At 62.0% G+C, this 913,168-nt stretch carries 808 protein-coding genes, 14 tRNA genes, 3 rRNA genes, 1 other RNA gene, 17 pseudogenes and 3 riboswitches (2 of these 846 only partly in view); of the genes and pseudogenes, 449 read left to right on the top strand and 394 right to left on the bottom strand.

Annotation, left to right across the window (positions count from 1 at the left end; translation table 11 throughout):
* The 3 genes in view from CXQ81_RS28240 to CXQ81_RS28230 are tightly spaced (each overlapping or abutting the next) and all read right to left on the bottom strand, a layout consistent with a single transcriptional unit that may run on beyond the window.
* Positions 1-909 carry the 5' portion of a glycosyltransferase family 2 protein gene (locus CXQ81_RS28240; RefSeq protein ID WP_101339153.1) on the bottom strand. 3 nt of this gene lie to the left of the window's left edge, so 909 of the gene's 912 nt are visible here — the first part of the coding sequence; its start codon is at positions 907-909; the stop codon falls past the left edge of the window.
* On the bottom strand, positions 909-2,369 hold the full coding sequence (locus tag CXQ81_RS28235) for a mannose-1-phosphate guanylyltransferase/mannose-6-phosphate isomerase (RefSeq protein WP_053262709.1): 1,461 nt from the start codon (positions 2,367-2,369) through the stop codon (positions 909-911). The genes CXQ81_RS28240 and CXQ81_RS28235 overlap by 1 nt, the downstream gene beginning before the upstream one ends.
* Positions 2,369-3,805, bottom strand: a complete 1,437-nt coding sequence (locus tag CXQ81_RS28230) for an undecaprenyl-phosphate glucose phosphotransferase (protein WP_101339152.1) — start codon at positions 3,803-3,805, stop codon at positions 2,369-2,371. Before CXQ81_RS28230 ends, CXQ81_RS28235 begins: the two co-directional genes overlap by 1 nt.
* Positions 3,806-4,261: 456 nt before the next feature.
* On the opposite strand from CXQ81_RS28230, the gene CXQ81_RS28220 reads away from it, so the two are divergent.
* From CXQ81_RS28220 to CXQ81_RS28210, 3 genes are all read left to right on the top strand, one after another.
* Positions 4,262-4,729: a hypothetical protein gene (locus CXQ81_RS28220; protein ID WP_007924686.1), complete on the top strand. Its 468-nt coding sequence runs from the start codon at positions 4,262-4,264 to the stop codon at positions 4,727-4,729.
* Positions 4,726-5,415 (top strand): energy-coupling factor ABC transporter permease, encoded by a 690-nt coding sequence (locus CXQ81_RS28215; protein ID WP_101339150.1) that lies wholly within the window; start codon positions 4,726-4,728, stop codon positions 5,413-5,415. The genes CXQ81_RS28220 and CXQ81_RS28215 overlap by 4 nt, the downstream gene beginning before the upstream one ends.
* Positions 5,416-5,480: 65 nt before the next feature.
* A complete protein-coding gene (locus tag CXQ81_RS28210; RefSeq protein WP_007924682.1) occupies positions 5,481-5,696 on the top strand; it encodes a hypothetical protein in 216 nt (71 codons plus the stop codon).
* A 4-nt stretch (positions 5,697-5,700) separates the two neighbouring features.
* Here the strand turns inward: CXQ81_RS28210 and yacG are convergent, their stop codons facing one another.
* The 4 genes from yacG to CXQ81_RS28190 are packed head-to-tail and all read right to left on the bottom strand — an operon-like array spanning position 5,701 to position 8,613.
* Complete coding sequence (gene yacG, locus CXQ81_RS28205; RefSeq protein WP_007924679.1) at positions 5,701-5,904, bottom strand: DNA gyrase inhibitor YacG; 204 nt, start codon at positions 5,902-5,904, stop codon at positions 5,701-5,703.
* Positions 5,901-6,524 carry a dephospho-CoA kinase gene (gene coaE / locus CXQ81_RS28200; RefSeq protein ID WP_101339149.1) on the bottom strand — a complete coding sequence of 208 codons (624 nt, stop codon included), beginning with the start codon at positions 6,522-6,524 and terminating at the stop codon, positions 5,901-5,903. The genes yacG and coaE overlap by 4 nt, the downstream gene beginning before the upstream one ends.
* The gene (locus tag CXQ81_RS28195) at positions 6,521-7,393 is read right to left on the bottom strand and encodes an A24 family peptidase (protein ID WP_101339148.1); all 873 of its coding nucleotides are present in this window, start codon (positions 7,391-7,393) and stop codon (positions 6,521-6,523) included. The genes coaE and CXQ81_RS28195 overlap by 4 nt, the downstream gene beginning before the upstream one ends.
* 2 nt (positions 7,394-7,395) lie before the next feature.
* Positions 7,396-8,613 (bottom strand): type II secretion system F family protein, encoded by a 1,218-nt coding sequence (locus tag CXQ81_RS28190; RefSeq protein ID WP_101339147.1) that lies wholly within the window; start codon positions 8,611-8,613, stop codon positions 7,396-7,398.
* Between the two features lie 363 nt (positions 8,614-8,976).
* Here CXQ81_RS28190 and CXQ81_RS28185 point away from each other — a divergent pair, with 363 nt between their 5' ends.
* Together CXQ81_RS28185 and CXQ81_RS28180 are read left to right on the top strand one after the other, a co-directional pair.
* On the top strand, positions 8,977-9,393 hold the full coding sequence (locus CXQ81_RS28185; RefSeq protein ID WP_007924673.1) for a pilin: 417 nt from the start codon (positions 8,977-8,979) through the stop codon (positions 9,391-9,393).
* A 285-nt stretch (positions 9,394-9,678) separates the two neighbouring features.
* Positions 9,679-10,035, top strand: a complete 357-nt coding sequence (locus tag CXQ81_RS28180; protein ID WP_009045666.1) for a BON domain-containing protein — start codon at positions 9,679-9,681, stop codon at positions 10,033-10,035.
* Between the two features lie 203 nt (positions 10,036-10,238).
* On the opposite strand, the gene CXQ81_RS28175 is transcribed toward CXQ81_RS28180, so the two are convergent.
* From CXQ81_RS28175 to dksA, 16 genes are all read right to left on the bottom strand, one after another.
* Positions 10,239-13,157, bottom strand: coding sequence for a DUF748 domain-containing protein (locus tag CXQ81_RS28175; protein WP_101339146.1), 2,919 nt, complete (start codon positions 13,155-13,157; stop codon positions 10,239-10,241).
* A 113-nt stretch (positions 13,158-13,270) separates the two neighbouring features.
* Positions 13,271-14,287 carry a class I SAM-dependent rRNA methyltransferase gene (locus tag CXQ81_RS28170; protein ID WP_007924670.1) on the bottom strand — a complete coding sequence of 339 codons (1,017 nt, stop codon included), beginning with the start codon at positions 14,285-14,287 and terminating at the stop codon, positions 13,271-13,273.
* A gap of 185 nt (positions 14,288-14,472) precedes the next feature.
* Complete coding sequence (locus CXQ81_RS28165) at positions 14,473-15,651, bottom strand: acetyl-CoA C-acetyltransferase (protein WP_009043190.1); 1,179 nt, start codon at positions 15,649-15,651, stop codon at positions 14,473-14,475.
* Positions 15,652-15,801: 150 nt separating this feature from the next.
* Positions 15,802-16,668 (bottom strand): oxygenase MpaB family protein, encoded by an 867-nt coding sequence (locus CXQ81_RS28160; protein WP_101339145.1) that lies wholly within the window; start codon positions 16,666-16,668, stop codon positions 15,802-15,804.
* A gap of 39 nt (positions 16,669-16,707) precedes the next feature.
* Positions 16,708-18,645, bottom strand: coding sequence for an acetate--CoA ligase (gene acs / locus CXQ81_RS28155; protein WP_101339144.1), 1,938 nt, complete (start codon positions 18,643-18,645; stop codon positions 16,708-16,710).
* A 172-nt stretch (positions 18,646-18,817) separates the two neighbouring features.
* Positions 18,818-20,482, bottom strand: a complete 1,665-nt coding sequence (gene pgi / locus CXQ81_RS28150) for a glucose-6-phosphate isomerase (RefSeq protein ID WP_101339143.1) — start codon at positions 20,480-20,482, stop codon at positions 18,818-18,820.
* A gap of 239 nt (positions 20,483-20,721) precedes the next feature.
* Positions 20,722-21,102, bottom strand: a complete 381-nt coding sequence (panD, locus tag CXQ81_RS28145; RefSeq protein WP_007924662.1) for an aspartate 1-decarboxylase — start codon at positions 21,100-21,102, stop codon at positions 20,722-20,724.
* Between the two features lie 109 nt (positions 21,103-21,211).
* The gene (gene panC, locus CXQ81_RS28140) at positions 21,212-22,066 is read right to left on the bottom strand and encodes a pantoate--beta-alanine ligase (protein WP_101339142.1); all 855 of its coding nucleotides are present in this window, start codon (positions 22,064-22,066) and stop codon (positions 21,212-21,214) included.
* Positions 22,063-22,863, bottom strand: a complete 801-nt coding sequence (gene panB, locus CXQ81_RS28135) for a 3-methyl-2-oxobutanoate hydroxymethyltransferase (protein WP_101339141.1) — start codon at positions 22,861-22,863, stop codon at positions 22,063-22,065. Before panB (CXQ81_RS28135) ends, panC begins: the two co-directional genes overlap by 4 nt.
* A 237-nt stretch (positions 22,864-23,100) precedes the next feature.
* A complete protein-coding gene (gene folK, locus CXQ81_RS28130) occupies positions 23,101-23,580 on the bottom strand; it encodes a 2-amino-4-hydroxy-6-hydroxymethyldihydropteridine diphosphokinase (RefSeq protein WP_087091974.1) in 480 nt (159 codons plus the stop codon).
* Between the two features lie 4 nt (positions 23,581-23,584).
* The gene (locus CXQ81_RS28125) at positions 23,585-24,988 is read right to left on the bottom strand and encodes a polynucleotide adenylyltransferase PcnB (protein WP_009045657.1); all 1,404 of its coding nucleotides are present in this window, start codon (positions 24,986-24,988) and stop codon (positions 23,585-23,587) included.
* A 734-nt stretch (positions 24,989-25,722) separates the two neighbouring features.
* Positions 25,723-27,153, bottom strand: a complete 1,431-nt coding sequence (locus tag CXQ81_RS28115) for a sigma-54 dependent transcriptional regulator (RefSeq protein WP_007924652.1) — start codon at positions 27,151-27,153, stop codon at positions 25,723-25,725.
* A 22-nt stretch (positions 27,154-27,175) separates the two neighbouring features.
* Positions 27,176-30,130, bottom strand: a complete 2,955-nt coding sequence (locus CXQ81_RS28110) for a sensor histidine kinase (protein ID WP_009045655.1) — start codon at positions 30,128-30,130, stop codon at positions 27,176-27,178.
* Positions 30,114-30,290 carry a hypothetical protein gene (locus CXQ81_RS28105; RefSeq protein ID WP_003176118.1) on the bottom strand — a complete coding sequence of 59 codons (177 nt, stop codon included), beginning with the start codon at positions 30,288-30,290 and terminating at the stop codon, positions 30,114-30,116. Before CXQ81_RS28105 ends, CXQ81_RS28110 begins: the two co-directional genes overlap by 17 nt.
* 77 nt (positions 30,291-30,367) lie before the next feature.
* Positions 30,368-31,264 carry a tRNA glutamyl-Q(34) synthetase GluQRS gene (gluQRS, locus tag CXQ81_RS28100; RefSeq protein WP_101339140.1) on the bottom strand — a complete coding sequence of 299 codons (897 nt, stop codon included), beginning with the start codon at positions 31,262-31,264 and terminating at the stop codon, positions 30,368-30,370.
* Positions 31,265-31,408: 144 nt separating this feature from the next.
* Positions 31,409-31,849 carry an RNA polymerase-binding protein DksA gene (gene dksA / locus CXQ81_RS28095; RefSeq protein WP_007924645.1) on the bottom strand — a complete coding sequence of 147 codons (441 nt, stop codon included), beginning with the start codon at positions 31,847-31,849 and terminating at the stop codon, positions 31,409-31,411.
* Between the two features lie 336 nt (positions 31,850-32,185).
* Here dksA and CXQ81_RS28090 point away from each other — a divergent pair, with 336 nt between their 5' ends.
* Positions 32,186-33,358: a pyridoxal phosphate-dependent aminotransferase gene (locus CXQ81_RS28090; RefSeq protein WP_101339139.1), complete on the top strand. Its 1,173-nt coding sequence runs from the start codon at positions 32,186-32,188 to the stop codon at positions 33,356-33,358.
* Positions 33,358-34,071, top strand: coding sequence for a DNA/RNA nuclease SfsA (gene sfsA, locus CXQ81_RS28085; RefSeq protein ID WP_101339138.1), 714 nt, complete (start codon positions 33,358-33,360; stop codon positions 34,069-34,071). Before CXQ81_RS28090 ends, sfsA begins: the two co-directional genes overlap by 1 nt.
* On the opposite strand, the gene CXQ81_RS28080 is transcribed toward sfsA, so the two are convergent.
* A complete protein-coding gene (locus CXQ81_RS28080; protein ID WP_009045652.1) occupies positions 34,068-34,385 on the bottom strand; it encodes a Rieske (2Fe-2S) protein in 318 nt (105 codons plus the stop codon). The genes sfsA and CXQ81_RS28080 overlap by 4 nt on opposite strands.
* Positions 34,386-34,599: 214 nt before the next feature.
* Here CXQ81_RS28080 and CXQ81_RS28075 point away from each other — a divergent pair, with 214 nt between their 5' ends.
* From CXQ81_RS28075 to CXQ81_RS28060, 4 genes are read left to right on the top strand one after another with little or no spacing between them, the layout of a single operon-like run.
* The gene (locus CXQ81_RS28075) at positions 34,600-35,487 is read left to right on the top strand and encodes a hemin ABC transporter substrate-binding protein (protein WP_101339137.1); all 888 of its coding nucleotides are present in this window, start codon (positions 34,600-34,602) and stop codon (positions 35,485-35,487) included.
* Between the two features lie 50 nt (positions 35,488-35,537).
* On the top strand, positions 35,538-36,521 hold the full coding sequence (locus tag CXQ81_RS28070; protein ID WP_177323787.1) for an iron ABC transporter permease: 984 nt from the start codon (positions 35,538-35,540) through the stop codon (positions 36,519-36,521).
* A complete protein-coding gene (locus CXQ81_RS28065; protein ID WP_101339136.1) occupies positions 36,521-37,288 on the top strand; it encodes a heme ABC transporter ATP-binding protein in 768 nt (255 codons plus the stop codon). The genes CXQ81_RS28070 and CXQ81_RS28065 overlap by 1 nt, the downstream gene beginning before the upstream one ends.
* Before the next feature lie 21 nt (positions 37,289-37,309).
* A complete protein-coding gene (locus CXQ81_RS28060) occupies positions 37,310-38,173 on the top strand; it encodes a ChaN family lipoprotein (RefSeq protein WP_101339135.1) in 864 nt (287 codons plus the stop codon).
* A gap of 226 nt (positions 38,174-38,399) precedes the next feature.
* Here CXQ81_RS28060 and CXQ81_RS28055 read toward each other — a convergent pair whose 3' ends face one another.
* The 4 genes from CXQ81_RS28055 to CXQ81_RS28040 form a co-directional block, all read right to left on the bottom strand.
* Entirely contained in the window at positions 38,400-39,200 is an 801-nt protein-coding gene (locus tag CXQ81_RS28055; RefSeq protein ID WP_007924636.1) for a Crp/Fnr family transcriptional regulator, read from the bottom strand.
* Positions 39,201-39,215: 15 nt separating this feature from the next.
* Complete coding sequence (locus CXQ81_RS28050; RefSeq protein WP_007924634.1) at positions 39,216-39,488, bottom strand: TfoX/Sxy family protein; 273 nt, start codon at positions 39,486-39,488, stop codon at positions 39,216-39,218.
* A 212-nt stretch (positions 39,489-39,700) separates the two neighbouring features.
* Entirely contained in the window at positions 39,701-40,045 is a 345-nt protein-coding gene (locus tag CXQ81_RS28045; RefSeq protein ID WP_007924632.1) for a pentapeptide repeat-containing protein, read from the bottom strand.
* 90 nt (positions 40,046-40,135) lie between these two features.
* Complete coding sequence (locus CXQ81_RS28040) at positions 40,136-41,692, bottom strand: bifunctional aminoglycoside phosphotransferase/ATP-binding protein (RefSeq protein WP_101339134.1); 1,557 nt, start codon at positions 41,690-41,692, stop codon at positions 40,136-40,138.
* Between the two features lie 117 nt (positions 41,693-41,809).
* Between CXQ81_RS28040 and mrcB the strand changes: the two genes are divergently transcribed.
* The 3 genes from mrcB to CXQ81_RS28025 are packed head-to-tail and all read left to right on the top strand — an operon-like array spanning position 41,810 to position 45,217.
* A complete protein-coding gene (gene mrcB / locus CXQ81_RS28035; protein ID WP_101339133.1) occupies positions 41,810-44,134 on the top strand; it encodes a penicillin-binding protein 1B in 2,325 nt (774 codons plus the stop codon).
* Between the two features lie 16 nt (positions 44,135-44,150).
* A complete protein-coding gene (locus CXQ81_RS28030; protein WP_007924627.1) occupies positions 44,151-44,882 on the top strand; it encodes a M48 family metallopeptidase in 732 nt (243 codons plus the stop codon).
* Positions 44,882-45,217 carry a YqcC family protein gene (locus tag CXQ81_RS28025; protein ID WP_009045645.1) on the top strand — a complete coding sequence of 112 codons (336 nt, stop codon included), beginning with the start codon at positions 44,882-44,884 and terminating at the stop codon, positions 45,215-45,217. Before CXQ81_RS28030 ends, CXQ81_RS28025 begins: the two co-directional genes overlap by 1 nt.
* 18 nt (positions 45,218-45,235) lie before the next feature.
* On the opposite strand, the gene CXQ81_RS28020 is transcribed toward CXQ81_RS28025, so the two are convergent.
* Positions 45,236-45,658: a DUF4124 domain-containing protein gene (locus CXQ81_RS28020; protein WP_087091984.1), complete on the bottom strand. Its 423-nt coding sequence runs from the start codon at positions 45,656-45,658 to the stop codon at positions 45,236-45,238.
* Positions 45,659-46,061: 403 nt separating this feature from the next.
* Here CXQ81_RS28020 and CXQ81_RS28015 point away from each other — a divergent pair, with 403 nt between their 5' ends.
* From CXQ81_RS28015 to CXQ81_RS27945, 14 genes are all read left to right on the top strand, one after another.
* Positions 46,062-47,786: an acetolactate synthase 3 large subunit gene (locus tag CXQ81_RS28015; RefSeq protein ID WP_007924621.1), complete on the top strand. Its 1,725-nt coding sequence runs from the start codon at positions 46,062-46,064 to the stop codon at positions 47,784-47,786.
* Positions 47,787-47,788: 2 nt separating this feature from the next.
* Positions 47,789-48,280: an acetolactate synthase small subunit gene (ilvN, locus tag CXQ81_RS28010; RefSeq protein ID WP_007924620.1), complete on the top strand. Its 492-nt coding sequence runs from the start codon at positions 47,789-47,791 to the stop codon at positions 48,278-48,280.
* Between the two features lie 45 nt (positions 48,281-48,325).
* The gene (gene ilvC / locus CXQ81_RS28005) at positions 48,326-49,342 is read left to right on the top strand and encodes a ketol-acid reductoisomerase (RefSeq protein ID WP_007924618.1); all 1,017 of its coding nucleotides are present in this window, start codon (positions 48,326-48,328) and stop codon (positions 49,340-49,342) included.
* Positions 49,343-49,488: 146 nt separating this feature from the next.
* A complete protein-coding gene (pssA, locus tag CXQ81_RS28000; RefSeq protein ID WP_009045643.1) occupies positions 49,489-50,346 on the top strand; it encodes a CDP-diacylglycerol--serine O-phosphatidyltransferase in 858 nt (285 codons plus the stop codon).
* A gap of 63 nt (positions 50,347-50,409) precedes the next feature.
* Positions 50,410-51,423 carry a protein-methionine-sulfoxide reductase catalytic subunit MsrP gene (gene msrP / locus CXQ81_RS27995; protein ID WP_101339132.1) on the top strand — a complete coding sequence of 338 codons (1,014 nt, stop codon included), beginning with the start codon at positions 50,410-50,412 and terminating at the stop codon, positions 51,421-51,423.
* Complete coding sequence (msrQ, locus tag CXQ81_RS27990; protein WP_087091986.1) at positions 51,423-52,046, top strand: protein-methionine-sulfoxide reductase heme-binding subunit MsrQ; 624 nt, start codon at positions 51,423-51,425, stop codon at positions 52,044-52,046. The genes msrP and msrQ overlap by 1 nt, the downstream gene beginning before the upstream one ends.
* Before the next feature lie 539 nt (positions 52,047-52,585).
* Positions 52,586-54,122 (top strand): 16S ribosomal RNA (locus CXQ81_RS27980).
* A 65-nt stretch (positions 54,123-54,187) separates the two neighbouring features.
* A tRNA-Ile gene (locus CXQ81_RS27975) sits at positions 54,188-54,264 on the top strand.
* 26 nt (positions 54,265-54,290) lie between these two features.
* Positions 54,291-54,366 (top strand) — tRNA-Ala (locus CXQ81_RS27970).
* A 239-nt stretch (positions 54,367-54,605) separates the two neighbouring features.
* Positions 54,606-57,497 (top strand): 23S ribosomal RNA (locus CXQ81_RS27965).
* A 139-nt stretch (positions 57,498-57,636) separates the two neighbouring features.
* Positions 57,637-57,752 (top strand): 5S ribosomal RNA (rrf, locus tag CXQ81_RS27960).
* The 16S, 23S and 5S rRNA genes sit together here with 2 tRNA genes alongside, the layout of an rRNA operon.
* Before the next feature lie 147 nt (positions 57,753-57,899).
* Positions 57,900-58,559 (top strand): paraquat-inducible protein A, encoded by a 660-nt coding sequence (locus CXQ81_RS27955; protein WP_053262660.1) that lies wholly within the window; start codon positions 57,900-57,902, stop codon positions 58,557-58,559.
* Positions 58,546-59,169 (top strand): paraquat-inducible protein A, encoded by a 624-nt coding sequence (locus CXQ81_RS27950; protein WP_007930128.1) that lies wholly within the window; start codon positions 58,546-58,548, stop codon positions 59,167-59,169. Before CXQ81_RS27955 ends, CXQ81_RS27950 begins: the two co-directional genes overlap by 14 nt.
* On the top strand, positions 59,162-61,465 hold the full coding sequence (locus CXQ81_RS27945; protein ID WP_007930129.1) for a PqiB family protein: 2,304 nt from the start codon (positions 59,162-59,164) through the stop codon (positions 61,463-61,465). The genes CXQ81_RS27950 and CXQ81_RS27945 overlap by 8 nt, the downstream gene beginning before the upstream one ends.
* Before the next feature lie 62 nt (positions 61,466-61,527).
* Here CXQ81_RS27945 and mksF read toward each other — a convergent pair whose 3' ends face one another.
* The 3 genes from mksF to mksB are packed head-to-tail and all read right to left on the bottom strand — an operon-like array spanning position 61,528 to position 66,342.
* Positions 61,528-64,371 carry an Mks condensin complex protein MksF gene (gene mksF / locus CXQ81_RS27940; RefSeq protein ID WP_007930131.1) on the bottom strand — a complete coding sequence of 948 codons (2,844 nt, stop codon included), beginning with the start codon at positions 64,369-64,371 and terminating at the stop codon, positions 61,528-61,530.
* Positions 64,368-65,072: an Mks condensin complex protein MksE gene (mksE, locus tag CXQ81_RS27935; RefSeq protein WP_007930132.1), complete on the bottom strand. Its 705-nt coding sequence runs from the start codon at positions 65,070-65,072 to the stop codon at positions 64,368-64,370. Before mksE ends, mksF begins: the two co-directional genes overlap by 4 nt.
* Positions 65,062-66,342, bottom strand: coding sequence for an Mks condensin complex protein MksB (mksB, locus tag CXQ81_RS27930; protein WP_053262682.1), 1,281 nt, complete (start codon positions 66,340-66,342; stop codon positions 65,062-65,064). The genes mksE and mksB overlap by 11 nt, the downstream gene beginning before the upstream one ends.
* A 180-nt stretch (positions 66,343-66,522) precedes the next feature.
* Here mksB and CXQ81_RS27925 point away from each other — a divergent pair, with 180 nt between their 5' ends.
* Both CXQ81_RS27925 and rimI read left to right on the top strand, forming a co-directional pair.
* Positions 66,523-67,308: an energy transducer TonB gene (locus tag CXQ81_RS27925; RefSeq protein ID WP_101339131.1), complete on the top strand. Its 786-nt coding sequence runs from the start codon at positions 66,523-66,525 to the stop codon at positions 67,306-67,308.
* On the top strand, positions 67,301-67,753 hold the full coding sequence (gene rimI / locus CXQ81_RS27920) for a ribosomal protein S18-alanine N-acetyltransferase (RefSeq protein WP_009045633.1): 453 nt from the start codon (positions 67,301-67,303) through the stop codon (positions 67,751-67,753). The genes CXQ81_RS27925 and rimI overlap by 8 nt, the downstream gene beginning before the upstream one ends.
* A gap of 109 nt (positions 67,754-67,862) precedes the next feature.
* Here rimI and CXQ81_RS27915 read toward each other — a convergent pair whose 3' ends face one another.
* Complete coding sequence (locus CXQ81_RS27915) at positions 67,863-68,258, bottom strand: hypothetical protein (protein WP_007930138.1); 396 nt, start codon at positions 68,256-68,258, stop codon at positions 67,863-67,865.
* A 150-nt stretch (positions 68,259-68,408) separates the two neighbouring features.
* Here CXQ81_RS27915 and can point away from each other — a divergent pair, with 150 nt between their 5' ends.
* Positions 68,409-69,053 carry a carbonate dehydratase gene (gene can / locus CXQ81_RS27910; protein ID WP_007930139.1) on the top strand — a complete coding sequence of 215 codons (645 nt, stop codon included), beginning with the start codon at positions 68,409-68,411 and terminating at the stop codon, positions 69,051-69,053.
* A 102-nt stretch (positions 69,054-69,155) separates the two neighbouring features.
* On the opposite strand, the gene CXQ81_RS27905 is transcribed toward can, so the two are convergent.
* The 3 genes from CXQ81_RS27905 to CXQ81_RS27895 all read right to left on the bottom strand — a co-directional run bounded on the left by CXQ81_RS27905 (position 69,156) and on the right by CXQ81_RS27895 (position 73,874).
* Positions 69,156-70,343 carry a hypothetical protein gene (locus CXQ81_RS27905; RefSeq protein WP_101339130.1) on the bottom strand — a complete coding sequence of 396 codons (1,188 nt, stop codon included), beginning with the start codon at positions 70,341-70,343 and terminating at the stop codon, positions 69,156-69,158.
* 141 nt (positions 70,344-70,484) lie between these two features.
* Positions 70,485-72,185 (bottom strand): acid phosphatase, encoded by a 1,701-nt coding sequence (locus CXQ81_RS27900; RefSeq protein WP_101339129.1) that lies wholly within the window; start codon positions 72,183-72,185, stop codon positions 70,485-70,487.
* Positions 72,186-72,455: 270 nt separating this feature from the next.
* Entirely contained in the window at positions 72,456-73,874 is a 1,419-nt protein-coding gene (locus tag CXQ81_RS27895; protein WP_101339128.1) for a short-chain fatty acid transporter, read from the bottom strand.
* Between the two features lie 114 nt (positions 73,875-73,988).
* Between CXQ81_RS27895 and CXQ81_RS27890 the strand changes: the two genes are divergently transcribed.
* Both CXQ81_RS27890 and CXQ81_RS27885 read left to right on the top strand, forming a co-directional pair.
* Complete coding sequence (locus tag CXQ81_RS27890; RefSeq protein WP_101339127.1) at positions 73,989-74,222, top strand: Pathogenicity locus; 234 nt, start codon at positions 73,989-73,991, stop codon at positions 74,220-74,222.
* A 4-nt stretch (positions 74,223-74,226) separates the two neighbouring features.
* Positions 74,227-75,609, top strand: coding sequence for a PLP-dependent aminotransferase family protein (locus tag CXQ81_RS27885; protein ID WP_101339126.1), 1,383 nt, complete (start codon positions 74,227-74,229; stop codon positions 75,607-75,609).
* Here the strand turns inward: CXQ81_RS27885 and panB (CXQ81_RS27880) are convergent.
* Positions 75,597-76,412, bottom strand: coding sequence for a 3-methyl-2-oxobutanoate hydroxymethyltransferase (panB, locus tag CXQ81_RS27880; RefSeq protein WP_101339125.1), 816 nt, complete (start codon positions 76,410-76,412; stop codon positions 75,597-75,599). The two genes, CXQ81_RS27885 and panB (CXQ81_RS27880), sit on opposite strands and share 13 nt — an antisense overlap.
* A 170-nt stretch (positions 76,413-76,582) precedes the next feature.
* Here panB (CXQ81_RS27880) and CXQ81_RS27875 point away from each other — a divergent pair, with 170 nt between their 5' ends.
* From CXQ81_RS27875 to CXQ81_RS27860, 4 genes are all read left to right on the top strand, one after another.
* Positions 76,583-77,905 carry an MFS transporter gene (locus CXQ81_RS27875; RefSeq protein WP_101339124.1) on the top strand — a complete coding sequence of 441 codons (1,323 nt, stop codon included), beginning with the start codon at positions 76,583-76,585 and terminating at the stop codon, positions 77,903-77,905.
* Between the two features lie 196 nt (positions 77,906-78,101).
* Complete coding sequence (locus CXQ81_RS27870; protein WP_256593440.1) at positions 78,102-78,623, top strand: hypothetical protein; 522 nt, start codon at positions 78,102-78,104, stop codon at positions 78,621-78,623.
* A 62-nt stretch (positions 78,624-78,685) separates the two neighbouring features.
* Positions 78,686-79,234, top strand: a complete 549-nt coding sequence (gene pseH, locus CXQ81_RS27865; protein WP_101339123.1) for a UDP-4-amino-4,6-dideoxy-N-acetyl-beta-L-altrosamine N-acetyltransferase — start codon at positions 78,686-78,688, stop codon at positions 79,232-79,234.
* Between the two features lie 117 nt (positions 79,235-79,351).
* Positions 79,352-80,257: a cation diffusion facilitator family transporter gene (locus CXQ81_RS27860; protein WP_101339122.1), complete on the top strand. Its 906-nt coding sequence runs from the start codon at positions 79,352-79,354 to the stop codon at positions 80,255-80,257.
* 822 nt (positions 80,258-81,079) lie between these two features.
* On the opposite strand, the gene CXQ81_RS27855 is transcribed toward CXQ81_RS27860, so the two are convergent.
* Positions 81,080-81,754: a heavy metal response regulator transcription factor gene (locus tag CXQ81_RS27855; protein WP_007930804.1), complete on the bottom strand. Its 675-nt coding sequence runs from the start codon at positions 81,752-81,754 to the stop codon at positions 81,080-81,082.
* Positions 81,755-82,186: 432 nt separating this feature from the next.
* Between CXQ81_RS27855 and CXQ81_RS27850 the strand changes: the two genes are divergently transcribed.
* The 5 genes from CXQ81_RS27850 to CXQ81_RS27835 all read left to right on the top strand — a co-directional run bounded on the left by CXQ81_RS27850 (position 82,187) and on the right by CXQ81_RS27835 (position 88,953).
* Entirely contained in the window at positions 82,187-83,452 is a 1,266-nt protein-coding gene (locus tag CXQ81_RS27850) for a TolC family protein (RefSeq protein ID WP_101339121.1), read from the top strand.
* A complete protein-coding gene (locus CXQ81_RS31155; protein ID WP_157832274.1) occupies positions 83,449-83,607 on the top strand; it encodes a hypothetical protein in 159 nt (52 codons plus the stop codon). Before CXQ81_RS27850 ends, CXQ81_RS31155 begins: the two co-directional genes overlap by 4 nt.
* Positions 83,608-83,658: 51 nt before the next feature.
* Positions 83,659-84,891 (top strand): efflux RND transporter periplasmic adaptor subunit, encoded by a 1,233-nt coding sequence (locus tag CXQ81_RS27845; RefSeq protein ID WP_101339120.1) that lies wholly within the window; start codon positions 83,659-83,661, stop codon positions 84,889-84,891.
* Between the two features lie 35 nt (positions 84,892-84,926).
* Positions 84,927-88,091, top strand: a complete 3,165-nt coding sequence (locus tag CXQ81_RS27840; protein WP_101339119.1) for an efflux RND transporter permease subunit — start codon at positions 84,927-84,929, stop codon at positions 88,089-88,091.
* 403 nt (positions 88,092-88,494) lie between these two features.
* Positions 88,495-88,953, top strand: coding sequence for a transposase (locus CXQ81_RS27835; protein WP_101339118.1), 459 nt, complete (start codon positions 88,495-88,497; stop codon positions 88,951-88,953).
* 1,058 nt (positions 88,954-90,011) lie between these two features.
* On the opposite strand, the gene CXQ81_RS27825 is transcribed toward CXQ81_RS27835, so the two are convergent.
* Positions 90,012-91,340: an OprD family porin gene (locus tag CXQ81_RS27825; RefSeq protein ID WP_101339117.1), complete on the bottom strand. Its 1,329-nt coding sequence runs from the start codon at positions 91,338-91,340 to the stop codon at positions 90,012-90,014.
* A gap of 333 nt (positions 91,341-91,673) precedes the next feature.
* Between CXQ81_RS27825 and CXQ81_RS27820 the strand changes: the two genes are divergently transcribed.
* Positions 91,674-92,006 (top strand): DUF2790 domain-containing protein, encoded by a 333-nt coding sequence (locus tag CXQ81_RS27820; RefSeq protein WP_007928829.1) that lies wholly within the window; start codon positions 91,674-91,676, stop codon positions 92,004-92,006.
* A gap of 4 nt (positions 92,007-92,010) precedes the next feature.
* Here the strand turns inward: CXQ81_RS27820 and CXQ81_RS27815 are convergent, their stop codons facing one another.
* Complete coding sequence (locus tag CXQ81_RS27815) at positions 92,011-92,520, bottom strand: RidA family protein (protein WP_007928830.1); 510 nt, start codon at positions 92,518-92,520, stop codon at positions 92,011-92,013.
* Here CXQ81_RS27815 and CXQ81_RS31865 point away from each other — a divergent pair.
* From CXQ81_RS31865 to CXQ81_RS31850, 4 genes and pseudogenes are all read left to right on the top strand, one after another.
* Positions 92,444-93,511, top strand: a pseudogene (locus CXQ81_RS31865) (PAS domain-containing protein); the annotation flags it as partial. The gene CXQ81_RS27815 and the pseudogene CXQ81_RS31865 sit on opposite strands and share 77 nt — an antisense overlap.
* A 108-nt stretch (positions 93,512-93,619) precedes the next feature.
* Positions 93,620-94,051 carry a methyl-accepting chemotaxis protein gene (locus CXQ81_RS31860; protein WP_232539795.1) on the top strand — a complete coding sequence of 144 codons (432 nt, stop codon included), beginning with the start codon at positions 93,620-93,622 and terminating at the stop codon, positions 94,049-94,051.
* A gap of 236 nt (positions 94,052-94,287) precedes the next feature.
* Positions 94,288-95,061: pseudogene (locus tag CXQ81_RS31855) on the top strand (PAS domain-containing protein); the annotation flags it as partial.
* Positions 95,044-95,604 carry a methyl-accepting chemotaxis protein gene (locus tag CXQ81_RS31850; protein WP_371860915.1) on the top strand — a complete coding sequence of 187 codons (561 nt, stop codon included), beginning with the start codon at positions 95,044-95,046 and terminating at the stop codon, positions 95,602-95,604. The pseudogene CXQ81_RS31855 and the gene CXQ81_RS31850, both read left to right, overlap by 18 nt.
* A 38-nt stretch (positions 95,605-95,642) precedes the next feature.
* On the opposite strand, the gene CXQ81_RS27800 is transcribed toward CXQ81_RS31850, so the two are convergent.
* Positions 95,643-96,560, bottom strand: a complete 918-nt coding sequence (locus CXQ81_RS27800; protein WP_101339115.1) for a LysR family transcriptional regulator — start codon at positions 96,558-96,560, stop codon at positions 95,643-95,645.
* 178 nt (positions 96,561-96,738) lie between these two features.
* The gene (locus CXQ81_RS27795; protein ID WP_101339488.1) at positions 96,739-97,512 is read right to left on the bottom strand and encodes an SDR family oxidoreductase; all 774 of its coding nucleotides are present in this window, start codon (positions 97,510-97,512) and stop codon (positions 96,739-96,741) included.
* 182 nt (positions 97,513-97,694) lie between these two features.
* Here CXQ81_RS27795 and CXQ81_RS27790 point away from each other — a divergent pair, with 182 nt between their 5' ends.
* A complete protein-coding gene (locus CXQ81_RS27790) occupies positions 97,695-98,294 on the top strand; it encodes a flavin reductase family protein (protein WP_101339114.1) in 600 nt (199 codons plus the stop codon).
* Between the two features lie 175 nt (positions 98,295-98,469).
* On the opposite strand, the gene CXQ81_RS27785 is transcribed toward CXQ81_RS27790, so the two are convergent.
* Positions 98,470-99,354: a LysR family transcriptional regulator gene (locus CXQ81_RS27785; RefSeq protein WP_101339113.1), complete on the bottom strand. Its 885-nt coding sequence runs from the start codon at positions 99,352-99,354 to the stop codon at positions 98,470-98,472.
* Between the two features lie 114 nt (positions 99,355-99,468).
* Here CXQ81_RS27785 and CXQ81_RS27780 point away from each other — a divergent pair, with 114 nt between their 5' ends.
* Entirely contained in the window at positions 99,469-100,878 is a 1,410-nt protein-coding gene (locus CXQ81_RS27780; RefSeq protein ID WP_101339112.1) for an MFS transporter, read from the top strand.
* Between the two features lie 192 nt (positions 100,879-101,070).
* Here CXQ81_RS27780 and CXQ81_RS27775 read toward each other — a convergent pair whose 3' ends face one another.
* The 3 genes from CXQ81_RS27775 to CXQ81_RS27765 all read right to left on the bottom strand — a co-directional run bounded on the left by CXQ81_RS27775 (position 101,071) and on the right by CXQ81_RS27765 (position 102,767).
* The gene (locus CXQ81_RS27775) at positions 101,071-101,460 is read right to left on the bottom strand and encodes a cupin domain-containing protein (RefSeq protein ID WP_007926239.1); all 390 of its coding nucleotides are present in this window, start codon (positions 101,458-101,460) and stop codon (positions 101,071-101,073) included.
* 88 nt (positions 101,461-101,548) lie between these two features.
* Positions 101,549-102,358, bottom strand: coding sequence for an AraC family transcriptional regulator (locus CXQ81_RS27770; protein WP_101339111.1), 810 nt, complete (start codon positions 102,356-102,358; stop codon positions 101,549-101,551).
* Between the two features lie 67 nt (positions 102,359-102,425).
* Positions 102,426-102,767 (bottom strand): DUF190 domain-containing protein, encoded by a 342-nt coding sequence (locus CXQ81_RS27765; protein WP_007926241.1) that lies wholly within the window; start codon positions 102,765-102,767, stop codon positions 102,426-102,428.
* 153 nt (positions 102,768-102,920) lie between these two features.
* On the opposite strand from CXQ81_RS27765, the gene CXQ81_RS27760 reads away from it, so the two are divergent.
* Genes CXQ81_RS27760 through CXQ81_RS27735 form a run of 6 tightly spaced genes read left to right on the top strand, consistent with a single transcriptional unit; the run spans position 102,921 to position 106,419 of the window.
* Positions 102,921-103,478, top strand: a complete 558-nt coding sequence (locus tag CXQ81_RS27760) for a DUF2975 domain-containing protein (RefSeq protein WP_053262637.1) — start codon at positions 102,921-102,923, stop codon at positions 103,476-103,478.
* A gap of 7 nt (positions 103,479-103,485) precedes the next feature.
* On the top strand, positions 103,486-103,698 hold the full coding sequence (locus tag CXQ81_RS27755) for a helix-turn-helix transcriptional regulator (RefSeq protein ID WP_009050838.1): 213 nt from the start codon (positions 103,486-103,488) through the stop codon (positions 103,696-103,698).
* A 40-nt stretch (positions 103,699-103,738) separates the two neighbouring features.
* On the top strand, positions 103,739-104,380 hold the full coding sequence (locus tag CXQ81_RS27750) for a LysE family translocator (RefSeq protein ID WP_101339110.1): 642 nt from the start codon (positions 103,739-103,741) through the stop codon (positions 104,378-104,380).
* 49 nt (positions 104,381-104,429) lie between these two features.
* Positions 104,430-104,909 carry a GNAT family N-acetyltransferase gene (locus CXQ81_RS27745; RefSeq protein WP_101339109.1) on the top strand — a complete coding sequence of 160 codons (480 nt, stop codon included), beginning with the start codon at positions 104,430-104,432 and terminating at the stop codon, positions 104,907-104,909.
* A 46-nt stretch (positions 104,910-104,955) separates the two neighbouring features.
* Positions 104,956-106,050 carry a D-alanine--D-alanine ligase gene (gene ddlA, locus CXQ81_RS27740; protein ID WP_101339108.1) on the top strand — a complete coding sequence of 365 codons (1,095 nt, stop codon included), beginning with the start codon at positions 104,956-104,958 and terminating at the stop codon, positions 106,048-106,050.
* Positions 106,051-106,065: 15 nt separating this feature from the next.
* Positions 106,066-106,419 carry a gamma-glutamylcyclotransferase family protein gene (locus tag CXQ81_RS27735; RefSeq protein WP_009045601.1) on the top strand — a complete coding sequence of 118 codons (354 nt, stop codon included), beginning with the start codon at positions 106,066-106,068 and terminating at the stop codon, positions 106,417-106,419.
* 9 nt (positions 106,420-106,428) lie between these two features.
* Here CXQ81_RS27735 and CXQ81_RS27730 read toward each other — a convergent pair whose 3' ends face one another.
* The 16 genes from CXQ81_RS27730 to CXQ81_RS27655 form a co-directional block, all read right to left on the bottom strand.
* The gene (locus tag CXQ81_RS27730; protein ID WP_256593439.1) at positions 106,429-107,010 is read right to left on the bottom strand and encodes a hypothetical protein; all 582 of its coding nucleotides are present in this window, start codon (positions 107,008-107,010) and stop codon (positions 106,429-106,431) included.
* Positions 107,011-107,091: 81 nt separating this feature from the next.
* Positions 107,092-107,808, bottom strand: coding sequence for a polyphenol oxidase family protein (locus CXQ81_RS27725; protein WP_101339106.1), 717 nt, complete (start codon positions 107,806-107,808; stop codon positions 107,092-107,094).
* A gap of 107 nt (positions 107,809-107,915) precedes the next feature.
* Positions 107,916-108,728, bottom strand: a complete 813-nt coding sequence (locus CXQ81_RS27720) for a GyrI-like domain-containing protein (protein WP_101339105.1) — start codon at positions 108,726-108,728, stop codon at positions 107,916-107,918.
* Between the two features lie 232 nt (positions 108,729-108,960).
* Entirely contained in the window at positions 108,961-109,332 is a 372-nt protein-coding gene (locus tag CXQ81_RS27715; RefSeq protein WP_092417716.1) for a type II toxin-antitoxin system HigA family antitoxin, read from the bottom strand.
* Positions 109,333-109,337: 5 nt separating this feature from the next.
* Positions 109,338-109,640, bottom strand: a complete 303-nt coding sequence (locus CXQ81_RS27710; RefSeq protein WP_101339104.1) for a type II toxin-antitoxin system HigB family toxin — start codon at positions 109,638-109,640, stop codon at positions 109,338-109,340.
* A 100-nt stretch (positions 109,641-109,740) separates the two neighbouring features.
* On the bottom strand, positions 109,741-110,037 hold the full coding sequence (locus tag CXQ81_RS27705; RefSeq protein WP_101339103.1) for a DUF3077 domain-containing protein: 297 nt from the start codon (positions 110,035-110,037) through the stop codon (positions 109,741-109,743).
* 581 nt (positions 110,038-110,618) lie between these two features.
* Entirely contained in the window at positions 110,619-111,119 is a 501-nt protein-coding gene (locus CXQ81_RS27700) for a GNAT family N-acetyltransferase (RefSeq protein WP_101339102.1), read from the bottom strand.
* A 175-nt stretch (positions 111,120-111,294) separates the two neighbouring features.
* Positions 111,295-113,133, bottom strand: coding sequence for a gamma-glutamyltransferase (ggt, locus tag CXQ81_RS27695; RefSeq protein ID WP_101339101.1), 1,839 nt, complete (start codon positions 113,131-113,133; stop codon positions 111,295-111,297).
* Between the two features lie 287 nt (positions 113,134-113,420).
* Positions 113,421-115,253: an asparagine synthase (glutamine-hydrolyzing) gene (gene asnB, locus CXQ81_RS27690; RefSeq protein WP_101339100.1), complete on the bottom strand. Its 1,833-nt coding sequence runs from the start codon at positions 115,251-115,253 to the stop codon at positions 113,421-113,423.
* A gap of 111 nt (positions 115,254-115,364) precedes the next feature.
* Entirely contained in the window at positions 115,365-116,033 is a 669-nt protein-coding gene (phzG, locus tag CXQ81_RS27685) for a phenazine biosynthesis FMN-dependent oxidase PhzG (protein WP_101339099.1), read from the bottom strand.
* Positions 116,030-116,866 (bottom strand): PhzF family phenazine biosynthesis protein, encoded by an 837-nt coding sequence (locus CXQ81_RS27680; protein WP_087092059.1) that lies wholly within the window; start codon positions 116,864-116,866, stop codon positions 116,030-116,032. Before CXQ81_RS27680 ends, phzG begins: the two co-directional genes overlap by 4 nt.
* Positions 116,867-116,868: 2 nt before the next feature.
* On the bottom strand, positions 116,869-118,758 hold the full coding sequence (locus CXQ81_RS27675; RefSeq protein ID WP_371860914.1) for an anthranilate synthase family protein: 1,890 nt from the start codon (positions 118,756-118,758) through the stop codon (positions 116,869-116,871).
* Positions 118,759-118,778: 20 nt separating this feature from the next.
* Positions 118,779-119,402 carry an isochorismatase family protein gene (locus CXQ81_RS27670; RefSeq protein WP_007923187.1) on the bottom strand — a complete coding sequence of 208 codons (624 nt, stop codon included), beginning with the start codon at positions 119,400-119,402 and terminating at the stop codon, positions 118,779-118,781.
* A gap of 15 nt (positions 119,403-119,417) precedes the next feature.
* Positions 119,418-120,620 (bottom strand): 3-deoxy-7-phosphoheptulonate synthase, encoded by a 1,203-nt coding sequence (locus CXQ81_RS27665; protein WP_053262621.1) that lies wholly within the window; start codon positions 120,618-120,620, stop codon positions 119,418-119,420.
* 22 nt (positions 120,621-120,642) lie between these two features.
* Positions 120,643-121,134, bottom strand: coding sequence for a PhzA/PhzB family protein (locus CXQ81_RS27660; protein ID WP_007923191.1), 492 nt, complete (start codon positions 121,132-121,134; stop codon positions 120,643-120,645).
* Positions 121,135-121,161: 27 nt separating this feature from the next.
* Positions 121,162-121,653 (bottom strand): PhzA/PhzB family protein, encoded by a 492-nt coding sequence (locus tag CXQ81_RS27655; protein ID WP_101339097.1) that lies wholly within the window; start codon positions 121,651-121,653, stop codon positions 121,162-121,164.
* A gap of 429 nt (positions 121,654-122,082) precedes the next feature.
* Here CXQ81_RS27655 and CXQ81_RS27650 point away from each other — a divergent pair, with 429 nt between their 5' ends.
* Positions 122,083-122,808: an autoinducer binding domain-containing protein gene (locus tag CXQ81_RS27650; RefSeq protein ID WP_101339096.1), complete on the top strand. Its 726-nt coding sequence runs from the start codon at positions 122,083-122,085 to the stop codon at positions 122,806-122,808.
* A gap of 30 nt (positions 122,809-122,838) precedes the next feature.
* Here the strand turns inward: CXQ81_RS27650 and CXQ81_RS27645 are convergent, their stop codons facing one another.
* Both CXQ81_RS27645 and CXQ81_RS27640 read right to left on the bottom strand, forming a co-directional pair.
* Positions 122,839-123,429, bottom strand: a complete 591-nt coding sequence (locus tag CXQ81_RS27645; RefSeq protein ID WP_007923204.1) for an acyl-homoserine-lactone synthase — start codon at positions 123,427-123,429, stop codon at positions 122,839-122,841.
* A gap of 362 nt (positions 123,430-123,791) precedes the next feature.
* A tRNA-Met gene (locus tag CXQ81_RS27640) sits at positions 123,792-123,868 on the bottom strand.
* Positions 123,869-124,215: 347 nt separating this feature from the next.
* On the opposite strand from CXQ81_RS27640, the gene CXQ81_RS27635 reads away from it, so the two are divergent.
* Complete coding sequence (locus CXQ81_RS27635) at positions 124,216-125,433, top strand: MFS transporter (RefSeq protein WP_101339095.1); 1,218 nt, start codon at positions 124,216-124,218, stop codon at positions 125,431-125,433.
* Positions 125,434-125,563: 130 nt separating this feature from the next.
* Entirely contained in the window at positions 125,564-126,280 is a 717-nt protein-coding gene (locus CXQ81_RS27625; RefSeq protein ID WP_101339094.1) for an MOSC domain-containing protein, read from the top strand.
* Positions 126,281-126,293: 13 nt separating this feature from the next.
* On the opposite strand, the gene gspM is transcribed toward CXQ81_RS27625, so the two are convergent.
* The 23 genes from gspM to CXQ81_RS27510 form a co-directional block, all read right to left on the bottom strand.
* The gene (gspM, locus tag CXQ81_RS27620) at positions 126,294-126,764 is read right to left on the bottom strand and encodes a type II secretion system protein GspM (RefSeq protein WP_101339093.1); all 471 of its coding nucleotides are present in this window, start codon (positions 126,762-126,764) and stop codon (positions 126,294-126,296) included.
* Positions 126,765-126,767: 3 nt separating this feature from the next.
* Positions 126,768-127,850, bottom strand: a complete 1,083-nt coding sequence (gene gspL / locus CXQ81_RS27615; RefSeq protein ID WP_101339092.1) for a type II secretion system protein GspL — start codon at positions 127,848-127,850, stop codon at positions 126,768-126,770.
* A gap of 5 nt (positions 127,851-127,855) precedes the next feature.
* Positions 127,856-128,728 (bottom strand): type II secretion system minor pseudopilin GspK, encoded by an 873-nt coding sequence (gene gspK / locus CXQ81_RS27610; RefSeq protein ID WP_101339091.1) that lies wholly within the window; start codon positions 128,726-128,728, stop codon positions 127,856-127,858.
* Positions 128,721-129,323, bottom strand: coding sequence for a type II secretion system minor pseudopilin GspJ (gene gspJ / locus CXQ81_RS27605; protein ID WP_101339090.1), 603 nt, complete (start codon positions 129,321-129,323; stop codon positions 128,721-128,723). Before gspJ ends, gspK begins: the two co-directional genes overlap by 8 nt.
* Positions 129,320-129,694 (bottom strand): type II secretion system minor pseudopilin GspI, encoded by a 375-nt coding sequence (gspI, locus tag CXQ81_RS27600; RefSeq protein WP_101339089.1) that lies wholly within the window; start codon positions 129,692-129,694, stop codon positions 129,320-129,322. Before gspI ends, gspJ begins: the two co-directional genes overlap by 4 nt.
* Positions 129,678-130,160, bottom strand: a complete 483-nt coding sequence (gene gspH, locus CXQ81_RS27595; RefSeq protein ID WP_101339088.1) for a type II secretion system minor pseudopilin GspH — start codon at positions 130,158-130,160, stop codon at positions 129,678-129,680. The genes gspI and gspH overlap by 17 nt, the downstream gene beginning before the upstream one ends.
* A gap of 1 nt (position 130,161) precedes the next feature.
* Positions 130,162-130,596, bottom strand: a complete 435-nt coding sequence (gene gspG / locus CXQ81_RS27590; RefSeq protein ID WP_009045575.1) for a type II secretion system major pseudopilin GspG — start codon at positions 130,594-130,596, stop codon at positions 130,162-130,164.
* A 12-nt stretch (positions 130,597-130,608) separates the two neighbouring features.
* A complete protein-coding gene (gene gspF, locus CXQ81_RS27585; protein ID WP_101339087.1) occupies positions 130,609-131,823 on the bottom strand; it encodes a type II secretion system inner membrane protein GspF in 1,215 nt (404 codons plus the stop codon).
* Positions 131,824-131,825: 2 nt separating this feature from the next.
* Positions 131,826-133,310, bottom strand: coding sequence for a type II secretion system ATPase GspE (gspE, locus tag CXQ81_RS27580; protein WP_101339086.1), 1,485 nt, complete (start codon positions 133,308-133,310; stop codon positions 131,826-131,828).
* Positions 133,307-135,208 (bottom strand): type II secretion system secretin GspD, encoded by a 1,902-nt coding sequence (gene gspD, locus CXQ81_RS27575; RefSeq protein ID WP_101339085.1) that lies wholly within the window; start codon positions 135,206-135,208, stop codon positions 133,307-133,309. The genes gspE and gspD overlap by 4 nt, the downstream gene beginning before the upstream one ends.
* Positions 135,205-135,756 carry a type II secretion system protein N gene (locus CXQ81_RS27570; RefSeq protein WP_101339084.1) on the bottom strand — a complete coding sequence of 184 codons (552 nt, stop codon included), beginning with the start codon at positions 135,754-135,756 and terminating at the stop codon, positions 135,205-135,207. The genes gspD and CXQ81_RS27570 overlap by 4 nt, the downstream gene beginning before the upstream one ends.
* Positions 135,753-136,274, bottom strand: coding sequence for a cytochrome b (locus CXQ81_RS27565; protein ID WP_101339083.1), 522 nt, complete (start codon positions 136,272-136,274; stop codon positions 135,753-135,755). The genes CXQ81_RS27570 and CXQ81_RS27565 overlap by 4 nt, the downstream gene beginning before the upstream one ends.
* Before the next feature lie 63 nt (positions 136,275-136,337).
* Positions 136,338-137,831, bottom strand: coding sequence for an N-acetylglucosamine-binding protein GbpA (gbpA, locus tag CXQ81_RS27560; protein ID WP_101339082.1), 1,494 nt, complete (start codon positions 137,829-137,831; stop codon positions 136,338-136,340).
* Between the two features lie 253 nt (positions 137,832-138,084).
* Positions 138,085-141,678: an ATP-binding protein gene (locus CXQ81_RS27555; protein WP_101339081.1), complete on the bottom strand. Its 3,594-nt coding sequence runs from the start codon at positions 141,676-141,678 to the stop codon at positions 138,085-138,087.
* A gap of 4 nt (positions 141,679-141,682) precedes the next feature.
* Positions 141,683-142,309: a response regulator gene (locus tag CXQ81_RS27550; protein WP_101339080.1), complete on the bottom strand. Its 627-nt coding sequence runs from the start codon at positions 142,307-142,309 to the stop codon at positions 141,683-141,685.
* Between the two features lie 295 nt (positions 142,310-142,604).
* Complete coding sequence (ychF, locus tag CXQ81_RS27545) at positions 142,605-143,705, bottom strand: redox-regulated ATPase YchF (RefSeq protein WP_007928338.1); 1,101 nt, start codon at positions 143,703-143,705, stop codon at positions 142,605-142,607.
* A gap of 22 nt (positions 143,706-143,727) precedes the next feature.
* Positions 143,728-144,312 carry an aminoacyl-tRNA hydrolase gene (pth, locus tag CXQ81_RS27540; protein ID WP_007928340.1) on the bottom strand — a complete coding sequence of 195 codons (585 nt, stop codon included), beginning with the start codon at positions 144,310-144,312 and terminating at the stop codon, positions 143,728-143,730.
* Between the two features lie 168 nt (positions 144,313-144,480).
* On the bottom strand, positions 144,481-145,080 hold the full coding sequence (locus tag CXQ81_RS27535; RefSeq protein WP_007928342.1) for a 50S ribosomal protein L25/general stress protein Ctc: 600 nt from the start codon (positions 145,078-145,080) through the stop codon (positions 144,481-144,483).
* A 140-nt stretch (positions 145,081-145,220) separates the two neighbouring features.
* A complete protein-coding gene (locus CXQ81_RS27530) occupies positions 145,221-146,162 on the bottom strand; it encodes a ribose-phosphate pyrophosphokinase (protein ID WP_003171603.1) in 942 nt (313 codons plus the stop codon).
* Between the two features lie 48 nt (positions 146,163-146,210).
* A tRNA-Gln gene (locus tag CXQ81_RS27525) sits at positions 146,211-146,285 on the bottom strand.
* 37 nt (positions 146,286-146,322) lie between these two features.
* Positions 146,323-147,174 carry a 4-(cytidine 5'-diphospho)-2-C-methyl-D-erythritol kinase gene (gene ispE, locus CXQ81_RS27520; RefSeq protein ID WP_053262602.1) on the bottom strand — a complete coding sequence of 284 codons (852 nt, stop codon included), beginning with the start codon at positions 147,172-147,174 and terminating at the stop codon, positions 146,323-146,325.
* Positions 147,175-147,176: 2 nt separating this feature from the next.
* On the bottom strand, positions 147,177-147,794 hold the full coding sequence (gene lolB / locus CXQ81_RS27515; RefSeq protein WP_007928346.1) for a lipoprotein insertase outer membrane protein LolB: 618 nt from the start codon (positions 147,792-147,794) through the stop codon (positions 147,177-147,179).
* Positions 147,795-147,798: 4 nt separating this feature from the next.
* Complete coding sequence (locus CXQ81_RS27510) at positions 147,799-149,523, bottom strand: tetratricopeptide repeat protein (protein ID WP_007928348.1); 1,725 nt, start codon at positions 149,521-149,523, stop codon at positions 147,799-147,801.
* Between the two features lie 181 nt (positions 149,524-149,704).
* Here CXQ81_RS27510 and hemA point away from each other — a divergent pair, with 181 nt between their 5' ends.
* From hemA to CXQ81_RS27480, 6 genes are all read left to right on the top strand, one after another.
* Positions 149,705-150,991 carry a glutamyl-tRNA reductase gene (hemA, locus tag CXQ81_RS27505; protein ID WP_101339079.1) on the top strand — a complete coding sequence of 429 codons (1,287 nt, stop codon included), beginning with the start codon at positions 149,705-149,707 and terminating at the stop codon, positions 150,989-150,991.
* Entirely contained in the window at positions 150,988-152,070 is a 1,083-nt protein-coding gene (gene prfA / locus CXQ81_RS27500; RefSeq protein ID WP_007928353.1) for a peptide chain release factor 1, read from the top strand. The genes hemA and prfA overlap by 4 nt, the downstream gene beginning before the upstream one ends.
* A 6-nt stretch (positions 152,071-152,076) precedes the next feature.
* Positions 152,077-152,907, top strand: a complete 831-nt coding sequence (gene prmC / locus CXQ81_RS27495; protein WP_101339078.1) for a peptide chain release factor N(5)-glutamine methyltransferase — start codon at positions 152,077-152,079, stop codon at positions 152,905-152,907.
* Positions 152,901-153,656: a molybdopterin-synthase adenylyltransferase MoeB gene (locus CXQ81_RS27490; RefSeq protein WP_101339077.1), complete on the top strand. Its 756-nt coding sequence runs from the start codon at positions 152,901-152,903 to the stop codon at positions 153,654-153,656. The genes prmC and CXQ81_RS27490 overlap by 7 nt, the downstream gene beginning before the upstream one ends.
* A complete protein-coding gene (gene murI / locus CXQ81_RS27485) occupies positions 153,649-154,440 on the top strand; it encodes a glutamate racemase (protein WP_101339076.1) in 792 nt (263 codons plus the stop codon). Before CXQ81_RS27490 ends, murI begins: the two co-directional genes overlap by 8 nt.
* 115 nt (positions 154,441-154,555) lie before the next feature.
* Positions 154,556-155,074 carry an acyloxyacyl hydrolase gene (locus CXQ81_RS27480; RefSeq protein ID WP_007928361.1) on the top strand — a complete coding sequence of 173 codons (519 nt, stop codon included), beginning with the start codon at positions 154,556-154,558 and terminating at the stop codon, positions 155,072-155,074.
* A 7-nt stretch (positions 155,075-155,081) separates the two neighbouring features.
* Here the strand turns inward: CXQ81_RS27480 and CXQ81_RS27475 are convergent, their stop codons facing one another.
* From CXQ81_RS27475 to CXQ81_RS27455, 5 genes are all read right to left on the bottom strand, one after another.
* Positions 155,082-155,387, bottom strand: a complete 306-nt coding sequence (locus CXQ81_RS27475; protein WP_007928363.1) for a YkgJ family cysteine cluster protein — start codon at positions 155,385-155,387, stop codon at positions 155,082-155,084.
* A 64-nt stretch (positions 155,388-155,451) separates the two neighbouring features.
* A complete protein-coding gene (gene phrB, locus CXQ81_RS27470) occupies positions 155,452-156,897 on the bottom strand; it encodes a deoxyribodipyrimidine photo-lyase (RefSeq protein WP_101339075.1) in 1,446 nt (481 codons plus the stop codon).
* 13 nt (positions 156,898-156,910) lie between these two features.
* Complete coding sequence (locus CXQ81_RS27465) at positions 156,911-157,846, bottom strand: MerR family transcriptional regulator (RefSeq protein WP_101339074.1); 936 nt, start codon at positions 157,844-157,846, stop codon at positions 156,911-156,913.
* Between the two features lie 3 nt (positions 157,847-157,849).
* Complete coding sequence (locus CXQ81_RS27460; RefSeq protein WP_101339073.1) at positions 157,850-158,818, bottom strand: DUF523 and DUF1722 domain-containing protein; 969 nt, start codon at positions 158,816-158,818, stop codon at positions 157,850-157,852.
* Positions 158,819-159,129: 311 nt separating this feature from the next.
* The gene (locus CXQ81_RS27455) at positions 159,130-160,113 is read right to left on the bottom strand and encodes an NAD(P)/FAD-dependent oxidoreductase (protein WP_007928371.1); all 984 of its coding nucleotides are present in this window, start codon (positions 160,111-160,113) and stop codon (positions 159,130-159,132) included.
* A gap of 196 nt (positions 160,114-160,309) precedes the next feature.
* Here CXQ81_RS27455 and CXQ81_RS27450 point away from each other — a divergent pair, with 196 nt between their 5' ends.
* Both CXQ81_RS27450 and hemH read left to right on the top strand, forming a co-directional pair.
* Complete coding sequence (locus tag CXQ81_RS27450; RefSeq protein WP_101339072.1) at positions 160,310-161,212, top strand: TIGR01777 family oxidoreductase; 903 nt, start codon at positions 160,310-160,312, stop codon at positions 161,210-161,212.
* A 13-nt stretch (positions 161,213-161,225) separates the two neighbouring features.
* The gene (hemH, locus tag CXQ81_RS27445) at positions 161,226-162,242 is read left to right on the top strand and encodes a ferrochelatase (protein WP_101339071.1); all 1,017 of its coding nucleotides are present in this window, start codon (positions 161,226-161,228) and stop codon (positions 162,240-162,242) included.
* Between the two features lie 88 nt (positions 162,243-162,330).
* Here the strand turns inward: hemH and CXQ81_RS27440 are convergent, their stop codons facing one another.
* Positions 162,331-163,605, bottom strand: coding sequence for a uracil-xanthine permease family protein (locus CXQ81_RS27440; RefSeq protein WP_101339070.1), 1,275 nt, complete (start codon positions 163,603-163,605; stop codon positions 162,331-162,333).
* A gap of 2 nt (positions 163,606-163,607) precedes the next feature.
* A complete protein-coding gene (gene upp, locus CXQ81_RS27435; protein ID WP_007928379.1) occupies positions 163,608-164,246 on the bottom strand; it encodes a uracil phosphoribosyltransferase in 639 nt (212 codons plus the stop codon).
* 166 nt (positions 164,247-164,412) lie between these two features.
* Between upp and CXQ81_RS27430 the strand changes: the two genes are divergently transcribed.
* The 4 genes from CXQ81_RS27430 (at position 164,413) to CXQ81_RS27415 (ending at position 166,374) form a co-directional block, all read left to right on the top strand.
* On the top strand, positions 164,413-164,970 hold the full coding sequence (locus CXQ81_RS27430; RefSeq protein WP_007928381.1) for a hypoxanthine-guanine phosphoribosyltransferase: 558 nt from the start codon (positions 164,413-164,415) through the stop codon (positions 164,968-164,970).
* A 3-nt stretch (positions 164,971-164,973) separates the two neighbouring features.
* Entirely contained in the window at positions 164,974-165,447 is a 474-nt protein-coding gene (locus tag CXQ81_RS27425; RefSeq protein ID WP_101339069.1) for a WbuC family cupin fold metalloprotein, read from the top strand.
* A gap of 90 nt (positions 165,448-165,537) precedes the next feature.
* Positions 165,538-166,023 (top strand): hypothetical protein, encoded by a 486-nt coding sequence (locus tag CXQ81_RS27420; RefSeq protein WP_007928383.1) that lies wholly within the window; start codon positions 165,538-165,540, stop codon positions 166,021-166,023.
* A gap of 63 nt (positions 166,024-166,086) precedes the next feature.
* Positions 166,087-166,374 carry a PA4642 family protein gene (locus CXQ81_RS27415; RefSeq protein ID WP_007928384.1) on the top strand — a complete coding sequence of 96 codons (288 nt, stop codon included), beginning with the start codon at positions 166,087-166,089 and terminating at the stop codon, positions 166,372-166,374.
* A gap of 91 nt (positions 166,375-166,465) precedes the next feature.
* Here the strand turns inward: CXQ81_RS27415 and mqo are convergent, their stop codons facing one another.
* Positions 166,466-167,977 carry a malate dehydrogenase (quinone) gene (mqo, locus tag CXQ81_RS27410; RefSeq protein WP_053262586.1) on the bottom strand — a complete coding sequence of 504 codons (1,512 nt, stop codon included), beginning with the start codon at positions 167,975-167,977 and terminating at the stop codon, positions 166,466-166,468.
* Positions 167,978-168,709: 732 nt separating this feature from the next.
* Entirely contained in the window at positions 168,710-168,943 is a 234-nt protein-coding gene (locus CXQ81_RS27405; RefSeq protein ID WP_025806225.1) for a hypothetical protein, read from the bottom strand.
* A gap of 206 nt (positions 168,944-169,149) precedes the next feature.
* Here CXQ81_RS27405 and CXQ81_RS27400 point away from each other — a divergent pair, with 206 nt between their 5' ends.
* A complete protein-coding gene (locus CXQ81_RS27400) occupies positions 169,150-169,734 on the top strand; it encodes a YajG family lipoprotein (RefSeq protein ID WP_009045547.1) in 585 nt (194 codons plus the stop codon).
* Positions 169,735-169,891: 157 nt separating this feature from the next.
* Here the strand turns inward: CXQ81_RS27400 and CXQ81_RS27395 are convergent, their stop codons facing one another.
* Positions 169,892-170,098 carry a hypothetical protein gene (locus tag CXQ81_RS27395; protein WP_007928392.1) on the bottom strand — a complete coding sequence of 69 codons (207 nt, stop codon included), beginning with the start codon at positions 170,096-170,098 and terminating at the stop codon, positions 169,892-169,894.
* A gap of 187 nt (positions 170,099-170,285) precedes the next feature.
* Here CXQ81_RS27395 and CXQ81_RS27390 point away from each other — a divergent pair, with 187 nt between their 5' ends.
* Positions 170,286-170,573, top strand: coding sequence for a hypothetical protein (locus CXQ81_RS27390; RefSeq protein ID WP_101339068.1), 288 nt, complete (start codon positions 170,286-170,288; stop codon positions 170,571-170,573).
* A gap of 108 nt (positions 170,574-170,681) precedes the next feature.
* On the opposite strand, the gene CXQ81_RS27385 is transcribed toward CXQ81_RS27390, so the two are convergent.
* Positions 170,682-171,848 (bottom strand): 1-acyl-sn-glycerol-3-phosphate acyltransferase, encoded by a 1,167-nt coding sequence (locus tag CXQ81_RS27385; protein ID WP_178081089.1) that lies wholly within the window; start codon positions 171,846-171,848, stop codon positions 170,682-170,684.
* A 142-nt stretch (positions 171,849-171,990) separates the two neighbouring features.
* Here CXQ81_RS27385 and CXQ81_RS27380 point away from each other — a divergent pair, with 142 nt between their 5' ends.
* Genes CXQ81_RS27380 through CXQ81_RS27370 form a run of 3 tightly spaced genes read left to right on the top strand, consistent with a single transcriptional unit; the run spans position 171,991 to position 173,100 of the window.
* Complete coding sequence (locus tag CXQ81_RS27380; protein WP_007928395.1) at positions 171,991-172,173, top strand: CPXCG motif-containing cysteine-rich protein; 183 nt, start codon at positions 171,991-171,993, stop codon at positions 172,171-172,173.
* An 11-nt stretch (positions 172,174-172,184) separates the two neighbouring features.
* Positions 172,185-172,445 carry a putative signal transducing protein gene (locus CXQ81_RS27375; RefSeq protein ID WP_007928396.1) on the top strand — a complete coding sequence of 87 codons (261 nt, stop codon included), beginning with the start codon at positions 172,185-172,187 and terminating at the stop codon, positions 172,443-172,445.
* 34 nt (positions 172,446-172,479) lie between these two features.
* Positions 172,480-173,100: an SOS response-associated peptidase gene (locus CXQ81_RS27370; RefSeq protein WP_101339066.1), complete on the top strand. Its 621-nt coding sequence runs from the start codon at positions 172,480-172,482 to the stop codon at positions 173,098-173,100.
* Positions 173,101-173,202: 102 nt separating this feature from the next.
* Here the strand turns inward: CXQ81_RS27370 and CXQ81_RS31845 are convergent, their stop codons facing one another.
* Both CXQ81_RS31845 and CXQ81_RS31840 read right to left on the bottom strand, forming a co-directional pair.
* Positions 173,203-173,946, bottom strand: a complete 744-nt coding sequence (locus tag CXQ81_RS31845) for a methyl-accepting chemotaxis protein (RefSeq protein ID WP_370686835.1) — start codon at positions 173,944-173,946, stop codon at positions 173,203-173,205.
* Positions 173,947-174,057: 111 nt separating this feature from the next.
* Positions 174,058-174,255: pseudogene (locus CXQ81_RS31840) on the bottom strand (HAMP domain-containing protein); the annotation flags it as partial.
* 1,356 nt (positions 174,256-175,611) lie between these two features.
* On the opposite strand from CXQ81_RS31840, the gene CXQ81_RS27360 reads away from it, so the two are divergent.
* Positions 175,612-176,427 carry a M48 family metallopeptidase gene (locus CXQ81_RS27360; protein WP_007928401.1) on the top strand — a complete coding sequence of 272 codons (816 nt, stop codon included), beginning with the start codon at positions 175,612-175,614 and terminating at the stop codon, positions 176,425-176,427.
* Between the two features lie 126 nt (positions 176,428-176,553).
* Here the strand turns inward: CXQ81_RS27360 and CXQ81_RS27355 are convergent, their stop codons facing one another.
* The 3 genes from CXQ81_RS27355 to CXQ81_RS27345 form a co-directional block, all read right to left on the bottom strand.
* Positions 176,554-177,138, bottom strand: a complete 585-nt coding sequence (locus CXQ81_RS27355) for a TMEM165/GDT1 family protein (protein ID WP_009045541.1) — start codon at positions 177,136-177,138, stop codon at positions 176,554-176,556.
* A gap of 89 nt (positions 177,139-177,227) precedes the next feature.
* Positions 177,228-177,349, bottom strand: a riboswitch (yybP-ykoY riboswitch).
* 52 nt (positions 177,350-177,401) lie between these two features.
* A complete protein-coding gene (locus tag CXQ81_RS27350) occupies positions 177,402-178,400 on the bottom strand; it encodes a class I SAM-dependent methyltransferase (RefSeq protein WP_101339064.1) in 999 nt (332 codons plus the stop codon).
* A 33-nt stretch (positions 178,401-178,433) separates the two neighbouring features.
* Positions 178,434-179,399, bottom strand: coding sequence for a 2-hydroxyacid dehydrogenase (locus CXQ81_RS27345; RefSeq protein WP_101339063.1), 966 nt, complete (start codon positions 179,397-179,399; stop codon positions 178,434-178,436).
* Positions 179,400-179,481: 82 nt separating this feature from the next.
* On the opposite strand from CXQ81_RS27345, the gene CXQ81_RS27340 reads away from it, so the two are divergent.
* From CXQ81_RS27340 to CXQ81_RS27315, 6 genes are all read left to right on the top strand, one after another.
* A complete protein-coding gene (locus CXQ81_RS27340; protein ID WP_101339062.1) occupies positions 179,482-180,111 on the top strand; it encodes a LysE family translocator in 630 nt (209 codons plus the stop codon).
* 135 nt (positions 180,112-180,246) lie between these two features.
* On the top strand, positions 180,247-181,347 hold the full coding sequence (locus CXQ81_RS27335) for a hypothetical protein (RefSeq protein ID WP_101339061.1): 1,101 nt from the start codon (positions 180,247-180,249) through the stop codon (positions 181,345-181,347).
* A gap of 255 nt (positions 181,348-181,602) precedes the next feature.
* Positions 181,603-183,285 (top strand): fatty acid--CoA ligase, encoded by a 1,683-nt coding sequence (locus CXQ81_RS27330; RefSeq protein WP_101339060.1) that lies wholly within the window; start codon positions 181,603-181,605, stop codon positions 183,283-183,285.
* 337 nt (positions 183,286-183,622) lie between these two features.
* Positions 183,623-185,512 carry a DUF1302 domain-containing protein gene (locus CXQ81_RS27325; protein ID WP_101339059.1) on the top strand — a complete coding sequence of 630 codons (1,890 nt, stop codon included), beginning with the start codon at positions 183,623-183,625 and terminating at the stop codon, positions 185,510-185,512.
* 28 nt (positions 185,513-185,540) lie between these two features.
* Complete coding sequence (locus CXQ81_RS27320) at positions 185,541-186,905, top strand: DUF1329 domain-containing protein (RefSeq protein WP_007928419.1); 1,365 nt, start codon at positions 185,541-185,543, stop codon at positions 186,903-186,905.
* A 325-nt stretch (positions 186,906-187,230) separates the two neighbouring features.
* Positions 187,231-189,966, top strand: coding sequence for a LuxR C-terminal-related transcriptional regulator (locus CXQ81_RS27315; protein ID WP_101339058.1), 2,736 nt, complete (start codon positions 187,231-187,233; stop codon positions 189,964-189,966).
* Between the two features lie 8 nt (positions 189,967-189,974).
* Here the strand turns inward: CXQ81_RS27315 and CXQ81_RS27310 are convergent, their stop codons facing one another.
* A complete protein-coding gene (locus tag CXQ81_RS27310; RefSeq protein WP_007928421.1) occupies positions 189,975-191,315 on the bottom strand; it encodes a HAMP domain-containing sensor histidine kinase in 1,341 nt (446 codons plus the stop codon).
* Entirely contained in the window at positions 191,300-191,983 is a 684-nt protein-coding gene (locus CXQ81_RS27305) for a response regulator transcription factor (protein ID WP_101339057.1), read from the bottom strand. Before CXQ81_RS27305 ends, CXQ81_RS27310 begins: the two co-directional genes overlap by 16 nt.
* Before the next feature lie 134 nt (positions 191,984-192,117).
* Here CXQ81_RS27305 and CXQ81_RS27300 point away from each other — a divergent pair, with 134 nt between their 5' ends.
* From CXQ81_RS27300 to CXQ81_RS27285, 4 genes and pseudogenes are all read left to right on the top strand, one after another.
* Complete coding sequence (locus CXQ81_RS27300) at positions 192,118-192,303, top strand: hypothetical protein (RefSeq protein ID WP_087092015.1); 186 nt, start codon at positions 192,118-192,120, stop codon at positions 192,301-192,303.
* Entirely contained in the window at positions 192,293-192,538 is a 246-nt protein-coding gene (locus CXQ81_RS27295; protein ID WP_172963001.1) for a hypothetical protein, read from the top strand. Before CXQ81_RS27300 ends, CXQ81_RS27295 begins: the two co-directional genes overlap by 11 nt.
* 148 nt (positions 192,539-192,686) lie before the next feature.
* Complete coding sequence (locus CXQ81_RS27290) at positions 192,687-193,187, top strand: methylated-DNA--[protein]-cysteine S-methyltransferase (protein WP_009045529.1); 501 nt, start codon at positions 192,687-192,689, stop codon at positions 193,185-193,187.
* A gap of 117 nt (positions 193,188-193,304) precedes the next feature.
* A pseudogene (locus tag CXQ81_RS27285) lies at positions 193,305-193,739 on the top strand (MBL fold metallo-hydrolase); the annotation flags it as partial.
* Positions 193,740-193,928: 189 nt separating this feature from the next.
* On the opposite strand, the pseudogene CXQ81_RS27280 reads toward CXQ81_RS27285, so the two are convergent.
* The 3 genes and pseudogenes from CXQ81_RS27280 to CXQ81_RS27270 all read right to left on the bottom strand — a co-directional run.
* Positions 193,929-194,616 (bottom strand): annotated as a pseudogene (locus CXQ81_RS27280) (IS3 family transposase); the annotation flags it as partial.
* Positions 194,617-194,740: 124 nt separating this feature from the next.
* Positions 194,741-195,034 (bottom strand): annotated as a pseudogene (locus CXQ81_RS27275) (IS3 family transposase); the annotation flags it as partial.
* 493 nt (positions 195,035-195,527) lie between these two features.
* Entirely contained in the window at positions 195,528-195,809 is a 282-nt protein-coding gene (locus CXQ81_RS27270; RefSeq protein WP_101339056.1) for a helix-turn-helix domain-containing protein, read from the bottom strand.
* Positions 195,810-195,893: 84 nt separating this feature from the next.
* On the opposite strand from CXQ81_RS27270, the gene CXQ81_RS27265 reads away from it, so the two are divergent.
* From CXQ81_RS27265 to CXQ81_RS27255, 3 genes are all read left to right on the top strand, one after another.
* Positions 195,894-196,343 (top strand): hypothetical protein, encoded by a 450-nt coding sequence (locus tag CXQ81_RS27265; protein WP_101339055.1) that lies wholly within the window; start codon positions 195,894-195,896, stop codon positions 196,341-196,343.
* 298 nt (positions 196,344-196,641) lie between these two features.
* Complete coding sequence (locus CXQ81_RS27260) at positions 196,642-197,415, top strand: hypothetical protein (protein ID WP_157832273.1); 774 nt, start codon at positions 196,642-196,644, stop codon at positions 197,413-197,415.
* An 872-nt stretch (positions 197,416-198,287) separates the two neighbouring features.
* Complete coding sequence (locus CXQ81_RS27255) at positions 198,288-199,700, top strand: pyridoxal-dependent decarboxylase (RefSeq protein WP_101339053.1); 1,413 nt, start codon at positions 198,288-198,290, stop codon at positions 199,698-199,700.
* A 196-nt stretch (positions 199,701-199,896) separates the two neighbouring features.
* On the opposite strand, the gene CXQ81_RS27250 is transcribed toward CXQ81_RS27255, so the two are convergent.
* The 3 genes from CXQ81_RS27250 to CXQ81_RS31150 all read right to left on the bottom strand — a co-directional run bounded on the left by CXQ81_RS27250 (position 199,897) and on the right by CXQ81_RS31150 (position 204,134).
* A complete protein-coding gene (locus CXQ81_RS27250) occupies positions 199,897-202,224 on the bottom strand; it encodes a CHASE2 domain-containing protein (RefSeq protein ID WP_178081088.1) in 2,328 nt (775 codons plus the stop codon).
* A 36-nt stretch (positions 202,225-202,260) separates the two neighbouring features.
* Complete coding sequence (locus CXQ81_RS27245) at positions 202,261-203,553, bottom strand: FecR domain-containing protein (RefSeq protein WP_178081087.1); 1,293 nt, start codon at positions 203,551-203,553, stop codon at positions 202,261-202,263.
* Positions 203,554-203,630: 77 nt separating this feature from the next.
* On the bottom strand, positions 203,631-204,134 hold the full coding sequence (locus CXQ81_RS31150) for a hypothetical protein (protein WP_157832272.1): 504 nt from the start codon (positions 204,132-204,134) through the stop codon (positions 203,631-203,633).
* A 261-nt stretch (positions 204,135-204,395) separates the two neighbouring features.
* On the opposite strand from CXQ81_RS31150, the gene CXQ81_RS27240 reads away from it, so the two are divergent.
* The gene (locus CXQ81_RS27240) at positions 204,396-205,127 is read left to right on the top strand and encodes a response regulator transcription factor (RefSeq protein ID WP_101339050.1); all 732 of its coding nucleotides are present in this window, start codon (positions 204,396-204,398) and stop codon (positions 205,125-205,127) included.
* 19 nt (positions 205,128-205,146) lie between these two features.
* Here CXQ81_RS27240 and CXQ81_RS27235 read toward each other — a convergent pair whose 3' ends face one another.
* The 4 genes from CXQ81_RS27235 to CXQ81_RS27220 form a co-directional block, all read right to left on the bottom strand.
* Positions 205,147-205,872: an OmpA family protein gene (locus tag CXQ81_RS27235; protein WP_157832271.1), complete on the bottom strand. Its 726-nt coding sequence runs from the start codon at positions 205,870-205,872 to the stop codon at positions 205,147-205,149.
* A gap of 86 nt (positions 205,873-205,958) precedes the next feature.
* Positions 205,959-207,197, bottom strand: a complete 1,239-nt coding sequence (locus CXQ81_RS27230) for an HlyD family efflux transporter periplasmic adaptor subunit (protein WP_256593438.1) — start codon at positions 207,195-207,197, stop codon at positions 205,959-205,961.
* 39 nt (positions 207,198-207,236) lie between these two features.
* Positions 207,237-209,351 (bottom strand): type I secretion system permease/ATPase, encoded by a 2,115-nt coding sequence (locus tag CXQ81_RS27225; protein ID WP_101339048.1) that lies wholly within the window; start codon positions 209,349-209,351, stop codon positions 207,237-207,239.
* Positions 209,348-210,778 carry a TolC family outer membrane protein gene (locus CXQ81_RS27220; protein ID WP_101339047.1) on the bottom strand — a complete coding sequence of 477 codons (1,431 nt, stop codon included), beginning with the start codon at positions 210,776-210,778 and terminating at the stop codon, positions 209,348-209,350. Before CXQ81_RS27220 ends, CXQ81_RS27225 begins: the two co-directional genes overlap by 4 nt.
* 619 nt (positions 210,779-211,397) lie before the next feature.
* Here CXQ81_RS27220 and CXQ81_RS27210 point away from each other — a divergent pair.
* Positions 211,398-236,417 (top strand): Ig-like domain-containing protein, encoded by a 25,020-nt coding sequence (locus CXQ81_RS27210; RefSeq protein WP_157832270.1) that lies wholly within the window; start codon positions 211,398-211,400, stop codon positions 236,415-236,417.
* Positions 236,418-236,619: 202 nt separating this feature from the next.
* Here the strand turns inward: CXQ81_RS27210 and CXQ81_RS31580 are convergent.
* The 4 genes and pseudogenes from CXQ81_RS31580 to CXQ81_RS27195 all read right to left on the bottom strand — a co-directional run.
* Positions 236,620-236,895, bottom strand: a pseudogene (locus tag CXQ81_RS31580) (IS3 family transposase); the annotation flags it as partial.
* Positions 236,896-236,919: 24 nt separating this feature from the next.
* A complete protein-coding gene (locus CXQ81_RS27205) occupies positions 236,920-239,226 on the bottom strand; it encodes a CHASE2 domain-containing protein (protein ID WP_101339044.1) in 2,307 nt (768 codons plus the stop codon).
* 492 nt (positions 239,227-239,718) lie between these two features.
* A complete protein-coding gene (locus CXQ81_RS31360; protein WP_218244944.1) occupies positions 239,719-239,871 on the bottom strand; it encodes a DMT family transporter in 153 nt (50 codons plus the stop codon).
* Between the two features lie 89 nt (positions 239,872-239,960).
* Positions 239,961-241,205 (bottom strand): annotated as a pseudogene (locus CXQ81_RS27195) (IS66 family transposase); the annotation flags it as partial.
* On the opposite strand from CXQ81_RS27195, the pseudogene CXQ81_RS31835 reads away from it, so the two are divergent.
* The 12 genes and pseudogenes from CXQ81_RS31835 to CXQ81_RS27130 form a co-directional block, all read left to right on the top strand.
* Positions 241,199-241,656: pseudogene (locus CXQ81_RS31835) on the top strand (MFS transporter); the annotation flags it as partial. The pseudogenes CXQ81_RS27195 and CXQ81_RS31835 sit on opposite strands and share 7 nt — an antisense overlap.
* A 439-nt stretch (positions 241,657-242,095) precedes the next feature.
* Positions 242,096-243,241 carry a bifunctional diguanylate cyclase/phosphodiesterase gene (locus CXQ81_RS27185; protein ID WP_101339042.1) on the top strand — a complete coding sequence of 382 codons (1,146 nt, stop codon included), beginning with the start codon at positions 242,096-242,098 and terminating at the stop codon, positions 243,239-243,241.
* Positions 243,242-244,895: 1,654 nt separating this feature from the next.
* Positions 244,896-245,395: pseudogene (locus CXQ81_RS27175) on the top strand (Tn3 family transposase); the annotation flags it as partial.
* A 50-nt stretch (positions 245,396-245,445) separates the two neighbouring features.
* A complete protein-coding gene (locus CXQ81_RS27170; protein ID WP_101339041.1) occupies positions 245,446-248,274 on the top strand; it encodes an ATP-binding protein in 2,829 nt (942 codons plus the stop codon).
* Complete coding sequence (locus CXQ81_RS27165) at positions 248,262-249,443, top strand: EAL domain-containing response regulator (protein WP_101339040.1); 1,182 nt, start codon at positions 248,262-248,264, stop codon at positions 249,441-249,443. Before CXQ81_RS27170 ends, CXQ81_RS27165 begins: the two co-directional genes overlap by 13 nt.
* Before the next feature lie 53 nt (positions 249,444-249,496).
* Positions 249,497-252,715 (top strand): hybrid sensor histidine kinase/response regulator, encoded by a 3,219-nt coding sequence (locus CXQ81_RS27160; protein WP_101339039.1) that lies wholly within the window; start codon positions 249,497-249,499, stop codon positions 252,713-252,715.
* Positions 252,716-252,773: 58 nt separating this feature from the next.
* Positions 252,774-253,421, top strand: coding sequence for a response regulator transcription factor (locus CXQ81_RS27155; RefSeq protein WP_101339038.1), 648 nt, complete (start codon positions 252,774-252,776; stop codon positions 253,419-253,421).
* 365 nt (positions 253,422-253,786) lie between these two features.
* On the top strand, positions 253,787-262,495 hold the full coding sequence (locus CXQ81_RS27150) for an Ig-like domain-containing protein (protein WP_101339037.1): 8,709 nt from the start codon (positions 253,787-253,789) through the stop codon (positions 262,493-262,495).
* Positions 262,496-262,734: 239 nt separating this feature from the next.
* Entirely contained in the window at positions 262,735-264,249 is a 1,515-nt protein-coding gene (locus CXQ81_RS27145; protein WP_101339036.1) for a TolC family outer membrane protein, read from the top strand.
* Positions 264,246-266,402: a type I secretion system permease/ATPase gene (locus CXQ81_RS27140; RefSeq protein ID WP_101339035.1), complete on the top strand. Its 2,157-nt coding sequence runs from the start codon at positions 264,246-264,248 to the stop codon at positions 266,400-266,402. Before CXQ81_RS27145 ends, CXQ81_RS27140 begins: the two co-directional genes overlap by 4 nt.
* 20 nt (positions 266,403-266,422) lie before the next feature.
* The gene (locus CXQ81_RS27135) at positions 266,423-267,640 is read left to right on the top strand and encodes an HlyD family efflux transporter periplasmic adaptor subunit (RefSeq protein WP_101339034.1); all 1,218 of its coding nucleotides are present in this window, start codon (positions 266,423-266,425) and stop codon (positions 267,638-267,640) included.
* A 72-nt stretch (positions 267,641-267,712) separates the two neighbouring features.
* On the top strand, positions 267,713-268,987 hold the full coding sequence (locus tag CXQ81_RS27130; RefSeq protein ID WP_101339033.1) for a tetratricopeptide repeat protein: 1,275 nt from the start codon (positions 267,713-267,715) through the stop codon (positions 268,985-268,987).
* Between the two features lie 45 nt (positions 268,988-269,032).
* Here the strand turns inward: CXQ81_RS27130 and CXQ81_RS31145 are convergent, their stop codons facing one another.
* Entirely contained in the window at positions 269,033-269,362 is a 330-nt protein-coding gene (locus tag CXQ81_RS31145; RefSeq protein WP_157832269.1) for a hypothetical protein, read from the bottom strand.
* Positions 269,363-270,007: 645 nt separating this feature from the next.
* On the opposite strand from CXQ81_RS31145, the gene CXQ81_RS27125 reads away from it, so the two are divergent.
* On the top strand, positions 270,008-270,913 hold the full coding sequence (locus CXQ81_RS27125; protein ID WP_101339486.1) for a LysR family transcriptional regulator: 906 nt from the start codon (positions 270,008-270,010) through the stop codon (positions 270,911-270,913).
* A gap of 50 nt (positions 270,914-270,963) precedes the next feature.
* Here CXQ81_RS27125 and CXQ81_RS27120 read toward each other — a convergent pair.
* From CXQ81_RS27120 to CXQ81_RS27105, 4 genes and pseudogenes are all read right to left on the bottom strand, one after another.
* Positions 270,964-272,021: pseudogene (locus tag CXQ81_RS27120) on the bottom strand (transposase); the annotation flags it as partial.
* A gap of 919 nt (positions 272,022-272,940) precedes the next feature.
* A pseudogene (locus CXQ81_RS27115) lies at positions 272,941-273,225 on the bottom strand (IS3 family transposase); the annotation flags it as partial.
* A 372-nt stretch (positions 273,226-273,597) separates the two neighbouring features.
* Entirely contained in the window at positions 273,598-273,972 is a 375-nt protein-coding gene (locus tag CXQ81_RS31830; protein ID WP_371860913.1) for a DoxX family protein, read from the bottom strand.
* Positions 273,973-274,074: 102 nt separating this feature from the next.
* Complete coding sequence (locus CXQ81_RS27105; RefSeq protein ID WP_101339031.1) at positions 274,075-275,358, bottom strand: OprD family outer membrane porin; 1,284 nt, start codon at positions 275,356-275,358, stop codon at positions 274,075-274,077.
* A 776-nt stretch (positions 275,359-276,134) separates the two neighbouring features.
* Here CXQ81_RS27105 and CXQ81_RS27100 point away from each other — a divergent pair.
* The gene (locus tag CXQ81_RS27100; protein ID WP_101339485.1) at positions 276,135-276,641 is read left to right on the top strand and encodes a DMT family transporter; all 507 of its coding nucleotides are present in this window, start codon (positions 276,135-276,137) and stop codon (positions 276,639-276,641) included.
* Between the two features lie 75 nt (positions 276,642-276,716).
* On the top strand, positions 276,717-277,439 hold the full coding sequence (locus CXQ81_RS27095) for a hypothetical protein (protein WP_101339030.1): 723 nt from the start codon (positions 276,717-276,719) through the stop codon (positions 277,437-277,439).
* 193 nt (positions 277,440-277,632) lie between these two features.
* On the opposite strand, the gene CXQ81_RS31140 is transcribed toward CXQ81_RS27095, so the two are convergent.
* From CXQ81_RS31140 to CXQ81_RS31135, 4 genes are read right to left on the bottom strand one after another with little or no spacing between them, the layout of a single operon-like run.
* Positions 277,633-278,904 carry a hypothetical protein gene (locus CXQ81_RS31140; RefSeq protein WP_157832267.1) on the bottom strand — a complete coding sequence of 424 codons (1,272 nt, stop codon included), beginning with the start codon at positions 278,902-278,904 and terminating at the stop codon, positions 277,633-277,635.
* A 1-nt stretch (position 278,905) separates the two neighbouring features.
* Positions 278,906-279,382, bottom strand: a complete 477-nt coding sequence (locus CXQ81_RS27090; protein ID WP_101339029.1) for a hypothetical protein — start codon at positions 279,380-279,382, stop codon at positions 278,906-278,908.
* Positions 279,382-281,589 (bottom strand): hypothetical protein, encoded by a 2,208-nt coding sequence (locus tag CXQ81_RS27085; protein ID WP_101339028.1) that lies wholly within the window; start codon positions 281,587-281,589, stop codon positions 279,382-279,384. The genes CXQ81_RS27090 and CXQ81_RS27085 overlap by 1 nt, the downstream gene beginning before the upstream one ends.
* A complete protein-coding gene (locus tag CXQ81_RS31135; protein ID WP_157832266.1) occupies positions 281,579-283,453 on the bottom strand; it encodes a hypothetical protein in 1,875 nt (624 codons plus the stop codon). The genes CXQ81_RS27085 and CXQ81_RS31135 overlap by 11 nt, the downstream gene beginning before the upstream one ends.
* An 83-nt stretch (positions 283,454-283,536) precedes the next feature.
* On the opposite strand from CXQ81_RS31135, the pseudogene CXQ81_RS27075 reads away from it, so the two are divergent.
* Together CXQ81_RS27075 and CXQ81_RS27070 are read left to right on the top strand one after the other, a co-directional pair.
* A pseudogene (locus CXQ81_RS27075) lies at positions 283,537-283,740 on the top strand (MBL fold metallo-hydrolase); the annotation flags it as partial.
* A gap of 114 nt (positions 283,741-283,854) precedes the next feature.
* The gene (locus CXQ81_RS27070) at positions 283,855-284,586 is read left to right on the top strand and encodes an OmpA family lipoprotein (protein ID WP_009045527.1); all 732 of its coding nucleotides are present in this window, start codon (positions 283,855-283,857) and stop codon (positions 284,584-284,586) included.
* A 166-nt stretch (positions 284,587-284,752) separates the two neighbouring features.
* On the opposite strand, the gene CXQ81_RS27065 is transcribed toward CXQ81_RS27070, so the two are convergent.
* Positions 284,753-285,187: a YhcB family protein gene (locus tag CXQ81_RS27065; protein ID WP_007928428.1), complete on the bottom strand. Its 435-nt coding sequence runs from the start codon at positions 285,185-285,187 to the stop codon at positions 284,753-284,755.
* Between the two features lie 144 nt (positions 285,188-285,331).
* On the opposite strand from CXQ81_RS27065, the gene CXQ81_RS27060 reads away from it, so the two are divergent.
* The 3 genes from CXQ81_RS27060 to zapE all read left to right on the top strand — a co-directional run bounded on the left by CXQ81_RS27060 (position 285,332) and on the right by zapE (position 288,523).
* Positions 285,332-285,961 (top strand): alpha/beta hydrolase, encoded by a 630-nt coding sequence (locus CXQ81_RS27060; protein WP_037035259.1) that lies wholly within the window; start codon positions 285,332-285,334, stop codon positions 285,959-285,961.
* A gap of 24 nt (positions 285,962-285,985) precedes the next feature.
* Positions 285,986-287,341, top strand: a complete 1,356-nt coding sequence (locus CXQ81_RS27055; protein WP_101339026.1) for a tryptophan--tRNA ligase — start codon at positions 285,986-285,988, stop codon at positions 287,339-287,341.
* Between the two features lie 87 nt (positions 287,342-287,428).
* A complete protein-coding gene (zapE, locus tag CXQ81_RS27050) occupies positions 287,429-288,523 on the top strand; it encodes a cell division protein ZapE (RefSeq protein WP_007928431.1) in 1,095 nt (364 codons plus the stop codon).
* A 47-nt stretch (positions 288,524-288,570) separates the two neighbouring features.
* On the opposite strand, the gene CXQ81_RS27045 is transcribed toward zapE, so the two are convergent.
* On the bottom strand, positions 288,571-289,470 hold the full coding sequence (locus CXQ81_RS27045; RefSeq protein ID WP_172963002.1) for a GlxA family transcriptional regulator: 900 nt from the start codon (positions 289,468-289,470) through the stop codon (positions 288,571-288,573).
* A 244-nt stretch (positions 289,471-289,714) separates the two neighbouring features.
* On the opposite strand from CXQ81_RS27045, the gene CXQ81_RS27040 reads away from it, so the two are divergent.
* Positions 289,715-290,851, top strand: a complete 1,137-nt coding sequence (locus CXQ81_RS27040) for an acyl-CoA dehydrogenase family protein (protein WP_007928433.1) — start codon at positions 289,715-289,717, stop codon at positions 290,849-290,851.
* 59 nt (positions 290,852-290,910) lie between these two features.
* On the opposite strand, the gene CXQ81_RS27035 is transcribed toward CXQ81_RS27040, so the two are convergent.
* Positions 290,911-291,948 (bottom strand): NADP(H)-dependent aldo-keto reductase, encoded by a 1,038-nt coding sequence (locus tag CXQ81_RS27035; protein WP_101339025.1) that lies wholly within the window; start codon positions 291,946-291,948, stop codon positions 290,911-290,913.
* 246 nt (positions 291,949-292,194) lie between these two features.
* On the opposite strand from CXQ81_RS27035, the gene rplM reads away from it, so the two are divergent.
* From rplM to CXQ81_RS27000, 7 genes are all read left to right on the top strand, one after another.
* Complete coding sequence (gene rplM / locus CXQ81_RS27030; protein WP_007928449.1) at positions 292,195-292,623, top strand: 50S ribosomal protein L13; 429 nt, start codon at positions 292,195-292,197, stop codon at positions 292,621-292,623.
* 14 nt (positions 292,624-292,637) lie between these two features.
* The gene (rpsI, locus tag CXQ81_RS27025; RefSeq protein WP_003228056.1) at positions 292,638-293,030 is read left to right on the top strand and encodes a 30S ribosomal protein S9; all 393 of its coding nucleotides are present in this window, start codon (positions 292,638-292,640) and stop codon (positions 293,028-293,030) included.
* 256 nt (positions 293,031-293,286) lie between these two features.
* On the top strand, positions 293,287-293,880 hold the full coding sequence (petA, locus tag CXQ81_RS27020; RefSeq protein ID WP_009045522.1) for a ubiquinol-cytochrome c reductase iron-sulfur subunit: 594 nt from the start codon (positions 293,287-293,289) through the stop codon (positions 293,878-293,880).
* Positions 293,880-295,091, top strand: coding sequence for a cytochrome bc complex cytochrome b subunit (locus CXQ81_RS27015; RefSeq protein WP_007928456.1), 1,212 nt, complete (start codon positions 293,880-293,882; stop codon positions 295,089-295,091). Before petA ends, CXQ81_RS27015 begins: the two co-directional genes overlap by 1 nt.
* Positions 295,091-295,873 carry a cytochrome c1 gene (locus CXQ81_RS27010; RefSeq protein WP_007928459.1) on the top strand — a complete coding sequence of 261 codons (783 nt, stop codon included), beginning with the start codon at positions 295,091-295,093 and terminating at the stop codon, positions 295,871-295,873. The genes CXQ81_RS27015 and CXQ81_RS27010 overlap by 1 nt, the downstream gene beginning before the upstream one ends.
* A gap of 151 nt (positions 295,874-296,024) precedes the next feature.
* On the top strand, positions 296,025-296,642 hold the full coding sequence (locus CXQ81_RS27005; RefSeq protein ID WP_007928460.1) for a glutathione S-transferase N-terminal domain-containing protein: 618 nt from the start codon (positions 296,025-296,027) through the stop codon (positions 296,640-296,642).
* A 16-nt stretch (positions 296,643-296,658) separates the two neighbouring features.
* Complete coding sequence (locus CXQ81_RS27000) at positions 296,659-297,075, top strand: ClpXP protease specificity-enhancing factor (protein ID WP_007928461.1); 417 nt, start codon at positions 296,659-296,661, stop codon at positions 297,073-297,075.
* Between the two features lie 55 nt (positions 297,076-297,130).
* On the opposite strand, the gene CXQ81_RS26995 is transcribed toward CXQ81_RS27000, so the two are convergent.
* From CXQ81_RS26995 to CXQ81_RS26980, 4 genes are all read right to left on the bottom strand, one after another.
* Entirely contained in the window at positions 297,131-297,709 is a 579-nt protein-coding gene (locus CXQ81_RS26995) for a BON domain-containing protein (protein WP_007928462.1), read from the bottom strand.
* Positions 297,706-298,299, bottom strand: coding sequence for a phosphoheptose isomerase (locus CXQ81_RS26990; protein WP_007928463.1), 594 nt, complete (start codon positions 298,297-298,299; stop codon positions 297,706-297,708). The genes CXQ81_RS26995 and CXQ81_RS26990 overlap by 4 nt, the downstream gene beginning before the upstream one ends.
* A 107-nt stretch (positions 298,300-298,406) precedes the next feature.
* Positions 298,407-298,778, bottom strand: a complete 372-nt coding sequence (locus tag CXQ81_RS26985) for a YraN family protein (RefSeq protein ID WP_007928464.1) — start codon at positions 298,776-298,778, stop codon at positions 298,407-298,409.
* Positions 298,778-300,589 (bottom strand): penicillin-binding protein activator, encoded by a 1,812-nt coding sequence (locus CXQ81_RS26980; RefSeq protein ID WP_101339024.1) that lies wholly within the window; start codon positions 300,587-300,589, stop codon positions 298,778-298,780. The genes CXQ81_RS26985 and CXQ81_RS26980 overlap by 1 nt, the downstream gene beginning before the upstream one ends.
* 237 nt (positions 300,590-300,826) lie before the next feature.
* Here CXQ81_RS26980 and rsmI point away from each other — a divergent pair, with 237 nt between their 5' ends.
* The 18 genes from rsmI (at position 300,827) to lpxC (ending at position 320,201) form a co-directional block, all read left to right on the top strand.
* Complete coding sequence (rsmI, locus tag CXQ81_RS26975; RefSeq protein WP_178081121.1) at positions 300,827-301,681, top strand: 16S rRNA (cytidine(1402)-2'-O)-methyltransferase; 855 nt, start codon at positions 300,827-300,829, stop codon at positions 301,679-301,681.
* Between the two features lie 73 nt (positions 301,682-301,754).
* An RNA gene (rnpB, locus tag CXQ81_RS26970) (RNase P RNA component class A) lies at positions 301,755-302,108 on the top strand.
* Positions 302,109-302,416: 308 nt separating this feature from the next.
* Positions 302,417-302,872 carry a division/cell wall cluster transcriptional repressor MraZ gene (gene mraZ, locus CXQ81_RS26965; protein WP_003205355.1) on the top strand — a complete coding sequence of 152 codons (456 nt, stop codon included), beginning with the start codon at positions 302,417-302,419 and terminating at the stop codon, positions 302,870-302,872.
* Positions 302,869-303,816: a 16S rRNA (cytosine(1402)-N(4))-methyltransferase RsmH gene (gene rsmH, locus CXQ81_RS26960; protein WP_053262562.1), complete on the top strand. Its 948-nt coding sequence runs from the start codon at positions 302,869-302,871 to the stop codon at positions 303,814-303,816. Before mraZ ends, rsmH begins: the two co-directional genes overlap by 4 nt.
* A complete protein-coding gene (gene ftsL, locus CXQ81_RS26955; RefSeq protein WP_009050721.1) occupies positions 303,813-304,106 on the top strand; it encodes a cell division protein FtsL in 294 nt (97 codons plus the stop codon). Before rsmH ends, ftsL begins: the two co-directional genes overlap by 4 nt.
* On the top strand, positions 304,106-305,830 hold the full coding sequence (locus CXQ81_RS26950) for a penicillin-binding protein 2 (RefSeq protein WP_177323803.1): 1,725 nt from the start codon (positions 304,106-304,108) through the stop codon (positions 305,828-305,830). Before ftsL ends, CXQ81_RS26950 begins: the two co-directional genes overlap by 1 nt.
* Positions 305,830-307,293 carry a UDP-N-acetylmuramoyl-L-alanyl-D-glutamate--2,6-diaminopimelate ligase gene (locus tag CXQ81_RS26945; RefSeq protein ID WP_101339022.1) on the top strand — a complete coding sequence of 488 codons (1,464 nt, stop codon included), beginning with the start codon at positions 305,830-305,832 and terminating at the stop codon, positions 307,291-307,293. The genes CXQ81_RS26950 and CXQ81_RS26945 overlap by 1 nt, the downstream gene beginning before the upstream one ends.
* The gene (gene murF / locus CXQ81_RS26940; protein WP_085532338.1) at positions 307,286-308,653 is read left to right on the top strand and encodes a UDP-N-acetylmuramoyl-tripeptide--D-alanyl-D-alanine ligase; all 1,368 of its coding nucleotides are present in this window, start codon (positions 307,286-307,288) and stop codon (positions 308,651-308,653) included. Before CXQ81_RS26945 ends, murF begins: the two co-directional genes overlap by 8 nt.
* The gene (mraY, locus tag CXQ81_RS26935; RefSeq protein WP_007928475.1) at positions 308,653-309,735 is read left to right on the top strand and encodes a phospho-N-acetylmuramoyl-pentapeptide-transferase; all 1,083 of its coding nucleotides are present in this window, start codon (positions 308,653-308,655) and stop codon (positions 309,733-309,735) included. Before murF ends, mraY begins: the two co-directional genes overlap by 1 nt.
* A gap of 5 nt (positions 309,736-309,740) precedes the next feature.
* On the top strand, positions 309,741-311,087 hold the full coding sequence (gene murD / locus CXQ81_RS26930; RefSeq protein ID WP_007928476.1) for a UDP-N-acetylmuramoyl-L-alanine--D-glutamate ligase: 1,347 nt from the start codon (positions 309,741-309,743) through the stop codon (positions 311,085-311,087).
* The gene (gene ftsW / locus CXQ81_RS26925) at positions 311,084-312,301 is read left to right on the top strand and encodes a putative lipid II flippase FtsW (RefSeq protein WP_007928477.1); all 1,218 of its coding nucleotides are present in this window, start codon (positions 311,084-311,086) and stop codon (positions 312,299-312,301) included. Before murD ends, ftsW begins: the two co-directional genes overlap by 4 nt.
* Positions 312,291-313,361, top strand: coding sequence for an undecaprenyldiphospho-muramoylpentapeptide beta-N-acetylglucosaminyltransferase (gene murG / locus CXQ81_RS26920; protein WP_009050717.1), 1,071 nt, complete (start codon positions 312,291-312,293; stop codon positions 313,359-313,361). The genes ftsW and murG overlap by 11 nt, the downstream gene beginning before the upstream one ends.
* The gene (murC, locus tag CXQ81_RS26915; RefSeq protein WP_062824699.1) at positions 313,354-314,811 is read left to right on the top strand and encodes a UDP-N-acetylmuramate--L-alanine ligase; all 1,458 of its coding nucleotides are present in this window, start codon (positions 313,354-313,356) and stop codon (positions 314,809-314,811) included. The genes murG and murC overlap by 8 nt, the downstream gene beginning before the upstream one ends.
* Positions 314,808-315,776 (top strand): D-alanine--D-alanine ligase, encoded by a 969-nt coding sequence (locus CXQ81_RS26910; RefSeq protein ID WP_007922135.1) that lies wholly within the window; start codon positions 314,808-314,810, stop codon positions 315,774-315,776. The genes murC and CXQ81_RS26910 overlap by 4 nt, the downstream gene beginning before the upstream one ends.
* A 4-nt stretch (positions 315,777-315,780) precedes the next feature.
* Positions 315,781-316,647, top strand: a complete 867-nt coding sequence (locus CXQ81_RS26905; protein ID WP_007922133.1) for a cell division protein FtsQ/DivIB — start codon at positions 315,781-315,783, stop codon at positions 316,645-316,647.
* 14 nt (positions 316,648-316,661) lie between these two features.
* Positions 316,662-317,921, top strand: a complete 1,260-nt coding sequence (ftsA, locus tag CXQ81_RS26900; RefSeq protein ID WP_007922131.1) for a cell division protein FtsA — start codon at positions 316,662-316,664, stop codon at positions 317,919-317,921.
* Between the two features lie 65 nt (positions 317,922-317,986).
* Positions 317,987-319,177: a cell division protein FtsZ gene (ftsZ, locus tag CXQ81_RS26895; protein WP_007922129.1), complete on the top strand. Its 1,191-nt coding sequence runs from the start codon at positions 317,987-317,989 to the stop codon at positions 319,175-319,177.
* 112 nt (positions 319,178-319,289) lie between these two features.
* On the top strand, positions 319,290-320,201 hold the full coding sequence (lpxC, locus tag CXQ81_RS26890; RefSeq protein WP_009045509.1) for a UDP-3-O-acyl-N-acetylglucosamine deacetylase: 912 nt from the start codon (positions 319,290-319,292) through the stop codon (positions 320,199-320,201).
* Between the two features lie 136 nt (positions 320,202-320,337).
* Here the strand turns inward: lpxC and CXQ81_RS26885 are convergent, their stop codons facing one another.
* The 7 genes from CXQ81_RS26885 to CXQ81_RS26855 all read right to left on the bottom strand — a co-directional run bounded on the left by CXQ81_RS26885 (position 320,338) and on the right by CXQ81_RS26855 (position 330,238).
* Entirely contained in the window at positions 320,338-321,825 is a 1,488-nt protein-coding gene (locus CXQ81_RS26885) for a sensor domain-containing diguanylate cyclase (RefSeq protein WP_101339021.1), read from the bottom strand.
* A 150-nt stretch (positions 321,826-321,975) separates the two neighbouring features.
* Positions 321,976-323,256 (bottom strand): OprD family porin, encoded by a 1,281-nt coding sequence (locus CXQ81_RS26880; RefSeq protein ID WP_101339483.1) that lies wholly within the window; start codon positions 323,254-323,256, stop codon positions 321,976-321,978.
* Positions 323,257-323,486: 230 nt separating this feature from the next.
* On the bottom strand, positions 323,487-323,711 hold the full coding sequence (locus CXQ81_RS26875; RefSeq protein WP_053262556.1) for a hypothetical protein: 225 nt from the start codon (positions 323,709-323,711) through the stop codon (positions 323,487-323,489).
* 224 nt (positions 323,712-323,935) lie between these two features.
* Positions 323,936-325,300, bottom strand: coding sequence for a heavy metal sensor histidine kinase (locus tag CXQ81_RS26870; RefSeq protein WP_101339020.1), 1,365 nt, complete (start codon positions 325,298-325,300; stop codon positions 323,936-323,938).
* Positions 325,290-325,967: a heavy metal response regulator transcription factor gene (locus CXQ81_RS26865; RefSeq protein ID WP_009045504.1), complete on the bottom strand. Its 678-nt coding sequence runs from the start codon at positions 325,965-325,967 to the stop codon at positions 325,290-325,292. Before CXQ81_RS26865 ends, CXQ81_RS26870 begins: the two co-directional genes overlap by 11 nt.
* Positions 325,968-325,976: 9 nt before the next feature.
* A complete protein-coding gene (locus tag CXQ81_RS26860) occupies positions 325,977-329,072 on the bottom strand; it encodes a multidrug efflux RND transporter permease subunit (RefSeq protein WP_101339019.1) in 3,096 nt (1,031 codons plus the stop codon).
* Positions 329,069-330,238: an efflux RND transporter periplasmic adaptor subunit gene (locus CXQ81_RS26855; protein WP_101339018.1), complete on the bottom strand. Its 1,170-nt coding sequence runs from the start codon at positions 330,236-330,238 to the stop codon at positions 329,069-329,071. Before CXQ81_RS26855 ends, CXQ81_RS26860 begins: the two co-directional genes overlap by 4 nt.
* Before the next feature lie 239 nt (positions 330,239-330,477).
* On the opposite strand from CXQ81_RS26855, the gene CXQ81_RS26850 reads away from it, so the two are divergent.
* The gene (locus CXQ81_RS26850; RefSeq protein ID WP_007922116.1) at positions 330,478-330,720 is read left to right on the top strand and encodes a hypothetical protein; all 243 of its coding nucleotides are present in this window, start codon (positions 330,478-330,480) and stop codon (positions 330,718-330,720) included.
* A 244-nt stretch (positions 330,721-330,964) separates the two neighbouring features.
* Here the strand turns inward: CXQ81_RS26850 and CXQ81_RS26845 are convergent, their stop codons facing one another.
* From CXQ81_RS26845 to norR, 5 genes are all read right to left on the bottom strand, one after another.
* Positions 330,965-331,714: a YkgJ family cysteine cluster protein gene (locus CXQ81_RS26845; protein ID WP_101339017.1), complete on the bottom strand. Its 750-nt coding sequence runs from the start codon at positions 331,712-331,714 to the stop codon at positions 330,965-330,967.
* Between the two features lie 92 nt (positions 331,715-331,806).
* Positions 331,807-332,142 carry a hypothetical protein gene (locus CXQ81_RS26840; protein ID WP_101339016.1) on the bottom strand — a complete coding sequence of 112 codons (336 nt, stop codon included), beginning with the start codon at positions 332,140-332,142 and terminating at the stop codon, positions 331,807-331,809.
* A gap of 218 nt (positions 332,143-332,360) precedes the next feature.
* Positions 332,361-332,852, bottom strand: coding sequence for an N-acetyltransferase (locus CXQ81_RS26835; protein WP_101339015.1), 492 nt, complete (start codon positions 332,850-332,852; stop codon positions 332,361-332,363).
* 3 nt (positions 332,853-332,855) lie between these two features.
* Entirely contained in the window at positions 332,856-333,758 is a 903-nt protein-coding gene (locus CXQ81_RS26830) for a chemotaxis protein CheV (protein WP_009045497.1), read from the bottom strand.
* A gap of 273 nt (positions 333,759-334,031) precedes the next feature.
* Positions 334,032-335,585, bottom strand: a complete 1,554-nt coding sequence (norR, locus tag CXQ81_RS26825; protein WP_101339014.1) for a nitric oxide reductase transcriptional regulator NorR — start codon at positions 335,583-335,585, stop codon at positions 334,032-334,034.
* Positions 335,586-335,741: 156 nt separating this feature from the next.
* Between norR and hmpA the strand changes: the two genes are divergently transcribed.
* From hmpA to queC (CXQ81_RS26775), 9 genes are all read left to right on the top strand, one after another.
* A complete protein-coding gene (gene hmpA, locus CXQ81_RS26820) occupies positions 335,742-336,923 on the top strand; it encodes an NO-inducible flavohemoprotein (RefSeq protein ID WP_101339013.1) in 1,182 nt (393 codons plus the stop codon).
* A 276-nt stretch (positions 336,924-337,199) separates the two neighbouring features.
* Positions 337,200-337,739, top strand: coding sequence for an ester cyclase (locus CXQ81_RS26815; RefSeq protein ID WP_101339012.1), 540 nt, complete (start codon positions 337,200-337,202; stop codon positions 337,737-337,739).
* Between the two features lie 24 nt (positions 337,740-337,763).
* A complete protein-coding gene (locus CXQ81_RS26810) occupies positions 337,764-338,273 on the top strand; it encodes a disulfide bond formation protein B (RefSeq protein WP_007929696.1) in 510 nt (169 codons plus the stop codon).
* A 793-nt stretch (positions 338,274-339,066) separates the two neighbouring features.
* Positions 339,067-340,008: a ubiquinol oxidase subunit II gene (cyoA, locus tag CXQ81_RS26800; RefSeq protein WP_007929698.1), complete on the top strand. Its 942-nt coding sequence runs from the start codon at positions 339,067-339,069 to the stop codon at positions 340,006-340,008.
* A 3-nt stretch (positions 340,009-340,011) separates the two neighbouring features.
* Positions 340,012-342,030: a cytochrome o ubiquinol oxidase subunit I gene (gene cyoB, locus CXQ81_RS26795; protein WP_007929700.1), complete on the top strand. Its 2,019-nt coding sequence runs from the start codon at positions 340,012-340,014 to the stop codon at positions 342,028-342,030.
* A 3-nt stretch (positions 342,031-342,033) separates the two neighbouring features.
* Entirely contained in the window at positions 342,034-342,660 is a 627-nt protein-coding gene (locus CXQ81_RS26790) for a cytochrome o ubiquinol oxidase subunit III (RefSeq protein ID WP_007929702.1), read from the top strand.
* A complete protein-coding gene (cyoD, locus tag CXQ81_RS26785) occupies positions 342,660-342,995 on the top strand; it encodes a cytochrome o ubiquinol oxidase subunit IV (protein WP_007929704.1) in 336 nt (111 codons plus the stop codon). The genes CXQ81_RS26790 and cyoD overlap by 1 nt, the downstream gene beginning before the upstream one ends.
* 11 nt (positions 342,996-343,006) lie before the next feature.
* Positions 343,007-343,894 carry a heme o synthase gene (gene cyoE / locus CXQ81_RS26780; RefSeq protein WP_007929705.1) on the top strand — a complete coding sequence of 296 codons (888 nt, stop codon included), beginning with the start codon at positions 343,007-343,009 and terminating at the stop codon, positions 343,892-343,894.
* A gap of 118 nt (positions 343,895-344,012) precedes the next feature.
* A complete protein-coding gene (gene queC, locus CXQ81_RS26775) occupies positions 344,013-344,711 on the top strand; it encodes a 7-cyano-7-deazaguanine synthase QueC (protein ID WP_101339482.1) in 699 nt (232 codons plus the stop codon).
* A gap of 92 nt (positions 344,712-344,803) precedes the next feature.
* On the opposite strand, the gene CXQ81_RS26770 is transcribed toward queC (CXQ81_RS26775), so the two are convergent.
* A complete protein-coding gene (locus CXQ81_RS26770; RefSeq protein WP_101339011.1) occupies positions 344,804-345,685 on the bottom strand; it encodes a queuosine precursor transporter in 882 nt (293 codons plus the stop codon).
* Complete coding sequence (locus tag CXQ81_RS26765) at positions 345,672-346,274, bottom strand: helix-turn-helix transcriptional regulator (RefSeq protein ID WP_101339010.1); 603 nt, start codon at positions 346,272-346,274, stop codon at positions 345,672-345,674. The genes CXQ81_RS26770 and CXQ81_RS26765 overlap by 14 nt, the downstream gene beginning before the upstream one ends.
* 494 nt (positions 346,275-346,768) lie before the next feature.
* On the opposite strand from CXQ81_RS26765, the gene glyA reads away from it, so the two are divergent.
* Entirely contained in the window at positions 346,769-348,124 is a 1,356-nt protein-coding gene (glyA, locus tag CXQ81_RS26760; RefSeq protein ID WP_007929713.1) for a serine hydroxymethyltransferase, read from the top strand.
* A gap of 99 nt (positions 348,125-348,223) precedes the next feature.
* On the opposite strand, the gene CXQ81_RS26755 is transcribed toward glyA, so the two are convergent.
* The 3 genes from CXQ81_RS26755 to CXQ81_RS26745 all read right to left on the bottom strand — a co-directional run bounded on the left by CXQ81_RS26755 (position 348,224) and on the right by CXQ81_RS26745 (position 351,768).
* On the bottom strand, positions 348,224-348,928 hold the full coding sequence (locus CXQ81_RS26755) for a hypothetical protein (RefSeq protein ID WP_007929715.1): 705 nt from the start codon (positions 348,926-348,928) through the stop codon (positions 348,224-348,226).
* Positions 348,929-349,141: 213 nt separating this feature from the next.
* Positions 349,142-350,284: a fatty acid desaturase gene (locus tag CXQ81_RS26750; RefSeq protein ID WP_101339009.1), complete on the bottom strand. Its 1,143-nt coding sequence runs from the start codon at positions 350,282-350,284 to the stop codon at positions 349,142-349,144.
* A 14-nt stretch (positions 350,285-350,298) separates the two neighbouring features.
* Positions 350,299-351,768, bottom strand: a complete 1,470-nt coding sequence (locus tag CXQ81_RS26745) for an amidase (RefSeq protein WP_101339008.1) — start codon at positions 351,766-351,768, stop codon at positions 350,299-350,301.
* 348 nt (positions 351,769-352,116) lie between these two features.
* Here CXQ81_RS26745 and CXQ81_RS26740 point away from each other — a divergent pair, with 348 nt between their 5' ends.
* The 13 genes from CXQ81_RS26740 (at position 352,117) to CXQ81_RS26675 (ending at position 367,814) form a co-directional block, all read left to right on the top strand.
* Positions 352,117-353,958 carry a fatty acyl-AMP ligase gene (locus CXQ81_RS26740; RefSeq protein WP_101339007.1) on the top strand — a complete coding sequence of 614 codons (1,842 nt, stop codon included), beginning with the start codon at positions 352,117-352,119 and terminating at the stop codon, positions 353,956-353,958.
* Positions 353,955-354,824 (top strand): LuxR C-terminal-related transcriptional regulator, encoded by an 870-nt coding sequence (locus CXQ81_RS26735; protein ID WP_101339006.1) that lies wholly within the window; start codon positions 353,955-353,957, stop codon positions 354,822-354,824. Before CXQ81_RS26740 ends, CXQ81_RS26735 begins: the two co-directional genes overlap by 4 nt.
* 815 nt (positions 354,825-355,639) lie before the next feature.
* The gene (locus CXQ81_RS26725) at positions 355,640-355,918 is read left to right on the top strand and encodes an acyl carrier protein (RefSeq protein WP_101339004.1); all 279 of its coding nucleotides are present in this window, start codon (positions 355,640-355,642) and stop codon (positions 355,916-355,918) included.
* A complete protein-coding gene (locus tag CXQ81_RS26720; RefSeq protein WP_101339003.1) occupies positions 355,911-358,523 on the top strand; it encodes an aminotransferase class III-fold pyridoxal phosphate-dependent enzyme in 2,613 nt (870 codons plus the stop codon). Before CXQ81_RS26725 ends, CXQ81_RS26720 begins: the two co-directional genes overlap by 8 nt.
* Positions 358,524-358,551: 28 nt before the next feature.
* Complete coding sequence (locus tag CXQ81_RS26715; RefSeq protein WP_101339002.1) at positions 358,552-359,688, top strand: acyl-CoA dehydrogenase family protein; 1,137 nt, start codon at positions 358,552-358,554, stop codon at positions 359,686-359,688.
* 79 nt (positions 359,689-359,767) lie between these two features.
* Complete coding sequence (locus tag CXQ81_RS26710; protein ID WP_053262533.1) at positions 359,768-361,072, top strand: fatty acid desaturase; 1,305 nt, start codon at positions 359,768-359,770, stop codon at positions 361,070-361,072.
* The gene (locus tag CXQ81_RS26705; protein ID WP_092417661.1) at positions 361,069-362,100 is read left to right on the top strand and encodes a ferredoxin--NADP reductase; all 1,032 of its coding nucleotides are present in this window, start codon (positions 361,069-361,071) and stop codon (positions 362,098-362,100) included. Before CXQ81_RS26710 ends, CXQ81_RS26705 begins: the two co-directional genes overlap by 4 nt.
* 26 nt (positions 362,101-362,126) lie before the next feature.
* Positions 362,127-363,083 (top strand): fatty acid desaturase, encoded by a 957-nt coding sequence (locus CXQ81_RS26700; protein ID WP_101339001.1) that lies wholly within the window; start codon positions 362,127-362,129, stop codon positions 363,081-363,083.
* Between the two features lie 48 nt (positions 363,084-363,131).
* Complete coding sequence (locus CXQ81_RS26695) at positions 363,132-363,629, top strand: HIT family protein (protein WP_007929455.1); 498 nt, start codon at positions 363,132-363,134, stop codon at positions 363,627-363,629.
* A 112-nt stretch (positions 363,630-363,741) separates the two neighbouring features.
* Entirely contained in the window at positions 363,742-365,256 is a 1,515-nt protein-coding gene (locus tag CXQ81_RS26690) for an NAD(P)/FAD-dependent oxidoreductase (RefSeq protein ID WP_101339000.1), read from the top strand.
* The gene (locus CXQ81_RS26685; RefSeq protein ID WP_101338999.1) at positions 365,253-365,636 is read left to right on the top strand and encodes a hypothetical protein; all 384 of its coding nucleotides are present in this window, start codon (positions 365,253-365,255) and stop codon (positions 365,634-365,636) included. Before CXQ81_RS26690 ends, CXQ81_RS26685 begins: the two co-directional genes overlap by 4 nt.
* Positions 365,637-365,798: 162 nt before the next feature.
* Positions 365,799-366,614, top strand: a complete 816-nt coding sequence (locus tag CXQ81_RS26680; RefSeq protein ID WP_101338998.1) for a carbon-nitrogen hydrolase family protein — start codon at positions 365,799-365,801, stop codon at positions 366,612-366,614.
* Between the two features lie 105 nt (positions 366,615-366,719).
* The gene (locus CXQ81_RS26675) at positions 366,720-367,814 is read left to right on the top strand and encodes a polyamine ABC transporter substrate-binding protein (protein ID WP_101338997.1); all 1,095 of its coding nucleotides are present in this window, start codon (positions 366,720-366,722) and stop codon (positions 367,812-367,814) included.
* Positions 367,815-368,042: 228 nt separating this feature from the next.
* On the opposite strand, the gene CXQ81_RS26670 is transcribed toward CXQ81_RS26675, so the two are convergent.
* Complete coding sequence (locus tag CXQ81_RS26670) at positions 368,043-369,317, bottom strand: glycoside hydrolase family 68 protein (protein WP_101338996.1); 1,275 nt, start codon at positions 369,315-369,317, stop codon at positions 368,043-368,045.
* 412 nt (positions 369,318-369,729) lie between these two features.
* On the opposite strand from CXQ81_RS26670, the gene CXQ81_RS26665 reads away from it, so the two are divergent.
* Positions 369,730-370,551: an amidohydrolase family protein gene (locus tag CXQ81_RS26665; RefSeq protein WP_101338995.1), complete on the top strand. Its 822-nt coding sequence runs from the start codon at positions 369,730-369,732 to the stop codon at positions 370,549-370,551.
* Positions 370,552-370,560: 9 nt separating this feature from the next.
* On the opposite strand, the gene CXQ81_RS26660 is transcribed toward CXQ81_RS26665, so the two are convergent.
* The 3 genes from CXQ81_RS26660 to CXQ81_RS26650 all read right to left on the bottom strand — a co-directional run bounded on the left by CXQ81_RS26660 (position 370,561) and on the right by CXQ81_RS26650 (position 372,911).
* Positions 370,561-370,800, bottom strand: a complete 240-nt coding sequence (locus CXQ81_RS26660) for a hypothetical protein (protein ID WP_007929469.1) — start codon at positions 370,798-370,800, stop codon at positions 370,561-370,563.
* A 147-nt stretch (positions 370,801-370,947) separates the two neighbouring features.
* On the bottom strand, positions 370,948-372,198 hold the full coding sequence (locus CXQ81_RS26655; RefSeq protein WP_007929472.1) for an aspartate aminotransferase family protein: 1,251 nt from the start codon (positions 372,196-372,198) through the stop codon (positions 370,948-370,950).
* A 122-nt stretch (positions 372,199-372,320) separates the two neighbouring features.
* Positions 372,321-372,911, bottom strand: coding sequence for a DedA family protein (locus tag CXQ81_RS26650; RefSeq protein ID WP_101338994.1), 591 nt, complete (start codon positions 372,909-372,911; stop codon positions 372,321-372,323).
* Positions 372,912-373,070: 159 nt separating this feature from the next.
* Here CXQ81_RS26650 and vapB point away from each other — a divergent pair, with 159 nt between their 5' ends.
* The gene (gene vapB / locus CXQ81_RS31315; RefSeq protein ID WP_053262521.1) at positions 373,071-373,295 is read left to right on the top strand and encodes a type II toxin-antitoxin system VapB family antitoxin; all 225 of its coding nucleotides are present in this window, start codon (positions 373,071-373,073) and stop codon (positions 373,293-373,295) included.
* Positions 373,296-373,328: 33 nt separating this feature from the next.
* Here the strand turns inward: vapB and CXQ81_RS26640 are convergent, their stop codons facing one another.
* The 6 genes from CXQ81_RS26640 to CXQ81_RS26615 all read right to left on the bottom strand — a co-directional run bounded on the left by CXQ81_RS26640 (position 373,329) and on the right by CXQ81_RS26615 (position 378,816).
* Positions 373,329-375,278, bottom strand: a complete 1,950-nt coding sequence (locus tag CXQ81_RS26640) for an alkaline phosphatase D family protein (protein ID WP_101338993.1) — start codon at positions 375,276-375,278, stop codon at positions 373,329-373,331.
* Between the two features lie 137 nt (positions 375,279-375,415).
* Positions 375,416-375,946, bottom strand: coding sequence for a hypothetical protein (locus CXQ81_RS26635; RefSeq protein WP_256593435.1), 531 nt, complete (start codon positions 375,944-375,946; stop codon positions 375,416-375,418).
* A complete protein-coding gene (locus tag CXQ81_RS26630) occupies positions 375,943-376,677 on the bottom strand; it encodes an alpha/beta hydrolase (protein WP_007929476.1) in 735 nt (244 codons plus the stop codon). Before CXQ81_RS26630 ends, CXQ81_RS26635 begins: the two co-directional genes overlap by 4 nt.
* A gap of 3 nt (positions 376,678-376,680) precedes the next feature.
* Positions 376,681-377,178 (bottom strand): PAAR domain-containing protein, encoded by a 498-nt coding sequence (locus CXQ81_RS26625; protein ID WP_101338991.1) that lies wholly within the window; start codon positions 377,176-377,178, stop codon positions 376,681-376,683.
* Positions 377,179-377,765: 587 nt separating this feature from the next.
* Positions 377,766-378,041, bottom strand: coding sequence for a hypothetical protein (locus tag CXQ81_RS26620; protein ID WP_101338990.1), 276 nt, complete (start codon positions 378,039-378,041; stop codon positions 377,766-377,768).
* Complete coding sequence (locus CXQ81_RS26615) at positions 378,028-378,816, bottom strand: VacJ family lipoprotein (protein ID WP_092417643.1); 789 nt, start codon at positions 378,814-378,816, stop codon at positions 378,028-378,030. Before CXQ81_RS26615 ends, CXQ81_RS26620 begins: the two co-directional genes overlap by 14 nt.
* 168 nt (positions 378,817-378,984) lie before the next feature.
* Here CXQ81_RS26615 and CXQ81_RS26610 point away from each other — a divergent pair, with 168 nt between their 5' ends.
* Both CXQ81_RS26610 and CXQ81_RS26605 read left to right on the top strand, forming a co-directional pair.
* Positions 378,985-379,695: a response regulator gene (locus CXQ81_RS26610; protein WP_009045463.1), complete on the top strand. Its 711-nt coding sequence runs from the start codon at positions 378,985-378,987 to the stop codon at positions 379,693-379,695.
* The gene (locus tag CXQ81_RS26605; protein WP_101338989.1) at positions 379,692-381,035 is read left to right on the top strand and encodes a cell wall metabolism sensor histidine kinase WalK; all 1,344 of its coding nucleotides are present in this window, start codon (positions 379,692-379,694) and stop codon (positions 381,033-381,035) included. The genes CXQ81_RS26610 and CXQ81_RS26605 overlap by 4 nt, the downstream gene beginning before the upstream one ends.
* Before the next feature lie 65 nt (positions 381,036-381,100).
* On the opposite strand, the gene ppk2 is transcribed toward CXQ81_RS26605, so the two are convergent.
* Positions 381,101-382,189: a polyphosphate kinase 2 gene (gene ppk2 / locus CXQ81_RS26600; protein WP_101338988.1), complete on the bottom strand. Its 1,089-nt coding sequence runs from the start codon at positions 382,187-382,189 to the stop codon at positions 381,101-381,103.
* Between the two features lie 288 nt (positions 382,190-382,477).
* Positions 382,478-382,562 (bottom strand) — tRNA-Leu (locus tag CXQ81_RS26595).
* 108 nt (positions 382,563-382,670) lie between these two features.
* Here CXQ81_RS26595 and queA point away from each other — a divergent pair.
* The 6 genes from queA (at position 382,671) to CXQ81_RS26565 (ending at position 388,757) form a co-directional block, all read left to right on the top strand.
* On the top strand, positions 382,671-383,720 hold the full coding sequence (gene queA / locus CXQ81_RS26590; protein ID WP_007929508.1) for a tRNA preQ1(34) S-adenosylmethionine ribosyltransferase-isomerase QueA: 1,050 nt from the start codon (positions 382,671-382,673) through the stop codon (positions 383,718-383,720).
* 14 nt (positions 383,721-383,734) lie between these two features.
* Positions 383,735-384,850: a tRNA guanosine(34) transglycosylase Tgt gene (gene tgt / locus CXQ81_RS26585; protein WP_162096445.1), complete on the top strand. Its 1,116-nt coding sequence runs from the start codon at positions 383,735-383,737 to the stop codon at positions 384,848-384,850.
* A 47-nt stretch (positions 384,851-384,897) separates the two neighbouring features.
* On the top strand, positions 384,898-385,233 hold the full coding sequence (gene yajC, locus CXQ81_RS26580) for a preprotein translocase subunit YajC (RefSeq protein ID WP_007929510.1): 336 nt from the start codon (positions 384,898-384,900) through the stop codon (positions 385,231-385,233).
* Between the two features lie 62 nt (positions 385,234-385,295).
* Complete coding sequence (gene secD, locus CXQ81_RS26575; protein WP_007929511.1) at positions 385,296-387,164, top strand: protein translocase subunit SecD; 1,869 nt, start codon at positions 385,296-385,298, stop codon at positions 387,162-387,164.
* Positions 387,165-387,173: 9 nt separating this feature from the next.
* The gene (secF, locus tag CXQ81_RS26570) at positions 387,174-388,088 is read left to right on the top strand and encodes a protein translocase subunit SecF (protein WP_044464854.1); all 915 of its coding nucleotides are present in this window, start codon (positions 387,174-387,176) and stop codon (positions 388,086-388,088) included.
* A gap of 120 nt (positions 388,089-388,208) precedes the next feature.
* Positions 388,209-388,757, top strand: a complete 549-nt coding sequence (locus CXQ81_RS26565; RefSeq protein WP_007929513.1) for a glycine zipper 2TM domain-containing protein — start codon at positions 388,209-388,211, stop codon at positions 388,755-388,757.
* 145 nt (positions 388,758-388,902) lie between these two features.
* On the opposite strand, the gene suhB is transcribed toward CXQ81_RS26565, so the two are convergent.
* A complete protein-coding gene (suhB, locus tag CXQ81_RS26560) occupies positions 388,903-389,718 on the bottom strand; it encodes an inositol-phosphate phosphatase (protein WP_007929514.1) in 816 nt (271 codons plus the stop codon).
* Between the two features lie 256 nt (positions 389,719-389,974).
* Here suhB and trmJ point away from each other — a divergent pair, with 256 nt between their 5' ends.
* From trmJ to CXQ81_RS26450, 22 genes are all read left to right on the top strand, one after another.
* On the top strand, positions 389,975-390,754 hold the full coding sequence (trmJ, locus tag CXQ81_RS26555) for a tRNA (cytosine(32)/uridine(32)-2'-O)-methyltransferase TrmJ (protein ID WP_007929516.1): 780 nt from the start codon (positions 389,975-389,977) through the stop codon (positions 390,752-390,754).
* Complete coding sequence (gene cysE / locus CXQ81_RS26550; RefSeq protein ID WP_007929518.1) at positions 390,747-391,523, top strand: serine O-acetyltransferase; 777 nt, start codon at positions 390,747-390,749, stop codon at positions 391,521-391,523. Before trmJ ends, cysE begins: the two co-directional genes overlap by 8 nt.
* Before the next feature lie 257 nt (positions 391,524-391,780).
* Positions 391,781-392,272: a Fe-S cluster assembly transcriptional regulator IscR gene (gene iscR / locus CXQ81_RS26545; protein ID WP_009045442.1), complete on the top strand. Its 492-nt coding sequence runs from the start codon at positions 391,781-391,783 to the stop codon at positions 392,270-392,272.
* A 50-nt stretch (positions 392,273-392,322) separates the two neighbouring features.
* Positions 392,323-393,537 (top strand): IscS subfamily cysteine desulfurase, encoded by a 1,215-nt coding sequence (locus CXQ81_RS26540; RefSeq protein ID WP_009045441.1) that lies wholly within the window; start codon positions 392,323-392,325, stop codon positions 393,535-393,537.
* A 102-nt stretch (positions 393,538-393,639) separates the two neighbouring features.
* Complete coding sequence (iscU, locus tag CXQ81_RS26535; protein WP_007929523.1) at positions 393,640-394,026, top strand: Fe-S cluster assembly scaffold IscU; 387 nt, start codon at positions 393,640-393,642, stop codon at positions 394,024-394,026.
* A gap of 48 nt (positions 394,027-394,074) precedes the next feature.
* On the top strand, positions 394,075-394,398 hold the full coding sequence (iscA, locus tag CXQ81_RS26530; protein ID WP_007929524.1) for an iron-sulfur cluster assembly protein IscA: 324 nt from the start codon (positions 394,075-394,077) through the stop codon (positions 394,396-394,398).
* An 8-nt stretch (positions 394,399-394,406) separates the two neighbouring features.
* Positions 394,407-394,928, top strand: coding sequence for a co-chaperone HscB (gene hscB / locus CXQ81_RS26525; protein WP_007929525.1), 522 nt, complete (start codon positions 394,407-394,409; stop codon positions 394,926-394,928).
* A 51-nt stretch (positions 394,929-394,979) separates the two neighbouring features.
* On the top strand, positions 394,980-396,842 hold the full coding sequence (gene hscA, locus CXQ81_RS26520; protein WP_101338987.1) for a Fe-S protein assembly chaperone HscA: 1,863 nt from the start codon (positions 394,980-394,982) through the stop codon (positions 396,840-396,842).
* A gap of 3 nt (positions 396,843-396,845) precedes the next feature.
* Entirely contained in the window at positions 396,846-397,187 is a 342-nt protein-coding gene (gene fdx / locus CXQ81_RS26515) for an ISC system 2Fe-2S type ferredoxin (RefSeq protein WP_007929527.1), read from the top strand.
* 14 nt (positions 397,188-397,201) lie between these two features.
* Positions 397,202-397,402 carry a Fe-S cluster assembly protein IscX gene (gene iscX, locus CXQ81_RS26510; RefSeq protein WP_007929528.1) on the top strand — a complete coding sequence of 67 codons (201 nt, stop codon included), beginning with the start codon at positions 397,202-397,204 and terminating at the stop codon, positions 397,400-397,402.
* A 94-nt stretch (positions 397,403-397,496) separates the two neighbouring features.
* The gene (ndk, locus tag CXQ81_RS26505) at positions 397,497-397,922 is read left to right on the top strand and encodes a nucleoside-diphosphate kinase (RefSeq protein ID WP_007929529.1); all 426 of its coding nucleotides are present in this window, start codon (positions 397,497-397,499) and stop codon (positions 397,920-397,922) included.
* A gap of 29 nt (positions 397,923-397,951) precedes the next feature.
* Positions 397,952-399,100 (top strand): 23S rRNA (adenine(2503)-C(2))-methyltransferase RlmN, encoded by a 1,149-nt coding sequence (gene rlmN / locus CXQ81_RS26500; RefSeq protein ID WP_007929531.1) that lies wholly within the window; start codon positions 397,952-397,954, stop codon positions 399,098-399,100.
* Positions 399,101-399,112: 12 nt separating this feature from the next.
* Entirely contained in the window at positions 399,113-399,871 is a 759-nt protein-coding gene (gene pilW / locus CXQ81_RS26495) for a type IV pilus biogenesis/stability protein PilW (protein WP_007929533.1), read from the top strand.
* Positions 399,871-400,905, top strand: a complete 1,035-nt coding sequence (locus CXQ81_RS26490; protein WP_101338986.1) for a RodZ family helix-turn-helix domain-containing protein — start codon at positions 399,871-399,873, stop codon at positions 400,903-400,905. The genes pilW and CXQ81_RS26490 overlap by 1 nt, the downstream gene beginning before the upstream one ends.
* A gap of 3 nt (positions 400,906-400,908) precedes the next feature.
* Positions 400,909-402,018, top strand: coding sequence for a flavodoxin-dependent (E)-4-hydroxy-3-methylbut-2-enyl-diphosphate synthase (gene ispG, locus CXQ81_RS26485; protein ID WP_007929536.1), 1,110 nt, complete (start codon positions 400,909-400,911; stop codon positions 402,016-402,018).
* 22 nt (positions 402,019-402,040) lie between these two features.
* The gene (hisS, locus tag CXQ81_RS26480) at positions 402,041-403,330 is read left to right on the top strand and encodes a histidine--tRNA ligase (RefSeq protein WP_101338985.1); all 1,290 of its coding nucleotides are present in this window, start codon (positions 402,041-402,043) and stop codon (positions 403,328-403,330) included.
* Between the two features lie 40 nt (positions 403,331-403,370).
* Entirely contained in the window at positions 403,371-404,012 is a 642-nt protein-coding gene (locus CXQ81_RS26475) for a tetratricopeptide repeat protein (RefSeq protein WP_007929540.1), read from the top strand.
* Positions 404,005-405,156, top strand: a complete 1,152-nt coding sequence (gene bamB / locus CXQ81_RS26470) for an outer membrane protein assembly factor BamB (RefSeq protein ID WP_009045434.1) — start codon at positions 404,005-404,007, stop codon at positions 405,154-405,156. The genes CXQ81_RS26475 and bamB overlap by 8 nt, the downstream gene beginning before the upstream one ends.
* 139 nt (positions 405,157-405,295) lie before the next feature.
* The gene (der, locus tag CXQ81_RS26465; protein ID WP_007929542.1) at positions 405,296-406,768 is read left to right on the top strand and encodes a ribosome biogenesis GTPase Der; all 1,473 of its coding nucleotides are present in this window, start codon (positions 405,296-405,298) and stop codon (positions 406,766-406,768) included.
* A 191-nt stretch (positions 406,769-406,959) separates the two neighbouring features.
* Positions 406,960-408,108: a pyridoxal phosphate-dependent aminotransferase gene (locus CXQ81_RS26460; protein WP_101338984.1), complete on the top strand. Its 1,149-nt coding sequence runs from the start codon at positions 406,960-406,962 to the stop codon at positions 408,106-408,108.
* Positions 408,096-408,893: an amidohydrolase gene (locus CXQ81_RS26455; RefSeq protein WP_101338983.1), complete on the top strand. Its 798-nt coding sequence runs from the start codon at positions 408,096-408,098 to the stop codon at positions 408,891-408,893. Before CXQ81_RS26460 ends, CXQ81_RS26455 begins: the two co-directional genes overlap by 13 nt.
* Positions 408,894-408,947: 54 nt before the next feature.
* Positions 408,948-409,361 carry a hypothetical protein gene (locus tag CXQ81_RS26450; RefSeq protein ID WP_087090054.1) on the top strand — a complete coding sequence of 138 codons (414 nt, stop codon included), beginning with the start codon at positions 408,948-408,950 and terminating at the stop codon, positions 409,359-409,361.
* Between the two features lie 69 nt (positions 409,362-409,430).
* Here CXQ81_RS26450 and leuA read toward each other — a convergent pair whose 3' ends face one another.
* The 4 genes from leuA to CXQ81_RS26425 all read right to left on the bottom strand — a co-directional run bounded on the left by leuA (position 409,431) and on the right by CXQ81_RS26425 (position 414,647).
* Positions 409,431-411,110, bottom strand: a complete 1,680-nt coding sequence (leuA, locus tag CXQ81_RS26445; RefSeq protein ID WP_007929549.1) for a 2-isopropylmalate synthase — start codon at positions 411,108-411,110, stop codon at positions 409,431-409,433.
* 336 nt (positions 411,111-411,446) lie between these two features.
* Positions 411,447-412,268, bottom strand: a complete 822-nt coding sequence (locus tag CXQ81_RS26435; protein WP_063432877.1) for a peptidoglycan DD-metalloendopeptidase family protein — start codon at positions 412,266-412,268, stop codon at positions 411,447-411,449.
* 3 nt (positions 412,269-412,271) lie between these two features.
* Complete coding sequence (gene xseA, locus CXQ81_RS26430; protein ID WP_087090058.1) at positions 412,272-413,651, bottom strand: exodeoxyribonuclease VII large subunit; 1,380 nt, start codon at positions 413,649-413,651, stop codon at positions 412,272-412,274.
* Positions 413,652-413,744: 93 nt separating this feature from the next.
* Entirely contained in the window at positions 413,745-414,647 is a 903-nt protein-coding gene (locus tag CXQ81_RS26425; RefSeq protein ID WP_101338981.1) for a LysR family transcriptional regulator, read from the bottom strand.
* A 102-nt stretch (positions 414,648-414,749) separates the two neighbouring features.
* On the opposite strand from CXQ81_RS26425, the gene CXQ81_RS26420 reads away from it, so the two are divergent.
* From CXQ81_RS26420 to CXQ81_RS26395, 6 genes are all read left to right on the top strand, one after another.
* Positions 414,750-415,517, top strand: coding sequence for a sulfite exporter TauE/SafE family protein (locus CXQ81_RS26420; RefSeq protein WP_007929557.1), 768 nt, complete (start codon positions 414,750-414,752; stop codon positions 415,515-415,517).
* Between the two features lie 144 nt (positions 415,518-415,661).
* Positions 415,662-416,210: a hypothetical protein gene (locus CXQ81_RS26415; RefSeq protein WP_007929559.1), complete on the top strand. Its 549-nt coding sequence runs from the start codon at positions 415,662-415,664 to the stop codon at positions 416,208-416,210.
* 195 nt (positions 416,211-416,405) lie between these two features.
* Positions 416,406-417,875, top strand: a complete 1,470-nt coding sequence (gene guaB, locus CXQ81_RS26410) for an IMP dehydrogenase (RefSeq protein WP_007929561.1) — start codon at positions 416,406-416,408, stop codon at positions 417,873-417,875.
* Positions 417,876-417,974: 99 nt separating this feature from the next.
* Entirely contained in the window at positions 417,975-419,552 is a 1,578-nt protein-coding gene (gene guaA / locus CXQ81_RS26405) for a glutamine-hydrolyzing GMP synthase (protein ID WP_007929562.1), read from the top strand.
* Between the two features lie 290 nt (positions 419,553-419,842).
* Entirely contained in the window at positions 419,843-420,124 is a 282-nt protein-coding gene (locus CXQ81_RS26400; protein ID WP_007929564.1) for a hypothetical protein, read from the top strand.
* Positions 420,125-420,126: 2 nt separating this feature from the next.
* The gene (locus tag CXQ81_RS26395; RefSeq protein WP_007929565.1) at positions 420,127-420,648 is read left to right on the top strand and encodes an AlpA family transcriptional regulator; all 522 of its coding nucleotides are present in this window, start codon (positions 420,127-420,129) and stop codon (positions 420,646-420,648) included.
* Between the two features lie 18 nt (positions 420,649-420,666).
* Here CXQ81_RS26395 and treR read toward each other — a convergent pair whose 3' ends face one another.
* Positions 420,667-421,371 (bottom strand): trehalose operon repressor, encoded by a 705-nt coding sequence (gene treR / locus CXQ81_RS26390; RefSeq protein ID WP_007929570.1) that lies wholly within the window; start codon positions 421,369-421,371, stop codon positions 420,667-420,669.
* Positions 421,372-421,708: 337 nt separating this feature from the next.
* On the opposite strand from treR, the gene treP reads away from it, so the two are divergent.
* From treP to tadA, 7 genes are all read left to right on the top strand, one after another.
* Complete coding sequence (gene treP / locus CXQ81_RS26385; protein WP_009045423.1) at positions 421,709-423,151, top strand: PTS system trehalose-specific EIIBC component; 1,443 nt, start codon at positions 421,709-421,711, stop codon at positions 423,149-423,151.
* 115 nt (positions 423,152-423,266) lie between these two features.
* Positions 423,267-424,916: an alpha,alpha-phosphotrehalase gene (gene treC, locus CXQ81_RS26380; RefSeq protein WP_101338980.1), complete on the top strand. Its 1,650-nt coding sequence runs from the start codon at positions 423,267-423,269 to the stop codon at positions 424,914-424,916.
* A 107-nt stretch (positions 424,917-425,023) separates the two neighbouring features.
* Entirely contained in the window at positions 425,024-426,247 is a 1,224-nt protein-coding gene (locus CXQ81_RS26375) for a carbohydrate porin (protein ID WP_053262495.1), read from the top strand.
* Positions 426,248-426,307: 60 nt separating this feature from the next.
* Positions 426,308-428,845: a phosphoenolpyruvate--protein phosphotransferase gene (gene ptsP, locus CXQ81_RS26370; protein WP_101338979.1), complete on the top strand. Its 2,538-nt coding sequence runs from the start codon at positions 426,308-426,310 to the stop codon at positions 428,843-428,845.
* A 2-nt stretch (positions 428,846-428,847) separates the two neighbouring features.
* A complete protein-coding gene (locus tag CXQ81_RS26365) occupies positions 428,848-429,147 on the top strand; it encodes a PTS transporter subunit EIIB (protein WP_101338978.1) in 300 nt (99 codons plus the stop codon).
* Between the two features lie 260 nt (positions 429,148-429,407).
* Complete coding sequence (locus CXQ81_RS26360; RefSeq protein ID WP_007929587.1) at positions 429,408-430,784, top strand: multicopper oxidase family protein; 1,377 nt, start codon at positions 429,408-429,410, stop codon at positions 430,782-430,784.
* A complete protein-coding gene (gene tadA, locus CXQ81_RS26355; protein ID WP_007929589.1) occupies positions 430,784-431,278 on the top strand; it encodes a tRNA adenosine(34) deaminase TadA in 495 nt (164 codons plus the stop codon). The genes CXQ81_RS26360 and tadA overlap by 1 nt, the downstream gene beginning before the upstream one ends.
* 128 nt (positions 431,279-431,406) lie before the next feature.
* On the opposite strand, the gene cmoB is transcribed toward tadA, so the two are convergent.
* From cmoB to lon, 5 genes are all read right to left on the bottom strand, one after another.
* Positions 431,407-432,363 carry a tRNA 5-methoxyuridine(34)/uridine 5-oxyacetic acid(34) synthase CmoB gene (cmoB, locus tag CXQ81_RS26350; RefSeq protein WP_101338977.1) on the bottom strand — a complete coding sequence of 319 codons (957 nt, stop codon included), beginning with the start codon at positions 432,361-432,363 and terminating at the stop codon, positions 431,407-431,409.
* Positions 432,360-433,103: a carboxy-S-adenosyl-L-methionine synthase CmoA gene (cmoA, locus tag CXQ81_RS26345; RefSeq protein WP_101338976.1), complete on the bottom strand. Its 744-nt coding sequence runs from the start codon at positions 433,101-433,103 to the stop codon at positions 432,360-432,362. Before cmoA ends, cmoB begins: the two co-directional genes overlap by 4 nt.
* A 299-nt stretch (positions 433,104-433,402) precedes the next feature.
* On the bottom strand, positions 433,403-434,038 hold the full coding sequence (locus CXQ81_RS26340) for a lysoplasmalogenase (protein ID WP_101338975.1): 636 nt from the start codon (positions 434,036-434,038) through the stop codon (positions 433,403-433,405).
* Position 434,039: 1 nt separating this feature from the next.
* Positions 434,040-434,432: a protease inhibitor I42 family protein gene (locus tag CXQ81_RS26335; RefSeq protein ID WP_007930776.1), complete on the bottom strand. Its 393-nt coding sequence runs from the start codon at positions 434,430-434,432 to the stop codon at positions 434,040-434,042.
* 187 nt (positions 434,433-434,619) lie between these two features.
* Positions 434,620-437,040, bottom strand: coding sequence for an endopeptidase La (gene lon, locus CXQ81_RS26330; RefSeq protein ID WP_053262488.1), 2,421 nt, complete (start codon positions 437,038-437,040; stop codon positions 434,620-434,622).
* Positions 437,041-437,444: 404 nt separating this feature from the next.
* Here lon and CXQ81_RS26325 point away from each other — a divergent pair, with 404 nt between their 5' ends.
* Positions 437,445-439,787, top strand: coding sequence for a bifunctional diguanylate cyclase/phosphodiesterase (locus CXQ81_RS26325; protein ID WP_101338974.1), 2,343 nt, complete (start codon positions 437,445-437,447; stop codon positions 439,785-439,787).
* Between the two features lie 102 nt (positions 439,788-439,889).
* Here CXQ81_RS26325 and CXQ81_RS26320 read toward each other — a convergent pair whose 3' ends face one another.
* The 5 genes from CXQ81_RS26320 to CXQ81_RS26300 all read right to left on the bottom strand — a co-directional run bounded on the left by CXQ81_RS26320 (position 439,890) and on the right by CXQ81_RS26300 (position 447,698).
* Positions 439,890-440,183 (bottom strand): hypothetical protein, encoded by a 294-nt coding sequence (locus tag CXQ81_RS26320; protein WP_038576166.1) that lies wholly within the window; start codon positions 440,181-440,183, stop codon positions 439,890-439,892.
* Positions 440,184-440,398: 215 nt separating this feature from the next.
* Complete coding sequence (locus CXQ81_RS26315; protein ID WP_062824756.1) at positions 440,399-440,719, bottom strand: hypothetical protein; 321 nt, start codon at positions 440,717-440,719, stop codon at positions 440,399-440,401.
* Between the two features lie 711 nt (positions 440,720-441,430).
* Positions 441,431-443,851: a glucose/quinate/shikimate family membrane-bound PQQ-dependent dehydrogenase gene (locus CXQ81_RS26310; RefSeq protein ID WP_101338973.1), complete on the bottom strand. Its 2,421-nt coding sequence runs from the start codon at positions 443,849-443,851 to the stop codon at positions 441,431-441,433.
* 130 nt (positions 443,852-443,981) lie between these two features.
* Positions 443,982-445,355, bottom strand: coding sequence for a carbohydrate porin (locus CXQ81_RS26305; RefSeq protein WP_101338972.1), 1,374 nt, complete (start codon positions 445,353-445,355; stop codon positions 443,982-443,984).
* A 303-nt stretch (positions 445,356-445,658) separates the two neighbouring features.
* Positions 445,659-447,698, bottom strand: a complete 2,040-nt coding sequence (locus tag CXQ81_RS26300; RefSeq protein WP_101338971.1) for a TonB-dependent receptor — start codon at positions 447,696-447,698, stop codon at positions 445,659-445,661.
* Positions 447,699-448,048: 350 nt separating this feature from the next.
* Between CXQ81_RS26300 and CXQ81_RS26295 the strand changes: the two genes are divergently transcribed.
* Positions 448,049-448,279 (top strand): VF530 family DNA-binding protein, encoded by a 231-nt coding sequence (locus CXQ81_RS26295; protein ID WP_007923118.1) that lies wholly within the window; start codon positions 448,049-448,051, stop codon positions 448,277-448,279.
* A 9-nt stretch (positions 448,280-448,288) separates the two neighbouring features.
* On the top strand, positions 448,289-448,957 hold the full coding sequence (locus tag CXQ81_RS26290) for a Pr6Pr family membrane protein (RefSeq protein ID WP_101338970.1): 669 nt from the start codon (positions 448,289-448,291) through the stop codon (positions 448,955-448,957).
* Between the two features lie 65 nt (positions 448,958-449,022).
* Here CXQ81_RS26290 and CXQ81_RS26285 read toward each other — a convergent pair whose 3' ends face one another.
* From CXQ81_RS26285 to CXQ81_RS26275, 3 genes are all read right to left on the bottom strand, one after another.
* A complete protein-coding gene (locus CXQ81_RS26285; protein WP_101338969.1) occupies positions 449,023-449,808 on the bottom strand; it encodes a siderophore-interacting protein in 786 nt (261 codons plus the stop codon).
* Positions 449,805-450,380, bottom strand: coding sequence for a PadR family transcriptional regulator (locus CXQ81_RS26280; RefSeq protein ID WP_101338968.1), 576 nt, complete (start codon positions 450,378-450,380; stop codon positions 449,805-449,807). The genes CXQ81_RS26285 and CXQ81_RS26280 overlap by 4 nt, the downstream gene beginning before the upstream one ends.
* 281 nt (positions 450,381-450,661) lie before the next feature.
* Complete coding sequence (locus CXQ81_RS26275) at positions 450,662-453,769, bottom strand: transglycosylase domain-containing protein (RefSeq protein ID WP_007923134.1); 3,108 nt, start codon at positions 453,767-453,769, stop codon at positions 450,662-450,664.
* Between the two features lie 581 nt (positions 453,770-454,350).
* Here CXQ81_RS26275 and CXQ81_RS26270 point away from each other — a divergent pair.
* A complete protein-coding gene (locus CXQ81_RS26270; RefSeq protein ID WP_007923136.1) occupies positions 454,351-455,772 on the top strand; it encodes an amino acid permease in 1,422 nt (473 codons plus the stop codon).
* 121 nt (positions 455,773-455,893) lie between these two features.
* On the opposite strand, the gene CXQ81_RS26265 is transcribed toward CXQ81_RS26270, so the two are convergent.
* Entirely contained in the window at positions 455,894-456,493 is a 600-nt protein-coding gene (locus CXQ81_RS26265; protein ID WP_101338967.1) for a hypothetical protein, read from the bottom strand.
* A gap of 10 nt (positions 456,494-456,503) precedes the next feature.
* Positions 456,504-457,100 carry a papain-like cysteine protease family protein gene (locus CXQ81_RS26260; RefSeq protein ID WP_087090097.1) on the bottom strand — a complete coding sequence of 199 codons (597 nt, stop codon included), beginning with the start codon at positions 457,098-457,100 and terminating at the stop codon, positions 456,504-456,506.
* 370 nt (positions 457,101-457,470) lie between these two features.
* On the opposite strand from CXQ81_RS26260, the gene CXQ81_RS26255 reads away from it, so the two are divergent.
* The 3 genes from CXQ81_RS26255 to CXQ81_RS26245 are packed head-to-tail and all read left to right on the top strand — an operon-like array spanning position 457,471 to position 460,293.
* Positions 457,471-457,845, top strand: coding sequence for a GtrA family protein (locus CXQ81_RS26255; protein WP_101338966.1), 375 nt, complete (start codon positions 457,471-457,473; stop codon positions 457,843-457,845).
* Entirely contained in the window at positions 457,842-458,783 is a 942-nt protein-coding gene (locus tag CXQ81_RS26250; RefSeq protein WP_053262475.1) for a glycosyltransferase family 2 protein, read from the top strand. Before CXQ81_RS26255 ends, CXQ81_RS26250 begins: the two co-directional genes overlap by 4 nt.
* A 1-nt stretch (position 458,784) precedes the next feature.
* Positions 458,785-460,293, top strand: coding sequence for a glucosyltransferase domain-containing protein (locus tag CXQ81_RS26245; protein WP_101338965.1), 1,509 nt, complete (start codon positions 458,785-458,787; stop codon positions 460,291-460,293).
* A 22-nt stretch (positions 460,294-460,315) separates the two neighbouring features.
* Here the strand turns inward: CXQ81_RS26245 and CXQ81_RS26240 are convergent, their stop codons facing one another.
* The 3 genes and pseudogenes from CXQ81_RS26240 to CXQ81_RS26230 all read right to left on the bottom strand — a co-directional run.
* The gene (locus tag CXQ81_RS26240; RefSeq protein WP_097134934.1) at positions 460,316-460,600 is read right to left on the bottom strand and encodes a putative quinol monooxygenase; all 285 of its coding nucleotides are present in this window, start codon (positions 460,598-460,600) and stop codon (positions 460,316-460,318) included.
* Positions 460,601-460,666: 66 nt separating this feature from the next.
* The gene (locus CXQ81_RS26235) at positions 460,667-462,286 is read right to left on the bottom strand and encodes an FMN-binding glutamate synthase family protein (RefSeq protein WP_101338964.1); all 1,620 of its coding nucleotides are present in this window, start codon (positions 462,284-462,286) and stop codon (positions 460,667-460,669) included.
* Between the two features lie 129 nt (positions 462,287-462,415).
* Positions 462,416-462,562: pseudogene (locus tag CXQ81_RS26230) on the bottom strand (LuxR C-terminal-related transcriptional regulator); the annotation flags it as partial.
* Positions 462,563-462,711: 149 nt separating this feature from the next.
* On the opposite strand from CXQ81_RS26230, the gene CXQ81_RS26225 reads away from it, so the two are divergent.
* The 4 genes from CXQ81_RS26225 to CXQ81_RS26210 all read left to right on the top strand — a co-directional run bounded on the left by CXQ81_RS26225 (position 462,712) and on the right by CXQ81_RS26210 (position 464,868).
* Positions 462,712-462,984 carry a type B 50S ribosomal protein L31 gene (locus CXQ81_RS26225; protein ID WP_009045397.1) on the top strand — a complete coding sequence of 91 codons (273 nt, stop codon included), beginning with the start codon at positions 462,712-462,714 and terminating at the stop codon, positions 462,982-462,984.
* A gap of 234 nt (positions 462,985-463,218) precedes the next feature.
* The gene (locus CXQ81_RS26220) at positions 463,219-463,653 is read left to right on the top strand and encodes an NUDIX domain-containing protein (RefSeq protein WP_101338962.1); all 435 of its coding nucleotides are present in this window, start codon (positions 463,219-463,221) and stop codon (positions 463,651-463,653) included.
* 27 nt (positions 463,654-463,680) lie between these two features.
* A complete protein-coding gene (locus CXQ81_RS26215; RefSeq protein WP_007930534.1) occupies positions 463,681-464,319 on the top strand; it encodes a LysE family translocator in 639 nt (212 codons plus the stop codon).
* 39 nt (positions 464,320-464,358) lie between these two features.
* The gene (locus tag CXQ81_RS26210; RefSeq protein ID WP_101338961.1) at positions 464,359-464,868 is read left to right on the top strand and encodes a GNAT family N-acetyltransferase; all 510 of its coding nucleotides are present in this window, start codon (positions 464,359-464,361) and stop codon (positions 464,866-464,868) included.
* A gap of 32 nt (positions 464,869-464,900) precedes the next feature.
* On the opposite strand, the gene metR is transcribed toward CXQ81_RS26210, so the two are convergent.
* Entirely contained in the window at positions 464,901-465,818 is a 918-nt protein-coding gene (gene metR / locus CXQ81_RS26205) for a transcriptional regulator MetR (protein ID WP_007930536.1), read from the bottom strand.
* A 108-nt stretch (positions 465,819-465,926) separates the two neighbouring features.
* On the opposite strand from metR, the gene metE reads away from it, so the two are divergent.
* Positions 465,927-468,239, top strand: coding sequence for a 5-methyltetrahydropteroyltriglutamate--homocysteine S-methyltransferase (metE, locus tag CXQ81_RS26200; RefSeq protein ID WP_101338960.1), 2,313 nt, complete (start codon positions 465,927-465,929; stop codon positions 468,237-468,239).
* A 234-nt stretch (positions 468,240-468,473) separates the two neighbouring features.
* A complete protein-coding gene (locus tag CXQ81_RS26195) occupies positions 468,474-469,508 on the top strand; it encodes an alpha/beta fold hydrolase (RefSeq protein ID WP_101338959.1) in 1,035 nt (344 codons plus the stop codon).
* Positions 469,509-469,711: 203 nt separating this feature from the next.
* Here CXQ81_RS26195 and CXQ81_RS26190 read toward each other — a convergent pair whose 3' ends face one another.
* The 6 genes from CXQ81_RS26190 to CXQ81_RS26165 are packed head-to-tail and all read right to left on the bottom strand — an operon-like array spanning position 469,712 to position 477,013.
* Positions 469,712-471,109 carry a sigma-54 dependent transcriptional regulator gene (locus CXQ81_RS26190; RefSeq protein WP_101338958.1) on the bottom strand — a complete coding sequence of 466 codons (1,398 nt, stop codon included), beginning with the start codon at positions 471,107-471,109 and terminating at the stop codon, positions 469,712-469,714.
* On the bottom strand, positions 471,106-472,890 hold the full coding sequence (locus tag CXQ81_RS26185) for an ATP-binding protein (protein WP_101338957.1): 1,785 nt from the start codon (positions 472,888-472,890) through the stop codon (positions 471,106-471,108). Before CXQ81_RS26185 ends, CXQ81_RS26190 begins: the two co-directional genes overlap by 4 nt.
* Positions 472,887-474,014, bottom strand: a complete 1,128-nt coding sequence (locus CXQ81_RS26180; RefSeq protein WP_101338956.1) for a GNAT family N-acetyltransferase — start codon at positions 474,012-474,014, stop codon at positions 472,887-472,889. Before CXQ81_RS26180 ends, CXQ81_RS26185 begins: the two co-directional genes overlap by 4 nt.
* Positions 474,015-474,028: 14 nt before the next feature.
* On the bottom strand, positions 474,029-474,910 hold the full coding sequence (locus CXQ81_RS26175; protein WP_101338955.1) for a carboxylesterase: 882 nt from the start codon (positions 474,908-474,910) through the stop codon (positions 474,029-474,031).
* The gene (locus tag CXQ81_RS26170; RefSeq protein WP_007927153.1) at positions 474,907-476,301 is read right to left on the bottom strand and encodes an aspartate aminotransferase family protein; all 1,395 of its coding nucleotides are present in this window, start codon (positions 476,299-476,301) and stop codon (positions 474,907-474,909) included. The genes CXQ81_RS26175 and CXQ81_RS26170 overlap by 4 nt, the downstream gene beginning before the upstream one ends.
* Positions 476,294-477,013 carry an MtnX-like HAD-IB family phosphatase gene (locus CXQ81_RS26165; RefSeq protein ID WP_101338954.1) on the bottom strand — a complete coding sequence of 240 codons (720 nt, stop codon included), beginning with the start codon at positions 477,011-477,013 and terminating at the stop codon, positions 476,294-476,296. The genes CXQ81_RS26170 and CXQ81_RS26165 overlap by 8 nt, the downstream gene beginning before the upstream one ends.
* A gap of 230 nt (positions 477,014-477,243) precedes the next feature.
* Between CXQ81_RS26165 and CXQ81_RS26160 the strand changes: the two genes are divergently transcribed.
* Complete coding sequence (locus CXQ81_RS26160) at positions 477,244-478,026, top strand: MipA/OmpV family protein (RefSeq protein ID WP_101338953.1); 783 nt, start codon at positions 477,244-477,246, stop codon at positions 478,024-478,026.
* A 266-nt stretch (positions 478,027-478,292) separates the two neighbouring features.
* The gene (locus tag CXQ81_RS26155; protein ID WP_101338952.1) at positions 478,293-479,159 is read left to right on the top strand and encodes a fatty acid desaturase; all 867 of its coding nucleotides are present in this window, start codon (positions 478,293-478,295) and stop codon (positions 479,157-479,159) included.
* 166 nt (positions 479,160-479,325) lie between these two features.
* Here the strand turns inward: CXQ81_RS26155 and CXQ81_RS26150 are convergent, their stop codons facing one another.
* The 14 genes from CXQ81_RS26150 to CXQ81_RS26085 all read right to left on the bottom strand — a co-directional run bounded on the left by CXQ81_RS26150 (position 479,326) and on the right by CXQ81_RS26085 (position 493,819).
* The gene (locus CXQ81_RS26150; protein WP_053262460.1) at positions 479,326-479,724 is read right to left on the bottom strand and encodes an EamA family transporter; all 399 of its coding nucleotides are present in this window, start codon (positions 479,722-479,724) and stop codon (positions 479,326-479,328) included.
* Between the two features lie 31 nt (positions 479,725-479,755).
* The gene (locus CXQ81_RS26145; protein ID WP_053262459.1) at positions 479,756-480,130 is read right to left on the bottom strand and encodes an EamA family transporter; all 375 of its coding nucleotides are present in this window, start codon (positions 480,128-480,130) and stop codon (positions 479,756-479,758) included.
* Positions 480,127-481,047, bottom strand: coding sequence for an arginase (locus CXQ81_RS26140; protein WP_101338951.1), 921 nt, complete (start codon positions 481,045-481,047; stop codon positions 480,127-480,129). Before CXQ81_RS26140 ends, CXQ81_RS26145 begins: the two co-directional genes overlap by 4 nt.
* Positions 481,048-481,282: 235 nt before the next feature.
* Entirely contained in the window at positions 481,283-481,612 is a 330-nt protein-coding gene (locus CXQ81_RS26135) for a GlpM family protein (protein ID WP_162136174.1), read from the bottom strand.
* Positions 481,613-481,640: 28 nt separating this feature from the next.
* Positions 481,641-482,966 carry a sigma-54 dependent transcriptional regulator gene (locus tag CXQ81_RS26130; RefSeq protein ID WP_007927143.1) on the bottom strand — a complete coding sequence of 442 codons (1,326 nt, stop codon included), beginning with the start codon at positions 482,964-482,966 and terminating at the stop codon, positions 481,641-481,643.
* Complete coding sequence (locus CXQ81_RS26125) at positions 482,963-484,864, bottom strand: sensor histidine kinase (protein ID WP_101338950.1); 1,902 nt, start codon at positions 484,862-484,864, stop codon at positions 482,963-482,965. Before CXQ81_RS26125 ends, CXQ81_RS26130 begins: the two co-directional genes overlap by 4 nt.
* A gap of 145 nt (positions 484,865-485,009) precedes the next feature.
* Positions 485,010-485,744 carry an amino acid ABC transporter ATP-binding protein gene (locus CXQ81_RS26120; protein ID WP_007927141.1) on the bottom strand — a complete coding sequence of 245 codons (735 nt, stop codon included), beginning with the start codon at positions 485,742-485,744 and terminating at the stop codon, positions 485,010-485,012.
* On the bottom strand, positions 485,741-486,412 hold the full coding sequence (locus CXQ81_RS26115; protein WP_007927139.1) for an amino acid ABC transporter permease: 672 nt from the start codon (positions 486,410-486,412) through the stop codon (positions 485,741-485,743). The genes CXQ81_RS26120 and CXQ81_RS26115 overlap by 4 nt, the downstream gene beginning before the upstream one ends.
* On the bottom strand, positions 486,412-487,158 hold the full coding sequence (locus tag CXQ81_RS26110; RefSeq protein ID WP_007927137.1) for an amino acid ABC transporter permease: 747 nt from the start codon (positions 487,156-487,158) through the stop codon (positions 486,412-486,414). The genes CXQ81_RS26115 and CXQ81_RS26110 overlap by 1 nt, the downstream gene beginning before the upstream one ends.
* 189 nt (positions 487,159-487,347) lie before the next feature.
* Positions 487,348-488,262 carry a glutamate/aspartate ABC transporter substrate-binding protein gene (locus CXQ81_RS26105; protein ID WP_007927135.1) on the bottom strand — a complete coding sequence of 305 codons (915 nt, stop codon included), beginning with the start codon at positions 488,260-488,262 and terminating at the stop codon, positions 487,348-487,350.
* Positions 488,263-488,697: 435 nt separating this feature from the next.
* A complete protein-coding gene (glpD, locus tag CXQ81_RS26100; protein ID WP_101338949.1) occupies positions 488,698-490,236 on the bottom strand; it encodes a glycerol-3-phosphate dehydrogenase in 1,539 nt (512 codons plus the stop codon).
* Between the two features lie 296 nt (positions 490,237-490,532).
* The gene (locus tag CXQ81_RS26095) at positions 490,533-491,288 is read right to left on the bottom strand and encodes a DeoR/GlpR family transcriptional regulator (RefSeq protein ID WP_007922413.1); all 756 of its coding nucleotides are present in this window, start codon (positions 491,286-491,288) and stop codon (positions 490,533-490,535) included.
* A 95-nt stretch (positions 491,289-491,383) separates the two neighbouring features.
* Positions 491,384-492,889, bottom strand: coding sequence for a glycerol kinase GlpK (glpK, locus tag CXQ81_RS26090; RefSeq protein ID WP_009045375.1), 1,506 nt, complete (start codon positions 492,887-492,889; stop codon positions 491,384-491,386).
* 78 nt (positions 492,890-492,967) lie between these two features.
* Complete coding sequence (locus CXQ81_RS26085) at positions 492,968-493,819, bottom strand: MIP/aquaporin family protein (RefSeq protein WP_007922415.1); 852 nt, start codon at positions 493,817-493,819, stop codon at positions 492,968-492,970.
* 374 nt (positions 493,820-494,193) lie between these two features.
* Here CXQ81_RS26085 and ybaK point away from each other — a divergent pair, with 374 nt between their 5' ends.
* Positions 494,194-494,664, top strand: a complete 471-nt coding sequence (ybaK, locus tag CXQ81_RS26080; protein ID WP_007922416.1) for a Cys-tRNA(Pro) deacylase — start codon at positions 494,194-494,196, stop codon at positions 494,662-494,664.
* Between the two features lie 116 nt (positions 494,665-494,780).
* Positions 494,781-495,563: a PhzF family phenazine biosynthesis protein gene (locus CXQ81_RS26075; protein WP_087090132.1), complete on the top strand. Its 783-nt coding sequence runs from the start codon at positions 494,781-494,783 to the stop codon at positions 495,561-495,563.
* A gap of 43 nt (positions 495,564-495,606) precedes the next feature.
* Here the strand turns inward: CXQ81_RS26075 and CXQ81_RS26070 are convergent, their stop codons facing one another.
* Together CXQ81_RS26070 and argF are read right to left on the bottom strand one after the other, a co-directional pair.
* Positions 495,607-496,716 carry an ABC transporter ATP-binding protein gene (locus CXQ81_RS26070; protein WP_101338948.1) on the bottom strand — a complete coding sequence of 370 codons (1,110 nt, stop codon included), beginning with the start codon at positions 496,714-496,716 and terminating at the stop codon, positions 495,607-495,609.
* The gene (argF, locus tag CXQ81_RS26065; protein WP_009045370.1) at positions 496,713-497,633 is read right to left on the bottom strand and encodes an ornithine carbamoyltransferase; all 921 of its coding nucleotides are present in this window, start codon (positions 497,631-497,633) and stop codon (positions 496,713-496,715) included. The genes CXQ81_RS26070 and argF overlap by 4 nt, the downstream gene beginning before the upstream one ends.
* Before the next feature lie 507 nt (positions 497,634-498,140).
* Between argF and CXQ81_RS26060 the strand changes: the two genes are divergently transcribed.
* The 3 genes from CXQ81_RS26060 (at position 498,141) to grxD (ending at position 501,104) form a co-directional block, all read left to right on the top strand.
* On the top strand, positions 498,141-498,434 hold the full coding sequence (locus CXQ81_RS26060; RefSeq protein ID WP_101338947.1) for a hypothetical protein: 294 nt from the start codon (positions 498,141-498,143) through the stop codon (positions 498,432-498,434).
* A 126-nt stretch (positions 498,435-498,560) separates the two neighbouring features.
* Positions 498,561-500,669: a molybdopterin oxidoreductase family protein gene (locus CXQ81_RS26055; protein ID WP_101338946.1), complete on the top strand. Its 2,109-nt coding sequence runs from the start codon at positions 498,561-498,563 to the stop codon at positions 500,667-500,669.
* Between the two features lie 96 nt (positions 500,670-500,765).
* Positions 500,766-501,104 carry a Grx4 family monothiol glutaredoxin gene (gene grxD, locus CXQ81_RS26050; protein ID WP_007922425.1) on the top strand — a complete coding sequence of 113 codons (339 nt, stop codon included), beginning with the start codon at positions 500,766-500,768 and terminating at the stop codon, positions 501,102-501,104.
* 130 nt (positions 501,105-501,234) lie between these two features.
* Here the strand turns inward: grxD and bfr are convergent, their stop codons facing one another.
* Both bfr and CXQ81_RS26040 read right to left on the bottom strand, forming a co-directional pair.
* Positions 501,235-501,708 carry a bacterioferritin gene (bfr, locus tag CXQ81_RS26045; protein WP_007922427.1) on the bottom strand — a complete coding sequence of 158 codons (474 nt, stop codon included), beginning with the start codon at positions 501,706-501,708 and terminating at the stop codon, positions 501,235-501,237.
* Between the two features lie 201 nt (positions 501,709-501,909).
* The gene (locus CXQ81_RS26040) at positions 501,910-502,128 is read right to left on the bottom strand and encodes a bacterioferritin-associated ferredoxin (RefSeq protein ID WP_007922430.1); all 219 of its coding nucleotides are present in this window, start codon (positions 502,126-502,128) and stop codon (positions 501,910-501,912) included.
* A 326-nt stretch (positions 502,129-502,454) separates the two neighbouring features.
* Between CXQ81_RS26040 and CXQ81_RS26035 the strand changes: the two genes are divergently transcribed.
* Positions 502,455-503,057, top strand: coding sequence for a peroxiredoxin (locus CXQ81_RS26035; RefSeq protein WP_007922432.1), 603 nt, complete (start codon positions 502,455-502,457; stop codon positions 503,055-503,057).
* A 70-nt stretch (positions 503,058-503,127) separates the two neighbouring features.
* Here CXQ81_RS26035 and rnt read toward each other — a convergent pair whose 3' ends face one another.
* Together rnt and pyrC are read right to left on the bottom strand one after the other, a co-directional pair.
* A complete protein-coding gene (rnt, locus tag CXQ81_RS26030; RefSeq protein WP_007922434.1) occupies positions 503,128-503,802 on the bottom strand; it encodes a ribonuclease T in 675 nt (224 codons plus the stop codon).
* Positions 503,799-504,845 carry a dihydroorotase gene (gene pyrC / locus CXQ81_RS26025; RefSeq protein ID WP_101338945.1) on the bottom strand — a complete coding sequence of 349 codons (1,047 nt, stop codon included), beginning with the start codon at positions 504,843-504,845 and terminating at the stop codon, positions 503,799-503,801. Before pyrC ends, rnt begins: the two co-directional genes overlap by 4 nt.
* A 156-nt stretch (positions 504,846-505,001) precedes the next feature.
* Here pyrC and CXQ81_RS26020 point away from each other — a divergent pair, with 156 nt between their 5' ends.
* The 3 genes from CXQ81_RS26020 (at position 505,002) to CXQ81_RS26010 (ending at position 508,229) form a co-directional block, all read left to right on the top strand.
* Positions 505,002-505,910 (top strand): OmpA family protein, encoded by a 909-nt coding sequence (locus CXQ81_RS26020; protein ID WP_101338944.1) that lies wholly within the window; start codon positions 505,002-505,004, stop codon positions 505,908-505,910.
* A gap of 126 nt (positions 505,911-506,036) precedes the next feature.
* Positions 506,037-507,254, top strand: coding sequence for an argininosuccinate synthase (locus CXQ81_RS26015; RefSeq protein WP_009045364.1), 1,218 nt, complete (start codon positions 506,037-506,039; stop codon positions 507,252-507,254).
* A 348-nt stretch (positions 507,255-507,602) separates the two neighbouring features.
* The gene (locus tag CXQ81_RS26010; RefSeq protein WP_101338943.1) at positions 507,603-508,229 is read left to right on the top strand and encodes a response regulator transcription factor; all 627 of its coding nucleotides are present in this window, start codon (positions 507,603-507,605) and stop codon (positions 508,227-508,229) included.
* A gap of 191 nt (positions 508,230-508,420) precedes the next feature.
* Here CXQ81_RS26010 and CXQ81_RS26005 read toward each other — a convergent pair whose 3' ends face one another.
* The 8 genes from CXQ81_RS26005 to metG all read right to left on the bottom strand — a co-directional run bounded on the left by CXQ81_RS26005 (position 508,421) and on the right by metG (position 515,524).
* On the bottom strand, positions 508,421-508,600 hold the full coding sequence (locus tag CXQ81_RS26005; protein WP_007922443.1) for a PA3496 family putative envelope integrity protein: 180 nt from the start codon (positions 508,598-508,600) through the stop codon (positions 508,421-508,423).
* A gap of 107 nt (positions 508,601-508,707) precedes the next feature.
* On the bottom strand, positions 508,708-509,346 hold the full coding sequence (gene nth, locus CXQ81_RS26000; protein WP_007922445.1) for an endonuclease III: 639 nt from the start codon (positions 509,344-509,346) through the stop codon (positions 508,708-508,710).
* A 7-nt stretch (positions 509,347-509,353) separates the two neighbouring features.
* Positions 509,354-509,953 carry an Rnf-Nqr domain containing protein gene (locus CXQ81_RS25995; protein WP_101338942.1) on the bottom strand — a complete coding sequence of 200 codons (600 nt, stop codon included), beginning with the start codon at positions 509,951-509,953 and terminating at the stop codon, positions 509,354-509,356.
* The gene (locus CXQ81_RS25990; protein WP_101338941.1) at positions 509,946-510,557 is read right to left on the bottom strand and encodes an RnfABCDGE type electron transport complex subunit G; all 612 of its coding nucleotides are present in this window, start codon (positions 510,555-510,557) and stop codon (positions 509,946-509,948) included. The genes CXQ81_RS25995 and CXQ81_RS25990 overlap by 8 nt, the downstream gene beginning before the upstream one ends.
* The gene (locus CXQ81_RS25985) at positions 510,554-511,549 is read right to left on the bottom strand and encodes an RnfABCDGE type electron transport complex subunit D (protein ID WP_101338940.1); all 996 of its coding nucleotides are present in this window, start codon (positions 511,547-511,549) and stop codon (positions 510,554-510,556) included. Before CXQ81_RS25985 ends, CXQ81_RS25990 begins: the two co-directional genes overlap by 4 nt.
* Positions 511,536-512,756 (bottom strand): electron transport complex subunit RsxB, encoded by a 1,221-nt coding sequence (gene rsxB / locus CXQ81_RS25980; protein WP_101338939.1) that lies wholly within the window; start codon positions 512,754-512,756, stop codon positions 511,536-511,538. The genes CXQ81_RS25985 and rsxB overlap by 14 nt, the downstream gene beginning before the upstream one ends.
* Positions 512,753-513,340 carry an Rnf-Nqr domain containing protein gene (locus CXQ81_RS25975; RefSeq protein ID WP_101338938.1) on the bottom strand — a complete coding sequence of 196 codons (588 nt, stop codon included), beginning with the start codon at positions 513,338-513,340 and terminating at the stop codon, positions 512,753-512,755. Before CXQ81_RS25975 ends, rsxB begins: the two co-directional genes overlap by 4 nt.
* A gap of 132 nt (positions 513,341-513,472) precedes the next feature.
* On the bottom strand, positions 513,473-515,524 hold the full coding sequence (gene metG, locus CXQ81_RS25970) for a methionine--tRNA ligase (protein ID WP_101338937.1): 2,052 nt from the start codon (positions 515,522-515,524) through the stop codon (positions 513,473-513,475).
* Between the two features lie 195 nt (positions 515,525-515,719).
* Here metG and apbC point away from each other — a divergent pair, with 195 nt between their 5' ends.
* On the top strand, positions 515,720-516,814 hold the full coding sequence (gene apbC / locus CXQ81_RS25965) for an iron-sulfur cluster carrier protein ApbC (RefSeq protein ID WP_009045357.1): 1,095 nt from the start codon (positions 515,720-515,722) through the stop codon (positions 516,812-516,814).
* A 69-nt stretch (positions 516,815-516,883) separates the two neighbouring features.
* On the opposite strand, the gene CXQ81_RS25960 is transcribed toward apbC, so the two are convergent.
* Positions 516,884-517,642: an SDR family oxidoreductase gene (locus CXQ81_RS25960; RefSeq protein WP_101338936.1), complete on the bottom strand. Its 759-nt coding sequence runs from the start codon at positions 517,640-517,642 to the stop codon at positions 516,884-516,886.
* 161 nt (positions 517,643-517,803) lie between these two features.
* Here CXQ81_RS25960 and CXQ81_RS25955 point away from each other — a divergent pair, with 161 nt between their 5' ends.
* From CXQ81_RS25955 to groL, 4 genes are all read left to right on the top strand, one after another.
* Positions 517,804-518,535: a HugZ family protein gene (locus CXQ81_RS25955; protein WP_053262439.1), complete on the top strand. Its 732-nt coding sequence runs from the start codon at positions 517,804-517,806 to the stop codon at positions 518,533-518,535.
* Between the two features lie 66 nt (positions 518,536-518,601).
* The gene (locus CXQ81_RS25950; RefSeq protein WP_009045354.1) at positions 518,602-519,078 is read left to right on the top strand and encodes an FxsA family protein; all 477 of its coding nucleotides are present in this window, start codon (positions 518,602-518,604) and stop codon (positions 519,076-519,078) included.
* Positions 519,079-519,331: 253 nt separating this feature from the next.
* Positions 519,332-519,625, top strand: coding sequence for a co-chaperone GroES (locus CXQ81_RS25945; protein WP_007932704.1), 294 nt, complete (start codon positions 519,332-519,334; stop codon positions 519,623-519,625).
* Between the two features lie 49 nt (positions 519,626-519,674).
* Positions 519,675-521,318 (top strand): chaperonin GroEL, encoded by a 1,644-nt coding sequence (groL, locus tag CXQ81_RS25940; RefSeq protein WP_007932705.1) that lies wholly within the window; start codon positions 519,675-519,677, stop codon positions 521,316-521,318.
* 152 nt (positions 521,319-521,470) lie between these two features.
* On the opposite strand, the gene CXQ81_RS25935 is transcribed toward groL, so the two are convergent.
* Positions 521,471-522,214, bottom strand: coding sequence for a phosphatase PAP2 family protein (locus CXQ81_RS25935; protein WP_007932711.1), 744 nt, complete (start codon positions 522,212-522,214; stop codon positions 521,471-521,473).
* Positions 522,215-522,433: 219 nt separating this feature from the next.
* On the opposite strand from CXQ81_RS25935, the gene colR reads away from it, so the two are divergent.
* The 5 genes from colR to CXQ81_RS31575 all read left to right on the top strand — a co-directional run bounded on the left by colR (position 522,434) and on the right by CXQ81_RS31575 (position 526,205).
* Positions 522,434-523,117 carry a two-component system response regulator ColR gene (colR, locus tag CXQ81_RS25930; protein WP_009050537.1) on the top strand — a complete coding sequence of 228 codons (684 nt, stop codon included), beginning with the start codon at positions 522,434-522,436 and terminating at the stop codon, positions 523,115-523,117.
* Complete coding sequence (locus tag CXQ81_RS25925; RefSeq protein WP_101338935.1) at positions 523,107-524,387, top strand: HAMP domain-containing sensor histidine kinase; 1,281 nt, start codon at positions 523,107-523,109, stop codon at positions 524,385-524,387. Before colR ends, CXQ81_RS25925 begins: the two co-directional genes overlap by 11 nt.
* 189 nt (positions 524,388-524,576) lie before the next feature.
* Positions 524,577-525,257, top strand: a complete 681-nt coding sequence (locus CXQ81_RS25920) for a class I SAM-dependent methyltransferase (RefSeq protein WP_101338934.1) — start codon at positions 524,577-524,579, stop codon at positions 525,255-525,257.
* Between the two features lie 4 nt (positions 525,258-525,261).
* Positions 525,262-525,975, top strand: a complete 714-nt coding sequence (locus CXQ81_RS25915; protein WP_101338933.1) for a lipopolysaccharide kinase InaA family protein — start codon at positions 525,262-525,264, stop codon at positions 525,973-525,975.
* Between the two features lie 2 nt (positions 525,976-525,977).
* Positions 525,978-526,205: a hypothetical protein gene (locus tag CXQ81_RS31575; protein ID WP_037004964.1), complete on the top strand. Its 228-nt coding sequence runs from the start codon at positions 525,978-525,980 to the stop codon at positions 526,203-526,205.
* Positions 526,206-526,264: 59 nt separating this feature from the next.
* Here CXQ81_RS31575 and CXQ81_RS25905 read toward each other — a convergent pair whose 3' ends face one another.
* The 10 genes from CXQ81_RS25905 to CXQ81_RS25860 form a co-directional block, all read right to left on the bottom strand.
* Positions 526,265-529,288 (bottom strand): multidrug efflux RND transporter permease subunit, encoded by a 3,024-nt coding sequence (locus CXQ81_RS25905; RefSeq protein WP_101338932.1) that lies wholly within the window; start codon positions 529,286-529,288, stop codon positions 526,265-526,267.
* A 13-nt stretch (positions 529,289-529,301) separates the two neighbouring features.
* Positions 529,302-530,453 (bottom strand): efflux RND transporter periplasmic adaptor subunit, encoded by a 1,152-nt coding sequence (locus CXQ81_RS25900; protein ID WP_101338931.1) that lies wholly within the window; start codon positions 530,451-530,453, stop codon positions 529,302-529,304.
* Positions 530,454-530,589: 136 nt separating this feature from the next.
* Positions 530,590-531,687 (bottom strand): DUF1513 domain-containing protein, encoded by a 1,098-nt coding sequence (locus tag CXQ81_RS25895; protein ID WP_101338930.1) that lies wholly within the window; start codon positions 531,685-531,687, stop codon positions 530,590-530,592.
* 2 nt (positions 531,688-531,689) lie between these two features.
* The gene (locus CXQ81_RS25890; RefSeq protein ID WP_053262432.1) at positions 531,690-532,754 is read right to left on the bottom strand and encodes an imelysin family protein; all 1,065 of its coding nucleotides are present in this window, start codon (positions 532,752-532,754) and stop codon (positions 531,690-531,692) included.
* Positions 532,755-532,784: 30 nt separating this feature from the next.
* Complete coding sequence (locus CXQ81_RS25885) at positions 532,785-534,212, bottom strand: di-heme oxidoredictase family protein (RefSeq protein ID WP_101338929.1); 1,428 nt, start codon at positions 534,210-534,212, stop codon at positions 532,785-532,787.
* 312 nt (positions 534,213-534,524) lie between these two features.
* Positions 534,525-535,868 carry an imelysin family protein gene (locus tag CXQ81_RS25880; RefSeq protein ID WP_007929763.1) on the bottom strand — a complete coding sequence of 448 codons (1,344 nt, stop codon included), beginning with the start codon at positions 535,866-535,868 and terminating at the stop codon, positions 534,525-534,527.
* A gap of 163 nt (positions 535,869-536,031) precedes the next feature.
* Entirely contained in the window at positions 536,032-538,083 is a 2,052-nt protein-coding gene (locus CXQ81_RS25875) for a bifunctional diguanylate cyclase/phosphodiesterase (RefSeq protein WP_007929764.1), read from the bottom strand.
* Positions 538,084-538,388: 305 nt separating this feature from the next.
* A complete protein-coding gene (locus CXQ81_RS25870) occupies positions 538,389-538,985 on the bottom strand; it encodes a superoxide dismutase (RefSeq protein ID WP_007929765.1) in 597 nt (198 codons plus the stop codon).
* 440 nt (positions 538,986-539,425) lie between these two features.
* Positions 539,426-540,028, bottom strand: coding sequence for a LysE/ArgO family amino acid transporter (locus CXQ81_RS25865; protein WP_101338928.1), 603 nt, complete (start codon positions 540,026-540,028; stop codon positions 539,426-539,428).
* Between the two features lie 5 nt (positions 540,029-540,033).
* Positions 540,034-540,435, bottom strand: coding sequence for an ACT domain-containing protein (locus CXQ81_RS25860; protein ID WP_007929768.1), 402 nt, complete (start codon positions 540,433-540,435; stop codon positions 540,034-540,036).
* Between the two features lie 96 nt (positions 540,436-540,531).
* Here CXQ81_RS25860 and CXQ81_RS25855 point away from each other — a divergent pair, with 96 nt between their 5' ends.
* The 4 genes from CXQ81_RS25855 (at position 540,532) to CXQ81_RS25840 (ending at position 544,436) form a co-directional block, all read left to right on the top strand.
* The gene (locus CXQ81_RS25855; RefSeq protein WP_087090178.1) at positions 540,532-541,431 is read left to right on the top strand and encodes a LysR family transcriptional regulator ArgP; all 900 of its coding nucleotides are present in this window, start codon (positions 540,532-540,534) and stop codon (positions 541,429-541,431) included.
* Between the two features lie 99 nt (positions 541,432-541,530).
* Complete coding sequence (locus CXQ81_RS25850) at positions 541,531-542,523, top strand: NAD(P)-dependent oxidoreductase (RefSeq protein ID WP_062824801.1); 993 nt, start codon at positions 541,531-541,533, stop codon at positions 542,521-542,523.
* A 106-nt stretch (positions 542,524-542,629) separates the two neighbouring features.
* On the top strand, positions 542,630-543,466 hold the full coding sequence (locus CXQ81_RS25845) for an ATPase (RefSeq protein ID WP_101338927.1): 837 nt from the start codon (positions 542,630-542,632) through the stop codon (positions 543,464-543,466).
* 133 nt (positions 543,467-543,599) lie between these two features.
* Entirely contained in the window at positions 543,600-544,436 is an 837-nt protein-coding gene (locus CXQ81_RS25840) for a cache domain-containing protein (protein ID WP_101338926.1), read from the top strand.
* 50 nt (positions 544,437-544,486) lie between these two features.
* On the opposite strand, the gene CXQ81_RS25835 is transcribed toward CXQ81_RS25840, so the two are convergent.
* Together CXQ81_RS25835 and pobA are read right to left on the bottom strand one after the other, a co-directional pair.
* Positions 544,487-546,004, bottom strand: a complete 1,518-nt coding sequence (locus CXQ81_RS25835; protein WP_101338925.1) for an MDR family MFS transporter — start codon at positions 546,002-546,004, stop codon at positions 544,487-544,489.
* 77 nt (positions 546,005-546,081) lie between these two features.
* Positions 546,082-547,266, bottom strand: coding sequence for a 4-hydroxybenzoate 3-monooxygenase (pobA, locus tag CXQ81_RS25830; protein WP_178081119.1), 1,185 nt, complete (start codon positions 547,264-547,266; stop codon positions 546,082-546,084).
* Between the two features lie 186 nt (positions 547,267-547,452).
* On the opposite strand from pobA, the gene CXQ81_RS25825 reads away from it, so the two are divergent.
* Positions 547,453-548,343 (top strand): helix-turn-helix domain-containing protein, encoded by an 891-nt coding sequence (locus tag CXQ81_RS25825; protein ID WP_053262424.1) that lies wholly within the window; start codon positions 547,453-547,455, stop codon positions 548,341-548,343.
* Positions 548,344-548,358: 15 nt separating this feature from the next.
* Here CXQ81_RS25825 and CXQ81_RS31310 read toward each other — a convergent pair whose 3' ends face one another.
* Entirely contained in the window at positions 548,359-548,535 is a 177-nt protein-coding gene (locus CXQ81_RS31310) for a hypothetical protein (RefSeq protein WP_007929787.1), read from the bottom strand.
* A 138-nt stretch (positions 548,536-548,673) separates the two neighbouring features.
* Entirely contained in the window at positions 548,674-549,579 is a 906-nt protein-coding gene (locus CXQ81_RS25820; RefSeq protein WP_037035534.1) for a LysR family transcriptional regulator, read from the bottom strand.
* 143 nt (positions 549,580-549,722) lie between these two features.
* Here CXQ81_RS25820 and CXQ81_RS25815 point away from each other — a divergent pair, with 143 nt between their 5' ends.
* The gene (locus CXQ81_RS25815; RefSeq protein ID WP_101338923.1) at positions 549,723-550,607 is read left to right on the top strand and encodes an MBL fold metallo-hydrolase; all 885 of its coding nucleotides are present in this window, start codon (positions 549,723-549,725) and stop codon (positions 550,605-550,607) included.
* A 76-nt stretch (positions 550,608-550,683) separates the two neighbouring features.
* The gene (locus tag CXQ81_RS25810) at positions 550,684-551,298 is read left to right on the top strand and encodes an NAD(P)-dependent oxidoreductase (protein ID WP_101338922.1); all 615 of its coding nucleotides are present in this window, start codon (positions 550,684-550,686) and stop codon (positions 551,296-551,298) included.
* A gap of 142 nt (positions 551,299-551,440) precedes the next feature.
* Here CXQ81_RS25810 and CXQ81_RS25805 read toward each other — a convergent pair whose 3' ends face one another.
* Positions 551,441-552,322, bottom strand: a complete 882-nt coding sequence (locus tag CXQ81_RS25805) for a LysR substrate-binding domain-containing protein (RefSeq protein WP_101339481.1) — start codon at positions 552,320-552,322, stop codon at positions 551,441-551,443.
* A 153-nt stretch (positions 552,323-552,475) separates the two neighbouring features.
* Here CXQ81_RS25805 and CXQ81_RS25800 point away from each other — a divergent pair, with 153 nt between their 5' ends.
* Complete coding sequence (locus tag CXQ81_RS25800) at positions 552,476-554,113, top strand: 5-guanidino-2-oxopentanoate decarboxylase (protein ID WP_101338921.1); 1,638 nt, start codon at positions 552,476-552,478, stop codon at positions 554,111-554,113.
* The gene (locus CXQ81_RS25795) at positions 554,110-555,558 is read left to right on the top strand and encodes an aldehyde dehydrogenase family protein (protein ID WP_101338920.1); all 1,449 of its coding nucleotides are present in this window, start codon (positions 554,110-554,112) and stop codon (positions 555,556-555,558) included. Before CXQ81_RS25800 ends, CXQ81_RS25795 begins: the two co-directional genes overlap by 4 nt.
* Before the next feature lie 38 nt (positions 555,559-555,596).
* Here CXQ81_RS25795 and CXQ81_RS25790 read toward each other — a convergent pair whose 3' ends face one another.
* A complete protein-coding gene (locus CXQ81_RS25790; protein ID WP_101338919.1) occupies positions 555,597-556,526 on the bottom strand; it encodes an AraC family transcriptional regulator in 930 nt (309 codons plus the stop codon).
* A 331-nt stretch (positions 556,527-556,857) separates the two neighbouring features.
* Between CXQ81_RS25790 and CXQ81_RS25785 the strand changes: the two genes are divergently transcribed.
* Together CXQ81_RS25785 and CXQ81_RS25780 are read left to right on the top strand one after the other, a co-directional pair.
* The gene (locus tag CXQ81_RS25785; protein WP_007931229.1) at positions 556,858-557,223 is read left to right on the top strand and encodes an antibiotic biosynthesis monooxygenase family protein; all 366 of its coding nucleotides are present in this window, start codon (positions 556,858-556,860) and stop codon (positions 557,221-557,223) included.
* A gap of 9 nt (positions 557,224-557,232) precedes the next feature.
* Complete coding sequence (locus CXQ81_RS25780; protein ID WP_037035873.1) at positions 557,233-557,505, top strand: hypothetical protein; 273 nt, start codon at positions 557,233-557,235, stop codon at positions 557,503-557,505.
* A gap of 43 nt (positions 557,506-557,548) precedes the next feature.
* Here CXQ81_RS25780 and CXQ81_RS25775 read toward each other — a convergent pair whose 3' ends face one another.
* From CXQ81_RS25775 to CXQ81_RS25750, 6 genes are all read right to left on the bottom strand, one after another.
* Positions 557,549-558,178: a flavin reductase family protein gene (locus CXQ81_RS25775; RefSeq protein WP_009045323.1), complete on the bottom strand. Its 630-nt coding sequence runs from the start codon at positions 558,176-558,178 to the stop codon at positions 557,549-557,551.
* Positions 558,179-558,321: 143 nt separating this feature from the next.
* On the bottom strand, positions 558,322-558,579 hold the full coding sequence (locus tag CXQ81_RS25770) for a hypothetical protein (RefSeq protein WP_101338918.1): 258 nt from the start codon (positions 558,577-558,579) through the stop codon (positions 558,322-558,324).
* Between the two features lie 471 nt (positions 558,580-559,050).
* A complete protein-coding gene (locus tag CXQ81_RS25765; RefSeq protein WP_101338917.1) occupies positions 559,051-560,373 on the bottom strand; it encodes an MFS transporter in 1,323 nt (440 codons plus the stop codon).
* A gap of 212 nt (positions 560,374-560,585) precedes the next feature.
* Positions 560,586-561,920 carry a sigma-54 dependent transcriptional regulator gene (locus CXQ81_RS25760; RefSeq protein ID WP_101338916.1) on the bottom strand — a complete coding sequence of 445 codons (1,335 nt, stop codon included), beginning with the start codon at positions 561,918-561,920 and terminating at the stop codon, positions 560,586-560,588.
* Positions 561,914-563,680, bottom strand: a complete 1,767-nt coding sequence (locus CXQ81_RS25755; protein ID WP_101338915.1) for an ATP-binding protein — start codon at positions 563,678-563,680, stop codon at positions 561,914-561,916. Before CXQ81_RS25755 ends, CXQ81_RS25760 begins: the two co-directional genes overlap by 7 nt.
* Before the next feature lie 146 nt (positions 563,681-563,826).
* Positions 563,827-565,350 (bottom strand): fumarate hydratase, encoded by a 1,524-nt coding sequence (locus CXQ81_RS25750; RefSeq protein ID WP_007931196.1) that lies wholly within the window; start codon positions 565,348-565,350, stop codon positions 563,827-563,829.
* A 359-nt stretch (positions 565,351-565,709) separates the two neighbouring features.
* On the opposite strand from CXQ81_RS25750, the gene CXQ81_RS25740 reads away from it, so the two are divergent.
* From CXQ81_RS25740 to CXQ81_RS25730, 3 genes are read left to right on the top strand one after another with little or no spacing between them, the layout of a single operon-like run.
* Positions 565,710-566,816, top strand: a complete 1,107-nt coding sequence (locus CXQ81_RS25740) for a diguanylate cyclase (protein ID WP_037035869.1) — start codon at positions 565,710-565,712, stop codon at positions 566,814-566,816.
* Complete coding sequence (locus CXQ81_RS25735; protein ID WP_101338914.1) at positions 566,809-567,747, top strand: iron-sulfur-binding ferredoxin reductase; 939 nt, start codon at positions 566,809-566,811, stop codon at positions 567,745-567,747. The genes CXQ81_RS25740 and CXQ81_RS25735 overlap by 8 nt, the downstream gene beginning before the upstream one ends.
* 29 nt (positions 567,748-567,776) lie before the next feature.
* Entirely contained in the window at positions 567,777-568,526 is a 750-nt protein-coding gene (locus CXQ81_RS25730; RefSeq protein ID WP_101338913.1) for an enoyl-CoA hydratase-related protein, read from the top strand.
* A gap of 195 nt (positions 568,527-568,721) precedes the next feature.
* Here CXQ81_RS25730 and pyk read toward each other — a convergent pair whose 3' ends face one another.
* On the bottom strand, positions 568,722-570,173 hold the full coding sequence (pyk, locus tag CXQ81_RS25725; RefSeq protein WP_007931191.1) for a pyruvate kinase: 1,452 nt from the start codon (positions 570,171-570,173) through the stop codon (positions 568,722-568,724).
* A gap of 157 nt (positions 570,174-570,330) precedes the next feature.
* Here pyk and CXQ81_RS25720 point away from each other — a divergent pair, with 157 nt between their 5' ends.
* Complete coding sequence (locus tag CXQ81_RS25720) at positions 570,331-570,705, top strand: hypothetical protein (protein WP_009045314.1); 375 nt, start codon at positions 570,331-570,333, stop codon at positions 570,703-570,705.
* A 152-nt stretch (positions 570,706-570,857) separates the two neighbouring features.
* Positions 570,858-571,217, top strand: a complete 360-nt coding sequence (locus CXQ81_RS25715) for a PilZ domain-containing protein (protein ID WP_037035875.1) — start codon at positions 570,858-570,860, stop codon at positions 571,215-571,217.
* A gap of 3 nt (positions 571,218-571,220) precedes the next feature.
* On the opposite strand, the gene CXQ81_RS25710 is transcribed toward CXQ81_RS25715, so the two are convergent.
* Genes CXQ81_RS25710 through CXQ81_RS25685 form a run of 6 tightly spaced genes read right to left on the bottom strand, consistent with a single transcriptional unit; the run spans position 571,221 to position 577,969 of the window.
* On the bottom strand, positions 571,221-572,552 hold the full coding sequence (locus CXQ81_RS25710; RefSeq protein WP_007931181.1) for a DUF58 domain-containing protein: 1,332 nt from the start codon (positions 572,550-572,552) through the stop codon (positions 571,221-571,223).
* A gap of 13 nt (positions 572,553-572,565) precedes the next feature.
* Positions 572,566-573,591 (bottom strand): MoxR family ATPase, encoded by a 1,026-nt coding sequence (locus tag CXQ81_RS25705; protein WP_101338912.1) that lies wholly within the window; start codon positions 573,589-573,591, stop codon positions 572,566-572,568.
* A complete protein-coding gene (locus tag CXQ81_RS25700; RefSeq protein WP_101338911.1) occupies positions 573,588-574,751 on the bottom strand; it encodes a DUF4350 domain-containing protein in 1,164 nt (387 codons plus the stop codon). Before CXQ81_RS25700 ends, CXQ81_RS25705 begins: the two co-directional genes overlap by 4 nt.
* Positions 574,748-576,286 (bottom strand): DUF4129 domain-containing protein, encoded by a 1,539-nt coding sequence (locus CXQ81_RS25695; protein WP_101338910.1) that lies wholly within the window; start codon positions 576,284-576,286, stop codon positions 574,748-574,750. Before CXQ81_RS25695 ends, CXQ81_RS25700 begins: the two co-directional genes overlap by 4 nt.
* A complete protein-coding gene (locus tag CXQ81_RS25690) occupies positions 576,273-577,250 on the bottom strand; it encodes a stage II sporulation protein M (protein WP_101339480.1) in 978 nt (325 codons plus the stop codon). Before CXQ81_RS25690 ends, CXQ81_RS25695 begins: the two co-directional genes overlap by 14 nt.
* A complete protein-coding gene (locus tag CXQ81_RS25685; RefSeq protein WP_009045307.1) occupies positions 577,247-577,969 on the bottom strand; it encodes an RDD family protein in 723 nt (240 codons plus the stop codon). The genes CXQ81_RS25690 and CXQ81_RS25685 overlap by 4 nt, the downstream gene beginning before the upstream one ends.
* A 182-nt stretch (positions 577,970-578,151) precedes the next feature.
* On the opposite strand from CXQ81_RS25685, the gene sbcB reads away from it, so the two are divergent.
* Complete coding sequence (gene sbcB, locus CXQ81_RS25680) at positions 578,152-579,582, top strand: exodeoxyribonuclease I (RefSeq protein ID WP_101338909.1); 1,431 nt, start codon at positions 578,152-578,154, stop codon at positions 579,580-579,582.
* A gap of 105 nt (positions 579,583-579,687) precedes the next feature.
* Here the strand turns inward: sbcB and mvaT are convergent, their stop codons facing one another.
* The gene (gene mvaT / locus CXQ81_RS25675; protein ID WP_007931174.1) at positions 579,688-580,062 is read right to left on the bottom strand and encodes a histone-like nucleoid-structuring protein MvaT; all 375 of its coding nucleotides are present in this window, start codon (positions 580,060-580,062) and stop codon (positions 579,688-579,690) included.
* A gap of 338 nt (positions 580,063-580,400) precedes the next feature.
* Between mvaT and purU the strand changes: the two genes are divergently transcribed.
* Together purU and CXQ81_RS25665 are read left to right on the top strand one after the other, a co-directional pair.
* A complete protein-coding gene (purU, locus tag CXQ81_RS25670; RefSeq protein WP_007931173.1) occupies positions 580,401-581,249 on the top strand; it encodes a formyltetrahydrofolate deformylase in 849 nt (282 codons plus the stop codon).
* Positions 581,250-581,342: 93 nt separating this feature from the next.
* A complete protein-coding gene (locus CXQ81_RS25665) occupies positions 581,343-581,525 on the top strand; it encodes a hypothetical protein (protein ID WP_101338908.1) in 183 nt (60 codons plus the stop codon).
* On the opposite strand, the gene CXQ81_RS25660 is transcribed toward CXQ81_RS25665, so the two are convergent.
* From CXQ81_RS25660 to CXQ81_RS31820, 5 genes and pseudogenes are all read right to left on the bottom strand, one after another.
* On the bottom strand, positions 581,512-582,507 hold the full coding sequence (locus CXQ81_RS25660; RefSeq protein ID WP_101338907.1) for a lysylphosphatidylglycerol synthase transmembrane domain-containing protein: 996 nt from the start codon (positions 582,505-582,507) through the stop codon (positions 581,512-581,514). The genes CXQ81_RS25665 and CXQ81_RS25660 overlap by 14 nt on opposite strands.
* Positions 582,504-583,280 (bottom strand): DUF2334 domain-containing protein, encoded by a 777-nt coding sequence (locus tag CXQ81_RS25655; RefSeq protein WP_178081086.1) that lies wholly within the window; start codon positions 583,278-583,280, stop codon positions 582,504-582,506. Before CXQ81_RS25655 ends, CXQ81_RS25660 begins: the two co-directional genes overlap by 4 nt.
* Positions 583,273-584,394, bottom strand: coding sequence for a glycosyltransferase family 1 protein (locus CXQ81_RS25650; protein ID WP_101338905.1), 1,122 nt, complete (start codon positions 584,392-584,394; stop codon positions 583,273-583,275). The genes CXQ81_RS25655 and CXQ81_RS25650 overlap by 8 nt, the downstream gene beginning before the upstream one ends.
* Before the next feature lie 171 nt (positions 584,395-584,565).
* Complete coding sequence (locus CXQ81_RS31825; protein WP_370686811.1) at positions 584,566-585,330, bottom strand: methyl-accepting chemotaxis protein; 765 nt, start codon at positions 585,328-585,330, stop codon at positions 584,566-584,568.
* 93 nt (positions 585,331-585,423) lie between these two features.
* Positions 585,424-586,455 (bottom strand): annotated as a pseudogene (locus CXQ81_RS31820) (cache domain-containing protein); the annotation flags it as partial.
* 180 nt (positions 586,456-586,635) lie between these two features.
* Between CXQ81_RS31820 and CXQ81_RS25640 the strand changes: the two are divergent.
* Positions 586,636-588,123: a helicase HerA-like domain-containing protein gene (locus tag CXQ81_RS25640; RefSeq protein WP_009045300.1), complete on the top strand. Its 1,488-nt coding sequence runs from the start codon at positions 586,636-586,638 to the stop codon at positions 588,121-588,123.
* 15 nt (positions 588,124-588,138) lie between these two features.
* Here the strand turns inward: CXQ81_RS25640 and CXQ81_RS25635 are convergent, their stop codons facing one another.
* A complete protein-coding gene (locus tag CXQ81_RS25635; RefSeq protein WP_007931160.1) occupies positions 588,139-588,594 on the bottom strand; it encodes a DUF721 domain-containing protein in 456 nt (151 codons plus the stop codon).
* Positions 588,595-588,900: 306 nt separating this feature from the next.
* On the opposite strand from CXQ81_RS25635, the gene secA reads away from it, so the two are divergent.
* The 4 genes from secA to CXQ81_RS25615 all read left to right on the top strand — a co-directional run bounded on the left by secA (position 588,901) and on the right by CXQ81_RS25615 (position 594,655).
* Positions 588,901-591,642, top strand: coding sequence for a preprotein translocase subunit SecA (gene secA / locus CXQ81_RS25630; RefSeq protein ID WP_101338903.1), 2,742 nt, complete (start codon positions 588,901-588,903; stop codon positions 591,640-591,642).
* A gap of 123 nt (positions 591,643-591,765) precedes the next feature.
* On the top strand, positions 591,766-592,983 hold the full coding sequence (gene argJ / locus CXQ81_RS25625) for a bifunctional glutamate N-acetyltransferase/amino-acid acetyltransferase ArgJ (RefSeq protein WP_053262401.1): 1,218 nt from the start codon (positions 591,766-591,768) through the stop codon (positions 592,981-592,983).
* 104 nt (positions 592,984-593,087) lie between these two features.
* Complete coding sequence (locus tag CXQ81_RS25620) at positions 593,088-593,720, top strand: glutathione S-transferase (protein WP_007931154.1); 633 nt, start codon at positions 593,088-593,090, stop codon at positions 593,718-593,720.
* Entirely contained in the window at positions 593,717-594,655 is a 939-nt protein-coding gene (locus CXQ81_RS25615; protein WP_101338902.1) for a Nudix family hydrolase, read from the top strand. Before CXQ81_RS25620 ends, CXQ81_RS25615 begins: the two co-directional genes overlap by 4 nt.
* A 78-nt stretch (positions 594,656-594,733) precedes the next feature.
* On the opposite strand, the gene CXQ81_RS25610 is transcribed toward CXQ81_RS25615, so the two are convergent.
* Genes CXQ81_RS25610 through CXQ81_RS25600 form a run of 3 tightly spaced genes read right to left on the bottom strand, consistent with a single transcriptional unit; the run spans position 594,734 to position 598,314 of the window.
* Positions 594,734-595,312: a cob(I)yrinic acid a,c-diamide adenosyltransferase gene (locus CXQ81_RS25610; RefSeq protein WP_101338901.1), complete on the bottom strand. Its 579-nt coding sequence runs from the start codon at positions 595,310-595,312 to the stop codon at positions 594,734-594,736.
* A 2-nt stretch (positions 595,313-595,314) separates the two neighbouring features.
* The gene (locus tag CXQ81_RS25605; protein WP_101338900.1) at positions 595,315-597,351 is read right to left on the bottom strand and encodes an ATP-binding protein; all 2,037 of its coding nucleotides are present in this window, start codon (positions 597,349-597,351) and stop codon (positions 595,315-595,317) included.
* 45 nt (positions 597,352-597,396) lie between these two features.
* The gene (locus CXQ81_RS25600; protein WP_101338899.1) at positions 597,397-598,314 is read right to left on the bottom strand and encodes a putative 2-dehydropantoate 2-reductase; all 918 of its coding nucleotides are present in this window, start codon (positions 598,312-598,314) and stop codon (positions 597,397-597,399) included.
* Positions 598,315-598,460: 146 nt separating this feature from the next.
* Between CXQ81_RS25600 and CXQ81_RS25595 the strand changes: the two genes are divergently transcribed.
* Positions 598,461-598,946, top strand: coding sequence for a YajQ family cyclic di-GMP-binding protein (locus CXQ81_RS25595; protein ID WP_007931144.1), 486 nt, complete (start codon positions 598,461-598,463; stop codon positions 598,944-598,946).
* Positions 598,947-599,083: 137 nt separating this feature from the next.
* Positions 599,084-599,923, top strand: a complete 840-nt coding sequence (locus tag CXQ81_RS25590; protein ID WP_101338898.1) for a mechanosensitive ion channel family protein — start codon at positions 599,084-599,086, stop codon at positions 599,921-599,923.
* Between the two features lie 190 nt (positions 599,924-600,113).
* Here CXQ81_RS25590 and CXQ81_RS25585 read toward each other — a convergent pair whose 3' ends face one another.
* Positions 600,114-601,466, bottom strand: coding sequence for an OprD family porin (locus tag CXQ81_RS25585; RefSeq protein ID WP_101338897.1), 1,353 nt, complete (start codon positions 601,464-601,466; stop codon positions 600,114-600,116).
* A 923-nt stretch (positions 601,467-602,389) separates the two neighbouring features.
* On the opposite strand from CXQ81_RS25585, the gene CXQ81_RS25575 reads away from it, so the two are divergent.
* Both CXQ81_RS25575 and CXQ81_RS25570 read left to right on the top strand, forming a co-directional pair.
* Complete coding sequence (locus tag CXQ81_RS25575) at positions 602,390-602,815, top strand: HIT domain-containing protein (protein ID WP_101338896.1); 426 nt, start codon at positions 602,390-602,392, stop codon at positions 602,813-602,815.
* Between the two features lie 3 nt (positions 602,816-602,818).
* Positions 602,819-603,025: a SlyX family protein gene (locus CXQ81_RS25570; protein WP_007931136.1), complete on the top strand. Its 207-nt coding sequence runs from the start codon at positions 602,819-602,821 to the stop codon at positions 603,023-603,025.
* Positions 603,026-603,103: 78 nt separating this feature from the next.
* Here CXQ81_RS25570 and CXQ81_RS31640 read toward each other — a convergent pair whose 3' ends face one another.
* On the bottom strand, positions 603,104-603,709 hold the full coding sequence (locus tag CXQ81_RS31640; RefSeq protein ID WP_007931134.1) for a cold-shock protein: 606 nt from the start codon (positions 603,707-603,709) through the stop codon (positions 603,104-603,106).
* A gap of 457 nt (positions 603,710-604,166) precedes the next feature.
* Here CXQ81_RS31640 and CXQ81_RS25560 point away from each other — a divergent pair, with 457 nt between their 5' ends.
* The 17 genes from CXQ81_RS25560 to CXQ81_RS25480 all read left to right on the top strand — a co-directional run bounded on the left by CXQ81_RS25560 (position 604,167) and on the right by CXQ81_RS25480 (position 617,483).
* Positions 604,167-604,640, top strand: a complete 474-nt coding sequence (locus CXQ81_RS25560) for a Dps family protein (protein ID WP_007931133.1) — start codon at positions 604,167-604,169, stop codon at positions 604,638-604,640.
* Positions 604,641-604,901: 261 nt separating this feature from the next.
* Complete coding sequence (locus tag CXQ81_RS25555; RefSeq protein ID WP_007931131.1) at positions 604,902-605,123, top strand: FmdB family zinc ribbon protein; 222 nt, start codon at positions 604,902-604,904, stop codon at positions 605,121-605,123.
* Positions 605,124-605,219: 96 nt separating this feature from the next.
* On the top strand, positions 605,220-606,995 hold the full coding sequence (aspS, locus tag CXQ81_RS25550) for an aspartate--tRNA ligase (RefSeq protein WP_007931129.1): 1,776 nt from the start codon (positions 605,220-605,222) through the stop codon (positions 606,993-606,995).
* Between the two features lie 117 nt (positions 606,996-607,112).
* Entirely contained in the window at positions 607,113-607,859 is a 747-nt protein-coding gene (locus CXQ81_RS25545) for a YebC/PmpR family DNA-binding transcriptional regulator (RefSeq protein WP_101338895.1), read from the top strand.
* A gap of 156 nt (positions 607,860-608,015) precedes the next feature.
* On the top strand, positions 608,016-608,540 hold the full coding sequence (ruvC, locus tag CXQ81_RS25540; protein WP_007931118.1) for a crossover junction endodeoxyribonuclease RuvC: 525 nt from the start codon (positions 608,016-608,018) through the stop codon (positions 608,538-608,540).
* A gap of 114 nt (positions 608,541-608,654) precedes the next feature.
* Entirely contained in the window at positions 608,655-609,263 is a 609-nt protein-coding gene (gene ruvA / locus CXQ81_RS25535; RefSeq protein WP_007931117.1) for a Holliday junction branch migration protein RuvA, read from the top strand.
* A complete protein-coding gene (gene ruvB, locus CXQ81_RS25530; RefSeq protein ID WP_101338894.1) occupies positions 609,264-610,322 on the top strand; it encodes a Holliday junction branch migration DNA helicase RuvB in 1,059 nt (352 codons plus the stop codon). It abuts the gene before it with no gap.
* Positions 610,323-610,461: 139 nt separating this feature from the next.
* Entirely contained in the window at positions 610,462-610,929 is a 468-nt protein-coding gene (ybgC, locus tag CXQ81_RS25525; protein WP_025805902.1) for a tol-pal system-associated acyl-CoA thioesterase, read from the top strand.
* Complete coding sequence (tolQ, locus tag CXQ81_RS25520) at positions 610,919-611,614, top strand: protein TolQ (protein ID WP_007931111.1); 696 nt, start codon at positions 610,919-610,921, stop codon at positions 611,612-611,614. Before ybgC ends, tolQ begins: the two co-directional genes overlap by 11 nt.
* Positions 611,615-611,628: 14 nt before the next feature.
* Complete coding sequence (gene tolR / locus CXQ81_RS25515) at positions 611,629-612,081, top strand: protein TolR (RefSeq protein WP_007931110.1); 453 nt, start codon at positions 611,629-611,631, stop codon at positions 612,079-612,081.
* Positions 612,081-613,160 (top strand): cell envelope integrity protein TolA, encoded by a 1,080-nt coding sequence (gene tolA / locus CXQ81_RS25510; RefSeq protein ID WP_007931108.1) that lies wholly within the window; start codon positions 612,081-612,083, stop codon positions 613,158-613,160. Before tolR ends, tolA begins: the two co-directional genes overlap by 1 nt.
* A 38-nt stretch (positions 613,161-613,198) precedes the next feature.
* Complete coding sequence (gene tolB, locus CXQ81_RS25505; protein WP_007931107.1) at positions 613,199-614,458, top strand: Tol-Pal system beta propeller repeat protein TolB; 1,260 nt, start codon at positions 613,199-613,201, stop codon at positions 614,456-614,458.
* 52 nt (positions 614,459-614,510) lie between these two features.
* Complete coding sequence (gene pal, locus CXQ81_RS25500) at positions 614,511-615,008, top strand: peptidoglycan-associated lipoprotein Pal (protein WP_003178634.1); 498 nt, start codon at positions 614,511-614,513, stop codon at positions 615,006-615,008.
* A 6-nt stretch (positions 615,009-615,014) separates the two neighbouring features.
* A complete protein-coding gene (ybgF, locus tag CXQ81_RS25495; protein WP_007931106.1) occupies positions 615,015-615,839 on the top strand; it encodes a tol-pal system protein YbgF in 825 nt (274 codons plus the stop codon).
* Between the two features lie 166 nt (positions 615,840-616,005).
* The gene (gene queE / locus CXQ81_RS25490; RefSeq protein WP_101338893.1) at positions 616,006-616,653 is read left to right on the top strand and encodes a 7-carboxy-7-deazaguanine synthase QueE; all 648 of its coding nucleotides are present in this window, start codon (positions 616,006-616,008) and stop codon (positions 616,651-616,653) included.
* Between the two features lies 1 nt (position 616,654).
* Entirely contained in the window at positions 616,655-617,344 is a 690-nt protein-coding gene (queC, locus tag CXQ81_RS25485; protein ID WP_101338892.1) for a 7-cyano-7-deazaguanine synthase QueC, read from the top strand.
* 63 nt (positions 617,345-617,407) lie between these two features.
* Positions 617,408-617,483, top strand: a tRNA-Lys gene (locus CXQ81_RS25480).
* A 100-nt stretch (positions 617,484-617,583) separates the two neighbouring features.
* Here the strand turns inward: CXQ81_RS25480 and CXQ81_RS25475 are convergent.
* Positions 617,584-618,468, bottom strand: coding sequence for an AraC family transcriptional regulator (locus tag CXQ81_RS25475; protein WP_101338891.1), 885 nt, complete (start codon positions 618,466-618,468; stop codon positions 617,584-617,586).
* A 425-nt stretch (positions 618,469-618,893) separates the two neighbouring features.
* Between CXQ81_RS25475 and CXQ81_RS25470 the strand changes: the two genes are divergently transcribed.
* The 12 genes from CXQ81_RS25470 (at position 618,894) to CXQ81_RS25415 (ending at position 629,672) form a co-directional block, all read left to right on the top strand.
* A complete protein-coding gene (locus CXQ81_RS25470; protein WP_009045270.1) occupies positions 618,894-619,085 on the top strand; it encodes a Flp family type IVb pilin in 192 nt (63 codons plus the stop codon).
* Positions 619,086-619,779: 694 nt separating this feature from the next.
* Complete coding sequence (locus CXQ81_RS25465) at positions 619,780-619,971, top strand: Flp family type IVb pilin (protein ID WP_009045269.1); 192 nt, start codon at positions 619,780-619,782, stop codon at positions 619,969-619,971.
* Between the two features lie 29 nt (positions 619,972-620,000).
* Positions 620,001-620,522, top strand: a complete 522-nt coding sequence (locus CXQ81_RS25460) for a prepilin peptidase (protein WP_101338890.1) — start codon at positions 620,001-620,003, stop codon at positions 620,520-620,522.
* A 14-nt stretch (positions 620,523-620,536) separates the two neighbouring features.
* Positions 620,537-621,856, top strand: a complete 1,320-nt coding sequence (locus CXQ81_RS25455) for an AAA family ATPase (RefSeq protein WP_101338889.1) — start codon at positions 620,537-620,539, stop codon at positions 621,854-621,856.
* A gap of 16 nt (positions 621,857-621,872) precedes the next feature.
* Positions 621,873-622,679, top strand: coding sequence for a Flp pilus assembly protein CpaB (gene cpaB, locus CXQ81_RS25450; protein WP_009045266.1), 807 nt, complete (start codon positions 621,873-621,875; stop codon positions 622,677-622,679).
* A 37-nt stretch (positions 622,680-622,716) separates the two neighbouring features.
* Positions 622,717-624,054 carry a TadE/TadG family type IV pilus assembly protein gene (locus CXQ81_RS25445; protein WP_101338888.1) on the top strand — a complete coding sequence of 446 codons (1,338 nt, stop codon included), beginning with the start codon at positions 622,717-622,719 and terminating at the stop codon, positions 624,052-624,054.
* 8 nt (positions 624,055-624,062) lie between these two features.
* On the top strand, positions 624,063-624,533 hold the full coding sequence (locus tag CXQ81_RS25440) for a TadE/TadG family type IV pilus assembly protein (RefSeq protein WP_101338887.1): 471 nt from the start codon (positions 624,063-624,065) through the stop codon (positions 624,531-624,533).
* Positions 624,533-625,036 (top strand): TadE/TadG family type IV pilus assembly protein, encoded by a 504-nt coding sequence (locus tag CXQ81_RS25435; RefSeq protein ID WP_053262384.1) that lies wholly within the window; start codon positions 624,533-624,535, stop codon positions 625,034-625,036. Before CXQ81_RS25440 ends, CXQ81_RS25435 begins: the two co-directional genes overlap by 1 nt.
* Positions 625,030-626,247, top strand: a complete 1,218-nt coding sequence (locus CXQ81_RS25430; protein ID WP_101338886.1) for an AAA family ATPase — start codon at positions 625,030-625,032, stop codon at positions 626,245-626,247. The genes CXQ81_RS25435 and CXQ81_RS25430 overlap by 7 nt, the downstream gene beginning before the upstream one ends.
* Before the next feature lie 3 nt (positions 626,248-626,250).
* Positions 626,251-627,684 (top strand): CpaF family protein, encoded by a 1,434-nt coding sequence (locus tag CXQ81_RS25425; protein ID WP_101338885.1) that lies wholly within the window; start codon positions 626,251-626,253, stop codon positions 627,682-627,684.
* A gap of 2 nt (positions 627,685-627,686) precedes the next feature.
* Positions 627,687-628,673, top strand: coding sequence for a type II secretion system F family protein (locus CXQ81_RS25420; RefSeq protein WP_101338884.1), 987 nt, complete (start codon positions 627,687-627,689; stop codon positions 628,671-628,673).
* A gap of 27 nt (positions 628,674-628,700) precedes the next feature.
* The gene (locus CXQ81_RS25415; protein ID WP_007931083.1) at positions 628,701-629,672 is read left to right on the top strand and encodes a type II secretion system F family protein; all 972 of its coding nucleotides are present in this window, start codon (positions 628,701-628,703) and stop codon (positions 629,670-629,672) included.
* A 74-nt stretch (positions 629,673-629,746) separates the two neighbouring features.
* On the opposite strand, the gene CXQ81_RS25410 is transcribed toward CXQ81_RS25415, so the two are convergent.
* The 3 genes from CXQ81_RS25410 to CXQ81_RS25400 all read right to left on the bottom strand — a co-directional run bounded on the left by CXQ81_RS25410 (position 629,747) and on the right by CXQ81_RS25400 (position 632,099).
* Positions 629,747-630,019 (bottom strand): DUF3613 domain-containing protein, encoded by a 273-nt coding sequence (locus tag CXQ81_RS25410; protein WP_062824881.1) that lies wholly within the window; start codon positions 630,017-630,019, stop codon positions 629,747-629,749.
* Between the two features lie 2 nt (positions 630,020-630,021).
* Positions 630,022-630,744: a lipopolysaccharide assembly protein LapB gene (locus CXQ81_RS25405; protein ID WP_101338883.1), complete on the bottom strand. Its 723-nt coding sequence runs from the start codon at positions 630,742-630,744 to the stop codon at positions 630,022-630,024.
* A 107-nt stretch (positions 630,745-630,851) separates the two neighbouring features.
* On the bottom strand, positions 630,852-632,099 hold the full coding sequence (locus CXQ81_RS25400) for a type II and III secretion system protein family protein (RefSeq protein WP_101338882.1): 1,248 nt from the start codon (positions 632,097-632,099) through the stop codon (positions 630,852-630,854).
* 514 nt (positions 632,100-632,613) lie between these two features.
* Between CXQ81_RS25400 and nadA the strand changes: the two genes are divergently transcribed.
* Positions 632,614-633,672, top strand: a complete 1,059-nt coding sequence (gene nadA, locus CXQ81_RS25395) for a quinolinate synthase NadA (protein ID WP_101338881.1) — start codon at positions 632,614-632,616, stop codon at positions 633,670-633,672.
* 62 nt (positions 633,673-633,734) lie between these two features.
* Here nadA and CXQ81_RS25390 read toward each other — a convergent pair whose 3' ends face one another.
* The 12 genes from CXQ81_RS25390 to arcD (CXQ81_RS25335) all read right to left on the bottom strand — a co-directional run bounded on the left by CXQ81_RS25390 (position 633,735) and on the right by arcD (CXQ81_RS25335) (position 648,358).
* A complete protein-coding gene (locus tag CXQ81_RS25390) occupies positions 633,735-634,223 on the bottom strand; it encodes an RDD family protein (protein ID WP_009045255.1) in 489 nt (162 codons plus the stop codon).
* A 98-nt stretch (positions 634,224-634,321) separates the two neighbouring features.
* On the bottom strand, positions 634,322-634,534 hold the full coding sequence (locus tag CXQ81_RS25385) for a cold-shock protein (RefSeq protein WP_007931076.1): 213 nt from the start codon (positions 634,532-634,534) through the stop codon (positions 634,322-634,324).
* A 393-nt stretch (positions 634,535-634,927) separates the two neighbouring features.
* Positions 634,928-636,052 carry a glycine cleavage system aminomethyltransferase GcvT gene (gene gcvT, locus CXQ81_RS25380; RefSeq protein ID WP_101338880.1) on the bottom strand — a complete coding sequence of 375 codons (1,125 nt, stop codon included), beginning with the start codon at positions 636,050-636,052 and terminating at the stop codon, positions 634,928-634,930.
* Between the two features lie 41 nt (positions 636,053-636,093).
* Positions 636,094-637,470: an L-serine ammonia-lyase gene (locus tag CXQ81_RS25375; RefSeq protein WP_101338879.1), complete on the bottom strand. Its 1,377-nt coding sequence runs from the start codon at positions 637,468-637,470 to the stop codon at positions 636,094-636,096.
* A 159-nt stretch (positions 637,471-637,629) separates the two neighbouring features.
* On the bottom strand, positions 637,630-640,488 hold the full coding sequence (gene gcvP, locus CXQ81_RS25370) for an aminomethyl-transferring glycine dehydrogenase (protein WP_101338878.1): 2,859 nt from the start codon (positions 640,486-640,488) through the stop codon (positions 637,630-637,632).
* 9 nt (positions 640,489-640,497) lie between these two features.
* A complete protein-coding gene (gcvH, locus tag CXQ81_RS25365; protein WP_007931060.1) occupies positions 640,498-640,881 on the bottom strand; it encodes a glycine cleavage system protein GcvH in 384 nt (127 codons plus the stop codon).
* 434 nt (positions 640,882-641,315) lie between these two features.
* Positions 641,316-642,824, bottom strand: coding sequence for a sigma-54-dependent transcriptional regulator (locus CXQ81_RS25360; protein WP_101338877.1), 1,509 nt, complete (start codon positions 642,822-642,824; stop codon positions 641,316-641,318).
* A 235-nt stretch (positions 642,825-643,059) separates the two neighbouring features.
* Positions 643,060-643,422, bottom strand: a complete 363-nt coding sequence (locus tag CXQ81_RS25355) for a DUF5064 family protein (protein ID WP_053262373.1) — start codon at positions 643,420-643,422, stop codon at positions 643,060-643,062.
* A 63-nt stretch (positions 643,423-643,485) separates the two neighbouring features.
* On the bottom strand, positions 643,486-644,415 hold the full coding sequence (gene arcC / locus CXQ81_RS25350; RefSeq protein ID WP_007926268.1) for a carbamate kinase: 930 nt from the start codon (positions 644,413-644,415) through the stop codon (positions 643,486-643,488).
* Between the two features lie 145 nt (positions 644,416-644,560).
* Positions 644,561-645,571, bottom strand: a complete 1,011-nt coding sequence (locus tag CXQ81_RS25345) for an ornithine carbamoyltransferase (protein WP_007926269.1) — start codon at positions 645,569-645,571, stop codon at positions 644,561-644,563.
* A gap of 66 nt (positions 645,572-645,637) precedes the next feature.
* Positions 645,638-646,894, bottom strand: coding sequence for an arginine deiminase (arcA, locus tag CXQ81_RS25340; protein ID WP_007926270.1), 1,257 nt, complete (start codon positions 646,892-646,894; stop codon positions 645,638-645,640).
* Positions 646,895-646,930: 36 nt separating this feature from the next.
* Entirely contained in the window at positions 646,931-648,358 is a 1,428-nt protein-coding gene (arcD, locus tag CXQ81_RS25335; RefSeq protein ID WP_087090280.1) for an arginine-ornithine antiporter, read from the bottom strand.
* A 448-nt stretch (positions 648,359-648,806) separates the two neighbouring features.
* Here arcD (CXQ81_RS25335) and arcD (CXQ81_RS25330) point away from each other — a divergent pair, with 448 nt between their 5' ends.
* Both arcD (CXQ81_RS25330) and CXQ81_RS25325 read left to right on the top strand, forming a co-directional pair.
* Positions 648,807-650,234 carry an arginine-ornithine antiporter gene (gene arcD / locus CXQ81_RS25330; protein ID WP_007926275.1) on the top strand — a complete coding sequence of 476 codons (1,428 nt, stop codon included), beginning with the start codon at positions 648,807-648,809 and terminating at the stop codon, positions 650,232-650,234.
* On the top strand, positions 650,231-651,088 hold the full coding sequence (locus tag CXQ81_RS25325; protein WP_101338876.1) for a DNA-3-methyladenine glycosylase: 858 nt from the start codon (positions 650,231-650,233) through the stop codon (positions 651,086-651,088). Before arcD (CXQ81_RS25330) ends, CXQ81_RS25325 begins: the two co-directional genes overlap by 4 nt.
* A 178-nt stretch (positions 651,089-651,266) precedes the next feature.
* On the opposite strand, the gene CXQ81_RS25320 is transcribed toward CXQ81_RS25325, so the two are convergent.
* The 9 genes from CXQ81_RS25320 to gap all read right to left on the bottom strand — a co-directional run bounded on the left by CXQ81_RS25320 (position 651,267) and on the right by gap (position 662,440).
* Positions 651,267-652,616, bottom strand: coding sequence for a CoA transferase (locus CXQ81_RS25320; protein ID WP_101338875.1), 1,350 nt, complete (start codon positions 652,614-652,616; stop codon positions 651,267-651,269).
* A gap of 172 nt (positions 652,617-652,788) precedes the next feature.
* Positions 652,789-654,927 (bottom strand): methyl-accepting chemotaxis protein, encoded by a 2,139-nt coding sequence (locus tag CXQ81_RS25315; RefSeq protein WP_101338874.1) that lies wholly within the window; start codon positions 654,925-654,927, stop codon positions 652,789-652,791.
* Positions 654,928-655,145: 218 nt separating this feature from the next.
* A complete protein-coding gene (locus CXQ81_RS25310) occupies positions 655,146-655,547 on the bottom strand; it encodes a YbaN family protein (protein ID WP_101338873.1) in 402 nt (133 codons plus the stop codon).
* Positions 655,548-655,683: 136 nt separating this feature from the next.
* Positions 655,684-656,292, bottom strand: a complete 609-nt coding sequence (locus CXQ81_RS25305; RefSeq protein ID WP_007926298.1) for a biliverdin-producing heme oxygenase — start codon at positions 656,290-656,292, stop codon at positions 655,684-655,686.
* 150 nt (positions 656,293-656,442) lie between these two features.
* Positions 656,443-659,040: a TonB-dependent receptor gene (locus CXQ81_RS25300; RefSeq protein ID WP_101338872.1), complete on the bottom strand. Its 2,598-nt coding sequence runs from the start codon at positions 659,038-659,040 to the stop codon at positions 656,443-656,445.
* A 122-nt stretch (positions 659,041-659,162) separates the two neighbouring features.
* A complete protein-coding gene (locus tag CXQ81_RS25295; protein ID WP_007926304.1) occupies positions 659,163-660,146 on the bottom strand; it encodes a FecR domain-containing protein in 984 nt (327 codons plus the stop codon).
* 103 nt (positions 660,147-660,249) lie between these two features.
* Positions 660,250-660,768: an RNA polymerase sigma factor gene (locus CXQ81_RS25290; RefSeq protein ID WP_007926306.1), complete on the bottom strand. Its 519-nt coding sequence runs from the start codon at positions 660,766-660,768 to the stop codon at positions 660,250-660,252.
* A 73-nt stretch (positions 660,769-660,841) separates the two neighbouring features.
* Entirely contained in the window at positions 660,842-661,306 is a 465-nt protein-coding gene (locus CXQ81_RS25285; protein ID WP_007926308.1) for a methylglyoxal synthase, read from the bottom strand.
* A gap of 129 nt (positions 661,307-661,435) precedes the next feature.
* Positions 661,436-662,440, bottom strand: a complete 1,005-nt coding sequence (gene gap, locus CXQ81_RS25280) for a type I glyceraldehyde-3-phosphate dehydrogenase (protein ID WP_007926310.1) — start codon at positions 662,438-662,440, stop codon at positions 661,436-661,438.
* Positions 662,441-662,662: 222 nt separating this feature from the next.
* Between gap and edd the strand changes: the two genes are divergently transcribed.
* The 11 genes from edd to CXQ81_RS25225 all read left to right on the top strand — a co-directional run bounded on the left by edd (position 662,663) and on the right by CXQ81_RS25225 (position 676,584).
* Positions 662,663-664,489 (top strand): phosphogluconate dehydratase, encoded by a 1,827-nt coding sequence (gene edd / locus CXQ81_RS25275; RefSeq protein WP_007926313.1) that lies wholly within the window; start codon positions 662,663-662,665, stop codon positions 664,487-664,489.
* Positions 664,486-665,442: a glucokinase gene (locus CXQ81_RS25270; RefSeq protein ID WP_101338871.1), complete on the top strand. Its 957-nt coding sequence runs from the start codon at positions 664,486-664,488 to the stop codon at positions 665,440-665,442. The genes edd and CXQ81_RS25270 overlap by 4 nt, the downstream gene beginning before the upstream one ends.
* Positions 665,443-665,663: 221 nt before the next feature.
* A complete protein-coding gene (locus tag CXQ81_RS25265; RefSeq protein ID WP_087090306.1) occupies positions 665,664-666,395 on the top strand; it encodes a response regulator in 732 nt (243 codons plus the stop codon).
* Between the two features lie 31 nt (positions 666,396-666,426).
* Positions 666,427-667,854, top strand: coding sequence for an ATP-binding protein (locus tag CXQ81_RS25260; protein ID WP_202949040.1), 1,428 nt, complete (start codon positions 666,427-666,429; stop codon positions 667,852-667,854).
* Between the two features lie 244 nt (positions 667,855-668,098).
* Positions 668,099-669,358, top strand: coding sequence for an AGE family epimerase/isomerase (locus tag CXQ81_RS25255; protein ID WP_101338870.1), 1,260 nt, complete (start codon positions 668,099-668,101; stop codon positions 669,356-669,358).
* 118 nt (positions 669,359-669,476) lie between these two features.
* Positions 669,477-670,784, top strand: coding sequence for an ABC transporter substrate-binding protein (locus CXQ81_RS25250; protein ID WP_007926323.1), 1,308 nt, complete (start codon positions 669,477-669,479; stop codon positions 670,782-670,784).
* Between the two features lie 163 nt (positions 670,785-670,947).
* Positions 670,948-671,856, top strand: coding sequence for a carbohydrate ABC transporter permease (locus CXQ81_RS25245; RefSeq protein ID WP_007926330.1), 909 nt, complete (start codon positions 670,948-670,950; stop codon positions 671,854-671,856).
* A complete protein-coding gene (locus tag CXQ81_RS25240) occupies positions 671,849-672,694 on the top strand; it encodes a carbohydrate ABC transporter permease (protein ID WP_007926331.1) in 846 nt (281 codons plus the stop codon). The genes CXQ81_RS25245 and CXQ81_RS25240 overlap by 8 nt, the downstream gene beginning before the upstream one ends.
* A 3-nt stretch (positions 672,695-672,697) precedes the next feature.
* Positions 672,698-673,858 (top strand): ABC transporter ATP-binding protein, encoded by a 1,161-nt coding sequence (locus tag CXQ81_RS25235; RefSeq protein WP_007926334.1) that lies wholly within the window; start codon positions 672,698-672,700, stop codon positions 673,856-673,858.
* Positions 673,859-673,979: 121 nt separating this feature from the next.
* Complete coding sequence (locus tag CXQ81_RS25230) at positions 673,980-675,329, top strand: carbohydrate porin (RefSeq protein WP_101338869.1); 1,350 nt, start codon at positions 673,980-673,982, stop codon at positions 675,327-675,329.
* Positions 675,330-675,729: 400 nt separating this feature from the next.
* Entirely contained in the window at positions 675,730-676,584 is an 855-nt protein-coding gene (locus CXQ81_RS25225) for a D-hexose-6-phosphate mutarotase (protein WP_007921951.1), read from the top strand.
* Between the two features lie 103 nt (positions 676,585-676,687).
* Here the strand turns inward: CXQ81_RS25225 and CXQ81_RS25220 are convergent, their stop codons facing one another.
* Positions 676,688-677,548 (bottom strand): MurR/RpiR family transcriptional regulator, encoded by an 861-nt coding sequence (locus tag CXQ81_RS25220; protein ID WP_169914959.1) that lies wholly within the window; start codon positions 677,546-677,548, stop codon positions 676,688-676,690.
* A gap of 209 nt (positions 677,549-677,757) precedes the next feature.
* Between CXQ81_RS25220 and zwf the strand changes: the two genes are divergently transcribed.
* The 3 genes from zwf to CXQ81_RS25205 are packed head-to-tail and all read left to right on the top strand — an operon-like array spanning position 677,758 to position 680,610.
* Entirely contained in the window at positions 677,758-679,227 is a 1,470-nt protein-coding gene (gene zwf / locus CXQ81_RS25215; protein WP_007921955.1) for a glucose-6-phosphate dehydrogenase, read from the top strand.
* Positions 679,214-679,927, top strand: coding sequence for a 6-phosphogluconolactonase (gene pgl, locus CXQ81_RS25210; RefSeq protein ID WP_007921957.1), 714 nt, complete (start codon positions 679,214-679,216; stop codon positions 679,925-679,927). Before zwf ends, pgl begins: the two co-directional genes overlap by 14 nt.
* Positions 679,928-679,944: 17 nt before the next feature.
* Positions 679,945-680,610 (top strand): bifunctional 4-hydroxy-2-oxoglutarate aldolase/2-dehydro-3-deoxy-phosphogluconate aldolase, encoded by a 666-nt coding sequence (locus CXQ81_RS25205; protein ID WP_007921959.1) that lies wholly within the window; start codon positions 679,945-679,947, stop codon positions 680,608-680,610.
* Between the two features lie 288 nt (positions 680,611-680,898).
* Here CXQ81_RS25205 and CXQ81_RS25200 read toward each other — a convergent pair whose 3' ends face one another.
* Together CXQ81_RS25200 and CXQ81_RS25195 are read right to left on the bottom strand one after the other, a co-directional pair.
* The gene (locus CXQ81_RS25200; protein ID WP_101338868.1) at positions 680,899-682,086 is read right to left on the bottom strand and encodes an aminotransferase class V-fold PLP-dependent enzyme; all 1,188 of its coding nucleotides are present in this window, start codon (positions 682,084-682,086) and stop codon (positions 680,899-680,901) included.
* Between the two features lie 10 nt (positions 682,087-682,096).
* Complete coding sequence (locus tag CXQ81_RS25195) at positions 682,097-682,333, bottom strand: DUF3820 family protein (RefSeq protein ID WP_007925076.1); 237 nt, start codon at positions 682,331-682,333, stop codon at positions 682,097-682,099.
* Positions 682,334-682,538: 205 nt separating this feature from the next.
* On the opposite strand from CXQ81_RS25195, the gene CXQ81_RS25190 reads away from it, so the two are divergent.
* The 4 genes from CXQ81_RS25190 to CXQ81_RS25175 all read left to right on the top strand — a co-directional run bounded on the left by CXQ81_RS25190 (position 682,539) and on the right by CXQ81_RS25175 (position 686,218).
* Positions 682,539-683,006 carry a PA2169 family four-helix-bundle protein gene (locus CXQ81_RS25190; protein ID WP_101338867.1) on the top strand — a complete coding sequence of 156 codons (468 nt, stop codon included), beginning with the start codon at positions 682,539-682,541 and terminating at the stop codon, positions 683,004-683,006.
* A 156-nt stretch (positions 683,007-683,162) separates the two neighbouring features.
* The gene (locus tag CXQ81_RS25185; protein ID WP_101338866.1) at positions 683,163-685,151 is read left to right on the top strand and encodes an FUSC family protein; all 1,989 of its coding nucleotides are present in this window, start codon (positions 683,163-683,165) and stop codon (positions 685,149-685,151) included.
* Positions 685,138-685,344, top strand: a complete 207-nt coding sequence (locus CXQ81_RS25180; protein WP_007925079.1) for a DUF1656 domain-containing protein — start codon at positions 685,138-685,140, stop codon at positions 685,342-685,344. Before CXQ81_RS25185 ends, CXQ81_RS25180 begins: the two co-directional genes overlap by 14 nt.
* A gap of 10 nt (positions 685,345-685,354) precedes the next feature.
* Entirely contained in the window at positions 685,355-686,218 is an 864-nt protein-coding gene (locus tag CXQ81_RS25175; RefSeq protein WP_053262350.1) for an HlyD family secretion protein, read from the top strand.
* A gap of 56 nt (positions 686,219-686,274) precedes the next feature.
* Here CXQ81_RS25175 and CXQ81_RS25170 read toward each other — a convergent pair whose 3' ends face one another.
* Positions 686,275-686,745 carry a MaoC family dehydratase gene (locus CXQ81_RS25170; RefSeq protein WP_007925083.1) on the bottom strand — a complete coding sequence of 157 codons (471 nt, stop codon included), beginning with the start codon at positions 686,743-686,745 and terminating at the stop codon, positions 686,275-686,277.
* Positions 686,746-686,797: 52 nt separating this feature from the next.
* Positions 686,798-687,742 carry an alpha/beta hydrolase gene (locus CXQ81_RS25165; protein ID WP_101338865.1) on the bottom strand — a complete coding sequence of 315 codons (945 nt, stop codon included), beginning with the start codon at positions 687,740-687,742 and terminating at the stop codon, positions 686,798-686,800.
* 225 nt (positions 687,743-687,967) lie between these two features.
* Between CXQ81_RS25165 and fadD2 the strand changes: the two genes are divergently transcribed.
* Positions 687,968-689,656 carry a long-chain-fatty-acid--CoA ligase FadD2 gene (fadD2, locus tag CXQ81_RS25160; protein ID WP_101338864.1) on the top strand — a complete coding sequence of 563 codons (1,689 nt, stop codon included), beginning with the start codon at positions 687,968-687,970 and terminating at the stop codon, positions 689,654-689,656.
* A 391-nt stretch (positions 689,657-690,047) separates the two neighbouring features.
* Complete coding sequence (fadD1, locus tag CXQ81_RS25155) at positions 690,048-691,736, top strand: long-chain-fatty-acid--CoA ligase FadD1 (RefSeq protein ID WP_009045218.1); 1,689 nt, start codon at positions 690,048-690,050, stop codon at positions 691,734-691,736.
* A gap of 161 nt (positions 691,737-691,897) precedes the next feature.
* Here the strand turns inward: fadD1 and CXQ81_RS25150 are convergent, their stop codons facing one another.
* Positions 691,898-692,275 (bottom strand): hypothetical protein, encoded by a 378-nt coding sequence (locus CXQ81_RS25150; protein ID WP_007925090.1) that lies wholly within the window; start codon positions 692,273-692,275, stop codon positions 691,898-691,900.
* Between the two features lie 227 nt (positions 692,276-692,502).
* On the opposite strand from CXQ81_RS25150, the gene CXQ81_RS25145 reads away from it, so the two are divergent.
* The 3 genes from CXQ81_RS25145 (at position 692,503) to def (ending at position 694,357) form a co-directional block, all read left to right on the top strand.
* The gene (locus tag CXQ81_RS25145; RefSeq protein ID WP_053262347.1) at positions 692,503-692,694 is read left to right on the top strand and encodes a CsbD family protein; all 192 of its coding nucleotides are present in this window, start codon (positions 692,503-692,505) and stop codon (positions 692,692-692,694) included.
* 173 nt (positions 692,695-692,867) lie between these two features.
* Positions 692,868-693,815: a YihY/virulence factor BrkB family protein gene (locus tag CXQ81_RS25140; protein WP_101338863.1), complete on the top strand. Its 948-nt coding sequence runs from the start codon at positions 692,868-692,870 to the stop codon at positions 693,813-693,815.
* A 2-nt stretch (positions 693,816-693,817) separates the two neighbouring features.
* A complete protein-coding gene (gene def / locus CXQ81_RS25135; protein WP_007925095.1) occupies positions 693,818-694,357 on the top strand; it encodes a peptide deformylase in 540 nt (179 codons plus the stop codon).
* Positions 694,358-694,441: 84 nt separating this feature from the next.
* Here the strand turns inward: def and CXQ81_RS25130 are convergent, their stop codons facing one another.
* Positions 694,442-694,879 (bottom strand): GNAT family N-acetyltransferase, encoded by a 438-nt coding sequence (locus CXQ81_RS25130; protein ID WP_007925097.1) that lies wholly within the window; start codon positions 694,877-694,879, stop codon positions 694,442-694,444.
* A gap of 365 nt (positions 694,880-695,244) precedes the next feature.
* Between CXQ81_RS25130 and CXQ81_RS25125 the strand changes: the two genes are divergently transcribed.
* The 9 genes from CXQ81_RS25125 (at position 695,245) to hutH (ending at position 706,265) form a co-directional block, all read left to right on the top strand.
* A complete protein-coding gene (locus CXQ81_RS25125; RefSeq protein ID WP_101338862.1) occupies positions 695,245-696,189 on the top strand; it encodes a fatty acid desaturase in 945 nt (314 codons plus the stop codon).
* 22 nt (positions 696,190-696,211) lie between these two features.
* A complete protein-coding gene (locus tag CXQ81_RS25120; RefSeq protein WP_101338861.1) occupies positions 696,212-697,003 on the top strand; it encodes a phosphate/phosphite/phosphonate ABC transporter substrate-binding protein in 792 nt (263 codons plus the stop codon).
* A 176-nt stretch (positions 697,004-697,179) separates the two neighbouring features.
* Positions 697,180-697,695, top strand: coding sequence for a sigma-70 family RNA polymerase sigma factor (locus CXQ81_RS25115; RefSeq protein ID WP_007925101.1), 516 nt, complete (start codon positions 697,180-697,182; stop codon positions 697,693-697,695).
* Position 697,696: 1 nt separating this feature from the next.
* Positions 697,697-698,656: a FecR domain-containing protein gene (locus CXQ81_RS25110; RefSeq protein WP_101338860.1), complete on the top strand. Its 960-nt coding sequence runs from the start codon at positions 697,697-697,699 to the stop codon at positions 698,654-698,656.
* Between the two features lie 226 nt (positions 698,657-698,882).
* On the top strand, positions 698,883-701,537 hold the full coding sequence (locus CXQ81_RS25105) for a TonB-dependent receptor (RefSeq protein ID WP_101338859.1): 2,655 nt from the start codon (positions 698,883-698,885) through the stop codon (positions 701,535-701,537).
* Positions 701,538-701,630: 93 nt separating this feature from the next.
* Positions 701,631-702,644 carry an ABC transporter substrate-binding protein gene (locus tag CXQ81_RS25100; protein WP_101338858.1) on the top strand — a complete coding sequence of 338 codons (1,014 nt, stop codon included), beginning with the start codon at positions 701,631-701,633 and terminating at the stop codon, positions 702,642-702,644.
* Between the two features lie 206 nt (positions 702,645-702,850).
* On the top strand, positions 702,851-703,780 hold the full coding sequence (locus CXQ81_RS25095) for an aliphatic sulfonate ABC transporter substrate-binding protein (RefSeq protein ID WP_101338857.1): 930 nt from the start codon (positions 702,851-702,853) through the stop codon (positions 703,778-703,780).
* A 5-nt stretch (positions 703,781-703,785) separates the two neighbouring features.
* Entirely contained in the window at positions 703,786-704,790 is a 1,005-nt protein-coding gene (locus tag CXQ81_RS25090) for an ornithine cyclodeaminase family protein (protein ID WP_101338856.1), read from the top strand.
* The gene (hutH, locus tag CXQ81_RS25085) at positions 704,787-706,265 is read left to right on the top strand and encodes a histidine ammonia-lyase (RefSeq protein ID WP_101338855.1); all 1,479 of its coding nucleotides are present in this window, start codon (positions 704,787-704,789) and stop codon (positions 706,263-706,265) included. Before CXQ81_RS25090 ends, hutH begins: the two co-directional genes overlap by 4 nt.
* Positions 706,266-706,335: 70 nt before the next feature.
* Here hutH and gstA read toward each other — a convergent pair whose 3' ends face one another.
* A complete protein-coding gene (gene gstA / locus CXQ81_RS25080; RefSeq protein ID WP_101338854.1) occupies positions 706,336-706,941 on the bottom strand; it encodes a glutathione transferase GstA in 606 nt (201 codons plus the stop codon).
* 96 nt (positions 706,942-707,037) lie between these two features.
* On the opposite strand from gstA, the gene CXQ81_RS25075 reads away from it, so the two are divergent.
* Positions 707,038-707,910, top strand: coding sequence for a LysR family transcriptional regulator (locus tag CXQ81_RS25075; RefSeq protein ID WP_101338853.1), 873 nt, complete (start codon positions 707,038-707,040; stop codon positions 707,908-707,910).
* 67 nt (positions 707,911-707,977) lie between these two features.
* On the opposite strand, the gene CXQ81_RS25070 is transcribed toward CXQ81_RS25075, so the two are convergent.
* From CXQ81_RS25070 to CXQ81_RS25055, 4 genes are all read right to left on the bottom strand, one after another.
* Positions 707,978-708,487 (bottom strand): hypothetical protein, encoded by a 510-nt coding sequence (locus CXQ81_RS25070; RefSeq protein ID WP_101338852.1) that lies wholly within the window; start codon positions 708,485-708,487, stop codon positions 707,978-707,980.
* A gap of 169 nt (positions 708,488-708,656) precedes the next feature.
* Positions 708,657-710,078 carry an MFS transporter gene (locus CXQ81_RS25065; protein ID WP_101338851.1) on the bottom strand — a complete coding sequence of 474 codons (1,422 nt, stop codon included), beginning with the start codon at positions 710,076-710,078 and terminating at the stop codon, positions 708,657-708,659.
* Between the two features lie 181 nt (positions 710,079-710,259).
* A complete protein-coding gene (locus CXQ81_RS25060; RefSeq protein ID WP_101338850.1) occupies positions 710,260-710,889 on the bottom strand; it encodes a glutathione S-transferase family protein in 630 nt (209 codons plus the stop codon).
* 82 nt (positions 710,890-710,971) lie between these two features.
* Positions 710,972-711,403 carry a PACE efflux transporter gene (locus CXQ81_RS25055; protein ID WP_101338849.1) on the bottom strand — a complete coding sequence of 144 codons (432 nt, stop codon included), beginning with the start codon at positions 711,401-711,403 and terminating at the stop codon, positions 710,972-710,974.
* 150 nt (positions 711,404-711,553) lie between these two features.
* Between CXQ81_RS25055 and CXQ81_RS25050 the strand changes: the two genes are divergently transcribed.
* Positions 711,554-712,477 carry a LysR family transcriptional regulator gene (locus tag CXQ81_RS25050; protein WP_101338848.1) on the top strand — a complete coding sequence of 308 codons (924 nt, stop codon included), beginning with the start codon at positions 711,554-711,556 and terminating at the stop codon, positions 712,475-712,477.
* A gap of 10 nt (positions 712,478-712,487) precedes the next feature.
* Here the strand turns inward: CXQ81_RS25050 and CXQ81_RS25045 are convergent, their stop codons facing one another.
* Complete coding sequence (locus CXQ81_RS25045) at positions 712,488-713,447, bottom strand: LysR family transcriptional regulator (RefSeq protein ID WP_101338847.1); 960 nt, start codon at positions 713,445-713,447, stop codon at positions 712,488-712,490.
* A 66-nt stretch (positions 713,448-713,513) separates the two neighbouring features.
* On the opposite strand from CXQ81_RS25045, the gene CXQ81_RS25040 reads away from it, so the two are divergent.
* Complete coding sequence (locus tag CXQ81_RS25040; protein WP_101338846.1) at positions 713,514-714,131, top strand: LysE family transporter; 618 nt, start codon at positions 713,514-713,516, stop codon at positions 714,129-714,131.
* A 7-nt stretch (positions 714,132-714,138) separates the two neighbouring features.
* On the opposite strand, the gene CXQ81_RS25035 is transcribed toward CXQ81_RS25040, so the two are convergent.
* Entirely contained in the window at positions 714,139-715,170 is a 1,032-nt protein-coding gene (locus CXQ81_RS25035) for a LacI family DNA-binding transcriptional regulator (RefSeq protein WP_007925129.1), read from the bottom strand.
* 215 nt (positions 715,171-715,385) lie between these two features.
* Here CXQ81_RS25035 and CXQ81_RS25030 point away from each other — a divergent pair, with 215 nt between their 5' ends.
* Together CXQ81_RS25030 and CXQ81_RS25025 are read left to right on the top strand one after the other, a co-directional pair.
* Entirely contained in the window at positions 715,386-715,919 is a 534-nt protein-coding gene (locus tag CXQ81_RS25030) for a gluconokinase (protein WP_009045204.1), read from the top strand.
* Between the two features lie 83 nt (positions 715,920-716,002).
* Positions 716,003-717,355 carry a GntP family permease gene (locus CXQ81_RS25025; RefSeq protein ID WP_007925132.1) on the top strand — a complete coding sequence of 451 codons (1,353 nt, stop codon included), beginning with the start codon at positions 716,003-716,005 and terminating at the stop codon, positions 717,353-717,355.
* Between the two features lie 182 nt (positions 717,356-717,537).
* Here CXQ81_RS25025 and alaC read toward each other — a convergent pair whose 3' ends face one another.
* Positions 717,538-718,749 carry an alanine transaminase gene (gene alaC, locus CXQ81_RS25020; protein ID WP_007925133.1) on the bottom strand — a complete coding sequence of 404 codons (1,212 nt, stop codon included), beginning with the start codon at positions 718,747-718,749 and terminating at the stop codon, positions 717,538-717,540.
* A gap of 254 nt (positions 718,750-719,003) precedes the next feature.
* Here alaC and CXQ81_RS25015 point away from each other — a divergent pair, with 254 nt between their 5' ends.
* The 3 genes from CXQ81_RS25015 (at position 719,004) to CXQ81_RS25005 (ending at position 721,041) form a co-directional block, all read left to right on the top strand.
* Complete coding sequence (locus CXQ81_RS25015) at positions 719,004-719,666, top strand: LysE family translocator (protein ID WP_007925134.1); 663 nt, start codon at positions 719,004-719,006, stop codon at positions 719,664-719,666.
* Between the two features lie 68 nt (positions 719,667-719,734).
* On the top strand, positions 719,735-720,223 hold the full coding sequence (locus CXQ81_RS25010; RefSeq protein WP_101338845.1) for a GyrI-like domain-containing protein: 489 nt from the start codon (positions 719,735-719,737) through the stop codon (positions 720,221-720,223).
* A 320-nt stretch (positions 720,224-720,543) separates the two neighbouring features.
* Positions 720,544-721,041 carry a GNAT family N-acetyltransferase gene (locus tag CXQ81_RS25005; RefSeq protein WP_101338844.1) on the top strand — a complete coding sequence of 166 codons (498 nt, stop codon included), beginning with the start codon at positions 720,544-720,546 and terminating at the stop codon, positions 721,039-721,041.
* 124 nt (positions 721,042-721,165) lie between these two features.
* On the opposite strand, the gene CXQ81_RS25000 is transcribed toward CXQ81_RS25005, so the two are convergent.
* Positions 721,166-721,771, bottom strand: coding sequence for a pyridoxamine 5'-phosphate oxidase family protein (locus tag CXQ81_RS25000; protein ID WP_007925141.1), 606 nt, complete (start codon positions 721,769-721,771; stop codon positions 721,166-721,168).
* 20 nt (positions 721,772-721,791) lie between these two features.
* Positions 721,792-722,277: an N-acetyltransferase gene (locus CXQ81_RS24995; RefSeq protein ID WP_037034506.1), complete on the bottom strand. Its 486-nt coding sequence runs from the start codon at positions 722,275-722,277 to the stop codon at positions 721,792-721,794.
* Between the two features lie 196 nt (positions 722,278-722,473).
* On the opposite strand from CXQ81_RS24995, the gene CXQ81_RS24990 reads away from it, so the two are divergent.
* From CXQ81_RS24990 to CXQ81_RS24975, 4 genes are all read left to right on the top strand, one after another.
* On the top strand, positions 722,474-722,908 hold the full coding sequence (locus CXQ81_RS24990) for a nuclear transport factor 2 family protein (protein ID WP_062824924.1): 435 nt from the start codon (positions 722,474-722,476) through the stop codon (positions 722,906-722,908).
* A 67-nt stretch (positions 722,909-722,975) separates the two neighbouring features.
* Positions 722,976-723,320, top strand: a complete 345-nt coding sequence (locus tag CXQ81_RS24985) for a YciI family protein (RefSeq protein ID WP_007925146.1) — start codon at positions 722,976-722,978, stop codon at positions 723,318-723,320.
* A gap of 55 nt (positions 723,321-723,375) precedes the next feature.
* Positions 723,376-723,867: an SRPBCC family protein gene (locus tag CXQ81_RS24980; RefSeq protein ID WP_101338843.1), complete on the top strand. Its 492-nt coding sequence runs from the start codon at positions 723,376-723,378 to the stop codon at positions 723,865-723,867.
* Positions 723,867-725,117 carry an RNA polymerase sigma factor gene (locus CXQ81_RS24975; RefSeq protein WP_101338842.1) on the top strand — a complete coding sequence of 417 codons (1,251 nt, stop codon included), beginning with the start codon at positions 723,867-723,869 and terminating at the stop codon, positions 725,115-725,117. Before CXQ81_RS24980 ends, CXQ81_RS24975 begins: the two co-directional genes overlap by 1 nt.
* 367 nt (positions 725,118-725,484) lie before the next feature.
* On the opposite strand, the gene CXQ81_RS24970 is transcribed toward CXQ81_RS24975, so the two are convergent.
* Positions 725,485-726,339, bottom strand: coding sequence for a LysR family transcriptional regulator (locus CXQ81_RS24970; protein ID WP_053262327.1), 855 nt, complete (start codon positions 726,337-726,339; stop codon positions 725,485-725,487).
* A 90-nt stretch (positions 726,340-726,429) separates the two neighbouring features.
* On the opposite strand from CXQ81_RS24970, the gene CXQ81_RS24965 reads away from it, so the two are divergent.
* Complete coding sequence (locus tag CXQ81_RS24965) at positions 726,430-726,873, top strand: multidrug/biocide efflux PACE transporter (RefSeq protein ID WP_009045193.1); 444 nt, start codon at positions 726,430-726,432, stop codon at positions 726,871-726,873.
* A 12-nt stretch (positions 726,874-726,885) separates the two neighbouring features.
* On the opposite strand, the gene CXQ81_RS24960 is transcribed toward CXQ81_RS24965, so the two are convergent.
* Positions 726,886-727,533 (bottom strand): TetR/AcrR family transcriptional regulator, encoded by a 648-nt coding sequence (locus CXQ81_RS24960; protein ID WP_009045192.1) that lies wholly within the window; start codon positions 727,531-727,533, stop codon positions 726,886-726,888.
* Between the two features lie 144 nt (positions 727,534-727,677).
* Here CXQ81_RS24960 and CXQ81_RS24955 point away from each other — a divergent pair, with 144 nt between their 5' ends.
* Genes CXQ81_RS24955 through CXQ81_RS24940 form a run of 4 tightly spaced genes read left to right on the top strand, consistent with a single transcriptional unit; the run spans position 727,678 to position 731,183 of the window.
* The gene (locus CXQ81_RS24955) at positions 727,678-728,286 is read left to right on the top strand and encodes a paraquat-inducible protein A (protein WP_007925154.1); all 609 of its coding nucleotides are present in this window, start codon (positions 727,678-727,680) and stop codon (positions 728,284-728,286) included.
* Entirely contained in the window at positions 728,286-728,900 is a 615-nt protein-coding gene (locus CXQ81_RS24950; protein ID WP_053262326.1) for a paraquat-inducible protein A, read from the top strand. The genes CXQ81_RS24955 and CXQ81_RS24950 overlap by 1 nt, the downstream gene beginning before the upstream one ends.
* The gene (locus CXQ81_RS24945; RefSeq protein ID WP_101338841.1) at positions 728,893-730,581 is read left to right on the top strand and encodes an intermembrane transport protein PqiB; all 1,689 of its coding nucleotides are present in this window, start codon (positions 728,893-728,895) and stop codon (positions 730,579-730,581) included. The genes CXQ81_RS24950 and CXQ81_RS24945 overlap by 8 nt, the downstream gene beginning before the upstream one ends.
* Complete coding sequence (locus CXQ81_RS24940; RefSeq protein ID WP_101338840.1) at positions 730,578-731,183, top strand: membrane integrity-associated transporter subunit PqiC; 606 nt, start codon at positions 730,578-730,580, stop codon at positions 731,181-731,183. The genes CXQ81_RS24945 and CXQ81_RS24940 overlap by 4 nt, the downstream gene beginning before the upstream one ends.
* A gap of 208 nt (positions 731,184-731,391) precedes the next feature.
* Here CXQ81_RS24940 and CXQ81_RS24935 read toward each other — a convergent pair whose 3' ends face one another.
* Entirely contained in the window at positions 731,392-733,008 is a 1,617-nt protein-coding gene (locus CXQ81_RS24935; RefSeq protein ID WP_101338839.1) for an inorganic phosphate transporter, read from the bottom strand.
* 228 nt (positions 733,009-733,236) lie between these two features.
* Entirely contained in the window at positions 733,237-734,259 is a 1,023-nt protein-coding gene (locus tag CXQ81_RS24930) for a transporter (RefSeq protein WP_101338838.1), read from the bottom strand.
* Between the two features lie 274 nt (positions 734,260-734,533).
* Between CXQ81_RS24930 and CXQ81_RS24925 the strand changes: the two genes are divergently transcribed.
* Positions 734,534-736,159 carry a methyl-accepting chemotaxis protein gene (locus CXQ81_RS24925; RefSeq protein WP_101338837.1) on the top strand — a complete coding sequence of 542 codons (1,626 nt, stop codon included), beginning with the start codon at positions 734,534-734,536 and terminating at the stop codon, positions 736,157-736,159.
* A gap of 63 nt (positions 736,160-736,222) precedes the next feature.
* Here the strand turns inward: CXQ81_RS24925 and CXQ81_RS24920 are convergent, their stop codons facing one another.
* Positions 736,223-736,540 carry a PepSY domain-containing protein gene (locus tag CXQ81_RS24920; protein ID WP_007925169.1) on the bottom strand — a complete coding sequence of 106 codons (318 nt, stop codon included), beginning with the start codon at positions 736,538-736,540 and terminating at the stop codon, positions 736,223-736,225.
* Positions 736,541-736,692: 152 nt separating this feature from the next.
* On the opposite strand from CXQ81_RS24920, the gene CXQ81_RS24915 reads away from it, so the two are divergent.
* Positions 736,693-737,580, top strand: a complete 888-nt coding sequence (locus tag CXQ81_RS24915) for a sterol desaturase family protein (RefSeq protein WP_101338836.1) — start codon at positions 736,693-736,695, stop codon at positions 737,578-737,580.
* A gap of 1 nt (position 737,581) precedes the next feature.
* On the opposite strand, the gene CXQ81_RS24910 is transcribed toward CXQ81_RS24915, so the two are convergent.
* Positions 737,582-738,262, bottom strand: coding sequence for a helix-turn-helix domain-containing protein (locus tag CXQ81_RS24910; RefSeq protein ID WP_101338835.1), 681 nt, complete (start codon positions 738,260-738,262; stop codon positions 737,582-737,584).
* 10 nt (positions 738,263-738,272) lie between these two features.
* On the bottom strand, positions 738,273-739,397 hold the full coding sequence (locus tag CXQ81_RS24905) for a glycerophosphodiester phosphodiesterase (protein ID WP_101338834.1): 1,125 nt from the start codon (positions 739,395-739,397) through the stop codon (positions 738,273-738,275).
* A 250-nt stretch (positions 739,398-739,647) separates the two neighbouring features.
* Between CXQ81_RS24905 and CXQ81_RS24900 the strand changes: the two genes are divergently transcribed.
* Entirely contained in the window at positions 739,648-739,980 is a 333-nt protein-coding gene (locus CXQ81_RS24900) for a DUF2025 family protein (RefSeq protein WP_007925175.1), read from the top strand.
* A 35-nt stretch (positions 739,981-740,015) separates the two neighbouring features.
* Here the strand turns inward: CXQ81_RS24900 and CXQ81_RS24895 are convergent, their stop codons facing one another.
* Positions 740,016-740,339, bottom strand: a complete 324-nt coding sequence (locus tag CXQ81_RS24895) for an antibiotic biosynthesis monooxygenase (RefSeq protein ID WP_101338833.1) — start codon at positions 740,337-740,339, stop codon at positions 740,016-740,018.
* Positions 740,336-741,055, bottom strand: coding sequence for a CTP synthase (locus CXQ81_RS24890; RefSeq protein WP_101338832.1), 720 nt, complete (start codon positions 741,053-741,055; stop codon positions 740,336-740,338). Before CXQ81_RS24890 ends, CXQ81_RS24895 begins: the two co-directional genes overlap by 4 nt.
* A gap of 82 nt (positions 741,056-741,137) precedes the next feature.
* Here CXQ81_RS24890 and CXQ81_RS24885 point away from each other — a divergent pair, with 82 nt between their 5' ends.
* A complete protein-coding gene (locus CXQ81_RS24885; RefSeq protein ID WP_371860912.1) occupies positions 741,138-742,031 on the top strand; it encodes a LysR family transcriptional regulator in 894 nt (297 codons plus the stop codon).
* A 1-nt stretch (position 742,032) separates the two neighbouring features.
* Here CXQ81_RS24885 and CXQ81_RS24880 read toward each other — a convergent pair whose 3' ends face one another.
* From CXQ81_RS24880 to CXQ81_RS24865, 5 genes and pseudogenes are all read right to left on the bottom strand, one after another.
* A complete protein-coding gene (locus CXQ81_RS24880; RefSeq protein ID WP_101338831.1) occupies positions 742,033-742,572 on the bottom strand; it encodes a DUF1003 domain-containing protein in 540 nt (179 codons plus the stop codon).
* A gap of 90 nt (positions 742,573-742,662) precedes the next feature.
* Positions 742,663-743,100, bottom strand: a pseudogene (locus CXQ81_RS31815) (methyl-accepting chemotaxis protein); the annotation flags it as partial.
* Between the two features lie 114 nt (positions 743,101-743,214).
* Positions 743,215-743,982 (bottom strand): annotated as a pseudogene (locus CXQ81_RS31810) (PAS domain-containing protein); the annotation flags it as partial.
* Positions 743,983-744,305: 323 nt separating this feature from the next.
* A complete protein-coding gene (locus tag CXQ81_RS24870) occupies positions 744,306-745,397 on the bottom strand; it encodes a diguanylate cyclase (protein ID WP_101338829.1) in 1,092 nt (363 codons plus the stop codon).
* Positions 745,398-745,624: 227 nt separating this feature from the next.
* Positions 745,625-746,233 carry a TetR/AcrR family transcriptional regulator gene (locus tag CXQ81_RS24865; RefSeq protein WP_101338828.1) on the bottom strand — a complete coding sequence of 203 codons (609 nt, stop codon included), beginning with the start codon at positions 746,231-746,233 and terminating at the stop codon, positions 745,625-745,627.
* A gap of 204 nt (positions 746,234-746,437) precedes the next feature.
* On the opposite strand from CXQ81_RS24865, the gene CXQ81_RS24860 reads away from it, so the two are divergent.
* Positions 746,438-747,496, top strand: a complete 1,059-nt coding sequence (locus CXQ81_RS24860; RefSeq protein WP_101338827.1) for an MBL fold metallo-hydrolase — start codon at positions 746,438-746,440, stop codon at positions 747,494-747,496.
* A 103-nt stretch (positions 747,497-747,599) separates the two neighbouring features.
* Positions 747,600-748,157: an AAA family ATPase gene (locus CXQ81_RS24855; protein ID WP_101338826.1), complete on the top strand. Its 558-nt coding sequence runs from the start codon at positions 747,600-747,602 to the stop codon at positions 748,155-748,157.
* On the opposite strand, the gene CXQ81_RS24850 is transcribed toward CXQ81_RS24855, so the two are convergent.
* The gene (locus tag CXQ81_RS24850; protein ID WP_007925185.1) at positions 748,139-748,456 is read right to left on the bottom strand and encodes a helix-turn-helix transcriptional regulator; all 318 of its coding nucleotides are present in this window, start codon (positions 748,454-748,456) and stop codon (positions 748,139-748,141) included. The genes CXQ81_RS24855 and CXQ81_RS24850 overlap by 19 nt on opposite strands.
* A gap of 96 nt (positions 748,457-748,552) precedes the next feature.
* A complete protein-coding gene (locus tag CXQ81_RS24845; RefSeq protein WP_101338825.1) occupies positions 748,553-749,356 on the bottom strand; it encodes a helix-turn-helix domain-containing protein in 804 nt (267 codons plus the stop codon).
* Positions 749,357-749,469: 113 nt separating this feature from the next.
* Here CXQ81_RS24845 and CXQ81_RS24840 point away from each other — a divergent pair, with 113 nt between their 5' ends.
* The gene (locus CXQ81_RS24840; RefSeq protein ID WP_101338824.1) at positions 749,470-750,282 is read left to right on the top strand and encodes a sulfite exporter TauE/SafE family protein; all 813 of its coding nucleotides are present in this window, start codon (positions 749,470-749,472) and stop codon (positions 750,280-750,282) included.
* Between the two features lie 3 nt (positions 750,283-750,285).
* Here the strand turns inward: CXQ81_RS24840 and CXQ81_RS24835 are convergent, their stop codons facing one another.
* Positions 750,286-751,269: a hypothetical protein gene (locus tag CXQ81_RS24835; protein ID WP_101338823.1), complete on the bottom strand. Its 984-nt coding sequence runs from the start codon at positions 751,267-751,269 to the stop codon at positions 750,286-750,288.
* A gap of 143 nt (positions 751,270-751,412) precedes the next feature.
* Here CXQ81_RS24835 and CXQ81_RS24830 point away from each other — a divergent pair, with 143 nt between their 5' ends.
* Positions 751,413-752,024, top strand: coding sequence for a phage holin family protein (locus CXQ81_RS24830; RefSeq protein WP_007925190.1), 612 nt, complete (start codon positions 751,413-751,415; stop codon positions 752,022-752,024).
* Positions 752,025-752,389: 365 nt separating this feature from the next.
* Complete coding sequence (locus CXQ81_RS24825) at positions 752,390-753,103, top strand: phosphatase PAP2 family protein (protein WP_101338822.1); 714 nt, start codon at positions 752,390-752,392, stop codon at positions 753,101-753,103.
* 134 nt (positions 753,104-753,237) lie between these two features.
* Here CXQ81_RS24825 and CXQ81_RS24820 read toward each other — a convergent pair whose 3' ends face one another.
* Entirely contained in the window at positions 753,238-754,485 is a 1,248-nt protein-coding gene (locus CXQ81_RS24820) for a ribonucleotide-diphosphate reductase subunit beta (protein WP_101338821.1), read from the bottom strand.
* 873 nt (positions 754,486-755,358) lie between these two features.
* The gene (locus tag CXQ81_RS24815; RefSeq protein ID WP_081002338.1) at positions 755,359-755,622 is read right to left on the bottom strand and encodes a DUF2790 domain-containing protein; all 264 of its coding nucleotides are present in this window, start codon (positions 755,620-755,622) and stop codon (positions 755,359-755,361) included.
* A 412-nt stretch (positions 755,623-756,034) separates the two neighbouring features.
* Between CXQ81_RS24815 and acs (CXQ81_RS24810) the strand changes: the two genes are divergently transcribed.
* From acs (CXQ81_RS24810) to astE, 14 genes are all read left to right on the top strand, one after another.
* Positions 756,035-757,990: an acetate--CoA ligase gene (gene acs / locus CXQ81_RS24810; RefSeq protein ID WP_007925196.1), complete on the top strand. Its 1,956-nt coding sequence runs from the start codon at positions 756,035-756,037 to the stop codon at positions 757,988-757,990.
* A 682-nt stretch (positions 757,991-758,672) separates the two neighbouring features.
* Entirely contained in the window at positions 758,673-759,449 is a 777-nt protein-coding gene (locus CXQ81_RS24805; RefSeq protein WP_007921537.1) for an ABC transporter substrate-binding protein, read from the top strand.
* A gap of 91 nt (positions 759,450-759,540) precedes the next feature.
* Positions 759,541-760,230, top strand: coding sequence for an ABC transporter permease (locus CXQ81_RS24800; protein WP_007921541.1), 690 nt, complete (start codon positions 759,541-759,543; stop codon positions 760,228-760,230).
* Positions 760,227-760,925 carry an ABC transporter permease gene (locus CXQ81_RS24795; protein ID WP_007921542.1) on the top strand — a complete coding sequence of 233 codons (699 nt, stop codon included), beginning with the start codon at positions 760,227-760,229 and terminating at the stop codon, positions 760,923-760,925. Before CXQ81_RS24800 ends, CXQ81_RS24795 begins: the two co-directional genes overlap by 4 nt.
* Position 760,926: 1 nt before the next feature.
* On the top strand, positions 760,927-762,039 hold the full coding sequence (locus tag CXQ81_RS24790; protein ID WP_101338820.1) for a succinylglutamate desuccinylase/aspartoacylase family protein: 1,113 nt from the start codon (positions 760,927-760,929) through the stop codon (positions 762,037-762,039).
* Between the two features lie 23 nt (positions 762,040-762,062).
* A complete protein-coding gene (locus CXQ81_RS24785; protein WP_007921545.1) occupies positions 762,063-762,827 on the top strand; it encodes an ABC transporter ATP-binding protein in 765 nt (254 codons plus the stop codon).
* A 114-nt stretch (positions 762,828-762,941) separates the two neighbouring features.
* Complete coding sequence (gene argR, locus CXQ81_RS24780) at positions 762,942-763,922, top strand: transcriptional regulator ArgR (RefSeq protein WP_007921547.1); 981 nt, start codon at positions 762,942-762,944, stop codon at positions 763,920-763,922.
* 337 nt (positions 763,923-764,259) lie between these two features.
* Complete coding sequence (locus CXQ81_RS24775; RefSeq protein ID WP_101338819.1) at positions 764,260-765,480, top strand: aspartate aminotransferase family protein; 1,221 nt, start codon at positions 764,260-764,262, stop codon at positions 765,478-765,480.
* A gap of 133 nt (positions 765,481-765,613) precedes the next feature.
* A complete protein-coding gene (gene aruF / locus CXQ81_RS24770; RefSeq protein WP_101338818.1) occupies positions 765,614-766,633 on the top strand; it encodes an arginine/ornithine succinyltransferase subunit alpha in 1,020 nt (339 codons plus the stop codon).
* A gap of 82 nt (positions 766,634-766,715) precedes the next feature.
* Positions 766,716-767,741 (top strand): arginine N-succinyltransferase, encoded by a 1,026-nt coding sequence (astA, locus tag CXQ81_RS24765; RefSeq protein ID WP_007921553.1) that lies wholly within the window; start codon positions 766,716-766,718, stop codon positions 767,739-767,741.
* Positions 767,738-769,207, top strand: a complete 1,470-nt coding sequence (astD, locus tag CXQ81_RS24760; RefSeq protein WP_178081118.1) for a succinylglutamate-semialdehyde dehydrogenase — start codon at positions 767,738-767,740, stop codon at positions 769,205-769,207. Before astA ends, astD begins: the two co-directional genes overlap by 4 nt.
* A 207-nt stretch (positions 769,208-769,414) precedes the next feature.
* The gene (gene astB / locus CXQ81_RS24755; RefSeq protein ID WP_101338816.1) at positions 769,415-770,761 is read left to right on the top strand and encodes an N-succinylarginine dihydrolase; all 1,347 of its coding nucleotides are present in this window, start codon (positions 769,415-769,417) and stop codon (positions 770,759-770,761) included.
* Between the two features lie 63 nt (positions 770,762-770,824).
* Positions 770,825-771,112, top strand: a complete 288-nt coding sequence (locus CXQ81_RS24750; protein WP_007921560.1) for a hypothetical protein — start codon at positions 770,825-770,827, stop codon at positions 771,110-771,112.
* Between the two features lie 13 nt (positions 771,113-771,125).
* A complete protein-coding gene (gene astE / locus CXQ81_RS24745) occupies positions 771,126-772,136 on the top strand; it encodes a succinylglutamate desuccinylase (protein WP_007921561.1) in 1,011 nt (336 codons plus the stop codon).
* A 186-nt stretch (positions 772,137-772,322) separates the two neighbouring features.
* Here astE and CXQ81_RS24740 read toward each other — a convergent pair whose 3' ends face one another.
* Complete coding sequence (locus CXQ81_RS24740) at positions 772,323-772,829, bottom strand: 6,7-dimethyl-8-ribityllumazine synthase (RefSeq protein WP_053262292.1); 507 nt, start codon at positions 772,827-772,829, stop codon at positions 772,323-772,325.
* A 122-nt stretch (positions 772,830-772,951) separates the two neighbouring features.
* Positions 772,952-773,123, bottom strand: a riboswitch (FMN riboswitch).
* 211 nt (positions 773,124-773,334) lie between these two features.
* On the opposite strand from CXQ81_RS24740, the gene ltaE reads away from it, so the two are divergent.
* From ltaE to mgtE, 8 genes are all read left to right on the top strand, one after another.
* Positions 773,335-774,339 (top strand): low-specificity L-threonine aldolase, encoded by a 1,005-nt coding sequence (ltaE, locus tag CXQ81_RS24735; protein WP_101338815.1) that lies wholly within the window; start codon positions 773,335-773,337, stop codon positions 774,337-774,339.
* Positions 774,340-774,485: 146 nt separating this feature from the next.
* A complete protein-coding gene (gene alaS, locus CXQ81_RS24730) occupies positions 774,486-777,110 on the top strand; it encodes an alanine--tRNA ligase (protein WP_101338814.1) in 2,625 nt (874 codons plus the stop codon).
* A gap of 96 nt (positions 777,111-777,206) precedes the next feature.
* Positions 777,207-778,448 carry an aspartate kinase gene (locus CXQ81_RS24725; RefSeq protein ID WP_007921569.1) on the top strand — a complete coding sequence of 414 codons (1,242 nt, stop codon included), beginning with the start codon at positions 777,207-777,209 and terminating at the stop codon, positions 778,446-778,448.
* 185 nt (positions 778,449-778,633) lie between these two features.
* Entirely contained in the window at positions 778,634-778,822 is a 189-nt protein-coding gene (gene csrA, locus CXQ81_RS24720) for a carbon storage regulator CsrA (protein WP_002554426.1), read from the top strand.
* A 62-nt stretch (positions 778,823-778,884) separates the two neighbouring features.
* A tRNA-Ser gene (locus CXQ81_RS24715) sits at positions 778,885-778,975 on the top strand.
* A 107-nt stretch (positions 778,976-779,082) separates the two neighbouring features.
* Positions 779,083-779,159, top strand: a tRNA-Arg gene (locus CXQ81_RS24710).
* Positions 779,160-779,231: 72 nt separating this feature from the next.
* Positions 779,232-779,308 (top strand) — tRNA-Arg (locus CXQ81_RS24705).
* A 474-nt stretch (positions 779,309-779,782) separates the two neighbouring features.
* Positions 779,783-781,225, top strand: coding sequence for a magnesium transporter (gene mgtE / locus CXQ81_RS24700; RefSeq protein ID WP_007921578.1), 1,443 nt, complete (start codon positions 779,783-779,785; stop codon positions 781,223-781,225).
* Positions 781,226-781,367: 142 nt separating this feature from the next.
* Here mgtE and CXQ81_RS24695 read toward each other — a convergent pair whose 3' ends face one another.
* Positions 781,368-781,694, bottom strand: a complete 327-nt coding sequence (locus CXQ81_RS24695; RefSeq protein ID WP_003178899.1) for an Arc family DNA-binding protein — start codon at positions 781,692-781,694, stop codon at positions 781,368-781,370.
* Between the two features lie 381 nt (positions 781,695-782,075).
* Between CXQ81_RS24695 and phnN the strand changes: the two genes are divergently transcribed.
* On the top strand, positions 782,076-782,660 hold the full coding sequence (gene phnN / locus CXQ81_RS24690) for a phosphonate metabolism protein/1,5-bisphosphokinase (PRPP-forming) PhnN (RefSeq protein WP_101338813.1): 585 nt from the start codon (positions 782,076-782,078) through the stop codon (positions 782,658-782,660).
* On the opposite strand, the gene CXQ81_RS24685 is transcribed toward phnN, so the two are convergent.
* Positions 782,635-782,814: a PA3371 family protein gene (locus CXQ81_RS24685; RefSeq protein WP_007921585.1), complete on the bottom strand. Its 180-nt coding sequence runs from the start codon at positions 782,812-782,814 to the stop codon at positions 782,635-782,637. The genes phnN and CXQ81_RS24685 overlap by 26 nt on opposite strands.
* Before the next feature lie 25 nt (positions 782,815-782,839).
* On the bottom strand, positions 782,840-783,082 hold the full coding sequence (locus CXQ81_RS24680; protein ID WP_101339478.1) for a hypothetical protein: 243 nt from the start codon (positions 783,080-783,082) through the stop codon (positions 782,840-782,842).
* A gap of 297 nt (positions 783,083-783,379) precedes the next feature.
* On the opposite strand from CXQ81_RS24680, the gene CXQ81_RS24675 reads away from it, so the two are divergent.
* A tRNA-Arg gene (locus tag CXQ81_RS24675) sits at positions 783,380-783,456 on the top strand.
* 98 nt (positions 783,457-783,554) lie between these two features.
* The gene (locus CXQ81_RS24670) at positions 783,555-784,733 is read left to right on the top strand and encodes a formyltransferase family protein (protein ID WP_101338812.1); all 1,179 of its coding nucleotides are present in this window, start codon (positions 783,555-783,557) and stop codon (positions 784,731-784,733) included.
* 19 nt (positions 784,734-784,752) lie between these two features.
* Here the strand turns inward: CXQ81_RS24670 and CXQ81_RS24665 are convergent, their stop codons facing one another.
* The 4 genes from CXQ81_RS24665 to CXQ81_RS24650 all read right to left on the bottom strand — a co-directional run bounded on the left by CXQ81_RS24665 (position 784,753) and on the right by CXQ81_RS24650 (position 788,844).
* Positions 784,753-785,874: a DegT/DnrJ/EryC1/StrS aminotransferase family protein gene (locus CXQ81_RS24665; protein ID WP_101338811.1), complete on the bottom strand. Its 1,122-nt coding sequence runs from the start codon at positions 785,872-785,874 to the stop codon at positions 784,753-784,755.
* Positions 785,871-786,269, bottom strand: a complete 399-nt coding sequence (locus CXQ81_RS24660; protein WP_007921600.1) for an FdtA/QdtA family cupin domain-containing protein — start codon at positions 786,267-786,269, stop codon at positions 785,871-785,873. The genes CXQ81_RS24665 and CXQ81_RS24660 overlap by 4 nt, the downstream gene beginning before the upstream one ends.
* Entirely contained in the window at positions 786,266-787,834 is a 1,569-nt protein-coding gene (locus CXQ81_RS24655; protein ID WP_101339477.1) for a glycosyltransferase family 61 protein, read from the bottom strand. Before CXQ81_RS24655 ends, CXQ81_RS24660 begins: the two co-directional genes overlap by 4 nt.
* Positions 787,835-787,911: 77 nt before the next feature.
* On the bottom strand, positions 787,912-788,844 hold the full coding sequence (locus CXQ81_RS24650; RefSeq protein ID WP_007921611.1) for a phytanoyl-CoA dioxygenase family protein: 933 nt from the start codon (positions 788,842-788,844) through the stop codon (positions 787,912-787,914).
* 387 nt (positions 788,845-789,231) lie between these two features.
* On the opposite strand from CXQ81_RS24650, the gene CXQ81_RS24645 reads away from it, so the two are divergent.
* Positions 789,232-790,836 (top strand): tetratricopeptide repeat-containing response regulator, encoded by a 1,605-nt coding sequence (locus CXQ81_RS24645; protein ID WP_007921613.1) that lies wholly within the window; start codon positions 789,232-789,234, stop codon positions 790,834-790,836.
* Positions 790,833-791,525, top strand: coding sequence for a sensor histidine kinase KdpD (locus tag CXQ81_RS24640; protein WP_053262282.1), 693 nt, complete (start codon positions 790,833-790,835; stop codon positions 791,523-791,525). The genes CXQ81_RS24645 and CXQ81_RS24640 overlap by 4 nt, the downstream gene beginning before the upstream one ends.
* On the opposite strand, the gene CXQ81_RS24635 is transcribed toward CXQ81_RS24640, so the two are convergent.
* Positions 791,513-792,442 carry a LysR family transcriptional regulator gene (locus CXQ81_RS24635; RefSeq protein ID WP_219735409.1) on the bottom strand — a complete coding sequence of 310 codons (930 nt, stop codon included), beginning with the start codon at positions 792,440-792,442 and terminating at the stop codon, positions 791,513-791,515. The two genes, CXQ81_RS24640 and CXQ81_RS24635, sit on opposite strands and share 13 nt — an antisense overlap.
* Before the next feature lie 50 nt (positions 792,443-792,492).
* The gene (gene speB, locus CXQ81_RS24630) at positions 792,493-793,449 is read right to left on the bottom strand and encodes an agmatinase (protein ID WP_101338810.1); all 957 of its coding nucleotides are present in this window, start codon (positions 793,447-793,449) and stop codon (positions 792,493-792,495) included.
* Between the two features lie 478 nt (positions 793,450-793,927).
* On the opposite strand from speB, the gene CXQ81_RS24625 reads away from it, so the two are divergent.
* Both CXQ81_RS24625 and CXQ81_RS24620 read left to right on the top strand, forming a co-directional pair.
* On the top strand, positions 793,928-795,169 hold the full coding sequence (locus CXQ81_RS24625) for a glutamine synthetase family protein (RefSeq protein ID WP_178081117.1): 1,242 nt from the start codon (positions 793,928-793,930) through the stop codon (positions 795,167-795,169).
* A 70-nt stretch (positions 795,170-795,239) separates the two neighbouring features.
* Entirely contained in the window at positions 795,240-796,622 is a 1,383-nt protein-coding gene (locus CXQ81_RS24620) for an MFS transporter (protein ID WP_007921621.1), read from the top strand.
* A 57-nt stretch (positions 796,623-796,679) separates the two neighbouring features.
* On the opposite strand, the gene CXQ81_RS24615 is transcribed toward CXQ81_RS24620, so the two are convergent.
* The 4 genes from CXQ81_RS24615 to flgA form a co-directional block, all read right to left on the bottom strand.
* Positions 796,680-797,426, bottom strand: a complete 747-nt coding sequence (locus CXQ81_RS24615; RefSeq protein WP_101338808.1) for a flagellar brake protein — start codon at positions 797,424-797,426, stop codon at positions 796,680-796,682.
* A gap of 95 nt (positions 797,427-797,521) precedes the next feature.
* Positions 797,522-797,989, bottom strand: coding sequence for a flagella synthesis protein FlgN (locus CXQ81_RS24610; RefSeq protein WP_007921623.1), 468 nt, complete (start codon positions 797,987-797,989; stop codon positions 797,522-797,524).
* 50 nt (positions 797,990-798,039) lie between these two features.
* Positions 798,040-798,360 carry a flagellar biosynthesis anti-sigma factor FlgM gene (flgM, locus tag CXQ81_RS24605; protein WP_009045139.1) on the bottom strand — a complete coding sequence of 107 codons (321 nt, stop codon included), beginning with the start codon at positions 798,358-798,360 and terminating at the stop codon, positions 798,040-798,042.
* Positions 798,361-798,509: 149 nt separating this feature from the next.
* Entirely contained in the window at positions 798,510-799,271 is a 762-nt protein-coding gene (flgA, locus tag CXQ81_RS24600; RefSeq protein WP_009050304.1) for a flagellar basal body P-ring formation chaperone FlgA, read from the bottom strand.
* 74 nt (positions 799,272-799,345) lie between these two features.
* On the opposite strand from flgA, the gene CXQ81_RS24595 reads away from it, so the two are divergent.
* From CXQ81_RS24595 to flgE, 6 genes are all read left to right on the top strand, one after another.
* Positions 799,346-800,278 (top strand): chemotaxis protein CheV, encoded by a 933-nt coding sequence (locus CXQ81_RS24595; protein WP_007921626.1) that lies wholly within the window; start codon positions 799,346-799,348, stop codon positions 800,276-800,278.
* A 44-nt stretch (positions 800,279-800,322) separates the two neighbouring features.
* Complete coding sequence (gene cheR / locus CXQ81_RS24590) at positions 800,323-801,150, top strand: protein-glutamate O-methyltransferase CheR (RefSeq protein WP_007921627.1); 828 nt, start codon at positions 800,323-800,325, stop codon at positions 801,148-801,150.
* A gap of 243 nt (positions 801,151-801,393) precedes the next feature.
* A complete protein-coding gene (gene flgB / locus CXQ81_RS24585) occupies positions 801,394-801,801 on the top strand; it encodes a flagellar basal body rod protein FlgB (RefSeq protein WP_007921628.1) in 408 nt (135 codons plus the stop codon).
* A gap of 3 nt (positions 801,802-801,804) precedes the next feature.
* The gene (gene flgC / locus CXQ81_RS24580) at positions 801,805-802,248 is read left to right on the top strand and encodes a flagellar basal body rod protein FlgC (RefSeq protein WP_007921629.1); all 444 of its coding nucleotides are present in this window, start codon (positions 801,805-801,807) and stop codon (positions 802,246-802,248) included.
* 15 nt (positions 802,249-802,263) lie between these two features.
* Positions 802,264-802,992, top strand: coding sequence for a flagellar hook assembly protein FlgD (flgD, locus tag CXQ81_RS24575; RefSeq protein WP_007921630.1), 729 nt, complete (start codon positions 802,264-802,266; stop codon positions 802,990-802,992).
* Between the two features lie 30 nt (positions 802,993-803,022).
* Positions 803,023-804,348: a flagellar hook protein FlgE gene (gene flgE, locus CXQ81_RS24570; RefSeq protein WP_009050299.1), complete on the top strand. Its 1,326-nt coding sequence runs from the start codon at positions 803,023-803,025 to the stop codon at positions 804,346-804,348.
* 367 nt (positions 804,349-804,715) lie between these two features.
* On the opposite strand, the gene CXQ81_RS24565 is transcribed toward flgE, so the two are convergent.
* Positions 804,716-807,607, bottom strand: a complete 2,892-nt coding sequence (locus CXQ81_RS24565; RefSeq protein WP_007921632.1) for a ribonucleoside-diphosphate reductase subunit alpha — start codon at positions 807,605-807,607, stop codon at positions 804,716-804,718.
* 199 nt (positions 807,608-807,806) lie between these two features.
* Between CXQ81_RS24565 and CXQ81_RS31130 the strand changes: the two genes are divergently transcribed.
* The 3 genes from CXQ81_RS31130 (at position 807,807) to CXQ81_RS24555 (ending at position 810,671) form a co-directional block, all read left to right on the top strand.
* Positions 807,807-807,974 (top strand): hypothetical protein, encoded by a 168-nt coding sequence (locus tag CXQ81_RS31130; RefSeq protein ID WP_155274260.1) that lies wholly within the window; start codon positions 807,807-807,809, stop codon positions 807,972-807,974.
* 364 nt (positions 807,975-808,338) lie between these two features.
* On the top strand, positions 808,339-809,064 hold the full coding sequence (locus CXQ81_RS24560; RefSeq protein WP_101338807.1) for a response regulator: 726 nt from the start codon (positions 808,339-808,341) through the stop codon (positions 809,062-809,064).
* The gene (locus CXQ81_RS24555) at positions 809,061-810,671 is read left to right on the top strand and encodes an ATP-binding protein (protein ID WP_007931766.1); all 1,611 of its coding nucleotides are present in this window, start codon (positions 809,061-809,063) and stop codon (positions 810,669-810,671) included. Before CXQ81_RS24560 ends, CXQ81_RS24555 begins: the two co-directional genes overlap by 4 nt.
* A 27-nt stretch (positions 810,672-810,698) precedes the next feature.
* Here the strand turns inward: CXQ81_RS24555 and CXQ81_RS24550 are convergent, their stop codons facing one another.
* A complete protein-coding gene (locus CXQ81_RS24550) occupies positions 810,699-811,424 on the bottom strand; it encodes a 4'-phosphopantetheinyl transferase (protein WP_101338806.1) in 726 nt (241 codons plus the stop codon).
* Between the two features lie 103 nt (positions 811,425-811,527).
* Positions 811,528-812,319: a dienelactone hydrolase family protein gene (locus tag CXQ81_RS24545; RefSeq protein ID WP_101338805.1), complete on the bottom strand. Its 792-nt coding sequence runs from the start codon at positions 812,317-812,319 to the stop codon at positions 811,528-811,530.
* A gap of 144 nt (positions 812,320-812,463) precedes the next feature.
* On the opposite strand from CXQ81_RS24545, the gene CXQ81_RS24540 reads away from it, so the two are divergent.
* From CXQ81_RS24540 to CXQ81_RS24530, 3 genes are all read left to right on the top strand, one after another.
* On the top strand, positions 812,464-813,066 hold the full coding sequence (locus CXQ81_RS24540; RefSeq protein ID WP_007931772.1) for a hypothetical protein: 603 nt from the start codon (positions 812,464-812,466) through the stop codon (positions 813,064-813,066).
* A gap of 118 nt (positions 813,067-813,184) precedes the next feature.
* A complete protein-coding gene (locus CXQ81_RS24535) occupies positions 813,185-813,862 on the top strand; it encodes a response regulator (RefSeq protein WP_007931776.1) in 678 nt (225 codons plus the stop codon).
* The gene (locus tag CXQ81_RS24530) at positions 813,859-815,205 is read left to right on the top strand and encodes an ATP-binding protein (RefSeq protein ID WP_007931779.1); all 1,347 of its coding nucleotides are present in this window, start codon (positions 813,859-813,861) and stop codon (positions 815,203-815,205) included. The genes CXQ81_RS24535 and CXQ81_RS24530 overlap by 4 nt, the downstream gene beginning before the upstream one ends.
* Before the next feature lie 9 nt (positions 815,206-815,214).
* Here the strand turns inward: CXQ81_RS24530 and CXQ81_RS24525 are convergent, their stop codons facing one another.
* Positions 815,215-816,213 (bottom strand): AraC family transcriptional regulator, encoded by a 999-nt coding sequence (locus tag CXQ81_RS24525; RefSeq protein ID WP_101338804.1) that lies wholly within the window; start codon positions 816,211-816,213, stop codon positions 815,215-815,217.
* A gap of 346 nt (positions 816,214-816,559) precedes the next feature.
* Here CXQ81_RS24525 and CXQ81_RS24520 point away from each other — a divergent pair, with 346 nt between their 5' ends.
* A complete protein-coding gene (locus CXQ81_RS24520; RefSeq protein WP_007931783.1) occupies positions 816,560-817,894 on the top strand; it encodes a dicarboxylate/amino acid:cation symporter in 1,335 nt (444 codons plus the stop codon).
* Between the two features lie 151 nt (positions 817,895-818,045).
* The gene (locus CXQ81_RS24515; protein ID WP_101338803.1) at positions 818,046-819,227 is read left to right on the top strand and encodes a CaiB/BaiF CoA-transferase family protein; all 1,182 of its coding nucleotides are present in this window, start codon (positions 818,046-818,048) and stop codon (positions 819,225-819,227) included.
* Positions 819,228-819,243: 16 nt separating this feature from the next.
* On the opposite strand, the gene CXQ81_RS24510 is transcribed toward CXQ81_RS24515, so the two are convergent.
* Positions 819,244-819,735 (bottom strand): SprT family zinc-dependent metalloprotease, encoded by a 492-nt coding sequence (locus CXQ81_RS24510; RefSeq protein WP_007931787.1) that lies wholly within the window; start codon positions 819,733-819,735, stop codon positions 819,244-819,246.
* Positions 819,736-819,879: 144 nt separating this feature from the next.
* Entirely contained in the window at positions 819,880-820,482 is a 603-nt protein-coding gene (locus CXQ81_RS24505) for a Yip1 family protein (RefSeq protein ID WP_007931790.1), read from the bottom strand.
* Between the two features lie 279 nt (positions 820,483-820,761).
* Between CXQ81_RS24505 and ttcA the strand changes: the two genes are divergently transcribed.
* Positions 820,762-821,586: a tRNA 2-thiocytidine(32) synthetase TtcA gene (ttcA, locus tag CXQ81_RS24500; protein WP_007931792.1), complete on the top strand. Its 825-nt coding sequence runs from the start codon at positions 820,762-820,764 to the stop codon at positions 821,584-821,586.
* A gap of 76 nt (positions 821,587-821,662) precedes the next feature.
* Entirely contained in the window at positions 821,663-822,334 is a 672-nt protein-coding gene (locus CXQ81_RS24495; protein ID WP_009050287.1) for a DNA-3-methyladenine glycosylase I, read from the top strand.
* A 111-nt stretch (positions 822,335-822,445) separates the two neighbouring features.
* Here CXQ81_RS24495 and CXQ81_RS24490 read toward each other — a convergent pair whose 3' ends face one another.
* From CXQ81_RS24490 to arsC, 3 genes are read right to left on the bottom strand one after another with little or no spacing between them, the layout of a single operon-like run.
* Positions 822,446-822,871, bottom strand: a complete 426-nt coding sequence (locus tag CXQ81_RS24490) for a DUF2069 domain-containing protein (RefSeq protein WP_053262269.1) — start codon at positions 822,869-822,871, stop codon at positions 822,446-822,448.
* Positions 822,864-823,469 (bottom strand): NAD(P)H:quinone oxidoreductase, encoded by a 606-nt coding sequence (wrbA, locus tag CXQ81_RS24485; protein ID WP_007931797.1) that lies wholly within the window; start codon positions 823,467-823,469, stop codon positions 822,864-822,866. The genes CXQ81_RS24490 and wrbA overlap by 8 nt, the downstream gene beginning before the upstream one ends.
* Positions 823,466-823,819: an arsenate reductase (glutaredoxin) gene (gene arsC / locus CXQ81_RS24480; protein WP_007931799.1), complete on the bottom strand. Its 354-nt coding sequence runs from the start codon at positions 823,817-823,819 to the stop codon at positions 823,466-823,468. The genes wrbA and arsC overlap by 4 nt, the downstream gene beginning before the upstream one ends.
* A gap of 128 nt (positions 823,820-823,947) precedes the next feature.
* On the opposite strand from arsC, the gene CXQ81_RS24475 reads away from it, so the two are divergent.
* Positions 823,948-824,412: a TlpA disulfide reductase family protein gene (locus CXQ81_RS24475; protein ID WP_007931800.1), complete on the top strand. Its 465-nt coding sequence runs from the start codon at positions 823,948-823,950 to the stop codon at positions 824,410-824,412.
* A 111-nt stretch (positions 824,413-824,523) separates the two neighbouring features.
* Here the strand turns inward: CXQ81_RS24475 and CXQ81_RS24470 are convergent, their stop codons facing one another.
* From CXQ81_RS24470 to CXQ81_RS24455, 4 genes are all read right to left on the bottom strand, one after another.
* Positions 824,524-824,928, bottom strand: a complete 405-nt coding sequence (locus tag CXQ81_RS24470; RefSeq protein ID WP_101338802.1) for an META domain-containing protein — start codon at positions 824,926-824,928, stop codon at positions 824,524-824,526.
* On the bottom strand, positions 824,925-825,362 hold the full coding sequence (locus CXQ81_RS24465) for a hypothetical protein (protein ID WP_009050281.1): 438 nt from the start codon (positions 825,360-825,362) through the stop codon (positions 824,925-824,927). The genes CXQ81_RS24470 and CXQ81_RS24465 overlap by 4 nt, the downstream gene beginning before the upstream one ends.
* A 90-nt stretch (positions 825,363-825,452) precedes the next feature.
* Positions 825,453-826,442 carry a 2-hydroxyacid dehydrogenase gene (locus tag CXQ81_RS24460; RefSeq protein WP_101338801.1) on the bottom strand — a complete coding sequence of 330 codons (990 nt, stop codon included), beginning with the start codon at positions 826,440-826,442 and terminating at the stop codon, positions 825,453-825,455.
* Positions 826,443-826,508: 66 nt separating this feature from the next.
* Positions 826,509-829,262 (bottom strand): response regulator, encoded by a 2,754-nt coding sequence (locus CXQ81_RS24455; RefSeq protein WP_101338800.1) that lies wholly within the window; start codon positions 829,260-829,262, stop codon positions 826,509-826,511.
* Positions 829,263-829,482: 220 nt separating this feature from the next.
* Between CXQ81_RS24455 and CXQ81_RS24450 the strand changes: the two genes are divergently transcribed.
* The 7 genes from CXQ81_RS24450 to CXQ81_RS24420 all read left to right on the top strand — a co-directional run bounded on the left by CXQ81_RS24450 (position 829,483) and on the right by CXQ81_RS24420 (position 837,816).
* A complete protein-coding gene (locus tag CXQ81_RS24450) occupies positions 829,483-830,205 on the top strand; it encodes a response regulator transcription factor (RefSeq protein ID WP_101338799.1) in 723 nt (240 codons plus the stop codon).
* The gene (locus CXQ81_RS24445; protein WP_101338798.1) at positions 830,192-831,604 is read left to right on the top strand and encodes a sensor histidine kinase; all 1,413 of its coding nucleotides are present in this window, start codon (positions 830,192-830,194) and stop codon (positions 831,602-831,604) included. The genes CXQ81_RS24450 and CXQ81_RS24445 overlap by 14 nt, the downstream gene beginning before the upstream one ends.
* An 80-nt stretch (positions 831,605-831,684) precedes the next feature.
* Positions 831,685-832,587, top strand: a complete 903-nt coding sequence (gene cysM, locus CXQ81_RS24440) for a cysteine synthase CysM (RefSeq protein WP_053262263.1) — start codon at positions 831,685-831,687, stop codon at positions 832,585-832,587.
* On the top strand, positions 832,587-833,939 hold the full coding sequence (rlmD, locus tag CXQ81_RS24435) for a 23S rRNA (uracil(1939)-C(5))-methyltransferase RlmD (RefSeq protein ID WP_101338797.1): 1,353 nt from the start codon (positions 832,587-832,589) through the stop codon (positions 833,937-833,939). The genes cysM and rlmD overlap by 1 nt, the downstream gene beginning before the upstream one ends.
* A 120-nt stretch (positions 833,940-834,059) precedes the next feature.
* On the top strand, positions 834,060-836,303 hold the full coding sequence (gene relA / locus CXQ81_RS24430) for a GTP diphosphokinase (protein WP_007927768.1): 2,244 nt from the start codon (positions 834,060-834,062) through the stop codon (positions 836,301-836,303).
* A gap of 112 nt (positions 836,304-836,415) precedes the next feature.
* Entirely contained in the window at positions 836,416-837,249 is an 834-nt protein-coding gene (gene mazG / locus CXQ81_RS24425) for a nucleoside triphosphate pyrophosphohydrolase (RefSeq protein ID WP_053262260.1), read from the top strand.
* Between the two features lie 27 nt (positions 837,250-837,276).
* A complete protein-coding gene (locus tag CXQ81_RS24420) occupies positions 837,277-837,816 on the top strand; it encodes a DUF2058 domain-containing protein (protein WP_007927770.1) in 540 nt (179 codons plus the stop codon).
* A 94-nt stretch (positions 837,817-837,910) separates the two neighbouring features.
* On the opposite strand, the gene CXQ81_RS24415 is transcribed toward CXQ81_RS24420, so the two are convergent.
* From CXQ81_RS24415 to purM, 4 genes are all read right to left on the bottom strand, one after another.
* The gene (locus CXQ81_RS24415; RefSeq protein WP_016702508.1) at positions 837,911-838,099 is read right to left on the bottom strand and encodes a hypothetical protein; all 189 of its coding nucleotides are present in this window, start codon (positions 838,097-838,099) and stop codon (positions 837,911-837,913) included.
* A gap of 329 nt (positions 838,100-838,428) precedes the next feature.
* Positions 838,429-839,142 carry a DUF3108 domain-containing protein gene (locus CXQ81_RS24410; RefSeq protein ID WP_007927772.1) on the bottom strand — a complete coding sequence of 238 codons (714 nt, stop codon included), beginning with the start codon at positions 839,140-839,142 and terminating at the stop codon, positions 838,429-838,431.
* An 8-nt stretch (positions 839,143-839,150) separates the two neighbouring features.
* A complete protein-coding gene (gene purN, locus CXQ81_RS24405; RefSeq protein ID WP_101339476.1) occupies positions 839,151-839,801 on the bottom strand; it encodes a phosphoribosylglycinamide formyltransferase in 651 nt (216 codons plus the stop codon).
* 11 nt (positions 839,802-839,812) lie between these two features.
* Positions 839,813-840,871 carry a phosphoribosylformylglycinamidine cyclo-ligase gene (purM, locus tag CXQ81_RS24400; RefSeq protein WP_007927774.1) on the bottom strand — a complete coding sequence of 353 codons (1,059 nt, stop codon included), beginning with the start codon at positions 840,869-840,871 and terminating at the stop codon, positions 839,813-839,815.
* A gap of 386 nt (positions 840,872-841,257) precedes the next feature.
* On the opposite strand from purM, the gene CXQ81_RS24395 reads away from it, so the two are divergent.
* The 6 genes from CXQ81_RS24395 (at position 841,258) to CXQ81_RS24370 (ending at position 846,555) form a co-directional block, all read left to right on the top strand.
* Positions 841,258-842,289 carry a DUF2066 domain-containing protein gene (locus CXQ81_RS24395; RefSeq protein WP_101338796.1) on the top strand — a complete coding sequence of 344 codons (1,032 nt, stop codon included), beginning with the start codon at positions 841,258-841,260 and terminating at the stop codon, positions 842,287-842,289.
* Between the two features lie 36 nt (positions 842,290-842,325).
* The gene (locus tag CXQ81_RS24390; protein ID WP_007927776.1) at positions 842,326-843,399 is read left to right on the top strand and encodes an AI-2E family transporter; all 1,074 of its coding nucleotides are present in this window, start codon (positions 842,326-842,328) and stop codon (positions 843,397-843,399) included.
* A gap of 228 nt (positions 843,400-843,627) precedes the next feature.
* The gene (gene hda, locus CXQ81_RS24385; RefSeq protein WP_007898944.1) at positions 843,628-844,332 is read left to right on the top strand and encodes a DnaA regulatory inactivator Hda; all 705 of its coding nucleotides are present in this window, start codon (positions 843,628-843,630) and stop codon (positions 844,330-844,332) included.
* A 213-nt stretch (positions 844,333-844,545) separates the two neighbouring features.
* Positions 844,546-845,169: a C40 family peptidase gene (locus tag CXQ81_RS24380; RefSeq protein WP_025805656.1), complete on the top strand. Its 624-nt coding sequence runs from the start codon at positions 844,546-844,548 to the stop codon at positions 845,167-845,169.
* A gap of 165 nt (positions 845,170-845,334) precedes the next feature.
* Positions 845,335-845,868, top strand: a complete 534-nt coding sequence (locus CXQ81_RS24375; protein WP_101338795.1) for a C40 family peptidase — start codon at positions 845,335-845,337, stop codon at positions 845,866-845,868.
* Between the two features lie 24 nt (positions 845,869-845,892).
* Positions 845,893-846,555, top strand: a complete 663-nt coding sequence (locus tag CXQ81_RS24370; RefSeq protein ID WP_101338794.1) for a class I SAM-dependent methyltransferase — start codon at positions 845,893-845,895, stop codon at positions 846,553-846,555.
* Between the two features lie 2 nt (positions 846,556-846,557).
* On the opposite strand, the gene CXQ81_RS24365 is transcribed toward CXQ81_RS24370, so the two are convergent.
* Both CXQ81_RS24365 and CXQ81_RS24360 read right to left on the bottom strand, forming a co-directional pair.
* Positions 846,558-847,877 carry a sorbosone dehydrogenase family protein gene (locus tag CXQ81_RS24365; RefSeq protein ID WP_101338793.1) on the bottom strand — a complete coding sequence of 440 codons (1,320 nt, stop codon included), beginning with the start codon at positions 847,875-847,877 and terminating at the stop codon, positions 846,558-846,560.
* A gap of 72 nt (positions 847,878-847,949) precedes the next feature.
* Entirely contained in the window at positions 847,950-848,531 is a 582-nt protein-coding gene (locus CXQ81_RS24360; protein ID WP_092417447.1) for a hypothetical protein, read from the bottom strand.
* Between the two features lie 163 nt (positions 848,532-848,694).
* A riboswitch (cobalamin riboswitch) is annotated at positions 848,695-848,931 on the top strand.
* 79 nt (positions 848,932-849,010) lie between these two features.
* Here CXQ81_RS24360 and cobO point away from each other — a divergent pair.
* The 14 genes from cobO to CXQ81_RS24295 all read left to right on the top strand — a co-directional run bounded on the left by cobO (position 849,011) and on the right by CXQ81_RS24295 (position 860,351).
* Positions 849,011-849,622 (top strand): cob(I)yrinic acid a,c-diamide adenosyltransferase, encoded by a 612-nt coding sequence (gene cobO, locus CXQ81_RS24355; RefSeq protein WP_053262256.1) that lies wholly within the window; start codon positions 849,011-849,013, stop codon positions 849,620-849,622.
* Complete coding sequence (locus CXQ81_RS24350; protein ID WP_101338792.1) at positions 849,619-850,944, top strand: cobyrinate a,c-diamide synthase; 1,326 nt, start codon at positions 849,619-849,621, stop codon at positions 850,942-850,944. The genes cobO and CXQ81_RS24350 overlap by 4 nt, the downstream gene beginning before the upstream one ends.
* Positions 850,941-851,591 (top strand): 5,6-dimethylbenzimidazole synthase, encoded by a 651-nt coding sequence (gene bluB / locus CXQ81_RS24345; protein ID WP_087092431.1) that lies wholly within the window; start codon positions 850,941-850,943, stop codon positions 851,589-851,591. The genes CXQ81_RS24350 and bluB overlap by 4 nt, the downstream gene beginning before the upstream one ends.
* Positions 851,588-852,496 (top strand): adenosylcobinamide-phosphate synthase CbiB, encoded by a 909-nt coding sequence (gene cbiB / locus CXQ81_RS24340; protein ID WP_007927792.1) that lies wholly within the window; start codon positions 851,588-851,590, stop codon positions 852,494-852,496. Before bluB ends, cbiB begins: the two co-directional genes overlap by 4 nt.
* The gene (gene cobD / locus CXQ81_RS24335) at positions 852,489-853,481 is read left to right on the top strand and encodes a threonine-phosphate decarboxylase CobD (RefSeq protein ID WP_007927793.1); all 993 of its coding nucleotides are present in this window, start codon (positions 852,489-852,491) and stop codon (positions 853,479-853,481) included. Before cbiB ends, cobD begins: the two co-directional genes overlap by 8 nt.
* Positions 853,478-854,929 (top strand): cobyric acid synthase, encoded by a 1,452-nt coding sequence (locus CXQ81_RS24330; RefSeq protein ID WP_101338791.1) that lies wholly within the window; start codon positions 853,478-853,480, stop codon positions 854,927-854,929. Before cobD ends, CXQ81_RS24330 begins: the two co-directional genes overlap by 4 nt.
* 61 nt (positions 854,930-854,990) lie before the next feature.
* Positions 854,991-855,512, top strand: a complete 522-nt coding sequence (gene cobU / locus CXQ81_RS24325; RefSeq protein ID WP_101338790.1) for a bifunctional adenosylcobinamide kinase/adenosylcobinamide-phosphate guanylyltransferase — start codon at positions 854,991-854,993, stop codon at positions 855,510-855,512.
* Positions 855,509-856,564 (top strand): nicotinate-nucleotide--dimethylbenzimidazole phosphoribosyltransferase, encoded by a 1,056-nt coding sequence (gene cobT, locus CXQ81_RS24320; protein WP_053262250.1) that lies wholly within the window; start codon positions 855,509-855,511, stop codon positions 856,562-856,564. The genes cobU and cobT overlap by 4 nt, the downstream gene beginning before the upstream one ends.
* Positions 856,561-857,136 carry an alpha-ribazole phosphatase family protein gene (gene cobC / locus CXQ81_RS24315; protein ID WP_101338789.1) on the top strand — a complete coding sequence of 192 codons (576 nt, stop codon included), beginning with the start codon at positions 856,561-856,563 and terminating at the stop codon, positions 857,134-857,136. Before cobT ends, cobC begins: the two co-directional genes overlap by 4 nt.
* Positions 857,137-857,138: 2 nt before the next feature.
* The gene (locus tag CXQ81_RS24310) at positions 857,139-857,870 is read left to right on the top strand and encodes an adenosylcobinamide-GDP ribazoletransferase (protein WP_101338788.1); all 732 of its coding nucleotides are present in this window, start codon (positions 857,139-857,141) and stop codon (positions 857,868-857,870) included.
* A gap of 82 nt (positions 857,871-857,952) precedes the next feature.
* The gene (locus CXQ81_RS24305; RefSeq protein ID WP_007927803.1) at positions 857,953-858,357 is read left to right on the top strand and encodes a MarR family winged helix-turn-helix transcriptional regulator; all 405 of its coding nucleotides are present in this window, start codon (positions 857,953-857,955) and stop codon (positions 858,355-858,357) included.
* A 51-nt stretch (positions 858,358-858,408) separates the two neighbouring features.
* Entirely contained in the window at positions 858,409-859,611 is a 1,203-nt protein-coding gene (locus CXQ81_RS24300) for an MFS transporter (protein WP_101338787.1), read from the top strand.
* Positions 859,608-859,769, top strand: a complete 162-nt coding sequence (locus tag CXQ81_RS31305) for a hypothetical protein (protein ID WP_007927805.1) — start codon at positions 859,608-859,610, stop codon at positions 859,767-859,769. Before CXQ81_RS24300 ends, CXQ81_RS31305 begins: the two co-directional genes overlap by 4 nt.
* 30 nt (positions 859,770-859,799) lie before the next feature.
* The gene (locus CXQ81_RS24295; RefSeq protein ID WP_101338786.1) at positions 859,800-860,351 is read left to right on the top strand and encodes a glutathione peroxidase; all 552 of its coding nucleotides are present in this window, start codon (positions 859,800-859,802) and stop codon (positions 860,349-860,351) included.
* A 71-nt stretch (positions 860,352-860,422) separates the two neighbouring features.
* On the opposite strand, the gene CXQ81_RS24290 is transcribed toward CXQ81_RS24295, so the two are convergent.
* The 3 genes from CXQ81_RS24290 to CXQ81_RS24280 all read right to left on the bottom strand — a co-directional run bounded on the left by CXQ81_RS24290 (position 860,423) and on the right by CXQ81_RS24280 (position 862,835).
* On the bottom strand, positions 860,423-861,709 hold the full coding sequence (locus CXQ81_RS24290) for an OmpP1/FadL family transporter (protein ID WP_101338785.1): 1,287 nt from the start codon (positions 861,707-861,709) through the stop codon (positions 860,423-860,425).
* Positions 861,710-861,854: 145 nt separating this feature from the next.
* Positions 861,855-862,337: a hypothetical protein gene (locus tag CXQ81_RS24285; RefSeq protein ID WP_007927808.1), complete on the bottom strand. Its 483-nt coding sequence runs from the start codon at positions 862,335-862,337 to the stop codon at positions 861,855-861,857.
* Between the two features lie 273 nt (positions 862,338-862,610).
* Positions 862,611-862,835, bottom strand: coding sequence for a hypothetical protein (locus CXQ81_RS24280; RefSeq protein WP_007927809.1), 225 nt, complete (start codon positions 862,833-862,835; stop codon positions 862,611-862,613).
* A gap of 941 nt (positions 862,836-863,776) precedes the next feature.
* Between CXQ81_RS24280 and CXQ81_RS24270 the strand changes: the two genes are divergently transcribed.
* On the top strand, positions 863,777-864,100 hold the full coding sequence (locus CXQ81_RS24270) for a hypothetical protein (RefSeq protein WP_009045091.1): 324 nt from the start codon (positions 863,777-863,779) through the stop codon (positions 864,098-864,100).
* A gap of 175 nt (positions 864,101-864,275) precedes the next feature.
* A complete protein-coding gene (rmuC, locus tag CXQ81_RS24265) occupies positions 864,276-865,643 on the top strand; it encodes a DNA recombination protein RmuC (protein WP_178081116.1) in 1,368 nt (455 codons plus the stop codon).
* 15 nt (positions 865,644-865,658) lie between these two features.
* Here rmuC and CXQ81_RS24260 read toward each other — a convergent pair whose 3' ends face one another.
* Together CXQ81_RS24260 and CXQ81_RS24255 are read right to left on the bottom strand one after the other, a co-directional pair.
* Positions 865,659-869,129: a PAS domain-containing hybrid sensor histidine kinase/response regulator gene (locus tag CXQ81_RS24260; RefSeq protein ID WP_101338783.1), complete on the bottom strand. Its 3,471-nt coding sequence runs from the start codon at positions 869,127-869,129 to the stop codon at positions 865,659-865,661.
* 199 nt (positions 869,130-869,328) lie between these two features.
* Positions 869,329-869,874, bottom strand: a complete 546-nt coding sequence (locus tag CXQ81_RS24255; protein WP_101338782.1) for a TetR/AcrR family transcriptional regulator — start codon at positions 869,872-869,874, stop codon at positions 869,329-869,331.
* 91 nt (positions 869,875-869,965) lie between these two features.
* On the opposite strand from CXQ81_RS24255, the gene CXQ81_RS24250 reads away from it, so the two are divergent.
* From CXQ81_RS24250 to CXQ81_RS24240, 3 genes are all read left to right on the top strand, one after another.
* Positions 869,966-871,171: an MFS transporter gene (locus CXQ81_RS24250; RefSeq protein ID WP_101338781.1), complete on the top strand. Its 1,206-nt coding sequence runs from the start codon at positions 869,966-869,968 to the stop codon at positions 871,169-871,171.
* Positions 871,172-871,322: 151 nt separating this feature from the next.
* Entirely contained in the window at positions 871,323-872,471 is a 1,149-nt protein-coding gene (locus CXQ81_RS24245; protein ID WP_101338780.1) for a TDT family transporter, read from the top strand.
* Between the two features lie 84 nt (positions 872,472-872,555).
* Positions 872,556-874,430 carry an MFS transporter gene (locus CXQ81_RS24240; protein ID WP_101338779.1) on the top strand — a complete coding sequence of 625 codons (1,875 nt, stop codon included), beginning with the start codon at positions 872,556-872,558 and terminating at the stop codon, positions 874,428-874,430.
* Positions 874,431-874,494: 64 nt separating this feature from the next.
* Here the strand turns inward: CXQ81_RS24240 and sugE are convergent, their stop codons facing one another.
* The 3 genes from sugE to rdgC form a co-directional block, all read right to left on the bottom strand.
* Positions 874,495-874,812 carry a quaternary ammonium compound efflux SMR transporter SugE gene (sugE, locus tag CXQ81_RS24235; RefSeq protein WP_007927818.1) on the bottom strand — a complete coding sequence of 106 codons (318 nt, stop codon included), beginning with the start codon at positions 874,810-874,812 and terminating at the stop codon, positions 874,495-874,497.
* A 118-nt stretch (positions 874,813-874,930) separates the two neighbouring features.
* On the bottom strand, positions 874,931-875,896 hold the full coding sequence (locus CXQ81_RS24230; protein WP_101338778.1) for a bile acid:sodium symporter family protein: 966 nt from the start codon (positions 875,894-875,896) through the stop codon (positions 874,931-874,933).
* A 125-nt stretch (positions 875,897-876,021) separates the two neighbouring features.
* Positions 876,022-876,942, bottom strand: a complete 921-nt coding sequence (gene rdgC / locus CXQ81_RS24225) for a recombination-associated protein RdgC (protein WP_009045083.1) — start codon at positions 876,940-876,942, stop codon at positions 876,022-876,024.
* 160 nt (positions 876,943-877,102) lie between these two features.
* Between rdgC and CXQ81_RS24220 the strand changes: the two genes are divergently transcribed.
* From CXQ81_RS24220 to CXQ81_RS24205, 4 genes are all read left to right on the top strand, one after another.
* Positions 877,103-877,178, top strand: a tRNA-Val gene (locus CXQ81_RS24220).
* Positions 877,179-877,197: 19 nt separating this feature from the next.
* Positions 877,198-877,274 (top strand) — tRNA-Asp (locus tag CXQ81_RS24215).
* A gap of 185 nt (positions 877,275-877,459) precedes the next feature.
* Positions 877,460-877,535: transfer RNA gene (locus CXQ81_RS24210), tRNA-Val, on the top strand.
* 19 nt (positions 877,536-877,554) lie between these two features.
* Positions 877,555-877,631, top strand: a tRNA-Asp gene (locus CXQ81_RS24205).
* Between the two features lie 129 nt (positions 877,632-877,760).
* Here CXQ81_RS24205 and CXQ81_RS24200 read toward each other — a convergent pair.
* Together CXQ81_RS24200 and CXQ81_RS24195 are read right to left on the bottom strand one after the other, a co-directional pair.
* Positions 877,761-878,897, bottom strand: a complete 1,137-nt coding sequence (locus tag CXQ81_RS24200; protein WP_101338777.1) for a catalase family protein — start codon at positions 878,895-878,897, stop codon at positions 877,761-877,763.
* Positions 878,898-878,925: 28 nt separating this feature from the next.
* On the bottom strand, positions 878,926-880,734 hold the full coding sequence (locus CXQ81_RS24195) for a di-heme-cytochrome C peroxidase (RefSeq protein WP_101339475.1): 1,809 nt from the start codon (positions 880,732-880,734) through the stop codon (positions 878,926-878,928).
* Between the two features lie 259 nt (positions 880,735-880,993).
* Here CXQ81_RS24195 and CXQ81_RS24190 point away from each other — a divergent pair, with 259 nt between their 5' ends.
* The 5 genes from CXQ81_RS24190 (at position 880,994) to CXQ81_RS24170 (ending at position 883,700) form a co-directional block, all read left to right on the top strand.
* Positions 880,994-881,707, top strand: coding sequence for an FKBP-type peptidyl-prolyl cis-trans isomerase (locus CXQ81_RS24190; RefSeq protein ID WP_007927823.1), 714 nt, complete (start codon positions 880,994-880,996; stop codon positions 881,705-881,707).
* Between the two features lie 289 nt (positions 881,708-881,996).
* Positions 881,997-882,452 carry a YkvA family protein gene (locus CXQ81_RS24185; RefSeq protein WP_053262237.1) on the top strand — a complete coding sequence of 152 codons (456 nt, stop codon included), beginning with the start codon at positions 881,997-881,999 and terminating at the stop codon, positions 882,450-882,452.
* Between the two features lie 106 nt (positions 882,453-882,558).
* Positions 882,559-882,900 carry a helix-turn-helix transcriptional regulator gene (locus CXQ81_RS24180; protein WP_081502448.1) on the top strand — a complete coding sequence of 114 codons (342 nt, stop codon included), beginning with the start codon at positions 882,559-882,561 and terminating at the stop codon, positions 882,898-882,900.
* On the top strand, positions 882,897-883,268 hold the full coding sequence (locus CXQ81_RS24175; RefSeq protein WP_007927825.1) for a hypothetical protein: 372 nt from the start codon (positions 882,897-882,899) through the stop codon (positions 883,266-883,268). The genes CXQ81_RS24180 and CXQ81_RS24175 overlap by 4 nt, the downstream gene beginning before the upstream one ends.
* The gene (locus CXQ81_RS24170; protein ID WP_007927830.1) at positions 883,269-883,700 is read left to right on the top strand and encodes a hypothetical protein; all 432 of its coding nucleotides are present in this window, start codon (positions 883,269-883,271) and stop codon (positions 883,698-883,700) included. It abuts the gene before it with no gap.
* On the opposite strand, the gene CXQ81_RS24165 is transcribed toward CXQ81_RS24170, so the two are convergent.
* Positions 883,636-885,462: a bifunctional diguanylate cyclase/phosphodiesterase gene (locus tag CXQ81_RS24165; RefSeq protein ID WP_101338776.1), complete on the bottom strand. Its 1,827-nt coding sequence runs from the start codon at positions 885,460-885,462 to the stop codon at positions 883,636-883,638. The two genes, CXQ81_RS24170 and CXQ81_RS24165, sit on opposite strands and share 65 nt — an antisense overlap.
* 133 nt (positions 885,463-885,595) lie before the next feature.
* Positions 885,596-887,680 (bottom strand): carboxy terminal-processing peptidase, encoded by a 2,085-nt coding sequence (locus tag CXQ81_RS24160; RefSeq protein WP_007927834.1) that lies wholly within the window; start codon positions 887,678-887,680, stop codon positions 885,596-885,598.
* Between the two features lie 138 nt (positions 887,681-887,818).
* Between CXQ81_RS24160 and CXQ81_RS24155 the strand changes: the two genes are divergently transcribed.
* Complete coding sequence (locus tag CXQ81_RS24155) at positions 887,819-888,781, top strand: zinc-binding dehydrogenase (protein WP_062825001.1); 963 nt, start codon at positions 887,819-887,821, stop codon at positions 888,779-888,781.
* A 113-nt stretch (positions 888,782-888,894) separates the two neighbouring features.
* Here the strand turns inward: CXQ81_RS24155 and CXQ81_RS24150 are convergent, their stop codons facing one another.
* The 6 genes from CXQ81_RS24150 to CXQ81_RS24125 form a co-directional block, all read right to left on the bottom strand.
* Positions 888,895-889,548: an HAD family phosphatase gene (locus tag CXQ81_RS24150; RefSeq protein ID WP_009045076.1), complete on the bottom strand. Its 654-nt coding sequence runs from the start codon at positions 889,546-889,548 to the stop codon at positions 888,895-888,897.
* 37 nt (positions 889,549-889,585) lie between these two features.
* On the bottom strand, positions 889,586-890,575 hold the full coding sequence (locus CXQ81_RS24145; protein ID WP_101338775.1) for an ABC transporter ATP-binding protein: 990 nt from the start codon (positions 890,573-890,575) through the stop codon (positions 889,586-889,588).
* The gene (locus CXQ81_RS24140) at positions 890,572-891,372 is read right to left on the bottom strand and encodes an ABC transporter permease (protein WP_101338774.1); all 801 of its coding nucleotides are present in this window, start codon (positions 891,370-891,372) and stop codon (positions 890,572-890,574) included. Before CXQ81_RS24140 ends, CXQ81_RS24145 begins: the two co-directional genes overlap by 4 nt.
* Positions 891,359-892,222 (bottom strand): ABC transporter permease subunit, encoded by an 864-nt coding sequence (locus CXQ81_RS24135; protein WP_164523771.1) that lies wholly within the window; start codon positions 892,220-892,222, stop codon positions 891,359-891,361. Before CXQ81_RS24135 ends, CXQ81_RS24140 begins: the two co-directional genes overlap by 14 nt.
* Positions 892,201-893,007 carry an alkaline phosphatase family protein gene (locus CXQ81_RS24130; RefSeq protein WP_101338773.1) on the bottom strand — a complete coding sequence of 269 codons (807 nt, stop codon included), beginning with the start codon at positions 893,005-893,007 and terminating at the stop codon, positions 892,201-892,203. Before CXQ81_RS24130 ends, CXQ81_RS24135 begins: the two co-directional genes overlap by 22 nt.
* 125 nt (positions 893,008-893,132) lie before the next feature.
* On the bottom strand, positions 893,133-894,200 hold the full coding sequence (locus tag CXQ81_RS24125; protein WP_101338772.1) for an ABC transporter substrate-binding protein: 1,068 nt from the start codon (positions 894,198-894,200) through the stop codon (positions 893,133-893,135).
* A 352-nt stretch (positions 894,201-894,552) separates the two neighbouring features.
* Here CXQ81_RS24125 and phnR point away from each other — a divergent pair, with 352 nt between their 5' ends.
* Positions 894,553-895,266: a phosphonate utilization transcriptional regulator PhnR gene (gene phnR, locus CXQ81_RS24120; protein WP_009050226.1), complete on the top strand. Its 714-nt coding sequence runs from the start codon at positions 894,553-894,555 to the stop codon at positions 895,264-895,266.
* Positions 895,267-895,320: 54 nt separating this feature from the next.
* On the opposite strand, the gene CXQ81_RS24115 is transcribed toward phnR, so the two are convergent.
* The 9 genes from CXQ81_RS24115 to minC form a co-directional block, all read right to left on the bottom strand.
* Positions 895,321-896,667, bottom strand: a complete 1,347-nt coding sequence (locus tag CXQ81_RS24115; RefSeq protein ID WP_101338771.1) for an amidohydrolase — start codon at positions 896,665-896,667, stop codon at positions 895,321-895,323.
* A gap of 108 nt (positions 896,668-896,775) precedes the next feature.
* Positions 896,776-898,932: a mechanosensitive ion channel family protein gene (locus tag CXQ81_RS24110; RefSeq protein WP_101338770.1), complete on the bottom strand. Its 2,157-nt coding sequence runs from the start codon at positions 898,930-898,932 to the stop codon at positions 896,776-896,778.
* 78 nt (positions 898,933-899,010) lie between these two features.
* Positions 899,011-899,187 (bottom strand): hypothetical protein, encoded by a 177-nt coding sequence (locus CXQ81_RS31300; protein WP_007927853.1) that lies wholly within the window; start codon positions 899,185-899,187, stop codon positions 899,011-899,013.
* Between the two features lie 198 nt (positions 899,188-899,385).
* Positions 899,386-900,675, bottom strand: coding sequence for a M18 family aminopeptidase (locus CXQ81_RS24105; protein ID WP_007928670.1), 1,290 nt, complete (start codon positions 900,673-900,675; stop codon positions 899,386-899,388).
* Between the two features lie 105 nt (positions 900,676-900,780).
* Complete coding sequence (locus tag CXQ81_RS24100; RefSeq protein ID WP_101338769.1) at positions 900,781-901,617, bottom strand: hypothetical protein; 837 nt, start codon at positions 901,615-901,617, stop codon at positions 900,781-900,783.
* Between the two features lie 157 nt (positions 901,618-901,774).
* Positions 901,775-902,410 (bottom strand): RluA family pseudouridine synthase, encoded by a 636-nt coding sequence (locus CXQ81_RS24095; protein WP_007928667.1) that lies wholly within the window; start codon positions 902,408-902,410, stop codon positions 901,775-901,777.
* A gap of 117 nt (positions 902,411-902,527) precedes the next feature.
* On the bottom strand, positions 902,528-902,782 hold the full coding sequence (gene minE, locus CXQ81_RS24090) for a cell division topological specificity factor MinE (protein ID WP_007928666.1): 255 nt from the start codon (positions 902,780-902,782) through the stop codon (positions 902,528-902,530).
* Positions 902,782-903,594, bottom strand: a complete 813-nt coding sequence (minD, locus tag CXQ81_RS24085; protein WP_007928664.1) for a septum site-determining protein MinD — start codon at positions 903,592-903,594, stop codon at positions 902,782-902,784. The genes minE and minD overlap by 1 nt, the downstream gene beginning before the upstream one ends.
* Before the next feature lie 166 nt (positions 903,595-903,760).
* Entirely contained in the window at positions 903,761-904,498 is a 738-nt protein-coding gene (gene minC, locus CXQ81_RS24080) for a septum site-determining protein MinC (protein WP_009045065.1), read from the bottom strand.
* 121 nt (positions 904,499-904,619) lie between these two features.
* Here minC and CXQ81_RS24075 point away from each other — a divergent pair, with 121 nt between their 5' ends.
* Entirely contained in the window at positions 904,620-905,552 is a 933-nt protein-coding gene (locus CXQ81_RS24075; RefSeq protein WP_038576968.1) for a lipid A biosynthesis lauroyl acyltransferase, read from the top strand.
* A 223-nt stretch (positions 905,553-905,775) separates the two neighbouring features.
* Positions 905,776-906,948 (top strand): patatin-like phospholipase family protein, encoded by a 1,173-nt coding sequence (locus CXQ81_RS24070; protein ID WP_009045063.1) that lies wholly within the window; start codon positions 905,776-905,778, stop codon positions 906,946-906,948.
* A gap of 88 nt (positions 906,949-907,036) precedes the next feature.
* On the opposite strand, the gene CXQ81_RS24065 is transcribed toward CXQ81_RS24070, so the two are convergent.
* From CXQ81_RS24065 to CXQ81_RS24040, 7 genes are all read right to left on the bottom strand, one after another.
* Positions 907,037-907,891, bottom strand: coding sequence for a pirin family protein (locus tag CXQ81_RS24065; RefSeq protein WP_101338768.1), 855 nt, complete (start codon positions 907,889-907,891; stop codon positions 907,037-907,039).
* 142 nt (positions 907,892-908,033) lie between these two features.
* A complete protein-coding gene (locus CXQ81_RS24060; protein ID WP_101338767.1) occupies positions 908,034-908,819 on the bottom strand; it encodes an outer membrane protein OmpK in 786 nt (261 codons plus the stop codon).
* Positions 908,816-909,202 (bottom strand): hypothetical protein, encoded by a 387-nt coding sequence (locus tag CXQ81_RS31125; RefSeq protein WP_124298129.1) that lies wholly within the window; start codon positions 909,200-909,202, stop codon positions 908,816-908,818. Before CXQ81_RS31125 ends, CXQ81_RS24060 begins: the two co-directional genes overlap by 4 nt.
* 1 nt (position 909,203) lies before the next feature.
* A complete protein-coding gene (locus CXQ81_RS24055) occupies positions 909,204-909,989 on the bottom strand; it encodes an outer membrane protein OmpK (RefSeq protein WP_101338766.1) in 786 nt (261 codons plus the stop codon).
* 145 nt (positions 909,990-910,134) lie between these two features.
* On the bottom strand, positions 910,135-911,493 hold the full coding sequence (locus tag CXQ81_RS24050) for a nucleobase:cation symporter-2 family protein (RefSeq protein WP_101338765.1): 1,359 nt from the start codon (positions 911,491-911,493) through the stop codon (positions 910,135-910,137).
* Positions 911,494-911,671: 178 nt separating this feature from the next.
* Positions 911,672-912,991 carry a urate hydroxylase PuuD gene (locus tag CXQ81_RS24045; RefSeq protein WP_101338764.1) on the bottom strand — a complete coding sequence of 440 codons (1,320 nt, stop codon included), beginning with the start codon at positions 912,989-912,991 and terminating at the stop codon, positions 911,672-911,674.
* Between the two features lie 51 nt (positions 912,992-913,042).
* Positions 913,043-913,168, bottom strand: partial view of an ureidoglycolate lyase gene (locus CXQ81_RS24040; RefSeq protein ID WP_007921785.1) — the end only. It continues 378 nt past the right edge of the window; only the last 126 of its 504 coding nucleotides appear in the window; its start codon lies beyond the right edge, outside the window — the gene reads right to left on this strand; the stop codon is at positions 913,043-913,045.

Genomic DNA, 913,168 nt, shown 5'->3' with positions numbered 1-913,168 from the left:
GGTCCAGTAGTTTGAGAACATGCTCAAGCGACGCTTGAGCGGTGTCGGCAGATGCTGTTCGGCGTGGCCGAGGCGATAGCCCAACAGTTTCAGCGCGCTGCGCAGCAGCACTTCCGGTACGCGTTGCAACTGGCCGGCGTCACGCAAGGCGCGCAACTCGGCCTGGACGTAACGTTTGCCTTCTCCGCCCGCGCTGCCGAATGCTTCGCGGATCCAGGGCTCGCGGCCATAAAACACGCCGATATCGAAATAACGGCGGAACTCCTGCATCAGACTGTAGCTGTGCGAATGCTGTACGCAGGCGCTGGCGGCGTAGCGCACCAGATAACCGTTGAGCAGCATGCGCGCCGCGACGTGGGCGTCCTCGCTGCCGATGACGTCCTCGGGAAAGCCGCCCACCGCTTGCAGGGCGCTGCGCCGGTAGACGGAAAACGAGTCCGAACTGAAGCAGGTCTTGATCCCCAGCTCCCCGGCGTCGGCCAGGCTTTTGCTGCGGCTCTGCGGGCTGTAGTTGAAGTGGCGCGACTGCGCCTCGAGAATCCCGGCCCCGGGATGTGGCAGTTGACGACCATAGGCGAGGCCGATCCGTGGGTCTTCTTCCAGCTCCTGGATCAGGTTGGCGAAGGTCTGGGGCGTGGCCGGAATCGCATCCTGGGTCAGCAGGATCAGCGCGTCGGCGTCCACCTGTTCGCTTGCCCAGCGGCGGGTGCCGCCATGGTTGAATTGCTGGGCGGCGATGACCTCCACCCGGGCGCCGAACTGCCGGAAGCGGTCGACGGTGTGGTCCGTGGAGCTGCTGTCGACCACCAGCACGGTGTCCGGTTGCAGCGTCTGCGCGGCCAGCGCTGGGAGCAGCCGGTCGAGGTGCGCTCCGGCGTTGCGGGCGGGAATGATCAGCGCCACCTTCATCATGGTTTTACCTGCGCCGGGGCACGGCCGTAGACGTCTTCGAAACGCACGATGTCGTCTTCGCCCAGGTACTCGCCGCTTTGCACTTCGATCATCACCAGGTCGATGATCCCGGGGTTGCTCAGGCGGTGTTTATGGCCGGCGGGGATATAGGTGGATTCGTTGCTGTTGAGCAGGACCTCCAGGTCGCCATTGGTGATCAGGGCGGCGCCGCTGACCACTATCCAGTGCTCGCTGCGGTGATGATGCATCTGCAGCGACAGCGATTCCTTGGGCTTGACCATGATGCGCTTGATCTTGAAGCGGCTGCTTTCCTCCAGCACGGTGTAGGTCCCCCAAGGGCGGGTGACCGTGCGGTGCAGGCTGTAGGCACTGTGGCCGAGGCGCTTGAGTTCGGTGACGATATGGCGCACGTCCTGGGTCCGCGAGGCATCGGCCACCAGCAGCGCGTCGGGGGTGTCGACGATGATCAGGTCGCTGACGCCGACGGCGCCGAGCACCCGCTTGGGCGAATCGATGTAGCAATTGCGCACGTCATGCAGGATGGCTTCGCCGTTGACCTGGTTGCCGGCGGCGTCGCTCGGGGTCAGCTGGCGCAGCGCATCCCAGGAACCGATGTCGCTCCAGCCGAGGTCGCAGGGCACCACGGCGACCCGCTCGGAGCGCTCCATCAGGGCCACGTCGATCGAAACGTCCGGGGCGCGAGCCAGGCTGTCGGCGTCGAGTTCACGCTGGCGGCAGTGCTTGTTGTCCAGGGTCATGCCTTGTTCCAGGCAGGCCTGGGCGGCGCTCAGCACCTCGGGAGCATGCAGAGTCAGCTCTTGCAGCAGAGTATCGGCGCGGAAGCAGAACATCCCGGCGTTCCACAAGTAGTTGCCGCTGTCGACGTAGGCCTGGGCGGTGGCCAGGTTGGGTTTCTCGACGAAGCGCGCGACCTGGAAACCTTCCTTCAGCGCCGGGCCCTGTTCGATGTAGCCAAACCCGGTCTCGGGTTTGTCGGGCTGAATGCCGAAGGTCGCCAGATAACCTGCTTCGGCAAGGCTGCGCGCCTTGCCCACGGCTGCGGCGAAGGCATCCTGGTCGAGGATCAGGTGGTCGGCCGGAAGGATCAGCAACTGCGCCTCGTCGCCCCAGTACTCGCGCACATGCAGGGCCGCCACGGCAATGGCCACGGCGGTGTTGCGCCCGAACGGCTCGAGCAGCAGGTCGAGGCCCAGCTTGCCCTGATTGACGTTGCGGTACTCGTCCAGCGAGCGGAACAGCAGCTCGCGGTTGGTCACCGTGACCACGCAGCTGACGTCCGCCAGGCTGCTGGCGCGGACGAAGGTCTTTTGCAGCAGGCTCTGCCCATCGCGCATGCGTATGAATGGCTTGGGCATGTTCTGTCGAGAGACTGGCCACAGGCGCGAGCCGGAGCCGCCGGAAATAATGCAGGGGATCAATCCAGTGAATGCGCTCATCAGTAGACTTCCTTCGTCGAGAGGACGGCCGGAACCGTCATGAAAACGATGTACAGATCCAGCCAGACCGACCACTTGGAGATGTAATCGAGGTCGTACTCCACTCGTTTCTGGATTTTCTGCAGGGTGTCGGTTTCTCCCCGGTAGCCATTGATCTGCGCCCAGCCGGTGATCCCGGGCTTGACCCGATGGCGCGAGCTGTATTCGCGCACCGCCTGTTCGAACGGCACTCCCGCCGCCTTGGTGGCGGTGGCGTGTGGGCGAGGCCCGACAATCGACATGTTGCCCATCAGCACGTTGAACAGTTGGGGCAGCTCATCGATGCTGGTCTTGCGAATGAAGCGTCCGACCCGGGTGATCCGCGGGTCTTCCCGGGTGGTCTGCCGTTCGGCATTGAGGTCCGCCTGCTCGACATACATCGAGCGGAACTTGAACACACGGATCAGCCGGTCGTTGTAGCCGTAGCGCTTTTGCCGGAACAGCACGGGGCCCTTGGAATCGAGCTTCACCGCCACGGCAGTGGCCAGCAGCACAGGGGACAACAGGACCAGGCCCAGCAGGGCGAGCAGGATGTCCTCGCAGCGCTTGATCAGCGGCGCCCAGCCGCGCAATGGCAGCTCGGAAGTGTTGAACATCAGGATGCCGCCGACATCGGTCATGCGGTTGTGGCCAAAGCGCAGGGTAGTGATGTCGGGCACCAGGGCGACATTCACCGACAACTGCCGCAGCCGTTGCACCAGTTCGCCGATGCGTGCGTGCGCAGCCCAGGGCAGGGCGATCAGGACCTGATTGACCTGCTCGGAACGGATCAGCTCTTCCAGGTTCTGGGTGTTGCCCAGAAAGGGCAGGTCGCAGAAGGCCTTGGGCACGCGGTCGCTGCGATCGTCGATGAAACCGATCAGGCCGGAGCGGATATCGCCGTGGCGCTGCATGTGTTCGGCAAGGAACAGCGCGCTCTCGCTGAAACCGAGGATCACCGTGCGTTGCAGGTATTTGCCCCTGGCCATCCACGAATGGAACAGGCGCAGCAGAAACAGACGCTCGATGCCAAACAGCACGAGGCTGGCGATGAACCAGACAGCCAGGTCCCGCAGGCTGAAGACCGGCAGCAGGTGCAGCCCCAGGTACATGACCAGCAGGATGCAGAAGGCGGAGGTCCAGGCCACCAGCATCGTGCGCAGACGCAGGCGATTGCTGAAGAACTCTTCGGAGTAGACCCCCTGGGCCTGGAACAGGATGACGGTGATGACGGCAAAGAACAGCAGCAGGCCGAGTACGGTTGGCCAGATATCCGCACTGGTGGATTCAAGACTCAGGAGCAGCAGGATTCCAGGCAGGGCGGCGGACAGGGCGTGCGTCAGTTTTACCCCCGAAATGAAGAGTTCCATGAATCCGGTTCGGGTCAGGAACCTGCTATCAATCGATTTCGTAAGCATCGAATCCCGTCGTTGCCAGGTAAGAACCCAGCTCTGTTAAGGGTAAAGCCACTACAGAGGCAGGCTGAAAAAACTAAGGCTTACTGCAAAAAAGTCTGTTTTTTGGCGGCCTATGATGGCCAAACAATACTATTTTTCTGCTTTGATGGTCAATGAATTGACTAATTCTGGCAGATTAATCCTTTTTTTGCATTATGCATCGGTTTTTTGACGGTTCTGCGCATCCAGGACGAATGGCAGCCTGGGCATGTGTCACGAAGTTGGCTCATTCGTGAGCGAGGGCGTGACGGATAAATGGAGTGTTGTTCAGGGGTCGACTCTTGTCCAACCGGTGGCGATTTATTCCCTTTCGCCCGTGATTACGGGGTTCTTGATGGCTGGTGCGGCCCTCGGGTGGGGGCGCTCTGGCGGTGTAGACTGGACGCTGCGAACTAACCGAAGGAAGGGGAAGAAGCTGTGAAGTATTGGTCATTGCTGTTGCTGGGTTTGATGCCATTGCTGGCGCACGCGGTGGAGGTCGGCGAGCGTCTGGCGCCCTGGACCTTGCTCGATCAATTCGACCGGGCCTACAGCCTCGACGGGCAGGCACGGACCCTGCTGGTGGCGCGCAGCATGGATGGCGCCAAGCTGGTGAACGCCGCCTTGCAGGATCGTCCTGCGGGTTATCTGGAGGCCCGGCACACGGTATTCGTCGCGGACATCCAGCGCATGCCGGCGGTGATCGCCAGGATGTTCGCGGTGCCGGCGATGCGTGATTATGGCTACCGGGTCATGCTCGACCGTGACGGGCGGGTGGCGCCGCGCTACGCCGGGGCTGTGGATAAAGTCCTGTGGCTGCAGCTCGACGATGGCCGGCTGGTGGCTCAACGCGAGTACGGCACGGCCGCCGAACTGCGCGCAGCGCTGGAGCAGGCGCAACCATGATCAGTGCCGCGCTGCTGTCGCCGCCCACTCTCGGCGCCGGCTGGCTGATCTATGTGCCAGTGCTGGTCTGGGTCGCCTGGCGCGCGCCCTGGGTCGAGCTGTTCAGCGACAGCCGGCGTCAGCATCTGCTGTTCGGTACGGTGTTCGCGTTGTTCATGTTGTGGCTGGTGCGCCGGGATTTCGATACCGGGGTGTCCTATCACTTCATCGGCATGACGGCGGTGACCCTGTTGCTGGACTGGCCGCTGGCGATCGTCGGCGGCCTGATTGCCCAGGTGGGGCTGGTCGCGCTGGGCCGCCAGGACCTGGCGGCGGTCGGCATCAACGGCGCCTTGCTGATCCTGCTGCCGGTGCTGGTCACCGAATGCTGCGCGATCCTGGTGGAGCGCGCGCAGCCGCGTAATCCCTTTGTGTATATCTTCTGTTCCGGTTTTTTTGCCGCCGCCCTGTCGGCCTTGTTGTGCTTGCTGGTGGGCCTGGGGCTGCTGTGGTTCGACGGGCGTTTTGCCATGCCGGAATGGCTGGAGGACTTCGTCGGCTACCTGTGGCTGATCATCTTTCCCGAGGCCTTCATCAACGGCATGGTGGTCAGCGCCCTGGTGGTGTTCTGCCCCGAATGGCTGGAAACCTTCAACCGCACCCGTTACCTGTCGGCACCGTGGAAGGATGACGATCCGCGTTCTTGATCCATATCAAACACGTTCGGCAGGCGCGGTCCCATGCTCGGCAAAAACCGTTCGGGAGCAGGGTCATGAGTGTGTATGAATGGGCGCGGCAGGAAGTACGCAAGAGTCTGGATACTGCGCAGCAAGAGGGGTTCGAACCGGGCTTGAGCCTGCGCGCCCTGCTCAGCGCGGTGGTGCAGGAGAGTCGGCGGGTGCGCAGCGGCGAGGATCTGGCCGACGAGTTGCAGTTTCTCGCGGAGAACCTCGACGATACGCAGGATTACGCTTTCATGCGGCCTTAAAGCTTTAGTGGGCGCGAGGCGGCAGGTCGTCGGAAAACAGATCGTCCTCGGCATCCGGGCTGACCGGAATCTTGTGTTCTTCGGCAGCCCAGGCGCCGAGGTCGATCAGTTTGCAGCGGTCCGAGCAGAACGGACGGTTGAGGTTGCTCGCGGTCCATTCCACGGGCGCACCGCAGGTTGGACATTCCACGGTCAGGGGTTGGCTCATGACTGGCCTCCACGCAAGGTAAGGTAAAAGTGATGCAGGCGTTCGACCTCGCTGTGCAGCCAGACGAGGTCGCGGTCGTTGACCAGCACATCGTCGGCATGGCTCAGGCGGTCTTCGCGGGTCGCCTGGGCCTTGAGAATCGCCTGGATCTGCTGTTCGCTGATCCGGTCGCGTTGCAGGGTCCGCTCGATCTGCAGCTGTTGCGGCACATCGATCACCAGGATCCGCTGGGTCATCGCGTACTGCCCGGACTCGATCAACAGCGGTGACACCAGAATCGCGTAGGGCGACTCGGCACGGGCCAGGTGGGCGGCGATTTCATCGGCAATCAACGGATGCAGCAAGGCTTCCAGCCAGAGACGTTGTTGCGGCACCTCGAAGATCAGCTTGCGCAGTGCGGCGCGGTCCAGCTGGCCATCGGCCTGCAGCAGGCTGTCGCCGAAATGTTCGGCAATGCGGGCCAGGGCCGGGCGGCCGGGTTCCACCACCCAGCGGGCGGCGTGGTCGGCATCCACCACATGAATGCCCAGGTCGATGAAGTGCTGGGCCGCGGCACTTTTGCCACTGCCGATACCGCCGGTAAGGCCGAGGATCCAGGGTTTGAAAACAGGCTTGGTCATCTGAAACCGACAAACTGCAAATAGGAGTCGGTTATTTGACCACCCCAGAGCAAGGCAATCCAGCCGGCAATGGCCAGAAAGGGACCGAAAGGGATAGGCGTGGACATTTGCGCGCGGTTGCGGCGCAGCATGGCGATCCCGGCCAGGGCTCCGGTCAGTGAGGCCAGCAGCAGGGTCATCGGCAGAATCTGCCAACCGCCCCAGGCGCCGAACATGGCCAACAGCTTGAAATCGCCGTGCCCCATGCCTTCTTTGCCGGTCAGCAGCTTGAACAACCAGTACACCGACCACAGGCACAGGTAGCCGGCCACGGCGCCCCACAGCGCATCGTGGAGGCTGACGAACAGGTCGAAGCCATTGACGATCAGGCCCAGCCACAACAGGGGCAGCACCAGCACGTCGGGCAACAGTTGATGATCGGCATCGATCAGGCTCATCGCCAACAGGCCCCAGCTCAGGAACAGCATCAAGCCGGCCTGCCAGCCAAAGCCGAAATGCCAGGCCACGAACGCCGAGGCCAGGCCGCAGGCCAGCTCCACCAGCGGGTAGCGCCGGCCGATCGGGGCCTTGCACGCGGAGCAGCGTCCGCGCAGCAGCAGGTAGCTGAACAGCGGGATGTTTTCCCAGGGGCGGATCGGGTGCGCACAGTGCGGGCACTGGGAGTGCGGGAGCAACAGGTTGTAGGTCGGCCCGGCAGGCTCGTCGGGCAGCCCGAGGATGTCACGGGCCTGGGCGTGCCAGTCGCGTTCGAGCATCTTTGGCAGACGCCAGATCAGCACATTGAGAAAGCTGCCGACAATCAGGCCCAGGATCAGCACCGATGCTACGAAGACCAGCGGGTAGCTGGCCAGGACCTCAGTCAATGACATGTTCAGATCGCTGTGCCGAGTTGGAAGATGGGTAAGTACATGGCGACCACCAGGCCGCCGACGAGGGTGCCCAAAACTACCATGATCACGGGTTCCATGAGACTGCTCAGGGTGTCGACCAGGGTATCGACCTCTTCCTCATAATGGATCGCGACCTTTTCCAGCATGCCGTCCAGGGCCCCGGACTCTTCGCCGATGGCGGTCATCTGGATGGCCATGCCGGGAAAGATGCCGGATGCGCGCATGGAAAAATGCAACTGCATGCCGGTCGCCACGTCCTGCCTGATGCGGTTCACCGCTTGCTTGAACACCTGGTTGCCGGTGGCCCCGGCCACCGAGCCCAGGGCCTCCACCAGCGGCACTCCGGCGGCGAAAGTGGTGGACAAGGTGCGGGCGTAGCGGGCCACCGCGGACTTGTACATCAGTGGCGCTACCAACGGCAGTTTCAGCAGGCCCACGTCCAGCCAGTGGCGAAAGCGTGGTGAGCGCCGGCGGGCATGGCGCAGGCCGAACACACTGAGCAACAGCGCGCCCACCAGCAGCCACCACCAGTGCTGCACGAATTCCGAGAGGGCGATGACCAGTTGCGTGAACATGGGCAATTGCGCGCCGAAGCCCTGGAACATCGACTGGAATTGCGGCACCACCTTGACCAGCAGGATCCCCGTCACCACCAGCGCCACGCAGATCACCGCCAGGGGATAAGTCATGGCCTTGCGGATCCGCGTCTTGAGGTTTTCGCTTTTTTCCTTGTAGGTCGCCACCCGCTCCAGCAGGGTTTCCAGGGCCCCGGCCTGTTCGCCGGCATCCACCAGGCTGCAGTACAGCTCGTCGAAGTACCGCGGCCTCTTGCGCAGCGCGCTGGTGAAGCTGCTGCCGGCGGCGATGTCCTGTTTCAGCTCGCCCATCAGTTTGCGCATGTTCGGGTTATCGAAGCCCTCGGCAATGATGTCGAACGATTGCAGCAGTGGTACGCCGGCCTTGATCAGGGTCGCCAGTTGCCGGGTGAACAGGCTGATGTCGCGGGCCTTGATCGGGGGCGTGCGCTGCAACAGCGAGCTGGACTTCTTCCTGACCCTGGCCGGGTTGATGCCTTGCTTGCGCAACTGGGCCCTGATCAGCGAGGGGGTATGGCCGCTCAATTCGCCGCGCAGTTTGCTGCCTTGCCTGTCGGTGCCTTCCCACAGGTAAACACTGACTTTTGCTGCTTTGACCGCCATGGTGTCGAGTCCCGGGTTGTGATGGATGTCCTCAGGGCCGGCAGTGCCCTGTGCGTTAGCGAGTGGACCGCTGCGCGGCGCGCGGCGTCCGGCTCATAGAGTTTGAATGGCCCGATACGTTCCTTGGATGGGGCGGGCAGTGAATGCAATCGATGATCGAATGACAGCGTAGCCCGTCACGACGACCGGCCCAGGGCACTTGGCTGACAAAAAGTGTCAGATAGTGCGACTTCTGGCGCTCACTGCCGCGGCTTCGCGCCGCTAAAGCCCCGTTCAGCCGGAGTGCAGGCGCTGGCACAGGCTGTGCTATGGCTGTGTGGTGAGTGCCCAGACCCCTGGATATCCCCTGCTTGGAGCAGATAGATGAAGTATCAGAAAGGTTTTACCTTGATCGAGCTGTTGGTCGTTGTGGCGATCATCGGCATCCTGGCCACCTTTGCCATGCCGCTGTATTCCAAATACCAGGCGCGGGCCAAGGTCACCGCGGCGTTGGCCGAAGCCTCGGCGCTGAAGGTCAACTTCGAGGACGTGCTGAACCAGGGCAGCGATCCGACCCTGGAGCTGGTGGGGGGTAAGGCGGCGACGTCGAACTGCACCATGACCGCTGCGGGTTCTGCCTCGACCGGAGCGGGAACAATCGGCTGCACCATCCTCAATGCACCGGCACCGGTGCTGAATAAGACCGTCACCCTGACCCGCACCACGGCCGATGGCTGGGTCTGCACCACCACTGTCCCTGCGGACTACTCCCCTAAAGGCTGCACCGCCAGCGGCAGCTGAGTCCGGTTCTCGCTTGCCTGGCGCGTGAAACGCCACGCGCCAGCGTGCCTTTGGGGAAAATATCGAGAATTCAGGAAGTTAGCTCGCCGGGAAGTGCAACTTGCATGCAGATTATTCACAGGTCATGCATTTTGCATGACCGCGAGTGCTTGGATGATTTTTTAATTCTTTGATATTTAAGGGCTTTATTGTTTTTCTGAACTTGGCATAACGCCTGCAATCTACTTAAGTAACCCTGCTGCCAGGACTTGGAGCAGGTTTTCCAGAAGAACAGGAGTTACTCGTATGAAGAAGTTCGCTATCGCTGCTGCAACTGCTACCGCTCTGACCCTGACCATGGCTAACGTCGCATTTGCCCAGACCACTCAAGCTACTCAGGCGCCAATGGTGCTCGCGGCGGGTGAAGTGACCAAGGCCAAGGAAGCCACTTCCGACACCTGGATCACCACCAAAGTCAAAGCGGATCTCGTAACTGAAAAAGGCATTCCTGGTACCGACATCAAGGTCGAAACCAACAAGGGTGTGGTTTCCCTGTCCTCCACCACTGCTCTGACCGCGGCGCAGAAAGAAACCGCAGTCAACATCGCCAAAAACATCAAAGGCGTGAAGGCAGTATCGGCTGACGGTTTGAAAACCGACTAAGCCTCAAGCTTCTTTCCTGGACAGGGAGAAGATGCGGTAGAGGATTCATCTACCGCTTCCTTGAAGGTTCATGCGAATGGCCACAGGGAAGTGGCTCCTTTTTGTAAACAGAACAGGCCCCGGCACAGTGTGTCGGGGCCTGTTCTGTTCATGGCGGGGAAAACCGCCGGGCCGACCCGTTTCCGGGGCGGCGGGGAGGGTGGTTATTCGGCGTCCAGGTGCATGGGGGTAATGACCCGACCATCGCTTTCGGCCTGGCCAAGGTTGGCATCGATGAAGTAGACCCGGTCGTCCGCCAGTTGGCCCTTGTCCACCAGGAAGTCCTTGATGCTGCTGGCCCGTTCCTGGCCCAACTGGCGCAACAGCACATCGCTGCCACTCCAGAACTTGATCACGCCTTCACGCATTTTCGCGGTGCGCTCTTCCTTGCCCAGGTCCTTCCATTCGGCCGGTGGCTGGGTCTTGAGGCGTGTGCGATAGATGCCCTCCAGCAGCGGGGCTTTCTCTTTCTCCGGTACTTCCAGCAGCGACGCCTGGGCCGGCACCTTGTCGCCGCGACGCTGGAGCATCTTGTAGTAGTTGTACTGGTATTCCCGCTCCAGGCGTTGCTCGGCGATCAGCGGGCCATCGCTGCTCTGCGCGGCGGTGCCTTCGATCTCCAGGCGCAGGGCCGGACGTTCCTTGAGCGCATTGGACAGCTTGACCAGCGTTGCTTCCGATTCCGGGCTCAAGTCACTCGAGCCCGGGGCGAACGAGACACTGCCCAAGTCTTGCGAACCGCCACCCGCGACCAGCCCGCCAATCAGTTTGAACGGTGCCGCGGCAGCCTTGACGATCAGGTTGCGCAGGGTCTGCCAGACAATCGGCATGACGCTGAACTGCGGGTTGTTCAGATCGCCGGTCACCGGCAGTTCGATGGAGATCTTGCCGTCGACATCCTTGAGCAAGGCGACCGCCAGTTTCAGTGGCAGGCTCACGGCATCCGGGCTGTCGACTTTTTCCCCCAGCTCCAGTTGTTCGACCACCACTTTGTTTTCGGCCTTGAGCTGGCCGTTGGTGATGACGTAGTGCAGGTCGAGGTTGAGCCGGCCCTTGCGGATGCGGTAGCCGGCGAACTTGCCGGAGTAGGGGGTCAGGTTGGTCAGTTCGACGCGTTTGAAGCTGGTGGCGATGTCCAGGGCGGCCATTGGATCGAAGGGGTTCACGCTGCCCTTGATGGTGACCGGAGCATAACGGTCGACCTTGCCCTTGATATCGACGCTGGCCGGTTTTGCCTGGCGGCTGTCGATGGTGCCGATCTGGCCATTGAGTTGCTGGACGGCCGTGGCGAAGTTGGGGGTCAGGCTGAAGTCGGCGAAGTTGGCCGAACCGTCGTTGATGGCGATCTGGCCGATATGGATGCCGAGGGGTTTTTCCTTGGCGGCCGGCTTGGCTGCGCCTTTCGGCGCGCTGTCGGCCGGTTGCGGGATCAGCAGGTCATCGATGTTGGTGGTGCGGTCATCGTTGATCATGAAGCGCGCATAGGGCTGCATCAGGTTGACCTTGTTGATCGTCAGGCTGTCGCCGTGCTGATAGTTCAGGCCTTCGAGCACCAGTTGCTGCCATTTCACGAAATCGCGGGTTTTCAGGGTGTCCAGGGTGTGCAACTGGTCGACCTGGGCGCGGCCAGTCACGCTGAATGTCAGGGGATCGATGTTTTTCAGGTCCACTGCCAGGTCGCTGCCGAGCATGCCGCTGCGCAGCTCCAGGCGAATGAACGGGCTGATGTAGGACTGGGCGACCCGCAGGTCGATGTCCTTGGTCTGCACCGCCAGCTTGGCGGTCACCGGTTGCAGGTTGACCACGCCGTTGGCGAGGATCTTGCCCTGTTTGCCCACTCCGGTGTCGAGCTTGAGGTTGAAAGGCGACTGGTTGAGGCTGTCGAAGTTCTGCACGTCGACGTTCAGCGGGCCGACTTCCAAAGCTACGGCCGGCTTGGCCTGACGGTCCGCCAGGTGCACCTGGTAATTGCGCAGTTGCACGTCCTTGAGCAGCACCTGCCAGGGTTTGCTTGGCGCCGGAGCGGGAGCCGGCGGAGTATCGGCGGCGGCCGGAGCGGGCTTGGCGGCCGGTTTGGCCGGCTGGCTGGCGAACAGCTTCTGCCAGTCCAGTTGACCATCGGCCTCCAGGGCGGCCCAGGTTTCCAGTTTCTGACTGCGGATCTTGCCGACCACCACTTGCTGCTTGGCCAGGTCGACCGTGGTCTCACTGACGTCCAGGCGCTCCAGACGGGCCAGTGGCCGACCGTCCGGGGCCTTGATGGCAAAAGGCGCCACGCTGACCGAGGCATCGCTGAGCAGCAGCTCGGTTTCCTTGGACAGGTTCAGCTTGTAGCGGGTGTTGAGGTTCAGCACGCCGTCTTCGAGGACCAGGGGCAAGGCATCGCGGACATAGGGCCACCAGGCTTTCATCTGGCCGTCGGTGACTTTCAGGGTGCCTTCGGAGGCGATCGGAGTCAGGCTGAAATTGCCGCTCCAATCGATCTGACCGCCCGCGGGGCCCGCGGCGACCAGGGTCATGTCGGCACTGTCATCGGGCAGGGTGCTGAGGTTCTTCAGCTCGAGATCGAGTTTGTCGTAGAGGAAATCGATGGGCTCGCTGGGCCGCGCGTCCTGGAAGTGCACATAACCGCCCGCCAGCTTGATGCGCCCGATACGCAGGGGGAACGGCTTGGCCTCGGGGTCGTCCGGAGTGGGTTCGCTGGCGGGCAGGTTGAACAGGCCCAGCAGGTTGAGCTTGCCGTCCTTGGCGAACAGGATCTCGCTCTTGGGTTTGTCCAGCTCGATATCGGCCAGGTGCAGCGCGCGGGTCCAGAGGCTGTCCAGCTGCAGGTTGGCGTAGAGACGTTCGAAGGCCACCTGCTCCTTGCCCGGCTCGCCGATATTCAGGCCCCAGAGCGTCAGTTCGAGACTGAACGGGTTGAGTTCGATGCGCTGGATCTTTGCCGGTACCGTCGCGTAGTTGGCCAACTGTTGATTGGCCACTCGCAAGGCGATGCCCGGCAAAATCAGAAAGCCCAACAGGCTGTACAGGGCGAGAGCGGTCAACAAGGCGCCAATAGCGCGGATCAATCCTTTGGACATGCGAGGCTTCATCTATCTGAATCGGAAGTGCGTTGGAGTATGGCATGCGTTTCCGGTTCCGAAACAATCCCATGACGGTCGCAAACAGGATTGTTCAGATTCCTCGCAACAGATCACAGATGCAGGATCAGGGTCTTGAGCGGCGGTTGCTGGTCCATGGACGGGAAGTCGCGAGCGGGTGTCAGCACCTGCCATTCGCGCACCGGGCGACCGGCTTTTTCGGCACAGCGCAGCACCTGTTCGCGCCAGTCGTCCAGCGTGACTTTCGCCAGGTTGTTGCAGCAGATCAGCACGCCATTGTCAGCGGTGGCCAGCAGGGCAGGCTTGAGCAGACTCTGATAGTCGCGCAGCAGGTCGACGGTGCCGAATGCACTCTTGGCCCAGGCCGGCGGGTCGAGCAGCACCAGGTCGTACTGGCGCTGTTCCAGGCGTGGGTAGCTGGGCAGCTTTTGTCCACGGCGCTGGCTGATGGGCAGGCCGGCCAGTTGCCGGATCGCCGGGAAGTAATCCGATTGCACGAACTGCATGGCCGGCAATTGCGGATTGAGCTGGCCGTTCTCGCGGCCGACCGCCAGGTTGCCCTCGGCGAAGTCCAGGTTGCAAACCTCGCGGGCACCGCCCGCCGCGGCACTTAGGCCGACGCCACAGGTATAGGCGAACAGGTTCAGCACGCTCTTGCCGGCGCTGTGGGCCTTGACCCAGCCACGGGCGTTGCGCAGGTCGAGAAACAGCAGCGGGTCCTGGCCGGCATGGCGACCGCGTACCCGGTAGTTCAAGCCCCATTCGTGACCGACCAGGTCTTTGAGCGCCTCTTCTTCGGCGCGGTAAACCGAGTCCTCGCGGTCGATGCGTGAGTTGCCCCGGGAGCGGTCGTTGTAGACCAGCAGGGTGTCCAGGCCCAGTTGCTGCTGGACGGTCTCGTGCAATTGCAGCAAGGCATCGCGTTCCAGCGTCTGGTGAAAGCTTTGCACCAGCAGCTGCGGGCCGTAACGATCGATGGTCAGGCCCCCGGCGCCTTCCTGGCTGCCATGGAACAGCCGATAGCAGTCGGTGCCTTGCTGATGCAGCTCGACGAGCAGGTCCTGGCGATGATCGAGGGCGGCGCGCAGCGCCTGATTCAAGGAAGACATGCGGGCGCCTTGCGGATGATTGGGCGGGGCAGTCTACCAGCTTCGACCACCCCCTGTAGGAGCAGCCGGTCGACGCTCGATCACCCGCGAAACAAACGTCATGGCACCGCAGTGTTACAGGTATGGCGCGTCATCGTTGACGATTTATCGCGGGCAAGCCTCGCTCCTACAGGAAGGGCGCTGGATCAGCGTTCGATTGCCAGCGCCACGCCCTGGCCGCCGCCGATGCACAAGGTCGCCAGGCCTTTTTTGGCATCGCGCTTGAGCATTTCATGCAGCAGGGTCACCAGCACCCTGCAGCCCGAGGCGCCGATCGGGTGGCCGAGGGCGATGGCGCCGCCGTTGACGTTGACCTTGCTCGCGTCCCAGCCCAGCTCCTTGCCCACCGACAGCGCCTGGGCGGCGAAGGCTTCGTTGGCTTCGATCAGGTCCAGTTGCTCCAGGGACCAGCCGGCCTTGTCCAGGCAGCGGCGGGTGGCCGACACCGGGCCGATGCCCATGATCGCCGGGTCGACGCCGGCGTTGGCGTAGGCAGCGATCTTCGCCAGCACCGGCAGGCCCAGAGCCCGGGCCTTGGCGGCGCTCATCAGGATCACCGCGGCGGCGCCGTCGTTGAGCGACGAGGCGTTGCCGGCGGTGACCGTGCCGTCTTTCTTGAAGGCCGGCTTGAGCTTGCCCAGGGATTCGGCGGTGGTGCCGGCGCGCGGCTGCTCGTCGGTGGCGAAGGCCACAGGCTCGCCCTTGCGCTGGGGAATCAGGATCGGGGTGATCTCATCGACGAAACGTCCGCCCTCGATGGCGGCCACGGCCTTCTGCTGCGAGGCGGCGGCAAAGGCGTCCTGGGCTTCGCGGCTGATGGCGTATTTGTCCACCAGGTTCTCGGCGGTGATGCCCATGTGGTAGTCGTTGAAGGCGTCCCACAGGCCGTCGCTGATCATGGTGTCGATCATCTGGCTGTGGCCCATGCGCAGGCCGGTGCGGGCACCGGGCAGCACGTAATTGGCCAGGCTCATGTTCTCCTGGCCGCCGGCGATGATCACCTCGGCGTCGCCGCAGCGGATCGCCTGGGCGCCCAGGTGCAGGGCCTTGAGGCCGGAGCCGCAGACCTTGTTCAGGGTCAGCGCCGGCACGGCGTGGGGCAGGCCGGCCTTGATCGCGGCCTGGCGCGCGGGGTTCTGCCCGGCGCCGGCGGTGAGCACCTGGCCCATGATCACCTCATCGACCTGGGCGCCGTCCAGGCCGGTCTGGGCCAACAGCTGGCGGATCACCGCGGCCCCCAGATCGACCGCGGGAATGTTCGCCAGCGAACCCTGGAAACTGCCGACCGCGGTGCGGGTGGCGGCAACGATTACGACGTCTTGCATGGCGCGAATCCTCATTGTCATTGGCGGCATCGGTCGGTGGCTATGGAAGGTGACCGATGCGCGAGAACTTGGAAAATCATGGTTGCATAGAAGGTCGCGACGCTGCCAATCGCGAACCGATGGGTCGCGTTCTGTTCGCCCGGTCGGGTATTACAGGCCCATGCGCCGGCGTGCGCGATGTATCGAGCCGTTGCGTACCGCCCAGCGCAGCATCGGCGCACTGCGGTTGACGCTGGCGCGGATCAGCTGGCGTTGCAGCAGACCCTGGTTGACGCCCAGCATATCGCTGGCCCAGTCGGGCAACAGGTCGATGCCGGCCTGCATCATCAACGAGCCAAATGGCTTGGCCAGGCGGCTTGGGGCAGGTGCCGCCAAGAGCAAACGCAGCACCTCGCGGCTGCGTTCATCGCAGAGCAACTGGGGGCGCATCCGTGCCAGGTAAGCCGCCACGGCCCGGCGCGAGCGCGGCACATCAGTGGCGCCAAGACGCTCGGCGATCAGCGCGACTTCCCCGTAGTAACGGTCCTGGTCGGCAGGCGACAGGTGCGGGTTGCGATAACGCAGGTGCGCCGCCAGAAAGCTGTTGACCTCGGCCACATGCACCCAGGTCAGCAGTTGCGGATCGCTGGCGGCATAGGGCCGGCCGTCTGGTGCGGTGCCAACAATCTGCAGGTGAATGGTGCGCACCTTGTCGATCAGCCATTCGGCATCCTGCCGCGAGCCGAAGGTAGTGCCGGAAATGAACTGTGCGGTGCGCCGCAGGCGCCCGATCATGTCTTCCCGGAAGTTCGAGTGATCCCAGACCCCGGCCAGGGCCAGCGGGTGCAGGGCCTGCATCAGCAAGGCGCTGATGCCGCCGATCAGCATGCTGCTGAAATCGCCATGCACCTGCCAGCAGATGGCGTCCGGGCCGAACAGGCCCGGGTCGCCCTTCGGGTTGTCCAGGTCGAGCTGGCCCAGCGACAGGCCACCCAGGCTCATCACCTGGGTTTCGATACGACTGCGAATGAATTCCATACCGCTTGGCTGTTCCTTGGTTGAGGCCCGAGGACCCGCTCAGAGGTTCAGGCGTTTATCGATCAGGCCCTCGACCACGCTCGGGTCGGCCAGGGTCGAGGTATCGCCCAGGCTGTCGAGCTCGTTGCAGGCGATCTTGCGCAGGATACGCCGCATGATCTTGCCCGAGCGGGTTTTCGGCAAGGCCGGCGCCCACTGGATCAGTTCCGGCTTGGCGAAACTGCCGATCTCGCGACTGACCAGACTCAACAGTTCCTTCTTCAGTTCTTCGCTGGGCTCGACGCCGTTCATCGGGGTGACAAAGGCATAGATGCCCTGGCCCTTGAGGTCGTGGGGATAGCCGACCACCGCAGCCTCGGCGATGCTGTCGTGCAGGACCAGGGCGCTCTCGACTTCGGCGGTGCCGATGCGATGCCCGGACACATTGATCACGTCGTCGATGCGTCCGGTGATCCAGTAGTCGCCGTCTTCATCGCGCCGCGCGCCATCGCCGGTGAAGTAGTAGCCCGGGTAGGGTTTGAAATAGGTCTCGACCATGCGCTGCGGGTCGCCGTAGACGCTGCGGATCTGCGCCGGCCAACTGGCCTTGATCGCCAGGATGCCGCTGCCGGCGCCGTTGATTTCCTTGCCGTGCTCATCCAGCAGCACCGGTTGCACGCCGAACATCGGGCGGGTGGCGCAGCCCGGCTTGATGTAGCTGGCGCTGACCAGCGGGCTGAGCATGATGCCGCCGGTTTCGGTCTGCCACCAGGTGTCGACGATCGGGCAGCGCTGCTCGCCGACGCTATTGAAATACCACTCCCAGGCTTCCGGATTGATCGGCTCGCCGACAGTGCCCAGCAGGCGCAGGCTGCTGCGCGAGGTGTGTTGCAGCGGCTCGGGGCCTTCGCGCATCAGCGCCCGCAATGCGGTGGGGGCGGTGTAGAAGATGTTCACCCGGTGCTTGTCGATGACCTCCCAGAAGCGCGAACTGCTCGGATAACTGGGCACGCCCTCGAAGATCAGGGTGGTCGCGCCATTGGCCAGCGGGCCGTAGACGATGTAGCTGTGGCCGGTGACCCAGCCGACGTCGGCGGTGCACCAGAAGACTTCGCCTTCGCGGTAGTCCAGTACGTATTTGAAGGTCATCGCCGCTTGCAGCAAGTAGCCGCCGGTGGTGTGCAGCACGCCTTTGGGTTTACCGGTGCTGCCTGAGGTGTAGAGGATGAACAGCGGGTCTTCGGCGTCCATCGGTTGCGGCGGGCAGTCGTCTTCGACGTCGCGCAGGGCCTGGTGATACCAGAGGTCGCGGCCTTCGATCCAGTTCACCGGGTTCTGGGTGCGCTCGATCACCACCACGGTGCTGACGTTCGGGCAGCTTTGCAGAGCCTTGTCGACGTTGTTTTTCAAGGGTATGAACTTGCCGCCGCGCACCCCTTCGTCAGCGGTGATCACGGTGCGGCAGTCGGCGTCGAGAATGCGGTCGCGCAACGCGTCCGGGGAAAATCCGCCAAAGACCACCGAGTGCACCGCACCGATACGGGTGCAGGCGAGCATGGCGTAGGCCGCCTCGGGGATCATCGGCATGTAGATGCACACCCGGTCGCCTTTTTTCACACCGCGGCTTTTCAGGACGTTGGCCAGGCGGCAGACGTAGTGATGGAGTTTCTTGTAGGTGATTTGCAGCGACTCGGCAGGGTCGTCGCCTTCCCAGATGATCGCTACCTGATCGCCGCGTTTTTCCAGATGGCGGTCGATGCAGTTGTAGCTGACGTTCAACTGGCCGCCGGCGAACCAGCTGGCGGCGCCGGTTTTCAGGTCATAGCGCTGCACGGTTTGCCAGGGAGCGCTCCAGTCGAGAAAGCGGGTGGCCTGTTCGGCCCAGAAGGTACTGGGGTGCTCGATGGATTCGCGGTACAGCCGCTGGTAGTCGTCCTGACTCAATTGTGCGGCCCGGCGGACGGCATCGGCTTGGGGGAACATGCTGATATCGAACATGACGGTTCCTTATTCTTGTTTTAGCGACAAGTAATAAAGATGCGCCTTGATCGGAAGGGGTTCAAGGGGAGGGCGGTCTTGGACGACCGATCGAGAATCGGCCCGCTGCTATGCAATGGATGGGGTTTGCACAGCAGCGGGCCGGTTCGCGAAGGGGGATTTCAGCGGGCTATCAACCGCGGTGGCGACCGCGGAAGTAGTTGATCAGGCCCTGGGTCGAAGCATCCTCGGCCGGGGCTTCTTCGCTGCCGACCAGGCGGTTGTAGACGCCCTTGCCCAGCTCCTTGCCCAGCTCCACGCCCCATTGGTCGAAGGCGTTGATGCCCCAGATCACGCTCTGCACGAAGACCTTGTGTTCGTACATCGCCACCAGCGCGCCCAGGCGGCGTGGGCTGATGCGCTCGACCACCAGGGTGTTGCTCGGGCGGTTGCCGGGGATCACCTTGTGCGGTGCCAGCTTCTGGACTTCGGCCTCGCTCAGGCCTTTTTCACGCAGCTCGGTCTCGGCCTCAGCGCGCGTCTTGCCGAGCATCAGCGCCTGGCTTTGCGACAGGCAGTTGGCGTACAGCCACTGGTGATGGTCGGCGACCGGGTTGAAGCTGACGATCGGCACGATGAAGTCGGCCGGAATCAGCTGGGTGCCCTGGTGCAACAACTGGTGGTACGCGTGCTGACCGTTGCAGCCCACGCCACCCCAGATCACCGGGCCGGTGTCGGTGGAAACCGGCGTGCCGTCCTGGCGCACGCTCTTGCCGTTGGATTCCATGTCCAGCTGCTGCAAGTGCTTGGTGATGTTGCGCAGGTAGTGGTCGTACGGCAGGATCGCGTGGCTTTGCGCGCCCCAGAAGTTGCCGTACCACACGCCCAGCAGGGCCAGGAGAACCGGCATGTTCTGCTCGAACGGCGCGGTCTGGAAGTGCTGGTCCATGGTGTAGGCACCGGACAGCAGTTCCTTGAAGTTGGACATGCCGATGGCCAGGGCGATCGGCAGGCCGATGGCCGACCACAGCGAGTAACGCCCGCCGACCCAGTCCCACATCGGGAAGATGTTCTCTTCGCGGATGCCGAAGGCTACCGCGGCGGCGTTGTTGCTCGACACTGCGATGAAGTGGCGATACAGCTCGGCCTCGGAGCCGCCCTGAGCCAGGTACCAGGCGCGTGCGGCCTGGGCGTTCTTCAGGGTTTCCAGGGTATTGAAGGATTTCGACGAGACAATGAACAGGGTGGTTTCGGCGCGGATCTTCGAGGACAGCTCGTGGAACTCGCTGCCGTCGATATTGGCCAGGTAATGGCAACGCACGCCTTTCTGGGCGTAGGACAACAGGGCTTCGGACACCAGCTCGGGACCGAGGAAGGAACCGCCGATGCCGATGTTGACCACGTCGGTGATCGGCTTCTCGGTGTAGCCACGCCACAGGCCGTCATGGATGCGCCCGACCAGCTCGGTGATCTGGTTCAGCACCTTGTGCACTTCCGGCATCACGTTGACGCCGTTGACCGACAGCTTGTCGCCCACCGGGCGGCGCAGGGCGGTGTGCAGGGCCGGACGGCCTTCGGAAGAGTTGACCAGCTCACCGGCGAACAACGCCTTGATCGCGTCCTGCAGGCCGGCTTCGTTGGCCAGGCCCACCAGCAGGTTGCGGGTTTCGGAGGTGATCAGGTTCTTCGAGTAATCGAGAAAAAGCCCACAGCCGCTGAGGCTGAATTGATGAAAGCGCTGCGGGTCGGCATTGAAGGCCTCGCGCATGCTGAAATCCTGCATGGCCTGGCGGTGGTCATTCAACGCTTGCCAGGCGGGCAGAGCGGTAACGTCGTGAGGAGTGCGGTAGTACGCCATCGCTGCGGTTTTCCTTTTACTTGAACTGCCTGTTGGACACTGAAAAGCCCGGAACGTCCTGCTCGAAGAATAACGTTCGGTCAAACCTGCGCTGACACGATTAAGCACGCAGGGCGATAACAGTAACTCTCGCGTGCTGATCTGTCTTGGCTTTGTCTGACCTGCGGCCGGTACTTTTTTACACCGGCGCCTCAGAGCCGCGCACGAACGGGATTTCAGGGGGTGAGAATGACTGGGGTTCAGGCGACCTGAACCGGGATGGCATGGCTGGTGTGGCTCAGCTCGTTGCCCGGCGCCATATAGAGCATGCGTGGCTTGAAGTTGAGCAGTTCGGCTTCGCTGTAGTGAGCGTAAGCGCAGATGATCACCCGGTCGCCGACCTTGGCCTTGTGCGCGGCGGCGCCGTTGACCGAGATCATGCGCGAGCCTTCCTCGCCACGAATGGCGTAGGTGGTGAAGCGTTCGCCATTGTCGACGTTGTAGATCTGGATCTGTTCGTACTCACGGATACCGGACAAGTCCAGCCATTCACCGTCGATGGCGCAAGAGCCTTCGTAGTCGAGCACAGCGTGGGTGACTTCGGCGCGATGCAGCTTGGCCTTGAGCATGATGGCGTGCATGAGTGGTTCTCTCGGTCAGGTCCTCGAACAGGGCCCGCAGCATCGCTGCAGGCCCCGGGCGGCGGCAGTTTGCCCGAAGGTCGGGCTTCGGGCAATCGGCCTTTGGGACCTAGGCGTCGAGGTCCAGATGCAGGTTGTCGATCAGGCGGGTAGCGCCCAGATAGGCCGCCGCCAGGATCACCAGGTCGCGGTCTTGCGCGGTGGCCGGGCGCAGGGTCCGGGCGTGGCGGATTTCCAGGTAATCGGGGCGCAAACCTGCGGCTTCGAGCACTCGTTTTTGCTCGTCCAGCAGCTTTGGATAGTCCCGCTCGCCCTGGCTGATGGCCTCGGCGATTTGAGTCAGGCCACGATAGATCACGGGGGCGATGGCACGTTGTTCCTCGCTCAGGTAGCCGTTGCGCGACGACAGCGCGAGGCCGTCGGCAGCACGTACGGTGGGCTCGCCGATGATCTGGATCGGCATGTTCAGGTCATGCACCAGGGCGCGGATCACCGCCAGTTGCTGGAAGTCCTTCTGACCGAAGACCGCAAGGTCCGGCTGCACCATGTTGAACAGCTTGCTGACCACCGTGGCCACTCCTTCGAAATGCCCGGGACGGCTGGCGCCGCACAGGCCTTCGGAGAGTTGCGGCACGCTGACCCGGGTCTGGCCGTCCATGCCGTCGGGGTACATCTCTTCGACGGTCGGGGCGAACAGCAGATGGCAACCGGCTTGCAGGAGCTTTTCCTGGTCGGCGGCCAGGGTCCGCGGGTACTTGTCGAGGTCTTCGCCGGCGCCGAACTGCAGCGGGTTGACGAAAATGCTCGCCACCACGAAATCCACCCGCTGGGCCGCCTTGGTCACCAGGGCCGCATGACCGCTGTGCAGGTTACCCATGGTCGGTACGAAGCCGATGCGCTTGCCCTCGCTGCGGGCACGGGCCACGGCGGCACGCAGTTCACGTACGGTTTTGACAGTATTCATGCAGAAAACCCGTGTTCGGCGCCTGGGAAGGTCACGGCCTTGACTTCATTGACGTAGGCGCTCAGGGCGGCCTGGATGCTTTCCTGGCCGACCATGAAGTTCTTCACGAACTTCGGCGCGCGACCGCTCAGGGACAGGCCCAGCATGTCGTGCAGAACCAGCACCTGACCGTCGGTGCCGCTGCCGGCACCGATGCCGATCACCGGAATTTTCACCGCCTGGGTGATTTCCGCCGCCAGTTCGCTTGGCACGCATTCGAGCAGCAGCATCGCTGCGCCCGCCGCTTCCAGGGCGATGGCGTCGGCACGCATCTGCCGGGCCTGGTTTTCGTTACGGCCCTGGACCTTGTAGCCGCCGAGGATGTTCACCGATTGCGGAGTCAGACCCATGTGGGCGCAGACCGGGATACCGCGTTCGGCCAGCAGGCGGATGGACTCCGCCAGCCAGAGCGCGCCTTCGACCTTGATCATGTGCGCACCGGCCTGCATCAACTGGGCGCTGTTGTTCAGGGCCTGTTCGGTGGTGGCGTAGGCCATGAACGGCAGGTCGGCGAGGATCAGGGCGCCACTGTTACCGCGTTTGACCGCGGCGACGTGGTAGGCCATCTCGGTGGTAGTGACCGGCAGTGTGCTGTCGTGCCCTTGCAAGACCATGCCGAGGGAGTCGCCCACCAGCAGTACTTCAACGCCAGCCTGGCAACAGGTGTGGGCGAAGGTCGCGTCATAGCAGGTCAGCATGGTGATTTTTTCACCTTTCTGCTTGAGGCCTTGCAGGGTGGTCAGGGTGATGTCTGGCATGAAAAAAGGTCCTCATTCAGGCGCTCTGGAAACTGCTGCGAGTAACGCGCGTGATTCTTTATCTATGCAGGCGCACGGTCTGTTGTCGTGCTTATAAGGCCTGGATTGCGCCCTGTAACGCCGTGTTGGCGGCAACGGGACGCCTATAGTCGTGAGGAGAACTCGGGAAGTCAATTGCATGTGTTACCGCATTGTTACGGCGTGAGTGTTACCGCCGTAACTGATGCGTTTCAGCAGTCAGGCCAGGCGTTCCAGGCCGACAAATGGGCAGGCGGCGAGCAGATCGCGCAGGTGGCGGCCGTCGGCCAGTTGCAGGTCGACGGGGGCCAGTTCGGCCAGGGGATAGAGGACGAAGGCCCGGGCCTGCATATGGTAATGCGGCACTTTGAGCCGCGGCTCATCGATCAGGCGATCGCCGAACAGCAGGATGTCCAGGTCCAGGGTACGTGGCCCCCAGCGTTCGAGACGCTCGCGGCCCTGGCCGTTTTCGATGGCTTGCAGCGCGTCCAGCAGTTCGAGGGGCGCGAGGCTGCTGTCCAGGGCGGCCACGGCGTTGGTGTAACGCGGTTGGCCGGGCAGCAGGGAGTCGCTTTGATAGAAGGCCGAGACCCCCGCCAGTTGGCTGTGTGGCAACTGCGCCAGGGCGTCGATCGCGCTGCGCAATTGCTCTGCCGGGGCAGCCAGGTTGCTGCCCATGCCGATGTAGATGCGTTCCATCGGGTTATTCGCCGGAAGCGCTCGGTGCGCCGGCGGTGGCGCGTTTGCGTTTGGCGCCACTGCTGCGGCGACGCTTGCGCGGACCTGTGCCGGCTTCGTCCTTGCCGCTCAGATCGCGAATCATGTCGCGGCGACCGGCTTCGTTGGCGTCCTGATAGTCGGTCCACCATTCGCCCAGGCCATCGGTCTGTTCGCCGGCGCTTTCGCGCAGCAGCAGGAAGTCATAGCCGGCGCGGAACCGCGGGTTGTCCAGCAGTTGATCGGCGCGCTTGCCGCTGCGGCGTGGCAGACGTTCCTGCATGTCCCAGATTTCGCGGATCGGCATGGTGAAGCGTTTTGGAATGGCGATGCGCTGGCACTGTTCGCTGATCAATTCGTGAGCGGCCTCCTGCATCGCCGGAATCGGCGGCATGCCGCGTTCCTGAAGGCGCAGCACGCGAGCCGGCAAGGCAGGCCACAGCAGCGCGGCGAACAGGAAGGCTGGGGTTACCGGCTTGTTCTGCTTGATGCGCAGGTCGGTATTGACCAGGGCTTCGCTGATCAGCGTATGGGTGTAGGTCGGGTTGTACTCCAGAGCCTCGGCGCTGGCCGGGAACAGCGGATCGAACAGTTGCAGGTCGACCAGCATCTCGAAGGTGTCGGCGGCATGGCCGGACAGGAACAGCTTGAGCACTTCCTCGAACAGACGCGCCGAGGGGATTTCCCGCAGCATGGGGGCCAGGTCGCGGATCGGTGTGGCAGTGTGTTTCTCGATGCCGAAATCCAGCTTGGCGGCGAAGCGCACGGCCCGCAGCATGCGTACCGGGTCTTCCTGGTAGCGCTGGCGTGGATCGCCGATCAGGCGGACCAGGTGATTGCGAATGTCGTGCACGCCGTTGGCGTAATCGAGGATGCGTTCGCTGACCGGATCGTAATACAGGGCGTTGATGGTGAAGTCGCGGCGCTGGGCGTCCTCTTCGAGGGTGCCGTACACGTTGTCGCGCAGGATGCGCCCGCTTTCGTTGCGCGAGGACTGGTTGCTGTCTTCCTCTTCATCGTTTTGTGGGTGGTTGGCGCGGAAGGTCGCGACCTCGATGATTTCGCGACCGAAGTGGATATGCACCAGCTTGAACCGACGGCCGATGATCCGCGCGTTGCGGAATTCGGCCCGCACCTGTTCCGGCGTGGCGCTGGTGGCGACGTCGAAATCCTTGGGGGTGATATTGAGCAACATGTCGCGCACGCAACCGCCGACCAGGTAGGCCTGGTAGCCGGCGTTCTGCAGGCGTTCGACGATGTTCACCGCATAACGGCTGAACTGGGCGCGTTGCAGCGAGTGTTGGCTGCTGTTGAGCACTTCAGGCGTGCTGCGTTTGTGTTGCGTACGACGCAAGGGAGAACGGAATGACTGGAACAACTTCTTCAGCATGGGATGCACTGTTTGAAGGAATGTTCGGCCATAACGAAGAATGACCGCATGATGGGCGGGGATTCTAGCATTTAGTCGGGGGATGGTGTAGGAAGCTGCGGCGAGTCGTGTGCGGGGCTTTGGAACGCGGGTTGGCGGGGCTTTGCGTCAGTAAAGTCGCAATCGCGGAAACCACAAGGGGAGCCGAAGCTCCCCCAGAAGTGTTTGCGTGCTCTATTTTTATTATTGGTTTCGGGCTTTTTGTTTTTGTTTAACGCCCTTGTCACCTGGTTAACCCAGGATGACCCTCCCAATCGGGAGCCAAGAGCAAACGGATTGCTTTGGTCGCTGTGTTGCAATGATCGATGATCCAACCAGTTCAGGCTCTGCCTTAGGGCAGTTTTTGTTGTTCTCGGCCTGGTTGTGGGGCAAGCCCCAATGACAACGCCTCTCCAAAAGAATCAGTTAGCTGCGCCTCCGCCGTGTTGTTTTTATTGTGCGTGAGTCGATTCGTCTTATTTTTATTGTCTTATGCATTGCTTGTTATTGTTCTTGTACCAAACATATAGCAGGTGCCGTGCCAACTTTTGCGAAGCCCAGTAAAACAAGGGGTTAGGCGTGGTTTTGAGGTTTTCGCGGGCGAAAAAAAGCCGGGGCTTCGTTACCTTAAGCCCCGGCTTTTGTTACGTGAAATGACTGAGGTAACAGTTTTTTCACAAGGTCGCGTGTTACCCGCAACCCGTTACCGCCGGACTTCAGCTTTCGCTGGCGACCCCGGTCTTGCGCCGTGGGATGCCCAGGCGCTGGCGGCGTTCCCACAGGCATTTGCGGCTGACGCCCAGTTTGCGCGCCAGTTCGGTCTCGGTCATATGGTCCTGGTGCTCGAGGACGAAATGCTGGAAGTAGTCTTCCAGCGACAGGTCTTCGGTCGGCTCGTGGCTGCTGTTGTTGGCGTTGGCGGCCTGGGGCGCCAGGCCGATGAATTCGTCGTCTTCCAGATCGCTCAGTTCGATATCGATACCCAGCAGCTCGGCGGAGATTTCCGGGCTTTCGCACAGGATGACCGAGCGCTCGACGGCGTTTTCCAGTTCGCGAACGTTACCTGGCCACGAGTAGTGACGAATGGCTTGCTCGGCGTCCGGAGCGAACTTCAGGTCAGTGCGGCCCACGCGCGCGCTTTGACGGGCGAGGAAGGCATTGGCGATTTCGTTGACGTCGGCGCCGCGCTCGCGCAGGGCTGGCAGTTTCAGGGCAATCACGTGCAGGCGGTAATACAGGTCTTCACGGAACTGGCCGATCTTGGCCAGGCTCTTGAGGTCGCGGTGGGTCGCGGCGATCAGGCGCACATCGACCTTCTGCGATTGCACCGAACCGACCCGGCGAATCTCGCCTTCCTGCAGCACACGCAACAGGCGGGCCTGGGCTTCGAGTGGCAGTTCGCCGATTTCGTCGAGGAACAGGGTGCCGCCGTCCGCCGCTTCCACCAGGCCGGCGCGCCCGGCGCTGGCACCGGTGAAGGCGCCTTTTTCATGTCCGAACAGCTCGGACTCGATCAGGGTTTCCGGAATGGCCGCGCAGTTCACCGAGATCATTGGCGCCTTGGCACGCTTGGACAGGTTGTGCAGGGCGCGGGCTACCAGTTCCTTGCCGGTCCCGGACTCACCCTGGATCAGTACATTGGAGTCTGTCGGGGCGACCTTGCGGATCTTGCTGTACAGATCCTGCATCGGTGGGCAGGAACCGATGATGCCGATTTCGCCGTTGCTGGCGCTGGCTTTGTCCGCACCGTTGCCCGGCTTGGCGGCCGGCCGCTCGTTGGGGCTGCTTTGCGCGGTCTGGCGGTCGCGCAGGATGCGCGCCACGGCCTGGAGCATTTCGTCGTGGTCGAAAGGCTTGGCGATGTAGTCCACCGCGCCCATCTTCATCGAGTCGACCGCCGAGCGCAGGCTGGCGTAGCTGGTCATGATCAGCACCGGGGTGCCCTGGCCGAGCTTGATCAGTTCGGTGCCGGGGGCGCCTGGCAGGCGCAGGTCGCTGACGATCAGGTCGAACGTGGGAATGCTGAAACGCTCTTGTGCTTCCTGCACGGAACCGGCTTCGCTGACCTGGTACTGGTTGCGTTCCAGCAGGCGGCGCAAGGCGGAGCGGATAATTGTTTCGTCTTCGACGATCAAAATGTGCGGCATTGATTCGATTCTCTCGACGGTCTCAGTTCACAGCGGACGTCGCTTCGACATGACGCGGTAAAGTCACCCGGATACGGGTGCCGCGTTGGCTTTCGGTGTCAGCCGGGCTGTCGATGGTGATTTGTCCATAATGCTCTTCAACGATGGAATAGACCAGTGCAAGGCCCAGTCCGGTGCCCTCGCCAGGATCCTTGGTGGTGAAGAAGGGTTCGAACAGTCGATCCATGATGCTCGAGGGGATGCCGCTGCCTTCGTCTTCGACGATCAGGTCGATCGTGTGTTCGCCGGCCTCGCTCTTGACCCGTACCGCGCTGCCCGCCGGTGAGGCGTCGCGGGCATTGGATAGCAGGTTGATCAGTACCTGGGCGAGCCGCTGCGGGTCGCCATCGACCCAGTGGTCCGGATCGCACAGGTTGAAGAATTGCACTTCGAAGTTGCGCCGGTTCAGCGCCAGCAGACCAATGGCGTCCTGCGCCACCTCGGCCAGGCACACGGCTTCGTCGTTGTGCTGGTGGCTGCCGGCGTGGGCGAAGCTCATCAGCGACTGGACGATGCGCGATACGCGCTTGGTCTGCTCGAGGATCTGGCCGCTGATTTCGGTGAGTTCGCCGTCTTCTTCGCGCTCCTCGCGCAGGTTCTGCGCCAGGCAGGCGATACCGGTGATCGGGTTGCCGATTTCGTGGGCCACGCCGGCGGCCAGGCGGCCGATGCTGGCCAGCCGCTCGGAATGCACCAGCTTGTCTTCGAGCATCTGGGTTTCGGTCAGGTCTTCCACCAGCAGCACCAGGCCGCTGTTGCCCGGGGCCAGGGGTTCGTCGATGGCGGCCTTGTGCAGGTTCAGCCAGCGGGTCTGGCCGTCGAGGGCCAGGTGCTGTTTATGCAGATGTTCATCGGGGATGTTGATGAAGCCTTGCAGCAGTTCTCTCCAGGGATCGGCGATGGTGCTCAGGCGCGAACCGACCACATGCTGCGCCGGAATGCTGGTGAGCTCTTCCATGGCCTTGTTCCACATGAGGATTTCCTGGTCCTTGGCCAGGGAACAGACGCCCATCGGCAGCTCCTGCAAGGTCTGGCGGTGGTAGCGGCGCAAGGCATCGAGCTCGGCGGCCAGGCCGGTCAGGCGCGAGTGGTAGTCCTCGAGCCGGCTTTCGATGAAGTGAATGTCTTCGGTCACATAGTTTTCGCCGCCGGCCTTGTAGGGCAGGAAGGTTTCCACCATGTCCTGGGCCACGCTGGGGCCCATCAGGCCGGACAGGTTGGCCTCGATACGGTCGCGCAAGCGGCGCAGGGCATAGGGGCGGCGTTCGTCGAAGGGCAGGTAGAGGTCGCGCAGCGCCTGCTCGACTTCCTTCTGCGCGGCCTTGGCACCCAGGGGCTTGGCCAGCTGGGTGGCGAACTCCTGGGGTGAGGCAGCATGCAGTTCGCGACGTTGCGGCCGGCGCACGTTGTCCACCGCGCAGGCTTCGGCGGCGCTGGCTTCTTCGGAGCTGGCGTTGGTGAACAGCGAAATCAGGGTGAACATCAGGACGTTGGCGGCCAGCGAGGCGATAGCCGCCATGTGCCAACTGGTGTCGTCCAGCACGTAGATCATGTTCAGCAGCGGTATATAAAAGCCCTGCAAGTTGCCGATCAGCGGCAGCAACATGGTCACCAGCCACACCAGCGTCCCGGCCATCAGCCCGGCGATGAAGCCGCGCCGGTTGGCAGTCGGCCAGTACAGCACCGAGAGTACGCCGGGGAGGAACTGCAGGGTCGCGACAAAGGCCACGATGCCGAGGTTGGCCAGGTCCTGTTCGGCTCCCAGCAGCAGGTAGAAGGCATAGCCGGCCATGATGATGGCCACGATCAGTGCGCGGCGGGTCCATTTCAGCCAACGGTAGATGTTGCCTTCGGCCGGTGGCTGATACAGCGGCAGCACCAGATGGTTGAGGGCCATCCCCGACAGCGCCAGGGTCGTGACGATGATCAGGCCGCTGGCGGCGGAAAGCCCACCGATATAGGCCATCAAGGCCAATGCCGGTTTGTTGGCGGCGATGCCGATGCCGAGGGTGAAGTATTCGGGATTGGTGGTGGCGCCCAGTTTCAAGCCGGCCCAGAGGATCAGCGGTACCGCCAGACTCATCAGCAACAGGAACAGCGGCAGGCCCCAGCTGGCGCTGACCAGCGAGCGCGGGTTGAGGTTCTCGGTGAAAGTCATGTGGTACATGTGCGGCATCACGATCGCCGAGGCGAAGAACACCAGCAGCAGGGTGCGCCACGGTCCTTCCTGCAATGGCGTGTGCAGGGCGGCGAGGGCGGTCTGGTTCTGCAGCAGCCAGAGTTCCAGCTGTTGCGGGCCATCGAACACACCGTACAGGGCATAGAGGCCGACGCCGCCGATGGCGATCAGCTTGATCACCGACTCGAAGGCGATGGCGAACACCAGGCCTTCGTGCTTTTCCCGGGTGGCGATGTGCCGGGAGCCGAAGAAGATGGTGAACAGGGTGATCAGCGCGCAGAAGCTCAGGGCCACCCGGTGCTGCACCGGCTCGCGGGTGAGGATACCGATGGAGTCCGCGACTGCCTGGATCTGCAAGGCCAGCAGCGGCAATACCCCGACCAGCATGATCACCGTGGTCAGCGCGCCGGCCCAGGTGCTGCGAAAACGGAAGGCGAACAGGTCGGCCAGCGACGACAGTTGGTAGGTGCGGGTGATTTTCAGGATCGGGTAAAGCAGCACCGGCGCCAGCAGGAAGGCACCGGAAACCCCGAGATAACTGGAAAGGAAACCGTAGCCGTACTGATAGGCCAGGCCGACCGTGCCATAAAAGGCCCAGGCGCTGGCGTAGACCCCGAGGGACAGGGTGTAGGTCAGCGGGTGGCGGATGATCGAGCGCGGGATCATGCCGCGTTCGCTGATCCAGGCCACCCCGAACAGCACCAGCAGGTACGCGGCGCTGATCAGGATCATCTGGGTCAGGCTAAAGCTCATCGGCATCTTTTTGGCTCTGCAGGATGAAGGTCACGACGATCAGGATCAGCCAGAGCAGATACGGGCGATACCAGGCGCCCGTAGCATCGATCCACCAATCCATGATGGCGGGGGAGAACAGATAGATCCCCACTACCAGCAGCAGGACCAAGCGATAGATGTACATCTCGGCCTCTCTTTATTGTGTGCGTGCCCGAAAACGTGCGGCGATGGTAACGGATGGGCGCCAACCTGCAAGGGGCGTCAGCGGATTTGCGCTTCGGGCACGCTCAGTGTGCGTGGGATCAGTAAAGCATCCCAGTGTTCGATGCCCCAGCTCAGCACTTCCCGAGGGCTGGCATGGACCATTTCGCTGTCGGTTTTCTGCCCCAGGGCGCGCAGGGCACGCAACAGCAGTGGTGTGGCCTGGTCCGCGGCCAGCGGCGGGGAGCGGTAGGACTTGCCCAGTTTATGCCCATCCGGCTGGGTGATCAGCGGCACATGCAGGTAGCGCGGCTGTGGCAGGCCGAGCAACTCTTGCAGGTACAGCTGGCGCGGGGTGGAGTCCAGCAGGTCGGCGCCGCGGACGATATCGGTCACCCCTTGCCAGGCGTCGTCGAGCACCACTGCCAGTTGATAGGCGTAGAGGCCGTCGCGGCGGCGGATCACGAAGTCGCCCACATCCCGTCCCAGGTGCTGGCGGAATTCGCCCTGGACCCGATCGGTGAAACGATATTCCAGCTCCGGTACGCGCAAGCGGATGGCGGCATCTTCCTGGCCATGTCCGGCATTGCGGCACAGGCCCGGATAAATGCCGTGGTAGGGCTCCAGTTGCTTGCGTGAACAGGTGCAGGCGTAAGCCAGGCCCTGGTTGAACAGACGGTCGAGGACTTCGGCGTAGGCCGCGTGCCGCTCGCTCTGGCGGACCATTTCACCGTCCCACTCGAAGCCGTAGCTTTCCAGGGCCTTGAGAATGGCCGCCTGGGCGCCGGGCTCTTCCCGGGGGGGATCAAGGTCTTCCATGCGCAACAACCAGCGGCCGCCGACGGCGCGGGCATCGAGGTAGGAGGCCAGGGCTGCGACCAGCGAGCCGAAATGCAGGTGCCCGCTGGGGGTTGGGGCAAAGCGCCCGATGTAGGAAGAGGCGTGAGAGGCAGTCATGGAGAGGATGTTACTTCGTTCGGTCCCGAGGTGACGATGGCGTCTGGCGGATCGCCATCGCGAGCAAGCTCGTTCCTACAGGGGGGAGGCGGCAGAAACAAAAACGGAGCGTTCGCACGCTCCGTTTTTCATTCAAGCCAGCGATTATTTGCCGACTTGTTTTTCCTTGATTTCCGCCAGGGTCTTGCAGTCGACACACATGTCGGCGGTAGGGCGGGCTTCCAGGCGGCGAATACCGATCTCGACGCCGCAGGATTCGCACCAGCCGTATTCTTCGTCTTCGATCAGTTGCAGCGTCTTGTCGATCTTCTTGATCAGCTTGCGCTCACGGTCGCGGGCGCGCAGTTCCAGGCTGAATTCTTCTTCCTGGCTGGCACGGTCGGCCGGATCGGGGAAGTTGGCTGCTTCGTCTTTCATGTGATCAACAGTGCGATCGACTTCCTGCATCAAGTCCTGTTTCCACTTGTTCAGGATCTTGGTGAAGTGCTCGCGCATGGGCTTGCCCATGTACTCTTCGCCTGCGGTTTCAACATAAGGCTCGAAGCCGCTGATCGATTGATTCTGTTGCTTTGCTTGGGTGGGCATGAAATGGACCGCCTCTACTCATGTAATCCATTGCGCAGGATTGCTCCATCACCGACACATGCCGGCCCTGCGACTGCAAGCGGGCGAACTTACCAGATCAAATCGGACGGCGCTACTCCCGGTTGTCGAGCCCGCGTCCCGCGGCGCTTGCAAAGGTCGATGCCGCCTGGCCTGGTCTGTTCGGGGGCCTGGTCAATTAATGATTTTAGCCAAGCCTGGGCCTGGTGTCGGTGTTCTTTAATGGGTTGGATGGCGGGGCTCAAAGGCTTTGGGCTCTCCCTTGTCCCCGGGGTTGGGTAGAATCGGTTTTTTGCTCACTTCAATGAAGGAAGGCTAATGGCTCAGCCCTACAGTGCGCGCAGCCGCGCTATCGAACCTTTCCACGTGATGGCCCTGCTGGCCCGTGCCAATGAGCTGCAAGCGGCCGGGCACGATGTGATTCACCTGGAAATCGGTGAACCGGACTTCACCACGGCTGAGCCGATCATCAAGGCCGGGCAGGCCGCGCTGGAAGCGGGCAGGACCCGCTACACCGCCGCCCGCGGGATTCCCGAGCTGCGCACGGCCATCTCCGGTTTCTATCGGCAGCGTTACGGGCTGGACATCGACCCCGAGCGCATCATGATCACTCCCGGTGGTTCCGGTGCGCTGCTGCTGACCAGCAGCTTGCTGGTCGACCCCGGCAAGCACTGGCTGCTGGCGGACCCAGGCTACCCCTGCAACCGGCACTTCCTGCGCCTGGTGGAAGGCGCGGCGCAACTGGTGCCGGTCGGTCCGGACGTGCGTTATCAGCTGACACCGGATCTGGTGGAGCGCTATTGGGATCAGGACAGTGTCGGCGCCCTGGTGGCATCGCCGGCCAACCCCACCGGGACCTTGCTTTCCCGCGACGAACTGGCGGGGTTGTCGGCCGCGGTGAAGGCGCGTAACGGTCATCTGGTGGTGGACGAGATCTACCACGGCCTGACCTACGGCTGCGATGCCGCCAGCGTGCTGGAAGTCGATGACAGCGCCTTTGTCCTTAATAGCTTTTCCAAATATTTCGGCATGACCGGCTGGCGCCTGGGCTGGCTGGTGGCGCCGCAGGCGGCGGTCGGCGAGTTGGAGAAGCTGGCGCAGAACCTCTACATCAGTGCCCCGAGCATGGCCCAGTACGCTGCGCTTGCCTGCTTCGAGCCAGACACCATCAGTATTCTCGAAGAGCGTCGCAACGAGTTTCAGCGGCGCCGCGACTTCCTCCTGCCAGCCCTGCGCGAGTTGGGTTTTGGCATTGCGGTAGAGCCGGAAGGGGCGTTCTACCTGTATGCCGATATCAGCGCCTTCGGCGGCGATGCCTTTGCCTTCTGCCGGCATTTCCTCGAGACCGAACACATTGCCTTTACCCCGGGGCTGGATTTCGGTCGCCATCAGGCCGGGCACCATGTCCGGTTCGCCTACACCCAGAGCCTGCCGCGCCTGCAGGAAGCGGTGGAGCGGATTGCCCGTGGCCTGCGGAGCTGGCAAGGCTGATGCGTTTTCATCCCCCACTCGAAGAAGGTCGCCTGGTCCGTCGTTACAAGCGTTTTCTCGCTGATATCGAGACCATTGGCGGCGAGTTGCTGACCATTCACTGTCCCAACACCGGTTCCATGTTCAATTGCATGGTCGAGGGCGGGCAGGTCTGGTTCAGCCGTTCCAATGACCCCAAGCGCAAATTGCCGGGGACCTGGGAAATCAGCGAAACGCCCCAGGGGCGGCTGGCTTGCGTCAATACGGCGCGGGCCAACACGCTGGTGGAAGAAGCCTTGCACGCCGGGGTGATCACTGAGTTGAACGGTTTTACCGCCCTCAAGCGGGAAGTGCCCTATGGCCAGGAAAACAGTCGTATCGACTTCCGCCTGGACTATCTGGACGGCCCGGCTTTTGTCGAGGTCAAAAGCGTCACCCTGGGCTTTGACGGCTCCGCGGTCGCGGCCTTTCCGGATGCGGTGACCCAGCGTGGGGCCAAGCACCTGCGGGAATTGGCCTGTCTGGCGCGGGACGGTATTCGCGCGGTGCAGTTGTATTGCGTCAACCTGTCGGGTGTCGAAGCGGTGCGACCGGCCGAAGAGATCGACCCCGGTTATGCCGCGGCGCTGCGCGAGGCGGTGGTGTCCGGGGTCGAGGTACTGGCCTACGGGGTATGCTTGACCGCCGAGGAAGTGTGCATCGACCGTCGTCTGGACGTATTGCTCAACGGCTAAAGCTGAACCCAGATGCCCTGGCTGTCTTCCCGGCAGGGGATGGCCGTCAGGGATTGCCCGGCACAGGGGCCGGCCACGCATTCACCGTTTTCGATCAGAAACAGCGCACCGTGGGTGGCGCACTGGATCAGGCTGGCGCTGGGATCGAGGAACTGGTCGGGTTGCCACTCCAGAGCGACCCCGCGATGGGGGCAGCGATTGGTGTAGACGTATACCTGTCGATCGCGGCGCACTGCGAAAAGCGGCTGGCCTTCAAGGTTGAAACCTCGGCTGGAAGCCTCCGGCAGATCGCCGGGGGGGCAAAGAAACTTCATGTCTATCCTCGGTAACCGACGGCTCTGGGCTCAGGCTGTCACAGTTTTCCTGTGGGCGCTTGGTGAAACATGTCTGTGCTTGACGGTCAAATGCAAACAATTATCAAATGGCCGCTTCGCCTGTGGGGCGCTTGCTCATTTCGATGCCTGGGTTGCAGGGCATGTCACATGTACGGCGGTTTCCGTGGGCCCACTCTCTGAAGGAAATACCTTTATGCGTTCGAGTGCCCGCGCAATCGCGCTCTGTGTCGGACTTCTGGCCAGCCATGCCGCTGCGGCGGCCGAGCTACCACAACGCTGGGTGAGCGCCGGCGGCGCCTTGTCCGAATGGGTGAGCGCGCTGGGCGCCGAATCGAAGCTGGTGGGCGTGGACACCACCAGCCAGCATCCCGAATCCCTGAAGAGCCTGCCGAGTATCGGTTATCAGCGTCAGTTGTCGGCGGAAGGCATTCTCAGCCTGCGCCCGCAGATTCTGGTGGGTACCGAAGAGATGGGGCCGCCGCCAGTACTCTCGCAGGTGCGCAGCGCTGGGGTGCAGGTCGAGCTGTTCTCGGCCCAGGCCGACCTGCCGACCCTGCGGGGCAATTTGCAGCATCTGGGCAAGTTGCTGGGTAGCGAAGACAAGGCGACGCAGCTGTTCGAGCAATACCTGCAGCAGTTGGAGCAGCAGCGGGCCTGGGTCGGCCAGGCCCAGAAGAAACAGGTCGCGCCAGGTGTGCTGCTGTTGCTCGGGCATGCGGGTGGCAAACCTCTGATTGCCGGTAAGGACACGGCCGCCGACTGGCTGCTGCAGCAGGCGGGCGGACGCAACCTTGCGACCCACACGGGCTACAAGCCCTTTTCCAATGAGTCGTTGGCCGAACTCAACCCCGAGGTGCTGGTGTTTGCCGATCGCAGCCTGAGTGGTGAGGCAGCCCGCGCCGCGCTGTTCAAGGAGAACCCGATTCTCGCCTCCAGCGGCGCGGCCAAGGCCGGCCGGGTCTTCGAGATTGATCCGACCTTGCTGGTGGGAGGCCTGGGGCCGCGCTTGCCACAGAGCCTGAAAAGGCTGTCGGCCGGTTTCTATCCAGCCGAGTCGAGCCAGGCCAGCACCGCCCAATGACCCCTTTGCTTAAACCCCGTGCGCTGTTCATTGGCCTGAGCCTGCTGTGTCTGTTGGCGATCTGGCTGTCCCTGGCACTCGGGCCGGTCAGCCTGCCGTTGCTCGACACCCTGCGTGCCGCCCTGCGTTTGCTGGGCCTGCCTATTGAGGGGCAGGGGCTGGAGCAGGCTGAACTGATCCTCGGGCAGATTCGCCTGCCACGCACCTTGCTGGGGCTGGCCGTAGGGGGCGTCCTGGCCCTGTCCGGCGTGGCGATGCAAGGGCTGTTTCGCAATCCCCTGGCCGACCCGGGGCTGGTAGGCGTTTCGAGTGGCGCGGCGCTGGGCGCGGCCTTTGCCATCGTCGGTGGCTCGTTGCTGGGTGGCGTGCCGGAAGCGATCGGTCCTTACCTGCTGTCGTTCTGTGCCTTTCTCGGTGGTCTGGTGGTGGCGTGGCTGGTCTACCGCCTGGGGCGGCGCAACGGCCAGACCCATGTGGCGACCATGCTGCTGGCCGGGATCGCGTTGACGGCGCTGGCCAGCTCGGCGGTGGGCCTTTTCACCTACCTGGCCGACGACGCGACCCTGCGCACCCTGACGTTCTGGAACCTGGGCAGTCTCAACGGTGCCAGTTATTCGAGGTTGTGGCCGCTGCTGCTGATCAGCGCGGCCGTGGCATTGTGGCTGCCACGCCGGGCCAAGGCCTTGAATGCCTTGCTGCTGGGGGAGTCTGAAGCCGGTCATCTGGGGATCGATGTCGAACGGCTGAAGCGGGAGTTGGTGTTCTGTACCGCGCTGGGGGTCGGCGCGGCTGTCGCTGCTGCCGGGTTGATCGGCTTTGTCGGGCTGGTGGTGCCCCATCTGGTGCGACTGCTATCGGGGCCTGACCACCGGACCTTGTTGCCGGCGTCGATACTGGCCGGCGCCAGCCTGCTGTTGCTGGCGGATCTGGTGGCGCGCCTGGCGCTGGCGCCTGCGGAGCTGCCCATCGGCATCGTGACTGCTTTCATCGGGGCGCCATTCTTTCTGTTTTTGTTATTGCGAGGGCGCGCCTGATGCTGCGAGCGGAAAATCTGGCGGTGCGCCGTGGCAGGAAAACCGTGCTGGAAGGGATCGACCTCGAGCTCAAGCCCGGTGAAGTGCTGGGAGTGCTGGGGCCCAATGGCGCGGGCAAAAGCACCTTGCTGGCGGCCTTGTGCGGCGAGCTGAAACCCGATCAGGGTCAGGTCTGGCTGGATCAGCGTGAGCTCTCCAGGTGGGACGGCGGGCAAAAGGCGCAAAGGCTGGCGGTGTTGCCGCAAAGTTCGACGCTCGAGTTCGCCTTCCGGGTCGAAGAGGTCGTCGGCCTGGGGCGCCTGCCTTATCAAAGCGGCCGGGCGCGGGATGACGAGATCGTCCTGCAGGCCCTGCAAGCGGCGGATGCCGGGCACCTGCACGGTCGCAGCTATGTGGCCTTGTCGGGCGGCGAGCGTCAGCGCGTGCACCTGGCCCGGGTGTTGGCGCAGCTGTGGCCGGGCGCGGTCGGCCAGACCCTGTTGCTCGATGAGCCGACCTCGGCCCTCGATCCCTTGCATCAACATGTCACGTTGCAGGCCATCCGCGAATTTGCCGATCGTGGGGTCACGGTCCTGGTGATCCTGCATGATCTGAACCTCGCCGCGCGATATTGTGATCGCCTGTTGCTGCTCGAAGGCGGGCGGCCCCACTCGCTGGACAGCCCGGCGCAGGTGCTGCGGCCCGAACCGCTCAAGGCGGTGTTCGGACTGGAGGTACTGGTGCAGGCGCACCCCGAGCGCGGCCACCCTTTGATCATCGCCCGCTGAGGCGATTCGCGGAGACGCCACATGCGTGTGTTATTGATCCTGAGTGTGTTGCTGCTGGGCGCCTGCGAGGGCGTGTCGGTCATGCCTGAACTTCCGGTCCAGGCTGAACACGGGGCGATTCAGGACTTGCGCAGTGGAAAGCTCCTGACTCCAGAGGAACTGGTCATTCGTCTGGCCCGGGCGCCGCGGGTGATTGTCGGCGAGCAGCATGACCACCCCGAGCATCACGCCTTGCAGCTGTGGTTGTTGCAGGCGATGGCGACCCAGCGCACGCAAGGCAGCCTGCTGTTGGAGATGCTCACGCCGGACCAGCAGCCGCGGGTCGACTCGCTCCGCCAGCACAAGGCGGCGCAGGGCTTGCCCGATGATCTGCCAGATGCATTGGCCTGGTCGCCGGGGTGGGACTGGGCGCTGTACGGACCTGTCGTGCGCTATGCGTTGCTCCAGCCTTATCCGTTGCTGGCCGCCAATCTGGATAGCTCCGAAGTTCGCGACATCTATCGCCAGGCACCAGCCTTGAGTGGCGAGCACTCGAATGCCGCCTTGGTGCGCAATGAGTTGCTGCAGCAAGTTCGTGACTCCCATTGTGGCCTGCTGCCCGAAAGCCAGATGCCAGCGATGCTGGCGGTTCAGCAGCAGCGCGACCGACGCATGGCCGAGCGCTTGCTGGCGGCACCGACGCCGGCGCTGCTGTTTGCCGGGGCCTTTCATGCACGCAGGGATGTCGGGGTGCCGGTTCACCTGCGGGACCTCGACGCATCGAACGGCACCGTGGTACTGATGCTGGCGCAGAAGGGCATGCACGTATCGCCGCAAAGCGCGGATTACGTGTGGTACAGCGCGCGGTTGCCGGAGAAGGACTACTGCGCCCAGATGCGCCAGTAGGCTTTTTTCAGGCAAAAAAAGACCCGGCAAGAGCCGGGTCAAATAACCGTGATTAGCCTGATGAGGAGATAATCTGAGAGTCCGAACCACTGGTCTTCCAGGTTATCGACTGATCTCGCGACCAGCTGTGATAATCATAACGATTCTCATTTCCAAGTCAACAAAGTTTTTCCTGTTTCTGCGAATTCCGCCAAACGCTCGTTTGGATTGCTTGTAAAACGGGGCTTCAAAGGTTAGCGCTCAGGCTGTGCAGGCGGCTGACTTCCTTGTTCAACAGGTCGATTCGCCGTGCCATGCTTTCGATCAGGCTATGGGCGATACGTGGATTACTCTGGGTCAGGCTGAGAAACTGGCTCTTGGGGATCAGCATCAGGGTGGATGGCTCGCTGGCAATCACGCTGGCGTTGCGTTTCTCCCCGGTAAAAATGGCCATCGCACCAAAGATCTCGTCCTTGGGCACATCCCCGACCTTGTGCCCGTCGACAAAGGCTTCGGCGTGCCCTTCGATGATGACGAACACATGATCGGCGTCATCGCCCTGGCGAATCAGCACTTCGCCCTTGGCCACGCGTTGAAAGCCGTTGCTGTTGCGCAACTCGGGCTGCTTGAGGCGGGCAACGGCATCGGAGAGCAGGGCGGTTTGTCCGATCAGGTACTGTAGAAACAGTTCGGCCCGCTGTTCGTCGGCATACAGATGCTGGAACACCGCGGAACGCTGATAGGGGATCAGGCTCAACGGCTGCTCGCTGCTGAGTTGCCAGTGAGGCAACTCAGCTCCTCGGCGCAGTCCGAGCAGATCGCCTTCATGCAGATAAAACAGTGGGCGCTCATCGACGCTGGCTTGTACCTGGCCGCTTCCGAGCAGGAACAACTGGCTGTCGGCAAGGCTGCTGGAGAGGTCTTTGGAAGGGGCCACTTCCAACACATCGCCGGACGGCAGCAGGCCTTCCAGCAGGCGCGGCGGGATGCTCTGCAACTGATTGATCAAGGCATCGGCGTAAGCCGGTTGTTCCCCCAGTAAATACATAAAAAGCCTGCCAGGTCAGTTCTTTTGGCGTGAAGAAATGGCATCCAGCTGTTTGTTGAGTGCTTCCTTGCGTTCTGCCGGAATGTCATTCCAGTGCACATCCATCAGTGCGCCTTCAATGGCGTACAACAGCACCTTCGAGGCTCGAAACCCTCGGGTCCGCACGGCCCGATAGGCATCCACCGCCCCCAGGCGGCGCAAGTCCGAAGCGCTATGGATGCCCACCGCATGCAGCCATTGTGCCGACGTCTTGCCAAGGTTTTTCAGGTGTTGCAATTCATCATTCATCAAGCCTCCTTGCGACGGCCGAATGGTGCGTGGGCAAGTCTCAAAGGAGTGTAGCGCTCAGTAGGAAAAGCGCTGTTCTTTGGTCGGTTTTGGCGCAAAAGCTTCTAAGGCGACAGAGGAAAGTACGCCAGAAACAGAGGGAAGAGGGGGCGGGAGAAGACCAAGTCCAGCGTAAGGCAGAGAGCGCCGGACCTCGGAGCAAAAAGGGGCGATTACTTGGTGCGGTAGCGCAGGCGAGTGCCGAAATTGACGGACATCAGGATTTCATCGGCAGTCAGTTCGGGCGGAAAGTAGGCGCCGGAGATTTGCGCATGGGCCAGGCTGGCGCCTTCCATGGAGGAATTGCGCAGGTCGAGGCCGCGCAGGTCGGCAGAACGGAAGTAGGCGTCGGTGAAGTCGATGCCGTCGGCATTCAGTTCACGCAGGTCGAGCCCACGAAAATCGCCGCCGCGCATGTCGACAGTCTGGTCTTTCGGGCGTTCCCGGTTAAAGCCGTCGATGTCGTCTTTGTGCAGCAAAGCGTAAAGGGGAGTATCGAGAAGTTTGGGCTGACTCATGGGGCGTCACCTGCTGGAATTATGACGCCAGTATAGTGCCACTATTTTTCAGCCGTGAAGCCTTTGCGATTTCACGGCTGAAATAGTTGATTACAAGCCTGGGAGACGCTGGCGAATGTTCGCGACCAGGGCGTCGAGGCTCCCGCTTTCATTGGTCTCGACGCGCTTGCTGCGTAGCACTTCCTCGGCGCTCAGGGCTTCGCGATTGGCTTGCTGCTGTTCGATCACGGCCAGGGTCGCGTCCGAGGGGTCGTTGCGATCGACCTGGCGTTGTGCCAGCCAGCTGGCAATGACGGCCTGCGGGGCATTGCAGTCGATGATCAGGCAAGGCGTGCCGGTCGCTTCGGCAACCTTGGCCGCGGCATCACGCTGGTCGCGCTTGAGGTAGGTGGCATCGATGACCACCGGGAAACCGGCGCGCAGGACGATACCGGCAAGTTCATGCAGGCGGTCATAGGTCGCGGTATTGGCTTGGGCATTATAAATGCCGGCATTCGGATCGTTCTGTACCTGCTGCTCGCCAAACAGGCGTTTGCGCTCGACATCGGAACGCAGGCGAACGGCGCCCAGGGCTTCCACCAGACGCATGGCCACATGGCTTTTGCCAACGGCGGAAACGCCAGAAGTGATCGCCAGGAAGCGCGATGGAATGGTGCTGTAGCTTTCTGCCAGGTTGGCGTAGTTGCGGTACTGGCGCAGGGCCGTGGCGCGCTGCATCGGACTGGCGTCGGCCGGCATGCTGAACAGGGCGACCTTGGCTCGTACCAGGGCGCGATAGGCTTTGTAGAAATTCAACAGCTCCAGGCCCTGATAGTCACCGGTCTGTTCCAGGTACTGGCTGATGAAACGGCGTGCCAGGCATTTCAGGCCGCGGTCCTCCAGGTCCATGGCGAGGAAACCGGTGTCGGCATAGACGTCAGTGAAGCGGAACGGCTCGTTGAACTCGATGCAATCGAAGATCACCACCTTGCCATCGATAAGCGTTGCGTTACCCAGGTGGATGTCGCCGTGGCATTCACGGATGAAGCCTTCGGCCTTGCGCTGGGCGAGGAGTGGCTTGAGTCGTTCGAAGCTGCTTTCGGCCCAGGCTTGCAGGGCTTCGAGCTGTTGCAGGTCGGCCTTGTCGCTGAGGAATGGGCGGATCTGCTCGAAGTTCTGACGCACCGGCTCCATGACGCTTTCCGGGGTGCCGGCTTCGTGGGCTGCCGGGACCCGCGGGGCTTCGAGGTGGAACCTGGCAATCTGCCGGGCCATTTCGTCGATGTGCGCGGTGGTCAGTTCGCCATTGGCTTGCAGCGTGCTGAGCAGCTGGCTTTGCGGGAACTGGCGCATTTTCAGGGCGTATTCGATAACCGGGCCGTCACCCGCGATCTGCGGCGCTTCGGCACTGCCGGTGATCGGCAACACTTCCAGATACAAATCATCGGTCAGGCGCTGGTTCAGGCGCAGCTCTTCGCCGCAGAAGTGCCCGCGCGCTTCAAGGCCGGTGAAATCGAGAAAGCCGAAGTTGACCGGCTTTTTCAGCTTATAGGCATAGGGACCGGTGAGCAGGACCCAGGAGATATGGGTCTCGATGACCTGGAATCCGTCTACGGAATGCGGGTAGAGGGCCGGGTTTTGCAGGGCGGCGATCAGGGATTGGCTCACAGGCGATCCTTCAGAGTCGGGGGAAATTCAAGGGCGTCATTATGGCCGCTGACAGGGCTAACGCAAACCTCGGGCCGCTCCTGTTGACGATGAATAAAGTGCGTATAATCCGCCGCCATGACTCGTACTCGATCCCCCCGTTCCGCTAAAAAACGTCCGTCTAGTGGCCCGCGCCCCTGGCTGGGCTGGGCCTTGAAGCTCGGTCTGGTCGCTCTGGTGGTGCTCGCCGGCTTTGCGGTTTATCTCGATGCCGTGGTCCAGGAGAAATTCTCCGGCAAGCGCTGGACCATTCCGGCCAAGGTCTATGCGCGCCCGCTGGAGCTGTTCGTCGGACAAAAGCTCAGCAAGGACGATTTCCTCACCGAACTCGACGCACTCGGCTATCGCCGCGAAAGCATGGTCAACGGCCCTGGTGCTGCGTCGGTCAGTGGTAACACCGTTGAACTCAATACCCGCGGTTTCCAGTTCTATGAAGGCATGGAACAGGCGCAACCGGTGCGGGTGCGTTTTTCCGGTGACTACGTGGCCGAGCTGTCTGGCAGCAAAGGCTCGAAACTGGCCGTGGTACGCCTGGAGCCGCTGCTGATCGGCGGCCTGTATCCGAAGAATCTCGAAGACCGGATCCTGATCAAGATCGATCAGGTGCCTCCTTATCTGCTGGAAACCCTGGTGGCGGTCGAGGACCGGGATTTCTACAGCCACTTTGGCGTGTCGCCCAAGTCGATCGCCCGGGCGGTGTGGGTCAATACCTCGTCCGGCGCCATGCGCCAGGGCGGCAGTACCCTGACCCAGCAGTTGGTCAAGAACTTCTACCTGACCAATGAACGCAGCCTGAGCCGCAAGCTCACCGAAGCGATGATGGCCCTGCTGCTTGAGCTGCATTACGACAAGCGCGAGATCCTCGAGGCGTACCTCAACGAGGTCTTCGTCGGCCAGGATGGACAGCGTGCCGTGCACGGTTTCGGCCTGGCCAGCCAGTTCTTCTTCAGCCAGCCGCTGGCCGAACTCAAGTTGCATCAGATCGCCTTGCTGGTGGGGATGGTCAAGGGGCCGTCCTATTACAACCCGCGTCGTTATCCGGAGCGTGCGCTGGAGCGGCGTAACCTGGTGCTCGATCTACTGGCACAGCAGGGTGTGGCGACTCCGGAGCAGGTCGAAGCGGCGAAGAAAATGCCCTTGGGCGTGACCAAACGCGGCAGTCTGGCGGACAGCTCGTTCCCGGGCTTCCTGGATCTGGTGAAGCGTCAGCTGCGTGAGGATTACCGCGACGAAGATTTGACCGAGGAAGGCCTGCGGATCTTCACCAGCTTCGACCCGATTCTGCAGATGAAGGCCGAGGCTTCGGTCGGGGATACCTTCAAGCGCCTGGCCGGGCGCAAGGGATCGGATGAAGTCGAAGCAGCGATGGTGGTGACCAACCCGGAAACCGGCGAAGTCCAGGCCATGATCGGCAGCCGCCAGGCCGGTTTTGCCGGTTTCAACCGGGCGCTGGATGCGGTGCGGCCGATCGGCTCCCTGATCAAGCCCGCGGTTTACCTGACGGCGCTGGAGAAACCCAGCCAATACACCCTGACCAGTTGGCTCTCCGACGAGGCGTTCTCGGTGAAGGGTGGCGACGGACAGGTGTGGAAACCCCAGAACTACGACCGTCGTTCCCACGGCACGGTCTTCCTTTATCAGGGGCTGGCCCATTCCTATAACCTGTCGACCGCGCGCCTGGGCCTGGAAGTCGGTGTGCCGAATGTGCTGAAAACCCTGGGGCGCCTTGGTGTCACCCGCGAATTCCCGGCGTTCCCTTCGATGCTGCTGGGGGCGGGGGGCTTGAGCCCGATGGAAGTCGCCACCATGTATCAGACCCTGGCCAACGGCGGTTTCAATACCCCGATGCGCGGGATCCGTAGCGTGCTGACCGCTGAGGGCGAACCGCTGAAGCGTTATCCGTTCCAGATCCAGCAACGTTTCGACCCGGGCTCGATCTACCTGATCCAGAGCGCGATGCAGCGCGTCATGCGCGAAGGTACCGGTAGTTCGGTCTACAACGTGCTGCCGCGCTCCCTGGCGCTGGCGGGCAAGACCGGTACCAGTAACGATTCTCGCGACAGCTGGTTCGCCGGTTTCAGCCAGGATCTGCTGGCCGTGGTCTGGCTGGGGCGTGATGACAACGGCAAGACACCGTTCACCGGTGCCACCGGTGCGCTGCAGGTCTGGACCAGTTTCATGCGCAAGGCCGACCCGTTGCCATTGGATATGCCACAACCGGATAACGTGGTGCAGGCCTGGGTCGACTCGCGGACCGGGCAAGGCTCGGATGCCAACTGTCCGGGCGCGGTACAGATGCCGTATATTCGCGGCAGCGAACCTCCTCCCGGTCCGGCATGCGGTGGCGAAAGCCCGGCGTCCGGCGAGTCGGTGATGGATTGGGTCAAGGGCTGGATGAATTAAGCGAAGAGGGTTTGACGTGAACAAGTGGTGGATTCCAGCTATTACAGCTCTGGCTTTGCTCAATGGTTGCGCCAGCGTGCAGCGTGGCTCGATTCCGGTGGTGGACTCCGGTACCGCGGTGTCCAACAGCGAACGCATTTCGGCCAATGGCGGCTTCCGTCAGACGACCATCAAGCGTCCTGCGCAAGCTCAGGCTCAAAGTATTCCCCAGGACTCGGGCGTGGTGGTGATGGTGCCGGGCGGGGCTGCGGCCACTGCCGCGCCGATCAGCAGCGCACCGATCACCCCGGGCCCGATCACCCCAGGTCCTATCGATACCGCGCCGATCCAGTCCGCGCCGATCAATCAGGGCAGCTACAGCCTGCCGCCGACGCCGAGCGGGGTGCCTTCGGCCAGCTCTGGCGGGCTATCCGCCGATGAGCAACTGGACGGTCCAGTGCTGGCCCTGTTGACCACCGCTCAGCAGCAACAGGCGAGTGGTGATCTGAACGGTGCTTCCTCCAGTCTTGAGCGCGCCCAGCGTGTCGCGCCGCGTGAGCCGCAGGTGCTGTATCGCCTGGCCCAGGTACGCATGGCCCAGGGCGATGCCCCGCAGGCTGAACAGTTTGCCCGTCGCGGCCTGAGCTTCGCCAACGGTCGTCCGGATCTGCAGGCCAGCCTGTGGGCATTGATTGCCCAGGCACGCGAGAAACAGGGCGATGCCGCTGGTGCCGCTCAGGCCCGGCAAAAAGCCAAGGTGTCGCTCTGATGGATGCACGTTTTCCAAAGATTGCCGATCAGTTGCTGTTGATCGAACGTGAGATGCGGTTGCAAGGGCTGTGGGATGACACCCCGCCGAGTGCCGAAGCGCTGGCCAGTGTCGAGCCGTTTGCCGTGGATACGCTGGAGTTCGAGCAGTGGCTGCAGTGGATCTTCCTGCCGCGGATGAAGGCGATTCTTGAGCAGGATCTGCCTTTGCCCAACGCCTCGGGTATCCAGGAAATGGCCGAAGTGGTATTCGCCGGTCGCTCGATGCAAGGCCGGGACCATCAGTTGCAGATCCTGCTCAAGGAGTTTGACCAACTGATCGGCGGCGCCCGCTAAACCTTCTGCAACCACTGCCTAGCGGCAGTGGTTGTCTATCGCCTTCTGTGTTTCCGCAATGCGCTGCTGCCGTTGTTCCTCGGTCAGGCGGCGCACTCCCCCCTCTGTGTTCTCGCTCAGGCGCGGGTTGTTCTGCAACTGCGCCAGGCTGGCCCGTGCCTGTGTGCAAAAACGCCTGCGTTCGGCTTCCTGCCTGGCGAGCTGCTGCTTGACCTGATTGTCCATGACTTGTTGCTGAGGGCCCGGCTTGTCGGGCGGCGGCGTACTGCTCGCACCTTTCGGCGCTTTTGGCAGGGTGATGGCAGTGCTGCCCACGCCTTGGGGTGGCTGGGCGTCGAAATGGGTGACTCCCTGGGCGTCGACCCATTTGTAAATCTGGCCGGCCTGGCACGGGAGGCTCATGGCGAGCAGCAGTCCAGCGGTCATGGCGAAGGTTCGCATTTTTGAATTCCTTATCCAGGATTGCGCAATTGAAGCGCAGACACTCGCGGTTTACAGGTTTTTTCTTGCGTTCTCATGCGCTTAGTTCGAATAAAGCACATTGACGTCTTGACTTGCAGAGGGCGAAACAGAAGAATCCAAAGTCCGCTGTAGAGGGACTGCCAGAAGCAGACCCACTCGGCAGAACATGAGGCGCACATCCGCGCCGACCTGCTACACCCGCAACGCGTTACCTCGCGCTGGGTGGGAAAACCCCGCAACACTTGGGGCACTCCCAATACTTGCTCAGTCAGTGCTGACGTAGTCGGCGACCACCGTCGCTCATGCTCTGCTGAGAAGTAAACCTATTAAGACCCGTCCCCTTTCAAGAGGGCGGTATTCTGGCGTTTTAGAGGTGAACAACGTGGAGCTTTTATCTGGCGGTGAGATGCTCGTCCGCTTTTTGCGTGACGAAGGCGTCAAATATATCTATGGGTACCCGGGTGGTGCTCTCCTTCATGTTTACGATGCCCTGTTCAAAGAACCGGAAGTGACCCACATCCTGGTTCGTCACGAGCAAGCGGCTACCCATATGGCTGACGGCTACGCCCGTGCCACCGGCAAGGCCGGCGTGGTACTGGTGACTTCCGGCCCTGGCGCGACCAATGCCATCACCGGTATCGCCACTGCCTATATGGACTCCATTCCAATGGTGATCATTTCCGGTCAGGTGCCTAGCACCATGGTCGGTACCGACGCGTTCCAGGAAACCGACATGATCGGTATCTCCCGGCCGATCGTGAAGCACAGCTTCATGATCAAGCATGCTTCGGAAATCCCGGAAGTCATGAAGAAGGCGTTCTACCTGGCGCAATCCGGTCGTCCGGGTCCAGTCGTGGTCGATGTCCCTAAGGACATGACCAATCCGGCTGAAAAGTTCGAATACGTTTTCCCTAAAAAAGCGAAGCTGCGCTCCTACAGCCCAGCTGTTCGTGGTCACTCCGGGCAAATCCGCAAGGCGGCAGAAATGCTCCTGGCGGCCAAGCGTCCTGTGCTGTACGCAGGCGGCGGGGTGATCCTCGGTGGCGGTTCCGCGCCGCTGACCGAATTGGCACAAATGCTCAACCTGCCGGTCACCAATACCCTGATGGGCTTGGGTGCCTATCCTGGCACCGATCGTCAGTTCGTCGGCATGCTCGGCATGCACGGCAGCTACACCGCCAACCTGACCATGCACCATGCCGATGTGATCCTGGCAGTCGGCGCGCGTTTCGACGACCGTGTCATCAACGGTCCGGCGAAATTCTGTCCGAACGCCAAGATCATCCATGTCGACATCGACCCGGCGTCCATCTCCAAGACCATCAAGGCAGACGTGCCGATCGTGGGTCCGGTAGAGAGCGTCCTGACCGAAATGGTCGCGGCCCTCAAGGAAATCGGCGAAACCCCGAACAAGGACACAGTCGCCAGCTGGTGGAAGCAGATCGAGGAGTGGCGCGGTGATCGCGGCCTGTTCCCTTACGACAAGGGCGACGGCAGCATCATCAAGCCGCAGACCGTGATCGAGACCCTCTGCGAAGTGACCAAGGGCGACGCCTATGTGACCTCCGACGTGGGTCAGCACCAGATGTTCGCGGCGCAGTACTACCGGTTCAACAAACCCAATCGCTGGATCAACTCCGGTGGCCTGGGCACGATGGGCTTCGGTTTCCCTGCGGCCATGGGCGTCAAGCTGAGTTTCCCTGATGCTGACGTTGCCTGTGTAACGGGCGAGGGCAGTATCCAGATGAACATTCAGGAGCTGTCGACCTGCCTGCAGTACGACCTGCCGGTCAAGATCATCAACCTGAACAACGGTGCGCTGGGTATGGTGCGGCAGTGGCAGGACATGAACTACGGTAGCCGTCACTCGCATTCCTACATGGAATCGCTGCCTGATTTCGTCAAGCTGGCCGAGGCCTATGGGCACGTGGGCATTCGCGTCACGGACCTGAAGGATCTGAAACCGAAGATGGAAGAGGCGTTCGCCATGAAAGATCGCCTGGTGTTCCTCGACATCCAGGTCGATACCAGCGAGCACGTCTACCCGATGCAGATCAAAGACGGCTCCATGCGCGATATGTGGCTGAGCAAGACGGAGCGTACTTAATCATGCGGCACATTATCTCCTTGCTTCTGGAAAACGAACCCGGCGCCTTGTCTCGTGTGGTTGGCCTGTTTTCGCAGCGCAACTACAACATCGAAAGCCTGACCGTGGCGCCGACCGAAGACCCGACCCTGTCGCGTCTGACGCTGACCACCGTGGGGCACGATGAAATCATCGAGCAGATCACCAAGAACCTGAACAAGCTGGTTGAAGTGGTCAAGCTGGTCGACCTGTCGGAAAGCGCTCACATCGAACGCGAGCTGATGCTGGTCAAGGTCAAAGCCACTGGCGCCCAGCGCGCCGAGGTCAAGCGCACCACCGATATTTACCGTGGGCAGATCGTCGATGTCAGTGCCAGCGTGTATACCGTTCAATTGACCGGTACCAGCGACAAGCTCGACAGTTTCATCCAGTCGATCGGCACCGCCTCGATTCTGGAAACCGTACGCAGTGGCGTCACCGGCATTGCCCGTGGCGATAAAGTACTCAGCATCTAACTCAAATTAGCGAACGGCCTGAACGGCCTGATATAGGGGAAATTCATGAAAGTTTTCTACGATAAAGACTGCGACCTCTCGATCATCCAGGGCAAGAAAGTTGCCATCATCGGTTACGGTTCCCAGGGCCACGCTCAAGCGTGCAACCTGAAAGACTCCGGCGTTGATGTCACCGTTGGCCTGCGTAAAGGCTCGTCCACCGTTGCCAAGGCTGAAGCCCATGGCCTGAAAGTGACCGACGTAGCCGCTGCCGTTGCCGGCGCCGACCTGGTCATGATCCTGACTCCGGATGAGTTCCAGTCCCAGCTGTACAAGAACGAAATCGAGCCGAACATCAAGAAGGGCGCCACCCTGGCCTTTTCCCACGGCTTCGCGATCCACTACAACCAGGTTGTTCCGCGCGCCGACCTCGACGTGATCATGATCGCGCCGAAGGCCCCAGGCCACACCGTACGTTCCGAGTTCGTCAAGGGTGGTGGTATCCCTGACCTGATCGCTATCTACCAGGACGCTTCCGGCAACGCCAAGAACGTTGCTCTGTCCTACGCGGCAGGCGTGGGCGGCGGCCGTACCGGTATCATCGAAACCACCTTCAAGGACGAGACTGAAACCGACCTGTTCGGCGAGCAGGCTGTTCTGTGTGGCGGTACCGTCGAGCTGGTCAAGGCCGGTTTCGAAACCCTGGTCGAAGCTGGCTATGCGCCGGAAATGGCTTACTTCGAGTGCTTGCACGAACTGAAACTGATCGTTGACCTCATGTACGAAGGCGGTATCGCCAACATGAACTACTCGATCTCCAACAACGCCGAATACGGCGAGTACGTGACCGGCCCTGAAGTGATCAACGCCGAATCCCGTCAGGCCATGCGCAACGCCCTGAAGCGCATCCAGGACGGCGAGTACGCCAAGATGTTTATCAGCGAAGGTGCTACCGGCTACCCATCGATGACCGCCAAGCGTCGTAACAACGCTGCTCACGGTATCGAAATCATCGGTGAGCAACTGCGCTCGATGATGCCGTGGATCGGTGCCAACAAAATCGTCGACAAAGCCAAGAACTAAGTTCGAGTCTTGTCAGGGAAAAACGCGGCCTAGGCCGCGTTTTTTCGTTTGGATAGACAGGTTCTGGTATAAAGCTGGATCCTTTGTGGTCCAATCGTGACCCTGGGTATCGTCGAAACTTTTCACACCGTTGCAAGGTAATGTCCATGAGCGAACGTCCCGAAGAGCCAAACCAGGCCTCTGACGCCGAAAGCCTGCTACCCATCGATGAGCATGTCGAAGAAGGGCATGACGCTGAAGGCCGTAAAGTCCGGCATCGTGGTATCTATCTGCTGCCGAATCTCTTCACCACCGCGAACCTGTTCGCCGGTTTCTACTCGATCATCAACTCCATGAGTGCCCAGAGCGCGTTGAGCGCCGGGGACGCGGCAGGAGCGAGCAAGTATTTCGCGTTCGCGGCCATCGCGATTTTTGTCGCCATGGTGCTCGACGGTCTGGATGGGCGCGTGGCCCGCATGACCAATACCCAGAGCGCTTTTGGCGCCGAGTATGACTCGCTGTCCGACATGGTTGCCTTCGGCGTTGCGCCTGCCTTGCTGGCATTCGGTTGGGCGCTGGGCGACATGGGTAAGGTCGGCTGGATGGTCGCCTTCATCTATGTAGCTGGCGCAGCGTTGCGTCTGGCTCGCTTCAACACCCAGGTGGGGACTGCCGACAAGCGTTACTTCATCGGCCTGGCCAGTCCGGCCGCGGCGGGTGTGGTGGCCGGTATTGTCTGGGCGTTCAGCGATTACGGCATCCAGGGTTCGAAGATGTCGTTCCTGGTGGCGCTGATGGTGGCGGCGGCCGGCATGCTGATGGTCAGCAATATCAAGTACAACAGCTTCAAGGAGCTGGACCTGAAGGGGCGTGTACCTTTCGTGGCGATTCTCGCCGTGGTTCTGGTATTCGCCGTGGTCTTCAGTGATCCGCCGCGGATTCTGCTGCTGGTTTTCCTCGCTTATGCGGCGTCCGGTCCAGTGCAATACCTGCTGCGTCTTCGTCGACGCAAAACGTTGCCTTAATGTAATTTCCCCCATACTCCGCAGTCTATTGGTGCATCAGTCCTCCAATACTGCGGAGTTGCCATGTTGATCAAAATCCCCAAGTCGTCTGACTGCAAAGAGTCGGACGTCACGCCTGAATCTCTTTATTTCTCTCGCCGTAGCCTGTTGGGTGGGGCCATTGCTGGCTTGGCTGCCAGTGCGCTGCCACGTTGGGCCAGTGCCGAAGACGCTGGGCGCTATCCAGATGTCGAGCCTGGCAAGGCGCCGTCATGGTTTGCGCAAAAGCTGCCGGAAACCAAATGGCAGGCGGTCAACGTCAAGGATGAGGCGATCACTCCGTTCAAGGATGCCACCCACTACAACAACTTCTATGAGTTCGGTGCCGACAAGGGCGACCCGGCTGCCAATGCCGGCGCGCTGAAAACCGAGCCCTGGAGTGTGGTGGTGGACGGGGAGGTGGGCAAGCCAGGGCGTTATGCGCTGGAAGACTTCATGAAGCCTTATCAATTGGAGGAGCGGATCTACCGGCTGCGTTGTGTCGAGGCCTGGTCCATGGTGATTCCCTGGATCGGTTTCCCGATCTCCGAGCTGCTCAAGCAGGTCGAGCCAACCTCCAAGGCCAAGTTCATCCGCTTCGAAACCCTTCAGGATCCTAAAAGCATGCCCGGTCAACGTTCGGGTTTTGCTCTGATCGATTGGCCTTATGTAGAAGGGCTGCGCCTGGATGAGGCGATGCACCCCTTGGCGATTCTTGCCGTGGGGATGTATGGCCGTGAGCTGCCCAACCAGAACGGCGCACCGTTGCGTTTGGTAGTGCCCTGGAAGTACGGCTTCAAGAGCATCAAGTCCATCGTGCGTATCAGTCTGGTAGAGGAGCAGCCGAAAACCACCTGGCAAAGCATCGCTGCCAATGAGTACGGTTTTTACGCGAACGTGAATCCCACGGTTGATCACCCTCGCTGGACTCAGGCACGCGAACGTCGATTGCCTAGCGGTCTGTTCAGTCCCAACGTGCGTGAGACACAGATGTTCAATGGCTACGCGGATGAAGTCGCTTCTTTATATACCGGCCTGGATCTGCGGAAGAATTACTGATGCGCTACCCACTCTGGCGCCTTGGCGTCTTCATCGTTGCTGCTATCTGGCCTTTGCTTTGGTTGTACCAGGCTTGGGCCTCCGCCCTCGGGCCCGACCCGGGAAAGGTACTGGTCGATCGATTGGGTCTGGGTACCCTGATCTTTTTACTGATCACCCTGAGCATGACGCCCCTGCAGAAACTCACGGGATGGGCGGGGTGGATCGCGGTACGACGCCAGCTTGGTTTGTGGTGCTTTGCTTATGTAGTGCTGCATTTAAGTGCTTACGCTGTATTTATCCTCGGGCTCGACTGGTCGCAGTTGGGCGTGGAGTTGCGTAAGCGGCCCTACATTATTGTAGGAAGCCTGGGCTTTCTCGGATTGTTGGCCTTGGCGGTGACTTCCAATCGATACAGCCAGCGTCGCCTGGGCAGTCGTTGGAAGAAGTTGCATCGGTTGGCGTATCTCATTCTCGGGCTGGGTTTACTGCATATGCTCTGGATTGTTCGGGCTGATCTTAAAGAGTGGGCTATCTACGCCTCTATTGGCGCGTTGTTGTTACTGTTGCGGGTGCCGCCGGTGACACGGCGAATCCCGCGTTTAGTGGGGAAAAACCATCTTTTGCAACAAAAGCGTAATTAGGGGTTGACGGCAGATTCTGGAAGTCTATAATTCGCCCCACTTCCGGCGCAGTCGAAACGGAAAACTCCTTGAGATTCAACGAGTTACGCGGTTTTCGGCAGTGGTTGCGCTTCAGTTCATCGAAGCCCGAAGGAGTTGATTCGGCAGTAAGTTTTCGCCGAGTTAACGATTCGATCTTCTCGGTCGAAAGCGGAGAAAAAGAGGTGTTGACAGCAGCGTGTAACGCTGTAGAATTCGCCTCCCGCTGACGAGAGATCGGAAGCGCAAGTGGTTGAAGTTGCAAAGGAAACTTTGAGAGCTTCTTAAAATAACCGCTTGACAGATGCAGAGGCTGCTGTAGAATGCGCGCCTCGGTTGAGACGAAAGACTTAACCAACCGCTCTTTAACAACTGAATCAAGCAATTCGTGTGGGTGCTTGTGGAGTCAGACTGATAGTCAGAAAGATTATCAGCATCACAAGTTACTCCGCGAGAAATCAAAGATGTAACCAACGATTGCTGAGCCAAGTTTAGGGTTTTCTCAAAACCCAAAGATGTTTGAACTGAAGAGTTTGATCATGGCTCAGATTGAACGCTGGCGGCAGGCCTAACACATGCAAGTCGAGCGGTAGAGAGGTGCTTGCACCTCTTGAGAGCGGCGGACGGGTGAGTAATGCCTAGGAATCTGCCTGGTAGTGGGGGATAACGTTCGGAAACGGACGCTAATACCGCATACGTCCTACGGGAGAAAGCAGGGGACCTTCGGGCCTTGCGCTATCAGATGAGCCTAGGTCGGATTAGCTAGTTGGTGAGGTAATGGCTCACCAAGGCGACGATCCGTAACTGGTCTGAGAGGATGATCAGTCACACTGGAACTGAGACACGGTCCAGACTCCTACGGGAGGCAGCAGTGGGGAATATTGGACAATGGGCGAAAGCCTGATCCAGCCATGCCGCGTGTGTGAAGAAGGTCTTCGGATTGTAAAGCACTTTAAGTTGGGAGGAAGGGTACTTACCTAATACGTGAGTATTTTGACGTTACCGACAGAATAAGCACCGGCTAACTCTGTGCCAGCAGCCGCGGTAATACAGAGGGTGCAAGCGTTAATCGGAATTACTGGGCGTAAAGCGCGCGTAGGTGGTTCGTTAAGTTGGATGTGAAATCCCCGGGCTCAACCTGGGAACTGCATCCAAAACTGGCGAGCTAGAGTATGGTAGAGGGTGGTGGAATTTCCTGTGTAGCGGTGAAATGCGTAGATATAGGAAGGAACACCAGTGGCGAAGGCGACCACCTGGACTGATACTGACACTGAGGTGCGAAAGCGTGGGGAGCAAACAGGATTAGATACCCTGGTAGTCCACGCCGTAAACGATGTCAACTAGCCGTTGGGAGCCTTGAGCTCTTAGTGGCGCAGCTAACGCATTAAGTTGACCGCCTGGGGAGTACGGCCGCAAGGTTAAAACTCAAATGAATTGACGGGGGCCCGCACAAGCGGTGGAGCATGTGGTTTAATTCGAAGCAACGCGAAGAACCTTACCAGGCCTTGACATCCAATGAACTTTCCAGAGATGGATTGGTGCCTTCGGGAACATTGAGACAGGTGCTGCATGGCTGTCGTCAGCTCGTGTCGTGAGATGTTGGGTTAAGTCCCGTAACGAGCGCAACCCTTGTCCTTAGTTACCAGCACGTTATGGTGGGCACTCTAAGGAGACTGCCGGTGACAAACCGGAGGAAGGTGGGGATGACGTCAAGTCATCATGGCCCTTACGGCCTGGGCTACACACGTGCTACAATGGTCGGTACAGAGGGTTGCCAAGCCGCGAGGTGGAGCTAATCCCACAAAACCGATCGTAGTCCGGATCGCAGTCTGCAACTCGACTGCGTGAAGTCGGAATCGCTAGTAATCGCGAATCAGAATGTCGCGGTGAATACGTTCCCGGGCCTTGTACACACCGCCCGTCACACCATGGGAGTGGGTTGCACCAGAAGTAGCTAGTCTAACCTTCGGGAGGACGGTTACCACGGTGTGATTCATGACTGGGGTGAAGTCGTAACAAGGTAGCCGTAGGGGAACCTGCGGCTGGATCACCTCCTTAATCGACGACATCAGCTGCTTCATAAGCTCCCACACGAATTGCTTGATTCATTGAAGAAGACGATTGGGTCTGTAGCTCAGTTGGTTAGAGCGCACCCCTGATAAGGGTGAGGTCGGCAGTTCGAATCTGCCCAGACCCACCAATTACTGGTGCACCCTGTAGCGATACGGGGCCATAGCTCAGCTGGGAGAGCGCCTGCCTTGCACGCAGGAGGTCAGCGGTTCGATCCCGCTTGGCTCCACCATTACAGATTGGTGTCCATCGTTTAAAGCTTAGAAATGAGCATTCCATCAAGTTGATGGTGAATGTTGATTTCTGATCTTTATCAGAATCGTTCTTTAAAAATTTGGGTATGTGATAGAAAGATAGACTGGATAGCACTTTCACTGGTGTTGTTCAGGCTAAGGTAAAATTTGTGAGTTTAATCGCGAATTTTCGGCGAATGTCGTCTTCACAGTATAACCAGATTGCTTGGGGTTATATGGTCAAGTGAAGAAGCGCATACGGTGGATGCCTTGGCAGTCAGAGGCGATGAAAGACGTGGTAGCCTGCGAAAAGCTTCGGGGAGTCGGCAAACAGACTTTGATCCGGAGATGTCTGAATGGGGGAACCCAGCCATCATAAGATGGTTATCTTGTACTGAATACATAGGTGCAAGAGGCGAACCAGGGGAACTGAAACATCTAAGTACCCTGAGGAAAAGAAATCAACCGAGATTCCCTTAGTAGTGGCGAGCGAACGGGGACTAGCCCTTAAGTGGCTTTGAGATTAGCGGAACGCTCTGGAAAGTGCGGCCATAGTGGGTGATAGCCCTGTACGCGAAAATCTCTTAGTCATGAAATCGAGTAGGACGGAGCACGAGAAACTTTGTCTGAATATGGGGGGACCATCCTCCAAGGCTAAATACTACTGACTGACCGATAGTGAACTAGTACCGTGAGGGAAAGGCGAAAAGAACCCCGGAGAGGGGAGTGAAATAGATCCTGAAACCGTATGCGTACAAGCAGTGGGAGCAGACTTTGTTCTGTGACTGCGTACCTTTTGTATAATGGGTCAGCGACTTATATTCAGTGGCGAGCTTAACCGAATAGGGGAGGCGTAGCGAAAGCGAGTCTTAATAGGGCGTTTAGTCGCTGGGTATAGACCCGAAACCGGGCGATCTATCCATGGGCAGGTTGAAGGTTAGGTAACACTGACTGGAGGACCGAACCGACTACCGTTGAAAAGTTAGCGGATGACCTGTGGATCGGAGTGAAAGGCTAATCAAGCTCGGAGATAGCTGGTTCTCCTCGAAAGCTATTTAGGTAGCGCCTCATGTATCACTGTAGGGGGTAGAGCACTGTTTCGGCTAGGGGGTCATCCCGACTTACCAAACCGATGCAAACTCCGAATACCTACAAGTGCCGAGCATGGGAGACACACGGCGGGTGCTAACGTCCGTCGTGAAAAGGGAAACAACCCAGACCGTCAGCTAAGGTCCCAAAGTTATGGTTAAGTGGGAAACGATGTGGGAAGGCTTAGACAGCTAGGAGGTTGGCTTAGAAGCAGCCACCCTTTAAAGAAAGCGTAATAGCTCACTAGTCGAGTCGGCCTGCGCGGAAGATGTAACGGGGCTCAAACCATACACCGAAGCTACGGGTATCACGTAAGTGATGCGGTAGAGGAGCGTTCTGTAAGCCTGTGAAGGTGAGTTGAGAAGCTTGCTGGAGGTATCAGAAGTGCGAATGCTGACATGAGTAACGACAATGGGTGTGAAAAACACCCACGCCGAAAGACCAAGGTTTCCTGCGCAACGTTAATCGACGCAGGGTTAGTCGGTCCCTAAGGCGAGGCTGAAAAGCGTAGTCGATGGAAAACAGGTTAATATTCCTGTACTTCTAGTTATTGCGATGGAGGGACGGAGAAGGCTAGGCCAGCTTGGCGTTGGTTGTCCAAGTTTAAGGTGGTAGGCTGGAATCTTAGGTAAATCCGGGATTCTAAGGCCGAGAGCTGATGACGAGTTACCTTTTAGGTGACGAAGTGGTTGATGCCATGCTTCCAAGAAAAGCTTCTAAGCTTCAGATAACTAGGAACCGTACCCCAAACCGACACAGGTGGTTGGGTAGAGAATACCAAGGCGCTTGAGAGAACTCGGGTGAAGGAACTAGGCAAAATGGCACCGTAACTTCGGGAGAAGGTGCGCCGGTGAGGGTGAAGGACTTGCTCCGTAAGCCCATGCCGGTCGAAGATACCAGGCCGCTGCGACTGTTTATTAAAAACACAGCACTCTGCAAACACGAAAGTGGACGTATAGGGTGTGACGCCTGCCCGGTGCCGGAAGGTTAATTGATGGGGTTAGCTAACGCGAAGCTCTTGATCGAAGCCCCGGTAAACGGCGGCCGTAACTATAACGGTCCTAAGGTAGCGAAATTCCTTGTCGGGTAAGTTCCGACCTGCACGAATGGCGTAACGATGGCGGCGCTGTCTCCACCCGAGACTCAGTGAAATTGAAATCGCTGTGAAGATGCAGTGTATCCGCGGCTAGACGGAAAGACCCCGTGAACCTTTACTATAGCTTTGCACTGGACTTTGAATTTGCTTGTGTAGGATAGGTGGGAGGCTTTGAAGCGTGGACGCCAGTTCGCGTGGAGCCATCCTTGAAATACCACCCTGGCAACTTTGAGGTTCTAACTCAGGTCCGTTATCCGGATCGAGGACAGTGTATGGTGGGTAGTTTGACTGGGGCGGTCTCCTCCTAAAGAGTAACGGAGGAGTACGAAGGTGCGCTCAGACCGGTCGGAAATCGGTCGTAGAGTATAAAGGCAAAAGCGCGCTTGACTGCGAGACAGACACGTCGAGCAGGTACGAAAGTAGGTCTTAGTGATCCGGTGGTTCTGTATGGAAGGGCCATCGCTCAACGGATAAAAGGTACTCCGGGGATAACAGGCTGATACCGCCCAAGAGTTCATATCGACGGCGGTGTTTGGCACCTCGATGTCGGCTCATCACATCCTGGGGCTGAAGCCGGTCCCAAGGGTATGGCTGTTCGCCATTTAAAGTGGTACGCGAGCTGGGTTTAGAACGTCGTGAGACAGTTCGGTCCCTATCTGCCGTGGACGTTTGAGATTTGAGAGGGGCTGCTCCTAGTACGAGAGGACCGGAGTGGACGAACCTCTGGTGTTCCGGTTGTCACGCCAGTGGCATTGCCGGGTAGCTATGTTCGGAAAAGATAACCGCTGAAAGCATCTAAGCGGGAAACTTGCCTCAAGATGAGATCTCACTGGAACCTTGAGTTCCCTGAAGGGCCGTCGAAGACTACGACGTTGATAGGTTGGGTGTGTAAGCGCTGTGAGGCGTTGAGCTAACCAATACTAATTGCCCGTGAGGCTTGACCATATAACACCCAAGCAATTTGCGCTTAACAGCCAGATTGCGGTGTGTGAAGACGAAACGAACCGAAAGTTCGAGAAAACACACAAACTATCGCATACCCAATTTGCTGAAGCGTCGAAAGACGACTCGGCACACCGAATTTCTTGACGACCATAGAGCATTGGAACCACCTGATCCCATCCCGAACTCAGCAGTGAAACGATGCATCGCCGATGGTAGTGTGGGGTTTCCCCATGTGAGAGTAGGTCATCGTCAAGATTAAATTCCGAAACCCCAATTGCGAAAGCAATTGGGGTTTTGTTTTTGCGCGTAGAAAACGGTTCTTATCTCCAAACAATTTTGCACAGTTATTTTCGGGACGGACCTCTAGAATAGCTTCACGCCTTTTCAGAGCCAGAGTCTTGTATGTCAGATACGGTTGACGCCCCCGGGCTGTCGGAGTTGCCGCTGGACGATCTGGTGGCCTGCCACGAATGCGACTTGTTGATGCGCAAGCCAGAGCTGGCCCACGGAGAAAAAGCCCAGTGCCCCCGCTGTGGTTACGAGCTATACGCACACCGCCATAACGTCGTGGATCGCAGCTTGGCATTGGTTATTGCCGCGCTACTGCTCTATGTCCCCGCGAACTTTTTACCCATCATGCAGCTCAATCTACTCGGACAATCCTCTGAGGACACTGTGTGGAGCGGCGTTATCGGTTTGTTCAATACCGATATGCAAGGCGTGGCGGTGGTGGTGTTTCTCTGCAGCATGGGCATTCCATTGCTCAAGCTGGTCTGCCAGTTGCTCGTGCTCCTGAGTATTCGCCTGGACATAGGTCGCAGTTACGGCCTGTTGCTGTACCGCATTTATCACCACTTGCGGGACTGGGGCATGCTCGAGGTCTACCTGATGGGGGTATTGGTCGCCATCGTCAAGCTGGCGGACCTGGCTGCCATGACGGTCGGCCTGGGGTTGGTGTGTTTTGTCAGCCTGTTATTGGTTCAAGTGTGGCTTGAGGTGGTCATGTCGCCCCATCAGATATGGGATGCCCTGGCCGGGGAGGATGCGTATGCGGGCGATTGATGCGGGCATTCTGGTCTGTAATGAATGCCACGAGCTGAACAGGCAGGAACCCGATACCGATGAGCAAACCTGCACTCGTTGCGGGGCCCTGGTGCATGCTCGTCGCCCCAACAGCATCATGCGTACCTGGGCACTGCTGATTACTGCGGCGATCCTGTACATCCCAGCCAATGTACTGCCGATCATGACGGTCACGTCACTCGGCCAGGGTGACCCCAGCACTATCATGTCGGGGGTGATCGTACTGGTGCAGCACGGCATGATCCCGATTGCGGCGGTGGTGTTCATCGCCAGTATCCTGGTTCCTACCTTCAAGCTGGTGGGGATTGCCCTGTTGCTGTTTTCGGTCCAGCGCCACCAGCCGTTATCGGCGCGACAACGCATTTGGATGTACCGCTTTATCGAGTTCATCGGCCGCTGGTCGATGCTGGATATCTTTGTGATCGCCATCCTGGTGGCGGTGGTGAACTTCGGCCGACTTGCCAGTATCGAGGCCAATCTCGGTGCAGTGGCCTTTGCCAGCGTGGTGATTCTGACGATGCTCGCCGCAGTAACTTTTGATCCCCGACTGATCTGGGATAACACGGAGTCGGACGACGACAATGAGTGATTTGCCTAAAGCTAAAACCCGTCCGGCTTCGAACTGGTCGGCCATCTGGGTCCTGCCCCTGATCGCGTTGCTGATTGGCGGATGGTTGGGCTGGCGTGCCTACAGTCAGACCGGTATCGAGGTCCAGGTGCGCTTTGAAAGCGGCGAGGGCATCCAGGCCAACAAGACCGAGGTGGTCTACAAAGGGATGTCGGTGGGCAAGGTCAAGGCCCTGGCCCTGGACGACGAAGGCAACACCAGAGGGGTGATTGCCACTGTCGAGATGAACAAGGACGTCCAGCAATACCTGAAGAGCAGCACACGCTTCTGGCTGGTCAAGCCGAGCGTGACCCTGGCCGGGATCACCGGGCTGGAGACGCTGGTTTCAGGTAACTACATCGCCATCAGCCCGGGAGAGGGCGAGCCTGCGCGCAAGTTCAAGGCGCTGGTCGAAGAACCACCGTTATCGGACGCCAAGCCAGGCCTGCACTTGACCATTAAGGCGGATCGCCTGGGATCGTTGAACCGCGGCAGCCCGGTGTTCTACAAGCAGATCCAGGTGGGGCAGGTGAAAAGCTACCTGCTCTCCGAAGACCAGAACACGGTGGAGATCAAAGTCTTTATCGAGCCGACCTACGCCAACCTGGTGCGTAAACATACGCGTTTCTGGAACGCCAGCGGCATCAGCATCGACGCCAACCTGTCCGGTGTGAAAGTGCGTAGCGAATCCCTGGCCAGCATCGTCGCCGGCGGTATCGCCTTCGCTACCCCGGAGAATCGCCGGGACAGCCCGCCAACCGACCCGACCCTGCCGTTCCGTCTCTACGAGGACTTCGACGCGGCGCAGGCGGGCATCCGGGTCAAGGTCAAGCTGAGTGACTTCGAAGGGCTCCAGGCAGGTCGCACGCCAGTCATGTACAAGGGGATTCAGGTTGGTAACCTCAAGGCCCTCAAGGTCGACCCGGATTTGTCCAGCGCCACGGCGGAGCTGACCCTGGACCCCCTGGCCGAGGATTACCTGGTGCAAGGCACCCAGTTCTGGGTGGTCAAGCCTTCGATCTCCCTGGCGGGTATCACCGGTCTGGAAGCCCTGGTCAAAGGCAACTACATCGCGGTGCGCCCAGGTGACAAGGGCGCTGCTCCGCAACGCGAATTCGAGGCGCGGCCCAAGGCGCCGCCGCTGGATCTGCGCTCCCCTGGCCTGCACCTGGTGCTGTTCACCGAAAACCTCGGTTCGCTGGAGGTGGGCAGCCCGATTCTGTACAAGCAGGTCAAGGTCGGCTCGGTGCAGAGCTACCAGTTTTCGCGGACCCGCAAGCAGTTGGTCATCGGCGTGCATATCGAGAAGGAATACGAAGGGCTGGTGAACGGCTCGACGCGTTTCTGGAATGCCAGCGGTGTCACCTTGACCGGTGGCCTGACCGGCGGCATCCAGGTCAAGAGCGAGTCGTTGCAAAGCCTGATGGCTGGCGGTATCGCCTTCGACACGCCGGAACCCAACGTGCCGCTGAAAAAGCGCATCCCACGTTTCCGCTTGTATGCCGACAAGGAGCAGGCGACACAGAAGGGCACGCTGATCAGCATCAAGGTCGATCGCGCCGATGGCCTGCGTCCGGGTACGCCTATCCGCTTCAAGGGGCTGGATGTCGGCAAGGTCGAAGACGTCGACCTGAGCGGCGATCTGCAGTCGGTGCTGCTCAAGGCTCGGATCACCGAGGTGCCGGAGCGAATCGCGCGGGTCGGCAGCCAGTTCTGGGTGGTCAAGCCGGAGCTTGGCTTGATCAAGACCGCCAACCTGGAAACCCTGGTGACCGGACAGTACATCGAGGTGCAGCCGGCGGCGAAGAACCTCGGCGCGCAAACCAGCTTTGTCGCCTTGCCCCAGCCACCGGAAACCGCGGTCGCCGAGGCCGGCCTGAGCCTGGTGCTGAGCGCGGCGCGGCGCGGCTCGCTGAAGGTCGGCGTGCCGGTGACTTACCGCGAGGTAACGGTGGGCAAGGTCACGGGCTACGAACTGGGCCAGACTGCCGACCGGGTGTTGATCCATATCCTGATCGAGCCGAAGTACGCGCCGCTGGTGCGTGGCGGTACGCGTTTCTGGAACAGCAGTGGGTTCGGTATCGACATCGGCCTGTTCAAGGGCGCAACCGTCCGCACCGAGTCGCTGGAGACCCTGATCCAGGGCGGCATCGCCTTTGCCACGCCGGATGGCGAGCGCATGGGCAACCCGGCACGGCCGGAACAGACCTTCCCGTTGTTCGACAAGTTCGAGGACGAATGGCTGACCTGGGCACCGAAAATCCCCCTGGGCAAATAACCCAGAAAACAAAAAGGCCGTGATCGAAAGATCACGGCCTTTTTGTTTTACGGCTTTGGCGGTTACACCTCGTCCAGCTCCGCTTCGGCTTCTGGCTCGACGTTCAGGGTGGCCTTGACCTGATCGTGACGGCGGATGTACTTCCAGTCCGCCTCGTCGATGTAGATACCGTTCGGGCCGCTGCCGCCTTCCAGGTCGATGGCGACCTGGGCCGACACCTGCGGCTTCACACTGGCCAGGATCGGCACGAAGCCCAGTTGCAGGCTGGTTTCCAGCAGCGCTGCCTGGTTCTTCTCGTCGATGTCCGCAGCCTCGTCGAGGTAGTACGGCAGGCGGATGCGCCCGGCCTGCTCGCGGTCCATCAAGTGCAGCAACAGGTACATGTTGGTCAGCGCCTTGATGGTCATGGTGGTGCCGTTGGACGCCGCGCCATCGATATCGGTGTGGATCACCGGCTGGCCATTGACCTTGGTGATCTCGAACGCCAGCTCGAACAGGTCTTTCAGACCCAGTTGGTTATGGTTGGCCGCTACCAGGCGGGCCAGGTATTCCTTGGCCTCTTCGTTCTTGCTGTCCTGTTCGGCGCTCTGGCTCAGGTCGAACACCGACAGGGTCTCGCCTTCTTCGTACTGGCCGGCGCTGTGGATGATCTGGTCGATGTGCTTGAGGGCTTCCTTGTTCGGCGCGAGCACGATGCGGAAGCTCTGCAGGTTGGACACCTGGCGTTTGTTGATCTCGCGGTTGAACAGCGCCAACTGATGCTCGAGGCTGTCGTAGTCGCTGCGGATGTTGCGCAGGGTCCGGGCGATATCGGTGACGGCCGCGCGACGCGCCTTGCCCAGGGTCAGGGCTTCGTCGGTGCGGTGCGCATAGGCGTTGATCAGCAGTTGCAGGCGACGCTCCATGTCGTCTTCGCTGTCGAACTTGGCCACGCCCTTGAGGCGCACCTGAGCGTACAGCGCCTCGATCTGGCCATCGACCCGCTGCAGACCTTGCCAGCTGTCCTGATAGTCGTTGAGCAGGGGCAGCAGGTTGTCCATGGAGTCGTCCACCGGCTCCATGAACGGCGTGCCGAACGGCAGGTCCGCCGGCAACAGCTGGCGACGGCGCAGGGCGTCGTCGAGGGTGCGTTGCTTGGCTTCCATGTCGCCGATCTGCCGGCCCACGAGTTGCAGCTTGGCCGACAGTTGCTGGACGCGTTCGGTGAAGGCGTCGCTGGAACGCTTGAGTTCGTCCTGGGCGGCTTCCATCTGCGCCAGCTGTTCCAGCTTTTCGCCTTCCTCGGCGCTCAGGGTCTGCGCGCGGCGGAAATCTTCCAGGGCTTTCTGCGCATCCAGCACCTGCTGGTACAGCGCTTCGGTCTGGGTCTTGCTCGCGGCGCGGTCGGCGGCCACTGCGGCCTGGGTTTTCAGCTGCTTGAGTTCTTTGTCCAGGCGCTCTTTCTGGTCGCGCAATGCCGCGCGATCCGCCAGGGCCTGCAAGGCCGGCGGTTCGATGTGGGAAATGTCGATGGACAGCCCCGGCACTTCGAAGCGCTCGCCCTTGAAGCCATCGAGGATCAGCTCCACGGACTTGACCCAGTCGCCGTTCTCGTCCAAGGCAATGCCATGTTCGCCCAGCGGCAGGCTGAACAACTGGCTGTTGAACAGGCGCATCAGGCGCTCGACGTCCTGTTGCGAGAATTCCTCGCGCAGGCGCGCATAGCTGTTGTTGTCGGCGTTATCGAGCTGCTGCTTGACCGACTTCAGGCGTTTTTCCAGATCCCGCAGGCGCTCTTCCAGGTCCTCGGCGGAGAACTGCCGGGACTGGGCCAGGGCGCCGGCCAGTTCGTCGTGGGCATCCTTGGCCGCCAGCAGTTGCTGCTCCAGGACCTTGACATCGTCCACCAGGGCGAAACGATGCTTGAGCACCGAGAGCTCACCGAGCCAGCGCTGGGTGCCGGTGATTTCCCGCTCCAGGCGCATCATTTCCTGGGTGCTGCTGCGCTGGTCATTCTGCAGTGCGTCCTGCTCGTTGCGGTAGTGCTCGGCCTGGATGGTCAGCTCTTCCTTGCGCGCGCTGGCGTAGTCGGACCAGGTGCCCAGCAGCGAATCAAGCAGCGGCGACAGGCGATGCAGTTTGCCGCGCAGGATGTCGCGCTGTGTCACGCCGTTGGCCAGGGCTTCCACCAGGGGACCCGCGGCCACCAGCGAGTTGTAGTCCTGCTCCATGCGGCGCACGTCGCGGAAGGCATCTTCGCAGGCGGCGATGTAGTCGACGCTGCCGGAACGCAGGCTGTGCTCGAAGGCATCGAGGAACAGCTGCTTGAGCTTGGCCGCGGTGATTTCGCGCATGTGCAGCAGGTTGATGAACAGCGCGCGGAAGGTCTTCAGGCTCTGCTCGCTGGTGGAGCGCAGCGGGATCAGGGTCAGGTCCAGCGGAATCGAGGTATGTCCGCCGACCAGCAGGCGACGCAGTTCGTCCGGCTTGAGTTCATAGGCCTTCAGGCCCTGGCGCTCGAGGTTGGTGAACAGCTCTTTCTGCCGCAGGCAAGTGTCGTCTTTCTGGTAGTGCGCCAGGTCCAGCGAGCCGGCATAGGCGAAGAACTGGTGACCGAAACTGCCGCCCGGACCGCGCCCGGCCACGCCGATCACATGCGGGCCATGGGGCAGGGACACTTCCACCAGGATGTAGCTGGTATCGGTAGCGAAGTAGAAACGCCGCGACTGTTCCAGGCTGTACTTGCCGAAGCTCATGTCCGACATGCGTGCCAGGATCGGGAATTGCAGAGCGTTGATCGAAGCGGACTTGCCCAGGTTGTTCGCGCCGTAGACCGACAGCGGCTCTTCCAGCGGGAACAGGCCCAGGCTGTAGCCGGCGGTGTTCAAAAGGGCAAAGCGGCGGATGCCGTAGCGTTCCTTGCTCATGCGTCGAGCTCCTGTTCTTCGGCAATGGCGCGGGCCAGTGCGTCTTCTTCACTTTCCGATTCGACGAATTCGCTGAGGTCCAGCGGGTCGTCGGTCTGCAGCAGTTTTTCGTCGCTGTCTTCGTCGATCAGCACCGGCGTCGGCAATGGCAGCACGCTGTGCAGGCTGGCGGCCAGGTCACGGTCCTGCTGCACCGACAGGCACACATCGAGGAAGCGGTGCATCGGCGGCAGGAAGCGGTAGATGCCCGGCTCCTCGCCGGCAAAACCCAGTTGGGTCATGCGGCGCATGATTTTTTCTTCCAGTTCTTCATGGGTCTGCACTTCGGCCTGGATGAACAGGTCGCGGTACTTCTCCAGCAAGGACGGCAGTTCGTCGCGGCCGAGGCTGCCGCCGTCGAGCACGGCGACCGGGTCGCGGCCCTGGTCAGCCAGGTGCTCCACCAGGATGAAGGTGAACAGCGCCAGGCGCTGGGCGGTCTTGTTCACCTGGGCGGCGGCGTTCTCCGGCACGAAGTAGTAGAAACCACGGGTGTCGCATACCAGTTCGAAGCCCAGGGCCTTGAACAGGGTGCGGTACTGGTCCTGGAAGTTCGACAGCTGGGAGTACAGCTCCGGGTCGCGGCGGCTGACGTGATAACCCTTGAACAGCTCGCGAAAGATCGGCGCCAGCTGGGACAGTTCGGAAAGATCAAGATGCATGTGGAGTGCTCGCAGAATTCTCGGTCACGTCATCGCGGGCCGAGAGCAGGGCGAAGGAGCGCAGGCTGACCTGGTGCTCGTGGGTGTGGTAGTCGCGGCGTTCCAGACGCTCGCGCTTGAAGCGTTTTTCCCGCGACAGACGGGAGAACCAGTACAGCAACTCGTCGGTGGCACCGTCCGGTTCCTGCTCCAGCAGCCAGGTCATCAGGTCCGGCATCGGCAGGGCGTCTTCGCAGCGGTCGAGCATCTCGCGGACCGTACGTGGCGCCCGTGGCGCATTGCCGCCCTTGTGGGTCTTGTGCGCCTTGGGGAAGCGCGTCGGCTTCGGCTCGAAGCTGGCCAGGGCATAGACATAGGCCTCGACCTGGCCGGAGCTGCCGAGGAAGGTGCTTTGCGGACGGGTGAACAGTGGCATGGCCGCTTGCGGCACGGCGTCGATGCCCTTGCGCCGGATGGCCGACAGCGCCAGGGCCGCGCCGCGGGTCACGGCGTTGTGCCGGCGGGCTTCTTCACGCAGCGGCAGCAGCAGTTCCCGGGCGTGACGCAGGGTCAGCTGGGCGCTGGTCTGCATTTCCAGGATCCGCGCGTGGGTGCGCAGCAGCATGTCGTCGTCCACCAGGTGGCCCAGGCGCTGCTGTTCGGTGAGCATGCGCAGCAGGACGTTCTCGACCTTGCGCACGCCTTGCTCGAAGGCGCCGTCGGCGTTCACCAGCTGGATCATCGGCTCGACGTATTCGTCCCAGGTGGCCAGTACCTCGGCGTATCGCTGGCGCAGGGGAATCTGCCGGTCGCTGGTCTTGGCCCGCTCGGCGACGGCCACCAGGGCCTGTTCGTCGTTGGCGAGCTTTTTCAATACATCGCGCACGCGCATGTCCAGCAACCGCAGCTGGCGGGCCAGGTCATGGCCGTCGCGGATGTCGAAGGCGTCCTGAATGTAACCGGCCAGGCGTTCGAGGTGGCGCAGGTAGGCTTCGATTTCCAGGCACAGGCCCAGGCGGTGCTCGCGCCGCAGGTAGGCGAGGAAGTCGTGGATCTGTGCGTTGAGCTCGAAACGGTTCGGGCTTTTCGCCACCGGAACCAGGATATCCAGGCGGATCCACACGTCCAGCAGGCTGGTAATGTCCTGTGGCGTACTGTCAATTTGCTGGGTGGCCAGCTGTGAACGCAGTTCGGCGAGGCTCAGGGTGCCTTGGTCGAAGTGCTCGCACAGTGGCTCCAGAAGTGCCCAGTGTTCGGCGAGGGCGCGCAACACGCGCTTGGGTTCGATCATCGGAATGGCCGGCTGGTTGGCAATGAAAAGCAGCGATTGTACTGCATCGGAAGGCTGACGATTCACCCCTCGGTCTTGTCATGGGCTGGACCGGTGTTTTTGTGACGAATCAACTGCGGGCGATCTTCGGCGAAGGACGGTAGAATCCCCCCACTTCAGTTATCCACAAGTGGCCGACCTTTGCTTATCGAGTCCCGCCGTCGCGCTTATCTGTCCGCCATGCAGGTGGTCAGCTGGCTGCCGCGCACCGAGTTGCCCTTTGCGGCGCCGTCCCGTCCCGAGTTGCTGGTGATTGCCGAGCCCGTGGTCGAGGCCCCGGCAGCCCCTGCACCTGTGGCCAAAACGGTTGCCGAGCCTGTGGCCAAGCCTGCCGAACGGCCGAAAATCGAAGTGCCGCGTCCCGCCGGCGCTGCCGTTCGTCCGGTCAGCAAGCCCGTGGTCGATGCCGAGGAGGCCCCGGCGCCGGTCAAGGCCCCGCCCGTGCCGCCACCGCGTTTCGCCCTGCAATTGCTGCGCGCCGGTCGTTGCCTGCTGCTGGTGGAGTTACCCACAGGCGAAGCCTTCCAGAGCCGCGACCCGGCCTATCTGCTGCTCAAGGACATGCTGCGCGCCGCTGGCCTGCCGGACAGCCCGCAGATCCTCGCCGAGCCGGTGCGCTGGCCGATGCTGACCCGCGGCAATCTCGACCAGGGGCCGGACGCGGCGCGGGATTTCGTCCAGGCCTTTGTCGGGGCGCGCGTCGAAGAAGAACCTTGTGTCTGCCTGTGGCTGATCGGCCTGCCGGCGGTGCGTTTCGCGGGCGAGGCTGATGCGCAGTCCTACAACCGTGAACTCCAGGTCGAAGGCCTGGGCTCGGCCTGGGCGCTGCCTGGGCTGGAACAATTAATGGAAGAGCCACAGCGTAAGGCTGATGTCTGGCAAGCCATGCGTCGGCTGATGGCGCGTTGGAAAAGTAGCAATGAGTGACGCTTTATCGTTCCGCCAGGCCACCGAGGCGGATCTGGATGCCATCCTGAAAATCGAATACGCGGCGTTCAGCCATCCCTGGACCCGCGGCATTTTCACCGATGCCCTGAAATCCTATGAAGTCTGGCTGATGTTCGAAGGCAGCCAGCAGGTTGGCCACGGAGTGATCCAGGTGATCATCGACGAAGCCCACCTGCTCAATATCACCGTCAAGCCGGAAAGCCAGGGCCGTGGCCTGGGCCTGCGCCTGCTGGAAGAATTGATGAAGCGCGCCTACCAGAAAGACGCGCGCGAATGCTTCCTCGAAGTGCGTTCCAGCAACCAGACCGCCTACCGGCTGTACGAGCGCTACGGTTTCAACGAAGTGGGCCGCCGCCGCGATTACTATCCGGCGACAGGCGGGCGCGAAGATGCGCTGGTGATGGCCTGCACCCTGGTCGATTGACGGCGTATCGAGCCGCTATCGTAGGAGCGAGGCTTGCCCGCGATAGCGCTGTGTCAGGCAAACCGCTATCGCGGGCAAGCCTCGCTCCTACAGTTGTTAAAGGCAGGTATCAGCGTTTGCCATCCAGTGGGTCGCGCTGGGCCAGTTCGGCTTCGTCCAGGCCGTTGCCGCCGCCGATATCGTTTTCATCGACAATGCTCAGGTCCCAGTCGGCCGGCTGGTCTTCACCGGCTTCATGGGCGGAGCGGGCGCCGTCTTCGCGGATCAGGTTTTCCGGGGTCAGCTCATCGTCGTTGGGCTCATCCTCGGCGTTGCCGGTCAGGCTGGAGCCATGGATGTGCCTGTGGGGAGTACGATGCTCCACAGGGCTGGAAGCAGGGTCACCGACCCTGGCGCCGGGTTCTTCTTCATCGAAATCCAGCTCTTCCATGGAACCCATGCGGTCTTCGTTGTCGTCGATGGGCTCGGGCTGAGGCGCGCCATAGGGACGTCGTGATTCAGTCATGACGGTTGCTCATACTTTTGGGCTTAAAGAGTGGACCCACCAGACCCGGCAAGATTCAAAGGGGTGGATAAGCGGTATCTGCATAGACGCGCGTGACCCCGATAGACAGTCGTCTGTCATAGCAACGCATCAATCCTGAGGTTTCACAGCATGAACGAACTACAAGACCTGATTGATAACAACGAGCGTTGGGCCGAAGCGATCAAGCAGGAAGATCCTGAATTCTTCTCCAAGCTGGCCCGCCAGCAGACGCCGGAATACCTGTGGATCGGCTGTTCGGACGCCCGTGTACCGGCCAACGAGATCGTCGGCATGCTTCCCGGGGATCTGTTCGTACACCGCAACGTGGCCAACGTGGTGCTGCACACCGACCTCAATTGCCTGTCGGTGATCCAGTACGCGGTGGACGTGCTCAAGGTCAAACACATCCTGGTCACCGGTCACTATGGCTGTGGCGGCGTGCGCGCCTCGATGCAGGATCGCCAGCTGGGCCTGATCGACGGCTGGCTGCGCTCGATTCGCGACCTGTACTACGAACATCGCGAAGTCCTGGGGCAACTGGCCACCGAGGAAGAACGGGTCGACCGCCTCTGCGAGCTGAACGTGATCCAGCAAGTGGCCAACGTCGGCCACACCAGCATTGTGCAAAACGCCTGGCATCGTGGGCAGAGCCTGTCGATCCACGGTTGCATCTATGGCATCAAGGACGGTCGCTGGAAGAGCCTGAACGCCACCATCAGTGGCTTCGAGCAGCTGCCGCCGCAGTACCGCCTGCGTCCGGTCGGGGCGCTCTGAGGCGCTGAAAACCCATCGCGAGCAAGCTCGCTCCTACGGGCGATGTGCCGTTCTTAGGAGCGAGCTTGCTCGCGATGGGATGTAGCTGTTACCGCTTGTCCGTCAGATATGCGGCGGTACTTCGGCACTCATCGACGGTGCCGGCGCCTTCAGCTGCTTCAGCTGGGTCTGTACCGGCTCGCTGGTGCACTTGGCCTGGGCCTGCTCCGGCGTCAGCTTGCGGATCGAGGTGTAGAACAGGGCGCAGGTCTGCTCTTTGTTGGTCACCTGCCAGTTCTGCGTGCAGCTTTTGAGTTGCACTGTCGGGTCGCTGCCCGGCTTGCTGCCCATCCCGGCCTGCCAGCAGGCCGCGCTCAGATCCTGCCCCATCACCTTCAAGCCGGCCGCGTCGGCCTTGGCCTCGTCGCCGTCGTAGTTCTCTGGATCCGCCGCGTACCAGATGTAACTCGGGTGGTTGGAGCCCAGCACCGGCACCTTCAGGCCCGCGCTCGGGCTGATCTGCGCCAGGCCCAGTACGTTCACGGTCGGGCCGTACTGCTGCTTGATCCAGTTACGCACCGGCGCGCCGAAGGCCACCATTGGCAGGGCGGCGCCGCTGGCACTCTGGCTGATCTGCTTGACCATGGTGGTCTGGTAGTCCTGGAAGTAGCCATAGACGCCTTCCAGGTCCTTGCCCGCGCTGGAGGGGGCGGCGATCGGTGCAATGTCGATGATGGTCTGGTAGCCCGGGGTCTGCTCGGCGGGAATGCCATTGGTGGTGAGCAGGGTGGCCCAGCGGTCGGTGGTGGCCGATTTCAGGTAGTCCTGGGCTTGAGTCAGCGAGTAGTCCGGCGGGAAGTGCAGCAGCTCGACGCTCTTGCGGTTTTCCAGGGCCATGCCCAGGGGCAGGAACAGGTACCAGCTGTAGGTCCATTTGCCGTCGCTGTTGAGTTTGCTGGCGCCCTTGTAGGCCAGGTCGCCGGCATCCAGCAGGGCGGTCAGCGGCTTGCCATAGTCCTTCGGAACACCGCTGATGTTGGCGTACAGCTGGTTGTTATCGGTCTTCACCTTGACCTTGGCGGTGCTGTAGCCATCGCGTTTCACGCTTTGGGTCAGGTAATGCTCGACGGTCTGTTCCAGCGTCCAGTTGCGAAAGCAGATCACGTTGCAGTTGTTGGGGTAGGAGAAGAGTTGGGTGACGCGCTGGGTGTTGCCCAGCTTCAGATCGACGTTGGCCTGGGCTGCGGTGCTCAGGGTCAGGCCGCCCAGGGTCAGGGCGGCGAGGGGAAGGGACAATCCTGTGAGTTTCATGCTTGGCTCCTTGTCAGCGTTGGCCTCGTCTGGGCGAGGTAAGTTCCACCCTGAAACAGTAGCGGGTGACAAGGAAAAGGGTGGAATAAATCTTCATTTCTGCACCCACAAACGGCCGCCCGGGCGGCCGCTGCCGCCGGTTCAGGCCGGGAAGTGCAGGGCATTGCTCAGGTCGCCCATGGGCGCCTGCCCCCGGGCGATCATCGCCGCGTCCCGTTGCTTGAGGCCGTCGAGCGGTTCCAGCTGGAACACCCGGGTGATCAGCCGCAGGATCGACGCGGTGTCGTACACCGTATGGTCCACCGTGCCCTTGCGGGCGAACGGTGACACCACCAGCGCCGGGATGCGTGTCCCCGGCCCCCAGCGGTCGCCCTTGGGCGGGGCGACGTGGTCCCACCAGCCGCCGTTCTCATCGACCGTGACGATCACCACCATGTTCTGCCACTGCGGGCTTTCGCGCAGCACCTTCAGAGCGCGCACGATATGCCGGTCGCCGGCGGCCACATCGGCATAACCGGCGTGCATGTTGAGGTTGCCCTGGGGCTTGTAGAACGCCACCGGCGGCAATTTGCCGGCCTCGGCATCGGCGAGGAAGCGGTTGCTGCTCGACTCATCGCCCAGGCCCGCATCGCGCAGGTGGTGGTTACGTTCGTTGGGATGCTCGGGACCGAACTGCGCGAAGTAGTTGAACGGCTGGTGGTGGTACTGGAAGTTGGGGATCTTCGGAATCCCCGCCGAATCCTTGTAGGCGTCCAGCGTGACCTGCCAGGCGCCGGCGTACCAGGCCCAGTCGATGTCCTTGCGCGAGAGCTTGTCGCCGATGGTGTCGTGGCGCTGCGGTACCAGCACATTGGGCAGGTCGGCCTTGGCATAGGCCGGGCGCTGCGGGTCGCGGATCCAGGTCGGCCAGTAGGGCGGGGCCATGGTATTGACCGCGTAGCCGTCCGGGGTCAGCAGGCTCGGGCCGAATTGCGGCGGGCCGCTCATGGCGCTGGCCGGGGATTGCTCCAGCGGCTTGAGACGGCTGTCGAGCGGGTCGTCGCTCTGCAGGGTGGCGATCTGTGGCTTGGCCACCGAATTGGCCGCGTCCGGATAAAACGGCACCGCGGCGCTGATCAGGTACTGGTGGTTGAGAAACGAACCGCCGAAGGTGCCCTGGAAGAAGTTGTCGCACAGCACGAATTCCCGGGCCACATCCCACAGGCGCAGCTCATAGCGGCTCTGGGCGTAATACCCCATGGGCAGGCCGCCGGAGTCGGCCCAGGCGACGAAACCATCGTTCTTGCCGCCGTTGATCTGCATCTGGTTCTGGTAGAACACGTGCCACAGGTCGCGGGTGACCAGGCCCAGGGGCAGGTCTTGGCCATCGGGGCCCTTGAGGGCGAAGGGCGCGTTGGGCAGGTGCTCCTGGTACTGGGTGCCGACCGGGTAGGTCACGCCATCCAGGGCCTGGGGCCCGACCTGGGCGACGCCACCCCAGACCGGCGGCAGGGCCGGCAACAGGCTGCCGTCACGGTCGCGTTGCTGATAGTCGGCGGGCTTGAGGGCCGAGAGCGGTTTTTCCAGCCCCGGGAAGTCGGCGAACAGGTTGTTGAAGCTGCGGTTCTCGGCATAGATCACCACCACGTTCTTCACGTTGTCGCGCAGCGCCCGGTCCAGCTCGGCCGGCGACAGCGGGCGCTCCACCGGCTTGCCCGGCGCCGGGTCGTTGTGGCCGCAGGCGCTGAGCGTCGCGCCGACACCCAGCACCGCCACGCCGCCGAGAAAACGCCGGCGGCTGGTGTCGGTGGGTGGCTCCGTGGCCTTGGAATGTTCTGGGTCTTTCGAGTGTTCGTCGCTCATGCCGGGTCCCTGATTACCTTTCGATCAATTCGTAACAAAGTATTTCGGCTGCACGGTAGCAACCGAATATGACGGAAAGACTACAGAAAAGGCTCTGGGACGGGGCTTAGAAGATAGTAGGGGGAGGCTGGAAAGGATGTAGGGCTGCTTCTGCAGGAGCGGCCGGTCGACGCTCGATTGCCCGCGATGAGGGCATGGCGGGCACCCTCGGCCTGGCGGCCGATCGCGAGCAGACTCGCTCCTACAGGGAAGCGAGCCGCTGGCAACAGATTACGGCGCCACGGGCGGTATATAGCTCAGCGTGGTGCCCAGTGCCCACAGCAGCACCAGCACCAGCGGTGCGTGGACCAGCAACTGGACGAAGGAGAAGCCGATCAGGTCCCGCGCCTTGAGCCCCAGCACCCCCAGCAGCGGCAGCATGTAGAAGGGGTTGATCAGGTTCGGCAGTGCCTCGGCGGCGTTGTAGATCTGCACCGCCCAGCCCAGGTGGTATTGCAGGTCATTGGCCACCTGCATCACGTAGGGCGCCTCGATGATCCACTTGCCGCCGCCCGACGGAATGAAGAAGCCCAGCACCGCCGAGTAGACCCCCATCAGCAGCGCGTAGGTGTTGTGGGAGGCGATCTGCACGAAGAAGGTCGAGATATGGTGGGCCAGGGTCTGGCCGTCGACGCCCTTGACCACCGTCAGCAAGGCCGCGATGGAGCCGTACAGCGGGAACTGGATCAGCACCCCGGTGGTGGTCGGCACGGCGCGGGCCACGGCTTCGAGGAAGCTGCGCGGGCGCCAGTGCAGCAGCGCGCCGAGCATCAGGAACAGAAAGTTATAGGTGTTGAGCCCGGAAATCGCGGTGATCGCCGGCTTGGTGGCGAACTCATGGTAGAGCCAGCCGGCTGCCAGCAAGGCCAGCAGGATGGTCAGCAGCGGGCTGTATTCCAGCCACTCACCGGGGCGGGTGCGCGGTTGTGGCTTGGGCATGCTGAAGCTCGGGTCGATGCCGCAGGCCTTGGCGTCGCGCGCCGAGTTCGGACCGGGCGCGGTGGCATAGGCGATGACCAGCGAGACCAGGATCAAGGCCAGCAGCAACAGGCCCGACTGCCAGAGAAAGATGGTCTGGGTGAACGGAATCACCCCGGTGATCGACAGGATCGACGGCGGCAGGCTGCCCGGGTTGGCCTGCAATTGCGCGGCCGAGGACGACAGGCCGAGGGCCCAGACCGCGCCAAGGCCCAGGTAGGCCGCGGCGCCGGCGGCGCGGTAGTCCATGCGCAGCTCGGTACGCCGGGCCAGGGCCCGCACCAGCAAGCCGCCGAACACCAGGGACAGGCCCCAGTTGAGCAAGGAGGCGACCATGGAGATCAGTGCGACCCAGGCCACGGCGGAACGGCCGTTCTTCGGGATGCGTGCCAGCTTGTCGATCAGCTTCACCGCTGGCGGCGAGCTGGCGACCACATAACCGCCGATGACCACGAAGGCCATCTGCATGGTGAAGGGGATCAGGCTCCAGAAGCCGTCGCCGAAGGCCATGGCGGTGTCGGTGGGCTTGGCGCCCATGGCCATGGTGGCCAGGGCGACTATGACCACCGCCAGCGCGGCGAACACCCAGGAGTCGGGGAACCAGCGCTCGGCCCAGTTCGAGCAGCGCAGGGCAAAACGGGCGGAACGGCTGTCTTCAATGTCTGTGGACACGTCGATACCTCAAGTCTTTTTATGATTGTCAGGAGGTCGGTCGCCTCCGGCTGGGGCGATCGAGAACTGTGCAAGAATGCGGCAATTGGTACCCACTGCAAAGGATTGACGTACATGCCATTCCCGCTCGAAGAACGCCAGGCGCTGCTCAAGCTCAAGGGTGTCGGCGAAAACGTGGTCGCCCGTCTCGAACAACTGGGCATCGATTCCCTCGCCCAACTGGCCCAGGCCGATGCCCTGGAGATCGTCACCCAGGCCTCGGCCCTGGTCGGCTCCAGCTGCTGGAAAAACAGCCCCCAGGCCCGCGCGGCGATCCAGGCGGCGATTGCCCTGGCCAAGGACGCTTGACGCGGTGAGCCGCGAAACGCCTTTCGCCTATCAGGCGGTCTACCGCTACCTGGTGGAGTGGCTGGACGGCGCCAGCGCGGCCGAGCAGCGCCTGCCGTCATTGCGTGCCCTGGCCCAGCGCCTCAAGGTCTCGGTTTCCACCACCAAGTACGCCTATGGCTTGCTCGAGGATGAAGGGCGGATCTACGCCCGGCCCAAGCAGGGCTACTTCAGCCGCCCCGTGCCGGCGCCAGGGCTGGCGCCGGATACGGAGTTGCTGGACAGGGTCTATGCCTACGCCCGCCAGCCCGGAATGCTGGCGCTGTGCAGCGACGCTCCGGCGATGCTGCTGTCGCTGGACAATCCCCTGTTGAGCGCCGAGCGCGAGCTGGTACGCCAGTACCCACGCTCCCAGGCACCGCTGTACCAGCCGTTTGGCGAGGCGGAGCTGCGCACGGCGCTGGCCGAGCGCTACACCCGCTCGACCACGGATTACTGGCAGGCCGAGCAGGTGTTTCTCGGCACGGATTTGCGCGCGGTGCTGGCATTGTCGCTGGATGCCCTGGAGCTGAACGGCAGCGTCGCCCTGGTGGAGTCGCCTTGTTCCTGGGCGATCCTGCGGCAATTGCAGGCGGCGAAGATCCGCGTGATCGAGCTGCCGCTGGACGCCGCAGGACGCTTCGATCGCCAGCGCCTGCATGAGGTGCTGCAACGCGAACCGGTGCGCCTGGCGCTGCTGTCTTCGACCCTGAGCGCGCCCCACGGCAGCCTGATGCCCGCGGCGGACAAACGGCAGCTGTGCCGCTGGCTGGGGGAGCACGGTATCTGGCTGTTGGAAAATGACAGCTATGGCGAGTTCTGCTTTACACCGGCGCCGGCGCGGTATCGCGATTACGCCGATCCCGAGCGGCTGCTGGTGTTTTCCACCTTCGACAAAGTCATCGGTTCCGAGGCGCCCTTCAGCTATGTGCTGTGCCGTGGCCAGGGCGCTCGCTTGCAGCGGCACTTTCTCGAGCGCGCGTTCCGCCTGTCACCGATCCGCCAGAAGGCCGTGGCCAAACTGCTGGGCAGCGGCCGGGTCGATCAGCACCTGGTTCAGTTGCGCGGCCTGCTGCGCGAACGCATGGGCCAGCTGCAGGCGCTGCTGGCCGAACACGCCGCCGAGCAGTTGCGGGTGGTTACCCCGGCCGGCGGCGCGACCCTCTGGGCCGAGGCCACGCGCCCGGTGGAGATGCTTCAGGTCTATGAGCAATTGCTGGGGCAGGGCATCGTCATCGCCCCGGGGCAGATGTTCAGCCAGCAAGGCCTGTGGCGCCATCACCTGCGCCTGAGCTTCACCCTCGACTGGCGCCAGGACATCGCCGGCGCCGTGCAACGCCTGGCCCGGGCCATCGATCAGACGCCGTAGCAGTGCCGCACCTCGGGGAAGCGGCCATCGCGCACCTCGGCGGCGAACCGCTCGCAGGCCTGGCTGATCAGCGCCCCGACATCGGCGTACTGTTTGACGAAGCGCGGCACCTGGGGCCCGCCCAGGCCCAGCAGGTCCTCGGTCACCAGCACCTGGCCGTCGCAGGCGGGGGAGGCGCCGATGCCGATGGTTGGCATCGCCGAAAAGTCGCTGATACGCCGCGCGAGGTTTTCCGCCACCCCTTCCAGCAGCAGGCTGAACGCCCCGGCTTCGAGATGGGCACGGGCGTCGGCTTCGATGGCCTGGGCCGTGGCGTCGTTCAGGCCCTGGGCCTTGAAGCCACCCATGACGTTCACGTACTGGGGCATCAGGCCGATATGGGCCATAACCGGAATCCCGCGTTGCACCAGGAACTCCACGGTCGGCGCCAGGGCCAGCCCGCCTTCGAGCTTGAGCGCGTCACAGCCGGTGCGCGCCAGCACCTCGGCGCAATTGCGGTAGGCCTGTTGCGGCGATTCCTGGTAACTGCCGAACGGCATGTCGGCGATCACGCAGGCCAGTCGGGTACTGGCGACCACGGCGCGGGTGTGGCCGATGATCTCTTCCAGGCTCATGTCCAGGGTCGAGGTGCGGCCATAGCCGACCATGGCCGTGGAGTCGCCGATCAGCACGAAATCGACGAACGGGTCCATCAGCCGCGCCATGTGGCTGGTGTAGGCGGTCAGGGAGACGATCTTCTGCTGGCCTTTCATGGCCACCAGTTGCGGTACGGTCAGGCGTTTGCTGCGGGTATGGATGCTCATGGCGGCTTTCCTGTTGCGGGTGGGAAAGTCGCCGATTATTGGCGTCCGCGGCGGCGATTCAATGCACAGGAAAAGCCTAAAAACCGACCCAGAAGGGTGTTGCGGTTGTCCCTCGCGGCGTTTGCGTAGACCATGGGCGCCTTGAATTGTGCCCAACACCGAGTGGCTTTATGTCCTTTTCCCCTGACGCGCGGCCGGCGCCGTTTTCCCGGTCCGACTACAAGACCCTGGGCCTGGCGGCACTGGGCGGCGCCCTGGAAATCTACGATTTCATCATCTTCGTGTTTTTCGCCCTGACCCTGAGCCAGCTGTTCTTCCCGCCGGAAATGCCCGAGTGGCTGCGGCTGTTGCAGAGCTTCGGGATCTTCGTCACCGGCTACCTGGCGCGGCCGCTGGGCGGCATTCTCATGGCGCACTTCGCCGACCGCCTGGGGCGCAAGAAGGTGTTCAGCCTGAGCATCCTGATGATGGCCCTGCCGTGCCTGCTGATCGGCATCATGCCGACCTACGCGCAGATCGGTTATTTCGCGCCGCTGTTGCTGCTGGCGCTGCGGGTGCTGCAAGGCGCGGCGGTGGGCGGTGAAGTGCCGAGCGCCTGGGTGTTCGTCGCCGAGCACGCACCGGCCGGCCATCGCGGTTACGCCCTGGGCTTTCTGCAGGCCGGGCTGACCTTCGGCTACCTGATCGGCGCGCTGACCGCGACCCTGCTGGCGCAACTCTTCACCCCGGCGGAAATCCTCGATCACGCCTGGCGTTACCCGTTCCTGCTCGGTGGGGTGTTCGGTGTGATCGGCGTCTGGCTGCGCCGCTGGCTCAGCGAAACCCCAGTGTTCATGGCCATGCAGGAACAGCGCGACAGCGCCGTCGAACTGCCGTTGCGCACCGTGCTGCGCGAGCATCGCCTGGCCCTGTTGCCGGCGGCGATTCTCACCTGCGTGTTGACCTCGGCGGTGGTGGTGTTCGTGGTCATCACCCCGACCATGATGCAGAAAACCTTCGGCATGAGCGCCAGCCACACCTTCGCCCTGAGCAGCCTGGGCATCGTGTTCCTGAATATCGGTTGCGTGCTGGCCGGGCTGATCGTCGACCGTATCGGCGCCTGGCGCACGGTGATGCTCTACAGCCTGCTGCTGCCGCTGGGCATCGGCCTGCTTTATGGCTGCCTGATCAGCGGCGGCGCCTGGGTCGGCCTGGCCTACGCCATCGCCGGCCTTGGCTGTGGCGTGGTGGGCGCGGTGCCATCGGTGATGGTCGGCTTGTTCCCGGCGCGGATTCGCGTCTCCGGCATTTCCTTTACCTACAACATCGCCTACGCGCTGTGGGCGAGCACCACGCCTTTGCTGCTGATCGGCCTGATGTCCTGGAGCCCATGGATCTGCGTGATCTATTGCGCGGTGATGGGCGTGGTCGGGGTGGTCAGCGCGGGGTACTTCGGTACGCGCATGCCGAGGCTGGCAGGCAGTGGGGCGCCTGGGGTCTGTGCCGGGTCCTGAGGCGCTTTCGCGCAGCAGAAAAATTCGCCCCCGCAAACGCCTGCAGGCGCCGGGGAACGCGGGCTAGAGCCTTCGCTGCCAGCCCGCGTTTTAGCCCGACCCATACCACTGAATGTTGTGCTTAGCCAAGGCCCATTTACCCGCTAATCTCTCGAAAAAAAACGCGCGGTCCACGCGCCAGTTTTCGGGAGCTGCCTTGATCCGGTCCGTCCTGCGTTCCCTGCGTGATTTCTCCACGCTGCCCCCGCTGCTGCAGGCGGCGTGGTTGTCCTTTGCCATTGGCTTGTTCATGACCCTGCTTCATCTGTGGATCTTCAACCTTGTCGACTATGGGCTGGACGGTGCCAACGTCGAATCCCTCAGCGGCAAGGTGCTGTATGCCGACCGTGGCGGGATGCTGATAGAGGACGCGGACAGTGGCGAATACACCCGGCTCAAGGTGGTTCGTGGCATCAGCTATCTGAACGTCGGCCATGACCAGATCCTGGGTCGCACGCTGAGCTTCACCCACCTGCGCGACGCGGTGCTGAGCTGCACCCTCGATGGCCAGGAGCTGTGCATCGCGCAATGCGCCAACGCCATGGAATGCCTGGACAGCCGCCGCGAGCGCGAGACGCCGCAGGGCATGTTGATCGTCGCGTTCGGCACCAGCCTGGTGTGCCTGGGCCTGCATGGGCTGCGTCGGCGCAAGCCCGCGTCGGGTAGCGGGATCTTTTGAATTGCCGCCGGGCACCGTTGCCCCTAGGCTGTGCGGCATCCGTTTCAGACCAGGAGCCCCGCATGCAGGTCGTGCCGATACTCGAGACTTGTGCACAGGTGCAGGCGCGTGTGCGCGAGCTGCGCAACCAGCCGGACGTGCGCAAGTACATGTACACCTCCCACGAGATTTCCGAGGCCGAGCACCGTGCCTGGCTCGACTCGCTGGTGGGCAATCCGCGGCAGTCGGTGTTCGTGGTGCTGCAAGAGGGAATCGCCTGCGGCGTGGTGTCGCTGAACGCGATCAATGCCCTGCACAAGAGCGCCGACTGGGCCTTCTACCTGGACAGCGGCTTGCAGGGCAAAGGCCTGGGCAGCCAGCTGGAATTCTGGCTGCTCGACCATGCCTTCGGCGCGGCCGGCCTTGCGAAGCTCAACTGCGAGGTGCTGGCGCTGAACCAGGCGGTGATTCGCCTGCACCAGAAATTCGGTTTCACCCTCGAGGGTGTGCGCCGGCAGAACGTCGAGAAGGACGGCCAGCGCATCGACGTGGTGCTGCTCGGCATCACCCGCGAGGAATGGGTCGCCCGGCGCCCGGATATGCTCGCGGTGATGGCGCGCCTGGGGCGCTGAAAGCCGTCATCCATAACCGCCAGATGGCAGCAGCATGACCATTGCGTCATTTTGCCGGGGCCGGCTGCCTGGGCCGGCTATCATCAGCCACGACGATTTCCACAGGTGGGGGCTTTCATGGGCGCAGGGCACAGTCACGGACAGGTTCGGGCCGGACACGAACGCACGTTATGGATGGCCCTGGGGCTGACGGGCAGTTTCATGATCGCCGAGGTGATCGGCGCCTTTGTCACCGGCAGCCTGGCGCTGCTGTCCGATGCCGCCCATATGATGACCGACGCGCTGGCACTGGCGATCTCCCTGGTGGCGATCCAGGTCGGCAAGCGCGCAGCCGATCGCAAGCGCACCTTCGGCTATGCGCGCTTCGAGATTCTCGCCGCGGCGTTCAACGCCCTCCTGTTGTTCGTGGTCGCCTTCTACATCCTGTTCGAGGCCTGGCAGCGCCTGTCTGCGCCGGCGGAAATCCAGTCCACGGGCATGCTGGTGATCGCGGTGCTGGGGTTGGTCGTCAACCTGATTTCCATGCGCCTGCTGGCCTCGGCGAGCGCCGAAAGCCTCAACGTCAAGGGTGCCTACCTGGAGGTGTGGAGCGACATGCTCGGCTCCATCGGCGTGATCGTCGCGGCATTGGTGATCATGTACACCGGCTGGGGCTGGGTCGATTCGCTGGTGGCGGCGGCCATCGGTTTCTGGGTGCTGCCGCGCACCTGGACATTGCTCAGGGAGAGCATGAACGTGCTGCTGCAAGGCGTGCCGGACGGCATCGATATCGATCAGGTCGAGCAGGGCATCCGCGCCATCGACGGGGTGACCGAGGTGCACGACTTGCACCTGTGGGCCCTGACCAGCGGCAAGAACGTGATGAGCACGCATCTGGTGGCCGACCTGGGGCGGCGCAGCGAGCAGCAGATCCTCGCCGAGGTCACTGAACTGATGCACGAGCGCTTCGATATCTCCCATGTGACGGTCCAGGTCGAACAGGCCGGCTTTCACGAACAGGGGCACGAAGAGCACGTACATTAATCACCTGTAGCCGCTGTCGAGCCCGCGAGGCTGCGATCGACCGCGAAGCGGGCGTCGCTCTTGGGCGCGCCGGAGGTCCTGCGGACCTATCGCAGCCTGCGGCAGCGGCTACACCGATCGCGGCACTGAACTATCGGGTTGCCCCTGTAGCCGCTGCCGAGCCCGCGAGGCTGCGATCGACCGCGCAGCGGGCGCCGCTCTTGGGCGCGCAGGAGGTCCTTCGGACCTATCGCAGCCTGCGGCAGCGGCTACACCGATCGCGGCACTGAACTATCGGGTTGCTCCCTGTAGCCGCTGCCGAGCCTGCGAGGCTGCGATCGACCGCGCAGCGGGCGCCGCTCTTGGGCGCGCTGGAGGTCCTTTGGACCTATCGCAGCCTGCGGCAGCGGCTACATCGATCGCGTGTACCGAACCATCGGGTTGCCCCTGTAGCCGCTGCCGAGCCCGCGAGGCTGCGATCGACCGCGAAGCGGGCGTCGCTCTTGGGCGCGCTGGAGGTCCTTTGGACCTATCGCAGCCTTCGGCAGCGGCTACATCGATCGCGTGTACCGAACCATCGGGTTGCCCCTGTAGCCGCTGCCGAGCCCGCGAGGCTGCGATCGACCGCGAAGCGGGCGCCGCTCTGTGGGGCGCCGGAGGTCCTGCGGACCTATCGCAGCCTTCGGCAGCGGCTACACCGATCGCGGCACTGAACTATCGGGTTGCACCCTGTAGCCGCTGCCGAGCCTGCGAGGCTGCGATCGACCGCGAAGCGGGCGCCGCTCTTTGGGGCGCCGGAGGTCCTTCGGACCTATCGCAGCCTTCGGCAGCGGCTACAGGGTTTCAGTCGCGCTCTTCGAGCACGTAGCCGACGCCGCGCAGGGTGTGGATCAGTTTGCTCTCGAACGGGTCGTCGATCTTGGCCCGCAGGCGGCGGATCGAGACTTCCACCACATTGGTGTCGCAATCGAAGTTCATGTCCCACACGAACGAGATGATCTGGGTCCGCGACAGCACCACGCCGCTCTGGCGCATCAGCAGGTGCAGCAGGGCGAACTCCTTGGTGGTCAGGTCGATGCGCTGTTTGCCGCGAAACGCCCGGTGGCGGCCCTGGTCCAGCTCCAGGTCGGCCACCCGCAGCACGTCGGGGGTCGGCGACTGCTCGCTGCGCCGCAGCAGGCTGCGCACCCGCGCCAGCAGCTCGGGGAATTCGAACGGCTTGACCAGGTAATCGTCGGCGCCCAGGTCCAGGCCCTTGATCCGGTCCACCAGCCGCCCCTGGGCGGTGAGCATCATGATCCGCGTATTGCTGTTCTGGCGAATGCGCTGCAGCACCCCCCAACCGTCCAGCTCCGGCAGATTGACGTCGAGAATCACCAGGTCGTAGGCGTGCTGGCGGGTCAGGTGCAGGCCGTCGGCGCCGTTATTGGCGCAATCGACGACGTAGCCGCTTTCGCTCAATCCCTGATGCAAGTAGTCGGCGGTTTTCGGTTCATCCTCGATCACCAGAATGCGCATGCTGAATTAGCCTCGGTGTTTAATGCAGTGGGGCAGTCCAATAACTTCGTTGGAAGTAACGGGCTGGATGATTCAACTTTCAAAGTTGCGGATTTCAAGGTTATTAATTTAAAGGCTCTGAATTTAAAAGCTTCGAAGTGTCGTGCGGGGAGAAGTTGTTTCTCTATATTTCAAGTTGTGGATTTATTGAGCTTGCTCTCGGGTCGATGGCCGGGATGTTAATGCATAAGCCCGTGGCAGAGCGTTTGCTAACGGATTTGTAATCTTTGCGCCACCCTGTCGATAAGTACCGAAGGCTACATTTGGCCGGCACTAAATACTCACCTGTTAGTTGTTTTATGGGTGGAGTGTGGATGCGTCGTGCCGGTTCAACTTCCTCGCACCGCAGAGCCTCCGCCGTCACTCTGTATCGGTAAGGGGCCAGAACGCGTTATGCCAACCTTCATTAAAAAACTTGCCTGGATAGTCGGGGCATTGTCCGGCGTCCTGTTGTTGGCCAGTGCCGCGCTGCAGGACGCCGCGGCGGCCGAGAGTCGGGTGCTGAGCCTCGACAACGCCCTGGCCAGTGCCTTTGCCAACAACCCCGAACTGGCGGCGGCGCGCTGGGAAATCGACATCGCCCAGGGTGGCCGCCAGCAGGCCGGGTTGATCCCCAATCCGGTGTTGTCCTGGGACGCCGAAGACACCCGCCGCAGCTCGCGCACCACCACCGTCAAGCTCAGCCAGACCCTGGAACTGGGCGGCAAGCGCGGCGCGCGCATCGATGTCGCCAGCCGTGCCCAGGACGCCGCGGCGCTGGAGCTGGAACGCCAGCGCAACCAGCTGCGCGCCGATGTGATCGCCGCCTTCTACGGCGCCTTGCGTGCCCAGGAGCGCAGCGATCTGGCCGGCCGCTCCCTGGCCCTGGCCGAGCGCGGGCTGACGGTGGCCAAGGGCCGGGTCAGCGCTGGCAAGGCCTCGCCCGTGGAGGCCACCCGCGCCCAGGTCCAGCTCTCGGAAGTGCGCCTGGAGCTGAGCCGCGCCGAGATGGATCGGGCCAACGCCTATCGCCAGCTGGCGACCGTGACCGGGGCCGCCACCACCGACTTCAGCGCCGTCGCGGAGCCGGCCAGCGGGCTGCCGTCGCTGCCGCCTTCGGCGCAATTGCTGGCGCGCTTGCAACAGACCACTGAACTGCGCCTGGCCGAAATGCAGGTGGTGCAGCGCGAAGCCTCCCTGGGGCTGGAAAAGGCCCAGCGCATTCCCGACCTCGATATCAGCGTGGGCAGCCAGTACGACGCCAGCGTGCGCGAGCGGGTCAACCTGGTCGGGGTGTCGATGCCGATTCCGCTGTTCAACCGCAACCAGGGCAACGTCCTGTCGGCGGCGCGCCGTGCCGATCAGGCCCGGGATCTGCGCAACGCCGCGGAGCTGCGCCTGCGCACTGAAACCCGTCAGGCCCTGGATCAGTGGAGCACCGCCAGCAACGAAGTGCAGTCGTTCAACCAGGTGATCCTGCCAGCCGCGCAAAACGCCGTGGACACCGCGACCCGTGGCTTCGAGATGGGCAAGTTCAACTTCATCGAGGTGCTCGACGCCCAGCGCACGCTGATCAGCGCCCGCACCCAGTACATCGCCGCCGTGGCCCAGTCCACCGACGCCTGGGTGCGCATCGAGCGCATCTACGGCGATCTCGTCGGCCCCGATCGCACACTGTGAGAACCGCGTTGTTCGTCCTGTTGTGCCTGGGCGCGCTGCTGGTCACCGATTGCAGCGTCCCGCTGCCGAGCCGGGTCGAGGAGGGCGCGTCCCATTGGTGCCTGCATGAGCTGCATCGGGCGCTCGGCGATTTCTTTTTTCCACAGACCTCATGACGCGTCGCTGTTGCCGGTTGGCGCGTCGAGTCGATTTTTTCAGGAGCATGCATGGACAAGAAACGAAGCACAGCCTTGGCGTTGGCCGTGGCGATCGCGCTCGGCGTGGCCGGGTTGATGTGGCAGGAGCTGTTCCAGGCGGCGCCGGTGGCCGCGCAGGCGAAACCCGCGGCCAAGGCGGACACGCACCAGGACGGCGAGGCGCATCGGGAAGGCGAAGAGGGGCAAGCGGAAGCTGAGGGGCATGCCGAGGAAGAGGGCAAGGTCGAGCTCAGTGCCGAGCAGATCAAGGCCGCGGACATCCAGCTGGCCGAGGCCGCACCGCGCAATCTCAGCAGCTTGCTGACGCTGCCGGGGGAGATCCGCTTCGACGAGGACCGCACCTCGCACATCGTGCCGCGCGCGGCCGGAGTGGTGGAGTCGGTGGCGGTCAATCTCGGCCAGACGGTGAAGAAGGGCGAGCTGCTGGCGGTGATCGCCAGCCAGCAGATCTCCGACCAGCGCAGCGAACTGGCCGCCGCCGAGCGCCGGGTCGAGCTGGCGCGCACCACCTTCCAGCGCGAGCGCCAGTTGTGGGTCGACCAGATCTCCGCCGAGCAGGATTACCTGTTGGCGCGCCAGACCCAGCAGGAAGCCGAAATCGCCCTGAACAACGCCCGGCAAAAGATGAATGCCCTGAGTGGCAGCGCGGTGCTGGCGGGCGGCAACCGCTATGAGATGCGTGCGCCGTTCGACGGCGTGGTGGTGGAAAAACACCTGAGCGTCGGCGAGGTGGTGGGTGAGACCAGCGCCGCCTTCACCCTGTCCGACCTGTCCCGGGTCTGGGTCACCTTCGGCGTGTTTCCCAAGGACCTGAACAAGGTCCGGGTCGGCAAGCCGGTCCGGGTGCAATCCACCGAGCTGGGCACCCAGGTGCAGGGCACGGTGGCCTATGTCGGCAGCCTGCTGGGCGAGCAGACCCGGACCGCCACGGTGCGGGTCACCGTACCCAACCCGGACGATGTCTGGCGGCCGGGGCTGTTCGTCTCGGTGCAGGTGGCGACCGACACCTACCAGGCCGGGGTAACCGTGCCGCAGAGCGCGGTCCAGAGCGTGGAAGACAAGCCTGCGGTGTTCGTGCGCGTCGCCGACGGTTTCCAGGCCACCCCCGTGGTGCTGGGCGGCAGCGAAGGCGGCTTCGTCGAGATCCGCGAAGGCTTGCGCGCCGGGGCCCAGGTGGCGACCACCGGCAGCTTCATCCTCAAGTCCGAACTGGGCAAGGGCTCGGCCGAGCACGGCCATTGATCCGCACTGAGTGTTTCCCTGGAGAGTGACTTCCCATGTTTGAACGCATCATTCAATTCGCCATCGAGCAGCGCATCATCGTGCTGCTGGCGGTGCTGCTGATGGCCGCCGTGGGTATCGGCAGCTACCAGAAACTGCCGATCGACGCGGTGCCGGACATCACCAACGTCCAGGTCCAGGTCAACGCCAGCATGCCCGGCTACTCGCCGCTGGAAACCGAGCAGCGCATCACCTACCCGGTGGAAGTGGCCATGGCCGGCCTGCCGGGCCTGGAGCAGACCCGTTCGACTTCGCGCTCGGGCCTGTCCCAGGTGACGGTGATCTTCAAGGAAGGCACCGACCTGTACTTCGCCCGGCAACTGGTCAACGAGCGCCTGCAGGTGGCCCGCGAACAGCTGCCCGAAGGCGTGGAGGCGAGCATGGGGCCGATCTCCACCGGCCTCGGCGAGATCTTCTTCTGGACGGTGGAAGCCAAGCCCGGCGCGCTCAAGGACGACGGCACGGCCTATACGCCGACCGACCTGCGGGTGATCCAGGACTGGGTCATCGCCCCGCAACTGCGCAACGTGCCGGGGGTGGCCGAGATCAACACCATCGGCGGTTTCGCCAAGCTCTATCAGATCGCTCCGGACCCCAGGCGCCTGGCGGCCTACAACCTGACCCTGAGCGACCTGATGACCGCCCTGGAGCGCAACAACGCCAACGTCGGTGCCGGCTATATCGAGCGCAACGGCCAGCAGTTGCTGATCCGCGCGCCGGGGCAGGTGAAGTCCATCGAGGACATCGCCAACATCGTGATCAACACCGTGGACGGCACGCCGATCCGCGTCAGCAACGTGGCCACCGTGGACATCGGTCGTGAGCTGCGCACCGGCGCGGCCACCGAGAACGGCCGCGAAGTGGTGCTCGGCACGGTGTTCATGCTGGTGGGGGAAAACAGCCGCACAGTGTCCCGGGTGGTGGCGGAAAAACTCGCCGAGATCAATCGCTCGCTGCCCAAGGGCGTGACCGCAGTCACTGTGTACGACCGCACCAACCTGGTGGACAAGGCCGTGGCCACGGTGAAGAAAAACCTCATCGAAGGCGCGCTGCTGGTCATCGCCATTCTGTTCCTGTTCCTGGGCAATATCCGCGCCGCGCTGATCACCGCCATGGTGATCCCGCTGGCCATGCTGTTCACCTTCACCGGCATGTTCACCAACAAGGTCAGCGCCAACCTGATGAGCCTCGGCGCGCTGGACTTCGGCATCATCGTCGACGGCGCGGTGGTCATCGTCGAGAACGCCATCCGCCGCCTGGCCCATGCCCAGCAGCATCACGGGCGCATGCTCACTCGTTCCGAGCGCCTGCACGAAGTCTTCGCCGCGGCCAAGGAAGCGCGCCGGGCGCTGATCTACGGGCAGCTGATCATCATGGTGGTGTACCTGCCGATCTTTGCCCTGTCCGGGGTGGCCGGGAAGATGTTCCACCCGATGGCCTTCACCGTGGTGATAGCCCTTCTGGGGGCGATGATCCTCTCGGTGACGTTCGTCCCGGCGGCGATCGCGCTGTTCGTCACCGGCAAGGTCAAGGAGGAAGAAAACTTCGTCATGCGCGGCGCCCGCCGGGGTTACGAACCGGTGCTGCGCTGGGTGATGAGCCACCGTTCCCTGGCCTTTGCCCTGGCCGTTCTCAGCGTGCTGGTCTCGGGCCTGGTGGCCAGTCGCATGGGCAGTGAATTCATCCCCAGCCTCAGCGAAGGCGACTTCGCCCAGCAGGCGATGCGTGTGCCCGACGCCAGCCTCACTCAGTCGGTGGAAATGCAGAAGACCCTGGAGAAAACCCTGCTGGCGCAGATCCCGGAAATCGAGCGCGTGTTCGCCCGTACCGGCACCGCCGAGATCGCTTCGGACGTGATGCCGCCGAACATTTCCGATGCCTACCTGATGCTCAAACCCAAGGCGCAATGGCCGGATCCGGGCAAGTCGCGCGAGGCGATCATTGCCGACATCGAACGGGTCAGCAACAGCCTGCCGGGCAACGTCTACGAGCTGTCGCAACCGATCCAGCTGCGCTTCAACGAACTGATTTCCGGGGTGCGCAGCGATGTCGCGGTGAAGGTCTTCGGCGATGACATGGAGGTGCTGAACAAGACCGCCGAAGAGATTTCGCAGACCTTGCAGAAGATCGACGGCGCCGCCGAAGTGAAGGTGCAGCAGACCACCGGCCTGCCGGTGCTGACGGTGAATGTCGACCGCGACAAGGCCGCGCGTTTCGGCCTCAACGTCGGCGATGTGCAGGACGCCGTGGCGATTGCCGTGGGTGGGCGCAAGGCGGGCATTTTGTATGAGGGCGACCGGCGCTTCGACATGCTGGTGCGCATGTCCGACAGCCTGCGCACCGACATCGACGGGCTGTCGCGCCTGCTGATTCCGGTGGCGGCGGCCGCGGGCAGCGTCAACGGGCAACTGGGTTTCATCGCCCTCTCGGAAGTCGCCAGCGTCGACCTGGTGCTCGGCCCGGCGCAGGTCAGCCGCGAGAACGGCAAGCGCCTGGTGATCGTCAGCGCCAACGTGCGTGGGCGCGACATGGGTTCCTTCGTCGAAGAGGCGACCCGGGCGATTGGCGATCAGGTGAAGATCCCGACCGGCTACTGGATCACCTGGGGCGGCCAGTTCGAACAGTTGCAGGAAGCCTCCAAGCGCCTGGAGATCGTGGTGCCGGTGGCGCTGCTGCTGGTGTTCGGCCTGCTGTTCATGATGTTCAACAACCTCAAGGATGGGCTGCTGGTGTTCACCGGGATTCCCTTCGCCCTGACCGGCGGGATCATGGCCCTGTGGCTGCGCGACATCCCGCTGTCGATCTCGGCGGGGGTGGGCTTCATCGCGCTGTCGGGGGTGGCGGTGCTCAACGGCCTGGTGATGATCGCCTTTATCCGCAACCTGCGCGAAGAAGGGCGGATGCTCGCCGCGGCGGTCAACGAAGGCGCACTGACCCGCCTGCGCCCGGTGCTGATGACCGCGCTGGTGGCGTCGCTGGGGTTCATCCCCATGGCCCTGGCCACCGGCACCGGTGCTGAAGTGCAACGGCCGCTGGCCACCGTGGTCATCGGCGGCATCATCTCCTCCACCGCCCTGACCCTGCTGGTGCTGCCGGCGCTGTACCACTGGGCGCACCGCAAGGAAGAAGAGCAGGAACTGCAGGACCTGCTAAACGACTGACCCGCGACTGGCGTCAACCCACCCCGCCTGCGTCATGCGCAGGCGGGGTTTTGTTTATCCCGAGAGCACCCGCCTGTAGCCGCTGCCGCAGGCTGCGATGGTCCGGGCCACGCTGGTCGCAGGACCTCTTGCGATTTCAAGAGCTGCGCCCGCTTTGCGGTCGATCGCAGCCTCGCGGGCTCGGCAGCGGCTACAGGCCGATGTGTAGCCGCTGCCGCAGGCTGCGATAGGTCCGCAGGACCTCTTGCGATTTCAGAAGCGGCGCCTGCTTCGCAGTCGATCGCAGCCTCGGGAGCTCGGCAGCGGCTACAGGGATCTGGAAACATCTGCTGAAAGAGTGCTCCCGCATGCGAAAGCATGAGCAGCTAGGTTGAGGTAAATGACCTGTATGGAGAGCAAAGGAATGCTTGTCCACTCCAATGGCTACCGCCTACTCAAAGGACGGGTATCGGAAGCCGGCCGTATCTATTCGATTACCGTCGTGACCCAGCAACGGCGCCCCTTGTTTCGCGACTTTCGTGTTGGCCGCCTGGTGGTTGATCAGCTCAAGCAAGTCGACGAAGCCGATCACGTACGTTCACTGGCTTGGGTTGTCATGCCTGACCATCTTCACTGGCTATTTGAACTGCGAGACAGATCTTTGGGAAAGGTGATGTGCCGTTTCAAATCCAGAAGCAGCCTGCAGATCAATCAACACTTCGGCTGTCAGGGCCGTCTCTGGCAAAAGGGCTATCACGACCGCGCCCTGCGCAAGGAAGAGGACCTGAAGGCCATCGCCCGCTACATCATTCTCAATCCGGTGCGAGCAGGGCTCGTTCAACGTCCCGGCGACTATCCCCTCTGGGACGCCATCTGGCTTTGATGTAGCCGCTGCCGAAGGCTGCGAAAGGTCCGCAGGACCTCCTGCGATTTCAGAAGCGGCGCCTGCTTCGCAGTCGATCGCAGCCTCGCGGGCTCGGCAGCGGCTACGGGGGCAGATGTAGCCGCTGCCGCAGGCTGCGAAAGGTCCGCAGGACCTCCTGCGATTTCAAGAGCTGCGCCCGCTTCGCGGTCGATCGCAGCCTCGCGGGCTCGACAGCGGCTACGGGGACAGATGTAGCCGCTGCCGAAGGCTGCGATAGGTCCGCAGGACCTCCTGCGATTTCAGAAGCGGCGCCTGCTTCGCAGTCGATCGCAGCCTCGCGGGCTCGGCAGCGGCTACGGGGGCAGATGTAGCCGCTGCCGAAGGCTGCGATAGGTCTGCAGGACCTCCTGCGATTTCAAGAGCTGCGCCCGCTTTGCGGTCGATCGCAGCCTCGCGGGCTCGGCAGCGGCTACGGGGAGGGAAGTGGCGGGCAAAAAAAAGCGCCCCATGCGGGACGCTAAAAATTCATCTCTTTCCAAAGGAGCATTCGAAAAAACGCTTCAGAGATGAATGTGCTCGGGGTGGGCCGGCGTCAGCGGGAGGCTGTGCATGCCTGGGGCCCTGCGGTTCTGTGAGGGGCGGCGCCGGTTGCGCCGTTGTGGTTGTTTTCGCCGTTGTGCTGTTGCTGGCCGAGCCAGAATTGTTCCAGGGCATGCCTGGCGCGTTCGCTGCTGTTATCGCTGGGAAGCGCGCTGGGCTGGCCAGGCGGAGTCAGGTGGGCAGGCTTCAAGACATGATCTCCCGCAAGTGGCTGGCCGCCAGCGAAGCGCTGTCGGCTCGGGCATGCGGGCAAGTATACGAAGGCCAACCTGACGAGAAGGTGAGGGCGATATTACAGTTCTGAAAGACAGGCGTCTGTGAAGAAGTTTTAACGTCGGGCGGGCTTAGGCGCTGTCCGAAAAGTGGCTGCGCGTTGGGCGCCTTCGGCGCTATGCAGGTCATGCTGCGTTTAAAACAGCCTGACCTTCGCTTGCCGACTTTTCGGACAGACCCTTGCGCCCGCCCGGCGCAAGGGCTCAGAGAATGGCCAGCGGGTATTCGACGATCAGGCGGAATTCCTCCAGGTCGGATTCGAAGCTGCTGGAGCGCACGGTGGCCTGGCGGATGCGCAGCGACAGGTCCTTGAGCGTGCCGCCCTGCACCACGTACTTGGCTTCGATATCGCGTTCCCAGCGGCGCTGGTCGGTCAGCGGATTGCCGTCCGCACCGCGGCGCATGTACACCGAGTTGGCATTGCTGTAGTCGGCGTCGCTGCCTTTGCCATAGCGGGTCATGAACGACAGGCCGGGGATGCCCAGGGGCTGCATGTCGAGGTCGTAGCGGACCATCCACGAACGTTCCTTCGGCGAGTTGAAGTCGCTGTACTGGATCGAGTTGTCGAGGAAGATCGAGTCCGACTGGCGCAGGTAGTCGAAGTCGTCGTCGCCGTTGTTGCGCTGGTGCGACAGCGACAGGGTGTGGGCGCCATAGGTGGCGCCGATCTTGGCGCTCCAGATGTCGTTGTCGAACTCGCCGAGCAGTTTCTTGCCCTCGTCCACCGCCTTGTAATAGTTGAACCCGGCGAACAGCGAGAGCTCGTCGGAGATCGGCCAGGTCGCCGCGGTGCCGAAGTAGTACTGGTCCCAGGCGTCCTTCAGGCGGCTGCTGTAGAGGCTGAAGCTGAGGTGCTTGTTCAGGCTGTAGTCGCCGCCGAAGTAGGCGACCCAGGGCGAGTCGACCTTGCCGGCATAGAAGGTGGCGAAACCGTCGCGCAGGCTACTGCTGTCGGGCTGGCTCATGCTGTGCAGGCGCCCGCCCTGGAGGCTCAGGCCGTCGATGCTGGTGTTCTCGAAGGTGGCGCCGCGAAAGCTTTCCGGCAGCAGGCGCGAGTCGCCGTAATGTACCACCGGGGTTTTCGGGAAGACGTCGCCGACCTTGATCACGGTGTCGAGCAGGCGCATTTTCGCCGCGCCGCCGACCTTGCTGTAGTTGTCGGCCGGCTGGTTGTCGCTGTCCACCGGCAGCATGCCGAACGACCCGCGACCGCCACTGCGGCCGGCGCCCGAGTCGAGCTTGAGGCCATACATGGCAAAGGCGTCGAGGCCGAAACCGACGGTGCCCTGGGTAAAGCCGGATTCGAACTTGCCGATCAGCCCCTGGGCCCAGGCCTGCGAATAGCCGTTGCCGGTGGGGCTGGACTGGCCCTTGCGATCGTCGCGATTGAAGTAGTAGTTGCGGGCCAGCACGTTGAGGCTGCTGCCTTCGATAAAACCTTCGGGCTGGTCGTCTGCCGCGTTCACGGCCAACGGGCTCAGCCCCAGTACCGCAGAAAACACGGACAGGGACCAGCGGGTTTGAATGCGCATGTTGTTTGCTCCTGGATATGGGCAGCTATCAGCTGTTATGTCGCCTGGGGCGTTCTTGTTAGTTGTACTCGCGAACCGTCTGGTTAACGGCTGGAGTCAGCGTCGATAGTTGCAAACAACAGATAACGCGGAGGTGACCCGGTTATTACAATTCTGCAAGGATAAAAGTTGTAAGTTGTATTTGTTTTTAGTTGGAGGCCTTGTTTTATATGGGGTTTTCTCAAGGGCAAGAAGCGGTCTCGGGTTTATTACATATAAGTAATGTACCCGTGATCTTCCCGACAGGGTCTGTTGGTTATCCTCGTTGCAACTAACCAGAACGAGGAAACAGTCATGAAGTTATTTAAATTGAGTATCGCCGCGCTGGTACTTTCCATTTCGTCTCTGGCCATGGCCGAGGGCGGCGGCGACCGCACCTTCGACCGCGCCATGCAGGCAAATGAGAAGGCCATGGCGGCCTACGCGGCGAAGCAGGGCAAGGAGGCGCCGGTGGTGGAAAACTATCGCTACGGCATGCCCCTGGACATCCAGAAGGTGGTCAACGTGACGCCGCCGGCCAAGGCCTGCAACCCGGTGCCGTCACGCATGACCTATGAGGATTCGGCCGGACAGCTCAAGACCGTTGAGTATCAGGTCATGGGCCAGTGCCGCACCAATGGCAGCTAGGGCCCTAATCCTCAACGTCCTCATGGGGCGCGGGAAGCGGTTCGAGGGCTACGATCATGTCGATTTCCACCGCGGCATTCTTCGGCAGCTGATAGACCCCGAGGGACGTGCGGGTGTGCACCCCGGCCTCGGCAAAGATCGAATAGAGCACTTCGGAGGCCGCGTCGGCGACTTCGCTCTGCTGGGTGAAGTCGGCGGCGCTTTGCACATAGACGTTGAGCCGCAGGACTTTTTTCACCCGCTGCAGATCGCCCAGCAACTGGGCGAGGATCGCCAGGGCGCGCATGGTGCAAATACGTGCGGCATACCGGCCGTCTTCCAGCGAAACATCGCCACCGACCCGCCCGACCACCTTCACGGTGTTGTCGATGCGGGGGATCTGCCCGCTGACGTACACCTCGTCGCCGTTCTGCACCGCGGGCACATAGTTGCCGCCGATGCGCATTTCACCGTCGAAAGCGTGTCCCAGACGCGTCGCCACCTGGTCGAACAGGGCCTTGCGTGAAGCCTCCATAGATTGCACTCCGTCGATTGCCGTTGATTTTCCAGAGCACGACTATAGCCCCTCTTCCGGGCTCCGGAGCATGGGTTGTAGCCCCGCGGGGCCGGGGCCCGAGGCGTTTCAAAGTTTTTTGGTCGGATATGTCTTATGGGGTCTTCAGAAAAATACTCAAGCGCCGATGGCTAGAGACAATGCTGCCCATTATTACTGCCCATCGGTGCATCCCATGTTCAACAAAAGCTTGAAGCAAGAGCTGTTGGCTCTACGCGAAGAACTCTCGAGCCTCCAGCAAGTAAAGGACAGTCTCGACAGCGAAATGCTGGTGCTGGTTCTCGATCCCGATGGACGCATTTTGTCGGTCAACGACAACTTCAACCTGGAAATGCTCTACAGGGGCAGCGAACTGGTCGGTCGTCACATCGAGGACATTGTGCCGGCCCACGTCAAGACCGATGAGTTCCACCACCGTTTCAAGGCGACGCTGACCCGTGGCGAGCATTTTGCCGGCGCGGTACGCCTGCTGCGCGGCAACGGCCAGGAAGCCTGGTTGCGCTCGATCTCCCAGCCGGTTCGCGATTCCCAGGGGCGGATCAAACAGTTCTCGATCTACTCCAGCGACCTGACCCGCACCATCGAAGCCTCTCGCGAGCACGAGAATCTGATCGGCGCGCTGGTCCGCTCCACGGCGGTGATCGAGTTCGACCTCAACGGCAACGTGCTGACGGCCAACGAGCGTTTCCTCCACGGCATGGGCTACAGCCTGGCGCAAATCCAGGGCAAGCATCACCGTACCTTCTGCGAGCCTGAGGAATACAACAGCGCGGAGTACCAGGCATTCTGGAAGCGCCTGAACGCCGGTGAGTTCGTCGCCGGGCGGTTCAAGCGCATCGACAGCTACGGTCGCGTGGTCTGGCTCGAGGCTTCCTACAACCCGGTGGTCGATGCCAACAACCGGCTGTACAAGGTGGTGAAGTTCGCCACCGTGATCACCGACCAGGTGAACCAGGAGCAGGCAGTCGCCGAGGCGGCGAACATTGCCTACAGCACCTCCTTGCAAACCGACAACAGCGCCCAGCGCGGCACCACCGTGGTGACCGAGGCGGTGAACGTGATGCGCGACCTGGCCAAGCACATGCAGCAGGCCGGTGAAGGCATCGAGGCGCTGAACGAGCAGTCGCTGGTGATCGGCACCATCGTCAAGACCATCAGCGGCATTGCCGAACAGACCAACCTGTTGGCGCTCAACGCGGCCATCGAAGCGGCGCGGGCCGGTGAACAGGGACGCGGCTTTGCCGTGGTGGCCGACGAAGTCCGGCAACTGGCCTCGCGCACCAGCAAGGCCACCGACGAAATCGTCGGCGTGGTACGGCAGAACCAGGACATGGCGCGCGAGGCCGTGGCGCTGATGACCGATGGCAAGGCCCAGGCCGAGCAGGGCCTGGCCCTGGCCGCCGAAGCCGGCACGGTGATCGTCGAGATCCAGGACGGTGCGCAGAAGGTGGTGAACGCCGTCGGCCAGTTCGCCAGCCAATTGTCCAACTGAGTCCTGTCCCGGACCCGGCGTCAGGCCTTTTCCAGGCCATGACGTCGGGTGCCGAGTGGCCGCCAGGTCGACGGCCACGATCTGCTCCAACGCCAGCGCGCCCTGCGCGGGTGGTTAGGAAGTTTCCTGTCTCTATGGAAGATAAATCCTAAAGAGCCTTGAGCGCGTCAAGAACGCGTTTCCAACGCCGATGGTGAGGCTGCTGCAGTCTCCAATCACAGGCTATCGGTGTATCCATGTTCAATAAACGTTTGAATCAGAAGCTCCTCGCGTTGGGTGAGGAGTTTCGTGCGCTCGAGCAGGTCAAGGAAGGTTTCGAGCGCACCCAGCTCAGTGTCGATCTCGATCCGCAGCGCCGGATCCTGGTGGCGAACCGCAATTTCACCCAGGGCATGCATTATTCCCCCGAGGCGCTGCTGGGCTGGCCCATCGACAATCTGCTGCCGGACGATGCCCGGCCCGAAGAGGCGCACTCGCGTTTCATGACGGCGCTGGCCTGCAGCGAGCCTTTCGACGACACCCTGCGTCTGCGTCGTGGTGACGGTCATGACGCCTGGCTGAGGGTGATCCTGCAGCCGATCTTCAACTCCGAGCGGCAACTCAGGTCCTTTTCCCTGATCGCCAATGACCTGACCGAAACCGTGGAAACCGCCTGCGAGCACGACAACCTGATCGCGGCCCTGCTGCGTTCGACCGCGGTGATCGAGTTCGACCTCAAGGGCCGGGTACTGACCGCCAACGAGCGGTTCCTGAGCTGCATGGGCTACAGCCTCGAGCAGATCCTGGGCCAGAACCACAGCCTGTTCTGCGAGCCGCAGGAGTACAACAGTCCGGCCTACAAGGTGTTCTGGGAGCGGCTGAATGCCGGCGAGTACGTCGCCGACCGCTTCAAGCGCATCGACAGTCTCGGCCGCGTGGTCTGGCTCGATGCCTCGTACAACCCGGTGGTCGATGCCAACGGCAAACTCTACAAGGTGGTGAAATTCGCCACGGTGATCACCGAGCAGGTCAAGCAGGAGCAGACCGTCGCCGACGCCGCGGAGATCGCCTACACCATCTCGCAGCAGACCGACAGCAGCGCCCAGCGCGGCTCTTCGGTGGTGACCGAAGCGGTGCAGGTGATGCGCGACCTGGCGACCCACATGCAGCAGGCCAGCGACAGCATCGAGGCGCTGAACGAGCAGTCGCGGGTGATCGGCAGCATCGTCAAGACCATCAGCGACATTGCCGAACAGACCAACCTGCTGGCGCTCAACGCGGCCATCGAAGCGGCCCGCGCGGGTGACCAGGGGCGCGGCTTCGCGGTGGTGGCGGACGAGGTCCGGCAACTGGCCTCGCGCACCAGCAAGGCCACCGACGAGATCGTCGGCGTGGTCCGGCGCAACCAGGACATGGCCCGCGACGCGGTGGTGCTGATGGTCGACGGCAAGACCCAGGCCGAGCAGGGCCTGGGCCTGGCCGCCGAAGCCGGCACGGTGATCGTCGAGATCCAGGACGGCGCGCAGAAGGTGGTAAGCGCCGTCGGCCAGTTCGCCCATCAGTTGTCCGGCTGATGGGCTGGCTGCAGCCAGCAGCCTGGGTGGGGCCGCTGTCAGTCCTGCCGGTCGTTTTCGAGATGGGGCGCGATCAGGGTTTCGAACCATTCGATAAAGGCGTTCAGCCGGCGCGAGCGATGGTTGCGATTGGGATAGAGCGCGGAAATCGCCATGGACGCGGGGCGAAAACCGGGCAGGACTTCCACCAGTTCGCCCCGGTCGAGCAGGTACTGCACGTCGAAGCGCGGGATCTGGATCAGGCCCAGCCCGGCTCTGCAGCAGGCGATGTAGTTTTCGGCGTTGTTGACGATCACCCGGCTGGGCAAATTCAGTTCCAGCTCGTGACCTTCGGCCAGGTATTCCCAGGGCTGTTCGCGGCCCGTGCTGGGGGAGCCGTAGCCGACCATCCAGTGACCGTCGGCCAGGTCGCCCGGCGTTTGTGGCTGGCCGTGCCGGGCCAGATAGTCAGGGCTGGCGCAATTGATCAGGGCCAGGTGGCCCAGGCGCCGGACGATCAGGCTGCTGTCGCGCAGGGTACCGACGCGGATCGCGCAATCCACGCCTTCCTGCACCAGATCGATGGAACGGTCGGTGGAGCCCAGCGCCAGCTTCAGGCTGGGGTAGCGGGCGAAAAGCTCGGGCAGGGCGGGGGCGATGAAGCGCCGGGCAATGCGGCTGGGCACGTCGACATTGAGCCGGCCACAGACGTCCAGTTGACGGGTGTGAAACAGCTGCTCGAGTTCCACCGCATCGCTCAGCAACAGACGCGCGCGCTCCAGCAGGACCGCGCCGTCGGCGGTCAGCTGAACCTGGCGCGTGGTGCGGTGCAACAGGCGCGTGGCGAGGGCGGTTTCCAGTTGCTGTACCGCTGCCGAGACGGTAGCCCGGGGCAGTTCAAGGGCGTGCGCGGCCTTGATGAAACTGCCCATGTCAGCCACCTGGATGAATACACGGTACTGCTCGAGCTTATCCATGAATGGGGCGTTGTTCCGGAGCTTGTGGGTGGTGCGCTGGGTACTGTTGTAGGTGCGAGCAAGCTCGCTCCTACGGGATCATGTCGCACCTGATGGCGATCTTTCGCAAACGCCAATCTACCTCGCCCCTTGGCGGATTACTCGGGTCGATGACAACCGTCGATCAGAAGGCCGGGCCTCACTTGGTGGTGTAGCCGCCGTTGATCAGCAGGGTCTGGCCGGTGATCCACCAGCCGTCGGTGACCAGATGACGGATGAAGGGCACCACGTCCTTGATGTCGGTCAGGCCGGTCTTGCTGAAGCCGGACAGCGCCGCGGCGGTCTTGTGGTAAGCCACGGCGTCCGCGCCTTCGGCCGGGTAGAAGAATGGCGTGTCCATCGGCCCAGGGCCCACGGCGGTCACCGAGATGCCGCGGGCGCCGAATTCCTTGGAGGCGGCGCGGGTGAAGTGTTCCACCGGTGCCTTGGCCCCGCCGTAGGCAGCATAGAACGGCGTGTAGGCGCCGAGCAGCGAGGTCACCAGCGACACCAGCTTGCCGTGGTCCTCCAGGTGCTTGCCGGCTTCCTTGATAAAGAAGAACGCGCTCTTGGAGTTGACCGCGAACATGTCGTCGTACTCGGCTTCGCTGATCTCGACTATGGGTTTTTTCAGGACCTTGCCCACGGTGTTGATGGCGATGTCGATCTTGCCGAAATGCGCCTTGGCGTCGCTGAAGAGTTGCTCCACGGCCGCGGCGGCGGTCAGGTCGGCCTGCCAGGCGTGGGCATCGACGCCCAGGTTCTTGATCGCCGCCACGGTCCGGTCGGCGTCGGCCTTGCTGGCGGCGCTGTTGTAATGCACGGCGATGGCCTTCGCGCCATGGGCGGCCAGGTCCCGGGCGATCAGGCCGCCCAGGTTCTTCGCGCCACCGGCGATCAACGCGACCTTGTCTTTCAACGAGTGGTTTTTCAAAGAATGGTCTGCCATGGAAAAGCTCCTTCAGCCTGTGAGGTGAAGGCCCAGTCTAAGCAGCCGCGAGTCAGGGATAAGCCCGGTCAATCTGGATGGATTGTCCAGGGAAATTGCCCAATCCCGACTGCCGTGCCGAACCGGGATGTCGCTACAATCGACGTTTTTCTCCTGGAGCCTTACCCATGAGCCCATCCCATCGTCGTCCGGTTCCGCTGGCCAAGGCCTACCGTCTGCTCAACCACGGGCCGACCGTGCTGGTCAGCGCCACCCATGGCGGCCAGCGCAACATCATGGCCGCGGCCTGGGCCATGCCGCTGGATTTCGAGCCGCCGAAAGTCGCCGTGGTGCTCGACAAATCCACCTGGACCCGGCAACTGCTGGAAGCCTCCGGCACCTTCGTGCTCAACGTGCCGTGCGCCGCCCAGGTCGATATCGCGCAGACCGTGGGCTCCACTTCCGGCCTGGAACTGAACCGCGACCAGGGCCGCGACAAGTTCGAGCGCTATGGCCTGGCGACCTTCGCCGGCGAGCTGATCGACGCGCCGCTGCTCGAGGGTTGCGTGGCCTGGCTCGAATGCCGGTTGCTGCCGGAACCGCACAACCATGAACGCTACGACCTGTTCCTCGGCGAAGTCATCGCCGCCCAGGCCGATGAGCGAGTGTTCAGCGCCGGCCGCTGGCATTTCACCGGGCACGATGCCTTGCGCACCCTGCACCATGTGGCGGGCGGGCATTTCCTGACGATTGGCGACTCGCTGGACGGCAAGACCCTGGCCTTGTGAACCGCCTGCGCCGCTACCCCCGTAGCCGCTGCCGAGCCCGCGAGGTTGCGATCGATCGCGCAGCGGTCGCCAAACCAGGCGCCGCATTCATCCAGCTAAACCGCGTGCGCAGGTTTGGCGAGGACTGCGTCCTCGAACGCAGCCTCGCTTCGCTCGACAGCGGCTACAGGCGGGCTTACCAGCTGACGGTGTTCAGGGCGTCGGCGAAGACCTTGAGTTTCGGCGAGTACTGACGCGACGGCGGGTAGACCAGCGACAGCGCCCGGCTGCGTCCGGAGAAGGTCTGCAGGATCGGCACCAGGCGGCCGTCGGCGAGGGCGTCCTCGACGGCGAAGTTCATCAACTGGGCGATGCCGAAGCCCCCCAGCACACCGTCCACCAGCGCGTCGCCGATATCGAAGATCAGCCGGCTGGGCACGCTGACATCGCGCACCTTGCCGTCGCGCGTGAACTGCCAGTCCACCAGGCGCCCGCTGCGCAAATTGCGCACGGTCAGGCAGTTGTGCTGTTGCAGCTCTTCCACCGTCTGCGGCGTGCCATGGCGCGCCAGATAGTCCGGGGACGCCACCGTGACCCAACGCAGCGGCGCCAGGGGCCGGGCGATCAGGCGCTGGTCCTGGATCTCGCCGGTGCGCAGGATGGCGTCGAAGCCTTCGTCGACGATGTCCACCAGCCGATCGGTCATCACCGCCTCGATGCTCAGGTCCGGGTATTGCTCGGTCAGGCGGCCGATCAACGGCATCACCACCTTGCGTCCGAACAGCGACGGCGTGCTGATTTTCAGCAGCCCGGTGGGCGAGTCGCGGCGGTCCAGCAGCAGGCTTTCGGTCTGCGCCAGTTCGGCCAGCAGCGGCGCGGCGCGCTCCACCAGCAGTTGGCCGTCCGGGGTCAGGCTGACGCTGCGGGTGTTGCGTTGCAGCAGGCGCACGCCCAGTTGCTGCTCCAGGCGCGAAATGGCCCGCGACAGGCCGGACTGGGTCAGCCGCAGATCGCCGGCGGCGCGGGTAAAGCTGCGGGTCTCGGCGACCCGGACCAGCAAACGAACGGCGTTCAGATCCATGATTAAAGTCATCACTGAAAGAGCAATGACGGTATTTATCATCTAATCAGCATCAAAGAAACTGAGGGTCCTTGATTCATCCCCCCTTTATTTTCCACACAAGGACTCGACGTGATGCCCGCCACCTCTTCAGCCAGGCCGTCAGGCTGGATGCTGCTCCTGCTGGCCAGCGCGCAGCTGATCATCGCCCTGGACGCGACCATCGTCTTCGTCGCCTTGCCGGAGATCGGCAGCCACCTGGGGTTTTCCGCGCAACAGCTGCAATGGGTGGTCAGTGCCTACAGCGTGGCCTTCGGCGGCTTCCTGCTGCTGGGCGGTCGGGCGGCCGACCTGCTGGGCAAGCGCCGTTTCTACATCGTCGGGCAAAGCCTGTACGCCCTGGCTTCGCTGGCCGGTGGCCTGGGCGGCAGCGCACTGCTGCTGGTGCTGGCGCGGGCGGTGCAGGGTGTCGGTGGGGCCATGCTGTTCCCGGCGACGCTGGCGCTGATCAACAGCCATTACCCCGAAGGGCCGGCGCGCAACCGGGCGTTCGCGGTGTGGAGCGCGGCCTCGGCGGCGGGCCTGGCCCTGGGCGCGTTGCTCGGTGGCGTGCTGACCCAATGGTGGGGCTGGGAGGCGGTGTTTCTGGTCAACGTTCCGCTGGCTGGGGCCTGTGCCTTGCTGGCCCGGCGCTGGATTCCGGCCGATGGCCAGCGCGAGCGCGGCCGGCGTTTCGACCTCAGCGGCGCCTTGACCGTGACGGTGGGCGGCACGCTGTTGGTGTTCGCCATCGTCCAGGGCCCGGAATGGGGCTGGAGCGCCCCGGCGACCCTGGGCTGCGGGGCGCTGGCGCTGTTGCTGCTCGGGGTGTTCGTGTGGATCGAACAGCGTGGCCACGACCCGCTGATGCCGCTGCGCCTGCTGGCCCATCGCGAGCTGCGCCTGGCGATGTTTCTCACGGCCTTGTTCATGAGCAGCTTCGGCGTGCAGTACTACTTCCTCGCCCTGTATTTCCAGCAGGTCTATGGCTACAGCGTGCTGCAAAGCGGCGTGGCGTTTTTGCCGGCGACGCTGCTGTGCACCGTGGGCATCTGGCTGGCCGAACGTTCGTTGCTGCGCTTCGGGCTGCGGGCGACCCTGGTCAGCGGCTTGCTCCTGGGTGCACTGGGCATTGGCAGGGTGTATGTGGCGCTGCCCGATGGGGCAGGGTTCTGGAGCCTGATGCCGGGCATCGTGGTGCTGAGCATCGGCCAGGGCATGACCTGGACCGCCATGTGGGTCTCGGCCGGGCAGGGCATCGCGCCGGGCGAGCAGGGCGTGGCGGCGGGCATTGCCTCCACGAGCCAACAGATCGGTGGCGCGCTGGGGCTGGCGCTGCTGGTGTCGCTGGCCAACGCCGGGCTGGGCGGCTCACAGGCGGCCGGCATCGAGCAGGCGGTGGGCGCCAGCGCCTTGCTCGCCCTGCTGGGGGCGCTGTTGGCCCTGCGTTTGCGAGTGCCGGCGTCTGGCTCCGAGAGCCTGGCGGCAACTGCCGAGCGCGGCTGAGTGGCAGCAGATGACAGTGCACCTGTAGCCGCTGCCGAGCGAAGCGAGGCTGCGAACGAGGACGCAGTCCTCGCCAAACCTGCGCATACGGTTTGCCTTGAAGAATGCATTGCCCGTCTTTACGGCCGCTGCGCTGCCGATCGCAGCCTCGCGTTGCTCGGCAGCGGCTACAGGGTGAGTCAGCGTGAGAGCTCAGATCCACACATCATTGGCGGCCGTGCGTTCGCCGCCTTCTTCACCGGTGTTGCGCACGCCCTTGGGTTCGATCAGCAGCAACTTGACCTCCTGTTCGGCGTACGGCTTGTGCTTCATGCCCTTGGGCACGACAAACATCTCACCCTGGTTGATGGTCACCTGGCCGTCGGCGAAGTCGATGCGCAGTTGGCCTTCGAGGACGATAAAGGTCTCGTCGGTGTGCGGGTGGTCGTGCCAGATGAAGTCCCCTTGCAGCTTCACCAGTTTGAACTGGTAGTCGTTCATTTCGGCGATGACGCGGGCTTGCCAGTGGTCGTCGAACAGGCTGAGTTTGTAGGCGAAATTCAGGCTCTGGTAAGTGATGGGCGTGGTGCTGGCCGGGTTCATGCTGCGGCTCCGTAAAGAGGGGATCGGGCCTCTACGGTAATCAGCGCGGTGCTGCGGTTCTTGTACGATTGTGCGTGCCGGGCGGCGTTCAGCGGCCGTGCATTTTCAGCCAGCGCGCTGGCGGCAGGCCGTAGGTCTTGCTGAATTGCCGGGTCATGTGGCTCTGGTCGGTAAAGCCGGCCAGCAGCGCCGCGCTGACCAGCGACTGGCCTTGCAGCAACAGCGCCCGGACCAGGTCCAGGCGGCGCATGGTCAGGTAGCGATAGGGGCTGGTGCCGAACAGCAGGCGAAAGTCCCGCGACAGGCTCCAGCGGTCGCGACCGCTGTGGGTGGCCAGTTCGTCGAGGGTGATGCTCTGGTCCAGGGCGCTGTGCATGTATTCCCGCGCCCGCTCCGCGGCCTGATAGTCGAAGCGCTGCGCCGGCCGGGAAACGCCGGACACGGCATTCAGCGCATGGGCCAGATCGAACAGCGCGTCTTCCTGTTCCAGCGGATCCAGCGGGCCGTCCATGCTGCGCAGCAAGGTGTCGGTGGCGGCGAACAAGCGTAGGTCGGTGGACAGGCCGTTCTTGATGAAGGGCAGCGGCTGGCCGCCGAGGATCTGCTGGATCAGCGCCGGCTCGATATACAGCATGCGGTAATGGAAACCGTCCTGGGTGCCGGCTTCGCCGTCGTGGACTTCATCCGGATGCAGCACCATGGTCCCGCCCGGCAGGTTATGGCGCCAGCCGCCGCGGTACTGGAAGCTCTGCACGCCAGACAGCGTGCGACCGATGGCGTAGGTGTCGTGACGGTGCAGGTCGTAGCCATGCCCGGCGAAAAACGCCTCGATACGCTCCAGCCCCCGGGCGGGAGGCGCGCGGTGGACCCAGTCTTTGCGGGGGGCGGGCTTGCCCATGAAACTGTCCTCGACACAACGTCAGGCCAGTACGGTAACCCAGGAGGGCGCACCTGTCTTCAGCGCGTCATCTGCCCGCGTCGGCTTCCTTGGCCTCTTTGCCGAGGGTGCCGAACTCGATCGGCGTCTTGATGTAGAACAGCGCAATGTCCTCGTCCTCCAGGCGTTCGAACAGCCGGGCCGACTCCTCTTCGGTGAGTGCCAGGCGGACCTCGATGGGCTGGTCGGCCAGTTCGAAAAAGTGTGCGGAGTGCAGCCGGCCGGTGTGGCCGAAGCCTTCGATGGCGGTGCTCATGGTCGCGCCGCGCAGGCCCAGTTCATTGGCCAGGTCGACGAGCCAGTCCCCCAGCATTTTGCCGTGATAGCGGCGATTCTGCTGGGTGAAGAAAATCACCAGGAAACCGTTCATGAGCGTTCTCCAATGGCCTCCATTACTTTCAGCATAGCCCCGGGGTATCGCTGGGCTTATGAATTTAATGATCGAAAAACAAAAATTAATTATTGTTTTACGATAATTAATTATTTATGGTTTCTCCCACATTCCTTCCTCTGGAGCCTTCCCATGACGTCCCAAGGTCTTGCCCGGTTCAGCCAGCGCATGTCGGCTGTCACCCTGTTACTGATCATTGCCATGCTGCTGCTCAACGCGGCGCTGTGGCTGTTTCCGCAGTTGAGCGCGGAAAATGGCTATGGGTTCGGGTTTGGCCTGAGCAATGGCCTGTCGAGCCATCTGGCTGCCGGTGCCGCTTTTCCCTGGTGGCAAACCCTGGGCGGTATTTTGCTGTCGAGCATCCCCCTGCTGGCGCTGGCCTATGGCTTGAGCCATCTGCGCCGGCTGTTCCAGAGCTATGCCCGTGGCGAGTATTTTTCCTGTGCCGCGGCGGTGCACCTGGGCAAGGTCGGCCGGGGCGTGGGGCTGTGGGTGTTGCTGGATTTTCTCTGCGAGCCGTTGCTCAGTGTCTGGGTCACCCTGAACGCGCCAGTGGGCGAACGCCTGATCAGTCTCAGCATCACTGCACCGACCTTTGTCGCGCTGTTTTTGGCGGCGTGTATTTCCATCATCGCGCGTATCCTCTGGCAGGCCAGTGAAGTGGATTCGGAAAACCGCGCCTTCGTGTGAGATCAGTATGTCAATTGTTATTCAGCTGGACGTGATGCTGGCCCGGCGCAAGGTCAAATCCAAGGACCTCGCCGCGGCGATCGGCATCACCGAGGCCAACCTGTCCCTGCTCAAGCAGGGCAAGGTCAAGGGCCTGCGGCTCGCGACCCTGGATGCGATCTGCCAATACCTGGAGTGTCAGCCGGGCGACCTGTTGATCCATGAGCCCGAGGTGGAGTAGCGTCAGCGTCCCCCCTCATGTGACAAAAGGCGGTTGTGTCATGGCGCTTGAACATTGGCTGTATGCCGGTCCGCTGCTGTCGCTGGCGCTGCTCTGGACCGTGGCCGTGGTCACGCCGGGGCCGAATTTCTTTACCACGGCGCAATTGGCCGCCAGCTGCTCGCGTCGGCATGGCATGACCGCGGCGCTGGGCGTCGCCACTGGCACGGTGCTCTGGGGCTTGGCCGGCGGCCTGGGGATCAAGTCGCTGTTCAGCGCGGCCCCGGCCCTGTACCTGGCCTTCAAGATTGCCGGCGGCTGCTACCTGATCTACCTCGGCCTCAAGCAGTTCAAGCGTAAACCGGCGCCGACCGGGGTGGGCAACGGTTTGCCTGACGAGTCGGGCCGTAGCCTGTTCTCGGCCTATCGCCTGGGCTTTCTCGGCAACATGACCAACCCCAAGTCGGCGCTGTTCGTCGCTACCATTTTCGCCACCTCGATGCCGGCGTCACCGCCGCCGTTGCTGCTGGCCCTGGCCGTGCTCACCATGGCTTCGCTGTCATTCACCTGGTACTGCTGCGTTGCGCTGTTCTTCGCCAGCCGCCGCATGGCTGCCGTCTATAGTCGTTCACGCAAATGGCTGGACCGCTTTGCCGGCAGTTGCTACCTGCTGTTCGGCGCCCATCTGGTGGCCAATCGCTGAAACCGGGGCCGGGCGCACGCCATGGATTTTCAGGGTCAGGAGACAGGACATGAGCTTCACTTTTCGCCCCGTGCAGGATCGGGATATTCCACGGATCTGCGGTTTTGCCCGGGATCCCGGCGAGTTGTTTTTCTTTTTCCCGGCGGCCAGCTGGCCGCTGACCCATGAGCAACTGCGCGACTCCATTGCCCAGCGTTCCGATTCGACAGTGATCGAGCGAGACGGCCAGGTGCTGGGTTTCGCCAACTTCTACCAATGGGGCACCCACGGCACCTGCACCATCGGCAATCTCATCGTCGATCCCGAGGCCCGCGGCGCCGGTGTCGCCGGGCAGCTGATCGGCGAGATGCTGCGCATCGCCCGGGACAAGCACCAGGCCGCGCAGGTGACCCTGTCCTGCTTCAATGACAACGTGGCGGGCCTGCTGCTGTATCCCAAGCTCGGTTTCGTGCCGTTCGCCATCGAAGAACGCCGGAACAAACAAAATCAGCGGGTGGCGCTGATTCACCTGCGACATCAGCCGGCTTGAGCGGTCCGATACAAGCGCTGAACCACTTTTTTAACGGGAACAAACCATGAGCAAGCTGCGGGTCGGGATTATTTTTGGTGGCCGTTCGGCCGAACACGAAGTGTCGCTGCAATCGGCGCGCAACATTGTCGACGCGCTGGATCGCGAACGCTTCGAGCCGGTGCTGATCGGCATCGACAAGAACGGCCACTGGCACCTCAACGACACCTCGAACTTCCTGATCAACCAGGAAAACCCGGCGCTGATCGCCCTCAACCGGTCCAACCGCGAACTGGCGGTGGTGCCGGGCAAGGCCAGCCAGCAACTGCTGGAAACCTCCAGCCAGGAACTGTTGGGCCACGTCGATGTGATTTTCCCCATCGTCCACGGCACCCTCGGCGAAGACGGTTGCCTGCAGGGCCTGCTGCGCATGGCCGACCTGCCGTTCCTGGGTTCCGATGTGCTGGGTTCGGCGGTGTGCATGGACAAGGACATCAGCAAGCGCCTGCTGCGCGATGCCGGCCTGGCGGTGACGCCCTTTATCACCCTGAACCGGGCCACCGCGGCGCGCACCGACTTTGCCCAGGCGCAGGGCAAACTGGGCCTGCCGATGTTCGTCAAGCCGGCGAACCAGGGCTCGTCCGTGGGCGTGAGCAAGGTCACCAGCGCAGCGGAGTACCACGCTGCCATCGAGCTGGCGCTGGGCTTCGATGAAAAGGTCTTGGTGGAGTCGGCGGTCAGTGGTCGCGAGATCGAATGCGCGGTGCTGGGCAACGACCGGCCGATCGCCAGCGGTTGCGGGGAAATCGTGGTCGGCAGCGGTTTTTATTCCTACGACAGCAAATACATCGACGACCAGGCGGCCCAGGTGGTGGTGCCGGCGGACCTCAGCGAAGAGGTCAGCGAGCGCATTCGCACCCTGGCGGTCGAGGCGTTCCAGGTGCTGGGCTGTTCGGGGTTGGCACGGGTCGATGTGTTCCTGACCCAGGGCGGCGAAGTGTTGATCAACGAGATCAATTCGCTGCCCGGTTTCACCCGCATCAGCATGTACCCGAAGCTGTGGCAGGCCGCGGGCATGACCTACAGCGAACTGGTCAGCCGCCTGATCGAGTTGGCGCTGGAGCGCCATGCGGCGCGCCAGGCGTTGAAAATCAGCCGCTGAATTCTGGAGTGAACAATGAGCGTTGCCACTGAAGCGTCGCAGTACCTGTTTTCCTACGGCACCTTGCAGGACAAGGCCGTGCAACTGGCCAACTTCGGTCGCGAGCTGGAGGGCAGCGCGGACGCGCTGCCGGGGTATGAACAGGCCTGGGTGCAGATCACCGACCCCCAGGTGCTGGCCACCAGCGGCAAGACCCATCACCCGATCCTGCGCCCGGGCAGCGCGGCCAGCGCGCCTATCCCGGGCACGGTGTTTCGCATTACTGCCCAGGAGCTGGCCGCGGCGGACAGCTACGAGGTGGCGGACTACAAACGCGTGAGCGTGGTGCTGCAGTCCGGGATCGAGGCGTGGGTGTATGTGAGCGTTTGAGGCCCGGGCTCAGTTCACAGTCGTGGCCATGTAGTACAGCATCGTGCACCACAGCGTTGCCCCGAGAGCCATGAACACATAGTTGATCGGGGTGAACCGCGCGTTGCTTTCGCCCAGTGGGTCACCGGCGGCGGCGTTGAGGCCGCGCTGGCCCTTGAAGGTCACCAGCGCCTGGATCGGCAACAGCACCAGGCTGGCGATATCCAGCCACAGATTGTCGGGATGCCTTTTGGACATGCCATCAAGGCCGTGGCTGATCAGCAGTATCACCACGAACTGCGAAGCCAGGTCCCACGGTAGCCAGTCATGGCGACGGCCGTTTTTCTTGATCAGGGTATTGGCTTCGCGGTACAGCGCGTGGGTGTAGAACAGCATGAGCATGGCTCGGGCGATGGGCCACATGGGTTGTCCGCTGGCCTGCTTGAACTGCTGCCAGTTCTTGTAGGCCCAGTACAGCAGGTAGAGGCCGAAGGTCAGCATGAACAGGGTCATGAACTTGGTCTTGGACACTACGTAGAAAGGGCGCTGCACGTCGCTGGCAGTGGCCAGCTGGGCTTGAGACGGGGCATAGAGCTTGTCAGACACGATCATTCCTTTGTGGGTCTACAGGGCGCGCAAGATTAACCCGGTGCGATGCCAAGGACCTATCGCGATAAATCTGAAGATGCGGTTTCAGGCGCGCCCGATCCAGGAATACTGGAAGGACTTCTCCTCGCCCCGGTGGCCGCGGCGGCGATAGCTGGCCAGGGTCGCGCTGGAACAGTAGGTGCAGTGTTCGCAGTGTTCAATCTGTTCCTCATCGATGCCTGCCGCGCGCAACAGGTTCAGGGCATAGAGGCTCAGGTCGAACCACAGCGAGTCCGGCCGGGTCGGCGCTGGCGGGGCGATCTCCGGGGGCAGTCGTGGCGCGGGGCGCTGCCGGCTCCAGGGTGTCTGCTCCGGCGACCACAGGTGGCCTTGGCTGGCCGACAGGGTGTTAATGAAATCCGGGCTGACTTCGTAGCAGCAAGGCTTGATCGACGGGCCGAACGCCACGCGCAGCTGATGGGCGGCGATGCCCTTGGCGGCGAAGTGCTGCAGCACATTGTCGATGATGCCGCCGTGCAAGCCTTTCCAGCCGGCATGGACCGCGGCGACCCACGAGGCGTCTTCGCTGCTGATCAGCAGCGGCAGGCAGTCGGCGGTGATCACCGCAATGGGGCGACCGGTGCGGGTGAACACCGCGTCGCCGCGGATGATGCCGCTCGGCAGGGTGGTGCTGGCCTCCACCACCTCGCCGGTGTGGGCCTGGGAGCAGAAGAACAGGTTGGCGGGCTTTGTTGCCCCGATACGCGAAAACTCGTGACGGATGCCCGGTATCTGCTTCAACACTGGCGCCTGGAAACTCATCGGACCTTCGCTCTGTTGCCTTGGACTGCTACAGAGCATAGCGGGATCATGAGTCCTTTTGCTGACAGAGGCCTGTCAACTGGTCGGCAGCTCGTCCGATCGCGGCATCAGTTTTTCAGCGGGATATAGAGTTCGACCACGCTGTCCGGGTGCATCGGCCCGAAAAAGCGCTCCCCGGTGTACTCGAACTCCACCCCTTCGTCGGCCCGCATCCCGGCGGCCGGCAGCCATTCGCTGTAGGCGGCGCGGAAGGTCTCCGGCAGGGTCTGCACCGTGCCCCGATGCTCGACCCGGGCGTACTGGCGGGCGGGGATTTCCAGTTCCACCATGCCTTCCACCAAGGGCGCCTCGGCGCTGACCGGCAGCCCGGCGACGTAGCGCCATTGGCCGTCGCCCAAGGGCTGGCAAATACCATAAGTGCCGACCGGTTCGGCCAGGCGCTGGATCTCCTGCTCCCGTGGCTCGAAGCGCTGCCACAGCTCGGCAATCGAGCCCTGGTCATCCTGCTGCCAGGCCATGCCGATGATGCGCTGCGCCGCCAGCGTCACCCGCACCGGCGTCTGCGGCGCCGGCAGGCTGTGCTCGGGCTGCGCCAGATAACGCTGCAACTGGCCGAGCACGTTCTGGCTGCGGGCGATCTGGGTTTCCAGCTCACCGGCATGGGCCTGCAACGCCTGGCGCAGACTCAACACACTGTGCAGCGCACCGCTGTCCGCCAGCCCACGAATCTCCTCCAGCCCCATGCCCAGCTGCCGCAACCAGACAATGCGCCCGAGGACGCCGATCTGCTCCGGCTTGTAATAGCGATAACCGTTGTCCTGCCCGGTCAGCGCCGGGGTGAACAGACCGATGCTGTCGTAGTGGCGCAAGGTCTTGGTGGTGAGGTCATGGCAGCGGGCCATTTGACCGATGGTGAGCATGCAAACGTCCTTTTTTGTGGTGAGGGTCGAGCGGCACTTTAGGGGTTTACCCAAGGGCAAGCTCAAGGCCGTCTTCTCTTTTTTCTGGTTATCACGGGGGGATGTTCGGACCTGTCATGGGGTCGGGGCCCACAGCGATGGAGTTCACATGAAAATGCCATCGTGGACAACGAGGGCATAGGGCATAGGGCATAGGGCGGTGATGGTGGATGTATGCAGCGGATGGAGCGGCTCAGACCGATTTCACCGGCTTGATCAGGCTCTCGGCGGGGATGCCGAACAGTTGGTGCAGTTTCCAGATCATTGGCAGGGTCAGGGCGCGTTTGCCGTTGAGTACTTCGTAGACCCGGTTGGTTCGGCCGATGGCGGGAGCCAGGTCGGCGGCCGACAGGCCCGATTGCTCCATGCGGAACTTGATGGCGTCGATCGGGTTGGGCAGGTCGACCGGGAAGTGCTTGGCTTCATAGGCTTCGATCAGAGTGATCATCACGTCGAAGTAGTCGCCTTCTGCGGTGCCGGGTTCGGGCTCGTTATCGAACAGCACCGACACTTGCTTGAGCGCCGCGCGGTAGTCCTGGTCGGTGTGGATAGGGCGAATCTGCATGGTCGTTACTCCATTTCAACGCGGTCGGCGTCGATGGCATCGTACTGCTGGTGAGTGCCAACGAACTTGATGTAGAGGGCGCCAAAGCGGTAAGCCACGGCGACTACCAAGCGGTGGTCATTGCCTTTGATGTTGAACACCACACGACGGCTTTTAAGAATGCTGGCGCTGCAAAACTGCTCCTTGATCTGTGCCGGATTGGACCAGTTGGCATTGCGCGCTTCATCGATCCAGGCCAGAAGCGGTTGTTCGACATCCGGGTGCTGTTCCCAGAACGTCTTCAAATGACTGACGGCGATAATCCTCATGGCTCGAAATCCTAGTCCCGTCATGGGACTTAAGCAATGGGGTGAGAGAGGAAGCCGATGGACGGATAGTCATCGAGGCTACCCGTCCCAGAGGTGTGGCTCAGTGTCGATCAGCGCCTGCTGTCATCGCGGTGTGCACATCATCCATCACCGCTTTACCCATCTCACCCAGGTAATGTGCCGCCCAAGCATAGCGGTCCGCCTGTGGTTCCATGGCCGCGTCCAGGGTCAACTGTTTTGCCAGATGTAGCAGCAACGAAGCGTGTTCCAGGGCGTCGGCCAGGGGTACGTCGGCGTTGACCCGCAGCAGCGGACGTTGGCCTTCGCCACAATTGGCAAAGGTTATTTCGCCGAGGGTGTGCAGGGAGGAAGGGGACGGATTGAGGGGGTGTTTCATGGTGAACCTCCTTGATTCGAAGAATCATCACCGTCTGCCGCCAAACAGATCAGGGTGACGGGTTACGCAGGATTGGCGGACCGGGAATCAAGGCAACCGGCGAACCCGAAGGTTCTCCCACGCAACCCGTCATAACGCAGGTATGCGGGCGCAAAAAAAAGCGCCTGCAAAGGTGGGGGCGCTTGTGCGCCTCGATTCTATCAGGCCGCCAAGCCTGTTCGCTGGTTTTGCAGCGATGGTCGAACCATAGGGTGGAAGAGATGGAGTCGCAACGCTGTTACTGCGACATTCTGTGACTATGGGATGTGCGCATTTCTTGAATGCCCTAAAGGATTCTGTAGCCGCTGCCGAAGGCTGCGATAAGGCCCGAAGGGCCTTCGGCGTCAGTAAGATCGCTGCGCCCGTTCCGGTCGATCGCAGCCTTCGGCAGCGGCTACCCAAAAGGCCTAACGCACCAGTCGAAAGCCCATTGGCCCCTGTAGCCGCTGCCGAAGGCTGCGATAGGACCGAAGGTCCTCCAGCGGTCGCAAGATCCCTGCGCCCCTGCGGGGTCGTTAGCAGCCTCGCGGGCTCGGCAGCGGCTACAGGCCTGTGTTCAGCACCTTGGCCATTTCCGCGGTGGCCGCCCAGCCCAATCCGGCATACACCGGCTTGCCCACCTCGGTCGCATGCAACACGGCGAAGCTCAGCCCGCGCTGGATGAATTCGGCTTCCGCCAGCTTCATCAGCGCCGAGGCCAGCCCTCGGCGCCGGTAGGCGGGTTCGACGTACAGGTTGAGCACATAACCGCGCTGGTCCTGGGTCGGATGGGCCGGGTGGGGCGGCCAGTCGATGCTCATCAAGCCAATCGCCGCCACCGGTTGCTGGCCGTCCAGCAGGGCAAAGCCGTAATAGCGGCCATCGGGCAAGCGCTCGCGCAGCCAGGGGCGGAAGTGTTCGCTCATCACTTGCAGGGCCGCGGGTTCACCTCCCGCTTCGAGGAACATCGCCTCGCGGTGCCGGCAGACCAGTTCGAGGTCGTCGGCCACCAGTCGGCGCACCGTTAAGCCGGAAAAATCGATACCGCCGGGAATCGGGTTCATCGCCTGCACCTCGGCCAAAAAACCTGATGCTAGGAGCGATCGAAAGACGGCGTCAGACACAGAACGCAGGAAAAATCGGCATACAGCATTCATCACCCATGCCCGCGCTTGCGCGGCGTGAAAAATAAAAAGGGCCCACCTCGCGGCAAGCCCCTTGGGTTTTCCTGCGTTGGCCTCAATCCCCCAACGCTGCCCCTTCACGCCGTGGATCGGCGCCACCGGCCCATGAGGTTTTACCCTGGGCATCGCGTACCCGCACGATCGCCTGGGTGCCGCTGGTCATGTCGATGTCGGTCACCTCATGCCCCTTGGCTTTCAGCGCCGCTTTCAACCCAGGGGTGAGCTGGCCTTGTTCCAGTTCGGTCGGGCCGTTGCGGCTGCCGAAGTTGGGCAGGCTGATGGCGGCTTGCGGGTCGAGGTTCCAGTCGAGCATGCCGATCACCGACTTGGCCACGTACTCGATGATCTGCGAGCCGCCCGGCGAGCCGACGGTGGCCAGCAGTTCACCGCTGTCGCGGTCGAAGACCAGGGTCGGCGCCATGGACGAGCGTGGGCGTTTGCCCGGCTGCACGCGGTTGGCCACCGGCTGGCCGTTCTCTTCGGGGATAAAGGAGAAGTCGGTCATCTGGTTGTTGAGCATGAAGCCCTGGACCATCAGGTGCGAGCCGAAGGCCGCCTCCACGGTGGTGGTCATGGACACCGCGCCGCCCTGGTCATCCACCGCCACCACTTGCGAGGTGGAGATACGCATCGGCGAGCGATCCGGGGCGTAGGCCACCTGGATGCCCTGGGGCTTGCCGGGCTCGGCCTTGGCCATGCTGCGCTCGCCGATCAAGGCAGCGCGCTGGGCCAGGTATCGCGGGGCGACCAGGCCGGCGATCGGCACCGGGGCGAAGTCCGAATCCGCCACGTACAACGCGCGGTCGGCGTAGGCCAGGCGTTCGGCTTCGGCGATCAGGTGCACGGCTTCAGGCGCCGGTTCGAGGCCGGCCGGCAGATGGGTCTTGGCCGGTTTCAACGGTGGCAGCGCATAACGCGGATCGCGGGCTTCCAGCGCCTGCAGGGTGCCGAGTATCTGCGCCAGGGCGATCCCGCCCGACGAAGGCGGCGGCATGCCGCAGACCTGCCAGCGCTTGTAGTCGGTGCACAGCGGTTCGCGCTCCTTGGCGCGGTAGCCTTGCAGGTCGTTGAGCGACAGGCTGCCCGGGTTGGCGTGGCCCTGCACCTTGGCGACGATTTCCCGGGCGACCGGCCCTTGGTACAGAGCGTTCGGGCCCTCTTTGGCGATACGTTCGAGCACGGCGGCCAACTGCGGGTTTTTCAGCAGGGTGCCGACGGCTTTCGGCGTGCCATCGGCCTGCAGGAAGTAGGCGGCCATGTCCGGCGATTTCGCCAGGTACGGATCGGCGACGATCATGCTGTGCAGGCGCGGAGAGATCGGGAAACCCTGGTCCGCCAGGCGAATCGCCGGCTCGAACAGCTGCGCCCACGGCAGGCGGCCGTGTTTTTCATGGGCCAGTTCCAGGGCGCGCAGCACGCCGGGCGTACCCACCGAACGGCCGCCGATCTGTGCCTGGGGGAACGGCATGGGCTTGCCGTCGGCTTGCAGGAACAGCTTCTCGGTGGCCCCGGCCGGCGCGGTTTCGCGACCGTCGTACGTGCGCACCGCCTTGCCGTCCCAGAGCACGATCAAGGCCCCGCCGCCGATACCCGACGACTGCGGCTCCACCAGGGTCAATACCGCTTGCATGGCAATCGCCGCATCGATGGCCGAACCACCCTTGCGCAACATTTCGCGCCCGGCTTCGGCCGCCAACGGGTTGGCCGCGGCCGCCATATGCCGGTCGGCGTGTTGCACTTGCAGGTCGGTGCGATAACCCGAAGCGATTTCCGGGGCGGGGGGCAGGGCGGTGTGGGAAGGGGCGCAAGTGTTGCAGGCGGCGAGGCTTAAGGCGACGGCGAGCAGCGAGAAACTGGCAAGCCGGCGGTGACGCGGATTGAGGGTCGAGAACACGCGTTGAACTCCGTTCACTGGGTAAATGATGTGTCGTCCGTGGGGAGGAATGTACAACAGTGAGCGGGCCCATGCTGACCCTTTCGCTGGGCGCTACGGTGCCGGGATTGCCGGTGCTTGCGGGCAAGGCCCGATGCCGGACACTGGCCTGGAGGTGGCCGGTGGCGCTGCTGGGATTTGGCATTGAAGGCGCGGGGCGCGGGGCGCCTTGAATCAAGGTAGAAACATCATGCCGGCAATGGCAGCCACAGGCCGGCGGGCCTGCCTGTGGCTGCCTCAGGCTCGTATCAGAGCGAGATCCCGTGCAAACGTAGCCAGGCATCCAGCGCCAGCGCTGTTTCCAGGTTGTGCCGGCTCATTTGCGTATTGAAGTAGCCCTCGGGCTGGCGCAGTTCCTCGGCCATATAGGCGTGGGATACGATGCCGAACACCGGGTTCCCCGTGTCCTGCAGAAGCTGCCGGGCACTCTGGCGCAGGAAGCGTTCGTAGCCCAGGTCGGCTGAGGTCGGATAGGGGCTCTTGCGGCGTTTGAGCACCGCCTCCGGTACCAGGTCGGCACAGGCCTGCTTGAGCAGCCACTTCTCCTCGCCATCCTTGCTCTTGATCGACCAAGGCACGTTATAGATGTACTCGACCAATTGGTGATCGGTGAACGGCACACGTACCTCGAGGCTGTTGCACATGCTCAGGCGGTCCTTGCGATCCAGCAGCATCACCATCCAGCGTTTCAGGTGCATGTGGCAAAGCTCGCGCATCCGGCGCTCGTGCGGGCTGTCTTGCGCCAGGTGCTCGACCTGGCGCAGCGCATCGTCGTAGCTCGCCTGCTGGTACTGGGCGAGATCGCATTGGCGGTTGAAGTCGGCATTGATAAACGCGGCCGGCAACTTCACTCGCGACGCCCATGGAAAGGACGCGGAGGCGATGACCTGAGGATCACGGAACCAGCCATAGCCACCGAAGACCTCATCGGCACCCTCCCCGGAGATGGCCACCGTGGAGTGCTTGCGAATTTCCCTGAACAACAGGTTCAACGAGGTATCCATGTCGCCGAAGGTGAACGGTACGTCCTTGGCGCGGAATACCTCCTCGCGCGCCAGGTCGGAGATCAGTTCCTCATTGTCGATGAGGACGGTCTGGTGCCGGCTACCGATGAACTCCGCGGCCAACAGGGCAAAGGGCTGGTCCTGGTCGGGACGCAGGTCGTCGCTCTTGAACTGCGCGGACTGGCCAGTGAAGTCCACCGAAAAGGAATTGATATCCCCGCCGGTCTTCGCCTTGACGATACGTTGCGCGATGGCCGTGAGGGTGGTGGAGTCGAGCCCGCCGGACAGCAGCGAGCACACGGGAACGTCGGCATACAACTGCGAGCCCAGCGCGTGGGTGACCAACTCGCGGGTCTGTTGCACGGTCGTCTGCAGGTCGTCCTGGTGCTCCTGGCGGCGTACCTTCCAGTAGCACTGGATCTTTATCTGCCCATTGGGGCGCCAGGACAGGAAGTGGCCGGGAAGCAGCTCCATCAGGTTCCGGAAAGGCGTCTGGGCGGTTCCCTTCGACAGCGTGAGCACGTCGACCAGCCCCGTCACCTCCAGCCCCGTGGTGAACTCCGGGTGAGCCAGGATGGCCTTGATCTCCGAGCCGAAGAGCAGCCCTTCGCGATGCCGGGCATAGAACAGCGGCTTGATCCCCAGGCGATCGCGTACCAACAGCAGGTGGCCATCGCGTCCGTCGAACAGGGCGAAGGCGAACATGCCTGTCAGGTGATCGCAGCAACGCTCGCCCCATTCCAGGTAGGCATGCAGCACGACCTCGGTATCGCTGCGGGTCTGAAATTCATGCCCCGCCTGTCGTAGCTGGTCGCGCAACGCATCGTGGTTGTAGACCTCCCCTGTGTAGACCAGCGAGACCTCCTGGCCGTCCGCAAAGCGATAGACCATTGGCTGGGTACCGCCGCTCAGGTCGATGACCGCCAGCCGCCGATGCCCCAGCAGAGCATGTCGATGTTTCCATATGCCTTCGGCATCAGGCCCGCGCAGTGCGAGCGTATTGGTCATGGCGCGAATCGCAGGGTCTTCCCCTTCGAGCCTGCGCGTATAGTCTACCCATCCTGTGAGACCACACATTTAGTAACTCCTGTCATTAATCATTGAACCGCGCCAGCTCTGTCTTGAGCGAGTCATGCCACCTTGGTTGACTCGTCGACGAGGCGGGTCTCGTGCAAATACCTGCGTTATTCAGGGTTGCAAACGCCGTACCTTCCAGCCCGTATCGCTGCGGTCATAGCGCAGGCGCTCATGCAGGCGCTCCTGGCCGTTACCCCAGAACTCCAACGACTCAAGCCGCAACTCAAACACGCAATAACCCTCGGGACGCGGCAGCGGACCTTGCACGTCGGCCAGTTCCCTGGCGGCGCTGCGCATGGCTTGAACATCCTTGAGTTCTTCACTCTGGCGAGACACCGATGACATCGGATGCGTGGCATAAGGGCGCTTCAGCCACGCCTCGTCAGCCTTGGCATCCGGCAAGCGCACGGCCTGGCCATTGAGGATGATCTGCTGGCTGGTTTCGCGCCAATACAGCACACCCGAGGCCCAGGGGTTCTCTGTCAGTTCGCGGCCTTTCTGGCTTGCGGCATGGGTGCTGAACAGCACCCCGGTGTCATTGATCTCACTGATCACCACGATGCGCGTCGAAGGCCGGCCCTGGCTGTCCGCCGTGGCCAGCGCCAGCGCACGGGGTTCGCGGATGCCCACGCGGCGTGCGCGTTCGAGCCAGTTGTGCAGAACGCTCATGGGATTGGCAGGCAGCGTCTGGTACTCGGGAAACGGCGCATCCAGTGTGCCGGTCAGGGATTCCGACATGCCTTTACCCAGCAGCGGCTGGCCTAGTACTGAACTGTTCATAGAACGATGGTCCCCCGTCCGAAGGTGACGCCATTGCCTGATACTTCGACCCGCGTCAGTTGATCGGCGTGGCCCTCGGTCCTGGCGAACATGAGTGAAGGGCGGCCGATTTCCACGCCCTGAAGAATCTCGATCTGCTGGCCGAACTCGATCTGGCCATGACGCGCCAGATGAATCGCCAAGGGCCCGGCAGCGGAGCCTGTGGCCGCATCCTCGACCACCCCATAGGCCGGTGAGAACATCCGGCTGCGCCAACGCCGTCCCGCGCCGGCAAAACAGTTGATGGCCATGTCGTGGAAGCTGGACAGGGCACGGTGGTCGGGGTGCAGGGCGGACAACGCGGCGATGCTCGGCAGGCCGACGAACACATGACGCGGGCCGTTGTGATAGATCTCGATGGGAAAGGTCGAGTCGCTGATGCCCAGGGCCTTGAGCAATTCGGCGTCGCGCCCCAGGGCCGTCCAGGTCGGTATCGGCTGGTCCATGCTGGCGGCGACGACGTTGCCGTTCTGGCGCTCCAGGTCAAAGGCGATGGTGCCCATCTGGGTTTCCAGGAACAGCCGGTGATTGTCGGTGTGCGCCCCCAGGGCAATGGCCGTGCCCAGCAACGGGTGTCCGGCGAAGGGCAGTTCGTTGACCGGGGTGAAGATCCGGATCAGCGCATCGCCACAGTTGCGTGGCTTGAGCACGAAGGTGGTTTCCGACAGGTTCATCTCCCGGGCGATGCGTTGCATTTGCTCGGCCGACAAGTCATCGGCGTCAAAGAACACCGCGACCGGATTGCCTTCCAGCGGGGCGCTGGCAAAGGCGTCGATGATGACGTAATGGTGCATGGTTATCTCCCGGCAGCCGAAGCGTTACTCTCGACAGGTGTGTGGATGAGGGCGTGCCGCAGCAGGTCGGCGATGATGCGCGGGCCTTCCTGGGTCAGCAGCGACTCGGCATGAAACTGCATGGAGGCGAACGACGGCCCACGCAGGGCATGCACCTCGCCGGTTTCGCTGTCGCGGCTGATTTCGACGGTGCCGATGCCGTCGATGTCCAGGCGGTCACTCGAACTCTGGGCGGCGAAGGTGTTGTAGAAACCCACCCGTTCGGCGTTGCCAAACAGGTCGATCTGTTTTTGCACACCCTGGTTGGGAATGGCTTTGCGCTGCAGTTCCAGGCCCAGGCACAAGCTCAGCACCTGATGGCTCAGGCACACCGCAAGGAACGGCCGCTGCTGGCTGAGCAAGGAGCGGATGGCCACGTGCAGGTGGTTGATTTTCGGCTGTTGGACTTCGCTCGGGTTACCGGGGCCGGGGCCCATGATGACCAGGTCGTAGCCGTCAAAGCTGTATTCGTCGCTGAAGCTGCATACCGTCACTACCAGGCCCAGGGCCCGCAGTTGCTTGGCGATCATCGAGGTGAAGGTGTCTTCGGCGTCGACGATCAGCACCCGGCGCCCGCTGAAGTCGGCCTGGAGCTGCTCCCGCTGCTGGCTGTCCATCAGCCAGAAGTCCGAGACGTAGGCATTGCGGCTGGCCAATGCGGCGCGCACTTGCAGGTGATTGCCGAAGCGCGAGGGCGCCTGGTTTTTCAGTGCGCTGATCAGGCCGGTGGCCTTGGCCCGGCTTTCGGCAGCCTCGGTCATCGGGTCGGAATGGCGCACGATGGTCGAGCCCACGCTGATCCGCACCTCGCCGCTGTTATCGATGTCGGCGGTGCGAATCAGGATCGCCGAGTCCAGGGAACGCCCGCCCTTGCCATCGCTGCCGATCAGCGCAGCCATGCCGCTGTAGTACGCGCGGCCTTGCGGCTCATAGCGCTGGATGACCCGGCAGGCGCTTTCCAGCGGGCTGCCGGTGACGGTCGGGGCAAACAGGGTTTCGCGCAGGATTTCCCGTACATCGCGATGGGTCTTGCCTTCGATGAAGTACTCGGTGTGGGCCAGGTGCGCCATTTCCTTGAGGTAAGGACCGAGGACGTGGCCGCCGTCGTCACAGATGCGCGCCATCATTTTCAGCTCTTCATCCACCACCATGTAGAGCTCGTCGGCCTCCTTGCGATCCGCCAAAAAGTCCATGACTTCCGTCAGGTTGGGGCCGGCGGGCGGATAGCGGTAAGTGCCGCTGATGGGGTTCATCACCGCGAGCCCATCCTTGATGCTGATGTGGCGCTCGGGGGACGCACCCACGAAGGTACGGCTGCCGGTGTGGATGATGAACGTCCAGTAGGCGCCTTTCTCCCGTTCCAGCAGATGGCGAAAGAACGACAGCGCACTGGCCGGGCCGTACTCGCTGATCTCGGCCAGGAAGGTGCGCTTGATGACGAAGTTGGCGCCTTCCCCGGAGCCGATTTCGTTGGCGATCACCTGGCTGACGATCTCGGCGTAGCTCGCGTCGCTGAGGTCGAAGCGTTCGCTGTTCAACTGGATCGGCACGTTGGGCAGCAACCCCAGCAAGCGTTCGATGCTGATGGATTGCTGCTCGGTGATGTTCATCGCCAGCAGCGGCGACTGATCGTCCACCGCCTCGAAACCGCGCTCGGCGATCTGCCGGTAGGGGATCAGCGCCAGTACATCCAGGCGAGGCGCGCCGATCGAGGTGGCAGGCAAGTCGATATCGGCCAGGACCTGCGGTTCCGACATTTCGCCGATCAGCACGTCCAGCAGGCCGGGGCCGCTGGATTCCGGGCGGTACAACAGGGCAAACGGCTCGGGAGCCGGTTGCAGGATGCGTTCCATGAGGTGGGCTGCGGTCTGGCTCATAGCACTACCTCGTCGGTGGTGATGACCATGGCGCAACGGCTGGCGGCGTATTCGATGGCCATCCAGTGGTGCTCCTTGCTGAAGTCGGCGATCGCGTCGGCAACGAGGAACGGCTGGATATCGTTGGAGTAGGCGTCCACGGTGGAAATCAGTACCCCGACATGGGCGTACACCCCGCACAGGATCAACTGATCGCGCTCGTTGGCGCGCATGCGTTCCAGCAGGTCGGAGTTGAAGAACGCACTGTAGCGCCACTTGGTCAGCAGCCAGTCGCCGGGCTTGGGCGCCAGGGCGCCGACCACCTCGCGGTCGGCGGGGCTGGCCTTCATGCCCGGGCCCCAGAAGTCCTTGAGCAGCCCGCGTTGCTCCTCGCTCATGCTGCCGGGCTGGGCGGTGTAGGCCACCGGAACGCCGTTGTCGGCGGCCCACTGGCGAATGCGCGCGGCATTGCTCACGACTTCGTCACGCAGGGCGTCGGGCAAGGGGCGCAGGAAGTAGCGCTGCATGTCATGCACCAACAGCACGGCACGCTCGGGGTCGATGCTCCATTGTGCGAGGTTGACGGGCAGGTCGCGGTTGGTAGGCAAGGCGTAAGGGACGATCGATGGAATGCCGGTCATGACGACAAACTCCAGTCAAAAGGAGGCAAGGGTTGAGGAGGGCTGGTTTTTCCAGGCCATCACCGCAGTAATGGCTTGCCAGGGGTTCAGGCGCGGGTCGCACAGGCTTTTGTAGCGGCTGGCGACCTGATGCAGGCCGGCGGCATCGGAAGCGCACTCGCTGACGTCGTCAGGGGTGGTTTCCAGGTGCAGGCCGGCGGCCACGCCACCGGCAGAGGTCACGGCATGCTTGAAGGCGGCGATTTCCTCGGTGATGGCCTGCACCATGCGGGTCTTGTTGCCGCAGGGCGCGACGATGGTGTTGCCGTGCATCGGGTCGCTCAGCCAGATGATCTTGTGGCCGGCCTGGCGCACCGCTTCGACCAGCGGAGGCAGGCGCTCGGCGACCTTCTGGGCGCCCATGCGGGCAATCAGGGTCAGCCGGCCGGGTTCGCGCTTGGCGTCCAGGCGCTCACACAGGCTCAGCAGCTGGTCCCGGGTAATGTCCGGGCCGACCTTGCACGCCACTGGGTTGAGCACTTCGCTGAGCAGCGCCACGTGAGCGCCCGTTAACTGACGGGTACGCTCGCCGATCCACGGCCAGTGGGTAGAACCGAGAAATACCCGGCCCTGTTCGTCCTGGCGCAGTTGTGGCAGTTCGTAGTCGAGTACCAGCATTTCGTGGCTGGTCCAGGCCGGTGAACCTATGAGTTGCTCCTGGCCTGCCGACGCTTTCCAGCCCAGGTGCTGCATGATGTCCCGTGCGGCGCCATAGCCTCGAACCAGGCGTTGCGCATCGTGCTGGCGATGGCCGCAGACGGCCTCGCGGCCGTTGACCATGTCGCCGCGATACACCGGCAACTCGAGATCGCCAATGCGTTCGTTGTTATTGGATCGGGGCTTGGCGAACTGCCCGGCAATCCGTCCCACCCGTACCACCGGTTGCTGGGTCACGAGCCGGAACGCTCCGGCCAGGATGTCCAGCACCGCTGCTTTGCGGGCCACATGATCGGGAGTGCTTTCATCCATGTCCTCGGCGCAGTCACCGGACTGGATGACCATCGCTTCGCCGGCCGCTACACGCGCCAGGGTGGCGCGCAGCACCAGGATGTCTTCCACTCGAATCAATGAGGCGCTGTCCCTGAGGTAGGCCTGCGCGTCATGCAATTGTGATGGTTCGCTCCATTGAGGCTGCTGGAACGCTTCACAACTTAGAACCCGTTTCAGTAAGTCTTCCATGATGCGATCACTCTCACGAGGATTAAGTTGGAATGCCTTCACGTTTGATTTGCGGTACTGGAATACCCAGGGCGCGCAGTTGTTGAAAGACGTTCATGAATTCGCGATTGCGTTTTACTTTGCCGTCTTCCAGCTCGAAGGAGTGCAGGAAGTGGTTCTCGTAATAGCCTTCCGGATAGCCGGGAAAGAGGATCTTGCCGTGGCCATCACACTCGACCCAGATATGGTTAGGGTCATCGGTTTCAAATACTTTGACGTTGTACCACTCCCAGTCCGGGAAGCACTTGAGTGACCAAACAGCATGTTCGGCCAACTTGGCCTTGCCACTGATTACAATCGGCGCGCCGGTATCGGTGGTCCATAAGCCGCCTGAACCATCTTCGGTAAATAGTTCATGGCGGCGCAGGCGGTCTTGGCCTTTGGTGCGCATATATTGCTCGACCGTGGCGCGGTTCTTGCGGCGAAGTTCAGTGATGTCGCTAGCGGTTAGTTGTTGCGCTGCGCTATTGGGCATGCTCAGTCTCCAATGAATAAGGGGGGGTTATGAGGCGGGGATACCTTCACGCTTGATTTTTGGAACGGGGATGCCCAAGGCGCGAAGTTGTTGGAAGGGGTTCATGAATTCACGGTTCTGCGTGATCTTGCCGTCGTCCAGTTCGAAAGAATGGATGTAATGATTTTCGCAATAACCTTCGGGGTAACCGGGAACCAGGGTCTTGCCGCGACCGTCGCTTTCCACCCAGAAGTGGTTGGGGTTATCGGTTTCAAACACCCGGACGTTGTGCCATTGCCAGTCCGGAAAGCACTTCTCCAGCCATACGCCGAGGGCAGCCAGCTTCGTGTGGCCTTTAAACACAAGGGGTTCACCGGTTTCGGTGTTCCAGGAACCGCCACTGCCGTCCTGAGTGAACAGTTCATGACGACGCAGGCGATCTTTGCCGTTAGTGCGCATGTACTGTTCGACCGTGGCGCGATTTTTTTGGCGAAGTTCAAGGTGATCATTAAAGCCGCTAGGGGAAAGCGAAGCAGGCATGGGCAGCATCCTCCTTAGTTGGGGTTGTGTTTTTGAAAGTAAATATTTAGTTAATTGGCGCGGGTGAATGTTTACAGTTTTTAACTATTGTTCCTTCGTGGCCGTGCCGAGCGGGTGTTGTTTATACACCTGCATTTCTTGGGGGTGGAACTACCAGATCTTGTAGTGATGTAGGGCATGAACGGGCAGACTGCAGTCCGCCGGATGAACTGTTGCATTATTATGAAGAGGCAGGTTCATTCGTCGGCTGAGAGGCGGTAATGGCTTACTAGCATCGTCAGGATGCAATGTTCTATTTGGTTAGTTGTATTAGATGCAATAAATCTAGTGCTAGTGCGAAGCAGCCTATGACTGTGTGGTTTTGCTTGTTGACAGAGGGTCAGGTTGGTCTAGGCTAACGGCCTGTTTTCAACTTTGGTGGTGCTCAGAATGGAATTAGGGCAGCAGTTGGGATGGGATACGTACTTTTATAGTATCTTTGCGCGAACCATGGACATGCAGGAGTTTACAGCTGTCGCGTTGAGGGCCTTGCGCGAACTACGGTTTGATTTTTTTGCCTACGGCATGTGCAGCGTGACTCCGTTCATGCGGCCCAGGACTTATATGTATGGCAATTATCCCCAGGACTGGGTGCAGCGATATCAGGCGGCTAACTACGCGGTGATCGATCCCACGGTGAAGCACAGCAAAGTCTCGTCGTCCCCCATTTTGTGGAGCAATGAGTTGTTCCGGGGGTGCCCGGATCTGTGGTCCGAAGCCAACGACTCGAATTTACGCCACGGCCTGGCACAACCCTCGTTCAACACCCAGGGGAGGGTTGGGGTGTTAAGCCTGGCGCGCAAGGATAATCCCATCAGTCTTCAGGAGTTTGAGGCGTTGAAGGTGGTGACCAAGGCGTTTGCCGCAGCGGTCCACGACAAGATTTCCGAGCTGGAGAGCGACGTGCGTGTCTTCAATACGGATGTGGAGTTCAGTGGGCGGGAATGTGATGTGCTGCGCTGGACGGCCGACGGCAAGACCTCGGAGGAAATCGGCGTGATCATGGGGGTGTGCACCGATACGGTGAATTACCACCACCGCAACATCCAGCGCAAGATCGGCGCCAGTAACCGCGTGCAGGCAGTCTCTTACGCCGTCGCGATGGGCTATATCTGAGGGTCTTCAAGAAGGACGACTCGGCCTGTATCAAGCGGTCTCTCTCAATAATGTGTCGGACATGAAGGCTGACGGTGCGACTGCGCTGCGGTGATGCTCGCGGTGGGCCGAGAGTTTGATGGCGAGGATTTTTTCATTCTGATGCACCGTGACCGGGCCCAGTCGTTCGTAGTGGACGCCGTTGATTTTGTAATAGCGCTCCATGGTGCTGTTGACGATCCCGACGATGGCATCTGCGCCCGCCAGGCTGGCCGTCTTGAGGCTTCTCCAGAACAACGGCATCGCCAGTTGCGGTTCGCGGGTGGTGAAGCGAGTCATTTCCCAGATGGCTGGATGCTTGGGCGGCGCCCCGGCGCAGGTATGGCCGAACACTCCTTCAAGCAGGTTGGGGAACGTGGTGGGAATCAGGCGGGCGCAGCCAACGATGGCGCGGTCTTCATTGAACGCCAGGAGGTAGCGGGCGTGCTCGGTGTCGTATTGATCCCATTCGCAACCTGCCTGGCTCGGATGGGCCGGCAGCCGCCATCCGAGTTTCTCGACGAATTGTTCGTGCCGAAAGCGGCCGAGCATGAGTTTCAGCTCGTCGCTCATTTCGTTCAGTGTGTGCTCTTCCATGTGCATTACTGAAGTTTTCCTTAGGGATGAAGGGAGTGCAGTTTTATAGAGGACTTGTACCGGCTTGGCACCTGCAAGATCTGGTAGGGGCATCGGTGGCATCGAGGTGAAGCCATTCGCTGGGGACTGTGCCGAAGCGGGCGGCGACAACAGTGGCGTTGATCCGGCCGTCGGCATTGAAGGCGGCAGTCTGGCCCAGGGAGTCGTAGAGAATGGCTGGTGCGCTCATGGGGCAGGGGGGTGCGGCGTTTTGGGCTTGCATCCCCCTCAGTTCAATTATTTGGCGAGGATAGGAGATACATGGAGGGAAGGTGGAGAGATAGCCAGAAACAACAAAGCCCGCACAAGGCGGGCTTTGTTGAGGTACTTGGTGGCTACACAGGGACTTGAACCCCGGACCCCAGCATTATGAATGCTATGCTCTAACCAACTGAGCTATGTAGCCAAGTGGCGCGCATTATTCGCGTAGAACGGTAAGGCGTCAAGCGCTTTTTATAAAAAAATTATCTACGCTATCAACCGTTTATCCAATTCCCTCCTGTAGCCGTCAGCGCATCCTGCGATTGCACGCGCAACGCGCCGTGAACCCTGGTCCGCGTTTTAGTCGCTACACCGTATTGGCTGGTTTGCGTCGGCCGTGCCGCTGAACGCAGGCTTCGATGTTTTGTCGTGCTGCGCATCAAGCAAAATATTCAAGTCGTTAGCAAGCTAAGGGGATAGCCGCGGCGCACCGAAAAATGGCACATTGGCCACCCCTGCAACTGCGCATCCATCTGCTGTACGGAAACTCTCATGGCTATCAGCAATGTTCAGTCCGCCTCCGTGGCGACTCCCGCGCCTTCACACAGCAGCCCCCTGGTGCTGCGCATCATTGGCGCGGTGGCGCTGGCGCATTTGATCAACGACCTGATCCAGGCGGTGCTGCCGGCGATCTACCCGATGCTCAAGGCCAGCTACGGCCTGACCTTCACCCAGGTCGGCCTGATTACCCTGACCTTCCAGCTCACGGCCTCGCTGCTGCAGCCGTGGGTCGGCTATTACACCGACCGCCACCCCAAGCCGTACCTGTTGCCGGTGGGCATGGTCTGCACCCTGATCGGCATTCTGATGATGTCCCAGGTCGGCAGCTTTGCCTTGATCCTGCTGGCGGCGGGGCTGATCGGCGTCGGCTCCTCGACCTTCCACCCGGAAGCCTCGCGGGTGGCGCGGCTGGCCTCCGGCGGGCGTTATGGCCTGGCGCAATCGAGCTTCCAGGTCGGCGGCAATGCCGGCACGGCCTTTGGCCCGCTGCTGGCGGCGGCCATCATCATTCCCTTCGGCCAGGGCAATGTGGCCTGGTTCGGCCTGTTGGCGGTGTTCGCCGTGGCGCTGCTCTACGCCATCAGCCGCTGGTACGCCAACCACCTCAAGCTGTTCAAGCTCAAGCAGGGGCAGGCGGCGACCCACGGCCTGTCCAGGGGGCGGGTGCTCAGCGCCCTGGTGGTGCTGGGGCTGCTGGTGTTCTCCAAGTATTTCTACATGGCCAGCCTGACCAGCTACTTCACCTTCTACCTGATCGAGAAGTTCGACCTGTCGGTGGCCAGCTCGCAACTGCACCTGTTCCTGTTCCTCGGCGCGGTGGCGGCCGGGACCTTCTTCGGCGGGCCGATCGGCGACAAGATCGGGCGCAAGGCGGTGATCTGGTTCTCGATCCTCGGCGTGGCGCCGTTCACCCTGCTGCTGCCCCATGTCGACCTGTTCTGGACCAGCGTGCTCAGCGTGGTGATCGGCTTCATCCTGGCGTCGGCGTTCTCGGCCATCGTGGTCTACGCCCAGGAGTTGGTGCCGGGCAACGTCGGCATGATCGCCGGGGTGTTCTTCGGCCTGATGTTCGGCTTCGGCGGGATCGGCGCGGCGCTGCTGGGCCACTTGGCGGACATCCACGGCATCGAGTACGTGTACTTCCTGTGCTCGTTCCTGCCGCTGTTCGGCCTGCTGGCGATCTTCCTGCCGCGGACCCGAAAAGCCTGAGTGCATGCCTTGAACGAAAGGGCCCGGGACGTGCCGAGCTTGGGCCTGGCCGAAGAGTCGCTGGCAGCTGCCGACAGTGAGTTGATCTGCCGGGAACATCCGTTCGCCGCTGAAACCATGGAGTAAGGTCATGACCCCTGAGCGTATAACCCTCGATGCCCTGTTGACTGGCCGCGCCGTGGCCTATAGCCGCCCGGGGTCCATGAGCGCGATTGCCAAGACCCCGCGCACCGGCAGCCTGCAGGTCGGTCCCCTGGGCCTGCTGGACGACGAGCAGGGTGACTTGCGGGTGCATGGCGGCACCGAGAAAGCCATTCATCACTATCCCCGCGAGCATTACGCCGCCTGGGCCGCCGAGCTGGGGCCACACGCGTTGCTGGAGCAGCCGGGCGCCTTTGGCGAGAACTTCAGCAGCCACGGCTGGACCGAGCAGAACGTCTGCCTGGGCGACCGGGTCCGGGTCGGCAGCGTGTTGCTGGAGGTGTCCCAGGGACGCATGCCGTGCTGGAAACTCAATGACCGCTTTGCCGTGAAAGACATGTCGCTGCGGGTCCAGCAGAGTGGGCGCACCGGCTGGTATTACCGGGTGCTGGAGGCGGGCAGCCTGAGCGCCGGGGACGTGTTGCAGCAGGTCGAGCGCCCGTTCGAGCAGTGGCCGCTGTCGCGCTTGAGCGCGGTGCTGTTTTCCCGCGAGGTGGTGCTGGAGGAGATTCGTCTGTGCCTGGAGTTGCCGCTGGTGCCTTCGTGGCGCCGCACCCTGGAGCGTCGGGTCGAGCAGGCGGCGGTCGAGGATTGGGGCCCGCGCCTGCTGGGCACTGCGCGGGTCGATGAGGAGTCGGCCCGCTGAGCGGCGGGCGCGATCAGCTAGCCTCCAGGGTCAGGCGGGCCTGGACCAGGGCCTGAGGGTCGACCTCCAACTGCAGCGACACCAGGTTGACACCCTGGTTTTCCACGTCGTCCAGCCAGGTCAGCAGGTCTTGCAGCGCGCCGCCCAGGCTGAGATTGAGGCGTCCGGACTCTTCGCTGTCCATGCGTTCGATGCTCAGGTTGGCCGCGGCCGTGCTGGCGGTGATCAGGCCGGCCAGGGTCCGACCGTTGGCCTGCGGGCCGCGGGCCTGGGTGGACGAAGGGAGTTTGAGCAGATCGGTTTGCAACTGCAGGGCCTCCTGGAACTGCTGTTCAGCCTGGCGCAGGGCCTGGCGCTGAGGACTCCAGAGCAGGGTCCAGAACAGCGTCACGGCCAGAAACAGGCTGAGCAGCTTCAGGGCCAGGCGGTCGCGGGGCGGTAGCTGCTGCCAGCGGTTCGAGTAACGATTGAAAAGGGTGGTCATGGGTTAGTCCGTGATTTTCAGGCGGGCGCTGACCCCGTCGGGAGCGAGCACGGCCGAGTCGGCCTGCACATTCGCGCCCTGCTGCGCGAGGGCTTCGCGCAGACGTTCGAGGGTGGAGAAATCCGGCGCGTTGACTTGCAGGGTCCAGCCTTGCGCCTGTTGGTAGTCCAGCCGGCGGATTCGCGTATCGCCGTCATCGCTGCCGGTCCATTGGCTGGCCAGGCTGTCGAGCCGGCGCGCCAGGCTTTGCTGGGGCTGGCCGGCCTGCTGGGCACGGGCCTGGACCTGGCGGGCGAGGTCGATCACCCGGGGCTCGTCGGGGAAGCGCTGGCGCCAGAGTTCCAGGCTGGCCTCGGTCACCTCGGCGGCCTTGTGTTGCAGCAACCAGCGATGATCCACGTCCTGGGCCACTTGAGCGCCGCAGGCGATGACCAGGATTGCCAGCAACGCCCGCCATGGCGTGCGCGACGGGCTGCGCGGGGCGAAGGCTCCCTGGCGCAGATCGATGGCCTGCGCGCTACCCCGGGCCAACAGCGGCCAGGGCGCTTCCTCGCTGCGTTGCAGGTTGTCGGGTAGCAGCGGGGCCAGCTCTTCGAGGGCCCGGTCGTCGAGCGCCAGGCGTTGCTGGCAGGCCCCGCCGATCAGCCAGCGGTCGTGGCAACGCAGGGCCAGGGCCTGGCTGTCCGGCAGGCAGTCGGCATCGACATGAATGCGCTCGGCCGTCAGGCCATGACTGGCCAGGCGTTCCAGCAGTTGCTCCAGCCACTGCCGTTGCAGGGCGAACAGGCGACAGTGCCGCCGCGCCTGCAACGGCCCACGGGCCAGGTGCAATTGCTCGGGGTCGTCCAGCAGCCGTTCTTCCAGCACCGAATGGATGGCTTGCTGCAACCAGCGGCCGCTGCGCGGTGGTACGTCGAAGCGGTGATGGCTGGCGATTTCCGCCGGCAGCAGCAGGGTCAGGCGCTGGCCGGCCAGCACCGCCGCCTGTTGCAGCGTGCCGTGCACCGGCTCGCCGTCGGTTTGCCACCAGGTGACGGGCGAGTCGTCGTCCAGGGTCACGGTGGTGAGGTAAAGCCAGGCTTGCATGGGGTTTACTCCGGAAAACGGGAAGGGGCGGCGAGGGTGCGCTGCAGTACGCTGACCTGACCGTCCTGCTCGATGCGCAGGCGGCTGATCAGGCGCAATTGGCGGTCGCCCAGTTCGACATCCAGCACCGCCTGGAAATAGCGGCTGCTGACATCGAGCCCCTGGCTGTTGATCTCGTGCTGTTTCAGCACGGGGGCGTCGAGAAACTCCTGCACCGTCTTGTAGCCATCGGCGGGACGCGCCTGCACCAGGGCGGTGGCCTGGGCCAGGTCGAGCTTGCCCAGGCTGGCCAGTTGTTCGGCCGGGGCGGTGTTGAGGTTCAGCGCCCCCGGCGTGGTTCTGACCCAGGGTCGCAGGCGTTCCATGACCGCTGTGTCGACGCCTTCCAGGCGCATCAGCTCACTGCTGTCGTTCCAGGCCAGCGGCTTGCCGTCGAAACCACGGACCGGCGGCAGGCGCCTGGGGTCGTGGGGCGGCAGGCCGAGCACTTGCAGCAGGCGTTGATAGCGCAGGCGACTGATGCGGTCGTTGGGCGTGCGCAGGGTGCCGAGGTTGAAACGCGCGCCGAGGTCTTGCAGCTGGATGCGGATACGCCCGCTGTCGATGTCGAAGGTCGGCGTGCTGTGGGCCCAGCGTTGGCCCAGGTGTACGCGCTTGGGTTCCGGCTCGTCGCGCCAGTCGTCGCGCAGTTGGCCGCGGGCCCAGGCTTCGCCACTGAGCGCCAGTTGCCACAGTTGTTGCTGCAACAGCTGGTTGGAACTGCCGATCAGGCTCAGGCGCTGGCGAGCCAGCATGTCACTGACGATCAGGGTCGCCAGGGAGGTGATCAACAGCACGCTGATCAGCGCGATGCCCCGTTGTCTACAGGCCCTAACCATGGTCCAGCCCCTTGAAGCCCGGCAGCAGGATTACCCGCCGCAGGCCGGGATAACCGGGGGCGTCGAGTTCCAGCTCGATGGCCTGGGGCAGGCTCAATGGCGCCTGGCCGACGGGCCAGTTGGAATGGGCCTGACCCTGGTCGTCGATGTAGCGCAGGCGTTCGAGGCGGACGCCATCGAGCAGCAGTTGTTGCGCGGCAGTGCCGGACAGGTCGGGACCGTCCACCGGGCTGCGGTACTCGCGCAGCCATTGGCTGTCGCTCCAGCGATAGGTGACCAGCAGCAGGTCGTTGCGCGCCTGTTGCAAGGGATTGCTCCAGCCGCCGCGTACCAGCTGGATGCGCCCCGGTTCGCCGATCAGGGCCTGGCGCGCCGAACTGCCATTGACCGGATAGGCGATGGCCTGGGTCAGGTCACGTTCGAAGATACCCACCGCGCGTTGCAGGCGCCGCAGTTGCAGTTCGTGCTGATGAATCCGCTGGTCGGTGTGCATCATGCGTTCGAGCAACTGATAGCAGGCCAGGCCGAGCAGGCTGAACAGGGCCATGGCGATCAGCACTTCGAGCAGGGTGAAACCCTGTTGCCGGCGTTTCATGGGCGGGCCTCCAGGTAACCGGCCAGGCGCGCGCGCTGCCGGGGCATGGGGGCGTCGGTGGAGACTTCGAGCACGATCTTCAGCAGACGCGGGTCGGGCGCCGCGGCGGTTTCGCTGGTCAGCAGCCAGTCGCGCCCGGCGAGGCGGACCGGTTCCTGGCGCTGGCTCTGGGCCTGGCGCATGCCGGCGCGCAGTTCGTTCAGGCGGTTGTCCGCCAGCCATTGCGCCAGGGTCCGTTCGCTGAGGCCGCCGTTGTTGCCGATCAGGTGTTCGGTGGCGCTGTAGAGCGACAGCGACAGCACGGCGAAGATGGCCAGGGCGACCATCACTTCCAGCAGGGTGAAGCCCGCCTGTTTATTGCACCGGGGCAAGACGCACCTCCTCGACACCGTCGCTGGACAGCGACAGCAGCGGTTGCTGGCGGTACTCCAGCTGCAGGCTGAAGGGCGAGATCTGGTCGTTGGCCAGCACCCAGAGTTGCGGCTCCTTGCCCTGGCCCAGGCGTTGGCTCTGGCCTGGTGGCTCCTGCAGGTTCAGGCGCAGTTCGCCGGGCAGCCGGTGTTCCTTGAAGCGTTTGTCGGCCTGCCACTGGCCGCCGCGGTCGAGGCTCAGCACTGTGTAGTGGTCCGGCGCCAGGCGCAACCCGTGATTGAGGTTGTTCAACACCGTGTCTTCGCGCAGCAAGCCAATGAGGTTTTGCAGGCGCTCGGCCTCGCGCCGGGCCTTCTGCCCGCCCGAGTCGCTCTGGACCAGCCCGACCATGCTGGCCAGCAAGCCGATGATCACCATGACCACCAGCAGCTCCAGCAGGGTGAAACCCGCCATTGGCTTGCGCACCTCAAGGCTCCCAGTTGCCGATGTCGGCGTTGGTCCCGTCGCCGCCGTTGCGGCCGTCGGCACCGAAGGAATACAGGTCGTAGGCCGAGCCTTCGCGACCCGGGGCGAGGAACTGATAAGGGTTGCCCCAGGGGTCCTTGGGCAGGCGCTTGAGGTAGCCGTCGGGGTTCCAGTTGAGGGCCGCCGGCATGCCCGCCGGTTTCTTCACCAGGGCTTCCAGGCCCTGCTGGGTCGACGGGTAGTGATGGTTGTCGAGCTTGTAGATTTCCAGGGCGGTGGCCACGGCCTTGATGTCGCTGCGGGCGGCGGTGACCTTGGCCTGGTCCGGACGGCTCATGATCTGCGGGACCACCAGGGCGGCCAGGACACCGAGAATCACCACGACCACCATGATCTCGATCAGGGTGAAGCCGCGTTGGCGGGAAGGGTTGCGCATGTTGTGTGCTCTTCAGGTGATGAGTTGGTTGAGGTTGAGAATGGGCATCAGGATCGCCAGGACGATCACCAGCACGCTGGCGCCCATGAACACCAGCATCGCCGGCTCGAACAGCCCGACCAGCATGGCGATGCCGTTGGACAGCTGGGTCTGCTGCTGGTGGGCGGCGCGTTCGAGCATGCTGTCCAGTTCCCCCGAGCGTTCGCCGCTGGCGATCATGTACAGCATCATCGGCGGGAAATCGCCGCTCTGTTCCAGGGCTCGGGTCAGCCCGCTACCTTCGCGTACGGCACGCGCCACGTCTTTCATACGAGTACGAATCTGCTGGTTGGCGACCACTTCGCCGGAAATCTCCAGAGCATCAACAAGTGGCACGCCACTGCGTCCGAGAATCGCCAGGGTGCTGACAAAACGGGTGCTGTTGCTGGTCTGGATGACCCGCCCGATCACCGGCAAGCGCAGCTGGGCCTGATGCCAGCGCATGGCCAGGGCGGGCTTGCGCAGGGCCACGCGCAGGCCGACGGCGAGGCTGCCGAGCATCAGCAGCAGGAGCAGGCCGTAGTCCCGGGCGAAGTCGCTGGTGGCGATCAGGCCGCGGGTCAGCACCGGGAGTTGCTGGCCGCTGTCGATGAACACCTTGACCACATCCGGCACCACGAAACTGAGCAGGAAACCGACGATGCCGAAGGCCGCCAGCAGCAGGATGCTCGGGTACAGCATGGCCAGTTGCAGCTGCTGGCGGGCGGCATGCCGGGCCTCGGTATAGTCGGCCAGCTGCATCAGCACCTGGGCCAGGTGGCCGGCGCGTTCGCCGGCGGCCACCGTGGCCCGGTACATCGAGGCGAAGGCGCGCGGGTATTCGCCCATGGCTCGGGCCAGGTCATGGCCTTCCAGCACCCGTGCGCGGATCGCCAGCATCATGCTTTGCTGCGCGCGCTTGCTGCATTGCGCGGCGACGGCGGCCAGCACTTCTTCCAGGGGCAGAGCGGCCTGGACCAGGGTCGCCAGCTGGCGGGTGAGCAAGGCCAGTTGCGCCGGGCTGAGGCGTTGGCTGCTGGTCAGCGTGGCGCCGGAGCGGTCCTGTTGCCCGCGGGCCGGCTTGACCTGCAGGGCGATCAGGTTGCGTTCGCGCAGCAGCTGGCGGACCTGCCGGGCGCTGTCGGCTTCCTGCACGCCGCGGGTCTTGCGCCCGGCGTTGCACATGGCGAGGTATTCGTAGGCGGCCACGATCAGTGCTCCCGGGTTACGCGTAGCAGTTCTTCGACGCTGGTGACGCCTTGCAGCACCTTGTCCCGGCCGTCGGCGAACAGGCTGTGGGCATGCTGGCGCGCGTAGTGGGTCAAGGCGGTCTCGCCAGCCCCTTCGTGGATCAACTGGCGCAGCGGTTCGTCGAACAGCACCAGTTCATAGATGCCCTGGCGGCCGCGATAGCCGCTGTGCTGGCAGGCCGGGCAGCCGACCGGGTGGTAGAGCACCGGTGTCTGTTGCGGGTCGAGGTGCAACTGGCGGCAGGCCGCGGCGTCGGCCGGCGCGGCGCTCTTGCAATCGCCGCAGAGCACCCGCACCAGGCGCTGGGCGACCACGCCGAGCAGCGAGGTGCACAGCAGGAAGGGCTCGATGCCCATGTCCAGCAGGCGGGTGACGGCGCCGATGGCGCTGTTGGTGTGCAGGGTGGACAGCACCAGGTGGCCGGTGAGGGAGGCTTGCACGGCGATGTCGGCGGTTTCCCGGTCACGGATCTCGCCGACCATCACCACGTCCGGGTCCTGGCGCAGAATGGCGCGCAGGCCACGGGCGAAGGTCATGTCGACCTTGGTGTTGACCTGGGTCTGGCCGATGCCGGCCAGGTGGTATTCCACCGGGTCTTCGATGGTCAGGATGTTGCGCGTCTGGTTGTTCAGGCTGCTGAGCCCGGCATACAGCGTGGTGGTCTTGCCGGAGCCGGTAGGGCCGGTGACCAGCAGGATGCCGTGTGGGCGCCGCAGGGCGTCTTCCAGCTTGTCGCGGATCGCCTCGGCCATGCCCAGCCGCCCCAGGTTCAGGCGCCCGGCCTGTTTGTCGAGCAGGCGCATGACCACCCGCTCGCCGTAGGCCGAAGGCAGGGTGGAGACCCGCACGTCCACTTCATGGCCGCCGATGCGCAGGGCGATGCGGCCGTCCTGGGGGATGCGTTTCTCGGCGATGTCGAGCTTGGACATGACCTTGATCCGCGACACCAGCAGGCCCGCCAGTTCACGGCGCGGGCGCAGCACTTCGCGCAGCAGGCCGTCGACCCGCAGGCGCACGGACAGGTGCTGCTCGAAGGTTTCCAGGTGGATATCCGAAGCCTTGACCTTCACCGCTTCGCCGAGGATCGCATTGATCAGGCGAATGATCGGCGCGTCGTCTTCCTGCTCCAGCAGGTCGGTGATCTGCGGCAGTTGCTCGGCCAGGCTGGCCAGGTCGTCCTGGCCGGCGATCTGGTCGCCCAGGCCCTCGGCCATTTGCATGGCGTCGTCGCGTCCATCGCGATAGTGCTCGGCCAGCAGTTCGGCGAAACCCTCGGCGTCGAGTATCCGGTGGCCCAGCAGCGGGCCATGGCAGCGGCGGATCTCGGCGAGGATTTCCACCGGCGTATCGGCCCGGCAGTAAAGCCGCAGGCCGCTCTCCAGGGGCTCCAGCAGGACCCCATGGCGCTTGGCGAAACCAAAGGGCAGGCGCGCGACCGGGTTCATCGGCGTGGCTCTCTGGCGCGCATGTCGATGGTCCCATCCTGCGGGGCGGCATCGAACAGTTGGCGTGAATCGGCGGGCAGGGCCAGGCCGCTGCGGCTGTCACCGTTGGCGCGCAGCTTGCGCAGGTCGTTGTACTTGCGCTGGCTGACGTTGACGGCATCGGCGCTGCCGCGCACCAGGGTCGGCCGCAGGAAGACCATCAGGTTGGTCTTTTCGGTGACGTCCTTGGTGCTGGTGAACAGCCGGCCGAGCAGGGGAATGCTGCCCAGCACCGGCACCTTGCTGACCTGGGTCTTGACGTTGTCCTTGATCAGGCCGCCGAGCACGATGATCTGCCCGTCGTCGGCGAGGATGGTGCTTTTCACCGAGCGCTTGTTGGTGATCACGTCGCTGGTGGTGATGCCGGGCGGGGCGCTGGCCAGTTCCGAGCTTTCCTGCTCGACCTTCAGGCGCAGGGTGTTGCCCTCGTTGATGTGCGGCGTCACCTTGAGGGTCACGCCGACGTCCTGGCGTTCCACGGTGGTGAAGGGGTTGCTGGCGCCGGCGGTGTCGGTGGTGTACGAGCCGGTCTGGAACGGCACGTTCTGGCCGACGAGGATTTCCGCCGCTTCGTTGTCCAGGGTCAGCAGGCTCGGGGTGGACAGCAGGTTGTTCTTCGAGTCGCTGGACAGGGCGGTGACCAGCGCGCCGAAATTGCTGGTGCCGATGCCGATGATGGCGCCGTCCGGCAGGGTGATGTTCTTGTCCTTGCCCGAGCTCAGCAACGTACCGATCGACAGGCCGGTGCCGCTGAAGTTGGTGCCGCCGGCGACGTTGCCGGCGCGCGCCGCCCATTGCACGCCGAGGGCTTCGTTGATGTCGCCGCTGACTTCGACGATGGCCGCTTCCACCAGCACCTGGGCCCGTGGCTGGTCCAGCTGGGTGATGACTTTGTCGAGCATGCTCAGTTGCGCCGGGTCGGCCATCAGCACCAGGGCGTTCTGGCTTTCGTCGGCGCTCACCAGGATCGAGTTGCCGCTGCCCTTGCCTTCGCCGCCACCGCGATTGCCGTCTTCCAGGCGCTTGCCGATGCCGTCGAGCAGCTTCGAGAGTTTTTTCGCATCGCTGTGGTGCAGGCGCACCACCCGCGCGCTGTCATTGGCATTGCTCGGCACGTCGATGGCCTTGACCAGATCGGCCATGCGCTGGCGGGCCTGGGCGGAGCCCGCGAGGATCACCCGGTTGCTGCGGGCGTCGCCCACGGCCTTGGCGTCGCTGGGGCCGTTGCCCGTCTGGCTGATGCTTTCGTTCAGGGTCCGGGCCACATCGCTGGCCCAGGCATGCTTGAGCGCCACGGTGCTGAACGAGCGATTGCCGGCCTGGTCCAGTTCGCTGACCACCTGGCGGATGCGTTCGACATTGCTGGCGCTGTCGGAAACCACCAGGGCATTGGAGCTGGCCGAGGGCGCGACATAGGCGTCGTCGCTCACCAGTGGGCGGACCACCCCGGAGATTTCCGCGGCGTTGGCGTTGCGCAGGTCCAGGACCCGGGTCACGAACTCATCGCCCGATTGCTCGCTGGATTTGGTCTTGGCTTCCACCGCCGGCACGATCAGCACCCGGTCGCCCTGGTCCAGGGCGACGAAACCCTGGCTGCGCAGCACGCTGAGGAACAGCGAGTAGATACCGTCCTTGTCCAGCGCACTGGACGATTGCACGCTGACCTTGCCTTGCAGCCGGGCATCGACCACCAGGGTCTTGCCGGTGATTTCACCGACTTCGCTGGCCAGGTCGCGCAGTTCGGCGTCCTTCATGTTCAGCGTCCACAGGCGCTGGGTGGTGAGGGCCGCGGTACTGGGCAGGGCGCTCAAAAGAAGGCCGAGGCTGAGCACGGCGCCTGCAATCTTGGACAGTTTCATGGTGTGTTCTCTATCGCTCGCAGAAGGGCCGTGGCTTTTCGGTCGGCGACCTCCGGTGGGGTTGTCTGGGGGCTGAGCAGGCGCAGTTGGCGCCCGGGTAGCAGCAGGTTCTGTTCACGGCCGTTGCGCAGCACCACCACCTGATCGGCGCTGACACTCTTGAGCAGCGTGCCGTCGGGCAGGCGTTCGCCCGGGGAGTAGAAGGCCCGGCTGTCGGCGTACTGGATCAGGGCCCTGGATTGTTCGGGCTGGCTGCCCAGCAGGCTGGCGAGCAGGACCAGCGGCAGGCTGGCCTGCGCGCTGTCGAATTCGACCGGCACGGCGCCGAACACCCTGGCGATGTTGCGATCGTCCAGGGGCGCGGGCAGCCGCTGTTCGGCGCTGGCGCTCGGTACCGCGCTCGGCACCGGCTGGCCCGCCACGACTTGCCGGTAGGTCCAGCTGTCGAGGCCGAGCCAGGTCAGCCAGAGACCCAGGGCGACCAGGCTTACGGGCAGTAGATAGCGCTGGCCGGCGCCGCGCGGGCGCCATGAGAGCAGCGTTTTCATGGGCGTTTGGGCAGCATGCGTCTGAGCACGCCCTGCCCGCGCCATTGGTGGAGGATCACCGCGGCGATATGGCCGGCTACCAGCAGGGCCAGGGCCATGCAGCTGTAGTGGTGAAGCTCTTCGAAAAAGGTGATGGCCGCCGGGGCCTGCAAGGGTTGCGGGAGCTGCAGGCCGAACAGGTCGATCGGGCGCGACATCATCAGCACGCCGCTGAATAGCACGGTACCGAGGGTGACCAGCAGGGCGCCATGCCCGGCATGCACCAGCTTGCGCTCAGCCGCGCTCTGATGGGCGGGCGCCGCCGGAGCGGGATGACGCACCAGGTAGAACAGCCGCAGGACGAACAGCGGCACCAGCAGGGTGGTCAGCGAGACATTGATAAAGGCGATCGCCTGTTGGACCGAGCTTGGCGGCTGCAACAGGGCGCTGGCATAGCCGCTGATCGTGGCCCACAGCACAACGGCGGCGAACAGCCAGTGCAGCAGCCTGCGCGGTCTTGAGTAGTGAGGGTGATTCATGTCGATTCCCAAGGTCCGCAACGCGGTGCCGAGGCACCACGCTGCGGTTGGTCAGGTTATGGATTACTTGCGAATCCAGGCGTCCTTCCAGTTGCTGCCCACGCCAGGCTCGAACTGAGTGGCGCCAGCGTTCCACTGGATGCAGTAGCCGCTGTAAGGGAACGGCTTGCATTCATAGACGTTGCCGTCCTTGGCCAGGACCTTGGTGCCGGCCTTGTAGCCGGTCAGGCCTTTGGGGAAGACGAAGTCGTAATCACCGCCGCCGCCCACTTCCTCGGCTTTGAGGGTGATGCGCTGGCTTTGTTGCAGCTGCTCGCCTTTCTCCGGCTTGGCCACGACCACCACGTCGTACTCACCTTCGCTGACATTACGCAGCGGGATGGAGAAGTGCGGGGTGTTGTTGCCAGGCTCGGCTTGTACATGAGCAATGCTTTCGTTCTTGCCGTTGAAGACCGTCGAGCTGATGGTGTACTTGCCGCCCTGGGCAATGGCGTTGAAGTGCAGGTCGGTGGCGTTGTCCTTCAAGGTGTACTCGGCCTGCAGGCCGGAAAGTTTCAGCTCGCCAGGAATGCTCGGCTGCTCTTTCTGGATTTCCACACGCACCACGTCGCTGTTGTTCTTGGCGTACATGGTGTTCTTGCCGTAGTTGGGAACGACTTCGTTGTTGGCGTTGAGCTCGCCCATCACATAGCCGGCATTGGCCTTGTTGACCTTTTCCGCCAACAGGAACGGCCAGGTGTTGGCCTGGGCCTGCTCGGCGGTTTCGATGTTCAGGCGGGTCTGGCGGTTCTGCTGTTCACCGGCATTGGTGAACACGCGAGTGCTGACCTTGTCGCCGACACGCAGTTGTTCAGGCTGTACCGCGCCGAGGATTTTCCAGTCGGGAATCGGCGCGCCATCGTTGTCGATGTTGACGTCGATGGCCTGGTAGAAGGTGGCGGCGGTGTCGGCGATTTTCCAGGTCGCCAGGATCACGTGGTAACCGCTGCGGTCAGCAGGAATGTTGACCTTGTGCTTGGTCTTGCCACCGGCCGGCGGACGCACGCCACCGGCGTTTTCATTGAGCAGCGGGGTCATCTCGAAGGAGTCGCGGGTCAGCGGCTGGTTCGGGTTCCAGTCTTTCTTGGTGATGTAGAACTGGTAGTAGGCGCTGGCGTGACCGGCGGAGTAGTGCCAGGTGAATTCATTCATGCCCGGCTTGATCGTGGTTTTCTGCCAGCGGGTCGCCGTCTGCTCGTTGAGCTGCGAGAAGCTGGTGATGCCGCCCGCCGGGATGGTGCCGTTCGCCGGACCGCATTGGGTGAAGTCGCCCGAGCAGTAATCCTTGGGGTAGTGATGCTGGACCGATGGCGAGTACTCGACACTCTGCGGTTCGTAAGTGACGGGGCCGCAATCGCGGTTGAGGTTGCCGCCGGTGGCGGAGCACATGAAGGCACGGGACTTCGGACTTTCGACATAACCGTGGGCGAAGGCTTGCTGGCTGGCCAGTGAAGCCAGGCCGAGGGTGATGGCCAACGGAAGCTTGCGCATGGCGCTGGCGCGGGTGTTATGAAGCATCGAATCACCTTGAATTAGGGATGTGAAAGAGTCTTTTTTGAGTTCTTCGATGCCGGCCGCCCAATGAGTCGACCTGGAATGTTCCTGGTCCGCGGCGCCCGGCTTCGAAGGGGGCCTAGGATGCCGAGCGGGGCTTTTGCCTTGTATGAGACGAGTACGAAACGGCGAGCCAGGGAATGGAACAAAATGTTTCAGGAGGGCAGCCTGGGGTTACCCAGGGCCGGAATTGTTGCTCAGGGCTGTCCGGGATGGGTCAGGCGTGGTGTTCGATATCGCGCAGCATGCGTTCGATGACCGACAGCACCGCGTGGCGTTGCGCCTCCAGGGCCTGCTCGCCTTCATGAGTCGCACGTTGCAGGTCGAGGCAGGCCCGCATCAACGCCGGCGAATCGACCGTGCAGGCCAGGCCGCTGACCCGGTGGACCCACTGTTCGAGGAAATCCGGTGTGTCGGGCAGCGGGGCGCTCAGCAGCTCGCGCTCCTGTTCCAGGTTCCGGCGCAGCTCCTGGAGCAAGCGCTCCTTGAGCTGCGGATCGTTCTGGAAACCCTCCAGGTAGGACAGGTCGAACGTCGCGGCAGCCTCCTCGTCAGGCGCTGGGGCGAGGGGCGGCGTGAGGGGGGCGTTGAGAGATGAACTGGATAGCCCGGGCGCTTTCAGCTTGCCGAGTATTTCCCGCAGACGCTCGAGGACGATGGGCTTGATCATCAGGTCATCCATGCCGGCCGCCTGGCAACGCTGCTTTTCGTCTGCCAGGGCGCGGGCGGTGTAGCCGATGATCGGGATCCTGGGTAGCCCGCGCGCCTGTTCTGCGGCACGGACATTGCGGGCCAGGGCGTAGCCGTCCATGTGCGGCATGTTGCAATCGGTGACCAGCACATCGAAGTGGCCCTGCTCCCAGGCTTGCAACGCCGCCTTGCCATTGCTGACGTAGGTCCCGCGATGGCCGAGCCTGAGCAGTTGCTGTTCGAGCACCAGGCCGTTGGTGGAAACGTCGTCGACGATCAGTACATTCAACCCGGCCACCGCCGTAGCGCCTTGAAGGGCATGCTGCGGCTCGTCCTCGTCCGGTTGCCAGGGCAGGGTCAGTTCGAAGCTGACCCGGCAACCCTGGCCCGCTGCACTGGCGAGGCGGATGCTGCCGCCCATGAGTTCGACCAGCTGTTTGCAGATGCTCAGGCCCAGGCCGGAGCCGCCGTGCAGGTGGGCGATCTCGGCGTGGGCTTGTTGGTAAGGCGCGAAAATCTGCGGCTGCTGATCCTCGGCGATGCCGATGCCGGTGTCGCTGACATGGAACATCAGGCGGCTTTGCCGAGGCCCCGAGTCCAGCTCCTGGACCGACAGTTCGACCCAGCCCTGGTTCGTGAACTTCAAGGCGTTGGACAACAGGTTGTGAAGGATCTGCGTCAGGCGCAGGGCGTCCACCTGGTAGCGCCGCTCGGGGGGCAGGCGGTGTCGCAGCTTCAGCTCCAGGTGTTTTTCCCGGGCCTGCGCGGCGAACAGCTCAAGGCAGTTGGCCAATAGTTGATCGAGGTCGGTGGGGCCGGGCACCAGCTCCATCTGGCCAGTCTCGACCTTGTCCAGATCGAGAATATTGCCGATCAGGTCGATCATCGATTGCGCCGACTGCTGGGCGATGCTGAGGTTTTGCGAAGGGGTGGACGCGCCGCTGGTTTCCAGCTCCAGCAGGCCGACCATGGCGTTCAGCGGGGTGCGCAGCTCATGGCTCATGGTCGCGAGGAACTGGCTTTTCGCCGCGCTGGCGTCGATTGCCTGCTGCTGGGCTTCGAGCAGCTTGTGTTCCAGGTGCTTGCGCACGCTGATGTCGATCCAGCCGCCCAGCAGGCCCTGCTGCTTGCCGAGGGCGGTGTAGAAGGGCACCAGCCATTGGTAGATATGATGGGCCTGGCCATCGACCTCGATCACGCTGTCGAGGAATTGCGACTGGCGGTTATCCAGCAGCCGTTGGTGCTGCTCCTCCAGATCCAGGGCCAGGGCGCGTGGGGCGATGCCTTGCTCTTGCGGCGTGGTGCCGCGCATCTCGTCCAGGGACCGGCCGAAGAACTGCTCATAAGCGTGGTTGCAGGTGCTCAGCCGCCCTTGCAAGTCACGCACGTAAAGCGGGATGGGCAAGCCGTTGAGCAAGGCGAACTGGAAGGCCAGTTGGTCCTTGAGCTGATTCTGCGCGACGCGCCGCTGGCGGATCTGAATCCGCAGGCGCCAGTTCCAGTAAAACGACAGCAGCACCAGCACCAGGACCAGCGCGGCGCTTTGCCAGACCCAGCTCGGCAGGTAGGCCCAGAGCGAACCCTTGGTGGCGGGGCGCGCCTGGATGCTGATGCGGTCCTGGTTGCCGTCCGAAGTTTTCAACGAATACAGGAGTTTGTTGAGAATGCTCAGGAGTTCGGGGTGCTTGGCCGATACGGCGAACACCAGGGGCTCGGCCTGGGCCTGGAACTGCTTGCCGGCCCGGAGCCGGGGATTGTCCAGCTGTTGGGCATCGGCTGCGCTGTTCAGCGTGGCGTCGACCATGCCCTGTTCGACCAGATGCAGGGACTGGGAGTAGTGGTCGGTGAGTACCAGTTCGATGCTCGGATAGCGGCTCTGGAGCAGAGGCTGCAGGGGATGTCCGGCGGCGATCGCCAGGCGCCTGCCCCCCAGGGCCGCCAGCGAGCTGGGGGAACTGGCGCCCTCGCGGGTAATGAAGGCCCAGTACTCGGTGCCGAAGCCATCGCTGAATAACAGGCTCTTTTGCCGGACCGGAATCGGTGCCAGCGATAGGGCGATTTGCGCCTCATCCCGTTCCAGGCGCTGGCGGTCGATGTCCGGGGACTGGCTGTCGATGATGTTCAGTTGCAGTTGATAGTCGTCGGCCAGGCTGCGCAGCACATTGAACGCCAGTCCGGCCCATTGGCCGTCGTCCTTGCGGTACAGGTAATTGGGGATTTCGTGGGCGATCAGGTTCAGCGAAGGAAGATGCTTGAGCCAGTTGTCTTCCGCGCTGTTGAGGGCGAAGGAGTCGGTCGGCGCGAACAGCCAGGGCGAGCGTTCCCAGTGCTGCAATATCTCCTGCTTGCGCTCCCGGGAAACCGTCTTCAGCGCGGCGTTGATCAGGGGCACCAGATTGTCCTCATGCCCGCGGGCGGCGAAGCTGAAACCCATGGCCGGCAGATTGGCGACGTACTTGTTCTGCAACTTGAGGTTGGCCAGGCTGCGCATGTAGAAATTGGTGCGCAGCTGATCGCCGATCAGGGCGTCGGCTTCGCCGTCGGACAGGCGCTGCAGGCCTTCGACAATGCTGTTGATCACGATCAGTTCAGCCTTGGGATAGGCCTTGCCGACTGTTTCAGCCTGCACGTAGTAGGCCGGAACCAGCACGCGTTTGCCCGCCAGGTCAGGGGACAGGTCCTTGTCGGCGATGCGTCCGACGATGATCGGCTCGTTGTCCAGGTAGGGCTTGCTGTAGACGAACCCTGGCTGTTTTCTTTCGTACTCGGTGGCGCGGGGCATCAGGTCGATGTCCCCAGCGATCAGGGCGGCGATGGCACTGTCCACCGAAGGGTAGGGCACCCGTTGAATCGGCAGTTCGAGAAACTGACTGATATGTTCCAGGTAGTCGTTGGTGATCTGGTTGAGCACATCGTTGCCACGAGGCTCGGGTTGCTCGTTGGAGGCGCTCACTTCGGCGACCCGTAGCGGGCGAGGGGGCAGCGTCTGACGCATGGCCATCAGCGTGGCCAGGGACAGCGGAGCAGGCTCAGGCTCGGCGGCGCCCAGGGACGCGACACTGGTCAGCAAGAGCATGATCCAGAGGATCAGGCGCGGCAGGCCGGCTGGAGGGTTCGGCATAGTCTCAGGCCAGCCCGACTTCCTGGATGTACAGGTAGAGGCTGGCATTGCTGTCCAGGCCCAGCTTGCGCATGGCACTGCTCTTCTGGCTGCTGATGGTCTGCTTGGAACGATTGAGGTGCGTGGCTATTTCATTGACCGACAGCCCGGCGCCGTAGAGGCGTAGCACCTCGACTTCGCGAGGGGACAGTTGTTCGACCTCGGCCAGAGGCTCCATGGGGTCGAACAGATGCCGGATGGACGGGGAGACGAAGGGTTTGGCCTGGCTGGCGCGAATGGCCTTTTGCAGGTCGCCTTGTACCCCGCGCTTGCTGATCAACCCCTGGACCCCCAGCTTGAGGATCGAGGCCAGCAGCGCCGGGTTGTTGAGCATGGTCACCACGATGACTGCGATCTCGGGGTAACGGCGGCGCAACTGTTCGATCAGGCGGATGCCGTCGGCCTGTTCGCTGTGGGGCATCATCAGATCGGTGACGACCAGATCGCAGGGCTGTTCGGCCAACAGCTGGAACAGCCCTTCGACATTCTGGGCCTCGCCGACGATCTGCAACGTGCTGTCGCCGCTGAGCGAGGCGCGGATGCCGATCAGTGTCAGCAGATGATCGTCGACGAGTATTACTTTCCTTTGCATCTGTGGTGGGTTCCTGTCCGTGCGTAGCGAGAGCATAGAGTTAAGCAGAACGCATGCAAGTATCTGACAGTGTCAGCGGTGCGCAGGGTACTCCTGTCGAGTGGCGCGATGAAGTGTCCACCGCTTCAGGCAAAACAGGCATTGGCCTGACAGCGGGCATGGGGCAGGGGATGTCCGTAAAACATTGGCAAATAGGAGGGAGTAAGGGGGGGCGTAACAGCCAGCAGGGCCAGGAGTCCCATCGGCGAGCCCGTGGCTTGGGTTTCAAGCCACGGGGCATTTCGCACAGGTCAGATCAGACGTTGAAGCGGAAGTGCATCACGTCGCCGTCCTTGACGATGTAGTCCTTGCCTTCCAGGCGCCATTTGCCGGCTTCCTTGGCACCGGCTTCACCCTTGAACTGGATGAAGTCGTTGTAGGCGATCACTTCGGCGCGGATGAAGCCTTTCTCGAAGTCGGTGTGGATCACCGCGGCGGCCTGCGGAGCGGTAGCGCCGACGCGGACGGTCCAGGCGCGCACTTCCTTGACGCCGGCGGTGAAGTAGGTCTGCAGGTGCAGCATCTCGTAGCCGGCGCGGATCACGCGGTTCAGGCCAGGTTCTTCGAGGCCCAGGGCTTCGAGGAACATGTCTTTCTCTTCGCCGTCTTCAAGTTCGGCGATTTCCGCTTCGATCTTATTGCAGACCGGCACCACCACGGCGCCTTCTTCTTCGGCGATGGCCTTGACCACGTCAAGGTGCGGGTTGTTTTCGAAACCGTCTTCAGCAACGTTGGCGATGTACATGACCGGCTTGGTGGTCAGCAGGTGGAAGCCTTTGATCACTGCTTTTTCGTCGGCGCTCATGTTCTTCATCAGGCTGCGCGCTGGCTTGCCTTCGGTGAAGTGCGCGATCAGTTGCTCGAGCAGGGCTTTCTGCGCCACGGCGTCCTTGTCACCGCCCTTGGCGTTGCGCGCAACTTTCTGCAGTTGCTTTTCGCAGCTGTCGAGGTCGGCGAAGATCAGTTCCAGGTCGATGATCTCGATGTCGCGTTTCGGGTCGACGCTGTTGGACACGTGGATCACGTTGTCGTCTTCGAAGCAGCGGACCACGTGGGCGATGGCATCGGTTTCGCGGATGTTGGCCAGGAACTTGTTACCCAGGCCTTCACCTTTCGAGGCGCCCGCCACCAGGCCGGCGATGTCGACGAACTCCATGGTGGTCGGCAGCACGCGCTCGGGCACCACGATGGCGGCCAGGGCGTCCAGACGCGGATCCGGCATCGGCACGATGCCGCTGTTCGGCTCGATGGTGCAGAAGGGGAAGTTCTCGGCCGCGATACCGGATTTGGTCAGGGCGTTGAACAGGGTGGACTTGCCGACGTTAGGCAGGCCGACGATGCCGCAGTTGAATCCCATGGTGTTTCCCCTCGGATAAGAGTCAGGCCTTCTGGCTGTGCAGGTTTTTCATCGCACGGTTCCATTCACCGGCGAAGATATCCGGCAGCACGCCGAGGGCAAAATCGATGCTGGCATCGAGCTTTTCCTGTTCGGCGCGCGGCGCACGACCCAGGACAAAGTTCGAGACCATGCTGGCGACGCCTGGGTGGCCGATGCCAAGCCGCAAGCGGTGAAAGGTATTCTGGTTGCCCAGTTGCGCGATGATGTCGCGCAACCCGTTGTGCCCGCCATGCCCGCCGCCCTGTTTGAGCTTGGCGACGCCGGGTGGCAGGTCGAGTTCGTCATGCGCCACCAGGATTTCTTCAGGCTTGATACGGAAGAAACCGGCCAATGCCGCCACGGCCTGGCCGCTGCGGTTCATGTAGGTGGTGGGTATCAGCAGACGAATGTCCTGACCCTGGTGCGAAAAGCGCCCGGTCAGGCCGAAATATTTGCGATCGGCCACAAGGCTGACGCCTTGTTTCTCGGCGATGCGCTCAACAAAAAGGGCCCCTGCGTTATGCCGGGTCTGTTCGTATTCGGCGCCTGGATTACCCAGGCCAACGATCAGTTTGATGGCAGTCACGATAGGGGCCCTTCCTTGGAGTTGTGGATAACATCGCCGCGACTGGAGTGTGCGGCGAAAGTGGACGACAAGTGCTCATTTACCATTATGTAAACTCCGCGTTCCCGCCCGCTTTCTCGCTACGTTCCAGTCCGCGATGTTTCCGGTAACTCCGGCAAGCAGAGTGAATTACTCTGCAGCGCCTTCTGCAGCTTCTGGAGCAACACGTGGAGCGTGAACGTTGGCAACAGCCAGGTCGTTACCGTGAGCCAGAGCAACGAACTCAACGCCTTTAGGAGCCTTGATGTTCGACAGGTGAACGATGGTGCCGATTTCAGCGTCGCCCAGGTCGACTTCGATGAACTCAGGCAGGTCTTTCGGCAGGCAGGACACTTCGATTTCAGCGATAACGTGCGAAATCTCGCCGCCTTTCTTGACCGGAGCAGCTTCGTTGATGAAGTGCACTGGAACGATAGCGGTCAGTTTCTGACCAGCAACAACGCGTACGAAGTCAGCGTGCATCACGTGGCCTTTGGCCGGGTGACGTTGCAGCGCCTTGATCACGACGTTTTGCTTGGTGCCGCCAACGTTCAGTTCGATAACGTGGCTGAAAGCCGCTTCGTTTTCGAGCAGTTTGGCAACTTCTTTGGCCAGCATGCTGATGGATTCAGGGGCTTTGTCACCACCGTAAACTACAGCTGGAACCAGGCTTGCGAGACGACGCAGGCGGCGGCTCGCACCTTTCCCCAGGTCGGAACGCAGTTCAGCATTCAGAGTAAAATCGTTCATGTTGTATCTCCAAAATAACCACACTCGCCCCAGCGTTTGCGACCAGCGCTAAAGGCGATATGGGCAAAAAAGCCCCGCCCCAACAGGAATGCTGGGGCGGGGCGCTTTTCGTCATCGAGATGTAAGGCTAGGGCAGGGCCCTAGCGGAACATCGCGCTGATCGATTCTTCGTTGCTGATACGGCGAACCGCTTCGGCAACAACCGGTGCGATATCCAGTTGACGGATACGCGCACAGGCTTGTGCTGCAGCGGACAGCGGGATGGTGTTGGTCACCACCAGCTCGTCCAGCACGGAATTTTCAATGTTCTCGATTGCTCGACCCGACAGCACAGGGTGTGTGCAGTAGGCAAAGACCTTGGCAGCGCCATGCTCTTTCAGGGCCTTGGCCGCGTGGCACAGGGTGCCGGCGGTATCGACCATGTCGTCAACCAGGATGCAGGTACGGCCTTCAACGTCACCGATGATATGCATCACTTCAGAGTGATTGGCTTTCTCGCGGCGCTTGTCGATGATCCCGAGATCCACGCCCAGGGATTTGGCCACGGCACGTGCACGCACGACGCCGCCAATGTCCGGGGAGACGATCATCAGGTTTTCGAAACGTTGGTCTTCGATGTCATCCACCAGAACCGGGGAGCCGTAGATGTTATCTACCGGAATATCGAAGAAGCCCTGAATCTGGTCAGCATGCAGATCAACCGTGAGAACACGGTCGATGCCGACTACGGTAAGCATGTCAGCCACGACTTTCGCGCTGATAGCCACACGTGCGGAACGCGGACGGCGATCCTGACGGGCATAACCAAAGTAAGGAATTACAGCAGTGATTCGAGTCGCTGAGGAGCGGCGGAAGGCATCAGCCATCACGACGAGTTCCATCAGGTTATCGTTGGTCGGAGCGCAAGTCGGCTGAATAATGAAGACGTCTTTACCGCGGACATTTTCATTGATCTCAGCGGTAATTTCGCCGTCGGAAAATTTACCGACAGAGATGTCACCGAGAGGGATATGCAGCTGACGTACGACACGCCGAGCCAGATCGGGGTTAGCGTTCCCCGTAAAGACCATCATCTTGGACACGCGCAGTACCTGAAGGCTGAGGGTATACCTGGATGAGTATAAGGAAAATGGCAGGGGCGGCTGGATTCGAACCAACGCATGGCAGGATCAAAACCTGCTGCCTTACCGCTTGGCGACGCCCCTGTATCTGTTGCATCAAGTGCCTGGCACTTGGTTCCTTTTAGAGCAGACTTTGCAGCTTGCGATGCAACATCGAAACGTTGCTTCCTTTTGCTACAAACCCTGTAAGGGTCTCTGTAAGAAGGGCCGAGACTTTATCAGCTTCAGCTTTGCTTGGGAAGCCCCCAAACACACAACTTCCAGTTCCGGTCAGTTTTGCTTCGGTAAATTTACCTAGCAAATTCAATGCGTTACGTACATCTGGATAGCGCCTTGCAACCACCGGCAAACAGTCATTTCTGCCGTTTCCCTTGGGAACGGGGCGCACTTTAATGGGCGGAGTGTCACGTGTCAACAGCGGATCTGAAAAAATTTCTGCTGTACTTACAGAGACTTGCGGCACCAGCACGAGATACCAAGGTTCCTCGGGGTCTACCGGGGTGAGTTTTTCTCCCACGCCCTCGGCGAAAGCTGCATGCCCCCGCACGAAAACCGGCACGTCGGCGCCCAGGGAAAGGCCCAGCGCGGCCAGGCGATCTTCGTTCCAGCCCAGTTGCCAGAGGTGATTCAGGCCCAGCAGAGTGGTTGCTGCATTGGAACTGCCGCCACCGATGCCGCCGCCCATGGGCAGGACTTTCTCGATCCAGATATCGATGCCCAACGGGCATGCGGATTGTTCCTGAAGCTGTTTGGCCGCGCGCACGATCAGGTTGCTGTCGTGGGGGACGCCGGCGAACTCCGTATGCAGGCGAATGACGCCGTCATCGCGCACGGCAAAGGTGATTTCATCGCCGTAATCGAGAAACTGAAAAATCGTCTGCAGTTCGTGATAGCCGTCTTCACGGCGGCCGAGGATATGCAGCATCAGATTGAGTTTTGCCGGGGAGGGCAGGGTCAGTCGTGGCGCGCTCATGCTTACTGCCCCAGCTTGCGTGGTTGCCATTCCTTGATCACCAGCGTGACGTCAAGGTCGCGGCCATGCAGCTTGATCCGCTCGGGCAGCCAGTAACCGCTCTGTTGTGCATAACTCAGGTATTCGACCTGCCAATTGTCCTGTTCGAGATTGGACAGGCGGCTGTCGCCGTCCAGGGTCAGGCGACTCTTGCTGTCGGGGGCGGGCAGCCCGCGAACCCACCAGGCCAGATGCGAGACCGGCAGGTTCCAGCCCAACTGTTCTTCGAGCAGGGCTTCCGGAGTCGGGGCTTCGTAACGTCCCTGGTTGGCGACTTCCAGCGCGACCTTGCCGGGACGTCCGGTCAGGCGGGCGGCGCCGCGACCCAGCGGGCCGGACAGGCGGATATCGTAGTAATCCTGGCGCTGCAGCCAGAACAACGTGCCGCTGCCCGAATCCTTGGGGGCGCGAATGCCGATCTTGCCGTTGATCTGCCAGCCGTCGAGGCCGCTCAGTTGCTGTTTGTGCTCGCGCCATAGCGCAGGGCTGCCGTGACCCTCGACGGATTCGCGGGTGCCGAAACCCGAGCAGCCGGCGAGCAGAGCGATAAAGCTGAAAACGATAAGGTGGCGCAAAAACATAGTCTTAAAGGGTCTCTGATCCGGTCAGGCGCTTGATGGTGCTGCGCAGGATAGGGCTGTCTGGCTGGTCCTTGAGGAACTTGCTCCAGATCTGCTTGGCTTCGCGTTGCTTGCCATTGGCCCAGAGCACTTCGCCCAGGTGCGCGGCGACTTCCTGGTCGGGAAAGCGTTCCAGCGCCTGGCGCAGCAGGCGTTCGGCTTCCGCGAGGTTGCCCAGGCGATAGTTCACCCAGCCCAGGCTGTCGAGTACCGCCGGATCGTCCGGGGTCAGCTGGTGGGCCTGTTCGATCAGGGCCTTGGCTTCGGCGTAGCGGGTCGTGCGATCCGACAGGGTGTAGCCGAGGGCGTTCAATGCCATGGCGTTGTCCGGCTCGCGCTTGATGATCAGGCGCAGATCCTTTTCCATCTGGGCCAGGTCGTTGCGCTTCTCGGCCTGCATCGCACGGGTGTAGAGCAGGTTCACATCGTCCGGGTATTGCTGCAGGGCTTGCTGGAGAATCTTCCAGGCCTTGTCGCCCTGTTTGTTGGCGGACAGGGTTTCGGCTTCGATCAGGTACAGCTGGATGGCGTAGTCCGGCTGGGTGTCGCGGGCGGCGGCCAGGCGTTTTTCGGCTTCGGCGGTACGGCCGTTGTTCATCAGGATGTCGGCCTGGCGCAATTGTGCCGGCAGGTAGTCGGTACCTGGGCCGACCTGGCCGTATTCCGCCAGCGCGCCTTGCGGGTCGTTGAGTTCTTCGGCGATACGGCCCAGGTTCAGGTGCGCCGAATCGACGTGGCTTTCCCGGGCGATCAGGTCCTCCAGGTAACCCTTGGCTTCTTCCCAGTCCTTGGCTTCCAGGCAGACCAGCGCCAGGGAGTAACGCAGCTCGTCGTCTTCCGGGTACTGCTGGACCAGGCTGGAGAACTGGGCCTTGGCGTCGTCCATGCGATCCTGCTCGACCAGCATGCGCGCGTAAGTCAGGCGCAGGCGCTTGTCGTCCGGGTACTTGCGAATGCTTTTTTCCAGCAGCGGCAGGGCTTCGTCGGCGCGGCTGAGGCTCTGCAGCAGGCGGGCGCGCAGGAGGATCGGCGCGATCTCGCCTTCTTCCGGCGGATTCTGCTCCAGCAGCTTAAGGGCTTCGCGGGTATCGCCGTCCTGTTGCAGCAGCAGCGCCTTGCCGAACACCAGTTGGCCGTTGTTCGGGTGTTTTTGCAGCAGGCGGTCGAAGCTCTTCATCAGCCCGTTACGCGTGTCCTGGTCGGTGTCGGCGGCCGACAGCGCGAGGAAGTCGAAATGGGTGTCGCCCTTGCCCTGCAGGACTTTCTCCATATAGACCATGGATTCGTCGTAGCGCCCGCTGCGGGCCAGCTGGATGGCGGCGGCACGCTGGGCTTCCAGGTCGTCCGGGGCGTTTTTCGCCCAGATCAGCGCAGTGTCCAGCGCGGCCTGGTCGGCGCCCAGGTATTCGGCGATGCGAAACGCCCGCTCGGAGATGCCCGGGTCCTGGGTATTGATGGCCTGGGTGACATAGTTGTCCAGGGCAATGTCGAAACGATTGCGTTGGCCAGCCAGCTCCGCGCTCAGCAGGCTGAAGACCGTGTCTTCGCTGAACGAGGAGTAAACCTTGGGCTTTTCAGGAGCCGGGGTAGTGTCTTCGACCGGCGGCGTACCGTCCGGTGAAACGGGTGCCAAGGCCTGGCAGCCGCTGAGGAAGACAAAAGCGAGGAGCAACGCGGAAGATCTATTCATATAGGAAGAGGACGACTAACCTGCGGTCGGATCATCATGACACAAGCCTTCGGCCAAACATAACCGAGACTCAGCGGATGCCTTACAGAGGCAGTCTATTGGGACAATAGTCGGCAGTGGTTGTTCTGAATCTTTCGAAGTAGGACAATTGTCGGCTTCTCGACATCATCAGCGACCTTGAATGGCCTTCCTCGCACTCGGTATTAACCACAAGACTGCTTCAGTAGACGTCCGCGAGCGCGTGGCCTTTACCCCTGAGCAGTTGGTTGAGGCCTTGCAGCAGCTCTGCCGCCTCACCGACAGCCGCGAAGCTGCGATCCTCTCCACCTGCAATCGCAGTGAACTCTATATAGAACAGGATCACCTTTCGGCGGATGTCGTGCTGCGCTGGCTGGCCGAGTATCACCATCTGAGCCTCGAAGACCTGCGCGCCAGTGCCTATGTGCACGAAGACGATGCGGCCGTTCGTCACATGATGCGTGTCGCCTCGGGGCTGGACTCGCTGGTGCTGGGCGAACCGCAGATCCTTGGGCAGATGAAGTCCGCCTACGCCGTGGCGCGTGAGGCCGGAACCATAGGCCCGCTGCTGGGGCGGCTGTTCCAGGCCACCTTCAGTGCCGCCAAGCAGGTACGTACCGACACCGCCATCGGCGAAAACCCGGTTTCCGTGGCCTTTGCCGCGGTGAGCCTGGCGAAACAGATTTTCAGCGATCTGCAGCGCAGCCAGGCGCTGCTGATCGGCGCCGGCGAGACCATTACCCTGGTCGCCCGCCACCTGCATGACCTGGGGGTCAAGCGCATCGTGGTCGCCAACCGCACGCTGGAGCGCGCCAGCACCCTGGCCGAACAGTTTGGAGCCCATGCCGTGCTGCTGTCGGATATTCCTCAGGAGCTGGTGCACAGCGATATCGTCATCAGTTCCACCGCCAGCCAGTTGCCGATCCTTGGCAAGGGCGCGGTGGAAAGCGCGCTGAAGCTGCGCAAGCACAAGCCGATCTTCATGGTGGATATTGCCGTTCCGCGGGATATCGAACCGGAAGTCGGCGAGTTGGACGACGTTTACCTCTATACCGTCGACGATCTCCACGAAGTGGTCGCCGAAAACCTCAAGAGCCGCCAAGGCGCGGCGCAGGCGGCGGAAGAGCTGGTGAACATCGGCGCCGAGGACTTCATGGTGCGCCTGCGCGAGCTGGCTGCGGTGGACGTGCTCAAGGCGTATCGTCAGCAGAGCGAGCGCCTGCGCGATGAAGAACTGCAAAAGGCCCAGCGCATGCTGGCCAACGGCAGCAGCGCCGAAGACGTCCTGATGCAACTGGCTCGCGGCCTGACCAACAAACTGCTGCATGCGCCCAGCGTCCAGTTGAAAAAACTGACCGCTGAAGGCCGCCTGGATGCGCTGGCCATGGCCCAGGAACTCTTTGCCCTCGGTGAGGGCGCTTCGGACTCTTCGGATAAAAAATCGCAATGAAAGCGTCACTGCTCAATAAGCTGGATGTCCTCCAGGACCGTTTCGAGGAACTGACCGCGTTGCTTGGCGACGGCGAAGTCATTTCCGATCAGGCCAAGTTCCGCGCCTATTCCAAGGAGTACGCCGAAGTCGAGCCGATCGTCGAGACCTATAAACAGGTGCTCAAGGTCCAGGCCGACCTCGAGGGCGCCCAGGCGCTGCTCAAGGACAGCGATCCGGACATGCGCGAAATGGCGGTGGAAGAAGTCCGCGAGGCCAAGGAACAATTGGTCGAGCTGGAAAGCACCCTGCAACGCATGCTGCTGCCCAAGGACCCCAACGACGGGCGCAACGTGTTCCTGGAAATCCGCGCCGGCACCGGTGGCGACGAGGCGGCGATCTTCTCCGGCGACCTGTTCCGCATGTATTCGCGTTATGCCGAGCGGCGTGGCTGGCGGCTGGAGATCCTCTCGGAAAACGAGGGTGAGCACGGCGGCTATAAAGAAGTCATTGCCCGGGTCGAAGGCGAGAACGTCTACGGCAAGCTGAAATTCGAATCCGGTGCCCACCGCGTGCAGCGGGTGCCGGCCACCGAGTCCCAGGGCCGCATCCATACTTCGGCCTGCACCGTGGCGGTATTGCCCGAGCCGGACGAACAGGAAGCCATCGAGATCAATCCCGCGGACCTGCGGATCGATACCTATCGCTCCTCCGGTGCCGGTGGCCAGCACGTCAACAAGACCGACTCGGCGATCCGCATCACCCACATCCCGTCGGGAATCGTGGTCGAGTGCCAGGAAGAACGTTCCCAGCACAAGAACCGGGCGCGGGCCATGTCCTGGCTGTCGGCCAAGCTCAACGACCAGCAGACCAGCGCCGCAGCCAACGCGATTGCCAGCGAACGCAAGCTGCTGGTGGGTTCGGGCGACCGTTCCGAGCGCATTCGCACCTACAACTTTCCCCAGGGTCGGGTGACCGATCACCGTGTCAACCTGACCCTCTATTCCCTGGATGAAATCCTCGCCGGTGGCGTCGAAGCCGTGATCGAACCGCTTCTGGCCGAATACCAGGCCGATCAACTTGCGGCACTGGGCGAGTAAACATAAATGACCATCATCGCCAGCCTGTTGCGCGCCGCCCAATTGCCCGATTCGCCCACGGCCCGCCTGGATGCCGAATTGCTGCTGGCCGCTGCCCTGGGCAAGCCGCGCAGCTTCCTGCACACCTGGCCCGAGCGGATCGTGCCCAGCGAAGCGGCACTGACTTTTGCCAGTTACTTGCAGCGGCGCCGTTCCGGCGAGCCGGTGGCCTATATCCTTGGCCAGCAGGGCTTCTGGAAGCTCGACCTGGAAGTGGCGCCACACACCCTGATTCCGCGTCCCGACACCGAATTGCTGGTGGAGGCGGCGCTGGAACTGCTGCCCGCCACCCCGGCCAGAGTGCTCGACCTGGGCACCGGCAGCGGCGCCATCGCCCTGGCCCTGGCCAGCGAGCGCCCGGCGTGGCGGGTCACCGCGGTCGACCGGGTGCTGGAAGCCGTGGCCTTGGCCGAACGCAACCGCCAGCGCCTGCAACTGGACAATGTCACGGTGCTGAGCAGCCATTGGTTCAGTGCCCTCCCAGGCGAGTGTTATCAGCTGATCATCAGCAACCCGCCCTATATCGCCGACGCCGACCCGCACCTGGCGGCTGGCGATGTGCGTTTCGAGCCGGAGAGCGCCCTGGTCGCGGGCAAGGACGGGCTGGACGACCTGCGCCTGATCATTGCCCAGGCGCCAGAGCACCTCGAGGCTGGCGGCTGGTTGATGCTCGAGCATGGCTACGACCAGGCGCCGGCTGTACGCGACCTGTTACTCAGCCAAGGGTTTGCCGAGGTGCACAGCCGTGTCGACCTGGGCGGTCATGAACGCATCAGCTTAGGAAGCCTGCCGTGCTGAACGATCAGGAGTTGTTGCGCTACAGCCGGCAGATTCTGTTGCAGCACGTCGACATCGACGGCCAGTTGCGGCTCAAGGCCAGCCGCGTATTGATCGTCGGCCTGGGTGGCCTGGGTGCTCCGGTGGCCTTGTACCTGGCCGCCGCGGGTGTCGGCGAGCTGCACCTGGCCGACTTCGACACGGTCGACCTGACCAACCTGCAACGCCAGATCATTCATGACACTGACAGCGTCGGCCTGAGCAAGGTCGATTCGGCAATGCGCCGCCTGTCCGCGATCAATCCCGAGATCCAGCTGGTGCCTCATCGTGCCGCGCTGGATGCCGACTCCCTGGTGGCCGCGGTCACGGCGGTGGACCTGGTGCTCGATTGCACCGACAACTTCTCGACCCGCGAAGCAGTGAATGCCGCCTGTGTCGCCGCCGGCAAGCCGCTGGTCAGCGGCGCGGCGATTCGCCTGGAAGGGCAACTGTCGGTGTTCGACCCACGGCGTCCCGAGAGCCCGTGCTACCACTGCTTATATGGGCACGGCAGCGAAGCCGAACTGACCTGCAGCGAGGCCGGTGTGCTCGGGCCGCTGGTGGGGCTGGTGGGCAGCTTGCAGGCCCTCGAGGCCTTGAAGCTGCTGGTGGGGTTCGGCGAGCCGCTGGTGGGTCGCCTGTTGTTGATAGATGCCCTGGGCACGCGCTTTCGCGAACTGCGGGTCAAGCGCGACCCGGGCTGCAGCGTCTGTGGGGGGCCACATGCGTGAGGCGCCGATCGGTGTCTTCGACTCCGGCGTCGGCGGCCTGTCGGTGCTGGCGGAGATCCAGCAGCGCCTGCCCCATGAGTCGCTGCTGTATGTAGCCGATTGCGGCAACATTCCCTACGGCGAGAAAACCCCCGAATTCATCCGTCAGCGTTGCAGCCTGGTCGCCGGGTTTTTCCGCGAGCAGGGCGCCAAGGCGCTAGTCCTGGCCTGCAACACCGCGACTGTGGCCGCTGTCGCCGACCTGCGTCGGGACTACCCGGACTGGCCTATCATCGGCATGGAGCCCGCGGTCAAGCCGGCTGCCGCCGCCACCCGCAGCGGCGTGGTCGGCGTGCTGGCCACCACCGGAACCTTGCAGAGTGCCAAGTTCGCCGCCTTGCTCGATCGTTTCGCCACCGATATCAAGGTCATTACCCGGCCATGTCCGGGCCTGGTGGAACGGATCGAAGCCGGGGACCTGCACAGCCCCGCGTTGCGCCAACTGCTGCAGGGTTATGTCGAACCGCTGCTGGCGGCCGGCTGTGACACCCTCATCCTCGGCTGCACCCACTATCCGTTTCTCAAGCCGTTGCTCAAGTCGATGATCCCCGAGGACATCAGCCTGATCGATACCGGGGCCGCGGTTGCCCGCCAGTTGGAGCGCCTGCTCGGCGAGCGCGAGCTGTTGGCTGCGGGGCCTGCACGCCAGGCCCGGTTCTGGACCAGTGGCGATCCGTGTCACTTCAGACATATTCTGCCGTTGCTCTGGAAAGAGGCGGGAGCGGTGCAAAGCTTCGCTTTATAAAAAATCCTGCAGAAGCGCTGATTTGCTCTGAACTTCTGTTCAAGCGCAGATTTCTATTAACGTGTCTGCGGAATCTGTACAACACCATACAAATCGTTTGAAAAGGATGTTCCTGATGAGACGAATGTTTTGTTTGGCCGCGCTTGCGGCCGCGCTGTTGGGGCAAAGTTTTTCGGCACAGGCGGCCGGCGTCGAGTTTTCGGTGGGGCAGACCGGCGATTCGACCCAGACCTATCGCCTGGGCATGCAATTCGATTGGGACAAAAGCTGGCTGCAAAGCGATGTCGGTCGCCTGACCGGCTACTGGAGCGGCGCCTATACCTTCTGGGATGGCGACGAGAAGTCCAGCAACCACAGTCTGTCGTTCTCGCCGGTGCTGGTGTACGAATTCGCCGGCCAGAACATCAAGCCTTACATCGAGGCGGGGATTGGCGTGGCGGTGTTCGCCAACACCGAGGTGGAGGACAACAAGCTGGGTTCGGCGTTCCAGTTCGAGGACCGCTTCGGTTTCGGCCTGCGGTTCAACGGCGGGCATGAAGTCGGTCTCCGTGCCACGCACTATTCCAACGCTGGCATCGCGACGCCCAACGACGGTGTAGAGAGCTACTCGCTGCATTACACCATGCCGTTGTAAGACCCTTTCAGCGATACGCCGTGGCGATGCCGCGGCGTTCGTTGAGGCAGTCCGCTTCCCCCATCTCGAATTCCCGGCAGATCAGTGGCCGTTGTTCGTAGATGCTGCACAGCATGCTGTTGCGATCCAGCGCGGCACACCAGCCATCATCCAGTCGCAACATGACTTCGCCACCCCAGTCGTCGGTGTCGATAAAACGTTCGGGCACCCCGGTTTCGGTGATCAGCATCACTTCCAGTTGGCAGCAGCAGGCCGCGCAGCTCGAGCAGGTGACCGCCGTTTCGGCGATCTGGGTGACAGGAATAGTGGTCATAGGCGCGCAGTGTAAGGCAAGTGGCCGCAGGCTGTGTGAAACCACTGACGGACGCCTGCCGCCCTTACTCCCGATACTCCTCGGCCGCCACCCGTGACGGCAGGTTCTTGAAGGCCGCCAGGGCGCGCTCGCGGGACATCGACAGATCGACCATCGGCGGCGGGTAATCGGCCACGCCGAACAGGCCACCCATGGCAGCCGGGTTGTGGATATCTTTTTCGCTCAATCCCGCCAGCTCTGGCAGCCAGTGCTTGATGAACGTCCCTTGGCTGTCGAACCTCTGCGACTGGCTCAAGGGGTTGAAGATGCGGAAGTAGGGCGCCGAATCGGTGCCGGTGGATGAACTCCATTGCCAGCCACCGTTATTCGCCGCCAGGTCGCCGTCGATCAGGTGGCGCATGAAAAAGCGCTCGCCCTGGCGCCAGTCGATCAGCAGGTTCTTGGTCAGGAACATCGCCACGATCATCCGCAAACGATTGTGCATCCAGCCGGTTTCCAGCAACTGGCGCATGGCCGCGTCGATGATCGGCAGGCCGGTGCGGGCCTGCTGCCAGGCCGCCAGCTCCTCGGGGGCATCGCGCCAGGCCACGGCTTCGGTTTCCGGGCGGAAGGCCCGGTGCCGGGATACCCGCGGATAACCCACCAGGATGTGTTTGTAGAACTCGCGCCAGAGCAGTTCGTTGATCCAGGTGACGGCGCCGGGGCTACCACTGGCGAACTCGCCCCGGTTGTTTTGCAGCGCCGCGTGCAGGCATTGGCGCGGCGACAGCACGCCGGCGGCGAGGTAGGGCGAAAGCTGGCTGGTGCCGGGCCTGGCCGGGAAGTCGCGCTCGGCCTGGTAGTGGTCGAGCTGCGTCTCGGCAAAGCGCGCCAGGCGTTGTTGCGCCGCGGTTTCACCGGCCGGCCATAGCGCCTGCAGGTGCGGGCCGGGTGTGGGGAAGCCCTCGACCTGCCGGGGCAGCGCATCGGCCTTTATCCTCAGCGCGGCTTGCGCCCTGGGAGCCGCCAGCTGTGGCGGCAGGGTGCTGTGCAGCCGGTTGTAGCAGACCTTGCGAAACTGGCTGAAGACCTGGAAGTAGCCGCCGCTCCTGGTCAGCACACTGCCGGGCCGGAACAGCAGTTGGTCGAGGTAACTGTGGAAGCCCACGCCCAGGCTCTTCAGCAGGCTGGCCACCGCCATGTCACGGCGACTCTCGTGAATGCCGTATTCCTCATTGACGTGCAGCGCCTCGATGGCCAGTTCCCGGCACAGCTGCAACAGCACCTGGGGGGCCTGCTCCCAGCTCGGCGCTTGGCGGATCAGCAGCGGGATATTCAGTCGCGCCAGGTCGCCGCTCAACTGCTCAAGGTTACGCAGCCAGAAGTCGACCTTGCACGGCGCATCGTCATGCGCCTGCCATTGCCGCGGACTCAGCAGGTACAGGGCCACGGTCGGCCCGCGCTGGGTCGCGGCGCTCAGCGCGGTGTTGTCATGCAGGCGCAGGTCGCTGCGTAGCCAGATCAGTTGCATGGGAATTCCTGCATTAGAGAAGCCTTAGCCCGGTCAGGGCCTGGTGCGCCGAGAGCGGGTCTGCGGCGAGGTGCAGATTGGCGATCTCGGTAGTGCAGACGGCCAGTTCGGCGTGGTGGATGCTCACTGCTGGGCCGACGATGAGTACCGGGCGGTCGAGGCCGCCGAGCAGGTGTGGCAGTTGCCGCAGGTTGATCGACTGGCTCGAGTACAGCAGCACGCCCCGCGCTTTCAGGTGTTCGGCGGCCAGGGCCAGTTCACCGGGGGGCAGCGGCCAGTCGAAGACTTCCACCGGGCAGTCGGCATTGCTGATCAGCCAGGCGCAGAGCCACAGGTGCGGCTCCAGCGGCAGGTCCGAGTGATTGATTAGCAGCAGCGGGGCGCCTTGCAGCTGGCGATTGTTGTGATAGACCCGCACCGCGAATTTGCTGCGCAGCCAGGAATGGAAAAACACCCGCTCCATCCGCATGCCAAAGCGGCCCTGCCAGCGCTGTTCGAGTTCGCCCAGCAGTGGTAGCAGCAGGTGCTCGCACAAGGTTCGTGGCGGATAGAGCGCCATGGCCTGGTTGAAGCTTTCGTCGACCTGGCGCTCGGCCAGTTGGCTGATGGCCTGAATCAGGCGCTGGCGTTGCAGGTGCCAGTCGTTGTGGGCCGGTTCGCTGGGCGCCGGCTCGGCGTCCAGCAGGTGCTTGACCTGGCTGACCGCCACCCCGCGATCGAGCCAGGTCAGGATCTTCAGGATGCGCTGCACGTGTTCGTTGGAAAACAGCCGGTGACCCTTGGCGGTGCGTTGCGGCACGATCAGCCCGTAACGACGTTCCCAGGCGCGCAGGGTGACGGCGTTGACCCCGGTCTGGCGGGTCACCTCGCGAATCGGCAACCAGCCTTGCTTATGGGTGCCATCGGATTCGCTGGCGGGTGCATCCGGGTCGAGCCTCGAGTCGTTCATGGTTCAGAGCGCGTTGCGCAGGCTGAGGCTTTCCGGGTGGGGCTGCAGGTACGCCTGTTGCGCGATGTAGGGATCGGGGTGCCGGCGCAGGTGATGCTTGAGCAGGGTCAGCGGCACCACCAGCGGCACGATGCCGTGGCGGTACTGGGTGATGAGGTGCTGCATTTCCTGTTTGTCGTCGCGGCTGATGGCTTGCTTGAGATAGCCGCTGATGTGTTGCAGCACGTTGCTGTGGGTACGGCGGGTGGCGCACTTTTTCAGGGCCGCCATCAACTGGCTGAAATAACGCGGGCCGACGTGCGCCGGGTCGCTTTGGCCCATGCTGCCCAGCAGATTGCCGAGGACCTTGTATTGCTCCGGGTTGTGGGCCATCAACAGGTATTTGTAGCGCGCGTGAAAGTCGGTCAGGCGGCGACGGCTCAGGCCCTGCCTGAGCACGTCCTGCCAGGCGCTGTAGGCGAATACCCGGGTCAGGAAGTTTTCCCGCAGCACCGGATCCTTGAGCCGGCCGTCTTCTTCCACCGGCAGGTCCGGATGGCGGCTGCAGAAAGCCTGGGCATGGATGCCGCGTCCGCTGAGCTCGGCGGGGCGGCCCTGGTCCTGATAGACCTTGACCCGCTCCAGGCCGCAGGACGGAGATTTCTGCATGAAGATGTAGCCGCAGAGGCTGTCCAGTTCAGCGGCCATGCGCTGGCCGTAATCCGTGAGTGCCCGGGTGACATCCATGGTTTGGTCGAGGCTGCCAACGGCCCGCGGTTGCCGCGGATCGCCCATCAGGCGGATCGGTTCGCGGGGGGTACCCAGGCCAATGGCGACTTCCGGGCACAGCGGGACAAACTCGAAAAACTCAGCGAGGGCCTGGCTGCACAGGCGCGATTCCTTGTGCCCGCCGTTGTAGCGCACAGGCGCCCCCAACAGGCAGGCGCTGATGGCGATTCTCGGCTTGTCGGCCTGGGCTGGATTGTCGGGCATGTGAGAGGCTCCGGTTTCATGTACAAAAATAAGATCTTGTACAACTTTTCCTCATCATCATAGGATCAAAGGTGTGCAAGTCAAATATTTTGTACAGCTTTGCCGCGCAGCCTTTTGGGTTACGTCCTGCTCATCTGTCGGTCGCTGGTCTGTAGCCCTTCGATTACTGGCTGGCTAACACAGGAAATTTTGGCGCGTGTTTTTCTTCATCTCGGAACAGTCCGATCAGCAGAAGGGTGTTTCGGGTTTTGGAGCGGGGAGACAGGCTGCTGTCCATGGCGACAGCAGCAAGGTTACGCGGGGTGATGCGCTTACAGGTTTTCGTGCAACCGGCGGGCGGCCTCCTGCCCGCTGAGCCAGGCTCCTTCGACGCGACCGGACAGGCACCAGTCGCCGCACACATAGAGCCCCAGGTCGACATCCGCCAGGGCTCCCCACTCATGGCTGCTGGCCGGGCGAGCGTAGAGCCAGCGGTGGGCGAGGCTGAAGGTCGGGGCGGGCATGGCGCTGTGCAGCAGTTCGGCGAATGCGCCGTGCAGCTGTTCGATCACGGCTTCTTTCGGCAGATCGATGTGCTGGCGGCTCCAGGTGCTGCTGGCATGCAGGACCCAGGTGTCGAGGCTGTTGTCGCGTCCTGGCTTGCTACGGTTGCGGGCTAGCCAGTCCAGCGGGCTGTCCTGTACGAAGCAGCCTTCCACCGGGGTTTCCAGCGCGCTCTCGAATGCCAGGGCGACAGCCCAGGTTGGGTCCATTTTCACCCCGGCGGCGGCACTCGCCAGTTTCGGTGCGGCGGCCAGCAGGGCGGTGGCCTGGGGGGCCGGCGTGGCGATGATCACGTGGCTGAACGGACCATGGGTGAAACCTTCGGCATCCTGCAGGTGCCAATGCTGTTCGCCGCGGTAGACCTCGGTGATGCGGCAGGCGAAATGCACCTCCGTTTCACCCAGCAGGCCACGGGTGATGGCGCTCATGCGTGGGGTGCCGACCCAGCGGGTCTGTTCGTCCGGCGACGGGGTGAGCTGGCCGCCATGGAAGTTGTACAGCTGCGGCGCCCATTCGGCGGCCCAGCCATTGGCTTGCCAGCGCTGGACTTCGGTGACGAAGCGCCGGTCGCGGGCGGTGAAATATTGCGCGCCCATGTCCAGCGCGCCGGCGTCGCTGCGTTTGCTGGACATACGCCCGCCGCTGCCGCGGCTCTTGTCGAAGAGTTGCACGACATGCCCGGCGTCTCTCAGCGCCTGGGTGGCGGAGAGTCCGGCGATGCCGGTACCAATGATTGCGATGGGTACGGTCATAGGGGCCTCGTTTACCTTTCTGTGCAGACTACGCCGTCGTTAAAATCTGTACAATTTTGTTGTTTGGTATAACTTTCGGCGTTATCGGTTTTACAGGGTGTCCTATTGTTAAACACAGAGCCTGCCCGATTGAAAAGATCCCTGCTTATAAAAATAGACTAGGGATGGGGGTAAAACGCCACGCGAGGAAGATGTCATGCACATATTGCTGACCGGCGGTACTGGTTTGATAGGACGTCAGCTCTGCCGTCACTGGTTGACCCAGGGCCATCAGTTGACCGTATGGAGTCGTCGGCCCACCGAGGTGCCCAAACTCTGTGGCGCTCAGGTTCGTGGCATCGCCCGCCTGGACGAGCTCGCAGAGGAACCGGTCGACGCCATCATTAATCTGGCGGGAGCACCGATCGCCGATCGGCCCTGGACTCACAAGCGCAAGGCGTTGCTCTGGAGCAGCCGCATTACCCTGACGGAAAAGCTGCTGGCCTGGCTGGAAAGCCGGGGGCAGAAGCCCGGGTTGCTGATCTCCGGGTCGGCCGTGGGCTGGTATGGAGATGGCGGGGAGCGCGAGCTGAACGAGGATTCGCCCCCGGTCAGTGAGGATTTCGCCAGCCAGTTGTGTATCGCCTGGGAGGAGACCGCGCAGCGTGCCGAGGCCATGGGCCTGCGTGTGGTGCTGATTCGCACGGGCCTGGTGCTGGCGGCCGAGGGCGGCTTTTTGTCGCGCCTGCTGCTGCCCTTCAAACTGGCGCTGGGCGGGCCGATCGGCAACGGTCGGCAGTGGATGCCGTGGATTCATATCAAGGATCAAATCGCCCTGATTGATTTTCTTCTGCACCGCAGTGATGCCAGCGGTCCTTATAATGCCTGCGCGCCCAAGCCGGTGCGCAATCGCGAGTTCGCCAAGACCCTGGGCAGCGTCTTGCACCGGCCGGCGGTAGTGCCGGTGCCGGCCTTTGTCTTGCGTGTCGGCCTGGGGGAATTGTCGTTGCTGCTGCTGGGTGGTCAGCGCGCGGTCCCTGCGCGGTTGCAGGCCGCCGGATTCACTTTCCAGTTCACTGATTTGCGTGCGGCCCTGGACGACTTGTCCAGCCGCCTCTGAAATAGGACGTTGCATGACCGATCACGCGTTGCTCCTGGTCAACCTGGGTTCGCCGGCCTCCACCTCGGTGGCAGATGTGCGCAGCTACCTCAATCAATTCCTGATGGACCCTTACGTGATCGATCTGCCGTGGCCGGTTCGGCGGCTGCTGGTGTCGCTGATCCTGATCAAGCGTCCGGAGCAATCGGCCCATGCCTACGCCTCGATCTGGTGGGAGCAGGGTTCGCCGCTGGTGGTGCTCAGCCGCCGCTTGCAGGAAGCCATGACGCGGGAGTGGAAGCACGGCCCGGTGGAACTGGCGATGCGTTATGGCGAGCCGTCCATCGAGTCGGCGTTGCTGCGCCTGGTGGCCCAGGGGCAGAAGAAGATCACCCTGGCGCCGCTTTATCCACAATTCGCCGACAGCACCGTGACCACGGTGGTGGAGGAAGCCCGGCGGGTGATTCGGGACAAGAAGCTGGATGTGCAGCTTTCGGTGCTGCAGCCGTTTTACGATCGGCCGGAGTACCTCGACGCGCTGGTGGCCAGTGCCAGGCCGCACCTGCAACAGGACTTCGATCATCTGCTGCTGAGCTTCCATGGCTTGCCCGAGCGGCACCTGAAAAAGCTCAATCCCGGCCACAGCCTGGAAGGCGATTGCTGCCGCGACGCGACACCCGAGGTGGCCGCCACCTGTTACCGCGGCCAGTGCCTGAGCACGGCCCGGGCATTCGCCGAGCGCATGGGGCTGGCGGACGGCAAGTGGTCGGTGTCGTTCCAGTCCCGTCTGGGGCGTGCCAAGTGGATCGAGCCCTACACCGAAGCGCGCCTGGATGAGTTGGCCCGACAGGGGGTGAAGAAGATCCTGGTGATGTGCCCGGCGTTTGTCGCCGACTGCATCGAGACCCTGGAAGAGATCGGTGATCGCGGTCGCGAACAGTTCCGCGAAGCGGGAGGGGAGGAGTTGGTGCTGGTGCCGTGCCTGAACGACGACCCGCAATGGGCCAAGGCATTGAACACCTTGTGCGAGCGTGCGCCTTTGGCGTTGTAAATGCATCGCGGGCAAGCCTCGCTCCTACGGCAACACCGTTTGTAGGAGCGAAGCTTGCCCGCGACGGATTTCCGGCTGACGCGGATCCTCAGATCAGCGGTTCCTCAGCCTTCTTGTTCTTCCAGCCATCGTTGCCCGGCAGGATCAGGTTCAGCGCAATCGCGACGACGGCGCACAGGGCGATTCCTTTCAGACCGAAGTCGTCCGGACCGGTACCGGTACCGATCAACACCCCGCCAATCCCGAACACCAGGGTCACCGAGACGATCACCAGATTGCGGGCTTCGCCCAGGTCGATCTTGTGACGGATCAGGGTGTTCATGCCCACCGCCGCGATCGAGCCGAACAACAGGCAGAGAATCCCGCCCATCACCGGTACCGGAATGCTTTGCAGCAGTGCGCCGAACTTGCCGATAAACGCCAGGCTGATGGCGAAGACTGCCGCCCAGGTCATGATTTTCGGGTTGTAGTTCTTGGTCAGCATGACCGCGCCAGTCACTTCGGCGTAGGTGGTATTGGGCGGACCGCCGAACAGGCCGGCGGCGGTGGTGGCGATGCCGTCACCGAGCAGGGTGCGATGCAGGCCCGGCTTCTTCAGGTAATCACGACCGGTCACGCTGCCGACTGCGATCACCCCACCGATGTGCTCGATGGCGGGTGCCAGGGCCACAGGGACGATGAACAGGATCGCCTGCCAGTTGAACTCCGGCGCGGTGAAGTGCGGCAGGGCCAGCCAGGGCGCCGCGGCGATCTTCGCGGTATCGACCACGCCGAAGTAGAACGACAGGGCAAAGCCCACCAGTACCCCGGAGATGATCGGCACCAGGCGGAAGATGCCTTTGCCGAACACCGCGACGATCAGGGTGGTCAGCAGCGCCGGCATCGAGATCATCATCGCCGTCTGGTAATGAATCAGCTCGCTGCCGTCGCCGGCCTTGCCCATCGCCATGTTGGCGGCGATCGGTGCCATGGCGAGGCCGATGGAAATGATCACCGGGCCGATCACCACCGGCGGCAGCAGCCGGTCGATGAAACCGGTGCCCTTGATCTTCACCGCCAGGCCCAGGAAGGTATAAACGAAACCGGCCGCCATCACCCCGCCCATGGTCGCGGCCAGGCCGAACTGGCCCTTGGCGAGAATGATCGGGGTGATGAAGGCAAAGCTGGAGGCCAGAAATACCGGTACCTGGCGCCCGGTCACGAGCTGGAACAACAGAGTCCCGAGACCCGCCGTGAACAGCGCCACGTTGGGGTCGAGACCGGTAATCAGCGGCATCAACACCAACGCGCCAAAGGCCACGAAGAGCATCTGCGCGCCAGACAGCACCTGGCGCCAGAGCGGATCGTTGAACTCATCCCGCATGCTCAGGCGTCCTTCTGCTTGGTGCCGAAGATCTTGTCGCCGGCATCGCCCAGGCCCGGGATGATGTAGCCGTGCTCGTTGAGTTTCTGATCGATGGATGCGGTGTAGATGGTCACGTCCGGGTGCGCTTTCTCGACGGCTTCGATGCCTTCGGGAGCGGCGACCAGCACCATGGCGCGGATGTCCTTGCAGCCAGCCTTTTTCAACAGGTCGATGGTCGCGACCATGGAGCTGCCGGTGGCGAGCATCGGGTCGATGATCATGGCCAGGCGTTCGTCGATTTCCGGAACCAGTTTTTCCAGGTAGGTGTGCGCCTGCAGGGTTTCCTCGTTGCGGGCCACGCCCACGGCGCTGACCTTGGCGCCCGGGATCAGGCTGAGCACGCCTTCGAGCATGCCGATACCGGCGCGCAGGATCGGCACCACGGTAATCTTCTTGCCGGCGATCTTCTCGACCTGGACGGGGCCGCACCAGCCCGGAATCTCATAGGATTCGAGCGGCAGGTCTTTGGTGGCTTCGTACGTCAGCAGGGCACCGACTTCCTGAGCGAGCTCGCGGAAGTTCTTCGTGCTAATGTCGGCGCGGCGCATAAGGCCAAGTTTGTGTCGGATCAGCGGATGGCGGATCTCACGGATGGGCATAGGGAAAGGCTCCGGCGGCGGGCAAAAAAACCGGCCTAGATTAATCTATCCGAGGGTGTTGTCCTATAGACATCTAAGTACGTTAGTCCAGAAACGCTTGATCTGACCGGGCCGGATGCGTACCTTTGCTCGCTTTTCCGAAACTGCCACCCCCCTGGAGAGCGCCATGTCCGCTGATCTCGAGCATATCCGTCAAATCATGCGCGAGGCTGACTGCCTGTACACCGAAGCTGAGGTCGAGGCGGCCATCGCCCGAGTCGGTGCACAAATCAATGAACAACTGGCGGAACGCAATCCGGTGGTTTTCTGCGTGATGAACGGTGGCCTGATCTTCTCCGGCAAGCTGCTGACCCACCTCAAATTTCCGCTGGAAGCTTCCTACCTGCACGCTACCCGCTATCGCAACGAAACCAGCGGCGGCGAGCTGTTCTGGAAATCCAAGCCGGAAGTGTCCTTCATCGACCGTGACGTGCTGATCATCGACGACATCCTCGACGAGGGTCATACCCTGGGCGCGATCATCGACTTCTGCAAACACGCCGGTGCCCGCGCGGTGCACACCGCCGTGCTGATCGACAAGGACCACGACCGCAAGGCCCGTCCCGACCTGAAAGCCGACTACGTCGGCCTGCCCTGCGTGGACCGCTACATCTTCGGTTATGGCATGGACTACAAGGGTTACTGGCGCAACGCTGCCGGCATTTTTGCCGTCAAGGGCATGTAAGCCATGAGCGGGCCGAGCTATCTGGATCAGTCGCTGTTTGCCGAACTGACCGAAAAAGCCTCGGCCAGCCCCCGTGGTCGCCATCACCACAATTTCCATCAGATGCCAGAGCCTTGTCACCGCATGGCGGTGGGGCTGCAGCCATCCACCTATATCCCGCCCCATCGCCACCTGAGTGACGACAAGGCCGAGACTCTGCTGGTGCTCAAGGGGCGCCTGGGCCTGCTGATTTTCGACGACGCCGGTCAGGTACTGGAAAAACGTGTGCTGCAGGCGGGTGGCGATTGCATGGGCGTCGACCTGCCGGTCGGCGTCTTCCATGGCCTGGTGGTGCTTGAGCCCGATAGCCTGATGTTCGAATGCAAGGCCGGGCCTTATCGCCCGGTCGGCGAAGGTGAACTGGCCGCTTGGGCGCCCCGCGAGGGGGAGTCGGGTGTGGCTGAATACCAGGCCTGGATGCGCGCCCAGTTCGACTGAGCGCCATCCTCGCGCTTGAGCTGTAGCCGCGCCTGCAAAAATCTGCTCTGACCCATGCTAGAGTGCCAGGCCTTGTGTCCGGAGCCTGTCATGAGCCTTTTGATTCGCAGTTGCGCGGCCTTTGTTCTGATCCTGAGCCTGCCCCTGGCCGCCGCCCCGGCGCCCATGCATGCGCAGTTCCTGCCTCCCGATGACCTGACCCTGCGTGACGCCGCCCCCGAGCAGCAACAGTTGTTGCAGGTCACCGAATACTCGGTGGTCATCGGCAGCCAGCGCCAATCCAACCAGCAACCGATCCCGGTCACTTCGCCGCTGCTGGTCCGGCTCAAGGGCAAGCCGTTGAACAAGGGCGCGACCATCAGCCAGGTGCTGGTGAATTTCGACGGCGAGAGCAAAAGCCTGAAAAAGCCCCAGTTCGACGCCAAGAGCAAGACCCTCACCCTGTTCTATCCATTGGCCCAGTATCGGGTGGTGATGGACCTGTTGCGCAATGACACGGTGTATTGCCAGTTCCTCAGCTACGCCAACGGCCACATCTGGGCCGATCTGCACACCGGCGCCGTACGCTCGCGTTGAGGCCCGACGCAGCCTGGGGGTAAACTGCCTGCCCCGTGAAATGTCTGCGAGCTGGAGTCGGCAATGCGTAAAGATAAGAAACAAGTGATTGGTGACGAGATCGGCGATGCGCAGATCAAACTGTTCCTCGATTTCGAGCCGGCCGACGCCACTTCGCCGTCCCTGCACAAGCTGATCAAGGCCTATCGTGGCCTGCGTATCGACGATTTCGAGCGTTTCCTGGTGTTCTTCGTCGAGGCCGGTTACGACCTGGACGGCAAGGACGAACACGGCAAGGACTTTGTGGCCCTGATCCAGGACCAGCGCAATGCCGCCGACTACATCGAACTGATCGAAAAAGCCCGCGGCTGAAAATGCGCCGCGCCGGCTGTGGTTGTCTTTAAGCAGCCATAAAAAAACGCCCCGTTCTCCAAGAGAGCGGGGCGTTTTTCATGAGCGCGGCTTAAGCGTAGCTTTCGGCTTCGCTGCTCTGTTCGACCAACTCCAGGCTGACGTTGTTCTCGCTGTTGATCTTGCGGTACAGCGCGGCGTCGGTTTCCAGGGCCTTTTCACGGGCCGGGAAGATTTCCTTGAGCTTGCTGGCCCACTCGCCGCTGGCCTTGGCCGGGAAGCAGCGCTCGATCAGTTCCAGCATGATCGAGACGGTCACCGAAGCGCCTGGCGAAGCGCCGAGCAGGGCGGCGAGGGAGCCGTCCTTGGCCGCGACCAGCTCGGTACCAAACTGCAGCACGCCGCCTTTCTTCGGATCCTTCTTGATGATCTGCACCCGCTGGCCGGCCACTTCCAGGCGCCAGTCTTCGGCCTTGGCCTCCGGGTAGAAGCGGCGGAGGGATTCCAGACGCTGCTCCATGGACTGCATCACTTCGCTGACCAGGTACTTGGTCAGGTCCATGTTGTTCTTGGCCACGGCCAGCATAGGGCCGATATTGCCGGCGCGAACCGACATCGGCAGGTCCATGAACGAACCGTGCTTGAGGAACTTGGTGGTGAAGCCGGCGTAAGGTCCGAACAGCAGGGACTTCTTGCCATCGACCACGCGGGTGTCCAGGTGCGGCACGGACATCGGTGGCGAACCGACCGCGGCCTGGCTGTAGACCTTGGCCTGGTGATGCTTGACCACTTCCGGATTGTCGCAGCGCAGCCACTGGCCGCTGATCGGGAAGCCGCCGAAGCCTTTGCTTTCCTCGATGCCCGAAGCCTGTAGCAGCGGCAGGGCCGCGCCACCAGCGCCGAGGAACACGAACTTGGCGTCGACTTCACGGGTGTTGCCGCTGTTGACGTCCTTGATGCTGACGGTCCAGCCGTTGTCCTTGTTGCGTTTCAGGCCGGTCACGCGCTTGCAGTACTTGACCTGGGCATCGGGTGCGCTGGTCAGGTGCTTGAGCAACTGGTTGGTCAGGGCGCCGAAGTTGACGTCGGTGCCGTTGATCACGCGGGTGGCGGCGAGGACTTCGTCAGCCGCGCGGCCCGGCATCATCAGCGGCATCCACTCGGCCATCTTGGCTTTGTCTTCGGTGTATTCCATGTCCGCGAAAGCGTGGTGCTTGCTCAGCACTTCAAAGCGCTTCTTCAGGAAGGACACACCGCTGTCGCCCTGAACGAAGCTCAGGTGCGGCACCGGGCTGATAAAGGACTTGGACGAGCCGAAGGTGCCTTTCTTGGTCAGGTAGGACCAGAACTGCTTCGACACCTCGAACTGGGTATTGATGTGCACGGCTTTCTTGATATCGACGGAACCGTCGGCGGCCTGTGGCGTGTAGTTCAGCTCACAGAGGCCGGCGTGGCCGGTACCGGCGTTGTTCCACGGGTTGGAACTTTCCGCGGCACCCGAATCCATCAGCTCGACGACTTCCAGCTTGATCGCGGGGTCGAGCTCCTTGAGCAGTACAGCGAGGGTGGCACTCATGATGCCGGCCCCAACCAATACGACGTCTACTGCTTCGTTATGCGCCATTAACGCGTCTCCAAAATCTGCAGCACCAAATTGACGGCATAGCTGCCAGGAGTAAGGGGCGGTTCACGTTATGCCCCGGGTCACTCATGGCCAGGATCGCCATGTCCGAATCTTCGCAATTTTTCGCAACTTCGACGGACGCTACCAACCGGGCCTGATCCGCGTATGAACGCATTTCAGGGCAGGGCCGGCAATTCGACTTATGGTCAAGAGTCCGTTTGTGCAACCAAATCCGTAGCGGACAGGCTTCAAGCGCAAGTATCTGAGGCGTGCTCGGTCCTGTGTAATCGGGCTGTTGTAGACGCTAATGGTGCCAGTACAGACGCAAAACTATTCATTTGCTCGCCACACTCTTGTGAAGTTGTGAAAACCCGTTTTTTCACGCTCTTTTGAAGACGTGAACCTCAAAAAAGGGCTGTCCAAGCCTGGCACCGGCCCGAGGGGTGAATGCCGACATGGAGCACGTGGCATTAACGGGCGAACAGCTTAGTGGCCGAGCAATGGCAGCTCTGCAGATGCGCGAAAAGCGGTGGTTTGCAAGATGAACAGCAAGCACGCCGGCTTCACTCGATCTGTGTGGGCGGCTCTCTGTGGGCAATGCGGGGGAGCTGAAGCTGATGCATCAGCGATGCTGCGAGGCCCGATCAGGAGACGTCCTTATAATCGGGGGGAGATTGTAACGAAGAAACGCGCGGAAATGATCCTGTTTAATGACTTTTATTAGTCTTTTGGTCAGGTAGCCATCATCGGTTGCACCCGGGCGCGGGCAATGCGTGGGCTGACGCGGGCGCTGGCGGGTAGCGGCTGGTGCAACCAGTTGAGACGGATTTCCTCGATTTCCACCCAGCCGTCGCCCATTGGCGGCACTTTGCAGTGCTTGAAAGCCTGGCAGCGGCCCTGCGGGTCGAGCTTGGCGAAGCTGCGGTATTTCTGGCGCGGAGCGAACAAGGACCAGAGGAAATGCATGGCGATGTACCTGTTGGGCAGTTGCGATGAAGAATGCCGCCCGGGCGTTACATGGCCATGTAACGTCCGTGACGGGGAGGTTACAGCAAGCGCCTTGTGCCGAACCTGTATGAGAGCTGACTGACTCGCGCCGGGCCGCTGGTTAGCGGCCGCTGACCCCCGCTATACTGCGCGTCTGTCTGTGCCTGATTCCTGGAGAAATGAGCATGTTGCAACGCCTGTTGTTCGGTTTGATCACTGTGACCAGTTTGACGCTGGCTGGCTGCGCCCATAGCCCGCAACAACTCAGTCCGGAACCGAAGCTCACCACTCAGCTTGCGCCGGTCGGCCATGGTCAGCCGGTGGTCGTGAAAGTGGTCGATGGCCGTCCGTCGCCAACCCTGGGTACCCGCGGCGGGCTGTACCCTGAAACCAGTGCGATTACCGTCCAGGGCGCGCAGATCCTGCCGAAGCTGCAGGCCCAGGCCGAAGCTGCGGTACGTTTGCTTGGCTTTACCCCGACCGCCAACGCGCTGAACGCTCCGCAACTGACCGTGACCCTGGCCGAGCTGAAGTATCAGTCGCCCAAGGAAGGCCTGTACGTGACCGAGGCCACCATCGGCGCGACCTTCCGTTCCGATGTGCAGAACGCCAACCGCCGCTACAGCGGTCGCTACGGTGCGTCCCTGGACCAGCGTTTCGGCATGGCGCCGAACCAGGAAACCAATACCAAGCTGGTCAGCGACGTGCTCAGCGACGCCTTGACCCGCCTGTTCAAGGACCCGAGCATCGGCCAGATTCTCGGCGAATGATGTGAGCTTTGTGTAGCCGCTGCCGCAGGCTCGGGCCGCGTTCGGACGATAAGGCCCGAAGGGCCTTGCTTGACGGCTTCGGCGCTGTACACAAAAAAGCCCGGCTTCCACAGAAGCCGGGCTTTTTATTGGCTGTCGATTTGTTTCGAGTCCGGCCTCACGCCGCCTCGACGTAAAAATCCAGCACGCTGACCCCTGTCAGCAGATCGGTTTCCGGCAGGTCGGCATGCTGGTGCCCGCCGAGGGCGCAATACACCAGCCAGTGGCGGTCCTGGACGTTGAAGGCCAGGGCGCCGACCAAGGCTTCCTGTTCGTCGCTGGGGGCGATCAGGTAGAGGCGGTCCTGGTTTTCTGCGTGCAGCATGACAAGCTCCGTGTCGGTTTCGAGGGGCGCCAGACTGGCCTGTTTGTATGACGAACGTATGACAGGGCGAATTAACCGGCAGGCGGCTTGTTATCTGTCGGAAAGCCCAGGCAGAAAGTGGGCCTTTGGGTAAAATCCGCGCCGCGAGTCGCCAGGGCTCGTTATCCGGTTTCATTCGAGGTTCGTGATGTCGCTGCAACTGATCTGGTCGCTGTTCAGCGCCCACCCCGCCAAGCTGATCAATATTCTTGCCTTGCTGTTCGCCTTTCCCGGTAGCTGGTTGTTGCACGCCACCCGACGTCGTGAGCAGCGTGCGCTGGCGAATCTGGCCGCCCAGGGCCAATCCCGCTCCCAGGATCTGCCGGCCCAAGTGCTGGACGATGCGACCTTGCGCATGAACCGGTTCTTCTACCGCTTCGGTTTTGCCTGCCTGGGGCTGGCGTTGCTGGTGTCCTGGATCAGTACGCGGTTCTGAAAGCCGAGGCCGCTCTCGCGAGCAAGCTGGCGATCGGCATCGTTTCCCGGCACACATTGCACAAACGACAACGGCGCCTTCTGGCGCCGTTGTCGTGTGCGATGAGCGTTATGGCAATGCCAGTCCCGCCTTGACCCGATACTGATTGCGCACCGGCGTCGCATATTGCAGCACCAGGTACGGGCGATGTTCCTCCGGGCAGGCGTCCAGGCGCCGTTGCCACTCTTCCTGGGCCTTGGCCAGTTCGTCCGCCGGGAACACCTGGGCCGCGCTCGGTACCTGCAGCGCCGGGTCGGCATCGCTCCACTGGGCGTAGGCCAGGTAATGCACCGGGAACAGGCGATAACCGCCGAGGATCTGCCGGTCCATCTCCACCGCCAATTGCTTGGTGTCCTCGAACAGCTCGCTGATCGGCGCGGCGAAGTTCACGTGGACCCGGCCCTTATAGCCGGTGATGCCCTTGGCGATGCTGATGTCGTCCTCGCCCGGGGCCTTGGTGTAGCTGCCGGTGGTGGCGCGGATATACAGCTCGCGGGCCTTGGCCTGATCGCAAGGGTCGTATTCGTAGCTGATCGACACCGGGGTCAGGTTCAGCGACTGGATGACCTCGCCGAACGGCTCGTCCTTGCGGCTCATATGGAACATCTTGAGGATCGCCGACTCGGTACGGTCGTCGCCGTCCTTGGCCCGGCCTTCGGCCTGGGCGATCCAGATCGACGCGCAATCGTTGCGGATCGAGTGGTTGATGTAGGCCGACAGCAGTTGGTAGGCGGCCATCTTTTCCCGGCGTCCGCTGATAGAACGGTGCACGATGAAGCTCTTGTTCAGACGCATCAGGTCGCTGACGAAGGGCTTTTGCAGCAGGTTGTCGCCGATGGCGATGCGCGGGGTCGGCAGCCCGGCGTGGTACACCGCGTAATTGACGAAGGCCGGGTCCATCACGATGTCGCGGTGGTTGGCGATAAACAGGTAGGCGCTGCCGGACTTGAATTGCTCGACCCCGGTGTAGGTCACGCCGTCGGTGGCCCGCTCGATGGTGCGGTCGACGTAGAACTCGACCTTGTCCTGCAGGGTCGCCACCGAAGTGACCGCGGCGAACTCACGGCGCAGCCGATGAGCTATAAGGGGTTTGAGCAGCCAGCCGAAAGCACCGGCAAAGCGCGGGAAGCTGAAGTGGGTGAGGATATCTAGAAACGCCTTGTCGCCGAGCAGTCGAGCCAGCACCGCTGGTACTTCAGTGTCGTCGTAAGGTCGGATGGCATCGAATTCGCCCATCATGCTCTCTTGTTGGAAACGGCTAGGTAAGAAAAGGTTTGGATCGAAAAATAGCCGGGCGCGGTCTGAAAAGTAAGCTCAGATCTCAATAGCCCTGCAAATAGACCGGCGATTATACGCACAAGTCACTCCGGAGGCCGCGATGCTGGAAACCGAGCGCTATCAATGTCCCTACTGTGGTGAAGAGGCCGAGGCTGTACTGGACCTGTCCGGGGGCGATCAGCAGTACATCGAGGATTGTCCGGTCTGTTGTCGGCCCATTGTGTTCACCCTGCAGACCGACGGGCAGGAATGGATGCTCGACGTGCGCAGCGAAAACGAGTGACGGGGGGCTTTATGCAGCGAATCTACGAACCGGAAAACCTGCTGGAGGCAGAGTTGCTCCAGGGCATGCTGGCCAGCGAGGGGGTCGAGGCGCATCTGGTGGGGCGGGATTTGCTTGGCGGTACCGGTGAGTTGCCCATGTTCGGCCTCCTTGGGCTGGCGGTGGATAACGATCAGGCGCAATACGCTCGGGAGCTGATCGCCGCGTACAATGCCGCGCTGCCGATGCCCGGCGACGAGCCGGCCAATCATGCCGGTGTGCTGATCTGTTAGGCTGGCCGCCGATTTTCCGAGAGTTGTTTGCCCCATGTGTGGACGTTATGCCCTGTTTCGCTGGAACCAAGCGTTTGCCGCCTTGCCCGGATTTCCGGCGGACCAGCAGGCGCAGTGGAACATTTCACCCAACGATTCGGTGCTGATCCTGCGCAGCAGCGACGGCCAGCGCAACCTTGCCCGCGCCCGCTGGGGTCTGACGCCGCCCTGGCTGACCGATCTGTCGCGCACCCCGGCCCATGCCCGTGCCGAAACTCTGGCCGAACAGCCGATGTTCCGCGAAGCCTTTCGCCAGCGCCGCTGCCTGCTGCCGGCCAACGGTTTTTACGAATGGCGCGGCGGCACCCGCAAACGCCCGTACTGGCTGACGCCGGGGGAGGGTTCGTCGCTGTTCTTCGCAGCGATCTGGGAAGCCTATCCAGTGCAGGAACAGGTCTGGCTGAGCACCGCGGTGGTCACCCAGCCGGCGGCCAGCCAGCGTCGGCCATTGATTCTCGATGCCCAGGGCCAGGAAGCCTGGCTCGACCCCGATACACCGTTGCCGATGCTGCAAGCCTTGCTGGCCAGCCCACCAGCCGCCTTGCGCGAGCGGGTGCTGGCCAACCTGGTGAACGATCCGAAGCTCAACGCCCCGGAATGCCTGACCCCGGGTTGACGCCGTCCCTGAATCGCGTGGCCTGATTCGGCGAGCGCTTCGCACGGAGTGCCGCCCAACTCGATCGCTGCCGAAGGCTGCGCAAGGTCCGCAGGGCCTTTTTTACACCTTGAACTGATTGATCAGGCGCCGCTGCTGCTCGGCCAGCTTGGTCAGGCCGGCGCTGGCCGCGCTGGATTCGTCGGCGCCGCCCGCCACTTCGTTGGCCACCTGGCCGATATTGATCACGTTGCGGTTGATGTCCTCGGCGACCGCGCTCTGCTCTTCGGCGGCGCTGGCGATCTGGGTGTTCATGTCGTTGATCACCGACACCGCCTGAGTGATGGTTTCCAGGGCCTCGGCTGCTTTTGCCGCGTGCTGCACGCTTTCGTCGGTGCGGTTCTGGCTGTCCTCCATGACCCGCACCACATCGCGGGTGCCTTGCTGCAGTTGCTGGATCATCGACTGGATTTCTTCGGTCGCCTGCTGGGTCTTCTGCGCCAGGTTGCGTACTTCGTCGGCCACCACGGCAAAGCCGCGGCCCTGTTCGCCGGCGCGGGCGGCTTCGATGGCGGCGTTGAGGGCCAGCAGGTTGGTCTGTTCGGCGATGCCGCGAATGGCGATCAGGATTGCGTTGATGTTTTCGCTGTCCTTGGCCAGGGTCTGCACGACGCCCACAGCCCGGCCGATTTCCACGGCCAGGGCGCCGATGGCGGTCGAGGTGTCGCGCACGATCCGCATGCCCTGGCTGGCGGCCTGGTCGGCATGGTTGGCGGCTTGCGCGGCCTGGGTCGCGTTGCGGGCCACGTCCTGGGCGGTGGCGGTCATTTCATGCACGGCGGTGGCCACCTGGTCGATCTCGGCCATCTGCTTGTGCACGCCCTGGTTGGTGCGAATGGCGATATCGGCAGTGTGTTCGGAGGAGTCGCTGACACTCTGCACCGAGGTCACCACCTGGCTGATCATTGCCTGCAGCTTGGCCAGGAAGGTATTGAAGCCCTTGGCGATCGAGCCCAGTTCGTCGGCGCGGTCGCTGCTCAGGCGGCGGGTCAGGTCGCCTTCGCCCTGGGCGATATCGTCGAGCATGGCCACCATTTGCTTGAGCGGACGGGCGATGCCGTGGCCCACCAGCCAGATCACCAGCAGGCCGAGGCCGGCGATGATCAGGCCGACCATGGCCATGCCGAAGGTGTCGGCCTTGCGTTGTTCGGCCAGGTCGCTCTGCAGTTTCTGCAGGTCGGCCATGACAGCGTCCAGCGGCAGTTGCAGCATCAGGGTCCAGCGGGCGTCGGCCTGGCCAATGCCGAACGGCAGGTACAGCTCGATCCGTCCGTTGGCCTGATCGACGTTGTAGTTCACTTCGCCGCGCTTGAGGTTGCCCAGCTTGGCGACTTCCTCGCTGTCGAGAATGTCGCTGACCTTTTCGCCGAACTTGCTCGGGTCCTTGGTGTAGGCCACCAGCCGGCCATTGCCACCGATCAGGGCCATTTCGCCCACGCCGTTATAGAGTTTCCGGTTGGCGCCCAGGAGCATGTCCTGGATGAAGTTCACCGACAGGTCGGCGCCGACGATGCCCTGGAAGGCCCCGTCGAGCAGGATGGGCTCAATAAAGGAGGCGAGCATGACGATCTTGTCGCCGACCTTGTACGGCGCCGGGTCGATCACGCAGGATTTCTTGCTTTCCTTGGAGCACAGGTAGTACTCGCTGGCACGCACGCCAGTGGACAGGACTTTCTGGTCGTCCACGTCCACCAGTTTGTCCTGGCCCAGGCTGCCGTCTTCGTTGCGGAACCACCACGGCAGGAAGCGTCCGTTGCTGGCATCGATACCCACCACCTTGGTGTCGACATAGGCGCTGTCGTTATGGTCGATGGCGTTCTTTTCCCAGCCTATATAGGCACCGAGAATCTTCGGGTTCTGCGCGACGTTTTCCTTGATCAGGTTGATCAGTTGCTCGCGGCTGAGATTGAGCTGTGGATTGCCGTCCGCGTCCTTGCTGCCGATCAGCGCGTTGATCCGCACCAGCCCGCCGGCGATCAGCAGGGGCGCCTCGAGTTCACGCTGGATCTGGCTGACCTGGGTCTGCGCCAGTCCGACCAGTCGCTGCTCGATGACTTGCTCGAATTGAGCCTGGGTTTGCTGCTGCACCATCTCCTGGGTCCGAGCGCCGGCGAACAGGGCGTACAGCACCAGGGCGACGACCACGCTGAGGACGATGGCACCGGCCAGGGCGGCCACGGAAAACTGGATCGACTTGAATTTCATAAGGGCTCCGGACGCAGGAATGACGTCTGCCCCGTTGTATCGGCAAGGCCCTCGCCGACCATGAGCGAGGATTGGAAAAATGGCTGTTTTGTAGGCTGGCATGTCGCAAATGGACAGCTGCCGGCCGTTGCCAGCGCGGAGGGGAAGGTTCTGTGAATTTTTTCCTACGGCGCCGTATCTGAAAACAGTGTGCTACACGTCCGTTGTATCTGGCGTCGATACACAACTGGGCCTAGGATACGCGCCATGTTTTCAGGGAGCGTTTTCATGAGTAAGAAGCAGGTTTTGGGTGCACTCACCGCTGCGTTGCTGCTGTCGGGTTGCCAGTCGGTCAACACCACCAGCGGTGGCGCTGTTGGGGTCGATCGCAAGCAGTACATGTTCAGCATGCTGTCGACCGATGAGGTCAACCAGTCCTACGCGCAGTCCTATCAACAGACGATCGGCGAGGCGAGCAGCAAGAACGTGCTGGACAAGTCCAGTGCCAATGCCAGGCGCCTCCAGGCGATCGCTAACCGGCTGATTGCCCAGGCCCCGGTGTTCCGCCCGGATTCCGCGCAGTGGAATTGGGAAGTCAACCTGATCAAGAACGATGAGCTCAACGCCAACTGCGGTCCTGGCGGCAAGATCATTTTCTACACTGGGATCATCGACAAGTTGCAACTGACCGACGATGAAATCGCCGCGGTCATGGGGCATGAAATCGCTCACGCCTTGCGCGAGCACGGCCGTGAAGCGATGTCCAAGGCCTACGGTGTCAGCGCACTGAAGCAGATTGCGCTGATCGCCGGCGCGCCGCAGGAAGCGGTCGCCGTGGGCGACAACGGGGTCAACCTGCTGATGACCCTGCCCAACAGTCGCGGCAATGAAAACGAAGCCGACCTGATCGGCCTGGAACTGGCGGCCCGCGCCGGCTACAACCCGAACGCGGCGATCACCCTGTGGAACAAGATGAGCAAGGCCTCGGAAGGCGCGCCACCTGAATTCCTCAGTACTCACCCGGCGTCCGGCAGTCGTATTTCCTCGTTGGAAGCGGCGATTCCGAAGGTGATGCCGTTGTACCAGCAGGCCAAGAGGCCCTGATCGTCTGGCGTCGTTGTTGACGACATGGTCGTGAACAAGCCGGCCCCCTGCAAAAAAAGCCCCGACTGGTTCGGGGCTTTTTTGTGCTCGCAGGTTTGCCTGGAGGCGTGCCTGCTGATGGTGCGCTTACAACCAGCCGCTGCTCTGCATGGCCTTGTACACCGCGACAATGGCCAGGATGAAGAACGCCGAGGCCGCGAGGCGACGGATCAGGGTCAGGGGCAGTTTCTCCGCCGCGAAGTTGCCGGCCAGTACCACCGGGACGTTGGCGATCAGCATGCCGGCGGTGGTGCCGATGATCACCAGCCACAGTTCCGGGTATTGCGCCGCGAGCATGACGGTGGCGATCTGGGTCTTGTCGCCGATTTCAGCGAGGAAGAACGCGATCAGCGTGGTCAGGAAGGGGCCGAACTTGCGGGCAGTGCTGGCTTCGTCGTCGTCCATCTTGTCCGGCACCAGGGTCCAGAGCGCGGTCGCGGTAAAGCTCGCGGCGAGGATCCAGTGCAAGGTCGCGTCCGAGAAGAAGCTGCCGAACCAGGCGCCTACCGCACCGGCTGCCGCATGGTTGGCCAGGGTCGCGGCGACGATGCCGGCGATGATCGGCCAGGGTTTGCGAAAGCGCGCGGCGAGAATGAGGGCAAGCAGTTGCGTCTTGTCGCCGATTTCGGCCAAGGCAACGATCGCGGTGGGAACCAGTAGAGAATCCAGCATCAGGGCATTCCTAAGGGGCGGGTCGACACGGCTATGACACGTACAGCCTTCCCGCCCCGGGTAAGGTGTGCGTGTCATAGGTCTTGTCAAACCCTGCGGTCCGTCTGTGCGGACTCTTGGGTCGCATGCGCCATGATCTGAGGATCAAGTATGTTGACGCATGCCGGGCGAGCGTGGCGCTCGCGGGAGACTACTCCCCTAGGACGGAGCGGATTCTGCCTAGGCAAAACCCATTCGGCAAGCGTTCTTTTGCAAAAAGGTTTTCAGCCGCGCTTGGCGCTGTAGATGCGAAAACCCTGGCCTTCGGCCTTGATCGAACAAGGGCCGAGATGCTCTTCGATCAGCGGTTGATAACGCAGGAAGCTGTTGGCCACCAGCCGAAGTTCGCCACCGGTTTTCAGATGTTTGGCTGCTTTTCGCAGCAGGTTCTCCGTTGCCTGGTAGTCCGTATGGACCCCGACATGGAACGGCGGATTGGTCAGGATGGTGTTCAAACCCATAGGCGCGGCATCGATGCCGTCACCGGTCAGGACCTCGGCTTCCAGGCCATTGGCGGCCAGGGTCAGGCGACTGCTGGCAGCGGCGAAGGCGTCGACGTCGAGCAGGGTCACATTGTTATGGGGGTAGCGACGTTTGATCGCCGCGCCCAGAACCCCGGCGCCGCAACCGAAATCCAGCAGGTGGCCGCTGGGCAGTTTGTCCAGGTGTTCCAGCAACAGGGCGCTGCCGCGATCCAGGCGACCATGGCTGAACACCCCCGGCAGGCTGACCACTTTCAGCGGCCCTTCGGCCAACGGCAGTTCATATTCCTGGGCCAGGCTTTCCAGGCTGACGGCTTGTGGCGCGTTGTCGACCGTCACTTGCCACAGCTGGCAGTGCCGCGCGCTGTCGAGCTTGCGCGGTTTGCCGAAGGGGTTGAGCTGCTTGGCCGCGCGTTCGATGCCGCTGCGTTTTTCCCCGACCAGATACAGCTCGCGCCCGGCCAGGCGCGAGGCGAGGGCGTTGAGCAGGTAGTCGGTCAATTCCTTGGACTTGGGCAGGAACAGCACGGCGTTGGCAAAGCCTGGCTCGGGGGCCGTCACGCCGAAGTGGCTGCGCCCGGCGAAGCGTGCATCCAGCGCGGCCTGGTCGCCGGCGTGCCAGCACCAGCCATGGGCGGCCGGCAGGCGGCCGAGCAGGTCATCGGCGGGCAGGCCGGCCAGCAGCAGCGAGCCTTGAAACAAGTCAGCCTGACGAAGCAGTACTTCACTGCGCGGATCCATAATCTGCTCCTGGGAAAAAAGTGGCGCAGTTTATCAACTGACGACCCGCAGCGCTGTACCGCTGAAAAACGCCTGGGCGTTTTCCGCCAGCTGGCCGACGATGCGCTGCCGGGCTTCGCGGCTGCCCCAGGCGGTATGTGGGGTCACGATCAGCCGCGGGATGTCATGGGCCAGCAGCGGGTTGCCAGCGGTCGGAGGCTCGACGCTCAACACGTCGGTGGCCGCGCCGCCCAGGTGACCGCGGCGCAGGGCGTCGGCCAGGGCTTGCTCGTCGATCAGGCCGCCACGGGCGGTATTGACCACAAAGGCCTGGGGCTTGAGCAGGGCCAGCTCCCGGGCGCCGATAAAGTGCCGGGTGTGTTCGTTGAGCGGGCAGTGCAAGGTCAGCGCATCGACTTGTGGCAGCAATTCATCCAGCGGCAGGCGGTCGGCGCGGGCCGGGCGGCCGGGAATCTGCCCCAGCAGCACGCGCATGCCAAAGGCCTCGGCCAGGCGGGCGACGGCGCCACCCAGCTCGCCATGGCCCAGCAGACCCAGGGTCTTGCCTTGCAGTTCGACGATCGGGAAGTCCAGCAGGCAGAACTGCCGGGCCTGCTGCCAGCGACCGTCGCTGACCGCCTGGCGGTAATCGCCGAGGCGGGTGGCGAGGTTAAGCAGCAGCATGAGGGTGTGCTGGGCCACCGATGGTGTGCCGTAGCCCTGGCAGTTGGCGACGGTGATGCCTTGGGCGCGGGCGGCGGCCAGATCGACATTGTTGGTGCCGGTGGCCGCCACTAGGATCAGTTTCAGCTCGGGGCAGGCGGCCAGGGTTTCGGCATTGAGCGGTACTTTGTTGCTGATCGCCACCTGGGCTCCCTGCAGGCGCTCGACCACCTGTTCGGGGCTGGTCCGGTCATGCAGTTGCAGTTCGTCGAAGCTGTGGCGCAGCGCGCTGAGGTCGAGGTCGCCGAGGTCTAGGGAGCTGTGGTCGAGGAAGACGGCGCGGCGATTGTTAGTCATCAACTGTACCTTTTGCACGAGGGTCTGAAGGCGTAATCTGCCGAGCCTAACAGATGAAATAATTAGATACACAGGAGTGTCCATGTACCTCGCCGAGTTCTTGACCGTCGCCCTTATTCACCTGCTTGCAGTGGCCAGCCCGGGCCCGGATTTCGCCGTCGTGGTGCGCGAAAGCGTGACCCACGGTCGCCGCGCCGGCACATGGACCGCCTTGGGCGTCGGCACCGCGATCTTCCTGCACGTGGGGTATTCGCTGCTGGGTATCGGCCTGATCGTGTCGCAGTCGATCGTGCTGTTCAACGCGCTGAAATGGGCCGCCGCCGCTTATCTGCTGTACATCGGCTACAAGGCCCTGCGGGCGCAGCCGGCCAAGCCTGCTACCGAGAATCTGCACCTGGAAGTTGGCGAGCGCACCGCGCGCGGTGCCTTCACTTCCGGCTTCGTGACCAACGGCCTGAACCCGAAAGCGACGCTGTTTTTCCTGTCGCTGTTCACCGTGGTCATCAATCCGCACACGCCCCTGGCCATCCAGGCCGGTTATGGCGTGTACCTGGCGGTGGCGACGGCTACCTGGTTCTGCCTGGTGGCGCTGCTGTTCAGCCAGCAGAAAGTCCGCGCCGGTTTTGCCCGCATGGGCCACTGGTTCGATCGCACCATGGGCGCGGTACTGATCGCCATCGGGGTGAAGCTGGCCTTTACCGAGATGCATTGAGGCGGTCTTTCTCGTCCAGGTTTATAGGATATTTCTGATCCTTAATTGGGATTAATCGTACAATCGTCCGCTTTTATGGCCACTCCGGCAGGTCGAGCCCCTTGACCGTCCGGAGCGCGCGAGACCGGACGCTTGATGACGATACAAAAAGTACCGCAGCAGTTGCTCTATCTGGTTTATGGCGGCAAAGAGGTTTATCGCCATGAAGCGAAGTTCAGCATTCTGACGGCCCTCGACCAGAGCAAGAGTGCCGAACCGCTGGTGATTCGGGTCATGACCGACCGTCCCGAGGATTACCGCGGCTGGCCGGTGCAAGTGGTGCCGTTGAGCGAGCAAACGCTGGTCGAGTGGCAGGGTGACCAGGGCTACTACCACCGGCGCAAGGCCTGTGCCTTTGCCGCGGGCCTCGTGCTGGCGGACAAGACCCTGTTTGTCGATACCGACACCTTGTTCGAGGCCGACCCGCAGCGGTTGTTCGATCGCATCGCGCCCGGCCGGTACCTGATCGACGAAGACGAGTTTCTCTGGTCCGAAGTCCGTACCCGGCCTGAGTTCGTCAAGCTCGACCGCTATCTGCAGGCCAGCGGTCAGTCGGTAGCCGACGATCAGCGCCTGTTCAACAGCGGGGTTTGTGGCCTGACGGCTGGCGATGGTCCGCTGATGCAAGCCTCGATTGCCTTGATTGACGAGTGGAGCGCCCACATCAAGGACCTGCACACCCTGGAGCAGATCGCCTTGTCATTCGCCTTGCGCGGTCAATCCGTGGGCGAGAGCAAGAGTTGCATCTATCACTACTTCTCCGACAAGGACTTCTTCCACGCCATGCAAGCGCTGTTCTTCCAGCGCCATGGCGAAGCCTTCCGGCCGGAGTTGCTGCGCCTGCAGCGCGAGGTCCCACGGCGTAAACCCTTGCCGTCGCTGTTTCAGCGTTCGCGGATCAAGTTCTACTTGAGGCGGCAGAACAAGGACATGCAAAAAGTCGGACGCGACCTGCTGTATGGCAGCTGCGGCCCGATCTCGCCCTATGTCGAGGCTTGCCGCCATGTCTGGTGGGATCAGGGGCTGCGTCAGATCCAGCGCCGGGGCATGAGCCAGCAGGCGCCGATTCGCGCGCTGGCGCGTGGCGAATGGCCGGCCGGGTTGCCCAGGCCGCGTAACCGCGATGTGGAAAAACGTCTGCGCAGCTACCTGCAACAGCATTTGCAACCGCACGGGGCTACACCCGGGGCTAACTGATGGGGCTGTAATGGGGCCTGGCGCCTTGAGCTGATTCGGGGCGCCGAGCTATTCCCGCGCAGGGTGGCCGAGCAAACGGCTTGACGCTCACGCATGTGCCTTCCCATGGCGAATGTCTGGTCGCGCGAATGCTGGCTTGGAGCTAGCATTCGTACGGCTCTGCAAATCATTCCTTTGGCTGATTTGGCAGAGCCAGCGGCGCTCTAGAGTGAGCGTTCTTCAGCCACGACCGTGCAGTCACGAAAAGGGATGCTTATGTTGCAGACTCGCGTTATTCCGCCAGCCGAAGGCGCCTACCAATACCCGCTATTGATCAAGCGGCTGCTGATGTCCGGCACCCGTTACGAGAAAACCCGTGAAATCGTCTACCGGGACAAGCTGCGTTACAGCTACCCAACCCTGATCGAGCGCGTGGCCAGGCTGGCGAACGTGTTGACGGCTGCCGGGGTCAAGGCCGGGGATACCGTGGCGGTGATGGACTGGGACAGCCATCGCTATCTGGAGTGCATGTTCGCCATCCCGATGATCGGCGCGGTGATCCATACCATCAACGTGCGTCTGTCGCCGGAACAGATCCTGTACACCATGAATCACGCCGAGGACCGCTTCGTGCTGGTCAACAGCGAGTTTGTCGGGCTCTACCAGGCGATCGCCGGGCAACTGAGCACGGTGCAGAAAACCCTGCTGCTGACCGACGGCCCGGACAAGAGCGCCGACCTGCCCAACCTGGTGGGCGAATACGAGCAGCTTCTGGCGGCTGCCAGCACCCAGTACGCCTTCGAGGATTTCGACGAAAACTCGGTGGCCACCACCTTCTACACCACAGGCACCACCGGCAATCCGAAGGGCGTGTACTTCACCCACCGCCAGCTGGTGCTGCACACCATGGGCGTGGCGGTGATCATGGGCAGCATCGACAGCGTGCGCCTGCTGGGCACCAGCGATGTGTACATGCCCATTACCCCGATGTTCCATGTGCATGCCTGGGGCCTGCCTTATGTGGCGACCATGCTCGGCCTCAAGCAGGTCTACCCCGGCCGTTACGACCCGGAACTGCTGGTGGAGCTGTGGCGCAAGGAAAAGGTCACCTTCTCCCATTGCGTGCCGACTATCTTGCAGATGCTGCTCAATGCCAAGGCGGCCCAGGGCACGGATTTCGGCGGCTGGAAGATCGTCATTGGCGGCAGCGCGCTCAACCGTGCGCTGTACGAGGCCTCCAAGGCCAAGGGCATTCAGCTGACGGCAGCCTATGGCATGTCGGAAACCGGGCCGCTGGTGTCCTGCGCTCACCTCAACGAAGAACTGCTGGTGGGCACCGAGGATGAACGCACTACCTACCGGATCAAGGCCGGCGTGCCCGGACCTCTGGTGGAGGCGGCGATTGTCGATGGCGACGGCAACTTCCTGCCGGCCGATGGTGAGACCCAGGGTGAGCTGGTGCTGCGCGCGCCCTGGTTGACCGAAGGCTATTTCAACGAGCCGCAGAAGGGCGCAGAGCTGTGGGAAGGCGGCTGGCTGCACACCGGCGACGTGGCGACTCTCGACGGCATGGGCGTGATCGATATTCGCGACCGGATCAAGGATGTGATCAAGACCGGAGGCGAGTGGGTATCGTCCCTCGCCCTGGAAGACCTGATCAGCCGTCACCCGGCGGTACGCGAAGTAGCAGTGGTGGGGATCCCCGATCCGCAATGGGGCGAGCGCCCGTTCGCCTTGCTGGTGGTCCGTGAAGGGCATGCGATCGAGGCCAAGGAGCTCAAGGAGCATCTCAAGCCGTTTGTCGAACAGGGGCACTTGAGCAAGTGGGCGATTCCCAGCCAGATCGCCCTTGTTACTGAAATTCCCAAGACCAGTGTCGGCAAGCTCGACAAGAAGCGCATCCGCCTCGACATCACCGAATGGCAGGCCAACAACAGCACCTTTCTTTCGACGCTATAAACACCTCCTACCGTGCCCGAAAGGGCACGGTAGAGCCCACCAAGCAAGCGCTTGCCTTGTCAAATCCGAATTTTCAGCCATCCTTGCCGTGCCGGCATTTGCCGGACTGGCGAAAGGACCGTTCCAGAGTGGTTGGAGGCTGCAAATCACACTTTAGAGGGATCAAGCCGTACCACCTGCTGGCTATAGTCCGCCCAAGGATTTTTAAGAACGGGGCAACCGCACAACATGGGGCGATGCAACTTTGAACGACTTCGGGGCTGACTGGGTTCCGCCCGTTCAGAGCGTTTTTAAAAGTGCTCACTGCCATAACAATAAAGCACATGGAGTAGCGTCGATGACATCAGTAAACCAGTTCTGGCGCCGGGCGAAACTGCCTCTGGCCGTCAGTCTCGCCTCTACGCTCGCCGGACCTGCCTTCGGCGTCAGTTTCAACATCGGTGAAATCGAAGGTCAGTTCGACTCTTCTCTATCGCTGGGTGCGAGCTGGTCTACCCAGAGCCCCAACAAGAATCTGATTGGTGTCAACAACGGTGGTCATGGCCTGTCCCAGACCTCTGACGATGGCCACGCTAACTTCAAAAGCGGCGAAACCTTTTCCAAGATCTTCAAGGGCATCCACGACCTTGAACTGAAATACGGCGATACCGGCGTCTTCGTCCGTGGCAAATACTGGTATGACTTCGAGCTCAAGGACGAAAGCCGCGAGTTCAAGGACATCAGCGACAGCAACCGCAAGGAAGGCGCCAAGTCCTCCGGCGGGCAGATCCTCGACGCCTTCATCTACCACAACTACTCGATCGCCGAGCAGCCGGGTTCCGTGCGCCTGGGCAAGCAAGTCGTGAGCTGGGGTGAAAGTACCTTCATCGGCGGCGGCATCAACTCGATCAACCCGATCGACGTATCGGCTTTCCGCCGTCCTGGCGCGGAGATCAAGGAAGGCCTGATCCCGGTCAACATGTTCTATGTCTCCCAGAGCCTGACCGAGAACCTCTCGGCCGAAGCTTTCTATCAGCTGGAATGGGACCAGACCGTCGTCGACAACTGCGGCACCTTCTTCTCCCAGCCGGACATCATCGCCGATGGTTGCAGCGACAACCTGCGCGTGTTGAACAAGCGCTCGACCATTCCGTCGATTGCCCTGGGGCCACTGGCCGCCGCGGGCGTCGACGTCAATCAGGAAGGCGTGCTGGTGCGTCGTGGCCCGGACCGCGATGCACGGGACAGCGGGCAGTGGGGCGTGTCCTTCAAGTACATGTACGAGCCGCTCGACACCGAGTTCGGCGCGTACTTCATGAACTACCACAGCCGTGCGCCGATCTTCAGCGCCACCGGTGCTCCGCAGTCGGTCTTCGACCGTGTCGCGGCCTTGCCTCCAGCGTTCCGCGCCCTGGGCCCACTGGTGGTGGCGGGCAGCTCCGAGTACTTCGTCGAGTACCCTGAAGACATCCGCCTCTACGGCCTGAGCTTCTCCACCACCTTGCCTACCGGTACCGCATGGAGCGGTGAGATCAGCTATCGCCCGAACGCTCCGGTGCAGCTGAACTCCACCGATATCCTGTTCGCCGGTGTTCGCCCCCTGGGCGGCACCCTGGCCAATGCCTCGCTGCTCGACGGCTCCCCGGGTCAGGACCTGCACGGCTATCGCCGTAAAGAGATCACCCAGCTGCAGACCACCTTCACCCACTTCTTCGATCAGGTCATGGGCGCGAGCCGCCTGACCCTGGTTGGTGAAGTCGGCCTGACCTACGTGGGCGGACTGGAAAGCACCTCCAAGGTTCGTTACGGCCGCGATCCGGTCTATGGCCCGGGCGAACTGCCTGCCACCGGCAGCCTGGACACCTGCTCGCAGATCCTCAATACCAGCACCATCAACGGTGCGGGTCCAGGCGCGGCGACCAACAATCGCAGCCGCAACTGCAACGACGACGGCTTCACCACCTCGACTTCCTGGGGTTATCGCGGTCGTGCCATCTGGGAATACAACGACGTGTTCGCCGGTGTGAACCTCAAGCCGAACGTGGCCTGGTCCCATGACGTCAGCGGTTACTCGCCTGGCCCTGGCGGCAACTTCGAGGAAGGTCGCAAGGCCATCAGCCTGGGCGTGGATGCCGAGTACCAGAACACCTACACCGCGAGCCTGGCGTACACCAACTTCTTCGACGGCAAGTACACCACCGTGGATGACCGTGACTTCGTGGCCCTCAGTTTCGGCGTGAACTTCTAAGCACTGCATTTTCAGGAAGAACAAGAATATGAAAGTAACCAAGAGTCTGTTGCAGGTCGGTGTCCTCGGGCTGTCGCTGCTGGCGACCGGGGTCATGGCCGCGGTCTCGGCCGATGAAGCGGCCAAGCTGGGTACCTCCCTGACGCCGATGGGCGCGGAAATGGCCGGTAACTCAGCCGGCACCATTCCGGCCTGGAAAGCCTTGCCGACCAACGCCGGCAGTGTGGATGGCAAGGGCTTCCTGTCCAACCCGTACGCCAGCGAGCAGCCGCAGTTCACCATCACCGCGCAGAACGTCGAGCAGTACAAGGACAAGCTGGCGCCGGGGCAGTACGCGATGTTCAAGCGCTACCCGGAAACCTACAAGATGCCGGTCTATCCTTCCCATCGCGGCGCTACGGTGCCTGCCGATGTGTTCGCCGCGATCAAGGAAAACGCCACCAAGACCAACCTGGTCAGCGGCGGCAACGGCCTGGAAAACTTCAAGACCGCCATTCCGTTCCCGATTCCGAAAAGCGGCGTGGAAGTCATCTGGAACCACATCACCCGCTATCGCGGCGGCAGCGTGACTCGCCTGGTGACCCAGGCGACGCCACAGGCCAACGGCTCGTTCAGCCTGGTGTACTTCCAGGACCAGTTCGTGTTCCGCGACAAGATGAAGGACTACGATCCGGCCAACCCGGGCAACATCCTGTTCTACTTCAAGCAGAAAGTGACCGCGCCAGCGCGTCTGGCCGGTGGTGTGCTGCTGGTGCACGAAACCCTCGACCAGGTGAAGGAGCCGCGTTCGGCGTGGGTCTACAACGCTGGCCAGCGTCGTGTGCGTCGCGCCCCGCAAGTGTCGTATGACGGTCCGGGTACCGCCGCCGACGGCCTGCGTACCTCCGACAACCTCGACATGTACAACGGCGCGCCGGACCGCTACGACTGGAAGCTGGAAGGCAAGAAGGAGATGTACATCGCCTCCAACAGCTACAAGCTCGATTCGCCGCAACTGAAGTACGCCGAGATCATCAAGGCCGGCCACATCAACCAGGACCTGGCCCGCTACGAGCTGCGTCGTGTCTGGCACGTGGTTGCGACCCTGAAGGAAGGTCAGCGCCATATCTACGCCAAGCGTGACTTCTACATCGATGAAGACACCTGGCAGGCCGCGGTGATCGACCACTACGACGGTCGTGGCCAGCTGTGGCGCGTGGCCGAGGCGCATGCCGAGAACTATTACGACAAGCAAGTGCCGTGGTACGCCCTGGAAACCCTCTACGACCTGCAGTCCGGTCGTTACCTGGCACTGGGCATGAAGAACGAAGAGAAATCGGCCTACGACTTCGGCTTCACCGCCACCACCAGCGACTTCACTCCGGCGGCCCTGCGCCAGGATGGCGTTCGTTAACCCGCGGTAAATCGAGGCGCATCCTCGATCGACGCCCCGACTGGTTCGGGGCGTTTTTTATTGTCTGCGTTTTTCTACAAGACCCGGGGTGGCCTCTGGAGCGAGCTTGCTCGCGAAAAATACTCCAGACGATGCCACCTCCCGGTAAAACCGCGCTGCCCTTATCGAGAGCAAGCTCGCTCCTACTGGTACGCGGGGAACGCTGAAAAACCCGGTTGTATTCTTTTTCTATCCATCTGTAGCAAAAATCTTCAACAGGGGGCTTTTTACCGCTAGTCTGCCGACATCTGTATTGCCGACAACAGCACTTCAATAAGAGTTGGCCATGACTGATCTGTCCCGTATCCAGGGGCCTGCCGGTGCGGCCATTCCCGCGCCGGAAGGGCGCTTCTACCGACCTCCCTTGCCCGACGGCTACGTACTGCGGCCGCGTCTGTGCGAGCGCTTGAGCGCGGGCCTCAATGGCCGGCTGCTGTTGGTCAGCGCACCGGCCGGTTTTGGCAAGAGTTCGCTGGCGGTGGAGTTCTGCCAAAGCCTGCCGCCGCACTGGCGCAGCCTGTGGCTGGGGCTCAGTCGCCGGGACAGCGATCCGGGACGTTTTCTCGAGCGCCTGCTTGAGGGGCTGCAACAATATTTCGCCCAACTGGGCAACCAATCCCTCGGGCTGCTGAAGATGCGCCAGCGCCACCAGCCCTTCGCCTTCGAAGAATGGCTGGACGGGCTGCTCGATGAGTTGGCGGCCCATCTTTCCAGTGCTTCTCCCTTGTTGCTGGTACTGGACGATTACCACCTGGCCCAGGGGCCGGTGCTCGATCGCTGCTTGCAGTTCTTTCTCAATCATTTGCCCGACGGCTTGCTGGTGCTGGTAACCAGCCGCCAGCGCCCGGACTGGCACCTGGCGCGTCTGCGCCTGTCGCGGCAGTTGCTGGAACTGCATGAGCAGGACTTGCGCCTGACCTACGACGAATCCCTGACCCTGCTCGACCGGCACAGCAGTTCGCTGCGCGGCGAGGCGCTGGAAAGCCTGATCCTGCGCAGCGAAGGCTGGGTGGCGGGGCTGCGCTTCTGGCTGTTGGCGGCCTCGGAGGCGGGCAGTGGCGCAACCTTGCCGCAGTCGCTGAATGGCGGTGAAGGCCTGATTCGCGATTATCTGCTGGAAGAGGTCATCGATTGCCTGCCTGCCGAAGTGCAGTCGTTCCTCTACGACACGGCGCCCCAGGAACGTTTCTGCATCGACCTGTGCGATGCATTGCGCGAGTCCCACGACAGTGCCGAGATCCTGCGTTACCTGTTGGCCCACCAGGTATTCCTGGTGCCGCTGGACGAGCAGGGGCACTGGTACCGTTATCACCACCTGTTCTCCGACCTGCTGCGCACCCGGCCCACCGCCAACGCGATATTGCCGCCGGCCAGCCTGCACCTGCGGGCCTGTCGCTGGTTCAACGCCCAGGGGCTGCTGGACGAAGCGGTGGAGCAGGCGTTGCGCGCCGGGCACCTGGACGTGGCGGCGAACCTGGTACAGAACCTGTCCGAGGAACAACTGCTGGCCGAGCAGAACGTCGGCATGCTGCTGCGCTGGAAAATGGACTTGCCCGATAGCCTGCTGATCAGCACCCCGCGGCTGATCGTGCTGTACAGCTGGGCGCTGGGGCTGGCGTGCCAGCTGGACGCCGCCGAGGAGCTGGCCAGCCATTTGAGCCGCTTCCTGCCGGCCCCCTCGGCCACTGCGCAGAAATCCATGCTGGCGCAATGGCTGGCCTTGAGCGGGATCGTCGCCCGGGGACGGGGGAATCGCGAGCTGACCCTGCTGTATTGCACCGAAGCCCTGGAAACCTTGCCCCAGAAACGTTACGGGCAGCGGCTGGTGTGCCTGTCGACCCTGTCCAACCTGGCGATCGCCGATGGCGACCTGTGGCGTGCCCGGGGGCTCAACCGCGAGTCCCTGGAACTGGCGCAGCGGGTCGGCAACCCCTTGTTCGAGGCCCTGGCCCATTACGACCGGGCCCGGGTGCTGCAAGCCCGCGGCGAGATCCTGCGGGCGCTGGATGAGGTCCGCCAGGGCTTGCAGCGCTTGTATGGTCTGTCGGCGCAACGCCTGTACGCGATACGGGCGCGGCTGACGCTGTACGAAGGTTACCTGATGGCGTTGCGTTGCCAGCCCGAGACCGGACTGGCGCGCCTGCGGGCGGGGCTGGTCGAGGCACGGGCCTGTCGCGATATCAGCGTGCTGATCGGCCATTGCGTGATCGCCAACCTGGAAGGTCACAACGGTGAATTTGCCAAGGCCTTTGCCGAACTGGCCGAAGCCGAACGCCTGATGCACATCTGGGACGTACCGCCGATCTACTACCTGGCGATGATCACCCTGGTCAAATGCGAACTCTGGCTGGCCCAGGGCCGCACGGACCTGGCGCAGGCCTGGCTGGCTCGCCTGGGGCAGACCTACACCGGCGACCAGGCCGCAGCGGCGCCGGAATTTCATCCACAGCTGCCGCTGCATATCGAATTGCAGCAAGCCTTGCTCGACAGCATCCAGGGCGAGCCGGCCCTGGCCGAGCAGCGCCTGGACAAACTGCTGGAGCATGGCCGGCAGACCGGGCGGCAGATGCTCAATGTGATGGCGCTGAATCAGAAGGTCGCGCTGTTGCTGGCCCAGGGGCGCGACCCCGAGGCCCGACAGGCCTTTGCCCAGGCGCTGGAGGCTGCCGTGGGCGGGGCATTGCAACCCTTCGAATGGGCGGTGCGGGCGCATCCGGCCTGGGTTCGCGAGCAACTTCAGCAGGGGGCGGCGACGCCATTGCGCCAGACCTTGCTCGAACGCCTGCCGGCCGCCGTGGCACGTGATTCCCTGGAGCAGCATCACGGTGAAGCCCTCAGCTCCCGCGAGCTGGCGGTGCTGCAACTGATCGCCCAGGGCTGTTCCAACCAGGAAATCAGCGATCAGTTGTTTATCTCGCTGCACACCGTGAAGACCCATGCCAGTCATATCAACAGCAAGCTGGGGGTGGAGCGTCGCACCCAGGCCGTGGCCCGGGCTCAGGAGTTGGGATTACTGGGCTGATTGAGCGCTCAGCTGATCTTGCAGGTATCGTCCTCGGCTCGCTCCTGGGGCGAAGCAGGGGGCTCTGCGGTGTTGAAGTCCAGGGTCACGGTGAAGCGCTGTTGTTCGGTGAGGACCTGGATGTGCCAGCCCAGCCTGGCGCACAACTGACGCATCAGCTCCAGGCCCAGGCCGTAGCCGAAGTCGCTGGATTCTTCTGACTGGCTGGTATCACGGATACGGTTGACGATGCGCAGTTGCAGCTGTTCGAAGGTGATTTCGATGCTGCCTTCTTCAGCATATTGCAGGGCATTGCGCAGAAAGTTACCAACCACGATTCGGCAGGCGGTCAGAGGCAGGCGACAAGGCTCGTTGCTGATGTCGAGGATCAGTTCGATATCCCGCTTGCCGATCAGGTAGCGATGCTCCTGGATCAATTCGTTGAACAACTCGGCCATGTCGATGGCTTCTTCCGGCAAGGGTTCAACGCGCTCGCGGCTCATCCACAATAGCGTCTCGGCAATGCGCTGCATGTTCAGCACCGAGCGTTCGATACGTTGCAGAGGCGGGGGCAGGGAGCCCCCGGCCTGCAGGGTCAGCAGTTCCAGGTTGGCCTTGAGCACCGCCAGCGGCGTGCGTAACTCATGGCTGGTGTAGCGCAGCAGGCGCCCTTCGCGCTGGCTGGCGGCCTGCACCTGTTGCACGCTCTGGGCCAGGGAGTCGGCCAGGACATTGAACTCCTTGAAACGGAAATTCGGGCGTTGGCTGGACACCTCCTCCGGATCTTTCAGGGTGGTGGACCACTGGGCCAGCCGGCCGAGAGGGCGTACCAGCCACCAGACCAGCAGGGCGATGATGATCAGTGCCGGGATGAATACCGCCAGACTGATGACATTAATGCTGTTCAGTTCGTGATCGAGATAGGCATCCGACAACGGGGTCTCGACCTCGCCACCTTCTTCATGGTCGTGGTCGACATCGAACATGTAGAGGATTTTGCCGTCACCCAGGGGCTGGGCCAGGATCGCTTTGACTTCATCCTGTCCATCGGCGTCCAGTTCACCGAACACCTGCACGGCGCCGAAGGACAGGGTTGGCGGCGTATCCAGTAACTGGCGAATTTTCGGCGGCAGCGCTTCCTTGCCGATAACGCTGCTGAAGAAATAGTTCTGCGGCGGGGCAAGGCTTGGGTCTTTCTTGTAGTGCCTGACGAAATACAGGGCTTCTTCTTCCATCATGGCGCTGGCGGTATAGAGCAGGCCTCGGATGCTATAGCTCGATAGCAGCTGGCTGTAGATCAGCAGCACCACGGCGATCAACAGCAGGAAACTGCCGCTGATCACCCATTTCAGACTCAGGCCTTTACGCATGGGGTCCTCAACTGCACACCGACGCCAGAAATAGTGTGGATCAGCGTTTGGCTGAAATCCTTGTCCACCGCCTTGCGCAAGCGGTGCATGTGCACCTTGAGGGTGTTGCTGTCCGGCGGCTCGTCGCCCCAGACCGTCGCCTCGAGACGTTCGCGCCCCACCGGCTCGGGACTGGCACGCATCAGGCATTCCAGTAGGGTCCAGCAGGTGGGCGACAGGTGCAGTTCCTGTCCGGCGCGACTGACCTTGCGGGTGGACAGGTCCATGGTCAGGTCGGCCACTTGCAGGCGGCTGGCCTGGCCGCTGCGCCGCAGGCTCAGGGCGCGGATCCTGGCTACCAGTTCGGCCAGTTCGAAGGGCTTGACCAGGTAATCGTCGGCGCCCATGGCAAAGCTGGCGAGCTTGTCCGGCAGGGCATCCAGCGAGGTGAGCATCAGGATCGGTGTCTGTTTGCCCTGTTCGCGCAGCTGTTTGCACAGCTGTTGGCCGTCCAGGCGCGGCAGCATGATGTCCAGCAGGATCACATCATAGTGTTGGCTCAGCGCCAGGTTCAGGCCGGTCTGGCCATTACTGGCGTGATCGCAGACGATCCCGGTGATCTCCAGGTATTCGATGACGGTGTTGGCCAGGTCGAGGTTGTCCTCGACCAGCAGCAGGTGGATATGCACGGGAACGTCCCCTTGGACCTGTGTCGCTCAGTGGCCCAGAGGATAACGGAGCCGGCGCGTTTTTTACCGATGTTTACCTGGCGTTAACCTGTCGGACTCTAGGGTGGCGGCTTTTACACCAAGAGAGCGCCACCATGAACCTGTCTCCTGTCGTCAAAGGCATTCTGCTGGTCTTGATTGTCATCGGCCTGATGGCCTGTGCCTTGTCGCCCGGCACGTCTGTGGCGCGCCTGGGCGGGGGTGGGCCGCTGTCAGGGTTCTTGACCGGGAATGGGGGCGGGCTGGCAGCAGGATCGGGCTCTATTGCCTATGCCTTCTGAAAAGACCTGCGCGGGTTACACCGACCAGTTGGTGTTGTGCCTGTTGCTGATTCTTTGCGTGGCGCTTGCGCTGGGTACCTATATCGTCCGGCTCAATGCGCGTATCGATCAACAGCGTGAGCTGTCGCCGGTGCATCTGCTGGAGTGCGGCAACGGGCGCGGGGCTTTTATCGTCGATCCCCACGGCCGGCGCAGCAGCAGTGACAATTGCTATCTGATCGAAGAGGATGAGTAGCCGATGTAGCGGCCCCAGGAAAATCCGGCACTGAGTTCAAGCGCAAGAAACGTAGTTCTTGCGCTTGAATGTCGATCTACAGTGCAGGCGTACCGAGATGAAGGCCAGGTCCGGGCCTGATCTCCCTGGAAGATAAAGGAGGCTTACCATGTCCTGCGTATTCAAATTGATCAACTCGCCCGTCGGTCAACTGACCCTGGTTGCCAGAGGCACGAAGCTCGCCGCGATTCTCTGGGAGAACGAACGCGAAAACCGGGTGCGTCTCGGCCCGTTGCAGCCTGCCGACGATCATCCGGTCTTGCTGGAAACCGAACGCCAGCTCAAGGAGTACTTTGCCGGCAGCCGCGATCGCTTCGAACTGGAACTGGACTTTGTCGGCACCGAGTTCCAGCGCAAGGTCTGGCAGGCGCTGCTGACCATTCCTTTCGGTGAAACCCGCAGCTACAGCCAGATTGCCGCGCAGGTGGGCAGTCCCAAGGCCGTGCGCGCAGTCGGTGCGGCCAATGGCCGGAACCCGATCTCGATCATCGCGCCTTGCCACCGGGTGATCGGCGCCTCGGGCAGCCTCACCGGTTTTGCCGGCGGCCTGCAGGCCAAGCAGTTTCTGCTGGCGCTGGAAGGCGAGGAAACCCTGCAGTTGGCGTTCTGACTGTGAATGATTGCCGTCCCGGGGCGTGGGCGGCAGTTGTCGTTGTCTGCATTGCGCGGCAAAGCTGCGGCTGCAAGCTGTGCGAGAATGGCCCATCGATTTCTTCAGGAACATCCCATGGAAGCCGCCAAGCCCACTCTTATTCGCGAAACCTTCCCCGTCGGTCCCTTGCAGTGCAACTGCACGATCATTGGCGATCCTGTTACAAAAAAGGCCATAGTCGTCGACCCGGGCGGCAATCCCGACCTGATCATGGCGCGGCTCGACGCGCTGGGGCTGAAGGTGGTGAGCATCATTCATACCCATGCCCACCTGGATCACTTCCTGGCATCCGGACAGATGAAGGAAAAAACCGGCGCAACCCTGCACCTGCACAAGGAGGATCAGTTCCTCTGGGACAACCTGGAGATGCAGTGCAGCATGTTCGGCGTACCTTACACGCCGGTACCGGCACCGGATCGCTGGCTGGCGGACGACGAAGAACTGGCCTGCGGTTGCGGCGTGGCCCTGCATACGCCGGGACATACCCCAGGTTCCATGAGCTTCTGGTTCGCATAATGTAGTCAAGCCGATTTTAGGCTGAATTGAGCAACGTGAGCGCTAGTAGGGGTAGCAAGGAAAGAGTTGTTGCTTTTGCTCTAGCGGAGGGGGATTGGGGGAAGCATTACAGCTATCGGTGGCGACTCAGATCGTCGCTAATAAACTCCATTTTCTTCAAAGTCCAAGCGATGAGTGTAGTGGTCAACTAATCCCGGACACTGCGTTAAGTTTCTCCTCGGCCACTGAGGGGGCTAGCCCACTGTTGAATTGATGTGGCCGTTGCCAGTTGTACCTCTACATCAAAAACCGACCGATATCCTGCTGTGCCAGCGATGCACTCATGTAACCCACGGTCGGTATCCATTCTGTTTTCAGGCTGCGAAACAACCGTTCCATCGGCGCATTGTCGTAGCAGTTTCCGCGCCGGCTCATGCTTTGCGTGAAGCGATAACACCATAGTCGCTGGCGAAAGCTTCGGCTGCCGTATTGGCTTCCTTGATCGCTGTGAAACAGAACATTCTGGGGGGCCACGCTGTTCATACGCGATGTCCAAAGCCTTGATCACCAGGTCGGCATCGGGCTTCGATGAAAATGCCCAGCCCACTACGCGGCGGGCGAACAGATCGATCACCGCCGCCACATAGTGCCAGCGACCTTGAGCCCAGACGTACGTGATGTCACCGCACCAGACCTCATTCGGCCCCGCCACTGTGAACTCCCGATCCAGCACGTTCGGGATATCTGGCCGCTCCAGTGTTGCCTTTTTATAGGCATGTGAACCGGGCTGTTTGCTGACCAGTTTCATCTCGCTCATCAGCTTGCGTACCTTGAATCGCCCAATCGCTATGCCGTCCTCACGCATCATGAACATGATGCTTCGGCTGCTGGCCACCAGCCGCACCCAAGCGCAGGTCAAGGTAAGGGAGCCGCGGCTGATTGACTAGTCAGGCTGAGGGGCATGGGAATTATCTAGAATTATCTCGCTAACTATAATTGGCTGTTTTTTGATCGACTGGCTTACCTCCGTACTTCCCAGGGCGTCGTCGATACCTTGTCTGAAAGCGCAGACCTTCAAGACGCATCAGCCTCGCCATGCGATGCCGACCACAACCCTCACCGACCTCGCGCAGATCGTCATGGATTTTGCGATAGTCATAAACCCCGCCACTCTTCAGCCACGAATGCTTGATCAACCCCAACAATCGCTGGTCGTCTTTAGCGCGTTCAGATTGCGGCTCAGACAACCAGGCGTAATAACCACTGGGATGAACTTTCAGGGGCAGGCAAAGGCGCCGAATGGAATATTCCACTCATCAACCCCGTCCCATGACGTGATAATGATGCTGAACAATCCGAGGTTCGACGCAGCGGTGACTGAGCTACCACGAAGTCGAAAGCAGGGATGCATGATGCGGGAAGGCGCACATTGGCGCCGACAGTCCAATTGATTGAGAAACAGCAGAACCCCGCCAGCACTCTTAAAAATGTGAAATTAAATGTGCAGCTCAATGCGGGAAATCTCTCTGAAACACCTTTGCTAGAGCGATTTTCAGAGATAAAAAAATGTGCAGATTGAGCCCTGTCGTCGGCGCCTCCTAAGGCTCCGGGAGAGAGTTGGCGTATGCATCTTGAGGCGGGATGAGAGTTCCTTCAGCTCAATGTGAGCTTGTTCGAAAGCGTTCGTGTTTGGGGTAGAACCCAATCGCCATCGCTGACTATCAATTCAGTCCTCACGGTGGACGCACCAACGCCAAACGCTCCCTTCATCGGCTACACGAGACAAATGAGGAAATATCCAGGCTAGAGCCCAATCTCTCGTAGCTCATTTCGGATTCTTTCCAGTAATTCGCCTGACTTCGCCCCCTCTTCGGAAGCCAGATAACCAGCGAGAATGACACTGACGGGATGCACACCAAGCATCTCGGCCATCTGCTCGATCTTATCGATCGAAGCGCTCCACCGTCCTCGTTCAAGATTACTGATGTAGGTCTGGCTCGGCCCCATGCTCTCCTGAGAGATATTTCGTTTCAGCCGGTATGACTTGAGTACATCACCAAGCGCACGCTTGAGTTCCGATCGCATTTCAACAGCTCGCAAAAGGAACGATGAAGCCGTTTCGGTGCGTTATGCACTATGCTATGAATAGTATATTTTTGAGATCGGCTTATGTTTTTGACCTACCAACACGCAAAAATCGACCAATTTGGGCTCTTTGGAGATGACCCTACGGCATGGAGCTATGTGGAACACAACATTCACCGCCCTTGGTTCTACGTTGCAGCCGCTGGGGGGCAGGATGATGAATTTGCTCTGAGTCCGATGCTGATGCTGACTAACGACCAGCTTCTTCGGTCGCTAATTGAGGATCAGGAGAACGGGATACGAATGGAAAGCGTGCTGCTGGTCACCCCTGACCATGTAAACCAATCGGGGCGCTGGATGATGGAGCCGCTGGAGTCGATTGTGCGTTCGGAAGCGGCAGAGGGCGTTGCCTATACCTATAAGGTCGAAGGCGATAAGACCTATGTCTGTGGGGATGCAGAAGTCGCCTCTCTGGAGGGTGCGTGCCGGAAAACGCTTTTCAGCAGTTTGATGCTCTCAAGCTCCGCACAATGACCTTTTCTTGAACCGCTCTTGGGAGCACTCGCTATGCAACTACTAATTCAGGCGAATGCTACCTATGGCCGTGTCCGCAAATGACTGAAGTATTTTGAAGCGATGAGACGCGGCTTTGAAAGCCAACTGATTTCTGCACCGGTAGATGAAGGAACCACCGTTGAAGTACCAATCGTCAGTCCCTATAGCCCTGTCCCTAGCAAGCATCCTTACTGGTTGTGCATCACTCCCGATACCTGATAGCACTGAGTTCACTGATTCTGGACGCACATACCAGTTTCAAACGACTGCGTCGACCATGCGTTTTGCAAATACCAATCCACTGATGCTTAGGCAAGGAAGCGAGAACACGCGCGTATTGGCTCTGTTCGGTATGCCGAACTTCCAGACGGTCGAGCCCGGGAAGTTCTCGAACTTCAAGTTTGCAACCTCGGAGATGGGATTGACCCAAGCATATATTTCTCCTGCATTAGCTAGAAAGCCGCAGGCGTCTGGCCCCACCAATACTGATCTTGCCGCTATCAGCGTTAATGCACTCTCCACTACGGGCCTTGGTGCCGGCGCAGTAGGTGCCGCAGGTGCTGCTCTGATGATTGCAGGTACCGACACGTCACCGGATCCAAGGATTACGTATGGTGCAGCCATCTGCTACCGACCAGCCTCCGAGCAAGCTGATTTCAAAAAAGCTTACGTGGAATGTGTTGATCAGGTTGTTGAGGACGTGAAGAGTGCCCTCGGCCCTAAGGTGAACGTTGTGGAAAATAGCCAGCTCTTCAACATATCAGGCACCGTGGACGTTCCATCGTATGGAGAGCAGCCAGTGACGTTGCTGGTTGGACGGATCTACAACCATGCTGCCGAAGGATATGCGCCGATAGATAAGGGCGCTTTCAAGGCAAACATCTTCAGCATCCAGATTAAACGGTTTGGCGATTTCTCCGCTTCAAAAGCCACCATGGAAGATATTGGTCAGGCATTACGTCGTACCAAACGACTGACAATTGCTTACCGTCTGAATGCAAGTGAGGGCTACCGCAAGTTGAAGGATTCCGAGCCGGTTGGCATTTATTGATTTGTCATTTTTTGTAACCTACATGATGACCTAGTGCCGTGCTATCCTGATAATGCTGTCCAAGAGCTCCCTCTCCCGGGCGAAGTACCGGTGATGAAACTTGGTTTGAGGCGGCTTCTTTTGGGAGCCGCCTTTATCAATTTTGTAGACTTGGTGAGTAACCGTTAGGTACATTGCCGGCTCAACTAGGTAGAAACGGTCACTTCCAGGCGAGCACTTCTGAAACAGTTGGTTTCACCCAAAATGTACGTCAATCGCGTAGAAACCTGCCGACTTTGCAGCGGGATGCAATGTGGTCAAGCGAGGGCTGAACCATAGCATGGCCTTCGCTCTTTTGGATAAAATACCGATAAAATCAGTGTTCCGTATTCAAAGCAAATTAGGTGTACTAGAAATGGTCTAATGCATTAAGGCTAGCAAGTCCGTCCACATCCGTTACTTTTACTCTGCCATAGCTTAGAGTTACCAATCCTTGAGTGTGCATATGTCGAATTACAATATTTATCCTTTACCGAATTGCGCTCGATAAGTAGCCGATCTCCTCTTGATTGAGTGTAATCTCCGTCTTGCCTACCTTTCCCCACAGTCCCTTCATCAAGCGCCGACACTGCTACAGGATTATCTGATCAGAGAACCTAGCATGCGCAGGCTCAGCGTTGGCTCCTCAAACTGGGTTGTTCTGGTAGGAGTCCAACTTCGGCATTTATCGTTTCGCCTCCAAGTCCGACGTGGAGCATTGAATAGTTGGGCTATGCGCGCGCGCCATAGTTGCTATTCCGGACACGGCGTTATAACCGCAGTGGGGCGCCGATAGAATCCGGGGCGACCGGCCGATCGCCGGATGGACGAAGTATTTGTGCAAGGAGCAGACCATGACCCCCGAAGAGTTCCGTACGTACGGTCATCAGTTGATCGACCGCATCGCTGACTATCATGTCGGCATCGCCGACCGGCCGGTAATGGCCCAGGTCCGGCCAGGTGAGCTGATCGAGTCTCTGCCTGAAGAGCCACCCTTGCAGGGCGAGGACTTCATGGCTGTGTTGGCCGACCTGGACCCCCTGATCCTGCCAGGCCTCTCCCACTGGCAGCATCCGAGCTTCTTCGGTTACTTCCCTGCCAATAGCAACCTCGCGTCAGTGCTGGGGGATTATCTGAGCACCGGTCTCGGAGTCCTGGGACTCTCCTGGCAATCGTCGCCAGCGTTGACTGAACTGGAGGAAACCAGCGTCGATTGGGTACGGCAGATGCTGGGGCTATCCGCCAGCTGGAGCGGCGTGATCCAGGACACGGCATCCACCAGCACTCTGGTAGCCCTGATCAGTGCCCGGGAAAAGGCGTCGGACTACGCTCTGGTCAAGGGCGGGCTCCAGACACAGGCTCAACCGCTGATCATCTACACCTCGGCCCATGCCCATAGTTCAGTGGACAAAGCGGCCCTGCTGGCTGGATTCGGCAAGGACAACATCCGCTACATCGATACTGATGCCAATTATGCGATGCGTCCGGAGGCCTTGGCCGCAGCCATTGAGCGTGACCTCGCCGCAGGCCTCGTGCCCTGTGCCGTGGTCGCCACCACCGGTACTACCAGCACCACGGCGGTGGATCCGCTGGGGCCCATTGGTGCCCTCACTCGTCAGCACGACCTATGGCTGCATGTGGATTCTGCCATGGCCGGGTCGGCGATGATCCTTCCCGAGTGTCGCTGGATGTGGGAGGGCATCGAGCAGGCCGACTCAATAGTTGTCAACGCCCACAAGTGGTTGGGGGTGGCCTTCGACTGCTCGCTATATTTCGTGCGTGACCCGCAGCACCTGATTCGCGTAATGAGCACTAATCCGAGTTACCTGCAATCCGGTGTCGACAGTGAGGTGAAGAACCTGCGGGACTGGGGGATTCCCCCGGGACGTCGCTTTCGGGCACTGAAACTCTGGTTTTTGCTCCGCAGCGAAGGTGTTGAAGGGCTCCAGCGCCGACTGCGCCGAGACCTGGATAACGCTCAGTGGTTAGCTACCCAAATTTGCGCTTCGGAGGAATGGAAAGTGCTCGCGCCGGTACATCTCCAGACACTTTGCCTGCGCCACGAGCCGGCGGGGCTGGAGGGCGAATCGCTGGATCGGCACACCCGAGGCTGGGCTGATGCCCTCAACGCGTCCGGGCATGCCTATGTGACCCCGGCTATCCTCGATGGCCGCTGGATGGTGCGCATCTCCATCGGCGCGCTGCCCACCGAGCGGGAACATGTCGCTGGTCTCTGGGAGCGTCTGCAGGAAATCGTCCGCAGATAGATCAGCTTCACGGTCCGAGCAGTGCGGGGCCCTGCCTGGGCTTCGCGAGCACCTGCAAAGAGGGCTATGAATGGAAGCAAGTGCGACGCCTTGCACGCTGACGCGCTTGTTTCTCAGATATTTTAACTCGTCGTCTAGAGGCGTTCCTGCCTCATTCCTGGGACGGCGTAGTACTTTTGAGTGAGCAGAGAAGAGTCTAACTGCCTCGAAAAAAGAGCTTGAATGTGGTCCCCATCTCAAGTGAACTGGTGCACTCAATACGAGCGCTATGACGTTGCATGACACTATCAACAAAGGCCATGCCCAGTCCGTAACCACTTCCGCGTTTATTGCCGGTGCCAAACTGGCGGAACTCATCAAACAGGTGAGGCAGATCCTCTTCGGCAATACCCTGTCCTTCATCCCGAATGGTCAGAACAATCGCCGTGTCCTGCAGCATCAGTTCGATGTAAACCACAGTGTCCTGCCCGCTGTATTTCACGGCGTTTTCCAGCAGGTTGAAGATGGCACGGGTCAGTAGCTCGCGAGAGCCGTTTATTACACAAGCTTCGTCATCGACGAATCGGTGTTTGATCCGAATACCTTTGTGTTGAGCTGGAAGCCAAGCCTGATCTATTGCATCCAGTACGATGGCGCCAACGAATACAGGCTCGAATACCAGGGGTTTGGACTTGGCTTCATCCAACTCCATGAATCCATCGGTCAGGCTTAACGTGCGTCGAACTTGTTGCTCGATATGACGGCGAAGCTCGCCAACGGGCATGGGTTCCTTAACCTTCTGTTGCATTTCCAGGAGCGCCAGAATGGCGGATTGCGGTGCGCGTAAATCATGGGATAGAAAGCGCAGCATACTGTCGCGCTGCTCCTGAGCCAGGTACTCCACGGTGAACTCGAGCAAAACCAGCAACCAGCCGATATGTTCACTTTTTTCGGTGTCCAGATGTGCCAACTGCATCTTGAAAATGCGTTTGGATGGAGTGTGAATGATTTGCCCGGCAAGTCGTTCCACAGAGGTTGCGCCCTGAGCCCACGGTGGAGGGCATAGGGGCGCGGATGGATCAGTCTGTGGCTTAAGCTCACGCAGGATCTCGAAAATATCCCGGCCAATCAGAGAGGAAGAGAGGCTGCCCGGTTTCCCTTCGAGGGTGGCGGCGTTGAGATTGGCCAACCGCACCTGGCCATTCAGGTCGGTGACGAAGATCGCCAGTGGCAGGCTGTCCAGGCTTTGCGCAATGAACCGTTGTGAGTCGCGAATATGGGTGATCATCGATTCCAGGGCCAGAGCTCGCTTCACCAGTTCATCGCCGCGAAAGGTGGGCTTGGGTGGGGCAGGTTGTCCTTTTAGCTCGAGCTCCATACGGTCCAGTTCTACGCCGAAATACACCACAAGAGCATTGAGCCGTCTCCAGCTCCACAGCAGATAGGCCGCTAGAATGCCTGCCAGGCTGGCACCGGGAGCCGACCACCAGCCCATGGTCAGCAGTGCCAGCGATAGCATCAGCCGGGCGATGATCATTCCCAGGCAGACGAGAAACGTGCGGCGCAGCCGAAAGGTTGAGAGCAGGGCCAGCACAGCCAACACCGACAGGGTGGAGAGGCTGATGTTCATCCATGTCGGTGTCGTCTTAACCAGATGTTGATGCAGAAAACCATTCAGCAAATGCGCATGGAGGACAATCCCCGGCATATTGCCGCTCGAGGTCGACAGAGGTGTTGGATGACGATCCCCAAGTCCTGAGGCGGTGACGCCAATCAGAATGATGCGGTTGCGCAGCCACTCATCCGGCACTTCGCCGTTCAGCACGCTGGAGAATGAAACAGAGGGCACTGACGAAGGCTGTTTGCTGAAGGGAATAAGCACTTCATTCCAACCGAACCATTGTCCTCCCAGATCCCTGGTGCAGCAGATCTCAGGCATGACCGGCTGCTGGTCCGGGGCAAAGGTCGCCGTATAAGCCTGCCAGGTCAGTAGGTTGAGTTGCCCTTGGGCATTGCCCTCCTTTAGGTAGATTTGGCGAACCGCGCCATCAATTCCAGTCGGGACGTAAACATGGCCGACAGCCTGGGCCCCTTCGAGCACGGGTTTAATCGGAGAGAGAAAACGGGGTGCCTGCCCCAGCAGCGGGTTCGCTTCGCGCAGAGTGGGGACTACCACATGAGCCACCTTGGCCATCGCTGCTCCGAGGCGCCGGTCAGTCTCGGGATTGGAGTCGGGCTCAGTGAAAATCACATCATAAAGCACGACTGTCGGAGTCAACGGAGCCAGTTTTTCCAGCAGTTGGGTGTGGATATCCCTGTTCCAGGGCCAACGTCCGATGTCGTTAATGCTGGCATCATCGATGGTGATTAACAGGATTCGAGGGTCGAGAGGGAAGGACACCAGAGGAGCCAGCTTGTCGTAGATCAGCCGGTCCAGTTGCCATTGAGGGAAGGTCGCTATATAGCCCACAGCCGGTAACAGCAGTAGGGCAATAATGATTCCTTCCTGAAGGATTTTACGAAACAACAGCTGGACACTGAGCACGATGAGGCCTTGGAACAATAATTGAAGGTAGTGTTTCTATTGCAGGATTCCTGAGCCTAGTGACAGGGCTGGTTGCCCTCGGTCATGTTCAGGCTCGCTTTCTACGCGCCAGTACAGGGTTCCTGGCGGCAGGTCTTTGATCGTGATGGATGTGCCTTCAATATCGTGCTGGTCAATCAACGGTGAGTTGAAGCTGACGTTGTCGGCTATTTGCAAGTGATAGCGGAGAGTGTTGGCGTGGGTCGGTGCTACCCAATTGAAATGTGTGCTATGAGCATTGTTTCGCACTGCCTCCGCGCCATTGGTTGCGCGATGCAGAAGCAGGAAGGACGCGGGTTCTCCGCGCAGTCCTTGGGCATCGATAGCGGCGATACGCACATAGTAGAACGCGTCCTCAAGCCCTTTGAAGCTGAACGCTGGGCGCGGGCTGAGTTGGTCCTGTTCTATATTCAGAAAGTCAGCGCTGCGCGAGACTTGGGCAAAATAGGCCGCAGCGCCTGGAATAGCTTGGGTGCGTACTCGCCAATCGAGGCTCCCTGGAACTGATAACTCGTGTTCGGCGTCTTGAGGCGCTTTGAGTAATGGCTTTACATGCAGTTCGCCCTTGCTGGAGAACACCAGCCCCTGGTTGTGTTCGATGGCAACTTCTTTGCGAGAAGGGTTCAGGCTCGAAAGGGTTATGACCCGACCATCGAGCACTTCTACCAGAGAGCTTTTTTGATTGTTGATGCGTACCCGGAAGTGTGTGCCCCGCACTCCAAGTACGCCTTGCGGGGTCGTCACCTCAAAGCTGTTGTATCGAGTCGGGCGCTTGGGGACATAAGACTCTACTTCGCCATCTTGCAGAATGATTTGAGGCGCGCCATGTTGATGATCTTGACTCAACAGCGCTTGGCTCTGTGGTGGCAGCACACTGAGCACACCATCAGCGAAACTAAGAGTCACAAAAGTTGCGTCCCCAGTTCGCACGCTTTGGCCTAAATCGAGCGTCATACCCGTTGTGAGTGGTTGTTCGCTCTGACCTTTGACGATGAGCCAAGCCTGGCCTTGCAGGTGCAGGACCTTTACCGGAAAGGCTTGGTTCTGAAGAGGAATATTCAGTTCAGAGCCCACCTGAAGGTTGTGTGGGGAGTCTATAGCGTTGAGTTTCTGAATCTGCGTCCAATGACTGCTGCTATTCAGGTGTTGCTTGGCGATGTTCCACAGTGTTTCACCTTGCCTTACGACATAGGTTTGCGTGTTGATAGGCTCAGCCTGCCCTGAGATGGGGAATAGCGTGCTGGACAATCCGATAGAGAAACTGAAATAGAAAAATACAGAACTACGCATGAAGTTTCTTGCGCTCGCTGACAAAACGCCCTCATTACGGGAAAAGCACCTATTATTTTTCATTGTTTTATCAAGATTTAGTGTTTTTGGTCTTTATTCTGAGTAATGCTGCTTTTTGATGGAGTGTTTGTTTCTCCAGAAAGGTCAAGCATGGGAGTGTTGGTTTTTTGGCGATTGCGGAGAGGAATTCGCGCAAGGGTGGTGGCGAGCTTGTCTGGAGAAAGAGGCTTGTTCAGCATGCCCAGGCATCGACACTCAGGTCTGCTGGCTTCATATATGGAGTCCAGGCATAGATTGCTTGGTTGGGGTTCACCAATCAGCAAAAAGTAACGCGCCAGTTTTCTGATCGATATCTCGAATATCAGCATATTCAATTCGGTAATATTCAGCTTGGTACTGAAAAGAATTACGTCATAAGGTCTTCGGGAGGCAATCAAAGCAATTAAGGCTTCCAAGCAGCTTAGTGCGGGGAAGGTGTTGAAATACCCGGCTTGACCCAGCGTGCTCAGCGTCTCCATAAGCTGAAACGACCAGTTGTCAACAACTAGAATACGGAGATTGTTTTTTGCCGTATCTACCACTTCTGGTTTACCTCAATAAACTGATTTTTCATTCAATAGCTTCCTTCTTCGAAATTTTGGAATAGCCACTTCTCATTCGATTTCAAGGGCAGCTAGAGTGAGATCTTGAGTTTAGGGTGGAAAAATACTCCTCTTGATAAAACATCTTAGTTAAAATGCCACGTGCTCTTGCGTTTAAGTGACAGTTGTTCACAATTTGTGGGTGCATTTGTGTCGATACCTATGCCATAAGGTCGATGCCCCCTGTTATCTGGAGTCCCCATGCGCATTGCTATCCTTGATGACGAACCGATGGAGCTTGAACTTTTGCAGGATGCGCTTGATTCCTACAGCTTGCATGACGGCACTTTGCCTATCTGCACGGCTTTTTCTCGTAGCCCGGAGCTGTTGCGTCGGCTGAAGCGAGAAACCTTCGACCTGATCATCCTCGATTGGCAGATGCCTGAGATCAGCGGATTACAGATGCTGTTGTGGATCAAGGAGCATCTCCAGCCGGCGCCGCCAGTGATTATGCTGACCTCGCGTACCGCCGAGCATGATGTGGTTCAGGCTCTCAATGCTGGTGCCGATGAATACATTAGCAAGCCATTTCGTCAGGCCGAATTACGCGCACGTTTGACTAACGTGCTACGTCATTGCCAAGGGCGGAGGGGTCGCGGTGAGGAACTACTGATCTTTGGCAACATTCGCTTTGACGTTCAGGAGTCACAGGTCAGTGTCGATGCTGTCCCCATTGCATTGACACTTCGCGAGTTCAAGTTGGCACTGTTGCTGTTCAAGAACCAGGGACGTCCATTATCTCGCGGCTACCTGTATGAACATTTATGGGCGCGGGATGAAATGTTGTCTTCACGAACTCTAGATACCCACGTTTATCGAATTCGTAATAAGCTGAAGCTTACATCCGAGTACGGTTGGGTATTGAGTACTGTCTACGGCTACGGCTACCGTCTTGAAGCGTTAGGTACGCAAGAAACAATCGAACCGTCATGATGGCAGGAGAGGGTATTACTTAATTACCGATCACTTGAACCTTGATTCGGCGATTGGGTTGCAGGCAGCGAATAAGTTCCGGTGTGGTGGTGTTGATGCCGGGGCAATTGACTACGGACTCGGTGCTGCCTTTGCTCTGGACGGTGATAAGTTCCTGCCTGATACCTGATTGTCTTAGTATTTCAGCTACTGCCTTAGCAAGGTTCAGCGCCAGCTTTTCCTGGGCTTGTGGTGAACCGATGCGGTCGGTATATCCAGTTACTATCAGTTTAGGTTGCTCGCTGTATTCGTTGCGCAGTGACTTGGCAAGTTGTTCCACGCGTTGACGACCCTGGGGTTTCATCTCATTGAGCTTCGATTTATCCAAGTCGAACAGTGCATCAGAGGAGAAGCTCAGCTCCCTAGTGATTACCTGCTGTGGAGTGGCTTGGGCGGAAGGATGAGAACACCGCATTACCCAGCGTTTTTGCGGGATTGGTTGCTGTTGTGCGTCAAGGGTGACCGGTGCCTGGCAGGTCATATGCCGACCATTTTCGTGATAGCTGAACGCATAGATCGAGCTTGTTGGAGTTTTGACGACCTTGGCGGCTTGGCCGACGATAGGGGGGAGGTTGTCAGGTGCCAGCTCTTTGGCTCGAATGGGAGAGTTCCCCGATAGGCTAGAGCAGGCGGTGACTGTTAGGGTCATCAATGAAATACCAAAGAAAAGTTGAGCAAACATCGTTGGGGTTTCCTGTCTTTTCATCAGTACTCTCATCTTGATAGGTGGTGTTGAAACGGAGGGTATAAAAGCTCAAGATTTTTTGAGCTTAATATATAGCGTTTGAGGTTTTAGCGTTCTCGAAGTGCTTCTCGACCTTTGTTCAAAGGTTTCATCAAATAGGAAAGCACAGTCTTTTCTCCTGTATGGATGTCGACGGTTGCAATCATGCCAGGGACAATCGGAAGTGTTTTCCCCGCTTTATCCAATAGTGAGTCGGAATCGGTAAGTATATAAACCCTATAGTAATAAACGTCGCGGTGAACATCGTCCTGAAGAGTGTCTGGGGAAATGAGCGCGACCTTACCTGGTAACCCTCCGTAAATGGAGTAGTCATAAGCTGAGATCTTCACGGTGGCCGCTTGTCCCGGATGGATATACGCAATATCTCGAGGGGCAATCCGAGTTTCGACCTGTAGGCGCTCATCCAGCGGCACAATGCGCATCAATTGGCCATTTGGAGGGATCACTCCTCCTACAGTATTGACCTCAATGTCCTTGATTACACCGCGTACCGGAGAGGTAAAGGTCAAGCGTGTCAATGAGTCATTGCGCCCTCGGGTCACTGATTGTTGGGCTTCAATTTCGGCATTGGCTTTGGCCAGCTCCTCCCTGGCCTTGACCAGATATTGGGTTTGAATGTCGGTGTATTTGTTTTGCAGCTCATTGAGCTGGCGCTTCAGACGTAATACCTCCACTGTGCTGGCAGCACCTCGGGTTACCAGGGGGGTGGTCAATTGTAATTCGCTGCGGATTAGTCGCATGGCTTCATTAAGGCCGGAGAGAGATTTTTCCTGACTCTCGCGGCGAGATTGAAAGAGTGCTGTTTCGGCCTTGACCAGATCCGGCTCTTCAAGAACCTCCTGGGGAAACCGTAGGGGCGTATTGTTGACCTCTGCCATCAGGCGGGCGGAAGTCGCTTGGGCGGCGCGACTGCGTGAGGCACTTTCCTCGACGGCCGATTCGATACGGGTGGGATCCAGCTGGGCCAATACCTGGCCCTTTTCTACGATGTTGCCTTCCTGAACATGCAAGCTGGCCAACACTCCTCCTTCCAGGGATTTGATCACTTGTTCCTTGGAGGAAGCGATGACCTTGCCGGTGCCTGTGGATACTTCATCGAGTTTGAAGTACCACGCCCAGGTAGCAAAGGCGAGGAGTGCCAGGGCCAGGCTCCAGACCAGTCGGGAAGCATTCGGTAGTTCTTTTTCGGAGAGGCCGAATCCCTCTACTTGCTGAGTATCAGGTGTACGCAGCGGGTTTCTGGGGGACTCAGCGATCAGGGGAGGAGCAATTGAGGTGTGGGGCATGATTGTGGCTTCACTTGCAAAATTATGAGGGGGCCTGACCTATTTTTTCTGGCCGAACTGCGCGAGCACCTGTTCTTTGGTGCCATCCATGACGATGCGTCCACCATCCATCACCAGAATGCGTTCGACCCATTTCAGGACTGCAAGCCGGTGCGTTGCTACCAATAACGTGCGACCTTCTAACCATGGGGTAAGGTGATCGAGTACTTGCTGTTCGCTGAACTCATCCAATGACGCTGTCGGTTCATCCAGCAAGATTGCACGGGGATCGCGGATGATGGTGCGGGCTAACAAGAGTGCTTGCTTCTGGCCGCCGGAAAGTCCCAGGCCACCTTCCATGATTTGGTAATCCAGACCGCCTTCTTGGGCTTGGCCCAGGGAAAGGGCACCGCTCAAGGACAGAGCCTGGAGGATTTCGCTATCGGTTGCCATCGGTCTGCCGAGGGTCAGGTTGTCGCGCAGAGTGCCGAAGAACAGATGCGCGTTTTGGGTCAGTAAACCGACGTCCCGTCGTACATCCGATGGATCTATCAAGCCCATCTCCAGTCCGTCGAGCTTGATCGAACCGCTTAAGGGTGTATGCATGCCCGCCAGCAATTGGAGTAAGGTGGATTTGCCCGCGCCATTTCGACCAAGAATCGCGATGCGTTCACCAGGCTGAATGTGCAGTTGTTTGATATCCAGCGCCGGAGCCTTGTCCTTCTCGCTGTATTGAAACTGCACACCGCTCAGCGCAAATTGTCCTCGGATCAGCGGGCGGTGCAGCAGTTTGGAGTGCTCGGGCTGATCCACTGGACGCTTCATCAGTTCGTCCAATCCCTTACGCGCAACTTTGGCTTGTTGCCAGCGGGCAAACACGCTTGAGATCTGCGCCAGTGGCGCCATCATTCGCGAAGCAAGAATCGAGGAGCCGACTAGTGCTCCAGTAGTCATGTCGCCGTTCATGACCAGGTAGCACCCCCCGAGCAATACAGCGGCATACACCAGGCTTTGTAACTCCTGGGTCCAGGTCATCAGCAGGTTGGTGATGTGGCGTTGCTTGATAGATATATCTGCCGATACCGCATGCAATTGGTTCCACTGGTTTTGGAAGCGGGGTTCAGCGCGTAGCAGTTTTATATCTTCAATACCCTGTACCGCTTCCACCAGCACTGCATTGCGCAGTGCTGATTCGCGCATACCCTCGTTGGACAGCCGGGCCAATGGCTTCTGCGCCAGAAAGCCCGGCAGGATTAGCAAAGGTAGGGCGCCGAGTGCGATGTACATCAGCGGGCCGCCAGTCATGTACAGAATTACCAAAAACAACAACACGAACGGTAGGTCAGTGATTGCGCTGATGGTGGTCGAGGTAATCAGCTCACGGACTTGTTCCAGTTCTCGTATTTGAGCAATGAAGGTGCCGGTGGATTTGGAGCGGGCATCGTTGCGCAGGCGTAGAGCGTGGCCGAAGACCCGATCAGTTATCTTCAGGTCTGCACGTTTACCGATCAGGTCGGCGATGTGTGAACGTGACATGCGTAGGATGAATTCGAAACTGATGGCCAGCAGTACCCCCAGAAACAGTACCCACAAAGTAGGGGCAGATTGGGCTGGGATGACGCGGTCATACACCTGCATGGAAAAGATTACGCCGGCCAGAGCCAGAATGTTGGCGACCATTGCTGCCAGTGCCACATCGCCGTAGCGTTTCCAGTCGCGAAGGGCAATGTTCCAGAACCAGTTAGGTTGATAGGGCTTGATGTAGTCGTCGACTCGGGCGTCGGTGACCGATGACTCCGGACGGAGTATCGCGACCCGCACAGCGCGCTCACGCAGTTGGGTTGCGGTTAAGCTGATAAACAAGCCTTGCTCACCGCTTTTGAGCACGCTCACGTTGCCGGCGGTATCGGCTTTGTCGATGATCGCGACTTGCCCGTCATCAAGTTCTACAGCCAACGGCAGGCGCCAGGGGTCGAGTGCTGTGTCGGAAAATGCCTCGAAGCGCAGCATCAGGCCCATTTGTGCTGCCATGCGCTGAAGGACAATATTACGAGGGCTGCCACGCTCCCAGGCTAGGGATACTCGAATGGTTTCTTCGGAAACCCCCATTCTGTAGTGTTTTGCAATGTTGAGCATTGCCTCCAACCAGGGCTGATATTGTGCGGCGATACTCATGGCTGAATCTCTATCTGTTGAATGGATGTATTGTTCAAGCCGTAGGCTTCGCGGCTGTATCCAGCAGCATTGATGTAGGTGATCAATCCCCGCCAGAAGTCGTGCCGTGTAACCTCCAGGTCCGCAGCGGCCTGATACACCTCCTGCTCGGCATTGAGCAGATCGAGTACTGAGCGTGTGCCTACGCTGTATTGATCTCTATAGAGCGCTCGGGTCTCTGTCATGGTCGCCATACGTTGTCCCAGAATGCCCAGGCGCATGCGAGTGCCAATGGTTTGTTCGCGAGCGCGCAGCAGGGCGTCCTCTGCCGATAGTCGAGCGTCATTGATGTTTGATTCGGCGTGGTCGATAGCTGCGGTGGCACTACGGATCTGTGCCGAAATGGCTCCTCCCTGATAGAGCAACATGGAGCCGGTAAGCATCAAGGTGTTGTAGCTACCGTGTTCTTCGCCATTACTCGGGTTGGTGCCAGTAATCGCTTGATTGGCTGAAGCTTCCAGAGCAATAGTCGGATAGCGCTGGGCTTTGGCGTTTTCCAGTTGCCCATAGGCGGATTTGCGATCGGCCTCGGCGATCAAAACATCAGGGAGAATCGCGTAATCGGGAATGCTGTCCAGACGGGCAGAGTGCTCCAAGTCTGCAGGCGGATCAGCCACTGCAGTGGGCAAGGGATTGCCAACGAGTGTCGATAATCGTGCGCGCCATTGTCCCAGTAGTGTCATTACCTGCTGAGTATTGGCTTGTGCACTTTGTAGTCGGGTGCTGGCTTGGACATAGTCCGATTGTGACGTCAGGCCAGAATTGGCTCGGAGCTTGACTATTTCCAGCACATCCTGGATTGCCTTGACCTGATCCCTGGCGATTTTCAGCAGGCTTTGTTGGCGATGAGCTTCCAGCATAGCCTCGGCGGTTTGCTCGGCAATCGCGTCAATCTGTTTGAGCAGGAGTGCCTGTTGTTTCAACACTTGCCCTTCGGCCTGGGTGACCGAGCCGCTGACCTTGCCGAAGTCATGCAACATCTGCGACACCGAAAGGCTGGCTACCTGGCCATTGCCGTAGAGGTTCACTCGTCCAGAGTTCATTCCAGCACTGATTTTCGGGTAGTAGCCGGCTTTGGCGACATCGACTTGGCCTTCCTGCTCGGTAATAGCCGATGCGGCTGAAATGATTGACGGATGGCGGTTGACTGCAATGGTCACCGCCTCGCGCAGATCAAGAATGTTTTCGCGCAGGGGAGTGTTCACTGGGAGCGTGGTTGGATTGGTCCTCCTTTCCAATTGATCAGCCAGGTGTTGAGAACTCAGACCCTGTGCCGGCGCCTGATTTTCTTCTGAAAGCCAGGGCAAATTCAGTTCTCGGGCTATGGCAAGAGGGGTGAATATCGGAATTATCAACATGCCAAACAGCAAGCTGCATGATCTGAACATGTGCTTCAGCGGTCCTGATAAGTATTGGTCAATGACCAGGTGTGAGTAAGAAGTGATTGTGTGGCAGGTATATCGAATGGGTTGTTAATAACGAGGCAGTTACCAGGCAAAATCTTGATTTTATGAGTCGTTAGTTAAGCCGTACTGCAAGTTGCATATTTAGGCCTCGATCGCCAAATCGATACGGTTAAAGTTTTTTATGCTGATCTATGTACGCTATCACTTGGGAGGGGTGATCTAAAAAATCGTTGTCAATTGTTTAGATTTGCGCTGGGCGCTTCATGCGGGGTCGCTACTTTTCTCTTTTCAAGCCCTTGCGTTTCCGTGCGGGAGTGATGGAAATTTGGCGTCAAAATAAGTTGGGCGGACTTGTGGCTTGCATGTGCATTGTTTCTGTTCTCATACAAATGGTGTCATTTTGCAATTGGTTAGTTTAATTGGATCCTTTCTGTGAGCTGCAAGGAGGCTTTTAAGCCTTTTCTATGGATCTCGGTAGGTGTTTGCAATTCAGGTTGTGAACAATTCTGACGCAAGGCGAGTTGTGGATGGGGACATTGGTATTTTGTATCGAGCCTTAAATTTGTTGCTCGCCTGTGTCAGATATCTCGAGGTTCTACTTATGGAAAACTTGATTGCAGTTGTTAACAAAGCCACGCACAAGGAAGTCTCGGTCTCAGGTCTTGAGCTGGTTTTGCAGTCCCCTTCGGTCGTTCTTTTGTCGGTCGAGCGTTCCGATATAAAAGGTATTGAGCGTCAAGGGGAGCTGCTCATCGTCACTCTCATGTCCGGTGCTGCTATCAAGATTCATGGTTTTTTCCCTGATCAAGGACCTCAGCAAAACGATTTGGTACTGCAGGACGATCATCAATTGTGGCTGATGGGGCTTTCTGAAGATGGCCAGATGGTTAATCAGTTTGTGCCAATCGACTCAATAGAGCCTCTGCTGGTCAACGAGCATTTTGACCTTTCCGTGCTGGCCTGGGTGCTCGGCGGCGCGGCATTGGCGGGTGTGGCTGCGGGTGGTGGCGGAGGTGGCGGTGGTGGTAATGGCAATGATGCACTTCAAGATACTAGCGGGCCGGGTGCTCCGACTGTAGTTGTGCATGCGCCGAGCGTCACGGTGGCAGCTAATGCCGATGGCAGCCTGGTGGTCGGCGGTAGCGCTGAGCCAAACAGCACCGTGAGCGTGACCTACCCAGACGGCAGCACCGGTACGGTGGTGGCCGCCGCCGATGGCAACTACAGCATCACCTCGCCGGTGAACCAGCCAAGCGGTGATGTCACCGCGCACTCCACCGATGCGGCCGGCAATACCAGTACGGATACCGTGGTGGCTTACAGCGATACCACGGCGCCAGTTGCTCCGAGCGTAACTGTGGCGGCCAATGCCGATGGCAGTGTGACCGTAAGTGGTTCGACCGAACCTGGTAGCACCGTCAGCGTGACCTACCCGGATGGCACCACCAGTACGGTGGTGGCTGCAGCCGACGGCTCCTACAGCATCACCTCGCCGGTGAACCAACCGACCGGCGATGTCACCGTGCACTCCACCGATGTGGCCGGCAATACCAGTGCTGATACCGCTATGGCTTACATTGATGCCACCGCGCCGGCCGCCCCGACGGCCAGCGTGGTGAGCAATGCCGATGGCAGTGTGACCGTGACGGGTTCGGCTGAACCTGGTAGTACGATCAATCTCACTTACCCAGATGGTACTACCGGGACGGTGGTGGCCGCGGCCGACGGTTCCTATAGCATCACCTCGCCGGTGAATCAACCGACCGGCGATGTCACCGCGCACACCACCGATGCGGCCGGCAACACCAGTGCCGACACCATGGTGGCGTACACCGATACCACGGCAGCGGCTGCGCCGAGCGTCACTGTTGCGGCCAATGCCGATGGCAGTGTGACCGTGACGGGTTCGACCGAACCTGGTAGCACCGTCAGTGTGACCTACCCGGATGGCAGTACTGCTACCGTGGTGGCCGCGGCGGATGGTTCCTACAGCATCACCTCGCCGGTGAACCAACCGACCGGCGATGTCACCGCGCACTCCACCGATGCGGCTGGCAATAGCAGTGCTGATACCGTGGTGGCTTACACCGATGCCACCGCGCCGGCCGCCCCGACGGCCAGCGTGGTGAGCAATGCTGATGGCAGCGTCACCGTAAGTGGTTCGACCGAAGCTGGTAGCACCGTCAGCGTGACCTACCCGGACGGCAGCACCGGTACGGTGGTGACCGCGGCGGATGGTTCCTACAGCATCACCTCGCCGGTGAACCAACCGACCGGCGATGTCGCCGTGCACTCCACCGATGTGGCCGGCAATACCAGTGCTGATACCGTTGTGGCTTACATTGATGCCACCGCGCCGGCCGCCCCGACGGCCAGCGTGGTGAGCAATGCCGATGGCAGTGTGACCGTGACGGGTTCGGCTGAACCTGGTAGTACGATCAATCTCACTTACCCAGATGGCACTACCGGGACGGTGGTGGCGGCAGCCGACGGTTCCTACAGCATCACGTCGCCGGTGAACCAACCGAGCGGCGATGTCACTGCGCACTCCACCGATGCGGCGGGTAATACCAGTGCGGACACCGTGGTGGCCTATACCGATACCACGGCCGCCGCTGCGCCGAGCGTCACTGTTACAGCCAATGCCGATGGCAGCCTGGTGGTCAGCGGCAGTGCCGAACCGAGCAGCACGGTCACCGTGACCTACCCAGACGGCACCACCGGTACGGTGGTGGCGGCAGCGGATGGCACCTACAGCATTACCTCGCCGGTGAACCAACCGAGCGGTAATGTCACTGCGAGCTCTACGGACGCGGCCGGCAATACCAGTGCGGATACCGTGGTGGCTTATGCCGATACCACCGCACCGACAGCGCCAGTGGTCAATGTGGCGGCGAATGCCGATGGCAGCGTCACCGTGACGGGTTCGACTGAACCTGGTAGTACGATCAATCTCACTTACCCAGACGGCAGCACCGGTACGGTAGTGGCCGCAGCCGACGGCTCCTACAGCATCACTTCGCCGGTAAACCAACCGAGCGGTAATGTCACTGCCAATGCCAGCGATGCCGCGGGCAATACCAGTGCGGATACCGTGGTGGCTTACAGCGATACCACGGCACCGACAGTTCCAGTGGTCAATGTGGCGGCGAATGCAGATGGCAGTGTCACCGTGGCGGGTTCGGCTGAACCTGGTAGTACGGTCAATCTCACTTACCCAGACGGCAGCACCGGTACGGTGGTGGCCGCGGCCGACGGCTCCTACAGCGTCACGTCGCCGATGAACCAGCCGAGCGGTGATGTCACCGCGCACTCCACTGATGCGGCCGGCAACACCAGTGCCGACACCGTGGTGGCTTATGCCGATACCACTGCACCGACGGCACCAGTGGTCAATGTGGCGGCGAATGCCGATGGCAGCGTCACCGTGACGGGTTCGGCTGAACCTGGTAGTACGATCGATCTCACTTACCCAGACGGCAGCACCGGTACAGTGGTGGCCGCAGCCGATGGTTCCTACAGCGTCACGTCGCCGGTGAACCAGCCGAGCGGTGATGTCACTGCGCACTCCACCGATGCGGCGGGCAATACCAGTGCTGATACCGTGGTGGCCTACACCGATACCACGGCAGCAGTTGCACCGAGCGTTACTGTTGCAGCCAATGCCGATGGCAGTGTGACCGTAACGGGCTCGACTGAACCTGGCAGCACAATCACCGTGACCTACCCAGACGGCACCACCGGTACGGTGGTGGTGGCAGCGGATGGGACCTACAGCATCACTTCGCCGGTGGATCAACCGAGCGGCGATGTCACTGCGAACTCCACCGATGCGGCGGGTAATGCCAGCCCTGATACCGTAGTGGCTTATGCCGATACCACGGTGCCAGTTGCTCCGAGCGTGACAGTGGCGACCAATGCCGATGGCAGCGTCACCGTGACGGGTACGGCTGAACCTGGTAGTACGGTCAATCTCACTTACCCAGATGGCAGCACCGGTACGGTGGTGGCCGCAGCCGACGGTGCCTACAGCATCACGTCGCCGGTGAACCAGCCGACCGGTAATGTCACTGCCAATGCCAGCGATGCCGCGGGCAATAGCAGTGCGGATACCGTGGTGGCTTATGCCGATACCACCGCACCGACGGCACCGACCGCCACCGTGGTGGCCAATGCCGACGGCAGCCTGGTGGTCAGCGGCAGTGCCGAACCGAGCAGCACGGTCACCGTGACCTACCCGGACGGCAGCACCGGCACGGTGGTGGCCGCAGCCGACGGTGCCTACAGCATCACCTCGCCAGTGAACCAACCGACCGGTGATGTCACTGTCAATGCCAGCGATGCCGCGGGCAATACCAGTGCGGATACCGTGGTGGCCTATACCGATACCACGGCCGCGGCTGCGCCAAGCGTCACTGTTACAGCCAATGCCGACGGCAGCCTGGTGGTCAGCGGCAGTGCCGAACCGAGCAGCACGGTCACCGTGACCTACCCGGACGGCAGCACCGGTACGGTGGTGGCCGCGGCGGATGGTTCCTACAGCATCGTCTCGCCAATGAATCAACCGACCGGCGATGTCACCGCGCACTCCACCGATGCGGCCGGCAATACCAGTGCGGATACCGTGGTGGCCTATACCGATACCACGGCCGCGGCTGCGCCAAGCGTCACTGTTACAGCCAATGCCGACGGCAGCCTGGTGGTCAGCGGCAGTGCCGAACCGAGCAGCACGGTCACCGTGACCTACCCGGACGGCAGCACCGGTACGGTGGTGGCCGCGGCGGATGGTTCCTACAGCATCGTCTCGCCAATGAATCAACCCACCGGTGATGTCACCGCGCACTCCACCGATGCGGCCGGCAATACCAGTGCGGATACCGTGGTGGCCTATACCGATACCACGGCCGCGGCTGCGCCAAGCGTCACTGTTACAGCCAATGCCGATGGCAGCCTGGTGGTCAGCGGTAATGCCGAGCCGAACAGCACCGTGAGCGTGACTTACCCAGACGGCAGCACCGGCACGGTGGTGGCGGCAGCGGATGGCACCTACAGCATCACTTCGCCAGTGAACCAGCCGAGCGGCGATGTCACCGCACACTCCACCGATGCGGCCGGCAATACCAGCGCGGATACCGTGGTGGCTTACACCGATACCACGGCAGCAGCTGCGCCGAGCGTCACTGTTACAGCCAATGCCGATGGCAGCCTGGTGGTCAGCGGCAGTGCTGAGCCGAACAGCACCGTGAGCGTGACCTACCCAGACGGCAGTACCGGTACGGTGGTGGCGGCAGCGGATGGCACCTACAGCATCACCTCGCCGGTGAACCAACCCACCGGTAATGTCACTGCGAGCTCTACGGACGCGGCAGGTAATACCAGCGCGGATACGGTGGTGGCTTACAGCGATACCACGGCGCCAGTTGCGCCGAGCGTGACTGTGGCAACCAATGCCGACGGCAGCCTGGTGGTCAGCGGCAGTGCCGAGCTGAACAGCACCGTGAGTGTGACCTATCCAGACGGCACCACCGGTACGGTGGTGGCGGCAGCGGATGGGACCTACAGCATCACTTCGCCGGTGGATCAACCGAGCGGCGATGTCACCGCGCACTCCACCGACGCGGCGGGTAATACCAGCCCTGATACCGTGGTGGCCTATACCGATACCACGGCCGCCGCTGCGCCGAGCGTCACTGTTACAGCCAATGCCGACGGCAGCCTGGTGGTCAGCGGTAGTGCAGAGCCAAACAGCACCGTGAGCGTGACCTACCCGGACGGCAGCACCGGTACGGTGGTGGCCGCGGCCGACGGTTCCTACAGCATCACTTCGCCAGTGAATCAACCCACCGGTGATGTCACCGCGCACTCCACCGATGCGGCGGGTAATACCAGTGCCGACACCGTGGTGGCCTATACCGATACCACGGCCGCCGCTGCGCCGAGCGTCACTGTTACAGCCAATGCCGATGGCAGCCTGGTGGTCAGTGGTAATGCCGAGCCAAACAGCACTGTGAGCGTGACCTACCCGGACGGCACCACCGGTACGGTGGTGGCGGCTGCCGACGGTTCCTACAGCGTCACTTCGCCGGTGAATCAACCCACCGGTAACGTCACTGCGAGTTCGACGGATGCGGCGGGCAATACCAGTGCAGATACCGTAGTGGCTTACAGCGATACCACGGCGCCAGTTGCTCCGAGCGTGACTGTGGTGAGCAATGCCGATGGCAGCGTCACCGTAAGTGGTTCGACTGAACCTGGTAGCACGATTACCGTCACTTACCCAGACGGCAGCACCGGTACGGTGGTGGCGGCAGCCGATGGTGCCTACAGCGTCACTTCGCCGGTGAATCAACCGAGCGGCGATGTCACTGCGCACTCCACCGATGCGGCGGGTAATACCAGTGCCGACACCGTGGTGGCCTATACCGATACCACGGCCGCCGCTGCGCCGAGCGTCACTGTTACAGCCAATGCCGATGGCAGCCTGGTGGTCAGTGGTAATGCCGAGCCAAACAGCACTGTGAGCGTGACCTACCCGGACGGCACCACCGGTACGGTGGTGGCGGCTGCCGACGGTTCCTACAGCGTCACTTCGCCGGTGAATCAACCGAGCGGCGATGTCACTGCCAATGCCAGTGATGCGGCGGGTAATACCAGCCCTGATACCGTGGTGGCTTACAGCGATACCACGGCACCGATAGCACCAGTGGTCAATGTGCTGGCGAATGCCGACGGCAGCGTCACTGTGACGGGTACGGCTGAACCTGGTAGTACGATCAATCTCACTTACCCGGATGGCACCAGCGGCACGGTGGTGGCCGCAGCCGACGGTTCTTACAGCATCACTTCGCCGGTGAATCAACCGAGCGGCGATGTCACTGCGCACTCCACCGATGCGGCGGGCAATACCAGTGCAGATACCGTAGTGGCTTACAGCGATACCACGGCGCCAGTTGCTCCGAGCGTGACTGTGGTGAGCAATGCCGACGGCAGCGTCACTGTGACGGGGTCGGCTGAACCTGGTAGTACGGTCAATCTCACTTACCCAGACGGTAGCACCGGTACGGTGGTGGCGGCAGCCGATGGTTCCTACAGCGTCACTTCGCCGGTGAATCAACCGAGCGGCGATGTCACTGCCAATGCCAGTGATGCGGCGGGTAATACCAGCCCTGATACCGTGGTGGCTTACACCGATACCACGGCAGCAGCTGCGCCGAGCGTCACTGTTACAGCCAATGCCGATGGCAGCCTGGTGGTCAGCGGCAGTGCTGAGCCGAACAGCACCGTGAGCGTGACCTACCCAGACGGCAGTACCGGTACGGTGGTGGCGGCAGCGGATGGCACCTACAGCATCACCTCGCCGGTGAACCAACCCACCGGTAATGTCACTGCGAGCTCTACGGACGCGGCAGGTAATACCAGCGCGGATACGGTGGTGGCTTACAGCGATACCACGGCGCCAGTTGCGCCGAGCGTGACTGTGGCAACCAATGCCGACGGCAGCCTGGTGGTCAGCGGCAGTGCTGAGCCGAACAGCACCGTGAGCGTGACCTACCCAGACGGCACCACCGGTACGGTGGTGGCGGCAGCGGATGGGACCTACAGCATCACTTCGCCGGTGGATCAACCGAGCGGCGATGTCACCGCGCACTCCACCGACGCGGCGGGTAATACCAGCCCTGATACCGTGGTGGCCTATACCGATACCACGGCCGCCGCTGCGCCGAGCGTCACTGTTACAGCCAATGCCGACGGCAGCCTGGTGGTCAGCGGTAGTGCAGAGCCAAACAGCACCGTGAGCGTGACCTACCCGGACGGCAGCACCGGTACGGTGGTGGCCGCAGCCGACGGTTCTTACAGCATCACTTCGCCGGTGAATCAGCCAAGCGGTAATGTCACTGCGAACTCGACGGACGCAGCAGGCAATACCAGTGCGGACACCGTGGTGGCTTACACCGATACCACGGCCGCTGCTGCGCCGAGCGTCACGGTTGCAGCTAATGCCGATGGCAGCTTGGTGGTTAGCGGCAGTGCAGAACCGAACAGCACCGTAAGCGTGACCTACCCAGACGCCACCACCGGTACGGTGGTGGCCGCGGCCGACGGTTCCTACAGCATCACTTCGCCAGTGAATCAACCCACCGGTGATGTCACCGCGCACTCCACCGATGCGGCGGGTAATACCAGTGCCGACACCGTGGTGGCCTATACCGATACCACGGCCGCCGCTGCGCCGAGCGTCACTGTTACAGCCAATGCCGATGGCAGCCTGGTGGTCAGTGGTAATGCCGAGCCAAACAGCACTGTGAGCGTGACCTACCCGGACGGCACCACCGGTACGGTGGTGGCGGCAGCCGATGGTTCCTACAGCGTCACTTCGCCGGTGAATCAACCGAGCGGCGATGTCACTGCGCACTCCACCGATGCGGCGGGCAATACCAGTGCAGATACCGTAGTGGCTTACAGCGATACCACGGCGCCAGTTGCTCCGAGCGTGACTGTGGTGAGCAATGCCGACGGCAGCGTCACTGTGACGGGGTCGGCTGAACCTGGTAGTACGGTCAATCTCACTTACCCAGACGGTAGCACCGGTACGGTGGTGGCGGCAGCCGATGGTTCCTACAGCGTCACTTCGCCGGTGAATCAACCGAGCGGCGATGTCACTGCGCACTCCACCGATGCGGCGGGCAATACCAGTGCAGATACCGTAGTGGCTTACAGCGATACCACGGCGCCAGTTGCTCCGAGCGTGACTGTGGTGAGCAATGCCGACGGCAGCGTCACTGTGACGGGGTCGGCTGAACCTGGTAGTACGGTCAATCTCACTTACCCAGACGGTAGCACCGGTACGGTGGTGGCGGCAGCCGATGGTTCCTACAGCGTCACTTCGCCGGTGAATCAACCGAGCGGCGATGTCACTGCCAATGCCAGTGATGCGGCGGGCAATACCAGTGCAGATACCGTAGTGGCTTACAGCGATACCACGGCGCCAGTTGCTCCGAGCGTGACTGTGGTGAGCAATGCCGACGGCAGCGTCACTGTGACGGGGTCGGCTGAACCTGGTAGTACGGTCAATCTCACTTACCCAGACGGTAGCACCGGTACGGTGGTGGCGGCAGCCGATGGTTCCTACAGCGTCACTTCGCCGGTGAATCAACCGAGCGGCGATGTCACTGCCAATGCCAGTGATGCGGCGGGTAATACCAGCCCTGATACCGTGGTGGCTTACAGCGATACCACGGCACCGATAGCACCAGTGGTCAATGTGCTGGCGAATGCCGACGGCAGCGTCACTGTGACGGGTACGGCTGAACCTGGTAGTACGATCAATCTCACTTACCCGGATGGCACCAGCGGCACGGTGGTGGCCGCAGCCGACGGTTCTTACAGCATCACTTCGCCGGTGAATCAGCCAAGCGGTAATGTCACTGCGAACTCGACGGACGCAGCAGGCAATACCAGTGCGGACACCGTGGTGGCTTACACCGATACCACGGCCGCTGCTGCGCCGAGCGTCACGGTTGCAGCTAATGCCGATGGCAGCTTGGTGGTTAGCGGCAGTGCAGAACCGAACAGCACCGTAAGCGTGACCTACCCAGACGCCACCACCGGTACGGTGGTGGCGGCAGCGGATGGGACCTACAGCGTCACTTCGCCGGTGAATCAGCCGAGCGGTAATGTCACTGTGAACTCGACGGACGCGGCAGGTAATACCAGCCCTGATACCGTGGTGGCTTACAGCGATACCACGGCACCGACAGCTCCAGTGGTCAATGTGGCGGCGAATGCCGATGGCAGCGTCACCGTGACGGGTTCGGCTGAACCTGGTAGTACGATCGATCTCACTTACCCAGACGGCAGCACCGGTACAGTGGTGGCCGCAGCCGATGGTTCCTACAGCATCACTTCGCCGGTGAACCAGCCGAGCGGCGATGTCACTGCGCACTCCACCGACGCGGCGGGTAATACCAGCCCTGATACCGTGGTGGCTTACACCGATACCACGGCCGCCGCTGCGCCGAGCGTCACTGTTACAGCCAATGCCGATGGCAGTGTGACCGTAACGGGCTCGACTGAACCTGGCAGCACAATCACCGTGACCTACCCAGACGGCACCACCGGTACGGTGGTGGCGGCTGCCGACGGTTCCTACAGCGTCACTTCGCCGGTGAATCAACCGAGCGGTGATGTCACTGCGAGCTCCACCGATGCGGCGGGTAATACCAGCCCTGATACCGTGGTGGCTTACACCGATACCACGGCAGCTGCTGCGCCGAGCGTCACTGTTACAGCCAATGCCGATGGCAGCCTGGTGGTCAGCGGTAATGCCGAGCCGAACAGCACTGTGAGCGTGACCTACCCAGACGGCAGCACCAGTACGGTGGTGGCGGCAGCCGATGGTTCCTACAGCATCACTTCGCCAGTAGATCAACCGAGCGGCGATGTCACTGCGCACTCCACCGATGCGGCGGGTAATACCAGTGCGGACACCGTGGTGGCCTATACCGATACCACGGCCGCCGCTGCGCCGAGCGTCACTGTTACAGCCAATGCCGATGGCAGCCTGGTGGTCAGTGGTAATGCCGAGCCGAACAGCACTGTGAGCGTGACCTACCCAGACGGCACCACCGGTACGGTGGTGGCGGCAGCCGATGGCACCTACAGCATCACTTCGCCGGTGGATCAACCGAGCGGCGATGTCACTGCGCACTCCACCGACGCGGCGGGTAATACCAGTCCTGATACCGTGGTGGCTTACACCGATACCACGGCCGCCGCTGCGCCGAGCGTCACTGTTACAGCCAATGCCGATGGCAGCCTGGTGGTCAGCGGTAATGCCGAGCCGAACAGCACTGTGAGCGTGACCTACCCGGACGGCAGCACCGGTACGGTGGTGGCGGCAGCGGATGGCACCTACAGCATCACCTCGCCAGTGAACCAACCGAGCGGTGATGTCACTGCGCACTCCACCGATGCGGCGGGTAATACCAGTGCCGACACCGTGGTGGCCTATACCGATACCACGGCCGCCGCTGCGCCGAGCGTCACGGTTGCAGCTAATGCCGATGGCAGCTTGGTGGTTAGCGGCAGTGCAGAACCGAACAGCACCGTAAGCGTGACCTACCCAGACGCCACCACCGGTACGGTGGTGGCGGCAGCGGATGGGACCTACAGCGTCACTTCGCCGGTGAATCAGCCGAGCGGTAATGTCACTGTGAACTCGACGGACGCGGCAGGTAATACCAGCCCTGATACCGTGGTGGCTTACAGCGATACCACTGCACCGACAGCGCCAGTGGTCAATGTGGCGGCGAATGCCGACGGCAGTGTCACTGTGACGGGTTCGGCTGAACCTGGTAGTACGATCAATCTCACTTACCCAGACGGCAGCACCGGTACGGTGGTGGCGGCAGCGGATGGCACCTACAGCATCACTTCGCCGGTGAACCAACCGAGTGGTGATGTCACTGCGAGCTCCACCGATGCGGCGGGCAATACCAGCGCGGATACCGTGGTGGCTTATGCCGATACCACTGCACCGACAGCACCAGTGGTCAATGTGGCAACCAATACCGATGGTAGTGTCACTGTGACGGGGTCGGCTGAACCTGGTAGCACAGTCACTGTGACTTACCCGGATGGCACCAGCGACACGGTGGTGGCCGCGGCCGACGGTTCCTACAGCATCACTTCGCCAGTGAATCAACCCACCGGTGATGTCACCGCGCACTCCACCGATGCGGCGGGCAATACCAGTGCTGACACCGTGGTGGCTTACACCGATGCCACCGCGCCGGCCGCCCCGACGGCCAGCGTGGTGAGCAATGCCGATGGTAGCGTCACTGTGACGGGTTCGACTGAACCTGGTAGCACAATCACTGTGACCTACCCAGACGGCACCACCGGTACGGTGGTGGCGGCAGCCGATGGCACCTACAGCATCACTTCGCCGGTGGATCAACCGAGCGGCGATGTCACTGCGCACTCCACCGACGCGGCGGGTAATACCAGCCCTGATACCGTGGTGGCTTACACCGATACCACTGCACCGACAGCGCCAGTGGTCAATGTGGCGGCGAATGCCGATGGCAGTGTGACCGTGACGGGTTCGGCTGAACCTGGTAGTACGATCAATCTCACTTACCCAGATGGCACTACCGGGACGGTGGTGGCGGCAGCCGACGGTTCCTACAGCATCACGTCGCCGGTGAACCAACCGAGCGGTGATGTCACTGCGCACTCCACCGATGCGGCGGGTAATACCAGTGCGGACACCGTGGTGGCCTATACCGATACCACGGCCGCCGCTGCGCCGAGCGTCACTGTTACAGCCAATGCCGATGGCAGCCTGGTGGTCAGCGGTAATGCCGAGCCGAACAGCACTGTGAGCGTGACCTACCCGGACGGCAGCACCGGTACGGTGGTGGCGGCAGCGGATGGCACCTACAGCATCACCTCGCCAGTGAACCAACCGAGCGGTGATGTCACTGCGCACTCCACCGATGCGGCGGGTAATACCAGTGCCGACACCGTGGTGGCCTATACCGATACCACGGCCGCCGCTGCGCCGAGCGTCACTGTTACAGCCAATGCCGATGGCAGCCTGGTGGTCAGCGGTAATGCCGAGCCGAACAGCACTGTGAGCGTGACCTACCCAGACGGCAGCACCGGTACGGTGGTGGCGGCAGCCGATGGTTCCTACAGCATCACTTCGCCAGTAGATCAACCGAGCGGTGATGTCACCGCGCACTCCACCGATGCGGCGGGCAATACCAGTGCTGACACCGTGGTGGCTTACACCGATGCCACCGCGCCGGCCGCCCCGACGGCCAGCGTGGTGAGCAATGCCGATGGTAGCGTCACTGTGACGGGTTCGACTGAACCTGGTAGCACAATCACTGTGACCTACCCAGACGGCACCACCGGTACGGTGGTGGCGGCAGCCGATGGCACCTACAGCATCACTTCGCCGGTGGATCAACCGAGCGGCGATGTCACTGCGCACTCCACCGATGCGGCGGGTAATACCAGTGCGGACACCGTGGTGGCCTATACCGATACCACGGCCGCCGCTGCGCCGAGCGTCACTGTTACAGCCAATGCCGATGGCAGCCTGGTGGTCAGCGGTAATGCCGAGCCGAACAGCACTGTGAGCGTGACCTACCCGGACGGCAGCACCGGTACGGTGGTGGCGGCAGCGGATGGCACCTACAGCATCACCTCGCCAGTGAACCAACCGAGCGGTGATGTCACTGCGCACTCCACCGATGCGGCGGGTAATACCAGTGCCGACACCGTGGTGGCTTATGCCGATACCACTGCACCGACAGCACCAGTGGTCAATGTGGCAACCAATACCGATGGTAGTGTCACTGTGACGGGGTCGGCTGAACCTGGTAGCACAGTCACTGTGACTTACCCGGATGGCACCAGCGGCACGGTGGTGGCGGCAGCGGATGGCACCTACAGCATCACTTCGCCAGTGAACCAGCCGAGCGGCGATGTCACCGCACACTCCACCGATGCGGCCGGCAATACCAGCGCGGATACCGTGGTGGCTTACACCGATACCACGGCAGCAGCTGCGCCGAGCGTCACTGTTACAGCCAATGCCGATGGCAGCCTGGTGGTCAGCGGCAGTGCTGAGCCGAACAGCACCGTGAGCGTGACCTACCCAGACGGCAGTACCGGTACGGTGGTGGCGGCAGCGGATGGCACCTACAGCATCACTTCGCCGGTGAATCAACCGAGTGGTGATGTCACTGCGAGCTCCACCGATGCGGCGGGCAATACCAGCGCGGATACCGTGGTGGCTTATGCCGATACCACTGCACCGACAGCACCAGTGGTCAATGTGGCGGCGAATGCCGATGGCAGTGTGACCGTGACGGGTTCGGCTGAACCTGGTAGTACGATCAATCTCACTTACCCAGATGGCACTACCGGGACGGTGGTGGCGGCAGCCGACGGTTCCTACAGCATCACGTCGCCGGTGAACCAACCGAGCGGTGATGTCACTGCGCACTCCACCGATGCGGCGGGTAATACCAGTGCTGATACCGTGGTGGCCTATACCGATACCACGGCCGCGGCTGCGCCAAGCGTCACTGTTACAGCCAATGCCGATGGCAGCCTGGTGGTCAGCGGCAGTGCAGAGCCGAACAGCACCGTGAGCGTGACTTACCCAGACGGCAGCACCGGCACGGTGGTGGCGGCAGCGGATGGCACCTACAGCATCACTTCGCCAGTGAACCAGCCGAGCGGCGATGTCACCGCACACTCCACCGATGCGGCCGGCAATACCAGCGCCGACACCGTGGTGGCTTACACCGATACCACGGCAGCAGCTGCGCCGAGCGTCACTGTTACAGCCAATGCCGATGGCAGCCTGGTGGTCAGCGGCAGTGCTGAGCCGAACAGCACCGTGAGCGTGACCTACCCAGACGGCAGTACCGGTACGGTGGTGGCGGCAGCGGATGGCACCTACAGCATCACTTCGCCGGTGAATCAACCGAGTGGTGATGTCACTGCGAGCTCCACCGATGCGGCGGGCAATACCAGCGCGGATACCGTGGTGGCTTATGCCGATACCACTGCACCGACAGCACCAGTGGTCAATGTGGCAACCAATACCGATGGTAGTGTCACTGTGATGGGGTCGGCTGAACCTGGTAGCACAGTCACTGTGACTTACCCGGATGGCACCAGCGACACGGTGGTGGCCGCGGCCGACGGTTCCTACAGCATCACTTCGCCAGTGAATCAACCCACCGGTGATGTCACCGCGCACTCCACCGACGCGGCGGGTAATACCAGCCCTGATACCGTGGTGGCTTACACCGATACCACGGCCGCCGCTGCGCCGAGCGTCACTGTTACAGCCAATGCCGATGGCAGCCTGGTGGTCAGTGGTAATGCCGAGCCAAACAGCACTGTGAGCGTGACCTACCCGGACGGCACCACCGGTACGGTGATGGCGGCTGCCGACGGTTCCTACAGCGTCACTTCGCCGGTGAACCAACCGAGCGGTGATGTCACTGCGCACTCCACCGATGCGGCGGGTAATACCAGTGCGGACACCGTGGTGGCCTATACCGATACCACGGCCGCCGCTGCGCCGAGCGTCACTGTTACAGCCAATGCCGACGGCAGCCTGGTGGTCAGCGGCAGTGCAGAGCCAAACAGCACCGTGAGCGTGACCTACCCGGACGGCAGCACCGGTACGGTGGTGGCCGCGGCCGACGGTTCCTACAGCATCACTTCGCCAGTGAATCAACCCACCGGTGATGTCACCGCGCACTCCACCGATGCGGCGGGTAATACCAGTGCCGACACCGTGGTGGCCTATACCGATACCACGGCCGCCGCTGCGCCGAGCGTCACTGTTACAGCCAATGCCGATGGCAGCCTGGTGGTCAGTGGTAATGCCGAGCCAAACAGCACTGTGAGCGTGACCTACCCGGACGGCACCACCGGTACGGTGGTGGCGGCTGCCGACGGTTCCTACAGCGTCACTTCGCCGGTGAATCAACCGAGCGGTGATGTCACTGCGAGCTCCACCGATGCGGCGGGTAATACCAGTGCCGACACCGTGGTGGCCTATACCGATACCACTGCACCGACAGCGCCAGTGGTCAATGTGGCGGCCAATGCCGACGGTAGCCTGGTGGTCAGCGGTAGCGCCGAGCCGAACAGCACTGTGAGCGTGACCTACCCGGACGGCACCACCGGTACGGTGGTGGCGGCAGCGGATGGCACCTACAGCATCACCTCGCCAGTGAACCAACCGAGCGGCGATGTCACTGCGCACTCCACCGATGCGGTGGGTAATACCAGTGCGGACACCGTGGTGGCCTATACCGATACCACGGCCGCCGCTGCGCCGAGCGTCACTGTTACAGCCAATGCCGATGGCAGCCTGGTGGTCAGCGGCAGTGCAGAGCCAAACAGCACCGTGAGCGTGACCTACCCAGACGGCACCACCGGTACGGTGGTGGCGGCAGCGGATGGCACCTACAGCATCACTTCGCCAGTGAACCAACCGAGCGGTAATGTCACTGCGAGCTCGACGGACGCGGCAGGTAATACCAGCCCTGATACCGTGGTGGCTTATGCCGATACCACTGCACCGACAGCGCCAGTGGTTAATGTGTCAACCAACACCGATGGTAGCGTCACCGTGATGGGTTCGGCTGAACCTGGTAGTACGGTCAATCTCACTTACTCAGATGGCAGCACCGGTACGGTGGTGGCCGCGGCGGATGGTTCCTACAGCATCACCTCGCCGGTGAATCAACCGAGCGGTGATGTCACTGCGAGCTCCACCGATGCGGCGGGTAATACCAGCCCTGATACCGTGGTGGCTTATGCCGATACCACTGCACCGACAGCGCCAGTGGTCAATGTGGCGGCCAATGCCGACGGTAGCCTGGTGGTCAGCGGTAGCGCCGAGCCGAACAGCACTGTGAGCGTGACCTACCCGGACGGCACCACCGGTACGGTGATGGCGGCTGCCGACGGTTCCTACAGCGTCACTTCGCCGGTGAATCAGCCGACCGGTGATGTCACTGCGCACTCCACCGATGCGGCGGGTAATACCAGCCCTGATACCGTGGTGGCTTATGCCGATACCACTGCACCGACAGCGCCAGTGGTCAATGTGGCGGCCAATGCCGACGGCAGCCTGGTGGTCAGCGGCAGTGCAGAGCCAAACAGCACCGTGAGCGTGACCTACCCAGACGGCACCACCGGTACGGTGGTGGCGGCAGCGGATGGCACCTACAGCATCACCTCGCCAGTGAACCAACCGAGCGGTGATGTCACTGCGCACTCCACCGATGCGGCGGGTAATACCAGTGCCGACACCGTGGTGGCCTATACCGATACCACGGCCGCCGCTGCGCCGAGCGTCACTGTTACAGCCAATGCCGATGGCAGCCTGGTGGTCAGTGGTAATGCCGAGCCAAACAGCACTGTGAGCGTGACCTACCCGGACGGCACCACCGGTACGGTGGTGGCGGCTGCCGACGGTTCCTACAGCGTCACTTCGCCGGTGAATCAACCGAGCGGTGATGTCACTGTGAGCTCCACCGATGCGGCGGGTAATACCAGCCCTGATACCGTGGTGGCTTATGCCGATACCACTGCACCGACAGCGCCAGTGGTCAATGTGGCGGCCAATGCCAACGGTAGCCTGGTGGTCAGCGGTAGCGCCGAGCCGAACAGCACTGTGAGCGTGACCTACCCAGACGGCACCACCGGTACGGTGGTGGCGGCAGCGGATGGCACCTACAGCATCACCTCGCCAGTGAACCAACCGAGCGGTGATGTCACTGCGCACTCCACCGATGCGGCGGGTAATACCAGTGCCGACACCGTGGTGGCCTATACCGATACCACGGCCGCCGCTGCGCCGAGCGTCACTGTTACAGCCAATGCCGATGGCAGCCTGGTGGTCAGTGGTAATGCCGAGCCAAACAGCACTGTGAGCGTGACCTACCCGGACGGCACCACCGGTACGGTGGTGGCGGCTGCCGACGGTTCCTACAGCGTCACTTCGCCGGTGAATCAACCGAGCGGTGATGTCACTGTGAGCTCCACCGATGCGGCGGGTAATACCAGCCCTGATACCGTGGTGGCTTATGCCGATACCACTGCACCGACAGCGCCAGTGGTTAATGTGTCAACCAACACCGATGGTAGCGTCACCGTGATGGGTTCGGCTGAACCTGGTAGTACGGTCAATCTCACTTACTCAGATGGCAGCACCGGTACGGTGGTGGCCGCGGCGGATGGTTCCTACAGCATCACCTCGCCGGTGAATCAACCGAGCGGTGATGTCACTGCGAGCTCCACCGATGCGGCGGGTAATACCAGCCCTGATACCGTGGTGGCTTATGCCGATACCACTGCACCGACAGCGCCAGTGGTCAATGTGGCGGCCAATGCCGACGGTAGCCTGGTGGTCAGCGGTAGCGCCGAGCCGAACAGCACTGTGAGCGTGACCTACCCGGACGGCACCACCGGTACGGTGATGGCGGCTGCCGACGGTTCCTACAGCGTCACTTCGCCGGTGAATCAGCCGACCGGCGATGTCACTGCGCACTCCACCGACGCGGCGGGCAATACCAGCCCTGATACCGTGGTGGCTTATGCCGATACCACTGCACCGACAGCGCCAGTGGTCAATGTGGCGGCCAATGCCGACGGCAGCCTGGTGGTCAGCGGCAGTGCAGAGCCAAACAGCACCGTGAGCGTGACCTACCCAGACGGCAGCACCGGTACGGTGGTGGCGGCAGCGGATGGCACCTACAGCATCACCTCGCCAGTGAACCAACCGAGCGGTGATGTCACTGCGCACTCCACCGATGCGGCGGGTAATACCAGTGCCGACACCGTGGTGGCCTATACCGATACCACGGCCGCCGCTGCGCCGAGCGTCACTGTTACAGCCAATGCCGATGGCAGCCTGGTGGTCAGTGGTAATGCCGAGCCAAACAGCACTGTGAGCGTGACCTACCCGGACGGCACCACCGGTACGGTGGTGGCGGCTGCCGACGGTTCCTACAGCGTCACTTCGCCGGTGAATCAACCGAGCGGTGATGTCACTGTGAGCTCCACCGATGCGGCGGGTAATACCAGCCCTGATACCGTGGTGGCTTATGCCGATACCACTGCACCGACAGCGCCAGTGGTCAATGTGGCGGCCAATGCCAACGGTAGCCTGGTGGTCAGCGGTAGCGCCGAGCCGAACAGCACTGTGAGCGTGACCTACCCAGACGGCACCACCGGTACGGTGGTGGCGGCAGCGGATGGCACCTACAGCATCACCTCGCCAGTGAACCAACCGAGCGGTGATGTCACTGCGCACTCCACCGATGCGGCGGGTAATACCAGTGCCGACACCGTGGTGGCCTATACCGATACCACGGCCGCCGCTGCGCCGAGCGTCACTGTTACAGCCAATGCCGATGGCAGCCTGGTGGTCAGTGGTAATGCCGAGCCGAACAGCACTGTGAGCGTGACCTACCCGGACGGCACCACCGGTACGGTGGTGGCGGCTGCCGACGGTTCCTACAGCGTCACTTCGCCGGTGAATCAACCGAGCGGTGATGTCACTGTGAGCTCCACCGATGCGGCGGGTAATACCAGCCCTGATACCGTGGTGGCTTATGCCGATACCACTGCACCGACAGCGCCAGTGGTCAATGTGGCGGCCAATGCCAACGGTAGCCTGGTGGTCAGCGGTAGCGCCGAGCCGAACAGCACTGTGAGCGTGACCTACCCGGACGGTACCACCGGTACGGTGATGGCGGCTGCCGACGGTTCCTACAGCGTCACTTCGCCGGTGAATCAGCCGACCGGCGATGTCACTGCGCACTCCACCGACGCGGCGGGCAATACCAGCCCTGATACCGTGGTGGCTTATGCCGATACCACGGCGCCAGTTGCTCCGAGTGTGACTGTGGCAACCAATGCCGACGGCAGCCTGGTGGTCAGCGGCAGTGCAGAGCCAAACAGCACCGTGAGCGTGACCTACCCAGACGGCACCACCGGTACGGTGGTGGCGGCAGCGGATGGTTCCTACAGCATCACCTCGCCAGTGAACCAACCGAGCGGTGATGTCACTGCGCACTCCACCGATGCGGCGGGTAATACCAGTGCCGACACCGTGGTGGCCTATACCGATACCACGGCCGCCGCTGCGCCGAGCGTCACTGTTACAGCCAATGCCGACGGCAGCCTGGTGGTCAGCGGTAATGCCGAGCCGAACAGCACTGTGAGCGTGACCTACCCGGACGGCAGCACCGGTACGGTGGTGGCGGCAGCGGATGGCACCTACAGCATCACCTCGCCAGTGAACCAACCGAGCGGTGATGTCACTGCGCACTCCACCGATGCGGCGGGTAATACCAGTGCGGACACCGTGATGGCCTATACCGATACCACGGCCGCCGCTGCGCCGAGCGTCACTGTTACAGCCAATGCCGATGGCAGCCTGGTGGTCAGCGGTAATGCCGAGCCGAACAGCACTGTGAGCGTGACCTACCCAGACGGCACCACCGGTACGGTGATGGCGGCTGCCGACGGTTCCTACAGCGTCACTTCGCCGGTGAATCAGCCGAGCGGTGATGTCACTGCGCACTCCACCGACGCGGCGGGCAATACCAGCCCTGATACCGTGGTGGCTTATGCCGATACCACGGCGCCAGTTGCTCCGAGTGTGACTGTGGCAACCAATGCCGACGGCAGCCTGGTGGTCAGCGGTAGTGCAGAGCCAAACAGCACTGTGAGCGTGACCTACCCAGACGGCACCACCGGTACGGTGGTGGCGGCAGCGGATGGCACCTACAGCATCACCTCGCCAGTGAACCAACCGAGCGGCGATGTCACTGCGCACTCCACCGATGCGGCGGGTAATACCAGCCCTGATACCGTAGTGGCCTACACCGATACCACCGCACCGACGGTGACCACTAGCATCAGCAGCTACACTGACAACGTGGGTACCAATCAGGGTATCTATGCGAGTGGCACCAGCACTGACGACACCACACCGGTGCTCAACGGCAGCCTCAGCGCGGCCCTGAGCGCAGGGGAGGTGGTACGGATCTACGAAGGCAGCACTTTGCTGGGCACCGCGATGGTGACCGGCACGGCCTGGACCTTCGCCACCGCGACGCTGGCCAACGGCAGCAACCATACCTATACCGCCGTAGTGGCGGACGCGGCAGGTAACGAGGGCACCGTCTCGTCAGGCTTTACCCTGACGGTCGATACCACCGCACCGACCGTGACCGCCAGCATCACCAGCTACACCGACAACCTGGGCACTAGTCAGGGGACCTATGCCAGCGGCACCAGCACCGACGATACCACGCCGGTACTCAATGGCAGCCTCAGCGCGGCCCTGAGCGCAGGGGAGGTGGTACGGATCTACGAAGGCAGCACCTTGCTGGGCACCGCGACGGTGACCGGCACGGCCTGGACCTTCGCCACCGCGACGCTGGCCAACGGCAGCAACCATACCTATACCGCCGTAGTGGCGGACGCGGCAGGTAACGAGGGCACCGTCTCGTCAGGCTTTACCCTGACGGTCGATACCACCGCACCGACCGTGACCGCCAGCATCACCAGCTACACCGACAACCTGGGCACTAGTCAGGGGACCTATGCCAGCGGCACCAGCACCGACGACACCACGCCGGTACTCAATGGTAGCCTCAGCGCGGCCCTGGGTGCAGGGGAGGTGGTGCGGATCTACGAGGGCAGCACCTTGCTGGGCACCGCGACGGTGACTGGCACGACCTGGACCTTCGCCACTTCGACGCTGGCCAACGGCAGCAGCCACACCTACACCGCTGTCGTGGCCGATGCGGCCGGTAACGAAGGCACCGTATCGTCAGGCTTTACCCTGACGGTCGATACCACCGCACCGGCCATGACCACCAGCATCACCAGCTACACCGACAACGTAGGTACCAATCAGGGGACCTATGCCAGTGGCACCAGCACCGACGACACCACGCCGGTGCTCAATGGCAGCCTCAGCGCGGCCCTGGGTGCAGGGGAGGTGGTGCGGATCTACGAGGGCAGCACCTTGCTGGGCACCGCGACGGTGACTGGCACGACCTGGACCTTCGCCACTTCGACGCTGGCCAACGGCAGCAGCCACACCTACACCGCTGTCGTGGCCGATGCGGCCGGTAACGAAGGCACCGTATCGTCAGGCTTTACCCTGACGGTCGATACCACCGCACCGGCCATGACCACCAGCATCACCAGCTACACCGACAACGTAGGTACCAATCAGGGGACCTATGCCAGTGGCACCAGCACCGACGACACCACGCCGGTGCTCAATGGCAGCCTCAGCGCGGCCCTGGGTGCAGGGGAGGTGGTGCGGATCTACGAGGGCAGCACCTTGCTGGGCACCGCGACGGTGACTGGCACGACCTGGACCTTCGCCACTTCGACGCTGGCCAACGGCAGCAGCCACACCTACACCGCGGCCGTGGCCGATGCGGCCGGTAACGAAGGCACCGTCTCGTCAGGCTTTACCCTGACGGTCGACACCACGGCGCCGACTGTAACCACCAACATCACCAGCTACACCGACAACCAGGGCACCAACCAGGGGACCTATACTAGCGGTACCAGCACCGACGACACCACGCCGGTGCTCAATGGCAGCCTCAGCGCAGCCCTGAGCGCAGGGGAGGTGGTGCGGATCTACGAAGGCAGCACATTGCTGGGCACCGCGACGGTGAGCGGCACGACCTGGACCTTTGCCACCCCGACGCTGGTCAACGGCAGCAGTCATACCTACACCGCGGCCGTGGCCGATGCGGCCGGTAACGAAGGCACCGTCTCGTCAGGCTTTACCCTGACGGTCGACACCACGGCGCCGACTGTGACCACCAGCATCACCAGCTACACCGATAACCTGGGCACGAATCAAGGGACCTTTGCTAGCGGTACCACCACCGACGACACCACGCCGGTTCTCAACGGTAGCCTGAGTGTTGTCCTGGGCGCAGGGGAGGTGGTGCGGATCTACGAAGGCAGCACGCTGCTGGGTGCTGCGACGGTGACGGGTACAACCTGGACGTTTGCGATCCCAACCTTGTATATCGGAACTAGTCACATATACAAGGCGGTAGTGGCCGATGCGGCTGGTAATGAAGGCACGGTTTCGGCGAACTTCACTTTGTCTGTGGATGCTACTGCTGCCTTGACCACGTTCACAACCGACACCTCTGCTGCAATCAGCGGCAGCTATTCGACCAACAACAATGCAGTGAATACTGACCGGATTACACGTGATAGCACTCCTGTGCTGGGCGGTACTATCAGTCGGGCCTTGCTAGCTGATGAAGTTGTACAGGTTAGTCTCGATGGCGGTAGTACCTGGGTGGTTGTGGAAAGCACCGATGGTGCGACCACTTGGAGCTACAGCATGGCTGCCTACACTATCAGTGCGATTGTGACCGCTCAGGTGCGCATTCAGAATGTGGTAAGCGCCACATACGGTACTGGAACCACTACTACTTATACTATCGATTTGGCGGCTCCGGTTCTGGGCCTAACATCTCCTGACTTTTCCAACGCCGCGACGGTGGATTCTGATGGTGATAAAACTATCCTCGCCAGTACGGTTCCGACCTTTAGCAGTACCATTGACGGGGCTGCCGAGGCAGGGGCGACTATCGCTTTGATCAACGATGTCAACAATGACGGGGTCTACACAGAAGGCGTCGACACCATTCTGGCTTCGACCATCGCTTCTGCGAGTAATAGCTGGGCGCTGTCTCTGACGCTGACCGTGGGTGAGTATCATCTAGGCTATGTACTGTGGGATGCTTCTGGCAATCGCTCGCGTCTGACCGAAACCACTCAGGTGGACGTGGTCAGCGTTCTGGACCATTTAACTGCGACCACTAGTGCATTTGGTACCAATACGACCATCGGCTTCGGCGGAAGTATGACGCTCAACTCGGCAGGCTTATGGACCTTTGTCGGTGACCAGGCCGTATATAGCAGTACGGCCATCGGCACTTACACTTCCACTACATTGGTTCAATCAATCTTTGGTTCTGGGACTATCTCCGGCTATGCGTTCTTGGACTACAACCTTGATGGTTACAACGATATATTGGCCGCCAACGACAGCTCTGACTCTTATATACCGATTTGGAACGGCAGTGCTTCGGGATATACTGCATCGCAAATCACCTTATCCTCCGGCGTAAATTCTCACTACGGCAGCCCTGTTGTGATTGATATGGATGGTGACGGTTACCTTGATGCGATTTTAGGGGGGAGTAGCTCCGCGTCGTTCTTCTTTAAGAACAACAGCGGTACGTCTTGGACCGTTTACGGTACCTCCAGTGGCGGGAGTACTGCATCGAGTCTCACCAACATAGTGTTCCATCGTGAGCTCTCAGGCGTTGACCTGAACAACGACGGTAAGGTCGACCTAGCGGTGCACACTCAAAGTGACGGTAGCAGTTCGTTTGTTACTACTCTGAGCATTCTGACCAATAGTGGCAGCAGTAGTTCGACGGGGGCCAACTGGAGTCTGACGCAATCGATCGCTAATGTCTTTATTACCGGTGCCACTAATAACTCTACTGATCCTGTGTCAGTAACATGGGCGGACTTCAACGGTGATGGTTGGCTTGATCTATACCTCAACCAGACAGTCGTCGCCACTACGACCAGTAGTAAAATCTACCTCAACTCTTCGGGCACATTGTCATCTACGGCGATTGCCATCGCCGGTGATACGTTGGCAGGTGATGCATCGGTGGCCATGGATTGGAACGGCGATGGCAAGATGGATGTGATTGAAGCTGACTATGTTACGGGGCAGATCAATCTCTATACCAATAGTGGCTCCGTCACTGCAGGAAGTTGGACCACCAAGATATTGGTAACAGCCGCCAGCGGCGTGGATAACGCCCTAGTCTCGCTGAGTGCCGCTGATTACGACTGGGATGGTGATATTGACCTGTTAGTAGGACAAAGCGCAGGTACTGCAACACAACTCATTACTAATACCAATCAGGCAACGGATGGCGCGGTATTGCATCTGAGGATTCTGAATTCCGAAGGCTTCAATATCTATTACGGCAATACGGTGCAGGTCTACAATTCCGCGGGTTCGTTGGTTTCGACTCAGATCATTAACGCGCAGTCTGGAGTATGGATCAATGACAGTTCTGGCCTGATCAATATCTATGGGTTGGATTCGTCGGATACTTATACCGTTAAGTTGTTAGCCAGTACTGGCACTACGTCTGAGACGTACTCTTGGAGCGTTAGTACAGGTGATGCGACTGATGCCCAGATATTGACCACCACTGAAGGAACGGCTGCAGCGTCGACCACGTTGATCGGTACCGGTTATGACGATACTTATGTGGTGACTAATGTTACTGGTGGTACGACTGTCTTCAACGGTGGCGGTGGCTGGAGCGATCCAGTACTTGCAGGCGAAACCAAGTCCTGGAGTGCAACCGGCGGCATGGACATTGTAGATTTCGGCAGCGCCACCAGCTCGGTAACGGCGAACCTGAGTACCGGCAGCATTTCGGGCTGGGGTACGCTGACCTCGGTAAGTAATGTGGAGGGCGTTCGTGGCAGTTCGTTAGCTGATACCATTACAGGTAGTTCTGCCGACAACATCATCGAAGGCCGTGGTGGTAACGACACAGTGGTTCTGACCACCGGTGGCAATGATCGGTTGGTCTACAACAGTATCAATTCTTCAGACACTGCTACAGGTGGTAATGGCAGCGATACGGTGACGGGATTTACGGTCGGTAACCTTGCCAGCAGCTCTAGCACCAATGCTGACATTATCGACTTGAGTGGATTACTAAAGGACTATACCGGCACAGCCTATGTGTACCAAGACGCAACCACCAACAGCTATGTGCTTGATGCCGCCTCTGCTTCGCTGAGTGACTATTTGCAGGTCACGACGAGTGGTAGTAATACCCTCATATCGGTCGACACTAGTGGTACAGCCAGCTTTACCACGGCATTGGTGACCTTGCAGAGCGTGCAGACTGATCTGGCCACCTTATTAGCTAACAATCAATTGACAGTGGTCTGAGGTTAATGCGGGGTTTCTGCTGAGTATGAGACGAGGGGGCGAAGATTCGCCCCCTTTTTTATGTTGACTGTTCTGACTGGCTACGTACCAGTTGAAGCGTAAATGTGGCCGACAGCCTTGGCGCCTTCGACCACCGGTTTAATTGGTGATAGGACGCGTGGTTTCTGGACTTGCCCCTATCAAATCGGACACTAGTATCCCGTTAAGTTAATGCCTCAGCCAAGCGCCTGAACTCCCGTGGTGAGCGGTATTTCAGTGCGCTGTGCGGATGCTCCTCGTTGTAATGCTCGAAGGTGATGGCGCAGGGCCGTTGCTCGGTCGGGTTTGGGCATGTGACAGATGTAGTCGCCTTTACGAAGTTCTCGGCTATGCTGTCGTTCTGCGGACTGAACACCGGGGTTGTCAGTGACAGCAGGCCGATTTTCCGGGCAAAGGCGTGGGGCTGTTCGGCGGTATAGGCCGAACCGTTAATGTTAAGTTTTCTAAGGCGAGCCGACTGGACTTAATTAACGGCCTGAAAAACTAGAATAAAGGTAGTGCCCATATCGATCTGACTCGTGCATTCAATACAAGCCCCATGACGCTGCATGACACTATTGACAAATGCCATGCCTAGGCCATAACCATTTCCGCGGTTGCTACCTGTACCAAATTGGCGGAACTCATTGAACAGGTGAGGCAAGTCTTCTTCGGCAATGCCTTGCCCTTCGTCACGAATAGTCAGAACAATTACCGTATCCTTCGACATGAGTTCGATATGGATTGCTGTCTCCCGACTGCTGTATTTCACTGCGTTTTCCAGCAGGTTGAAGATGGCCCTAGTCAACAACTCGCGAGATCCGTTTACCATGCAGAGTTCATCATCGATAAATACGTGCTTGATCCGAATGCTTTTTTGTTGGGCTAGAAGCCAAACCTGATCGATTGCATCCAATATGAGGGCACCCACGTACACTGGCTCGAATACCAAGGGTTTAGACTTGGCTTCGTCCAGTTGCATGAAGCCATCGGTCAAGTGCAGGGTGCGTCGAACCTGTTGTTCAATATGCCGTCTAAGCTCGTCGACAGGCATTGGTTCTTTAACCTTCTGTTGTATTTCCAGAAGAGCCAAAATGGCGGATTGTGGCGCCCGCAAATCATGGGATAGAAAACGCATCATGCTATTACGTTGTTCTTGGGCCAAGTACTCCACTGTGAAATCGAGCAAAATCAGTAACCAGCCAGTATGTTCACTTTTTTCAGTGTCTAGGGGCGCTAGCTGCATCTTAAAAATACGTCCGGAGCGCGTATGAATAAGCTGTCCAGTACACCGCTCAACTGATATGGAGTCTAGAGAGCGCCGATGGCTGGGTTGTGACTCAAGCTCACCCAGGATCTGGAGGATATCCTGGCCAATCAAGGAGGAGGACAAGCAGTCCGCTTTCCCTTCAAGGGTCGCGGCACTTAGATTGGCCAACTGCACCTTACCATTCAGGTCGGTGACAAAGATCGCCAATGGCATACTGTCCAGGCTTTGTGCAATGAAACGCTGCGAGCCTCGAAGATGGGTGATCATCGACTCCAGGGCTAGAGCTCGGCCGACCAACTCGTCGCCGCGAAAGGCCGGTTTAGGCAGGACCGATTGTTCCTTAAGCTCAAGCTCTATACGATCCAACTCTACGCCGAAATAGATCACCAGAGCGTTGAGTCGTCGCCAGTTCCAGAACAGATACACCGCAAGGATTCCTACTAGGCTGGCGCCGGGAGCCGACCACCACCCCAGCGCCAGAAGTACCATGGATAGCATCAGGCGAGTGCTAATCAAACCCAAGCAGACAAAGAAGGTGCGGCGCAATCGGAAAATGGGGAGCATGACCAGCACGGCCAGAACAAATAGGGTTGAGAGGCCGATGTTTATCCATGCTGGTATTTTCTTGATCAAGTGCTGATGAAGAAAACCGTTTAGTAAATGTGCATGGAGGACGATCTCAGGCATACTGCGCAAGGCTGAGAGTGGCGTTGGATAGCGATCACCAATCCCCGAAGCAGTGATACCAACCAGAATGATGCGGTTGCGCAGTAACTCATCCGATACCTCTCCGTTCAGTACACTAGAGAATGAAACAGAGGGAACCGAAGAAAGGTTTTCGCTGAAAGGGATATACACTTCATTCCAACCAAACCATTGTCCCCCTAAATCTCTGGCACAGCAGATCTCAGGCATTACTGGTTGCTGATCAGGGGTAAAGGTCGCAGCATAAGCCTGCCAGGTCAGTAGATTGAGTTGTTCTTTGGCACTTCCCTCCTTAAGGTAGATCTTACGAATGACGCCATCAGCCCCTGTTGAGGCGTAAATGTGACCTACAGCCTTGGCACCTTCGACCACGGGTTTAATTGGCGATAGGAAACGTGGTGCTTGACCTGGAGTTGGGTTAGCTTCTCGCAGAGTGGGAACTACCACATGTCCAACCTTAGCCATCGCAGCTCCCAGGCGCCGATCAGCTTTAGGGTTGGAGGCAGGCTCAGTGAAAATCACATCATAGAGTACGGCTTTTGGTGTCAGCGGAGCCAGTTTTTCCAGCAGTTTAGCGTGGACATCTCTATCCCAAGGCCAGCGCCCGATGGAGTTAATGCTGGAATCATCGATGGTGATTAATAAGATCTGTGGATCCAGAGGGAGAGGCACTAATGAAATAAGCTTGTCATAGATCAGCCGGTCCAATTGCCATTGAGGGAAAGTAGCAACATAACCTACAGCCGGTAACAGCAGTAATGCGATGATGACTCCTTCCCAGAATATCTTCCGAAACAATAATTGAATACTGAGCACGATAGGTAGAGCGATCTTGGGGGCAGGTAATTATTTAATTTTTACGGTAAGGCTTCCTGTCCCGTGACAAAGCTAACTAACTAAAAGTCAGTTAAAACTCGCTTTCTACGTATCCATCCAGATCTTTCTGTTGGTGGAGCACTAATTCTGATGTGTGTGCCTTTAGTTTGTGCTAATTGTTAATGGCGGGTTTGGTTTAGTGGCTATCCATCTTTTCTTATCTCATTAATCTTGCTAAATAATAATTTATGATTGTGCTAGTGGATTTAAATAATATTTATAAAGGTAGCTTGAGTAACGCACTCAATACCTTAGCCTTAGATAGGTAATCGTATGGTGAAGGCACCTGTCCATTCCGGCAGGCACTGCTAACAGCCTCGTAAAAGTGCGGCGACCCATTCGAGCAGGCGCTCTCTTCTGCTATGGAGGAACGATCTGTCATCGTCTGCGAGCATTTGGTAGGCTCCCCTTTCCTCAATGCAGAGATTCGAGTCAAATGCTGGAAGAGTTATGAAGAGTCCACCTGAATCTGTTGATCAGCGAAGTAAGGGCGGCCCAGAGTGGATGTCCTAGCTCGCGCCCCAGTGTGCCATTGCTTGAGGCTTGAAGAGGAATCAATGCCCCGGCAATCAACGCCAAGCCCATCGGAGCTAATGCCAGAATTGATATCTTCCCAAACGTAACCGCACCTCTCGTATTTCGATTTGGATGAGATCGATAATGAGACATTGGATTTAAGAATGGAAATCGACAGTTCGCATATTACACATTCGTGCAGCGAATGATTTTTCGGTTATGTATTGCTTCTGGTCAAGCAACCGCTCTGAGATAGCATTTGCTCGCTGGGTGGGTAGCCGCGTTAGCACATCTTTGAGATAGGCATACGGATCGTGCCCATTCATGCGCGCTGACTGGATCAGGCTCATGATTGATGCCGCCCGCTTGCCGCCGCGCAGCGACCCGGCAAATAACCAGTCCGAGCGCCCATGGCCGTATTATTGTCGATGGGTACAGTCCTGTTGTCTAGGAAGCGCGTCAGGGCTACCCAGCGTTTAAGGCTGTAATCCAGGACTTTCGCCGTTGCTGACCCGTTGGGCACCAGGTCGCGCTGGGCCAATATCCAGTCATGAAGTGCTTTGATGATCAGTGCGGCCTTGCCCTGGCGTATTCGCCAACGATCTTCATCGCTCATGCCCCGCGCTTGGCGTTTGACCTTGTACAGGCCGCCAATCGAATGCAGCGCCTGGTCGGCCAACTGGCTTTTGTTCGCCAGGGGCAGGTCGAAAAACTTGCGTCGGGCGTGGGCCCTGCAGCCGATTTCAGTGATGCCTTGCTCAAACCCGACTTTGTAGCCAGTGAAGTTATCACAGACCAGCTTGCCATTTCATGAGCTGCCAGCACGACTCGGGCTGAAGCCATACACTACCGCCTTGAGCGCCGAGAGCGGCGTGGTGCTGTAGGCCCAGACATAGGCTCGATGGGTTTTCTTCTCGCCCGGCGCAAGCATTTGCACCGGCGTTTCATCGGCGTGGATTACGCCTGGGCTCAGTACCGCTTTGCGCAGTGCATCGGCCAGCGGCTGGAGTTGAACACCGGTTTGTTCGACCCATTGCGCCAGTGTCGAGCGGGCAATTGCCAAACCGGCGCGAGCAAAGATTTTTCCTGCCGATACAGCGGCAAGTGGTCGGCGAACTTGGCCGCCATCGCCTGGACCAGCAGGCCTGCGGTCGGGGTGCCTTTGTCGATTACCTGCGTCGGTACCGGGGCTTGAATCACTGTTTCGCAATGACGGCAGGCCCATTTCCACGGACGTGTTGCTCGACGCTGAACACGGCGGGTGTGTAGTCCGACTTCTCGCTGACGTCTTCACCGATGCGTTGAAGCGGGCAGCCGCAAGCACACTGAGTGCTTTCCAGTTCGTGGTGGATCACGGTGCGAGGAAGCGGCAGCGGCAGCGGCGCACGCTTGGGGTGGCGTCTACGGCTTCACCAAGTGGCTGCCGCCCATCATTAAGCAGGAGGGTGCCGCGGACATTGTCACAGTCGGCTGGCTAAGCGCAGTGTCTTATGTCGCCGCCGTCTTCACCATGCTCGCGGTGTCCTGGGCATCGGACCAGTCCGGGCGACGCAAACAGTGGGTTTGGCCTTCCCACTTCTCACTATCGTTTGCCTTGCTGCCATCGCCGACGCTGCACTGTATGCCCCTATGGGCCATTTTTCGCGCTGATCTCGGAAGAGTGCTGCCGGCCAATGTGTTCGGCGGGGCAATGGGCTGATCAACGCCTGCGGGGCACTGGGCGCATTTGTTGGCTCATGGGACGTAGGGTGTCTGATGGAGCGCACTGGCAATCCCGGAGCGGCCTATGTTTTCATGACCATCGGAGTACTATCTTCGGCGCTGCTCATGGCCCTAGTGACTGTCCGTCGCTGATCTTATCCGCGCAGGCATGTATCTAAATCGTGGCTGAGCGTCATTTGCGAAAGCTTTTTCCACCTGCTATTGAAAGCGCATATTTGGTCAACGTTGGAAGCGTTTCGTCACGATTCAGGGGGAGGCAGAGGCCACCGAGGCGGTGTTCCCGCGGACCGATGTGTAGATGTGTATCGTGTATATGGTCCGGTACTGCCTGAACAATGAGTCGGCCGAAATGGCCATCGATATGAAGCAATTTGTTCAAAGTTTTCCAGCGAAGAGGTCACGCCACTGATTCAGTTTAAGGGGGGGGGAAGTGGCTATTCAATATTGTTCATTTTTCTGTGGAAGGCCTGCCTGATATAAAGAAGTTGTTAAAGCCCTCGAAATTGGATGGACTTCCAGTGATCGTTGGTGCGGTGTGCATATCGACAAGCGCCTCTAGAGCGTATTCCAAATGAAAGCTGTGATGCCCTTCCCAAACAAACGTTCTATGCGTGATCTTGGTCTCATCCAGAACTCTGTTTCTAAAGAGAGCCTTGGGAGCGAGAATGTTCTCATCTCGAGTAAATACGAAACGTTGGAAAGCGAGCAAGGCGCGCAGCCTAGGTACGAAAACGATCAGGTTGGCTGGCAGGAAAACCTCGAAGGCGAGGGAATATGCAGCCAAGTTTACTTCGAGCTCTATGACTCGAAGCAGGAGCCCCCGTCGATGATGGCTCTTTTGGACGACTTCAAGGCAGCCATCTCTAAGGGAGAATTTAGGATTTATCTACAACCTCAGGTGAGGCTCACCGATAGTAAAGTCGTGGGAGCTGAAGCACTGGTGCGCTGGTTGCATCCGCGCTTTGGATTGTTAGCCCCGGGAGCTTTTTTACCAGTTATTGAAAAGAGTGGAAAAATCGGCACGCTTAGTCTCTGGTTATTGCGCGAATGCATGTTGTTGAGTTGTGCTCAAGCAGAGCCCCATAAAATCAGGATCAGCGTCAACCTGAGTGTACAGGATCTAGAGTCTCCGAACTTTCCCCAACAGGTTGAGATTTTGCTTGAGCAAACCGGAGCTCAAGCTGCAGAGCTTTGCATGGAAATTACCGAGTCTAGTGCGATGCGCAACCCGGAGCAGTGTCTGGCATCGATGTTGAGGTTACGCCAGCTAGGTTTTGCCCTGTCAATTGACGACTTTGGTACAGGCTATTCATCGCTCTCTTATCTATCAAAGATGCCTGTCGACGAGTTGAAAATCGATCGCTCGTTCATTACTCAACTGCATGACGCCAAGCAGCGGGAGATCGTTAAGGCCATCATTCAGCTAGGTCTAATTCTGAAGCTGCGACTCATTGCCGAAGGGGTGGAGGATAGTGCTGAATGTGAGCTATTGGAAAGCTTGGGCTGCCACGAGATACAGGGTTATCTCATTGCCAGTCCAATGCCGGCTCTTGATTTTTTTGTGTGGCTGAAGGCTTGTAGTGGATATTGTCGGGAACTGTTTCTATATCCCCAGGTAACAATACCATCCTGTCAAATTGATGCTACAGCCAAGCACCGCCTAGACTCCCTTTGCGAGCGATATTTCAAGGCGCTCCGCAGATGCTGCTTATTGTAATGGTCAACAGTAATTACTACGTTGTGTATTGGCTGCAATATTCCGGGTACACAGCGTCTGCATATCTGGCGATATAGGGAGCGCAAATTATCGCAAGTGGTTTTGTTGACAGTTTGCTAGATGTCAATAGTAATGCTTAAGTGGTTGCGGTTTCTAAGGAGTGCTTTCAATGGCTGCGGATGTCAACGTTGACGTGAAACGCTAGCAATACCTCCAACCTATTTCTGCCTGTGGGATGGGCTGAGCTCAGACCGAGGGCTACCAGCGCTGCCCGAACCCGCCAAAAAATCACTAGCTCGATGCCACTAGAAATCGTGACGACCCCTCCAGCCGGATTTTCATATATCTATCTTCAAAGCTAGTACACAGTAAAAGAGCGTTTCCTTGATAATGTGATTCACACTGTGCACCTCTCTGAAGAGAAGCAACGATTTCCTGATAAAGTCAATGAACGAAGTTTCGTGATATTTCTCACGACTCATGCCCTCTTTACTCGGATAGTAAGTGATGCACTGAGTAGATTCTTTATACTCGAACTTGTAGTGCGCTATAGCATTCCTGAGCTTATTATCAATAGCATCTATATCTGCGCGGTAAAACAATCATCTGCAGAGCCAATTTTATTCCCTAGGTCGACATTTGCAAATGCATTGAGATTCTCCAACTCTGCACGCGTCCCTTTTTTTGTTATTTTCAACGACGGCTCGAATAGGTCAAAATCCCCACGCTTCAGGAGATTATTCAGGCCAGCAAGCAAGGTGATCTGACGCGAAAAGACCTCGGGGCATGGAAATTTTCTCGCCAATTATAAATAGTTGTTTTTTGATCGATTGGATCCTTGCCTATTGTGAGAACACCTAAGCATGGTCAGCTTTCTTCCACACGCTGTAGTGAATGAAGAAGCTGTCGGCCAAGTGACTCTGTGGCCTCAGCCATAACTTCGCTCAAAAAGCAGAGGATCTGACGAAGGTGCCGACAGTCCAATTGATTGAGAAATGCCAGAGCCTCGCCAGTACGCTTAAAAAATGTGAAATTAAGTGTGCATCTCAATGCGGGAAATCTCTCTGAAACACCTTTGCTAGAGCGGCTTTCAGAGATAAAAAAATGTGCAGCTTCAGCCCTATCATCTGCGCCTCCTAAGGCTCAGGGAGAGAGTTGGCGTATGCACCTTGAGGAGGGACGAGAGTTCCTTCAGCTCAATGTGAGCTTGCTCGAAAGTGTCCGTGTTACGGGATAGAACCCAATCGCCATCGCTGACTATCGATTCAGTCCTCACGGTGGACGCACCAGCGTCAGACGCCCCTTCATCGGCTACACGAGAGAACTGGCCTCTCATAGTGAAGCGCGACCAGTAAGGAAAAAGAAGATGACCATGCAGACAATCGAAGAAGCAGCAACGGTTTTGGATGTGTTTTCGTCTGATCCGCGTTTTGCGTCCGTACGCAATTTTTACACAATGAACGTCGACAAAATCCGAGCGATCAAAAGCGAGTCCAAACACTTTCAGACGGGCAAAAATGAGCTGACTACATCGAGTGTGCCGGTGCTGCGTAACTCGCTTTTGCGCATGTTGCAGTTGCAACATGCCGCCCTGGTCTTTTGTGAAAACATCCCATCCGAGTTTGCGAGTCAGAAAGCCAAAATTCTCTTGGAATTCACCCGCCACTTCACCCACCTGAAGGATGGTGCCCAGGCCAAGGATCGTACGTTGCTGCTGTCGGCCATCCTCGGTGATGCCATCAACATCGGACTGACCAAAATGACCGAGTCGAGTCCGGGCATGACCTACGCCAAGCTGTCTTGGCTGCAAGCCTGGCACATTCGCGACGAAACCTATTCGGCGGCACTGGCCGAGCTAGTCAACAACCAGTTCAACCACACCTTCGCGGCCAACTGGGGAGACGGCACCACCTCATCATCCGATGGCCAGCGCTTTCGCGCAGGCGGTCGAGGCGAAAGCACTGGCACGTCAACCCGAAGTACGGCAGCGAACCGGGGCGACTGTTCTATACCCACATCTCCGATCAATACGCACCGTTCAGCACTCGCGTGGTGAATGTCGGTGTTCGGGATTCGACCTATGTGCTCGATGGGCTGCTGTATCACGAGTCAGATCTGCGGATCGAGGAGCACTACACTGATACGGCGGGCTTTTAGGGGTTTCCCTATAGGCGCTGTTTGGTGGCATCCCTAACCTTGGGTGCATGAAATACAAACAGTTTCTTCAACCACTCGACAAAGACTTTTCCTCGCCCAAGGCCGTTGGCAAGCTCCTGCTGCTTTTGGCCTGGTTACTCTTGCTCTGTCTGTTCTGCGGCCTCTGCTTCTATTGGGGGTCCAGTCTGAATAACGAGATCTCCAAGCGACGCCGAGTGATGAACGATGAGGTTTTCAGCGTTCAGGAGTCATTGTTCCAGCGCGAAGCCCTGTTGCTGCACTTCAGCCGTTCGGTTCATTTGAATTCGCCCGATGTGGAGCCTCCCTCCGAAGCATTGAAGGTTCCCCTGGGCCAGGACCAGCGCAAGAGAGTCCTGCTGGGCAACTACGATTCGCCCTGGAGCCTGACGCTTTCCGGGCGCGATATCCGCGAGCTGGAAGCGTTTCAGATGGGCCTGGTGTATGTCTCCGATAATGAAGAGCACACCATCAGCCGCATCTACGATCGCAGCTTCGATCATTACGTGCTGCCGAATAACGTGCTCAATGCGCTGGCTGCGACGACCATGACAAGCAATCAGCAGTTCATCTGGTTGAACGATCCAGGGGACCCGCTTACGCGAATCTATATCTTTCGGCGCATTTCCAATGGTCAGGATGCGGGTTGGCTGGGCCTGGAAATGGTTGGCAAAGAGCTGGCGGCGGGGCTGCTTGGTCAAGGTTCGGATGGTTATCTGTTGTTGAACAGGGCGCGCCAGCAAGTGTTGGGCAGCGAGCCGGACAAAGACCTGAGCGCCTACTTTTCCAGGGTCTGGTCCAAGGACGATTTCGGCTTTACCGGCCGCGGCCTGAACCTCGGTTATCTGTCCCTGAGCAAAAGCATCGGCGGTTCAAGGTGGATGTTGATCTATTACGTACCGTTCAAGGCGCTGCTGACGCCGCTGTGGCGGGACTCCGTGCTGGCCCTGCTGGTGTTCGGCCTGATGGCCATGGGCATTCAGCGTCTGGTGCTGCGGATCAATCGGCGGTTGGTCAACCCGGCCCTGCACCGTTTGGAAGCCTTGATCGAAAGTGAAGAGTTCAGTCGTACGGTCATCGACACGGCTCCTGTCGCTCTATGTGTGTTGCGGCGTCTTGATGGCCAGGTGGTACTGGAAAATCGTCTGTGCGTGCAATGGTTCGCAGAGGATGCACAACGCATCGGCTTGCATCAGGACTGGGTACGGCGGGCGTTCGACGATAACGCGCCCGTCTGCGAGGAGTTGGAGACTGCCAGTGGCCACCATCTGTTCCTGAGTTCGGTGCCTACCCGTTACAAGGGTGAGGACGTGCTGTTCTGCACCTTCAGCGACATCAGTGCCCGCAAGCAGATGGAGCTGGCGCTGGCTCGAGCCAAGCAGCATTCCGATGCCGCCAATGAGGCCAAAAGTATTTTTCTCGCGACCATCAGCCACGAAATCCGCACGCCGCTTTATGGGTTGCTCGGCACACTGGAGTTGCTTGGCTTGACGAAGCTCGAACCACAGCAGGCGAACTATCTGGATGCCATGCAGCGTTCAGCATCGACCTTGGGACATTTGATCAACGATGTATTGGATGTCTCCAAGATCGAAGCTGGCCAGTTGATGCTCGAGCCCGATGATTTCAACCCCTGCGAATTGGTGCAGGAGTTGATCCAGATGTTTTCCGCGGCAGCACAACGCAAGGGGCTGATCCTGCAAGCGTTCTGCGACCCGAAACTGCCGACGATGATGCGCGGCGATGTGGCACGGATCCGGCAGATTCTCGGCAATCTGCTCGGCAATGCCTTGAAGTTCACTGACTCCGGCCGCGTGGTATTGCGCGTCAGGATCGAAAGTCGCGATTGCGAGCGGTTGAACCTGCTTTGGCAAGTGACCGATACCGGCTGCGGTATTCGCGTGGAAGAACAAAGTCGTCTGTTCGAACCCTTCTATCAGGCTGGCGACCGTCAGAGCCGGGCCGGTGGTACCGGGTTGGGCTTGTCTATTTGCCAGCGTCTGGCCGAGTTGATGAATGGCGACATCCGTCTGGTCAGTGCCTACGGGCTGGGTAGCAGTTTCACCTTGTCGTTGCCGCTGGAGCTGGGTCGCCCGGAGAGCATGAGCGAGCAGGGCATTCGCCTGGCGTCGTTACCGGTTTTCGTCAGCTCTCCTCTTCAGGAGGCGGCAGAGAACGTATGCGGGTGGTTGAACCGTTGGGGGGCATCCGCGCAGGTCCTCAACAGTACCGAGTTGCAACTGCCGCCCAAGGCGACGTTGGTGGAACTGATCGTTGAGAACGATGCCGCCAGACCACTGCTATTACCCAGCAGTTCGCGGGTACGGGCTTACCTTGGGGCACCCGGGCAACCGGTACTGACGGACACTGCCTGGGAGGTCAACCTCAACAATATTCACGCTATCGGCCAGGCGGTCAGCCTGGCTCAAGGCAGCAGCCAGGCGCGTGCCGAGACCAGCACCGAACCCTTGCGCCAGTTGTTGCAACGAGTGTTAGTGATCGAAGACAACCCCATCAATCAGTTGGTGCTCAAGGAACAACTCGAAGTGCTGGGCTGTGAAGTGACCCTGGCCAGTGACGGACGCGAAGCATTGATGCAATGGGCATGCGGCACCTTCGATCTGGTGCTGACAGACATCAACATGCCCGACATGGATGGCCACCAATTGGCACGACACATGCGCCGTATCGGCTGCACCGTGCCGATCGTGGGCGCGACCGCCAACACTGACCCCGAAGAGACTGCGCGCTGTCTCGATTCGGGCATGAACCTGTGTTTGACAAAACCCGTGGATCTTCTGTCCCTGTTCAACAGCTTGAACACATTAAAGCCGGAGAAAAACGTATGTGCGCCATGAGTGTATTGATCGTCGAAGATCACCATTTTCAACGCGAATACCTGAAATCGCTGTTCAAGGCCGAGGGCGTGCATCGCATCGAGATTGCCGCTGACGGAAACGAAGCCCTGCAATGGCTGGACCAGCAAGACTTCGATCTGGTGCTCAGTGACCTGATGATGCCGGAGCTCGATGGCGTGCAGTTCATCCAGCAGCTGTCGTTGTCGAAGAAGCCGCCCCGCCTGGCGCTGATGAGCTCGTCCTCGCGACGCATGCTGGGGAGCGCCTGTACCGTGGCTGAAATGCTCGGAATCGAAGTGATCGATACGATTTCCAAACCCGCCATGCCGGCCTCGATCAGAAGCCTGATCGACAAGTGTGCGGCTCCCCGGGCGGTTCCCGAGAGCGCGCCGGCTCCGGTGTTGGTTTTCAACCGACAGCAGTTGCAGGAGGCCTTGGAACAGGGGCAGTTCAAAGCGTGGTTCCAACCGAAGAAGGCATTGAGAAGCGGCAGGATCGCTTCGGCCGAAGCGTTGGTGCGCTGGGAGCACCCGACTTTGGGCACCTTGTTGCCTGGGCAGTTTCTACCGCAGATGGTCGATGCCGGGCTGGAAGAGGCATTGTTGTTCTGCATGATCGAGCAAACCGTGGAGGCCCAGTTCAATTGGCAGAACAGTGGTTTTCGAGTTCCGGTTTCGATCAACCTGCCGACCCACTTGTTGAATGACCCGACCTTGCCCGATCGGCTTCATGAATGTGTTCTACGCTTGAACGGCATGCCGTCCAGGCTGTGTTTCGAACTGACCGAATGCAGCATGACCGAGTTGCTCAGCCACTACATCGCCGGGGTATGCCGGTTGCGGATGAAAGGTTTCGGATTGGCCCAGGATGACTTCGGACAAGGCTTCAGTTCGTTTTACAACCTGGTGAAAACGCCCTTTACCGAGTTGAAAATAGACCGTGCGCTAATAGCCAATTGCGAGCATGAAGAAAGTACTGCGGCGGCGCTCAAAAGTATTATTGCGCTGGGCCAGCATTTGGGACTTGAAGTCGTCGCAGAGGGTGTTGAGAATCACGCGCAGCTGGCGTTATTGCGCCAGTTCGAGTGTGACGCGGTACAAGGGTTCTTGATTTCCAAAGCCGTCTCGAAAGAGTCGTTTTCGGTTCTGCTACAACAAGAGGGGCGATGATGAGCCAGTCGACGCCCTAGGCTTTTCACTGGATTGCATCAGCCGGATGGTTTATGGGAAACGATAATCTGATCAAAAAGTTCGCCCGTACTTCCTTGCGGTTGAACATACTTCTGATCATAGCGATGTCGCTCGCGATTCTGTTATTCGCCATGACCTACTGGGCTGCCGAGCGTCTGGTCCAGGAGCAGTTGTACAAGATTGAGTTTCACTTCTCTCGCTTGATGGGCAACATTCATGAGCAAGAAGCGTTCTTGCAACGTATTGCTCGACACAGCGATGAAGTGACGCAAAAACGCGATCAGGCGATCATTCCATTTCAGCACCGCTTACTCAGGGAAACTCCCGACCTCTCGATTTTCGAAGGGCGCGAATTTTCTTTTGCCATGCCGTTTACCCTGGCTGTTCCCACCGAGATGGCTTCCTTGCAGGGGGTTACCGGTATTGGGCGATTTGGGGTACTGATCTCCAATTTCTATGGAGCGTATTGGAGTACCTCTTCCTATGCTGCGCCGCAAACGCTGTTACTTGATCTTGAGAGCTCGATCAGTATTGGAGTGTCGACAGCGGACGCGCTCAGGGAGTACGGAATGGCCAGCCAGAGCGATTACTTGACGCGGAGCGAGAGCCTCAAGAAGCAAATTTTGAAATTCCGTCCGGCACACCCGAGTGATGCGGTGATGTGGGCTCCAGCTGTGCATATTGATGGTGATGACTCGTCATTTATCGCTTACATGTTCACCGATACGCCGGACAACCTCTGGGTCGACAATAAATCGAAGCGGCAACTGACCATCGCTTCGTTGCTGGATGTACGTTCGATTACCGATTCTTCGCGCCTGAGTGATTGGACGGTGTTCGACACCATGGAGCTTATAACCCCTAGTGGTTTGTTGCTGACGGGCAAAATACCCGGCTTCGATGATGCCCGGGACGGATTGCATCTGACCAGTGCCGGTTTCCTGGTCAAGACCACTAGCAAAGATGGCTGGCGTGGTTATTACCACCTCGATTACCGAAGCTTTTTCCAGTACGCCAAATGGCAGTTATTGATCCTGCTGGCGGTCTGTTTGGCATTTATTGTCGTGGGTTATTTCTTGTTGCGTTGGTATGCCTGGAAAGTGGTCGTGCCGGCTCGGCGTGCCCACGACAGGGTGGTGGAGAGCGACTCGTTCAGCCGGGCGATCATTCAGAATGCGCCAGTGGCGTTGTGTGTGCTGGCACGCAAAGATCGCAAAGTGGTAATGGAAAATGAACTGGCGTTGCAATGGCTGGGGGACACGCAAACCATCAGTCAGTTGAGTCGCGCATGGCCTTCCGTTGGCGAATCAAGCAAAGCCTCCGGGCGCAAGCCTCTACCCGTCACGATTAACAACCGGCAGTTCGAGGTCAGTTTTTCACCATCACGCTATCAGGGCGAAGACGTGATGCTTTGCGCATTCAGCGATGTGAGTGCCTACAAGCTGGCGGAGCAGGCGCTGGCGCAGGCCAAGCAGTCAGCTGATGCCTCGAATGAAGCGAAAACGGTATTCCTGGCGACCATGAGTCATGAGATTCGTACACCCCTGTATGGGGTGCTCGGTACCCTGGAGCTCTTGACACTGTCGCCGCTCAATTCCCAGCAACGCTCGCAGGTGCAAACCATGCAGCGTTCCTCCTCGATTTTGCTGCAAGTGATCAGCGATATTCTGGACGTATCGAAGATCGAAGCCGGGCAGCTGGCGATCGAACACGTCGAGTTCACGCCATTGGAAATGATCGAGGATGTCCTGCAGGCCTATTCGGCTGCTGCGGGCGCCAAAGGGCTGCACCTCTATGCCTGTGTGGAAGTCGAGCTGCCGCGAAGAGTCAGGGGCGACGCCGCCAGGATTCGGCAGATACTCAACAATCTGCTCAGCAATGCGATCAAGTTCACTGATGTCGGACGGATCGCCTTGCGGGTCAAAAGCGAGCAGGTCGAGGGCGCCTGGCAGTTTCAGTGGCAGGTCACCGACACTGGCTGTGGTATCTCCAGCGAGCATCAGGCGCGTTTATTCGAGCCCTTTTATCAGGCGCATAGCCAGCAGCACACCGTCGGTGGGACTGGGCTGGGTCTGTCGATTTGCTGGCGCTTGACGCAAATGATGGGCGGCAATCTGGCGATCGTCAGCGACACAGGTCTGGGCAGCAGTTTCACATTGAGCCTGCCGCTCACGGTGGTGCCTGGTGAGCATCCGCTCCTGCCTGGATTTACCCTGAAGAACGAGGCCGTTGCAGTACGCGCTCCCATCAAGGAGTTGGCCATCAGCGTCTGTAACTGGCTGTCGCATTTCGGAGCGCTGGCGGTGACCGGTAGTGAGGTATCCGATGACCGTTATCCTGGCGCAGTGCTTGTCGATGTGATCCCGGAGCTCTTGCCGGCGCTGGAATGGAGCGGCGAGCGGGTTCGCTGCTCGGAAGAGGGGCTGGTCAAGCCGCAACGTACCGCCGATGGCTATACCGTCAGTCTGCACAGCATCAAGGGCCTGCTACGAGCAGTGGCACTGGCCCAGGGCGAGCCATTGGCTGCGAATGAAAGCGCCGAAGCGATACAGAGTTGGTGTCGGTTCAGTCTGCATGTGCTCGTCGCCGAAGATAACCCGATCAACCAGACCTTGATCAAGGAGCAGCTCCAGCAGTTGGGGTGCAGCGTTGCGCTGGCATCCAACGGCGTAGCAGCCCTGCGGCTTTGGGACCATGATGCTTTTGATGTCGTGCTGACGGACGTCAACATGCCGGAAATGAATGGCTACGAGTTGACGACGGCGCTACGTCGGTCCGACAGCCATACGCCCATTGTCGGTGTGACCGCCAATGCGATGCGCGAGGAAGAGGAGCGCTGTATCGGGGTGGGCATGAATGCTTGTGTGGTCAAGCCGATGTCATTGCAAACATTGCACAATGTGCTGTTGAAGCTCTGCGGACATTTGGATGGCGCAATACTGCCTGCGCAAGAGGCGCCGGAAGAAAAAAGTGTCATGCAAGTGTCCAGTCAATTGCGTGATGTGTTCATTCAGACGTTCAAGGAAGACCTGGACAAAACTCGTGTAGCAGTGCGGGACAAGGATGCCAAGGCAGTGGGCTCCATGTTGCATCGGATACGCGGTGGGTTGTCGGTGGTTCAGGCGCAGGATTTGCTCGATCGTTGTGTAGCCATTGAAGCGCAACTGGAGGCAGAGGGTTGGGCGGATGAAAGAAGGCGTGAAATAGAGGACGTCCTCGAGCAGATTACGCAGGAGATGGAAAAGTTATGAGTGCTACGGAGAGCGTCGGGAGCGGTTTGGTCATTTCTTTTTCAAGGGCAGTCTTGGCATGAATAAAATAAAAGTGGTGCTGGCTGATGATCACCCCATCGTATTGGCGGGGGTGAAAGAAACGATCGAGAACGATGGCCTGTATGACGTGGTGAGCGTGGCCAAGACGTCTGGCGAGTTGATGAGTGCCATTAACGAACATTCTCCGGATATCGTGATCACTGACTTCTACATGCCAGGCGATGAGCACTATGGCGATGGCATGCGCCTGATCAGCTACCTGGTGCGCCATTTCCCGCAGGTACGTTTTCTGGTGCTGACCATGCTGAACAACCGTTCGATCCTGGGGAGCCTTTACGATTGCGGAGTGTCCGGCGTGCTGCAGAAAAGCATCAACCTCGATGAAATAAATGTGGCGTTGCGCACTATCTCCAAGGGCGGCATCTACAAAGGCAACTTCACTCTTGAGCCTGACAGTGTGATGGCCTCTACCTCGTCAGTCAGTGAGCGCATCGCAAGTATTTCAATCAAGGAGGCAGAAGTGCTGCGGCTGTTTTTGGCGGGCGAGCGGCTCAAGGATATCGCTACCAGCCTGCAGCGTAGTGCAAAGACCGTCAGTACTCAGAAGACTTCGGTCATGCGCAAATTATGTGTCCACTCCGATCAGGAGCTGTTCGCATTCTGCCAGGAGCATCAGGTCGTCTGAAGGCTCTTGATTCAGCCAGTTATTCTTGCGCTCTATTGGCAGTGCTGCTGACCACCTTCGGTGGTCATGCCTCCCGCAGTGATCCCGTCGGATTCCTGCTTCTCGTATTTTTATCCCTTCCCCAATAGCTCGCGCCTCGACTCTGTTCGGATCGGCGCGTTTTAGGTTTTTCCCTAAATACCCCTCCAGGGGCGCTCCTTACCATTTGATTAATTCCAGGCACTGGCTCTGCCCATTGTGAAGCAGCCCTGAGAAAAAGCTGTTCCCGCGGGCCGGTATTGGAAGGGGGTACGACAGTACGAAACGCCATTGAGTCGCCGTTTCGCGCTGTGCAGGACTTGAATTGAATGTTTAACGGAGTGGTTATGTTACCGATCAAGATCATCGCAAAAGACACTGGGCATCCCCTGGATGTCACTGGCAGCAATCTGCTGACAATCAATCGGCCGGCGGTCATCAAGATGTTTGCGCCAGCGGAGGATATTCAGTCGGTCAGTCGCGAAGGCGAACGTCTGGTCATCAAGCTCAAGAGCGGTGAAACCATCTCCATCGATGGCTTCTTCGATGTGGTCGATGGCGTGAAGAGTGATCTGGTGTTTGAGGATCCCGCGACCGGTGAGCTGCTGCTTGCTGATTATTCGGTCCCTTGGACCGGCGTTGCCCTGGTGCCGCTTGAGTCGATCGACTCGCTGCTTGCGGTGGCTGAAGCCGACTCCATGGGCCTGCTGGCGCCCTTGCTGGGCCTGGCCGCCGTGGGCGGCGCGGTGGCGATTGCCAACCATGACAGCGGTGGCGGTGGCGGTGGCGGCGGTGGCGGTTCCGATGCAGCGAGCGCCGATCAGGGCCTGACTACGCCTTCGACGCCGAGCGTACTGTTCAACAACATGCATGGCTTGACCGGCAAATCCGATGCGGGGGCTACCGTTGCCCTTACCTTGGCTGACGGTACTGTGGTCACTACTGTGGCCGACGATACCGGGCTCTGGCATTTCAACCCCAATCCGCTGGCCGATGGCGAACAGGGTTCCCTGCAAGCCAGCCTGAATGGCGTGCAGAGCGGTTCCACCGGCACCGGTGTGACTGACGTCACGGCGCCCGCTGAGCCGGTAGTGACCCAGAACAACCAGGATGGCCTGGCCGGTACCGCCGAGCCGGGCAGTACCATTACCGTCAGTCTGGCCGATGGCAGTACCGTCATTGCGACCGTGGGGGCAGACGGTCAGTGGAATGTCACCCCGAACCCGCTGGCCCCGGGCGTTAGCGGATCGATCGTCGTCACCGATGCCGCCGGTAACTCCAGTGCGAGCGTCGACACCGGAATCATCAATTCCACGCAACCGGTACCTCCCACTGTTGACCAGAACAACGCCGATGGCCTGAGTGGCACCGGCGAGCCAGGTAGCACCGTGACCGTCGAACTGCCAGACGGCAGTACCGTAACCACTATCGTCGACGGAGACGGTAATTGGTCGTTCGTGCCGAACCCGTTGCAACCGGGTGAAGAAGGCTCGGTCACCATCACCGATCCAGATGGCAACACCAGCACTGGCGTCGACACGGGTTCCAGCGATCAGACCCCACCTGCGGCCCCGACCGTTGACCAGAACAATGGCGATGGTCTGAGCGGCACCGGCGAGCCGGGCAGTACCGTGGTCGTCGAACTGCCGGACGGCAGCACCGTAACCACTGTCGTCGACGCAGACGGCAACTGGTCGTTCGTGCCGAACCCGCTGCAACCGGGTGAAGCAGGTTCGATCACTGTCATCGACCCGGCTGGCAACGCCAGTGAAGGGGTGAACACTGGTACCAATGACCAGCCGCCATCCCCAGCTCCCGCTGACCAGAATCCTCCTGCTGCTCCCACTATTGACCAGAACAATAGCGATGGCCTGAACGGAACTGGCGAGCCGGGCAGCACCGTGGTCGTCGAACTGCCAGATGGCAGCACCGTGACCACCGTTATTGATGAAAACGGCAACTGGTCGTTCGTACCGAACCCACTGCAACCGGGTGAGGAAGGTTCGATCACCGTCATCGACCCGGCGGGCAACACCAGCGAAGCGGTGAACACCGGTTCCAGCGACCAGACCCCACCGGCGGCGCCAACCGTTGACCAGAACAACGGCGATGGCATCAGCGGTACCGGCGAGCCGGGCAGCACCGTGGTCGTCGAACTGCCAGATGGCAGCACCGTGACCACCGTTATTGATGAAAACGGCAACTGGTCGTTCGTACCGAACCCACTGCAACCGGGTGAGGAAGGTTCGATCACCGTCATCGACCCGGCTGGCAACACCAGCGAGGCAGTGAACACTGGTTCCAGCGACCAGACCCCACCGGCGGCACCGACCGTTGACCAGAACAATGGCGACGGCATCAGCGGTACCGGCGAGCCGGGTAGCACCGTGGTCGTTGAACTGCCAGATGGCAGCACCGTCACTACCGTTATCGATGAAAACGGCAACTGGTCGTTCGTGCCGAACCCACTGCAACCGGGTGAGGAAGGTTCGATCACCGTCATAGACCCGGCGGGCAACACCAGCGAAGCGGTGAACACCGGTTCCAGCGACCAGACCCCACCGGCGGCGCCGACCGTTGACCAGAACAATGGCGATGGCATCAGCGGTACCGGCGAGCCGGGCAGCACCGTGGTCGTCGAACTGCCAGATGGCAGCACCGTGACCACCGTTATTGATGAAAACGGCAACTGGTCGTTCGTACCGAACCCACTGCAACCGGGTGAGGAAGGTTCGATCACCGTCATCGACCCGGCTGGCAACACCAGCGAGGCTGTGAACACTGGTTCCAGCGACCAGACCCCACCTGCGGCACCTGCCATTGACCAGAACAATGAAGCAGGTCTGAGTGGCACTGGCGAAGCCGGCAGCACCGTAGTTGTTGAACTGCCGGACGGCAGCACCGTCACTACCGTTATCGATGAAAACGGCAACTGGTCGTTCGTGCCGAACCCGCTGCAACCGGGTGAGGCAGGTTCGATCACCGTCATCGACCCGGCTGGCAACACCAGCGAGGCAGTGAACACTGGTTCCAGCGACCAGACCCCACCGGCGGCACCGACCGTTGACCAGAACAATGGCGACGGCATCAGCGGTACCGGCGAGCCGGGTAGCACCGTGGTCGTTGAACTGCCGGATGGCAGCACAGTAACCACCATCGTCGACGAAAACGGCAACTGGTCGTTCGTGCCGAACCCGTTGCAACCGGGCGAAGCAGGCTCGATCACCGTCATCGACCCGGCGGGCAACGCCAGCGAAGCGGTGAACACCGGTTCCAGCGATCAGACCCCACCTGCGGCTCCGACCGTTGACCAGAACAATGGCGCGGACCTGAGCGGCACCGGCGAAGCCGGTGGCATTGTGACCGTTGAACTGGCCGATGGCAGCACCGTCACCACCGTTGTCAATGAAAATGGCAACTGGTCGTTCGTGCCGAACCCGCTGCAACCGGGCGAAGCAGGCTCGATCACTATCACCGATGCGGCTGGCAATATCAGCGAGGCCACTCAGACCACTCCTAGCGATCAGACCGCACCGGTCATCGAGGAAAGCTCGCTGGATCTGGTGGATAACGTCGGCACCATTACCGGCACCATCGCGCGTGGCGATGTCACCGATGATGCGCAACCAGAGTTCACCGGGTCGTTCGCTCCTGGTGACGCGGCGTTGGTCAATGTCTATGACAACGGCGTGTTGATTGGCAGTGCGGTCGTGGATGCCTCGGGCAAGTGGAGTTTCGTACCGAGCCTGCCCCTCACCGCCGGTGAGCACAGTTTCGTGGCCGAGGCGGTGGACGCTGCGGGGAATGTCAGCGCCAAGTCTTCGGCCTGGGGCTTCACCCTGGCTGGCGATGCACCGGCAGCTCCTGCCATCACCCAAGTGCTGGACGATGTAGGCACCATCACCGGCGCCTTGCAGAAAGGTGACAGCACCGACGATAACACCTTGACCATCACCGGTACCGGCGCGGCACAAACGCTGGTCACTGTGTTCGTCAACGGTGCTGTTGCCGGCTCTGTCGTGGTCGACGCCAGTGGCAACTGGAGCCTGACCACCGTAGACCTGGGTGCGGACGGGGTGAAAAACATCACCGCGCAGGCCTCCGATGCGGCCGGGCAGTTGAGCCCGATGACCGGCGAATATTCGGTCACCCTGGACACCCAGGCGCCGACTCAGCCTGTGCGGGTCGTCGCGACCGACGATCAAGGAGCACAGCTAGGTCCGATCGCCCAGAACGGCGTCACCGACGATGCCATCCCGACCTTCAGTGGCAGCGGTGCGGAGAGCGGGGCGCTGGTCAAGCTCTACGACAACGGTGTCGTCATCGGTTCGACCACGGTCGATGCCAGCGGCAACTGGAGTTACACCGCCTCTGCCGCGTTGGCCGGTGGTGCCCATGCAATCACTGCGACCCTCACGGACAAGGCGGGTAATACCAGCGTTGCCAGCGAGGCACTCAACTTCAGCGTCGAAACCGGTGAAGTGGTGGTCAGCATCGTCAAGGCCATCGACAACGTCGGCAGCATCCAGGGGGATATCGCCAGCCGCGGCCTGACCGACGACGCCACGCCGACATTGGTTGGCACGGCAACCGCTGGTGCTCTGGTCACCGTCAGCGAGGCTGGCAAGGTCCTGGGTAGTGTGACTGCCGATGCTTCCGGCAACTGGAGCATGGAGCTGCCGATACAGGCCGAAGGCTTGCACACTTATACCGCCGTAGCGCGCAATGCTGCCGGTACCGAAGGCTCGGCAGATTTCATGCTGGACATCGACCTGACTGCGCCGTCCGCACCCGTGGTATCCGGTGCGTTCGATGACGTGGGTGTGTACCAGGGGCAACTGGCGCAGAACGGTTTCACCGATGACACCACCCCGACCCTGAGCGGCAGCGGCAATGCGGGTGAAGTGGTCAAGGTCTACGACAATGGCACCTTGCTGGGCAGCGTGACGGTGTCCGCCGAGGGCGCCTGGAGCTTCACCCCATCGACGCCGCTGGCGCAGGGCGCTCACAGCCTGACCGCCACCCAGTCGGATGCGGCCGGTAACGAAAGCGTGGCCAGCGCGGCGGTCTCGTTCACTGTCGACACCACCGCGCCAACCGCCATCGTGCAGATCACGGCCATCGACCAGGACACCGACGTGCCGGGTGATTTCATCACCTCCGATACGTCGCTGACCCTGTTCGGCACGCTGTCCACGGCGCTGGGGGTCAACGAGAAGGTGCAGATCAGCCTCAACGACGGTAGCACCTGGTCCGATGTGATCGTGAGCGACCTCAACTGGCGTTACGACGATGCCCGGGTGCTGACCGATGACAGGTACAACTATCAGGTACGGGTCATCGACGCTGCCGGCAACGTCGGCTCGCAAGCCTCGCAAGCGGTGGTCATCGATACCGGTATCGGCATCGGCCTGAACATCACCGACATCACTCCGGACTCGGGTGTAGTGGGCGACTTCATCACCAGCGCCACCAGCATTGCCGTCAAAGGCACGCTGAGCCTGGAACTGCCGACCGGGGCACGGGTCCAGGTATCCAGCGATGGCGGCCTGACCTGGGCCAACGCCGCCACTACCGGCACGACCTGGATTTTCGAAGATCCGACCGTGCATGGCGATTCTGTCGTCGTCTATCAGGCCCGCGTGGTTGCGGCCGGCGGCACAGTGGTGGGCACCGCCAGCCAGGAAGTCACGTTCGACACCACGGCGCCCGCGGCTTCCGCGCTGATCGAGTCGATCACCGAAGACCGCGGCGCCAGTCCGAGCGACTTCATCACCAACGACAATCGCCTGGTGATCAACGGTTCCTTGAGCGATGCCGCCGAGGCCACCGATCGGGTCGAAGTCAGTCTCAACGGTGGCAACACCTGGGAAATGGCTGCTTTCGAGAACGGCAAGTGGAGCCTGGACATGACCGACCGCGTGTTGGCCGATGGCACCTACATCGTCCAGGCCCGGGTGGTGGATGCGGCGGGCAACCGTGGCACCATCAGCAGCCAGGTCCTGACCATCGACACGGTCGGCCTCAGCGCCAACGGCATGACCTCGACCTTCGTGATCTCCACCGATACCGCCGCCGGCGTCAGCAACGGCCACAGCACCGCCGAAAGCGCGACCAACAGCGACATGATCACCCGTGACACCACGGTCACCGTGTCTGGCACGCTGAACGTCTCGCTGCAAGCGACGCAGAACCTGCAAGTCTCGTTCGATAACGGCCAGAGCTGGGTCACCGTGCTGTCCTCCAGCGGTTCGCTGTGGACGTACACGCTGCCTGAGTTCGCCCAGAGCCAGACGCTGAACGTGAAAATGCAACTGGTCGACACCGCCGGTAACGTCGCCACGGGCACCGTCTTCAACGATTACACCGTGGTCGTGGATCTGGATGCACCGGAACCCGTCACTGTCGCTCCGGTCGTGGCCGAGGCCGTTGCCACTGGCGTGGCGCTGTCGTTCGCCAGCGATGTGCATGGCCGCGTCGAAGCCGGCGCGCTCATTGCGCTGGTCGAAGACAGCAACAAGGACGGTGTCTACAGCGAAGGGCTCGACAAGATCCTCGGCTATGCCACGGCGGATGCGCAGGGCGATTGGAAAATCGACGCAGCGCTGACCAAAGGCAATCACTCGATCGGCTTCGTTGTCTGGGATGCCGCCGGCAACCGCTCCAGTCTCAGCGATCTGGCGCAGGTCACGGCCAGTGACGCCAGCGCCGCCGGCAGCCGCGTGCTGCAGACGACCTGGGGCGGAACCGCCAGCGGTGCGCAGCAGGGTTTGAACGCCGCCGCGGTAACGGTCAACGAAGACGGTACCTGGTCGTTCTTCCAGAGCTCGATGTCGCAGAGCGGTGTAGCGGCTAACGCCGGGTATGTCTATAGCGGCACCGATAACCAGAATTACACGGCCACTTACCTGGCGGAGCCCACTGGTGTCTCGGAGCACTGGGAAGGGGGTGTAATCAGCCAGGCGGTCTTTGCGGACTACAACCGCGATGGCTTGCAGGATGTCATGAGCCAGACCAGCAGCAGTACCCGCAATACCGCACTGTGGACCCAAAACAGCGACGGTACTTATACGGGTACATCGCTGGCTCTGGGCTGGGGTGGTGTTTGGGGGGTTGCTGCAAATGGTGCTGAAACCCACGTGGGTGGTGTGGTGGCTTACGATGCTCAGGGTGACGGTTACCTGGATTTTGCATTTGCGGGTTCTACCGACACTGACCCATACGTCAAGGTCAGCAACGACAAAGGGACGCTGAGCTACTCGACGGAGAACGGCGCTCGTTTTGCTCATGAACTCAGCGCGGTCGACGTCAATAACAACGGCACCGTGGATCTGGCCGGTCATTCGGCCCATGACTGGACCAAAGGGTTGTCGGTCCAGTTGGGCAATGCCGATGGCAGTCTTGCCTCCACCTATAACCAGGACGGGGTATTCCGCCGCGACAGCACTGTCGACAATAGCAACCTGCCGATCTCCATGACCTGGGCGGACTTCAACGGTGACGGTTACCTGGACCTGTTCATCAGCCGCAGCCTGGGCGATGACCGTGAGACTGATACCGACGAAAGCCGTATCTACCTCAACCTCGGCAACGATGCCAACGGTAACTGGCTGGGGATGGCCCAGAACGAGCAGTCGCTGAAGTTTGGCGACAGCATGGATGGCGGTGCTTCGTTCGCCGTGGACTGGAACCATGACGGTCAGATGGACGTCATCGAAGTGCCACGGCGCAATGCGTCGAACAGCGCTGCCCAGACCGCCTCGCCGACGGTATACCTGAACCAGGGCAACGACGCTTGGAACGGTACCGGGCAGTCGCTGACCGGTATCACCCAGTACGACAACATCACCGGTGCAACGGCGGTGGACTATGACTGGGACGGCGCGGTCGACCTGATCATGTACCGCGCTGGCAGCACCAGTGCCGGCCTGGACGCCAACTCCGCCACGTCGATTCTGGTCAGGAACGAAAACGTGGTTGCCGACGGCACCAGCCTGCACATCCGTATCCTGGACAAGAACGGCCTGAACGTGTTCTACGGCAACACCGTCAAGCTGTACAACTCGGCGGGGGACCTGGTTGCGACTCAAGTCATCAACCCGCAGTCCTCGGCGTCGAGCAACAGCCAGGGGCTGGTGAACTTCTACGGCCTGGATGCCAGCGAGACTTATTCGGTGCAACTGCTGCGCACCGAGAACAGTGTTATCAACCATGTGGGGGCCTCGACCTATCAGCAAAACTATGCCAACGGCACGGTGAACCTGAACTGGGGCGGGCTGACGACCGGCGCGGCGCACGATGCCTATGTGCTGACGGCGGAGTCGACCGCGGCGGTCAACGACACTGTCGGTGCATCGGGCCTGGTGGGGACCGGCTACAACGACACCTTCTTCGGTTCCGAAGGCAACGACACCATCACCGGTGGCGGGGGCTGGAACACCGCCATGGACGGTACCCAGACCTGGAGCGCGACGCAGGGCATGGACGTGGTCGACTACAGTCGCGCCACCCTGGCCATGCAGATCAACCTGGAGTCGGGCGTGGCGATCGGCATGGGGACGGACACCCTGATCAGCATCGAAGGCATCGTCGGCAGTGCGTTCGCCGACACCATCACCGACAGTTCGGCCAACAACCGGATCGAAGGCGGCGCCGGCAACGATGTGATCTACCTCACCAATGGCGGCAATGACACGCTGCTGTACAAGGTGCTGGACGCCAACAACGCCACCGGCGGCAATGGTAGCGACAAGGTCTACAGCTTCCATGTCGGTAACGTGCTCACCGACGGCAATGCCGACGTCATCGATATCAGCGAACTGCTGGGCTACAAAGGCACGGCAGGGCTGTATCAGGACCAGGGCGTGACCAAGCTGGACAACGCCTCTAACGGGTTGCTGGACTACCTGAAGGTGGACGTCGTGGGCAACGACACGGTGATCAGCGTTGACCGTGATGGTACCGGGGCCGAGTTTGGCTTCAGCTCCATCGCGACATTGGTCGACGTCAAGACCGACCTGTTGACCCTGCTGCAAAACCACCAGTTGGTGGTGTGATGTAAAGTCCACCTGCGCTCGATGGACCGGGCGCGGGCGGATGGCTTCGAGAAAAAATAGCTTCGAGAAAAACGCAGACGTGAGTCTGCGTTTTTTTTGCCCCGAGAGCGGAGGGGGGCGTTCCCGGGTGAGCCCAGCGGCTCGCCGATCGGGCCGTTTTCGCTTTAGGGTTTACCCTACAGATCCCGCGGTGCGGTGTTCTTACCATGAAGACCTTGCTTCATGGAGGTCTACCAAAAATGAGTCACAAGTATTGGAGAGCGGGCCTGATCACCGTTGTCTCGTCGATCGCCTTGCTGGGCTTTTCCGAACAGGTGGTTGCCGATACCTCACCTCGTCCCGCCGGGCAGAAACGCATTGTCTGCAACCCGCAATGCGCAACCCTGAGCACTTCTGCTGCGCCAGCCTCGCGGCCGACTCAATCGGCACCCGCGCAACCTGCAGCACAGCAGCCAGGCGCCGCGGGCAAGCGCAATCCTTTTTCCTATGACAGCTTGCCGGCAATGGACGGCAAGGCCATAAACCTGCCGGCCTCTTCGGCCAGCCTGGCTCCGGCGCAAGCTGACGACTTATGGCAAGTCGTCTCGCTGGCGGTCAACCGTTACCCATCGATCCGCGATGCGGCTTCGGTCCTCGAACAACGCCGTGAAGGCATCGACGTCGCCCGGGCCGGCTACCTGCCGAAAGTGGACGTGGGCATCAGTTCCGGTCGGCAGAGTTTCGGCAGCAACGGGCAGGCACTGTCGCTCACCGCCAGCCAGATGCTGTACGACTTCGGCAAGGTCGGTGGCGCGGTCACCGAGGCCGAATCCAACGTGGTGCTGCAACAAGTCAAATGGCAGGGCGAGATCGACGACATTGCCCTGCAGGCCGCCGAGGCGGTGATCGAGGTGCGTCGCTACGAAGCGCTGGTCAAAGCCGCGCAATCGCAGAAAGAGCAACTGAAAAAACTGCAACAACTGGCTGCGCGCCGGGTCAGCGAAGGGGCCAGCACCCAGGCCGACCTGATCCAGGCGCAATCGCGGGTCGAGGCGGCCGAAGCCTCCTTGCTCGCCAGCCAGACTCAGTTGAGCCAGCAACGCAGCAAGCTGCGCACCCTGATTGGCCAGGATCCACTCAATGACATCGCGGTGCCCGAGAGCCGTTTGCTCCAGGCCCTGGCAACCATTGATCCCGATCTGGAAATGACCGTTGGCGTGCAGCAGGCCGAGGCCGAATGGAGTGTCGCCCAGGCGCAGGCTAGCCAGGCCAAGGCCAATGCCAAGCCGACCGTGTCCCTGGATGCGGGCGTCGACAAGTACCTGGGCAATGTCCCTACAGGCCGGGACGAGTACGCCTACACCCTGACTGTCAGCGTCAAGCACAGCCTGTTCGACGGCGGCGCGCCGTCGGCGCGGATTCGCGGGGCGGGCCAGGCGGTCCGTGCCGCCGAAGAGCGCATCCATACCCGCAAGCTCGAGGCGCAGAATTCCTGGTTCCGCCTGCAAGAGCAAATGGCCGGGCTGTCGAGCCGGATCAAGGTGCTGGGTGACCGCTACAAGAGCATGGTCGATACCCGTGCGCTGTACGAACAGCAATACCTGGCGCTCGGTACGCGCTCCTTGCTCGATCTGTTGAACGCCGAACAGGAAATTTTTCAGGCCCAGACCGACCGGGAAAACTCCCGCCACGACCTCTGGCTGGCCCAGGTGAACTACATCAATGCCACTGGCCATATGCGTAACGTATTCGCCCTGATGGGAGCTTCGTCATGACCACTCATTCAACCGTTGCCCCTGCAAACTCTACCGCGGACGTAGCGAACCCCTGGCTGGACGCCATGCTGCAAGTGGCCCGGCATTACCGGCTGGAAACCTCGACGGAGCGCGTGCGCGTCATGCTCGACTGGCAAGCCGACCACCCGGCCGACATGCAGCTCAAGCAAATGGCCCGCGACCTGGGCCTGTCGCTGTGCTTCGAAAAACTCGACAAGGGTGTCCTGGACCCCTGGCGGCTGCCGGTGGTGGCCGAGTTCGACAACGGCCAGGTCGGGGTCATCGAAAGCGTCGACAACGGTCAGCTCGTCGGCGTGCGCCTGAGCGGCGAGCAGGGCGTATTGCAGGCCTTGCCGGCGGCCGAAGTCTGCGCCCGGGTGCAACGGGTCTTGCTGTTGCGCCCTGAAGTGTCGACGCCCGATGCGCGGGTCGACGATTACATCAAGCCCTTCGAGGCCAACTGGTTCTGGAAACTGGCGCTGCACGACTGGCGGCGGTACTCCGATGTGATGCTGGCCTCGCTGATCGCCAACGTCCTGGCCCTGGGCGCCATGCTGTTCTCGATGCAGATCTACGACCGGGTGATTCCCGCCCAGTCCGAGCCGACCCTGTGGGTGCTGTTCGGCGGGGTGGTCATCGCGATCGTTTTCGAGTTCTGCATGCGCCTGTCGCGCACCCATTTGACCGACAAGATCGGCAAGCGCGCCGACCTGCGGATTTCCGACCGGGTCTTTGGCCATGCGCTGCGCATCCGCACCCAGGACCAGTCGAAATCCACCGGCTCTTTCATTTCGCAGATCCGCGAGCTGGAGCAGGTGCGCGAGCTGATCACCTCTACCACCGTGAATGCCTTGGCGGACCTGCCGTTCTTCTTCCTGTTCCTCGGTGTGCTGTGGTACGTCGGCGGGATGATGGCCCTGGTGCCGCTGGCGATCCTGCCGCTGCTGATCATTCCCGGCCTGCTGGCCCAGCGCTGGTTGGCCAAGTACTCCAAGGAAGGCATGCGCGAGGCTTCGCTTCGCAACGCGATGCTGATCGAGGCCGTCCAGGGCAACGAAGACATCAAGCTGTTGCGTGCCGAGCAGCGCTTCCAGACCCAGTGGAACCACCTCAACCAGGTGTCGGCCGACATCAGCATGCGCCAGCGCTTCATCACCGGTGCCTTGATGACCTGGACCCAGGAGCTGCAATCGCTGGTGTATGTGCTGGTGATCCTGGTGGGCTGCTTCATGGTCATCAGTGGTGACATGACCACCGGCGCCCTGATCGGTGCCTCGATCCTGTCGTCGCGGATGATCGCGCCCCTGGCGCAACTGTCGGGCGTCATGGCGCGCTGGCAGCAGGCCAAGGTCGCCCGCGAAGGCCTGGACGAATTGATGAAACGCCCGGTCGACCAGCCCCTGCACGGCAAGATGCTGCACCGTCCGGTGATCCACGGCGACTACCGCTTCGAGGGCGTGAAATTCCGCTACGAGCAGGAGCAGAAGCAGCCGGCGCTGGAGATTCCGGGCCTGACGATCAAGGCCGGCGAGAAAGTGGCGATCCTGGGCCGCAACGGCGCCGGCAAGTCGACCCTGCTGCATCTGTTGTCCGGCTTGCAGGCGCCCCAGGAAGGCAACGTGCTGCTGGACTCGCTGAACCTGTCGATGATCGACCCCTATGACGTGCGCCGCGACGTGGGTTTTCTCAGCCAGCAGGCCTCGCTGTTCTTCGGTTCGCTGCGCGACAACATCATCATGGGCAAGCCCATGGCCACTGACGACGAGATCATCCAGGCACTGACCTTGAGTGGCGCGCTGGCATGGGTGCAGTCGTTGCCCGATGGCCTGGATCACATGATCCGCGAAGGCGGCAAGGGCTTGTCCGGCGGTCAGCGGCAAATGCTCTTGCTGGCCCGCACGCTGATCCGCAACCCCCGCGTGCTGCTGCTGGACGAGCCGACCGCCTGGCTCGACGAACTCAGCGAGCAGCAGCTGATTGAAAAGCTGCTGCCGTGGCTCGAAGGCCGCACGCTGATCGTCGCCACCCACCGGCCGGCCGTCCTGAAGTGGGTGGACCGCATCATCGCCGTGGACAAGGGCCGGGTCGTCCTGGACGACACCAAACACATCGTCATCAGCCAGATGAGCAAGCCGCGAGCATCCGCCGCCTGAGCGCCGAACGGGAGAGATTCATGAACATCAAATTACCCTCATCCGATCGCCTGAACCCGATCAACTTCAGCCTGACCCGTCCGGACCTGTTCGAAGCCCACAGCCGGCTTCCGCGAGCGTCGTGGTTCGTCTGGCTGACCTTCGCCGGCCTTGCCTTGCTGCTGGTCTGGGCGTACTGCTTCACCCTCGACGAGGTTTCCAGCGGCACCGGGAAAGTGATTCCCAGCTCGCGCGAGCAGGTCATTCAATCCCTCGAAGGCGGGATCGTGGCGCAACTCAACGTCAAGGAAGGCGACGTGGTGCAGGCCGGGCAAGTGCTTGCGCAACTGGACCGCACCCGTTCCGAGTCGTCGGTGGACGAAAGTTCCTCCCGGGCCCGCGCCGCCCTGGCCACGGCCAGCCGCTTGCGCGCGGAAGTGGAAGGTAGCGAACTGGCGTTTCCCGACTACGTCATGGAAGACCCGGCCCTGGTGCGTTCGGAAACGGCGCTGTTCAAGTCGCGTAAAGACAGCCTGGCCAAGAGCCTGGCGGGTATTCAGGAAGCCCTGGCGCTGGTCCGGCGCGAGCTGACGATGACCGAGCGCCTGGCCAAGATGGGCGCGGCCAGCAACGTCGAAGTCCTGCGCCTCAAGCGTCAGGCCAACGAGCTGGAAATGAAGGCCAACGATACGCGCACCCAATACCTGGTGCGCTCGCGCGAAGAGCTGGCCAAGGCCAATGGCGAAGTCGAAGCCCAGCAATCGGTGACCCGTGGGCGTGCCGACATGCTGTCGCGCCTGACGGTAGTGTCGCCGGTGCGCGGCGTGGTGAAAGACATCGAGGTCAACACCGTGGGAGGTGTCGTTCCACCCAATGGCCGGCTGATGGTGATCGTGCCGATTGAGGATCAATTGCTGGTGGAGGCGCGGATCTCGCCGCGGGACGTCGCCTTCCTGCATCCGGGGCAGCGCGCCACGGTGAAGATCAGTGCCTATGACTACGCCATTTACGGCGGTCTGGAAGGCGAAGTGGTGACCATCTCGCCGGACACCATCCAGGACGATGTCAAACGCGATGTCTATTACTACCGGGTCTTTGTCCGCACCCAAAGCGACTCGCTGTTCAACAAGAGTGGCGAAGCCTTCCCGATCTTCCCGGGGATGATTTCCACGGTGGACATCCATACCGGTGGCAAGACGGTTTGGGAATACCTGGTCAAGCCGCTTAACAGGGCTCGCGAAGCCTTGCGCGAACGTTAAGCCCCGCCTGTTCCATACAACATCATTAGCACGCTGGGCCGGCCTTCGGGTCGGCCCGGCGAGGACTTTGTCATGGCTAGAAAAACTCGAAAATCCGGTATTCCACCTATCCGCAACTCGCAGCAGCTACTGATCGAAGCCGCTGGCAGGCAAGCCAAGGCTTTGCATAAGCAGGGGCGATACGAGGAAGCGCTCAATGTGTGTCAGCGGGCAATCCGCATTACACCTGGATTGACCCAGGCCTGGACTGATGCGGCGGTCAACTGTTTGAAGCTTGAACGTTGGCAGCAGGCCGTGGGTTATGCCGAACAGGCGCTGGCCCGCGGAGGTCGCAGTTTTGCCTTGTTCGACGCCTTGTCCCATGGTCATGGTGCTTTACGCCAGTGGGAAGAGGTGACGAAGTACGGTTTGACGGCCCTGCAACTGCGGGATCAGCGTTTCGGCGTGGCCCCCGTCGTACCTCATGCGGCACCGCCGATACCGCCTTTGCCTTCGGCACAGACGAGGGATAGAAACGTCATCGCGTTTTCGTTGTTCGGCGCCGACTCCAAGTACTGCGAAACGGCCGTGCTCAACGTGATCGAGCAACCGAAGATCTACCCGCACTGGACGTGCCGTTTTTATATCGACGATAGCGTGCCGCCGAACGTGGTTGAGAGGTTGGTAGCGGCGGGGGCGCAAGTCATGCGGGTCGATGAACAGGCCCGCGGCTGGCCGGGCCCGATGTGGCGCTTCCTCGCCTTGCAGGATGAGCGCTTGCACCGGGTGCTGTTCCGGGATGCCGATTCGGTGATTTCGGCCCGAGAAGCCGAGGCGGTCGAGGAGTGGCTGCACAGCGATTGCCGCTTCCACTGCATGCGCGACAGCGCCACCCACACCGAGCTGATGTTGGCGGGGTTGTGGGGCGTGGTGGCCGGTGCTCTACCGCCATTGCAGCAGCTGACGGAATCGTTCTTCAGCGCCGGTGTCGAGTCGCGGCACTTCGCGGATCAGTATTTCCTGCGCCAGCACGTCTGGCCTTATGCGCGGCAGAGCCTTATGCAGCATGATTCGATGTTCGGATTCATGCAGGCACGTACGTTCCCCGGCGGCCCCATGCCGAGCGATTTTCATGTCGGCTATGCCGAAGGTTCGCCACTGTTCAGGGCACAGGCCGAATGGGCCGATGGCACCCCGGTGCAGTGGACATTGCTGCTCAAACAAGCGGAGCAAGAGGTCGTGGTCTGTCGCTACCCTGGCGTGGTGAGGGCGGGGCAAGTGAGCGCGCATATCCCGGCGCGGTTTGCCAGGATGATCAGCAGCGCGCAAGCGCAGATCAGGTTGCAGATGCTCTCACCGTCCATGTGATGGGCTTGGGAAAGTCAGCCCATTGTGGACTAGCTAGATATAGGGTTAGTTCGTTTTCGATAGCGTTGGTAGTGCTCCGCCGGTGAATGCTACTCCCGAACCAACGAAGAGCGCCTCCATATTCTGGCGACCATCAAGGAAATGTTCGGCGATCGCGGTACGCTGCTTGCCGCTGCCAACGGCTCTTACACCCATGAAGTACTGGAGCAGGTCAAGTGGATTGTGGGCGCCAGTTACAACAACTTGCTGATCGCTCCGCCGTACTAAGTGCTGCTTTCCCAGGAATAACTGCTCAGCCACTACAAAGCGATTCTCGAAGCGCTCCCGAAAATCATTCTTGGGTTCCGCTCGCAGACGACGCAGTTCTAAGTACAATCGATATCCTTAAATAAGCCATGGTATGAGCTTATGTTAATGTATCTAACTTTTTGTAGGGCTCAGAACATCAGTTCTGGAACCATCGTAACTGTTAAATTTTAATATCTTTTTATAAATTATATAGTTATATGATTTAACCGTTTTCATGCTTTATGGTGCGAGAGTTCGATAGTCGGAAGCATTTGCTTGGTCAGTGACGGTAGTGGTTTTGGTTGCTTTTATCCATTGAGATGAACTTGCAGCTATCTTTCACGCTCCTGAAAAAGCTGTTTCTCCGCCTTCCAATATTTCGCAAACAGTTTTCCGAATTCCTCTATTCTCCAGCCCACCTAATAGCTAGGTGATCAGTGGAAGCCCTCTATAAGTATTATCGCGATTGAATGGCAGGTGTTTAGTTGCATGGATTTGACCACCTGTGGGGAACGGTCAGCCTAGTTTGTTGCAGCCTCACTATTGGCCCAGTATCGACTCTTCATTGCTCCCGCCGAGTCAACTCATAACAGTGCATTATTCTCTGATGCTCGATGATTGCTCAGGTCGGGGAATTGTTCGTGATGCTGCCAACCTGGTGATTGGGGGACGCTGTTATCATCTAGCATGGTTTGATACGCTCCCCTCAAAACCATGCAGACTGAGCCAATGCTGGAAGATCTACGCAGAATCGACCTGAACCTATTGTTGACCCTTCATGCATTGCTGTTAGAGCGGCACGTTACACGTGCATCGGTTCGGCTTCACAAAAGTCAGCCAGCAGTCAGCCATGCGCTCGCTCAGTTGCGCGACCACTTCGATGATCAGCTCCTGATTCGCCGTGACGGGAAAATGGTACTCACCGCTAGGGCGCAAGGTTTGCTAGCCCCCCTCGAACAGGCCTTGAGGCACCTCAATGATCTATTGGGCGCCTCAGAGTTTGATCCCGGCAAATCCACGGCTAGGTTCAGGCTTTCGCTGTCGGATTATGCTACGCATCGAATATTGCCCAGCCTCGTTCGTCATGTCCGAAGTGTAGCGTCGGGAGTGGACTTGGCCATCAGCCAGGCAAGCCGTGAGACGATGATGGCGCAGCTTGCAGATGGCGAGCTGGACGTGGCCCTTGGCATCTTTCCTGAGTATCTAGAGGGCATTCAAGTACAAGAGCTTTTTCCGGAACATTTTGTCAGTCTGGCGGATCTAAATGCCCTACCTGAATGCGGCAGCTTAACGCTTGAAGAGTGGCTGGAGCGTCCTCACGTGATGCTCGCCATGCGTCCGGACGCCAATGATGAAATTGAAAGGGTGCTATCTCAAATGGGTGTGCGTCGACGCATCGCAGTGGCTCTTCCTCACTGGAGCGCAGCAATCAAGCTTATTGCTGGTACAGATCTTATCCTTACGGTTGCGAGCTGGGCTGTGAGCGGTCTTGATAGGTATCCAACGCTTCGAAAGTTTGATGCCCCACTGAATCTCCCCATTCTGTCGTATCAGCAGGCGTGGCATATTCGCAAAGACGCTGATCCAGCGAACAGGTGGATCCGGAAAGCTATCCTAGATTGCTCCAGAAACACCTAAATTTTGGCTCGTTCAGTTCCGGCTGCGACTGACCTTTAAGCTTATCCCTTTCAAGGCCTTTTCTTTTTGGCCGCCTTGATGACTCTGGCCGTTGAAGCGTGCGCATGTACCACTGTCCCTTGCACCCATGTCTTGGGCTTGGGCACCTTGGGGCCTCGTTGGCTTTTGGCGACTTACTTGGGGTGGATATTTCTAGCCAGCTCCAGCAAGCGCTGAGCCAGTTTTTCCATTGGAATAGCCGGCAGGTATTCAGAGGGCAGAGCAATTGCATGCCCTCATATCCACTTCGGAACTGGATCGCCAGGTGATAGATCGAAGTCTCCCTGCGCTCAGGCAGAGTCTCTCGGTGAGCCTGTTCGACACTGCGTTTGAGCAAGGCTAGAACGTTGTATGCCAGCACGGCAGTCGTGAATCCGAGCAAGGCCGCTCGCGGACTACCGAGGGTTTCAATTTCACTTTCCAGGATCGCTTCCAGCCGCTGGAACATTCCTTCAATGTTCCATCGACGGCGATAGAAATCTGCGATCTGCGGCGCACTGACGCTCTCGGGCAGATTGCTCCAGAACATCAAGCGGCTGTCACCAGAATCGTTTGGCGAATGGAGTGTCAGTTTGACACGTCGCCACTGGTGTCCACCCTTCACTTCGATGGTCTGCTCGCGCACCCTACCTGTTGCAACAGGCACAGGTGCTTGCCACTCGCCCTCCTGAATCAGGCGTGGGTGCTTGGCTTGCTGGCGAATGACAAATGGCGTTTTCACCTGCTCACAGGCCTCCACTACAGGAAGCGTGCAGTAGAGCCGATCAGCGATCCAAACCTGATTCGCCTTGGCATCGGCCTGTAGTGGCAACACGCAGACTCGCTCGCTTGCGTAGGCGTCTTCGCATAGTTGGAAGCCAACGACCTGATTCAAGTCGGGGTCGTAGACCACGACCGAGAACCCGGGGCGAGCCGCCCCACGCTCCTGGCGTAACGCCCCAAGGCGCTTTTCGGTGGATGCCAGGTGGCTGCCGTCTACCACTCAAACCTGCCAATTGGGAAGCAGGGCTGAGCAACCCAACTCCTTGATCGTCGGTGCCAGGCGTTGCGCACAGCCTGTGACCAAGGAGGAAATAAAATTCCCCCTCGTCGCCTTTTACTTCCATCTGCCCTCTCTTGAGCCTGGTCTCAGCGACATCGATGACCGCTAATTCAAGGTTGCCACGGCGATGCATGAAAATGGCTCCCTCGGAATGACCGCCCAGCCTGGTGACGCCATACCTACCGCAGGCAGCAGTAACCGCATTTAATCAGGAGTCGAACTGGTCGCAGTTCGAATAAGTCACGTGCATGCTTGACTCCTGCTATTCTGAATTCCGTACCATTTAATATGAAAAGTCTTTTCGTATGGAAAACGTCGGAGAGAAGTGGCACATCATTGCTGATATGTATGCCTCTGGAACTATCAAGAAGTAGAGGTCCCCGTTTTGTTTACTTGCCGAATTGGTTGCTCTCCTTCGACAATTGAAGTCGTGCCTGCAATTAAAGGTTGTGGGTGCGTCTTCAACCTCTCCGAACAATTACAATAAGTCGAGAGACCGCCATGTGCTCGCATTTCAGAAAAACCATTTCAGTTTTTCCATTTCTTGTTGCCTTGACTTCAGGCGCAGCAGCCTTTGAAGAGGTCGAATTCTCGGACTGGTCAATTACTCCGAAGCTGGAATTAGGCGCTGGGTGTTGGCGCTGATGCGATTCTGAACCAGACTACCGGAATTCATTGACCCACGCGAGTACTGAAAAATGATGGCCTTGCCGGTGATTTCGAGGGCCGCATGTGGGTCAGTCAAAATCAGCCGCTGGGATCAAAATCGCATCAGCGCCAACACCTTATCAGCATCATCGAGCTCAGTAATTTCTTTCAGGAGGTTGGGCGCGCTGGACAGCGAAGCGGCCTTTCCGAGGGTAGTAATTACCGCGGTAGAAAGCCCAGTAGTAGCGAGCTTCTGAAGTACAGGTTCCTGAGATGGAAATGTCTATGGTCCTGCGGTCGTCTTCTGGCCGTTGATGAAAGCTTGTCGCCACGCCTTGATTTGCTCGGGGTACAGGCCCTTGCGACGGCAGTACTCACCCAGCTCAATCTCGGAAAGGCCGGCGGCTTCAAGGATGACGGCAAACTTGGTTTCGGCTGTCCAGTTCTCGGCCGATGGGGTGTTTTCGGACACTGGGTTTCCTTCAGAACTGACCTGCTTGCGCCAGTTGGACAAAGACATTTCGCTGACCCCTTCACACTGGGAAACCTCGGCCATCGACAGGTTCAGCGGGGGAAGCAGCATCTTGAGTAATGCGGCTTTGCGTTCAGGTGAATAGTACGGCACGAACAGTCTCTTTCCGCCCCCCCGATTGGTGTTTTCAGGAAAATTCGGAGAGGCGACAACTATCCTGACACCAGGGGGAAATGAGAATACCTTTAGATTTCATAATTTGTTCCTTTGACGGTGAATTGACTTTCGTTTCGCAACACAAACATCGTGCGTCAGTGGGAGTTATGGAAATCAAATAACCCCATAATCATTATGAGCCAGACGAATTACGCTACCCTTCAACTCCGGGCGGCGCGGTTTGGGGATCGAGCAACCTAGATGTTTGCAATAGGCTGATTGAGATTCACGGGCCCACTACCAGTACGGCTTAGACAAAAACATTTCTCATGGCTTAAGTCGATGACTGATCCAGAAGTCAATGCTAAGCCGGCCTGCTCCAGTGGTTATGAAACAGAAGAGCCCTCCCGAGATGGCAAGGTTGGAGAAGAACAGCTGACGTTCTTGTAGGATTGATACTTCATGGTGGAAGACTATCGCTGCAGTGATTACAAATAGGCCCAGCGCCAAAGCCGCTATCCGCGTACCGCAGCCTATAAATAAAGAAAAGCTACCAAGCAACAATATTGCAACGGTGCTGCAATAGGCTAGTTCTACCCAAGGTAGGCCGTGCGAAATAATGTAGTTCATAGTAGCATCAGAATTTAATACCATCTGCGTCCCGCTGGTGAAAAACAAGCTGGCAGCTAGAACCCTGCCTATGAGTAATATGAGATCAGAGTGCAGGGGGGGGAAGGGTGATCGCCATGGTAACCTCCGGTTTAAAACGAACGGTGGAAGATCAAGCGCGCTATAAAATTAAAATCAGAAAAATCGGATTGGGTACTCAAGGAGAACACGAATTTCGTTGCCGCTTATACTGTAGTCACTGGACTTTCTTGACACATGTAAAGCTGAGCTTCGCACTCTCAAGGTGAAATTCTTTGCAAGGCCGCCTTGTACGACATACTGCAGTTGATTGAAAAGTTCCTTTTCGGAGCCATCTGTACTGTAACGAGTGGAGATGTCGTCGCCACGTATATAGGCTGTATTGTAAGTGAGGCCTGGCATACCTAGCGAGTCGAAGTTAAGTCCATATCCGATTTGCCAGCTTCGTTCGTCCTCTGCGTTAAAGTCAGACCAAAACACATTTGCAAGATGAACTGTATTACCGCCATCTCCTAACCTACCTTGACCTTTCTGATATCCACCAAATGAATAGCCTAAATTGCTATCGCCGCTTGAGCGTTGATGAGCCAATGTAATGCTGTGTGGACCAGCCTTATAGATTGTCGAAGCACTCCAAATTTTATTATCACTGCCGGTCAAGCTATTTGTGTTGATGTAGGTACGTTCGAACTCAGTTCGATAGGCATGGAGGTGAAAGATGAGTGAGTCGTTAGCGGTGAAAGGTAAGATGTATCTGGCGCCCAAATACTGCTTCTTAAGCACAGCTTGAACAACTGAGGCGTATAGCTCGGCCGATAGTCGTTCTGACGCGTGATAAGAGGCGCCAATTACATTGATGGATTTCAAACCACCGCTATCCCGTCCTTCCGCGCTCTTGCGTTGTTGACTGGTAAAGCGACCAGCGTGAATAACAAGCTTGTCGATATCCTTCGATGTGATCATGGCTCCGGTGTAGCTTTCAGGAAGAAGCCTACCGTAATCATGAGTCAATACAGGCAGCATCGGCATCTGATCACCAACTGCGACTTCCGTATGGGAGGTGCGAAATTTGATGGCTGCTCCCCCACTAGACAGGTTATGCGCTGCGCGTCCTGCATGATCATGTTCAAAGAAGTCGATGCCAGCGGCACCGCTACGACCTCGACCACCGTCCAATCGTTGAGCGAAGATACCAAATGCATCAATACCGATGCCCACGAGCCCTGGTGTGAAGCCGGACGTGAGCGTGGCGATAGCTGCTTGCCCCCATTCCGCCTTATCAGGCTTGTGGTTCTTGTAATCTCGTTTGATGTAGGCGTTACGGAGCACTACATCCAAGTGACTATCCGTGATAACACTAGCTTCATCGTGTGAAACAGAGGCAATCGAGTTTGTGCAAGTCAGAATTGAGGCCAAAATTAGGCTGATACGAACTAACACTGACACCGATCAGTCCTCGCGATTTTTTCATTTCAACTGAAGATGAAAATATTTGGTGTGATCGGTGCTCTGTAGAAGGAGGACACCGTTCAGGATCAGAGCCACTCCTTGAAGGAGCGCCAAGCCATCTGGAGCTAGGGCGAGAATTGCAGCCTTACTCAATATCTTGCTGCTCTCCGGCGCGTATCCAATTCGAATCTATCCTTGCTCATAGATATAAATAATGGAAATCGATTGAATGCACGCACTACATTCGCTGGACGAATAATTTAATTGCTTCCGAAATGCGCGAGTTCCTAGTGAATGTCCGGGCTATTTGCGGGGGGGGGGTGTAAACGGCAATGAAGCTTGACTCTGTGTAGCGTGACGGAAACATTGAAGTCGCGTGTCAGGTTGCTGCGGAAGATGACTTCCCTAGCGCCCCTTTTGAATCCCGTGTCGTCAAGCCGACGTAGCACTCGCTGCCATCGTCCAGAGAACAGGCGATATTGATGAGGTCCCCTACTTCACGAATGGCCTATGGGCCAGCGGAGGGGAGCACATCAGCATCAGACGAATACGGCCGTAGGATCCATCATTTACTACCAGGGAAGCGTTCCAGAAACCAATGCGAACTCCCGTTGCTATTAAAGCGAGTCTCACAAAGCTTTAACTCAATTCAACACGATTTACATTCGTGATACGAATGTATGGCGTGCATATGTTCGATTTCCATATGAAATCCGTATGAAACATCATTGCTCATCCAATCACTGCAATCGCAGAGGGAGCAAAAGATGTTCAGCAAGACAGCAATTCTGGCGTTGATTCCCGTTGGCCTAGCCTTCCTGGCAGGCGTGGTCCTGCCGTTCCAAGCAGCAAGCAACGCTGCCGTAGGCAAAGCGCTGGGGTACCCCCTCTGGGGCGCGCTGACCTCTTTGGTCGTGAGCTCCGTGGTTGTCATTGCTGCTCTGCTGGTACTGCGGATACCCGCGCCGGATCTGGGCAAAGCCTTCCAAGGTTCCTGGTGGTTGTGGATCGGTGGCGTTTTGGGCGCGATCTACGTGGGCGGCGCAGCAGCACTGACCCCAAAACTCGGGGCGGGTGGATTCCTACTGCTGGTCGTTGCCGGCCAGATCATCGCCTCCGTCCTGGTAGATCACTTCGGGTTGATGGGGCTTACCACTAAGCCGATCAACCTCGCCAAGATCGCTGGAGTGGTTCTGATCCTGGGCGGTGTCTTCCTGGTGCAGGGCGCCGGGGCTCCGACGCCCTCTGCCACCTCAGTTCAAAGCGTCAAGTAGTTTGTAGTTCTCAACCCCCGAGGCGGGCACTGTCCGCCGCTTGAAATCAGACGTAACTCAGAAGGAGAAATAAAGATGAACTTCGTAAAACTCCAATTCAGCGATGGCCGTCCAAACGTTGAAGGTATCGAAAGCGTCAATGCGATCCTGCGCAGCGTGGGTGTGCGGGCCAGCACTGTTGCGATTCCTGAGGAGGCCAAGCCGATTCTGAAAGCCTCTCTGGCCCGCGCGACTACCGAAAAAGAGCAGAACAAGCTTCTCGAGATCTTCAGTATGAATCGCGAAAACCTGTTGGAGCAGATTCAACTGGCCGGCCGTACCCCTGAAGTTCATCGTGGCGGCTTTCTCGGGACTCGTGAAGGTGATACCGCGCCTTATCCGAAGATCTACGACATGAAAACCCTGACGCCTGACATGCGGACCTGGGCCCTCAATCGCTACGGCCGTATGCACGTGAATACTTCTGACGATGGCGCAGGTATCGATGAAGTCATGACTGTAGTGTCTGGCGGTGCTTTCACCTGGATGTTCGTACTGCCTGATGGTGTCCTGGCGCGCCTGACCGTGATGGAAATCAATCCGGAAGGTCCAGCTGTACGTCTCAGCTACCCAGGGATTGGCATGCACGCCGGCTATATGGAGCCAATGCAGGGCATCATCGTCGCTTACGCCCATGGTCCTGAGAGCTTCACCATTCGCTTTGAAGAAGCCAGCGTGCCCCACTCGGAGTTACTCAACACCAACCTGTGGGTCGACTTCTCCGGTGACGTGCCGAAGCTCTTTGATAAAGTGAGCTAATCCCGGGATACGCTCTTCATCTCTCGTCACTGGCCCCGGCTCGCCGGGGCGGGTGTTTAAGTCAGTCCGGTTGAGTGCCAGCCGGAAGAGCTTGCAAGGTGTCTAGAGAATCCGGGGCGATTCATCTAGAGAATCTGGGGTGATTCAAAGGAGCGCATCAGTACCTTCTAAAGGTGAAGAGGCCGGGCCGCGCTCAGAGAGCGCTGGAGTCATTTTTCAATAAGGTGATTTCAGCTCTGAGCCGTAATAGCTCGGCCCGTAGCGATGCATTTTCGTTTCGTAGAGACTCCATATTCTGCTTCCTTATCTCTCTGGCTCTTTCAATTTCCAAAATTTGGCGTCTCGAAATATATGGGCGGACCGAGGCGGGAGAAGTTTGTCCAAGTAGCAACGATAAGGAAGATTCAATTGATGTTGTTGAAGTATCCAGTCCCAGTTCTGCGCGTGTAAGAATTTCTTCTGTGATACGATCATTTGTGAATTTTCGTCTGAGAGAGTGAATGCCTACACGCGTTTGCTTTATGTTTAACTTAGCTATTGCGTCGTGGAATATCTCGGATATTGTCTGGTTGTTTAGAGGTTTACCTGTTCGTGCCGACAGAAATATTCGATCTTGTGTTGTAGAGTTATTTGTGTTAATGGCCTGCAGTAGGTCTTTACGGAATGTGTTGATAAAGTGGTTTATGCGATAGGCAAGAAGTATCGGGACTCTAAAACTCAAGGTGTATCCGTACTTCTGGTGAGAAGGTGAGACTAAAATAAAGTCATCTTCTGCGGTGTTAATTAGATCGTCTGAAAACTGTGAGCATAATAGTGAGTTAATGGATGATCTTCGGAAGCCAGTAAGGTTTGCAATTTCTAAAATTAGTGAGTTGCGCTGGCCGATATAGGGGTTAGGGTGATCTAGGAAAACATTTTCTAGGGCTTGCCTGTTTTTTTCTGATGCTTCGTACTTCGTGGTATGCTTGCTGGCACTGCCTATATTACGAAAGCAAAGGGGAAACAATTCCTTGTCTCGATGATCCACTGTTCGTCGTAAGAAATATTCAGGAAATGAAGAGTGTATCTGACAATCGTATCGGCCGATTAGATTACGCAGGTTACTATAGGTCTGCATCCATGTGTAAAAGTGGTAGATTCTACGAAGTCGTAGGTTGACTACTGATTTTATACTCTTGCTTGATGACATTCCTGTACTCAACAATCGGTTGTAGTCGTTGTCGCGGAAATCCCTAACTAGTGTGTTGGTGATGTCAATCAGCTCAATACTTTGGTTGCTTGCAAAGTTTTCGAATACTGATAGATGAAATAACTCATTTTTAATGTATTGGTGGCTAAGGTTTTCCTGGCGCTCCAAGAAAATTGCGTAATCTATGATCTCTGTCTGGATGATGTTGCGTTCTATGTTGTATGGGATGGGAATGTGGAATCCTTCATTGAGCTGCCAGCGGATTCGTATAGGCATTTTAGTCCCCTTTGGACGAGGGTGTTAGCCGCTCAATGATTCTGTTGAGGCGTGCTATTTCTTCAGTTAGTTTTTCTTTTGTCAGAATTAATTGGATCTTCTGGGCGGCTGTATACTCCTCGAGAGTTTTGATATAGTTTTGTTGAGCTTGGATTTTTGCCAGTAGCTTAGAAGTCTTATTGTTCTGGGTTTTCTCTATTACCTCGAGTTTCGCTGATTCGAAAATTGATTTAATCTCAACTATCAAATTTGGATATTTATTCAGTGTCGCGTTGGCGTTAGTGTCTAGGCTTGGGAATTTTTCGCAAAACTGCATCGAGTTTTGGCTGGCATTCCACATGTTGAATTGCCTGATCGTTTTAGGATAATACTCACGTTCGTTTTTTAGGCTCTCATGCGTGGTGATGGCGCGGAGAGCTGTTATCTTGGAAAGAATATTTTTCAGTGCTCTTTTTTGGTTGGCCTCAGCCGCTTTCATCAGAGAGGCTCCATGTTGTCTTTGTGATAAATCAATACCGCTTGCAGATTTTTTATCTCTGTTTCTAATGCCCTTCGTATGATTGAATCGCCTTCAAAACTATTCAGCGCGATTATCTTTTTTCTGTGAGCCGATTCTAAGGTGAGGACATGCTCTGGTGATGTCCAAGAGTAGGGGCAGTTCTTGCAAAGAGCCGGAGATGCGTTTTCCTTGTGCAGCTGATTGTCAGCTTTGTTGTAGCATTTAGAGGGCGATCTGATTTTGATGTTTTCAGACAGGCAATGTGCATGCTTGAACGGTGTGGGGGAGTGGCCGCGTGCGGCTAACTTTGTTATAAAAGATTCGATTCTGTCTTTGTCATCTAACGCATCGAATTTAACTACACGATATAGGCGTTTGTAGAGAGTTAGGATGAGTTTCGAATAACCTCCAGATGAACTTTTTTTCGAAAGAATTGAATAGATGATCTCTGAGAACTTCTCTTTTGTGGTATCTGCCATTTGAATAGAGATTTCCTCGTTGTGTTGTTGGTGACTTGTTTTGTAATCATCTATTTTCCAGTCATAGACGCGGCTTAAAAAAGCGGCTTCATTTTGAGAGACTGGGCTGGTGATATAGATCTGGGTGGTGGCTAAACTGTCATGCTGCAATTGATGGGAAAGAGCTGGAAGATGTGGGTACTCATGCTGATTCATGAATATTGTGCAGTAGAGTCGTCTAAACATATGAGGGGTGGCGTCTATTGCTAAATTTAGATGCGTAACGAAGTGGTGGGCTTGTCCACCTTCGTAGGCTTCAAAATTATAGTTTGTGAATTTTTCGGCGGGGCCGCGATGCGTTAGTGTTTTATATCGAAATAATGCAAGGTGACGGTCAGTCATCGTCCCGCAACTGTGGCTGCAATGATCTTTTTTTGAGAAGATAAGTTGAAGTTTCTCCAACGTTTCGACTGCCTTCTGAGTGGCGTCGCCTACATAGAATGGCGCATAGTCTTTGCGTGATTTTTCGATGTAAAACATCATTTCATATATTCTGAGGTCTGAGTTGTATGTAGTGCAGCAACCGAGGTAGAGACCCAGTTTTGGATGAAGTATTTCATCCCTGCGACGAGCGTTGAATACTGCAATGCAAAGAAAGCAGGCGGTAATTAAGTCTCTAAGCAAATTATTAAGGTCGATTACTTTGATTGGCCTCTGTTCCTGATTCTTGTGCTCGATTAGATCGAATAGTTCCGCGTCTTTTACGTAGTTAGTTATTATTTTGAATTTTTTGTCGTGGTCGGAGTTGTCGCTAAGTATCTTGATGGCGTTACTCAGCAAACCTAATATCGCTTCGCTTCGTTTGTATATGAGGGCTAGCGACTTCTCCATCAGCTTTCCAGCACCATGGCTATCAATGTTCTTAGTCCTTCCAGGAGAGGTCGTTAGTTTTTTTGCGATCCTCACATAATCTGGAAACGGGATGGAGGCGAGGCGAAGGTCTTCTGGAACAAAAAAAAGGAAGTTTATCGACTCTAAGGTCTGTCTCAAACTGCTGTAGTTCAGGGCAGGAAATATTGTGGGGGGTATTGTGTATTCAGAGTGAATCCAACCTTTTGTTTCTCTGAACTGCTGAACTTGGTCGAAGTAGTAAGCAGTCTCCTTATTTGCTATGTTGGTGCCAATGGCAAGCTGCAATCCAGCGCTGCTTAGACTCACTTTCCAGTTTGTAGAGTTGAACAAAGGGTGTAGGGGATCGTCTATTGTTTCTAGGAAGGAGTTGAGCCTGTCGGAGATTTTCAGAGCGCTATGCCAGCCCCCAAACGCCAGAACCTTTGGAAGGCCGGAAATTAGAGATGGTGGTGTTTGGCTAAGTTTATATATATCATTCAGCCATAAGTACTCTAGAAATTTTATGATGTTATAAAACATAAAGGCTATTCGGTTTGCCTTGCTTTTTGAGTCTGAAGTGATACTGGAGTACTCACTAATAGCATGTAAAGCTGGAATCAGCATCTGGGGTTGGTTGATCAGCTTCTGCGGAGCGTCATCAACAGAGTTTATAGGAAGCTGAAAGCGTTTTAGATCAATCTCCCGATAGCCAACCTCGTCATGTCTAGCATCGCATCGCCTTATTCTCAGAAAGCCGTTAATCGTTATGGTCAGATCGCTGTGAAGCTTAAGTGCTGAAATAAGCTCAAGGGAATCGGCCGCAGTCTTATCGCTCATTGTCAATCATTCCTTCTATTTTTTTTAATATGTGGCCGTAAGCGGAAGCTTTGATGAATTCATAGAGAGCACTATTGAAAACGATGCGAGGTGCTATTCGGGCCTTGAAGTTTTCTTGGTTTTCAGCGTGTAGGTCTTTCCAGTTGCTGTGAAAGAAGTTGCGGGTTCTAATAAGTTCAGCGATTCTTTCTTCATTGATCAGAATTACTCTGTTAATACAGCCGTCCCCGCTGTGACAATATTCTGCCCTGCAGTCGCCTTCGCCTTGTATCTCCTTAAATGGATGGTCTATTGGGTTTGAACATAATGCTCCATCCCCTATCGGGATCAGGCTTTTCGAAAGCGACTGGTTCATGTTGAATAGGATTTTTTTCTCCAGTCGCCTTTGAAACTCTAGATTCATAGATGAAAGTAGTTTGTGGTTAAGTAGTTGGTCTAAATAGTGACCGGTTGTGGCTATGTTCTTGTGTCCGTAAATTATTTGAGCTTCGTTTATGCTCTTCAATGAGCAGCTTGCAATATTTCCCACTTGAGTGCGTATTTGCTCGTATGAAAAATTGAATATGTTGTGTCTTGATGCGAAGCTCGCTGTGGCCATTTGTATAACTACAGTTTGCTCCGTGTAAGGTGTTGAGCCTCCAGTCCATGTAAACCACAAACGTTGCTCGGTTGGTGCGATGTGCCCCAGTTTAATTAGTTGGGAGTGGTTCCATAGCAACATGGTTACTGCGTCGTGATAGTAAAATTCACGCCTGTCAATGAAGACGGGTGGGGTAAGATCATCTGTTTTGCTTTTGTAGCCTTGAAGTTCATAGTGTTCATCGATCTCGTCCTTGGTGATCATACCCAACTCCATGTTGTACAGTGAAGACTTGTTCCACCCGGTACGGCAAAGAAGAAGAATGAATATGGCTTGAATTTCAATTGTGCACGCGCGTTGTGAAAGTGCCATGATTTGTAAGGGGGGGAAACCTGGAGGAATACTCACAAGCGTATCGTTGAGCAGCTTGCTTAACTTATAGCTTCTCCATGAGGTGCCGGCATTGAAAAGTTTTTTGTTGTTTAATGCTATTAGATAGCTTGGGAGTTTGTGCTTAAGTGGTATGGACTCATACGATCTATGATCGTACGAAGTAGTACAGTGTTTGACGACGAACCGTTCAATTATTTTTATGTAGGTTTCTGGTGTTGGTGAGCTTTCAGCATCTCGAATCTTCTGGCGAAGCTCGTCAGCAGCTCTAATGTCAGCAAGGCAAGCATCTATAATAGTTTGTAAGTCGCCGTTTAATTTTTTTAGAGTTTTTTCAACGAGGTCTTGGTAGTTTTCATGGCTAATGGCCCCCATAGGCTCGAAGTGAATGATATTGTTCTTGGGGGTGTCGTTTAGGAGCTCTCTTGGGAGGGATTTCAATCTCCCAATTTTTGATTTGTATCGAACAGAGTCTCTGTTGATATGCTTTTGATCGACCAAGCCGTAACGGAAAGGGAAGCTTCGAAAGCTATATGAGAATTTTTTTTTGACTTCGGCCGTGTTATTGGGACTTCTGAGCAGAGCATCATCCAGAATTGTGAACAGGTCTCTTAGCTCCAGCGAGCTTATCTCCTCAGATTTCAAGTTGATCAAGCCTGAAGCGTTCGAATCTGCTGCTAGTAATTTGATGCATTCGACGATGCACCATAAATAGTCGCGGGGGATAGGCTCCTCAAGGGACGATTGACTTATTAGGCGCAGTCCCGCCGTCACCCAGCTTTTTGAGACAATTCCTAGTTCAAAGAGATCGATATGAAACTCGCGTAGGTATTTGCGGCCATGTGTACGCCAGAAGGTGCGCACTGAGATATTGAGGTCGTGTTGCTCATGCACGATGATGTCTCCTCATTCGAAGGCAGGTATAGCAGCGAGCTTTATACTTTGCTCACGTTGGGCACCCTACATTAACGTCCGAGGCTAAGCTGCTGATTGCCGGCGACACGTTGTTCAAGCGCGGGGTAGGGCGCACGGATCTGTGGGGGGGCGACCAGGCCACCATCGTGCGTTCGATCAAGCAGCGTCTGTACACCCTCGACGAAGACGCGACTGTGGTGGCCGGGCATGGTCCGGACACCCGCCTGGGCGATGAAATGCGTGAAAATCCCTTTGTCAGGGCCTGACCTTTGCTGTCAAAAGTTTCACGGAATTTTTGTCATTGGCCGTGTTCAAACGCCTGCAAAGGTCTGTTGCCAACGTCCGCTGCATCACAGAATGAAAAAAGTAGGAGCTTCTCCATGTTCACCTCGCGTCGTTTGATCGTTGTTGCTACCGCTGTGGCCTTGTTGTCCGGCTGTGCTTCGCCTAACCCCTATGACAATCAGGGGCAGGCCGACGGCTCCACGGGCATGAGCAAAACTGCAAAATACGGTGGCCTGGGTGCCTTGGCCGGTGCGCTGGCCGGTGCCGCCATCGACCACAACAACCGTGGCAAGGGCGCGCTGATCGGCGCCGCGGTAGTCGGTGCTTCCGCCGCTGGCTATGGCTACTACGCCGACCAGCAGGAAAAGAAACTGCGTGCCAGCATGGCCAATACCGGGGTCGAAGTGCAGCGCCAGGGCGATCAGATCAAACTGATCATGCCGGGCAACATCACCTTCGCCACCGACTCGGCGAACATCGCCCCAAGCTTCTATCAACCGCTGAACAACCTGGCCAACTCCCTCAAGGAGTTCAACCAGAACCAGATCGAAATCGTCGGCTACACCGACAGCACCGGCAGCCGCCAGCACAACATGGACCTGTCCCAGCGCCGGGCCCAGAGCGTGGCGACCTACCTGACCTCGCAAGGTGTCAGCGGTGCCAACCTGTCGGCCCGTGGCGCTGGCCCGGATAACCCGATCGCCAGCAACGGCGACGTCAATGGCCGTGCGCAGAACCGTCGAGTGGAAGTGAACCTCAAGGCGATTCCTGGCCAGCAGTATGGTGGTCAGCAGCAACAACCGGGTACGGTTCAGCAGTATCCGTAACTGATCGTTTGAATGAAGAAATGCCCGATCCTGTGATCGGGCATTTTTGTGTGTGGCCTTTGCCAGCCTCTTCGCAGGCTTGCCAGCCGCTATCAAATCACCAGATACAAAAAAGCCCCCGGACAACCGAATGGTCCGGGGGCTTTTTACTGGACGCGGAGCCTGATTACTTCTTCAGACCATAATGCTCGTCGAGCATGCCGGGCGCGTTAGGCGTCTTTGGCGCGTAGTCCCGTGGCGGTTCCTGGTCGCGCGGTGGCGTCAGGCGTTCCCGTGGAGCCTGCACCGAGTCGGAGTGCAGCGCGGCCAGCAGGCGTTGGCGGGTCAACTCGTCCAGGGCCAGGCGGTTGGCGCCCTCGGCGAGGTGGTCCTGCACTTCCTGATAGCTTTGAGTGAGTTTTTTCACCAGGGTGGCGGTGCTGTTGAAGTGGGTGACCACTTCGTTCTGATAGCTGTCAAAACGTTCCTGAATATCATCCAGCTGACGTTGCGTGCGGTTAGGCGCGGCATTCGGCAGCAGGCGAGCGACCAGAAATCCAATGGCGACACCCGCGATCAGGGCAAGAGTCGGCAACAACCAAACTAGGAGCGAGTGTTCCACGAGTCCTTCCTCTATAAACGGCTTTGCTTTACGTTAACGGCTCGAACCTGCGCTGTATACCGCGATTCACTCGCAATAGATTGGCACAGACAATTTGCTAGACGAGTCGACCCGATTCGAGGTCACGGAGTTCCTTCCTTGCTTATGCGTGAAACCCCCGTAGTGATTGCCGGCCCGGTCGGCCAACTGGAAGCCCTGTATCTGGATGTCGCCGACGCCCGTGGCGTGGCGCTGATCTGCCATCCGAACCCGGTGCAGGGCGGCACCATGCTCAACAAGGTGGTCTCGACCCTGCAACGTACCGCGCGTGACGCCGGCCTGATCACCTTGCGTTTCAACTACCGTGGCGTCGGCGCCAGCGAAGGCAGCCACGACATGGGCAGTGGTGAAGTCGATGACGCGCAGGCGGCGGCCGAATGGCTGCGAGCCAGGCACCCGGACTTGCCGATGACCCTGCTCGGCTTCTCCTTCGGCGGCTTCGTCGCCGCCAGCCTCGGCGGACGCCTGGAAGCCCGCGGCGAGCCGCTCAAGCACCTGTTCATGGTTGCCGCCGCCGTGATGCGTTTGCGCGATAGCGACCTGCTGCCGCAGAACTGCCCGCTGACCCTGATCCAGCCGGAAACCGACGAAGTGGTCGACCCGCAGCTGGTCTACGACTGGTCCGACGCGCTTGAGCGCCCCCATGAGCTGCTGAAAGTGGCAGAATGCGGACACTTTTTTCATGGCAAGCTCACCGATCTCAAGGATCTGGTGCTGCCACGACTCTCGAATTGATTGCAGTCTGATAAGCGATTACCCATGACTACTCGTACGCGCATCCTCACCGGCATCACCACCACCGGCACGCCGCACCTGGGCAACTACGCCGGCGCCATCCGCCCGGCGATTCTCGCCAGCCGCGACAGCAATGCCGATTCGTTCTACTTCCTGGCCGACTATCACGCGCTGATCAAGTGCGATGACCCGCTGCGTATCCAGCGCTCGCGCCTGGAAATCGCCGCGACCTGGCTGGCCGGTGGCCTGGATGTGGAGCGCGTGACTTTCTATCGCCAGTCGGACATCCCGGAAATCCCGGAGCTGACCTGGTTGCTGACCTGCGTGGCGGCCAAGGGCCTGCTCAACCGTGCTCACGCCTACAAGGCTTCGGTGGATAAAAACGTCGAGACCGGCGAAGACCCGGACGCCGGCATCACCATGGGCCTGTACAGCTACCCGGTGCTGATGGCCGCGGACATCCTGATGTTCAACGCCCACAAGGTACCGGTCGGTCGCGACCAGATCCAGCACGTGGAAATGGCCCGTGATATCGGCCAGCGCTTCAACCATCTGTTCGGCCAGGGCAAAGAGTTCTTCACCATGCCCGAGGCGCTGATCGAGGAAAGCGTCGCCACCTTGCCGGGCCTCGATGGCCGCAAGATGTCCAAGAGCTACGACAACACCATCCCGTTGTTCAGCAGCGCCAAGGACATGAAGGACGCGATCTCGCGCATCGTCACCGACTCCCGTGCTCCAGGCGAAGCCAAGGACCCGGACAACGCGCACCTGTTCACCCTGTTCCAGGCTTTCGCGACGCCGGCCCAGGCTGACGAATTCCGCAGCGAGCTGCTGCAGGGCCTGGGTTGGGGCGAGGCGAAGAATCGTCTGTTCCTGCTGCTGGACAACCAGTTGGGCGAGGCGCGTGAGCGTTATCACCAGTTGATCGAGCGTCCTTCGGACCTGGAAGACATCCTCCAGGCCGGCGCCAAGAAAGCCCGCGCCGTGGCCACGCCATTCCTCAACGAGCTGCGCGAGGCCGTGGGCCTGCGTTCGTTCGTCAATCAGGTACAAGTGGCGGCGACCACCAAGAAGAAAGCGGCCAAGGCCGCGCGCTTCGTCAGCTTCCGCGAAGACGACGGCAGCTTCCGTTTCCGCCTGCTGGCCGCCGATGGCGAGCAACTGTTGCTGTCGCGCAACTTCGCCGACGGCAAGACCGCAGGTGCGGTGACCAAGCAACTGCAATCCGGCCAGGCTCTGGATCTGCGCAGTGAAGCGCTGGGTTTCAGCGTGTGGCTGGAAGGCGAGTGCGTGGCCGACAGCCCGGCCTTTGCCGACACGGCGGCCCGCGATGCGGCGATCGAGGCGCTGCGCGTCGCCCTGGCGCCTGTGCAGGACTAACCGCAATCTCCCGACCAAGGGCTGATTGCCATTCTCAAGGGCCGTCGCTACAGTGACGGCCCGTTTTTGTTGCCTTGCTAACGAATTATGACGCCCCTAGAACGATACCAAGCTGATCTGAAACGCCCGGAGTTCTTCCACGACGCCGCGCAGGAAACCGCCGTGCGTCATTTGCAGCGCCTGTACGACGATCTGATCGCCGCGTCGAACAACAAGCCGGGCCTGCTGGGCAAGCTGTTTGGCAAGAAAGACCAGGTGCCGGTCAAGGGCCTGTACTTCTGGGGCGGAGTAGGGCGTGGCAAGACGTATCTGGTCGATACCTTCTTTGAAGCCCTGCCGTTCAAGCAGAAGGTCCGTACTCACTTCCACCGCTTCATGAAGCGTGTGCACGAAGAGATGAAGACCCTGGGCGGCGAGAAGAACCCGCTGACCATCATCGCCAAGCGCTTCGCCGACGAGGCCCGGGTGATCTGCTTCGACGAATTCTTCGTTTCCGACATCACTGACGCCATGATCCTCGGCACGCTGATGGAAGAGCTGTTCAAGAACGGCGTGACCCTGGTGGCGACCTCGAACATCGTGCCGGACGGTCTGTACAAGGATGGCCTGCAACGTGCGCGTTTCCTGCCGGCCATTGCCCTGATCAAGCAGCACACCGAGATCGTCAACGTCGACAGTGGCGTCGACTACCGCCTGCGTCACCTGGAGCAGGCCGAACTGTTCCACTTCCCGCTGGACGAAGCGGCCCACGAAAGCCTGCGCAAGAGCTTCCGCGCGCTGACGCCGGAATGCACCCAGGCGGTGGAAAACGATGTGCTGATCGTCGAGAACCGCGAAATCCGCGCCCTGCGTACCTGCGATGACGTGGCCTGGTTCGACTTCCGCGAACTGTGCGATGGCCCACGCAGCCAGAACGACTACATCGAACTGGGCAAGATCTTCCACGCTGTGCTGGTCAGCGGTGTCGAGCAGATGAGCGTCGCCACCGACGATATCGCCCGTCGTTTCATCAACATGGTCGACGAGTTCTACGACCGTAACGTCAAGCTGATCATTTCCGCTGAAGTCGAGCTCAAGGATCTGTACACCGGCGGCCGCCTGACCTTCGAGTTCCAGCGCACCCTCAGCCGTCTGCTGGAAATGCAGTCCCACGAGTTCCTCTCGCGGGCGCACAAGCCTTAACGGTTTCCAGATAAAAAGAAGGGCCTGCATTGCAGGCCCTTTTTCATTTACGCGGCTTGTTGGTGAAACTGCTGCCGGTACTGGTTCGGTGACAGCTCGGTGTGCTGGCGGAACAGGCGGGCGAAGAAGCTCGCATCGTCATAGCCGACCTCGTAGCTGATGGTCTTGATGCTCTTGCGCGTCCCCGAGAGCAGGCCCTTGGCGGTTTCGATGCGCAGGCGCTGCAGGTAATGCAGGGGTTTGTCGCCGGTGGCGGTCTGGAAGCGGCGCATGAAATTGCGAATGCTCATGCCATGTTCGCGGGCCACGTCCTCGAAGCGGAACTTGTCGGCGAAATGCTCTTCGAGCCAGTGCTGGATCTGCAGGATGATCACGTCCTGGTGCAGCTTCTGGCCGCCAAAGCCGATACGCCCCGGGGAATAGCTGCGCTGCACTTCATAGAGAATGTCGCGGGCCACGGCCTGGGCCACGTTGGCGCCGCAGAAACGCTCGATCAGGTAGATGTACAGGTCGCAGGCCGAAGTGGTGCCGCCGGCGCAATACAGGTTGTCGGCGTCGGTCAGGTGCTTGTCCTGATTGAGCTGGACCTTGGGGAAGCGCTCGCTGAAGGCATTGAAGAAACGCCAGTAAGTGGTGGCTTCCTTGCCGTCGAGCAACCCGGCTTCGGCCAGCCAGAACACCCCGGTGGCCTCGCCGCAGAGCACGGCGCCGCGGGCGTGTTGCTGGCGCAGCCAGGGCAGGATCTGTGGATAACGTTGGCAGAGGGTTTCGAAATCGTCCCAGAACGCCGGGAGGATGATCACGTCGGTATCTTCCAGGCCGCCGTCCACCGGCATGATCACGTTGCTGAAACTGCATACCGGTTTGCCGTCGGGGCTGACCAGGCGGGTTTCGAAGGCCGGGGTCAGGCCCTGGCCCAGCTGCTTGCCGTAGCGCAGGCTGGCCAGATGGAAGAAATCCTTGGCTTGCATGAGGGTGGAGGCGAAAACCCGGTCGATCGCCAGGATGCTGACGCGCCGCAAGGGCGTGGAGGTTTGGTTAGACATAATTAAATTGTTCTTATAGGGGAAAGTGGTCACCAGACGGCTGGATCGTCTTATTTTTTGTCGGATGTGTCCAGTGTCCTGTGTCGTGCGCGTGGGCTTAGGCTCTGTGGGCCAATCCCGGCTAACAATAACGACAGGTGGCCCCATGATCCCCAGAACCTTGTTCAGCTCCGAGCACGAACTCTTTCGTGACAGCGTACGCACCTTCCTGGAAAAGGAGGCCGTGCCATTTCATGGGCAATGGGAAAAACAGGGCTACATCGACCGCGCCTTGTGGAACAAGGCCGGTGAGGCGGGAATGCTCTGCTCCCATCTCCCCGAGGAGTACGGCGGACTGGGGGCTGACTTTCTCTATAGCGCGGTAGTGATCGAGGAGGTGGGGCGCCTTGGTCTGACCGGTATCGGCTTCTCCCTGCATTCCGATATCGTCGCGCCTTATATCCTGCATTACGGCAGCGAGGAGCTTAAGCACAAGTACCTGCCGAAACTGGTGTCCGGCGAGATGGTCACGGCCATCGCCATGACCGAGCCGGGCGCCGGTTCCGACCTGCAGGGGGTCAAGACCACTGCGGTGCTGGACGGTGACGACTATGTGATCAACGGCTCCAAGACCTTTATCACCAACGGCTATCTGGCCGATCTGGTGATTGTCGTGGCCAAGACCGATCCGAAGGCCGGCGCCAAGGGCACCAGCCTGTTCCTGGTGGAGGCGGATACGCCCGGTTTTTCCAAGGGCAAACGCCTGGAAAAGGTCGGTATGAAGGCCCAGGACACTTCCGAACTGTTCTTCCAGGACGTCCGCGTGCCCAAGGAAAACCTGCTGGGGCAGGCCGGAATGGGCTTTGCCTACCTGATGCAGGAGTTGCCGCAGGAGCGTTTGACGGTGGCGGTAGGCGGTCTGGCGTCAGCCGAGGCGGCATTGCAGTGGACCCTGGAGTACACCCGCGAGCGCAAGGCCTTCGGCAAATCGATCGCCGACTTCCAGAACACCCGCTTCAAACTGGCGGAAATGGCCACCGAAATCCAGATCGGCCGGGTCTTCGTCGACCGCTGCCTGGAATTGCATCTGCAAGGCAAGCTCGATGTACCGACCGCCGCCATGGCCAAGTACTGGGGCACGGACCTGCAATGCAAGGTGCTCGACGAATGCGTGCAGTTGCACGGCGGTTACGGCTTCATGTGGGAGTACCCGGTGGCCCGGGCCTGGGCGGATGCGCGGGTGCAGCGGATCTATGCCGGGACCAACGAGATCATGAAGGAAATCATTGCGCGTTCCCTGTAGTGCGTTGCCTCTTGTGAGGGCGCGAGCTTGGCAGGCTCGCTCCCTCACTGGAAGGTGGGTTACGGCGCCGGATTCGGGTGGTCCTTGTGGATCGCCTCGATGCCGGCCAGCACCTCATTCGACAGCTTCAGCTCGAGACTGGCGATATTGCTGTCCAGTTGTTCGAGGGTGGTCGCACCAATAATGTTGCTGGTGACGAACGGTTGCTGGGTGACGAATGCCAGGGCCATTTGCGCCGGATCCAGGCCATGCTCGCGGGCCAGGGCGACATAGCGGCTGCAGGCCACTTCCGATTGTGGGTTGAAGTAGCGGCTGAAGCGGCTGTACAGGCTCAGGCGGCCTTTGGCCGGGCGTGCGCCGCCTTCGTATTTGCCGGAGAGGAAGCCGAACGCCAGTGGCGAATAGGCCAGCAATCCACATTGTTCGCGAATGGCGATTTCCGCCAGGCCCACTTCAAAGCTGCGGTTGAGCAGGTTGTAGGGGTTCTGGATCGATACCGCCCGTGGCCAGCCGCGGCTCTCGGCGAGGGCCAGGAACTTCATGGTGCCCCAGGGCGTTTCGTTGGACAGGCCAATGTGGCGGATCTTGCCGGCCTTGACTTGCTCATCCAGGGCTTCGAGGGTTTCCTCCAGCGGGGTGAAGTCTTCTTCCTTGTGCTTGTAGCCCAGTTGGCCGAAGAAGTTGGTGCTGCGCTCTGGCCAGTGCAACTGGTAGAGGTCGATCCAGTCGGTCTGCAGGCGCTTGAGGCTGGCGTCCACGGCTTGGACTATGTGCTTGCGGTTGTGTTTGAGCTGGTTGTCGCGGATGTAGTCGATGGTGTTGCCGGGGCCGGCGATCTTGCTGGCGAGGATCCAGTCGGCGCGATCGCCGCGAGCCTTGAACCAGTTGCCGATGTAGCGCTCGGTGGTGGCATAGGTTTCGGCCTTTGGCGGCACCGGGTACATCTCCGCGGTGTCGATGAAATTGATCCCGGCAGCCTTGGCCCGTTCGATCTGGGCGAAGGCCTCGGACTCGCTGTTTTGCTCGCCCCAGGTCATGGTTCCCAGGCAGATTGCACTCACGTTCAGGTCGGTCCGGCCTAGCTGGCGATAGTCCATCGGGTGCTCCTTCGGCAAAACAATCATAAAAGCAGGTTGAATTTTTTTTCGCAATCTGCATAATTCCGCAGCTCTTTCTGCAGTGGAAGTGATGCGCCGCCTGCCGAAGAATCTTGCCGTATAACGGACGCGCTGACCCGAGCCCCCGATAGCGTCTGTATCCGGCTGCCTTTGACTTGTCAAAGTACGCACTATTCAGTAAGATCCGCCGTCTAATTTACAGGGCGGCCCCTGAGGCTATAAAGAATGAAAACTTTTACTGCTAAACCGGAAACAGTTAAGCGCGACTGGTTTGTCGTCGACGCTGCTGGTCAGACCCTGGGTCGTCTGGCCACCGAAATCGCGAGCCGTCTGCGTGGCAAGCACAAGCCTGAGTACACCCCTCACGTCGACACCGGTGACTACATCGTCGTGATCAACGCTGAGCAAGTACGTGTTACTGGCGCTAAAACCACTGACAAAATGTACTACTCCCACTCCGGTTTCCCGGGCGGCATCAAGTCGATCAACTTTGAAAAGCTGATCGCCAAGGCCCCTGAGCGCGTGATCGAGACCGCGGTAAAAGGCATGCTGCCTAAGAACCCGCTGGGTCGCGACATGTACCGTAAGCTGAAAGTCTATGCGGGCGCTGCACACCCTCATACTGCTCAGCAGCCCCAAGAACTGAAGATTTAACGGAATAGTTCATTATGTCGGCGACTCAAAATTACGGCACTGGCCGTCGCAAGACTGCAACCGCACGCGTTTTCCTGCGTCCGGGCACTGGCAACATCTCCATCAACAACCGCTCCCTGGATAACTTCTTCGGCCGCGAAACTGCCCGCATGGTAGTTCGTCAGCCGCTGGAACTGACCGAGACCGTCGAGAAGTTCGACATCTACGTCACCGTTATCGGCGGTGGTGTGAGTGGCCAAGCTGGCGCAATCCGCCACGGCATCACTCGCGCTCTGATGGATTACGACGAAACTCTGCGCAGCGCTCTGCGTAAAGCCGGTTTCGTAACCCGTGACGCACGTGAAGTTGAACGTAAGAAAGTTGGTCTGCGTAAAGCGCGTAAGCGTCCGCAGTACTCGAAGCGTTAATTCGCTTTCGCGTTCAAAAAGCGCCCAGTCTCCTCGCGGAGCTGGGCGTTTTTTTATGGGCGATTATTTTGCGCTGTGACAACTTGCCACATCTGCAGAGCCCCTATACTACAGGGCTTGGGGCAGGGCCAAGTTGGTAATTACCTTGTCAGAGTAGGGGCTTTTCATTACCATTCGGCAAAATTTTTATAAGTTCAGATTTTTACTTAGTAGATGCCTGATTTAACAGGCCACAAAGCTGATGGGAGAGGACTGAATGAGCAATGACGGCGTGAATGCAGGCCGGCGTCGCTTCCTTGTAGCAGCCACATCCGTGGTGGGTGCTGCAGGAGCGGTGGGGGCTGCGGTCCCGTTCGTGGGGTCATGGTTTCCCAGTGCCAAGGCGAAAGCCGCAGGGGCACCGGTGAAAGTGAATATCAGCAAGATCGACCCAGGTCAGCAGATGATTGCTGAGTGGCGTGGTCAGCCGGTATTCATCGTCCGCCGCACACAGGAAATCCTGGGGAATCTCAAAAAGATCGAGGGTCAACTTTCCGACCCCGACTCCAAGAACTCTGTCCAACCAACCTACGTCGACCCGCAAGTGCGTTCGATCAAGCCAGAGATTCTGCTGCTGATCGGTATCTGCACCCACCTGGGTTGCTCACCGACTTTCCGCCCTGAAGTGGCGCCTGCGGATCTGGGCAAGGATTGGGTAGGTGGCTATTTCTGCCCTTGCCACGGTTCCCACTACGATCTGGCTGGCCGCGTCTACAAGTCGCAACCTGCGCCTTTGAACCTGCCAGTACCCCCGCATTCCTATGAGTCGGACGACCTTATTGTCATCGGCGTCGATACGGAGAAAGCGTGATGAGCAAGTTCATGGATTGGGTTGATGCGCGCTTCCCTGCGACCAAAATGTGGGAAGACCATCTCAGCAAGTATTACGCCCCGAAGAACTTCAACTTCTTCTACTTCTTTGGTTCCCTGGCTCTGTTGGTTCTGGTTAACCAGATCGTCACCGGTGTCTGGCTGACCATGAGCTACACCCCGTCGGCGGAAGAAGCTTTCGCTTCCGTCGAATACATCATGCGCGACGTCGAGTACGGCTCGATCCTGCGTCTGTTGCACTCCACTGGCGCCTCGGCGTTCTTCATCGTGGTCTATCTGCACATGTTCCGTGGCCTGCTCTACGGTTCCTACCAGAAGCCGCGTGAGCTGGTGTGGTTGTTCGGCATGCTGATCTACCTGGCGCTGATGGCCGAAGCCTTCATGGGCTACCTGCTGCCTTGGGGACAAATGTCCTATTGGGGCGCCCAGGTGATCATCTCGCTGTTTGGCGCGATCCCGGTCATCGGTAACGACCTGACCCAGTGGATTCGTGGTGACTACCTGATTTCCGGTATTACCCTGAACCGCTTCTTCGCCTTGCACGTAGTGGCCCTGCCAATCGTGATTCTCGGTCTGGTAGTGCTGCACATCCTGGCGCTGCACGAAGTGGGTTCGAACAACCCGGATGGCGTGGACATCAAGAAGCACAAAGACGAAAACGGCGTACCGCTGGATGGCATCGCTTTCCACCCGTACTACACCGTGAAAGACATCGTCGGCGTGGTGGTGTTCCTGTTCATCTTCTGTTCGATCGTGTTCTTCTTCCCGGAAATGGGTGGTTATTTCCTCGAGAAGCCGAACTTCGAACAGGCCAACCCGTTCAAGACGCCTGAGCATATTGCCCCGGTTTGGTACTTCACCCCGTTCTACGCGATTCTGCGCGCGGTTCCGGACAAACTCTTGGGTGTGATTGCGATGGGGGCGGCGATCGCCGTGTTGTTCGTGCTGCCATGGCTCGATCGCAGCCCGGTCAAATCCATGCGCTACAAGGGTTGGCTGAGCAAGATCTGGCTGGTGGTGTTCTGCATCTCGTTCGTGATCCTGGGGATCCTCGGTGTTCTGGCACCGACGCCGGGTCGCACGCTGCTGTCGCAGGTATGTACCTTCCTGTACTTCGCCTACTTCATTCTGATGCCGTTCTATACCAGGCTCGAGAAGACCAAACCGGTTCCGGAAAGGGTGACTGGCTGATGAAAAAGCTATTTGCTGTACTGATTCTTGCTGCTATGCCTGTACTGTCCTTCGCGGCCGAACACGGTGGTCCCGAGCTGGAAAAAGTCGACATCGACGTCTCCGACAAGGCTGCCATGCAGGATGGCGCACGGACATTCGCCAACTACTGCATGGGCTGCCACAGCGCCAAGTTCCAACGCTATGAGCGCGTTGCCGACGATCTGGGGATTCCTCACGATCTGATGATGAGCAAGCTGGTGTTCACTGGTGCGAAAATCGGTGATCACATGAGCATCGGCATGCAGCCGGCTGATGCCAAGACCTGGTTCGGTGCGGCTCCGCCCGACCTGACCCTGGTGGCTCGTGTGCGTGGTACCGACTGGCTCTATGGCTACCTGCGCTCCTTCTACGAAGATCCTGCGCGTCCATGGGGTGTGAACAACAAGGTCTTCCCGAACGTGGGTATGCCTAACGTCCTGGTCGGCCTGCAGGGTCGCCAGGTTGTTGGCTGCAAACAGGTACAGATCGTCGAAGACGGCAAGAAGCAATACGATCCGCTGACTGGTACCGCTTTGACCCATGAAGCCTGCGACCAACTGACCGTGCTGCCAAAAACCGGCACGCTCAACGAAGAGCAGTTCGACGAGAAGGTCAAGAACCTGGTGACCTTCCTGGCCTACTCGGCCAACCCGGTCAAGCTGGAGCATCAACGTATCGGCACCTATGTGTTACTGTATCTGGCCTTCTTCTTCGTGTTCGCCTATCTGCTCAAGCGCGAATACTGGAAAGACGTTCATTGATAAAGCTGTAATTCATTGCTGTTAATCGTGCGCGCCCAAGGGCGTCTCTGAAGGTGTAACGAGTCTGGATCATCCAGGCGTTACGGGAGGCGCCCTCTGGGCGCGCTCGTTTTTCTGCTTCCGATAATTTCAACAAGCGAGGAGGACCGCCATGGGCGTGACCAATCGGTTGGCCTGTTACTCCGACCCCGCCGACCACTATTCCCACCGGGTACGTATCGTGCTCGCAGAGAAGGGTGTCAGCGCCGAGATCATCAGTGTGGAGGCGGGGCGTCAGCCGCCGAAGCTGATCGAAGTGAACCCATACGGCAGTCTGCCCACCCTGGTCGATCGTGACCTGGCGTTGTGGGAGTCGACCGTGGTGATGGAATATCTGGATGAGCGTTACCCGCACCCGCCACTACTGCCGGTTTACCCAGTGGCGCGTGCCAACAGCCGTCTGCTGATTCATCGGATCCAGCGTGACTGGTGTGGGCTGGTGGATCTGATCCTGGATTCCCGGACCAAGGAAGCCGCTCGGGCTCAGGCTCGCAAAGAGCTGCGCGAGAGCCTGACCGGCGTTTCGCCGCTGTTCGCGGAGAAGCCGTTTTTCCTCAGTGAGGAACAAAGTCTGGTGGATTGCTGCCTATTACCAATACTCTGGAGATTACCGATTCTGGGTATTGAATTGCCACGGCAAGCCAAGCCGTTGCTTGATTACATGGAGCGCCAGTTCGCCCGTGAGACGTTCCAGGCAAGTCTGTCTGGCGTCGAACGCGACATGCGCTAAGGCTTAAGGAGCCGCTATGAACTCCAGTCGACCTTATCTGGTCCGCGCGCTCTACGAGTGGATTGTGGACAACGATTGCACCCCGCATATGCTGGTCAATTCCGAATACCCGGCGGTGCAGGTGCCTCAGGGTTTCGCCAGTGACGGACAGATCGTCCTGAATATTTCGCCGAGTGCCGTGCGTCATTTGCACATGGATAACGAGGTGGTGACTTTCGAGGGGCGCTTTGGTGGCGTCCCGCATAGCTTGTACGTCCCTGTGCCGGCGATCCTGGGCATTTACGCTCGGGAGAATGGTCAGGGCATGGTGTTCGATCTGGAGTCGCCCGTGGATGACGAGGACGATGAAATCGAGCCGGATGATGATATTCCACCACCGGATAACGAGCCGCCGCGTCCAAGCGGTCGACCGAGTCTGAAGGTCGTGAAGTAATAAAAAAGGCGATCCATCCGGATCGCCTTTTTTGTGCTCGTACCTTTCGCCTGCATCAGTCGATGTATTCGAACAGTTTGACGATTTTCTGCACGCCGGAAACGCCTTGTACCAGATTGGTCGCCTGGGTGGCTTCCTGTTGAGTCAGCAGGCCCAGCAGGTAGACGATGCCGTTTTCCGTCACGACCTTGATGCGCGAGCCTGGAATGCTGGCATCGGTCAGCATCTGGGTCTTGATCTTGGTGGTCAGCCAGGCATCGTTCTGCCGGGCCAGCAGGGAAGAGGGCGGCAGAACCTGCAGTTCGTTGTGGACTTTCTTCACCCGTTGCACGGCGCTGGCGGCCTGCTCGGCGAGTGTCTTGAGGTCGGCGCGCGGGGTCTGGCCAGCCAGCAGGACGATGCCGTTGAAGCTGGTCACCACGATGTGCGAATTGTGGTCCAGGTCCGGACTGGCCTTGGCGACGTTCACTTCGACTTTGGTCTGGATCAGTGAGTCATCGATCTTGCTGCCGAAGGTGCGGGTGCCGCGGTCATCTTCGATCGGGCTTTCGCGGGTGGCGGTAATCACCGAGCTGCAACCGCTGATGCTCAAGGCTAGGGTCAGGGCCAGTAGGCCAAGGCGATTAGGGGTCATTCTTCACTCCCGAACAGTTGGCTGTCGATCAAGTCGCAGAGGCAGTGGATCGCCAGCAGGTGGACTTCCTGGATACGTGCAGTGACATTGGCCGGTACGCGAATCTCGACATCTTCCGGCAATAGCAGGGACGCCATGCCGCCGCCATCGCGACCGGTCAATGCTACGACAATCATTTCGCGATCATGTGCGGCCTGGATCGCTTGAATAATATTCGCCGAGTTGCCGCTGGTGGAGATCGCCAGCAGGACATCGCCAGGCTGGCCCAGGGCGCGAATCTGCTTGGAAAAGACTTCGTTGTAGCTGTAGTCGTTGGCGATCGAGGTAATCGTCGAGCTGTCGGTGGTCAGCGCAATGGCTGGCAGGCTCGGGCGCTCGCGCTCGAAACGGTTGAGCAGTTCGGAGGAGAAGTGCTGGGCATCGCCGGCCGAGCCACCATTGCCGCAGGAGAGCATTTTTCCTTCGTTTAGCAGGGCGTTGACCATGACCTGGCTGGCTTGCTCGATGTGCGGTGCAAGTACGTCCATCGCCTGCTGCTTGGTGTCGATACTGGCCTGAAAAAGCTGGCGAATTCGGGATTGCATGTCCATCTGTGTGACCTTAAGTGGCGCGGCTTTCTGGCACATGAATGTGCTGCCCGCATAGCAAAGAGCAAAAATGTTGAGTGAAAATGTCCGGCTCGGCCCGAGAGCGTCGATCAGCTTTCAAAGGCATTCCGTAGCCAGTTCAAATGAGTGGTCGTACCTGGGGCGCTGTCTATGGCGACCACATCGAAACGGCAAGGGTGGTTGGACCAGCGCGACTCGCGCTGCAGGAAAAACTGTGCGGCGAGTATCAGTTTCTGACGCTTGCGTGCGTCGATGCTGCCTAGTGCGCCACCCCATTGCGTGTGTTGTCTGTAGCGGACTTCGACGAATACTACTGTATCGCCGTCAAGCATGACCAGATCAAGCTCGCCGCGTTTGCACAACCAGTTCTGCGCCAGCAGGCGCAGCCCTTGTTGTTCAAGATGCCGGAGCGCTTGGGCTTCGGCATCCTGACCGCTTTGCTGGCGTGATCGTTGTGGCATTAGCGCTGGGTGTCAGGCAGGCGAGTGATCTGGCCGCTGACGAACTCGGCCCATGGCAGCTGGCGTTGAACACGCTGGCTCGGGCTCATGGTCAGGCTGCCCGACAGGCCTTCGATGCGGCTGTCCGGCAGGGCCTTGAGTTGCCCCAGGCGTGGTGCCAGGCGGTAGGCGTCGGCGCCCATCGCATACAGTCGACCCAGGCTGCCACCGGCTTGTGGCCATTGCGCGGCGACCTGTCGGCGCAGCGGGTCATTGGCATCCAGCAGCCAAGGCGTCTCGCAGAAGCGTATGCCGTTCATGTCGTTGTACTGGTTCTGGTCGCCGCTGGCGCTGAAGACATGAGAGGTGGCGTAGACAGGTACATCGCCGGCGTACTGGAAGTTCAGGGTCGGCTTGATCTGTTGTGCCTGTTGCGGAGTGGATGCCAGGAAAATGAACTCGATGTCCTGGCGGCGCGAAGGTTGTGCGGCCACTTGAGTACCAGCGGCGTTCTGCAGGCTCTTGGCGCGGGCTTCGCTCTGGCGCAGTTGGAACAGGTCGGCAATCTGCTGGGCCAGGGCTACCGGCTGATCGACGCGTTCGATACCGACCACGCTACCACCGTTGCTTTCCCAGTCCTGACGGAAAGCCTTGAGCACACGATCACCCCATTCGCCGCGTGGCACCAGGACCGCAGCGCGGTGCAGCCCGTCGGCGCGGGCGCGGCGGGAGACTTCGCGAGCCTCGTCTTCGGCGGCCAGGCCGAACTGGAACAGTTGCGCGGGGCCTTGCTCGCCTTCGCTGTAGTTCAGCGCCAGGGTGGTGATAGGCAGTTGCGGGCGTGCGGCGAGCTGTTTGACCAGCGGTTTTTCCAGCGGGCCGACGACCAGTTGCACGCCATCTGCCTGGGCCTTGCGATAGAAGTCATCCAGCGAAGTCAGGCGCGAGCTGTCGTAGAACTCGATGCTGGGTGGTTTTTGACCGGCTTGCTGAGCCTGATAGTGCGCGGCCATGAAGCCGTCGCGCAGGGCCTTGGAGACCGCGGCCAGCGGGCCGTCCTGCGGCAACAGCAGGGCGATCTTGGACAGCGGCTGGCTGGCCAGCTCCTTGAGTTTGGTCAGCGGCAGCGGCAGCTGAATGGCCGCCGGATGCTTGGGGTTCTGTGCGCGCCAGTTGTCGATGGCGGCCTGCTGTTGTTCCAGGGTGCCGGCGGTCTTCACTGCCAGCGCCAGGCTCATCCAGCCGCCCAGGTCATCGTTGCCGACGGCTTGCAGTTGATCGGTCGGCAGGCTGGCAATCAACGTCCAGATGGCTTCGTGGTTCTTGCTCGCGGCGTCGTCCTTGAGCAGTGGCGCAATGAAAATGCGCTCCCGTGCCGCGACGAGGGCCTGGCCGTCAGCCTCTAGTGCGCGAGCGTGGACAGTGCCGGTGCGGATCTGCTGCTCTTCCGGCAGTTCGCTCAGGCGTTGCAGGCTCGGGTGGCTCAGGGCGGTCAGGGCGGCCTTTGGCTGGTTGCGAGTCATGGCCAGTTCGGCGGCCAGGGTGCTGGAGAAAACCTGCTGGCCGGGCTTGAGTTGCTCCATCGGCACTTGTTGCAGGATTTGCGCGGCCTGGCCGGCGTTGCCCTGGCGATAGGCCAGGTCGGCAGCGCTCAAGCGCAGCAGGGCTGCCTTGTCGGGCGTTTTGCTGTTGGCGGCCTGTTCGAGCAGTTGCTCGATGCTGGCATCCGGGGTCCGTGGAAGTTCGCCAAGGCTGGAGGAGGGCGAGCTGGCGCAAGCCGCCAGGAGGGCGGCAAGGCATAAGGCAGAGAACAGCCGCAGGCAAGCGATCATGTAAGTGTTCCTGATACTCGATCAAATTAGCGTGGAATTGTACCCAAGCACTGGCCGGGGCGCGATGTTACTGGCAATAAACCGTCTATTTTAGGTCGAGCAAATGTTGCAGTGCTTTAGAACGGCAGGCGCTGTCGCAGGCGTGAGGTGCCTGTGGCGCGCATTCCGAAGGCTTCTACGCGCTACAATGGCGCTTTTACCGATCAAGAGGTGTGCGCTTTGACTGCTCCAGGTCCTTTGAATTCCGCTGCTGGCTCGCTTTATGTGGTGGCGACGCCCATCGGCAACCTGGACGACATCAGTGCCCGGGCCTTGAAGATCTTGCGTGAGGTGGCGCTGATCGCCGCCGAAGACACGCGCCACTCGCAACGTTTGATGCAGCACTTCGGGATTTCCACACCGCTGGCCGCCTGCCATGAACATAACGAACGGGATGAAGGCAGCCGTTTTCTCACGCGTCTGTTGGCGGGAGACAGCGTTGCGCTGATTTCCGACGCGGGCACGCCGTTGATCTCCGATCCGGGTTACCACCTGGTGCGTCAGGCGCGTGCGGCGGGTATCAATGTCGTTCCTGTTCCTGGGGCTTGCGCTCTGATTGCGGCCTTGTCGGCGGCGGGGCTGCCTTCCGATCGTTTTATCTTCGAGGGCTTTCTGCCGGCCAAAGCGGTAGGACGGCGCGGGCGTCTTGAGCTATTAAAGGAGGAGCCGCGCACGCTGATTTTCTATGAGGCGCCACACCGTATTCTCGAGTGCTTGCAGGATATGGAGTCGGTGTTCGGTGGCGAGCGTCCGGCATTGCTGGCCCGGGAGTTGACCAAGACCTTTGAAACCCTCAAGGGACTGCCGCTTTCGGAGTTGCGGGCTTTCGTCGAGGCAGACAGCAATCAGCAGCGCGGCGAATGCGTTGTACTGGTAGCGGGGTGGTCAGCGCCGGAGAGCGACGAGGCTGTGAGCAGTGAGGCGATGCGGGTTCTCGACCTGCTGCTCAACGAGATGCCGCTCAAGCGGGCCGCGGCATTGGCGGCGGAAATTACCGGCGTGCGCAAGAATGTGCTCTATCAAGTGGCGCTGGATAAACAGAAAGGCGAGTAAACGCGATCGGCGGAATGGCAAAAGGCTTTTATCCCTTGTTCTTCCGCCGCTCTGCCGTTAACCTGCGCGGCGGAGAGTCGATTGGACAGTCGCTGCCCTCTATGAAAATTAGAGGGGGGAGGAAAGTCCGGGCTCCATAGGGCGGAGTGCCAGGTAATGCCTGGGAGGCGCGAGCCTACGGAAAGTGCCACAGAAAATAACCGCCTAAGCACTTCGGTGCCGGTAAGGGTGAAAAGGTGCGGTAAGAGCGCACCGCACGTCTGGCAACAGTTCGTGGCTAGGTAAACCCCACTCGGAGCAAGACCAAATAGGGTTCCAAGGCGTGGCCCGCGCTGGAACCGGGTAGGTTGCTAAAGATGTCCAGTGATGGCCATCGTAGAGGAATGACTGTCCTCGACAGAACCCGGCTTACAGATCGACTCTCCACCTTTTCCCTCCCTGCTTGAATCAATAGCAGAAGCGCTTTTGTAATACCGAAAAGATCTTACTCTTAACAAATTACTTTAACTTCGCGATACAGCTTCTTGAGCTGATTGAAGTTATTGCGCCAAATCCTTCGCCAAATTCCCGTTACCCCTCCTTTTAGTCTCCTAAATCTCCGTTCTATAAGGCTTTTCCGTCGCTCCGTGCCTTGACGGTGTGGTGGGCGCATTCCTATAGTGTGCGCAAGTGGCGGAAAGTGGCATGAAGTGGGTTTTTTGGACGTAAAACGCTAAAATTTGGAGAAACGCTGACGTGTTTCGCGGAGCTAACGCTATCAGTCTCGACGCAAAGGGCCGTCTCGCCATGCCGAGCCGGTACCGTGACGAGCTCGTTTCGCGTAGTTCCGGGCAACTTATCGTCACTATTGATGCCGTTGATCCGTGTTTGTGTGTCTACCCCCTCGACGAGTGGGAAATTATTGAAACCAAGCTGCGTGCGCTGCCTTCGCTACGTGAAGAAAACCGTCGCTTGCAGCGTTTGCTGATTGGTAATGCCGTCGACCTCGAACTCGATGGCAGTGGTCGTTTTCTGGTTCCGCCGCGTCTGCGCGAATATGCCAAGTTGGATAAGCGCGCAATGTTGGTAGGCCAATTGAACAAGTTCCAACTGTGGGACGAGGATGCCTGGAATGCTGTTTCCGCAGCGGACCTGGCAGCTATTCAACAACCGGGCGCCATGCCTGATGAACTGCGTGATTTGATCCTGTGACTATTGATAGCGGCTTTAACCACATCACCGTACTGCTTGACGAAGCCGTCGAGGCTCTCGCCGTACGTCCTGATGGCTGCTATCTGGATGGCACCTTCGGTCGCGGTGGTCATAGTCGTCTGATCCTCAGCAAGCTTGGGCCGGATGGTCGGCTGCTCGGATTCGACAAAGATCCTCAAGCGATTGCCACCGGGCAAGCGCTAGCGGCCGAAGACGGCCGCTTTGTCGTTGTGCAGCGCAGCTTTGCCGAACTGGGCTCGGAAGTGGCCGAGCGCGGCCTGGATGGCAAGGTCAGCGGCGTGCTGCTCGACCTGGGTGTGTCTTCGCCGCAGCTCGACGATCCTGAGCGCGGCTTCAGTTTTCTCAATGATGGTCCCCTGGATATGCGCATGGACCCGTCCCGCGGCATCAGCGCGGCGGAGTTCGTCAACACCGCGCCGGTGGAAGAAATCGCCCGTGTATTCAAGGAATACGGCGAAGAGCGTTTCTCCGGTCGTATGGCCCGCGCCGTGGCTGAGCGCCGCGACATCAAGCCGTTCGAACGTACCGCCGACCTGGCGGAAGTCTTGAAAGTCGCCAACCCGGCCTGGGAAAAGGGCAAGAACCCGGCAACCCGTGCGTTCCAGGGGCTGCGCATTCATGTCAACAACGAACTGGGCGATCTGGAAGCCGGCCTCGAAGCCGCGCTGGAATGCCTGGAGGTCGGCGGCCGTCTGGTGGTCATCAGTTTCCACTCGCTGGAAGACCGCATCGTCAAACTGTTCATGCGCAAGCTGGTGAAGGGCGAGGCGGACAACCTGCCTCGCAACCTGCCGGTGCGCCATGTGGCTTTCGAGCCGAAAATCAAAGTCCATGGCAAAGCGCAGACGGCCTCCGATGCCGAGCTCAAGGCCAACCCGCGTTCCCGTAGTGCTGTCATGCGCGTTGCGGAGAAGCTGCGGTGAGCAAGCTTTTCGCCAAGCCACTTCCAGGCGGAAGCTTTTTCATGCTTCTGCTGTTCATCGGCGTCCTGGTGTCCGCGATTGCGGTGTCCTATAGCGCCCACTGGAATCGCCAACTGCTCAACACGCTGTACGGCGAGTTGAGTGTGCGTGACAAGGCACAAGCGGAGTGGGGACGGCTGATTCTCGAGCAAAGCACCTGGACCGCCCATAGCCGGATCGAAGTGCTGGCCACCGAGCAACTGAAAATGCGCATTCCCGGCGCGGCAGAAGTCCAGATGGTGGCGCCATGATGAAGCTTGAAGGCGCACTCTTCCCCTGGCGGTTCCGCCTGGTGCTGGGCTTGCTCGGCATCATGGTGGCGGCGATCGCCTGGCGCATCATCGACCTGCAGGTCGTCGATCGCGACTTCCTCAAGGGGCAGGGCGATGCGCGCAGCGTTCGGCATATTCCGATCCCGGCTCACCGTGGCTTGATCACCGACCGTAACGGCGAGCCGCTGGCAGTCAGTACGCCAGTGACCACCCTGTGGGCCAACGCCAAGGAAATGCAGCTGGCCAAGGACAAGTGGCCGGCATTGGCTGCTGCCTTGGGGCAAGACCCCAAGGCGCTGGCCGAGCGCCTTGAAGCGCAAGCCAATAAAGAATTCATCTACCTGGTGCGCGGCCTGACGCCCGAGCAGGGCCAGCAAGTTCTCGATCTCAAAGTGCCGGGGGTGTATGGCATCGAAGAGTTCCGGCGCTTCTACCCGGCCGGCGAAGTGACCGCGCATATGGTCGGCTTTACCGACATCGACGATCGCGGTCGCGAAGGGGTCGAACTGGCTTATGACGAGTGGCTCGCCGGAGTTCCGGGCAAGCGCCAGGTCATCAAGGACCGGCGCGGCAGACTGATCAAGGATGTCCAGGTCACCAAAAACGCCAAGGCCGGCAAGCCCTTGGCGTTGTCGATTGACCTGCGCCTGCAATACCTGGCCAACCGCGAGCTGCGCAACGCCATCGTCGAGAACGGCGCCAAGGCCGGCAGCCTGGTCATCATGGACGTGAAGACCGGCGAGATCCTGGCCATGGTCAATCAGCCGACCTACAACCCGAACAATCGTCGCAACCTGCAACCGGCGATGATGCGCAACCGCGCCATGATCGACGTGTTCGAGCCGGGTTCGACCATGAAAGCCATCTCCATGAGCGCGGCGCTGGAAACCGGCCGCTGGAAACCGAGCGACACCGTCGAGGTTTATCCAGGCACGCTGCAGATCGGCAAATACACCATTCGTGACGTATCCAAGAGTGAAGGCGCGGTACTCGACCTGACCGGGATTCTGATCAATTCCAGTAACGTCGGCATGAGCAAGATCGCCTTCGATATCGGTGGCGAAGCCATCTTCCGCCTGGCCCAGAAAATCGGTCTTGGCCAGGACACCGGCCTCGGCTTCCCGGGCGAACGTGTCGGCAACCTGCCGAATTATCGTGAATGGCGCAAGGCCGAGACAGCCACGCTGTCGTATGGCTACGGCATTTCGGTGACCGCGATCCAGCTGGTTCACGCCTTCTCGGCTCTGGCCAATAACGGTCGCATTGCTCCGCTGACTCTGATCAAAACCGACAGGACACCGGAAACCGCCCAGGTGATTCCGGAAAAAGTCGCCAAGACCATGCAAGGCATGTTGCAGCAGGTGATCGAGGCGCCGCGCGGTGTGTTCCGTGCCCAGGTGCCGGCTTATCACGTGGCCGGCAAGAGTGGTACTGCGCGTAAGACTTCGGTCGGTACCAAGGGTTATGCCGAGAACTCCTACCGCTCCCTGTTCGCCGGTTTCGGCCCGATGAGCGATCCGCGCTACGCCATCGTCGTGGTGATCGACGAGCCGAGCAAGGCTGGTTACTTCGGTGGTCTGGTATCGGCGCCGGTGTTCAGCAAAGTGATGTCCGGCACCCTGCGTCTGATGAATATCTCGCCGGACAACCTGCCACCTACCCAACAAGCCAATGCGGCACCAGCTAAAGGAGGGCGCGGCTGATGTCTCTTAGCCTGAACAAAATTTTCGCCCACGCTGGTCGTGATCTGCTGATTCGCGAACTGACTCTGGACAGCCGTAATGTGCGCGCCGGCGATCTGTTTCTCGCGGTGCCTGGCGGCAAGTTCGATGGTCGTGCGCACATCGCCGACGCCTTGCAGCGCGGTGCGGCTGCGGTGGCTTATGAAGTCGAAGGCGCGACCGTCCTGCCGAGTACCGATGTGCCGCTGATTCCGGTCAAAGGCCTGGCGGCGCAGTTGTCGGATATCGCCGGGCGTTTTTATGGCGACCCGAGCCGCAACCTCAACCTGATCGGGGTGACCGGTACCAACGGCAAGACCAGCGTGACTCAGTTGGTGGCGCAGGCACTCGATCTGCTGGGCCAGCACTGCGGCATTGTCGGCACCCTCGGCAGCGGTTTTTATGGCGCGCTGCAAAGCGGCATGCACACCACGCCGAACCCGATTGCCGTGCAGGCCACCCTGGCCGACCTGAAAAAGGCCGGCGCCAAAGCCGTGGCGATGGAAGTGTCGTCCCATGGTCTGGACCAGGGGCGAGTCAGTGCTCTGGCCTTCGACGTGGCGGTGCTGACCAATCTGTCTCGCGACCATCTGGATTATCACGGCACCATGGAAGCCTACGGCTCCACCAAGGCCAAGCTGTTCGGCTGGACCGATCTGGGGTGCCGGGTCATCAACCTCGACGATGAGTTCGGTCGGCTGCTGGCCAGTGACGAACAGGATTCGCGGTTGATTACCTACAGTCTCGAGGATCCACGGGCCTATCTGTACTGCCGCGAAGCGCAATTCGACGACGAAGGCGTGCGTGCAACCCTGGTGACTCCGCAGGGCGAGCATCATCTGCGTAGCACCTTGCTCGGTCGTTTCAACCTGAGCAACGTGCTGGCCGCTGTCGGCGCCTTGCTCGGCCTGGATTACGCCCTCGATGAAATCCTTAACGTACTGCCGAAACTGGAAGGCCCGGCCGGTCGCATGCAGCGCCTGGGCGGTGGTTCGCAACCGCTGGTGGTGGTCGATTACGCCCACACCCCGGATGCCCTGGAAAAGGTACTGCTGGCCCTGCGTCCCCATGCCAAGGGCCGTTTGCTGTGCCTGTTCGGCTGTGGCGGCGATCGCGATCGCGGCAAGCGTCCGCTGATGGCGGAAGTGGTCGAGCGCCTGGCCGACGGCGTTCTGGTCACCGACGACAACCCGCGTACGGAAGATCCGGCGCAGATTTTCGACGACATTCGTGCCGGCTTCAGGGCCGTGGACAAGGTCGAGTTCGTTTCCGGTCGCGGCCTGGCCATCGCCCAGTTGGTCGCCGGCGCTTCGGCGGACGACGTGATTGTCCTGGCCGGTAAAGGTCATGAGGACTATCAGGAAATCAATGGCGTGCGTCTCGACTTCTCCGACCTGGTGGAAGCCGATCGAGCGCTGACCGCGTGGGAGGTGGCCCATGCTTAAGGCCCTGAAACTCAGTGAACTGAGTGGACCGCTGGCGGGGCGCCTGCTGGCTGGCGATTGCAGTTTCGATGGCGTGAGCATCGACAGCCGGGCGATCAAGCCGGGCCAGCTCTTTATTGCCCTGGCCGGCCCGCGTTTCGACGGGCACGACTACCTGAATGAAGTCGCCGCCAAAGGCGCCGTCGGGGCCCTGGTCGAACGCGAAGTGCCAGACAGCACGCTGCCGCAGTTGCTGGTCAGCGATACCCGGCAGGCCCTCGGCCAACTGGGGGCGTTGAATCGTGCGGCTTTCACCAAGCCGGTAGCGGCGATTACCGGCTCCAGCGGCAAGACCACAGTCAAGGAAATGCTTGCGAGCATCCTGCGTACGCGTGGGCCGGTGCTCGCCACGCGCGGCAACCTGAACAACGACCTGGGCGCACCCTTGACCCTGTTGGAACTGGCCCCAGAGCACACCGCGGCCGTGATCGAGCTGGGGGCTTCGCGCATCGGCGAAATTGCCTACACCGTGGCGATGACCAAGCCGCAGGTCGCCATCATCAATAACGCCGGTACCGCCCATGTTGGCGAGTTTGGCGGGCCGGAAAAAATCGTCGAGGCCAAGGGCGAGATCCTTGAAGGGCTGGATGCTTCCGGTATCGCCGTGCTCAATCTCGACGATAAGGCCTTCCCGATCTGGAAAGCCCGCGCCGCTGGCCGTCAGGTGCTGAGTTTTGCCCTGACCAACAATGCCGCCGACTTTTACGCCTCGGATATCCAGCGCGATGCCCGTGGCTGCCCGAACTTCACCCTGCACGCGGGCAACGGTTCCGAGCGTGTCCAGTTGAACCTGCTGGGTACCCATAACGTTGCCAATGCCCTGGCCGCTGCGGCTGCCGCGCATGCCCTGGGCGTGTCATTGTTCGGCATCGCTACCGGGCTCAACGCGGTGCAGCCAGTCAAGGGCCGCACTGTCGCCCAACTGGCGAAAAACGGTATGCGGGTAATCGACGACACCTATAACGCAAACCCCACATCAATGTGCGCGGCCGTTGATATACTCGCCGGCTTTTCCGGTCGCACCGTCCTGGTGCTCGGAGATATCGGCGAGTTGGGCGATTGGGCGGAGCAGGGGCACCGCGAAGTGGGTGCTTATGCCGCCGGCAAGGTATCGGCGCTCTATGCCGTGGGCCCGATGATGGCCCACGCGGTCGCCGCCTTCGGTGAGCACGCCCGACACTTCGCCAGCCAGGCCGAGCTGATCGCAGCCCTGGGCGCCGAGCAAGATACAAACACCACTATTTTGATCAAGGGATCGCGCAGCGCGGTGATGGAAAACATCGTCGCGGCTTTGTGTGGTTCCAGCACGGAGAAACATTGATGCTGCTGCTGCTAGCGGAGTACCTGCAACAGTTCTACAAAGGCTTCGCGGTCTTTCAGTACCTGACCCTGCGCGGGATTCTCGGGGTACTGACTGCACTGGTGCTGTCCTTGTGGCTGGGGCCGTGGATGATCCGCACTCTGCAGACCCGTCAGATCGGCCAGGCCGTGCGTAACGACGGTCCGCAATCGCACCTCTCCAAGTCGGGTACTCCGACCATGGGCGGCGCGTTGATTCTTTCGGCAATCGGTATCAGCACCCTGCTGTGGGCCGACCTGAGCAACCGTTATGTGTGGGTGGTGTTGCTGGTCACCCTGCTGTTCGGCGCCATCGGCTGGGTCGATGACTATCGCAAGGTGATCGAGAAGAACTCCCGTGGTCTGCCGAGCCGCTGGAAGTACTTCTGGCAGTCGGTATTTGGCCTGGGCGCGGCGATCTTCCTCTATGTCACCGCGCAAACCCCGGTCGAAACCACCTTGCTGATCCCCATGCTCAAGGACGTCAGCATTCCGCTGGGCATTGGCTTCGTGGTCCTGACCTATTTCGTGATCGTCGGCTCCAGTAACGCGGTCAACCTGACCGATGGCCTCGACGGCCTGGCGATCATGCCGACCGTGATGGTAGGCGGCGCCCTGGGCATCTTCTGCTACCTGTCGGGTAACGTGAAATTCGCTGAGTACCTGCTGATTCCTTACGTTCCGGGCGCGGGTGAGCTGATCGTGTTCTGCGGCGCGCTGATCGGCGCCGGGCTCGGTTTCTTGTGGTTCAACACCTACCCGGCGCAAGTCTTCATGGGCGACGTCGGCGCGCTGGCGCTGGGCGCGGCCCTGGGCACCATCGCGGTGATCGTTCGCCAGGAAATCGTCCTGTTCATCATGGGCGGCGTGTTCGTGATGGAAACCCTGTCGGTGGTCATTCAGGTGGCCTCCTTCAAGTTGACCGGTCGTCGTGTCTTCCGCATGGCGCCGATTCACCACCACTTTGAACTCAAGGGCTGGCCCGAGCCGCGTGTGATCGTCCGTTTCTGGATCATCACCGTGATTCTCGTGCTGATCGGCCTTGCCACCCTGAAGCTGAGGTAGAACGAGTGTCTCTGATCGCTTCTGACCACTTCCGCATCGTTGTCGGCCTCGGCAAGAGCGGCATGTCCCTGGTTCGCTTCCTGGCGAACCGGGGCGTGTCGTTTGCCGTCGCCGATACGCGGGAAAATCCACCGGAACTGGCCACGCTGCGCCGTGACTATCCGCATGTGGAAGTGCGTTGTGGCGAGCTGGACGTCGACTTCCTGTGCCGTGCCGACGAGCTCTACGTGAGCCCCGGCCTGGCCCTGGCGACCCCGGCCCTGCAAGCCGCCGCCGCCCGTGGGGTGAAACTCTCCGGCGATATCGAGCTGTTCGCGCGTAACGCGAAGGCACCGATCGTCGCCATCAGCGGTTCCAACGCGAAAAGCACCGTGACCACCCTGGTGGGGGAAATGGCCGCGGCGGCGGGCAAGCGGGTCGCAGTGGGCGGCAACCTGGGCACGCCGGCCCTGGACCTGCTCAGCGACGACGTCGAGCTGTATGTCATGGAACTGTCCAGCTTCCAGCTGGAAACCACCGACCAGTTGGGGGCCGAAGTGGCCACCGTGCTGAACATCAGCGAAGACCATATGGACCGCTACAGCGGGCTGCCGGCGTATCACCTGGCCAAGCACCGGATCTTCCGTGGCGCCCGGCAAGTGGTGTTCAACCGCCAGGATGCCCTGACCCGGCCATTGATCGGCGAAGGCCTGCCGTGCTGGACCTTCGGCCTGAGCAAACCCGACTTCAAGGCGTTCGGCCTGCGTGAAGAGAATGGCGAGAAATACCTGGCCTTCGAATTCCAGAACCTGATGCCGGTACGCGAGCTGAAGATCCGTGGCGCCCATAACCAGTCCAACGCCCTGGCGGCGCTGGCCCTGGGGCATGCAGTCGGCCTGCCGTTCGATGCCATGCTCTCGGCCCTGCGCACCTTCGCCGGCCTCGAGCACCGCTGCCAGTGGGTTCGCGACCTGGATGGCGTGGGGTATTACAACGATTCCAAGGCCACCAACGTGGGCGCCGCACTGGCGGCCATCGAAGGCCTGGGCGCGGATATCGAAGGCAAGATCGTGCTGATCGCCGGTGGCGACGGCAAGGGTGCCGAGTTCAAGGACCTGCGCGATCCGGTGGCGGCCAACTGTCGCGCCGTGATCCTGATGGGCCGCGATTCCGACAAGATCGGCGAGGCCATCGGCGATGCCGTGCCGCTGATTCGTGTCGGCTCCCTGGTCGACGCCGTGGCGCAATGCCGTGCCGCCGCCCAGTCCGGCGACGTGGTGCTGCTGTCGCCTGCCTGCGCCAGTTTCGACATGTTCAAGAACTACGAAGACCGTGGTCACCAGTTCGTCCGCGCCGTGGAGGATCTGGCATGAACCTGAGAGACATCATCAAGCCTTATCCATCGCCGATCATCACCGGGCGCGGCGTCGACCTCGACTTCCCGATGCTCGCCGGCTGCCTGACGCTGCTCGGCCTCGGGCTGATCATGATCGCCTCGGCCTCCACCGAAGTGGCGGCGGTGCAATCGGGCAGCGCGCTGTATTACATGATTCGCCACCTGATCTACGTGGTGCTGGGCCTGGGTGCCTGCATCGTCACCATGATGATTCCGATCGCCACCTGGCAACGCCTGGGCTGGATGATGCTGCTCGGTGCCTTCGGTTTGCTGGTGATGGTGATCATCCCGGGGATCGGCCGCGAGGTGAACGGTTCGATGCGCTGGATCGGCTTCAGTTTCTTCAACGTCCAGCCTTCCGAGATCGCCAAGGTCTTCGTGGTGATCTACCTCGCCGGTTATCTGGTGCGTCGCCAGAAAGAAGTGCGCGAAAGCTGGATGGGCTTCTTCAAGCCATTCATCGTGCTGTTGCCGATGGCTGGCCTGCTGCTGATGGAGCCGGACTTCGGCGCCACCGTGGTGATGATGGGGGCCGCGGCGGCGATGCTGTTCCTCGGCGGGGTCGGGCTGTTCCGTTTCTCCTTGATGGTGGTCCTGGCGGTCGCGGCGGTGGTCCTGCTGATTCAGATGCAGCCCTATCGAATGGCGCGCTTGACCAACTTTGCCGACCCCTGGGCCGACCAGTTCGGCGCGGGCTACCAGTTGTCCCAGGCCTTGATCGCTTTCGGTCGTGGCGAATGGCTGGGCGTTGGCCTGGGCAATAGCGTGCAGAAGCAGTTCTACCTGCCGGAAGCCCACACCGACTTCGTGTTCTCGGTCCTGGCCGAAGAGCTGGGTGCCGTGGGTTCCCTGTGCACGGTGGCGTTGTTCGTCTTCGTCTGTATCCGTGGCATGTACATCGGCCTGTGGGCCGAGAAAGCCAAGCAGTTCTTTGCCGCCTATGTCGCTTATGGCCTGTCGTTCCTGTGGATCGGCCAGTTCCTGATCAACATCGGGGTGAACGTCGGCCTGCTGCCGACCAAAGGCCTGACCTTGCCGTTCCTCAGTTATGGCGGCAGTTCGTTGGTGATCTGCTGCGCCTGTCTTGGCCTGTTGCTGCGCATCGAGTGGGAGAGTCGGACCCACCTGGGCAGCGAAGAGATGGAGTTCAGCGAGAGCGACTTCGCCGAGGAGCCAAGCCATGGGCGCTAACGTGCTGATCATGGCCGGTGGCACCGGCGGTCACGTGTTCCCGGCGCTGGCCTGTGCCCGTGAATTCCAGGCGCGCGGTTATACCGTGCACTGGCTCGGCACCCCGCGCGGCATCGAAAACGAACTGGTGCCGAATGCCGGCCTGCAGCTGCACCTGATCAACGTCAGCGGCCTGCGTGGCAAGAGCAAGCTGTCGCTGCTCAAGGCGCCATTCGTGCTGCTCAAGGCGGTGCTGCAGGCGCGCCGGATCATTCGTCAGCTCAAGCCGGTCTGCGTGCTGGGCTTTGGCGGTTATGTGACTGGCCCTGGTGGTGTCGCGGCAAAACTGTCCGGCGTGCCGGTGATCGTTCATGAACAGAACGCGGTCGCCGGTACCGCCAATCGGCTGCTGGTGCCGTTGTCGGCCCGAGTCTGCGAAGCTTTCCCGGACACCTTTGGTGCCTCCAGCAGCCGGCGTACCACCGGCAACCCGGTGCGCACCGAGCTGTTCCTCGATACACCGCGCGAGGCCCTGGCCGGACGCAAGGCGCGTTTGCTGATCCTGGGTGGAAGCCTGGGAGCAGAGCCGTTGAACAAGTTGCTGCCTGAAGCCCTGGCGCTGGTCTCCCCCGAGCTGCGCCCGGAAGTGTTTCATCAGGCCGGCAAAAACCACGATGAAGTGACTGCAGAGCGCTATCGCGCCGCCGGCGTCGAGGCGCAGGTGCAGCCGTTCATCAAAGACATGGCCCAAGCCTACGGCTGGGCTGACCTGGTGGTCTGTCGCGCAGGCGCGTTGACCGTCAGTGAACTGGCTGCCGCCGGTCTGCCTTCGATGCTCGTGCCTTTGCCTCACGCCATCGACGATCACCAGACCCGCAATGCCGATTATTTGGCTCGTGAAGGCGCTGCCTTCCTGATGCCGCAAAGAACGACTGGCGCAGCGGACCTTGCCGCTCGCCTGACAGAGGTTTTGATGCAACCGGAACGACTCAACAGCATGGCCGACGCCGCACGTCGCCTGGCCAAACCCGATGCCACCCGTAGCGTGGTCGATATCTGCCTGGAGGTGGCCCATGGTTGAGAATCAGAAAGCCATGCCACAACCGGAAATGCGCCGTATCCGTCGCATCCACTTCGTCGGTATCGGCGGCGTGGGCATGTGCGGGATCGCCGAAGTACTGCTGAACCTGGGCTACCAGGTTTCCGGCTCCGACCTCAAGGCGTCGCCGGTCACCGAGCGCCTCGAGTCCTTTGGTGCGCAGATCTTCATCGGCCACCGTGCCGAGAACGCCGCCAACGCCGATGTACTGGTGGTGTCCAGCGCCGTGAACACCTCCAACCCGGAAGTGGCCACCGCCCTGGAACGCCGCATCCCGGTCGTGCCGCGCGCGGAAATGCTCGCCGAGCTGATGCGCTATCGCCACGGCGTCGCCGTTGCCGGTACCCACGGCAAGACCACCACCACCAGCCTGCTGGCCTCGGTATTCGCCGCCGGTGGCCTGGACCCGACCTTCGTCATCGGTGGCCGGCTGAATGCAGCTGGCACCAATGCACAGCTGGGCACCAGCCGCTACCTGATCGCCGAAGCCGATGAAAGCGACGCCAGCTTCCTGCACCTGCAGCCGCTGGTGGCCGTGGTGACCAACATCGACGCCGACCACATGGCGACCTACGACGGTGACTTCAACAAGCTGAAGAAAACCTTCGTCGAATTCCTGCACAACCTGCCGTTCTATGGCCTGGCCGTGCTGTGCCTGGACGACCCGGTGGTGCGCGAGATCCTGCCGCAGGTCAAGCGTCCGACCGTCACCTACGGTTTCAACGAAGGCGCCGACGTGCGCGCGATCAATGTACGCCAGCAGGGCATGCAGACCTTCTTCACCGTGCTGCGTCCCGATCGCGAGCCGTTGGATGTCTCGGTCAACATGCCGGGCAACCACAACGTGCTGAACGCCCTGGCGACCATCTGCATCGCCACCGACGAAGGCATCAGCGATGAAGCCATCGTCCAGGGCCTGTCGGGCTTCCAGGGCGTGGGACGTCGCTTCCAGGTCTACGGCGAACTGCCGGTGGACGGCGGCAACGTGATGCTGGTGGACGATTACGGCCACCACCCGACCGAGGTCGCGGCGGTGATCAAGGCCGTGCGCGGTGGCTGGCCTGAGCGCCGCCTGGTGATGGTCTACCAGCCGCACCGTTTCAGCCGCACCCGCGACCTGTACGACGATTTTGTCCAGGTGCTGGCGGACGCCAACGTCCTGCTGTTGATGGAAGTCTATCCGGCGGGCGAAGAGCCGATCCCGGGGGCGGACAGCCGTCAGCTGTGCCACAGCATCCGTCAGCGCGGCCAGTTGGATCCGATCTACATCGAGCGTGGGGTCGACCTCGCGCCGCTGGTCAAGCCGCTGCTGCGCGCCGGCGACATCCTGCTGTGCCAGGGCGCCGGTGATATCGGCGGCCTTGCGCCGAAGCTGTTGAACAGTCCGTTGTTTGCGGGTGCCGTGCCTGCCGGTCAGGGGAAGTCGAAATGACCGCCGCCTACGCCTCTCTGTTTTCGACCCTCGCGCCGAAGGATTTCGGTCGCGTCGCCGTGCTGTTCGGCGGCAAGAGCGCCGAGCGCGAAGTCTCGCTGAAGTCCGGTAACGCCGTGCTCGAAGCCTTGCTGAGCGCTGGTGTGGACGCCTTCGGCATCGACGTCGGTGACGACTTCCTGCAGCGCCTGCTGAACGAGAAGATCGATCGCGCCTTCATCATCCTCCACGGTCGTGGCGGCGAAGACGGCAGCATGCAGGGCCTGCTGGAATGCATGGGCATTCCCTACACCGGCAGCGGCATCCTGGCTTCGGCGCTAGCGATGGACAAACTGCGTACCAAGCAGGTCTGGCACAGCCTCGGTATTCCGACGCCACGCCACGCCGTACTTGGCTCCGAGGCCGATTGTATTTCTGCGGCTACGGAACTGGGCATGCCTTTGATCGTCAAACCGGCGCATGAAGGTTCCAGTATTGGTATGGCCAAAGTGACATCCGCGTCCGAACTGATCGACGCATGGAAAGCGGCCAGTACCTACGACTCGCAAGTCTTGGTTGAACAATGGATTCAAGGTCCGGAGTTCACCATCGCCACGCTGCGCGGCCAGGTATTGCCACCGATCGCCCTGGGCACGCCCCACACGTTTTACGACTACGACGCCAAGTACCTGGCTTCCGATACCCAGTACCGGATTCCGTGTGGCCTCGACAGCAATAAAGAGCAGGAGCTCATGGACCTGACGGCGAAAGCCTGCGGGGCGCTCGGTATCGCCGGTTGGGCGCGTGCCGACGTGATGCAGGACGCTGATGGCCAGTTCTGGTTCCTGGAAGTGAACACCGCTCCCGGCATGACCGATCACAGTCTGGTTCCGATGGCGGCCCGTGCCGCCGGCCTGGATTTCCAGCAGCTGGTTCTGGCCATCCTGGCGGAGAGTGTCGTCAGTAACGCAGAGCCGCGAGGTTAAGGCCATGCAAGGCGCCCAGCTACGTCATCAGCAACCCGCTCCCGGCCGCAAGCCGGTGCCGCGTGGTGCCAGCCGGATGGTGGCCAAGGAGCCGATGTCGGCGCGCCTGCCGAAAGCCAACTTTGGCGTGCTGAAAAGCCTGATGTGGCCGGTGCTGCTGGTCGCGCTGGGCTTCGGCACTTACGAGGGCGCGCAGCGCCTGTTGCCCTATGCCGACCGGCCGATCACTAAGGTCGCGGTGCAGGGCGACCTGAGTTACATCAGCCAGCAGGCGGTGCAGCAGCGGATCGCGCCCTACGTCGCGGCGAGCTTCTTCACCATCGACCTGGCGAGTATGCGTACCGAGCTGGAACAGATGCCATGGATCGCTCATGCCGAGGTACGGCGTGTGTGGCCGGACCAGGTGGTGATTCGCCTGGAAGAGCAGTTGCCGGTGGCCCGTTGGGGCGACGAGGCGCTGTTGAACAACCAGGGCCAGGCCTTCACCCCGCGTGAGCTGGCGAACTACGAGCACTTGCCACAGTTGTTCGGCCCGCAGCGGGCCCAGCAGCAGGTGATGCAGCAGTACCAGGTGTTGAGCCAGATGCTTCGCCCGATGGGTTTCTCCATTGCCCGTCTGGAGTTGCGCGAGCGCGGCAGCTGGTTCCTGACCACGGGGGCCGGCAGCGCCGGTCCTGGTATCGAACTGTTGCTCGGACGCGATCACCTGGTGGAGAAGATGCGCCGCTTCATTGCCATTTATGAAAAAACGCTGAAAGAACAGATTACGAACATCGCGCGCATCGATCTGCGTTATGCCAACGGCCTGGCCGTCGGCTGGCGGGAACCTGTAGCGCCCACGACGGCCCAACCCGCCGTCGCGAAGAATTAAGAAGAGGCAGGACCATGGCAAACGTGCAAAGCGGCAAAATGATCGTCGGTCTGGATATCGGTACCTCCAAGGTGGTGGCGCTGGTAGGCGAGGTCGCGGCCGATGGCACGCTGGAAATCGTCGGTATCGGCACCCATCCATCGCGCGGCCTGAAGAAGGGCGTGGTGGTGAATATCGAGTCCACCGTTCAATCGATCCAGCGCGCGGTAGAAGAAGCGCAACTGATGGCCGGTTGCCGTATCCACTCGGCGTTCGTCGGCGTGGCGGGCAATCACATTCGCAGCCTGAACTCCCACGGCATCGTGGCGATTCGTGATCGCGAAGTGAGCTCGGCGGACCTGGAGCGGGTACTCGACGCGGCGCAGGCCGTGGCGATTCCGGCCGACCAGCGGGTGCTGCACACCCTGCCGCAGGATTACGTGATCGATAACCAGGAAGGCGTGCGCGAGCCCCTGGGCATGTCCGGCGTACGCCTGGAAGCCAAGGTGCACGTGGTGACCTGCGCGGTGAATGCCGCCCAGAACATCGAAAAGTGCGTGCGTCGCTGCGGCCTGGAAATCGACGACATCATTCTCGAACAGCTGGCCTCGGCGTATTCGGTGCTGACCGACGACGAGAAAGAGCTGGGCGTGTGCCTGGTGGATATCGGTGGTGGCACCACCGACATCGCGATCTTCACCGAAGGCGCAATCCGCCATACCGCGGTGATCCCGATTGCCGGCGACCAGGTGACCAACGACATCGCCATGGCGCTGCGTACGCCGACCCAGTACGCCGAAGAAATCAAGATTCGTTATGCCTGCGCCCTGGCCAAGCTGGCCGGTGCCGGCGAAACCATCAAGGTGCCAAGCGTTGGCGACCGTCCGCCGCGCGAGCTGTCCCGCCAGGCCCTGGCCGAAGTGGTCGAGCCGCGTTACGACGAGCTGTTCACCCTGATCCAGGCCGAACTGCGTCGCAGCGGCTACGAAGACCTGATCCCGGCCGGCATCGTGCTGACCGGCGGTACTTCGAAAATGGAAGGCGCGGTCGAACTGGCCGAAGAGATTTTCCACATGCCGGTCCGCCTGGGCGTGCCGCACACCGTCAAAGGCCTGTCCGACGTGGTGCGCAACCCGATCTACTCCACCGGCGTGGGCTTGCTGTTGTACGGGCTGCAGAAGCAGTCCGACGGTATCTCGTTCTCCGGCATCGGTAGCCGAGACAGCTACAGCAGCGATGAACCCAAGGCCGCCTTGCTCGATCGCATCAAGAGCTGGGTGCAGGGCAATTTCTGAAGATTTACCGCAACACCGTTGTAAGCAGTAGGCGAAAAAACTAGAGAAATGAAAGGAGAGGGAAAATGTTCGAACTCGTAGACAACGTCCCCGCAAGTCCGGTAATCAAGGTTATCGGTGTCGGCGGTGGCGGCGGCAACGCCGTCAATCACATGGTCAAGAGCAACATCGAAGGCGTCGAATTCATCTGCGCCAACACTGATGCTCAAGCGCTGAAAAACATCGGCGCGCGGACCATCCTGCAACTGGGTACCGGCGTGACCAAGGGCCTGGGTGCTGGCGCCAATCCTGAAGTCGGCCGTCAAGCCGCCCTGGAAGACCGCGAGCGTATCGCTGAAGTGCTGGCGGGCACCAACATGGTGTTCATCACGACCGGCATGGGCGGTGGTACCGGTACCGGTGCTGCGCCGATCATCGCCGAAGTGGCCAAGGAAATGGGCATCCTCACCGTTGCGGTGGTGACCCGTCCGTTCCCGTTCGAAGGCCGCAAGCGCATGCAGATCGCCGATGAAGGCATCCGCGCGCTGAGCGAAAGCGTCGATTCGTTGATCACCATTCCCAACGAAAAGCTGCTGACCATCCTCGGCAAAGACGCCAGCCTGCTGTCGGCTTTTGCCAAGGCCGACGACGTCCTGGCCGGTGCCGTTCGCGGTATCTCCGACATCATCAAGCGTCCGGGCATGATCAACGTCGACTTTGCCGACGTACGCACCGTGATGAGCGAAATGGGCATGGCGATGATGGGCACTGGCTGCGCCAGCGGTCCTAACCGTGCACGTGAAGCGACCGAAGCGGCGATCCGCAACCCGCTGCTGGAAGACGTGAACCTGCAAGGTGCGCGCGGCATCCTGGTGAACATCACCGCCGGTCCCGACCTGTCCCTGGGTGAGTACTCCGACGTGGGTAGCATCATCGAAGCCTTCGCTTCCGAGCACGCCATGGTCAAGGTCGGTACCGTTATCGATCCGGACATGCGCGACGAGCTGCACGTGACTGTGGTTGCCACAGGTCTGGGCGCGAAAATCGAGAAACCTGTGAAGGTCATCGACAATACCGTGCAAACCTCCATGGCCGCTGCACAGGCGCCAGCACCTGCGCGTCAGGAACTGCCGTCGGTCAACTACCGTGATCTGGACCGTCCGACCGTCATGCGCAACCAGGCCCAGGCCAGTGCTGCGACTGCGGCGAAGCTGAATCCGCAAGATGATCTGGACTACCTGGACATCCCGGCTTTCCTGCGTCGCCAGGCCGATTGATGGAATGTATCAGGGGTATTAGGGTGATTGGTGTTCAGCAAAGGTCTGGTCTGCTATTATCGCCAGCCTTTGTTGATACCAGTTCGCAATTTGCGCTGAAGCGGCCCAAGCCATGATTAAACAACGCACCCTGAAGAATATTATCCGTGCCACAGGTGTAGGCCTGCACTCCGGGGAGAAGGTTTACCTGACCCTCAAGCCTGCGCCTGTCGACACCGGCATTGTGTTTTGTCGTGCCGACCTGGACCCTGTGGTGCAGATTCCTGCTCGCGCGGAAAACGTTGGTGAAACCACTATGTCGACCACCCTGGTCAACGGTGACACCAAAGTGGACACGGTGGAGCACTTGCTCTCGGCCATGGCTGGCCTGGGCATCGATAACGCCTACGTCGAGCTCTCCGCGTCCGAAGTCCCGATCATGGATGGCAGCGCTGGACCCTTCGTATTCCTGATTCAATCTGCCGGCCTGGAAGAACAGGACGCAGCCAAGAAGTTCATCCGCATCCTTCGCGAGGTGACAGTGGAAGACGGCGACAAGCGCGCCACTTTCGTGCCTTTCGACGGTTTTAAAGTGAGCTTTGAGATCGATTTCGATCACCCGGTTTTCCGTGACCGCACCCAGAGTGCAAGCGTGGACTTTTCCAGCACTTCGTTCGTGAAGGAAGTCAGCCGCGCCCGTACCTTTGGTTTCATGAGTGATATCGAGTACCTGCGCAAGCACAACCTCGCACTCGGCGGCAGCGTGGAAAACGCCATCGTGGTCGACGCGGATGGTGTACTGAACGAGGACGGCCTTCGCTACGAAGACGAATTCGTGAAGCACAAGATCCTCGACGCAATTGGTGACCTCTACCTGCTGGGCAACAGCCTGATAGGTGAGTTCAAAGGCTTCAAGTCGGGCCATGCACTGAACAACCAGCTTCTGCGCAAGCTCATTGAGCAGAAAGACGCTTGGGAAGTCGTGACCTTCGAAGATGCCAGCACTGCACCGATCTCTTACATGCGTCCGGTTGCGGCCGTGTAAGTAACACTCTCTTTCCTTTAGTTTTTAAAGGCTGCCTTCGGGTGGCCTTTTTTTATGCCTGCAGATTGCTGCGCGGCTGATGAGGTTATCGCGGGCAGCACGGGCCCCGTAGGAGCGAGGCTTGCCCGCGATGAGGTTAACCCACCACCCGGTTTCGCCCTTCGGCCTTGGCCTGGTACAGCGCCTTGTCGGCCATCGAGCACAGCGCTTCCAGGCTGGGCTTCGGCGTGCCCGCCCAGGTGCTGAGGCCGATGCTGATGGTGATCGGCGAGGCGCCGTCCCGGATCGGCGGCAGGAGCTCGATCGCCAGGCGGATATGCTCGGCGATACGCCGGGCGCCTTCGTTATCGGTCTCCGGCAGGACCACGGCGAACTCTTCGCCGCCGTAGCGTGCGGCCAGGTCGCCGGGGCGCCGGATATTGTCACTGATCACCCGGGCCACGATGCGCAGGGCTTCATCGCCAAGCGGGTGGCCGTAGCGGTCGTTGAAGGCCTTGAAGTGATCCACGTCCAACATCAGCAGCGACAGGGCGCTGTGGGAGCGTTGCGCGCGTCCCCATTCGCGGGCCAGGGTCTGGTCCAGGCTGCGGCGGTTGTCCAAGCCGGTGAGCGCGTCAGTGGCGGCCAGTTGCGCGAGTTCCTGCTCGGCGCTCTGGCGGCGGCGCAATTCCCGGCAAAGCAGCCAGGTCAGCCACAGCAGGCCCAGGCACAGCGCACCGGTGGCGCCGCCGACCACCAGCGCGGTGCGCTGCCAGGAGGCGAAGACTTCATTGCTGGAGAGCGCCACGATCACGATCAGCGGCAGGTCTCCGACCTGGGAGAAGGTATACAGGCGCGGCTGCTGGGTGCTGGACATGCCTTTGAAGCTGCCGTTCCCCTCGCGCAGGATGCGGATGAAATTGGGCCGTTGGCTGAAGTCCTGGCCGATCAGGTTGTCCGCTCGCGGTGGTTCCTGGGCCAGCAGGATACCGTCGCTACTGATCAGGTTGACCGAGCTGTCGCGGCCGACATTCAGGCTTTTGAACAATTGGCTGAAGTAGTCCAGGCGCATGGCCGCTTCGGCCACGCCGAGGAACTCCCCGCGCTCGCCGGACACCCGGCGGCTGAAACTGATGCGCCAATCCAGCTCGGGCGGGCGGGCGCGGAACGGTCGGCTGATCAGCATGCCCGGATCAGGGTTGTTCACATGGGACTGGAAATACTCCCGGTCGGAAAAGTTGCCCTGGCGCGGTTCGACCGAGGCGGAATCGGCGAGCACGTCGCCGCGCGAGTCGAGCAGCAGGATGTTGCCCTTGTAGGGGGCCGCGGTGGCCCGGTCGAACAGCGCCATATGGCGAATGGTCGGCGATACCTGTTTCAGGTCGTCGCGTTGCGAGGCGCTGATCAGGCCACGCAGGGATACGTCGTACAGCTCGACGTTGCGCAGCACGTCGGCGTCGATCAATTGCACGATGTTGGAGGCCGCGCGGGTGGCGGCCATTTCGGCGCTGCCGCGTTCGCGAATCAGCAAGAAGGTCACGATGCTCAGGATGGAGATGACCATCAGTGAGCTTCCAAGAATCAGCATCCTTTCCGACCGGGTCAAAGTGGTCGTGTTGCGGGGTGTCGCACTACTCACACTCATGGTTCTGACTTCTGCGGTGTGTACGTTTCAGGGGTGTTTCCGGATGAAGCAAGCAGAGTTGCAGAGACCGATCGCGCCTGCGGGCGCATGTATAAATCGCAGACAAAAAAAAGGCCAGCAAAATGATGCTGGCCTTTTGCTTATTCGCGCTTAGAACACACTGAATGGGTAATCGACGATTACCCGGTATTCGTCGGTGTCATTGTCCAGCGCGCCATAACCGTTGCCGCCACGGTTGGTGGCCCACTGCAGGCGGACCGCCAGATCCTTGGCCTGGCCACCCTGTACCACGTACTTGAGGTCGAGGTCGCGTTCCCAGTGCCTGGCGTGCTCGCCGCCGGCGCTGTACCAGTTGGCGTAGCCACGGCTGTGCGGGTCGACCTTGGTCAGGTCCAGCTCGCCGCGCGAGTAGGAGAGCGCCGAAGTCAGGCCCGGCAGGCCGAGGCCGGCGAAGTCGTAGGCGTACTTGAGTTTCCACGAACGCTCGTTGGGGCCGTTGAAGTCCGAATACTGCTGGGAATTGTCCAGGTAGATGCTGTCGCCCTGGTTGATGTAGTCGAACGGGGTGTTGCCGTTCACCCGCTGATAGGCGGCGGTGAGGCTGTGATGGCCGATGCCCAGGGTGAAATGCAGGCTGTAGGTGTTGTTGTCGATGTCGCCCAGCAGCGCGTCGCCGGTGTCCTGGGTGTGATAGAAGTGCAAGCCCGGGTTCAGGGTCACCCGCTCGTTCAGCGCATAGCTGTAGTCGAGGTCGTAGTAGTACTGGTTCCAGATGTTCTTGAGTTCGGCGGCGTACAGGCTGCTGGTCAGCCCGGGCACGCCGCTCCAGGCCACGCCGGCCCAGTTCAGGTGGCGGCTTTCGTCGCCATTCGCCAGTTTGCCGTAGGCCGTGTCGATACGTCGGCGGCCGCTCTGGTTATAGGGCTTGGTGAAGCTGGCCTGGCCGCCTTCGAGCAGCCAGCCGTCGAAGCTGTGGTTGGCCAGGCTGACCCCGCGGAAGGTCTGCGGCAGCATGCGGCTCTGGCCACCGGCGATCACCGGATTGTTGAGGAACAGATCGCCGGCCTTGAGCTCGGTGTCGAAGGCGCGGATTTTCAGGGTGGTGCCAGCCGTGGAAAACGAGGTCGGCGCTTTGCCGCTGCCATCGCTGACCGGCAGGATGCTCGAGCTGTCGGTTCCGCCACCGCCATCGAGTTTCAAGCCAAGCATGGCGTTGGCATCGATGCCGAAACCGACCGTGCCCTGGGTATAACCCGACTCGAAGATTCCCAGGAAACCCTGGCCCCATTCGATATTGTCGGGAGCCTGCTGGTGGCGGTTGCGATTCATGTAGTAGTTGCGGGCGTTGAGCTTGAGGCTTGCGCCTTCGACGAAGCCTTCGGGGCTGGCCTCGTCGGCGGCCTGGACACAGGGGGCGATAGTTGCAGCCATTGCAATGAACAACGGGCTGAGAGTTGAAGTGACCTTCACCGGCAAAAAGCTCCTTGGATGAATGATGACAGTTGTTATTGTCGATTCGGGTGTTTCTTGTTCTGGGTGAAACGAATGAAACAGGTAGTTCTACATGGCAAAAAAAAGCCGCTGTTATCAGCGGCTTTAAGACAACTTACTCCAGGGTTAGAGCAGAGAAGTTGTCGAGGGAAACGAGTCGGTAGCGGGTGTCAGCTGTCCTTCTGAACGTCCGGCTGGCGTTGTTCCGCCGTGATTTCCTGCGGCTGCTTGCCGTTCTGTTGCTTGGCAGCCAGCGCTTCCTGGGCGTCCTGGAAGGCAGCGGCGCGCGCGGCGTTATGCGCGGCGAAAGTCTGCGATTCTTCGGCCATGGCCATAGGGGCCAAGAACAGGGAGGACAAAACAAAGGCGCTGGCAATACCCATACTGTTGGACATTTCTGAAGACCTTCTTGCAGAGCAAGTTCAAATTAGGTGCGACAAAAATATAACTTCAAGACGGCTGGAAAAAGCGCCGAACAGGATAAGCACTGTTACGCCAAAAGCAATAGTTGACACCGCTTCTGTAGGCGCCAGGCTTGCCGGCGATAGAGGTAATGCGATGTATCTGACATGCCGCCATCGCGAGCAATCGAGCGTCGACCACAGAGGAGAGGGAGAGGTCAGATCGGCAGGTAGAGGCCGAAGGTGTTCATGCCGTCATCGCTGCGCACGAACACGTCGCCGCCGTGCATCAGGGCGATGGCCTTGACGATCGCCAGCCCCAGGCCGTGGTTGGCGCCGCTGTTGCTGCGGGAGGCGTCGACCCGGTAGAAGCGCTCGAACAGCCGTGGCAGATGCTCGCGGGCGATGGCCTGGCCGGGGTTGCTCACGGCGATGGCCACCTGGTGTTCCTGCACATCGATCTGCACCCGGATCACCTGCCCGGGCTCGGTGTGCTGCACGGCATTGCTCAGCAGGTTGATCAGCGCCCGGCGCAGATGGGCGATCTCGATCTGCACCTGGGCATCGCCGCGCACCTCGACCTTGACCTGGGCGTCCTCGAGGATGAAGTCCAGGTAGTCCAGGGTGGTGGCCACTTCACTGGCCAGGGAGGTGCTGGTGAGCTTGGTGGCCTTGCTGCCCTGGTCGGCGCTGGCCAGGAACAGCATGTCGTTGATGATCGAACGCAGACGTTCCAACTCTTCGAGATTGGATTGCAGCACCTCGAAATAATGCTCGGCGGAGCGCCCGCGAGTCAGTGCCACCTGGGTCTGGCCGATCAGGTTGGTCAGGGGCGAGCGCAGTTCGTGGGCGACATCGGCATTGAAGGATTCCAGGCGCGAATAGGCCTGTTCCACCCGCTCCAGGGTCGAGTTGAACGAGTTGGCGAACTGCGTCAGCTCTGGCGGCAGCGACGACAGCAGCAGGCGTCCGGAAAGCCTCGGCGGGGCCAGGCGCTGGGCTTCTTCGGACAGCCCGATCAAGGGCTTCAGGCCGATGCGCGCCACCCAGTAACCCAGCGCCGAGGCCAGCAGCACGCCGATGATGGCCAGGCTGATCAAGGCAATCAGCAGCTGGTGCTGGGTCTCGTAGAAGGTCTCGGTGTCGATGGCGATCAGAAAGCGCAGCGGCGGGCGCAGCTCCTTGGCCGGCAACTGGCTGACCAGCACTTTCAGCGGATAGGGATGCCCGGGCAGGGTCAGGTCGCGCATGCCCAGCGGGCCCTGGGCGAAGCGGCGGATCTGCGGGTCGGGGTTGCCGTATTCGTAGGCGGGGTCGCTGCTGACCACCCAGAAACGGATGCGCTTGTCTTCTTCGCTGAGCAGCTTGAGCTTGTTGTTGATCTTGGCCCAGTGCTCCGGGTTGCCGAAGCGCGTCAGGGCCGACTCCAGCACGCTGTAGCGCGCGTCCAGCTCGGCCTCGGGCAGCAGGCCCAGGCCCTTGTCCACCTGTTGATAGAGCGCACCGCCGATCAGCAGGAACACCAGCAGGGCGACCAGGGTGAACAGCCCGCTCAGGCGCAGGGCAATCGAATTACGAGGCACCGCGGTTCTCCAGCACATACCCCATGCCGCGGATGGTGTGCAGCAGTTTCTGTTCGAACGGCCCGTCGAGCTTGGCCCGCAGGCGCTTGATCGCCACTTCGACGACATTGGCGTCGCTGTCGAAGTTGATGTCCCAGACCATCTCGGCGATCGCGGTTTTCGACAGGATCTCGCCCTGGCGCCGGGCGAGCACACTGAGCAGCGAGAACTCCTTGGCGGTCAGGTCCAGGCGCGTACCAGCGCGGCTGGCCTTGCGGCTGATCAGGTCGATCCACAGGTCGGCGATGCTGATCTGCACCGGTTCGTGGCCGCCGCTGCGGCGGGTCAGGGCCTGCAGGCGCGCCACCAGTTCGAGGAAGGAAAAGGGCTTGCCCAGGTAATCGTCGGCGCCATCGCGCAGGCCCTTGATGCGGTCTTCGACGCGCTCGCGGGCGGTGAGCATGATCACCGGCGTCTGCTTGCGCGCGCGCAGCGCCCGCAGCACGCCGAAGCCGTCGAGGCCGGGCAGCATCACGTCGAGCACGATCACCGCGTAGTCGCTTTCCAGCGCCAGGTGCAGGCCCTCGACGCCGTCGCGCGCGAGGTCCACGGTGTAGCCTTGTTCGGTCAGGCCGCGGTGCAGATAGTCCGCGGTTTTCTCTTCGTCTTCGATAATCAGAACGCGCATGACCCCGCCTCAGGATGTGCTTGCCAGCGCTGGCGCTGGTGTGGGCCGATGGAATAGCCGCTCGAGCCACAAGTATATGACCGGAGTGGTGAACAGCGTCAGCGCCTGGCTCACCAGCAGGCCACCGACCACGGCGATCCCCAGCGGCTGGCGCAGCTCGGCGCCGGCGCCATAGCCGAGCATCAGCGGCAAGGCGCCGAGCAAAGCGGCGAGGGTGGTCATGATGATCGGCCGGAAACGGGTGATACAGGCCTGGTAGATCGCCTCCTGCGGCGACAGCCCGCCCTGGCGCTGGGCTTCGAGGGCGAAGTCGATCATCAGGATGCCGTTTTTCTTGACGATGCCGATCAGCAGCACCAGGCCGATCAGGGCCATGATCGAGAAATCCTGGCCCAGCAGCCAGAGCATGATCAGCGCGCCAAGGCCGGCCGAGGGCAAGGTGGAAATGATCGTCAGCGGGTGGACGAAGCTCTCGTAGAGCACGCCGAGGATGATGTACACCGCCACCAGCGCCGCGAGGATCAGCCACGGCTGGCTGGCCAGGGAACTCTGGAAGGCCTGGGCCGCGCCCTGGAAATTGCCGGCGATGGAGGCGGGCATGCCGATCTGGTTTTTCGCCTGGTCGAGCATGATCACCGCGTCGCCCAGGGCCACGCCGGGGGCCAGGTTGAACGACAGGTTGGCGGCCGGGAACATGCCGTCGTGGGCGATGGATAACGGGCCGACGGTGGGCGGGTCGACCTTGGCCAGCGCCGACAGCGGCACCATCTCGCTGCTCAGGGGCGAGCGCAGGTAGAAGTAATTCAGGCTCTCGGCCTTGCCGCGCTGCCGGGCGTCCAGTTCGAGGATCACGTTGTACTGGTTGGTCTCGGTCTGGAACTCGTTGACCTGGCGCTGGCCGAAGGCGTCGTAGAGCGCTTCGTCGACATCGGTGGCGGTCAGGCCGAAACGCGCCGCGGCGCTGCGGTCGATGCTGATATGGGTGATGCTGCCGCCCAGTTGCAGGTCGTTGGACAGGTCGCGAAAGGCCGGGTTGGCCCGCAGTTTTTCCGTCAGGCGCTGGGTCCAGGTATTCAGCGTCGGCCCGTCGTTGCTCTTGAGCACGTACTGGTACTGGCTGCGGCTCGGCCCGGAGCTGAGGTTGATGTCCTGGCCGGCCCGCAGGTACAGGACGATGCCCGGGACCTTGGCCAACTGCGGGCGAATGCGGTCGATGAACTGGCTGGCGGAGACGTCCCGCTGGCCGCGGTCCTTGAGGGCGATCCAGAAGCGGCCGTTGGCGATGGTCTGGTTGTTGCCGGTGACGCCCACCGAGTGGGAGAAGGTTTCCACCGCCGGGTCGGCGCCGAGGATCTTCGCCAGGGCCAGGTGCTTTGCCACCATGTCCGGGTAGGAGATGTCGGCCGCCGCTTCGCTGGTGCCGAGCACGAAGCCGGTGTCCTGGACCGGGAAGAAACCCTTGGGAATGAAAACATAGCCGGCGATGGCCAGGCCCAGGGTCAGGCCGAACAGGCCGAGCATCAGCCGTTGATGGGCCAGGGCTCGGCTCAGCCCACGCTCGTAGAGTGCCAGCAGGCGTTCGCCGAAGCCCGGGCGATCGTGGGGATGATCAGTCGGCGCGCGCATGAACAGCGCCGCCAGGGTCGGCGCCAGGGTCAGCGACACCACCACCGAAATCAGGATGGTCGAGGTGGCGGTCAGGGCGAATTCCTTGAACAGCCGCCCGACCACGCCGCCCATGAACAGCAGGGGAATGAACGCGGCGATCAGCGAGAAGCTGATGGACACCACAGTGAAGCCGATTTCGCCGGCGCCCTTGATCGCCGCCTCGCGCATGCCATCGCCGGCTTCCAGATGGCGATGGATGTTCTCCACCACGACAATCGCGTCGTCGACCACGAAGCCCACCGAGATCACGATGGCCACCAGGGTCAGGTTGTTCAGGCTGAAACCCATCACATACATCAGCGCGAAACTGGCCACCAGCGACACCCCGAGCACGCTGGAGACGATCAGCGTCGCCGACAGCTGGCGCAGGAACAGCGCCATCACCGCCACCACCAGCAGCACCGCGATCAGCAGGGTGATTTCCACTTCATGCAAGGACGCGCGGATGGTCTTGGTGCGGTCCGAGAGCACGGTCACGTCCATCGAGGCCGGCAGCATGGCCTCCAGGCGCGGCAACTCGCCCTGGATGCGGTCCACGGTGTCGACGATGTTGGCCCCCGGCTGGCGGAAGATCACCAGGTTGAGCCCCGGCTGGTCGTTGGACCAGGCCTGCACGTAGGCGTTTTCCGGGCCGCTGATGACCCGGGCGACGTCCTTGAGCTGCACCGGCGCGCCGTTCTTGTAGGAGACGATCAACTGGCCGTAGTCCTCGGGATGGAACAGCTGGTCGTTGGTCGACAGGGTCGAGATGCTCGACTCGCCATACAGCGCGCCCTTGGCCAGGTTGAGGCTGGCCTGCTGCAGGGCGACGCGGATATCGGCCAGGGTCAGGCCGATGGCCGCCAGCCGGTCGGGCGAGGCCTGGACGCGGATCGCCGGGCGTTGCTGGCCGGTGATGTTGATCAGGCCGACACCGTCGATCTGGCTGATCTGCCGGGCCAGCAGGGTTTCCACGTAGTCGCTCAGTTCAGTGCCGGGCATCTGCGTGGAACTGATGCTGAGGATCAGCACCGGGCTGTCCGCCGGGTTGACCTTGCGCCAGGTGGGCAGGCTCGGCATGTCGTTGGGCAGCTTGCCCGAGGCGGTGTTGATCGCCGCCTGTACTTCCTGGGCGGCGGTGTCGATGCTCTTGTCGAGGGTGAATTGCAGGGTCAGGTTGGTCGAGCCCAGGGCGCTGCTGGAGGTCATCTGGGTCATGCCGGGGATGGCACTGAACTGCACCTCCAGCGGTGTGGCCACCGAGGACGCCATGGTTTCCGGGCTGGCGCCGGGCAGTTGCGCGGTGACCTGGATGGTCGGGAACTCGGCCTCCGGCAGCGGCGCTATGGGCAGCCGGGGAAAGGCGATGGCGCCCAGCAGCACCAGGGCGAAGGTCAGCAGCAGGGTGGCGACCGGATGGTCGACGCACCAGGCGGATATCGAGCCGTGGCCCTTCATGGCTGTGGCTCCGCGTTCGCCGCCTGGATCTGTTGCGACGGTTCGCTGAGCACTTCGATATGTGAGCCGGCCTTGAGCCGCGACTGGCCGTCACTGACCAGCAGGTCGCCGGCCTGCACGCCCTTGATGATGTTCTGGCCGCTGTCCTGATAGACCATCTGCACCGGGACGATTTCCACCTTGTCGTCCTTGACCCGATACACGAAGTGTTTGTCCAGGCCGCGCTGCACCACGCCGGGCGGTACCACCAGGGCGGCTTTTTCCACGGCGGTCCGGATCTTGATGGTCACCAGTTGGCCGGGCCAGAGCTTTTGCCCGGGGTTGCTGAATTCGGCCTTGGCGCGGATGGTCCCGGTGTTGGTGTCGATCTGGTTGTCGATCAGGCTCAGGTGGCCTTCGCCCAAGCGCTCGCCCGTGTCGGAGTCGGTATCGGCACCCAGGTAGGCGTCCACCGAGGCCGGGTGCTCGGCGACCAGCAGCCCCTGCAGGGTCGGCAGCATCTGTTGCGGCAAGGAAAACTCGACCGCGATCGGGTCGATCTGGGTCACCGAGAACAGGCCCTGGGTATCGCTGGTGCGCAGGAAATTGCCTTCGTCGACGGTGCGGATGCCGACGCGGCCGGACACCGGCGAGCGGATCTGGGTATAGGACAGCTGCACCTGCGCCGCATCGATGGCGGCCTGGTTGCCCTGGACGCTGGCCTTGAGCTGGTTGACCAGCGCCTGCTGCTGGTCGTAGGTCTGCTTGGACACGCCATCATCCACCGACAGCAGCTTGTAACGCTTGAGGTTGACCTGGGCCACTTGCAGTTGCGCCTGGTTTTCCGCCAGTTGCGCCCGGGCCTGATCGAGGCTGGCGCGGATTGAGCGGTCGTCGATGGTTGCCAGCAGGTCGCCGGCCTTGACCAACTGGCCTTCCTTGACCAGCAGCCGGGTGAGGATGCCGTCCACCTGGGGGCGAATCACCACGTTGTGCAGCGAAAGCACCGAGCCGATGCCACTGACATGCCGCGGTACATCCTGCTGGGCGACGCTGATCACCCGCACCGGCACCGCGGTCGGCGCCGCCAGCTTGGTGCTGGGTGGCTTGAGCAGGTACCACAGGCCAGCGGCGGCGAGAACGGTGAGCACGCCTGCGAGCACAAGGGTTGTTTTTCGATTACGCATGGACGCCAGCGCCGGGGGGCAAGGGGGACGGGAGGATGGCCAGAATCGATGGCCCCTTTATAGCCGGCCGACCCGGTCAGCAACGTGACGCCTGCCTGACAGCGCTGTCAGCAAAGGCCGACCGATGACCTTTGGCCGATGACGGTCGCGGCCGCTCAACGATCCGCAACGCGGGTATACTGCCGGCCTTCGCGGCCCGCTTCCCCGGGCCCGGCCTTTGCTTTTCACCCGGAGCTTCCATGACTACCCCAGCACAACCGCCTGTGTCCGACGCGCCCAGCGCCGACCAGGTCGATGACGCCAGCGCGCCTGGCGAAGGCAAGCCGGCGATCGCGCCGTTCAAGTTTCCGTTCAAGCCGTCCGAGTTCGCCCAGGCCAAGAATGCCCAGCAACCCTGGTACAAGAACGGCGCCACCAACGGCCACACCAAGACCCCAGGCGCGGCGCCACCCGGCACCCGCCGCTCGATGGGCAAGCGCTGAGTCCAAGCTTCTGTAGCCGCTGCCGAAGGCTTGGGCCGCGTTCGGACGATCGACCGCGAAGCGGGCGCACGACCTTAAGATCGCCGAAGGCCTTCGGCCTTATCGCAGCCTGTGGCAGCGGCTACAAGTTCCGCGAATGCCGCGATATCCCAATCCGTGTAGCCGCTGCCGCAGGCTGCGTACGAGCGGCGCGCTCGCAACGATTTGACGGACACCGGAGACTCTGCGGGTCAGCGGCAGGGCTTCATGCTGCCCGCAGGGAAATGAAGGCGTAGGTGAGCGGCGCCTCGGTCACCACCTGGGCGCCGGCGTCCTGCACTTGCCCGGCAATGTCTTCACCGGATACATGGAACAGCCACTCGCCGGTCGGCGCCGCCAGCGGTTGCGCCTGGACCCGCTCGATGGCTTCGGCCAGGGCGGCCATGTCCGGCAGGTAGGCGGTAAAGCCGTCGCCCTTGAGGGCGGTGGTGTGAATGCCCAGCAGTTGGCAGATGGCTTGTTTGCTGTGGATATCGTCGCGGTCGGCCTGGCGCGAGCGCTGGATCAGTTCGGCCAGTTCCTGGTCCACCAGCTCACCGCCGACAATCAGCTGCGGGCCTTTTTCCCAGGATTCGGGCGGGCAATCCTTGACCGCCGGATTGAGCGGGATGTGCGGATTGATTTCCATCGGGTAGATGCGGCACACCAGCGGCCGGCGTTCATAGATCCGGCACAGCTGGTCTTCGTCAAGATTCCGGCAGGGGCCGACGTTGTAGGCGGCGAAGGTGATCGCCACGTGGGCCTGGGCATTGCCGCTGGGCACCACGCAGGAACGCCGTTCGGCGTGCTCACGCTGCTGGGCCGGCAGCCCCAGGCCATTGCTCAGGAAGCCTTCCACCAGCACGATCACCTGGCCGCCATCCAGCGCCCACTGGCGGGCTTCGCCGAGGGTCAGGGGAACGTGGTGATCGTTGCAGCACTTGCCGCAGCCTACGCAGGAAAAACGAGTATTCATTGAGCCGGCAGCCATAGTCGAAAGGCGGAAGCGGCGACGGAATGACTCACATCGCCCTCTAAATAGCGCTCTCGAAGCAAGTTATGCGCCAGTCACCGGCCCTTGGCCTCGAGGGCGGGACGGATCGAATCCCATTCGGTGACATGGGCGCTCTTGCGCTGTTTGTCGTACAGGCACAGTTCCACGCCAATCTGGCCCTTCATGTGTTTTTGCGGGTACTGGCCCTGAAGCAGCAACGCGCTGTAGCCGACCCGGTCGTCGAACTGCGCGGCGTTGCCCAGCACTTTGACATTCTTCAACTGGCTGGCCTTGGTGCAACTGGCCCGTACCTGCTTGTCGAAGGTCGCCCAGGCGTCCGGGCTGGAGGCCTGGGCCTGGCTGGCGAGGAGGGCGGTGAGGCAGGCGAAGCTCAGGGACAGGGCTTTCATGGCAGGGCGCTCCTTCGTTCACGAGTGTGCGCGGGAGTATGCCTGAGGCGCCGACAATGAAAATCGCTGTAGCCGCTGCCGCAGGCTCGGGCCGCGTTCGGACGATCGGCCGGAACGGCCGCGGCGATCTTGAAGTCGCTGAAGGTCCTGCGGACCTTATCGCAGCCTGCGGCAGCGGCTACAGGGATTGCAGCAGGTGCTGCGGCAGCGGCTACCGGTTACAGCGGCGTGTGGGGAACCTGCTCACGGCGGATCACCCGCATGCCGACGCTGTCGTACAGCCCGCGGGCTCGCTGGTTGTCTTCCAGCACCCGCAGGTCGACAAAGGCTTCGCGGCGCTGGCGGAAGACCTCGAAGGCCTGCAGCAGCAAGGCCCGTCCCAGGCCCTGGCGGCGGACCCGCGGATGCACCACCAGATCCTTGATATAGGCACTGGTCCAGCACTGGATCACCCCGACGACGCCCTCGGCATCCTGCGCCACCAGGCACAGTTGCGGGTCGTATTCGGCGTCGCTTTCGAAACGCTGGCGCCAGCTGTCCAGCTCCGGTACGTGCCCGCCGCCGTGCTGGTAGCCGAGGTGCATCAGGCCATGCACCGCTGCGGCCAGCTCCGGTCGATAGCTGCCGAGGCTGAAGGCGGTGGGCCAGTTGGCGGGTATCGCTTGCCCGGTCAGGTCGCGGCGCATCAGCAGGCAGTAGTCGTCGGCCACGGCTCAGGCGCTCTGGGCGGCGACGTGACGGGCCGCTTCGATCAGGCAGCGGGTCAGGTCCGGCGAGGAGAACTTGGTCAGCACCGCGTTGGCGCCGGCCAGGCGGGCCTTTTCCGCGTTCATGGCGCTGTCCAGCGAGGTATGCAGCAAGACGTAGAGGTGGGCGAAGTCCGGGGTCTCGCGCAGGGTGCGGGTCAGGGCGTAACCGTCCATCTCCGACATCTCGATGTCCGAGACGATCAGGTTGATCTCCTGGGCGGTGCCTTGCAGGTCCAGCAGGCAGTCGATGGCCTCCTTGGCGCTGCGCGCGGTGTGGCATTGCAGGCCGAGGTTACGCAGGGTATGCACCGACTGCTGCAGGGCCACCTGGCTATCGTCGACCACCAGGATCCGCGCGTTACCCAGCAGTTCGGCGTCTTGCATGCTCAGCTCGGTCGGCGCGGTTTCGATCTGCGCCGGGGCGATGCCATGGATGACTTTCTCGATGTCCAGCACCTGCACCAGGGTGCCGTCGACCTGGGTGACCCCGGTGATGTAGGACTTGACCCCGCCGGAGCCATAGGGCGGCGGGCGGATATCGGTGGTCAGGCAATGCACGATCTTGCTCACCGCCTGCACATGCAGGCCCTGCTTGGAACGGCTGACGTCGGTGACGATCAGGCAGCCGCCCTCCGGGTCTTCCAGCGGCCGTTCGCCGATGGCCCGGCTCAGGTCGATGACCGACAGCGAATTGCCGCGCAGGGTGGCGATGCCTTTCACGTGCGGGTGCGATTCCGGCAGTTTGGTCAGCGGTGGGCAGGGAATGATTTCACTGACTTTGAGCAGGTTGATCGCCATCAGCTTGCCGCTGCGCAAGGTGAACAGCAGAAGCGAAAGAGAGTCTGCGCGGGCTTTGTTGGAAGACATAAAAACCTTCTGTGGAAAAAAGGTGGTTCGCGCCATGGGTCGCGAACAGCTAGCGATAACGGGTTATCGACGTGCAAAGGGCTGGCTTTAGGCTTAATCCCAATATCCGCGACCCGCGCAATCCGTAGCCGCTGCCGAAGGCTGCGATCGAGGACGCAGTCCTCGCAAGATCAGCCACTGCGTCGTTTCGGTCACACCTCATGTATCGGGTTCATGGCCGTTTCGTGGCAATGCCGCCTAAGCCGATCGCAGCCTTCGGCGGCTACAGGTGAGTCACTTCAAGCCTAGCCTCTTGGCCATGCGCCCCAGGTTGGCGCGGTCCAGGCCCAGCTCGCGGGCGGCGCTGGCCCAGTTGTGCTGGTGGCGCTCAAGGCAGGCACTGATCAGTTGGCGCTGGTAGTTTTCGGTGGCCTGCCGTAGATCGCCGGTGCCGGGAAGGTCGGCCATGGTCGTCGCAGCCGGGGGCTGGGGCGTGAGCGGCGCCGAGGCGTCCGGCAGGTCCAGGTCGGCGGCGCTCAGGCTGAGGATCTTCGGTCGTTCGCGGCAATTGCCCAGGGCCTTGAGGGCGCTGCGGCCGATCAGGTGTTCCAGCTCACGCACGTTGCCCGGCCAGGCGTAGGCCAGCAGCGCCGCCTGGGCATCGCTGGTCAGGCGCAGGCTGCCCAGGCCCATGCGCGAGCGATTCTGTTCGAGGAAGTAGCCGCTGAGCAGTAGCACATCGCGGCCGCGGTCGCGCAGGGCCGGCACCAGCAGCGGGTAGACGCTGAGGCGGTGATAGAAGTCCGCGCGATAGCGGCCGCTGCGCACTTCTTCGGCCAGGTCGCGGTTGGTGGCGGCGATCAGCCGCACGTCGACCTGATGTTCCTGGTCCGACCCCAGGCGTTGCAACTGGCCGCTTTGCAGCACGCGCAGCAGCTTGGCCTGCACGGTCAGCGACAACTCGCCCACTTCATCGAGAAATAGCGTGCCGCCATTGGCCAGCTCGAATTTGCCGCGGCGGTCGTTGGTGGCGCCGGTAAAGGCGCCCCGCACATGGCCGAACAGTTCGCTTTCCACCAGGGTGTCGGGCAGGGCGGCGCAGTTGAGGCTGATGATCGGTTTGTCGGCCCGGGGCGAGGCGGCGTGGATGGCCTGGGCCACCAGTTCCTTGCCGACCCCGGTTTCACCGGTGATCAGTACCGTCAGGTCGCTGCCGCCGACCAGGCCGATTTCCTCCAGCAGGCGTTTGTGGGCTTTGCTCTGGCCGATCATCTCGCGGTTCTGGCCGCTGGCCTGGCGATAGACCTCGGCGCGCTGGTGTTCGTCTTCGGCGCGCAGGGCCAGGCGCTCGATGCGCTCGGCGGCGTTGACGGTGGCCGCCGCCAGGCTGGCGAACGCCTGCAGGGCATCCAGCTCGATGGGTTCGAAGCGCTGCGGGTCGAGGGCATCCAGGGTCAGCAGGCCCCAGGGGCGCTCGTCGATAAACAGCGGGCAGCCCATGCAGTCGTGGACTTCCAGGTGTTCGTGCAGGCCATCCACCAGGCCGTCGTAAGGGTCCGGCAACTCGCTGTCGCTGGCGAAGCGGGTAGGGCCGGGGTGGCTGAGCAGGGCGGCGAAACGCGGGTGTTCGCTGACCTTGAAGCGTCGGCCCAGGGTGTCGGTGCTCAAGCCGTCCACCGCCAGCGGCACCAGCCATTCGCCATCCAGGCGCAGCAGCGCGGCGGCGTCGCAGGGCAGCAGGGCGCGCATGGCTTCCAGCAGGCGGCGGTAGCGCTCGCCTTCGGGCAGTTCGCGGGACAGGTCGGAGACCAGGGGCAACAAGGCGGTGAGCAGGGATTTTGCGGTCATAATGACTCCGTATGGTCTTAATGACTATAAATGCGGCTTTGTCGATATGACTACAAATATTTCAAGTAATTGATTTGTATGGTTTTTATTGTTGGCACGAAAACTGATTGGTAAAGGGCAACCTGCAAGTAGTCAGAAAGCTCAGGAGTTGTACTTATGCTTAGCGTCGAAGATCGTGCCATCATCAAATCCACCGTTCCGTTGCTGGAAAGCGGTGGCGAAGCCCTGATCACCCACTTCTACCGGATGATGCTCTGCGAGTATCCGCAAGTGCGCCCACTGTTCAACCAGGCGCACCAGGCCAGCGGCGACCAGCCACGGGCCCTGGCCAATGGCGTATTGATGTACGCCCGGCACATCGACCAGCTCGACCAGTTGGGCGACCTGGTGGCCAAGATCATCAACAAGCACGTGGCCCTGCAGATCCTGCCGGAGCATTACCCGATCGTCGGCAGCTGCCTGCTGCGCGCCATCTCCGAAGTGCTGGGCGAAGAGATCGCCACGCCGGCGGTGATGAGCGCCTGGGGCGCGGCCTATAACCAGCTGGCGGACATCCTGATCGGTGCCGAAGGCGCGATCTACGACCAGAAGGCCCAGGCCCCGGGCGGCTGGCGTGGTGCGCGGGAGTTCAAGCTGGTCCGCCGCGAGCAGGAGAGCGCGGAAATCACCTCGTTCTATTTCGAGCCTGTGGATAACGGCCCGATTCTCGCCGCCGAGCCGGGTCAGTACATCGGCATGCAGCTGTTCCTCGAGGGTGAGGAAATCCGCCGCAACTACTCGCTGTCGGCCCTGTCCGACGCCGGCCAGTATCGCATCAGCGTCAAGCGCGAGGCCGGTGGCCGCGCTTCCAACTACCTGCACGACCAACTGCAGATCGGCGCCAGCATCCAGCTGTTCCCGCCAGCGGGCGAATTCACCCTGGCGGACAGCGACAAGCCGCTGGTGCTGATCAGTGGTGGCGTTGGCATCACCCCGACCCTGCCGATGCTTGAAGCCGCGCTGGCCACCGAGCGTCCGGTGCACTTTATCCACTGCGCGCGCAACGGTGGGGTGCATGCGTTCCGCGATTGGGTCGACGGCCTGGCCGCGCGTCATCCACAACTCAAGCGCTTCTACTGCTACGCCGAAGACGACGGCATCAGCCCGGCGGCGGACAAGGTCGGCCTGCTGAGCCAGGAACAACTGGCCGAATGGTTGCCGCAGGAGCGTGACCTGGACGCCTACTTCCTCGGCCCGAAAGCCTTCATGGCGGCGATCAAGCGCCACCTCAAGGCCCTGGGCGTACCGGAAAAACAAAGCCGTTACGAGTTCTTCGGCCCGGCCGCGGCGCTGGAGTAACCCCACCGGCCAGCCTCCGCCCGGAGGCTGGCCTCTTTGTAGCCGCTGGCGCAGCCTGCGATCGGGGCACAGCCCCGTAAACCTGGCGACGCGGTATACCGGAGCTCCGGTGTCGCCTGGTCTCGCGGTCGCTGCGCAACCGATCGCAGGCTGCGCCAGCGGCTACAGGGGCGCACTCGTAAAAATCCTTTAAAGGTTAATCCGTTCTTAACCTGTTTATCGTTAATTCCCCGATGCTGATGATAGGCGCTCGTTCGCACTGATCAGGATCATCCCATGCAACTCTCAGCCATTTCCCGCATCACCCTGGCCGCGACCCTGCTCGCCAGTCCCCTGGTTTTCGCCGAGCCGGCCTTGCTCCAACCGCAGACCCTGATCGTCGATCAGAGCCTGCCCAAGGCCCAGCGTGAAGCCATGGAGCTGGCCGCGCGGCGCTACGGCAGTTTCTGGAACAGCGGCGATGAAAGCCTGGCCAGGGCCGCGCTGGCGGAGAATTTCGTCGATATGACGCCGCCTGCAGGGCGGGTCCAGGGGCCGACGGGGCCGCTGCTGGCGTCGCGGTTCTTTCGCACGGCGGTGCCGGACCTGAGCGCAGACATCGAGCAGATGATCGTGGCCGGGGATCGGGTGGTGCTGCACCTGCATTTTCGCGGGCACTTCAGCGGGACCTTCAATGCACTCAAAGGTCATGGTCAGCGTGTAGACTTCCGGGCAACCGACATCTATCAGATCGCCGATGGCCGGATCACCGCCAATTGGCATATCGAAGACAACCTCAGCCTGATGCAGCAGTTGCAAACGCTGCCGTCGGGTTGAGCCACAGACAGAAAGGAATTGAGGATGACTGACGACACACTGCGTTTGGGGCGCGAGCGACGTTTTCTGGTGTTGCTGGGGGTGATCTGCCTGGCGCTGATCGGCGGCGCGCTGTACATGCAGGTGGTGCTGGGCGAGGCGCCTTGCCCGTTGTGCATCCTGCAGCGCTACGCGTTTCTGCTGATCGCGATTTTCGCCTTCATCGGCGCGGCCATGCGCAGCCGTCGCAGCCTCACCGTGCTGGAAGCGCTGGTAGTGATCAGCGCGCTGTTCGGGGCGGCGGTGGCGGGGCATCACGTCTACACCCAGGCCCATCCTGCGGTCAGTTGCGGCATCGATGTGTTGCAGCCGATCGTCGACAGCCTGCCGCTGGCGACCGTCTTCCCGCTGGGGTTCCAGGTCGATGGCTTCTGCTCCACGCCGTACCCGCCGGTGCTGGGCCTGTCCCTGGCGCAGTGGGCGCTGGTGGCCTTTGTGCTGACCCTGGTGCTGGTGCCGCTGGGCATCATTCGTAACCGTCGCAAGAGCGCCTGACCCGGCGCAAAAAGCCCCGGTCCCGATGTTCGGGGCCGGGGCTTTTTTGCGTGTAGGACAATGTGTGAAGGGGGCGTGATATGGGGCAATCGGATGCGCGATAAAAGTGCGACATGTTGTCACATGGTGATGTCGCAGCTGTGTTTCAGAGGATGACGTCGAGACGATTTTTCTTGCGCCAGGAGCGAAAAAAGTCTGTCAGTTCGTGTCGGCGCGGTGAACGGCCAGGCAAGCATAGCCTGCTATCTAAATAAATCGGTTCAGCCCTCGTTTTACAAGGGGTAGCGCGATGCCATCGGTGGATTTTGTACGGGTGAAAGGCGCCTTTTTCGACTTGGCTGGAAGGTGTTTTTGGGGCTTTTTATTGCGAATGAATCTCGATATGATCGCGACCCGTTGCAATAATCGCCACGCATTGTTGCGCGAGCCGATAAAAATTATTTCGGGATAAGACATGGTTTATAAAACGCTACATATCTACAATCGCCCGCACTGAATTTCCGGCGCTGCTCACCCCTGAGCATACGGCGGCGGTCGAGGGGCGTTGGACGCTCCATGCGACCCCAGGTGTCGGCACCTTCCAAATATCCGCACCAAATGGAATTGGTCTGTAAAAGGCCTTTGACCACGAATTCGAATAAGAACTCACTGCTAGCCCAGGATTTGTCAAACAACGCGTAACGCGTCGGGCAGGCCCTTATTCAATCGAAGAAAAAATGCCAACCCTTGGCACGGTGAAGTGTTGGCGATCAAAACCCAACTGCATGGCGCAAGCTGCTTTAGAGGTCGTGAGATGAGTAAAAACAGGTACCCCCGATTACTAGGCTTTTTGCCGCTGCTTGGCATGATGTTAATGCTGGGAGGCTGCAAGTGGACCTTGCTCGACCCGAAGGGACAGGTCGGTCTGGATGAGCGAAACCTGATCATCACCGCTACCCTGCTGATGCTGCTGGTCGTGATTCCGGTGATCGTGATGACCTTCGCGTTCGCCTGGAAATACCGCGCGTCCAACACCAACGCGACCTACGCGCCCAAGTGGTCGCACTCCACCAAGATCGAAATCGCGGTGTGGCTGGTCCCGATCCTCATCATCATTGCCCTGGGTTATGTGACCTACAAGTCCACCCACGCGCTGGACCCGTATCGTCCGCTGGAATCCGACGTCAAGCCGATCAACATCGAAGTGGTCGCGCTGGACTGGAAGTGGCTGTTCATCTACCCGGACCAGGGTATCGCCACTGTTAACCAGATCCGGTTCCCGGAGCACACTCCGCTGAACTTCAAGATCACCTCCGACGCCGTGATGAACTCGTTCTTCATCCCTGCCCTGGGCGGCCAGATCTATGCGATGGCAGGCATGCAGACCAAGCTGCACCTGATCGCCAACCAGAAAGCTGAAATGGAAGGCATCTCCGCTAACTACAGTGGCGCTGGCTTCACCGGCATGAAATTCAAAGCGATCTCGACGAGCCAGGAAGATTTCGACGCCTGGGTAGCCGAAGTCAAGGCCGCACCTAAACAGCTTGATCAAGCTGAATACGAAGCCCTTGCCAAGCCAAGCCAGAACAACCCTGTCGCGCTGTACTCCTCGTACACGCCGGACCTGTTTCAGAAAATTGTCGACAAGTATGAAGGCATGAAACCAGGCGCACCGGTCAAGCACGAGAAGAAAGAAGTGGCCGCTGTGGAAGGGACTGACATGAGCTCGCATTCAGCTGCTGGGGCAGAGGAGTAAACGATGTTTGGTAAATTAAGTCTGGACGCGATACCGTTCCACGAGCCGATTGTCATGGTGACCGTTGCCATGATCATCCTCGGTGGTCTGGCGCTTGTCGCGGGTATCACGTACTTCAAGAAATGGTCCTACCTGTGGACCGAATGGCTGACTTCGGTCGACCACAAGAAAATCGGCGTGATGTACATCATCGTCGCCATGGTCATGCTCCTGCGCGGCTTCGCCGACGCGATCATGATGCGTACCCAGCTGGCCATGGCCACCGAGGGTTCGCCGGGCTACCTGCCTCCTGAACACTATGACCAGATCTTCACCGCCCACGGTGTGATCATGATCATCTTCATGGCGATGCCTTTCTTCACCGGCCTGATGAACCTTGCAGTGCCGCTGCAGATCGGTGCGCGTGACGTTGCCTATCCGTTCCTCAACTCCCTGAGCTTCTGGCTGCTGGTTTCCGGCGTCGTGCTGATCAACCTGTCCCTGGGCGTCGGCGAATTCGCCAAGACCGGCTGGGTTGCCTATCCGCCGCTGTCGGGCCTGCAATACAGTCCGGGCGTGGGTGTCGACTACTACATCTGGGCGCTACAGCTATCAGGGCTAGGGACGACGCTGACGGGGGTCAACTTCCTGGCCACCGTGCTGAAAATGCGTACCCCGGGCATGAAGATGATGGACATGCCGATCTTCACCTGGACCTGCACCTGGGCCAACGTGCTGATCGTGGCTTCGTTCCCGATCCTGACCGCTACCCTGGCACTGCTGACCCTCGACCGTTACATGGATTTCCACATTTTCACCAATGAACTTGGTGGCAATCCAATGATGTACGTGAACCTGTTCTGGGCTTGGGGTCACCCTGAGGTGTACATCCTGATCCTGCCGGCGTTCGGTATCTTCTCCGAAGTCATCTCGACCTTCTCGGGCAAGCGCCTGTTCGGCCACCACTCGATGATCTACGCTTCCGGCGCGATCTCGGTACTGGGCTTCATGGTCTGGCTGCACCACTTCTTCACCATGGGTTCGGGGGCCAGCGTCAACGCCTTCTTCGGCCTGGCGACCATGCTGATTTCCATCCCGACGGGGGTGAAGCTGTTCAACTGGCTGTTCACCATCTACCACGGCCGTCTGCGTATCACCAGCCAGGTCCTGTGGACCCTGGGCTTCATGGTGACCTTCGCCATCGGCGGCATGACCGGCGTACTGCTGGCCATCCCGGGTGCTGACTTCGTACTGCACAACAGCCTGTTCGTGATCGCGCACTTCCACAACGTGATCATCGGTGGTGCCGTGTTCGGCTACATCGCCGGTTTCAGCTTCTACTTCCCGAAAGCGTTCGGCTTCAAGCTGCACGAAGGCTGGGGCAAGGCTGCATTCTGGTTCTGGATCTCGGGCTTCTTCGTCGCGTTCATGCCGCTCTATGCACTGGGCTTCATGGGCATGACCCGTCGTCTGAACGCCACGACCAACCCTGAGTGGGTGCCGTACCTGTACGTCGCCATGTTCGGTGCGGTGATGATCGCCATCGGTATCGCCTGCCAGCTGATCCAGCTGTACGTCAGCGTGCGTGATCGCAAGCAGAACCAGACTGTTTCCGGCGACCCGTGGAATGCCCACACCCTGGAATGGTCGACTTCGTCGCCACCGCCGTTCTACAACTTCGCCGTACTGCCGAAGGCCAATGGCATCGACCCGTTCACCGAAGCCAAGGAAAACGGTACTGCGTACCAGAAGCCTGCTCGCTATGAACCGATCCACATGCCGAACAACACCGCCACCGGCCTGGTGATGGGTGCTCTGTTGACCGTCTTCGGTTTCGCGATGATCTGGCACATCTGGTGGCTGGCGATCGCTAGCCTGGCCGGTACCGTGATCTATTTCGTGATCCACGCGGCTCGCGATGATCAAGGCTACATGGTGCCGGTCGACGTGATCGAACGCATCGAAGCCGAGCAGCACGCTCGCCTGGTAGCCGAGAAGAAGATTCCGGCCAACCGTGTAGAAACCTCGTTGGAACAGGCTTAAACCATGTCGAACTTAGTGACCAATGCTGGACACACCCATGTCGATGACCATGGGCACGATGACCATCACCACGACTCGGGCGAGATGACCGTATACGGTTTCTGGCTCTACCTGATGACCGACTGCATTCTGTTTGCGTCGATCTTCGCGGTGTACGCGGTACTGGTAAATAACGTAGCGGGTGGCCCGTCGGGCCACGACATCTTCGAACTGCCTTACGTGCTCGGCGAAACCGCCTTGCTGCTGTTCAGTTCGATCACCTACGGCTTCGCCATGCTGGCGTTCTTCCGGGGCAACAAGAAGCAGGTCCTGGGCTGGCTGGCCCTGACCTTCCTGTTCGGCCTGGGCTTCATCGGCATGGAGATCAACGAGTTCCACCTGCTGATCTCCGAAGGCTACGGCCCTAGCCGCAGTGGCTTTCTGTCCGGGTTCTTCACCCTGGTCGGCACCCACGGTCTGCACGTGACCGCCGGCCTGATCTGGATGGCGATCATGATGTATCAGGTCAACAAGCACGGCCTGACCGCAACCAACAAGACCCGCCTGAGCTGCCTGAGCCTGTTCTGGCACTTCCTGGACGTGGTCTGGATCTGCGTCTTCACCGTTGTTTACCTGATGGGGACTATGTAATGGCTAATGCACACTCCCATGACAGCCATGATGCGGGCCACGGCAGCGTAAAGTCGTACGCCATCGGCTTCATCCTGTCGGTGATCCTGACGATCATCCCGTTCGGCCTGGTGATGTACCCGACCCTGCCGAAGTCCATCACCCTGATGATCGTGCTCGCCTTCGCGGTGATCCAGGTCCTGGTTCACCTGGTGTACTTCCTGCACCTGGACCGCTCCGAGGCCCAGCGTAACAACGTGATTGCGTTCGTCTTCGCTGCCCTGGTGATCGTCCTGCTGGTTGGTCTGTCGTTGTGGATCATGTTCAGCATCCACACCTACATGATGGCGAAGTGAGGTAAGACCCGATGTCGCTCAAGCACTTTATCCAAATCACCAAACCGGGGATCATTTTCGGTAACGTGCTTTCTGTGGCGGGCGGTTTTTTCCTGGCCTCCAAGGGACATGTCGATCTGGCCATCTTCCTGGCCGCGATGATCGGCACGTCCCTGGTGGTGGCTTCCGGTTGCGTGTTCAACAACTGCATCGACCGTGACATCGACCTGAAGATGGAACGCACCAAGAACCGTGTGCTGGTCCAGGGCCTGATCTCCCTGAAAGTGGCACTGGTCTACGCGACCCTTCTGGGTGTCGCCGGCGTTGCGTTGTTGTACAAGGTGGCCAATCCGCTGGCGGCGCTGTTTGCCGTGATCGGCTTCGTCATCTACGTCGGCTTCTACAGCCTGTACCTCAAGCGCAAGTCGGTGCACGGCACGCTGGTGGGCAGCCTGTCGGGGGCGATGCCGCCGGTGATCGGCTACGTGGCCGTGAGCAACAGCTTCGACATGGCCGCGCTGACCCTGCTGGTGATGTTCAGCCTGTGGCAGATGCCGCATTCCTATGCCATCGCGATCTTCCGCTTCAACGATTACCTGGCCGCATCGATTCCGGTGCTGCCAGTGAAGCGCGGCATCCTGGTGGCCAAGAAGCACATCCTGCTCTACATCCTGGCGTTCCTGGTGGCGACTCTGATGCTGACCTTCAGCGGGTATGCCGGCATGAGCTACCTGGCCGTCGCGGCCGCGATGGGCATGTACTGGCTGTACATGGCCTGGACCGGCTACAAGGCGGTGGACGACACCGTCTGGGCGCGCAAGCTGTTCGTGTTCTCGATCTTCACCATCACCGCGCTGAGCGTGATGATGTCCCTGGATTTCAAGGTACCGAGCGAGCTGCTGCTGACCTACGCGCCATAAGCTGCAAACGCTATGAAAAAGCCCCGCCTTCGAGAGAAGCGCGGGGCTTTTTTATTGAGTGTCAGTCAGTGGGCTGTTTAAATATTCAAATGACTCTATTCATGCAGGAAGCAGAATGATGAAGAAAAAAGCTGTTGTCGTATTCAGTGGCGGGCAGGACTCGACGACCTGTCTGATCCACGCATTGCCGCTCTATGATGAAGTGCACTGCATTACCTTTGATTACGGTCAGCGCCACCGCGCAGAAATCGAAGTGGCGCAGCAACTCGCGAAGCAATTGGGGGCGACAGTCCACAAAGTGCTGGATGCCTCGCTACTCAATGAATTGGCGATCAGCAGTCTCACTCGGGACAATATCCCGGTTCCCACGGTGAACAGTTCGGGCGAAAGCCTGCCCAGCACTTTCGTGCCGGGAAGGAATATTCTGTTTTTAACCCTGGCCTCTATCTATGCCTACCAGGTAAAGGCTGAAACGGTCATTACCGGGGTATGTGAAACGGACTTCTCCGGCTATCCCGATTGCCGCGACGAGTTTGTAAAGGCCTTGAACAAGGCCGTCGAGTTGGGCATGGAATACCGCCTGCGCCTTGAGACTCCGCTGATGTGGCTGAACAAGTCGGAGACCTGGGCGCTGGCGGATCATCACCATCAGTTGAGCCTGGTTCGCGAGCAGACCCTGACCTGCTACAACGGCGTTATTGGCAGCGGTTGTGCCAATTGCGATGCGTGCAATCTTCGTAGCAGAGGGCTGAATGATTATCTGGGGAACAAGGCAGCAGTCATGAGCAGCTTGAGAAGCAAGATGAACTTGCAATGAAGGCTTGATCGACCGTCTCAATGGAGTTCAACACTGCATCTGCCTGCTGGATGAGTGTTGAATCCATCAATTTGAGCTAAAGCGTACTTGTACTATTTTGCCTGGCTGTCCGTTATATATCTTTTGAACAGTGACCTTGCGCCATAGGCAGGCAAGATGTTGAAGAAGGCAAAACATACCTTGATCGCGATCTGCACATAAATCATGTTCAGGATGTCGTTGTTCTCCATCGAGCCGTAAAAGGCAATGTAGCAAAACACGAAGCTGTCAATAATGACCGCGAACAGCGTGCTCAAGAATATCCGCAGGAACAGGAATCTGGAGTTGGTCAGCTCTTTTATCTTGCATAGCAAGTATGAGTTTATGTTTTCAGAAACCAGGAACGAGACCGAAGACGCCACCAGCACGGATGACACATGAATGATGACGTCATTGTACGGGGTGTCTAGCTTCCAGCCTGGCAGGCCGGGGAGAAAGGTCGAGCCATAGAGTAGGATGATAATCATGGCGTTGCTGGCAAAGGCAAAGAAAATCGCTTTTCTTGCCAGCCTGAGTCCAAAGTTTTCGTTCAGCAGGTCAACGATCAGGAAGGTCAGAGGGTAAAGAAAGGTGCCCGGAGTGATAATGATGCCAAGGGATTCAAGATAAATGGGCTTGGTGGCGGCAATGCTGGTGAATATATAAAATGTAAAGAGCAGTAGATTCAGGATGATATAAATCATCCATGAGCTTTCGTGGCGGTCATTCAGGTCGTATGCGGTAAGTGCTCCTCCTTGGGAGTAGAACTTCTTGTAAATGTTTTTAACTTCCATTTTGTTCAGGTTTTCCATTATTTCGCTGTTAAGCACTTCGCTTAATTTGATCTTTATGACTTTGCCTGTGGCGATGATCATGATCACGGCCAGGTTCTTGTTGTTTTCAAAGCCCAGAAGTTTGTATTTGCTGTTCTCGAGTTCGCCTTCATAAGCTGCCATTGAACCGCTCCTCGATGATGTCACCCACCACAAATACTCGATCTGAGTCGGAGCATGGCTCATTGATGATGAACAGCTTTTTTGTCTGCCTGTCGTAAACCAGTTTTTCCTTGTCGTCGGTCGACGTTGCCTTTTGAATGATCAACAGGTCACCGGCCTCGTACAGGCCCTTGATCTCATTCTCGAGCAGCACCGCTATCAAGTTGTAGGATGCGCCGAAGTAATAAGTCAGTGGGTGAAGTATGGCCAGTTCGCCAATCCGTTTGTCCATGTTGATCATCAGCAGGCTTTCCTTGAGGATCGGAACCGCCGCCGGGTTCATGTTTCCTTGTGGGGAAATACTGCTGTCGATGATCTCCTTCTCTTCAAAATCGACGGTTTCTATTTCTTCGTAGGAGACACCGAAGAAATCGGAGATTTTGCGAATGGTGGATTGCTGTACGTTGCTGACCTTGCCTTCCAGGATGTTGTATATGGTCGTTCGGGTCAGGCCGCTGGCATTGCACAAAGACAGTTGCGTCTCGCCGCGACTTTTTATCAGGTATTTGATGTTGCTCTTCAAATACTCTGTTCTTTCTCTTCTGTGCATCAAATGCTCACCATTTCCTTATAGTCGCCACGCATAGGGTCTTTCATGGAATGCGTGCCGTGCATGACATTCAACTGCTCGACGCCAAAGGTGAGAACAGTCGGATTGATGCGGCAAGAGCTTGTCGGGTTCTTTCGTGGCCTGTACCAACTCGCTAGCACTCCTTTAGCCAGCCTGCATCCATCCTGGGATATTTCGCTGTCGGTATGGGGCGCACTCGGAATTGTCGGGAGGGTCCGGACCGGAGGCGCCGCGGCGGCAAGTGTTGCATGTCCCAGTCATGACAATAAAGCCCCGAAACGTCCGGTGCCCTGGCCTCGATTGACGAATATTCGGCGGCAACGCAAATCTGCTGTCCCCTCCTGATTCTCGGAAAAGAAGCATTTTGTTTGGAAAATGTTTAATTCTTTGATTAATTAGCGGCTCGCGAACGTTAAATCAGGAAGCGTGCTGTCGTTCGTGGCACGCAAATGACAAGGAAGGAATACCGAACGATGGCAGCTTATACAGCACCACTGAGGAACCAGGCCGACCTGCTGCGACGAGGTTTGGCGGATCTGCGGGCAGAAGACGCCGAACTGGCTGGGATCCTGGACGCTGAAGTCAGGCGTCAACACCGCACACTGTCCCTGGTTTCATCTTCCTGCGCGGCCAACCCTCGAATCCTCGCGGCGTCTGCCTCGGCACTGGTCAACGTCACCGCCGAGGGCATACCAGGCAAGCGCCATCATGTCGGCTGCGAGAACGTCGATCTGGTCGAGTCCCTGGCGATTCGCAGGGCGCGGGAGCTGTTCGGGGCGCAATATGCCAGCGTACAGTCGCATTCCGCCTCCAACGCCAACTACCAGGTGCTTGCTGCCCTGCTCGAGCCCGGGGACACCATTCTCGGCATGGCCCTCGATCATGGCGGGCACCTGACCCACGGCAGCCCTGTCGCATTCACAGGCACTCACTACAAGGCGATCCGCTACGGCACCACATCGCAGGGCGTGATCGATTACGCAGAGGTACGCCATCTGGCGCTCGCCCATCGTCCGCGCATCATCATCTGCGGTGCGACGGCCTATTCCCGGGTCGTGGACTTCCAACGCTTTCGCGCTATTGCCGACGAGGCCGGGGCCATCCTGCTGGCGGATATCTCCTCTATCGCCGGGCTGGTCGCAACGGGTCGACATCCAAGCCCGATCGACGTGGCGCATGTCACCACCGCGTGTACCCACAAGCAACTCGCGGGGCCGCGTGGCGGCCTCATCCTTTCCGGCCGGGATGCCGACACCAAGGTTCCCGGCCTGAGGGCGAGCTTCAGTCGTGTCCTTGAGCAAGCGGTATTCCCCGGGATGCAGGGCTCGCCGGCGGTCAACATGATCGCCGCCAAGGCGGCTGCGCTGGGCTACGCGATGACCCCGGAGTTCGACGCCTACATGGGACGGATTCGCAGCACGGCCGATGCAATGGCCAGCGCATTCATGGCACAGGACTACGAAGTCGTGGGCGGGGGGACGGAGAACCACACGATTCTGCTCAGGCTGCGTGGTGGGGTTAGCGGTTCGATTGCCGCCTCGGCACTGGAGCGATGCGGCATCATCGTGAGTAAAAACCGCGCACTGGGGGAAACCCGATCCTCATTCGTCGCCAATGGCTTGTGTATCGGCACGGGCTCCATCGCCCAACGCTACATCGATCCCCAGGGGTGTCGTGAAGTCGTCGAACTGGTCTGTCGGATACTGGACAAGGTGACGCCCCTCAGCGAGCAGAAGTACCGCCTGGAGCCTGAGCTGCAGGAACAGTTCCGTCTTCAGACCGAGGCTTTGTGCGCGATGTATCCCATCGCCGATTACCGGGGCAACTGAGGGGGCCCCGGCCTTTGATTCGTAGGAGCCAGCCGGCGGAAGGGCGCGCTGCACTGTTGCCCTATCCGCCGTCTGCGCGAGCAAGCCCGCGGGTACGGGTTACTGCTGTTGTAGAGCGCTGTAGCCTTCGAACGCGGTCTGCTGCTGGATCGCGGTGACGATGTTCTTGCGCGTGGCCGGCTGTTCGTTGCCGTCCTTGTCGAAGAACACTTCGCTTTCCAGTTCCGCTTCGTCGCCTTCGCCGACAAAGGCGAAACCGAGGAACTCGAAGGCTTCACGGTCGACGTTGGCCTTGGAACGCGGGCGGATCGGCAGGGTGACGCTGATGCCGTCCTTGCTGATGGCGAACACTTCCATTTCCTTCTTGGCCCGCGAGGCCTTGCTCTTGCCGCCACCCGGGCTGCTGATGGCCTGGTGGGTCTGGTTCAGCACCTTCAGCGCCAGGCCGTAGACCAGCTCCTGGAAGCTCGGGTCGTCCTTGTAGCTGGAGAGGATGCGGCTGATCGGGAACTTGCTGCTCAGGTCTTCCAGGGCGGCGCTGTCGGCGGCCTCGGCGTCCTTGAGCTGTTTGAGCTGGCCCATGAGTTCATAGGCGCGGTCGTCGTCGAAGCGGTCGTGAGCCTGGCGGATCTCGGCGCGCAATTCGCGGATCTGGTCGCTTTCCTTGGTGGACTGGAAAGCGTCGAGGACCATCTCGCTGATGGTCTTGGCCTGGGAGACATGCTGTGAAAGATTGATGGCGTTTTCGTATTCCGCTTTGGACGACAAGGCGTTTACGGATTCTTCTGTATTGGAATCGGACATTGATATTTCACTACTTCGTTTAACTGGAAATGAGGCTAGAAAAGCACCGGGCCTTTTCAGGGCGCCTAATTTATGGGACCGAGGCCCCATTGTCACGGACCAACGGACCGGTGCGAAAAGGCGTGGCTCTACTGACCCGCGATCGACGGGAAAATTCCGGCGCCGATCATCCCTGGCGGGCGTTCGCGGGGCAACGCCTCTGCCGCATTTCCTTCAGCGTCGCGCCTGCTGATGAAACTCGGCGAACGAGACCATGCGCTGGCGCGCTGGGTCCCATAGTTTGAGCCGCAGGCAGCGGTAGATATCCCGCGGGTGCAGTGAGGTGGTGATCGGCGATTGCAGCGCCGGGATCGCCGCCATGGCTTGCGGCAGGCGGTAGAAGGGGATGCCCGAGTTGGCGTGGTGCACATGGTGGTAGCCGATATTGGCGGTGAACCAGGCCATCAGTGGACCGGTGCGCATGTAGCTGGAGGAGAACACCGCGGTGGCCGCGTAGTCCCAGTCGGCGCGCTCGGGGTAACGCACGCCGGGGAAGTTGTGTTGGCAGTAGAACATGTAGGCGCCCAGCGCCGAGCCGGACAGGCTGGGGACCAGCACCCCATACAGCAGGATGTCCGGCGCCAGCAGCGCCAGGGCGACGGCGCTCGCCAGGTTCAGCGCCAGGGCCAACAGCGACCACAGTCGATGCCGCGGCTGGGTGATCAGCGAGACCAGGCAGATGCTGAAAATAAAGATACTGAATGACGCCAGCAGGATCATCAGCGGGTGTCGGGCGACGCGGTAGCGCAAGCGCTTGAGGCGCCCGGCGCGGGCATATTCCTCGGTGGACAGCAGGGGAAAGGTGCCCAGGTCAGTGTGAGTAGAGAGCAGCGGCAGGCGGTTTTTCTCCGCGCCGACATACTGGCAGCTGTGGCCGTGGTGGTAATCGTGGGACTGCTTCCACAGTGTCGGCGGGGCCATCAGCAGCAGGCCGAAAGTCTTGAAAAACACCTCGGCAAAACGCGAGCCCTTGAGGATCGCACCGTGCATGTAGTCGTGGTACAGCACGAACATGCGCACCAGGGACAAGCCCAGCAGCACGCTGCAGCCCAGGCGCAGCGGCCACCACAGCGGCAGGGCCACGGCCGAGCCGAACAGCCCGATCACCAAAAGCGTCGAGTAGAAATGCCACCAGCTCAGGCGGCGGTTTTCCACGGTGAAGGGCAGGGTCTGGCGAATCAGCTCCTTGCCATAACGCGCCAGTTGCTCGCGGTCCAGGCCGTCGGTGGGCCAGGGGATGGCCCCCGGCTGGTGCGGCTCCTGGCCTGCGCCGGCACGGCAACAGGCAGAGGCGGTCGAGGTGTCCAGCGTGCGCATGCTCGGTGCTCTCCTTAGCCGATAACCGCTTCGTCGGGGCTGTGCTGCATGAACAACTGTGGCCGCCGGTCCTTCCACGGGCGTGCCTGTTCCAACTGGCCGGCCAGGCGGAACAACAGGCTTTCCTCGCCAAAGGCGGCGCTGAGCATCAGGCCGATCGGCAGGCCCTCGGCGTTCCAGTGCAACGGCAAGGAAATCGCCGGTTGCCCCGAGGCGTTATGGATGGCGGTGAACGGGCTGTAGTCGATCAGCGGGCCGTAGGTGCTTTCCAGGTCGCTGGAATGGATATCCACCACGCCGTTGCGCAGCGGCGGCCGGGCCAGGGTCGGGGTCAGCCAGCAGTCGTAGGTCTGGTGGAAACGCGCCATTTCCCGACCTACCTGCTGCAACACCAGCTCGGACATCTGGTACTCCACCGCGCTGACGCCAAGGCCGCGTTGATGCACGGCCTGGGTCAGGTTTTCCAGCTCGCCGGGCAACGGGCCGCGTCCCAGTTGCAGGCTCATCAGTTCCACGGCGAAGGCAATGCCGGAGAACCACAGGGCGCTGAAGGCTTCGGCGAAGCTTTGCAGGTCCAACTGCGGCGCCGCTTCTTCCACATGGTGGCCGAGGGATTCGAGCAGGCGCGCGGTGCTTTCCACCGCTGCGATGCAGTCGGGGTGCAGCGGCCGCCCGGCCGGGTCGGTGCTGGAATAGGCGATGCGCAGGCGTCCCGGTTCGCGACCGAGCTGGTCGAGAAAACGCCCCTGCATCGGCGGCGCGCGATACGGGTCGCCCGGCACCACGCCGTGGGTGGCGTCGAGCAGGGCGGCGCTGTCGCGCACGCTGCGGGTCAGCACATGTTCGTCCAGCAGGCCGCTGAGCAGCTCGCCGAAGTCCGGGGCCAGGGAGTTGCGCGCCCGGGTCGGCTTGAGGCCGACCAGGCCGCAGCAGGACGCGGGAATGCGGATCGAGCCGCCGCCGTCGTTGCCATGGGCCGCCGGGACCATGCCGGTGGCCACCGCGGCGGCCGCGCCGCCACTGGAGCCGCCGGTGGAATACTCCAGGTTCCACGGGTTGCGCGCCGGCCCATGGAAGGCGCCTTCGGTGGTGGGCAGAATGCCGAACTCCGGGGCGTTGGTCTTGCCGACGAACACCAGTCCGGCCTGGCGAAAGCGCTTCACCAGCTCGCAGTCCTGGGGCATGACCCGCGCTTGCAGCATGCGCGAGGCCAGGGTCGAAGGCAGGTCCTGACAGTCGCCGAGGATGTCCTTGAGCAGGAACGGCACTCCGTGCAGCGCGCCGGTCGGCGGCGCCTTGTCCTGTGCGGCGGCCTGCGCCCGGGCCTTGTCGTAGGCTTTGTAGACCACGGCGTTGACCGCCGGGTTGAAGGCTTCGATGCGGCGTATGGCTTCCTCCAGCAGTTCGGAGGGGCGTACCTGCCCGGTCCTGACCAGATCGGCCAGGCCGACCGCATCGAAGGTGGCGTATTCGCTAAAAGACATCCTGTTCTCCCGTGCTGCGCACGCTGCTGGCGATACCGGGGCGCTCCCGCTCCGGCCTGGGTTTGATGGCATGGCCGGTTGCACAGGCCCGGCTTGCACGGGCCTGGATATATCGGCTTCACACCCTTGAAAAAAGCTGATGACTGCAAGTGATATGGCAAAAAGCCATGCATGCATCGAGCTGTGAGGCGAATATGCGCCGGGGGCGGAAATTGCGGGTATACGCCGTTCGGAGTATTAACTTCGACTGCGCGCTCCCAGAGGATGATCAAGCGTAATGGATGCGCAAGGCCGCAGATTTCGGGCCTTGCGGGAGATGGCTAAGTACGGCTGCCTGGACACAAAATAATGACTACGAACGACCACGATAGCGACGTTCCGTATGCGAATTTTTCGGAATGTCTGCAGCTTCACGCCCATACGATCCCGGACCGATTGGCCTATCGTTTTCTGCACAACGGGCGAGACGAAGAAACCCTGATCACCTTCTCTGAACTGGACCGCGCGGCCCGAGCGGCGGCGGCCCGGTTGCAGGGGCATTGCCAGGCGGGGGACCGGGTGCTGATCCTGCTCAAGCCAGGCCTGGACTATGTGATCGCCTTCATGGGCTGTCTGTATGCCGGGCTGGTGGCGGTGCCGGCCTACCCGCCGGGGGCGACCAAGACCCTGGACCGGCTGGACGGCATCATCGACGACTGCCAGCCGACGGCGGCACTGGCCAGTGGCGAGGATGTCCCGACCATCCTGGCCCGGCTGGGGCAGGCGCAGAGTCCGCGGGTGCTGGACATGGCGAGCCTCGACCTGGCCCTGGCCAGCGAGTGGCGGGCCGTCCCGGTAACCCGGGACGATATCGCCTTTTTGCAATACACCTCCGGCTCCACCGGGATTCCCAAAGGAGTGGCGGTGACCCACGGCAACCTGATTCACAATTCGCGCAGCATCAGCCGCGGTTTTTTGACCCACAAGGACAGCCACCTGGTCAGCTGGCTGCCGCCGTATCACGACATGGGGCTGATCGGCGGCATCCTGCAATCCTTGTTCGTCGGCTTCGGCTCGACCCTGCTGGCGCCGATCCACTTCCTGCAACGGCCGCTGCGCTGGTTGCAGGCCATCAGCACCTACCGCGGCACCGTCAGCGGCGGGCCGAACTTCGCCTATGAATTGTGCCTGCGCAAGATCAAGGACGAAGAGCTGGCCGGCCTCGACCTGAGCAGCTGGGAGGTGGCGTTCAACGGCGCCGAGCATGTGCGGGCGCAGACCATTGCCGCCTTCCATGAGCGTTTCGCCCGCGCCGGTTTTGCCAGCACCTCGGCCTTTCCCTGCTACGGGCTGGCCGAAGGCACGCTGATGGTCAGCGCCGGCGGCAGCAAGCGCGAGCCGGTGATCCGTCAGTTCCATGCCGGCTTGCTGGAGGACAATGTGGCATGCCTGCATGAAGGCCCGGGCAGCGACGCCGAGTTGCGCCTGCGCACCCTGGTCAGCAGCGGCCGCGGGATCCCCGGGCAGGGTCCGTTCATCTGCGACCCGCACACCGAGCAGCCGCTGGAAGACGGGCGGGTCGGGGAGATCTGCATCCTCGGCGACAGCGTCGCCAGCGGTTACTGGCAGCGCCCGGAGAGCACCGCCGCGGCCTTTCGCCCGGCCCCGCCGGCGCTCGGCTGGTCGCGCTACTTTCGCACCGGCGACCTGGGCTTCCTGCTCGACGGCGAGCTGTTCGTCACCGGGCGGCTCAAGGACCTGATCATCGTCAATGGCGTCAACCATCACCCTGGTGATATCGAGAACACCGTGCTGCGCACCCATGACAGCTTTCGCCCGGACGGCACCGCGGCCTTCAGCATCGAGACCGGCGACAGCGAGCAGGTGGTGATCGCCCAGGAAATCGAACGGCGTGCCTTGCGCAGCCTCGACCTGCCACAGCTGTTCAGCGACTTGAAAGCGCGGCTGTGGCAACAGCACCAACTGGCGCGGCCGGTGCTGTTGCTGGTGTTCGGCGGGTCGTTGCCGCGTACCTCCAGCGGCAAGATCAAGCGCCAGGAGTGCCGCAAGCAGTTCGCTCCCTGGCTGGCGGCACTCGATGATGCCGCGCCGGCCGAAGCCCACCCGCTGGACAAGTCGGTGATCGCGGTGGAGAGCAACGGCCGGGTATTGCGTGACATCACCGTCGACAGCCAGGTCGTGGAAGCATGACCAGTCTATCGATCGGCCCGGTGCATGCGCCCAAGCCCGCGGCGCTGCTGTTCGCCCAGCCGGCCTTCTGCGAACCGCGGCTGGAACTGGCCAGCCGCCCGCGGTCGGTGCTGTCGTTGCCGCCCACCGACAGCCAGCAACGGCTGCAACTGACCAGCGTGCTCAACTGCATCACCTCGGCGCGCAGCATCGCCGAGCTGACGCAGCAGACCCAGCTGGCGCTGCCGCAGATCCTGCCCTGTGAGAACTTCGTGTTCGCCAGCGGCAGGGTCCGCGCGCACCGGGTGTTCTTTTCGCACCTGATTCATCCGGACAGCGTCTCCGATGACCTGATCAAGGCCATCGTCGGTCGCGACGGCATGATTCCGCCGCTGGGCATCGACCCCATCGAGCATTGCGGGCGCCCCAAGTTCACCACCCTGGAGCGCCTGGGCAACTCGCAGGACCAGGTGTGGGCGAAAATCTTTCGCGAACACGGCATACGCAACCTGGGCTGGACCCTGCTGCCCGGATTGCACCGCAACACCTTCACCGGCTACTTCTTTCACAACATCTCGGCCACCGTGGCCCACGAAAGCAAAATGCGCATGATGGTCTTCGCCCCGTACCTGCACATCGCCCTGAACCGGGCGCTGGGCAGCAAGCTGTTGCGCCACAACCCGGGGCCGAACCATCAACTGTTGTCCATCCTGTCCAGCCGCGAAGCGGAGATTTCGCGCTGGGTGGCCCGAGGCAAGACCAACTGGGAGATTGGCCAGATCCTCGGCATCAGCGACAAGACCGTGAAAACCCATCTGCAGAACATCTTCTCCAAACTCCAGGCGTCGAGTCGGGCGCAGATCGCGGCGTTGTTCTGCGACGAGTGAGTGCTGCCTGCCTGTCTTTCATCCGGTAACCCTTCCACAGTGCTGACGGGGGTCAGTGCTTCGGCGTCGCCTGCGCCTCTGTAGGAGCGGCCGGTCGACGCTCGATTGGCCGCGATGGGGTCTGTTTGGGTGCTGCATGTTTGGGATGGTGTACATATCCATTTCTACGGTAACGGCTGCTTATGGTTTCGCCCTTACGGCGAGTCCCTTTTTACAAACGCCTAAAAAGGAACCAAAAACGCTTGCCCCTGCGTACGGCCTTCGCTGCGCTCAGGTTCCCTCGCTCCGGCGTCCCTCAGGGGGCATCGACTCCGGTCGGCTTCGCTTCGACCTCCATACGATGTCCTCGACTGCGTCGAGGGGCGCTGCGCGCCATCCCCCTGATGAACACCGGAACGAAGCCTCCCGATGGGGCGGGTAGATCAAGATCAAAAGCCAAAGCCAAAGCCAAAGCCAAAGCCAAAGCCTGGCGCGACCTACCGGTCGGCGCCAAACCCTGTAGCCGCTGCCGAGCCTGCGAGGCTGCGATCGACTGCGCAGCAGGCGCAGGGATCTTGAGGCCGCTGGAGGACCTTCGGTCCTATCGCAGCCTGCGGCAGCGGCTACAGGGCTCGCTACTCCTTACGGAGTATTGAGCTGAACCGGCATGACGCCGAGCATCGGGGTGTAGCAAATAGCCTGCTCCGTCGGGTTATCCACACTCAACACGCGTTTGCATCATGACGCCTGCCCAAGCGTTGATCCGCTGGTTTCACCACGCGGTTGGCGCGGGCCAACGGCCATGCAAAGGAAGCGAAATACGCTGGGAGGCGACTGTGCACATAGACGAAATAACCTTTGCCGTGACCGAAACCCTGGCCAGCCTGCTGGAGGTCGATTCCGGGTCGCTGGACGTCGAGCGCTCGTTCCACGAGATGGGCGTCGACTCGGTGTTGATCGTCGGCCTGTCCGCCGAGTTCGAGGACCGTTTCGGCATCTCCCTGGACCCTGAGCTGGCCTACCTGCACGACACCGTGAGCAAGGTCAGCCAGCACCTGTACGGCGTCATCAACCAGGGCGCGTTCGGCGCAGTGGGGGAGGTCCGTCATGGCTGATTCATTGCTCAATATCACCCGCCAGGAACTGCTGGAATTCGTCGGCCTCAACGAGACCGTGGTGCGCGCCCAGGGCACCCGCATCGAAACCGCCAGCGGCCAGACCCTGATCGATTTCGTCGGCCAGTTCGGCGCGGTGCCTTTCGGTTATGGCGCGGCGCCTGTTACCGAGGCGATCCACACCTTTCTCGCCAGCGGCCAGGCCTCGCTGGTCCAGCCGCTGATCAACCCCGGCGCCGAAGAACTGGCGCGACGCCTGATCGAGCTGGCGCCGGGTACCCACTCGAAGGTGACCTTCACCACCAGCGGCGCGGAAACCGTCGAAGCGGCGATCAAGCTGTGTCGCGCCGCGACCCAGCGCGAGCTGGTGATCGGCACCCTGACCGGTTTTCACGGCAAGACCCAGGGCGCGGTCGGGGTCACCGGCAAGGCCACTTACCGCGAGCCGTTCCAGATCCGCGCCGACGGTTTCAGCCATGTGCCCTATGGCGACCTGGAGGCCCTCGAGGCGCTGCTGAAAACCCGGCGCGCCGCGGCCTTTTTCGTCGAGGCGGTGCAGGGCGAGGCGGGCATGATCACCCCGCCGCCAGGCTACCTGCTGGCGGCGCAGAACCTCTGCCGCCAATACGGCACTTTGTTCGTGCTCGACGAGATCCAGACCGGCCTGGGCCGCACCGGCGAGCTGTTCGCCGCCACCGCCCACGGTCTGGAACCGGACGTGGTGCTGCTGGCCAAGGCCTTGGGCGGCGGCGTCGCGGCCATCGGCGCGTGCATCTACGGCGAGCAGTGCTGGAGCCGCGATTTCGACCGGCACCACAGTTCCACCTTCGCCGTGAACGGCTTCAGCGCCGCCATCGGCCTGGCCGTGCTCGATCAGCTTACGGCCAACGACGGCGCCCAGCTCAAGCATGCGGCGGAGCAGGGCGCCTACCTGTACGCCGGGCTGTCGCGTCTGGTGCGCGACTATCCCGAGGTGTTCCACAGCCTCGACGGCCGCGGCCTGATGCTCGGCCTGAAGTTCCGCCGCTGGAGCGGCGAGCGCCTGTATACGCTGTCCCTGGCCAGCGCTTTCGGCGCCCTGGTGCCGATCGTCTGCGGCTACCTGAAAAGCCGGCATGGCGTGTACTGCCTGCCGACCCTCACCGAAGGCAACGTGCTGCGCATCCAGCCGCCGCTGTGCATCGAGCGCGCCGATATCGACCTGTTGCTCGAAGGCCTCAAGGCGGTGGCGGAACTGGTGGTGCACAACCAGCAGCATCGCTTGATTCTCGAAGCCCACGGCTATGCCGGGCCACGGGGTGTGCCGAGCCCCTGGGTGGTGCCCGGCAAACCGCGCAGCAGCGGGCGCTGCCTGGGACGCTTCGCCTTCCTGCTGCACCCGACCACCGCCGAGAGCGTCAACGGTGACAGCGTGGTGGACGGCCTGGGGCTGTCGGCGGCGGAAAAAACCTTTATGCAGGGCTGGCTCGACGACTTCTCCGAATGGGCCAAGCCCGACCTCGACGCCGGGGTGTCCTATCACGCCCGCCGGGTCTACAACGATGCCGGCGACTACGTCGAAGGCTGGCTGGTCGGCAGCCTGCTGCAACCGCGCGACCTGATGCGCCTGAGCCTGGGCAAGCGGCGCAAGCTGCTGGCCAACTACCTGGACAGCGTCGCCGAGCTGGAGGTGGATTTCGTCGGGCTGGGGGCCTACACCTCGGTGATTTCCAGTGCCGGCGTGGATGTCATCAACGAGCGGTTCCACACCACCACCGGCAACAGCCTGACGGCCATGGTCGGTGTCGATGCGCTGCTGAGCACTTGCGCCAACCGCGGTGCGCCGCTGGCCAAGCGCCTGACCGGGGTGATCGGTGCCTACGGTTCGGTGGGGCGCCTGGCCAGCCTGCGCCTGGGGCGCTTCTGCGAGCACCTGGTCTTGCTCGGCAATGGGGCCAATCGGGGCGCCATGGACGAGCTGCGGCTGGTGGCCGGCGAGTTGTATCGCGATGCCTTGCTGCAGATCCAGGGCGGCCACAGCAGCGGCATCGCCAAGACCCTGGTGCTGCTCCTGCCGAGCCTGGCCAGCGTCGAGCAACTGCTGGATCGCGACCTTGGCGACGAGGAGCAATTGCGTACGCTGTTCGACAGCGTCGATGCCCTGGCCCAGGGCAAGCCGCAGGTGCAGCCGCCGCTGGTGATCACCGCGGACCTGGGCCACTGGCTGCCGCGCCTGGAAACCGTGCTCTCGGCCACCTCCAATGGCTCGGCCTTTATCGACCCGCTGGTGCTGCATCAGAACGCGATCATCTGCGACTGCGCGCAGCCGCCGGACATCGGCCACGTCACCCTGGCGCTGCGCCCGGACGTCACGGTGATCGAAGGCGGCCTGATCCATCTGCCCGACCGCAGCCAGCGTTTCGGCCAACAGAACCTCACCGGTCTGCCCACGGGCGTGACCTTCAGCTGCCTGGCCGAAACCATGGTCCTGACCATGGCCGGCCTGCAGCGCGACTACAGCATCGGCAAGCGTCCTCCACTGGAGGATGCCGAAGCGATCTTCGACCTGGCCCGAGCCTTCGGTTTCGCCCCCGCGGTGGAGCAGTTGATCGAAAAAGCCGGTTAACCCTGACAACGAGAAAGGAGTCCACACCATGTCGATGCACAACGCCCGCAACGCCACCGAGAAGTACCTGCCGGGCCTGCTCGCCGCCCTCCGGGAGCGCGGCCTGATGGCCCTGGAGCAAGCCGACCCGGCCGTGCTCTGCGGGCTGTTTCGCGACTATCGCGCCGCCGGCCTGATCATCCCCGAGACCTACGGCGGCCTCGGCGCCTCGCCGGAGGAAACCGTGGAGATCCTGCGCGCCATCGGTTCGCTGTGCCCATCCCTGGCGGTGATGATGACCATGCATCACCACACCATCGCCACCATCGTGCAGCTGGGCGGGTTGATCCCGGCGGCGGAAGAGCTGCTGTGGGGCATCACCCAGAACCAGCTGCTGATCGCCTCGGCCTTCGCCGAGGGCAAGCCGGGCTCGGAGATCTTCAACCGCAGCGTCAAGGCGCGGCCGGTGAAGGGCGGTTTTGTCCTCGACGGCAGCAAGAAGCCCTGCACCATGAGCCACCACATGGACGTGATCGTGGTCGGCGTCGCCTGTGAACAGGACGACGGCAGCGTCAGCCAGGGCTTTGCCGTGGTCTTTGCCGATGGCAGCACGATCACCCGCGAACCCTTCTGGAACGCCACGGTGCTACGTGCCACCGACAGCAACGAACTGGTGTTCAACGGCGTGTTCGTGCCCAGCGAGCGCATGCTGCTGGCCGACGGCGCCGACAGCGAAGAAGTGGCCGCCACCGCCATGGAAACCTCGCTCAACGGCCTGAGCTGGTTCCAGCTGATGGTCGGCGGCAGCTACCTGGGCGTGGCTTCGGCGCTGGTCGACCGGCTGCTGAGAAAGCCCTTCGCCGACCCCGCGCAACTGGCCCTGCTGTGCATCGAGCTGGAGGGCGCCCATCAGGCGCTGCTCGGCACCGCCGGCGAATTGCAGGCACAACAGGATGCGCCGATGAACACCTACCACAAGGCGCTGTGCACGCGCTTCCTGGTGCAGGCGGCGATCGAGCGTGCGACCAACCTCAGCGTCGAGCTGTTGGGTGGCATGGCGTTCATCGCCTCCGACGAAGTGGCCTATCTGCTGGCGGCCTCCCGGGCGATCGGCTTCCACCCGATCTCCCGCAGTGCCGCCACGCCGTTGCTGGCGCAGTTCCTGCGCGAGTCCTACAGCGCCTGATTCGCCTGCTACCGCAGCCGGAGCTTCGGCGCCCCTGGCGTCGCTCCGGCCTCGGCAACATGCCTAATGGAGTAGAAGCATGAGTAGCGATTTTCTCTATCCGCCGCGCCCGGCCAATGTCGGTCGCGGGTTTCACTGCCTGGCTATTCCGCTGTTCAGCCTGCTGCTGGTGTTCAACACCGCAGCCATCGCTGTGATTCTGGCCCTGTCATGCACCTTGCAGGCCGGGCGCCGGTCATTGTCGTGGCTGCCGGGCATGAAGGCCCTGGGCAACTGGCTGGTGACGAGCTATCACCGCTTGTTGCAACCCCTGGCCGACCGCTTGCTCAAGGACCCGCGGGACGAGCCGATCCTGGCCGCCGCCATCAGCCTGGGCCTGACCGCCGGGCCGGTGTTCATCGCCCAGCTGTGGCTCAAGGAAATCTCCTGGCTGCTGGTGCTGCTGTTCTACGCCTTCGTCTATGGGCCGAACATTCGCGGCTTTGTCCGCTCCTTCAGCGCCATGCATCAGGAAGGCCATGTGCCCGGCGGTATCTTCAAGCGTTCGAGCCTGCTCGATCGCTGGGTCGGCAATTCCTTCCTGTACATGTTCTTCGCCATTCCCATGGGCCTGATCCCCCATGCGGCGGCGCACCTGCAACAGCATCACCGGGAAAACGCCGGGCCGCTGGATGTCTACGCCACCGCGCGCTACGACCATGCCAGCGCCTGGGATTTCGCCGTGTATATGGTGCGCGAGGTGATGTACCAGCAGTTCATGGTTTCGCCCTGGCTGTACTTCAAGAGCAAACACAAGCGCAGCCAGGCCCGGGCCATGGTCATGGGCAACCTGGTGCATGTCGGGCTGTTCGTCGCGCTGGCGTGCTACAGCCTGCCGATCGCCGTGCTCTACATGCTGGTGCCCTGGTGCGCGAGCAACTTCCTGATGGGCGTCATCCACTGGAGCCAGCACGCCTTCTACGGCGGCCAGCAAGACCCCAAGGACTGGATGTACAACACCGTGACCCTGCTGGAAACACCGGTGAACATCCTCAACGAGGGTTACCACGCCTGCCACCATCACTGGTCTGTCGGCCACTGGTCGGAGAGCCCGGCGCTGTTCGAGCGGCTCAAGCCGGAACTGGCGGCCGCGGGTTCCATGGTGTTTCGCGACCTCAGCGTATTCGGCCTGTTCGTACTGCTGATGCTGCGCCGCTTCGATGCGCTGGCGGACAAGCTCGACTGGTGGCAGCCGCTGGACCACGCAGAGAAAGTCCGCCTGCTGCAATTCCGGGTGCTGCCGGCGCCCATCGCGGCCCATGAACATGCCCATCAACGGCGCCTCGCCACACCGCGCAACGCCGACGAACCCACCCCCGCGCACAGCGCCCTGGGCCAGCCATGAACCGTCCCCTGACCTTGAAAGTCGCCGCCATCGAACGGGAAACCGACGATGCGGTGACCATTCACCTCAAGCAGCCGCTGCTGCGCAAAGTCCGCTACAGCGCCGGGCAGTACCTGACCCTGGAGGTCGACGTCGACGGCGCCAAGGGCTGCCGCGCCTATTCCATCAGCAGCACGCCGGGGCTGGACAAGACCCTGTCGATCACCGTCAAGCGCGTGGCCGGCGGCAAGGTTTCCAACCGCCTGGTGCAGGAGCTGAGCGCCGGCGACGCGGTGCAGACCCTCGGCACCCACGGCCGCTTCACCTTCGCCCCGCAGCCGGGCCGGGGGCGGCACCTGGTGCTGCTGGCTGCGGGCAGCGGGATCACGCCGATCTTCTCGATCCTCAAGTCGGCGCTGCACTTCGAGCCGGATGCCCAGGTGTCGCTGATCTACGGCAACCGCAATCAGGAGTCGGTGATCTTTCGCGACAAGCTCGACCAGCTGCGCCAGACCTTCGGCGAGCGTTTGCAACTGGTGCATGTGCTGTCGCGACCGGACACCCCGGGGGCCCACGAAGGGCGCCTGACCCGGCAGCGGGTGATCGACATTCTCGGCGCGCTGCCCGGCCCGCAAGCCCGCGAATACTACAGCTGCGGCCCCAGCGGCATGATGGACGAGGTGACCGCCGCCCTGGAGGCCCTGGGCATCGCCCCGGAAAGCGTGCACCAGGAGCGTTTCACCCCGGCCAAGGCGCCAGTGGCCAGCGGCGACACGGAAAAACGCGTGGAGCTGCTGATGCAGGGCCAGGCGTTCAGCTTCACGGTCGCCCCGGGCCAGACCCTGCTCGACGCGGCCCTGGCCAGCGGCGTGCAGCCACCGTTTTCCTGCCGCAGCGGTTTCTGCACGGCCTGCGTCTGCACCCGGCTGGCGGGGCAGGTACGCATGCGCGAGGACCATGGGCTGTCGGCGGACGAACTGAACCGGGGCCAGGCACTGTTGTGCGTGGGCTATCCATTGACGGACGACGTGCGCCTGCAAGTCGATTAGCGATACAGACAGAGGAAGGTCAATTCATGAATCATTCAACCCAACACGCCGCCGAGGACGAACTGCGGCTGGCCAAGCGCGCCGAACTGCGGGTCGACCGCGAACGCCAGGCTCAGTTGCAGGCACTGATGCAGCCGCAGCCGCTGAAGTTCGTGCTCTGGTCGGTACTGCATGTGCTGGTCTGGTGCGCGGCGGCGCTGTACATCCTGCTCGGCGACAACCCCTGGGGCCTGGCGCTGGCGGTGCTGGTGCTGGGCAACCAGCTGCATGCCTTCACCGTGCTGCAGCACGATTGCGGGCATGCCAGCGGCTTTCGTTCGGCGGCGCTGAACCTGTGGGTCGGGCGCTTCATGGCCTGGTTCATCGTGTTCCCGTTTTCCTCCTTCACCGAGTGCCACAAATACCATCACCGCTACCTGGGCGACCCGGACAAGGACCCCGACGACTGGAACTACACCGGCGGGGTGAAGTGGATGTTCCTGCGCATCGCCGTGTTCGTGCCGCGCTTCATCTACTTTTCCCTGGTGCGCTACGGCAAGGCGGTGCGCAACCGGGTTCTGCGCGAGCTGGCGTTCAATCTGCTGTCGCTGGCGGCGATCGGCGCCTGGTGCTACAGCCAGGGGCTGATGCTGCAATTCGTGCTGATCTTCATCGTGCCGCTGCTGTTGCTGGCGTTGGTGATCAACCCGATTTCCCGGGGCTACGAGCACTTCCCCATGGCCACCCTGGCGGTTGGCGACCCGGAGCGCCTGGACCTGGCGAAGAACACCGTGACCGTCAGCGACCGGCTGATCGGCCTGTTGTGGGCCAATATCAACTACCACGTCGAGCATCACATCTACCCCGGCGTGCCCTTCGTCAACCTGCCGCGGCTGGCGGCGCTGCTGGACAACAAGCCCTACCTGCGCGATCGCTGGCTGCTGGCGCGGATGTTCGCGCGACGTCCGGTAACAACTTGCGCCGAACCTCGGCGAGCGGCGTGAGCTACATTTACAGCGCCCGAAGGAGCGCCACTCACCGAGGATTCACGGATGACCTGTATTTTCTGCCAGATCGCGGCCGGCGAATTGCCCAGTGCCCTGGTCTATCGCGACACCCACTGCATGGCCTTCATGGATGTGCATCCGCTGGGGCAGGGGCACTTGCTGCTGATCCCGCTGGCCCATGTGGAAAAACTCGAGCAACTGCCCACGGTCATCCGCCAGCACCTGTACCAGGTGTTCGATACCTTGCTCGCCGCCCAGCGGCGCGCCGGCTTCGGGGTGGAAGGCACGCACCTGATCGTCAACGACGGCAAGGCCACCAACCAGCACATTCCCCACGCCCACCTGCACCTGGTGCCGCGGCAAAGGGGCGATGGGCTGGGTTTCGGCCTGCGCATGTTCATGCACTTCACCGGCATATTCGGCCGCCGCACGCCCCTGCAGACCCTGCGCCGCCAGGCCCTGGTGATCGCCGCCGAACTCGACCCGCAGGCGCTGGAGAACCTGGCGCACCGGACCAGCAGGCTGCACGCAGCGTCAACCTAACCGCCAGGGCCGGTGAGCGGCCCACCCTCGATCCACGGAACTTCGGAATGAACAGCCGTGCATGCGCTGCGGACGGTCTCGCCCGGCGTTTGTGCCGCCAGGAGTCAGGAACATGAGTGCGCTACTTCAGGAGCAGGCCGACCCCGCGCGGGTCTATCGGGTCGTGATCATCGGCGCCGGCTTCTCCGGCATCGGCATGGCGATCAACCTGCGCCAGCGCGGCGAACAGGACTTCCTGATCCTCGAACAGGAAGCCGGCGTCGGCGGCACCTGGTGGGTCAATCAGTACCCCGGCTGTGCCTGCGATATTCCTTCCCACCTCTATTCGTTTTCCTTCGAGCCCAACCCCGACTGGTCGCGGCGCTTTTCGCCGCAGCCGGAGATCCGCGACTACCTGCGGCACTGCGCCGACAAGTATCAGGTGCTGCAACACTGTTGCTTCAACACCGCGGTCACCGGCCTGCGCTGGCTGGAAGAGCGCGCCCTGTGGCAGGTGACGGATGCCCGTGGCGGCGTGCGTTTCGCCCAGGTGGTGGTGGCCGGCACCGGGGCCTTGTCGACCCCGGACTATCCCCGACTGCCGGGGCTTGAGCGCTTCAAGGGCCGGGTCTTTCATTCCCAGCATTGGGACCATGACTATGTCCTGGCCGGCAAGCGGGTGGGGGTGATCGGCACCGGCGCCTCGGCGATCCAGTTCGTGCCGCAGATCCAGCCGCGGGTGGCCAGCCTGGCGGTGTTCCAGCGCACGCCGCCGTGGATCATCCCCAAGCCGGACCGGGCCTTTTCCACGACCGCCCAGCGCCTGCTGCGGCGTTTTCCCGCGGTGCAGCGGCTGTTGCGCGGGCTGATCTACACCGCCCATGAAACCCGGGTATTGGGCTTCGTGTTCAACCCGCGGCTGATGGCCTTGCACAAATGGCTGGCGCTCAACCTGTTGCGGCGCCAGGTCAAGGACCCGGAACTGCGCCGGCGACTGACCCCGGACTACGCCATCGGCTGCAAGCGCATCCTGCAGTCCAACGATTATTTTCCGGCCCTGGCCCAGGCCAACACCCGACTGGTCACCAGCGGTATCCGTGAAGTCACCGAGGACGCGCTGATCACCGTCGACGGCCAGCGCCATGCCCTGGATGCGCTGATCTTCGGCACCGGTTTCAAGGCGCGCACGCCGTTCCCGGCGGGGATGATCCTCGGGCGTGGCGGGGTGGACATAGTCAACACCTGGCAGCAGGGCAGCGAAGCCTACAAGGGCACCACGGTCAGCGGCTTTCCCAATCTGTTCCTGTTGATGGGGCCCAACACCGGCCTGGGGCACAACTCCATCGTCTACATGATCGAGTCGCAGATCGCCTACATCCTCGGTGCCCTGGACACCCTGCAACGCCTGGGCGTGACCAGCGTCGATGTCGATCCACAGGCCCAGGCGCGCTTCAACCAGGGCCTGCGCCACCGGCTGCGCGGCGCGGTATGGAGCGTCGGCCGTTGCCAGAGCTGGTACATGGACCCCGACAGCGGGCGCAACGTCGCCCTGTGGCCAGGGTTCAGCTGGCAGTTCCGCCAGCAGACCCGTTATTTCGACGCCGAGGCCTATCGCCTCACCTCGCACCCCCAAGGAGTGAAACCATGAGCCATCCGGGCAAGAGCGTGTTTGTGTTCGGCCTGTACATGTTGTTGCTGGGCGCCGCGTTGGTGCTGGCGCCGAACCTGTTGTTGCCGTTGTTCGGCTTCGCCCTGACCGATGAGGTGTGGATCCGGGTGATGGGCCAGTTGGCCTTGTACCTGGGCGTCTATTACGTCTGGGCCGGCTACACCGAGCGGCGCGAGTTGATGGCCCTGACGGTGGCGATCCGCCTGTCGGTGCCGGTGTTTTTTGCCGCTTTCGTCGCCGCCGGGCTGGTGTCGCCGGTGCTGTTGCTGCTGGCCTTGCCGGACCTGTGCGGCGCGTTGTGGACCTGGCGCGCGCTGAAGGCTGCGCGGGTTTCCCGCCAGTCGCTGGGTAACGCCTGACCCCGCCAGTCTTCTGTTGCCTTGTCCCGCCAGCTAACCCTGGCGGGGTACTCCTTTGCAGTGATTACCGCGCGGCTGCATCCCCTCCATACTCGCCACCAGCCCTGGCGGGTGCCACCCATGTGGCGTCCGGAGACCTGCCGACACTTCAAAGGATCCACGATGAAGATTGAACTGATGCAACTGGCCGGTCGTGACGGCGACACGGCCTACAACCTCGAGCGGGTCCTGCAGGGCATTGCCGACTGTAATGACGACATCGACCTGCTGGTCTTCCCGGAAACCCAGATCAGCGGTTTCGCCAACCAGCAGCAACTGGCCGAGGTCGCCGAGCCATTGGACGGGCCGAGTATCCAGGCCGTATTGCGGGCGGTGCGCGCCAAGGGGGTCGCGGTGGTGGTCGGCATCGCCGAAAAAGCCGCCGGCCATTACTACAACACCTCGCTGCTGGTGACCCCCGAAGGGGTGGCGACGAGTTATCGCAAGACTCACCTGTGGCCCGACGAGCGCGGTCTGTTCCAGCCCGGTGACCGTTACACCACCGTGCTATGGCGGGGCGTGCGGGTCGGCCTGCTGATCTGCTACGACATCGAACTGCCGGAAAGCGCCCGCGCCCTCGGCCAACTGGGCGCCGAGCTGATTCTGGTGAGCAACGGCAACATGGACCCCTACGGCCCGGTGCACCGCACCGCGATCATGGCCCGTGCCCAGGAGAACCAGGCCTTCGCGGTGATGGTGAACCGGGTCGGCAGCGGCACCGGCGGCCTGGTGTTCGCCGGCGGCAGCGCGCTGGTCGATCCCTTCGGCCGACTGCTGTTCGAGGCCGGCCGCGACGAGTGCCGGCAGGTGGTGCAGCTCGACCTCGGGCAACTCAAGGCCGCTCGCCGCGATTACGACTACCTGCACGACCGGCGCCTGCAACTGTCCGGCGAATACGTCGAGCACGCCGATGGCCTTCGCGAGCTGTTGATCCCTTAAACCCCATCGCTGTTTTTCCGCCGCTTTCGGCCCTGCCATAACAATCCATAATCAGAAGGCGAGGCGCACGTCCCTTGGGCGGGTGCCAACGCTCGGAGTCCTCAGATGAAAGCTATCCGCTGTTTGCCCCTGGCCCTGGCCGCACTGTTCGGTTTCGCTACGGCCCAGGCCGCCGAACCGAGCGTGCATTTCTACAACTGGTACGACTACATCGCCCCGGACACGCCCGGACAGTTCCACAAGGAAACCGGCATCAGCGTGCTGCAGGACACCTTCGACAACAGCGACGTGATGCAAAGCAAGCTGATGGCCGGGCGCAGTGGCTATGACGTGGTGGTGGCCAGCAGCGACCTGCTGCCGAACCTGATCAAGGCCGGGGTGCTCCAGGAACTGGACCGCAGCCAGCTCGGCAACTGGTCGCACCTGGACCCCGAGATGCTGGCCAAGGTGCAGAGCAACGACCCTGGCAACCGCTTCGCCGCACCCTACCTGTGGGGCACCACGGGCATCGGTTATGACGTCGACAAGGTCAAGGCGCTGCTCGGCGACCAGGCGCCGGTGGACTCCTGGGACCTGATCTTCAAGGAAGAGAACCTGGCCAGGCTCAGCCAGTGCGGGGTGGCCATGCTCGATGCACCGAACGAAATCATCCCCATTGCCCTGCATTACCTGGGCCTGCCCTACAACAGCCAGAACCCCGAGGATTACAAGAAGGCCGAGGCCTTGCTGCTCAAGGTCCGGCCGCATATCCGCTACTTCGATTCGTCGAAGTTCATCTCCGACCTGGCCAACGGCAACGTCTGTGTGGTGGTGGGCTGGAGCGGCGGGGTGTTCGATGCCCAGGTCGCCTCGCAGAAGGCTGACAACGGCCGTCATCTGGTCTACAGCATTCCGCGCGAAGGCGGGCCGGTCTGGGTGGAGAACCTGGTGTTGCTCAAGGACGCGCCGCACCCACAGGACGGTCTGAAGTTCATCGACTACCTGTTGCGTCCGTCAGTGATTGCCCAGTCTTCCGACTACCTGGGCTACCCCAACGCCAACCGCGATGCCACGGCGCTGGTGGAGCAGAAAATCCGCGACAACCCGGGTGTCTATCCGTCCAGGGAAGTGATGGCCACGCTGTTCCCGCTGGAACCGCTGCCGCTGAAAATGGAACGGGTGCGTACCCGGGTCTGGAGCAAGGTCAAGACCGGGAGCTGAGCCTGGGGGGCGTGGACAGCCATGCTGGCCAAGGGGAAAGGGGCGTCGCGCAAGGAGGGAGCAGAACTGGCTACACCCGTGTAGCCAGTTCCGAAGGGTCGGTACTACGCATTGTTCAATGAAGCTCCTGAGCAAAGTCGCAGTGAGCCAGGCGGGATATCTCGATTCATATCCACAACGGGTTCTTCATCGAACTCGAACTCGCTGCCTGAACGCCCTGTGTCGCTATTACTTGAGCGTTACATCGAGCATCGGCGGGATGTAACCGTAGTCGTACTCGGCCACCACGAAGGTCTGTTGCCCTTTGATCCTGATCCCGACCGTCGGTGCTTCGGTACCGCCGATACGAATCTGCGTGCCGCTTTCGTCGGTCGGTACGCTGTCGATAAAGGAGGTCACCAGGCCGTTGGGCATCACACAGTGCGAGTAGGTCTGGAACGGCTGGGAGGACGGGTTGCCCAGCACCAGACCGGAACCGTTCAACGGCACGTAGGGACCGAACAGCGAATCGGCGACAAAACCGTACACCCCGTCCGGCCCGGTCACGCCGTCGGCATAGGTGAAGGTGTGGCTGATGGTGAACAGGTAGTACTTGCCGTCCTGGAACACGAAGTGCGGGCGTTCGGTCTGGTCGTTGACGCCGACCGCGGTCAGCAGCGGCGGCAGCATTTCCCAGTCGTCGCCGTCTTCGTCGCGGGCCACGGCGATACCGACGCAGGCGGTCTGGAAACGGGAGTTGCCGACGTCTTCATAACCTGGCGGCACGTCGCCGATTTCTGCTTCGCCCACTGTGTGCGAGCCGCGCTCGCCGGCCACGTTGCCTTCGAACAGCATGTACAGCTTGCCGTCGTTGGGGTCGCGGAACGGCCATGGATCGCGGAAGCCCCAGAAGGGGTTTTGCGCTTCGGTCTGGTACATCTTGCCGTCGGCCTCGAACAGCGGCTTGACCTTCTCGAAACCGACCATGCTGACGCCATGCTCGGTGGTCACCACCCGGCCGCGCACCTTGACGATGGTCGCGCCCGGCGTGACGGCGGTGTAGTACAGGTCCACTTCACCCTGTTCGTTCAACAGGATCGGCGTGCCGGCCCATTCGCGAACCGTGGGCGAAACCCCTTCGGCCATCACCCGGCCACCCAGTTCCCAGTCCTTGCCGGTACGGGAAAACCAGTAGTACATCTTTGCCCGGCCGTGGCGGTCGTTCCAGTCGCGGGTGATGTCGTAGTTGCCGTTTTCGTCGATGTACTGCGGGTCGTTCGGATGACGATCTGCGGTCAGGGTGAAGATCACCGACCAGCCGTCGACGGAGGTCACGTTACCGTCCAGGTCGCGCAGCGGCATGGTGTCCCAGATGAACACCTCGTTGCTCAGTACCGGGAAATCCGCGCTGACCAGTGGCTGGGTCGTGGTGGGATCGTCCGCATGGACTTTCAGCGCATCGGCGCGAGTCCAGAGGCTGGGTTGATGGGGTGTTTTGCCGAATTTTTCAGTGTTGCTTTTCATAGGTAATACCTCGTCCGTGAATGGGTTCACATAAATGTTCATCAAAAAATACTGTATGTGCATACAGCAATTTCACCTTAAGCGAGGCGGTTTTTTGGGTCAAGAATAAATTTGCATTTATGCATATTTGCTGTTTTTGCTGAAGCTGATACGTTTCAGCTAGTTCTGTTTCTAGAAGTTCGTTTTCCGCCCGATCAACGACGATGCCTGCAAAATGCGCGCTTGGAACCGCTGGTCGGTCCGAGGGCGCAGAAGGTGAAAGGAGGGAGGCGGAACAAGGTCAAGGGCGGGAGTCGAGCCTGGGCGGATCGGTCAACGCCGCCGAGCGCTGCGAACATTGTCGCTGTCATGGCGCGGACGTAGCCTGAGCCCTCGTCGCCTGAATCACGGTCAGCAGAGGGGGATAGCTCTCATGAAGGGTGCAATCGACGCATGGGCACAACCGGCCAACGGCCGGGCGCGGCAGTTGCTGCCGGAGGTGGCGCGGCTGTTCGAGAAGTCAGGTTCCGCGCACTTGCTGGACCAGCCGCTGAGCATCGAGCAGACCGTCGAGCTGATGGACCAGGCCGGGGTCGAGAAGCTGATGCTGGCGGCCTGGTGCCGGCCGGAGCGCTGGGTGTTCAGCAACGATGAAATTGCTGCATTCACCCGCGCCTATCCCGAGCGTTTCGTCGGCGTGGCCACGGTGGACCTGAGCCGGCCGATGGCGGCGCTGGCCGAGCTGCAGCGGGCGGTGGGCGAGCTGGGCTGCAAGGCCCTGCGCATCGTGCCCTGGCTGTGGAAACTGCCGCCCAACCACCGCCTGTACTACCCGCTGTACGCCAAGTGCGTGGAGCTGGGCATTCCCTTCTGCACCCAGGTCGGCCACACCGGCCCGCTGATGCCTTCGGAAACCGGGCGGCCGGTGCCTTATCTGGATGAGGTGGCGCTGGATTTCCCGGAACTGCGAATCGTCGCCGGGCACATCGGCCACCCCTGGACCGACGAGATGATCGGCCTGGCCTGGAAGCACGACAATATCTACATCGACACCTCGGCCTACCTGCCGGCCTATTACCCGCCGCAACTGCTGCATTTCATGCGTACCTACGGGCAGGACAAGGTGTTGTTCGGCAGTAATTTCCCGCAGTTGCCGTTCGCCAAATGCATGCAGCAGGTCCAGGCCCTGGAGCTGCCGGAGCCGGTGCGGGACAAGTTCCTGCAGGGCAATGCGCGGCGGGTGTTCGGCTTGTAACGCAGCGCCTCAGGCGTGGTCCTGGTAGCGGCGCCGGCTGAAAAACAGCGAACTGCCCATGGCCACCAGCGCCACGGCAATCAGCCCGGCATCGATCTCGCCCAGCATGGGCGGCAGGAACAGTATCCACAGCAGCCCGGCCAGACCCAGGGCCAGGCCTGTCCACTTCCTCAGCGGGTAAGGCTTCATCCAGTAATACAGCGGCGTCAGCAGCAGGTAGACCAGCACAAAGGGAATGTACTGCTTCATGAGTCGTGCTCGCCGCGGCCGAAGATTCCTGGGCTGGCGGCCGTGGGCCGCTCTCTGTAGCTGGGGCATGTCATGTTGCACTTCCTTGTCGATGGCATGAGGCGCGCCAGTGTCCATGGCGAGCGGCTTTTGTGCAAACGCGCGGTGTCATGCCAACCGCGCCAGGCAACCCTCGAGAATATCCAGCCCTTCTTCCAGCACCTGCGGTTCAATGGTCAGCGGCGCCAGCAGGCGGATGATGTGCCGCGACTTGCCGCTGGGCATCAACAGCAGGCCGGCGTCCCGCGCCGCGCTGAGCAGTGCGCTCAGTTGCTCCGGGGCCGGCGAGCCGTCGGCCTTGAGCAGCTCGATGCCGCGCATGGCGCCGACCCCGGTCAGGCGCCCTAGATAAGGCGTCAGGCGCTCGGCCCGCCAGTGCTGGTAGCGGCTGACGATGGCCTGCTCCTGGCGTTCGCCCCAGGTTTGCAGATTGTGGTCGCTCATCTCGTCCAGGGTCGCCAGGGCCGCCGCGCAGGCGATGGGGTTGCCGGAATAGGTGCCGCCCAGGCCGCCCTTGGGCAGGTTGTCCAGCAGCGCCTTGCGCCCGAGCACCGCGCCCAGGGGCACACCGCCGCCGATGCTTTTGCCCAGCAGGACCAGGTCCGGTTCGATCCCCAGCCGCGAGAAGGCGAAGCGCTGGCCGGTGCGGCCGAAACCGGACTGGATTTCATCGGCGATCAGCAGGATGCCTTGCTCATCGCAGAAGCGTCGCAGGGTACGGGCGAACTCGACGTCCAGGGCCAGGAAACCAGCCTCGCCCTGCACCGGCTCGACAATGAAGCAGGCCACTTCGGCGACATCGATCTCCACGCTGAACAGCCGGTCCATGGCCTTCAGCGCCTCCTCGCAGGTCACGCCGTTGTCCGCGCTCGGGTAGGGCAGGTGGTACACCGGGCCGGGCAGCACGCCGATCTTCTGCTTGTAGGGCGCGACCTTGCCGTTGAGGTTGAGGGTGGCCAGGGTGCGGCCATGGAAACCGCCATCGAAGGCGATTACCGCGGTACGCCCGGTGGCGCCCCGGACGATCTTCAAGGCATTCTCCGCCGCCTCCGCGCCGCTGTTGGTGAGCATGCCGCTGACCGGGTAACTCAAGGGCACGAAGCGCGCCAGCCGCTCCATGAACTCCACATAGGGCCCGTGGGGCGCCGCGTTGAACGCGTAGTGAGTCAGCCGGGTGGCCTGCTGCTGGATCGCCGCCACCACCCGCGGATGACAATGCCCCAGGTTGAGCACGCCGATCCCACCGACGAAATCGATGTAGCGCTTGCCATTCTCGTCCCACACCTCGGCATTCTTGCCGTGGCTCAGGCGGATGGGGTGAACGATGGAAATCGACTGGCTGATGCTTTCGCTGCTCATGGGCTAAGGGCTCTGTCTGCCTGGAACATGCGGGCTATCTAAGCCAAGAGCGGGGTGGGGCCGCAAACGAAATAAAGTGCGGGGGTCAGTATGAAAATTCCGGATGTTGGATTGGGGCGGGATCAGTCGTTAAGCGGCGCGGCGTTCCTGGCCCTGGCCCGGCGCTGACGCAGCAGGGCGACCAGCACCACCAGCACCACGACACCGAGGACAATCGGCAGGCGATAAGGCTTCAAATCACCGAACAGATGCTCCAGCACATCGCCGGCCCAGTAGCCGCCGCAGACGAACAGCGTGGCCCAGAGCAGCGCGCCGAGCATGTTCAGTAGGGTGAAACGCAGCGGCGACAGACCGCTGGCGCCGATCACCACCGGGCCGACCCAGCGCATGCCATACATGAAACGCACCGCCAGCACCGAGGTCGAGGGGTAACGCCGGATCAGCCCGGTCACCCGCTCGATGGCGGCCTGCTGGCCCTTCAGGCGCGGCAACAAACGCCCGCCGAAATGCCGCCCGCTCCAGAACAGCAACTGGTCGCCGAACATCCCGCTGACCGTCGCCACGGCAATCACCACCCACAGGTCCAGCACTTGCTGATGCGCAGCCATGCCGCCCAGGATCAGCACGGTTTCGCCTTCGAGCAGGCAGCCGAGGACGATCACCCAGTAACCGTAGGTCGCGAGCAGGGCATGCAGGTCGAGGTGTTCGAACATGGGAATGAAAGGGCCTTCAGAAGTAGTCCGTAAGCTTTAGACGCGCCGAGATATCTCTTGGCCTGCCCAAGCATAGGGGAAAAGTTTGCCTGATCGTTGACCTGTTGGTGACGCGCGCTAGGCTGGTGGCTCTATTTGAAAACGCCAGGAGATAGCTCGATGGCGCAAGGATCAGTCTTTAGAAACAGCAGCGGTCAGACTATTTACCTGACTGAGGCTATGGCGTTTCCTGGTGATGTTACGCAAGTGGAGATCATCGCTATGGGGCGTACTCGGGTCATCGCTCCGGCTGGAGAAGCTTGGGACAGTTGGTTTGATGAGGCTTCTGTGAGTACGGACTGTATGACGGACAGGGATCAACCTGCTGAACCGAAAGACGTCTGAGCGACTCGGTTTTTGCCAAGTCGCTCTCACTCTTCAGTCTTCCTCCGGCGCCAGCATCCGGGTTTTCGGCGCGCCATTGGCGTTGTGCTGGTAGATCTCCCGGGGCTGGCCGTTGTCGTTGAAGAATACCTGGCCAATGCCCGCCGAGTTCCACAGTCGTTCGCCGGCCTCGCGATGTTCGGGGCTGTAGGGCACCACTCGCATCAGCCGGCGGCGGGTGAACCAGTTCAACGGCGAGCGCGGCGAATACAGCCAGCGATTGAGGCGGTCGAACCATTCCAGCAGGGTTGGCGGAAACTCGTTCTTGATGCCGCTGCTGGTGATCTGCCAGATCTTCGGCCCGCCCTTGCGGTGGCGGATCAGCACTTCGTAGACGAAGGAGTAATGCACGTCGCCGGAGAGGATCACGTAGTTACCCGGGGTGCGCGAGTGGCGAAAGATATTCAGGATCACCTGGGCCGCGCCGCGGTGGGCCATCCAGTTTTCCGCGTCCACCAGCAGTGGGTGACCGCACCAGCTGAAGACCTTCTGCACCGTCTCGATCAGCTTGACGCCGAACACCGGCGCCGGGGACACGATGATCGCCGACGGGTGATCCAGCAGTTCATGTTGCAGCTCGCTCAGGGCTTCCCAGTCGAGCAGGCCCGAGGGCTGCGCCAGGTTGAACTCGCTGCGCCAGCGCCGGGTGCGGGTGTCCAGCACCACCAGCGCCGGGGTGGTGGGCAGCGTGTATTGCCATTGCTGGAAGCGCAGCAATTCGTCGATCAGGGTGTCCTGGGTGGTGCTGTCCAGGTAGAGCGCATCGCCCTGGGCCTCGGCGCTCAGGGCGCGGGTGTGTTGCAGCGGCGTGGCGAAGGCATCCGGATTGTTGCCCCAGCCCTGGCATAGCATGTAGGCGATCAGCGCATTGCCGATGATGCGTTTGGAAAACGGGTGGCCGTAGGCGGTTTCTTCCCACTGGGCGCTGAGGTTCCAGTCGTCGGTGATGTCGTGGTCGTCGAAGATCATCAGGCTCGGCAGGTGGGCGAACACCCGCGCCACGCCGCCCAGGCCCTTGGCGAAAGCCTCGATCCGCACTTGTTCGCGCTGGTAGCGCTGCTGCTCCTTGGCATCCAGCTGCGGCGGTCGTGGATCGATCAGGCGCCAGGGCAGCGGCGACCAGACCAGCAGGTACATGGCCATGACTTCGGCAAAGGTCACCAAATGGTTGTCGGCGCTGCTGCTGGTGAAGATCGGCTTCTTCACCCCGCCGAAGAAACGCTCGCGCAGGGTCTCGTTGCTTTTCAGCGCCGGCAGCAATTCGGCGCGTTTGTAATAGCTGGCGCGATGCCGGTAAAGCGCGGCGCTGTCGCTCACCACCGCGCCTTCCAGATGCTCGCCGAACAAACCCAGGCGCTCGATCAGCGCATGAATCGCCCGCAGCATCGGCCCGGCCACGTCGTCGGCGTATACCTGGTCGCCGGTCATCAGCAGCAGGGCAGGGCGTTGCTGCGGATCGGCTGTTTCCGCCAGCAGGCGATCGACGCAAAGCAAACCCTCGTCCGCCGCATGATGGGGCTTGCGGCAGGAGCCGTGGACCAACTGCTGGATGCGGCTGTGCAGCACAAAATCCGGCTGCTGCTTTTGCCCATACAGCAAATGCGGCGCCCACTCGGCGATCCCCGAACTGGAGCCGTCGGCGTTGGCGATCAGCAGGTCATAGTCGATGGGCACATCGCAAGGCAGGGGATTGTCCAGCGGCAGATCTATCAGATGGATAAACGCGTGCTGGCCTACAGGGATGACCTGGCACTGCTCGGCGCTGAGCGGGTAGTCGCGGATTTGCGCCTCGCTGCCTGCCTGCAAACGCAACGTCAGCTCCAGCGCCCGCGAGCCCGCCAGCCACAGCACCAGCCGCGTGGGTTCCAGGCGGCGCAGCAGGGGGCCGGCGAGGACGCAGGGCAAGTTGTTGCTAGCAGCGGTCGAGGGGGACGTTCGAGACACGCGAATTCAAAGCTCATACGGCAGACGGAAGCGCCGATAGTACCGCAGCTGATGTCGAAGATTTGTCAGCCAGTGCTCAGGTTGCTAGGGAGAGTCGCGCAGGGAGGGGGTAAGAACTGCGCGGTACTCGTAGAGGGCTACGGGGTCTCGGGTTTATTGATTTCTCGAAGCAGATCGGCAACGGGTAATTGCAGGGTGTTGGAGTAGTAGGCCTTGTAGCCATAGGCGGTGATAAGTGCTTTGCACGGAATCGTCTTTTTGTTGGCTAACAAGGCGTTCAATTCTTCGACAGAGAGGTCGCGACGGGATTGTCCTTTGTCGAGGGTTTCACTCAAAAAAGCCTCAGTGAAAAAGATTGAAGTTGGTTGATTCGCTTGAGCCGTATCAGCCTGAATCCTGCCATAGGCAGAACGCGCAATTTCATGCTCAACAGAAAAGTCATAGTCACCGTCTAATGCACAAATAAATTGAGCTGAGGCAATACCTTCTCCCATACCTCTTCCGTAGAGATCCAGAAGGTTGATGTTTGATTCGTAGCGGATGATGTACAGCGAAAGATCCGCTTTGCGTTCGACAGAAATGAAACTCAAGTCTGCTGGCGGTTTCTCATGATCTTTTGCGCAGGAGGAACAGGCGATAGCCAGTAGAAGCAGCCATAGTCTTTTCATGTTTTTGCCAGCTTGTTGGTAATGGATTCAAAGATGATATCGCAGGCGGATTGTGAGCCCACAATTGGCCGCATGAACATACCAAATGCATTTGCATGATTAATATCCATGTTTAGATTCAAATCAGGCCCGCTATTCATTATCCATCTTTCACCAAAGTCCGCGACTTTGTCTGAATCGTCAGGTTTGGATGGTGTGGCTCTGATGTTGATCCACTTCTCCGCAACCGGTGTAGGCGCAGATCCGGCAATGTCAGAGCCAAGCCACACCAGCGTACCTTCTCCGACGGGGTCGAGAGTCACCAGTGTTGTTATGGTGTACCCCCAGTCAGCCATGGTTTTAGTCAAATGCCCGCTGTTCCAGCCTCCCAAGCTATGGCCAATAATGTAAATAGGGCACGATTTATAAGGGATAATATTCAAGACATTTTTCTGAATATCTTTCTTTCCTCTAATCTGGTTGTACCCAAGCCATGCGGATCTGTATTTTCCTTGTTTTTGTAAGGTATTGGCTCGCTTATCTAAGGGCTCTTGTGCGTATTTTATATTTTCATAAGGGCCAGAAAAATAATAACTTTCCTTGTCCCCTGCACCCCCCACAAAAAACACAATGGCCTTGGTGCTTTCGATAGGAATGACTTTGTCACTCTTGTCTTTTTTATCCGTAAGCGTGTGCTCGGCTTTCAACTTGACGGGTTTACCGTTCGCCGAGGTAATGGTGTTGGCTTCCATGCGTCACTCTTCCAAAAACAACTTGATGCTTTCTGCAACATGCGAGCTGATTTCATGGGTGAAGCCAGCGGCGTCCGAAACCCCATGCTCAAGGCGCCCATCGGCCCGTTGGATCACGTAAGCATGATTGGGCATCGGTTCGCCCGTTACATCGTTCACCAGCTTCAAACGGTCGGTGAAGTTCACCGGCATGGGTAGGAGCCCGGAGAAGGGAGCGTTGACCACCGTGTCGCCAATGATGACGGTGCCGGAACCCCCGACGATGATGTTGCCGTGCCCGCCGGTGCTGTCCAGCGTGGCGGCATTCAAGCCATTGATGAATACAGTGCTGGAAACCGCCCCGGTGATGGGGCTGCCGCAAGCTGATTGGTCACTCTTTCGAGCGGCGGCCAGGCCGTCGAAAATGACATTGGGCGAACCCGTGACGATAGGGTTGGTGCCATGGCCCGGAAGCGGGCAGGCGGTTGGGTCGCTGACGCGGGCAGCGGGTTTGCCACTCATGATCGGTCCTTGAAGTGTTGCGAGTCATCCATTTGGGGCGCGCATGATGCAGTAGCCGAGCAGGTTCTTCAAATCTGAATGCCCATCATCGGATTCAACTTTTAATCGATGCTCAGGCGTATGCGTTTCGTTGCCAGGTGCAAAAAGCCCTCCGCCGGAAACCGAGGGAGGGCTGCACGCAAGACATGGTGAAACTACCTGTTTTTAATCATCGCCGGTTGGGGTCTCAAGTACCCAGTGGGGTTCACCCTCGGGAGTCGGGGGCATCTTGTTGCCGATACCGATTGACCGGGTTTTGCTTGGGCTACCTGCGGGGTACCAGGTGCCGCCTTGTGGACATTTGTCGCCGATGTTGGCGGTTGCGCCTGCTTCTAGTGTCATGTTCATTTCTCTTTGAGTGTCACCGGGATTAGTGACCTTCGAACCATGACACCGGGACTTTTAAAAACAAACCAAGTCAGAGTTATCATTCTTTTTATGGGAATTATCTGTTTGTCACGACCGACAATGCTTTACGCAACGTTCAGACGCTGCTCTCCAATCAGACTCTTCATCCGTCGTTTCCAAGGCGGGTGCTTGCCTCGGTTTTAAGCCGAAGCTCTTTGCGACTCTCTATTCTGTACCAACACCTGCGGCTCCCCCTGCTTGATCACCCAACGAATCAACTCGGTCACGCTGATGCGGTGTTGGCGTTCGACCCATTCCAGGCCTTCGGGGCTGTAGTGCTCGCTGTAACGGCTGAGGGTCAGGTGCTGCTGGTCGTCTGACAGGCGCAGGCTGACTTCGCGGCATTGCAGGGAGGCGTCGCCGTGTTTGGCTACGCGTTGCAGCAGGACCAGGGCGTCGGTTTCAGAAGTCATCATGAGTCGCTCCTTCACAGCGGTTTTTCGCGGGGCTGGTAGCGCCTTGCTTGCCTTCCTGCACGAAGGCGGCGCGGTGTTCGGCGTTCACGTCGCGCAGGGCGCTGTAGTAGTCGGGCATGGTTTTCAGGCTGTCGGTCAGCGGCAGCAGGGCGGCGCGGCCGTCCACTACGCCGCCGACCATGGCGACAGTGCCTAGGGTCTGCACGGTGTCGCTGTTGTCGCCGAAGGGGGAGACCACGAAGTTGAGGATCTTGCCCACGGAGTCGCGGCTGTTGTCGGTGCCCAGCAGCGGCAGTTCGACGATGGGACCGTTGCCGATGCCCCACACGCCGAAGGTCTGGCCGAAGTCGGCGGTGTGGCGTGGGATGCCGAGCGGGTCCGAGACGTTGAACAGGCCGAGCACGCCGACCGTGGTGTTGACTGCAAAGCGCCCCAGGCTGTTGACCGAGCGCTGCGGGTTGCCCTGCAGCAGGTCGTTGATGAAGACCTTGGGCTCGCCGAAGTTGCTCGCGAAGTTGTGCACACCCTGTTGCATGAAGTCGGGCAGGTGGCGGTAACCGCGGGCGACCGGTGCCAGTGCGTAGTCGTCGACGGCCTTGTTGAAGGCGAACACGCCACGGTTGACCGGCTCGGCGGGGTCATAGATCGGATAGTCGACCTTCGCGCAGGCGGTTTGGGTAGTGGGGCCCGGGCTGGTACAGCCCGCCAGGTAGGACAGGGACAGCAGCAGGGCGGTATGACGAGGCAGGCGGGCGGAACACAGGAATGAGCGCATGGGCGGCGGACCTTGGGAACAGGGAGGCCGATGCTGGCATGGGCGTTTTGCTTAAAGATGTCTGCTTTATTGCGGGGTTGTCGGTTTGTTACTGCGTTGAAATATATGACGGGCCGCGTCCAATGGTTTTGAATGACAGCTCATTCCGAGCTTGAGTGATACACACTGGTGAGCAGTCTGTTGATCGTGGACGACGACCTTGAGGTCCTCGCGCTGCTGAAGAAATTTTTTGTGCAACACGGCTACTCGGTGGAAGTCGCCACCGAGGGCGCTTCGCTGTGGGCGGCGCTGGAGCGGCAGGTGCCGGACCTGATCATTCTCGACCTGATGCTGCCGGGGGAAAACGGCCTGACCCTGTGCCAGCGCCTGCGCCAGCAGCACGCCGTGCCGGTGATCATGCTGACCGCCATGGGCGAATTGAGCGACCGCGTGGTGGGGTTGGAAATGGGCGCCGACGATTACCTGAGCAAGCCCTTCGATGCCCGCGAGTTGCTGGCCCGGGTGCGCGCGGTGCTGCGCCGGGCCGGGGAGAGTCGACCGGTGACCGGGGAGGTGCCGCGCCCGTTGATCCGGTTCGCCGACTGGCAATTGGACCTGACCCGCCGCGAACTGCGCTCGCCAGACCAGGTGATGATCCCGCTGTCGGCGGGGGAGTTCGACCTGCTGCTGGTATTCGTCGAGCATCCGCAACGCATCCTCACCCGCGAGCAGTTGCTCGACCTGGCGCGCGGGCAGGCCCATGACGCCTTCGACCGCAGCATCGATGTGCAGGTCAGTCGCCTGCGGCGCAAGCTGGAGTTCGACACCAAGCGCCCGGCGATGATTCGCACGGTGCGCAATGGCGGCTATCTGTTCACCCCCAGCGTGACCCGCCAATGAGAGCAAGACACAGACCGGGCGGCCCGCGCGACACCATTGCCCGCTGGATCGCCCTGACCACCCTGATGGCGATGCTCACCGCGCTGGCCTTCAATGCGCTGTTCGTGCAGTTGGCCGGGGTCTGGGCCAAGCCACCGTTGAGCGAATCCGGCCTGGTGGAGCGGATCGCGTCTATTACCAACATGATCGAGGCCGCCGAACCGACGCAGCGCTCGCGCCTGGCTGAAGTGGCCAGCAATCCGGTCTTGAGCGTGACCTGGCACAACAGGCGACAAGACATCTCGGTGCCGGTGACCGACGACCCGGAATACCGCACGGATTCGGAGGGGCTTCGGCAGTTGCTCAAATCGCCGAACGGGCATATCGAGGCTTATCAGCCCAGCGATTGGCCCGGGCCGAACGGCCAGTACGCGTTGCTGATCCAATTGGCCGACGATTCCTGGCTGATGTTTTCTTCGGCGTCGCGCAGTTGGGGGCTGGACGAGGGGCCGCGTAACGTGATCGTGATCGGGCTGGTGTTGTTGTCCACCGTCCTGGTCGCCTTGATCGCCACCCGCCGCCTGGCCAAGCCCTTGCAACAGTTCGCCCTGGGCGCGCGGCGCTTTGGCGTGGACTTTCGCGCACCGCCCATCGAGCCGGTCGGGCCCCACGAGATTCGCCAGGCGATCCTCGCGTTCAACGCCATGCAGGCCCAGTTGCAGCACTTCATCAAGGACCGCACGCAGATGCTCGCGGCGATCTCCCATGACCTGCGTACCCCCCTGACGCGCATGCGCCTGCGCGGCGAGTTCATCGAGGACCCCGAGCAGCAGCGTCGGCTGTTCCATGACGTCGACGAGATGCAGGCGATGATCAACTCGGCCCTGGATTTCTTCCGTGACGATGCGCGGCTGGAGGAGGCGACGTCCTTCGATCTGGCGGAACTGCTGCAAACTCTGGTCGACGATTACCGCGACCAGTCCATCGACATCGCGTTCAGCGGCCCGCCGCGCCTGGTGTATTTCGGCCGCCCGCTGGGGCTCAAGCGGGTCATGAGCAACCTGCTGGAAAACGCCATCAAATATGGCAGCGAACCGGCGATTGAAGTGGTGGCGGATGCCGAGCAGGTGAAGGTCTGTGTGCTGGATCGCGGGCCGGGGATTCCCGTCGAGTGGCAGGAACAGGTGTTCGAACCGTTCTTCCGCATGGAAAGCTCACGCAACCGCAACACCGGCGGCGTCGGCCTGGGGCTTTCCGCGGCGCGGGCGATCGTGCTGGAGCATGGCGGCGAACTGCGCTTGCGCAACCGTGACGGTGGCGGGCTGCAGGCCTGTGTATTGTTGCCGGTGCAGGGTATCTAGCTGGCTGGCCCTGCTTCAGGATCTTTCAGCGATCCTGGAGCGGGGCCCGCTTCAAGGCTGGCTGCCTAGGCGAGTGTCGCCTGCGGATTGCGCACCGGCTCCGCGGCCGCTTCGTTGTACACCCGCTCGTCTTCCTCCATCACCCGGGATGCCCGGCCCACCAGCACAGGGTCGGGTTGATGGGCCACGCGCAGGTTCTTGCCCGGATAGTCGAGGGAATGCAGGAAGTGGCGGATGCAGTTGATCCGCGCGCGCTTCTTGTCGTCCGACTTGATCACTGTCCAGGGCGCATCGGCGGTGTCAGTGTGGAAGAACATCGCCTGTTTGGCGGCGGTGTATTCGTCCCACTTGTCCAGCGACTTGATGTCGATGGGCGAGAGCTTCCAGTGCTTGAGCGGGTCGTCGCGGCGCGAAATGAAGCGGCGCAGTTGCTCATCGCGATTGACCGAGAACCAGTACTTGAACAGCAGGATGCCGCTGTTGCACAGCATGCGTTCCAGTTCGGGCGTCTGGCGCATGAACTCCAGGTATTGCAGGGGCGAGCAGAAATCCATGACCCGCTCGACCCCGGCGCGGTTGTACCAAGAGCGATCGAAGAACACCATTTCCCCGGCGGTGGGCAGGTGCTGGATGTAGCGTTGGAAATACCACTGGCCCTGTTCCTGTTCGCTGGGCTTTTCCAGGGCGACGATCCGCGCGCCCCGCGGGTTCAGGTGCTCCATGAAGCGTTTGATGGTGCCGCCCTTGCCCGCGGCATCGCGCCCCTCGAACAGCACCACGACGCGCTGCCCGGTTTCCTTGACCCAGCTTTGCACCTTGAGCAGTTCGATCTGCAATTCCTGCTTGGCCTTTTCATATTCGGCGCGGCGCATGCGGCTGCGGTACGGGTAACTGGCCGGCAGCTTGGCGGTGGAGCTGTCTTCATTACTGCCATGGGGCGCGCTGGCCACCTGCAGGGCGACCGGCTGCTGGCTGATGGCGCTGATTTCGGCCTCGGCGGTTTTGGCCGCGGCAGGTTTAGTGGTAGCGCGTGGCCGGCGCGGGCGTGGGGTGGCGGGCTTGCGTGGGGCGCTTTTGCTGCTGGCCGTGACGGTCGGTTTGGCTGTGGGTGTGGCTTTTTCGGGAAGGGGACGCGCGGTGGATTCTTCGCTCATATCGGGCCTGTCTGATCGCTCCAATGTCTTTCAGACAGTCTATGGCGCACAAGTCAGGGCTTCTTGATGCGTATCAAGGAAGCTTTTGAGCAGGTTTGCATTGGCGCTTTTTAGTCCTCTGTAGGAGCGAGGCTTGCCCGCGAAACAGACGCTGCGCAGTAGCAGTCTCTCCGCGTCATCGTTCATCGCGAGCAAGCTTCGCTCCTGCGGAATCCTGGCGCGCAGGGGCTGCGGCACTTTTCTGCAGGCGAAAAAAAAGACCTTGAATTTCAAGGTCTTTTTTAAGTTTGGTGCCCCGAGGGAGACTCGAACTCCCACTTCTCTCGAAAACGGATTTTGAATCCGCCGCGTCTACCAATTCCGCCATCAGGGCTCAATGGCGGCGAAGTATAGAGACGTGCCTACCGTTGGTCAATCAGGTTTCATGGTCAATTTTGGCTATTTCCGCTAAACTTTCCGGCCCTGCTAGACGAACCCCATCATGCGTGTTGCTGACTTTACCTTCGAGCTCCCTGATTCGCTGATCGCCCGCCACCCCCTGGCCGAGCGTCGCGCGAGCCGCCTGTTGACCCTGGATGGGCTCACCGGCGCCCTGGCCCACCGTCAATTCACTGATTTGCTTGAGCATTTGCGCCCGGGCGACTTGATGGTGTTCAACAATACCCGGGTGATTCCGGCGCGCCTGTTTGGCCAGAAGGCTTCCGGCGGCAAGCTGGAAATCCTCGTGGAGCGGGTGCTCGACAGCCACCGTGTGCTGGCCCATGTGCGCTCCAGCAAGTCGCCGAAACCGGGTTCGAAGATCCTGATCGACGGCGGTGGCGAGGCCGAGATGCTGGCCCGCCACGACACCCTGTTCGAGCTGGGGTTTGCCGAGGAGGTGCTGCCGTTGCTGGAGCGCGTCGGCCATATGCCGTTGCCTCCTTATATAGACCGCCCGGACGAAGACTCGGACCGCGAGCGTTATCAGACCGTGTATTCCGAGCGCCTGGGCGCGGTGGCCGCGCCGACCGCGGGGCTGCACTTCGACCAGCCGCTGCTGGAGGCGATTGCCGCCAAGGGCGTCGAGACCGCGTTCGTGACCCTGCATGTCGGCGCCGGGACTTTCCAGCCGGTGCGGGTGGAGCGCATCGAAGATCACCATATGCACAACGAATGGCTGGAAGTCAGCCAGGACGTGGTGGATGCGGTGGCTGCCTGCCGCGCGCGCGGCGGTCGGGTGGTGGCGGTGGGGACCACCAGCGTACGCTCCCTGGAAAGCGCGGCGCGCGATGGCGTGCTCAAGCCGTTCAGCGGCGACACCGACATCTTTATCTACCCGGGCCGACCGTTCCATGTGGTCGATGCCCTGGTCACCAACTTCCATTTGCCCGAATCCACGCTGTTGATGCTGGTTTCGGCGTTCGCCGGTTATCCCGAAGCCATGGCCGCCTACAAGGCTGCCGTCGAGCATGGATACCGCTTTTTCAGCTACGGTGATGCGATGTTCATCACCCGCAATCCCGCGCCACGCGGCCCTGAGGATCAAGCATGAGTCGCACCTGTCGTATGTCTTTCGAGCTGCTCGCCACCGATGGCAAGGCTCGTCGCGGTCGTCTGACCTTCCCCCGCGGCACTGTGGAAACCCCGGCCTTCATGCCCGTGGGCACCTACGGCACGGTCAAGGGCATGCTGCCGCGGGACATCGTCGCCACTGGCGCCGAGATTATCCTGGGCAACACCTTCCACCTGTGGCTGCGCCCGGGCACCGAAGTGATCAAGAAGCACGGCGACCTGCATGATTTCATGCAGTGGAAAGGCCCGATCCTCACCGACTCCGGCGGTTTCCAGGTGTTCAGCCTGGGCGCTATGCGCAAGATCAAGGAGGAGGGCGTGACCTTCGCCTCGCCGGTCGACGGCGCCAAAGTCTTCATGGGCCCGGAAGAGTCGATGCAGGTCCAGCGCGACCTGGGCTCGGACATCGTGATGATCTTCGACGAATGCACCCCGTACCCGGCCGACGAAGACGTCGCACGGGTGTCCATGGAGCTGTCACTGCGCTGGGCCCAGCGCTCGAAGAACGCCCATGGCGACAACACGGCGGCGCTGTTCGGCATCGTCCAGGGCGGCATGCACCAGGACCTGCGCATGCGCTCCCTGGAAGGCCTGGACAAGATCGGCTTCGACGGCCTGGCCATTGGCGGCCTGTCGGTGGGCGAGCCCAAGCACGAGATGATCAAGGTGCTGGACTACCTGCCAGGCCAGATGCCAGCAGACAAACCTCGTTACCTTATGGGTGTTGGCAAGCCGGAAGATCTGGTTGAGGGTGTGCGCCGCGGGGTGGACATGTTCGATTGCGTGATGCCAACCCGTAATGCCCGCAATGGGCACTTGTTCATTGACACTGGCGTGCTGAAGATCCGCAACGCGTTCCATCGCCATGATGATTCGCCGCTGGATCCGACCTGCGATTGCTATACCTGCCAGAACTTCTCCCGTGCTTATCTGCATCATCTGGACAAGTGCGGCGAAATGCTGGGGAGCATGCTCAATACCATCCATAATTTGCGTCATTACCAACGGCTTATGGCTGGTTTGCGCGAGGCTATTCAACAGGGTACATTGGCCGCCTTTGTCGATTCCTTCTATGCCAAACGCGGGTTACCCGTGCCGCCTTTAGAATAAGTTCTAAAGACGTTTAGACCCACTTTTGCAATTATCCGGAGTGTTACATGAGCTTTTTTATCTCGACTGCAATGGCTGATGCTGCTGCACCTGCTGCTGGCCCCGCCGGCACTGGCTTTGAGTGGATTTTCCTGGTCGGTTTCCTGGTCATCTTCTACCTGATGATCTGGCGTCCACAGGCCAAGCGCGCCAAAGAGCAAAAGAACCTGCTGGGCAGCCTGCAGAAAGGTGACGAAGTTGTGACTACTGGCGGTATCGCCGGCAAGATCACCAAAGTGACCGATGACTTCGTAGTGCTGGAAGTTTCCGACACTATCGAGATGAAGTTTCAGAAAGGCGCGATCGCTGCCACGCTGCCAAAAGGCACGCTGAAGGCGATCTAAGTTTCAACTTTTACCAATCGACGGGGCGCGCAAGGCGCCCCGCTTCATAAACGGGCGGCGTGATGCTGAACAAATACCCTCTGTGGAAATACGTACTGATCCTGGCGGTGCTGGCGATCGGTTTTATTTATTCCGCTCCCAATCTATACCCTGATGATCCGGCCATTCAGGTCAGCGGCGCGAGTACCGCGTTGCAGGTCACTCAGGCGGATCTGGATCGTGCGAGCAAAGCACTCACCGACGCCGGGATCAACGTCAAGGCAGCGACCATCGCGGCCAAGGGCAAGGGCGGCCTGTTGCGTCTGACCAAGCAGGAAGACCAGCTTCCAGCCAAGGACGTCGTGCGCAAGGCCCTGGGTGACGACTACGTCGTTGCATTGAACCTGGCACAAACCACCCCGCAATGGCTGCGCAACCTCGGCGCGCATCCGATGAAGCTGGGCCTGGACTTGTCCGGTGGTGTGCACTTCTTGCTGGAAGTGGACATGGAGAAAGCCCTCGACGCACGCCTGAAAGTCTACGAAGGCGATGTGAAGAGCCTGCTGCGTAAAGAGCGTCTGCGCTATCGCAGCCTGCCGCAGCTGGGCGGTGCCATTCAGCTGGGCTTCAGCGACGAAGCGACCCGTGAACAGGCCCGTGCGCTGATCCGCAAGAACTTCAACGATTTCGACATTGTTCCGGCCGACCTCAATGGTCAGGCGGTGCTGCGTCTGGCGATGACCCCGGCCAAGCTGGCGGAAATCCGTGAATACTCCATCAAGCAGAACTTGACCACGGTACGTAACCGCGTCAACGAGCTGGGTGTTGCCGAGCCTCTGGTTCAGCGCCAGGGTGCCAACCGTATCGTGGTTGAGCTGCCGGGCGTGCAGGACACCGCTGAAGCCAAGCGTATCCTGGGCAAGACGGCCAACCTTGAGTTCCGTCTGGCCGCTGAGCCGGGCGCTTCGAAAGCCACTTCCGAGTCTTTCGAGTTCCGTGAAGGCAATCGTCCTCCTGCGCTGATCGAGCGTGGCCTGATCATTACCGGTGACCAGGTGACCGACGCCCAGGCGGGCTTCGACGAGCATGGTCGTCCACAGGTGAACATCAAGCTCGATGGCCACGGCGGCGAGCTGATGAGCCGTTCGACCCGCAGCAACGTCGGTCGCAGCATGGCGGTGATCTTCATCGAGCAGAAGCCGACCACCACTTACACCAAGCAAGTGGTCGACGGTGTCGAGAAAGACGTCGCGGTGCAGAGCTTCAAGGAAGAGAAGAAGATCATCAGCCTGGCGACCATTCAGTCGCCGCTGGGTAGCCAGTTCCGCATCACCGGCCTGAACGGCCAGGGCGAGTCCTCCGAGCTGGCGCTGCTGCTGCGTGCCGGTGGCCTGGCCGCGCCGATGTACTTCGCCGAAGAGCGCACCATCGGCCCGAGCCTGGGTGCCGACAACATCACCAAGGGTATCGATGCGTCGCTGTGGGGCATGCTGTTCGTGTCGCTGTTCATCATCGCCATCTACCGTTTCTTCGGCATCATCGCCACCGTGGCGCTGGCGCTGAACATGGTGCTGCTGCTGGCCCTGATGTCCTTGCTGGGGGCTACGCTGACCCTGCCGGGTATCGCCGGTATCGTGTTGACCATGGGTATGGCGGTGGACGCCAACGTACTGATCTTCTCGCGGATACGTGAAGAGATCGCCGCCGGCATGACCGTGCAGCGGGCAATCAACGAAGGCTTCGGCCGGGCATTCACCGCGATTCTCGACTCCAACCTGACCACATTGCTGGTCGGCGGGATTCTCTTTGCCATGGGCACCGGCCCGGTCAAAGGCTTTGCGGTGACCATGTCCCTCGGGATCTTTACCTCGATGTTCACGGCCATCTGGCTGACCCGCGCGATGGTCAACCTGATCTTCGGCGGTCGTGACTTCAAGAAGTTGTGGATTTAAGGGGCTGCCATGTTACGTACTATCAACTTCATGGGCGTGCGCAACGTTGCGTTCGGCCTCACTGTGCTCCTGACCGTTCTGGCGCTGTTCAGCTGGTTCCACAAGGGGTTGAACTATGGCCTGGACTTTACCGGCGGTACGCTCATCGAGCTGACCTACGAGCGTCCGGCGGATGTGATGAAGGTTCGTGCTCAACTGAGCGAGTCCGGCTATCACGAAGCGATCGTGCAAAGCTTCGGTGCGACCACCGATCTGCTGGTGCGGATGCCGGGTGAAGACCCGCAACTGGGCCACCAGGTGGCGGAGGCGCTGCAGAAGACCGGCGGCGACAACCCGGCGCAGGTCAAGCGCGTCGAGTTCGTCGGCCCGCAAGTGGGTGAAGAGCTGCGCGACCAGGGCGGCCTCGGCATGCTGATGGCGCTGGGCGGCATCCTGATCTACCTGGCCTTCCGCTTTCAGTGGAAGTTCGCGGTCGGCGCCATCGTCTCCCTGATCCACGACGTGGTGGTGACTGTGGGTATCCTGTCGTTCTTCCAGATCACCTTCGACCTGACGGTGCTGGCGGCGGTACTGGCGATCATCGGCTACTCGCTCAACGACACCATCGTGGTGTTCGACCGGGTGCGTGAGAACTTCCGTGTGCTGCGCAAGGCCAGCCTGATCGAGAACATCAACATCTCGACCACTCAGACCCTGTTGCGCACCATGGCGACCTCGATCTCCACCCTGCTGGCGATCGCGGCACTGCTGTTCTTCGGTGGCGACAACCTGTGGGGCTTCTCCATCGCCTTGTTCGTTGGTGTCCTGGCGGGTACCTACTCGTCGATCTACATCGCCAACGTGGTGCTGATCTGGCTGAACCTGAGCAGCGAGGATTTGATTCCTCCGGCCAATACCGAGAAGGAAGTCGACGACCGTCCATAACGGTTTTCCCTTCCCGCCAAGTAGTCGAAAAGGCGCGAGTATTGAACTCGCGCCTTTTTTTATGCTCCAAGGCTGGGAGAAGCGCGGGCTTGTCCCGCTTGTGATGGTCAGGAGGTTCACGTGAACAAGTCGATGCTGGTTGGTGCGGTATTAGGTGCCGTCGCTGTGACTGCTGGGGGGGCTGTTGCCACCTACAAGCTGGTCAATAGTGGCCCTGAGTATGCGCAGGTGCTGGCAGTTCAGCCGGTCAAACAACAGATCAAAACACCGCGTGAAGTGTGCAAGGACGTCACCGTGACCCGTCAGGCCCCGGTGAAGGATCAACATCAGATCGCCGGTACGGTGGTCGGTGCGCTGGCTGGTGGCCTGCTGGGCAACCAGATCGGCGGCGGTACGGGCAAGAAGATCGCCACGGTCGCCGGTGCGGTCGGCGGTGGTTACGCCGGTAACAAAGTGCAGGAAGGCATGCAGGAGCGTGACACCTACACCACCACTCAGACTCGCTGCAATACGGTCAACGACATCAGCGAAAAGGTCGTGGGTTATGACGTGAAGTACGAGCTGAACGGCAAGCAGGGTCAGGTGCGTATGGATCGTGATCCAGGCAGCCAGATTCCGGTCAACAAGGAAGGTCAGTTGATCCTGGGCCAGAACCAGCCGGTGCAATAAGCATCCAGTGTCATCATGAAAAAGCACCCTGCAGGGTGCTTTTTTATTGCCTGCAGGTTTTTGAGGCTTCTACAGGGAGAGTTGTTTTCCGATAAACCCCAGGCATAAAAAAGCACCCCGAGGGGTGCTTTTTTGTTGCTGGCGCTTAGCGCTTCAGCGAAGCCGGCAGGTGCGGCTGGATGGCGGTGAGGACCGCCTTGAAGCATTTGGTGTTGCCGGCAACCACGTGGCCTTTTTCCAGGAAGTCGTGACCGCCGGTGAAGTCGCTCACCAGGCCGCCGGCCTCTTGGATCAGCAGGGCGCCCGCAGCCATGTCCCACTCGGACAGGCCTGACTCCCAGAAGGCGTCGAAACGACCGGCAGCCACGTAGGCCAGGTCCAGGCTGGCAGCGCCGGCGCGGCGGATGCCGGCGGTCTGGCCGACCAGGGCGCGGAACATGCCCAGGTAGTTGTCGAGGTTGTCCATCTGATCGTCACGGAACGGGAAGCCGGTACCCAGCAGGGCGCCGTCCAGGCTGGTGCGGCCGCTGACGCGCAGGCGACGACCGTTCAGTTGGGCGCCGCGACCACGGCTGGCGGTGAATTCTTCCTGGCGCACCGGGTCCAGAACCACGGCGTGTTCCAGGCGGCCGCGGTATTTGCAGGCGATGCTGACAGCGAAATGAGGAATGCCGCGTAGGAAGTTGGTGGTGCCGTCCAGTGGGTCGATGATCCACAGGTAGTCTTCGCCTTCGCCGCTGCCAGCGTGCAGGCCGGTTTCTTCGCCGAGAATGCCGTGAGTCGGGTAGGCTTTGCGCAATGCGTCGATGATCTTCTGCTCGGCAGCGCGATCAACTTCGGATACGTAGTCTTTGGCGTCTTTTTCGTCGACCTTGATGGTATCCAGGCGCTCGATGGAGCGGAAAATCAGTTCACTGGCGCTGCGGGCGGCGCGCAGCGCGATATTCAGCATTGGCTGCATGGATAGGTCACCTAAGGTTGTTAAAGAAAGCCGAGCATTCTAGCAGAAAACTTTTGCAGATGAAGGTCGACATTCGCTCCGCTTGCCTTGACCTGCCGCTCAAGCCCATAAATACGCGGACATTTTGACGAGTGGTGGTTCGTCTGGAGCTGGTCGGCTTCTATAAGGTGCGATCCAGGAGCAGTTATTTTTGAGGCGGGAGCGCTGGCTGTTCTGTAAGATTTGCTCCCCTTTCCCGTGTCCGAGAGCGCCTCCCTTGCTGCAGAACATTCGTGTCGTCCTGGTCAATACCAGTCATCCCGGAAACATCGGCGGGGCTGCGCGTGCCATGAAGAACATGGGGCTGTCGCGGCTGGTGCTGGTCGAGCCGCGAATTTTCCCTTCCCATGAGGCCGATGCGCGGGCTTCCGGCGCTACCGACATTCTGGAAAACGCTCAGGTGGTCGCCACCCTGGAAGATGCCCTGGCCGGCTGCACCCTGGTGTTTGGCACCAGCGCCCGTGACCGGCGTATTCCCTGGCCGTTGCTCGATCCCCGGGAGTCCGGGGTCAAGGTGGTGCAAGAGGCGGGGCAGGGCGCCGAAATTGCCTTGGTCTTTGGTCGTGAGGATTCCGGCCTGACCAATGACGAGCTGCAGCGATGTCATTTTCACGTGCATATCCCTTCGGACCCGGAGTTCAGCTCGCTGAACCTGGCGACGGCGGTGCAGGTACTGGCTTATGAAGTGCGTATGTCCTGGCTGGCGGCCGAAGGTCAGCCGAGCAAGGTCGAGAAGGATGAAGTGGCGTCGCCGCGCAGTGATGAGCTGGCGACCATGGATGAACTGGAGCGGTTCTACGAGCATCTGGAGCAGACGCTGGTGGCCATCGACTTCCTCGATCCGGAAAAGCCACGGCACTTGATGGCGCGCCTGCGCCGGTTGTACGGACGCAGCTCGGTGAGTCGGGCGGAAATGAATATTTTGCGTGGCATCCTCACGGAGACCCAGAAAGCGGCCCGTGGCGAGCTCCTGAAGCGGAAGAATGATGATGTTTGAGCGTTTGCGTGAAGATATCCAGAGTGTTTTCCATCGTGACCCGGCGGCGCGTAATGCGTTCGAGGTCCTGACCTGCTACCCGGGCATGCACGCCATCTGGATTCATCGCCTGTCCGGCGCGTTGTGGGGCATGGGTTGGAAGTGGCTGGCGCGCCTGGTGTCGAACTTCGGGCGCTGGTTGACCGGGATCGAGATTCACCCGGGGGCCAAGGTCGGTCGCCGTTTCTTTATCGACCACGGCATGGGCATCGTCATTGGCGAGACCGCCGAGATCGGTGACGACGTCACCCTCTATCAAGGTGTGACCTTGGGCGGCACCAGTTGGAACAAGGGCAAGCGTCATCCGACTCTGGAGGATGGCGTGGTGGTGGGGGCGGGCGCCAAGGTGCTGGGGCCGTTCACTGTAGGGGCGGGCGCCAAGGTCGGCTCCAATGCGGTGGTGACCAAGGCGGTGCCGGCTGGCGCCACGGTGGTGGGTATTCCCGGGCGCATCATCGTCAAGTCTGATGACGAGCAGGAAGCCAAGCGCAAGGCCATGGCCGAGAAGCTCGGTTTCGACGCCTATGGGGTCAGTGAAGACATGCCGGACCCGGTGGCGCGGGCCATTGGCCAGTTGCTCGATCATCTGCAGGCTGTCGATGGGCGTCTGGAGGGGATGTGCGGGGCCTTGAAGGATCTGGGCAGTAACTACTGTGCCAAGGATCTGCCGGCGCTGCGCGATGAGGACTTTGCGGGCGTCAAGGACAAGGGCGACAGCCAGGTTGGCTGAGCTTTCGGGGCTTTGGCGTTGATCGCGAGCTGGCTTGCTTTGTCGAGGTGAGCCTGCTCGCGCAACGTCCAAAAGAGCGTTGGCGACCCATTAGTCACCGAGCAAATCCAGGGCGTGCCATTACCCTGCAGACTTTGCTATGATTCGCGCGCTCTTTTGCGGGTAAACCTGACTAAAGTAGTAGGTCTTATAGTTGACTTAATTACTCGGGAATTGCATACTCGCTCCCATCCCGAAACACTCCGTGGTACTTGTCCATGCGACTGACTACAAAAGGCCGATACGCGGTAACAGCCATGCTTGACTTGGCGTTGCACGCGCAACATGGGCCGGTGTCCCTGGCCGATATCTCTGAGCGCCAAGGCATCTCCCTGTCCTATCTCGAACAGCTCTTCGCCAAGCTGCGCCGCAGCAATCTGGTGTCCAGCGTGCGTGGTCCAGGCGGTGGCTACCAGCTGTCGCGTGACATGCAAGGCATTCAGGTGGCCCAGGTGATCGATGCGGTGAACGAGTCGGTCGATGCAACCAAATGCCAGGGCCAGGGCGATTGCCATTCCGGCGACACCTGTCTGACCCACCACCTGTGGTGCGATCTGAGCCTGCAGATTCACGAATTTCTGAGCGGTATCAGCTTGGCTGACCTTGTGACTCGCCGTGAGGTGCAAGAAGTAGCCCAGCGTCAGGATCAGCGCCGCTGTAATGGCAAGGCGCAGCACCTGGACAAGATTGAAGCGTCCGCCGTCGAATGACAGCCAAAGAGCTAGCGGCACGTCAGCCAGCCTGATTTAGGAGAGAGTCCATGAAATTGCCGATTTACCTTGATTACTCAGCGACCACCCCGGTTGATCCGCGTGTCGCGCAAAAGATGAGTGAATGCCTGCTGGTCGACGGAAACTTCGGTAACCCGGCGTCCCGCTCCCACGTGTTCGGCTGGAAAGCCGAAGAGTCGGTGGAAAATGCCCGTCGCCAAGTGGCTGACCTGGTCAATGCCGACCCGCGTGAAATTGTCTGGACCTCCGGTGCCACCGAGTCCGACAACCTGGCAATCAAGGGTGTCGCGCATTTCTATCACACCAAGGGCAAGCACCTGATCACCTCGAAGATCGAGCACAAGGCTGTCCTGGACACCATGCGCCAACTCGAGCGTGAAGGCTTCGAAGTCACCTACATCGAGCCGGGCGAAGACGGCCTGATCACTCCGGCCATGGTTGAAGCCGCCCTGCGCGACGACACCATCCTGGTTTCGATCATGCACGTGAACAACGAAATCGGCACCATCAACGACATCGCCGCCATCGGCGAGCTGACTCGTTCCAAAGGCATTCTGTTCCACGTCGATGCGGCTCAGTCCACCGGCAAGGTCGACATCGACCTGCAGGCGCTGAAAGTCGACCTGATGTCCTTCTCCGCCCACAAGACCTACGGTCCTAAAGGTATCGGCGCGCTGTACGTCAGCCGCAAGCCGCGGGTTCGCCTCGAAGCGACCATGCACGGCGGCGGTCACGAGCGCGGCATGCGTTCCGGCACCCTGGCCACCCACCAGATCGTTGGCATGGGCGAAGCCTTCCGTGTAGCCAAGGAAGACATGGCTGCCGAAAACCTGCGCATCAAGGCGTTGAGCGACCGTTTCTACAAGCAGGTCGAGCACCTGGAAGAGCTGTACATCAACGGCAGCATGACCTCCCGCGTACCGCACAACCTGAACCTGAGCTTCAACTACGTCGAAGGCGAGTCGCTGATCATGGCGCTCAAGGACCTGGCGGTTTCCTCCGGTTCGGCCTGCACTTCGGCTTCGCTGGAGCCTTCGTACGTACTGCGCGCCCTGGGCCGCAACGACGAACTGGCACACAGCTCGATCCGCTTCACCTTCGGCCGCTTCACCACCGAAGAAGAAATCGATTACGCCGCGCAGAAAGTCTGCGAGGCCGTGACCAAGCTGCGCGCTCTGTCGCCGCTGTGGGACATGTACAAAGACGGCGTCGATATCTCGAAGATCGAGTGGGCGGCACACTAAATATAGAAGCCGCCAGGTACAGCTCCTGTAGCGACGCGGCGACTGACGCAGGCGTAACTACAGGGGCTCAAGAGCGGCCCTGATGAGTGAGGATTAAGAATCATGGCTTACAGCGAAAAGGTCATCGACCACTACGAGAACCCGCGCAACGTCGGCAAGATGAACGCGGAAGATCCTGATGTCGGCACCGGCATGGTCGGCGCTCCGGCGTGCGGCGACGTGATGCGCCTGCAGATCAAGGTCAACGAGCAGGGCATCATCGAAGACGCCAAGTTCAAGACCTACGGTTGCGGCTCGGCGATCGCCTCCAGCTCCCTGGCTACCGAGTGGATGAAAGGCAAGACTCTGGATGAAGCAGAGACCATCAAGAACACTCAGCTGGCTGAAGAGCTGGCCCTGCCGCCAGTGAAAATCCACTGCTCGGTACTCGCCGAAGACGCCATCAAGGCCGCCGTTCGCGATTACAAGCAGAAGAAAGGCCTGATCTGATTTTTGCGGATCAGCTTTCACAGATTGAGCGACAAGTAAGGAGTCACGATGGCTATCAGCATGACAGAAGCGGCTGCTCAACACGTGCGGCGCTCCCTCAACGGGCGCGGCAAAGGTGATGGGATTCGTCTGGGTGTTCGCACCACGGGCTGTTCCGGCCTTGCCTATGTCCTGGAGTTCGTCGACGAGATCGGTGAAGACGATCAGGTGTTCGAGAGTCATGGCGAGAAAGTGATCATTGATCCGAAAAGCCTGACCTACCTGGATGGCACCGAACTGGACTTCGTCAAGGAAGGGTTGAACGAGGGCTTCAAGTTCAACAACCCCAACGTGCGCGGTGAATGTGGCTGCGGCGAAAGCTTCAACATCTGAGGCTGCTCGTGGGTACTCCTTGTCATTTCGCTTTATTTGAGCTGCAGCCGAGCTTCCGCCTGGATCTCGAGCAGCTGGCCACGCGCTACCGTGAGTTGGCGCGTGCCGTTCATCCGGACCGCTTCGCTGACGCTTCCGAGCGTGAGCAGCGGCTGGCGCTGGAACAATCCGCCAGCCTCAACGAGGCCTACCAGACTCTCAAGAGTCCTCCCAAGCGCGCGCGATACCTGCTCGCGATGGGCGGCCATGAGCTGCCGCTGGAGGTCACGGTGCACGATCCGGAGTTCCTTCTGCAGCAGATGCAGTGGCGCGAAGAGCTCGAGGATCTGCAGGACGAGGCCGATCTGGCCGGTATCGCAGCTTTCAAGCGCCGCCTGAAAGTGGCCCAGGATGAATTGAACGAAAGCTTCGCAGCCTGTTGGGATGATGCTGCGCAACGCGAACAGGCCGAGCGCCTGATGCGGCGCATGCAGTTCCTCGACAAGCTCACCTACGAAGTGCGCCAGTTAGAAGAGCGCCTCGACGATTAACCCAGTGCCGCTCCGGTCGCACGCCTGATATACAGATAAGTCCAGATAAACATGGCCCTACTGCAGATCGCTGAACCCGGCCAAAGTCCTCAACCACACCAGCGTCGCCTGGCTGTGGGGATCGACTTGGGTACTACCAATTCGCTGGTCGCTGCCTTGCGCAGTGGTCTTTCCGAGCCGCTGGCCGATGCCAACGGGCAGGTCATCCTGCCGTCTGCCGTGCGCTATCACGCCGACCGTGTCGAGGTGGGCGAGTCCGCCAGGCTGGCGGCGTCTGCCGATCCCCTGAACACTGTGTTGTCGGTCAAGCGCTTGATGGGGCGTGGTCTGTCCGACGTCAAGCAGTTGGGCGAGCAGTTGCCATACCGCTTCGTCGACGGCGAGTCGCACATGCCGTTCATCGACACCATCCAGGGCCCGAAAAGCCCGGTGGAAGTCTCCGCCGATATCCTTAAGGTCCTGCGCCAGCGCGCCGAGTCGACCCTGGGCGGTGAGCTGGTGGGGGCGGTGATCACCGTTCCGGCCTATTTCGACGATGCGCAGCGTCAAGCGACCAAGGATGCGGCCAAGCTGGCCGGTCTCAATGTGTTGCGTCTGCTCAACGAGCCGACCGCGGCGGCCGTGGCCTATGGTCTGGATCAACACGCCGAAGGCGTGGTGGCCATTTATGACTTGGGTGGCGGGACTTTCGATATTTCCATTCTGCGCCTGACCGGCGGTGTCTTCGAAGTGCTGGCCACCGGTGGCGACAGCGCCCTGGGCGGTGACGATTTCGATCATGCGATCGCCGGCTGGATCATCGAGAGCGCCGGCCTGTCCGCCGATCTCGATCCGGGCAAGCAGCGTAATCTGCTGCAAATCGCCTGTGCCGCCAAGGAAGCGCTCACCAATGCCCCGTCGGTCGATGTGACCTATGGCGCCTGGTCGGCACCGCTGACCCGCGAAGTCTTCGATGCCCTGATCGAACCGATGGTGGCGCGCAGCCTCAAGGCCTGCCGTCGTGCCGTGCGTGATTCCAATGTCGAGCTGGAAGATGTCCAGGCAGTGGTCATGGTCGGTGGTTCGACCCGCGTTCCACGGGTTCGCGAGGCGGTCGCCGAAATGTTCGGTCGCCAGCCGCTGACCGAGATCGACCCGGACCAGGTGGTGGCCATTGGTGCCGCGATCCAGGCCGATACCCTGGCCGGTAACAAGCGCGATGGTGGCGAACTGCTGCTGCTTGATGTGATTCCGCTGTCCCTGGGGCTGGAAACCATGGGGGGGTTGATGGAGAAGGTGATTCCGCGCAACACCACCATCCCCGTTGCCCGGGCCCAGGACTTCACCACTTACAAAGATGGCCAGTCGGCCATGATGATTCATGTGTTGCAGGGCGAGCGCGAGCTGATCAGCGACTGCCGTTCCCTGGCGCGTTTCGAACTGCGCGGTATTCCGGCCATGGTCGCCGGGGCAGCGAAGATCCGCGTGACCTTCCAGGTCGATGCCGACGGTCTGCTGAGCGTGTCCGCTCGCGAGCTGGGCTCGGGCGTCGAAGCCAGCATTCAGGTCAAGCCCTCCTACGGTCTGACCGATGGCGAAATCGCCAGGATGCTCAAGGATTCCTTCCAGTACGCCAGCGACGACAAGGTCGCCCGCGTGCTGCGTGAGCAGCAGGTCGATGCCCAGCGCCTGATCGAGGCGGTGCAGGGCGCTCTGGAGGCGGACGGCGAGCGTCTGCTGGATGCCGAAGAGCGCATGGTCATCGAGCTGCAAATGCAGGAATTGAGTGAATTGATGCGTGGCACCGATGGTTACGCCATCGAGCAGCAGACCAAGCGTCTGTCGCAAGTGACCGATGCTTTTGCTGCCCGCCGCCTGGACTCGACGGTGAAAGCCGCTCTGGCGGGGCGCAATCTGAATGAAATCGAGGAATAACTGATGCCGCAGATCATTTTTCTGCCACACGCCGTGTTTTGCCCGGATGGCCTGGTTGTAGAGGCTGCCCCGGGTACCTCGATTCTCGAAGTGGCGCATGACAACCACATCGAGATCGAGAGCGCCTGCGGCGGCGTCTGCGCCTGCACCACTTGCCATTGCATCATTCGCGAGGGTTTCGACTCGCTGAACGAAGCCGACGAGCTGGAAGAAGACTTGCTGGACAAAGCCTGGGGTCTGGAGGCGCAATCGCGTCTATCCTGCCAGGCGATCGTCGGCGAGGAAGACCTGACCGTCGAAATTCCGAAATACTCGCTCAACCATGCAGCCGAAGCGCCGCACTGATTCAAGGAATCATCATGAGTCTGAAATGGGTTGATGTGCTGGAAATCGCGATTCAGCTGGCTGAATCCAAGCCGGATGTGGATCCGCGGTACGTAAACTTTGTCGATCTGCACCAATGGGTTCTGGCACTGCCGGAATTCAGCGACGATCCGGCTCGCGGTGGCGAGAAGGTTCTTGAAGCCATTCAGGCCGCCTGGATCGAAGAAGCAGACTGAGTCTGTCCCGTACGCAGTTAGGCAATCCCTATAAACCCGCGTATAATTCGCGGGTTTAATTTTTCGCTTTAATCACCGTTTCTGGAGTTACACCATGGCTGTTCAACGTACTTTCTCCATCATCAAGCCTGACGCTGTTGCAAAAAACGTCATCGGCGAGATCGTTACCCGTTTCGAAAAAGCTGGCCTGCGCGTTGTAGCTTCGAAAATGAAGCAACTGTCGAAAGCCGAAGCTGAAGGCTTCTACGCTGAGCACAGCGCTCGTGGCTTCTTCGGCGAGCTGGTTGCTTTCATGACTTCCGGTCCGGTTGTCGTTCAGGTTCTGGAAGGCGAAAACGCTATCGCTCTGAACCGTGAGCTGATGGGCGCTACCAACCCTAAAGAAGCTGCTGCCGGCACCATCCGCGCTGACTTCGCTGAGTCCATCGACGCCAACGCCGTTCACGGTTCGGACTCCGAAGCCGCTGCTGCCCGCGAAATCGCTTACTTCTTCGCTTCCACCGAAGTGACCACTCGCTAAGCCAAAGGCCCGTGAGTGAAGGTGAAACCATGACTACATCGACTGGCAAAACTAACCTGTTGGGTCTGACTCAACCGGAAATGGAAAAATTCTTCGACTCAATCGGGGAGAAGCGTTTCCGTGCCGGTCAGGTAATGAAATGGATTCACCACTTTGGCGTCGATGATTTCGACGCCATGACGAACGTCGGCAAGGCCTTGCGCGAAAAGCTCAAGGCCGTTGCCGAAATTCGTGGTCCGGAAGTGGTCAGCGAGGACATCTCCAGCGACGGCACCCGCAAGTGGGTGGTGCGCGTGGCGTCCGGCAGCTGCGTCGAGACCGTTTACATTCCCCAGGGCAAACGCGGCACCTTGTGCGTTTCGTCCCAGGCAGGCTGTGCCCTGGACTGCAGTTTCTGCTCCACCGGCAAGCAAGGCTTCAATAGCAACCTCACCGCCGCCGAAGTCATCGGCCAGGTGTGGATTGCCAACAAATCCTTTGGCAGCGTCCCGGCGACCGTCGACCGTGCCATCACCAACGTGGTGATGATGGGCATGGGTGAGCCGCTGCTGAACTTCGACAACGTCATCTCGGCCATGCACCTGATGATGGACGACCTGGGCTACGGCATTTCCAAGCGCCGCGTGACCCTGTCGACCTCCGGCGTGGTACCGATGATCGATGAGCTGGCCAAGCACATCGACGTTTCCCTGGCGTTGTCCCTGCACGCACCGAACGATGCGCTGCGCAACCAGCTGGTACCGATCAACAAGAAGTACCCGCTGAAGATGCTGCTCGAGTCCTGTCAGCGCTACATGTCGTCGCTGGGCGAGAAACGTGTGCTGACGATTGAGTACACGCTGCTCAAGGACGTCAATGATAAGGTTGAACACGCTGTCGAGATGATCGCGTTGCTCAAGGACATTCCTTGCAAGATCAACCTGATCCCGTTCAACCCGTTCCCGCATTCCGGTTACGAGCGGCCGAGCAACAACGCCATTCGCCGGTTCCAGGATCAACTGCATCACGCAGGCTTCAACGTCACTGTGCGCACCACGCGCGGCGAAGACATCGATGCGGCCTGTGGACAACTGGTCGGGCAGGTGCTGGATCGCACCCGTCGTAGCGAACGTTATATCGCCGTGCGCGAGTTGAGCGCCGACGCCGATATGCCGCAAAGCGCTGCGAATCGTACCTGAGAGAGGATCTCCATGACCTTGCGCGTCGCGCTGCTTCTGCTTTTTGTCAGCCTGTCGGCTGGCTGTGTTCTTTCGGGGGATTTCAACCCGATGAAGACAAGCAAGGGGCGGGACGAGGCGCGTGAGGCCTATGTTCAGCTGGGCCTGGGGTATCTGCAACAAGGCATGACCGAACGGGCGAAAGTGCCGCTGAAAAAGGCCCTGGAGCTGGACGAGTCCGATGCTGACGCCAATGCCGCTCTGGCCTTGGTGTTCCAGGCCGAAATGGAACCCGAGCTGGCTGACCAGCATTACCGCAAGGCCCTGGCTGCGCGTCCCTCCGATGCCCGTATCCTGAACAACTACGGCAGCTTTCTCTTTGAAGAAAAACGTTACAAAGATGCTTATCAGCGCTTTGAACAGGCGGCTGCTGATACCCTGTACCCCGAGCGATCCCGAGTGTTCGAGAACCTTGGCATGACCGCCGCGATGCTGGGTGAGCGTGACCTGGCCCGGCAACAGCTGGAAAAAGCCCTGCGCCTGAACCGCCAGCAGCCTCGCGCATTGCTGGAAATGGCTGAGTTGTCCTTCGAAGACAGGCATTATGTGCCCGCACGCGACTATTACGATCGTTTTAGCCTGCTGAGCGAGCAAAATGCACGTAGTCTATTGCTCGGCGTTCGGCTGGCAACGGTGTTTGAAGATCGCGACAAGGCCGCCAGTTACGGCCTGCAATTAAAACGACTCTATCCCGGTACGCCGGAATATCAGCAATACCTGTCGGAGCAATGATGAAAGCGGCGCATCCCGAAGTTCTAGCAGCGACTCGCGTCAACCCCGGTGAGACCCTGCGTCAGGCCCGCGAAAGCAATGGTTGGTCGCTGGCTGAAGTGGCCCTCAAGCTCAATCTGACCGCAAACTCGTTGAGCAATCTGGAAGCCGGCGCTTTCGACAAACTGCCGGGGCATACCTTCGCCCGCGGTTATATCCGTGCCTATGCCAAGTTGCTGGGGATGGACCAGGCCGTTCTGGTCCAGGCCTTCGACCAATACACGGGCACCGATTCCCAGGGCAGCAATGTGCACAGCCTCGGCCGTATCGAAGAGCCAGTACGGGTTTCCCACACCATTTTGCGCATCGTCAGCCTGTTGCTGCTGATCGCGGTGATCGGTGGTGGCTTTATCTGGTGGCAGGATCAAACGTCCGTGCGCACCAAGGAGCTGGTTGGCCTCAATCAGGAACACGTCGAAGTCGAAGGGGCAGACGGCACCACGCAGATTCATCCGATCGACGAGCCGGAAGACCAGGCGGTCGTGGAAGGTCAGGCCGAGGGTGAAACCGCCCTGGCCCTGCCTGAAACCCCGGCTCCAGGCCAGACCCAGGCTGATGCTACAGCCCCTGCGCCAAGCGCGCCGGCTGCCGCACCTGCGGCCCCGGTTGCTCCTGCTCCAGTGGTCGTGGCACCGGCGGCACCAGCGCCGAGCGCTTCGGCCGCGCCTGCCCCTGTAGCGCCCGTGGTCGCAGCAGCGACTATTCCGGCTGCCCCGGCAGTTCCAACTGCGCCCGCCGCCGCGCCTGTAGCCGGCGCGGGTCAGGTACAGATCCAGTTCACAGCCGATTGCTGGACCCAGATCACCGACGGCAGCGGTAAAGTGTTGTTGAGTGGCCTGAAGCGCAAGGGCGAGACCGCCGATGTTTCCGGCAAGCCGCCATTTGCCGTGCGCCTGGGTTATGCCCGTGGTGCGCAGGTCAGCTACAACGGACAAGCGGTCGATGTGGCTCCGTTCACCAGTGGCGAGACTGCTCGCCTGAAGTTAGGTCAATAAGTCATGCACGGCGAATCTCCAATCAAACGTCGCGAGTCCCGCAAGATCTGGGTCGGCTCGGTACCCGTGGGTGGCGATGCCCCCATTGCCGTGCAGAGCATGACCAACAGCGACACCAACGATGTGGCGGCCACTGTGGCCCAGATCAACCGTCTGGAAGCCGCCGGTGTCGATATCGTGCGGGTTTCCGTACCGGATATGGACGCGGCCGAAGCTTTCGGCCGTATCAAGCAGCAGGTCAAGGTGCCGCTGGTTGCCGACATCCACTTCGACTACAAGATCGCCTTGCGCGTGGCCGAACTGGGCGTCGATTGCTTGCGGATCAACCCCGGCAACATCGGTCGTGAAGACCGCGTGCGTGCGGTGGTGGATGCGGCCCGTGATCGCGGGATCCCGATCCGTATCGGCGTCAACGCCGGTTCCCTGGAAAAGGACCTGCAGAAGAAATATGGCGAGCCGACCCCGGCGGCGCTGGTGGAGTCTGCCCTGCGCCACGTCGAGCACCTTGAGCGCCTGAACTTCAAGGACTTCAAGGTCAGTGTGAAAGCCTCCGACGTATTCATGGCCGTCGAGGCCTATCGCCTGTTGGCCAAGGAAATCATCCAGCCGCTGCACCTGGGTATCACCGAAGCCGGCGGTTTGCGTTCAGGCACGGTGAAATCCGCCGTGGGCCTCGGTATGCTGCTGGCCGAAGGGATTGGCGATACTATTCGCATCTCGTTGGCGGCCGACCCGGTCGAAGAAGTGAAAGTCGGCTACGACATTCTCAAGTCCCTGCATCTGCGTTCCCGTGGCATCAACTTCATCGCCTGCCCGAGCTGCTCGCGGCAGAATTTCGATGTGGTCAAGACCATGAACGAACTGGAAGGGCGTCTCGAGGATCTGCTGGTACCGCTGGACGTGGCGGTCATCGGTTGTGTGGTCAACGGTCCGGGCGAAGCCAAAGAGGCGCATATCGGCCTGACCGGCGGGACGCCGAACCTGATTTACATCGACGGCAAGCCGTCGCAGAAACTGACGAATGACAATCTTGTGGATCAACTGGAAAAGCTGATCCGCGAGAAAGCGGCCGAAAAGGTCGAAGCCGACGCAGCGCTGATCGCGCGCGGCTAATCGAACGAATTAAGGATTTTTTGTGAGCAAGTCTCTGCAAGCCATTCGTGGCATGAACGACATCCTGCCCGAGCAGACGCCCCTGTGGCGCTATTTCGAGGGCACCGTTGCGCGGTTGCTGGATAACTACGGTTACAAGCAGATCCGTATGCCGATCGTCGAGTTCACCGAGCTGTTCAAGCGCTCCATCGGTGAGGTGACCGATATCGTCGAAAAAGAGATGTACACCTTCGACGACCGTAACGGCGACTCCCTGACCCTGCGTCCGGAAGGCACCGCGGCGTGCGTGCGCGCTGTGCTCGAGCATGGCATCACTGGCGGTGGCCAGGTGCAGAAACTCTGGTACATCGGCCCGATGTTCCGTCACGAGCGTCCGCAGAAAGGCCGTTATCGTCAGTTCCACCAGATCGGTTGCGAAGTCTTCAACCTCGACGGTCCGGACATCGACTCCGAACTGATCGTGCTGACCTGGCGCCTGTGGGGCGAACTGGGTATCCGTGACGCGGTCAAGCTCGAGCTGAACAGCCTGGGAACCGCCGAAGCCCGTGCGCGTTATCGCGATGCGCTGGTGACGTTCCTCTCGGCACGCATGGACAAGCTCGACGAAGACAGCCAGCGCCGCCTGAAAACCAACCCGCTGCGCGTGCTCGACACCAAGAACCCGGACACTCAAGCCGTACTGGTGGACGCGCCGAAGCTGGCCGACTACCTGGACGAAGAGTCTCGCGTGCACTTCGAGGGGCTCAAGGCCCGTCTGGATGCCGCCGGTATCCCTTATGTGATCAACCCGAAGCTGGTGCGCGGGCTGGATTACTACAGCAAGACCGTTTTCGAATGGGTCACCGACAAGCTCGGTGCCCAGGGCACCGTCTGTGCCGGCGGCCGCTACGACGGCCTGGTCGAGCAGATGGGCGGCAAGCCTACCCCGGGTGTCGGTTTTGCCATGGGTATCGAGCGTCTGGTACTGCTGCTGGAAACTCTGGAGCAGATCCCGGAAGAGATCTCGCGCCAGGTCGACGTTTACCTCTGCGCCTTCGGGGAAGCCGCCGAACTGGCTGCTCTGGCGTTGAGTGAACGGGTTCGTGACCAGTTGCCCAACCTGCGCCTGCAGATCAACGCCGGCGCCGGCAGCTTCAAGAGCCAGTTCAAAAAGGCCGACAAGAGCGGTGCGTTGTACGCATTGATCCTCGGTGACGACGAACTGGCCCAGCAAGTGGTAGGTTTCAAACCCCTGCGTGGCCAGGGCGAACAACAAAGCATTGCCTGGGATGCGCTCGCTGCACACCTGGCCACCTGCGTCGTGCAGGGTTGAAGCTGTCAAACAGCCGATTTAGCGAATAAGGAGTATTGGGGTGTCGAGTACCGAAGATGAACAGCTGGCGGATTTGAAGGACTGGTGGCAGCGCAACGGCAAGCCCCTGGTCACCGGCGGCCTGTTGGCGCTGGTCATCGTGTTCGGCTGGCAGGCCTGGCACAAGTATCAGAACAATCAATCGCAAGGCGCCTCGATGCTCTATCAGCAATTGCTGGAGACCACGCTGACGCCTGACGGCAAGCCGGATGCAGCCCGTGTTGCAGACCTGGCCGGCAAGCTCAACAGTGAGTTCGGCGGTACTGCCTACGCGCAATACGGCAGCCTGTTCGTCGCCAAGGTGGCGGTCGACACCGGCAAGCTGGACGACGCAGCGACCGAACTCAAAGCCATCGCCGACAAGCCGGCCAACCCGACGCTGGGCGAAATCGCCCGTCAGCGCCTGGCCCAGGTCCTGGCCGCGCAGAACAAGGCTGACGAAGCGCTGAAGCTGCTCGAAGGCGATGCCGACAAGGCATTCCTGGCCACTCGCGAAGAGCTCAAGGGCGACCTGCTGGTCCAATTGGGCCGTACTGACGAAGCCCATGCTGCGTATGAAAAAGCCAAGGCCGCGCTGTCCGATGAAGCGGCGGTCGGTGGCCTACAAATCAAGCTGGACGACCTGGCCAAAGGGGATGCGTGACGTGATCCGTTGGAAACATGCAGCATTGCTGGCTCTGGCCGTTCTGGCCGCGGGTTGCAGCAGCAACAGCAAGAAAGAATTGCCACCTGCCGAACTGGTCGACTTCAAAGAAGAAGTGGTCCTGCAGAAACAGTGGAGCCGTTCGGTCGGTGACGGCCAGGGCGAAACCTACAACATGCTGGTTCCGGCGATCGACGGCAGCACCATCTACGCCGCCGACGTCACTGGCGTGGTAGAGGCACTGGATCGCATGAACGGCGACGTCAAATGGAAACAGGACCTGGAGTTGCCTGTGTCCGGTGCCGTTGGCGTGGGTTACGGCCTGGTCATGATCGGTACCCTCAAGGGCGAAGTGGTCGCTCTGGACGCTTCGAGCGGCGAAGAGAAGTGGCGCGCGCGGGTGACCAGTGAAGTACTGGCTCCGCCGTCCACCAATGGCGATGTGGTGGTGGTCCAGACCCAGGATGACCGTGTGATTGGCCTCGATGCCGCCACCGGCAACCAGATGTGGGTCTACGACAGCACCCCGGCGGTACTGACCCTGCGTGGCACCAGTGCGCCAATCACCACCAACCGCCTGGCGGTCGCCGGTCTGTCGACCGGTAAAGTGGTGGCCCTGGATATCCGCAACGGCGTGCCGGTGTGGGAACAGCGCGTGGCTATTCCGCAAGGTCGTTCCGAGCTGGATCGCGTGGTCGACATCGACGGTGGCCTGCTGTTGTCCGGCGGCACCCTGTATGTCGCCAGCTACCAGGGTCGCGTAGCGGCGCTGGACCTGGAAAGCGGTCGTCCGCTCTGGCAGCGCGATGCTTCCAGCTATGCGGGTGTCGCTCAAGGTTTCGGCAGCGTCTATGTGAGCCTGTCCTCCGGCACCGTCGAAAGCATCGACGAGCGTTCCACCACTGCGCTGTGGAGCAACGACTCGCTGGCCCGCCGTCAACTGTCGGCCCCGGAAGTCTTCTCCAGCTACGTGGCGGTCGGTGACCTGGAAGGTTACCTGCACCTGCTGAGCCAGGTTGACGGTCGCTTCGTTGGCCGTGAGCGTATCGACAGCGATGGTCTGCGTGCGCGTCCTCTGGTAGTGGGCAACATGATTTATGTGTATGGCAACAGCGGCAAACTGGAAGCCCTGACCATCAAGTAATGGTTTGACTATGCTTGGGGTTGATCCCCAAGCGGCCTTGCCCCGGCAAGGTTCGCAGCACGTCATGTGCTGCCCCGAGCACCAGCCGCTGCCTCGCAGCGGCTTTTGTATTTTCTGAATTAACGCAGTGGAGAGCCGCATGGTTCCCGTAATCGCCCTGGTGGGCCGACCGAACGTCGGCAAGTCCACCTTGTTCAACCGCCTGACTCGGACTCGCGACGCCATTGTCGGCGACCTGTCCGGTCTGACCCGTGATCGCCAATACGGTGAGGCCAAGTGGCAAGGGCGTACCTACATTCTGATCGACACCGGCGGTATCTCCGGTGACGAGCATGGCATGGACGAAAAGATGGCCGAGCAGTCGCTGCTGGCCATCGAAGAAGCCGATGTCGTCCTGTTCCTGGTAGATGCCAAGGCCGGTTTCACTGCGGCCGACCAGATGATCGGCGAGCACCTGCGCAAACGTAACAAGACCTCTTACGTGATCGCCAACAAGGTCGACAATATCGACCCTGACATGGCGCGTGCCGAGTTCGCCCCACTGGGCATGGGCGACGCGATCCCGATCGCCGGTGCTCACGGTCGTGGTATCACGCAGATGCTGGAAATCGCCCTGCGCGAGTTCCCGAAAGACGACGCAGACGAGCCGGAAGAGGGGGAGGAAGAAGTCGTAGCCGAAGGCGAGGAAGCCAAGCGCATTCCGGGCCCGAGCGAAAAAGACGGGATCAAGATCGCCATCATTGGTCGGCCGAACGTGGGCAAGTCCACCCTGGTCAACCGCATGCTCGGCGAAGACCGGGTCATCGTCTACGACCAGCCGGGCACCACCCGGGACAGTATCTACATTCCCTTCGAGCGTAACGAAGAGAAGTACACGCTGATCGACACCGCCGGTGTGCGCAAGCGCGGCAAGATCCACGAGGAAGTTGAAAAGTTCTCGGTGGTCAAGACCCTGCAGGCGATCAAGGACGCCAACGTGGTGATCTTCGTCATGGACGCCCGCGAAGGCGTGGTGGATCACGACCTGAACCTGCTGGGCTTTGCCCTGGAAGCAGGCCGGGCGCTGGTCATCGCCCTGAACAAATGGGATGGCATGGACCCGCGCGAGCGTGACTATGTGAAGACCGAGCTGGAGCGCCGGTTGTTCTTCGTCGACTTCGCCGACATCCACTTCATCTCGGCGTTGCATGGTACTGGCGTGGGCAACCTCTACCAGTCGGTGCAGAACTCCTTCAAGTCCGCGGTAACCCGCTGGCCGACCAGCCGCCTGACGCAGATTCTCGAAGACGCCGTGAGCGAGCACGCGCCACCGATGGTCAACAACCGTCGCATCAAGCTGCGTTATGCCCACCTGGGTGGTGCCAATCCGCCGCTGATCGTGATCCACGGCAACCAGGTGGAGAAGGTGCCGAAGTCTTATGTGCGCTACCTGGAAAACACCTACCGGCGTGTTCTGAAACTGGTCGGTACGCCGATCCGCATCGAATTCAAGGGCGGCGAAAACCCGTACGAAGGCAACAAGAACACGCTCACCGACCGTCAGGTCAACAAGAAGCGTCGTTTGATGACACACCACAAGAAGGCCGAGAAGAAGCGCAAAGACAAGCGCTGAGTCACCTGATAGGAGCCGGCTTGCCGGCGAAGCCCCGGACCCGCTTCAATGCTTCGCCGGCAAGCCGGCTCCTGCAGGATTTGCCTTGGAAAAAGGGCGCCTTTGGCGCCCTTTTTCATGCCTGTGGTTTGGGCTATTCTCGGGACCTCCCCGAGCCGCCGTAGAGCCGGGTGTTCAGCAGGGAATCACCCATGATCACCAGTAAGCTGCCGAATGTCGGCACCACCATCTTCACGCAAATGTCGCAGCTCGCCGTGGAAACCGGCGCGCTGAACCTGTCCCAGGGTTTTCCCGATTTCGATGGCCCGCAGGCCCTGCGCGATGCCGTCGCCCGGCATATCGCCAGCGGCCACAACCAATACGCACCGATGACCGGCCTGCCGGCCTTGCGCCAGCAAGTGGCGGCCAAGATCGCCCGCAGTTATGGCGTGCAGGTGAATGCCGATACCGAGGTAACCATCACTCCGGGCGCCACCCAGGCGATCTTCTGCGCCATCCAGGCAGTGATCCAGCCCGGTGATGAAGTGATCGTCTTCGATCCTTGCTACGACAGCTATGAGCCTTCGGTGGAGCTGGCCGGCGGCCGCTGCGTGCATGTACAGCTTGGCCTGAACGATTTCGCCATCGACTGGCAGAAGCTTGGCGAAGCCCTTAGCCCGCGTACGCGGATGATCATTCTCAATGCCCCGCACAACCCCAGCGGTGCGCTGATCAGCCGTGCCGAACTGGACCAGTTGGCGGCGCTGATTCGCGATCGGGATATCTACCTGGTCAGCGACGAGGTGTACGAGCATCTGGTATTCGACGGCATCCCCCACGTCAGCGTGCTGGCCCATGAGGAGCTGTACCAACGGGCATTTGTGGTCAGTTCCTTTGGCAAGACCTATCACGTGACCGGTTGGAAAACCGGCTACGTGGTCGCTCCGCCGGCCCTGAGCGCGGAGCTGCGCAAGGTGCATCAATATGTCAGCTTCTGCGGCGTGACCCCTTTGCAGTACGCTCTGGCGGACTACATGGCCGAACACCCGGAACATGTCGAAGAGCTACCCGGTTTCTATCAGGCCAAGCGCGACCTGTTCTGCGACCTGCTGGCACCTTCGCGATTCAGCTTTACCCGGGTGGCCGGTACTTACTTCCAACTGGTGGACTACTCGCAGATCCGCCCGGACCTGAATGACGTCGAGATGGCGATCTGGATGACCCGCGAGCACGGTGTCGCGACCATTCCGGTGTCGGTGTTCTACCGCGAGCCACCACAAGGACAGCGTCTGGTAAGGCTATGCTTTGCCAAGCGTGAGGAGACGCTGCGTCAGGCAGCGGAGAAGCTATGCGTGATCTGAGTGCTTTGCCCAATCTGAATGTGGCGCTGATCCAGACCTCTCTGGTCTGGCACGACCGCCAGGCCAATCTCGAGCACTTCGAGCTGTTGCTCGAACAGGCCCGGGGCGCCGACCTGATTATCCTGCCGGAAATGTTCACCACCGGATTTTCCATGGAGTCCGAAGCCCTCGCCGAGGCGGAAAACGGTCCGACCAGCAAGTGGCTGCGCAGCCAGGCCGCCAGGCTCGATGCGGTCATCACTGGCAGCGTGATTATCCAGGCCGCCGACGGCAGCCACCGCAACCGCCTGCTGTGGGCTCGCCCTGACGGTGAGGTCTGGCATTACGATAAACGCCATCTGTTCCGCATAGCGGGCGAGCACGATCACTACACGCCAGGCGAGCGTCAGGTGCAATTCGAACTCAAGGGTTGGCGGGTCAGGCCGCTGATCTGCTACGACCTGCGCTTTCCGGTGTGGAGCCGCGATGCCCGGGATACCGACTTGCTGCTGTACACGGCCAACTGGCCGGGGGCACGGCGCCAGCACTGGAACCGTTTGTTGCCGGCCAGGGCCATCGAAAACCTGTGTTATGTGGCCGCGGTCAATCGGGTCGGCACCGACGGCAAGGGGTTTGCCTACACCGGGGATAGCCAGGTGCTGGATTTCCAGGGCGAGACCCTGCTCAGCGCCGGTGAGGCCGACGGAGTATTCCAGGTCTGCCTGAATGCCGCGGATCTGGCGGCCTATCGCGCGCGCTTTCCAGCCTACCTCGATGCGGACACCTTCGAGTTCACCCAGGCTTAAAGATCTGTCGGGGTGGGCCGTTAAGGGGTAAGAGGATTTTCAGGGAGATTTGTCATGACCACTATCGGTGCCGCGAGCATCAATCCATTCCCGTTGGGGGCCGCGCCGCAAAAGCTTAACATCGCCGAGCAGCAGGCCAGCCCGCTCGAGGTGCAGGACAAGGGCGCTGTCGATGACAGCGACTCGGTGAGTGTCGACATGCAGGAGTACGGTGCCAAGGCCGACTTCAGCTCATCCACCGCTGATATCGTCGCGCAGTTGCAGAAGCAGATCGACCAGACCGAAAAGACCCTGTCCGAGCAGCAGTCGCAATTGTCCGGGGTGCAGAAGGGCCAGGCGAGCGAGGAGCAGAAGGCGCAACAGGCCTTGGAGGTGCAGGCGCAGATCGCGATCACCGCCAACAACCTGCAAGTATTGCAGGCGGCCTTGCTCCAGGCGCTGACGGCGCGGATCAATACCACCGCCTGAGCGGGGCAATAAATACACAGCCAAAAAAAGCCCCGGATCATCCGGGGCTTTTTTGTCGCCGTAAAACCGTCAGGCGGCTTTGGCGTCCAGCTGGCTCAGGGAGCGGTTCAGCGCGCTGAACAGGGCCTTGAAGCTGGCGGTGGTGATGTTTTCATCGATACCCACACCGTGCACCGCACGCTCGCCGTTCACGCGCAGCTCGATATAGGCGGCAGCCTTGGCGTTGGTGCCCGCGCCGATGGCGTGCTCGTTGTAGTCCATGATTTCCACCGGAACCGGCAAGCCGGCCACCAGGGCTTCCAGGGCGCCATTGCCCTTGCCACGCCAGTGCAGGTTGGTCTCGCCCTGGCCCTTGCCGGACACTTCCACTTCCACGGCGCTGTGGCCGTTTTCTTCCTGCAGGCGATGGCTGACCAGCGCGTACGGGGTGTTGGCCTGCAAGTATTCGCTGTGGAGCAGCGCGTGGATCTGCTGGGCGGTCATCTCCAGGCCCAGGCGATCGGTTTCACGCTGTACCACCTGGCTGAACTCGATCTGCATGCGGCGTGGCAAGCTGATGCCGTATTCCTGTTCCAGCAGGTAGGCGATACCGCCTTTGCCCGACTGGCTGTTGACACGAATCACCGCCTCGTAGCTGCGACCGATGTCGGCCGGGTCGATCGGCAAGTACGGCACTTCCCACAGCGCATCGGATTTCTGCTGGGCGAAACCCTTGCGGATAGCGTCCTGGTGCGAGCCGGAGAAGGCGGTGTGAACCAGGTCGCCGACATACGGATGACGCGGGTGAACCGGGATCTGGTTGCACTCTTCGACCACTTTGCGCACGCCGTCGATATCGGAGAAATCCAGTTCCGGATCGATGCCCTGGGTGTAGAGGTTCAGGGCTACGGTGACCAGGTCGACGTTGCCGGTGCGTTCGCCGTTGCCGAACAGGCAGCCTTCGACGCGGTCGGCGCCGGCCATCAAGCCCAGCTCGGTGGCGGCTACGCCGGTACCACGGTCGTTGTGGGTGTGCAGGCTGATGATCACGCTGTCACGACGGTTGATGTGGCGACCGAACCATTCGATCTGGTCGGCATAGATGTTCGGCGTGGCGACTTCGACGGTGGCCGGCAGGTTGAGGATCACCTTGTTGGCTGGCGTCGGGTTCCAGACCTCGATCACTGCGTCGCAGACTTCCTTGGCGAACTCCAGCTCAGTGGCGCTGAAGGTCTCTGGCGAGTATTCGAACTGCCATTGGGTTTCCGGCTGCTGGGCAGCGTATTTGACGAACAGCTTGGCGGCGTTCACCGCGATCTCTTTCACGCCTTCCTTGTCCTGGTTGAAGACAATGCGGCGGAACGACGGGCTGGTGGCGTTGTACAGGTGGACGATGGCTTTCTTCGCCCCGCGCAACGATTCGAAGGTCCGGGCGATCAGGTCTTCACGGGCCTGGGTCAGCACCTGGATGGTGGTGTCGTCCGGGATGTGGCCGCCTTCGATCAGGGTACGCACGAAGTCGAAGTCGGTCTGCGACGCGGCCGGGAAGGAGGCCTCGATTTCTTTCACGCCGACGGCGACCAGGGTTTTCCAGAAGCGCAGTTTCTTCACCGCATCCATTGGCTCGATCAACGACTGGTTGCCATCACGCAGGTCGGAGCTGCACCAGATCGGCGCGCGGGTGATGGTCTTCGACGGCCAGGTGCGGTCCGGCAAGTTGATGGTCGGGAACGCGCGGTACTTCGAGGAAGGGTCTTTGAGCATGCTCATGGGGAAATCCTTATTGTCCGGGCCGAGAAGAGGCGGCCTGCCGGTGAATCAATGGGTGTGTTGTTTGAAGCAGGGGACGAGGTACCGCGACTCAACCTGGCAGTCGTGCGCTGACGAGGCAGAGGCTTCGGTGTTGACGGCGCTGAATGAGGGTGTGAGAGGTTTTCATGCCCTCAACCCTAACCACTGGGGTGAAAGATGGCAAGCAGTCGAAAAAAATTGAGATAAATCTCTTAAAAATGGTTTTTTGCGAGATTTTATTCTGTCGAGCTTACGGCTGGCTCGATCTTATTGCGCGGAGTTTTGAACCTGCGCAATCCCTGCGGGAGCCACGGCTCAGGGCTGGAAGGCCCCGATAAAGATCGCCGGATCGACCCGGGCGTCGTTCAGGCTGACGTTCCAGTGCATGTGCGGCCCGGTGGCGCGCCCGGTGGAGCCGACTTTCCCGACCACCCCGCCGCGGGCCAGTTGCTGGCCAACCTTCACGTCGATCTTCGACATATGGCAGAACATGCTGATAAAGCCCTGGCCGTGGTCGACGAATACGGTATTGCCGTTGAAAAAGTAATTGCCGATCAGGATCACCTTGCCGGCCGCCGGCGTCTTGATCGGCGTCCCCGCAGGTACCGCGAAGTCCAGCCCGGCGTGTGGATTGCGCTCCTCACCGTTGAAGAAGCGGCGGACGCCGAACTTGCTCGATAGCGGGCCGCTCACCGGCTTGTCCAGCAGCAGATTGCTCGGAGTGTTGGGGCTGAAACTGCGGTAGGCGCGGACCTGCTCGGCCAACTCGGCGTCGATGCGCTTGAGGTCGGCCGGATCGGGGTTGACCTGGCGTTTGTTCTTCAGCGTGATGTGCTGTTCCGGGTATTTCTTGCTGGTCACGCTGAAGTTCAGGCTGCGGCCGCCAGCACTGATTTGCTGGGTACCGGGTTTGACGGTCAGGGGGATGCCGACAATCGCCAGCCAGTTGTTCTGTTCCTTGACTACCAGCAGCGGTTTTCCCTGGTAGCTGGCCTTGGGCGCCTGGGCGGCGCTGCCCAGGTCGATCACCGCCACGCCGCCGGGCACCGGTTTGTTCAGCAGGCGCGTGATGTAGCTATCGGCGTGGGCGTTGAAGGTCAGGCACAGCAACAACAAGGAGCTAAGAAAACGCGGCATGGATCAATCCAGTAAAGAAAGGGTGACAGGCGTCAGGTGATTGTCCTCGACCCGGACCTGCAGTTCGCCTTCGCCGAGCCGGGCTTTGAGGCGCTGGCCCGGCTGGGTCTGTGCGGCGCTGCGAATGGCCTGGCCGCGTTCGTCCAGCAGGATGCTGTAGCCACGGCCCAGGGTGGCCAGCGGGCTGACCACATGCAGGGTCTGCATCTGGCTTTGCAGTTGCAGGCGCCGGGATTTCAGACCTTCGCGCATGGCCCGTGGCAGGCGTTCGGCCAGGCTGTCGAGGCGTTGCCGCAGCAGCGCCAGTTGACGCCCGGGGTGTTGGCCGGCGAGCCGGGTTTCCAGGCGAATCAGGCGCTCGCGGCGGGTATTGAGGCTGCGCTCGAACGCCCGGCGCATACGCATGTCCAGGTCGTCCAGGCGCTGCGCTTGCTGGCGCAGGCGCTCACCTGGGTGACGCAGGCGCCGGGCCATGCCTTCCAGGCGCAGGCGATCACGCAGCAACCGATCGCGCATGCGCATCACCAGGCGTCGATGCAGGCTTTCGACTCGGTGTTGCAGGTCGCTGGAGTCCGGCGCGAGCAGTTCGGCGGCCGCCGAGGGCGTTGGTGCGCGCACGTCGGCGACGAAGTCGCTGATCGATACGTCGGTTTCATGACCCACGGCGCTGACGATCGGCGTGACACAGGCATCCACCGCCCGGGCCACAGCTTCTTCGTTGAAGCACCAGAGGTCTTCCAGGGAGCCACCGCCACGGGCCAGGATCAGCGCGTCGAAGCCCCGGGCATCGGCCATTTTCAGGGCGCGGACGATCTGCGCGGTCGCCTCGCGGCCTTGTACGGCGGTAGGGATCAGGGTCAGGGCCACCTGTGGCGCTCGGCGCCGGAACACGCTGATGATGTCGCGAATCACCGCGCCGGTCGGCGAACTGATAATGCCGATGCGCTGCGGATGGGCGGGCAGCGGCACCTTGCGTTCGCTGCTGAACAGGCCTTCGGCGCTGAGCTTTTCCTTCAGCGCATCGAAGGCCAGGCGCAGGGCGCCGTCGCCGGCCGGTTCGACCGTATCGAGGATCAACTGGTAGTCGCCGCGGCCTTCGAACAGCGAGACCTTGCCGCGCACCTTGACCGCCAGGCCGTCCTTCAGCGCCTGGCGCACCCGCGCGGCATTTTGCCGAAACAGCGCGCAGCGCACCTGGGCACCGCTGTCCTTGAGGGTGAAATACACATGGCCGGACGCCGGGCGGGCGAGGTTGGAAATTTCGCCTTCGACCCAGATGTTGCTGAACACGTCTTCCAGCAACACCCGCGCACGGCCGTTGAGCTGGCTGACGGTCAGGACTTCGCGGTCCAGGCCGAGTCTTGCAAAGGGATCTTTAATCATGGGGCGCAGTTTAAAGGCATTCGGCAAACAATCTCCATGGATCGAAACAAAAGGAGACGATGCCTTTGCCGGCCTCGAATACGCCTTCGGCGGTTAAGGCGTGAGAGCGTTGTGGAAGTGTTCGATGAACTGCTTGACCAAAGGTGTCGGATCTTGCCGACAGGCGAGGGCGACCGTGCTCTGGCAGGCCGGGTCCGCCAAGGGCAGGAAGTGCAGGCTGGCGGGCGCGATGTCACGCATCGACTCGGGCAGCAGGGCGATGCCGAATCCAGCCTGGATCAGTTGCAGCTGCGTGGTCTTGCGCGACAGTACCCGTGCCGCCTTGGGGAAAAAGCCCTGGCGCATGCACAGCTCGGCCGACAGGTAACTCAGGCCGCCACGCTGCGGATGGGGAATGGAGATAAAGGCTTCGTTGCGCAGTTGCGCCAGATCCACGCCCTGCTTGGGAGGATCTGCTGCCAGAGGGTGGCCCGGCGGCACGGCCAGCAGCAGGCGTTCGCTGAACAGTGGCGTGATCCGCACGCCCTCGCGCTGGCGCAGTACCGGCAGTCGCAGCAGGCCGATATCCAGCCGGCCTTCGGCGACTTCTTCCAACTGCGCTTCGGAAGACAGGGTGGCGATGTCCATCGAGGCCCCCGGGCACTGCTCCAGGTAACCGCTGATGGCCCGCAGCAGGCGGCCGCTCATGGACACGGTGCTGGAGTGGCTCAGGCGCAATGTTCCCAGCTGCCCCTGGCCGACCTGGGTCGCCAGTTCGCTGGCCTTGTTCAGCTCATCGAGCAGGTTGCGGGCGCGCGGGTAGAACGCTTCGCCCGCCGCCGTCAGCCTGGGCAGGCGCGCGGTGCGCTCGAACAGCGGGGTCTTGAGGTGGGTTTCCAGTTCCCTGATCTGCCGGCTGAGGGCGGACTGGGCAATAAACAGGCGTTCGGCGGCGGCGCTGAAACTGCCGCTGTCGGCGATTTCCACGAAGTAGCGCAGTTGGCGGGTTGAAATCACGCGTCATGCCTTTTTGAGATGGGTGGATGGCTTTGATGATATTAGTCGCAAGGCTTGTGGCTGGCTAAAGTCATTCCTTGATTAAAGAAGGAAGGCGAATCGATGAGCATGGTCGAGTTGTTGGGGCAGTGGTCGTGGGGGACGAGTGGCTGGTTGGCGATCGGCCTGGGGATCGCCCTGGCCTATATCGTGTTTGGCATCGCCGGGTTCGGCACGGCGCTGGTGGCGGGGCCGGTGCTGATCCTGTTCATGCCGCTGTCGAAGATAGTCCCACTGCTGGTGCTGCTGGATTTTGTCGCGGCCTTCGGCAATCTCCTGCCGTCGCGGCGGGATGTAGATCGTTCCGAGCTGTTGCGCTTGCTGCCGTGCATGGCGCTGGGCTGCACCCTGGGGGTGATCTTCCTGCTCAACCTCAAGTCCGATGTGTTGCTGCTGTTGATGGGGCTGTTTATCAGCGCTTATGCGGCGTACAGCCTTTGGGTCAAGGCAAGGCCCAAGGCGCTGGCGGCGGGCTGGGCGATTCCCATGGGGACCGTGGGTGGAACGTTCGGCGCGCTGTTCGGCAGCGGCGGCTTTTTATATGCGATCTATCTGAACAGCCGCCTGCCCAAGGATGCGGCACGGGCTACCCAGAGTGCATTGATCAGTTGCAGCACGGTGGTGCGCCTGAGCCTGTTCGCCATTGCCGGCGTTTATGCGCAACTGCCTTTATTGGTGCTGGCGCTGTGCTTGTTGCCGGCCATGGCCCTGGGCCTGTGGATTGGCCGGCGGCTGACCATGAGATTGTCCCGCGAGGCGTTCGTCCGGCTGGTGACCTGGCTGGTGCTGGCCAGCGGCATGGCCCTGATCGGTCGTTACCTGAGCACTTGACCTGTGGGGTTCAGGGATTAAGCTGCGGGCCCTCGGATCTACCCGGTATGTCGACTTCTACACTTATTGGTAGGTATCGGTTTGCTGGCGGTACTGTTCGAGCAGGCGACGCAGACTTCCCTTCAGACGCTTCAGGCCCCATCCATGAACTCGCAAAGCATCATCGTCCCGAAAATCTCCACCATGCCGGTTCACGAACCCCGCGCCCGGGCGATCGTGCGTTGGTTGGTGCGCAAGAACATCGTCGAGGAAGCCTTGAGCACCTGTGGCCGTACCGGCAATCGTATGGCGCATGCGATCGCCCCTGGCGCGCGGGATGTGGTGCTGCACCCGGAGGCCTTGCCCTTCGGTGAACCGGTCAACGGCCTGGAAATCATTACCAAGCGCTGCATCTATACCCCGGCCAAGGGGTTTCTCGAGGAAGCGGGTTGCGCCGAATGCCGCCAGGAAGTGGGGGAGGCGCTGTTCGAGAGCCTGGAGGACTGGATGCCCGGGCGCACCGATAACTTCACCTGCCCCGAGTGCGGGCATGAAGATGACATCAATGGCTTTCTGTTCTTGCAGGAGTGCGGGTTTTCCAACCTCGGCTTCATCTTCAACAACTGGGCCGAAGCCGGGTTCAAGCAGAGTTTTCTCGACGAGTTCGCCGAATGGCTGGATCAGCCGGTGAGCTGGGTGAAGGTGGAGTTGTAAGGCGATTTCGGCAGCCGGTTCCGGGTGGTGAATTCATCATCGGCAGGTGCCATGTCTGCTCGCGAAACAGATGCTGTGTTCTGGCAAATTCCCCATCCATCACCCCGTTGATAATAGACAGACTTTTACATTGAGCCCGGGTAGGTGTCTGAGTATAATGGCGCGCTTCCATTTTCCCGCTCGGGAGCCCCCGCGATGCTGCGTATCAGCCAAGAAGCTCTGACCTTCGACGACATTCTCCTAGTGCCCGGTTATTCCGAGGTGCTTCCTAACGAAGTCAGTCTCAAGACCCGTCTTACCCGTGGCATCGAGCTGAATATTCCACTGGTTTCCGCCGCAATGGACACCGTCACTGAAGCCCGTCTGGCAATCGCCATGGCTCAGGAAGGTGGCATCGGCATCATCCACAAGAACATGACCATCGAGCAGCAAGCTGCCGAAGTCCGCAAGGTCAAGAAGTTCGAAGCCGGCGTCGTCAAAGACCCGATCACCATCGAGGCTGACGCCACGGTGCGCGACCTGTTCGAACTGACCCGCATGCACAATATTTCCGGCGTTCCGGTACTGCACGATGGCGACCTGGTCGGCATCGTCACGTCCCGTGACGTGCGTTTCGAAAACCGCCTGGACGCCAGCGTCCGTGAAGTGATGACGCCTAAAGAGCGTCTGGTCACGGTCAAGGAAGGCGCCGACAAGAACGACGTGCGCGAGCTGCTGCACAAACACCGCATCGAGCGCGTGCTGATCGTCGACGACAAGTTCGCCCTCAAAGGCATGATGACCGTCAACGACATCGAAAAAGCCAAGGCTTACCCGCTGGCCAGCAAGGACGATCAAGGCCGTCTGCGCGTAGGTGCTGCCGTCGGTACCGGTAAAGACACCGGTGACCGCGTTGCCGCCCTGGTCAATGCCGGTGTGGACGTGGTGGTGGTCGACACCGCCCACGGTCACTCCAAGGGCGTGATCGACCGCGTTCGCTGGGTCAAGGAAAACTACCCGCAAGTGCAGGTGATCGGCGGCAACATCGCCACCGGTGCCGCAGCCAAGGCCCTGGCCGCAGCTGGCGCCGACGCGGTCAAGGTCGGTATCGGCCCTGGCTCGATCTGCACCACCCGTATCGTCGCCGGTGTCGGCGTACCGCAAATCAGCGCCATCGCCAATGTCGCCGCGGCCCTTGAAGGCACCGGCGTTCCATTGATCGCCGACGGCGGCATCCGCTTCTCCGGTGACCTGTCCAAGGCCATCGTCGCTGGTGCTTCCTGCGTGATGATGGGCTCGATGTTCGCCGGTACCGAAGAAGCGCCAGGCGAAATCGAACTGTTCCAGGGTCGTTCGTACAAGGCTTACCGCGGCATGGGTTCGTTGGGCGCCATGTCCCAGGCCCAGGGCTCTTCCGACCGTTACTTCCAGGACTCCTCCGCGGGTGCCGAGAAGCTGGTTCCGGAAGGCATCGAAGGCCGTGTTCCCTACAAGGGCACCCTGACCGCGATCATCCATCAACTGATGGGTGGCCTGCGTTCTTCCATGGGCTACACCGGTAGTGCCAACATCGAAGAAATGCGCACCAAGCCAGAGTTCGTACGCATCACTGGCGCCGGCATGGCTGAGTCCCACGTCCATGACGTGCAGATCACCAAGGAAGCGCCAAACTACCGCGTAGGTTGATGCTTCAAGCAAAACGTTAAATGACCGGGGCTGTTTTATTCAGCCCCGAGTCGTTTCTGAATCACAACTGTTTTCGAATTACCTAGACGAGACTGAATCATGGCCCTCGACATTCACGCCCACCGCATCCTGATCCTCGATTTCGGTTCTCAGTACACCCAATTGATCGCCCGTCGCGTGCGTGAAATCGGCGTGTACTGCGAACTGCATCCGTTCGACATGGATGACGAAGCGATTCGCGAATTCGCTCCCAAAGGCGTCATTCTCGCCGGCGGCCCCGAGTCCGTGCACGAAGCCAACAGCCCGCGTTGCCCGCAAGCGGTGTTCGACCTGGGCGTGCCGGTCTTCGGTATCTGCTACGGCATGCAGACCATGGCCGAGCAAATGGGCGGCAAGGTCGAGGGTTCCGAACTGCGTGAATTCGGTTATGCCCGCGTCGATGTGGTCGGCAAGAGCCGCCTGCTGGACGGCATCGAAGACCACGTCGACGCCGACGGCCTGTTCGGCCTCGACGTATGGATGAGCCACGGTGACAAGGTCACCAAGATGCCGCAAGACTTCCACATCCTGGCCAGCACCCCGAGCTGCCCGATCGCCGGTATGTTCAACGACGACCTGCGCTACTACGGCGTGCAGTTCCACCCGGAAGTGACCCACACCAAGCAGGGCGGTCGCATCCTGTCGCGCTTCATCCTCGACATCTGCGGCTGCGAAGCCCTGTGGACCCCATCGAAAATCGCTGAAGACGCCATCGCCCAGGTGCGTGCCCAGGTCGGCACCGACAACGTGCTGCTGGGCCTGTCCGGCGGCGTCGACTCCTCGGTGGTCGCGGCCCTGCTGCACAAGGCCATCGGCGACCAGCTGACCTGCGTTTTCGTCGACAACGGCCTGCTGCGCCTGCACGAAGGCGAGCAAGTGATGGCCATGTTCGCCGAGAACATGGGCGTCAAGGTGATCCGCGCCAACGCCGAGGAGCAGTTCCTCAACAACCTGGCCGGCGAAGCCGACCCGGAGAAGAAGCGCAAGATCATCGGCCGTACCTTCATCGACGTGTTCGATGCCGAATCCTGCAAGCTGGACAACATCAAGTTCCTGGCCCAGGGCACCATCTACCCGGACGTGATCGAGTCGGCTGGCGCCAAGAGCGGCAAGGCCCACGTGATCAAGTCGCACCACAACGTGGGCGGCCTGCCGGAAGAAATGAACCTCAAGCTGGTCGAGCCACTGCGCGAACTGTTCAAGGACGAAGTCCGTCGTCTGGGGCTGGAGCTGGGCCTGCCGTACGACATGGTCTACCGTCACCCGTTCCCGGGCCCGGGCCTGGGCGTGCGCATCCTCGGCGAAGTGAAGAAGGAATACGCCGACCTGCTGCGTCGCGCCGACCACATCTTCATCGAAGAGCTGCGCAAGGCCGACTGGTACCACAAGGTCAGCCAGGCGTTCGTGGTGTTCCAGCCGGTGAAATCGGTGGGCGTGGTCGGTGACGGCCGTCGTTACGCCTGGGTCGTGGCCCTGCGTGCCGTGGAAACCATCGACTTCATGACCGCGCGTTGGGCGCACCTGCCTTACGAGCTGCTGGAAACCGTCAGCGGCCGGATCATCAACGAGATCGAAGGCATCTCCCGCGTCACCTACGACGTGTCGAGCAAGCCGCCAGCCACCATCGAGTGGGAATGATCCCGGCCGAGTGATCGGCAACTGATCGTTCAGGCAACAGCAATGGCGATCGAGACCTTCGGGTGTCGATCGCCATTTGTGTTTCAGGGTCTTTAAAAAGCCCGTTTTCCAGCCCTCCCGCAATACCAGGAAAGACATGGGCACATCGTCGCCCGCCTGGCCTGTGTACCCTCGACAGACATTCATCGAACTCCCAGCGGCGGCCTCTGGCGACTCCGGCGCAGGTGTTCAGAATATTTGTGGTTGTCAGTTGACAACCAATTCATTGTTGACGAGACTGGAGGCCATGGATGGCTCGCACACCTCATCCCAAGAAAGACATTGAAATGGCGCTGCGTTACGCCGAATGGCAGGGCTGGCGCGTCGAAGTCGGCGGTAGTCATGCCTGGGGCAAGATCTACTGCCCTTACAACAGCGAGGTGTGTCGTTGCGGCGAGTTCTGCATCACCAGTGTGTGGAGCACGCCGAAAAATCCCCTCCAGCATGCCCGGGCGCTGTGCCGGGTAATCGACAACTGCACGCTGAATCAGCTGCGCGGCGGGAAAGTCCCGCAACCTCGTCGGGAGTCATGACCATGGAATACCTGTTTACCCTCAACTACCTGCTGCCCGCCCACGACTGCGACCCGGACGTGCTGGTGGAGCGCCTCGGCGCGGGGGGCTGTACCGATGCGCTGGTCGGTACCGGGCTGGCGGGGCGCCTGGCGCTGGAGTTCAGCCGCGAGGCCGAAAGCGGTGAGGCGGCGCTGCTCAGTGCCCTGGGCGATATCAAGCGGATCATTCCGGATGCGCGGCTGGTAGAGGCCAGCCCGGATTTCGTCGGCCTGAGCGAGATTGCCGACATCGTCGGGGTCTCCCGGCAGAACATGCGCAAGTTGATGCTCAACCATGCCGGCAGTTTCCCCCTGGCGATCCACGAGGGCAGTGCCTCGCTCTGGCATCTGGCGGAAGTGCTGAGCTGGCTGGAGGCCCGGGGCGGTTACCAGTTGCAGCATCCGGTGATAGAGGTGGCGCGGGTCGCGCAATCCGTGAACGTCGCCAAGGAGGCCCGGCGGGTCGGCACCCCGAGCGCCGAGCTGGTGGCGCTGCTGGGCTGAGCGGGCCTGCCGCGGTGGTCAGCGTCGGGCGACGTCCGAGAAGTAGAACTTGTCCAGGGTATGGCGTGATTCGGTGTACTCGAACTGCCGGCCGTCCTGCAGGAAGGTCTGGTTGCTGACCACTATCACGTGGCTCTGGCCCTCCAGGTCCAGGTGCTGCTGGTCATCCCGGGTGCGCGGGGTGGCCTCGATGGTCCGCTGGGCGTAGCTGATCTGCAATTGCAGGGTCTGTTCGATGTAGGCGTAGATCGAGTGCTCGGCAATCTGCCGGTCCAGCCCCGGGATCAACTCGGCGACGAAGTGGTTGATGTCGAGAATCACCCGTTTGCCATCGATACGCCGCACCCGCTTGATGCGGGTAATCAGGCTGCCTTCCTCGGCCTGCAGGTGTTCGCGCAACGCGCCTTCGAGGGGAAACTGGGTGAACTCCACCACCTCGGTGCTGACGTCGTTGCCCAGGCGCGGATAGGTTTCCTGGAAGCTGACAATGCCGCCCAGCTGGAACTCGATCGGGTGCGGCGACAGCACAAAAGTGCCCTTGCCATGGATCTTCTGGGCGAAGCCGCGCTCCTGCAGCTGCTCTATGGCCTTTCGCACAGTGCCGCGGCTGGCCTGGTAGCTGTCCATCAACTCGGTTTCGGAAGGCAGACGAGCGCCGCGTTCCAGGCGCTCGGTGGTGATGCTGGCAAGCAGATCGCTGTAGATCTGGTTGTATTTACTCATGGGATGGCTCTGTGCCGTCTGCGCTCAAGGCGGGAACCTTAAGGGCCGTGAGCGGATTTGTCTATTTGAGGCGAGTGGGTCGAACGCCTGACTGCGGGTGTCGAAATGGCAATGAAACACCTTACAGCAGTTTAAGAATTTTCTGTCGCGCATGGCGCGCTCTGCCGGAGAGTGTGGATCTAGAGCCGTTTTTGCGCAGCAGAAACTCCCTGCGACCCGGGTTTCGGAGCGATGCCGGCAAACTCGTCTGTACGAGTTGTTGCTTTAACTCGTACAGACGAGTATTTTTCGCTTCGGCGTGCTGCCAATAACAAAAAACCAAAGCGGAAGAACAAGCATGAGCCACGATTACTCCACGATCGCCAGCGAGTTGCTGCACAGCCTCGGTGGCGCCGACAACCTCGAACAAGCCGCGCATTGCGTCACCCGCCTGCGCCTGGCGCTCAAGGACCCGAGCCGGGTGGACAGCGCGACGCTGAACCAGATCGATCTGGTCAAGGGCTCGTTTTTCACCGGTGGCCTGTTCCAGGTGGTCATTGGCCCCGGCGAGGTCGAAAAGGTCTATGCCGCGTTGCGCCAACTCACCGGACTGGCCGCTTCCACCATCGCCGACGTCAAGCAGAAGGGCGCCGACAAGACCAACGCCATGCAGCGTCTGGTGCGGGTGTTTTCCGATGTCTTCATGCCGATCCTGCCGGCGCTGATCATTGCCGGCCTGCTGATGGGGGTGAACAACCTGATCGGCGCCAAGGGCATGTTCATCGAAGGCCGGACCCTGCTCGAGGCCTATCCGACCCTGGATGGCGTGTGGAGCCTGATCAACCTGATGGCCAACACCTCCTTCGTATTCCTGCCGGCATTGGTGGGCTGGTCGGCGGCCAAGCGCTTTGGCGGCAGCGAAATTCTCGGCATCGTGCTGGGCCTGATGCTGGTGCACCCCGACCTGCTCAATGCCTGGAACTACGGCAAGGCCGTGGCCGGGCTGGAGGGCCAGAGCCTGCCGTACTTCGACATCTTCGGCCTGTTCCAGATCGAGAAGGTCGGCTATCAGGGGCAGATCCTGCCGATCCTGCTCGCGGCCTATGTCATGAGCGTCATCGAGAAATGGCTGCGGGCGCGGGTGCCGAATGCGATCACCCTGCTGGTCGTGCCCATCACCACCATCGTGGTCACCGGCGTGCTGGCACTGGCGGTGATCGGCCCGGTGACCCGGCACCTGGGGATCCTGATCACCGAAGGCGTGGTCACCCTGTTCGAACTGGCGCCAATGGTCGGCGGGGCGATTTTCGGCCTGCTCTACGCGCCGCTGGTGATCACCGGCATGCACCACATGTTCCTCGCCGTGGACCTGCAACTGATCTCGACCCAGGGCGGCACCTTCATCTGGCCGATGATCGTCATGTCCAACCTGGCCCAGGGCAGCGCGGCACTGGCGGTGTTCAGCATGAGCCGCAACGCGCGGGACCGCAGCATGGCCTCGACCTCGGCGATCTCCGCCTATTTCGGCATCACCGAGCCGGCCATGTTCGGGGTCAACCTGCGCTACAAGTTCCCGTTCTACGCCGCGCTGATCGGCTCGGCGCTGGGCTGCATTTTCCTCTCGCTGAACAAGGTCCAGGCCTCGGCCATCGGCGTCGGCGGGCTGCCGGGATTCATCTCGATCATTCCCCAGTACATCCCGATGTTCGTGGTCGGCATGGTCGTCGCCCTGGTGGTGCCGTTCGTGCTGACCTGCGGCTTGAGCATGAAGATCATCCGGCCGGGGTATCGCGTCGCTTGATAAATCGCATCGCGAGCAAGCTTGCTCCTACATGACCGCATATTCCTCTGTAGGAGCGAGCTTGCTCGCGATGAGGCCCTCAAGGCCTGTACCCAACCCATTGAAGGAGCCCGCCATGCAAGACTGGCAGCGTTCGGTGATCTACCAGATCTACCCGAAGAGTTTCTACAGCCACAGCGGCCAGGCCACCGGCGACCTGCTGGGGGTGGTCGACAAGCTCGACTACCTGCACTGGCTGGGTGTCGATTGCCTGTGGCTCACCCCGTTCCTGCGCTCGCCCCAGCGCGACAACGGCTACGACATCAGCGACTACTACGCCATCGACCCGAGCTACGGGACCATGGCCGATTGCGAGTTGCTGATCGCCGAGGCCGGCAAGCGCGGCATCAAGCTGATGCTGGACATCGTGGTCAACCACACCTCTATCGAGCATGAGTGGTTCCAGCAGGCGCGCAGCAGCCTCGACAACCCGTATCGCGACTTCTACATCTGGCGCGACCAGCCGAACAACTGGGAGTCCAAGTTCGGCGGTTCCGCCTGGGAATACGAAGCGCAGACCGGCCAGTACTACCTGCACCTGTTCGACCATACCCAGGCGGACCTCAACTGGGACAACCCCCAGGTGCGCGCCGAAGTGTTCAAGATGATGCGTTTCTGGCGCGACAAGGGCGTGGGCGGCTTTCGCCTGGATGTGATCAACCTGATCTCCAAGCCGGCGGATTTCCCTGAAGACGCCAGCGATGGCCGGCGCTTCTATACCGACGGCCCGAACGTGCACCCGTACCTGCAGCAGATGCATCGCGAGGTCTTCGAGGGCTTTGACCTGATCAACGTCGGCGAGATGTCTTCCACCAGCCTCGAGCACTGCATTCGTTACTCGCAGCCCGAGTCGAAAGAGCTGTCGATGACCTTCAACTTCCACCACCTGAAGGTCGACTACCCGAACCTGCAGAAGTGGATCCGCGCCGATTTCGACTTCCTCCAGCTCAAGCGCATTCTCTCCGAGTGGCAGAGCGGCATGCAGGCCGGTGGCGGCTGGAATGCGCTGTTCTGGTGTAACCACGACCAGCCACGGGTGGTGTCGCGTTTCGGCGACGACGGCGAGTACCGGGTGGTCTCGGCGAAGATGCTCGCCACTGCGCTGCACTTCCTCCAGGGCACGCCGTTCGTGTACCAGGGCGAAGAGCTGGGCATGACCAACCCTGGCTTTACCCACATCGACCAATACCGCGATGTCGAGACCCTGAACATCTACCGCCTCAAGCGCGAAACCGGCGACAGCGAGGCGGACAACATGGCGGCGATCATGCAGAAGTCCCGGGACAACGGGCGCACGCCGATGCAATGGAATACCGAGGCCCATGCCGGTTTCAGCAGCGTCGAGCCCTGGATCGGCGTGCCGGCCAATGCCGCGCAAATCAATGTCGAGCAGCAGCTCGAAGACCCGGATTCGGTGTTGCACCACTATCGCCAGCTGATTGCTCTGCGTCGTCGCGAGCCGCTGATCCAGGACGGCGAATATCGCCAGATGCTGGCCGAGCACCCGCAGGTCTGGGCCTATCTGCGCGAGGGCCAGGGCGAGCGCCTGCTGGTGGTGAACAATTTCTACGGCAGCGCCTGTGAAGTGCAGTTGCCGGAGGGAGTGATGACCGAGCGCATGGAGCAGCGCCTGGTCATCAGTAACTACGCAGACCATCAAACCCGCAGTCGCCAGCTGTTCCTGCGGCCTTACGAGTCCTTTGTCCTGCACCTGATCGACCGCTGACAACCTTCCCCGCATGAGCGCGGCGTGCCCGGTACACCGCGAGCTTTCGCTCGCCGGTAGGGCGGCGCCTGCGGGGCACACACAGAATAAAAATAATGGGGTGGCTTATGAAAACAACAATAAATCGCGGTCTCGCAGCCTCTTGCGTCTGCCTGGCCTTGCCGTTCCCGGCCCAGGCCCTGGAGTTCGCCGGTTACTTGCGTAGCGGCCTCGGGACCTCGGTCAACAGCAGCTCGCAATCCTGTTTCCAGTTGCCCGGCGCCCAGTCCAAATACCGCCTGGGCAACGAATGCGAACAGTACGCCGAGCTGGAGCTGCGCCAGGACCTGTACACCCTGGACGACGGCTCGGTGCTCAGTGTCGATGCCATGGCGTCGCTGTATAACCAGTACGACCGCAGCCTGACCTTCCAGGGCGACAACGGCTCGGCGCGCATGCCGCAGATGTATGCCCAATGGTCGAACATGCCCAGCCTCAATGGCGGCTCGCTGTGGGCCGGCCGGCGTTACTACAAGCGCAACGACATCCATATCTCCGACTTCTACTACTGGAACCAGAGCGCCACTGGCGGCGGTATCGAGGACGTGCTGATCGGCGATCTGAAATACAGCTACGCCTTCTCGCGCAAGGACAACCTGTACCAGAAGGACTACATCAACCGGCACGACTTCAATGTCGCCGGTTTCAAGACCAACCCCGGCGGCGAGCTGGAACTGGGCCTGAGCTACATCGACAAGCCCGACAGTCGCGACGCCCATCGGGGTTGGGCGATCACCGCCCAGCATGTGCAAAAGGACTTCCTCGGCGGCAAGAACAAACTGGCGTTGCAGTACGGCGAAGGCCCGGGCACCGGGCTGGGTTACACCGGCAATGTGCAACTGGACGACAGCAACAAGAGCTACCGCCTGGTGGAGTTCTTCGACTGGCAATTGACCCCGCGGTTTGGCGGGCAGGTCGAGGCGATCTATCAGAAAGACATCCGCCCCGACGGCAACGACCAGAACTGGATCTCCCTGGGCATCCGCCCGGCCTATGCGATCAGCGAGCAGTTCAAGCTGGTCACCGAGCTGGGCCACGATCAGGTCGAGGCCCCCGGCGGCACGCGCAAGCTCAGCAAGTTCACCTTCGCCCCGACCTGGTCGCCCAAGGGTCCGGAATTCTGGGCGCGCCCCGAGGTGCGTCTGTACTACACCTATGCCAGTTGGAACCAGGCCGCCAAGCGCGCGGCCAATGAGCTGGCGGCGGGGTCGGCGCTGTCCGATACCGGCGCCTTCGGCACCGCCAGGCATGGCGCGAACGTCGGATTGCAAGTCGAGTACTGGTGGAAATAAGCGATGCTGTCGGGGCTCGCGCTCCATCGGCACTTACAAGAACAAACAGCAGGTGAAGTCATGGCTACAACCCAACAATTGCAACTGCTCGCGCCGCTGTCCGGGCTGCTGATGCCCCTGGAGCAAGTGCCGGACCCGGTGTTCAGCAGCCGGGTCATCGGTGACGGCCTGTGCATCGACCCGACCTCGCAGACCCTGCGCGCGCCGCTGGCCGGTGTGGTCAGCAATGTGCAGGACAGTGGCCATGCGGTGAGCATCACCGACGACAACGGGGTGCAGCTGCTGATGCACATCGGCCTGGACACGGTGAAGCTGGCGGGCAAGGGTTTTAGCCGCCTGGTGCAGGAGGGCCAGCGGGTCGAGGCTGGGCAACCGCTGATCGAGTTCGATGCCGACTACATCGCCGTGCATGCCCGCAGCCTGCTGACGCTGATGCTGGTGGTCAGCGGCGAGCCGTTCACCTGGCTGACCGCGGACCGCGCGTTGGTGGACAGCGGCCAGCCGTTGTTGCAGCTGAGCCTGGGCGCGCCTGCGCCAAGCGCGGAGCCCGAGGAAGAGGGCGAGGCGCGGTTTTCCAAACCGGTGACGCTGCCCAATCCCAATGGCCTGCATGCGCGCCCGGCGGCGGTGTTCGCCCAGGCGGCCAAGGGCTTCAAGGCGAGCATCTGCCTGCACAAGCAGCAGGCCAGCGCCAACGCCAAGTCCCTGGTGGCGATCATGGCGTTGCAGACCGCGCAGGGCGATGCCCTGCAAGTCAGCGCGGCGGGTGAGGATGCCGAGAGGGCGATCAAGACCCTAGCCGAGTTGCTGGCGAGTGGTTGTGGCGAGGCGGTGACCGCGGTGATCGCCGCCGAACCTGTGGCGGCGGTTGCGACGCCAGTGGGCAAGTTGCTGCGGGGCGTCTGCGCCTCGACGGGCTCGGCCTTCGGGCAAGTGGTGCAGGTGGCCGAGCAGAAGCTTGAGGTCGTCGAGTTCGCCAGCGATCAGGCCGCGCAGCGCGGGCAGCTGGAACGGGCGCTGGCGCAGGCCAACGCGGCCCTGCAAGTCCTGCGGGACAAGGCCGCCAGTGCAGCCCAGGGCGAGATCTTCAAGGCTCACCAGGAACTGCTGGAAGACCCGAGCCTGCTGGAGCAGGCCCAGGCCCTGATCAGCGACGGCAAAAGCGCGGCATTCGCCTGGAACCGCGCCACCGAAGCCACCGCCGAGCTGTTCAAGGGGTCAGGCAGTCCGTTGCTGGCCGAGCGCGCCCTGGACCTGATGGATGTCGGCCAGCGGGTGCTCAAGTTGCTGCTGGGTGTGCAGGACAGCGCCTGGGCCCTGCCGGAGCAGGCGATCCTGATTGCCGAGCAGCTCACCCCGTCCCAGACCGCCAGCCTCGATACCCACAAGGTGCTGGGGTTCGCCACGGTCGGCGGCGGGGCCACCAGCCATGTGGCGATTCTGGCCCGGGCCCTGGGGTTGCCGGCGATCTGCGGCCTGCCGGTACAGGTGCTGGCGTTGGCCAGCGGCACACCGGTGCTGCTGGATGCCGACCAGGGCGAATTGCACCTGGAGCCTGCGCCGGCGGTGATCGCGCAGTTGCAGGCACGACGTCAGCAGCAACAGCAGCGCCAGCGCCAGGAGCTGGAGCAGTCGGCCCAGGCCGCGGTGACCCGCGACGGCCATCACTTCGAGGTGACGGCCAACGTCGCCTCGCTGGCCGAGGCCGAGCAGGCCATGGACCTGGGCGGGGAGGGCGTCGGCCTGTTGCGTTCGGAATTTCTTTACCAGGACCGCGGCGTCGCCCCGAGCCACGAGGAGCAGGCCGCGACCTACAGCGCCATCGCCCGGGCCCTGGGGCCGGAGCGCAATCTGGTGGTGCGGACCCTGGATGTCGGCGGCGACAAACCGCTGGCCTATGTGCCGATGGAGCCTGAAGCCAACCCCTTCCTCGGCATGCGCGGGATCCGCCTGTGCCTGGAGCGCCCGCAGCTGTTGCGCGAACAGTTCCGGGCGATCCTCGCCAGCGCCGGGCTGGCCCGCCTGCACATCATGCTGCCGATGGTCACCCAGCTGGCGGAGTTGCGGCAGGCACGGCAGATGCTGGAGGACGAAGCCCTGGCCCTGGGGTTCAAGGAGTTGCCAAAGCTGGGGATCATGATCGAAGTGCCGTCGGCGGCGCTGCTGGCCGACCTGTTCGCGCCGGAGGTGGACTTCTTCTCCATCGGCACCAACGACCTGACCCAGTACACCCTGGCCATGGACCGCGATCATCCGCGCCTGGCCAGCCAGGCCGACAGTTTCCACCCGGCGGTGCTGCGCCTGATCGCCTCCACGGTCAAGGCCGCCCATGCCCATGGCAAGTGGGTCGGCGTGTGCGGGGCGCTGGCTTCGGAAACCCTGGCGGTGCCGCTGTTGCTGGGGCTGGGCGTGGATGAGCTGTCGGTCAGCGTGCCGCTGATTCCGGCGATCAAGGCCGGCGTGCGCGAGGTCGAGCTGAGCCAGTGCCAGGCCCTCGCCGGGCGCATTCTCGGCCTGGAAAGCGCCGAGCAGGTGCGTGACGCCTTGCACCAGCATCGGCAATCGACGCTGGCCCCTTCACCGGTTCTGGAGAACTGAACATGTTCGAGAAATTGCAGCGGGCGTTCTGGAAGGCCCTGACCCCGGACCTGGTGCCCGACCAGCCGAAAGCGACGACCCCGGTCAAGGACGACGCCGCCCTGGACGAGGCCGTGATTGCGGCGCTGGGCGGCGCCAACAACCTCAAGACCCGGCAGCGCGTGGCCCTGACCCGGGTGCGGGTGGAATTGCATGACCCGACCTTGCTCGATGCCACAGCCTTGCGTAGCGCCGGCGTGCCCGGGGTGATGGCGCTGGTCGGCGGCGTGGTGCATCTGCTCGTCGGCCTATCTCCGACGTAGCCGCTGCCGAGCCTGCGAGGCTGCGTACGGATGCGAAGCGTCCGCAACCCAGGCAATGCGTTGCACCTGAGCCACCACGTTGGATGCCTTGGCGGGCGCTTCGCGCCCGTACGCAGCCTCGCAAGCTCGGCAGCGGCTACAGGGGCGGTTACGCCTGCGGCCGGTCGCCGCGCCGGCCTTACTGTTTCTCAACTGCGGGTGTATCGTATTCGCCTTTTGCGGGCCCCGGCCCGCCGCGGATACGTGAGGTAGTTGAGTCCATGTCCTTTACCCGTCGACAGATACTCGGTGGTCTGGCCGGTCTTGCAGTGGTTGGCGTGGGCGCCGGCGGCGCGGCGCGTTACTGGCTGGGCAAGATGGCCGACGCCGAGGCGGGCCACGATTATCAACTGATCGCCGCACCGCTGGACGTGGAACTGGTGCCGGGCCACAAGACCGAAGCCTGGGCCTTCGGCCCGTCCGCGCCGGGTACCGAGCTGCGGGTGCGCCAGGGCGAGTGGCTGCGGGTGCGCTTCATCAACCACCTGCCGGTGGCCACCACCATCCACTGGCATGGCATCCGCCTGCCGCTGGAAATGGACGGCGTGCCTTACGTCTCGCAATTGCCGGTGATGCCGGGCGAATACTTCGACTACAAGTTCCGCGTGCCGGATGCCGGCAGCTACTGGTACCACCCCCACGTCAACAGCAGCGAAGAACTGGGTCGCGGCCTGGTTGGCCCGCTGATCATCGAAGAGCGCGAACCCACCGGCTTCAAGTACGAACGTACCCTGAGCCTGAAAAGCTGGCATGTGGATGAAGCCGGCGCCTTCGTGCCTTTCAGCATTCCCCGCGAGGCGGCGCGTGGCGGCACGGCGGGGCGCCTGTCGACCATCAATGGCGTGTCCCAGGCGGTGGTGGAGATCCCGGCCGGGCAGATCACCCGCGTGCGCCTGCTCAACCTCGACAACACCCTGACCTACCGCATCAACATTCCGGGTGTCGAAGCGCAAATCTACGCCCTGGACGGCAACCCCATCGAGCCGCGGCCGCTGGGCAAGGAGTACTGGCTGGGGCCGGGCATGCGCATCTGCCTGGCGATCAAGGCACCGCCGGCCGGTGAAGAACTGTCGTTGCGCAACGGCCCGGTGCGCCTGGGCACCTTGCGTTCGGTGGCCAACAGCGATGCGCCGACCGAGTGGCCGCCGGCGTTGCCGGCCAACCCGATCGCCGAGCCGGACCTGGATAACGCCGAGAAGCTCAACTTCAACTTCGAGTGGGTTGGCTCGGTCTCGGTGAACGTGGACAATGGCAAGCCACCGAGCCTCTGGCAGATCAACGGCAAGGCCTGGGACATCACCGACAAGACCTGCGCCGACCGCCCGATCGCCACGCTCAAGAAGGGCCAGAGCTACATTTTCGAATTGAAGAACATGACTCAGTACCAGCACCCGATCCACTTGCACGGCATGAGCTTCAAGGTCATCGCCTCGAACCGCAAGAAGATCACCCCGTACTTCACCGACACCTACCTGCTGGGCAAGAACGAGCGTGCCCGGGTGGCGCTGGTGGCGGATAACCCGGGGGTGTGGATGTTCCATTGCCATGTGATCGACCACATGGAAACCGGCCTGATGGCCGCCATCGAGGTGGCCTGATGCGGCAGATTCGCCCCGCCCGGATCATCGATCGCAGCCGCGACCAGGACTTCATGCGTGAAGCCCTGGCCCTGGCCGCCCAGGGCGCGGCCCTGGGCGAGGTGCCGGTGGGCGCGGTGCTGGTGCAGGACGGGGAAATCATCGGCCGAGGTTTCAACTGCCCGATCAGCGGCAGCGATCCCAGCGCCCACGCGGAAATGGTCGCGATCCGCGCCGCGGCCCAGGCGCTCGACAACTATCGCCTGCCCGGCAGCACCCTCTACGTGACCCTGGAGCCGTGCAGCATGTGCGCCGGGCTGATCGTGCATTCGCGCATCGCCCGAGTGGTATACGGCGCGCTGGAGCCCAAGGCGGGCATCGTACAGAGCCAGGGGCAGTTCTTCAGCCAGGGCTTTCTCAACCACCGGGTATTGGTCGAGGGCGGGGTGCTGGCCGAGGAATGCGGCGCGGTGTTGAGCGAGTTTTTCAAGGCACGCCGGGCCAGTCGCAACTGAGTCCCTGCCTCTGTAGGAGCGAAGCTTGCTCGCGATGACGCCAGCCCGGGCCATGCATACCTCGAACCTGGCGTGACGCTTGAAATCGCTATCGCGGGCAAGCCTCGCTCCTACACGGCGCGGGGCATTTATTTCCTGGCGACAATCACCGCGCGCATCGGCGCCGGCAGGCCTTCGATGGTCTTGCTGTGGTCGTTCGGGTCGAGGAAATCGCTCAGCGACTGGTACTTCATCCACTCGGTGCCGCGCTGCTCCTCGATGCTGGTCACGCTCACATCCACGCAACGCACATCGCTGAAGCCGGCACGGCGCAGCCACAGTTCCAGGGCCGGCACCGACGGCAGGAACCACACGTTACGCATCTGCGCGTAGCGGTCTTCCGGCACCAGCACCTGATGCCGGTCGCCTTCCACCACCAGGGTTTCCAGCACCAGTTCGCCGCCCTTGACCAGGCAGTCCTTGAGCGCCAGCAAATGCTCGATCGGCGAGCGGCGGTGGTAGAACACGCCCATGGAAAACACCGTGTCGAAGCCTTCCAGGTTGGGCGGCAGGTCCTCGAACGGGAACGGCAGGTGCCACACCGCGGGCTCCGACAGGTAACGCTGCACCGCCTGGAACTGGCAGAAGAACAGCCAGTTCGGATCGACGCCGATCACGCTGTGGGCACCGGCGCCGAGCATGCGCCACATGTAGTAGCCGTTGCCGCAGCCGACATCGAGGATGCGTTTGCCTTGCAGGTCCAGGTGCTTCGCGACCCGCGACCATTTCCAGTCCGAGCGCCATTCGGTGTCCACATGCACGCCGAACAGGTCGAACGGGCCCTTGCGCCAGGGCGACAGGCCCATCAGCGCGCTGCGCATCTGGGCGCGGGTGGCGTCGTCGCAATCGGTATCCAGGGTCAGGCCGTTGAGCAGGTCGACCGTGCTCGGCTGGATCTTCGGCAGCGCGTCCAGCGCGCTCTGCCAGCGCTCCAGGTCGCCGTGGCCCTTTTCCATCTTGGTGTCGAGTTGCGCTTGCAGGGTGTTGGCCCAGTCGGCCAGCGGCGTATCGGCCAGACGGCGGGCGAGGGGGGACAGATCGATCATGGCAAGGCAATCAACGAGGCAAAGTTAAGACACTGGAACCACGGCACGACTTTCGAGAACCCGGCCGCCAGCAGGCGTTCGCGGTGTTCTTCGAGGCTGTCGGGCTTCATGACGTTTTCGATGGCGCTGCGCTTCTGGGCGATTTCCAGTTCGCTGTAGCCGTTGGCGCGCTTGAAGGCGATGTGCAGGTCGGTGAGCAGCGCATGCTCCTCGGGGTCGTTGAAGCGCAGTTTCTCCGAGAGAATCAGCGCGCCGCCGGGCAGCAGCGCCTGGCGAATGCGCCCGAGCAGGGCCAGGCGCTGTTCGGGGGCGATGAATTGCAGGGTGAAGTTCAGCGCCACCACCGAGGCCGGCTGGAACTCCAGGGCGAGGATGTCGCCTTCGATCACTTCGACCGGCAACAGCTCCTGGAACATCGAGTCCTGGCCGTTGAGGTACTCGCGGCAGCGCTCGACCATGGCCGCTGAATTGTCTATGGCGATCACCCGGCAGCCGTCGGTGCGCACATGGCGACGCAGGGCCTGGGTCACGGCGCCGAGGGACGAACCCAGGTCGTAGAGCTCGCTATTGGGCTGGGCGAACTGGGCGGCGAGCACGCCGAGGTTCTCGACAATGGTCGGGTAACCCGGCACCGAGCGCTTGATCATGTCCGGGAACACCCGCACCACGTCCTCGTTGAAGGCGAAGTCGGGCACCTGGGCCAGGGGCTGGGCGAAAAGGCGGTCGGGTTCTTTGCTCACGGCGGTTCCAGCGGTGGAGATAGAAAGAGGGGCGGCATTGTAGCCGCTGCCGCAGGCTGCGATAAGGCCCGAAGGGCCTTCAGGGCCGCAAGGGCGACACAAGGCGCCGCCCGCTGGATTCCCCGCCTCTGGCCCTGTAGCCGCTGCCGAGCTCGCGAGGCTGCGCACGAGGACGTAGTCCTCGCCAAGCCTGCGCCTGGAGTTTATCTGAAGGACCACGGTGGCCGGTTTTACGGCCGCTTTGTCGGAATGCCGCCCAGACCGATCGCAGCCTCGCGGGCTCGGCAGCGGCTACAGGCTCAGCGGGGCTTCTGGCGGAAGGCCGACGCCGCGATCCCCCATTGCCCCAGCCAGTAACTGAGGATGATCAGGTAGGGCGCGGCATCGAAGGCCACCACAAAACGGCTGATGCCGATCACGCTGTCGGAGAACACAAAGGCCACGGCGCCGGCGGCGGCCAGTTGCGCCGAGCGCTTGGGCACGTCGCTGCCCAGGCGAGCCAGGGCGCGCCAGAGCATGGCGCTGATGGCCAGGCCATAGACGATCACCGGCACCAGCAACGGGCCGAGGCCATGGCTGATCAGGATGCCCAGCAACGCCGCGCCGACGACCAGGGCCAGCAGCAGGGGCAAGGGCGCCAGGCGCCGGCAATCGCTGGTATAGGCCTTGAGATAGGCCAGGTGCGCGACCAGGAAGGCGCCGAGGCCGAACACGAACAGGTCGGCGGGCCAGGCCAGCAGCACGTCGCCGAGCAGGGAGAACAACAGGCCGAGGCTGATCCAGCGGCGATAGTCGCTGGGGGGCGCATCGTGCAGCCAGCCGAGCAGGGCCAGCACCGGCAGCGGCTTGACCAGCAGGCACAGCAGGGTGGCGTGAATGCTCAGGCCGTAGAGGAAGGTCACCGCGCCCATCAGCGCCAGGATCAGCCAGCCCATGTCATTTGACCGAAATGGCGCAGTCGAAGGCTTTCACCGGCGCGACTTCCGGGGCCCAGGGCTGTTGATAGGTCAGCAGCAGGCGCCCGGTGCCGGCGGCGAAGGCCTGGAAACGCCAGGTGGACTGGCCGGCGCTGCCCACCAAGCCACTGTCTTCGGGGTTGCTGTAGACCTCGGGGCTGATTTTGCGCAGCACGCCGCCGGCCGAGTCCTGGATCGCCCAGCGATAACCCGTGGTCGGGTTGCTCGGCAGGGTCAGGATCAGGTTTTGCCCGTTGCTCAGTTGCACTGGGCATTCGCTCTGGTTCTCGACCGTGACGTTGTGCTTGGGTTGGCTGGCGCAGGCGGCGAGCAGGGCGAGGCTGAGGGGCAGCAACAGACGAATCGGTGACATGGGTCAGAAAGCTCCGGTCATGACAAAGGGCGAGCATAACCGAAGATTGAGGAATATGTGCCGGGGAAGGCAGACGCTGTAGGAGCGAAGCTTGCTCGCGATGAAGGCAGCGCGTAGTACCTGACGCACCGCGTCATCGTTCATCGCGAGCAAGGACTGGGCGTCCCCCTGCTCCTACGGACAGCGTTTAGAACAACACTTTCGCCACATCGGCGAAACGCTTGGCAAAGTGCACGGTGATGCCTTCCTTGAGGTACTCCGGCAGCTCTTCGAAGTGGCCGCGGTTGGCTTCCGGCAGGATCAGCTCGTAGAGCTTCTGCCGGCGCGCCGCGATGACTTTCTCACGCACCCCGCCGATGGGCAGGACATGCCCGGTCAGGGTCAGCTCGCCGGTCATGGCCACGCCCTTTTTCGGCGGCTGGTTGCGTGCCAGGGACAGCAGGGCGCTGGCCATGGTCACCCCGGCGCTCGGGCCATCCTTCGGCGTGGCGCCTTCCGGCACGTGCAGGTGGACGAATGCCTCGTCGAAGAACTTGGCATCGCCACCGAATTGCTTGAGGTGCGAGGTGACGTAGCTGTAGGCGATTTCCGCCGACTCCTTCATCACATCGCCCAACTGCCCGGTGAGCTTGAAGCCACGGTTGAGGGTATGAATCCGCGTGGCTTCGATCGGCAGTGTGGCGCCGCCCATGCTGGTCCAGGCCAGGCCGGTGATCACCCCGGTGCCGCTGAGCACCTGCTCGTTGCGGAACACCGGCATGCCCAGGGAGGCTTCCAGGTCTTTCGGGCCGAGCTTGATCACCGCGTCCGGTTCTTCCAGCAGCCGCACCACGGCCTTGCGCACCAGTTTGCCCAGCTGTTTCTCCAGCTGGCGCACGCCGGCCTCGCGGGCGTAACCATCGATCACCGCGCGCAGGGCCGCGTCGCTGATACTCAGGTTGGCCTTGGACACACCCGCCTTTTCCAGCTGCTTGGGCCACAGGTGGCGTTTGGCGATGGCCAGCTTTTCCTCGGTGATGTAGCCCGACAGGCGAATCACTTCCATCCGGTCCAGCAACGGGCCGGGAATCGAATCCAGGGTGTTGGCGGTGCACACGAACAGCACTTTCGACAGGTCCAGGCGCAGGTCCAGATAGTGGTCGAGGAATTCCACGTTCTGTTCCGGGTCGAGGGTTTCCAGCAGCGCCGAGGCCGGGTCGCCCTGGTAGCTCTGGCCCATCTTGTCGATCTCGTCGAGCATGATCACTGGGTTCATCACCTCGACGTCTTTCAACGCTTGCACCAGCTTGCCCGGCAAGGCACCGATGTAGGTGCGGCGGTGGCCCTTGATCTCGGCCTCGTCACGCATGCCGCCGACGCTGAAGCGGTAGAACGGCCGGCCCAGGGATTCGGCGATGGACTTGCCGACACTGGTCTTGCCCACGCCGGGCGGGCCCACCAGCAGCACGATGGAGCCACTGATCTCGCCCTTGTAGGCGCCGACCGCGAGGAATTCGAGAATCCGGCTCTTGATGTCGTCGAGCCCGGCGTGGTGCTGGTCCAGCACCTTGCGCGCATGCTTGAGGTCGAGCTTGTCCTCGCCGTACACGCCCCAGGGCACCGCGGTGGCCCATTCCAGGTAGTTGCGGGTGACCGCGTACTCCGGCGAGCCGGTCTCGAGGATCGACAGTTTGTTCATTTCCTCCACGATGCGCTTTTGCGCTTGAGGAGGCAGGACCTTGCCAGCCAGGCGCTGCTCGAACTGCTCGATGTCGGCGCTGCGATCGTCCTTGGTCAGGCCCAGCTCCTGCTGGATGACCTTGAGCTGTTCCTTGAGGAAGAACTCGCGCTGGTGTTCGCCGATCTTGCGATTGACCTCGGCGGAAATCTCTTTCTGCAGGCGCGCGACCTCGACTTCCTTGCGCAGCATCGGCAGGACTTTTTCCATGCGCTTGAGCATCGGCACGCAGTCGAGCACTTCCTGCAGTTCGTTGCCGGTGGCCGAGGTCAGCGCGGCGGCGAAGTCGGTCAAAGGCGACGGATCGTTGGGGCTGAAGCGGTTGAGGTAGTTCTTCAGTTCTTCGCTGTACAGCGGGTTGAGCGGCAGCAGTTCCTTGATCGCGTTGATCAGTGCCATGCCGTAGGCCTTGACCTCGTCGGTCGGCTCGCTCGGCTGGTGCGGGTATTCGACCTCCACCAGATAGGGCGGGCGATGGTGCTTGAGCCAGGTGCGGATGCGCACGCGGGTCAGGCCCTGGGCCACGAACTGCAACTTGCCGTTCTCGCGGCTGGCGTGGTGCACCTTGACCAGGGTGCCGTACAGCGGCAGGGCCGAGGTGTCGAAATGGCGTGGGTCTTCCGGCGGGGTGTCCATGAAGAACAGCGCCAGGGAATGGTGTTCGGACTTGCTCACCAGCTCCAGGGTTTCGGCCCAGGGTTCTTCGTTGACGATCACCGGCAAGACTTGCGCGGGGAAGAACGGCCGATTGTGGATCGGGATGATGTAGACCTTGTCCGGCAGATTCTGCCCGGGCAGGGCCAGGCCCTTGCCGGAGGACGTATGGAGTTCGGCGTTTTCCGGGTCGGCGTATTCACTCATGGTTTCAGGAAGTTCTTGCTGGTCGCTCATGGGGCACCTGCGCAATGGGGTATGCCAGGTTAGATGGGGCAGGTGACGAGCGGTTTCAATGGTGCCCGGGCCGGATCAATTATTTCAGTCCTTGTCACCGCAACGCAGTGCAGCCTCCAAAGCGCTGATTGTGAGGCTGTCATTTCTGCGCAAGAACGTTGGTAAATTGGCGGTGACAAAAAAATGACTTTATGAACCCCCTGATTTTATTGCGTGATCTTCTTCTCTTGGCAGTCTAATCTGGACCGATTAAATGTTGTCAGGAAAATGGCATTTATTTGACGCATCTTTAGCTGCCCAGAGGGACGCGTAATGATCAAAGGACTTTTCAGCGGGGAGCGGCGGGTGTCGCCGTGGGGGTGCAGGGTCGACAACAGTGAGGTCGCGGCGACGAGAGCCGTCTCATGAAGTGGCGCCATACGTTCCAGGTAAGGATCACTGGGGTATTGGCGTTGTTGCTGTTGATCGTGATCGGGGTGGTGTATTTCGCCGTCAAGGCCGCGACCAATCATGCGGTGGAAAACCAGGCGCAAGTGCAGCTGCAAACCGGCGCCCGGGTCTTCGAACGCCTGCTCGAACTGCGCGGTCGGCGCTTGCGTTATGGCGTGGACTGGCTGGTGGTGGACTCGCAGTTCCGTGAAGCGGTGATCAGCGGCGACTCGCGGGCGATTCTGGAGGCGCTGCGTCAGCATGGCACTGGCACCCGCGGCAGCGAGCTGTTCGTGCTCGGCGCCGAAGGCACGGTGATCGCCAGCACCCTGGGGGCGATCGCCGAGCGTGAGCATTTCCCCTATGACCGAGCATTGCGCACGGCCCTGCGGCAGAGCAAAAGCATGTTGATCGTCGCGCTCAAGGGCCAGCCTTATCTGCTGGTCCAGGGGCAGGTACTGACGCCGATGCACATGAATCGGGTGGTCATGGCGTTTCGCATGGACGACCTGTTCGCCAGCGAGTTGCGCTCCATGAGCAACCTGGAGGTGTCATTCCTCACCCTGCAGGACGGGCGCGCGGGGGAGCTGTTCAGCACTCAGCCGGACATTTTCTGGGCGACCATCATCACCACCCTGCGCAATGCGTCCTGGCGCGCGCGACCACAGTTGAGCGATGCCCACGGCAAGCGCTTCCTCAATCAGGCCCTGCAACTGGCCAATACCGACGATCCCGACGACCCCAAGGTTCTGGCGTTGCTGCAAAGCCCGCTGGATCACGCCTTGCAGGCCTTCGCGCCGCTGGACCGCGAGTTCCTGGTAATTGCCCTGGTGGCGCTGGTGGTGTCGCTGGCCGGCGCCCTGTTCATGGCACGGCGGGTGTCGCGGCCGTTGAATGTGCTGGCCGATGCCGCCCAACGCATCGGCGCCGGCAACTACCAGGTGCCGGTGGTGCTCAAGCGCACCGACGAGTTCGGCTTGCTGGCCGAGGCGATCAACGCCATGCAGAGCGGGATTGCCAGCCGCGAGCTGCAACTGGCCCACAACGCCCTGCACGACCCCCTGACCGGCCTGCCCAACCGGGCGCTGGCCATGGAGCGCCTGAGCAACGCCATCAGCGCCGGGCGCAAGGTGGTGCTGCTGTACCTGGGCATCGAGGACTATCGGGCGATCAACGAAGGCCTGGGCCCGGAAGGGGTGGAGCAGATGATGCGCGAAGTCAGCCGGCGGCTGTCGGAGACGGTGTCCACCGGCGACACCGCCGCGCGCATCACCGCCAACGAGTTTCTGTTGCTGCTGGAAAATACCGAGATCGATGGCGCGGTGGCCATGGCCGACCGGCTCCATGCGTTATTGAGCAGGCCGCAGCCCCTGCGTGGCGATGAAGTGCAGCGCCAGGTGTGCATCGGCGTGGCGGTCTACCCCACCGACGGGCAATCGGCGGAAGAGCTGATCAGCCGCGCCGCCATCGCCCGCCACGACGCGGCCGCCCAGCCCGGTTACCTGCAGATCTACCAGCAGGACCGCGACCTGGCCCATCAGCGCCAGATCGGACTGATCCGCGACCTGCGCCGGGCCGCGGCGGAAGGCGAGCTGTTCTTGCTGTACCAGCCCAAGCTGGACCTGCGCCACGGCCATGTGCACCAGGCCGAAGCCCTGCTGCGCTGGCAGCACCCGGAGTTCGGTATGGTCTCGCCGGCGGAGTTCATCCCCCTGGCCGAGCGCACCGGCAGCATGAACAGCCTGACCCTGTGGGTGATCGAGGAGGGTATGCGGCAACTGGCCGAATGGAACATGCGCGGGCTGCATCTGCAGTTGTCGCTGAACATCTCGGCGGACGACCTGCATGGCCACGACCTGGCGGCGCGGGTGAGCGTGTTGCTGCAGCGTTATCGGTTGTCCGCCGAGCAGTTGATTTTCGAGATCACCGAAAGCGCCATCATGCGTCACCCGGAGCAGGCGCTGGAGGTGTTGCAGAGCCTGCGCGACTGCGGCATCAGCCTGTCGGTGGACGACTTCGGCACCGGCTACTCGTCGCTGGCGCAATTGCAGCGGCTGCCGGTGCAGGAGTTGAAGATCGACCAGTCGTTTATCCGCAACCTCGACGAAACCAGCGGCGACGCGGTGATCGTACGTTCCACCATCGAGATGAGCCACAACCTGGGGCTCAAGGTGGTGGCCGAAGGGGTGGAGCAGGAGCGCAGCCTGCGCCTGCTGGAGCGCTGGCATTGCGACACGGCCCAGGGCTACCTGATCAGCCGGCCGCTGACTGCCACAGCCTTCGAGGCCTGGCTGTTGAAGTCGCGGATTTCCAGCTGAGCAGCCCTGTGTGGCCGCACCGGGCGCTGCAGCCAGAGATCTGCAGGCCCTGCTTCACGGGGTGAAGTCTGGCGCCATGAACCCTCGGCGATGGGCCGCGGCTTACTGCTTGGTGCACTCTGCGGGGAGCGCCACGACGCCGCCCATGGAGGCGAAGGCGACCATGCCGCCACTGGGCAATACGCAATTGTATTCGCCGTTGCTGGTGCTGGCGGTGAAGTAGGTCTGGGACGCGTCGCTACGCACATTGGAGACCGTGGTCACGGGCTTGCCGAGGGTGGTCTGGGCGCGGTTCTTGAGGTCGTCGTTGCTGGGTTTGGCAATGGCGCAACCGCCCAGGGCGAGCGCCAGGATACTCAGCAGGGCGAGGGGGCGAGCAGTGGGGTGGAGGTTCATGGCGATTCTTCCTTGGCATTGTTGTGTTTTCTACGGCGCAGCCGACCCCGACACCGCAGAGCGGCGGTGTTGAGAAGAGCGAGTGAGTGGTTGGCACTATATCGTCGGGGTGGGGGAGGGTCGATTAGCACAGATGGGCTAATGTCCCTTTGCAATTGCGAGGGGCGGGGTATGGGGTCAGGGCCGGCAGAAGGTCGCCGGCCCCGGATCGAGGTTCAGCTCAGCAGTTGTTCCTGCAGGCGCCGGCCGAGTACGTCCAGCAGGTCGCAACCGTCGCGCAGGGGGATGACGCAGAGCTGGGCGAAATCCTGGAGCAGCGCCGGATTGCCGTGCAGGTTGGCGTCGCTGGCGAGGTTTTCCAGCAACTGGGCCGCGGCGCGGATGCGGTGGGCGGCGGCTTCGTGCAGCACATCCAATGGCGCCTCGGTGTCGATCAGCAAGGCGGGGATGGTGCAGTCGTTGCTGGTCAGGGCCATGTAGCGGCGGGGTGAGGTGTCGTCGATGAGCGCGGGTGGATCGGGAGTGAGTTTTTTCATTGGTCTGTTCCTAACGTATGAGTCGGAGTCGCCAGAAATCACTTCCACGTAATCAGGTGGCGGCTGTACGCAGGTGTGGAAGACCGGGACGTTAGGCACCCGGCGCACTCGAGAGTGCCCCACGCACAGCCGCCATAAAGTGCAGGCGAAAAAACGCCTGACTCACGTTGCTTTGCGCGCCTAACGATATAAGGGCTTCCACACCCTGTCACTGAGTTTGCAGTGACAGGCAAACCATAGAGTCCGGGGCCCGGCGGGACAAGGTGATGGGAGTCGACGCGTGTTGTAGGAATTTTCGCTATAACCACTGCCACACCGATCTCGGCTCAACATTGGCCCTGTAGCCGCTGCCGAGCCCGCGAGGCTGCGATCGTCTGCGTAGCAGACGCAAGGGCGGTGTCCCCCATCAGCCTGATACACCGCGTTGTCTGGTTTAGCGTCCGCTTTGCGGCCGATCGCAGCCTCGCGGGCTCGGCAGCGGCTACATGAATCGTTATCGCCCGGGAGGCTGGTGGTGGTTGGGCGGGCCCTATCGCGAGCAAGCTCGCTCCTACAGGTATTGCACCGTCCTTGTAGGAGCGAGCTTGCTCGCGATGACGTCAGGCCGGGCAATACAAAAATGAAAGGCCGAAGAAACTCCCTCCAAACGCCACCCACAAAAAAAGGCGGCTACCCGCAGGTAGCCGCCTTTTCATTCACCGCCGGTAACGCTTATTCCGACAGTTTGTAGGCGATGATGTAGTCGCCCATCTTGGTGCCCAGCGAGCCGTGGCCACCCACGACCACCAGCACGTACTGCTTGCCATCCTTGCCGGTGTAGCTCATCGGCGTGGCCTGGCCGCCCGCTGGCAGGCGGGATTTCCACAGTTCCTTGCCGTTGTTCACGTCATAACCGCGGATGTACTGGTCCAGGGTGCCGCTAAGGAAGCCCACGCCACCGGCGGTGACCATCGAGCCGCCCATGCTCGGCACGCCGATGGGCAGGCCGATCGGTACCGGCGAGCTGTCGCGGCTGGTGCCGTTCTTGTGCTTCCACACCACTTTGTTGGTGGTCAGGTCGATACCGGCCACGTAGCCCCAGGCCGGTGCCTGGCAAGGTACGCCGAACGGCGACATGAACGGATGCATGATCACCGCGTAAGGCGCGCCGGTGTTGGGTTGCACACCGGAGGTTTCGCTTTCGCGCTTGCTGCCGGCGGCGACTTCGGCGCGCGGCACCAGCTTGGAAACGAAGGCCATGTAGTTCGGGCTGGTGAACAGCAGGTGACGGACCGGGTCGATCGACACGCTGCCCCAGTTGAACACACCGACGTTACCCGGGTAGACCAGGCTGCCCTGGATCGACGGCGGGGTGTACTGGCCTTCGTAGCGCAGTTCCTTGAACTGGATGCGGCACAGCATCTGGTCGAACGGCGTGGCGCCCCACATGCCTTTTTCTTCCAGCGGCGGCGGCAGCAGGTTCAGGTCCGAACGGGCCTGGGTCGGCGCGGTGTGGTCACCTTCGACCGCACCGCCCGGCGCCGGTACTTCCTGGATCGGCACGATCGGGGTGCCGTCGCGACGGTCCAGCACATACAGGCTGCCTTGCTTGGTCGGCTGAATCAGCGCTGGCTTGATGCCGTCCGCGGTCTTCATGTCCACCAGGGTCGGCTGGCTGCCCACGTCCATGTCCCACAGGTCATGGTGGGTGAACTGGTAGTTCCAGCGCAGCTTGCCGGTGTCGATGTCCAGGGCCACGGTGCCGGCGCTGAACTTCTCGGCGCCCGCGGTGCGGTTGCCACCCCATTGGTCAGGCATCTGGTTGCCCAGCGGCAGGTAGACCAGGCCCAGCTTCTCGTCGACGCTGGCCAGGGACCACATGTTCGGCGAGTTGCGGGTATAGGTCTGGCCTTCCGGCAGCGGCGTGGTGACGTCGGGGTTGCCGGCGTCCCAGTTCCACACCAGGTGACCGTCGTGCACGTCGAAGGCGCGGATCACGCCGGACGGTTCGTTGGTCGACTCGTTGTCGGTCACGTGGCCGCCGATGATCACCAGGTTACGGGTGATGGCGGCTGGCGACGTCGAGTAGTAGCCGCCCGGGGTGAACGGGCCGATACCGGCCTTCAGGTCCACGGCGCCTTTGTTGCCGAAGTCTTCGCAGACCTTGCCGGTGTCGGCGTTGATCGCGATCAGGCGCGCGTCGGCGGTCGGCAGGAACAGGCGACGCGGGCAGCTGGCGGCGATCGCCTGGCCGGCGGCCGAGAGGCTGGCCGGGGTACTGATGGCGTCGCTTTTGTTGAAGCTGGCTTCGTCGTAGTACGACACGCCGCGGCAGGTCATGTGTGCCCAGCCACGGAAGTCATCGCCGTTCGGGCCCTGGATTTTCGGGTCGAAACGCCAGATTTCCTTGCCGGTGTCCGGGTCCAGCGCCAGCACCTGGCTGTGGGCGGTGCAGGCATAGAGCATGCCGTTGACCTTCAGCGGGGTGTTCTGGTTGGTGATTTCCACCGGGTCCTTGGCGGTCGGCATGTCGCCGGTGCGGATGCGCCAGGCTTCCTGCAGTTTGCCGATGTTGGCCGGAGTGATCTGGGTCAGCGGCGAGTAGCGGTCGCCGAACTCGGTGCGGCCATATGCCTGCCAGTCGCCTTCGGGCATGGTCGGCGCGGCGCTGGTGGTGTCGGCGCTTGCACGGCCCAGTTCGCCCGAGATCTCGCCCGGATGGGTGAACTGGCTGTTGATCGCGGCACCACCGGCCAGGACCACGGCCACGCCCAGTACCGCGGTGCTCACAGGTGCCGGGCCGTTGCGCAGCAGCGGACGACGGAACCACGGCAGCAGCAGAACCACACCCAGGGCAAAGAACAGCGACAGGCGTGGCACCAGTTGCCACCAGTCCAGGCCGACTTCCCACAGCGCCCAGACGGAGCTTAAGAACAGCACCACCCCGTAGACGAGCAGCGCGGCACTACGACCGGCCAGCAGCAGGATGCCGCTGACGATCAGGCCGATACCGGCCAACAGGTAGTACAGCGAGCCGCCGAGCATGCTCAGCTTGATCCCCCCGGCCAGCATGGCCAGGCCCATTAGCAGCAGCAAGATACCGAGCAGGCTCGGCAGCAGGCGGCTCGGACTTGAAGCACCATCAGTGCTCATAGTGTGGTTCTCCGTGACGTTTAAGGTAGTCCCGCGCTTGTTCACTGTAGATGACGATCAGGCGCGGGCATGGTTCAGCAGTGTTTGGGAAAAACAGTTTTATTCAGATTGGGCGCGTTGCCGGTGCGCCTCAGAACGAGCTCTGGATCTTGATCCCGCCGATCAGCGCGTCGTCGACCTTGTCCACGCCACCCGGGTGGCGGATGTATTGCAGGTTCGGGCGCACGGTCAGCCAATTAGTGACATGCACGCCGTAGTACAGCTCGGCGCTGTATTCGGTGTCCTGGGGCGGCAGGTAGGCCGGGTTGTCGTAGTCCTGGATGAGGTTGGCCTGGTTGCTCGCTTCGGCGTTCTTGCGGTAGGCCGGGTTGACGTGGACCCGGGCCATGGCGAAGCCGATGTCGTCCTTGGCGCGTGCATCGAACAGGCCTTTGTAGACCAGGCCGGCCTGGACGTAGTTGTCGATGGCGTTGGTCTTCTTGTCGTGCATCGTCGCGTTGGCGAACAGGCTCAAGCCGCGCGAGTGGTCGCTGGCCAGGCTAGTGATCTGCTGTTGCGCGCCCAGCCACAGGCCATGCTTGCTCGAACTGCTGCGATAGGCCTCGCCGCTCAAGGCCGCCGGCTGGCTGTTGCTGTCCTTGTACACGTCGCTGGCCTTGGCGCTGCTGTAGTAGTAACCGGCGCGGTATTCACCCGGCAGGCCGCCCGGCTTCGGCGTCCACACCAGCTCCACCGGCAGCAGGGTGCCCTGGGTGCCGCTGCCGCTGAGCTTGAAGCCGTTGCCGCGCTCGAGGTTGGACGGGTTCTGCTCATAGGCGCCGATCTGCGCGTAGAGCTCAGGGGTCAGGTGATATTTGACCCGCAGCGCCCACTGGCTGACCGGCCAGTTGTACCAGACGCTACCGGCCCAGTTGCCGACCTGGGAGCCGCAGAACGCCAGGTTCTGGAAGTCGCAGGGGAAGCTGTTGAAGTCTTCGCCCTGGCCGAACCGGCCGACCTTGATATCGAGTTTCTGGTCGAAGAATTTCTGCTGGTACCACATCTGCGTCAGGCGCCAGGTCTGGCCGCGGCCCCAGACTTCCTGGGCCGAGGTGAAGCCACCGACCCGCGGGTCGTTGATGCGGTCGTTGCTGATGTTGTCGCCGTCGCGCTTGGTGATGGTCAGTTGGAACTCGGCATCGTTCCAGCCGAGGATCTTGCCCAGGTCCAGGTGGCTGCCGAAGGCGAACTGGTCGCTGAAGCGCGCGGTGCGGTCATGGTCGTAACCGCCATGCAGGTTGGCGCCCATTTCGCCGACGAAGTCGATCTTGAAGTCATAGCCTTTTTTCGCCAGCTCGGTGCGGTTGCCATTCCAGTCGCCGAGCATCCACGGGGACTCGCTGTCGAAGGCCGGCGCGGCCTGGGCGCAGGTGGCCAGGCCGAGGGCGCCGAGCAGGGTCATGGTTTGGTGCAGGGCGGCAGGGCGAGAGACAGCGCTGTCTTTAAAGGTTTGAACGTCTGGCATAGGTGAAGTCTTGGTCTTATTCAAGGAAATGGGCAGGCAAGCAAAGGCTCGACGTGGCTCGGTTCGCGGCAGTGCGAGCACGTTAATACAGCTGATTCAAAGGGCAGGATTAAAGGTTTCAGCCTGAGCGGCGCGAAGAATAAATCAGGGGCCAGGCGAGAGAAAGGGCTTTTGTTGACATGAATCATTTCGGATTCGGTAACAGTACTGTCTCGCCGCCTGGAGCACAGGCCCTGCCGACGCGCCAGGCGCCAGGAAAGCCGTGGCGCGACGGCCCGTTGCAGGCCGTCGCGGGTCAGAGCCTCAGAAGGTGGTGCGCAAGCCGACCTCGATGCTGCGCCCCTGGGCCGGGGCGATGTCGCGCAGGATCGAGCTGGCGTAGCGCACGGTCTGGTTGGTCAGGTTCTCGCCCTTGACGAAGGCCAGCCACTGGCTGCTGCCGATGTCGAAGTGGTAACCGGCGCTGGCGCCCAGGGTGGTGTAGCCGTCGGTGCCGCTTTCGTTGTCCGGCACGCGACGCTGGCTGGCGGCGTGTTCGACATCGATGCGCGCCTGCCAGCGATCCAGTTCCCACAGCAGGCCGCTGTTCAGGCGCAGCGGCGCGATGCGTGGCAGGGCTTCGCCGTTGTCCAGGTTCTTGGCGCGGGTGTAGTCGCCGGACAGTTCCAGGGCGAACTTGCCGTAGGCGCTTTCGCCGAGCTTCCAGTGGTCCTGGGCCTCGATCCCGGCAAACCGCGCGCGGACCCCGGAGTAGGTGTATTCCGGCATGCCGCCGGCGTCTTCCTCGCCTTCATCGTTGAGGGTACGACCGCTGCCGAGCAGCCCGATGTAGTTGGAGAAGTGGCTGTAGAACACCCCGACGCTGCCTTTGTGGGTGCCGTTGTCGAAACGCAGAGCCAAGTCGCTGGACACGGCTTTTTCTTTCGACAGGTTGGCATCACCGACTTCATAGGTGCCGGTGGCCACGTGGGCGCCGTTGGCATACAGCTCGTAGAAGGTCGGCGCGCGTTCGGTGTAGCCCAGGGTGGCGGCCACGGACCAGATCGGCGTCAGGGTGTAGACCGCGCCGGACGACAGGCTGCCGGCGGTGAAGCTGTTGGAGCTGTCGGCCTGGCTGAAGCGCTCGTTGCCTTTGCTGTCCGGGTCGACGCGGGTGTGTTCCAGGCGCCCGCCGAGGCTGAGTTTCAGGCGCTCGGTGGCCTGCAATTCTTCGAGGATGAACAGCGCGGCGCTGTCGGTATCGGTCTGGGGCACGAAGGCTTCTTCGCCGAGCGCGGAAAATTCGCTGCGGCTGACCTGGGTGCCGATCACCCCATTGAGCGGGCCGAGGGGCTGGTGGCGCGCTTCGACCCGGGCTTCGTAACCCTTGTTCTTGAAAATGGTGCCGGTCTCGCCGCCTTCGATTTCGCGGTGCTCGTAATCGGTGTAGCCGGCGTCGAACTTCAGCGAGCTGAAGGGGCCGTCGAGGTTGCGCAGTTCCGAGGCGAAGGCGTAGTGATCCTGCTTCATGCGGATGCGCACGTCGTCTTCGGCGGGCGAGCCGTAGTTGGAGTCGTAGTTGCTATAGGACAGCCCGGCGTAACCGTCGTCCCAGGTGTAGGAACCGCCGATGGCGCCGCCGTCCTGGCGGCCGTCGCTGTTGCCCAGGCGGCCTTTTTTGCCGTTGCCGTCTTCACTCGCTGGGGCGTGGCGGCTGCGGGCGTAGCCGGGGATTTTCAGGTCGTTGAACTGCCGCGAGTTGGCGTCCAGGTGTAAGGCGAAGGTGCCGTTGCCGGCTTCCAGCTTGCCCGCGCTGCTGCGGGTGGTGTCGGCACCGCCATAACGCAATTCACCGGCACCGTGGATGCCTTCGATGGCTGCGGTGGGGATGCGGTTGTCGAAGGTGTTGACCACGCCGCCGATGGCACTGCCGCCATACAGCAGGGCGGCCGGGCCGCGGACGATCTCGATGCGCTCGACGTTGACCGGGTCCAGCGGCACGGCGTGGTCGTAGGACAGCGACGACGCATCCAGGGCGCCGACACCGTTGCGCAGCAGGCGGATACGATCGCCGTCCAGGCCGCGAATGATCGGCCGGCTGGCGCCCGGGCCGAAGTAGGACGAAGACACGCCCGGCTGTTTATTCAGGGTTTCGCCGAGGCTGCCTTGTTGTTGCAGGGTCAGCTCGTCGCCTTCCAGTACCGTGCTCGGCGCTGCCGTTTGCTGGCTGCCCAGGGGGTTGGCGGTGATGACCTGCGGTTGCAGCTCCAGGGCGTGGGCCTGGGAGGCGAACAGCAAGGCGGCGGACAGCGGCGTCAGGCGCCAGAGTAAGGAGCGAGAAGGGCGGGGGGCAGAGAGGGACATCGGTCATTCCTTGGCAAGCGCAAGGCTGTGCGCTTTGAGTCAAAAGAGAACAGGCGTGACACGGCGAGGTGTCTGGATCAGGGGTTTGTTTTGTATTGATACAATATAACATCTCTTTCTGCGCAAAAAGAAAGGAACTTTTTCAGGAGAAGGGGGCATTCGTTCCGATGTAGCCGCTGCCGCAGGCTGCGATCGAGCGGAACGCTCGCGGCGATCTCAGGTGCATGAGCGCCTTCGGCGCTATCGCAGCCTGCGGCAGCGGCTACAGTTGATGAGTGTTCGCCCTTCCACGGGCTCGAAGCCTCGGCTAAGGTGCGCGACTTCCTTTTTCTCTTGCTCGAAGGCCCGGCATGACTGCAACGAACAACGACCCGCTGCACGGCGTCACCCTGGAACAGATCCTCAAGGCGCTGGTGGAACACTACGAATGGCAGGGGTTGGCCGAGCGCATCGATATCCGTTGCTTCAAGAGCGACCCGAGCATCAAGTCGAGCCTGACCTTCTTGCGCAAGACGCCCTGGGCGCGGGAGAAAGTCGAGCAGCTGTACGTGAAACTGCAGCGCACCAAACGCCCGCTCTAAGGACCTTCGATGGCTGTCGAGCCGGTTTTTCCTTCAGGCGGCAAACGGCTGTTCACTGCGCTGGCCGCGTTGCTCGGCTGGGCGGGGCTGACGATCCAGCTGTACCTGATCCTCCATCTGCGCTGGACAGTGGACGCCAGCCTGCTGGGCGGGCTGATCAACTTTTTCAGTTTCTTCACCGTGCTCACCAACACCCTGGTGGCGGTGGTGCTGACCTGTGGCTTGAACCTGCGCAGCTCGCGCGGGCAGCGGTTCTTTCTGCAACCCTGGGTCAGCAGCGGCATCGCGGTCAGCATTGTGGTGGTGGGGCTGGCGTACAGCCTGTTGCTGCGTCACCTGTGGCATCCCCAGGGCTGGCAGTTGGTGGCGGACGAGTTGCTGCACGACGTGATGCCGCTGCTGTTTCTCGTCTACTGGTGGTGCTGCGTGCCCAAGGGGCGCCTGGGGCTGCGGCATGTCGCCGGGTGGATGCTCTACCCGCTGCTGTACTTCGCTTATGTGCTGCTGCGCGGGCACGTGCTGGGGCTGTATCCCTATCCTTTTGTCGACGTGGGCAAGCTGGGCTATGCGCAGGCGTTCGTGAATGCGCTGGGGATTCTGGCGGGGTTCGTGCTGGTGGCGCTGCTGTTGGTGGGCATTGATCGGTGGCGGGGAGCTGGCTCGGTGTCATCTGGCTGAATGCTTTCGCGGGCAAGCCTCGCTCCTACAGAGGCGGGTCTGTAGGGACGAGGCTTGGCAGTCCGTCACTCTTCTTCGCTACTGTCCAGGCGCCAATAACCGGCGGCCTTGACGAACTCGTCGTCGAGCCGGTGTTCGTCCAGCAGCACCCGGCGAATCTGCCGCGAGACTTTGCTTTCCGTGGCCACCCAGGCGTACAGCTTGCCACTCGGTACCTGCAGCCCGCGCACGGTGCCGATCAGGTCCTGCTGGCCGCCGTCGCGCTCGACCCAGATCACCTCGACCTGCGCCGCGCTCTGCAGCACCTGGCGCTCGGCGGCGTCCTGGATCTCGATCACCGCCAGCACCCGGCGCCCGGCCGGCAATTCTTCCAGGCGCCGGGCAATCGCCGGCAGCGCGGTTTCATCGCCGATCAGCAGGTAGCTGTCGAAGATGTCCGGCACGATCATCGAGCCGCGCGGCCCGCCGATATGCAGGAACTGACCGGGCTTGGCCTGCTCGGCCCAGGTCGAGGCAGGGCCGTCGCCGTGCAGCACGAAATCGATATCCAGTTCACCGATGTCCAGGTCGTAGCGTCGTGGCGTGTAGTCGCGCATGGCCGGCATCGCGCCGTTGTCCTTGCCCGGGCCCAGCACCAGGGTTTCCAGGGCCGCCTGCTGTTCGGCGTTCTGCGGGAACAGCAGCTTTATATGGTCGTCGCTGCCCAGGCTGATGAAACCGGCGAGTTCCGGCCCGCCCAGGGTGATGCGGCGCATGCGCGGGGTCAGGTCGACCACCCGCAGCACTTCCAGGCGGCGGCGTTTGATCTCGTGGCTGACCCGATGAATCGATGGCGAAGTGTCTACGGTCATTCAGCTGACTCCTGAGTGGAAGAGGGGGCCGGGCCGTCGACGATGGCGCGGGCGGTGTTGTTCAGCAGGTCGCGGACGCGCAGGATTTCTTGCGGGTTCCAGCGGCCGTGGTGCATCTGCAGGGCGTGGCGCAGGTTGTGCACCGCCTCGTGGATTTCTGCCGGGCGATCGTGGCCGCGCAGCGAGCGCTTGCTGACGTCGATGCGCATGCGCACGCCATCCAGGGCAATCGCCTGGTCCTGTAAGGACAGACGGCCGGTCTCGGTCACGCTATAGCGTTTTTTCCCGCCTTCGGCGTCGCCGCTGATCAGTTCGCTCTCTTCGAGGAAGGTCAGGGTCGGGTAGATCACGCCAGGGCTGGGGCTGTAGGCGCCATCGAACATGCCTTCGATCTGGCGGATCAGGTCGTAGCCGTGGCACGGCTGCTCGGCGATCAGCGCCAGCAACAGCAACTTCAGGTCGCCGGGGGCGAAGACCCGCGGGCCACGGCCGCCGCGTTCGCGCCCGGGGCGTTTTTCGAAACCGTCGTGGCCGTCGCCGTACTCACGGTGGGGGTGGTGGTGTTCTCTCATTTTCTCTTTCTCCTGTGCGGTTAAGACATAACTTAAGATATATCTTAATGACCGCGCAAGTACTTCCGTGCTGGCCGCACCAGCCGTTTGTCGCAGAGGGGGAGAGTCGAGACAGTCCGTAGCCGCTGCCGAGCCCGCGAGGCTGCGATCGAGGACGCAGTCCTCGCAAAACGGCCTCCGCAGTGATACCTGGAGCAATGGGGTTGCCCGGTTTGCGGCCGCTACGCAGCCGATCGCAGGCTCGGCAGCGGCTACAGGCGGCTACGTTGCGGGGGGAGGTTTCAGCGTTGGGCCAGGCTGCCCAGGCATTGGGTATTGCTGCCCGGTTGCAGGTACGGCGTGAGGATCGGTGCCATGCCCTTGAGCACCTGGACCGGCAAGGCCGAGGTGAACTTGAAGGCTTGCGCCGAGACGCCTGGCACATAGGCGGTCAGGGTGCCGAAGTGGTGTTCGCCGATATAGAACACGAAGGTGGCGGTGCGGTTGATGGATTTCGAGCTGAGGATCCGCCCGCCGGAGCCAATGGCCTCGATACGGTTGTCGCCGGTGCCGGTCTTGCCGCCCATGGCCAGCGGCGTGCCGTCGGCCAGCTTGAAGCTGCCGGAGAGGCGCTTGGCGGTACCGGCATCCACTACTTGCGACAGGGCGCCGCGCAGCGCCGTGGCCACTTCCGAAGGCATCACCCGCTTGCCCTCGGCCGGGTCGTTGACCAGCTTGGTTTCATACGGCGTATCGGCGGCGAAATGCAGGCTGTCGATGCGCAGGGTCGGCATGCGCACACCGTCGTTGAGAATGGTGCCGACCAGTTCGGCCAGCGCCGCAGGGCGATCGCCGGAACTGCCGATGGCGGTCGCCAGTGAGGGCACCAGGTGGTCGAACGGATAACCGACTTTCTGCCAGCGCTGATGAATGTCGAGGAACGCCTCGATCTCCAGCATGGTGCGGATGCGGCTGTCCCGCGCGCTCTTGTGCCGACTCTTGAACAGCCAGCTGTAGACCTCCTGGCGCTCGAATTCGCTGGCTTTGACGATCTCGCTGAACTTGGCGTCGGGGTGGTTCAGCAGGTAGCCGAGCAGCCACAGGTCCAGCGGGTGCACCTTGGCGATGTAGCCCTGGTCGGGCAGGTCGTAGGAACCGGGGCCGTAGCTGTAATAGAGCTTGTCCAGGCGTTCGTCGGTGAGTTTCTCGGTGAGCTTGGCGCCCTTGAGGTGCGAGCGCACGAAACTGTTGAAACTCTCCTGGCTGGCTTCCGGCAGCAGGTAGCGGTGCACGGCCGCCAGGCGGATCGGCGTCGGGTGCATGCTGTCGAGGAAGGTGTCCAGGCGCGCCTGGGTGTCCTTGTTGCGGTATTTCTTCCAGAACCGCAGGAGGAAAGAAGTGCCCTCGCGGTCGGCGAACTTGGCCAGGTATTCCTGGCGCCGCGGGTCGCCGTCGTCCTTGAGCAGGTTGGCGCTGTTGCTCGGGCCGGCGTAGGTGCTGTAGCGCACCAGGTCGCGCATCAGGCGGATGAAGGGCAGGTTGATCGACTCGCGCAGGGCGTCGCGCAGGGTCGGCATGCGGCCGTTGTCTTCCTTGCGGAAGTTATGAAAGGTGTGCAGCCCGCCGCCGGTGAAAAAACTCTCGCCGGGGCTGGCCGAGTATTTGCGATCCAGGGCCGCCTCGAGCATTTTCGGCAGGCTGCGGTCGCTGTTCTGGATCAGGTAGTCCACGGCCCAGCGGCTCAGGCGGTCCTGTTCGGCGATCTCGACTTTCTTCAGCACCGCCGGGGTTTCGGCGCCGTACTGCTCGTACAGTTCGGCAATGATCTGCAGGTAGGTGGTCAGGACCCGCAGCTTGGCGGTGGAGCCCAGCTCCAGCTTGCTGCCTTCGTTGATGTCGAAGGGCTGGTCGGTGCTGTCGGTCTGGACCCGCACCCGCGAACCGTCCGGCGTCAGCTCGAGCAGGGTGAAGCTGTAGCGCACCTGGGTGGTGCTGGTCGGCGTCAGCAGGCGTTCGCCGAGCAGGCCGATCTCGGCGGCGAACACCGGGTCGGCCAGGTGCTTGAGGTACTCGGTGGCCTGGCGTTGCAGGTCGCTTTGCAGGGTGCTGGTGGCGGACAGGTCGAGGCGATCGAGGTCGTACAGCGGCCGGTTGAGCAAGCCGGCCAGGCGACTGCGAGCGACGCTGATGCCCTTGTTGGTTTCGATCGGCTGGATCGTCGGTTGCTGCACCCAGTCGCGGAAGGTGGCCTTGCTGGCCAGGGCGGCGGCCGACAGCGGCGCATCGATCACGCCATTCTGGGTCAGCACGCGGATATGGCTGTCGGTGAGTTCGGCCAGTTCCCGGCGGCCCTTGGACAGGTAATGCGAAGGCCGGCGCTGGGCGATCATCAACGACAGCACCTGGCGCAGGGCCAGGCCGCGTTGCGCCAGGCTCTGCGGATCGCTGGCGGTGCTCGCCAACTGCTCGTTGACCTGGGCGAAGTCGGCGCCGTACCAGACCCGCAGCCCTTCGGCCATGCCATGCACTTCACCGTGGCCGGGCACGGCCGACAGCGGCACGCTGTTGAGGTAGTCGCGAATGATGCGCCGCCGGGCCTCGAGGGTCTGCTGGCCGCCCTGGTAGGCACGCACGCTGGCGGAAATCATCTGCCGGATCTTTTCCGCGCCGGACACGGTCAGGCCGTCCGGCGAGTGCCGGTACTTTTCCAGCTGGGTCGCCAGGGTACTGCCGCCCGCCGTCTGCCCTGGCAAGTGCAGGAGCTTGGCCACTTGCGACCAGGCGGCCTTGGCGAAGCGCGGCCAGTCCACCGCCGGGTTGGCCAGGGGCTGGTCGGGGTCGAGCAACTCGCGGTTCTCGATGAACAGCAGGCTGCGCACCATCACCGGCGGGATGGCGGCAAAGTTCGAATAGAGCTGTTGCGGGTACTTGAATTGATAGAGCGGCGCCGCGCGGCAATCGGTGATCGACAGCCCGGCCTGAATCTTCTCGGTATAGGGTACGAAGAAGCCGTTTTCGCTGTAGTTCATCAAGGCGGGGGAGAAGCGGGTCTGGGCCTCCACCACGTAACCGCGCTTGAGCAGGCGCGCCAGAAAATCATCGAGGGCGCTGTAGCCCAGGCGCTTGTCGAAGGGCCCGGCGCCGGGGTAGACGATGGCATCGCTGGGGCCGGGCACCATGGAATAGTTCAGGTCCGCGGCAAACTTGCTGAGCTCGCGCGCTTGCAGTTTCGAGGTGCGCATTTCCTTGGACGCGGCAAAGCCCAGGGCGATCAGCGCCATCAGCAGCAATAGCCAGAACAGCCGCCACCAAAGCCGGCTTGAATGGGATTTCTCAGGGATAGGCGCTTCTTCCACGCGATCAGTTGGCACTACTTTTTTACTCGAATCGGTCTGTCGCAAAGCACCCATAGTCGACTGATCCATTCACGCAGATTGATCGGACTTGTCTGAAGCTTAGACGGTGGTAGGCAATGGTGAAAAATTTGTGCGCGACCTGAAAGCATTCATCTCCCCCTGTAGGAGCGAGCTTGCTCGCGATGGTCGTCAACGATGGCTCGGTGTATCCAAAGCATCGCGGCGCCCTCGGGTTTATCGCGAGCAAGCTCGCTCCTACAGGGCATGGGGCGAGGCAAAAGAAGCTTGAGATAGAGCCATCGCGACCAGTAAATAGGTCCTAGGTAGGGGCATGACGCTGCACCATGGCTGTGCAATACTCGGCGCCGTTCAAAAATGACAAACGGCGAAAATTCCAGGTAATGCCACTCGGTAAAACCCGAAAATACCGAGATTTCTCTCTAAATTTAGCTGTTTATAGAGTGAAAAAGCCTGTCGTCAGCTTTTTATACTGCACACCCCACTGATCTTGCAGGATTTGTCCTACAAGACGTGTCGGCCCACAAGGTCGATCCGATCTGGTTGGCACGGGTTATCCATCCGTGCCTCACAGACTCGGTGGCTCATATCCAATAACAAGATGAGGTTGTATCCCTATGCCAGTTGGCAACCACCTGCCCCAAGGCGAGACCGCTCAAGGCGGCCCGCTGAAACGCGAACTCGGCGAACGGCATATTCGCTTGATGGCGCTTGGCGCCTGTATCGGCGTCGGCCTGTTCCTCGGTTCGGCCAAGGCCATCGAAATGGCCGGCCCGGCCATCATGCTGTCCTACATCCTCGGCGGCCTGGCGATTCTGGTGATCATGCGCGCCCTCGGCGAGATGGCCGTGCATAACCCGGTCGCGGGTTCCTTCAGCCGTTACGCGCAAGACTACCTCGGCCCGCTGGCGGGCTTTCTCACCGGCTGGAACTACTGGTTCCTGTGGCTGGTGACCTGTGTCGCGGAAATCACCGCGGTGGCGGTGTACATGGGCATCTGGTTCCCCGATGTGCCGCGCTGGATCTGGGCCCTGGCGGCCCTGGTGAGCATGGGCTCGATCAACCTGATCGCGGTCAAGGCCTTCGGTGAGTTCGAGTTCTGGTTCGCCCTGATCAAGATCGTCACCATCATCGCCATGGTCATCGGTGGCGTCGGCATCATTGCCTTCGGTTTCGGCAATGACGGCGTGGCGCTGGGCATTTCCAACCTGTGGACCCACGGCGGTTTCATGCCCAACGGCGTGACCGGCGTGCTGATGTCCCTGCAGATGGTGATGTTCGCCTACCTGGGCGTGGAGATGATCGGCCTCACCGCCGGTGAAGCGCGCAACCCGCAGAAGACCATTCCCAACGCCATCGGCTCGGTGTTCTGGCGCATCCTGCTGTTCTATGTGGGCGCGCTGTTCGTGATCCTGTCGATCTACCCGTGGAACGAAATCGGCACCCAGGGCAGCCCGTTCGTGATGACCTTCGAGCGCCTGGGCATCAAGACCGCCGCCGGCATCATCAACTTCGTGGTGATCACCGCCGCGCTGTCGTCCTGCAACGGTGGCATTTTCAGCACCGGGCGCATGCTCTACAGCCTGGCGCAGAACGGCCAGGCCCCGGCCGGTTTCGCCAAGACCTCGAACAACGGCGTGCCGCGTCGCGCGCTGCTGCTGTCGATCTTTGCCTTGCTGCTGGGCGTGCTGCTCAACTACCTGGTGCCGGAGAAAGTGTTCGTCTGGGTGACCTCCATCGCCACCTTCGGCGCGATCTGGACCTGGGTGATGATCCTCCTGGCCCAGCTCAAGTTCCGCAAAGGCCTGAGCGCCTCGGAACGTGCCGGCCTGAAGTACCGCATGTGGCTGTACCCGGTCAGTTCCTACCTGGCCCTGGCGTTCCTGGTGCTGGTGGTGGGGCTGATGGCCTACTTCCCGGACACCCGCGTGGCGCTGTATGTGGGGCCGGCGTTCCTGGTGCTGCTGACGGCGTTGTTCTACCTGTTCAAGCTGCAACCGAACAATGCCCAACAGGGCGCGGTGCGTTCGGCGTCGTAACGCCATAGGCGATAAAACCAAAAGCCCCGGTCAGTGACCGGGGCTTTTTTATGCGGGCGCTGTTTCTGCGGTTCCGGGTTTTAGTGTTGCAATCGCCCGTTCACCGCAGCCCGGTGAACGGTCAGCTCCCCAACAGCCCTGTGGTGTCCGCATCGAACGCCGCTTTCGCTTGTTGCGCGGCGGGCGCCAGCAGGGCCAGCAACGCGGCCTCGCTGTACAGCTTGGTGCTCGCCAGGTGCTTGGGCGTTGGTTCGATGGGGATCAGCACGTCTTCATCGCTGGCGTGTAGCCAGATCGCCGCGACATGCAGCGCCGAGACAAACAACACACGCAGCTCGAAGGTCCGGCCTTTGAGGTGCGGCGCCTTTTCCGCCAGGTTCAGCGCATTGACCGTGGCCGACGCTAGGGCGCCGTGGTTCAGCGACGAGAACTCGACCTGGCCGGCGACTTCCGCCAGTTGCGCGTCGGCAATCGAGACTCCGTCGCTGAACACCAGGTAATGCCAGTCCCCCAGCGTGGCCTGCTGCAGGCCTTTGCCCTGGGCCAGGTCTTCCAGGCTCAGCGAGTAGCCGCGGTAGGGCTCGGACAGGCTCACTTTACTGGCGGTGGCCTGGGCGAACTGGCGGTTGACGCCGAAGCCTTTGCTCTGCAGGGCCGTCTGGAGAGCCGGGCGCAATACCTGAGCGCCGTTGGCGGGGGCCTTGGGATAAGTCAGTTGCATGCTGCCCTCCTTAGTTTTTCCGGGTGAAGTAGGTGGTGGTCCAGTTGCCGCCGCCGTTGTACGAACGGGGGAAGGTGTTCAGGGCACGGGTCGAATAGCCGTAGATGGAATCCGCAATCAGCAGGTAGCTGCCGTTGGTGCCATAGATCGCCAGAAAGTGCGCGCCGCCGCCAAACCAGGCACAGCGCAGGCCAACGGGGCGTCCCATGTTGATCTGGTTGTCGATGGCCGACAGTTGGATCGAGCCCTGGCTCATGCCGCCAAAACTGCGGGTGGTGCGCAGGGCCGAGTCCAGGTAGCCATACACGTTGCATGGCCCTGGCTGGTTGCAGCAGGAATTGCGCCCCAGTTCCGTGTTGGCAACCCCGCATTGAGTCCAGGAACCGGTGCGGTAAAAGTTGCCGACCGAGGCCGACAGCGCGGCCCAGCACCAGTTGGTCTGGGTTTGCTGCTGAATGCTGAAGTTGAGGCTGGCGGCCAGGGCGGCGTGTTCCGCGCTGTCGTCGACTTCGCTCAGTCCGGCGTTGAGCAGGGTGCCGACCAGGCACTGTGGCAGTGCCTCGGCAGGACCTGTGCGGGTAAAGGGTGTGTCTTCAAGGGTTAACATTTTCATCCTCCATGAGTGAAAACAAGCGTCCAGCTTGTGTCGTTGTTGCGTGTGGCGATGCAGCGTTTTTCGCAAGCCCGTGACCGGCCTGTAGGGTTCGCCATCCTCGATGGCCTGCTCCGGTCGGGCTCAGGGGTAACCTTAGCTGCAATATGCATTGATGCAAGTTTAAATATGCATTTGTGCAATTCGTTGTGGATAGGCAATCAGGCCAGAGAAGGCCTGGGAGGGGGCTTGCACGACGACGGCCCATGCAGGCCGGCTTGGATGCCACACGTCTGAAAGACCGCCGGATCAGCGATTTCGCCAATCGATGGGCAGAAAAACCTGCCATACAAGTTGAGCAACATTCAACGCGGGAGAGTCACCAATGAGACTCTTATGGAAGGGAATCTCCAGATACACGGTGATCGGCATCGCTAATACCTTTATCCACTGGCTGGTGTTCTTTTTGCTGAGCCTGGTGGCGGGCCTCAGCCAGGCGCTCAGTAACCTGGCGGCCTTTTGCGTCGCGGCGTCGTTTTCTTTCTATATGAATGCGCGCTTCACCTTCGCCGCCAGGGCCTCGGTCGGCGGCTATCTGCTGTTTCTGGGGGGCATGGGGGCGCTGAGCCTGGGTGTCGGGCATGCCGGGGATGTGTGGCGGCTGCCCGGCTTGCTGACGGTGCTGGTGTTTTCCGCCCTGAGCCTGGTGGCGGGTTTTCTGTTCGCCAAGTACCTGGTGTTCCGCGGGTGTGAACGATGAAGATCTCGCTGATCGTTCCGGTCTTCAATGAAGAGCAGGCCATCGGTCTGTTTTACCAGGCGGTGCGTCGCGAGTTGCGGTTCGAGCAGGGCGAAGTCGAGATCGTGTTTATCAACGACGGCAGTTCCGACCGCACGGCCGAAGAGGTCAAGGCCCTGGCGCAGATGGACGAGCAGGTGCTGTTGATCAACTTTTCGCGCAACTTCGGCAAGGAGCCGGCGTTGTTCGCCGGGCTGGAGCACGCCAGCGGCGATGCGGTGATTCCCATGGACGTCGACCTGCAGGACCCGATCAGCGTCATCCCGCGGCTGATCGAGGAATGGCAGAAGGGCGCCGATGTGGTCCTTGCCAAACGCCGCAGGCGCACGGCCGACAGTTTTCTCAGGCGCAGCAGCGCGGCGTTGTTCTACCACCTGCTGAACCGTATCGCCTACACCCGGATCGAGGAGAACGTCGGCGACTTCCGGCTGATGGATCGCAAGGTGGTCGATGTGATCCGGACCCTGCCCGAGCATCAGCTGTTCATGAAGGGCGTCCTGTCGTGGGCCGGGTTCACCACGGTGGTGGTGGAATACGAGCGCGCCGGACGGGTGGCGGGCAAGAGCAAGTTCAATGGCTGGAAACTGTGGAACCTGGCGCTGGAAGGCATCACCTCGTTCAGCACCGTGCCGTTGCGCTTGTGGACCTACATCGGTGGCGGCATCTCGATTTTCGCGGTGCTCTACGCGGTGTACATGGTCCTGGACAAGATCTTCTTCGGCAACAGCGTGCCCGGCTACCCTTCGTTGATGACCGCCATTCTGTTTCTCGGCGGCGTGCAGTTGATCGGCATCGGCATCCTCGGCGAGTACGTCGGCCGTATCTACATCGAGGCCAAGCATCGGCCGCGCTACGTGATCAAGGACGTCATCGGCGGCAAAGACCGCCTGGGGCTCTAGCATGGACAGAATGGGCAGCTTGCTCAGCGGGGAACTCGGGCGTCGCCAGGCCTGGCTGTTTTTTCTGTGCGCCACCTTGTTGTATGTGCTGCCGCTGATCCTCGCGGACTTTCCCTATATCGATGACAACTGGCGCTCTCTGTCGGCCGGCACCGCCTGGACGGAGCAGGGGCGGCTGTTTACCGAGCTGTTCTACAACGCCCTGACCTTCAGCGGCGCTGCGCCAAACATCTTTCCCTTGCCGCTGCTGATCGCCACGCTCGCCATGGCCGCGGCCCTGACCAGCCTGACGTTCCATTACTACCCGCAGCCGACGGCGGCCTGCTGCCTGGTGCTGTTGCCGCTCTGGTACAACCCGTTCTTTCTGCAGAACCTGTCGTATCAATACGACGGCCCGGCCATGGCCTTGAGCCTGGTGGCGGTGATCTACGCCATCACCTATCGCAACCCGTACCGTGTACTGCAATGGCTGGTGCCGGCCTTGCTGGTGGCGCTGGCCATCGGGCTGTATCAGATCAGCATCAATGTGTTCCTGGGCCTGTGTTGCCTGGAGGTGATCCGCGGCGCCAATGACAAGAGTGCCTGGCCGCGCTGGTGGGAAACGATCGGCTGGAAGATCGCCCAGGCGGCCCTGGGCTGGATGATCTATTGCGTCACCGCCTACCCCTTCATGGAACAGACCCGCACCTTGCTGCTGAATGGGTCGGCGCAGCCCTTGCTGCAACTGCAAGTCAACATCGCCAGGGTGCTGGAAAAAGTCGTGCTGCTGTTTCACGGCGGGTTCGCCTGGGTGTTCGCCGCGCTGGCGCTGTGCGCCCTGGCCGGTTGCGTGCGGTTGGCGGCGAACCTGTTCCAGCGGCCGGACAGCGGCCTGAAAAAAGTCGTGATGGCCCTGGTCTGCCTGCTGGCATTGCCGCTGGTGCTTGTGCTGGTGTCGGGGATCGCGCTGTTTTTCCGCGACTTCAATGAAGGCGCCCGGACCTTGATGGGCTTCGCGGTGTTGTGGGTGCTGCTGTTCTATCTGAGCCACCTGGCGCTGGCAGCGCTGCATGAGCGCTTGCCGCTGCTGCTGATGGTGCCGCTGCTGGCGATGCTGTCGCTGTCGTTCGCCTATGGCCGAGTGCTGACGGTGCAGAAAACCCTGGTGGCCAGCGCGCTGTCGAGCCTTGAGCGCGACATCACCAGCCACCGGCCGTTGCGCGAGGCCAAGCGCATCTATATGTCGGTGACCTATTCCGATCACTGGCTGCTGGCGGCCGCGGGCTCGTTCAAGCAGATGCCGGTGCTGCACTACCTGCTGAACATCGACTTCTTCATGCTGGCCGAGAACCTGCCCAAGGTGGGTATTACCAACGTGGTCGCGGAAAGGGAGCGGCGCAATGCGACCCTGGTCGGTTACCAGGGCTATCCACCGCTGGTGGACAGCCGCTACTACCGGATCTATCTGCTGGGCGATTACGGTTTTATCGTCATGAAGGAACCGGCGCCGATCAAGACGCTGCACTGGTGAGGCGCCGGGCTTATCCGCTGGATCAGAACTGATCCATCAGCAGCACACGGCATTCCCTGGCCTGGAAGGCGTTGATCTGTGGCACCAGGCGGGTGAAGTGCTCGGTCTGGCAATGGGCCTCGAGCGCCGCGCGGTCTGGCCATTGTTCGATAAAGATGAAGTGCCCCGGGTCTTGCTGGTCGACGAACAGGTCGTAGGCGATGCAGTTCGGCTCCTGGCGGGTTTTCTCCACCAGTTCGGCGTACCAGGGGCGCACGGTGTCGAGGTGTTCGGGCTTGATGAAATCTTCGGCGATGACTTTGAGCACTTGGGTTGCATCCTTTGCATGATGGATAGCGCCCCGCCGTTGCGGCGGGGCGCCGAGTGTGGCCGGTCAGGCCGCGGCTTCGCTGTTGGGCTCGAAGCTGTCGGCGCGCGCCAGCTGCCACATGCGCGAATAGAACTCGCCGCTGACCGCGCCGGTGAGCAGTTCGCCGGGCTTGAGGAACACATGCAGCTGCGAGAACAGCTTGATCTCGGTGGCCGACATGCGTCGTACCAGGTGCTTGGCTTCCAGTTGCGACGGGTGATTCAGGCCGGCGGCGGCGAGCATTTCGGCCAGGGCCTTGAGGGTGTTGCGGTGGAAACTGAACACCCGCTGCGCCTTGTCCGGCACCACCAGCGCGCGCTGGCGCAGGTTGTCCTGGGTGGCGACGCCGGTCGGGCATTTGTTGGTGTGACAGCTTTGCGACTGGATGCAGCCGATGGCGAACATGAAGCCGCGCGCCGAGTTGGCCCAGTCGGCGCCGATGGCCAGCACACTGGCGATATCGAAGGCGCTGACGATCTTGCCGCTGGCGCCGAGCTTGATCTTGTCGCGCAGGTTCAGGCCCACCAGGGTGTTGTGCACGAACAGCAGGCCTTCGCGCATTGGCACGCCGATGTGGTCGGTGAACTCCACCGGTGCCGCGCCGGTGCCGCCTTCCTTGCCGTCGACCACGATGAAGTCGGGGAGGATGCCGGTTTCCAGCATGGCCTTGGCGATGCCCATGAACTCCCACGGGTGGCCGAGGCAGAACTTGAAGCCTACGGGCTTGCCGCCGGACAGCTCACGCAGCTGCTGGATGAAATGCATCATTTCGATCGGCGTGGAAAAGGCGCTGTGACTCGATGGCGAGATGCAGTCCTCGCCCATGCGGATGCCGCGGGTATCGGCGATTTCCTGGGTCACCTTGTGCTTGGGCAGGATGCCGCCGTGGCCGGGCTTGGCGCCCTGGCTCATCTTGATTTCGATCATTCGCACCTGCGGGTCCTGCGCCTGCCTGGCGAAACGCTCCGGGTCGAAACGGCCGTCGCTGGTGCGGCAGCCGAAATAACCGCTGCCCAGTTCCCAGGTCAGGTCGCCGCCGTTTTCCCGGTGGTAAGGGCTGATGCTGCCTTCGCCGGTGTCATGGGCGAAGTTGCCGAGCTTGGCGCCCTGGTTGAGGGCACGGATGGCGTTGGCGCTGAGGGAGCCGAAGCTCATGGCCGAGATGTTGAACACCGAGGCCGAATAGGGCTGCTTGCACTGCGGGCCGCCGACCGTGACGCGGAAGGTGCTCGGGTCGCTCAGGGGCGCCGGGCGCATGGAATGGCCGATGAATTCGAAACCCGACTGGTAGACGTCGACCAGGGTGCCGAACGGCTTGTCGGCGCTTTCGTTCTTGGCTCGCGAATAGACCAGCGAGCGCTGGGCCCGGGAGAAGGGCAGGGCGTCGCTGTCGGACTCCAGCAGGTACTGGCGGATTTCCGGGCGGATGCCTTCCACCAGGTAGCGGATATTGCCCAGGATCGGGTAGTTGCGGCGCACCGCGTGGGGGCTTTGCAGCAGGTCGAAAATGCCCAGCAGGCTGAGCAGGAAGGTGACCAGGGTGATTGGCCAGAGCCAGTCATGTTCGAGAAAGGGCAAGCTGGCGAGGGTGAAAATCACGCAGGCAGCAAAGAAGGCGTAGCGGCTCAGGAGGGACAGGCTCATACGGTTTCCTTGGTTCGGACTCTATAGATTTCGTTTTTGGGTACTCATTCTTCTTGTGTGGCCAACGATCTTGTTGTTGTAGAGAACGGCTGTGGCGCAGCCAGTGTGCGCACAGGGCAGCTTCAGGCGTCAGGCAGTGCGCGCCTGGAGAACAATCGAAAACAGTTCGGACCGGGACGTGATGCCCCGCTTGCCGTAGATGTGTTTCTTATGGACGTTCACGGTTTCGGCAAAGGTTTGCAGCTTACGAGCGATCTCCTTGCGGGAGCAACCGCTTGAGCATCAGGTGTCCGCCCTGGTGCCAGGTGTTGATGAGGGCGATAGACGATTTGCTGCTTTCCTTATTGCAACTGGTTCTCGTTTCCATGGTTGGATAATGTTACTGTATAACGAATTAAATCATCACCCAGCCCTCGGAGACTGCCATGAAAGCCAATATCCATCCCGCCTACCGCACCGTACTGTTCCACGACACCGCCGCGGATGTGTACTTCCTGATCGGTTCCACCGTGGACACCGACCGCACCCAGCGCCACAGCGATGGCAACACCTATCCCTATGTCACCCTCGACGTCTCCAGCGCCTCGCACCCGGTCTACACCGGCCAGCAGCGCAAGACCCAGTCCGAAGGGCGGATCGCCGGCTTCAACAAGCGTTTCGCTTCGTTCGGTTCGTCCGGCAAGACCGGCAACGCTTGAGGGCCCCGGCCCTTGCCGCACAGCCGCTGGTTCCTGCATCCCTGTAGGAGCGGGCGGCATCCTCTGGTCCATTCCCCTCTCTATTCCAACCCGCCCATGGAAGGCCTGGGTGGCAAGCGCTTGGTCCCGCCCGAGGCGCCGGGTGTATGGAAAAAACAGCGGCCGACTGTGTCGTGACGACGCCTCGCCAGTCATGGGATCCTTGCCGCCTCGCGTAACCGATCCAGGTTTTTCATGACTCTTTCAAGCGCTGCATCCCCCCTTATCCGTATCGCCGCGGCCCTGTTGATCGGCCCGGACGGCCGTACCCTGCTGGTGCGCAAGCGCGGCACCCTGGCCTTCATGCAGCCGGGCGGCAAGATCGAGCCGGACGAGTTGCCGGCCCAGGCCCTGGCCCGTGAACTGGAAGAAGAACTCGGGCTGCGGATCGCCCCGGCCGACGCCCGTTACCTGGGACGTTTTTCCGCACCGGCAGCCAACGAGCCGGGTTTTGTGGTCGAGGCCGAATTGTTTCGCCTCGATCTGGACACCGACGAGGTCCGGCCCGCGGCGGAAATCGAGGAGGTCTGCTGGATCGATCCGCAGGCTGGCGACGAGCTCACATTGGCCCCATTGACACGCGACCTGATCTTGCCGTTCTATCGCGCCTCGCAACTGGCCTCGGCCTGATTTTTCAAGGACAAAGGATTGCCCATCATGATTCCCCTTCACGACATGTTGATCTTCATCGCCGCAGCCTTGCTGATGGTGCTGACCCCCGGCCCCAACATGATCTACCTGATCTCCCGTTCGATCTGCCAGGGGCGCCGGGCAGGCGTGACCTCGCTGGTCGGCGTGGTGGCCGGTTTCTTCGTCCACCTGTTCGCCGCGGCGATCGGCCTGACCGCGGTCTTCATGGCGGTGCCGGTGGCCTATGAAGTGCTCAAGTGGGTCGGCGCTCTGTACCTGATGTGGCTGGCCTGGCAGGCCCTGAAGCCGGGCGCGCGTTCGCCGTTCGAGGCGCAGCAGTTGCCGCCGGATTCGTCGCGCAAGCTGATCCTGATGGGCTTTCTCACCAGCGCCCTGAACCCGAAGATCGCGGTGTTCTACCTGTCGGTCTTTCCCCAGTTCATCAGCCCGGAACACGGTTCGGTGTTCACCCAGAGCATCATCCTCGGCCTGACCCAGATCAGCGTGAGCTTCAGCGTCAACCTGCTGATCGCGCTGTTCGCTTCGGGCATCGCCGCCTGGTTCGTGCACAACCCGCTGTGGCTGGCGACCCAACGTTATTTCATGGGCTTCGTGCTGGCCGGGCTGGCGGTGCGTCTGCTGCTGGAACAACGCCAGACGGTCTGACCGTTTCATTCACCTGCGGCCCGGGGGCCTCGACCGACCATGTCCATCCAGCGCCTCGATGCCGGTCACGCCGCTGCCTACCGCGCGCTGATGCTCGAAGCCTACGAGCATCATCCGCAGGCCTTTACTTCCAGTGTCGTCGAACGTGCGGCGATGCCCTTGAGTTGGTGGGAGTCGCGGCTGAGCAGCCCGCTGGACCTGTTGCTGGGGGCTTTCGAGGATGGCGAACTGATGGGCATCGTCGGCCTGGCGTTCGAGGTCCGGGAAAAAGCCCGGCACAAGGCCACGCTGTTCGGCCTGTATGTGGCGCCGCCTTATCGCCACGGCGGCCTGGGTTACCGGCTGGTCCAGGCGCTGCTGCAGGAGGCGCGCAAACGCCCTGGGGTGCGGCTGGTGCAACTGACGGTCACCGCCGGCAACGACGCCGCCCTGGCGCTGTACCAGCGTTGCGGTTTCGTCCAGTTCGGCCTGGAGCCGCTGGCGGTGCGGGTGGGCGTCGAGTACTTCGACAAGCTCCACCTGTGGCGTGAAGTTGTCTCCCCCCTCTGACAGTCCCCGTTCCTGCAGGCCGATGGCGCTTTTCAACGCACCGCGCTGACCCCGTCCAGGGTCGAGAACGAGGTGTCCTTGGCGGTCAGCAGGAAGTCGCGCATATAGGGCGCATCCAGCATGTCGGCGCGGATCGCCGCGTACAGCGTGGCGAACAGGCCTTTTTCCCCCAGGCGCTTGGCCTTCACATAGCCCCGCGAGCTGTATTCATGCAGCGCCCAGTGGGGCATGCCGCACACGCCTCGGCCGCTGGCCACCAGTTGCATCATCATCACCGTCAGCTCCGAGGTGCGGACCTGGGCCGGTTCGATGTCGGCGGGCTCCAGGAAGCGGGTGAAGATATCCAGGCGATCGCGCTCCACCGGGTAGGTGATCAGGGTTTCGCTGAGCAGGTCTTCCGGAACGATGTAGGGTTTGCTGGCCAGGCGGTGCTGGTTGGCCACCGCCAGCATGGCTTCGTAGGTGAACAGCGGCACGTAGGTGATGCCCGCCAGCTCCAGCGGGTCGGAGGTCACCACCAGGTCCAGGTCGCCACGGGCCAGGGCCGGCAGCGGGGCGAAGGAGAAACCCGAGGCCAGGTCCAGCTCGACTTCCGGCCAGGCGTCGCGGAACTGGTCGATGGTCGGCATCAGCCACTGGAAGCAGCTGTGGCATTCGATGGCCATGTGCAGGCGCCCGGCGGTACCGCCGGCCAGGCGGGAAATGTCCCGTTCGGCGGCGCGCAACAACGGCAGGGTGGCGTCCGCCAGTTGCAGCAGGCGCAGGCCGGCGCTGGTGAAGCGCACCGGTTTGGTCTTGCGCACGAACAGCGGCATGCCCATGCGTTCTTCCAGTTCCTTGAACTGGTGGGACAGGGCGGACTGGGTCAGGTGCAGGCGTTCGGCGGCTTCGACCAGGCTGTCGGCTTCGCGCAGGGCGTGCAGGGTCTTCAGGTGACGGATTTCGAGCACCAGGGTCTCCATGAGTAAATTTTGTGATCAACACGAAAAGGTTGAGTTTGTCTCATGTTGGGTGGGCTGTCGACAATAGCGCCATCTTTTACAGGGAGGAACCCACTCATGGCCTTGGCCCACACCCTTGGTTTTCCGCGCATCGGCGCCGACCGCGAACTGAAAAAAGCCCTCGAATCCTACTGGAAGGGCGACCTTGACCGGCAGGCGCTGCAAGACGTCGGACGCCAGCTACGGGCCCGGCACTGGCAGCTGCAAAAGGACGCCGGCATCGACCTGCTGCCGGTGGGCGACTTCGCCTGGTACGACCAGGTGCTGACTCACTCGCTGACCTTCGGCGTGGTTCCCGAGCGCTTCGCCAGCAGCCAGGACGCCCAGGGCCAGCCGACCCTCGACACCCTGTTCGCCATGGCCCGCGGTGCCTCGGCGGGCTGCTGTGGCGGCGATCACGCCAAGACCCAGTACGCCCAGGAACTGACCAAGTGGTTCGACACCAACTACCACTACCTGGTCCCGGAATTCAGCGCCGACCAGTCGTTCAAGCTGAGCTGGGAACAGCTGTTCGACGAGGTCGATGAAGCTCACGCCCTGGGGCACCGGGTCAAGCCGGTGATCATCGGCCCGCTGACCTACCTGTGGCTGGGCAAGGCCAAGGGCAATGACTTCAACAAGCTCGAGCTGCTGGAGCGCCTGCTGCCGGTCTACGGCGAAATCCTCAACCGCCTCAAGGCCCAGGGCGTGGAGTGGGTGCAGATCGACGAACCGATCCTGACCCTCGACCTGCCGCAGGACTGGAAGAGCGCCTTCGAGCGTGCCTACCACATCCTCCAGTACTCGCCGCTGAAAAAGCTGGTGGCCACCTACTTCAGCGGCCTGCAGGACAACCTCGGGCTGGCCGTCGGCCTGCCGGTGGACGGCCTGCACATCGACGCCGTGCGGGCGCCGGAGCAACTGACCCAGGTGCTCGACCGCCTGCCGACCTACAAGATTCTGTCCGTGGGCCTGGTCAACGGTCGCAACGTCTGGCGTTGCGAGCTGGAGCAGGCGCTGGCGCAGCTGCAAGCGGCGCAGGAGCGTTTTGGCGACAACCTGTGGGTCAGCAGTTCCTGCTCCCTGTTGCACAGCCCGGTGGACCTGTCCCGGGAAGACCAGCTGGATGCCGAGCTGAAAAGCTGGCTGGCCTTTGCCGTGCAGAAATGCGGCGAGATCTCGGTGCTGCGTGACGCCCTGAACGATCCCCAGGCCCCGGCGGTGCAAGCGGCCCTGGCCGCAAGCCGCCAGGTGCAGGCCAGCCGGGCGCAGTCGCCGCGCATCCACAAGGCCGAGGTCCAGGCGCGGCTCAAGGCGGTCAGCGCCGCCGACAGCCAGCGTCATTCGCCCTTCGCCCAGCGCATTACCCAGCAGCATGCCCGCTTGAAGCTGCCGGTGTTCCCGACCACTACCATCGGTTCGTTCCCGCAGACCGCGTCGATCCGCCTGGCCCGCCAGGCGTTCAAGCAGGGCAAGCTGTCGAACAACGACTACACCGATGCCATGCGCTGCGAAATCCGCCATGCGGTGCAGGTCCAGGAGCGCCTGGGGCTGGATGTGCTGGTGCACGGCGAGGCCGAACGCAACGACATGGTCGAATACTTCGCCGAGCAACTGGACGGCTACCTGTTCACCCGCTTCGGCTGGGTGCAGAGCTACGGTTCGCGCTGCGTGAAACCGGCGGTGATCTACGGCGACCTGAGCCGCCCGCAGGCCATGACCGTTGACTGGATCACCTACGCCCAGAGCCTGACCGACAAGGTGATGAAGGGCATGCTTACCGGGCCGGTGACCATGCTGATGTGGTCCTTCCCCCGCGAGGATGTGCCGCGTGAAGTACAGGCGCGGCAACTGGCGCTGGCCTTGCGCGATGAGGTGGTGGACCTGGAAAAGGCCGGGATCAAGATCGTGCAGATCGACGAGGCGGCGTTCCGCGAGGGCCTGCCGCTGCGCCGGGCGGACTGGCAGCCGTACCTGGACTGGGCGGTGGAAGCCTTCCGCCTGACCGCCTCTGGGGTGCGCGACGAGACCCAGATCCACACCCACATGTGCTACAGCGAGTTCAACGACGTGATCCAGGCCATCGCGGCCATGGATGCCGACGTGATCACCATTGAGACGTCGCGTTCGGACATGGAGCTGCTGGAGGCGTTCGAAGCCTTTGACTACCCGAACGACATCGGCCCGGGAGTGTATGACATCCACTCGCCGCGGGTGCCGGACACCGCCGAGATGGTCAAGCTGATGAGCAAGGCGGTCCAGCGCATTCCCGCCGAGCGCTTGTGGGTCAACCCGGACTGCGGCCTGAAGACCCGCGCCTGGCCGGAGACCGAAGCTGCCCTGGTCAACATGGTCGCCGCCGCCCGTCAGTTGCGTAACCAGCAGGCCTGAATGCACCCATAGCCCCTGTAGCCGCTGCCGAAGGCTGCGAAAAGGACCGAAGGGCCTTCAGCGGATTCAAGATCGCTGCGTCCCTTCGGGCCGATCGCAGCCTGCGGCAGCGGCTACAGGGTTTTATGACCGCTGGGCAATCTTCATCAAACTGTCACGTAACTGTGGCAGCGCGCTCGACCAAAGTTCATCAGACTCGCGCTCTACTGGGCTTCTGCGTTTCGGTGTTTCTTCATGTGGGCAAGATTTTTTTCAACGACTGTTTTCCTGGCCGCGTTACTGCTCGGCCTGCCGTCTCAGGCGGCGTCTCGCTGTGATGTCAACGTACCGACCCAAAGGGTCGAACTGGAGCAGGTGAGCCTGGCCTACCAGAGTATCGGCCGTGCCTCCGATCCGGCCCTGCTGCTGGTGATGGGCCTGGGCGGGCAGCTGATCCACTGGCCGGACGAAGTGGTCGTTGCCCTGTGCCAGCAGGGTTTTCGGGTGATCCGTTACGACAACCGCGACGTCGGCCTGTCCACCTGGCGCCAGGCGCCGGTCAGCGCCAACCTGACGTTCGAGGTGCTGCGCTACAAGCTCGGCCTGCCGGTGGCCGCGCCCTACAGCCTGACCGACATGGCCGACGACGCCCTGGGCCTGATGAATGCCCTGCAGGTCGAGCAGTTCCATGTCCTGGGCGCGAGCATGGGCGGGATGATCGCCCAGCACCTGGCGGCCATGGCGCCGCAGCGGGTCGAGAGCCTGACCCTGATCATGACCAGCTCCGGCGCCGAAGGCCTGCCGGCGCCCAATGCGGCGCTGGTGCAACTGTTGTCGCGGCGCGGCGCGGCGAACCGTGAGGTGGCGCTGGAGCAACAGGCCGACCTGCTGGCCGCCCTCGGCAGCCCGCAGGTCACCGACGATCGGCAGGCGCTGCTGCATCAGGCGGCGGAGGCCTATGACCGGGCCTTCAACCCGGAAGGGGTGAAGCGCCAGATCATGGCGATCCTCGCCGAACCGAGCCGGGTGGCCCTGCTCAACCAGCTGCGCGTGCCGACCCTGGTGGTGCATGGCACCGCCGATCCGTTGCTGCCGGTGATGCACGGCGTGCACCTGGCGGCGCATATCCAGGGCAGCCAATTGAAGCTGATTCCGGGCCTGGCCCATCGCTTTCAGGAAGCCTTCAAGGCGCCGTTACTGGCGGCGGTGTTGCCGTACCTGCAACGCCATCGCGAAGACACTTCGCACTGGGCACAGATCGATCCGCTGCCTGCGCCGAATCTTCTTTGAGCTGATGCTCATGTCGGAGCGAAGCTTGCTCGCGATGAACGATAACGCGGTCTACTGGTAGACCGCAGCGTCCGAATCGCGAGCAAGCTTCGCTCCTACAGGCCGGTGGCGAGCTTGGCTTCTGTAGGAGCCAGGCTTGCCGGCGATGGAGGCAACGCGGTGAGTCTGAAGTATCGCCATCGCGGGCAACAGGCTTTGGCGCTTCAGCGAACGATCTTGTCGACCTGGATCCCGAGTTTCTTCAGGCGGTACCAGAAGCTGCGCTCGGAAATGCCGATCAGCTGCGCGGCGGCGGCCTGCACGCCGTTGCTCTGTTGCAGGGCGGCGAGGATGTAGGCCTTCTCCACTTCGGCCAGGGCCGCGTCCAGGTCGCTGGGCACGTTGAGGCTATCGCCGGGCAGGGCGCAGGCCCCAGCGTTCACGGGAGGTGAGCTGAACAGATAGCCCGGCAGGTCGCTTTCCTCGATCACCGCGCCCGCAGCGACTATGGTCGCGCGTTCGACGCAGTTCTGCAGTTCGCGGATATTGCCCGGCCAGGCGTAATTGGCCATGGCCTGCAGGGCCTGCGGGCTGAAGCCGGTGATGCGTTTGCCGGCGGTGGCGCCCAGGGTGTGGGCGAAGTGCCGGGCCAGGGGCGCGATATCCTCGACCCGCTCGCGCAGGGCGGGCAGGGGGATCGGGAAGACATTGAGGCGGTAATACAGGTCTTCGCGAAACTCCTTGTTGGCCACCGCTTCCAGCAGGTTCTTGTTGGTGGCGGCGATCACCCGCACATCGACCTTGCGCTCGCGCGGGTCGCCCACCGGTTCGATCACCCGCTCCTGCAAGGCACGCAGGATCTTCGCCTGCAGGGCCAGGGGCATGTCGCCGACCTCATCGAGGAACAGCGTGCCTTTGTCCGCCTGCTGAAAGCGTCCGACCCGGTCGGCCACGGCGCCGGTGAAGGCGCCCTTGCGATGGCCGAACATTTCGCTTTCCAGCAGGCCTTCGGGGATCGCCGCGCAGTTGACCGCGACAAAGGGTTTGTTGGCGCGGTTGCCGTGCTGGTGGATGGCCCGGGCGACCATCTCCTTGCCGGTGCCGCTTTCGCCGGTCAGCAGGATGGTGGCGTTGCTTTCGCGCACCGAGTCCACCGCTTGCAGGACCCGGCGGAAGGTCGGGCTGTCGCCCACCAGGCTATCGATCTGCCGGTGCTCGTCGAGCTCGGCGCGCATGCGCTGGTTGTCTTTGAGAATGTCGCGAAACTGCAGGGCCTTGCTGACGGTGATGTCCAGCTCGTCGATGTCGAAGGGCTTGGCGATGTAGTCGTAGGCGCCGTTGCGCATCGACTGCACGGCATTTTTCACCGTGCTGTAGGCGGTCATGACGATCACCGGGATCTGTGGGTAGCGCTGCTTGACCTCGGCCAGCAGCTGCGGGCCGTCCATGCCGGGCATGCGCCAGTCGCTGATCACCAGGTCGATCTCTTCCTGCTCCAGCACCTTGAGCGCATGCAGGCCATTGCCGGCGGTGAACACCTGGATGCCGTCCTGGCTCAGCGCCGAGGACAGCAGGTCGCAAAGCTTGGGCTCGTCGTCGACCACCAGCAGGTTATGCGTCATGGCTGGGCCTTTTGCTCGTCTTGATCATCTTCGTCGTCCTCACCTTTGGCCGGAATGTACAGGCTGAAGGTGGCGCCGGCATCTATTTCGCTGCTGCATTCGATGTGCCCGTCATGGTTTTCCATGATCGAGAACACCTTGGCCAGGCCCAGCCCGGTGCCCGAGGCCTTGGTGGTGACGAAGGGGGTGAAGATGCGTTCGAGCATGTCCGGCTCGATGCCCTGGCCGGTGTCGGCGACCCGCAGGATGGTGTGCTCGGCGTCCTGGGCGATGCCCAGGGTCAGGCGTCCGCCGGCGGGCATGGCGTCGATGGCGTTGAGGATCAGGTTCAGGCAGGCCTGCTTGAGCTGGCGGGCGTCGGCGTACAGGGTCGCGCCTGGCGCCTGGTCGTCGATCCGGGCGTCGATCTTGTGGCTGGCCAGTTCCGGCTCGCAGAAGCCGATCAGTTCCTCCACCAGCGGCCGCGCCAGCAGGGTCGAGCGGATCGGCGCGCTGGGTTTGGCGAAGTCGAGGAAATCGGTGATCAGGTCGTTGATCCGGCTGACTTCGCTGATCACGTATTCCAGGTGGCGCTTGTCGCCTTCGGGCAGGTCCGCCCGGCGGTGCAGCAATTGGGTGGCGGTCTTGATGATGCCCAAAGGGTTGCGGATCTCGTGGGCCAGGCCCATGGCCACTTCGCCCAGGGCGTGCAGGCGGTCGCGACGGCGCAACTGGGCTTCCAGGTGATGCAGTTCGCCCAGGCGTTCGCTCATATGGTTGAAGGTACTGCTCAGCTCCGCCAGCTCGTCGCCGCCAATCACCGGCACGCGTTGCCGGTAGTCGCCGGCGATCACCGCCTGGACCCCCTTGGACAAGCCGCGCAGGGGCATGGTCAGTCGTTTCGACACCAGCCAGCCGACGGCCAGCGACGCCGCCGAGCTGAGCAGGAAGATCAGGATGAACAGGTTGCTCTGGTTGACCAGCCCCACCAGGCTGCTGTGGCGCAGCAGGCCGCTGAAAATCACCCCCACCAGCTCGCCGCTGTCGTTGAAGATCGGCCGGTACAGCCCGCTGTAGCGGCTGGTGAACTGCTCGGTGGGTTGGCGAGTGTCGCGCAGGATGTTCTCGATCTTTTCCGGCACCTGGGTCGGGTGGTCTTCGAAACGCTGGGTGGCGAAGATCTCGGCGAAGTCGTTGGCCTTGGCCAGGTACAGGCGCAGGTCGAGGGAATGCACGTCGGCCACGCTGGTGAGGAAGCTGGCGTCCAGGTAGGTGGCGATCAGCAGTTGGTAGTCGATGCCGTCGAGGGTGGTCTGGAAGGTCGAGACCACGGCTCCCGTGGCCACGCCGCCGACCTGCAGGGTCTGCAGCACGGCGTTGTGGGCCAGGCTGATCTGCCCGACGATGTCGTCGGCGGCGGTGCTGAACACCACCTGCTGGTCGCGCTTGCGGATCAGCGCCACCACATCGATGCCCATGGAGTCGGCGATGTCGGCGGTGAGCTTGTCGTGCCTGGCCGCGTTGCGGTCGGTGGGCGGCCTGGTGTAACGCAGGAACAGCTGGGCGATGCGCGCGTTGTCGCGCAGGGTCTCGGTGATTTCGTCCTCGACGATCTTGGTCGACTCCTGCAGCCAGATGCGCACGTTGCTGTCGAAGATCTGCGACAGGGTGGTGGCCGCCAGCTCTGCGGCGATCATGGTGGGGATCACGCTGACCATCCAGAACGCCAGCACCAGCTTGCGCTGCAGGCTCCAGCGGGAGATGGCGAAAGGGCGAGGGGCGCGGCGGTCTTTTCTGGTCATGAACTTTCGCTTAGTGCAGCAGCCATGGCGGGGTCGGTGCGATCCGGCCGGAGAACATATTTCAGCCCTTTGAGCAGGGTGTCGAGCAGCGGGTTGCGATGCTGGAAAAACAGGCTGTTGCCGGTGAAGGTACAGCCCAGGCGCAGCTTGCTGGCATAACCGGCCTGGCCACATTCGTAGAGCGCGATCCGGTGCTGGATACAGTAGTCGACATTGGCCATCCAGCTGCGCAAATACAGGTTGTGCTCACGAGTGATATCCAGGTCGTGGGCGAAGAATTTGTCGATCAGCCGGTGCTCGTCCAGCAGCACCAGGTTGAAGGCCACCAGTTGGTCGTCGACCCAGTACAGCACGCAGGCGGCCCGTTCCCCCAACTGCTGGAGGATACCGGTGAAATAGGGCGCGGGTAAGCGTTCGAATTGCAGTTCGCTGCGCCGCAGGGTGGCTTCGTACAGGCGCATGACCTCGGGCAGCACATCGTCGATGTTGTGTCGCCATTCGATTCGCAGCCCGGGCGCGCGCAACTTGCGGCGCAGGTCCTTGCGCGTGGACTTGCCCAGGGTGCCGAGGTAGGCATCCAGCGAGCCGAAGGGCACCGGCAGCAGGGCGCTGGGCAGGCTGGGCATGGTTTGCAGGCCGAACGCCTGGCAGCTGGCGGCCCATTGCCGATCCTGGCTGGCGGCATCCTTGACCGCCAGCAGGCCGATGCCCTGGGCGTCGGCATCGCGCCGGGCCAGGTGCAGCAGTTGCTCCAGCAGGGCCTGGCGGCGCACCGCGGGAATATGGCTGGCGGTGCCGGCGTGGCACTGTTCGGCCACCGGCGAACCGATGGCGTACAGGCGCAGTTGCAGCAGCCCCGGCCACCAGCGTTGCAGGCGTTCGCTCAGGCGCTTGGCCGGGCCCGAGACGGTGGTGTCCAGGCGATAGCAGGTGGTGAAGGCCGGAGCGACGGCCACCAGCTTCGAATCTTCGAACACTGCCAGATAGCGCCAGCTGAAGCCCTCGATGCCGGCGTTCTGTACCGCCAGGTAATAATCCCAATCTTCCAGGGCGCCGGGAAAACAGTCGTTCCAGGCGCTGCGGTCGATGGCCTGGATGCTCGAAAAGACTTGGCTGGTGATCACGTGCGGTCCTTGAGTCAGGCGAACTGGCGCTGGTCGTCGTACGCTGCGGGCCGCGGGTCCGCCTGGCGTTCGATGAAGTCCGCGCTCAACTCCACCACCCGGCGGTACTGCAGGTCGACGGTGATCATGTGGTAGCAGTTGTCGAGCAGCACCTTGACCACCGGGCCGCCGAGCTTGCGCTCGACATAGTCGGCGTTCCAGCGGCTGGTGATGTCGTCCTCGATGGAGTGCAGCACCAGGGCCGGGGTGGTGATCGACGGCATGCGTTTTTTCACCACCGCGTTCATCCGGTGCAGCTCGCGCACGGTCACCCCCTCCATGGTCAGCAGGCCGGCACTGCTGCTTTCGCCGGCCTTCATCTGCCGCTCGACCACCGCCCGCAGGCGCTCGTTCTTGATGCCGTACGGCGGCTTCTCCTCGAAGCTGCAGATGTGCACGCCGAACGGAATCTTCATCAGCAGCGGGGTGAGGAACGCCAGCTTGTTGATGCTCCAGCCGTCGTACTTGAGGGTGGTCGAATACATCAGCAGGCCGCTGACCTGCCCCGGGTGTTCCGAGGCCAGGTACATGGACATGACGGCGCCCATCGACAGGCCGCCGACGAACACCTGCCGGTGGCGGCGACGGATGCCGGCGAAGGTCCGGCGCACGCCCTCGTACCAGTCCTGCCAGCCGGTGGCTTGCAGGTCGGCGTTGTTGCCGCAGTGCCCGGCCAGGGTCGGCACGTACACCGTGCACCCCGCGTTGGCCAGGCCGACGGCCACCCGACGCAGTTCCGTCGGGGTGCCGGTGAGGCCGTGGATCAACAACACCGCGACCTCGCCACTGCCGAGCACGAACCCGGCATCGCCCTGGCCCAGGTCGATGCCTTCGTCCAGATCGATCGGTGCGCTCATCGCTTCATGGCCCGGTCCAGCAGACGGTCGAGCAGGGCGATGCCGAGGTCGATCTCCGCGTAGCTGATTTCCAGCGAGGGGGCCAGGGTGATGACGTTCTTGTAGTAGCCGCCCACATCGAGAATCAGCCCCAGGCGCTGGCCGTTGATTTCGATGTCGCCCTTCATGCCTTCCTCGACCATGTAGTCCAGGGTCGCCTTGTCCGGGGTGAAACCGTCGCTGGTGCAGATCTCGCAGCGCAGCGCCAGGCCCAGGCCGTCGACGTCGCCGATGATCGGGTAGCGCTTCTGCAGGTCTTGCAATCCGGCCAGGAAGTACTTGCCCTTCTCCATGACCATCGCGCCGTAGTCGGTCTCGCTGGTCATCTTGAACATTTCCAGGCCCACCGCGGTGCCCAGCGGGTTGGAGGCGAAGGTCGAGTGGGTCGAACCCGGCGGGAACACCTTGGGGTTGATCAGTTCTTCGCGGGCCCAGATGCCGCCCAGGGGGTTGAGGCCGTTGGTCAGGGCCTTGCCGAAGACGATCACGTCCGGCTTGACGTCGAAGTGCTCGATCGACCACAGCTTGCCGGTGCGGTAGAAGCCCATCTGGATCTCGTCGACCACCATCAGGATGCCGTGCTGGTCGAGCACGTGCTTGAGCTCGCTGTAGAAGTTCATCGGCGGGATCACGTAGCCGCCGGTGCCCTGGATCGGCTCGACGTAGAAGGCGGCGTATTCGCTCTGGCCGACTTTCGGGTCCCACACGCCGTTGTATTCGGTCTCGAACAGTCGGGCGAACTGCTGCACGCAGTGGCTGCCGTACTCTTCCTTGGTCATGCCCTTGGGGCCGCGGAAGTGGTAGGGGAAGGGAATGAAGTTGGCGCGCTCGCCGAAGTGGCCGTAGCGGCGACGGTAGCGGTAGCTGGAGGTGATCGACGAGGCACCGAGGGTGCGGCCGTGGTAGCCGCCCTCGAAAGCGAACATCAGGCTCTTGCCGTTGGTGGCGTTGCGCACGACTTTCAGCGAGTCCTCGATGGACTGCGAGCCGCCGACGTTGAAGTGCACGCGGCCGTCGAGGCCGAATTTCTTCTTGGCATCGACCGCGATCATTTCCGAGAGCTCGATCTTGCCCTTGTGCAGATACTGGCTGGCGATCTGCGGCAGGCTGTCGATCTGTTGCTTGAGGGCGTTGTTCAGGCGCGGGTTGGCATAGCCGAAGTTCACCGCCGAGTACCACATCTGCAGGTCGAGGTAGGCCTGGTCGCTGGTGTCCCAGACGTAGGAGCCCTCGCAGCGGCTGAAGATCCGTGGCGGTTCGATGTAGTGGACGGTGTCGCCGTAGGAGCAGTACTTGGCTTCTTTTTCCAGAAGCACCTGGTCTTCTGCGGTAGCGATACGAATGTCAGACATGGTGGAAGAGTTCCTGAGTGTGTACGGAGTGTTCGGTGGTGTTGTCGAGGGTGAAGGTGCCGGCGTTGGCCGCGTCGTTGGGCAACAGCGCCAGCAGTGCCGGCAGTTCGGCGAAGGAGTCGAAGGTCGCGTGGGGAATGGCGTGGCGTTGGCAGTACTCGGCCAGGCGGCCCTTGGCGAACACGAAGTCGGCGCTGGCGGCCACGCACATGTCGGACTGGCCGTCGCCGATCACCAGCACCCGCTTGCCCTTGGGCGTGGATTTGCATTTGCAGTTGCCGGACGCGGCGCGGCAGGCGTCGCTGGAATGCGGGAAGTCGATGCGCCAGCTGTGCTGGTCGACCTGGCGCAGGCGGTTGGCGAGGATCGGCAGCAGGCTCACGTAGTGGCGCGCGAGGATTCGCGCGATGCCTTGCTCGATGCCGTCGCTGACCACTTCCAGGGACGCGCCCAGGCCGATCACGTGATCGACGAAGTCGGGGAAGTCGGGATCGATCTCGACGCTGTCGAAGCAGGCCAGCAATTCGGCGGGCGAGGCCTTGACCAGCGCCAGTTGGCGGCTGAGGCATTCCCGGGAGCCGATATGGCCATCCAGCCATTGCTGCTCGATGTCTTCCCAGCTCGGGTCGGCGAAGCGTTGGAGGACGTTGTCGATCACGTCGGTGCGGGTGATGGTCCCGTCGAAGTCACACACGATATGCCAGTGCATCATCTGCAGTTACCTGTTGTAGAGGAGCGCACTTTGCGCATGCCAGGTACTGGAGCAGGGACTGTGCCAAGTGGCTCAAGCCCAGGCGGGCTGGGCTTTGCGCGGGAACAAGGCGTTGGATGGGCGGGTTGGAGCTACAAATTTTGTAGCTCGCTACAAACAACATCAGTGCTTGCAGGGAGGGGGCACGGTGGTGATTGATGCGCGCATCTTCACTTAAGGAAACCCGCGCCATGTTCAGCTTCACACGCTCCGCCCTGCTCGCCGCCCTGCTGTCTCTGGGGGCTGTCTGCGGGGCTTTCGCCGAGGACGGGGGCCAGGATGGATTGAGCGGCGCGCTGGGCCTGGGCATCGGTTACCAGCCCCATGACCCCAGCGGCAGCCGGCATGACACCGTGCCCTTGCCCTATGTCGATCTGGAGTGGGGCGATGTCAGCCTCGACACCGACGACGGCCTGACCTGGGACGCCTTCAAGGCCAAGGGTTTCAGCGCCGGGCCCTATATCAACTACTTGTCGGGACGCAACGCCAACGGCTCGCTGCGCGGCCTGCGGGATGTGCCGAACATGGCCGATGTCGGCGGCTACATCCAATACGCGCCGGACGACTTCTGGCGCCTGTTCGCTTCCCTCGGCAGCGCGGTGGGCGCGGGCTCCGGCCAGGGCGGCCTGCTGGGCAAGGTCGGCGGCGAAATCGGTTATCCCCTGGGCCTGGGGATCATCGGCAGCAGCAACCTCACCGCGCATTTCGCCGACGCCCGGCAGACCCAGACCTTCTTTGGCATCAGAGACGCCGAAGCCCAGGCGACGGGCATCGGCCGCTACAGCGCCGGCGGCGGTCTGCAGAACCTGACCCTGACCCAGAACCTGCAAGTGCCCCTGGGCGGCAACTGGTCGTGGATGACCAGCGCCAGCTGGATTCACCTGACAGGCTCGGCGGCCGACAGCACCCTGGTGCGCGAGCGCGGCGAAGTGAACCAGGGCCAGGTCCAGACCGCCCTCAGCTACCAGTTCTGAGGCCGGCCAAGGCCTTATCGCCGGACTTGCGTGGCGTTCTCCAGGTCGTCATCGCGGGCCAGCCTCGCTCCTACAAAAGCGTGGCTGAATACCTCTGCCGGCATGCGCTGTTTCTGTAGGAGCGAGGCTTGCCCGCGATCCAGGCGCTGCGGGGTGTCTGTAACACCGCGTCAGCATTCATCGCGAGCAAGCTTCGCTCCTGCAGTGGAGAAATTGGTCCACCCTTTGCACTGGCAGCCATGAACCCACTTTTCAGGAAGTTCTTCATGGCTCGTCCCGCTTATCGCCTGCTCGCCCATTCGCTGTGGGACATCGTCCCGATCCTGATGGCCCTGGCGCATTTTTCCTTCGTCCTGTGGCTGGTGCTGGCCTTTCACAGCCTGTCCTGGTGGGTGATCCTGCCGGCGGCGTCGTTGTATGCGCTCAGCCTGTCGTGGAGCATCAACAGCATTTCCCACAACCAGATCCACAACGCCTATTTCAGCCTGCCGTGGCTGAACCGCGGCTTCGATCTGCTGCTGTCGGTGACCATCGGTTTTTCCCAGACCCTGTACCGCGATATCCACAACCGCCATCACCGTGGCAACTCGGATCGGCCCGGGCCGGACGGCACCACGATCGACCCGCTGTCGATCTACCTGCATGGCCGCAACGGCCAGCCGGACAATGTCTGGGCCTATACCTTCCTGAGTTTTTTCCGCGACGACCCCAAGGCCATCTACCAGGAAATGCAGCGCAAGCGCCCGGCGGACGCGCGTTGGGTCAAGGTGGAAATCGGCGTGACGGTATTGGCCTACGTGGCGCTGGGGCTATACGACTGGCATGCGCTGCTGGTGCTGCTGCCGTTCTGGTACCTGGGACAGTCGCTGTCCTCGCTCAACGGCTATTACGAGCACCTGGGCGGCAACCCGGACCTGCCGATCGCCTGGGGCGTGAGTAGCTACAGCCGGCTGTATAACCTGATCTGGATGAACAACGGCTACCACGCCGAACACCACTACCGGCCGAAGATGCACTGGACCCGGGTCAAGGCCTTCCACCGGGAGATCCGCGAACAGCAGCGGGCGGCGGGGGTGAAGGTGATTCCGCTGGCCCATGGCCTGGGCTTTCTGCTGAAACACCCCAAGCGCTGACACCCGCGCACCTGTAGCCGCTGCCGCAGGCTGCGATCGACCGGTACGGTCGTGGCATTCTGAAGACCGCAGGTTCGGCGGGAGATTGGGAACCAAGGCCCTGCGGGCCTTATCGCAGCCTCGTGGGCTCGGCAGCGGCTACAGGGGCGTTATGCGCCCCCATGTCCTAGGCTTCTTCGCCCTCGGCCAGCAGGGCGATCCCGCTGACTATCACCAGCACGCCGACCCAGTGCAGCAGGCTGATCTGCTCGCCCAGGCCCAGCCAGGAGCCGAGCAACACCACCACGAACACCAGCGAGCTCAGGGGGAAGGCCAGGGACAGGCTGCTGCGCCGCAGGATCAGCATCCACACGAAGAACGCGCCGATGTAGCAGGCAATCGCCAGCAGCACCCCCGGGTTGACCGCCACCGCGGCCAGCCATTGCAGGTTGAAATCCATCTGGCCCAGTTGGTCGCCGCCGACTTTGGTGGCGATCTGGCCGGCGCTTTCGAAGCCGATCAGCAGGGCCCAGAGCACCAGGGTGCCGAGGCGCCCGTGGAGCCAGCCGTGAGTCTGTGCAGTCATGAAATCTTTCCTTGTGAAGCGTTGAGGGGGCTCAGGTGCTGGCGACGCACACCAGCATCACGCCGAGGGTGATGACCAGGGTGCCCAGCCAGCGTCGGCGGCTGACGTGCTCGCCGAGAATCAGCTTGCCGGCCAGGACCACGCCGCAATAGGCCAGGGCCGCCGCCGGAAACAGCAGGCTCAGCGGCGCGCGGGACAGGGCTTCGAGCCAGACGAAAAACTCGATCACATAGGCACCGATGCCGCACCACAGCAGCGGCGCGTTGAACACCTGGCCCCAGAAGGCATTCAGGCGAAAACCGCCTTCCAGCTCCGGCAGGCGGTCCAGGCCGAGCTTGAAACAGAGCTGGCCGATCACGTCCAGGACAATAGAAAACGCCACCAGCAAGACAACGGTCAGGGTCACGGGAACAGCTCCTCGAACAGCGCCATCAGGGCTTCGTTGGTGGTCGAATTGCGTAGCAGGTCGGCCGCGCTCCAGCGTTCGGCCGGCGGTTGGTCGGAGCGTGCTTCCCAGCGCTTGAAGGCGTTGCTGAAGGCCGGCGCGGCGAACTCGCCGCAGATGTCGATACCGAGGATGCGCTTGCCCGCCGCCAAGCTGCGCAGGGCCTGCAGCAGGTGACTCAGGCGCATGCCGCCCTGGTCCCAGTTGGTCGCGGCGTCGGTACTGGCCAGCACGTCCTTGTCGATGGTGATCCAGATCGCCTGGGTGGGCAGGCTGGCGATCAACTGGTCGAGGAAGGCTGGCCAGTCGAGCCCGGCCAGGTTGCGCCAGTGCAGGTGGTTTTCCTGCTGCTGGTGCCCGGCGCCGTCGCCGACCCGGCCCCAGACCTTGGAGGGCGCGTGCTCCCAGGGAAACAGCTGCAGCTTGCCGTGGCGCAGCGCGCCGAGGTTGCCGCCGCGCAGCTGCGGGTTGTGCAGGTCGTCGCTGCACGGCCCGAGGGTGACGATGCGCTGGATGTGCGGCAACTGCAGCGCCCGGTTGACCCAGGAACCGCAGTGGCGGCGCGGCGCGAAGCGCACCCAGTCGGGGTGGTTGTCGAAGTGGATCAGGCTGACCGGCTGTTGCAGGTCGGCGAGGAAGGCCGGGGTCAGGTGGTGGTAGTCACCGGAGCCGACAAAGAAGATTTCCGGCTGCGGGCCGCTGTGGGCGGGCCTTTGCCGCAGGCGTTCGGTGAAGTGGCGGTAGGTGCGTTCGGTGGACCAGAGCCGCAGTTTCGGGCCCAGGTCCAGCAGGTCCAGGCGTCGCGCCTGGCCGCTGCGCAGCCGGCGCTGGACAGGCTCCTGGGCGGTCAGGCTGTGGTCGAGATCGAGAATGTTCAAAGCAGGATTTACCCATGGCAGCGCCCCTCGGAAAAGCCTGCGTCACAGGTCGCGGACGCAGGCAGAGCGGGCTTTACAGGGTAAATGCAAGGGACGGGCCAGGGCGCTGAACGGCACCTGTAGCCGCTGCCGAGCCCGCGAGGCTGCGATCGCCCCCGCAGGGGGCGCAGAGGTCTTGAGATCGCTGAAGACCTTCGGCCTTATCGCCGCCTGCGGCAGCGGCTACAGGGGGGAGTCAGGCGTGGACGCGGACCCAGACGCTGACCAGCACGGTGGCAGCCATCAGCCAGGCCACCGCGGCCACTGCCAGGGAGGCTTCCAGGCGCAGGCGGTCGACCATCACGTAGAGGGTCGCCAGGTACACGAAGTAGGGAATGATCGACCACATGCCGAACAGGATTGTGGTCTTCAGGTCGTCGATGGAACGGCCCTTGCCGACGATGTAGTGGGCGATCAGGGCGAAGGTCGGGAACAGCGGCACCAGGCCGGCGATGTAGTAATTCCGGGTCTTGGCCAGGGCGGCGAGGATCACCACCACGGCGGCGCCCAGGCAGGCTTTGAGCAATAAATCCACGGTACTTCTCGCAGTCTGGTTAGTGGCTCAGGCCGTATTTCTTGACCTTGTCGAACAGCGTGGTCTTGGCCATGCCCAGTTCCTGACTGGCCTGGGTCAGGTTGCCGCCGCTGCGTTGCAGGGCGTCGTTGAGTAGGTTGCGCTCGAAGGCCTCGACCGCCTCGGCAAAGCCCAGGCCCTGCGCGGCGTTGCCGCTGGACTTCTTGAACGCCGGCAGGCCCAGGGCAAAACGTTCGGCGACGTTGCGCAACTCGCGCACGTTGCCCGGCCAGTCGTGGCTCATCAGGTTCGACAGGGTCTGGTTGTCCAGCTCCGGTGCGGCGCGGTCGAAGCGCAGGGACGATTGCTGCAGGAAGTGTTCGAACAGCTGCAGGATGTCCTCGCGACGCTCGCGCAACGGTGGCAGCTCCAGGGTCACCACGTTCAGGCGGTAATACAGGTCGCTGCGGAACTGGTTGGCGCGCCCCAGTTCGTCGAGGTCGGACTTGGTCGCCGCGATCACCCGGCAATCCACCGCCACGCTCTGGTTCGAGCCCAGGCGCTCCAGGGTGCGCTCCTGCAACACCCGCAGCAGTTTGATCTGCAGGTTCATCGGCATGCTTTCCACTTCGTCGAGGAACAGCGTGCCTTCGTGGGCGTGCTCGATCTTGCCGATGCGCCGCTTGCCGGCGCCGGTGAAGGCGTTGGCCTCGTGGCCGAAGATCTCGCTTTCGAACAGGTTTTCCGGCAGGCCGCCGCAGTTGAGGGCGACGAACTGGTGGGTGTGGCGGCGGCTGAAATCATGCAGGCAGCGGGCGACCAGTTCCTTGCCGGTACCGGTCTCGCCTTCGATCAGCACGTTGGCCGAGGTGTCGGCGACGTTGGCGATCAGTTCCCGCAGGTGCTGCATGGCCGGCGAGCGGCCGATGATCCGCCCTTCGAGGGAGTCGCGCTCGGCCAGCTGGCGGCGCAGCGACGACACTTCCCGGGCCAGCCCGCGCTGCTCCAGGGCTCGGCGGGCGACGTCCACCAGGCGCTCGGGGGAGAAGGGCTTTTCCATGAAGTCATAGGCGCCTTTCTGCATCGCGCCGACGGCCATGGAGATATCGCCGTGGCCGGTGATCAGCACCACCGGCAGGCTGCGGTCACGGGCCTTGAGGCGGGTCAGCAGCTCCAGGCCGTCGATGCCCGGCAGGCGGATATCGCTGATGACGATGCCGGCGAAGTTGTCGCCGACCCGCTCCAGGGCTTCTTCGGCGCTGCCAACGCCGACGCAGGGAATGTCTTCCAGGGCCAGGGCCTGCTGGCAGCCGAGCAGGACATGGGGGTCGTCTTCGACGATCAGGACGGTAAGGTCGTTGTTCATAGCGGCTCGGCTTGTGTAGGGCTGACCAGGGGCAGGCTGAGGACGAAGGCGGTGCCGCCGTCGGCCGGGTGCTCGACGCCCAGGTTGCCACCCGTGGCGGCGGCCAGGCTGGCGGACAGGGTCAGGCCGAGGCCCAGGCCCTGCTCGCCGGGTTTGGTGGTGAAGAAGGGTTCGAACAGATGCTTGCGCGCCTCGGCGTCGATGCCATGGCCGTTGTCGCGTACCCGCAGGCGGTATTTGCCTTCGACGCTTTCGCCTTCCAGCCACAGCTCCGGTCGCGGCTGGGCCTGCATGGCGTCCAGGGCGTTGCCGATCAGGTTGACCAGGATCTGCTCCAGGCGGGTCTGGTCGATCCGCACCTGGACTTCGCTGAAGTCGCGGTGCAATTGCAGCGGCAGGTTTTCCAGGCGTGCGTTGAGCAACTGCAGGGCGGCGTCCACGGCCTTGCCGAGGCTGGCTTCGCCCTGGTCCTCGCCACGACGGGCAAAGGAACGCAGGCTGGCGGTGATGCGGCCCATGCGGTCGATCAGTTCGTTGATGGTCTTGAGGTTGGTGCTGGCGGTATCCAGGGCGCCGCGCTCGAGGAAACGCACGGTGTTGCCGGACAGGGTGCGCAGGGCGGCCAGCGGCTGGTTCAGTTCATGGGCGATGCTGGTGGACATCTGGCCGATGGCGGCGAGCTTGCCGGCCTGGACCAGTTCGTCCTGGGCGCGGCGCAGGGTTTCCTCGGCCTGGCGGCGCTCGCGGATCTGGCCCTTGAGCCGTTCGTTGCTGGCGCGCAGGTCGCTGGTGCGTTCGGCGATCCGCCGTTCCAGCTGGTTGTTGGCTTCCTGCAGGGCTTCGCGGGCGGCGAGGCGGGTGGCGATGACCTTGCGCCGCTCGTTCCAGGCAATCAGCAGGAAAGCCACCAGGGCGAAGGCCACGGCCACCAGGATGCCCTGGTTGATGGCTTCGCGGCGCAGGTCCTTGAGCGGGGTCAGCAGGGTGAAGTTCCAGGGCGTATCGCTCAGGGGCCGGGTCTGGGACAGGTAGCTGATTTCCTTGTCGTCGGACACCAGTTCGGTGTTGGCCGGGAAGGTCAGCTTCTCCACGCCTTCGGCCAGGCGTTCGCGGGCCAGCGGCTCCAGTTCGTTGAGGGTGAACCAGTAATACTGCAGGCTGCGCGCCAGGCGCTCCTTGGTGTCGTCGCTCAGCGGGCGTACCGACCGCAGCCGCCGGGCCGGGTCGCTGGAGAGGATGATGATGCCGTTCTCGTCGCTGACGAAGCCTTCCAGGCGGGCGCGTTGCCAGCGTTCTTCCAGGGCCTCCAGGCGTACCTTGACCACCGCCACGCCGATGATCTTGCCCTGTTCTTCCAGGCCGTGGGCGAGGTAGTAGCCGGGTTCGCCGTTGGTACTGCCGATGCCGTAGAAGCGCCCGGGCTGGCCGCGCACGGCATTCTGGAAATAGGCCCGGAACGACAGGTCTTCACCCAGGTAGCTGTCGACGTCGCGCCAGTTGCTGGTGGCCAGCACGCGACCGGTGGTGTCCATCACGTAAATGGCCCGACTGCGGCTGCGCCGGTTCAGGCCTTCGAGGTAATTGTTGACGGTCTGCCGGTGCTCCGGCGTCGGGTCGTTGAGCAGCAGCGACACACTGGATTCGAGTTCCAGCAGGCTGGGCAGGTAGGTGTATTTGCTGATCTCGCTTTCGACCGCGCGGGCGTGCAGTTCCAGCTGGCGTTCGCCGTTCTCGCTGAGGCTGCGGATGCCGTAATGCTCGCTGATCCAGAAGCCGACGTAGCCCAGGCCGATCATCAGCGCGATGACCAGTGGCGGCAGGAACAGGTGGCGGATCAGACGGGGTTTCACGGCGAGTGATGGCGGCGCGGCGCGATAGAGAGTGGGGTCGCATTTCATCACAGATGCCTTGGGTCAACCACTGCACGATTCCTGTAGCCGCTGCCGCAGGCTGCGATAAGGTCCGCAGGACCTTCTTCGGATCCGAAGAGCACGTCTCCTTCGGAGCCGATCGCAGCCTGCGGCAGCGGCTACAGGCTGTGCTTTAGTGCTGCAGGATTTTCTCGAGGAAATGCTGCGCACGCTCGGAGCGGGCGTTGATGTCGCCGAAGAATTCCTCTTTCGGGCAGTCTTCGATGATTTTGCCGGCGTCCATGAAGATCACCCGGTCCGCAACCTTGCGGGCGAAGCCCATTTCGTGGGTCACGCACATCATGGTCATGCCTTCGTGAGCCAGTTGCACCATCACGTCCAGCACTTCGTTGACCATTTCCGGGTCGAGCGCGGAAGTCGGTTCGTCGAACAGCATGACGATCGGGTCCATCGCCAGCGCGCGGGCGATCGCCACACGCTGCTGCTGGCCGCCGGACAACTGGCCCGGGTGCTTATGGGCGTGGGCGGACAAGCCGACGCGTTCCAGCAACTGCAGGCCTTTCTTGGTGGCTTCTTCCTTGCTGCGGCCCAGCACCTTGATCTGCGCGATGGTCAGGTTTTCGGTGATGGTCAGGTGCGGGAACAGTTCGAAGTGCTGGAACACCATGCCCACGCGCGAGCGCAGTTTCGGCAGGTTGGTCTTCGGGTCGGCGATGGAGGTGCCGTCGACCACGATGTCACCTTTCTGGAACGGCTCCAGGGCGTTGACGCATTTGATCAGGGTGGATTTGCCGGAGCCGGACGGTCCGCACACCACGATCACTTCGCCTTTCTTGACCTCGGTGCTGCAATCGGTCAGCACCTGGAAGTCCCCATACCACTTGTTGATGTTCTTGATAGAGATCATACGGCAAACCTTTTTTGCAGACGCTTGACCAGCAGCGAGGCGGCAAAGCTGATTGTGAAATACACCAGACCGGCAACGATCAGGAACTCATTGGAGCGGCCGATGATGTCGCCGCTGGAGCGCGAAGCATTGAGGAAGTCCACCAGGCCCACGGTGTACACCAGCGAGGTGTCCTGGAACAGGATGATGCTCTGCTGCAGCAGCAGCGGGGTCATCTTGCGGAACGCCTGGGGCAGGATGATCAGGCGCATCATCTGGCCATAGCTCATGCCCAGCGCCTGGGCGGCGCCCATCTGGCCCTTGGGGATCGACTGCACGCCGGCGCGGACGATTTCGCAGAAGTACGCCGCTTCGAACATCATGAAGGCCACGATGCACGAGCCGAACGCGCCGATCGGGGTGTCTTCGCCGGTGATCCAGCGCAGCACGAAGGGGACCGCCAGGTAGAACCAGGTGATCACCAGCAGCAGCGGGATGGAGCGGAAGTAGTTGACGTAGACGCCGGCGATGTTCGACAGCAGCTTGCTGTGGGACAAGCGCATCAGCGCCAGGATGGTGCCGAGGACGATCCCGCCGACGACGCCCAGGGCCATCAGCTTGAGGGTCATCAGCATGCCGTTCCACAGGCCGGGAATGGCCGGGACGACGCCAGTGAAATCGAATTCCATTATTTGCCCCCCACGGAGATCAGGCCGGGCACCGCGACTTTCTTCTCGACCATGCGCATCAGCAGCATCAGACTCATGTTCAGGGTGAAGTAGATCAGCGTGGCCAGGGTGAAGGCTTCAAACAGGTTGGCCGAGAATTCGGCGGTCTGCTTGGTCTGCGCCAGCAACTCCATCAGGCCGATCAACGAGGCCACGGAGGAGTTCTTGAAGACGTTGAGGAATTCCGAGGTAAGCGGCGGAATGATGATCCGGTAGGCCTGGGGCAGCAGCACGTTCCAGTAGATCTGCGGCAGCTTGAAGCCCATGGCGCGGGCCGCGGATTCCTGGCCGCGTGGCAGCGCCTGGATACCGGTGCGCACCTGTTCGCAGACACGGGCGGCGGTGAACAGGCCCAGGCACACGACGACGCTCAGGTAGGCCGAAGTGGTCGGGTTGAGGTCCTGCTTGTACCAGTCCTGCAGGTTTTGCGGCAGCAGGTCCGGCACCAGGAAGTACCAGATGAACAGCTGAACCAGCAGCGGTACGTTACGGAAAATCTCCACGTAGACGGTGGCGATGCCCGACACCAGGCGGTTCGGCACGGTACGCATGACGCCCAGGATCGAGCCCAGCAGCAGTGCGACGATCCAGGCCACCACGGCGATGGCGATGGTCCAGCCCAGGCCCGCGATGTACCAGTCGAGATAGGTCTCGCTGCCCACGCCGGTGGACTTGAAGAACACGCCCCAGTCCCAGTTGTAATTCATTAGGGTCTCCCCTCTGATCGATCGATGTACAAGCACCCGCTTGGGGAAATCCGTTCCCGCCTGGATGACGCCCAGGCACACGCGATCGGCTCGACAACCACCGGTTCGAGTGTTTCCAAAAAAAGCCAGCAGGTAGTGACAGGCTCCTGAAAGGGCCGCGCCCTTTCAGGAGACAAGGTTAGTCAGGAATCAGGACTTTTTATCGTCAGCCGCTTTGTCGGTCGGGTTGGCGATCAGGGCCTTGAGCTCGTCGCTCATCGGGAACATCAGGTTCAGGCCTTTTGGCGGAATCGGCGACTGGAACCATTTGTCGTAGATCTTGTTGATCTCGCCCGACTTGTAGGTGGCGACGATGGCGTCGTCCACGGCCTTCTTGAATGGTGCGTCGCCCTTGCGGACCATGCAGCCGTAGATTTCGTAGGATTGCGCGGTACCGGTCACAGCCCAGTCGGTCGGTTTGCGGGCCTTGGCCATTTCACCGGCCAGCAGCGCGTCGTCCATCATGAAGGCGACGGCGCGGCCGCCTTCGAGCATGTTGAAGGACTCGCCATGGTCCTTGGCCGAGATCACGTTCATGCCCATCTGCTTGTCGGCGTTCATCGCCTTGAGGATGCGCTCGGACGTGGTGCCGGCGGTGGTCACGACGTTCTTGCCCTTCAGGTCGGCGAAGTCCTTGTAAGGCGAATCCTTCTTGGACAGCAGACGGGTGCCGATCTCGAAGATGCCGACGGAGAAGTCGACCTGCTGCTGACGCTCGACGTTGTTGGTGGTGGAACCGCACTCGACGTCCACGGTGCCGTTCTGCACCAGCGGGATACGGGTCTGCGAGGTAACCAGGTTGTATTTGACCTTGAGATCCGGCATGTCGAGGTCTTTCTTGATGGCTTCGACGATTTTCAGCTGGATGTCGTGGGAGTAGCCGACTGGAACGCCGGATGCATCCGCGATGTAGGAGAACGGAATGGAAGCGTCGCGATGTCCGAGGGTGATGGTGCCGGAGTCTTTGATTTTCTTCAGCGTGCCGGTGAGTTCGGCGGCGACCACTGGAGTGCTAATCAGAGCAGCAGCAATGGCTGCGCCCAACAGATGGGGAACGATGCGCATCAATATTTCCTCGACATTTGTTTTTTTTATGAAGCCAGTTCGACGGCTCTCTTATACAGCGAATGCCTTGACGGCTCCTGATGTGTGTTGGCCCATCAGGCATTCGTCGAAGAGTGTAGAGCATGAGTCGTGCCAGGCCAGCTGATCCGTATCAAGACCTTGATTTGAAAGGCTATTAAATATTTATGGCGGATATTGTCGGCGGTCTTTATCCGGTTATCCGAATTGACCCGAAAGTCGCGTTCGGAAAACCGAATGCCCAGCAGGGCCGGGCTCATTCCCGTAGGAGCGAGGCTTGCCCGCGATGGCATCACCGCGCTGATCCTGTTGCACCGCGTTGCGCGGATCGCGGGCAAGCCTCGCTCCTACAAAAGCTGCGGCCATGAAAAAGCCCCCGGGCCGTGTGGCGCGGGGGCTTCTTTATAGGACGGGCGATCAGGCGGCCTCGATCTTCGCCCGGTTCTGCTCGACCTTCTGCAGGTAGTGCTGCAGTTTTTCCTGCTCTGCCGGGGTCGTGAACAGCCCCAGCTTGCTGCGGCGCCACAGGATGTCCTGGGCATTGACCGCCCATTCTTCGCTGCACAGGTAATCGACTTCACGGGTGTACAGGCCGCCACCCAGGTGCTCGCCCAGGTCGCTCAGGTTGTGTACGCCTTCCAGCAGGCGCCAGGTGCGGCTGCCGTAGCTGGTAGCCCAGCGGCGGGCGATTTCGCTGGGTACCCAGTCGAACTTCTGGCGAATCGCTTCGGCCAGTGCCTGCGGGGTGCTCATGTCTTCGCCGCCGGGCAGGGTCGAGTGGGCGGTCCAGCTCGGCTTGATGCCCTTGAAGAACGGCGTCAGCTGGGCCATGGCCGATTCGGCCAGCTTGCGGTAGGTGGTCAGCTTGCCGCCGAACACCGACAGCAGCGGCGCTTCGTCGGCATTGCCGGACAGCGCCAGGGTGTAGTCGCGGGTCACGGCCGACGGGTTGTCGGATTCGTCGTTGCACAGCGGGCGCACGCCGGAGTAGGTGTGCACGATGTCCTGGCGGCTCAGCTGCTTTTTGAAGTGGGCGTTGACCACTTTCAGGATGTAGTCGGTTTCGCCTTCGGTAATCGCCACCTTCGCCGGGTCACCGGTGTACTCGCGGTCGGTGGTGCCGATCAGGGTGAAGTGGTTCAGGTACGGAATGGTGAAGACGATGCGCTGGTCTTCGTTCTGCAGGATGTGCGCATGTTCGCCTTCGTACAGCTTCGGCACGATCAGGTGGCTGCCCTGGATCAGGCGGATGCCGTAAGGCGAATCCAGCTTCAGGTCATCCTTGATGAACTTGGCGACCCATGGGCCGGCGGCGTTCACCAGGGCCTTGGCTTGAATCGAGAACAGGCTGCCGTCGGCGCGCTCCAGGTGCAGGTGCCACATGCCCTTGCTGCGGCGGGCGCTGATGCAGCGGGTCTGGGTGTGCACGTGGGCGCCTTTTTCGCGGGCGGCCATGGCGTTCAATACCACCAGGCGAGCGTCGTCGACCCAGCAGTCGGAGTATTCGAAGCCTTTGGTGATCTCGGCTTTCAACGGGCTGTCGGGACCGAACTTGAGGCTCTTGGAACCGGCGAGTTTTTCCCGCTTGCCCAAGTGGTCATAAAGGAACAGGCCGGCGCGGATCATCCACGCCGGACGCAGGTGCGGGCGGTGCGGCAGGACGAAACGCATCGGCTTGACGATATGCGGGGCCTTGGCCAGCAGCACTTCGCGTTCGGCCAGGGCTTCGCGCACCAGACGGAATTCGTAATGTTCGAGGTAGCGCAGGCCGCCGTGGATCAGCTTGCTGCTGGCCGAGGAGGTATGGCTGGCCAGGTCGTCTTTTTCGCAAAGGAACACGGACAGGCCACGCCCGGCGGCATCGGCGGCGATACCGACGCCATTGATCCCACCACCGATCACGGCAATGTCATAAAGCTCGGCGAGAGGGGGCGCGGGCAAGGTGGAAGTGGGCATCGACTGGCCTCGTGTTCTTCTGGTATTTGAAATCGAACATTAATGTTCATTTGCGAAAATACTAGCGCAGAAACACGCCGACAGCCAGTGAGGTTCGATTGAAAAAACTCATCGAAAGGCAGGGAAAGGAAAATTTACGAACATTGTCGGACGCAAGGCGTCCACGGCTTGCGGAAGGGGGATCTGTAGCCGCTGCCGAAGGCTGCGATCGCGCCCGAAGGGGGCGCAGGATCTCCAGTTCGCTGAAGGCCTTCGGCCTTATCGCAGCCTGCGGCAGCGGCTACGCGGGGAGGGGGTCAGACGACTTCCAGGCGAATCTTGTGCTGCTGCAGCAACTGGGTCAGCGCCGGAACCGGCTGCTGGTCGGTGACCAGGCAATCGATCAGGCTGATGGGGCCGAGGCGGATCATGGCATTGCGCCCGAACTTGCTGGAGTCGGCGGCCAGGATCACCTGCCGGGCATTGGCGATGATTGCCTGGGACACCCGCACTTCCTGGTAGTCGAAGTCCAGCAGGCTGCCGTCTTCGTCGATACCGCTGATGCCGACCAGGGCGAAGTCGACCTTGAACTGGTTGATGAAATCGACGCTGGCCTGGCCGACCACGCCGCCATCGCGACGCACATTGCCACCGGTCAGCAGCACGTCGAAGTCGTCCTTGGCGCTGAGCATGGAAGCCACGTGCAGGTTGTTGGTGATGATCTTCAGGTGGCTGTGATTGAGCAGCGCCCGGGCAATGGATTCGGTGGTGGTACCGATATTGATGAACAGCGAGGCGTGATCGGGGATCTGCGCGGCGATGGCTTCGCCGATGCGTTGTTTCTCATCGCGCATCTGGTCGGCGCGCATGGCGTAGGCGGTGTTTTCGACACTGGAGTCGTAGGCTGCGCCGCCATGGTAGCGACGCAACAGGTTCACTTCCGCCAGTTGGTTGATATCGCGGCGGATGGTTTGCGGTGTAACGACGAACAGCTGGGCCATTTCCTCGATGCTGACATAGCCGCGTTCGCGGACCAGCTCGAGGATTTGCTGCTGACGGGGAGGCAGATTCATGGGGCTTCCTTTGGGCTGCCATGCAAAATTTGCCCATGATGCCGCAGGAATCTACTCCCGACCAGTTACAACCCGATACGAATCCGCGACTTGGCTTATTCAGCGCCTTCGTGCGGTTCCCAGTCGCGGGTGCGGCTGACGGCTTTTTTCCAGCCGGCGTAGAGCTTTTCCTTCTCGGTTTCGGCCAGCTGTGGTTCGAACTCGCGCTCGATCACCGCCTTGCCGCGCAGCTCTTCCAGGCTGCCCCAGAAACCGCAGGCCAGGCCAGCCAGGTAGGCCGCGCCCAGGGCCGTGGTTTCGCGCATTTGCGGGCGCTCGACCTGGGTGCCGAGGATGTCGGCCTGGAACTGCATGAGGAAGTTGTTGGCCACCGCGCCGCCGTCCACGCGCAGGGCCTTGAGGCGCTCGCCGGAGTCCTGCTGCATGGCGTCGAGGACGTCGCGGGTCTGGTAGGCGATCGACTCCAGCGCGGCGCGGATGATGTGGTCCACGCGCACGCCACGGGTCAGGCCGAACAGCGCGCCACGGGCGTAGGGGTCCCAGTACGGAGCGCCCAGGCCGGTGAAGGCCGGGACCAGGTACACGCCGTTGCTGTCCTTGACCTTGCTGGCGAAATATTCGGTGTCGTGGGCGTCGTTGATGATCTTCAGTTCGTCCCGTAGCCACTGCACGGTGGAACCGCCGTTGAACACCGCGCCTTCGAGGGCGTAAGCCACTTCGCCGCGAGGGCCGCAGGCGATGGTGGTGAGCATGCCGTGCTTGGACTTGACCGCCTTGTCGCCGGTGTTCATCAGCAGGAAGCAGCCAGTGCCGTAGGTGTTCTTCGCCTGGCCCGGCTCGACGCACATCTGGCCGAACAGCGCGGCCTGCTGGTCGCCGGCGATACCGCCGATGGCGATGCCGCTTTTGGTGCGGCCGTAGATTTCCGAGGACGACTTCACTTGCGGCAGCATTTCCCGCGGGATATCCAGCACTTCCAGCATTTTCGCATCCCACTCCAGGGTGTGGATGTTGAAGAGCATGGTGCGCGAGGCGTTGGTGTAGTCGGTGACGTGGGTCTTGCCGCCGGTGAATTTCCAGATCAGCCAGCTGTCGACGGTGCCGAACAGCAGTTCGCCGTTGCGCGCGCGTTCGCGGCTGCCTTCGACGTTGTCGAGGATCCACTTCAGTTTGGTGCCGGAGAAATACGGGTCGGTGACCAGGCCGGTGGTGTCGCGGATGTACTCTTCCAGGCCGTCACGCTTGAGCTGCTGGCAGATCTCGGTGCTGCGGCGGCACTGCCAGACGATGGCGTTGTAGATCGGCCGGCCGGTGGTCTTGTCCCAGACCACGGTGGTTTCACGCTGGTTGGTGATGCCGATGGCGGCGACCTGGTCATGGTGCAGGCCGGCTTGCGCCAGGGCCTCGACCATCACCGCGCTCTGGGTGGCGAAGATTTCCATCGGGTCGTGTTCGACCCAGCCGGCTTGCGGGTAATGCTGGACGAATTCGCGCTGGGCGGTGCACACAACGTTGGCGTCGCGATCGAAAATGATCGCGCGCGAGCTGGTCGTACCCTGATCGAGGGCAATGATGTAGTTCTTATTCTGAATGTCGGTCATGTCGATTGCCTTGGACAAAAATAAGGAAGTGGGCAAGAGGCGCAGGTCGGGGTTGGGCAGGACCTTGCGCCGCCGGTTTCAAGAAGTTCTTACTTTGCCGTCAATGGCTTTTTCGGCATCCGTTGGAGCAGGGGCGACGGTTGGCAGGTGGCGGGCAATCAGCCCGCGGTAAGCCACGGCGCCGAGGCAGGCACCGATAATCGGCGCGAAGATCGGAACCAGGAAGTACGGAATGTCGCGGCCGCCGGTAAAGGAAACCTCGCCCCAACCCATGAAGAATGTCATCAGTTTAGGGCCAAAATCCCGCGCCGGGTTCATCGCGAAACCAGTCAGCGGCCCCATCGCGCTGCCGATCACGGCGATCAGCAGGCCGATCAGCAGCGGCGCCATCGGGCCGCGCGGCAAGCCGTTGTTGTCGTCGGTCAGGGACATGATCACGCCCATCAGGATCGCGGTAATCACCACTTCGACCAGGAACGCCTGGGCGGTGGACAGCGCCGGGTTGGGATAGGTGGAGAATACCGACGCCAGTTCAAGGCTGGCCTGGGAGCCGCGGACCATCTGGTGGGCTTGTTCGTAATCGAAGAACAGGTTGCTGTACAGCGTGTAGACCAGCAGCGCCGCGCAGAAGGCGCCGGCGATCTGGGAGACGATGTAGAACGGCAGTTTGCGTTTCTCGAAGTCGGCAAAGATGCACAGCGCGATGCTGACCGCGGGGTTGAGGTGCGCGCCGGAAACGCCGGCGGTGAGGTAGATCGCCATGCTCACGCCGATCCCCCAGATGACGCTGATTTCCCACAGGCCGAAGCTGGCGCCCGCGACCTTGAGCGCGGCGACGCAACCGGTGCCGAAGAAGATCAACAAGGCTGTACCCAGGAACTCGGCCATGCACTGGCCGGAGAGCGACGGTTGTTGTAACGCAGTTGTCATGGAAAACCTCGGTTTTTGTTGTTGTCTGGCACTGGCGTGAAGGGCGCCGAGCGTGATTTTCACCGTCGGCAGGATCCCCATCCTGGACGCGGCTTACTGCTGGGTACGGCTGTTGGATCTACCACATGATATTCGCAAACGAAAAAATATAGACAAGAAACATTACTGTCAAAGGTCGAAAGTGAACCGTTAGTCATTTTATAACTATCAGTCATGTGAATGATCCTGCGGGAAGCGCATGGGTTTTGCGCAAAAGGCGCGGCCAGCCTGGTGCCGGCGGCTGCCGGGACTGAGGTATGGGCCCTGGAATAGAGCCTTTTGCTGGCGGATATCCTAGAATCGCCGGTGTTCTTTTCCCTGCCTATGGAGTTGCCATGACCCCTGCACTGGATCTGCTGAAAAAAGTTCGCGCCGAACATCGGGTGCACAGTTATGAACACGACCCGAAGGCGGCCTCCTATGGTCTGGAGGCGGCGGAGAAGCTCGGCCTCGACCCGGCGCAGGTGTTCAAGACGCTGCTGGCCAGCAGTGAAAAGGGCGAATTGCTGGTGGCCGTGGTGCCGGTCGTCGGAAGTCTCGACCTCAAGGCCCTGGCGCACGCGGCGGGGGTGAAAAAAGCCGAGATGGCCGACCCGGCTGCGGCGCAGCGAGCGACCGGTTACCTGCTGGGCGGGATCAGCCCCCTGGGCCAGAAAAAGCGCCTGCGCACCTTTATCGATAACAGTGCGCAACCTTTTCCCAGCATCTTCGTCAGCGCCGGTCGGCGTGGGCTTGAGGTCGAACTCTCGGCCGCCGTGCTGGCCGAGCACACCCAGGCGGCATTCGCCGATATCGGGCGCGACTGACCGCCAGTGCGCCGATAAGTATCGGCGCTGTATGGCAAAAAATAACTTTCTCTGTGGCTGTCGGCGCCTGGACGGGCAGCCTCATGCTTGCGCGGCATGTTCAAGGAGAGATGTTTATGCAGCTTGAGTTTCATCAGGTCGACGCGTTCAGCGATCGTCCGTTCAGCGGCAACCCGGCGATGGTCTATCGACTGCCGGCCTGGCCGGCCGATGAGTTGATGCAGAACATCGCCGCCGAGCACAACCTGGCGGAGACCGCTTTTGTCGTGCGCGAGCCTCAAGGCTGGCGTATCCGCTGGTTTACCCCGACCACCGAAATCGCCTTGTGCGGCCATGCCACCCTCGCCAGCGCCCACGTGCTGTTCGAGATTTATGGCGAGCCGGGGCCGCGTATCGACTTCATCTGCCAGTCTGGCTCCTTGAGCGTCAGTCGCGAAGATGCGCAGCTTTGGCTGGATTTCCCGGTTCGCGCGCCGCGCGCGATCGATGGCCGCGAGCAACTGGAGTGCGCTTTGGGCACGAGGGTCGTGGCGTTACTGGGGGCCAACGAGTTGTTCGCGGTGCTGGAGTCCGAGCAAGCGGTGCTCGACTGTCAGCCGGACATGGCGGCGCTGGCCAAGCTGCCCTGGCCTGGCGCGATCGTGACCGCGCAGGGCAGCCAGCATGATTTTGTCTCGCGCTATTTCGCGCCGGCCATTGGCATCAACGAAGACCCGGTTACCGGCTCGACCCACTGCGCCCTGATTCCGTACTGGGCCGAACGCCTGGGCAAGACGAGCCTGACGGCTTATCAATGCTCGAAGCGCGGAGGGGCGTTGTTCTGTCGGCTGGAAGGGGAGCGGGTGAAGATTGGCGGGCAGGCGACGCTGGTGGCCAGTGGCAAGCTGTTCCTGGATTGAAAGCGCAGGCGCCGGTTGAGCGGCGCCTGCGGTATCCGCTGGATCAGTGGGCGCTGCTGTAGCGGCGAACGCCCGATTCAGCCTGTGGCAGCTGCGCCGCGGTGCTGCCGGAGGCCTGGAACAGCACCAGGTGTTCGGCGGCGACGCGGATTCCGACGTCAGCGCCTATCAGATGATCGGCATGGCTTGGGAAGATCGACTCGAGCTGGCTGCCGGTCGGCAGTTGTAGGCGGTACAGGGTCGACGCGCCCTGGAAACTCTTGGCGACGATCCGCGCCTTGAGGTCGCTGTCCGGTGCATAAACGATGTCGTCCGGGCGTAGCAGTACATCCACCGCGCCGCCGGGCGGCCAGGTGTAGGCACGGTTGCCGCGCAGTACGCCGAGTTCGGTTTGCACCGATTCCGGGCTGTCCAGCTGGCCGCGAATGAAATAGCCCTGGCCGATAAAGCTCGCCACGAACGGCGTCAACGGTTCGTGATAGAGGTTGTACGGCGTGTCCCATTGCTCCAGGCGGCCTTCCTTGAACACTCCGACGTGATCGCTGACGGCGAAGGCTTCTTCCTGGTCGTGGGTCACCAGAATCGCACTGGTGCCCCGCGCCTTGAGGATGTCGCGCACTTCGTGACTGAGCTTGCGCCGCAGTTCGCCATCGAGGTTGGAGAAGGGTTCGTCGAGCAGCAGCAACTGCGGCTCCGGCGCCAGGGCCCGGGCCAGTGCGACGCGCTGTTGCTGGCCGCCGGACAGCTCATGAGGGAAGCGCTTGCCGAGGTTCTTCAGGTTGACCAGTTCCAGCAGCTCCTCGACCACCCGGTTCTTCTGCGGGTGCTTGCGGATGCCGAAGGCAATGTTGTCCGCCACGCTCAGGTGCGGGAACAGGGCGTAGTCCTGGAACACCATGCCGATCCGCCGGCGCTCCGGCGCCAGGGTGAAGCCGGCGCGGGAGATGGTTTCGCCGGCCAGCTGGATTTCACCTTCGTGCACCGGCTCGAAACCGGCAATCGCGCGCAGGGTGGTGGTCTTGCCGCAGCCGGAGGAACCAAGCAGGCAACCGATATCGCCGGCGTTGAGGTGCAGGTTGAGGTTCTGCACGACCCGTTGGTCCTGGTAGCCGCAGGCGAGATTGCGCAGGTTAAGCAGTAATGGCTGGCTCATGCGTGGTGGTACGCCGGCTCGACCAGAAACTCGAGCAGGGCCTTTTGTGCGTGGAGACGGTTTTCTGCCTGGTCCCACGCCACGGAGCGTGGATCGTCCAGCAGGTCGAGGCTGATTTCTTCGCCGCGGTGGGCGGGCAGGCAGTGCATGAACAGCACGTCTTCGGCGGCCAGGTCGAGCAGCGCGCGATTGACCTGGAACGGCGCGAACAGCTTGAGGCGCAGGGCGGTTTCTTCTTCCTGGCCCATGGAGGTCCAGACATCGGTGCTCACCAGGTGGGCGCCGATCACCGCGTCTTGCGGATCGCGCACGATGCTCACCCGGTCGCCGGCGCGGGCGACGAATTCAGGGTTGGGGTCGTAGCCTTCGGGGCAGGCGATGCGCAGTTGGAAGTCGAACTGGATCGCCGCTTCTATATAGCTGTTGCACATGTTGTTGCCGTCGCCGATCCAGGCCACGGTCTTGCCCTGGATCGAACCGCGGTGCTCGAGGAAGGTTTGCATGTCGGCCAGCAACTGGCACGGGTGCAGGTCGTCGGACAGGCCGTTGATCACCGGTACGCGGGAGTTGGCCGCGAACTCGGTCAGGGTGCTGTGGGCAAAGGTACGGATCATCACCGCGTCGAGCATGCGCGACATGACGATGGCGCAGTCGCTGATCGGCTCGCCGCGACCCAGTTGGGTGTCGCGCGGGGACAGGAAGATTGCCTGGCCGCCGAGCTGGATCATGCCGGCTTCGAAGGACAGGCGGGTGCGGGTAGACGACTTCTCGAAAATCATCCCGAGAACGCGGTTTTTCAGGGGCTCGAAGAGTACGCCGCGGTTACGCAGGTCCTTCAGCTCGATGCCTCGACGAATCACGCTGACCAGCTCTTCGGGCGTGCAATCCATCAGGGAGAGAAAGTGCCTTGCGCTCATCATTAACTACCTTTTTGCAACAGACCGCAGATACTCAAAGCCTTGTTTTATCGAGAAACGGGCGAGACCTGCGGCGAAAGCCGCACGGGGCGACGAAATAGGGGAAGGCGCGATCTTATAATTAAATGTCGCGTCTTACCAATAGCAGGCTTGGTTTCTAAGGCTTTCACCACTTGCAGAGAGTGGCCTGGGCCAAAAAAGTGGGCCATTCGTGACGTTTTACAGCATGTTCAGATGGGCCCAGTCGGATGTGGAGCCGATCCACTTTGCATAGGTCCGCAGCAGCATTTGTACACTGCGCCTCGGCCGCTTTGCAACGCGCCTCGTGGCGCATGCCGCTATCAGGCATATGGCTGGCGCGGGCTGGGTTTTTCTCTGCCGGGCTCTTGGGCACTTCGAGCAGGGCGAGAAATGGAAAGGCTCGCGGCAGGGGATCTCGGCAGAAATATTTCCTCAGGCAAAGGGCTGGGGTTATAAATGCGCACCGGCAACAGGGAAGTGCTTGGAATGGACTCGAAAGAACAGCAACTGAAGACACTGTTGGGGTTGACGACGCGAACCCTAACCGACCTGACGGCATCGATCACCTCGATGTCCTTCGAGTTGCTACGCAGCGAGGACAGCACCACGCGCAACGCCGCGCGACAGATGATCGAGCGCATGCTGACCATCAGCAGCAATCTCGATGAGCATTGGCGGCTGCTTGCCGAATTCAGCGGGGTGCAGGGCGGTGAGGCGTCGATGGACGGCATGACGCCGATCGCCCGGCAGGACGATCCACCGAGGCTGCCCTCCAACTGAGTCATCGGCTGGCTTGATGCTTGCCGATTCACAGGATGAACGTCTCTGGTGCTGATGCCGGTCTGGCACCATAGTTTTGTTCCCGCGGCCTGACGCTGGCCGCCCCGAATAAAATAGAGACTGGCCATGACCAAGACTCTCCATCACCGTGCCTGCCACCTGTGTGAAGCCATCTGCGGCTTGACCATCGAAACCACCGAAGTCGACGGCGCCGGCCCGCAGATCACCTCGATCAAGGGCGATGCCCAGGACAGTTTCAGCCGCGGCCATATCTGCCCCAAGGCGGTGGCGCTGCAGGACATCCAGAACGACCCGGACCGGCTGCGCCAGCCCATGCGCAGGGTCGGTGGCGATTGGCAGGCGATCGAGTGGGACGAGGCCTTCACGCTGGTGGCCGAGCGCCTGGCGGCGATCCAGGAGCGGCACGGCAACCATGCGGTGGCGGTCTATCAGGGCAATCCCAGCGTGCACAATTATGGGTTGATGACCCACAGCAACTATTTCCTCGGCCTGCTGAAAACCCAGAACCGCTTTTCCGCCACCTCGGTGGACCAATTACCGCAGCACTTGAGCAGCTACCTGATGTATGGCCATGGGTTGCTGCTGCCGATCCCGGATATCGATAACACCGATTTCATGCTGATCCTGGGCGGCAACCCGCTGGCGTCCAACGGCAGCATCATGACCGTGCCGGACGTGGAGAAGCGCCTGAAGGCGATCCAGGCGCGAGGCGGCAAAGTGGTGGTGGTCGACCCACGGCGCAGCGAGACGGCGGTCATGGCCGACCAGCATGTGTTTGTCCGTCCCGGCGGGGATGTGGCGCTGCTGTTCGGCATGCTGCATACGATTTTCGCGCAGGGGCTGACGCGTGACAGCCATCTGCCGGTGGACGGCCTGGCCGAGGTGCGTGAGGCCATTTCCCGTTTCAGTGCCGAAGCCATGAGTCCTTTGTGTTCGGTGCCGGCGCAGCAGATCCGCCAGTTGGCGCGCGACTTCGCCGCAGCGGACAGGGCGGTGTGTTATGGCCGGATGGGTGTGTCCACCCAGTCGTTCGGTACCCTCTGCCATTGGCTGGTGCAACTGCTCAACCTGGTGACCGGTAACCTCGACCGGGTCGGCGGCGCTCTGTGCACCGAGCCGGCGGTGGATCTGGTGGCAGCGACTTCGGGCGGGCACTTCAATGCCTGGCAAAGCCGGGTTTCCGGACGCCCTGAATATGGCGGCGAACTGCCGGTCTCGGCCCTGGCCGAAGAAATGTTGACCGCAGGCGAAGGGCAGGTACGGGCGCTGATCACGGTGGCCGGTAATCCGGTGCTCTCCACTCCCAATGGACGGCAGTTGGAGCAGGCGCTGGAGGGCCTGGAGTTCATGCTCAGTATCGACCTGTACATCAACGAAACCACCCGTTATGCGGACCTGATCCTGCCATCGACCTCGGCCCTGGAGAACGATCACTACGACACCACGTTCAATATGTTCTCGGTGCGCAATGTCAGCCGCTTCAACCGGGCGATCCTGCCCAAGCCGGAAGGCGCGCTGCATGACTGGGAAATCTTCGTCGGCCTGGCCAGGGCCTTCGCCGCGCGGACCGGCAAGGAGCTCAAGCCGACCGTGCCGCCGGCACAGATGATCGACAGGGGGCTACGAGCGGGGCGGTATGGCGAGGCGTCCGGGTTCAATCTGTCGGTGGCGACGTTGGCCGACCACCCCCACGGGATCGACCTGGGGCCACTCAAGCCCAACCTGGCAGCGCGCCTGAAAACCGAGAACCGTCGGGTACAGGCCGCTCCCGCGGCGATCATGGCGGACCTCGAGCGCTTTGCCGCGTTGCAGGCTCCGGCAGCCGATGAGCTGGTGATGATCGGCCGGCGCCATGTACGCAGTAATAATTCGTGGATGCACAACTACCATCGGTTGGTGAAGGGCAAGCCACGGCACCAGTTGCTGATGAATCCCGATGATCTGGCCCGGCGAGGGCTGACTGACGGACAGCGCGTGCGGGTCAGTTCGCGGGTCGGGGCGATCGAGGTGGAAGTCCTCGCCAGCAGCGAGATGATGCCCGGGGTGGTCAGCCTGCCCCATGGCTGGGGGCATGGTCGGCCGGGGGTGCAGATGAGCATCGCCATGGCCCAACCCGGGTCGAGTGCCAATGACCTGACCGACGAGCGTCAGCTGGACGAGCTATCGGGCAATGCGGCGCTCAATGGCGTGCCGGTGACGGTGGAGGCGGCCTGAGGAGTCTGTCGGAGAGGCCGAGCATGGCGCTCGGCTTTCCGTTACAATGCGCCACCGTGTCGACAACAGAGTCGGAAAGTTCAGCCGAGGTGCTCCATGGATATCATCGAAACTATTAAAGAGCAGATTGCCAACAACACCATTCTGCTTTACATGAAAGGCTCGCCGAATGCCCCGCAGTGTGGCTTTTCCGCGAAAGCCGCTCAGGCCGTGATGGGGTGTGGTGAGAAGTTCGCTTACGTGGACATCCTGCAGAACCCGGAAATCCGCGCCAACCTGCCTAAATACGCCAACTGGCCTACTTTCCCGCAACTGTGGGTAGCCGGCGAACTGGTCGGCGGCAGCGACATCATGGCTGAGATGTTCGCCAATGGTGAGTTGCAGACCCTGATCAAGGCCGCCGCTGAAAAAGCCGCTGCCAAGACCGAAGCCTGATTTGCCCCCTACAGGAGCGACAAGTTCGCTCCTGTAGGGTTGTGTGGATTTATCCACGCAATTAAAAAGCCCCGCCCTCGTGAAGAGAGGCGGGGCTTTTTTATGGGGTGAAGCTTTTGCTTGGGAGGAATTACTCGTCGCCCATCTGCGATTGCAGGTAGTTCTCCAGGCCGACTTTATCGATCAGGCCCAGTTGGGTTTCCAGCCAGTCGATATGTTCTTCTTCCGATTCCAGGATGTCTTCCAGCAGCTCGCGGCTACCGAAGTCGCCGACCGATTCGCAATGGGCGATGGCGGCTTTCAGGTCGGCATGGCCGGTGCGCTCGATGCGCAGGTCGCACTCGAGCATTTCCTTGGTGTGTTCGCCGATGTGCAGCTTGCCCAGGTCCTGGACGTTCGGCAGGCCTTCGAGGAAGAGGATGCGCTTGATCAGCTTGTCCGCATGCTTCATCTCGTCGATGGACTCGTGGTATTCGTGCTTGCCCAGCTTGTTCAGGCCCCAGTCTTCATACATGCGTGCGTGCAGGAAGTACTGATTGATCGCGACCAGTTCATTGGCAAGGATCTTGTTGAGATGCTGGATGACTGTGACGTCGCCTTTCATGATGGGGTCCTGCCCTGTAATTAGCGGTATATAAGGCAGAGTCTGAGCCGCACGATGATTAGTGTCAAACCTAAGTTATTGAATAATATATGAAAATTAATCGGAATAAGAATGTTTGTGTTCCGCGTTTTGATGCTAAGCGATTGAATTACAGACATAAAAAAGCCGGACACGAAGTCCGGCTCTTTTAAATGGCGTTAATTACGCAACATTAAATTCTACTGGGTAAGGAATCGCTGGCTGGCTGCTTTGCAGTTCGGTCAGGGTTTCACGTACCACCTGCTTGGCGAGGCAGGCACATTTGCCACATTGACTGGCCACGCCGGTCGCTTGGCGTACTTCACGATAGCTGCAGCAACCGTCGTAGATTGCATCGCGGATTTGTCCGTCGGTGACGCCAGTGCAGAGGCAGACATACATAGGGTGAGAACCGTCGCTGGTTATGGCTCAATGCGACGGATCTTAATGTTAACGAGAATGATTGTCAAAGTTGTTTCCTGGGGCTTTTTGCCAGATGCGTATCTGGCAGACGAACGGTTTTTTCTAGCACGGGTGACGAGCTGTCCAGCAGGGCGACTTTTTTGCGGCCTGAATCCGGGAGATGGAAAAACCACTAAGGACAGCTCAAAAACGCGGTGTATGATGTGCGGTCCTTACGAAGCGGGATCGAGTCACAGGGCTGTCGCTTGGCGGCGGCAAACTGGGCTGGATCTCATTCTTCATTCGATCACACCAGGAGATATCCAATGAGCGTACTCGTAGGCAAACAAGCCCCTGACTTCACCGTTCCCGCCGTTCTCGGCAATGGCGAAATCGTCGACAGCTTCACCCTGTCCTCGGCCATCAAAGGCAAATACGGCCTGGTGTTCTTCTACCCGCTGGACTTCACCTTCGTCTGCCCGTCCGAGCTGATCGCTCTGGACCACCGCATGGCTGACTTCAAGGCACGCAACGTTGAAGTGATCGCGGTTTCGATCGACTCGCACTTCACCCACAACGCCTGGCGCAATACCCCGATCAATGCCGGTGGCATCGGTCAGGTCCAGTACATCATGGCTGCTGACATGAAGCACGACATCGCCAAGGCCTACGACGTTGAGTCCGAAGGCGGCGTGGCTTTCCGTGGCGCGTTCCTGATCGACGACAAAGGTGTCGTTCGTTCGCAGATCGTCAACGACCTGCCGCTGGGCCGTAACATGGAAGAGCTGATCCGTCTGGTCGACGCTCTGCAGTTCCACGAAGAGCACGGCGAAGTCTGCCCGGCCAACTGGAAGAAAGGCGACAAGGGTATGACTGCTTCGCCAGAAGGCGTTGCTGCTTACCTGAGCGAGAACGCCGGCAAGCTGTAAGCCGCGCTTCACGCATAAAAAAACCGGCCCCAGGGCCGGTTTTTTTATGCGCGGTCGTTCAGCGACGGTATCAGTCGTTGAAGTCTTGCCAGCCGCCCATTTCCTTCCAGCGATTGACGATGCCGCAGAACAGGTCGGCAGTCTTCTCGGTGTCGTAGCGGGCGGAATGCGCCTCACGGCCATCGAAGTCGATATCGGCAGCCTGGCACGCCTTGGCCAGCACGGTTTGGCCATAAGCCAGGCCGGCAAGCGTCGCGGTGTCGAAGCTGGAGAACGGATGAAACGGGTTGCGTTTCATGTCCAGGCGCGCGACAGCCGCGTTGAGGAAGCCCAGGTCGAAGCTGCTGTTGTGCCCGACCAGGATCGCGCGCTTGCAGCCATTGGCCTTCAGCGCCTTGCGCACGCTGCGGAAAATATCGTTCAGCGCGGTTTCTTCACTGACGGCCATGCGCAGAGGATGGTCGAGCTTGATCCCGGTGAACTCCAGCGCCGCGGCTTCGATGTTGGCGCCTTCGAAAGGCTCTACCCGGAAAAACAGGGTGTGTTCGGGGAACACGAAGCCCTTTTCGTCCATGCCGATGATGGTCGCGGCAATTTCCAGCAAGGCGTCGGTGGCCGAGTTGAAACCACCGGTTTCAACGTCGACGACTACCGGCAGGTAACCACGAAAGCGTGCCGCCATTGGATGACGCGAGCCACCACCGTTATGACCGTCCTGCTCGTCGTCGAAATGGTCTTCACTCACGCGTGTTCCTCCAGCAGGCGCCAGCGCAGTTTTTCACCGGCGCGCAGCGGGATGACGGTCAGCTCGCCGAAAGGCAGGCTGGCAGGGGCGGTCCATTCTTCACGAACCAGGGTGATGCGATCGGTGTTGGCCGGCAGGCCATAGAAGCGTGGGCCGTTGAGGCTGGCAAAGGTTTCCAGCTTGTCCAGCGCGTTGCGCTGTTCGAAGGCTTCGGCGTACAACTCGATCGCGGCATAGGCGGTGTAGCAGCCGGCACAGCCGCAGGCCGCTTCTTTGGCATGCTGGGCGTGGGGCGCGGAGTCAGTGCCGAGGAAGAACTTCTGGCTGCCGCTGGCGGCGGCGTCGAGCAGCGCTTCCTGGTGCACGTTGCGCTTGAGAATCGGCAGGCAATAGAAGTGCGGGCGAATGCCGCCAACCAGCATGTGGTTGCGGTTGTACAGCAGGTGATGGGCGGTGATGGTCGCGCCAACGTTGGCCGAGGCCTCGTTGACGAACTGCACGGCGTCACGGGTGGTGATGTGTTCGAACACCACTTTGAGCGTCGGGAAGCGCTCGACGACACGGCGCATGTGCTCGTCGATGAACAGCTTCTCGCGGTCGAACACGTCGACTTCACCGCGGGTGACTTCACCGTGGATCAGCAGCGGCAGGCCGACTTCGGCCATGGCCTCCAGCGCCGGGAAGATCTTGTCGATGCTGGTGACGCCCGAGTCCGAATTGGTGGTCGCACCGGCCGGGTAGAGCTTGGCGGCATGGACGAAACCACTGGCCTTGGCCGCGCGAACTTCTTCGGGCTGGGTGCGATCGGTAAGGTAGAGCACCATCAGCGGCTCGAAGCGGCTGCCGGCCGGCCGCGCAGCGAGAATGCGCTGGCGATAGGCGTCGGCTTCAGCGGCGTTGCGCACCGGAGGTACCAGGTTAGGCATGATGATGGCGCGGCCAAAGGTGCGCGCGACATCCGCGACAGTATTGGTCAACACGGCACCATCGCGAAGATGAATATGCCAGTCGTCGGGACGCAGCAGGGTCAGGCGGTCGGACATTGGGGATTCCAGGCGGGTCAAACTCCAGTGAATGCTACCGGAAAAGACTCTTCCAGGCACTCGCTATCAAGTTTTGCGTGAAGCTTCCGATATCCCGAAGGTATGCCGTAAACAGGCATTTCGATTTTCGTGATGTACAAGTCAGTGGAGCCTCCCGTGCGCCAGCGTTATCTAGCCTTGCTCAGTGTGTTCGCCAGTCTTCCCGCGATGGCGCTGACTTTCCAGACCCGTCTGGAGAGCATTGAGTGGACGGTCGAAGGCGATAAATTCGAGTGCCGTCTGAGCCAGCCGATCACCGATTTCGGTTCCGGGGAGTTCGTGCGTCGCGCCGGCGAGCAGGCGACCTTTCGCCTCAAGGCCTACAACCCGATGCTCGCTGGCGGTTCGGCCACGCTGCTCGCGGCGGCCGCGCCGTGGCAGCCGGGACGGGGCGACATCAACCTGGGGTCGGTGCGGCTCGGCAATGGCGATGTGCTGTTCAACAGCTCGCAACTGCAGGCCGGGCGACTGATCGGCGGATTGATGGATGGGCGCAGCCCGGTGGTTCGCCACTATTCCCGCGAGGGCGGGGTGTCCGAGGTGCGCTTGTTGCCGGTCAAGTTCAGCAAGGCGTATGGCGACTACCAACGCTGTGTCGCCAAGTTGCTGCCGAAGAACTTCGATCAGGTCAGGCAATCCGAGGTCGGCTTCCCCGGGGGCGGCATCGACCTGGACGCCAAAGCCAAGGCCAGGCTGCAGGTGATGCTCGAGTTTCTCAAGGCCGATCCGACGGTCAATCACATCCAGCTCGATGGCCACTCGGACAACAGCGGCAACCGTTTGACCAACCGTGACCTGTCGCGGCGCCGGGCGCTGGCGGTGATGGAATTCTTCAAGGCCAACGGCATTCCCGAATCGCAGATCGAGATGCGTTTCCACGGCGAGCGCTATCCGTTGGCGCCCAACACCAACGCGGCGAACCGGGCGAAGAATCGTCGGGTCAACGTACAGCTGCAGCGTGTCCCGGTCGCAGAGAAACCGGCACCCCAGGCCGCTGCTCCCGCCAACGCCGCGGCGACTTCCTGAAACGGCTGTCGTCGCCCGCTCGACATAATCTGTCGCTTCGTCGTCATAAGCTGTCGCGCCTCTGTAAATTATCCGCGTTGATCGGTAGACTTGACGGCTTTCCGTAGAACCCCGTGGAGTGATGGCATGGCGGACGTAAACAAGGTCGTTCTGGCGTATTCCGGCGGCCTGGACACTTCGGTGATCCTCAAGTGGCTGCAGGATACTTATAACTGTGAAGTGGTGACGTTCACCGCTGACCTGGGTCAGGGCGAAGAGGTCGAACCTGCACGTGCCAAGGCGCAAGCCATGGGCGTGAAAGAGATCTACATCGACGATCTGCGCGAAGAGTTCGTCCGCGATTTCGTTTTCCCGATGTTCCGCGCCAACACCGTTTACGAAGGTGAGTACCTGCTGGGTACCTCCATCGCTCGTCCGTTGATCGCCAAGCGCCTGATCGAGATCGCCAACGAAACCGGTGCCGACGCCATTTCCCACGGCGCTACCGGCAAGGGCAACGACCAGGTTCGTTTCGAACTGGGCGCCTACGCTTTGAAACCAGGGGTGAAAGTGATCGCTCCCTGGCGTGAGTGGGACCTGCTGTCCCGCGAGAAGCTGATGGACTATGCCGAGAAGCACGCGATCCCGATCGAGCGTCACGGCAAGAAGAAATCCCCGTACTCGATGGATGCCAACCTGCTGCACATCTCCTATGAAGGCGGCGTGCTGGAAGACACCTGGACCGAGCACGAAGAAGACATGTGGCGCTGGACCGTCTCCCCGGAGAAGGCTCCCAACACCCCGACCTACATCGAGCTGACCTATCGCAATGGCGACATTGTGGCGATCGACGGCGTCGAGATGACCCCGGCCACCGTGCTGGCGACCCTGAACCGCATCGGCGGTGAAAACGGCATCGGTCGTCTGGACATCGTGGAAAACCGCTATGTCGGCATGAAGTCCCGCGGCTGCTACGAAACCCCTGGCGGCACCATCATGCTGCGCGCTCACCGGGCGATCGAATCGATCACCCTGGATCGTGAAGTCGCTCACCTGAAAGACGAGTTGATGCCCAAGTACGCCAGCCTGATCTACACCGGCTACTGGTGGAGCCCTGAGCGTCTGATGCTGCAACAGATGATCGACGCCTCCCAGGCCCACGTGAACGGCGTGGTTCGCCTGAAGCTGTACAAGGGCAATGTGATCGTCACCGGTCGCAAGTCCGATGAGTCGCTGTTCGATGCCAACATTGCGACCTTCGAAGAAGACGGCGGCGCCTACAACCAGGCGGATGCGGCTGGCTTCATCAAGCTCAATGCCCTGCGCATGCGTATTGCGGCCAACAAGGGCCGGACTCTGTTCTGATGCCTTGAGTCGTTTTAAAAGAGCCCCGCCATGAGCGGGGTTTTTTATGCCTGATGTTTTAATCGATCAAGCGGGTGTCTGGAGACCATAACTAAAAGTTTCCACTGGCCATTGTTTCAATGGGACCTCGACTATCTTTCAGTCTGTTCTTTTCAATACGAAGTGTAGGGAAGTCAGGAGTAGTTATATATAGGGGGCGACGTTCAATTTTTCCTTGTAGGGCAAATCCGTATTGTTTGTAAGGAACTTCTCGGGGCGATGCTGGCCCAGGGCATGGCCATGCCACGGGCCAAATGACTGGGTTATGGTGTTTGCTTGAAAAACCAATAGCGGACTCTGGACTTACCCATGAAGAAAGTTTTGATCGTAGATGATCATCCCGTCACTCGTCTGGCTGTGCGCATGCTGATGGAGCGGCACGGCTTTGAAGTAGTTGCCGAGGCGGACAATGGCATGGATGCCCTGAAACTGTCTTATGAACATGTTCCAGACATCCTTATTCTTGATATTGGTATTCCCAAACTCGATGGCCTGGAAGTTATCGCCAGACTTTCGTCAAAAGCCATGTCGACCAAAGTGCTGGTATTGAGCCTGCAAGTACCTGGGCCTTTCTCCATGCGCTGCATGCAGGCTGGTGCGGCGGGTTATGTGTGCAAGCAGCAGGACATCACTGAATTGATCAGTGCCGTCAGGGCAGTCCTGGCCGGCTACAGTTATTTTCCCAACGAAGCCTTGCATACCCTGCGCTCGAGCCTGGGCATCGCCAGCGAGGAGGGGATGTTGTCCAGCCTGTCGGGTCGAGAGTTGATGGTCCTGAAGCAACTCGCCGGTGGGCAGACCAACAAGGAGATTGCCGAGGGCCTGTGCTTGAGCAGTAAAACGGTGAGCACCTACAAAAGGCGGCTGTTGGGGAAACTCAACGCCCGCTCGCTGGTGGACCTGATCGAGTTTGCCAAGCGCCATCAGTTGGCATGAAGGTGAGGCGTTACAACAAGGCTCGCGAGGGAAAAACCAGCGGCTTTTGCGAGCCTTCATTGCGTTGTGGGCTTGCCGGTCTGTCGGCGATGTTGGATCCCTCAGCCGCGCATGGCCTGTTTTGAAAAGAAACGACTTGGAATGTTGGCTGGCGTAACAAAAAAGCCTCCGTCAAAGGAGGCTTTTTGTTACTAAAGATCAAAGTCGTAATCGGCCAGTTGCTTTTGCAAGCGCCGCTCTTCCAGAAGGTTGTCGATGGTCCGACGTTTGCTCAAGTTGGTCTTGGCCACCTCTACCACAGGCTCCGCATCTTCTGTTTCAACAGGGGTGAAGTCGTCTTCTACGTCCAGTTGTTCTTTGCCAGTACTCATAAGGTTAACTCCAGGCTAAGACTGCCATTGGCGCTCCTTATATCGATATTCTCGGGACTGGTAAAAAAGATTTTTTCAATCGACCTATCATCAAAATCAATAGTTGCTCAATCGTCAGAGGTCTTGTGCTTGTATTCGCACAGGTCCTCGATCCGGCAGCTTCCACAGCGCGGCTTGCGGGCCAGGCACACATAGCGGCCATGGAGGATCAGCCAGTGATGGGAGTCGAGGAGATACTCCTTGGGCACGAATTTCATCAGTTTCTTTTCGACCTCCACGACATTCTTCCCGGGGGCCAGCCCTGTGCGGTTGCTGACCCGGAAGATGTGCGTATCGACGGCCATGGTCAGTTGGCGGAAAGCCGTATTGAGTACCACGTTGGCGGTCTTCCTGCCGACGCCTGGCAGGGCTTCGAGCTCTTCCCGGGTCTGCGGGACTTCGCTGTTGTGCCGTTCCACCAGCAGACGGCAGGTCTCGATCACGTTTTTGGCCTTGCTGTTGTACAGGCCGATGGTCTTGATGTACTCGGACAGGCCTTCGACGCCCAGGGCATAGATGGCGGCCGGCGTATTGGCCACGGGGAAGAGCTTGGCCGTCGCCTTGTTGACCCCGACATCGGTGGACTGGGCCGAGAGAATCACGGCAATCAGCAGCTCGAAGGGCGACGAATAGGCCAGTTCGGTTTTCGGTTCCGGATTGTCTTCGTGCAGCCTGCGGAAAATTTCCAGGCGTTTTGCGGCATTCATGGGTGAGTCATTTCCTTGAAGGCGGTCGGTGTGAGGTCGTAGAAGCGGCCCAGGCTTGCCTGGCGGCCAGCAACAGCCCCAGCAGGATAAAACCGCCAGGTGCGAGTGTAAGCAGGTGCAAGCCGCCCCGGGCGGTCAGAACCCAGCCTGGCCAGTCGACGTCGTTCATTCCCAGCAGCCATTGCAGATGATTGCCGATCGAGCCACTGCCGAAGGCTTCGCGCAATGCACCCAGGGTAATCAGCAGCAGGCAGAACTGGCCGGCGAAACGCAAGCGCACGGGGCGCAGGAAAAAATCCTGGTATTCCAGCACTACGCATTGCACGGCAATCAGGCCCAGGTAGAGGGCCAACTGTTGTTGCAGCTCGAACGCCCAAGCCTGCGCGGCCAGCATGGCACAACTGGTAAGCGTGGCGCTGAGCAGGATACTGGCGCCCAGGCGGCCCTGACCAGCCAGGCGTGGGCGCAGGGCATTCATGCACAGGCCGAATACCGCGCTCACACAGAGAAATACCAGGGCCAGCCCCAGGGCCTTGACCAGTGAGTCGCTGGCGCCGATCAGCGGCGCGAGCATCAGGGCGTTCTGCAGGGTCGAGGATTTATTCATGGGCGGGACTTCCCAGCAGTTGTTCGCGGTGCTCGTCGAAGTAGCGCAGGCTGTCGTGAATCCCCTCGACCACCGCCCGTGAGGTGATGGTGGCCCCGGCCATCTGGTCGAATTGGCCATGGTCTTTTTTCAGCGCCCAGCCGGCGTCGCCCGGATCACCCAGTGACTTGCCGATAAAACCCTGCAGCCAGGTATTCGGGCGCTCGGCGATGCGCGCGCCCAGCCCGGGCGTTTCCGAATGCCGCAGAGCCTTGCTGCCCAGCAGTTTGCCGTTGGCGGCGACGCCGATCAGCAGCTCGATCGGGCCGCCATAACCGCTGACCTGGCTGCGCAGCAGCACAGCGCTGGGTTGGCCGTTGCGCGTGGCGCGATAACCGGCGAGCAGGGTGCTGTGACTGAGCTGGATGTTATCGATGGCCAGCGGCTGATCCAGCGGCTGATTGTCGTAGCTGTCGACGGGCAGGAGATCCAGCAGATTGCGTGCCTGGATGGCGCGCTGTTCGCGCTCGATGCGGGGAGCCGTCGTCTGCTGGACGAAGAAAGTGCCAGTGGCGCCGACAGCCGCCAGCAGTGCCAACACTCCCAGACTCGTTGCGCGGTTCATGGCAGGGAAGGCTCGGGAGGCGGAGCAGCCAGGCGCTCCAGGGCGGGGACGGCGAGGTTCATCAGCAGTACGGCGAAGGCGACACCGTCCGGGTAACCGCCCCAGGTGCGGATCAGGTAAGTCAGCAGGCCGACCCCGACCCCGAACAGCAGGCGTGCCTTTGCGTTCCTCGGGCCGGAGACCGGCTCGGTGACGATAAAAAAGGCGCCAAGCATGGTCGCGCCGCTCAGCAGGTGGAAAAACGGCGAGCCGTGGGAGTCCGACCCGGAACCGTTCCAGCACAGCAGGCTGATGACGAACAGGCTGCCGAGCATGCCGGCCGGGGCGTGCCAGCTGAACACCCGTTGCTGCAGCAAAAAGGCGCCGCCGGCGAGAAAGGCCAGGTTGACCCATTCCACGCCTTTGCCGCCGAAATGGCCGAAGGCGGCATTGCCGGCGAACAGTTCATCGATGGTCAGGCTCTTGTTGATGCGCAGGCTGTCGAGTGCCGTGGCCTGGGCCCAGGCATCGGGCGCCGTGCTGTCGAGGGCTATGCCGAAGATCTGCTGCAGGCCGCCCAGCAGGTCCAGGCCATGGGAGGCCGGCCAATGAGTCATCTGCTGGGGGAAAGAGACCAGCACCAGGGCATAACCGAGCATCGCCGGGTTGAACGGATTCTTGCCGACGCCACCATACAGGTGCTTGCCGAACAGCAAGGCACAAGCGGCCGCGCTGACTGTCAGCCACCACGGGCAATACGGCGGCAAGGCCAGGGCCAGCAAGGTGGCGCTGACCAGGGCACTGCCATCGCCAAGGAAAGGACGCAATGGCCACTGGCGCAATCGCAGCACCGCGGCTTCGACGGCAAGGGCGGTGGCACAGGCCAGCAGCAGGTTGATCAGAATCCCCCAGCCAAACAGCCAGAACAGCGCCAGCAGTCCCGGCAGGGTCGCCAGAAGCACACGCTGCATGGCTTGTCGCAGGCGTTCGTCCGGTTGCTCAAAGGGCGTCATGGGCTTGTACCTGGCGCTCGGCTTCGGCCAGTCGCTCGCGGGCCTTGGCCAACAGTGGCGGCGGGGTGTCGCTGTGACGCTCCAGCTTGCTGACTTCTGCCCGCGCGTAAGCCAGTTCGGTTTTCAGTTGCCGCAGGCGGGTGTCGATCGGGCGTTTTTCGACTCGCACCAGATTGGGCGCCGGTTGCCCGCTGGCTTCTTCGGTCGCGTGCAAGGCCTGTTCTGCGTCTTTCAGTGCCTGCTGCAGACTGGCCAGTTGCTCGGCAGGCGCCTGGTTGGCCTGGGCCTTTTTCAGTTCCGCGCGGCGCATCGCCAGCTGGATTTTCGCGCGCTTGAGCTCGGCGTCTTTGGCTGGGGGCGCCGAGGCCACGGTTTCGACGGTGGTTTCGGCCGCGCTTTCGAGCTGGGCAAGAGCCTGTTCGGCGGCCATGAACTGGCGCTGCAGGACGATCAGTTGCGACTGTTGCTCGAAGGTCGGCGGATGGCCGAAGGCTTTCAGCGATTTGTTCAACTGGGCCCGGCTCATCGCCAGATCGATCTTGGCTTTTTTTACCGCGGCATCGGCGGCGGCCGCCTTTTGCGCGCGCACCCGCTCGATGGCCGCCTGCACCGGATCCAGGCTGGTTTCACTGGGCTGCGCCGCACGTTGCGCGCGGGTGGCCCGTTCGGCCTGCTTGTGCTGTTCTTCGCGTTGCAGCCGGGCATTGCGGCGCTCGAAGCGCTGGCGTGCGTGATCGCGTTTGGCGGTCCGGGCACGCAGTTCTTCGAGACCGGTGGCCAGGCCGCCGACGATCGGCAATACGTCATTCAGCGGCAGCGGATGCATCTCGATACAGTCTACCGGGCACGGCGCCACGCAGAGATCGCAGCCGGTGCATTCGTCGATCAGCACCGTGTGCATCTGCTTGGCCGCGCCGACTATGGCATCCACCGGGCAGGCCTGGATGCACTTGGTGCAGCCGATGCATTCGGCTTCGCGGATAAAGGCCACCTGGGCCGGCGCCGGGCCGCGACTGATGTCCAGTTCCATGACCGGAACGTTCAGCAGCCTGGCCAGGCCGGCAATGGTTTCGTCGCCGCCGGGCGGGCACTTGTTGATCGCCTCGCCGTTGGCGATGCCTTCGGCGTAGGGCTTGCATCCGGGGTGGCCGCACTTGCCGCATTGGGTCTGCGGCAGCAGGGCGTCGATGCGTTGAATCAGACTCATGGGTTGAGCAGTCCGTTGAAACCGAGAAATGCCACCGCCATCAGGCCGGCGCTGATCAGGTCGATCGGCAGGCCGCGAAAGGGCAGGGGCACATCGTTGTTGAGAATGCGCTGGCGCAGGTCGCTGAACAGGCTCAATACCAGCCAGAAACCGAGGCCCGCACCCAGGCCCAGGGCGAGGCCATGACCGAGCCCGCGATTGGCCTGGACCGCCAGTAGCAACGCGCCGAGTACACCGGCATTGCCCAGCAGCAGCGGCCAGAGGCCGTCGAATGGCAGCCCGGGCAACATCCGGGTCAGCAGCTTGAGCAGCGGTGCGATCAGCAGCACGCCCAGCGGCAGGAACACGAACAGTTGCAGCGAGGCCAGGCCCAGCGGTACCAGCAGCGCCTGATAAAGCCCGTAGCCCAGCAGGCTGCAGAGCAGCATCAGGCAACTGGTGGCGATCCCCAGGGCATGGATCCGCCGCCGCGCAACCTGCGGGTCGGCACTGGCCTGCAACAGCGGATCGACGCCCAGCGGCCACTGCAACACGAAGTTGTTGATCAGGGCAGCGCTGATGAGCGTGAGGACAATCTCGGTCATGTTCGTGGCCGGTGAGGGCGGGCGGATACCTGAAGACTAGGCAATTATCCGGCAAGGGCGCAGGCCCATCCAGATATGAAAATCCCCCCGCCACGCAGCGGCGCGACGGGGGGATCGATCCCGCAAGCGGAGTTACTTGATCCGCTGGCCCGGCTTGGCGCCGCTGTCCGGGCTCAGCAGGTAGATCTCTTCGCCGCCGGGGCCGGCCGCCATCACCATGCCTTCGGAAATGCCGAATTTCATTTTCCGTGGCTTGAGGTTGGCGATCATCATGGTCAGGCGACCGTCGAGCTTGGACGGATCCGGGTAGGCGCTCTTGATCCCGGAGAACACGTTGCGTTGCTCGTCGCCGATATCCAGGGTCAGGCGCAGCAGCTTGTCGGCGCCTTCCACGTGCTCGGCCTTGACGATCAGCGCCACGCGCAGGTCGACGGCGGCGAAAGTGTCGAAGTCGATTTCCGGCGACAGCGGATCCTTGGCCAGCTCGCCGTTGCCCGCAGGCTTGGCTTCACCGGTGTCGGTCTGGCTGGCGGTCAGGTCTTCTTTCGAGGCGTCGGTCATGGCTTGTACTTTCACGGGGTCGATCCGCGTCATCAGCGGCTTGAATGCGTTCAGCTGGTGGTTGCTCAGCAGGTGCTGGTGGTCGTTCCAGGTCAGCGGGGCGACATTGAGGAACGCCTCGGCGTCGGCGGCCAGCAGCGGCAGCACCGGCTTGAGGAAAATCACCAGTTGGCGGAACAGGTTGACGCCGGTGGCGCAGATGGCCTGGACCTCATCCTGCTTGCCTTCCTGCTTGTTCAACGACCACGGCGCCTTGTCGGCGATCCAGGCGTTGGCGCGGTCGGCCAGGGCCATGATTTCACGCATGGCGCGGGCGAAGTCGCGAGCCTCATAGGCGTCGGCGATGCTCGGCGCGGCCGCCAGGAAGGCGTCGGTCAGCTCCGGAGCGGAATTCTGGTCCACCAGCACGCCGGCATTGCCTTTGTGGATGAAGCCGGCGCAACGGCTGGCGATGTTCACCACCTTGCCCACCAGGTCGGAGTTGACCTTCTGCACGAAGTCTTCGAGGTTCAGGTCCAGGTCGTCGACGCCGCGGCCCAGCTTGGCCGCGTAGTAGTAACGCAGGTATTCCGGCGACAGGTGGTCGAGGTAGGTCCGGGCCTTGATGAAGGTGCCGCGGGACTTGGACATCTTCTGGCCGTTGACGGTCAGGTAGCCGTGCACGTTGATGCCGGTCGGCTTGCGGTAGCCGGCGCCTTCGAGCATGGCGGGCCAGAACAGCGCGTGGAAGTTGACGATGTCCTTGCCGATGAAGTGGTACAGCTCGGCGGTCGAGTCCTTGCCCCAGAACGCATCGAAGTCCAGTTCCGGCGTGCGGTTGCACAGGTTCTTGAAGCTGGCCATGTAGCCGATCGGCGCGTCCAGCCAGACGTAGAAGTACTTGCCCGGCTCGTCGGGGATCTCGAAGCCGAAATACGGCGCGTCGCGGGATATGTCCCACTGCTGCAGGCCGACATCCAGCCATTCGGCGATCTTGTTCGCCACGGCGTCCTGCAGGGTGCCGCTGCGGGTCCATTGCTGCAGCATCTGCTGGAAGTCCGGCAGCTTGAAGAAGAAGTGCTGGGAATCCTTGAGCACCGGGGTGGCGCCGGAAATCGCCGACTTCGGATCCTTCAGGTCGGTCGGCGCGTAGGTGGCGCCGCATTTTTCGCAGTTGTCGCCGTACTGGTCCTCGGTGCCGCATTTCGGGCAGGTGCCCTTGATGAAGCGGTCGGCCAGGAACATTTGTTTTTCCGGGTCGAAATACTGAGTGATCGAGCGCGTGGCGATGTGCCCGGCGTCGCGCAGCTTCAGGTAGATCTGGCTCGACAGCTCACGGTTTTCTTCGGCGTGGGTCGAGTGGAAATTGTCGAAGTCCACCAGGAAGTCGGCAAAGTCGGCGCTGTGTTCGGCCTGGACGTTGGCGATCAATTGTTCCGGGGTGATGCCTTCCTTTTCCGCGCGCAGCATGATGGCCGAGCCGTGAGCGTCGTCCGCGCAGACATAGATGCATTGGTTGCCGCGATGCTTCTGGAAGCGCACCCACATATCGGTCTGGATGTACTCAAGCATATGGCCAAGATGGATGGATCCATTGGCATAGGGCAGGGCGCTGGTGACGAGGATCTTGCGTGGCTCGGACATGGGGCTCGGCTACTTGATGAAACGGAGGTCGGCCACTATAAAGCGCCGAGAAATATATTTCACCCCGTGAGCCCGGTTTTCCACGGCCGTCGTAGCCATCGGCGGGCGTGCTATATGATGCTTTGGCATCCCGCCCACGCCACGGAACAGGTAGGATAGCCGCCTGATTTTCCCGTCTTGTTATCGGAGTTGCCCATGAGCGCCGTCAATCGCGCAGCGGTGGAAGCCGTTCTTCGCCAATACACCGACCCCTACCTGAACCAGGACCCGGTCAGCGCCGGTTGTGTCCGTTCCATCGACATCCAGGGCGACGAGGTGCGTGTCGAACTGGAGATCGGTTATGCCGCCGGTCTGTTCAAGAGCGGCTGGGCTCAGTTGCTGAAACTGGCCATCGAAAACATGGACGGCGTGGTCATCGCTCGGGTCAATGTCACCAGCGTGATTGCCGCGCACAAGGCCCAGGCGCAGATTCCCGGCCTGGCCAACGTCAAGAACGTGGTGGCGGTGGCGTCCGGCAAGGGCGGCGTGGGCAAGTCCACCACTGCGGCCAACCTGGCCCTGGCCCTGGCCCGCGAAGGCGCCAAGGTGGGGATTCTCGATGCGGACATCTATGGCCCGAGCCAGGGCATCATGTTCGGTATCGCCGAGGGCACCCGGCCGCAGGTCAAGGACCAGAAATGGTTCGTGCCGATCAAGTCCCACGGCGTCGAGGTCATGTCCATGGCCTTCCTGACCGACGACAACACGCCGATGGTCTGGCGCGGGCCGATGGTCTCCGGCGCCCTGCTGCAACTGGTGACCCAGACCGCCTGGGGCGACCTGGATTACCTGGTGATCGACATGCCGCCGGGCACCGGCGATATCCAGCTGACCCTGGCGCAGAAGGTCCCGGTGGCCGGCGCGGTCATCGTCACCACCCCGCAGGACCTGGCGTTGCTGGACGCGCGCAAGGGCGTGGAGATGTTCCGCAAGGTCAACATCCCGGTGCTGGGCGTGGTGGAAAACATGGCCGTGCATATCTGCTCCAACTGCGGCCACGCCGAGCATCTGTTCGGCGAAGGCGGTGGCGAGAAGCTGGCGACCCAGTACGGTGTCGAGCTGCTGGCCTCGCTGCCGCTGTCGATGCTGATTCGCGAGCAGGCCGACGGTGGCAAGCCGACCGTGATCGCCGAGCCGGAAAGCCAGATCGCCATGGTCTATCAGGAACTGGCCCGCCATGTCGGCGCGCGCATCGTGTTGCAGGAAGCCGCGGCACCGGCGATGCCGAACATCACCGTCAGCGACGACTGAGCCGGTTGGGCCAACAAAAAAGCCCGGTGCAGTGCACCGGGCTTTTTTATGGATGTTTTATGAGCGGGCTCAGATCCGCAGGCCGCCGTCCAGCTCGAGAATCCGGCCGGTGTAATAGTCGTTCTCGAAGATGTAGGCCGCCGAATGAGCGATTTCTTCCGGCTTGCCCATGCGCTTGAGCGGGATGCCGGAGGTCATTCTTTCCAGGGCTTCGGGTTTCATGCCCAGGGTCATTTCGGTTTCGATGAAGCCCGGTGCGATGCCGGCCACGCGGATGCCGTAGCGCGCCAGTTCCTTGGCCCAGGTCACGGTCGCCGCGGCGACCCCGGCCTTGGCCGCGGAGTAGTTGGTCTGGCCGATATTGCCGGCGCGGGAAATCGACGAGATGTTGATGATCGCGCCACTGGTTTTCAGCTCGACCATCTTCGCCGCGACTTCGCGGGTGCAGAGGAACACGCCGGTCAGGTTGACGTCGATCACCGACTGCCACTGGGCCAGGCTCATCTTGCTCATTTCGCCGTCCTTGACCTTGAGCAGCAGGCCGTCGCGCAGGATGCCGGCGTTGTTGATCAGGCCGTGAATGGCGCCGAAGTCTGCGGCGACCTGGGCGACCATGTGTTCCACCTGCTCTTCATGGGCAACGTTGCACAGGTAGGCGCGGGCTTCGACTCCCGCCGCCTGGCAGGCGGCAACGGCCTGGTCGAGTTTCTCCTGGTTCAGGTCGACCAGCGCGAGCCTGGCGCCTTTGCTGGCGAAATACTCCGCCATGGAGCGGCCCAGACCCTGGCAACCGCCGGTGATAATGATTACTTTGTCATTGAGTTGCATTCGCATGCTCCGAAAGCAGAACTGGAGTGGTGTCCTTCAAGGCGCCTCTCTTGTGCGTCGGGCATGGCCTGGCTGCAGATTGAGAATTGCGCGATGGCGTGCTGGAACTTTGTTCCAGGCGCCCGTCCGTTTTAGACGGATTCTATATAAGGAGTCATAAATTGAGCGTTGAAGCTGCGAAGCATGCACGAGAATTACTGCTCAAGGAATACCGTGGCGTGCTGTCGACGCACTCCAAGGCCATGCCGGGTTTTCCCTTTGGTTCGGTGGTTCCTTATTGCCTGGACGAGCAGGGGCAGCCGCTGATCCTGATCAGCCGCATTGCCCAGCACACCCATAACCTGCAGAAGGATCCCAAGTGTTCGCTGCTGGTGGGCGAGCGCGAAGCTGAGGACGTCCAGGCCGTGGGGCGCCTGACCTATCTGGCCGAAGCCGAAAAGCTCGAAGACGCCGCGGCGATCGAGGCGGCCGCCGAACGTTACTACCGGTATTTCCCGGAGTCGCAGAACTACCACAAGGCCCACGATTTCGATTTCTGGCGGCTCAAGCCGGTACGTCATCGCTACATCGGCGGCTTTGGCGCGATCCACTGGATCGACCAGGTGACGCTGGCCAACCCGTTCGCCGGCAAGGCCGAGCTGAGCATGGTCGAGCACATGAACAGCGATCACGCCAAGGCGATCGCCCATTACGTGGACCTGGCCGGCCTGCCGAAAACTGCTGCGGCGCAACTGGCCGGCATCGATACCGAGGGCATGCACCTGCGGATCGGCCAGGGGGTGTACTGGCTGCCGTTCCCAAGCCCTTGTAATACGCCGACACAAGTACGCGAGGCCTTGGTTTTTCTGGCTCACGCCGAGCAATGGCCGAAAAATGCCGGGGCCGAGGCTTGAATTCACGAATTGCCGACGTCATCTAGGGTCTACTGGAAGGCATTCTTCCGTAGAGGAAACCATTTGATGCGCCCTTTTCTGTTGCTCTTTCTGCTGTTCCCGGTGCTAGAGCTGTTCGTCTTCGTCAAAGTCAGCGGTGCGATCGGGTTTTTCCCGGCACTGCTGCTGATCATCCTGGGCTCGATGCTGGGTGTGCTGGTCCTGCGCGTCGCGGGGCTGGCCACGGCATTGCGTGCCCGTGAAAGCCTGAACCGCGGCGAGCTGCCGGCCCAGACCATGCTCGAAGGCCTGATGCTGGCCCTGGCGGGCGGCCTGTTGATCCTGCCTGGTTTCATCAGCGACATCTTCGGCCTGTTCATGCTGTTGCCGATCACCCGTCGCCTGCTGGCCAACAAGATGCGCCAGCGTGCCGAAGAACAGGCCATTCGTCAGCGTGCCTTTGCCGACGACATGCAGGCTGCCCGTGGCGGACCCGCGCCGCAGCGCCCTCTGGGGCGTGAGCCGAATGTGATCGAAGGCGAGTTCGAGCACCGCGATTCCTGAGTCTCTCAATGATCGACACGGCACCTTCGGGTGCCGTGTTCGTTTTGCCCGACTGAAAATCTAAAAAAATTCACTGGGCAGCCCTTGTAATAAGCATATGCGCCCACATGTATCGGTCACCGCAAGGTTTCTGGTGGCGACACCAGACAGACTTCCGCGTCTCGCTCGTCGAGCCGCAACCGGCCACGCCGGATTTGTTAACCCGCCGGTAACGACACCGGCCGCTGAAAACCATAATTAGGAGAGATCGACAATGAAGCTTCGTCCTCTGCATGACCGCGTCGTTATCCGTCGCAGCGAAGAAGAGAAGAAAACCGCTGGCGGTATCGTTCTGCCAGGTTCGGCTGCTGAAAAAGCCAACACCGGTGAAGTTCTTGCTGTAGGTCCAGGCCGCGCTCTGGAAAACGGTGAAGTACGTGCGCTGGCCGTGAAAGTGGGTGACAAGGTTGTGTTCGGCCCTTACTCCGGCAGCAACACTGTGAAGGTAGACGGCGAAGACCTGCTGGTAATGGCTGAGAACGAAATTCTCGCCGTTATCGAAGGCTGATTACCCGCTCATTTTCCCGTTACTACAAAGTATTTAAGGAATATCGATCATGGCTGCTAAAGAAGTTAAATTCGGCGACTCCGCCCGCAAGAAAATGCTCACCGGCGTTAACGTCCTGGCTGACGCGGTAAAAGCGACCCTGGGCCCGAAAGGCCGTAACGTGATCATCGAGAAGAGCTTCGGCGCTCCGACCATCACCAAGGACGGCGTTTCCGTCGCCAAAGAAATCGAGCTGAAAGATCGCTTCGAAAACATGGGCGCGCAGCTGGTAAAAGACGTTGCTTCCCGTGCCAACGATGACGCCGGCGACGGTACCACCACCGCCACCGTACTGGCTCAGTCGATCGTCAACGAAGGCCTGAAAGCCGTCGCTGCCGGCATGAACCCGATGGACCTGAAACGCGGCATCGACAAGGCGACCATCGCCATCGTCAAAGAGCTCAAAGGTCTGTCCAAGCCATGCGCCGATTCCAAGGCCATCGCTCAGGTCGGCACCATCTCCGCCAACTCCGACAACTCCATCGGCGACATCATTGCCGAAGCCATGGAAAAAGTCGGTAAAGAAGGCGTGATCACCGTTGAAGAAGGCTCGGGCCTGGAAAACGAACTGTCTGTCGTTGAAGGCATGCAGTTCGACCGTGGCTACCTGTCCCCTTACTTCATCAACAAGCCGGACACCATGGTCGCCGAGCTGGACGGCCCGCTGATCCTGCTGGTGGACAAGAAGATCTCCAACATCCGCGAAATGCTGCCAGTGCTGGAAGCCGTTGCCAAAGCCGGCCGCCCACTGCTGATCGTGGCTGAAGACGTTGAAGGCGAAGCCCTGGCGACTCTGGTTGTGAACAACATGCGTGGCATCGTCAAAGTCGCTGCCGTCAAGGCACCAGGCTTCGGCGACCGTCGCAAGGCCATGCTGCAGGACATCGCCGTCCTGACCGGCGGTACCGTCATCTCCGAAGAGATCGGCCTGAGCCTGGAAAGCACTACCCTGGAGCACCTGGGTAACGCCAAGCGCGTGATCCTGTCCAAAGAAAACACCACCATCATCGACGGTGCTGGCGTTGAAGCGGACATCCAGGCTCGTGTGACCCAGATCCGTCAACAAGTGGCCGACACTTCGTCCGACTACGACCGTGAAAAACTGCAAGAGCGTCTGGCCAAGCTGTCCGGCGGCGTTGCGGTGATCAAGGTTGGCGCCGGTTCCGAAGTTGAAATGAAAGAGAAGAAAGCCCGCGTTGAAGACGCCCTGCACGCTACCCGTGCAGCCGTTGAAGAAGGCGTGGTACCTGGCGGTGGCGTAGCCCTGATCCGTGCCCTGCAATCGATCAGCGGCCTGAAAGGCGACAACGCCGACCAGGACGTGGGTATCGCTGTTCTGCGTCGCGCTGTCGAAGCACCTCTGCGCCAGATCGTTGCCAACTCCGGCGACGAGCCAAGCGTAGTGGTCGACAAGGTCAAGCAGGGTGAAGGTAACTACGGTTACAACGCTGCTACCAGCGAATACGGCGACATGATCGAAATGGGCATCCTGGACCCAACCAAGGTGACCCGTTCGGCGCTGCAAGCGGCATCCTCCATCGGCGGTCTGATCCTGACCACCGAAGCGGCTGTTGCTGAAATCGTTGAAGACAAGCCTGCAGCTGGCGGCATGCCAGACATGGGCGGCATGGGTGGCATGGGCGGCATGATGTAAGCCAGCCTTACCCCTGTACGAAAAAGCCCCGCCGGCGAAAGCCGGCGGGGCTTTTTTATGGGTGGGCGTTTTTGCCTGGGCCATCGCCGCGAGCAAGCGTGCTCCTACAGGTGTGCGTGGTTTTGTAGGGAGGGCTCGCTCGTGAAAAGACCTCAGGCCTTCACCGGCTCCACCTCCATCGCCGGATCGGCCTTGGCTGCCGGTCGATAGAGAATGAAGTAGTACGCCCCCAGGCAGATCAGCCAGCAGAAGATCGCGGTCCAGACGTTGTGGGAGAAGAAGTGCGCGCCCTGCAGCATGCGCCCGACCGAGAACACGGTGCCGAGGGCAAAGGCGAATACCAGCGCCTTGCGCGCCAGGCGCGGGCGGCGATCACGCAGGACAAAAAACAGCGCGAACAGGGTGAAACCGGTAGCGGCATGGCCGCCTGGCCAGCAGCGACCAGGCTTGTCGGTCGCTGGCCGGGGGCTGAGCAGTTCGCTGTAGGTTTCCTTGCCGCCGAACTCTTTCAGGCTCCACGGGCACTGCACGGCGGTGACCGCCTTGACCGGGGTGACAAAGGCGGTGGCCAGGCCCAGGGACAGCACCAGGCAACCCAGTTCGCGCTTGAACGGCTTGAGACGCTGGACGAAGAAGGCGCCGATGAAGCCGACAATGGCCAGCACTGAAAAGACGATGACCAGCTGCTTGGCCCGGTCATGCAGGATATTTTCCAGGAAATAACTGTGGCCGCCGATGAAACCGCCAGCGGCGGGGTCATAAAAGTACCGGGCCAGGTCCATGTCCAGGGTAGTCAGTTCAAGCAGCAGCAGGATGACGGCAGCCAGGGCGGGTATGCCCAGGCAGATCCACCAGTTCAGCGCTCTGGAGGCGGGGCGGGCGAGGGTCAAAGCCATGGAAAGTCCTTCGAAGGAAGCGTTGCGGTCGCGGGTTCCCGCGGAGTCTGGAGCGGCCCTTGTCGTCAGCGTGTGAACCCTGGGTGAAAAACTCGTCAAGGCCCTGGAACCCTGCGGCGGCATTCGCCGCGGGGGCTTGAACAACCCTAGCCGTCAGCCACGCTTGGCCTTAAGCTGCGCGAGCCAAGACGGCCGTAACTGTGTGCGGAGAGAGTGCCCATGCGAATTCTACTGGTTGAAGACAACCGCGATATTCTGGCCAACCTGGCCGACTACCTGGGGCTTAAAGGCTACACCGTGGACTGCGCCCAGGACGGTCTGTCGGGCCTGCACCTGGCCGCCACCGAACATTACGACCTGATCGTGCTCGACATCATGCTGCCGGGTATCGACGGTTACACCCTGTGCAAGCGTCTGCGCGAAGATGCCCGCCGCGATACGCCGGTGATCATGCTCACCGCCCGCGATCAACTGGACGATCGCCTGCAAGGCTTCAAGTCCGGGGCCGACGATTACCTGGTCAAGCCCTTTGCCTTGTCCGAGCTGGCCGCGCGGGTCGAGGCGGTCATGCGCCGGACCCAGGGCGGCGGGCGCCGGGCCCTGCAGGTCGGCGACCTGAGTTATGACCTCGACACCCTGGAGGTCACCCGCGAAGGGCGCCTGCTCAAGCTCAACCCGGTGGGGCTCAAGTTGCTGGCGGTGCTGATGCAGAAGAGCCCCCATGTGCTGCGCCGGGAAATTCTCGAAGAGGCGCTGTGGGGCGACGACTGCCCGGACAGCGACAGCCTGCGCAGCCATGTCCACCAATTGCGCCAGGTGATCGACAAGCCGTTCGGCAAACCGTTGCTGCATACCGTGCACGGTGTCGGTTACCGCCTGGCCGAGGGTCGTGATGGAGTTTAAGCAAAGCCTTTCCCAGCGGATCATCATCGCCTTTGCGCTGATGAGCGCGCTGGTCGCTGGAGCCTTCGCCCTGGGTATCGTGGCGACGGTGCACCTGGTGGAAGAGAAGCTGATTTCCGCGGGCCTGGGGGGTGACCTTCAGCGTCTGCTGTTGATGGACAACGTTTCCGACTGGAGCCACCGTCCCGAGCCGGACCAGCTGTTTTATTTCAGCGGCGGGCGCGGCGATTTCGAGCTGCCCAAGGATCTGCGGCATCTGGATCCGGGCTTTCATGAGGTCTTCCGCGAACAGCTGTCGTATCACGCCATGGTCGAAGTGGTCGACGGTCGACGCTATGTGCTGCTGCAGGACCAGAGCGATTTCGAAGAGCGCGAACGGGTGCTCTTCGCGGTGGTGCTGGTGGGCTTTGTGCTGAGCCTGGCCTTGGCAGTGTTCCTCGGCTGGGTGCTGGCGCGTCGGGTCATGGCGCCGGTGGTAAGGCTGGCGCGGCAGGTGCGCCATCGCGACCAGTTGCTGGGGCTGGCGCCACCATTGGCACCGGACTACGCGGCCGACGAAGTGGGGGAACTGGCGGTGGCCTTCGACGCCACCCTGGGGCGCTTGCGCCAGGCCCTGAACCGCGAGCGCCTGTTCACCAGCGATGTCAGCCACGAACTGCGTACGCCGCTGATGGTGCTGGCCAGTTCCTGCGAGTTGTTGCTGGAAAACCCGGCGATCGATCAGCGCGGTCGGGCGCAGGTCGAGCGTATCGCCCGGGCATGCGGCGAAATGCGCGAGCTGGTCCAGACCTTCCTGATGCTGGCCCGCGCCCAGCGCGAAGACGGCGGCATGTCGCCCCAGGCAACCTTGAGCCAGGTGGCCGAGGACCTGATGGGCCTGTGGGGCGGACCGATCCGGCAAAAGGGCCTGGAGCTGATCTTCGACGCCGGCCAGCCGCTGGACACCCGCTATAACGCCACCTTTTTGCACGCGGTGATGGGCAACCTGCTGCGCAATGCCTTGCATTACACCGAGCACGGCTTCATTCGCTTGAGCCTTGAGCCGAGCGGCTTTGTGGTCGAGGACAGCGGTGTGGGCATTCCCGAGGAGAAACGCGAGGCGATGTTCGAGCCTTTCGTGCGCGGCAACGAGAAGCGCGGCGAGGGCCTGGGCCTGGGCCTGTCGCTGGTGCAGCGGATCTGCGAGGACCAGGGCTGGAGCGTCAGCCTCAGCACCATGGAGCCCAACGGCTGCCGGTTTCATGTCGAGTTGAACCGCCGCACGGTATGATGGGTCTCCATGACTGCTGCGTGGGTCGTCACGGGAATTTCCCCGGTTGATGGCCCCAGGCCACTTATGGGAGCCTGTAAAACTCTGAAATATTTCCACTCTGGACCGGACGAAGTTTTCACAAAGACATGACCTGACGCTGACAAGCCGCTGCCTAAGGTGGGGCCATCAGATTCAGGAGACTGTGTGATGGCGACCCCGATCAAGCTGGAATTTTCCGAGAAGTACGACGAACAGCACGCTCAGGAGTATCTGCTCAAGCATCAGGATGGCGTCGCTCGCCGTCTGTCCCACAAGCGCGACGAGCAGTTGGCGCGTGCGGCGCTGGCCATGGCCGGAGAGCCGGGGCTGGTGCTTGACCTGCCCTGTGGTACCGGGCGTTTCTGGCCGTTGCTGGCGGAGAAACCCAACCGCGTGATCATCGGTGCGGACAATTCCGCGGCGATGTTGAAGATCGCCACGGTGGCGCAACCGGCCGACGTGGTGAAACGGGTACAACCCTTGCAGACGTCTGCCTTCGACATCGACTTGCCGGATAACGCCGTTGACAGCATTTTCTGCATGCGGCTGCTGCACCACATTGGCGAGTCGTCCCATCGCCTGGCTCTGCTCCAGGAGTTCCAGCGGGTTACCCGGGACAGCGTGATCGTTTCACTGTGGGTCGATGGCAATTTCAAGGCCTGGAAACGCAAGCGCATGGAAGTGCGGCGCAAGGAGGAATCCGGGCAGGAAGGTTACCAGAACCGTTTTGTGTTACCGGCTGCCACGGTTGAAGAAGAATTCAAGCAGGCCGGGTTTCGCGTTCAGGATCATCTGGACTTTTTTCCGCTCTACGCCATGTGGCGAGTCTACGTATTACGCAAGAGGTAACAGGATGGCCGTTGAATGTGCACCGGAAATGGAAGTCGCTGCTGCAGACCGTTTCGACTACTTCTGGAGTCAACAGGGGGAGTGGGTCGAAGAGCCCAATCAGCGTCGCGGCGGGGAAAGTGGCGTCCAACGTCTTCCGGGCACTGACGGGCGTGTGCTGTATGCCAAGCGCCAGGTCGGCCATATCTATCGCAGCTGGTTGCACCCCTTCGGCCGCCCCACGGTGCTGCGCGAACAGGATGCGCTCAAGGGCCTGAGCCAGCTCAACGTGGCGGTGCCGCACCTGGTGTTCTGCGGTGCGCAGCGTGACTCCCAGGGCCAGTGGCGTGCGTTGCTGGTGACCGAGGCGCTGGACGGCTTCGTGGAAATCGACCACTGGTATGCCGCTGGCGAGCGCGAGCGCCACGGCGAGGCCCTGCACGAGCGTGTGCTCAAGGAACTGGCGGCCACGCTGGCGCGCATGCACCGGGGCCGCTGGCAGCATGGCTGCCTGTATAGCAAGCATGTGTTCGTGCGGGTCACGGGTGAGGGCGAAGCGGCGAAGGTGGATATCGCGCTGCTGGACTTCGAGAAATGCCGCCAGCGCCTGACCGCTAAACGGGCCGCCGCCCATGACATCAAACAATTGCGGCGCCACTCGTCGTGGAGCACCACGGACTGGGACAAACTCTACTATTTTTATAGGACGGCGTTTGGCAGCGCTATCAAAGGCTTATAGTGATGAAGCTCGAAATTGCACGAGGTTTGTTTTTAGTAGGAGCCTTGGCAGTTGCATCCTTGGCGGTGGCTGCATGGGAGCAGCCACGCATGGAAGTCCTCAGTACGGCGCAGGGTGATGCGCATTGTCCGTTGCCACGGGTCGTCAAGACGACCCAGGGAGCCCAGCCCGATCGTGACCTGTTGTTGTTCATGTTCGGCCTGACTCAGGGAATGAGGCCACAGAGTTGAAGACCATCAAGCCCGATAAAAAGGCCTCGCATCGCGAGGCCTTTTTTATTGCGCGTCCTTCACTTGTCCGGCCTGGCCAGCAGGGTGTAGATGCAGGGCAGCACGAACAGGGTGAACAAGGTACCGATCGACATCCCCGTGGCGATCACCGTGCCGATGTCGAACCGGCTGACCGCGCCGGCACCGGTGGCCAGGATCAGCGGCACCATGCCGAAGACCATCGCCGCGGTGGTCATCAAGACCGGCCGCAGGCGAATGGCCGCGGCGGCTTCCACGGCCTCGCGCGGCGTCAGTCCCTGGTCCTTGCGCAGCTGGTTGGCGAACTCGACGATCAGGATCCCGTGCTTGCTGATCAGGCCGATCAGGGTCACCAGCCCGACCTGGGTATAGATGTTCATGCTCGACCAGCCGAGAAACAGTGGGATCAAGGCCCCGCAGATCGACAGCGGCACCGTCACCAGGATCACCACCGGATCGCGGAAACTCTCGAACTGCGCCGCCAGCACCAGGAAAATGATCGCCAGCGCCAGGCCAAAGGTCACCCACAGCGCGCTGCCTTCCTGGACGAACTGTCGTGACGCCCCGGCATAGTCGAAGGCGTAGCCTGGTGGGGTCTCTTCCTCGGCGATCTGGCGCACGGTATCGATCGCTTCACCCATGCTCACGACCGGGAATCCGGAAATGGTCGCGGCGTTGAGTTGCTGGAACTGGTTGAGCTGCCGAGGCCGGGCCCGATCGTGGACGCTGATCAGCGTCGACAGCGGCAGCGCCTCGCCCTTGGCGTTTTTCACGTAGTAGTTGTTCAGCCATTCGGGGTTGTCGCGATAAGGTCGTTCGACCTGGGCGATGACCTTGTAGCTGCGTCCCTCGATGGTGAAGCGGTTGATTTCCGCCTCGCCGAGCAAGGTGGCCAGGGTTGCGCCCAGGTCCAGCATCGACACCCCCATTTGCGCGGCCTTGGCGCGGTCGATGTCGACCACCACTTCCGGCTTGTCGAAGGCCAGGTCGATATCGACAAAGGCGAACTTGCCCGACTCCATGGCGCGTTTCTTCACCCGGTCGGACAGTTCCAGCAGCGACTCGTAATCGTTGGGGCTATTGATAATGAAGGCGAACGGCAGCCCTTCGCCGGTGCCCGGCAGGGACGGCAGGTTGAAACCGAAGACCTGCAGCCCGGCGATGCCCGCGAGCCGGGCCTGGACTTCGGGCAGGATCTGCATCTGCGTGCGCTTGCGCTCGTTCCAGGGCTTGAGCAGGAAGCCGCCGATACCCGATTGCACGCCGTTGAAGCCGTTGATCTGGAACGAGGAGTAGTACTCGGGGAACGTCTTGAAGATCTCCAGGAACTCGTCGGTGTAGGCGTTGAGGTAATCCAGGTTGGCCGGCTGGGGTGCGGTGGCCATCATGAAAATGATGCCCTGGTCCTCGTCCGGGGCCAGTTCCGACTTGGTGAAGGTGAGCAGGGCCGGGATCAGGCACAACACGATCAGGGCGAACACCAGGACCACCGGCCGAGTGTTGAGGGTGCCATGCAGCAGGCTCTGGTAGCGGCGCTTGAGGCTTTCGAAAATCAGGTCGAGGCGGTGGGCCAGGCCGCTGGGGTTTTCATCGTGGCGCAGCAGCAGGGCGCACATCATCGGCGACAGGGTCAGGGCGACGATGCCGGAAATCACCACCGCGCCGGCCAGGGTCAGGGCGAACTCCTTGAACAGCGCCCCGGTGAGCCCCTGCAGGAAGCCGATGGGGGCGTAGACCGCCGCCAGGGTGATGGTCATCGACACCACCGGCATGGCGATTTCCCGGGCGCCTTCGAGGGCCGCGTCCAGCGGCGTCTTGCCTTCCTCGATATGGCGGTGGATGTTTTCCACCACCACGATCGCGTCGTCCACCACCAGGCCGATGGCCAGCACCATCGCCAGCAGCGTCAGCAGATTGATCGAGTAGCCCATCAACTGCATGAAGAACATCACGCCGATCATCGACAGCGGAATGGTCACCACCGGGATCACCACCGAACGCAGCGCGCCGAGGAACAGGAACACCACCACGATCACGATCAGCACGGCTTCGAACAGGGTCTTCACCACCTCGTTGATCGAGGCCTGGATGAACAGCGTGGCGTCGTAGGCGATCTCCGACTTGAGGTTGGGCGGCAACTGGGCCTCCAGCTCCGGCATGATCTTGCGCACTTCCTTGATCACGTCCAGCGGGTTGGCGTTGGGGGTTGCCTTGATGCCGATATAGACCGAAGGAATGCCGCCAAAGGAGCTGATGGCGTTGTAGTTCTCCGCGCCCATCTCGACCCGTGCCACGTCGCTGAGCAGCACCCGGCTGTCGCCCTCGGTCCGCAGGGGAATGGCGGCGAAGGCTTCGGCGGATTTCAGTTCGGTGCTGGCGTTGATGCTGGTGACCACGTACTCGCCCTTGATCTCACCGGCCGCGGACAGGAAGTTGTAGCGGCGCACCGCGCTGGTCACGTCGCTGGCGCTCAGGCCGTAGCCGGCGAGCTTGACCGGGTCCAGCCACAGGCGCATGGCGAACACCTGGTTGCCGAGAATCTCGGCCTCGGCCATGCCCGGCAGGGTTGCCAGCTTCGGCTGGATCACCCGCGACAGGTAGTCGGTGATCTGTGGGTTGTTCAGCTCCTGGCTGAAGAAGCTGATGTACATCAGCGCCGAGGCGTCGGCGGCTTCCTTGCTCAGCACCGGGTCCTCGGCGTCCTGGGGCAGCTTGTTCTTCACCTCGTTGGCCTTGGCCAGCAGCTCGGTGAACAGGCGGTCGCTGTTGGCGCCGATACGGGCGTAGACCGAGATCACCGAGAAGTTCTGGCGGCTGACCGAGGTCATGTAGTCGATCCCCTCGGCGCTGGCCAGGCTCTGCTGCATCGGTTGGGTGATATAGCCCTGGATGGTCTCGGCGTTGGCTCCGGGGTAGGCGGTGGTCACCGTGATCAGGGCGTTTTCCATTTGCGGATACTGGCGCAGCGGCAGTTTGCTCCAGGCCTGGAAGCCCAGCAGCACGATCAGCAGGCTGACCACGGTGGCCAGGACCGGACGACGGATGAACGGATCTGTAAAAGCCATAAGGATTCCTTGATCAGTTCGCGCGTGGCTGGCCGCTCTGTTCGGGGGGCAGCATCTTGTCCGGGGTGATGGCGATGTGGGCGCCATGGTCCAGCTTGATTTGCCCGGCGCTCACCACCTGTTCGCCGCTGCTCACGCCCTTGTTGATCAGCACCAGGCCGTTGCGCCGTTCGCCGGTTTCGATGAAGCGCCGCTCGGCGATCAGCACCGGCTGGCCCTTGTCGTCTTTCTCCGGGCTGCCATCAGCGGCCTTTTTCTCGGCCACCACGTACAGCGAGTTACCGTACAGGGTGTAGGTGATGGCGCTCTCCGGTACCACCACCCGGGGCTGGGGATCGGGCAGTAGCACCTGCAGGTTGGTGAACATGCCCGGCAGCAGCTTGCCGTCGGGGTTGGCCAGGGTGGCGCGCACCTGCACGTTGCGCGTGGTGTCTTCGACCTTGGGGTTGATGGCGCTGATGGTGGCGCTGAACTGTTCCGCCGGATAGGCGGAGACCATCACGCTGACCGATTGGCCCAGGGCGATTTTCGGCACGGCCTGTTCCGGGACGAAGAAGTCCACGTACAGGCTGCTGAGGTCTTGCAGGGTGGCGATCACCGTGCCGCTGGCGAGGTAGTCGCCGACATCCACATGGCGAATGCCGATGGTGCCGCTGAAGGGCGCGAGCAGGCGTTTTTTCGCCAGTGCCGCCTTGAGCTGATTGACCGTGGCCTTGTTCTTTTGCAGCACCGCCGACAATCGATCGTATTCGCCGCGGGAAATCGCCTGGCTGCCCACCAGTTGGCTGCCGCGGCCGAAGTCCAGCCGGGACAGGCCCAGGTCGGCCTGGGCGGTTTCCAGCAGGGCGCTTTCCACGTCGCTGTCGAGTTGCAGCAAGGGCTGCCCGGCGCTGACCTTCTGCCCGGACTCGAACCGCAGCTCCTTGACGGTCCCGGCCACTTCCAGGCTGAGGTTGACCCCCTGCAGGGCCTTGAGGGTGCCGACCGTGGGCAGGCGGGTTTGCCACGGTTGTTCGCGAGCCGTGGCCACGGCCACGCTGATCGGCGGCTTGGGCACCGAGAAGAGCTTGACCTGCTGATAGATGGAGAAGGCCTTGTAGCCTGCCAGCAACAGCACGATCAGCAGGACGACACCCAACATGATAAACATGCGGCGACGCAGCATATTCCGGTTCCTTGGAAAACGAAGCTGGGAAAACCAAGCTGATTGCCGAAGACATTACTCCGACTTTTCGGGGGCTTCCAGATGACAATCCGGTCATCCAGAGTCCTGTTTTCCAATCCTGTGTGGCGGCGAAAAACTAGACCAGGTGCAAATGGTTGTCCCAGAGCCCTGCCGGCAAATCCAGGGGTTTTGCCACCAGTTGTTTCTGGCGACAGTCATAGAAGCGGCAACGCCCCTGGCCCGAGGTCACGACAAAACCATCGGCCACCGCACCGACCCCGGCACAGTCCGGCAAGGGCGCGTCCAGGCGCACTTCGGCGCTGTCCAGGTCCCAGATGAAAAAGCGGTTGCCGCGCGGGGCGGTGAGGGCCACCAGGCGCAGTTCGCTGTGCACCGCGACGCTGGCGGTGTAATGCCCCATCGCCTGCAACTGGTGCTCGGCCACCGGGAAGGCCTGGAACGGTTGGCCCGGGCGCTTGATCGCCAGCAGTTGCGACGACTCGTGGGCATCGCCCATGAACTGCTGGCCGGTGACGATGGTGCCGTCGCCGGCGATGCCCATGTGGCGCACGCTGTTCATCTGCTGGGCCAGGGTTTCCTTGCTCAGCAGGTTGCCGTCGCGCTGCATCAGCACCAGGCTCGGCTCCATGGCGTCGAGGTTCATCTCGACGCGGCTTTCCGCTTCGGTGCGAATCCCGCCGTTGGCCACCACCAGGGTTTCGCCGTCCGGCATCCACGACACCTGATGCGGGCCGATGCCGTGGGTCGGGATCTCGCCGCTGTGCACCAGGCGTTCGCCCTCGAACCGGTACACCCCGAGCAGGCCACGACCCGGATCGCTTGTGTCGTTCTCGGTGGCGTACAGCCAGTCGCCGCTCTTGTGGATCACCGCGTGGCCATAGAAGTGCCGGTTCGGCTGCGAGGCCAGGGTTTGCAGGAGGGTGCCGTCGCGCAGGTCGATCAGGTAGCTTTCGGTGCCCGGGCGACGGGCGACGAACAGGGCGATCGGCAGCGTCGGGTGGTTGACGATGTCATGGCAGCGTTGACCGACCCGGGTGGCGAACACTTGCGTGCCGTCCAGGCGATAGCCGACGGCGTAGTGCTTGCCGTCACCATCATCGCGCGCCGAGAGCAGCAGCGGGCCTTGGTCCTTGTGCTTGAACAGCGTCCAGCCACCCAGCGTGACGGCGCTCAGCAGCAGGCTGCCGAGTGCCAGAGCCTGACGTCGCAGCATGATCAGTCACCGTCGTTGGCGTTGAAGCCCAGTTGGATGCCCAGTGCCTTGGCCAGTTCGCCTTCGTGCAGGCGGTGGACGACGTTGAGGCTGTCGTAGATATCGTTCAGTTGCTGGCGGCCGGCGTCGTCGGCCAGCAGCTCGGTCAGCGAACGCTGGGTGCTGGCGAACAGCTTCAGCGAGGCGGTGTAGGCGGCGTCGATCTTGTCGGCCAGCGGCTTCTGCTCGGCCGGCAACAGGCCGCGCAGGCCCTTGTTGTCGACCCCGGCCCAGACGGTCTGGGCTGCGGCGAGGCTGGCTTCCAGGCTCTGCATGGACGATTGGCTGCGCCAGGCGTCGGCCTGGAACGGCTGTGGAATGCCCTTGCTCTGACGGCCCATCGGCGTGCCGAGCTTCTTCTTCAGGGTATCCAGCGCGGTGACCTGGACCCGCAGCAGATCGGCGATGGCCTCATGGGAGTCGGCGTAGCGCTGGTTGGGGAACTTGCTCATCTGCGCGAGCATGCCGTCGCTGGTGTTCCAGCGCGACAGGATCTCTTCGGCGAGCTGCTTCTGGCGTTCGCCAATGGCGCTCAGCAGCGGGCAGTAGCGGGCTTTCTGCTCGCTGTTTGCCATGTCGATCTTGCTGTCGAACAGGATGTATTCGTAGGCCGAGAGGCCTTGTACCACGACGCTGGACTTGGCCAGGGCGGCGGCGTCGATCTGCGGCGTGGCGCTGACCAGCTGTTCGACCTGACGGCCGACCAGGTTCTTCTTGTCCGGCCAGAACTGCACTTGCCAGGAGCGGTTGCCCTCGGCCAGCGGCCCGATCAGCAAGGGTTGCAGTTCGGCCCAGGCTTTCTGCGCGTGCAGGAAGTCGGCACGGGCGGTGTCCAGGCTTTGCTTGCCTTCACAGAAGGCCAGGGCGCTGATCGCCAGCTGGCGGTCGGCTTCGACCCAGCGGCTGTAGGTCGGCAGGATCACCTGTTTGGCGATGGCCGCCGAGGTCACGGCTTGTGGGTCCTGCGGCGAGCAGGCGCCCAGGGCGAGCGCGGCAAGGCTGGTGAACAACAGCTTGGGACGGAACATGTTCGGGCTCCCGTTTCTTGTAAGAAGGCGTTAAAGAGAATTCAGGAATGCCAGCAACGCAGCGCGCTGTTCGGCATTGAAGGATAAAACCTGTCGCTGCGCCGCCTGGGCCTCGCCGCCGTGCCAGAGCACGGCTTCGAGCAGGTTGCGGGCGCGACCGTCATGCAGGAACTGGGTGTGGCCGCTGACCGTTTGCGTCAGGCCGATCCCCCACAACGGCGGCGTGCGCCAGTCGCGGCCGCCGGCCTGGAATTCGCTGCGGTGGTCGGCCAGGCCTTCGCCCATGTCGTGCAGCAGCAGGTCGCTGTAGGGGCGTATCACTTGATTGGCCAGCTCGGGTTCCGCGGCGTCGGCGGCGGTGGTGAATCGGGGGGTATGACAGGACTGGCAGCCGGCCTGGTAGAACAGGTTCTTGCCGGCCAGCACCCGTGGCGAGCCAACCTCGCGCCGCGCCGGCACCCCGAGGTTGCGGCTGTAGAACAGCACCAGGCGCAGGATGTTGTCGCTGACTTCCGGTTCGCCATCCGGCCCGTTGCCGTTGGGGGCTTGCTTGCAGGCGGTCTGGGCGTCGGTGCAGTCATCGAAGGGTCTCAGGCTGGTGGTCAGGCCCATATCACCAGAGAACGCGTGAACATTTTGTTGATTGAGGTTGGGTTGTCCGGCTTTCCAGCCAAAACGCCCGAGTACGGTCTTTTGCTGGGCATCGTCCCAGACCCGGTTCGGCCGTCCGGCAATGCCATTGCCAGCCTTGGCTTGCGCTTGGGCATTGGCCAGGATCGCCGCCTCGGGGATGGCTTCGAGCAGGCCCAGGCCGATCATCGGCGGCGCCACGCGGGCCGAGAAGCGGGTGTCGGGATGCATCGGGCCATAACCGAGCTGAGTGATCTGCAGCTTCGGCTTGCGCAGTTCGACTTCGCTGCCGTCCTTGAAGCGCACGGTCAGCGGCTCGTACTCGACCCGCACCTTGCCTTCCGGGGCGACGCCAGGCACCGCCATGTCCTGAAACTGCCCGCCATACACCGGTTCGGGCACTATGCCCAGCTGCTCGATGACCTTGGCGTAGGCCGGCTCATTGGGGATCGACAGGCGCACCAGCATCGACACGGCATTGTCCGAGTCGGGCGTCGGCGGGTGGCCGCGGCCGTCCTTGATATGGCAGTTCTGGCAGCCGTTGGTGTTGAACAGCGGGCCCAGGCCATCGCGGGCGGTGGTGGTCGAGGGGGCGATCACCCAGGGGCTGCGGAAGAAACTGTTGCCGACGCTGAAGTCCAGGCGCCGGGTCGGCGACAGGTTGGCCGACGGCATGGAAAAGGCGTTCTGGTCGCTCTTGCGCACGGTCGCCTCACCGCCGGAACGCGCTTCGCCCGGCTCGGCCTGGGTAAAACGCGGGGCGTCATCGCAGGCACTCAGGCTCAAGGCCATGAACAGCGCAGACCAGCGAAGCAGCGACGGGGGCATCGGATATCCTGCAGGACGAGCAAAACAAGGGCGCAAAGTCTAACAGGGCAGGGGAGTTTGAATAAGAGGAATTATCGTTCCGCTTGACGTGGGACAACGCAAGCGAAGCCTGCCTGTCCCTGTCCCCTGGCTCTGGTCAGGTCCTGTAGCCGCTGCCGCAGGCTGCGATCGCCACCGAAGGGGGCGCAGGGTTTCAAGATCGCTGAAGGCCTGCGGCCTTATCGCAGCCTGCGGCAGCGGCTACAGGGGCGCGTCATAGACAGGCACAAAAAAGGCGACCCGAAGGTCGCCTTTTCATTCCCGCAACGCTGATCAGAACTCGTGATCGGCGCTGTCCGGGTTCAGGTCGCTGATACCCAGCTTGCCCGCGGCCTGTTCGATCGAACCGGTCTGCTTGACCAGCGCGGCGATGGCGTCACGCACGATCTGGTTGCCCGCGTCGTTGCCGGCGGCGATCAACTGGTCGTAGTGCTCACCCTTGTTGGCGTGATCGACCATGACCTGGATCTTGGCTTCGGTGGCGGCCAGGTCGGCCTTCAATGCGGTGTCGGCGGCCGGGTCGATTTTCGCCACCAGCGACGACAGGCTGGCGCCGGTCAGCTTGGTGCCGTCGACGCGGGTGTATTCGCCCAGGTACACGTTGCGGATGCCCTTGGCATCGTAGAAGTGCGAGTTGTGGGTGTTGTCGCTGAAGCAGTCCTGTTCGTCTTCAGGGGAGTTGGCTTCCAGGGACACCTTCATGCGCTCGCCCGCCAGTTCGCCCAGGGACAGACTGCCCATGCCGAACAGCATTTTGCGCAGGCCGCTTTCAGCCGGTTCCGCTTCCAGGGTGGCGCGGTAGTTGTCGGCCACGTTCGGCTTCCAGTTGCCGACCATTTCTTCCAGGTCGTTGACCAGCAGTTGGGTCACGGCTTTCAGGTAGGCACGGCGACGGTCGTTGTGGCCGCCGGTGGCGCCGGCGCCTTCCAGGTAGTCGGAAGCCGGACGGTTGCCGGCGCCAGGGCCGGTGCCGTTCAGGTCCTGGCCCCAGAGAAGGAATTCGATGGCGTGGTAGCCGGTGGCGACGTTGGCCTCGGAACCGCCCAGCTCGTTGAGGCTGGCGAGTTTTTCCGGGGTGATGTCCTTCACGTCGACCTTGTCTTCGCCGACCTGGACTTCAGTGTTGGCGATGATGTTGGCGGTGGCGCCCGGGTTACCCAGCGCGTGCTCGTAGGACTTGTCGACGTAATCGATCAGGCCTTCGTCCAGCGGCCAGGAGTTCACCTGGCCTTCCCAGTCGTCGACGATGGTGTTGCCGAAGCGGAACACTTCGCTCTGCAGGTAAGGCACGCGAGCCGCGACCCAGGCAGCCTTGGCGGCTTTCAGGGTGTCGGCGTTGGGCTTGGCGAGGAAGGCGTCGATCGCGGTCTGCAGGGTCTTCGCGGTGGATTCGGCATCGCTGTACACGGCGAAGACCATGTCGGCGTAATGCGCGACGACCGCCTTGGCCGCCGCTTCATCGACCTTGCCGGCCGCAGGAGCGGTGGCCGGGGCTGCGGTGCTGGCGGCTGGGGTAGCGGCTTGCGGCGCGGCAGCCTGGTCTTTGCCTTCGCCGCAACCGGCGAGGGAAATAGCGATGGCCAACAGACTGGCGGTAGCCAGAGGCATACGAATCATGGCGAACATCCTGCTTCGAGAGAGGGGTGGAGTGGCGCGGAGGACGCGCAAAACTGCGACATAATGCGAAAGATTTGCATTATGTGTAAAGGGTTGCGGTTGTAAATATTTCCTATTCAGGAAGCGATTGCGCTGGATCAGGCTTATGCGCGCAATCGGGTCTTCAGAGGATGGCCGCGTTACTGCGCTGGGCCTGTTTCAGGTAGGCGCTCAGCTCTCGTGCCGGCAGGGGTTTGCTGTAGTGATAACCCTGACCTTCGTGGCAGCCTTCGGAGATGATGTAGGCCTCTTGTTCGGCGGTTTCCACGCCCTCGGCGATCACCTGCATGCCCAGGCTTTTGCCCAGCTGGATGATCGCCCGCACGATGGTCGCATCGTCGTCGTCATCCAGCAGGTCCTGGACGAAGCTCTTGTCGATCTTGATCTTGTCCAGCGGCAGGCTCTTGAGGTAGCTCAGGGACGAGTAGCCGGTGCCGAAGTCGTCGATGGCGATCAGCGCCCCCGAGCGGCGCAGGCTCAACAGGTGCTGGGCGGCGGTGCTGATGTCTTCCATCAGGCCGGTTTCGGTGACTTCCAGCTCCAGGCTGCGCGGCGGCAGGCGATAGATCTGCAGCAGGTTGTTGACCACCCGCGGCAGCTCGGCGTGGTGCAGTTGCACGGTGGACAGGTTGACCGCCATGCGCAGGTCGCTGAAGCCCAGGTCATGCCATTCGCGCAGTTGGCGGCAGGCCTGGTCCAGCACCCATTCGCCGATGGCGATGATGGTGCCGTTCTGCTCGGCCAGGGGAATGAACAGGTCCGGCGGGACGAAGCCGTGTTCCGGATGCTGCCAGCGCAGCAGCGCCTCGACCCCGACCACACGATGATCGCGGTAGCTGATCTGCGGCTGGTAGACCAGGTGGAACTGCTCGCGGCTCAGGGCTTCGCGCAGGTCTTTTTCCAGTTCGCGGCGCCGGCGCATCTCGCTGTCAACGCTGGCGATATAGAACTGATAACGGTTGCGCGACCGGCTTTTGGCCAGGGTCATGGTCTGCTCGGCTTTCTGCAGCAGCTTCTCGGTGCTGTCGCCGTCCTCCGGGAACAGGGTGATGCCGATGGTGGCGCGCAGGCGGATTTCCTGGTGGTCGAGGGCGAACGGTGCTTCCAGGTCGTCGAGAATGCTCTGCGCCAGTTCGGCGGCTTCGTAGGGTTGTTCGATATCGGCCTGGACCAGGGCGAACTGGTCGCCGCCAAGGCGGGCGAGGGCGCCCAGGCGACCACTGTGGGCCCGCAGGCGATCGGCCAGGGCCAGCAGCAACTGGTCGCCGGTCTGGTAGCTGAACTGTTCGTTGATGCCCTTGAAGTCGTCGAGGCCGACACAGAGCACCGCGACCCGGCGTTGCAGGCGGCCGGCGTCGATCAGGATCTTGTCCAGTTGCTGCTGCAACTGCTGGCGGTTGGGCAGGCCGGTGAGGAAGTCGTACTGGGCCATGCGCAGCAGGCTGTTTTCCGCTTCATGGCGCAGGTGCGTGTTGCGTTCGATCGATGCCAGCAACTGGTTGGCGGTATTGATCCAGATCCCCAGCTCGTTTCGCTCGTGGCCCTTGAGCAACGGGATCTGATGTTCGCTGGGGCGGTCCGGATTGATGGTGGTCAGGTGCTCGATGATCCGCGACAGCGGCTTGGTCAGCAGCCAGTGGTAAACCAGGTACAGCACCAGGCCCATGGCCAGGGCGCGCAGTACGCCGGAAATGAAAATGATCACCGAGCTGACGATAAATCCCTGGCCGTAGGTGGCCGTGTCGAGGGTGATGCTCAGGTCGCCGTAGTATTCGCTGTAGGGCCCGCGACCCACCAGTTGGGTGGTGAAGGTGCGCTCCTTGCCGAGGATCAGATCGGTCAGCCAGCGGCTGGGGGAATTCTGCAACTCACGGGTTTTTTCCGCGAGCATGGTTTCGTTGGGATGGCCAATGGAGGCCATGCGCACAGCATCGTCCTGGAACAGGCCTTCGATGACTTGCATGCCCATTTCGCGGTCCAGGCTGTAGACGGCCTGGGTCGAGGGGTCGCGAAACATGTCGAGAATGCGCTGGGCATCATTAGCGACCGCCTGCCGAGTCTTATAAGCATCGAAGACGATTTGTGCGCAGCTCAGCACTACGCCCACTATCAGTGCCGACAGCAGCACAACCCGGAGCAACTTCACCGACAAGCTGTTTTTGAGTTCCAGCTTCAAAGGGTTATTCCTTGTTCCGTGCGGGTAGCGTCAAGTTGCCATGAGTATTGGCAATCCCGTGATGGCAGTCAAAGGGACAATCAGGCCCAGGATATTTCACCTGTAGGCTTGGCTGGAATGCCGGGAGCCAGCATATCCGCGCTTATCGGTTATATGTCGGTAGCCAAGCCTTGCAACTTGAGGGACGGCGGAGATTTTTTAGCTGAATAGAGAGGTTGGTCCGCCGGGCTGGCGCGGCAAACCTGGCCCTTGCCGGTAAAACGAAAAAACCCGGCAATGCCGGGTTTTTTTGACTGCAAACGGGCTTAGGCGACGAAGGTCTTGCCTTCGAACTGCTCGGCCACGAATTTCCAGTTGACCAGGTTCCAGAACGCTTCGACGTACTTTGGACGCAGGTTGCGGTAGTCGATGTAGTAAGCGTGTTCCCAGACGTCGCAAGTCAGCAGCGGGGTGTCGCCGCTGGTCAGCGGGTTGCCGGCGCCGATAGTGCTGGCCAGGGCCAGGGAACCGTCAGCCTTTTTCACCAGCCAGCCCCAACCGGAACCGAAGGTGCCGACGGAAGTCTTGGTGAATTCTTCTTTGAACTTGTCGAACGAACCGAAAGCGGCGTTGATGGCTTCAGCCAGAGCGCCGGTTGGTTGACCGCCGGCGTTTGGCGCCAGGCAGTTCCAGTAGAAAGTGTGGTTCCAGACCTGAGCGGCGTTGTTGAAGATACCGCCCGAGGAAGACTTGACGATCTCTTCCAGGGTCTTGCCTTCGAACTCGGTGCCTGGCACCAGGTTGTTCAGGTTCACGACATAGGTGTTGTGGTGCTTGTCGTGGTGGTATTCCAGGGTTTCCTTGGAAATGTGCGGCTGCAGGGCATCGTGTGCGTAAGGCAGCGGCGGCAATTCGAAAGCCATGATGATTCTCCTAATCAGGTCAGTTGCGGTGAGCGCAAGGCCGATCACGGGCGGCCAGACAAGCGCCGGGGAGTTTGTACTCTTTGCGGCGCAGGGTTCGGATCATAGCACCGGGGGTGCGGCTTAACCACGCAACAACTGTGTGGGATAGAGGTTCAAGGGGATGCCCTCGCTAAATGACGAAACGCGTTGGCGCTGTGATCGTGCCAGGCAAGGCGCGGGACGCAGAGGATGCTTTTTGCCTCTTCAAGTCCCGCAACGCAGCATGGCACGATCACAGCGCCAACCCGAAGGGCCGTCGCCCCGCAAAGCGCAATCCGTCGTTGTTCGTCGCTCATTTGGACCACCAAACCACGCTCCTCACGCCTAGTCTTGCGCTTTGCGGGGCGGCGGCGCGCTCATCATTTAGCGAGGGCATCCCCTTAGCCTTTTGGAATAAATCACCCGGCGGTCATCAACTGGATCGCGACACTGAACATCATCACCGCCACCAGCAGATCGAGAATGCGCCAGGTGCTCGGCCGCGCCAGCCATGGAGCCAGCCATGCGGCGCCGAGGGCGAGGGTGAAAAACCACAGCAGCGAAGCACTGGCCGCGCCGACCACATAGGCGCCGGGTTCGGTCTGTTGCGCGCCCAGCGAGCCGATCAGCAGCACCGTGTCCAGGTACACATGGGGGTTGAGCAGGGTCACCGCCAGCGTACTGAGCAGCACCGCGCGCAGCGAGCGCACGGTCTGGTTCTCGCCCTGTTGCAGACTCTGCCTGGAACAGGCGCGACGCAGGGCCTGGCTGCCGTACCAGATCAGGAACGCGGCGCCGCCCCAGCGGGCAACCGCCAGCAGCGTCGGGCTCTGCGCCAGCACCGTGGCCAGGCCGAATACCCCGGCCGCCACCAGCAACGCATCGCAAGTCACGCACAGCACGGCCACCGGCAGGTGGTGTTCACGGCGCAGGCTCTGGGCCAGGACAAACGCATTCTGGCTGCCGATCGCCATGATCAGCCCGGCCGCCACCAGCAGCCCGTTAACGTAGCTCTGCCACATGGCGTTTACTCCTCGCCCGAGGCCAGTTGCCGCAGCACGCCCATGGCGCGCTCGGCATCGGCCTTAGCGACAAACAGATGATCGTGGTAGTAGCCGGCGATCACGTTGCAACTGATCCCGGCCTTGCCCAGGGCGCTGGCGAACGCGGCGGTCAGGCCGACGGCTTCCAGGGCCGAGTGCACATTCAGGGTGATCCAGGCCGCGACGTAGTCGAAACCCAGCCCCAGCCGTTCGGCCTGCTGGCGTTCGAGGATCACCGTGAGTCCTTCCTGCTCGCGAAAGCTGCCCAGTACGTCGCTACCTTCGAGCAGCGCGCGATCGGCGATGGAGCAGAACACGTAGTCACCGTGGTTGAGCTGCGGGCTCATGCTGCGCAGCAGGGTATCGAGGGAGGTTTCGCCAGCCATGAAAAAGGTCCTTGAACGAGAAAGCATGCTGGCTATTCTCCGGTGGCAGGCTGTATAAGAAAAACCAATATTGCTGATCGCTCATTAGGAAAACTGATGTTCGACTATAAATTGCTGTCCGCCCTGGCCGCGGTGATCGAACAGGCCGGATTCGAGCGTGCCGCGCAGGTGCTGGGGTTGTCGCAGTCGGCCATTTCCCAGCGGATCAAGCTGCTCGAGGCGCGGATCGGCCAGCCGGTGCTGGTGCGGGTCACGCCGCCGGCGCCGACGGAAATCGGCCGGCGCCTGCTCAACCATGTGCAGCAGGTACGCCTGCTCGAACGCGACCTGCAGAGCCAGGTGCCGGCCCTGGACGAGGAAGGTTTGCCGGAGCGTCTGCGCATCGCCCTCAACGCCGACAGCCTGGCCACCTGGTGGGCCGAGGCGGTGGGCGACTTCTGTGCCGAGCAGCACTTGCTCCTCGACCTGATCGTCGAAGACCAGACCGTGGGCCTCAAGCGCATGCGCGCCGGCGAAGTGGCGGCCTGTGTCTGCGCCAGCGAGCGGCCGGTGGCGGGCGCTCGCAGTGTGCTGCTGGGCGCCATGCGCTACCGTGCCCTGGCCAGCCCGGCCTTCCTTGCTCGGCATTTTCCGCAAGGCGTGCAAGCCGAGCGCCTGGCTCGCACGCCAGCCCTGGTGTTCGGCCCGGACGATTTCCTGCAGCACCGCTACCTGGCGGCGCTGGGGGTCGATGGCGGGTTCGAGCATCACCTGTGTCCCTCGTCCGAGGGCTTCATCCGCTTGACCGAGGCCGGCCTGGGCTGGGGGCTGGTGCCCGAATTGCAGGTGCGCGACCAGTTGGCGCGGGGGGTGTTGGTGGAGCTTTTGCCAGATAAGCCGATCGATGTGCCGCTGTACTGGCATCATTGGCGTAATGGTGGCCAACTGCTGGGCCTGCTCACCGAGCACCTGGCGCGTTCTTCGGCGCAATGGCTGGTGCCCTTGGAGCAGCCATAAGCGTCAAGCGACAAGCTCCAAGTGGGCAGCTTGCGCTTTGGTTTTCAACTTGCAGCTTGCAGCTTGTAGCTCGTCACTGCGTTTTTTTAGGAGCAAGTCATGAAAATTCTGGTCACCGGCGCAAGCGGCTTCATTGGTGGACGCTTCGCGCGTTTTGCCCTTGAGCAGGGCCTGGATGTACGGGTCAACGGGCGTCGGGCCGAAGGTGTGGAGCATCTGGTGCGGCGCGGGGCCGAGTTCGTCCAGGGCGACTTGAGCGACGCGGACCTGGTGCGCGACCTGTGTCGCGACGTCGACGCGGTGGTGCATTGCGCGGGAGCGGTGGGGCTCTGGGGGCGCTATCAGGATTTTCATCAGGGCAACGTGCTGGTCACCGAAAACGTGGTCGAAGCCTGCCTCAAGCGCCATGTCCGGCGTCTGGTGCATCTGTCGTCACCGTCGATCTATTTCGACGGTCGCGACCATCTGGGCCTGACCGAAGAACAGGTGCCCAAGCGCTTCAAGCATCCTTATGCCGCCACCAAATACCTGGCGGAGCAGAAGGTGTTCGGCGCCCAGGAGTTCGGCCTGGAGGTGCTGGCGCTGCGCCCGCGCTTTGTCACCGGCGCCGGCGACATGAGCATTTTCCCGCGCCTGTTGAAGATGCAGCGCAAGGGCCGTCTGGCGATCATCGGCAACGGCCTGAACAAGGTCGACTTCACCAGTGTGCAGAACCTCAACGAAGCGCTGCTCAGCGGTCTGCTGGCCAGCGGCTCGGCCCTGGGCAAGGCCTACAACATCAGTAACGGCGCGCCCGTGCCGTTGTGGGACGTGGTGAACTACGTGATGCGCCAGATGGGCGTTCCGCAGGTCACGCGCTACCGCTCCTTTGGCCTGGCCTACAGCGTGGCGGCCCTCAATGAAGGCTTCTGCAAGCTCTGGCCGGGCCGTCCGGAGCCGACCCTGTCGCGCCTGGGCATGCAGGTGATGAACAAGAACTTCACCCTGGATATCAGCCGCGCCCGCCATTATCTGGATTACGAACCTAAGGTCAGCCTGTGGACGGCCCTGGATGAATTCTGCGGCTGGTGGAAGGCCCAGGACATACGCTGAAAATAAACACTGAACCGAGTTCGGGGTTCAGGGTCGATCAGGGCGGCGGGTTAGCGGTTTATACTCGCCGCATTCAGCTATCACCGCGGTTTAGAAAGGTTGCCCCATGCGTAACGATGCCAACGACGACTTCGACGATGTTCCAAGCCTGCGTGCCGATACCCTCGACGATGATTTCCCGACCACCGCCGCGGGCCGCGCGCGTACTTCGGTGCATTCGCGCAGCGTGCCGGCCGCCAAGGTCAAGACCCCGAATGCCGGGCCGCTCTGGGCGCTGGTCGGCGCCTTGTTCTTCGCCTTTATCGGCCTGGCCTGGTGGAGCTTCCAGCAGATCTCGCTGATGGAGCAGCAACTGGTCGCCACCCAGGAAAGTTTCGCCCGCATCAGCGAAGAAGCGGCGGGGCGCCTGCAGGATATTTCCGGCAAGGTGGTGGCCAGCCAGTCCAGCGTCAACAGCGACAGCGAAGCCTTGAAGCTGCAGATCAAGCAGCTGGAAAGCCGCCTGCAGGACCAGGGCAAGCAGCAGCAAGGCGTGGCCGGGCAGGCCACGGACCTGGACAAGCGCCTGGCCCAGATGACCGCGCAGGCCACCGAGCAGCAGGCGGCCAACAGCCAGTTGCAGGCACAGGTGAAAACCTTGAGCAGCGAACTGGCCGCCCTGAAAAGCGCGCCTGCCGACACCAGCAAGGTCGATGCCCAGTTCAAGAGCCTGAACGGCGAGATCGCGGCCTTGAAGAAACAGGGCAACCCGAGCGCCGCCATCGAGCGTCTGGAGCAGGACATCATCGTGCTCAAGAGTCAGCAGGACAATCGTCCCGCCGCGGCCCAGGGCGGTACCAACACCGCCGAGTTCGATGCTTTCCGCGGCCAGGTCACTCGCAACATCAATACCCTGCAGAGCCAGATCCAGAACCTGCAGCAGCAGCTCAATACCCGCCCCTGACCCTGGCGACCTTCCCGCGCGTGGCGTGGGAAGGTCGCGGTTTTGCCTCTCGCCTCCCTGCTTCGCTGAATACTCGACCATATCCCGCAGCCGTCTACGCTCTTGAAACACCAACAAGAACGAGGGACGCGCAATGAGGGGATTGCTTAGAGCCACGGTGCTGGGGGGGCTGCTGGTGTTCTGTACCAGCCAGGTCCAGGCGGCGGACGATGCCACGGCGGCCAAGGCCCTGCTGGAGAAGGCCCTGGCCTACTACCACGACCAGGGTGACAAGGCCTTCGCCGCGTTCAGCCGCCAGGGCGAGTTCGTCGACAAGGACCGTTATGTGTTTGTGGTCGACACCAAGGGGGTGATGCTGGCCAGTGGCGGGCCGTCGTCGGCGCTGATCGGCCGCGATGTTTCCGAGGTGCTCGGGCCGGATCTGCAAAAGGCCTTCAAGGACGCGCTGAAGATTCCCGAGGGCAATGGCATCCAGCAAGCCGAATACCGCTGGCAGAACTGGGCCGACGGCAAGGTCGAGCGCAAGCATGTGTATTACCAGCGGGTCGGCGAGCGGATCCTGGCGGTCGGCTATTACCTGCCACGGGCTTCCGCCGAGCAGGCCAAAGCCTTGCTGGACAAGGCGGCGACCGAACTGGTCAAGGACGAGAAGGGCACGCTGACAGCGATCAACTCGCTCAAGGGCGGCTTCCTGCAGGACGACCTGTATGTGTTCGTGGTCGATCTGGACAACCAGCGCTACGTGGCCCACGGCACCAATCTGCGGTTGATCAATACCGACTTCGGCAAGGTCAAGGACCCGGACGGCAAACCGGTGGGCGAGCCGATCCTGGCGCTGATGGCCACCCAGGAGCAGGGCGAGTATGAGTACCGCTGGAAGAACCCGGTGACGGCCAAGGTGGAAGACAAGCACGCCTACCTGCGCAAGGTCGGGCACTTCCTGGTGGCGGTGGGGTACTACAGCCCGTAAAGGTCGCTCGCCAGTCAGCTCGTCTGTGGAAGAGCTGGCTGGCGATGCCGTTATTTGACCTTGTCTTCGCGCCCGCGCAGCAGCGCGTTGGGCATGGCCAGCGCCGCCGCCAAGCCGAGCAACGACACCGCCGCGCTGACCATCAGCAAGTGTTTGAAGGTCAGCAGCAACTCAGCCCGCAAGGCGCCCTGTTCCGGACCCGGCGCGGCGTTCAGACCGTCGAGCAGCACATTGCCCGAGTGGCCTTCGCCGATCAGCGCCGAGCCGCTCAACTGGGCGAAGCTGGAATCCTGCAACAGCGCCAGCAACAGCGCCGACATCAAGGCCACGCCCACCGCACCGCCCAGGGAGCGGAACAGATTGGTGGTGCTGGTGGCGACGCCGATGTCCCGTTGTTCCACCGAGTTCTGGCTGCCCACCAGCGACGTCGGGAACTGCATGCCCGAGGCAATCCCGCTGAACAACATGAACACACTGCTCAGCAGCACCGCCTGGGGCGGGCTGAAGGCCATGCCGAGAACGGTCAGTGGCATCAGCAGGGCGCCACCGAGGATCATCGGCTTGTAGCGGCCGGTCACCGAGGTCATGCGCCCGGCGAAGTAGGCGCCCATCGGCAGGCCGATGGCCAGCGGCAGCAGGTGCAATGCCGCGCTGTCGGCACCGGCGCCGGTGACGCTCTGAAAGCGCAACGGCATCAGCACCGTCAGCGAGATGGCCTGGAAGCTGGTGAAGAACACCGTGCACCAGCACAACATGGCGTTGCGGTTGGCGAACAGGTGCATGGGCAGCAGCGGCTCTTGCGTGCGCCGTTCATGCCAGGCGAACAGGGCCAGGGCGACGACGGCACACGCCAGCAGGCCTAGCACTTCGCTGCTGCGCCAGGCGTGGCCCTGGCCGAAATGTGTGATCGCCAGCAGCAGGGCCGTCAGGCCGATGATCATCAGCAGCGTGCCGAGGTAGTCGATGATCGGTTTGCGCTGCGGAATCGGCAGCCCGCGCAGATTGCGCCTGGCCACCAGCCAGGCGCCCAGGCCCAGGGGCAGGTTGATCAGGAACACCCAGCGCCAGGACAGGTATTCGGTCATGTAGCCGCCGAGCACCGGGCCGGCGACGCTGGCCGCCGCGTACATGCTGCTGAAATAGCCCTGGTAACGCCCGCGCTCGCGGGGCGGCACGATGTCGCCGATGATCGCCTGGCTGACCGAAATCATCCCGCCGGCGCCGATGCCCTGGAAGATCCGCGCCAGGACCAGCTGTTCCATGTTCTGCGCCATGCCGCAGAACAGCGACGCCAGGGTGAACAGGCCCATGCCGAACAGCATCAGCTTGCGCCGGCCGTAGAGGTCGCCGAGCTTGCCGTAGATCGGCACCGACACAGTCATGGCCACCATGTAGCCGGAAATCACCCAGGCCAGCAGGCTGACGTCCTTGAATTGCGCGGAGATGGCGGGCATGGAGACCGCGACTATGGTCTGGTCCAGGGCGCCGAGGAAGATCGCCAGCATCAGGGCGATCAGTACGCTGCGAAGAGCCGGTTTGGGCTGGCCAGGCTGGTTGGGATTGGACACGAAATAACCTGCGGGCAGTGATTGACCCGCAGGGTGCAAGGCGAGCGGGAATGCTCGCCAGTGTACTCGATAGGCTCCTACTCGATAGCCTCGTAAGGAAGGCCGACGTAATTTTCCGCGATGGTTTTGCGCCCGGCCTCGGAGTCGACGAAGTACGCCAGCTCCGACTCGGCGATGCGCTGGCTGAAGTCGTCGGAGTCGGGGAAACGGTGCAGCATCGCGGTCATCCACCAGGAGAAACGCTCGGCCTTCCAGATCCGCCGCAGGCAGATTTGCGAATACTTCTGCAGCAAGTCGGTGCGCTGCTCGCGGTAGACCTTGAGCAGGATGTTGAACAGCGTGCTGACATCGCTGGCGGCCAGGTTCAGGCCCTTGGCTCCGGTGGGGGGCACGATGTGCGCGGCGTCGCCGACCAGGAACAGCCGCCCGTATTGCATCGGCTCGACCACGAAGCTGCGCAGCGGCGCGATGCTTTTCTCGATCGACGGCCCGGTCACCAGGCGTTCGGCCAGCTCCTCGGGCAGGCGCCTCTTGAGCTCGTCCCAGAAACGTTGATCGGACCAGTCGGCGACATTTTCTTCTGCCGGTACTTGCAGGTAGTAGCGGGTGCGGGTGGTCGACCGCATGCTGCACAGGGCAAAGCCGCGTTCATGGCGGGCGTAGACCAGTTCGTCGTGGACCGGCGGGGTGTCGGCGAGAATGCCGAGCCAGCCGAACGGATAGACGCGTTCGAACACCTTGAGCTTGTCGGCCGGGATCGACTGCCGGGCGACCCCGTGGAAACCGTCGCAGCCGGCGATGTAGTCGCAGTCCAGGCGATGGGGTTCGCCCTGGTAATCGAAGGTCAGGTAGGGGTGGTCGCTGTGCATGTCGTGGGGGCGCACGTTGTCGGCCAGGTACAGGGTCCGGGCGCCGACGGCCTGGCGGGCTTGCATCAGGTCGCGGGTGACTTCGGTCTGGCCGTAGATCGTCACGCTCTTGCCATTGGTGAGGGTGTGCAGGTCGATGGTCACCCGGCGGCCGTCGAGGGCCAGTTCGAAACCACCGTGCACCAGGCCTTCGGCGTCCATGCGCTGGCTGACCCCGGCCTGGCGCAGCAGGTCGACCATGCCTTGTTCCAGCACCCCGGCGCGGATGCGCCCGAGTACGTAATCCGGGGTTTGTCGTTCGAGGATCAGGGTATCGATGCCGGCCTTGTGCAGCAGTTGGCCGAGCAGCAGTCCGGAGGGGCCGGCGCCAATGATGGCGACTTGAGTTTTCAGGGTTTTCATTGTTTTTATGACTCGCAAGCTTCACGCGAACAGGTTCGCTGACTGATTTTTATGTTTCGAGTGCCTGCATTTTTCACTTGTGATGCTGTCAGTTGAAGGTGAAAACTGAGCCGATACCTGTTCATTTCACCAATCGGTGCGATTATCGCCCGTCACCCAGAGGCCTGGATTGCAGTTATGAATAAGCCTGCCTTGCCTTCAATTCCGGTGTTCAAACTCTATGGGGAAAGCCTGGATTGGCCGACACCGGACCTGCTGCACTGCGAAACCATTTCCAAGCGCAGCCGCGAGCACCATTGGGAAATCAAGCCGCATCGGCATGCCGATCTCTGTCAATTACTGTTCGTGCATCGCGGCCAGGCCGAGCTTGAGATCGAAGGCCAGCGCACGTTGCTGGGGGAGTCGGCGCTGCAGATCCTGCCGGCCCTGTCGGTGCACGGCTTTCGTTTTTCCGAAGACATCGACGGTTATGTGGTGACCCTGGCGGCGCCCTTGATGGCCCATCTGCAAGCCCAGCTGGGGCATTCGGTAAATGCCCTGGCCGTGGCCGAGAGCTACCCGGCGGGCGCCGACGGCGACTACCTGAACAGCCTGTTTGCCGCGTTGCAGAACGAGTACCAGGGGCGTGAGCCGGCGCGGGAAATGCTCATGCACTCGCTGGTCAGCGTGATCATGGTGTGGGTCAGCCGCCAGGCGATCCGGCGCCGCAGTGCCAGCCAGCGACCGCAGCGGGCACGGGAGTATTTCAATGGGTATATCCAACTGGTGGAGGCCCACTATCGCGAGCATGTGAAGGTCGAGGACCTGGCGCACAAGCTGGGGATTTCCGTTTCCCACCTCAATGGCACCTGCCGCGAGCTGGCGGGCCAGCCGGCCCTGCAGATCATGCATGAGCGTCAGCTGCTGGAGGCCAAGCGCCTGCTGACCTACACCAGCATGACCATCTACGAGATTTCCGACACCCTGGGGTTTTCCGATCCCACCAACTTCACCCGGCTGTTCCGCCGCCGGGTCGGGATCTCGCCCAAGGCTTTCCGCGACCGGCTGAAGACCGATCACGAACCGTGACGCCGCGCGCCTGCATCATTTCAGGGAGTTGAGGGTCGCGTTGTGCGGGATGCACTGGTCGACGTTGCAGCTGGCGTAGACACGTGGCTGTTGCCGGGCCTGCTCGACGCGATAGGCCGCTGTTCCATACAGCGCCAGGGTCGCGGTGCAGGTGACGAAAATGGCCAGGTATCTTCTTGTTTTGATGTTCATGGCAAATACCTCTGAACGAATACCCCTGCGCGTGTGGGGGTACTGTTATCAGCATAGATCAGCCATAGGGATCAGCCATGGTCGCCGGCCAGGTCGCGGGCAGCGTGTTGACGGGGTATTCAGCGGTCTTATCGGGCTTTAAAGGCCCTTGTCCCACTCCGGCTCCTCGGGGAAGCGCAGCACCAGGAAATCCAGCATGCTGCGCAGGGCCGCCGGCATGTGTTTGCGCGAGGCGTAGACCGCGTACATGTTCATTTGCCGGGGCTCTGCGTGGGGCAGCAGGCGCACCAGTTCGCCGCTGTGGATATGCACCCCGGCCTGGTAGCTGGGCAGCATGGCCACGCCGGCCCCGGCCATGGTCGCGCGCAACAGGGTGCTGGCTTCGTTGGCGCTGATATTGCCCTGCACAGGGACCGAAACCTGTTCGCCGTCCTGCTCGAAATGCCACAGGCTCTTGCCGAAATAGGAGTGGGTCAGGCAGTTGTGCTGGCTGAGTTCCTCGACGCGTTGCGGTGCCGGGTGCTCGCGCAGGTAGGCCGGCGAGGCGCAGATCACCGAGCGGCAGACCGTCAGGCGCCGGGCGATCAGGTTCGGGTCCAGGTCGTTGCTGGTGCGGATCGCCAGGTCGATGCGCTCGTCCACCAGGTTCACCGTGCGGTCGAGCATCTGCAAGTCGATGCTGACGCCGGGGTAACGCTTGACGTAGGTGGCCATGGCATCGGCCAACTGGGCCTGGCCGAACGAGGTGCTGACGCTGATGCGCAGCAAGCCGCGGGGCGCGTCGTCGGGTTCGCTGACGGCGGCCTGCATGTCCGTCGACAACTCGAGCATCTGCCGGCAGCGCGGCAGGATCTCCGTGCCCGCCGCGGTCAGGCTCAGCTTGCGAGTGGTGCGGTGCATCAGCCGGGCGCCGACCCAGTCCTCCAGTTCCGCCAGATAGCGCGAAACCACCGGCCGCGAGAGGTCCAGGTGGTCGGCGGCGGCCGACTGGCTGCCAAGGTCGACTACGGTGACGAAGACGCGCATTGCTTGAAGACGATCCATGATTTGCCCGCTTTCAGAAACAAACTATGTCCAAGCATCGCATTTTTTGTAACGAGTGCGGCAACTAAGCTTCATCTCCATCGCCACTTACCTATCGCCACCTACCCTGGCCACTTACGGCCGACAGACCATCGGAGCTGCACATGATCGGATTCACCTCACTCAAGCGCCTGCTGCTGGCCACCGCCACCCTGGGTTTCGCCGCCCATGCCGCCGCCGTCGAGCCGGCCCTGAAGCTGGATGTGTACAATCCGGGCGCCGCGGCGATCTTCCCGGTGACCTCGGTGCTGGTCAGCGGCAAGAAGGAAGCGATCCTGGTGGATGCGCAGTTCGGCAAATCCCAGGCCGAGCAACTGGTGGAAAAGATCCGCGCCAGCGGCAAGCAATTGACCACCATCTACATCAGCCACGGTGACCCGGACTACTACTTCGGCCTGGACACCATCACCCGGGCCTTCCCCAAGGCCAAGGTCGTGGCGTCGCAGCCGACCGTCGAGCACATCAAGGCCACGGTCGACGGCAAGCTTGCATTCTGGGGCCCGAAAATGGGCGCCGACGTGCCGGCCAAGACCATCGTGCCGGGCGTGCTCAAGGGCCACAGCCTGAGCCTGGAAGGGCAGAAACTGGACATCATCGGCCTGGACGGCAAGCAACCTGACCGTACCTTCGTCTGGATCCCGTCGATCAAGGCGGTCGTCGGTGGCGTGGTGGTCGCGGAAAACATCCATGTGTGGATGGCCGATACCCAGACCGCGCAATCCCACAAGGACTGGCTGACCACCCTGGACACCATCGCTGCGCTGAAACCCCAGACCGTGGTGCCCGGCCATTACCTGGGCGAAAGCGCCCGCTCCCTGGCTCCGGTGCATTTCACCGCCGACTACATCAAGGCCTTCGATGAAGAAACCGCCAAGGCCAAGGATTCCGCCGAACTGATCGCGGCGATGAAAAAGCGTTACCCGGACCTGGGCGAAGACAGCTCCCTGGAGCTGAGCGCCAAGGTCGCCAAGGGCGAAATGAAGTGGTGATTCGACCGTCCCCGCGCCTGGCGCGGGGGCATTCCCTGTAAGGCTTTGTGTCACTTATCGGAACTGGAGAACTGTCATGAGCAAGATCGCAATCATTGGGGCCACCGGCCGTGCCGGTAGCCAACTGCTGGAAGAAGCCCTGCGTCGTGGTCACAGCGTTACCGCGATTGCCCGTAACCCGGCGAAAATCGGCAATCGCGCCGGTGTGGTGAGCAAGGCGGTCGACGTGCTGGACGGCGCGGCGTTGCAAGCGGCGATCGCCGGTCACGATGCGGTGATCAGTGCGGCGCACTTTTCCACCATCGCGCCCAAGGCCGTGATCGAGCCGGTGAAAAAGGCCGGGGTCAAACGCCTGCTGGTGGTGGGTGGTGCCGGTTCGTTGCTGTTGCCCGACGGCAGCCGGGTGATCGATGCCGCCGGTTTTCCGGACGAATACAAGGCCGAAGCCAGTGCCGGCAGTGTGTTCCTCGATACCCTGCGCCAGGAGAAAGAGCTGGACTGGACCTTCCTGTCGCCATCGGCGGAGTTCGTCGAAGGCGAGCGCCGCGGGCAGTTCCGCCTGGGCCAGGACCATCTGCTGGTGAGCGCCGAAGGCAAGAGCTGGATCACCTTCTCCGACTTCGCCATCGCCATGATCGATGAGCTGGAAACACCGAAGCACTCCCGCCAGCGTTTCACGGTCGGTTACTGAGACATCCTGTAGCCGCTGCCGGAGGCTGCGATTGGCTGCGCAGCAGTCGTAAAACCAGATACCGCGTTTTTGCAGGTACAACGTGTTGACCGGATTACGACCGCTATGCGCTCGATCGCAGGCTGCGCCAGCGGCTACAGGGCTATCGTGCCCGGGCCTGTTCCACCAGCCAGTCCAGCAACGCCCGCAACTGCGGCGACGGTGCCGAGCGATCGGGGTGTACCAGGTAATAGCCCAGCCCCGTACGGACCTTCAATTCAAATGGCATGACCAGCCGCCCGGCGCTCAGGTCTTCGCCGATCAATGCCCAATCGCCTATAGCTACCCCCGTCCCCTGGGAAGCAACCGACATCGCCAGGTCCAGGGTTTCGAAATGCTGGCCCTTGTCGATGTTGTTCAGCACCGTCCCCGAGGCTTTCAGCCAGGTACTCCAGTCATGGGTATCCAGGGTCGGATGCAGCAGCATGTGTTGCTGCAGGTCGGCCGGGGTCTGGAGCGCTATCGCCCCTTTGAGCAATGCCGGTGAACACACCGGCGTCAGCTGTTCGTCGAACAGGTGATAGGCACCGAGGGTGGAAGGTGGCGGGGCACCGTAAATCACCGCGGCGTCGAATTGTTCGCGACTGAAGTCCACCCCATGCTGCACCGTGGTGGTCAGCCGCACAGGCACGTCCGGCCGCTCTTTCTGCCACTGCATCAGGCGCGGCAACAACCAGCGCATCACACAGGTGGACGCCTTGAGTTGCAGGGTGTCGCGGTTCACCCCGACCTGTTCCACCCCCTCGCTGATCAGACTGAACACCTGTTCCACCCGTGGCAGCCATTCCCGGCCTTCGGCCGTCAGGCTCAGGCCGCGGGCCTGGCGCTGGAACAAGGCATAACCCAGGTGACTCTCCAGGCCGGCGATCTGCCGGCTCACCGCACCCTGGGTGATATGCAGCTGCTCGGCCGCGTGGGTGAAGTTGCAGCAGCGCGCGGTGATCAGAAAGGTGTGCAGCGCGGGCAAGGGCGGGAGGCGTTTCATAAAGGGCCAAGGCATGACGTGAGGACATGGCGAGTATGACTTTTTATCCATTGTTCCCGCTACACGCGGCCCGTTCCAATGACGCCTTCCCCGTGCCTGGCCATGCAGCGGCCAGCCAGGCACACCGTCTCAAGCGAACAAGAAGGGCAAGACATGGCGACGTGCGGCGAAGTGTTGGTCAAGTTACTCGAAGGTTATGGCGTCGAGCAGGTCTTCGGCATTCCCGGGGTGCACACCGTCGAGCTGTATCGCGGCCTGGCCCGTTCGAGCATCCGGCATGTCACGCCGCGCCACGAGCAGGGCGCCGGTTTCATGGCCGACGGCTATGCCCGTACCAGCGGCAAGCCGGGGGTGTGCTTCATCATCACCGGCCCGGGCATGACCAACATCACCACCGCCATGGGCCAGGCCTACGCCGATTCGATTCCGATGCTGGTGATCTCCAGCGTGCAATCGCGCAGCCAGCTTGGCGGCGGCCGCGGCAAGCTGCATGAGCTACCGAACCAGGGCGCCCTGGTGGGCGGCGTGGCGGCGTTCTCCCATACCCTGATGTCGGCGGCGGAACTGCCGGGTGTCCTGGCCCGCGCCTTCGCGTTGTTCCAGGCCGGCCGCCCGCGCCCGGTGCACATCGAAATCCCCCTCGACGTGCTGGTGGAGGAGGCCGACGACCTGCTCGACAGCGAGCCGGTGAGCATCGCCCGGGCCGGCGCTGCGCCCGCCGCCATCGCGCGGATGAGCCAGTTGCTGGCCGGCGCCAGGCGTCCGCTGATCCTCGCCGGCGGTGGCGCGATCGATGCCGCCGCGTCCCTGACCCGCCTCGCCGAATCGCTCCAGGCGCCCGTGGCCCTGACCATCAATGCCAAGGGCATGCTGCCGTCGCGGCACCCGCTTCTGATCGGTTCGACCCAGTCGCTGGTGGCGACCCGCGCCCTGGTGACCGATGCCGACGTGGTCCTGGCCATCGGCACCGAGCTGGCCGAAACCGATTACGACGTGACTTTCGCTGGTGGTTTCGAGATTCCTGGCGCCCTGCTGCGCATCGACATCGATCCTGACCAGACCGTGCGCAACTATCCGCCGAAAGTGGCGTTGGTGGCCGACGCGCACAGCGCAACCGAAGCCTTGCTGGCCGAGTTGGGCAAACAACCGCTGAGCGAGCGCGACAGCGCCTGGGGCGCGGCCCGTGCCGCTGCCCTGCGTAGCGCACTGGAGCAGCAGTGGGACGCACCGACCCGGGCGCAGACCCTGTTCCTCGAAACCGTCCTGCAGGAGCTGCCGGAGATCGTCATCGTCGGCGACTCCACGCAGCCGGTGTACAGCGGCAACCTGACCTTCAACCCCGAGCGTCCGCGCCGCTGGTTCAACTCCTCGACCGGCTACGGCACCTTGGGTTATGCCTTGCCGGCGGCGATCGGCGCCTGGCTCGGTGGCGCTTCCGAACGCAAGGCCCGGGGCCCGGTGGCGTGCCTGATCGGCGACGGCGGCCTGCAGTTCACCCTGTCGGAACTGGCCTGCGCGGTGGAAGCGCGCACGCCAATCATCGTGCTGCTGTGGAATAACCAGGGCTATGAAGAGATCAAGAAATACATGGTCAACCGCGATATAGAGCCGGTGGGCGTGGACATCTACACGCCGGACTTCATCGGCGTGGCCAAGGCCCTGGGTTGCGCCGCCGAGGCCATCGACAGCATCGACGGATTGCGCGATGCGTTGCGCGCGGCCAGCGATCGCCAGGGCCCGACCCTGATCGAAATCGACCAGGCCGGCTGGATGCGGGCGGTGCAGGCATGAACCCGACAAACCTGTTGAACGGCCTGTATATCGATGGCCAGTGGCATGCCGGCAGCGAGCGGTTGCCGGTGATCAATCCGTCTACCGAAGAGCCACTGGCCGTGGTCGGTGGCGGCGATCAACACAGCGTCGAGCAGGCGGTAAGTGCCGCCCAGGCCGGGCTCGCCGAGTGGGCCGCCACCTGCGGCGCCGAGCGTGGCGCGGTGTTGCGGCGGATCGCCGCCGGTGTCGCCGAGCGTCGTGAACACCTGATGCACCTGCAGTCGAGCAACAACGGCAAGCCGCAATTCGAAGCGGCCATCGACGTCGACGACGTGATTGCTACCTTCGAGTATTACGCGGAGCTGGCCGAAGGCCTGGACGCCGCCCAGGACCGCGATGTGCCGCTGCCCAGCGATGATTTCAGCGCCCGTGTGCGGCGTGAGCCCTGTGGCGTGGTCGGCCTGATCGTGCCGTGGAATTTCCCGATGGTCACCACCGCCTGGAAGCTCGCGCCGGCCCTGGCCGCCGGTTGCAGCGTGGTGCTCAAGCCCTCGGAAGTCACGCCGCTGCCGGAACTGGAACTGGCGGCGATCATCGCCCGGAGCGGCTTGCCCAAGGGCGTGTTCAACCTGGTCTGTGGCACCGGCCTGGCGGTGGGCGCGCCGCTGGCGGCCGATCCGCGGGTGGCGAAGATTTCCTTTACCGGCAGCAATGCGGTCGGGGTCCAGGTCATGCAGCGCGCGGCGGAGACGGTCAAGGGCGTGAGCCTGGAACTGGGTGGCAAATCTGCGCTGCTGGTGCTGGCCGATGCCGATCTCGAACTGGCGGTGGAGCTGGTCTGCGGCGGCGGTTTTTTCAACGCCGGGCAGATGTGCTCCGCCACCAGCCGGGTGCTGGTGGCCGACGAGCTGGCGGACGAATTCCTCCTGCGCCTCAAGGCACGGGCCGAGGCGATTCGGGTGGCGGACCCTTTCGATCCGGACGTGGAAATGGGCGCGCTGGTCAACCAGGCGCAATACCAGCGCGTGCTGGGCCATATCGATCGCGGGCTGAGTGTCGGGGCCAAGTTGGTATGCGGTGGCGAGCGCCCGACGGACCGCGCGCGCGGCTTTTTTATACGGCCGACCATTTTCACCGAAGTGCCCCTCGACAGTGCGCTGTGGCGTGAGGAGATCTTTGGCCCGGTGCTCTGCGTGCGCAGTTTCGCCAGCGAGGCCGAGGCCATCGCGCTGGCCAACGACAGCGAATTCGGCCTGGTGGCCAGTGTGGTCGGCGCCGATGTGCAGAACGCCGAGCGAGTCGCCAATGCCTTGCAGGCCGGGCTGGTGTGGATCAACGCACCGCAAGTGATCTTCCCGCAGACCGCCTGGGGCGGCTACAAGCAGAGCAGCATCGGCCGCGAGCTGGGGCCTTGGGGGGTGCAGGCGTTCCAGGAGATCAAGCACGTGGTTCGCGCGCGGTAACAGTCTTTTGAAGCGAGATGGTTCTCTGTAGGGGGGAGTCAGACGCTGCTGCGCAGGCGCGCCATATCGCGCAGCGGCGGGGCGCCGAACTGGCGGCTGTATTCGCGGCTGAACTGCGAAGGGCTTTCGTAGCCGACCCGGTACCCGGCGGCGGACGCCTCCAGCCCCTCAGTCAGCATCAGGCGCCGGGCTTCCTGCAGGCGCAGTTGCTTCTGATACTGCAAGGGGCTCATGGCGGTCATGGCCTTGAAACGGTGGTGCAGGGTGGACACGCTGAGGTTCACCCCTCGCGCCAGATCGTCGATGCGCAGCGGTTGCTCGTAGTTGCCGTTCAGCCACTTGATGGCCTGGCTGACCCGGTGGCTCTGGCTGTTGGCGATGGCGATCTCATACAACCGGTGGCCCTGCGGACTGCGCAACAGCCGGTAGAGAATTTCCCGACGAATCAGCGGCGCGAGCATGGCGATGTCTTTGGGCGTGTCCAGCAGGCGGGTCAGGCGCAGCACGGCGTCGAGCATCGGCGTGTCCAGGCGTTCCACATACAGGCCGCGGCCGACAGGACGGTTCGGCACCCCCAGCGGCCCGGCATCGGCGATCAGCGTGCTGATCTCGGCCGGGTCGATGTCCAGGCGCAGGGCCAGGACTGGCTCCAGCGGCGAGACATCGGCCAGGCGCCCACTCAACGGCATGGAAACCGAGACCACCAGGTAGTTGAGCGGGTCGTAGTTGAACTCCTCGTCGGCCAGCCGCACTTCCTTGCGCCCCTGGGCCATGATGCACAGGGCCGGCTGGGCTAGCACCGAAGCGAACTCGTGGGAGTGGCTGTGGCGCGAGACGAACAGCGACTGGATCGCCGTGGCATAGCTGCCGTCTTCGCCGGTATTGCGAGCAATGATCCCGGCCAGCTCCGCCCGCTGTTTTTCCATTTCCGCATCCAGTGGCGGCTGCTGGGTTTCGAGCGATGACATGAAGGCCCCTCCGAGAAGATTGCGAATGGCCACAGCTTAAATTTGTGCAAGCGCCAGGGGTAGGCGATTCCTGCGTAAATCTTGCCTGATCCTGCCACGCGTGCGCGCGTGAGTAGAGCCGAGTCCTGTGCGCGGGCTGTCACTTGCTTGAAACAACGTTGTGGGTTTTTTTCCCTTACCGGGCAGGATTCGGCGTTCCCGGGCAAGACTCGCAGGATTGTGCAATAGGCCGGCAGGAATCGACTAACGAGCATTACGCCGGGCGCTTAATCTTGGATCCTGTCGCAGCCCGTCCCATGGCTGCCTCGACACCACCCTGGGAGGGTCGCACATGTCCACGCATATTCCCGTCAGCCACATGGCATTCGTTCGCGCCCGCGCCGGCCGCTCAACGGAGTTGGGTGCTCGCTTGAGCAGTCTGATCGAACCATCCCGCCAGGCCACAGGTTGCCTGCAGTTCGCCTTGCAGCATTCGCAGTGCGACGCTGACCTGTGGTTGATATCCGGATTCTGGAGCAGCCAGCAGGCGATGACCGATTACTTCTGTTCGCCGGCCATGGCGATCTTCGCCGAGCTGGTCCAGGACCTGGTGGTCAACAGCCTGGATTTCCATACTTTCAGAGATGTCTCGGCGGCCCAGGCCGAAGGCGAATACGCGCAACTGAACGGGGCACCGGTACACCAGCTGGCCAGCTGAGGGTTTAGAATGGCCGACTTTCCATTGGCCAGGACCAGCAACATGGCACGTAAAGAGTTTGCAGCATACGAAGCGGTTTCCGCCGTGGTTCCAGGTGAAGGGGGCTACAGTGCCGCCATCGCGGTCAAGGCCCTGGGTGGTTCAGGGGCACCGCGCTTTCACAAAGTCCTCGACGACCAGAAATTCAAGACCGCCCATGACGCCGACCAGGCTGCCGCGCAGAAGCTTGAGCAGTTGATCGACGTGACCGAAGACGGCGAACTGGCCTGGGCAACGGCCTGATCCAGGTTGCTACCTGATCTGCGCAGCTAGTTGGTTTGAGCAGCTACCTGACCGCCCCCGGGCGGAACATCTTGAACAAGGCCTCTGGCCCCAGCTGGAAATAATCCGCCGGCCCGCCGCCGCGCAGAATCGGCTCTGCCGCGGCGGTGTCGTATACCCCGTCCTTGAGCAGCCATTTGGCGATATGCACGGCGACCACTTCGCCGAGGATCAGCCAGCTGGGCACCAACTCCTGATCCGCGCGCTGCAGTTGAATGATCTGCGTGACCTTGCATTCGAAGGACACCGGGCTTTCGGCTACCCGCGGCACCGCAATCACTTTCGAGGCCACGGGCGTCAGCCCCGCCAGTTCGAACTCATTGACCTCGGCCGGTACGGCCGCGCAGCTCTGGTTCATCCGCTCGGCGAGCGGGCGGGTGGCGAGGTTCCAGGCGAACTCGCCGGTCTGCTCGATGTTGTTCAGGCTGTCTTTGCGACCGACGCTGGAGAAGCCGATGATCGGTGGAATGTAATTGAAGGCGTTGAAAAAACTGTAGGGCGCCAGGTTCAGCCGGCCTTGCTGGTCCTGGGAGGAGATCCAGCCGATCGGGCGCGGGCCGACGATGGCGTTGAACGGATCGTGGGGCAGGCCGTGGCCCTGGGCGGGTTCGTAGTAATGGATGTCTTCGGACATGACGGGCTCTTGCGCGGACAAAGAGGGAAGGCCGCCATAGTGCAAGCCATTGAAAGTGAATGCCAGCCTTGCGGCGTGCGGTTTTCCCCGGGCCATAAACAACCAAGCCCGGCCGAAGCCGGGCTGCGGGGCATCCCTGAGGGTTAGCCGATGGCGGCGGCAGTCCCGGTGCGATCGAAGCCGTCGGCAGCGATTGCGCCTGCGGTACCGGTGTGGTCGAAGCCATCGGAGGCGATAGCGGCGGCGGTGCCGGTGCGATCGAAACCGTCGGAAGCCAGGCTGGCGCTGGCCGAGCTGCCCGAGGTGAAAGTAGCCGAGCCGGTGCGGTCGTAACCATCGGCGGCAAAGGTATTGGCAGCCAGTACGGAAAGGGTCAGGGCGAGGATCAGTTTGCTTTTCATGAGGGTCACTCCAGGTTCGGTGAGTTTTGTGCAGTGGGTGTGAAATGGATACTACGCCAGTTAATTTGATTAAAAAGCGCAAATAAATGCTAAAAAATATCGAATTAATAGATGTTTATGGCGTCAAGAATCACTGCATAAGGCCTCTTGCCTGCTTCTGCCGCGTTTGACGCGCCGACACCGATTTCGATGGAGGAAGAGTGAGGGCTGGGCATTAACCGGTCATTAACCTGCCCGCACCGTCGAAAAATCACGATCAACGGTTTACCCGGCAGGGGCGGGAATGCTGTTGGCGATGAATGCCGGAGGGCTTGCTACGTAAGCTGGAGGGCGTGTCTTGATCGTGGAGCGGCTGCGTCGCGGCTATCGTGAGCAAGCCCCGCTTCTGTAGGAGCGAGGCTTGCCCGCGATAGGCTTTACCTGATGACACCACAGCGCGAGGGCCTTGCACCCTCGCGCTTTTTTTGTCGGTCAGTCAGTCTCGATCCGCGAGTGTTTGCGCGTATCTTTCATGGTGATGTAGACCAACAGCGACACGGCGATGCAGGCGGTGACATACCAGTAGTAACCGGTTTCCATGCCGATGCTCTTGAACCACAGTGCGATGTATTCGGCGGTGCCGCCGAAGATCGATACGGTCAGCGCGTAGGGCAGGCCCACGCCCAGGGCGCGGATCTCGGTCGGGAACAGCTCGGCCTTGACCACCGCGTTGATCGAGGTATAGCCGCTGACGATGATCAGCGCCGCCATGATCAGGAAGAACGCGCCCCACCAGCTCTGGACGGTGTGCAGGGTGGTGAGGATCGGCACGGTGAAAAGGGTACCGAGGATGCCGAAGGCGATCAGGATCGGACGGCGGCCGATCTTGTCCGACAGCGCGCCGACCACCGGTTGCAGGCACATGAACAGGAACAGGGTTGCTGCGGAAATGGTGGTGGAGTCGGAGATGCTCATGCCGACGGTGTTCACCAGGTATTTCTGCATGTAGGTGGTGTAGGTGTAGAAGGCCAGGGTGCCGCCCATGGTCAGGCCGACCACGGTCATCAGCTCTTTCGGATGACGCATCAGGGTGCGCATCAGGCTTTCTTTCGGCTTTTCCTTCTTCTTGGTGAAGGACTCGGTTTCTTCCATGCCACGACGCAGGTACAGCGCGACGATCGCGCACAGGGCGCCGATGCCGAACGGAATGCGCCAGCCCCAGGATTGCAGCTCTTCAGTGGTCAGCACGTTCTGCAGCACGATCAGGACCGCCAGGGCGATGAGCTGGCCGGAGATCAGGGTCACGTACTGGAAGCTGGAGAAGAAGCCCCGACGTTCCTTGGTCGCCATCTCGCTGAGGTAGGTGGCCGAGGTGCCATATTCGCCGCCGACCGACAGGCCCTGCATCAGGCGCGCCAGGACCAGCAGGATCGGGGCGCCGACGCCGATGGTCTCGTAGCCGGGAGTCAGGGCGATGATCAGCGAGCCGAAGCACATCAGCAGCACCGAGGCCATCAACGCGGCCTTGCGGCCCTTGCGGTCAGCGTAGAGCCCCATCAGCCAGCCGCCGATCGGACGCATCAGGAAGCCCACGGCGAAGATCGCGGCGGTGTTCAGCAGTTGCGCGGTGGTGTCGCCCTTGGGGAAGAAGACTTTGGCGAAGTACAGGGAGAAGGCGGCGTAGACGTACCAGTCGTACCACTCGACCATGTTGCCGACCGAACCGCTGAAGATCGATTTCAGGCGGCTGGCGGTGGTCTTTTCTTTGGCAGGCGCAGCTGCCGACCCAAGAGGCAGGGTTTGCGAGTTATCCATGACGGATCCTTCATTTAATTGTTTTTGTGGAGCGCGCCGAAACGCAGCCTGCTGGAGCTATAGCAGGAGCTGTGCCAGGAGCCGAAAGGCCCGGTTTAGAAGGGTCTGGAGATTTTAATGAGCGGAAATCCGCTCATTGCTGGAAGGGCGTAAGCGGAAAGCCGCCGACTTGCCCGCGAAGACGTCAGAATGAACGACACAGCCCTTGAGCTTCACTCCTCCCCAAGAAACATTTCCCGCGCCAGCCCATGGCGCTGCATCTTTTCATTGAAGGTGCGGCGCGGCAGTTGCAGCTCAACGAGCACCGCCTTGATGTCGCCCTTGTGCCGGGTCAGCGCGGCCCGCAGGCATTGCGCCTCGAAAGCTTCCTGCTGCGCCGCCAGGGACTGGCCGGGGTCGATGGTTTCCGGCTCGGGCTCGCCCAGGCCCAGCACCTGGCGTTCGGCGACGTTGGCCAGTTCGCGCACGTTGCCCGGCCAGTCGTGGCTCAGCAGGCGGCTCAACTGCGCCCCGCTCAGGGGCGCGACGCTACGGCCCAGGCGCTCGGCGGCGGCGTGGGCGAAATGTTCGTACAGCAGCGGGATGTCCTCGCGCCGCTCGCGCAGCGGCGGCAGGCGCAGTTGCGCGACGTTCAGGCGGTAGGCCAGGTCTTCGCGAAAACGCCCGGCGCGGGCTTCGTCCAGCAGGTCCGGCTTGGTCGCGGCAATGATCCGCAGGTCCACCTCGATGCTCTGGTTGGACCCTAGGCGTTCGAGCTTCTGTTCCTGCAGCACCCGCAGCAGTTTGACCTGCTGGGCCAGCGGCATGCTTTCGATCTCGTCGAGGAACAGGGTGCCGCCGTCGGCGTATTCCAGCTTGCCGATGCGCTTGCCCTGGGCGCCGGTAAAGGCACCGCTTTCATGGCCGAACAGTTCGGCTTCGAACAGTTGCTCGGGGATCGCCGCGCAGTTCAGGGCGACAAAAGGTTTGTCGGCGCGTGGCCCGAAATCGTGCAGGCAGCGGGCGACCAGTTCCTTGCCGCTGCCGGTCTCGCCGCGGATCAATACGTTGACCGGCAGCGCGGCCAGGTCGACCACCTGGCGCCGCAGGGTCTGCAAGGCGCGGGACACACCGAGCAGGGTGGAGTCGATTTTCTCCCGGGTATCGGCCTGTTCGTGCAGGCGTCGGTTCTCCAGGACCAGGCCGCGTTTGTCCAGGGCCCGGCGCAGGCTGCTCAGCAGGGTTTGCGGGCTGAAGGGTTTTTCCAGGAAGTCGTAGGCGCCGTCGCGCATCGCTTCCACCGCCATCGGCACGTCGCCGTGGCCGGTCAGCAGGATCACCGGCAGGTCGGCGTCGCGCTGCTGCACTTCTTTGAGCAGCTCCAGGCCACTGATGCCGGGCATGCGCACGTCGCTGAGGATCACCCCGGGGAAGTCCCTGGGCAGCCGGGCCAGGCAGTCCTCGGCGCGACTGAACAACTGCACCTCGAAGCCCGACAGGCTCAGCCATTGTTCGACGGCGGTGCGAATACTGGCTTCGTCGTCGACCAGCATCACCGAATTCAACATGGGATATGCGCCTCCAGGTCGATGGGCAGGCTCAGGGTGAAGATCGCGCCCTGGCCTTGATTGCCGGCGCTCAGGCGCCCGCCCAGTTCGTGGACGATAGCGTAGGACACCGCCAGGCCGAGGCCCAGGCCGTCGCCTACCGGCTTGGTGGTGAAGAACGGATCGAAGACATTCGGCAGGTGTTCTTCGGCGATGCCGCCACCGCTGTCGATGACGCTCAGGCTCCACAGCTGCTGGTCGGCTTCGAGGCGGATTTCCAGGTGCTTGAGGGGCTTGTCGCGCATGGCGTCCAGGGCGTTGCGCAGCAGGTTGATCAGCACCTGCTCCAAGCGTATGGCATCGCCGCGGACCCAGGCCGGGCGCATCAGTTGCAGGTGTGTGTCGATCTGTTCGTCGCGCAGCCGGGTGTCCAGCAGTTGCAGGGCCTGATCCACCACCGCCGCCAGGTCCAGGCGTTCGCGCAGGCCGCTGGGGCTTTTGCGGGCGAAGGTTTTCAGGTGGCCGGTGAGGCTGGCCATGCGGGTCAGCATATCGTCCAGCGGTTTCAGGGCCTGGTAGGCCTCGTCGACCCGCCCGTGATCGAGCAGCAAGCGCAGGGTGGCCAACTGCATGCGCTGGGTGGTCAGCGGCTGATTGATTTCATGGGCCAGGGCCGCGGACATCTGCCCCAGGGCCGCCAGCTTGGCCGATTGCACCAGGCCGTCCTGGGCGGTACGCAGGTCGCGAGTGCGCTCCTCGACCAGGCGTTCGAGCTCCTCGCGGCTGCGCTGGCGCAGCCTGGCCAGGCGCCAGCGCTGGTTGAGGAACAGCAGCAGGAATACCAGGGTCAGCCAGGCGCCAGCCGCGGCCAGACCGGCATTGCGGCGGTCCTCAAAAGCGATCTGCGGACGCCGCAGCAAATGCAGGGTCCAGCCTTCGGTGGCCAGGGGCAGGGATTCCCACAGGTAGTCGACGCTGCCGTCCGGGCCCTCGACCCGGGTCAGCGTACTGTCGTCGTCAAAGCGTCGCAGCGGCCGGTATTCAAGCGGGGTCAGCAATTGTTTGTCGTACTGCCGGGTGGCCTTGAGTTCGGCGCGGTCGCTGTCCGACAGCGGGCGCAACTGGCGATAACGCCAGCCCGGCTGGTTGGCGATGAACACGATGCCCCGGGCATCGCTGACCAGCAGGGTGTCGCTGCCCTGGCTCCACTCGCGCTCCAGTTCGGGGAATTCCAGTTTCACCACCATGGCGCCGAGGAACTGCTCCTGCTCGCCCTTGACCGCGCTGGAGAGGAAATAACCGGGAATGCCGCTGGTGACGCCCACCGCATAGAAGCGTCCGCTGCCCTGGCTGCGGGTCTGGCTGAAGTAGGGGCGAAAACCGTAGTTGTGCCCGACATAGCTGCTGGGCAGGCGCCAGTTGCTGGCGGCCACGGCGAGGCCGGTGTGGTCCAGCAGCTCCAGGGTCGAGGAGCGGGCGGCGCCGTTGATCTGTTCCAGTTTGCGGTTCAGGGCGTCCTGCTGCTGCGGGCCGACCGGGCCCTTGAGCGCCGAGCGTAGTTCCGGGTCCAGCGCCAGCACGGCGGGCAGGGCGCGGTAACGTTCGATCAGGGTATGCAGGGAGTTGGCATACAGCGCCAGTTGCTCGCTGGCGCGGGCGGCATCGTCCTCCAGAGCCTGGCGCTCGGCATGGCGCATGGCGAAGGTCGCGCTGACCACGGCGCCGGCGAGAATCACCAGGGTATAGAAGGTCAAGCGCAGCGGGCGGGAGATCTGGACCATGAGTCAAGGGCAGGCTGAAAGGGGGCAGGAAAGATAACACGCCTGTCCGAGGCTTCGTTGATCGTGGACAGTCCTTGCCCGGCCAGGCATGAAAAAGGCGGCGCTGCTCATCGAGCAACGCCGCCTTGGGTAACAGCAAGCAGCGCTTACTGCACTTCTACCGCCAGGCTTTCACTGATCTTTTTCTGCCAGATGGCAGGACCGGTGATGTGCACCGACTCGCCTTTGCTGTCGACCGCGACAGTGACCGGCATGTCTTTGACTTCGAACTCGTAGATCGCTTCCATGCCCAGTTCGGCAAAGGCCAGGACCTTGGACTTCTTGATCGCCTGGGCTACCAGGTAGGCAGCGCCGCCGACGGCCATCAGGTACACGGCCTTGCTGTCCTTGATCGCTTCGATCGCGGTCGGGCCGCGCTCGGACTTGCCGATCATGCCCAGCAGGCCAGTCTGCTCGAGGATCTGGCGGGTGAACTTGTCCATCCGCGTCGCGGTGGTCGGGCCAGCCGGGCCAACCACTTCGTCACCGACCGGATCGACCGGGCCGACGTAGTAGATGAAGCGACCCTTGAGGTCCACCGGCAGGGTTTCGCCCTTGTTCAGCATCTCGACCATGCGCTTGTGCGCGGCGTCGCGACCGGTGAGCATCTTGCCGTTGAGCAGGACGGTTTCGCCCGGCTTCCAGCTCTGCACTTCTTCCGGGGTCAGGGTGTCGAGGTTGACGCGACGGGCCGACGGACCGGCTTCCCAGACGATTTCCGGGTAGGCGTCCAGAGGTGGCGCTTCCAGGGACGCAGGGCCCGAGCCGTCGAGCACGAAGTGCGCGTGACGGGTCGCGGCGCAGTTCGGGATCATGCACACCGGCAGGGAAGCGGCGTGGGTCGGGTAGTCCATGATCTTCACGTCGAGCACGGTGGTCAGGCCGCCCAGGCCCTGGGCGCCGATGCCCAGCTGGTTGACCTTCTCGAACAGCTCCAGGCGCATCTCTTCGATACGGTTCTGTGGGCCGCGGGCCTTCAGCTCATGGATGTCGATGGATTCCATCAACACTTCCTTGGCCATCACCGCGGCTTTCTCAGCGGTGCCGCCGATGCCGATGCCGAGCATGCCCGGCGGGCACCAGCCGGCGCCCATGGTCGGAACGGTTTTCAGCACCCAGTCGACGATCGAGTCGGACGGGTTGAGCATGGCCATCTTCGACTTGTTCTCGGAGCCGCCGCCCTTGGCCGCCACGTCCACTTCCACGGTGTTGCCGGGAACGATGGAGTAGTGGATGACCGCCGGGGTGTTGTCCTTGGTGTTTTTACGAGCGCCCGCCGGGTCGGCGAGGATCGAGGCCCGCAGGACGTTTTCCGGCAGGTTGTAAGCGCGACGCACGCCTTCGTTGATCATGTCGTCCAGGCTCATGGTCGCGCCGTCCCAGCGCACGTCCATGCCCACGCGTACGAATACGGTGACGATACCGGTGTCCTGGCAGATCGGGCGGTGGCCGGTGGCACACATGCGCGAGTTGATCAGGATCTGCGCCATGGAGTCACGGGCCGCTGGCGATTCTTCGCGCAGGTAGGCTTCGTGCATCGCCTGGATGAAGTCCACGGGGTGGTAGTAGGAAATGAATTGCAGGGCGTCGGCAACGCTCTGAATCAGGTCGTCTTGCTTGATCACGGTCATGAGTCGCGCTCCTCTAAAAGACGGGAACATTTAATAAGGTGCTTGCAGCTTGGGTGCATCGGTCGGTTGCAAGCACCTTCAAGGCACGCCGGACACACTGGCGCGACGCTAAAAAGGCGCGGCAGTATACCGCGCCTCGGAGCCGGGCACACGCGCCGGCAGTCAAACCAAAGTCGCATGCCGGGGATGCGCCAGTCGGGGGATGGCGCCAGGCATGACGGTGGGCGCGGCCCCGGGCCGGATGGCGCTGGGCGGGAACAAAAATGGGATAGTTATTTTTTGGCGACACCACTAAAGTGGCAAGTGGCCTGTAGGGTAGGAAACTCTTTAAAGCCCCCTTTCGCATGGTGAGTCAACGATTGACCCATAACGCTATCCAGAGTCTTTTACTCAAGCGCTTCGTTCTTGCGGCGGGTACCTATGGACTGGCGTTGCTGCTGCTCTGGCTGGCCATTTTCAGTGGCTACTATTCGGCGCCGGTGCATTCGGCGCTGATCGATACCGGCCTGGTGGTGCTGAGCCAGGCGCTGCTGTTCTGGCTGTTTGTCTCCGGGCGCAACCTGCGCTTTCGCGACCCGAGCCTGACCGAGATCCAGATACTCCTGGCCATCGGCTGGCAGACATGGCTGCTGGCCCACCTCGATACGGCGCGCGGCACCTTCCTGGTGTTCTATCTGTTGACGCTGCTGTTCGGCCTGTTCCACCTTCCGCGCCGGGCCTTCGTGCGCTGCGCCCTGTGTATTTTCATCGGTTTTGCCGGAATCACGCTGTGGGACGGCTACCACTTCCGGCTGGCCGATCCGATGCTCGCCGTCCTGCAGGTGTGCGTGCTGTTCGCGGTGCTGATCTGGCTGTGCCTGTACGCCAGCTATGTGCAGACTTCCCGGCAGCGCATGCGGCAAAGGCGCTTCGCCTTGCAGGCGCACCAGGACACCTTGCGCGGCATGATGCGACAACTGGAGGATCTGGTTGCCACCGACGAACTGACCGGCCTGTACAATCGACGGCATTTCCTGCGGCTGGCGTCGCGTGAACTGCACACGATGAGCCTGGAGCAGATGCATGGCCTGGCGCTGATCGACCTCGATCACTTCAAGCGGATCAACGACGTGCACGGCCATGCCGCCGGCGATCAGGTGCTGCAGGCGTTCGCCGCCGTAGCCAGCGCCTGCTTGCGCGATGGCGATGTATTGGCCCGCTACGGCGGCGAGGAGTTTGTCATGTTGTTGCCCGATTGCGATCCCGAACGCCTGACCTCCTGCTGCGAGCGTCTGCGCGTGGCCTTTATGGACGCCCAGTTGATCGGGGTCGAGGTGCCTGGCCTGAGCCTGTCCGTCGGCATGACCCTGGTGGAGCTGGGCGACGACCTGGACGATGCCCTGCAACGTGCCGACCAGGCGCTGTATCGGGCCAAGCGCGACGGACGCAATCGCTGCGCCGCGGCCTGGGAAAATATCGATGCCTGAGCTGCGTGTCGGTGAGCGGCAGTGGTCGGTGGTCGCGGGCAGCAATCTGCTGGATGCCTTGAATCAGGCCGGCGTGGCGGTGCCTTACAGCTGCCGCGCCGGCAGTTGCCATGCCTGCCTGGTGCACTGCGTCGAGGGCCTGCCCAGCGACAGCCGGCCCGATGCCTTGAGCGACGATCAGCGCCAGCGCGGCTGGCGGCTGGCCTGTCAGTGTCAGGTGGTGGAAGACCTGCGGGTCGAAACCTACGACCCGCTGCGCGATGGCGCGCCGGCCGAGGTGGTCGGTGTGGACTGGCTGTCGGCCACAGTGCTGCGCCTGCGTTTGCAGCCGGAGCGCAACCTGCGTTATCAGGCCGGCCAGCACCTGGTGCTGTGGACGGCTTCCGGCGTGGCGCGGCCGTATTCGCTGGCGAGCCTGCCTGGCGAAGACCGCTTTCTCGAATTCCATCTCGATTGCCGCCAGCCCGGCGAGTTCAGCGACGCGGCGCGCCAGCTCAAGCCCGGCGATGGGCTGCGCCTGGGCGAGCTGCGCGGCGGGGCGCTGCACTACGACCCGGACTGGCAAACCCGGCCATTGTGGCTGCTGGCGGCGGGCACCGGGCTGGGGCCCTTGTTCGGTATCCTGCGCGAGGCTTTGCGCCAGGATCATCAGGGCGACATCCGCGTCATTCACCTGGCCCATGACGCCAGCGAACATTACCTGGCCAAGCCCCTGGCGGCGCTGGCGGCGAGCCATGCCAACCTCAGTGTCGAACTGTTGATCGCGACCGAGCTGCCAGCGGCTTTGGCACAACTGCGGCTTGTTTCGCGGCAAACCCAGGCTTTACTCTGCGGGCACCCCGACAGCGTCGATGCTTTCGCCCGACGCTTGTACCTGGCGGGGTTGCCGCGCAATCAACTGCTGGCCGACGTATTCCTGCCCCGTGGCTGAGCGCTGATCCGTCCTGAGCGAGACCACCCATGACCGATACCATCCTGCTTGAACGCGAGGGCGGGCTGCTGACCCTGCGCCTGAATCGCCCGGACAAGAAAAATGCCCTGACCCGGGCCATGTACAGCCAGCTGGCCGAAGGGTTGCGGCAAGCCGACGCCGACCCTGAGGTCCGCGCGGTACTGCTCAGCGGCAGCAGCGACTGCTTTACCGCCGGCAACGACATTGCCGACTTCCTCCAGCAGCCACCTACCGGTCTCGACAGCCCGGTCTTCCAGTTCATGCTCAGCCTGTTCGAGTGCCGCAAGCCGGTGGTCGCCGCGGTTGCCGGGCCGGCCGTGGGGATCGGCACCACCCTGCTGCTGCATTGCGACCTGGTGTACGTCAGCCGCGATGCCCGGTTGCGCATGCCTTTCGTCAATCTCGGTTTGTGCCCCGAGTTCGGTTCCAGCCTGATCCTGCCACGCTTGCTCGGGCAGGCCAGGGCCGCCGAACTGTTGCTGCTGGGCGAAGGTTTCAGCGGTGAACAGGCTGCGCAGTGGGGGATTGCCAACCTGGCCTTGGCCGATGGCGCGGCGACCCTGGACAAGGCCCGGGAGATGGCGCTGCGTTTCGAGAAGCTGGCGCCGCAGGCGGTGCAGATCAGCAAGCAGCTGATGCGCACGCCCGATCGCGAACAGCTGCGCAAGGTGATCGAGGAGGAGGGCGCCCTGTTCACCCAGCGCCTGCATTCGCCGGAAGCGCTGGCGGCCTTGTCGGGCTTTTTCGCTAAAAGCTGAAATCGGCACCGCTCGTGTCGCCGCTACCGGAGGTTGCGATCGATTTGGGCGGCATTCCGACGAAGGGGCGTAAGGTCTCAAGATCGCTGAAGGCCTGGCGGTAGCGGCTACAGGTTCGTGAGTTCCATAAATGTGCCCCCATGAAAAAGCCCCGCAGTCTTCACTGCGGGGCTCTTTATTGTTGCGTCAGGGGACTCAGACCATCGGGTCGCCAACGTGCAGGATCTTCATGCCGTTGGTGCCGCCGGTGGTGTGGTAGCTGTCGCCCTTGGTCAGGATCACCCAGTCGCCTTTCTTCACGACGCCGCGCTTGACCAGCTCGTCGATGGCCTTCTGGCTGACTTCGCTTGGCGGCAGGGACGCCGGGTCGAACGGGATGGTGTAGACGCCACGGAACATCGCGGTGCGGGCCTGGGCTTCGCGGTGCGGGGTGAACGCGTAGATCGGCACCGAGGAACGGATACGCGACATGATCAGCGGGGTGTAGCCGCTTTCAGTCAAGGCGATGATCGCCTTCACGCCCGGGAAGTGGTTGGCGGTGTACATGGTAGCCAGGGCAATGCTCTCGTCGCAGCGCTCGAAGGTCTTGCCGATGCGGTGGCTGGAGGTCTTGCTGGTCGGATGCTTTTCCGCGCCGATGCAGATGCGGTCCATGGCCTGGACGGCTTCGAGCGGGTAGGCGCCGGCGGCGGATTCGGCCGAGAGCATCACGGCGTCGGTGTAGTCGAGCACGGCGTTGGCCACGTCGGACACTTCGGCGCGGGTCGGCATCGGGTTCTGGATCATCGACTCCATCATCTGGGTCGCGACGATCACCGCCTTGTTGTGGCGACGGGCGTGCAGAATGATTTTCTTCTGGATGCCCACCAGCTCGGCATCGCCGATTTCCACGCCCAGGTCGCCACGGGCCACCATCACGGCGTCGGAGGCCTTGATCAGGCCGTCAAGGGTTTCGTCGTTGGCCACGGCTTCGGCGCGCTCGATCTTCGCCACCAGCCAGGCGGTGCCGCCGGCCTCGTCGCGCAGTTGGCGGGCGTATTCCATGTCAGCGGCGTCGCGCGGGAAGGACACGGCCAGGTAGTCCAGGTCCATGGCTGCGGCCAGCTTGATGTCGGCCTTGTCTTTTTCGGTCAGGGCCGGAGCGGTCAGGCCACCACCGCGACGGTTGATGCCTTTGTGGTCCGACAGCGGGCCGCCGATGGTCACGGTGCAATGCAGTTCGGTGCTGGTGGCGGTGTCGACGCGCATCACCACGCGGCCGTCGTCGAGCAGCAGCTCGTCGCCCACGCCGCAGTCCTTGACCAGGTCCGGATAGTCGATGCCGACGATGTCCTGGGTACCTTCGGTCAGCGGGTGGCTGGTGGAGAAGGTGAACTTGTCACCGATCTTCAGCTCGATGCGCTTGTTGGCGAATTTGGCGATACGGATCTTCGGGCCTTGCAGGTCACCCAGCAGCGCGACGAAGCGCCCATGCTTGGCGGCCAGGTCACGCACCAGCTTGGCGCGAGCCTTGTGCTCGTCCGGGGTGCCGTGGGAGAAGTTCAGGCGGGCGACGTCCAGGCCAGCCAGAATCAGCTGTTCGAGAACTTCCGGCGAGTTACTGGCCGGGCCAAGGGTAGCGACGATTTTGGTACGACGGACGGACATGCAAAGACTCCTGAGTTCAAGCGCAACGAGAGGCTACTATGGTCCGCAGCTGTAGTCATTGTTCGTTTGCACTACTTATTCGTTTGTTTCTTTAAACGAACATTCCTGAAGATTTTCCAACGCGGGTCGATAACGTGCACAAGACAGGAGAACCCCCATGCGATTCGTGCTCATTGCTGCCCTGGCCGTCAGTGTTGTCGGCTGTACCCGCTGGTCGATGGACCATCATCTGAATACCGCCTACCGCGCCTACGACGCCGGCAACTGCGAACGGGTGATGCTCGAACTGAGCCAGGTCGACCGCACGAGTCGCTCGCGCCCTTATATCCAGCCTGAAGTATCGATGCTGCGCGGACAGTGCCTGGAGCGGCAGAAGCTGTTCCTCGATGCCGCGCAGACCTACCAGTACATCATCACCGAACACCCCAGCAGCGAGTACGCCTACCGCGCCCGCGCGCGCCTGGAAACCCTGCAGCAACTGGGTCATTACCCTTCGCGCAACAGCGCTCAGGCGCGTCCGACCGCGTTGTAATACTCGTCATCAGGCTATTGCTGATCTCGCGTGAGCCTTGAGCTAACATCTGTGGGCCTGTTTTAGAGTATTGTTTCTAAAATGGGCCGGCCGGGGCCGACAGTCCTCGGCGCGACGATGCGCAATGACCTTCCTAAATAGCGATGCATGACATGTTCACGGACCGGCGGATCGAGCGGCACCAGTTGCCGTGTTTTTTGAAAGTCTTCAATCGGCTGACCGATCGACCCATCGGTTATCTGGGCAACGTTTCCGAAGATGGCTTTATGTTGATCAGCCAGTTGCCGATGCTGATCGGCGCCGATTTCGAGTTGCGCCTGCAGGTTCCCGGCCGCGACGGCCAGCTGCAACCGATCGAGATCACCGCCTCCTGCCGTTGGTGCCATGAAGATGTCACGCCCCATCATTACGACACCGGCTTCGTGCTGCTGCGTTCGCCTCCCGAGTACCGCGAGCTGGTGACGGCCTTGCGCAGCTACTTCAGTTTCTACCCGGTGCAGACCTCCGCCTGACCGCTACAGCGTCCCGGCCTTTTTCCAACTGAGGTAACGGGTCACCAGTTCCGCCCCCAGTTCACCCGGCCGCACATCGAGCAGGGCAACGCCCTGGGCGCTCAGGCGTTCATGCAGGTCGGTGCGGGCATTCAGGTAATTGATCGTGCCGCAGTAGGTCAGGGCATCGGGCAGGTTGTGCACCGGCGCCTGGCGCAACTGATCGAGGACTTCCTCGCGCAGGCTGGCCACCAAGACCCGGTGCTGGCGCCCGAGGCGCTTGACCGCGGTCAGCAGTTCCTCGTCGTCCTCGTCCCGCAGGTTGGTCACCAGCACTACCAGGGCCCGGCGTTTCTGTCGGGCCAGCAGCTCGCTGGCGGCGGCCTGGAAGTCGGCGCAGCGCTGGCTGCTGTCCAGGTCGTAGACAGTGTTGAGCAAGGCGCTCAACTGGCCCGCGCCCTTGACCGGCGCCAGATAGCGGCGGCGTTCGCCGGCAAAGGTGCAGAGGCCCACCGCGTCGCCCTGGCGCAAGGCGACATAACTGAGCAGCAGGCAGGCGTTGAGCGCGTGGTCGAAATGCGCCAGTTCGCCGTCCTGGCTGCGCATGCGCCGTCCGCAGTCGAGCATGAAGACGATCTGCTGGTCGCGTTCGTCCTGGTACTCGCGGGCAATCGGCGTGCGTTGCCGGGCGGTGGCTTTCCAGTCGATCTGGCGCAGGCTGTCGCCCTCGCGAAACTCACGCAGCTGGTTGAACTCCAGGCCCAGGCCACGACGCGGCTGTTGCCGCACGCCGATCTGGTTCAGCCAGTTGTCGACGGCCAGCAGCCGGGCGCCGTAGAGGCGGGCGAAATCCGGGTAGACGCGCGTGCTGTCGTCGAGCTTCAGCAGTCGACGCGCCGACCACAGGCCCAGCGGGCTGGGCAGGCTGACCTCGCAGCGCTCGAAGTTGAAATGGCCGCGCTTGAGCGGGCGCACCCGATAACCCAGTTCCTGCGACTGGCCCGGCTCCAGGAGCAGCGACTGCGGCAGGTATTCGAAGCCCAGGCCATCGGGCACATGGTCGAACAGCTCCAGGGTCAGCGGTTGGGTAAAGTCGTGGCGAACCTCTAGGCGCACTTCGCTCCAGCGCCCCAGGGGCAGGCTGCCGGGCAACTGGCGCCGCAGTTGGGGCGAAGGCAGGCGCCTGAGCCGGAAGGCGTCCAGCACGGCCAGCAGCAACAGGGCCAGGAGCAGGCCCCAGGCGATCGCTTGCAGGCTGGCCGCGACCGCCAGGCCGTAGGCACGCGCGGCGCCGAGCAGCACGTCCAGCGCCAGCAATACGCCGAGCCAGGTCAGAAACAGGCGTGAAGGCTTCATCGCTTTGGCGGGCTCACAGTCGTGGCGCCGGCACTTGATCGAGCAGTTGCTTGAGTACCTGCTCCACTGACAAGCCTTCGATATCCAGCTCCGGGGCGATCCGCACGCGATGCCGCAGCACCGCCAGGGCGCAACCCTTGATGTCATCCGGAATGACGAACTCGCCGCCGCGCAGCAAGGCCCTGGCGCGGGCCCCACGGACCAGGGCGATCGACGCTCGTGGCCCGGCGCCGAGGGTCAGCCCCGGCCAGCTGCGGGTGGCCCGGGCCAGCCGCACGGCATAGTCGAGGACCTGCTCGTCCAGCGGCAGGTCGCTGGCGATCCGCTGCAGGGCCAGCACGTCCTTGGCCTGCAGCAGGGTACGCAGCGGCTGCACGTCGAGCATGTCGGCCCGGGGCGAGCGGGTGACCTGGCGGACCATGTTCAATTCCTGGTCGCTGTCTGGGTAATCCATGCGCAGCTTGAGCATGAAACGGTCGAGTTCGGCTTCCGGCAGCGGGTAGGTGCCTTCCTGTTCGATCGGGTTCTGCGTGGCCAGGACCATGAAGGGCTGGGCGATGGGCAGCGCCCGGCCTTCGAGGGTGACCTGGCGCTCCTGCATGGCTTCGAGCAGGGCGGCCTGGGTCTTGGCCGGCGCGCGGTTGATCTCGTCGGCCAGCAGCAAGTGGGTGAACAAGGGGCCCTTGCGCAGCTTGAACTGCTCGGTCTGCAGGTCGTAGACCGCATGGCCGGTGACGTCGCTGGGCATCAGGTCCGGGGTGAACTGGATGCGCGCGAACTCGCCGCCAAAGCAACGGGCCAGGGCGCGCACCAGCAAGGTCTTGCCCAGCCCGGGCACGCCTTCGAGCAGCACGTGGCCGCCGGCGATCAGGGCGGTGAGCACGTCGTCGATCACCGCGTCCTGGCCGATCACCGCCTTTTGCAGTTCGTGGCGCAGGGCCTGGGCCAGCTGGCTGGCGCGCTGGCGTTGCTGGACGGCATGCGCTTGCGCATGACCGGGCTCGGTGGCGGGAAGCGGTTCGGCGGGAAGGTCGCTCATAGGGCATTCCTGAGAGTTTGCAGGTGGGTGACCAGGCGGCTGAAGTCGGCGCTGGAAAGGCGTTGTGCCGGCTGGGGCGCCAGGGCCTGGCTGATGACGCTGTCCGGTTGCCGGGTAAGGCGGGCCAGGACCTGCCCTTGTTCGGCGGCGGTGAGTCGTTCGAAACCGGGATGACGATGCTGGGCGCGGCGCAGGATGTCCTGCCGCAGGCTATGCAGCAGCCCCTGCTGACCGGTGTGGCGCAACAGGAAGCGGGCGCTGGCTTGCAGGTGCTCGCGCAACTGGCGCCGGGCCCTGGGCATCGGGGCCTGCATCGGTCCGTGGCGAAGCCCTACATGCCACAGCCACAGGCCGAGCAGTGCCGCCAGGGCCACCAGCGCCTGGGGGAAATACTTCAGCAGCAGGCTCCAGAGGCTGTCGTGATCGGTGTCGAACAGCAGGGTGACGTCGCTGTCGGCGCTCAGGTACCAGAGCAGCCAGGCGTTGTCGTACTTGGCAATCAACGGCGTCTTCCAGATCTCGGCATCGGTGAGCACGGTCACCGAACCCTGGCCGTAGCTCAGTTGCATCATGTGGGTGGCCCGGGCGCTGTTGGCCCAGGACTGGGCGAGGTTGTCCGGGTCTTCCAGGTGGAAGTCGGTGTCGAAACCGATGTAGGCCGGCGCGTCTTGGTCTTCCAGGTAGAGCTTGGTCAGTTTCGGGTAGGGCTCTTTGCCAGCGCCTGGCGGCGGGGCTTTGAGGTCCTTGCTGAGAAACTGGCGCAGGTGCAGGCGATCGAGCAACAGGTCGCCGCTGCGTCCGGCCTCTTTGTTCCACAGCGCTTCGGCGACGAACAGCAGGCGCCCGCCGGCCCTGGCCCAGTCCAGCAGTTGCTCGACCTGCTGCGGCGTCATGTTCGAGCGCTCGCCCAGCAGCAACAGGCTGTTCTGCTGCGGCTTGAGGGTCGGCAGCACCTCCAGGCCGTTGGCGTGGTGAACCTGCAAGCCGCGCTGGCGCAGGAACATTTCCGCCGCCAGGTAAGGGTTGGCGCGGGCTTGCGGGGAGGGGCCGTGGTCGATGGTTTCCTGGTAGGGCCGGGCGTTGAGGTAGAGGTACAGCAGCAAGCCGCCGAGCAGGCCAGCGACCAGCAGCGCGAGCAGCGGCAGCAGGCGCCGGTTCATCGTGGGGCTCCCGGGCCGAACAGGGTGCGCCAGCCATCGCATAGTTCCTGCTTCAACTGCGCGGGAGGCAGGCGATGACCGTAGGCCAGGTTCTGCCAGTGCCGGGTCAGGCTGTTGCTGAACGCCTGCAGCTGGGGCAACTGCAAAGCCTTGATCTGCTCGAGGACCTGGCCCTCGGTGTCCGCCGGTTTCAACGGCAGGCGGAAGTCATGCAGGAGCCGGCTCAGTAGCGCGCGGTACAACAGCCCGAGGGCTTCGCGTGGCTGCTGTGGCCAGAGCGCCTCGGCAGCGGCGGCGACATCCTCGGGCAAGGCGTCGGGGCTGAGGTCCAGGCCGAACAGCTGGTGCGGAGCGGCTCGCGCGGGTAACTTGCCCGGCAGCGGACGGCGGCCGACAAAGGCCCGTAACCACTGACGATGACGCCACACCAGCAGGGCCAGCGCCCCCAGCAGCAGGGCCCAGAGCAGGATCTCCAGGGCCTTGGCCGCAGCGCCGAAGACGCTGCTGTCGAGCCGATCGATCAGGGCCTTGAGCCAGCCCGGTATCTCAGATTGTTCAGCGCTTTTCGGGCGGTCTTCGTCGAACCGGTAACGGGTCACGGTCTGCGGGTTCTTGAAGGGCGGCTGGTCGAGGATCTGGCTGATGCTGTCTTTCGCGGCCTGGCTGGTCAGCGGCTGATCCAGCAGGCGCGGGCTGTCAGGGCCAGTGGCCGGCTCGGCGGCCCAGGCCTCGGACAGCATGGGCAGCAGGCTCAGGCTGCCCAGGACCAGCAGCAGGGCGGCGCCACTCAAGCGCTGCCGCAGGCGACGCAGCACCAGTTCGATATCCCAGGCCTCCAGCAGCGTGCGGCGATTGAGGTAGAGGCTGAAGCCGCAGGCGACGTACACCGGCTCCCAGACAATCAGGACCAGCGCGTAAAAAGCGTTGGTCAGGTGTTCGAGCCAGAGCCAGTCCTGCTCGGCGGCGGCAATCAGCGTCTGCCAGTCCCAGTCCAGCTCGATCTGTTGTGGCAGCAATAGATAGAACAACGCCAGCAGGCCGATCCACAAGATGCCTTCCAGGTGCACGCCGATCAGGGTCAGCCAGTGCGCGGCCCCGGCATTGCGCTGTTGCAGCACCCGCACCCGTTGCTGGCGCGCCTCGCCACTCAGGCCCTCGAGCTGCACCACGGGCATGATGAAACTGCGGCTCAGGCTCAGGCGGCGCCAGGTCAGGCTGGCCAGCAGTTGTGGCTTGAGCAGTCTGGGCCATTGGCGCAGGGCCTGGCGCAAGGTCGGGGTTTCGCCGAACAGGGCTTTGGCGAGGATGTACAGCGGCAGCCGTTCGAAGGCCGGCTTGAGCCACCAGAACAGCAGCAGGGCGAGGGTAGGCGAGTCCCAGAGCAACAGGCTGAGCAGGGCGAATACCGGGAGCGTGATCAGCGCCCAGCTGGTCATCAGCAGGCGTCGGTGGCGCTGGCTCAGCAGTACTCCCAGGTCCATGGCTTCCCAAGTCGTGCGCGGGCGAATCACCACGCTGGCTTCACTCAGGCGCATGGCGGCGTCCAGCGAATATCAGGTAGGCCAGGACCAGCAGCCAGCAGATGCCGCCGACCAGGTATTTGATCCAGGCCGCGGGCCAGGTCAGGGAGGACCAATAGGCTTCGATAAAGGCAGCGATCAGCAGGAACAGGATGACCCCGCAGATCAACTGCACGCTGGTGCGCGCGGCCAGCAGCAAGGCTTCGCCGCGGGGCAGGCGTCCGGGGGCTATCAGCGCCCAGCCCATTTTCAATCCCGCCGCGCCGGCCAGGGCGATGGCGCTGAGCTCGAAGGCACTGTGGCCGACGACAAACGACCAGAAGGTGGCGCCATAGCCGATCTGGGTCAGGTGCCCGGCCACCGCGCCGATGGTCAGGCCGTTGAAGAACAGGAAGAACAGGCTCCCCAGGCCAAACAGCAGGCCGCTGGCAAAGGTCTGAAAAGCGATGCCGATGTTGTTCATGATGTAGTAGCCGAACATCATCCAGTCTTCGCCGGCGGCCCGATTGGCGAGGCGGCCCAGGCGACTGGCATCTGGATCGTAGAGGCGTTGCATTTCGGCCACCTGTTGCGGGCTGACCACGCTGTAGATCAGTTCGGGCACCAGGTACACCAGCAGGCCGATACCCAGCAAGCTGCCAAAGAACACCAGGCTGGCGGCCAGGACGAAGCGCCATTGTTCGCGCACGAGCTGTGGGAAACCGGCCAGGACAAAGCCCAGGACCCGGGCGCCCAACGGGCTGCGTTGGCGATAGAGCTGCTGATGGCCGCGCAGCGCCAGTTGTTGCAACGGGTCGACCAGGAAGCTGCTGTAGCCGCGTTCCTGGGCCAGGGCCAGGTGTTGGCACAAGCGGCGGTAATCCTCGGGAAAACGGGCATGGGTCTCGGGCGTCGCCTGGCCGCGTTCCAGTTGTTCGAGCTGTTCGCGCAGGCGCTGCCACAAGGCGTGATGACGGTTTTCGAACAGGCTCTGTTTCATGTCGGCCCCAGCAGTCCGCGGGCGATGCCATTGAGTTCGTCACGGGCCTGCGCGGGCGTTACGTGCAGAGGTTCGGCGAGCAGGGCGGCCAGCTCCTGGACCCGGTCCGCGGACAGTTGTTCCTGGCGTTCGGCGAAGCTGAGGATGGCCCGTTGTTCAGTCAGGCTCAGGGCGAAGGCGGCGGTTCTGGCGGGCACTGCCGGCAAGGTCGGGCGAACCACCGGCTGCTCGCGGTAGATCACCAGGGTGCCGGCGGCCAGGTCGCCGAGGCGCTTGAAGGTCGGGTGCTGCAGGCAACTGATGGCGCCGAGGCAATAACCGAACGGCAGCATGTCGACAAAACGCAGCAGGTTGCGGGTCAGGGAAGGGCCCCAGCCGATGGGCGTGCCATCGTCCTGCACGACCCGCAGGCCCATCAGCTGCTTGCCTGGCGAGCAGCCCTGATTCAACACCTCGAACAGCACCATGTACCACCAACTGACCAGAAACAGCAGGATCGAGCCCAGCCCCATGCCGAGCTGGCCGAGAAACCCCAGAACAATAAACAGCACGCCGAGGATCAGGCCACGAAAGCCCAGGTCGATGGCAAAGGCCAGGGCGCGCGACATCAGCCCCGCCGGCCGCAGCGGCAGGTCGATGCCTTCTGGCGTTTCGACCTGGTAGCGGGTGTCCAGTGGCGGGGGCAATGCTTTCCCTGGCAGTGCTGTCGTCTCGAGCATAGGCAACTTGAGGCTGGCCTGGTGGCGATGGATGACCGCCTGATGCTAGCAGTGTCGGAGGGGCGAACGACATCATTAACTGTGCTGCGTGACGTGCGCCGTTACCCTTGAATCATCACAAGGCTGGCCGCGGCTGGTGCCAAGCGCCTAGACTTTGCCGGTCTTTTGCTCAGGAACAGCCCGTGACTTCCATCTTCTGGTACGACTACGAAACCACCGGCATCAACCCGCGCTGCGATCGGCCGTTGCAGGTGGCGGGGATTCGCACCGACTTCGAACTCAACGAGATCGGCGAGCCGGTCAATCTTTACTGTCAGCCCAGCGACGACATCCTGCCCCATCCAGCGGCCTGCATGATCACCGGCATTACCCCGGGCCGGCTGGCCGAACAGGGGCTGAGCGAAGCCGATTTCATGACCCGGGTGCACGCCCAGCTGGCGGCACCGGGCACTTGTGGCGCCGGCTACAACACCCTGCGCTTCGACGACGAGATGACCCGCTACAGCCTGTACCGGAATTTCTTCGACCCTTATGCCCGCGAGTGGCAAGGCGGCAACAGCCGCTGGGACCTGATCGATGTGGTGCGCACTGCCTATGCCTTGCGCCCGGAAGGGATTGTCTGGCCGCGGGACGAGGAGGGGCGGGTGACCCTGAAGCTGGAGCGCCTGACCGCCGCCAATGGCATCGATCACGGGCATGCCCACGAAGCACTCTCCGATGTCCGCGCCACTATTGCCTTGGCCAAGTTGATTCGGGACAAGCAGCCGAAGTTGTATGAATGGCTGTTCCAGTTGCGCAGCAAGCAGAAAGTCATGGACCAGGTTCGTCTGTTGCAACCGCTGGTGCATATTTCCGGACGCTTTTCCGCGGCGCGCAGTTATGTCGGCGTGGTCCTGCCGCTGGCCTGGCATCCGCGCAACCGCAACGCCCTGATTGTCTGTGACCTGCACCTGGACCCACAGGGATTGCTCGACCTGGACGCCGAGACGCTGCGCCAGCGTTTGTATACCCGCCGCGAAGACCTGGCCGAAGGCGAATTGCCGGTGCCGTTGAAGCTGATCCATATCAACCGCTGCCCGGTCGTCGCGCCGCTGAATGTATTGCGTGGCGAGGACCAGCAGCGTTTGCAACTGGACATGGCGGAATATAAGGCCCGGACGCTGCGGCTAAGTGACGCACAAGAAGTTTGGCGGGATAAACTTGCGGCAATTTATGCCAGCGAGGATTTTGCCCCCAGCGTCGATCCCGAGCAGCAGTTGTACGACGGTTTTATCGGCGATCGCGACCGACGCTTATGCGAACAAGTGCGCAATGCCGAGCCGCTTCATTTAGGGCAAGAGCAATGGCCGTTCGATGATGAACGTTTGCCTGAATTATTATTTCGTTATCGCGCCCGTAACTTTCCTGAAACCTTGAACGGGGAGGAGCAAGAGCGCTGGAAGTCATTCTGTCAGCAGCGCCTGTGCGACCCGCAATGGGGAGCGCCCAATACCCTGGAAAGTTTCAATCAGGCGGCTGCCGAACTACGGCTGAGTGCTACAACGATTCAGCGTCAGGTGCTGGATGAATGGCAGGATTACAGCCGGTCGCTGGCCCTGCGTTTCGGGCTTTGATTGTTCGGCTTAGTACATTTCGGGTATTTGCCGGAAATAAAAAAAACGCCAGCAAGCTGGCGTTTTTTCATAAGGTCGCAAATCCCTCTGTGACGGGTGTACGGCTTAACCCAGCAGGGTTGCCCAGCCTTCGACCACGTCGCCGCCCCACTTGGCTTTCCACTCTTTCAGGGTTTTGTGGTTGCCGCCCTTGGTTTCGATGACTTCGCCGTTGTGCGGGTTCTTGTATTGTTTGACCTTGCGTGCGCGCTTGGTGCCGGTAGTTTTGGCGGCAACACGTGGCGCCTTAACTTTCGAGTCCGGATCCAGCAGCGCGATGATGTCGCGCAGGGACTTGGAGTATTCACCCATCAGGGCGCGCAGTTTGCCTTCGAATTCCAGCTCGGCTTGCAGTTTGTCGTCTTGCGACAGGTTCTTCAAACGGGCTTGCAGCTCTTTGATAGCTTCTTCTGTGGCGCGGTATTCGTTGATCAGGGACATGAGAATTGCCTTATGTTGAGTGCTGAGTGGCAGGTGACAGTGGCGTAATAATAGTCAGGCAGTTTCCTCAAGTAAACAATAAAGCCGGCTTTTATTTAATTTGATTAGAGTGTTTAGCAAAGATCCTGATTGATGAGTTAAATATTGTGAACGAGTCCGTACGACTATTTCCCACAAAGTTATAGGACTATTTCCAAGTGTGACTGATTCCCCTCTCGCATCGGGCATGAGCCCTACAGGCTGGTCAGAGGAATCGGATTCCGACATCACGAATACTGCAGTTTTGTCGCGCAATCGCTAGAATGGCGGCCTTTGCGAAGTTCTGGAGTTTCCCCCTCATGCGCACTTTTCGGTTGGTGATTTCCTGCCCGGACCGCGTTGGCATCGTTGCCAAAGTCAGTAACTTTCTGGCGTCCCACAACGGCTGGATCACCGAAGCCAGTCACCACTCGGATGACCTGAGTGGCTGGTTCTTCATGCGTCACGAAATACGTGCAGACTCTTTGCCGTTCGGCCTTGAAGCCTTTCGTGAAGCCTTTGCGCCGATTGCCGAAGAGTTCTCGATGGACTGGCGCATCACCGATACCGCGCAGAAGAAACGCGTGGTGTTGATGGCCAGTCGCGAGTCCCACTGCCTGGCGGACCTGTTGCACCGCTGGCACAGCGACGAACTCGACTGCGAGATCTCCTGTGTGATTTCCAACCACGATGACTTGCGCAGCATGGTCGAGTGGCATGGGATTCCTTATTACCACGTGCCGGTCAACCCTCAGGACAAGGAGCCGGCGTTCGCCGAGGTCTCGCGCCTGGTCAAGCAGCACGACGCCGAAGTGGTGGTGCTGGCGCGCTACATGCAGATCCTGCCGCCGGAACTGTGCAGCGAATACGCGCACAAGGTGATCAACATTCACCACAGCTTCCTGCCGTCGTTCGTCGGCGCCAAGCCTTACCACCAGGCTTCCCTGCGTGGTGTGAAGCTGATCGGCGCGACCTGCCACTACGTGACCGAAGAGCTGGATGCCGGCCCGATCATCGAGCAGGACGTGGTCCGTGTCAGCCACAGCGACAGCATCGAAGACATGGTGCGTTTCGGTCGTGACGTCGAGAAGATGGTCCTGGCCCGCGGCCTGCGCTACCACCTGGAAGACCGCGTGCTGGTGCACGGCAACAAGACTGTCGTGTTCTGATCCAGAGTGTTCTGATTAAAAGCGCTCTGATCGAATCCGCCGGGCCCGGGCATCCAAGCTCCGGGTCCGGCGATTTTTCATGAGGATCGACCGATGAGTGATCCACTGGACAAAGCCACATCCAAGGCACCCGCCACCCTCGGCGAGGGCTGCCTGAGCCGTTACGACCCGGACGATATGAGCGTCGAGGACGGTACCGAGTTTCCCGGCGCCGCCGAGTTGTGGCAGCAGTTGCAGCAGGATGCCCTGGATACAGAGCCGCCTAAGCCTGCTTGAGCTTCATCAGGGTGCGCAGCAAGGGGCGCCCGACCATCATCAGGAATACCGGCCCGCCGGCCAGCAGATAGAAATAGTAGGTAACGGCCCGCCAGATCAGGATGGCCGCGGCCGCCGTCGACTTCCCCACCATGGGCGCCAGCAGCGCCGCCGATGTCAGCTCCGCCGCTCCCGCGCCGCCGGGCAGCAGGCTGAATTGCCCTGCGCTCAGGGCGAGCATCTGGATCAGAAAGGTCCAGGCCCATTGCAGGTCCACCCCCAGCCCGCGCAACGCCAGGTACAGCACGCTGTAGCGCAGCGCCCAATGCATGCAGGTCAGGGCAAAGACCCCCGTCAGGGTCTGCCAGGGCAGTTTCAGGCTATCGCCGAAGGCCTTGAGGAAATGCAGCCATTTGCGCGCCCGGCGCCGACGGGTCGCGGGGCGAATCTTGAAGGGCGCAAGCAGATGGCCGCTGAGCAGGATCAGGCGACGGTGGTAGCGGGCTATCGCCAGGCAGATGCATAACCCGCCGAACAGCGAAAGGCTGCTGAGGGCCAGTAGCCATTCCAGGCGCTGGCTGAGGTTCTGGAACAGCGCGTAGAACAGGATCCCCAGCAGCGCGCAGAGGAAGAACAGCAGGTCGCTCAGCTGATCCATGGCAAACACCGCGCTGCCGCGAGCCGGGCGCACGCCGTTACGCGCCAGCAGGGCCATCAAGGTCAAGGGGCCGCCACTGCCGCCGGGCGTGGCGCACATGGCGAACTCGGTGGACATCACCACCGCGAGGCTCTTCCAGCGTCCCAGCTGGCCGCGGTGTCGGCCCAGCAGCAGGCTCAGGCGCAGCGAATTGATGATCCAGCACAGTAGGATCATGCTCAGCATGCCGAGCAGCAACGGCAGGGAAAAACGCTGGACCCGCCCCCACAGTTCGCCGCCGCCCAGCAGCAGCGGCACCAGGATCGCCGCCAGCAAGGCCATGGCCAGCCAGATCGCCCGGCTCATGGGGTACCGCGCGCCCTTGGCGGCTGGGTGTCGAGCCAGTCGGCCTTGGTCAGTGGCTGGCGTCCTTGCTCCAGCAGGCGTTTGAGGGTGTCCAGCCAGTACTGGCGCGAGTCGGGGTGACGCATGTCCACCGGGTGCAGGCCGAGGCGAATCACCGCTGCCTGCTGCCAGTGTCGTTCGCGTTGCAGGCTGAGCAGCCGGGAGGCTGTTCGGCGCCAGGCGCTGCGGGCGCTCCACACCAGGCCGGGGGCGGCGATCGGCGAGAAGTCCGGCAGCCGGTACAGATGCTGCGGGCCGCTGGTGTAGCGCAGGGGCAGTTGGCGCAGGGCCTGGCGTGTACCCGGGCTCATCAGCCAGGCGGGGGCGACGAACCCTTGCAAGGGCCAGTTGTAACGCTGGAACAATTCCAGGCCGGCATGCAGGCGTGCCAGGGCGGCGTTTTCCGAGAGGTTGTAGAACTCACCCTCATGGGTGTACACGCGACGCATGAACCAGTCATACGGGGTGCGCGGTGGCGGGCCCTCGTCGCAATGGAAGTAACCGTGCAGCACCAGTTCGTCGCCGCGTTCCAGGCGCGCGCTGAGCAGCCGGCGAAAGCCGGGATGAGCATCGAGCGGGTTGTGCCGGTGAAAATCCGGTACCACCAGCCAGGTCATCGGCACATTGCCCATGGCGTCGACGGTTTCGACGAAGGGTTGGTAGTCGATCCAGGTTTGTGGCGCGACATCGTGCAATACCAGCAGCACGCTGGGCACCCCGGCGGACTCAACCATGGGCCAGCATCGGCTGCTGGGTGCCGAGCACGGCGCGATAGTGCTCCAGCAGGCTGGCGACCACCGTATCCCAGGCGTAATAACGTTCGACATGGCGGCGCGCCCGTTGGCCCCGCTCGGCGCAGCCTTGGGCGAACAGCTCCTGCACGGCATGGGCCATCGCCAGCGGATTGTTCGGCGCACAGAGCAAGCCGCCTTCCGCGGTGACGATTTCCTGGAAGGCCCCGGCGGCCACCGCCACCACGGGAATGCCGCTGGCCATGGCTTCGAGGATCACCAGACCAAAGGTTTCCTGGTCCCCGGCGTGAACCAGGGCATCGGCGCTGGCCATCAGCCGGGCGACCTGAGGGGCCGGGCAGAACTCGTCGATCACCGTGACGTTCTCCGACACGGCGGTCGGCATGGCCGAGCCCACCAGCAGCAGGTGGTAGCGCTTGCCCAGGCGCTGCATGCAGTTGAGCAACACCGGCAGGTTCTTTTCCTTGGAACCGCGACCGGCAAAGATCAGCAGGCGGCTGTCTTCGGCAATCCCCAGTTCGGTGCGCAGGGCAGGGTCGCGATGACTCGGGTGGAAGGTCTGCAGGTCGACGCCCAGCGGCTGCACATAGACGTTGCGCACGCCCAGGCCGATCAGTTTGTCGGCCATGACCTGGCTGGGGGCCAGGACCCGGTCGAAGTTGCCGTACAGCTTGCGCACGTAGGCCTCGACATTCGGAGTGAACCAGGGGCCCATGCGGTTGCTGACCAGCAGCGGCAGGTCCGAGTGATAAAAGCCGATCACAGGTACGTCCAGCTGGCGCCGCGCATCCAGGGCCGCCCAGGCGGTGAGGTAAGGGTCGCCGACTTCGATCAGGTCCGGTTGCAGGTCATGGAGAATATTGCGCCAGGGCCCCAGGCGCAGGGGAAAACGGTAGCCCTTGCCAAAGGGCAGGGCGGGAGCGGGGACTTTATAGATACCGTCGCGTTCGCTGAAGTGGGCCCCGGGGATCAGCAAACTGTGGCGGATTCCTGGTTGGCGTCCCAGGCGACGATGCTTGGCGTCCAGATAAGTGCGCACGCCACCGCTGGCAGGGGCGTAGAACATGGTTATGTCAGCGATATGCACGATGATCATCCCTCCGATCCGGTGTTCTCCCTAGGGTTGACCCTTATCAAGGATAGATGTTCGGTCGGGATGCCGTGGCGGTTGGCGATGTGCCTGGATGAACGGTTTGCTGCGGATGCGGGAGGGATTGTCGGCAGTCCGGTGCCTGAGTTTTGTCCAGGCACCGGATGGCTGAAGGGATCAGATACGGAAGCTGCCGACCAGTTGTTTCAGGCGTGCGGCCTGCTGCTCCAGGTCGGAACAGGCGCGCAGGGTCGACTGCAGGTTTTCCACCCCTTCCTGGTTCAGGGTGTTGATCTCGGTGATGTCCATGTTGATCGACTCCACCACCGAGGTCTGTTCCTCGGTGGCGGTAGCCACGGACTGGTTCATGCCGTCGATCTCGCCGATGCGCTGGGTCACGCTGTTCAGGCGTTCGCCGGCCTGGTTGGCGATCTCCACGCTGTCCTGGCTGTGGCGCTGGCTGTTGCTCATGGTGCTGACCGACTCGCGGGCGCCGACCTGCAGTTCCTCGATCATGGTCTGCACCTGTTGTGCCGATTCCTGGGTGCGGTGGGCCAGGTTGCGCACCTCGTCGGCAACCACGGCAAAACCGCGCCCGGCCTCGCCCGCCCGCGCCGCCTCGATGGCCGCGTTGAGGGCCAGCAGGTTGGTCTGCTGGGAGATGCTGGTGATGACTTCGAGGATCTGCCCGATGTTCACGGTCTTGCTGTTGAGGGTTTCGATGTTGCTGCTGGAGGCGCTGATCATGTCCGACAGCTGGTTCATCGCCAGGATGCTGCGGTCCACCACTTGCTGGCCGTCCTCGGCCAGGTTGCGCGCGTCGCTGGCCTGTTGCGAGGCCTGGGCGGCGTTGCGGGCGATTTCCTGGGCGGCGGCGCCGAGCTGATTGATCGCCGCGGCCACGCTGTTGGTGCGGCTGGCCTGCTCGTCGGAATTGAGCATCGACGAATTGGAGGCACTGACCACGCGCAGGGCGACTTCGTTGACGTGCTCGGTGGCCGACGACACTTCGCGGATCGAACCGTGGATGCGTTCCACGAAGCGGTTGAACGCGGTGCCGAGGATGCCGAATTCATCCTGGTTCTGGATGGTCAGGCGGCGGGTCAGGTCGCCTTCGCCGTCGGCGATGTCCTGCATGGCGCGGGTCATGACATGCAGGGGCTGCATCAGCACCCGGATCAGCATGCCCAGCAGGGCGATGATGATGGCCACGGCGATGATGGTGGCAATGATGGCCGAAGCGCGGAACTCGCTGAGCATCGAGAACGCCTTGTCCTTGTCCACGGACAGGCCGATGTACCAGTTCACCGACGGCAGGCCCTTGATCGGGGTGAAGGTGACGATGCGGGTCTTGCCCTCGACTTCGATTTCGCTGAAATCGCCATTGATGCGTGGCGTGTTCTGCGGGTAGGCCTCGCTCAGGCTCTTCATCACCAGCGCCTTGTCCGGGTGCACCAGGATCTTGCCGTCGGCGCTGACCAGGAAGGCATAGCCCATGCCGTCGAAATCCAGGGCGTTGAGGGTTTCGATCAGGGTTTGCAGGCTCAGGTCGCCGCCCACCACGCCGATGCTCTGCCCGCCGTTACGCGAGGCGGTGGCGACGGAAATGATCAACTGGCCGGTGGCTGCATCTATATAGGGTTCGGTGAGGGTCGAGCCGCTGCTGCTTTCGGCACCTTTGTACCAGGGGCGAACGCGCGGGTCGAAGCCGTCGGGCATCTTCGCGTCCGGGCGGATGGTGAAGCTGCCGCTGGCATCGCCCAGGTAGGAGGCCATGAAGGTCGAGGTCAGAGCCTTCTGTTCGAGCAGGCTGGCGACCTTGGTCGATTGCGGGTCGAACGCCAGGTTTTGCGCCAGGTTTTCGATCAACAGGATGCGCCCGGTGAGCCAGGTCTGGATGTTGCTGGCGGTCACATCGCCCATTTCATGCAGGTAATTGTCCAGGTCTTCGCGGATCGCGTTGCGCTGTAAGTAGTCGTTGTACAGCGTGAAGGAAGCGAAGGCGGCAATAACGATGAGGGCGGCGGCAAGCAGGATTTTATGGCTGAAGCGCAGGTTTTTGTTCATGGCTTGTGGTGTCCGCTAGGTCTTAATGTCACGAGCGTGCTCTTATAAAAGCGCGCAAAATGGGCGGGGTTGAAAGTAAGTTGATATTTCCACCTCTCCTTGGGGAATTATCTGAACTATTTTTCAGTCTTTTCTGATCTATCGGCCGGTCAAGGCTAAAGATTAACCATGGGTGACAAAATGCCGGATTCATCGCAACTCGTTATCGGTGCCGATCTCGCGGGGCAACCGATTGCCCAGGCCATGCGCCTGGCAAACCGTCACGGGCTGGTGGCAGGCGCTACCGGGACAGGGAAAACCGTCACCTTGCAGCGACTGGCGGAAGCGTTCAGCGATGCCGGTGTCGCGGTGTTCGCCGCGGACATCAAGGGTGACCTGTGTGGCTTGGGCGCCGCGGGCAATCCCCAGGGCAAGGTCGCCGAACGTATTGCCGGGATGCCGTGGCTGAACCACAAGCCCCAGGCTTATCCGGTCACGTTGTGGGACATTCACGGGCAGTCCGGGCACCCGCTGCGCACTACCCTGAGTGAAATGGGCCCGCTGCTGCTGGGCAGCCTGCTGGAGCTGACCGACAGCCAGCAATCGGCGTTGTACGCGGCATTCAAGGTGGCCGACCGCGAAGGGCTGTTGCTGCTCGACCTGAAAGACCTCAAGGCGTTGCTCAACCACCTCAAGGACAACCCGCAGTTGCTGGGGGATGACGCGGCGCTGATGACCACCGGCTCCAGCCAGGCCTTGCTGCGGCGCCTGGCGACCCTGGAACAGCAGGGCGCCGAAGCCCTGTTCGGCGAGCCGGCCCTGCAACTGGAAGACATCCTGCAGCCGGCCAGTGACGGGCGCGGGCGGATCCATCTGCTCGACGCCAGTCGCCTGGTGCACGAGGCGCCCAAGGTCTATGCGACCTTCCTGTTGTGGCTGCTGGCCGAGCTGTTCGAGCAACTGCCGGAGCGCGGCGATGCGGAAAAGCCGCTGCTGGCGCTGTTTTTCGACGAGGCCCACCTGCTGTTCGCCGGCACGCCGAAGGCGTTGCAGGACCGGTTGGAACAGGTGGTGCGGCTGATTCGCTCCAAAGGCGTGGGCGTGTACTTCGTCACCCAGTCGCCAGGCGACTTGCCGGACGACGTGCTGGCGCAACTGGGGCTGCGCGTCCAGCACGGCTTGCGGGCCTTTACCGCCAAGGAACAGAAGTCCTTGCGCGCGGTGGCGGACGGCTTCCGGCCGAACCCGGCGTTCGATGCGCTATCGGTGTTGACCGAGCTGGGGATCGGCGAGGCGCTGGTCGGTACCCTGCAGGAAAAAGGCACGCCGGAGATGGTCCAGCGAGTGCTGGTGGCACCGCCGCAATCGCGCATCGGGCCGCTGACCGAGGCCGAACGTACTGCGCTGATCAACAGTTCACCGTTGGTCGGCCGCTATGACAAACCGGTCGACCGCGAGTCGGCCTATGAAGTGCTGATGGGGCGCAAGGGCCTGGCACCAGAGGCCGAGGCTGCGCCGGGCAAACCGGCCGCGGAGGAGCCGAGCTTTACCGATCGGGCCGGCGAGTTCCTCGGCACTGCCGCCGGTCAGGCCCTGAAGTCCGCCATGCGTCAGGCCGCCAATCAGTTGGGCCGGCAACTGGTGCGCGGGTTGATGGGGTCTCTACTGGGTGGCAGCAAGCGCCGCTGATCGGCGGCTGGCCAGTTACGCCCGTGGTTTGGCGTGGCTGGCCAGGCGCTCCAGGGCAGCGCGCAGGTTGGGATCGGTGATGCCGTCGGCGGTGGCTTGAATGGTCTCGGCGGCGTTGCTCGACAGGTCCATGGTGTGGCCGGCTGCGCCGCGTTGCACGGTGGGAGGCTGCACTTTGAACAGGATCCGCGTCAGATTATTGAACTCATTGAACTCCAAAAGCTGACGTTGCAGGCGTTTTTGCTGATAACGCAGGCGCGTCGCCCAGTGGCCGTCGGTGACGATCAGCAGCAGGCTGCCTTCACGCCAGGAGGCGACATGGCAGTGCTCGCGCGCGGCCGGTTGCAGCTGGCTTTCCAGCAGACGCTGCAAATGCGCCAGGCGCTGGGCGTGGCCGAGTATGGCTTTGAGAGGCTTGGCTTCGCGAAGGAGTACGGCGGGTGCTCTGGCCGTAAGAGGGCGAAATGCCATGATCAGACACCTGAAGTTACAGAGCCGCCATGGTAGCAGAAAGCGCTGGCCGGACCTCGTTCATCGCTGCGGCTGCGCTTTATCCATTAAATCAATGGTTAACTTCGTACTCGTCCGGGTTGAAACTGGCGCAAAAGGCCTTATTGTAAGTGAGCCCCGTCACAGCGCTGTACCAGCATCGTGGAATAACGCCACTTTCCTCACCATCGTTTCCGGGTAGAATGCTCGTTCGCATGCGGCCATGAGGGCTGCACGGGCGACTCACGGGGCCGCCCTCCATCCCTATGTGTGGAAGATCCTGCCGATATGTTTGCGCCTTTGTTAAAGAAACTTTTTGGAAGCAAGAACGAGCGTGAAGTCAAACGCATGCTCAAGACGGTACAGATCGTCAATGCCTTCGAAGAGCAAATGGTGGCCCTTTCGGACGATCAGTTGCGCGCCAAGACCGAAGAGTTCAAGGCTCGCATAGCCAAAGGTGAAACCCTCGACAAACTGCTTCCCGAAGCCTTTGCGGTCGCCCGCGAAGCCGGCAAGCGGGTCATGGGTATGCGCCACTTCGACGTACAGTTGATCGGCGGCATGACCTTGCATGAAGGCAAGATCGCCGAAATGCGTACCGGTGAAGGCAAGACCCTGGTGGCAACACTGGGCGTTTACCTCAACGCGCTGTCCGGCAAGGGCGTGCACGTGGTCACGGTGAACGACTATCTGGCCCGCCGCGACGCCAACTGGATGCGCCCGCTCTATGAATTCCTCGGCCTGACGGTCGGCGTGGTCACGCCGTTCCAGCCGCCGGAAGAGAAGCGTGCCGCCTACGCCGCCGACATCACCTACGGCACCAACAACGAATTCGGTTTCGACTATCTGCGCGACAACATGGCTTTCAGCATGGAAGACAAGTTCCAGCGCGAGCTCAATTTTGCCGTGATCGACGAAGTCGACTCGATCCTGATCGACGAGGCCCGTACCCCGCTGATCATCTCCGGCCAGGCTGAAGACAGTTCCCGTCTGTACACCGAAATCAACAAGCTGATCCCGCGCCTTGAGCTGCACGTCGAGGAAGTGGAAGGCGAGGTCACCAAAGCCGGTCACTTCACCGTCGACGAGAAGACCCGTCAGGTCGAACTCAACGAAGCCGGTCACCAGTTCATCGAAGAGATGCTGACCCAGGTCGGCCTGCTGGCTGAAGGCGAGAGCCTGTACTCGGCGCACAACCTGGGCCTGCTGACCCACGTCTATGCCGGTCTGCGCGCACACAAGCTGTTCAACCGCAACGTCGAATACATCGTCCAGGATGGCCAGGTGGTCCTGGTGGACGAACACACCGGTCGTACCATGCCGGGTCGCCGTCTGTCCGAGGGCCTGCACCAGGCCATCGAAGCCAAGGAAAACCTCAACATCCAGGCCGAAAGTCAGACCCTGGCGTCGACCACCTTCCAGAACTACTTCCGTCTGTACACCAAGCTGTCCGGCATGACCGGTACCGCGGACACCGAAGCGTTCGAGTTCCATCAGATCTACGGCCTGCAGGTGATGGTGATTCCACCGAACAAGCCGCTGGCTCGTAAAGACTACAACGACCTGGTGTTCCTGACCGCGGACGAGAAATATGCCGCGATCATCAACGACATCAAGGAATGCATGACCCAGGGCCGTCCGGTTCTGGTGGGTACCGCGACCATCGAAACTTCCGAGCACATGTCCAACCTGCTCCAGAAGGAAGGCATCGAGCACAAGGTCCTGAACGCCAAGTTCCACGAAAAAGAAGCGGAAATCATTGCCCAGGCCGGTCGTCCGGGCGCCCTGACCATCGCCACCAACATGGCCGGTCGTGGTACCGACATCCTGTTGGGCGGTAACTGGGAAGTCGAAGTCGCCTCCCTGGAAAACCCGACCCCCGAGCAGATTGCCCAGATCAAGGCCGACTGGCAGAAGCGCCACCAGCAAGTGCTGGAGTCCGGCGGCCTGCAGGTAATCGCGTCCGAGCGTCACGAATCGCGTCGTATCGACAACCAGCTGCGTGGTCGCGCCGGTCGTCAGGGCGACGCCGGTTCCAGCCGTTTCTACCTGTCTCTGGAAGACAGCCTGATGCGCATCTTCGCCTCCGACCGGGTGAAGAACTTCATGAAGGCCCTGGGCATGCAGTCCGGCGAAGCGATCGAGCACCGCATGGTGACCAACGCGATCGAAAAGGCCCAGCGCAAGGTAGAAGGCCGCAACTTCGACATTCGCAAGCAACTGCTCGAGTTCGACGACGTCAACAACGAACAGCGTAAAGTGATCTATCACATGCGTAACACGTTGCTGGCCGCGGACAACATCGGCGAGACCATCTCCGACTTCCGCCTGGACGTGCTCAACGCCACCGTCAGCGCGCACATTCCTCCACAATCGCTGCCTGAGCAGTGGGACGTGGCCGGTCTGGAAGCTGCGCTGCAAAGCGACTTCGGTGTGTCCCTGCCGATCCAGCAATGGCTCGACGAAGACGATCACCTGTACGAAGAAACCCTGCGCGAGAAACTGCTCAACGAGCTGGTGGCGGCGTACAACGAGAAAGAAGACCAGGCCGGTGCCGAAGCACTGCGCACCTTCGAGAAACAAATCGTTCTGCGCGTCCTGGACGACCTGTGGAAAGACCACCTGTCGACCATGGATCACCTGCGTCACGGTATTCACCTGCGTGGTTATGCGCAGAAGAACCCGAAACAGGAATACAAGCGCGAGTCCTTCACCCTGTTCTCCGAGCTGCTGGATTCCATCAAGCGCGACTCGATCCGTGTGCTGTCGCACGTTCAGGTTCGCCGCGAGGACCCGGTCGAGGAAGAGGCGCGCCTGCGCCAGGAAGCCGAGGCACTGGCCCAGCGCATGCAGTTCGAGCATGCCGAAGCCCCGGGCCTGGAACAGCCGGAAGCGCTGGAAGAGGGCGTCGATGTCGACGTGGCCCTGGCTTCGGCTCCGGTACGCAACGAGCAGAAACTGGGCCGCAACGAACTGTGCTACTGCGGTTCGGGCAAGAAGTACAAACACTGTCACGGCCAGATCAACTAAGATTTTCGCCAGACACTGAAATACCCGCGCCGCGACCGGCATCAGCCGTCGCGGCGTTTTTCCATTCGCCGCACTGCCTTTTGCGATGGCGGTGCACACATCAGGTTAAAGAGGAGCGCATTCATGGCTGTTGGTCTTGGTCCTTTGCCAACGTTGCACCCGGTTGCCGGTTTTGAACTTGGTATCGCTTCGGCGGGCATCAAGCGCCCGGGGCGCAAGGATGTTGTGGTCATGCGCTGTGCCGAGGGTTCTACGGTGGCCGGTGTGTTCACCTTGAACGCGTTCTGCGCCGCTCCGGTGATCCTGGCCAAGCAGCGCGTGCAGGGCCCTGTGCGTTACCTGCTGACCAACACCGGTAACGCCAACGCCGGCACCGGTGAGCCAGGCCTGGCCGCCGCGACCCGTACTTGCGCCAAGCTGGCCGAGCTGGCTGGCGTCGATGCCAGCGCCGTACTGCCGTACTCCACGGGGGTCATCGGCGAGCCGCTGCCGGTCGAGAAGATCGAAGGCGCGCTGCAGGCTGCACTGGATGACCTGTCCGTGGACAACTGGGCCGCCGCCGCCACGGGCATCATGACCACCGACACCCTGCCCAAGGGTGCCAGCCGCCAGTTCCAGCACGACGGCGTGACCATCACCGTCACTGGCATCAGCAAGGGCGCGGGCATGATTCGTCCGAACATGGCGACCATGCTCGGCTACATCGCCACCGACGCCAAAGTCTCCCGTGAAGTGCTGCAGAACCTGCTGCTGGACGGCGCCAACAAGTCGTTCAACCGCATCACCATCGACGGCGATACCTCCACCAACGACTGCTGCATGCTGATCGCCACCGGCCAGGCAGCCCTGCCGGAAATCACCGAGGCCAGCGGCCCGCTGTTCGCCGCGCTGAAGCAGGCGGTGTTCGACGTGTGCATGGAAGTGGCCCAGGCCATCGTGCGTGACGGTGAAGGCGCGACCAAGTTCGTCACGGTCGAAGTCAACGGCGGCGGCAATCACCAGGAATGCCTGGATGTCGGCTATACCGTGGCCCACTCGCCACTGATCAAGACCGCGCTGTTCGCTTCCGACCCGAACTGGGGGCGTATCCTGGCCGCTGTCGGTCGTGCCGGCGTGCCGGACCTGGATGTGAGCAAGATCGACGTTTTCCTCGGTGAGGTGTGTATCGCCAGCCGTGGCGCGCGTGCCGCCAGCTACACCGAAGCCCAGGGCGCGGCGGTGATGCAGCAGGAAGAAATCACCATCCGCATCGAGCTGGGACGCGGTGATTGCAGCGAAACCATCTGGACCACCGACCTGTCCCACGAGTACGTGAAAATCAACGCGGAATACCGTACCTGATACACCGCTACTCGCTTCTACATGGACGCGACGCATCACGTGTAGGAGCGAGTCCGCTCGCGATGGAGGCCCCGGGCCTCCATCTCCTCTGAAAGGTGCCCGACATGAATCTTCACCTGATCATCGGCGACAAACTCTATTCCTCCTGGTCGCTGCGCGCCGCCCTGGCGCTTGAGCTGGCCGGCGCGACTTACACCGAAGAACTGATCAAGCTGAACCAGCCCGATACCCGCGAGCTGATTCTCAAGCATTCGCCAACCGGCAAAGTCCCGTTGCTGAAGACCGAGCACGGCACCATTGCCGACTCCCTGGCGATTGCCGAATACCTGGTCGAGCGTTTTCCCGAAGCCGAGCTCTGGCCGCGGGATGTGGCCGCCCGTGCCCAGGCCCGCTCCGCCTGCGCGCAGATGCACAGCGGCTTTTTCGGCTTGCGCGGCAACCTGCCGTTCGACCTGAGCCGCGATGCCGCGCTTTCACCCATGCCGCCCGAGGCCCAGGCCGATATCGAACGGATGCTGGCGTTATGGGCCGAATGTCGCATGGCTGCGACCGAGCCAGGGCCTTTCCTGTTTGGTCGGGTCAGCCTGGCGGACGCCTTTTTTGCGCCAATCGCCGTGCGCCTGCGCACCTATCGGGTGGCGCTGCCGGCTGTCGATGCCGCCTATGTTGAAACGATCTATCAATGGCCAGCCTTCAAGGCCTGGCAGAAAGCCGGTTTAGAGGAAGCAGTGCGGTGAAACGAGTACATGTGGCGGCGGCCGTTATCCGTGATGCCGACGGCAGGATCCTGATTGCCCGACGTGCCGATACCCAGCATCAGGGCGGCCTCTGGGAGTTTCCCGGCGGCAAGGTCGAAGCGGACGAGGCGGTGGAAGCGGCGTTGACCCGTGAGCTGCAGGAGGAACTGGGCATTCTGGTGTCCCAGGCGCGGCCGTTGATCAAGGTGCAGCACGATTATCCGGACAAACAGGTGTTGCTGGATGTCTGGGAAGTGTGCGCCTTTACCGGCGAACCCCATGGCGCCGAGGGCCAGCCTTTGGCCTGGGTCACGGCCCGTGAGCTGGAGAACTACGAGTTCCCGGCGGCCAACCAGCCGATCGTGGCGGCGGCGCGCTTGCCGAGCGACTACCTGATCACCCCGGAAGGCCTGGAAACACCGGCGCTGTTGCGGGGCATGCAGAAGGCCATTGCCGGTGGCAGCAAGTTGATCCAGCTACGCGCGCCCAACGGCTACGACCCGCAATACCGCGACCTGGCGGTAGATGCGGTCGGCCTGTGTGCGGGCAAGGCGCAATTGATGCTCAAGGGGCCGTTCGAATGGCTGGGGGATTTCCCCTCGGCGGGCTGGCATATCACTGCGGCGCAGCTGCGCAAATACGCCAGCGCCGGACGTCCCTTTGGCAAGGAGCGCTGGCTGGCGGCGTCTTGCCATGACGCTGAAGAGTTGTCCCTGGCGCAGCAGATGGATGTGGACTTTGTGACGCTGTCGCCGGTCCAGCCGACCCAGACTCACCCTGAGGCGCAGCCACTGGGTTGGGAGCAGGCCGCCCGACTGATCAGCGGTTTCAACAAGCCGGTGTACCTGCTGGGGGGTATCGGTCCGGATCAGCGCGAGCAGGCCTGGCAGGCCGGTGCGCAAGGGGTGGCGGGGATTCGCGCGTTCTGGCCCTGAGGCCAGTCACCCGCCAGTTCGCTCCTGCATAAGTTGCAGGAGCGGGCTTGCTCGCAATCTGAAGGGTAAATGTGCCCGTTATTCGGGTTTCGCTGCCGCCTGCCAGAGAATCTCGGCAATCCCCTGGCGCTTGGCAATCAGGCGCGCCGCGACAAACAGCAGGTCGGACAGGCGATTGATGTAGGCCAGGCCGACCCCCTCCAGCGGTTCCACGGCATTCAGATGTTGGCAGTGTCGCTCGGCGCTGCGCGCCAGGCTGCGGCAGACATGGGCCTGGGCGATCAAGGTCGAACCGCCCGGCAAGATGAAGTTCTCCAGCGGCCCCAACTCTTCGTTCCAGGTATCGATGGCTGCTTCCAGGCGTTCGACTTCCGCGGTATTGAGTGCCTGATACACCGGCATGGCCAACTCGCCGCCCAGGTCGAAGAGGCGGTGCTGGCAAGGCGCCAGGACGTCGATCAGTTCCTGCAGGCCGGGATGCTCGATGCGTTGTTCGATCAGCCCGGCCAGGAGCAGCCCCAGCTGGCTGTTCAGCGTATCGACTTCGCCGATGGCCTCGACCCGCGGATGGTCCTTGGGAACCCGGCGCCCATCACCCAGCCCGGTTTCACCTTTGTCGCCGGTGCGGGTGTAAATCTTCGACAAGCGAAAGCCCATGCTTACCTCTCCAGTGGGGGATGTTCCAGTGGTGGCGGCTGACTGCTCGCCAATGGCAAACGCAAGGTGAAGCAAGTGCCCTGGCCCTGCGTCGACTGCACTTCCATCTGGCCTTTGTGATTGTTGGTAATGATGAAGTACGAAACCGAGAGCCCAAGGCCGGTGCCCTGGCCGATCTCCTTGGTGGTGAAGAACGGCTCGAAGGTGCGTTTTCGCACGTTTTCGCTCATGCCGATACCGTTGTCCTCGACCTGGATTTCCGCCCAGGGCGGGTTCAGCCGGGTGCGCAGGATGATGCGCCCGGGTTCGCTGTCGTCTACCCGCTGGTGGATGGCCTGGGCGGCGTTTTTCAGCAGGTTGAGCAGGACTTGCTCCAGTTCGTTGGCGGTACCGGGCACCGGCCCCAGTTGCGGGTCGAACTGGCGGATGATGGCCTGGCCCTTGAAGTCGAAGCCTATGGCCAGGTCGAAGTCGTTGCCGGCAATCTCCACGGCCTGGTCGATCAACGCCGGCAGGTCACAAGGCGCCATCTGCCGGTTGCTGCGCCGGCTGAAGCTGAGCATATGGGTCACGATCTTCGCCGCCCGGGCTCCGGCCTGCTGAATGCCATCGAGCAGTTGCGGCACTTCGCGGCTCTGCAGGTAATGGTTGACGGTTTCCAGCTCGATGCCGATCTGCTCGGCGTGTTCCTGATTCTTCGGCAGCTCGGGGGACAGGCGCCGACGAATGTTCTGCACGTTGTGCAGGATGGCCCCCAGCGGGTTGTTGATTTCGTGAGCCATGCCGGCGGCCAGGCCGCCCACGGAGAGCATTTTTTCCGACTGCACCATCATTTCTTCCAGGGACAGGCGCTGGGTGATGTCGTCGATCCGGATCACCACGCCGCGCCCGGCACCACCCATCAGCGGATAGAAGGTCAAGGCGTAATGCCGGGCTTCGTCATCCTTGACCCAGGTGACCCGCTCGACCTTGGTGACCGTATGTTGCTCCACGGTTTCCTTGAGTTGTGGCAGGAACGGCTTGAGCGGTTCGAAGGCGAGGAAGATCGGCTGATTCAGCGCTTCGTCCAGGCGGGTGCCGGAGAGGGCGCTGGCCTCCTGGTTCCATTGGGTGACATAGAGCTGCTCGTCCAGGGCGATCAGCGCCGAGGGCATCGAGTCGATGATGCTGTTGAGGTAGTTCTGAAAGCCGGTGAGTTTCTTTTCGATCTTGCTGCGCACCTGGACTTCCAGCTCCAGCTTGCGGTTGGTGTGACGGGTTTCCTCGGCCAGGCCCTGGGCCTGGTCATAGGCCGCCTGGGAGTCGTCGCGGGCCCGCTTGAGTTGCTGTTCTCGCGCTTCGATGCGCGACAGCATGGTGTTGAAGGCCTCGGCCAGGCTGCCGATTTCATCGTGGTTGCCACGGGCGGCGCGCAGGGAGTAGTTTTCCTCGCGTGTCACCTGCCGGGACAGTTCTTCCAGCTGATGGATGGGTTGGGTGATCAGCCGTTTGATCTGCCGGGCAATGATCAGCCATAGCAGCACGCTGAAGATCAGGATGCCCAGGCTCGCGGTCAGGGTGCCGGTGTAGAAGGCCATCGGCAGCTCACTGCTGGCCACCAGCAACAGGTGGCCGGGGGGCTGGCCGGCGCGGGGCAGGGTGATGATCTGGTTGCTGCGAAACTCGGTCAGTTGCCAGGCTTCGATATGCCGATAGCGCTCCGGCAGGTTCAGGCGTTCGCCATGTTGCAACTGGGCCAAGCGCGTGCCCTTGCCGTCATAGATCGCTGCGGCGCGCAGGGGAGAGTAGCTGTTGAGTTCGTTGAGCAGCTTCTCGGCGTTTTGTGGCGAGTCCAGCGCCTGCGCGGCCAGGGTCGGGTTGGATACCAGCCGGCCGATGGTCTGCAAGGCTTGCGGCGCCATGCTTTCCTGAGAGATCCAGTAGGCGGCGCTGATGAAGGTCAGGTTGGCGACCAGCAGTACGGTAATCAGCAGGACGAGCAAGGCGGCCAGCAGTTTTTGGCCGACCGGCAGGTTTTCAAGGCGCTGGCGCAATGGCATCAGGGACGTCGCTAGAGAGGAACACGTGGGCAGCGTAGCCGCTGCTCAGTCGCTGGGCAATCCGCGTTGTTGCAGGTGTTCCACCAATAGCCGGCGCAGGCGGCCGAGGTTGGGCAGGTGCAACTGGTGCCTGGCGGCAACGTCGCAGGCATGCCCCAATAAATAGCTGATTTCGGTTCTGCGCCGACTGGCAACGTCCTGGTACATGGAGGAGTAGTTGGCGGCGGTCGCCTGGATCACCCGCTCCACTTCCTGCTGCAGGTTCTCGGCCGCGGCGGGCTGACCGCAACATTCCAGCAGTTCGCTCAGCTCGACGCACAGCATCGCCACTTCGCAATGATGCTGCAGCAGGCCGCCGTTGCGGCAGTCGTGCAGGACCGTCAGGGGGTTGATCGCGCAGTTGAGCGCCAGCTTGCGCCAGAGGCGGGTCAGGATATCCGCGCTCCATTCATGGGGGATGCCGCTGGCGCTCAGGTCGTCGAGCCAGAAGGGCGCGGTGGGGTGGCTGGCGTCCCCCAGCCAGGTGTAGCCATGACCGGCGAATACCACGCGCCAGTCGCCATCGCGAAAGGCGCCTTCGGTGCTCGAGGCATAAATGCAGCGGGCCTGCGGCACTTGGGCGGCCACGGCGTCCTGGCTGCCCAGGCCGTTCTGCAGCAGGACCAGTTCGGCATCCGGCGTCAGGCGCGAGACTAGCTGGCTGACGGCCTGTTGCGCGTCATAGGCCTTGCAGGCCACCAGCAGCCGAGTGATGGGCTCAGGGCTGTCGACCGTCTCGCCGGGAATGGCGTAAAAGCTGGCCTGCCCTTGTTCCACCAGCGTCAGCCCACCCGCGGCCTGGTAGGCCTGCAGGCGGGCCTGATCGCGCAGGATCAGGCGTACCGGCAAGCCGGCCCGGGCCAGGCGTGTCGCCCACAGGGTGCCGAGGCTGCCCGCGCCCAGAATGTGCCAGGTCGTCGACATCAGCGTGGTGCTCGGTTTGGCAGGCGCATGCGAGGCTCGCAGTGAAGGAGGGGAAAGACCCGTTATAATGAGCCCGGATTTTAACCGCAAACCGGGCGTGCTCCATCTTTATCGAGCTGCGCCCCTTTTTTTATTGGAGAAATTACATGCCGTCGTTCGACGTGGTATCCGAACTGGACAAACACGAAGTCACCAACGCAGTGGAAAACGCCGTCAAGGAGCTGGACCGCCGCTATGACTTGAAGGGCAAGGGCAGCTTCGAGTTCAAGGAAAAGGAACTCACCGTCAACCTGACCGCTGAAGCCGAATTCCAGCTGGAAGCGATGATCGAGATCCTCAAGCTGGCCCTGGTCAAGCGCAAGATCGATGTGCAGTGCCTTGAGGTCAAGGACGCTTACGCTTCGGGCAAGGTGATGAAGCAGGAAGCCACCCTCAAGGAAGGCATCGACAAAGAGCTGGCGAAAAAGATCGTTGCCCACATCAAGGACGCCAAGCTGAAGGTCCAGGCTGCGATTCAGGGTGAGCAGGTACGGGTGACCGGCAAGAAGCGCGACGATCTGCAGGAAGCCATCGCCGCCCTGCGGGCGAAAGAGTTCGGCATGCCGCTGCAGTTCAACAACTTCCGCGACTGATGGGATTTTTCGGGAACCTCGCGAGCTTATTGGCGTCCGAGGCCCGAGTAGTGGGCAGAAACGATTGAGCCTTTATAAAGCTACTCGTTCTGCCCTTGTTTTTTGTGTGCCCGGCAGCCGGGAATCAGGAGAGATAGATGGATTTGAATGCTGAAGTGGACAACCTGGTCAAGGCTTCCCAAGCCTGGGTTCCAATGATCATGGAATACGGCAGTCGGGTACTGCTGGCCGTCATCACGCTGGCCATCGGCTGGTGGTTGATCAACAGGTTGACGCACAAGGTCGGCAAGCTGCTGGCGCTGCGTAATGCGGACCAGGCCCTGCAGGGTTTTATCAGCAGCCTGGCGAACATCATTCTCAAGGTGCTGCTGATTGTCAGCGTGGCCTCGATGATCGGTGTCGAAACCACTTCGTTCGTTGCCGCGATCGGTGCGGCGGGCCTGGCCATCGGCCTGGCCTTGCAAGGCAGCCTGGCCAACTTCGCCGGTGGTGTGCTGATCCTGCTGTTCCGTCCTTTCCGCATCGGTGACGTGATCGAAGCCCAGGGCATCAGCGGCACGGTCGACAGCATCCAGATCTTCCACACGGTGCTGCGTACCGGTGACAACAAGACCGTCATTGTGCCTAACGGCAACCTGTCCAACGGCATCATCACCAACCACAACCGCCAGATGACCCGCAAAGTGATCTTCGATGTCGGCGTGAACTACGAGGCTGACCTGCAAAAGGCCCGTGAGGTTCTGCTGGACCTGGCCAAGGACGAGCGTGTGCTGGCCGATCCGGAGCCGGTGGCGGTGGTTTCCATGCTGGGTGACAGCGCCATTACTCTTTCGCTGCGTGTCTGGGTGAAGACTGCCGACTACTGGGACGTGATGTTCCGCTTCAACGAGTTGTCTCGTGATCGCTTGAAGGCAGCGGGTATTGATATTCCGTTTCCACAGCGCGTGATTCGTGTGGTTCAGGAAGCGGCTGTTTGAGTCAGTAACGGGGATAGGGATTAAAAGTCTGATCGAGTGGTCAGGCTTTTAACGCGGTATTCGCTGGAGAGTATTTGAAACCTGGTTGTAACAATAAGCTGTCGATAACCGGAGCTTCAGCGAGCTGCCAGCCCCAATAAAAAGGCCCATCGAATGATGGGCCTTTTTATTACTCGCGAAGTAACCGCTATTACAAGATCGACAGTGGGTAGTCGACGATCAGGCGGAACTCTTTGACATCACCTTCGGCCTGGTCGGCGTTGGCAGTGTGCCAGGCCTGACGAACGCGGAACGATAGGTCTTTGGCTGGGCCGGTCTGAACAACGTACTTGGCTTCGAAGTTGGTTTCGTGGTGCTTGCCGTCTGCGCCATAACCGTATAGGCGGTATGGGCTATCAGCGTCCATCTTGGTGCCGTCGATGTCCCAACCTTTCACGTAGCGGGTCATGAAGCTCAGGCCAGGCACGCCGTATTCGGCCATTTTCAGGTCGTAACGGATCTGTGCGGACTTCTCGTTCGGGCCGTTGAAGTCAGAGTACTGGATGGAGTTGGCGAGGAAGATCGAGTCGCCGCCACGGTTGGAGCCACGCTTGGTGGTGTCGTGGCCACCGATACCGATGTAGTCGAATGGCGTGTCGCCATTGACCTTCTGGAACCCGACGGTAAGGGTGTGCGCTTTCAGGAACGAGAAAGCCGCTGCCAGGGAGAACGTGGTGTTGCTGATGTCACCAGCCTTGGCGCTACCAGAGTCGGTGGTACGGTAGATGTTGCCGTCCAGGTTCAGCGACTGATCGCCACCCATCGGGATGGTGTAGTTCAGGTTGGCGTAGTACTGGTTCCAGATATCTTCCAGCTTGGCGCCGTAGAGCGATGCACTCAGGTTGTCGGTGATGCCGTACTTGCCACCGAAGTAGTCGATGCTGTTGGATGCGATGCCGGCATAGTTAGCATACAAGTTGCCGTTACGGGCGTTGGAATCCTGGCTGGTGCCCGAATAGAAGTGACCGCCTTCCAGATCAAGGTTTTTGATCTCGCTGCTCTGCAGTTGGAAACCGCTGGCCGTTTGAGGAAGGATACGGGAACCGCCGACCGCGAAGACCGGGGCGGTGCTTGGCTGCATGTCGCCGACTTTCAACTCGGTCTTGGAGACGCGGAATTTCACCGCAGCGCCGGCTTTGCCCTGGCTCTTGTTGACGTCGCCGTCGGAGTCGCGGCTCATGTTGCCGGTACCGCCAGTGCCGTCGCCGCCGTCCAGTTTGATCGCCAGATAACCGAACGCATCGACGCCGACGCCTACAGTACCCTGGGTGTAACCGGAGCTGAAGTTACCCCAGATACCCTGGGTCCAGTCTTTCTGGTCGTTGTTGCGATTTTTGTTGTCACGGTTGAAGTAATAGTTACGCAGCAGTACGTCGAACTTGGCGTCTTCAACAAAGCCCTTGGCTTCAGACTGGTCACTTACAAAAGGTGCGGCCGTAGCCACTTGAGTACTGGCGGCTGCTGCAACTGCCAGTGCGATCATGCTCCACTTCATCACGCGCATCGTGATTTGCTCCTTTGGTTTTTAGAAGAGTACTGCCGTCCCACCTGTTTTATTATCTGGGCGGCTCTTTCTTTTTGTGTCGGCGCAAACTTATATCACGCCGACAATGTTGGCGATACTTGCGTATCAGTCCTTTCAGCTTCTTTACGACCCTGTCGCAAAATGCTCGATCAATGTCGCAAATCCGCAGTCCGCATGTATCCGGACTGACAACTTCAGCGCTGTTTTCGAAGGCTTGAACCTGGAACAAAAAGAACTTTGGTCAAGCAGTCAAATCTCCATGGGGCAGCCTTGCCACTATTGTTATTAATCACAGGAGAGGCCTTTTTCCGGTGGCTCCTCCTGGGACAATGTGGGTGTGAATGCAACAAGCGTGCACAAAACGCAAAGGCACCGAGTTTTTTTCGGTGATAGCCCTTCTGGCTGTAAAAACCGCATAAAACAGTGGTTTTAAGGTCGTTTTGTTTGGGCTTGACGTTCCTTGTCCTCCTGGTGTTGATCCCTGAAAAAAACGCATGACATTCCAAAACGTTACCGGTTCACCCTGCTGAGTGAGTAGATGGCGGATGGTTAACGCACTGAGCGTAGACGCACTGTGAGGTTTTGGTGCAAAAGTTTCTTGATGCAGCTCAATCGTCATCCGGCGTCGGGCACTGGAAGAATGCGCAGGGAAGGGGCTCTTTCGCGGTTTTCTCCTTGTTTTTTATGAGCTTCGTTCTGTCGTGGTGCAGCCCGCTGGAAAATGTTCCAGGCCGGGGCGCTCTGACGTGTGGTATCGAGGATGAATGTTGAGGCGGGATCTGCGCAGCAGAGCGATGAACGCAAGAGCTTTCGCAGGTATGCTGCCGTTCTGTCGCTTGGCGGGCAGCCGGTCATGGCGTTCGCTAAGCTGAAACTTGATGAGCTGAGCGGGAGTGCGCGCGGTGTTCGCTTTAGATCCACGACTTCAACAAGACACACTGCCCATTGGGGATTTCCCCCTTTGCCGGCTGCTGTTGTCCAACGATTCCAATTACCCGTGGTTCATCCTGGTACCGCGCCGGGAAGATATCAGTGAGTTGTTTCAATTGGATGACGCGGACCAGCAGCAACTATGGCGAGAAACCACGGCGCTGGCGGAGTTGCTTAAAGACTCGTTCGATGCGGACAAGTTGAATGTGGCGACTCTGGGTAATGTCGTCAGCCAGTTGCACATGCACGTTATCGTTCGCAAGCGCGACGATGCGGCCTGGCCTGCTCCGGTATGGGGCAAGCTGCCTGCCAAGCCCTACGGCGCCGAACAGGTGGCTGCGATTCGTGAGCGGTTACGACTGGTCCTGACCGATGATTTCAAGTTTCTGGAGGGCTGAGTCATGAACCTGGAAGAGCGGGTAACCGATCTGGAAAGCCGATTGGCTTTTCAGGATGACACCATTCAAGCCCTGAACGACGTGCTGGTAGGGCAGCAGCGGGTGGTCGAACGTCTGCAATTGCAGATGGCCGCCTTGCTCAAACGTCAGGAGGAAATGGTGGGGCAGTTCGAGTCATTCGAAGAAGAGGCTCCGCCACCACATTACTGAGCATCGGGCGGCCTGCCGTTCAGGCAATAAAAAACCGCGAGCAGCATGGCTGCGTCGCGGTTTTTTTATGGGCGTGAATCAGCGCCGCGGCAATGCCGCAATCACGTCTTCGGCTTGCAGGCCCTTGTCGCGATTCATGACGGAGAACTCCACGCGCTGGCCTTCCACCAGGACGCGGTGACCTTCGCCACGGATGGCGCGGAAGTGCACGAAGATATCATCGCCGGAGTCGCGAGAGATGAAGCCGAAACCCTTCGAAGTGTTGAACCACTTGACGGTGCCGGTATCGCGATTGCTCATGTCATAGGTTTGCGAGGTATTGGCCGAGGGAGACGATTTGTAGAAGCTGACGGCCAGGTGCAGAAGAACGGCGATCGCCGCGGTCAGCAGGCTGAACAGCACAGCCGGTTGACCTGCGATAACCGGCATTGGTGCCAGCAGGGTCAAGGTCTGCAAGACCACCGCCAGCACCAGGAGCGCGCTGACCAGGTTTTGCAGTTGGTGACGCGGGCCTTTGTTCCAGTAGGGGATAACCGGAGCCAGTGTCAGGTTGAGCAGGCCGAAAAAGGCCAGGTAAAGAGCATCGGGTTGTTGCAGGAAGGGAACGGCTTCAGATCGCAGGCTAGGGATAAAGGACAGCAGCAAGGCTGCTGCGCCCGTTAGCAGGTGGACGATTTTCAACATTTTAATGAACTCACGTTAAGACGGATCACAAGGAAGAGCTGAGCGTGCACGGTTCGCTTCTGAACAATGGGAGGCGGTGAGCACGTGCGCGGGATCAGCCTATGCGCTGAGGCCGAGAAATAGGCAACAACGACACGGCCTCTATTTAACAGCAAAGCCCAGGCCTTCTCAAATCAGGCGCTGTGGCCGGGAGGAGGGAGAAAGCCCTGATTGTCCTGAGGGAATACCGGACTATCGGGCAAAGCCTTGTTCTAGAGAGCCAGCCCCCAAAAAAGTAGAACGGCGGCTTTTCAGGCGGGTCACAACTGTCCAGGGCCTTCTTGCAGGTACTGGCCGCCCGCTTGGTGGGCAATCTGTCGCAGTGCCTCGGGCAATCCCGGGCTGCGGGTGCAGAGCAGTCTTGCTAGAGTGGTCCGGTACCTGACCTGTTGAATTCAATGTGCTAACGGAGATAGACATGGCAATCGATATCGGTATCGGCGCAGAAGATCGCAAATCCATCGTGGAGGGGCTCTCTCGCCTGCTTTCAGATACTTATGTGCTTTATCTGAAGACCCATAATTTCCACTGGAACGTCACGGGGCCGCAATTCCGCACGCTGCATCTGATGTTCGAGGAGCAGTACAACGAACTGGCGCTGGCGGTGGACCTGATTGCCGAGCGTATCCGCGCCCTGGGGTTCCCGGCTCCGGGTGCCTATTCCATCTACGCGCGTCTTTCTTCGATCAAGGAAGAAGAGGGTGTGCCAAGCGCCGATGAGATGATCAAGCAACTGGTGGCGGGGCAGGAAGCTGTGACCCGCACTGCCCGTGGCATTTTCCCGATCATCGACAAGGTCAGCGACGAACCCACCGCAGACTTGCTGACCCAGCGGATGCAGGTGCATGAGAAAACCGCGTGGATGCTGCGCTCGCTGTTGAGCGAACAATAGTCCCGCAGACCGAATGGCGCCGTTATCGGCGCCATTTGCCTTTATGGGGCGCGACTTGTCGTCCGATCATCGCTGTTCGTCCTCAGGCCGATGAGTGGGGTATGGCAGCGGGAAGCTGGCTTTGTTTCGGCGGGCGGTGGTCTATCGGCGCCGTCATACGGCTGCACAGGGCCGATTTAATGGATATAATCCCGCCCTTTGCTATATAACCCGGGCCTCGGCACGGGTTAAGCCAGACGTTAAGTACGCCGAGACGCTCTCATGCCCATGTACGACTACCAATGTGCTTCCTGTGGTCATCAGCTGGAAGCCATTCAAAAGATCAGCGCGCCTGCGTTGGTCGATTGCCCTGCCTGCCAGGCGCCCGAGCTGAAAAAAATGCTGTCCATGCCAGGTTTCCGCCTCAGCGGTTCGGGCTGGTATGAGACCGACTTCAAAACCGGCGCCAAGAAGAACCTGGCCGGTGGCGACAAAGCTGATTAAGTTGAACGACACGCGCGAGCTCTTGCATTATCCGGTACCCCGAGGTGCGCAAGGCCTCCCATCGAATTTCGAATTACGAGAAGTGAAACCACTACCATGATGCGCAGCCATTATTGCGGCCAACTGAACGAAAGCCTGGAAGGTCAGGAAGTCACCCTTTGCGGATGGGTCCACCGTCGTCGCGACCATGGCGGGGTGATCTTCCTCGATATCCGTGATCGTGAAGGTCTGGCCCAGGTGGTGTTCGACCCGGACCGCGCTGAAACCTTCGCCGCTGCCGACCGCGTGCGCAGCGAGTACGTGGTCAAGATCACCGGCAAGGTGCGCCTGCGTCCGGCCGGTGCCGGCAACGCCAACATGGCTTCGGGAATGATCGAAGTCCTGGGCTACCAACTGGAAGTGCTGAACGAAGCGGAAACTCCGCCGTTCCCGCTCAACGAATACTCCGACGTGGGCGAAGAAACCCGCCTGCGCTATCGCTTCATCGACCTGCGCCGTCCGGAAATGGCCGAGAAGCTGCGTCTGCGCTCGCGCATGACCACCAGCATTCGTCGCTACCTGGACGAGAACGGTTTCCTCGACGTCGAAACCCCGATCCTGACCCGTGCCACCCCTGAAGGCGCGCGTGACTATCTGGTGCCGAGCCGTACCCACGCCGGCAGCTTCTTCGCTCTGCCGCAATCGCCACAGCTGTTCAAGCAGTTGCTGATGGTCGCCGGCTTCGACCGCTACTACCAGATCGCCAAATGCTTCCGCGACGAAGACCTGCGTGCCGACCGTCAGCCTGAGTTCACTCAGATCGACATCGAAACCAGCTTCCTCGATGAAAAAGACATCATGGGCCTGACCGAAGGCATGATTCGCAACCTGTTCAAGGAAGTGCTGGATCTGGAATTCGGCGAATTCCCCCACATGACCTTTGAAGAAGCCATGCGTCGCTATGGTTCCGACAAGCCGGACCTGCGTAACCCGCTGGAGCTGGTGGACGTTGCCGACCAGCTCAAGGACGTGGAATTCAAGGTGTTCAGCGGTCCGGCCAACGATCCGAAATGCCGTATCGCCGCCTTGCGCGTTCCTGGCGGGGCGAGCATGCCGCGCAAGCAGATCGACGATTACACCAAGTTCGTCGGCATCTACGGTGCCAAGGGCCTGGCCTACATCAAGGTCAACGAGCGCGCCAATGGCGTTGACGGTCTGCAGTCGCCAATCGTCAAGAACATCCCGGAAGCCAACCTGAATGTGATCCTCGATCGCGTGGGTGCGGTCGACGGCGACATCGTGTTCTTCGGTGCCGACAAGGCCAAGATCGTCAGCGAGGCCCTGGGCGCGCTGCGGATCAAGCTCGGTCACGACCTGAACCTGCTGACCTGCGAATGGGCGCCGATGTGGGTTGTCGATTTCCCGATGTTCGAAGAGAACGACGACGGCAGCTTCACCGCCTTGCACCACCCGTTCACCGCGCCGAAATGCTCGCCGGAAGAACTGGAAGCCAACCCGGCGACCGCTCTGTCGCGCGCCTACGACATGGTGCTCAACGGCACCGAGCTGGGTGGCGGTTCGATCCGTATCCACCGCAAGGAAATGCAACAGGCGGTCTTCCGTCTGCTGGGCATCGATGAAGCGGAACAGGAAGAGAAGTTCGGCTTCCTGCTGGACGCCCTGAAGTACGGCGCGCCGCCGCACGGTGGCCTGGCGTTCGGCCTGGACCGCCTGGTGATGCTGATGACCGGCGCCCAGTCGATCCGTGAAGTGATCGCCTTCCCGAAAACCCAGAGCGCCGCTTGCGTGATGACCCAGGCTCCTGGCCTGGTCGACGCCAAGGCGCTGCGCGAACTGCACATCCGTTTGCGCGAACAGCCAAAGGCTGAGTAAGGCCGACCTGAAGGCGCATCTTCGGATGCGCCTTTTTCTATTGGGTCGAGATATTTGTTGCCCGCCCGCTGTTACAGGCGTTGCGGGCAATGTTTCAAAGAGAATTTGGAGCGCGTTATGGCAGGTCATTCCAAGTGGGCGAACATCAAGCACCGCAAAGAGCGTCAGGATGCCAAGAGAGGCAAGATCTTCACCAAGTGGATCCGTGAGCTGACGGTCGCCGCTCGTCAGGGCGGTGGCGAGCCTGGTTCCAACCCGCGTCTGCGCCTGGCCCTGGACAAGGCCCTGAGCGCCAACATGAGCCGCGACATCATCGATCGCGCCATCGCCCGTGGTGCGGGTGCGACCGAGGCCGACAACGTCGAAGAACTGACCTATGAGGGTTACGGCCCGGGCGGCGTGGCGGTGATGGTCGAGTGCATGACCGACAACCGCAACCGTACCGCAGCGGCCGTGCGCCATGCGTTCAGCAAATGTGGCGGCAATCTTGGCACCGACGGTTCGGTGGCGTATCTGTTCGAACGCAAGGGACAGATCAGCTTCGCGCCGGGCGTCGATGAGGACGCACTGACCGATGCGGCGCTGGAAGCCGACGCCGATGACGTGGTCGTTCACGAAGACGGCTCGATCGACGTATTTACCTCGTTCACTGGCTTCTATGCAGTGCGTAACGCGCTCGAAGAGGCCGGTTTCAAGGGCGATGACGCGGAAATTGTCATGCAGCCGACCACCAGTGCCGAGCTGGATCTGGAAGGCGCCGAGAAGGTCCTCAAGCTGATCGACATGCTCGAAGACCTGGACGATGTGCAGAACGTCTACTCCAACGCGGATATTCCCCAGTCGGTTGCCGAGCAACTCGGCTGATAGCGCGATAAAAGATCGCAGCCTTCGGCGGTTTCCCCCCTTTACACACAGGGTTACGCTGTACCTGTAGGGGAGCTGTCGAAGGCTGCGTTTTTTTGTTTTTCCGGCTTCTTCCGGCGTTACCTTAGGCAACCGAATTTTCTCTTTGCAGGCGTTATGACTCTTATTCTTGGTATCGACCCGGGTTCGCGCATCACCGGTTACGGCGTGGTACGTGATACCGGGCGTGGCTGCGTGTACGTGGCCTCGGGCTGTATTCGCACGGGCGCCGGCGAGCTGCATGAGCGGCTGCAAATTGTCTATCGCGGGGTTCGCGAGGTCATTCAGACCTACGGTCCGGTGACCATGGGCATTGAAAAGGTGTTCATGGCGCGTAATGCCGATTCGGCCCTGAAACTGGGTCAGGCCCGTGGCGCGGCGATCGTGGCGGGAGCCGAGGAGAGCCTGGAAATCGCCGAATACACCGCCACTCAGGTCAAGCAGGCCGTGGCGGGCACCGGTGGGGCCAACAAGGAACAAGTGCAAATGATGGTCATGCACTTGCTCAAGTTGACCAGCAAGCCGCAGATCGACGCCTCGGACGCCCTGGCGATTGCCATCTGTCATGCCCACACCCGTTCCAGTCTGCTGCCCCACGGCCTGGGTACCGCACGCAGTCGTGGCGGCCGCCTGCGTCTCTGATAGCATCTGCGCAAACATTTGATGAGTGGAGTGTCCCGCGCCTGTCTGCCCGGCCCGGATCTTCGCTGTATGACTCGCCGGCCGCTGATCTGGCCTGAGCTAAGGATCTGAAACGTGATTGGACGCTTGCGCGGCACCTTGGCTGAAAAACAGCCGCCGTACCTGATTCTCGATGTAAACGGCCTGGGTTACGAGGTGGAAGTCCCCATGACCACCCTGTACCGTCTGCCGTCGGTCGGTGAACCGCTCACCCTGCACACCCATTTGGTCGTGCGTGAAGATGCCCAGTTACTCTATGGCTTTGCCAGCAAGCGCGAGCGGGACTTCTTTCGCGAACTGATTCGCCTCAACGGCGTGGGGCCGAAACTGGCGCTGGCGCTGATGTCCAGCCTGGAGGTCGACGAGCTGGTGCGTTGCGTGCAAGCGCAGGACACCTCGGCGCTGACCAAGGTGCCGGGGGTTGGTAAAAAGACCGCGGAGCGCCTGCTGGTCGAGCTCAAGGACCGCTTCAAGGCCTGGGAAACCGTACCGAGCATGTTTGCCCTGGTGCCGAACCAGCCGGATGCGCCGATGCCGGTGGCCAGTGCCGAGACCGATGCGGTCAGCGCCCTGATCTCCCTGGGCTACAAGCCGCAGGAAGCCAGCAAGGCCGTTTCCGCGATCAAGGAAAAAGGCCTGAGCAGTGAAGACATGATTCGCCGCGCCCTGAAGGGAATGATTTAAGTGATAGAAGCAGATCGTTTGATCGCCGCCACGGGCCCCCGTGAGCGCGAGGAAGTCCAGGACCGTGCGATTCGCCCCGTCAGCCTGGCCGAATACATCGGCCAGCCAACGGTGCGCGAGCAAATGGAGCTGTTCATCCAGGCTGCCCGCGGGCGCAACGAGTCGCTGGACCACACCCTGATCTTCGGCCCGCCGGGCCTGGGTAAGACCACGCTGGCCAACATCATCGCCCAGGAAATGGGGGTGTCGATCAAGAGCACCTCGGGGCCGGTGCTGGAGCGCCCAGGGGACCTGGCGGCGCTGCTGACCAATCTCGAACCGCACGACGTGCTGTTTATCGATGAAATCCATCGCTTGTCGCCGATCGTCGAGGAAGTGCTGTACCCGGCCATGGAAGATTTCCAGCTGGACATCATGATCGGCGAAGGGCCGGCGGCCCGTTCGATCAAGCTCGACTTGCCGCCGTTCACCCTGGTGGGGGCGACGACCCGCGCGGGCATGCTGACCAACCCGCTGCGCGATCGCTTCGGTATCGTCCAGCGCCTGGAGTTCTACAGCACCGCGGACCTGGCGACCATTGTCGGGCGCTCCGCCGGCATTCTCGGCTTGCCGCTGGACCCGGATGGCGCCTTTGAAATCGCCCGGCGCGCCCGCGGGACGCCGCGTATCGCCAACCGTTTGTTGCGCCGGGTAAGGGACTTTGCCGAGGTTCGCGCCAAGGGCCACATCACCAAACCCATCGCCGACCTGGCGCTGAACCTTCTGGATGTCGACGAACGTGGCTTCGACCACCAGGACCGGCGCCTGCTGCTGACCATGATCGAGAAGTTCGACGGCGGGCCGGTGGGGGTCGACAGCCTGGCGGCCGCCATCAGCGAGGAGCGGCATACCATCGAGGATGTGCTCGAGCCCTATCTGATCCAGCAAGGCTATATCATGCGTACGCCGCGGGGGCGTGTGGTGACCCGGCATGCCTATCTGCATTTCGGGCTAAACATCCCGTCACGATTGGGGGAGATGCCTGTGATAGACGAATTCCTCGATGCCGTGGACGATTAATAACCGCTTGGGCAGCGATTTATTCGCAGCTTGTGCGGTCCTAGGGGGCTGGCATTGTCGTTATTTCGCCAGAAAGCCGTTCGAGAATGAAAAACAGTTGCCCGGCCGGATTGGCAACCTGAGGAGTAAGCACTAGAGTATGCGCGCGCAAAACGGGCTTGAGTCGTTCGCACATCGTTGTCGCGTTTATTACGAAGACACCGATGCCGGCGGCATCGTGTATTACGTTAATTACCTTAAGTTTATGGAACGGGCTCGAACCGAACGGCTACGAGATCTGGGCTTTGCCCAATCGCAGCTGGCAGGGGAGAACCTGTTGTTCGTCGTGCATTCCAGCGAAGCGCGCTACCACGCGCCGGCGCGACTGGACGACGAGCTTCTGGTAAGTGCAGAAGTCATCGAATTGAACCGGGCCAGCCTGCGCTTCAAACAGCAGGTCAGGCGAGCCACGGATAATGCATTGCTCTGCGAAGGGCAGTTTCTGGTGGCCTGTGTGCGCACCGACAATTTGAAACCCCGGGCCATTCCCGAAGCTCTACGTGCGGCCTTTGCCGACGTGAGCGGCGCGGGTACACACTCAGAGCAGGAGATAAAGCGTGGAAGCTAACGTCGTCGACCATTCCTCCATGTGGAGCCTGGTCAGCAATGCCAGCATCGTTGTGCAGTTGGTAATGCTGACCCTGGTAGCCGCATCGGTGACCTCATGGATCATGATCTTTCAGCGCAGCAACCTGCTGCGTGCCGGTCGACGCGCCCTGGAGAGCTTCGAAGAGCGCTTCTGGTCGGGTATCGACCTGTCCAAGCTGTACCGTCAGGCGGGCAGCAACCCGGACCCTGATTCGGGCGTGGAGCAGATCTTCCGTGCCGGCTTCAAGGAATTCTCGCGCCTGCGCCAGCAGTCGGGCGTTGATCCCGAGGCGGTCATGGAAGGTGTCGCGCGTGCCATGCGTGTCGCGATCTCCCGAGAAGAAGAGAAGCTCGAGCAGAGCCTGCCATTCCTCGCCACTGTCGGCTCGGTCAGCCCTTACATCGGTCTGTTCGGTACCGTCTGGGGGATCATGAACTCCTTCCGCGGCCTGGCCAGCGCCCAGCAGGCGACCCTGGCGACCGTTGCGCCGGGTATCGCCGAAGCCCTGATCGCCACCGCGATCGGCCTGTTTGCCGCGATCCCGGCCGTTATCGCCTACAACCGCTTTGCGGCCCGTGGCGAGACCCTGATCAGCCGTTACTACACCTTCGCCGACGAGTTCCAGGCGATCCTGCACCGTAAAGTGCACACCAGCGAAGAGTGAGCAGGTAAATCCCCATGGCCCGAGTTCGCCACAAACGCAAGCCGGTTGCCGAGATGAACGTGGTGCCCTACATCGACGTGATGTTGGTACTGCTGGTTATCTTCATGGTGACCGCGCCGATGCTCAATCAGGGCGTGAAAGTCGATCTGCCCAAGGTTTCCAGCGAAGCCTTGCCGCAGGACAACAACACCCAGGTCCTGACCATTTCGATCAAGGCTGACAAGACCTACTACTGGAACCTTGGCAGCGAAGTCGACACCGACAAGCAGATGGACAAGGCCATGACCTTGCCGCAGATGACCGACGCCGTGACCAAGATCATTCGCGCCGGCAATGAAGGCGGCAAGCATACCCAGGTGTTCATTCGCGGCGACAAGTCCGTCGACTACGGCGCCGTCATGGGCGCCATGGGCGGACTGCAGAAGGCCGGCGTCGGTAACGTTGGCTTGATTACCGAGGCGCCCTGATGCAGCAACAGCGAGAGCCGTCCGCCTCGGAAAGCTACTTCTGGCCTAGCGTGTGGGCAATTGCCCTGCACGTTCTGGTGTTCGGCATGCTGTTCGTCAGTTTTGCCATGACGCCGGAGTTGCCGCCGTCCAAGCCGATCGTCCAGGCGACCCTGTATCAGCTGAAATCGAAAAGTCAGGCGACCACCCAGACCAATCAGAAGATTGCGGGTGAGGCGAAGAAATCCGCCGCGCGCCAGACCGAAGTCGAGCAGATGGAGCAGAAAAAGGTCGAGCAGGAAGCGGTCAAGGCTGCGGAACAAAAGAAAGAAGAGGCTGCTCAAAAAGCCGAGGAAGCGAAAAAGGCCGACGAAGCCAAGAAAGCGGATGAGGCGAAGAAGGCTGATGAAGCCAAGAAAGCCGACGACGCGAAGAAGGCTGCGGAAGCGAAAAAGGCTGAAGAGAAACAATTGGCTGATATAGCCAAAAAGAAAGCCGAAGAAGAAGCCAAGAAAGCCGCCGAAGAAGAGGCCAAGAAAAAGGCCGCTGAAGAGGCGAAGAAAAAGATAGTCGAAGACGCGAAGAAGAAAGCCGCGGAAGACGCCAAGAAGAAAGCTGAAGCAGACGAGGCGAAGAAGAAGGTCGCCGAGGACGCGAAGAAGAAAGCCGCCGCCGACGCAGCCAAGAAAAAGGCTCAGGAAGCAGCGCGTAAATCCGCCGAAGATAAAAAGGCCCAGGCCCTGGCTGATTTGCTTTCCGACACGCCGCAGCGTCAGCAGGCCTTGGCGGACGAGCAGGGCGATGAAGTCGCGGGCAGTTTCGACGATCTGATTCGTGCTCGTGCGGCGGAAGGCTGGGCTCGTCCTCCTTCGGCGCGCAACAACATGACTGTCGTGCTGCAAATCGGCATGTTGCCGGATGGTACGGTGACTTCCGTGTCGGTGGCCAAGTCCAGCGGCGATGGTCCGTTCGATGCCTCGGCGGTAGCTGCGGTCAAGAACATTGGACGTTTGACAGAAATGCAGGGAATGAAGCCGAGCGATTTCGCTCCGTATCGTTCATTCAAGATGACATTCACACCTGAGGATCTAGCCTTGTGAGAAACCTTCTTCGAGGATTGCTTGTCGTTATTTGCTGTATGGCAGGGATAGCGACAGCGGATGAAAAGAACATTCTGGTCACCAGTGGCAGTGACCGGGCCACGCCAATCGCCGTAGTGCCATTCGGTTGGCAAGGGGGCAGCGTGCTGCCCGACGACATGGCGGAAATCATCGGCAACGACCTGCGCAATTCGGGTTACTACTCGCCGATTCCAAAGCAGAACATGATCAGCCTGCCGACCCAGGCCAGCGAAGTCATCTACCGTGACTGGAAGGCCCTGGGCGCCCAGTACATCATGGTCGGCAGCATTGTTCCGGCGGGCGGTCGCCTGCAGGTGCAATACGCCCTGTTCAACGTCGCCACCGAACAGCAAGTGCTGACCGGCAGCGTCTCGGGCAGCGTCGACCAGTTGCGCGACATGGCTCACTACATCTCCGACCAGTCGTTCGAAAAGCTCACCGGTATCAAGGGCGCCTTCTCGACCCGCATGCTGTACGTCACGGCAGAGCGTTTCTCCGAGAAGAACACGCGCTACACCCTGCAACGCTCCGACTATGACGGCGCGCGCGCAGTGACCCTGCTGCAATCCCGTGAGCCGATCCTGTCGCCGCGCTTCGCGCCGGATGGCAAGCGCATTGCCTATGTGTCGTTCGAACAGAAGCGTCCGCGCATCTTCGTTCAGCACATCGACACTGGCCGCCGCGAGCAGATCACCAACTTCGAAGGCCTGAACGGCGCGCCTGCCTGGTCGCCGGATGGCCAGCGCCTGGCGTTCGTGCTGTCCAAGGACGGCAACCCGGACATCTATGTGATGAACCTGGGTTCGCGTCAGATCTCGCGTGTGACCGCGGGGCCTGGCATCAACACCGAACCGTTCTGGGGCAAGGATGGTTCGACCATCTACTTCACCTCGGACCGTGGTGGCAAGCCACAGATCTACAAGACCAGTGCCGGTGGTGGCGGTGCGGAACGGGTGACTTTCGTGGGCAACTACAACGCCAACCCGAAACTGTCCGCGGATGAAAAAACCCTGGTCATGATTCACCGGCAGGACGGCTTCACAAACTTCAAGGTAGCTGCTCAGGATTTGCAGCGTGGCAACGTAAAAATCCTTACCGACAGCACACTTGATGAGTCGCCTACTGTTGCGCCCAACGGCACCATGGTAATCTACGCCACCCGCCAGCAGGGCCGGGGAGTCTTGATGCTCGTGTCCATTAATGGACGCGTGAGGCTCCCGCTTCCTACCGCTCAAGGCGAAGTCAGAGAACCGTCCTGGTCCCCTTACCTGAACTGACGCGGCGCTTTACGTTTTACTTAACACACTGGGGTTCATTAGGAGTTTCACGATGGAAATGCTGAAGTTTGGTAAGTTTGCTGCGCTGGCTCTGGCCATGGCTGTAGCTGTAGGTTGCTCCTCCAAAGGCGGCGACAACGCTGGTGAAGGCGCTGTTGATCCAAACGCTGGTTACGGCGCTAACACCGGTGCAGTTGACGGCTCCCTGAGCGAAGAAGCTGCTCTGCGCGCAATCACCACCTTCTACTTCGAATACGACAGCTCGGACCTGAAGCCAGAAGCCATGCGCGCTCTGGACGTTCACGCCAAAGACCTGAAAGCAAACGGCGCTCGCGTTGTTCTGGAAGGCAACACCGACGAACGTGGTACTCGTGAGTACAACATGGCTCTGGGCGAGCGTCGTGCGAAAGCCGTTCAGCGCTACCTGGTGCTGCAAGGCGTTTCCCCAGCTCAGCTGGAACTGGTTTCCTACGGCGAAGAGCGTCCAGTTGCTACCGGCAACGACGAGCAGTCCTGGGCTCAAAACCGTCGCGTCGAACTGCGTAAGTAATTCGTCATGCGAACGTGCCGTCGTGCTCTAACTGTCTTGGCTCTCAGCCTCGCGCCGCTTTCGGTGTGGGCTGCGGTTCCTGTGGTCGATAACAACTCGGGCTATAACAATAGCGGAGGCAGTTATCCGCCAGCGGGTTATGGCACGAACGGCGCCTATGCCGGGGGAGGGGTTTCGACCCCTGTCTCGGCACAGGGCGAGCTGTTCCAGCAACTGCAGCAAATGCAGGATCAAATCGCTCGGCAACAAGGTGTGATTGAAGTACTGCAAAACGATATTGCGCGTATGAAGCAGGAAAGCCTGGAGCGTTACCAGGATCTTGATCGACGCATTGGAGCGGGCGGTGCACCTGCCGCGACTCCTGATAATTCTTCTGCCGGTGGCGATGCAAGTGCCGCCGGTGCAGCTGCCGGGGCTGCCTCGCAAGCTCCAGCGGCAAGCAGTGAACCGGGCGATCCAGCGAAGGAAAAGCTGTATTACGAAGCTGCCTTCGACCTGATCAAGGCCAAGGATTTCGACAAGGCCAGCCAGGCTTTCGCCGCGTTCCTGCGTAAATACCCAAACAGCCAATACGCGGGTAATGCCCAGTACTGGTTGGGCGAAGTGAACCTGGCCAAAGGCGACCTGCAAGGTGCCGGCCAGGCATTTGCCAAGGTTTCCCAGCTGTATCCGAAGCATGCCAAGGTGCCAGATTCGCTGTATAAGCTGGCTGACGTAGAGCGCCGCCTGGGCCACACTGACAAGGTCAAGGGCATTCTGCAGCAGGTGGTGGCCCAATATCCGGGTACTTCCGCCGCCCAGCTGGCTCAGCGCGATCTGCAACGCATGTAATCGAGTTTGAGCTGTTTTGAAGAAACCCGCGCTTGTCGCGGGTTTTTTCGTTAGAATCCATGCCCTTTTTATGAAACACGCTTCCTGGGATTACCGTGTTTGCGGGATTCCTCGAGGTGCCTGACGGAGGCGGACAGCCTGTTTAGCTGTTACGCCCGTGGCGACTATGCAAGACATATTGAGAATTACCGAAGTTTTCTACTCGTTGCAGGGTGAAACTCGGACTGCCGGCCTGCCCACGGTATTTGTGCGCCTGACCGGTTGTCCGCTGCGTTGCCAATACTGCGACAGTGCCTACGCCTTCAGCGGTGGCAGCATCCGCACCCTCGAGAGCATTCTCGAGCAGGTCGCCGGTTTCCGCCCGCATTATGTCTGTGTGACCGGCGGCGAGCCTCTGGCCCAGCCTAATGCCATTCCCTTGCTCAAGCAGCTGTGTGACGCCGGTTACGAAGTCTCGCTGGAAACCAGCGGAGCCCTGGATATTTCCGCGGTCGATCCGCGGGTCAGTCGAGTGCTCGACCTGAAGACGCCGGGGTCGCAGGAAGCTCAGCGCAATCGTTACGAAAACATCGAACTGCTGACGCCGAACGACCAGGTCAAGTTTGTCATCTGTTCCCGCGAGGACTATGACTGGGCGGTTTCCAAGCTGATCCAGTATGGTCTGGAGCGGCGGGCGGGCGAGGTGCTGTTCTCGCCGAGCCATCACGACCTGAATGCGCGCGATCTGGCGGACTGGATCGTTGCGGACAACCTGCCGGTGCGCCTGCAATTGCAGCTGCATAAATACCTTTGGAATGACGAGCCGGGGCGCTGATATGAATGAACAAGTTGCCACTGAAAAGCGGGCGGTAATCCTGCTGTCCGGCGGTCTGGACTCGGCCACCGTAGTGGCCATGGCCCGCGCCGAAGGGTATCGCTGCTACACCATGAGCTTCGATTACGGCCAGCGTCATCGCGCCGAGTTGCAGGCGGCTGAACGTGTCGCTCGCGACCTGGGAGTGGTGGAGCACAAGGTGATCGGCCTCAACCTCAACGGTATCGGCGGCTCCGCGCTGACTGACAGCTCCATCGATGTGCCCGAGGGCCCGAGCGAAGGGATCCCCGTCACCTACGTTCCGGCGCGTAACACTGTGTTCCTGTCCCTGGCACTGGGCTGGGCGGAAGTGCTGGGCGCGCGGGACATCTTCATTGGTGTCAACGCCGTGGACTATTCGGGGTATCCGGATTGCCGTCCGGAGTTTGTCGAGGCCTTCGAGCGCATGGCCAACCTGGCGACCAAGGCCGGGGTAGAGGGGCAGGGGTTCCGTATCCAGGCACCGCTGCAGAACCTGAGCAAGGCCGATATCGTCAAGGCGGGCGTCAAGCTCGGGGTTGATTACGGCCTGACCGTGTCCTGCTACCAGGCCGATGATCAAGGGCGTGCCTGCGGCAAATGCGACAGCTGCCGTCTGCGTGCAGAAGGTTTTGCCGCGGCCGGTGTCAGCGACCCAACACCTTATTTTTGATTTTTTTCATATTGGGTGTTGAATTCTTTTTATAAATCAGTATTATACGCGCCACCACACAGCGGGTCGTTAGCTCAGTTGGTAGAGCAGTTGGCTTTTAACCAATTGGTCGTAGGTTCGAATCCCACACGACCCACCATTTTCTAGCAGTATTTAAAATCCGAAAGGCCCACGAAAGTGAGGATTTTCGGGTTTTTTTTTGCCTGCAGAAAATGTAATGGCGCACTGGATTGGCCTGTTCACCGACCTTCGATACGCAGCGGCAGGCTGTCGATCACCTGTGACAGCGTTTGCTCCAGTTCCGCCTCTTCTTTTTTTACCCGTTCCGGGATTCTTCGGCGTTGTCGGTATTCGCTGGGGCTGGCGCCCGCGAATTGCTTGAAGGCGCGGGCAAAGTAGGACGGGTCCTTGAAGCCGACTTCATAGCCGATGCTGGTGATGGGCATCTGGCTGTTGTCGAGCAGATTCTTGGCGCAATCCATGCGTTTGCTCAGGATGTAGTCCATGAATCCCAGGCCATGGACCTCCTTGAACAGCCGGCTGAAGCGAAACGTGGTCATGCCGCAACGCTTAGCCAGCTCTTTCTGGTCGATGCTTTCACGAAAATTCTGCTCGATGTACAGCAGCACATCGCTGAGTGCCTGATGTTTCTGGTGCTCTACGGTCAGCCGGATGCTGTCCGGCAGGGACGGGCCGTGTTCGATCTGCAGCGTCTTGTTGTCGGGGCCGCTGCTGTGGCGCAGTTCGTAGAGCTGCTTCAGCGCATGCAGGAAGCGCCGGATCTCGGCACTCGAGAGAGGGAGCACCATGTATTCCCAGACACGCGAGCGCATGGCCCAGACGGCGAGTTCTTCGGAGTGTTGCACCGTGAACATGGCGATGGGAATGGAGGGAATCTTGTGTTTGATCTCCAGCAACAGATTGAGCCCCGGCATGTCCGGGCGGTCATAGTGCATGCAGATCATGTCCGGTAGAGGATGGGTGTCCTTTTCGGGCAGGGACGCATCTGTCGACACCCGGCAATCGCAGGTTGGGCGAAACAGCGCGATCAGTTCTTCAGAGGACCGGTCGCGGGTGAGGTCGAACCATAAAAGAGAGGGTTTTTGGGCCGACTCAGGTTTCATTTCCTTATTCCTTCCTGGTGTCTCGCTGTCACTTCCTGGGCTGTCAGTATCGCCACTGGGCTTTGCGGGCAAAGGATCAAGTTCTGATAACGCTTCATAAATTTTCTTGATTACCTTCTATGTCTGACAGCGAGATAAGAGTCACAGGCAGCTCCTTGCTGTTGCGATCGCCTTTTCTTGCACCACCGGCCATGGCTGAATCAATTTAGTTTTATATGAGAACAGTTCCTTTTCTGAAAAAAAACTCCCTCTGCCAGGTTTAGTTTTATTGGTGTTCTTTGCTGTCTTGCCAAGCATTGCAAAAAAGTCCTAGAAACCGGCAATAAACTCCTAACTCTTTCTGTTAGCCCCTGACTAGGATTCAGTCAGGCGGCACAAATACTGATCGCCTTAAAGCAACTTTTCTTATATATGAGGTGAACAAAATGAATCTGCAAACAATCAAAACCTCGGTGCTGGCATTCATCAAGGACGAAGAGGGTCTGACCATCGTGGAATACGCCGTGGCCGGTGGTCTGATTACGCTGGGCGCCGTTGCCGCGTTCGTGACCCTGGGCGGCAACGTGGCCACCGCCATCACCAGTCTGGGTTGCGCTGTTCAGGGCGTGGTGTGCTAACGACAGCCGTTGTGCCGAGTCTTCAGTCCTGGGCGGGAGCTGCTTGTTGCTCGTACGCGGCCAGACTTTTTGGGTCTGGCTGCGAAGAGCGGTTTCCCTCGGGCTGAGGCCGTACCTGTGGTGCATGTGTGTTTCCGCCGTTGTTCTGTCTGCGCTCGTCTGGACAGGATGGAGCCTTCTCAATCGGTATGTGCAGTCAGCGCACAGTAGATGACGGATGGCTCCAGTCCTGGTCTCGAGCGAGTTCAAATTGTCAAAGTGACCTTTGGCCGAGCACGGCTCCATCGCTCTACCGCAGCCTGCAAATTCTCTTTCCAGCTTCAGGAGTATCGTCGCTGTATTGCTCGCGTGAAGATCAAATCCTGATATGGAAGCCTCGGTTTACTTCGTTTCGCACTATGGTTGGGGTGCAGCGAATATGGCCGGGGCTTTTGTCTTTGTCGGCCAGTGCTCAGGCCGGTCTTTCATCGACGGCAAGACTGTTTCAAGGCGACTCTTCAATTATTCCTTCCTTAGATAAGCCATTTGTTCCTTGTGTTGTTTCTGGTGCTTTTTTGCATCTTTCAACAACAGCAATAAAGTCCTAACGATCAGCAAAAAACTCCTAACCCTTCCAATGCTTCCCTGACTAATGTTCAACCAGGCAGTACGACAGTGCTGCTCTTAAACAAAAACACTTGAGTGAGGTGGGAAAATGAATCTGCAATCGATCAAGACTTCGATCATCAAGTTCGCCAAAGACGAAGACGGCCTGACCATTGTGGAATATGCAGTGGCCGGCGGCCTGATCACTTTGGGCGCTGTTGCTGCATTTATCACCTTGGGCGGCAACGTGGCCACGGCCATCACCAGCCTGGGATGTGCTGTTCAGGGTGTCGTCTGCTAATACGCCAACTTCCACCGAGGGCTGCAGTCATGGGCAAAGAGCAATTATTCGTTGTTGCATTGATGCTGGGACTGCTGGGGATTGCGGTGGTGAGCGATCTTCGTCGCCACCGTATTCCCAACCTCTTGGTGCTGGTGGGGCTGGGACTGGGGATTGCCGGCCAGGTCTATTCCTCAGGCGTCATCGGGTTTGGTTATGGACTGCTGGGCATGTTGATCGGTTTTGCCGTTTTTCTTCCCCTGTACGCCTTTGGCGGGATGGCAGCCGGCGACGTCAAGCTCATGGCCATGGTTGGCACTTTTCTCACTCCGCAGCACGCCCTCTGGGCTGCATTTTTCAGCCTGATCGCCGGCGGCGCGTGCGGGGTACTGATTGTGTTGGTACGTGGTCAAGTTCAACAGACCATGGGGCGCTACTGGCAGATTTTGAGAGCCAGGGCCTATTTTTCGCCGGCGGACGATGAAGTGGCCGGCAAACCCTTTCCCTATTCGGTTGCGATCCTGCTCGGCACATTGGCCAGCTTTTACCTCTGGTTGCCCCTTGGCCAGTAGCTCAGGAGAACATTATGTACGCCATCAGTAACAGCCGTCCGACCGGCAATGACCGGGAAGCAGTGCAGCGACTGGCTCCACAGCCACGCACGATCCTCGAGACCGGGCTGGCCGACAATTTCCTGGGAGACCTGGTCTGCAAGCATTTGCACGATGCGGGTGTACTGGACATGCCTCGACTGGTAGAGCGCCTGGCGCTGACGGGGGCGGTGGTTGAAGAAGTCCTGACCTTCCTGCGTCAGGATCACCGGGTCGAGATCCTTGGCCAAGCCGGTGGCCAGGGCTTGCGCTACGGGCTGACCGAGCGCGGCCGCAATGCTGCCCGCGATGCCTTGTCGCGCAGTGGTTATATCGGCGCGGCGCCCTTTCCGGTGAGCGCCTATCGCTCGCTGCTCAAGGTACAGACCATTCACCATGGCCGTATCAGCGCCCGGGACATGCAGGCTTCCTTCGGCTCCATGGTGCTGGCGCAGAACATGCTCGATCAGTTGGGCGTGGCCCTGAATTCCGGGCGCGCCATCATGATTTACGGGCCGGCGGGGACGGGCAAGACCTATGTCAGCAGTCGCTTGATCCGGCTGTTTTCCGAGTCCGTCTGGGTGCCCCATGCGATTGCGATCAACGATGCGGTGATCGAGATCTATGACCCCCAGGTACACCGGCGCCTGGATGTCGGCGATCCGCAAAACAGCCTGATGCTCAATGAGGGGATCGACCGCCGGCTCCTGTGCTGTGAACGGCCGATCGTCATCACCGGCGGCGAGCTGACCATGGAACAGCTGGATATCCGCTACGACCCCTTCACTCGCCAGTACCAGGCACCGTTGCAGCTCAAGGCCAGCAATGGCCTGTTCGTCATCGACGACATGGGGCGCCAGCGCATGGCGCCCGCGGAATTGCTCAATCGCTGGATCGTACCGATGGAGGAGAAACGCGACTTCCTCAACCTCGGCGGCGGGCGGCACTGCGAGTTGCCGTTCGACCTGATCCTGGTGTTTTCCACCAACCTGAACCCGTTGGAACTGGCCGACGAGGCGTTCCTGCGGCGGATTGGCTACAAGCTGCAGTTCGGCTACCTCAAGCCCGAGGAGTACGAACGTATCTGGATTCAAGAGACAGAGCGCCTGAACATCCAATACGACCCGCTGCTGTTGCGCTACGTCCTGGATGAACTCTATGGCGCTGAAAACATGCCGCTGGTGCCTTGTCACCCACGGGATCTCTTGAGCATGGCGCTCGATCGCCAGCGTTATCTGGGCGCCAGCGGCCCCCTGTCAACCCTGGAACTGGAGTGGGCATGGCACAGCTACTTCGTCCAGCTCGACTTTCTTTGAGTAAGGAGATTTCGACATGAGTTCTCGTACTTTCACTCTGGTGACCCTGTCCGTGGTTCTGGGCCTGGGCGCGGCATGGATGGCCAACACCTGGCTCAATGCACGGCTCAACGCCACCCCCGACGATAACCAGCAGAACGTGGTGGTGGCGACTGTGGAAATCGCTTTCGGGCAAATGGTCGAGCCACAGCAGGTCGCGCTGGTCCGTATGCCCAAGGAAACGGTGCCCGAGGATGCTTTCGATGCGACCGAGAAGGTGGTGGGCAAGATCGCCACCTTCTCCATGCTGCGCGGCGACATCCTGCGCGGTGCGCGTCTGGCCGAACACCTGGGCGGCAGCACCCTGGCGTCGCTGATCGAGCCCACCAAGCGCGCGATCTCGGTCCGGGTGGACGACGTGGTCGGCGTGGGTGGCTTCCTGTTGCCGGGCAACCGGGTCGATGTGCTGGCTACCCGGCAGACCGGCAATACCGGCGATGCCGAATCCAAGACCATCCTGGAAGACTTGCGGGTGCTGGCGGTGGACCAGACGGCCAGTACCGACAAGACCCAACCGGTGGTCGTGCGCGCCGTGACCCTGGAAATGACCCCCCAGCAGGCCGAGGAACTGGTCAAGGGGATGGCGGCCGGCAAGCTGCAACTGGCCCTGCGCAATCCGCTGGACAACCAGAAGCAACCGGCGATGGTCGAGCCGGTCGCCATGATCCAGGAAGTGCCTGCCCCGCCAGTGGTTCGGCCGATTGTCCGGCGTCGTCCCAGCGGCGATAGCGGGATCACGGTGATCCGCGGGATCGAGGTCAACGTTGTGAAGTCCCAGCTGTAAATGATCGGGTACGACATAGACGAACAATGAGGGCTTGATGATGAGTGCGCGTATCCAACAGCCATTGAGTGCATTTCCACGGCAGCAGCGCGGCGCAATGCTTGTACTGGTGGTGATTGCCCTGGCCGCGATGCTGCTAATGGGGGCCCTGGCGTTGGATGGCGGCCATATGCTGGTGAACAAGTCCCGCCTGCAAAATGCAGTGGATGCCGCGGCGCTGAGCGGTGCCAAGACCCTCAGTACGGTAATGGGTACCACGGGAGCCGCCAGCCTGGCGCAGAACGCTGCGCTCAATACCCTGACCCTGAATGCCAATGCCAGCGGCAATCAGGAGCTGGCCACCGCCATCGCCAACAATGTCGGCGGCTTTGCCACGGTGGAGTTGGCGTCCACTGTCTATGGGCCTTTCTCTTTCCCGGGGCCGGCCAATGCGAGTTACGTGCGGGTGACGGTCACCAACTATTCCCTGGCCGGATTCTTCTGGGGCGTCTTTCAGACCCTGGGCAATGGGGTCGGTAACAAGTTCGTGAGTGCGGTCGCTACCGCCGGGCCCAGCCCCGCCAGCCCTTGCGACCTCACACCGCTGATGGTGTGCGGCGACCCGACGAAAAACAACCCGTCCACCGGGATGTTCTGGGGGTTCCAGTTCGGCGATCCGCAGGTGCTGAAAACCGCCGCAGGCAACAGCTCGCCGATTGGCCCCGGCAACTTCCAATTGCTCGATTTCGGCTCCGGCGGCAGCACGGTCAGGCAGGGCTTGGCTGGCGGTATCAGCCAGTGCAACAGCGTCGGTTCGAATGTCCAGACCAAGCCGGGGAATACCGTGGGGCCTGCCTCGCAGGGCCTCAATACACGCTTCAACCAGTATTCCGGCGGTCTCAAGGCTGCGGACTATCCACCGGACCTGGTGATCACCACCAACCCCAAGTCGTTCACTTACGACGATGCGCTCGCACAGATTCAGTACAACAATCAGGCGGTTACCTCCAGCAGCGGCAATTTGTCCGCGGGTGGCAGCGCCTTGTACGACTACAACAACTGGGTGCAGGACTCCGCCAACTGCGTTGCCGGTAGCGGTGGTGGCTGCCAGAGCGGTGGGTCGTTCGAGCGGCGGATCATCAAGATCGTGATCGGTGACTGTTCGGGCAAGAACGACGGGGCGTCCTCGATACCGGTGTTGGGTTTCGGCTGCTACTTCGTCCTGCAACCGGCGTCGCAAAAGGGCAATGAGTCGCAGATATTCGGTCAGTTCGAGAGTGTGTGCGAAGGCGACAACGTGCCGGGTCCCAACCCGGCCAATACCACCGGGCCGCAGATCATCCAGCTGTACAAGACCTATATCGACAACAGCCAGACGCCAAGTACCGATTCTTAGGAGGCTTTATGGGACGCAGAGGATTCAGGTCGCCGCGCAACCAGGGCGGCTTGGCGATGGTGGAGCTGGTATTGACGTTGCCGCTGCTGCTGTTGCTGATGCTGACCTTCGCCGAGTTCGGCCGCATGTTGTTCCAGTACAACAGCCTGATGCAGGCCAGTCGCGATGCCGGGCGTTATGTCGCTGACAAGGCGTGGAACGCCACCCTCGGCAAGCTCGACCTGAGCGGCACGCTGCAGACCCAGGCCAAGAACGTCGCTGTCTATGGCGTGCCCGCCAACCCCAATGGCTACCCGGCGGTGGTGTCGGGGCTGACGCCGGCGAATGTCACGGTCACCACGGTGGGAGCCCAGCATGTCCAGGTCAGCATTACCTACACCTATGTGCCGGTGATCGGCAGTGCCTTGCCCGCCTTGTATGGCAGCAACGTGCCGCTGGGCCTGGCCTTGACTTCCACTGTCGTCATGAGGGCCTTGTGATGAACGTCAAAGGTATGCGTGGGCTGTACACCGTCGAGTTCGCGATCACCAGCCTGGTGCTGTTCACCGTGCTGTTCGGTGTGCTGGAAATGGGCCGGCTGTATTTCACGGTCAATGCCCTGAATGAAACCGTGCGCCGCGGTGCGCGTCTGGCGGCAGTGTGCGATATCCAAGATCCGGTGATCCTGCGTCGGGCGATGTTCAACGCTTCCACCGACGGCGGCCCGAGCAGCCTGCTCAATAACCTGACGGCTGCCAACCTGAACCTGGTTTATCTGGACGCCAACGGCGCGGTCGTCACCAGCCCCAACGATCTGAGCGGTACCGGCGGCTTTGTCGCCATTCGTTATGTCCAGCTACAGGTATCCAATTTCAGTTTCAATCTGCTGATTCCTGGGTTCAACGGGGTGTTTGTCTTACCGGTATTCAGGTCGACCGTGCCACGTGAAAGCCTCGGTCGGCAGCCCCAGGCAGCAGTCACACCGGAGATCACGCCATGTTGAGTACCCGAGAAGCGCCCGTCGCTGCCGCTACTGAAAAGCAAGGCAAACGCCTGCTGATCAGTGGGCGCGACGTGACCACCTTGAATCATCTGAAAGCGTTGAGCCAAGGGTTGCCGAACTTGCAGGTAACCACTCGCCTGGTGAGCAACGGTCATACCGATCCGCTGTATGGGCTGGAGCAGATGCCCGACTTCCTGCTGTTGCGCGTCAGCCATCTGTGGCGCGAAGAGCTGGCGGCCTTGTTGCAGCATCCGCTCAAGGAGCGCCCACCGCTATTGGTCTGCGGCCCGCTGGATGAGCGCGAGGGCATGCGCCTGGCGATGCAGGCCGGCGCCCGGGACTTTCTCCCCGAGCCGGTAGCGGCAGAAGAGTTGCAGGCGGCCATCGGCCGTATGCTCATGGAGGCCAATGCGGAGCAGGGGACCGGTGGCAAGCTGATTGCGGTGATGAACGCCAAAGGCGGTTCGGGAGCCTCGATGCTGGCTTGCAACCTGGCGCATCAGCTCTCCATCCGCGGTGGCAGGACCCTGCTGCTGGACCTGGACCTGCAGTTCGGCAGCGTGGCGCATTGCCTGGATGTGGTGCCTACCCACAGCCATGTGGATGTACTGAAGCAGATCGAGTCCCTGGACAGCATCGCCTTGCGTGGCTATTGCAACCACTTCAGCCCGACCCTGCATGTGCTGGGCGGGCGTACCGGGGAGCTGTGCCTGACGCAGGATGTGCACCTGGACCAGCTGGAAAAACTGTTGCGCCTGGCCCGTGGGACCTACGACTGGGTCGTGGTGGATCTGCCACGACAGATCGATCACCTCACCGGCGTCACGCTCGAACAGGCCGATCGCATCTACGTCGTGCTGCAGCAGAGCCTGAGCCACCTGAAGGACGGTACCCGCCTGACCCGCATCCTGCGCGACGACCTGAATGTGCAGAGCAACCGGATACAGGTGGTGGTCAACCGCTACAACAAGGCCTCGCCAGTGAGCCTCAAGGATATTGCCGATGCCCTGCGCTGCACGACCCTGCAAGCCGTGCCCAATGACTATGCGGTGGTCAGCGAGAGTCAGAACACCGGTGTGCCGCTCGAGCTGCATGCGCCACGTTCGGGGGTGACCCTGGCCCTGCGCGAGGTGACCCAGAACCTGATCGGAATCGAGGTCGCCGAGAAGAGTTTGTTCAAACGTACCTTCAATCGTCTGTTCGGAGGCTAGGCCATGCTCAGCGACTTTCGTAATCGCCTGCGTCAGCAACCCGGTAGACAGGCACCGGCAGAAACGCAGGACGCGTCCCTCGACGGCAAAGAGTGCGCCAGCGTGCTCATGGCCTGGGAGGCCAGTGTGCCGGACCTGCTCTATGAAACCAGGACCAAGCTTGGCCCGATGGAGGCCGAGTGGCGGGAAAAGATCTACCAGCAGTTGCTCAAGGTCATGGACCTGTCGCTCCTTGATTCCCTGGAGCCGGCCGAAGCCGGGCGGCAGATCCGCGACATCTGCCAGCGCCTGCTCGACGAGCATTCGGCGCCGGTCAATTCCAGCAGCCGTCAGTTGATCCTCAAGCAGATCGCCGACGAGGTGCTTGGCCTCGGACCTTTGGAACCGCTGCTGAACGATGCGAGTGTGTCCGACATCCTGGTCAACGGTCATGCCTCGGTGTACGTCGAGCGCTTCGGCAAGCTGCAAAGAACGGATGTGCGTTTTCGCGACGACCAGCACCTGCTGAATATCATCGATCGCATCGTTTCCAGCCTGGGGCGGCGCATCGATGAGTCCTCGCCGCTGGTGGATGCTCGCCTGAAGGACGGTTCGCGGGTCAACGCCATCATTCCACCGCTGGCCATCGACGGGCCGAGCATGTCGATCCGCCGCTTCGCCGTGGATTTGCTCAACACCGAGAGCCTGGTGCAGATGGGTACCCTGACCCCGGGCATCGCCCTGATGCTCAAGGCCATCGTCCGCGGCCGGCTGAATGTCCTGATCTCCGGGGGCACCGGCAGCGGCAAGACCACCATGCTCAACGTGTTGTCCAGTTTCATTCCGCACAACGAGCGGATCGTGACCATCGAAGACTCGGCCGAGCTGCAACTGCAGCAGCCCCATGTGGTACGCCTGGAAACCCGTCCGTCGAACATCGAGGGCCGTGGCGAGGTGGGCCAGCGGGAGCTGGTGCGCAACAGCCTGCGTATGCGCCCGGACCGCATCGTCATCGGTGAGGTGCGTGGCGCCGAGGCGCTGGACATGTTGACGGCGATGAATACCGGCCACGACGGCTCGCTGACCACCATCCACGCCAACACCGCCCGCGATGCCCTGGGACGGATCGAGAACATGGTGTCGATGACCGGGGCGACCTTTCCGATCAAGGCCTTGCGTCAGCAGATCGCTTCGGCCATCGGTGTGGTCATCCAGTTGGAGCGGCAGGAGGACGGCACGCGGCGGCTGGTCAGCGTGCAGGAAATCAACGGCATGGAAGGGGAAATCATCACCATGACCGAGATCTTCTCTTTCGTGCGCAGTGGTCTGGGCGAGAAAGGCGAGGTCCTGGGCGAATTCCGCCCCACCGGCATGGTTCCGGCGTTTCGCGATGTGCTGGCCAAACGGGGCATCGAGCTGCCGCTCAGCCTGTTCCGGCCAGACTGGATGGAGGGCTAGTCATGCATCAGATCCCCAGCGAGTTCATCCTGGCGTTTCTCGGCATGGTGTTCACCGCCATATTCCTGCTCAGCCAGAGCCTGGCGGTGCCGGTGTTCGGCGAGGCCGGCAAGGTGCGCAAGCGTATCCGCAGTCGCCTCGACCTGCTGGAACGGGCCAGTAACCTGGAGAACATGCAGTCGGTACTGCGCCAGAAATACCTGCGTCGCCTGTCCCCGCTGGAGGCGCGTCTGGAGCAATTGCCAGCGATGGAGGCCCTGGCGCAGATGATCGAGCAGGCCGGGCATGAGTACCGCGCCTATCGGGTGCTGATGCTCAGCCTGGTCCTGATGATGGTGGCTGGCATGGGGACGTGGCTGTTCACGCAGCTGTGGTGGGCGGCGCTCCCGGCTGCTGCTATGGCCTTCTGGCTGCCGGTGTTGAAAATCTCCCGGGACCGCAACAAACGCTTTGCCCTGTTCGAGGAGCAATTGCCGGATGCGCTGGATGCCATATGCCGTGCGCTGCGTGCCGGACATCCGTTCAACGAAACCCTGCAGTTGGTGGCCGACGAGCACAAGGGGCCGGTTGCCCACGAATTCGGCCTGACCTTTGCCGACATCAACTACGGCAACGATGTGCGTCGGGCCATGCTTGGCCTGCTGGAACGCATGCCGAGCATGACCGTGATGATGCTGGTGACCACTGTGCTGATCCATCGCGAGACGGGCGGCAACCTGACCGAGGTACTGGATCGTTTGAGCAGCCTGATTCGCGGCCGCTTCCGCTTTCAGCGCAAGGTCAAGACGCTCTCGGCCGAAGGGCGCATGTCGGGCTGGATCCTGGTGGCGATGCCTTTTGTACTGGCGGCGGGGATTGTGCTTTCGAGCCCGACCTATCTGCCTCTGCTCATCAATGAGCCACTGGGGCAGAAGATGGTGCTTGGCGCGTTTGTGGCGATGCTGGTGGGAATCTTCTGGATACGCAAGATCATCCGGATCCAGGTGTGAGCACAATCACTCGTAGGGGGTGAGGTCATGGAGTATCTGCTGAGTCTGATTAAAAGTGTGGTCGGTAGCGAGCAACTGGCCCGCCTGCTGTTCGCCGGGGCCATCGGCCTGAGCGTGGTGCTGGCCGTGGCGACCCTGATATTGCTGGTGCAGGGGTTGCAGGACCCGGTGCACCGCCGTCTTCTGCTGATCAAGCGCGGTCATGGCGGCGATGGTCACCGGCAGCAGGGGGCGCCGAGCAACCTGCAATTGATGCTGGAGCAGGTCGGCCAGCGTTTTGCCTCCGGTGAACAGGAGCAAGCCTCGGCGACCCGGACCTTGCTGATCCATGCGGGCTTTCGCTCCCCGGCCGCTGTCCAGATGTACTGGGCGGTGCGCCTGCTGACACCGTTGGCATTGGTGGCGCTGGCGGTCTTGGCGCTGCCGCTGATACCGAAGGTATCGCTGCTTCTGGGGACGGGGCTGGTGATCCTGGCGTTGGGGGTAGGCTGGCTGGTACCGGCCATCTATGTCGACAGCCGCAGGAACGCGCGGATGACCCGTTTGCTCGTCGCCTTTCCGGATGCGTTGGACTTGATGGTGGTCTGCGTGGAGTCAGGCCTTGCCTTGCCCCAGGCGATCGAGCGGGTATCGGAAGAGATAGCGGTCAGCCAGCCTGAGCTGGCCATGGAGCTGGCACTGGTCAACTCCGAGATCCGGGCCGGGATTCCCAGTACCGAAGCGCTCAAGCATCTGGCCGAGCGTACTGGGCTGGAAGACATTCGCGGGTTGGTGAGTCTGCTGGCGCAGAGCATTCGCTTCGGGACCAGCGTGGGGACGACCCTGCGTGTCTATGCCGAGGAGTTTCGTGACCGGCGCACCCAGCAGGCCGAAGAGAAAGCCGCGAAAATCGGCACCAAGCTGGTGTTCCCGCTGATCTTCTGCCTGTGGCCAAGCTTCTTTCTGGTAGCCATAGGACCGGCGATCATCGGCGTCTTCAAAGTATTCGGGAAGTTATAAAAGAGGGGAGGGGCAAGGGCCATCGGCATAGATGGCATTGCCCCCTCTGAACTGAACGCCATCGCGACTTGCTGTCACTTCGAACCACCTGACCCACCCGAACCTACGTACTCTTTGTAGTACTCGGGGATCGGGTGTTTGTAGTTGTCCAGCCAGCGCTGCAGGGTCAGTTCCCGTTCGCTGGGCGAGGCGTTCTGTGGGATGGGCGACTTGACCTGGTTACGACTCTGCAGCAGCAGCCAGGTTTCGGTCGACTGTTGTGACAGGGAGGCCGGGCCGGGTTCGATCGCCTGGGTCACCAGCGGAAGAAGCAAGAGTCCCAGGCAGCTAAGCGTTTGGTATTTCATCACTACCTCTGCGTTATTGGTTGATTGACACTCGATGGCGACGAATCCGTTGCAGTGACTGCCTGATCCTTAGCTGACTTCTTCGTCGCGTTCCTGAGTTTTTCGGCCCGCTCCTTGGCACTGGTGACTTGTTCGGGTTTCAGGCCGGCACGATTGACCAGGTCCGAGGCCTGTTTCCAGTTGCCTTGATAAATCAGCAAGGTCACCAGGTTGAGGGTTGCCAGCTGGTTGTCCTGTTTCAGCTCCATGGCCGTGAGGAACTCAAAGCGGGCCTGGTTGGTATTCCCCTGGTTGAGGTAGACCACCCCCAGGTCGTTGCGGATTTTCTCGTCGGTGGGGGACAGGCGTGCCGCTCGTGTCAGATGTTCCAGGGCCTGCGCGTTATCGTTGCGTGAGGCTGCCAGTTGGCCCAGGCCATGCTCGCCTTCGGCGACCAGGCAGGTGCTGAGCAGGCTGCGGTACAGGGGTTCGGCCTCGCTTTGGCCGAGTTGGCGATAGATCTTGGCCTTGCGCATGCGCACCTGTGGCAGGTCTTCCGGCAGGCGTTGCAGATTGGCCAGGCCGGCGTGCAGCTTGCCTTCGTCGATCATGTCGTCGGCCAGGCTCAGCGACAGTTCCTGATCCGAATCCAGCTTGCTGCAGGCCTGCTTCGACCAGCTACCGCCGCCATTCGTGGCGCAGCCGCTGAGCATGAGCAGCCCTAACGCCGCAATGACTACTTTCATTTTTCCCTCCTGGAACAATCCGATTGTCGAGGAATGGCCAACACCGGACTTGCCGAGTCCGGTGTCATTGCGCCTGAGTGTGGTGAGCAACGAACCAGGTCCCTGGTTCATTGCGAAAGCCCGCTGGCGGCCTGGTCAAAATTGCCGTTTTCCAGGAAGTACAGACGGAACCAGTTCGGGTCGTAGTTGCGCAGTGGCTCGCCAGGCAGTGTTGGCAGCTTGGCATTGACCGCCAGCGGTTGCACCAGATGCGGAGTGACGATCATCAGCAGTTCTTTCTCTTCGCGCCTGATCGAAGAATCACGGAAAAATGCCCCCAGGATCGGGATCTCTCCCAGGCCGGGGAACTTGCTCACGGCCGTGCTATTGGTGGTGCTGATCAGGCCGCTGATCACGAAACTCTCGCCGTCGGCCAGGGAGATGCTGGTGTCGGTGCGACGCACAACCAGGGCTGGCACCGAGATATCGTTGACGGTAATCCCGTTGGTGAAGTCCAGTTCGCTGACTTCCGGGGCGACCTTCAAGGCGATGCGGTTATTTCCGACGATTGTGGGGGTCAGGGTCAGGCGAATACCGAATTCCTTGTACTGGATGGTAATACTGTCGCTGCCGCTGCTGGGGACCGGGATCGGCACTTCACCACCGGCCAGGAAGCTTGCGCTCTGTCCGCTCAGTGCCACCAGGCTCGGACGCGCCAGGGTATAGGCAAACCCACTGCCTTCCAGGGCGTTGATCAGCCCAAGGACGTTACCGCCGCCAATGCCGATATTAAACATGCCGTTGTTGAGCGGTATGTTCGGCCTGAGGCCACCGATATTGCCGGGCGTCACCGTCGTCCCCACCGGGGCGGTGCCCGGGGAGCTGAACAGAAAGTTACCGCTCTTGCCGAAGATCGAGGTGCCGGCCTCTTTCAGCTTGGTGCGGCTGACTTCGACAAAGCGGATATCGGTCTGCACCTGGCTGGCCAGAGCCGGATCTTCGGAAGGGGGTAATAGCGAGCTCACCATTGAATGGGGGCCTTTGCCCTGGACGAACACCATGCTCTGGCGAGGTTCCTTGTCGCAGGCTGTCCAGACCATCAGGCTGGTGGCGCCGGGCGCAATACCCGTCAGCAGGTACGAATCCCGTCCATTGAGATACACATCGGCAATTTTCGGGTCGCCCACGGCCAACCGGGTAATGGCGACGGGGGAGTGCATTATCGTCTGCTGACCCTCTCCCACTTCCACCGTCGACGGCAGTGGCTGCAATCCAGCGCAGTTATTTGACGCCGCCATGGCCATTCCGGTGGGAAGACCAGCGACAATCAATGTCCACGCCACTCTCCTGAGCACCTGTACACAATCACTGTTCATGCACTGCTTCCTTGTTTGGGCTGGGGGAAACCGCAAGGGCCGGTCAGCAGGGATCATTTCTCCGTCATCTGAACCAGAGCCCGCCAAGTGTTGCTGCAACCAACCAGCAGTTAGCTGTTTCTGTAACTGACGTTAGCGCAGAAAGGTAAAATTGCTATGAAGTGTAAAAAAACGCTTGGTCGATCGAGGGGATTCACCGCCAGGCCGAGACTCGCCTGCATGCAATGCGCATAAATGGTGCAAGTGCGCGTTGCGCGTCACTGAACCGTTTGCGCTGTCGGGGCTGCAATTGGCAGGCTTTCATGCCCTTGACCGATGCCTGCTCCATGCCGGGGCGAGCCGTGTGACACAGGTCAGAATCATCTTTTACATCAAGGGGATATTCTGTAGCCTTGCGCAGTTTCAACGCTGCACCTACCTGATGAATACTCACTCTCCCGGCGGTACCCTCAATGGGTCCGGAGCCGGGTGTATACTCGACTTTCGCGCATAAGCGCCCGCAGGTCTTGCGATCATGACGCACATTTCCGAACGCCTTCTGGTTCAGGCCCACCTTGACGCCAAACAGCCCAAGCCGCTGACGGCCGCAGAGGAAGCCCATTACCGTACCGCGATTGCTGCCGAGCTCAAGGCTCAGGACGCCGTGCTGGTGGCTCACTTCTACTGTGATCCGGTGATTCAGGCCCTGGCCGAAGAGACCGGCGGCTGTGTGTCCGACTCCCTGGAAATGGCCCGTTTCGGCAACGCTCACCCGGCCAAGACCGTGGTGGTTGCCGGTGTCAGGTTCATGGGCGAGACGGCGAAGATCCTCAACCCCGAAAAGCGGGTGCTGATGCCTACCCTGGAAGCCACCTGCTCCCTCGACCTGGGGTGCCCGGTGGAAGAGTTCTCGGCGTTCTGCGACCAGCATCCGGAACGCACCGTGGTGGTCTATGCCAACACGTCGGCGGCGGTCAAAGCCCGTGCTGACTGGGTAGTGACCTCCAGTTGTGCCCTGGAAATCGTCGAAAGCCTGATGGATAACGGCGAAACCATCATCTGGGGGCCGGACAAGCACTTGGGCACCTACATCCAGCGCCAGACCGGTGCCGATATGCTGCTGTGGGACGGTGCCTGCATCGTCCACGAAGAGTTCAAGTCCAAGCAACTGGAGGACATGAAGGCGCTGTATCCCGATGCGGCCATTCTGGTCCACCCTGAGTCGCCAACGTCGGTGATTGAGTTGGCCGATGCGGTGGGTTCCACCAGCCAGCTGATTGCCGCCGCGCAGCGCTTGCCGAACAAGACGCTGATCGTGGCGACCGACCGCGGCATCTTCTACAAGATGCAGCAGCTGTGCCCGGACAAGGTGTTCATCGAGGCGCCAACGGCCGGTAACGGTGCGGCTTGTCGCAGCTGCGCCCACTGCCCGTGGATGGCCATGAACACCCTGGAGCGCACCTTGCAGAGCCTGCGTGAGGGCAGCAACGAGATATTCGTCGACCCGGCGTTGATTCCCCAGGCCATTCGTCCGCTCAAGCGCATGCTGGATTTCACTCAGGCGGCGCGGATGAAGCTGGCGGGCAATGCCTGATCGCCTTCGACAAGCGCACAGAAAAACGCCCCGAGATTCGGGGCGTTTTTCTGTGCGGCGGATTATTTTTTCTGCTTGGGAATGCGCACGATCTGGCTGGAAGAGTAGATGTCGTGCCAGCTGCGCTTCTGCTTGTCTACCAGGATCCAGATGAAACCCAGCCCGGCGCACAGCCAGGAAGCGATCGAGACCATGAAGCGCAGGAGGGCCTGCCACAGGCTGATGCGGCTGCCGTCGGCGTTCTGCACACGAATGCCCCAGACCTGCATGCCTAGGGTCTGGCCGGAATGGGTCCAGAACTTGGCGAAGAAGGCGAACAGCACGAACAGCAGGACGGTCGAGTAGAGCGGATCGCCGTCCAGGGCGCCGGATTCGGTCAGGGTGCGCATCCGGGTTTCACCGAGGATCTGCAACTGGATGAACTTGTAGATGCCGCCCGTGACGATCAGCAGTGCGGTGCACAGCAGGAAATCGTAGAACATCGCTGCCAGACGACGGCCCAGGCCAGCGGCGGGGAAATCGCCCTGGGGGGTTAGCAGGTGCTTCGGCATCACAGGCCTCTCGATCGAAAGAAAGAAGCCATTTTACGGAATTGCGCGCACAAAAAAGCCCCTGATGTCAGCATCAGGGGCTTTTTCGTTACAGACGATCAGCCTTCGGCTTGAACTTCGTCAGCCTGCATGCCTTTTTGGCCCTGCACAGCGATGAAGGTCACTTTCTGGCCTTCTTTCAGGCTCTTGAAGCCGTTGCCCTGAATAGCGCGGAAATGCACGAACAGATCCGGACCGCTTTCTGGAGTGATAAAACCAAAACCTTTCTCGTCGTTAAACCACTTGACGGTACCGCTCTGACGTTGGGACATTTCTTATTTCCTTTGACGCTAAAAAATTAATGACAGTCTCTTTCTCATGAAGGAGTACTGGGCTGGGTTGCAGGAAAGTAAGAGACGTCGAACGGGTTGTAGCAAACTTGTTAGCTACTGCCCAGGTCACGATTCCAAGCGACCCATGCAAACACAGTGGGGAAACTCTACGCCAACTATGGGAGAAAAAACAAGCCCTGCGAAACCCCGGTTTTCCTCAGCTTGGTGGCTGTTTGCCGGAACTAGGCATCTGGGCTTATTCGATAGGGTCGTTCAATTGTTTTCAACTGTTATAAGGCAAGTTCAATATCGAAGATATGCACTATTTTATGGCGGTTGCGTTACAGATTAGTGCACTTTTAACGCAACCGCGTTACTTATAGAAACAGTTGATCAACCACGATAGTAGCGTTGTGCAACGAATGGCATTTTGCTTACACGCATTGGCACCTTTTTCCCACGAACAATTGCCCAAACTGGCGTATCGAGTGCGACATAAGCGCTATCGATGTAACCCATGGCCAACGGACCACCCAGGGTCGGGCCAAAACCGCCGCTGCAGACACTACCGATCACCTCGCCCGCTTCGTTGACGATCTCCGCACCTTCACGCACCGGTGTGCGTTCCTGGGGCAGCAGGCCCACGCGTTTGCGCTTCACGCCATTGAGTTGTTGGGCGAACACCTGTTCCGCGCCTGGGAAGCCGCCAGCCCGCGCGCCATCGGCGCGCCGTGGCTTGGAGATGGCCCACAGCAGGCTGGCTTCGATCGGCGTGGTCTGGCTGTTCATGTCATGGCCATACAGGCACAGGCCGGCTTCCAGGCGCAGCGAATCCCGGGCGCCGAGGCCGATGGCGGCCACTTCCGGTTCGGCCAGCAGGGCGCGGGCCAGGGTTTCGGCGTCAGCCGCCGGTACCGAGATTTCGAAACCGTCTTCGCCGGTGTAGCCCGAACGGCTGACAAAGCAGTCCACGCCCAGCAGCTTCACGCGGGTGAATTGCATGAAGGTCATCTTCGCCACTTCCGGCGCCAGGCGCGCCAGCACGGTGACGGCTGCCGGGCCTTGCAGGGCGAGCAGGGCGCGCTCCTCGAACAGCGGCTCGATGCTGCACAAATGGCCGATGTGCTGGCGCAGATGGGCCAGGTCCTGGTCCTTGCAGGCGGCGTTGACCACCAGGAACAGCTCGTCGTTGCCCAGGTTGGCGACCATCAGGTCGTCGAGGATGCCGCCGTTTTCATTGGTGAACATGGCGTAGCGCTGCATGCCCACGGGCAGGTCGATGATGTCCACCGGCACCAGGGTTTCCAGGGCCTGGGCGGCCTTGGCGCCGGTCAGGCGGATCTGGCCCATGTGCGAGACGTCGAACAGGCCGGCCTGCTCGCGGGTGTGCTGGTGTTCTTTCATCACGCCCAGCGGGTATTGCACGGGCATGTCGTAACCGGCGAACGGCACCATGCGCGCGCCGAGTTCGAGGTGCAGCGAATGCAGCGGGGTCTTCAACAGTGTTTCGGTGGACATGTTCAGCTCCTGGGTAAACGTGAGATGCGTATGTGCGTGCATCAGCACTCGATGATGTTGACGGCCAAACCGCCGCGGGCGGTTTCCTTGTATTTGCTTTTCATGTCGGCGCCGGTCTGGCGCATGGTGCGGATCACCTTGTCGAGGGAGACGAAGTGCTGCCCGTCGCCACGCAAGGCCATGCGCACGGCGTTGATCGCCTTGACCGAGCCCATGGCGTTGCGCTCGATGCAGGGCACCTGCACCAGGCCGCCGATTGGGTCGCAGGTCAGGCCGAGGTTATGTTCCATGCCGATCTCGGCGGCGTTTTCCACTTGTTGCACCGTACCGCCGAGCACTTCGCACAAGGCCCCGGCCGCCATCGAGCAGGCCACGCCGACCTCGCCCTGGCAGCCGACTTCGGCGCCGGAGATGGAGGCGTTTTCCTTGTAGAGAATGCCGATGGCGGCGGCGGTCAGCAGGAAACGCACCACCCCGTCTTCGTTGGCGCCGGGGATGAAGCGCATGTAGTAGTGCAGCACTGCCGGGATGATGCCGGCGGCGCCATTGGTGGGCGCGGTGACGACGCGCCCGCCGTTGGCGTTTTCTTCGTTGACCGCCAGGGCATACAGGTTGACCCAGTCCAGTACCGACAAGGCGTCGCGCAGGGCCGCCTCGGGGTGCTTGCACAGCTGGCGGTGGAGGGCGGCGGCACGGCGCTTGACCTTCAGGCCACCCGGCAGGATCCCTTCGTTGCGGCAGCCGGCATCCACGCAGTCCTGCATCACTTGCCAGATCTTCAGCAGGCCGGCACGGGTTTCCGCTTCCGGTCGCCAGGCACTTTCGTTGGTCAGCATCACCTGGCTGATGGACAGCCCATAGGTGGTGCAGTGACCGAGCAAGTCCTTGGCGCTCTTGAAGGGGAAGGTCAGCTTGGTGGTGTCTTCGACGATGCGGTCGGCACCGGCGGCGTCCTCGTCGACCACGAAGCCGCCGCCCACCGAGTAGTACTCGCGGCTGCGGATCTGCAATCCGGCGGCATCGAAGGCGCGGAAGATCATGCCGTTGGGGTGGTAGGCCAGGGGTTTGCGGATCATGGCCAGGTGTTCTTTCTCGTTGAACGCGATGAGGTGTTCGCCGAGCAGGGTCAAGCGTCCGCTGCTGCGTATTTCCTGCAGGCGAGCGGCGATGTTTTCGGTATTCACGGTATCCGGGTGTTCACCTTCCAGGCCCAGGAGTACGGCCTTGTCGCTGCCGTGGCCCTTGCCGGTGGCGCCGAGCGAGCCGTACAGCTCGACCTTGACGCAGGTGGTGGCGCCCAGCAGTCCGTCGCGCCGCAGGCCTTCGACGAAGCGCGCGGCCGCGCGCATCGGGCCAACGGTGTGGGAGCTGGAGGGGCCGATGCCAATCTTGAACAGGTCGAACACGCTCAAGGACATGTTGGTTCTCCGGTTTCTTATTGTGTTGATCGGCACGCACGGGGGAAGCGGGTATTGCGGTTCGGTCTGGCCGGTATTCGTCGCCAGCCGCCTCGCTCCTACAGGTATACGCAGAAACCGTAGGAGCGAGGCTTGCCCGCGATGGACGGCGATGCCGTCTTAGGCGTCCTGATAGCTTTCGATCGACGGGCAGGCGCACACCAGATTGCGGTCGCCGAACACGTTGTCGACGCGGCCGACCGGAGGCCAGTACTTGCCTTCGATCAGCGAGGCCACCGGGTACACCGCCTGTTCACGGCTGTAGGGGTGCGACCACTCGCCAACGATTTCCGCTGCGGTGTGCGGGGCGTTTTTCAGCGGGTTGTCGTCCTTGTCCAGGCTGCCGTTTTCCACCGCGCGGATTTCTTCGCGGATGCGGATCATGGCGTCGCAGAAGCGGTCCAGTTCTTCCCTGGATTCGCTTTCGGTCGGCTCGATCATCAGGGTGCCTGCCACCGGGAACGACATGGTCGGGGCGTGGAAGCCGAAGTCGATCAGGCGCTTGGCGACGTCGTCGACGCTGATGCCGCTGCTGTCCTTGAGCGGGCGCAGGTCGAGGATGCACTCGTGGGCCACCAGGCCGTTGCTGCCGGTGTAGAGCACTGGGTAGTGTTCTTCCAGGCGACGGGAGATGTAGTTGGCATTGAGGATCGCCAGCTGCGAGGCACGCTTGAGGCCTTCTCCGCCCATCATGCGGATGTACATCCAGGTGATCGGCAGGATGCTCGCGCTGCCGAACGGCGCGGCGCAGACCGCGCCTTCCTTGCGTTCCATGGCCGCGTGGCCAGGCAGGAACGGCGCCAGGTGCGACTTGACGCCGATCGGGCCGACGCCCGGGCCGCCACCGCCGTGGGGAATGCAGAAGGTCTTGTGCAGGTTCAGGTGCGACACGTCGCCGCCGAACTTGCCCGGGGCGCAGAGGCCGACCATGGCGTTCATGTTGGCGCCGTCGATGTACACCTGGCCGCCGTTGTCATGAATGATGCCGCAGATTTCGCGGATGCCTTCCTCGAACACGCCGTGGGTCGACGGGTAGGTGATCATCAGCGCGGCGAGGTGCTCGCGGTGCTCGATGGCCTTGGCCCGCAGGTCTTCGATATCGACGTTGCCACGGGCGTCGCAGGCGGTGACCACCACGCGCATGCCGGCCATGTTGGCGGTGGCCGGGTTGGTACCGTGGGCGGACGAAGGGATCAGGCAGATGTCGCGACGGTCGTCGCCACGGCTCTGGTGATAGGCACGAATGGCCAGCAGGCCCGCGTATTCGCCCTGGGAGCCGGCGTTCGGCTGCAGGGACACCGCGTCATAGCCGGTGGCGGCGCAGAGCATGGCTTCCAGTTCGCTGGTCAGTTGCTGGTAGCCGGCGCTTTGCTCGGCCGGGGCGAACGGGTGCAGGGCGCCGAATTCGGCCCAGGTGATCGGGATCATTTCGCTGGCGGCGTTGAGCTTCATGGTGCACGAGCCCAGCGGGATCATGGTGCGGTCCAGGGCCAGGTCTTTGTCCGCCAGCTTGCGCAGGTAGCGCATCAGCTCGGTTTCCGAGTGATAGCGGTTGAACACCGGATGGCTGAGGATCGCCGACTGACGCACCAGCGCCGCCGGGATACGGCTCTGTACCGTACTGGCCAGCGCGGCGAAGTCCGGTAGCGCCTGACCGTCGGCCAGCAGGCTCCACAGCGCTTGTACATCGGCCTGGCCGGTGGTTTCGTCCAGCGACAGACCCAGGCGTTCGGTGTCGATCACCCGCAGGTTGATGCGCTGGGCGCGGGCCTTGTCGTGCAGCGCCGCGGTGCGTGCGCCGGTGTGCAGGGTCAGGGTGTCGAAGAAGTTTTCCTGCTCGACCTTGATCCCCAGCTTGCTCAGGCCCTGGGCCAGGATCGCGGTCAGCTGGTGGATGCGCCGGGCAATCCGGCTCAGGCCTTGGGGGCCGTGGTACACGGCGTACATGCTGGCGATGTTGGCCAGCAGCACCTGGGCGGTGCAGATGTTGCTGGTGGCTTTCTCGCGACGGATATGTTGCTCGCGGGTCTGCATGGCCAGGCGCAGCGCCGGCTTGCCGAAACGGTCCACGGACACCCCGACAAGACGGCCCGGCATGTCGCGCTTGAACGCGTCCTTGGTGGAGAAGTAGGCCGCATGCGGGCCACCGAAGCCCAGCGGCACACCGAAGCGCTGGGCGCTGCCGATGGCCACGTCGGCGCCGAATTCACCCGGAGGGGTCAGCACGGTCAGCGCCAGCAGGTCGGCGGCGACCGCCACCAGGGCGTTGGCGGCGTGGAAGCGCTCGGTCAGCTCGCGGTAATCGAACAGATCACCGTTGCTCGCCGGGTATTGCAGCAGGGCGCCGAAGAACGGGCTGACATCGGTCAGTTTGCGCTCGTCGCCGACCACCACGTCGATGCCCAGCGGCTCGGCACGGGTGCGCAGCACGTCGAGGGTCTGCGGGTGGCAATGGCTGGAGGCGAAGAAGGCGTGGCTGCCCTTGTTCTTGCTCAGGCGCTTGCAGAAGGTCATGGCTTCGGCGGCGGCGGTGGCTTCGTCGAGCAGGGAGGCGTTGGCGATCGGCAGGCCGGTGAGGTCGCTGATCAGGGTCTGGAAGTTCAGCAGCGCTTCCAGGCGGCCCTGGGAGATTTCCGGCTGGTACGGGGTGTAGGCGGTGTACCAGGCCGGGTTTTCCAGGAGGTTGCGCAGGATCGGCGACGGCGTGTGGCAGTTGTAGTAGCCCTGGCCGATGTAGGTCTTGAACAGCTGGTTCTTGGCGGCGATGGCCTTGATCGAGGCCAGTGCGTCGGCTTCGCTCTGCCCGGCGGGCAGGTCGAGGACGCTGGTGCCCTTGATGCTGTCGGGGATCACGCTGGCGCTCAGGGCTTCCAGGGAGTCGAAGCCCAGGCTGTTGAGCATGGCTTGCTCGTCGCCTTGGCGCGGGCCGATGTGGCGCGCGATGAATTCGTTGGCGGTGCTCAGGTTGACTTGAGTCATGGCGGTTCCTCAGGCGTCGGCGTTGGCTTTGATCAGGCGGTCGTAGGCGTCCTGATCCAGCAGTTGGCCGACAGCGGCGGCGTCCGCGGGAATGAAGCGGAAGAACCAGCCTTCGCCCAGCGGGTCTTCGTTGACCAGCTCGGGGCTGGTTTCCAGGGCCGGGTTGGTTTCCACCACTTCCCCGTCCAGGGGCATGTACACGCCGCTGGCGGCTTTTACCGATTCCACGGTGGCGGCTTCGGCGCCCTTGTCGTAGGCCTGCAGTTCCGGCAATTGCACGAATACCACATCGCCCAGGGCGTTTTGCGCGAAAGCCGTGATGCCGACGGTAACGCTGCCATCGGCTTCGGTACGCAGCCATTCGTGATCTTCAGTAAAACGCAACTCGCTCATGGAAACTCCTCAAGGGGCCAGATTCGTCTGGTGGACGCGATTGAATGCTCGTGCAGGGCCGAGCGGAATGGATAAGCCCTTAGCAAAAATGCGGCCAATGTTTTTTAGTTGTTATTAATCAATGAGTTATGAGTTGTTGGTGGTGGCCGAAAGCTAACGGCTGTAGCGAAAACGCTACAGCTGGAGGGCCAGGGAAAAGCCTATGGGGATCAAAGCCTTGCGTAGCGCCGATTACAACTGGCTGTAGCGATATCGTTCCGCTGTAGCGCTTTCAGTACAGGTGGAGGTCGCTTTCAGATGCGACTACGCCACCTGTAGCCGCTGCCGCAGGCAGCGATAAGGCCGAAGGCCTTCGGCGATCTTGAGAGCTTGCGCTCCCTGCGGGAGCGATCGCAGCCTGCGGCAGCGGCTACAACATCAAAAGCCGCGGCGGCTCAGGGCTTGCTGGGGATACCGTATTTGCGCAGGCGATGGGCGATGGCGGTGTGGGAGGTCTGCAGGCGGCTGGCCAACTGGCGGGTCGAGGGGTAGTTGACGTAGAGGCCTTCGAGCAGTGCCTTCTCGAACTCCTCGACGGCCTGTTCCAGGCTTTCGACTTCGGTGTCGTTCTGGCGCGCCACCGAGGTGCCGGCGATATCCAGGTCGCCGATGTCCACCAGGCTGCTTTCGCAGATCGCCGCCGCGCGGAAGATCACGTTCTGCAACTGGCGCACGTTGCCCGGCCAGCGGTTGCCCAGCAGCGCCGGATAGGTGCCGGGCGCCAGGCGGCAGACCGGGCGCTGGATCTGCGCGCAGGCCTGCTGCATGAAGTAGCGCGCCAGCAACAGGATGTCCTGGCCGCGCTCGCGCAGGGGCGGGACTTCCACATTCAGCACGTTGAGGCGATAGAACAGGTCTTCGCGAAAGCTGCCCTCGGCGACCATCTTTTCCAGGTCGCGATGGGTGGCGCTGAGGATCCGCACATTGACCTTGACCTCACGGTCGCCACCCACCCGGCGAAAGCTGCCGTCGTTGAGAAAACGCAGCAGCTTGGCCTGCAAGTAGGGCGACATTTCGCCGATCTCGTCGAGAAACACCGTGCCCTGGTTGGCCAGCTCCATCAGCCCCGGCTTGCCGCCGCGCTGGGCGCCGGTGAAGGCGCCGGGGGCGTAGCCGAACAGCTCGCTCTCGGCGAGGTTTTCCGGCAGGGCGGCGCAGTTCAGCGCCAGAAACGGCGCGCCGTGCCGCGCACTGATGGCGTGGCAGGCCCGCGCCACCAGCTCCTTGCCGGTACCGGTTTCGCCCTGGATCAGCAGCGGCGCATCCAGCGCGGCGACGCGCTGGGCGCGGGCCTTGAGGGTGCGGATGGCCGGGGAGTCGCCGAGCAGGGCATCGAAGCCTTCGGCATGGTCGTGGTGCAGGGCCGACAGGCGTTCGCCGATGCGATTGGGCTGATACAGGGTCAGCAGCGCGCCGGCGTCGGTGATCGGCGTGGCGTCCAGCAGCAGGGTCTGGCCATTGAGAGTGATTTCCCGCAGGGGCAAGCGAAAGCCCTGTTCCAGCAAGGTTTCCAGCAGCGCCGGGTCGTCGAACAGCTCGGCCACGCTTTCCCCGGCCGGCTCGCGGCCATAGAGGGCAATCAGCGCCGGGTTGGCCAGCAGCACCTTGCCGGCGCTGTCCAGGGCCAGCACCGGGTCGGTCATCGCCGCCAGCAGGGCATCGAGCTGCAGGTGGCGGCGCTGGCCGGGCAGGATGTCGACCACCGTCACCGCCTGCACGCCGCGCACGCTGAACAGCGCGTCGCGCAGCTCTTCCAGCACTTGCGGGCTGAGGGTCGGGGCGTCGATGTAGACGTTGGGCGGCACCATCTCCACCGCATCCAGGTTGAGGTTGCGCCCACCGAGCAGGGCCAGGACTTCCTGGGTGATACCGACGCGGTCGATAAAGCTGACGTGGATGCGCATGGGGCGGTCAAGGGTTCTGGAAAACGGAGGGTGGCAAGTATGCCTTGGCGGACGCTGTTTGGTGAAATTCGCCGTGGCCACGGGCTTCTGTAGGAGCGAAGCTTGCTCGCGATAGCCTCAACGATGACGCGGGAAGCCTGGCCTGATACGCCGCGGCGTCCTTGAGTTCATCGCGGGCAAGCCTCGCTCCTACAGGTTAAGCGGGCAGGGGAAGCCCGCGGCCCACGGGCTGGGGTTACTCGAGGTGTTCGGGGTTGACTGGATCCCCGGATTTCATATTCAACTGCACCCGCACATCCTCAAACATCGCGTCGTAATATTTGTGCAGCGAGCCGATGCTGCTCAGTGCCTTGGGAATCCCATACTTCTCGGCGATTTTCGTCACGTTGCTGGCGAAGTTGTAAGCCTGATCCTTGGGCAGAAAGAACGGTTCATCGAGCTCCTTGCCCTGAATCGTTCCATGCATCTTGAACTGCATCCCTTTGCCTTCCTTGGGGTCCTGCGCGACTTCATAGTCGATACAGATGTTGTAGCTGACATCGTCCTTGGTCAGTGCGTGTCGCTCGATGTGTAAATGACCGGGTTCGAACTGGGCCATGGCTCTCTCCTTTACAAGGCATGGGGAGCGGTGCAGGCCAGCGGCCTGCACCCTGAGTTGCTCTTATCGGTAAGTGATGCCCGGCTGGGCCGTGCTGATGCGCGTACCGGCCTTGCCCTGGACGATCGCTTCGATGTCCGAGAGTGAACCGATCACCGCGACTTTTCCAGTATGGCGGGCGAACTCGCAGGCCGCCTGGACCTTCGGTCCCATGGAGCCGGCGGCGAAGCCGAGCTTTTCCATTTCGTCCGGGTGCGCCTGGGCAATGGCTTTCTGCGACGGCTTGCCCCAGTCGATAAAGGCCGCGTTGACGTCGGTGGCGATCACCAGCAGATCGGCCTCCAGCTGTTCGGCCAGCAGTGCCGAGCACAGGTCCTTGTCGATCACCGCCTCGATGCCCCGGAGCTTGCCATCCTCACCGTACATCGTTGGAATGCCGCCACCGCCGGCGCAGATCACGATGCTGCTCTTTTCCAGCAGCCATTTGATCGGGCGGATTTCAAAGATGCGCTTGGGTTTCGGGCTGGCCACCACGCGGCGGTACTTGTCGCCATCGGGGGCGATGGCCCAGCCTTTTTCCTTGGCCAGTTTTTCTGCTTCGTCTTTGCTGTAGACCGGGCCGATGGGCTTGCTCGGGTTCTGGAACGCCGGGTCCTTGGCATCGACCTCGACCTGGGTCAGCAGGGTGGCGAAGGGCACTTCGAAATCCAGCAGGTTGCCCAGTTCCTGTTCGATGATGTAGCCGATCATGCCTTCGGTTTCGGCGCCGAGCACGTCCAGCGGGTAAGGCGACACCGAGGTGTAGGCCGCCGCCTGCAGCGACAGCAGGCCGACCTGCGGACCATTGCCGTGGGCGATCACCAGCTGGTTGCCGGGATGGATCTTGGCGATCTGTTCGGTGGCGATGCGGATATTGGCGCGTTGATTGTCCGCGGTCATGGGTTCGCCCCGGCGGAGCAGGGCGTTGCCGCCCAGTGCGACGACGATACGCATAATGCATTCCTTCCAGAATTCGGTGATCCCGTGGGCGCGTGGCTTGCCTGCGATGGTGGGGTGTCAGGTTGGACGCCTTCGCGGGCGAGCCTCGCGCCTACAGGTCGAGGGCCGACCGCCAGGCGGTCGGCCACGGACGTCGGGGTTACAGGTCGGCCAGGGTCGAGACCAGGATCGCCTTGATGGTGTGCATGCGGTTTTCCGCTTGCTCGAAGGCGATGCAGGCCGGCGACTCGAACACGTCGTCAGTCACTTCGATGCCGTTGGCCAGGTGTGGATACTGCTCGGCGATCTGCTTGCCGACCTTGGTATCGCTGTTGTGGAACGCCGGCAGGCAGTGCATGAACTTGGTCCGTGGGTTGCCGGTGGCCTTCATCAGCTCGGCGTTGACCTGGTACGGCAGCAGTTGCTGGATACGTTCGGCCCAGGCTTCCACCGGCTCGCCCATCGATACCCAGACGTCGGTGTGGATGAAGTCGACGCCCTTGACCGCGGCTTTCGGGTCTTCGGTCAGGGTGATGCGGGCACCGCTTTCTTGCGCGTACTGCTTGCAGCGGCTGACCAGGTCGTCATGGGGCCACAGGGCCTTTGGCGCGCAGATGCGCACGTCCATGCCGAGCTTGGCGCCCACCAGCAGCAGGGAGTTGCCCATGTTGTTGCGGGCATCGCCCAGGTAGGCGTAGCTGATGTCGTGGATCGGCTTGTCGGCGTGCTCACGCATGGTCAGCACGTCGGCGATCATCTGGGTCGGGTGGTATTCGTCGGTCAGGCCGTTGAACACCGGCACGCCGGCGAACTTCGCCAGTTCTTCGACGATTTCCTGCTTGAAGCCGCGGTACTCGATGGCGTCGTACATGCGCCCGAGCACGCGGGCGGTGTCCTTCATGCTTTCCTTGTGGCCGATCTGCGACGAGTTCGGGTCGATGTAGGTGACGTTGGCGCCCTGGTCATAGGCGGCGACCTCGAAGGCGCAGCGGGTACGGGTCGAGGTTTTCTCGAAGATCAGGGCGATGTTGTTGCCCTTGAGGTGCTGCTGCTCGGTGCCGGTGTACTTGGCGCGCTTGAGGTCGCGGGACAGGTCGAGCAGGTAGCGCAGTTCGCGCTCGGTGTGGTGTTCGAGGCTGAGCAGGTTACGGTTGTGGATATTGAACGCCATGATGATTCTCCAGGGATTCTGTACTCGGCCCGGCCAGCACCGCAGAGGTGCGGCCGGGGAAGTCGTTTAGTAATCGATCGGGTCGCGCACGATCGGGCAGGTCATGCAGTGGCCGCCGCCACGGCCGCGGCCGAGTTCGCTGGCGCTGATGGTGATCACTTCCACGCCGGCCTTGCGCAGCAGGGTGTTGGTGTAGGTGTTGCGGTCATAGCCGATGACCACGCCCGGTTCCAGGGCCACCACGTTGTTGCCGTCGTCCCACTGCTCGCGTTCGGCGGCGAAGCTGTTGCCGCCGGTTTCCACCACGCGCAGTTGCTTGAGGTTCAGGGACTCGGCCACCACCTCGATGAACGATTTGTTCTCCCGTCGCACGTCCATGCCATAGGGCTTGCTGGTGTCGGGGCGGATGACGAACGGCACGATTTCCTTGACCACTTCCGGGAAGACCGTGACCAGGTCGCGGTCGCAGAAGCTGAACACGGTGTCCAGGTGCATCGCCGCGCGGGATTTCGGCAGGCCGGCGACCACGACTTTTTCCACCGCGCCCTTGGCGAACAGGGATTGCGCAAGCTGGCCGATGGCCTGGCGCGAGGTCCGCTCGCCCATGCCGATCAGCACCACGCCATTGCCGATCGGCATGACGTCGCCGCCTTCGAGGGTGGCCTGGCCGTGATCCTTGTCCGGGTCGCCGTACCAGACTTCGAAGTCGGCGTTGGCGAACTCGGGGTGGAATTTGTAGATGGCGCTGGCCAGCAGGGTTTCCTGGCGCCGGGCCGGCCAGTACATCGGGTTGAGCGTCACGCCGCCGTAGATCCAGCAGGTGGTGTCGCGGGTGAACTGGGTGTTGGGCAGCGGCGGCAGCAGGAAGCTGGAGTGGCCCAGGTAATCGCGGTACATCTTGATCACGCTGGCGCCTTCGCTTTCCGGCAGGTCCTCGCCGGCCACGCCGCCGATCAGGAATTCGGCCAGCTTGCGTGGCTCCAGGCTTTCGAGCCAGCTGCGCACTTCGTTGGTCAGGCCGACACCGACGGTGTCGGGGGTGATCTTGCGATCCAGAATCCACTTCAGGGCTTCGGGGTTGTGCACCGTATCGGTCAGCAGGTTGTGCATTTCCAGGACTTCGATCCCACGCTCGCGCATTTTGGTGACGAAGTCGAAATGGTCGCGCTTGGCCTGGTTGACCCAGATCACATCATCGAACAGCAGTTCATCGCAGTTGTTCGGGGTCAGCCGCTGATGGGCCAGGCCTGGGGAGCAAACCATGACTTTGCGCAGTTTGCCGGCTTCGGAATGGACGCCGTACTTAACTTTTTCCGTGGTCATTACCGTGATCCTCCAGAGGTAGAAACAATCGTGCGGTTACAGGGTCAGGAAGCCGTCGTAGAGCCCGTAGGCGGCCAACAGGGCGCCTATGACCACTGCGGCGAAAATCAGCTTCTCGACGTTGGTGAAAATCGGTTTGCCCAACTCCCGCTTGGCCTTGGCGAACAGGATCGCGCCGGGGGCGTAGAGCAGGGCGGAGAGCAGCAGGTACTTGACCCCGCCGGCGTACAGCAGCCAGATCGCGTAGAACAGGGCGATGGAGCCGATCAGCAGGTCTTTCTTGCGTTCGGCCAGGGCCGCTTCGTAGGTTTCGCTGCGCACCGCCAGCAGCACGGCATAGGCCGCCGACCACAGGTAGGGCACCAGGATCATCGAGGTGGCGAGGTAGATCAGCGACAGGTAGGTACTGGCCGAGAACAGGGTGATGACCAGGAAGATCTGCACCATGGCGTTGGTCAGCCACAGGGCGTTGACCGGCACGTGGTTGGCGTTCTCCTTGCGCAGGAACTCCGGCATGGTGTGGTCCTTGGCCGCGGCGAACATGATCTCCGCGCACAGCAGCACCCACGACAGCAGCGCCCCCAGCAGCGAGATGATCAGGCCGACGCTGATCAGCACCGCGCCCCAGTGGCCGACCACATGCTCGAGCACCGCCGCCATCGACGGGTTCTGCAGTTTCGCCAGCTCCGGCTGGGTCATGATGCCCAGGGACAGCACGTTCACCAGCACCAGGAACAGCAGCACGGTGATGAAGCCGATCACGGTGGCCTTGCCCACGTCCGAGCGTTTTTCCGCGCGGGCGGAGAAGATGCTCGCGCCTTCGATGCCGATGAACACCCACACGGTGACCAGCATCATGTTGCGCACCTGGTTCATCACGCTGCCCAGGTCAGGGTTCTTCACGCCCCAGATGTCCGCGGTGAAGATGTCCAGCTTGAAGGCGAACAGGGCGATCAGCACGAACAGCAGCAGCGGCACCACCTTGGCGACCGTGGTCACCAGGTTGATGAACGCCGCTTCCTTGATCCCGCGCAGCACCAGAAAGTGCACGGCCCACAGCAGCAGCGAGGCGCCGATCACCGCGGCCGGAGTATTGCCCTCGCCGAAGATCGGGAAGAAATAGCCCAGGGTACTGAACAGCAGCACGAAGTAGCCGACGTTGCCCAGCCAGGCGCTGATCCAGTAGCCCCAGGCCGAAGAAAAGCCCATGTAATCGCCGAAACCGGCCTTGGCATAGGCGTAGACACCACCGTCCAGATCAGGCTTGCGGTTGGCCAGGGTTTGAAACACGAAGGCCAGTGTCAACATACCGACAGCGGTAATAGCCCAGCCAATAAGAACAGCGCCTACATCGGCACTTGCCGCCATGTTTTGTGGCAAGGAAAAGATCCCGCCGCCAATCATCGAGCCGACTACCAAGGCGACTAACGCACCAAGCCGTAGTTTTCCGGGAGTGTCAGACATTGCGTGACTCCATTGCAGGAGAAGAGAGATGTCAGAGTAAATCTGCGAGAAATCCGAACAGCTGATTTAGATCAGGTCATTGCTACATTCCATTGTGAATGAACGACTTAAGCTGTCTTTGCGGAAACCGGTGGGAAGCCTGAAAGCGCCATTCCATAAGGCCTCGGGTTCCGGGTGAAAGGTCTTCTCATTGGCGCCAGGTTGAAGCTAGCCCGCTTTCAAGAATGCGCAACTCATTAAAAAGTTATAAGGCTGCCCGGCGCGCTGATGGCATTTAGGTTTTATGCATAATAAAAAGCCCAACTATTCAATATGTTCTGATCCTCGTCATGTCGATTAATCCAAAAAAGATCAATAATTGACTCTTTTAGTCCGTTTCCAATCTGTGGAAGTTAATTAATTTCATATAGTTTGTTGTCGGACAATTGGACCGGACGCAGAGGTAGGCATGCCACAAACCACACAAAAACTGCGACTCGGCGCCTTGATCGCCCTGGTGGTGGGTTCGATGATTGGCGGCGGGATCTTTTCCTTGCCGCAGAACATGGCGGCCCGGGCCGACGCCGGGGCGATCCTTATCGGTTGGGCGATCACCGCCGTGGGCATGCTGACCCTGGCCTTCGTGTTCCAGACCCTGGCCAACCGCAAGCCTGAACTCGACTCTGGGGTGTACGCCTACGCCAAGGCCGGGTTTGGCGACTACATGGGTTTTTCGTCCGCCTGGGGCTACTGGATCAGTGCCTGGCTGGGCAACGTCGGCTACTTCGTGCTGCTGTTCAGCACCCTGGGTTATTTCTTCCCGGTGTTTGGCCAGGGCAACACCCCGGTGGCCATCGCCTGCGCTTCGGTCCTGTTGTGGGCGGTGCACTTTCTGGTGCTGCGCGGGATCAAGGAAGCGGCGTTCATCAACCTGCTGACCACCGTGGCCAAGATCGTGCCGCTGGTGATGTTCATCGTGATTGCCGCGGTGGCGTTCAAGGCGGACATCTTCACCCGCGACATCTGGGGCCGTGGCAACCCGAACTTCGGCGGGGTGATGGACCAGGTGCGCAACATGATGCTGGTCACGGTCTTCGTGTTCATCGGCATCGAAGGTGCCAGCGTCTATTCGGCCCGGGCCGAGAAGCGTGCGGACGTCGGTCGGGCCACGGTGATCGGTTTTATCGGCGTTCTGGCCCTGCTGGTGCTGGTCAACGTGCTGTCCCTGGGGATCATGAGCCAGCCGGAACTGGCGACCTTGCAGAACCCGTCGCTGGCGGCGGTGCTGGAGCACATCGTCGGTCCCTGGGGCGCGTTGCTGATCAGCGTCGGCCTGGCGGTTTCCCTGCTCGGTGCCTTGTTGTCGTGGGCGCTGCTGTGTGCCGAGATACTGTTCGCCACGGCCCGCGACCGGACCATGCCGGCCTTCCTGAAAAAGGAAAACGCCAACCATGTGCCGGTCAACGCCCTGTGGCTGACCAACAGCATGATCCAGGTGTTCCTGCTGATTACCCTGTTCTCCGCCGGGACCTACACCAGCCTGATCTACCTCGCCTCGTCGATGATCCTGGTGCCTTACCTGTGGTCGGCGGCCTATGCGGTGTTGCTCAGCGGCCGCGGCGAAACCTACGAGCGGGCTTCGGCCGAGCGCATGAAAGACCTGTGCATCGGTGGCGTGGCCCTGTGTTACGCGGTCTGGCTGTTGTACGCCGGTGGGGTCAAGTACCTGCTGCTGTCGGCCCTGCTGTATGCCCCCGGGGTGATCCTGTTCGCCAAGGCCAAGCGCGAGCAGGGCGAGCCGTTGTTCACCGGCATCGAGAAGGGCATTTTCGCTTGCGTGGTCGCCGGGGCCAGCCTGGCCGCCTATGGCCTGTACAGCGGTGTGCTGTCGCTGTGAGGCTGGTTTACCAGCCGCCCTATGACTGGCCGGCGATGCTGGCCTTTCTCCGGGCGCGGGCCATCGAGGGGCTGGAGACCGTCAGTGGCGACCGCTACTCGCGCAGCATCAGCCTCGATGGCGTACACGGCTGGTTCAGTGTGAGCCCGGGCGACAGCGATGCGCTGGCGCTGACCCTGCACTTTCCCGATCCGCAGGCCCACGCGCGGATCGTTGCGCGCATCCGCCGTCTGCTGGACCTGGACACCGACCTGGCGCCGATCCATCGGCAACTGTCCGCCGACCCGTTGATGGCCCGCTTGATCGCCTCGCGGCCGGGGCTGCGCGTACCCGGTGCCTGGGACGGTTTCGAGCTGGCGGTGCGCGCGGTGCTGGGGCAGCAGATCACTGTGGTGGCGGCCATCCGCCTGGCGGGCAAGCTGGTGGCGCAGTATGGCCAGCCATTGAGCTGCAAGGAGGCGCCAGCGGGGTTGAGTCATGTGTTCCCCGAGCCGGGGCGGATGGCGGGCGCCGATCTGGCGAGCCTGGGCATGCCGCGCAGTCGGGGCCGAACCCTGTCCGGCGTGGCGCAGGCGCTGCTCGACGATCCGCAGCTGTTTGCCCCCAAGGCCAGCCTCGAACACAGCCTGTCGGCCTTGCGGGCGCTGTGGGGTGTCGGCGACTGGACCGCGCATTACGTGGCCCTGCGCCAGTTCCGTGAAGCGGACGCCTTTCCCGCGGCGGACGTGGGCCTGCTCAACGCCCTGGCGGCGCTCGAAGGCGGACCGGTCAGCGCCAGCCAGTTGCTGGCCCGCGCCGAGGCCTGGCGGCCATGGCGCGGCTACGCGGCGCAGCACCTGTGGACTACTTTGTAATCCCCCAGCACCTGTAGCCGCTGCCGAGCCCGCGAGGCTGCGCTCGAGGACGCAGTCCTCGCCAACCCTGCGCACGCGGTATGAATGACGTAACGCGCGGCCTGATTTACGTCCGCTTTGCGGCCGATCGCAGCCTCGCGTTGCTCGGCAGCGGCTACAGGGTTACGCGCCACAGGGCTCACCATTTCGGGCGATGGGCGCCCAGGTCGCTGGCGGGGTAGGCCCATTGCAGGGGCGTGCCGCTGATCTGCAAGGGTACTTGCAGGCGATGGGCCGGGCCCCAGGAGGTCTGCTCCACCAGCACCCCCTGATCGTCCTGGTCTTCGGTGCGCAAGGCGGGCTCGGCGTTGCCAGGGGGGCGCTCGATCAACAGCTTGGCGGTCCGTGCCAGCGACAACCGTGCGCTGCCGACGGCCCCGGTTTTCAGTCGTTCGTTCAGGGTGCGGATCGCGGCGGCGGCCATCAGGTAGCCGGTGGCGTGGTCCAGGGCCTGCACTGGCAGCGGTACGGGTTTATCGGCCTGCTGCCAGCGCTGGCCGGCCTCGGCAATGCCGCTGCTCATCTGCACCAGGCTGTCGAAGCCACGGCGGTTCTGCCAGGGGCCGCTCCAGCCATAGGCGTTCAGGCACACGTCGATCAACTCCGGGGCGAGGCGCTGGCGTTCGGCGGCCCCGTAGCCGAGGCGTTCCAGGGCATCGGCGCGGTAGCCGTGCAGCAGCAGATCGGCTTCCCCCAACAGGCTTTCGAAGACCTGGCGATCGGCGGCGTCGTGCAGGTTCAGGCGGGCGCAGCGTTTGCCCAGGGTGACTTCCGGGACCACGCCGGGCTCGTTCCACTCCGGTGGGTCGATGCGCAGCACATCGGCGCCCAGCCCGGCGAGAAAACGGCTGGCGATGGGCCCGGCCAACACCCGGGTCAGGTCCAGCACCTTGATCCCGGCCAGGGGGCGTGACAGTGATCCGCGCCAGGGTTGGGCGACGCTGGCGTTGCAGGTCTGGTAATGCACCAGGGGCTCGGCATTCACGGCCTGCCCCTGGGGATGGGCTTGCCACTCGGCCCAACTGCGCATTTCCGCAGCACAGCCGCCTGCCTCGACCACCGCCTGCTCCAGGTCGCTCTTGTTCCACTGCGCGACCTTGGCGGCCATGGCCGGACGATCCGCGACCCGGCCGAGCACCTGTTCGGCTGCCCGCCGATGATGCGGCGCGTTGGTGTGCAGGCGAATCCAGCCGTCCTGGGTGGCGTAGTCGCCGGCGACCGGGTCCCACAGCGGCGGCACGCTCCAGCCCAGCGGACGCAGGGAGGTGGCGAACCAGAAAGAGGCCAGGCGTCGGTCGACGCTCAGGGTGGGCATGCGCCCGGTCTGGCTGAACAACAGCCCGGCCGCCGCCTGGCCGGCCGCGGCGATGCTGGCGCTGGCCAGTTCGGTCACGGCGAAGGCCGAGGGCAGGGCGCCGCTCGAGGTCATGGCAATCGGGGTACGAGGCAAGCCCAGCGCGGCTTGAACAGACGACAGCACATCGGTCATTGCAGGCCCTCCGCAAGAGAGGGGGCAGCATAGATCAAAAAAGTGAAGCACCGCAGCCCCCCGTAGGAGCGAAGCTTGCTCGCGATGGTCGTCAACGATGACGCCTGATCACTGGCTCAACGCGGCGCTCTCTGGTGCATCGCGAGCAAGCTTCGCTCCTACAGGGGCAAGGTCAAACGCGGAACTGGTCCATCAGCTTCATCTGCTGGGTGGTCAGGGCGTTGAGCTGGCTGCTGACCTGGGCCGATTCGGTGGCCTGCTCGGTGAGGGATTCGGTCACGCTGCGGATCGCCGAAACGTTGCGGTTGACCTCTTCGGCCACCGCGCTCTGCTGTTCCGCGGCGCTGGCGATCTGCAGGTTCATGTCGCTGATCACCGTGACCGCGTCGCTGATCTTGCCCAGGGCCTGCACCGCTTGCTGGATCTGCCCGGCGTTGCTCTGGGCCTGGGCCTGGCTCGAATGCATGGTCGCCACCACGCCCCGGGTGCCGCTCTGGATGCGCTCGATCACCAGGCGGATTTCTTCCACCGAATCCTGGGTGCGCTTGGCCAGGTTGCGCACCTCGTCGGCGACCACCGCGAAGCCGCGGCCGCTTTCCCCGGCGCGCGCCGCTTCGATGGCGGCGTTGAGGGCCAGCAGGTTGGTCTGTTCGGCAATGCTGCGGATCACTTCCAGCACCGAGCCGATTTGTTCGCTGTTGACCGCCAGGGCCTCGACCTCGACCACCGCCTTGCTGACTTCCTCGGCCAGGGTGCTGATGTCGCGGGTGCTGCGTTCGATGATGGTCATGCCATCCCTGGCCGACTGGTCGGCGCCACGGGCGGCGTTGGCGGCGTTCGAGGCACTGTTGGCGACATCGTGGGCGGTGGCGCTCATTTCGTTGGAAGCGGTGGCCACCTGGTCGATTTCGCGGAACTGCACCTGCATGCCTTCGCTGGTCTGGCGGGCGATCTCCGAGGACTGGTCGGCGGTGCCGCGGGCGTCGGTGATGCTCTGCTTGATCTGCGCGATGGTCGGTTGCAGCTTGTCGAGGAAGCGGTTGAACCAGCCCACCAGCTCGCCCAGTTCGTCTTGCTTGCTGTACTTCAGGCGCTGGGTCAGGTCGCCGTCGCCGCTGGCGATTTCCTTGAGCATCTGCGCGACGCTGTTGATTGGCCGGGTCACGCCGGAGGCGGTCAGCCAGATCAGCAGCAGGCCGATCACGCCGGCGACCGCCGCCACCAGCAGCGACACCAGGGTGCCCTGGGCCTGGGCGTCGTCGAGCACACCCTGGAGTTTCACGGTGTCGGCCAGCAGCACTTGCTCCGGCAGGTCGATCACCACGCCCCAGGGGCGGGCGTCGGCGATCGGGCTGACTGGATACACGGCGCGGATCAGGTCGCCCTGCTTGAGGATTTTCGGGGTATTGCCAGCCAGCAGTTGCAGCACATCCTTGCCTTCGGCGCCGAGGGTGTCGGCGATGCCCTTGCCGACCTTGGCTGCATCGTTGCTGTAGGCGGCGAGGATGCCGCTGCCGGCGACGACCAGCATGTGCCCGGCACCGTCGAACAGCCCGCGCTGGGAGTCGGCGGCCGCGGCCTGCAGGGCATCCAGGGCGATGTCCACGCCGACCACGCCTATGACTTTGCCGTCGACGATCAGCGGCAGGGAAATGGTGGTCATCAGCATCAGCTTGCCGCCCACGGTATCGGCGTACGGGTCCAGCAGGCAGGTGCGCTTGCTGTCGCGCGGGCAGGTGTACCAGCTGTTGTAGGGGGTGCCGCTGACGCTCAGGGTGGTCTTGTTCATGTCCTCTTCGACCATCACCGTGTTCAGCCCGGTGCCGCCGGCACGGCTCCAGTAACTGGCGAAGCGCCCGGCTTCGTTGGAGGCGTGGCCGGCGTCGTTGGCGAACTCGCTGTCCTTGCCGTCGAGGGCGTTGGGCTCATAGGCGAGCCAGATGCCCAGCACCTTGGTGTTGCGTTCGAAGGCGGTTTTCAGGCTGTGGTTGAGTTCTTCACGCAGCGCCGCGGCGTCCAGCGAACGCTTGCCGGCCATGGCCCGCAGGTCGTTGATCTGGTCGGCCAGGGCGGTGATCACCAGCAGGCTCTCGCCAAAGGTTTTCTGTACCCGCACCGCCTGCTCCGCAGCCCGGGCCTGCAGCAGGTTCTGCACGCTGTCGGTGAGCATTCGCGAGCTGGAGCTGCTGACCAACTGATCGTTCTGGTTGGTCTGGTAGATGTTCATCCCGACGATCAGGCCCACCACGCCGAGCAGGCAGAGTCCGGACAACAGCACGATTTTCAGGCGAATGGACAGAGAGTCGAACATGGGGCGATCTCGCGAATGGATAGGGGTGAGCGGTGAGTCGGATGACTCCGGTCGCCAAGTCCATTCAGCGCCATGCCCGGAACATCGGCTTGGGCGGCATTTGTCTGAGAGAAAGCCGACGAGCGGTCATGTGTTTGACATAAACGAGGAGCAGGGCGATTTCGCTGGAGGGCATGTCGCGAGCAGCCGAACGTCGACCGGCTGCTCTTGCAGAGGAATCAAGAGGCCTGGGCCAGAGCCTCCGGGCGCGACCAGATCCACAGGTTGCCCAGGCCCATGCCGGCCAGCGCCAGGTACAGGGTCCAGTGATGGTTGAGCAGGCTCAGCATCAGGCCGGCGCACAGCAGCATGCTGACGGTGGCGCTGACCTTGGCCCGGCGGCTGACGATCCGGCCATTGCGCCAGTTGCTCAGGATGGGGCCGAACAGGCGGTGGTTTTCCATCCAGGCGCTCAGGCGTGGCGAGCTCTTGGTCGCGGCCCAGGCGGCGAGGAGCACGAACTCGGTGGTCGGCAGGCCGGGGACGACGATGGCGATCAGGCCGATGGTCAGGCTGATGTAAGCCAGGCAGCCGAAGAACAGGCGGGAGGCCTTGGACGGGGATCGGGTTGTGCCGGTCATGGGGTCGATGATGAGGTGACGAGCATGGGGCTCAATCCACAAGGGGTGGGAATAACGGCTGACGCCGGCGGGTTCGTTCCTGCAGCGGGCGTGAGTCTACGCCTTCAATACAGGAACGAGGGTGCCGGCGAAAAAATCAGGCCAGTTCAGGCGCCGTGTCGTAGGCCTTTTCCAGCAGCACGGTAAAGCGGTTGAAGGCATCCAGCGCGCCTTTTTCCGCCGCGGCTTCCTCTTCGGCACTGAACGCCAGGCCATCGAGGGTGCGGGTGAAGGTTTTCCAGCCTTCGGCGCGACCGCCGGCCGGCTCGCCCAGGTGCCGGGCACCGAAGGTTTCGCCGAGGCCCAGGCCCACCGCGCGCTTGATCAGGAACGCCGCGCCGAGCTTGGAGCCCTCGGAGACGAACAGCCAGCCCAGGGCCTCGGCCTTGCTCGGGTTCTGCACCGCGCCCGCCACCGGGGCCGGGACTTCGGTGTCCAGGTCCGCCAGGTCGGCCTTGGCCGCTTCGGCGCGGCAACGTTCTGCCAGGTCCGGGACTATGGCGATCAGCGCGGGATCGTTGTACAGGGCGACCAGTTCGGACTGGAACAGGTACTGGGCGACGACGAAACGGGCAAAGCTGCTGGCGCTTTCGAATGGCGCGTGGGCCTTGACCAGGGCGTCGAGCCTGGCATGGGGTTCGTGGGTGATCTGGTTCAGGCGCTGGGAGCGCAGGCTCGGGCGCTGTGGGGAATCCTGGGTGGTCATGACGATGTCCTTGGTCAATGGAAATGAGAGCTACTGAAAACGAGAGCGGCTTGAAATGAGAAGCACTTGCTAACTAGACGAACAAGTAGACGCGGCACAGTAAAAAATCCTCACTGCGCCCCATCGAAAAGCGCAGTGAGGCAGACCGGATCAGATGTCCCAGATCAGGTTGACCGCGAAGTTGCGGCCCGGCTGGGTCAGGCGGTCGAGGTTGGCCGGGCTGAGCACGGCGGCTTCGCCGACGCTGTCGTAGCCGCGCACGTCATCCCACAGCCAGTACTTCTTGTCGGCCAGGTTGTAGATACCGGCGCTGACGGTGACGTCGTCGCTGACCTTGTAGAAGCCGGTCAGGTCGAGCACGCCGTAGCCCGGGGTCTTGAACTGGCTGCTGGTGCCGTCAGGGGTCTTGAAGCTGCTGCTGTCGACGCGGTCCTTTTTCTTCACCAGGGTCCAGCTGAGCAGGGCGCCGTAGTGGTCCTGGTCGTAGCCCAGGCCGAACACGCCGGTCAGCGGGTTGACCGCGTTCAAGGGTTCGCCGGTGTCGTTGTTGCGACCGTAGGCATAGGCCACCGAACCCTGGGTGTACAGGCCCTGCGGCGCGCCCAGGGCGTCGAGGTTGAGCCGGCCTTTGACTTCCACGCCCTTGATGGTGGCGTGCTTGATGTTGTTGCTCTGGAACGTCAGTTCGTCGTAGCCCGGGGTCACCGCGTCTTCGTTGATGAAGTCGCGGTACTTGTTATAGAACACCGCCACGTCGAAGTTGCCGGACTCGAAGTTGCCGCGCAGGCCGGTTTCATAGCTCTGGCTTTTCTCCGGCTTGAGGTTCGAGTTCGGCGCCACCCGGTAACCGGTGGTGGTGTTCTCGAAGCGGCCGTACAGCGCCTTGGCGGTCGGGGTGCGGAACCCTTCGGCGTACTGGCCGTACCAGGTGTACTGGTCGCTCAGGGCGTAGGTCAGGCCGAACTTGGGCGATACCCGGTGCCAGGTCTTGTTCTGGTCGCTCACCTCACCATTGCCATCGGCGGCCACGGTGTTGAGGAACTCCTGGGTAATGTGCGGCTTGAGCTGGGTGTAGTCGTAGCGCAGGCCCGGCAGGAAGGTCCACTGGTTCCAGCTGATCTGGTCCTGTGCGAACAGGCTGTAGGTGTTGATGGTCGGGTCGGGGAAGTCGCTGGACTTCTTCAGCACGTCGGACGGGCTGATGGCGCCGACCGCCGTGCAACCGCGACCGACCGCCAGGCAGGTGCCGCTGCCACTGCGCGAGCCGGTGACCTTTTCCTGCTTGATGGTGGTGCCGTAGGTCAGCAGGTGCTCGGTTTCACCGATGGCGAAGGCCTTGTCGGCCTGGGCGTCGAAGACCCACTGCTTCTCCTGGTAGAGGGTTTCGCGGCTGCGCATGACGTTGCGGCTGAACGGGAAGTAGTTTTCCAGGGTGCTCTGGTCGGTCTTGGCGATCTGGTAGTTCAGGCTCCACTTCACGTGGTCGGCCAGCAGGCTGTCGAGGGCGAAGTGGTTGTCCAGGCCGAAGCGTTCGCGGGTGATGGTGTCGTTACCGGTGCGCGAGCGGTACATGCCCAGCGGCTGGCCGGCATTGAACGGGCCGCCCACGGCGCTTTTCTGGTTGGTGTCGCGGTCGTCCTTGTACTTCTCGTAGGTCAGGCCCAGGCGCGCGTCGTCGGCATAGTTCCAGCCGGCCTTGGCCAGCACGTTGCTGGTGCGCACGTCTTCCGGGTTGGCGGCGGTGCGCGCCAGGCCGGTGCCGTTGTGACTGCCGTAGGAGTCGGTTTCGTGGCCGTCGCGCTGGCTGAAGTGCAGCAGGCCGTCGAACTGACCACTGCGTCCAGCCACAGTGGCGGATTTCAGCCAGCTGTCGTCGGCCGAGCTGTAGCCGGTCTTCAGGCGGGCGCCGACGTCCTGGCCTGGCTTGATGATGTCGTCCGGGTCGAGGGTGAAGTAGCTGACCGCGCCGCCGATGGCGTTGCTGCCGTACAGCACCGAGGCCGGGCCGCGGAGGATCTCCACGCGCTTGATGATTTCCGGGTCGACGTAATTGCGCTGGGTCTTGGCATAGGGGCCGTTGAAGAAGCCGTTGGGAATCTCCACGCCGTCGACCTGGGTCAGGATACGGTCGCCGTCGATGCCGCGGATGTTGTAGCCGCTGATGCCGCCGCCGCGCTGGCCGGCGCCGCCGACCGAAACGCCCGGCTCGTAGCGCACCAGATCCTTGATGGTGTTGACGTTGTTGCGGTCCAGGTCCTGGCGGTCATGCACGGTCACGGTGCTGGGCACGCTGCTGACGTCCTGTTCCTGGCGCGTGGCGCTGATGGTCACCTGTTGCAGGTTCAGGGCGCCGCCGCTGGCGCGTTTTTCCAGGACGATGTTGTTGGCGCCCAGCTTGCGGTAGCTCAGGTTGGTGCCCATCAGCAGGCGGTCCAGGGCTTTTTCCGGTGGCAGCGAACCGCGCACGCCCGGGGAAGCGATGCCTTCGCCCAGTTCCGCCGGCAGGCCGACCTGCCAGCCGGTGACGGCGGTAAAGGCGTTCAGCGCCGACACCAGCGGCTGCTGGTCGATGGCGAAGCTGTAGTCGCCCATGTTGCGTGCTGGCAGGGTCTTGGCCCCGGCGGTGGCGGCCATGACTGGCGCGGCCCCGGCCAGCAGAATGGCGGCGGTCAGCAGGGACAGCGTGCAGTTCTGCAGGCGGGCCTGGCGGGAGGATGAAGAGGACCGGCTGTTGAGGCGAGAGGACATCGATAGCGCTCCGTGTCGCACGAATCTTTATAGGTGCTGATTCGCCATTTTTAATGCGAATCAATTGCATTGGCTATAACGAGACGAACGACCGACAGCGATCGCGTAAAAATAAATGCGTTTTAGTTGAGGATGACCAGCGCCGGGAATTCCTGCAGGCGTGCCGAGGTGATGTGAGCCAGGGAACGCACCACGTCCAGCGGCTGGTCGAGGCGGTAATTGCCGGTGACCGCGACATCGGCCAGGCGCTCGTTGTTGTTGACGATCCAGCCCGGGTAATACCGACGCAATTCGGCCAGCACCTGGTTCAGCGGGCAGTTCTCGAACACCAGCCGGCCCTGGACCCAGGCCAGGTCCTTGTCGAGGTCGAGCTTGGCCGGGCGGTCGAAACCGTTGGGGCCGATGCGGATGCTTTCGCCGGCCGACAGGCGCACCCGGGCATCGTCGTGGGTGGCGCGCAGGTCGACATCGCCGCGCTGCACCCGCACCTGGGCCACGCCGTCCAGGTAACGCACGGCGAAGGCGGTGTCGCGCACGCTGGCGCGTACCGGGCCGGCGTCGAGTTCCAGTGGCTGGCCGCGGCTGGCGGGGATCTCGAAGAAGGCTTCGCCCTGGTACAGGCGGGCCACGCGCTGGCGCTCGTCGATGCTGCTGGAGAAGGCCGAGTTGGTATTGAGCAGGACTTTCGAGCCGTCCTCCAGTTGCAGGCGCTGGCGCTCGCCGACCACGGTCAGGTGGTCGGCCTGCAGGCGCAGGGGCAGGTTGCTGAAACTGAACAGGCCGAGGATCAGCACCGCCGCGGTCGCCAGGGGCCGCCAGTGCGGACGCAGGCGCGACAGCAGGCTGAGCTTGGTTTTTTGCGTGTCCAGGTTTTGCGCGCAGCGCACCACTTGCGGGCCGTTCCAGATCGCCTGGGCCTTGTCGAAGGCTGCGCTGTGCAGGGGCGAGGCGTTCAGCCAGTCGTGGAATTGCCGGGTCTGCTCGGGGCTCGGGTTCTCCAGCAGGATCAGCCAGTCCAGGGCCTGGTCCATGGCCTGATCCGCAGTACGGCGAGTGGCTGTTTCCCCGTCCTGGGCGGTCGGCTGGGTGCGGTGGATGTCCGTCACGGGTGTTCCTCGGCTGTGTCTGTGCACGGCTGTTTTTTAGATGGAGAGCGCAGGGCGGTCAAGGGTAGCAAAGGGCCGCGGCTGATGCCCGCCCGGCTGGGCCTCAATGACCGTTCAAGCGCTCGGCGACGCCGATGCAGATGGCCATGATCAGCTTCAGCTCCTTTTGTACCGTGCTCTGGGAGACCTCGAGTTTCTCGGCGATTTCCAGGTAGCTGTGGCCGTGCAGGCGGCTGAGGATGAAGATCTGCTGTTGGCGCGGGCTGAGTTGGGCAAGGCTCATGTTCAGGCGTTCCAGCAACTGTTCGGCATGGGCGGCATCCTCGGCGCTGCTCAGGGGCGCGGCCACGCTTTCGACCACGTCCACCGGCACGTCTTCGAGCAGGGTGCGGGCCTGGATGCGTCGTGCGCGCAGGTGGTCGAGCGCCAGGTTGCGGGCGGTCTGGAAGACGAAGGGTTCGAGGTGGTCGATGGCCCGTTCGCTCAGGGCCCGGGTCACCCGCAGGTAGGTTTCCTGCAGCAGGTCCTCGGCGGTGCTGTGGTTGTTGACCATCCGCTCCAGCGTGCGCAGCAGCGAAACGCGCTGGGTGAGAAAGACGTGATTGAAGCGGGATTGGCTCACAACAGGACCTGGCTGATTTTTTCAGCAGATGATAATGCTTATCATCTACGTCGATGGTCAAGCCCTGAGTGAATCATCGACGCCCGGAGAGGTAGGCCGGGTAGTCCGGAATCCGGTAGCTGTGCGCCTGCTCCATCAGCGGGCTGCTGAGCAGGTAGTCGGCGCTGCATTCGTTGCAGGCCACGGGAATGTTCCAGACCGCCGCGACCCGTAGCAGGGCCTTGATGTCCGGATCGTGGGGCTGGGGTTCGAAGGGGTCCCAGAAGAACACCAGCATGTCCACCCGCTGCTCGGCGATCCGCGCGCCGAGTTGCTGGTCGCCGCCCAGGGGGCCGCTGATCATGCTTTCCACCGGCAGGCCGAGACGTTTGTGCAGCAACTGGCCGGTGGTGCCGGTGGCCAGCAGATCGTGCTCGGCGAGCCGGTCTTTCTGTCGCTCGGCCCAGTCGAGGAGGAAACTCTTGCAATGGTCGTGGGCCACCAGGGCGATGCGCTTGCGCGCCGCCATGCTGGCCTGGGTGAAGCTGATACCGATCATCGGTGGTGGCTCCGGGAGGGAGAGAGTCTGCAGGAGCTGCCGAGGCTGCGATCTTTGCGCGCTTGAACCTCGAATGTGAAGATCAAAAGATCGCAGCCTGCGGCAGCTCCCGCGCCGCAGGCCATGGGTTTACTCGGCGCTGCACAGGGCCAGGCAGTTATCCAGCATGCGGTTGGAGAAGCCCCACTCGTTGTCGTACCAGGCCAGGACCTTGAGCAGCTTGCCGCCGCTGACCTTGGTGTGATTGGCGTCGAAGATCGACGACAGCGGGTTGTGGTTGAAGTCGCTGGAAACCAGCGGCAGGCTGTTGTAGCCGAGGATCTTCGAGTGCTGGCTGGCGCTCTTGAGCAGGGCGTTGACCTCCTCGGCGGTGGTGTTGCGCTTGAGCTGCACGGTCAGGTCCACCAGCGATACGTTGATCACCGGGACGCGCACCGCCATGCCGGTCAGCTTGCCCGCCAGCTCCGGCAGCACCAGGCCCACGGCTTCGGCCGCGCCGGTCTTGCTCGGGATCATGTTCTGGGTGGCCGAACGGGCGCGGTACGGATCGCTGTGGTAGACGTCGGTCAGGTTCTGGTCGTTGGTGTAGGCGTGGATGGTGGTCATCAGCCCGCTTTCGATGCCCAGCTCGCGGTTCAGCACCTGGGCCACCGGCGCCAGGCAGTTGGTGGTGCACGAAGCGTTGGAAATGATCTGGTGCGACTGGCGCAGAATGTCGTGGTTCACGCCATACACCACGGTGGCGTCGGCGCCTTTGGCCGGGGCGGAAATAATCACTTTGCGGGCGCCGGCGCTGAGATGGGCGGCGGCCTTGGCACGGTCGGTGAACAGACCGGTGCATTCGAATACTACGTCAATCTTCTCGGCGGCCCAGGGCAGTTCGGCCGGATTGCGGATGGCGCTGACGGCGATCCGGTCGCCGTTGACGGTCAGGCTTTCCTGATCGTGCTGCACCTCGGCATCGAAGGTGCCGTGGACGGTGTCGTATTTGAGCAGGTGGGCATTGATCGAGCTATCACCCAGATCGTTGATGGCGACGATCTGCAGATCCTGACGATAGCCTTGGGTATAAAGTGCGCGCAGGACGTTGCGGCCGATGCGGCCAAAACCATTGATTGCGATTCGTAGAGTCATAGAAAAGCGCCTGCCGTAGTTTTGTTGTTGGAATTACAAGATTATTCGCAAAAAAATAGAAAACAAGCCTTTTTGATGGCAATATTTTGTTTTATCTACAACGAGTGACCTGAATCAACTGGTCCAAATGGTCAAGAAACCCTCTGCCATCCCCTGTGCCGCGGGCGTTTTGACCAGCATAGACAAACAGGTCGCCACATCCGTTAGCCTGGAGTTCTACACATGCATCCCCGCGTTCTTGAGGTCACCGAACGGCTTGTCGCCCGCAGTCGCGCCACTCGCGAGGCTTACCTCGCCCTGATCCGCGGCGCCGCCAGCGATGGCCCGCAACGGGGCAAGCTGCAGTGTGCGAACTTCGCCCACGGCGTTGCCGGCTGCGGCTCGGAAGACAAGCACAGCCTGCGCATGATGAATGCCGCCAACGTGGCGATTGTTTCGTCATATAACGACATGCTCTCGGCGCACCAGCCGTACGAGCACTTTCCCGAACAGATCAAGAAGGCCCTGCGCGAGATGGGCTCGGTCGGCCAGTTCGCCGGCGGCACGCCCGCCATGTGCGATGGCGTGACCCAGGGCGAGGCCGGCATGGAGCTGAGCCTGCCGAGCCGCGAGGTGATCGCGCTGTCCACCGCGGTGGCCTTGTCCCACAACATGTTCGACGCCGCGCTGATGCTCGGCATCTGCGACAAGATCGTCCCGGGCCTGATGATGGGCGCGTTGCGCTTCGGCCACCTGCCGACCATCTTCGTCCCGGGCGGGCCGATGCCGTCGGGCATTTCCAACAAGGAAAAGGCCGACGTGCGCCAGCGTTACGCCGAGGGCAAGGCGAGCCGCGAAGAGCTGCTGGAATCGGAGATGAAGTCCTACCACAGCCCGGGCACCTGCACCTTCTACGGCACCGCCAACACCAACCAGCTGCTGATGGAAGTCATGGGCCTGCACTTGCCGGGCGCGTCCTTCGTCAACCCTTACACGCCACTGCGCGACGCCCTGACCCATGAGGCGGCGCAGCAGGTCACCCGCCTGACCGCGCAGAGCGGCAACTTCACGCCGATCGGCGAGATCGTCGACGAGCGTTCGCTGGTCAACTCCATCGTTGCCCTGCACGCCACTGGCGGTTCGACCAACCACACCCTGCACATGCCGGCGATCGCCCAGGCCGCGGGCATCCAGCTGACCTGGCAGGACATGGCCGACCTCTCCGAGGTGGTGCCGACCCTGTCCCACGTCTATCCGAACGGCAAGGCCGACATCAACCACTTCCAGGCCGCGGGCGGCATGGCGTTCCTGATCCGCGAACTGCTGGAAGCCGGCCTGCTCCACGAAGACGTCAATACCGTGGCCGGCCGTGGCCTGAGCCGCTACACCCAGGAGCCGTTCCTGGACAACGGCAAGCTGGTGTGGCGCGACGGCCCGATCGAAAGCCTCGACGAAAACATCCTGCGCCCGGTGGCCCGCGCGTTCTCGCCGGAAGGCGGCCTGCGGGTGATGGAAGGCAACCTCGGTCGCGGGGTGATGAAAGTCTCCGCCGTGGCGTTGCAGCACCAGATCGTCGAAGCGCCGGCGGTGGTGTTCCAGGACCAGCAGGACCTGGCCGATGCGTTCAAGGCCGGCGAGCTGGAGAAAGACTTCGTGGCGGTGATGCGCTTCCAGGGCCCGCGCTCCAACGGCATGCCGGAACTGCACAAGATGACGCCGTTCCTCGGTGTGTTGCAGGACCGCGGCTTCAAGGTCGCGCTGGTTACCGACGGGCGCATGTCCGGGGCCTCGGGCAAGATCCCGGCGGCGATCCACGTCAGCCCGGAAGCCCAGGTCGGCGGCGCGCTGGCGCGAGTACGCGACGGCGACATCATTCGCGTGGATGGCGTAAAGGGCACGCTGGAGCTTAAGGTAGACGCCGACGAATTCGCCGCCCGCGAGCCGGCCAAGGGCCTGCTGGGCAACAACGTCGGCAGCGGCCGCGAATTGTTCGGTTTCATGCGCATGGCCTTCAGCTCGGCGGAGCAGGGCGCCAGCGCCTTTACCTCTGCTCTGGAGAACCTTAAGTGAAGTTAGCGCTGGTCGGTGACATTGGTGGAACCAATGCGCGTTTTGCGTTGTGGAAAGACCAGCGCCTGGAGTCGATCCAGGTGCTGGCGACGGCGGACCACGCCAGCCCGGAAGAAGCCATCGGCGTCTACCTGGGCGGCCTCGGCCTGGCGCCGGGTGCGATCGGCGCGGTGTGCCTGTCGGTGGCCGGCCCGGTCGGCGGCGACGAATTTCGTTTTACCAACAACCACTGGCGCCTGAGCCGCAAGGCCTTCTGCCAGACCTTGCAGGTCGACGAGCTGCTGCTGGTCAATGACTTCTCGGCCATGGCCCTGGGCATGACCCGCCTGCAGCCCGGCGAGTTCCGGGTGGTTTGCGAAGGCACCGCCGAGCCGTTGCGCCCGGCGGTGGTGATCGGGCCGGGCACCGGCTTGGGCGTCGGCACCCTGCTGGATCTGGGCGAAGGCCGCTGGGCCGCCTTGCCGGGCGAGGGCGGGCATGTCGACCTGCCGTTGAGCAGCCCGCGGGAAACCCAGTTGTGGCAGCACCTCTACAGCGAGATCGGCCACGTCAGCGCCGAGACCGCGCTCAGCGGCGGCGGCTTGCCCCGGGTGTACCGGGCGATCTGCGCGGTGGATGGGCACGAGCCGCTGCTCGACACCCCGGAAGCCATCACCGCCGCGGGCCTGGCCGGCGACCCCATCGCCCTGGAAGTGCTCGAGCAGTTCTGCTGCTGGCTGGGCCGGGTGGCGGGCAACAACGTGCTGACCACCGGTGCGCGCGGTGGCGTGTACATCGTCGGCGGGGTGATCCCGCGGTTCGCCGACTTTTTCGTCGAAAGCGGTTTTGCCCGTTGTTTTGCCGACAAGGGCTGCATGAGCGATTACTTCAAGGGCATTCCGGTGTGGCTGGTGACGGCGCCGTACTCGGGCCTGACTGGTGCCGGAGTGGCGCTGGAGCAGGCGTTTGCCTGATCCAGTGCACTACATCCGTAGCCGCTGCCGAGCCTGCGAGGCTGCGATAAGGCCGAAGGCCTTCAGCGATCTTTAAATCCCTGCGCCCGCTTTGTCGGAATGCCGCCCAGGTCGATCGCAGCCTCGCGGGCTCGGCAGCGGCTACAGAGCCTTGGTATCTACGTTTCGTTGATCGGTAAGGCATAATCCGGCCCCATCCATAACAACAAAGGACGGCCCGCGTGAGTTCAGTCAGTAAGTCGATCTTGTTGGTTGATGACGATCAGGAAATCCGCGAGCTGCTGGAGACCTACCTCAGTCGCGCCGGCTTCCAGGTCCGCAGCACGCCCAACGGCGCCGGTTTTCGCCAGGCGCTGAACGAGGCGCCGAGCGACCTGGTGATTCTCGACGTGATGCTGCCGGACGAAGACGGCTTCAGCCTGTGCCGCTGGATTCGCCAGCATCCGCGGGTCGGCCAGGTGCCGATCATCATGCTCACCGCCAGCTCCGACGAAGCCGACCGGGTGATCGGCCTGGAGTTGGGGGCCGACGATTACCTGGGCAAGCCCTTCAGCCCTCGCGAGTTGCAGGCGCGGATCAAGGCCCTGTTGCGCCGTGCGCAGTTCGGCCAGGAGCGCACCGGCGGCGAGGTGCTGTGCTTCGACGAGTGGCGCCTGGACATGGTCAGCCACCGGCTGTTCCACAACGACGGCGAGGAAGTGATCCTCTCCGGCGCTGACTTCGCCCTGCTCAAGCTGTTCCTCGACCACCCCCAGGAAATCCTCGACCGCGACACCATCGGCAATGCCACCCGCGGCCGTGAGCTGATGCCCCTGGACCGTATCGTCGACATGGCGGTCAGCCGCCTGCGCCAGCGCCTACGCGATACCGAGAAGCCGCCGCGGCTGATCCGCACCGTGCGCGGCAGCGGTTACCAGTTGGCAGCCAATGTGGTTGCCGGCAATGCTCACTGAGTGGCCGCGCAAGCTGCTGGCGCGGGTGCCGGTGCCGCGTTCGCTGCTGGGCCGGATGTTGCTGCTGACGCTGCTGGCGGTGTTGTTCGCGCAAACCTTGTCCAGCGTGATCTGGGTGTCGCAATTGCGCGCCACCCAGCTCGAAGGCCTGGTCACCAGCGCCCGCAGCCTGGCCCATTCGATGACCGCCAGTGTCAGCTACTTTCGCTCGCTGCCGGTGGCGTACCGGCCGCTGGTGCTCGACCAGTTGCGCAGCATGGGCGGCACCCGTTTTGTCGTGACCCTCAACGACAAGCCGCTGGGCATGGAAGTGCTGCCGATCACGCCACGCAAGCAGGCGGTGCTCAAGGCGGTGGAGGAAGTGCTGCGCCAGTCCCTGGGCAACGATGCCTACATCTCGGTGACCTTCGTCAGCCCCGAGGACCTGCGGATTTTCAACGGCGGCCTGAAACTCGATGAGTTGCCGCGCTCCTGGGCCCACTACGCCCTGACCCTGGAACCGGTGAACCCGCCGGTGCTGGTCACCCAGATCCAGATGGCGCCGGGCGAGTGGCTGTACATCGCCTCGTTGTTGCCCGAGCCCTACACCAGCCTCGAAGAACAGGGGCTGCCGGCGCAGCAGGTGTGGTTCATCGTGCTCACCAGCGGTTTCCTGCTGCTGTTCATCGGCCTGCTGGTGCATTGGCAGAGCCGGCCGCTCAAGCGCCTGGCGCGGGCCGCGCGGGACATGTCCCTGGGCGCCGATGTGCAGCCGGTGGCCGAAGGCGGCGGCAGCGAAGTGGTGGAAGTCGGCCGGGCCTTCAATGCCATGCGCGAGCGCATCAGCCGTTACCTGACCGAACGCAGCCAGCTGTTCAGTGCGATTTCCCACGACCTGCGCACGCCCATCACCCGCCTGCGGCTGCGGGTCGAACTGCTGGAGGACGAGCAGTTGCAAACCAAGTTCGGCCGCGACCTGGATGAGCTGGAGTTGCTGGTCAAGGGCGCGCTGCAATGCGTCAAGGACACCGATATCCATGAGAACATCGAGCCGGTGGACCTCAACCAGGTGCTCGACTGCCTGGTGGAGCCTTACCTGGCGCCCAACGGCAACGGCCGCGTGACCCAGCAGGGGCGGGCGCTGGCGCCTTATCCGGGCAAGCCCCTGGCGCTCAAGCGCTGCATGGGCAACCTGATCGACAACGCGCTGAAGTACGGGCAGAACGCCCACCTGCACATCGACGACGATGCCAATGCGTTCATCCTGCATGTCGACGACGAAGGCCCGGGCGTGCCGGAGCAGCGCCTGGAGCAGGTGTTCGAGCCGCACTTCCGCCTGTCCGGCCAGCAGCAGGGCTACGGCCTGGGCCTGGGCATCGCGCGCAACATCGCCCACAGCCATGGCGGCGAGGTCAGCCTGCAGAACCTGCGCGAAGGCGGTTTGCGCGTGACCCTGTACCTGCCGCGCTCCATGGATTGATGCCCTTGTAGCCGCTGGCGAAGCCTGCGCCCGACCGCGTAGCGGTCGTAAAACGTTATGCCGCGCTAGGCTGTATGACCGAGGCGTCGGTTTTGCGAGCCCTGCGGTCTCGAGCGCAGCCTGCGGCAGCGGCTACAAGGTTGTTTGTCACGGCTTGGTGACATTTCCTGTGACCTTCGTTACCTGCCCGCGCGAACCCGTTGTTTAGACTCAAGGCCCTGATAAGAACAACAACAGGTTCGCCATGAACACTATTCCACTGACGTTCAGCAGCTGGCTGAACGCTCCTGCCCATCATCAATGGCTGGCCGCCGAAGGCCAGCGCCTGCTGGGGTTCGCCCGCGCGGCACGGCTGCCCGAAGGCTTCGGCGACCTGGACGAGCGCGGGCGCCTGCCGAGCGGTGCCCGCGCCGGCACCATGAACACCGCGCGCATGACCCACAGTTTCGCCATGGCCCATATCCAGGGCATTCCCGGCTACGCCGCGCTGGTGGACCACGGCATCGCCGCGCTCAACGGTGCGCTGCGCGATGGCCAGTACGGCGGCTGGTTCGCCAGCCCCGGACAGGGCGACGGCAATAGCGGCAAGGCCGCCTACCTGCATGCCTTCGTCGCCCTGGCGGCGAGTTCCGCGGTGGTGGCCGCGCGCCCCGGCGCCGAGGCCTTGCTGGCGGAGGCGATCCGGGTCATCGAAACGCATTTCTGGAGCGAGGAGGAGGGCGCGATGCGCGAGTCCTTCAACCGTGACTGGAGCGGCGAGGAGGCCTATCGCGGCGCCAACAGCAACATGCACGCCACCGAGGCGTTCCTCGCCCTGGCCGATGTCACCCAGGACCCGCGCTGGCTCAACCGTGCCCTGCACATTGTCGAGCGGGTCATCCATGAGCACGCCGCCGCCGGCGATTACCGGGTCATCGAGCATTTCGACCGGCAGTGGCAGCCGCTGCCGGATTACAACCAGGAACATCCGGCCGACGGTTTCCGCCCCTATGGCACCACCCCCGGGCACGCCTTCGAGTGGGCCCGCCTGCTGCTGCACCTGGAAGCCGCGCGCTGCCAGGCCGGCATGCTCAGCCCCGGCTGGCTGCTGCTGGATGCCCAGAAACTCTTCGAGAATGCCTGCCGTGACGCCTGGGACGTCGATGGCGCGCCGGGCATCGTCTACACCCTGGACTGGCAGCAGCGCCCCGTGGTGCGCCAGCGCCTGCACTGGACCCACGCCGAGGCCGCGGCGGCGGCCAGTGCCTTGCTGCAACGCACCGGGGAGGCGCAGTACGAAACCTGGTATCGGCGCTTCTGGGAGTTCACTGCCGAGCATTTCATCGACCCGCTGCACGGCAGCTGGCATCACGAGCTGGATAGCAACAACAGGCCCAGCGCCGAGATCTGGGCCGGCAAGCCGGACCTGTATCACGCCTGGCAGGCGGTGCTGATTCCGCGCCTGCCCCTGGCACCGAGCATGGCATCGGCCTTGGCCGAAGTGTCTAGACTGGGCATTGTGTAACCATATGGTGACATTCGCGCATCCCTTCGTTACCTGCGCGGGTGGGTCCCCTGTTTAGAATCCTATGCAGCGCAAGCACCAGACTTGCATGCATAACAACAAGAAAGGTACACCTCAGATGAATGCGATTTCTCGTCTAGCTGCTGTCATTTCCGTTGCCTCGTTGTTTCCCCTCAGTGCGTTCCCTCTCGTTTCCGTTGCCGCCGATGCCAAAGGTTCCGTGGAAGTCGTCCACTGGTGGACTTCCGGCGGTGAAAAAGCGGCGGTCGATGTGCTCAAGGCCCAAGTCGAAAAAGACGGTTTCACCTGGAAAGACGGCGCAGTCGCCGGCGGTGGCGGTGCCACGGCCATGACCGTGCTGAAAAGCCGCGCCGTTTCCGGCAACCCGCCGGGCGTTGCCCAGATCAAGGGCCCGGACATCCAGGAGTGGGGCAGCACCGGCCTGCTCAGCACCGACGCGCTGAAAGACGTGGCCAAGTCGGAAAACTGGGACGGCCTGCTTTCCAAGAAAGTCTCCGACACCGTGAAGTACGAAGGTGACTATGTCGCGGTGCCGGTGAACATCCACCGCGTCAACTGGCTGTGGATCAACCCGGAAGTCTTCAAGAAGGCCGGGATCGACAAGGCCCCGACCACCCTCGAAGAATTCTATGCCGCCGGCGACAAGCTCAAGGCCGCCGGCTTCATCGCCCTGGCCCATGGCGGCCAGCCATGGCAGGACAGCACCGTGTTCGAAGACGTGGTGCTCTCGGTCATGGGCGCCGATGGCTACAAGAAAGCCCTGGTCGACCTGGACCAGAAAACCCTCGCCGGCCCGGAGATGACCAAGGCTTTCACCGAGCTGAAGAAAGTCACCGGCTACATGGACCCGAACCGCGCCGGGCGTGACTGGAACATCGCTGCCGCCGACGTCATCAACGGCAAGGCCGGCATGCAGATGATGGGCGACTGGGCCAAGAGCGAGTGGACCGCGGCGAAGAAAGTCGCCGGCAAGGACTACCAATGCGTGGCCTTCCCGGGCACCGACAAAGCCTTCACCTACAACATCGACTCCCTGGCGGTGTTCAAGCTCAAGGCCGATCGCAAAGGCGATATCGCCGCGCAGCAGGACCTGGCCAAGGTCGCCCTGGGCAAGGACTTCCAGAAGGTCTTCAGCATCAACAAGGGTTCGATTCCGGTGCGCACCGACATGCTCAACGACATGGCCGCGCAAGGCTTCGACTCCTGCGCCCAGGCGGCGGCCAAGGACTTCCTGGCCGACGACAAGACCGGCGGCCTGCAACCGAGCATGGCGCACAACATGGCCACCTCCCTGGCCGTGCAGGGCGCGATCTTCGATGTGGTGACCAACTTCATGAACGACAAGGACGCGGACCCGGCCAAGGCCAGTGCGCAGCTGGCATCAGCCGTCAAGGCCGCCCAGTAAGGTCCGGTGCCGCAGGCTAGCCTGCGGCTGTTCCTGAGAGCGCTCTTCCCCTGCAGGAGCGAGGCTCGCCCGCGAAAGCGTCGTACCTGACACGACGCGTGATCGTTCATCGCGAGCAAGCTTCGCTCCTGCAGATACTCACTCCTTCAACTGGATTATCCCGATGAGCTCTGTGGCGGTTTTCAGCAAAGCCTCACCGTTCGACGCGCTGCAGCGCTGGCTCCCCAAGTTGGTCCTGGCGCCAAGCATGCTGATCGTCCTGGTCGGTTTTTACGGTTACATCATCTGGACGTTCATTCTGTCCTTCACCAACTCCAGCTTCATGCCGAGCTACAAGTGGGTCGGCCTGCAGCAATACATGCGCCTGATGGACAACGACCGCTGGTGGGTGGCGAGCAAGAACCTGGCGCTGTTCGGCGGCATGTTCATCGGCATCAGCCTGGTGCTCGGCGTGTTCCTGGCGGTGCTGCTGGACCAGCGCATCCGCAGGGAAGGCTTTATCCGCACCGTCTACCTGTACCCGATGGCGCTGTCGATGATCGTCACCGGCACCGCCTGGAAATGGCTGCTCAACCCCGGCCTGGGCCTGGACAAGATGCTGCGTGACTGGGGCTGGGAAGGCTTTCGCCTGGACTGGCTGGTGGATCAGGATCGCGTGGTGTACTGCCTGGTGATCGCCGCCGTGTGGCAGGCCTCCGGCTTTGTCATGGCGATGTTCCTCGCCGGCTTGCGCGGCGTCGACCAGTCGATCATCCGCGCCGCCCAGGTCGATGGCGCGAGCCTGCCGACCATCTACCTGAAGATTGTCCTGCCGAGCCTGCGCCCGGTGTTCTTCAGCGCCTTCATGATCCTCGCGCACATCGCGATCAAGAGCTTCGACCTGGTGGCGGCGATGACCGCCGGTGGCCCTGGCTACTCGTCCGACCTGCCGGCGATGTTCATGTATTCCTTCACCTTCAGCCGTGGGCAGATGGGCATAGGTTCGGCCAGCGCCATGCTGATGCTGGGCGCGGTGCTGACCATCCTGGTGCCGTACCTGTACTCCGAACTGCGAGGCAAACGCCATGACTAACCAGCTCGGAAAACCTGCGCTGAACTTCAGCCGCATCGCCATCTACGCCACCTTGCTGCTGGCCGCGGCGGTGTACCTGGTGCCGTTGGTGGTGATGCTGCTCACCAGCTTCAAGACCCCGGAAGACATCCGCACCGGCAACCTGCTGAGCTGGCCGGCCGTGATCGACGGCATCGGCTGGATCAAGGCCTGGGATACCGTGGGCGGCTACTTCTGGAACTCGGTGAAGATCACCGTGCCGGCGGTGATCATCTCGACCTTCGTCGGCGCGATGAACGGCTACGTGCTGTCGATGTGGCGCTTTCGTGGTTCGCAGCTGTTCTTCGGCCTGCTGCTGTTCGGCTGCTTCCTGCCGTTCCAGACCGTGCTGCTGCCGGCGTCCTTCACCCTCGGCAAGTTCGGCCTGGCCAACACCACCAGCGGCCTGGTGCTGGTGCACGTGGTCTACGGGCTGGCGTTCACCACGTTGTTCTTCCGCAACTACTACGTGAGCATCCCGGACGCCCTGGTCAAGGCCGCGCGCCTGGACGGCGCGGGCTTCTTCACCATCTTCGGCAAGATCCTGCTGCCGATGTCGGTGCCGATCGTCATGGTCTGCCTGATCTGGCAGTTCACTCAGATCTGGAACGATTTCCTGTTCGGCGTGGTGTTCGCCAGCGGCGATGCGCAACCGATCACCGTGGCCTTGAACAACCTGGTCAACACCAGCACCGGGACCAAGGAATACAACGTTGATATGGCGGCGGCGATGATCGCCGGGCTGCCGACACTGCTGGTCTACATATTCGCTGGCAAGTATTTCCTGCGTGGGCTGACGTCCGGCGCGGTCAAGGGGTAAAAGATGGCAACTCTCGAATTACGCAACGTCAACAAGACCTACGGCAGCGGCTTGCCGGACACCCTGAAGAACATCGAACTGAAGATCGATGACGGTGAGTTCCTGATTCTCGTGGGGCCCTCGGGCTGCGGTAAATCCACCCTGATGAACTGCATCGCCGGCCTGGAAAACATCAGCGGCGGGGCGATCCTGGTGGACGACGCCGACATCAGCGGCATGAGCCCGAAAGACCGTGACATCGCCATGGTGTTCCAGTCCTACGCGCTGTACCCGACCATGAGCGTGCGCGACAACATTGCCTTCGGCCTGAAGATCCGCAAGATGCCGGCCGCCGAGATCGACGAGGAAGTGGCGCGGGTGGCCAAGCTGCTGCAGATCGAACACCTGCTCAGCCGCAAGCCCGGCCAGCTGTCCGGCGGCCAGCAACAGCGCGTGGCCATGGGCCGGGCCCTGGCGCGGCGGCCGAAGATCTACCTGTTCGACGAACCGCTGTCCAACCTCGATGCCAAGCTGCGGGTCGAGATGCGCACCGAAATGAAACTGATGCACCAGCGCCTGAAAACCACCACGGTCTACGTCACCCACGACCAGATCGAAGCCATGACCCTGGGCGACAAGGTGGCGGTGATGAAGGACGGCATCATCCAGCAGTTCGGTACTCCGAAACAGATCTACAACGACCCGGCCAACCTGTTCGTGGCCAGCTTCATCGGCTCGCCGCCGATGAACTTCATCCCCCTGCGCCTGCAGCGCAAGGACGGCCGCCTGCTGGCCCTGCTGGACAGCGGCCAGGCCCGTTGCGAGCTGCCGTTGGGCATGCAGGACGCCGGCCTGGAAGACCGTGAAGTGATACTCGGCATCCGCCCGGAGCAGATCAGCCTGGCGAACGGCGAGGGCAACGGCCTGCCAACCTTGCGCGCCGAGGTCCAGGTTACCGAGCCGACCGGTCCCGACACCCTGGTGTTCGTCAACCTCAACGGCACCAAGGTCTGCTGCCGCCTGGCGCCGGATGTGGCGCCGCAGGTCGGCGAAACCCTGACCCTGCAATTCGATCCGGCCAAGGTTCTGCTGTTCGATGCCAAGAGTGGCGAGCGCCTGGGGGTTGCGGCCCCTGCGCAGGCCGAAGCCCATGCCAGCAACGTGGCGCAGTTCAAGGGGCGTTGAAGCCCGCGTCATTGGAGCAAGGACATACCGAATGCGCGGCGGATGGCCTGTCATCCGTCGCATCAGGTGTAAACCGCGTTAGAGAAAAACAGTTAATAACAATAAAGACGAGGATGTAGGGATGAAAAAGAAGAGCACCAATGCACGCTTGATCTGCCAGTTGTCAGCGATTGCGGCAATGACCCTGGCCGGTAGCGCGCACGCTGACGAAGCGTTCAGCGCCGATTCGAAATGGATGACCGGCGACTGGGGTGGCGAGCGGACCAAACTGCTCGAGAAAGGGATCGACATCAAAGCCGATTACGTTGGCGAAATGGGCGCCAACCTGCACGGCGGCTACAACGACGACAAGACCGGGCGCTACAGCGACCAGTTCGGCCTGGGCGTGGCCCTGGACCTGGAAAAACTGTGGGGCTGGGATAACACCCAGGCGAAGATCCAGTTGACCAACCGTAACGGCCAGAACATCTCCAATGACCGTATCGGCGATCCGCGTGCCGGCACCCTGAGCTCTTCCCAGGAAGTCTACGGCCGTGGCCACATGGTGCGTCTGACCCAATTGTGGATCCAGCACCAGTTCCTCGACGGCAAGCTCGACGTCAAGGCCGGTTACTTCGGCGAAGGCGAAGACTTCAACACCTTCCCCTGCGACTTCCAGAACCTGGCGTTCTGCGGCTCCCAGGTGGGCAACTGGGCGACCAACATCTGGTACAACTGGCCGGTCAGCCAGGCGGCACTGCGGGTGAAGTACCACATCACCCCTGAGCTGTATGCGCAGATCGGTGCGTACAACCAGAACCCGTCGCAACTGGAGCACGGCAACGGCTTCAAGCTCAGCGGCAGCGGTACCAAGGGCACCGTCCTGCCGGTCGAGCTGGTCTGGTCGCCGAAGGTCAACAACCTGCCGGGCGAGTACCGCGTCGGTTACTACAAGAGCACCGCCGATGCCAGTGACGTGCGCGAGGACGTCAATGGCCGGGACGCTGCGGTCACCGGCGACAGCTATCGCGTGCACAGCAGCAAGCACGGCTACTGGTTCGTCGGGCAGCAGCAACTCACCACCCACAACGGCGATGCGACCCGCGGTCTGAACATCGCGGCCAATGCCACGTTCCACGACAAGGACACCAACTTCATCGACAACTACCAGTCGCTGATGCTGGTGTACAAGGGCCCGTTCGACGCACGTCCGAAGGATGACGTCGGCATTGGTTTCGCCCGTATCCATGTCAACGACGACGTGAAGAAAAACGCCCAGTTGCTCAATGACACCAACGGTGTCAGCAACTACGACGATCCGCTGTTCTCGCCGATCCGCGAGACTGAGTACAACTACGAAATCAACTACGGCTTCCATGTCACCAACTGGCTGACCGTGCGTCCCAACCTGCAGTACATCACCCATCCAGGCGGTGTGGATGAAGTCGACAACGCCCTGGTGGCCGGCCTGAAAATTCAGTCGGTGTTCTAAGGTCTGTACGAAAAGTCGGCGAGCGAAGGTCAGGCAAGGCAAAAACAGGCGAGGAACGGCCGGGGTCGCGCTCGACTGTAGGGGCCTACATGAGCATTCCGAGCCTGTTTTTAACGCAGCATGACCGAGCGCAGCCACTTTTCGTACAGAGCTTAACGCTGTTGCGATAAGCTCCTCCTCTATGTGCGCATTTTTGCGGATGGCCTTGGCTATCCGCTTTTTTTTGCGGGACAATTCGCCCCCTGTAGCCGCTGCCGCAGGCTGCGATAAGGCCGCAGGCCTTCAGCGATCTTGAGGACGCTACGGCCGTTCCGGCCGATCGCAGCCTGCGGCAGCGGCTACAGGAGCTTGCGCAGCATGATGACTATCAGGACAGCAATGATCTTCAGGACCGTGGCCCATGCATGAGCATCCGCTACAACGCTTTTTCAAATCCTTGCGCGAGCGCCCGACCTTCGCCTGGGAGCGCTATCAGATGCGCGATGTGCTGGTGATCGACCATCCGCTGTGCCAGGCGGTGTTCAGTCGCCAGGGCGCGCAGCTCCTGCACTTCCAGCCGACCGGGCAGAAGCCCTGGCTGTGGTGCGCAGCGAAGTGGCCGCAGGTCGGGGCGATCCGTGGCGGGGTGCCGGTATGCTGGCCCTGGTACGGCCGTCACCCGAGCGAAAACGCCTGGCCGTCCCATGGCTGGGCCCGGCTGATCGACTGGAAGCTGCTCGACAGCCGCAGCGATGACGAGGGCGTGTACCTGCACTGGCAGTTGCAACTGTGCGACTGGCAGGTCGACCTGCACGCGCACCTGGGCGAAAGCCTGGACCTGCGCCTGAGCACCGAGCACCAGGACAGCCTGCCGTGCCAGCTGAGCCAGGCTTTGCACGCCTACTGGCGTATTGGCGACGTCGGTGAGGTAGCGCTGTCTGGGCTTGATGGCGCCGAGGGTTACGACCAGTTGAGCCGCCAGGCGTGCCGGCAAACGGGCGAGCTACGGGTCGATGGCGGCTGCCAGCGGGTGTTCCAGCACGAGGGCGAATTGCAGCTCAAGGATCACGCCTGGCAGCGCGAATTGCGCATCGACACCGGCGACACCGCCGACACCGTGGTCTGGCATCCAGGCAGCCGGCCGCTGCTGGGGGTGAGCTGGAACGAGGTGTCCGGGTTCGTCTGCGTCGAGGCGGCGGCGGGCGGCACCGACAGTCTGTGCCTGGCGCCGGGGGAGCGGGCGCATCTGAGCCTGCAGGCGCGAGCGGGGGCGTAGTGGCGGGTTGGCGGTGTGGCTGCTGCCGTCATCGCGGGCAATCGAGCGTCGACCGGCCGCTCCTACAGTTCGATGTGTTCCTGTAGGAGCGGCCAGGCGAAACTCAGTTGTACTCGTCGCCCACCGGATAACGGCTGGCGTTGAGGCTTTCCTTGATCTTGCGCAGGTGCGGCTGGAAGTCCACGCCGCGGCGCAGGGTCATGCCGGTGGCGAGGACGTCGAGCACGGTGAGCTGGATGATCCGCGAGGTCATCGGCATGTAGATGTCGGTGTCTTCCGGCAGCGGGATGTTCAGGCTCAGGGTACTGGCCTTGGCCAGCGGCGAGCCGGCGGCGGTCAGGCCGAGTACCGAGGCGCCGTTTTCCCGGGCGATGCGCGCCACTTCCACCAGCTCGCGGGTGCGCCCGGTGTAGGAGATGATCACGAACAGCTCGCCGGTGTGCGCCACCGAGGCGATCATCCGCTGCATCAGCACATCGGCATGGGCGGTCACCGCCAGGTTGAAGCGGAAGAACTTGTGCTGGGCATCTAGGGCCACCGGGGCCGAGGCGCCGAGGCCGAAGAAGTGGATCTGCCGGGCCTGGATCAGCAGGTCGACGGCGCGGCTGATCAGGTTCGGGTCCAGGGCCTGGCAGGCGCTGTCCAGGGAGGCGATGGCGCTGCCGAAGATTTTCTGGGTATAGGCTTCGGGGTTGTCGTCGGCTTCCACCGCGCGGCTGACGTAGGCCGCGCCGCTGGCCAGGCTCTGGGCCAGTTGCAGCTTGAGTTCGGGGTAGCCGCTGACGCCGAACGAGCGGCAGAAACGGTTGACCGTCGGCTCGCTGACCGAAGCGGCCTGGGCGAGGGCAGCAATACTGAAGCGGGTCGCCTGCTGTGGGTTGAGCAGGATGACTTCGGCGACTTTACGTTCCGCCTTGTTCAATTCTTCAAGGCGATTCTGGATCTGTTCCAGAAGATTTCGCACGCGGTCCATTAGGGTTTTCCTGGTTCGGCAATGCAAAGGAAGCCGGTCTTAACCGGTCTTTGGCGGTGGCCTATCCTACTGATGGCTCCGACGGACCACCACTTCGAATCTATATTTTGCTAAAATGTTGTGGTTATTACTACATTTTCCCTTGAGTGATGCCTTGAAAAAAGGTATTTGTAGCTTAACTTGATAAAAGAACAAACATCATGCCTTCGATAACGGTTGAACCGTGCACCTTTGCCTTGTTCGGCGCGCTGGGCGATCTGGCGCTTCGCAAATTGTTTCCTGCCCTCTACCAACTCGATGGCGCCGGCCTGCTGCATGACGACACGCGCATTCTGGCCCTGGCCCGCGAGCCGGGCAGCGAACAGCAGCACCTGTCATTCATTGAAGCGCAATTGCGCAAGTATGTCGGTGCCAAGGAGATCGACGCGGCGGTGCTGGAGCGCTTCCTGGCGCGCCTGACCTACCTGCACGTGGACTTCCTCAAGGCCGAGGATTACCAGGCCCTGGCCGAGCTGGCCGGGCGCGAGCAACGCCTGATCGCCTATTTCGCCACACCGGCGGCGGTGTACGGGGCGATCTGCGAGAACCTGTCGAAGGCCGGCCTGGCGGAAAACACCCGCGTGGTGCTGGAAAAGCCCATCGGTTCGGACCTGGAGTCGTCGCGCAAGGTCAACGACGCGGTGGCGCAGTTCTTCCCGGAGAACCGCATCTATCGCATCGACCACTACTTGGGCAAGGAGACGGTGCAGAACCTGATCGCCCTGCGTTTCGCCAACAGCCTGTTCGAGACCCAGTGGAACCAGAACTACATCTCCCACGTGGAAATCACCGTGGCCGAGAAGGTCGGCATCGAAGGCCGCTGGGGTTACTTCGACAAGGCCGGCCAGCTGCGGGACATGATCCAGAACCACCTGTTGCAACTGCTCTGCCTGATCGCCATGGACCCGCCCGCCGACCTCTCGGCCGACAGCATCCGTGACGAGAAGGTCAAGGTGCTCAAGGCCCTGGCGCCGATCAGCCCGGAAGGCCTGACCACCCAGGTGGTGCGCGGCCAGTACATCGCCGGGCACAGCGAAGGCAAGGCCGTGCCGGGGTACCTGGAGGAAGAGAATTCCAACACCCAGAGCGACACCGAAACCTTCGTCGCCCTGCGGGCCGACATCCGCAACTGGCGTTGGGCCGGGGTGCCGTTCTACCTGCGTACCGGCAAGCGCATGCCGCAGAAGCTGTCGCAGATCGTCATTCACTTCAAGGAGCCGTCGCACTACATCTTCGCCCCCGAGCAGCGCCTGCAGATCAGCAACAAGCTGATCATCCGCCTGCAGCCGGACGAAGGTATCTCCCTGCGGGTGATGACCAAGGAACAAGGCCTGGACAAGGGCATGCAACTGCGCAGCGGCCCGTTGCAGCTGAATTTTTCCGATACCTATCGCAGCGCGCGGATTCCCGATGCCTACGAGCGGTTGTTGCTGGAAGTGATGCGCGGCAACCAGAACCTGTTTGTCCGCAAAGATGAAATCGAAGCCGCGTGGAAGTGGTGCGACCAGTTGATCGCCGGGTGGAAGAAATCCGGCGATGCGCCCAAGCCGTATGCGGCCGGGTCGTGGGGGCCGATGAGCTCCATCGCACTGATCACGCGGGACGGGAGGTCGTGGTATGGCGATATCTAAATTGAAACTGCCCGCGGGCGTGCACGCCCACGAGTTCCATAGCCCGGCGCTGTTGGCCGAAGGCCTGGCGCTGAAGGTGGCCGGGCAACTGAGCCAGGCGATCCAGGTGCGCGGCGAAGCCACGCTGGTGGTGTCCGGTGGGCGCAGCCCGGTGGCGTTTTTCCAGCACCTGGCCAAGCAGCACCTGGACTGGTCCAAGGTGTTGATCACCCTGGCGGACGAGCGCTGGGTCCCGGTGGAGCACGCCGACAGCAACGCCGGCCTGCTCAAGCGCTACCTGCTCCAAGGGCCGGCGGCCAAGGCGAAGTTCCTCAGCCTGTACAACGCCGCGGCGAACCTCGAACAGGCCGCGGTGCAGGCCGATCGTCTGCTGGCCGAGTTGTCGGCCATCGACGTGCTGATCCTGGGCATGGGCGACGACGGTCACACCGCCTCGCTGTTCCCCAACAGCCCGAACCTGACCGAAGCCCTGCGGGCCGACGGCCAGCGACGCTGCTGGCCGATGCTGGCGCCGAGCGTGCCGCATCAGCGCCTGAGCATGAGCCGCGCCTTGCTGGCCTCGGCCACGTACAGCGTGCTGTCGATTTCCGGTCAATCCAAATTGACCACCCTGAGTGCCGCACTGGCCGGTGACGATGTCGCCGCGATGCCGATTCGTGCCTTCCTGCAACCTCCGTTAGAGATTTACTGGTGCCCATGAGCCAAGGATCAGCCGCTATGACAATCCCACAACCGACCGTTTCCATGGCGGACAAAGTTGCCCTGATCGACAGCCTCTGCGCCAAGGCGCGGATTCTGCCGGTGATCACCATCGCCCGCGAACAGGACGTGCTGCCCCTGGCCGACGCCCTGGCCGCCGGTGGCCTGACCGCGCTGGAAGTGACCCTGCGCTCGCAGTTCGGCCTCAAGGCCATCCAGATCCTGCGCGAGCAGCGTCCGGAGCTGGTGACCGGCGCCGGTACCGTGCTCGATCGGCAGATGCTGGCCGCCGCCGAAGCCGCCGGTTCGCAGTTCATCGTCACCCCGGGCATTACCCGCGACCTGCTGGAAGCCAGTGTCGCCAGCCCGATCCCGCTGTTGCCGGGGATCAGCAATGCCTCCGGGATCATGGAGGGTTACAGCCTGGGCTATCGCCGCTTCAAGCTGTTCCCGGCGGAAGTCAGTGGTGGTGTGGCCGCGATCAAGGCCCTGGGTGGCCCGTTCGGCGAAGTGAAATTCTGCCCGACCGGCGGTGTCGGCCCGGCCAATATCAAGAGCTACATGGCGTTGAAGAACGTGATGTGCGTCGGCGGTAGCTGGATGCTCGATCCCGAGTGGATCAAGAACGGCGACTGGGCGCGGATCCAGGAGTGCACGGCCGAGGCCCTGGCGCTGCTGGACTGACAGCTTTCCTGCTTTTTTCTCAAAGATTCGTTGGTGTGTTCTACGGCTTTACGGTGCGCTTGGTCGGTGCACCGTTTTTTTTTGCCTGGAGAAAAGCTGCCTGGCGACGCCGGGTCTTCTGTAGGAGCGCAGCTTGTTCGCGATGACGCCGGGGCGGGCAACGCGATCTGAATGGTCGCTACTGTCTGTTGCCGCTGCCGCAGGCTGCGATCGGCCGAAAGGCCGTAGCGTCATCTGGATCGCAGAAGGTCCTTCGGACCTGTCGCAGCCTGCGGCAGCGGCTACAGGTCATTCAACTGCCAGTTCGGTCAATGCCTCGACCAGCATCTGGATATCCGCGCTCGGCGTGGTAAAGCCCGGAGTCACCCGGATACAGGGCCCGCAACGCGAACCGCTGCGCGCCACGGTGAACAGGTTGTATTCCTGGAGCAGCCGCTCGGCCATCGCCTGCTGGTCCGGCTGGCGGGTGAAGCGAAACGAGGTGATGCCGCAATACAGCCGTGGATCGTCCGGGGTCATGACTTCAATGCCGGGCAGGTCGCGCACCTGGCTCACCCACAGGTCGCGCAGGTAATTCAGGCGTGCGCCCTTGAGGGCCGAGCCGCCCATGCCGCGGTGCTCCTCGAACACCCGTGGCAAGGTCAGCCAGGCCGGGATGTTCGGCGTGCCATAAGGCGCCCGTGAGCGGATATCGTCCAGGGCATAACGTTGCTCGCCCATGTCCGGATCGATATCGGCCAGGCGTTGCGGGTCGATATAGACAAAACCCAGGCTCAGCGGCGCGCCAATCCACTTCTGCAGGTTATAGCCGGCGAACGCCACGCCCAGTTCACTGAGCTGGAAATCGACCTGGGCCAGGGCGTGGGCGCCGTCGAGGATGACGTCGATTCCCCGTTCGCGGGCATCCAGGGCGATGGCCTGGACCGGCAGTACCAGCCCGGTGCGGTGGGTGACGTGGGTCAGGGCCATCAGCTTCAGCCGAGGGTAGCGCTCGAAGGCCTCGCGATAGCTGCCCAGCAGGCTGTCGAAACTCGCCGGATGAGCATGCTCGATCTCGATGACCTCGACCCCGCGATGGCGCGCCAGCCAGCGCATGGCGCCCTTGACGCTGTCGTATTCCAGGTCGCTGATCAGCACCTGATCGCCCGGCTGGAGGCGGTTGTAGTTGCGAATCAGTGATTGCAGCGCCTCCGAAGCGCTGCGGGTGAGGGCGATGGCCTGGCGATCGACGTCAACCAGCTCGGCCAATTGCTGTCGAATCTGCAAATTGCCGATCTGTTCGAAATGCTGGCGCACATGCACCGAGTTGCTGCGGTTCACGAAGTCGATCTGGCGCTGGTATTCCTCGACCACGGCGCGGCTCATGCGCCCGAAATAGCCGTTTTCCAGGTTGATCGGCCCGGGCTCGACGTCATATCGGCGGGCAATCGCCAGCCAGTAATCTTCGTCGCGGGCGAGTTGGGCATTACATGGCATGGCGGTCTTCTTAATGACGGGGTTTGGGTTTGCCGTGTTTGGCGCGCAGCGGGTCCAGTAGATCGGAGAGGCCGTTGTGATCGATTTCCTGCATCAATGCCAACAGGCCGCCCAGCTCGCCGTGGGGGAAACCTTCGCGGGCGAACCAGTTCAGGTAGGGGCCGGGCAGGTCGGCGAGGATGCGGCCCTTGTACTTGCCGTAGGGCATTTCGCGGGTGACCAGAAGTTCAAGTTTTTCGGGATTCATGGCGGCTGTCTGTAGAGGTGACGAACACCTTGGAAAATACAGGCATTCTGCATGCAGGCCAAATGACAGATCATGCAAATAACGCGGATACAGAAAGCGGTAAAAAATTTAACTATTTGAAAAATAATGGAAAAATTTTCATTCCAGGACTGGCATGCAGGGTGCAACACCTATGACAACTCCCTCAATCTGGAAGGAATGAAAAATGACTGACATCAACAAAGAAGCGATTTCGATCCTCAACGACCTGATCGAAACCAGTAAGGACGGTCAGGAGGGGTTCAAGACCTGCGCAGAAGACATCAAGCAGCCTGAGCTCAAAGCGCTGTTCGTCAAGCGCTCCGCCGATTGCGCCACCGCCGCGGCCGAATTGCAGGCCAGCGTGCGTTCCATGGGCGGCGATCCGCAGACCTCCACCAGCGTCAGTGGCGACCTGCACCGCCGTTGGGTCGACCTCAAGTCCCTGGTGACCGGCAAGGACGAAGAAGCGGTGCTCAACGAAGCCGAGCGCGGCGAAGACCACGCCCTGAAGGCCTACAAGGATGCGCTGGAGAAAATCAGCAAACACAACCTGGTCGGCATTCGTGACCTGGTGGAGCGTCAGTACCATGGCGTACAGCGCAACCACGATCAGGTCAAAGCCTTGCGCAACCAGGCCCGCGCCCGTTCATAGCGGGCTAAACCTGTCAAAAACGCCAGCCTGCCTGGCGTTTTTTTGTGCCTTGAAATTAATGCTGGACGACTGATAGTTAGCTAGCTAATAATTTGTGGGCGTCATCTCTCGCTCCCGGGCATCTATCGTTGTTTTGTCCTTCCCAGGGTTCTTTCCGTGCGTATCACTTTGCAGGCGTTGTTCGCCCCCAATCTTGCGGCCGTGCAGTTCGCGATCAAGACCGTGCTCGGCGCCGGCCTGGCGTTGTGGTTGGCCATGCGGTGGGGCCTGCAGCAGCCGTCCTGGGCCCTGATGACGGCGATCATCGTCGCCCAACCGCTGTCCGGGATGGTCCTGCAAAAGGGCATGGCACGGCTGGTGGGGACTTTGGTGGGAACCTGCATGTCGGTGCTGTTCATGGGGCTGTTCGCCCAGACACCGTGGCTGTTCCTGCTGGCCCTGGCGCTGTGGCTGGGGCTGTGCACCGCCAGTTCGACCCTGCTGCGCAGCGCCTGGTCCTATTCCTTCGTGCTGGCCGGCTACACCGTGGCGATCATCGCCTTGCCGGCGATCTCCCATCCGTTGTCGATCTTCGACCAGGCCGTGGCGCGCTGCACGGAAATTTCCCTGGGCATTATCTGCGCCACCGCCAGCAGTGCCTTGCTCTGGCCGATGCGGGTCGAGCGGCAGTTGACCGCCCAGGCGCGCAGCGCCTGGCAAAGCGGGATGCAGGCGGCGCGGGCGACCCTGGCCGGCGATGCCCTGGCGCGCAAGGGCCTGCTGGAAATCCTCGGGCGCATCGTCGCCGTGGACTCCCAGCGCGAACATGCCTGGTTCGAAGGTCCGTCGGGGCGGCAGCGGGCGCGGGCGATCAGCGGCCTGAGCCAGAAGCTGCTGATGCTGCTGCGGATCTCCCGTTCGGTACGCCGGCAATGGAAGCAATTGGACCAGGCCGAGGCGCAGCAACTGGCGCCGTGGATGGAGCAAGTGCAGCAAGCCCTGGCGGCCATGGACAAACCGACCTTGCAGGCGTTGCGACCGCAGTTGCTGGACGCTTCCCATGACTCGGCGATCAGCTCGGCGCAAAGCTATTGCCTGGCCCGTTTCACCCTGTTGCTGGATACCGCCCTGGCCGCCGGCGAGGCGCTGCGGGCGGTGGAGGAGGGCAAGGCGCCGGTGGAGCAGCCCGCCACCCTGAGCCCCCATCGCGATCTATCGCTGGCGCTGCTGTTTGGCGCGCGCAGCGCCCTGGCTTTCCTCACCGTGGCCTGCTTCTGGCTGGCCACGGCCTGGCCGGCGGCCTCCGGGGCGATGCTGCTGACCTGCGTGGTGTGCGGCCTGTTCGCCAGTCGCGAAAACGGCGCGCAGATTGGCATGAGTTTCATGCGCGGCATCTTCCTGGCGATTCCGGCGGCCTTCATGGTCGGGCAGATCCTGCTGCCGCAGTGGAGCAGTTTCGCCCTGCTGGCGATGGCCATGGGCGTGCCGTTGTTTTTCGGCGCGCTGGGCATGGCCAAACCGCAGATCGGCGCCACGGCGACCTCGTTCTGCCTGCACTTCGTGGTGCTGATTTCACCGCAGAACCCGATGACGTTCGACGTCGCGAATTTCTTCAACAGCGCCCAGGCGATGGTGCTCGGCGTAGGCGCCGCAGTGTTGGCGTTTCACCTGCTGATCCTGCGCGACCCGGCCTGGCATGGGCGGCGCCTGCTGGCGGCGACCCTGCAGGATCTGGTGCGCTTGACCCGGCGCAATCTGCGCGGCGCGGAAAGCTGGTTCGGCGGGCGCATGGCCGATCGCCTGCTGCAACTGGCGCGGCACTACCCGGAATTGCCGGAACAGGCGCGCAGCCGCTGGGACGATGGCCTGCTGGGCCTGGATATCGGCGATGAACTGATGCATTTGCGGTTGAGCCTGGCGGTAGCCCAGGTGCCCGCGGATGCTTCGCAGCGACGTTATTTCGAGCATCTGGAACAGGTGCTGGAACAAGGGCCGGCCGCCGGTCGCGACGATGCGCTGGCCGACGCCAGCACGGCCTTGCTCGAGGCCCTGGGCAGCCAACCGCCGAGCGATGCGTTGAAGCTGGCCCAGGGCGCGGTGGTGCAGTTGCAGAAGAGCTGGCGCACCTGGTGCCGGCAGCAGGAGGAAAACCATGGGGCTGCGTGAGTGGTCGCTGGGCGGAGTGTTGCTCAGCCCGTTTCTGATTTATGTGGTGCTGGCGCTGGTGCTGACCGGGGTGTTGCGCATGCTGTTGCGCGCAACGCCTCTGGGGCGCTGGATCTGGCACGAAGCACTGTTCGATGTGGCCTTGTACGTCTGTGTCCTGACGTTGGTCACTGTCGTACTCGGACCTTTATAAGGAGTTGTTCATGCGTGCCTCCGTGCGTATCGCTTTTACTTTGTGCCTGGTGGCTGCGGCGCTGTTTGCCGGCTTTCATCTGTGGCAGTACTACATGCTCACGCCCTGGACCCGGGATGCGCGGATTCGCGCCGACGTGGTGATAGTCGCCCCCGATGTGTCGGGCTGGGTGCGTGAACTCAAGGCCTATGACAACCAGGCGGTGAAGGCCGGCGACCTGTTGCTGAGCATCGACCGCGACCGCTTCGAGGCGGCGCTGGAAAAGGCCCAGGCGGTGGTGCAGACCCGCCAGCAGCAACTCAGCCTGAAAGAGCACGAAGCCAGCCGCCGGGCCAGCTTAGGCCCGCAGGCGATCAGCGCCGAGCTGCGGGAAAACGCGCAGATCAATGCCGGGGTGGCCCGTGGCGAGCTGCGCCAGGCCCAGGCCGACGCCAAGGTCGCCGAACTCAACCTGGCACGCAGCCAGGTCCGCGCGCCGCGCAGCGGGCACATCACCAACCTGCGCCTGGCCGAAGGCAACTATGTGAACGCCGGGCAATCGGTGATGGCCCTGATCGACGATTCGACGTTCTACGTGCAGGCCTATTTCGAGGAAACCAAACTGCCGCGGATCAAGGTCGGCGACCCGGTCAAGGTGTGGCTGATGAGCGCTGGAGAAGCCTTGCAGGGGCATGTGGAAAGCATCAGCCGCGGCATCACCGACCGCAACGCCACGCCGGACGGGCAACTGCTGGCGGAGGTGGAACCGACCTTCAACTGGGTGCGCCTGGCGCAGCGGATTCCGGTGCGCATCAGGCTCGACAAGGTGCCCGAAGGCGTCAACCTGAGCGCCGGGATGACGGCGAGCGTGCAGGTGGAGGAGGGGGGGCGCTAATCCCGCCTGTAGCCGCTGCCGAGCCTGCGAGGCTGCGCCAGCGGCTACAGGGCGGTTCAGCCGATATTGATGGCCGGCAAGGTCGGCAGGGTGACGGTCTGCTGTTTGCGTGGGGCGAGGATTTCGGCTTCGCCGTCCACCACCAGCTCATCGCGCTGGTTGAACACGCGGGTGGCGATACGCACGCGGAACTTCGGCAGTTTTTCGAGGATTTCCAGGCGCACGGTCAGGGTGTCGCCGATCTTCACCGGCTTCTGGAAGCTCATCTGCTGGCCGATATAGATGGTGCCCGGCCCAGGCAGCTCGCAGGCCACCGCGGCGCTGATCAGCGCACCGCTGAACATGCCGTGGGCGATACGCTCCTTGAACATGCTGGCGGCGGCGAATTCGGCGTCCAGGTGCACCGGGTTGTGGTCGCCGGACATGGCGGCGAACAGCTGGATGTCACGCTCTTCCACATGCTTGCTGTAGCTGGCGGTCTGGCCGACTTCGAGGGCTTCGTACGGGGTGTTGGTAACCTGGGTCATCTCTCTCAAGTCCTGTGCTGAGCGTTGATTGGTATATCGATTTGAAACAGGGTCATTCAGTCTTCGGCGGTCGGCGATGCCGCAGGGCCTGGTCGAGCCAGGCCAGTACATCGGCAGTCACTTCGTCGCGGTTGCTTTCATTGAACAATTCGTGCCGCGCCTGCGGGTAGATCGTGAGCTGCAGGCACTGGCTGCCGGCCTCGCGCAGAGCACCGGCCAGATCCTTGAGACGTATGCCATTGCTCACCGGATCACATTCCCCGCCGATCACCAGCAATGGCAGGCCCGGATCGATCTGGGCCAGGTTGGAGGCCTTGCTGATTTGCTGCAGGCCACCCAGCAGGTCGACCCACAGCTGGTTGCTGCAGCGAAAGCCGCAGAGCGGGTCGTGGGCGTATTTGTCGACTTCGTCGGGGTCGCGGCTGAGCCAGTCGAAGGCGGTGCGGTTGGGTTTGAAGGCCTTGTTGAACGAGCCGAAGGACAGCCATTCGATCAACGCGCTGCGTCCCAGGGGCCCCTGGCGCCAGCGTTCGAAGCGGGCGATCTGGCGAGCCGCGCGGTACAGCGCCACCGGCTGGAAATTCGAGCCGCTGAGGATCGCCCCGTCGAGGCTGGCGCTGTGGTGCAGCAGGTAGGCCTGGGCGATGTAGCTGCCCATGCTGTGGCCCAGCAGCACGATCGGGGTTCCCGGGTGCTGCTGGCCGATGTGCTGGTTGAGGCTGGCCAGGTCGCCGACCACCTTGCACCAGCCATCATCGTCGGCCAAGTGCCCGAGTACCCCGTGCTCGGCGGTCTTACCGTGGCCGCGCAGGTCCAGCGCATAGACCCCGTAGCCTTCATTGCACAGCGCCTCTGCCAGCCTGGCGTAGCGCCCGCTGTGTTCGGCCATGCCGTGGGCCAGCAGGATCACGGCCTTGAGCGGGGCCGCCGGGAGCCACTGGTTGACGTAGAGCTGGCTGTGGTCGCTCGCGGTCAGCCAGAAAGAGTGGTGGATCATGGCGATTCCTTTGCACGGGGTCTTTGCACGGGGTCGTTGCATTGTATAGCTCATCGTCGCGGCCCCGTCCGATCCGCGCGCGCCATGGCGGCAAGATTCACGTTATCAATGACGCGCCCGGCCTTATTTGCCCTATCCGCCATAGCTGCTAACGTCCGCAGAGCCCCGCCTTTCGTAGCGTGAGAGAAGCGGCCCGGACAGCTCAGGTTAAAGAGGACAAGAACAATGCAGCCTGATTTCTGGAATGACAAACGCCCGGCCGGAGTGCCCACCGATATCGATCTGGGTGCCTACAAGTCGGTGATCGAGGTGTTCGAGCGTTCCTGCAAGAAATTCGCCGACCGCCCGGCCTTCAGCAACATGGGCGTGACCATGACTTACGCCGAGCTGGAACGCTACAGCGCGGCCTTTGCCGGTTATCTGCAGAGCAGTACCGACCTGGTGCCGGGCGATCGTATCGCGGTGCAGATGCCCAATGTCCTGCATTACCCGATCGCCGTGTTCGGCGCCTTGCGCGCCGGGCTGATCGTGGTCAACACCAACCCGCTGTACACCACCCGGGAAATGCGCCACCAGTTCAAGGATTCCGGAGCGCGGGCCCTGGTGTACATGAACCTGTTCGGGCAGAAGGTCGAGGAGGTGCTGCCCGATACCGATATCCAGTTCCTGATCGAGGCGAAGATGGGCGACCTGATGCCGTCCGCCAAGGGCTGGCTGGTCAATACCCTGGTCGACAAGGTCAAGAAGATGGTGCCGGCCTATCGCTTGCCCCAGGCCGTTTCCTTCAAGAGCGCGCTGCGCCTGGGCCGTGGCCAGCCGATCAAGCCTTTGAACGCCCGCCTGGACGACGTCGCCGTGCTGCAATACACCGGCGGCACCACGGGGCTGGCCAAGGGCGCGATGCTGACCCACGGTAACCTGGTGGCCAACATGCAGCAGGCCCGTGCCTGCCTCGGGCAACTGGGGCCGGACGGCCATCCGCTGCTGCGTGAAGGCCAGGAGGTGATGATCGCGCCGCTGCCGCTGTACCACATCTATGCCTTCACCGCGAACTGCATGTGCATGATGGTCACCGGCAACCACAACGTGCTGATCACCAACCCACGGGACATCGGCGGTTTCATCAAGGAGCTGAAGCAGTGGCGCTTCTCGGCGCTGCTGGGGCTGAACACGCTGTTCACCGCGCTGATGGATCATCCCGAGTTCAAGAACCTCGACTTCTCCAATCTCAAGCTCACCAACTCCGGGGGCACGGCGCTGGTCAAGGCCACCGCCGAGCGCTGGACGCAGGTGACCGGTTGCCGCATCACCGAAGGCTACGGCCTGACCGAAACCTCGCCCGTGGCCTGCACCAACCCTTACGGCGACCAGTCGCGCCTGGGCTCGGTGGGCTTGCCGGTGCCGGGCACGACCCTCAAGGTCATCGACGATGAGGGCGTCGAGCAGCCGCTGGGCGAGCGCGGCGAACTGTGCATCAAGGGGCCGCAGATCATGAAAGGCTACTGGCAGAAGCCGGAGGCCACCGAGGAGGTGCTGGATGCCGAGGGCTGGTTCAAGTCCGGCGATATCGCGGTGATCGATCCGGATGGCTTCGTGCGCATCGTCGATCGCAAGAAGGACATGATCATCGTCTCGGGTTTCAACGTGTACCCCAATGAAATCGAGGACGTGGTGATGGCCCACCCGAAAGTCGCCAACTGCGCGGTGATCGGCGTGCCGGACGAGCGTTCGGGGGAGGCGGTGAAGCTGTTCGTGGTGGCCCGCGAGTCAGGGGTCAGCCTCGAAGAGCTGAAGGCCTACTGCAAGGAAAACTTCACTGGCTACAAGGTGCCGAAACACATCGTGTTGCGTGAGTCGTTGCCGATGACGCCGGTAGGCAAGATTCTGCGCCGGGAGTTGCGCGACATCGCCTGATGTTTCACCGCATGTAACAGTCCCGCGCTATAGCGCGGCTATCGCGAGCAAGCTTCGCTCCTACAGGGATCCGTACACTTCCTGTAGGAGCGAAGCTTGCTCGCGATGCTTTTGAAGGGTCGAAAAACCCATTCCAGAGCCTTGCATGGCTAGATAGGATTTTTACTCTAAAAGTGACTATTGAATATTCTTGAGTCACCAAAGTGACTGTTTGGGCCGATTTTGGCTCTAGGCGGCCTTTGGCAAAGCTGCTACTCTCGGCGCGCTTTGTGACTTCTCGGCCTATGTAGACAGCCAGACTCACCAACAATAGACATCAATAAAAAACACACACAAATAATAATCGCATCAAATGCGCTGACGAATTCGCGTTGCTGAGGAGTGGGCTTCCATGATCCAAGACTTTTGGAAGGATAAGTACCCAGCTGGGATTGCTGCCGATATCAATCCAGACGAGTATCCGAATATTCAGGCGGTGTTGAAGCAGTCCTGCCAACGTTTTGCCAACAAACCGGCCTTTAGCAACCTCGGCAAGACACTCACCTACGGTGAGCTGTACGAACTGTCCGGTGCTTTTGCCGCGTACCTGCAACAGCATACCGATTTGCAACCCGGCGATCGAATCGCCGTGCAACTGCCCAACGTCCTGCAGTACCCGGTCGCGGTATTCGGCGCCATCCGCGCCGGCCTGATCGTGGTCAACACCAACCCGCTGTACACCGCGCGGGAAATGGAACACCAGTTCAACGACTCCGGCGCCAAGGCCCTGGTCTGCCTGGCCAACATGGCGCACCTGGCCGAAGCCGTGGTGCCCAAGACCGGCGTCAAGCATGTGATCGTCACCGAAGTGGCGGACCTGCTGCCACCGCTCAAGCGCCTGCTGATCAACAGCGTCATCAAGTACGTGAAGAAGATGGTGCCGGCCTATCACCTGCCCAAGGCCGTCAAGTTCAACGACGTGCTGAGCCAGGGCCACGGCCAGCCGGTCAAGGACGCCAACCCGGCCAGCAGCGATGTCGCCGTGCTGCAATACACCGGCGGCACCACCGGCGTGGCCAAGGGCGCGATGCTGACCCACCGCAACCTGGTGTCGAACATGCTGCAGTGCAAGGCGCTGATGGGCTCCAACCTCAATGAGGGGTGCGAGATCCTGATCACCCCGCTGCCGCTGTACCACATCTATGCCTTCACCTTTCATTGCATGGCGATGATGCTGATCGGCAACCACAACATCCTGATCAGCAACCCGCGCGACCTGCCGGCGATGGTCAAGGAACTGTCGAAGTGGAAGTTCAGCGGTTTTGTCGGCCTCAACACCCTGTTCGTCGCCCTGTGCAACAACGAAGCCTTCCGCAAGCTGGATTTCTCGGCGCTGAAAGTCACCCTGTCCGGCGGCATGGCGCTGCAACTGGCGGCGGCCGAGCGTTGGAAAGACGTGACCGGTTGCCCGATCTGCGAAGGTTACGGTATGACCGAAACCAGCCCGGTGGCCACCGTCAACCCGATCCAGAATATCCAGATCGGCACTATCGGCATCCCGGTGCCGTCGACCCTGTGCCGGATCATCGACGACGCTGGGACCGAGCTGCCCCTGGGCGAAATCGGTGAGCTGTGCGTCAAGGGCCCGCAGGTCATGAAGGGCTACTGGCAGCGCCAGGACGCCACCGACGAGGTGATGAGCGACGGCTGGCTGAAGACCGGCGATATCGCGCTGATCCAGCCTGATGGCTACATCCGCATTGTCGATCGCAAGAAAGACATGATCCTGGTCTCCGGTTTCAACGTTTATCCGAACGAGCTGGAAGACGTGCTGGCGGGCCTGCCGGGCGTGTTGCAGTGCGCGGCGATCGGCGTGCCGGACGAGAAGTCGGGCGAGTCGATCAAGATCTTCATCGTCGCCAAGCCGGGCGTGACCCTGACCAAGGAGCAAGTGATGGAGCACATGCGCGCCAACGTCACCGGCTACAAGGTGCCCAAGGCCGTCGAGTTCCGCGATGCGCTGCCGACCACCAACGTCGGCAAGATCCTGCGTCGCGAATTGCGCGACGAAGAGCTGAAGAAGCTGGGCGTGAAGAAGTAACACACCAGGCAAACAAAAAGCCCCGCATCCGCGGGGCTTTTTATTGGGGGGTTGTGTAGCCGCTGCCGAAGGCTGCGATCGACCTCGCAGAGGGCGCTGTTCTTGCCGGCGCAGGAGGTCCTGCGGACCTTGCGCAGCCTGCGGCAGCGGCTACAAGTGGATCACTGCTGGAACTGCGCGAAGTTCACGCCGGTGCCGGCGGGGCGTACGTCCTTGAGGAACGAGTCCTTGTCGGCGCTCAGTTCCAGGCTCAGGGCCGCCTTGCGCTTGCCGGCGTTGCGTACCACCAGGCCTTCGAGCTTCTCCCGCAGGAACAGGGTCGGCACTTTCAGGTGCAGCAACTGGTCGGTGCTCGGGGTGTACAGCAGCAGGTGGACCCATTCGTACTGCCCGATGGCCAGGCGGCCGACCGGCAGATCGAACCACCAGATATTGCGGCTGCGGCTCAGTTCCGCGAAGTGGCAGTTGTTGACGCCCAGCACCGCACCGCCCAGTTCCTGGTTCCGGCGGGCGATGGCCAGCTTTTTATCGAGTTTCATAACATTCCTACGGGATTGGATCTTCAGCGCAGTGCCTGAATACGTTGCGCATTCTCGTGGGTTGGTCGCCAAACATAAAGCGCAACCTGCGTGCGGCGGGCAAATAAGGCGATGAAATGCCCCGCTGAAAATAATTGAAACTCCGCGCAAGGGCCTTGGGTCAACCTCAGGGCAGGACCCCAAACCCTCGATTGTTCTACGGATCTATGGATCTACGGAGAAACACCATGGGCAGCACAGCGGACAAGGCAAAAGGCCTGGCCAACGAGGCCGTTGGTCATATCAAGCAAGGTGTCGGCAAAGCGACTGATAACGATCGGTTGGAAACCGAAGGCAAGATTCAGGAAAAGAAAGGCGAAGCACAGCAAGCCCTCGGCAAGGCCAAGGATGCGTTGAAAAAGACCATCGACAAGGCCTGATTCACTGGCTCGCACTGCGACACGACGGCCATCCGCGGATGGCCGTTTTTACATCGGCCATGGCACCAAAACAGGACGAAACGGTTCAAAATCGCCAAACTAGGCTAGTTTGTTGTACAAAACGGCCCCTGAGTCGCCACCGACCCTGAATTCTTGCGGCGAAAGGAGACGCTATGTTCTTGCCGAATTTGAAAGGCCTGCCCCTGCATCGTGTGCTGGTGCGCACGGTCACTGAGTTCATCGACGATGAAATGTCGACCTACGCCTCGGCACTGGCCTATCAGATGCTGTTTTCGTTGTTCCCCTTCATCCTGTTCCTGATCGCCTTGATCGGTTTCCTGCACCTGCCGGACTTCTTCTCCTGGTTGCGCCTGCAATCGGAACTGGTGTTGCCGCCCCAGGCGCTGGAGCAGGTCAACCCGGTGATCGACCAGTTGCAGCAATCCAAGGGCGGCCTGCTGTCGGTGGGTATCGTGGTTGCCCTGTATACCGCCTCGGCCGGCGTGCGGCTGATGATGAGCGCGATGAACGCCGCTTATGACGTGGTGGAAAAGCGCCCGTTGTGGAAACGTTTTCCGCTGTCGATTTTCTACACCATCGGCATCGCCGGCATGCTCCTGGCGGCCGCGGCCTTGATGGTGCTCGGGCCGCAGGTGATGGGCTGGATCGCCGCGCAGGTCGGCCTGGAAGACTTCATCGTCACGGTCTGGACCATCCTGCGCTGGCCGGTGATCGTGATCCTGATGATGGTCGCCGTGGCGCTGATCTACTACGTGATGCCCGACGTGAAGCAGGAGTTCCGCTTCATCACCCCGGGCTCGGTGCTGGCGGTGGTGGTGTGGATCATCGCCTCGTTGGGCTTCGCCTTCTACGTGAAGACCTTTGCCAACTACAACGCCATGTATGGCAGTATCGGAGCGATCATCGTCCTGCTGCTGTACTTCTATATTTCCTCGGCAGTGCTGTTGCTGGGGGCCGAGATGAATGCGGCGATCGAGCACATGTCGTCCGACGGCAAGAACCCTGGAGAAAGGGTGCCCGGCGAGCACGACGAACCCAAACAACACGTATCGGGACTGGGCCGGGACCACTCGCTCAAGCCGACCACTGACGAAGTCTGATCATGATCCGTGAAATCCTCAAAATGGGCGACGAGCGCCTGCTGCGCATCGCGCCACCGGTGCCGCCCGAGATGTTCGACAGCCCCGAGCTGTGGCAACTGATCGACGACATGTTCCAGACCATGGAAAGCGTCGGCGGGGTCGGCCTGGCCGCGCCGCAGATCGGCGTCGACCTGCAACTGGTGATCTTCGGTTTCGAGCACAGCGAGCGTTACCCGCAAGCCGAGGCCGTGCCGCAGACCATCCTGATCAATCCGCTGATCACGCCCTTGAGCCCGGTGCTGGAAGAAGGCTGGGAAGGCTGTCTGTCGGTGCCGGGGCTGCGCGGCGCGGTCGAGCGCTATCAGCACATTCGCTACGAAGGTGTCGACCCCAGGGGCGAGCCGATCGTGCGGGTAGCCTCGGGTTTCCATGCGCGGGTGGTGCAGCATGAATGCGATCACCTGATCGGCCGCCTGTACCCGTCGCGGATCCGCGACTTCAGCAAGTTCGGTTTTACCGAAGTGATGTTCCCCGACCTCGATCCCCACGCCGACGATTGAAACAGACAGCCAGAAGTGTCGGTTTCATGGACCTGCCGGAGACCGGTTTGTCGCCGAGGCGGGCACGCGCTCCAGGGCCCGCGATCACACCCTGTCGCGGGTCGAGCTGACCAAAGGATCGATGCCCATGGCGATCAGGCTCTTGCTCCTGCGATAACGCTCCAGGCGATCCGCCAGGGCCTGGGGCAGGGCGGGGGCGGTGGCAAAGCCCATGCGTTCGTACAGGGCTTGCAGGTCCGGATGACAAAACAGCCACAGCGGCCCCGGCAGCTGCGCGCGTGCCCGTTCGACCAGCATCGCGGCAATGCCCTGGCCGCGATGGGCCGGGTCGACGAACAGCCCGGTCAGCCAGTGGCCCTGGGCGATGGGCGTGAGGTTCAGCCCGGCAATGATCGCTCCGCGTTTCGCCACCCATGATTGCCCTTCCCCGGCCGCGCGCATTGGCGAATTGTGGGCGCGATAGAACTTGTTCAGCAGCGGTCGCAGGGTGTCGGCAAGCAGCAGGTATTGGGTGTCGGGCATGGGTTTTCGCAGGGTGGGCCGGGGCGGTGATTATAAAAGTACGAAGTGCGCGGGATAGGTGTATACCAGATGAACGATCCCCTGCGAGTGGAGTGTGCATCATGTCCAAAGGTATGAATGCCAAAAAGACGGCGAAGAAAAAACCCAGCCGGACCGCCGATGAAAAGCGCGCGGACAAGAAAGCCAAGAAGATCGAGCACAATATTTTCGGTCATTGATCCCCTGCGAAGCCCGCCCCGCGGGCTTCCTTGTTTTTGCTTCTAAGTAAATAACCCATCGATCTGCAAGTTTTCCCCTTCTCGTTGCACAGAACAGCAAGACGCCGAAGGTTCGCCCCTCGGCCAGCCCCTGTCCTGAGTAGCGCCATGGCCCATTACTTTGATCCGCTGCACCGCGAACAAATCGACACCCTGCGCCAGAGCTTCAGCGCCCGCACCGAATGGCCCACCTGGCTGTTGCTGATCGGCACCAGCACCAGCTGGTTCGCCGTGCTGCTGGCCAGCCCGCTGCTGGGGCTGTGGCCCAGTACCTTGTTGCTGATTCCGATCCTGGTGCTGTGGCTGTCGGTGCAGCATGAGCTGCTGCACGGTCATCCCACGCGCTGGCTGTGGCTGAACAAGCTGCTGGGTTATGCGCCGTTTGCCGTCTGGTACCCCTATACCCTCTACCGCGACAGCCACCTGCAGCATCACCGTGACGAAGACCTGACCCTGCCAGGTCGCGACCCGGAGAGCCGTTACCTGGGCCAGCGGCAATGGCACAGCCGTTCGCTGTTCGAGCAGGGCCTGCACTGGCTGAACAAGACCCTGCTGGGGCGGCTGCTGCTCGGCGCGCCCCTGGCCTTGCTGGCGCTGGCGCGGGAGGAAGGGGCGCGCCTGCGCCAGGGGCAACGCCAGGCCTGGCTGATGTGGCTGACCCATGGTGCGCTGACCCTGCTGATGCTGGCCTTTATTGCCCGCTACAGTGTGTTGCCGGTCTGGCATTACCTGCTGCTGGTGAGCGTGCCGGCGCTGTCGGTGGCGATGGTCCGTTCCTACTACGAACACCGCCCCCATGCCCGGGTGGAGCAGCGTACGGTGCTCAACGAAGCGGCGTGGCCCTGGAGCTGGCTGTTCCTGCACCTCAACCTGCACCTGGTGCACCATGATTTTCCCGGGCTACCGTGGTATTGCCTGCCACGGGCCTATCGGCAGCGCCGCGAACAATGGCAGGCGCGCAGCGGCGGCTTTGTGGTGCAGGGGTATGGCGAGCTGTTGCGGCGCCATGCCCTCAAGCCGATCGATAGCCCGGAACATCCCTTCGCCCTGTAGCCGTGCCCGAAGAGCCTGAACCATGACCGCTTGTTATGCCGAACTGCTGATGTACGTCGCCCCCGAGCCGGTGCGCCAGGCCAATGAGCAGTGGCTGGCGGCGATCCTGCAGCGCCTCGAAGGTGACCGGCTCGATGCCCGGGAACTGGACCTGATGCAACTGTGGCTGTCGCCGCGCCTGCTGCTGACCCAGACCTGCGGTTACCCGCTGATGACCGCCCTGCGCGGCCAGGTCCGGGTCATCGGCCGGCCGCGTTACGAGCTGCCGGACAGCACCGCCGGCAATCATTGCAGCCTGCTGCTCGGTCGCGACGACGACCCGCGCCGGACCTTGCAGGCCCTGCGGGGCAGTCGCGGGGTGATCAATGGCGAAGACTCCAACAGCGGCATGAACCTGCTGCGCCAGCGCCTCGCGCCGCTGCAGCGCGACGGCCGGTTTTTCGCCAGTGTCGGCATCAGCGGCAGCCACCGGGAAAGCCTGCGCTGGCTGCGCGAAGGATGGGCCGACCTGGCCGCCATCGACAGCGTGACCTTCGCCTACCTGGCGCGTTATGCCGAGGAGGAGGTGGCCGGCCTGCGGGTGATCGCCCGCAGCGCCTTCAGCCCGACCCTGCCCTATATCGGGGTGGCCGGCCTTGGCGAGGAACAGGCCGAAGGCATTCGCGCGGCGATGAACCAGGCGCTGGTGGCACTGCCCGCGGTGGCCGAAACCTTGGGGCTGCGCGAGGTGTTGCCGGCCACCGAGGCGGACTACCAGATCCTGCTCGACTATCAGCGCGAAGCTGAAGAGCTGGGTTACGCGCGGCTACGTTGATGCGCCCCAGGAGGGCGGCTTGGCCGGTAAAAAAGCATCAGGCGCGGCCTCTCTTTTAATTCCATAAAATTCTATAAAAATGAAATTTAAATATTATTAAAGAATAAGCCTTCCTTGTTAGGATCGCCGCACCGGAACACCGGACATACCGCGCAACCTTCTTCATTGGAGCCACTATGTCCGGCGCCGACACCACCCACAGCGACTATGTGGGCGGCCTGTTCCGCAGTCATTACGACTGGCTGTGCAGCCGCCTGCGTTACCACCTGCACCACTCCCTGGATGCCAGCGCCGAAGACATTGCCGCCGATACCTTCGTCCAGCTGTTGAGCAGGCCCGAAGTGCTGCCGATCCGTCAGCCACGGGCCCTGCTGACCACCATTTCGCAACGCCTGGTGTACCAGCTGTGGCGCCGCCGCGACCTGGAGCGGGCCTACCTCGATGCCTTGCAGCATGACGAGGAAACCGTGCAGCCCTCGCCCCAGGACCTGGCGCAGATGCTCGAGGCGCTGGAGGCCATCGACCGCCTGCTCGACGGCCTGCCGGCCAAGGTCAGGGCGACCTTCCTGCTGTCCCAGGTCAACGGCCTGACCTACCCGCAGATCGCCGAGCAACTGGGCATTTCGCAACGTTCGGTCAGCGACTACATGACCCGGGCCGCCCAGCGTTGTCTGCGCCTGAGCCTGGAATGACATGAGCCGCGAACCGAGTCGGGAACAGCTGATCGACGATGCCACCCGCTGGTGGGTGCTGATGAATTCGGGGCAGGCCAGCGAGGCCGAGCGTCGTGCCTACCAGCGCTGGCGCGACGCGGATCCGCGGCACGAGCAGCTGTGTCGCCAGCTGGAAACCCGCCTTGGGGTGTTCCAGGTGCCGATTGCCCAGGGCGTCGATGGCGAGCTGTTGCAGCGGGCGCTGAACGTGCCGAGCAGTCGGCGCAAGGTGCTGCAGCGGGCCTTGCTCGGCGCCGGGGTGGTCCTGGGCGCCGGTGCGCTGGTCAGCCAGCGTGGCCTGCCTTTGGCCGAGCTGACCGCGGACCTGCACACCGGCACCGGCCAGCGCCAGTCGCTGACCCTGCCGGACGGCAGCGAATTGCGCCTGAATGCCCGGAGCGCGGCGAACATCGATTTCGATCGCCAGCGTCGGGTGGTGCATTTGCTGGACGGCGAAGTGCTGCTGAACCTGGCCAGCGATCCGGCCCGACCGTTTTTCATCCACACCGCGCAGGCGCGGATCCAGGCCACGGGCAACCGCTTATTGGTGCGCGAACGCGATGGCCAGGGGCATGCCACGGCCCTCAACGGCCCCTTGGACATCGCCGCGGGCGGTGGCGAGCGTCTGCAATTGCCCGGTGGCCATGAGGTGGCCTACGACGCCTTGCATTTCGGCCCGGTGCGCCCGAGCCGTGGCAGTGCCACGGCCTGGGTCGACGGCTTGCTGGAGTTGCGCGACACGCCGCTGTCGGAGGTGGTCGAGGCACTGCGCCCGTATCGACGCGGGGTGTTGCGCCTGGATCCGGCCATCGCCGGGTTGCGGGTCAGTGGCCTGTTCCGCCTGGACAACCCGCAACAGATCCTCGACAGCCTAGCCCGCACCTTGCCGATCCGCGTCACCCGCCATACCGAGCTGTGGGTGACCCTGAGTGCCACCTGAACCTGCTTCTGTAGGAGCGAGGCTGGCCCGCGATGGCGGTTTCCCTGGCCCACCGCGTTGGCGGCATCGCGCAAGCTGCTCTCCAGCAGAAGCACTGGCCTGCGCCGCTTGCGGTGGTTCTAAGGCCATAACCAAACGATCTGCAAGTTTTCCCCCGGCCGTTGCACATCACTCCCGTAAACGCTGCGGGGAGCAGCGTTGTTGGATGCTTTTGGGGGAGAGAGTCATGTTGCCTATATCCACAACCGTGCAGCGTCGTTCGCGCCTGGCCTTGGCCATCGGCCCCTTGGCCGCGGTGTTTTTCACGGGCGCCCAGGGGGCCGAAGCCGCCCGGCAGCAATATCACCTGGCGCCCGGTCCGCTGGACGAGGTGCTGCTGAGCATCAGCCGGCAAAGCGGCCAGGTGATTTCCTTTACCCCGCAGCTGGGCAGCTACTCTTCGGCCACGGTCGACGGTTCGTTGTCCGCCGAGCAGGCGGTGGCGGCCGCCTTGCGCGGCACCGGCCTGCAACTGCAAGTCAGCCCGGATGGCGCGTTCATCATCAAGGAAGGCCCGCAACCGGCGAGCTCGGCTGGCAGCAGGGTCAAGGCCGAGGCCAGCGAAGCCGCGGCGCCGACCCTCGACCGGGTGGTGGCCATCGGTACCCGGCGCAGCGACGCCACGGCCCTGACCAGCGCGGCGCCGGTGGACGTGATCAACAGCGAAGAGCTGGTGCAGACCGGCGCCACCAGCCTCAACCAGGCGCTGTTCCAACTGCTGCCGTCGTTCAACTTTCCGCAGAACCAGAGCGCCACCCGCGGGCAGAACCCCAAGGGCGCTTCCCTGCGCGGGCTGTCGCCGGACCAGACCCTGGTGCTGATCAACGGCAAGCGCCGGCATGCCTCGGCGGTGGTCAACATCTCCGGCGGCGTGCCGTTCATTGGCGCGCAGCCGGTGGACCTGGACATGATCCCCATCAGCGCCATCGACCATGTCGAAGTGCTGCGCGACGGCGCCTCGGCGCAGTACGGTTCCGACGCGGTGGCCGGGGTGGTCAATATCGTGCTCAAGGAACGTGACAGCGGCGGCCAGCTCAACAGCCAATTGGGCCAGTACGCCCAGGGCGACGGCTTCAGCAAGAGCGCCGACGGCTGGTATGGCCTGGGCCTGCCGGGGGATGGTTTCCTGACCCTGAGCTTCAACGGCCTGAACAACAAGCCCACCGACATCGGCGACAAATATGAAGCCGGCGGCCAGTTGCAGGACCCGCGCTGGGGCGGCGCCAGTCGCGACAAATACAACCTGGCGGCCAACGCCGAAGTCGGCCTCAGCGATCAATGGCGGCTCTACAGCTTTGCCACCTTCGGCCAGGACAAGTCGGTCAATAACACGCCGCCGCTGCTGGCCAGCAACCCCAACAACGTCGCCTCGATCTACCCCAACGGCACCATTCCCAAGTACCGCTACCGCTATGAGGATGGCGCGCTGACCGTGGGCAGCCGCTACGAGGACGAGCGCATCGGGCGCTTCGACCTCAGCGCCACCTACGGCCGCGACAAGCACGATGAACTGGCCTTCAACACGGTCAACCCGAGCTACGGCGCCAACAGCCCGACCAAGTTCGACGTGGCGACACTGGTCAACGAACAGACCAACCTGACCCTGGATTACGCCAAGGACCTGGACGTCGCCTGGTCGGAGCATCCGCTCACCGTCTCGGCGGGGGTGGCCTATCGCGACGAGCAGTACCGGCTGGAGGAGGGCGACTATGCCTCCTATTCCTTCGGCGGCATCGATGGCGTGCAGGTCGGCGCGGTGCAGGCATCCGGCCTGACCCCGGACGATGCCGGGACCTACAAGCGGCATGTCGGCGGGGTGTATTTCGGCCTGGAAAACCAGGTCACCGACAAGTTCCAGCTCGGCCTTGCCGGGCGCACCGAGCATTATTCCGACTTTGGCTCGGCCACCACCGGCAAGCTCTCGGCGCGCTACGACTTCACCCCGCAGGTGGGCTTGCGGGCCACGGTCAACAACGCCTATCGCGCGCCGACCCTGGGGCAGATCGGCACTTCCTGGACCACCACCACCAACGTCGATATCAACGGCAACCCGGTGCTGACCCGCATGCTCCCGGCCGACCACCCGGCAGCCCGCGCCCTGGGCGCGCAGTCGCTGAAGCCGGAGAAGTCCACCAACTATTCCCTGGGCCTGGTGCTGCGGCCGAGCGAGCAGGCGTCGCTGACCATCGACGCCTACCAGATCTCCATCCGCGACCGCCTGCTCTACAGCGGCGGGATTTCCGGGCCGGACGCCGAGCGGATTCTCAGCGAGGCCGGGTTCGGCCAGTACACCTGGGCGCAGTTCATGACCAACGCCGCCGACACCCGCACCCGCGGCGTCGACATCGTCGGCAAGTACAACCTCGACCTGCAACGCTACGGCGCCCTGAGCCTGTCGGCCGGCTACACCAAGGCGCGCACCACCATCGAGAAGATCCATTCCAACCCGTTCGGCTTCGACGTGCTGACCCGCGAAGCCCAGGGCTTCCTCGAACATGGCTACCCCGAAGACAAGCTGGTGCTGGGGGCGATCCATCGCTACGGCCCCTGGACCATCGCGCTGTCCGAGACCCGCTACGGCGAGTACCGCAAATACGCGGCGTCGGCGGCCAACGCACAGTACGACCAGACCTTCTCCGCGCAGTGGAACACCGACCTGGACGTCAACTACGCCTTCACCCGGCAACTGCGCCTGTCGGTGGGCGCCAACAACCTGTTCGACAGCAAGCCCGACGACTTCAACAGCCGCCTGCGCCAGACCCCGGGGCAGCAGTACAGCTACCTGTCGCCGTCGGCGCCGGAGGGGGCGTTCTATTACACCAGGCTCAGCTACGACTTTTAACCCTGTAGCCGCTGCCGAAGGCTGCGCCAAGGTCCGCAGGACCTTCCCGGCGGGCGGTCTTGAAACCCACGAACAACCAGCAAGAGGCTCACCATGAAGATCATCAAACACCTGCTCGGCACCTCGCTGCTGACCTTCAGCCTGCTGGCCCAGCAGGCACCGGCGGCGGACAAGCCGGCGCCGATCCACTTCGGCGACATCACCTGGGAAAGCGGCAGCCTGATCACCGAGGTGCTGCGGCTGATCGTCGAGAAGGGCTACGGCTATCCGACCGAGACCCTGCCCGGCAGCACCGTCAGCCTCGAAGCGGCGCTGGCCAAGAACGATATCCAGGTGATCGGCGAAGAGTGGGCCGGGCGCAGTCCGGCCTGGGTCAAGGCCGAAGCCGAGGGCAAGGTGTTCGGCCTGGGCGATACGGTCAAGGGCGCCACCGAAGGCTGGTGGGTGCCGGAGTACGTGATCAAGGGCGACGCCGAGCGCGGTATCAAGCCGCTGGCGCCGGAGCTGAAATCGGTGGCCGACCTGGCGCGCTACAAGGAGGTGTTCCGCGATCCGGAAGACCCGGGCCGTGGGCGCTTTCTCAACAGCCCCACCGGCTGGACCTCGGAAATCGTCAACAGCCAGAAGCTCAAGGCCTATGGGCTGAGCGACAGCTTCGTGAACTTCCGCACCGGTTCCGGCGCGGCCCTGGATGCCGAGGTCAGCTCGTCGATCCGCCGCGGCAAACCGGTGCTGTTCTACTACTGGTCGCCGACGCCGCTGCTGGGCAAGTTCAAGCTGGTGAAGCTCGAAGAACCGGCCTTCGATGCCGAGGCCTGGAAGACCCTGGCCGATGCCGGCAACCCCCATCCGCGGGGTACCCGGTCGATGCCGGCGCACCTGGCCATCGGCGTGTCCGCGCCGTTCAAGGCGCAGTACCCGGAACTGGTGAGTTTCTTTGAAAAGGTCGACCTGCCGATCGACCTGCTGAACCGCACCCTGGGCCAGATGAGCGAAACCCGCCAGCCACCGCGCCAGGTCGCCGAGGCCTTCCTGCGCGAGCAGCCGCAGGTCTGGCAAGGCTGGGTGCCAAGCGAAGTCGCCAGCCGCGTCAGCGCCGCGCTGTAAGCCGCTTGCGACTGGCGCGGCAGCGCCTCTGTAGGAGCGCAGCTTGCGCGCGATGCAGGCGGCGGGGTGTGTCAGGGGGATCGCTTTCGCGGGCAAGCCTGGCTCCTACATTGGCCGGCGGCGTTTCTGGCTTCTGTAGGAGCCAGGCTTGCCGGCGATGAGGCCGTCATGGCCGACAGTGTTTTCAATCCGTTTGGGAGTTACCGATGTTCAAAGGTTTTATCGTCACCCTGTGTCTCACGCTCTGCGCTTCGCTGGCCCTGGCCGCCGAGCCTGGGCAATTGCGTATCGGCTATCAGAAAAGCTCGGTGAGCATGGTCCTGGCCCGCGAGCACCAGTTGCTGGAGAAAGCCTTGCCGGGCACCCAGGTGCAATGGATCGAATTCCCCGGTGGGCCACAGCTGATCGAGGCGCTGAACGGCGGCAGCGTCGATGTGGGCAATATCGGCGACATCCCGCCGATCTTCGCCCAGGCCGCGGGGATCGACTTGCAGTACATCGGCGTCGAGCCCAGCGACGGCAAGACCGAAGCCATCCTGCTACCCAGGAACAGCCAGACGCAGAGCCTGGCCGACCTCAAGGGCAAGCGGGTGGCGTTGCTCAAGGGCTCCAGTGCGCACAATTTTTTCCTCAAGAGCCTGCAGCGCGCCGGGCTGAAACTCAGTGACCTGAACCTGGTGTACCTGTCGCCGGCCGACGCCCGCGCGGCGTTCGAGCAGGGCAAGCTGGACGCCTGGGTGATCTGGGACCCTTACTATTCGGCGGCCCTGCTCGACGGCAGCGCCCGCCTGCTCAGCGATGGCCAGGGCCTGGATTCCGGCGGCAGCTTCTACATCGCCAGCGGTGCCTTCGTGCGCCAGCACGGCGCTGCCGTCGCCCCCATCCTCAAGGCCTTCGGCGCGGCCCAGCAGCTGTCCTTCGACCAGCGCGACGCCAGCATCGACAGCATGGCGCGCATCCTCGGCCTGCAACGGCCGGTGGTGGAAAGCTACTTCAGCCATCGTTCGCGCTCGCCGCTGCAAGGCATCGATGCCCGGGTCGTGGCCAGCCAGCAGCGCACCGCCGACCTGTTCCTCGCCAACCACTTGATCCCCAAGGCCGTGCGGATCGAGCAGATCGTGTTCAAGAGCGAGTGAGGCCCATGCAACCCATCTATATCGATTTTCTCAACGGCCTGGACATCGCCGAGCTGGCCCTGAGCAACGACGAAATCCTCGCCGCCATCGAAGCCGGCCTGGTGCTCCAGGGCCGTGGCGAGGCGGTGATCGAGCCGCGCACCCACCTGATTCCCGGGGGCGCAATCAACGGCCATTTCAACGTGCTGCGCGGGGTGCTGGGGGGTGACATCGGCCACGCCGGGGTCAAGGTGGTGGGTGACTTCGTCGACAACTACCGCCAGGGCCTGCCCTCGGAACTGGCGATCCTCAACCTGCTGGACCCGGCCACCGGCGTGCCCCAGGCGATCCTCGACGCCTCGGCGATCACCGATATGCGCACCGGCGCGATCACCGCCATCGGCGCCAAGTACCTGGCGCGCCCGGACAGCAAGGTGCTGGCGCATATCGGCGCCCGCGGCACGGCGTACTGGAACGTGCGGCTGCTGGACCACCTGTTCGACTTCGAGGAAATCCGCGTGCACTCGCGCCGCGAGGACAGCCGCGAGGCCTTTGCCGAACGCCTGCGCCGCGACCTGGGCAAGCCGGTGATTGTCACCCACGACTGGGAGAGTGCGGTGCGCGGCGCGGACATCGTGGTCGAGGCCTCGCGGCTGAACCAGCCCGAACCTTTGCTGCGCACCGAATGGATCAAGCCCGGCGTCTTTGTCGTGCCCTACGGCACCATGAGCGCGGTGGAGCTGTCGCTGACCGACATCATGGACAAGTTGGTGGTGGACGACTGGGGCCAGTGCAAGGGCGGCCTGTTCGGTTCGCTGCGGGCCCATGTCGAGGCCGGCAAACTCAGTGAGCAGACCCTGCACGCCGAGCTTGGGCAGATAGTCGCAGGCCATAGAAGCGGCCGGCAGCACGCCGAGGAAAACATCCTGTTCTGGCACCGCGGCCTGAGCCTCAGCGATATCGCCCTGGGCCACGCCCTGCTGCAAAAAGCCCGGCGCCTGGGCATCGGCCAGCGGCTGCGTTTCGCATGATCGGCCTGGGCCCGGAAGGCCTGGCGCTGACTGACCTGCTGCGCGTTGCCCGCGAGGAGGCGGCGCTGCAATTCACCCCGGCCACCCGGCAACGGATCGCCGCCGGCCATGGGCTGTTGCGGGAGCGGATGGCCGCGGGCGACGCCATCTACGGCGTGACCACGGGCCTGGGCGCGGCGGTGGATGTGGCCCTGACCCAGCCGGATGACGACCTGCAACGGCGCATTCCCCTGGGCCGGGCCGTTGGGCTTGGGCGCCTGGCCACGCGGCCTGAACTGCGGGCGATGATTGCCGCGCGCCTGGCCGGGCTGGCCCAGGGTCGCTCGGGGATCTCCCAGGCCAGCGCCGACAGTTTGCTGGCCTTGCTCAACGCCGGGATCGAGCCCGAGGTGCCGTTGCTTGGCTCCCTGGGGGAAAGCGATCTGGCGCCATTGGCGCACCTGGGCCTGGCGCTGATCGGCGAGGGCTGGGTGCGCTGGCGCGGCGAGCGGCTGCCGGCGGGGGAAGCCTTGCAGCGCAATGGCCTGCAACCGGCGCGGCTGGTGGACAAGGACGGTCTGGCGCTGGTCTCGGCGAATGCCGCGAGCATTGGTTTGGGTGTCCTGTTGCTGGCCGAGGCCGACCAGGCCCTGGACAGCCTGCTGGCGGCGCTGGCGCTGTCCTGCGAAGGCTATCGGGCCAACCTCAGCCCCTTCCAGCCCTGGGCGTCGCGCTTGCGGCCGGCGGCGGGCCAGGCCGAGCAATCGGCGGCGCTGCTGGAGTTGCTGGAGGGTGGCCAGTTGCGCCAGCCCGGCAGCGCCCGGCGTTTGCAGGATCCCTTGAGCTTTCGCTGTGCCGGCGTGGTGCAGGGCGCGGCGCGACAGGCCTGGGCACAACTGCGCGAACATCTGCAACTGGAGCTGGCCAGCGGCGCCGACAACCCGGCCTTGATCGACGAGCAGCGCCAGGTCCTGGCCACCGCCAATTTCGACAGCACCCACCTGGCACTGGCCGGGGAAGGCCTGGGGTTGGCTTTGAGCCGGGTCGCGGCCTGTTGCGCCGAGCGCATCGCCAAGCTGCTGTCTCCAACTTCCAGCGAGCTGCCGCGCTTTCTTATCGAGCGGCCCGGGCATGTCGGCATGGCCGCCTTGCAACGCAGTGCCGCGGCGCTGCTGGCGGAGATCGGCCATCTGGCCAATCCGCTGCCGGCGGTCTGCGTGCCGGTGGCCGATCGGGTCGAAGACTACGCCGGCCAGGCTCTGGCGGTGATCGAGAAAACCCGGCAACTGACCCAGCGCCTGGCCTGGCTGGCGAGCATTGAGCTGATAGTCGCGGCCCAGGCCATCGACCTGCGCGGGCTCTTGCAACTGGGTGTCGGCAGCGCCCGCATCCACCGCGCGGTGCGCAGCCAGGTGGCGTTTCTCGATCAGGATCGGCCGGGCTCGGTGGATGTGCTGGCCCTGACTGAATTTATTCAACGGGGAGGGCTGGGCTGAGCAGGCGAGCGGCTTCTGTAGGAGCCAAGCTTGCTGGCGACGCGGACAATCGAGCGTCGACCGGCCGCTCCTACAGAACAATCTCGGCCGCGAGTGCCGCTTGCACCGCTTCGCGCTGGGCGATTCGCGCCTGGAAGCGCGCCAGCGCCGGCCATTGTTCCAGGTCGATGGCGAAGCCGGCGGTCCAGCGCAGCACGGTGAACAGGTAGGCGTCGGCGACACCGAAGGATTCGCCCAGCAGGTAGGTTTGTTGTTGCAGCGTGCGGTCCAGCAGCGCCAGGCGCTTGAACAGTTTCTGCCGGATCAGCGCCTGGGTCGCTTCGGGAAACTCAGGGTTGAACAGCCAGCCGAGGCCGCCATGGATCTCGCTGGAGACGAAGTTGAGCATCTCCTGCAACCGCACCCGTTGCCAGCTGCCATTGGCCGGCGCCAGGCCCGCCTGCGGCTTGAGGTCGGCCAGGTATTGCAGGATCGCCGGGCCTTCGGTCAGCACCTGGCCGTCCTCCAGCTCCAGCGCTGCCACATAACCCTTGGGGTTGATCGCCAGGAAGTCGCCGCCGTCGGCCGTGGTCTTGTTGCGGTTGTCGACCCGGACCAGGGTGAACGGCAGGGCCAGTTCGCGCAGCACGATGTGCGGGGCCAGCGAGCAGGCGTGGGGCGAGAAATACAGGTTCATCGAGGGCTCTCCAGAGGGGGGAGATCAGTGTCATAGTCCGCGCTGCTCTCAGTAAAATTAATCTTTCAGAAAAAACCCATAAGGACAGCTACTGCCATGATGAACCTGATGCACTGGCGCATGCTGGTGGCCGTGGCGGATACCGGCAACATCACCCGCGCCGCCGAGCGGGTCGGCATGACCCAGTCCGGCGCCAGCCAGGCCCTGGCGCTGCTCGAAGACAACCTGGGCGTGCAGCTGTTTACCCGGGAGAACCGCCAGACCCTGCCCACCGCCATTGGCGAACAGGTGGTGGAACAGGCGCGGCTGATGCTCGCGGCGTTGCAGAACATCCGCGACACCGCGGACGCCTGCCGGGACATTCAGCGCGGCACCATTCGCCTGGCGAGTTTCCCCATGGTGCTGGCGACTTTCCTGCCGCCGCTGCTGCGCCGTTTCAAGCAGTTGTACCCGGGCATCCAGGTGGTGGCGCTGGAGGTCAGCGACGACGAGGTCGAGGCCTTGCTCGAGGCGTGCTTGATCGATGTCGGGGTGCTGCTCAACCCTGCGTCCGAGCGCAGCGTCGGCCTGCTGGGACGCGATACCTGGGTGGCGGTGCTGCCGACGGGGCATGCCCTGGCGCGCCGCGGTCAGGAGCAGGGGGTGACCTTGCAGGAACTGGTGAGCCAACCCTTCGTGCTGGCCACCGGCGGCTGTTCGGTGAATGCCCGCAGCCTGGCGGCGGATGCCGGCCTGGAGCTGGCGGATGTGCGGGTCGAGGTGCGGGAGTGGAGCAGCGCCTTCACTCTGGTTCGCGAGCAAGTGGGGGTGACCCTGGTGCCGCAGATGACCTTGCCGGAGCAACGCCACGGTTTGTGCGTACTGCCATTGAGCGAGCCGATCCCGCGCACCTTTGCCCTGGTGCTGGCCGAGGGCAGCGAGCCGTCGCCGGCGCTGCGGGCCTTGCTCGATATGCTGGCCCAGGGCTGAGCGCAGCCGCTCAAGCCGACTCATAAAAAAGGGTTCCCGTGGGGAACCCTGTTTCGGCTGGCCGCTTTTAAAGCGCCGCGAGGAACTTGTCGGTGACTTGCTTATCGACGCCGCTGGCGTCCTTCTCGACTTGCGCCAGTTTCAGTTTGTCCTGGACCCGCTGGGCAATTTCCTGAGCCACCGCCTGCTGTTTCTCCGGCGGCATGTTTTTCAGGTTTTCCTCGGTAATGCCCATCTCTTCGAGGATGCGGTCGCGCATGCGCTGCTCAGGGGACTTGCTCATGTAGTCCTTGAACTCATCCAGGGCCGAGCTCTGGGTGGCGCTGTTGGCCTGCGCGGTGCTGGCGGTCGGCGGGGTGGCCTGCAACAGCACGCGGGTCTTGGCGAAGGCCGCGGCGACATTGTCGCTGACCGTGTTGCTGGCCTGCTGCACGGCCTGGGACGCTTGCAGGGTCGCGGTGTTCTGCACGTTCTGCATCAAACCGCTGTACAGCGCGCTGGCGGCCGCGGTGCTCGGGTCCATGTCGGACCGCTGGGTGGGCTGGATCGCCGTGGTTTTCTGGGCACTGACCAACATGATTGGGTACCTGTGTGTAAGGGCTGTCGAAGGCTGCGCAGCAATTTGCATGCCGCCACCCCGCAGCGCCCCGGGACGGGGCTCTTTGCCAGGGCTCTGCGCCGATTGCCCGGCAAGGCTGGCGGCACGCGGCGGACAAGCCTTGCCGCTTGCGGCCAGCGGCGACCGGTCAACGCTGGGCGATGTTCTCCAGGGCCAGGTTGCGGGTACGCGGGCCGAAACGGCCGATGGTGAACATCACGATCAGCATGCTGCCGACAATGAACGCCAGGACCCCGGGCGTGCCGAAGCGGTCGAGGAAAAAACCGATCAGCAGGCTGCTGAACACCGTCGACAGGCGGCTGAACGAGTAGCAGAAACCTACCGCTCGGGCGCGGATATTGGTGGGGAACAGCTCGCTTTGATAGGAGTGGTAACTGAAGCTCAGCCAGGCGTTGCAGAAGGTGATCATTACCCCGCAGACGATCAGCCCCAGGGCCGTGCTCTGCCAGGCGAACAGGGTGCCGAAGGTCATGGCGCCGAGGGCCGAGCCGACGATCTGCCACTTGTTCTCGAAGCGGTTGGCGAACTTGACGAACAGCAGCGGCCCCAGCGGATAGGCGAGGGTGATGATAAAGGCGTACATCAGGCTGTGGGTGACGCTCACGCCCTGGCCCGAGAGCAGCGCCGGCAGCCAGTTGCCGAAACCGAAGAAACCGATGGCCTGGAACACATGGAACACGATCAGCATCAGTGCCCGGCGCCGATAGGGCGGTTGCCAGATATCGGCGAAACGCCCCGAGCCCTGGACGCCGAGGGCCTCGGGCTGCGGAGTGTCCAGCGGCTTGCCGTAGTCCTTGGCGCAGCGCGCCTCGATGTTGTCCATGATCCGCTCGGCCTCGGCGAAGCGCCCATGCTGGGCCAGCCAGCGCGGCGACTCGGGCAGGCGTGAACGCAACCACCAGATAAACAGCGCGAACACCGCGCTGGCCAATACCACCCAGCGCCAGCCGGCGATGCCGAACGGGTCCTGCGGCACCAGCCACCAGGACATCAGCGCCACCGCCGGCACCGAGAGAAACTGCACGAAAAAGGCAAAGGCGAAGGCCGAGCTGCGCATGTGCTTGGGCACCAGCTCGGAGAGGTAGGCGTCGATGGTCACCAGTTCGATGCCCAGGCCGATGCCTACCAGAAAGCGCATGCCGATGATCCCCAGGGCCGAGGTCTGCACGCCCATCAGCACCGTGGCCACGGTGTACCAGATCAGGGCGAAGGTGAAGATCGCCCGGCGCCCGAAGCGGTCGGCGATCGGGCTCAGCAGGCTGGCGCCGAGGAACAGGCCGAGAAAGGTCGCCGAGGCGAAGGCCGCCTGGTCGGAAAAACCGAACACGCCCTGGCTGCCGGTGGCGAAGATCCCGTCGCGGATCAGGCCGGGGCTGATATAGGCGGTCTGGAACAGGTCATACAGCTCGAAGAAACCGCCAATCGACAGCAGCGCCACCAGGCGCCAGACCGTGGTGACGGCGGGCAGGCGATCGATGCGGGCGGAGATATCGGCGGCGCGGACCGGGTCGAGGCCGTCGGTGGCGACAGTGGGGGCGAGGGACGACATGGGCGGGATTCCAGGTTTCGGTGAGGAGGAATCTTAGCTGGCTAACGGAAATCAATGATTGTGAATGCGGGGTCGGAAGCCGGGCTGTGCGCTGATTTATTGTCGTATTCCGTTACATCTTGGCGGTTTGTGCCGCAGCATCAACCAAAGCGGCATCCAGCTCCTACAGAAAAAGGACGATTCAGGGAATGCCATTGCGTCCATGCAGCAGGAAGGCCGGGCGTTCGCTGAGCCGTGCGTAATAGGCGGCGATGGCGGGGAAGTCGGGGCGCTCCATGGGCGTCATCATCCAGCGATGCACCGACAGCCCGAGGACGATATCGGCCAGGCTGAACTGCTCGCCGAGCACATAGTCGCCGCTGCTCGCCAGTTGCTGTTCGAGCAGGGCCATCTTGGCGTTCCAGCCGCGAAGGCCGGCGGCGATCCGCTGCGGGTCCTGAAAGTCCGGGTTCTGCCGGACCAGGGCAACGAAGGCGTAGCTCCACGCCGGATTGAGCTCTGTGGCCTGCCAGTCCATCCACTGCTCCACCAACGCCCGGGCCCGGGGTTCGCCGGGCAGCAGCCGTTGCACGGCGACCTTGCCGGTCAGGTACCGGCAAATACTGTTGGACTCCCACAGCGCGCCGGCGTCATCGATCAGCACCGGCACCTGGGCGTTGGGGTTGAGCCGGAGAAACTCCGGTGTGTGGGTCGACTGGAAGCCGCTGCCCCAATCCTCGCGTTCGTAGGGCAGGCCCAGTTCCTCGCAGGTCCACAGCACTTTTCGGACGTTGATCGACGAGGCTTTACCGAGAATTCTCAGGGTTCCCATGCAAGCTTTCCTTGGCGGGTGGAGGGCCCTGGAAATCTAACAGCGGCGCCGCTCTTGGGCGATGCCGATTTGCACTCTGGCCTCAGACCGGGTCCGGCAGCGCCGACGCCGGCAGGCCAAAGACCCGGTCGAACAGCCAGTTGAAGACGAAGGTGTAGCAGGGGATGAACAGGATCAGCGCCAGGTCGAGCAGGAAGGCCTGCACCAGGCTGATGTGCATCCACCAGGCGATCAACGGAATCAGGAACAGGATCAGCGTCAGCTGGAAACCCACGGCATGGGCGATCCGCCGCGTGACCGTGCGGGTCCGCGAGACCTGGCGGCTTTCCCAGCGCTCGAACAGGCTGGTGTAGATGAAGTTCCAGGTCACCGCGATGCTGGTGATCACCACCGCCAGCGGGCCGGTGCTGCTCGGCGAGGTGCCGGACAGCAAGGCCAGGCCCAGGGCCGAGAAGGTCATGCCGAACACCTCGAACAGTGACACGTAAACCAGTTTGCGCTTGATGCCTTGCATGCTTTTTTTCCTCCGCGTTCGTTGGCCCGGGCCGCTCCTTTTGCAGGAAGGGCTGGCCAATGCGGCGCAAGATAGCTTCAATGTGTCTGACAGAAAAAGTCAGTAGCTTTCAGGTTTACTGATAGGTCGACATTCTAGACAGGCGTCTGCATGAATTTCTCCAGCGACAGCATCCAGTTGTTTCTCGCCGTGCTCGAGCGCGGTTCGTTTTCCGCGGCGGCCCGGGCCCTGGGCAAGGTGCCGTCGGCGGTGAGCATGGGTATCGCCAACCTTGAGGCGGAGCTGGGCTACCCCCTGTTCGACCGCAGCCATCGCGAGCCGGTGCCCACCGCCATGGCCAATGCCCTGGCGCCCCACGCGCGGCTGATCGCCGAGCAGCTCAAGCACTTGCAGGTGCATGCGGTGGAGTTGTCCCTGGGGCTGGAAAGCCGGCTGTCCATCGGCGTGGTCGAGGACATCGACAAGTCCCGGGTGCTGGCGGCGATCAAGTGGATCGCCGAGCGTCATCCGTTGCTCGACATCGAGGTACTGAGCGCGCCCCAGGACGATCTGTTGCAACTGCTGCACACTGGCCGGATCGCGGTCGGCGTGGCCTTCGCCGGGCTGAGCCTGAACGTGCTGGAGTATTTCCAGTACGTCGGCAGCGAGCGGATGATCGCCTGCATTTCCGCGCGCCATCCATTACCCGAGGCGCCGGATGCCACCCTCTATCTGGAAGAGCTGGTCAACGTGCGTCAGGTGGTGGTTGCCAGCCGCGACCTGCCGATCCGCGACACCCGGCCACTGATCGCCGAGTCCTACTGGCGCACCGACAGCCTGGCCATGGCCCTGGACATGGTCGAGTCCGGCATTGGCTGGGGCAATTTCCCGTTGTCGGTGATCGCGCCCTTGCTCAAGGCCGGGCGGCTCAAGCGTCTGACCTTCAAGAACATCGACAACGGCCTGCTGCTGCCGGTGCACGCGGTATGGCTGAAGAACCAGCCTCTGCAAAAGGCCGCCCAGGCGTTCGTGCAGTTGCTGGGTGGGCAGGACCCGGCGCTGGCCCCGCAGGTTCATGCCGAGGTGAGGCCGTAAGCCTGTCCGCTTATGGGGCCGGGTGGGTGGCGTCGTGCTGCTCGCTGCCCAGCGCCTGGTGACGCAGCCAGTCGAGCAAGCGGGCAACGGGCGAGTCCGGGTCGACAGCCTCGGGCGACAACAGGTAGTAGGCGCTGCCGTCGGCGATAAAACCGAAAGGCGCGACCAGCAGGCCCGACTCCAGGTCGTCGCGCACCAGTTGCCAGGGCGCGATGGCCAGCCCCAACCCAGCCACCGCCGCTTGCAGGCTGAAGTAGAAATGCTCGAAGACCTGCTCCGTGCCCGGCGCCTGTTGCATTCCCTTGAGGGTCAACCATTGCTCCCAGGCCGCTGCCCGGGTCGCGCTGTGCAGGCGTGGCGCCGTATCCGACAGCCGCACTCTGCCGCTTGCGTCGCGGGTCCAGCCGACGGCCTGGTCCGGGCGACACACCGGGCCGATGGCTTCATCGAACAGCCACTGCGCATGGGTGTGCGGCGGCCAGGGAAAGTCGTTGCGGCGGATCGCCAGGTCGATGCCTTGAGCAAAGGCGAAGGGCCCGCCGCCGGCCACCAGTTGCAGGGGGATATCCGGATGAGCGGCGAAGAAGGCCGGGATCCGTGGAATCAGCCAGCGCATCAGCAGAGTCGGTTCGCAGGACAGCACCAGGGCCGCGGCCTTGTCGGGCGTTCGCAGTTTGCGGGCGGTGGCGTCGATCAGGTCGAAGGCATGCTCCACGCTGTGCAGCAATTCGCGGCCAGCTTCGGTGAGAAAGACCCGATGGCTGCGACGCTCGAACAGCCGTGTGCCGAGGTCTTCTTCCAGGGTGCGGACGGCACGGCTGATGGCGCCGTGGGTCAGGTGCAGGGCTTCGCCGGCGCGGGTGAAGCTCTCCAGGCGAGCGGCGGCCTCGAAACAGCGCAGGGCGCTCAGGGGTGGCAGGCGGCGATGGGTTGTCTGTGAGTTTTTATCACCGTGAATGTCAGTTTTCATCGTTCGCTCTGTGACGGTTCGTGCCCATAAAGTATGGGCCGGATTCTATAGCGAAGGCGCTTGAAAATGACTGAACTGTTAGTAGTAATCACCATCACCATCCTCGCGGTGCTCAGCCCGGGGCCGGATTTCGCCATGGTCACGCGTAACAGCCTGGTGCTGTCGCGTCGGCATGGGGTGTTCACGGCGCTGGGGATCGGGCTCGGAGTGATGCTGCATATCGGCTACACGCTGTTGGGCGTCGGCCTGCTGGTCAAGGAATCGCTGCTGCTGTTCAGCGTGCTGAAAATCGCCGGGGCGCTGTACCTGGTTTATCTCGGTATCGGCATGCTGCGCAGCCGTGCGGTCGAGGAAGAGGTAGCGGTCGATGCGCCGCGGGTCTCGGCGTGGGCGGCGTTGCGTACGGGGTTTTTGACCAATGCGCTGAATCCCAAGACCATGATTTTCGTGGTCAGCCTGTTCATGCAGGTGATGCAGCCAGGTACCGCGCCGGGTGTGCAGATCGGCTATGGCGCGATCATTGTCCTGGCCCATGTGCTGTGGTTCGTGGCGGTGGCGCTGTTCTTTTCGGCACCGGGCATCCGGGCCCGGCTCATGGCTTACAAACGGCGTATCGACCAGCTGTTCGGCGTTCTGCTGGTAGGTTTCGGCGTGCTGCTCAGCGCCCTGAGCCTGCGTTCCTGAACGCGGCTCAGGTACTCTCGCGCACCATCAGCTCGAAGCCCATGTCCACCACCGGCTTGGCCACGCTGTTGCCGGCCATCAGGGTCAGCAGCTGTTCCGCGGCGCGGCGGCCGATGGCTTCGCGCGGGGTGCTGATGCTGCTCAGGCGCGGCACCATGTGCGCCGAGGCGGGCAGGTCGTTGAAGCCCATCACCGCCACTTGCTCGGGGATCCTGATGCCGCAACGCATGGCTTCCAGCAGGGCGCCGTGGGCCAGGTCGTCGTTGCCGAAGAAGATCGCGTCCACGTCCGGGTGGCTGTGCATCAACTGCAGGAAGAGTTCGCCGCCCAGGCCCACCGACGAGGGGCGCGGGGTGAGGACTTCCAGTTTCGGGTCGTAGAGGCCGGCTTTCTCCAGGCCGCGGCGGAAACCTTCGCCGCGCATCAGGGTGCGCTGGTCGAGCTGGGCGCCGATATAGGCCAGGCGCTTGCGGCCGCGGGAGATCAGGTGCTCGGCGGCGGTTTCCCCGGCGTTGTGCTGGGAGAAACCCACGCAGTTCAGGCCGGCCTCGGGGTTGAGGTCCATCATGTAGACGCAGGGAACGTTGCTGGCTTCGACCATCCGTCGGGCGCTTTCGGTCCGGTCGAAGCCGGTCAGCAGCAGGCCGCGGGGCTGGTAGGCCATGTAGTTGCGCAGCAGGTTTTCTTCTTCGTCGGGGGAATAGTGGAAGTTGCCGATCAGCACTTCGAAGCCCTTGGGCCGCAAAACCTGATGAATGGCTTCCAGGGTATCGATGAACAGCAGGTTGGACAGCGACGGCACCAGCACCACCACCGAATGGCTCTGGGCCGAGGCCAGGGCGCGGGCGGCGGGGTTGACCACGTAGTTGAGTTCGCGGGCGGCCTTCTGCACCTTTTCCACCAGTTCAGTGGCCACTGTGTCGATGCCGCGCAGGGCTCGCGAGGCGGTGATCGGGCTGACGCCGGCCAGGCGCGCGACTTCGTTGAGGGTCGGGCGCCCCGTGGTGCGGGTATTTTTATCGTTCTTGGAGGAGGTCATCAGACGGCTTGCCAAACAAAATTCAAGTCACTAAGGTAGCGCTGTCTCGAAACAGCTGCAATGCGTGAGCGCGGTCGGCCTGACCCGCACTCTTTGGTTTCGCGGCCTATATACGCGGCAACCCACAAAAATGACAAGAAGGCGTCGGCATAAACTATTTTTGCACTAGCGTTTTCAAGAGCGAAGGTAGCGCTGTCTGCGCGCTGAGGTGTTACATGAGTCAACCCATCACCGCCCTGGTCATCATGGGCGTTGCCGGCTGCGGCAAGTCCAGCGTCAGTGAAGCGCTGTGCCAGCGCAGCGGCGCCACGGCCATTGAAGGCGATACGTTCCACCCTGCCGCCAATATCGCCAAGATGAGTGCCGGTATTCCCCTGAACGACGACGACCGTGCCGGCTGGCTCGACAGCCTGTGCGACGAGTTGCGTCGCGCCCTGGCCGCCGGACAACGTCCGGTGCTGACCTGCTCGGCGCTCAAGCGCAAGTACCGCGACCGCCTGCGCAGCGCCACGCCCGGCCTGGGCTTCGTTTTCCTGCAATTGACACCACAGGTGGCCGCCGATCGCGTGGCCCACCGTCCGGGGCATTTCATGCCTTCGACCCTGATCGACAGTCAGTTCGCGACCCTCGAATCCCCCGTGGGCGAACCCCTGACCCTGGCATTGGACGCCACCATCCACAGCGTTGACCGGCTGGCCGAACAGGCCCATGGCTGGTGGCTGGAGCACGGGCTGGACTCACCCCGATAAGCTTCGGCTCACCTAGATAGCGCTATCCCACTCGGCTCACGTTTTTAACGCTTGAATAAAAACAACAAACCGGAGGCAACCCCATGTTTGGCATGTCCCAAGAGACCTATCTGCTGGTAGACGCAGTGGTCACCATTATCGGGCTGATCGTGCTGATCACTCGATTCAAGCTGCATCCCTTCATCGCCCTGACCATCGCCGCGGGTTTCCTCGGCCTGACGTCGGGCATGCCGGTGGACAAGATCATCAAGGCGTTCCAGGACGGCTTCGGTGGGGTACTCGGTTTCGTCGGGATCATCCTCGCGCTGGGCACCATGCTCGGCAAAATGATGGCCGAATCCGGCGGCGCGGATCAGATCGCCCAGACCCTGATCCGCTCGTTCGGCAAGGAGCGGGTGCAGTGGGCGATGATGTTCGCCGCCTTCCTGGTGGGCATCCCGCTGTTCTTCGAGATCGGCTTCGTGCTGCTGATCCCGCTGGTGTTCATCGTCGCCCGGCGCACCGGCGTGTCGATCATCAAGATCGGTATCCCGCTGCTGGCCGGCCTGTCCGCGGTGCACGGCCTGGTGCCGCCGCATCCGGGCCCGCTGCTGGCCATCGGCGTGTTCGGCGCCGACATCGGCAAGACCATTCTCTACGGCCTGATCGTGGCCCTGCCGACCGCGATCATCGCCGGTCCGATCTACGGCACCTTCATCGCCAAGCACATCCCGGGTCATCCGAACCAGGAACTGGTGGACCAGCTGGCGCGCGAAAACACCTCGGCCAACCTGCCGAGCTTCAGCGTGACCCTGCTGACCGTGCTGCTGCCGGTGTTCCTGATGCTGCTCAAGACCTTCGCCGACGTGGCCTTCCCGGACGGGCATTTCTTCCGCATCTGGATGGACATGATCGGTCACCCGATCAGCGCGCTGCTGCTGGCCTTGCTGCTGTCGCTCTATACCTTCGGTTCGCGCCAGGGCATCGGCTCCAAGCAGATCCTCAAGCTGCTCGACGCCAGCCTGGCGCCGACCGCGGCGATCATCCTGATCATCGGTGCCGGCGGTGGCTTCAAGCAGATGCTGGTGACCAGCGGCGTGGGTGACGTGATCGGCCACATGGCGGTCAACGCGCAGATCTCGCCGATCCTGTTGGCGTGGCTGGTGGCGGCGGTGATCCGGATCGCCACCGGTTCGGCGACCGTGGCGACCATCACCGGCGCGGGCATTGTGGTACCGGTGGTCGGCATGATTCCTGGGGTCAACCGCGAGCTGCTGGTGCTGGCCACCGGCGCCGGCTCGCTGATCCTGTCCCACGTCAACGACGCCGGTTTCTGGCTGGTGAAGCAGTACTTCAACATGACCGTGGCGGAAACCTTCAAGACCTGGACCGCGATGGAAACCATCCTCTCGGTGGTGGGCCTGATCTTCATCCTGCTGCTGTCGCTGGTGGTCTGACCCGAACCCTGTAGCCGCTGCCGAAGGCTGCGATAAGGCTCGAAGAGCCTTCAGCGATTGCAAGATCGCTACGGCCGTGCCGGCCGATCGCAGCCTGCGGCAGCGGCTACAGGGGCGACAGACAGGCACAAAAAAACCGCATCGCTGCGGTTTTTTTGTGCCTGCTTATAGGGCGACGCGGATCAGCCTTTCTGCACCAGGCCATCGGCGCGGAACATGCCGCGGATGCCGCGCACGGCCTGGCGGATGCGGTCCTGGTTTTCGATCAGGGCGAAGCGCACATGGTCGTCGCCGTACTCACCGAAACCCACCCCTGGCGAGACGCAGACCTTGGCCTCGGCCAGCAGCTTCTTGGCGAACTCCAGCGAGCCCAGGTGCGCGTAGGCCTCGGGAATCTTCGCCCAGACGTACATCGAGGCCTTGGGGTTCTCGACCATCCAGCCCAGCTCATGCAGGCCCTTGACCAGCACATTGCGGCGCTGGCGGTACTGCTCGGCGATGTCTTTCACGCACTGCTGGTCGCCTTCCAGCGCAGCGATGGCCGCCACCTGCAGCGGGGTGAAAGTGCCGTAGTCGTGGTAGCTCTTGATCCGCGCCAGGGCGCTGACCAGCTCCGGGTTGCCGACCATGAAGCCGATGCGCCAGCCGGCCATGTTGTAGCTCTTGGACAGGGTGAAGAACTCCACCGCGATGTCCTTGGCGCCCGGCACCTGCATGATCGACGGGGCTTTCCAGCCGTCGTAGACGATGTCGGCGTAGGCCAGGTCGTGGATCACCAGCACGTCGTACTGCTTGGCCAGGGCGATCACCCGTTCGAAGAAGTCCAGCTCGACGCACTGCGCGGTAGGGTTGGATGGGAAGCCGAGGATCATCATCTTCGGTTTCGGGATCGAGCCGCGGATGGCCCGCTCCAGCTCGTCGAAGAAGTCCACGCCCGGCACCAGCGGCACCGAACGCACCTGGGCGCCGGCGATCACCGCGCCGTAAATGTGAATCGGGTAGCTGGGGTTGGGCACCAGCACGGTGTCGCCCTGGTCCAGGGTGGCGAGCATCAGGTGCGCCAGGCCTTCCTTGGAACCGATGGTGACGATGGCTTCGCTTTCCGGGTCGATATCGACCTCGTAGCGATCCTTGTACCAGCGCGAAATGGCCCGGCGCAGACGCGGAATACCCTTGGAGGTGGAGTAGCCGTGGGTGTCTTCGCGCTGGGCGACGGTGACCAGTTTCTCGACGATGTGCGGCGGAGTCGCACCGTCGGGGTTACCCATGCTCAAGTCGATGATGTCTTCGCCGCGCCGACGCGCAGCCATCTTCAGCTCGGCAGTGATATTGAATACGTAGGGGGGGAGTCGATCTATGCGCGCAAAGCGGCGCGGCGAACCTTGTTCGGCCATTGTTGCCTCGAGTACGTGAGCGCCCGGAACCGTCCGAGCGACGTCGGCCACTGCGGTGGCCTGGGGGCAGACGATAAGGGCTGTGGCGCCAGGCTGTCCAGAGGGGCGCGGCAACTATTTTTTGCCGGCAGCGGCGTTGCCTGGACAGGGATTTGCATCATGCAGGCTGGATTCGCAGCCCGCGCATTGTGTTTGCCGGGCCCTCCCGCGTTAAATACCCCCCACTCGAACAACCGCATCGAACAGGATGAATGATGGAGTTTACCAGCGGCTTTCTGCTGAGCCTTTCGCTGTGCCTGGACATAGGCGTGGCCAATATCGCGATGATTACCCTGGCCATGCAGCGTGGTTATTTCCAGGGTTTCTGCCTGGGCCTGGGCACCTGTGTCGGTGACCTGGTCTACGCCGTGCTGGCGCTGGCCGGCATGACCGTGCTGCTGCAGTACGAAGCGGTGCGCTGGGTGCTGTGGATCGGCGGATCGGCGCTGCTGGTGTACTTCGCGGCGAAGATGATCTATTCGGCGATCCACCACAGCGCGGTGCTGGCCGAGGCCGGGGAGGTGGACAACGGTTCGCCGCGCAAGGAGTTTTTCCGCGGCATTTTCCTGGCCATGTCGTCCCCCAGCGCGATCCTCTGGTTCGCCGCGGTGGGCGGTACCCTGATTGCCCGTTCCGGTGGCGGCGACCTGCTCAGTTCCGGGCTGTTCCTCAGCGGTTTCTTCTGCGCCGGTCTGGCCTGGGTCGTGGGCCTGTGCTTTGCCGCGACCCAGGGCGGCAAGCTGCTGGGCGACAAATTGTTGCGCTACTCCTACCTGGCATCTGCGGCGATCTTCTGCTATTTCGCGGTCTACGTGATCCTGTCCGGTTACCAGGAGTTCATCGTCGGCGCGGCGGTCGCGGAGCTTCCCGCGCTCTGACCCAGCGATTCGGGTTGTTTGGCCTCTATACTCCCTGCCGAACCCATTTTTCAGGCAGGAGTCGCATCATGGATGAGCAAAAACAGGTCAGCGGGCCGGTGCCGCGTTTCGAGAAGGGGCGCTTTCTGCTGATCGCCGGTCTGGGCGGGCGTTTCACTCCCGAGACGACGCAGGGCATTCCTGAACTCTGGGAGCGCTTCATTCCCCATATCGGCAAGGTTCCCGGCCAGGTAGGGGAGGAGACCTACGGCCTCTGCTGCAACCCCGACGGCAAGGGCGGGTTCGAATACATCGCCGGGGTCGAAATCAGCAAACTCGACGATTTGCCCGAGCTGTACCGCTGGGTCGAGGTGCCGCCGCAGCACTATGCGGTGTTCGAGCACCAGGGGCCGCTTGCGGGCCTGCCGCAGACCTTCCAGTACATCTGGAAAACCTGGCTGCCACAGTCCGGGCGCGAAGCCGCCGATGCGCCGGAATTCGAACGCTACAGCGCCGACTTCAACCCCGATACCGGCCAGGGCGTGCTGGAAATCTGGCTGCCGCTCAAGGAACAGTGACCCGCACCGCGAGCACCGGCCGGGCCCGCGGTGGGCCCGGTCATTTGCCTTTGTTCGGCCGGCGGGCGCGCCACAGGTCGATGGACAGGGTGACAAAACCGAACGCACTGATACCGAACAGCACCAGCAAACCGATCTGAACATTGCTCATGGCGACTTCCGTACTCGACCAGGATGGGATTGATTGAGCCCTGATAAATAACCCGCTCGGCGCGCGGATGACAGCGACTCTACGCAGGTTTTACGGGCTTGCCGCCGTTCGATATGCAAGCCTTATTACTTTATGATCGGCGGCATTTCCCATAGCCGATCCGTTCCCCATGACCTTATCCAGCCTGTTGATCCGTCAGGTCGCCGCCGCTGACCTGGACCGCTGCTTCGCCATCGAAACCCTGGCCTACGAAGGCGACGAAGCCGCCACCCGGGAAAAGATCGCCACCCGCATCGCCACCTGGCCCGAGGGCTTCATCGTCGCCGAAGTGGAGGGCGTGGTGGCCGGCTTCATCAACTCCGGGGCGGCCTTCGAGGTGGAGATGGCCGACGAGGCCTTCAAGGAACTGATCGGCCACGACCCGGCCGGGCCCCATGTGGTGATCATGTCGGTGGTGGTGCATCCGGACTCTCAGGGCCAGGGGGTTTCCCGGCGTCTGCTGGAGGCCTTTATCGAGCGCATGCGCGGCCTGGGCAAGGCCAGCATCAACCTGATGTGCAAGGAGCGGCATGTGCCCTTGTACGAGCGCTTCGGCTTCGTCTATCTCAAGGCTTCGGCGTCGGACCATGGCGGCATGGCCTGGCACGAGATGGTGCTGGAACTGTGAGGTCGTAACGCAGGTCGTAACGCCACGGCGTAGGGGCGAGGCTTGCCCGCGATAGGCGCGCCGCGGTCTGGCTGATGTACCGCGTCAGCCTTCATCGCGAGCAAGCTTCGCTCTTGCAGGGCCTTCAATACAGGCTGTTGCGCACCCGTTCCGGCATTTCCCGGTCGTAGCGGTCGGCGTCGAACTGGCCGTCGCAGAGGCGCTTGAGGATGGCGCCGGCCGAGGGCAGGGCCGAGCGTTCCAGGTAGTGCTCGGGGTTCCACAGGTCGGAACGCACGATGGCCTTGGAGCAGTGGAAGTAGGCCGCCTCGACGTCCACCAGGATCACTGTGCGCGCCGGCTTGCCATTCACCGCGAAGCTGTCCAGCAGCGCCGGCTCGGCCGAGATCCGCGCCCGGCCATTGACCCGCAGGGTCTCGCCGATGCCCGGAATGATGAACAGCAGGGCCACCCGCGGGTCGCTGACGATATTGCGCAGGCTGTCGATGCGGTTGTTGCCCGGGCGGTCGGGCAGGGCCAGGGTGCGCTCGTCGATGATCCGCACGAAACCCGGGGTATCGCCGCGGGGCGAGCCGTCCATGCCGTCCGGGCCGCTGGTGCTCAGGATTACCAGCGGCGAGGCGCGCACCATGGCCTGGTAGTCCGGGTTGAGGAAGGGGATTTCCTTGCGCACGGCCCGCTCAATGGGCTGGCCGTAGATTGCTTCCAGTTGCTCGAGGGTGGTCAGCATCATGCTTCTCCTGGGTAATGTCAGAACATCAGGACCAGACGGCGTTCATAGCCGATGCGGCCCCTGTAGGCCTCGCCGCTGTCGACCCAGCCTTGCTTCAGATAGAGGCTGAAGGCCGCGGCGTTGTCCGCGTCCACCGACAGCATCAGCCCCTTGATCTCTGGCCACGCCTGGCGCGCGGCGGCGGGCAGGGCTTGCAGGCAGGCCCGGCCGTAGCCCTGGCCCTGGACCCGCTGATCGACCTGCAAGGCATGCAGGGTGGCGGTGTCGGGGTCGGCCCAATGGGGCAGGAACGGTGGGCGCTTGAGCAGCAGGAACGCCACCGGGACCTCTTCGGCCAACAGGGCGAAGCCCTTGATACCAGGCTCCGGCGCCTTGAGCAGGGTATGCAGCGCGGTGTAGATATCGCCGGAATAACTCTTCTGCCGCGGGTGCACTTCGAGCGCGTCGAGCTGCTGCAATTGCCTGGCGTCGAGCTGTTCGTAGGGCACGAGTCGGGTGGTCACTGGGCTGTCCATATCCGGGCACTGAGGGTGGGCTGTATGAGTGGCGATTCTAGCGATTTTGTCCAGGGTTCCGGTTTTTTTTCCGGGCCCTGTCGATTTACCGGGCGGCCAGACGACTAAGGGTGTCTTCACGATTTAACGGTCGCCTGTGGCGGCCACCTTGAGCCCGTATCACTCAATCGCAAGGAGAATCGCCATGAACGCCCAAACCACCGAAAGCGAAATCCGCAGCCTGATCGACGCCTGGCGCCAGGCCGTGATGGCCAAGGACATCGAGCGCATCGTCAGCTATTACGCCGACGACATCACCGCGTTCGACGCCGTGGCCGCGTTGCAATTCAAGGGCAAGCAAGCTTACCGCGCGCACTGGAAGGCCTGCATGGAGTTCTGCCCCGGCCCTGGCATCTTCGACTTCGAGCAACTGCACATAGTCGGCGCCAGCGACAGCGCCTTCGCCCACTGGCTGGCCCACTGCGGCGGCACCGACGACAAGGGCGAGACCAAGGCCTGCTGGATGCGCGTGACCGCGGGTTACCAGCGCCTGGGCGGCCAGTGGAAAGTGGTCCACGAACACTGGTCGGCGCCGTTCGACATGCAGAGCGGCAGCGCCTTGTTCGACCTGCAACCCTGATCGTCGGGTTTTTCGCCAAAGCCTGAAACTGCAGCCATAGTTGATCAGCCCGATCGAGGAGAGCCCCATGAAATACCTATGCCTGGTCTACAGCGACGAACAGCTGTTGCACAGCCTGCCGGAGAGCCCGAAGGACGCCGAGTGCATGGCGTATGCCGAGTCGGTGCAAGGCAGCGGCCGGATGCTCGCCGCCGAGGCCCTGGAGTCGGTGCAGACCGCGACCACGGTGCGTATGCGCGGCGGCCGGCTGTCGATCACCGACGGCCCGTTCGCCGAAACCAAGGAACAGTTGGCCGGGTTCTACCTGATCGATGCCAAGGACCTCAACGAAGCCATCCAGGTCGCCGGCAACATCCCGGCGGCCCGGGTCGGCAGCGTCGAGGTACGTCCGGTGCGCGAGTTGAATCCCTGATCGCCACCCTGGAAAAACGAGCCCTGAAAAAACAAGCATAAGCAGGAGTTTCGCCATGACCGAGCACAGCGTGGGCCGTGCGCCCGCCCAATATGAGTTGTCCATCAGCCGCCTGATCGATGCGCCGCCCGGCAAGCTGTTCCGTGCCTGGACCGAACCGCAGTTGCTGGTGCAATGGTGGGGCCCCCACGGCATGACCACCCCGGAGTGCGAAATGGACCTGTGGGTCGGCGGCCAGTTTCGCACCCTGATGCGCGCCCCGGACGGCAACGAATACCCGACCATGGGCGTGTTCCTGGAGATCGTCGCGCCGCGGCGGCTGGTGTTCACCGATGCCTTCCTGCCGGGCTGGATTCCTTCGGACAAGGCCTTCATGAGCGCCGAGGTGACCTTCGACGACCTGGACGGCAAGACCCTCTACACCGCTCGCGCCATGCACTGGAGCGAAGAGGATCGCCAGGCCCATGAAGCCATGGGCTTTCACGAGGGCTGGGGGCAGAGCCTGGATCGCCTGGAAAGCCTGGTGACCCGAGGCATGCCGGACTGATGCCGACGGCAACGCAAGACAGCGTCAAGGCGCTGGTGGAGACGGTCTACCGCAACGAGTCGCGGCGGATCCTGGCGACCCTGATTCGCCTGCTGGGGGATTTCGACCTTGCCGAGGAAGCCTTGCACGAGGCGTTCTTCGTCGCGGTCGAACGCTGGCAGCGCGATGGCGTACCGGACAACCCGCGGGCCTGGCTGGTGTCGGCCGGGCGTTTCAAGGCCATCGACGGTTTGCGTCGGCGGGCGCGTTTCGCCGCGTCCCAGGCGGCGCTGGTCAGCCAGCTCGAAGAGCTGGAGCAGGCTGACTGGAGCGAGGAGGACCTGGAAGACGACCGCCTGCGCCTGATCTTCACCTGCTGCCACCCGGCGCTGGCGGCGGACGCCCAGGTGCCGCTGACGTTGCGGGAGATCTGCGACCTGACCACCGAGGAAATCGCCCGGGCCTTTCTCTCGACGCCGGCCACCATCGCCCAGCGCATCGTGCGCGCCAAGGCCAAGATCCGCGATGCGCACATCCCTTATCAGGTACCGTCCCTGAGTGAACTGCCCGAGCGCCTGGACAGCGTGTTGCGGGTGATTTACCTGGTATTCAACGAAGGCTATTCGGCGTCGATGGGCGCGGAGCTGACCCGCGAAGACCTGACCCATGAGGCGATCCGTCTCGGCCGTCTGTTGCTGGAACTGCTGCCGGAACCCGAAGTGATGGGCCTGCTGGCCTTGATGCTGCTGCATGAGTCGCGGCGCCTGGCGCGAACCTCGGCCACCGGGGAGCTGGTGCTGCTGGACGAACAGGACCGCTCGCTGTGGGACCGCGAACTGATCGCCGAAGGCTGCGCCCTGGTGGAACACGCCCTGGGCACCCGCCGTTTCGGTCCGTACTGCCTGCAGGCGGCGATCGCCGCGGTGCATGCCGAGGCGGCGACGGCCGGGGAAACCGACTGGCAGCAGATCGTCGGCCTGTATGACGTGCTGTTGCGCGCCATGCCCTCGCCGGTGATCGAACTGAACCGCGCAGTCGCCATCGCCCAGCGGGACGGACCGTTGGCCGGCCTGGAGCGGGTCGAGGCGATCCTGGCCCGGGGCGAGTTGCAGGATTACCACCTGGCCCATTCGGCGCGGGCCGAGTTCTGCCGGCAATTGGGCCGGGTGGAGCCGGCGCGGGAAGCCTATCTGCGCGCCCTGGAACTGACCCGCCAGGAACCGGAGCGGCGTTTTATCGAGAGCAAGCTCGAAGCTCTGAAAACCCTCTGAACGCCTGCCGATCCGAAGACTGCGGTCGGCCGAGCGGTCGTGGTCTATTGACGATCGCTGAAGGCCTGCGGCCTTATCGCAGCCTGCGGCAGCGGCTGCAGGGAGGGTGGCGCGAGCAGGGGCCGGGACCGACCTCGGAAACGTCGCAACGATGCGCTTTTCTTCAGATCAGCCGAGCCCTGTTGGCCTTATCGCAGCCTACGGCAGCGGTTACAGGGAGGGTGGCGCGAGCAGGGGCCGGGAGCGACCTCGGAAACGTCGCAACGATGCGCTTTTCTTCAGATCAGCCGAACCCTGTAGCCGCTGCCGCAGGCTGCGATCGGGCGCGGAGCGGCCGCCAGCGGGGCGAGCCTCTGCAAAAAAACGCTTATTCCAGCATCCGCCCCAGCAACCAGCTGCCCGCCGGGCCTGGCGGATGCAGGCGCGACCACAGGGCATCGACCGCCACGTTGCGCGGCCAGCCACGGGCATCGAGTTCCACCAGGCTGTCGGCGCCGAAACGTTCCACCAGCCAGCGCGGCAGGGGCGCCCAGCCAAAGCCGCCCTGGGCCATTTCCAGCAGCATCAGGTAGCTCGGCGCCGACCACACCCGGCCCCGGGCCCGGCTGTCGTAGGGGTTGACGATGGTCGCCAGGCGCAGCTCGCGGTGCTGTTGCAGGCGTGCCTGATCGATATTTTTCAGCGCCGCCAAGGGGTGGTTGCGCGACACGAACAGGGCGATTTCGGTGCGCTCGTCCACCGTCGAATGGTCGAGGTCCGCCGGGTATTCGGGCTGCATCTCGGCGAAGGCGATCTGCGCCCGACCGCGCTGGACCAGCTCGATCAGGTCGTCGCATTCGGCGATCAGGCATTCCAGCTCCAGGTCCGGGTAGCGTTGTTCGAAGGCGCTCAGCGAGGTTTCGAAACGATCCGACTGATAGGTGTCGGACAGGGCCACCGTGAGCTTGGCTTCCACGCCCTGGGCCAGCTGGCTGGCAGCCATTTCCAGGCGGCTGGTGGCGGCCAGGATGTCTTCGGCCCGCTGCAGCATGACGTGGCCTTGCGGGGTGAGGGCGGGCTTGCGGCTGCTGCGGTCGAACAGCTGCAGGTCGAGGTCGATCTCCAGGCTCGCCACCGCCGCGCTGATGGTCGACTGGCTCTTGCCGAGCTTGCGCGCGGCCGCGGAAAACGAGCCTTGGGTGGCCGCCTGGACAAAGGCCAGCAGTACTTCGTGTGAGGCCATGAACTATCGCCTTGATCGATGGTTAATGATTATGAAGTATCGACAGGCAGGGTGATCATGGCAACCACATTCACTTGCAGGAGCCGGATCATGAGCAGCACCAAATCCTTGACCGAACGGGTTTTCCAGGCCGTGGGCTTCGAGCTGCTGGCGTTCGCGCTGTGTACGCCGCTGCTGGCCTGGATCATGGACAAGCCCTTTGTCGACATGGGCGTGGCGACTATCGCCATCGGCCTGATCGCCCTGGCCTGGAACGTGGTCTTCAATGGCCTGTTCGACCGCCTGCTCAAGCGCCTGGCCCTGGCGCCCAGCGGCTGGACCCGGGTCGCCCATGCGCTGCTGTTCGAAGGTGGCCTGGTGGCGGTAAGCGTGCCGCTGATCGCCTGGTGGCTGCAGGTCAGCCTGATGCAGGCGTTGATTCTCGACATCGGCGTGCTGCTGTTCTTCCTGCCGTACACCTATGTCTATCACTGGGGTTACGACCTGGTGCGGGAACGCTTGATGCTGCGTCGCCCGCTCGATCGCGCCAGTTGAACACCGCAGGGGTCAGCGGGCGGCGTGATGCCGCTCGATGGCCTCCAGGTAGGCTTTCATCGCCCGGGGGACTTCCTGCAACAGCAGGATGCTCTTGAGCTGACTATTCTCCAGAGCAACCTGGAACAGGCCGATGGGCAATCCGCGCATGGCCGTCACGTAGGCGTCGCGTTCCGCGGCGCTGGCGGTGGGCAAGCGCAGGGCGAGCATGCGGTCGTAGGTTTCCTGGATTCGTGCCTGGATGGTCGGGGCCTGGAGCTGGCAGGGCGTGAAGGTGGGGCTGATCATCTGCAGCAGGTCGGGATGGGTCTCGAGGTATTCCATGATCGGCATGATCATCCGGTCGATCACCTCCTGGCTGCTCGACTCGACCCAGGTGGCCGGGTCGATGGCCAGGAGGTTGGCGGTGATCTGTTCGAAGGCGTCGATATGGCGCTGGCCCAGGGCGTCGAGCACGCTCTGCTTGTCGCTGAAGAAGTGGTACAGCGAACCGATGGAGGTGCCGGCTTCGCGCGCGAGGCCATGCATGGTCAGGCTGGCCACTCCCTGGCTGACCAGCAGGTGGGCGCAGGCGTCGAGAATCGCCGTGACCCGTTCATGGCCACGAGTCTGTTTCGGCGAGCGCGGGTTTTTGGCCGGGAGCATTTTTGAATCGTTCATGGTCTGAGAGGCAGCAAGGGGCATACATTATGGCGCACCAGGGCGTTTGCAGTCCTCAGGTAAAACTAGACACCATCCTCTACTTTTGCAGAGAATACGCGCCATGGATCAGCGCCCTCCGCTGTCCCACCTGACTCGAAGACCATGACACTCTCTCCCAACTGGATCATCTGCGAGCATTGCGATTCGCTGTACGAATCCGTGCCGCTTGCAAAAGGCCAGACCTCCCAGTGCTCGCGCTGCGGGGCGGTGCTGGAGCGCGCCCGGCACCTGAACGTGCAGCAACTGCTGGCCCTGTCGATCACTGCGGCGCTGCTGTTCGTGTTCGCCAACGCCTTTCCGGTGATCGGCATCAGCCTCGAAGGCCTGAGCAACGAAGCCACCCTCTGGCAGTCGGTCGAGGCCCTGGCCCAGGGCCGCATCAGTCTGATCGCCGCCGTCACCGGCCTGGCCATCATCCTTGCCCCCGGCCTGCAGATTGCCCTGCTGTGCTGGGTGCTGGGCTTTGCCAACATCGGGCGCGCGGCGCCGGGCTTCAAGGCCTGCATGCGGGCTCTGGAACACCTGCGGCCGTGGAGCATGCTGGAGGTGTGCCTGCTGGGCATCCTGGTGGCCATCGTCAAGCTGGCCGGCATGCTCGACGTGCACCCGGGCCTGGGGCTGTGGTCGTTGGCGATGCTGACGGTGCTGATCATCCTGATTTCCGGCAAGGGCATCCGCCGCCTCTGGGACGACCTGGAGGGCCGCTACTGATGAACCAGCCTCCCTACGCCCGCGACCTGGGCCTGATGCTGTGCCACACCTGCGGCCAGACCTGCCCCCAGGACGTTCACTACTGCCCGCGCTGCGAGGCTGTGGTGCATGCGCGCAAACCCAACAGCCTGAGCCGTACCTGGGCCTTTCTCGTGGCCAGCCTGATTCTCTACATCCCGGCCAACGTGCTGCCGGTGATGTATACCCAGATCTTCGGCAGCGGCAGCGAAAACACCATTCTCAGCGGCGTGCTGGAGTTCTGGCAGCACGGCTCCTGGGACATTGCCCTGTTGATCTTCATCGCCAGCGTGGTGGTGCCGTGCAGCAAGTTCCTGGTCCTGGGGATGCTGCTGATCACCTGCCAGCGCCGCAGCCATTGGGCGATGCGCGAGCGCGCCAAGCTGTACCGCTTTATCGAGGTGATCGGCTACTGGTCGATGCTCGACGTGCTGGTGGTCGCCCTGGTGGCGGCGCTGGTGCAATTCCACGCCCTGAGCTCGATCGAGCCGCGCATGGGCATCCTGTTTTTTGGTTTGGTCGTGGTCCTGACGATGTTCGCGGCCATGAGTTTCGATCCCCGGCTTATCTGGGATGTAGAGGTTGAAGATGTCTGATCATCCAGGTTCCAACGCTTCAAGCGCGCCAGCGAGGCCGGGTACCCCCGCGGTCAGGACGCGCCGGTTCAATATCTCGCTGGTGTGGATCGTGCCCATAGTCGCGGCCCTCGTCGGCCTGTCGATGCTGGTGCACAAGTCGCTGTCGGCCGGGCCCGAGATCTCCATCAGCTTCCAGACCGCCGAAGGCCTGGAAGCCAACAAGACCCAGGTCAAATACAAGAACGTGGTGATTGGCAAGGTCACCTCCATCGCTTTGAGCAAGAACCGCAGCAAGGTGATCGCCAAGGTCGAGCTGGACCAGTCGGCGGAGTCCTTCACCGCCGCCGACTCGATGTTCTGGGTGGTGCGCCCGCGCATTGGCGCGGGCGGTGTGTCCGGGGTCGACACCCTGCTGTCGGGGGCCTTTATCGGCGCCGACGCCGGCCAGGAAGAAAAACGCAAGAAGAGCTTCGTCGGCCTGGAAACGCCGCCCCCGGTGACTTACGGGCAAAAGGGCAAACGCTTCACCCTGCGCACCGATGACCTGGGCTCGCTGGACGTCGGTTCGCCGGTCTATTACCGGCGCATCGAGGTGGGCCAGGTGATTTCCTACAAACTGTCGGAAAACGGCAAGGGCGTGGACGTGCGGATCTTCGTCAACGCGCCCAACGACCAGTACGTCACCACCGACTCGCGTTTCTGGAACGCCAGCGGCGTGGACGTGACCCTGGGCGCCAACGGCCTGAAGGTCAACACCGAATCCATGTCGTCGATCCTCGCCGGCGGCATCGCCTTCGTCGAACCCAAGTACAGCCCCAACGCCAAGCCGGCCGAGGAAAACGCCAGCTACCAGCTGTTCGCCGACCAGGACACCGCGCTGGCGCCGCCCGATGGCGACCCGTACTACATGCGCATGCGTTTCGACCAGACCCTGCGCGGGCTGGCGCTCAATGCGCCGGTGGAGTTCCTGGGGGTGAACATCGGCCGGGTGGTGTCGATGGACCTGGATTACGACGAGCAGAAAAAGACCTTCTCCACCGTGGTCGGCGTGGTGATCTACCCGGCACGCCTGGGCAAGGTCCATCAGCAACTGGAGAAGCTCAGCGGCGCCGACGAAAGTCGCGCGGGCTACCTGATCAGTACCTTTGTCCAGCACGGCCTGCGGGCCCAGGCGCGCAGCGGCAACCTGCTGACCGGCCAGTTGCTTATCTCCCTGGACTTCATCCCCAACGCCAAGCCAGTGCCTTTCGATGCGACCGCGCGGCCGCTGGAAATTCCTACCGTGCCGGGCGGCCTCGACAAGCTGCAAGAGCAGTTGCAGCGGGTGGTGGAGAAGATCAGCAAATTGCCGATCGATACCATCGCCAACAACCTCAACGGCAGCCTGACCGAGATGCAGAAGACCTTGCAGAACGTCAACGGCAAGGTATTGCCGGAGATGCGCGACACCCTGGAACAGACCAAGAAAACCCTGACCACGGCCAACGACAGCTTCGCCGAGGACTCGCCGCAGCGGCTGCAACTGGGCCAGGCGATGGACGAAGTGCAGCGCACCGCCCGTTCGGTGCGGGTGCTCACCGACTTCCTCAGTCGTCATCCCGAAGCACTGATCCGTGGGCGGCTCAAGGACAATCAGCCGGACGCCTACAAATCCTCGACCTCGTCTTCTCGTGAGCCTGAATCGGAAGTCCAGCCATGAAAAAAACTCTAGTGTTGCTGATCGCGTCCCTGGGCCTGGCGGCCTGCAGCTCGGCGCCGACCCATTACTACACCCTGATGCCGCCGGCGCCCGAGCCGGCGGCGGCTGGTGGCACGGCGTCGGGCCTGCAGTTCGAGATGGCCGGGGTGCGCATTCCGATGCAGGTCGACCAGCCGCAAGTCGTGGTACGCCAGGACGGTGGCACCCTGGCGATCCTGGAAACCGCGCGCTGGAGCGCGCCGCTGGTGGACGAGTTCCACGACGCCCTGGCCAGCCAGATGGAGCAGCAATTGGGTACGCGCAACCTGGAAGGCCTGCCCAAGTCCGCGGGGCAGCCGATCCTGTCGTTGCAGACCGATGTGCGTCGCTTCGAATCGGTGCCAGGGCGTTATGCGCTGATCGACGTGGTGTGGAACCTGCGCCTGCGCGGCGATGGCGTCGAGCGTCGCAGCCTGACCTGCAGCAGCCGCATCAGCCAGCCGGCCAGCGTCGAGCTGTCGAGCCTGGTCCAGGCCCACCAGCGGGCTATCGACGAGCTGGCCAAGCGCATTGCCGGCACCGCCAAACGCTGGGCGCAAAACCCTGCCATGCGCTGTCCCTGACCCGGCTCTTGTAGCCGCTGCCGTAGGCTGCGATAAGGCCGCAGGCCTTCAGCGATCTTCAGTACGCAGCGGCCGTACCGGCCGATCGCAGCCTGCGGCAGCGGCTACAGGGGGCCGTATACCGAAGGGCAATCCGGCCCCCTGTAGGAGCGAGCTTGCTCGCGATGGCGTCAGCAGCCACACCGCCGATTCAGCCGAAGAGGCGTGTTCAGAACAATTGGGTGAACAGCCAGTACAGGCTGCCGGACAGCAGGATCGCCGCCGGCAGGGTCAGTACCCAGGCCATCAGCAGGTTGCGGATGGTCTGCATCTGCAGGCCGCCGCCGTTGGCGACCATGGTCCCGGCCACACCTGAAGACAATACGTGGGTGGTGGACACCGGCAGGCCGAACAGATCGGCGGCGCCGATGGTCAGCATCGCCACGGTTTCCGCCGAGGCACCCTGGGCGTAGGTCAGGTGGGTCTTGCCGATCTTCTCGCCGACGGTGACCACGATGCGTTTCCAGCCGACCATGGTGCCCAGGCCGAGGGCAATGGCCACGGCGATCTTCACCCACAGTGGAATGAAGCGCGTGGCGTTGTCGATCTGCTGCTTGAACAGTTGCAGCTTGCCCTGGGTGTCGGCGTCGAAGTCGCCGACCTGGTTCTTGTCCATCAGGCGGATGGTTTCGCTGCTCAGGTACATGTCGTTGCGCACGTTACCCATGGCTTCGGCCGGCACCTTGGCCAACGAGCCGTAGCCCTTCACTTCGTCACCGATATGACCGGTCAGGGCGGCCAGGGCCGGGACCAGCTGCGGCGTGGCTTCCTTGCTGCGCACATAGTCGGAAAGCACCGCGCGCGGGTCGGCGGGGGCCGGTTGCGGGGCGTTTTTCACCAGGGCTTGCTGGGTGACCTCGGCCACCGCGGCGAATTGCAGGGCCTGGTCGGCCGGCATGGTGCGATTCAGCGCGTAGGCCATGGGCAGGGTGCCGACCAGGATCAGCATGATCAGGCCCATGCCTTTCTGGCCGTCGTTGGAGCCGTGGGCGAAGGACACGCCGGTGCAGGTGACGATCAGCATGCCGCGAATCCACCACGGCGGCGGGGTGTTGCCCTTGGGCGCCTTGTACAGCGCGCGGTTCTTGACGAACAGGCGCAGGGCCAGGAGCAGCAGGGCGGCGAAGGCGAAGCCGATCAGCGGCGAGAACAGCAGGGCGTAGCCGACCTTGGTGGCCTGGCTCCAGTCCACGCCGCTGGTGCCGTCGCGGCCGTGCATCAGGGCGTTGGCCACGCCGACGCCGATGATCGAGCCGATCAGGGTGTGGGACGACGAGGCTGGCAGGCCCAGCCACCAGGTGCCGAGGTTCCACAGGATGGCGGCGATCAGCAGGGCGAAGATCATGGCGAAGCCGGCCGACGAGCCGACCTGCAGGATCAGCTCCACCGGCAGTAGGGCGATGATGCCGAAGGCCACCGCGCCGCTGGACAGCAGCACGCCGAGGAAATTGAAGAAGCCCGACCAGACCACCGCGAAATGTGGCGGCAACGAGTGGGTGTAGATCACCGTGGCCACGGCGTTGGCGGTGTCGTGGAAACCGTTGACGAACTCGAAGCCCAGGGCGATCAGCAGCGCCACGCCGAGGAGCAGGAACGGGGTCCAGGTGGTGACCGTGGTGCCCAGCTCGTGCACGTCGTGCATCAGGCTGTAGGCAGTGAACAACAGGCCCATGGCGAGTACCGCGAAGAACACCACCAGGGTGAAGGGGCTGGCTTTTTTGTCCAGTTGCGGTCTGGCTTCGAGGGCGGGGGAAGGGGAGGCGGCGGTCAGGGAAGGGGTGGCCATTGCCGGACAATCCTGTGGCAGGGAGGAGTGTCGCCCATGATCGTTGCCAAATATTACAGAGAGGCTGCCTCAGGTCAGTGTTTGGGTGAATCCTTTAACCACTGGTCGTAGGAGCGAGGCTTGCCCGCGATGAGGTCATGACAAACGCTACCGGGCCAGGCTCCTGACACGGTTGGGTAATCACCGGCGCCATCGCGGGCAAGCCTCGCTCCTACGACATGCGGCGGCCTACATATCCTGGCGCTTGCGAAACGCCCAGCGGCCGGCGATGACGGTGAAGGTGGCGACCAGCGCGACGAGGATCCAGAAGCCCTCCGGGTCCTCGGAGAAGGGAATGCCGCCGACGTTCATGCCGAAGAAGCCGGCGATGATGTTGATCGGCAGCGCCAGAACCGTGACCACGGTCAGGGTGAACAGGGTGCGGTTGGTCTGTTCGTTGATATTGGCGGCGATCTCTTCCTGCAGCAGCTTGATCCGCTCGCCGAGGGCGGTGAGGTCGTTGATGATCAGGGCGAACTCCTCGGTGGACTTGCGCAGCTCCTTGACGTCCTCCTTCTGCAGCCATTGCGGCGGCCGGTTGAGCAGTCGCAGCAGCGAGCCCGGCTCCAGCGCCAGCAGGCGTTGCAGGCGCACCAGCACCCGGCGCATGGCCCCCAGCTCGGCACGGTTGGTGGCGATCCGCGCGGCCAGCAACTGGTCTTCGATCTGGTCGACGTTGAGGCTGGTCTTGCGCACGATCTGGGTCAGCACTTCGCCCTGGTCGCGCAGCAGGTGCACCAGCAGTTCCAGGGGCGAGCGGAAACGTTCGCCGGCCTTGACCGAGGAGCGCAGCTTGTCCACCGAATGCAAGGGTTGCAGGCGCGCGCTGACGATCAGCCGGCTGCGCACGCAGACCCACAGGGTGGAGATGTCCGAGGAAACCATGCTGCCGAAGTTGAACACCACGTCGTTGACCACCGCCAGCAGGGCCGAGTCCACATGCTCGATACGGGTCGAGCGCGAGCCTTCGTGCAAGGCTTCGAAGAATTCCTCGGGCAGGGCCAGGTGAGTCTGCATCCAGCGTTCGCAGGCGGCATGGGCCAGGTTCAGGTGCAGCCAGAGAAACGCCTCGCCATCGTCCGGCTGTTGCAGGGCTTGCAGGGCCTTGGCCGAATCCAGTTCGCGACCCCGCTCGCCGGGGCGGAACGCAAAGCCGTAGAGCAGGCCGAACAGATCCGAATCGCGATGGGCATGGTCGAGGCTGTGGTTCATGGAGGCTCGCAGGAGGGAAGGCACCTGTAGGCGGTTTTACAGGTTCACTTGAACCCGATCATCGCAAGGCTCCATGACTATTTTGTGACGATTCGAAGTGCAATATTCGGCGGTTATAACCGGCTGTCGGAGGCGCTCAAGAATGCCTCTTTCAGGCCGATCACGCCTGCGACGACTGCGCGATCGGCTTGCCCCGGTTTGCCTGACAGGGATGTTCGCACGCTACCCATGCCCGCCTCGGGCGTGCTCTATCCCTGTTGAGAGATCTCATTCGATGTCCTTGCAAAAATCCCTGAGAGCGCAAGTTCTGGCTTTGTTGAGCGGCAGCCTGCTGGCGGTGCTGTTGATCGCGCTGGCGTGTTTTCACTTCCTGTCCAACGGCGTGCAAAGTTATCGCGAACTGATCGAGGGGCCGTTGCGCACCTCGCAGTTGATCGATGAAGCCAACCTGCAATTCAAGGTCCAGGTGCAGGAATGGAAAAACGTGTTGCTGCGTGGCAAGCAGAGCGCCGACCTGAGCAAATACTGGCAGCAGTTCGAGGATCGCCAGCGCGATGTGCAGGGCATTCTTGGCCAGCTGGCGGCCGAGCCCGGCATCGATGCGGCGCTCAAGGGCCGTATCGAGCGCTTGCGTGAAGAGCACCGGGTGCTGGGCACGGCGTACCAGAAAGGCCGCGATGCCTTTGTCGCCGCCGGTGCCGATCCGGCCGCCGGCGATGCCGCGGTCAAGGGCGTGGACCGCGCCACCAGCGAGCAGATGAGCGAACTGGTGAGCGAGCTGCGCAAGCAGGGCAGCGAGCGGTCGCGCGACATCAGCGCCGCCGCCCAGCGCACGGTGTGGATCGGCCTGCTGGTGATGCTGGCCTCGGGGGTGCTGATTGGCCTGCTGAGCCTGTGGCTGGTCAACCGCAGCCTGGTGGAGCCGATCCGCCAGTTGATCGACTACGTGGCGCAACTCAGCCGTGGGCGGATTGCCGAGCGCGTGGCCAGCAGCCGTCAGGACGAGCTGGGCAAGCTGGCGGTGGCCGCCAACACCTTGCGGGATTTCCTCGCTGAAACCTTCAGCCGCCTGCAGCGCAGCGCCACCGACCTGGACAGCTCCAGCGGCGAGCTGAATGCGATTGCCACCCTGATGTCCCAGGGCACCAACGATCAGTTCAATCGCACCGATCAGGTCGCTACGGCGATGAACGAAATGTCCGCCACCGCCCAGGAAGTGGCGCGCCATGCGGCGGATGCGGCGCGCGCCGCCGATGACGCCGACCAGTCGGCCCAGCAGGGCGAGCAGGTGATGCAGGGCACCATCCACACCATCACCCTGATGCGCGGCGAAATCGCCAACACCGCCGAGGTGATCCGCCGTCTGGAAGCCGACAGCGGGCGTATCGGCAAGGTGCTGGAGGTGATCCGCGGCATCGCCGAGCAGACCAACCTGCTGGCGCTCAACGCGGCCATCGAGGCGGCCCGGGCCGGCGAGGCCGGGCGTGGTTTCGCCGTGGTCGCCGACGAGGTACGCAGCCTGGCGCAGCGCACCGCGGCGTCGATCATCGAGATCAACCAGATTATCCAGAGCGTGCAGACCGGCGCGCTGGACGCCGCCCATGCGATCGAGAGTGGCCAGGCGCGCAGCGATGCCAGCGTCGAGCAGGTGACCCAGGCCGGCGCCATGCTGGAGCGGATCACCGAGGCGGTCGAGGCGATCCGCGACATGAACCGGCAGATCGCCACGGCGGCGGAAGAGCAGACCTCGGTGGCCGAGGACATCTCGCGCAACCTGACCGAGATCACCTCGATCGCCAGCACCAACCTGGATAACGTGCAGCGCACCGAGCGCGCCAGCCAGAACCTGCACGAGCTGTCGGGGCAGTTGAACGAGGTGACGGCACGCCTGAGTGCCTGATGCGCCAGGGCATGAAAAAGCCGCGTGGCCTTTCGGCCGCTCGGCTTTTTTTGTCCTGAAGAATTACTTGTCTTGCTTGTTGCTCAGGACCTTGCCGGTCTTGGCATCCAGGTCGACGTCCCACTCGACGCCCTTGGCGTCACGCAGTTCCACCTGGTAGACGTAGGCGCCGGCCGCTGTTTGCTCAAGCTCGGTGTCGGTGATGTTGGCGGCGGTGGTGCCAGGGTGTTCGGCCAGTGCTGCCTGGTTGAGTTTTTCCAGGTCCATGATGGTGCCGGCCTTGAGCAGGCCCGGGATCAGGTCCGGGCGCACGTCGGCCTGGGCCAGGCCGGCGGTCAGGGTCAGGGCGGTAGCGGCGAACAGGGCAGTCAACGTTTTCATAGGGTCTTTCCTTGGGGTGATTCGTTTAAGTGGGTTCAGGTTAGCCGGTACAACTTAATTCACCCTTAATTCAGCGCAAGTTTTGCGCCGTTTGTTCAATCGCCGTGGCCCTCGGGTCTTTCAAGCTGTGCTCTCGAACAGGAGAGGCAGTGATGAAAGCAATGATCAAAGGTTTGTACGGTCCCGCGTTTTTCGCCGGCTTCATCGGCGCTGGCGTGTGGGTGATGGGCACGCCGGGGCTGGCCCCGGGCTGGTTGCTGCTGGTGTTCGCCGGGGCGCTCGGGGTGTCCTTTCTGGCGGAGTGGTGGTTGCCCTATGAGGTGGACTGGAACCGCCCGCAACAGGATCGCTTGCGCGACGTGTTGCACGCGCTGGTCAATGAAAGCCTGAACGCCCTGGGGTTGCTGCTGTTGCCGGGGCTGGTGAGCCTGCTGGCGTTCGATGGCCTGTGGCCGCGCGGCTGGTCGCTGTGGGCGCAGTTGGCGCTGGCGATGGTCATCGCCGACTGCGGCCTGACCCTGGCACATTACTTCAGCCATCGGCTGCCCTGGCTGTGGCGCCTGCATGCGGTGCATCACAGCGTGCAGCGCTTGTATGGCTTCAACGGCTTGATGAAGCACCCGCTGCATCAGTTGCTGGAAGCCAGCGCCGGACTATTGCCGCTGCTGTTTTTGGGAATCCCGTTGCAGGTGGCGCAACTGCTGGCGTTTGCCATTGCCATCCAACTGCTGTTGCAGCACTCCAATGTCGACATGCGCCCCGGTCCCCTGGGCTGGGTGTTTGCCTGGGCGCCGATGCACCGCTTTCACCACATGAAGTACGGCACCGCCGGCAATGTGAATTTCGGCCTGTTCCTGAATGTCTGGGACTGGTTGCTGGGCACGGCGTTTTATTCTTCGGCCTACCCGATCCGCCAGGGCGACCTGGGCATCGGCAGCCAGCCGGATTATCCGCAGGCGTATTGGCGACAATTGCTGGCCCCCTTCAGCAGGCAAGCCGTGCATGAGGAACCGCCGGTGCCCTTGCCGTTGCGCCGTTGAATCAGTCCAGCAGGTGCAGTTCGATATGTTGCAGGGCCTGGCGCGCGGTGACGCCGAACAGGGTTTTCAGGGTGCGGGAGAAGTGCGCGGAGTCGGCAAACCCAGCGCCATGGGCGGCCTCGGTGATGGCCTGGCCCGCCAGCACCAGGCCCATCGCCAGGCGCAGGCGCCGCCACAGCACCAGGCGCCGCACCGGCAAGCCGAGCTGGCCGCTGAACAGCCGTTCCAGCTGGCTCAGGGACAGGTGCGCGTGGGCTGCCAGAGCACTGGCCGAGACCTTGCCTGCCAATTGTCGGTCGAGGGCGGCCAGGGCCTTTTCGATCCGTCGGTCCTGCAAGATACGGCGCGGGCAATGCCGCAGCGCCTCGGTCAGTGCCGGCAGCGTCAGCTCGACACCCAGCAGGCTGTCTTGCAGAGCCTGGGCGTCAATCGTCAGCGGTTCGGCGTAGAGGGTGAACAGGGTCCCGGGTGCGTCGAGGATGGCATGCCGTTGCATGGCCGGGATAAACACCTGTCGGGCGGTACAGGGCAGGCCGTCGAGGCTGACGGTGACCGGTGCGGCGGGGGCGAGGATCAGTTGATGGGCGTAGTGGGCGTGGGGCGCGGTACGCCCCAGCTCGCCCTGGATCAGTCCGTAGTCACGCCCGAGCCACAGCTGGCCTGTCCACTCGGGCGTGCGCACGGCGACGGGCTCAGTAGCCGTTGGCCTCGAGCAACTGGCTGACGCTGCCGCTGGCCGGGCGCTTGACGTACTTGAGCAGCTCCGCGGCGCGGTTGGTGAAGATGCCGTCGACACCGGAGTCCAGGACCTTCTTGAAGTCCACCGGCTCGTCGATGGTGTAGACGTGCACCAGCAGACCCTGGTCGTGGGTGAACTGGTTCATCCAGGGTTGCACCAGGTCGAAGTAGCTCTGGTCGCCGCCATTGGTCAGTGCCGCCGACGGGCCGGTGCCGATGGCGCCCTGGGCCTTGGCGTAGCTGACCCACTGCTCGAACTCGGCCTTGTCCTTGGGCTCCTGCTTGGCGTAGTAGGCCGCCTTGTCCTTCTCGCCGCTGTTGGCGAAGGTCACGTCGGACTTGGGCTGCATGCCGCCTTCACCGATCCACAGCAGGAGGATCTTCGGCACTTTCGGCATTTCTTTCTGCAGCAGTTCCAGGCTGCTCTTCTCGAAGGTCTGCAACACCACCTTGCCTTTGCCCTGGCCTACCGCCAGGTCGCTTTTCGCCAGCTTGGAGCCGGCCGGGCTGAGCCAGCCGCGGTCCTGGAGTTTTTCCTTGAGGTCGTGCTCGATGCCGGGGAACTGCTGGGGCTCCTTGGTCTCGATGTACAGGCCGGGCTTGTGATGCGGGTTGCTCTGGGCGATGTCGATGATTTCGTCGAGGGTCAGGATCTTCAGGCCGACGTAGCTCGCACGGGCACGGCCGGGATAGGCCTGGTTGAACCAGCTGCCGGCGTCGAGGGTTTTCAGCTCGGCCATGGTGAAGGCGTTGGCCGGGCTGTCCTTGCGCTCGGGAAACTTGCTGGCGACGTCGGTGGTGCGCTGCAGGTTGTTGTCGTGCAGGGCGAACAGCACGCCGTCCTTGCTGCGTTGCAGGTCCATTTCCAGGTAGTCGGCGCCCAGGTCGCGGGCCAGTTTGTAGGCGGCGGCGGTGGACTCCGGTGCATCGAAGGACGCGCCCCGGTGAGCGATCACCGCAGGGTGTGGAATGCCTTGGCTGACAGCCAGTGCGGTGGGGCTTGGGCTGGCGGCCTGTGCCTGGCCCAGGCCAAGCATCAGGCTCAGCATCAGGGCGCTTTTGGTGAAGGTGGCAGGCATGGTCGAGGTCCTTTCGTGGAGGGCGATTTTCAAAGGACTACCTTTTAACAATTGAATGGCCGTTGTGCTATCGCGAAACCGACATAAATCTGCACCTGCGGCAAATTTTCCGACGCTTTTGTGGGGTGCTTTGCAGTACGCTTGCGCCCTGAAGTTTCCCCGTCAGAGGGAAGCGCGAAAACATTTCCACCCTTGCCTGGCGTGTAAACCATCGATCACCTGTCCTTCGGGACACTCAGTGAGGTTTACCATGCGCATCACATCCGAACTCATCTGCCAGGCCGCCGACCAGCTCAAGGGTTTTGTCGGTTTCAACCGCAAGAGCGGCCAGCACATCGTGCGCTTCAGCGAAGACTCCTTCGGCATGGACGTCGCCGACGACGCCATCACTCCCGCCAGCGAATTCGTCTGGGCCAGCGCCGAGGGCCAGGTCATGGTGCTCAAGCGCGAGCTGATCCAGTTGCTGCTGGAACAGAACATCGATGACCGCATCAACATCAGCGAACCCTTGCGCGTGTACATGCGCCGCACCGACCTGCCGGAGATTTCGGCGGTGCGCAATCTGCTGCCGGCGGCGCAATAACCGGGATGCGCGGTGGCTGGGCTCGCGATCAGGTCTCAGCGTTCGAACAGGTAGGCGCGTTCGACCTTGCACACCCGGGTGTGACAGGCCGCGTACCAGTCGCTGCGCCCGCGTTCGCGGGCGATGCGGTGTTCGGCCTGCTGCTTCCAGGCGAGGATCGAGGCCTGGTCCCGCCAATAGGAGACCGTGATGCCGAAGCCCTCCTCGTTACGCGCGAACTCCATGCCGAGAAACCCCGGTTGCTGTCGCGCCAGTTCGACCATGCGTTCGGCGATCTGCTCGTAGGCCGGGTCTGGTTCGCGGCGCTGGGCGCTGAAAATCACCGCGTAATAGGGCGCCTCGGGGGTATGGGCGATCATGCGTGACGCTCCAGGCAAGCGGCGAGCAGGGCGCTGACCAGGGGCGGCACGACGCCTTTGAGCGCTGCCCGTTCCGGCTGGAACAGGGTGGCGACAAAAAACCGCTGGTCGCGCAGTTCCACTGCCCGCAGATCGCCGGCCGAGTCGTAGCCGCTGGGGCGCAGGTCGTGCTCGAGCAATTGCGCCGCGAACTGCGGATTGACCCCGTAGCGACAGCGATAACCTTCGCTGATCTGGTGCTCGCCATAGGCTTCGGCGATGCGGCTGCCTGCGCACAGGTGAATGCTGTCGGTGGCTTCCACCAGGGCGCAGGTCAGCGGCGTGAGCAAGGCGCGCTCGGCCTCGGGATGGGTTTCGCCGTGTTCGGCATCGGCCCAGCCCAGCACGTTGCGCGCGTACTCCAGCACCGCGTGCTGAAAACCGCCGCAGGTGCCGAGGAAGGGGCGGTGCTGCTCGCGGGCAAAGCGGATCGCCCGCAAGGCGCCGTCCATCGAGCGGTAGGGGCTGGCGGGCACACACCAGATGCCGTCGACCGCTTGCAGTGGCGCGTCGCTGGTCAGGCTGTCGGTGGCCAGCCAGCGGTAGTGCACCTTGAGGCCGGTTTCCTCGGCGGCCATTTCCAGGGCCAGGGGAATGGCCTGGTGCGTGGTGACCTGAGGGTCGTAGTCGCCCACCAGGGCGATGTGCAGGATGGGCGGACGTGCGATGTGCGGCATGGACTTCTCCCAGTAGGGCCAACGCTTGTCGGTTGCTGGCCGTCACTATAGATTGGCGTTCACGCATTCAATATTGGCGTTTATCCAAGTGATCAATGCAGCCACGCACTATCGTCTCGACTACCCCGACCTGTCGCTGATCCTCGCCCTGGTGCGCGGTGGCTCCCTGGCCCGCGCGGCGGCGTTGTTGAAAGTCGATGTGTCCACGGTGTTCCGTGCGGTGCGTCGCCTCGAGGCCGCGCTGGGCCAGCAGCTGTTCGACAAGAGCCGCGCCGGCTACCTGCCCACCGGCCTGGCCCGCACCCTGGCCGAGCAGGCCGAACGCGCGGAACAGGCACTGGACGCGGCACAGATCGGGGTGGAGCAGGGCGGCGCGGTGGTCAGCGGCACGGTGCGCCTGACTTGTACCGATTCGGTGCTGCAGGGCCTGTTGTTGCCGGCGCTGGCTCACTTCATGCCGCGCTATCCGGCACTGGCCCTGGAGCTCAGCACCTCCAATGATTTCGCCAACCTCAGCCGGCGCGACGCCGACCTGGCCCTGCGCCTGACACGCACGCCGCCGGAGCACCTGGTGGGCCGGCAGTTGCGGGCGGTGTCTTACCGGGTCTGTGCCAGCCCGAGCTATCGGCAGTCGGTCGGGGCGACGGATCTGGCCGGACTGACCTGGATCGCCCCGGACGATTTCCTCCCGGACCACGCCACAGTGGCCTGGCGTCGGCAGGCATTGCCCGGCGTGGTGCCGGGCTATCGCTGCAACAGCATGCTGGCGGTCAGTGAACTGGTGAAGGCCGGACTGGGGGTGGCGGTGCTGCCGGATTTCCTGCTCGATGACGCCACCGCCTTACAACCCCTGAGCGACCCGCTGCCGGGTTGCGACACTACGCTCTGGCTGCTGACCCGGGCCGACTGCCGGGCGCTGCGCGCGGTGGTGACGCTGTTCGACGAATTGAGCCAGCGCCTGCGCGCGCCACAGTGAGTCATGCCTGGGGCGGGGCCTTGTGTAGGACGTGCTGGTGCATGTCCGAGGTCAGGCTTTCGATGCGTTCGCTCAGCTGTTTGGTCATCTGGGTCAGGCGGGTATTCTGCTCCAGCAGTTCGAGCAGTTGCGCGGTGTGTTGCGCGGCTTGCGCCTGGCGTTCGCTGTTGGCGATAGCGATGGCTTCGCGGTGCTGGGCATCAGCGTCGGTCTGGGCTTTGTCGCGTGCGGCCTGACGGGTCTGGGCCAGCAGGATCAGCGGTGCGGCATAGGCCGCTTGCAGGCTGAAGGCCAGGTTAAGGAGGATGAACGGGTAGACGTCGAAGTGCGTGACGCCGCTCAGGTTGAGTCCGACCCAGACCAGCACGATCAGGGTTTGTGCGCCGAGGAAGGTCGGGGTGCCGAAAAAGCGGGCGAAGGCTTCGGCCTTCAGGGCAAAGCGGTCGGTGCCGAAGGTCGGGGCCAGATGGGCGTGGGGACGGTGGAAACGCAGGTGGTCGACAGGGGCGGCTGAGGCTGTTTCGGATGGGGTCGGGTTCATGGCGGACTCGGGCGATGGGACTGCCGGTCACTATAGCCCGTTGCCCGACGCCTTCCCTGGCGTCGACACCGTTGATTGATAAACGCCGCTTTAGAGCGTGGCGCGCTCGTTGGCGAACATGCTCACCGCCTGTACCGCCTCGCTGGCACCGTCGCGAATCTGCAGGATCACCGTGCCGGCCTGATCCGCCAGGTCCACGCCCTTGGCCGCCCGGTCCCGAGTACCGTCCATGCTTTTGATGGCCTGCTGGGTTTCGTGCTGGATCATGTCGATCATCCCCGAGATTTCCGCGGTCGAGCCGCTGGTGCGGGCGGCCAGTTGCCGGACTTCGTCGGCGACCACGGCAAAGCCGCGGCCCTGGTCGCCGGCACGCGCGGCTTCGATCGCGGCATTGAGCGCCAGCAGGTTGGTCTGCTCGGCGATCGCGCGGATGGTGTTGACGATGGCGGTGATCTGCTCGGAGCGCTCGCCGAGCTTGGCGATCAGGGTCGAGGAGTCTTCGATGTTGGCCGCGATCTGACGCATTTCGTTGGCCGCCTGCTGGATCACCGAGGTGCCCTGTTCGGCAACTTGCCGGGTTTCTACCGAGATGTGGTAGGCCTGGGTCGCGCTCTGGGCGTCCTGGGCGTGTTTCTCCACCCTCGCGGTCACGTCGGAAGCGAACTTCACCACCTTGCACAGGCGCCCGGCGGCGTCGTACACCGGGTTGTAGTTGGCCTCCAGCCATACCGATTGGCCACGTTTGTCGACGCGCTCGAACTGCCCGCTGAAGAACTCGCCCTGGTTGAGGCGCCGCCAGAAGTCCTGGTAGGCATTGCTGTTGGCCAGCTCGGGTTTGCAGAAGATCCGATGATGCTTGCCCTTGAGTTCGGCAAGGCTGTAGCCGAGGCGATCGAGGAAGTTCTGGTTGGCGGTGATGACGCTGCCGTCGAGGTTGAACTCGATCACCGCCATGGCGCGGTCGATGGCGTGCAGCTTGCCCCTGGACTCGCTTTCCTGCTGGATTTTCTCGGTGACGTCGAGGGCGTACTTGACCACCTTGAAGACCTTGCCGTCGGCATCCCTGATCGGGTTGTAGCTGGCCTCCAGCCATACCGGCTGGCCTTGGGCATTGACGCGCTCGAAGGTCCCCGATTGGAATTGGCCGTTTTTCAGGCGCGTCCAGAGCTCGCGGTATTGATTGCCGCGGGTGAATTCGGCGTTGCAGAACTGGCGATGGGGGTGACCGATGACCTGCTCTGTGCGATAGCCCATGGTCTTGAGGAAGTTGTCGTTGGCCCGCAGGACCGTGCCCTCCAGGTCGAACTCGATCACTGCCATCGAACGGTCGATGGCCTCGAGCAGGCTGGCTTGCTGGACGATGGTGTGGTGCAAGGCGTCGATGGTTTTGTTATGGCGGTTGAATAACATGATGGCTGGTGCTCAGTGGGAAAAACCTGGAGTCAGTCCCTGTTGTCTGCGCCTGCATGCCGATAGCCCCGGAGCCTCGGCCTTGTCTGCTCAATGCCAGCATTCCATGACTGGCAGATAACCCTTGGAAGGGCACGACCCTGTCCGGAGCGTATCCTTGCTCAACGTCTGAGGTGAGACGCTGGGCCTGCGAGTTAATTTAGGGAGGTTATGTTGCACGGTCGAGAATGGCCGGCTCGGCTTTTTTGGGATAACCGCATAGCGGCATTATGCCGGCTTGGCTCGGAGTGGTGTTCGTGAAAGTTGTACAAAATGTTGGGTTTTTACATTTTTGTATAACTTTTCAAGGGCCGGTCGGCACGGAGGGTGTCGTTTACCGGACTGGCGGCGGCGACTTTGTTGCGCCCGGTGTTTTTCGCGGCATACAGGGCTTTGTCGGCCTCCATGAGCCACATTGCGGCATCGCGCAGCCCAGGGTGCCAGGCGGCCAGGCCGATACTCAGGCTGACCCTGAGTTGTGGAACGCCAGGATGGCGATAGTTGCTGAAGACTTGCCGCAGCCGTTCCATCACTTCGTGGGCCTGCTGGATAGAGGTCGTCGGCAGGATCACGCAGAACTCGTCGCCGCCATAGCGCCCGGCCAGGTCGTCCTGACGCAGGTTGAGCTTGAGGTCCCGGCTCAATTGATGCAGCACGGCATCGCCGAGGATATGGCCGTAGCTGTCGTTGATGTGTTTGAAGTGATCGATGTCGATCAAGGCAATGGTGCCGTGACAGCGTTGCTGCTGGCACTTGGTGAACTTGAGGTGCAGCAGGTCTTTCCAGGCGCCGTGGTTGAGCAGGCCGGTCAGGCTGTCGGTGCGGCTCAGCGCGCTGAGGGTGCGCTTGTGCTCGGAGAGCTTGATCGCCAGCCGGTAGCAGACCATACCCACCGCCATCGGGTAGAGGGTCAGCATCGGCAGGCAGGCGTAGATCTGCAGCTGGGTGGCATCCCCGGTGAAGGCAGGACCGAGCAGCAACCACGACAGCAGTACCCCGCTCAGTTGGGCCATGGAGCCATGGATGAACAGGCGCAGGCCACCGGCCGCGACGTTGTTCATTGCCATCATGGCCAGAATGGTCACCGTGGGCAGCGGATTGAACTGCATCGCCGCCGCCCAGAAACCACCGAAGAGCGAGTCGCACAGCAGGTTGCGGCGTTCGGCCTGGTAGGGGAAGGCCGCGCGGCTCGAGATCAGGTACGCCAGGTGCGGCCAGATAAAACCGTTGAACAGCAGGAACAGCCAAACCCAGGTCGGTTGCGGCACCGGGTACAACCCGGCGAATACGCTGAGGCTGCCAATCCCCAGCCCGACGATCCTGGGCAGGTAAATACGTTTGGCAAACGACAGCCCTTTGCCTTGTTGGTTATCCATAAATTTCTGCGCGAGCCCGGGTTTGAAACACTTTGTGGTGTTTTTATTGGCCGTCACCCTTCATTGGGCAAGGCGGCGAATATTGTCATTTATTCCAACAAGAATAATCAGTGTCCTTGCAGGCCATTTAGTGGAACGAGCGTACGCAAATGCCCATTGCAGAGCACTCGGTGCACGTCATGGCGGTCGGCAGATCCGCTGTCGGAGCAAATCGAGGGAGAAGGGAATCAGGCTTGATAGCAGGCCAGGAACATGTCCAGCGTGGACTCGACGACGCGCTGCTGTTCGTCTTCCTTGAGGGGCGGCCGGTTCATGGTGATCTGTGGCCAGAAGGCAAACGCCTTGAGCATGCCGTGGAGTTGCTGGGCGGCGAAGTCCGGGTCCAGGGGCTTGAGTCGGCCGTCCGCCTGGGCCGAGCGAATCCACACCATCAGGCTTTCTTCACGCTCGCCCATGCGCGCCACCATGTACTGGGCGCGCTCGGGGGAATGCAGGGTCGCGGCAATGGCGACCCGCGCCAGGTTGAGGAAGTTGTCATCGGCCAGCAGTTGCAGCTTGGCCATCAACAATTCCCGCAACTGTTCACGCAGGGTTAATCCGGGGTGGTAAAGAATGTCCGCCCGCGCCCTGATGCTTGCCCATAACTTATGCATGATCTCGGTGAACAACTCCTCCTTGCTGGGGAAGTGGTTGTACACCGTGCGCTTGGACACTCCGGCGGTTGCCGCGATCTTGTCCATGCTGGTGATATCGAACCCGCTGGCATGGAATTCGGTGATCGCCGCCTGGATGATGGCTTCGCGTTTGAGGTCGGTCAGGCGCTTGGGAGCTGTCATAAGTTGGGTTCGATGGCGGTCGTTGGCAGTTATCCGGGGGCAGTTTACTTAGTCCCGGGTTTGTTGCAATCTAGAAAAAACTACACTGTGCAGTGTAGTTAATGACAGAAAAAACGATGGTCGGCTGACGCTTGCGTGCATTGGCCTTTGTCGTTCCGCAGAGAATCACCGGAGCCTTTTCGGGTTCCTTGGAGTCACTGATTCATGGCCACTCTCTCTTCCCGTGCAGACAGCGCCTCACGTCCCGAAACGTCCCTGCAGGAACAAGGTGCGTTCCGTAATCACACGCCGGTACGACGCGCCGGGCTGGGCAAGACGCTGGGTATTTTCTGGCGCATGCTGTTCCACAAACCGCGTAATACCCGCCCGGTCGGGGCCATCCCGGTGCAGCCATTGACCCACGAACAGCTGCTGGCGGCGCCGAACCAGAGCGTCTACCGCCTGGGGCATTCGACGGTGCTGTTGAAGCTGCATGACAAGTTCTGGATCACGGATCCGGTATTCGCCGAACGCGCATCGCCGGTGCAATGGGCCGGTCCCAAACGTTTCCACCAGCCGCCTATAAGCCTGGAGCAATTGCCACCGATCGAAGCGGTGATCCTGTCCCATGATCACTACGATCACCTGGACCACCAGACCGTGCTCAAGCTGGCGGACAAGACCCGCCATTTCCTCACCCCCCTGGGCGTGGGCGATACCCTGGTGAAGTGGGGTGTGCCGGCCGACAAAGTGCGTCAGCTGGACTGGTGGGAAGGCACGGAAGTCGATGGCATTCGTCTTATCGCCACGCCGTCCCAGCATTTCTCCGGCCGTGGCCTGTTCGATGGCAACAGCACGCTGTGGGCCTCCTGGGTGATGATCGATGGCGACAGCCGGATCTTCTTCAGCGGTGACACCGGTTACTTCGACGGCTTCAAGCGGATTGGCGAGCGTTACGGCCCTTTCGACCTGACCCTGATGGAAACCGGCGCCTACAACGTCGAGTGGCCGGGCGTGCACATGCAGCCTGAGCAGACCCTGCAGGCGCACATCGACTTGAAGGGCCGCTGGTTGTTACCCATCCACAACGGCACGTTCGACCTGTCGATGCATGCCTGGTACGAACCGTTTGACCGTATCCTTTCGCTGGCCTGGGAACGCAGCATCGCCATTGCCACGCCGCAGATGGGCGAGGCCTTCAACCTGTCGCACCCGCAGCGGGGGCACGCCTGGTGGGTGGAGGTCGACCCCATGGCCGAGCAGGTAACGGCAAGCGATCTGTAGACCCTTCATCGGCTACTCCCCGAGCCCGGCTATCGCCAGGTTGCCGTGCCCGGGCCTGGGGAGTATCTAGAGAACTCCCCCAATACCCTCGACGGACCTGGTGATGGCTTATCGGCTTCATCTGTTTGGCGCGTCTGGTTCCGGCACCACGACCTTGGGCCAGGTGCTGGCCCAGCGTTTGGGTATTGCCCACTTCGATTCCGATAACTTCTTCTGGCGCCCCAGCGAACAGCCTTTCAGCCTGCGCCGTCCCCGGGACGAGCGCATCCAGCTGTTGCGGCAGCAGGTGGCCGGGTTGGACAGCTGGGTGTTGTCCGGCTCCTTGTGCGGTTGGGGCGACCCGATGATTGAGGCTTTCACCCATGCCATTTTCCTCCGCCTGGACCCCGAGGTCCGCCTGCAGCGTTTGCGGGTGCGCGAGTTTCAGCGTTACGGCGAGCAGATCCATGAGGGCGGCGAACGCCATCTCGCGACTCAAACCTTTCTTGCCTGGGCGGCTGGCTACGACACGGGTGGCCAAGGTACGCGCAGCCTGCGGCGGCATGAGAGCTGGATCACCGGGCTGAGCTGCCCGGTAATCCGCCTCGATGCCACTCACCACTCGGTGCAGGCATTACAGGAAGAGGTATTGAGCGCCCTGGATCACTCGATCATGGCGTAGTCGGGCCGTTCCATCGGGTTGGGCGTCGCACCCTTGATGTTCATGCCACGCCCCGGAGCGAAACCGGGGAAGAACACCAGGCCTTCTGCTTCCAGGCGAAAGGCCAGGGCCAGTCGGGTCACGTCGAGCAATTCGCCGCCCGCCTCGAAGCGGTGAATGGCGGCTATCGAGACGCCGGATTCCTGTGACAGCTGTTCCTGGCTCCACCCCAGCATGGCGCGGGCCTGAATGCAGTGTTCTGGGGTGAACTGGAAGAGGGCGATACGTTCCAGGGTGACTTTCATCGCGAGTGAGGCCATGGGATTTCTCCGGAAGCGGGTGAAAATGAGTCAATAAAGTACTGTTTATTTGTACAGTTGTTTTGCTCCCGGATCAAACTCATTTTGCCGATCGCCTCAACGTCTTCGTGACAAGTCTTGTCCCGGCGCTATGCCCCCGGTTTCCAGGTAGGCGCTGGGCGCTTGCCCCGCTACCCGGCGGAACATGGTGGAAAAGGCGGCGGGGCTGTCATAACCGAAATCGAGGGCGATTCGCGTCACCGACTCGCCTGCGGCCAGTCGGGGCAAGGCCCTGACCACGCAGGCGCGCTGGCGCCACTGGACGAAACTCATGCCGGTCTGCTCGCGGAACAGGCGGTTGAAGGTGCGCAGGCTGATGTGCAGCTGTTGCGCCCATTGCTCGGGAGACTGGTGGGCATCGGGTTGTTGCAGGAAGGCCTGGCACAGGGTGAGCAGGCGTGGCATTTCGGGCAGGGGAATGTGCAGGGGCAGGCGGGTGGTACGGCTCAGTTCATGCAACAACAGGCTGACCAGCACACCGTCGCGTCCGTTCTCGTCGTACGCCAGCGGCAGATCCACCGCCTCCATCAGCAACTGGCGCATCAGTGGCGACACGCTGATCACCTGGCACTCATCGCTCAGGGCCGGCATGGCCGCCGGTTCGATGTACAGGCTGCGGGTACTGACCCCGAGCATCAGCACCTCATGGGCCACCCGGGGCGGAATCCATACCGCACGCTGTGGCGGCACCACCCAGCGGCCATTCGTGGTGCTGACCTGCATCGCCCCGGTGGCGCCATACAACAGTTGCGCGCGACGATGGCTGTGGCTCGGCAACAGGTGGCCCTGGGGGTAATCGGTGCCGATCGCCACCACGGCGCGTGGGGTGTGATCCAGCAGGTCGATCGAAGTGTTACGCATGGCGTCGGCGTCCGCGGGTTGGCGTGAATGCAAATAGTATTGGCTAACTTGCTAAGGCCGGCCAAGCCCTGGCGCTCTATCGTCGAGGTCTTCTGCTAACGGAGAACCCTTCGATGTTTTATCTATGGCTGGCGGTGTTCGGCTGCATGAGCGGGATCAGCTCGGTGCTGTTCGGTTTTGGCGGCGGCTTTGTGGTGGTGCCGCTGCTGTATCGCATGTTGCTGAGCAGCCATGGCGCTGACGATGCCGTCGCTCAGTCGGCCATGCATATAGCGGTCGCCACCTCGACCTGCGTGATGATCGTCAACGCGCTGATGGCCACCGGCAAACACCGCCGCGCGGGCAACCTGATTCGACATTATCTGTGGCCGCTGGGTGGCTACATCGGGCTGGGAGCTATAGCGGGGGCGGTCCTGGCAATGGCGGTGAGTGGTGAGGCGATGCGCTACGCCTTTATCGCCTACCTGGCGCTGACCATTGCCGATTGCCTGATGCGTCGTGGCTTTCTTGAACAGAGCGACACCCGTGCGCCGCGCTGCCTGGGGCGACTGGAAAACACCGGAGGCCTGGGCATCGGGGCCATTGCTACCTTCCTGGGTGTCGGCGGCAGTGTGATGACCGTGCCCCTGCTGCGCCGTTGTGGCTTGAGCATGACCCAGGCCACCTCCATGGCCAACCCGCTGAGCGTGCCGGTAGCCCTGGCCGGGGCCTTGACCTATATGGCCATGGCCGGCTTCAGTCGCTTCGATCTGGGCCCCTGGTTTATCGGCTATATCGACCTGCTGGCGTTTGCCGTGCTGACCCTCGGCTCATTGCTGGGCATGTGCCTGGCCTCACCGTGGATCGGGCGCATTCCCGACCGGCTGCATGCGCGGGTGTATATCGGCCTGCTGGTGCTGGTAATGCTCGGCATGCTGGTTCGCTAAGGGTTAGCCCAGCGCCAACCCCGGCGCTTCACGAATGATGAAGTGGTCGAGGTTCTCGATGTTGGCGCTGAATACCCCGAACGTCTGTTCGGGGTGTTTTTTGCTTGGCACCTGTTTCAGCTCCGGGGTCACGCCATAAAAGAAGCAATACAGCTCTTGTTCGCTGTCGATCGCATGCTTGATCTCTTCGAGGAAGGCTTTGCGCTTGCGGTAGCTCTCGATCAGTTTTTTGCTCAGGTAGACGTTGACCGAGTAGGGCTTCTTTTTCGTCTCGTCCGCCTGTTTGAACCAGACCTTCTGTTCGAAGTCGATGCGAAAGCTCTGGGTGTAGTCCTTGATCTCCTTGATCTTGCCCCAGTAGATCAACCCCTTGTTGTCCAGCAGGTATTCGATCTTCTTGAAGAACGAGGCATAGGACGCCGTGTGTTCGCCGATCTTCAGCGGCATGCGCTTGAGCAGCTCCTTGTCGTCGATATTCGACACAAAACACTCCACCGGATGAGCGAAGACACTGGTCTTGTCTGGGGTGCCGGCCTGAGCCGGGGCTGGCGTGCGCGGGCTGGAGGAGGGGGCTGGCGCGGCAGTTCCTGGCGTATCGCTATCCGCTGCCGGGCTGGCGGGCTTGCGCACATATTCGCGGCGGGCCAGCAGCAATTCCGATGGGAAGTGCTCCTCCCGATCATCCTCGTCCGGCGTACCCTCCACCCCGGCTGCCAGCGTCCTGCTGGTGCCATACGGGCAGCCTTCGATATGCCGGGTGCCAGGCAGGTTCTTGAAATGCGGGGTGCGGATGTAATTGACGTTCTTGGCATTGAAGGTCCCCAACTGATTGTCAGCGGCAAAGGTGGCGCGACAGGCATCGTTGGGGCACTGGAATTGTTCCTTGGCTGAGTCGAAGGCCATGGTCTCGTCGAAATTCAGATCGCGCACGTCATAGATCGACAGCTTGTCGTCGAGGCTGATGCAGTAGGCGGTGTCGAATTTCATGGGGGCTCGGGTCCTTGAGTGAAGAAGGCTATTAATAGCGGGTGGCGCAGTGGAGTGCACTGATCTTTTCAAGCATGGGCGCTGATCTCGGCATAACCTTGTAGGTAGCACGTTCCACTCATCACCGGAAAAGGCTCAGGTTCATGTCTGACGGTAATCGCATCAATATCGGCTCCATTGGTGATGCCAACCACATCAACATTGCCCAGAATCAGGCGCCTGAACGCACCAGCATTCAGTTCGTCATCGATCCCAGGAGTGTCGAGCGGGTTAGCCGGGGCAGCGTCATCAAAGGCGCGGTGGCGTTTTTTCTATCGCTGCCGGCGCTGGCGCTTTCGGTCATGTCGATCCTGGCCGACGCGTTGGGCATCCTTTCCTACTTCAATGTGGAGTCGCGGATCCTGGCCTACCTCATCATGGCCGCCGCCATGGGCGGGGTGATGCTGTGCAACGGCAAGCGCAAGATGGCCACCGCCAGCATTGCGCCCGACCAGGCCCGATTCATCGATGGGCGTTGGGTCGAGCGTGATGAAAGTGGCGATTACCTGCTGTATCGCAATACCGCGCCCTGCAATTACGAAAACTGCCACGGTACCGTGCGTATCCAGACGCCACCGCCGCGCGAACAGCATAACCACGATCTGATCGGCGTCTGCGATATCGGCGGCAAGCAACACACCTATCGCGTCGACTTCAATGGCGTCGGCGAACGGCAGCATTTCGACTGGCGTCCGCTGGAACAGAACAAGCCATGACCCCGTTCCAACCACGCCCTTGGTAGGGCGGGCGTGCTCACGAAAAATCCCCCGTCGGGACCAATCAAACTGACAGCCTTCCTGAGTCTTGCCAGGTCATGGCGGCTGCATGAGGGGCATGAAATTTCCTACAGTTCTAATTAACAAAACTCTCACCATATAGAGACGATTCCTACGAGTTAAAGCTTGTAAAAACAAAAGCTTAGGTGTCTTGAACAGTCCTGGCAGAGAACGTCACACCTTTGGCAAGGAGGGACAAGTAAGCCTCGAACAAATGGCCGATAAGAAGGCGCCGGCCTCATGAATGAAGGCCCGGTGGGAACCAGCCAGACGGCTTTTCCCCTCACAATAACGAGGACCTCCATATGCCTGTTCTTGCGCGTTCATTGTTGTTTTGTCTGGCCCTGTCCGGCACCGGGGCCGTCCTGGCGGAACAGGCAGCCTTGCCTTATCTGCCGGCCAATCAGTTCCGGTTGGCTGACTACCTGCCACCACCTCCAACTGTTGATTCATCGTTGCAACAAAGCGATTTGACAGCCGTGCTGGCGGCCCAGGCAGCACGCAGTAGCGCTCAGGTGAGCCGGGTCCAGCAGGATGATGAATGGGAAGACAGCGTGTTCCACTTCGCCAGGGAATCCCTCGGCGCCGGTTTCAGCATTGAGCGCTTGCCCCTGACCCGGGCCTTCTTCCGGCGGGCCCAGGAAGACCTGGTGCAATTCCTGATGCCGGCCAAGCACAGCTATGGTCGGCCGCGCCCTTACGAAGCCTCGGCACTGGTGAAGCCAGTATTGCCGCCACCGGAGGGCGATTCCTACCCCAGTGGTCACTCGATGAATGGTTATCTCAATGCCACCTTGCTGAGCATGGCGCTGCCGGAGAAACGCAGCGAGTTGTTCAGCCGCGCACAGATCAATGCCGACAGCCGGGTCATCGCCGGTGTGCATTTCCCCAGCGACCTGGAGGGCGGAAAGATCAGTGCCGCGGTGTTGGCGGCCCGGCTGCTGGACGATCCCCGCGCGGCGGCGGATTTCGAGGCGGTGAAAAAGGAGATTCGTGGTGTCCTGGTCTCCGCCGATTGAGTTCCGGGTTGGATGATTTGCCTGGAGTCGGGGATACCGGGTCTCAATAAAAAAGCCCTGAGCAAGTCAGGGCTTTTTTTGATCTTTCGTTGTGCCGATTCAGATCGAGATCGGCACAGGGCAGGAGCTCGGAATCAATCCCAGCTCAGCGCGCCGCCAGTCTGATACTCGATCACGCGAGTCTCGAAGAAGTTCTTCTCTTTCTTCAAGTCCATGATTTCGCTCATCCATGGGAACGGGTTGGTGGTGCCCGGGTATTCTTCTTTCAGGCCGATCTGCGACAGGCGACGGTTGGCGATGAACTTGAGGTAGTCCTCCATCATCGCCGCGTTCATGCCCAGTACGCCGCGCGGCATGGTGTCGCGAGCGTATTCGATTTCCAGTTGGGTGCCCTGGAGGATCATCTGGGTGGCTTCTTCCTTCATCTCGGCATCCCACAGGTGCGGGTTTTCGATCTTGATCTGGTTGATCACGTCGATACCGAAGTTCAGGTGCATGGATTCGTCGCGCAGGATGTACTGGAACTGCTCGGCGACGCCGGTCATTTTGTTGCGGCGGCCCATGGACAGGATCTGGGTGAAGCCACAGTAGAAGAAGATGCCTTCCAGAACGCAGTAGTAGGCGATCAGGTTGCGCAGCAGTTCCTTGTCGGTGTCGACGGTGCCGGTTTCGAACTTCGGATCGGAGATCGAACGGGTGTACTTCAGGCCCCAGGCCGCTTTCTTGGCGACCGATGGAATCTCGTGGTACATGTTGAAGATCTCGCCTTCATCCATGGCCAACGATTCGATGCAGTACTGGTAGGCGTGGGTGTGGATCGCCTCTTCGAACGCTTGGCGCAGGATGTACTGGCGGCATTCCGGGTTGGTGATCAGGCGGTACACGGCCAGTACCAGGTTGTTGGCAACCAGGGAGTCGGCGGTGGAGAAGAAGCCCAGGTTACGCATCACGATGCGGCGCTCGTCGTCGGTCAGGCCTTCCGGGTTTTTCCAGAGGGCGATGTCGGCGGTCATGTTGACTTCTTGCGGCATCCAGTGGTTTGCGCAACCGTCCAGGTACTTCTGCCAGGCCCAGTCGTATTTGAATGGCACCAGCTGGTTGAGGTCGGCGCGGCAGTTGATCATGCGCTTTTCATCGACGGCGACACGGGCGGAAGCACCTTCCAGCTCGGCCAGGCCTTCGGCGATGTCGAGCTGGTCCAGGGATGCCTTGGCACGGGCAACGGCAGCGGAATCACTGGCGGTTACGGCGCGGGCTTCGAGAGCGGCGGCACCACCGGCGCTGTCGAGTTTGTCCATGGCAGCTTCGGCAGCGTGGCCGGCGTTGGCGCCTTTAACGGTGACTTCGCCTTCTTCTTTGTCGAATTCGTCCCAGCTCAGCATGACGTGTCGTCTCCTGCGTGAGGGCCAGATGCCCGTGTGAAAACTGATGGTTGGCTTTTCACACGGCCGAACTGGCCGCGTTGGATCTTAAGGAATCGTTTGTTGCGGCAGCTAACGCAGGCAATAAACAAAAATATGTACGGGAGTTCCGAGGCGGTTATGGGCGCAGAGGACCGAGTCGACTCCTGCGTTGGCTTCGGATTGGCTGTTTATCCCTGTAAGGGAATATTGCAGGCCCGTTTTAAGGCCGCATTATAGGGATTTTTTTGCCGCTGTGGTGCGACGAAGTGGCTCACGATTCGGTTGGCGAGGGGCGTGATCGCGGCGGAGCGAGGGTTTACAAGGCTTTGGCCGGCAAAGATTTTTTTTCACCCGGTTTTGCGGTTTTTTGCCGCCTGGAAGCGATCCGAGGCCTTGGCTTTTTCGCGCAATGCTCTGCAAGCCCTGTAGTACATGGCTTACAGGGAAGGTCGTGGGCTTTGGTAGACAGGATTGTGTTCAATTCACGGTACAAATTGTCAGTCGTATATTTTGCTCAAAAAATAAGCAAAAAAACGCTTTTGCCACTACATCTTGTGTTGGATGATCAATTCTTGACCTTTGAAACACTACTGTCCCGGGTTGCCACCCGAGGTCGCTCTTGATGCTCGAGAAGGCATTTTCGGACCATCATCAAGCCCCTTGGGGCGATACGGAAACGCTCCCTGCAAGGTGGCTCGACAGATGAAAAAGGGGAGTGCGAAAGCCGTGGTCGCACTGCATTGGGCGATGGCTTGCAACCAGTCTGGATTCAGCTGTGCATCTGGCCATCTTTGCCGCAAGAAAGATCTCTTGCGGCCGGCAATTGTTGGAACTTGAAGAGCAACTTTAGTATCAGCCGTTAGAGCAGCCGTTACCCATGACGCGGTATTGCAGAATGTGCCGCAGACCTTTCGAGTCTTCATATTCCATACGTGCAGGTACAACTTCGCATACATTTGGAACTTCGCTCATGGATATAACTTTGGCGATGTCCAGGTCGGACGAGTAAGAGTATTCCTCTACTGCTGGTTGCTGGCTTGCGACATCAGTCGGGATCTCGTCGGCCATTGCTGTAACGCAAAGACTGCTGAGGGCCAGAACTAATAAAGCTTTCATTTTGATTTCACCTTTCTAAGGTCGTGTGGGGTCACGCAGCCTTTGTGGGGCTGCGTGTGGAACTTGAGTAGAAGTCTGGATTAACTGCCTTCGTGGGGGCTGTAACTTGGTTAATCACATTGCCTTGTTGGCGAGGTTGATTTTAGGCGCCTGAGTAGGCGCTATACAGGCGTGCTTTTGATAAACACTATTGACGGTTTTTGTAACAATCCCGGTAAAAACGACCCCCAGCGGCCTGGCAGCGGTCTTCTACTTACCGCAGAAACTACCGCAAGTCCCGTAATAGAGGGGGTAAAGCACTTTTCAGGGGGATCGGCTGGGGGTTGTTACTACCATCGTCGAATGGTTCTATAGGCCCGCCCCGGCTACAACGGGGTCATACAACAACAACTATGTCACCGAGGTAAGAAAGATGAGTGCGGCTTCTCTGTATCCCGTTCGTCCCGAGGTTGCGGCCAACACGCTGACTGACGAGGCGACCTACAAGGCCATGTACCAGCAGTCGGTCGTCAACCCGGACGGCTTCTGGCGCGAGCAAGCCAAGCGCCTCGACTGGATCAAGCCTTTCACCACGGTGAAGCAGACCTCCTTCGACGATCACCATGTCGATATCAAATGGTTTGCCGACGGCACCCTCAACGTTTCCTACAACTGCCTGGATCGCCATCTGGCCGAGCGCGGCGATCAGATCGCGATCATCTGGGAAGGCGACGATCCTTCCGAAAGCCGCAACATCACCTACCGCGAACTGCACGAGCAGGTCTGCAAGTTCGCCAACGCCCTGCGTGGCCAGGACGTGCACCGCGGCGACGTGGTGACTATCTATATGCCGATGATTCCCGAAGCCGTGGTCGCCATGCTGGCCTGTACCCGGATCGGCGCGATTCACTCGGTGGTATTCGGCGGCTTTTCGCCGGAAGCGCTGGCCGGGCGGATCATCGACTGCAAATCCAAAGTGGTGATCACCGCCGACGAAGGCATTCGCGCGGGCAAGAAGATTCCGCTCAAGGCCAATGTCGACGATGCGCTGACCAACCCGGAAACCAGCAGCATCCAGAAGGTCATCGTGTGCAAGCGCACCAATGGCCAGATCAAGTGGAACCAGCATCGCGACATCTGGTACGAAGACTTGATGAAAGTGGCCGGTACCGTCTGCGCACCTAAAGAAATGGGTGCCGAGGAAGCGCTGTTCATCCTTTATACCTCCGGCTCCACCGGTAAGCCCAAAGGCGTGCAGCACACCACTGGCGGCTACCTGCTGTACGCGGCCCTGACCCACGAGCGCGTATTCGATTACCGTCCGGGGGAAATCTACTGGTGCACCGCCGACGTCGGCTGGGTTACTGGCCACACCTATATCGTCTATGGTCCGCTGGCCAATGGCGCGACCACCGTGCTGTTCGAGGGCGTGCCTAACTATCCGGACGTGACCCGCGTGGCGAAGATCGTCGACAAGCACAAGGTCAATATCCTCTACACCGCGCCGACCGCGATCCGCGCCATGATGGCCTCGGGTAACGCCGCCTGCGCAGGCGCCGATGGCAGCAGCCTGCGCCTGCTGGGTTCGGTGGGTGAGCCGATCAACCCGGAAGCCTGGGACTGGTACTACAAGAATGTCGGTCAATCCCGTTGCCCGATCGTCGATACCTGGTGGCAGACCGAGACCGGCGCCACCCTGATGAGCCCGCTGCCGGGCGCCCATGCCCTCAAGCCGGGTTCGGCGGCGCGTCCGTTCTTTGGCGTGGTGCCGGCGCTGGTGGACAACCTGGGCAACATTATCGAGGGCGCCGCCGAAGGCAACCTGGTGATCCTCGATTCGTGGCCAGGCCAGGCGCGCACCCTGTATGGCGACCACGATCGTTTTGTCGATACCTACTTCAAGACGTTCCGTGGCATGTACTTCACCGGTGACGGTGCCCGTCGCGATGAAGACGGCTACTGGTGGATCACCGGGCGGGTGGACGATGTGCTCAACGTCTCCGGCCACCGCATGGGGACCGCGGAGATCGAAAGCGCGATGGTCGCTCACCCGAAAGTCGCCGAAGCGGCGGTGGTCGGTGTGCCCCACGACATCAAGGGGCAGGGCATCTATGTCTACGTCACCCTCAACGGTGGCGAAGAGCCGAGCGAAGCATTGCGCCTGGAGCTGAAGAACTGGGTGCGCAAGGAAATCGGTCCGATCGCCTCGCCGGATGTCATCCAGTGGGCGCCTGGCCTGCCGAAGACCCGTTCCGGGAAGATCATGCGCCGTATCCTGCGCAAGATCGCCACGGCGGAGTACGACAGCCTGGGGGATATCTCCACCCTGGCGGACCCGGGCGTGGTGCAGCATCTGGTCGATACCCACAAGACCATGAACGTCGCCTGAGACGGACCTGTGTCAGCGAAAGCCCCGCCCGGCCTTGTGCCGGGCGGGGCTTTTTTATGGGCGTTACTCAGTTCCCCTGTAGCCGCTGCAGAAGGCTGCGATCGGCTCCGCAGGAGACGCGCTCTTGAAGGCCCTGAAAGGCCCTTCGGGCCTTATCGCAGCCTGCGGCAGCGGCTACAGGCAGCGGCTTTTCGATCGAATAAATATCGGTATGTCCATCAGGCGTATCTGAATGTTACCGGGGGAGGGGAATGTGTAACCCGCTGCCCGGATTCGGGGCAATGAGAAACGCCAAGCCCTGTTTCAGGGCCTTTGCGGGGGCGGTAAAAAATAAGTCATAACGCTGCGCTTGCCGGAATAGAAGGCTTTGCGAATAATAGGCCCGCAATTTGCAGCACAGATTGGTTTACCGTCTTTTGCTCTTGCATAAACTTGAAGAGCTGTCAATGTGCTCGACCTGGTTTCTCGGTGCTTCTGTAATTTGTTGTCGCATTGAGGAAATATCGGCTTCGGGCCTGTCGTTAGAATGCCGATCACTCGCTCGTCGTTGCCTGCCCGGGAACCCGCATGGGGTTCGTGGCCAGGTCCTCAAGGACGCAGCACCGCTATCAGGTTCCACCCATTCGCATATTGGGCTGTCGCTCACTCTGCCGTTTTCGCCCTTTACCGATGGAGTCCTAAGATGAAGAAACTCGTGCTTCTTGGCGCCCTGGCACTGTCCTCCGTACTTTCCCTGCCGACGTTCGCCGATGAAAAGCCTCTGAAAATTGGTATCGAAGCGGCTTACCCTCCATTCGCCTCCAAGGCTCCGGACGGCAGCATCGTCGGTTTCGACTACGACATCGGCAACGCCCTGTGCGAAGAAATGAAGGTCAAGTGCGTGTGGGTCGAGCAGGAGTTCGACGGCCTGATCCCTGCGCTCAAGGTTCGCAAGATCGATGCGATCCTGTCGTCCATGTCGATCACCGACGACCGCAAGAAGTCCGTGGACTTCACCGGCAAGTACTACAACACCCCTGCGCGCCTGGTCATGAAGGCCGGTACCCAGGTCAGCGATGGCCTGACCGAGCTCAAGGGCAAGAACATCGGCGTGCAGCGTGGTTCGATCCACGAGCGTTTCGCCCGTGAAGTGCTGGCTCCGCTGGGTGCCGAGATCAAGCCATATGGCTCGCAGAACGAGATCTACCTGGACGTGGCGGCCGGTCGCCTCGACGGCACCGTGGCAGACGCTACCCTGCTGAATGACGGCTTCCTGAAAACCGACGCCGGCAAAGGCTTCGCGTTCGTCGGTCCGGCGTTCACCGACAGCAAATACTTCGGCGACGGCGTGGGTATCGCCGTACGCAAAGGCGATGCGCTGAAAGACAAGATCACCGGTGCGATCGCTGCCATTCGCGAGAACGGCAAGTACAAGCAAATCCAGGACAAGTACTTCGACTTCGACATTTACGGCCAGTAAATCGTCGAATCAGCAAGTCCGAGATGGCGCAAGCAGCAGAATCTCTGAAGTTTGCGCCATTTTTTCATCCCAATTTTCGAGGACCTGAATCATGTTGAAAGGCTACGGGGCTGTCATCCTCGATGGCGCTTGGCTGACGCTTCAGCTTGCCTTGTCGTCCATGGCCCTGGCCATCGTTCTGGGTCTGATCGGGGTCGCACTGCGTCTCTCGCCGGTGCGCTGGCTGGCGTGGCTGGGTGACCTGTATTCCACGGTGATCCGCGGGATTCCCGACCTGGTGCTGATCCTGCTGATCTTCTACGGCGGCCAGGACCTGCTCAACCGTGTCGCGCCAATGCTGGGTTACGACGACTACATCGACCTGAACCCGCTGGCTGCCGGTATCGGCACCCTGGGCTTCATCTTCGGTGCCTACCTGTCGGAGACCTTCCGCGGTGCCTTCATGGCGATTCCCAAGGGGCAGGCGGAGGCGGGGATGGCCTATGGCATGAACAGCTTCCAGGTGTTCTTCCGGGTGCTGGTGCCGCAGATGATCCGTCTGGCGATTCCGGGCTTTACCAACAACTGGCTGGTACTGACCAAGGCCACCGCGCTGATTTCGGTGGTGGGCCTGCAAGACATGATGTTCAAGGCCAAGCAGGCGGCTGACGCCACTCGCGAGCCTTTCACCTTCTTCCTCGCGGTGGCGGCGATGTACCTGGTTATTACCAGTGTCTCGTTGCTGGCATTGCGTCACCTTGAGAAGCGCTACTCGGTAGGCGTAAGGGCGGCTGATCTATGATCTTCGACTACAACGTCATCTATGAGGCCTTGCCGCTGTATTTCAGCGGCCTGCTGACCACCCTGAAACTCTTGGCCCTGTCGCTGTTCTTCGGCCTGCTGGCGGCGCTGCCCCTGGGGTTGATGCGGGTGTCCAAGCAGCCGATCGTCAACCTCAGCGCCTGGCTCTACACCTATGTGATCCGCGGCACGCCGATGCTGGTTCAACTGTTCCTGATCTACTACGGCCTGGCGCAGTTCGACGTGGTGCGTCAAAGCTTCCTCTGGCCTTGGCTGTCCAGTGCGACCTTCTGTGCGTGCCTGGCATTTGCCATCAACACCAGCGCCTACACCGCCGAAATCATCGCCGGCAGCCTCAAGGCCACGCCGAACGGCGAGATCGAAGCGGCCAAGGCCATGGGCATGTCGCGCTACAAAATGTATGCCCGCATCCTGCTGCCGTCGGCCTTGCGCCGGGCACTGCCGCAGTACAGCAATGAAGTGATCATGATGCTGCAGACCACCAGTCTGGCCTCCATCGTGACCCTGATCGACATCACCGGTGCGGCCCGTACGGTCAACGCGCAGTACTACCTGCCGTTCGAGGCCTACATCACCGCCGGCGTGTTCTACCTGTGCCTGACCTTTATCCTGGTGCGCCTGTTCAAGCTGGCCGAAGGCCGCTGGCTGCGTTACCTGGCGCCGCGGAAGCACTGATATGGAACGCATTGACCACGCATTGCCATGGAGCCACCTGGGCAGCGAGCGGCAGATCTCGGTGTTCCGTTTCGGCCACGGCGAGCGCAAGGCCTATATCCAGGCCAGTCTGCATGCGGACGAACTGCCCGGGATGCGCACCGCCTGGGAGCTGAAAAAGCGCCTGGCCGAACTGGAAGCCCAGGGCGCGCTGAACGGCGTGATCGAACTGGTGCCGGTGGCCAACCCGATGGGCCTGGGGCAGTTGTTGCAAGGCAATCACCAGGGGCGGTTCGAGGCCGGCAGCGGCAAGAACTTCAATCGCGATTTCGTCGAGCTGAGTGTGCCGGTCGCGGCCCGCCTGGAAGGGTGCCTGGGGGATGACCCGCACGCCAATATCCAGATGATTCGCCAGGCCATGAGTGATGTGCTGGCTGAACTGCCGGCGCCATCGAGCCAGCTGCAAGGCATGCAGCGTATTCTCCTGAGTCATGCCTGCACCGCGGACGTGGTGCTGGACCTGCACTGTGATACGGAAGCGGCGCTGCATATGTACGCCTTGCCGCAGCATTGGCCGCAGTGGCGTTCGCTGGCAGCCCATCTGAACGTGCGGGTCGGCTTGCTGGCGGAAGACTCTGGCGGCAGTTCGTTCGACGAGGCCTGTTCGCTGCCCTGGCTGCGCCTGTCGCGCCAGTTCCCGCAGGCGCAGATTCCGCTGGCCTGCCTGGCGACCACCCTCGAGCTGGGCGGTCAGGCCGACACCGGTCGTCCGCAAGCCGAGGCGCACGCCGAGGGCATCCTGGCGTTTCTCGCCGAGCAGGGGCTGATCGCGGACGAATGGCCGGCGCCGCAGCATGAAGCGTGTGAGGCCATGCCTTTCGAAGGCACCGAATTGTTGTTTGCGCCGCATCCCGGCGTGGTGAGTTTTCTGCGTCCGGCCGGTAGCTGGGTGGAGAAGGGCGAGCCGATTTTTGAAGTGATTGATCCCTTATCCGATCGGGTCAGCACCCTGTGTGCTGGCACCAGCGGCGTGTTGTTCGCCGTTGAGCGGCTGCGTTACGCCCAACCCGGTTTCTGGCTGGCCAAGGTGGCGGGGCGCGAAGCGCTGCGGCACGGGCGCTTGCTCAACGACTGACTGCTTTTGTGAGAACCGACAGCATGTACAAACTTGAAGTCCAAGACCTGCATAAACGCTATGGCAGTCACGAAGTGCTCAAGGGCGTGTCCCTGAAAGCGGCGGCTGGCGATGTGATCAGCATCATCGGCTCCAGTGGCTCCGGCAAATCCACCTTCCTGCGTTGCATCAACCTGCTGGAGCAGCCGCACGCCGGCAAGATCCTGCTGAACAACGAAGAGTTGAAGCTGGTGGCGAACAAGGACGGCGCCCTGAAGGCGGCCGATCCAAAACAGTTGCAGCGCATGCGTTCGCGCCTGTCGATGGTGTTCCAGCATTTCAACCTGTGGTCGCACATGACCGCCATCGAAAACATCATGGAAGCGCCGGTGCATGTGCTCGGCGTACCCAAGGCCGAAGCCCGTGAAAAGGCCGAACACTACCTGGCCAAGGTCGGCGTGGCGCATCGCAAGGATGCCTACCCGGGCCACATGTCCGGCGGTGAGCAGCAGCGTGTGGCGATCGCCCGGGCGCTGGCGATGGAGCCTGAGGTCATGCTGTTCGACGAGCCGACTTCGGCGCTCGACCCCGAGCTGGTGGGCGACGTGCTGAAAGTGATGCAGGCCCTGGCCCAGGAAGGCCGGACCATGGTGGTGGTGACCCACGAAATGGGCTTTGCCCGTGAAGTCTCGAACCAGCTGATATTCCTGCACAAGGGCCTGGTGGAAGAGAGCGGCAACCCCCGCGAAGTGCTGGTCAATCCGCAATCGGAACGTTTGCAACAATTCCTCTCGGGCAGCCTGAAGTAAATCGCTCCCGTAATGCACCAAATTAGGTCATGCTGCGCACCGCGCGCCAGATGGTCTAATTTGGTTGCAGCCGCCTTTGGCCTCTAACACTGTTTTCGTTTCGGATTGCCCGCCATGACTGCCCATCGAATTGGTTTCCTGATTTGGCCCAGCACTAAAGCCTTGACGCTGGCGCTGGCCGAGGAGGCCTTGCGTGTCGCTCAGCGCGTGCATCCGGAAGTGGTCTACGAACTGGCCTTCCTGCAGGCCGAGGCGCCGGCCGACGGCGCCTGGCAACTGCCCGGTGAACCCTGGTCGGGCAAGCTCGAAGGCTGCCAGAAACTGTTCCTGCTGGCCGATGAGCCGCCTGCCACCCTGGCGCCGGCCCTGAGCAGCGCGCTCAAGCAACTGGTGCGCGCCGGCTGTGTGATCGGTGGTTTGTCCGCCGGTGTGTATCCCCTGGCGCAGCTGGGGTTCCTCGACGGTTATCGGGCGGCGGTGCACTGGCGCTGGCAGGATGATTTTGCCGAGCGTTTTCCCAAGGTCATCGCCACCAGTCATCTGTTCGATTGGGATCGCGATCGCCTGACGGCCTGCGGCGGAATGTCGGTGCTGGATCTGTTGCTGGCGGTGCTGGCCCGTGACCACGGCGCGGAACTGGCCGGCGCGGTCTCGGAAGAACTGGTGGTAGAGCGGATCCGCGAAGGCGGCGAGCGCCAACGCATTCCGTTGCAGAACCGCCTGGGTTCCAGCCACCCGAAGCTGACCCAGGCGGTGCTGCTGATGGAGGCCAATATCGAGGAGCCGCTGACCACCGACGAAATCGCCCAGCATGTGTGTGTCTCGCGTCGGCAGCTGGAGCGGATCTTCAAGCAATACCTCAATCGCGTGCCGAGCCAGTACTACCTGGAATTGCGCCTGAACAAGGCGCGGCAGATGCTGATGCAGACCAGCAAATCGATCATCCAGATCGGCCTGTCCTGCGGTTTCTCCTCGGGGCCGCATTTCTCCAGCGCCTACCGCAACTTCTTCGGCGCCACGCCGCGGGAGGACCGCAACCAGCGGCGCAGCAGCAGCCCGTTCGAACTGTCTTCGGTGCCTTCCGAGCGCGGTTGATCCACCTCTTCGTTTTGTCTGTCAGTTTTTATCGCGAGCAATCGAGCGTCGACCGGCTGCTCCTACAGAAGATCACTTCCTTTTGCAGGAGCAAGCTTGCTCGCGATGGCGCCGTAATGTGTGGTGCAAATCGTTGGACAATCCTGCCGTTAAAGCCTCCAGCAGTTTAAACTGCGCCTTTGCGACGCTATTTGTCGCATTGCCGTAAACCCGCGTAAAACCGGGGTTGGCGCTATAAGAAGTTGTCGCTTGGCGACAAGGCCGGGCAGAAAACTGTCCTTACAATCCCCCCATCGCTCGCCAGTTTCAGGCAGGCGTTCCTCTTCAGGAGACTCCGATGTCCGTTGAGCAAGCTCCGGTGCAACGCGCCGATTTCGATCAGGTCATGGTTCCCAACTATGCGCCTGCGGCTTTCATTCCTGTGCGTGGCGCGGGTTCCCGAGTCTGGGATCAGTCGGGCCGAGAGCTGATCGACTTTGCCGGCGGGATCGCGGTCAACGTACTGGGCCACGCCCATCCGGCGCTGGTTGCTGCTCTGACCGAGCAGGCCAACAAGCTGTGGCACGTATCCAACGTCTTCACCAACGAGCCGGCCCTGCGCCTGGCCCACAAATTGGTCGACGCCACCTTTGCCGAGCGCGCGTTCTTCTGCAACTCCGGGGCCGAGGCCAACGAGGCCGCCTTCAAGCTGGCCCGTCGTGTCGCTTTCGACCGTTTCGGCGCGGAAAAATACGAAATCATCGCGGCCCTCAACAGCTTCCACGGTCGCACCCTGTTCACCGTGAACGTCGGCGGCCAGTCGAAATACTCCGATGGCTTTGGTCCTAAAATCACCGGTATCACCCACGTTCCCTACAACGATCTGGCGGCATTGAAAGCGGCGATTTCGGACAAGACCTGCGCGGTGGTACTGGAGCCGATCCAGGGCGAAGGCGGTGTATTGCCGGCCGAGCAGGCTTACCTGCAAGGCGCCCGCGAGCTGTGCGACGCGCACAACGCGCTGCTGGTGTTCGACGAAGTGCAGACCGGCATGGGCCGCAGCGGCGAGCTGTTCGCCTATATGCACTACGGCGTGACCCCGGACATCCTGACCAGCGCCAAGAGCCTGGGCGGCGGTTTCCCGATTGCTGCGATGCTGACCACCGAGGCGCTGGCCAAGCACCTGGTGGTCGGTACCCACGGCACCACCTACGGCGGCAACCCGCTGGCATGCGCGGTGGCCGGCGCGGTGATCGACGTGATCAACACGCCCGAAGTGCTGAACGGCGTGAAGGCCAAGCACGATCGCTTCAAGACCCGCCTGCTGCAGATCGGCGAGAAATACGGCCTGTTCACCGAAGTGCGTGGCCTGGGCCTGCTGCTCGGTTGTGTGCTCAGCGATGCCTGGAAAGGCAAGGCCAAGGACGTGTTCAACGCCGCTGAAAAAGAAAACCTGATGATCCTCCAGGCCGGCCCGGACGTGGTGCGTTTCGCCCCGAGCCTGGTGGTCGAGGAAGCGGACATCGAAGAGGGCCTGCTGCGCTTCGAGCGCGCGGTCGCCAAGCTGACCCAGGCCTGATTCGGGCCGCGGTACTTCTCGGCGCTTGTCTGCAGGGCAGGCGTCGAGCCTCATTTTCGGTGCCGGGCTGTCCCGGCATTTTTTTCCCTGAGTCGGCCTCCTGGCCGGCCTGTTTCGAGTAAGGAGTGACACCATGCTGGTGATGCGCCCCGCGCAAATGGCTGATCTGGGCGAGGTACAGCGTCTGGCTGCGGACAGCCCGATTGGTGTCACTTCCTTGCCGGATGACGTGGAACGCCTGAGCGACAAGATCGCCGCAAGCGAGGCTTCGTTCGCCGCCGAGGTGAGCTTCAATGGCGAGGAGAGCTACTTCTTCGTCCTCGAAGACACCGAAACCGGCAAGTTGGTAGGTTGCTCGGCCATCGTCGCCTCGGCCGGTTATTCCGAGCCGTTCTACAGCTTCCGTAACGAGACCTTCGTGCACGCCTCCCGCGAGCTGAAGATCCACAACAAGATCCACGTGCTTTCCCAGTGCCACGACCTGACCGGCAACAGCCTGCTGACCAGCTTCTATGTGGTCCCGGAGCTGGTGGGTTCGCCGTGGTCGGAACTCAATTCCCGCGGCCGCCTGCTGTTCGTCGCCAGCCACCCTGAGCGTTTCGCCGATTCGGTGGTGACCGAGATCGTTGGCTACAGCGATGAGAATGGAGACTCGCCGTTCTGGGATGCCATCGGTCGCAACTTCTTCGACCTCAACTACGCCGCCGCCGAGCGTCTGTGCGGGCTGAAAAGCCGCACCTTCCTCGCCGAGCTGATGCCGCATTACCCGATCTATGTGCCGCTGCTGCCGGATGCCGCGCAGGAAGCCATGGGCCAGGTGCACCCGCGGGCGCAGATCACCTTCGACATCCTGATGCGTGAAGGCTTCGAGACCGACCATTACATCGACATCTTCGACGGTGGCCCGACCCTGCACGCCCGGGTCTCGGGGATCCGCTCGATCGCCCAGAGCCGCGTGGTGCCGGTGAAGATCGGCGAGGTCGCCAGGGGCGGCGGCCGCCAGTACCTGGTCGCCAATGCGCAGTTGCAGGATTACCGCGCGGTGCTGCTGGAGCTGGATTACGCGCCGGGCAAGCCGGTGACTCTGGATCTGCAAGCGGCCGAAGCCCTGGGCGTCGGCGAAGGTGCCAGCGTGCGCCTGGTGGCGGTTTAACGGCTGCGGCAAATGCCGGAAGAATCCTGGAAAGCAGCGAGTTTCGCGGGGGCCGTCAGCGGCTCCCGTCTGAGGAGATAGCATGATCGTTCGTCCCGTACGCAGCAGCGACTTACCCGCTCTGATCGACCTGGCCCGCAGCACCGGCACCGGCCTTACCACCTTGCCGGCCAACGAAGAACGCCTGAAACATCGCGTGGGCTGGGCGGAAAAGACCTTCCGTGGCGAAGCCGAGCGGGGCGATGCGGATTATCTGTTCGTGCTCGAGGACGACAATGGCCGCGTGGTGGGGATTTCCGCGATCGCCGGCGCCGTTGGCCTGCGCGAGCCCTGGTACAACTTCCGGGTCGGCCTGACCGTCAGCGCCTCCCAGGAACTGAACATCTACCGCGAGATTCCGACGCTGTTCCTGGCCAACGACCTGACCGGCAATTCCGAGCTGTGCTCGCTGTTCCTGCATGCCGATTATCGCACCGGCCTCAACGGCCGCATGCTGGCCAAGGCACGCATGCTGTTCATCGCCGAATTCCCGCAGCTGTTCGGCAACAAGATCATCGCCGAGATGCGCGGCATGTCCGATGAAGCCGGGCGCTCGCCATTCTGGGAAAGCCTGGGCCGGCACTTCTTCAAGATGGAGTTCAGCCAGGCCGACTACCTGACCGGCGTGGGTAACAAGGCGTTCATCGCCGAACTGATGCCGAAGTTCCCGCTGTACACCTGCTTCCTCTCCGAGGGCGCGCGCAACGTGATCGGCAAGGTGCACACCGATACCGAGCCGGCTCTGGCCATGCTCAAGAGCGAGGGCTTCAGCTACCAGGGTTACGTCGACATCTTCGACGCCGGCCCGGCGGTGGAGTGCGAAACCGCCAAGATCCGTGCGGTGCGCGACAGCCAGGCGCTGGTGTTGGCCATCGGCACGCCGGGCGACGACGCCACGCCTTTCCTGATTCACAACCGCAAGCGCGAGGACTGCCGGATCACCGCTGCACCCGCGCGCTTCGCGTCGGGCACCCTGGTGGTTGATGCGCTGACCGCCAAACGCCTGCAACTCAATGCGGGCGATCAGGTCCGTGCCGTTGCGCTGTCTGCTTCCCGGGAGTCGAAATAATGAACACGCTGTACATCGCAGGCCAATGGCTGCCAGGCCAGGGCGAAGCCTTTGAATCCTTGAATCCGGTGACCCAGCAGGTGCTGTGGTCGGGCAACGGCGCCACCGTCGCCCAGGTTGAAAGTGCGGTGCAGGCCGCGCGCCAGGCATTCCCGGCCTGGGCCAAGCGGTCGCTGGACGAGCGGATCGCGGTGCTGGAAGCCTTTGCCGCCAGCCTGAAAAGCCATGCCGACGAACTGGCGCGCTGCATCGGCGAGGAAACCGGCAAGCCGCTGTGGGAAGCCGCCACCGAAGTGACCAGCATGGTCAACAAGATCGCGATCTCGGTGCAGAGCTACCGTGAACGTACCGGCGAGAAGAGCGGCCCGCTGGGCGACGCCACCGCGGTATTGCGCCACAAGCCTCACGGTGTGGTGGCGGTGTTCGGCCCTTACAACTTCCCAGGCCATCTGCCTAACGGGCATATCGTTCCTGCGCTGCTGGCGGGTAACAGCGTGCTGTTCAAGCCCAGCGAGCTGACCCCGAAAGTCGCCGAGCTGACCGTCAAGTGCTGGATCGAAGCCGGCCTGCCGGCGGGCGTTCTGAACCTGCTGCAAGGTGCGCGGGAAACCGGCATCGCCCTGGCTGCCAACCCGGGGATCGACGGTCTGTTCTTCACCGGTTCCAGTCGTACCGGTAATCACCTGCATCAGCAGTTTGCCGGCCGCCCGGACAAGATCCTCGCGCTGGAGATGGGCGGTAACAATCCGCTGGTGGTGGACCAGGTCGCGGACCTGGACGCGGCGGTCTACACCATCATCCAGTCGGCCTTCATTTCCGCCGGCCAGCGTTGCACCTGCGCGCGCCGCCTGCTGGTGCCGCAAGGCGCCTGGGGCGATCAGTTGCTGGAGCGCCTGGTGGCGGTCAGCTCGACCATCGAGGTCGGTGCGTTCGACCAGCAGCCGGCACCATTCATGGGCTCGGTGATTTCCCTTGGCGCGGCCCGCGCGCTGATGCAGGCCCAGGAAAACCTGTTGGCCAATGGCGCCGTGGCGCTGCTGGAAATGACCCAGCCGCAGGTCCAGGCCGCACTGCTGACCCCGGGCATTCTCGACGTGACCGCCGTGGCCGAGCGCCCGGACGAAGAACTGTTCGGCCCCTTGCTGCAAGTGATTCGCTACGCCGATTTCGCAGCGGCGATCGCCGAGGCCAACGACACCCAATACGGCCTGGCAGCGGGCCTGCTGTCGGATTCCGAGGCGCGTTACCAGCAGTTCTGGCTGGAAAGCCGGGCCGGTATCGTCAACTGGAACAAGCAGCTGACCGGTGCCGCGAGCAGCGCGCCGTTCGGCGGTGTGGGTGCCTCGGGCAACCATCGCGCCAGTGCCTATTACGCGGCGGATTACTGCGCGTACCCGGTGGCGTCGCTGGAAGCCTCGAGCCTGACCTTGCCGAGCGCGCTGACGCCGGGTGTACGCCTGGGGTGATGGGTTGCGCCGCAGATTGCCGGAAGGTCCTGCGGACCTTATCGCAGCCTGCGAAGCGGCTACAGAGAGCGGCGGGGCGTCGGTGGTTGTGGTAACCCTGTAGCCGCTGCCGCAGGCTGCGATCGTCCCGCGAAGCGGGCGCCGACGGCCTCAAGACATGTACTGATACCGATGCCTATAACAACAGATTCTCGTGGAGCCTCGCTGATGAAATCCTATGAAGTCAATTTCGACGGTCTAGTGGGGCCTACCCATAACTACGGCGGCCTGTCCTACGGCAACGTCGCGTCCCAGAGCAACAGCCAGCAGTCTTCCAACCCCAGGGAAGCCGCGCTGCAGGGCCTGGCGAAAATGAAAGCGCTGATGGAAATGGGTTTCCAGCAAGGCGTGCTGGCGCCACAGGAACGCCCGGACGTGGCCGCCCTGCGTCGGCTGGGTTTTGCCGGCAGCGATGCACAGGTCATCGAGCGCGCCGCCAAGGATGCGATGCCGCTGCTGGTCGCCAGTTGCTCGGCGTCGAGCATGTGGGTGGCCAACGCCGCCACGGTCAGCCCGAGCGCCGACACCCGCGACGGTCGCGTGCATTTCACCGCCGCCAACCTGAACTGCAAATATCACCGCAGCATCGAGCACCCGACCACCAGTCGCGTACTGGGGGCGATGTTCGCCGACCAGAAGCACTTCGCCCATCACGCGGCGCTGCCGGCGGTGGCGCAGTTCGGCGATGAAGGCGCGGCCAACCACACCCGTTTCTGCCGTGACTACGGCCAGGCCGGTGTCGAGTTCTTCGTCTTCGGTCGCAGTGCCTTCGATACCCGCTACCCGGCACCGCAGAAGTACCCGGCGCGCCAGACCCTGGAAGCCTCGCAGGCCGTCGCCCGCCTGCACGGCCTGAGCGACGACGGAGTGGTGTATGCCCAGCAGAACCCGTCGGTGATCGACCAGGGTGTGTTCCACAACGATGTGATCGCGGTGGGTAACGGCGAAGTGCTGTTCTATCACGAAGACGCATTCCTCGAGACCGACAAGATGCTCGCCGAGCTGCAGGCCAAGCTGGGCAAGTGTGGCGGCAACTTCCAGTCGATCTGTGTGCCGCGCTCGCAGGTCACGGTGGAAGACGCGGTGCGTTCCTACCTGTTCAACAGTCAACTGCTGTCCCGCGCTGATGGCTCGATGCTGCTGATCGTGCCGGAAGAGTGCCGCGGCAACGAGCGTGTCTGGCAGTACCTGCAAAGCCTGACCAGCTCCGGCGGCCTGATCCGCGAAGTGAAAGTCTTCGACCTCAAGCAGAGCATGCAGAACGGCGGTGGCCCGGCGTGCCTGCGGCTACGGGTCGCGCTCAATCAAACCGAGCTGGCGGCGGTCAACCCAGGGGTTATCATGACTGCGCCGTTGTACGGCACGCTGACCCAATGGGTCGACAAGCACTACCGCGACCGCCTGAGCGAAAACGATCTGGCGGACCCGCAATTGCTGCTTGAGTGCCGGACGGCACTGGATGAACTGACGCAAATCCTTAAACTGGGCGCGGTTTATCCATTCCAGATCAATTAAAAGCCCGCGCCTGCTTCTGCTGATCCAGGCGCGCCGCTTTACCTCCAGATGAGAGCGTAATAAATGAGCGATACCCTGCAGCTGATCCTTGAAGACACCGACGGCACTCAACTGGAAACTTCCTGCACCCGCGTTGCCGTGATGTGGCAAGGCAAGGAACTGTGGATCCAGCAGGACGGCCGCGGCCAGCTGCTGATCGGCGTGGACGTCGAGGAGGGCGACGAAGAATACGCCAACCTGCTGCTGCGCCCATTGGCGACTAATCTGGTAAGTCTGCAACTGGAAATGGAACCGGCCGACGCGGGTGACGACGATCACGTGCACGGCCCTGACTGCCAGCACGACCATTAAGGAATAACGTTCTATGCTCGCCCTCGGCAAACTGCTTGAACTGACCCTCGCCGGTCGTGAACCGGCGGAGAAGACTCAACTGACTGTCGACGGCGTGCGGATGCGCTGGCTGAGCGAAGGTGCGCTGGAAGTCCGGCCACCCCAGGCGCGGGACAATGGCATGGATGTGCTGCTGTCGGCCGGCATCCACGGCAACGAGACGGCACCGATCGAGTTGCTCGACCGTCTGTTGCACGACATCGCCCGCGGCGACCTCAAGCCGTGCGCACGCATTCTGTTCCTGTTCGGCAATCCCGAGGCGATGCGCCGCGGCGAGCGTTTCATCGAGCAGGACATCAACCGGCTGTTCAATGGCCGTCATGAACAAAGCAGCGGCAACGAAGCCTTGCGCGCCTGCGAGCTGGAGCGCCTGGCGGCGAGTTTCTTCAGCCTGCCGGAGCGTACCCGCCTGCACTACGACCTGCACACGGCGATCCGCGGTTCGAAGATCGAACAGTTCGCCCTGTATCCGTGGAAGGAAGGTCGCCAGCACTCGCGCCGGGAACTGGCGCGCCTGCGGGCCGCGGGCATGCAGGCGGTGCTGCTGCAGAACAAACCATCCATCGTGTTCAGCTCCTATACCTACGACAAGCTGGACGCCGAGTCTTTCACCCTGGAACTGGGCAAGGCCCGGCCGTTCGGGCAGAACCAGGGGGTGAATGTCGAGCGTCTGGAAACCCGCCTCAAGCAGATCATCGAAGGCCGCGAACCGCCCATGGCGGAGGAGAAGCTGGATGGATTGCAGCTGTTCAGCGTCGCTCGGGAAATCATCAAGCACAGCGATACCTTCCACCTGCATCTGCCGGCGGACATCGAGAACTTCTCCGAACTGGAAGTGGGTTACCTGCTGGCCGACGATATCGCCCAGACCCGCTGGATAGTCGAGGAGGAGGGCGCGCGGATCATTTTCCCCAACCCCAAGGTGAAGAACGGCCTGCGTGCCGGAATTCTGATCGTGCCGACCACGGCTGACGGCCTGGCTTGATACGGCAATCTGTAGCCGCTGCCGAAGGCTGCGATCGACCGCGTAGCGGGCGCCGCTTTTGAGGTTGATTAGAAGGCCCTGCGGGCCTTATCGCAGCCTGCGGCAGCGGCCACAAAAAACATCGCGAGCCAGCTCGATCCCTGTAGGAGCAAGCTGGCTCGCGATTTTGCTTTCAGCGTCTGGCGCTTACACCGCTACCCGCTGCTCGTGACGACGCAGGGCGCGAGTCTTGTGCAGGGTGTCGGCGCAGGTCTTCGCCGCTTCCTGGCCCTTGTGCACGAAATGCTCGAAGAAGAACTTCTGATGTTCTTCACCAGCGTGGAAGTGGTGCGGGGTCAAGACCACCGAGAACACCGGCACTTCGGTTTCCAGCTGGACCTGCATCAGGCCACTGATCACCGACTGGGCGACGAATTCGTGGCGGTAGATACCGCCGTCCACCACCAGGCCCGCGGCGACGATGCCGGCATAACGACCGGACTTGGCCAGCAGCTTGGCGTGCAGTGGAATTTCAAAGGCGCCGCCGACTTCGAAGAAGTCGATATCGCTTTCCTGATAACCCTGGGCGAGCATTTCGCTGACGAACCCTTTGCGGCTCTGGTCGACGATTTCCTTGTGCCAGCAGGCCTGGATAAACGCCACGCGTTCGCCGTGATGCTGTTTGCTTTTGCTATCGATTGCGGTGGGTTGCATCTGTTCTGACTCCTGTTTGTGTGAAAAACAGGGCGTTATGAATCGAAAGGGATTTAAGGGTACGTACAGGCCAGGCGCACAAGCAGTCATGCGCAGGTCTGTGGACGGCCCTTTGGCACCAATCCCGTTCTCTCTTCATCCGGACTATGACCGTCGGCCCCGGGATCACACCGGGTCTGCTGACCTTGCCGTCATTCGCCGCCGAAGCGGTGCCTGTCGCCAAGCGCTCGCGGGCTATGCGCATTGCGCGCAATTACCGCCGGTGGGGAATTGCACCCCGCCCTGAGAACGTTGCCACCGGGCTTTGCGGCGGCGGTGAGTTTGTAACACATATTTTTCGGCGGTGCATTGCGGCGTTTGGATGATAAACATCGGTTTTTCATGTTCATCGCTGGGCTTTTCCCGGGTGGGCCTTGATAAATCGCGGTTGTGCCCGTAGTAATTCAGTTCGAAAGAATTTCCTTATCCGCAGCGACGTTCGCGTCCCCTTGCCGAGGCCTGATTCATGAGCGTTATCGATCTTCGTAGTGACACCGTTACCCAACCCACGGCAGGCATGCTGGAAGCTATGGCCACGGCGGCCACGGGCGATGATGTCTACGGCGAAGATCCAACGGTCAACCGCCTGGAAGCTGAACTGGCGCAGCGTCTGGGGTTCGCCGAAGCGCTGTTCGTGCCGACCGGCACCATGAGCAACCTGCTGGGCTTGATGGCCCATTGTGAGCGTGGCGACGAATACATCGTCGGCCAGCAGGCGCATACCTATAAGTACGAGGGTGGCGGCGCGGCGGTGCTGGGTTCGATCCAGCCACAGCCACTGGAAGTCCAGGCCGACGGCTCGCTGGACCTGGCCCAGGTGGCCGCGGCGATCAAGCCGGATGATTTCCACTTTGCCCGTACCTGCCTGCTGGCGCTGGAAAACACCATGCAGGGCAAGGTGCTGCCATTGAGCTATCTGGCGCAGGCCCGGGCCTTCACCCGTGAGCATGGCCTGGCCCTGCACCTGGACGGCGCGCGGCTGTACAACGCGGCGGTCAAGCTGGGTGTCGATGCGCGGCAGATTACCCAGCACTTCGATTCGGTTTCGGTGTGCCTGTCCAAGGGGCTGGGTGCGCCGGTGGGCTCGGTGCTGTGCGGTTCGGCGCAGCTGATCGGCAAGGCCAGGCGCCTGCGCAAGATGGTCGGCGGTGGCATGCGCCAGGCCGGAATTCTGGCTGCGGCGGGCCTGTATGCGCTCGATCATCACGTAGCGCGCCTGGCCGATGACCACGCCAATGCCCAGTTGCTGGCGGAGGGGCTGCGTGAGGCGGGCTATGACGTCGAGCCGGTGCAGACCAACATGGTCTATGTCGCGATGGGGGACAGGGCAGAAGCGCTCAAGGCCTTCGCCGGCGAACGCGGGATCAGGCTGAGCGCCGCGTCGCGGCTGCGGATGGTCACCCATATGGACGTCAGTCGTGCACAAATCGAGCAGGTCGTCGGGACTTTTATCGATTTTTCCCGCAACTGACAGTGTTAGCCGTCCAATTGACCGTCTCTATCGTATAAACACGCTGTACCCCAAGCTCAGGGCCGATATAATGCGGCCCTTTGCCGTCGTTTCGTCTGATGACGTTTCGCACAGGCCTTTGGCCGCAGTCTCCGTGGAAGAACCTAATGAAAAGCGCAGAAATCCGTGAAGCCTTCCTTCGCTTCTTCGAAGAGCAAGGCCACACCCGTGTAGCCTCCAGCTCTTTGATTCCGGGCAACGACCCAACCCTGCTGTTCACTAACGCGGGGATGAACCAGTTCAAGGACTGCTTCCTGGGCCAGGAAAAGCGCGCCTATACCCGCGCCGTAAGCAGCCAGAAATGCGTACGCGCCGGCGGCAAGCACAACGACCTGGAAAACGTCGGTTACACCGCCCGTCACCACACGTTCTTCGAAATGCTGGGCAACTTCAGTTTCGGCGATTACTTCAAGCGTGATGCCATCACTTTCGCCTGGACGTTCCTGACGTCCGACAAGTGGCTGAACCTGCCGAAAGAAAAGCTCTGGGTCACCGTCTACGCCAGCGATGACGAGGCCTATGACATCTGGACCAAGGAAGTCGGGGTTCCGGCCGAGCGCATGGTCCGTATCGGCGACAACAAGGGCGCGCCATACGCCTCCGACAACTTCTGGACCATGGGCGATACCGGCCCGTGCGGTCCTTGCACCGAGATTTTCTACGATCACGGCGCCGACATCTGGGGTGGCCCACCGGGCTCGCCGGAAGAGGACGGCGACCGTTACATCGAGATCTGGAACAACGTATTCATGCAGTTCAACCGCACCGCCGATGGCGTGTTGCATCCGTTGCCAGCGCCGTCGGTGGACACCGGCATGGGCCTGGAGCGGATCAGTGCGGTCCTGCAGCACGTTCACTCGAACTATGAAATCGATCTGTTCCAGAGCCTGCTGAACGCGGCGGCCAAGGCCATCGGTTGCACCAACGATGCCCAGGCGTCTTTGAAAGTCGTGGCCGACCACATCCGCTCCTGCGGCTTCCTGATCGCCGACGGCGTGCTGCCTTCCAACGAAGGCCGCGGTTATGTCCTGCGTCGCATCATTCGCCGCGCTTGCCGTCACGGCAACAAGCTGGGCGCCAAGGGCAGCTTCTTCTATCAGATCGTGGCCGCGCTGGTCGCCGAGATGGGCGAAGCCTTCCCGGAACTGAAATCCCAGCAGGCGCACATCGAGCGCGTGCTGAAAGCCGAAGAAGAGCAGTTCGCCAAGACCCTGGAGCAGGGTCTGAAGATCCTCGAGCAGGACCTGGCCGAACTCAAAGGCACGGTGGTACCGGGCGACGTGGTGTTCAAGCTGTATGACACCTACGGTTTCCCGATGGACCTGACTGGCGACATCGCTCGTGAGCGCGAACTGACCCTCGACGAGGAAGGTTTCGAGCGCGAGATGGAAGCCCAGCGCGTACGTGCCCGTTCCGCCAGCTCCTTCGGCATGGACTACAACAGCCTGGTCAAGGTCGATGTGGCCACCGAGTTCACCGGTTATCACGCCACCAGTGGTTCGGCCAAGGTGGTTGCTCTTTATAAGGAAGGGCAATCGGTCGACGTGCTGAGTGAAGGCGAAGAGGGCGTGGTCGTTCTCGACCAGACGCCTTTCTACGCCGAGTCGGGCGGCCAGATCGGCGACTGCGGTTACCTACAAGCGGGTAACGCGCGTTTCGACGTGCGCGATACCACCAAGACCGGCGGGGCTTTCCTGCACCACGGCGTCTTGGCCAGCGGCAGCCTGACCGTTGGTGCACCGGTGCAAACCCAGGTGGATGCGGAAGTGCGTCACGCCACTTCGCTGAACCACTCGGCCACCCACTTGCTGCACGCCGCTCTGCGCCAGGTGCTGGGCGAGCATGTACAGCAGAAGGGTTCGCTGGTCGACAGTCAGCGCCTGCGTTTCGACTTCAGCCATTTCGAAGCGATCAAGCCTGAGCAGATCAAGGCCCTGGAAGACATCGTCAACGCCGAGATTCGCAAGAACACCGCGGTGGAAACCGAAGAAACCGATATCGACACCGCCAAGCAGAAAGGCGCCATGGCGCTGTTCGGCGAGAAGTACGGCGACAGCGTGCGTGTCCTGAGCATGGGCGGCGATTTCTCCGTTGAACTGTGTGGCGGTATCCACGCCAACCGCACCGGTGATATCGGCCTTTTGAAAATCATCAGCGAAGGTGGCGTCGCTTCGGGTGTACGCCGTATTGAAGCCGTCACCGGTGCCGTGGCACTGGCGTACCTGAACGCTGCGGAAGAGCAACTCAAGGAAGCGGCGACCCTGGTCAAGGGCAGCCGTGACAACCTGATCGACAAGCTGTCGGCCGTGCTGGAGCGCAACCGCCTGCTGGAGAAACAACTCGAGCAGATGCAGGCCAAGGCCGCCAGTGCCGCTGGCGACGATCTGTCGGCGCAGGCGCTGGATGTCAAAGGCGCGAAAGTGCTGGCGGCGCGCCTGGACGGCCAGGACGGCAAGGCGCTGTTGGCGCTGGTCGATCAGTTGAAAAACAAACTCGGTCGCGCAGTGATCCTGCTCGGCAGTGTCCATGAGGAAAAGGTCGTACTGGTTGCGGGCGTAACCAAGGACCTGACTGGCCAACTCAAAGCCGGTGATTTGATGAAGCAAGCCGCTGCGGCAGTGGGCGGGAAGGGCGGTGGTCGTCCGGACATGGCGCAGGGCGGCGGTGTCGATGCCGCTGCGCTGGATGCCGCGCTGGCCCTGACCGTTCCGTTTGTCGAGCAGGGGATTTAAGGTTCCAAGCCGAGCCCGTCGTCTAGTGGCGGGCTTTGGAGCTGCGCAGTTTGATTGATTAATGGGCGCCCCTTTACGGGCTGAGGCGGCTTAGAAATGGCTTTGATCGTACAGAAATTTGGAGGTACCTCGGTCGGTTCCGTCGAAAGAATCGAGCAGGTCGCCGACAAGGTGAAAAAATTCCGCGAAGCCGGTGACGACCTGGTGGTTGTACTGTCGGCCATGAGCGGCGAAACCAACCGTCTGATCGACCTTGCCAAGCAAATCAGCGGCGACGGTCAGCCGGTTCCTCGCGAGCTGGATGTGATCGTTTCCACCGGTGAGCAGGTGACGATCGCACTTTTGGCCATGGCGCTGATCAAGCGCGGCGTGCCGGCAGTCTCCTATACCGGCAACCAGGTGCGGATTCTGACCGATAGCGCGCACAATAAAGCGCGCATTTTGCAGATCGACGATCAGAAAATTCGCGGTGACCTGAAGGCTGGTCGCGTGGTTGTGGTCGCAGGTTTCCAGGGCGTCGACGAGCACGGCAACATCACTACCCTCGGTCGTGGCGGTTCCGACACCACCGGCGTGGCACTGGCGGCAGCCCTGAAGGCTGACGAATGCCAGATCTACACCGATGTCGACGGCGTCTACACCACCGATCCGCGCGTGGTGTCCGTGGCCCAGCGCCTGGACAAGATCACCTTCGAAGAAATGCTGGAAATGGCCAGCCTGGGTTCCAAGGTGCTGCAGATCCGCGCGGTCGAGTTCGCCGGCAAGTACAACGTTCCGCTGCGCGTACTGCACAGCTTCAAGGAGGGTCCGGGTACCCTCATTACTATTGATGAAGAGGAATCCATGGAACAGCCGATCATTTCCGGCATCGCTTTTAACCGCGATGAAGCCAAGCTGACCATCCGTGGCGTGCCAGACACTCCCGGCGTGGCCTTCAAGATTCTCGGCCCGATCAGTGCCGCGAATATTGAAGTCGACATGATCGTGCAGAACGTTTCGCACGATAACACCACCGACTTCACCTTCACCGTGCACCGCAACGATTACCTGGCAGCCCAGCAAGTGCTGGAAAACACTGCCCGTGAAATCGGCGCTCGGGAAGTGGTAGGCGATACCAAGATCGCCAAGGTCTCGATCGTTGGCGTCGGCATGCGTTCCCACGCGGGTGTTGCCAGCCGCATGTTCGAAGCACTGGCCAAGGAAAGCATCAACATCCAGATGATCTCGACCTCGGAAATCAAGGTTTCCGTGGTGATCGAAGAGAAGTACCTGGAACTGGCTGTGCGCGCTCTGCACACGGCTTTCGAACTGGACGCTCCGGCCCGACAGGGCGAGTGATGCGTTGCCCGAAGGGCGCGGTTTACCGCGCCCTTTGTTTTTTTGATCGGCGTGACAGAAAACTGTTCTTTTGCTCGCGCTAGTCAATACTTAGGCGTGTAGGGCTACGGCCGTCCTGGTTGTAGGTCGATACCCTTTTTTTTGCAGACTGTTGTCCCTGAAATGAAATGCGTGAGGAGAAAGGTATGCTGATTCTGACTCGTCGGTGCGCAGAAAGCCTGATTATTGGTGATGGCGAAATCACCGTGACCGTGCTTGGCGTCAAAGGAAATCAAGTGCGTATCGGTGTCAACGCCCCTAAAGAGGTAGCGGTGCACCGGGAAGAAATTTACCTGCGGATAAAGAAAGAGAAGGACGAAGAACCAAGCCATTAATTTTTATCGTTTTTTTTGTTTGCAAACGGGGAGAAAGCTGGTTAATATACGCCCCGTGTTGCGGAGAGCTGGCCGAGTGGCCGAAGGCGCTCCCCTGCTAAGGGAGTACACCTCAAAAGGGTGTCGGGGGTTCGAATCCCCCGTTCTCCGCCATTATTTGCTTAGTTCGTTGTAATCTGGCTTCTTCTGTAAGTTGTTGAAATTACTAGAAAAAGTGCTTTACAAAAAGATTTAACGGCCTATAATGCGCGGCAACAAATGCACTCGTAGCTCAGCTGGATAGAGTACTCGGCTACGAACCGAGCGGTCACAGGTTCGAATCCTGTCGAGTGCACCATTTAAGAGTTGTTTGCAGTAATGTGAATAACTTGGCTTCAGCCAGTTGTGGTCTGGTCTAAAAACACAAATTGCACTCGTAGCTCAGCTGGATAGAGTACTCGGCTACGAACCGAGCGGTCACAGGTTCGAATCCTGTCGAGTGCACCATATACCAAGAAGCCCGCATTTATTGCGGGCTTTTTGCTTTCTGCCGTTTGGGTTTTCTCCCTTCTTTATTGGTTCCTCTGTTTGAACGTCGCGATCATTCTGGCGTCGTATTCAGCGTGTGCCTGTCCTTTTGATGTGGCCTTTCGAAAACTCCCGGCAATTGTGAATCGATAGCGGGAGCGAGTTCCGGGCGCAGTTTTTTCGTCTGGGGTGTGTTTTCTTTTTCGGATGGTGCGTCGCAGCTTTATAGATTCAGCGCTTCTTCAGCTTTGCGCCGCAAGCGCTTGTTCTTGCCATGATTTTTTAACGTTTAAAGCCGTCAAGCGGTGTATGATTGCGCCCGTCAGCCCCGCCGGGGCTTGTGGAATACCTCCATGGACTTACCCAGTAGTTACTCAGTATCCCGTTTTTACAATCATGAATTGACTGATTGATCCTTCCGGCGTGCTCCTCTGCTGGGAGTGGAGTTCGCCTATGACCGAAGTAGAAGTAAAGAAAACACAAGACAGCCTGCAGGATCGCCTTGCTCAAGTCGTTGAGCTGCTGCAGCGCCAGCGGGTGGTCGAAGACCTGACTCATCGTCAGGAAGGTCATCATCAGGATCGGGTCGAGAACCTGGTCCACCGGCAAAACCTTGTCGAGCTGCAACGCAAGCTCGACGATCTGCACTCTGCCGACGTTGCCTATATCCTTGAAGCCTTGCCGCTCGACGAGCGTCTGACTGTCTGGCAGTTGGTCAAGGCCGAGCGTGACGGCGACATCCTGCTCGAAGTATCCGATTCCGTACGTGAAACCCTGATCGCCGACATGGACGATCATGAGCTCCTGGCTGCTGCCAAGGAGATGGACGCCGACGAACTTGCTGACCTGGCTCCCGAGCTGCCGCGAGACGTTGTCCATGAGCTGATGGAGGCGTTGGACGGCCAGCAGCGCGAGCGCGTTCGCTCCGCCTTGTCGTATGACGAGGAGCAGGTCGGTGCGTTGATGGACTTCGAAATGGTGACCATCCGTGAGGATGTCAGCCTTGAAGTGGTTCTGCGTTATCTGCGTCGCCTCAAAGAGTTGCCAGGCCATACCGACAAGCTGTTCGTCGTCGACTATGACGGTGTGCTCAAAGGTGTGCTGCCCATCAAGCGGTTGCTGGTGAATGATCCGGAGAAACAGGTTTCGGAAGTCATGGCCAGCGACCCGGTAAGTTTCCATCCGGACGAAGATGCCTACGACGCTGCGCAGGCATTCGAGCGCTACGACTTGATTTCGGCGCCGGTGGTCGACAAGAACGGCAAATTGATCGGCCGTCTGACCATCGATGAAATGGTCGACCTGATTCGTGAGGAGAGTGAGACCGAAGTCCTCAACATGGCCGGTCTGCGTGAAGAAGAAGATATTTTTGCCTCGGTCTGGCGTTCCCTGCGCAACCGCTGGGCCTGGCTGGCAATCAACCTGATCACCGCATTTGTCGCTTCGCGAGTGATCGGTCTGTTTGAGGGCTCCATCGAAAAGCTGGTGGCCCTGGCGGCCCTGATGCCGATCGTGGCGGGTATTGGCGGCAACTCGGGTAACCAGACCATCACCATGATCGTTCGCGCCATGGCGCTGGACCAGGTCAGCACCGGCAATACCTCGCGTCTGATGCGCAAGGAATTGGCGGTGGCGTTGATCAACGGCCTGGTCTGGGGCGGAGTCATCGGCGTGGTGGCTTACCTGCTCTACGGCAGCTGGTCGTTGGGTGTGGTGATGACGGCGGCCATGACGCTCAACCTGTTGCTGGCGGCGCTGATGGGGGTTCTGATTCCGATGACGCTGGCGCGGCTGGGGCGCGACCCGGCCATGGGGGCCAGCGTCATGATCACGGCCATGACCGACAGTGGCGGCTTCTTCATCTTCCTTGGGCTGGCCACCATCTTCCTGCTTTGATCCCGCATACAGCCCCTCTAATGGGGCTGTATCGTTTTCTCCATCCCCTTGCCATCCAGGCTTCTGTTTTTGTAGCGTTCGAGCAGCAAATTTCGCGCAAAAAAAAGCCAGCACAAGGCTGGCTCTAGCTTTCGAGGTCGAATCAGGAAGCGTCTGCGGCCATTTCGGCGTCATGGGCGATCAGCGAAACAAGAGCGTTCTGCTGGCGGTGGGAAAGTTGACGGAAACGTTGAAGCAGTTCGCGTTCATGCAAGGAGAGTTCTGGGCTGTCCAGGCGCATGCTCAACTCTTCACCCAAGGCGCCTTCCTGAATAAGACTCTGTTCCAGGCGCGCGATGATTTCGGAGTTCATGCTGCGGTGATGATTGCGAGCCACCTCGGCAATGCGTTCACGCATCCCGTCGGGTAGACGTACGACGAACTTGTCAGCCGTACGGCTGGAATAAATTGCCTGTTTCAATGGGCGCATATATTTAACCGGTTAGTTCAGGGGAGCGGTTCTCGGAATTGGCCGCGGGATGTCAGTTAGGACAAGCGTTGCTGCCAAATGTTCAACCTGAATTGTTAAGAGGCCCGCATCATGCCTCAAAATAGCCAGATCCTTGGCGTCAATTCTGTGACAAATATTGAACTGGGTAAAGGCGTTATGCCAGCACCAATTATCAGAAATGCGGACTGGTTTGAAAAGATTGCCTGGTCCGCCTATCTGCCCGCGTCCTGATGTCCGATGGTGGTGCGCTTGTGCGTCGCCAGACGGGCATGCATGCGGATCCGATCATTGTTTCCTACCTTGTACAGGATAGTGGCAAATTGCCGATTTACTAGGCTGCGAGTGCCATGGAGTCTTCAAATGCCAGGCAGACTGATTTATTTGATGGGGCCTTCCGGATCGGGAAAGGACAGCCTGATCGAGGCTGCGCGCCGTCCTCTGGCGCAGCTCGGCTGTGATGTGGTGCGGCGGGTGATCACCCGTTCCGCGGAATCCGTAGGGGAGGCGGCCCATGGGGTAAGTGCTGACGAGTTCGAGCGTCTTGAGCGGCAGGGCACCTTTGCCTTGTGCTGGCGGGCCAATGGCCTGGCCTACGGAATTCCCGTGCAGATCGACGAATGGCTGGCCAGTGGGCGTCATGTCCTGATCAATGGCTCCAGGGCTCACCTGGATCAGGCTCGCCAGCGTTATCCGGAGCTTTTGGCGATTCTGTTAACGGTGGATATCGACGTGCTGCGGCAAAGACTGATGAACCGCGGTCGCGAAAGTGCGGCGCAGATCGAGGCGAGACTCAAGAGAAGCGCTCTTTTTTCCGCTGAGGGCGGGCCCGTGCTGGGAGAGTCCGTGTTTTTTCTGGACAACTCGAGCGAGCTGTCCGTGACGCTTGAGCGTTTTCTGAAGCTATTGAGATCGCAGGGGATCAGCGCAATACAGGGTCGAACTTGATCTTACGTCCCAACACCAGCGCCAGCAGAAACAGGCCGGAAAAAACACCACAGGCAACCAAGAGCGCATCACCCAGGGTATTTTCAGTGGTGAAGCAACCCAGTGTGGCACTGAGTACTGCCAGGATGAGAAGGCCTTTGGCAAGTCGGGACATTAACAGGCTCCTGATGGGGTGATATTCAAAATACCCAGCTTTCGGGTCTTGGGTTGGCAGGTAGAACAACGGCTTCTGGGGCATCGGCGACCTGTGCCATGCCAGGATTCTCCGATGCGCTGCTCATCACAGCCAATTGCGGGGTCTGGTGTTGCACGTAGTGGGCCCTGTACTGGGGGCTCTGATCCGCGCGGCCATCAGGCTGAAAGTGGAAGACCACCAGTGCGGCGATGGCAATGGCATTCGATAGAAGAAGGGCGCTGTTCATGGGCTTGATCTCCACTGTTCTTTCATAGAGAGGAAGCAGCGCTCATGCCAAGAGTCTAACCTCTAATAAACCCTTTAAAAACAATGATTTGATAGGGTTTTTAGACGATGGCGGATTGCATTCTGCAATGATGGCTTTTTGCAGTGATGCAATTTGCACGGCGGCTCTGGCAAGTTGCCTGATGATCAGAGGCCGCCACCGGTTAAAAAGCCCTACTCACAACATGACAAAAGCAGGGCTGACCGTTAACATGCACGCCGTCCTTTGCGCCGTGGCAGTACACGCGGTGGTCAATTTGTCCCAGTAGCTCAATTGGATAGAGCATCCCCCTCCTAAGGGGAAGGTTGGCAGTTCGAACCTGCCCTGGGACACCATCTATTTCCGGGCTTTCAGGCCAAACGTGGTTTTCGTCTTTATTTCCTGGTAACGGCTACGTTTGGTACACGCAGTTCTCGATGCTGTGGAGTCACCCATGATTGTCATTGCTGGAAAAAACAATATTTCGGTATTTGGCCTGGAGCGGGCTCTGCGACAATTTTCGCCCGACGAAATTGCCGTGGTCTGCAACCGTAACGATACGGGCGTCGATGGTTGGCAACGTTCGTTGCGGGCGGCCGCGCAAAAGTATGGCGTGCGTGAGATCAGCCTGGAGGCGGCTTATGAAGTCGCGTCCATCGCATTCATTTCCCTGGAGTTCGACCGGATCGTCGTGCCTGGGCGCTTCTCTATCAGTCGTGTGTTCAATATTCATTTCTCGAGGCTGCCCGAATACAAGGGTATGTTTACCTCGGTCTGGCCGTTGCTGGAGTCCAGGGCCGAGGCGGGTGTGACCCTGCATTTCATCGACCGGGGTATCGATACCGGGGACATCGTCGCGCAACAGGTATTTCCGATCCTGTCCTGGTGGACCTGCCGCGATCTCTATTTCGCCTTTAACCAGCATGCCGGCCAGTTGCTGGAGCAGTGGTTTGCCAGGCTGGTCGATGATGGCGTCAGAGCGCAGCCACAGAATGCGGCGGGATCCAGCTACTTTTCAAAGGACGCCATCGACTATGGGGCGTTGAAGATCGATCCGCTGTCGACGGCCTGGGCGCTACGCAACCAGATTAGAGCGTTCGCCTTTCGTGAATATCAATTCTTGCGCTGGGATGGGAAACCGGTGGTCTCGGCGACGATTCTGCCTGGGCGTTCGCAATTCAAGGCCGGGACCCTGATCAGCACAACTGACGATTATGTCGAGCTCTGCACCATCGACTATGACGTCCGGCTGAATTTTGATCGGTTGCCGGAGATGCTCAAGGCTTGTGAACGAGGCGATCTGGAGGCGGTGGTGGCACTGCAGGCCAATATTGCCGGTTACAACGATGCCACCCCGCAAGGCTGGACGCCGCTGATCGTCGCCAGTTATGCGGGTGCCTATGAGGTGGTTGACTGGCTATTGCAGCAAGGTGCCGACCCGGAGCGGTCCAACAACAAAGGCACGACGCCCTTGATGTATGCCAAGGATGCCTACCTCGCCGGGCGTTGTCGTAAAACCTTTCAGTTGTTGCTGCGCAAGGGGGCGAGGCTGGAGGCTGCCGACCATTGCGGTCGGGCACTCGCCGACTATGTGACTGACGAGCAGTTCGCTCAGTTGCGAGGTGCTTTCTAGGCACCTCGCAACAGGCGCATCAGTGGGCGGTGAACTGGTTGATGGCGGTGACAATGTGTTGCTGTTGTTCCTGGTCCAATGTCGGGTAGATCGGCAATGACAGGATCGAGTCATGCAGCGGCGCCCGGGATGCCTGGGAGGTCCTGGCCAGATCGCGGTAGGCCCGCTGCTCGGTGATCGCCAGTGGGTAGTGAACCAGGCATTGGATGCCACGCTCGGCCAGATGCGCCTTCAGCTGATCGCGCCATGGGCAGGTAATGACATACAGGTGCCAGACATGGGCGCTCGCAGTCGTCACCGAGGGCAGGGTGATTCCCGGGTGCCGGATGTGTTCGCCGTAGTAGCGGGCGATGCTGCGTCGACGGGCAGTATCGCTGTCCAGGTGCGCCAGCTTCACTCCCAGCATCGCGGCCTGGATTTCATCGAGGCGGCTGTTTACCCCCTGATGATCGTGCTGGTACTTGACGCGCGAACCGTAGTTGCCCAGCGCCCGGACCAGGGTTGCCAGCTCGGCGTCGTTGGTAGTGATGGCTCCGCCGTCGCCCAGGGCTCCGAGGTTCTTCCCGGGGTAGAAGCTGAACGCCGCGGCATCGCCCCAGTTGCCGGCCTTGCGCCCGGCCAGCTCGGCACCATGGGCCTGGGCGGCATCTTCGAGCACCAGCAGGCCATGCTTGTGGGCCAGCGCCATGATCTGCGGCATCGGCGACAGCTGCCCATAAAGATGCACCGGCAGGATCACCCGGGTTTTTTCCGAGATGGCCCGTTCGACGGCTTCGATCTCCAGATTGTGGGTGGCAGGGTCGACATCTACCAGGATCGGCGCCAGATCGTTTTCCAGAATGGCCGAGATGGTGGCGATAAAGGTATTGCTCTGCACTATCACTTCATCACCGGCCTGCAGCCGGCCTTGTTCTTTCCAGGCGCGCAGGATCAGGGTCAGGGCATCCAGGCCGTTAGCGACGCCGATGGCATGCCGGCTGCCGCAGTAATCGGCGAACGCGGCCTCGAATTGCTCAAGCTCACGCCCCATCAGGTACCAGCCGGAGTCGATCACACGGCTGCAAGCGGCTTTGAGCTGATCGGCATATTCGTGATTGATGCCTTTCAGATCCAAAAACGGAATATTCATCATTTGAGTCATTGTCCGAGCATGTCCATGAACTGGGCATAGTCTCGAACATAGTCGCCTTCTTCGTAGAGTTGATCGGCCAGGACCATCAGCACACAGTCTGGGGAGAAGTCATACATCTCACGCCAGATAAAGGATTCGATCAGCAGGCCCTGGCAAGGATTGTCCAGGGTGATGTCGATTTTTTCCCGACCGTCGTCCAGCAGAAAACGGCACGAGCCGCGTACGGCAATGGCCACCTGCTTGAGGGTCTTATGGGCGTGGTAGCCGCGGCGAACCCCTTCACCGGTATTGAACATGTAGTACACCCGCTTCACCGGGAAGGGGATGTTTTTCCCTTCTTCCAGGGCGATCAGCGAACCACGGTCATCGCCGTGGGTCTGCAGCGGCAGAATGTGAATCTTCATCGCGTCTCCCCTTCGAGCCGTTTCGACAAATGCTGTTGCAGCCAGTTTTCAACGCTCTTGGCGTCGACCCGATAATTCCGGTAATACAGTTCTCGGGAGTCGGTCGAGCCTACCCGGTAAGCGATGTAGTCCATTTCCACGCCGACGATCGCCGCCAGGTTGGAAAAGCACGACAGCTCTGCGTATTCCTCGGCCATCCAGCACAGTGCGCGGGCGTTTTTCGAGGCGAAAATCAGATTGGTCCAGGCCGCGCCGGTGGGGCCGACTATGACTTCGGCATTGGCCATGATCGCCACCTGATGGTTGATGTCCTGTTCTTCCATGTACACGCAGGTAAACCCATAGGGTTCCAGCAGCTTGAGGATCTCGGCCTGGTTGTAGTGCCGGAGAAAGCCTTTGCGGGCCAGGAATACTCGTTTGGGGAGTTCGCCGATGGGAATGTCGTGGGCCAGATGCAGCGCCTTTTCCCGCAGGAAATGGATCGACTCCGGGCGGACGAAGCCGCTGCTGGCACTGTTCTGTGCCGCGCCTTTGAAGTTCGGGATCATATTGTTCGGGGCACTGATCAGCAGCAGGTCGGCCACCTGATAGCTGGTGATGTTGTCCAGGAGCTCCAGCGGGCGGTCAACGCCGATCGCCTCGATCAGGGCCTTGATCGAAGGAATGTTCTGGCTGCTCTTGGAGATCAGCAGAGGATAGTCCGCATATTGCGGCGGCAGTTCGGCCACGAATTGCAGTTGCGACAAGACTTCTACCGTCCAGTGGTAATAGTTCTGCTCGTTGCAGCCGCTGATCAGCAGGCCTTTTTCCAGCTCTGCAGGTGTGCCGGTCCTGACCAGGGCCAGGCGCTGGCCGTGGTAGAGCAGGTGCGCGGCACTATAGTCGGCCAGCAGGGATTTCGCCGTGGGCACTCGCTCCAGCACCAATTGCCCGCCGGGCAGTATCACCGAACGGGACACCGAGCAGACTTGTCCCTGCCGGAAGTGATACAGGGCGATCTCGGGTAACGCCAGGGTGATCGCTGGTGTCGATTGATGGAGGAACCGTGGGGGCTGGCTGGTGCCCGGTTGGCTCGGGCGAAAGACATGGACCTTGTGCTCGTCGCTTTCATCCAGCCAGCGCAAGGCCAGGCGCCGGGTATCCTGGCGTCGAAAAAACAGTCGATACAGCAGGTCGCTGATCAGTCCCGGCTTTCTGCACAGTCGTTCATAGCCCAGTTGCTCGAGGCGTTTGCCAATACGCTGGAACCATGGGAGCTGCGAGCTGATCTGCGCGCCATGGAACACTTCGACTTTTTGCTCGTTGATGGCCAGCTTCTCAGTGAGTTGCGGATGGATCTCGCGGTAGTAATCACTGGCGATGATGATCTTGTCGAAAGCCAGCGAACTCAATTGTTGAGGCGCGTGGATCAACTTGCCGAACAGGCGCTGGCCCTGCTTCTGCTGATTGTTATCGACGAAGCCGATCACCCGGTAGCGGCGGCGGTTGTACTTGTAGAAGTTGACCCCGCCGGCGCCGGTGCCGAATATCAGCACCCGCGCTTTTTGTCCAAACCCTGTCGACACATTGACCTCGTCTTGCTGGTGCTGCCGGTGGTAGATCGTCACCCGAGCGGTTCGCCCGCTCGGTAAAGGCGGTGACGCTAGCCATTGTTATTGATGATGTTGCCCTTGATCTGGGCGATACCCTTGGCGTTCAGGTCGCGTCGGGTCCTTATCGGTTGCAGCTCGCCCTGGATTGCGGCGTTGATGGTATCAATCGCGGTCTTGCCGGTGTTACTCCGGGACTTGCCCAGCAGGTAGCGCAGCGACAGGCGGAACTGCTCTGACTCGTTGGCCACTGGCCGCGTACCGTGCAAGGTGCAGTTGTGCCAGAGCCCGACGTAACCCGGCCCGCCTGTCAGCCGGTAATCCTGGCAGGCCATCTGCTGCCCCTGATCGTCGGCGTAGGTCCATTGGTCGTGCTCCTGATGTTCCAACTGATGAGGGAACAGCGTGGCACCAAAGCGGTGAGTGCCGGGCATCAGGTGCAGGGGCGAGTCGTTTTCGGTGACGTCGTGCAGGTACACATACAGGGTCAGAAAGGTCGAGGGGTCGAGTTCCACCCGGCCCTGGGGCCAATCGATGATGTCCTGGTGGAAGTCGATCCCGCGAAAGTAGGTGATGTCGCGAAAGGGTTTTTTGATATAGGGCCCCAGGTTCGCCACATTCACATCGCGGATCTTTTCCCGCACCCAGTCCGGCAGCCACGAATCCGGTACGCCGCACACCGCTTTCTTGATCACTACCTCATAGTCGGCGCCGAGCACTTCATCGAGGACTGCAGTGAGGCGCGGATCCTGCTCGATGAACTGCAATTGCGACTCGAAGCCATTGAGGAAGTTGAAGGTCTTGTTCGGGTTGGCGTTGAGGTGGTTTTCCTGGGCCAGGTATTCAGCCTCGTCCATGAACAGCCCGGCCCCGAAGGCCCGTGCGGCGATCATTTCGCGGTACAGCGCCTGCGTGCGGTCAGCGTCCAGGATCTCGCCGAAGATATGGGCGCCCTGGTCGATGAGGTTTTGGATACAGGTTTGCATGTTGCGCTCGTTTTGACTGTTGCTGTCTGTCTGCAAGGTATCGGCGCGGCTGGCTTAAAGTTGATGCCGCGCGGCTGATATTCCCGATGGAGTTTGCCGCAATCGGAGCTGGCGGGCGGCGCGAGCAAGGATATCGAATGCTTTTGGCAACTATCTATAAGGGAACGCCGGAATCGGCCGATAACCCCATGGATGTTGTTGCAGGTCAAATGGCGGGGCCATGGACCGAGTGTCCGGCGAGAGCGGGCGGGCGCCATTGTGGGTTGATGTAGAATGCATTGATGGCCTGTGGCCATTATCGTTGTCCGGGGGCAACAAGGGTGACGACCTTGAGCGTGTCCTGCTGTTGCCGCGGGCTTCATCTTTTTTACGGGTCTGGAATCTTCGATGCTGGCGTACCACCAAAAAAGCTTTTTGATCGTCGATGATTTCTCGGATTTCCGCAGTTCTGTCCGGTCCATGCTGCGTGAGCTGGGCGTCAAGGACGTAGACACTGCCGATACAGGCGAGCAGGCGCTGCGCATGTGCGCGCAAAAGCGTTATGACTTCATCCTGCAGGATTACCACCTGGGCGACGGCAAGAAGAATGGTCAGCAGGTGCTCGAAGACCTGATGACCGACAAGCTGATCAGCCATGAAAGCGTGTTTCTCATGGTCACCGCCGAGACCAGCCAGTCGATGGTGCTCAGCGCCCTCGAGCACGAGCCGGACGCCTATCTGACCAAGCCTTTCAACCGCTCCAGCCTGGCTCAGCGGCTGGAGCGGCTGCAGCAGCGCAAGTCGTTGCTCAAGCCGATCCTGCAGGCGCTCGATCGCGGCAAGCCGCTCGAGGTGCTCAATGCCTGCATCGCCCTGTGCAAGCAGGATCCGCGTTATGCGCCGTTGTGCCTGCGTTACCGGGCCGATGCCTTGCGTGACATGAATCAGAACGAGGCGCTGGAGCGGTTGTACGAGAGCATCCTGGCGGATCGCCCGTTGCCGTGGGCCTATGTCGGCCTGGGGCGTCTGCTGTTCAAGCGTGGCCAGGTGACCCAGGCCAAGGCCATCTATGAAAAGGCCTTGAAGGCCTTTCCGATGATGCCGGCGCTCTACGATGGCATGGCCGATGTGTTGCTCGCCGAGGGTGATTCCAAGCGCGCCCAGAGTGTGCTGGAGGAGGCGGTGCGCCTGTCGCCGCTGGCCGTGCGCCGGCAAGCGCTGCTGGGCAAGCTGGCGATGACCAACGAAGACTTCGAGACCGCATCCAAGGCGTATCGCCAGGCGGTATCGCAAGGCGCGCAATCGCGTTTCAAGGATCCGGAAAGCAACCTTGGCCTGGCCCATGCGTTGATCAGCAAGGGCAGCGAGAGGGGCCTGGATACTCGCACGCGCCTGGAAATCAACAGCACCCTGAGTGCGGTGGCCAAGGAAAACCCCAGCGATCCGGGGCTGCAGATTCGCGCGCGCCTGATGAAGGCCACCAGCCTGTTGCTCAACGATGCTGAAACGGCGGAAAAACTCACCGAGCAGGCGATGCTGCGTCTGGACGGGATGGAGCAGTTCATGAGCCCGGAAGCGGCGTTGCTGGTGGCCAAGCAACTGCAGATGCTGGGACAGGCCGATGCCGGCGCATCGATGCTGAAAAACTGTGCGGAAATCTACGGCGACGACCCGAAGGTGATGGAAGGCATTGCCAAACTTACCGATGACCCGGCGATCCTCAACTCCGCCAACGCGGCGGCGGACATGAACCGTCAAGGCGTGCGCAGCTACAAGGCCGGCGCGCTGGGCGAAGCCCGGGATCTGTTCCGTCGGGCCCTGGCCATGCAACCGAAGAACATCAGTATTGCCCTGAACATGGCGCAGTCGCTATTGCACGGCACCGACATCACCCAGGACACGGCACTGCTGGATGAGTGCCGGACCTGCCTGAAAATGGTCGGTCTGATGCCCGATACCGACGCGCGTTATCCGCGTTATCAGAAGCTGCGAAGCAAGGCGTTTGGCGAATGAATACCCACGAACAGGCTCTCGACTTTTCCACGGTGATCGCCTCTACCGTGCACGACATGAAGAACTCCCTGACCCTGCTCATGCAGGCCCATGCCCAGTGGCTGGCGGCACTGCCGCAGGCGCACCAGGGCACGCCGGAGCAGGGCGTGATGGAGTTCGAGTTTGCCCATCTCAACGGCATGCTGGTGCAACTGCTGGGGCTCTACAAACTGGGGGTCAACCAGTTGCCGGTGCAGCCGGGTTACCACGAACTGGATGACTTCATCGAGGCGCAACTGGTCAGCCATCAGGATGTGTTCGCCAGTCGTGGCATTGCCGCGACCTATGAAGTCGATCCCTTGACCCCACTGGGGTTCTTCGATCGGGAATTGATCGCCTCGGTGCTGGACAACTGCATCAACAACGCCATTCGTTATGCGCGCCATGCGTTGCTGGTCAGCGTGCACGATGAAGGTGGGCAGACGGTGCTGACCATCAATGACGATGGCGAGGGTTATCCGCAGCCGATGATCGATAACCAGGCCGACTACGTGCAAGGCATCAATCACAGTAGCGGCAGCACCGGCCTGGGGTTGTACTTCGCCGGGCGCATTGCCGCGCTGCATCAGCGCAACGGTGTCTGCGGACGTACCGAGATTCGCAACGGCGGGCCTTTGGGCGGCGGTGTGTTCAGTCTCTACCTGCCCTGAGCCAGCTGCTGTTGCGCTTGCTCCAGGGCCTGTAGAAAGCAGGTCAGGGCGGCTTTCGGCTCCTGGCCCTGACGGGTGATGCAGTGAAAGGTCGAACGATAGGCCAGGCGCTGCGGTAACAGGGCGCGCATTTGGCCCCTGGCCACCCAGTTGGCGGCATAGTGGCTGGGCAGGTAACCCAGATAGCTGTCGGAAAACACCAGGGTGGCAATCGCTTCCATGGTGTAGACGGTGGCGCTCTGCAAAAAATACAGGCCATGGGGGCGCTGGTTCTCAGCCATGTAGCCACGGCCGACATAGGGTGTGTTGCATATTTCTTCCAGGGTCAGGTCGGTGTCGCTGCGTTGAAACAGCGGGTGCCCAGCAGCGCAATAGAGGTTTTGTTCCTCCTCGAACAGCGGCTGGTAGCGCAGCCCGGAGAGCTGGTGGTGGAAGGCTCCGATGGCCAGGTGCAGGCGCTCGTCGAGCACGGCCTGTTCAAGCTCGTCGGGACGCAGTATGTGCAGGCCCAGGCGGACTTCCGGCAGGCGCTGGCGGAACAGGTTGATGGCCAGGGGCAATGGCGCATAGGACAGGCTGAGCATGCTGTCGACATTGCCGATCTGCAGATGGTCGCGTGCCGGCCCGCCGAGTTGGTTGGCCTGCTGCCGAAAGCGCTCGATGTCGCGAAACAGCAACTGCGCAGCATCGAACAGTTCCAGGCCTTCCTCGGTCAATTGGAAGCCACTGCTACCGCGTCGGCACAGCGAGCAGCCCAGGCGCTCCTCGAGATCGCGTACCACCACGCTCAGGCGCGACAGGCTGGTATTGAGCCTGGCCTGGGCCGCGGTGAAACCACCGGCGTCGACTATGGTGCAAAAGACCCGCAGCATGCGCAGGTCGATATCGGATAGGCTGCCCAGCACATTGGCCTCCATCAGGCGCGGCAAGGGGATGGGCAAAGCCTACACCGGCGCGGATCTGCGAGTCAGCGGCGAGAGGCGATGGACTCGGCCAGCAGGCACATCAGCTCGAACATCATGGTCGCCCCCACCAGCGCCGTGGCGCCGCCGACGTCGAAGGGCGGCGACACTTCCACCACATCGGCTCCGATCAGGTTCAGGCCGCGCAGGCCACGGATCAACTGCTGGGCCTCCAGGGTGGTCATGCCGCCGATTTCCGGGGTACCGGTGCCGGGGGCGAAGGCCGGATCCAGCACGTCGACATCGAAGCTGACATAGGTCGGGCCGTCACCGACCACGCATCGGACCTCGGCCAGGGTGGCGGCGACGCCGATCTCGGCAAACTCTTCCATATGGATCACGCGGATGCCGGTCTCGGCAGCGAAGGCCTCGTCATCGGCCGAATAGACCGAGCCACGGATACCGATCTGCACGGTGCGTCGCGGGTCCAGCAGGCCTTCCTCCACGGCACGACGGAACGGTGTGCCGTGGGTGTAGGGATTGTTGCCGAAGTAGCGGTCGTTGGTATCGGAGTGAGCGTCGAAATGCACCATGCCGATTGGCCGCTGGCGGGCCAGGGCGCGAAAGATCGGCAAGGTCACCAGGTGGTCGCCGCCAACGGCCAGCGGCACGGCACCGGCTTCGTGCAAGTCGCGGAAAAAGGCTTCTATGCGCGACAGCGAGTCCTGCAGGTCGATGGGGTTGACGGGAGCGTCGCCGAGATCGCCGATGCGCACCAGGTCATAGGGGGCGATACGGCTGACATGGTGCACCTTGCGCATCAGGCTGGAGAGGTTGCGCACTTCTCGCGGGCCATGCCTGGCGCCGGCGCGGTTGGTGGTGCCGCCGTCCCAGGGCACTCCGACCAGGGCGATCTGCACCTGGGCCGGGTCATCAAAGACCGGCAGGCGCATGAAGCTCGGAATCCCGGCGAAGCGTGGCACCAGCGCTGCGTCCACGGGTTGGGGAAAATCATTGGGCATGGTGGAGCTCCTGTGGCGAATGGGAGCGGCATGTGTCTGCTCCCTGGGTAAGCGCTGTCAATGGGTTTCGATGGACGGCGCGGCGGCCGGGCTGGTCAGCAGGGGCCTTGCGCATGCCTCGCCAGCCGAGCCCGGCCAAGCGAGTTGGCGGGGGCGAAAAAATCATAGGGCGGGAGTGGCAGGCCGATAAATCATCAGCTCGGCAAGCTGGCTTGTGTTTTGTGACAAGTTCCTTGAGAGCGCTCCTTGCGAAGGCATGCCGGATGATGGTTGTCTATCCGGGTATTTCGAGTGTCCCTGCTTGATATTCCGAACAGCCGGAGCCTATTTTGTACGGGTCGCCGTTCTCGGCTCGTACAACAACAAGGATTGAGTCATGACAACCGATGGCCGCAGTTCACTCGCTCAGCGATTGACGGGCATTGACGAGATTGAATGTGTCACTCCGGATCTGAACGGCGTGCCACGGGGCAAGGTGATGACCGCCGAGGGTTTCCTCGAAGGGCGGCGTCTGCAGATGGCCCGTGGGGTGCTGTTGCAATGCATCATGGGGGGTTATCCGCCCGCGCGTTTTTACGGCAGTGACGACGGCGACCTGGCGCTCACTGCCGACCCGCAACAGATTCATCGCCTGCCCTGGAGTTCGCAGCCGCGTGCACTGGCGATTTGCGATGCGGACGAGTTGAGCGGTGAAAGCTCGCGTCTTTCCACCCGGGGCCAGCTCAAAGAGGTCATCGCGCGGTACGCCGCTCACGGCCTGGCGCCGGTGGTGGCGACCGAGCTGGAGTTTTTCGTGTTTGCTCCCAATACCGACCCGACCCAACCTTTCCAGCCGCCCCTTGGCCTGGACGGTCGTCGCGAGGATGGGCATTCGGCGTTCAGCGTCAGTTCCAACAGCGGTTTGCGGCCGTTCTTCAGTGAGGTCTATGCCTGCATGGCGGCATTGGGCTTGCCGCGCGATACCTTCATGCATGAAATGGGCGTCAGTCAGTTCGAGATCAATCTGCTGCACGGTGATCCGCTGTTGCTGGCCGACCAGACATTCCTGTTCAAGCACCTGCTCAAGGAAGTGGCGCTCAAGCATGGTCTGACCGTGGTGTGCATGGCCAAGCCGCTGGCGCACACACCGGGCAGTTCGATGCATATTCACCAGAGCCTGGTGGAGTCGGCCAGCGGGCGTAACGTGTTCAGTGATGAGGCCGGAGAGCCGACCGCGATGTTCCGCCACTTCATTGGCGGGCTGCAGGCGGGGATGGCGGATTTCACTGCGCTGTTCGCACCGAACGTCAATTCCTACCAGCGCCTGTGCCATCCTTACGCGTCGCCGAACAATGCCTGCTGGTCCCATGACAATCGGGCGGCAGGCCTGCGCATTCCGGCCAGTTCGCCGGTGGCGCGGCGGGTCGAGAACCGCTTGCCGGGTGCCGATGCCAACCCGTATCTGGCGATCGCCGCGAGCCTGGCGGCAGGTTTGCACGGTATCGAAAACGAGCTGGAACCGACGCCGGCGATTCAGGGTGAGTTTGCCGTGCCGGACAGTTTATCTCTGCCTTGTACCTTGCATGCCGCTCTTGAGCGTCTGAAACGTAGCCAGTTGGCCAAGGAATTGTTCGGCAATGAGTTCGTCGAAGGTTACGTCGCTTCGAAGACCATGGAGTTGACCAGTTTCTTTGATGAAATAACTCCCTGGGAGCGGCGCGTCTTAGCGGCCCAGGCTTAACCGAACCGTCGCAGTTGGGCTATCGTCCAGATGGCCCGACACTCAATTCAAGGAGCCGCTCGGAACGCCGATGCGCCAAATCTGGAAATCCTTTCGAGCGCTTTATTTCGCCTCGCTGATGATGTTGATCGGCTCGGGCTTACTCAGTACCTACCTGGCGTTGCGCCTGGCCGCCGATCATGTCGACGGGTTATGGGTGGGGGCCTTGATGGCGGCCAACTATTTCGGCCTGGTGCTGGGCGGGAAAATCGGCCACCGCCTGATTGCCCGGGTCGGCCATATCCGTGCGTACGCCACCTGTGCCGGGATCGTCGGTGCGGCGGTGCTGGGGCATGGCTTGGTGGACTGGTTGCCGGCCTGGCTGGTGCTGCGGATGATCGTCGGCCTGGGCATGATGTGCCAGTACATGGTCATCGAAAGCTGGCTCAACGAGCAGGCCGATGCCAAGCAGCGCGGGCTGGTGTTCAGCGGCTACATGATCGCCTCGTATCTGGGGCTGGTCCTGGGGCAGTTGATTCTGGTCATGCATCCGGCCCTCGGGCTTGAGTTGCTGATGCTGGTGGCCCTGTGTTTTGCCCTGTGCCTGGTACCGGTGGCCATGACCCGGCGTATTCACCCGGCGCCTTTGCATCCGGCGCCCATGGAACCGCGCTTCTTTATCAAGCGCGTTCCGCAGTCGCTGAGCACGGTGCTCGGGTCGGGGCTGATTGTCGGTTCGTTCTATGGTCTGGCACCGCTGTATGCCTCCCAGCAGGGCTTGAGTACCGAGCAGGTTGGCCTGTTCATGGGGAGCTGCATTTTTGCCGGGCTGGTAGTGCAGTGGCCATTGGGATGGCTGTCCGACCGTTATGATCGGGCCCTGCTGATTCGCTGCTTTGCCTGCTTCCTGGCAGTCGTGGCCTTGCCGTTGGCGATTCTGCCCCAGGTGCCACTGGAGGTGCTGTTCGCCCTGGGGTTCCTCTGTTCGCTGGTGCAGTTCTGCCTGTACCCGCTGGCGGTGGCGTTCTCCAACGACCATGTCGAAGGCGATCGGCGGGTTTCGCTGACCGCGATGCTGCTGGTGACCTATGGCGTCGGGGCCAGTGTCGGGCCTTTGGTGGCGGGGGTGCTGATGAAGTTGTTCGGCAGCCAGATGCTCTATGCGTTCTTCAGTTTCTTTGCCCTGGTACTGGTCTGGCGCATCCGGCCGAAAGCCGTGACCAACCTGCATCAGGTCGATGATGCGCCGCTGCATCACGTGGCGATGCCGGACAGCATGTCCAGTTCGCCATTGGTGGCCGCGCTCGATCCGCGGGTCGATGAGCAAGTGGTGCAAGATCAGATGCAACAGACCAGCGCACCGGAAGCCGAGCCTCCGGTCGAGACGCCGGCCACGGATGAGGTTGAGGCTGAGGAGCCGGTAGTGAAGCCGGATGAGCCAGGGCCGGACCAGTTCAGTGGGGCCAGGCCCTAGAAACGAAAAACGGGCAGCTCCGCAAGGGGCTGCCCGTTTTTTATCGACGCTCGAATCTCAGAGGTCGTCTTTGTCGAAGCGCCGGGCTTCGCGTTGCAGCTGGTAGACGAAGCGCTCGACCTGGCGTTGAACCAGGCCGCTCATGTTGTGAAAGCGCACGCCGGCGAAAGTCGTGTCGATCTTCTCTTCGTGGTGCAGGTAACGCAGTTCCACTGGCGCAGTCATGCTGCCGAAGGGCAGGGCGGCGATAAAACGCTCGTAGACCTGGCCCAGTTGCAGGCGGCCGGAGATGTCGCCCTCGAAGCGCAGCTTGCAGCCGGTGGCGGAGATATCCAGCAGCTTGCCGGCGATCGGTGTCTTGAGTTTTTCGCCGCCCAGTTCGATGTTGACCAGTTGGGCCAGCTTCAGGGCTGCGCGAAAGGCATTGCGGCGCTGGTGATAGACCACTTCGTCTGGCAGCGTACCGCGGTAGCATCGCCCACCATTGGACTCGTCGATAGTCGGGATGCCATTGCTTTCCCAGGCGATGCGCACGCCTTCGTGAAAGCCTTCGACGCGAAACGGTTCGCCGGCGAGCATGAAGCGTTCGCCATCGCGGGGGATCATTTCGTCCAGGGCAATCATGTTGCTGTCACGATCGATCTCGACCAGATAGCTTTGAAAGCGCTGGCTGCGTTCGTGGAAAGTGATGATCAGCGGGTCATGGCTGTCTTGCAGCAAGCGCAGCGTGGAGTTGATTTCCAAGGAGGTGGTCAGCACCTTGGGTGGCTGCGGCGCATCTTCTGCGTTTACGGCATTGAACACGGTTCATCAATCTCCAGACAAAATACGACTACACGCAAGAGCCGGCATTTTGCCAGCATGTTCCGCGACTTGATAGGGCGCGCTCATCTCTGGGGTCAAGCCTGGCTAAGCGGGCGAGGCTTGGCCAGCTTGGCGGTTGAGCCACGGGCATCATAGAGGGCTGGAGGCTCGCCACCGGTGAGGATTTTCAATTGATTGGCGGTGGTGGCCTGTTGAACCTGGATCGAGCGACCGTTGAGTTCGTTCGCCGCCTGGCAATCGGCAAGCATTTGGGTCAGCACGTCACTCTGGGCCAGTAACTGGTCGCCGATCGAGGAGTGGCTGGCCAACTGTTCCAGGCCGGCGCGGCTGGCAGGAAGGTTCAGGCTGGCGAGGAGTTCGCTGCGTTTGCGGCCATGCTGCTCGAGCAAAATGATCAGGGCTTGCTTCTGCGCGAGAATCTCTTCCAGCAGCGGCATGTCGCGACCGTGCAGGGCTAGGGATTCGGTGCGCAGCAATTCCAGCAATTGTTGAGCTGGAGCAAAGTCGTCGGTGATCAGTTGCAGCAAATTAGTGTCGTGCATGTATGGCCTTGGGTTTTGAGCGTCCAAAAAACTGGCGCAGGCCTTATTGGCTAGCGCTGGGCTTCGAAATTAAGCAGTTTGCTGGCTACACGGTTGCTGTCGACTTTATAGCTGCCATCGGCAATCGCTTGCTTCAGCTCGGCCACGCGGGCGTTGTCGACGGCAGGCTGGTCGCGCAGCTTGTCAGTGATCTTCTGCAACTGTTGAGCCTCATTACTGAGGTGTACCGACTCCCCGCTGGTGCTGGCCTGTTCGGCCGGAGCGTTCAGCGGCGCGGATTTGTCGGCGTCGCCGGTTTCCTTGCTGGCGCTGGTGCGCGTGCTGCCGGTGAGTGAGGGAGAGCTGTTTAAACGGCTGAAATCGATGACCATGGTAAAAAACCTCTGGGTATTTGGACGCTTGACTTGTTTTCGGCAATACGCCGGAAAACTTTAGGCTCAAATATCGATAAGCCCGCACGCGCCGCTGTTGCCCTGCATGGGCCACAGTTTAGGGGGCAACAGTGCACAGCGCCAGTCGTCTACATGGCGACTTCCACCTGTCCCGGCGCGGTGATCCGCGCTTTGATGACCCGTTGTGAATTGAGGTTCTTGACCCGTATCTGCTCGCTCATGCCGCCATTGGACAAGGCTTCGCCGGGCATTTTCACGTTCAGCGTGCCGCTACGGGCAGAGATCACCACCTGATCGCCCTTGCGTACCACTTCCGCCTGTTCCAGGTGAACCAGGGTGACGAGCTGGTCGGCGACCATTGGTCGGACAAGCTTCTGCCCAATGGCCTGGTCCACTGAAGTCAGATAGCCCTGGTTGATCTGGCCGATATCGCGCTCGCGCAGCATCACGTCTTCGGGGCTGATGATGCCGGCGCGCTTGAGTGGCCGGGTGGTGGTCACCACCTCGCGGAACAGCTTGACCTGGGCGGGCACGAATACGGTCCAGGGCGAGGCGCCGTCGCAACGGACGCGAACGGTCACGCGTCCCAGCGGTTGCGCCGGGCTTTCCAGGGTCGCTGTCAATTCCTTGTCGCAGTGCGGCATGCGCAGCCGCGGGTCGAGTTGGTTGACCTGGATCTCGTAGCGCCCAGGCGTTTGACTGGTGGCTAAATAGTCTTCTACGGTGAATTCAAGAAACCCCTGAGTGACGCCGATAAGTAGATCAGGCAGGGTTACCGAGTCAGCAACGGCAGGATGGCCAGGGTTTAAAAAAAACAAAGCCGACAGCCCGTACAGCAATCTGCGGTAGTTTGATGTCAGGCGTCGGGAAAATGTCGTTTTGGCGTTCATAACAGTTAAAAAGCAAGCGCCGTGCCGTTTAGCGATGAGCGCGCGTCGGAACTTAAGCTTTGGGGAGTCTGGGCATGGCTGGTGTAATGGATTCGGTGAACCAGCGCACGCAACTGGTAGGGCAGAATCGCCTTGAGCTGTTGTTGTTCCGTCTCGACGGGCAGCAGCTCTATGGGATCAACGTGTTCAAGGTTCGGGAGGTGCTGCAATGCCCCAAACTGACGTTGATGCCCAAATCCAGTCCTGTGGTGTGCGGTGTCGCGAATATTCGAGGGGCGACCATTCCGATCCTGGACCTGGCGATGGCCACCGGTTCAGGCGGGTTGCAGGATCTGAGCAACCCCTTTGTCATCATCACTGAGTACAACACCAAGACCCAGGGGTTTCTGGTGCGGTCGGTCGAGCGCATCGTCAACATGAACTGGGAGGAGATCCATCCGCCACCCAAGGGGACGGGGCGCGATCACTACCTGACGGCGGTGACGCGGGTCGACAATCAGTTGGTGGAAATCATCGACGTCGAGAAGGTGCTGGCCGAGGTCGCGCCGACGCCCGAGACCATTTCGGTCGGCGTGGTGGATGTCGAGACTCAGCACAAGGCTGTTTCACTGCGGGTACTGACGGTCGATGACTCGTCGGTGGCGCGCAAGCAGGTCACGCGTTGCTTGCAGACCGTGGGGGTCGAGGTGGTGGCCTTGAACGACGGCCGACAGGCGCTGGATTACCTGCGCAAGCTGGTCGACGAGGGCAAGAAACCTGAAGAAGAGTTTCTGATGATGATCTCCGACATCGAGATGCCGGAGATGGACGGTTACACCCTCACGGCTGAAATACGCAACGATCCACGCATGCAAAAGCTGCATATCATCCTGCATACTTCGTTGTCAGGTGTATTCAATCAGGCGATGGTGAAGAAGGTCGGTGCCGATGACTTCCTTGCCAAGTTTCGTCCTGATGACCTGGCATCCCGGGTTGTCGACCGGATCAAAGCAGCAGATAACAGCTAGGGATATCCATCCCTGGCGGTCACACGATTTAAGAGGCGGCATCATTGTCTACGGGTAATTTGGATTTCGAACAGTTCCGGGTGTTCCTGGAAAAAGCCTGTGGGATCTTGCTGGGTGAGAACAAGCAATATCTGGTGTCGAGCCGTCTCAACAAACTGATGGAACAGCAAGGCATCAAGTCCCTCGGGGAGCTGGTTCAGCGCATTCAGTCCCAGCCGCGCAGCGGTTTGCGAGAGATGGTGGTCGACGCCATGACCACCAACGAGACCCTATGGTTTCGCGATACCTATCCATTCGAGGTGTTGAAGAACAAGGTCTTGCCGGAGGCGATCAAGGCCAGCCCCAACCAGCGCTTGCGCATCTGGTCGGCGGCCTGTTCCTCGGGGCAGGAACCCTATTCGTTGTCCATGTCGATCGACGAGTTCGAGAAGACCAACATGGGGCAATTGAAGATGGGGGTGCAGATCGTTGCCACCGACCTGTCCGGGACCATGCTGAACAACTGCAAGACCGGCGAGTACGACAGCCTGGCGATCGGTCGCGGTTTGTCGGCCGATCGCTTGCAGCGCTATTTCGACCCCAAGGGGCCGGGGCGCTGGGTGGTCAAGGCGCCGATCAAGAGCCGGGTCGAGTTCCGCTCGTTCAACCTGCTGGACAGCTATGCCAGCCTGGGCAAATTCGATGTCGTGTTCTGCCGCAATGTGCTGATCTACTTCTCCGCCGAGGTGAAGAAGGACATCCTGATGCGCATTCACAGCACCCTGAAGCCGGGTGGTTACCTGTTTCTCGGCGCTTCCGAGGCGCTCAATGGATTGCCCGACCACTACCAGATGGTCCAGTGCAGCCCTGGGATCATTTACCAGGCGAAGTAAGATTGTCGTTGTTGAAAAAGAGAGGCCTTCGGGCCTCTTTTTTGTGCCTGCGATTTTGCCAGCGCAGGAGAGGCGGCAACCGCTGCATTGCCGCTTTGCTGACGTTTCGCGGAAATGCCTTGCCGCTTTTCTGGCATTGCCGCTTTGCCGCTGCCGGCAAAGCCTTGATTTACGGGCTTTTAGCACTTGGCACGCAGCTTGCTATATCCCGTTTACGAAAAATCTGGTCGAAGGTTTCCCGACATGAGCATCAGCTTCGATAAAGCGCTCGGCATTCATGAGCAGGCTCTTGGTTTTCGCGCCAAGCGTGCCGAGGTGCTGGCCAACAACATCGCCAACGCCGACACCCCGAACTACAAGGCTCGGGATCTGGACTTCTCTGCCGTGCTCGCCGAGCAGAACGAGAAAGCCAAGAACGGCACCTTTGCCCTGAACATGACCAACAGCCGGCACATCGAAGCTGAAGGTCTGGGCAGCGGCGACGAATCGCTGCTGTACCGCACACCGATGCAGCCGTCGATCGACCAGAACACCGTGGATGCCCAACTGGAACAGTCGAACTACGCCGAGAACTCGGTGAACTTCCAGGCCAGCTTCACGCTGCTCAACAGCAAATTCAAAGGGCTGGTGTCAGCCCTGCGCGGAGAGTAATCCATGTCCCTCGCCAGTGTTTTCAATATTGCCGGTAGTGGCATGAGTGCCCAGACCACTCGTTTGAACACCGTCGCCAGTAACATCGCCAACGCCGAGACAGTCTCCTCGAGCATCGACCAGACCTACCGTGCGCGCCACCCGGTGTTCGCCACCATGTTCCAGGGCGCGCAAAGCGGTGGCAGCGAGTCGCTGTTCCAGAATCAGGACGCGGCCGGTCAGGGCGTTCAGGTGCTGGGTGTGGTCGAGGACCAGAGCAACCTCGAGGCGCGTTACGAGCCTAACCATCCGGCCGCCGACGCCAAGGGGTATGTCTACTACCCCAACGTCAACGTGGTGGAAGAGATGGCCGACATGATTTCCGCCAGCCGCTCGTTCCAGACCAACGCGGAAATGATGAACACCGCCAAAACCATGATGCAGAAGGTCCTGACCCTCGGTCAGTGATAAGGGGCGACTCAGATGAGTGTTACCGATACCACCAGTGGCCTGACGCTCAAGGAGGTCCTTGCGAACTCCTCGAAGAAGACCCCGACCACCAGCAATGACGGCCTGGCGGCGGCCACCAATAGCGTCAAGGGCAAAAATGAGCTGGGCAAGGACGCGTTCCTGAAGTTGCTGGTGACCCAGCTGAAAAACCAGAACCCGCTGGACCCACAGGACAACAGCGCATTCGTTGCCCAGTTGGCGCAGTTCTCCACCCTGGAAGGGATCACCACCCTCAATACCTCGGTGAACTCCATCACTGGCAACTACAAGTCGTCCCAGGCCCTGCAGGCTTCGTCCCTGGTGGGTCGTTCGGTGATCGTCCAGACCGGTACCACTCAGGTCGACACCACCAAGAGCATGACCGGTTCGGTGACAGTGCCTACCGGAGTCAGCGGCGTCACCGTGACCATCACCGACAAGGATGGCAAAACGGTCAAGACCCTCGACCTGGGAAGCCAGAAGGCCGGCAGTACCAGCTTTGTCTGGGACGGCACCAAGACCGACGGCACCAAGGCCGATCCGGGCAATTACACCTTCAAGGCCAGCACAAAGATCGATGGCAAGGCGACCGATCTGGTCACCTACCTGCCGGCGACGGTCAACAGCGTCACCATCAGCCAGACCGGCGGTGAGCTGATGTTGAACCTTGCGGGACTGAGCAGCCCCGTGGCGCTCTCCAAAGTTCAAACCATTGGTATCTAGAGCCGACTAACACGGCACAAGGAGTGGAATATGTCTTTTAATATCGGCCTTAGCGGTCTCTATGCTGCCAACAAGCAACTGGACGTGACCGGCAACAACATCGCCAACGTGGCGACCGCCGGCTTCAAATCGTCCCGTGCCGAATTCGCTGACGTCTACTCGGCTACCAAATTGGGCACCGGTAGCAAGACCATAGGTAATGGCGTGCGCCTGGCCAACGTTTCCCAGCAGTTCGGCCAGGGCGACGTGAACAACACCGGCAACGTACTGGACATGGGTATCCAGGGTTCGGGTTTCTTCGTGCTGAGTGACAACGGCTCGCTGACCTACACCCGCGCCGGTACCTTCAAGACTGACAAGGACGGCTACATCACCAACACCGATGGCACTGCCCGCCTGCAAGGCTATGCGGTCGATGCCAATGGCAAGATCGTCAACGGCGTGCTGACCGACTTGCGTATCGACACCTCGAACCTGTCGCCGAAGGCCACCAGCTCGGTGTCCTCGACCATCAACCTGAACTCCACTGCGCCGGTCATTGACCAGAGCGTGACAGGTTTTGCCTTCGATCCGACCAAGGTGGAAACCTACACCAAGCAGTTCAGCACACCGATCTATGACAGCCAGGGCAACGAGCACAAGCTGGACCAGTACATGGTGAAAACCGGTGCCAACACCTGGAAGACCTACACCCTGGTCGATGGTCGTAACCTCGATGGTTCCGCTCCGACCACCACCGGCGCTACGGCTCCAGTCGCATCGACCATGAATTTCGACTCCGCCGGCAAACTGGTTTCGGTCATCACTCCGCCTGCCACTACACCTAATCCGGGCAACAACCTGACCCTGGCGGGTTGGGTGCCTGGCACTGTGACCAACGGTACGTGGAAGGCCAACGGTGCCAGCGCCAATCCCGGCGGCGTGACCATCTCAATGACCAGCACCACTCAGTTCAACGCCGATACCGCGCGTTCGCTGCCGGTGCAGGACGGCTACGCCACTGGCCAGATCACCAACCTGACCATCGACGGCACCGGTACCCTGTTCGCCAACTTCAGCAACAGCCAGAACAAGGCCATCGGCCAGATCTCCCTGGCCAGCTTCACCAACGAACAAGGCTTGCAGCCGGTAGGCGGCACCAGCTGGAGAGAAACCTACGCTTCGGGCGTACCGGGTTACGATGCTCCACAAACCGGTACCCTGGGTTCGATCGTGTCCAACTCCCTGGAAGAGTCGAACGTCAACCTGACCAACGAACTTGTGGACCTGATCAAGGCCCAGAGCAACTACCAGGCGAACGCCAAGACCATCTCCACCCAGAGCACCATCATGCAGACCATTATTCAGATGACCTGATAATGGCTGGCTGACAGCGCTCGAAAAAAGCCCCTCACCGCAGGGGCTTTTTTGTGCCTGCAAGATTCATCCACCGTGGCCTGCTTCTGTAGGAGCGAAGCTTGCTCGCGATGAGGGATATGGCATGCGGAGGAGGTGTATCGGTCCTGCTGCGGCTGCCTGGCCCGCAGGGCTGTATTCGGCGGGTTCATTCCCGCGAAGCTGGCGATGGGGGCTTCTGGCAAATCGCGTGCAGCAAGTTGTGGGAGGGCTTCGTCCTCGAGTGCCGTCCGGCGCTGTGGCTTTTCCCAGGCAAAAGAAAACCCCCGGCAGGCCAGGGGCCTGTCGGGGGTTCGGATAAGCGCCGACAGGCGCCTATCGGCTCAGCTTATTGGCAAGCTTCGCAATCCGGCTCGTCGATGGCGCAAGCCTTCGGCACTGGAGCTGGACCGGCTGGAGCCGCCAGGACCGAGTCGTCTCCGTGGTTGCCGCCGCTGGAAACAGCGTTCAGCTTGCCGGTGTTGATGGTCGACTTCTCGGTGCTGGTCGCGGCCAGGGCACGGAGGTAGTAAGTGGTTTTCAGACCACGGTACCAAGCCATGCGGTAGGTCACGTCGAGCTTCTTGCCCGAAGCACCGGCGATGTAGAGGTTCAGCGACTGAGCCTGGTCGATCCACTTCTGGCGACGGCTGGCGGCGTCGACGATCCACTTGGTTTCCACTTCGAAGGCCGTCGCGTAGAGCTCCTTGAGTTCTTGCGGGATACGCTCGATCTGCTGCACGGAACCGTCGTAGTACTTCAGGTCGTTGATCATGACCGAGTCCCACAGGCCACGAGCCTTGAGGTCGCGAACCAGGTACGGGTTGATCACGGTGAATTCGCCCGACAGGTTCGATTTCACATACAGGTTCTGGTAGGTCGGTTCGATCGACTGCGACACGCCGGTGATGTTGGCGATGGTTGCGGTCGGCGCGATGGCCATGATGTTGGAGTTACGAATACCTTTCTGTACACGGGCGCGCACTGGTGCCCAGTCCAGGGTTTCGTTCAGGTCGACATCGATGTACTTCTGGCCACGGGACTCGATCAGGATCTGTTGCGAATCCAGCGGCAGGATGCCTTTGGACCACAGCGAACCCTGGAACGTCTCGTAGGCGCCACGCTCGTCGGCCAGGTCGCAGGACGCCTGGATCGCGTAGAAGCTCACTGCTTCCATGGACTTGTCGGCGAAGTCGACAGCGGCATCGGAACCGTAAGGGATGTGCTGCAGGTACAGCGCGTCCTGGAAGCCCATGATCCCCAGTCCGACCGGACGGTGCTTGAAGTTGGAGTTCTTCGCCTGCGGTACCGAGTAGTAGTTGATGTCGATCACGTTATCGAGCATGCGTACCGCGGTGTTCACGGTGCGTTGCAGCTTGGCGGTGTCCAGCTTGCCGTCGACGATGTGGTTCGGCAGGTTGATCGAGCCCAGGTTGCAAACGGCGATCTCGTCCTTGTTGGTGTTCAAGGTGATCTCGGTGCACAGGTTCGAACTGTGGACCACACCCACGTGCTGCTGTGGGCTGCGCAGGTTGCACGGGTCCTTGAAGGTCAGCCAAGGGTGGCCGGTTTCGAACAGCATGGACAGCATCTTGCGCCACAGGTCTTTGGCCTGGATGGTCTTGAACAGCTTGATCTTGCCGTATTCGCACAGGGCTTCGTAGTACTCGTAGCGCTCTTCGAAGGCCTTGCCGGTCAGGTCGTGCAGGTCCGGCACTTCCGATGGCGAGAACAGGGTCCACTTGCCGTCGTCGAAGACGCGCTTCATGAACAGGTCAGGGATCCAGTTGGCGGTGTTCATGTCGTGGGTACGACGACGATCGTCACCGGTGTTCTTGCGCAGCTCGATGAACTCTTCGATGTCCATGTGCCAGGTTTCCAGGTAGGCACACACAGCGCCTTTGCGCTTGCCACCCTGGTTCACGGCTACCGCGGTGTCGTTCACCACTTTCAGGAACGGCACGACGCCCTGGGACTTGCCGTTGGTGCCCTTGATGTAGGAGCCCAGCGCACGCACTGGAGTCCAGTCGTTGCCCAGGCCACCGGCGAATTTCGACAGCATGGCGTTGTCGTGGATGGCGCCGTAGATGCCCGACAGGTCGTCCGGCACGGTGGTCAGGTAGCAGCTCGACAGCTGTGGACGCAGGGTGCCGGCGTTGAACAGGGTCGGAGTCGAAGCCATGTAGTCGAAGGACGACAACAGGTTGTAGAACTCGATGGCACGGTCTTCGCGTTGTTTTTCTTCGATTGCCAGGCCCATGGCCACGCGCATGAAGAAGACCTGTGGCAGTTCGAAGCGCACGCCATCCTTGTGGATAAAGTAACGGTCGTACAGGGTCTGCAGGCCCAGGTAGGTGAACTGCTGGTCGCGCTCGTGGTTGATCGCCTTGCCGAGTTTCTCCAGGTCGAATTCGGCCAGCACCGGGTTCAGCAGTTCGAACTCGATACCTTTGGCGACATAGGCCGGCAGTGCCTTGGCGTACAGGTCGGCCATCTCGTGGTGAGTGGCGCTCTCGGCCACTTCCAGGAAGCTCAGGCCTTCGGCGCGCAGGGTGTCCATCAGCAGGCGGGCAGTCACGAACGAGTAATTCGGCTCGCGCTCTACCAGGGTGCGCGCGGTCATCACCAGGGCGGTGTTGACGTCCTTGAGCGCTACGCCGTCGTAGAGGTTTTTCAGGGTTTCGCGCTGGATCAGGTCGCCGTCGACTTCTTCCAGGCCTTCGCAGGCTTCGGTGACGATGGTGTTCAGGCGGCCCATGTCCAGAGGCGCGAAGCTGCCGTCGGTACGGGTGATACGGATCGACGGGTGAGCCTGCACCGGCTCTTCGCCTGGGGTGCGGGTGGCGCGCTCTTTGGCGCGTGAGTCACGGTAGATCACGTAGTCGCGGGCAACTTTCTGCTCGCCGGCGCGCATCAGGGCCAGTTCGACCTGGTCCTGGATCTCTTCGATATGGATGGTGCCGCCCGAAGGCATGCGACGCTTGAAGGTGGCGGTGACCTGCTCGGTCAGGCGAGCGACGGTGTCGTGGATTCGCGACGAAGCGGCAGCGGTGCCGCCTTCAACTGCGAGAAACGCTTTGGTGATGGCGACGGTGATTTTGTCATCGGTGTAAGGAACGACAGTGCCGTTACGCTTGATCACTCGCAGTTGGCCAGGCGCGGTGGCAGACAGATCCAGGTTGGAATCGGCAGCCTGCGGCGCTTTGGCCTGCGGGTTCTCGCGAGTTGTGTCGGTTTGCATGGGTGTCTCCACGTTCTCTATGTTTGTTTGGGCACCCTTTGGGTGCCCACCGTTCCGTCCTGAAGCACTACAACCGGCGCACGCCGGGCATAACGACTTCGGGACAGTTCAGGAAGGGGGGCTGTTGGCGCCGCTTCCATGCCGAAGTCATAGGTCGCGAGCCAGTGGCTCGTGACCGTATTCCTGATGGGTGACAGTCATGTACTGCAACACCCGTACCGTTTTCCTCGCCGTGGGCTGGAAAACCGCAGCCATCCGCACGCGCGGTTTGGCTTCTGAAAATCCGATTGGTTCCACCAAACGAGTGCAAGAAAAGCGCTTGAGTTTCTTGTCTGATTTGTGTTTGGTTTTTGGCCTGAAACCCTAGATGTAGGGTTTTTTTGCAGCCGAGCTACAAGATAATGCGTTTTTGGGGGTGATTGCAACGTACAGCCTGTGGATAAGGTTGTGCGTAAATTGTGTATGAAGCAGGTAAACCTCACGCAGGCCGCAGCAGGGCTGGATCCTACCGTTTGTCACTGTTTTTTACCCTGCAAAACTGCCCGGGGCGGATTTTTGCGGGCGCGAACCCTATCACAAAAAAACGCCTTTACCGAGCGCATTCAGCGCCTTGTGTTCACGGCCTTTGCCGTTGCTACAATCGGGCCTTCCAGACATTGTTTTATCCATCTCACATTACAAAAAGACGGGCGGATTCTTCCTGAGCCCGTATCTGGCAAGCAGAGGTCACCGTGGAGCAAGAAGCGTGGCAGATATTGATCGTCGAGGACGATCAGCGACTGGCCGAGTTGACCTGTGAATATCTGCAGAGCAATGGATTGCGTGTCGCCATCGAAGGCAATGGCGCCCTGGCCGCGGCGCGGATCATTGCCGAACAACCCGATCTGGTGATCCTCGACCTGATGCTGCCCGGCGAGGATGGCCTGAGCATTTGCCGCAAGGTCCGCAATCGCTACGACGGGCCGATCCTGATGCTGACCGCGCGCACCGACGACATGGACCAGATACTGGGGCTGGACACCGGTGCCGACGATTACGTGTGCAAGCCGGTCCGTCCGCGCCTGTTGCTGGCCAGGATCCAGGCCCTGCTGCGGCGCAGCGAACCCGTGGAAAGCAGCGCGCCGGAGAAATCCCGGCGCCTGCAATTCGGCCCGCTGGTGGTGGACAGCGCCTTGCGCGAGGCCTGGCTGCACGACGCCGGGATCGAGTTGACCAGCGCCGAGTTCGACCTGCTCTGGCTGCTGGTGACCAACGCCGGGCGCATTCTGTCCCGCGAGGAAATCTTCACCGCCCTGCGCGGCATCGGCTATGACGGCCAGGACCGCTCCATCGATGTGCGCATTTCGCGGATCCGTCCGAAAATCGGCGACGACCCGGAACACCCGCGGCTGATCAAGACCATCCGCAGCAAGGGTTATCTGTTCGTCCCCGAAGCCGCTGCCGACCTGTCGCCGTGAACTCCATATTCCTGCGCATCTACGGCGGCATGTGCGCCGCGCTGATTCTGGTGGCGCTGTTGGGCGTACTGGCGCTGCACCTGCTCAACCAGGTGCGTAGCGAGCAATACCGCGAGCGCCTGGCCCACGGTACGTTCTCGCTGATGGCCGACAACCTGCAACCCATGAGCGAGATCGAGCGCCGCCGCGCCCTGGCGGTGTGGGAACGCCTGTTGGGCATCCCGCTGACCCTGCAGACCTTCACCCAGACCGGCCTCGACCTCGGGCAGCGCAACCGCGTTTTGCGCGGCCAGGCCCTGGTGGAGCAGACCGGGCCTTATGCGGCACGGGTCTACCGTCTGGTCAGCGAGCCTGAGCAATTGTTGCTGACCGGTGAAGTGCAGCAGATCAGCGAACAACTGGCGCGGGCGACTATCTATCTGCTGGCCGACGAGCTGGTGCGCTTTCCGGTGGCCGAGCAGCCGGAACGCCTGGCGGCACTGAAAAAGAACAAAGGCTTTGGCTTCGACATGCACCTGGTCACCCAGGACGACGCGGACATGGACGAGGACCAGCGTCGCCGGGTTGCCGAGGGCGATACGGTGATGGCGCTGGGCAAGGGCGGCGATTCGATCCGCGTGTTCGCAGGGATGGTGGGCACGCCCTGGGTGCTGGAAATCGGCCCGCTGTACCAGATGAATCCCTACCCGCCGCAATGGCTGGTGTTGATCGCGGTGCTGGGCCTGAGCCTGATCGGCCTGATCGTCTATTTATTGGTACGCCAGCTGGAGCGGCGCTTGCGTGGCCTGGAATCGGCGGCCACGCGCATTGCCAAGGGCAGTCTGGAAGCCCGGGTGCCGGCCGGTGGCGCCGACTCCGTGGGACGGTTGGCGGCGGCCTTCAACGGCATGGCCGAGCATTTGCAGCGCTTGCTGGCGATCCAGCGCGAGCTGGTGCGCGCGGTGTCCCATGAGTTGCGCACGCCAGTGGCGCGCCTGCGCTTTGGCCTGGAGATGATCGGCTCAGCGACCACCCCACAGGCCCGGGACAAGTACATGGAGGGCATGGACAACGATATCCAGGACCTCGACCGGCTGGTGGACGAAATGCTCACCTATGCGCGGCTGGAACAGGGTTCGCCGGCGCTGAACTTCCAGCGCATCGACCTGGACGCGCTGATCAACCAGGTGATCAGCGAGCTGGCGCCGTTGCGCGCGCAGGTCAAGGTACAGCGTGGTTCGTGCCTGTCCGCGGCGGATTGCGATGGCGCCTGGGTCGAGGCCGAGCCGCGCTACCTGCATCGGGCGTTGCAGAACCTGGTGAGCAACGCCATGCGCCACGCCGAGTCGCAGGTGCTGGTCAGTTACCAGGTGGGGCAGATGCGTTGCCGGGTCGATGTCGAGGACGATGGTCCAGGGGTTCCGGAAAGCGCCTGGGAGCGGATCTTCACCCCGTTCCTGCGCCTGGATGACAGCCGTACCCGCGCTTCGGGTGGGCACGGCCTGGGGTTGTCGATCGTGCGGCGGATCATTCACTGGCACGACGGCCGGGCATTGATCAGCAGGAGCAAGACCCTCGGTGGCGCCTGCTTCAGCCTGAGCTGGCCACGGCATCAGGATAAAGGTTGAAGGCTTGCGCTCAGGTTCGTCCGGGCATCAAGCCCGGATACTGACCAGGCTCAGCAGTTGCCCGTCCTGCAGGGCGAATTGCGCGTCCAGTTCACTGCCATTGCGCCATTCGCTGGACAGGTCCGTCAGCAGGCGCAGGCGGACCTGGCCGCTGGCCGTCCACTCCAGCACTTCGGCGTGTTCGAAGTAGAAGCGTTGCCGGACGATCGGGTACAGCGCCTTGAACAGGCTTTCCTTCACCGAAAAGGTCAGGGTGACCCAGAGCGCCAGTTGTTCCCGCGGGGCGGCGGCCATGCGCTGCATTTCGGCCGGGATGAGGATTTCCCCCGCCAGGCGTTCCGCCCGTTCGCTGTTGAGCAGGTTCTCCAGGTCCATGCCCAGCCCGCGCCAATGCTCCTTGCGCGCGACAATCGCCGCGGCACGCCCGGTGCTGTGGGTGATCGAGCCGCTGATGTGCGTCGGCCAGATCGGCGCCCGGTCCTCGCCGATCGGCGGAATGCAGTCCAGGCCGTCCAGGCGTTGCAGGGCGGCGCGGGCGCAGAAACGCCCGGCGAGAAACTCGGCCTGCCGTTTCGCCACCGAACGTTGAATGCTCGCGGGCGGCTCGATGGCGCTGAGCTGGAAGTCGTTGCTGGCCAGGCGCGAGGCATCGAAATGGGTGCCGAGCAGGACGGTGTCCGGCAGGGCGTCGGGCAGCGGCCACTGGTCGTCGAGTGGGGTGCAGCAGGCGGGGAGGGTGGGGATGCGATTCATGCCAGGCATTTTGCCGGGTTGTAAGGCTGGAGGGTAGCCTGGCAAGCACCGGCCTCGATGCCGCCGCCCCGGGAATTGAGACCTCGGGGCGGTCGACGCGGGGTCAGCCGAACAGCTTTTTGAAGAACTCTCGCATGTCCGCCCATGAGCGTTCATCGGCGGCTTTGCTGTAGCCGATGTCCAGCCCGCCATGTTCGCCGTGGCTCATGCGGTCGGCATCCGGATTGCTGAAGCTGTGCTTGGCGCCCTCGAGGTTGACGAACCGGTAGTCGGCGCCGGCCTTGTCCATTTCTGCCTTGAAGGCGCTGACGTTATCGGCGGTGACCATGCTGTCGAGGGCGCCGTGCTCCACCAGGATTTTCGCCTTGACGTTGCCGGGAGTGGCCGGGGTGCTGGTGACCAGGGCGCCATGGAAACTCACCACACCGAGCAGGGGCAGGCCCTGGCGCGCTGCGTCCAGCACCACCTTGCCGCCGAAGCAGTAGCCGATCGCGGCCAGCTTGGCCGGGTCGGTCTGCGGTTGTTTCTTCAGCAGGTCGAGCCCGGCCTTGAAGCGCGCGCTGGCGGCGGCACTGTCTTTCGAGGCGGCCTGCATGAAGGCCATGGCGTCTTTCGGGTGCTCGGTGTTCTTGCCGTCGCCGTACATATCGATGGCCAGGGCGCTGTAGCCCAAGGCCGCGAGATCCCGGGCCCGGCGTTTGGCGTAGTCGTTCAGGCCCCACCATTCATGCACCACCACGACGCCGGGACGTGGCCCTTGCAGGCTGTCGTCATAGGCGTAGTAGCCGATGAGCCGGGTACCGTCGGGGCTCTGGTAGGGGATTTCCTGGGTCTTGATGGCTGCCTGGCTCAAGCCGCAGAAAGCCAACAACAAGCAAGCGAAAAGCGCGCGCATGGTCCGTTCTCCTTTTAAAAGACTGCCCAACAGCCTAGTCGATTTGATTCAGCCGAGGTTCAGAGTGTGTTCAGGGGGAGTTCAGGGCGGGGTCGGTAGTCTGGCTCCCGTACCCAAAAACACATAGCGAATGAGGAAACACCCATGACTACTTTCAAGAAGATGATCCTGGCCTTCACTGTTCTCGGCGCCAGCGCTGTCGTCCAGGCCGCCGACAGCAACTTCGCCAGCCTTACCTATGGCCAGACCAGCGACAAGGTCAAGAAGTCCAGCCTGCTCAACAGCAACCTGAACAACCCGAACGCCGACGGTGTGATCGGCAAGGACAATACCTGGGGCGTGCGCCTGGGTCAGCAGAATGACCAGCACCGCTACTACGCCACCTACGACAATGTCTCCGGCTCGCACAATGGCATTAAACTGCGCCAGGAAAACCTGCTCGGCAGCTACGATGTGTTCCTGCCGGTGACCAGCAGCACCAAGCTGTTCGGCGGCGGTACCGCGGGCCTGACCAAGCTGACCCAGGATTCCCCAGGTTTCAGCCGCGACAGCGATATCGGTTATGCCGTCGGCGTGCAGGCCGGTGTCCTGCAGCAGGTTTCACAGAACACTTCGGTCGAACTGGGTTACCGTTACCTGCGCAGCAATGCCAGCACCGAGATGAGCGAGCGCAGTGGCAGCAAGCAGGGTTCGCTGAGCCTGACCAGCAGCGCCCAGACCTACCTGTCGGCCAACTACGCTTTCTAAAATATTGTCCTGGTTCTGAGCGCGCCGGATCTGCCAAGGCAAGATCCGGCGTTGCCATATATACGATCAGGGCGCCTGAGCGCCCTTGGAGATGTCGAATTTTGCTTGGGAGAGCTGCATGAAACTGCTCGTCGTTGAAGATGAGGCGCTGCTGCGCCATCACTTGCAAACCCGCCTCACGGACAGCGGCCATGTGGTCGAGTCCGTGGCCAATGCCGAGGAGGCGCTGTATCAGACCGAGCAGTTCAACCATGATCTGGCGGTGATCGACCTGGGCCTGCCGGGCATGGGCGGGCTGGACCTGATCCGCCAGCTGCGCTCGCGGGGCAAGGCGTTTCCGATCCTGATCCTGACGGCACGCGGCAACTGGCAGGACAAGGTCGAAGGGCTGGCCGCCGGCGCCGACGACTATGTGGTCAAGCCCTTCCAGTTCGAGGAGCTGGACGCACGCCTGAATGCGCTGCTGCGCCGCTCCAGCGGGTTCACCCAGTCGACTATCATCGCCGGCCCGCTGCTGCTCGACCTCAATCGCAAGCAGGCTTCGCTTGACGAACAGCCGCTGGCGCTGACCGCCTACGAGTACCGGATTCTCGAGTACCTCATGCGCCACCATCAGCAGGTGGTGGCCAAGGATCGGCTGATGGAGCAGCTGTACCCGGACGATGACGAGCGCGATCCGAACGTGATCGAAGTGCTGGTCGGCCGCCTGCGGCGCAAGCTGGAAGGGCCGTCGGGCTTCAAGCCCATCGATACCGTGCGTGGCCTGGGTTACCTGTTCAACGAGCGCTGCCGATGATCCGATCGTTACGCCTGCGCCTGATGCTGGCGGCCACGACGCTGGCGGTGCTGTTCATGCTGGCGTTGTTGCCGGCCATGCAAGGCGCGTTCAGCCTGGCGCTGCAGGACTCCATCGAGCAGCGCCTGGCCTCCGATGTGACCACGCTGATCTCGGCGGCCCGGGTCGAGAACAATCATCTGCAAATGCCGGCGCAACTGCCGGACGAGCGTTTCAACCTGACCGACAGCCGTCTCCTGGGTTACATCTACGACCGGGAGGGGCGGCTGGTCTGGCGCTCCAAGGCGACCCAGGAAGAGAACATCAACTACAAGCCGCGGTATGACGGGCGCGGCAACGAGTTCGCGCGTATCCGCGAGGTCAACGGCCAGGAGTTTTTCGTCTACGACGTCGAGGTCAAGCTGCTGGGCGGTAAAAGCGCGGCGTTCAGCATCGTCGCCTTGCAGCCGGTGCGTGAGTACCAGTTGACCCTGGAAGGGGTGCGGGAAAACCTCTACCTCGGGTTCGGCGCCGCGTTGCTGGTGCTCCTGGCGCTGCTCTGGCTCGGCCTGACCTGGGGCCTGCAGGCATTGCGCCGGCTGAGCCAGGAGCTGGACGAAATCGAGAGCGGCACCCGGCAAAGCCTCAGCGAAGAACATCCACGCGAACTGCTGCGCCTGACCGGCTCGTTGAACCGCCTGCTGCACAGCGAGCGCGAGCAACGCAGCCGTTATCGCGATTCCCTGGATGACCTGGCCCACAGCCTGAAGACCCCGCTGACGGTGTTGCAAGGGGTCAGCGAGGACATGGCCCTGCGTCCTCAAGACCGCGAACAGGCCTGGGTGCTGCAGACCCAGATCGAACGCATGAGCCAGCAGATCAGCTACCAGCTGCAGCGCGCCAGCCTGCGCAAGAGCGGCCTGGTGCGCCACCAGGTGCGTTTGCGTCCGGTGCTGAAAAGCCTGTGCGACACCCTGGACAAGGTCTATCGCGACAAACAGGTGCGGGTTTCGTTCGATCTGCCGGAGCGCTGCTATGTGCCGATCGAGCATGGTGCCTTGCTCGAATTGCTGGGCAACCTGCTGGAGAACGCCTACCGCCTGTGCCTGAGCGAGGTGCGTATCAGTGTCCGCCAAGACCTCCACGGCGCGCAGTTGTGTGTCGAGGACGATGGGCCGGGCGTGCCGCCGGACCAGCGGGCGCGGATTCTCCAGCGCGGCGAACGGCTGGATCGCCAGCATCCGGGGCAGGGGATCGGCCTGGCGGTGGTCAAGGACATCATCGACAGCTACGGCGCGCAACTGACCCTTGGCGATTCCACCCTGGGCGGGGCGGCGTTCCGCATTCACTTCCCGGCGATTTGATCGGCGCGCTCAGGTTTCCTGGGCGCGGTAGGCGCCCGGGGTCAGCCCGGTCCACTTCTTGAACGCGCGGTGAAAGGCCGATGGCTCGGAAAAGCCGGTCTGCTCGGCGATCTGTTGCAACGACAGGTCGGCCCGACGCAGGTGGTAGATGGCGATATCGCGCCGCAACTGATCCTTCAACTCCTGAAAACTCGTGCCTTCTTCGCGCAAGTGCCGGCGCAGGGTCTGCGGGCTGATGTGCAGGTGCTGGGCGATGCTTTCCAGGTCCGGCCAATGGTTGCTGTCGCGGCTGAGCAGGCGGCGCAGCTGGCTGCTCAGGCTGTCGCCGTCGTCCGGGCGGGCCAGCAGGTCGGCGGGGGAGCGTTCAAGGAAGTGCTTGAGGGTTCGTTCGTCCTGCAGCAGCGGCATGCTCAGGTAGCGACTGTGGAACAGCAGGCTGCTGCAGCCGCGGGAAAACACCAGGGGGCAGGGGAACAGCAGGTCGTATTCGTTGCCGTGCTCGGGTTTCGGGTAGCTGAAACAGGCCTGCTCGAGGCGGATGCGCTGGCCGATCAACCAACTGCCGAGGCGATGCCAGATCACCAGTAGGCTCTCGCTGAGGAAGTGGTCCGGGTCCCACAGCGCGGCGTCGTCCAGGCTCAGGCGGGTCATGTCCCCTTCGCGCGTCAGGCTCAGGCGCGGTGCCTGGGGGAACAGGCTATAGAACAGCAGGCCGCGCTGCAGGGCCTTCTCCAGGTTGCTGCAGTGGATCAGGGCGTGGCACATCATGGCGAAGGTGCCGCGCTTGCTCGGGCCGTCGCCGAACCCCAGATACTCGTCGTCCAGGACTTGCCAGAGCTGTTGCAGCAGGCTGGCGAACTGCTCGGGGGCGATACGGGCCTTGGGTTCGTTGAGCAGTTCGAGGCTGATGCCCAGGGTCTGCAGCAGCTCCGAATAGTCGTAGCCCCGCCGACGCGCCCCGCCCAGGGCGGCGCGGGCGAAATGACTGGCGATGGTGCGTTCGCGCATGAAGGTTGATCCGTCCATTAAGTGGCGGATGTTAACAGCCGACAACGACTGGGCAAGGCGGATATCCGCCAAATTGTAGGACGAGCGTCGGGCGATGGGCGGAAATCCGCCACTTCATGTAGGGGCAGGGAGAGCGAAGGCGAGCGCAAACCCTGATGTCCAAAGGCTTTCAGGGTTTTTTGGCAAGCTGGCACGGGCTTTGCGATAGCGAGCAAGGAGAAGGGAGCAGCGAAAGGTGTTCCCCGCAGCTCTACACAACAAATCCCTCCAGTGCAGGAGGGTTCGCACTTTAGGCGTCGTGTGCATCGATGGATGGTGTGCAACGGTGCTCTTGAGGAACTTTGCAATGACGACTCGTCAGCCACTGTACAAATCCCTGTATTTCCAGGTGATCGTTGCCATCGCCATCGGCATCCTGCTCGGTCACTTCTACCCGCAGACCGGTGTGGCCCTCAAGCCCCTGGGTGACGGGTTCATCAAACTGATCAAGATGGTCATCGCGCCCATCATCTTCTGTACGGTCGTCAGCGGTATCGCGGGCATGCAGAACATGAAATCGGTGGGCAAGACCGGTGGCTACGCGCTGCTGTACTTCGAAATCGTTTCGACCATCGCCCTGCTGATCGGCCTGGTCGTGGTCAACGTGGTGCAGCCGGGCAACGGCATGCACATCGACGTGTCCACTCTGGATGCCTCGAAAGTGGCGGCCTACGTCACCGCCGGCAAGGACCAGAGCATCGTCGGCTTCATCCTCAACGTCATTCCGAACACCATCGTCGGCGCCTTCGCCAACGGCGACATCCTGCAAGTGCTGATGTTCTCGGTGATCTTCGGTTTCGCCCTGCACCGCCTGGGTGCCTATGGCAAGCCGGTGCTGGACTTCATCGATCGTTTCGCCCATGTGATGTTCAACATCATCAACATGATCATGAAGCTCGCGCCGATCGGTGCGCTGGGCGCCATGGCCTTCACCATCGGCGCCTATGGCGTGGGTTCGCTGGTGCAGCTGGGCCAGCTGATGATCTGCTTCTACATCACCTGCGTGCTGTTCGTGCTGGTGGTGCTGGGCGCCATCTGCCGCGCCCACGGTTTCAGCGTGCTGAAGCTGATCCGCTACATCCGTGAAGAACTGCTGATCGTGCTGGGTACTTCCTCCTCGGAATCGGCCCTGCCACGCATGCTGATCAAGATGGAACGCCTGGGCGCGAAGAAATCGGTAGTGGGCCTGGTGATCCCGACCGGTTACTCCTTTAACCTCGACGGTACTTCGATCTACCTGACCATGGCGGCCGTGTTCATTGCCCAGGCGACCGACACCCACATGGACATCACTCACCAGATCACCCTGCTGCTGGTGCTGCTGCTGTCCTCCAAAGGCGCCGCAGGCGTGACCGGTAGCGGCTTCATCGTGCTGGCGGCGACCCTGTCGGCCGTGGGTCACCTGCCGGTGGCCGGCCTGGCGCTGATCCTGGGTATCGACCGTTTCATGTCCGAAGCCCGTGCGCTGACCAACCTGGTGGGTAACGCGGTAGCCACCGTAGTGGTCGCCAAGTGGGTCAAGGAGCTGGACGAAGACCAGTTGCAGGCCGAGCTGGCTTCCGGTGGTCGTGCTATCAGCGACACTCGCGAAGAAGATGACCTGGGCGTTGCCGAAGGCCCAACCCCGACGTCCGTGAAGTAACTTCACCACGTCGATGAAAAACCCGCTGCGGCGGGTTTTTTCATGCCCGGGGTTTGAGCGCAACGGTCAGCCCGGGTGGCGCTTGCGGTGATTGCCGGGCCTCGAGACGCTGCCTACTCTGTGGGCAGTCAATCGGCAAGGGAGGGTACTCATGCGCGGGCCACTGGCGTCACTCAAGGTATTGGATTTCTCCACGCTGCTGCCGGGGCCATTCGCCTCCTTGCTGCTGGCGGACATGGGCGCCGAGGTGCTGCGCATCGAATCGCCGACCCGCACGGACCTGCTGCGGGTGCTGCCGCCCCACGATCAGGGCGTCTCCGCCAGCCATGCCTACCTCAATCGCAATAAGCGCAGCCTGGCGCTGGACCTCAAGCAGCCCGAGGCGCTGGAGGTGATCCGCCAACTGGTGCTGGAATACGACATCGTCCTGGAGCAGTTCCGCCCCGGGGTGATGGAGCGCCTGGGGCTGGGCTACGAGGCGCTGAAGGCGCTGAACCCGAAGCTGATCTATGTCTCGATCACCGGTTACGGCCAGACCGGCCCGTACCGGGATCGCGCCGGCCACGACATCAATTACCTGGCCCTGGCGGGCTTGGCCAGCTACACCGGGCGCAAGGACAGCGGGCCGCTGCCCCTGGGCATCCAGGCGGCGGACATCGCCGGCGGTTCGCTGCATGGGGTCATCGGCCTGCTGGCGGCGGTGATTGCCCGCCAGCACAGCGGCCTGGGGCAGCACCTGGACGTGAGCATGACCGATTGCGTGTTCAGCCTGAACGCCATGGCCGGGGCCGGCTACCTGGCGTGCGGGATCGAGCCCGCGGCGGAGCAGCAGGTGCTCAATGGCGGCAGCTTCTATGACTATTACCGCAGTCGGGATGGTCGCTGGCTGTCGGTGGGCAGCCTGGAGCCGCCGTTCATGCAGGCGCTGTGCAAGGCCCTGGGGCGTCCGGAACTGGCGGCCCAGGGGCTGTCGCCGCAGCCGGAACAACAGCAGGCGCTCAAGCAGGCCTTGCAGGTCGAGTTCGAGAAGCACGATTTTGCCGAGCTCTGCGAGTTGTTTGCTGGGGTCGACGCCTGCGTCGAACCGGTGCTGGGCCTGGCGGAGGCGGTGGCGCATCCGCAGTTGCAGGCACGGCAACTGGTCAGCCAGGTGCCGCGTGGCGATGGCAGCTACCAGGCGCAGATGGCCTGTCCGCTGAAGTTTTCCCAGGGGCTGCCGGAGCCGCAGCATATCGGGGCGGAACTGGGGGCCCATAGCGACCAGGTGCTGGCCGAGCTGGGTTACAGCGCGCAGCGCATCGCTGAGCTACGCCAGGGCCGGGTCATCCTGTAGGGCGCCAGGACCGGGTTCATTCCACCCGCATCTCGCCGCTGAACACCAGGGTGTGCCGGCAACGCCGGCACAGATAACGCCGGCCCTGGGCGACCAGGCGATGGCGCTGGGCGGAAAACGGAAAGTCGTTGTCGCAGGGGCAGCGGTAGATGTAGCGGGTCACGCTGCGGCGCTGGATCTCGTAGGTGTGGCAGCGATTGGGCGGCAGTTCGTACACGCCGCGCATGATCAGTTGCCATTCTTCGCCGTGGGGCTGAATGCGCTCGCCGAACAGTTGGTGGGCGATCAGGTGCGCGACTTCATGGGCCACGGTCTGCTTGAGGAAGTCTTCGGTGTTTTCCCGGTACAGCTGCGGGTTGAAGCGCAGCAGGTTCTCGTGCAGGTGGGCGACACCGGCTTTCTGGCCGCGCAACTTGAGGCTGACCACCGGGCGTTTGAAAGGTCGTTTGAAAAAGGATTCAGCGAGTTGGAAACAGTCTTCGACGCGGGTATTGAGTTGCTCGGGCATGCTTAACGGCTCTCCAGAGCGGGTGAGTATGCCGCAAAGCCGATGCATTCCGAATCGTCCAGGCGCCGAATGGTCGTTGCGCAGATTAGAAGGCCGCCTTGCGGCGGCCTGTGTTGGCAGATTGTGTTGGTTTTTTGAGCGACGTCAGTTGGTGTAAACGGGGCCGACGCCAAGACCCCAGACGATCACGGTGAACGCCATGATCGCGACCAGCACCACCAGCCCAACGGCCAGTACGGAGCTTGAGAACAGGAAACCTTCGTCCGAGGGAATGTTCATGAAGGTCGGCAACCCGACATACAGCAGGTAGACGGTGTAGCAGATGGCGGCCGTGCCGACGATCATGCCCAGCCACATGTGCGGATACAGCGCCGCCAGGCCGCCGATGAACAGGGGCGTCGCGGTATAGGTGGCGAACGCGATGCAGCGCGCCAGGCTCGGGCTGGCGTCGTAGGTGCGGGCCATCCAGTGGACGAAGGCGCCCATGACCGCAACCCCGCCCAGCATCGCCAGGTACGACATGATGGTCATCCACAGCGCGCTTTCCATGGTCAGCATGACCGGTGCTCGATTGCCGATGACCCAACCGACCTGGGTGGTGCCGATAAACGCCGAAATCGCCGGAATTGCCGCGAGAATCAGCGTGTGGGTGAGGTACATGTGGCTGATGCTTTCCTCTTCGTCGCCACGTATTTCTCGCCATTCCTGATCGGGGTGGGTGAAGAGTCCCACGACATGATGAATCATAGTCAGTCACTCCTTTGTTATTGCCATCGCCCCCCAACGGAGCGCCTACGGGCCAGCGGCCAAGTAAGTAAAGGTCTGAATATGCGTGCGACCTTATGTCGCAGTATAGAAAGGACTGACCTGCAAAGGTCATGGGTGTTAGAGCAAATCGCGCTGTCGGCGCGGCTGGTAATCGCATTCGGCGATTTGATCGGTCGACTGGCGCCCGGCGCTTCGCCCGCGCGCGGTTTTTGCGTAAAATGACCGGCTTTTCGTCACACACCGCGGATTTCAAGCGCCATGGGCACTCTTACGGTCAACCAGAACAAACTGCAGAAACGCTTGCGCCGCCAGGCCGGGGAAGCGGTCGCCGACTTCAACATGATCGAAGACGGCGACAAGGTCATGGTCTGCCTGTCCGGCGGCAAGGACAGCTACACCATGCTCGACGTGCTGATGCACCTGCAGAAGGTTGCACCGATCAAGTTCGACATCGTCGCCGTGAACATGGACCAGAAGCAGCCCGGGTTCCCCGAGCACGTGCTGCCGGCCTACCTCGAGACACTGGGTGTGGAGTACCACATCGTCGAGAAGGACACCTATTCGGTGGTCAAGGAACTGATACCGGAAGGCAAGACCACCTGTTCGCTGTGCTCGCGCCTGCGTCGCGGCACCCTGTACACCTTCGCCGACGAGATCGGCGCGACCAAGATGGCCCTGGGTCACCACCGGGACGACATCGTCGAGACCTTCTTCCTCAACATGTTCTACAACGGCTCGCTCAAGGCCATGCCGCCCAAGCTGCGGGCCGACGACGGGCGTAATGTGGTGATCCGACCCCTGGCCTATTGCAGCGAGAAGGACATCCAGGCCTATTCCGACCTCAAGCAGTTCCCGATCATCCCGTGCAACCTCTGCGGCTCTCAGGAAAACCTGCAGCGCCAGGTGGTCAAGGAAATGCTCCAGGAATGGGAACGCAAGACCCCGGGCCGTACCGAAAGCATTTTCCGCGGCCTGCAGAACGTGGTGCCGTCGCAGCTGGCGGACCGCAACCTGTTCGACTTCACCAGCCTGAAGATCGATGAAACCGCGGCTTCGCGTTTCGTCAATGTGGTGAACCTCTGAGTCGTCTCGCGGCTCTGTATCGTGGAATCACGGCGCTCCTTCGAGCGCCGTTTCTTTATCGTCATTAGGAGAGGGCATGCGCGATTACAAGTGGCTGCACGAATACTGTCTGAACCGCTTCGGTTCGGCGGCCGAGCTGGAAGCCCATCTGCCGGTGCCGAAAACCCCGGCGCAATTGCGCAAGATCAGCGATGACCGTTATCTCTCGACCCTGGCCCTGCGGGTATTCCGCGCCGGCTTGAAGCACAGCCTGGTGGACGCCAAGTGGCCGGCCTTCGAAGAGGTGTTCTTTGGCTTCGACCCGGAAAAAGTGGTGCTGATGGGCGCCGAGCACCTCGAGCGGCTGATGCAGGACACGCGGATCATTCGCCACCTGGGCAAGCTCAAGAGCGTGCCGCGCAATGCGCAGATGGTGCTCGACGTGGAAAAGGAGAAGGGCAGTTTCGGCGCCTTGATCGCCGACTGGCCGGTGACCGACATCGTCGGCCTGTGGAAGTACCTGGCCAAGCACGGTCATCAGTTGGGCGGCCTGTCGGCCCCGCGCTTTCTGCGAATGGTCGGCAAGGACACCTTCGTGCCGACCTATGACGTGGTGGCGGCGCTGAATGCGCAGCAGATCATCGACAAGGTGCCCAGCAGCCTCAAGGACCTGGCCACCGTGCAGGGCGCCTTCAACCAGTGGCACGCCGAAAGTGGCCGGCCGCTGTGCCAGATCTCGATGATGCTGGCGTATACGGTCAATCACTGATCGGGGCGTGTTCCCTGGAGTACCGCGTCATCGTTCATCGCGAGCAAGCTTCGCTCCTACAGAAGTACAGGGTGCTCTGTAGGGGCGAGGCTTGCCCGCGACAGTGTGCCGTCAGGCGGCGCTGACCTGGCCTTCGCCCGCCAGTTTGCGGTTGAGCTGGAAGCGCCAGCGCACGTAGAGCAGGGCCGAGCAGAACACTGCCAGGCTGGCCAGCATCTCCAGGATGCCGAACAGCTGACGGTTCGGATCGTAGGCGGCCAGCGCGCCCTTGATGAAATACAGGTTCACCACAAAGCACATCCAGGAATGCCCGCGGGCGCTGCCCACCAGCATGCCCGGCGCCATCAACAGCAGCGGCACCAGTTCGATCAGCAGGATCACCCAGGGCCGGGCGCCGTGCAGGTCGGCGACGAACAGGTAGTAGCCGCAGAGCAGGCCGACCAGGCCGAAAAAACAGATCAGGCTCAGCACCCGGGTGATGCGTACGCGCGGCTCCAGCCATTCGATGGCCGGCAGGATCTTCGGCTTTTTAGCCACGGCTGCTCTCCAGTTGCAGGGCAGTCTTGGCCAGGCGCAGGCCCAGGGCGCGGCAGAGGGCGACCTCGTGCTCGTTCAGCGGGCTCTTGCCGTCGGCGCCGGCATGGTGGCTGGCCCCGTAAGGCGTGCCACCGCCACGGGTTTCCAGCAGGGCCGATTCGCTGTAGGGCAGGCCGGTGATCAGCATGCCGTGGTGCAGCAGCGGCAGCATCATCGACAACAGGGTGGTTTCCTGGCCGCCGTGCAGGCTGGCGGTGGAGGTGAACACCCCGGCCGGCTTGCCCACCAGGGCGCCGGTCAGCCACAGGTTACTGGTGCCGTCGAGGAAATACTTCAGCGGCGCGGCCATGTTGCCGAACCGGGTCGGACTGCCCAAGGCCAGGCCGGAGCAGTGCTTCAGGTCGTCGAGGCTGGCGTACAGCGCGCCGTCTTCCGGGATGCTCGGAGCCACGGCCTCGCAGTCGGCGGATATCGCCGGCACGGTGCGCAGGCGCGCTTCCATGCCACCTTGTTCGATGCCCCGGGCGATCTGCCGGGCCATCTCGTTGGTCGAGCCGTTGCGGCTGTAGTAGAGAACCAGGATGTACGGCGTACTCAAGGCAGGATCTCCAGCACGTTCTCCGGCGGCCGGCCGATGATGGCCTTGTCGCCGACTTCGAGAATCGGCCGTTCCATGAGTTTCGGGTGCGCGGCGATGGCGGCGATCAGCTGCGCTTCGCTGAGGCTGGCGTCGGCCAGGTTGAGGGTCTTGTACTCGTCTTCGCCGGTGCGCAGCAGCTGGCGGGCGCCGATCCCGAGCTTGCCCAGCAGGCTTTGCAGCTGGGCGGCATCGAGCGGGGTTTCCAGGTAGCGGACCACGGTTGGAGTCAGGCCACGGGCTTCCAGCAGTTCCAGCGCACCGCGGGATTTCGAGCAGCGCGGGTTGTGATAAAGCGTCAGATCGGTCATGGGCGGGTCGCATCTTGCGTAAGGTGGCGGCTATTCTACCTGTGCGACGGGCAGTCCTGAACCTTGCGAGGCGATGGGTCGCACGAGAAAGCGGGTTTGACGGTTTTTTTCAATACAAGGATCAAGGCATGGCAAGGCAACTGGCAGCGGCATTGGCGATCATCGGCACCTTGTTGCTGAGCGGCTGCGGTAACGATTACGGGGTCGATCAATATGGCCGGAAAGTCGCCGCCGAGCGCGTGGACAAGCAGTGGCTGGTGCTCAATTACTGGGCCGAATGGTGTGGGCCGTGCCGCACCGAGATTCCCGAGCTCAATGCATTGGCCGAAGGGCTCAAGGGCCAGCCGGTGAGTGTGCTGGGGGTCAATTTCGATAATGTGCAGGGCGAAGAACTGAAGAGCGCCAGTGAAAAACTGGGGATCAAGTTCACCGTGCTGGCGCAGAACCCTGCGGAGATTTTCGACTTGCCACGCAGCGAAGGCTTGCCGGTGACCTACATCATCGATGACCAGGGCAAGGTGCGTGAGCAACTGATGGGCGAACAGACCGCGGCGGGCGTGATGGCGAAGCTGGAAGCCCTGCGTGGGCATTGATCTGTAGCCGCCGCAGGCTGCGATCGGCCTGCAAGGCCGTTGCGATCTTGGGATCGCTGAAGGTCCTGTGGACCTTATCGCAACCTGCGGCAGCGGCTACAGGGGGTGGTATCAACCTTCCTCGAGCCACCAGCGCAACGGCTTGCCTTCGGCCGGCCAGAAGCGCACTTGCTCGATTGGGGAAATGTCCCAGCGCTGGACGGTTTCCAACGCCTGCAGGAAGCGTCGTTCCTGCTCCATCAGGGCTGGCGCGCACAGCTTGCGGGTGCTGCCGACCTTGCCGAAGCTGAGCTTGTCGCCCTCCAGGGTATAGGGCGCGAACCAGTGGTTGCAGCCGCCGTTGCCGTAGGCGCGCCCGTCTTCACCGAGGGTGATGGTCAGGTGGCTGTAGTCGATCAGCGGACGCTCGCCGATCCACTCCAGGATGTAGCTGCGATCCTGCTGCAGTTTCACCGGCTCCGCCGCGCAACCCAGCAGGCCGGCGCCGAACGCGGCGGTCAACGCCAGGCGTTTCATTGGGCGGCTCGCTGGCATTTCGGGCAGAGGTGTTTTTCCCCTTCGCTGATCCAGCCCAGCTCGGCGATCCGCGCGCTGGCCGCGGGCTTTTGCGCCTTGCTGCCCAGCTTGGCGTCCACCGCGAACTCGAAGCTCAGCTCGGCCGCGCAGCTGTCGCAGTTGACCTGCCACTGATGGATCGCCAGCTCGCCGAATACCGGACCACGGGCCACGGCGACCCACTGGCCGACCGGGTTGATCAGGTGCCGCACGGTTTCCACCGTCAGTCGCATCGACAGGTCCTTGCTGCCCTTGAGGGTGACGATCAGCACGTCGTCGTTGCGGATGGAACCACCGTTGCCGGTGACCTGATAGCGGCCGGGCACCAGGGCGCGGCATTCGATCAGAGTGTGTTGCGGGTTCATCAGGCTGTAGCGGAAATCGTGTTCGACCATGGGTCCTCCAAATCTGGCGCGTATGCTAGCACGCACCCCGATAGCTCAGGTTGCAGGCAGATGACCTTCGCTTACCGCCGGTCCGTCGACTCAGCCTTCCACCCGGTTGCAGGGCGCGCCGGCGGCCCAGGCGACGATGTTGTGCAAGGTGGTGTCGGCGATCGCCGCCAGGGCCTCGCGGGTGAGGAACGCCTGGTGGGCGGTGACAATCACGTTGGGGAAGGTCAGCAGCCGCGCCAGCACGTCGTCCTGTAGCGGCAGGTCGGAGCGGTCCTCGAAGAACAGCTGCGCCTCCTCTTCGTAGACATCCAGCCCCAGGTAGCCCAGTTGGCCGTTCTTCAGGGCCTCGATCAGTGCCGGGGTATCCACCAGGCCGCCGCGGCCGGTGTTGATCAGCATTGCGCCCGGTTGCATCCGGGCCAGGCTCTGGCGGTTGATCAGGTGTTTGCTGTCGGCGGTGAGCGGGCAGTGCAGGCTGACGATCTGCGCCTGGGCCAGCAGCTCCGGCAGGCTCAGGTAACGTGCGCCCAGGGCCTCGACTTGCGGGTTGGGGAAGGGATCGTGGGCCAACAACTGGCAGCCGAAGCCGGCCATGATCCGGGCAAATGTCGCGCCGATTTGCCCGGTGCCGACGATGCCGACGGTTTTTCCCACCAGGTCGAAGCCGGTCAGGCCGTGCAGGCTGAAGTCGCCTTCGCGGGTGCGGTTGTAGGCGCGGTGCAGGCGGCGGTTCAGCGCCAGGATCAGGGCCACGGCATGCTCGGCCACGGCATGGGGAGAATAGGCCGGGACCCGGACCACGCTCAGGCCCAGGCGTTTGGCCGCGGCCAGGTCGACATGGTTGTAGCCGGCCGAGCGCAGCGCGATCAGGCGCGTGCCGCCGGCGGCCAGTTGCTCCAGCACCGGGGCGCTCAGGTCGTCGTTGATAAAAGCGCAGACCACCTCGTGGTGCTCCGCCAGGGCCGCGGTGTCCAGGCTCAGGCGCGCGGCCTGGAACTGCAGCTCGATGCCCGGCGGCAACTCGGCACCGAGGAAGCTGTCGCGGTCATAGTTCTGGCTGCTGAAGAGAATCGTGCGCATGGCGTCGTCCTTGTGGGAGGTTGCCCCGAGCATGAACCTTCGGGGCAAACCTGTCGTTGCTCTGGGTCAGGCGTTGATGCGGGCCTCCGTGGCCAGGCGGTTGATGGCCCGTTCGAGTTCGTCGAGGGCGGCGAAGGCCTTGACGTCTTCCTGCTTGAGCAGGGTTTCGCTGCGCTGGCAGGCGGCGCGCAACTGCGGCACTCCGCAGTAGCGGGTCGCCCCGTGCAGACGGTGGACCCGTTCGATCAGCGCATTGTGGTCGTTGGCGGCACGGGCGGCGCGAATCGCTTCACGGTCGGCCTCCAGCGAGGCCAGGAGCATCGCCAGCATGTCGGCGGCCAGGTCCGCCTTGCCGGCGGCCAGGCGCAAACCTTCGTCGTGATCCAGCACTTGCAGCTCAAGGCCGTTGCCGGACGGTTCGCCAGTGCGTTCCGGCCCCTGGTTGCGCAGGGCCAGACCGGTCCACTTCAGCACCACCTGAGCCAGTTGCCGCTCACTGATGGGCTTGGTCAGGTAGTCGTCCATGCCGCTTTGCAGCAGTGCGCGTTTTTCGTTGGCCATGGCGTGGGCGGTGAGGGCGATCACCGGCAGCGGCGTGCAGTTGCGCTCGCTCTCCCACTGGCGAATCGCCTCGGTGCTCTGGCGGCCGTCCATGCCGGGCATCTGCACGTCCATCATCACCAGATCGAAGGATTCGTTCTGCACCGCCTTGACCGCCGCATAGCCGCTGTCGACCGCGAGCACCTTGGCGCCCATGTCTTCGAGCAGGGTCTGCACCAGCAGCAGGTTGGCCGGGTTGTCATCGACACACAGCACCCGTGGCGGGCGACTGGCGATCGGTTCGCTCGGCTCGTTGCGCACCACCTTGGGGTTGACCAGGTCGGCCAGGGCGCGCCGCAGTTTGCGGGTGCAGGCCGGTTTGGCCTGCAACTGGCTGTGAGGGTTGGGCACCGACAGATGGAACAGCGTCTGTTCGGTGGTCGGGCACAGCACCAGTACTTTGCAGCCCAGGTGTTCGAGGTCCCAGATGTGCTGGTTGAGGCGTTCCGGCGGCATGTCGTTGGTGGTGATGCCGAGCACTGCCAGATCGATCGCCTGTTCGGTCTGATGCACTCCGGTCACGCCGTTGGTCAGGGCTTCCAGGGTATTGAACGGCGTCACTTCCAGGCCGCAGTCCTCGAGTTGATGCTGCAGGGCCTGGCGCGCCAGTTCATGGTTCTCCAGGACCGCGATCCGCCTGCCGAGCAGCGGCGGGGCGGGCAGGTCTTCGGCGTCGTCGCGGGTTTTCGGCAGGCGCAGGCTGATCCAGAACTCCGAACCTTCGCCGGGCGTACTGTCGACGCCGATCTCGCCACCCATCTGTTCGATCAGGCGCTTGGAAATCACCAGCCCCAGGCCGGTACCGCCAGGCTGGCGCGACAACGAGTTGTCGGCCTGGCTGAAGGCCTGGAACAGGGCGCGCACGTCCTGGTTCGACAGGCCGATGCCGGTGTCCTGAATGCTGATGCGCAGTTGCACGCTGTCTTCGTGTTCTTCTTCGAGCATGGCGCGGGCGACGATGGTGCCTTCGCGGGTGAACTTGATGGCGTTGCTCACCAGGTTGGTGAGGATCTGCTTGAGGCGCAGCGGGTCGCCCACCAGCGACAGCGGGGTATCGCGATACACCAGGCTGACCAGTTCCAGCTGCTTGGCGTGGGCGGCCGGGGCGAGGATGGTCAGGGTGTCCTGCAACAGATCGCGCAGGTTGAACGGAATACTGTCGAGCACCAGCTTGCCGGCTTCGATTTTCGAGAAGTCGAGAATTTCGTTGATGATTCCCAGCAGGCTGTCGGCGGACTTTTCGATGGTGCCCAGGTAATCCAGCTGGCGCGGGGTCAGTTCGCTTTTCTGCAACAGGTGGGTGAAACCGAGGATGCCGTTGAGCGGTGTGCGGATTTCGTGACTCATGTTGGCCAGGAATTCCGATTTGATCCGGCTGGCCTCCAGGGCCTCCTTGCGCGCCAGGTCCAGTTCGATGTTCTGGATCTCGATGGTTTCCAGGTTTTGCCGGACGTCCTCGGTGGCCTGGTCGATGCTGTGTTGCAATTCTTCCTGGGCATTCTGCAGGGTGCCGGCCATGCGGTTGATGCCCGAGGCCAGCTCGTCCAGCTCCTGGCTGCCGAGCAAGGGCAGGCGGGTTTCCAGGTTGCCGTCCTTGAGTTGGGTAACGGCATGTTTGATCTGGCTCAGCGGGTTGTTGATGGTGCGCCCCATGCGCAGCGCCAGCAGGCCGGTGCAGATCAGCCCGGCGATAATCAGCAGCAGGCTGGCGAACAGGCTGCGGTAGCCGCGCAACAGCATGCTGTTATGGGACAGCTCCAGCTCGACCCAGCCGAGCAAGCGGTCGGACTCGTCGGGAATCAGGTCGCCGGCCAGGTTGCGGTGGCGGCCGAACACCGGCAGCAGATAGCGGGTGGCGTCGCTGCCGGTGCGTTGCAGCATCTGGCTGCCGTTACCGGTCGGCGCCTGGTTGAGCATGCTCGGGCCGGCATGGGCCAGGGGCGTGCGGTCGGGCGCGAGGAAGGTCACTGCGCGCACGTCCTGCTGTTCCAGGGACTGGGTGGCGATGCGTTCCAGCAGGGCGGTGTTCTTGTGGGCCAGGGCCGGTGCCACCAGGGGCGCCAGTTGCTCGGCGATCATTTCACCGCGTTGCAGAAGCTGGGTTTGCAGGTCCGACTGCTGCATCCAGGTGAAATAACCGCCCAGCACCAACGCCATCAGGCTGGTTGGCAGCAAGGTCAGTAACAGCACGCGGCCTTTGATCCCCAGTTTCTTAAGCACGCAACTCTCCTGCTACCACGCCGTTTTGAATGAACCCTGCGCACATCCGGTGCGCACCACCTGCGCAGTGTAGCCATTTGCTTTGCCGCAATCTTCGCAAAATTAACCGTCGAACCGCTCAGGTGCCGCGGGTTAGCGAGCGCTTTGTCGACCGGTGTCGGTTGCCCGGCCGCGGACAATCTTGAATAATCGCCCAACTGAGAATTACTTGCAGAAGCTAATGAATCCCGTATCTGTCGGCCATCCCCGGATCCTGAGTATCGAAGACGACCTGGTGCTCGGTGCCTATGTGCATGAGCAATTGGGCCGTTGTGGGTTTGATGTCACCTGGTGCCAGAACGGCCAGGAAGGCCTGACGATGGCTCGCCAGCAACCTTTCGATGTGGTGCTGATGGACATCCTGCTGCCGGGGATGGACGGGCTGACGGTGCTCACCCATTTTCGCCAGAGCCATTCCACGCCGGTGCTGCTGATGTCGGCGCTGGGGGCCGAGGCCGATCGCATCAGCGGTTTTCGCCTGGGGGCCGACGATTATCTGCCCAAGCCCTTCAGCATGGCCGAGCTGCGGGTACGGATCGAAGCCATCCTGCGGCGCGTGGCCCTGGATCGCCGGCCGGCCCCGGCGCCGCTCAGGCAGGAAGCCCAGGGCCTGCGTTTCGACGACGAGCTGTGCGACGTGCATTACGGGCAACAGTGGGCCGGGCTGACCCGCAGCGAATACCGCCTGCTGGAGACGCTCAACCGCAACGGCGACGAGGTCCTGAGCAAACCCTTCCTTTATCAGCATGTGCTGCAGCGCGGCTATGCGCCCCATGATCGCAGCCTGGACATGCACATCAGCCAGATCCGCCGCAAACTCAAGGCCATCGGTTATGTCGCGCGGGAAGTGCGCACGGTCTGGGGTAAGGGCTATGTGCTGAGTGCCGTCGATGAAATGGCCTGAGCTGCCCGGCAGGCATTCGCTGTTCTGGAAGCTGGCCTGCCTGTTGGTCGCGTTCTGCCTGCTGATGATCTGGCTGAGCTGGTCCTGGGGCCGCTACATGGAACAGAAGAACCTGTTCCTTTCCGACGAGGCCCGCGGCACGCTGACCGGCTACGCCGCCGAAGCCGAACGGGCCTGGAACCAGGGGCAGAGCGCCGGGGTCGATGCCTGGCTGCAGGGCATGGCCGAGCGCGAGCGCCATTGGGTGGGGGTCATCGGCCGCGACCTGCAATCGCTGAGCAGTTATCCGCTGAGCGAAGCCGAGAGCCAGCACCTGACGTTCCTGCGCGGCCTGGATTGGCCGGTCAGTCGGCATACCCGTGGCTTGCCCTGGCTGAAGATTGCGTTTCCCAACGACCCGTCCGCCGGCAGCCTGGTGATCGAGTTGCCCCAGCGCTTCATGCCCGGGCGCTACCGGGTGTTCTGGCGGGTGCTGACCAATGGCGTGATTCCCGGCCTGTTCACCCTGCTGCTGTGTGTCGGGCTGTATCGACTGCTGGTAGTGCCGCTGAACCAGCTGCGCGAACAGGCCAACGCCTGGCGCGCCGATCAACTGAATGCGCGGCTGTCGAGCCAGACCACCAGTCGCCAGGACGAGTTGGGTGAGCTGGGCCGGGCGTTCGACCAGATGTCCGAGCGCCTGCAGGGCACCGTGGCCTTGCAGCAACAATTGCTGCGCGATCTTTCCCATGAATTGCGCACGCCCCTGAGTCGCCTGCGGGTCGCCTGTGACGGCGAGCAGAGCCTGCCAGCACTGCGCGAGCGGCTGGCGCGGGAAGTCGATGGCATGCAGCGGCTGGTGGACGACACCTTGCAACTGGCCTGGCTCGACACCGAGCGGGCACCGCTGGCCGAGGAAGACATCCAGATCCAGGCCCTGTGGGAAATGCTCACGGAAAACGCCTGCTTCGAAAGCGCCTGGTCCGCCACGCAACTGCATTGCGCGCTGGACGCCTCGTGCTGGGTCCGGGGCAATCTGAATACCTTGGCCCAGGCCTTGGAAAACATTCTGCGCAATGCCATTCGTCATTCGCCCGCGGGCGGTCGTGTGCTGCTGGACGGCCAGCGCCAGGGCGAGCATTGGTTGCTGTGGCTGGAGGATGAAGGGCTTGGCGTGGCCGACGCCGATCTGCAGCGGATCTTCGATCCCTTTATCCGCCTCGACGGCTCGCGCCCGGGCCATGGCGGTTTTGGCCTGGGGTTGAGTATTGCGCGCAACGCCGTGCAGCGTCAGGGCGGCCAGCTGTGGGCGGAAAATACCGGGCGTGGGCTGCGTTTGAACATGCGCCTGCGGGCTACGGTTGTGATGGACGCGCCTTCGCCCGAGGCTGATTCGCTGCCTTATATCGTTAAGCCATAAGACCCTCACTTTGCGTGATATGGCCTGCGAACGTTTGCCGGTATGATAGTCGCCCCCGCAGTCCGGATTGCGAATACGCCATGACCTTGCAGTACCCCACCATCGCCGATTGCGTCGGCAACACCCCGCTGGTCCGTTTGCAGCGCCTGCCTGGCGTCACCAGCAACACCCTGCTGCTCAAGCTCGAGGGCAATAACCCGGCGGGTTCGGTCAAGGACCGCCCGGCGCTGTCGATGATCACTCGCGCCGAGCTGCGTGGGCAGATTCACCCCGGCGATACGCTGATCGAAGCGACCTCGGGCAACACCGGGATTGCCCTGGCCATGGCCGCGGCGATCAAGGGCTACAAGATGATCCTGATCATGCCCGACAACTCCAGTGCCGAGCGCAAGGCGGCGATGACCGCCTATGGTGCCGAACTGATCCTGGTCAGCCAGGAAGAGGGCATGGAAGGCGCGCGCGACCTGGCCGAAAAGATGCAGGCCGAAGGTCGTGGCAAGGTGCTCGACCAGTTCGCCAACGGTGACAACCCGGAGGCGCACTACACCGGCACCGGCCCGGAAATCTGGCGGCAGACCGAGGGCACCATCACCCATTTCGTCAGCTCCATGGGTACCACTGGCACCATCATGGGCACCTCGCGTTATCTGAAGGAACAGAACCCGAACGTGCAGATCATCGGCCTGCAACCGATGGAAGGCTCGGCCATTCCCGGCATTCGCCGCTGGCCGCAGGAATACCTGCCGAAGATCTACCAGGCCAGTCGCGTCGATCGCATCGTCGACATGGCGCAAAGCGAAGCCGAAGAGGTGACCCGGCGCCTGGCCCGCGAAGAAGGCATCTTCTGCGGCGTGTCCTCGGGCGGTGCGGTGGCGGCGATGTTGCGCCTGTCCCGCGAAGTCGAAAACGCGGTGATTGTCGCGATCATCTGTGACCGTGGCGACCGTTACCTGTCGACCGGCATCTTCGATGCGCCCAACTGATGGCTAAGCCAGTCAGAGGCCTGCGCTTCCAGCCTTCGGGCGGCAGCCGCGCTGCGCAGATACCCGTCGGGAAAAAACAGCGCCTGACCATCGAGCGTCTGGCCAACGATGGTCGCGGCATTGCCTTCCTTGAAGGACGTACCTGGTTCGTCGCTGGCGCATTGGCGGGCGAAGAGGTCGAGGCGCGCGTGTTGGGCGCCCACGGCAAAGTGGTGGAGGCCCGTACCGAGCGGGTGTTCAGCGCCAGCGAGTTGCGGCGCCCGGCGCCATGTGCCCATGCCGGCCGTTGCGGTGGCTGCAGCGTGCAGCATCTGCCCCATGACGAACAGCTTGCCCTGAAACAGCGCATGCTCGCCGAGCAGCTATCGCGGGTCGCCGGTGTCGAGCCAGAGGTGTGGGCGGCGCCCTTGAGCGGTCCGGAGTTCGGCTACCGGCGCCGGGCTCGGGTCGCGGTGCGCTGGGACGCCAAGGCGAAAAAGCTCGAAGTGGGTTTTCGCGCCGCCGGCAGCCAGGACATCGTCGCCATCGACGAATGCCCGGTGCTGGTACAGCCCTTGCAACCGATCATGAGCCGCTTGCCGGCCATGCTGCAGCGCCTGAGCAAACCGCAGGCACTGGGGCATGTGGAATTGTTCAGCGGTTCGGCGATTGCCGTGCTGCTGCGCCATATGGCGCCGTTGTCCGCGGCCGACCTGGAGATTCTCCAGGCGTTCTGCGCATTCCATGAGGCCCAGTTGTGGCTGCATGGCGAAGGCGAGCCGCAACCGGTGGACCCGGACCAGGCCCTGGGCTATCGCCTGGAGCCCTGGAATCTGCAGCTGGCTTATCGGCCGGGAGACTTTGTCCAGGTCAACGCCGGGGTCAACGAGGCGATGGTGGCCCAGGCCCTGGAGTGGCTGGCGCCACAGGCCGACGAACGCGTGCTGGACCTGTTTTGCGGCTTGGGCAACTTTGCCTTGCCGCTGGCGCAGAACGTTCGGGAAGTGGTGGCGGTCGAAGGGGTGGCGACCATGGTCGCGCGTGCGGCGCAGAATGCCGCTAGCAACAATTTGCATAACACCCGGTTTTTTCAGGCCGATTTATCGCAGCCTCTGAGCGACGCCGAGTGGGCCCGCGAAGGCTTTTCTGCGGTACTCTTGGACCCACCTCGGGACGGTGCTTTCGAGGTGGTACGCAAGCTTGCGAGCCTGGGCGCCAAGCGCCTGGTTTATGTGTCATGCAACCCTGCCACTCTGGCGCGTGACACAGTCGAACTGGTCAGACAGGGCTACCGGTTAAAACGTGCCGGGATCCTCGATATGTTTCCTCAGACGGCACATGTCGAGGCCATGGCGTTATTTGAAGCGAGCTAGGATGGCTCGTCTAATCCGTTGGCCCGTCAGGCAGCACTCGCCGGCCCAGCGAGGAAATACTGGCAGTGAAGGTCAGCGATTTGACGCATTGAATGTGCGTCGTAGGGAAGGTAAAGCAAGATGGTACAGGTGAGAGCGCACCAGCCGATCAACACCGACGGCAGTATCAATCTCGAGGCGTGGCTCGATCATGCGGTCAGCGTCGACATGGCGCTGGACCGTGAAGCCTTGAAAGAAGCCTGCGAGTTCGCTCGTGAGGCAGAGCAACAACACATCGCGGCGAAGAATCTCAGCGGCGAGGACATGTCGAGTTTCAGCACTGGCCTGGAGATCGCGGAGATCCTCGCCGACCTCAAGCTGGATCAGGATTCGCTGGTGGCCGCGGTGCTTTACCGTGGCGTCCGGGAAGGCCAGATCCCGCTGCCGGCCGTCAGCCAGCGCTTCGGCCCGGTGGTGGCCAAACTGATCGACGGCGTGCTGCGCATGGCGGCGATCAGCGCCAGCCTCAGCCCCCGCCAATCCCTCGTGCTCGGCACCCAGGCCCAGGTGGAAAACCTGCGCAAGATGCTGGTGGCGATGGTCGATGACGTGCGCGTGGCGCTGATCAAGCTGGCCGAGCGGACCTGCGCTATCAGGGCGGTGAAAAACGCCGACGACGAGAAGCGCAACCGGGTCGCCCGGGAAGTCTTCGACATCTATGCACCGCTGGCGCATCGCCTCGGTATCGGCCATATCAAATGGGAGCTGGAGGACCTGTCCTTCCGCTACCTGGAGCCTGAGCAGTACAAGCAGATCGCCAAGTTGCTGCACGAGCGGCGCCTTGATCGCGAGCGTTTCATCTCCGACGTGATGAACCAGCTGCAGAACGAACTGCGGGCCACCGGCGTCGACGCCGACATCAGCGGCCGGGCCAAACACATCTATTCGATCTGGCGCAAAATGCAGCGCAAGGGCCTTGAGTTCAGCCAGATCTACGATGTGCGCGCGGTGCGCGTGCTGGTCCCGGAAATGCGCGACTGCTACACCGCGCTGGGGATCGTCCACACCCTGTGGCGGCACATTCCGAAAGAGTTCGACGACTACATCGCCAACCCCAAGGAGAACGGTTACCGCTCGCTGCACACGGCGGTCATCGGCCCTGAGGGCAAGGTCCTGGAAGTGCAGATCCGTACCCACGCGATGCACGAAGAGGCCGAGCTGGGGGTCTGCGCCCACTGGCGCTACAAGGGCACCGACGTCAAATCCGGTTCCAACCACTACGAAGAGAAAATCTCCTGGCTGCGTCAGGTGCTCGAGTGGCATGAGGAACTGGGGGATATCGGCGGCCTGGCCGAGCAACTGCGGGTGGATATCGAGCCGGACCGGGTCTATATCTTCACCCCCGACGGCCACGCCATCGACTTGCCGAAAGGCGCGACCCCGCTGGACTTCGCCTACCGTGTGCACACCGAGATCGGTCACAACTGCCGGGGCGCGAAGATCAACGGGCGCATCGTACCGCTCAACTACAGCCTGCAGACCGGCGAGCAGGTCGAGATCATCACCAGCAAGCACGGCACGCCGAGCCGCGACTGGCTGAACCCGAACCTGGGGTATGTCACCACCTCGCGGGCGCGGGCGAAGATCGTCCACTGGTTCAAGCTGCAGGCGCGCGATCAGAACGTGGCGGCGGGCAAGACCCTGCTCGAACGCGAACTCAATCGCCTCGACCTGCCGCAGGTGGATTTCGACAAGCTGGCCGACAAGGCCAACATGAAAACCGCCGAGGACATGTTTGCCGCCCTGGGCGCGGGCGACCTGCGTCTGGCGCAACTGGTCAACCTGGCTCAGCAACTGGTGGAGCCGGAACGCGGCAACGAACAGCTGGAACTGATCCCGCGCAAGGCCACCGGCTACAAGCCGGGCAAGCGCGGCGACATCCAGATCCAGGGCGTCGGCAACCTGCTGACCCAGATGGCCGGCTGCTGCCAGCCGCTGCCGGGGGATGCGATCGTCGGTTACATCACCCAGGGCCGTGGGGTGAGCATTCACCGCCAGGACTGTGCCTCGGTGCTGCAACTGGCCGGCCGCGAGCCGGAGCGGATCATCCAGGTCAGCTGGGGCCCGGTGCCGGTGCAAACCTATCCGGTGGACATCATCATTCGCGCCTACGACCGCTCCGGCCTGCTGCGTGACGTGTCCCAGGTGCTGCTCAACGAGCGGATCAACGTGCTGGCGGTCAACACCCGCTCGAACAAGGAGGACAACACCGCGCTGATGTCCCTGACCATCGAGATTCCGGGGCTGGACGCGTTGGGGCGGTTGCTGGGGCGTATTTCCCAGTTGCCGAACATCATCGAGACCCGCCGTAACCGTACCCCTTGAAAGTCGGAGCGTAGGAGCGAGGCTTGCCCGCGATGGCGATTTGTCTGACATACCGCTATCGCGGGCAAGCCTCGCTTCTACAGAAAACATGGTTTGGCAATGAGAGTGAGCGATGTACAGCCTTGAAGACCTGTTGCACCTGATGGCGCGGCTGCGGGACCCGCAGTACGGCTGCCCTTGGGATATCAAGCAGAGCTACGCCACCATCGTCCCCCACACCCTGGAAGAAGCCTACGAAGTGGCCGATGCCATCGAACGAGGCGATTTCGAGCACTTGCAGGGTGAGCTGGGCGATCTGCTGTTCCAGGTGGTGTATTACAGCCAGCTGGCGCGGGAGGAGGGGCGTTTCGAGTTCGATGGCGTGGTCGACAGCATCACCCGCAAGCTGATCCGTCGCCATCCCCATGTATTCCCTACCGGGGACCTGTACGCGCCGCTGGATATTCCGCGGCTGGATGAAGAACAGGTCAAGCAGCGCTGGGAAGAGATCAAGGCCGAGGAGCGTGCCGAGAAGTCGGCGCAGCCTTTGCAGTTGTCCTTGCTCGACGATGTGCCCGCGGCGCTGCCGGCCCTGTCCCGTTCGGCCAAGCTGCAAAAACGCGCGGCCCAGGTCGGTTTTGACTGGCCGGACGCCTTGCCGGTGGTGGACAAGATCCGCGAAGAGCTCGATGAAGTGCTCGAAGCCATGTCCGAGAATGACCCGCAGGCGATCGCCGACGAGGTGGGCGACTTGCTGTTCGCCGTGGTCAACCTGGCCCGACATCTGAAGGTCGATCCGGAAACCACCCTGCGTGGCGCCAATGCCAAGTTCGAGCGACGGTTCCGATTTATCGAGCAGGCATTGCGCGATACCCGCCGACCCATGGAAGATTGCACCCTCGAAGAGTTGGACGCCTTGTGGGGCGAAGCCAAACGTCAGGAAAAGAATTTGCCCAGCTGTGGCTGAGGCTGTTGCCTAAGTGAGTGAGCACCAATGAGCCTTTCCCTTCGCGACCAGTTGCTCAAAGCAGGGCTGGTCAACCAAAAGCAGGCCAAACAGGTCAGCAAAGAGAAACAGAAGCAGCAACGCCTGGTCCATAAAGGCCAGGTCGAGGCGGACGATACCCAGGCGCGCCTGGCCCAGGAGGCGCAGGCCGAGAAGGTCAAGCGCGACCAGGAACTCAACCGCCAGCAGCAGGAGAAGGCCGAGCAGAAGGCCCGTGCCGCGCAGATCAAGCAACTGATCGAAGTGTCGCGCCTGCCGAAGCTGACCACCGAGGACTACTACAACTTCGTCGATGACAAGAAGGTCAAGCGCCTGTCGGTGAACACCCTGATGCGCAACAAGCTGAGCAGCGGCTCGCTGGCCATCGTGCACCATGCCGGCGGTTATGAGGTCATCCCGCGTGAAGCCGCGCTGAAGATCCAGGAGCGCGATCCACGGCGCATCGTTCAGCTCAACACGCCGACCGAGGCGCCGGACGAGGACGATCCGTACGCGGCCTACCAGATCCCTGACGATCTGATGTGGTAAACCCGCAGAAACAACAAACCCCGCCATGAGCGGGGTTTGTTGTTTCTGAAGCGCCTGCCGATGCGTGGCGGCAGGCGCGGCAGTCGTTGTGAGGTCAGGAGCTTTGCGGTGCGCGGTTCTGCTCCAGCTTCTCCAGTTCGGCCTTGTAATTATGGGCATCGCTCTCGGAATGAAACATTCCCACCAGCAAGTCTTGTTGATGCACGTCCCAGATCCGTACACCTGCGGCTACGCCTTCATGGGACATGTGTGAATCGTCGCGTTCAGTTACTTTTACAGTCATCTGCTAGCTCCAATCTCTATTGATCTGCAGCAAGGCGTGTGCAGGACTCTGTTATATATTTTGTTAGCTGGCTAAGTAAATTGCTTTCAAATGCAACAATCTTTTGCAGATTTCGAAACAGTCCCGCAGGCCGCGGAAACTGTGGCATTCGGTCGCAGGGGCCGGAGTTTTATGACAAAAGTTTCATGTTGGGCGGCTGTCGTACTGGGTGTTTTGGCCCGGCGAGAGAGCCTGCCGGGTCGCCAGGAGGGCTGTGCTTGAGCGGCTAAATGGAAACACCAGGCGAAAAAAAGCCCCGCATCGGCGGGGCTTTTTCATTGTCGTGCGGCTTAGCTGCCTTTGACGGTCTTGCCGTTGACGGTGCCGTTCAGGAGCATGATGTTGTACTCCTTGCCGTCGGTTTCGACCTGTTGCAGGCGAACCAGCAGGTAATCCCAGTCCTTGGCGAACCACATGACGGTGATGCGTTTGCTTTGTGTCGGGTCGCGCACGCGCTCGACCTTGATCGCATCGATCTGGCCGGCCTTGGTGTCGACTTTTTCCGAGCCCAGGACGCGGAAGTCGTAGGTATCGACTTCGCCATCATCGACGACCTGGTAGCTCATGCTTTTCTTGCCGGCGGCTACATCGTGCTGCAGAGCGAGCTGGTAGGTGGATTTGTCGACCATGCCGCGATTGAGCGGGATCTTGACCGCATCGCCGCGATCGGTGCCGGTGACCATCTTGGCGTTCCAGTCGAAGTCCAGGTCGGCCTTCTTGGCTTTGCCGAGGCCGCCGCGCTCGAAGTGATAGGACTGCGGCAGCAGGGTGTCCTTGTCGAGCGTCAGGGTGCTTTCTTCAGTCAGGCTGGCGATCATCATCGAAGCCTTGAAGCTCAGCTTCCAGGTGCCATCGCCTTTCTTTTCCAGGCTGCGTTCGGCGGTACCGCTCATCGGCAGCTGTTTCCAGTCGGCGGTATAGCTGGCGGAGAAGGGTTGAAGGTCCGCAGCCTGCGCGAAGGGCAGGGCGAGCAGAGCACAAGCGAAGAGCAGGGCGCGACGCATAAAATCTCCTAATTACGAATCAAGTGGCCACTGGCGGCCAGTAACTGACCATCCAGTAAAGCACCCTGTTCGCCGAGTGTGAGTCGACCTTCGGCAAACCAGCGTACGGCCATCGGGTAAATCCGGTGTTCCTGGACGTGGACCCGCTGCGCCAGGCTTTGCGGCGAGTCGTGCAACTCTACCGGGATCACTGCCTGTACGACCAGTGGTCCGCCATCGAGTTCCTCTGTCACAAAGTGCACGCTGCAGCCGTGCTCGGTGTCTCCGGCCTCCAGCGCTCGCTGATGAGTGTGTAACCCTTTGTATTTGGGTAGCAGCGAAGGATGGATATTGAGCAGGCGACCCTGATAGTGCCGCACGAAGTCCGCGCTGAGAATGCGCATGAATCCGGCAAGCACCACGAGCTTGGGCTGGAAGGCGTCGATCAGTTCGATCAGTGCGGCATCGAAGGCCTCGCGGCCTTCGAATGCCTTGTGATCGAGGGCGCGGGTATCGATACCCGCATCCTGGGCGCGTTGCAGGCCGTAGGCGTCGGCGCGGTTGGATATCACCGCGCGGATGCGTGCCGGGCTGTCGTCGCCCTGGGTACTGTCGATCAGGGCCTGCAAGTTGCTGCCGGTACCGGACAACAGCACCACTACATCACAGGTGGCTGGCATCGGCTCTTGCATCAATGTGCCTTGAGGTTTTTCAGCTCGACCTGGGCAGCGCCTTCGGCGGCGCTAGCGATCTGACCAATGACCCAAGGTTGTTCGCCGGCTTCGCGCAGGACGTTCAGGGCGCTTTCAACATGCTCCTGAGCCACGCAGATCACCATGCCCACACCGCAGTTCAGCACGCGGTGCATTTCGTGTTCGTCGACGTTGCCTTTCTCTTGCAGCCAGTCGAATACCGCCGGGCGCTGCCAGCTGGCCACGTCGACCACGGCCTGGGCGCCTTTTGGCAGGACACGCGGGATGTTGTCCAGCAGGCCGCCGCCGGTGATATGGGCCATGGCCTTGACCGCGCCAGTGTCCTTGATCAGCTTGAGCAGTGGCTTGACGTAGATGCGGGTCGGGGCCATCAGCAGTTCGGTCAGCGGCTTGCCGTCGAGCTGGACGGTTTCGATATCGGCACCGGAGACTTCGATGATCTTGCGGATCAGCGAGTAGCCGTTGGAGTGCGGGCCGGACGATGGCAGGGCGAGCAGGGCGTCGCCGGTGGCAACCTTGGAACCGTCGATGATTTCGGCTTTTTCCACCACGCCGACGCAGAAGCCGGCCAGGTCGTAGTCTTCGCCTTCGTACATGCCGGGCATTTCAGCAGTTTCACCGCCGACCAGGGAGCAGCCAGCCAGTTCGCAGCCGGCACCGATACCGGTAACCACGGTGGCGGCAACGTCGACGTTCAGTTTGCCGGTGGCGTAGTAGTCGAGGAAGAACAGCGGCTCGGCACCGCAGACCACCAGGTCGTTGACGCACATGGCGACCAGGTCCTGGCCGATGCTGTCGTGTTTGTTCAGGTTCAGTGCCAGGCGCAGCTTGGTGCCCACGCCGTCGGTACCGGAGACCAGTACTGGCTGCTTGTAGCCGGCCGGGATTTCGCAGAGGGCGCCGAAACCGCCCAGGCCGCCCATGACTTCCGGGCGCGCAGTGCGCTTGGCGACGCTCTTGATGCGTTCGACCAATGCTTCACCGGCGTCGATGTCTACACCGGCGTCTTTGTAGCTCAGGGAGGGTTGCTTGCTCATGATCCAGGCCTTTAGGGGGGATTCAGGGGGTATCGACCGAGTCCAGGGAGGCCATTGAAACAGTCGCGGCGGCAATGCCGCGCAATCATTTCAGCGACCCCGGCTGTTGCCGGTCTGCGAAGGCGCGCGATTTTATCAGGCTTGAGGTGTAGCGGCCATCCTCGGGCCGACGGGCAGGGCATATCCGCTTAAAAAAAACCGCAATTGCGCGTGTCGATCGCGCCGCTCGGGGCTGTATAAGGTATAGCCTTGTACCCGCTATCGTTATGACAGCACGAAAACTTCCATCGACCGGGTGAATGTTTGCCCAGACTTTGTGGTCACAGCCTGGGTCAATCCTGTTCATGCGGTCTGTTCCAGCCGCCTTTTGTCGTCGGGAATCCTCCATGCGTTTGTGTAAATTTCTTTTTGTGGGCTGTTTGTCATTGGTCAGCCTGGCGAGTCATGCCGAAACCCTCAATAACCTGTATCAGGTCCGCGAACCGGTCAGCAGCCAGGCCCCTGGCGAGCGCGATCAGGCCACCCAGCGGGCCCTGGAAACCCTGGTATTGCGCCTGACCGGCGATAGCAAGGCCCTGCAGAACCCGGGACTGGCGGCGATCCGCAAGGACCCGCAGCAGATCATCAGCCAGTACGGCTACGACGCCGGTCCTCCCGAAAGCCTGCAGGTCGACTTCGACCCGGCCAGCACCGACCGGGCGTTGCGCCAGGCTGGCCTGTCGCTGTGGGGCAGTAATCGCCCGTCGATTCTCGGCTGGTGGCTGACCGACTCCAGTGAAGGTTCCAGCCTGGTGGGCGATGGCCAGGCCAGCGCCACGCCGTTGCGCCGCGCTGCCCTGCATCGCGGCCTGCCGCTGCGTTTGCCGCTGGGTGACCTGAATGAGCAGATTGTCGCTACGGCGCCGAATCTCGAAGGTTCCGATCCGGCGCCATTGCGCGCCGCGTCGGAGCGTTACGGCGCGGACGCCCTGCTGGCGGTGCATGCCAGTGAAGAGGGCGGTCAGTGGCAGGCCAAATGGCGCCTGTGGCTGGGTGACCAGAAGGAACAGGGCAGCGTCCAGGGAGCTGATGTGCCGGCCTTGGCCGATGCCGTGCTGTTGGCGGTCAGCCAGCGCCTGGCCCCGCGTTTCGCGGTCAAGCCGGGCGCATCCAGCGAGCAGTTGCTGGAAGTGCAGGGCATGAACCTGGAGCGCTATGCGGCGTTGGGCCGTTTGCTCGAGCCCTTCGGTGGGCGTTTGCAGAGCGTCGATGGTGATCGTTCGGTGTACCGGGTCAGCGGCAGCGCCGAGCAGTTGCGTGCGCAACTGAGCCTGGCACGGTTGCAGGAAGTCCCGGCGGGCGCTGTGCCTGTTCGCCCGACTGTCGAAGGCGCGACACCTGCGCCTTCGCCGGCCGCGCAGCTGCGGTTTCGCTGGTAGGTTTTCTTTCTTTATATAGAAGCAATGGAGTGGTTCATGGCTGATACGCGTCGATGGGTCTGGTTGGGTGGGTTGGTCCTGCTCTGTGGATTTGTGTACCTGTTGCATCCGATCCTGACGCCGTTCCTGGTGGCCTTGCTGTTGGCTTATCTGTTCGATCCGCTAGTGGACCGCCTGGAAAAGCTCGGGTTGTCGCGCACCTGGGGCGTGGTGGCGGTATTTGCCCTGTTCACCCTGATCGTCATGGCGTTGTTGCTGGTGCTGGTGCCTATGCTCGCCAAGCAGCTGCTGCGCCTGTACGAACTGGCGCCGCAGATGCTCGATTGGCTGCAGCACACGGCAATGCCCTGGGCGCAGTCCAAGCTGGGCTTGTCCGATGGTTTCTGGAAGTTCGACAAGGTCAAGGCGGCGATCAGCGAGCACATGGGGCAGACCACCGATATCGTCGGCGTGGTCCTGAGCCAGGCAACGGCCTCCAGCCTGGCGCTGATTGGCTGGCTGGCCAATCTGGTGCTGATTCCGGTGGTCAGCTTTTACCTGCTGCGCGACTGGGACCTGATGATGGCGAAGATCCGCAGCCTGTTGCCCCGTGATCGCGAGGAACGTGTGGTGGCGCTGGCGGGGGAATGCCATGAAGTGCTGGGGGCGTTCGTCCGTGGTCAGCTGCTGGTGATGGTGGCCCTGGGGATGATCTATGCGGCCGGCCTGATGCTGGTCGGGCTGGAACTGGGGCTGTTGATCGGTCTGATTGCCGGCCTGGCGGCCATCGTGCCGTACATGGGGTTTGTCATCGGCATCGGCGCGGCGCTGATTGCCGGGTTGTTCCAGTTCGGCGGCGACCTGTACCCGATGATCGGCATCGTGGCCGTGTTCATGGTCGGCCAGGCCCTGGAGGGCATGGTGCTGACCCCCTTGCTGGTGGGAGACCGGATCGGCCTGCACCCGGTGGCGGTGATCTTCGCGATTCTCGCCGGTGGCGAGCTGTTCGGTTTCACCGGCATCCTGCTGGCCTTGCCGGTGGCGGCGGTGATCATGGTGCTGGTGCGCCATGTGCACGACTTGTACAAGGATTCGGACATCTATAGCGGTGTAGAGGAGTCCGAGTTGTAACGTCCATGGTTAACGCTTTCGGGGCGCCTGCGTTTCAGGCGGGGGCCATCGAGAGTGTTTACAGCTGTCACATCCACCGTCAAAGAAACCCCCGTGATTTCATCAGGCTAACGCAAACCTTTGATTTTGCTTGTGGTCTGCTACATTGTGCGCCCGGCGTCACGGGTATAAACTTTGCAAACTTTACACAGAGGCCACTAACGGTTCGTTTGGAACTGTTCAGTCAGCATGAAACCGATTCAGCTGCCCCTAGGTGTGCGTCTGCGTGATGACGCCACCTTCATCAACTACTACCCAGGCGCCAATGCCGCTGCACTCGGCTATGTCGAGCGGCTTTGCGAAGCCGACGCCGGCTGGACCGAAAGCCTGATCTACCTCTGGGGCAAGGATGGGGTAGGGCGTACGCACTTGCTGCAGGCGGCCTGCCTGCGGTTCGAGCAGTTGGGGGAGCCAGCGGTCTATTTGCCCCTGGCGGAATTGCTGGACCGCGGCATCGAAATCCTCGACAACCTGGAACAGTACGAACTGGTCTGCCTGGACGACTTGCAAGCGGTGGCGGGCAAGGCTGACTGGGAAGAGGCGTTGTTTCATCTGTTCAACCGCTTGCGTGACAGCGGCCGGCGCCTGTTGATCGCGGCTTCGACCTCTCCGCGAGAGCTGCCGGTGAAGCTGGCGGACCTCAAATCCCGCCTGACTCTGGCGCTGATCTTCCAGATGCGCCCGCTCTCCGATGAAGACAAGCTGCGTGCATTGCAATTGCGCGCCTCGCGTCGCGGGCTGCATCTGACCGACGAAGTCGGGCACTTTATCCTGACGCGCGGTACCCGCAGCATGAGTGCCTTGTTCGAGCTGTTGGAGCGCCTCGATCAGGCGTCCTTGCAGGCTCAGCGCAAGCTGACCATTCCCTTTCTCAAAGAAACCCTGGGCTGGTAAAACCGCGGGCGGTAGTGGCTTTTTGGCATATTCCAGGCGCCAGAAACCCGCATCCGGAAGCGGTTCCAGAGGCGCGTGCGTTTAAAATGGGCTTAAGGCCTTAGATGTTGAATAGAAACCGATAAGTCACATTTCAATCGATTGAATTTGCAAATTAGAGCGATAGAAGGCATAGTCGCGGCTTCTTTATAACTTTAAGCCACGGTCGTGCCCATGCTAAAGCGCTTCGCACCCCTCGTGCCTCTTGCACTCGTTACCCTGTTGTTTGGTTGCGCCACCCACTCTCCGGTGAGCCAACAAGAGCAGCAACAACAGGTTCAAAACTCTTCAAAAGCCCAGTCTTCCGCTATTTTCCAGGAAGAGCTGGCAACCGAAAAAGAACTCGCCGAGTTCGCTGACAGCAAGCCTTACCAGCTGCCAGTGCTGGCTGACAGTATTCTCGAACGTGGCATGTCCCTGATCGGTACCCGTTACCGTTTCGGTGGTACCTCCGAAGCCGGTTTCGATTGCAGCGGTTTCATCGGCTATCTGTTCCGTGAAGAAGCCGGCATGAATCTGCCGCGCTCCACCCGTGAAATGATCAACGTTGATGCTCCGCTGGTTGCGCGTAACAAGCTGCAGCCGGGCGATCTGCTGTTCTTCGCCACCAATGGCCGCCGCGGTCGCGTAAGCCACGCTGGCATCTACCTGGGCGATGACCAGTTCATCCACTCCAGCAGCCGCCGCAGCGGTGGCGTGCGGGTGGACAGCCTGGGCGACAGCTACTGGAGCAAGACCTTCATCGAAGCCAAGCGGGCCCTCGCCATGGCCCCGACTGTGGTCACCGCACGCAAGTAAGCGGACTTTTTGTAAGGTGAAGTTAAAGTCTTACTTGAAGTTTGGCGCGTAGACGCTAGAATCCTGATCTATTGTTGAAAACTAACCGCGTAAGCCCTGCTTACGCAGTTTTGTTTTCGGCCTCACGGCAGAGAAAGCCGCATCCAGATCAGGATTGTTCTGCATATGTCGACGTCGGCCCGCCTTGCATTGATCGTTCTCGCCGCGCTGCTCAGCGCGTGCGCCAGTCGTACCCCGCCACCCGCGCCCGTGGTACGTGCTCCCGTATTCAACACTCCCCAGACCTTCTCGCCGGCTGCCGAAGACGTGCTGTTTCGTGCGTTGGGCCTGGTGGGCACACCTTATCGCTGGGGCGGCAACACACCGGACTCCGGTTTCGATTGCAGTGGCCTGATCGGCTACGTCTATCGCGACGCAGCCGGTATCTTGCTGCCGCGCTCGACCCGCGAAATGATCGGCATGCGGGCACCGAATGTCGGCAAGAACGCCTTGCAGACCGGCGACCTGATATTTTTTGCCACCAATGGCGGTTCCCAGGTCAGCCACGCGGGCATCTATGTCGGCGAAGGCCGCTTCGTCCATGCGCCGGCCACCGGTGGCACGGTGAAGCTGGACAGTCTGTCCAAGGCCTATTGGCAAAAAGCCTACCTGAGCGCCAAGCGCGTGCTGCAGCCAGAGCATCTGGCGCACAACCCCTAGTCCTGTCTCTGCGTCGAGGTTGCCATGACCGCTCGTACCCTCAACCTCGACGACGCCCTCTATCACTACCTGCTCGACGTTTCCCTGCGCGAAACGCCGCTGTTGCGCCGTCTGCGTGACGAAACCCAGGCGCTGCCCATGGCGCGCTGGCAGGTGGCGCCCGAGCAGGGTCAGTTCCTGGCGTTGCTGATCAAGCTGATCGGTGCCCGGCGTGTGCTGGAGCTGGGGACCTTCACCGGCTACAGCGCCTTGTCCATGGCCGCGGCCTTGCCGGAGGATGGTCAACTGATCTGTTGTGACATCCCGGGTGACTACAACGCCACCGCGCGCCGCTATTGGCAGGAAGCAGGTTTCGCCGGACGGATCGAGTTGCGCCTGGCACCGGCCTTGGAGACCTTGGCCAGGATCGAGCAGGAGGAGGGTGAGGGTGGTTTCGATCTGGTCTTCATCGACGCCGACAAGGCCAATTACCCGGCTTACCTGGAAAGTGCCCTGCGCCTGCTACGCGTTGGCGGGCTGGCGGTGTTCGATAACACGCTGTGGAGCGGTCGGGTGCTGGAGGAAAATCCCCAGAGTGAAGACACCCGGGCCATCCAGGCACTCAATCGCGCCTTGAAGGATGACCCGCGTGTCGACCTGTCGCTGCTGCCCCTGGGGGACGGCTTGACCCTGTGCCGCAAGCGCTGAACCTACTGCGCCTTGACTGCTGATACGCGCCAGACTTTGTTGCCGACATCATCGGCTACCAGCAGATCCCCTTGCTTGTCGATCACTACGCCGACCGGGCGGCCCATGGCTTTCTCGTCGGCGTTGAGGAAGCCGGTCAGCACGTCCACCGGTTGGCCTACCGGCTTGCCGTTGGCGAAGGGTACGAAGATCACTTTGTAGCCGCTGTGGGGCTTGCGGTTCCACGAGCCATGCTGGCCGATGAACACGCCTTGGGTGAACGGCGCCGGCAGCTTGCTGCCTTCGGCGAATGCCAGGCCGAGGGAGGCGGTATGCGGGCCGACGGCATAATCCGGGGCGATGGCCTTGGCCACCAGGTCCGGGTTCTGCGGAGTGACTCGCACGTCCACATGCTGGCCGTAATAGCTGAATGGCCAGCCATAGAAGGCGCCGTCCTTGACCGAGGTGATGTAGTCCGGCACCAGGTCGCTGCCGATCTCGTCGCGCTCGTTGACCGCGGTCCACAACTGGCCGCTTTGCGGCTCCCAGGCCATGCCGTTGGGGTTGCGCAGGCCTGAGGCAAAAATCCGTTGCTTGCCGCTGGCGCGATCGACTTCCCAGATGGCGGCGCGACCTTCCTCCTGATCCATGCCGTTTTCGCCGACGTTGCTGTTGGAACCGACCGTGACATACAGCTTGCTGCCGTCTTTGCTGGCAATCACATTTTTGGTCCAGTGGTGGTTCAGCTTGCCGCCAGGCAGGTCCACCACCTTGGTCGGCTGGGCGCTGATCTTGGTGTCGCCGTCCTTGTAGGGGAAGCGCAGCAGGCGATCGGTGTCGGCGACGTACAGATCATTGCCCACCAGGGCCATGCCGAACGGCGAGTTGAGGTTTTCCAGGAATGCCGTGCGGGTTTCCGCCACGCCATCGTGATCCTTGTCCCGCAGCAGGGTAATGCGGTTCGGGCTGGGCACGCCGGCCCCGGCGCGGCTCATGATCTTGCTGGCGATCCAGCCACGAATACCTTTGCTGTCATCGGGGGAGGGCGGGGCGTTGGTCTCCGCCACCAGTACGTCGCCGTTGGGCAGCACGTACAACCAGCGCGGATGGTCCAGGCCTTCGGCGAATGCGGCGACCTGGGTGCCGGCGGCGGCCACCGGTTTGGCGCCTTGCGGCCAGCCGATTGCGGGCGCGATGTTCACGGTCGGGAACAGGGTCTTGTTCGGTTCGGGCAGTTTCGGCGAGGGGCCGGTGCCGTCGGAGACCTGGAGGGTGGAGGTCTCGCCACAGGCGGCGAGGCCTGCGGCGACGGCGGCAAGGATTGCGTATCGAAGCTTGAGCATGCTGATTTCCCTATGAATGCACGAAGTCGGTGTAGTCATAGAGAAGCACAGATGGACGATGGTTCCACCTGCTCAGCGTGCTTCCTTGAACAGCACGGCAACGCCGGGGTGATAGTTGCCGGCTTCGTTGCGCAATTTGCGGTACGCATAGGGGAAGTACCAGGCCACGGCGCAGCAGTGTTCCTTTTGCAGGTCGTCGACCATGTCCTGCAATTCTTCCGGAGTGGCACTGTGCTGGGTTTTCTGTGGCGTGACGAACAGGCAGCCAAGTTTCAGGTCGCTGGGGTAGCTGGCTTTTTTCGCGTCGCTGGCGGCATCCAGCAACGGTTGGGTCAGGTGCAGGCTGTTGACCCGGGGCCAACGCTGGGTGGTCTGGATATAGACGCGTTCCTCCTGCGTGGCGATGTACAGGTCGGTGCGGCCGTTGCGGTCGCCGTCCTCGAGCTGTTTTTTGCTCGGTGCGTGTTCCAGGGTGACCATCTCCGCCATCCAGGCTGCCGCCGAGAGCATTCCCAGGTTGGCTTTTTCGTCGAACCAGTACGGGCTTTCGTTATCGCCGCGCACGGCGTTGTAGCGGTCGATGCAATCGAACCAGCGTTCCAGGGCAGGGCGCAGGAATTCCAGTTTCGGATTGCTGATGATCATGCCTTGCATCGGACTTTTCCTATTATTGTTGAGATATTGGAGTTTTTTAACGAGATTATGGCTATTTGATATCACTGCGCTGAGTGTGGCACAAGATTGGCGTCATTTTTCCGATATGCAGCATTCGCCGATCTGCGGGGCTTTAATTGACGCTCCACCCCCAACCCTCTAACCTTCGCGACTTGTTTCAGGTGCTCTGTGGCCTTGGGTCGACAGAGTGAAACAGGGAAGCCGGTGAGTACGCGTGCCGAAGGCGCACGCACGACGATTCCGGCGCTGCCCCCGCAACGGTAAGTGAGTCAAGACTGCGCCTGATGCCACTGTGTCGACTGTCGACATGGGAAGGCGCGCAGTTGGGCATCCCAGCCACTCACAAGCCCGGAGACCGGCCTGATCCATCCAACGGCATCACGGTGGGCGATGCCAGGCTTGCGCCGTCTATTCCTATTCCTGCCCCCCGTTATCCAGCCCCAACGGAGAGCTGCCCCATGACTGAATCCCCCGATCGTGACGAACGCCATCTGGCGCGCATGTTGCGCAAAAAAGCCGTGATCGATGAACGCATCGCCAACTCGCCGAACGAGTGCGGTTTGCTGCTGGTGCTGACCGGCAACGGCAAAGGCAAAAGCAGCTCGGCCTTCGGCATGCTCGCGCGGGCCATGGGCCACGGCATGCAATGCGGCGTGGTGCAGTTCATCAAGGGCCGCAACAGCACTGGCGAGGAATTGTTCTTCCGGCGCTTCCCGGAGCAGGTGCGTTTCCATGTCATGGGCGAAGGCTTCACCTGGGAAACCCAGGACCGCCAGCGCGACATCGCCGCGGCCGAAGCGGCCTGGGCGGTTTCCCGCGAACTGCTGAGCGATCCGACGATCGGCCTGGTGCTGCTCGATGAACTGAACATCGCCCTCAAGCACGGCTATCTGGACCTGGATCAGGTGCTCAGCGACCTGCAGGCGCGACCGCCGATGCAGCATGTGGTGGTCACCGGACGTGGCGCCAAGCCAGAGATGATCGAGCTGGCCGACACCGTCACCGAAATGGGCATGGTCAAGCATGCCTTCCAGGCCGGGATCAAAGCGCAAAAAGGCGTCGAACTGTGAGTGATGCCCGTCATTGCCCGGCGGTATTGATTGCCGCACCGGCTTCCGGTCAGGGCAAGACCACCGTGACCGCCGCGCTTGCCCGCCTGCATCGCAATCAGGGGCGCAAGGTGCGCGTGTTCAAGTGCGGCCCGGACTTTCTCGACCCGATGATCCTCGAGCGCGCCAGCGGTGCGCCGGTGTATCAACTGGACATGTGGATGGTCGGCGAGCAGGAAAGCCGCCGCCTGTTATGGGAGGCCGCCGGCGAGGCGGACCTGATCCTGATCGAAGGCGTGATGGGGCTGTTCGACGGCACGCCGTCCAGCGCCGACCTGGCGCGGCATTTCGGGGTGCCAGTGCTCGCGGTGATCGATGGCACGGCCATGGCCCAGACCTTCGGCGCCCTGGCGCTGGGGCTGGCGCGTTATCAGCCGGACTTGCCGTTCGCCGGCGTGCTGGCCAACCGCGTCGGCACCCTGCGGCATGCGCAGTTGCTCGAAGGCAGCCTGACCGAGGGCCTGCGCTGGTACGGCGCGCTGTCCCGGGAGACCGGTATCGAACTGCCCAGCCGCCATCTGGGGTTGGTGCAGGCCAGCGAACTCAACGATCTGGATCTGCGTCTCGACGCCGCGGCCGCCGCCCTGGCGGACAGCTGCGAAGTGGCCTTGCCGCCCGCCGTGGCGTTCGCCGCTCCCCAGGTGGTTGCCGTCGAACCGTTGTTGGCCGGCGTGCGCATTGCCGTGGCCCGCGACGAAGCCTTTGCCTTTACCTATGGCGCGAGCCTGGATCTGTTGCGGGCCATGGGCGCCGAGCTGGGCTTTTTCTCGCCGATCCATGACGCGACGCTGCCGGAGGCGGACAGCCTGTACCTGCCGGGCGGTTACCCGGAGTTGCATCACCGGGCGCTGGCGGCGAACGGCTCGATGCTCAGCGCGATTCGCGCGCATCACGCCGCAGGCAAACCCTTGCTCGCCGAGTGTGGCGGCATGTTGTATCTGCTGGACTCCCTGACCGACGTCGACGGCGAGCGCGCCGAACTGCTGGGCCTGTTGCCCGGCGATGCGGTGATGCAAAAGCGCCTGGCGGCCCTGGCCTTGCAGGCGGTGGAGTTGCCGGAAGGTTCGTTGCGCGGGCATACCTATCATCATTCGTTGACCAGCACCGAGCTTGCGCCGATCGCTCGCGGCCTGAGCCCGAATGGCGGGCGCGGCGCGGAAGCGGTTTACCGCGAAGGGCGGATGACCGCCTCTTATGTGCATTTCTATTTTCCGTCCAACCCCGAAGCGGTGGCGTCCCTGCTGGCGCCGGCAGGAGCGAGCGTGCTCGCGCGGCGCCCATGAGCGACAACGCCTTTTCCGCGGCCGAGCGCGACGCGGTCTATCGCGCGATCGCCGAGCGTCGTGACATGCGTCACTTCGTCGGTGGCACGGTCGAGCCGCAGGTCTTGCGTCGCCTGCTGGAGGCGGCGCACCAGGCGCCCAGCGTCGGCCTGATGCAGCCCTGGCGGTTCATCCGTATCAGTGACCGGTCGTTGCGCGGGCAAATCCAGCAACTGGTGGAAGAGGAGCGGGTACGCACCGCCGAGGCCCTGGGCGAGCGTTCCGATGAGTTCATGAAGCTCAAGGTCGAAGGCATCAACGACTGCGCCGAGGTCCTGGTGGCGGCGCTGATGGACGACCGTGAGCGGCATATTTTCGGCCGCCGCACCCTGCCGGAAATGGACTTGGCCTCGCTCTCCTGCGCGATTCAGAACCTGTGGCTGGCGGCCCGGGCCGAAGGGCTGGGCATGGGCTGGGTGTCGCTGTTCGAGCCCGCTGGCTTGGCCCAGTTGCTGGGCCTGCCGGCCGGGGCCAAGCCGCTGGCGGTGCTGTGCCTGGGCCCGGTCGGCGAGTTTTACCCGGCGCCGATGCTGGTGCTCGAGGGCTGGGCGCGGGAGCGTCCGCTGAGTGAGTTGCTGTATGAAAATTATTGGGGAGTGAGTCAATGAGTGTGGCGTTGCTGAGTGTCGCCGGGGTGGCGCTGGATGCGTTGCTGGGCGAACCCAAGCGCTGGCATCCGCTGGTGGCGTTCGGTCGTTTTGCCGATCGCATCGAGCAACGCTTCAACTCCGGTGGCCGCGGCTGGCGCAGTCATGGCGTCACCGCCTGGGTCATCGCGGTGCTGCCGCTGACCCTGCTGGCAACCCTGTTTTCCTGGCTGCCCTACATCGGCTGGTTGTTCGAGATCCTGGCGCTGTATTGCGCCCTCGGCCTGCGCAGCCTCGGCGAGCATGTCGAGCCGGTGGCCCAGGCCTTGCGCAGCGACGACCTGGACCAGGCGCGGCAGCGGGTCGGCTATCTGGTGAGCCGGCAGACCAGCGAGCTGGATGCCACCGAAGTCGCCCGCGCAGCTACCGAGTCGGTGCTGGAAAACGGCAGCGACGCGGTGTTCGCCGCCTTGTTCTGGTTTGCCGTGGCCGGCGCGCCGGGCGTGGTGCTCTATCGCCTGAGCAATACCCTGGATGCGATGTGGGGCTATCGTAATGAACGTTTCGAGCGTTTCGGCTGGGCGGCGGCGAAGATCGACGACCTGCTCAACTACATTCCAGCCCGCCTGGTAGCCCTGACTTATGCGTTGCTGGGCAAGACCCGCCTGGCGCTGAAATGCTGGCGCCGCCAGGGGCCGACCTGGGACAGCCCGAATGCCGGGCCGGTGATGGCGGCCGGGGCCGGTGCCCTGGGCGTCGAGCTGGGCGGCGCGGCGATCTATCACGGCGAACTGCACCAGCGCCCGCAATTGGGCGAAGGCGTGGCGGCCGATGCCTCGTCCATCGATCGCGGCTGGCAACTGGTGCAGCGCGGGGTCTGGTTATGGCTGCTGATTCTCTGCGTGGGAGCTGAGTTCTATGCTTGAGCACGGTGGTCGCCTGCGCAAGGCGGCCGAGCAATACGGCATCGCCGAGGCCGACTGGCTGGACCTGTCCAGCGGCCTGGCACCCTGGCCGTGGCCGATTCCCGAGATCGGGATGCGGGCTTGGGCGCGCCTGCCGGAAACCGACGATGGCCTGGAGCAGGCCGCCCGCGACTACTACGGCGCGGCCCATGTGTTGCCGGTGCCCGGTTCCCAGGCGGCGATCCAACTGCTCCCGCGTTTGCGCCGCGCCGGCAAGGTTGGCGTGCTGTCGCCCTGTTATGCCGAACACGCCGAAGCCTGGCGCCGCAGCGGCTACATCGTGCGGGAAGTGCTGGAGCAGGAAGTGGACTTTTTCCTCGACAGCCTGGACGTGCTGGTGGTGGTCAACCCGAACAACCCCACGGGCCTGAGCCTGACTCCGGAGCGTCTGCTGGACTGGCACGCGCGCCTGGCGCAGCGCGGTGGCTGGCTGGTGGTCGACGAAGCCTTCATGGACAACACTCCCCAGCTGAGCCTGGCGGCCCAGGCCGATCAGGTGGGGTTGATCGTCCTGCGTTCCTTCGGCAAGTTTTTCGGCCTGGCCGGGGTGCGCCTGGGCTTCGTGCTGGCCGAGCGCAAGCTGCTCAAGCTGCTGGCCGAACAGGTCGGCCCCTGGGCCGTCAGTGGGCCGACCCGGGTGCTGGGCCAGGTGTGCCTGCGTGACAGCCAAGGCCATGAGCGGCAACGAGTGCGCAGCGAAGCGGCGAGCCTGCGCCTGGCGCAACTGCTCGAGCGCCACGGCCTGAAACCCCAGGGTGGCTGTGCGCTGTTCCAGTGGCTGATCACCGATCGCGCCGAGCTGTTGCATGAGTTCATGGCGCGCCGGGGCATCCTGCTGCGGCTGTTCACCCACAACAGCAGCCTGCGCTTCGGCCTGCCGGCCGACGAAGCCGACTGGTCGCGTCTCGAACAGGCCTTCGTCGCCTACGCCAAGGAACATCCATGACCACCCTGATGGTGCAGGGCACCACTTCCGACGCCGGTAAAAGCACCCTGGTGACGGCGCTCTGCCGCTGGCTGACGCGCCAGGGCGTCAGCGTCGTGCCCTTCAAACCGCAGAACATGGCCCTCAACAGCGCGGTGACCGCCGACGGTGGCGAGATCGGCCGGGCCCAGGCAGTACAGGCCCAGGCCGCGCACCTGGAGCCGCACACTGACATGAACCCGGTGCTGCTCAAGCCCAACAGTGACACCGGGGCCCAGGTGATCATTCACGGTCGCGCGGTGACCACCATGAATGCCGTGGCCTATCACGACTACAAGGCTATCGCCATGCAGGCGGTGCTGGCCTCTCATCAACGCCTGAGCGCGGCCTATCCGGTGGTGATGGTGGAAGGCGCGGGCTCGCCGGCGGAGATTAATCTGCGGGCCGGCGACATCGCCAATATGGGCTTTGCCGAAGCGGTGGACTGCCCGGTGGTGCTGATCGCCGACATCAACCGTGGCGGGGTTTTCGCCCATCTGGTGGGCACCCTGGAGCTGTTGTCGCTAAGCGAGCAGGCGCGGGTCAAGGGTTTCATCATCAACCGTTTTCGCGGCGATATCGCCCTGTTGCAACCGGGCCTCGACTGGCTCGAAGCGCGTACCGGCAAGCCGGTGATCGGCGTGTTGCCCTATGTGCTGGACCTGCATCTGGAAGCCGAGGACGGCATTGACCAGCGTCAGGCCGACAAGGCCGAGCAGGTGCTGAAAGTACTGGTGCCGGTATTGCCGCGCATCAGCAATCACACCGACTTCGATCCGCTGCGACTGCACCCTCAGGTGGACCTGCAATTCATCGGTCCCGGCCAGGCGATTGCGCCGGCCGACCTGATCATCCTGCCCGGCTCGAAAAGCGTGCGCAGCGACCTGGCGTACCTGCGCGCCCAGGGCTGGGACACGGCCATCGCCCGGCACCTGCGCTACGGCGGCAAGCTGCTGGGCATCTGCGGCGGTTTGCAGATGCTCGGCGAGCAGCTGCACGACCCTTTGGGGTTGGAAGGCGCGCCAGGCTCCAGCGCGGGGTTGGGGCTGCTGGCGTTCGAAACGGTGCTGGAACAAGAGAAGCAGCTGCGCAATGTGCGTGGACGTCTGGCGCTGGAGGAGGCCGAGGTCAGCGGTTATGAGATCCATGCCGGCGTCACGACGGGGCCAGCGCTGGAACTGGCCGCCGTGACCCTGGACGACGGTCGCTGCGACGGCGCGCGCAGCGACGACGGGCAGATTCTCGGCACCTACCTGCACGGTCTGTTCGAGGCGCCGGCGGCCTGCAGTGCGTTGCTGCGCTGGGCGGGTTTGCGCGAGGTGCAGGCGGTCGACTACCACGCCTTGCGCGAGCGCGATATCGAGCGCCTGGCCGATCTGGTGGAGCGGCACCTGGACACCGAGCACCTGCGCCAGCTTTGCGGGCTTTAGAGCGTCGGCGCCGGCATTGCCGCGCCGCTGTGGCTGTACCTCAATTCAAGGGTTTCCAAGCATGTTGCAACTGATCCTCGGCGGTGCCCGTTCCGGCAAGAGTCGCCTGGCGGAAAAGCTCGCCGGCAAGAGCGGCCTGGCCGTGACCTATATCGCCACCAGCCAGGCGCTGGACGGCGAAATGAGTCAGCGCATCGCGCATCACCGCGAACGGCGTCCGGCCCAATGGGCATTGATCGAGGAGCCGTTGGAATTGGCGCGGGTGCTGCGCGAAAGCGCGAGCGCCGAGCGCTGCCTGCTGGTGGATTGCCTGACCTTGTGGCTGACCAACCTGTTGCTGCTGGAGGATGCCCAGCGGCTCGCCAGTGAGCGCGAAGCGCTGCTGGAGTGCCTGGCGTCGCTGCCGGGCGAAATCATTTTTGTCAGCAACGAGACCGGAATGGGTGTCGTGCCGCTGGGCGAATTGACTCGCCGTTATGTCGATGAAGCCGGTTGGCTGCATCAAGCCCTGGCCGAGCGTTGTCAGCGGGTAGTGCTGACGGTGGCCGGCCTGCCCCTGACTCTGAAAGGAGCTGCGTTATGAATGACTTCTGGTGGCTGCGGCCGTGCAAGGCGCTCGACACTCAAGCCCTGGAGGCGGCGCAGTCGCGCCAGCAGCAATTGACCAAGCCCGCGGGTTCGCTGGGGCAGCTGGAGCGGGTCGCGGTACAGCTGGCCGGCTTGCAGGGGCGGGTCAAGCCTGGCCTGGAGCAGCTGTGGATTGCGATTTTCGCCGGCGACCACGGGGTGGTGGCCGAGGGCGTTTCGGCTTATCCGCAGGCAGTCACCGGGCAGATGCTGCACAACTTCGTCAGCGGCGGCGCTGCCATCAGCGTGTTGGCGCGGCAGCTGCGGGCACGCCTGGAAGTGGTCGATCTCGGCACGGTGACGCCCGGCTTGAACCTGCCCGGCGTGCGGCATTTGAACCTGGGGGCGGGCACCCGGAACTTCGTCGAGGGGCCGGCCATGACCCAGGCCCAGGGCGAGCAGGCCCTGCAGGCCGGACGTGACAGTGTGCTGCGGGCCGTCGAGCAGGGCAGCGAACTGTTTATCGGCGGCGAGATGGGCATCGGCAACACCACCGCGGCCAGCGCCGTGGCCTGCGCCTTGCTGGATATTCCGGTGGCGCACCTCGCGGGGCCGGGCACCGGCCTGGATGCGGCGGGTGTCAGCCACAAGGCGCAGGTGATCGAGCGGGCCTTGAGCCGGCATGCCGCCCAGCGTGGCGATGCCTTGCAGACTTTGTTCAACCTTGGCGGTTTCGAGATCGCCGCGCTCGTTGGGGCGTACCTGGCCTGTGCCCAGGAAGGCGTCGCGGTGCTGGTCGATGGTTTCATTTGCAGCGTGGCGGCGCTGGTGGCGGTGCGGCTGAACCCCGAGTGCCGCCCGTGGTTGCTGTTCGGCCACCGTGGGGCCGAGCCGGGGCATCGGCATATCCTGCAAACCCTCGAGGCCGAGCCTTTGCTGGACCTCGGCCTGCGCCTGGGCGAGGGCAGCGGCGCGGCGCTGGCGGTGCCGTTGCTGCGCCTGGCCTGCGACCTGCACGCGCAGATGGCGACTTTTGCCGAAGCGGCCGTGGCGGATCGTCCGGCATGACCTTGCGCCTGGACCTGCTGCGCCACGGCGAAACCGAGCTCGGTGGTGGCCTGCGCGGCAGTCTCGACGATGCCCTGACCGACGACGGTTGGCAGCAGATGCGTGCTGCTGTCGCAGGCCGGGGGCCCTGGGATCGGCTGGTAAGTTCGCCCTTGCAACGCTGCGCGCGTTTTGCCGAGGAACTGGGGGCGCACCTGGCGCTGCCGGTGACCCTGGACCCGGATCTGCAGGAGCTGCATTTCGGTGCCTGGGAAGGGCAGAGCGCGGCGGCGCTGATGGCGACCGATGCCGAGGCGCTGGGGCGGTTCTGGGCCGATCCCTATGCCTTTACCCCGCCGCGGGGCGAGCCGGTGCTGGCGTTTTCCGCGCGGGTGCTGGGGGCGGTCGAACGTCTGCATCAGCGTTATGCCGGCGAGCGGGTGCTGTTGGTCAGTCATGGCGGGGTGATGCGCTTGTTGCTGGCCCGGGCCCGGGGTTTGCCGCGTGAGCAGTTGCTGAATGTCGAGGTTGCTCACGGTGCCTTGTTCGCCCTGACTGTCGAGGCTGGCCTGGTATTGAGCGAAGGAGTCTGAGCGTGCTGCCATTCTGGATCGCCCTGCAATTTCTCAGCAGTTTTCCGGTGCGTTTGCCGGGCATGCCATCGCCCGAGGAAATGGGCCGGTCGTTGCTGTTCTACCCGTTGATCGGCCTGCTGTTCGGGCTGCTGCTCTGGGGGCTGAACCAGTTGTTGATGGGTGCGCCGCTGTTGCTGCATGGGGCGTTGTTGCTGACGGTCTGGGTGCTGCTCAGCGGTGCCTTGCATCTGGACGGGCTGGCCGACAGCGCGGACGCCTGGCTGGGCGGCTTCGGCGATCGCGAGCGCACGCTGACGATCATGAAGGACCCGCGTAGCGGGCCGATTGCCGTGGTCACCCTGGGGCTGGTGTTGCTGCTCAAGTTCGCCGCGCTGGTGGCGCTGATCGAGCAGCAGGCCGGCGTTGCCTTGCTGCTGGCGCCGCTGATCGGTCGCGGCGCCTTGCTGGGATTGTTCCTCTGCACGCCTTATGTGCGCCCTGGAGGCCTTGGGCAGGCGTTGGCGAATCATCTGCCAAGTCTGGCCGGCAAGTGGGTGCTGGCGCTTGCTGTGTTGGTGTGCGTAGTGCTCGGTGGCTATAGCGCGGTGTTGGCGTTGCTGCTGGCGGGCCTGGTGTTTGCCGGTTTGCGTCAGCTGATGCTGCGCCGTCTGGGCGGCACCACCGGGGACACGGCGGGCGCTCTGCTGGAATTGTTGGAAGTGGCGGTCCTGGTGGGGTTGGCGCTGTTGTAGAAAGGCGGAGCGCGGGTTTTATTCGCGCCCTGAACTATGCAAATTTCTTGCATTCCCTTAATCGCGGGTATATACACGCAACATGCTTCCTTCTCAATGTCTGTGCACCAACCTGCGGCGCGCCGCCCGTGGCGTCAGCAGGTTCTACGACGGCGCTCTCGACGGCTTCGGGATCAACGTTGCCCAGTATTCCTTGCTGAGCAACCTGCAGCGCCTGGACCAACCGAGCATTTCCAGCCTGGCCGAGGCCATGGGCCTTGACCGCAGTACCCTGGGCCGTAACCTGCGGGTGCTGGAAGGCGAGGGCCTGGTCCGGCTGTCCGAAGGCGAGGATCAACGCAATCGCATCGTCCAGCTGACTGATGAGGGTCAGCAGCGACTGCTGGCGGCCTTGCCGGCCTGGGAAGCGGCGCAACAGCGCTTGATCGATCGTCTGGGTGCAGAAAAACGCGAAACCTTGCTGGCCTTGCTGAACGAACTGGCGTGAAGGCCTTTCGTTCGATGATAAGCGGGTATATACCCGTAAATGGAGAATAAAATGACTTCGATGTGGCGTACCAGTGGTTGGGTTCTTCTCGGGAGTGCGCTGATCCTGGCCTTGTCCCTGGGGGTAAGACATGGCTTCGGGCTGTTTCTGCCGCCCATGAGCGCGGAATTCGGCTGGGGGCGCGAGGTGTTTGCCTTTGCCATTGCCCTGCAGAACCTCATCTGGGGCCTGGCCCAGCCCTTCACTGGAGCCCTGGCCGACCGCTTCGGTGCGGCCAAGGTGGTGCTGGTCGGCGGCGTGTTGTACGCCGTGGGTCTGTTGTTCATGGGGTTGGCCGATTCGCCACTGTCACTGTCGCTGAGTGCCGGGTTGCTGATCGGTATCGGGCTTTCGGGGACCTCGTTTTCAGTGATTCTCGGCGTGGTGGGGCGCGCGCTGCCGGCGGAGAAACGCAGCATGGGCATGGGGGTCGCCAGTGCGGCCGGTTCGTTTGGTCAGTTCGCCATGCTGCCGGGCACCCTGGGTTTGATCGGCTGGCTCGGCTGGTCCTCGGCACTGTTGGTGCTGGGGTTGCTGGTGGCATTGATCGTGCCGCTGGTGAGCATGCTCAAGGACAAGCCGCTGCCCAGCCTGGGCCATGAGCAGAGCCTCTCTGAGGCGTTGCGTGAGGCCTGTTCCCATTCCGGGTTCTGGCTGCTGGCGTTCGGCTTTTTCGTCTGCGGTTTCCAGGTGGTATTCATCGGCGTGCATTTGCCGGCCTACCTGGTGGACCAGCACTTGCCGGCCACGGTGGGCACCACGGTGTTGGCGCTGATCGGCCTGTTCAATATCTTCGGTACCTATACCGCCGGCTGGCTGGGTGGGCGCATGTCCAAACCGCGCTTGCTGACCGGTTTGTACCTGTTACGCGCGGTGGTCATCGGCCTGTTTCTCTGGCTGCCGGTGACGCAACTCAGCGCGTATCTGTTCGGCATGGCCATGGGCTTCCTGTGGCTGTCGACGGTGCCGCTGACCAATGGCACGGTGGCCACCTTGTTCGGGGTGCGCAACCTGTCCATGCTGGGCGGCATCGTGTTTCTGTTTCACCAGTTGGGCTCGTTCCTCGGCGGCTGGCTCGGCGGGGTGGTCTACGATCGAACCGGGAGTTATGACTTGATCTGGCAGGTGGCGATTCTCCTCAGTTTGCTGGCCGCGGCCCTGAACTGGCCGGTGCGCGAGCGTCCGGTTGCCCGTCTGCAGGCGAGCGCGGCATGAGCCGGACAGGCTTGCGCTGGGTCAGTCTGGTGGCTGTCGTCGCGCTGTTGGCGGTGGCCTGGTGGGGCTGGCACCAGGGTGGGCTGGCGCTGATGCAGTTGGGCATGGGCGTCTGCCAGGAAGCGCTTGCTAGGGCGTCCGCCGGGCGAGTAGTTTGACCCTTTGACGGTACTTTCAAGGAGTTGAATATGTTGGCGCGCTGGCTTGCTGTTCCAGCTGTACTCATGATATTTGCCGGTTCGACCTGGGCGGGCGAATGCCCGTCGCTGTTGCAGGGCTCGCTGCCCAAGCTGCGCGCCAAGGAGTCCATCGACCTGTGCCAACGCTTTGCCGGCAAGCCGCTGGTGGTGGTCAATACCGCGAGCTTTTGCGGCTTCGCCCCGCAGTTCAAGGGGCTCGAGGCGTTGTACCAGCGTTACAAGGATCAGGGGCTGGAGTTGGTAGGCGTGCCGTCCAATGACTTCAAGCAGGAGTCCAAGGATGGCGCGGAGACGGCCAAGGTCTGTTATGCGAACTACGGCGTCACCTTCACCATGACCGAGCCGCAGCAGGTCCGAGGCCCGGACGCGGTGCACCTGTTCAAGGTTCTGGCCGAGCAGAGCAGTGCGCCGAAGTGGAATTTCTACAAGTATGTGGTCGATCGCCAGGGCAAGGTGATCGCCAATTTCTCCAGCCTGACCAAGCCGGACAGTCCTGAGCTGATCGAGGCCGTGGAACAGGCGCTGGCGTCCAAGCCTTGAGATTTATCCACGGCCAATAAAAAAGCCCCGGCATCCTTGGATGCGGGGGCTTTTTTATTGGCCGTCAGGCTTTAGAAGCGGTAGGTTGCACCCACGCCGAAGCCATTCGCGCTGTTTTCGTACTCGGCGCTGTAAGACTGGCCGAGTTGCTGGTTCCTGTTGTTGACCTTGACCTTCTCTTCCTTGAGGTAGGAGTAAGCCACGTCGATGGTCAGGTCTTCAGTTGGGCTCCAGCCGGCGCCGAGGCTGAAGATGGTCCGGTCGCCGGTAGGGATGCGTGGCGAACGGTTGGTGTTGTTGGCCGGCGACTGGTCGAAGCTCAGGCCGGTACGCAATACCCACTGCTTGTTCAACTGGTAGGAAGTACCGATGGCATAGGCCCAGGTGTCGTGCCAGTTCTGCTTTTCCTCGACGGTGCTGAGGGCCCCTGGGGCCAGGAGACCGCCGGCGCTGGCGGTTACGCCTTCGTTTTGTACGGTGATGTCTTTCAGGCGGCTCCAGCGGGTCCAGGTCGCACCGGCGTAGAGTTTCCAGGCATCGTTGAGGTCCTGGGTCACCGACAGGTCGGCCGACTCAGGGGTGGTGATGTCCAGCGAGGCGTCGTAGCGAGCACCGCGCAGCAGGGCGCCCGGAGTACCGGCGCCTGGGCTGACTTCGGTGTGGCCTTCCAGCTTGTACTTGACCTTCGAGTGATAAGTCAGGCCCACGCGAGTGGTGTCGGTCGCCTGGACCAGCACACCGATGTTGTAGCCGTAGCCGATATCGTCACCCTTGATCTGGACATTGCCATCGTTAGGCGACAGTGGCGTGGTCAGCGCGGATTCCAGGGTGCCGGAGATGCGGTTGATGGTCGGGCCGAAACCGATCGACACCTTGTCGTTGAAGGCATAGCTGACGGTTGGCTGGAAGGTGACGACTTTAACTTCGCTTTTGCTGCCGAAGTTACGGCCCTGGAAGCCGCTTTCATAGTCGGTGATCAGGCCGAACGGGGCGTAGACACCCAGGCCGAAGGCCCACTGGTCATCGATAGGCTTGACGTAGTAGGCCATTGGGACGGCGGTGAACGGCACCATATCGCCTTTGTTGGTCCCTCTCTGGCTACCGCTGGCGTCGTTGATATCGGTGGACGCGTCGATGGCCGCGAGGCCGCCAGTGACTTGCTGGCGTTTCAGGCGCGACATACCGGCAGGGTTACCAAAAACTGTGCTTGCATCGTCGGCAGCAGAGGATCGACCGGCGAAACCAGTACCCATGCCGCTGATGCTTTGTTCGTTCAGGGCAAAGCCGCTTGCGAAAAGTTGGGTGGATGCCATGGCAACGGCAAGGCTAAGACTGGTTTTGAGTATTACTTTTTTCATTATTAGAACTCCTGGTGATCACCGGAGCGAAAATTACCAACATTTCCTCCTCAACGCTATAGGCTGTATGGCTTGAGATAGAGCGGTTTTGTAGGACAATCCGACCAAAATTGCGGTTGTTTGCGCGATCTTGCAAAAAGTCTGGTCAGCAGGCGACCTGATTCAGTGGCGCAACACAGGTCTGCCAGGCATCGGCGAAGTCCCGCAGACGTCCTTGTGGCTGGAAGATCTGCTTCCAGATACGAGCCATGCCGACCAGGTCATCGGCTTCGGGAAGCGGGGTGTTCTGCTCTTCTACCAGCAGCCAGGCGATGGCGGTGGCGTAACGCAGGTTGACGGTCAGTTCCAGATGCGGCCCGCTGAGGAATGCATGCTGGCTGGCCAGGCCGCGAACCAAGCTGGCGCGTTCCGGGTCCAGGGCCAGGTAGTGGTCCCAGAGTGCCTGGTGGCGGGGTTCGGCGATGCGGTAGAGGCCATGGCCTCTGCGGTCGTGCAGGGCGGAGCCGAGGGCGGATTGACTGGCGGCGATGCCTAGCAGCAATGATTCTGCGGTGCGACTGTGATTGCCCAGATAGATCAGGGTCGGGCGGATCACGTAGCGGCACAGTTCGCTGGCGGCAATACCCATAAAGCCCTCGAAGCGTGAAGTGGCCGGCGAGGCCTGATGGGGGAGCTTGGCAGCGATGGATCGGTCAGGCTCGCCGGAAGCGGATCATGCCGCTTGAGTTGAAGTGTAGTGTCATATCGTTGCTGTAAAGGCCTGTTTTTAAAATATTTCCGGCTTCCTGTTATAACCGTTATACCGGATGGTGCTTTAGCCGAAGGCGGGAAAATCGAAATAACAGGTAATAAAAAGCCCCGCTATTCAGGCGGGGCTTCGGGTTTTCAGCGCTCTGGCGTCTCAGGCGGTCAGGGCCTGACGGGTGCGCTCAATCACCGCTTGCAGCGGCTCGGCGCTGGAATACTGATCGGGGTACAGGCGTTCGCTGTGACGAGCGATACCGTGTTCGTTGACCAGGGTGAAGCTGAAGCAGCCTTTGCGAGCGGCCATGATCAGGCAGTTCATTGGAGCAAAAGCATTGGTAAGGGTGCGAATGGCATCCTGAGTCTGGATTTGAGTAGACATAGTTATTGGGTGTTCCTACAAATGACACGGTTAAGAACCGTGCAACGTTAAAACGTTCCAGTAACGCCGACCACCATTGGTCGAACGAAGAACCCGACTGGAACAAAGCAGCCAGTTGGAAGCGCTTTATCAAGTGCGCGCTAGGGCTGGCAGGTAGGTACTTAGGAGGGCAGGCAATCACAGCAGGGGTTAAGGTTCTGGGCCCCAGGTGAAGATCCTGATCAATTTGCAGGTTGGTTCGGTCAGAGTAAAAAGGGTTTCGCGACATCCTTTGCAATGTGTTCAAAGGCAGTGTCGGCGAAAGCTTTACCTGGAAACCAGCGAGGTGGTCGATCCCGTGTAGTCGGTAGAAACTTCTCTTCAGGGAAGCTGAACCGGGGGACTTGTTCGACCAGAATTGACTTTCAGCTTGGTACTAACGCTGTGGATGATAACGGATTGATGTAGCTGGTGCAAGTGTGTTAGGCAAAATGGTTATGAGCGTCACAGGGGCGAGGTCGTGAACGAGGCAGGCCGGCCTTTCCACCGTAGTTGAGCAGAAAGTTGTTACTGGAGCTTTGGTCTTCGCTGCCGTTCTCCCGTGAACGGGCGAAAAAGGTGCACCGATATAACCGGATCAAGGGTACTTGTGCACAATAGTTGCGCGGACTGTCACCGGCCTGTCACCTCACCTGTCGGGCCCTCCAATGCCTGCGATGAAAATTTAAGTCAATGAAAAACATCGGTTTTTTTTACTGGTGAAAAAATCGTCAGTTTGACTGCGGGCCCCGTCCCATGCGGCTTTCGGAGACTTGTAGGGCGGTTGTCCACTGAGTTATCCACAGCTTCTGTGGATTGTCCCAAGCGCTTGCTCTAGCACGGGCGTGCCGAGTTTTTTCGACTTTACGCGTGTGAAAAAAGGAGTAGAGTGGCGCGCCTTCCGATCTGCCCTACAGTGCTTTATGAAGTTTCGCTCAGTGTCACCTTCTGTTACCTCTGCCTCTTCCAGTGTTACCGAGCCCAAGCGTTTTTCGTTACGTGTGGCCATGTGGCTGCTCGACAGCCCGCGCCTGGGTGATAACCGGAACGTCAAGCACTTTGCCGGGCGTTTGCTCAAGCAACCTGCCCGGGAAGGGGTAGTGGCGGCGCAGAGCCGTCTCGGCCAACTGATGTGCCGCGAATGCGGCAACGCCCGCGATCGGCGGATCGGTCATGACCTGCTGCGCCAGGCGGCACGGGCTGGCGATCGCCGCGCCCAGCTGGAGCTTGGCCAGATCGAAGACTGAGCTGTCCAAGCCTCGGTCCCTTGGTTAACCTTCAAGCTTTATTTCACTGTCTGGAGTGGCTATGGCTATGGACTTGACCAGCGTACTGCTCGGTCTGGCAGGCGCGGCATTGCCCTTGGTGGCGCTTGCCTGGCAACTGCAACGCCGTCTGAGCTCCCGCCAAACCGAACTGTCCCTGCTGGAGGAACGCCTGGCCACGGCGTTGCTGGCGCAGGATGGCTTGAACGCCCAACTGGATGCCTGTCGCGACGAGATCAGCGACCTGGGCCAGGCCAATGCCGTGAAGCAGGCCGATCTGGCGGCGGTGCGCCGGGAAGTCGAGTTGTTGCAGATCGAACGCGACAACGCCCGTGATGCCGCCCACGCCTGGAACCTTGAACGGGCTAGCAAGGAAGCCGAGCTGCGGCGCCTGGATGCCCAGGCCGCGTCATTGAATGCCGAGTTGCGCGAGCAGCAGGAAAGCCACCAGCAACGCCTGAGCGACCTGCAAGGCTCGCGGGACGAGCTGCGGGCGCAGTTCGCCGAGCTGGCGGGCAAGATCTTCGACGAGCGTGAGCAGCGTTTTGCCGAGAACAGCCAGCAGCGTCTCGGACAATTGCTCGACCCGCTCAAGGAGCGCATCCAGTCCTTCGAGAAGCGGGTCGAAGAGAGTTATCAGGCCGAAGCGCGCGAGCGTTTTTCCCTCGGCAAGGAGCTCGAGCGCCTGCAACAGCTGAACCTGCGCTTGAGCGACGAGGCGACCAACCTGACCCGTGCGCTCAAGGGCCAGAAAACCCAGGGCAACTGGGGCGAGCTGATTCTCGAGCGGGTACTGGAGCATGCCGGCCTGGAGAAGGGTCGTGAGTACCAGACCCAGGTCAGCCTCAAAGGGCCCGACGGCGAGCGTTTCCAGCCCGACGTGCTGATCATGCTGCCCGGTGACAAGCAGGTGGTGGTGGACTCCAAGGTCAGCCTGACCGCCTACCAGCAGTTTGTCGCGGCGGACGATGAAGTGATCGGCCAGGCGGCGCTGAAGCAGCACGTACTGTCCTTGCGCAATCACGTCAAAGGCCTGGCCGGTAAGGATTACAAGCGTCTGGAAGGCTTGCACAGCCTGGATTTCGTGTTGCTCTTCGTACCCATCGAGGCGGCTTTTTCCGCCGCCTTGCAAGCCGAGCCCAACCTGTTCCAGGAAGCCTTCGACCGCAATATCGTGATCGTCAGCCCGACCACCTTGCTGGCTACCCTGCGAGTGATCGACAGCCTGTGGAAGCAGGAGCGGCAGAGCCAGAACGCCCGGGAAATCGCCGAGCGCGCCGGTTGGCTGTACGACAAGTTCGTGTTGTTCATTCAGGATCTGGATGAAGTCGGCAATCGTCTGCAGCAACTGGACAAGGCCTACAGCGCCGCGCGCAACAAGCTGACCGAGGGGCGTGGCAACCTGGTCAGCCGCAGCGAGCAACTGCGGTTGCTCGGGGCGCGTGCCAGCAAGAGCCTGCCGGCGGACCTGCTGGAGCGGGCGATGACCGATGCCGACGGCGCGTTGCTCGAACTGCCGGATTGACCCGGGGGCGGAAGGTCAGAGCGGCAGATGCCGGCTCAGCAGCGCCCGCAACGCCGCGGGCTTCACCGGCTTGGCCAGGTAGTCCAGCCCAGCGGCGTGCACCTCGGCGACCATCTCGGGGCGCCCGTCGGCGCTGATCACCACGCCTGGCACCGGGTCACCCAACTGGGTACGCAGCCAGGCCATGACCTCGGTGCCGGTTTCGCCATCGTCCAAGTGATAGTCCACCAATGCCAGTTGCGGGCGCACGCCATCATTGAGCAGCGCCGCGCATTCTTCGCGGTTACGCGCGGTCCAGACCTGGCAGCCCCAGCGGCTGAGCAGGCTGTTCATGCCGATCAGGATGCTGTCTTCGTTGTCGACACACAGTACCTGGGCGCCGGACAGCAGATGGCCGTTGAGTTCGGCCACCTGCCTCGGTGCACTGACGGCCGCCTTGGCCAAAGGCACGCTGACACTGAAGACGCTGCCCTTACCCGGCCAGGAGCGTACTTGCAGGCCGTGACCGAGCACGCGACACAGCCCGTCGGCGATCGCCAACCCGAGGCCCAGGCCTTTTTCGGCGCGGGTCTGGTGGCTGTCGAGGCGTTTGAATTCTTCGAAGATCACTTGCTGCTTATCCAGTGGAATCCCCGGTCCACGGTCCCAGACTTCCAGGCACAGCTGGTTGCCGCGGCGGCGCACGCCCAGCAGCACAGGCCCCTTGGCGTAACGGAAGGCATTGGTCAGGAAATTCTGCAGAACCCGGCGCAGTAGCTTGATGTCGCTGTCGACCCTGAGACGGCTGCCGCGCAGGCGGAATTGCAGGCCTTGCTCCTGGGCCAGCACCTTGAATTCGGCCCCCAGGGTATCGAACAGTTCGTTGAGCACGAACGGCTTGCGCTCCGGATTGATCTTGCCGTTTTCCAGGCGGGAGATGTCCAGCAGGTCGCTGATCAGGTCTTCGGCGGAGCGCAGGGAGCTGTCCAGGTGCTGGACCAATTGCTGGGCTTCGGCGGACAAACCGTCGTCCTGGTGGGAGAGGGCGGCGGAGAACAGCCGGGCGGCATTCAGCGGTTGCATCAGATCGTGACTGACCGCTGCCAGGAAACGAGTCTTGGACTGGTTGGCGGCCTCGGCGGTGCCCTTGGCCTCGGTCAGCGCGGCGTTCAGTTGCGACAGTTCGTGGGTCCGCTCGGCGACCCGCTGCTCCAGGCCCTCGTTGGCTTCGGTGAGGGCCTGTTCGGCTTCGCGGAACGGGGTGATGTCGGTGAAACTCATGACAAAGCCGCCGCCGGGCATCGGGTTGCCGATCAACTCGATCACCCGGCCATTGGGGAACAGCCGTTCGGAGGTGTGGGCGCGGCCCTGACGCATCCAGTGCAGGCGGCGGGCGACATGCACTTCGGCCTCGCCCGGCCCGCACAGGCCTCGTTCGGCGTTGTGGCGGATGATGTCGGCGATCGGCCGGCCGACGCTGATCAACCCGTCCGGGTAGTTGAACAGCTCCAGGTAGCGACGGTTCCAGGCCACCAGCCTGAGGGACTGGTCGACCACGCTGATGCCCTGGCTGATGTTCTCGATCGCGCCTTGCAGCAAGGCCCGGTTGAATTGCAGCACTTCCGAGGCTTCGTCGGCGATGCGCACCACGTCTTCGAGCTGCATCTCCCGCCCTTCGATGGCGGCCTTGACCACCGCGCGGGTGGACGATGCACCGAGCACGCCGGCCAGCAGGCGTTCGGTGTGGGCGATCCATTCGCCGTCGGCGTTCTGGTTGGGGTTGAAGCCTTTGCCCTGGCGGTAGGCAAAGCGGATGAAGCTCTGGCGGGCCCGTTCTTCCCCGACAAAACGCGCGGCGAGCTTGAGCAGGTCGTCGATCTGCACCGAGAGCATCGATCGGGAGCTGGGGCGGCCGCTGATTTCCTGGCCGATGAAGCGCCCGGCCTGCCAGTGCTCCGAAACCCGGGTACGCGACAGTACCGAGACCCAGGCGAACAGGGTGAAGTTGCCGGCCAGCGACAGCACCACGCCTTGGGTCAAGGGGGTGATCGGCAGGTTCAGCGGGTTGCCGTGCAGCCAGGCCAGGCCCGGGAAGCTGTTCAGCGACCAGCCCAGGCTGTGGGCGGCGATCGGCAGGACCAGGGTGTAGAACCACAGGAAAGTACCGGCCGCCAATCCGGCGAACACGCCGCGGCGGTTGGCCTGCTTCCAGTACAGCGCACCGAGCATGGCCGGGGCCAGTTGGGTCACCGCGGCAAAGGCGATCTGGCCGATGGTCGCCAGGCTCGCGGTGGAGCCCAGCAAGCGGTAGCTGACATAGGCCAGCAGCAGGATGACCACGATGCTGACCCGGCGCACCGAGAGCATCCAGTGGCGGAACACTTCGAAGGGCCGTTCGGCACTCTGCCGGCGCAGCAGCCAGGGCAGCAGCATGTCGTTGGAGACCATGGTCGACAGGGCCACGCTGGCGACGATCACCATGCCGGTGGCGGCCGACGCGCCGCCGATGAAGGCCAGCACGGCCAGGGCCGGATGGGCCTGGGCCAGGGGCAGGCTGATGACGAACGAATCCGGCAGCACCGAGCTGGGCAGCAGCATCTGCCCGGCAAGGGCGATCGGCACCACGAACAGCGCGGCCAGGGCCAGGTAGGCGGGAAACACCCACTTGGCCAGGCGCAGGTCCTGGGGTTCGATGTTCTCCACTACGGTGACGTGGAACTGCCGCGGCAGGCAGATGATCGCCATCATGGCGACGCCGGTCTGCACTACCATCGACGGCCAGTTGATGGTTTCTTCCCAGTACTGCTCCAGGCGCGGGGCGAGCATGGCCTGGCTGAACAGGTCGTCGAAACCGTCGTACAGGCCATAGGTGACAAAGGCGCCGACCGCGAGAAAGGCCAGCAGCTTGACCAGGGATTCGAAGGCAATCGCCAGCACCATGCCTCGGTGGTGCTCGGTGGCGTCGAGGTTGCGGGTACCGAAGACGATGGTGAACAGCGCCAGGATCAGCGACACGATCAGCGCCGTGTCCTGGGCGCGGGTGCCCATGGTATCGGCACCCGCGCCGATCAGCAGGTCCACGCCAAGCACGATGCCCTTGAGCTGCAGGGCAATATAAGGAAGCACGCCGACCAGGCAGATCAGCGCCACCACCACCGCCAGGGTCTGGGACTTGCCGTAGCGCGCGGCGATGAAGTCGGCGATGGAGGTGATGTTTTCCTGCTTGCTGATCATCACCATCTTTTGCAGGACCCAGGGCGCGAGTACCAGCAGCAGGATCGGCCCCAGGTAGATTGGCAAGAACGACCAGAGTTGCTCGGCGGCCTGGCCGACGGCGCCGAAGAAGGTCCAGCTGGTGCAATACACCGCCAGCGACAGGCTGTACACCCAGGCACGCACCCGCGGCGGCAAGGGCGCGCTGCGACGGTCACCGTAAAAGGCGATGGCGAACATGATGGCCATATAGGCCAGGGCGACGATGGCGATCAGCCCGCTGGACAGCGACATGGAAACTCCGAACATAAAGGCGCGCCGGGCGCTTCAGCCCGGTCAGACAGTCTCGCACGATGTTCGGGGTTCGTCAGTGTCGACCAAGGTATTGGCGCGGCCAGGTGTCGCAGGGGGAAGAGGGCTGCCTGTCAGGTTTTATCGCGGAAGGCACGCGCCTATGGAAGGTGGCTCGGAACCGGTCGGCGCGAGAGCGGCCTCAAGGCTGCAGCGCGATGTCGATCAGTTCATGCAGTTCCTGCACTTCAAGCGGTTGCGCTGCGAACAGGATGCGGAACACCGTTGGCGCCACCAGCATGTTCAACAGCCGGTCGATGCTGGGCAGGGCCGCCTCGTTGTGCCGGTGACGGTCGAGGATGATCTGCAATTGCCCGCTGAGAATGCTCACGCAATAGCCGGGTGTGCTGCTGCATTGCACGTCGCGCATCATGTTGCGCCCGGGTTCGGAGCTCATTTCGTCGAGGTACTGTTCGGCCCAGGCCCGCAGGTCGCCGCGCAGGCTGCCGGTGGCGGCCGGTTCGCTGTCCGGGCGCATGCGTTCCAGGGCGACATCCGCCAGCAGTGCCGACAGGTCGCCCCAGCGCCGGTAGATGGTCGAGGGCGTAACGCCGGCGCGGGTAGCGATTTGCGGCACGGTCAGGGTCGAGCGCCCCTGTTCTTCGAGGAGTTCCCTGACTGCCGAGTGGATGGATTCCTGCACCCGGGCACTGCGCCCGCCCGGGCGTAAACCTTCTTTAATAGCCATGGATCGAACCTTAACACAAAGAATTTGCTTTAAGAGCGAGGCGGTAGCACACTCCGCAAAAGCAAAAAATTAGCTTTAATGGAGCGTGCCCATGTCCAGTAGTGTCGACTCTTCACGGTCAAACCGTTCCAGACTGTTGTTTCTGGCGATCACCTTACTCAGTTTTCTCGCCGCTTCCAGTGTGCCGACGCCGATGTATCACCTGTATCAGGAGGCGCTGCAATTCTCGTCGGCGACCTTGACCCTGATCTTCGGCGTCTACGCCTTGAGCCTGCTGGCGGCGCTGCTGACCGTCGGCTCGCTTTCGGATTATCTGGGACGCAAGCCGGTGATCTTCGTGGCGTTGCTGCTGGACATACTGGCGATGCTGCTGTTCATCCAGGCCGACAGCGTGGCCTGGCTGATTGCTGCCCGGGTGATGCAGGGCTTCGCCACCGGCATGGCCACCAGTGTGCTGGGGGCGGCGCTGCTGGATACCGACCGCCAGCAGGGGCCGTTGGTCAACAGCGTGGCGCCCTTGCTGGGCATGGCGTGCGGGGCGATGGGCAGTGGCTTGCTGGTGGAATATGCGCCGTTGCCGCTGCAACTGGCCTACTGGTTGCTGCTGGTGCTGTTTGTCGCCCAGGCGCTGTACGTCTGGCGTTTACCGGAGACGGTCACTGCCCAGGCCGGTGTCTGGGCTTCCCTGCGGCCCTCGCTGCATGTACCGCCCCAGGCGCGACGGGCGCTGTGGTTGGCGTTACCGGTGGATGTGGCGGTGTGGGCCGTGGGCGGGTTCTTTCTGTCATTGGCGCCATCGCTGGTGCGCGCTGCGACGGGCTCGACCTCGAACCTGATCGGCGGTGGCCTGGTGGCGGTGCTGACGCTGAGCGGTGCCCTGATGATTGTTTCCCTGCGCTATCGTCCGGCCGACAAGGTTTTGCGGTTGGGCGCGAGCCTGCTGGCCGTCGGCATCAGCCTGATCCTCATCTCCGTGCACACCGCCAGCCTGCCGCTGTTCTTCCTCGGCACCCTGGTCACGGGCGGAGGTTTTGGCTCCGGGTTCCTCGGCGCTCTGCGCAGTGTGATGCCGCTGGCCTTGCCCCATGAGCGGGCGGGGTTGATGTCGGCGTTTTATGTCCTGAGTTATCTGGCGTTCTGCCTGCCGTCCCTGTTGGCGGGAAACCTGACGCGCAGTTTCGGCCTGATCGCGACCACCGATGGTTATGGCGCGGTGTTGATCCTGTTGTCCCTTGGCGCTTTGCTGGGGTTGCTGCGTCAGCGAACCGCCAAGGCCTGTGTCGCCCAGGAAAGTTGAGCGCGACGCGGGTGCCGATGGTTGAAGTGCAGACAGTGTCTAGCCCTTATATTTATAAAATAGATAACAGATAGAGAAATTACCCGTTATATAGATATTCGATCCGGTTCTACCATGGGCTCCACCTCATCGGAGGACAGGAGATCACACCATGACATGCCCCAATACCCTCAGAACCGGACGGCCCTTGAGCCAGCTGCAACATCCTCGCGAAGCCATCCGCCATTTCACCCCCAACTGGTTCGCGGCCACCATGGGCACCGGCGTGCTGGCTCTGGCGCTGGCCCAGTTGCCGCTGCGGATCCCGGGCCTGCACCTGTTGGCCGAGGGGCTGTGGCTGTTCACCATCGGGCTGTTCGTAGTGTTCAGCGCGGCCTATGCGGCACGCTGGGTAATGTTCTTCGACGAAGCCCGGCGGATTTTCGGGCATTCCACGGTCTCGATGTTCTTCGGCACCATCCCCATGGGCCTGGCCACCATCATCAACGGTTTCCTGCTGTTCGGCGTACCGCGCTGGGGTGACGGCGTGGTGCAGTTGGCCGAGCTGCTGTGGTGGCTGGATGTGGCGCTGTCGCTGGCTTGCGGGGTGTTGATTCCCTACATGATGTTCACCCGCCAGGAGCACCGTATCGACCAGATGACCGCGGTCTGGCTATTGCCGGTGGTCGCGGCCGAAGTCGCTGCCGCCAGTGGCGGGCTGCTGGCGCCGCATCTGGTGGACGCGCATTCGCAACTGGTGATGCTGGTGACCAGCTATGTGCTCTGGGCCTTCTCGCTGCCGGTGGCTTTCAGCATCCTGACCATTCTCCTGCTGCGCATGGCCTTGCATAAGCTGCCTCACGAAAGCATGGCTGCCTCGAGCTGGCTGGCCCTGGGGCCGATCGGCACGGGGGCCCTGGGCATGTTGCTGCTGGGCGCGGACGCTCCAGCGATCTTCGCCGCCAACGGCATGGCCGCAATGGGCGAAATCGCCGAGGGCCTGGGCCTGGTGGCCGGTATCACCCTGTGGGGTTTCGGCCTGTGGTGGATGCTGACGGCGCTGCTGATCACCCTGCGTTACCTGCGCGACGGCATTCCGTTCAACCTCGGCTGGTGGGGGTTCACCTTCCCGCTGGGGGTCTATGCCCTGACCACCCTGAAACTGGCCGCTACCCTGAACCTGACGTTTTTCGCGGTGCTCGGCAGCCTGTTGGTCCTGGCGCTGGCACTGATGTGGCTGCTGGTGGGCAAGCGCACGCTGCTGGGCGCTTATCGGGGTGAGTTGTTCGTTTCGCCTTGCATCGCAGGATTAGCGAAATAATCCGCGAACTTTAGGTAAGGTTGTGGCCTGGATCGAAGATCGATAATCCAATAACAGCATCCAAGCCACTCAGGGACATGGAAGATGAGTCACCCCTCACAGTTCACCTTGCTTCGTACGCGGCGTTTCCTGCCGTTCTTCATTACCCAGTCCCTCGGCGCGTTCAACGACAACATCTTCAAGCAGTCGCTGATCCTCGCCATTCTCTACAAGCTGGCCATCGAGGGAGACCGCTCGATCTGGGTCAACCTCTGCGCCTTGCTGTTTATCCTGCCGTTCTTCCTGTTCTCGGCGCTGGCCGGGCAATTCGGCGAGAAGTTCGCCAAGGATGCGTTGATCCGCCTGATCAAGCTCGGCGAGATCGTGATCATGGCCGTGGGGGCGGTGGGGTTTGTCTTCGATCACCTGTCGCTGATGCTGCTGGCGCTGTTCGCCATGGGCACCCACTCGGCGCTGTTCGGCCCGGTGAAATATTCGATCCTGCCCCAGGCGCTACGGGAGGAAGAGCTGGTGGGGGGCAACGGCCTGGTGGAAATGGGCACTTTCCTGGCGATTCTTGCCGGGACCATAGGCGCCGGGATCATGATGTCCTCCGTCCATTACGCACCGATTGTCTCGACGGCGATCATTGCCGTCGCCGTGCTCGGTTACCTCGCCAGCCGGGGCATCCCCCGGGCTGCGGCGGCCACCCCGGACATGCGTCTGAACTGGAACATCTTCAGCCAGTCCTGGGCCACCCTGCGCCTGGGCCTGGGGCAGACGCCGGCCGTGTCGCGCTCGATCGTCGGCAACTCGTGGTTCTGGTTTGTCGGGGCGATCTACCTGACGCAGATTCCGGCCTATGCCAAGGAGTGGATGCACGGCGACGAGACAGTGGTCACGCTGATCCTCACGGTGTTCTCGGTGGGCATCGCCGCCGGCTCCATGCTGTGCGAGAAACTCTCGGGGCGTAAGGTCGAGATCGGCCTGGTGCCTTTTGGCTCGTTCGGCCTGACGGTGTTCGGTCTGCTGCTGTGGTGGCATTCCGGCGGGATCCCGCCAAGCGAGGCGGGGTACAGCTGGCTCGAGGTACTCGGTCATGGCCATGCCTGGTGGGTGCTGATCGATATTCTCGGCCTGGGCATCTTCGGTGGTTTCTATATCGTGCCGCTGTATGCACTGATTCAGTCGCGGACCCCGGAGAACGAGCGGGCGCGGGTGATTGCCGCGAACAACATTCTCAACGCGCTGTTCATGGTGGTGTCGGCGATTGTCTCGATCGTCTTGCTGAGCCTGGCCAAACTGTCGATCCCGCAGCTGTTCCTGGTGGTGTCGCTGCTGAACATCGCGGTCAACGCCTACATCTTCAAGATCGTCCCCGAGTTCAGCATGCGTTTCATGATCTGGCTGCTCAGCCATTCCATGTACCGGGTCGAGCACCGCAACCTGGAGGCGATCCCGGACGAAGGCGCGGCGTTGCTGGTGTGCAATCACGTGTCCTTCGTCGATGCCTTGCTAATCGGCGGCGCGGTGCGGCGGCCGATTCGTTTCGTGATGTATTACAAGATCTACAACCTGCCAGTGCTCAACTTCATCTTCCGTACCGCCGGGACCATTCCGATTGCCGGGCGCAACGAGGACATCCAGATCTACGAAAGGGCGTTCACCCAGATTGCCCGCTACCTCAAGGATGGCGAGCTGGTGTGCATCTTCCCGGAAGGCAAGCTGACCACCGATGGCGAGATCAATGAGTTCAAGGGCGGGCTGACGCGGATTCTCGAAGAGACGCCGGTGCCGGTGATTCCGCTGGCGTTGCGGGGGCTGTGGGGCAGCTTTTTCAGCCGCGATCCAAGCAAGGGACTGTTCCGCCGCCTGTGGTCGCGAGTGACCCTGGTGGCGGGTTCGGCCGTGACCGCCGACAGTGCCGAACCGGCCCGTTTGCAAACCCTGGTGGGCGAGCTGCGCGGTAGCGTGCGCTAGGTTTCCAGCGCCTATAAAAACGCCCACAGAGTTGTGGGCGTTTTTGTTGGGGCGTTTGCTTGTATCAGGCCGCGCTGACCTTCAAGCCGATCAGCCCGGTAATGATCAGCGCCACGCTGGCCAGGCGGAACAGCGCCATGGACTCACCGAACAGAATGATCCCGGCGATCACCGTGCCGACCGCGCCGACCCCGGTCCAGATAGCATAGGCAGTGCCCAGCGGCAGTTCCTTCATGGCCAGCCCCAGCAGGCCGAGGCTGACCGCCATGGCGGCGATGGTCAGGGCGGTGGGGAGAGGGCGACTGAAACCGTCGGTGTACTTGAGGCCGACGGCCCAGCCCACTTCGAACAGGCCGGCGAAAAACAGAATGATCCAGGACATGATGACCTCCATCGATTGACGGGGTCGTCCCCAGATTAATGACTCGATCGAGCCGCGGGGTCGTCCCCGCGTTGCGCAGTATAGTGCCCATCATTAATCCGGGGATCAAGGTTTCTCCTCAGTCGCTCGCCTGCTGGACAGCCAGTGCGTGGTCGTCCTTTTCGCTCATGCGGCGGAACCAGGTGGAAAGCAGCGCCCCGGAAATGTTGTGCCAGACGCTGAACAGGGCGCTGGGCACCGCCGCCAGCGGCGAGAAGTGCGCGCTGGCCAGGGCGGCGCCGAGGCCGGAGTTCTGCATGCCGACTTCCAGGGCCAGGGATTTGCGTTGCGCCAACGGCAGTTTGAACAGGCGGCCGGTGAAGTAACCCAGCAGGTAACCGAAGCTGTTATGCAGCATCACCACGGCCATGATCAGCAGGCCGGACTCGGCGATTTTCGCCTGGCTGGCGGCCACCACCGCGGTGACGATGATCACGATGCTGACCACCGATACCAGCGGCAACACTTCCACCGCATGCCGCACCCGGTCGCCGAGCACACGCTGGGCAATCACCCCGAGCACGATCGGCAGCAGCACCACCTGTAGGATCGACCAGAACAACTCCATGAACGAGACCGGCAGCCAGGCCGAGGCCAGCAGCCAGATCAGGGCCGGGGTCAGCAGTGGCGCCAGCAGGGTGGTGACGGCGGCGATCGCCACTGACAGCGCCAGATCGCCGCGGGCCAGCCAGGTCATGACGTTGGATGACGTACCGCTCGGGCAGCAGCCGACCAGGATCACGCCGACGGCGATTTCCGGCGGCAGGTGGAATACCTGGCACAGCAACCAGGCCACGCCCGGCATGATCACGAAGTGCGCGACCACGCCCAGGGCCACGCGCCACGGATGGCGGGCGACTTCGGCGAAGTCTTCGAGCTTCAGGGTCAGGCCCATGCCGAACATCACCAGGCCCAGCAGTGGCACGATGGCGCCCTTGAGGCCGATGAACCAGTCCGGCTGCAAGAACGCCACCACCGCGAAAATCAGAACCCAGTAGGCAAAGGTATTGCCGACAAAACGACTTAATGCTGCCAGTGCACGCATGGCCTGTTCCTTCTTATATGAAAACGCCACCGAAAGCGGTGGCGTCTGTGGTGCTCCCGCAGGAGCGAGCGAGTTGGCGATTAGGCCGGATGCGGCCCGCCGCCGGCAAGCAGGCTGCTACAAGATCAGATGCCTTGTGGAATCTCTTCGCCACCCAGGGCTTCGAACAGCGCCGGGAGGAAATCGCCGAAGGTCAGCATCATCAGGGTGAAGCTGGCATCCAGCTGGCCGAGGGCTTCGTCGCCGCCGTCCTGCTCCGCCTGATCCTGCAGCAGGTCCTCGAACTTCAGGCGCTTGACCGTCATCTTGTCGTCGAGCATGAAGGACAGTTTGTCCTGCCAGGCCAGGGACAATTGGGTGACCACCTTGCCGGTGCTCAGGTGCAGCTGGATTTCTTCGCTGGTCAGGTCCTGGCGCTTGCAACGGACGATACCGCCGTCTTCATGGGTGTCGCGCAGCTCGCACTCGTCGAGCACGAAGAAGTCGTCGGCGGCTTGTTGGGTTTTCACCCAGTCGGTCATGATCGCGGTCGGCGCGGTCTTCACGGTCAGCGGACGCACCGGCAGGGTGCCGAGCACTTCGCGCAGGGTGGAAAGCAGGTCTTCGGCGCGTTTCGGGCTGGCCGAGTTGACCAGGATCAGGCCCTGTTTCGGCGCGATGGCGGCGAAAGTCGAGGAGCGGCGGATAAAGGCGCGGGGCAGGAAGGCCTGGATGATTTCATCCTTGATCTGATCGCGTTCCTTTTTATAGACCTTGCGCATTTGCTCGGCTTCGATCTCTTCGACCTTTTCCTTGACCGCGTCGCGCACCACGCTGCCAGGCAGAATACGTTCTTCCTTGCGCGCGGCGACCAGCAGGAAGTCCTGGCTGACGTGCACCAGCGGCGCATCTTCGCCTTTGCCGAATGGCGCGACGAAACCGTAAGTGGTCAACTCCTGGCTTGCACATGGACGCGCCAGTTTGGTGGCCAGTGCGGTTTCCAGCGCCTCAGCATCAAAGGGCAGATCTTGGGTCAGGCGATAGATAAGCAGGTTCTTGAACCACATGGGGTGAATCTCTCCTTTATACAAAGGGGGGCATTATTCTCCGCGCAGCTCCATAGGCCAACCCTCCGCTAAGCCTTTGGAAGGCCTGAAAAAATTATTTTAAAAAGTGCTTGCCAGAGTAGGGGGCGCTCCGTAGAATGCGCGCCACACCGAACGTGAAGGGTGATTAGCTCAGCCGGGAGAGCATCTGCCTTACAAGCAGAGGGTCGGCGGTTCGATCCCGTCATCACCCACCATTCGCTTTCAGTGTTACGCGCAGCGGTAGTTCAGTCGGTTAGAATACCGGCCTGTCACGCCGGGGGTCGCGGGTTCGAGTCCCGTCCGCTGCGCCATATTCGATGATCTGGAACACTGAACGCCAGGTCATCACAGAAAGCCCGCTAACGCGGGCTTTTTTGTGCCTGTGTTCCGCGCGAGGCGCCCGATACATCGTAATTCAGCTTTTTTAATAATTTTGTTATTTAAATCAGCACGTTATGAATTTCTGTGTAATAATGCGCCCCGCAACGAAGGTAAAGGGTGATTAGCTCAGCTGGGAGAGCATCTGCCTTACAAGCAGAGGGTCGGCGGTTCGATCCCGTCATCACCCACCACTTGCTTTCAACGCTACGCGCAGCGGTAGTTCAGTCGGTTAGAATACCGGCCTGTCACGCCGGGGGTCGCGGGTTCGAGTCCCGTCCGCTGCGCCATATTCGATGAGCTGGAACACTGAACGCCAGCTCATCACAGAAAGCCCGCTCACGCGGGCTTTTTGCTGTCTGGAGTATGTAAATGTTCCCCAAAAAAGCGGCCCGCGGGCCGCTTTTTTCGTTTCTGGATCACTGCTCGGCATTGCGGCTGTGCCGGTAGTCACTGACCGCTTCGTACACCGCCTTGCGCAGGCGGTTGATGCCGCCGATGGGGCGGTGCGCTTCCAGCCCGAACCAGGGGTTGAAGGACAGGTTGTCGCATTGCAGGTTCTGCCGCGGGGTATCGAAGTCCTGGGCAGGAATTTTGATCCGCGCCACGGTTTCGAAGGGCGCATCGCTTTCTCGCCATTCGATGCTGGTGTCTTCGATGGGCATGTAGTGGCTTGGGTCCTGGTGCTGCACCTGCAATACGAAGCAGGCCGGCACGCGGTCGGTCGACAGCTGCTGGTTCAGGGCGTTGCGTAGAAAGTTGGGCAGGGCCTGGTTTTGTGGGGGCAGGTTGTATACCGGGCAGCTGTCGGGATCCGGCGCGACACGGAACTTGGCGTTGGCGCTGCCGAACTTGTAGGGCGAAACCGAAAAATAGCGGGTTTGCGTCGGGCTGGCCGGGGGCGGTGACAGGGTGGCCAAGGCAATGAACAGGTGGCGGACCTGCCAGGTGCGTGGGTTCCAGCCGGGGAAAAAGGCCCCGACCTTTTTTCCATCCGCCTGCGCGGCGACATTCTGCCGGTACTCGGCGACATCGCTGACGAAGAAGTTCGGATGGTTGAACATCACGAAATCCTGCTCGCCACGGCCCTGCTGTTCCTTCAATAGCTGGGTGCCGGGCACATTCAACAACTTGATCGCCATCCCGCGCGCGTCACGAATGCTGTCGAACTGTGAATAAGCATTGCCGTTGGACAGCCGCACCATGGCTTGCCAGGTCTTGCCGGGTTCGGCGAATACGCCCTGGCGCAACGGCGGCGCCAGTTGCTCGAGCACCTGGACCTCGGCCTTTACGCAGCCGTGGGCCTTGGCATGGGCGTCGCGCAGGTAACGGGTGTTATCCCGGTGCTGATCGACGATGCGCACGGCGGTCTGGATGATGTCCTGGGTCATGGCGGCTTCGCCGGGCGGAACCTGTTCTTCGGTCGAGACCGGCCCCTGGTAGCGCCAGATCGACCAGGCGCTGTTCAGCGCCCAGCCGAGCAGGGCGATCAGCACCAGCAGCAGAAGTGTCTTGAGCAGCAGCGCACCGATGCGCAGCCATAAGGTGATCAGCATGAAACCGTCCTTTCGATGAGGGCCAGGGTCATGGCAGTTGCACCTCCAGCGGCCCGCCCAGCACTTTCAGGTACTCCAGCAGGGCCCAGCGTTCCTCGGGTTGCAGCAGGCGGCCGATCACCCCGTCGCCACGCTTGCCCGAACGGAATTCATGGCCGCTGTTGTGATTGCCGCTGATCCTGGTATCGAACAGAAAGCCGTTCTTGAACGGCTCGGTACGATAGCCCAGATGCTTCGGATCGTATTCGAAGGTGCCTTTATAGAAGGTGCTGGCGCGTTCGTCCTGAGGCGAAAGCAACTGGTACAGGCTGGGCACCGAGCCGTTATGCAGGAAGGGCGGGGTAGCCCATACCCCGGCCAGCGGCCGGGCCTTGTAGGCGCGCAGTTCGCGGACGCCGATCGGCAAGCCATAGCCGTCGAGTCGCGGGTGTTCCTCCGGAGTCACCTGGGCGTCCCGGTAGGCGCGCTCCTCAACGAAGGCAGTGACATAGGCCAGGCCCTTGGCCGCTGACAGCTGGCGCATGTCCAGCGGCTCAGTGGGTGTGGGGTGCAACTGGACATTCGATTGCGCCAGTTCGGCGGCGTCCCATTGCAGCGCGCTCAGGTCGTAACGCTGATCGGCAATATTGTTGGCCGTATTCGGGTCGGTACCGATCACTGCAACCGGCAGCATCTTCAGTTGTTGTACCGGGCGCCCGTTGACCTCGGTGACCGGCGGGACATGGCAACCTGCACAGTTTTCCGCGAACAGCGCTCGCCCCTTGGCCGCCAGGGGCTTGTCGATGTCGCCGAACAGTTCTTCTGGCCAGGTCGGCGGTTTCAGTCGTTGCAGGGTTTCTTCGATGCGATTGAGGTCGCGCACCCGAACGCTCGACGGGTAGCGGGCGTCGCCCTTGAGCGGCTGGCCCTGGGCATCGAAGAAGTTCAGGGTGGCGCCTACACCCAGCGCCTCGCCGATATTGCGGGCCATGGGTTGCTGGGCCGAGCCGTTCCACTGCACCCAGTCGAAGGTCCAGATGTCCCATAGCTGCGGATAGTCCACCGGTGCGTTGGCTACCCGATAGTTGTCGGGGGAAATGGCGTCGCCGAAGCTGGCATTGGCGATCCGGCCAAAGGCATCGGTACGTCCGGGGCCTTCCTCAGTGGGATAGAGGCCGCGGTGAGTGTCGTTCCAGGCGACGTGCAGGAGGGTGTCCAGCGACGCCTTGAAGTCCTTGCGCAGTTGTTCATGCTCGGCGTCGTAGTCCTGGCCCAGCACGTTGCGGGCGAAGCGCTCGAATTTCCACGGGTTGTAATAGGTCGACGCCAGGCTGGCGACCAGCGCCTGGCCGAAGCTGCCGCCGCGCAGGGTGGGCACGCTGGAGGGCAATACATGTTGCGCCGAACCGCCGTCGACCCGCAGGGCCTGCTGGTTGTAGCGCAGCTCGCCGGTGTGGCAGGCGGCACAGGTGATGTCCAGGTACTGCTGCGGGCTGCCAGGGTTCTGGTGGCGAGTGAAACCGACCGGCAGGTTCGCCGGGTTATCGGCGCTGGCCTGCTGCGCTGGATCCACCAGGAAGCCGAAGCGGGCCAGGTACTGCGGCGCGGCGAAGCGTTGCGTGGAGAAGGGCAGTTCCAGGGCGGCGAACCACTCATAACGCAGGCCCTTCACCTGAGTGCCCTGGGGGGTGAAGTAATAGGTCTGGCGGTCGGCGGCGCTCCATTGATCCTGATAGTGCACCTGCCGGGCGGGCATATAGTCGGGCAATTTCGGATTGGCCACGTAATACAGGACCACGGCCAGGGCGACGCCGATCAGGGCGAGGATCAAGAGCAAAACACGGGATAAGAGGCGCAAGATAAACATCCTTGTCGAGTTGTGGCTCTCTTATGCCTCAAGGGCAAACTGCCGGGCAAGTGGCCATTACGTCCGCTGTCATTACTTTGCGGTCGAGGTGTTCTTTCCCGCGCTCGTTGTAATGGCTGGCGAAATGCTTTTAAACACGTGAACTTATCGGGCTAATCCGGCTCTCATGCCGGTAGCCATTGGTCGTGGCCGCCTGATAAGCTCGCGGCTTTACTCGATTGCCCTTTAGGCGCATGAACAAGGAAATAGCATGAAACAGCATCGGTTAGCGGCGGCGGTAGCCCTGGTTAGCCTGGTACTTGCGGGTTGTGACTCGCAGACCAGCGTGGAGCTGAAAACCCCGGCGCAGAAAGCTTCCTATGGTATCGGCCTGAACATGGGCAAAAGCCTTGCCCAGGAAGGTATGGATGACCTGGATTCCAAAGCGGTAGCCCAGGGCATCGAAGATGCCATCGGCAAGAAAGAACAGAAGCTGAAAGACGACGAACTGGTCGAAGCCTTCGCCGCGCTGCAAAAGCGTGCTGAAGAGCGCATGGCCAAGATCAGCGAAGAGTCGGCAGCAGCCGGCAAGAAATTCCTCGAAGAAAACGGCAAGAAGGCTGGCGTGACCACTACCGCCTCCGGCCTGCAGTACGAAGTGCTGAAAAAAGCCGATGGCGCCCAGCCTAAGCCGACCGACGTGGTGACCGTTCACTACACCGGCACCCTGACCAACGGCACTGTGTTCGACAGCTCGGTCGAGCGCGGCAGCCCGATCGATCTGCCGGTCAGCGGCGTGATTCCGGGTTGGGTCGAAGGCCTGCAACTGATGCACGTCGGCGAAAAGTACAAACTGTACATCCCGAGCGATCTGGCCTACGGCGCACAGAGCCCGAGCCCGGCCATTCCGGCCAACTCGGTTCTGGTGTTCGAGCTGGAACTGCTGGGTATCAAGGATCCAGCGAAACAAGACGACGCCAAGTAATCTTCGTCTGGTTCAATGACAACGCCCCGTCCTTACGGGGCGTTGTCGTATCTGGTCGTTGGTCCGGGAAAAAATGCGAACCCACGGCATAAGGCATAGTCTTAACAGCACGTGTTGCGGCTAGCCGCATGAGGCTGCCAAGTCAATGAAATTATGGGTTTTTTTATGTGAGTAAAAAACGCCCGATCTGAGCCGAGCCCTTGTAAAACGGGGCTTTCAGCTGTGAAAAGCGGCTCTGTTCACAAGGTTATCCACAATTTGTGTGGATAACATTTCAGTGGGAGTGACGATGAAAGCACCCTGGAATTTTGCCCGCTTCCTGCCCCTGGCCGGCCGCTTGCTCAGCCGTGGCCGACTGCCGACCCTGTTGTTCGCCGTGGCCAGCAAAGGCGCCTTGCAAGGCGGCCGTCTTGGCAAGCTCAAGGACGATCTGCGCCTGCTGCAGGCCCTGTGCCTGGCTTACTGGCGTGGCGAGTACCGCGCCATCAGCCCCAAGGCGCTGCTGTCGGTGGTCGCGGGCCTGATGTACTTCCTCAGTCCGCTGGATGCCATCCCGGACTTCCTGCCGATGTTCGGCATGCTCGACGATATCGCCGTTCTGGCCTGGATCATGAAAACCCTGGACGGCGAACTCAACGCCTTTCGCGCCTGGCGCAATCGCCAGCAACCGGAGAAGCTGGCGGTAGTGGAGCGTTTGCCCGACACCCCGGAACAACTGCAATTGGAAGGTCCGAAGAAAAACTGAGTGAATTCGGATCCATACAACGATGCCCCCGCGACCTTAGTGACTGTTAGGATTACACTTCATAAGGAAAAGTCCGACTCGTTATGTGTCGTCCTACGGGGTAGTAATGGATATTCAGATAATTGCACGCGATGGCGAGCCCGAATATGCGGTTCTGCCATGGGCTCAGTATCAGGCTTTGCTAAAAGCCGCAGGTATCACCGAACAATCTCCGCGAGAAGCCAGGGGGGGTATCGCGACCACAGCCGACCAGCCGCTTCCAGGTCTGGATCAACTTCGCAGTTTGCGTGAAGCCAAGGGCATCGCCATTGAGGCGCTTGCCCGTACGGTAGGTATCAGTCCGTCATATCTGGCCATGATTGAAAGCGGTGAGCGTCAACCCGACGCCGCTATACGCCGTAGCCTGGCCTGGGAATTGACGGTTCCGGGTTGGAGGGATGAATCGTGAGCGTAAGGATCAGTCGTCAACATTGGGATGGCCTGTTGGGGGAACTCGACCAGGCCCGTCGGCAACGCCATCTTTTGACCTATCGCGCTCTGCTTGAGCGCTTGCAGCTACCCAGCCCCGCCATGCAGACCCTGACGGCGGCCCTTGAGCATCTGGCCGCGCTGGATGCGCGTGCGGAGCAGCCGTTGCGCAGTTCGCTGGTGATCAGCCAGGGGGCGAGTCGATTGCCGCGCACCGGTTTTTTCGAGTGTGCGGAGCGCCTCGGGCGTTTTTCCGGGCCTTCCGATGGGGTCGCGGCCGCGTCGTGGCACGCCTCGGAAGTGGTTCGTGTGTTCGAGTACGAATACCCCGAGTCGGTGGAGGCCTGAGTGTTCTGGCGCCTCAAGGCGCGAGCCGGCTACTGGCTGGCTCGCCGGTTGTTTCATTGGCCCTGGTTTGTGCGTCAACCTCGGGGCTGGCACTGGTTGGAGGGGCAATTGGCGCGCATGGCGAACCTGGGGGACGTCGACGCACAGAGCTTTTATGGCCATATCCTGACCTTTCGTGGCCAGGGGCTGGGGGCTCGCGAAGAAGGCATACGCCTGTTACGTCTTGCCGGCTTGGCCGGGGACGCCAAGGCGGCCTATCAGATGGGCGTCATCAGCCTGGCCGGTTCGCCCAGCAAGGCCGCGGATGCGGCGCAAGCTGCCCGTTGGTGGGCCCTGGCGGCGAAAGCCGGGCATCCCCTGGCCGAGGTCAAGCTGGCGCAGCTGAATCAGTCGAGTACGCCGGACCCGCAAGCCGGTCCGCGTCAGCCGTAAAGCCGTCTGCCATCTGGCGGCTGTCGATCACATGGATGCTGTAGCCCGGCACGTTCTTGGCGTGGTGCTTGGCTTGCGAGGCCAGCTCGGCCAACTGGCTGGCATCGAGTTGTCCACAGGCCTGTGGATACAGGTGCACCACGCCAATAGACAGTGACAGCAAGGCGAACTCCTGGCGAATGCCCTGGCGGTTGGGGGCGATGAAGCAGCCGGCTTCCAGGTGTTCGCTGCGATAAAAACGCCGGCACTGGCTATGGAAGTCGTCCAGCAGCTGGTTCAGGCGTTTTTGCCAGTCCTCGGGGCCCAATACCAGGAGAAAGTCGTCGCCGCCGATATGGCCGACGAAATCGCGGCTGGGGTCCACCCGGTCATTCAGGCACTGCGCCAGGCACAACAGCACTTCATCGCCACGGCCGTAGCCATAGATATCGTTGAAGGGTTTGAAGCTGTCGATGTCCACGTAACAGATCAGCGATTCTCGTCCTTGTTGCAGCAGGTGGGTCAGGCACTGCTGGATCGGCACGTTGCCAGGCAGCAGCGTCAATGGGTTGGCATAACGCGCCTGCTGGATCTTCAGCTCGGTAATCAGCTTGAGCACATCGATCACCCGCCCCAGGCCCAGGTAGCTACCGTTGAGGGTGATGATGAAATCCTCTTCGATCCGTTGCCGGGCACGACTGGTGATCAGGCGGCTGACTTGTTGCAGCGACTGGCTGATCTCTACCGCGAGGAAGTCATCGTTCATCAGGCGGCTGATGGGCTTGCGGGCAAACAGGTCGGTGGCGAAGGGCTTGAGCAGGGCATCGGACAATGAATGGCGGTGCACGATGCCGCAGGGCTGGCCCTGTTCGTCGAGCACCGCCAGCGAGTTGAGGTTGGCCTGGCGGCGGAAGGCTTCCAGCACCGTGGCCGTCGGTATGTCGCGTGCTACCGCTGGTTGTTCGTTGAGCAGGGCACTGAGGTCGCTGCCTTCGTCGTTGAGCGTCGCGGGAGTGCTTTCGCGCTTGGGCAGCAGGTTGCGGCCATCGCGGGGCGGATGTTCCTGGGGGCGGCAGAGCAGGTAACCCTGTAGCAGGTCCACGCCCATTTCCGTGAGCACCTCCAGCTCTTCCGCCACTTCGATGCCCTCGGCGATCACCTGGGCGCGGGAGGCCTTGGCAATTTGCAGGATCGAACCGACGAACTCGCGCTTGAGGGCATCCTGATGAATGCCGTCGATAAAGTGCCGGTCGATCTTCACGTAGTCCGGGCGCAGCTCGGACCACAGGCGCAGGCTCGAGTAACCGGCGCCGAGGTCGTCCAGGGCGATCGAGAAACCCATGTCCCGATAATGATGCAGCGCATTGTGCAGCAGCTGGAAGTCATCGATTGGCGTCTGCTCGGTGAGTTCGATCACCACCTGGCTCGGCGGAATACCGAAGTCTTGCAGCAATTGCAGGGTGCGCCCGGGCTGGTGGGCAGCCTCCAGCAGCGATTCCGGAGAGACGTTGAGGAACAGCTTGCCGGGCAACTGCTGCTCGCTGAACCCCTTGCAGGCGCTCTGGCGGCAAGCGATTTCCAGCTCGTTGAGGCGTCCGGCCTGGCGGGCCACGGCAAACAGGGCGACAGGGGAGTGCAGCGGGCTGTTGGACGGACCACGGGTCAAGGCTTCATAGCCGAGAATGCGTCGTTCGGAGAGGCAGATGATCGGCTGGAACAGACTGTGCAAACCGCTTTGAGCCAGGATTGAGCTCAAGGCACTCAGCTGTTCGGTCGTGGTCATGGCGATCTCTGTCGATAAAAAAAGGACCGGGCGCGCCCTTGATTCAAGAGCAGCGCCCGGTCCTTCATTTCACGACAGAATGATGACTGTTTGATGACGCTCCGAGGAGCGTCAGCATTAAATTGCCATCATCTCAGTGCTTGGCGACCGCGGTGTTGAGCTTCAGGTAATCGAGGAGGATTCGCCCGGTTTCGCTGAGGTAAGCGTCGTCTTCCGGCTTGGTCTTGTCCGGATCGGCGGCCGCAATGGCGTCCTCGTCTTCTTTCTTCAGCTCCTTGAGCGGCTCTTCACCCTTGGCCTTGCGGCGGATGTTTTCCAGCGCCAGCTGCTTGGCCTCGATGTCGGCATGCTGCGCCCGACGTTCGGCTTCGTTGAGGCTGACGGTTTTTTCCGCCATCAGCTTCTTGGCCAGGGCCAGCTTGTCGCGGATGAAGACGAACTCGGCGTCCTTGGCCGAGCGCACGTCATGCTCGGATTTCAGCTGCGCGAGGAACGGCTTGAACGGATCCACCGCCGGCTTGATGGCCGGGCGAATGGTGTCCCATGGCATGGCTTCGGGCAGGGCGCTTTCGCCGATTTCCTTGGTGTCGATGATCGACGGGTAATCGATGTCCGGCAGCACGCCCTGATGCTGGGTACTCTGCCCGGAAACTCGGTAGAACTTGGCCAGGGTCAGTTTCAGCTCGCCGTGGTTGAGCGGCTGGATGGTCTGCACGGTACCTTTGCCGAAGGTCTGGCCACCGATGATCAGGGCACGGTGATAGTCCTGCATCGCACCGGCGAAAATCTCCGAGGCCGAGGCAGAGAGACGGTTGACCAGCAGCGCCATCGGCCCTTTGTAGAAGGCGCCAGGGTTTTCATCTTCGAGCACATCGACCCGGCCGTCGGCGTTACGCACCAGCACGGTAGGGCCCTTGTCGATGAACAGGCTGGTCAGCTCGGTGGCTTCCTGCAGGGAACCGCCGCCGTTGTTGCGCAGGTCGATGACCACGCCGTCGACCTTGTCTTTCTGCAACTCGGTCAGCAGTTTCTTCACGTCACGGGTGGTGCTCTTGTAGTCCGGATCACCGGCACGGAAGGCCTTGAAGTCCAGGTAGAAGGCCGGGATCTCGATCACCCCGAGCTTGTAGTCCTTGCCGTCCTGCTTGAGGTTGAGGATCGACTTCTTCGCCGCCTGCTCTTCCAGCTTCACCGCTTCGCGGGTGATGGAGACGATCTTGCTGGTCTGGTCGTTCGGCGCGTTGCTCGCCGGGATGATTTCCAGGCGCACCACCGAGCCTTTCGGACCACGGATCAGCTTGACCACTTCGTCCAGGCGCCAGCCGACCACGTCGACCATTTCCTTGTCGCCCTGGGCCACGCCGATGATCTTGTCCGCCGGGGCCACCTGCTTGGTCTTGTCGGCCGGGCCGGCCGGCACCAGGCGCACGACCTTGACCTGGTCGTTGTCGCTCTGCAACACGGCGCCGATGCCTTCCAGCGACAGGCTCATGTTGATGTCGAAGTTCTCCGCGTTATCCGGCGACAGATAGTTGGTGTGCGGGTCGTAGGACATGGCGAAGGTGTTGATGTACGCCTGGAAGATATCTTCGGCGCGGGTCTGGTCCAGGCGGGCGAGCTGATTCTTGTAGCGCTTGGTCAGCGTTTCCTGAATCTGCTTGGGTTCCTTGCCGGCGATCTTCATGCGCAGGACTTCGTCCTTGACGCGCTTGCGCCACAGGTCGTCGAGTTCCGCGGTGGTCTTGAGCCACGGCGCGTCCTTGCGATCGATCAGCAAGGACTCCTTGGTGGTGAAGTCGAATTTGTCGACGCCTTTGCCCAGCTCGGCCAGGGCAAAGTCCAGGCGCGCCTTGACGCGGTCCAGGTAGCGTTTGTAAATGATGAAGCCGGCGTTCAGGTCACCGCTTTTCAGGAAGTCGTCGAACTGGGTTTTCCACTTGTCGAATTCCGCGATGTCGCTGGCCATGAAGTAGCTGCGCGACGGGTCCAGCAGCTTCAGGTAGCTGTCATAGATGATCGCCGAGCGCGCGTCGTCCAGCGGTGGCTTGCTGTAGTGATGACGCTTGAGCAGCTCGACGACATTGAGGCTGGCAATTACCTCGTCGCGATCCGGCTGAAGTTTGTCCCAGCTATTGGCTGCGAACGTATTGGTCGACATCGGCAGCAGACCGAGACCAATGAAAAGAGCGAGGGCGGTGCTGGGGAACAAATGCTTCATGCTGATTCGACGCGGGGGCAATTGATAACGCATATTAGGCCGTCTTTGAAGTCGCCGGTTCCACAAGGACCGGTCGCATAATGCAAAAAGCCCGGTGCTACAGCTCCGGGCTCAGTCCAGACTCACTATGGAGGCACTGTGAAAGCATTGCAAGGCGTTGAAGGTCATGTGGAGTGGGTTGAAGAGCCCAGTCCGACGTGCGACGTAGGACAAGTGCGAATCCGCGTGGCGGCCGCGGGACTGAACCGGGCCGACCTGTTGCAACGGGCCGGGCTCTATCCGCCGCCACCGGGCGCCAGCAAGGTGTTGGGCCTTGAGTGCTCGGGGGTGATCAGCGAGGTCGGCCCGGGCTCTGCGTGGCAGGTCGGCGATCGGGTCTGCGCACTGCTGGCCGGGGGCGGGATGGCCGAGGAAGTGGTGGTCGATGCTCGTCATGTCCTGCCGGTGCCGGAAGGGCTGTCCCTGGCGCAAGCGGCGGCGCTGCCCGAGGTGTACAGCACCGCCTGGCTGAACCTGTTCCAGCTGGCGGCCCTCAAGCCGGGGGAAAAGGTCCTGCTGCACGCCGGCGCCAGTGGTGTCGGTTCGGCCGCGATCCAGTTGTGCAAGGCATTCGGCAACCCGTGCTGGGTCAGCGTCGGTTCCGCCGACCGCCTGGCCTACTGTGAAGCGCTGGGGGCCCAGGGCGGCGTGGTGCGCACCGACGGCCTGGAAGGCCTGCGGGATTTCGGGCCGTTCGATGTGATCCTGGATCCGGTCGGCGCCAACTATGCCGCGCACAACGTCAAGCTGCTGGCCCTGGACGGGCGCTGGGTGCTGATCGGCTTGATGGGCGGGCGCGAGGCCCAGTTGGACCTGGCGCAGATCCTCGGCAAGCGCATCCAGTTGCTGGGTTCGACCTTGCGCAGCCGCGACGAGCAGTTCAAGGCCGATCTGTTCAGCGACCTCAGCCAGCATGTCTGGCCACTGTTCGCCGAAGGGCGCCTGAGCCCGCAGCTGGCCATGACCTTCCCGATCAAGGACGCCGAAGCGGCCTTTGCCGAGCTGGCGACCAACCAGGTGTCGGGCAAGCTGGTGCTGCTGATCGACGAGACCTTGGCCTGATCCTGTAGCCGCCGCCGAAGGCTGCGATAAGCCCGAAGGGCTTTTTAGCGATCTTCAGATCTTGCGCCCACGTTGTGGGCGATCGCAGCCTGCGGCAGCGGCTACAGAGGCACCTACTTCCACTGATGAATCGGCCAGCCGGCCTTTTCCGCGTGTTCGCGCAGTACCGGGTCCGGGTTGACCACATGCGGGTAGTCGACCTTCAGCAGCAATGGCAGGTCGTTGCGCGAGTCGGAATAGAAGCTCGCGCCTTCGAGGTTTTCTTCTTCGGCATCCAGCCATTCCAGCAGGCGGGTGACCTTGCCTTCGCGGTAGGTCAGGGTGCCCAGGGTATTGCCGCTGTAGACCCCGTGCAGCACCTCCAGCTCGATCCCCAGGACTTCATCGATGCCCAGGCGTTCGGCGATGGGCTGGACCAGGTGAGTGCCCGAGGCCGAGATCACCAGGATCCGGTCGCCGGCCTTGCGGTGTGCGGCGATGGCCTTGCAGGCATCGCTGAAAATGATCGGTTCGATCACGTCCTCGACCCAGGGGCCGACCAGGTGCCCGACCTCTTCCGGGGTGCGTCCGGCCATCGGCTCCAGGCTGAAGGCCATGAACTCTTCCATGGCCAGCTTGCCGTGGCTGTAGGCGTCCATCAGCTCGTTGTTGCGGCGCATGAAAGACTCGCTGTCGACCCAGCCCAGGCGCCCCATCTGTTCGCTCCAGAGGGTGGCGCAGTCGCCGTGGATCAGGGTCTCGTCCAGATCAAAAATTGCCAGGGCCATTAGTACCGCTCTCTCTTAATCGTTTGCGTCAAAGTCATCAGGCTACCTCACAGAGGGCCGTGGGATCGATGGAAAGTGCCAGGCGTTGGCCGTCGGGGTGCAGATCGTCCGGCGAGCGGTTCAGCACATCCACCACCAGTTCCACGCCACGGGCTTCGACCCGGTAGCGGATCACGTTGCCCAGCAGGCTGTGGCTGCGGATCAGCGCGTCGGGTTCGCCGTCCTTGCGCAGTTCGATGGCCTCTGGGCGAATCGCGATACGCCCGTTGATCGGCCGCTGCAGCAGCTTGCTGGCACTTTCTGCATCCAGCAGGTTGTAGTTGCCGATGAAGCCGGCGGCGAACACATCCACAGGTGCGGTGTAGAGCGTCTCGGCGTCGCCGCTCTGGACGATCTTGCCCTGGTTCATCAGGAAAATGCGGTCGGACATGGTCAGGGCTTCTTCCTGGTCGTGAGTGACGAAAATCGTGGTCAGCCCCAGTTCGCGCTGGATCTGCCGGATCTGTTCGCGCAGGTGCTTGCGGATCCGCGCGTCCAGCGCCGACAGCGGCTCGTCCAGCAGCAACAGGCGCGGACGGGTCACCAGCGAGCGGGCCAGGGCCACGCGCTGGCACTGGCCCCCGGACAGTTGATGGGGATAACGGCTGGCGAAGTCGTGCAGTTCCACCAGGCGCAGGACTTCGAGCACGCGCTTGTGGCTCTCGTCGGCGTTGACCTTCTGCATGCGCAGGCCGAACGCCACGTTCTGCTCCACGGTCATGTTGGGGAACAGCGCATAGCTCTGAAACACCATGCCGATCCCGCGTTTTTGCGGGCTCAGGGGCACTATGTCGTGGCCGTCGAGGAGGATCTTGCCGGCGTCCACCGGGGTCAGGCCGGCGATGCAGCGCAGCAGGGTGGACTTGCCGCAGCCGGACGGGCCGAGCAGGGTGACGAATTCGCCCTTGTGGATTTCGCAGTTGATGTCGCTGAACACCGGGGTGCCACTGTAATTTTTCTGCAGGTGTTGGACGTTGACGAAGCTCATTGGCTTTTGTCCTTGTTCAAGATGTTGGCGGCCCAGGTCAGAACCAGCACAAAGAAGAAGTAGGAAATCACCAGCGCGCTGGTGAAGTGGCCGCTGCTGTTGCGCATGTTGTTCAGGTAGACCTGCAGGGTTTCGTAGCGGGTGCCCACCAGGATGTTGGCGAACACGAACTCGCCGAACAGGAACGAGAACGACAGCAGCAGGGCCACCATCAGGCCCTTGCGCAGGTTCGGCAGCACCACCAGGAAAGTCGCCTGCCAGGTACTGGCGCCCAGCAGCTGGGCGGCGTCCATCAGGTCGCGCAGGTTGATCGCTTGCAGGTTATTGGTGATCGCCCGGTACATGAACGGCAGGGCCACGGTGAAGTAGCAGCCGACGAGGATCCACGGTGTGCCGACCATGGCGAACGGTCCCGAACCGTAGAGTTGCAGCAGGCCCACCGAGGACACCACCGGCGGCACCGCGAACGGCAGCAGGATCAGGATGTTCATCAGCGCATCGAGCCTTGGGAAGTGGTAGTGCACCACGAACAGCAGGGGCAGGATCAGCACCACCGACAGGATCAGGGCGCCGACGCAGACCAGCAGCGACTGGCCGAAGGCGTGCAGGAAGCGCGGGTCGCTCCACAGCTGGATGTACCACTTGAAGGTAAAGCCGCTGGGCAGGATGGTCGCCGACCAGTTGCTGGCGATGGAGTAGATCAGGGTCCCGGCCAGCGGCAGCAGGAGGATGGCGAACAGCAGGTACACCACGACCCGGTGATAGAGGGCGGCGGAGCCGGGTTCAGCGCGAGACATGGTAGCTCCTCTTCAACAGCAGCTGATGGACGATGGTCACCAGGGTCATCAGCGCCACCAGGACCACGGCCAGGGCGCTGGCCATGTTCGGGTCGAGGGAGATGTCGCCGGAAACCATGGCGGCGATGCGGATCGGCAGCACGTTGAAGTTGCCGGTGGTCAGTGCATAGACCGTGGCATAGGCGCCCAGGGCGTTGGCCAGCAGGATGACGAAGGTCCCCAGCAGCGCCGGGGTCAGCACCGGCAGGCCGATGTGGCGCCAGAACTGCCAGCCACTGGCGCCAAGCAGTGCCGCGGACTCGCGCCAGTCTTCACGCAAGGCATCGAAGGCCGGGTAGAGCAGCAGCACGCCCAGGGGGATCTGGAAGTAGGTGTAGAGGATGATCAGGCCGGTCTTGGAGTACAGGTTGAAGTCCTGAATGATCCCCGCCTGCTTGAGCATGATGGTGATGCTGCCGTTGAAGCCCAGCAGGATGATGAAGGCGAACGCCAGGGGCACGCCGGCGAAGTTGCTGGTCATGTTGGCGAAGGCGTTGACGAAGTTGCGCAGCTTCGAGTCGACCCGGCGCAGCGAGTAGCTGCCGAGAATCGCGATGACGATGCCGAACACGCTCGACCAGAAGCTGATCTCCAGGCTGTACTGGATGGCTTGCAGGTAGAACCTGGAACTGAAGATCTTGTTGAAGTTGGCCAGGCCCCAGCCGAACTCTTCCGATTGCAGGCTGTTGATCAGCACCCAGAGCAGCGGGGCGATCTGGAACACGATGAAGAACAGGGCAAACGGCAGCAGGCACAGGATCGCCAACCATTTGCCGCGGGTGAATGCATTCACTTCAGCAACTCCCGGCATACAGGTTTGTCGTGGGGCACGCCGAGCAACTCGCAGATGGTGCCGCACAACTCGGTCTGATCCGGCGTGGCGACGGGGCTGAAGCTGAACGCATCGCCGAGAACGAACAACGGCACTTCCCGCTCCTCCGGCAGCAGGCCGTTGTGGGAACGGTCGTTGTTCATGCCGTGGTCGGCCGTCACCAGCACCTGGTAGCCGGCGTCGAGCCAGCCTTGCAGGTAATCGGCGAGGATGATGTCGGCCGAGCGTGCGCTGTTGCGGTACTGCGGGCTGTCGAGGCCGTGCTTGTGGCCGGCGTCGTCGATGTTCATCGGGTGCACCAGGAGAAAGTTCGGGGCATGGCGCAGCCGCAGGTGTTCGGCGTCGGCGAACAGGTGGGAATCGGGGTAGTGGTCGTTCCAGTAGAAATGCCCGTGCTGGATCGGCAGTTTCTTGTTGTCGGTATGCCGGTCCCGGGCCGGGTTGAACGGTGAGCGGTTGTACAGCTCGCTGATCCAGTGATAAGCCGCGGCGGCGGTGCCGAGCCCGGCGGCGCTGGCGTAGTGGAAAATGCTGCGCTGGTTGGACAGGCGCGAGACGTTGTTGTGCACGATGCCGCTGTCCAGCGGTGGCACCCCGGTCAGGATGCATTCGTAGAGCGGTCGGGACAGGGCCGGCAGTTCGCATTCCAGCTTGTACAGCGCGGCGCGCCCCGCGCCGACGTAGGCCTGAAGGTGTCCCATGGCATGGCGGGCGACCTCATGGTTGAGGCCGTCGAGCACGACAAGGATGACGTTGTGTGACATGGGGGGGACTCCGCAAGACAGAACAGCCCTGTAGGAGCGGAGCTTGCCCGCGATGGCTTCACTGCGGTTTAAGACAGACCGCAGTGCCTGTATCGCGGGCAATCCTCGCTCCTACGGATGCAGCATTACTGCATGTTGATGATCACTTCTTCCTGCCATTTCTGTGGCAGGCCCTTGGAGGTTTTCTCCCAGGCGTCGGCGTCCTTGATCGGCGTGACTTTCTTGTACTGCTCGTTGGGCAGCAGGTTGGCCTGGACTTCGGCGGGCAGGGTCAGGTGCTCGGCGCGGATCGGACGGGCATTGCCGCGCGCCAGGTTGATCTGGCCGGCATCGCTGAAGATGTATTCACGGGTCAGCTTGGCCGCGTTCGGGTGCTTGGCGTATTTGTTGATGATGGTGGTGTAGCCGGAGATCACCGAACCGTCCGACGGGATCAGCACGATGTAGTCGTCCTTGTTGACCATCTTGTTGCGGTAGCTCAGGCCGTTGAAGTCCCAGACCACGCCGACTTCCACTTCACCCTTTTCCATGGTGGCGATGGTCGGGTTGGCCAGGGACAGGCGCCCCTGCTTGGCGATCTCGGCGAACATCAGCAGCGCCGGCTGGATGTTCTTTTCATCGCCGCCCTTGGCGATGGCCGCGGCCAGCACGCCGTTGGCGGCCTGGGCAGCGGTGCTCACGTCGCCGATGGAGACCTTGTATTTGCCTTTCTCCAGGTCGGCCCAGCTTTTGGGGGCTTCGGAGCCGTGCAGCAGCTTCTTGTTGATGATGAAAGCAATGGTGCCGGTGTAGGCCAGCGCCCAGTTGCCGTCCTTGTCCTTGGCCCAGTCCGGGACCTGTGCCCAGGTGCTTGGCTTGTAAGGCTGGACCACGCCCTGCTTGACCGCGATCGGGCCGAAGGCCGCGCCGACGTCGCCGATGTCGGCGCTGGCGTTGTCTTTCTCGGCGGCGAACTTGGCGATCTCCTGGGCCGAGCTCATGTCGGTGTCGATGTGCTTGAGGCCGTAGTACTTGGCCAGGTCTTCCCAGGTCCCTTTCCAGTTGGCCCAGTCGTCGGGCATGCCGACGCTGTTGACGGCGCCTTCGGCTTTCGCCGCGGCTTCCAGGGTCTTCAAGTCGGTATCGGCGGCCATGGCGGCGGTGCACAGGGCAATGGTCGAGCCTAACAGTGATGCCAGGAAAAGCTGTTTCATCCGAAGCTCCTTTGGGCGTGTTCAACGCTGGGTTTGTCTAACGTTGTTGGTCTAGGTCAGCAATACCTGAGCCAATTTAAGCCGGCTGGATGACACTTTGATGTCGGCATCAGTCCTGCAAGGCGTTTGCGAGTGTCAGGCACGGGTCTGCGAGATAAGCGTAGCCCAGGGCTAAACAGCTGATATGAAAGGACTTGGCCAGCCAATTGCAGGTGTCTGGCACAGCGATTTGGCGGCGTTGTCATCTGTCAGTCATATGCAGTGCCTAGGCTCTCGGTGAAGGCTGAGTGCCTTTTTCCCAGGCACGTTTTGCCCTGAAACAGTGCTGGTCTAGTCCAGATAGGTAACGTTGATGCGCGAAGAGGCAGTCAAGGCGGTGACAGCCATTGGGCAGGTCCTGCAGGAACAGATCGATCACGGGTTGTTGGCACCCGGTAGCAAGCTGCCGGCCGAGCGCAAGCTCAGCGAGTTGTTCGGCACTACGCGGATTACCGTGCGCGAAGCCTTGTTGCAGTTGGAGGCCCAGGGCCAGATCTACCGCGAGGAGCGGCGCGGCTGGTTCGTCTCGCCGCCACGGCTGGCCTACAACCTGATGCAGCGCAGCCATTTTCACGCGATGGTCAGCGCCCAGGGGCGGGTGCCGTCGACCGAGATGATTTCGGCGCGCCTGCAACCGGCTTCAGCGGCGGTCTGTGCCTGGCTGCAACTGCCGGCGCTGTCCAGCGTGATCCAGATCCGTCGAGTACGGCGCATCGACGAGCGTCTGGTGCTGTATGTCGAGCACTACCTCAATCCGCAGTACTTTCCGGGCATTCTCGAGTTCGACCTGAACCAGTCGATCACCGAGCTGTATGCCCGGCACTACGACCTGCATTACGGGCGGGTGCGCTTCGAGATCGTGCCGACCTCCTTGCCGGTGGAGGCGGCCGCGGCGTTGAAGGTTTCGGCCGGCAGCCCCGGGTTGCGGATTGCCCGGGTCAATTACGACCAGCACCAGCGCCTGATCGACTGCGACCTGGAGTTCTGGCGCCACGACGCGATCCATGTCGGCGTCGATGTGGTCTGAGCCCGCTCCCGGTGCGGGAGCGAGCTTGTTCGCGATGACGCCAGGGGCCAGTCCTTAAGGTTTGGCCCCGGCAAACAGATAATCCGTGGTCAATGACGCCAGGGTACGCACGCCCACCACCAGCGCCGATTCATCGACAAAGAACCCCGGGTTGTGGTTCGGCGCGGCCTTGGCCATGTCCTGGTCCCGCGGTGTCACGCCGAGAAACACGAACAGCCCCGGTACCTCCTTGGCATAGAAGGAAAAGTCTTCCGCGCCCCCCACCAGCGGGCCCTGCACCACATCGTCCTTGGCCGCCCAGCGCAGGCTCGGCAGCATCTTTTCGGTCAGGGCCGGGTCGTTGATGGTCGGGTCGTACTTCTCGATGATGGTCACCTCGGCCTTGGCGCCGCCGCTTTCGGCGATCTTTTCCACGGTCTGGCGCACATCGCTGTGCAGCTTCTGGCGAATGCCGTAGTCGTACGAGCGGATGGTGCCGCTCATGTCCAGCGACTCGGGAATGATGTTGTAGCGCGTGCCACCGTTGATGGTGCCGATGCTGACCACCGAGGGAAACGACGAGATGTCGGTGCGGCGGCTGACCACGGTCTGCAGCCCGACTATGGCCTGGGCACCGACCGTGATCGGATCGATGCCGTCCCAGGGGCGGCCGGCGTGGGTCTGCTTGCCGAGAATCCTGATGCGCAGGTCGTCGGAGCTGGCCAGGGTCGGGCCTGGGCGGTAGGCGATGCGTCCGGCCGGAATCCCGGCCCAGACATGTAGGCCGAACACTGCGTCCGGCTTGGGCGATTTCATCACGCCTTCCTGCACCATCATCTTCGCGCCCCAGATGTTCTTGCCGTCGGGGATGAAATCGCTCGGGCCTTCTTCGGCGGGCTGGAAATAGAACACCACGGTGCCGGGCAGGCGCTCGCGCATGTCGCTGAGGATTTTCGCCGTGCTCAGCAGGATGGCGGTGTGGGCGTCGTGGCCGCAGGCGTGCATGACGTCCACTTCCTTGTCCAGGTAGCGCCCCTTGGCCTTGGAGGCGAATGGCAGGTCCGCGACTTCCTTGACCGGCAGTGCGTCCATATCGGCGCGCAAGGCCACGGTGGGGCCGGGTAGGGCACCCTTGAGCACCGCCACCACGCCGGTGCGGGCGACGCCGGTCTTGACCTCCAGGCCCAGGGCGCGCAATTGCGTGGTTACCAGTTGTGCGGTGCGCTGTTCGGTGTTGCCGAGTTCCGGGTGGGCGTGGATATCGCGACGGGTTTCCAGCAGCACTGGCTCCAGGGCCTTGGCCTGTTCGGCGATGTGCTGGCGGGCCTGTTCCATGGCGCTGTCGTCGACAGCGTTGGCGGCCTGGCCGGACAAGGCCAGGACGCCGATCAGGCAGGCTTGGGCGATAGCGGATAGCTGCATAGGGGACTCTCTCCATGATTAGTGTTGTGCTGCTCAGGTGCCAGAACCTGTGACCGCCCCAACCCTGGAGAGTGCGGCCGCGCCCTTGCCGAGACGCGGCCGGACGCCTTACTCCTCTTGCTGGGGCCCACCGCCGGCGGTGATCACCTGCACGCTCATGCGTGGCGTGGCCAGGTCCATTCCGGCTTCGTCGAGGTGGCGCTTGAGGGACAGGTTGAAGGCCCGTGACACCTCCCATTGCTTGATCGGCGCGGTCTTGAAGCGGGCGCGCAGAATCGCGTTGCCGGACTCGAAGCTTTCCACCCCCTGGAACTCCAGCGGCGACCAGATGTTGCGCCGTTGCAGCGGGTCGGTGCGCATCTTCTGGCCGACATCGCGCATCAGTTTGATGGCTTCGTCTATGTCCATGTTGTACGGAATGGCCACCCGGAAGATCGCGTAGCCGAACTCCCGGGAGTAGTTCTTGATGCTCTTGATTTCGCTGAACGGGATGGTGTGCACGATGCCGTCGATGTCCCGCAGGCGCACGGTGCGGATGGTCAAGCCTTCGACGGTACCCAGATGGCCGCCGACATCCACGTAGTCGTCGATGGCCAGGGAGTCCTCGATGATGATGAACAGGCCGGTGATCAGGTCGGCCACCAGCGACTGGGCGCCAAAACCGATGGCCAGGCCGATCACACCGGCACCGGCCAGCAGCGGCGTGACGTTCATGCCCATGTTCGCCAGGGCGACGATCAGGGCAATGATGAAGATCGCCACGAACAGCACGTTGCGGATCAGCGGCATCATGGTCTGCGCCCGGGCATTGGCCAGGCCTTTGCGCGAGCGGGTCAGGGCGTGGTGCACCGCGGTGTCGCTGAGGATCCAGATCAGCCAGGCGAACAGCAGGGTGCCGCCGAGGCTGAACAGCTTGACGCTGATTTCGTGGCCGTCGCCTTCGGTGAAGCGGATCAGCGACATGCCCCAGACCCGCAGGCCGAGTTCGATGAACACCAGCCACACCAGCAGGTGGGCGAGGGTGTAGAAGAAGCCTTTGAGGCGCTCGGAATACAGGGCGTGGCGTTTGTGCCCGCGCTGGGGCTTGAGGGAATGGCGGCGCACCAGGCCGTTGATCACCATGCACAGCACCAGCAGCACGGTGCAGATCAGCGACTGGCGCAGCGCGGTGCTGGTATCGCCGGCGGAAATGAAGGTGGCGAACAGGGAAATGGCCACCAGCACCAGCGCTGGCAGGTACCAGAAGGTGCCGATGATCTCGATGGTGTCGCTCAGGGCGCGGCGGGTCAGGCGGCGGGACAGCGGCTGGTTGCGGATCAGGTGAGCGATCGGCCGGCGGAAACGCAGGATGAACACCCCGGTGGACAAGGCCGCCATCACATTGGCGAAGGTGGCCGCGGTGTGCGCCAGGTGGCTGCCCAGGCTGGCGATCAACCGTGGGTCGTTCAAGGCCTCGCCGAAGGCGGCGAAACTGCCGATCAGCCACAACGGCCGGAACGCCTGGCGACGCAGGATGTACAGCGCGCGGTGACGGTTCGGACCGTCCAGCACGGAAAAGGCGATCACGCAGATCGCCGAGAAGCAGGTGCCGACCACCAGCGCATAAGCCAGGACCATGGCCAGGTCCTTGCCCAGGGACGAGGGCAGTTTGTAGGTCATGTACACGGTCATGATCAACGCGATCAGCCAGGGCCCCAGTTTGCGCAGGGCGAAGCGCAGCAGGTCCCAGGTCTTGGGGTGTTGCGGTAGTTCTTCGGTGAGGCCGAAACGCTCGCGCAGGCGGTGGCTGAGCCAGATCAGCGCCGCGGCGAGAAGGCTCCAGACCATCAGGATCAGGGCGAAGGCGAAGATGATCGGCAGCCATTCGCTGGCCGGCAGCATCAGGGCCGCCAGTTCATCCTGGGCCTGATCGAATTCGTTCGACCAGCGAGTGATCGGGCTGTCGGCGCCGGAGAACTGTTTTTCGAAGCTGGACAGGGTGCCGCCGATAAGGCCGAGCACGCCTTCTTCGGCGGGCGTCTGGGCCTTCTTCGTGGCGTCGCGGAGTTTTTTCAGGTCGGTCAGCAACTGGGTGCGTTGCTGGTCGTTTTCCAGGGACTTGATCACTTCATCCAGCGACTGCCCCAGGGGCTGCTCGGCTTGTGGCTGGGTTTTGCCGCTGTTGAGCAGGCCCGGCAAACCCACTGCCTGGGCCGATGAGAGCGGCAATAGTGTCAGGAGACAGAGAAACAGGCAGTAGGGCAGAACGGAAAGACGAGCGAACACTGGGCGGTCAACCTCAGAAAAAGCGGATCGACCGAGTGTACGAGGCAGCCAATACCAATGCGAGCCTGGACGGCGGATTTATTCGGCGAGTTTGGCGAGGATCTTGTAGATCACGGTGCCGAGGATCAGCAGCATACCGGCCCACATACTGAAGATGCCGGCGTTCTTGTCGCGGAAGTTGTAGCCGATGGCCAACAGGATCATTCCCGAGAGAATGGGAATGAGCATGGCGTGGAACGAAGACATCGAGATCATGGCGACAGCCTTGTCGGAAGGGGATAGTCCTAAGTCTAGGTGGCTTTGGCGAGGTTCGGGTTGATGTGCATCAGAAATGCTGCGGCACCCTGTAGCCGCTGCCGCTGGCTGCGATCACCTGTAAAAACAGGCGCAGGATCTTGGGATCGCTGAAGCCCTTCGGGCTTGTCGCAGCCTGCGGCAGCGGCTACATGGGGCTTACGGCAGATCGCGGCTGGCGTAGAACGCGCTCAAGACCTTCACCAGGTGGGCCAGGTCGTGGCTGCCGCACAGTTCGCGGATCGAGTGCATGGCGAAAGTCGGCAGGCCGATATCCACGGTGCGCACGCCCAGGTGGCTGGCGGTGATCGGGCCGATGGTCGAGCCACAACCCATGTCGCTGCGCACCACGAAGCTTTGCACCGGCACTTCCTCGGCCATGCACAGGTGGCGGAAGAAACCGGCGGTTTCGCTGTTGGTGGCGTAGCGCTGGTTGCTGTTGACCTTGATCACCGGGCCGGCGTTGAGTTTCGGGCCGTGGTTGGCATCGTGCTTGTCGGCGTAGTTGGGGTGCACGCCGTGGGCGTTGTCGGCCGAGACCAGCAGCGACTTCTGGATGGTACGCACGAATTCGTCGCCTTCGGGCAGCAGGCGGCGCAGGGTCTGTTCGAGCATCGGGCCGTCGGCGCCGCAGGCCGAGCAGGAGCCGACTTCTTCGTGGTCGTTGCAGACCAGCACGCAGGTTTCCTCGGTGTCGGCGTTGAGCAAGGCTTGCAGGCCGGCGTAGCAGGACAGCAGGTTGTCCAGGCGCGCGCCGGCGATGAAGTCGCCGTGCAGGCCGATCACCGCCGCGCTTTGGGTGTCGTAGAAGCTCAGCTCGTAATCGAGCACCACATCGGCGTTGAGGCCGTGTTCGCGGGCCAGCTGGTCGGTCAGCACCGCGCGGAAGTCGACCCGCTCGTCGCCGGCGAATTGCGCGAGGATCGGCGGCAACTCGGTCTGGGCATTGATGGCCCAGCCCTGGTTGGCTTCGCGATTGAGGTGAATCGCCAGGTTGGGGATGATCGCGATGGGCGCCTTGAAGTCGATCAGCTGGCTTTCAACCTTGCCGTCGCGACGGAAGGTGACGCGGCCGGCCAACGACAGGTCGCGGTCGAACCAGGGCGCCAGCAGGGCGCCGCCATAGACTTCCACGCCCAGTTGCCAGAAGCCCTGGCGTTGCAGCTCAGGTTGCGGCTTGACCCGCAGGCACGGGCTGTCGGTGTGCGCGCCGACCATGCGGATCCCGCCTTGCAGAGGCGAATGCCGCCCCAGCTTGACGGCCACGATGGAGGAGTCATTGCGGGTGACGTAGTAGCGACCGTTGGCTTCGGTGGTCCACGGCTCGCGCTCGTCGAGACGCTGGTAGCCCGCGGCCTCCAGGCGTTGTACGAGGCTGGCGGTTGCATGGAAAGGGGTAGGGGAGGCCTTGAGGAAGTCGATCAGGCCCTGGTTCAACTCTTCGCGCATAAGTAACTCCAGACAGCAGTGGCGCGAGTTTACCGTATCGGCTCGCGGCATTGCAGGCGCAATGCCGTTGAGGGAGACAACATTCATCGCGGCAGGGAAAACGGCTCAACCAGTGATCAGGTTGCCTTTGAGGAACACTTCGCGGCGTTGCTTGCGACCCACATATTCATGCTTGCTGGCCTGGTAAACCTCATTGAATTTCTCTGCGCAAATGCCCGGCAGTTGATCGAGGTACTCCTCCACCAGCACGTCGTACTGCGCTTCGGTGATCAGTTTGTAGACTTCGCGGCGATAGAAGAAACCCAACTGAAAACCCAGGGTTTCGCTGGCATGGGGCGTGATGGTCGCGAAGCAGTTCTCGAAGTCGATGGCCTTGAGCGGAGCCTGGGGGCTGATCATGATGTTGCCGGCCCAGAAATCCATGTGGGTGATGTTCTTTTGCGCGAGGGAGTGCAGCAGGCCGAATGCATCGCGGATAAAAGGCTCGATCTTGTCCGGGTTGTTACGCAACCACTGTACGCCGTCGACGTAATCATCCAGCAGGCGGGTAATGATGAAGTATTCCTGTACCAGCCCCAGGCGATCCCGGGTATAGCCGAATCCTTCAAGGTCGGACATCTGTACGCCGCGTCGCTGGGCTTCGACGGTGTTGATCAGCTCTTCCAGCGGCCAGTCGAAGCGGCCGTTGCGCTGGGGCTTGCCCAGGGTGACGCGAACTTTCGCCTTGAGCGTATCCAGAGGCTGCACCTTGGCGAACAGCGGTGTCTCGCCGGTCGCCAAGGGGGTGCTGGCGCGGGTCTGTTTGTGGGCGTGACGTTGGCGGATGAGTTGTTCGAGGGCTGTGCAGGCGTCTGCCGAAGGTTTTTCGCGAAGGTGCAGGGTGGTATTCAGAAAGCAGAAGGTGAAAGGGTAATCGCGTTGAAATGGCTGACTGCTGAGCACGAGGGCTTCCTGCCTTAATGTCGAATAGCCACTATTTTAATATTATTTTCACAAATTCATAACAAATTGTTCAGATTAATCTTCATTTCTGATCAGATTTTTCCGTGTCCGTATGCCCCTCAATCGAGGGGCGTCCCGCTACGGTGGTCGCTCTCGATCAGAACGGTGCCGGGCACTCGAAGCGCAGGCGTTCGCCACTCTGCGGATGGGTGAAGCTGAGCATGCTGGCGTGCAGGCACAGGCGTGGCCAGGCGGCCAGTGCTTGCGGATGCGCGTACAGGCCGTCGCCCAGCAGCGGGTGGCCAATGGACAGCATATGCACCCGCAACTGGTGCGAGCGCCCGGTGATCGGGGTCAGCTCGACGCGGCACCAGTCACCGCAGCGTTCCAGCACTCGCCAGAAGGTCAGGGCGTTCTTGCCGAATTCGTGGTCCACCACGTGCCGCGGTTTGGTCGGCGGGTCGTAGCGCAGTGGCAGGTCGATGCTGCCGCTGTCCAGTTCCGGCTGGCCCCAGCACAGGGCGGTGTAGGCTTTTTCGGTCTCGCGGTCGTGAAATTGCCGGGACAGTTCGCGATGGGTATCGGGGTCGCGGGCCAGCAGGATGATGCCGGAGGTTTCCCAGTCCAGGCGATGGACGATGCGGGCTTCCGGGTAGCCGTTTTCCTGCAGGCGGGTGATCAGGCAATCCTTGTTGTCATCGGCCCGGCCGGGCACGGAGAGCAGCAGGGTGGGCTTGTCCACCACCAGGACGGCGGCGTCCTGGTGAATGATGCGGATATTCGACAGCGGCATTAAAACAGCCTCGTAACAAACGCCAACGGCGGCTCGATCGACCCGGCGTCTACAGGAGCACCTGTGCTCCTGTAGAAAAACCGAGGGACCGAGCCGCCGTGGCTCCAGCCGAATCGATCAGCGATCAGGCAGGGTGATATTGAGTTCCAGGATCGAGCAGCTGCCCTGGTTTTCCAGGGCGACATGCACGTCATCGGACCCGATATTGACGTACTTGCGGATGACTTCCACCAGTTCCTTCTGCAAGGCAGGCAAGTAATCAGGGGTAGTGCGCTGGCCGCGTTCATGCGCCACGATGATCTGTAGACGCTCTTTCGCTACCGACGCGGTGCTTACTTTTTTGCTGGCACGAAAGAAGTCAAAAAGATTCATTACCTACCTCCAAACAGGCGCTCGAAGAATCCCTTCTTCTCAACATCAAGGAACCGGTGTTCCACGGTTTTACCCAGCAGACGGTCGACAGCATCGCTGTACGCCTGGCCGGCGTCGCTCTGGTCATCGAGAATCACCGGAACGCCTTGGTTGGAAGCCTTGAGTACTGCCTGGGATTCTGGAATCACGCCCAGCAGCGTTACTGCGAGAATCTCTTTGACGTCTTCGACGCCAAGCATTTCGCCGTTGCTGACGCGCGAAGGGTTGTAGCGGGTCAGCAGCAGGTGTTCCTTGATCGGGTCTTCGCCGTTCTCCGCGCGCTTGGACTTGCTGGCCAGCAGGCCCAGCATGCGGTCGGAGTCACGTACCGAGGAAACTTCCGGGTTGGTCACGACAATCGCTTCGTCGGCGAAGTACATGGCCAGGTGAGCACCTTTCTCGATACCGGCCGGGGAGTCGCAGACCACGAATTCGAAGGTTTCCTTGAGCTCCATCAGCACTTTTTCCACGCCTTCCTGGGTCAGCGCGTCTTTGTCGCGGGTCTGACTGGCGGCCAGTACGTAGAGGTTTTCCAGGCGCTTGTCTTTGATCAGGGCTTGCTGCAGGTTGGCTTCGCCGTTGACCACGTTGACGAAGTCATACACCACGCGACGTTCGCAACCCATGATCAGGTCGAGGTTACGCAAGCCGACGTCGAAGTCGACGATGACAGTTTTGTGGCCGCGCAGAGCGAGGCCGGTACCGATAGCGGCGCTGGTGGTGGTCTTACCCACACCACCCTTGCCGGATGTAACCACGAGAATCTTGGCCAAGGTGTTTCACCCCTAAGGAAAAAGGACTTTTAGCCCCTGAAAAACATCTCTTGAAAACTACTGCAGTCGGACAGCCTTGGCTGGAGGTCGGTTAACACCTGCTCCTACTTCGTTTGAGCCGTATTCGCTACGTTTTAGAGATGCTTGGAAAATGCGGCAGTATCCGTTAAAGACGTGTGATGTTCAACACGTCACCCGACAGGCTGACCTGGACCCCGGCACCCCACAACGGATCGCGCCGCAGGTCCTCGGAAACCTTGTACTGGCCGGCGATGGACACCAGTTCAGCGCTCAATTGCTGACAGAAAATCCGTGCCTTGGTATCTCCCTTGACCCCGGCCAGCGCTCGACCGCGCATCGGGCCGTATACATGGATGTTGCCATCGGCCAGAAGTTCCGCACCCGGGCTGACCGAGGAGGTCACGACCAGATCGCCACCCTGGGCATAGATCTGCTGCCCGCCGCGTACTGGCGAAGTGATGATTCGGGTGGGCTTGATGGTCGGCTCAGGCGGCTTTTCAGGCTTTTTCCGGGCTTCGTTTTCCTGCGGTTCCAGCGGTCGTTCCCGGGCGCCGGAAGGCGGCAGCACGGGCAGGTCGACGGCGATCGCCGCGGCGATGTCTTCGATGCGGCTGGCGCGGATCGCCAGGGTGCGCAGACCATGGTGACGGCAGACGCGCATCAGGCCGGGCAGATCGACCGCGCCTTCGCTGGCCGGCAGTTTGTCCAGCGCCAGCACCAGCGGGGCGTTGCTGAAGAAATTCGGGGCTTGCGCGACCTTCGCCGCCAGTTGGCGATCGAGGCCCTCGAGGTCGTTGCGGGCCAGTTCCAGCACGGTGATGGCCAGCATGCTGCCCTTCAACTGGAACACAGGATCCAGGTCTTGCGATTCGGTTTGGCTCATGGTCGGCATAAAGCGGCTTGTCACTAAAAGTGCCGAGACTTATAACGAGAACGCCCGCGGGCCGCAAGCCGGGTCGAACCGATGTAGAATGCGCGACCTTGTTGTCTGTCCGGAATCTGTAATGGATCGCCCGCGTTTTCGAGCTGCATTTCTTTATCCCCGTTTTTGGCCGCTGTGGCTGGGTCTGGGTCTGCTATGGCTGGTGGTTCAACTGCCTTATCCGTTGCTGCTGTGGATCGGTCGTGCCCTGGGCGCGCTGATGTACCGGGTGGCCGGTGAGCGTCGGCGGATCGCCAAGCGCAACCTGGAACTGTGTTTCCCCGAAAAGTCCGCCGCCGAGCGCAAGCGCCTGCTCAAGGAAAACTTCGCCTCCACCGGCATCGCCTTTTTCGAAATGGCCATGAGCTGGTGGTGGTCCAAGCCGCGCCTGGCGCGCCTCGCCCATGTCGAAGGCCTGGAGCATCTCAAGCAGGCGCAGCTGGAAGGCAAGGGCGTGATCCTCATGGCCCTGCACTTCACCACCCTGGAGATCGGCGCCGCCTTGCTGGGCCAGCAGCACACCATCGACGGCATGTACCGCGAGCACAAGAACCCGCTGTTCGATTTCATCCAGCGTCGTGGCCGCGAGCGGCACAATCTGGATTCCCTGGCGGTGGAGCGTGAAGACGTGCGCGGCATGCTCAAGCTGCTGCGCGCCGGGCGGGCCATCTGGTACGCACCGGACCAGGATTACGGCGCCAAGCAGAGCGTGTTCGTGCCGCTGTTCGGCATCCAGGCGGCGACGGTCACCGCCACCAGTAAGTTCGCCCGGCTGGGCAAGGCCCTGGTGGTGCCTTTCACTCAGCAGCGGCTGGCCGATGGCAGTGGTTATCGGCTGGTGATTCACCCGCCGTTGCAGGATTTCCCGGGTGAGACCGAAGAGGCCGATTGCCTGCGCATCAACCAGTGGATCGAAGGTGTGCTGCGCGAGTGTCCGGAGCAGTATCTGTGGGCTCATCGGCGCTTCAAGAGCCGTCCGCCAGGCGAGCCGAAGCTGTATAAGAAGCGCGGTTGAATTTATCGCGTTAGGCTCTAGGACGAAAAGTCGGCGAGCGAAGGTCAGGCAAGGCAAAAACAGGCGAGGAACGGCCGGGGTCGCGTTCGACTTTAGGGGCCTAAATGAGCATTCCGATCGGATTCGCGCACGAGCCTGTTTTTAACGCAGCATGGCCGAGTGTAGCCACTTTTCGTACAGAGCCTAGATTGAAAGCCCTTTATCAGCGCCATGGAGTGTAGCGATGAGCCCAGCGGAACCGGTCACAGGATTGATTCTTTCCGGCGGCGGGGCTCGTGCGGCATATCAGGTGGGGGTGCTGGCGGCGATTGCCGAATTGCTGCCGGCGGGGGCGAGCAATCCCTTCCCGGTGATAGTCGGGACCTCGGCCGGGGCGATCAATGCGGTCAGCCTGGCCAGCGGCGCGCTGGATTTCACCGCGGCCATCGAGCGTCTCACGGCGTTCTGGCAGGGCTTTCGCAGCCATCAGGTGATTCGCAGCGACTGGCCCGGGGTGATCCGCCAGGCCACCCGGTTCGTTGGCCACAGCCTGCTCGGCCTGGGCGCGCAAGTGCCGGTGGCGTTGCTCAACAGCTCGCCGCTGCGGCAGTTGTTGAACGATAAATTGCAGCTGTCCGGTATTCGTCATGCCATTGCGCAAAAGCATCTGCAGGCGGTGGCGGTCACGGCCTTCGGTTATGAATCGGGCCAGGCGGTGACCTTCTACCAGGGCGGCGGCACCATCGAGGCCTGGCTGCGCCATCGGCGTATCGGCCTGCCCACCGAGCTCACGGTCGAACACTTGCTGGCCAGCTCGGCGATTCCACTGCTGTTCGCGCCGGTGAAAATCGACCAGGAGTTTTTCGGCGACGGCGCGGTGCGGCAATCGGCGCCCATCAGTCCGGCCTTGCACCTGGGGGCCAGCCGGGTGCTGGTGGTCGGGGTCAGCGGCAACCCCCGTGGCATCGATCCGCAGGCGCCCCAGCAACGCAGCTACACCGGGCAGCAGCCGACGCTGGCGCAGATCGGTGGCCACATGCTCAACAGTACGTTCATTGATAGCCTGGAGAGCGACATCGAGCTCTTGCAGCGACTCAACCAGTTCAGTCATCTGCTGCCGTCGGGCACGCCCGTCCGTACCCTGGGCGTGGCGCCGGTGGAGGTGCTGGTGATCGCCCCCAGCCAGCCGATCGACGAGATCGCCGCGCGTCACCGGCATGAGCTGCCGGCGGCATTGCGCCTGTTCCTGCGCGGGCCGGGGGCGACCAAGACCAGCGGTGCCGGGGTCTTGAGTTACCTGCTGTTCGAGGCGGGGTATTGCAGCGAATTGATCGAGCTGGGGCGCAGCGATGCCTTGGCCAAGCGCGACGAGCTGCGGCGGTTTCTGGGGTTGGCGGCAGAGGTCGCGACGGCCTGAAAGAACATCGCGAGCAGGCTCGCCTACAGGGAATTTATTATCTCTGTAGGAGCGAGCTTGCTCGCGATAGCGTTTCTGAGGGCAATGCTCAGGCCGTCAGCTTGTCATCGCGAAAATCCCGCAATGCCTGCTCGATCTCTTCCCGGGTGTTCATCACGAATGGTCCGTACTGCACGATCGGCTCGCCCAGCGGCTTGCCAGCAATCAACAGCACACGGGCGCCGGCGGCACTGCTCAACTGAATCTCGCCCTGGTCGGACAGGCGCACCAGCTTGCTGCTGGCGACCGGTTGCGGATGCCCGGGCAGGTCGATCTGACCTTCATAAACGTACAGCAGGGCCCGATGTCCTGCAGGCAGCCGCGGGCTGATACTGGCGCCCGCAGGCAGGCGCAGGTTGAAGTAGTGGGGCTCGGTGTCCGGCCGTTCGACGGCGCCGGTCTGCTGCGCCTGGCCGTCATCGAAGCGGCCGGCGATCACCACCACTTCCACGCCATTGGCGGTGGTCAGGCGGGGGATGTCCTGGGGTTGAATGTCCCGGTAGCCGGCCTTGTCCAGCTTGTGCTTGCCCGGCAGGTTCAGCCAGAGCTGGAAGCCGCGCATCACGCCTTCTTCCTGTTCCGGCATCTCGCTGTGGATGATGCCCTTGGCGGCGGTCATCCATTGCACGCCACCGCCTTCCAGCAGGCCGACGTTGCCCAGGTGATCCTCGTGGCGCATGCGGCCTTCGAGCATGTAGGTGACGGTTTCGAAGCCGCGATGGGGATGGGGCGGGAAACCCGCGATGTAGTCGTCGGGGTTTTCCGAGCCGAATTCATCGAGCATCAGGAACGGGTCGAAGCGCTCGACACCCTGGCCACCGAAGACCCGGGTCAGTCTGACGCCGGCGCCGTCCGAAGCGGGCTGGCCGGTATGGACGCTGAGTACTGTGCGAAATTGAGTCATCGATGCAACTCCTGATCAGGTTGGGATGAGCGACATGCTATGCCAGCTCAACTGATCGATGGTTGCGAATATCGGCGCGTTGCTATCGATTTATTCGATGTAGTCCGTTCCCGCGACCCGCACGGGAACGGCGCTCACTGCATCAGAAGTGGTACTTGAGCAGCAGGCTGGCGGTGTTCTGGTCGGTGTCGAAGTAGGGGGTGTCCTTGACTCCGTACTTGTTCTTCCAGTAGTCGTACTCGATACCCACATACAACTGTTTGTCGCCCAGTTTCAGCGCCTTGCCCAGGTCGTACTTGATCTGCGGGTTGATGTGCAGGTTGGCGTGGTACTCGCCTTTGGAGTTTTTGTCGTTGTCCACCACCCAGTCGATGAAACCGTCGATCAGGATGTCCGAACGGCCCACGGGAATGGTGTAGGACCAGACCGGGGTGATCTGCCAGACATTGTCGCCGGCACGGCTGCCTTCGGTCTGGCGGTTGTAGAAGTTCAACTGGAAGTAATCGAACCCGGGGATTGCCAGGTCGAAGCCCGGACCGATCAGGTAGGACTCGTTATCGCCTTCGCCGAACTCGTAAGTCATGGCCAGCAATACATCCTTGATCGGGCCGAACTCCAACTTCCGGTCGAAGATCTTGCCGAACGAAAGACGCGGGCTGAACTCGCCGTAATAAGTGTTCGGGCCGACGTTGCCGTCCTTTTTACCGTTGTAGAAGATCTTGTCGATAAACAGGAAGTTGTCGCCGTACTTCCAGGCATCGGCATGTTCGAAAGTCACGGTTTGCTGGATCTGCGGGTTGATCGTGAAGTCTTTGCCGTAGAGGTAGGTCAGGCTGTTGTTCTGCCATTGCAGCAGGTCGCCGGCGGTGGCCTGGGCCCCTGCCAGCAAGGATCCGGCAAGCATCAGGCCTTTACAGATGCGGTTCATTCGGTTGCTCCCAAAAAGTAAGTGGTTCCACGTTTTTCTTTAAAAGCCGGTGCTCTGGTGTGGCACCTTTTAGTGGCTGAAAAATCATCCGATCGGTCAGCTTTGTTGCTGATAGCAAGAGCTGAGCCAAGGCGAAAAAAAAGCGCAAAAACTCCCGCGCGCCTGTACGAATACAGTCGATCGAGAGTGAATTCGGTTTTAACTCGGTACGCCTTGGTACTTTCCGGAGGCCGGGATAAGTTGGCTTTCCGGTCAGGTTTTAAATCCGGGCTTTTTTTTTCACCGGATTCAGGCGGCCGCGGAGAATACTGACTCCCACGGCCTTGCTCAAGTGCTCTGCAATAGCGCACTTGAAACAACTTTGGGGCACGTTTGCCGGTCATTCTAGAAATGCACCTTCACCAGCAGGCTGGCGGCGTTCTGATTGGTGTCCAGGTTGGCGCTGTTCTGAATGCCGTATTTGTCTTTCCAGTAGCTGTATTCGAGACCGACATACAGCTGCTTTTCGCCCAGGCGCAGGGCCTTGCCCAGGTCGTATTTGATCTGCGGATTGATGTGCAGGTTGGCGTGGTAGGTACCGCGGTCGTTCCGGTCGTTGTCCACCACCCAGTCCAGGTAGCCGTCGATCAACAGGTTCGAACGGCCCAGCGGGATGCTGTAGGACCAGGAAGGGGTGATCTGCCAGACACCGTCGCCGGGGCGCGGGCCTTCGGTCTGGCGGCGGTAGAAGTTCAGGGTGAAATAGTTGAAGCCCGCAACGGCCAGGTCGAAACCGGGGCCGATCAGATAGGCCTCGCTGTCGCCTTCGCCATATTCGTAGGTCATGGCCAGCAACACATCCTTGACCGGGCCGAAGGCGAATGAGCGGTCGAGGATCTTGCCGAACGACAGCCTGGGGCTGAACTCGCCGTAAAAGGCGTGGGGGCCTTTGTTACGGTCTTCCTCGCCGTTGTAGAAAATCTTGTCGACGAACAGGAAGGTGTCGCCGTACTTCCAACGATCGGCGTGTTCGAAGGTCACCGTCTGCTGGATCGACGGGTTGATCGCGAAGTTCTTGCCGTACAGGTACGTCAGGCTGTTGGTCTGCCACAGCAGCAGGTCGCCGGCCATGACCTGGGTCGTGGCCAGCAGTGCGCCGCCGAGCAGCAGGCGTGCGTGTGCAAGTCTCATCGTGTTGCTCCCTGTTTGTTTTTATTGTCAAGGCGCAGGCAGCCGCCGACTGCGACCGGGCGCGGTGCCGGGTCTGCCTGTCGTGCGTGTATTTCGGGTATCGACGGTCAAGCAGGGGCGGCTGTCGGGCCGCCCCGTCCAGGCTTCAATGCTGGTGGGCGTGTCGGGCGTTGCTGGCGGCCCGTTCGGTGCCGCCCAGGATGTTGAACAGCAGGTTCAGGGCCAGCGCACTGAGGGTGGCCATGGCGATTCCGCTGTGGGTGATCGGGCTCATCCACAGGGGCAGGTGGGCGAAGAATTCCGGACGGATCACCGGAATCAGGCCCATGCCGATGCTCACCGCCACCAGCAGTTGATTGCGCCGGTCGGCGATATCGGTTTCCTGGAGGATCTTGATCCCGGTCGCCGCCACCATGCCGAACATGGCGATAGCCGCGCCACCCAGTACCGCCGGGGGAATCGAGGCCACCAGGAAAGCCGCCTTGGGCAGCAGGCTCAGCACGATCAGCAGGCCGCCGGCGACTATGGTCACCGAGCGGCAACGCACGCCGGTCATCTGCACCAGGCCGATGTTCTGGGCGAACGAAGAGTGGGTGAAGGTGTTGAGGAAACCGGCGAAAAACGAGGCGCCGGCATCACACAGCAGGCCGCGGCGGAGCATGCGCGGGGTGACTTCCTGGCCGGTGATTTTCCCCAGGGCGAGGAACATCCCGGTGGACTCGACGAAGATGATCACCACCACCAGGCACATCGAAAGAATCGGCGCCAGATGGAACTGTGGCATGCCGAAATGCAGCGGAGTGACTACCTGCACCCAGGGTGCCTGGGCCATGCCGCTGAGGTCGACCATGCCGATCAGGCCGCAGAGCACGTAGCCCAGGCCCATGCCGATCAGTACGGAAATGTTCACCCAGAAACCGCGCATGAAACGGTGCACCAGCAGGATTGTGCCCAGCACCAGCGCGGCGATGGCCAGGTAGATGGGGGAGCCGAACTCGGCATTGTGGCTGCCGCCGCCCGCCCAGTTCACCGCGACCGGGAACAGCGACAGGCCGATGGAGGTGATGACGGTGCCGGTGACCAGGGGCGGAAAGAAGCGCACCACCTTGGACATGAAGGGCGCGATCAGCATGCCGAAGAAACCGGCGGCGATGGTTGCGCCAAAGATCCCCTGCAGGCCGATGCCCGGCATGCCGGCCATGGCCACCATGCTGCCCACCGCGGCGAAGCTGGCGCCCATCATCACCGGCATGCGGATGCCCATGGGGCCGATGCCGAGGGATTGCACGAGGGTGGCGATGCCGGCGACCAGCAGGTCGGCATTGATCAGGAAGGCGATTTCTTCACGACTCAGACCCGCGGCCTGTCCGATGATCAGCGGCACCGCGATGGCGCCTCCGTACATCAGCAGGACATGCTGCAACCCGACCAGGATCAGTTGCAAAAGGGGCAGTCGCGCAATGGCGGGTGCGTCGGGGATGCGCGGTTCGTTTAACGCGGACATGCAACACCTCGGATCTTCTTATTCTTGTGATTAGAAAGCTGTGTGGTTGCGAACAGCTTTTTTGCAGCAGGCCAACCGCGTGGCGGTCGATCGCGAGCAAGCTTCGCTCCTACAAAAGCAATACACATGCTGTAGGCGCGAGGCTTGCCCGCGATAGCGGTCGTCGGGCATCGCGGTACTAGTTGGTGCGTGCCCCCTGGTTGATCCAGGCACCGATCAGGTCACGTTCCTGCTGGGTCATCTGAGTAATGTTGCCCAGTGGCATGATCTGGCTGGCGACTGCCTGGGCCTGGATACGTGGGGCCTGGAGCTTGATCTGCTCCGGGGTGTCGAACATCACGCCGGCCGGCGCGGCACTGAACAGCGGGCTGGTGGGCTTGGCCGAGTGGCAGACGGTGCAACGTTCCTGGATCACGTTATGCACCTTGTCGAAGCTCGGGCCCTGGGTTGCCGTGGACGCTTGTGCCGGGGCCACTTCGGGAGTCGCCGAAGCTGCTGGAGTTGCTGCGGTTTCAGGCTTGGCGCCGCCGCCAATGGCGGTTTCCGGCAGTGGCTGGTACTCGATCTTCGCCGGCGCCTTGGCCACTTCCGGGCTGTTGGCCATTTGCGCGGGGCCGGTGACATAGGCCAGGCAGATCATGCCCAGGGCGGCGACCGGCAGGGTCCAGGCGAACTTGTGGCTGTCGTGGCGGGTGTTGAAGTAGTGACGCACCAGTACCGCCAGCACCGCGATCCCGGCCAGGATCAACCAGTTGTACTGGCTACCGTAGGTGCTCGGAAAGTGGTTGCTGATCATGATGAACAGCACGGGCAGGGTGAAGTAGTTGTTGTGGCGCGAACGCAGCAGGCCCTTGGCCGGCAGGGTCGGGTCCGGCGTGCGGTTTTCCGCGATGGCGGCCACCAGCGCGCGCTGGGCCGGCATGATGATGCGGAACACGTTGCCGACCATGATGGTGCCGATGATGGCGCCGACGTGCAGGTAGGCGCCGCGACCGCTGAACACCTTGCTGAAGCCATAGGCCGCGGCGATCAACAGTACGAACAGGATGAAGCCGAGCAGGGCAGGTTTCTTGCCCAGGGGCGAATCGCAGAGGAAGTCGTAGACAAACCAGCCGGCGATCAGCGAACCGATGCCGATGGCCACGCCTTCAGGGCCGGTCAGGCCGCTGCCGGGCGCTACCAGGTAGAGCATCGGGTTGTAGTAGAACACCAGGCACAGCAGGGCGATCCCCGACATCCAGGTGAAGTAGGCTTCCCACTTGAACCAGTGCAGGTTTTCCGGCATGGACGGTGGGGCCAGTTTGTATTTTTCCAGGTGATAGATGCCGCCACCGTGGATTGCCCAGAGGTCGCCCGACAGGCCGTCCTTGGGGTTGACGCGATTGAGGTTGTTTTCCAGCCAGACGAAGTAGAACGACGCGCCGATCCAGGCCACGCCAGTGATCATGTGAACCCAACGCACGCTCAGGTTGAGCCATTCCAACAGATGTGCTTCCACAGTCTTTACCTCTCGCCTGTCACCCTTGTTTTCGGGTGATCAGACCTTCTCTTATTGGTGGGGGGCGAGGATCAAACACTCATCCTCTTCAAAGAAATGCTCATCGCAGTTGTTGCCTGTGCCACTGCGATCAACCACCAGGAAGTCATCCCGCTTTTCGATCGTCAGCACCGGGTG

It is taken from the genome of Pseudomonas sp. 09C 129, from assembly GCF_002843625.1.
Lineage (GTDB): Bacteria > Pseudomonadota > Gammaproteobacteria > Pseudomonadales > Pseudomonadaceae > Aquipseudomonas > Aquipseudomonas chlororaphis.
Note: the sequence above shows the minus strand (reverse complement) of the source record. Positions and strands in the feature narration are given on the sequence as shown.

Coding starts and splice junctions, on each gene's coding strand:
- CXQ81_RS25555 (WP_007931131.1), top strand. CDS start 604,902: ATGCCCATGTACGACTACCAATGTGCTTCCTGTGGTCATCAGCTGGAA.
- aspS (WP_007931129.1), top strand. CDS start 605,220: ATGATGCGCAGCCATTATTGCGGCCAACTGAACGAAAGCCTGGAAGGT.
- CXQ81_RS24740 (WP_053262292.1), bottom strand. CDS start 772,829: ATGCAACCCACCGCAATCGATAGCAAAAGCAAACAGCATCACGGCGAA.
- CXQ81_RS26150 (WP_053262460.1), bottom strand. CDS start 479,724: ATGACTGCACAGACTCACGGCTGGCTCCACGGGCGCCTCGGCACCCTG.
- relA (WP_007927768.1), top strand. CDS start 834,060: ATGGTACAGGTGAGAGCGCACCAGCCGATCAACACCGACGGCAGTATC.
- CXQ81_RS24695 (WP_003178899.1), bottom strand. CDS start 781,694: ATGCGCCCATTGAAACAGGCAATTTATTCCAGCCGTACGGCTGACAAG.
- CXQ81_RS25005 (WP_101338844.1), top strand. CDS start 720,544: ATGACCTTATCCAGCCTGTTGATCCGTCAGGTCGCCGCCGCTGACCTG.
- arsC (WP_007931799.1), bottom strand. CDS start 823,819: ATGACCGATCTGACGCTTTATCACAACCCGCGCTGCTCGAAATCCCGC.
- CXQ81_RS25095 (WP_101338857.1), top strand. CDS start 702,851: ATGTTCAAAGGTTTTATCGTCACCCTGTGTCTCACGCTCTGCGCTTCG.
- CXQ81_RS25015 (WP_007925134.1), top strand. CDS start 719,004: ATGGAGTTTACCAGCGGCTTTCTGCTGAGCCTTTCGCTGTGCCTGGAC.
- CXQ81_RS26885 (WP_101339021.1), bottom strand. CDS start 321,825: ATGAGTGTGAGTAGTGCGACACCCCGCAACACGACCACTTTGACCCGG.
- gspK (WP_101339091.1), bottom strand. CDS start 128,728: ATGGTTAGGGCCTGTAGACAACGGGGCATCGCGCTGATCAGCGTGCTG.
- CXQ81_RS28065 (WP_101339136.1), top strand. CDS start 36,521: ATGCTGCGAGCGGAAAATCTGGCGGTGCGCCGTGGCAGGAAAACCGTG.
- CXQ81_RS24410 (WP_007927772.1), bottom strand. CDS start 839,142: ATGCGTCGCGCCCTGCTCTTCGCTTGTGCTCTGCTCGCCCTGCCCTTC.
- CXQ81_RS24650 (WP_007921611.1), bottom strand. CDS start 788,844: ATGCAAACCTGTATCCAAAACCTCATCGACCAGGGCGCCCATATCTTC.
- CXQ81_RS26300 (WP_101338971.1), bottom strand. CDS start 447,698: ATGTCCCTCTCTGCCCCCCGCCCTTCTCGCTCCTTACTCTGGCGCCTG.
- CXQ81_RS25445 (WP_101338888.1), top strand. CDS start 622,717: ATGATGAGTGCGCGTATCCAACAGCCATTGAGTGCATTTCCACGGCAG.
- hemA (WP_101339079.1), top strand. CDS start 149,705: ATGGCCTTCCTCGCACTCGGTATTAACCACAAGACTGCTTCAGTAGAC.
- CXQ81_RS24800 (WP_007921541.1), top strand. CDS start 759,541: ATGTTGAAAGGCTACGGGGCTGTCATCCTCGATGGCGCTTGGCTGACG.
- CXQ81_RS28125 (WP_009045657.1), bottom strand. CDS start 24,988: ATGCTGAAGAAGTTGTTCCAGTCATTCCGTTCTCCCTTGCGTCGTACG.
- argF (WP_009045370.1), bottom strand. CDS start 497,633: ATGAGCGCAAGGCACTTTCTCTCCCTGATGGATTGCACGCCCGAAGAG.
- CXQ81_RS24060 (WP_101338767.1), bottom strand. CDS start 908,819: ATGAACCGCATCTGTAAAGGCCTGATGCTTGCCGGATCCTTGCTGGCA.
- CXQ81_RS25780 (WP_037035873.1), top strand. CDS start 557,233: ATGGCCGACTTTCCATTGGCCAGGACCAGCAACATGGCACGTAAAGAG.
- CXQ81_RS27730 (WP_256593439.1), bottom strand. CDS start 107,010: ATGATCGTGTCTGACAAGCTCTATGCCCCGTCTCAAGCCCAGCTGGCC.
- CXQ81_RS26695 (WP_007929455.1), top strand. CDS start 363,132: ATGACCTGTATTTTCTGCCAGATCGCGGCCGGCGAATTGCCCAGTGCC.
- CXQ81_RS25815 (WP_101338923.1), top strand. CDS start 549,723: ATGATCGGATTCACCTCACTCAAGCGCCTGCTGCTGGCCACCGCCACC.
- CXQ81_RS25375 (WP_101338879.1), bottom strand. CDS start 637,470: ATGTCCTTGAGCGTGTTCGACCTGTTCAAGATTGGCATCGGCCCCTCC.
- CXQ81_RS26335 (WP_007930776.1), bottom strand. CDS start 434,432: ATGTCACCGATTCGTCTGTTGCTGCCCCTCAGCCTCGCCCTGCTCGCC.
- CXQ81_RS27295 (WP_172963001.1), top strand. CDS start 192,293: ATGCCTTCTGAAAAGACCTGCGCGGGTTACACCGACCAGTTGGTGTTG.
- guaB (WP_007929561.1), top strand. CDS start 416,406: ATGCTGCGTATCAGCCAAGAAGCTCTGACCTTCGACGACATTCTCCTA.
- CXQ81_RS27390 (WP_101339068.1), top strand. CDS start 170,286: ATGTCGCTGCAACTGATCTGGTCGCTGTTCAGCGCCCACCCCGCCAAG.
- CXQ81_RS27235 (WP_157832271.1), bottom strand. CDS start 205,872: ATGAAAAGACAGGAAACCCCAACGATGTTTGCTCAACTTTTCTTTGGT.
- CXQ81_RS24270 (WP_009045091.1), top strand. CDS start 863,777: ATGAAGTTTCGCTCAGTGTCACCTTCTGTTACCTCTGCCTCTTCCAGT.
- CXQ81_RS25000 (WP_007925141.1), bottom strand. CDS start 721,771: ATGCTGACCACCCTCGAGCAACTGGAAGCAATCTACGGCCAGCCCATT.
- CXQ81_RS24095 (WP_007928667.1), bottom strand. CDS start 902,410: ATGCCGCTGTCGAATATCCGCATCATTCACCAGGACGCCGCCGTCCTG.
- CXQ81_RS28110 (WP_009045655.1), bottom strand. CDS start 30,130: ATGCCGATGAGCTTTAGCCTGACCCAGATGATCCTGATCAGCGCCGCG.
- CXQ81_RS24330 (WP_101338791.1), top strand. CDS start 853,478: ATGACCACCCTGATGGTGCAGGGCACCACTTCCGACGCCGGTAAAAGC.
- leuA (WP_007929549.1), bottom strand. CDS start 411,110: ATGAGCATGCTCAAAGACCCTTCCTCGAAGTACCGCGCGTTCCCGACC.
- CXQ81_RS26620 (WP_101338990.1), bottom strand. CDS start 378,041: ATGATGACTTCTGAAACCGACGCCCTGGTCCTGCTGCAACGCGTAGCC.
- CXQ81_RS26005 (WP_007922443.1), bottom strand. CDS start 508,600: ATGAGTACTGGCAAAGAACAACTGGACGTAGAAGACGACTTCACCCCT.
- CXQ81_RS27475 (WP_007928363.1), bottom strand. CDS start 155,387: ATGACCACTATTCCTGTCACCCAGATCGCCGAAACGGCGGTCACCTGC.
- CXQ81_RS27005 (WP_007928460.1), top strand. CDS start 296,025: ATGGGCGTGACCAATCGGTTGGCCTGTTACTCCGACCCCGCCGACCAC.
- CXQ81_RS25460 (WP_101338890.1), top strand. CDS start 620,001: ATGGGCAAAGAGCAATTATTCGTTGTTGCATTGATGCTGGGACTGCTG.
- cobD (WP_007927793.1), top strand. CDS start 852,489: ATGCTTGAGCACGGTGGTCGCCTGCGCAAGGCGGCCGAGCAATACGGC.
- CXQ81_RS27360 (WP_007928401.1), top strand. CDS start 175,612: ATGAGTAAGAAGCAGGTTTTGGGTGCACTCACCGCTGCGTTGCTGCTG.
- CXQ81_RS24625 (WP_178081117.1), top strand. CDS start 793,928: ATGACCGCCGAGGGTTTCCTCGAAGGGCGGCGTCTGCAGATGGCCCGT.
- CXQ81_RS26830 (WP_009045497.1), bottom strand. CDS start 333,758: ATGTCTTCCAACAAAGCCCGCGCAGACTCTCTTTCGCTTCTGCTGTTC.
- CXQ81_RS26015 (WP_009045364.1), top strand. CDS start 506,037: ATGGCGGACGTAAACAAGGTCGTTCTGGCGTATTCCGGCGGCCTGGAC.
- CXQ81_RS27325 (WP_101339059.1), top strand. CDS start 183,623: ATGACATCAGTAAACCAGTTCTGGCGCCGGGCGAAACTGCCTCTGGCC.
- CXQ81_RS24775 (WP_101338819.1), top strand. CDS start 764,260: ATGTCCGTTGAGCAAGCTCCGGTGCAACGCGCCGATTTCGATCAGGTC.
- CXQ81_RS25060 (WP_101338850.1), bottom strand. CDS start 710,889: ATGGGAACCCTGAGAATTCTCGGTAAAGCCTCGTCGATCAACGTCCGA.
- CXQ81_RS26085 (WP_007922415.1), bottom strand. CDS start 493,819: ATGACAACTGCGTTACAACAACCGTCGCTCTCCGGCCAGTGCATGGCC.
- CXQ81_RS26755 (WP_007929715.1), bottom strand. CDS start 348,928: ATGTCCGATTCCAATACAGAAGAATCCGTAAACGCCTTGTCGTCCAAA.
- astA (WP_007921553.1), top strand. CDS start 766,716: ATGATCGTTCGTCCCGTACGCAGCAGCGACTTACCCGCTCTGATCGAC.
- iscU (WP_007929523.1), top strand. CDS start 393,640: ATGGCTTACAGCGAAAAGGTCATCGACCACTACGAGAACCCGCGCAAC.
- CXQ81_RS25390 (WP_009045255.1), bottom strand. CDS start 634,223: ATGCCGAAGCACCTGCTAACCCCCCAGGGCGATTTCCCCGCCGCTGGC.
- CXQ81_RS25920 (WP_101338934.1), top strand. CDS start 524,577: ATGGCGACCCCGATCAAGCTGGAATTTTCCGAGAAGTACGACGAACAG.
- CXQ81_RS25040 (WP_101338846.1), top strand. CDS start 713,514: ATGACTGAACTGTTAGTAGTAATCACCATCACCATCCTCGCGGTGCTC.
- astE (WP_007921561.1), top strand. CDS start 771,126: ATGCTCGCCCTCGGCAAACTGCTTGAACTGACCCTCGCCGGTCGTGAA.
- CXQ81_RS25685 (WP_009045307.1), bottom strand. CDS start 577,969: ATGCTCGAGACGACAGCACTGCCAGGGAAAGCATTGCCCCCGCCACTG.
- CXQ81_RS24125 (WP_101338772.1), bottom strand. CDS start 894,200: ATGAAACAGCTTTTCCTGGCATCACTGTTAGGCTCGACCATTGCCCTG.
- CXQ81_RS27220 (WP_101339047.1), bottom strand. CDS start 210,778: ATGTTCAGATCATGCAGCTTGCTGTTTGGCATGTTGATAATTCCGATA.
- panB (WP_101339141.1), bottom strand. CDS start 22,863: ATGCCAGACATCACCCTGACCACCCTGCAAGGCCTCAAGCAGAAAGGT.
- CXQ81_RS27900 (WP_101339129.1), bottom strand. CDS start 72,185: ATGAGCGACGAACACTCGAAAGACCCAGAACATTCCAAGGCCACGGAG.
- CXQ81_RS27130 (WP_101339033.1), top strand. CDS start 267,713: ATGGCTAGAAAAACTCGAAAATCCGGTATTCCACCTATCCGCAACTCG.
- CXQ81_RS28090 (WP_101339139.1), top strand. CDS start 32,186: ATGGCTCAGCCCTACAGTGCGCGCAGCCGCGCTATCGAACCTTTCCAC.
- dksA (WP_007924645.1), bottom strand. CDS start 31,849: ATGCCCACCCAAGCAAAGCAACAGAATCAATCGATCAGCGGCTTCGAG.
- CXQ81_RS24955 (WP_007925154.1), top strand. CDS start 727,678: ATGACACTCTCTCCCAACTGGATCATCTGCGAGCATTGCGATTCGCTG.
- CXQ81_RS26770 (WP_101339011.1), bottom strand. CDS start 345,685: ATGGCAGCTTATGAAGGCGAACTCGAGAACAGCAAATACAAACTTCTG.
- CXQ81_RS24165 (WP_101338776.1), bottom strand. CDS start 885,462: ATGACCACGACCGAACAGCTGAGTGCCTTGAGCTCAATCCTGGCTCAA.
- CXQ81_RS26710 (WP_053262533.1), top strand. CDS start 359,768: ATGAGTAGCGATTTTCTCTATCCGCCGCGCCCGGCCAATGTCGGTCGC.
- CXQ81_RS24530 (WP_007931779.1), top strand. CDS start 813,859: ATGATCCGATCGTTACGCCTGCGCCTGATGCTGGCGGCCACGACGCTG.
- treP (WP_009045423.1), top strand. CDS start 421,709: ATGAGCCACGATTACTCCACGATCGCCAGCGAGTTGCTGCACAGCCTC.
- CXQ81_RS24445 (WP_101338798.1), top strand. CDS start 830,192: ATGAAATGGCCTGAGCTGCCCGGCAGGCATTCGCTGTTCTGGAAGCTG.
- CXQ81_RS25165 (WP_101338865.1), bottom strand. CDS start 687,742: ATGATCCACCACTCTTTCTGGCTGACCGCGAGCGACCACAGCCAGCTC.
- CXQ81_RS24540 (WP_007931772.1), top strand. CDS start 812,464: ATGACTACTTTCAAGAAGATGATCCTGGCCTTCACTGTTCTCGGCGCC.
- CXQ81_RS28080 (WP_009045652.1), bottom strand. CDS start 34,385: ATGAAGTTTCTTTGCCCCCCCGGCGATCTGCCGGAGGCTTCCAGCCGA.
- CXQ81_RS27345 (WP_101339063.1), bottom strand. CDS start 179,399: ATGACTAACAATCGCCGCGCCGTCTTCCTCGACCACAGCTCCCTAGAC.
- CXQ81_RS31140 (WP_157832267.1), bottom strand. CDS start 278,904: ATGCCTATACGAATCCGCTGGCAGCTCAATGAAGGATTCCACATTCCC.
- CXQ81_RS25425 (WP_101338885.1), top strand. CDS start 626,251: ATGCTCAGCGACTTTCGTAATCGCCTGCGTCAGCAACCCGGTAGACAG.
- CXQ81_RS26705 (WP_092417661.1), top strand. CDS start 361,069: ATGAACCGTCCCCTGACCTTGAAAGTCGCCGCCATCGAACGGGAAACC.
- CXQ81_RS27355 (WP_009045541.1), bottom strand. CDS start 177,138: ATGCTGGATTCTCTACTGGTTCCCACCGCGATCGTTGCCTTGGCCGAA.
- CXQ81_RS24055 (WP_101338766.1), bottom strand. CDS start 909,989: ATGAGACTTGCACACGCACGCCTGCTGCTCGGCGGCGCACTGCTGGCC.
- purM (WP_007927774.1), bottom strand. CDS start 840,871: ATGAGCAAGCAACCCTCCCTGAGCTACAAAGACGCCGGTGTAGACATC.
- CXQ81_RS25735 (WP_101338914.1), top strand. CDS start 566,809: ATGCCTGAGCTGCGTGTCGGTGAGCGGCAGTGGTCGGTGGTCGCGGGC.
- pssA (WP_009045643.1), top strand. CDS start 49,489: ATGAGCGAACGTCCCGAAGAGCCAAACCAGGCCTCTGACGCCGAAAGC.
- queA (WP_007929508.1), top strand. CDS start 382,671: ATGCGTGTTGCTGACTTTACCTTCGAGCTCCCTGATTCGCTGATCGCC.
- CXQ81_RS25105 (WP_101338859.1), top strand. CDS start 698,883: ATGTTGCCTATATCCACAACCGTGCAGCGTCGTTCGCGCCTGGCCTTG.
- hmpA (WP_101339013.1), top strand. CDS start 335,742: ATGCTTAGCGTCGAAGATCGTGCCATCATCAAATCCACCGTTCCGTTG.
- CXQ81_RS27085 (WP_101339028.1), bottom strand. CDS start 281,589: ATGAGCGATAAGACTGCGGCCGATTCCCTTGAGCTTATTTCAGCACTT.
- CXQ81_RS26985 (WP_007928464.1), bottom strand. CDS start 298,778: ATGCCACAACGATCACGCCAGCAAAGCGGTCAGGATGCCGAAGCCCAA.
- CXQ81_RS31360 (WP_218244944.1), bottom strand. CDS start 239,871: ATGGGCTTGGCGTTGATTGCCGGGGCATTGATTCCTCTTCAAGCCTCA.
- CXQ81_RS27670 (WP_007923187.1), bottom strand. CDS start 119,402: ATGACCGGCATTCCATCGATCGTCCCTTACGCCTTGCCTACCAACCGC.
- iscX (WP_007929528.1), top strand. CDS start 397,202: ATGAGTCTGAAATGGGTTGATGTGCTGGAAATCGCGATTCAGCTGGCT.
- CXQ81_RS24980 (WP_101338843.1), top strand. CDS start 723,376: ATGACCGAGCACAGCGTGGGCCGTGCGCCCGCCCAATATGAGTTGTCC.
- gspG (WP_009045575.1), bottom strand. CDS start 130,596: ATGCGCAACCCTTCCCGCCAACGCGGCTTCACCCTGATCGAGATCATG.
- CXQ81_RS24525 (WP_101338804.1), bottom strand. CDS start 816,213: ATGCGCGAACGCACCATCGCCAGTCATTTCGCCCGCGCCGCCCTGGGC.
- CXQ81_RS24295 (WP_101338786.1), top strand. CDS start 859,800: ATGTTGGCGCGCTGGCTTGCTGTTCCAGCTGTACTCATGATATTTGCC.
- CXQ81_RS24950 (WP_053262326.1), top strand. CDS start 728,286: ATGAACCAGCCTCCCTACGCCCGCGACCTGGGCCTGATGCTGTGCCAC.
- CXQ81_RS24070 (WP_009045063.1), top strand. CDS start 905,776: ATGAGCCCAGCGGAACCGGTCACAGGATTGATTCTTTCCGGCGGCGGG.
- CXQ81_RS26650 (WP_101338994.1), bottom strand. CDS start 372,911: ATGTTCGAACACCTCGACCTGCATGCCCTGCTCGCGACCTACGGTTAC.
- queC (WP_101339482.1), top strand. CDS start 344,013: ATGAAGAAAAAAGCTGTTGTCGTATTCAGTGGCGGGCAGGACTCGACG.
- CXQ81_RS27385 (WP_178081089.1), bottom strand. CDS start 171,848: ATGGGCGAATTCGATGCCATCCGACCTTACGACGACACTGAAGTACCA.
- CXQ81_RS24595 (WP_007921626.1), top strand. CDS start 799,346: ATGGCTGGTGTAATGGATTCGGTGAACCAGCGCACGCAACTGGTAGGG.
- CXQ81_RS25855 (WP_087090178.1), top strand. CDS start 540,532: ATGTTCGACTATAAATTGCTGTCCGCCCTGGCCGCGGTGATCGAACAG.
- CXQ81_RS25315 (WP_101338874.1), bottom strand. CDS start 654,927: ATGTTCGACTCTCTGTCCATTCGCCTGAAAATCGTGCTGTTGTCCGGA.
- ispE (WP_053262602.1), bottom strand. CDS start 147,174: ATGAGCGCGCCACGACTGACCCTGCCCTCCCCGGCAAAACTCAATCTG.
- CXQ81_RS26275 (WP_007923134.1), bottom strand. CDS start 453,769: ATGGGTGCTTTGCGACAGACCGATTCGAGTAAAAAAGTAGTGCCAACT.
- panC (WP_101339142.1), bottom strand. CDS start 22,066: ATGAATACTGTCAAAACCGTACGTGAACTGCGTGCCGCCGTGGCCCGT.
- CXQ81_RS27655 (WP_101339097.1), bottom strand. CDS start 121,653: ATGCCTGCTTCGCTTTCCCCTAGCGGCTTTAATGATCACCTTGAACTT.
- CXQ81_RS25635 (WP_007931160.1), bottom strand. CDS start 588,594: ATGGCATTTCGCCCTCTTACGGCCAGAGCACCCGCCGTACTCCTTCGC.
- CXQ81_RS26245 (WP_101338965.1), top strand. CDS start 458,785: ATGGACAGAATGGGCAGCTTGCTCAGCGGGGAACTCGGGCGTCGCCAG.
- CXQ81_RS27405 (WP_025806225.1), bottom strand. CDS start 168,943: ATGCATTTCCTCTGGTCCTTGTTCGCTCCGCGCCAGAAATACCGCAGC.
- CXQ81_RS25700 (WP_101338911.1), bottom strand. CDS start 574,751: ATGAACCGGCGCCTGCTGCCGCTGCTCGCGCTGCTGGTCGCTGGCCTG.
- CXQ81_RS26865 (WP_009045504.1), bottom strand. CDS start 325,967: ATGCGCGTTCTGATTATCGAAGACGAAGAGAAAACCGCGGACTATCTG.
- CXQ81_RS25440 (WP_101338887.1), top strand. CDS start 624,063: ATGGGACGCAGAGGATTCAGGTCGCCGCGCAACCAGGGCGGCTTGGCG.
- rlmN (WP_007929531.1), top strand. CDS start 397,952: ATGACTACATCGACTGGCAAAACTAACCTGTTGGGTCTGACTCAACCG.
- CXQ81_RS25150 (WP_007925090.1), bottom strand. CDS start 692,275: ATGAAACTCGATAAAAAGCTGGCCATCGCCCGCCGGAACCAGGAACTG.
- CXQ81_RS25415 (WP_007931083.1), top strand. CDS start 628,701: ATGGAGTATCTGCTGAGTCTGATTAAAAGTGTGGTCGGTAGCGAGCAA.
- CXQ81_RS31305 (WP_007927805.1), top strand. CDS start 859,608: ATGAGCCGGACAGGCTTGCGCTGGGTCAGTCTGGTGGCTGTCGTCGCG.
- CXQ81_RS27185 (WP_101339042.1), top strand. CDS start 242,096: ATGAAAGCTGTGATGCCCTTCCCAAACAAACGTTCTATGCGTGATCTT.
- CXQ81_RS24565 (WP_007921632.1), bottom strand. CDS start 807,607: ATGCAAACCGACACAACTCGCGAGAACCCGCAGGCCAAAGCGCCGCAG.
- CXQ81_RS28185 (WP_007924673.1), top strand. CDS start 8,977: ATGAAGTATCAGAAAGGTTTTACCTTGATCGAGCTGTTGGTCGTTGTG.
- CXQ81_RS27705 (WP_101339103.1), bottom strand. CDS start 110,037: ATGAAACACCCCCTCAATCCGTCCCCTTCCTCCCTGCACACCCTCGGC.
- CXQ81_RS25455 (WP_101338889.1), top strand. CDS start 620,537: ATGTACGCCATCAGTAACAGCCGTCCGACCGGCAATGACCGGGAAGCA.
- CXQ81_RS24535 (WP_007931776.1), top strand. CDS start 813,185: ATGAAACTGCTCGTCGTTGAAGATGAGGCGCTGCTGCGCCATCACTTG.
- hscA (WP_101338987.1), top strand. CDS start 394,980: ATGGCCCTACTGCAGATCGCTGAACCCGGCCAAAGTCCTCAACCACAC.
- acs (WP_007925196.1), top strand. CDS start 756,035: ATGAGTGCGGCTTCTCTGTATCCCGTTCGTCCCGAGGTTGCGGCCAAC.
- ybgC (WP_025805902.1), top strand. CDS start 610,462: ATGCGCGCGCAAAACGGGCTTGAGTCGTTCGCACATCGTTGTCGCGTT.
- CXQ81_RS27170 (WP_101339041.1), top strand. CDS start 245,446: ATGAAATACAAACAGTTTCTTCAACCACTCGACAAAGACTTTTCCTCG.
- cyoA (WP_007929698.1), top strand. CDS start 339,067: ATGAGTAAAAACAGGTACCCCCGATTACTAGGCTTTTTGCCGCTGCTT.
- CXQ81_RS24845 (WP_101338825.1), bottom strand. CDS start 749,356: ATGCGTAACACTTCGATCGACCTGCTGGATCACACCCCACGCGCCGTG.
- CXQ81_RS26160 (WP_101338953.1), top strand. CDS start 477,244: ATGTTCAGCTTCACACGCTCCGCCCTGCTCGCCGCCCTGCTGTCTCTG.
- fadD2 (WP_101338864.1), top strand. CDS start 687,968: ATGCAGCCTGATTTCTGGAATGACAAACGCCCGGCCGGAGTGCCCACC.
- alaC (WP_007925133.1), bottom strand. CDS start 718,749: ATGGCCGAACAAGGTTCGCCGCGCCGCTTTGCGCGCATAGATCGACTC.
- CXQ81_RS27270 (WP_101339056.1), bottom strand. CDS start 195,809: ATGCGATCGGAACTCAAGCGTGCGCTTGGTGATGTACTCAAGTCATAC.
- CXQ81_RS28050 (WP_007924634.1), bottom strand. CDS start 39,488: ATGAATGATGAATTGCAACACCTGAAAAACCTTGGCAAGACGTCGGCA.
- murG (WP_009050717.1), top strand. CDS start 312,291: ATGGGCGCTAACGTGCTGATCATGGCCGGTGGCACCGGCGGTCACGTG.
- CXQ81_RS26130 (WP_007927143.1), bottom strand. CDS start 482,966: ATGAACAACGACCTTACCGTCCTGATCGTCGAAGACGACCCCCATGTC.
- CXQ81_RS27225 (WP_101339048.1), bottom strand. CDS start 209,351: ATGAGTATCGCCGCACAATATCAGCCCTGGTTGGAGGCAATGCTCAAC.
- CXQ81_RS24790 (WP_101338820.1), top strand. CDS start 760,927: ATGGAACGCATTGACCACGCATTGCCATGGAGCCACCTGGGCAGCGAG.
- CXQ81_RS31575 (WP_037004964.1), top strand. CDS start 525,978: ATGAAGCTCGAAATTGCACGAGGTTTGTTTTTAGTAGGAGCCTTGGCA.
- CXQ81_RS24805 (WP_007921537.1), top strand. CDS start 758,673: ATGAAGAAACTCGTGCTTCTTGGCGCCCTGGCACTGTCCTCCGTACTT.
- CXQ81_RS26875 (WP_053262556.1), bottom strand. CDS start 323,711: ATGTCCAACAGTATGGGTATTGCCAGCGCCTTTGTTTTGTCCTCCCTG.
- CXQ81_RS25805 (WP_101339481.1), bottom strand. CDS start 552,322: ATGAAACGCCTCCCGCCCTTGCCCGCGCTGCACACCTTTCTGATCACC.
- ychF (WP_007928338.1), bottom strand. CDS start 143,705: ATGGGATTCAACTGCGGCATCGTCGGCCTGCCTAACGTCGGCAAGTCC.
- CXQ81_RS26305 (WP_101338972.1), bottom strand. CDS start 445,355: ATGCCAGACGTTCAAACCTTTAAAGACAGCGCTGTCTCTCGCCCTGCC.
- treC (WP_101338980.1), top strand. CDS start 423,267: ATGCAAGACTGGCAGCGTTCGGTGATCTACCAGATCTACCCGAAGAGT.
- CXQ81_RS25320 (WP_101338875.1), bottom strand. CDS start 652,616: ATGACCGATGTGCTGTCGTCTGTTCAAGCCGCGCTGGGCTTGCCTCGT.
- CXQ81_RS25925 (WP_101338935.1), top strand. CDS start 523,107: ATGGAGTTTAAGCAAAGCCTTTCCCAGCGGATCATCATCGCCTTTGCG.
- cysM (WP_053262263.1), top strand. CDS start 831,685: ATGACCTTGCAGTACCCCACCATCGCCGATTGCGTCGGCAACACCCCG.
- CXQ81_RS24390 (WP_007927776.1), top strand. CDS start 842,326: ATGGCTGATACGCGTCGATGGGTCTGGTTGGGTGGGTTGGTCCTGCTC.
- CXQ81_RS27010 (WP_007928459.1), top strand. CDS start 295,091: ATGAAAAAGCTATTTGCTGTACTGATTCTTGCTGCTATGCCTGTACTG.
- minC (WP_009045065.1), bottom strand. CDS start 904,498: ATGAGCCAAACCGAATCGCAAGACCTGGATCCTGTGTTCCAGTTGAAG.
- CXQ81_RS24915 (WP_101338836.1), top strand. CDS start 736,693: ATGAAAGCAATGATCAAAGGTTTGTACGGTCCCGCGTTTTTCGCCGGC.
- CXQ81_RS26815 (WP_101339012.1), top strand. CDS start 337,200: ATGCAACTCTCAGCCATTTCCCGCATCACCCTGGCCGCGACCCTGCTC.
- CXQ81_RS27875 (WP_101339124.1), top strand. CDS start 76,583: ATGTCCTTTTCCCCTGACGCGCGGCCGGCGCCGTTTTCCCGGTCCGAC.
- CXQ81_RS25570 (WP_007931136.1), top strand. CDS start 602,819: ATGAACCTGGAAGAGCGGGTAACCGATCTGGAAAGCCGATTGGCTTTT.
- CXQ81_RS25125 (WP_101338862.1), top strand. CDS start 695,245: ATGGCCCATTACTTTGATCCGCTGCACCGCGAACAAATCGACACCCTG.
- CXQ81_RS26945 (WP_101339022.1), top strand. CDS start 305,830: ATGTCTCTTAGCCTGAACAAAATTTTCGCCCACGCTGGTCGTGATCTG.
- mksB (WP_053262682.1), bottom strand. CDS start 66,342: ATGATCGAACCCAAGCGCGTGTTGCGCGCCCTCGCCGAACACTGGGCA.
- lpxC (WP_009045509.1), top strand. CDS start 319,290: ATGATTAAACAACGCACCCTGAAGAATATTATCCGTGCCACAGGTGTA.
- CXQ81_RS27915 (WP_007930138.1), bottom strand. CDS start 68,258: ATGACTGAATCACGACGTCCCTATGGCGCGCCTCAGCCCGAGCCCATC.
- CXQ81_RS25090 (WP_101338856.1), top strand. CDS start 703,786: ATGCAACCCATCTATATCGATTTTCTCAACGGCCTGGACATCGCCGAG.
- CXQ81_RS25355 (WP_053262373.1), bottom strand. CDS start 643,422: ATGGCCCAGTTCGAACCCGGTCATTTACACATCGAGCGACACGCACTG.
- ddlA (WP_101339108.1), top strand. CDS start 104,956: ATGAGCAAGCTGCGGGTCGGGATTATTTTTGGTGGCCGTTCGGCCGAA.
- iscA (WP_007929524.1), top strand. CDS start 394,075: ATGGCTATCAGCATGACAGAAGCGGCTGCTCAACACGTGCGGCGCTCC.
- CXQ81_RS24300 (WP_101338787.1), top strand. CDS start 858,409: ATGACTTCGATGTGGCGTACCAGTGGTTGGGTTCTTCTCGGGAGTGCG.
- gspL (WP_101339092.1), bottom strand. CDS start 127,850: ATGCAAGCCTGGCTTTACCTCACCACCGTGACCCTGGACGACGACTCG.
- alaS (WP_101338814.1), top strand. CDS start 774,486: ATGAAAAGCGCAGAAATCCGTGAAGCCTTCCTTCGCTTCTTCGAAGAG.
- phzG (WP_101339099.1), bottom strand. CDS start 116,033: ATGAACAGTTCAGTACTAGGCCAGCCGCTGCTGGGTAAAGGCATGTCG.
- CXQ81_RS27455 (WP_007928371.1), bottom strand. CDS start 160,113: ATGACCGTACCCATCGCAATCATTGGTACCGGCATCGCCGGACTCTCC.
- CXQ81_RS24415 (WP_016702508.1), bottom strand. CDS start 838,099: ATGACTGTAAAAGTAACTGAACGCGACGATTCACACATGTCCCATGAA.
- gap (WP_007926310.1), bottom strand. CDS start 662,440: ATGACTCTACGAATCGCAATCAATGGTTTTGGCCGCATCGGCCGCAAC.
- CXQ81_RS27380 (WP_007928395.1), top strand. CDS start 171,991: ATGCTGGAAACCGAGCGCTATCAATGTCCCTACTGTGGTGAAGAGGCC.
- groL (WP_007932705.1), top strand. CDS start 519,675: ATGGCTGCTAAAGAAGTTAAATTCGGCGACTCCGCCCGCAAGAAAATG.
- fdx (WP_007929527.1), top strand. CDS start 396,846: ATGCCGCAGATCATTTTTCTGCCACACGCCGTGTTTTGCCCGGATGGC.
- CXQ81_RS24795 (WP_007921542.1), top strand. CDS start 760,227: ATGATCTTCGACTACAACGTCATCTATGAGGCCTTGCCGCTGTATTTC.
- CXQ81_RS27905 (WP_101339130.1), bottom strand. CDS start 70,343: ATGAAACTCACAGGATTGTCCCTTCCCCTCGCCGCCCTGACCCTGGGC.
- CXQ81_RS25945 (WP_007932704.1), top strand. CDS start 519,332: ATGAAGCTTCGTCCTCTGCATGACCGCGTCGTTATCCGTCGCAGCGAA.
- CXQ81_RS26040 (WP_007922430.1), bottom strand. CDS start 502,128: ATGTATGTCTGCCTCTGCACTGGCGTCACCGACGGACAAATCCGCGAT.
- CXQ81_RS26745 (WP_101339008.1), bottom strand. CDS start 351,768: ATGTCTTTTAGCGAATACGCCACCTTCGATGCGGTCGGCCTGGCCGAT.
- lon (WP_053262488.1), bottom strand. CDS start 437,040: ATGAGCGACCAGCAAGAACTTCCTGAAACCATGAGTGAATACGCCGAC.
- CXQ81_RS26490 (WP_101338986.1), top strand. CDS start 399,871: ATGAAAGCGGCGCATCCCGAAGTTCTAGCAGCGACTCGCGTCAACCCC.
- CXQ81_RS25665 (WP_101338908.1), top strand. CDS start 581,343: ATGAGTGATCCACTGGACAAAGCCACATCCAAGGCACCCGCCACCCTC.
- grxD (WP_007922425.1), top strand. CDS start 500,766: ATGGATATCATCGAAACTATTAAAGAGCAGATTGCCAACAACACCATT.
- CXQ81_RS25010 (WP_101338845.1), top strand. CDS start 719,735: ATGGATGAGCAAAAACAGGTCAGCGGGCCGGTGCCGCGTTTCGAGAAG.
- cpaB (WP_009045266.1), top strand. CDS start 621,873: ATGAGTTCTCGTACTTTCACTCTGGTGACCCTGTCCGTGGTTCTGGGC.
- CXQ81_RS25070 (WP_101338852.1), bottom strand. CDS start 708,487: ATGTTGGTCAGTGCCCAGAAAACCACGGCGATCCAGCCCACCCAGCGG.
- CXQ81_RS24130 (WP_101338773.1), bottom strand. CDS start 893,007: ATGTCACACAACGTCATCCTTGTCGTGCTCGACGGCCTCAACCATGAG.
- CXQ81_RS25385 (WP_007931076.1), bottom strand. CDS start 634,534: ATGTCCCAACGTCAGAGCGGTACCGTCAAGTGGTTTAACGACGAGAAA.
- CXQ81_RS24830 (WP_007925190.1), top strand. CDS start 751,413: ATGTCTGACGGTAATCGCATCAATATCGGCTCCATTGGTGATGCCAAC.
- metE (WP_101338960.1), top strand. CDS start 465,927: ATGGCCTTGGCCCACACCCTTGGTTTTCCGCGCATCGGCGCCGACCGC.
- CXQ81_RS24835 (WP_101338823.1), bottom strand. CDS start 751,269: ATGAAATTCGACACCGCCTACTGCATCAGCCTCGACGACAAGCTGTCG.
- CXQ81_RS27710 (WP_101339104.1), bottom strand. CDS start 109,640: ATGAGGATTATCGCCGTCAGTCATTTGAAGACGTTCTGGGAACAGCAC.
- CXQ81_RS25985 (WP_101338940.1), bottom strand. CDS start 511,549: ATGACGCCCTTTGAGCAACCGGACGAACGCCTGCGACAAGCCATGCAG.
- ftsZ (WP_007922129.1), top strand. CDS start 317,987: ATGTTCGAACTCGTAGACAACGTCCCCGCAAGTCCGGTAATCAAGGTT.
- pgl (WP_007921957.1), top strand. CDS start 679,214: ATGGCGATATCTAAATTGAAACTGCCCGCGGGCGTGCACGCCCACGAG.
- ruvC (WP_007931118.1), top strand. CDS start 608,016: ATGACTCTTATTCTTGGTATCGACCCGGGTTCGCGCATCACCGGTTAC.
- CXQ81_RS26855 (WP_101339018.1), bottom strand. CDS start 330,238: ATGCGTAATCGAAAAACAACCCTTGTGCTCGCAGGCGTGCTCACCGTT.
- zwf (WP_007921955.1), top strand. CDS start 677,758: ATGCCTTCGATAACGGTTGAACCGTGCACCTTTGCCTTGTTCGGCGCG.
- astB (WP_101338816.1), top strand. CDS start 769,415: ATGAAATCCTATGAAGTCAATTTCGACGGTCTAGTGGGGCCTACCCAT.
- CXQ81_RS25420 (WP_101338884.1), top strand. CDS start 627,687: ATGCATCAGATCCCCAGCGAGTTCATCCTGGCGTTTCTCGGCATGGTG.
- CXQ81_RS26250 (WP_053262475.1), top strand. CDS start 457,842: ATGAAGATCTCGCTGATCGTTCCGGTCTTCAATGAAGAGCAGGCCATC.
- queC (WP_101338892.1), top strand. CDS start 616,655: ATGAATGAACAAGTTGCCACTGAAAAGCGGGCGGTAATCCTGCTGTCC.
- ftsA (WP_007922131.1), top strand. CDS start 316,662: ATGGCAAACGTGCAAAGCGGCAAAATGATCGTCGGTCTGGATATCGGT.
- CXQ81_RS27510 (WP_007928348.1), bottom strand. CDS start 149,523: ATGAATAGATCTTCCGCGTTGCTCCTCGCTTTTGTCTTCCTCAGCGGC.
- secA (WP_101338903.1), top strand. CDS start 588,901: ATGTTTGCGCCTTTGTTAAAGAAACTTTTTGGAAGCAAGAACGAGCGT.
- CXQ81_RS25045 (WP_101338847.1), bottom strand. CDS start 713,447: ATGAAAACTGACATTCACGGTGATAAAAACTCACAGACAACCCATCGC.
- CXQ81_RS27070 (WP_009045527.1), top strand. CDS start 283,855: ATGTTCACCTCGCGTCGTTTGATCGTTGTTGCTACCGCTGTGGCCTTG.
- xseA (WP_087090058.1), bottom strand. CDS start 413,651: ATGATTAAAGATCCCTTTGCAAGACTCGGCCTGGACCGCGAAGTCCTG.
- CXQ81_RS25870 (WP_007929765.1), bottom strand. CDS start 538,985: ATGGCTTTCGAATTGCCGCCGCTGCCTTACGCACACGATGCCCTGCAG.
- gspD (WP_101339085.1), bottom strand. CDS start 135,208: ATGAAACTGTCCAAGATTGCAGGCGCCGTGCTCAGCCTCGGCCTTCTT.
- CXQ81_RS25075 (WP_101338853.1), top strand. CDS start 707,038: ATGATGAACCTGATGCACTGGCGCATGCTGGTGGCCGTGGCGGATACC.
- CXQ81_RS25225 (WP_007921951.1), top strand. CDS start 675,730: ATGCATGAGCATCCGCTACAACGCTTTTTCAAATCCTTGCGCGAGCGC.
- gspM (WP_101339093.1), bottom strand. CDS start 126,764: ATGACCACCCTTTTCAATCGTTACTCGAACCGCTGGCAGCAGCTACCG.
- CXQ81_RS27245 (WP_178081087.1), bottom strand. CDS start 203,553: ATGCGTAGTTCTGTATTTTTCTATTTCAGTTTCTCTATCGGATTGTCC.
- CXQ81_RS31860 (WP_232539795.1), top strand. CDS start 93,620: ATGCGCGACCTGGCCAAGCACATGCAGCAGGCCGGTGAAGGCATCGAG.
- CXQ81_RS24965 (WP_009045193.1), top strand. CDS start 726,430: ATGAGCAGCACCAAATCCTTGACCGAACGGGTTTTCCAGGCCGTGGGC.
- CXQ81_RS28020 (WP_087091984.1), bottom strand. CDS start 45,658: ATGCGAACCTTCGCCATGACCGCTGGACTGCTGCTCGCCATGAGCCTC.
- CXQ81_RS27780 (WP_101339112.1), top strand. CDS start 99,469: ATGCCCGCCACCTCTTCAGCCAGGCCGTCAGGCTGGATGCTGCTCCTG.
- CXQ81_RS24930 (WP_101338838.1), bottom strand. CDS start 734,259: ATGAACCACAGCCTCGACCATGCCCATCGCGATTCGGATCTGTTCGGC.
- CXQ81_RS26660 (WP_007929469.1), bottom strand. CDS start 370,800: ATGAAGCAGTACATTCCCTTTGTGCTGGTCTACCTGCTGCTGACGCCG.
- CXQ81_RS25250 (WP_007926323.1), top strand. CDS start 669,477: ATGAATGCGATTTCTCGTCTAGCTGCTGTCATTTCCGTTGCCTCGTTG.
- def (WP_007925095.1), top strand. CDS start 693,818: ATGATCCGTGAAATCCTCAAAATGGGCGACGAGCGCCTGCTGCGCATC.
- CXQ81_RS25100 (WP_101338858.1), top strand. CDS start 701,631: ATGAAGATCATCAAACACCTGCTCGGCACCTCGCTGCTGACCTTCAGC.
- CXQ81_RS26325 (WP_101338974.1), top strand. CDS start 437,445: ATGAAGTGGCGCCATACGTTCCAGGTAAGGATCACTGGGGTATTGGCG.
- CXQ81_RS25300 (WP_101338872.1), bottom strand. CDS start 659,040: ATGTCCTCTCGCCTCAACAGCCGGTCCTCTTCATCCTCCCGCCAGGCC.
- mksF (WP_007930131.1), bottom strand. CDS start 64,371: ATGAGCAAGGAACGCTACGGCATCCGCCGCTTTGCCCTTTTGAACACC.
- CXQ81_RS24670 (WP_101338812.1), top strand. CDS start 783,555: ATGATTGTCATTGCTGGAAAAAACAATATTTCGGTATTTGGCCTGGAG.
- CXQ81_RS25600 (WP_101338899.1), bottom strand. CDS start 598,314: ATGTCGACGACCTGGCACATTCTGGGCGCGGGCAGCCTCGGCACCCTG.
- CXQ81_RS26670 (WP_101338996.1), bottom strand. CDS start 369,317: ATGAAAAGCAACACTGAAAAATTCGGCAAAACACCCCATCAACCCAGC.
- CXQ81_RS24240 (WP_101338779.1), top strand. CDS start 872,556: ATGAGTCACCCCTCACAGTTCACCTTGCTTCGTACGCGGCGTTTCCTG.
- CXQ81_RS27840 (WP_101339119.1), top strand. CDS start 84,927: ATGTTTGAACGCATCATTCAATTCGCCATCGAGCAGCGCATCATCGTG.
- CXQ81_RS24140 (WP_101338774.1), bottom strand. CDS start 891,372: ATGTCTCGCGCTGAACCCGGCTCCGCCGCCCTCTATCACCGGGTCGTG.
- vapB (WP_053262521.1), top strand. CDS start 373,071: ATGGCGCAAGGATCAGTCTTTAGAAACAGCAGCGGTCAGACTATTTAC.
- CXQ81_RS27425 (WP_101339069.1), top strand. CDS start 164,974: ATGAGCGGGCCGAGCTATCTGGATCAGTCGCTGTTTGCCGAACTGACC.
- CXQ81_RS27335 (WP_101339061.1), top strand. CDS start 180,247: ATGACGATACAAAAAGTACCGCAGCAGTTGCTCTATCTGGTTTATGGC.
- CXQ81_RS27800 (WP_101339115.1), bottom strand. CDS start 96,560: ATGGATAAGCTCGAGCAGTACCGTGTATTCATCCAGGTGGCTGACATG.
- CXQ81_RS28060 (WP_101339135.1), top strand. CDS start 37,310: ATGCGTGTGTTATTGATCCTGAGTGTGTTGCTGCTGGGCGCCTGCGAG.
- CXQ81_RS26375 (WP_053262495.1), top strand. CDS start 425,024: ATGAAAACAACAATAAATCGCGGTCTCGCAGCCTCTTGCGTCTGCCTG.
- CXQ81_RS27340 (WP_101339062.1), top strand. CDS start 179,482: ATGTACCTCGCCGAGTTCTTGACCGTCGCCCTTATTCACCTGCTTGCA.
- CXQ81_RS27790 (WP_101339114.1), top strand. CDS start 97,695: ATGAGCCCATCCCATCGTCGTCCGGTTCCGCTGGCCAAGGCCTACCGT.
- CXQ81_RS25585 (WP_101338897.1), bottom strand. CDS start 601,466: ATGCGCGTGATGAAGTGGAGCATGATCGCACTGGCAGTTGCAGCAGCC.
- CXQ81_RS25960 (WP_101338936.1), bottom strand. CDS start 517,642: ATGCAACTCAATGACAAAGTAATCATTATCACCGGCGGTTGCCAGGGT.
- CXQ81_RS25360 (WP_101338877.1), bottom strand. CDS start 642,824: ATGCGCATCCACGTCAGCTTTATCGACCGCGTCGGTATCACCCAGGAA.
- gstA (WP_101338854.1), bottom strand. CDS start 706,941: ATGAACCTGTATTTCTCGCCCCACGCCTGCTCGCTGGCCCCGCACATC.
- CXQ81_RS25475 (WP_101338891.1), bottom strand. CDS start 618,468: ATGAAACCTGAGTCGGCCCAAAAACCCTCTCTTTTATGGTTCGACCTC.
- CXQ81_RS28180 (WP_009045666.1), top strand. CDS start 9,679: ATGAAGAAGTTCGCTATCGCTGCTGCAACTGCTACCGCTCTGACCCTG.
- CXQ81_RS26860 (WP_101339019.1), bottom strand. CDS start 329,072: ATGAAGGGCCACGGCTCGATATCCGCCTGGTGCGTCGACCATCCGGTC.
- mksE (WP_007930132.1), bottom strand. CDS start 65,072: ATGCATCTTGATCTTTCCGAACTGTCCCAGCTGGCGCCGATCTTTCGC.
- colR (WP_009050537.1), top strand. CDS start 522,434: ATGCGAATTCTACTGGTTGAAGACAACCGCGATATTCTGGCCAACCTG.
- CXQ81_RS25285 (WP_007926308.1), bottom strand. CDS start 661,306: ATGATCGGTATCAGCTTCACCCAGGCCAGCATGGCGGCGCGCAAGCGC.
- CXQ81_RS27100 (WP_101339485.1), top strand. CDS start 276,135: ATGTTCAGCAAGACAGCAATTCTGGCGTTGATTCCCGTTGGCCTAGCC.
- CXQ81_RS27000 (WP_007928461.1), top strand. CDS start 296,659: ATGAACTCCAGTCGACCTTATCTGGTCCGCGCGCTCTACGAGTGGATT.
- CXQ81_RS27350 (WP_101339064.1), bottom strand. CDS start 178,400: ATGGATCCGCGCAGTGAAGTACTGCTTCGTCAGGCTGACTTGTTTCAA.
- CXQ81_RS24905 (WP_101338834.1), bottom strand. CDS start 739,397: ATGCCTGCCACCTTCACCAAAAGCGCCCTGATGCTGAGCCTGATGCTT.
- gcvT (WP_101338880.1), bottom strand. CDS start 636,052: ATGTCCACCGAAACACTGTTGAAGACCCCGCTGCATTCGCTGCACCTC.
- CXQ81_RS25235 (WP_007926334.1), top strand. CDS start 672,698: ATGGCAACTCTCGAATTACGCAACGTCAACAAGACCTACGGCAGCGGC.
- CXQ81_RS26950 (WP_177323803.1), top strand. CDS start 304,106: ATGAAGCTTGAAGGCGCACTCTTCCCCTGGCGGTTCCGCCTGGTGCTG.
- CXQ81_RS24450 (WP_101338799.1), top strand. CDS start 829,483: ATGAATCCCGTATCTGTCGGCCATCCCCGGATCCTGAGTATCGAAGAC.
- CXQ81_RS27265 (WP_101339055.1), top strand. CDS start 195,894: ATGTTTTTGACCTACCAACACGCAAAAATCGACCAATTTGGGCTCTTT.
- flgA (WP_009050304.1), bottom strand. CDS start 799,271: ATGAACGCCAAAACGACATTTTCCCGACGCCTGACATCAAACTACCGC.
- yacG (WP_007924679.1), bottom strand. CDS start 5,904: ATGAGCCAACCCCTGACCGTGGAATGTCCAACCTGCGGTGCGCCCGTG.
- CXQ81_RS25775 (WP_009045323.1), bottom strand. CDS start 558,178: ATGTCCGAAGACATCCATTACTACGAACCCGCCCAGGGCCACGGCCTG.
- CXQ81_RS27150 (WP_101339037.1), top strand. CDS start 253,787: ATGTTACCGATCAAGATCATCGCAAAAGACACTGGGCATCCCCTGGAT.
- CXQ81_RS26125 (WP_101338950.1), bottom strand. CDS start 484,864: ATGAAATGCGACCCCACTCTCTATCGCGCCGCGCCGCCATCACTCGCC.
- suhB (WP_007929514.1), bottom strand. CDS start 389,718: ATGCAGCCAATGCTGAATATCGCGCTGCGCGCCGCCCGCAGCGCCAGT.
- cobO (WP_053262256.1), top strand. CDS start 849,011: ATGACTGAATCCCCCGATCGTGACGAACGCCATCTGGCGCGCATGTTG.
- CXQ81_RS24880 (WP_101338831.1), bottom strand. CDS start 742,572: ATGAACCCGACCCCATCCGAAACAGCCTCAGCCGCCCCTGTCGACCAC.
- CXQ81_RS28235 (WP_053262709.1), bottom strand. CDS start 2,369: ATGAGCGCATTCACTGGATTGATCCCCTGCATTATTTCCGGCGGCTCC.
- CXQ81_RS26365 (WP_101338978.1), top strand. CDS start 428,848: ATGTTCGAGAAATTGCAGCGGGCGTTCTGGAAGGCCCTGACCCCGGAC.
- CXQ81_RS26185 (WP_101338957.1), bottom strand. CDS start 472,890: ATGACCAGAAAAGACCGCCGCGCCCCTCGCCCTTTCGCCATCTCCCGC.
- CXQ81_RS24305 (WP_007927803.1), top strand. CDS start 857,953: ATGCTTCCTTCTCAATGTCTGTGCACCAACCTGCGGCGCGCCGCCCGT.
- CXQ81_RS26220 (WP_101338962.1), top strand. CDS start 463,219: ATGACTCTTTCAAGCGCTGCATCCCCCCTTATCCGTATCGCCGCGGCC.
- phnN (WP_101338813.1), top strand. CDS start 782,076: ATGCCAGGCAGACTGATTTATTTGATGGGGCCTTCCGGATCGGGAAAG.
- hemH (WP_101339071.1), top strand. CDS start 161,226: ATGACCGATCACGCGTTGCTCCTGGTCAACCTGGGTTCGCCGGCCTCC.
- bfr (WP_007922427.1), bottom strand. CDS start 501,708: ATGAAAGGCGACGTCACAGTCATCCAGCATCTCAACAAGATCCTTGCC.
- pyrC (WP_101338945.1), bottom strand. CDS start 504,845: ATGTCCGACCGCCTGACCCTGCTGCGTCCCGACGACTGGCATATTCAT.
- nth (WP_007922445.1), bottom strand. CDS start 509,346: ATGAATGCCGCAAAACGCCTGGAAATTTTCCGCAGGCTGCACGAAGAC.
- CXQ81_RS24285 (WP_007927808.1), bottom strand. CDS start 862,337: ATGGGTATTGCCGCCAGCGAACTGTGCCGCTACGTGATCCGCCCGACC.
- CXQ81_RS31825 (WP_370686811.1), bottom strand. CDS start 585,330: ATGCTCAATTCCGACGAGCAGGCCAGCCGCACCAACAGCGTGGCCGCG.
- rdgC (WP_009045083.1), bottom strand. CDS start 876,942: ATGTGGTTCAAGAACCTGCTTATCTATCGCCTGACCCAAGATCTGCCC.
- arcD (WP_007926275.1), top strand. CDS start 648,807: ATGCCACAAACCACACAAAAACTGCGACTCGGCGCCTTGATCGCCCTG.
- CXQ81_RS24680 (WP_101339478.1), bottom strand. CDS start 783,082: ATGAACAGCGCCCTTCTTCTATCGAATGCCATTGCCATCGCCGCACTG.
- secF (WP_044464854.1), top strand. CDS start 387,174: ATGTTACGTACTATCAACTTCATGGGCGTGCGCAACGTTGCGTTCGGC.
- CXQ81_RS27945 (WP_007930129.1), top strand. CDS start 59,162: ATGAGTGATTTGCCTAAAGCTAAAACCCGTCCGGCTTCGAACTGGTCG.
- CXQ81_RS25205 (WP_007921959.1), top strand. CDS start 679,945: ATGACAATCCCACAACCGACCGTTTCCATGGCGGACAAAGTTGCCCTG.
- CXQ81_RS24550 (WP_101338806.1), bottom strand. CDS start 811,424: ATGAATCGCATCCCCACCCTCCCCGCCTGCTGCACCCCACTCGACGAC.
- CXQ81_RS25760 (WP_101338916.1), bottom strand. CDS start 561,920: ATGTTGAATTCGGTGATGCTGGTCGACGACGAAGCCAGTATTCGCACC.
- CXQ81_RS26880 (WP_101339483.1), bottom strand. CDS start 323,256: ATGGCTGCAACTATCGCCCCCTGTGTCCAGGCCGCCGACGAGGCCAGC.
- rlmD (WP_101338797.1), top strand. CDS start 832,587: ATGGCTAAGCCAGTCAGAGGCCTGCGCTTCCAGCCTTCGGGCGGCAGC.
- msrQ (WP_087091986.1), top strand. CDS start 51,423: ATGCGCTACCCACTCTGGCGCCTTGGCGTCTTCATCGTTGCTGCTATC.
- tolR (WP_007931110.1), top strand. CDS start 611,629: ATGGCCCGAGTTCGCCACAAACGCAAGCCGGTTGCCGAGATGAACGTG.
- secD (WP_007929511.1), top strand. CDS start 385,296: ATGCTGAACAAATACCCTCTGTGGAAATACGTACTGATCCTGGCGGTG.
- CXQ81_RS25245 (WP_007926330.1), top strand. CDS start 670,948: ATGAGCTCTGTGGCGGTTTTCAGCAAAGCCTCACCGTTCGACGCGCTG.
- CXQ81_RS26115 (WP_007927139.1), bottom strand. CDS start 486,412: ATGGAATTCGATTTCACTGGCGTCGTCCCGGCCATTCCCGGCCTGTGG.
- CXQ81_RS27890 (WP_101339127.1), top strand. CDS start 73,989: ATGCCATTCCCGCTCGAAGAACGCCAGGCGCTGCTCAAGCTCAAGGGT.
- queE (WP_101338893.1), top strand. CDS start 616,006: ATGCAAGACATATTGAGAATTACCGAAGTTTTCTACTCGTTGCAGGGT.
- zapE (WP_007928431.1), top strand. CDS start 287,429: ATGACGCCCCTAGAACGATACCAAGCTGATCTGAAACGCCCGGAGTTC.
- CXQ81_RS24660 (WP_007921600.1), bottom strand. CDS start 786,269: ATGAAGATTCACATTCTGCCGCTGCAGACCCACGGCGATGACCGTGGT.
- bamB (WP_009045434.1), top strand. CDS start 404,005: ATGCGTGACGTGATCCGTTGGAAACATGCAGCATTGCTGGCTCTGGCC.
- cobU (WP_101338790.1), top strand. CDS start 854,991: ATGTTGCAACTGATCCTCGGCGGTGCCCGTTCCGGCAAGAGTCGCCTG.
- CXQ81_RS25055 (WP_101338849.1), bottom strand. CDS start 711,403: ATGCAAGGCATCAAGCGCAAACTGGTTTACGTGTCACTGTTCGAGGTG.
- CXQ81_RS25755 (WP_101338915.1), bottom strand. CDS start 563,680: ATGGTCCAGATCTCCCGCCCGCTGCGCTTGACCTTCTATACCCTGGTG.
- CXQ81_RS27310 (WP_007928421.1), bottom strand. CDS start 191,315: ATGCGTAAAGGCCTGAGTCTGAAATGGGTGATCAGCGGCAGTTTCCTG.
- CXQ81_RS25950 (WP_009045354.1), top strand. CDS start 518,602: ATGCGCCCTTTTCTGTTGCTCTTTCTGCTGTTCCCGGTGCTAGAGCTG.
- iscR (WP_009045442.1), top strand. CDS start 391,781: ATGCGACTGACTACAAAAGGCCGATACGCGGTAACAGCCATGCTTGAC.
- glyA (WP_007929713.1), top strand. CDS start 346,769: ATGGCAGCTTATACAGCACCACTGAGGAACCAGGCCGACCTGCTGCGA.
- CXQ81_RS24065 (WP_101338768.1), bottom strand. CDS start 907,891: ATGACTCAATTTCGCACAGTACTCAGCGTCCATACCGGCCAGCCCGCT.
- CXQ81_RS27315 (WP_101339058.1), top strand. CDS start 187,231: ATGACTGATCTGTCCCGTATCCAGGGGCCTGCCGGTGCGGCCATTCCC.
- CXQ81_RS25765 (WP_101338917.1), bottom strand. CDS start 560,373: ATGGATAACTCGCAAACCCTGCCTCTTGGGTCGGCAGCTGCGCCTGCC.
- CXQ81_RS26255 (WP_101338966.1), top strand. CDS start 457,471: ATGAGACTCTTATGGAAGGGAATCTCCAGATACACGGTGATCGGCATC.
- CXQ81_RS26105 (WP_007927135.1), bottom strand. CDS start 488,262: ATGCGCATCGTTCCCCATCTGTTGGGCGCAGCCATTGCTGCTGCTCTG.
- CXQ81_RS27850 (WP_101339121.1), top strand. CDS start 82,187: ATGCCAACCTTCATTAAAAAACTTGCCTGGATAGTCGGGGCATTGTCC.
- CXQ81_RS24865 (WP_101338828.1), bottom strand. CDS start 746,233: ATGACAGCTCCCAAGCGCCTGACCGACCTCAAACGCGAAGCCATCATC.
- CXQ81_RS25655 (WP_178081086.1), bottom strand. CDS start 583,280: ATGGTTGAGTCCGCCGGGGTGCCCAGCGTGCTGCTGGTATTGCACGAT.
- CXQ81_RS24520 (WP_007931783.1), top strand. CDS start 816,560: ATGACGACTCGTCAGCCACTGTACAAATCCCTGTATTTCCAGGTGATC.
- CXQ81_RS24180 (WP_081502448.1), top strand. CDS start 882,559: ATGGATATTCAGATAATTGCACGCGATGGCGAGCCCGAATATGCGGTT.
- CXQ81_RS27785 (WP_101339113.1), bottom strand. CDS start 99,354: ATGGATCTGAACGCCGTTCGTTTGCTGGTCCGGGTCGCCGAGACCCGC.
- murC (WP_062824699.1), top strand. CDS start 313,354: ATGGTTGAGAATCAGAAAGCCATGCCACAACCGGAAATGCGCCGTATC.
- CXQ81_RS26170 (WP_007927153.1), bottom strand. CDS start 476,301: ATGTCTGACATTCGTATCGCTACCGCAGAAGACCAGGTGCTTCTGGAA.
- CXQ81_RS25035 (WP_007925129.1), bottom strand. CDS start 715,170: ATGACCTCCTCCAAGAACGATAAAAATACCCGCACCACGGGGCGCCCG.
- CXQ81_RS26720 (WP_101339003.1), top strand. CDS start 355,911: ATGGCTGATTCATTGCTCAATATCACCCGCCAGGAACTGCTGGAATTC.
- CXQ81_RS25405 (WP_101338883.1), bottom strand. CDS start 630,744: ATGAAAGTAGTCATTGCGGCGTTAGGGCTGCTCATGCTCAGCGGCTGC.
- CXQ81_RS26035 (WP_007922432.1), top strand. CDS start 502,455: ATGAGCGTACTCGTAGGCAAACAAGCCCCTGACTTCACCGTTCCCGCC.
- CXQ81_RS24610 (WP_007921623.1), bottom strand. CDS start 797,989: ATGCACGACACTAATTTGCTGCAACTGATCACCGACGACTTTGCTCCA.
- CXQ81_RS26605 (WP_101338989.1), top strand. CDS start 379,692: ATGAGAGCAAGACACAGACCGGGCGGCCCGCGCGACACCATTGCCCGC.
- CXQ81_RS26295 (WP_007923118.1), top strand. CDS start 448,049: ATGACTGCAACGAACAACGACCCGCTGCACGGCGTCACCCTGGAACAG.
- CXQ81_RS25850 (WP_062824801.1), top strand. CDS start 541,531: ATGAAAATTCTGGTCACCGGCGCAAGCGGCTTCATTGGTGGACGCTTC.
- CXQ81_RS24230 (WP_101338778.1), bottom strand. CDS start 875,896: ATGCGTGCACTGGCAGCATTAAGTCGTTTTGTCGGCAATACCTTTGCC.
- CXQ81_RS27950 (WP_007930128.1), top strand. CDS start 58,546: ATGCGGGCGATTGATGCGGGCATTCTGGTCTGTAATGAATGCCACGAG.
- hda (WP_007898944.1), top strand. CDS start 843,628: ATGAAACCGATTCAGCTGCCCCTAGGTGTGCGTCTGCGTGATGACGCC.
- CXQ81_RS25935 (WP_007932711.1), bottom strand. CDS start 522,214: ATGGCTTTGACCCTCGCCCGCCCCGCCTCCAGAGCGCTGAACTGGTGG.
- CXQ81_RS25610 (WP_101338901.1), bottom strand. CDS start 595,312: ATGGGCTTTCGCTTGTCGAAGATTTACACCCGCACCGGCGACAAAGGT.
- glpK (WP_009045375.1), bottom strand. CDS start 492,889: ATGACCGACATTCAGAATAAGAACTACATCATTGCCCTCGATCAGGGT.
- CXQ81_RS27330 (WP_101339060.1), top strand. CDS start 181,603: ATGTTGCAGACTCGCGTTATTCCGCCAGCCGAAGGCGCCTACCAATAC.
- CXQ81_RS27770 (WP_101339111.1), bottom strand. CDS start 102,358: ATGGGCAAGCCCGCCCCCCGCAAAGACTGGGTCCACCGCGCGCCTCCC.
- CXQ81_RS26625 (WP_101338991.1), bottom strand. CDS start 377,178: ATGAGTGGCAAACCCGCTGCCCGCGTCAGCGACCCAACCGCCTGCCCG.
- prfA (WP_007928353.1), top strand. CDS start 150,988: ATGAAAGCGTCACTGCTCAATAAGCTGGATGTCCTCCAGGACCGTTTC.
- CXQ81_RS27090 (WP_101339029.1), bottom strand. CDS start 279,382: ATGAAAGCGGCTGAGGCCAACCAAAAAAGAGCACTGAAAAATATTCTT.
- CXQ81_RS25660 (WP_101338907.1), bottom strand. CDS start 582,507: ATGAGCCGGGCGATCTGGCTGGCCATGGCCTTGCTGGCGGCGATCCTG.
- CXQ81_RS26460 (WP_101338984.1), top strand. CDS start 406,960: ATGATCACCAGTAAGCTGCCGAATGTCGGCACCACCATCTTCACGCAA.
- CXQ81_RS24470 (WP_101338802.1), bottom strand. CDS start 824,928: ATGAAACGCCTGGCGTTGACCGCCGCGTTCGGCGCCGGCCTGCTGGGT.
- CXQ81_RS25820 (WP_037035534.1), bottom strand. CDS start 549,579: ATGGATCGTCTTCAAGCAATGCGCGTCTTCGTCACCGTAGTCGACCTT.
- CXQ81_RS24850 (WP_007925185.1), bottom strand. CDS start 748,456: ATGGCCTCACTCGCGATGAAAGTCACCCTGGAACGTATCGCCCTCTTC.
- CXQ81_RS25650 (WP_101338905.1), bottom strand. CDS start 584,394: ATGATCATCGTGCATATCGCTGACATAACCATGTTCTACGCCCCTGCC.
- cyoE (WP_007929705.1), top strand. CDS start 343,007: ATGTCGCTCAAGCACTTTATCCAAATCACCAAACCGGGGATCATTTTC.
- CXQ81_RS27955 (WP_053262660.1), top strand. CDS start 57,900: ATGTCAGATACGGTTGACGCCCCCGGGCTGTCGGAGTTGCCGCTGGAC.
- pal (WP_003178634.1), top strand. CDS start 614,511: ATGGAAATGCTGAAGTTTGGTAAGTTTGCTGCGCTGGCTCTGGCCATG.
- flgD (WP_007921630.1), top strand. CDS start 802,264: ATGAGTGTTACCGATACCACCAGTGGCCTGACGCTCAAGGAGGTCCTT.
- CXQ81_RS26165 (WP_101338954.1), bottom strand. CDS start 477,013: ATGATGCACTGGCATATCGTGTGTGACTTCGACGGGACCATCACCCGC.
- CXQ81_RS26310 (WP_101338973.1), bottom strand. CDS start 443,851: ATGAGCACTGATGGTGCTTCAAGTCCGAGCCGCCTGCTGCCGAGCCTG.
- CXQ81_RS24515 (WP_101338803.1), top strand. CDS start 818,046: ATGCGCGGGCCACTGGCGTCACTCAAGGTATTGGATTTCTCCACGCTG.
- CXQ81_RS25710 (WP_007931181.1), bottom strand. CDS start 572,552: ATGAAGCCTTCACGCCTGTTTCTGACCTGGCTCGGCGTATTGCTGGCG.
- aruF (WP_101338818.1), top strand. CDS start 765,614: ATGCTGGTGATGCGCCCCGCGCAAATGGCTGATCTGGGCGAGGTACAG.
- CXQ81_RS25190 (WP_101338867.1), top strand. CDS start 682,539: ATGACTGACATCAACAAAGAAGCGATTTCGATCCTCAACGACCTGATC.
- hutH (WP_101338855.1), top strand. CDS start 704,787: ATGATCGGCCTGGGCCCGGAAGGCCTGGCGCTGACTGACCTGCTGCGC.
- CXQ81_RS28055 (WP_007924636.1), bottom strand. CDS start 39,200: ATGTATTTACTGGGGGAACAACCGGCTTACGCCGATGCCTTGATCAAT.
- guaA (WP_007929562.1), top strand. CDS start 417,975: ATGGCCCTCGACATTCACGCCCACCGCATCCTGATCCTCGATTTCGGT.
- glpD (WP_101338949.1), bottom strand. CDS start 490,236: ATGCCCACTTCCACCTTGCCCGCGCCCCCTCTCGCCGAGCTTTATGAC.
- CXQ81_RS24050 (WP_101338765.1), bottom strand. CDS start 911,493: ATGTCCGCGTTAAACGAACCGCGCATCCCCGACGCACCCGCCATTGCG.
- CXQ81_RS25605 (WP_101338900.1), bottom strand. CDS start 597,351: ATGCCATTGCGCCAGCGCCTTGAAAACCTGCCGGTCGGCCAAAAACTG.
- CXQ81_RS26320 (WP_038576166.1), bottom strand. CDS start 440,183: ATGAACCTCCACCCCACTGCTCGCCCCCTCGCCCTGCTGAGTATCCTG.
- CXQ81_RS24900 (WP_007925175.1), top strand. CDS start 739,648: ATGCGCATCACATCCGAACTCATCTGCCAGGCCGCCGACCAGCTCAAG.
- CXQ81_RS24135 (WP_164523771.1), bottom strand. CDS start 892,222: ATGCCGGGAGTTGCTGAAGTGAATGCATTCACCCGCGGCAAATGGTTG.
- CXQ81_RS27720 (WP_101339105.1), bottom strand. CDS start 108,728: ATGCTCACCATCGGTCAAATGGCCCGCTGCCATGACCTCACCACCAAG.
- CXQ81_RS27015 (WP_007928456.1), top strand. CDS start 293,880: ATGAGCAAGTTCATGGATTGGGTTGATGCGCGCTTCCCTGCGACCAAA.
- CXQ81_RS24200 (WP_101338777.1), bottom strand. CDS start 878,897: ATGCTGATCACCTTATGGCTGCGCATCGGTGCGCTGCTGCTCAAGACA.
- CXQ81_RS27210 (WP_157832270.1), top strand. CDS start 211,398: ATGGAAAACTTGATTGCAGTTGTTAACAAAGCCACGCACAAGGAAGTC.
- CXQ81_RS27155 (WP_101339038.1), top strand. CDS start 252,774: ATGAATAAAATAAAAGTGGTGCTGGCTGATGATCACCCCATCGTATTG.
- CXQ81_RS25695 (WP_101338910.1), bottom strand. CDS start 576,286: ATGCGCCTGAGTGAAGCCAGCGTGGTGATTCGCCCGCGCACGACTTGG.
- CXQ81_RS26060 (WP_101338947.1), top strand. CDS start 498,141: ATGGACTCGAAAGAACAGCAACTGAAGACACTGTTGGGGTTGACGACG.
- CXQ81_RS27140 (WP_101339035.1), top strand. CDS start 264,246: ATGACCACTCATTCAACCGTTGCCCCTGCAAACTCTACCGCGGACGTA.
- cobC (WP_101338789.1), top strand. CDS start 856,561: ATGACCTTGCGCCTGGACCTGCTGCGCCACGGCGAAACCGAGCTCGGT.
- arcD (WP_087090280.1), bottom strand. CDS start 648,358: ATGTCTGACACTCCCGGAAAACTACGGCTTGGTGCGTTAGTCGCCTTG.
- CXQ81_RS27395 (WP_007928392.1), bottom strand. CDS start 170,098: ATGCTGCACGCAGAAAACCAGGACCGCCTCTACCTGATCGCCCCCAGC.
- tolA (WP_007931108.1), top strand. CDS start 612,081: ATGCAGCAACAGCGAGAGCCGTCCGCCTCGGAAAGCTACTTCTGGCCT.
- phnR (WP_009050226.1), top strand. CDS start 894,553: ATGCGCGAAGAGGCAGTCAAGGCGGTGACAGCCATTGGGCAGGTCCTG.
- ispG (WP_007929536.1), top strand. CDS start 400,909: ATGCACGGCGAATCTCCAATCAAACGTCGCGAGTCCCGCAAGATCTGG.
- CXQ81_RS27480 (WP_007928361.1), top strand. CDS start 154,556: ATGAGACGAATGTTTTGTTTGGCCGCGCTTGCGGCCGCGCTGTTGGGG.
- gspJ (WP_101339090.1), bottom strand. CDS start 129,323: ATGAAACGCCGGCAACAGGGTTTCACCCTGCTCGAAGTGCTGATCGCC.
- CXQ81_RS27145 (WP_101339036.1), top strand. CDS start 262,735: ATGAGTCACAAGTATTGGAGAGCGGGCCTGATCACCGTTGTCTCGTCG.
- CXQ81_RS26315 (WP_062824756.1), bottom strand. CDS start 440,719: ATGAAAAAACTCACTCCCGATCCACCCGCGCTCATCGACGACACCTCA.
- CXQ81_RS28230 (WP_101339152.1), bottom strand. CDS start 3,805: ATGCTTACGAAATCGATTGATAGCAGGTTCCTGACCCGAACCGGATTC.
- CXQ81_RS24870 (WP_101338829.1), bottom strand. CDS start 745,397: ATGGATAACCAACAAGGCAAAGGGCTGTCGTTTGCCAAACGTATTTAC.
- gspE (WP_101339086.1), bottom strand. CDS start 133,310: ATGAACCCGGTCGCGCGCCTGCCCTTTGGTTTCGCCAAGCGCCATGGG.
- CXQ81_RS26680 (WP_101338998.1), top strand. CDS start 365,799: ATGAAGATTGAACTGATGCAACTGGCCGGTCGTGACGGCGACACGGCC.
- CXQ81_RS26910 (WP_007922135.1), top strand. CDS start 314,808: ATGACCGCCGCCTACGCCTCTCTGTTTTCGACCCTCGCGCCGAAGGAT.
- rsxB (WP_101338939.1), bottom strand. CDS start 512,756: ATGAGTCTGATTCAACGCATCGACGCCCTGCTGCCGCAGACCCAATGC.
- asnB (WP_101339100.1), bottom strand. CDS start 115,253: ATGTGTGGTCTCACAGGATGGGTAGACTATACGCGCAGGCTCGAAGGG.
- CXQ81_RS26400 (WP_007929564.1), top strand. CDS start 419,843: ATGGCTCGCACACCTCATCCCAAGAAAGACATTGAAATGGCGCTGCGT.
- apbC (WP_009045357.1), top strand. CDS start 515,720: ATGAGCGCCGTCAATCGCGCAGCGGTGGAAGCCGTTCTTCGCCAATAC.
- CXQ81_RS25595 (WP_007931144.1), top strand. CDS start 598,461: ATGCCGTCGTTCGACGTGGTATCCGAACTGGACAAACACGAAGTCACC.
- CXQ81_RS24960 (WP_009045192.1), bottom strand. CDS start 727,533: ATGAACGATTCAAAAATGCTCCCGGCCAAAAACCCGCGCTCGCCGAAA.
- CXQ81_RS25900 (WP_101338931.1), bottom strand. CDS start 530,453: ATGCTGCGTCGCCGCATGTTTATCATGTTGGGTGTCGTCCTGCTGATC.
- CXQ81_RS24890 (WP_101338832.1), bottom strand. CDS start 741,055: ATGCCGCACATCGCACGTCCGCCCATCCTGCACATCGCCCTGGTGGGC.
- CXQ81_RS24245 (WP_101338780.1), top strand. CDS start 871,323: ATGACATGCCCCAATACCCTCAGAACCGGACGGCCCTTGAGCCAGCTG.
- CXQ81_RS24190 (WP_007927823.1), top strand. CDS start 880,994: ATGAAACAGCATCGGTTAGCGGCGGCGGTAGCCCTGGTTAGCCTGGTA.
- mraY (WP_007928475.1), top strand. CDS start 308,653: ATGCTGCTGCTGCTAGCGGAGTACCTGCAACAGTTCTACAAAGGCTTC.
- ndk (WP_007929529.1), top strand. CDS start 397,497: ATGGCTGTTCAACGTACTTTCTCCATCATCAAGCCTGACGCTGTTGCA.
- CXQ81_RS26095 (WP_007922413.1), bottom strand. CDS start 491,288: ATGAATCTGCCTCCCCGTCAGCAGCAAATCCTCGAGCTGGTCCGCGAA.
- arcC (WP_007926268.1), bottom strand. CDS start 644,415: ATGCGTATCGTCGTCGCACTGGGCGGCAACGCCCTGCTCCGCCGGGGC.
- gcvP (WP_101338878.1), bottom strand. CDS start 640,488: ATGACTCAAGTCAACCTGAGCACCGCCAACGAATTCATCGCGCGCCAC.
- CXQ81_RS26360 (WP_007929587.1), top strand. CDS start 429,408: ATGTCCTTTACCCGTCGACAGATACTCGGTGGTCTGGCCGGTCTTGCA.
- CXQ81_RS26735 (WP_101339006.1), top strand. CDS start 353,955: ATGACCAGTCTATCGATCGGCCCGGTGCATGCGCCCAAGCCCGCGGCG.
- CXQ81_RS25860 (WP_007929768.1), bottom strand. CDS start 540,435: ATGGCTGGCGAAACCTCCCTCGATACCCTGCTGCGCAGCATGAGCCCG.
- ftsW (WP_007928477.1), top strand. CDS start 311,084: ATGAACCTGAGAGACATCATCAAGCCTTATCCATCGCCGATCATCACC.
- CXQ81_RS25345 (WP_007926269.1), bottom strand. CDS start 645,571: ATGGCGTTCAATATCCACAACCGTAACCTGCTCAGCCTCGAACACCAC.
- CXQ81_RS24645 (WP_007921613.1), top strand. CDS start 789,232: ATGCTGGCGTACCACCAAAAAAGCTTTTTGATCGTCGATGATTTCTCG.
- CXQ81_RS27035 (WP_101339025.1), bottom strand. CDS start 291,948: ATGGACTATCGCCAGCTAGGCCGGACCGACCTGAACGTGAGTGCAATC.
- CXQ81_RS25255 (WP_101338870.1), top strand. CDS start 668,099: ATGAACACTATTCCACTGACGTTCAGCAGCTGGCTGAACGCTCCTGCC.
- pseH (WP_101339123.1), top strand. CDS start 78,686: ATGCAGGTCGTGCCGATACTCGAGACTTGTGCACAGGTGCAGGCGCGT.
- CXQ81_RS25025 (WP_007925132.1), top strand. CDS start 716,003: ATGTTTGGCATGTCCCAAGAGACCTATCTGCTGGTAGACGCAGTGGTC.
- CXQ81_RS24935 (WP_101338839.1), bottom strand. CDS start 733,008: ATGGCCACCCCTTCCCTGACCGCCGCCTCCCCTTCCCCCGCCCTCGAA.
- CXQ81_RS24860 (WP_101338827.1), top strand. CDS start 746,438: ATGGCCACTCTCTCTTCCCGTGCAGACAGCGCCTCACGTCCCGAAACG.
- CXQ81_RS26215 (WP_007930534.1), top strand. CDS start 463,681: ATGATTCCCCTTCACGACATGTTGATCTTCATCGCCGCAGCCTTGCTG.
- CXQ81_RS25845 (WP_101338927.1), top strand. CDS start 542,630: ATGCGTAACGATGCCAACGACGACTTCGACGATGTTCCAAGCCTGCGT.
- CXQ81_RS27055 (WP_101339026.1), top strand. CDS start 285,986: ATGACTACTCGTACGCGCATCCTCACCGGCATCACCACCACCGGCACG.
- CXQ81_RS26010 (WP_101338943.1), top strand. CDS start 507,603: ATGAAGAAAGTTTTGATCGTAGATGATCATCCCGTCACTCGTCTGGCT.
- CXQ81_RS24255 (WP_101338782.1), bottom strand. CDS start 869,874: ATGGCTATTAAAGAAGGTTTACGCCCGGGCGGGCGCAGTGCCCGGGTG.
- petA (WP_009045522.1), top strand. CDS start 293,287: ATGAGCAATGACGGCGTGAATGCAGGCCGGCGTCGCTTCCTTGTAGCA.
- CXQ81_RS25050 (WP_101338848.1), top strand. CDS start 711,554: ATGAATTTCTCCAGCGACAGCATCCAGTTGTTTCTCGCCGTGCTCGAG.
- CXQ81_RS27550 (WP_101339080.1), bottom strand. CDS start 142,309: ATGCAAAGGAAAGTAATACTCGTCGACGATCATCTGCTGACACTGATC.
- CXQ81_RS26075 (WP_087090132.1), top strand. CDS start 494,781: ATGCAGCTTGAGTTTCATCAGGTCGACGCGTTCAGCGATCGTCCGTTC.
- CXQ81_RS27745 (WP_101339109.1), top strand. CDS start 104,430: ATGAGCTTCACTTTTCGCCCCGTGCAGGATCGGGATATTCCACGGATC.
- upp (WP_007928379.1), bottom strand. CDS start 164,246: ATGCCCATCCGTGAGATCCGCCATCCGCTGATCCGACACAAACTTGGC.
- CXQ81_RS25145 (WP_053262347.1), top strand. CDS start 692,503: ATGGGCAGCACAGCGGACAAGGCAAAAGGCCTGGCCAACGAGGCCGTT.
- norR (WP_101339014.1), bottom strand. CDS start 335,585: ATGACCGCAAAATCCCTGCTCACCGCCTTGTTGCCCCTGGTCTCCGAC.
- CXQ81_RS28045 (WP_007924632.1), bottom strand. CDS start 40,045: ATGAGTCAGCCCAAACTTCTCGATACTCCCCTTTACGCTTTGCTGCAC.
- CXQ81_RS24370 (WP_101338794.1), top strand. CDS start 845,893: ATGACCGCTCGTACCCTCAACCTCGACGACGCCCTCTATCACTACCTG.
- prmC (WP_101339078.1), top strand. CDS start 152,077: ATGACCATCATCGCCAGCCTGTTGCGCGCCGCCCAATTGCCCGATTCG.
- ilvN (WP_007924620.1), top strand. CDS start 47,789: ATGCGGCACATTATCTCCTTGCTTCTGGAAAACGAACCCGGCGCCTTG.
- CXQ81_RS24820 (WP_101338821.1), bottom strand. CDS start 754,485: ATGCTGAGCTGGGACGAATTCGACAAAGAAGAAGGCGAAGTCACCGTT.
- argR (WP_007921547.1), top strand. CDS start 762,942: ATGACTGCCCATCGAATTGGTTTCCTGATTTGGCCCAGCACTAAAGCC.
- CXQ81_RS26810 (WP_007929696.1), top strand. CDS start 337,764: ATGACTGACGACACACTGCGTTTGGGGCGCGAGCGACGTTTTCTGGTG.
- CXQ81_RS25885 (WP_101338929.1), bottom strand. CDS start 534,212: ATGCCCCCGTCGCTGCTTCGCTGGTCTGCGCTGTTCATGGCCTTGAGC.
- murF (WP_085532338.1), top strand. CDS start 307,286: ATGCTTAAGGCCCTGAAACTCAGTGAACTGAGTGGACCGCTGGCGGGG.
- CXQ81_RS26110 (WP_007927137.1), bottom strand. CDS start 487,158: ATGAATTACAACTGGGACTGGGGCGTGTTCTTCAAGTCCACCGGCGTG.
- CXQ81_RS26455 (WP_101338983.1), top strand. CDS start 408,096: ATGCGTGATCTGAGTGCTTTGCCCAATCTGAATGTGGCGCTGATCCAG.
- pyk (WP_007931191.1), bottom strand. CDS start 570,173: ATGTCCGTCCGTCGTACCAAAATCGTCGCTACCCTTGGCCCGGCCAGT.
- tadA (WP_007929589.1), top strand. CDS start 430,784: ATGCGGCAGATTCGCCCCGCCCGGATCATCGATCGCAGCCGCGACCAG.
- CXQ81_RS25120 (WP_101338861.1), top strand. CDS start 696,212: ATGACCGCTTGTTATGCCGAACTGCTGATGTACGTCGCCCCCGAGCCG.
- CXQ81_RS24510 (WP_007931787.1), bottom strand. CDS start 819,735: ATGCCCGAGCAACTCAATACCCGCGTCGAAGACTGTTTCCAACTCGCT.
- CXQ81_RS25620 (WP_007931154.1), top strand. CDS start 593,088: ATGAATCTTCACCTGATCATCGGCGACAAACTCTATTCCTCCTGGTCG.
- CXQ81_RS27660 (WP_007923191.1), bottom strand. CDS start 121,134: ATGCCCAATAGCGCAGCGCAACAACTAACCGCTAGCGACATCACTGAA.
- CXQ81_RS27400 (WP_009045547.1), top strand. CDS start 169,150: ATGTTGCAACGCCTGTTGTTCGGTTTGATCACTGTGACCAGTTTGACG.
- CXQ81_RS25730 (WP_101338913.1), top strand. CDS start 567,777: ATGACCGATACCATCCTGCTTGAACGCGAGGGCGGGCTGCTGACCCTG.
- CXQ81_RS26420 (WP_007929557.1), top strand. CDS start 414,750: ATGAGCATGGTCGAGTTGTTGGGGCAGTGGTCGTGGGGGACGAGTGGC.
- CXQ81_RS24785 (WP_007921545.1), top strand. CDS start 762,063: ATGTACAAACTTGAAGTCCAAGACCTGCATAAACGCTATGGCAGTCAC.
- CXQ81_RS24395 (WP_101338796.1), top strand. CDS start 841,258: ATGCGTTTGTGTAAATTTCTTTTTGTGGGCTGTTTGTCATTGGTCAGC.
- CXQ81_RS26210 (WP_101338961.1), top strand. CDS start 464,359: ATGTCCATCCAGCGCCTCGATGCCGGTCACGCCGCTGCCTACCGCGCG.
- ttcA (WP_007931792.1), top strand. CDS start 820,762: ATGGGCACTCTTACGGTCAACCAGAACAAACTGCAGAAACGCTTGCGC.
- panD (WP_007924662.1), bottom strand. CDS start 21,102: ATGCACGCCATCATGCTCAAGGCCAAGCTGCATCGCGCCGAAGTCACC.
- ltaE (WP_101338815.1), top strand. CDS start 773,335: ATGAGCGTTATCGATCTTCGTAGTGACACCGTTACCCAACCCACGGCA.
- CXQ81_RS27635 (WP_101339095.1), top strand. CDS start 124,216: ATGGCTATCAGCAATGTTCAGTCCGCCTCCGTGGCGACTCCCGCGCCT.
- lolB (WP_007928346.1), bottom strand. CDS start 147,794: ATGTTTTTGCGCCACCTTATCGTTTTCAGCTTTATCGCTCTGCTCGCC.
- CXQ81_RS31310 (WP_007929787.1), bottom strand. CDS start 548,535: ATGAACATCAAAACAAGAAGATACCTGGCCATTTTCGTCACCTGCACC.
- CXQ81_RS27625 (WP_101339094.1), top strand. CDS start 125,564: ATGACCCCTGAGCGTATAACCCTCGATGCCCTGTTGACTGGCCGCGCC.
- CXQ81_RS24970 (WP_053262327.1), bottom strand. CDS start 726,339: ATGGCCTCACACGAAGTACTGCTGGCCTTTGTCCAGGCGGCCACCCAA.
- CXQ81_RS26675 (WP_101338997.1), top strand. CDS start 366,720: ATGAAAGCTATCCGCTGTTTGCCCCTGGCCCTGGCCGCACTGTTCGGT.
- fadD1 (WP_009045218.1), top strand. CDS start 690,048: ATGATCCAAGACTTTTGGAAGGATAAGTACCCAGCTGGGATTGCTGCC.
- CXQ81_RS27815 (WP_007928830.1), bottom strand. CDS start 92,520: ATGGAGGCTTCACGCAAGGCCCTGTTCGACCAGGTGGCGACGCGTCTG.
- CXQ81_RS24150 (WP_009045076.1), bottom strand. CDS start 889,548: ATGGCCCTGGCAATTTTTGATCTGGACGAGACCCTGATCCACGGCGAC.
- CXQ81_RS24375 (WP_101338795.1), top strand. CDS start 845,335: ATGTCGACGTCGGCCCGCCTTGCATTGATCGTTCTCGCCGCGCTGCTC.
- CXQ81_RS25200 (WP_101338868.1), bottom strand. CDS start 682,086: ATGCCATGTAATGCCCAACTCGCCCGCGACGAAGATTACTGGCTGGCG.
- CXQ81_RS27675 (WP_371860914.1), bottom strand. CDS start 118,758: ATGGAACGCATCCTGCAACCGGCTCCCGAGCCGTTTGCCCTGTTGTAC.
- yajC (WP_007929510.1), top strand. CDS start 384,898: ATGAGCTTTTTTATCTCGACTGCAATGGCTGATGCTGCTGCACCTGCT.
- mqo (WP_053262586.1), bottom strand. CDS start 167,977: ATGGCGCATAACGAAGCAGTAGACGTCGTATTGGTTGGGGCCGGCATC.
- pilW (WP_007929533.1), top strand. CDS start 399,113: ATGACCTTGCGCGTCGCGCTGCTTCTGCTTTTTGTCAGCCTGTCGGCT.
- CXQ81_RS26235 (WP_101338964.1), bottom strand. CDS start 462,286: ATGAGCCTGTCCCTCCTGAGCCGCTACGCCTTCTTTGCTGCCTGCGTG.
- CXQ81_RS25310 (WP_101338873.1), bottom strand. CDS start 655,547: ATGACCGGCACAACCCGATCCCCGTCCAAGGCCTCCCGCCTGTTCTTC.
- CXQ81_RS25545 (WP_101338895.1), top strand. CDS start 607,113: ATGGCAGGTCATTCCAAGTGGGCGAACATCAAGCACCGCAAAGAGCGT.
- CXQ81_RS26840 (WP_101339016.1), bottom strand. CDS start 332,142: ATGAAAGCCCTGTCCCTGAGCTTCGCCTGCCTCACCGCCCTCCTCGCC.
- CXQ81_RS24665 (WP_101338811.1), bottom strand. CDS start 785,874: ATGACTCAAATGATGAATATTCCGTTTTTGGATCTGAAAGGCATCAAT.
- CXQ81_RS27040 (WP_007928433.1), top strand. CDS start 289,715: ATGATCCCCAGAACCTTGTTCAGCTCCGAGCACGAACTCTTTCGTGAC.
- flgB (WP_007921628.1), top strand. CDS start 801,394: ATGAGCATCAGCTTCGATAAAGCGCTCGGCATTCATGAGCAGGCTCTT.
- CXQ81_RS24725 (WP_007921569.1), top strand. CDS start 777,207: ATGGCTTTGATCGTACAGAAATTTGGAGGTACCTCGGTCGGTTCCGTC.
- CXQ81_RS25115 (WP_007925101.1), top strand. CDS start 697,180: ATGTCCGGCGCCGACACCACCCACAGCGACTATGTGGGCGGCCTGTTC.
- CXQ81_RS26630 (WP_007929476.1), bottom strand. CDS start 376,677: ATGGAAGCCAACACCATTACCTCGGCGAACGGTAAACCCGTCAAGTTG.
- CXQ81_RS27725 (WP_101339106.1), bottom strand. CDS start 107,808: ATGAGTTTCCAGGCGCCAGTGTTGAAGCAGATACCGGGCATCCGTCAC.
- flgC (WP_007921629.1), top strand. CDS start 801,805: ATGTCCCTCGCCAGTGTTTTCAATATTGCCGGTAGTGGCATGAGTGCC.
- CXQ81_RS26665 (WP_101338995.1), top strand. CDS start 369,730: ATGAAGGGTGCAATCGACGCATGGGCACAACCGGCCAACGGCCGGGCG.
- CXQ81_RS26850 (WP_007922116.1), top strand. CDS start 330,478: ATGACTACCCCAGCACAACCGCCTGTGTCCGACGCGCCCAGCGCCGAC.
- CXQ81_RS25690 (WP_101339480.1), bottom strand. CDS start 577,250: ATGAAACAGAGCCTGTTCGAAAACCGTCATCACGCCTTGTGGCAGCGC.
- CXQ81_RS27555 (WP_101339081.1), bottom strand. CDS start 141,678: ATGCCGAACCCTCCAGCCGGCCTGCCGCGCCTGATCCTCTGGATCATG.
- CXQ81_RS24365 (WP_101338793.1), bottom strand. CDS start 847,877: ATGCTCAAGCTTCGATACGCAATCCTTGCCGCCGTCGCCGCAGGCCTC.
- CXQ81_RS25195 (WP_007925076.1), bottom strand. CDS start 682,333: ATGAATCCCGAAAAACTTGAACTTCTGGTCACCCGCGAAATGCCCTAC.
- cyoB (WP_007929700.1), top strand. CDS start 340,012: ATGTTTGGTAAATTAAGTCTGGACGCGATACCGTTCCACGAGCCGATT.
- CXQ81_RS26415 (WP_007929559.1), top strand. CDS start 415,662: ATGAACTCGCAAAGCATCATCGTCCCGAAAATCTCCACCATGCCGGTT.
- CXQ81_RS27735 (WP_009045601.1), top strand. CDS start 106,066: ATGAGCGTTGCCACTGAAGCGTCGCAGTACCTGTTTTCCTACGGCACC.
- CXQ81_RS27570 (WP_101339084.1), bottom strand. CDS start 135,756: ATGAAAACGCTGCTCTCATGGCGCCCGCGCGGCGCCGGCCAGCGCTAT.
- CXQ81_RS27835 (WP_101339118.1), top strand. CDS start 88,495: ATGCTTGTCCACTCCAATGGCTACCGCCTACTCAAAGGACGGGTATCG.
- CXQ81_RS24475 (WP_007931800.1), top strand. CDS start 823,948: ATGGCAAGGCAACTGGCAGCGGCATTGGCGATCATCGGCACCTTGTTG.
- sfsA (WP_101339138.1), top strand. CDS start 33,358: ATGCGTTTTCATCCCCCACTCGAAGAAGGTCGCCTGGTCCGTCGTTAC.
- CXQ81_RS26280 (WP_101338968.1), bottom strand. CDS start 450,380: ATGAGAGAACACCACCACCCCCACCGTGAGTACGGCGACGGCCACGAC.
- CXQ81_RS27825 (WP_101339117.1), bottom strand. CDS start 91,340: ATGCGCATTCAAACCCGCTGGTCCCTGTCCGTGTTTTCTGCGGTACTG.
- CXQ81_RS31300 (WP_007927853.1), bottom strand. CDS start 899,187: ATGATCTCGATGTCTTCGTTCCACGCCATGCTCATTCCCATTCTCTCG.
- CXQ81_RS25895 (WP_101338930.1), bottom strand. CDS start 531,687: ATGCTGCGACGTCAGGCTCTGGCACTCGGCAGCCTGCTGCTGAGCGCC.
- CXQ81_RS24360 (WP_092417447.1), bottom strand. CDS start 848,531: ATGCAAGGCATGATCATCAGCAATCCGAAACTGGAATTCCTGCGCCCT.
- CXQ81_RS24815 (WP_081002338.1), bottom strand. CDS start 755,622: ATGAAAGCTTTATTAGTTCTGGCCCTCAGCAGTCTTTGCGTTACAGCA.
- CXQ81_RS26540 (WP_009045441.1), top strand. CDS start 392,323: ATGAAATTGCCGATTTACCTTGATTACTCAGCGACCACCCCGGTTGAT.
- CXQ81_RS27820 (WP_007928829.1), top strand. CDS start 91,674: ATGAAGTTATTTAAATTGAGTATCGCCGCGCTGGTACTTTCCATTTCG.
- CXQ81_RS27460 (WP_101339073.1), bottom strand. CDS start 158,818: ATGCCCGACAATCCAGCCCAGGCCGACAAGCCGAGAATCGCCATCAGC.
- CXQ81_RS27765 (WP_007926241.1), bottom strand. CDS start 102,767: ATGAACGGTTTCCTGGTGATTTTCTTCACCCAGCAGAATCGCCGCTAT.
- CXQ81_RS24685 (WP_007921585.1), bottom strand. CDS start 782,814: ATGTCCCGACTTGCCAAAGGCCTTCTCATCCTGGCAGTACTCAGTGCC.
- CXQ81_RS26270 (WP_007923136.1), top strand. CDS start 454,351: ATGCCAGTTGGCAACCACCTGCCCCAAGGCGAGACCGCTCAAGGCGGC.
- CXQ81_RS25140 (WP_101338863.1), top strand. CDS start 692,868: ATGTTCTTGCCGAATTTGAAAGGCCTGCCCCTGCATCGTGTGCTGGTG.
- CXQ81_RS26990 (WP_007928463.1), bottom strand. CDS start 298,299: ATGGACATGCAATCCCGAATTCGCCAGCTTTTTCAGGCCAGTATCGAC.
- CXQ81_RS24250 (WP_101338781.1), top strand. CDS start 869,966: ATGTCCAGTAGTGTCGACTCTTCACGGTCAAACCGTTCCAGACTGTTG.
- mgtE (WP_007921578.1), top strand. CDS start 779,783: ATGACCGAAGTAGAAGTAAAGAAAACACAAGACAGCCTGCAGGATCGC.
- CXQ81_RS24380 (WP_025805656.1), top strand. CDS start 844,546: ATGCTAAAGCGCTTCGCACCCCTCGTGCCTCTTGCACTCGTTACCCTG.
- phrB (WP_101339075.1), bottom strand. CDS start 156,897: ATGCAACTGATCTGGCTACGCAGCGACCTGCGCCTGCATGACAACACC.
- purN (WP_101339476.1), bottom strand. CDS start 839,801: ATGCCAGCCACCTGTGATGTAGTGGTGCTGTTGTCCGGTACCGGCAGC.
- CXQ81_RS25175 (WP_053262350.1), top strand. CDS start 685,355: ATGCGTGCCTCCGTGCGTATCGCTTTTACTTTGTGCCTGGTGGCTGCG.
- CXQ81_RS27450 (WP_101339072.1), top strand. CDS start 160,310: ATGCACATATTGCTGACCGGCGGTACTGGTTTGATAGGACGTCAGCTC.
- CXQ81_RS26655 (WP_007929472.1), bottom strand. CDS start 372,198: ATGAGCAGCGAAAGCATCAGCCAGTCGATTTCCATCGTTCACCCCATC.
- CXQ81_RS26740 (WP_101339007.1), top strand. CDS start 352,117: ATGACTACGAACGACCACGATAGCGACGTTCCGTATGCGAATTTTTCG.
- CXQ81_RS25435 (WP_053262384.1), top strand. CDS start 624,533: ATGAACGTCAAAGGTATGCGTGGGCTGTACACCGTCGAGTTCGCGATC.
- pgi (WP_101339143.1), bottom strand. CDS start 20,482: ATGGCGTACTACCGCACTCCTCACGACGTTACCGCTCTGCCCGCCTGG.
- CXQ81_RS27755 (WP_009050838.1), top strand. CDS start 103,486: ATGTCAATTGTTATTCAGCTGGACGTGATGCTGGCCCGGCGCAAGGTC.
- CXQ81_RS25890 (WP_053262432.1), bottom strand. CDS start 532,754: ATGTTCCGTCCCAAGCTGTTGTTCACCAGCCTTGCCGCGCTCGCCCTG.
- cmoB (WP_101338977.1), bottom strand. CDS start 432,363: ATGATCGATCTGTCCCCCCTCGCCCGCCGTCTGGCCGATACGCCGCTG.
- argJ (WP_053262401.1), top strand. CDS start 591,766: ATGGCTGTTGGTCTTGGTCCTTTGCCAACGTTGCACCCGGTTGCCGGT.
- CXQ81_RS25305 (WP_007926298.1), bottom strand. CDS start 656,292: ATGACCACCCAGGATTCCCCACAGCGCCCGAGCCTGCGCTCCCAGCGC.
- CXQ81_RS25750 (WP_007931196.1), bottom strand. CDS start 565,350: ATGACCGTGATCAAGCAAGACGACCTGATTCAGAGCGTTGCCGACGCC.
- CXQ81_RS24105 (WP_007928670.1), bottom strand. CDS start 900,675: ATGCGCGAAGAGTTGAACCAGGGCCTGATCGACTTCCTCAAGGCCTCC.
- CXQ81_RS27375 (WP_007928396.1), top strand. CDS start 172,185: ATGCAGCGAATCTACGAACCGGAAAACCTGCTGGAGGCAGAGTTGCTC.
- cysE (WP_007929518.1), top strand. CDS start 390,747: ATGTTTGAGCGTTTGCGTGAAGATATCCAGAGTGTTTTCCATCGTGAC.
- CXQ81_RS27060 (WP_037035259.1), top strand. CDS start 285,332: ATGCGTGAAACCCCCGTAGTGATTGCCGGCCCGGTCGGCCAACTGGAA.
- gcvH (WP_007931060.1), bottom strand. CDS start 640,881: ATGAGCGAGTTGCGTTTTACTGAAGATCACGAATGGCTGCGTACCGAA.
- bluB (WP_087092431.1), top strand. CDS start 850,941: ATGAGCGACAACGCCTTTTCCGCGGCCGAGCGCGACGCGGTCTATCGC.
- CXQ81_RS28115 (WP_007924652.1), bottom strand. CDS start 27,153: ATGCCGCACATTTTGATCGTCGAAGACGAAACAATTATCCGCTCCGCC.
- CXQ81_RS24925 (WP_101338837.1), top strand. CDS start 734,534: ATGTCCTTGCAAAAATCCCTGAGAGCGCAAGTTCTGGCTTTGTTGAGC.
- CXQ81_RS24075 (WP_038576968.1), top strand. CDS start 904,620: ATGGATCGCCCGCGTTTTCGAGCTGCATTTCTTTATCCCCGTTTTTGG.
- CXQ81_RS25240 (WP_007926331.1), top strand. CDS start 671,849: ATGACTAACCAGCTCGGAAAACCTGCGCTGAACTTCAGCCGCATCGCC.
- CXQ81_RS24185 (WP_053262237.1), top strand. CDS start 881,997: ATGAAAGCACCCTGGAATTTTGCCCGCTTCCTGCCCCTGGCCGGCCGC.
- CXQ81_RS27300 (WP_087092015.1), top strand. CDS start 192,118: ATGAACCTGTCTCCTGTCGTCAAAGGCATTCTGCTGGTCTTGATTGTC.
- CXQ81_RS25880 (WP_007929763.1), bottom strand. CDS start 535,868: ATGATTCGTATGCCTCTGGCTACCGCCAGTCTGTTGGCCATCGCTATT.
- CXQ81_RS24750 (WP_007921560.1), top strand. CDS start 770,825: ATGAGCGATACCCTGCAGCTGATCCTTGAAGACACCGACGGCACTCAA.
- CXQ81_RS26715 (WP_101339002.1), top strand. CDS start 358,552: ATGTCGATGCACAACGCCCGCAACGCCACCGAGAAGTACCTGCCGGGC.
- CXQ81_RS27165 (WP_101339040.1), top strand. CDS start 248,262: ATGTGCGCCATGAGTGTATTGATCGTCGAAGATCACCATTTTCAACGC.
- der (WP_007929542.1), top strand. CDS start 405,296: ATGGTTCCCGTAATCGCCCTGGTGGGCCGACCGAACGTCGGCAAGTCC.
- CXQ81_RS27430 (WP_007928381.1), top strand. CDS start 164,413: ATGTCCGCTGATCTCGAGCATATCCGTCAAATCATGCGCGAGGCTGAC.
- ybaK (WP_007922416.1), top strand. CDS start 494,194: ATGACCCCTGCACTGGATCTGCTGAAAAAAGTTCGCGCCGAACATCGG.
- cyoD (WP_007929704.1), top strand. CDS start 342,660: ATGGCTAATGCACACTCCCATGACAGCCATGATGCGGGCCACGGCAGC.
- acs (WP_101339144.1), bottom strand. CDS start 18,645: ATGTTCGATATCAGCATGTTCCCCCAAGCCGATGCCGTCCGCCGGGCC.
- CXQ81_RS25715 (WP_037035875.1), top strand. CDS start 570,858: ATGTTCACGGACCGGCGGATCGAGCGGCACCAGTTGCCGTGTTTTTTG.
- CXQ81_RS27565 (WP_101339083.1), bottom strand. CDS start 136,274: ATGAATCACCCTCACTACTCAAGACCGCGCAGGCTGCTGCACTGGCTG.
- CXQ81_RS26285 (WP_101338969.1), bottom strand. CDS start 449,808: ATGACCGTAGACACTTCGCCATCGATTCATCGGGTCAGCCACGAGATC.
- CXQ81_RS25170 (WP_007925083.1), bottom strand. CDS start 686,745: ATGACCCAGGTTACCAACACCCCGTACGAAGCCCTCGAAGTCGGCCAG.
- CXQ81_RS26450 (WP_087090054.1), top strand. CDS start 408,948: ATGACCACTATCGGTGCCGCGAGCATCAATCCATTCCCGTTGGGGGCC.
- CXQ81_RS27855 (WP_007930804.1), bottom strand. CDS start 81,754: ATGCGCATTCTGGTGATCGAGGATGAACCGAAAACCGCCGACTACTTG.
- CXQ81_RS25810 (WP_101338922.1), top strand. CDS start 550,684: ATGAGCAAGATCGCAATCATTGGGGCCACCGGCCGTGCCGGTAGCCAA.
- CXQ81_RS26195 (WP_101338959.1), top strand. CDS start 468,474: ATGTGGGCAAGATTTTTTTCAACGACTGTTTTCCTGGCCGCGTTACTG.
- CXQ81_RS27775 (WP_007926239.1), bottom strand. CDS start 101,460: ATGAACCCGGCCAGCACCACGCCCATCACTTACCAGAGCCTGAATTTC.
- CXQ81_RS24115 (WP_101338771.1), bottom strand. CDS start 896,667: ATGCAGCTATCCGCTATCGCCCAAGCCTGCCTGATCGGCGTCCTGGCC.
- CXQ81_RS27415 (WP_007928384.1), top strand. CDS start 166,087: ATGCGTAAAGATAAGAAACAAGTGATTGGTGACGAGATCGGCGATGCG.
- CXQ81_RS28160 (WP_101339145.1), bottom strand. CDS start 16,668: ATGGAATTCATTCGCAGTCGTATCGAAACCCAGGTGATGAGCCTGGGT.
- CXQ81_RS27700 (WP_101339102.1), bottom strand. CDS start 111,119: ATGAACCCGATTCCCGGCGGTATCGATTTTTCCGGCTTAACGGTGCGC.
- rpsI (WP_003228056.1), top strand. CDS start 292,638: ATGTCGGCGACTCAAAATTACGGCACTGGCCGTCGCAAGACTGCAACC.
- CXQ81_RS26980 (WP_101339024.1), bottom strand. CDS start 300,589: ATGATCGCTTGCCTGCGGCTGTTCTCTGCCTTATGCCTTGCCGCCCTC.
- CXQ81_RS24840 (WP_101338824.1), top strand. CDS start 749,470: ATGTTTTATCTATGGCTGGCGGTGTTCGGCTGCATGAGCGGGATCAGC.
- CXQ81_RS27370 (WP_101339066.1), top strand. CDS start 172,480: ATGTGTGGACGTTATGCCCTGTTTCGCTGGAACCAAGCGTTTGCCGCC.
- CXQ81_RS26070 (WP_101338948.1), bottom strand. CDS start 496,716: ATGAGCCAGCCATTACTGCTTAACCTGCGCAATCTCGCCTGCGGCTAC.
- CXQ81_RS27095 (WP_101339030.1), top strand. CDS start 276,717: ATGAACTTCGTAAAACTCCAATTCAGCGATGGCCGTCCAAACGTTGAA.
- CXQ81_RS27135 (WP_101339034.1), top strand. CDS start 266,423: ATGAACATCAAATTACCCTCATCCGATCGCCTGAACCCGATCAACTTC.
- CXQ81_RS24160 (WP_007927834.1), bottom strand. CDS start 887,680: ATGAAGCATTTGTTCCCCAGCACCGCCCTCGCTCTTTTCATTGGTCTC.
- CXQ81_RS31845 (WP_370686835.1), bottom strand. CDS start 173,946: ATGGCCGAGATCGACCAGGTGGCCACCGCCGTGCATGAAATGACCGCC.
- CXQ81_RS24495 (WP_009050287.1), top strand. CDS start 821,663: ATGCGCGATTACAAGTGGCTGCACGAATACTGTCTGAACCGCTTCGGT.
- CXQ81_RS24420 (WP_007927770.1), top strand. CDS start 837,277: ATGAGCCTTTCCCTTCGCGACCAGTTGCTCAAAGCAGGGCTGGTCAAC.
- CXQ81_RS26290 (WP_101338970.1), top strand. CDS start 448,289: ATGGCTGTCGAGCCGGTTTTTCCTTCAGGCGGCAAACGGCTGTTCACT.
- folK (WP_087091974.1), bottom strand. CDS start 23,580: ATGGAACGCATCTACATCGGCATGGGCAGCAACCTGGCTGCCCCGGCA.
- tgt (WP_162096445.1), top strand. CDS start 383,735: ATGTCTTTCGAGCTGCTCGCCACCGATGGCAAGGCTCGTCGCGGTCGT.
- CXQ81_RS25865 (WP_101338928.1), bottom strand. CDS start 540,028: ATGTGGCAGAGCTACGTTAACGGGCTGCTGGTGGCGGCCGGGCTGATC.
- minE (WP_007928666.1), bottom strand. CDS start 902,782: ATGAATCTTTTTGACTTCTTTCGTGCCAGCAAAAAAGTAAGCACCGCG.
- CXQ81_RS27160 (WP_101339039.1), top strand. CDS start 249,497: ATGGGAAACGATAATCTGATCAAAAAGTTCGCCCGTACTTCCTTGCGG.
- CXQ81_RS26635 (WP_256593435.1), bottom strand. CDS start 375,946: ATGAAAAGACTATGGCTGCTTCTACTGGCTATCGCCTGTTCCTCCTGC.
- CXQ81_RS31130 (WP_155274260.1), top strand. CDS start 807,807: ATGTACTGCAACACCCGTACCGTTTTCCTCGCCGTGGGCTGGAAAACC.
- CXQ81_RS24940 (WP_101338840.1), top strand. CDS start 730,578: ATGAAAAAAACTCTAGTGTTGCTGATCGCGTCCCTGGGCCTGGCGGCC.
- CXQ81_RS25465 (WP_009045269.1), top strand. CDS start 619,780: ATGAATCTGCAATCGATCAAGACTTCGATCATCAAGTTCGCCAAAGAC.
- CXQ81_RS25430 (WP_101338886.1), top strand. CDS start 625,030: ATGTTGAGTACCCGAGAAGCGCCCGTCGCTGCCGCTACTGAAAAGCAA.
- CXQ81_RS26190 (WP_101338958.1), bottom strand. CDS start 471,109: ATGACGCATAACCTGCTGGTGGTCGACGACGAGCCCAAGCTTTGCGAC.
- ybgF (WP_007931106.1), top strand. CDS start 615,015: ATGCGAACGTGCCGTCGTGCTCTAACTGTCTTGGCTCTCAGCCTCGCG.
- CXQ81_RS26845 (WP_101339017.1), bottom strand. CDS start 331,714: ATGAATACTCGTTTTTCCTGCGTAGGCTGCGGCAAGTGCTGCAACGAT.
- CXQ81_RS28175 (WP_101339146.1), bottom strand. CDS start 13,157: ATGTCCAAAGGATTGATCCGCGCTATTGGCGCCTTGTTGACCGCTCTC.
- CXQ81_RS24640 (WP_053262282.1), top strand. CDS start 790,833: ATGAATACCCACGAACAGGCTCTCGACTTTTCCACGGTGATCGCCTCT.
- CXQ81_RS26055 (WP_101338946.1), top strand. CDS start 498,561: ATGACCAAGACTCTCCATCACCGTGCCTGCCACCTGTGTGAAGCCATC.
- CXQ81_RS28105 (WP_003176118.1), bottom strand. CDS start 30,290: ATGTACATCTATCGCTTGGTCCTGCTGCTGGTAGTGGGGATCTATCTG.
- CXQ81_RS24620 (WP_007921621.1), top strand. CDS start 795,240: ATGCGCCAAATCTGGAAATCCTTTCGAGCGCTTTATTTCGCCTCGCTG.
- CXQ81_RS25180 (WP_007925079.1), top strand. CDS start 685,138: ATGGGGCTGCGTGAGTGGTCGCTGGGCGGAGTGTTGCTCAGCCCGTTT.
- CXQ81_RS25400 (WP_101338882.1), bottom strand. CDS start 632,099: ATGAACAGTGATTGTGTACAGGTGCTCAGGAGAGTGGCGTGGACATTG.
- CXQ81_RS27255 (WP_101339053.1), top strand. CDS start 198,288: ATGACCCCCGAAGAGTTCCGTACGTACGGTCATCAGTTGATCGACCGC.
- CXQ81_RS26395 (WP_007929565.1), top strand. CDS start 420,127: ATGGAATACCTGTTTACCCTCAACTACCTGCTGCCCGCCCACGACTGC.
- CXQ81_RS26120 (WP_007927141.1), bottom strand. CDS start 485,744: ATGATCTCTATCAAGAACATCAACAAGTGGTATGGGGACTTCCAGGTG.
- CXQ81_RS28025 (WP_009045645.1), top strand. CDS start 44,882: ATGGATGCACGTTTTCCAAAGATTGCCGATCAGTTGCTGTTGATCGAA.
- CXQ81_RS25785 (WP_007931229.1), top strand. CDS start 556,858: ATGTCCACGCATATTCCCGTCAGCCACATGGCATTCGTTCGCGCCCGC.
- CXQ81_RS27420 (WP_007928383.1), top strand. CDS start 165,538: ATGAGCCTTTTGATTCGCAGTTGCGCGGCCTTTGTTCTGATCCTGAGC.
- nadA (WP_101338881.1), top strand. CDS start 632,614: ATGACGCACATTTCCGAACGCCTTCTGGTTCAGGCCCACCTTGACGCC.
- CXQ81_RS27260 (WP_157832273.1), top strand. CDS start 196,642: ATGCGTTTTGCAAATACCAATCCACTGATGCTTAGGCAAGGAAGCGAG.
- CXQ81_RS26905 (WP_007922133.1), top strand. CDS start 315,781: ATGCAAGGCGCCCAGCTACGTCATCAGCAACCCGCTCCCGGCCGCAAG.
- CXQ81_RS25030 (WP_009045204.1), top strand. CDS start 715,386: ATGAGTCAACCCATCACCGCCCTGGTCATCATGGGCGTTGCCGGCTGC.
- CXQ81_RS24855 (WP_101338826.1), top strand. CDS start 747,600: ATGGCTTATCGGCTTCATCTGTTTGGCGCGTCTGGTTCCGGCACCACG.
- mvaT (WP_007931174.1), bottom strand. CDS start 580,062: ATGTCCCTGATCAACGAATACCGCGCCACAGAAGAAGCTATCAAAGAG.
- CXQ81_RS24975 (WP_101338842.1), top strand. CDS start 723,867: ATGCCGACGGCAACGCAAGACAGCGTCAAGGCGCTGGTGGAGACGGTC.
- tolB (WP_007931107.1), top strand. CDS start 613,199: ATGGCAGGGATAGCGACAGCGGATGAAAAGAACATTCTGGTCACCAGT.
- murI (WP_101339076.1), top strand. CDS start 153,649: ATGCGTGAGGCGCCGATCGGTGTCTTCGACTCCGGCGTCGGCGGCCTG.
- CXQ81_RS31125 (WP_124298129.1), bottom strand. CDS start 909,202: ATGACCGGCAAACGTGCCCCAAAGTTGTTTCAAGTGCGCTATTGCAGA.
- CXQ81_RS27715 (WP_092417716.1), bottom strand. CDS start 109,332: ATGCAGATTCGCCCTATCCACACCGACCAGGACTACCGCGCGGCGCTC.
- CXQ81_RS24545 (WP_101338805.1), bottom strand. CDS start 812,319: ATGCGCGCGCTTTTCGCTTGCTTGTTGTTGGCTTTCTGCGGCTTGAGC.
- ptsP (WP_101338979.1), top strand. CDS start 426,308: ATGGCTACAACCCAACAATTGCAACTGCTCGCGCCGCTGTCCGGGCTG.
- CXQ81_RS26765 (WP_101339010.1), bottom strand. CDS start 346,274: ATGCACAGAAGAGAAAGAACAGAGTATTTGAAGAGCAACATCAAATAC.
- cobT (WP_053262250.1), top strand. CDS start 855,509: ATGAATGACTTCTGGTGGCTGCGGCCGTGCAAGGCGCTCGACACTCAA.
- CXQ81_RS25800 (WP_101338921.1), top strand. CDS start 552,476: ATGGCGACGTGCGGCGAAGTGTTGGTCAAGTTACTCGAAGGTTATGGC.
- CXQ81_RS26265 (WP_101338967.1), bottom strand. CDS start 456,493: ATGCAACTGACTTATCCCAAGGCCCCCGCCAACGGCGCTCAGGTATTG.
- CXQ81_RS24465 (WP_009050281.1), bottom strand. CDS start 825,362: ATGGTCGAACACGATTTCCGCTACAGCCTGATGAACCCGCAACACACT.
- CXQ81_RS25790 (WP_101338919.1), bottom strand. CDS start 556,526: ATGTCATCGCTCGAAACCCAGCAGCCGCCACTGGATGCGGAAATGGAA.
- CXQ81_RS28165 (WP_009043190.1), bottom strand. CDS start 15,651: ATGCAAGACGTCGTAATCGTTGCCGCCACCCGCACCGCGGTCGGCAGT.
- cbiB (WP_007927792.1), top strand. CDS start 851,588: ATGAGTGTGGCGTTGCTGAGTGTCGCCGGGGTGGCGCTGGATGCGTTG.
- purU (WP_007931173.1), top strand. CDS start 580,401: ATGCGCACTTTTCGGTTGGTGATTTCCTGCCCGGACCGCGTTGGCATC.
- CXQ81_RS26435 (WP_063432877.1), bottom strand. CDS start 412,268: ATGCCGCGTTTTCTTAGCTCCTTGTTGTTGCTGTGCCTGACCTTCAAC.
- CXQ81_RS24990 (WP_062824924.1), top strand. CDS start 722,474: ATGAACGCCCAAACCACCGAAAGCGAAATCCGCAGCCTGATCGACGCC.
- CXQ81_RS26690 (WP_101339000.1), top strand. CDS start 363,742: ATGAGTGCGCTACTTCAGGAGCAGGCCGACCCCGCGCGGGTCTATCGG.
- arcA (WP_007926270.1), bottom strand. CDS start 646,894: ATGACCACGGAAAAAGTTAAGTACGGCGTCCATTCCGAAGCCGGCAAA.
- speB (WP_101338810.1), bottom strand. CDS start 793,449: ATGCCCAATGATTTTCCCCAACCCGTGGACGCAGCGCTGGTGCCACGC.
- CXQ81_RS26790 (WP_007929702.1), top strand. CDS start 342,034: ATGTCGAACTTAGTGACCAATGCTGGACACACCCATGTCGATGACCAT.
- CXQ81_RS28215 (WP_101339150.1), top strand. CDS start 4,726: ATGATCAGTGCCGCGCTGCTGTCGCCGCCCACTCTCGGCGCCGGCTGG.
- rplM (WP_007928449.1), top strand. CDS start 292,195: ATGAAAACTTTTACTGCTAAACCGGAAACAGTTAAGCGCGACTGGTTT.
- CXQ81_RS26685 (WP_101338999.1), top strand. CDS start 365,253: ATGAGCCATCCGGGCAAGAGCGTGTTTGTGTTCGGCCTGTACATGTTG.
- CXQ81_RS27860 (WP_101339122.1), top strand. CDS start 79,352: ATGGGCGCAGGGCACAGTCACGGACAGGTTCGGGCCGGACACGAACGC.
- CXQ81_RS27650 (WP_101339096.1), top strand. CDS start 122,083: ATGGAATTAGGGCAGCAGTTGGGATGGGATACGTACTTTTATAGTATC.
- gbpA (WP_101339082.1), bottom strand. CDS start 137,831: ATGCTTCATAACACCCGCGCCAGCGCCATGCGCAAGCTTCCGTTGGCC.
- CXQ81_RS28170 (WP_007924670.1), bottom strand. CDS start 14,287: ATGTCTTCCTTGAATCAGGCGCTGCGCGCCGCCCTCGATCATCGCCAG.
- CXQ81_RS25825 (WP_053262424.1), top strand. CDS start 547,453: ATGAATAAGCCTGCCTTGCCTTCAATTCCGGTGTTCAAACTCTATGGG.
- CXQ81_RS27320 (WP_007928419.1), top strand. CDS start 185,541: ATGAAAGTAACCAAGAGTCTGTTGCAGGTCGGTGTCCTCGGGCTGTCG.
- CXQ81_RS27750 (WP_101339110.1), top strand. CDS start 103,739: ATGGCGCTTGAACATTGGCTGTATGCCGGTCCGCTGCTGTCGCTGGCG.
- CXQ81_RS26700 (WP_101339001.1), top strand. CDS start 362,127: ATGAATCATTCAACCCAACACGCCGCCGAGGACGAACTGCGGCTGGCC.
- CXQ81_RS25065 (WP_101338851.1), bottom strand. CDS start 710,078: ATGTCGTCCCTCGCCCCCACTGTCGCCACCGACGGCCTCGACCCGGTC.
- CXQ81_RS25840 (WP_101338926.1), top strand. CDS start 543,600: ATGAGGGGATTGCTTAGAGCCACGGTGCTGGGGGGGCTGCTGGTGTTC.
- CXQ81_RS25905 (WP_101338932.1), bottom strand. CDS start 529,288: ATGGCTTTTACAGATCCGTTCATCCGTCGTCCGGTCCTGGCCACCGTG.
- rimI (WP_009045633.1), top strand. CDS start 67,301: ATGAGTGACGCTTTATCGTTCCGCCAGGCCACCGAGGCGGATCTGGAT.
- can (WP_007930139.1), top strand. CDS start 68,409: ATGAACGAACTACAAGACCTGATTGATAACAACGAGCGTTGGGCCGAA.
- CXQ81_RS25705 (WP_101338912.1), bottom strand. CDS start 573,591: ATGAGCGACCTTCCCGCCGAACCGCTTCCCGCCACCGAGCCCGGTCAT.
- CXQ81_RS25770 (WP_101338918.1), bottom strand. CDS start 558,579: ATGAAAAGCAAACTGATCCTCGCCCTGACCCTTTCCGTACTGGCTGCC.
- CXQ81_RS25640 (WP_009045300.1), top strand. CDS start 586,636: ATGCCGGATTCATCGCAACTCGTTATCGGTGCCGATCTCGCGGGGCAA.
- flgE (WP_009050299.1), top strand. CDS start 803,023: ATGTCTTTTAATATCGGCCTTAGCGGTCTCTATGCTGCCAACAAGCAA.
- CXQ81_RS26225 (WP_009045397.1), top strand. CDS start 462,712: ATGAAAGCCAATATCCATCCCGCCTACCGCACCGTACTGTTCCACGAC.
- CXQ81_RS27760 (WP_053262637.1), top strand. CDS start 102,921: ATGACGTCCCAAGGTCTTGCCCGGTTCAGCCAGCGCATGTCGGCTGTC.
- sugE (WP_007927818.1), bottom strand. CDS start 874,812: ATGTCCTGGATCATTCTGTTTTTCGCCGGCCTGTTCGAAGTGGGCTGG.
- metG (WP_101338937.1), bottom strand. CDS start 515,524: ATGTCCGAGCCACGCAAGATCCTCGTCACCAGCGCCCTGCCCTATGCC.
- csrA (WP_002554426.1), top strand. CDS start 778,634: ATGCTGATTCTGACTCGTCGGTGCGCAGAAAGCCTGATTATTGGTGAT.
- treR (WP_007929570.1), bottom strand. CDS start 421,371: ATGAGTAAATACAACCAGATCTACAGCGATCTGCTTGCCAGCATCACC.
- CXQ81_RS27680 (WP_087092059.1), bottom strand. CDS start 116,866: ATGCACCATTACGTCATCATCGACGCCTTTGCCAGCGCCCCGCTGGAA.
- CXQ81_RS24260 (WP_101338783.1), bottom strand. CDS start 869,129: ATGTCGCTGTCCAGCGGGCTGATCGCCATCGTCGCCCTGGCCTATATG.
- CXQ81_RS28210 (WP_007924682.1), top strand. CDS start 5,481: ATGAGTGTGTATGAATGGGCGCGGCAGGAAGTACGCAAGAGTCTGGAT.
- CXQ81_RS28195 (WP_101339148.1), bottom strand. CDS start 7,393: ATGTCATTGACTGAGGTCCTGGCCAGCTACCCGCTGGTCTTCGTAGCA.
- CXQ81_RS25410 (WP_062824881.1), bottom strand. CDS start 630,019: ATGAAATACCAAACGCTTAGCTGCCTGGGACTCTTGCTTCTTCCGCTG.
- CXQ81_RS25990 (WP_101338941.1), bottom strand. CDS start 510,557: ATGAACCGCGCAACGAGTCTGGGAGTGTTGGCACTGCTGGCGGCTGTC.
- edd (WP_007926313.1), top strand. CDS start 662,663: ATGCATCCCCGCGTTCTTGAGGTCACCGAACGGCTTGTCGCCCGCAGT.
- CXQ81_RS27645 (WP_007923204.1), bottom strand. CDS start 123,429: ATGCACATGGAAGAGCACACACTGAACGAAATGAGCGACGAGCTGAAA.
- CXQ81_RS25470 (WP_009045270.1), top strand. CDS start 618,894: ATGAATCTGCAAACAATCAAAACCTCGGTGCTGGCATTCATCAAGGAC.
- CXQ81_RS25560 (WP_007931133.1), top strand. CDS start 604,167: ATGGCAATCGATATCGGTATCGGCGCAGAAGATCGCAAATCCATCGTG.
- CXQ81_RS26340 (WP_101338975.1), bottom strand. CDS start 434,038: ATGGGCTGGCTGATCCTGGCGCTGATGGGCGCGGTGACCTTCCTCTAC.
- CXQ81_RS25975 (WP_101338938.1), bottom strand. CDS start 513,340: ATGACCGAGATTGTCCTCACGCTCATCAGCGCTGCCCTGATCAACAAC.
- CXQ81_RS26615 (WP_092417643.1), bottom strand. CDS start 378,816: ATGCGCTCATTCCTGTGTTCCGCCCGCCTGCCTCGTCATACCGCCCTG.
- CXQ81_RS26260 (WP_087090097.1), bottom strand. CDS start 457,100: ATGTTAACCCTTGAAGACACACCCTTTACCCGCACAGGTCCTGCCGAG.
- gluQRS (WP_101339140.1), bottom strand. CDS start 31,264: ATGACTGCCTCTCACGCCTCTTCCTACATCGGGCGCTTTGCCCCAACC.
- CXQ81_RS28075 (WP_101339137.1), top strand. CDS start 34,600: ATGCGTTCGAGTGCCCGCGCAATCGCGCTCTGTGTCGGACTTCTGGCC.
- CXQ81_RS26175 (WP_101338955.1), bottom strand. CDS start 474,910: ATGAGCGCACCGATCGATCTGGACGAAGGCATCGACCTGGGCCAGGGC.
- CXQ81_RS24505 (WP_007931790.1), bottom strand. CDS start 820,482: ATGATTCATCATGTCGTGGGACTCTTCACCCACCCCGATCAGGAATGG.
- CXQ81_RS27665 (WP_053262621.1), bottom strand. CDS start 120,620: ATGGAAGACTTACTGAAACGGGTTCTAAGTTGTGAAGCGTTCCAGCAG.
- CXQ81_RS24635 (WP_219735409.1), bottom strand. CDS start 792,442: ATGGAGGCCAATGTGCTGGGCAGCCTATCCGATATCGACCTGCGCATG.
- CXQ81_RS24145 (WP_101338775.1), bottom strand. CDS start 890,575: ATGAGCTTCGTCAACGTCCAACACCTGCAGAAAAATTACAGTGGCACC.
- CXQ81_RS25915 (WP_101338933.1), top strand. CDS start 525,262: ATGGCCGTTGAATGTGCACCGGAAATGGAAGTCGCTGCTGCAGACCGT.
- CXQ81_RS24280 (WP_007927809.1), bottom strand. CDS start 862,835: ATGTCTACTCAAATCCAGACTCAGGATGCCATTCGCACCCTTACCAAT.
- CXQ81_RS25720 (WP_009045314.1), top strand. CDS start 570,331: ATGCGATTCGTGCTCATTGCTGCCCTGGCCGTCAGTGTTGTCGGCTGT.
- CXQ81_RS26155 (WP_101338952.1), top strand. CDS start 478,293: ATGGCTCGTCCCGCTTATCGCCTGCTCGCCCATTCGCTGTGGGACATC.
- CXQ81_RS25110 (WP_101338860.1), top strand. CDS start 697,697: ATGAGCCGCGAACCGAGTCGGGAACAGCTGATCGACGATGCCACCCGC.
- CXQ81_RS27240 (WP_101339050.1), top strand. CDS start 204,396: ATGCGCATTGCTATCCTTGATGACGAACCGATGGAGCTTGAACTTTTG.
- ppk2 (WP_101338988.1), bottom strand. CDS start 382,189: ATGAGCGAAGAATCCACCGCGCGTCCCCTTCCCGAAAAAGCCACACCC.
- CXQ81_RS24460 (WP_101338801.1), bottom strand. CDS start 826,442: ATGCGCACGATTCTCTTCAGCAGCCAGAACTATGACCGCGACAGCTTC.
- CXQ81_RS25230 (WP_101338869.1), top strand. CDS start 673,980: ATGAAAAAGAAGAGCACCAATGCACGCTTGATCTGCCAGTTGTCAGCG.
- CXQ81_RS26750 (WP_101339009.1), bottom strand. CDS start 350,284: ATGCGCACGCTGGACACCTCGACCGCCTCTGCCTGTTGCCGTGCCGGC.
- CXQ81_RS31640 (WP_007931134.1), bottom strand. CDS start 603,709: ATGTTGAAAATCGTCCACCTGCTAACGGGCGCAGCAGCCTTGCTGCTG.
- CXQ81_RS24945 (WP_101338841.1), top strand. CDS start 728,893: ATGTCTGATCATCCAGGTTCCAACGCTTCAAGCGCGCCAGCGAGGCCG.
- flgM (WP_009045139.1), bottom strand. CDS start 798,360: ATGGTCATCGATTTCAGCCGTTTAAACAGCTCTCCCTCACTCACCGGC.
- CXQ81_RS24895 (WP_101338833.1), bottom strand. CDS start 740,339: ATGATCGCCCATACCCCCGAGGCGCCCTATTACGCGGTGATTTTCAGC.
- CXQ81_RS27465 (WP_101339074.1), bottom strand. CDS start 157,846: ATGAACGACTCGAGGCTCGACCCGGATGCACCCGCCAGCGAATCCGAT.
- CXQ81_RS27230 (WP_256593438.1), bottom strand. CDS start 207,197: ATGCCCCACACCTCAATTGCTCCTCCCCTGATCGCTGAGTCCCCCAGA.
- CXQ81_RS25995 (WP_101338942.1), bottom strand. CDS start 509,953: ATGAATAAATCCTCGACCCTGCAGAACGCCCTGATGCTCGCGCCGCTG.
- ilvC (WP_007924618.1), top strand. CDS start 48,326: ATGAAAGTTTTCTACGATAAAGACTGCGACCTCTCGATCATCCAGGGC.
- CXQ81_RS27535 (WP_007928342.1), bottom strand. CDS start 145,080: ATGAACGATTTTACTCTGAATGCTGAACTGCGTTCCGACCTGGGGAAA.
- CXQ81_RS24825 (WP_101338822.1), top strand. CDS start 752,390: ATGCCTGTTCTTGCGCGTTCATTGTTGTTTTGTCTGGCCCTGTCCGGC.
- coaE (WP_101339149.1), bottom strand. CDS start 6,524: ATGACCAAGCCTGTTTTCAAACCCTGGATCCTCGGCCTTACCGGCGGT.
- CXQ81_RS27440 (WP_101339070.1), bottom strand. CDS start 163,605: ATGCGGGATGAGTTCAACGATCCGCTCTGGCGCCAGGTGCTGTCTGGC.
- CXQ81_RS24985 (WP_007925146.1), top strand. CDS start 722,976: ATGAAATACCTATGCCTGGTCTACAGCGACGAACAGCTGTTGCACAGC.
- msrP (WP_101339132.1), top strand. CDS start 50,410: ATGTTGATCAAAATCCCCAAGTCGTCTGACTGCAAAGAGTCGGACGTC.
- CXQ81_RS27845 (WP_101339120.1), top strand. CDS start 83,659: ATGGACAAGAAACGAAGCACAGCCTTGGCGTTGGCCGTGGCGATCGCG.
- mazG (WP_053262260.1), top strand. CDS start 836,416: ATGTACAGCCTTGAAGACCTGTTGCACCTGATGGCGCGGCTGCGGGAC.
- panB (WP_101339125.1), bottom strand. CDS start 76,412: ATGAGCATCCATACCCGCAGCAAACGCCTGACCGTACCGCAACTGGTG.
- CXQ81_RS25590 (WP_101338898.1), top strand. CDS start 599,084: ATGGATTTGAATGCTGAAGTGGACAACCTGGTCAAGGCTTCCCAAGCC.
- CXQ81_RS27290 (WP_009045529.1), top strand. CDS start 192,687: ATGTCCTGCGTATTCAAATTGATCAACTCGCCCGTCGGTCAACTGACC.
- CXQ81_RS24290 (WP_101338785.1), bottom strand. CDS start 861,709: ATGAAAAAAGTAATACTCAAAACCAGTCTTAGCCTTGCCGTTGCCATG.
- CXQ81_RS25130 (WP_007925097.1), bottom strand. CDS start 694,879: ATGCCCGACACCCAATACCTGCTGCTTGCCGACACCCTGCGACCGCTG.
- CXQ81_RS24920 (WP_007925169.1), bottom strand. CDS start 736,540: ATGAAAACGTTGACTGCCCTGTTCGCCGCTACCGCCCTGACCCTGACC.
- mrcB (WP_101339133.1), top strand. CDS start 41,810: ATGACTCGTACTCGATCCCCCCGTTCCGCTAAAAAACGTCCGTCTAGT.
- CXQ81_RS26995 (WP_007928462.1), bottom strand. CDS start 297,709: ATGACCCCTAATCGCCTTGGCCTACTGGCCCTGACCCTAGCCTTGAGC.
- CXQ81_RS28190 (WP_101339147.1), bottom strand. CDS start 8,613: ATGGCGGTCAAAGCAGCAAAAGTCAGTGTTTACCTGTGGGAAGGCACC.
- CXQ81_RS25795 (WP_101338920.1), top strand. CDS start 554,110: ATGAACCCGACAAACCTGTTGAACGGCCTGTATATCGATGGCCAGTGG.